The organism is Hydrogenophaga sp. SL48 (genome assembly GCF_021729865.1).
Taxonomy (GTDB): Bacteria; Pseudomonadota; Gammaproteobacteria; order Burkholderiales; family Burkholderiaceae_C; genus Hydrogenophaga.
Genome location: NZ_CP063400.1, coordinates 4355012 through 5190000 on the forward strand (window position 1 = coordinate 4355012; position 834989 = coordinate 5190000).

821 protein-coding genes, 6 tRNA genes, 4 pseudogenes and 3 riboswitches (2 of these 834 running past the window's edge) are annotated in these 834989 nt (G+C 67.8%); of the genes and pseudogenes, 451 read left to right on the top strand and 380 right to left on the bottom strand.

The features are described 5' to 3' along the window. The 3 genes in view from IM738_RS20570 to IM738_RS20580 are tightly spaced (at most 11 nt apart) and all read right to left on the bottom strand, a layout consistent with a single transcriptional unit that may run on beyond the window. On the bottom strand, positions 1-107 hold the start of the coding sequence (locus tag IM738_RS20570) for a PepSY-associated TM helix domain-containing protein (protein ID WP_236962892.1). It extends 1609 nt beyond the left edge of the window; the window shows 107 of its 1716 coding nt (coding positions 1-107); its start codon is at positions 105-107; the stop codon falls past the left edge of the window. Between the two features lie 11 nt (positions 108-118). Beyond that, positions 119-424, bottom strand: coding sequence for an iron uptake protein (locus IM738_RS20575; protein WP_236962893.1), 306 nt, complete (start codon positions 422-424; stop codon positions 119-121). Beyond that, entirely contained in the window at positions 421-2556 is a 2136-nt protein-coding gene (locus IM738_RS20580; protein WP_236962894.1) for a TonB-dependent siderophore receptor, read from the bottom strand. Before IM738_RS20580 ends, IM738_RS20575 begins: the two co-directional genes overlap by 4 nt. 441 nt (positions 2557-2997) lie before the next feature. On the opposite strand from IM738_RS20580, the gene IM738_RS20585 reads away from it, so the two are divergent. Next, entirely contained in the window at positions 2998-3489 is a 492-nt protein-coding gene (locus tag IM738_RS20585; protein WP_236962895.1) for a hypothetical protein, read from the top strand. 59 nt (positions 3490-3548) lie between these two features. Further along, a complete protein-coding gene (locus IM738_RS20590; RefSeq protein WP_236962896.1) occupies positions 3549-4781 on the top strand; it encodes a DUF2325 domain-containing protein in 1233 nt (410 codons plus the stop codon). 10 nt (positions 4782-4791) lie between these two features. On the opposite strand, the gene IM738_RS20595 is transcribed toward IM738_RS20590, so the two are convergent. The 4 genes from IM738_RS20595 to IM738_RS20610 all read right to left on the bottom strand — a co-directional run bounded on the left by IM738_RS20595 (position 4792) and on the right by IM738_RS20610 (position 8688). Next, the gene (locus IM738_RS20595; protein WP_236962897.1) at positions 4792-5751 is read right to left on the bottom strand and encodes a 1-phosphofructokinase family hexose kinase; all 960 of its coding nucleotides are present in this window, start codon (positions 5749-5751) and stop codon (positions 4792-4794) included. A 29-nt stretch (positions 5752-5780) separates the two neighbouring features. Continuing rightward, positions 5781-6356: an MOSC domain-containing protein gene (locus IM738_RS20600; RefSeq protein ID WP_236962898.1), complete on the bottom strand. Its 576-nt coding sequence runs from the start codon at positions 6354-6356 to the stop codon at positions 5781-5783. 4 nt (positions 6357-6360) lie between these two features. Next, a complete protein-coding gene (locus IM738_RS20605) occupies positions 6361-7758 on the bottom strand; it encodes an aminopeptidase P N-terminal domain-containing protein (protein ID WP_236962899.1) in 1398 nt (465 codons plus the stop codon). A 234-nt stretch (positions 7759-7992) separates the two neighbouring features. After that, positions 7993-8688 (bottom strand): nucleotidyltransferase family protein, encoded by a 696-nt coding sequence (locus tag IM738_RS20610; RefSeq protein ID WP_272907877.1) that lies wholly within the window; start codon positions 8686-8688, stop codon positions 7993-7995. 183 nt (positions 8689-8871) lie between these two features. Here IM738_RS20610 and tkt point away from each other — a divergent pair, with 183 nt between their 5' ends. From tkt to IM738_RS20630, 4 genes are all read left to right on the top strand, one after another. Next, positions 8872-10938: a transketolase gene (gene tkt, locus IM738_RS20615; RefSeq protein ID WP_236962901.1), complete on the top strand. Its 2067-nt coding sequence runs from the start codon at positions 8872-8874 to the stop codon at positions 10936-10938. Positions 10939-11089: 151 nt separating this feature from the next. Further along, a complete protein-coding gene (gene gap / locus IM738_RS20620; protein ID WP_236962902.1) occupies positions 11090-12088 on the top strand; it encodes a type I glyceraldehyde-3-phosphate dehydrogenase in 999 nt (332 codons plus the stop codon). Positions 12089-12222: 134 nt separating this feature from the next. Beyond that, positions 12223-12834, top strand: coding sequence for a TetR/AcrR family transcriptional regulator (locus tag IM738_RS20625; protein WP_236962903.1), 612 nt, complete (start codon positions 12223-12225; stop codon positions 12832-12834). Between the two features lie 4 nt (positions 12835-12838). Then, positions 12839-13744: an alpha/beta hydrolase family protein gene (locus IM738_RS20630; protein ID WP_236962904.1), complete on the top strand. Its 906-nt coding sequence runs from the start codon at positions 12839-12841 to the stop codon at positions 13742-13744. On the opposite strand, the gene IM738_RS20635 is transcribed toward IM738_RS20630, so the two are convergent. The 3 genes from IM738_RS20635 to IM738_RS20645 all read right to left on the bottom strand — a co-directional run bounded on the left by IM738_RS20635 (position 13728) and on the right by IM738_RS20645 (position 15910). Beyond that, positions 13728-14519 carry an SPOR domain-containing protein gene (locus tag IM738_RS20635; RefSeq protein ID WP_236962905.1) on the bottom strand — a complete coding sequence of 264 codons (792 nt, stop codon included), beginning with the start codon at positions 14517-14519 and terminating at the stop codon, positions 13728-13730. The genes IM738_RS20630 and IM738_RS20635 overlap by 17 nt on opposite strands. Further along, positions 14513-15313 (bottom strand): biotin--[acetyl-CoA-carboxylase] ligase, encoded by an 801-nt coding sequence (locus tag IM738_RS20640; RefSeq protein WP_236962906.1) that lies wholly within the window; start codon positions 15311-15313, stop codon positions 14513-14515. The genes IM738_RS20635 and IM738_RS20640 overlap by 7 nt, the downstream gene beginning before the upstream one ends. 138 nt (positions 15314-15451) lie before the next feature. After that, on the bottom strand, positions 15452-15910 hold the full coding sequence (locus tag IM738_RS20645; protein ID WP_236966378.1) for an SET domain-containing protein: 459 nt from the start codon (positions 15908-15910) through the stop codon (positions 15452-15454). Between the two features lie 194 nt (positions 15911-16104). Here IM738_RS20645 and IM738_RS20650 point away from each other — a divergent pair, with 194 nt between their 5' ends. Further along, positions 16105-19050, top strand: a complete 2946-nt coding sequence (locus IM738_RS20650) for a DNA topoisomerase III (RefSeq protein WP_236962907.1) — start codon at positions 16105-16107, stop codon at positions 19048-19050. Between the two features lie 17 nt (positions 19051-19067). Then, positions 19068-19721, top strand: coding sequence for a glutathione S-transferase family protein (locus IM738_RS20655; protein WP_236962908.1), 654 nt, complete (start codon positions 19068-19070; stop codon positions 19719-19721). 48 nt (positions 19722-19769) lie between these two features. Here the strand turns inward: IM738_RS20655 and IM738_RS20660 are convergent, their stop codons facing one another. The 3 genes from IM738_RS20660 to IM738_RS20670 form a co-directional block, all read right to left on the bottom strand. Beyond that, complete coding sequence (locus IM738_RS20660) at positions 19770-21239, bottom strand: sensor histidine kinase N-terminal domain-containing protein (RefSeq protein WP_236962909.1); 1470 nt, start codon at positions 21237-21239, stop codon at positions 19770-19772. An 18-nt stretch (positions 21240-21257) separates the two neighbouring features. Continuing rightward, on the bottom strand, positions 21258-21926 hold the full coding sequence (locus IM738_RS20665; protein ID WP_236962910.1) for a response regulator: 669 nt from the start codon (positions 21924-21926) through the stop codon (positions 21258-21260). 144 nt (positions 21927-22070) lie between these two features. Next, positions 22071-22568, bottom strand: coding sequence for a MarR family winged helix-turn-helix transcriptional regulator (locus IM738_RS20670; protein ID WP_236962911.1), 498 nt, complete (start codon positions 22566-22568; stop codon positions 22071-22073). Positions 22569-22709: 141 nt separating this feature from the next. Between IM738_RS20670 and recA the strand changes: the two genes are divergently transcribed. Both recA and recX read left to right on the top strand, forming a co-directional pair. Beyond that, a complete protein-coding gene (gene recA, locus IM738_RS20675) occupies positions 22710-23822 on the top strand; it encodes a recombinase RecA (protein WP_236962912.1) in 1113 nt (370 codons plus the stop codon). 42 nt (positions 23823-23864) lie between these two features. After that, positions 23865-24314, top strand: coding sequence for a recombination regulator RecX (recX, locus tag IM738_RS20680; protein ID WP_236962913.1), 450 nt, complete (start codon positions 23865-23867; stop codon positions 24312-24314). A 76-nt stretch (positions 24315-24390) separates the two neighbouring features. Here the strand turns inward: recX and IM738_RS20685 are convergent, their stop codons facing one another. Beyond that, positions 24391-24732 carry a DUF4870 family protein gene (locus IM738_RS20685; protein WP_236962914.1) on the bottom strand — a complete coding sequence of 114 codons (342 nt, stop codon included), beginning with the start codon at positions 24730-24732 and terminating at the stop codon, positions 24391-24393. A gap of 110 nt (positions 24733-24842) precedes the next feature. Between IM738_RS20685 and IM738_RS20690 the strand changes: the two genes are divergently transcribed. After that, entirely contained in the window at positions 24843-26018 is a 1176-nt protein-coding gene (locus tag IM738_RS20690) for an MFS transporter (protein WP_236962915.1), read from the top strand. Between the two features lie 48 nt (positions 26019-26066). Continuing rightward, complete coding sequence (locus tag IM738_RS20695) at positions 26067-26552, top strand: YidB family protein (RefSeq protein WP_236962916.1); 486 nt, start codon at positions 26067-26069, stop codon at positions 26550-26552. Between the two features lie 46 nt (positions 26553-26598). On the opposite strand, the gene IM738_RS20700 is transcribed toward IM738_RS20695, so the two are convergent. The 11 genes from IM738_RS20700 to IM738_RS20755 form a co-directional block, all read right to left on the bottom strand. Then, complete coding sequence (locus IM738_RS20700; RefSeq protein WP_236962917.1) at positions 26599-27450, bottom strand: alpha/beta hydrolase; 852 nt, start codon at positions 27448-27450, stop codon at positions 26599-26601. 42 nt (positions 27451-27492) lie between these two features. Next, the gene (locus IM738_RS20705; protein ID WP_236962918.1) at positions 27493-28986 is read right to left on the bottom strand and encodes a M20 family metallopeptidase; all 1494 of its coding nucleotides are present in this window, start codon (positions 28984-28986) and stop codon (positions 27493-27495) included. Between the two features lie 124 nt (positions 28987-29110). Further along, positions 29111-30688 (bottom strand): methyl-accepting chemotaxis protein, encoded by a 1578-nt coding sequence (locus IM738_RS20710; protein ID WP_236962919.1) that lies wholly within the window; start codon positions 30686-30688, stop codon positions 29111-29113. A 32-nt stretch (positions 30689-30720) separates the two neighbouring features. After that, a complete protein-coding gene (locus tag IM738_RS25950) occupies positions 30721-32289 on the bottom strand; it encodes a methyl-accepting chemotaxis protein (RefSeq protein ID WP_272907698.1) in 1569 nt (522 codons plus the stop codon). Further along, positions 32286-33866 (bottom strand): methyl-accepting chemotaxis protein, encoded by a 1581-nt coding sequence (locus IM738_RS20725; RefSeq protein WP_236962920.1) that lies wholly within the window; start codon positions 33864-33866, stop codon positions 32286-32288. Before IM738_RS20725 ends, IM738_RS25950 begins: the two co-directional genes overlap by 4 nt. Before the next feature lie 49 nt (positions 33867-33915). Then, the gene (locus IM738_RS25955) at positions 33916-35352 is read right to left on the bottom strand and encodes a methyl-accepting chemotaxis protein (protein WP_272907699.1); all 1437 of its coding nucleotides are present in this window, start codon (positions 35350-35352) and stop codon (positions 33916-33918) included. A 64-nt stretch (positions 35353-35416) separates the two neighbouring features. Next, positions 35417-37198 (bottom strand): methyl-accepting chemotaxis protein, encoded by a 1782-nt coding sequence (locus IM738_RS20735; protein WP_236962921.1) that lies wholly within the window; start codon positions 37196-37198, stop codon positions 35417-35419. A gap of 48 nt (positions 37199-37246) precedes the next feature. Further along, entirely contained in the window at positions 37247-37777 is a 531-nt protein-coding gene (locus IM738_RS20740; protein ID WP_236962922.1) for a chemotaxis protein CheW, read from the bottom strand. Positions 37778-38028: 251 nt separating this feature from the next. Beyond that, positions 38029-38181: a hypothetical protein gene (locus IM738_RS20745; protein ID WP_236962923.1), complete on the bottom strand. Its 153-nt coding sequence runs from the start codon at positions 38179-38181 to the stop codon at positions 38029-38031. 44 nt (positions 38182-38225) lie between these two features. After that, complete coding sequence (locus IM738_RS20750; RefSeq protein ID WP_236962924.1) at positions 38226-38759, bottom strand: chemotaxis protein CheW; 534 nt, start codon at positions 38757-38759, stop codon at positions 38226-38228. A 28-nt stretch (positions 38760-38787) separates the two neighbouring features. Further along, positions 38788-40545 carry a methyl-accepting chemotaxis protein gene (locus tag IM738_RS20755; protein ID WP_236962925.1) on the bottom strand — a complete coding sequence of 586 codons (1758 nt, stop codon included), beginning with the start codon at positions 40543-40545 and terminating at the stop codon, positions 38788-38790. Between the two features lie 259 nt (positions 40546-40804). On the opposite strand from IM738_RS20755, the gene IM738_RS20760 reads away from it, so the two are divergent. After that, positions 40805-41494: a transglutaminase-like domain-containing protein gene (locus IM738_RS20760; RefSeq protein ID WP_236962926.1), complete on the top strand. Its 690-nt coding sequence runs from the start codon at positions 40805-40807 to the stop codon at positions 41492-41494. A gap of 140 nt (positions 41495-41634) precedes the next feature. Here the strand turns inward: IM738_RS20760 and metW are convergent, their stop codons facing one another. Then, positions 41635-42216 carry a methionine biosynthesis protein MetW gene (gene metW, locus IM738_RS20765; protein WP_236962927.1) on the bottom strand — a complete coding sequence of 194 codons (582 nt, stop codon included), beginning with the start codon at positions 42214-42216 and terminating at the stop codon, positions 41635-41637. Beyond that, complete coding sequence (metX, locus tag IM738_RS20770) at positions 42209-43396, bottom strand: homoserine O-succinyltransferase MetX (RefSeq protein ID WP_236962928.1); 1188 nt, start codon at positions 43394-43396, stop codon at positions 42209-42211. Before metX ends, metW begins: the two co-directional genes overlap by 8 nt. Before the next feature lie 60 nt (positions 43397-43456). After that, positions 43457-43527: riboswitch (SAM riboswitch) on the bottom strand. Between the two features lie 311 nt (positions 43528-43838). Here metX and IM738_RS20775 point away from each other — a divergent pair. Continuing rightward, the gene (locus tag IM738_RS20775; protein WP_236962929.1) at positions 43839-44240 is read left to right on the top strand and encodes an RNA recognition motif domain-containing protein; all 402 of its coding nucleotides are present in this window, start codon (positions 43839-43841) and stop codon (positions 44238-44240) included. A gap of 153 nt (positions 44241-44393) precedes the next feature. On the opposite strand, the gene IM738_RS20780 is transcribed toward IM738_RS20775, so the two are convergent. From IM738_RS20780 to IM738_RS20795, 4 genes are all read right to left on the bottom strand, one after another. Continuing rightward, positions 44394-45212, bottom strand: a complete 819-nt coding sequence (locus IM738_RS20780) for an SDR family oxidoreductase (protein WP_236962930.1) — start codon at positions 45210-45212, stop codon at positions 44394-44396. Positions 45213-45216: 4 nt separating this feature from the next. Then, the gene (gene lptC / locus IM738_RS20785; RefSeq protein ID WP_236962931.1) at positions 45217-45870 is read right to left on the bottom strand and encodes an LPS export ABC transporter periplasmic protein LptC; all 654 of its coding nucleotides are present in this window, start codon (positions 45868-45870) and stop codon (positions 45217-45219) included. Continuing rightward, a complete protein-coding gene (locus tag IM738_RS20790; protein ID WP_236962932.1) occupies positions 45867-46433 on the bottom strand; it encodes a KdsC family phosphatase in 567 nt (188 codons plus the stop codon). Before IM738_RS20790 ends, lptC begins: the two co-directional genes overlap by 4 nt. Positions 46434-46573: 140 nt before the next feature. Continuing rightward, positions 46574-47572 carry a KpsF/GutQ family sugar-phosphate isomerase gene (locus tag IM738_RS20795; protein WP_236962933.1) on the bottom strand — a complete coding sequence of 333 codons (999 nt, stop codon included), beginning with the start codon at positions 47570-47572 and terminating at the stop codon, positions 46574-46576. A gap of 67 nt (positions 47573-47639) precedes the next feature. Here IM738_RS20795 and IM738_RS20800 point away from each other — a divergent pair, with 67 nt between their 5' ends. Together IM738_RS20800 and IM738_RS20805 are read left to right on the top strand one after the other, a co-directional pair. Further along, entirely contained in the window at positions 47640-49628 is a 1989-nt protein-coding gene (locus IM738_RS20800; protein ID WP_236962934.1) for a monovalent cation:proton antiporter family protein, read from the top strand. Between the two features lie 76 nt (positions 49629-49704). Continuing rightward, positions 49705-50250 (top strand): adenine phosphoribosyltransferase, encoded by a 546-nt coding sequence (locus tag IM738_RS20805; RefSeq protein WP_236962935.1) that lies wholly within the window; start codon positions 49705-49707, stop codon positions 50248-50250. 43 nt (positions 50251-50293) lie between these two features. Here IM738_RS20805 and IM738_RS20810 read toward each other — a convergent pair whose 3' ends face one another. The 7 genes from IM738_RS20810 to rpmH form a co-directional block, all read right to left on the bottom strand. Further along, on the bottom strand, positions 50294-50953 hold the full coding sequence (locus tag IM738_RS20810) for a hypothetical protein (RefSeq protein ID WP_236962936.1): 660 nt from the start codon (positions 50951-50953) through the stop codon (positions 50294-50296). A gap of 92 nt (positions 50954-51045) precedes the next feature. Beyond that, positions 51046-51537 (bottom strand): Crp/Fnr family transcriptional regulator, encoded by a 492-nt coding sequence (locus IM738_RS20815; protein ID WP_236962937.1) that lies wholly within the window; start codon positions 51535-51537, stop codon positions 51046-51048. Positions 51538-51641: 104 nt separating this feature from the next. Next, on the bottom strand, positions 51642-53063 hold the full coding sequence (mnmE, locus tag IM738_RS20820) for a tRNA uridine-5-carboxymethylaminomethyl(34) synthesis GTPase MnmE (RefSeq protein WP_236962938.1): 1422 nt from the start codon (positions 53061-53063) through the stop codon (positions 51642-51644). A 153-nt stretch (positions 53064-53216) separates the two neighbouring features. After that, entirely contained in the window at positions 53217-54908 is a 1692-nt protein-coding gene (gene yidC, locus IM738_RS20825; protein WP_236962939.1) for a membrane protein insertase YidC, read from the bottom strand. Further along, the gene (gene yidD, locus IM738_RS20830) at positions 54905-55192 is read right to left on the bottom strand and encodes a membrane protein insertion efficiency factor YidD (protein ID WP_236962940.1); all 288 of its coding nucleotides are present in this window, start codon (positions 55190-55192) and stop codon (positions 54905-54907) included. Before yidD ends, yidC begins: the two co-directional genes overlap by 4 nt. Then, positions 55186-55500 (bottom strand): ribonuclease P protein component, encoded by a 315-nt coding sequence (locus tag IM738_RS20835; RefSeq protein ID WP_442908454.1) that lies wholly within the window; start codon positions 55498-55500, stop codon positions 55186-55188. Before IM738_RS20835 ends, yidD begins: the two co-directional genes overlap by 7 nt. 163 nt (positions 55501-55663) lie before the next feature. Continuing rightward, positions 55664-55798: a 50S ribosomal protein L34 gene (rpmH, locus tag IM738_RS20840; protein WP_066096666.1), complete on the bottom strand. Its 135-nt coding sequence runs from the start codon at positions 55796-55798 to the stop codon at positions 55664-55666. 250 nt (positions 55799-56048) lie between these two features. On the opposite strand from rpmH, the gene dnaA reads away from it, so the two are divergent. From dnaA to IM738_RS20870, 6 genes are all read left to right on the top strand, one after another. Next, entirely contained in the window at positions 56049-57455 is a 1407-nt protein-coding gene (gene dnaA / locus IM738_RS20845) for a chromosomal replication initiator protein DnaA (protein ID WP_236962941.1), read from the top strand. Positions 57456-57591: 136 nt separating this feature from the next. Continuing rightward, complete coding sequence (gene dnaN / locus IM738_RS20850; RefSeq protein WP_236962942.1) at positions 57592-58698, top strand: DNA polymerase III subunit beta; 1107 nt, start codon at positions 57592-57594, stop codon at positions 58696-58698. Positions 58699-58778: 80 nt separating this feature from the next. Beyond that, positions 58779-61409, top strand: a complete 2631-nt coding sequence (gyrB, locus tag IM738_RS20855) for a DNA topoisomerase (ATP-hydrolyzing) subunit B (RefSeq protein ID WP_236962943.1) — start codon at positions 58779-58781, stop codon at positions 61407-61409. Between the two features lie 86 nt (positions 61410-61495). Further along, on the top strand, positions 61496-62410 hold the full coding sequence (locus IM738_RS20860) for a hypothetical protein (protein WP_236962944.1): 915 nt from the start codon (positions 61496-61498) through the stop codon (positions 62408-62410). Next, positions 62407-63396 carry an IS5 family transposase gene (locus IM738_RS20865; protein ID WP_236961435.1) on the top strand — a complete coding sequence of 330 codons (990 nt, stop codon included), beginning with the start codon at positions 62407-62409 and terminating at the stop codon, positions 63394-63396. The genes IM738_RS20860 and IM738_RS20865 overlap by 4 nt, the downstream gene beginning before the upstream one ends. Positions 63397-63485: 89 nt before the next feature. Next, positions 63486-64250: a hypothetical protein gene (locus tag IM738_RS20870; protein WP_236962945.1), complete on the top strand. Its 765-nt coding sequence runs from the start codon at positions 63486-63488 to the stop codon at positions 64248-64250. 101 nt (positions 64251-64351) lie between these two features. On the opposite strand, the pseudogene IM738_RS20875 reads toward IM738_RS20870, so the two are convergent. Both IM738_RS20875 and IM738_RS20880 read right to left on the bottom strand, forming a co-directional pair. After that, positions 64352-64549: pseudogene (locus tag IM738_RS20875) on the bottom strand (NYN domain-containing protein); the annotation flags it as partial. 52 nt (positions 64550-64601) lie between these two features. After that, entirely contained in the window at positions 64602-64883 is a 282-nt protein-coding gene (locus IM738_RS20880) for an acylphosphatase (RefSeq protein WP_236962946.1), read from the bottom strand. A gap of 65 nt (positions 64884-64948) precedes the next feature. Here IM738_RS20880 and IM738_RS20885 point away from each other — a divergent pair, with 65 nt between their 5' ends. Continuing rightward, a complete protein-coding gene (locus tag IM738_RS20885; RefSeq protein ID WP_272907700.1) occupies positions 64949-65377 on the top strand; it encodes a thioredoxin family protein in 429 nt (142 codons plus the stop codon). A gap of 46 nt (positions 65378-65423) precedes the next feature. On the opposite strand, the gene IM738_RS20890 is transcribed toward IM738_RS20885, so the two are convergent. Beyond that, positions 65424-65843 (bottom strand): PACE efflux transporter, encoded by a 420-nt coding sequence (locus IM738_RS20890; protein ID WP_236966379.1) that lies wholly within the window; start codon positions 65841-65843, stop codon positions 65424-65426. 14 nt (positions 65844-65857) lie between these two features. Continuing rightward, on the bottom strand, positions 65858-66070 hold the full coding sequence (locus tag IM738_RS20895; RefSeq protein ID WP_236962948.1) for a heavy-metal-associated domain-containing protein: 213 nt from the start codon (positions 66068-66070) through the stop codon (positions 65858-65860). Between the two features lie 265 nt (positions 66071-66335). On the opposite strand from IM738_RS20895, the gene IM738_RS20900 reads away from it, so the two are divergent. Then, complete coding sequence (locus IM738_RS20900) at positions 66336-66638, top strand: RNA recognition motif domain-containing protein (protein ID WP_236962949.1); 303 nt, start codon at positions 66336-66338, stop codon at positions 66636-66638. An 81-nt stretch (positions 66639-66719) separates the two neighbouring features. On the opposite strand, the gene IM738_RS20905 is transcribed toward IM738_RS20900, so the two are convergent. Both IM738_RS20905 and IM738_RS20910 read right to left on the bottom strand, forming a co-directional pair. After that, positions 66720-68003 (bottom strand): O-acetylhomoserine aminocarboxypropyltransferase/cysteine synthase family protein, encoded by a 1284-nt coding sequence (locus IM738_RS20905; RefSeq protein ID WP_236962950.1) that lies wholly within the window; start codon positions 68001-68003, stop codon positions 66720-66722. Positions 68004-68007: 4 nt separating this feature from the next. Next, positions 68008-68475: a CoA-binding protein gene (locus tag IM738_RS20910; RefSeq protein WP_236962951.1), complete on the bottom strand. Its 468-nt coding sequence runs from the start codon at positions 68473-68475 to the stop codon at positions 68008-68010. A 20-nt stretch (positions 68476-68495) separates the two neighbouring features. Between IM738_RS20910 and IM738_RS20915 the strand changes: the two genes are divergently transcribed. Together IM738_RS20915 and IM738_RS20920 are read left to right on the top strand one after the other, a co-directional pair. Continuing rightward, a complete protein-coding gene (locus tag IM738_RS20915; protein ID WP_236962952.1) occupies positions 68496-68729 on the top strand; it encodes a 4Fe-4S binding protein in 234 nt (77 codons plus the stop codon). Between the two features lie 125 nt (positions 68730-68854). Then, positions 68855-69520: a nitroreductase family protein gene (locus IM738_RS20920; RefSeq protein WP_236962953.1), complete on the top strand. Its 666-nt coding sequence runs from the start codon at positions 68855-68857 to the stop codon at positions 69518-69520. Positions 69521-69544: 24 nt separating this feature from the next. Here IM738_RS20920 and IM738_RS20925 read toward each other — a convergent pair whose 3' ends face one another. Then, positions 69545-71110, bottom strand: coding sequence for a methyl-accepting chemotaxis protein (locus IM738_RS20925; protein WP_272907701.1), 1566 nt, complete (start codon positions 71108-71110; stop codon positions 69545-69547). A 156-nt stretch (positions 71111-71266) separates the two neighbouring features. Further along, a complete protein-coding gene (locus IM738_RS20930; RefSeq protein WP_236962955.1) occupies positions 71267-71686 on the bottom strand; it encodes a MarR family winged helix-turn-helix transcriptional regulator in 420 nt (139 codons plus the stop codon). 125 nt (positions 71687-71811) lie between these two features. Between IM738_RS20930 and IM738_RS20935 the strand changes: the two genes are divergently transcribed. Further along, positions 71812-73722: an FAD-dependent monooxygenase gene (locus IM738_RS20935; protein ID WP_236962956.1), complete on the top strand. Its 1911-nt coding sequence runs from the start codon at positions 71812-71814 to the stop codon at positions 73720-73722. Positions 73723-73774: 52 nt separating this feature from the next. On the opposite strand, the gene IM738_RS20940 is transcribed toward IM738_RS20935, so the two are convergent. Continuing rightward, positions 73775-74404, bottom strand: coding sequence for a DUF4844 domain-containing protein (locus tag IM738_RS20940; RefSeq protein ID WP_236962957.1), 630 nt, complete (start codon positions 74402-74404; stop codon positions 73775-73777). A gap of 569 nt (positions 74405-74973) precedes the next feature. Further along, positions 74974-75582 carry a DUF4844 domain-containing protein gene (locus IM738_RS20945; protein WP_236962958.1) on the bottom strand — a complete coding sequence of 203 codons (609 nt, stop codon included), beginning with the start codon at positions 75580-75582 and terminating at the stop codon, positions 74974-74976. A 261-nt stretch (positions 75583-75843) separates the two neighbouring features. Here IM738_RS20945 and IM738_RS20950 point away from each other — a divergent pair, with 261 nt between their 5' ends. The 3 genes from IM738_RS20950 to IM738_RS20960 are packed head-to-tail and all read left to right on the top strand — an operon-like array spanning position 75844 to position 77224. Beyond that, positions 75844-76182 carry an NIPSNAP family protein gene (locus IM738_RS20950; protein WP_236966380.1) on the top strand — a complete coding sequence of 113 codons (339 nt, stop codon included), beginning with the start codon at positions 75844-75846 and terminating at the stop codon, positions 76180-76182. Then, positions 76179-76529 carry an antibiotic biosynthesis monooxygenase family protein gene (locus IM738_RS20955; RefSeq protein ID WP_236962959.1) on the top strand — a complete coding sequence of 117 codons (351 nt, stop codon included), beginning with the start codon at positions 76179-76181 and terminating at the stop codon, positions 76527-76529. Before IM738_RS20950 ends, IM738_RS20955 begins: the two co-directional genes overlap by 4 nt. Before the next feature lie 5 nt (positions 76530-76534). Then, positions 76535-77224 (top strand): ArsR/SmtB family transcription factor, encoded by a 690-nt coding sequence (locus IM738_RS20960; RefSeq protein WP_236962960.1) that lies wholly within the window; start codon positions 76535-76537, stop codon positions 77222-77224. A gap of 79 nt (positions 77225-77303) precedes the next feature. Here IM738_RS20960 and IM738_RS20965 read toward each other — a convergent pair whose 3' ends face one another. The 9 genes from IM738_RS20965 to IM738_RS21005 all read right to left on the bottom strand — a co-directional run bounded on the left by IM738_RS20965 (position 77304) and on the right by IM738_RS21005 (position 85915). Beyond that, positions 77304-78398: an aromatic ring-hydroxylating dioxygenase subunit alpha gene (locus IM738_RS20965; RefSeq protein WP_236962961.1), complete on the bottom strand. Its 1095-nt coding sequence runs from the start codon at positions 78396-78398 to the stop codon at positions 77304-77306. Between the two features lie 36 nt (positions 78399-78434). Then, positions 78435-79391 (bottom strand): PDR/VanB family oxidoreductase, encoded by a 957-nt coding sequence (locus IM738_RS20970; protein WP_236962962.1) that lies wholly within the window; start codon positions 79389-79391, stop codon positions 78435-78437. A gap of 7 nt (positions 79392-79398) precedes the next feature. Next, positions 79399-79977: a MarR family winged helix-turn-helix transcriptional regulator gene (locus tag IM738_RS20975; RefSeq protein ID WP_236962963.1), complete on the bottom strand. Its 579-nt coding sequence runs from the start codon at positions 79975-79977 to the stop codon at positions 79399-79401. A 21-nt stretch (positions 79978-79998) separates the two neighbouring features. Further along, positions 79999-80700, bottom strand: a complete 702-nt coding sequence (locus IM738_RS20980; protein WP_236962964.1) for an ABC transporter ATP-binding protein — start codon at positions 80698-80700, stop codon at positions 79999-80001. 8 nt (positions 80701-80708) lie between these two features. Beyond that, a complete protein-coding gene (locus IM738_RS20985; protein ID WP_236962965.1) occupies positions 80709-81455 on the bottom strand; it encodes an ABC transporter ATP-binding protein in 747 nt (248 codons plus the stop codon). A gap of 61 nt (positions 81456-81516) precedes the next feature. After that, positions 81517-82518 (bottom strand): branched-chain amino acid ABC transporter permease, encoded by a 1002-nt coding sequence (locus tag IM738_RS20990; protein WP_236962966.1) that lies wholly within the window; start codon positions 82516-82518, stop codon positions 81517-81519. After that, complete coding sequence (locus IM738_RS20995) at positions 82515-83372, bottom strand: branched-chain amino acid ABC transporter permease (protein WP_236962967.1); 858 nt, start codon at positions 83370-83372, stop codon at positions 82515-82517. Before IM738_RS20995 ends, IM738_RS20990 begins: the two co-directional genes overlap by 4 nt. A 48-nt stretch (positions 83373-83420) precedes the next feature. After that, positions 83421-84599, bottom strand: coding sequence for an ABC transporter substrate-binding protein (locus IM738_RS21000; RefSeq protein WP_236962968.1), 1179 nt, complete (start codon positions 84597-84599; stop codon positions 83421-83423). Positions 84600-84994: 395 nt separating this feature from the next. Then, positions 84995-85915 carry a LysR family transcriptional regulator gene (locus tag IM738_RS21005; RefSeq protein WP_236962969.1) on the bottom strand — a complete coding sequence of 307 codons (921 nt, stop codon included), beginning with the start codon at positions 85913-85915 and terminating at the stop codon, positions 84995-84997. A 99-nt stretch (positions 85916-86014) separates the two neighbouring features. Here IM738_RS21005 and IM738_RS21010 point away from each other — a divergent pair, with 99 nt between their 5' ends. Together IM738_RS21010 and IM738_RS21015 are read left to right on the top strand one after the other, a co-directional pair. Next, positions 86015-86344, top strand: coding sequence for a nuclear transport factor 2 family protein (locus IM738_RS21010; protein WP_236962970.1), 330 nt, complete (start codon positions 86015-86017; stop codon positions 86342-86344). Beyond that, positions 86341-87123 carry an SDR family oxidoreductase gene (locus tag IM738_RS21015; RefSeq protein ID WP_236962971.1) on the top strand — a complete coding sequence of 261 codons (783 nt, stop codon included), beginning with the start codon at positions 86341-86343 and terminating at the stop codon, positions 87121-87123. The genes IM738_RS21010 and IM738_RS21015 overlap by 4 nt, the downstream gene beginning before the upstream one ends. A gap of 94 nt (positions 87124-87217) precedes the next feature. On the opposite strand, the gene IM738_RS21020 is transcribed toward IM738_RS21015, so the two are convergent. From IM738_RS21020 to IM738_RS21035, 4 genes are all read right to left on the bottom strand, one after another. Next, on the bottom strand, positions 87218-88030 hold the full coding sequence (locus tag IM738_RS21020) for a class I SAM-dependent methyltransferase (protein ID WP_236962972.1): 813 nt from the start codon (positions 88028-88030) through the stop codon (positions 87218-87220). A 617-nt stretch (positions 88031-88647) separates the two neighbouring features. Then, the gene (locus IM738_RS21025; RefSeq protein WP_236962973.1) at positions 88648-89265 is read right to left on the bottom strand and encodes a YdeI/OmpD-associated family protein; all 618 of its coding nucleotides are present in this window, start codon (positions 89263-89265) and stop codon (positions 88648-88650) included. Positions 89266-89282: 17 nt separating this feature from the next. After that, positions 89283-90158: an alpha/beta fold hydrolase gene (locus IM738_RS21030; protein ID WP_236962974.1), complete on the bottom strand. Its 876-nt coding sequence runs from the start codon at positions 90156-90158 to the stop codon at positions 89283-89285. A 94-nt stretch (positions 90159-90252) separates the two neighbouring features. Beyond that, a complete protein-coding gene (locus IM738_RS21035; RefSeq protein WP_236962975.1) occupies positions 90253-90858 on the bottom strand; it encodes a glutathione S-transferase family protein in 606 nt (201 codons plus the stop codon). 113 nt (positions 90859-90971) lie between these two features. Between IM738_RS21035 and IM738_RS21040 the strand changes: the two genes are divergently transcribed. Beyond that, positions 90972-91940: a helix-turn-helix transcriptional regulator gene (locus IM738_RS21040; protein WP_236962976.1), complete on the top strand. Its 969-nt coding sequence runs from the start codon at positions 90972-90974 to the stop codon at positions 91938-91940. Between the two features lie 1024 nt (positions 91941-92964). On the opposite strand, the gene IM738_RS21045 is transcribed toward IM738_RS21040, so the two are convergent. Continuing rightward, complete coding sequence (locus IM738_RS21045; protein ID WP_442908455.1) at positions 92965-93321, bottom strand: allophanate hydrolase-related protein; 357 nt, start codon at positions 93319-93321, stop codon at positions 92965-92967. A gap of 225 nt (positions 93322-93546) precedes the next feature. Between IM738_RS21045 and IM738_RS21050 the strand changes: the two genes are divergently transcribed. The 5 genes from IM738_RS21050 to IM738_RS21070 all read left to right on the top strand — a co-directional run bounded on the left by IM738_RS21050 (position 93547) and on the right by IM738_RS21070 (position 97414). Then, a complete protein-coding gene (locus tag IM738_RS21050; protein ID WP_236962978.1) occupies positions 93547-93903 on the top strand; it encodes a GIY-YIG nuclease family protein in 357 nt (118 codons plus the stop codon). Then, entirely contained in the window at positions 93900-94241 is a 342-nt protein-coding gene (locus tag IM738_RS21055; protein WP_236962979.1) for an AsnC family transcriptional regulator, read from the top strand. The genes IM738_RS21050 and IM738_RS21055 overlap by 4 nt, the downstream gene beginning before the upstream one ends. 386 nt (positions 94242-94627) lie before the next feature. Next, positions 94628-94771: a hypothetical protein gene (locus IM738_RS21060; protein WP_236962980.1), complete on the top strand. Its 144-nt coding sequence runs from the start codon at positions 94628-94630 to the stop codon at positions 94769-94771. Between the two features lie 169 nt (positions 94772-94940). Then, positions 94941-96671 carry an Eco57I restriction-modification methylase domain-containing protein gene (locus IM738_RS21065; RefSeq protein WP_236962981.1) on the top strand — a complete coding sequence of 577 codons (1731 nt, stop codon included), beginning with the start codon at positions 94941-94943 and terminating at the stop codon, positions 96669-96671. Positions 96672-96673: 2 nt separating this feature from the next. Further along, positions 96674-97414 carry a PaeR7I family type II restriction endonuclease gene (locus IM738_RS21070; RefSeq protein ID WP_236962982.1) on the top strand — a complete coding sequence of 247 codons (741 nt, stop codon included), beginning with the start codon at positions 96674-96676 and terminating at the stop codon, positions 97412-97414. A gap of 29 nt (positions 97415-97443) precedes the next feature. On the opposite strand, the gene atzF is transcribed toward IM738_RS21070, so the two are convergent. The 10 genes from atzF to IM738_RS21120 form a co-directional block, all read right to left on the bottom strand. Further along, a complete protein-coding gene (gene atzF / locus IM738_RS21075) occupies positions 97444-99267 on the bottom strand; it encodes an allophanate hydrolase (RefSeq protein ID WP_236962983.1) in 1824 nt (607 codons plus the stop codon). 169 nt (positions 99268-99436) lie between these two features. After that, complete coding sequence (gene uca, locus IM738_RS21080; RefSeq protein WP_236962984.1) at positions 99437-103060, bottom strand: urea carboxylase; 3624 nt, start codon at positions 103058-103060, stop codon at positions 99437-99439. 80 nt (positions 103061-103140) lie between these two features. Next, positions 103141-103803 carry an urea amidolyase associated protein UAAP2 gene (locus tag IM738_RS21085; RefSeq protein ID WP_236962985.1) on the bottom strand — a complete coding sequence of 221 codons (663 nt, stop codon included), beginning with the start codon at positions 103801-103803 and terminating at the stop codon, positions 103141-103143. A gap of 11 nt (positions 103804-103814) precedes the next feature. Beyond that, complete coding sequence (locus IM738_RS21090; RefSeq protein WP_442908529.1) at positions 103815-104513, bottom strand: urea amidolyase associated protein UAAP1; 699 nt, start codon at positions 104511-104513, stop codon at positions 103815-103817. A gap of 151 nt (positions 104514-104664) precedes the next feature. Then, entirely contained in the window at positions 104665-105510 is an 846-nt protein-coding gene (locus IM738_RS21095) for an ABC transporter ATP-binding protein (RefSeq protein ID WP_236962987.1), read from the bottom strand. Positions 105511-105674: 164 nt separating this feature from the next. Then, positions 105675-106601, bottom strand: a complete 927-nt coding sequence (locus IM738_RS21100; RefSeq protein ID WP_236962988.1) for an ABC transporter permease — start codon at positions 106599-106601, stop codon at positions 105675-105677. A 59-nt stretch (positions 106602-106660) separates the two neighbouring features. Further along, positions 106661-106779, bottom strand: a riboswitch (guanidine-I (ykkC/yxkD leader). Positions 106780-106787: 8 nt separating this feature from the next. Then, positions 106788-106934 (bottom strand): hypothetical protein, encoded by a 147-nt coding sequence (locus IM738_RS21105; protein WP_236962989.1) that lies wholly within the window; start codon positions 106932-106934, stop codon positions 106788-106790. A gap of 111 nt (positions 106935-107045) precedes the next feature. After that, the gene (locus IM738_RS21110; RefSeq protein ID WP_236962990.1) at positions 107046-107417 is read right to left on the bottom strand and encodes a hypothetical protein; all 372 of its coding nucleotides are present in this window, start codon (positions 107415-107417) and stop codon (positions 107046-107048) included. 215 nt (positions 107418-107632) lie between these two features. Further along, positions 107633-107914 (bottom strand): hypothetical protein, encoded by a 282-nt coding sequence (locus IM738_RS21115; protein ID WP_236962991.1) that lies wholly within the window; start codon positions 107912-107914, stop codon positions 107633-107635. Positions 107915-108397: 483 nt separating this feature from the next. Beyond that, entirely contained in the window at positions 108398-108700 is a 303-nt protein-coding gene (locus IM738_RS21120) for a hypothetical protein (protein ID WP_236962992.1), read from the bottom strand. 229 nt (positions 108701-108929) lie between these two features. On the opposite strand from IM738_RS21120, the gene IM738_RS21125 reads away from it, so the two are divergent. Continuing rightward, positions 108930-109337, top strand: a complete 408-nt coding sequence (locus IM738_RS21125) for an ankyrin repeat domain-containing protein (RefSeq protein WP_236962993.1) — start codon at positions 108930-108932, stop codon at positions 109335-109337. Between the two features lie 10 nt (positions 109338-109347). Here the strand turns inward: IM738_RS21125 and IM738_RS21130 are convergent, their stop codons facing one another. The 3 genes from IM738_RS21130 to IM738_RS21140 all read right to left on the bottom strand — a co-directional run bounded on the left by IM738_RS21130 (position 109348) and on the right by IM738_RS21140 (position 111867). Further along, a complete protein-coding gene (locus IM738_RS21130; RefSeq protein WP_236962994.1) occupies positions 109348-109971 on the bottom strand; it encodes a YitT family protein in 624 nt (207 codons plus the stop codon). Positions 109972-110108: 137 nt separating this feature from the next. Then, positions 110109-110903: an MBL fold metallo-hydrolase gene (locus tag IM738_RS21135; RefSeq protein ID WP_236962995.1), complete on the bottom strand. Its 795-nt coding sequence runs from the start codon at positions 110901-110903 to the stop codon at positions 110109-110111. Positions 110904-110916: 13 nt separating this feature from the next. After that, positions 110917-111867, bottom strand: coding sequence for a helix-turn-helix domain-containing protein (locus IM738_RS21140; protein WP_236962996.1), 951 nt, complete (start codon positions 111865-111867; stop codon positions 110917-110919). A 130-nt stretch (positions 111868-111997) separates the two neighbouring features. On the opposite strand from IM738_RS21140, the gene tynA reads away from it, so the two are divergent. Together tynA and IM738_RS21150 are read left to right on the top strand one after the other, a co-directional pair. Continuing rightward, the gene (gene tynA, locus IM738_RS21145) at positions 111998-114274 is read left to right on the top strand and encodes a primary-amine oxidase (RefSeq protein ID WP_236962997.1); all 2277 of its coding nucleotides are present in this window, start codon (positions 111998-112000) and stop codon (positions 114272-114274) included. 143 nt (positions 114275-114417) lie between these two features. Further along, positions 114418-114969, top strand: a complete 552-nt coding sequence (locus tag IM738_RS21150; protein WP_236962998.1) for a glycine zipper 2TM domain-containing protein — start codon at positions 114418-114420, stop codon at positions 114967-114969. Between the two features lie 10 nt (positions 114970-114979). Here IM738_RS21150 and IM738_RS21155 read toward each other — a convergent pair whose 3' ends face one another. Next, the gene (locus IM738_RS21155; RefSeq protein ID WP_236962999.1) at positions 114980-115975 is read right to left on the bottom strand and encodes a helix-turn-helix domain-containing protein; all 996 of its coding nucleotides are present in this window, start codon (positions 115973-115975) and stop codon (positions 114980-114982) included. Between the two features lie 219 nt (positions 115976-116194). Between IM738_RS21155 and IM738_RS21160 the strand changes: the two genes are divergently transcribed. From IM738_RS21160 to IM738_RS21180, 5 genes are all read left to right on the top strand, one after another. Next, complete coding sequence (locus IM738_RS21160; RefSeq protein ID WP_236963000.1) at positions 116195-117715, top strand: amino acid permease; 1521 nt, start codon at positions 116195-116197, stop codon at positions 117713-117715. A 60-nt stretch (positions 117716-117775) separates the two neighbouring features. Further along, positions 117776-119188 carry an ethanolamine ammonia-lyase subunit EutB gene (locus tag IM738_RS21165; RefSeq protein ID WP_236963001.1) on the top strand — a complete coding sequence of 471 codons (1413 nt, stop codon included), beginning with the start codon at positions 117776-117778 and terminating at the stop codon, positions 119186-119188. Next, positions 119185-120024 carry an ethanolamine ammonia-lyase subunit EutC gene (gene eutC, locus IM738_RS21170; protein ID WP_236963002.1) on the top strand — a complete coding sequence of 280 codons (840 nt, stop codon included), beginning with the start codon at positions 119185-119187 and terminating at the stop codon, positions 120022-120024. The genes IM738_RS21165 and eutC overlap by 4 nt, the downstream gene beginning before the upstream one ends. 118 nt (positions 120025-120142) lie before the next feature. After that, the gene (locus tag IM738_RS21175; RefSeq protein WP_236963003.1) at positions 120143-122440 is read left to right on the top strand and encodes a hypothetical protein; all 2298 of its coding nucleotides are present in this window, start codon (positions 120143-120145) and stop codon (positions 122438-122440) included. Positions 122441-122540: 100 nt separating this feature from the next. Then, complete coding sequence (locus IM738_RS21180) at positions 122541-123221, top strand: DUF4286 family protein (RefSeq protein WP_236963004.1); 681 nt, start codon at positions 122541-122543, stop codon at positions 123219-123221. Between the two features lie 46 nt (positions 123222-123267). On the opposite strand, the gene IM738_RS21185 is transcribed toward IM738_RS21180, so the two are convergent. From IM738_RS21185 to IM738_RS21225, 9 genes are all read right to left on the bottom strand, one after another. Continuing rightward, entirely contained in the window at positions 123268-125481 is a 2214-nt protein-coding gene (locus IM738_RS21185) for a copper-transporting P-type ATPase (RefSeq protein WP_236963005.1), read from the bottom strand. A 172-nt stretch (positions 125482-125653) separates the two neighbouring features. Then, positions 125654-126421, bottom strand: a complete 768-nt coding sequence (locus IM738_RS21190) for a hypothetical protein (RefSeq protein ID WP_236963006.1) — start codon at positions 126419-126421, stop codon at positions 125654-125656. Continuing rightward, positions 126418-127086, bottom strand: a complete 669-nt coding sequence (locus IM738_RS21195) for a cysteine hydrolase family protein (RefSeq protein WP_236963007.1) — start codon at positions 127084-127086, stop codon at positions 126418-126420. Before IM738_RS21195 ends, IM738_RS21190 begins: the two co-directional genes overlap by 4 nt. After that, on the bottom strand, positions 127083-127874 hold the full coding sequence (locus IM738_RS21200) for a creatininase (protein ID WP_236963008.1): 792 nt from the start codon (positions 127872-127874) through the stop codon (positions 127083-127085). Before IM738_RS21200 ends, IM738_RS21195 begins: the two co-directional genes overlap by 4 nt. A 23-nt stretch (positions 127875-127897) precedes the next feature. Next, positions 127898-128824, bottom strand: a complete 927-nt coding sequence (locus IM738_RS21205; RefSeq protein WP_236963009.1) for a DMT family transporter — start codon at positions 128822-128824, stop codon at positions 127898-127900. 115 nt (positions 128825-128939) lie between these two features. Next, positions 128940-129701, bottom strand: a complete 762-nt coding sequence (locus IM738_RS21210; RefSeq protein WP_236963010.1) for an SDR family NAD(P)-dependent oxidoreductase — start codon at positions 129699-129701, stop codon at positions 128940-128942. Continuing rightward, complete coding sequence (locus tag IM738_RS21215; protein WP_236963011.1) at positions 129698-130483, bottom strand: SDR family NAD(P)-dependent oxidoreductase; 786 nt, start codon at positions 130481-130483, stop codon at positions 129698-129700. Before IM738_RS21215 ends, IM738_RS21210 begins: the two co-directional genes overlap by 4 nt. Beyond that, entirely contained in the window at positions 130480-131490 is a 1011-nt protein-coding gene (locus IM738_RS21220; protein ID WP_236963012.1) for a fatty acid desaturase, read from the bottom strand. Before IM738_RS21220 ends, IM738_RS21215 begins: the two co-directional genes overlap by 4 nt. 86 nt (positions 131491-131576) lie before the next feature. Continuing rightward, a complete protein-coding gene (locus IM738_RS21225; RefSeq protein WP_236963013.1) occupies positions 131577-132605 on the bottom strand; it encodes an ABC transporter substrate-binding protein in 1029 nt (342 codons plus the stop codon). Positions 132606-132657: 52 nt separating this feature from the next. Further along, a riboswitch (guanidine-I (ykkC/yxkD leader) is annotated at positions 132658-132760 on the bottom strand. A 180-nt stretch (positions 132761-132940) separates the two neighbouring features. Here IM738_RS21225 and IM738_RS21230 point away from each other — a divergent pair. Both IM738_RS21230 and IM738_RS21235 read left to right on the top strand, forming a co-directional pair. Continuing rightward, positions 132941-133294 (top strand): zinc ribbon domain-containing protein YjdM, encoded by a 354-nt coding sequence (locus tag IM738_RS21230; protein WP_236963014.1) that lies wholly within the window; start codon positions 132941-132943, stop codon positions 133292-133294. A gap of 67 nt (positions 133295-133361) precedes the next feature. Next, positions 133362-134702 (top strand): NAD(P)-binding protein, encoded by a 1341-nt coding sequence (locus tag IM738_RS21235; RefSeq protein WP_236963015.1) that lies wholly within the window; start codon positions 133362-133364, stop codon positions 134700-134702. Between the two features lie 15 nt (positions 134703-134717). On the opposite strand, the gene IM738_RS21240 is transcribed toward IM738_RS21235, so the two are convergent. After that, positions 134718-136223, bottom strand: a complete 1506-nt coding sequence (locus tag IM738_RS21240; RefSeq protein ID WP_236963016.1) for a hypothetical protein — start codon at positions 136221-136223, stop codon at positions 134718-134720. A 2-nt stretch (positions 136224-136225) separates the two neighbouring features. After that, positions 136226-137521 (bottom strand): SPFH domain-containing protein, encoded by a 1296-nt coding sequence (locus IM738_RS21245; protein WP_442908458.1) that lies wholly within the window; start codon positions 137519-137521, stop codon positions 136226-136228. A 165-nt stretch (positions 137522-137686) separates the two neighbouring features. Between IM738_RS21245 and IM738_RS21250 the strand changes: the two genes are divergently transcribed. The 5 genes from IM738_RS21250 to IM738_RS21270 all read left to right on the top strand — a co-directional run bounded on the left by IM738_RS21250 (position 137687) and on the right by IM738_RS21270 (position 143820). After that, positions 137687-138376 (top strand): response regulator transcription factor, encoded by a 690-nt coding sequence (locus IM738_RS21250; RefSeq protein ID WP_236963017.1) that lies wholly within the window; start codon positions 137687-137689, stop codon positions 138374-138376. Positions 138377-138541: 165 nt separating this feature from the next. Next, positions 138542-140674 carry a sensor histidine kinase gene (locus tag IM738_RS21255; RefSeq protein WP_236963018.1) on the top strand — a complete coding sequence of 711 codons (2133 nt, stop codon included), beginning with the start codon at positions 138542-138544 and terminating at the stop codon, positions 140672-140674. Beyond that, a complete protein-coding gene (locus tag IM738_RS21260) occupies positions 140671-141303 on the top strand; it encodes a 3'-5' exonuclease (protein ID WP_236963019.1) in 633 nt (210 codons plus the stop codon). The genes IM738_RS21255 and IM738_RS21260 overlap by 4 nt, the downstream gene beginning before the upstream one ends. 286 nt (positions 141304-141589) lie before the next feature. Then, positions 141590-143293 (top strand): 2-isopropylmalate synthase, encoded by a 1704-nt coding sequence (gene leuA / locus IM738_RS21265; RefSeq protein WP_236963020.1) that lies wholly within the window; start codon positions 141590-141592, stop codon positions 143291-143293. Positions 143294-143349: 56 nt separating this feature from the next. Further along, a complete protein-coding gene (locus IM738_RS21270; protein WP_236963021.1) occupies positions 143350-143820 on the top strand; it encodes a C40 family peptidase in 471 nt (156 codons plus the stop codon). Positions 143821-144007: 187 nt separating this feature from the next. Here IM738_RS21270 and IM738_RS21275 read toward each other — a convergent pair whose 3' ends face one another. The 3 genes from IM738_RS21275 to IM738_RS21285 all read right to left on the bottom strand — a co-directional run bounded on the left by IM738_RS21275 (position 144008) and on the right by IM738_RS21285 (position 147225). Next, a complete protein-coding gene (locus IM738_RS21275; protein WP_236963022.1) occupies positions 144008-144832 on the bottom strand; it encodes a substrate-binding periplasmic protein in 825 nt (274 codons plus the stop codon). A gap of 197 nt (positions 144833-145029) precedes the next feature. Continuing rightward, a complete protein-coding gene (locus tag IM738_RS21280; RefSeq protein WP_236963023.1) occupies positions 145030-145395 on the bottom strand; it encodes a c-type cytochrome in 366 nt (121 codons plus the stop codon). 162 nt (positions 145396-145557) lie between these two features. Then, a complete protein-coding gene (locus IM738_RS21285) occupies positions 145558-147225 on the bottom strand; it encodes a PQQ-dependent dehydrogenase, methanol/ethanol family (protein ID WP_236963024.1) in 1668 nt (555 codons plus the stop codon). A 222-nt stretch (positions 147226-147447) separates the two neighbouring features. On the opposite strand from IM738_RS21285, the gene IM738_RS21290 reads away from it, so the two are divergent. The 3 genes from IM738_RS21290 to IM738_RS21300 all read left to right on the top strand — a co-directional run bounded on the left by IM738_RS21290 (position 147448) and on the right by IM738_RS21300 (position 150806). Beyond that, positions 147448-148725 carry a GAF domain-containing protein gene (locus tag IM738_RS21290; protein WP_236963025.1) on the top strand — a complete coding sequence of 426 codons (1278 nt, stop codon included), beginning with the start codon at positions 147448-147450 and terminating at the stop codon, positions 148723-148725. Positions 148726-148762: 37 nt separating this feature from the next. Next, complete coding sequence (locus IM738_RS21295) at positions 148763-149869, top strand: 3-deoxy-7-phosphoheptulonate synthase (RefSeq protein WP_236963026.1); 1107 nt, start codon at positions 148763-148765, stop codon at positions 149867-149869. A 133-nt stretch (positions 149870-150002) separates the two neighbouring features. Next, a complete protein-coding gene (locus tag IM738_RS21300; RefSeq protein ID WP_236963027.1) occupies positions 150003-150806 on the top strand; it encodes an SDR family NAD(P)-dependent oxidoreductase in 804 nt (267 codons plus the stop codon). A 30-nt stretch (positions 150807-150836) separates the two neighbouring features. Here the strand turns inward: IM738_RS21300 and infA are convergent, their stop codons facing one another. The 9 genes from infA to minC all read right to left on the bottom strand — a co-directional run bounded on the left by infA (position 150837) and on the right by minC (position 158356). Then, positions 150837-151091, bottom strand: coding sequence for a translation initiation factor IF-1 (gene infA / locus IM738_RS21305; RefSeq protein ID WP_077330802.1), 255 nt, complete (start codon positions 151089-151091; stop codon positions 150837-150839). A 16-nt stretch (positions 151092-151107) separates the two neighbouring features. Beyond that, positions 151108-151407: a hypothetical protein gene (locus IM738_RS21310; RefSeq protein ID WP_236963028.1), complete on the bottom strand. Its 300-nt coding sequence runs from the start codon at positions 151405-151407 to the stop codon at positions 151108-151110. A 370-nt stretch (positions 151408-151777) separates the two neighbouring features. Beyond that, on the bottom strand, positions 151778-152548 hold the full coding sequence (locus IM738_RS21315) for a hypothetical protein (RefSeq protein WP_236963029.1): 771 nt from the start codon (positions 152546-152548) through the stop codon (positions 151778-151780). Further along, the gene (locus IM738_RS21320) at positions 152545-154038 is read right to left on the bottom strand and encodes a M48 family metalloprotease (RefSeq protein ID WP_236963030.1); all 1494 of its coding nucleotides are present in this window, start codon (positions 154036-154038) and stop codon (positions 152545-152547) included. Before IM738_RS21320 ends, IM738_RS21315 begins: the two co-directional genes overlap by 4 nt. A gap of 38 nt (positions 154039-154076) precedes the next feature. Then, entirely contained in the window at positions 154077-155780 is a 1704-nt protein-coding gene (locus tag IM738_RS21325) for an ABC1 kinase family protein (protein ID WP_236963031.1), read from the bottom strand. Between the two features lie 40 nt (positions 155781-155820). Beyond that, on the bottom strand, positions 155821-156261 hold the full coding sequence (locus IM738_RS21330; RefSeq protein WP_236963032.1) for an acyl-CoA thioesterase: 441 nt from the start codon (positions 156259-156261) through the stop codon (positions 155821-155823). A gap of 38 nt (positions 156262-156299) precedes the next feature. Then, positions 156300-156560: a cell division topological specificity factor MinE gene (minE, locus tag IM738_RS21335; protein WP_236963033.1), complete on the bottom strand. Its 261-nt coding sequence runs from the start codon at positions 156558-156560 to the stop codon at positions 156300-156302. 3 nt (positions 156561-156563) lie between these two features. Continuing rightward, a complete protein-coding gene (minD, locus tag IM738_RS21340) occupies positions 156564-157379 on the bottom strand; it encodes a septum site-determining protein MinD (RefSeq protein WP_236963034.1) in 816 nt (271 codons plus the stop codon). Between the two features lie 215 nt (positions 157380-157594). Then, a complete protein-coding gene (gene minC / locus IM738_RS21345; RefSeq protein WP_236963035.1) occupies positions 157595-158356 on the bottom strand; it encodes a septum site-determining protein MinC in 762 nt (253 codons plus the stop codon). 293 nt (positions 158357-158649) lie between these two features. On the opposite strand from minC, the gene IM738_RS21350 reads away from it, so the two are divergent. The 9 genes from IM738_RS21350 (at position 158650) to IM738_RS21390 (ending at position 166160) form a co-directional block, all read left to right on the top strand. Beyond that, complete coding sequence (locus IM738_RS21350; RefSeq protein ID WP_236963036.1) at positions 158650-159027, top strand: hypothetical protein; 378 nt, start codon at positions 158650-158652, stop codon at positions 159025-159027. A 10-nt stretch (positions 159028-159037) separates the two neighbouring features. After that, positions 159038-159673 (top strand): hypothetical protein, encoded by a 636-nt coding sequence (locus tag IM738_RS21355; RefSeq protein ID WP_236963037.1) that lies wholly within the window; start codon positions 159038-159040, stop codon positions 159671-159673. A gap of 90 nt (positions 159674-159763) precedes the next feature. Beyond that, positions 159764-161449 (top strand): type IV secretion system protein, encoded by a 1686-nt coding sequence (locus tag IM738_RS21360; RefSeq protein ID WP_236963038.1) that lies wholly within the window; start codon positions 159764-159766, stop codon positions 161447-161449. Continuing rightward, positions 161446-162060 carry a hypothetical protein gene (locus tag IM738_RS21365; protein WP_236963039.1) on the top strand — a complete coding sequence of 205 codons (615 nt, stop codon included), beginning with the start codon at positions 161446-161448 and terminating at the stop codon, positions 162058-162060. The genes IM738_RS21360 and IM738_RS21365 overlap by 4 nt, the downstream gene beginning before the upstream one ends. A 150-nt stretch (positions 162061-162210) precedes the next feature. Beyond that, a complete protein-coding gene (locus tag IM738_RS21370; protein WP_236963040.1) occupies positions 162211-162375 on the top strand; it encodes a hypothetical protein in 165 nt (54 codons plus the stop codon). Positions 162376-162402: 27 nt separating this feature from the next. Then, positions 162403-162558, top strand: a complete 156-nt coding sequence (locus IM738_RS21375) for a hypothetical protein (RefSeq protein ID WP_236963041.1) — start codon at positions 162403-162405, stop codon at positions 162556-162558. A 72-nt stretch (positions 162559-162630) separates the two neighbouring features. After that, positions 162631-162993, top strand: coding sequence for a hypothetical protein (locus IM738_RS21380; protein ID WP_236963042.1), 363 nt, complete (start codon positions 162631-162633; stop codon positions 162991-162993). 236 nt (positions 162994-163229) lie between these two features. After that, complete coding sequence (locus tag IM738_RS21385) at positions 163230-165068, top strand: hypothetical protein (protein WP_236963043.1); 1839 nt, start codon at positions 163230-163232, stop codon at positions 165066-165068. A 147-nt stretch (positions 165069-165215) separates the two neighbouring features. Further along, positions 165216-166160 (top strand): prenyltransferase, encoded by a 945-nt coding sequence (locus IM738_RS21390; protein WP_236963044.1) that lies wholly within the window; start codon positions 165216-165218, stop codon positions 166158-166160. 14 nt (positions 166161-166174) lie between these two features. On the opposite strand, the gene IM738_RS21395 is transcribed toward IM738_RS21390, so the two are convergent. The 9 genes from IM738_RS21395 to IM738_RS21435 form a co-directional block, all read right to left on the bottom strand. Next, complete coding sequence (locus tag IM738_RS21395) at positions 166175-166381, bottom strand: tautomerase family protein (protein WP_066253099.1); 207 nt, start codon at positions 166379-166381, stop codon at positions 166175-166177. Between the two features lie 9 nt (positions 166382-166390). Then, positions 166391-166981, bottom strand: coding sequence for a malonic semialdehyde reductase (locus IM738_RS21400; RefSeq protein ID WP_236963045.1), 591 nt, complete (start codon positions 166979-166981; stop codon positions 166391-166393). Positions 166982-167006: 25 nt separating this feature from the next. Continuing rightward, positions 167007-168452, bottom strand: coding sequence for an aldehyde dehydrogenase family protein (locus IM738_RS21405; protein WP_236963046.1), 1446 nt, complete (start codon positions 168450-168452; stop codon positions 167007-167009). Beyond that, positions 168452-169000: a VOC family protein gene (locus IM738_RS21410; protein ID WP_236963047.1), complete on the bottom strand. Its 549-nt coding sequence runs from the start codon at positions 168998-169000 to the stop codon at positions 168452-168454. Before IM738_RS21410 ends, IM738_RS21405 begins: the two co-directional genes overlap by 1 nt. A gap of 170 nt (positions 169001-169170) precedes the next feature. Next, on the bottom strand, positions 169171-170154 hold the full coding sequence (locus IM738_RS21415) for a Bug family tripartite tricarboxylate transporter substrate binding protein (RefSeq protein WP_236963048.1): 984 nt from the start codon (positions 170152-170154) through the stop codon (positions 169171-169173). A gap of 39 nt (positions 170155-170193) precedes the next feature. Continuing rightward, entirely contained in the window at positions 170194-171060 is an 867-nt protein-coding gene (locus tag IM738_RS21420; RefSeq protein WP_236963049.1) for a fumarylacetoacetate hydrolase family protein, read from the bottom strand. A gap of 58 nt (positions 171061-171118) precedes the next feature. Then, complete coding sequence (locus IM738_RS21425) at positions 171119-172333, bottom strand: CaiB/BaiF CoA transferase family protein (protein ID WP_236963050.1); 1215 nt, start codon at positions 172331-172333, stop codon at positions 171119-171121. Continuing rightward, positions 172330-173526 carry an acyl-CoA dehydrogenase gene (locus IM738_RS21430; RefSeq protein WP_236963051.1) on the bottom strand — a complete coding sequence of 399 codons (1197 nt, stop codon included), beginning with the start codon at positions 173524-173526 and terminating at the stop codon, positions 172330-172332. The genes IM738_RS21425 and IM738_RS21430 overlap by 4 nt, the downstream gene beginning before the upstream one ends. A 22-nt stretch (positions 173527-173548) precedes the next feature. Then, positions 173549-175279 carry a tannase/feruloyl esterase family alpha/beta hydrolase gene (locus IM738_RS21435; RefSeq protein WP_236963052.1) on the bottom strand — a complete coding sequence of 577 codons (1731 nt, stop codon included), beginning with the start codon at positions 175277-175279 and terminating at the stop codon, positions 173549-173551. Positions 175280-175445: 166 nt separating this feature from the next. Between IM738_RS21435 and IM738_RS21440 the strand changes: the two genes are divergently transcribed. Beyond that, positions 175446-176405 carry a LysR family transcriptional regulator gene (locus tag IM738_RS21440; RefSeq protein WP_236963053.1) on the top strand — a complete coding sequence of 320 codons (960 nt, stop codon included), beginning with the start codon at positions 175446-175448 and terminating at the stop codon, positions 176403-176405. Between the two features lie 57 nt (positions 176406-176462). After that, the gene (locus IM738_RS21445; RefSeq protein ID WP_236963054.1) at positions 176463-177041 is read left to right on the top strand and encodes an amino acid synthesis family protein; all 579 of its coding nucleotides are present in this window, start codon (positions 176463-176465) and stop codon (positions 177039-177041) included. Between the two features lie 755 nt (positions 177042-177796). On the opposite strand, the gene IM738_RS21450 is transcribed toward IM738_RS21445, so the two are convergent. The 6 genes from IM738_RS21450 to IM738_RS21475 all read right to left on the bottom strand — a co-directional run bounded on the left by IM738_RS21450 (position 177797) and on the right by IM738_RS21475 (position 184590). Then, positions 177797-180475, bottom strand: coding sequence for a bifunctional acetate--CoA ligase family protein/GNAT family N-acetyltransferase (locus IM738_RS21450; protein ID WP_236963055.1), 2679 nt, complete (start codon positions 180473-180475; stop codon positions 177797-177799). A gap of 121 nt (positions 180476-180596) precedes the next feature. Next, positions 180597-181523: a histone deacetylase family protein gene (locus IM738_RS21455; RefSeq protein ID WP_236963056.1), complete on the bottom strand. Its 927-nt coding sequence runs from the start codon at positions 181521-181523 to the stop codon at positions 180597-180599. Between the two features lie 232 nt (positions 181524-181755). Beyond that, positions 181756-182961: a 5-demethoxyubiquinol-8 5-hydroxylase UbiM gene (gene ubiM / locus IM738_RS21460; RefSeq protein WP_236963057.1), complete on the bottom strand. Its 1206-nt coding sequence runs from the start codon at positions 182959-182961 to the stop codon at positions 181756-181758. A 121-nt stretch (positions 182962-183082) separates the two neighbouring features. Beyond that, entirely contained in the window at positions 183083-183721 is a 639-nt protein-coding gene (locus tag IM738_RS21465; protein ID WP_236963058.1) for a Spy/CpxP family protein refolding chaperone, read from the bottom strand. Positions 183722-183943: 222 nt separating this feature from the next. Further along, positions 183944-184396 carry a Cu(I)-responsive transcriptional regulator gene (gene cueR, locus IM738_RS21470; RefSeq protein ID WP_236963059.1) on the bottom strand — a complete coding sequence of 151 codons (453 nt, stop codon included), beginning with the start codon at positions 184394-184396 and terminating at the stop codon, positions 183944-183946. Further along, positions 184393-184590, bottom strand: a complete 198-nt coding sequence (locus IM738_RS21475; protein WP_236963060.1) for a heavy-metal-associated domain-containing protein — start codon at positions 184588-184590, stop codon at positions 184393-184395. Before IM738_RS21475 ends, cueR begins: the two co-directional genes overlap by 4 nt. A gap of 282 nt (positions 184591-184872) precedes the next feature. Here IM738_RS21475 and IM738_RS21480 point away from each other — a divergent pair, with 282 nt between their 5' ends. Next, the gene (locus IM738_RS21480) at positions 184873-187227 is read left to right on the top strand and encodes a heavy metal translocating P-type ATPase (protein WP_236963061.1); all 2355 of its coding nucleotides are present in this window, start codon (positions 184873-184875) and stop codon (positions 187225-187227) included. Between the two features lie 17 nt (positions 187228-187244). Here the strand turns inward: IM738_RS21480 and IM738_RS21485 are convergent, their stop codons facing one another. Together IM738_RS21485 and IM738_RS21490 are read right to left on the bottom strand one after the other, a co-directional pair. Beyond that, complete coding sequence (locus IM738_RS21485) at positions 187245-188663, bottom strand: peptidoglycan-binding domain-containing protein (protein WP_236963062.1); 1419 nt, start codon at positions 188661-188663, stop codon at positions 187245-187247. A gap of 44 nt (positions 188664-188707) precedes the next feature. Next, positions 188708-189133: a lysozyme inhibitor LprI family protein gene (locus tag IM738_RS21490; protein WP_236963063.1), complete on the bottom strand. Its 426-nt coding sequence runs from the start codon at positions 189131-189133 to the stop codon at positions 188708-188710. Positions 189134-189352: 219 nt separating this feature from the next. Between IM738_RS21490 and IM738_RS21495 the strand changes: the two genes are divergently transcribed. Further along, complete coding sequence (locus IM738_RS21495) at positions 189353-189946, top strand: hemerythrin domain-containing protein (RefSeq protein WP_236963064.1); 594 nt, start codon at positions 189353-189355, stop codon at positions 189944-189946. A gap of 91 nt (positions 189947-190037) precedes the next feature. Beyond that, the gene (locus tag IM738_RS21500; RefSeq protein ID WP_236963065.1) at positions 190038-191273 is read left to right on the top strand and encodes a YbfB/YjiJ family MFS transporter; all 1236 of its coding nucleotides are present in this window, start codon (positions 190038-190040) and stop codon (positions 191271-191273) included. A 10-nt stretch (positions 191274-191283) separates the two neighbouring features. Here the strand turns inward: IM738_RS21500 and IM738_RS21505 are convergent, their stop codons facing one another. The 4 genes from IM738_RS21505 to gstA form a co-directional block, all read right to left on the bottom strand. Further along, positions 191284-193437: a CotH kinase family protein gene (locus tag IM738_RS21505; protein WP_236963066.1), complete on the bottom strand. Its 2154-nt coding sequence runs from the start codon at positions 193435-193437 to the stop codon at positions 191284-191286. A 49-nt stretch (positions 193438-193486) separates the two neighbouring features. Then, positions 193487-194260, bottom strand: coding sequence for a polyphosphate polymerase domain-containing protein (locus IM738_RS21510; RefSeq protein ID WP_236963067.1), 774 nt, complete (start codon positions 194258-194260; stop codon positions 193487-193489). After that, the gene (locus IM738_RS21515; protein ID WP_236963068.1) at positions 194257-194829 is read right to left on the bottom strand and encodes a DUF4956 domain-containing protein; all 573 of its coding nucleotides are present in this window, start codon (positions 194827-194829) and stop codon (positions 194257-194259) included. The genes IM738_RS21510 and IM738_RS21515 overlap by 4 nt, the downstream gene beginning before the upstream one ends. A 262-nt stretch (positions 194830-195091) precedes the next feature. Then, a complete protein-coding gene (gstA, locus tag IM738_RS21520) occupies positions 195092-195700 on the bottom strand; it encodes a glutathione transferase GstA (protein WP_236963069.1) in 609 nt (202 codons plus the stop codon). A 189-nt stretch (positions 195701-195889) separates the two neighbouring features. On the opposite strand from gstA, the gene speB reads away from it, so the two are divergent. Continuing rightward, on the top strand, positions 195890-196828 hold the full coding sequence (gene speB / locus IM738_RS21525; RefSeq protein ID WP_236963070.1) for an agmatinase: 939 nt from the start codon (positions 195890-195892) through the stop codon (positions 196826-196828). 2 nt (positions 196829-196830) lie between these two features. Next, the gene (locus IM738_RS21530; protein ID WP_236963071.1) at positions 196831-198141 is read left to right on the top strand and encodes an NAD(P)/FAD-dependent oxidoreductase; all 1311 of its coding nucleotides are present in this window, start codon (positions 196831-196833) and stop codon (positions 198139-198141) included. 25 nt (positions 198142-198166) lie between these two features. Here IM738_RS21530 and IM738_RS21535 read toward each other — a convergent pair whose 3' ends face one another. The 4 genes from IM738_RS21535 to pdxR all read right to left on the bottom strand — a co-directional run bounded on the left by IM738_RS21535 (position 198167) and on the right by pdxR (position 202003). Beyond that, on the bottom strand, positions 198167-199270 hold the full coding sequence (locus tag IM738_RS21535; RefSeq protein WP_236963072.1) for a beta/gamma crystallin-related protein: 1104 nt from the start codon (positions 199268-199270) through the stop codon (positions 198167-198169). A 162-nt stretch (positions 199271-199432) separates the two neighbouring features. Then, entirely contained in the window at positions 199433-199843 is a 411-nt protein-coding gene (locus IM738_RS21540) for a DUF3052 domain-containing protein (RefSeq protein ID WP_236963073.1), read from the bottom strand. Between the two features lie 11 nt (positions 199844-199854). Next, a complete protein-coding gene (locus tag IM738_RS21545) occupies positions 199855-200475 on the bottom strand; it encodes a DJ-1/PfpI family protein (protein WP_236963074.1) in 621 nt (206 codons plus the stop codon). Positions 200476-200518: 43 nt separating this feature from the next. Then, positions 200519-202003, bottom strand: coding sequence for a MocR-like pyridoxine biosynthesis transcription factor PdxR (pdxR, locus tag IM738_RS21550; protein ID WP_236963075.1), 1485 nt, complete (start codon positions 202001-202003; stop codon positions 200519-200521). Between the two features lie 219 nt (positions 202004-202222). Here pdxR and IM738_RS21555 point away from each other — a divergent pair, with 219 nt between their 5' ends. From IM738_RS21555 to IM738_RS21585, 7 genes are all read left to right on the top strand, one after another. Beyond that, positions 202223-203035, top strand: coding sequence for a gamma-glutamyl-gamma-aminobutyrate hydrolase family protein (locus IM738_RS21555; RefSeq protein ID WP_236963076.1), 813 nt, complete (start codon positions 202223-202225; stop codon positions 203033-203035). A 44-nt stretch (positions 203036-203079) separates the two neighbouring features. Then, positions 203080-204447 (top strand): glutamine synthetase family protein, encoded by a 1368-nt coding sequence (locus IM738_RS21560; protein ID WP_236963077.1) that lies wholly within the window; start codon positions 203080-203082, stop codon positions 204445-204447. Between the two features lie 126 nt (positions 204448-204573). Continuing rightward, positions 204574-206013 carry an aspartate aminotransferase family protein gene (locus IM738_RS21565; protein WP_236963078.1) on the top strand — a complete coding sequence of 480 codons (1440 nt, stop codon included), beginning with the start codon at positions 204574-204576 and terminating at the stop codon, positions 206011-206013. Between the two features lie 154 nt (positions 206014-206167). Next, on the top strand, positions 206168-207346 hold the full coding sequence (locus IM738_RS21570) for an extracellular solute-binding protein (RefSeq protein ID WP_236963079.1): 1179 nt from the start codon (positions 206168-206170) through the stop codon (positions 207344-207346). Positions 207347-207449: 103 nt separating this feature from the next. Beyond that, on the top strand, positions 207450-208553 hold the full coding sequence (locus tag IM738_RS21575; protein WP_236963080.1) for an ABC transporter ATP-binding protein: 1104 nt from the start codon (positions 207450-207452) through the stop codon (positions 208551-208553). A gap of 120 nt (positions 208554-208673) precedes the next feature. Next, complete coding sequence (locus IM738_RS21580) at positions 208674-209579, top strand: ABC transporter permease (protein ID WP_236963081.1); 906 nt, start codon at positions 208674-208676, stop codon at positions 209577-209579. A gap of 124 nt (positions 209580-209703) precedes the next feature. Further along, a complete protein-coding gene (locus IM738_RS21585; RefSeq protein ID WP_236963082.1) occupies positions 209704-210564 on the top strand; it encodes an ABC transporter permease in 861 nt (286 codons plus the stop codon). A gap of 16 nt (positions 210565-210580) precedes the next feature. On the opposite strand, the gene IM738_RS21590 is transcribed toward IM738_RS21585, so the two are convergent. Beyond that, a complete protein-coding gene (locus tag IM738_RS21590) occupies positions 210581-211999 on the bottom strand; it encodes a reverse transcriptase family protein (RefSeq protein WP_236963083.1) in 1419 nt (472 codons plus the stop codon). 269 nt (positions 212000-212268) lie between these two features. Between IM738_RS21590 and IM738_RS21595 the strand changes: the two genes are divergently transcribed. The 4 genes from IM738_RS21595 (at position 212269) to IM738_RS21610 (ending at position 218056) form a co-directional block, all read left to right on the top strand. Beyond that, complete coding sequence (locus tag IM738_RS21595; protein ID WP_236963084.1) at positions 212269-213606, top strand: hypothetical protein; 1338 nt, start codon at positions 212269-212271, stop codon at positions 213604-213606. Between the two features lie 126 nt (positions 213607-213732). Continuing rightward, positions 213733-215214, top strand: a complete 1482-nt coding sequence (locus IM738_RS21600) for an aldehyde dehydrogenase (RefSeq protein ID WP_236963085.1) — start codon at positions 213733-213735, stop codon at positions 215212-215214. A 153-nt stretch (positions 215215-215367) separates the two neighbouring features. Then, complete coding sequence (gene gabT / locus IM738_RS21605) at positions 215368-216666, top strand: 4-aminobutyrate--2-oxoglutarate transaminase (RefSeq protein WP_236963086.1); 1299 nt, start codon at positions 215368-215370, stop codon at positions 216664-216666. A gap of 52 nt (positions 216667-216718) precedes the next feature. Then, positions 216719-218056 carry a glutamine synthetase family protein gene (locus IM738_RS21610; RefSeq protein WP_236963087.1) on the top strand — a complete coding sequence of 446 codons (1338 nt, stop codon included), beginning with the start codon at positions 216719-216721 and terminating at the stop codon, positions 218054-218056. On the opposite strand, the gene IM738_RS21615 is transcribed toward IM738_RS21610, so the two are convergent. From IM738_RS21615 to IM738_RS21630, 4 genes are all read right to left on the bottom strand, one after another. Continuing rightward, positions 218057-218827, bottom strand: a complete 771-nt coding sequence (locus tag IM738_RS21615; protein WP_236963088.1) for a class II aldolase/adducin family protein — start codon at positions 218825-218827, stop codon at positions 218057-218059. Between the two features lie 14 nt (positions 218828-218841). Next, positions 218842-219996 carry an ABC transporter substrate-binding protein gene (locus IM738_RS21620; protein WP_236963089.1) on the bottom strand — a complete coding sequence of 385 codons (1155 nt, stop codon included), beginning with the start codon at positions 219994-219996 and terminating at the stop codon, positions 218842-218844. A gap of 216 nt (positions 219997-220212) precedes the next feature. Beyond that, on the bottom strand, positions 220213-220404 hold the full coding sequence (locus IM738_RS21625) for a YgaP family membrane protein (RefSeq protein ID WP_236963090.1): 192 nt from the start codon (positions 220402-220404) through the stop codon (positions 220213-220215). A 108-nt stretch (positions 220405-220512) separates the two neighbouring features. Next, on the bottom strand, positions 220513-221187 hold the full coding sequence (locus IM738_RS21630; RefSeq protein WP_236963091.1) for a Crp/Fnr family transcriptional regulator: 675 nt from the start codon (positions 221185-221187) through the stop codon (positions 220513-220515). A gap of 134 nt (positions 221188-221321) precedes the next feature. Between IM738_RS21630 and IM738_RS21635 the strand changes: the two genes are divergently transcribed. The 3 genes from IM738_RS21635 to IM738_RS21645 are packed head-to-tail and all read left to right on the top strand — an operon-like array spanning position 221322 to position 223090. Continuing rightward, positions 221322-221879 (top strand): cytochrome b, encoded by a 558-nt coding sequence (locus IM738_RS21635; RefSeq protein ID WP_236963092.1) that lies wholly within the window; start codon positions 221322-221324, stop codon positions 221877-221879. A 26-nt stretch (positions 221880-221905) separates the two neighbouring features. Beyond that, a complete protein-coding gene (locus tag IM738_RS21640) occupies positions 221906-222469 on the top strand; it encodes a YceI family protein (protein ID WP_236963093.1) in 564 nt (187 codons plus the stop codon). A 48-nt stretch (positions 222470-222517) separates the two neighbouring features. Continuing rightward, positions 222518-223090 carry a YceI family protein gene (locus tag IM738_RS21645; RefSeq protein ID WP_236963094.1) on the top strand — a complete coding sequence of 191 codons (573 nt, stop codon included), beginning with the start codon at positions 222518-222520 and terminating at the stop codon, positions 223088-223090. 161 nt (positions 223091-223251) lie between these two features. Here the strand turns inward: IM738_RS21645 and IM738_RS21650 are convergent, their stop codons facing one another. Further along, positions 223252-223530: a YkgJ family cysteine cluster protein gene (locus IM738_RS21650; RefSeq protein ID WP_236963095.1), complete on the bottom strand. Its 279-nt coding sequence runs from the start codon at positions 223528-223530 to the stop codon at positions 223252-223254. Between the two features lie 116 nt (positions 223531-223646). On the opposite strand from IM738_RS21650, the gene mprF reads away from it, so the two are divergent. Together mprF and IM738_RS21660 are read left to right on the top strand one after the other, a co-directional pair. After that, positions 223647-226214 (top strand): bifunctional lysylphosphatidylglycerol flippase/synthetase MprF, encoded by a 2568-nt coding sequence (mprF, locus tag IM738_RS21655; protein WP_236963096.1) that lies wholly within the window; start codon positions 223647-223649, stop codon positions 226212-226214. Further along, complete coding sequence (locus tag IM738_RS21660; RefSeq protein ID WP_236963097.1) at positions 226211-227608, top strand: AcvB/VirJ family lysyl-phosphatidylglycerol hydrolase; 1398 nt, start codon at positions 226211-226213, stop codon at positions 227606-227608. The genes mprF and IM738_RS21660 overlap by 4 nt, the downstream gene beginning before the upstream one ends. A 181-nt stretch (positions 227609-227789) precedes the next feature. Here IM738_RS21660 and IM738_RS21665 read toward each other — a convergent pair whose 3' ends face one another. Continuing rightward, positions 227790-228380 carry an NADPH-dependent FMN reductase gene (locus IM738_RS21665; protein ID WP_236963098.1) on the bottom strand — a complete coding sequence of 197 codons (591 nt, stop codon included), beginning with the start codon at positions 228378-228380 and terminating at the stop codon, positions 227790-227792. A gap of 146 nt (positions 228381-228526) precedes the next feature. Further along, positions 228527-228790, bottom strand: a complete 264-nt coding sequence (locus IM738_RS21670; RefSeq protein ID WP_236963099.1) for a TfoX/Sxy family protein — start codon at positions 228788-228790, stop codon at positions 228527-228529. Positions 228791-228950: 160 nt separating this feature from the next. Here IM738_RS21670 and mnmG point away from each other — a divergent pair, with 160 nt between their 5' ends. The 8 genes from mnmG (at position 228951) to IM738_RS21710 (ending at position 236151) form a co-directional block, all read left to right on the top strand. After that, a complete protein-coding gene (mnmG, locus tag IM738_RS21675) occupies positions 228951-230948 on the top strand; it encodes a tRNA uridine-5-carboxymethylaminomethyl(34) synthesis enzyme MnmG (protein ID WP_236963100.1) in 1998 nt (665 codons plus the stop codon). Next, positions 230945-231610: a 16S rRNA (guanine(527)-N(7))-methyltransferase RsmG gene (gene rsmG / locus IM738_RS21680; protein ID WP_236963101.1), complete on the top strand. Its 666-nt coding sequence runs from the start codon at positions 230945-230947 to the stop codon at positions 231608-231610. Before mnmG ends, rsmG begins: the two co-directional genes overlap by 4 nt. Positions 231611-232071: 461 nt before the next feature. Next, complete coding sequence (locus IM738_RS21685) at positions 232072-232686, top strand: LysE family transporter (protein WP_236963102.1); 615 nt, start codon at positions 232072-232074, stop codon at positions 232684-232686. Next, on the top strand, positions 232683-233330 hold the full coding sequence (locus IM738_RS21690; protein ID WP_236963103.1) for an NADPH-dependent FMN reductase: 648 nt from the start codon (positions 232683-232685) through the stop codon (positions 233328-233330). Before IM738_RS21685 ends, IM738_RS21690 begins: the two co-directional genes overlap by 4 nt. Beyond that, positions 233330-234100 carry a ParA family protein gene (locus tag IM738_RS21695; protein ID WP_236963104.1) on the top strand — a complete coding sequence of 257 codons (771 nt, stop codon included), beginning with the start codon at positions 233330-233332 and terminating at the stop codon, positions 234098-234100. The genes IM738_RS21690 and IM738_RS21695 overlap by 1 nt, the downstream gene beginning before the upstream one ends. A 24-nt stretch (positions 234101-234124) precedes the next feature. Then, entirely contained in the window at positions 234125-234676 is a 552-nt protein-coding gene (locus tag IM738_RS21700) for an RBBP9/YdeN family alpha/beta hydrolase (protein ID WP_236963105.1), read from the top strand. 59 nt (positions 234677-234735) lie between these two features. Then, the gene (locus IM738_RS21705; protein ID WP_236963106.1) at positions 234736-235179 is read left to right on the top strand and encodes a hypothetical protein; all 444 of its coding nucleotides are present in this window, start codon (positions 234736-234738) and stop codon (positions 235177-235179) included. A 42-nt stretch (positions 235180-235221) separates the two neighbouring features. Then, positions 235222-236151 (top strand): ParB/RepB/Spo0J family partition protein, encoded by a 930-nt coding sequence (locus IM738_RS21710; RefSeq protein WP_236963107.1) that lies wholly within the window; start codon positions 235222-235224, stop codon positions 236149-236151. Positions 236152-236304: 153 nt separating this feature from the next. Here the strand turns inward: IM738_RS21710 and IM738_RS21715 are convergent, their stop codons facing one another. From IM738_RS21715 to IM738_RS21730, 4 genes are all read right to left on the bottom strand, one after another. Next, positions 236305-237144 (bottom strand): CsgG/HfaB family protein, encoded by an 840-nt coding sequence (locus IM738_RS21715; protein WP_236963108.1) that lies wholly within the window; start codon positions 237142-237144, stop codon positions 236305-236307. A 66-nt stretch (positions 237145-237210) separates the two neighbouring features. Further along, on the bottom strand, positions 237211-237789 hold the full coding sequence (locus IM738_RS21720; RefSeq protein ID WP_236963109.1) for a tetratricopeptide repeat protein: 579 nt from the start codon (positions 237787-237789) through the stop codon (positions 237211-237213). Between the two features lie 130 nt (positions 237790-237919). Next, on the bottom strand, positions 237920-239344 hold the full coding sequence (locus tag IM738_RS21725; RefSeq protein WP_236963110.1) for an FAD-binding oxidoreductase: 1425 nt from the start codon (positions 239342-239344) through the stop codon (positions 237920-237922). A 104-nt stretch (positions 239345-239448) separates the two neighbouring features. Beyond that, the gene (locus IM738_RS21730) at positions 239449-239745 is read right to left on the bottom strand and encodes an EF-hand domain-containing protein (protein WP_236963111.1); all 297 of its coding nucleotides are present in this window, start codon (positions 239743-239745) and stop codon (positions 239449-239451) included. Between the two features lie 228 nt (positions 239746-239973). Here IM738_RS21730 and IM738_RS21735 point away from each other — a divergent pair, with 228 nt between their 5' ends. Continuing rightward, the gene (locus tag IM738_RS21735; RefSeq protein ID WP_236963112.1) at positions 239974-240543 is read left to right on the top strand and encodes a cob(I)yrinic acid a,c-diamide adenosyltransferase; all 570 of its coding nucleotides are present in this window, start codon (positions 239974-239976) and stop codon (positions 240541-240543) included. Next, positions 240540-240884, top strand: coding sequence for a hypothetical protein (locus IM738_RS21740; protein ID WP_236963113.1), 345 nt, complete (start codon positions 240540-240542; stop codon positions 240882-240884). The genes IM738_RS21735 and IM738_RS21740 overlap by 4 nt, the downstream gene beginning before the upstream one ends. Positions 240885-240978: 94 nt before the next feature. Here the strand turns inward: IM738_RS21740 and IM738_RS21745 are convergent, their stop codons facing one another. Further along, on the bottom strand, positions 240979-241254 hold the full coding sequence (locus IM738_RS21745) for a hypothetical protein (RefSeq protein ID WP_236963114.1): 276 nt from the start codon (positions 241252-241254) through the stop codon (positions 240979-240981). A gap of 255 nt (positions 241255-241509) precedes the next feature. Here IM738_RS21745 and IM738_RS21750 point away from each other — a divergent pair, with 255 nt between their 5' ends. After that, entirely contained in the window at positions 241510-242001 is a 492-nt protein-coding gene (locus IM738_RS21750; RefSeq protein WP_236963115.1) for a hypothetical protein, read from the top strand. Between the two features lie 570 nt (positions 242002-242571). Here IM738_RS21750 and IM738_RS21755 read toward each other — a convergent pair. The 11 genes from IM738_RS21755 to IM738_RS21805 form a co-directional block, all read right to left on the bottom strand. Next, a complete protein-coding gene (locus IM738_RS21755; RefSeq protein ID WP_236963116.1) occupies positions 242572-242994 on the bottom strand; it encodes a hotdog fold thioesterase in 423 nt (140 codons plus the stop codon). Positions 242995-243088: 94 nt separating this feature from the next. Beyond that, positions 243089-243490 (bottom strand): ribbon-helix-helix domain-containing protein, encoded by a 402-nt coding sequence (locus IM738_RS21760; RefSeq protein ID WP_236963117.1) that lies wholly within the window; start codon positions 243488-243490, stop codon positions 243089-243091. Between the two features lie 69 nt (positions 243491-243559). Then, positions 243560-244138, bottom strand: a complete 579-nt coding sequence (locus IM738_RS21765) for a DJ-1/PfpI family protein (RefSeq protein WP_236963118.1) — start codon at positions 244136-244138, stop codon at positions 243560-243562. A gap of 176 nt (positions 244139-244314) precedes the next feature. Next, on the bottom strand, positions 244315-245601 hold the full coding sequence (locus IM738_RS21770) for a solute carrier family 23 protein (RefSeq protein WP_236963119.1): 1287 nt from the start codon (positions 245599-245601) through the stop codon (positions 244315-244317). 205 nt (positions 245602-245806) lie between these two features. Next, on the bottom strand, positions 245807-246292 hold the full coding sequence (locus IM738_RS21775; RefSeq protein WP_236963120.1) for a DUF3237 domain-containing protein: 486 nt from the start codon (positions 246290-246292) through the stop codon (positions 245807-245809). 52 nt (positions 246293-246344) lie between these two features. Further along, positions 246345-247664, bottom strand: coding sequence for a fumarylacetoacetase (gene fahA, locus IM738_RS21780; protein ID WP_236963121.1), 1320 nt, complete (start codon positions 247662-247664; stop codon positions 246345-246347). Positions 247665-247676: 12 nt separating this feature from the next. Beyond that, a complete protein-coding gene (locus tag IM738_RS21785; RefSeq protein ID WP_236963122.1) occupies positions 247677-248483 on the bottom strand; it encodes a cyclase family protein in 807 nt (268 codons plus the stop codon). Positions 248484-248537: 54 nt separating this feature from the next. Continuing rightward, positions 248538-249854, bottom strand: a complete 1317-nt coding sequence (locus IM738_RS21790; protein WP_236963123.1) for a TRAP transporter large permease — start codon at positions 249852-249854, stop codon at positions 248538-248540. Then, positions 249851-250450 (bottom strand): TRAP transporter small permease subunit, encoded by a 600-nt coding sequence (locus tag IM738_RS21795; protein ID WP_236963124.1) that lies wholly within the window; start codon positions 250448-250450, stop codon positions 249851-249853. Before IM738_RS21795 ends, IM738_RS21790 begins: the two co-directional genes overlap by 4 nt. 20 nt (positions 250451-250470) lie before the next feature. Then, the gene (locus tag IM738_RS21800) at positions 250471-251544 is read right to left on the bottom strand and encodes a C4-dicarboxylate TRAP transporter substrate-binding protein (protein WP_236963125.1); all 1074 of its coding nucleotides are present in this window, start codon (positions 251542-251544) and stop codon (positions 250471-250473) included. Continuing rightward, positions 251541-252266, bottom strand: a complete 726-nt coding sequence (locus IM738_RS21805; protein WP_236963126.1) for a TetR/AcrR family transcriptional regulator — start codon at positions 252264-252266, stop codon at positions 251541-251543. Before IM738_RS21805 ends, IM738_RS21800 begins: the two co-directional genes overlap by 4 nt. A 105-nt stretch (positions 252267-252371) precedes the next feature. On the opposite strand from IM738_RS21805, the gene IM738_RS21810 reads away from it, so the two are divergent. After that, positions 252372-254471 (top strand): acetoacetate--CoA ligase, encoded by a 2100-nt coding sequence (locus IM738_RS21810; protein ID WP_236963127.1) that lies wholly within the window; start codon positions 252372-252374, stop codon positions 254469-254471. A gap of 150 nt (positions 254472-254621) precedes the next feature. Continuing rightward, a complete protein-coding gene (locus IM738_RS21815) occupies positions 254622-254798 on the top strand; it encodes a hypothetical protein (RefSeq protein WP_236963128.1) in 177 nt (58 codons plus the stop codon). Between the two features lie 64 nt (positions 254799-254862). Here the strand turns inward: IM738_RS21815 and IM738_RS21820 are convergent, their stop codons facing one another. Together IM738_RS21820 and IM738_RS21825 are read right to left on the bottom strand one after the other, a co-directional pair. Beyond that, complete coding sequence (locus IM738_RS21820) at positions 254863-256671, bottom strand: DUF1566 domain-containing protein (RefSeq protein WP_236963129.1); 1809 nt, start codon at positions 256669-256671, stop codon at positions 254863-254865. Between the two features lie 74 nt (positions 256672-256745). Then, positions 256746-257825, bottom strand: coding sequence for a helix-turn-helix transcriptional regulator (locus IM738_RS21825; protein WP_236963130.1), 1080 nt, complete (start codon positions 257823-257825; stop codon positions 256746-256748). A gap of 166 nt (positions 257826-257991) precedes the next feature. Here IM738_RS21825 and IM738_RS21830 point away from each other — a divergent pair, with 166 nt between their 5' ends. From IM738_RS21830 to IM738_RS21840, 3 genes are all read left to right on the top strand, one after another. After that, positions 257992-258504: a hypothetical protein gene (locus IM738_RS21830; protein ID WP_236963131.1), complete on the top strand. Its 513-nt coding sequence runs from the start codon at positions 257992-257994 to the stop codon at positions 258502-258504. An 87-nt stretch (positions 258505-258591) separates the two neighbouring features. Further along, on the top strand, positions 258592-259113 hold the full coding sequence (locus tag IM738_RS21835; protein WP_236963132.1) for a DUF1993 domain-containing protein: 522 nt from the start codon (positions 258592-258594) through the stop codon (positions 259111-259113). Between the two features lie 123 nt (positions 259114-259236). Next, positions 259237-260232 (top strand): tripartite tricarboxylate transporter substrate binding protein, encoded by a 996-nt coding sequence (locus tag IM738_RS21840; RefSeq protein WP_236963133.1) that lies wholly within the window; start codon positions 259237-259239, stop codon positions 260230-260232. A 457-nt stretch (positions 260233-260689) separates the two neighbouring features. On the opposite strand, the gene IM738_RS21845 is transcribed toward IM738_RS21840, so the two are convergent. Together IM738_RS21845 and IM738_RS21855 are read right to left on the bottom strand one after the other, a co-directional pair. Beyond that, positions 260690-261589 (bottom strand): DMT family transporter, encoded by a 900-nt coding sequence (locus IM738_RS21845; RefSeq protein ID WP_236963134.1) that lies wholly within the window; start codon positions 261587-261589, stop codon positions 260690-260692. A gap of 532 nt (positions 261590-262121) precedes the next feature. Next, a pseudogene (locus tag IM738_RS21855) lies at positions 262122-262628 on the bottom strand (flavin reductase family protein); the annotation flags it as partial. A gap of 87 nt (positions 262629-262715) precedes the next feature. On the opposite strand from IM738_RS21855, the gene IM738_RS21860 reads away from it, so the two are divergent. From IM738_RS21860 to IM738_RS21880, 5 genes are all read left to right on the top strand, one after another. Next, positions 262716-263768 carry a peptidase M29 gene (locus tag IM738_RS21860; protein ID WP_236963135.1) on the top strand — a complete coding sequence of 351 codons (1053 nt, stop codon included), beginning with the start codon at positions 262716-262718 and terminating at the stop codon, positions 263766-263768. Next, entirely contained in the window at positions 263765-264577 is an 813-nt protein-coding gene (locus IM738_RS21865; protein ID WP_236963136.1) for an alpha/beta fold hydrolase, read from the top strand. Before IM738_RS21860 ends, IM738_RS21865 begins: the two co-directional genes overlap by 4 nt. A 31-nt stretch (positions 264578-264608) precedes the next feature. Further along, a complete protein-coding gene (locus IM738_RS21870) occupies positions 264609-265874 on the top strand; it encodes an acyl-CoA dehydrogenase family protein (protein ID WP_236963137.1) in 1266 nt (421 codons plus the stop codon). Between the two features lie 39 nt (positions 265875-265913). After that, the gene (locus IM738_RS21875) at positions 265914-266873 is read left to right on the top strand and encodes a DUF2817 domain-containing protein (protein WP_236963138.1); all 960 of its coding nucleotides are present in this window, start codon (positions 265914-265916) and stop codon (positions 266871-266873) included. 141 nt (positions 266874-267014) lie between these two features. Next, a complete protein-coding gene (locus IM738_RS21880; protein WP_236963139.1) occupies positions 267015-267992 on the top strand; it encodes a LysR family transcriptional regulator ArgP in 978 nt (325 codons plus the stop codon). Here IM738_RS21880 and IM738_RS21885 read toward each other — a convergent pair. Together IM738_RS21885 and IM738_RS21890 are read right to left on the bottom strand one after the other, a co-directional pair. Further along, positions 267979-268434, bottom strand: a complete 456-nt coding sequence (locus IM738_RS21885; RefSeq protein ID WP_236963140.1) for a fasciclin domain-containing protein — start codon at positions 268432-268434, stop codon at positions 267979-267981. The genes IM738_RS21880 and IM738_RS21885 overlap by 14 nt on opposite strands. Positions 268435-268493: 59 nt before the next feature. Further along, positions 268494-269003, bottom strand: coding sequence for a fasciclin domain-containing protein (locus tag IM738_RS21890; RefSeq protein ID WP_236963141.1), 510 nt, complete (start codon positions 269001-269003; stop codon positions 268494-268496). Positions 269004-269209: 206 nt separating this feature from the next. Between IM738_RS21890 and IM738_RS21895 the strand changes: the two genes are divergently transcribed. Beyond that, on the top strand, positions 269210-269848 hold the full coding sequence (locus IM738_RS21895; protein ID WP_236963142.1) for a TetR/AcrR family transcriptional regulator: 639 nt from the start codon (positions 269210-269212) through the stop codon (positions 269846-269848). Positions 269849-270216: 368 nt separating this feature from the next. Here the strand turns inward: IM738_RS21895 and IM738_RS21900 are convergent, their stop codons facing one another. From IM738_RS21900 to IM738_RS21910, 3 genes are all read right to left on the bottom strand, one after another. Further along, positions 270217-270639: a universal stress protein gene (locus IM738_RS21900; RefSeq protein WP_236963143.1), complete on the bottom strand. Its 423-nt coding sequence runs from the start codon at positions 270637-270639 to the stop codon at positions 270217-270219. A gap of 92 nt (positions 270640-270731) precedes the next feature. Continuing rightward, on the bottom strand, positions 270732-271628 hold the full coding sequence (locus tag IM738_RS21905; RefSeq protein ID WP_236963144.1) for a metallophosphoesterase: 897 nt from the start codon (positions 271626-271628) through the stop codon (positions 270732-270734). Then, positions 271625-272611 (bottom strand): LysR family transcriptional regulator, encoded by a 987-nt coding sequence (locus IM738_RS21910; RefSeq protein WP_236963145.1) that lies wholly within the window; start codon positions 272609-272611, stop codon positions 271625-271627. The genes IM738_RS21905 and IM738_RS21910 overlap by 4 nt, the downstream gene beginning before the upstream one ends. A 103-nt stretch (positions 272612-272714) precedes the next feature. Between IM738_RS21910 and IM738_RS21915 the strand changes: the two genes are divergently transcribed. Next, positions 272715-273284 carry a hypothetical protein gene (locus tag IM738_RS21915; RefSeq protein ID WP_236963146.1) on the top strand — a complete coding sequence of 190 codons (570 nt, stop codon included), beginning with the start codon at positions 272715-272717 and terminating at the stop codon, positions 273282-273284. Between the two features lie 9 nt (positions 273285-273293). Further along, positions 273294-273791 carry a hypothetical protein gene (locus IM738_RS21920; RefSeq protein WP_236963147.1) on the top strand — a complete coding sequence of 166 codons (498 nt, stop codon included), beginning with the start codon at positions 273294-273296 and terminating at the stop codon, positions 273789-273791. Between the two features lie 99 nt (positions 273792-273890). Here the strand turns inward: IM738_RS21920 and IM738_RS21925 are convergent, their stop codons facing one another. Beyond that, positions 273891-274607: a GntR family transcriptional regulator gene (locus IM738_RS21925; RefSeq protein ID WP_236963148.1), complete on the bottom strand. Its 717-nt coding sequence runs from the start codon at positions 274605-274607 to the stop codon at positions 273891-273893. A gap of 73 nt (positions 274608-274680) precedes the next feature. On the opposite strand from IM738_RS21925, the gene IM738_RS21930 reads away from it, so the two are divergent. Genes IM738_RS21930 through IM738_RS21950 form a run of 5 tightly spaced genes read left to right on the top strand, consistent with a single transcriptional unit; the run spans position 274681 to position 278942 of the window. Beyond that, on the top strand, positions 274681-275181 hold the full coding sequence (locus tag IM738_RS21930) for a TRAP transporter small permease (RefSeq protein WP_236963149.1): 501 nt from the start codon (positions 274681-274683) through the stop codon (positions 275179-275181). Beyond that, positions 275178-276467: a TRAP transporter large permease gene (locus IM738_RS21935; protein ID WP_236963150.1), complete on the top strand. Its 1290-nt coding sequence runs from the start codon at positions 275178-275180 to the stop codon at positions 276465-276467. The genes IM738_RS21930 and IM738_RS21935 overlap by 4 nt, the downstream gene beginning before the upstream one ends. A gap of 32 nt (positions 276468-276499) precedes the next feature. Then, on the top strand, positions 276500-277540 hold the full coding sequence (locus tag IM738_RS21940) for a TRAP transporter substrate-binding protein (protein ID WP_236963151.1): 1041 nt from the start codon (positions 276500-276502) through the stop codon (positions 277538-277540). Beyond that, positions 277537-277905 (top strand): TIGR04076 family protein, encoded by a 369-nt coding sequence (locus IM738_RS21945; protein ID WP_236963152.1) that lies wholly within the window; start codon positions 277537-277539, stop codon positions 277903-277905. The genes IM738_RS21940 and IM738_RS21945 overlap by 4 nt, the downstream gene beginning before the upstream one ends. Beyond that, the gene (locus IM738_RS21950) at positions 277902-278942 is read left to right on the top strand and encodes an aldo/keto reductase (RefSeq protein WP_236963153.1); all 1041 of its coding nucleotides are present in this window, start codon (positions 277902-277904) and stop codon (positions 278940-278942) included. The genes IM738_RS21945 and IM738_RS21950 overlap by 4 nt, the downstream gene beginning before the upstream one ends. Positions 278943-279153: 211 nt before the next feature. Here IM738_RS21950 and IM738_RS21955 read toward each other — a convergent pair whose 3' ends face one another. Further along, complete coding sequence (locus IM738_RS21955; protein WP_236963154.1) at positions 279154-281028, bottom strand: phosphoenolpyruvate carboxykinase (GTP); 1875 nt, start codon at positions 281026-281028, stop codon at positions 279154-279156. Positions 281029-281350: 322 nt separating this feature from the next. Here IM738_RS21955 and IM738_RS21960 point away from each other — a divergent pair, with 322 nt between their 5' ends. Beyond that, the gene (locus tag IM738_RS21960) at positions 281351-281740 is read left to right on the top strand and encodes a nuclear transport factor 2 family protein (protein ID WP_236963155.1); all 390 of its coding nucleotides are present in this window, start codon (positions 281351-281353) and stop codon (positions 281738-281740) included. A 219-nt stretch (positions 281741-281959) separates the two neighbouring features. Here the strand turns inward: IM738_RS21960 and IM738_RS21965 are convergent, their stop codons facing one another. From IM738_RS21965 to IM738_RS21980, 4 genes are all read right to left on the bottom strand, one after another. Then, positions 281960-282103, bottom strand: coding sequence for a hypothetical protein (locus IM738_RS21965; RefSeq protein ID WP_171984847.1), 144 nt, complete (start codon positions 282101-282103; stop codon positions 281960-281962). An 87-nt stretch (positions 282104-282190) separates the two neighbouring features. Further along, the gene (locus IM738_RS21970; protein WP_236963156.1) at positions 282191-282622 is read right to left on the bottom strand and encodes a PaaI family thioesterase; all 432 of its coding nucleotides are present in this window, start codon (positions 282620-282622) and stop codon (positions 282191-282193) included. 20 nt (positions 282623-282642) lie between these two features. After that, entirely contained in the window at positions 282643-284109 is a 1467-nt protein-coding gene (locus IM738_RS21975) for a mechanosensitive ion channel (RefSeq protein WP_236963157.1), read from the bottom strand. Positions 284110-284286: 177 nt separating this feature from the next. Continuing rightward, positions 284287-285486: a threonine ammonia-lyase gene (locus tag IM738_RS21980; RefSeq protein ID WP_236963158.1), complete on the bottom strand. Its 1200-nt coding sequence runs from the start codon at positions 285484-285486 to the stop codon at positions 284287-284289. Between the two features lie 183 nt (positions 285487-285669). Between IM738_RS21980 and IM738_RS21985 the strand changes: the two genes are divergently transcribed. Continuing rightward, the gene (locus tag IM738_RS21985) at positions 285670-288084 is read left to right on the top strand and encodes an ATP-binding protein (RefSeq protein ID WP_236963159.1); all 2415 of its coding nucleotides are present in this window, start codon (positions 285670-285672) and stop codon (positions 288082-288084) included. 127 nt (positions 288085-288211) lie between these two features. On the opposite strand, the gene IM738_RS21990 is transcribed toward IM738_RS21985, so the two are convergent. The 7 genes from IM738_RS21990 to IM738_RS22020 form a co-directional block, all read right to left on the bottom strand. Beyond that, the gene (locus tag IM738_RS21990) at positions 288212-288937 is read right to left on the bottom strand and encodes a glutamine amidotransferase (protein WP_236963160.1); all 726 of its coding nucleotides are present in this window, start codon (positions 288935-288937) and stop codon (positions 288212-288214) included. Positions 288938-289170: 233 nt separating this feature from the next. Further along, complete coding sequence (locus IM738_RS21995) at positions 289171-289512, bottom strand: hypothetical protein (protein WP_236963161.1); 342 nt, start codon at positions 289510-289512, stop codon at positions 289171-289173. A gap of 186 nt (positions 289513-289698) precedes the next feature. Further along, entirely contained in the window at positions 289699-291606 is a 1908-nt protein-coding gene (gene recQ / locus IM738_RS22000; protein ID WP_442908460.1) for a DNA helicase RecQ, read from the bottom strand. Further along, positions 291603-292022 carry a rhodanese-like domain-containing protein gene (locus IM738_RS22005; RefSeq protein WP_236963162.1) on the bottom strand — a complete coding sequence of 140 codons (420 nt, stop codon included), beginning with the start codon at positions 292020-292022 and terminating at the stop codon, positions 291603-291605. The genes recQ and IM738_RS22005 overlap by 4 nt, the downstream gene beginning before the upstream one ends. Before the next feature lie 131 nt (positions 292023-292153). After that, on the bottom strand, positions 292154-293437 hold the full coding sequence (locus tag IM738_RS22010; protein ID WP_236963163.1) for an XVIPCD domain-containing protein: 1284 nt from the start codon (positions 293435-293437) through the stop codon (positions 292154-292156). Between the two features lie 128 nt (positions 293438-293565). Continuing rightward, a complete protein-coding gene (locus IM738_RS22015) occupies positions 293566-294270 on the bottom strand; it encodes a hypothetical protein (protein WP_236963164.1) in 705 nt (234 codons plus the stop codon). 115 nt (positions 294271-294385) lie between these two features. Further along, a complete protein-coding gene (locus IM738_RS22020) occupies positions 294386-294952 on the bottom strand; it encodes a hypothetical protein (protein ID WP_236963165.1) in 567 nt (188 codons plus the stop codon). A gap of 106 nt (positions 294953-295058) precedes the next feature. On the opposite strand from IM738_RS22020, the gene IM738_RS22025 reads away from it, so the two are divergent. Continuing rightward, entirely contained in the window at positions 295059-296105 is a 1047-nt protein-coding gene (locus tag IM738_RS22025) for a homocysteine S-methyltransferase family protein (RefSeq protein WP_236963166.1), read from the top strand. Positions 296106-296118: 13 nt separating this feature from the next. Here IM738_RS22025 and IM738_RS22030 read toward each other — a convergent pair whose 3' ends face one another. After that, positions 296119-296598 carry a zinc ribbon domain-containing protein gene (locus tag IM738_RS22030; RefSeq protein WP_236963167.1) on the bottom strand — a complete coding sequence of 160 codons (480 nt, stop codon included), beginning with the start codon at positions 296596-296598 and terminating at the stop codon, positions 296119-296121. A 327-nt stretch (positions 296599-296925) separates the two neighbouring features. Between IM738_RS22030 and IM738_RS22035 the strand changes: the two genes are divergently transcribed. Further along, positions 296926-297876, top strand: coding sequence for a TerC family protein (locus IM738_RS22035; protein WP_236963168.1), 951 nt, complete (start codon positions 296926-296928; stop codon positions 297874-297876). A 3-nt stretch (positions 297877-297879) separates the two neighbouring features. Here the strand turns inward: IM738_RS22035 and IM738_RS22040 are convergent, their stop codons facing one another. Further along, positions 297880-298536 (bottom strand): hypothetical protein, encoded by a 657-nt coding sequence (locus IM738_RS22040; RefSeq protein WP_236963169.1) that lies wholly within the window; start codon positions 298534-298536, stop codon positions 297880-297882. Beyond that, positions 298533-299063 carry an Mpo1 family 2-hydroxy fatty acid dioxygenase gene (locus IM738_RS22045; protein WP_236963170.1) on the bottom strand — a complete coding sequence of 177 codons (531 nt, stop codon included), beginning with the start codon at positions 299061-299063 and terminating at the stop codon, positions 298533-298535. The genes IM738_RS22040 and IM738_RS22045 overlap by 4 nt, the downstream gene beginning before the upstream one ends. A 111-nt stretch (positions 299064-299174) precedes the next feature. On the opposite strand from IM738_RS22045, the gene IM738_RS22050 reads away from it, so the two are divergent. Continuing rightward, complete coding sequence (locus IM738_RS22050) at positions 299175-299846, top strand: Crp/Fnr family transcriptional regulator (protein ID WP_236963171.1); 672 nt, start codon at positions 299175-299177, stop codon at positions 299844-299846. 39 nt (positions 299847-299885) lie between these two features. On the opposite strand, the gene IM738_RS22055 is transcribed toward IM738_RS22050, so the two are convergent. Both IM738_RS22055 and lplT read right to left on the bottom strand, forming a co-directional pair. Continuing rightward, on the bottom strand, positions 299886-300506 hold the full coding sequence (locus tag IM738_RS22055) for a cyclic nucleotide-binding domain-containing protein (protein WP_236963172.1): 621 nt from the start codon (positions 300504-300506) through the stop codon (positions 299886-299888). Positions 300507-300638: 132 nt separating this feature from the next. Next, positions 300639-301922 (bottom strand): lysophospholipid transporter LplT, encoded by a 1284-nt coding sequence (gene lplT, locus IM738_RS22060; protein ID WP_236963173.1) that lies wholly within the window; start codon positions 301920-301922, stop codon positions 300639-300641. Positions 301923-302286: 364 nt separating this feature from the next. Here lplT and IM738_RS22065 point away from each other — a divergent pair, with 364 nt between their 5' ends. From IM738_RS22065 to IM738_RS22105, 9 genes are all read left to right on the top strand, one after another. Then, positions 302287-303027: a hypothetical protein gene (locus IM738_RS22065; RefSeq protein WP_236963174.1), complete on the top strand. Its 741-nt coding sequence runs from the start codon at positions 302287-302289 to the stop codon at positions 303025-303027. Continuing rightward, entirely contained in the window at positions 303024-304043 is a 1020-nt protein-coding gene (locus IM738_RS22070; protein ID WP_236963175.1) for a DUF6976 family protein, read from the top strand. Before IM738_RS22065 ends, IM738_RS22070 begins: the two co-directional genes overlap by 4 nt. 219 nt (positions 304044-304262) lie before the next feature. Next, positions 304263-305387 (top strand): alanine racemase, encoded by a 1125-nt coding sequence (gene alr, locus IM738_RS22075; RefSeq protein WP_236963176.1) that lies wholly within the window; start codon positions 304263-304265, stop codon positions 305385-305387. Positions 305388-305687: 300 nt separating this feature from the next. Then, the gene (locus IM738_RS22080; protein WP_236963177.1) at positions 305688-306920 is read left to right on the top strand and encodes an MFS transporter; all 1233 of its coding nucleotides are present in this window, start codon (positions 305688-305690) and stop codon (positions 306918-306920) included. 130 nt (positions 306921-307050) lie between these two features. Beyond that, positions 307051-308211, top strand: coding sequence for an efflux RND transporter periplasmic adaptor subunit (locus IM738_RS22085; protein ID WP_236963178.1), 1161 nt, complete (start codon positions 307051-307053; stop codon positions 308209-308211). Between the two features lie 9 nt (positions 308212-308220). After that, positions 308221-311505 carry an efflux RND transporter permease subunit gene (locus tag IM738_RS22090; RefSeq protein WP_236963179.1) on the top strand — a complete coding sequence of 1095 codons (3285 nt, stop codon included), beginning with the start codon at positions 308221-308223 and terminating at the stop codon, positions 311503-311505. A gap of 108 nt (positions 311506-311613) precedes the next feature. Continuing rightward, positions 311614-311850 carry a YgaP family membrane protein gene (locus tag IM738_RS22095; RefSeq protein ID WP_236963180.1) on the top strand — a complete coding sequence of 79 codons (237 nt, stop codon included), beginning with the start codon at positions 311614-311616 and terminating at the stop codon, positions 311848-311850. 26 nt (positions 311851-311876) lie between these two features. After that, positions 311877-312911, top strand: coding sequence for an SLAC1 anion channel family protein (locus tag IM738_RS22100; RefSeq protein WP_236963181.1), 1035 nt, complete (start codon positions 311877-311879; stop codon positions 312909-312911). 196 nt (positions 312912-313107) lie between these two features. Next, a complete protein-coding gene (locus IM738_RS22105; RefSeq protein ID WP_236963182.1) occupies positions 313108-313872 on the top strand; it encodes a sulfite exporter TauE/SafE family protein in 765 nt (254 codons plus the stop codon). Positions 313873-313945: 73 nt separating this feature from the next. On the opposite strand, the gene IM738_RS22110 is transcribed toward IM738_RS22105, so the two are convergent. From IM738_RS22110 to IM738_RS22125, 4 genes are all read right to left on the bottom strand, one after another. Next, positions 313946-314554, bottom strand: coding sequence for an exopolysaccharide biosynthesis protein (locus tag IM738_RS22110; RefSeq protein ID WP_236963183.1), 609 nt, complete (start codon positions 314552-314554; stop codon positions 313946-313948). Positions 314555-314576: 22 nt separating this feature from the next. Then, a complete protein-coding gene (locus IM738_RS22115) occupies positions 314577-314969 on the bottom strand; it encodes a hypothetical protein (RefSeq protein ID WP_236963184.1) in 393 nt (130 codons plus the stop codon). A 35-nt stretch (positions 314970-315004) separates the two neighbouring features. Continuing rightward, complete coding sequence (locus IM738_RS22120) at positions 315005-315421, bottom strand: tellurite resistance TerB family protein (protein WP_236963185.1); 417 nt, start codon at positions 315419-315421, stop codon at positions 315005-315007. Positions 315422-315538: 117 nt separating this feature from the next. Next, complete coding sequence (locus IM738_RS22125) at positions 315539-316216, bottom strand: Bax inhibitor-1/YccA family protein (protein WP_236963186.1); 678 nt, start codon at positions 316214-316216, stop codon at positions 315539-315541. A 104-nt stretch (positions 316217-316320) separates the two neighbouring features. On the opposite strand from IM738_RS22125, the gene IM738_RS22130 reads away from it, so the two are divergent. After that, positions 316321-317202: a LysR family transcriptional regulator gene (locus IM738_RS22130; protein WP_236963187.1), complete on the top strand. Its 882-nt coding sequence runs from the start codon at positions 316321-316323 to the stop codon at positions 317200-317202. Positions 317203-317215: 13 nt separating this feature from the next. On the opposite strand, the gene IM738_RS22135 is transcribed toward IM738_RS22130, so the two are convergent. Continuing rightward, positions 317216-318700: a TIGR04222 domain-containing membrane protein gene (locus IM738_RS22135; RefSeq protein WP_236963188.1), complete on the bottom strand. Its 1485-nt coding sequence runs from the start codon at positions 318698-318700 to the stop codon at positions 317216-317218. A 153-nt stretch (positions 318701-318853) separates the two neighbouring features. On the opposite strand from IM738_RS22135, the gene IM738_RS22140 reads away from it, so the two are divergent. Then, a complete protein-coding gene (locus IM738_RS22140) occupies positions 318854-319699 on the top strand; it encodes a heme-dependent oxidative N-demethylase subunit alpha family protein (protein WP_236963189.1) in 846 nt (281 codons plus the stop codon). A gap of 192 nt (positions 319700-319891) precedes the next feature. On the opposite strand, the gene IM738_RS22145 is transcribed toward IM738_RS22140, so the two are convergent. From IM738_RS22145 to IM738_RS22180, 8 genes are all read right to left on the bottom strand, one after another. Continuing rightward, a complete protein-coding gene (locus IM738_RS22145) occupies positions 319892-320221 on the bottom strand; it encodes a YegP family protein (protein ID WP_236963190.1) in 330 nt (109 codons plus the stop codon). Positions 320222-320320: 99 nt separating this feature from the next. Beyond that, positions 320321-322117: an NAD(P)/FAD-dependent oxidoreductase gene (locus IM738_RS22150; RefSeq protein ID WP_236963191.1), complete on the bottom strand. Its 1797-nt coding sequence runs from the start codon at positions 322115-322117 to the stop codon at positions 320321-320323. A 297-nt stretch (positions 322118-322414) separates the two neighbouring features. Beyond that, positions 322415-324409, bottom strand: coding sequence for a sigma-54-dependent Fis family transcriptional regulator (locus tag IM738_RS22155; RefSeq protein ID WP_236963192.1), 1995 nt, complete (start codon positions 324407-324409; stop codon positions 322415-322417). A 70-nt stretch (positions 324410-324479) separates the two neighbouring features. Then, positions 324480-325031 carry a hypothetical protein gene (locus IM738_RS22160; RefSeq protein WP_236963193.1) on the bottom strand — a complete coding sequence of 184 codons (552 nt, stop codon included), beginning with the start codon at positions 325029-325031 and terminating at the stop codon, positions 324480-324482. Continuing rightward, complete coding sequence (locus tag IM738_RS22165; protein ID WP_236963194.1) at positions 325028-326023, bottom strand: sulfurtransferase; 996 nt, start codon at positions 326021-326023, stop codon at positions 325028-325030. Before IM738_RS22165 ends, IM738_RS22160 begins: the two co-directional genes overlap by 4 nt. Positions 326024-326122: 99 nt before the next feature. Continuing rightward, complete coding sequence (locus tag IM738_RS22170; RefSeq protein WP_236963195.1) at positions 326123-326632, bottom strand: DUF1993 domain-containing protein; 510 nt, start codon at positions 326630-326632, stop codon at positions 326123-326125. A gap of 169 nt (positions 326633-326801) precedes the next feature. After that, positions 326802-327149 (bottom strand): hypothetical protein, encoded by a 348-nt coding sequence (locus IM738_RS22175; RefSeq protein WP_236963196.1) that lies wholly within the window; start codon positions 327147-327149, stop codon positions 326802-326804. 20 nt (positions 327150-327169) lie between these two features. Further along, the gene (locus IM738_RS22180; protein WP_236963197.1) at positions 327170-328108 is read right to left on the bottom strand and encodes a GSU2403 family nucleotidyltransferase fold protein; all 939 of its coding nucleotides are present in this window, start codon (positions 328106-328108) and stop codon (positions 327170-327172) included. 216 nt (positions 328109-328324) lie between these two features. Here IM738_RS22180 and IM738_RS22185 point away from each other — a divergent pair, with 216 nt between their 5' ends. Then, complete coding sequence (locus tag IM738_RS22185) at positions 328325-329146, top strand: plasmid replication/partition related protein (RefSeq protein ID WP_236963198.1); 822 nt, start codon at positions 328325-328327, stop codon at positions 329144-329146. A 27-nt stretch (positions 329147-329173) separates the two neighbouring features. Here the strand turns inward: IM738_RS22185 and IM738_RS22190 are convergent, their stop codons facing one another. Together IM738_RS22190 and IM738_RS22195 are read right to left on the bottom strand one after the other, a co-directional pair. Next, positions 329174-329968: a putative signal transducing protein gene (locus IM738_RS22190; protein WP_236963199.1), complete on the bottom strand. Its 795-nt coding sequence runs from the start codon at positions 329966-329968 to the stop codon at positions 329174-329176. Positions 329969-330103: 135 nt separating this feature from the next. Further along, positions 330104-330568, bottom strand: a complete 465-nt coding sequence (locus IM738_RS22195) for a DUF4864 domain-containing protein (RefSeq protein WP_236963200.1) — start codon at positions 330566-330568, stop codon at positions 330104-330106. Between the two features lie 151 nt (positions 330569-330719). On the opposite strand from IM738_RS22195, the gene IM738_RS22200 reads away from it, so the two are divergent. Together IM738_RS22200 and IM738_RS22205 are read left to right on the top strand one after the other, a co-directional pair. Further along, on the top strand, positions 330720-331145 hold the full coding sequence (locus IM738_RS22200) for a CopG family transcriptional regulator (protein ID WP_236963201.1): 426 nt from the start codon (positions 330720-330722) through the stop codon (positions 331143-331145). A 40-nt stretch (positions 331146-331185) separates the two neighbouring features. Beyond that, positions 331186-332412 (top strand): extracellular catalytic domain type 1 short-chain-length polyhydroxyalkanoate depolymerase, encoded by a 1227-nt coding sequence (locus IM738_RS22205; RefSeq protein ID WP_236963202.1) that lies wholly within the window; start codon positions 331186-331188, stop codon positions 332410-332412. Between the two features lie 169 nt (positions 332413-332581). Here IM738_RS22205 and IM738_RS22210 read toward each other — a convergent pair whose 3' ends face one another. Beyond that, positions 332582-333553: a helix-turn-helix transcriptional regulator gene (locus IM738_RS22210; RefSeq protein WP_236963203.1), complete on the bottom strand. Its 972-nt coding sequence runs from the start codon at positions 333551-333553 to the stop codon at positions 332582-332584. Positions 333554-333763: 210 nt separating this feature from the next. Here IM738_RS22210 and IM738_RS22215 point away from each other — a divergent pair, with 210 nt between their 5' ends. After that, on the top strand, positions 333764-334426 hold the full coding sequence (locus IM738_RS22215) for a LysE family translocator (RefSeq protein WP_236963204.1): 663 nt from the start codon (positions 333764-333766) through the stop codon (positions 334424-334426). A gap of 73 nt (positions 334427-334499) precedes the next feature. On the opposite strand, the gene bla is transcribed toward IM738_RS22215, so the two are convergent. Continuing rightward, entirely contained in the window at positions 334500-335378 is an 879-nt protein-coding gene (gene bla, locus IM738_RS22220; protein ID WP_236963205.1) for a class A beta-lactamase, read from the bottom strand. A 98-nt stretch (positions 335379-335476) separates the two neighbouring features. On the opposite strand from bla, the gene IM738_RS22225 reads away from it, so the two are divergent. The 5 genes from IM738_RS22225 to IM738_RS22245 all read left to right on the top strand — a co-directional run bounded on the left by IM738_RS22225 (position 335477) and on the right by IM738_RS22245 (position 338207). Next, the gene (locus IM738_RS22225; RefSeq protein WP_236963206.1) at positions 335477-336340 is read left to right on the top strand and encodes a LysR family transcriptional regulator; all 864 of its coding nucleotides are present in this window, start codon (positions 335477-335479) and stop codon (positions 336338-336340) included. A gap of 162 nt (positions 336341-336502) precedes the next feature. Continuing rightward, positions 336503-336976: an acyl-CoA thioesterase gene (locus IM738_RS22230; RefSeq protein ID WP_236966384.1), complete on the top strand. Its 474-nt coding sequence runs from the start codon at positions 336503-336505 to the stop codon at positions 336974-336976. Positions 336977-337009: 33 nt separating this feature from the next. After that, positions 337010-337549 carry a helix-turn-helix transcriptional regulator gene (locus tag IM738_RS22235; protein ID WP_236963207.1) on the top strand — a complete coding sequence of 180 codons (540 nt, stop codon included), beginning with the start codon at positions 337010-337012 and terminating at the stop codon, positions 337547-337549. Further along, complete coding sequence (locus IM738_RS22240) at positions 337549-337965, top strand: VOC family protein (RefSeq protein ID WP_236963208.1); 417 nt, start codon at positions 337549-337551, stop codon at positions 337963-337965. Before IM738_RS22235 ends, IM738_RS22240 begins: the two co-directional genes overlap by 1 nt. Further along, positions 337962-338207, top strand: coding sequence for a hypothetical protein (locus IM738_RS22245; protein ID WP_236963209.1), 246 nt, complete (start codon positions 337962-337964; stop codon positions 338205-338207). The genes IM738_RS22240 and IM738_RS22245 overlap by 4 nt, the downstream gene beginning before the upstream one ends. Before the next feature lie 9 nt (positions 338208-338216). Here IM738_RS22245 and IM738_RS22250 read toward each other — a convergent pair whose 3' ends face one another. Continuing rightward, positions 338217-339152: a LysR family transcriptional regulator gene (locus IM738_RS22250; RefSeq protein WP_236963210.1), complete on the bottom strand. Its 936-nt coding sequence runs from the start codon at positions 339150-339152 to the stop codon at positions 338217-338219. A 213-nt stretch (positions 339153-339365) separates the two neighbouring features. On the opposite strand from IM738_RS22250, the gene IM738_RS22255 reads away from it, so the two are divergent. From IM738_RS22255 to IM738_RS22320, 14 genes are all read left to right on the top strand, one after another. Continuing rightward, positions 339366-341030 carry a DUF1302 domain-containing protein gene (locus tag IM738_RS22255; protein WP_236963211.1) on the top strand — a complete coding sequence of 555 codons (1665 nt, stop codon included), beginning with the start codon at positions 339366-339368 and terminating at the stop codon, positions 341028-341030. Positions 341031-341044: 14 nt separating this feature from the next. Beyond that, on the top strand, positions 341045-342397 hold the full coding sequence (locus tag IM738_RS22260) for a DUF1329 domain-containing protein (protein ID WP_236963212.1): 1353 nt from the start codon (positions 341045-341047) through the stop codon (positions 342395-342397). A gap of 12 nt (positions 342398-342409) precedes the next feature. Then, positions 342410-343453: a WD40/YVTN/BNR-like repeat-containing protein gene (locus IM738_RS22265; RefSeq protein WP_236963213.1), complete on the top strand. Its 1044-nt coding sequence runs from the start codon at positions 342410-342412 to the stop codon at positions 343451-343453. Beyond that, the gene (locus IM738_RS22270) at positions 343450-345846 is read left to right on the top strand and encodes an efflux RND transporter permease subunit (RefSeq protein ID WP_236963214.1); all 2397 of its coding nucleotides are present in this window, start codon (positions 343450-343452) and stop codon (positions 345844-345846) included. Before IM738_RS22265 ends, IM738_RS22270 begins: the two co-directional genes overlap by 4 nt. Further along, positions 345843-346343 carry a nuclear transport factor 2 family protein gene (locus IM738_RS22275; RefSeq protein WP_236963215.1) on the top strand — a complete coding sequence of 167 codons (501 nt, stop codon included), beginning with the start codon at positions 345843-345845 and terminating at the stop codon, positions 346341-346343. Before IM738_RS22270 ends, IM738_RS22275 begins: the two co-directional genes overlap by 4 nt. 8 nt (positions 346344-346351) lie before the next feature. Then, positions 346352-347518: an alpha/beta hydrolase family protein gene (locus tag IM738_RS22280; protein ID WP_236963216.1), complete on the top strand. Its 1167-nt coding sequence runs from the start codon at positions 346352-346354 to the stop codon at positions 347516-347518. 26 nt (positions 347519-347544) lie between these two features. Then, entirely contained in the window at positions 347545-348477 is a 933-nt protein-coding gene (locus tag IM738_RS22285) for a VOC family protein (RefSeq protein ID WP_236963217.1), read from the top strand. A gap of 153 nt (positions 348478-348630) precedes the next feature. Next, a complete protein-coding gene (locus tag IM738_RS22290; protein WP_236963218.1) occupies positions 348631-348981 on the top strand; it encodes a Rieske (2Fe-2S) protein in 351 nt (116 codons plus the stop codon). Then, the gene (locus tag IM738_RS22295) at positions 348978-350108 is read left to right on the top strand and encodes an FAD-dependent oxidoreductase (RefSeq protein WP_236963219.1); all 1131 of its coding nucleotides are present in this window, start codon (positions 348978-348980) and stop codon (positions 350106-350108) included. Before IM738_RS22290 ends, IM738_RS22295 begins: the two co-directional genes overlap by 4 nt. A gap of 98 nt (positions 350109-350206) precedes the next feature. After that, on the top strand, positions 350207-351361 hold the full coding sequence (locus tag IM738_RS22300) for an MFS transporter (RefSeq protein ID WP_236963220.1): 1155 nt from the start codon (positions 350207-350209) through the stop codon (positions 351359-351361). After that, positions 351358-352152, top strand: coding sequence for a cyclase family protein (locus IM738_RS22305; protein ID WP_236963221.1), 795 nt, complete (start codon positions 351358-351360; stop codon positions 352150-352152). Before IM738_RS22300 ends, IM738_RS22305 begins: the two co-directional genes overlap by 4 nt. 18 nt (positions 352153-352170) lie before the next feature. Next, positions 352171-352749 carry a cupin domain-containing protein gene (locus tag IM738_RS22310; protein WP_236963222.1) on the top strand — a complete coding sequence of 193 codons (579 nt, stop codon included), beginning with the start codon at positions 352171-352173 and terminating at the stop codon, positions 352747-352749. Positions 352750-352788: 39 nt separating this feature from the next. Continuing rightward, entirely contained in the window at positions 352789-353781 is a 993-nt protein-coding gene (locus IM738_RS22315) for a fumarylacetoacetate hydrolase family protein (RefSeq protein ID WP_236963223.1), read from the top strand. Then, a complete protein-coding gene (locus IM738_RS22320; protein WP_236963224.1) occupies positions 353781-354749 on the top strand; it encodes an NAD-dependent epimerase/dehydratase family protein in 969 nt (322 codons plus the stop codon). Before IM738_RS22315 ends, IM738_RS22320 begins: the two co-directional genes overlap by 1 nt. Before the next feature lie 9 nt (positions 354750-354758). Here the strand turns inward: IM738_RS22320 and IM738_RS22325 are convergent. After that, a pseudogene (locus tag IM738_RS22325) lies at positions 354759-355264 on the bottom strand (low molecular weight protein-tyrosine-phosphatase). A 184-nt stretch (positions 355265-355448) separates the two neighbouring features. Here IM738_RS22325 and IM738_RS22330 point away from each other — a divergent pair. Next, positions 355449-356309, top strand: a complete 861-nt coding sequence (locus IM738_RS22330) for a hypothetical protein (protein ID WP_236963225.1) — start codon at positions 355449-355451, stop codon at positions 356307-356309. A gap of 9 nt (positions 356310-356318) precedes the next feature. Here the strand turns inward: IM738_RS22330 and gloA2 are convergent, their stop codons facing one another. The 4 genes from gloA2 to IM738_RS22350 all read right to left on the bottom strand — a co-directional run bounded on the left by gloA2 (position 356319) and on the right by IM738_RS22350 (position 360243). Then, entirely contained in the window at positions 356319-356705 is a 387-nt protein-coding gene (gloA2, locus tag IM738_RS22335) for an SMU1112c/YaeR family gloxylase I-like metalloprotein (RefSeq protein ID WP_236963226.1), read from the bottom strand. A 26-nt stretch (positions 356706-356731) separates the two neighbouring features. Then, positions 356732-357145, bottom strand: a complete 414-nt coding sequence (locus IM738_RS22340) for a hypothetical protein (RefSeq protein WP_236963227.1) — start codon at positions 357143-357145, stop codon at positions 356732-356734. 120 nt (positions 357146-357265) lie between these two features. Next, complete coding sequence (locus IM738_RS22345; protein ID WP_236963228.1) at positions 357266-359197, bottom strand: acyltransferase family protein; 1932 nt, start codon at positions 359195-359197, stop codon at positions 357266-357268. 131 nt (positions 359198-359328) lie between these two features. After that, a complete protein-coding gene (locus IM738_RS22350; RefSeq protein ID WP_236963229.1) occupies positions 359329-360243 on the bottom strand; it encodes a LysR family transcriptional regulator in 915 nt (304 codons plus the stop codon). Between the two features lie 144 nt (positions 360244-360387). On the opposite strand from IM738_RS22350, the gene IM738_RS22355 reads away from it, so the two are divergent. After that, positions 360388-362070: a GMC family oxidoreductase gene (locus IM738_RS22355; protein ID WP_236963230.1), complete on the top strand. Its 1683-nt coding sequence runs from the start codon at positions 360388-360390 to the stop codon at positions 362068-362070. Positions 362071-362170: 100 nt separating this feature from the next. Here the strand turns inward: IM738_RS22355 and IM738_RS22360 are convergent, their stop codons facing one another. Next, positions 362171-363343, bottom strand: a complete 1173-nt coding sequence (locus IM738_RS22360; protein WP_236963231.1) for an AAA family ATPase — start codon at positions 363341-363343, stop codon at positions 362171-362173. Next, positions 363340-364275 (bottom strand): RNA ligase family protein, encoded by a 936-nt coding sequence (locus IM738_RS22365; protein WP_236963232.1) that lies wholly within the window; start codon positions 364273-364275, stop codon positions 363340-363342. Before IM738_RS22365 ends, IM738_RS22360 begins: the two co-directional genes overlap by 4 nt. A gap of 677 nt (positions 364276-364952) precedes the next feature. Here IM738_RS22365 and IM738_RS22370 point away from each other — a divergent pair. The 3 genes from IM738_RS22370 (at position 364953) to IM738_RS22380 (ending at position 367622) form a co-directional block, all read left to right on the top strand. Next, positions 364953-365681 carry a response regulator gene (locus IM738_RS22370; RefSeq protein WP_236963233.1) on the top strand — a complete coding sequence of 243 codons (729 nt, stop codon included), beginning with the start codon at positions 364953-364955 and terminating at the stop codon, positions 365679-365681. After that, positions 365681-366871: an ATP-binding protein gene (locus tag IM738_RS22375; protein WP_236963234.1), complete on the top strand. Its 1191-nt coding sequence runs from the start codon at positions 365681-365683 to the stop codon at positions 366869-366871. Before IM738_RS22370 ends, IM738_RS22375 begins: the two co-directional genes overlap by 1 nt. A gap of 82 nt (positions 366872-366953) precedes the next feature. Further along, entirely contained in the window at positions 366954-367622 is a 669-nt protein-coding gene (locus IM738_RS22380; RefSeq protein ID WP_236963235.1) for a hypothetical protein, read from the top strand. Between the two features lie 84 nt (positions 367623-367706). Here the strand turns inward: IM738_RS22380 and IM738_RS22385 are convergent, their stop codons facing one another. Further along, positions 367707-368027 carry a hypothetical protein gene (locus IM738_RS22385; RefSeq protein WP_236963236.1) on the bottom strand — a complete coding sequence of 107 codons (321 nt, stop codon included), beginning with the start codon at positions 368025-368027 and terminating at the stop codon, positions 367707-367709. Between the two features lie 625 nt (positions 368028-368652). Between IM738_RS22385 and IM738_RS22390 the strand changes: the two genes are divergently transcribed. The 30 genes from IM738_RS22390 to IM738_RS22535 all read left to right on the top strand — a co-directional run bounded on the left by IM738_RS22390 (position 368653) and on the right by IM738_RS22535 (position 397173). Further along, the gene (locus IM738_RS22390; protein WP_236966385.1) at positions 368653-369741 is read left to right on the top strand and encodes a hydrogenase small subunit; all 1089 of its coding nucleotides are present in this window, start codon (positions 368653-368655) and stop codon (positions 369739-369741) included. Between the two features lie 24 nt (positions 369742-369765). Next, positions 369766-371625, top strand: a complete 1860-nt coding sequence (locus tag IM738_RS22395) for a nickel-dependent hydrogenase large subunit (protein WP_236963237.1) — start codon at positions 369766-369768, stop codon at positions 371623-371625. A gap of 156 nt (positions 371626-371781) precedes the next feature. Next, entirely contained in the window at positions 371782-372384 is a 603-nt protein-coding gene (locus tag IM738_RS22400) for a HupE/UreJ family protein (RefSeq protein ID WP_236963238.1), read from the top strand. 41 nt (positions 372385-372425) lie between these two features. After that, entirely contained in the window at positions 372426-373154 is a 729-nt protein-coding gene (cybH, locus tag IM738_RS22405) for a Ni/Fe-hydrogenase, b-type cytochrome subunit (protein WP_236963239.1), read from the top strand. A 4-nt stretch (positions 373155-373158) separates the two neighbouring features. Next, positions 373159-373482 carry a HigA family addiction module antitoxin gene (locus IM738_RS22410; RefSeq protein WP_236963240.1) on the top strand — a complete coding sequence of 108 codons (324 nt, stop codon included), beginning with the start codon at positions 373159-373161 and terminating at the stop codon, positions 373480-373482. A 22-nt stretch (positions 373483-373504) separates the two neighbouring features. Continuing rightward, the gene (locus IM738_RS22415; RefSeq protein ID WP_236963241.1) at positions 373505-374176 is read left to right on the top strand and encodes a HyaD/HybD family hydrogenase maturation endopeptidase; all 672 of its coding nucleotides are present in this window, start codon (positions 373505-373507) and stop codon (positions 374174-374176) included. 3 nt (positions 374177-374179) lie between these two features. After that, positions 374180-374485 (top strand): HypC/HybG/HupF family hydrogenase formation chaperone, encoded by a 306-nt coding sequence (locus IM738_RS22420; protein WP_236963242.1) that lies wholly within the window; start codon positions 374180-374182, stop codon positions 374483-374485. Positions 374486-374505: 20 nt separating this feature from the next. After that, the gene (locus IM738_RS22425; RefSeq protein WP_336886533.1) at positions 374506-375012 is read left to right on the top strand and encodes a hydrogenase; all 507 of its coding nucleotides are present in this window, start codon (positions 374506-374508) and stop codon (positions 375010-375012) included. A gap of 26 nt (positions 375013-375038) precedes the next feature. Beyond that, positions 375039-375920: a hydrogenase expression/formation protein gene (locus tag IM738_RS22430; protein ID WP_236963243.1), complete on the top strand. Its 882-nt coding sequence runs from the start codon at positions 375039-375041 to the stop codon at positions 375918-375920. 2 nt (positions 375921-375922) lie between these two features. Then, on the top strand, positions 375923-376165 hold the full coding sequence (locus IM738_RS22435) for a rubredoxin (RefSeq protein WP_236963244.1): 243 nt from the start codon (positions 375923-375925) through the stop codon (positions 376163-376165). A gap of 1 nt (position 376166) precedes the next feature. Beyond that, the gene (gene hybE, locus IM738_RS22440; protein WP_236963245.1) at positions 376167-376751 is read left to right on the top strand and encodes a [NiFe]-hydrogenase assembly chaperone HybE; all 585 of its coding nucleotides are present in this window, start codon (positions 376167-376169) and stop codon (positions 376749-376751) included. Beyond that, on the top strand, positions 376748-377920 hold the full coding sequence (locus IM738_RS22445) for a hypothetical protein (RefSeq protein WP_236963246.1): 1173 nt from the start codon (positions 376748-376750) through the stop codon (positions 377918-377920). The genes hybE and IM738_RS22445 overlap by 4 nt, the downstream gene beginning before the upstream one ends. Beyond that, the gene (locus tag IM738_RS22450; RefSeq protein WP_236963247.1) at positions 377913-378260 is read left to right on the top strand and encodes a hydrogenase maturation nickel metallochaperone HypA/HybF; all 348 of its coding nucleotides are present in this window, start codon (positions 377913-377915) and stop codon (positions 378258-378260) included. The genes IM738_RS22445 and IM738_RS22450 overlap by 8 nt, the downstream gene beginning before the upstream one ends. A gap of 19 nt (positions 378261-378279) precedes the next feature. Further along, positions 378280-379329: a hydrogenase nickel incorporation protein HypB gene (hypB, locus tag IM738_RS22455; RefSeq protein WP_236963248.1), complete on the top strand. Its 1050-nt coding sequence runs from the start codon at positions 378280-378282 to the stop codon at positions 379327-379329. A gap of 13 nt (positions 379330-379342) precedes the next feature. Further along, positions 379343-380494 (top strand): Kae1-like domain-containing protein, encoded by a 1152-nt coding sequence (locus IM738_RS22460; protein WP_236963249.1) that lies wholly within the window; start codon positions 379343-379345, stop codon positions 380492-380494. Next, the gene (locus tag IM738_RS22465) at positions 380485-380805 is read left to right on the top strand and encodes a HypC/HybG/HupF family hydrogenase formation chaperone (RefSeq protein WP_236963250.1); all 321 of its coding nucleotides are present in this window, start codon (positions 380485-380487) and stop codon (positions 380803-380805) included. Before IM738_RS22460 ends, IM738_RS22465 begins: the two co-directional genes overlap by 10 nt. Then, entirely contained in the window at positions 380802-381971 is a 1170-nt protein-coding gene (gene hypD, locus IM738_RS22470; protein WP_236963251.1) for a hydrogenase formation protein HypD, read from the top strand. Before IM738_RS22465 ends, hypD begins: the two co-directional genes overlap by 4 nt. Beyond that, positions 381968-383080: a hydrogenase expression/formation protein HypE gene (hypE, locus tag IM738_RS22475; protein WP_236963252.1), complete on the top strand. Its 1113-nt coding sequence runs from the start codon at positions 381968-381970 to the stop codon at positions 383078-383080. Before hypD ends, hypE begins: the two co-directional genes overlap by 4 nt. Before the next feature lie 178 nt (positions 383081-383258). Beyond that, positions 383259-383780, top strand: coding sequence for a hypothetical protein (locus IM738_RS22480; RefSeq protein WP_236963253.1), 522 nt, complete (start codon positions 383259-383261; stop codon positions 383778-383780). 7 nt (positions 383781-383787) lie between these two features. Continuing rightward, entirely contained in the window at positions 383788-385542 is a 1755-nt protein-coding gene (locus IM738_RS22485) for an enoyl-CoA hydratase-related protein (RefSeq protein WP_236963254.1), read from the top strand. A 71-nt stretch (positions 385543-385613) separates the two neighbouring features. Then, positions 385614-386999: a sigma-54-dependent transcriptional regulator gene (locus IM738_RS22490; RefSeq protein ID WP_236966387.1), complete on the top strand. Its 1386-nt coding sequence runs from the start codon at positions 385614-385616 to the stop codon at positions 386997-386999. Next, positions 386996-388819: an NAD(P)H-dependent oxidoreductase subunit E gene (locus IM738_RS22495; RefSeq protein ID WP_236963255.1), complete on the top strand. Its 1824-nt coding sequence runs from the start codon at positions 386996-386998 to the stop codon at positions 388817-388819. The genes IM738_RS22490 and IM738_RS22495 overlap by 4 nt, the downstream gene beginning before the upstream one ends. Further along, a complete protein-coding gene (locus IM738_RS22500) occupies positions 388816-389520 on the top strand; it encodes a 2Fe-2S iron-sulfur cluster-binding protein (RefSeq protein WP_236963256.1) in 705 nt (234 codons plus the stop codon). The genes IM738_RS22495 and IM738_RS22500 overlap by 4 nt, the downstream gene beginning before the upstream one ends. Continuing rightward, on the top strand, positions 389517-390050 hold the full coding sequence (locus IM738_RS22505) for an NADP oxidoreductase (RefSeq protein WP_236963257.1): 534 nt from the start codon (positions 389517-389519) through the stop codon (positions 390048-390050). Before IM738_RS22500 ends, IM738_RS22505 begins: the two co-directional genes overlap by 4 nt. Positions 390051-390190: 140 nt before the next feature. Next, a complete protein-coding gene (locus tag IM738_RS22510; protein WP_236963258.1) occupies positions 390191-391711 on the top strand; it encodes a Ni/Fe hydrogenase subunit alpha in 1521 nt (506 codons plus the stop codon). Continuing rightward, positions 391708-392193 carry a hydrogenase maturation protease gene (locus IM738_RS22515; protein ID WP_236963259.1) on the top strand — a complete coding sequence of 162 codons (486 nt, stop codon included), beginning with the start codon at positions 391708-391710 and terminating at the stop codon, positions 392191-392193. Before IM738_RS22510 ends, IM738_RS22515 begins: the two co-directional genes overlap by 4 nt. A 78-nt stretch (positions 392194-392271) precedes the next feature. Further along, positions 392272-393267, top strand: a complete 996-nt coding sequence (locus IM738_RS22520; protein WP_236963260.1) for a hydrogenase small subunit — start codon at positions 392272-392274, stop codon at positions 393265-393267. A gap of 89 nt (positions 393268-393356) precedes the next feature. Continuing rightward, on the top strand, positions 393357-394805 hold the full coding sequence (locus tag IM738_RS22525; protein WP_236963261.1) for a nickel-dependent hydrogenase large subunit: 1449 nt from the start codon (positions 393357-393359) through the stop codon (positions 394803-394805). A gap of 118 nt (positions 394806-394923) precedes the next feature. Beyond that, the gene (locus IM738_RS22530; protein ID WP_236963262.1) at positions 394924-396267 is read left to right on the top strand and encodes a PAS domain-containing sensor histidine kinase; all 1344 of its coding nucleotides are present in this window, start codon (positions 394924-394926) and stop codon (positions 396265-396267) included. 147 nt (positions 396268-396414) lie between these two features. Beyond that, positions 396415-397173 carry a sulfite exporter TauE/SafE family protein gene (locus IM738_RS22535; RefSeq protein ID WP_236963263.1) on the top strand — a complete coding sequence of 253 codons (759 nt, stop codon included), beginning with the start codon at positions 396415-396417 and terminating at the stop codon, positions 397171-397173. Positions 397174-397246: 73 nt separating this feature from the next. On the opposite strand, the gene mrdA is transcribed toward IM738_RS22535, so the two are convergent. The 4 genes from mrdA to IM738_RS22555 form a co-directional block, all read right to left on the bottom strand. Then, positions 397247-399232: a penicillin-binding protein 2 gene (gene mrdA, locus IM738_RS22540; protein WP_236963264.1), complete on the bottom strand. Its 1986-nt coding sequence runs from the start codon at positions 399230-399232 to the stop codon at positions 397247-397249. 200 nt (positions 399233-399432) lie between these two features. Beyond that, complete coding sequence (gene mreD, locus IM738_RS22545; protein ID WP_236963265.1) at positions 399433-399963, bottom strand: rod shape-determining protein MreD; 531 nt, start codon at positions 399961-399963, stop codon at positions 399433-399435. Continuing rightward, a complete protein-coding gene (gene mreC / locus IM738_RS22550; RefSeq protein ID WP_236963266.1) occupies positions 399960-400901 on the bottom strand; it encodes a rod shape-determining protein MreC in 942 nt (313 codons plus the stop codon). Before mreC ends, mreD begins: the two co-directional genes overlap by 4 nt. Positions 400902-400954: 53 nt before the next feature. After that, positions 400955-401998: a rod shape-determining protein gene (locus IM738_RS22555; protein ID WP_236963267.1), complete on the bottom strand. Its 1044-nt coding sequence runs from the start codon at positions 401996-401998 to the stop codon at positions 400955-400957. 263 nt (positions 401999-402261) lie between these two features. Here IM738_RS22555 and gatC point away from each other — a divergent pair, with 263 nt between their 5' ends. From gatC to gatB, 3 genes are read left to right on the top strand one after another with little or no spacing between them, the layout of a single operon-like run. After that, positions 402262-402561: an Asp-tRNA(Asn)/Glu-tRNA(Gln) amidotransferase subunit GatC gene (gatC, locus tag IM738_RS22560; RefSeq protein WP_236963268.1), complete on the top strand. Its 300-nt coding sequence runs from the start codon at positions 402262-402264 to the stop codon at positions 402559-402561. Then, a complete protein-coding gene (gatA, locus tag IM738_RS22565) occupies positions 402558-404054 on the top strand; it encodes an Asp-tRNA(Asn)/Glu-tRNA(Gln) amidotransferase subunit GatA (protein ID WP_236963269.1) in 1497 nt (498 codons plus the stop codon). The genes gatC and gatA overlap by 4 nt, the downstream gene beginning before the upstream one ends. Positions 404055-404056: 2 nt before the next feature. Next, positions 404057-405595: an Asp-tRNA(Asn)/Glu-tRNA(Gln) amidotransferase subunit GatB gene (gene gatB, locus IM738_RS22570; protein WP_236963270.1), complete on the top strand. Its 1539-nt coding sequence runs from the start codon at positions 404057-404059 to the stop codon at positions 405593-405595. 130 nt (positions 405596-405725) lie between these two features. Here gatB and IM738_RS22575 read toward each other — a convergent pair whose 3' ends face one another. Together IM738_RS22575 and pyrE are read right to left on the bottom strand one after the other, a co-directional pair. After that, positions 405726-406361 (bottom strand): DUF4124 domain-containing protein, encoded by a 636-nt coding sequence (locus IM738_RS22575; protein WP_236963271.1) that lies wholly within the window; start codon positions 406359-406361, stop codon positions 405726-405728. Positions 406362-406393: 32 nt separating this feature from the next. Next, positions 406394-407110, bottom strand: coding sequence for an orotate phosphoribosyltransferase (gene pyrE, locus IM738_RS22580; protein WP_236963272.1), 717 nt, complete (start codon positions 407108-407110; stop codon positions 406394-406396). Here pyrE and IM738_RS22585 point away from each other — a divergent pair. Next, on the top strand, positions 407109-407912 hold the full coding sequence (locus tag IM738_RS22585) for an exodeoxyribonuclease III (RefSeq protein ID WP_236963273.1): 804 nt from the start codon (positions 407109-407111) through the stop codon (positions 407910-407912). The two genes, pyrE and IM738_RS22585, sit on opposite strands and share 2 nt — an antisense overlap. Positions 407913-407929: 17 nt before the next feature. Here the strand turns inward: IM738_RS22585 and IM738_RS22590 are convergent, their stop codons facing one another. Further along, on the bottom strand, positions 407930-408268 hold the full coding sequence (locus IM738_RS22590) for a chaperone modulator CbpM (RefSeq protein ID WP_236963274.1): 339 nt from the start codon (positions 408266-408268) through the stop codon (positions 407930-407932). Then, on the bottom strand, positions 408265-409176 hold the full coding sequence (locus IM738_RS22595) for a DnaJ C-terminal domain-containing protein (RefSeq protein WP_236963275.1): 912 nt from the start codon (positions 409174-409176) through the stop codon (positions 408265-408267). The genes IM738_RS22590 and IM738_RS22595 overlap by 4 nt, the downstream gene beginning before the upstream one ends. Before the next feature lie 474 nt (positions 409177-409650). Between IM738_RS22595 and IM738_RS22600 the strand changes: the two genes are divergently transcribed. Continuing rightward, positions 409651-410607 carry a LysR family transcriptional regulator gene (locus IM738_RS22600; protein ID WP_236963276.1) on the top strand — a complete coding sequence of 319 codons (957 nt, stop codon included), beginning with the start codon at positions 409651-409653 and terminating at the stop codon, positions 410605-410607. A gap of 43 nt (positions 410608-410650) precedes the next feature. Then, the gene (locus tag IM738_RS22605; protein ID WP_236963277.1) at positions 410651-411289 is read left to right on the top strand and encodes an MBL fold metallo-hydrolase; all 639 of its coding nucleotides are present in this window, start codon (positions 410651-410653) and stop codon (positions 411287-411289) included. A gap of 20 nt (positions 411290-411309) precedes the next feature. Here IM738_RS22605 and IM738_RS22610 read toward each other — a convergent pair whose 3' ends face one another. Next, a complete protein-coding gene (locus tag IM738_RS22610) occupies positions 411310-411546 on the bottom strand; it encodes a hypothetical protein (protein ID WP_236963278.1) in 237 nt (78 codons plus the stop codon). A 47-nt stretch (positions 411547-411593) separates the two neighbouring features. Next, on the bottom strand, positions 411594-412442 hold the full coding sequence (locus tag IM738_RS22615; protein ID WP_236963279.1) for a M48 family metallopeptidase: 849 nt from the start codon (positions 412440-412442) through the stop codon (positions 411594-411596). A gap of 47 nt (positions 412443-412489) precedes the next feature. Between IM738_RS22615 and IM738_RS22620 the strand changes: the two genes are divergently transcribed. Continuing rightward, entirely contained in the window at positions 412490-413899 is a 1410-nt protein-coding gene (locus IM738_RS22620; RefSeq protein WP_236963280.1) for an AmpG family muropeptide MFS transporter, read from the top strand. Here the strand turns inward: IM738_RS22620 and IM738_RS22625 are convergent. Further along, positions 413865-415418, bottom strand: a complete 1554-nt coding sequence (locus IM738_RS22625) for a class I adenylate-forming enzyme family protein (protein WP_236963281.1) — start codon at positions 415416-415418, stop codon at positions 413865-413867. The two genes, IM738_RS22620 and IM738_RS22625, sit on opposite strands and share 35 nt — an antisense overlap. 204 nt (positions 415419-415622) lie before the next feature. Between IM738_RS22625 and IM738_RS22630 the strand changes: the two genes are divergently transcribed. Continuing rightward, a complete protein-coding gene (locus IM738_RS22630) occupies positions 415623-416354 on the top strand; it encodes a response regulator (protein ID WP_236963282.1) in 732 nt (243 codons plus the stop codon). 250 nt (positions 416355-416604) lie between these two features. Continuing rightward, positions 416605-417858, top strand: a complete 1254-nt coding sequence (locus IM738_RS22635) for a HAMP domain-containing sensor histidine kinase (RefSeq protein ID WP_236963283.1) — start codon at positions 416605-416607, stop codon at positions 417856-417858. 368 nt (positions 417859-418226) lie between these two features. Here the strand turns inward: IM738_RS22635 and IM738_RS22640 are convergent, their stop codons facing one another. From IM738_RS22640 to radA, 4 genes are all read right to left on the bottom strand, one after another. Then, positions 418227-418433 carry a zinc-finger domain-containing protein gene (locus IM738_RS22640; protein ID WP_236963284.1) on the bottom strand — a complete coding sequence of 69 codons (207 nt, stop codon included), beginning with the start codon at positions 418431-418433 and terminating at the stop codon, positions 418227-418229. A gap of 117 nt (positions 418434-418550) precedes the next feature. Continuing rightward, on the bottom strand, positions 418551-419489 hold the full coding sequence (locus tag IM738_RS22645) for a branched-chain amino acid transaminase (RefSeq protein ID WP_236963285.1): 939 nt from the start codon (positions 419487-419489) through the stop codon (positions 418551-418553). 57 nt (positions 419490-419546) lie between these two features. Next, positions 419547-419978, bottom strand: coding sequence for a glycerate kinase (locus tag IM738_RS22650; protein ID WP_236963286.1), 432 nt, complete (start codon positions 419976-419978; stop codon positions 419547-419549). A 78-nt stretch (positions 419979-420056) separates the two neighbouring features. Then, positions 420057-421433, bottom strand: a complete 1377-nt coding sequence (gene radA / locus IM738_RS22655) for a DNA repair protein RadA (protein ID WP_236963287.1) — start codon at positions 421431-421433, stop codon at positions 420057-420059. Between the two features lie 64 nt (positions 421434-421497). Between radA and IM738_RS22660 the strand changes: the two genes are divergently transcribed. Beyond that, on the top strand, positions 421498-422637 hold the full coding sequence (locus IM738_RS22660; protein ID WP_236963288.1) for a hypothetical protein: 1140 nt from the start codon (positions 421498-421500) through the stop codon (positions 422635-422637). On the opposite strand, the gene IM738_RS22665 is transcribed toward IM738_RS22660, so the two are convergent. Together IM738_RS22665 and IM738_RS22670 are read right to left on the bottom strand one after the other, a co-directional pair. Then, on the bottom strand, positions 422634-422936 hold the full coding sequence (locus tag IM738_RS22665; protein WP_236963289.1) for an antibiotic biosynthesis monooxygenase family protein: 303 nt from the start codon (positions 422934-422936) through the stop codon (positions 422634-422636). The two genes, IM738_RS22660 and IM738_RS22665, sit on opposite strands and share 4 nt — an antisense overlap. After that, positions 422924-423976, bottom strand: coding sequence for an NAD(P)H-dependent flavin oxidoreductase (locus IM738_RS22670; RefSeq protein ID WP_236963290.1), 1053 nt, complete (start codon positions 423974-423976; stop codon positions 422924-422926). Before IM738_RS22670 ends, IM738_RS22665 begins: the two co-directional genes overlap by 13 nt. A gap of 106 nt (positions 423977-424082) precedes the next feature. Here IM738_RS22670 and hpaR point away from each other — a divergent pair, with 106 nt between their 5' ends. From hpaR to hpaI, 10 genes and pseudogenes are all read left to right on the top strand, one after another. Beyond that, a complete protein-coding gene (hpaR, locus tag IM738_RS22675) occupies positions 424083-424568 on the top strand; it encodes a homoprotocatechuate degradation operon regulator HpaR (protein ID WP_236963291.1) in 486 nt (161 codons plus the stop codon). Further along, positions 424565-425221, top strand: coding sequence for a fumarylacetoacetate hydrolase family protein (locus IM738_RS22680; protein ID WP_236963292.1), 657 nt, complete (start codon positions 424565-424567; stop codon positions 425219-425221). The genes hpaR and IM738_RS22680 overlap by 4 nt, the downstream gene beginning before the upstream one ends. Further along, complete coding sequence (locus IM738_RS22685; RefSeq protein WP_236963293.1) at positions 425218-425991, top strand: fumarylacetoacetate hydrolase family protein; 774 nt, start codon at positions 425218-425220, stop codon at positions 425989-425991. The genes IM738_RS22680 and IM738_RS22685 overlap by 4 nt, the downstream gene beginning before the upstream one ends. Further along, a complete protein-coding gene (gene hpaE, locus IM738_RS22690; RefSeq protein WP_236963294.1) occupies positions 425988-427460 on the top strand; it encodes a 5-carboxymethyl-2-hydroxymuconate semialdehyde dehydrogenase in 1473 nt (490 codons plus the stop codon). Before IM738_RS22685 ends, hpaE begins: the two co-directional genes overlap by 4 nt. Positions 427461-427817: 357 nt before the next feature. Then, positions 427818-428744, top strand: coding sequence for a 3,4-dihydroxyphenylacetate 2,3-dioxygenase (gene hpaD / locus IM738_RS22695; RefSeq protein WP_236963295.1), 927 nt, complete (start codon positions 427818-427820; stop codon positions 428742-428744). A 13-nt stretch (positions 428745-428757) separates the two neighbouring features. Then, complete coding sequence (locus IM738_RS22700) at positions 428758-429210, top strand: 5-carboxymethyl-2-hydroxymuconate Delta-isomerase (protein WP_236963296.1); 453 nt, start codon at positions 428758-428760, stop codon at positions 429208-429210. Between the two features lie 7 nt (positions 429211-429217). Further along, positions 429218-430044, top strand: a pseudogene (hpaH, locus tag IM738_RS22705) (2-oxo-hept-4-ene-1,7-dioate hydratase). A 21-nt stretch (positions 430045-430065) separates the two neighbouring features. Then, positions 430066-430827 carry a class II aldolase/adducin family protein gene (locus IM738_RS22710; protein WP_236963297.1) on the top strand — a complete coding sequence of 254 codons (762 nt, stop codon included), beginning with the start codon at positions 430066-430068 and terminating at the stop codon, positions 430825-430827. Then, positions 430824-431852, top strand: coding sequence for a 2-dehydropantoate 2-reductase (locus tag IM738_RS22715; RefSeq protein WP_236963298.1), 1029 nt, complete (start codon positions 430824-430826; stop codon positions 431850-431852). Before IM738_RS22710 ends, IM738_RS22715 begins: the two co-directional genes overlap by 4 nt. Next, entirely contained in the window at positions 431849-432658 is an 810-nt protein-coding gene (gene hpaI / locus IM738_RS22720) for a 4-hydroxy-2-oxoheptanedioate aldolase (RefSeq protein WP_236963299.1), read from the top strand. The genes IM738_RS22715 and hpaI overlap by 4 nt, the downstream gene beginning before the upstream one ends. Before the next feature lie 16 nt (positions 432659-432674). On the opposite strand, the gene IM738_RS22725 is transcribed toward hpaI, so the two are convergent. Beyond that, positions 432675-433088, bottom strand: a complete 414-nt coding sequence (locus IM738_RS22725) for a VOC family protein (protein WP_236963300.1) — start codon at positions 433086-433088, stop codon at positions 432675-432677. Positions 433089-433279: 191 nt separating this feature from the next. Here IM738_RS22725 and IM738_RS22730 point away from each other — a divergent pair, with 191 nt between their 5' ends. The 4 genes from IM738_RS22730 (at position 433280) to IM738_RS22745 (ending at position 435413) form a co-directional block, all read left to right on the top strand. Next, positions 433280-433900: a TetR/AcrR family transcriptional regulator gene (locus IM738_RS22730; protein ID WP_236963301.1), complete on the top strand. Its 621-nt coding sequence runs from the start codon at positions 433280-433282 to the stop codon at positions 433898-433900. Then, entirely contained in the window at positions 433897-434223 is a 327-nt protein-coding gene (locus tag IM738_RS22735) for a YciI family protein (protein ID WP_236963302.1), read from the top strand. The genes IM738_RS22730 and IM738_RS22735 overlap by 4 nt, the downstream gene beginning before the upstream one ends. Positions 434224-434284: 61 nt before the next feature. Next, entirely contained in the window at positions 434285-434902 is a 618-nt protein-coding gene (locus IM738_RS22740; protein ID WP_236963303.1) for a DNA-3-methyladenine glycosylase I, read from the top strand. A 31-nt stretch (positions 434903-434933) separates the two neighbouring features. Beyond that, positions 434934-435413 (top strand): hypothetical protein, encoded by a 480-nt coding sequence (locus IM738_RS22745; protein ID WP_236963304.1) that lies wholly within the window; start codon positions 434934-434936, stop codon positions 435411-435413. On the opposite strand, the gene IM738_RS22750 is transcribed toward IM738_RS22745, so the two are convergent. The 19 genes from IM738_RS22750 to IM738_RS22840 all read right to left on the bottom strand — a co-directional run bounded on the left by IM738_RS22750 (position 435381) and on the right by IM738_RS22840 (position 454090). After that, positions 435381-438338, bottom strand: a complete 2958-nt coding sequence (locus tag IM738_RS22750; RefSeq protein ID WP_236963305.1) for an NACHT domain-containing protein — start codon at positions 438336-438338, stop codon at positions 435381-435383. The two genes, IM738_RS22745 and IM738_RS22750, sit on opposite strands and share 33 nt — an antisense overlap. Positions 438339-438623: 285 nt before the next feature. Then, positions 438624-439418, bottom strand: a complete 795-nt coding sequence (locus tag IM738_RS22755; protein ID WP_236963306.1) for a 2-keto-4-pentenoate hydratase — start codon at positions 439416-439418, stop codon at positions 438624-438626. A 42-nt stretch (positions 439419-439460) separates the two neighbouring features. Continuing rightward, the gene (locus tag IM738_RS22760; RefSeq protein WP_236963307.1) at positions 439461-440846 is read right to left on the bottom strand and encodes an amidase; all 1386 of its coding nucleotides are present in this window, start codon (positions 440844-440846) and stop codon (positions 439461-439463) included. A gap of 75 nt (positions 440847-440921) precedes the next feature. Beyond that, positions 440922-441113, bottom strand: coding sequence for a 2-hydroxymuconate tautomerase (locus IM738_RS22765; RefSeq protein ID WP_236963308.1), 192 nt, complete (start codon positions 441111-441113; stop codon positions 440922-440924). Between the two features lie 13 nt (positions 441114-441126). After that, positions 441127-442164 (bottom strand): 4-hydroxy-2-oxovalerate aldolase, encoded by a 1038-nt coding sequence (dmpG, locus tag IM738_RS22770; RefSeq protein ID WP_236963309.1) that lies wholly within the window; start codon positions 442162-442164, stop codon positions 441127-441129. Between the two features lie 103 nt (positions 442165-442267). Then, positions 442268-443182 (bottom strand): acetaldehyde dehydrogenase (acetylating), encoded by a 915-nt coding sequence (locus tag IM738_RS22775; protein WP_236963310.1) that lies wholly within the window; start codon positions 443180-443182, stop codon positions 442268-442270. Positions 443183-443201: 19 nt separating this feature from the next. Next, positions 443202-443990 (bottom strand): 2-oxo-3-hexenedioate decarboxylase, encoded by a 789-nt coding sequence (dmpH, locus tag IM738_RS22780; RefSeq protein WP_236963311.1) that lies wholly within the window; start codon positions 443988-443990, stop codon positions 443202-443204. 19 nt (positions 443991-444009) lie between these two features. Next, positions 444010-444786, bottom strand: a complete 777-nt coding sequence (gene dmpE / locus IM738_RS22785; protein WP_236963312.1) for a 2-oxopent-4-enoate hydratase — start codon at positions 444784-444786, stop codon at positions 444010-444012. Positions 444787-444801: 15 nt separating this feature from the next. Further along, positions 444802-445668, bottom strand: a complete 867-nt coding sequence (locus tag IM738_RS22790) for an alpha/beta fold hydrolase (protein ID WP_236963313.1) — start codon at positions 445666-445668, stop codon at positions 444802-444804. 297 nt (positions 445669-445965) lie between these two features. Beyond that, positions 445966-447420, bottom strand: coding sequence for a 2-hydroxymuconic semialdehyde dehydrogenase (locus tag IM738_RS22795; protein ID WP_236963314.1), 1455 nt, complete (start codon positions 447418-447420; stop codon positions 445966-445968). Between the two features lie 22 nt (positions 447421-447442). Continuing rightward, a complete protein-coding gene (locus tag IM738_RS22800) occupies positions 447443-447874 on the bottom strand; it encodes a GlcG/HbpS family heme-binding protein (RefSeq protein WP_236963315.1) in 432 nt (143 codons plus the stop codon). A gap of 155 nt (positions 447875-448029) precedes the next feature. Then, positions 448030-448974, bottom strand: coding sequence for a catechol 2,3-dioxygenase (locus tag IM738_RS22805; protein WP_236963316.1), 945 nt, complete (start codon positions 448972-448974; stop codon positions 448030-448032). 21 nt (positions 448975-448995) lie between these two features. Continuing rightward, positions 448996-449367 (bottom strand): 2Fe-2S iron-sulfur cluster-binding protein, encoded by a 372-nt coding sequence (locus IM738_RS22810; protein ID WP_236963317.1) that lies wholly within the window; start codon positions 449365-449367, stop codon positions 448996-448998. A gap of 5 nt (positions 449368-449372) precedes the next feature. Then, entirely contained in the window at positions 449373-450437 is a 1065-nt protein-coding gene (locus tag IM738_RS22815) for an NADH:ubiquinone reductase (Na(+)-transporting) subunit F (protein WP_236963318.1), read from the bottom strand. A gap of 10 nt (positions 450438-450447) precedes the next feature. Beyond that, complete coding sequence (locus IM738_RS22820) at positions 450448-450813, bottom strand: phenol hydroxylase subunit P4 (RefSeq protein ID WP_236963319.1); 366 nt, start codon at positions 450811-450813, stop codon at positions 450448-450450. Beyond that, on the bottom strand, positions 450810-452396 hold the full coding sequence (locus tag IM738_RS22825; RefSeq protein WP_236963320.1) for an aromatic/alkene/methane monooxygenase hydroxylase/oxygenase subunit alpha: 1587 nt from the start codon (positions 452394-452396) through the stop codon (positions 450810-450812). The genes IM738_RS22820 and IM738_RS22825 overlap by 4 nt, the downstream gene beginning before the upstream one ends. 159 nt (positions 452397-452555) lie before the next feature. Beyond that, on the bottom strand, positions 452556-452825 hold the full coding sequence (locus IM738_RS22830; RefSeq protein WP_236963321.1) for an MmoB/DmpM family protein: 270 nt from the start codon (positions 452823-452825) through the stop codon (positions 452556-452558). A 24-nt stretch (positions 452826-452849) separates the two neighbouring features. After that, entirely contained in the window at positions 452850-453845 is a 996-nt protein-coding gene (locus tag IM738_RS22835) for an aromatic/alkene monooxygenase hydroxylase subunit beta (protein ID WP_236963322.1), read from the bottom strand. Further along, entirely contained in the window at positions 453842-454090 is a 249-nt protein-coding gene (locus IM738_RS22840) for a phenol hydroxylase subunit (protein ID WP_236963323.1), read from the bottom strand. Before IM738_RS22840 ends, IM738_RS22835 begins: the two co-directional genes overlap by 4 nt. Positions 454091-454419: 329 nt before the next feature. On the opposite strand from IM738_RS22840, the gene IM738_RS22845 reads away from it, so the two are divergent. From IM738_RS22845 to IM738_RS22865, 5 genes are all read left to right on the top strand, one after another. Next, positions 454420-456102 (top strand): sigma-54-dependent Fis family transcriptional regulator, encoded by a 1683-nt coding sequence (locus tag IM738_RS22845; RefSeq protein WP_236963324.1) that lies wholly within the window; start codon positions 454420-454422, stop codon positions 456100-456102. Positions 456103-456196: 94 nt separating this feature from the next. After that, on the top strand, positions 456197-456952 hold the full coding sequence (locus IM738_RS22850; RefSeq protein ID WP_236963325.1) for a GntR family transcriptional regulator: 756 nt from the start codon (positions 456197-456199) through the stop codon (positions 456950-456952). A 58-nt stretch (positions 456953-457010) separates the two neighbouring features. After that, a complete protein-coding gene (locus IM738_RS25960; RefSeq protein ID WP_272907715.1) occupies positions 457011-457826 on the top strand; it encodes a helix-turn-helix transcriptional regulator in 816 nt (271 codons plus the stop codon). Positions 457827-457947: 121 nt separating this feature from the next. Then, positions 457948-459018, top strand: a complete 1071-nt coding sequence (locus IM738_RS22860; protein WP_236963326.1) for an aromatic ring-hydroxylating dioxygenase subunit alpha — start codon at positions 457948-457950, stop codon at positions 459016-459018. A 47-nt stretch (positions 459019-459065) separates the two neighbouring features. Continuing rightward, complete coding sequence (locus tag IM738_RS22865) at positions 459066-460079, top strand: TRAP transporter substrate-binding protein (RefSeq protein ID WP_236963327.1); 1014 nt, start codon at positions 459066-459068, stop codon at positions 460077-460079. A 469-nt stretch (positions 460080-460548) separates the two neighbouring features. On the opposite strand, the gene IM738_RS22870 is transcribed toward IM738_RS22865, so the two are convergent. From IM738_RS22870 to IM738_RS22880, 3 genes are all read right to left on the bottom strand, one after another. Next, positions 460549-461169 (bottom strand): MarC family protein, encoded by a 621-nt coding sequence (locus IM738_RS22870; protein WP_236963328.1) that lies wholly within the window; start codon positions 461167-461169, stop codon positions 460549-460551. Positions 461170-461230: 61 nt separating this feature from the next. Continuing rightward, a complete protein-coding gene (locus IM738_RS22875; protein ID WP_236963329.1) occupies positions 461231-461728 on the bottom strand; it encodes a MaoC family dehydratase in 498 nt (165 codons plus the stop codon). Between the two features lie 13 nt (positions 461729-461741). Next, a complete protein-coding gene (locus IM738_RS22880) occupies positions 461742-462512 on the bottom strand; it encodes an SDR family oxidoreductase (RefSeq protein WP_236963330.1) in 771 nt (256 codons plus the stop codon). Between the two features lie 83 nt (positions 462513-462595). Between IM738_RS22880 and IM738_RS22885 the strand changes: the two genes are divergently transcribed. The 4 genes from IM738_RS22885 to IM738_RS22900 are packed head-to-tail and all read left to right on the top strand — an operon-like array spanning position 462596 to position 465495. Beyond that, positions 462596-463195, top strand: coding sequence for a 2-hydroxychromene-2-carboxylate isomerase (locus tag IM738_RS22885; RefSeq protein WP_236963331.1), 600 nt, complete (start codon positions 462596-462598; stop codon positions 463193-463195). 37 nt (positions 463196-463232) lie between these two features. After that, positions 463233-463916 carry a dienelactone hydrolase family protein gene (locus IM738_RS22890; protein WP_236963332.1) on the top strand — a complete coding sequence of 228 codons (684 nt, stop codon included), beginning with the start codon at positions 463233-463235 and terminating at the stop codon, positions 463914-463916. Between the two features lie 56 nt (positions 463917-463972). After that, positions 463973-464848 (top strand): amidohydrolase, encoded by an 876-nt coding sequence (locus IM738_RS22895; protein ID WP_236966388.1) that lies wholly within the window; start codon positions 463973-463975, stop codon positions 464846-464848. Beyond that, a complete protein-coding gene (locus IM738_RS22900) occupies positions 464845-465495 on the top strand; it encodes a glutathione S-transferase family protein (protein WP_236963333.1) in 651 nt (216 codons plus the stop codon). The genes IM738_RS22895 and IM738_RS22900 overlap by 4 nt, the downstream gene beginning before the upstream one ends. Before the next feature lie 36 nt (positions 465496-465531). Here IM738_RS22900 and IM738_RS22905 read toward each other — a convergent pair whose 3' ends face one another. Both IM738_RS22905 and hemB read right to left on the bottom strand, forming a co-directional pair. Next, on the bottom strand, positions 465532-466641 hold the full coding sequence (locus IM738_RS22905; RefSeq protein WP_236963334.1) for a magnesium transporter CorA family protein: 1110 nt from the start codon (positions 466639-466641) through the stop codon (positions 465532-465534). Positions 466642-466651: 10 nt separating this feature from the next. Further along, the gene (gene hemB / locus IM738_RS22910; RefSeq protein WP_236963335.1) at positions 466652-467653 is read right to left on the bottom strand and encodes a porphobilinogen synthase; all 1002 of its coding nucleotides are present in this window, start codon (positions 467651-467653) and stop codon (positions 466652-466654) included. A gap of 291 nt (positions 467654-467944) precedes the next feature. Here hemB and IM738_RS22915 point away from each other — a divergent pair, with 291 nt between their 5' ends. From IM738_RS22915 to IM738_RS23020, 22 genes are all read left to right on the top strand, one after another. Further along, the gene (locus IM738_RS22915; RefSeq protein WP_236963336.1) at positions 467945-469072 is read left to right on the top strand and encodes a hypothetical protein; all 1128 of its coding nucleotides are present in this window, start codon (positions 467945-467947) and stop codon (positions 469070-469072) included. Positions 469073-469332: 260 nt separating this feature from the next. Continuing rightward, entirely contained in the window at positions 469333-469761 is a 429-nt protein-coding gene (locus IM738_RS22920) for a CopD family protein (RefSeq protein WP_236963337.1), read from the top strand. Between the two features lie 37 nt (positions 469762-469798). Then, positions 469799-470875 carry a VanZ family protein gene (locus IM738_RS22925; RefSeq protein ID WP_236966389.1) on the top strand — a complete coding sequence of 359 codons (1077 nt, stop codon included), beginning with the start codon at positions 469799-469801 and terminating at the stop codon, positions 470873-470875. 21 nt (positions 470876-470896) lie between these two features. Further along, entirely contained in the window at positions 470897-471235 is a 339-nt protein-coding gene (locus IM738_RS22930) for a (2Fe-2S) ferredoxin domain-containing protein (protein WP_236963338.1), read from the top strand. Between the two features lie 42 nt (positions 471236-471277). Continuing rightward, positions 471278-471901: an alpha/beta hydrolase gene (locus tag IM738_RS22935; protein ID WP_236963339.1), complete on the top strand. Its 624-nt coding sequence runs from the start codon at positions 471278-471280 to the stop codon at positions 471899-471901. A gap of 34 nt (positions 471902-471935) precedes the next feature. Then, positions 471936-473117, top strand: a complete 1182-nt coding sequence (locus tag IM738_RS22940; RefSeq protein ID WP_236966390.1) for a D-alanyl-D-alanine carboxypeptidase family protein — start codon at positions 471936-471938, stop codon at positions 473115-473117. A 172-nt stretch (positions 473118-473289) separates the two neighbouring features. Further along, a complete protein-coding gene (rpsL, locus tag IM738_RS22945; RefSeq protein ID WP_056266875.1) occupies positions 473290-473667 on the top strand; it encodes a 30S ribosomal protein S12 in 378 nt (125 codons plus the stop codon). A 153-nt stretch (positions 473668-473820) separates the two neighbouring features. Then, a complete protein-coding gene (gene rpsG, locus IM738_RS22950) occupies positions 473821-474291 on the top strand; it encodes a 30S ribosomal protein S7 (RefSeq protein WP_068169697.1) in 471 nt (156 codons plus the stop codon). A 100-nt stretch (positions 474292-474391) separates the two neighbouring features. Continuing rightward, positions 474392-476494, top strand: a complete 2103-nt coding sequence (fusA, locus tag IM738_RS22955) for an elongation factor G (RefSeq protein ID WP_236963340.1) — start codon at positions 474392-474394, stop codon at positions 476492-476494. A gap of 109 nt (positions 476495-476603) precedes the next feature. Beyond that, on the top strand, positions 476604-477794 hold the full coding sequence (gene tuf / locus IM738_RS22960) for an elongation factor Tu (RefSeq protein WP_236963341.1): 1191 nt from the start codon (positions 476604-476606) through the stop codon (positions 477792-477794). 12 nt (positions 477795-477806) lie between these two features. Beyond that, positions 477807-478121: a 30S ribosomal protein S10 gene (gene rpsJ / locus IM738_RS22965; RefSeq protein WP_068174613.1), complete on the top strand. Its 315-nt coding sequence runs from the start codon at positions 477807-477809 to the stop codon at positions 478119-478121. A gap of 209 nt (positions 478122-478330) precedes the next feature. Beyond that, on the top strand, positions 478331-479005 hold the full coding sequence (gene rplC / locus IM738_RS22970; protein ID WP_077334592.1) for a 50S ribosomal protein L3: 675 nt from the start codon (positions 478331-478333) through the stop codon (positions 479003-479005). Next, positions 479005-479625, top strand: a complete 621-nt coding sequence (gene rplD / locus IM738_RS22975) for a 50S ribosomal protein L4 (RefSeq protein ID WP_077334594.1) — start codon at positions 479005-479007, stop codon at positions 479623-479625. Before rplC ends, rplD begins: the two co-directional genes overlap by 1 nt. Next, positions 479622-479936 (top strand): 50S ribosomal protein L23, encoded by a 315-nt coding sequence (rplW, locus tag IM738_RS22980; RefSeq protein WP_077334596.1) that lies wholly within the window; start codon positions 479622-479624, stop codon positions 479934-479936. Before rplD ends, rplW begins: the two co-directional genes overlap by 4 nt. Before the next feature lie 2 nt (positions 479937-479938). Then, positions 479939-480763 carry a 50S ribosomal protein L2 gene (gene rplB, locus IM738_RS22985; RefSeq protein WP_236963342.1) on the top strand — a complete coding sequence of 275 codons (825 nt, stop codon included), beginning with the start codon at positions 479939-479941 and terminating at the stop codon, positions 480761-480763. A gap of 12 nt (positions 480764-480775) precedes the next feature. After that, positions 480776-481051 carry a 30S ribosomal protein S19 gene (rpsS, locus tag IM738_RS22990; protein WP_077334601.1) on the top strand — a complete coding sequence of 92 codons (276 nt, stop codon included), beginning with the start codon at positions 480776-480778 and terminating at the stop codon, positions 481049-481051. A 9-nt stretch (positions 481052-481060) separates the two neighbouring features. Continuing rightward, positions 481061-481396, top strand: coding sequence for a 50S ribosomal protein L22 (gene rplV, locus IM738_RS22995; RefSeq protein WP_236963343.1), 336 nt, complete (start codon positions 481061-481063; stop codon positions 481394-481396). A gap of 15 nt (positions 481397-481411) precedes the next feature. Beyond that, the gene (rpsC, locus tag IM738_RS23000; protein ID WP_236963344.1) at positions 481412-482287 is read left to right on the top strand and encodes a 30S ribosomal protein S3; all 876 of its coding nucleotides are present in this window, start codon (positions 481412-481414) and stop codon (positions 482285-482287) included. Positions 482288-482289: 2 nt separating this feature from the next. Continuing rightward, positions 482290-482706 (top strand): 50S ribosomal protein L16, encoded by a 417-nt coding sequence (gene rplP, locus IM738_RS23005; RefSeq protein WP_077334607.1) that lies wholly within the window; start codon positions 482290-482292, stop codon positions 482704-482706. A gap of 15 nt (positions 482707-482721) precedes the next feature. Next, entirely contained in the window at positions 482722-482925 is a 204-nt protein-coding gene (rpmC, locus tag IM738_RS23010; protein WP_077334609.1) for a 50S ribosomal protein L29, read from the top strand. 11 nt (positions 482926-482936) lie between these two features. Then, a complete protein-coding gene (rpsQ, locus tag IM738_RS23015) occupies positions 482937-483206 on the top strand; it encodes a 30S ribosomal protein S17 (protein WP_077334611.1) in 270 nt (89 codons plus the stop codon). A gap of 132 nt (positions 483207-483338) precedes the next feature. Beyond that, complete coding sequence (locus IM738_RS23020; protein WP_236963345.1) at positions 483339-483851, top strand: peroxiredoxin; 513 nt, start codon at positions 483339-483341, stop codon at positions 483849-483851. 77 nt (positions 483852-483928) lie between these two features. On the opposite strand, the gene IM738_RS23025 is transcribed toward IM738_RS23020, so the two are convergent. After that, positions 483929-484429: a GNAT family N-acetyltransferase gene (locus IM738_RS23025; protein ID WP_236963346.1), complete on the bottom strand. Its 501-nt coding sequence runs from the start codon at positions 484427-484429 to the stop codon at positions 483929-483931. A gap of 60 nt (positions 484430-484489) precedes the next feature. Continuing rightward, positions 484490-485161 (bottom strand): cytochrome b/b6 domain-containing protein, encoded by a 672-nt coding sequence (locus IM738_RS23030; RefSeq protein WP_236963347.1) that lies wholly within the window; start codon positions 485159-485161, stop codon positions 484490-484492. A 150-nt stretch (positions 485162-485311) separates the two neighbouring features. Here IM738_RS23030 and IM738_RS23035 point away from each other — a divergent pair, with 150 nt between their 5' ends. Continuing rightward, a complete protein-coding gene (locus IM738_RS23035; RefSeq protein ID WP_236963348.1) occupies positions 485312-485764 on the top strand; it encodes a c-type cytochrome in 453 nt (150 codons plus the stop codon). Positions 485765-485845: 81 nt separating this feature from the next. Here the strand turns inward: IM738_RS23035 and IM738_RS23040 are convergent, their stop codons facing one another. From IM738_RS23040 to IM738_RS23050, 3 genes are all read right to left on the bottom strand, one after another. Next, positions 485846-486361, bottom strand: coding sequence for a TlpA family protein disulfide reductase (locus IM738_RS23040; RefSeq protein WP_442908461.1), 516 nt, complete (start codon positions 486359-486361; stop codon positions 485846-485848). An 81-nt stretch (positions 486362-486442) separates the two neighbouring features. After that, a complete protein-coding gene (locus IM738_RS23045) occupies positions 486443-486853 on the bottom strand; it encodes a hypothetical protein (RefSeq protein WP_236963349.1) in 411 nt (136 codons plus the stop codon). Positions 486854-486894: 41 nt separating this feature from the next. Then, positions 486895-488160: a CaiB/BaiF CoA transferase family protein gene (locus tag IM738_RS23050; RefSeq protein WP_236963350.1), complete on the bottom strand. Its 1266-nt coding sequence runs from the start codon at positions 488158-488160 to the stop codon at positions 486895-486897. Positions 488161-488216: 56 nt separating this feature from the next. Between IM738_RS23050 and IM738_RS23055 the strand changes: the two genes are divergently transcribed. From IM738_RS23055 to ptsP, 5 genes are all read left to right on the top strand, one after another. Next, a complete protein-coding gene (locus IM738_RS23055) occupies positions 488217-488753 on the top strand; it encodes a hypothetical protein (RefSeq protein ID WP_236963351.1) in 537 nt (178 codons plus the stop codon). Then, positions 488750-490018, top strand: a complete 1269-nt coding sequence (locus tag IM738_RS23060) for an MFS transporter (RefSeq protein WP_236963352.1) — start codon at positions 488750-488752, stop codon at positions 490016-490018. Before IM738_RS23055 ends, IM738_RS23060 begins: the two co-directional genes overlap by 4 nt. Before the next feature lie 10 nt (positions 490019-490028). After that, positions 490029-490475: a PTS sugar transporter subunit IIA gene (locus IM738_RS23065; RefSeq protein WP_236963353.1), complete on the top strand. Its 447-nt coding sequence runs from the start codon at positions 490029-490031 to the stop codon at positions 490473-490475. Further along, positions 490444-490713, top strand: a complete 270-nt coding sequence (locus tag IM738_RS23070) for an HPr family phosphocarrier protein (RefSeq protein ID WP_236963354.1) — start codon at positions 490444-490446, stop codon at positions 490711-490713. The genes IM738_RS23065 and IM738_RS23070 overlap by 32 nt, the downstream gene beginning before the upstream one ends. A gap of 121 nt (positions 490714-490834) precedes the next feature. Next, positions 490835-492607 carry a phosphoenolpyruvate--protein phosphotransferase gene (gene ptsP / locus IM738_RS23075; protein ID WP_236963355.1) on the top strand — a complete coding sequence of 591 codons (1773 nt, stop codon included), beginning with the start codon at positions 490835-490837 and terminating at the stop codon, positions 492605-492607. A gap of 156 nt (positions 492608-492763) precedes the next feature. Here ptsP and IM738_RS23080 read toward each other — a convergent pair whose 3' ends face one another. The 5 genes from IM738_RS23080 to IM738_RS23100 all read right to left on the bottom strand — a co-directional run bounded on the left by IM738_RS23080 (position 492764) and on the right by IM738_RS23100 (position 496670). Further along, positions 492764-493600: a DMT family transporter gene (locus tag IM738_RS23080; protein ID WP_236963356.1), complete on the bottom strand. Its 837-nt coding sequence runs from the start codon at positions 493598-493600 to the stop codon at positions 492764-492766. Between the two features lie 349 nt (positions 493601-493949). Beyond that, positions 493950-494633: an AraC family transcriptional regulator gene (locus IM738_RS23085; RefSeq protein WP_236963357.1), complete on the bottom strand. Its 684-nt coding sequence runs from the start codon at positions 494631-494633 to the stop codon at positions 493950-493952. 2 nt (positions 494634-494635) lie between these two features. Beyond that, positions 494636-495652: a lipoyl synthase gene (gene lipA, locus IM738_RS23090; RefSeq protein ID WP_236963358.1), complete on the bottom strand. Its 1017-nt coding sequence runs from the start codon at positions 495650-495652 to the stop codon at positions 494636-494638. A gap of 38 nt (positions 495653-495690) precedes the next feature. Then, entirely contained in the window at positions 495691-496383 is a 693-nt protein-coding gene (gene lipB, locus IM738_RS23095) for a lipoyl(octanoyl) transferase LipB (RefSeq protein WP_236963359.1), read from the bottom strand. A gap of 2 nt (positions 496384-496385) precedes the next feature. Beyond that, complete coding sequence (locus tag IM738_RS23100) at positions 496386-496670, bottom strand: HP0495 family protein (RefSeq protein WP_236963360.1); 285 nt, start codon at positions 496668-496670, stop codon at positions 496386-496388. Between the two features lie 415 nt (positions 496671-497085). On the opposite strand from IM738_RS23100, the gene IM738_RS23105 reads away from it, so the two are divergent. The 10 genes from IM738_RS23105 (at position 497086) to IM738_RS23150 (ending at position 505147) form a co-directional block, all read left to right on the top strand. Then, positions 497086-497604 carry an ATP synthase subunit I gene (locus IM738_RS23105; protein ID WP_336886534.1) on the top strand — a complete coding sequence of 173 codons (519 nt, stop codon included), beginning with the start codon at positions 497086-497088 and terminating at the stop codon, positions 497602-497604. Positions 497605-497619: 15 nt separating this feature from the next. Next, the gene (gene atpB, locus IM738_RS23110) at positions 497620-498498 is read left to right on the top strand and encodes a F0F1 ATP synthase subunit A (RefSeq protein WP_236963361.1); all 879 of its coding nucleotides are present in this window, start codon (positions 497620-497622) and stop codon (positions 498496-498498) included. Positions 498499-498576: 78 nt separating this feature from the next. After that, a complete protein-coding gene (gene atpE / locus IM738_RS23115) occupies positions 498577-498828 on the top strand; it encodes a F0F1 ATP synthase subunit C (protein ID WP_236963362.1) in 252 nt (83 codons plus the stop codon). Positions 498829-498952: 124 nt separating this feature from the next. Next, positions 498953-499423, top strand: coding sequence for a F0F1 ATP synthase subunit B (locus tag IM738_RS23120; RefSeq protein WP_236963363.1), 471 nt, complete (start codon positions 498953-498955; stop codon positions 499421-499423). Positions 499424-499476: 53 nt separating this feature from the next. Further along, positions 499477-500007 (top strand): F0F1 ATP synthase subunit delta, encoded by a 531-nt coding sequence (locus IM738_RS23125; protein ID WP_236963364.1) that lies wholly within the window; start codon positions 499477-499479, stop codon positions 500005-500007. Between the two features lie 59 nt (positions 500008-500066). Continuing rightward, positions 500067-501623 (top strand): F0F1 ATP synthase subunit alpha, encoded by a 1557-nt coding sequence (gene atpA / locus IM738_RS23130; protein WP_236963365.1) that lies wholly within the window; start codon positions 500067-500069, stop codon positions 501621-501623. 31 nt (positions 501624-501654) lie between these two features. Next, positions 501655-502521, top strand: coding sequence for a F0F1 ATP synthase subunit gamma (atpG, locus tag IM738_RS23135; RefSeq protein WP_236963366.1), 867 nt, complete (start codon positions 501655-501657; stop codon positions 502519-502521). A gap of 44 nt (positions 502522-502565) precedes the next feature. After that, positions 502566-503972 carry a F0F1 ATP synthase subunit beta gene (gene atpD, locus IM738_RS23140; protein WP_236963367.1) on the top strand — a complete coding sequence of 469 codons (1407 nt, stop codon included), beginning with the start codon at positions 502566-502568 and terminating at the stop codon, positions 503970-503972. 68 nt (positions 503973-504040) lie between these two features. Beyond that, on the top strand, positions 504041-504457 hold the full coding sequence (locus IM738_RS23145; RefSeq protein ID WP_077334659.1) for a F0F1 ATP synthase subunit epsilon: 417 nt from the start codon (positions 504041-504043) through the stop codon (positions 504455-504457). Between the two features lie 120 nt (positions 504458-504577). Continuing rightward, complete coding sequence (locus tag IM738_RS23150) at positions 504578-505147, top strand: cyclic nucleotide-binding domain-containing protein (RefSeq protein WP_236963368.1); 570 nt, start codon at positions 504578-504580, stop codon at positions 505145-505147. A 4-nt stretch (positions 505148-505151) separates the two neighbouring features. Here IM738_RS23150 and IM738_RS23155 read toward each other — a convergent pair whose 3' ends face one another. The 3 genes from IM738_RS23155 to IM738_RS23165 are packed head-to-tail and all read right to left on the bottom strand — an operon-like array spanning position 505152 to position 507198. Further along, on the bottom strand, positions 505152-505679 hold the full coding sequence (locus IM738_RS23155) for a TPM domain-containing protein (protein ID WP_236963369.1): 528 nt from the start codon (positions 505677-505679) through the stop codon (positions 505152-505154). 5 nt (positions 505680-505684) lie between these two features. Then, entirely contained in the window at positions 505685-506593 is a 909-nt protein-coding gene (locus IM738_RS23160) for a TPM domain-containing protein (RefSeq protein ID WP_236963370.1), read from the bottom strand. After that, positions 506590-507198: a LemA family protein gene (locus tag IM738_RS23165; protein ID WP_236963371.1), complete on the bottom strand. Its 609-nt coding sequence runs from the start codon at positions 507196-507198 to the stop codon at positions 506590-506592. The genes IM738_RS23160 and IM738_RS23165 overlap by 4 nt, the downstream gene beginning before the upstream one ends. A 189-nt stretch (positions 507199-507387) precedes the next feature. Here IM738_RS23165 and IM738_RS23170 point away from each other — a divergent pair, with 189 nt between their 5' ends. The 3 genes from IM738_RS23170 to IM738_RS23180 are packed head-to-tail and all read left to right on the top strand — an operon-like array spanning position 507388 to position 509585. Next, entirely contained in the window at positions 507388-507825 is a 438-nt protein-coding gene (locus tag IM738_RS23170) for a YybH family protein (protein ID WP_236963372.1), read from the top strand. 40 nt (positions 507826-507865) lie between these two features. After that, on the top strand, positions 507866-508993 hold the full coding sequence (locus IM738_RS23175) for a YheT family hydrolase (RefSeq protein ID WP_236963373.1): 1128 nt from the start codon (positions 507866-507868) through the stop codon (positions 508991-508993). 7 nt (positions 508994-509000) lie between these two features. After that, complete coding sequence (locus IM738_RS23180; protein ID WP_236963374.1) at positions 509001-509585, top strand: DUF2946 family protein; 585 nt, start codon at positions 509001-509003, stop codon at positions 509583-509585. 67 nt (positions 509586-509652) lie between these two features. Here the strand turns inward: IM738_RS23180 and IM738_RS23185 are convergent, their stop codons facing one another. From IM738_RS23185 to IM738_RS23240, 11 genes are all read right to left on the bottom strand, one after another. Further along, positions 509653-510516, bottom strand: coding sequence for a c-type cytochrome (locus IM738_RS23185; protein WP_236963375.1), 864 nt, complete (start codon positions 510514-510516; stop codon positions 509653-509655). Positions 510517-510671: 155 nt separating this feature from the next. Beyond that, a complete protein-coding gene (locus tag IM738_RS23190) occupies positions 510672-512018 on the bottom strand; it encodes an MATE family efflux transporter (protein WP_236963376.1) in 1347 nt (448 codons plus the stop codon). Between the two features lie 19 nt (positions 512019-512037). Next, complete coding sequence (locus IM738_RS23195) at positions 512038-513681, bottom strand: alpha-D-glucose phosphate-specific phosphoglucomutase (protein WP_236963377.1); 1644 nt, start codon at positions 513679-513681, stop codon at positions 512038-512040. A 104-nt stretch (positions 513682-513785) separates the two neighbouring features. Further along, on the bottom strand, positions 513786-515453 hold the full coding sequence (locus IM738_RS23200) for an alpha-glucosidase (RefSeq protein WP_236963378.1): 1668 nt from the start codon (positions 515451-515453) through the stop codon (positions 513786-513788). 37 nt (positions 515454-515490) lie between these two features. Further along, on the bottom strand, positions 515491-516840 hold the full coding sequence (locus IM738_RS23205) for a GH1 family beta-glucosidase (protein WP_236963379.1): 1350 nt from the start codon (positions 516838-516840) through the stop codon (positions 515491-515493). 130 nt (positions 516841-516970) lie between these two features. After that, the gene (locus IM738_RS23210) at positions 516971-518143 is read right to left on the bottom strand and encodes a carbohydrate ABC transporter permease (RefSeq protein ID WP_236963380.1); all 1173 of its coding nucleotides are present in this window, start codon (positions 518141-518143) and stop codon (positions 516971-516973) included. Further along, a complete protein-coding gene (locus IM738_RS23215) occupies positions 518140-519144 on the bottom strand; it encodes a carbohydrate ABC transporter permease (RefSeq protein ID WP_236963381.1) in 1005 nt (334 codons plus the stop codon). Before IM738_RS23215 ends, IM738_RS23210 begins: the two co-directional genes overlap by 4 nt. 186 nt (positions 519145-519330) lie before the next feature. Beyond that, complete coding sequence (locus IM738_RS23220) at positions 519331-520632, bottom strand: ABC transporter substrate-binding protein (protein WP_236963382.1); 1302 nt, start codon at positions 520630-520632, stop codon at positions 519331-519333. 84 nt (positions 520633-520716) lie between these two features. Then, positions 520717-521718 (bottom strand): ABC transporter ATP-binding protein, encoded by a 1002-nt coding sequence (locus IM738_RS23230; RefSeq protein ID WP_272907717.1) that lies wholly within the window; start codon positions 521716-521718, stop codon positions 520717-520719. A 306-nt stretch (positions 521719-522024) separates the two neighbouring features. Beyond that, a complete protein-coding gene (locus IM738_RS23235) occupies positions 522025-523122 on the bottom strand; it encodes a LacI family DNA-binding transcriptional regulator (RefSeq protein ID WP_236963383.1) in 1098 nt (365 codons plus the stop codon). A gap of 178 nt (positions 523123-523300) precedes the next feature. Next, positions 523301-524206: a carbohydrate porin gene (locus tag IM738_RS23240; protein ID WP_236963384.1), complete on the bottom strand. Its 906-nt coding sequence runs from the start codon at positions 524204-524206 to the stop codon at positions 523301-523303. 349 nt (positions 524207-524555) lie between these two features. Here IM738_RS23240 and IM738_RS23245 point away from each other — a divergent pair. Both IM738_RS23245 and IM738_RS23250 read left to right on the top strand, forming a co-directional pair. Next, a tRNA-Arg gene (locus tag IM738_RS23245) sits at positions 524556-524631 on the top strand. A gap of 137 nt (positions 524632-524768) precedes the next feature. Then, complete coding sequence (locus IM738_RS23250) at positions 524769-525812, top strand: 3'-5' exonuclease (RefSeq protein WP_236963385.1); 1044 nt, start codon at positions 524769-524771, stop codon at positions 525810-525812. Between the two features lie 49 nt (positions 525813-525861). On the opposite strand, the gene IM738_RS23255 is transcribed toward IM738_RS23250, so the two are convergent. From IM738_RS23255 to IM738_RS23275, 5 genes are all read right to left on the bottom strand, one after another. Then, entirely contained in the window at positions 525862-526677 is an 816-nt protein-coding gene (locus IM738_RS23255) for a DODA-type extradiol aromatic ring-opening family dioxygenase (protein WP_236963386.1), read from the bottom strand. Positions 526678-526770: 93 nt separating this feature from the next. Then, positions 526771-528447, bottom strand: a complete 1677-nt coding sequence (locus tag IM738_RS23260) for a SulP family inorganic anion transporter (protein WP_236963387.1) — start codon at positions 528445-528447, stop codon at positions 526771-526773. A 164-nt stretch (positions 528448-528611) separates the two neighbouring features. Then, on the bottom strand, positions 528612-529937 hold the full coding sequence (locus IM738_RS23265; protein ID WP_236963388.1) for a sulfatase family protein: 1326 nt from the start codon (positions 529935-529937) through the stop codon (positions 528612-528614). Between the two features lie 10 nt (positions 529938-529947). Then, positions 529948-530940 carry a Bug family tripartite tricarboxylate transporter substrate binding protein gene (locus IM738_RS23270; RefSeq protein ID WP_236963389.1) on the bottom strand — a complete coding sequence of 331 codons (993 nt, stop codon included), beginning with the start codon at positions 530938-530940 and terminating at the stop codon, positions 529948-529950. Between the two features lie 28 nt (positions 530941-530968). Next, the gene (locus IM738_RS23275) at positions 530969-531934 is read right to left on the bottom strand and encodes a Bug family tripartite tricarboxylate transporter substrate binding protein (protein ID WP_236963390.1); all 966 of its coding nucleotides are present in this window, start codon (positions 531932-531934) and stop codon (positions 530969-530971) included. Positions 531935-532057: 123 nt separating this feature from the next. On the opposite strand from IM738_RS23275, the gene IM738_RS23280 reads away from it, so the two are divergent. Continuing rightward, on the top strand, positions 532058-532567 hold the full coding sequence (locus tag IM738_RS23280; RefSeq protein ID WP_272907718.1) for a MarR family winged helix-turn-helix transcriptional regulator: 510 nt from the start codon (positions 532058-532060) through the stop codon (positions 532565-532567). Between the two features lie 72 nt (positions 532568-532639). Here IM738_RS23280 and IM738_RS23285 read toward each other — a convergent pair whose 3' ends face one another. From IM738_RS23285 to IM738_RS23320, 8 genes are all read right to left on the bottom strand, one after another. Further along, a complete protein-coding gene (locus IM738_RS23285) occupies positions 532640-533227 on the bottom strand; it encodes a glutathione peroxidase (protein WP_236963391.1) in 588 nt (195 codons plus the stop codon). A gap of 193 nt (positions 533228-533420) precedes the next feature. Continuing rightward, entirely contained in the window at positions 533421-534374 is a 954-nt protein-coding gene (locus IM738_RS23290) for an ornithine cyclodeaminase family protein (RefSeq protein ID WP_236963392.1), read from the bottom strand. A 220-nt stretch (positions 534375-534594) separates the two neighbouring features. Next, positions 534595-535377 carry a MipA/OmpV family protein gene (locus tag IM738_RS23295; protein ID WP_236963393.1) on the bottom strand — a complete coding sequence of 261 codons (783 nt, stop codon included), beginning with the start codon at positions 535375-535377 and terminating at the stop codon, positions 534595-534597. A 34-nt stretch (positions 535378-535411) separates the two neighbouring features. Further along, a complete protein-coding gene (locus IM738_RS23300) occupies positions 535412-535792 on the bottom strand; it encodes a hypothetical protein (protein WP_236963394.1) in 381 nt (126 codons plus the stop codon). A gap of 14 nt (positions 535793-535806) precedes the next feature. Beyond that, positions 535807-536559, bottom strand: a complete 753-nt coding sequence (locus IM738_RS23305; protein ID WP_236963395.1) for an ABC transporter ATP-binding protein — start codon at positions 536557-536559, stop codon at positions 535807-535809. After that, on the bottom strand, positions 536556-537746 hold the full coding sequence (locus IM738_RS23310) for an ABC transporter permease (RefSeq protein ID WP_236963396.1): 1191 nt from the start codon (positions 537744-537746) through the stop codon (positions 536556-536558). The genes IM738_RS23305 and IM738_RS23310 overlap by 4 nt, the downstream gene beginning before the upstream one ends. Then, positions 537743-538951 carry an efflux RND transporter periplasmic adaptor subunit gene (locus IM738_RS23315; protein WP_236963397.1) on the bottom strand — a complete coding sequence of 403 codons (1209 nt, stop codon included), beginning with the start codon at positions 538949-538951 and terminating at the stop codon, positions 537743-537745. Before IM738_RS23315 ends, IM738_RS23310 begins: the two co-directional genes overlap by 4 nt. Next, complete coding sequence (locus IM738_RS23320; protein ID WP_236963398.1) at positions 538948-539580, bottom strand: TetR/AcrR family transcriptional regulator; 633 nt, start codon at positions 539578-539580, stop codon at positions 538948-538950. The genes IM738_RS23315 and IM738_RS23320 overlap by 4 nt, the downstream gene beginning before the upstream one ends. A 372-nt stretch (positions 539581-539952) precedes the next feature. Here IM738_RS23320 and IM738_RS23325 point away from each other — a divergent pair, with 372 nt between their 5' ends. The 5 genes from IM738_RS23325 (at position 539953) to IM738_RS23345 (ending at position 544851) form a co-directional block, all read left to right on the top strand. Continuing rightward, complete coding sequence (locus IM738_RS23325; protein WP_236963399.1) at positions 539953-542040, top strand: ATP-binding protein; 2088 nt, start codon at positions 539953-539955, stop codon at positions 542038-542040. 71 nt (positions 542041-542111) lie between these two features. Beyond that, entirely contained in the window at positions 542112-542507 is a 396-nt protein-coding gene (locus tag IM738_RS23330) for a hypothetical protein (RefSeq protein WP_236963400.1), read from the top strand. Positions 542508-542619: 112 nt separating this feature from the next. Continuing rightward, positions 542620-543408: a HupE/UreJ family protein gene (locus tag IM738_RS23335; protein ID WP_236963401.1), complete on the top strand. Its 789-nt coding sequence runs from the start codon at positions 542620-542622 to the stop codon at positions 543406-543408. 49 nt (positions 543409-543457) lie between these two features. Beyond that, positions 543458-543805 carry a DUF6488 family protein gene (locus tag IM738_RS23340; protein ID WP_236963402.1) on the top strand — a complete coding sequence of 116 codons (348 nt, stop codon included), beginning with the start codon at positions 543458-543460 and terminating at the stop codon, positions 543803-543805. Between the two features lie 5 nt (positions 543806-543810). Next, positions 543811-544851 carry a DMT family transporter gene (locus tag IM738_RS23345; protein WP_236963403.1) on the top strand — a complete coding sequence of 347 codons (1041 nt, stop codon included), beginning with the start codon at positions 543811-543813 and terminating at the stop codon, positions 544849-544851. Positions 544852-544860: 9 nt separating this feature from the next. On the opposite strand, the gene IM738_RS23350 is transcribed toward IM738_RS23345, so the two are convergent. Next, positions 544861-546039 (bottom strand): MFS transporter, encoded by a 1179-nt coding sequence (locus tag IM738_RS23350; protein ID WP_236963404.1) that lies wholly within the window; start codon positions 546037-546039, stop codon positions 544861-544863. 461 nt (positions 546040-546500) lie between these two features. Between IM738_RS23350 and IM738_RS23355 the strand changes: the two genes are divergently transcribed. From IM738_RS23355 to IM738_RS23380, 6 genes are all read left to right on the top strand, one after another. Then, complete coding sequence (locus IM738_RS23355) at positions 546501-548051, top strand: BCCT family transporter (protein ID WP_236963405.1); 1551 nt, start codon at positions 546501-546503, stop codon at positions 548049-548051. Beyond that, on the top strand, positions 548048-548740 hold the full coding sequence (locus IM738_RS23360; protein ID WP_236963406.1) for a MarC family protein: 693 nt from the start codon (positions 548048-548050) through the stop codon (positions 548738-548740). The genes IM738_RS23355 and IM738_RS23360 overlap by 4 nt, the downstream gene beginning before the upstream one ends. A gap of 101 nt (positions 548741-548841) precedes the next feature. After that, positions 548842-550182 carry a TrkH family potassium uptake protein gene (locus IM738_RS23365; RefSeq protein WP_236963407.1) on the top strand — a complete coding sequence of 447 codons (1341 nt, stop codon included), beginning with the start codon at positions 548842-548844 and terminating at the stop codon, positions 550180-550182. After that, a complete protein-coding gene (locus tag IM738_RS23370) occupies positions 550175-550846 on the top strand; it encodes a potassium channel family protein (protein ID WP_236963408.1) in 672 nt (223 codons plus the stop codon). Before IM738_RS23365 ends, IM738_RS23370 begins: the two co-directional genes overlap by 8 nt. An 80-nt stretch (positions 550847-550926) precedes the next feature. Next, on the top strand, positions 550927-551352 hold the full coding sequence (locus tag IM738_RS23375; RefSeq protein ID WP_236963409.1) for a BLUF domain-containing protein: 426 nt from the start codon (positions 550927-550929) through the stop codon (positions 551350-551352). Between the two features lie 81 nt (positions 551353-551433). Beyond that, entirely contained in the window at positions 551434-553518 is a 2085-nt protein-coding gene (locus IM738_RS23380) for a sensor histidine kinase (protein ID WP_236963410.1), read from the top strand. Between the two features lie 3 nt (positions 553519-553521). Here the strand turns inward: IM738_RS23380 and IM738_RS23385 are convergent, their stop codons facing one another. The 4 genes from IM738_RS23385 to IM738_RS23400 form a co-directional block, all read right to left on the bottom strand. Then, positions 553522-555855, bottom strand: coding sequence for a zeta toxin family protein (locus tag IM738_RS23385; protein WP_236963411.1), 2334 nt, complete (start codon positions 555853-555855; stop codon positions 553522-553524). Between the two features lie 11 nt (positions 555856-555866). Beyond that, on the bottom strand, positions 555867-556211 hold the full coding sequence (locus IM738_RS23390) for a hypothetical protein (protein ID WP_236963412.1): 345 nt from the start codon (positions 556209-556211) through the stop codon (positions 555867-555869). A gap of 109 nt (positions 556212-556320) precedes the next feature. Further along, positions 556321-557412: a patatin-like phospholipase family protein gene (locus IM738_RS23395; protein WP_236963413.1), complete on the bottom strand. Its 1092-nt coding sequence runs from the start codon at positions 557410-557412 to the stop codon at positions 556321-556323. Positions 557413-557437: 25 nt separating this feature from the next. After that, positions 557438-558517 carry a calcium/sodium antiporter gene (locus tag IM738_RS23400; RefSeq protein ID WP_236963414.1) on the bottom strand — a complete coding sequence of 360 codons (1080 nt, stop codon included), beginning with the start codon at positions 558515-558517 and terminating at the stop codon, positions 557438-557440. Between the two features lie 134 nt (positions 558518-558651). On the opposite strand from IM738_RS23400, the gene dinG reads away from it, so the two are divergent. The 5 genes from dinG (at position 558652) to IM738_RS23425 (ending at position 567138) form a co-directional block, all read left to right on the top strand. Beyond that, entirely contained in the window at positions 558652-560988 is a 2337-nt protein-coding gene (dinG, locus tag IM738_RS23405) for an ATP-dependent DNA helicase DinG (RefSeq protein WP_236963415.1), read from the top strand. A 56-nt stretch (positions 560989-561044) separates the two neighbouring features. Continuing rightward, positions 561045-562520 carry an MBOAT family O-acyltransferase gene (locus IM738_RS23410; protein WP_236963416.1) on the top strand — a complete coding sequence of 492 codons (1476 nt, stop codon included), beginning with the start codon at positions 561045-561047 and terminating at the stop codon, positions 562518-562520. A 3-nt stretch (positions 562521-562523) separates the two neighbouring features. Continuing rightward, a complete protein-coding gene (locus IM738_RS23415) occupies positions 562524-564092 on the top strand; it encodes an alginate O-acetyltransferase AlgX-related protein (protein WP_236963417.1) in 1569 nt (522 codons plus the stop codon). Positions 564093-564295: 203 nt separating this feature from the next. Continuing rightward, complete coding sequence (locus IM738_RS23420; protein ID WP_236963418.1) at positions 564296-566527, top strand: ATP-binding protein; 2232 nt, start codon at positions 564296-564298, stop codon at positions 566525-566527. 140 nt (positions 566528-566667) lie between these two features. Next, positions 566668-567138: a CopD family protein gene (locus IM738_RS23425; protein WP_236963419.1), complete on the top strand. Its 471-nt coding sequence runs from the start codon at positions 566668-566670 to the stop codon at positions 567136-567138. Positions 567139-567142: 4 nt separating this feature from the next. Here the strand turns inward: IM738_RS23425 and IM738_RS23430 are convergent, their stop codons facing one another. The 5 genes from IM738_RS23430 to IM738_RS23450 form a co-directional block, all read right to left on the bottom strand. Further along, the gene (locus tag IM738_RS23430; protein ID WP_236963420.1) at positions 567143-567463 is read right to left on the bottom strand and encodes an EthD family reductase; all 321 of its coding nucleotides are present in this window, start codon (positions 567461-567463) and stop codon (positions 567143-567145) included. Between the two features lie 96 nt (positions 567464-567559). After that, positions 567560-568567, bottom strand: a complete 1008-nt coding sequence (locus tag IM738_RS23435) for a metal-dependent hydrolase (RefSeq protein WP_236963421.1) — start codon at positions 568565-568567, stop codon at positions 567560-567562. A gap of 254 nt (positions 568568-568821) precedes the next feature. Continuing rightward, positions 568822-569463, bottom strand: coding sequence for a protocatechuate 3,4-dioxygenase (locus IM738_RS23440; RefSeq protein ID WP_236963422.1), 642 nt, complete (start codon positions 569461-569463; stop codon positions 568822-568824). 38 nt (positions 569464-569501) lie between these two features. Then, positions 569502-572177 (bottom strand): bifunctional acetate--CoA ligase family protein/GNAT family N-acetyltransferase, encoded by a 2676-nt coding sequence (locus tag IM738_RS23445; RefSeq protein ID WP_236963423.1) that lies wholly within the window; start codon positions 572175-572177, stop codon positions 569502-569504. Next, on the bottom strand, positions 572174-572800 hold the full coding sequence (locus IM738_RS23450; protein WP_442908462.1) for a DUF502 domain-containing protein: 627 nt from the start codon (positions 572798-572800) through the stop codon (positions 572174-572176). The genes IM738_RS23445 and IM738_RS23450 overlap by 4 nt, the downstream gene beginning before the upstream one ends. 131 nt (positions 572801-572931) lie before the next feature. Here IM738_RS23450 and IM738_RS23455 point away from each other — a divergent pair, with 131 nt between their 5' ends. Beyond that, the gene (locus tag IM738_RS23455; protein ID WP_236963424.1) at positions 572932-573270 is read left to right on the top strand and encodes a hypothetical protein; all 339 of its coding nucleotides are present in this window, start codon (positions 572932-572934) and stop codon (positions 573268-573270) included. 4 nt (positions 573271-573274) lie between these two features. Here the strand turns inward: IM738_RS23455 and rsmI are convergent, their stop codons facing one another. Next, on the bottom strand, positions 573275-574111 hold the full coding sequence (rsmI, locus tag IM738_RS23460) for a 16S rRNA (cytidine(1402)-2'-O)-methyltransferase (protein WP_442908530.1): 837 nt from the start codon (positions 574109-574111) through the stop codon (positions 573275-573277). A 77-nt stretch (positions 574112-574188) separates the two neighbouring features. Between rsmI and IM738_RS23465 the strand changes: the two genes are divergently transcribed. Genes IM738_RS23465 through IM738_RS23475 form a run of 3 tightly spaced genes read left to right on the top strand, consistent with a single transcriptional unit; the run spans position 574189 to position 575879 of the window. Continuing rightward, positions 574189-574617 carry a YraN family protein gene (locus IM738_RS23465; protein WP_236963426.1) on the top strand — a complete coding sequence of 143 codons (429 nt, stop codon included), beginning with the start codon at positions 574189-574191 and terminating at the stop codon, positions 574615-574617. 27 nt (positions 574618-574644) lie between these two features. Continuing rightward, entirely contained in the window at positions 574645-575265 is a 621-nt protein-coding gene (locus tag IM738_RS23470) for an SIS domain-containing protein (RefSeq protein WP_236963427.1), read from the top strand. Beyond that, entirely contained in the window at positions 575262-575879 is a 618-nt protein-coding gene (locus IM738_RS23475) for a BON domain-containing protein (protein ID WP_236963428.1), read from the top strand. Before IM738_RS23470 ends, IM738_RS23475 begins: the two co-directional genes overlap by 4 nt. A 333-nt stretch (positions 575880-576212) precedes the next feature. On the opposite strand, the gene IM738_RS23480 is transcribed toward IM738_RS23475, so the two are convergent. The 3 genes from IM738_RS23480 to IM738_RS23490 all read right to left on the bottom strand — a co-directional run bounded on the left by IM738_RS23480 (position 576213) and on the right by IM738_RS23490 (position 579606). Next, entirely contained in the window at positions 576213-577115 is a 903-nt protein-coding gene (locus IM738_RS23480) for an NAD(P)-dependent oxidoreductase (RefSeq protein ID WP_236963429.1), read from the bottom strand. A 152-nt stretch (positions 577116-577267) separates the two neighbouring features. After that, positions 577268-578404 (bottom strand): PilT/PilU family type 4a pilus ATPase, encoded by a 1137-nt coding sequence (locus tag IM738_RS23485; RefSeq protein ID WP_236963430.1) that lies wholly within the window; start codon positions 578402-578404, stop codon positions 577268-577270. Positions 578405-578562: 158 nt separating this feature from the next. Beyond that, entirely contained in the window at positions 578563-579606 is a 1044-nt protein-coding gene (locus tag IM738_RS23490; RefSeq protein ID WP_236963431.1) for a type IV pilus twitching motility protein PilT, read from the bottom strand. Positions 579607-579644: 38 nt separating this feature from the next. On the opposite strand from IM738_RS23490, the gene IM738_RS23495 reads away from it, so the two are divergent. After that, positions 579645-580346 carry a YggS family pyridoxal phosphate-dependent enzyme gene (locus IM738_RS23495; protein ID WP_236963432.1) on the top strand — a complete coding sequence of 234 codons (702 nt, stop codon included), beginning with the start codon at positions 579645-579647 and terminating at the stop codon, positions 580344-580346. A gap of 10 nt (positions 580347-580356) precedes the next feature. Here the strand turns inward: IM738_RS23495 and IM738_RS23500 are convergent, their stop codons facing one another. Continuing rightward, the gene (locus IM738_RS23500) at positions 580357-580911 is read right to left on the bottom strand and encodes a DUF3617 domain-containing protein (RefSeq protein ID WP_236963433.1); all 555 of its coding nucleotides are present in this window, start codon (positions 580909-580911) and stop codon (positions 580357-580359) included. A 52-nt stretch (positions 580912-580963) separates the two neighbouring features. Beyond that, entirely contained in the window at positions 580964-581437 is a 474-nt protein-coding gene (locus IM738_RS23505; protein ID WP_236963434.1) for an Lrp/AsnC ligand binding domain-containing protein, read from the bottom strand. Positions 581438-581542: 105 nt separating this feature from the next. Here IM738_RS23505 and IM738_RS23510 point away from each other — a divergent pair, with 105 nt between their 5' ends. Then, on the top strand, positions 581543-584515 hold the full coding sequence (locus IM738_RS23510) for an L-glutamate gamma-semialdehyde dehydrogenase (RefSeq protein ID WP_236963435.1): 2973 nt from the start codon (positions 581543-581545) through the stop codon (positions 584513-584515). Positions 584516-584588: 73 nt separating this feature from the next. Further along, on the top strand, positions 584589-586409 hold the full coding sequence (locus tag IM738_RS23515; RefSeq protein WP_336886569.1) for a carboxyl transferase domain-containing protein: 1821 nt from the start codon (positions 584589-584591) through the stop codon (positions 586407-586409). A gap of 32 nt (positions 586410-586441) precedes the next feature. On the opposite strand, the gene IM738_RS23520 is transcribed toward IM738_RS23515, so the two are convergent. The 3 genes from IM738_RS23520 to IM738_RS23530 are packed head-to-tail and all read right to left on the bottom strand — an operon-like array spanning position 586442 to position 592293. Beyond that, positions 586442-586927 carry a response regulator gene (locus tag IM738_RS23520; RefSeq protein WP_236963436.1) on the bottom strand — a complete coding sequence of 162 codons (486 nt, stop codon included), beginning with the start codon at positions 586925-586927 and terminating at the stop codon, positions 586442-586444. Next, positions 586924-590739 (bottom strand): PAS domain-containing sensor histidine kinase, encoded by a 3816-nt coding sequence (locus tag IM738_RS23525; protein ID WP_236963437.1) that lies wholly within the window; start codon positions 590737-590739, stop codon positions 586924-586926. The genes IM738_RS23520 and IM738_RS23525 overlap by 4 nt, the downstream gene beginning before the upstream one ends. A gap of 51 nt (positions 590740-590790) precedes the next feature. Next, positions 590791-592293 carry an FAD-linked oxidase C-terminal domain-containing protein gene (locus tag IM738_RS23530; protein WP_236963438.1) on the bottom strand — a complete coding sequence of 501 codons (1503 nt, stop codon included), beginning with the start codon at positions 592291-592293 and terminating at the stop codon, positions 590791-590793. Positions 592294-592477: 184 nt separating this feature from the next. Between IM738_RS23530 and IM738_RS23535 the strand changes: the two genes are divergently transcribed. Further along, on the top strand, positions 592478-592906 hold the full coding sequence (locus tag IM738_RS23535) for an Hsp20/alpha crystallin family protein (protein WP_236963439.1): 429 nt from the start codon (positions 592478-592480) through the stop codon (positions 592904-592906). Here the strand turns inward: IM738_RS23535 and IM738_RS23540 are convergent, their stop codons facing one another. Beyond that, positions 592907-593776, bottom strand: a complete 870-nt coding sequence (locus IM738_RS23540) for a LysR substrate-binding domain-containing protein (protein WP_236963440.1) — start codon at positions 593774-593776, stop codon at positions 592907-592909. Between the two features lie 89 nt (positions 593777-593865). Further along, entirely contained in the window at positions 593866-594714 is an 849-nt protein-coding gene (purU, locus tag IM738_RS23545; protein ID WP_236963441.1) for a formyltetrahydrofolate deformylase, read from the bottom strand. A 121-nt stretch (positions 594715-594835) separates the two neighbouring features. On the opposite strand from purU, the gene IM738_RS23550 reads away from it, so the two are divergent. The 3 genes from IM738_RS23550 to IM738_RS23560 are packed head-to-tail and all read left to right on the top strand — an operon-like array spanning position 594836 to position 598369. Continuing rightward, entirely contained in the window at positions 594836-596176 is a 1341-nt protein-coding gene (locus tag IM738_RS23550) for an aspartate aminotransferase family protein (RefSeq protein WP_236963442.1), read from the top strand. 32 nt (positions 596177-596208) lie between these two features. Continuing rightward, positions 596209-597288 (top strand): SPFH and helix-turn-helix domain-containing protein, encoded by a 1080-nt coding sequence (locus tag IM738_RS23555; RefSeq protein WP_236963443.1) that lies wholly within the window; start codon positions 596209-596211, stop codon positions 597286-597288. A gap of 13 nt (positions 597289-597301) precedes the next feature. Continuing rightward, on the top strand, positions 597302-598369 hold the full coding sequence (locus IM738_RS23560) for a zinc ribbon domain-containing protein (RefSeq protein WP_236963444.1): 1068 nt from the start codon (positions 597302-597304) through the stop codon (positions 598367-598369). A 34-nt stretch (positions 598370-598403) separates the two neighbouring features. On the opposite strand, the gene IM738_RS23565 is transcribed toward IM738_RS23560, so the two are convergent. After that, positions 598404-599222 carry a ChaN family lipoprotein gene (locus IM738_RS23565; protein WP_236963445.1) on the bottom strand — a complete coding sequence of 273 codons (819 nt, stop codon included), beginning with the start codon at positions 599220-599222 and terminating at the stop codon, positions 598404-598406. A gap of 42 nt (positions 599223-599264) precedes the next feature. Between IM738_RS23565 and IM738_RS23570 the strand changes: the two genes are divergently transcribed. Beyond that, positions 599265-600386, top strand: a complete 1122-nt coding sequence (locus IM738_RS23570) for an AbrB family transcriptional regulator (protein ID WP_442908463.1) — start codon at positions 599265-599267, stop codon at positions 600384-600386. On the opposite strand, the gene IM738_RS23575 is transcribed toward IM738_RS23570, so the two are convergent. The 4 genes from IM738_RS23575 to IM738_RS23590 form a co-directional block, all read right to left on the bottom strand. Next, a complete protein-coding gene (locus IM738_RS23575) occupies positions 600358-601497 on the bottom strand; it encodes an ABC transporter substrate-binding protein (protein WP_236963446.1) in 1140 nt (379 codons plus the stop codon). The two genes, IM738_RS23570 and IM738_RS23575, sit on opposite strands and share 29 nt — an antisense overlap. A 239-nt stretch (positions 601498-601736) precedes the next feature. Beyond that, entirely contained in the window at positions 601737-602021 is a 285-nt protein-coding gene (locus IM738_RS23580) for a BTH_I0359 family protein (RefSeq protein WP_236963447.1), read from the bottom strand. 167 nt (positions 602022-602188) lie between these two features. Next, a complete protein-coding gene (locus IM738_RS23585; RefSeq protein ID WP_236963448.1) occupies positions 602189-603457 on the bottom strand; it encodes a DUF3108 domain-containing protein in 1269 nt (422 codons plus the stop codon). 2 nt (positions 603458-603459) lie between these two features. Next, positions 603460-604341 carry an IclR family transcriptional regulator gene (locus IM738_RS23590; protein WP_236963449.1) on the bottom strand — a complete coding sequence of 294 codons (882 nt, stop codon included), beginning with the start codon at positions 604339-604341 and terminating at the stop codon, positions 603460-603462. Positions 604342-604508: 167 nt separating this feature from the next. Here IM738_RS23590 and IM738_RS23595 point away from each other — a divergent pair, with 167 nt between their 5' ends. Continuing rightward, positions 604509-605516 (top strand): fumarylacetoacetate hydrolase family protein, encoded by a 1008-nt coding sequence (locus IM738_RS23595; protein WP_236963450.1) that lies wholly within the window; start codon positions 604509-604511, stop codon positions 605514-605516. Between the two features lie 65 nt (positions 605517-605581). On the opposite strand, the gene IM738_RS23600 is transcribed toward IM738_RS23595, so the two are convergent. From IM738_RS23600 to IM738_RS23610, 3 genes are all read right to left on the bottom strand, one after another. Beyond that, positions 605582-606022, bottom strand: a complete 441-nt coding sequence (locus IM738_RS23600) for a VOC family protein (protein ID WP_236963451.1) — start codon at positions 606020-606022, stop codon at positions 605582-605584. 136 nt (positions 606023-606158) lie between these two features. Further along, positions 606159-606536, bottom strand: a complete 378-nt coding sequence (locus IM738_RS23605; RefSeq protein ID WP_236963452.1) for a hypothetical protein — start codon at positions 606534-606536, stop codon at positions 606159-606161. Between the two features lie 37 nt (positions 606537-606573). Next, positions 606574-606960 carry a TraR/DksA family transcriptional regulator gene (locus IM738_RS23610; protein ID WP_236963453.1) on the bottom strand — a complete coding sequence of 129 codons (387 nt, stop codon included), beginning with the start codon at positions 606958-606960 and terminating at the stop codon, positions 606574-606576. A gap of 205 nt (positions 606961-607165) precedes the next feature. On the opposite strand from IM738_RS23610, the gene IM738_RS23615 reads away from it, so the two are divergent. The 3 genes from IM738_RS23615 to IM738_RS23625 are packed head-to-tail and all read left to right on the top strand — an operon-like array spanning position 607166 to position 610478. After that, a complete protein-coding gene (locus IM738_RS23615) occupies positions 607166-608005 on the top strand; it encodes an enoyl-CoA hydratase/isomerase family protein (RefSeq protein WP_236963454.1) in 840 nt (279 codons plus the stop codon). A 53-nt stretch (positions 608006-608058) separates the two neighbouring features. Beyond that, positions 608059-609153: a PhaM family polyhydroxyalkanoate granule multifunctional regulatory protein gene (locus IM738_RS23620; protein ID WP_336886536.1), complete on the top strand. Its 1095-nt coding sequence runs from the start codon at positions 608059-608061 to the stop codon at positions 609151-609153. Between the two features lie 26 nt (positions 609154-609179). Then, on the top strand, positions 609180-610478 hold the full coding sequence (locus tag IM738_RS23625; protein WP_236963455.1) for an FIST signal transduction protein: 1299 nt from the start codon (positions 609180-609182) through the stop codon (positions 610476-610478). Here the strand turns inward: IM738_RS23625 and IM738_RS23630 are convergent. The 3 genes from IM738_RS23630 to IM738_RS23640 form a co-directional block, all read right to left on the bottom strand. Then, on the bottom strand, positions 610430-611704 hold the full coding sequence (locus IM738_RS23630; RefSeq protein ID WP_236963456.1) for an MFS transporter: 1275 nt from the start codon (positions 611702-611704) through the stop codon (positions 610430-610432). The genes IM738_RS23625 and IM738_RS23630 overlap by 49 nt on opposite strands. Continuing rightward, positions 611701-612579: a ProQ/FINO family protein gene (locus IM738_RS23635; RefSeq protein ID WP_236963457.1), complete on the bottom strand. Its 879-nt coding sequence runs from the start codon at positions 612577-612579 to the stop codon at positions 611701-611703. Before IM738_RS23635 ends, IM738_RS23630 begins: the two co-directional genes overlap by 4 nt. 223 nt (positions 612580-612802) lie before the next feature. After that, entirely contained in the window at positions 612803-613534 is a 732-nt protein-coding gene (locus IM738_RS23640; protein ID WP_236963458.1) for a helix-turn-helix domain-containing protein, read from the bottom strand. Positions 613535-613662: 128 nt separating this feature from the next. On the opposite strand from IM738_RS23640, the gene IM738_RS23645 reads away from it, so the two are divergent. Genes IM738_RS23645 through IM738_RS23680 form a run of 8 tightly spaced genes read left to right on the top strand, consistent with a single transcriptional unit; the run spans position 613663 to position 622518 of the window. Next, positions 613663-614538, top strand: coding sequence for a hypothetical protein (locus IM738_RS23645; RefSeq protein ID WP_236963459.1), 876 nt, complete (start codon positions 613663-613665; stop codon positions 614536-614538). A 38-nt stretch (positions 614539-614576) separates the two neighbouring features. Further along, entirely contained in the window at positions 614577-616511 is a 1935-nt protein-coding gene (locus IM738_RS23650) for an MFS transporter (RefSeq protein WP_236963460.1), read from the top strand. A 31-nt stretch (positions 616512-616542) separates the two neighbouring features. After that, positions 616543-617181, top strand: a complete 639-nt coding sequence (locus IM738_RS23655) for a CDP-alcohol phosphatidyltransferase family protein (protein WP_236963461.1) — start codon at positions 616543-616545, stop codon at positions 617179-617181. After that, a complete protein-coding gene (locus tag IM738_RS23660; protein ID WP_236963462.1) occupies positions 617178-618938 on the top strand; it encodes a bifunctional alpha/beta hydrolase/class I SAM-dependent methyltransferase in 1761 nt (586 codons plus the stop codon). Before IM738_RS23655 ends, IM738_RS23660 begins: the two co-directional genes overlap by 4 nt. Next, positions 618935-620317 (top strand): phosphatase PAP2/dual specificity phosphatase family protein, encoded by a 1383-nt coding sequence (locus IM738_RS23665; RefSeq protein WP_236963463.1) that lies wholly within the window; start codon positions 618935-618937, stop codon positions 620315-620317. Before IM738_RS23660 ends, IM738_RS23665 begins: the two co-directional genes overlap by 4 nt. Further along, complete coding sequence (locus IM738_RS23670; protein ID WP_236966466.1) at positions 620314-620763, top strand: hypothetical protein; 450 nt, start codon at positions 620314-620316, stop codon at positions 620761-620763. Before IM738_RS23665 ends, IM738_RS23670 begins: the two co-directional genes overlap by 4 nt. A 55-nt stretch (positions 620764-620818) precedes the next feature. Beyond that, positions 620819-621559: a lysophospholipid acyltransferase family protein gene (locus IM738_RS23675; RefSeq protein WP_236963464.1), complete on the top strand. Its 741-nt coding sequence runs from the start codon at positions 620819-620821 to the stop codon at positions 621557-621559. Then, on the top strand, positions 621556-622518 hold the full coding sequence (locus IM738_RS23680; protein WP_236963465.1) for a phosphatidate cytidylyltransferase: 963 nt from the start codon (positions 621556-621558) through the stop codon (positions 622516-622518). Before IM738_RS23675 ends, IM738_RS23680 begins: the two co-directional genes overlap by 4 nt. A gap of 53 nt (positions 622519-622571) precedes the next feature. Here the strand turns inward: IM738_RS23680 and IM738_RS23685 are convergent, their stop codons facing one another. Next, positions 622572-622949, bottom strand: a complete 378-nt coding sequence (locus IM738_RS23685) for a hypothetical protein (RefSeq protein WP_236963466.1) — start codon at positions 622947-622949, stop codon at positions 622572-622574. A gap of 238 nt (positions 622950-623187) precedes the next feature. Between IM738_RS23685 and IM738_RS23690 the strand changes: the two genes are divergently transcribed. The 4 genes from IM738_RS23690 to IM738_RS23705 all read left to right on the top strand — a co-directional run bounded on the left by IM738_RS23690 (position 623188) and on the right by IM738_RS23705 (position 626296). Then, positions 623188-623688: a YiaA/YiaB family inner membrane protein gene (locus IM738_RS23690; protein ID WP_236963467.1), complete on the top strand. Its 501-nt coding sequence runs from the start codon at positions 623188-623190 to the stop codon at positions 623686-623688. Between the two features lie 59 nt (positions 623689-623747). Continuing rightward, on the top strand, positions 623748-624206 hold the full coding sequence (locus IM738_RS23695; RefSeq protein ID WP_236963468.1) for a hypothetical protein: 459 nt from the start codon (positions 623748-623750) through the stop codon (positions 624204-624206). 130 nt (positions 624207-624336) lie between these two features. Continuing rightward, on the top strand, positions 624337-625143 hold the full coding sequence (locus IM738_RS23700; protein WP_442908464.1) for a DUF2145 domain-containing protein: 807 nt from the start codon (positions 624337-624339) through the stop codon (positions 625141-625143). Between the two features lie 46 nt (positions 625144-625189). Continuing rightward, complete coding sequence (locus tag IM738_RS23705; protein WP_236963469.1) at positions 625190-626296, top strand: serine endopeptidase; 1107 nt, start codon at positions 625190-625192, stop codon at positions 626294-626296. Positions 626297-626320: 24 nt separating this feature from the next. On the opposite strand, the gene yiaA is transcribed toward IM738_RS23705, so the two are convergent. The 4 genes from yiaA to IM738_RS23725 form a co-directional block, all read right to left on the bottom strand. Next, positions 626321-626764, bottom strand: coding sequence for an inner membrane protein YiaA (gene yiaA / locus IM738_RS23710; protein WP_236963470.1), 444 nt, complete (start codon positions 626762-626764; stop codon positions 626321-626323). Positions 626765-626799: 35 nt separating this feature from the next. Continuing rightward, entirely contained in the window at positions 626800-627993 is a 1194-nt protein-coding gene (locus tag IM738_RS23715; protein WP_236963471.1) for an MFS transporter, read from the bottom strand. Positions 627994-628041: 48 nt separating this feature from the next. Further along, positions 628042-629208, bottom strand: coding sequence for a tRNA guanosine(34) transglycosylase Tgt (gene tgt / locus IM738_RS23720; protein ID WP_236963472.1), 1167 nt, complete (start codon positions 629206-629208; stop codon positions 628042-628044). 64 nt (positions 629209-629272) lie between these two features. Then, complete coding sequence (locus IM738_RS23725; RefSeq protein ID WP_236963473.1) at positions 629273-630175, bottom strand: DMT family transporter; 903 nt, start codon at positions 630173-630175, stop codon at positions 629273-629275. Positions 630176-630239: 64 nt separating this feature from the next. Between IM738_RS23725 and pyrF the strand changes: the two genes are divergently transcribed. From pyrF to IM738_RS23750, 5 genes are all read left to right on the top strand, one after another. Then, positions 630240-631079: an orotidine-5'-phosphate decarboxylase gene (pyrF, locus tag IM738_RS23730; protein WP_236963474.1), complete on the top strand. Its 840-nt coding sequence runs from the start codon at positions 630240-630242 to the stop codon at positions 631077-631079. A 181-nt stretch (positions 631080-631260) separates the two neighbouring features. After that, positions 631261-631974, top strand: a complete 714-nt coding sequence (locus IM738_RS23735) for a glutathione S-transferase family protein (protein ID WP_236963475.1) — start codon at positions 631261-631263, stop codon at positions 631972-631974. Then, positions 631971-632588 (top strand): glutathione S-transferase family protein, encoded by a 618-nt coding sequence (locus tag IM738_RS23740; RefSeq protein WP_236963476.1) that lies wholly within the window; start codon positions 631971-631973, stop codon positions 632586-632588. The genes IM738_RS23735 and IM738_RS23740 overlap by 4 nt, the downstream gene beginning before the upstream one ends. Positions 632589-632645: 57 nt before the next feature. Continuing rightward, entirely contained in the window at positions 632646-633473 is an 828-nt protein-coding gene (locus IM738_RS23745) for a MipA/OmpV family protein (RefSeq protein ID WP_236963477.1), read from the top strand. A gap of 97 nt (positions 633474-633570) precedes the next feature. Then, positions 633571-634098 carry an RcnB family protein gene (locus IM738_RS23750; RefSeq protein WP_236963478.1) on the top strand — a complete coding sequence of 176 codons (528 nt, stop codon included), beginning with the start codon at positions 633571-633573 and terminating at the stop codon, positions 634096-634098. Positions 634099-634143: 45 nt separating this feature from the next. On the opposite strand, the gene uvrA is transcribed toward IM738_RS23750, so the two are convergent. Next, positions 634144-637173 carry an excinuclease ABC subunit UvrA gene (gene uvrA / locus IM738_RS23755; RefSeq protein WP_236966398.1) on the bottom strand — a complete coding sequence of 1010 codons (3030 nt, stop codon included), beginning with the start codon at positions 637171-637173 and terminating at the stop codon, positions 634144-634146. 251 nt (positions 637174-637424) lie between these two features. On the opposite strand from uvrA, the gene IM738_RS23760 reads away from it, so the two are divergent. The 3 genes from IM738_RS23760 (at position 637425) to IM738_RS23770 (ending at position 640843) form a co-directional block, all read left to right on the top strand. Then, the gene (locus IM738_RS23760) at positions 637425-638105 is read left to right on the top strand and encodes a hypothetical protein (RefSeq protein ID WP_236963479.1); all 681 of its coding nucleotides are present in this window, start codon (positions 637425-637427) and stop codon (positions 638103-638105) included. After that, the gene (locus IM738_RS23765) at positions 638102-639436 is read left to right on the top strand and encodes a (Fe-S)-binding protein (RefSeq protein ID WP_236963480.1); all 1335 of its coding nucleotides are present in this window, start codon (positions 638102-638104) and stop codon (positions 639434-639436) included. The genes IM738_RS23760 and IM738_RS23765 overlap by 4 nt, the downstream gene beginning before the upstream one ends. Positions 639437-639583: 147 nt before the next feature. Next, positions 639584-640843 (top strand): MFS transporter, encoded by a 1260-nt coding sequence (locus tag IM738_RS23770; RefSeq protein ID WP_442908531.1) that lies wholly within the window; start codon positions 639584-639586, stop codon positions 640841-640843. Here the strand turns inward: IM738_RS23770 and IM738_RS23775 are convergent. Further along, a complete protein-coding gene (locus IM738_RS23775) occupies positions 640829-642223 on the bottom strand; it encodes a chloride channel protein (RefSeq protein WP_236963481.1) in 1395 nt (464 codons plus the stop codon). The two genes, IM738_RS23770 and IM738_RS23775, sit on opposite strands and share 15 nt — an antisense overlap. 144 nt (positions 642224-642367) lie before the next feature. Here IM738_RS23775 and ssb point away from each other — a divergent pair, with 144 nt between their 5' ends. Together ssb and IM738_RS23785 are read left to right on the top strand one after the other, a co-directional pair. Then, the gene (gene ssb / locus IM738_RS23780) at positions 642368-642871 is read left to right on the top strand and encodes a single-stranded DNA-binding protein (protein WP_236963482.1); all 504 of its coding nucleotides are present in this window, start codon (positions 642368-642370) and stop codon (positions 642869-642871) included. Positions 642872-643007: 136 nt separating this feature from the next. After that, positions 643008-644327 (top strand): DUF3422 family protein, encoded by a 1320-nt coding sequence (locus IM738_RS23785; protein ID WP_236963483.1) that lies wholly within the window; start codon positions 643008-643010, stop codon positions 644325-644327. Positions 644328-644538: 211 nt separating this feature from the next. Here IM738_RS23785 and IM738_RS23790 read toward each other — a convergent pair whose 3' ends face one another. Then, positions 644539-645306, bottom strand: a complete 768-nt coding sequence (locus tag IM738_RS23790; protein ID WP_236963484.1) for a DUF4395 domain-containing protein — start codon at positions 645304-645306, stop codon at positions 644539-644541. Positions 645307-645731: 425 nt separating this feature from the next. On the opposite strand from IM738_RS23790, the gene IM738_RS23795 reads away from it, so the two are divergent. The 5 genes from IM738_RS23795 (at position 645732) to IM738_RS23815 (ending at position 651322) form a co-directional block, all read left to right on the top strand. Then, positions 645732-646451, top strand: coding sequence for a class I SAM-dependent methyltransferase (locus IM738_RS23795; RefSeq protein WP_236963485.1), 720 nt, complete (start codon positions 645732-645734; stop codon positions 646449-646451). Positions 646452-646581: 130 nt separating this feature from the next. Next, the gene (locus IM738_RS23800; protein ID WP_236963486.1) at positions 646582-647556 is read left to right on the top strand and encodes a LysR substrate-binding domain-containing protein; all 975 of its coding nucleotides are present in this window, start codon (positions 646582-646584) and stop codon (positions 647554-647556) included. Between the two features lie 106 nt (positions 647557-647662). Continuing rightward, complete coding sequence (gene tcuA, locus IM738_RS23805) at positions 647663-649096, top strand: FAD-dependent tricarballylate dehydrogenase TcuA (RefSeq protein ID WP_236963487.1); 1434 nt, start codon at positions 647663-647665, stop codon at positions 649094-649096. After that, positions 649083-650264 carry a tricarballylate utilization 4Fe-4S protein TcuB gene (gene tcuB, locus IM738_RS23810; protein WP_236963488.1) on the top strand — a complete coding sequence of 394 codons (1182 nt, stop codon included), beginning with the start codon at positions 649083-649085 and terminating at the stop codon, positions 650262-650264. Before tcuA ends, tcuB begins: the two co-directional genes overlap by 14 nt. A 68-nt stretch (positions 650265-650332) precedes the next feature. Next, positions 650333-651322, top strand: coding sequence for a Bug family tripartite tricarboxylate transporter substrate binding protein (locus IM738_RS23815; RefSeq protein WP_236963489.1), 990 nt, complete (start codon positions 650333-650335; stop codon positions 651320-651322). 149 nt (positions 651323-651471) lie between these two features. Here IM738_RS23815 and mnmA read toward each other — a convergent pair whose 3' ends face one another. Next, positions 651472-652593 (bottom strand): tRNA 2-thiouridine(34) synthase MnmA, encoded by a 1122-nt coding sequence (gene mnmA / locus IM738_RS23820; protein WP_236963490.1) that lies wholly within the window; start codon positions 652591-652593, stop codon positions 651472-651474. A 181-nt stretch (positions 652594-652774) separates the two neighbouring features. Between mnmA and IM738_RS23825 the strand changes: the two genes are divergently transcribed. After that, a complete protein-coding gene (locus IM738_RS23825) occupies positions 652775-653914 on the top strand; it encodes a Fic family protein (protein WP_236963491.1) in 1140 nt (379 codons plus the stop codon). A gap of 85 nt (positions 653915-653999) precedes the next feature. Here IM738_RS23825 and IM738_RS23830 read toward each other — a convergent pair whose 3' ends face one another. Continuing rightward, positions 654000-654518, bottom strand: a complete 519-nt coding sequence (locus IM738_RS23830) for a YcxB family protein (protein ID WP_236963492.1) — start codon at positions 654516-654518, stop codon at positions 654000-654002. A gap of 10 nt (positions 654519-654528) precedes the next feature. Beyond that, entirely contained in the window at positions 654529-655041 is a 513-nt protein-coding gene (locus IM738_RS23835; protein WP_236963493.1) for a DUF2127 domain-containing protein, read from the bottom strand. A 319-nt stretch (positions 655042-655360) separates the two neighbouring features. On the opposite strand from IM738_RS23835, the gene IM738_RS23840 reads away from it, so the two are divergent. The 11 genes from IM738_RS23840 (at position 655361) to IM738_RS23890 (ending at position 663703) form a co-directional block, all read left to right on the top strand. Further along, a complete protein-coding gene (locus tag IM738_RS23840; RefSeq protein ID WP_236963494.1) occupies positions 655361-656188 on the top strand; it encodes a dioxygenase family protein in 828 nt (275 codons plus the stop codon). Between the two features lie 11 nt (positions 656189-656199). Beyond that, positions 656200-656832, top strand: coding sequence for an esterase (ypfH, locus tag IM738_RS23845; RefSeq protein ID WP_236963495.1), 633 nt, complete (start codon positions 656200-656202; stop codon positions 656830-656832). Positions 656833-656842: 10 nt separating this feature from the next. Further along, positions 656843-657310: a hypothetical protein gene (locus tag IM738_RS23850; RefSeq protein WP_236963496.1), complete on the top strand. Its 468-nt coding sequence runs from the start codon at positions 656843-656845 to the stop codon at positions 657308-657310. Between the two features lie 148 nt (positions 657311-657458). After that, complete coding sequence (locus IM738_RS23855) at positions 657459-658523, top strand: extracellular solute-binding protein (protein WP_236963497.1); 1065 nt, start codon at positions 657459-657461, stop codon at positions 658521-658523. Between the two features lie 4 nt (positions 658524-658527). After that, positions 658528-659649, top strand: coding sequence for an ABC transporter ATP-binding protein (locus IM738_RS23860; RefSeq protein WP_236963498.1), 1122 nt, complete (start codon positions 658528-658530; stop codon positions 659647-659649). 4 nt (positions 659650-659653) lie between these two features. Further along, positions 659654-660526: an ABC transporter permease gene (locus tag IM738_RS23865; protein WP_236963499.1), complete on the top strand. Its 873-nt coding sequence runs from the start codon at positions 659654-659656 to the stop codon at positions 660524-660526. 1 nt (position 660527) lies between these two features. Next, on the top strand, positions 660528-661397 hold the full coding sequence (locus IM738_RS23870) for an ABC transporter permease (RefSeq protein ID WP_236963500.1): 870 nt from the start codon (positions 660528-660530) through the stop codon (positions 661395-661397). 139 nt (positions 661398-661536) lie between these two features. Continuing rightward, positions 661537-661794, top strand: a complete 258-nt coding sequence (locus tag IM738_RS23875; protein ID WP_236963501.1) for a PepSY domain-containing protein — start codon at positions 661537-661539, stop codon at positions 661792-661794. Between the two features lie 13 nt (positions 661795-661807). Then, a complete protein-coding gene (locus IM738_RS23880) occupies positions 661808-662347 on the top strand; it encodes a cytochrome b/b6 domain-containing protein (protein ID WP_236963502.1) in 540 nt (179 codons plus the stop codon). Positions 662348-662384: 37 nt separating this feature from the next. After that, the gene (gene arfB / locus IM738_RS23885) at positions 662385-662786 is read left to right on the top strand and encodes an alternative ribosome rescue aminoacyl-tRNA hydrolase ArfB (protein WP_236963503.1); all 402 of its coding nucleotides are present in this window, start codon (positions 662385-662387) and stop codon (positions 662784-662786) included. Positions 662787-662950: 164 nt separating this feature from the next. Further along, positions 662951-663703: a hemerythrin domain-containing protein gene (locus IM738_RS23890; protein ID WP_236963504.1), complete on the top strand. Its 753-nt coding sequence runs from the start codon at positions 662951-662953 to the stop codon at positions 663701-663703. A gap of 11 nt (positions 663704-663714) precedes the next feature. On the opposite strand, the gene IM738_RS23895 is transcribed toward IM738_RS23890, so the two are convergent. The 3 genes from IM738_RS23895 to IM738_RS23905 are packed head-to-tail and all read right to left on the bottom strand — an operon-like array spanning position 663715 to position 666128. After that, positions 663715-665076 (bottom strand): GAF domain-containing protein, encoded by a 1362-nt coding sequence (locus IM738_RS23895; protein ID WP_236963505.1) that lies wholly within the window; start codon positions 665074-665076, stop codon positions 663715-663717. Then, positions 665073-665576 (bottom strand): hypothetical protein, encoded by a 504-nt coding sequence (locus tag IM738_RS23900; protein ID WP_236963506.1) that lies wholly within the window; start codon positions 665574-665576, stop codon positions 665073-665075. Before IM738_RS23900 ends, IM738_RS23895 begins: the two co-directional genes overlap by 4 nt. A 33-nt stretch (positions 665577-665609) precedes the next feature. Continuing rightward, positions 665610-666128, bottom strand: coding sequence for an NUDIX hydrolase (locus IM738_RS23905; RefSeq protein ID WP_236963507.1), 519 nt, complete (start codon positions 666126-666128; stop codon positions 665610-665612). A gap of 211 nt (positions 666129-666339) precedes the next feature. Here IM738_RS23905 and IM738_RS23910 point away from each other — a divergent pair, with 211 nt between their 5' ends. The 5 genes from IM738_RS23910 (at position 666340) to IM738_RS23930 (ending at position 672862) form a co-directional block, all read left to right on the top strand. Next, the gene (locus IM738_RS23910) at positions 666340-667971 is read left to right on the top strand and encodes a Re/Si-specific NAD(P)(+) transhydrogenase subunit alpha (protein ID WP_236963508.1); all 1632 of its coding nucleotides are present in this window, start codon (positions 666340-666342) and stop codon (positions 667969-667971) included. Positions 667972-667986: 15 nt separating this feature from the next. Further along, a complete protein-coding gene (gene pntB, locus IM738_RS23915) occupies positions 667987-669408 on the top strand; it encodes a Re/Si-specific NAD(P)(+) transhydrogenase subunit beta (RefSeq protein ID WP_236963509.1) in 1422 nt (473 codons plus the stop codon). A 184-nt stretch (positions 669409-669592) separates the two neighbouring features. Next, positions 669593-671290 carry a long-chain-fatty-acid--CoA ligase gene (locus IM738_RS23920; protein WP_236963510.1) on the top strand — a complete coding sequence of 566 codons (1698 nt, stop codon included), beginning with the start codon at positions 669593-669595 and terminating at the stop codon, positions 671288-671290. A gap of 130 nt (positions 671291-671420) precedes the next feature. After that, positions 671421-672179 carry a 5'-methylthioadenosine/adenosylhomocysteine nucleosidase gene (locus tag IM738_RS23925; RefSeq protein ID WP_236963511.1) on the top strand — a complete coding sequence of 253 codons (759 nt, stop codon included), beginning with the start codon at positions 671421-671423 and terminating at the stop codon, positions 672177-672179. Then, complete coding sequence (locus tag IM738_RS23930; RefSeq protein WP_236963512.1) at positions 672176-672862, top strand: dihydrodipicolinate reductase; 687 nt, start codon at positions 672176-672178, stop codon at positions 672860-672862. The genes IM738_RS23925 and IM738_RS23930 overlap by 4 nt, the downstream gene beginning before the upstream one ends. 18 nt (positions 672863-672880) lie before the next feature. On the opposite strand, the gene corA is transcribed toward IM738_RS23930, so the two are convergent. Further along, positions 672881-673867, bottom strand: coding sequence for a magnesium/cobalt transporter CorA (gene corA, locus IM738_RS23935; protein WP_236963513.1), 987 nt, complete (start codon positions 673865-673867; stop codon positions 672881-672883). Between the two features lie 174 nt (positions 673868-674041). Next, positions 674042-675310, bottom strand: a complete 1269-nt coding sequence (locus IM738_RS23940; protein ID WP_236963514.1) for a patatin-like phospholipase family protein — start codon at positions 675308-675310, stop codon at positions 674042-674044. 67 nt (positions 675311-675377) lie between these two features. On the opposite strand from IM738_RS23940, the gene IM738_RS23945 reads away from it, so the two are divergent. The 4 genes from IM738_RS23945 (at position 675378) to hprK (ending at position 678653) form a co-directional block, all read left to right on the top strand. Further along, on the top strand, positions 675378-676610 hold the full coding sequence (locus tag IM738_RS23945) for an MFS transporter (protein ID WP_236963515.1): 1233 nt from the start codon (positions 675378-675380) through the stop codon (positions 676608-676610). Between the two features lie 151 nt (positions 676611-676761). Continuing rightward, entirely contained in the window at positions 676762-677091 is a 330-nt protein-coding gene (gene hpf, locus IM738_RS23950; RefSeq protein ID WP_236963516.1) for a ribosome hibernation-promoting factor, HPF/YfiA family, read from the top strand. A gap of 144 nt (positions 677092-677235) precedes the next feature. Beyond that, a complete protein-coding gene (locus IM738_RS23955; RefSeq protein WP_236963517.1) occupies positions 677236-677706 on the top strand; it encodes a PTS sugar transporter subunit IIA in 471 nt (156 codons plus the stop codon). After that, positions 677703-678653 carry an HPr(Ser) kinase/phosphatase gene (gene hprK / locus IM738_RS23960; protein WP_236963518.1) on the top strand — a complete coding sequence of 317 codons (951 nt, stop codon included), beginning with the start codon at positions 677703-677705 and terminating at the stop codon, positions 678651-678653. The genes IM738_RS23955 and hprK overlap by 4 nt, the downstream gene beginning before the upstream one ends. Before the next feature lie 16 nt (positions 678654-678669). Here the strand turns inward: hprK and fur are convergent, their stop codons facing one another. Continuing rightward, positions 678670-679113, bottom strand: a complete 444-nt coding sequence (gene fur, locus IM738_RS23965) for a ferric iron uptake transcriptional regulator (RefSeq protein ID WP_236963519.1) — start codon at positions 679111-679113, stop codon at positions 678670-678672. 302 nt (positions 679114-679415) lie between these two features. Here fur and IM738_RS23970 point away from each other — a divergent pair, with 302 nt between their 5' ends. The 7 genes from IM738_RS23970 to holA all read left to right on the top strand — a co-directional run bounded on the left by IM738_RS23970 (position 679416) and on the right by holA (position 686282). Continuing rightward, complete coding sequence (locus tag IM738_RS23970) at positions 679416-679865, top strand: outer membrane protein assembly factor BamE (protein ID WP_336886538.1); 450 nt, start codon at positions 679416-679418, stop codon at positions 679863-679865. Then, positions 679862-680683: a 4-hydroxy-tetrahydrodipicolinate reductase gene (gene dapB, locus IM738_RS23975; RefSeq protein ID WP_236963521.1), complete on the top strand. Its 822-nt coding sequence runs from the start codon at positions 679862-679864 to the stop codon at positions 680681-680683. The genes IM738_RS23970 and dapB overlap by 4 nt, the downstream gene beginning before the upstream one ends. Positions 680684-680717: 34 nt before the next feature. After that, entirely contained in the window at positions 680718-681380 is a 663-nt protein-coding gene (locus IM738_RS23980) for a MotA/TolQ/ExbB proton channel family protein (RefSeq protein ID WP_236963522.1), read from the top strand. Further along, on the top strand, positions 681377-681829 hold the full coding sequence (locus IM738_RS23985; RefSeq protein ID WP_236963523.1) for an ExbD/TolR family protein: 453 nt from the start codon (positions 681377-681379) through the stop codon (positions 681827-681829). Before IM738_RS23980 ends, IM738_RS23985 begins: the two co-directional genes overlap by 4 nt. Before the next feature lie 101 nt (positions 681830-681930). Further along, positions 681931-684621: a leucine--tRNA ligase gene (gene leuS / locus IM738_RS23990; RefSeq protein ID WP_236963524.1), complete on the top strand. Its 2691-nt coding sequence runs from the start codon at positions 681931-681933 to the stop codon at positions 684619-684621. Positions 684622-684631: 10 nt separating this feature from the next. Further along, positions 684632-685225, top strand: coding sequence for an LPS-assembly lipoprotein LptE (locus tag IM738_RS23995; RefSeq protein ID WP_236963525.1), 594 nt, complete (start codon positions 684632-684634; stop codon positions 685223-685225). Between the two features lie 4 nt (positions 685226-685229). After that, the gene (gene holA, locus IM738_RS24000; RefSeq protein ID WP_236963526.1) at positions 685230-686282 is read left to right on the top strand and encodes a DNA polymerase III subunit delta; all 1053 of its coding nucleotides are present in this window, start codon (positions 685230-685232) and stop codon (positions 686280-686282) included. Position 686283: 1 nt separating this feature from the next. Here holA and IM738_RS24005 read toward each other — a convergent pair whose 3' ends face one another. Then, a complete protein-coding gene (locus IM738_RS24005; RefSeq protein ID WP_236963527.1) occupies positions 686284-687252 on the bottom strand; it encodes a helix-turn-helix domain-containing protein in 969 nt (322 codons plus the stop codon). 190 nt (positions 687253-687442) lie between these two features. Between IM738_RS24005 and IM738_RS24010 the strand changes: the two genes are divergently transcribed. The 6 genes from IM738_RS24010 to IM738_RS24035 all read left to right on the top strand — a co-directional run bounded on the left by IM738_RS24010 (position 687443) and on the right by IM738_RS24035 (position 694034). After that, entirely contained in the window at positions 687443-688642 is a 1200-nt protein-coding gene (locus IM738_RS24010) for an amino acid ABC transporter substrate-binding protein (RefSeq protein WP_236963528.1), read from the top strand. Between the two features lie 155 nt (positions 688643-688797). Then, on the top strand, positions 688798-689700 hold the full coding sequence (locus IM738_RS24015) for a branched-chain amino acid ABC transporter permease (RefSeq protein ID WP_236963529.1): 903 nt from the start codon (positions 688798-688800) through the stop codon (positions 689698-689700). Then, the gene (locus IM738_RS24020; RefSeq protein ID WP_236963530.1) at positions 689697-690725 is read left to right on the top strand and encodes a branched-chain amino acid ABC transporter permease; all 1029 of its coding nucleotides are present in this window, start codon (positions 689697-689699) and stop codon (positions 690723-690725) included. Before IM738_RS24015 ends, IM738_RS24020 begins: the two co-directional genes overlap by 4 nt. A 111-nt stretch (positions 690726-690836) precedes the next feature. Continuing rightward, the gene (locus IM738_RS24025) at positions 690837-691628 is read left to right on the top strand and encodes an ABC transporter ATP-binding protein (protein ID WP_236963531.1); all 792 of its coding nucleotides are present in this window, start codon (positions 690837-690839) and stop codon (positions 691626-691628) included. Continuing rightward, a complete protein-coding gene (locus tag IM738_RS24030) occupies positions 691625-692443 on the top strand; it encodes an ABC transporter ATP-binding protein (RefSeq protein ID WP_236963532.1) in 819 nt (272 codons plus the stop codon). Before IM738_RS24025 ends, IM738_RS24030 begins: the two co-directional genes overlap by 4 nt. Positions 692444-692579: 136 nt before the next feature. Then, positions 692580-694034, top strand: coding sequence for an aldehyde dehydrogenase (locus IM738_RS24035; RefSeq protein ID WP_236963533.1), 1455 nt, complete (start codon positions 692580-692582; stop codon positions 694032-694034). Between the two features lie 169 nt (positions 694035-694203). On the opposite strand, the gene IM738_RS24040 is transcribed toward IM738_RS24035, so the two are convergent. Further along, the gene (locus IM738_RS24040) at positions 694204-694974 is read right to left on the bottom strand and encodes a hypothetical protein (protein WP_236963534.1); all 771 of its coding nucleotides are present in this window, start codon (positions 694972-694974) and stop codon (positions 694204-694206) included. 110 nt (positions 694975-695084) lie between these two features. Between IM738_RS24040 and IM738_RS24045 the strand changes: the two genes are divergently transcribed. Beyond that, positions 695085-696047, top strand: a complete 963-nt coding sequence (locus IM738_RS24045) for an IS5 family transposase (RefSeq protein WP_236962291.1) — start codon at positions 695085-695087, stop codon at positions 696045-696047. Between the two features lie 532 nt (positions 696048-696579). Here the strand turns inward: IM738_RS24045 and IM738_RS24050 are convergent. After that, positions 696580-697269, bottom strand: coding sequence for a winged helix-turn-helix transcriptional regulator (locus IM738_RS24050; RefSeq protein ID WP_236963535.1), 690 nt, complete (start codon positions 697267-697269; stop codon positions 696580-696582). A gap of 128 nt (positions 697270-697397) precedes the next feature. Between IM738_RS24050 and IM738_RS24055 the strand changes: the two genes are divergently transcribed. Continuing rightward, a complete protein-coding gene (locus tag IM738_RS24055; protein WP_236963536.1) occupies positions 697398-698288 on the top strand; it encodes a class I SAM-dependent methyltransferase in 891 nt (296 codons plus the stop codon). Between the two features lie 161 nt (positions 698289-698449). Beyond that, positions 698450-698923 (top strand): CreA family protein, encoded by a 474-nt coding sequence (locus IM738_RS24060; RefSeq protein ID WP_236963537.1) that lies wholly within the window; start codon positions 698450-698452, stop codon positions 698921-698923. Positions 698924-698929: 6 nt separating this feature from the next. Here IM738_RS24060 and IM738_RS24065 read toward each other — a convergent pair whose 3' ends face one another. Continuing rightward, a complete protein-coding gene (locus IM738_RS24065; RefSeq protein ID WP_236963538.1) occupies positions 698930-700057 on the bottom strand; it encodes a DUF2855 family protein in 1128 nt (375 codons plus the stop codon). Positions 700058-700191: 134 nt separating this feature from the next. On the opposite strand from IM738_RS24065, the gene IM738_RS24070 reads away from it, so the two are divergent. From IM738_RS24070 to IM738_RS24100, 7 genes are all read left to right on the top strand, one after another. Beyond that, positions 700192-701472 carry a glutamate-5-semialdehyde dehydrogenase gene (locus tag IM738_RS24070; RefSeq protein ID WP_236963539.1) on the top strand — a complete coding sequence of 427 codons (1281 nt, stop codon included), beginning with the start codon at positions 700192-700194 and terminating at the stop codon, positions 701470-701472. A 189-nt stretch (positions 701473-701661) separates the two neighbouring features. Then, on the top strand, positions 701662-702945 hold the full coding sequence (gene gshA, locus IM738_RS24075; protein ID WP_236963540.1) for a glutamate--cysteine ligase: 1284 nt from the start codon (positions 701662-701664) through the stop codon (positions 702943-702945). A 292-nt stretch (positions 702946-703237) separates the two neighbouring features. After that, complete coding sequence (locus IM738_RS24080; RefSeq protein ID WP_236963541.1) at positions 703238-705106, top strand: potassium transporter Kup; 1869 nt, start codon at positions 703238-703240, stop codon at positions 705104-705106. A gap of 161 nt (positions 705107-705267) precedes the next feature. Then, positions 705268-706452, top strand: a complete 1185-nt coding sequence (locus IM738_RS24085; RefSeq protein ID WP_236963542.1) for a benzoate/H(+) symporter BenE family transporter — start codon at positions 705268-705270, stop codon at positions 706450-706452. Between the two features lie 9 nt (positions 706453-706461). Beyond that, complete coding sequence (gshB, locus tag IM738_RS24090) at positions 706462-707415, top strand: glutathione synthase (RefSeq protein ID WP_236963543.1); 954 nt, start codon at positions 706462-706464, stop codon at positions 707413-707415. Further along, complete coding sequence (locus IM738_RS24095) at positions 707412-707708, top strand: VF530 family DNA-binding protein (protein ID WP_236963544.1); 297 nt, start codon at positions 707412-707414, stop codon at positions 707706-707708. Before gshB ends, IM738_RS24095 begins: the two co-directional genes overlap by 4 nt. Positions 707709-707893: 185 nt before the next feature. After that, complete coding sequence (locus IM738_RS24100; RefSeq protein WP_236963545.1) at positions 707894-708451, top strand: hypothetical protein; 558 nt, start codon at positions 707894-707896, stop codon at positions 708449-708451. Between the two features lie 95 nt (positions 708452-708546). On the opposite strand, the gene IM738_RS24105 is transcribed toward IM738_RS24100, so the two are convergent. Next, the gene (locus IM738_RS24105) at positions 708547-709329 is read right to left on the bottom strand and encodes a class II glutamine amidotransferase (protein ID WP_236963546.1); all 783 of its coding nucleotides are present in this window, start codon (positions 709327-709329) and stop codon (positions 708547-708549) included. Positions 709330-709441: 112 nt separating this feature from the next. On the opposite strand from IM738_RS24105, the gene IM738_RS24110 reads away from it, so the two are divergent. Then, positions 709442-710605 (top strand): zinc-binding metallopeptidase family protein, encoded by a 1164-nt coding sequence (locus IM738_RS24110; protein WP_236963547.1) that lies wholly within the window; start codon positions 709442-709444, stop codon positions 710603-710605. Positions 710606-710611: 6 nt separating this feature from the next. Here IM738_RS24110 and IM738_RS24115 read toward each other — a convergent pair whose 3' ends face one another. After that, the gene (locus tag IM738_RS24115; RefSeq protein ID WP_236963548.1) at positions 710612-712096 is read right to left on the bottom strand and encodes an MFS transporter; all 1485 of its coding nucleotides are present in this window, start codon (positions 712094-712096) and stop codon (positions 710612-710614) included. A 158-nt stretch (positions 712097-712254) separates the two neighbouring features. On the opposite strand from IM738_RS24115, the gene IM738_RS24120 reads away from it, so the two are divergent. The 4 genes from IM738_RS24120 (at position 712255) to IM738_RS24135 (ending at position 716991) form a co-directional block, all read left to right on the top strand. Next, positions 712255-712914 carry a response regulator gene (locus tag IM738_RS24120; protein WP_236963549.1) on the top strand — a complete coding sequence of 220 codons (660 nt, stop codon included), beginning with the start codon at positions 712255-712257 and terminating at the stop codon, positions 712912-712914. Positions 712915-713128: 214 nt separating this feature from the next. Beyond that, on the top strand, positions 713129-714454 hold the full coding sequence (locus IM738_RS24125; protein ID WP_236963550.1) for an ATP-binding protein: 1326 nt from the start codon (positions 713129-713131) through the stop codon (positions 714452-714454). Positions 714455-715153: 699 nt separating this feature from the next. Further along, the gene (locus tag IM738_RS24130; protein ID WP_236963551.1) at positions 715154-716656 is read left to right on the top strand and encodes a DegQ family serine endoprotease; all 1503 of its coding nucleotides are present in this window, start codon (positions 715154-715156) and stop codon (positions 716654-716656) included. Further along, positions 716653-716991 (top strand): hypothetical protein, encoded by a 339-nt coding sequence (locus tag IM738_RS24135; RefSeq protein WP_236963552.1) that lies wholly within the window; start codon positions 716653-716655, stop codon positions 716989-716991. The genes IM738_RS24130 and IM738_RS24135 overlap by 4 nt, the downstream gene beginning before the upstream one ends. 108 nt (positions 716992-717099) lie before the next feature. Here IM738_RS24135 and IM738_RS24140 read toward each other — a convergent pair whose 3' ends face one another. Both IM738_RS24140 and IM738_RS24145 read right to left on the bottom strand, forming a co-directional pair. After that, positions 717100-717336 (bottom strand): hypothetical protein, encoded by a 237-nt coding sequence (locus IM738_RS24140; RefSeq protein ID WP_236963553.1) that lies wholly within the window; start codon positions 717334-717336, stop codon positions 717100-717102. After that, the gene (locus IM738_RS24145; protein WP_236963554.1) at positions 717333-717572 is read right to left on the bottom strand and encodes a cysteine-rich CWC family protein; all 240 of its coding nucleotides are present in this window, start codon (positions 717570-717572) and stop codon (positions 717333-717335) included. The genes IM738_RS24140 and IM738_RS24145 overlap by 4 nt, the downstream gene beginning before the upstream one ends. Before the next feature lie 60 nt (positions 717573-717632). Between IM738_RS24145 and IM738_RS24150 the strand changes: the two genes are divergently transcribed. From IM738_RS24150 to IM738_RS24160, 3 genes are all read left to right on the top strand, one after another. Continuing rightward, positions 717633-718343, top strand: coding sequence for a c-type cytochrome (locus tag IM738_RS24150; RefSeq protein WP_442908465.1), 711 nt, complete (start codon positions 717633-717635; stop codon positions 718341-718343). Positions 718344-718470: 127 nt separating this feature from the next. Then, on the top strand, positions 718471-719775 hold the full coding sequence (locus tag IM738_RS24155; protein ID WP_236963555.1) for a cytochrome c: 1305 nt from the start codon (positions 718471-718473) through the stop codon (positions 719773-719775). Between the two features lie 65 nt (positions 719776-719840). Next, complete coding sequence (locus tag IM738_RS24160) at positions 719841-720650, top strand: crotonase/enoyl-CoA hydratase family protein (RefSeq protein WP_236963556.1); 810 nt, start codon at positions 719841-719843, stop codon at positions 720648-720650. A 307-nt stretch (positions 720651-720957) separates the two neighbouring features. Here the strand turns inward: IM738_RS24160 and IM738_RS24165 are convergent, their stop codons facing one another. The 3 genes from IM738_RS24165 to IM738_RS24175 form a co-directional block, all read right to left on the bottom strand. Beyond that, the gene (locus IM738_RS24165; protein ID WP_236963557.1) at positions 720958-722775 is read right to left on the bottom strand and encodes a methyl-accepting chemotaxis protein; all 1818 of its coding nucleotides are present in this window, start codon (positions 722773-722775) and stop codon (positions 720958-720960) included. Positions 722776-722927: 152 nt separating this feature from the next. Next, positions 722928-723233 (bottom strand): hypothetical protein, encoded by a 306-nt coding sequence (locus IM738_RS24170; protein WP_336886539.1) that lies wholly within the window; start codon positions 723231-723233, stop codon positions 722928-722930. After that, complete coding sequence (locus IM738_RS24175; RefSeq protein ID WP_236963558.1) at positions 723230-724150, bottom strand: LysR family transcriptional regulator; 921 nt, start codon at positions 724148-724150, stop codon at positions 723230-723232. Before IM738_RS24175 ends, IM738_RS24170 begins: the two co-directional genes overlap by 4 nt. A gap of 140 nt (positions 724151-724290) precedes the next feature. Between IM738_RS24175 and IM738_RS24180 the strand changes: the two genes are divergently transcribed. Together IM738_RS24180 and IM738_RS24185 are read left to right on the top strand one after the other, a co-directional pair. After that, on the top strand, positions 724291-724485 hold the full coding sequence (locus IM738_RS24180; RefSeq protein WP_236963559.1) for a hypothetical protein: 195 nt from the start codon (positions 724291-724293) through the stop codon (positions 724483-724485). A gap of 2 nt (positions 724486-724487) precedes the next feature. After that, positions 724488-724889 (top strand): tautomerase family protein, encoded by a 402-nt coding sequence (locus IM738_RS24185; RefSeq protein ID WP_236963560.1) that lies wholly within the window; start codon positions 724488-724490, stop codon positions 724887-724889. Between the two features lie 21 nt (positions 724890-724910). Here the strand turns inward: IM738_RS24185 and IM738_RS24190 are convergent, their stop codons facing one another. The 4 genes from IM738_RS24190 to IM738_RS24205 all read right to left on the bottom strand — a co-directional run bounded on the left by IM738_RS24190 (position 724911) and on the right by IM738_RS24205 (position 729659). Continuing rightward, on the bottom strand, positions 724911-725603 hold the full coding sequence (locus IM738_RS24190) for a hypothetical protein (RefSeq protein ID WP_236963561.1): 693 nt from the start codon (positions 725601-725603) through the stop codon (positions 724911-724913). Positions 725604-725752: 149 nt separating this feature from the next. Next, the gene (locus IM738_RS24195; protein ID WP_236963562.1) at positions 725753-727960 is read right to left on the bottom strand and encodes a malate synthase G; all 2208 of its coding nucleotides are present in this window, start codon (positions 727958-727960) and stop codon (positions 725753-725755) included. A 28-nt stretch (positions 727961-727988) separates the two neighbouring features. After that, on the bottom strand, positions 727989-728687 hold the full coding sequence (locus tag IM738_RS24200; protein ID WP_236963563.1) for a haloacid dehalogenase type II: 699 nt from the start codon (positions 728685-728687) through the stop codon (positions 727989-727991). Positions 728688-728738: 51 nt separating this feature from the next. Then, positions 728739-729659, bottom strand: coding sequence for a LysR family transcriptional regulator (locus tag IM738_RS24205; protein ID WP_236963564.1), 921 nt, complete (start codon positions 729657-729659; stop codon positions 728739-728741). Between the two features lie 119 nt (positions 729660-729778). On the opposite strand from IM738_RS24205, the gene IM738_RS24210 reads away from it, so the two are divergent. After that, positions 729779-731002 carry a CaiB/BaiF CoA transferase family protein gene (locus IM738_RS24210; protein WP_236963565.1) on the top strand — a complete coding sequence of 408 codons (1224 nt, stop codon included), beginning with the start codon at positions 729779-729781 and terminating at the stop codon, positions 731000-731002. A gap of 11 nt (positions 731003-731013) precedes the next feature. Here IM738_RS24210 and IM738_RS24215 read toward each other — a convergent pair whose 3' ends face one another. Further along, a complete protein-coding gene (locus IM738_RS24215) occupies positions 731014-732225 on the bottom strand; it encodes an IS110 family transposase (RefSeq protein WP_236961226.1) in 1212 nt (403 codons plus the stop codon). Positions 732226-732643: 418 nt separating this feature from the next. On the opposite strand from IM738_RS24215, the gene IM738_RS24220 reads away from it, so the two are divergent. The 4 genes from IM738_RS24220 (at position 732644) to IM738_RS24235 (ending at position 736109) form a co-directional block, all read left to right on the top strand. After that, positions 732644-733561, top strand: coding sequence for a hydroxymethylglutaryl-CoA lyase (locus tag IM738_RS24220; RefSeq protein WP_236963566.1), 918 nt, complete (start codon positions 732644-732646; stop codon positions 733559-733561). 125 nt (positions 733562-733686) lie between these two features. Continuing rightward, entirely contained in the window at positions 733687-734079 is a 393-nt protein-coding gene (locus IM738_RS24225) for a DUF4189 domain-containing protein (RefSeq protein WP_236963567.1), read from the top strand. Positions 734080-734240: 161 nt separating this feature from the next. Continuing rightward, positions 734241-735209, top strand: a complete 969-nt coding sequence (locus tag IM738_RS24230; RefSeq protein WP_236963568.1) for a LysR family transcriptional regulator — start codon at positions 734241-734243, stop codon at positions 735207-735209. A 123-nt stretch (positions 735210-735332) separates the two neighbouring features. Continuing rightward, positions 735333-736109, top strand: a complete 777-nt coding sequence (locus IM738_RS24235; protein ID WP_236963569.1) for a S1 family peptidase — start codon at positions 735333-735335, stop codon at positions 736107-736109. Here the strand turns inward: IM738_RS24235 and IM738_RS24240 are convergent. From IM738_RS24240 to IM738_RS24250, 3 genes are all read right to left on the bottom strand, one after another. Beyond that, on the bottom strand, positions 736100-736909 hold the full coding sequence (locus IM738_RS24240; protein ID WP_236963570.1) for a carbon-nitrogen hydrolase family protein: 810 nt from the start codon (positions 736907-736909) through the stop codon (positions 736100-736102). The genes IM738_RS24235 and IM738_RS24240 overlap by 10 nt on opposite strands. A gap of 259 nt (positions 736910-737168) precedes the next feature. Then, positions 737169-738836, bottom strand: coding sequence for a flavin monoamine oxidase family protein (locus tag IM738_RS24245; RefSeq protein WP_236963571.1), 1668 nt, complete (start codon positions 738834-738836; stop codon positions 737169-737171). A 149-nt stretch (positions 738837-738985) separates the two neighbouring features. Beyond that, positions 738986-739630, bottom strand: coding sequence for a LysE/ArgO family amino acid transporter (locus IM738_RS24250; RefSeq protein ID WP_236963572.1), 645 nt, complete (start codon positions 739628-739630; stop codon positions 738986-738988). A 130-nt stretch (positions 739631-739760) separates the two neighbouring features. On the opposite strand from IM738_RS24250, the gene IM738_RS24255 reads away from it, so the two are divergent. Beyond that, a complete protein-coding gene (locus IM738_RS24255; protein WP_236963573.1) occupies positions 739761-740669 on the top strand; it encodes an HTH-type transcriptional regulator ArgP in 909 nt (302 codons plus the stop codon). Positions 740670-740800: 131 nt separating this feature from the next. On the opposite strand, the gene IM738_RS24260 is transcribed toward IM738_RS24255, so the two are convergent. Beyond that, positions 740801-741220 carry a PsiF family protein gene (locus IM738_RS24260; RefSeq protein ID WP_236963574.1) on the bottom strand — a complete coding sequence of 140 codons (420 nt, stop codon included), beginning with the start codon at positions 741218-741220 and terminating at the stop codon, positions 740801-740803. A gap of 125 nt (positions 741221-741345) precedes the next feature. On the opposite strand from IM738_RS24260, the gene argS reads away from it, so the two are divergent. From argS to IM738_RS24305, 9 genes are all read left to right on the top strand, one after another. Further along, positions 741346-743043 carry an arginine--tRNA ligase gene (gene argS, locus IM738_RS24265; RefSeq protein WP_236963575.1) on the top strand — a complete coding sequence of 566 codons (1698 nt, stop codon included), beginning with the start codon at positions 741346-741348 and terminating at the stop codon, positions 743041-743043. Between the two features lie 13 nt (positions 743044-743056). After that, complete coding sequence (locus IM738_RS24270; RefSeq protein WP_236963576.1) at positions 743057-743737, top strand: SPOR domain-containing protein; 681 nt, start codon at positions 743057-743059, stop codon at positions 743735-743737. 75 nt (positions 743738-743812) lie between these two features. After that, positions 743813-744451, top strand: a complete 639-nt coding sequence (locus IM738_RS24275) for a thiol:disulfide interchange protein DsbA/DsbL (protein WP_236963577.1) — start codon at positions 743813-743815, stop codon at positions 744449-744451. Positions 744452-744587: 136 nt separating this feature from the next. Beyond that, positions 744588-745232 (top strand): lipopolysaccharide transport periplasmic protein LptA, encoded by a 645-nt coding sequence (gene lptA, locus IM738_RS24280; protein WP_236963578.1) that lies wholly within the window; start codon positions 744588-744590, stop codon positions 745230-745232. 29 nt (positions 745233-745261) lie between these two features. After that, positions 745262-746011 carry an LPS export ABC transporter ATP-binding protein gene (gene lptB / locus IM738_RS24285; RefSeq protein ID WP_236963579.1) on the top strand — a complete coding sequence of 250 codons (750 nt, stop codon included), beginning with the start codon at positions 745262-745264 and terminating at the stop codon, positions 746009-746011. A 112-nt stretch (positions 746012-746123) separates the two neighbouring features. Next, positions 746124-747767, top strand: coding sequence for an RNA polymerase factor sigma-54 (gene rpoN / locus IM738_RS24290; RefSeq protein WP_236963580.1), 1644 nt, complete (start codon positions 746124-746126; stop codon positions 747765-747767). 144 nt (positions 747768-747911) lie between these two features. Further along, the gene (locus tag IM738_RS24295; RefSeq protein WP_236963581.1) at positions 747912-749246 is read left to right on the top strand and encodes a THUMP domain-containing class I SAM-dependent RNA methyltransferase; all 1335 of its coding nucleotides are present in this window, start codon (positions 747912-747914) and stop codon (positions 749244-749246) included. Beyond that, positions 749243-749698 (top strand): putative toxin-antitoxin system toxin component, PIN family, encoded by a 456-nt coding sequence (locus tag IM738_RS24300; protein ID WP_236963582.1) that lies wholly within the window; start codon positions 749243-749245, stop codon positions 749696-749698. The genes IM738_RS24295 and IM738_RS24300 overlap by 4 nt, the downstream gene beginning before the upstream one ends. Next, positions 749695-750087 (top strand): glutaredoxin family protein, encoded by a 393-nt coding sequence (locus IM738_RS24305; RefSeq protein WP_236963583.1) that lies wholly within the window; start codon positions 749695-749697, stop codon positions 750085-750087. The genes IM738_RS24300 and IM738_RS24305 overlap by 4 nt, the downstream gene beginning before the upstream one ends. Positions 750088-750103: 16 nt before the next feature. Here the strand turns inward: IM738_RS24305 and IM738_RS24310 are convergent, their stop codons facing one another. Both IM738_RS24310 and IM738_RS24315 read right to left on the bottom strand, forming a co-directional pair. Then, positions 750104-750358, bottom strand: a complete 255-nt coding sequence (locus tag IM738_RS24310; RefSeq protein WP_236963584.1) for a hypothetical protein — start codon at positions 750356-750358, stop codon at positions 750104-750106. Further along, the gene (locus tag IM738_RS24315; RefSeq protein ID WP_236963585.1) at positions 750355-750816 is read right to left on the bottom strand and encodes a winged helix-turn-helix transcriptional regulator; all 462 of its coding nucleotides are present in this window, start codon (positions 750814-750816) and stop codon (positions 750355-750357) included. The genes IM738_RS24310 and IM738_RS24315 overlap by 4 nt, the downstream gene beginning before the upstream one ends. A gap of 89 nt (positions 750817-750905) precedes the next feature. Here IM738_RS24315 and IM738_RS24320 point away from each other — a divergent pair, with 89 nt between their 5' ends. Then, positions 750906-751760 (top strand): SDR family oxidoreductase, encoded by an 855-nt coding sequence (locus IM738_RS24320; RefSeq protein ID WP_236963586.1) that lies wholly within the window; start codon positions 750906-750908, stop codon positions 751758-751760. Between the two features lie 35 nt (positions 751761-751795). On the opposite strand, the gene IM738_RS24325 is transcribed toward IM738_RS24320, so the two are convergent. Then, positions 751796-752458, bottom strand: a complete 663-nt coding sequence (locus IM738_RS24325; RefSeq protein ID WP_442908466.1) for a phage integrase N-terminal SAM-like domain-containing protein — start codon at positions 752456-752458, stop codon at positions 751796-751798. A gap of 225 nt (positions 752459-752683) precedes the next feature. Between IM738_RS24325 and IM738_RS24330 the strand changes: the two genes are divergently transcribed. From IM738_RS24330 to IM738_RS24355, 6 genes are all read left to right on the top strand, one after another. Further along, positions 752684-754210, top strand: coding sequence for an IS1182 family transposase (locus IM738_RS24330; protein WP_236963587.1), 1527 nt, complete (start codon positions 752684-752686; stop codon positions 754208-754210). Positions 754211-754395: 185 nt separating this feature from the next. Continuing rightward, on the top strand, positions 754396-754749 hold the full coding sequence (locus tag IM738_RS24335; RefSeq protein WP_236963588.1) for an immunity protein Imm33 domain-containing protein: 354 nt from the start codon (positions 754396-754398) through the stop codon (positions 754747-754749). 107 nt (positions 754750-754856) lie between these two features. Next, positions 754857-755303, top strand: coding sequence for a bleomycin resistance protein (locus tag IM738_RS24340; protein WP_236963589.1), 447 nt, complete (start codon positions 754857-754859; stop codon positions 755301-755303). Between the two features lie 147 nt (positions 755304-755450). Further along, a complete protein-coding gene (locus tag IM738_RS24345; RefSeq protein ID WP_236963590.1) occupies positions 755451-755933 on the top strand; it encodes a hypothetical protein in 483 nt (160 codons plus the stop codon). Then, a complete protein-coding gene (locus IM738_RS24350) occupies positions 755930-756289 on the top strand; it encodes an iron chaperone (protein WP_236963591.1) in 360 nt (119 codons plus the stop codon). Before IM738_RS24345 ends, IM738_RS24350 begins: the two co-directional genes overlap by 4 nt. Positions 756290-756419: 130 nt before the next feature. Next, complete coding sequence (locus tag IM738_RS24355; protein WP_236963592.1) at positions 756420-757226, top strand: UPF0149 family protein; 807 nt, start codon at positions 756420-756422, stop codon at positions 757224-757226. A gap of 69 nt (positions 757227-757295) precedes the next feature. On the opposite strand, the gene IM738_RS24360 is transcribed toward IM738_RS24355, so the two are convergent. Both IM738_RS24360 and IM738_RS24365 read right to left on the bottom strand, forming a co-directional pair. Then, positions 757296-758438, bottom strand: coding sequence for a DNA alkylation repair protein (locus tag IM738_RS24360; RefSeq protein WP_236963593.1), 1143 nt, complete (start codon positions 758436-758438; stop codon positions 757296-757298). Between the two features lie 12 nt (positions 758439-758450). Next, positions 758451-759332: a LysR family transcriptional regulator gene (locus IM738_RS24365; protein WP_336886540.1), complete on the bottom strand. Its 882-nt coding sequence runs from the start codon at positions 759330-759332 to the stop codon at positions 758451-758453. A 72-nt stretch (positions 759333-759404) separates the two neighbouring features. Between IM738_RS24365 and IM738_RS24370 the strand changes: the two genes are divergently transcribed. Then, positions 759405-760376: an NAD-dependent epimerase/dehydratase family protein gene (locus tag IM738_RS24370; protein ID WP_236963595.1), complete on the top strand. Its 972-nt coding sequence runs from the start codon at positions 759405-759407 to the stop codon at positions 760374-760376. Here the strand turns inward: IM738_RS24370 and IM738_RS24375 are convergent. From IM738_RS24375 to apaG, 5 genes are read right to left on the bottom strand one after another with little or no spacing between them, the layout of a single operon-like run. Beyond that, positions 760365-760853, bottom strand: coding sequence for a CinA family protein (locus tag IM738_RS24375; protein ID WP_236963596.1), 489 nt, complete (start codon positions 760851-760853; stop codon positions 760365-760367). The genes IM738_RS24370 and IM738_RS24375 overlap by 12 nt on opposite strands. Before the next feature lies 1 nt (position 760854). After that, positions 760855-761394 carry a phosphatidylglycerophosphatase A family protein gene (locus tag IM738_RS24380; protein ID WP_236963597.1) on the bottom strand — a complete coding sequence of 180 codons (540 nt, stop codon included), beginning with the start codon at positions 761392-761394 and terminating at the stop codon, positions 760855-760857. Between the two features lie 45 nt (positions 761395-761439). Continuing rightward, positions 761440-762417 carry a thiamine-phosphate kinase gene (thiL, locus tag IM738_RS24385; RefSeq protein WP_236963598.1) on the bottom strand — a complete coding sequence of 326 codons (978 nt, stop codon included), beginning with the start codon at positions 762415-762417 and terminating at the stop codon, positions 761440-761442. After that, on the bottom strand, positions 762410-764455 hold the full coding sequence (locus IM738_RS24390) for a site-specific recombinase (RefSeq protein ID WP_236963599.1): 2046 nt from the start codon (positions 764453-764455) through the stop codon (positions 762410-762412). Before IM738_RS24390 ends, thiL begins: the two co-directional genes overlap by 8 nt. Positions 764456-764478: 23 nt before the next feature. Further along, positions 764479-764880 carry a Co2+/Mg2+ efflux protein ApaG gene (apaG, locus tag IM738_RS24395; protein WP_236963600.1) on the bottom strand — a complete coding sequence of 134 codons (402 nt, stop codon included), beginning with the start codon at positions 764878-764880 and terminating at the stop codon, positions 764479-764481. A gap of 89 nt (positions 764881-764969) precedes the next feature. Between apaG and rpe the strand changes: the two genes are divergently transcribed. Continuing rightward, positions 764970-765647, top strand: a complete 678-nt coding sequence (gene rpe / locus IM738_RS24400; protein ID WP_236963601.1) for a ribulose-phosphate 3-epimerase — start codon at positions 764970-764972, stop codon at positions 765645-765647. Continuing rightward, the gene (gene gph, locus IM738_RS24405) at positions 765647-766378 is read left to right on the top strand and encodes a phosphoglycolate phosphatase (protein ID WP_236963602.1); all 732 of its coding nucleotides are present in this window, start codon (positions 765647-765649) and stop codon (positions 766376-766378) included. Before rpe ends, gph begins: the two co-directional genes overlap by 1 nt. Here the strand turns inward: gph and IM738_RS24410 are convergent. Next, positions 766368-766982, bottom strand: coding sequence for a chalcone isomerase family protein (locus IM738_RS24410; protein WP_442908467.1), 615 nt, complete (start codon positions 766980-766982; stop codon positions 766368-766370). The genes gph and IM738_RS24410 overlap by 11 nt on opposite strands. A 415-nt stretch (positions 766983-767397) precedes the next feature. Here IM738_RS24410 and trpE point away from each other — a divergent pair, with 415 nt between their 5' ends. From trpE to IM738_RS24560, 30 genes are all read left to right on the top strand, one after another. After that, positions 767398-768897 (top strand): anthranilate synthase component I, encoded by a 1500-nt coding sequence (gene trpE / locus IM738_RS24415; protein WP_236963603.1) that lies wholly within the window; start codon positions 767398-767400, stop codon positions 768895-768897. A gap of 119 nt (positions 768898-769016) precedes the next feature. Further along, the gene (locus IM738_RS24420) at positions 769017-769589 is read left to right on the top strand and encodes an anthranilate synthase component II (RefSeq protein ID WP_236966403.1); all 573 of its coding nucleotides are present in this window, start codon (positions 769017-769019) and stop codon (positions 769587-769589) included. Then, a complete protein-coding gene (ltaE, locus tag IM738_RS24425; protein ID WP_236963604.1) occupies positions 769586-770659 on the top strand; it encodes a low-specificity L-threonine aldolase in 1074 nt (357 codons plus the stop codon). The genes IM738_RS24420 and ltaE overlap by 4 nt, the downstream gene beginning before the upstream one ends. A 20-nt stretch (positions 770660-770679) precedes the next feature. Beyond that, the gene (locus tag IM738_RS24430; protein ID WP_236963605.1) at positions 770680-771330 is read left to right on the top strand and encodes a LysE family translocator; all 651 of its coding nucleotides are present in this window, start codon (positions 770680-770682) and stop codon (positions 771328-771330) included. Positions 771331-771345: 15 nt separating this feature from the next. After that, the gene (trpD, locus tag IM738_RS24435) at positions 771346-772413 is read left to right on the top strand and encodes an anthranilate phosphoribosyltransferase (protein ID WP_236963606.1); all 1068 of its coding nucleotides are present in this window, start codon (positions 771346-771348) and stop codon (positions 772411-772413) included. Positions 772414-772421: 8 nt separating this feature from the next. Then, positions 772422-772562, top strand: a complete 141-nt coding sequence (locus IM738_RS24440; protein WP_236963607.1) for a hypothetical protein — start codon at positions 772422-772424, stop codon at positions 772560-772562. Then, the gene (gene trpC, locus IM738_RS24445) at positions 772559-773359 is read left to right on the top strand and encodes an indole-3-glycerol phosphate synthase TrpC (protein WP_236963608.1); all 801 of its coding nucleotides are present in this window, start codon (positions 772559-772561) and stop codon (positions 773357-773359) included. The genes IM738_RS24440 and trpC overlap by 4 nt, the downstream gene beginning before the upstream one ends. A 45-nt stretch (positions 773360-773404) precedes the next feature. Beyond that, positions 773405-774151 carry a uracil-DNA glycosylase gene (locus IM738_RS24450; RefSeq protein WP_272907878.1) on the top strand — a complete coding sequence of 249 codons (747 nt, stop codon included), beginning with the start codon at positions 773405-773407 and terminating at the stop codon, positions 774149-774151. Between the two features lie 16 nt (positions 774152-774167). After that, positions 774168-774253: transfer RNA gene (locus IM738_RS24455), tRNA-Tyr, on the top strand. Positions 774254-774326: 73 nt separating this feature from the next. Further along, positions 774327-774400 (top strand) — tRNA-Gly (locus tag IM738_RS24460). A 78-nt stretch (positions 774401-774478) separates the two neighbouring features. After that, positions 774479-774553: transfer RNA gene (locus IM738_RS24465), tRNA-Thr, on the top strand. Positions 774554-774597: 44 nt separating this feature from the next. After that, positions 774598-775788, top strand: coding sequence for an elongation factor Tu (tuf, locus tag IM738_RS24470; RefSeq protein WP_236963341.1), 1191 nt, complete (start codon positions 774598-774600; stop codon positions 775786-775788). A gap of 68 nt (positions 775789-775856) precedes the next feature. Continuing rightward, positions 775857-775932: transfer RNA gene (locus IM738_RS24475), tRNA-Trp, on the top strand. Positions 775933-776090: 158 nt separating this feature from the next. Next, complete coding sequence (gene secE / locus IM738_RS24480; RefSeq protein ID WP_236963609.1) at positions 776091-776474, top strand: preprotein translocase subunit SecE; 384 nt, start codon at positions 776091-776093, stop codon at positions 776472-776474. Continuing rightward, a complete protein-coding gene (gene nusG, locus IM738_RS24485) occupies positions 776474-777049 on the top strand; it encodes a transcription termination/antitermination protein NusG (protein WP_077333061.1) in 576 nt (191 codons plus the stop codon). The genes secE and nusG overlap by 1 nt, the downstream gene beginning before the upstream one ends. Positions 777050-777165: 116 nt before the next feature. Then, positions 777166-777597: a 50S ribosomal protein L11 gene (rplK, locus tag IM738_RS24490; RefSeq protein ID WP_077333067.1), complete on the top strand. Its 432-nt coding sequence runs from the start codon at positions 777166-777168 to the stop codon at positions 777595-777597. After that, positions 777598-778293 (top strand): 50S ribosomal protein L1, encoded by a 696-nt coding sequence (gene rplA, locus IM738_RS24495; RefSeq protein ID WP_236963610.1) that lies wholly within the window; start codon positions 777598-777600, stop codon positions 778291-778293. Positions 778294-778550: 257 nt separating this feature from the next. Next, positions 778551-779117, top strand: coding sequence for a 50S ribosomal protein L10 (rplJ, locus tag IM738_RS24500; protein ID WP_236963611.1), 567 nt, complete (start codon positions 778551-778553; stop codon positions 779115-779117). A 40-nt stretch (positions 779118-779157) separates the two neighbouring features. Continuing rightward, positions 779158-779535 (top strand): 50S ribosomal protein L7/L12, encoded by a 378-nt coding sequence (gene rplL, locus IM738_RS24505; protein ID WP_236963612.1) that lies wholly within the window; start codon positions 779158-779160, stop codon positions 779533-779535. A 305-nt stretch (positions 779536-779840) separates the two neighbouring features. Further along, on the top strand, positions 779841-783965 hold the full coding sequence (rpoB, locus tag IM738_RS24510; protein ID WP_236963613.1) for a DNA-directed RNA polymerase subunit beta: 4125 nt from the start codon (positions 779841-779843) through the stop codon (positions 783963-783965). Positions 783966-783992: 27 nt separating this feature from the next. After that, a complete protein-coding gene (gene rpoC, locus IM738_RS24515) occupies positions 783993-788207 on the top strand; it encodes a DNA-directed RNA polymerase subunit beta' (RefSeq protein WP_236963614.1) in 4215 nt (1404 codons plus the stop codon). 160 nt (positions 788208-788367) lie between these two features. Next, positions 788368-788961, top strand: coding sequence for a LemA family protein (locus tag IM738_RS24520; RefSeq protein ID WP_236963615.1), 594 nt, complete (start codon positions 788368-788370; stop codon positions 788959-788961). A 140-nt stretch (positions 788962-789101) separates the two neighbouring features. Next, positions 789102-790166, top strand: a complete 1065-nt coding sequence (locus tag IM738_RS24525; protein WP_236963616.1) for a M48 family metalloprotease — start codon at positions 789102-789104, stop codon at positions 790164-790166. Positions 790167-790248: 82 nt separating this feature from the next. After that, positions 790249-791538 carry a 16S rRNA (cytosine(967)-C(5))-methyltransferase RsmB gene (gene rsmB, locus IM738_RS24530; protein ID WP_236963617.1) on the top strand — a complete coding sequence of 430 codons (1290 nt, stop codon included), beginning with the start codon at positions 790249-790251 and terminating at the stop codon, positions 791536-791538. Positions 791539-791560: 22 nt separating this feature from the next. Beyond that, positions 791561-792205, top strand: coding sequence for a DUF4390 domain-containing protein (locus IM738_RS24535; protein WP_236963618.1), 645 nt, complete (start codon positions 791561-791563; stop codon positions 792203-792205). Next, the gene (locus IM738_RS24540) at positions 792195-794489 is read left to right on the top strand and encodes an ATP-binding protein (RefSeq protein WP_442908468.1); all 2295 of its coding nucleotides are present in this window, start codon (positions 792195-792197) and stop codon (positions 794487-794489) included. The genes IM738_RS24535 and IM738_RS24540 overlap by 11 nt, the downstream gene beginning before the upstream one ends. 30 nt (positions 794490-794519) lie before the next feature. Then, the gene (locus tag IM738_RS24545) at positions 794520-795215 is read left to right on the top strand and encodes a response regulator (protein ID WP_236963619.1); all 696 of its coding nucleotides are present in this window, start codon (positions 794520-794522) and stop codon (positions 795213-795215) included. A gap of 54 nt (positions 795216-795269) precedes the next feature. Further along, positions 795270-795345, top strand: a tRNA-Phe gene (locus tag IM738_RS24550). 53 nt (positions 795346-795398) lie between these two features. Beyond that, a complete protein-coding gene (locus IM738_RS24555; protein WP_236963620.1) occupies positions 795399-795824 on the top strand; it encodes a YkgJ family cysteine cluster protein in 426 nt (141 codons plus the stop codon). Then, on the top strand, positions 795814-796212 hold the full coding sequence (locus IM738_RS24560; RefSeq protein WP_236963621.1) for a hypothetical protein: 399 nt from the start codon (positions 795814-795816) through the stop codon (positions 796210-796212). The genes IM738_RS24555 and IM738_RS24560 overlap by 11 nt, the downstream gene beginning before the upstream one ends. A 42-nt stretch (positions 796213-796254) precedes the next feature. Here the strand turns inward: IM738_RS24560 and IM738_RS24565 are convergent, their stop codons facing one another. The 3 genes from IM738_RS24565 to IM738_RS24575 are packed head-to-tail and all read right to left on the bottom strand — an operon-like array spanning position 796255 to position 800197. Continuing rightward, positions 796255-796737 (bottom strand): hypothetical protein, encoded by a 483-nt coding sequence (locus tag IM738_RS24565; RefSeq protein ID WP_236963622.1) that lies wholly within the window; start codon positions 796735-796737, stop codon positions 796255-796257. Between the two features lie 5 nt (positions 796738-796742). Then, positions 796743-798815: an ATP-dependent helicase gene (locus IM738_RS24570; RefSeq protein ID WP_236963623.1), complete on the bottom strand. Its 2073-nt coding sequence runs from the start codon at positions 798813-798815 to the stop codon at positions 796743-796745. Positions 798816-798856: 41 nt separating this feature from the next. Beyond that, entirely contained in the window at positions 798857-800197 is a 1341-nt protein-coding gene (locus IM738_RS24575) for a fused MFS/spermidine synthase (protein WP_236963624.1), read from the bottom strand. Positions 800198-800315: 118 nt separating this feature from the next. Here IM738_RS24575 and IM738_RS24580 point away from each other — a divergent pair, with 118 nt between their 5' ends. The 7 genes from IM738_RS24580 (at position 800316) to IM738_RS24610 (ending at position 806798) form a co-directional block, all read left to right on the top strand. Beyond that, positions 800316-801278 (top strand): AEC family transporter, encoded by a 963-nt coding sequence (locus IM738_RS24580; protein WP_236963625.1) that lies wholly within the window; start codon positions 800316-800318, stop codon positions 801276-801278. Positions 801279-801697: 419 nt separating this feature from the next. Further along, positions 801698-803893: a catalase/peroxidase HPI gene (gene katG, locus IM738_RS24585; protein ID WP_236963626.1), complete on the top strand. Its 2196-nt coding sequence runs from the start codon at positions 801698-801700 to the stop codon at positions 803891-803893. 211 nt (positions 803894-804104) lie between these two features. Further along, positions 804105-804344, top strand: a complete 240-nt coding sequence (locus IM738_RS24590) for a hypothetical protein (RefSeq protein ID WP_236963627.1) — start codon at positions 804105-804107, stop codon at positions 804342-804344. Beyond that, on the top strand, positions 804344-804862 hold the full coding sequence (locus IM738_RS24595; protein ID WP_236963628.1) for a TA system VapC family ribonuclease toxin: 519 nt from the start codon (positions 804344-804346) through the stop codon (positions 804860-804862). The genes IM738_RS24590 and IM738_RS24595 overlap by 1 nt, the downstream gene beginning before the upstream one ends. A 31-nt stretch (positions 804863-804893) precedes the next feature. After that, the gene (locus IM738_RS24600; protein ID WP_236963629.1) at positions 804894-805454 is read left to right on the top strand and encodes a histidine phosphatase family protein; all 561 of its coding nucleotides are present in this window, start codon (positions 804894-804896) and stop codon (positions 805452-805454) included. A 433-nt stretch (positions 805455-805887) separates the two neighbouring features. After that, a complete protein-coding gene (locus IM738_RS24605; protein WP_236963630.1) occupies positions 805888-806388 on the top strand; it encodes a GAF domain-containing protein in 501 nt (166 codons plus the stop codon). Then, positions 806385-806798: a hypothetical protein gene (locus IM738_RS24610; protein ID WP_236963631.1), complete on the top strand. Its 414-nt coding sequence runs from the start codon at positions 806385-806387 to the stop codon at positions 806796-806798. Before IM738_RS24605 ends, IM738_RS24610 begins: the two co-directional genes overlap by 4 nt. Positions 806799-806969: 171 nt before the next feature. Here IM738_RS24610 and priA read toward each other — a convergent pair whose 3' ends face one another. Together priA and hemE are read right to left on the bottom strand one after the other, a co-directional pair. Further along, positions 806970-809132, bottom strand: coding sequence for a replication restart helicase PriA (gene priA / locus IM738_RS24615; protein ID WP_236963632.1), 2163 nt, complete (start codon positions 809130-809132; stop codon positions 806970-806972). Between the two features lie 388 nt (positions 809133-809520). Next, entirely contained in the window at positions 809521-810618 is a 1098-nt protein-coding gene (gene hemE, locus IM738_RS24620; RefSeq protein WP_236963633.1) for a uroporphyrinogen decarboxylase, read from the bottom strand. Between the two features lie 297 nt (positions 810619-810915). Between hemE and IM738_RS24625 the strand changes: the two genes are divergently transcribed. Genes IM738_RS24625 through IM738_RS24640 form a run of 4 tightly spaced genes read left to right on the top strand, consistent with a single transcriptional unit; the run spans position 810916 to position 812955 of the window. After that, a complete protein-coding gene (locus tag IM738_RS24625; protein WP_236963634.1) occupies positions 810916-811398 on the top strand; it encodes a DUF1772 domain-containing protein in 483 nt (160 codons plus the stop codon). Positions 811399-811451: 53 nt separating this feature from the next. Next, positions 811452-811913: a hypothetical protein gene (locus tag IM738_RS24630; RefSeq protein ID WP_236963635.1), complete on the top strand. Its 462-nt coding sequence runs from the start codon at positions 811452-811454 to the stop codon at positions 811911-811913. Positions 811914-811937: 24 nt separating this feature from the next. Beyond that, entirely contained in the window at positions 811938-812414 is a 477-nt protein-coding gene (locus IM738_RS24635; RefSeq protein ID WP_236963636.1) for a CYTH domain-containing protein, read from the top strand. A 13-nt stretch (positions 812415-812427) separates the two neighbouring features. After that, positions 812428-812955, top strand: a complete 528-nt coding sequence (locus tag IM738_RS24640) for a DUF4256 domain-containing protein (protein ID WP_236963637.1) — start codon at positions 812428-812430, stop codon at positions 812953-812955. A gap of 98 nt (positions 812956-813053) precedes the next feature. Here IM738_RS24640 and IM738_RS24645 read toward each other — a convergent pair whose 3' ends face one another. Both IM738_RS24645 and IM738_RS24650 read right to left on the bottom strand, forming a co-directional pair. Continuing rightward, entirely contained in the window at positions 813054-813680 is a 627-nt protein-coding gene (locus IM738_RS24645) for a thioredoxin family protein (protein ID WP_442908469.1), read from the bottom strand. 150 nt (positions 813681-813830) lie between these two features. Continuing rightward, the gene (locus IM738_RS24650) at positions 813831-816038 is read right to left on the bottom strand and encodes a protein-disulfide reductase DsbD family protein (RefSeq protein ID WP_442908470.1); all 2208 of its coding nucleotides are present in this window, start codon (positions 816036-816038) and stop codon (positions 813831-813833) included. A 183-nt stretch (positions 816039-816221) separates the two neighbouring features. On the opposite strand from IM738_RS24650, the gene IM738_RS24655 reads away from it, so the two are divergent. After that, positions 816222-817469: an SAM-dependent methyltransferase gene (locus IM738_RS24655; protein WP_236963638.1), complete on the top strand. Its 1248-nt coding sequence runs from the start codon at positions 816222-816224 to the stop codon at positions 817467-817469. 74 nt (positions 817470-817543) lie between these two features. Here IM738_RS24655 and IM738_RS24660 read toward each other — a convergent pair whose 3' ends face one another. Next, a complete protein-coding gene (locus tag IM738_RS24660) occupies positions 817544-818320 on the bottom strand; it encodes an alanyl-tRNA editing protein (protein WP_236963639.1) in 777 nt (258 codons plus the stop codon). Between the two features lie 43 nt (positions 818321-818363). Between IM738_RS24660 and IM738_RS24665 the strand changes: the two genes are divergently transcribed. Continuing rightward, positions 818364-819197, top strand: coding sequence for a creatininase family protein (locus IM738_RS24665; RefSeq protein WP_236963640.1), 834 nt, complete (start codon positions 818364-818366; stop codon positions 819195-819197). 113 nt (positions 819198-819310) lie between these two features. Here IM738_RS24665 and IM738_RS24670 read toward each other — a convergent pair whose 3' ends face one another. Next, positions 819311-819994 carry a histidine phosphatase family protein gene (locus IM738_RS24670; RefSeq protein WP_236963641.1) on the bottom strand — a complete coding sequence of 228 codons (684 nt, stop codon included), beginning with the start codon at positions 819992-819994 and terminating at the stop codon, positions 819311-819313. A gap of 182 nt (positions 819995-820176) precedes the next feature. Between IM738_RS24670 and IM738_RS24675 the strand changes: the two genes are divergently transcribed. Continuing rightward, entirely contained in the window at positions 820177-822516 is a 2340-nt protein-coding gene (locus IM738_RS24675; protein WP_236963642.1) for a hybrid sensor histidine kinase/response regulator, read from the top strand. A 180-nt stretch (positions 822517-822696) separates the two neighbouring features. On the opposite strand, the gene IM738_RS24680 is transcribed toward IM738_RS24675, so the two are convergent. Genes IM738_RS24680 through IM738_RS24720 form a run of 9 tightly spaced genes read right to left on the bottom strand, consistent with a single transcriptional unit; the run spans position 822697 to position 829542 of the window. Continuing rightward, the gene (locus IM738_RS24680; RefSeq protein WP_236963643.1) at positions 822697-823662 is read right to left on the bottom strand and encodes a threonine dehydratase; all 966 of its coding nucleotides are present in this window, start codon (positions 823660-823662) and stop codon (positions 822697-822699) included. Between the two features lie 18 nt (positions 823663-823680). After that, positions 823681-824370 carry a VOC family protein gene (locus IM738_RS24685; protein WP_236963644.1) on the bottom strand — a complete coding sequence of 230 codons (690 nt, stop codon included), beginning with the start codon at positions 824368-824370 and terminating at the stop codon, positions 823681-823683. Next, a complete protein-coding gene (locus tag IM738_RS24690; protein ID WP_236963645.1) occupies positions 824367-824849 on the bottom strand; it encodes a cupin domain-containing protein in 483 nt (160 codons plus the stop codon). The genes IM738_RS24685 and IM738_RS24690 overlap by 4 nt, the downstream gene beginning before the upstream one ends. 26 nt (positions 824850-824875) lie before the next feature. Then, entirely contained in the window at positions 824876-825805 is a 930-nt protein-coding gene (locus IM738_RS24695) for a PhzF family phenazine biosynthesis protein (protein ID WP_236963646.1), read from the bottom strand. Positions 825806-825820: 15 nt separating this feature from the next. Beyond that, on the bottom strand, positions 825821-826438 hold the full coding sequence (locus IM738_RS24700; protein WP_236963647.1) for a glutathione S-transferase family protein: 618 nt from the start codon (positions 826436-826438) through the stop codon (positions 825821-825823). 5 nt (positions 826439-826443) lie between these two features. Further along, a complete protein-coding gene (locus tag IM738_RS24705) occupies positions 826444-827613 on the bottom strand; it encodes an aminotransferase-like domain-containing protein (RefSeq protein ID WP_236963648.1) in 1170 nt (389 codons plus the stop codon). Further along, complete coding sequence (locus tag IM738_RS24710; RefSeq protein ID WP_236963649.1) at positions 827610-827963, bottom strand: cupin domain-containing protein; 354 nt, start codon at positions 827961-827963, stop codon at positions 827610-827612. The genes IM738_RS24705 and IM738_RS24710 overlap by 4 nt, the downstream gene beginning before the upstream one ends. Next, complete coding sequence (locus IM738_RS24715; protein WP_236963650.1) at positions 827960-828904, bottom strand: DMT family transporter; 945 nt, start codon at positions 828902-828904, stop codon at positions 827960-827962. Before IM738_RS24715 ends, IM738_RS24710 begins: the two co-directional genes overlap by 4 nt. Further along, entirely contained in the window at positions 828901-829542 is a 642-nt protein-coding gene (locus IM738_RS24720; RefSeq protein ID WP_236963651.1) for a LysE family translocator, read from the bottom strand. The genes IM738_RS24715 and IM738_RS24720 overlap by 4 nt, the downstream gene beginning before the upstream one ends. Before the next feature lie 171 nt (positions 829543-829713). Between IM738_RS24720 and IM738_RS24725 the strand changes: the two genes are divergently transcribed. After that, a complete protein-coding gene (locus IM738_RS24725; protein ID WP_236963652.1) occupies positions 829714-831168 on the top strand; it encodes an aminotransferase-like domain-containing protein in 1455 nt (484 codons plus the stop codon). Here IM738_RS24725 and IM738_RS24730 read toward each other — a convergent pair. Together IM738_RS24730 and abc-f are read right to left on the bottom strand one after the other, a co-directional pair. Next, positions 831146-833317: an ATP-binding protein gene (locus IM738_RS24730; protein ID WP_236963653.1), complete on the bottom strand. Its 2172-nt coding sequence runs from the start codon at positions 833315-833317 to the stop codon at positions 831146-831148. The two genes, IM738_RS24725 and IM738_RS24730, sit on opposite strands and share 23 nt — an antisense overlap. Positions 833318-833353: 36 nt before the next feature. Continuing rightward, on the bottom strand, positions 833354-834989 hold the 3' portion of the coding sequence (abc-f, locus tag IM738_RS24735; protein ID WP_236963654.1) for a ribosomal protection-like ABC-F family protein. 263 nt of this gene lie beyond the right edge of the window; only the last 1636 of its 1899 coding nucleotides appear in the window; the start codon falls outside the window, past its right edge — the gene reads right to left on this strand; its stop codon occupies positions 833354-833356.

An 834989-nucleotide genomic window follows, 5' to 3' on the forward strand; every position in this document is an offset into this window, starting at 1 on the left:
AAGACCGAGAGCGAGCCGAAGAAAAACACCACGATGAGCACGAAGCCGATCACCAGGCCGAACCAGGTGTGCAGCCAGGTCATCGACTGGCGGAAGTTCTGGAACATGGGATGTCCTTTCAGGCGAGGATGGCGCGCTGGATCGCCCAGGCCAAGGTGAATTGAAGGGCCGCGCCGCCGCCCAGCACGATCCACACGCGGGCGATGCTGGTGGCGGCGAACGACCACAGGAACAGGCCGAGAAACACCAGGAAGGCGAGCATGAGCACGCCCATCTCGGCGTCGTGGTACTCGAACCCGAGGCCCACGAGCGCGGCGATGCCCGCCGCCGCGAAGCCCCAGGTGAAGGCGTAGGCGCCGAAGACGCCGGCGGTCACGCGGGCGGTGATCTCCGGCCAGCGAAGCGACTTGGCCCCGGCGTTCACAGCTTGTACTCCAGCGTGAGCGCGGCGGTGCGGGGCGCGCCGTAGATGGCGCCGTAGGTCACGGACCGGATGTACTTTTTGTCGAGCAGGTTCTTGACGTTCAGGCGCAGCGTGGCCTTGTCGGTCAGTTCGTAGGCGGCGAAGGCGTCCACGAGCACGTAGGCGTCCTGGCTCGCTCCGGCCATCTTCGACACGGCGGACTGCCAGCGCAGGCCCGAACCCACGCGCAGCTTGGGCAGCGCACCGACCCGCGTGTCGGCGAGCAGCTTCAGCGTGCGTCGGGGGGTCCATTCGTAGATGTCATTGCCGTCCGGTCCCGTCAGCTTCATCGAGGTGAACCCGGCGGTGAGCTTGGTGTCGGCGCCGATCCGACCCGTGGCCTCGATCTCGAAGCCCCTGGTTTTCACGTCCCTGGGCTCGTAGTACGAGGCCTGGGCCACGGGGTCGAAGCCCGCTTCGGTGGCCAGGCCCTTCTGCTCGGCGCTGAAGACGGCGAAGGTGGTCAGCAGCTTGCGGTCAAGCCACTCGGCCTTGACGCCGACCTCGGTGTTGACGCCCTTCATGGGTTTCAGGAACGCGCCCTGGACGGTGCGCTGGTCCTGGGCCTGGAAGATGTCGGAGTAGGAGGCGTAGGCCAGCGCGTTCGACGTGAGGTCGTAGGTGGCACCGACGTAGGGGCTCGCCTTCTGGGTGGTTTCGTTGTCGAGGTTGGTGCCGCCGCCGTAGATCGCGGTGCCGTCGCGCTTGAGGGTGATGGCATTGACGCCGAAGATGCCCTTGAGCTGGTCGGTCAGCTGCAGGCGGCCGGCGGCGTACAGGCGGGTGATGTTCTGGTCGCCGTCCGAGGCGACGGACTTGGCCCCCCACGCCGGTTCGGCATAGACATCCCCCGCGTACGGGAAGGCCGGCAGCACCGGGAAGGTGGCGCCCGCGTAGGACTCGGTCAGGCTCTTCTGCTTCGAATGGCTCAGCCCGAACACGGCATCGTGCTGGCGGCCGAAGGCGTTGAAACGGCCCGTGACGTTGACATCCAGGATGTCGCTGCTGGAGGTGCTTTCGCTGCGGTAGGGCCAGCCGACCAGGCCGGTGTTGTCGGGGTTGAGGAAGCCCGTGAACGTGTAGGCGTAGAACAGCTTCGTGGCGTCGTCGCCCTCGGCGTGGTTGTAGGTGAGCTTGGCCTCCCAGTCGGGCGACAGCGCATGGGTGTACTCCACGAACGCGCTCTGCGTGCGGTTGTTCCAGCGCGCCCAGTCCTGCGAGGTCGAGGCCGAGACGTCGAATTCGGCCAGCGAGCCATCGGCGTACGGCAGGGTCAGCGAACCCCACATGGGCGAGCGCTGTTGGGCGTCCTGGTAGGTCAGGCCCAGGGCCAGGATGCCGTTGTCGCCGACCTGCCCTTCGACGATGCCGGAGATGGCGGTGCGCTGATTGCCCAGCCCGCGCAGGTACGAGTCTTTGTCTTCCTGCGCCACCACCAGCCGGCCGGCCCACTGGCCGTCTTTGGACAGCACCTTGTTGTAGTCCAGCGCCACCCGCTTCTGTCCGTGGGACCCGAGGGTGAACTGCGCCTCGCCGCCGTCCTTGTTGGTGGGGCGCTTGCGCACGTAGTTGATGGTGCCCGAGGCGTTGCCGACGCCGGTGAGCAGGCCGTTGGCGCCACGGATCAGCTCGATTTTTTCGAACAGGAAGGTGTCCAGCTGGCTTTCGGCGATGCCCCAGGCGTTGGTCATGCCCAGGCCGTCGACCTGGGTCAGCATGATGTCGAAGCCGCGGGCGCTGTAGGAGGTGCGGTTGGTTTCCCACTCGTCCACGGTGAGACCGGTGCCATAGCGCAGTGCGTCGTTGCTGTCGGTGGCGCCGAAGTCGCGCAGGGTGTCCTTGTCGATCGTGCTGATGGACTGCGGTGTGTCCTTGACCTCCATCGGCAGGTTGGTCGCGCCCTTGGACACGCGGTTCTCGCGCTTGGTCTTGATGACGACGGTGGCCAGCTCAGGCGCCTCGGTGTTGGAGGTGGCCGGCGCAGCGGTCTCGGCGGGCGCCGACTGGGCGTGTGCCGGCAGGGCGTGGAAGAGGCCACTGGCGAGCAGGGCGGCGGCGAAGGCGACGGGGTGGTGGCGAACGGGGTGGGTCATGGGGTTGTCCGGTGGAGACGGGGCGTGAACGCGGGTGGGGCCAGCGCTGCCGGGGCGACGTTCGGGCTGTGGGTGTGCGGGGGCATGGTCCAGAGGCAGCAACGTGTCTTCGCAGCGAAGGAAGGGGTTGGCTGGCTCTGGACAGGGGATGGCGTGCGGCGCGCCACGGGTGGACGGGGCGCGCGCAAGCCCTGTCGGTGGCTGGCTGTAACGTAATGATAACAATTCTCAATGAGATTGAGAACCTTTCGTGGATTCACTGATCGGCCGCGGCCCGATGCCCTGAAAGACGCCGTCCGGACGCTCTCCGAGGGGCGTGCGTTGACCTTGATCAAACCTGACGGTCGTCTGGCCATGAAAATCCGCTTGCGCCTCAAACGAGAATAGTTATCATTTAAACACTGGCAATCGGCCAGTGTTTCACTTGCAAGGAGCGTCCTCATGCCACAGCCATGTGTCGATACCGGTCTGGGTGGGCCGTTTGTGCCGCTCGCGGCCTTGCCCGGATGGACCCGGGCCATGCACCAGGCGACCCGGGCGCAGTGCCTGGGCCAGGTGTCGCGCGCGACGGGCTGGTACCGCGAGGCGCTGGGGCTGGCGTTCGATCGGGTGGACACCGGGTGCACCGACAACGAAGACGCGTGCCTGTGCGCGCTGGTGAGCAGCACGCTGTGCCTCTCGGGCCTGCAGGCGGACCAGGGCCAGCTGTCGCTGGCGGCGGCCACGCTGGCCGACGCCCACACCGCGCTGGTCCGGCTGATGCTCGGTCCACCGCGCGCCAGCGCCTGGCGCAAGGCCGCCGTCCGGTACAGCCACGACACCCACGCGGCGCTGGTGCAGCACTGGGCCGCGCACGGACCCGACCCGGTGATCGAGGGCGCGCTGCGCGCGGGCTGCCTGGTGATGAACGCCGCGGCGCGCGCCGTTCACTGAGGCCGGCCATGTGTGTGCACAAGAAGCCCTTTGAAGCCCCAGCGAACCCGGACACGCTCGTGAGCCGTTACGCCCTGCGGGACGGTGGCCCGTCACCCGCCGTCGGTGCCGCCGCGCCCGCGCGGCAGGGCTCCGCGCGCCGCAAGCTGTGGGAGCTGGGGGGCCACGCGCCCTGCCCGGTCACCGGCGTCTGCCTGCGCCTGCCCGAGTTGCAGAAGCTGGCGCGCAAGGCGGGCCTGGACGTGGCGGGGCTCAGCGAATACGAAACCCACATCGCGGTGGTGAGCGAGTGCCGGCGGCGCACCCCGCTGGCCGAGCTGGTGCAGCGCGAGCTCGACGACCGCCATGCGCTGTTCGTGCTGAAGTCGGCGAAACTGAAAACCACCGAGGCCCTGGCGCAATGGTGGGACCAGAGCTGCATGGGCATGGACTGGGCGGGCGTGTTCTGGGCGGTGCTGACGCATCCGCGCTGCACCCCCGAGCTGGAATTTGCCGTGCTGGGGCAGGTGCACATGCTGCAGCACCAGGTGGGCATGGCCGCGCGGGTGGACCTGAGCCGCCTGCACGCGCTGGTGCAGGACAACCAGACGCTGGGTGACGACCTGGCGCTGGCCCAGCAGCGCCTGCAGGCCACCGCGCTGGAGCTGGCGCAGCTCCGGGCGCAGCACGACGCGGAGCGGGGGCGCCTGCGCGGCGAACTGATCCGGGCGCACACCGCCCAGGCGCAGACCCAGGCGCAGTGCGAAGCACTGCAGCGGCAGGCGCCCGACCTGCCGCAGCGCCAGCGCCTGGCGGACGAGAACCGGCAGCTGATCGAACACAACCAGCAGCTGCGCCGCGCCCTGAGCCGCATGAACGAAGCCAGCCCCGCCACGCCGGAGTGGGTGGCGCCCACGGCCGCGACACCGGCGATGGCCAGCGGCACACCGTCGCCCGTGTCGCCCGACGCGGGCTGGGTCATCCACGACCGCTCGGTGCTGTGCGTGGGCGGGCGCACCCGCGTGATCCCGGTCTACCGCGAGCTGATCGAGGACAAGGGCGCGCGCTTCCTGCACCACGACGGCGGCGAAGAAGACAAGGCCGGGCAGCTCGGGCCGATGCTGCAATCGGCCGACCTGGTGATCTGCCAGGTGGGCTGCATCAGCCACAACGCCTACTGGCGCGTGAAGGAACACTGCAAGCGCCACGGCAAGCCCTGCCTGTTCGTGGAGACGCCCAGCCGCTCGGCGATGGAGCGTGTCCTGAGCGGCTGCGCCGCGGCACCCGAAACCCAGGAGGCCAGGCTGCCCTGAGCGCCCGGCGTCAATCCACCGCGGTGATCTGCACCATCGGCTGCAGGCGCCGGATGTCGTCCAGGCTGCTGAGCCCGGTGCCGGCCGAGAGCAGCGCGGCCGAGCCGGCAGCGATGCCCCAGGTGAAGGCCTGCTCCAGCGGCAGGCCCTGCTGCAGGCCCCAGACCAGGCCGCCCACGAAGCTGTCGCCCGCGCCCACCGCGCTGGCCACGGGGATGTCCAGCGGTGGCGCGCGCCACATCGCCTCGCGCGTGACCAGCAGCGCGCCCAGGTGGCCCAAGGTCAGGGCCACCACCTCGGCCTGACCGTCCAGCACCAGCTGGCGCGCGGCGGCCTGCCAGTGCGCGGGCGTGTCCAGCGGACGGCCCGCCAGCTCGGTCAGTTCCTTGAGGTTGGGTTTGAACAGGTACACGCCTTCGGCCAGGGCGGCGGTGAGCGCCGGGCCGGAGGTGTCGAGCACCATGCGCACCCCCTTGGCGCGGCACAGGCGGGCGAGCCGGGCGTAGAAGTCGGTGGGCACGCCCGGCGGCAGGCTGCCGCTGGCGACCAGCAGGTCGGGGAAGTCGGGCATCTGCGCCAGGTGGTCCAGGCAGGCCTGCCACTCGCTGTCCGTCAGGTGCGGGCCGGGCATGACGAAGCGGTATTCGGCGCCGGTGCTGTGTTCGTGCACGGTGAAGCTCACGCGCGTCTCGTCGGCGATGGGCAGGAACACGCCGCTCAGGCCCTCGTCGCGCATGCGCCGCTCCAGCCACTGGCCCGAGGAGCCGCCGGTGGGGCAGAGCGCCGTGCACTGGCCGCCCAGACGGGTGAGCACGCGCGCCACGTTGATGCCGCCGCCGCCCGCGTCGTGCAGCGTGTCGCCGCAGCGCAGCTTGTGCGTGGGCACGACGCGCTCGGTCTCGGTCGCCAGATCGACCGCCGGGTTCATGGTGAGGCAGAGCACGCGCAGGGGTGGAATGGGGCTGTTCATGCCGCCATTCTGACCGCAGGGGCCGCGCGTCAGCGCAGGTGCTTGAACCGCTTGGCGGCGAAGGCCTCGCTCACCCGCAGGCCGCGGATGCCGGGCACGAGGGTGAACGGCTGGCCGGCCTCGATGGCGCCCGGCCGCACCACCGCGAGGTAGAAGCCCGAGCACAGCTGCGCCATCATCAGCCGGCCCGCCGTCGCCAGCTCCATGACGGCGTTGAACTTGTAGCAGGGCTCGCGCGGCGCGGTCACGCGCAGCGCACAGCCGGGAAAGTGAAGCTCGTCGCCGATCCACACCTCGTGTTCCAGCAGGCCCTGGATGCTCAGGTTCTCGCCCATGAAGCCGGGCGGCAGGGGATCGTCAAACAGGTTCACGCCCGCTTCGCGCCGCTGGCCCTGCCAGAACGGCAGGTGCTCGACCGGGTAGGCGTAGACCGCCTTGTCCAGCCCGCCGTGCACCGTGGGGTCGGCCTGCTCGTCGCCGTGCAGGCCGAGCGGCCCGACCGCCACCGGGCCGGTCACCGGCGCTTTGCCGATGGCCGAGAGGAAGCTGCGTGGGCCGACGCGCAGGGGCCGCGCGCGGCCGGTGTTGACGCTCAGGACCCGCAAGGCCTCAGCCGCGCATCAGCGCTTCGATCTCGTCGGCATCCACCGGCACGCCGCGGCTGATGAGCTCGCAGCCGGTCTCGGTGACGATGGCGTCGTCTTCGATGCGGATGCCGATGTTCCAGAACGCTTCGGGCACGCCTTCCCCCGGGCGCACGTACAGGCCGGGCTCGATGGTGAGCACCATGCCCGGGCGCAGGATGCGGCTGGGGCGGTCCTTGATGGTTTCGCCGCTCAGCGGGTCCTTGCGTTCGTTCACCGTGCCCACCTCGCTGGGCTCCACGTAGCTGCCGCAGTCGTGCACGTCCATGCCCAGCCAGTGGCCGGTGCGGTGCATGTAGAACGGGAAGTAGCTTCGGTTGGCGATCACGTCCTGCGCGCTGCCGACCTTGTTTGTGTCGAGCAGGCCGACGTCGAGCAGGCCCTGCGCGAGCACGGCCACCGTGGCCTCGTGCGGATCGGTGAAGCGCGCGCCCGCTTTGGTGGCGGCCACGGCCGCGTCCTGCGAGGCGAGCACCAGGTCGTAGAGCGTGCGCTGCGGGCCGGTGAACGTGCCGTTGGCGGGGAAGGTGCGGGTGATGTCGCTGGCGTAGCCGTCGAGTTCACAACCTGCGTCGATCAGCACCAGCTCGCCGCTGCGGATGGGCGCGGCGTCGGCGCGGTAGTGCAACACGCAGGCGTTGGCCCCGGCCGCGACGATGCTGCCGTAGGCCGGGTACTGCGAGCCCTGCTGGCGGAACTCGTGCAGCAGCTCGGCGTCGAGGTGGTACTCGCGCACGTCCTGCCCGGCGCGCAGCATGGCCGCGCAACGCTGCATGGCGCGGACGTGGGCGCGCGCGCTGATCTGCGCGGCGCGCCGCATGGTGTCCTGCTCGTGGGCGTCCTTGATCAGGCGCATCTCGTCCAGCGGGCCACACAGGTCGCGCTGCTGTTCGGGGCAGAGCGCGCCGTAACGCACGCGGGCACGCACCGGCTGCAGCCAGCCGTTGATGCGGCTGTCCAGCCCCTGGTGCGTGGCGAAGGGGTACCAGACCACGCTGCGGTTTTCCAGCAGCTTGGGCAGGCGCTGGTCCAGCTCGGCCACCGACAGCGCGGCCTGCACACCCAGCACCTCGGGCGCCGCGGCCGGTCCGAGGCGGATGCCGTCCCAGACCTCGCGCTCGGCGTCTTTCGGGTTGCAGAACAGCGTGCTCTCGCCCTCGGCCGTGATCACCAGCCAGGCGTTGGGTTCGGCGAAACCGGTCAGGTAATAAAAGTAGCTGTCGTGCCGGAACAGGAAGTCGCTGTCGCGGTTGCGCTGCTGCTCGGGCGCGGTGGGCACGATGGCGATGCCGCCAGGGCCTAGCTGTGCGGCCAGGCGAGCGCGGCGTTGGGCGTAGAGGGTGTGGGTGGTGTGTGCGTCCATGGGACCATTCTCCGTGTTTTGCAACGACCCCGCAGTGCCACTGCCCGGTGCGCGACACCAGCCAAGGCATCCGCGGAACCGGCTTTGCCGGGCCGCTGGATGCGCCCCCTTGGGGGCTGAGGACCGCGGCTCCGAGCCTGCCTGCGCAGGCTTGGACGGGACGAAGAGGCATCGGCTCCGACGATGACGCGGCCTGCAAGGCACGCCGCAGGCGGCGCGGGGGAGTCGCTGGCTTCAGCCCAGTTCCTGCAGCCGCTCGGGCGTGCCCACATCGGTCCAGGGCCCGGTGTACAGCTCGGCGCTCACGCGCCCGGCGTCCATGGCCCGGCGCAGCAGCGGGGCCAGCGGTGCGGCCGTGCCCTGGGGGTTGCCGGGCACGGTGTCGAACCAGGGCAATTCAAACAGGGCACGGCGGTAGAGGCCGATGGTGCTGTAGGTGAACTTCACCGGGGCCTCGTTCAGCGCCCGCCCGTCCTCGCTGAGGCCGAAGTCGCCCTCGGGGTTGTGCGTCGGGTTGGGCACCAGCCAGAGGTGGGCCAGCATGCCGCTGGCGACAAAGCGGTCCACGCTGGCCTGCGTGAACTGAAACGCTGGCGCGTACACGTCGCCGGCCAGCACCCAGAACACCTCGCCCAGCAGGGGCAGGGCGCGCGAGATACCGCCCGCGGTCTCCAGCGCATAGCCAAAGTCCTGACCCTCGTGCGAGAAACACAGCGCCGTGCCTTCATGCTGCTGCGGCCACGCCGAAAAGTGCGCCTCGATCTGTTCGCCCAGCCAGGCGGTGTTGATCACCATCTGGTGAAAGCCCCCGCGCGCCAGGGCGTCCATCGACCACTGCATCAGCGGGCGCCCCTGAACCGGCAGCAAGGGCTTGGGGGTGGTGTCGGTGAGTGGACGCATGCGCATGCCCCGGCCGGCGGCCAGGATCATGGCGGGCGTGGGGGCAGGGTGGGAGAGGCTCATGGGCGGTGCGTTCGGTGGGCTCTGTCGACAAGATTATGGGACCGCTGCCGCCCGCGGCGCCGCGGGCTGGGGCACTGCGTTGCGCGGGGCCGATAAAATCAGGGGCTTCGCCTCCGCGACCCACCCCCGCCCCCACTCCACATCCTCCCCATGTCCGACGCTGCCAGCACCCCCACCGCCCCTTCCGTCACGCCCCAGACCCAGGCCAACGCCATCCGCGCGCTCGCCATGGACGCGGTGCAGGCCGCCAACTCCGGTCACCCCGGCGCGCCCATGGGCATGGCCGACATGGCGGTTGCCCTGTGGGGCCGCCACCTGCGCCACAACCCCACCAACCCGGCCTGGGCCAACCGCGACCGCTTCGTGCTGTCCAACGGCCACGGCTCGATGCTGATTTACGCGCTGCTGCACCTGACCGGTTACAAGCTGCCCATCGGTGAACTGAAGAACTTCCGCCAGTTCGGCAGCAAGACCGCCGGCCACCCCGAAGTCGGCCACACGCCCGGCGTCGAGACCACCACCGGCCCGCTGGGCCAGGGCATCACCAACGCGGTGGGCATGGCGCTGGCCGAGAAGCTGCTGGCCAGCGAATTCAACCGCGACGGTCACACCATCGTGGACCACAACACCTATGTCTTCCTGGGCGACGGCTGCCTGATGGAAGGCATCAGCCACGAAGCCATCGCGCTGGCCGGCGCCTGGAAGCTCAACAAGCTGGTCGCCCTGTACGACGACAACGGCATCTCCATCGACGGCCAGGTCGCACCCTGGTTCATCGACGACACGCCCCAGCGTTTTGAAGCCTGCGGCTGGAACGTGATCCGCGCGGTCGACGGCCACGACGCCGACGCCGTTGACAAAGCCATCGCCGCCGCCAAGAACAGCGCCGACAAGCCCACGCTGATCTGCTGCAAGACCAGCATCGGCAAAGGCAGCCCGAACCGCGCCAACACCGCCAAGGCCCACGGCGAGCCGCTGGGCGCCGAAGAAATCAAGCTCACCCGCGAAGCCCTGGGCTGGAGCCACGCGCCGTTCGCGATCCCGAAAGACGTGTACGCCGCCTGGGACGCCAAGGCCGCCGGCAAGACCGCCGAGGCCGCCTGGAACGCGCAGTTTGCCGCCTACAAGGCCGCCTTCCCCGAGCTGGCCAAGGAATTCACCCGCCGCATGAAGGGCGAGCTGCCCAAGCAGTTCCACCAGGTCGCCGTGGACGCCGTGCTCGCGGCCCACACCAAGGCCGAGACCGTGGCCAGCCGCAAGGCCAGCCAGATCGCGCTGGAAGCCTTCACGGCCGCCCTGCCCGAGCTGCTGGGTGGCAGCGCCGACCTGACCGGCTCCAACCTCACCAACACCAAGTCCACCCCCAACCTGCGCTTCGATCTGGCGGGCAACGTGGTGAAGAACGAGGCTGGGCAGGGTGGCCGCCACATCAACTACGGCGTGCGCGAATTCGGCATGGCCGCCATCATGAACGGCGTGGCGCTGCATGGCGGTTTCATCCCCTACGGCGGCACCTTCCTCACGTTCAGCGACTACAGCCGCAACGCCATCCGCATGGCTGCGCTGATGAAGCAGCGCGTGATCCACGTGTTCACGCACGACTCCATCGGTCTGGGTGAAGACGGCCCGACGCACCAGTCGGTCGAACACGCCGCCAGCCTGCGCCTGATCCCCAACCTGGACGTCTGGCGCCCGGGCGACACGGCCGAAACCGCCGTGGCCTGGGCCGTTGCACTGCAGAACGCCAACAAGCCGACCGCGCTGCTGCTGAGCCGCCAGAACCTGCCCTACGCGCCCAAGCACGAGCTCGGCGACATCAGCCGCGGCGCCTACGTGCTGGCCGAACCCAGCGAGGTGGGCCTGAAGAAAAAGGCCCAGGCGGTGATCATCGCCACCGGTTCCGAAGTGCAGCTCGCGCTCAAGGCGCAGGACCTGCTGGCCCGCGCCTACAACATCGCGGTGCGCGTGGTCTCCATGCCCAGCACCACCACGTTTGACCGCCAGGACGCCGCCTACAAGGCCTCGGTGCTGCCGGCCGGCCTGCCGCGCATCGCGGTGGAGATGGGCTCCACCGACGGCTGGTGGAAGTACGGCGTGGCTGCGGTGGTCGGCCTTGACACCTACGGCGAATCCGCCCCGGCGCCGGTGCTGTTCGAGCACTTCGGCTTCACCGCCCAGAACGTGGCCGACACGGTGCGCACCGTATTGACGAAATGACCCACCCCTGCAGCGCTTCGCGCTACCCCCTCAAGGGGGGCGGCACTGGCCGTCCGGCAAAGCCGGCCCGGCGGTGCCCTGGATCGGGCAACGCTTGCGCTGAACTGATTTCCCTGACTTGCAACTTTTCCAACTGAAGGAGTAGACGGACATGACCATCAAGATCGGCATCAACGGCTTTGGCCGCATCGGGCGCAACGTGCTGCGCAGCGCGATCCAGAACTTCAGCGACATCGAGGTCGTCGCCATCAACGACCTGCTCGAACCCGACTACCTGGCCTACATGCTGCAGTACGACAGCGTGCACGGCCGCTTCAAGGGCACCGTCAAGGTCGAGGGCGGCAACATCGTCGTCAACGGCAAGACCATCCGCCTGACGCAGGAGCGTGACCCGGCGAACCTGAAGTGGAATGAAGTCGGCGCCGACATCGTGATCGAATCCACCGGCCTGTTCCTCGACAAGGTCACGGCCCAGAAGCACCTGGACGCCGGCGCCAAGAAGGTCATCCTCTCGGCCCCCTCCAAGGACGACACGCCCATGTTCGTCTATGGCGTGAACCACAAGAGCTACGCCGGCCAGGCCATCATCTCCAACGCTTCGTGCACGACCAACTGCCTGGCCCCTGTGGCCAAGGTGCTGAACGACAAGTGGGGCATCAAGCGCGGCCTGATGACCACGGTGCACGCCGCCACCGCCACGCAGAAGACCGTGGACGGCCCGTCCAACAAAGACTGGCGCGGCGGCCGCGGCATCCTGGAAAACATCATCCCGTCGAGCACGGGCGCGGCCAAGGCCGTGGGCGTGGTGATTCCTGAGCTGAACAAGAAGCTCACCGGCATGTCCTTCCGCGTGCCCACCTCCGACGTCTCGGTGGTCGACCTGACCGTGGAACTCAACAGCGAAGCCAGCTACGCCGAGATCTGCGCCGAGATGAAGGCCCAGAGCGAAGGCGCGCTGAAGGGCGTGCTGGGTTACACCACCGACAAGGTCGTGGCGACCGACTTCCGCGGCGAGACCTGCACCAGCGTGTTCGACGCCGACGCCGGCATCGCGCTGGACAGCACCTTCGTCAAGGTCGTGGCCTGGTACGACAACGAGTGGGGCTACTCCAACAAGTGCCTGGAGATGGCGCGGGTCGTGGCCGGCTGATCGTCCACCCGGCTCCACAAAGAAGCGCCTTCGGGCGCTTTTTTTTGTTGGGCGTCGGGGGTTCACCGGGCTCCGTGCACCCAGGTGACAGCCGGGCACTTGACACTAGACCGACCGGTCTATAGATTCGCCCCATGTCCGACGTTTCCACCCCCGGCACCCGCGAGCGCCTCATCACCGCCATGACCGACGCGCTGCGCCGCCGTGGCCTGCACGGCATCGGCCTGACCGAATTGCTGCAGCAGGCCGGTGCGCCCAAGGGCGTGCTCTACCACCACTTCCCCGGCGGCAAGACCGAGCTGGCGATCGCGGCGATCGACGCGGTGGTGGACCGCATGCTGCGCGGGCTCGACGCCCTGCTGGCCGCGACACCCGACCCGCACGACGCCCTGCGCCGCTGGGTCGGTGGTGCCACCGCCCGGCTGCAGGACAGCGGTTTCGAGTCCGGCTGCCCGCTGGCCACGGTGGCGCTGGAGAGCACCGCCCACGATGCCGCATTGCGCGAAGCGCTGGCCCGGGCGTTCACGCGCCTGCGCGAACGCATCGCCCAGGCGCTGGAGCGGGCGGGCGAGCCGCGCGCGCAGGCGCTGGGCCTGGCCGCCCTCATCGTGGCCGCCTACGAAGGCGGCCTGCTGCAGGCCCGCGTGGCGCAGAGCAGCGAACCGATCCAGCAGGCCATGACGAGCCTGCTGTCCCTGCTGCCGGCGCGTCCGACCGGCGCGGGCGCGCATCCCGAAGGAGCCTGATCCCATGTCCTCATCGATGGACCCTGTCACCCCGGCGGCACCCGTCGCCAGCGAGCGCCTGACCCTGCAGGCGGCCGATGGCTACCCGCTGGTGGCGCACCGCTTCAGGAGCCCCACGCCGCCACGCGCGCACCTGGTGATGGCCGGCGCCACCGGTGTGCCCCAGGGCTTCTACCGGCGCTTTGCCGAGCACGCGGCGCAGCGGGGCTTCGACGTGCTCACCCTGGACTACCGGGGCATCGGCCAGTCGGCCCCGGCCACGCTCAAAGGCTTTCGCATGGACTACCTCGACTGGGGCCGGCTCGATCTGGCCGCCGGCGTCGAGGCCATGCGACAGGCCGGCATGCCGCTGTACCTGGTGGGCCACTCCTACGGCGGCCACGCGCTCGGGTTGTTGCCCGACCCCGGCGCGGTGGACGGCGCCTACACGTTCGCCACCGGCGCCGGCTGGCACGGCTGGATGCCGCCGCTGGAGCGCCTGAGGGTGCTCTTCATGTGGCGCGTGCTCGGGCCGGTGTGGACCCGCGCGGCGGGCTACCTGCCCTGGAGCCGGCTGGGCATGGGCGAGGACCTGCCGCTGGACGTGTACCGCCAGTGGCGCCGGTGGTGCAACTACCCGCGCTACTTCTTCGACGACCCGCGCATGCAGGCCGTCACCGAGCGGTTCGGCGAGGTGCGTTTTCCCATCGTGGCGGTCAATGCGCTCGACGACGCCTGGGCGCCTCCGGCCTCGCGCGACGCCTTCATGGCCGGCTACCGCAACACCGCGGTGCGCGCCGTGAGCATCGACCCGCGCCGCGCCGGCCTGGGGGCCATCGGCCACATGGGTTATTTCCGTCCGAAAGCCCGGCCCTTGTGGAACGACGCCCTGGACTGGTTCGAGGCCCAGCGGCTCAGTTGCAGCGCTTGAGCGGCTTGCCCGCCAGCAGGGCGCCCAGCCCGGCCACGGCGTCGCGCTGCGTGGGGGTGATGCGGGGCAGGCGCAGCGTGAAACTGACCGACTCGGCGCGCTCCTGCGCGACCCGGGCCGTGCGCACCCCGGTCCGGACCACGTCGGCCAGGGCTTTTTCGGCCGCCGCTTCGCTGGAGTAGGTGCCCAGCGCCAGGCCAGGACCCAGGCCGGCCGCGGACAGCTCGCGGAAGGAGACCTTCAGCTCACGCAGCTCGGCCTTCTTGCGTTCCACCTGCTCCTGGTTGTCGTAGCGGCCCATGTAGACGATCCAGCGCCCGCCGCTGCGGGCTTCGTTGAACTGCCAGCTGCGTGGCAGGTCAAGCTGGACCAGGGCGTTGCGCAGCGCCTCGGTCTGGGCCTCGGTGAAGCCACCGGCCTGCCAGCAGGCCGTGGTCTCGGGCTCCTGGGTCACGGGGGCCGGGGCCTGGACCAGGGTGACCGGTGCCGGTGCTTCGGTGGTGGGCGCCGCAACGGGTCCGGGCGGTGGAACGGGCACCTCGGCACCGGCGCCTGCGGCGTCCGGACTGGGCAGCGCCACCCGCTCCTCGTCAGCCGGCGCCGCCGCACGTGGCCCGTTAAGCAGGCGCAGCATCTCGGGCTGGACCTGCCCCTGCAGGCGTTCGGGTTCACGCTGTTCCTGGGGCGCCAGCCCCAGCGCCTCCAGGTGGCCCTGCGTCCAGGCGAAATAGGCCAGGTTGGCGATCAGCAGGAGGATGGCGGCCACTCTCAGCATGGCCGCACGCTCACTTCGGCGCTGGTGACTTCGCGCAGGCCCTGCGGCGTCAGCACCCTCAGGGCACCCTGGTGGCTGACACCCCCGGCGGTGCCTTCGACGCCGTCGGACAAGCGCACGGCACGACCGCTGAGGGCATCGCGGGCCGCGAAGCGGGCCGCAAACGGCGCGAACCCCTCGCGCTCGAAACGTTGCACGTCGCGCACCAGGGCAGGCGCAACCCGCGCCAGCACCTCGCCCGCCGTGATGCCCACCAGCACCTCGGCCAGACCCGCCGGCGCCACGGGCGGCATCGCTGGCTGGGCGCCGGTCAGCGTGTTCACCACCGCCGTCTCGGGACGCGCGATGTTGATCCCGACACCCACGACCACCGTGCGCTGAGGGGTCGAGTTGTCGCCGATGCCGGCGGTTTCCACGAGGATGCCGCCGAGCTTGCGCTCCTGCAGCCAGAGGTCGTTGGGCCACTTCAGGCGCACGTCGGGGTGCAGGCTCTCGGCCAGACTCACCCCCACAGCCAATGAGAGTCCCGACCAGTCGGCCGGGGCCAGCGGCAGCGCCAGCGAAAACGTCAGCGACTGACCGGCCTTGCTGTGCCAGCCCTTGCCCAGGCGCCCGCGCCCGGCCGTCTGCTCGTCGGCCGCCAGCAGCACCGGCTCCATGAGACCGGCGCGCGCGCGGCGCATGAGCTCGCTGCTCGTGGAGTCGATGCTCGGCAGCACTTCGACGGTGAAGCCCGGCAGATCGGGCACCACCGATTGCCAGACGGCTTCGACGTGGGCGAGAAGTTCAGACATGGACTGTTTTTGGCGGGGCCGGACACTGCTCTGCGCCGGAGCGCGGGACACCGCCCAGGGCACCCGTGGAACCGGCTTTGCCGGGCCACTGGGTGCGTCCCCCCTTCAGGGGGGACGACGCGAAGCGGCGCAGGGGGGTCATCCCAATTTCGACGCGCGGCCTGCCCGTTTCGGCGCGAGCAAGGTCCCGCGGCACTTGGGCGCGCCGCACCAGCAGGGGTACTCGGCCTTGAGCTTGGGGGTGTAGGGCTCGTCGATCACCAGGCCGTAGTCGTAGAACAGCTCTTCGCCGTCGGCGATGTTGCGTTTGGCGCGGATGAACACGCGGCCCTCGTCCACTTCGGCTTCGCAGTTGGGCGCACAGCTGTGGTTGATCCAGCGCGACGAGTTGCCGCCGTACTTGGCGTCGATCACATGGCCTTCGTCGATGTGGAAATAGAAGGTGTGGTGTGGATCGCTCGGGTCGTGCGGGTGACGCCGCAGCGCCTCGTCCCAGCTGATGACCTCGCCCACATATTCAATCAGTGCCTCGCCCTCGGCCAGATCCACCACCGCGTACACACCCTTGCCATGCACGCCGGAGCGGCGCGTCTGGATGCGGCGGCTGCTGGATGCGGCGGGTTTCTGGGCAGTGGAAGAAGCGCGCGGTTGCGTCGAGCGGGGCTTTTTGGCGAAACCTGCGGTTTTCTTCACGGCCGGAATTTTTGGTAAGGTTGTTTCATGCAGGTGCGCGCGTGTGTGTGCGTACCCATGTGTGCGCATGCATGCGCGCGTGAAAGCCGATTGTAGAGATGAAAACCCTGGTCATTGCCGAGAAGCCATCCGTGGCCCAAGACATCGTGCGAGCGCTCACCCCGACGGCGGGCAAGTTCGAGAAGCACGATGACCATTTTGAGAATGACACCTACGTCGTGACCTCGGCCGTGGGTCACCTGGTGGAGATCGCCGCGCCCGAGCAGTTCGACGTCAAGCGCGGCAAGTGGAGCTTCGCCCACCTGCCGGTGCTGCCGCCCTACTTTGAATTGAAGCCGATCGACAAGACCAAGTCGCGCCTGTCCGCCGTGGTGAAGCTGGCCAAGCGCAAGGACGTGAGCCAGCTCATCAACGCCTGTGACGCGGGCCGCGAGGGCGAACTGATCTTCCGCCTGATCGAACAGTACGCTGGGGGTCTCAAGGGCGGTTCATATCAGTCGCTGGGCAAGCCGGTGCAGCGCCTGTGGCTGCAGTCCATGACGCCGGCGGCCATCCGCGACGGCTTCGAGCACCTGCGCAGCGACGCCCAGATGCAGGGCCTGGCCGACGCGGCGCGCAGCCGCTCCGAGGCCGACTGGATGGTGGGCATCAACGGCACCCGCGCCATGACGGCGTTCAACTCGCGCGACGGAGGCTTCTTCCTCACCACGGTCGGCCGGGTGCAGACGCCCACGCTGTCCATCGTGGTCGAACGTGAAGAACAGATCCGCGCCCACCGCAGCCGTGACTACTGGGAAATTCACGCCAGCTTCCTGGCCGAGGCCGGCGAGTACCCCGGGAAGTGGTTCGACCCCGCCTTCAAGAAGCCCACCGGCGACGATGCCGACGCCGACCTGCGCGCCGACCGCCTCTGGAACCAGCGCGATGCCCAGGCCATCGTCGACGCCGTGCGCGGCAAGGCGGCCAGCGTCACCGAAGAGAGCAAACCCACCACGCAGGCCAGCGGCCTGCTGTACGACCTGACCAGCCTGCAGCGCGAGGCCAACGGCCGCTTCGGCTTCTCGGCCAAGACCACGCTGCAGCTGGCCCAAAGCCTGTACGAACGCCACAAAGCCCTGACCTACCCGCGGACCGATTCGCGTGCGCTGCCCGAGGACTACCTGCCCACGGTGAAGCAGACCTTCGAGATGCTGGCCGACAGCGGCATGAAGCACCTGGCGCCGCACGCGCTGACGGCGCTCAACGGCGGCTACATCCGCCCGAGCAAGCGCATCTTCGACAACAGCAAGGTGTCGGACCACTTTGCCATCATCCCCACGCTGCAGGCGCCCAGCGGCCTGAGCGAAGCCGAGCAGAAACTGTACGACCTGGTGGTGCGCCGCTTCCTGGCGGTGTTCTTCCCCAGCGCCGAGTTCATGGTGACCACGCGCATCAGCAAGGTGCTCAACCACCACTTCAAGACCGAAGGCAAGGTGCTCGTGAAGCCGGGCTGGATGGCCGTGTATGGCAAAGAAGCCGCCGAGGATGTGGAAGGCGCCAAGGAAGGCGACAAGGGCCAGAACCTGGTGCCGGTGCGCGAGGGCGAGACCGTGCGCACCGAGACGGTGGAGGCCAAGGGCCTGAAGACCAAACCACCGGCCCGCTACTCGGAAGCCACGCTGCTCGGCGCCATGGAAGGTGCCGGCAAGCTGATCGACGACGACGAGCTGCGCGAGGCCATGCAGGAAAAAGGCCTGGGCACGCCCGCCACGCGCGCGGCCACCATCGAAGGCCTGCTGACCGAAAAATACATGCTGCGCGAGGGCCGCGAACTCATCCCCACGGCCAAGGCCTTCCAGCTCATGACGCTGCTGCGTGGCCTGGGCGTGGAAGAACTCTCCAAGGCCGAGCTCACCGGTGAGTGGGAACACAAGCTGGCGCAGATGGAGCACGGCCAGCTCAGCCGCAGCGACTTCATGGCCGAGATCGCGCAGATGACCGAGCGCATGGTGAAGAAGGCCAAGGAATACGACCGCGACACCATCCCCGGCAACTACGCCACCCTGCAAACGCCCTGCCCCAACTGCGGTGGCGTGGTGAAGGAAAACTACCGCCGTTACGGCTGCACCGGCGCTGACGGCAACAGCGATGGTTGCGGCTTTTCGTTCGGCAAATCGCCGGCCGGCCGCACCTTCGAACCCGAAGAAGCCGAACAGCTGCTGGCGACCAAGAAGATCGGCCCGCTGGAGGGCTTCCGTTCCAAGGCGGGCTGGCCCTTCGTGGCCGAGATCGTGATCAAGTTCAACGAAGAAGACCAGAACTGGAAGCTCGAATTCGACTTCGGCGACGACAAGAAGAACGAAGAGACCGGCGAGCTGGTCGATTTCACCGGCAGCGAGTCGCTCGGCGCCTGCCCCAAGTGCGGCAGCCCGGTGCACGAGCATGGCGCCAACTACGTGTGCGAGAAGTCGGTGCCCACCGACGCGCAGGCCACGCCGAGCTGCGACTTCAAGAGCGGCAAAATCATCCTGCAGCAGCCGGTGGCGCGCGAGCAGATGCACAAGCTGCTGGAAACCGGCAAGACCGACCTGCTCGACAAGTTCGTCTCCATGCGCACGCGCCGTGCCTTCAAGGCCTTCCTGGCCTGGGACAAGGAAGCGGGCAAGGTGAACTTCGAGTTCGAGCCGCGCACCAGCAAGTTCCCGCCACGCAAGACAGCGGCCGGTGCGCCGGCCAAGGCCGCGCCGGCGAAGAAGGCGACTGCCAAGGCCGCGCCCGCCAAGAAAGCCGCGGCCAAGAAGACCGCGGCGGTGAAGGCACCGCGCAAGACCACCGCCGCCAGCGGCAAGCAGCCCAGCGCTGCGCTGGCCGCGGTGATCGGCCCGGACGCCGTGTCGCGCCCCGAAGCCGTTAAGAAGCTGTGGGACTACATCAAGGCCAACGGCCTGCAGGACGCGACCAACAAACGCAACATCAACGCCGACGCCAAGCTGGCGCCGGTGTTCGGCAAGCCGCAAGTCACGATGTTTGAAATCGCCGGCGTGCTGGGCAAACACCTCGGCTGATTCCAGGAGACACCGCCATGAGCCTCAAACTGTATTTCGCCCCCGGCGCCTGCTCGTTCGTGCCGCACAGCCTGCTCGAACTGTCGGGCGCAGCGTTCGAACCCGTCAGCGTGAAGCTGCACAAGGGCGAGCAGCGCTCGGCCGAGTACCTGGCGCTCAACCCCCGCGGCCAGGTGCCGGTGCTGGTGGACGACGGCGAGGTGATCACCCAGATCGTCGCCATCCTGCTGCACCTGGACGCGAAGCTGCCCGAGGCCGGCATCCTGCCCGCCGGCGGCATGGCCCGCACGCGCGCGCTGTCCACGCTGGCCTGGATGAACAACACGGTGCACCCCACCTTCACCCACATCTTCATGCCGCAGAAGTTCACCGACGACGCAGCGGCGCAGCAGGCGATCAAACGATTCGCGGTCGAGAGTTACCGCGGTCTGCTGGGCGAGATCGAGGCCCTGGCCGCGAACGCCGCGCCCTGGCTGACGGGCGACCGCCCGGGCGCGCTCGACGCCTATGCGCTCACGCTGTTGCGCTGGGGCGGCATCGCCGGCATCGACCCCACCGGGTTCACCGCCACCTGGGCCCTGGCCCAGCGCTTTGCCGCGCTGCCAGCGGTGGCCACGGTGATTGATCGCGAACGCTTGCAACTCAACCTGTACCAGCCGCCGGCAGGCTGATCGCTTTGCACCGTTACCGAAGACAAGGGCGCCGCTGGGCGCCCTTGTTCATTCGTCGGCGGGTTTTCTGGCCGCAAAGCGGATGGCCACCCGCAAGCCGCGGCGGGGGCCTTCGGGGTGCGTGTCTTCCATCATGACCACGGCGCCGTGTTGCTGGGCGATCTCATGCACGATCGCCAGACCTAGGCCGGAGCCGTCCACGTTGGTGCCCAGCGCGCGGTAGAAGGGTTGCAGCACCAGCGCACGTTCGTTTTCGGGGATGCCCGGGCCGTTGTCCTCGACCTGGAGGATCTGCACGCCACTGAACCGGTCGAACAGCACCCGCACCGTCACGATGCCTCCCTGGCCCGAGTAGTTGATCGCGTTGTCGACCAGGTTGCGGACCATCTCCTGCAACAGGGTCGGGTTCCCGTCCATCAGGCAGATCTCGGGCATCTCTTCCGGTCCTTCGTAGCCGAGGTCGATGCCGTGTTCCAGCGCCCGCGGCACCGAATCCCGGACCACGTCAGTGACCAGTTTGGCCAGATCGATCTGCGCGCTGGGCAGCGCACGGCCCGTGGTCTCTGCGCGGGCCAGTGCCAACAGCTGGTTGACGGTGTGCGTGGCCCTGGAGCTGGAGCGGGCGATCTGCTGCAGCGAGCCGCGAATCTCCTGCGGGTCGGTTTCGCGCTGCGCCAGTTCCGCCTGCATGCGCAGCCCGGCCAGCGGCGTCTTGAGCTGGTGCGCCGCGTCGGCCAGAAAGCGCTTCTGCGTGGTGAGCGAGGTCTTCAGCCGCGTGAGCAGGTCGTTGATCGACGACACCAGCGGCGCCACCTCCTGGGGAATGAACGATTCCTCGATGGGGCTGAGGTCGTCGGGCTTGCGCGCGCGGATCTTCTGTTCCAGCTCGTTGAGCGGGCGGATGCCACGCACCAGCGCCAGCCACACCAGCAGCACCGCCAGCGGCAGGATGACGAACTGCGGCACCATCACGCCCTTGATGATCTCGGTCGCCAGCGTGGACCGTTTGCCCTTGGTCTCACCCACCTGCATGAGCACCAGCTGCTTCGTCTCGGTGCCGCGCGACAGCCAGGCGTAGGCCACCCGCACCTCGTCGCCGCGCACCATGTCGTCGCGCAACAGCACCCGGCCGGGTTCGGGCAGCTCGGGCTCGTTGGGCAGGGGGAAATCGCCTTCACCGCTGATGAGCCGGCCGCGCGCGTCCAGCACCTGGTAGTACACGAGGTCGCTGTCGTCGGCCCGCAGCAGGTCGCGGGCCTGGGGGGTGAGGTTGAAGCTGACCTTTTTGTCGGTGGCCACCACGAACTGCGTCAGTGCCTGCAGGTTGAACTCCAGCGCCCGGTCGAACGGCTTGGTGGCGATGCCCTGGGCCACGAACCACGTCAGCGCCAGCGACAGCGGCCACAGCAGCAGCAGCGGCGTGAGCATCCAGTCCAGGATCTCGCCGAACAGGCTGCGCTGCTCGCGCTGGAACAGCCCGAAGGAGATGCGCGCGCTGTCGTGCGGCTCGTCGGCCATGTCAGAGCGCAGCCGGGGTCAAATCTTCTCCAGGCAATAGCCCAGCCCCCGCACCGTGGCGATGCGGATCGGGCCCTTCTCGATCTTCTTGCGCAGGCGGTGGATGTAGACCTCGATGGCGTTGTTGCTCACCTCTTCGCCCCACTCGCACAGGCGCTCGACCAGCTGGTCCTTGCTCACCAGCCGTCCGGCGCGCTGCAGCAGCACCTCGAGCAGGCCGAGCTCGCGCGCCGAGAGCTCGACCATCTTGCCGTCGATGGTGGCCACGCGCCCGGCCTGGTCGTACACCAGCGGGCCGTGCTTGATGGTGGAGCTGGCGCCGCCCATGCCGCGGCGGGTGAGGGCGCGCACGCGGGCTTCGAGTTCCTGCAGCGAGAACGGCTTGGCCATGTAGTCGTCGGCGCCGTAGTCCAGGCCCTTGACGCGTTCCTCGATGCTGTCGGCCGCCGTCAGGATCAGCACCGGCAGCGACGAGCCGCGCGAGCGAAGGCGCTTGAGCACCTCCAGGCCGTGCATCTTGGGCAGGCCCAGATCGAGGATCAGCAGGTCGAACTCGTTGTTCGTCATCAGCGCGGCGTCGGCCTCGCTGCCGCTGGCCACGTGGTCGACGGCGGCACCGGCCGCGCGAAGCCCGCGCAACAGGCCATCGGCCAGGACCTGGTCGTCTTCGGCAATCAGGATGCGCATGCGGGTCTCCTATCGGCTGTATGGCCCAGCCTGTTGGCTGGGGCATGGGGTGGGGCGCTGTCTGGTTCCTCGGCTTGCGCTCTGCGGTTCATTTTAGGCCGCCGCGCACCCGCCTTTCGCCGGACAAACCCGCGTGCGCGACGCTCAGCTGCCGTAGGCCTCCAGCCCCAGCGCGACCACGGTGGCGATGTCCTCGCCGACCTGCGCACGGAACTCGTTCTCGGCGCGGGCCACCGCCAGCCGGAAGGCCTCGAGCCACAGCAAGCCGGTGGCGGTGAAGACGATGCGCCGCGCCCGCGCGTCCAGCGGGTCGGGCTCACGTCGCACCAGGTCCCACGCCTCGCACTGCGTCACCAGATCGCCCATGGCCTGTTTGCTGATGCCCGCGCTCTGGGCCAGTTCGGTCAGACGGGAGCCGTGCAAGCCCAGGTGGCGGGTGATATGGACATGGGCCGCGCCGATCTGCTCGCGCGCGGCGAGGTTCGAAAGCGCCAGCGGCACGTTCGGATCGTGCGCCATGAGGTACAGCACCCGCGCGTCAAAGCGGCGCAAGGCCAGGCCCATCAACCGGCCAAGGTGGGCGCTGCGCCAGCGGTCGTCGGGCGGGCTGTCGGACACCTGTCGAGGAGTGGGTATGGCCATCGGCAAATGGTAAGGCAAACTGATCAATAAATAGAATGTTGTCGATGTATTCGGCGATAAACTGCTGTTTAAGCATCCAGCCTGTACACAAAAACACTTGCCGGAAGCGAACACCCACTCACACGCTCAGGAGCACGTCACATGGACCCGATCAGCAAACCAAACCCCGTCAACGCCGAAAAAGCCAAGGCCCTGCAGGCCGCGCTGGCCCAGATCGAAAAGCAGTTCGGCAAGGGCACCATCATGCGGCTGGGCGAAGGCGAGGTGATCGAAGACATCCAGGTCGTCTCCACCGGCTCGCTGGGGCTGGACATCGCCCTGGGCGTCGGCGGCCTGCCGCGCGGTCGCGTGGTGGAAATCTACGGCCCGGAATCCTCGGGCAAGACCACGCTGACCCTGCAGGTGATCGCCGAGATGCAGAAGCTGGCCGGCACCTGCGCCTTTGTGGACGCCGAGCACGCGCTGGACATCCAGTACGCGCAGAAGCTGGGCGTGAACCTGCAGGACCTGCTGATCAGCCAGCCCGACACCGGTGAACAGGCGCTCGAAATCGTGGACTCGCTGGTGCGTTCCGGCGCGGTGGACCTGATCGTGGTGGACTCGGTCGCCGCGCTCACGCCCAAGGCCGAACTCGAAGGCGAGATGGGCGACAGCCTGCCCGGTCTGCAGGCCCGCCTCATGAGCCAGGCGCTGCGCAAGCTCACCGCCCACATCAAGAAGACCAACTGCATGGTCATCTTCATCAACCAGATCCGCATGAAGATCGGTGTCATGTTCGGCAGCCCCGAGACCACCACCGGTGGCAACGCGCTCAAGTTCTACGCCTCGGTCCGCCTCGACATCCGTCGCACCGGCACGATCAAGAAGGGCGAAGAAGCGATCGGCAACGAAACCAAGGTCAAGGTGGTGAAGAACAAGGTCTCGCCCCCGTTCAAGACCGCCGAGTTCGACATCCTGTTCGGCGAGGGCATCAGCCGCGAAGGCGAGATCCTGGACCTGGGTGTGCTGAACAAGGTGATCGAAAAGTCCGGCGCCTGGTACGCCTACAACGGCGAAAAGATCGGCCAGGGTCGCGACAACTCGCGCGAATTCCTGCGCGAAAACCCCGAGCTGCGTGTCGAGATCGAAAACAAGGTGCGCACCGAGCTGGGTGTTCCGCTGCTGCCGGTGGACGAGGCGCCCGCGCCTGCCAAGGCCGCCAAAGCGGACAAGGCCGCGGCCAAGCCGGACAAGGCCGAAGTCCTGAGCGAGTGAGCGTTGTGAGCACGGCACAGCGAGCGGTGGAGCATTCGTCGCATGGCGTTTGATCAGATCTCCCTCAAAGGCCGTGCCCTGCGCCTGCTGGCCGGGCGCGAGCACTCCCGCGCCGAGCTGGAGCGCAAACTGAGAGCCCACGAAACGGAGCCGGGCGAGCTGGCCCGCGCGCTGGACGAGCTGGATGCCAAGGGCTTCATCAACGAACAGCGTGTGCTCGAATCCGTCGTGCACCGCCGTGCTTCCCGCCTGGGTGCCGCCCGTGTGAAGCAAGAGCTGCAGGCCAAAGGGCTGGACCCGGTTGCGGTGGCCGAGGCGGTGGCTGCGCTGCGTGGCACCGAGGTGGAACGGGCCCGCGAGGTCTGGCGCAAGAAATTCGGATCACCGCCGGCCGATGCGGCCGAGCGCGGCAAGCAGATGCGGTTTCTGCTGGCGCGCGGCTTCGGCGCCGAAGCGATCCGCCGCGTGGTCGGCGGCAGCGACGAAGACTGAGCGGAGCGGCGAATCCAGCGAGAGGGCGCGACTGGAGCGGGGCGTCTGTCAGCACACACCGCGGGGGTGCTTCACTTCAGGCGACGCCCTCGTACATCGGCCGGCCCTCGTTCAGACGGATCCAGCCTTTGACGATGCGGTAGATGAACCAGACCAGGTTCGCGAACAGCACGGCAAACCCGACCACGACCACCAGGCTCAGCACACCGAGCACGCTCCACAGCAGCCCGAACCAGAAGGTGCGGATCTGCCAGCGGAAATGGCTCTCCAGCCAGGTCCCCGCCACGTCGTCGCGCTTGACGTAATTCATGACGATGGCGACCAGGATCGTCACCCCCACCAGGATGGACGACGCGTAGAGCGCGTAGATCACCGTGGTGAGTGTTTTGTTGGCTTCGTCGCTGGCGGGTGCGTTCATGTCGGCTCCGGGCAGGGGATCGGGGGGCGTGGCGCAGCGCAAGGGCTTCGAACACGTTTCTGAACTATAGCCACTGCCCCTTGAGCGGCCCACTGTATAAACAACGCCTTATGAATAAAAACCTCTGGCTGCTGGCCGCCGCGCAAGGCCTCTTCCTGACCAACAACGTGGTCTTCATCGCCATCAACGGCCTGGTGGGCCTGTCGCTCGCACCGTTGGGCTGGATGGCGACGTTGCCGGTGATGGGCTATGTGGTGGGTGGTGCGCTCTCCACGCCGCTGGTGGCGCGCACCCAGAGCGCCTTCGGCCGCCAGGGCTCGTTCCAGATCGGTTTGCTGGTGGCGCTGCTGTCGGCCCTGCTGTGCTACTGGGCCGCGGCCGACAAGAACTTCTGGCTGCTGGTGGCGGCCACGGTGATCGCGGGCTACTACAGCGCCAATGGCCAGCTCTACCGCTACGCGGCGGCCGAACTGGCGACCCCCGACTTCCGCGAAAAGGCGGTGTCGCTGGTGCTGGCGGGCGGCCTGGTGGGCGCGGTGCTGGGGCCCAACCTGGCCAGCCGAACGCGCAACCTGCTGGAGGTGCCGTTCGCCGGCGCCTACCTCTCGCTCGCGGTGGTGGCGCTGGTGTCGATGGGCATCATGGCCTTCCTGAAGTTCCCGCCGCTGCCACCGAAAAAGGCGAACGCCGACCCGGGACGCCCGCTTTCGGTGATCGTGCGCCAGCCCATCTTCATCGTCGCGACCCTCGGCGCCGCGCTGGGCTATGGCGTGATGAACCTGCTGATGGCGGCCACGCCGCTGGCCATGCAGGTGTGTGGCTTTCCGTTCGACGACGCGGCCCTGGTGCTGGAGTGGCACGTGATCGGCATGTTCGCGCCGGGCTTCTTCACCGGCCATCTGATCAAGCGCTTCGGCGTGCTCACCATCATGGGCGTGGGCGTGGTGCTGAACGCGCTGTGCATCGCGATCGCGCTCACCGGCGTGGAGCTGCAGCAGTTCCTGGTGGCGCTGTTCCTGCTGGGCGTGGGCTGGAACTTCCTCTTCACCGGCGGCACCACACTGTCGCTCCAAGCCTACAGGCCTGAGGAAAAAGACCGCGCACAGGCCGCCATCAACTTTTTCGTGTTCGCCACCATGGCGCTCACCTCGTTCGCCTCCGGTGCCCTCGTGACCACCCAGGGCTGGGCCCTGCTCAACCTGGGGTCGCTGGTGCCGGTGGCCCTCACCGGCCTGGCCTTGTTGTGGCTTGCGTGGGTCCGGCGCCAGACCCACAATGCGGCCTGAACCGGTGCCTCCCGGCACCGGTCGTTCATTTCACAAGCGAGGTTTCACATGGGACTGTTGGATTCACTGGTGGGCGCCGCTCTGGGCGGCCAACAAGGCGACCGGGCAGCCAGCGCGGGCGGCATCGACCCCCAAGTGCTGATGGGCATCATCGGGGCGCTGATGAACAGCAGTGGCGGGCTCTCGGGCATCCTGGGCAAGCTGCAGCAGGGCGGCCTGGGTGAGGCAGCGGCTTCGTGGGTGGGGACCGGCGCGAACCAGCCGGTCTCGGCCGACGCGCTGGGCGGTGCCCTGGGCCCGGACCTGATGGACCTCATCGCCCGACAGCTCGGCGGCAACCAGCAACAGGCCGCCGGCACCATGGCCGACCTGCTGCCCGGTCTCATCGACCAGCTCACACCGCAAGGCCAGCTGCCCGCCGACAACGGCATGGGCGCGCTGGGTTCGCTGCTCGGCGGCGGACAACAGGGCGGCAACGGCCTGGACGCGGGCGACCTGATCGGCATGCTGGGCGGCATGCTCGGCAAGCGCTGAACAGAAGGGGCGGCGTGGCCCGCGCGGGCGCGGCGGGGGAGGCGCCTCAGGCCGGCGCCTGGTGGTCCAGCCAGGCGCTCAGCGTGGCGTAAGCGGTGGACGGATCGGTCTCGTTGAAGATTTCGTGGAACTGACCATCGAGGCGCCGGCTGCTCACCCACTGCGGCGGCGCCACGGCGGCAAACGCCCGGCTGCCTTCGGGGCGCACCAGAAGATCGGCGCCCGCGTACATCAACAGCGTCGGCACGGCCCAGCTCGGCGCGGCGGCCACCACACGCGGGCCGTTGCTGTCGATGAAGTGCGCGAGCCGCGCGGAGATGCGGTTGTGCACCAGGCGGTCGTTCTGGTAGGCCTGCACGACCGCAGGGTCGTGCGAGATGGCGTTGGCGTCCAGCCCGTTGGGCAGCGTGAGGTTCGGCGCCCAGCGATAGAGCAGGCGGGTGAGCGCTCGCTGGAACCGCGTCATGCCCGTGTCGAACGCCGGCGACGACAGCACCAGGCCATCCACGGGCTCGATCTGGCGCTGCACGAAGGTGGCCGCCACCAGCCCGCCCATGCTGTGCCCCAGCAGAATCAATGGGCAGGCCCAGGGCTGTGCGATGTGGCGGCGCGTGTCGTCCACCACCTCCGCCAGGTCGTCGAGCAGCGCATCGTCGTCGGGCAACACACCGGGCTCGCCACCCGACTCCCCGTGTCCCCGCTGGTCGTAGGCCCTGACCGAAAACCCCCATTCGTTCAGTCGCTGGGCCACGTCGTCGTAGCGCCAGGCGTGTTCCCCCAGGCCGTGCACGATCAGGATCACCGCGCGCGGGCGCTGCCGACTGGGCAGGGGCCAGTCGTAGGTGGCGACGTTGAGGCCGTCGCGCAAAGTGAAGGGGGACTGTGTCGAATCGATCATGCGGCGACGGGTGACGGCCAGCGTTTCAGGAACAGTGCGAGGTCAAGGCATCCGCGCCATCACCTGCGCCACCGACGCGGTGAGGCGGCGTGCGTAGTCCAGGTGCAGGAACTCGTTCGGGCCGTGTGCGTTGCTCTTGGGGCCGAGCACGCCACAGACCATCATCTGCGCGCTCGGGAAGCCCTGGCTGAGCATGTTCATGAGCGGGATGGTGCCGCCCTGGCCGATGGTGCCGCAAGCGGCGCCGAAGTGGGCCTGTGAGGCGCTTTGCAGCGCGTCCTCGAACCACGGCGTGGTGGCGGGGGCGTTCCAGCCGGTGGCGGAGCTCTTGCCTTCGAAGGTGACCCTGGCCTGGTAGGGCGCGTTGTCTTCCAGCAGGGTCTTGAGCTGGTCCACGGCCTGCGCGGCGTCCACCAGCGGCGGCAGGCGCAGACTGAGCTTGAAGGCGGTGTAGGGGCGCAGCACGTTGCCGGCGCTGCCGATCTCGGGGAAACCGTCGGCCCCGGTGACGCTGAGCGTGGGCCGCCAGGTGCGGTTGAGCAGGGCCTCCACCGGGTCGGTGGTGGTGGGCAGCGCGAACACGGTGGAGCCCCCGCAGTCGTGGTGCGCCCAGGGGAAACGTTTGTAGAGCTCCTCGCCCAGGACGGCGGCCGTGGCCCGCGCCTGCGCCAGCCGTTCGGCCGGCACCTCGCAATGGAAACTGGCGGGCAGCAGGCGGCCGGTGGCGCTGTCTTCGAGCCGGTCGAGCACCTGCCGCATGATGCGAAAGCTCGACGGCACCAGGCCCGAGGCGTCGCCCGAATGGATGCCCTCGGTGAGGACCTCGACCTTGAGCACACCGCTGGCCATGCCGCGCAGGCTGGTGGTGAGCCAGAGCTGGTCGTAGTTGCCGGCGCCGCTGTCGAGGCAGATCACCAGGCCCACGTCGCCCAGCCGGGGGCGCAGCGCGTCCACGTAGGGCAGCAGGTCGGCCGAGCCGCTTTCTTCGCAGGTCTCGATCAGGCCGACGATGCGCGGGTGCGCCACGCCCTGGGCCTTCAGCGCCTGGATGGCCGCGATGCTGGCGTAGACCGCGTAGCCGTCGTCGGCGCCCCCGCGGCCGTACAGCTTGCCGTCGTCGATCTTGGGCGTCCAGGGGCCGAGGTCGCTGCGCCAGCCGGTGAATTCGGGTTGTTTGTCGAGGTGGCCGTACATCAGCACGGTCTGGCCCGAGGCCGGCGCCGGCGTGCCGTCTTTGCCCGCGCTGGCCGGCACCTCGAAGAACAGCACCGGCGTGCGGGGCACGCCGTTCGCGTCGTTCAGGCGCACGATCTCCAGCGTGAGGCCCTCGACGGGCTGCGCACGCACCCAGTCGGCCGCGCTCTGCAGCACGCGCTCCAGCAGGCCGTGGGCGGCCCAGTCGGGATCGAACATGGGCGACTTGGCCGGCACCTCGATGTAGCGCACCAGCTCGGGCACGATGCGCTGCGCCCAGGCGGAGTCAACATGGGCCTGCAAGGCCGACGGGTCCAGCGGATGGGGCAGGCGGGCGTTCATGGCGTTGATCTCCGGACCGGGCCCGGCGGCCCGCGATCAACAAGTATAGGCAGGCACCGCCACCACGACGGTGCCAAAGGGCCATCCGCCGCGCGGGGCCGCCTCGCCGCCGGTGCTTGGGCGCTCAGCCCTGAGCCGTCGTGCCTTCGAGCCGGAACACGCGCACCACATGCGCCAGGCTGGTCGCCTGGTCTTTCAGGCTTTCCGCGGCCGCGGCGCTCTGCTCCACCAGCGCGGCGTTCTGCTGGGTCATCTGGTCGAGCTGCGTCACGGCCACGTTGACCTGCGCGATGCCCTGGCTCTGCTCGGCCGTGGCCGAACTGATCTCGCCCATGATGTCGGTCACCCGCTGCACGCTGGCCACGATCTCGTCCATGGTCGATCCGGCGTCGGCCACCAAGCGCGTGCCGGCATCGACCTTGTCCACGCTGGTGCCGATCAGGGTCTTGATTTCCTTCGCCGCTTCGGCGCTGCGCTGCGCCAGGTTGCGCACCTCGGCCGCCACCACCGCGAAGCCCCGGCCCTGTTCACCGGCACGCGCCGCTTCCACCGCGGCGTTCAGCGCCAGGATGTTGGTCTGGAAGGCGATGCCGTCGATCACGCCGATGATCTCGCTGATCTTCTGGCTGCTCTGGTTGATCTGGTCCATGGTCGTGACCACCTCGGCCACCATGGTGCCCCCGCGACGCGCGATGCTGGCGGCCGATTCGGCCAGCTGGTTGGCGGTGCGGGCGGCGTCGGCGCTGTGGCGCACGGTGCTGGTGAGCTCTTCCATGCTGGCCGCCGTCTCCTGCAGGCTCGACGCGGTCTGTTCGGTGCGGGCCGAGAGGTCCTGGTTGCCACTGGCGATCTCCACCGACGCGGTGGTGATGCTGTCGGTGGCGTGGCGCACCTGGCCCACCGTCTGGCGCAGCGACGACACCATCTCCCCCAGCGCCGCGAGCAGGCTGCCGGCGGGCGCGTGGCGCAATTCCACGGCCAGATTGCCGTTCGCCACGTCCTTCATCACCGCCACCGCCTCGACCGGATCACCACCGATCTGGCGCGTCACGCTGCGCAGGGTCGCCCAGCCAATGCCGCCAATGACCAGCAGCGCCGCCAGCCCGACCCCGAGGTTGGTGAGGAGCGCCTGGCGCACCTGCGCGTCGAGGTCGTCCGTGTACAGGCCGGAACCGACCATCCAGTTCCAGCCGTCGACCTGGATCACGTACTGCAGCTTGGGAACCGGCGCGGTGCTGCCGGGGCGCGGAAAGTTGGTCTGCACAAAGGCGCGTCCGTTGCCGCTGTTGCGAAGGCCCTTGATCAAGGCCTCGATGATGTCCACGCCGTTGCCGTCCTTGACCTTGCCAATCATGTCCTGACCGGCCCATTCGGGCTTGAGTGGGTGCATCACACCAGCACCCGCCATCGACCAGATGTAGTAGTAGTCCTTGCCCTCGGCACCGTATCGCGACATGCGCAAGGCGTCCTGGGCGGCGCGCTGGGCCTCGGCCTCGGTCATCTTGCCGGCGGCCGCCTGGGCACGAAAGCCCTCCACGATGGTGTGCGCCGACTGCACGCCGGTGACCAGCTGGCCTTGCAGGCCTTCGGTGATCTGCCTGCGCGACTGGAACACCGACAGGGTGGCGATGACGGCGATGCCGAAGACCGCAAAGAGCACCAGCGTGGTGATCTTCTGGCGAAAACTCAGGTTGTCCAACATGATGAGACTCGATTGATGGTTGAAAAAACGGGTCAGGCTTGCAAGCGGAACACCTGCACCACCTGAGACAGGCGGGAGGCCTGGTCCTGGAGGCTCGCGGCCGCGGCCGCGCTCTCTTCGACCAGCGCGGCGTTCTGTTGAGTCATCTGGTCGAGGTGGTTCACGGCGGTGTTGACCTGGCCGATGCCGCTGCTCTGCTCGCCGCTGGCGGCGGTGATCTCGCCAATGATGTGGGCCACACGCTGTGCGTTGGCCACCACTTCGCCGATGGTCTGGCCCGCTTCGGCCACCAGGCGGGTGCCGGCTTCCACCGTGTGCACGCTGGCGCCGATCAGGCCCTTGATTTCTTTCGCGGCCTCGGCGCTGCGCTGCGCGAGGTTGCGCACCTCGGCCGCGACCACCGCAAAGCCCCGGCCCTGCTCGCCCGCGCGGGCCGCTTCGACGGCCGCGTTGAGCGCCAGGATGTTGGTCTGGAACGCGATGCCGTCGATCACGCCGATGATGTCGTTGATCTTCCGGCTGCTGTGGTTGATCTGGTCCATGGTGGCCACCACCTGGCCCACCACCTGGCCACCGCGCGCGGCGACCTCGGCGTTGGCCACCGCCATCTCGCTAGCCTGGCGCGCGGCGTCCGCGCTCTGGCGCATGGTGCTGTTGAGCTGCTCCATGCTGGCGGCGGTCTGCTGCAGGTTGCTCGCGGCCTGCTCGGTGCGCGCGCTCAGGTCCTGGTTGCCCGAGGCGATCTCCGCCGACGCGGTGTGGATGCTGTCGGTGGCGCTGCGCACCTGGCCCACGGTGGCCTGCAGCGACGACTGCATCGCGCGCAGGGCCTCCATCATCGACGCGGTCTCGTCGCGCCCATCGATCTCGATGCGGCGCGTCAGGTCCCCCGCGGCGATGGCCGAGGCCAGTTCGCGCGCACGGTCCAGGGGGTTGCAGATGCTGCGCAGGTTGAGCCAGGTGAAAGGCACCAGCAGCAGGCCCACCCCGGCGAGCACGCCCAGGTTGAGCAGGGTGGCCTGGGTCGCACCGTGCTCGCGTGCGGTGCGCGCCTCGGCGGCGTCCGCGTCGAGCACCTCGGCGGTCTTGAGCAGTGTGGCGTCGAGCGCCAGCATGTGCGCCTTGGCGTTGCCCAGCATCTTGTCGGCCGTGTGGCTGTTGTCGTAGGCACCGTCTTCCACCTGCAGCACGATCTGCTGGGTCGACTGGGCGTAGGCCGTCAGCCGCTTCAGGGCCTCGTCGATCAGCGGCGCTTCCCGGTCGTTCGCGTCGGTGCGCATCGCTTCCAGCTGCTTCTGCGCCGCCGCCACCGCCGCGGTCCAGCGGTCGCGGTGCTGGTTGAGCGTGATGCGGTCGTCGTAGTAAATGATCATGTCCTTTTCCGCCCGGTTGACATCCCCGACCTGGCGGTTGACGCTGCTCAGCGCGTGCGCCCGCTGCAATGACCGGGTGATGAACTGGTCGGTGCGCTCGCTCTGCTGCCACATCGACAGCACGCCCGTCGCGGCCACGAGGCACACCAGGGTCACCATGAGCACCAGCATGCCGACCAGGCGGGTGCGGATGCGAAAACGGCGCATGGCGTGGATGAGCGGGTTCATGCGGGGTTCCTCACGGGTGACAGGCGGAACGTGGCGACCACGCTGGCGAGCTGGATGGCCTGTTCCTTCAGGCTCTGGGCCGCTGCCGCGCTTTCTTCGACCAGCGCGGCGTTCTGCTGGGTCATCTGGTCGAGCACGCCGACCGCCGTGTTGACCTGGCCGATGCCTTGCGACTGTTCGTTCGCGGCGGTGGTGATGTCGCTGATGAAGGCCGCCATCTTCTCGGCGTTGGCCACGATCTCGCCGATGGTGCTGCCCGCATCGGCCACCAGCCGGCTGCCGGCATCGACCCGGTCCACGCTGGCGCCGATCAGGCCCTTGATTTCCTTGGCCGCTTCGGCGCTGCGCTGGGCGAGGCTGCGCACCTCGCCGGCCACCACCGCAAAGCCCCGGCCCTGTTCGCCCGCGCGGGCCGCTTCGACGGCGGCGTTGAGCGCGAGGATGTTGGTCTGGAACGCGATGCCGTCGATCACACCGATGATGTCGCTGATCTTCTTGCTGCTGTGGTTGATCTCGTCCATGGTGGCCACCACCTGGCCGACCACGCGGCCGCCGCGTTCAGCCACCTGGGCGTTGATCGCCGCCATCTGGCTGGCCTGGCTGGCGGCGTCGGCGCTCTGGCGCACGGTGCTGTTGATCTGCTCGATGCTGCTCGCGGTCTGCTGCAGGTTGCCCGCGGTCTGCTCGGTGCGGTTGGACAGGTCCTGGTTGCCCGACGCGATCTCCGCGCTCGCGGTGCTGATGCTGTCGGAGGTGTTGCGCACCTCGCCGACGATGCGGGCGAGGCTGTCCTGCATGCCGGCCAGGGCCTGGGTGAGGCGGGTCAATTCGTCTTTTCCGCGCACGTGGATGCGCTGCGTCAGGTCGCCTTCGGTGATGGCCGTGGCCAGTCGCTGGGCTTCGCTCAGCGGCTGGCAGATGCTCTGCATGTTGGCCAGGGTGGTGGGCACCACCACGAGCGCCGCCACGGCGAGCGCGAGGGCGAACCACATCTTGGTCTGGTCGCTGGCGGCCTTTTCCTCGGCCAGCAGCGAGGTCGCTTCGGCGGCCACGATGGCCTCGATTTTCTTGATGTCACCCTGCAACAGATCGAAGCGCTCGTGCGCGCGGGCCAGCATGCGGTTGGCCACGGTGGCGCTGTCGTAACCGCCGTTTTTGATGTTGCTCACCACCGGCTCCACCGCCGCAGAATAGTCTTTGAGCTTGCTCTCGACATCGCGCAGGATCACGTTGTCTTCGTCATCTTCCCCCTGGCGCATGGCGGTGATGTACTGGCCGATTTCGGTGCGCGATTTTTCCCACTGCATGTGGGCGAGCGAGAGTTGTTCGGGCGATTCGTACTGGATCACCATGTCTTTCTCGTGCCGACGCAGATCGGCCAGCGCCAGGCGCAGGCGGGAGAGATCGATGGTTTCCTGGTAGGCGTGGCCGACGAAGTGCTCGCTGAGCGCATGCAAGCGCTGCATGCCCCACAGCCCGGCACTGCCCACCAGGAGCAGCAAGGCCAGCACGACAGCGATCGCACCGATCATTCGAACGCGAATGGAAAACTGACGCATGAGGGGCTGGAGCGACATGGGTGGAATCCGAATGGGAAGTTGAAGAGGAAACGATGCGTTCGGCCGCTCACGAGGCGCGTGCGGGTCTGAACACCTGGACCGCCTGCATGAGGCGCTGTGCCTGGTCCATCAGGCTCTGGGCGGCGGCGGCACTTTCTTCCACCAGCGCCGCGTTCTGCTGGGTCATCTGGTCGAGGTGGCTCACGCCCGCATGGACCTGGCCGATGCCCCCCGACTGCTCACCGCTGGCCGAGGTGATCTCGGCAATGATGTCGGCGACCCGCTGGGCGTTGCTCACCACCTCGCCGATGGTGCTGCCCGCTTCGGCCACCAGCCGCGTGCCGGCTTCGACCTTGTCCACGCTGGTGCCGATCAGGCCCTTGATCTCTTTCGCGGCCTCGGCGCTGCGCTGCGCCAGGTTGCGCACCTCGGCCGCCACCACCGCAAAGCCCCGGCCCTGTTCACCGGCACGCGCCGCTTCCACTGCGGCGTTCAGCGCCAGGATGTTGGTCTGGAACGCGATGCCGTCGATCACGCCGATGATGTCGCTGATCTTCTGGCTGCTGTGGTTGATCTCTTCCATGGTGGCCACCACCTGGCCCACCACCTGACCGCCGCGCGCGGCCACCTCGGCGTTGGCCTGGGCCATCTGGCTCGCCTGGCGTGCGGCCTCGGCGCTCTGGCGCATGGTGTTGTTGATGCCGTCCACGCTGGCCGCGGTTTGCTGCAGGTTGCTGGCGGCCTGCTCGGTGCGCACGCTCAGGTCGTGGTTGCCGGAAGCGATTTCGCGGCTCGCGGACGCCACCTGGGCGGCCGAGCTCTGCACCGACGCCACCACCGCCTGCATGCGCTGCAGCGTGGCATTGAGCGCCTGCGCCCGCGGCGTCTCGACCTTGAATTCTCGCATGTCCAGCACGATGCCGTCGGGCTGGTCCACGGCGGCGACGATCTTCGCGAGTTCCTCGCCTTCGCGGGCGGTGCGGCCCATGCCCACGGCCAGAACCACTTCAAGCGCGGTCTGGATCACCACGTACACCGCGTGCAGCGCGACCCGCCAGAAGTTGGCCTCGGTGGTGCAGTAGAAACCGAAGCCCGCCGCCTGCAGGCGATCGAACAGCACATGGTGCACCGCGAACAGGCCAGCGGCGAACACGATGGGGCGCCAGTCGAGGTAGACGAGCAGCAGCGCCAGCGTGACGAAGACGCCAAAGTGGTACTCCAGCTCGCCGTGAGCGAGCTGGATCTGGAGGGCCACCAGGGCCACCAGCGAGAAAGCCAGCGTCATGCGCGAGGCCAGCGTGCCACGGGCGCCCAGGTAGGCGGTGGTCGCGATGCCGGTCAGCACCAGCGCGCCGACCACGGCCAGCGCCAGCTCGAAGTACAGGTAGCCGATGAGCACGGCGGCGGCCGCGCTCAGCCCGACGGCGGCCAGCAACACCTTGTCACCCAGCAGGGCCTGGGGGTTGCTGCCCACGCGGGCGGAGGAAGAAGAATGACGGCTCATGGCGATCCCTAGGTCAGAAGCGAGGCAGGCCACCACCGGGTTGGTCTGCGGTGGTGGTGGGGCGTCAGAAACTCTCCCAGTCGCCTTCTGCGCCTGCGCCAGCGGCCGGTCGGGCCGCTTGGGCAGCCTGGGCCGGGCGCACGGCAGGTGCTGCGGCCGTGGGTCGCTTCAGCGCGTCCACCGAGGAGGTCAATGCCAACGCCTTCGGTGCCACGGGCTTGAGGCCCACGGGCTGGGTCCTGGCGGGCTTGCCGACCGCCGGCCTTGCGGCCATCACCACTGGCGTGACGTGGGCCTGCGCCCCGTCGATGCGGAAGATCTGCACCACCTGCGCGAGCTTGCCGGCCTGCTCCCTGAGGCTTTCGGCGGCGGCGGCGCTCTCTTCGACCAGCGCCGCGTTCTGCTGGGTCATCTGGTCCAGCTGCGTGACCGCCACGTTGACCTGACCGATGCCGTCGCTCTGTTCGCCCGACGCCGCCGTGATCTCGCCAATGATGTCGCTCACCCGCTGTACCGAACCCACGATCTCGCTCATGGTCTGGCCCGCGTCGGCCACCAGGCGCGTGCCGGCATCGACCTTGTCCACGCTCGCGCCGATCAGGCCCTTGATCTCTTTCGCGGCCTCGGCGCTGCGCTGCGCCAGGTTGCGCACCTCGGCCGCCACCACCGCAAAGCCCCGGCCCTGTTCACCGGCACGCGCCGCTTCCACTGCGGCGTTCAGCGCCAGGATGTTGGTCTGGAACGCGATGCCGTCGATCACGCCGATGATGTCGCTGATCTTCTTGCTGCTGTGGTTGATCTCTTCCATCGTGGTGACCACCTGGCCCACCACCTGGCCGCCTCGCACGGCGATCTCCGACGCGCTGGCCGCGAGCTGGTTGGCCTGGCGTGCGGCGTCGGCGCTCTGGCGCACGGTGGCGGTGAGTTCTTCCATGCTGGCCGCCGTCTGCTCCAGGCTGCTCGCGGCCTGCTCGGTGCGGCTGGACAGGTCCTGGTTGCCCGAGGCGATCTCCGCGCTGGCCGTGCCGATGCTGTCGGTCGCCTGGCGCACCTGCACCACGGTCTTGAGCAGGGCGTCTTTCATCGTGCCCAGGGAGCGCAGCAGATCGCCCAGCTCGTCGTGGCGGTTCGTGTGCACCTGTCCGTTCAGATCCCCCGCAGCCACCGCGGTCGCGATGACCACGGCCTCGTTCAGCGGCCCCGTCACCGAGGCCGTGATGCGCCAGGCCACCAGGCAGGCCAGCAACATCGCCAGCGCCGCCAGGCCCAAGATCAACATCTCCTGGCGGCTGGCCGTCTGCTTGGCCGCTTCGACCGCGGCACCGACCAGTTCACGTTCGTAGGCCTGCAGCTTCCCCATCGCGTCGGTGTAGCGGTTGGCGGCGGGCAACAGCGCCGAGTCCAGTTGCTGGGCGGCGGCGTCGATTTCACCGCTCTTGAGCGCATCGAAGTAGGTCTTGCGCACGGCGATGTACTCGGTCCGGCGCTCGGCGATCTCTTTCAGCAGGGCCTTGCCCTGGTCGCTGGTGATTTCGGCGTCCAGCGTCTTCTGCAGCTCGTTGATGCGCTCGGTGGTCTGGGCGATCAGCGGCTTGAAGTAGGCGTCGACCTCGGGGTTGGCCCCCGATTTCGCGAGGCCCAGCACGCGGTTGATGTTCAGGCGGGTGCTGGCCAGCCACTCGTCGGTCAAGGCCGCGCGGTGATCCATCTCGACCACCTCTTCCGTGGCCAGCTGGGCGCTCTGCAGGCTGCTCCAAGCGAGGGCGGCAATGGCCACCAGCAGCACCAGCACGCTGGCAAAGCCCAGTGTCAACCGGTGTCCGATCTTGAGTTTTGCGAACATCATGATGTCAATCTAAAAAGAGGAAATGAAAGCAGGTGAGCGCTGCGGCGTTCACTGGAGGGAATTCGTGGTGTCCATGAGGCCCATGTCGGCGCTGCTCATGAGCGCTTCGATGTCCATCAGGATCAACATGCGTTCGCCCACGCTGGCGATGCCCGTGATGAAGCCCGTGTCCACCGTGCTGTTCATCTCCGGCGCCGGCTTGATCAGCTCACTGCTGAGCTCCAGCACGTCCGACACCGAGTCCACCACCGCACCCACCACGCGACCGTGCACGTTGAGCACGATCACCACGGTGAAGCCGTTGTATTCCACCTTCTCGCAGTTGAGCTTGATGCGCAAATCCACCACCGGCACGATCACCCCGCGCAGGTTCACCACGCCCTTGATGAACGTTGGCGCGTTGGCGATGCGGGTGGGCTCTTCGTACGAGCGGATCTCCTGCACGCGCAGGATGTCGATGCCGTATTCCTCCGCCCCCAGGCGGAAGGTCAGGAACTCGGCGGCGGCGGCCTTCTGGCTGGCCACCGCACGCGCGCTGTTCGGGTGGTCCGGCTGGCCGGTGGGAAGATGCATGTCCATGGTGGTCGGTCCTTGAAAGACAGAGAAGGTTTAAGGACTATCGACCGGACCGGCGCTGGCTGAAGTCGGGAAAAGAGCGACAAAGCCCGTGCAAACCCGCCGCTTGGGGTCGGTCTGCATACGGAAGTACACGGACTGAAGCCCGGCCCGCTTCAGCGGGGGCTTGGCGCCGACCGACGGAGCCCCCCAGGAATGCCAACGGGCGCCACCAGGGCGCCCGCTCGGAATGCAGGGGGTGGGCGCTCAGCCCCTCAGCCGGCCCCCCCGTCGCCGACGAGGGAGAACACCATCACCGCCTGCAGCCGCGGCCCGGCCGGGGCGCGCAGGCTGCCCGGGCATGACACCCGCCAGCCGAAACCGGCACTCAGGCGTGGGTCGATGGACAGAGGGTTCGCAAATCCCATGCTGAATCGGTCAGGCGAAAGGACGGCGGTACCCGGGCCCGGTTTCACTGCAGGCGCTGGGCGCTGTGGTCCATGAGGCCCATGTCGGCGCTGCTCATGAGCGCTTCGATGTCCATCAGGATCAGCATGCGTTCGCCCACGCTGGCGATGCCCGTGATGAAGCCCGTGTCCACCGTGCTGTTCATCTCCGGCGCCGGCTTGATCAGCTCACTGCTGAGCTCCAGCACGTCCGACACCGAGTCCACCACCGCACCCACCACGCGACCGTGCACGTTGAGCACGATCACCACGGTGAAGCCGTTGTATTCCACCTTCTCGCAGTTGAGCTTGATGCGCAGGTCCACCACCGGCACGATCACCCCGCGCAGGTTCACCACGCCCTTGATGAACGTTGGCGCGTTGGCGATGCGGGTGGGCTCTTCGTACGAGCGGATCTCCTGCACGCGCAGGATGTCGATGCCGTATTCCTCCGCCCCCAGGCGGAAGGTCAGGAACTCGGCGGCGGCGGCCTTCTGGCTGGCCACCGCACGCGCGCTGTTCGGGTGGTCCGGCTGGCCGGTGGGGAGGGTCGTGTCCATGATGATCGGTCTTTCAGTTCGGAGAGGTTCAGAAACTTTCCCAGTCGTCGCTCGCGCCGCCAGTGCGGGCGGGCGCTGCCACGGGGGGCGGGGCGATGGCTTTGGGGGTGGCTTTGGGGGTGACCGCCGGCCGCTGGGCAGGGGCGGTGGGCTTGGCGACCAGCTTCACGGGCGTGGCCCGGGGAGGCTGCACGCGCGCGGCGGTGGCTGGCGTGTTTCTGGCCATCAGGCCTCCCGCTCCGGCGAGTTTGAACACGCTCACCGCCTGCACCAGTTGCTCGGCCTGTTGCTGCAGGCTGCCCGCGGCGGCGGCACTTTCTTCGACCAGGGCCGCGTTCTGCTGGGTGGCCTGGTCCATCTGCGTCACCGCCTCACTGACCTGGCCCACACCGGCGTTCTGCTCGCTGCTGGCGCTGCTGATCTCGCCCACGATGTCGGTCACGCGCTGGATGGACAACACGATTTCCTGCATGGTGCTGCCCGCCTGGTCCACCAGCACGGTGCCTTGCTCCACGCGTTCCACGCTCGCATTGATCAGGCCCTTGATCTCTTTCGCCGCTTCGGCACTGCGTTGCGCGAGGTTTCGCACCTCGGCCGCCACCACTGCAAACCCCCGCCCCTGCTCGCCCGCACGGGCGGCTTCCACGGCCGCGTTGAGGGCGAGGATGTTGGTCTGGAAGGCAATGCCGTCGATCACACCGATGATGTCGCTGATCTTCTTGCTGCTGTCGTTGATGTCCTTCATGGTCTGCACGACCTGGTTCACGACCTCGCCGCCTTGCACCGCCACGCCGCTGGCACTGGCCGCGAGCTGGTTGGCCTGGCGGGCGTTGTCGGCGTTCTGGCGCGCCGTCGAACCGAGCTGCTCCATCGAAGCCGAGGTCTGCTCCAGCGCAGAGGCCTGCTGTTCGGTGCGGCCGGACAGGTCGGCGTTGCCCTGGGCGATTTCGGCGCTGGCTGTGGCCACGCTGTCGGCGCCCAGGCGCACGTCCGAGACCACCCGGGTGAGCGCGGCCTGCATGTCACCCATGGCCTGGAGCAGGGGGCTGAACTCATCCTGGGCACCCTGGGGAACGGTCACGGTCAGGTCACCGTCACGCACCCGTTCGGCCACCCGGCGCGACACCTCCACGCGGCGGCGCAGCACCTGGGCCACGTAGGTCGAAAAAGCCAGCAAGGCGACAGCGATCGCCAGGGCCGCACCCACGATCAGATTGGACGTGTTCAACACATCGCGTTCGATCTCGCTGATGTCCTTCGTCAGGCCTTCGCCCTGGATGCCTTCTCCCGTCGCGAGCTCCTCCAGCAGGCGGTTGCGCACGGGAATGGTGGTGTCGACCAGGTAGGCGAAGGCTTCTTCCTTTCTGCCTTCCTTGATCAGCGCCAGGTTGGCTTCACCCGCCTTCCAGAAGTCGGCGATGGCGGGGGGCAGCTTGGTGAAATGGGCCTTGCCCTCGGCCGAAAAGAGGCGCTTTTCGAATGCCCCCAGGGTCTCGTCCATGCTCTTGCGCTTGGCCGCGATGTAGTCCAGCGTCGCCTGCTGCTCCTCGGGCGTGCGCGCCAGGATGGCGTGCCGGATCTGCAGCGACACCTGGGTCACGTTCAGCTCGAGGTCGGACATGGCCAGCAACTGTGGCACACGGTCGCTCTCCGTGTGGGCCGCGAGATCAGCGGCCTCGTGCAGCCCGGTGTACGCGTACCACGCCAGCCCGGCCAGCGCCAGGGACACGGCCGCGCTCAGCGCATACAGTCGCGCCGCGATGCCAAAGGAAAAACCAGATTTCATTGTTCAAGCCTCAAAGTGACCGCGCGCCATCTGCTTTCCTGGCCACGGACGCGGCACATGGAGGAAACTGTGGCGGCCTGAACCCATGCAGACCAGCAACTCAACCACCACGTTCTGGTGAAAATATCGGCGGTTTGGGCGCGGTCTGAAGTACCAAAAAAGCATGCATTGGCGTGCCAGATCGGCGATTTGCGCGCACGAACCCGCCGCGTCGCCAAGGTACCGCCCTCCCGCCGACCGATCTGGTACAAGCCTCGCCATGCGCGCACCCCCCACCGAAACCGTTTCGCCCACCTGGCTCCGGCCCACGCCGTTCATCGACGCTGGTCATCCCGACGTGCAGGCTTTCGCCGCGCGGCATGCGAGGGGGGCCACCGACCGCGAGCGGGCGGTGGCCCTGAACCTGGCCGTGCGCGATGGACTGCGCTACGACCCCTACCGCATCGACCTCTCAGACCACGGCATGACCGCCAGCACCGCGCTGGCGCAAGGTTTCGGCTGGTGTGTGCCCAAGGCCGTGGTGCTGGCGGCCGTGGCGCGTGCGGCGGGCATCCCGGCGCGGCTGGGGTTCGCCGACGTGCGCAACCACCTCTCCACCGAGCGGTTGCGCCAGACCATGAAGACCGACGTGTTCGCTTGGCACGGCTACACCGAGCTGTGGCTGGACGGCGGGTGGCGCAAGGCCACACCGGCCTTCAACATCGAGCTGTGCGAGAAATTCGGCCTGTTGCCGCTGGAGTTCAACGGCGTGGACGATTCGCTCTACCACCCGTTCGACCGCGCGGGCCAGCGCCACATGGAATACGTGGCCGAGCGCGGCAGCTTCGACGACCTGCCGCTGGCGCAGATCCGGGCGACCTTCGCCGAGATCTATCCGCAGTGGACGCAGGGCGCCGGGCCGGGCAGCGCCGACTTCGCGGCGGACGCGGAGCGCGAAAACCGCCGCTGAGCAAGCTCCGGAGCGACATGCTTCAACCCAGGGCACCGCCGGGCCGGCTTTGCCGGACGGCCAGTGCCGCCCCCTTGAGGGGGGTGACGCCGCAGGCGGCGCGGGGGGGGGCCTGTTCCTTCGCGGCGCGGGGGGATCTATCAGCTCGTGAACTTGAACACTGCGGTGCTGGCCATCAGGTTGGGCGCAAAACGCACCTCGCGGCCCTCGTGCAGCCCGAAGCTGTCTTCGATGGTGAGGCTGTTGCGGCGCGCGAGCACCTCGAAGTCGTTGAAAGTGCCGACGCGGATGTTGGGCGTGTCGTACCACTCGTAAGGCAGGCGTTTGGTCACGGGCATGTGGCCCTGCAACACCGCCAGCCGGTTGGGCCAGTGGGCAAAGTTGGGGAAGGCCACGACGCCGATGCGCCCCACGCGCGCGGTTTCCTGCAGCATGGTCTGCGCGTTGCGCAGGTGCTGCAGGGTGTCGATCTGCAGCACGACGTCGAAAGCGTCGTCGCCGAACATGGTGAGGCCACCCTCCAGGTTGAGCTGGAGCACGTTGACGCCGCGCTTCACGCAGGCCAGCAGCTTGGCGTCGTCGATCTCCACGCCGTAGCCAGTGCACTGCCGCGTGGCCTGCAGGTGGGCGAGCAGGGCGCCATCGCCGCAGCCCAGATCGAGCACGCGCGAACCGGGTGGCACGAGGCGGGCGATGCTGTGCATCACGTTGGGATCAGCCATGGGTCACCTCCCCTTTCTCAACGGCACTCACCGTCTGTTCAAAGTAGGCCCGCACCGCGGCGTGGTAGCGCGGGTCGTCCAGCAGGAAGGCATCGTGGCCGTGCGGCGCGTCGATCTCGGCGTAGCTCACCTCGCGCCGGTTCTCCAGCAGCGCCTTGACGATCTCGCGGCTGCGCGCGGGCGAGAAGCGCCAGTCGGTGGTGAAACTCACGAGCAGGAACTTGGCCTTGGCGCGCGCCAGGGCGGTGCTCAGGTTGCCGTCGTGTTCGCGCGCGGGATCGAAGTAGTCGAGCGCGCGGGTGATCAGCAGGTAGGTGTTGGCGTCGAAGTACTCGCTGAACTTGTCGCCCTGGTAACGCAGGTAGCTCTCGATCTGGAACTCCACATCCTGCGTCGAGTAGCGGTAAGCCAACTCGGCCGCGGCCGCGGGATCGCTGACATCGGATGAACGCAGGGTCCGGCCGAACTTTTCGTTCATCACATCGTCGCTCAGGTAGGTGATGTGGCCGATCATGCGGGCGATGCGAAGGCCCCGGCGTGGCAGCGTGCCTTCGCGCAGGTAGTGGCCGTCGCGGAAATCGGGGTCGGTCACGATGGCACGGCGCGCCACCTCGTTGAACGCGATGTTCTCGGCCGTGAGGTTGGGCGCGCTGGCCACCACCACGGCGTGGCGCACGCGGTCCGGAAACTGCAAGGTCCAGCTCAGGGTCTGCATGCCACCCAGGCTGCCGCCCATGACGGCGGCCAGCGTCTGGATCCCGAGCACGTCGAGCAGGCGGGCCTGGGCATTCACCCAGTCTTCCACCGTGACCACCGGAAAATCCGCGCCCCAGGGCTGACCGGTGGCGGGGTTGGTGTGGGTGGGGCCGGTGCTGCCGAAGCAAGAGCCCAGGTTGTTGACGCCGATCACAAACCATCGGTCGGTGTCTACCGACTTGCCCGGGCCGATCATGCTGTGCCACCAGCCTTCGCTGCGCGCGATGGGCTGGCCGCTGGCGTCGGCGTGGTGACCGGCCACGTGGTGGCTGGCGTTGAGCGCGTGGCAGATCAGCACCGCGTTGGACCGGTCGGCGTTGAGCGTGCCGTAGGTTTCATAGACCAGCTCGTAGGCCGGCAACACCGCACCGCTTTTCAGGGGCAGCGGGTCGGTGAAACGCTGGGTTTGGGGCGTGACGATCACGGTGTGCACCTCGGGCCTGGCGAGACCCAAAAACAAAAATCCCGGTGCCGCAAGGTGCGAGACCGGGAGTCCCCCCTTTAGCGGTATTTGTAAAGCGCCCGCAATCCGGACAAATCGGCGCTGGAGGACAGTATAAATTGAAGCCTGCCTCTGGCAAACCCACCTGTGGAACATGACAGAACGCTCCGACCGGCCGCCGACAGCGGCACCGCGGCGGTGGGGGGGGTGTCGGCCGTTCACTGTTGCGAATGCGCACCACACCGGAAAGCGCCTCGAAGCGATCCCAAAAAAATCACTGGCGCCGGGGCATTCGGAGCATAATCCGCTGGCGAGCGTCTGAAAACCTCGCTTGACAAGTGATCGGTTGGTTTCGCGTGCTACAGGTTTGTTTGCTAACGGGGCTCCATCGCTATTTTTCTCAGTGTTATTAGGAGTCCCAACCATGGGCAACAAATTGTACGTGGGCAACCTGCCCTACACCGTGCGTGACGAAGACCTGCAGCAAGCTTTCAGCGCCTACGGCTCTGTCAACAGCGCCAAGGTCATGATGGAACGTGACACCGGCCGCTCCAAAGGTTTCGGCTTTGTCGAAATGGGCAGCGACGCAGAAGCGCTCGCCGCCGTTGAAGGCATGAACGGTCAGTCCCTGGGTGGTCGCAGCCTCGTCGTGAACGAAGCACGTCCGATGGAAGCCCGCCCCCCCCGCACCGGCGGCGGCGGCTTCGGTGGCCCCCGCGGTGGTGGCGGCGGCTTCGGTGGTGGCGGCGAAGGCGGTTTCCGCAGCCCCTACGGCGGCGGTGGCCGTCGTGAAGGCGGTGGCGGTGGTGGCCGCGGCGGTTACTGATCGCCCGACCTCTCCGCCATTCCCGGTCCTCTGAGGCTGGAAATGCAAAAGCCCCCCGGCATGCCGAGGGGCTTTTTTGTTGGCGCTCGCTTTTTGAGGTCCTGCTCGCGACTGGATCGACCCGGTTGGCGACCCATGTGCGCCGGGCGCGCGTCAACCGGTTGACCGGCCCTCTCCCTCACGGTGCTTGCGCGCGCGACCGGTCAGCAGGCGATCGTACAAGGGGTTGGGCATCAGCCTCAGCAGCTTGGCCACCACCCCCATCTGCCATGGGATGACGCGGTAACTCGTCCCGGCCCTGATGGTGGCGAAAGCACGGTCGGCAAACGCCGCGGGGCTCAGCAGGAACGGCATGGCGTATCGGTTCTGCTGCGTCAGCGGTGTGTCCACATAGCCAGGCAACAGGGTGACCACGTCGACCCCGCTGCGGCGCAACTCACCTCTCAAGCTTTCGCAGTACGCCACCACGGCGGCCTTGCTGGCGCAATACGCCCCATGGCCAGGCAGGCCGCGAATGGCCGCCACGCTGGCGATGCCCACCAGCCGGCCGGTGCCACGCGCCACCATGGCTTTCACGAAGGGGTGGAAGGTGGCGGCGAGGCCGGTGTTGTTGAGCGCAAAGGTGCGGGCCATCACATCCAGGTCTTCACGTTCGGCGGTGTCCATGCCGATGCTGAGGCCCGCGCTGGCGATCACCACGTCGGGCACGCCCTGCTCAGCCAGACAGCGCTGGCCCGCTGCGACGATGCTGTCCGTCTCGGCCACATCCGCCAGGTACACCCGGCAGCGCTGATCATCCCAGCCCTGCGCATTCACCCAGGCCTGAAGCACCTCACTGCGCCGAGCCACCAGAGCCAGCCGGTAACCGGCTTGGGCGTAACGCAACGCCAGCGCCTGCCCGATGCCACTGGAGGCGCCGGTGATGAAAACGAGGGGGCGGTCGGCGACGCTGCCGGAGCGGGCGACGGTCATGGCGTCAACGCGGCGCGAACCGGGCACGCACCTGGCCTGTCATCACCACGACCCGGGTATCACCCTGGTAGTCCAGGGTGTTGGCGGTGATCTGGTCCTTGTCGCGCACCAGCAGGACCGGCTGATCGGACATGACATGGTCGGGATCCACCGACACACGCAGGTACTCGCCATGAAACTCCATGCGGGCCAACGGCTGTCCACTCGGACTGTGCCCCGCCTGGCGCACCACAGCGGCATCGCCTTCAAGCACAAACACCGTGCCGGCGTCGTTGCTGGTGATCGTCCTGGCGGTGGCCGTGGAGAGCTGGCGCTGGGGGTTGAACGAACGGATGCGCGCGGCGTCCACGACCAAGGTACCGGTGTCGGGGTGGTGGCGCGCCTCGGTCCCGAACAGCTCGGTCTTGAGTGCGCCTCCGGCCTCGAACACTTTGACCGAGAAGCGCTTCATGAAATAGTCGGGCTCGTGCGTCACCGGCTGCTCGGCGGCGGGCTGCTCGGGCTCCGGTGTGGCGCGCAACAGCCAGTAGGACGCCAGCGCCAGCAGCATCATGAGCAGCACCGGCAGGTAGATCGACATCCTGTCCCACCAGCGGCCGAAGCCGAACTTGCGGACAGGCGCTGCGCCAGGGGAAACGAGGGGAACGGCCATGCTCATCTCGCGGCCATCTCCAGTTCGGTCACATAGTGACCGCTCGCCACCAGCAGCAAGTCACAGAGCTCCCGCACCGCACCCATGCCCGGCGCGCGCGCGGTGACATGGTGTGCCAGCGCCAACACCTCGGCGTGGGCCGTGGCCGGCACGCACGCGAGCGCCGCGCGGCGCAGCATGGGCAAATCGGGCCAATCGTCGCCCATCGCTGCGGCTTGCGACCAGTCCAGCCCCAGCTCAGCCAGGATCGATTCGGCCGCCGGGCGTTTGTCTTCGGTGCCGAGGCGCAGATGGGTCACCCCCAGCGCGCTCAGACGCGTGCGCAGGGCCGGCGCATCACGACCACTGATCACCGCTGGTGTGATGCCGGCCCGCTGCAGCAGCTTGATGCCGTGGCCATCGAGTGTGTGAAACCGTTTGAGCGTCTCGCCGACGTCGCTGAAATACAGGCCACCGTCGGTCAACACACCGTCCACATCGAAGAACACCACGCGCACCGGCTGGGCGCGAAGCAACAGCTCGGGGTCGAAGTTCAGCGTGGGCCGCAGCGGCGGAAGGTCAGAAGACATGGGGCAATGCTAACGGGAGAGGAAGCGTTCGAGTGAGGTGTGTTCAGGCCAGGGCGCCGCGGAACCGGCTTTGCCGGGCCGCCAGCGCCGCCCCGGGGGGTGACGCCGAAGGCGGCGCTGGGAGATCTGTGGTTAGGGAGTCAAATGACCTTCGCACGCATCAGGTCGTTGCTGTTGAGCGCACCACACAGCCGCCCCGCGTCGTCCACCACCAGCACGCTGGTGATGCAACCGGCCTCCATCAGGTCGGCAGCCACCACCGCCAGCACATCGGCGCGCACCGTGCGCGGGTTGGGGTGCATCACCTCGGCGGCAGAGAGTGCACGCAGATCGGCACCGCTGCCGGTTTTCTCGATCAGGCGGCGCAGGTCACCGTCCGTGAAGATGCCCAGCACCCGATCGTCCGCATCGACGATGGCGCTCATGCCCAGCCCCTTGGCGCTGACCACGCGCATCAGCTCCATCAAACTGGTCTGTGCCGACACGCGCGGGACATCGTCACCGCTGCGCATCACGTCGCTCACGAGCGTGAGGAGCTTGCGCCCCAGAGCGCCGCCGGGGTGCGAACGGGCAAAGTCGTCGGCTTTGAAGCCCCGTGCGTCGAGCAAGGCCACGGCCAGCGCGTCACCCAGTGCGAGTTGCGCGGTGGTGCTGGCGGTGGGGGCCAGGTTGTGCGGGCAGGCCTCTTTTTCGACCGAGGTGTCGAGCACCACGTCGGCGTGTCGCCCGAGCGTGGACGAGGCCCGGCCAGTGAACGCGACCAGCGGCACACCCATGCGTTTGATCAGTGGAAGGATGGCGGTGAGCTCCTCGCTTTCGCCGCTGTTGCTGATGCCGAGCACCACGTCGGCCGCGGTGATCATGCCCAGGTCGCCATGGCTGGCCTCGGCAGGGTGCACGAACATCGCGGGCGTTCCGGTGGAGGCCAGGGTGGCGGTGATCTTGCGTCCGATGTGGCCGCTCTTGCCCATGCCCATGACCACCACGCGCCCCTTGCACGACAGCAGCAGGTCCACCGCACGCACGAAACGGTCGTCCAGCCGTCCGGCCATGGAGAGCACCGCCTGGGCCTCAATGTCCAGGGCTTCGCGCGCCAGATTGGTGGTGCGAACGGGATCCAGGGTGGGGGGCAGACTCATCAATGGATTATCGCCGCAGCCACCGAATGGCGACTTCGCACGAGAGTCACCCGATTAACATCAGTGCATGAATTCGCTCGACATCACGCTGCTCTACCTGCTGGCCGCCGTGTTGGGCGTGGTGGGCTGCCGCATGCTCAAGCTGCCGCCGATGCTCGGCTACCTGGTGGTGGGCGTGGTGATCGGCCCGAACGCGCTGGCGCTCGCGCAGGACTCGGCCGGTCTGCGGCACCTCGCCGAATTCGGCGTGGTGTTCCTGATGTTCGTGATCGGGCTGGAGTTTTCACTGCCCAAGCTCAGGACCATGAAACGGCACGTGTTTGGTCTGGGACTGTCCCAGGTCGTGCTCACCGTGCTGCTGACCACGCTGGCCTCGCTGGCCATGGGCGTGCTGCTGCCCAATTGGTGGAAGCTCTCGTGGCAAATGGCGTTGTCGCTGGGCGGCGTGATGGCCATGAGCAGCACCGCCATCGTGATCAAGCTCGTGGTCGAGCGGCTGGAGCTGGAGTCGGAGCATGGCAAGCGCGTGGTGGGCATCCTGCTGTTTCAGGATTTGGCCGTGGTGCCGCTGCTGGTGCTGATTCCCGCGCTGGGCTCCGCGCCGGAAGACCTTCTGCCCGCCCTGGGCCTGGCCCTGGTCAAGGCGGTGGTGCTGCTCGGCGTGCTGCTCACGGGCGGCCAGAAGGTGATGCGGTGGTGGCTCACGCTGGTGGCGCGGCGCAAAAGCGAAGAGCTGTTCATGCTCAACCTGCTGCTGATCACGCTGGGCCTGGCCTGGCTGACGGAGCACGCCGGCCTGTCGCTCGCGCTGGGTGCGTTCGTGGCGGGCATGCTGATTTCCGAGACCGAATACAAGCACCAGGTGGAGACCGACATCCGCCCGTTTCACGACGTGCTGCTGGGCCTGTTCTTCATCACCATCGGCATGATGCTGGACTGGCGCCTGGTGCTGGAGCGCTGGCCGCTCGTGCTGCTGTTGCTCACGCTCTCGCTGGGCTTCAAGATCGCCATGATCTCGGGCCTCACGCGGGCCTTCGGCGCGCCGATGGGCACCGCGCTGCGCACGGGCCTGTACCTCTGCCAGGGCGGGGAATTCGGTCTGGTGCTGCTCACGCTGGCTGGCCAGCACGAGCTGGTGCCGCCACAGCTGTTCAACCCCGTCCTGGCGAGCATGGTCATCTCCATGCTCGCCACGCCGTTCCTGATCATGTACACCAACGACATCGTCACCCGCGTGGTGGGCAGCGACTGGCTCATGCAGTCGGTGCAGATGACCAGCATTGCACGCAAGGCCATCAACGCCGACAAGCACGTGATCATCTGCGGCTACGGCCGCTGCGGGCAGAACCTGGCGCGCCTGCTCGAAGCCGAAGGCATTCCCTACATGGCGCTCGACCTCGACCCCGACCGGGTGCGCCAGGCCGCAGCGGCCGGGCACTCGGTGGTGTTCGGCGACGCCGCGCGGCTGCAGGCCCTGATGGCGGCGGGCCTGCACCGCGCCAGCGCGGTGGTGATCACCTACATCGAAACCGCGAGTGCATTGAAGGTCCTGCACCACACCCACGAACACGCGCCACAGGTGCCCGTGGTGGTGCGCACCATCGACGACACCGACGACGCCAGGCTGCGCCAGGCCGGCGCGACCGAGGTGGTGCCCGAGGCCATCGAGGCCAGCCTGATGCTGGCCAGCCACGCGCTGGCGCTGGTGGGCGTGCCGATGCGGCGCGTGATCCGCGTGGTGCAGGACCAGCGCGATGCGCGCTACAACCTGCTCAAGGGCTACTTTCACGGCGCCGACGACGATGGCATCGAAGAAGCCGATCACGAGCGCCTGTCCACCGTCACCATCCCGCCGGGCGGGCGCAAAGTGGGCAAGACCCTCGGCAGCGTCGCGCTCGACGCCATGGGCGTGCGCGTGGCCAACCTGCGGCGCGCGGGAGGGCAGAACGCGCCATTTGACGACCTGACCGTGCTCCAGGGTGGCGACACTCTGGTGCTCAGCGGCAAGGCCCCGGCGCTGGCGCTGGCCGAAGAGAAGCTGCTCAGCGGCCGCTGAACATCGGCGCACGCGGCTGTCCCGATCGGGCCTCGCCCCGGTGCTGCGTTTCACGTGCGAGGGGATAATCCCGAACATGGACAACACCGCCTACCTCCGCTCGCACATCCGCACCGTGCCCGACTGGCCGGCACCGGGAGTGCAGTTCCGCGACATCACGCCGCTGCTGCAAGACCCCAAGGTGTTCCGCGTGCTGATCGACACCTTTGTGCACCGCTACATGGACCCTGCGCTCCGCCCCACGGTGGTGGCCGGTCTGGATGCGCGCGGCTTCATCATCGGCTCGGTGGTGGCCTACGAGCTGGGCGTGGGCTTTGTGCCGATCCGGAAGAAGGGCAAGCTGCCCTTCACGACGGTGGAGGAGACCTACGAACTGGAATACGGCAGCGCGACGGTCGAGCTGCACACCGACGCCGTCAAGGCAGGGGACCGCGTGCTGCTGATCGACGACCTGATCGCCACCGGCGGCACCATGATGGCGGGGCGGCGGCTGCTGGAGAAGCTGGGGGCCGAGGTGATGGAAGGTGCGGCCATCGTCGACCTGCCCGAGCTGGGCGGGTCGGACAAGTTGCGAACATCGGGGTTGCCGCTGTTCACACTGGTCGATTTCGCAGGGCACTGACGCCTCCACGGGTCTGACACCCGGCTGCCCCGCGCAACCGGTCTCAGAGTTTGCCGTACTGGGTTTCGCTCAGCTCGGAAAAACCACTGTGTGACTCCGGCTCGGGCGCATCGGGCGGCGGCTCCATGCGGTGTGCAGGCATCGCAGGTTGCTGCAAGGCCTGGCGAAAGGCACTCACCTCTTCAGGCGCCACGGAGGACGGCACACGTCCGTTGGGCAACGGCGTGTCGGGCGCAGGAATGGCCGTGCCGCTGAGAGCCGCCTCGCGCTGGGTCTGCGCCGACACCGCCGCCTTCAAGGCCATGCCGCGCTGGTCGTGGGCCGCCTTGCGCCGCCAATACACGGCCTGCACCTGCATCGAATGGCGCGAGCGGGCGCTGCTCTGGATCCAACGCTCAATCTCCAAAAGGTACTCGTCGGGCATGGCCTCGGCAGGCAATGCCAGATCCACCAGCACCAAAAAGCCGTCGCCGCTGGTGTCGAGCGCGAGCACCTTGAAGTCGTAGCTGGTGGACAACACCCCGGCACGGATCAACGACTCTCGAACCACCGAGAACAGCTGCTCTCGGCGCAGGACACGTCGACCGCGCCTCGGCGAGATCAGTGGCAAGGTCGTCTGGCTGAAAGAGCGGCGCGGTTTGCTCCGGCCACCGCTTCCGCCCGCATCGGATTTTTTGGCTTGTAGCCAGCGCAACAGGGACATGGCCGGAGTATGCCTTCAGGTCAGCGGGTTGGAATGAGGGAAATGCCGCATTTGCCCAGCGAATCGTAACAACTGGACGACACAGGCCGCCGTCAGGTCACGGCCACGCGTTTGGGCTTGTGGTACATGCGACGCGCCAAGACCGCCGCCATGGCAACGGTGAGGTCCAGCGCGATCGAAGGGTAACGGGTCGACAGTTCGCGAAAACGCAAAGGCGTCATGCACCACAACCGGGCGTGACTGCCGGCATTCACCGTGGCGCTGCGTGGCAGGTGGCTGAAAAAAGCTCCTTCGCCCAGAATCGACCCGGCACCGACCACCGCGATGCGCACCCGGTCCTTGTCGTCTTCGTAATGCACGGTGAGGCTGCCGCTTTCGACGAAGTAAACCGTCCGGTCCTTCACGCCCTGTTCGATCAAGACCTGCCCCTGCTGGAGGCTCACAGGCTGAAGGTAATCCCCGAGCGTGGTCCATTGAGCCTCCGTCAGGTTCAGAGGAACAGCGTCCAGCGCACTGCAGACCCGCATGGCTTGAGCCAGCGACTGGATGTCGTAACGCCCAGTGGACATCTGAGAGGCATTCATCGACCCACGATAACGGCGGCAGCGGCCTGAACACAAGCACAATTTACCGATGCTTACAGCTTCGCTCCGAGCGGTTGCGTGCAGACACCAGACGGCGACCCGGTTCACTTGCCGATGCAGAAGCGGGAAAAGATCTCACCCAGCAGGTCGTCCGCACTGAACGCCCCGGTGATCTGATTCAAGCTGTGTTGCGCCAGGCGCAGCTCTTCGGCCAGCAGGTCCAGGTGCTCGGCACGGGCCTCCAGGCAGGTCTGCGCGGCGGCCAGATGCTCAGCCACGCGGTGCAAGGCCTGCAGATGCCGCTCGCGCGCCATGAACAGGCCATCGCCCGCGTGCTGCCAACCGGCCAGAGTGAGCAAGCCCTGGCGCAGGCCTTCGATGCCCTCACCGCTTTTGGCGGATATCGCCAGATCACCGGCCCGCAGACGCTCAGCGAGTGCCGCCTGCTGAGGTGCGCCACACTGGTCGAGCTTGTTCCAGACCTGCAGCACCGTCACGCCCGCCGGCAAGGCCGCTGAGATCGCGGCGTCCGCCGCCTGGTAGTCGGCACCCTCGCACCGCGTCAGGTCGTGCAGGAAGAGCACCGCATCGGCCGCGTCGATCTGCCCCCAGGCACGCTGAATGCCGATTTTTTCGACCTCGTCCACGTCGGCACCTTCGCGCAGCCCGGCGGTGTCGATCACGTGCAGAGGCACGCCTTCGATCTGGATGGTCTGCTGCACCACGTCGCGCGTGGTGCCCGCAATCGGCGTGACGATGGCCAGCTCGGCGCCCGCAAGCGCGTTGAGCAACGAGCTTTTGCCCGCGTTCGGCTGACCGGCGATCACCACCTTGAGGCCGTCGCGCAGCAAGGCGCCCTGGCGCGCCTGGGCCTGCACATCGGTCAGCGCCGAGCGCAAACGGGCGAGCTGCCCCTCGGCGTCGGCTTTTTTCAGGAAGTCGATCTCTTCTTCGGGAAAGTCCAGCGTGGCTTCAACCAGCATGCGCAGGTTGACGAGCGCATCCCGCAGCGCGTGGATGCGCTCGGAAAACACGCCCGCCAGCGAGCGGCTGGCGCTGCGCGCGGCGGCCTCGGTGCTGGCGTCGATCAGGTCGGCCACCGCCTCGGCCTGGGCCAGGTCGAGCTTGTCGTTCAGGAAGGCGCGTTCGGTGAACTCGCCCGCGCGCGCGGGCCGCAGGCCGCTCAGCAGTGGCAAGCCATTGGCATCGGCCGACTGTGCGACTTGCAGACAGCGCGCCAGCAGCAACTGCAATACCACCGGTCCGCCATGACCCTGCAGCTCCAGCACGTCTTCGCCCGTGTACGAATGCGGCCCCGGAAACCACAGCGCCAGGCCATGGTCAATGGGCTGACCGGCTGCGTCGAGAAACGGCAGGTAGGTCGCCTCACGCGGCTTCAGCGCGCGGCCCAGCAGGGCCTGCACGAAACCCACCAGTCCCTTGCCCGACACCCGCACGATGCCCACCGCTCCGCGACCGGGCGCGGTGGCGATGGCGACGATAGGGTCACGGGAGGCAGAGAGCATGGATTGAGAGGATAAAGCGGAAAAACAAAGGGCCTGCAGATGCAGGCCCAATGACGTGAAGTGTCCCTTACCAAAGACACCGAGGAACCTGCTTTGCCGGGCCTCTGGTGTCGCCCCCCTTTGAAGGGGGGAGCCGCGAAGCGGCGCAGGGGGTTACTTCCTAAACAATTCGAACGGATTCGTGATCTTCAGCGGCACGCCCATGCGCTTGTTGATGAAGGACTGCTGGGCGATCGTCAGCACGTTGTTCGTGATCCAGTACAGCACCAGGCCGGCCGGGAAGAAGAAGAACATGACCGAGAACATCAGCGGCATCAGCCACATCATCTTGGCTTGCAGCGGATCCGGCGGCAGCGGGTTCAGCGCGGTCTGGATGATCGTGGTCAGCGTCATGATGAACGGCAGCACGAAGTACGGGTCTTTGGTGGACAGGTCGGTGATCCAGCCCATCCAGGGCGCGTTGCGCATTTCCACCGACGACAGCAGCACCCAGTACAGCGCGATGAACACCGGGATCTGGATCATGATGGGGAAGCAGCCACCCAGCGGGTTGACCTTTTCTTCCCGGTACATCTTCATCATTTCCTGCTGCATCAGCTGCGGGTTGCCCTTGAGGCGCTCGCGCATTTCGGCGACCTTCGGGTTGATGGCCTTCATCTTGGCCATGCTGCGGTAGGCGCTGGCGTTGAGCCAGTAGAACGCGGCCTTGAGCAACACCACGAGCAGCACGATCGACCAGCCCCAGTTGGCGACAAAGCCGTGGATCTTCTCCAGCAGCCAATACAGCGGCTTGGCCAGGATGGTCAACCAGCCGTAGTCCTTCACCAACTCCAGGCCCGGGGCCACGGTTTCGAGCACCGTCTCTTGTTGCGGACCAATGAACAGGCGCGCATCGAGCTTCTGGCTCTGGCCGGGGGCCACGGCAGGCAGCGTCGTAATCGCGCCGACCGAGTACAGGTTGTTGTCGACCTTGCGGGCGAAGTTCTCCCGCACGGTGCCGTCACCCAGCAACCAGGCCGAAGCGAAGTAATGCTGCACCATGGCCACGTAACCGTCGTTCGATGTTTTCTCGAAGCTGGTCTTGTCCTTGTCGATGTCGGCGAACTCCACCTTCTGGTACTTCTGAGCTTCGGTGTAAATCGCTGGGCCGGTGAACGTGGAATAGAAGGGGGTTTCGCTGTCGGTCTTGTTGCCGTCGCGCACCAGCTGCAGGTACAACTGAGGCGTGACCGCCGCCGCGCCGGTGTTGACCACCTCGTGGCTCACACCAATCACGTAGCTGCCGCGCTGCAATGAGTAGGTCTTGGCCAGCTTCACGCCACCCACGTCGGCCGACTCGAAGCGAAGCATCAACTCGTTCTGGCCATCGGCCAGCGACGTCGGGCCCGAGACCAGGGACATGGGGGTCTTGTGGGTGGGAAAGCTGCCACCGATCAGGCCGGTCTGCGCCACATAGGTGTGCTTCTCATTCTGGACCAGCAGCTGCAGCGGCTCGGAGCCCAGTTGCTGACTGGCGTGCTTGAGCAATGTGGCACCGATCAGGGACCCGCCCTCGCTGTTGAAGGTCAGCTTCAGCACATCGGTGCTGGCGTCAATGCGCTGGGCCACTGGCGCGGGCGCGCCGCCTGGTGCTGCTGCGACACCGGCTGCAGCCGTTGTTGCTGCGGGCACAGCAGCGTTGCTGCCCGCAGCCGGAGCGGCCCCCCCAGCGGCCTGGGGTGCTGTCACCGCAGATGAGGGGAAGAAGGTCGGTGCCTTGCCGTTGTGAATCTGCCACTTGTCCCAGATCAGGACCATCGAAAAACCAAAAACCACCCAGAGGATGGAACGGCGGATGTCGTTCATGACGGGATCTTCTTTTCAGGGGACGAAGGGATCAGACGCGAAAACAGGCGTGGCGCCCGCTCGGGTACCGGGTCGTGCCCGCCCTGACACCAGGGCTGGCAACGACCGATGCGGTGCAACATGAGGTAGGTGCCGGCCAAAGCGCCGTGCTGGCCCAGCGCGCCGATGGCGTAGACCGAACAGGTGGGCTCGAAACGGCAACCATTGCCCAACCATGGGCTGAGCACCAAGCGGTAGCCCTTGACCAGGCCGATCAGTGCACGGCGCGGCCAGCTGCTCAACATGGAGCGACCTCCGCAGGGGCAGACTTCACGGCAACACGATCCATCAGCAGGGTCAGCTCGGCACGCACAGCGACCTTCAAGGCGTCCGAGGTGGCGCTCACAAACTGCTTGCGGCTGAATTCGCTGCGCAAACGCACCACCAGCGCGGCCTGCGGCAACGCTGACCCGGCCAAGCGGGAAACCTCGTAAATCTGGCGCCGGATGGTGTTGCGCGTGACCGCGCGACGCGCCCAGCGTTTGGGCAGCATCACGCCCAGCCAGGTATCGGCCACCGGAAACAGCGCACGGCCCTCTTCCGGGACTGACAACGCCAGCCGGTGGAGGGCAAAGTGGGGGTTTTGGCCACAAGGGCACCCGCCATGACGGCCTGGAACTGCGGCCGGGACCTGATGCGCTGCATCAGCCGAACCGGGTGGCAGGCATGCCGAACAGCATCGACCCGGCCGGCATGGGCTGCAGGCGCGAGCAGGCTCAGACAGCCAGGCGTTTGCGGCCCTTGGCGCGACGGGCGTTGATCACGGCACGGCCGCCGCGGGTCTTCATGCGCACGAGAAAGCCGTGGGTACGGGCGCGCTTGATCTTGGAGGGCTGGTAGGTGCGTTTCATTGCCATGGCAGTGGACCCAGGCTTTGACCGTGGGCATTCAAGTTAAAGGGAAACCCGAGATTATCGCAAGAAAATCCCATGCGCGGCAAGCACTTGGCGTTTTTAACCGTTGCAACACCTCATCTCGACGAAGCCCCCGCGCATCGGCCAAGGAGGCAAACCCGGTGTGTGGATAAGTCCACAGGCGCCGTACAATCCCCAGCCAGCCCCGAGCCATTTGTCCACAAGAACAGTTTCCTTTTCCGTCTACATGATCGAGGGCACCCCCCCATTGAATGCCATCAGCGACGCACCGTCGCTGTGGTCGACCTGCGTCGATCGCCTGGCGCAGGAAATTCCCGAACAACAGTTCAACACCTGGATCCGGCCGCTCTCGGCAGTGGTTGCCCCGGACGCGTCCAAGGTCACAATCTCCGTGGCCAACCGGTTCAAGATGGACTGGATACGCGCCCAGTATTCGGCACGCATCGCCGCGTTGCTGGAAAACATCCACCAGGCACCTGTCGTCCTGGAGTTGGTGCTCGCTCCGCGTGAAGGCCCCAGCCGTACGTCACCGGCGCCGCGCACGGTGCAGGATCAGGTGCTGGCTGAGCTGCCCGATGTGGCGCCGGCCGAAGCCAACAACCCCACCGGCCCGCGCACCCGGCTGAATCCGGCGCTGACCTTCACCACCCTGGTGGAAGGTTCGGCCAACCGCATGGCGCGCGCGGCCGCGATGCACGTCGCCGGGAGCCTGGGCCAGCTCTACAACCCGCTGTTCATCTACGGCGGCGTCGGCCTGGGCAAGACCCATCTGGTGCACGCCATCGGCAACCATCTGCTGGCGGACCGCCCTCAGGCCAAGGTTTTGTACATCCACGCCGAACAGTTCGTGTCGGATGTGGTCAAGTCCTACCAGCGCAAGACCTTTGACGAATTCAAGGAGCGTTACCACTCGCTTGATCTGCTGCTGATCGACGACGTGCAGTTCTTCGCCAACAAGGAACGCACACAGGAAGAATTCTTCAACGCCTTCGAGGCCCTGCTGGCGCGCAAGAGCCACATCGTGCTGACCAGCGACACCTACCCCAAGGGCCTGGCCGACATCCACGAGCGCCTGGTCTCGCGCTTCGATTCTGGCCTCACGGTCGCCATCGAGCCACCCGAACTGGAAATGCGGGTGGCGATCCTGATCAACAAGGCCGCGGTGGAAAACGCCGTCATGCCCGAGGAAGTGGCCTTCTTCGTGGCCAAGAACGTGCGTTCCAACGTGCGCGAGCTCGAAGGTGCTTTGCGGAAAATCCTGGCCTATTCGCGCTTCAACCAGAAGGAAATCTCGATCCAGCTGGCGCGCGACGCGCTGAAAGACCTGCTGTCGATCCAGAACCGGCAAATTTCGGTCGAGAACATTCAGAAGACCGTGGCCGACTACTACAAGATCAAGGTCGCGGACATGTACAGCAAGAAGCGCCCGGCCAGCATCGCCCGCCCGCGCCAGATTGCGATGTTCATCGCCAAGGAACTGACGCAAAAGAGCCTGCCGGAAATCGGCGAACTGTTCGGTGGCCGGGACCACACCACGGTGCTGCACGCGGTGCGCAAGATCGGCGCCGAACGCCAGCAGAACAGCGAGCTCAACCAACAGCTGCACGTGCTGGAACAGACGCTCAAGGGATGAGGGCCCTGGTTTGCGGAAGGCCCGCGCAAAAAGGTGAAAATAGGCGAGTTTTGGGCTCTGAGGGGGCCCTGCTGCAAGCCCGAGGAGTGCGCCGGAGCGGAGCGCCACCAGTCAACCAAGGACGAAAGAGTCTGACATGATCGTTTTGAAATCGACCCAGGACAAGGTGTTGGCTGCGCTGCAGTCGGTCGCGGGCATCGTGGAGCGCCGGCACACCCTGCCGATCCTGGCCAATGTGCTGCTGCGCAAGACCGGCTCGGCCGTGCAGCTGACCACCAGCGACCTGGAAATCCAGATCCGCACCACGGCCCAACTCGACGGCGACGACGGCAACTTCGCCACCACCCTGGGCGCGCGCAAGCTGATCGACATCCTGCGCACCATGCCATCGGATCAGACCGTCAGCCTGGAGAACACCGGCGGCAAGCTGGTGCTCAAGGGCGGCAAGAGCCGCTTCACGCTGCAAAGCATGCCGCCCGAAGACTTCCCGCTGGTGCAGGAATCCGCCAGCTTCGGCCCCGTGTTCGCCGTGCCGCAGAAGACGCTCAAGAGCCTGCTCGGCCAGGTGTCGTTCGCGATGGCCGTGCACGACATCCGCTACTACCTCAACGGCATCCTCTTCGTGGCCGAAGGCAAGAAGCTCAGCCTGGTCGCCACCGACGGCCACCGCCTGGCGTTTGCCAGCGCCGAGCTGGACGTGGAAGTGCCCAAACAGGAGGTGATCCTGCCGCGCAAGACCGTGATCGAACTGCAGCGCCTGCTGTCTGACAAGGAAGGCGCGATCGAGATGCAGTTCGCCGCCAACCAGGCCAAGTTCAGCTTCGATGGCATGGAATTCGTCACCAAGCTGGTCGAGGGCAAGTTCCCCGACTACAACCGCGTGATCCCGAAGAACCACAAGAACATCGTCACGCTCGGCCGTCAGCCGCTGCTGGCCTCGCTGCAGCGCACCGCCATCATGACGAGCGAGAAGTTCAAGGGCGTGCGCCTGAACGTCGAACCTGGCGCGCTGCGTGTCGCGTCGAGCAACGCCGAGCAGGAAGAGGCCGTGGACGAACTCGACATCGACTACGGTGGCGACACGATCGAGATCGGCTTCAATGTCACCTACCTGATCGACGCGCTGCAGAACATGAGCCAGGAGATGGTTCGCATCGAGCTGGCAGACGGCAACAGCTCGGCACTCGTCACCAACCCCGACGACAACGCGTTCAAGTACGTTGTCATGCCGATGCGCATCTGATCGTTCACCGATCCTGCTCCCCCAAGCCCGACCCGCTGCACAGCGGGTTTGGCCTTTCTAGCGATTGAGAAAAGTTCACCATGTCCGAAGCCAACCAGCCCGCAGAAACCGGTTCCGACGCCGTCAACACCGGCGAAGCCGGGGCCGCCAGCTCCAATTTCCAGCCCACCATCGACGCCCACCAGGCCGGCGCGAGCGAGGGGTATGGCGAGGGTGCCATCCAGATCCTGGAAGGCCTGGAAGCGGTGCGCAAACGCCCGGGCATGTACATCGGCGACACCTCCGACGGCACCGGCCTGCATCACCTGGTGTTCGAGGTGGTGGACAACTCCATCGACGAAGCGCTGGCCGGTCACTGCGACGACATCGTCGTGACGATTCACAGCGACAACTCCATCAGCGTCACCGACAACGGCCGCGGCATCCCGACCGGTGTGAAGATGGACGACAAGCACGAGCCCAAGCGCTCGGCCGCCGAGATCGCGCTGACCGAGCTGCACGCTGGCGGCAAGTTCAACCAGAACAGCTACAAGGTCTCGGGCGGCCTGCACGGCGTGGGCGTCTCCTGCGTCAACGCTCTGAGCCAGTGGCTGCGGCTGACCGTGCGCCGCGAAGGCAAGATGCACCAGATCGAGTTCGCACGCGGCTTCGTGCAGAACCGCATCGTCGAGACCAACGCCGACGGCATCGAAGTCTCGCCCATGAAGGTGGCCGGGGACACCGAGAAGCGCGGCACGGAAGTGCACTTCCTGCCCGACTACGAAATCTTCAAGGAGAACAACGATTTCCACTACGAGATCCTCAGCAAGCGCCTGCGCGAGCTGAGCTTCCTGAACAACGGCGTGCGCATCCGCCTGAAGGACGAACGCAGTGGCAAGGAAGACGACTTCTCCGGTGCTGGCGGCGTCAAGGGCTTTGTCGATTTCATCAACAAAGGCAAGACGGTCCTGCATCCCAACGTGTTCCACGCGCTGGGCGACCGCGCCAGCGACCAGGGCACCAACATCGGCGTTGAAGTGGCCATGCAGTGGAACAGCGGCTACAACGAGCAGGTGCTCTGCTTCACCAACAACATCCCACAGCGCGACGGCGGCACCCACCTCACCGGCCTGCGCGCCGCGATGACGCGCGTCATCAACAAATACATCGAAGAACACGAGTTCGCCAAGAAGGCCAAGGTCGAGGTCACCGGCGACGACATGCGAGAAGGCCTGTGCTGCGTGCTGAGCGTGAAGGTGCCCGAGCCCAAGTTCTCCAGCCAGACCAAGGACAAGCTGGTCTCCAGCGAAGTGCGCGGCCCGGTGGAAGACATCGTGAGCCGCCTGCTGGCCGACTACCTGCAGGAGCGCCCGAACGACGCCAAGATCATCTGCGGCAAGATCGTTGAAGCCGCCCGCGCCCGCGAGGCCGCCCGCAAGGCCCGCGAAATGACGCGCCGCAAAGGCGTGCTCGACGGCATGGGCCTGCCCGGCAAACTGGCCGACTGCCAGGAAAAAGACCCGGCGCTGTGCGAGATCTACATCGTCGAGGGCGACTCCGCCGGTGGCTCCGCCAAGCAGGGCCGCGACCGCAAGTTCCAGGCGATCCTGCCGCTGCGCGGCAAGATCCTGAACGTGGAAAAAGCGCGCTACGAAAAGCTGCTCACCTCCAACGAAATCCTGACCCTCATCACCGCGCTGGGCACCGGTATCGGCAAGGCCGGCAGCGAAAGCGCCAACGGTGACGGCAAGGACGACTTCGACGTCGCCAAGCTGCGCTACCACCGCATCATCATCATGACCGACGCCGACGTGGACGGCGCGCACATCCGCACCCTGCTGCTCACCTTCTTCTACCGCCAGATGCCCGAGCTGGTGGAGCGCGGCCACATCTACATCGCGCAGCCGCCGCTCTACAAGGTGAAGGCCGGCAAGGAAGAGCTGTACCTGAAAGACGGCCCGGCGCTCGACGGCTTCCTGCTGCGCATCGCTCTGAAAGACGCCAAGGTGTCCACCGGCGGCGCGACCAACAACCTGCTCGAAGGCGACACGCTCAACGAACTCGCGCGCAAGCACCAGGTGGCCGAACACGTGATCTCGCGCCTCTCCAACTTCATGGACCCCGAAGCCCTGCGCGCCATGGCCGACGGCGTGAGCATCAAGCTCGACACGGTGGAAGAAGCCGAAGCCAGCGCCGTCGCGCTGCAGGTCAAACTGCGCGAACTCAGCACCACCGGCGTGCCCGCCGAAGTGGCCGGCGAGTTCGACGTGCGCACCGACAAGCCCATCCTGCGCATCAGCCGCCGCCACCACGGCAACATCAAGAGCAGCGTCATCACGCAAGACTTCGTGCACGGCGCCGATTACGCGGCCCTGGCCAACGCCGCCGAAACCTTCCGTGGCCTGCTCGGCGACGGCGCCAGGGTCATGCGCGGTGAAGGCGAGAAGCAGAAGGAAGAAAAGGTCGGCGACTTCCGCCAGGCCATGCAGTGGCTGATCAGCGAAGCCGAGCGCACCACCAGCCGCCAGCGCTACAAAGGCCTGGGCGAAATGAACCCCGCCCAGCTCTGGGAAACGACGATGGACCCGACCGTGCGCCGCCTGCTGCGCGTGCAGATCGACGACGCGATCGAAGCGGATCGCGTGTTCACGATGTTGATGGGGGATGAGGTGGAACCACGGCGAGAATTTATTGAAACCAATGCGCTGCGGGCGGGCAACATCGACGTTTGATCTTGTGTAGAGAGACCTGTAAGCTGAGAAACCGAGGCCCATAAATTGAGAAATTTATGGGCCTCTTCTTTTGCATAGTCTAAGCAATGGCGACCATTCACCCTTCGTACATTGGCGTCACCACGCCAAAGAATGCGCCACCCAAACCTGAAATCGAGGAAATCTACGAAGAGGTGATGGCGGTACTTAGACGATTTAGAGCGGAGTCCATCGTCGACGCAGCACTTAACGACCTTTGGAATGCGCCAAAAGACAAGCTAATGGCAATGCAATCTGCTCCTTGGTTAACCCTACTTTTAGTGAAGTGGGCTGTCCAGGACCCCCGGGTTTTAATTCGAGTGGGGCCAAAAATCTCCCACAATACGTTGCACGAACTAAAACAGCGTCTCTGGAATGCCGAGCCTCCTGCCAGTCGAAAAGAAGACGATTTCAATGTCTACTTAATGTTTCGCACCATTTTCCATTGCCAACTCGAATTCCAGAGAAATGAATCCTGGGGATTCCTTAGGTGGGCCAGTTTAATTGCGCCACTCGACAGAAATCATATCTGCCGCCAACTTTTTCGAGAAGAACTCGGCATTGAACCTAATGACTTCATCGACCTAACATTTTTGATATATGCATCAGTACTTGACGGCAATCTGAAAATCGAGAAACGATTTTTAGCACCCTTCAGGAATCATTTTGGCGCGAAGATTGACCGCATATTCGACTTATACGGCCTTAGTCTTCCAGACTTAAGAATTGAACTTCAGAAGCCAAACACTCAGGACATCTATGGTCGAGGTGAGCTTTACGAATTTCCACACCTTAAGCGATGGCCCCTTGTGAAAGCGAGAAACGGATTCTACTTCTGTTGGCATCCCTTAGTTTTTTCAAGAGGAATAGAAGAGTCCGTTCATCTTCGACTATCTAGACATGGTCAAAGATACACTGATTCATTTAGGGAAGGTCTGCAAAACCGCGGCGCCGTGGGCCGATGTGAGACAGTGACGTCATGAAGCAAATGAGCCTGGGCGAGAGCGGATTCGAGCGCAAGACCAAGAGAACGCGCAAGCGCGAGTTCCTCGACGAGATGAACCTGGTAGTGCCGTGGACCGAGCTGGTGTCGCTGATTGCACAGCATGCACCAACGCCTGGCGCCAAGGGTGGTCGTCCGCCGTTTGCCGTGCGAACCATGCTTCGCATTCACTTCCTGCAGCAGTGGTTCAACCTGTCCGACCCGGCGATGGAGGAGGCGCTGTACGACACGCCCATGTTTCGAGAGTTTGCGGGGCTGGACCAGGGTGAGGAGAACTTGCCTGACGAGAGCACCATCCTGCGCTTTCGCCATCTGCTCGAACAACACAACTTGAGCCTGCAATTGCTTGCCACGGTCAACGCCACCCTGGCCGACAAAGGCCTGCTGCTCAAGAGCGGTACGGTCGTCGACGCCACGCTCATTGCCGCCCCCAGCTCGACCAAGAACAACAGCGGCGAACGCGACCCCGAGATGCATCAGACCAAGAAGGGCAACCAGTGGCACTTCGGGATGAAAGCGCATATTGGGGTCGATGCCGAATCGGGCCTGGTGCACACCGTCAAGGCCACAGCGGCCAACGCGCACGACATCACCCAGGCCAGCGAACTGCTGCACGGCGACGAAACCGATGTCTTTGCCGACTCTGGCTACCGGGGCGTTCACAAGCGCGATGAGGTGATCAAGGACCATCCCGAGGTCCACTGGTACGTGGCCATGATGCCCAGCCATCGCAAGGCGCTGGACAAGGAAACGCCCATGGGCTCGATCATGGAAGCGCTGGAGAAAACCAAGGCGCGCATCCGAGCCAAGGTCGAACACCCGTTCCGGGTGATCAAGCGCCAGTTCGGATATGTGAAGGTGCGCTACCGGGGATTGGCCAAGAACACGGCGCAGCTGCACACCCTGTTTGCGTTGTCCAACATCTGGATGGTGCGCCGAACGCTTTTGAAGGAGACCCGAGGATGAGTGCGTCCGAATGCGGCCAACGGCCACGAATCAGGGCGAAATCGGCCAACAAAGCGCCCTCGTGAGCCTGAAATCGCCATCATTTGAAATTGCATGCATCACCTCGCGCCGTAGCGGGTGTTGTGCAGACCTTCCTTAGCAAGGTTTTCGAAAAGTACGTAATCACTCTTGTTCAGCAGGTGAATTTACCCTATCTTACAGAGAAAGATATTAAACAAAGACTAGGACCGGGAAGTTCGTCGGTCGAAGCCATAATTCAAGAAAAAGACTGCAATATTCTTATCGAAGCAAAGATGAGTTTATTTTCGGATGATGTATTAGTTCAAGAGAATACAAAATCTGCATTTGAGAAAACCAAGCACCTGAGGAAAGCAATCCACCAAGGACAGACCATTAGCAATCTAATCCGAAGCAAGCCAGAGTCTTTCGATGATTGCCCGAACAAGACAACAGACTACTTGATTGTGGTTACCAGCCGGGAACTAATAGTCGGGAATGGGCACCAATTGCTGCGACTCTATTCTGAAAAGAATGCCTCTGATGTTCAGATGCAACATCACGTCAAACTCCCCCTAGAGAATATCTTCGTTATCTCAGTCGAAGATTTTGAAAACCTTACTACCGCCGTGCGGGAAGGAAACCTAAATTTACAGTTGACTCTTGAGCATGCCGTTAGTGCCAACAAGCATCCATCCACATCTCAACTGCTCTTTTCGGATGCAATGAAAAAGCTCAATAGCGAGTGGCGACGCCCCCCTTTAATTGAAGCGGCAGTAGAAGAGTCTATAAAGCGAATGGAGGTGCTTCAGAAAGCCACCAATCTGCTTGAGAAGCAAATGGATAATCAACCCTAATTAAGCACAATTGACTCGGACATTCCCTCGCTGACGCCAGAATAGATACGTAGACGCAGTTTTGAATTAACTCTAAACAGGTGCTATGTACGAGTTGACTGTGTGAAAGCGAGGCGGACCAAGGCCTCTTGCCACTTGTTGGCCAAGGTGGTGTGGTTGCCATAGCCGCGGCGCAGCACGACGCGGCCGAACTGCGCGACAACGCGCAAGGCGTATTCCAGAATTTCTGGGGTTGTGTTGTCGCAGTCCACCAAGACGGCGACGCGCGATTCGTTGTCGGTGTGGTGATTGCTTGCCATGTGTGCTGGCCTCCCTCTGATGGTGAATACATCATAGGTGGCGCCACGCGGGCTAATCTGTCTCCCGCTGCTCAAACCCCTCGAAAACACCCTCCACCTCACCCACCGCAACCCCATCCACCAGCGCCCCGATCGGCCCGCGCTTTGCCCAGCCCACCAACGCCTGCACCGCCTCCGCCGACCCACAAACCACGGCCTCCACACTCCCATCCAGCCGGTTGCGCACCCAGCCGTTCACGCCCAGCGCGCGAGCCTGCTGCGCCATGTTCCAGCGGTAGCCCACGCCTTGCACGCGGCCAGTGATGCGCAGGTGGCGGGTGATGGGCTTGCTCATGGGGGGGTGTCGTTCATGGCGGGCTCCGGGGTGCGGGTTATGCTGACCGACGATACCGCGACGCCATGCCATGGCCTCGCCTCTTTCATCGCGCCGCCCCCGGCGCTCCCCTTGTTGTTCAAAGGAATCGCACAGTGTGGGTGCTATGTCTGTGTGCGGATTGGTGCAGTGCCTGCCGGGACTGGCGCCCGGTGATGGAGGCGCTGGCGGTGCGGCATCCGCAGGTGCAGTGGCGCTGGCTGGACATCGAAGACGAAGCCGAGCTGATGGACGCGGTGGGGCTGGACATCGAGACCTTTCCGACCGTGTTGCTGGGCCGCGAGGGCCGGGCGCTGTACCTGGGCGCGGTGCCGCCGCAGGCGGATTTTCTGGAACGGCTGGTGGCACGGCTGGGGGCGGAGGGCTCGGCGCCGCCGGAGGTGATCGCTCCGGCGGCCGCACTCGCGGCGCATGTCTGGCCGCGCTTGCGCGGCCCCGAGATGCCGCCGCTGTGAACCGCTCGCGCCAGCAGGCCGCCATCCACAAGGGGCTTGCCGACGCTCAGGCGGCAGACGCCGGCAGGCCAAACACCTTGTCGAAGCCGAGGTTGAAGGCGAAGGTGTAGACGAGGAAGAAGAGCGACAGACCCAGGTCGAGCACCAGCGCGTGCCAGAAGCCGATGTCCAGCCACCACGCAAACAGCGGCACCAGCGAGACGATGAAGCCCAGCTCAAAACCGATGGCGTGGGCAGCGCGGCGCTGGAAGCTGCGGCCTCGCACGGTCTGGCGCGCTTCCCAGCGCTCGAAGAGGGTGTTGTAGACCAGGTTCCAGACCACCGCGATGACGGAGGTGGCCACGGCGATCACGCTGGCGTGCTGCAGGCTGCTGTCCGAGCCGGCGGCGAGACCGGTGCTGGTGATGGCAACGGCCACCACCTCAAACAGGCTGACGTAAACGATCTTTCGGCGGATGCCTTGCAGGTTCATGCCTGGGTTCACGCCTGCACCTGCGCCTCGTAGCCCGCTTCCTGCAGCTTGGCCGCGATGTCGTCGGCCGAGATCATGGCGGTGTGGCTGACCCAGGCGGTGTGTTCGGCGAGGTTGACGTCGGCCTGGTTCACGCAGGGCAGGTCTTGCAGTTCGAACATGACGGCGTCGGCGTCTTCCTGCGTGTGCAGGGTGGGGATGTGGAAGGTGGTCTCGGGCATGGGGTTTCTTTCAAACTCCGGAAAATATAAAGCTATCTTTATATAAATCAAGAGAATATAATCATGGGCTTGAGCGAGGTTCGCTGGCATTGTCCATCCGGGTCCTCAAGGCCGGTCGCCCCAGGCGATGCCAGGCCCGTCTCAGTGCGGTGTTCTGCCCCAAGGCGATCACCGCACACCGTTCCTGCGGTGTCCCACAGACATCGCTTTCCCTTGCGCCGCGGGCCTGTCCCGATCTCGGCGCACTCTCTCTGAAAGGCTCATCATGAGCAGCAAACTTTACGTGGGCAACCTGCCCTACACCGCCGACGACGCTTCGTTGCGCACCAATTTTGCCGAATACGGCGACGTGACCTCCGCCAAGGTCATGATGGACCGTGACACCGGTCGCTCCAAAGGCTTTGCCTTCGTGGAAATGGGCAACGCCGAACAGGCCGAAGCCGCCATCCAGGGCCTGAACGGCATGTCCGTCGGCGGCCGCTCGATCGTGGTCAACATCTCGCGCCCGAAAGAGCCGAGCACCGGCGGCTACGGCGGCGGTGACCGCGGCGGACGCGGCGGCTACTGAGCGCTCTCGCGCTCGCAGAAAAACCGGCCATGGGCCGGTTTTTTTTCGCCCGTGTGATGCGGCGCTGTTTCTTGCCGGCGTTCAGGCGGTCGCACGCTCCAGCGCCTGGTCGATGTCCCACAGGATGTCGTCGATGTGCTCCAGCCCCACGGAGATGCGCACCATGTCGGGCGGCACGCCGGCCGCCAGTTGCTGGGCCGCATCGAGCTGACGGTGGGTGGTGCTGGCGGGGTGGCTGATGAGGGTGCGCGTGTCGCCGATGTTGACCAGGTGGCTCATGAACTGCGCGCTTTCGATGAACTTCACGCCCTGCTCCAGCCCACCTTTGACGCCGAAGGCGAGCAGGCCGGAGGCGCCGCGCATCTGCTTTTTCATGAGGTCGTGTTGCGGGTGGTCGGGCAGGCCGGGGTAGTTGACCCAGCCCACGCGCGGGTCGTCTTTCAAATACTGCGCGACGGCGAGCGCGTTGCTGCAGTGGCGCTCCATGCGCAACGGCAGCGTCTCCACACCCTGCAGGATCTGCCAGGCGCTGGTGGGCGAGAGCGCGGCGCCGAAGACGCGCAGGCCTTCCATGCGGCAGCGCATGGTGAAAGCGAAGTCGCCGAAGGTCTCGTGGAACTTCACGCCGTGGTAACCCGGGCTGGGTTCGGTCATGCCGGGGAACTTGCCGTTGTCCCAAGGGAACTTGCCGCCTTCCACCACCACGCCGCCCAGCGTGGTGCCGTGACCGGCGAGGTACTTGGTGGCGCTGTGCACCACGATGTCGGCACCGTGTTTCAGCGGGTTGCACAGGAAGGGGCTGGGCACGGTGTTGTCCACGATCAGCGGCAGGCCATGGGCGTGGGCCACCTCGGCGATCGCGCCGATGTCGAGCACCACCATGCTCGGGTTGCCCAGCGTTTCGGCGAACACGGCGCGCGTGTTCGGGCGGATGGCGGCGGCGAAGGCGTCGGGGTTCGTCGCGTCCACGAAGGTGGTCTCGATGCCGAACTTCCTGAGGTTGACCGCGAGCATGGTGACGCTGCCGCCGTAGAGCGCACCGGCCGCGACCACGTGGTCGCCGGCCTGCAGCAGCGTGGTGAGCGCCAGCGCTTCGGCCGCCATGCCGCTGGCGGTGGCCACGGCCGCGCGGCCACCTTCGAGCGCGGCCACACGTTCTTCCAGCGCCGCGACCGTGGGGTTGGAGAGGCGCGAGTAGACGTTGCCAAAGGTCTGCAGGTTGAACAGGCTGGCCGCGTGTTCGGCGCTGTCGAAGACGAAGCTGGTCGTCTGGTAGATCGGCAGGGCGCGCGCGCCGGTGGCGGCGTCGGGGATCTGGCCGGCGTGAATGGCGAGCGTCTCGGGCTGGAAGTGGCGGTCGGCCATGGTGTCAGCCCTGCTTCGGCCGCTGAGCCGAGATGACCTTGGTGTTCACGCCCGCCCAGTTCAGGCCGCCGAACAATCGCGCGTGCTCGATCTTCACGCAGCGGTCCCAGATGGAATCGAGGCCCGCTTCGGTCGCGATGCGGTCGGCTTCTTCGCTCATCAGGCCGAGCTGTTGCCACAGCGTCTTGGCGCCGATGGCCGCCGCGCTTTTCGCGATGGCGGGGATCTCTTCGACCTTGCGGAACACGTCCACCATGTCCACGGGGAACGGGATGTCCTCCAGCCGCGCATAGCTTTTCTCGCCCAGGATCTCCGGGTAGCGCGGGTTCACCGGCACGATGCGGTAGCCGTGCTCCTGCATGTACTTGGCGGCGAAAAAGCTCGGGCGATGCCATTCGGCCGAGAGGCCGACCACGGCGATGGTGCGGTCGCGCGCAAGGATGCGGCGCAGGGTGGGGATGTCGTCTTGCATGGTGCCCACACAATAACGCCATGGCGACCGAACGCAAGGCACTGCCTGTCATTCACAAGACCCGCTGCACCGGCTGTGGCTGGTGCGTGGCGGTGTGCCCGCCGCATGTGCTGTCGCTCGAAGTGGCGCACTGGAAGAAGTTTTCTCAGCTGCACGACGAGGCCGGTTGCACGGGCTGCGGCAAGTGCGCGGTGAGGTGCCCGTTTGATGCGATCACGATGGTGCGTATACCCGATCTGCCGCCGGCGCGCTGACGCGGCGGCACATGGGCGGAACACGCCACGTCTTCCCCGCGACAGCCTGCACGCCATGCTGCAGTGCGACAAGATGCCCCATCCGCCCACGCCGTGTGGGCGCCACCCCCACCGGAGAAACCCCCATGAGCGATCTGTCGCAACCCGTCCACGCCCCCGTCCTGCTCGACAAACTGCAGTGGCGCTACGCCGCCAAGAAGATGGACGCCTCCAAGGCCGTGCCGCAAGACAAAGTGGACCGCATCGTCGAGGCCGCGCGCCTGGCGCCCACCTCCAGTGGCCTGCAGCCCTACGAGATTTTCGTGGTCACCAGCAAGGCCGTGCGCGAGCAGATCCAGCCCATCGCCTGGAACCAGGCGCAGATCACCGACGGCTCGCACCTGCTGGTGTTCGCCGCCTGGGACAACTACACCGCCGAGCGCATCAACCACATGTTCGACCTGACGAACGAGCAGCGCGGTGGCACCAACGAGGGCTGGGAAAACTACCGCCAGATGCTTCTGAACAGCTACCCGCAGCGCGACGCCGAGGTGAACTTCAACCACGCCGCGCGCCAGGCCTACATCGGCCTGGGCGCCGCGCTGATCGCCGCCGCGTTTGAAGAGGTGGACAGCACGCCCATGGAGGGTTTCGACCCCGCCAAGCTCGACGAGATCCTGAAGCTGCGCGAGCGTGGCCTGCGCAGCGTCGCGATCCTGCCGCTGGGCTACCGCGCCGACGAAGGCGACTGGCTGGTGAACCTGAAGAAGGTGCGCCGCCCGCTGGAGCAGTTCGCGACCGAAGTGAAGTGAAGTGATCCGAGCCTTTGGACGGCGTCAGGCCGCCTGCCGCGCGGGGTGCCCGGTGCGGAACACGCCCACCGAGGCCACCAGCTCGCGCGCCTGATCGTCCAGGCTCTGCGAGGCGGCGGCGGTCTCTTCGACCAGGGCCGCGTTCTGCTGGGTGGCCTGGTCCAGCTGGGTGATGGCCTCGCCCATCTGGCTCACGCCGATGCTCTGCTCCTGCATGGCGCCGGCGATGTCGACCACCAGCTGGCTCACCCGGCGGATGGCGCCGACCACCTCGGTCATCGAAGCGCCGGCCTGGTCGGCCAGCTGGGTGCCTGAACCGACCTGGTCCACGCTCGCCTGGATCAGTTGTTTGATCTGCCGCGCCGCGTCGGCCGACCGGCCGGCCAGCGACCGCACCTCGGCGGCCACCACCGCAAACCCCCGACCCTGTTCACCCGCGCGCGCCGCTTCCACCGCGGCGTTGAGCGCGAGGATGTTGGTCTGGAACGCGATGCCGTCGATCACACCGATGATCTCGGCGATGCGCCGCGACGAGCCGTCGATGCTGCGCATGGTGCGCACCACCGCGGCCACCGTTTCGCCGCCGGCCTCGGCCACCCGCGAGGCGTCGGTGGCCAGCGTGCGGGCCGCCTGCGCGCTGTCGGCCGTGATGGCGATGGCGCCGCCGAGCTGCTCCATCGACGCGGCCGACTGCTCCAGCGCACTGGCCTGCGCCTCGGTGCGGCTGCTCAGGTCCTTGTTGGCGCTGGCGATCTGCGCCGAGGCCGAGCCCACATGGTCCACCCCGCGGTGCACCTGGCCCACCAGGCTGCGCAGCCCGTCCTGCATGGCGCCCAGCGCCCGCATCAGATCGGCCACCTCGTCGCGCCCCTGCACCTCGACGGCCTGCGTGAGGTCGCCGGCCGCGATGCGTCCCGCCACCGCCACGCCCTGCTTCAGCGGGCGCACGATGCTGCGCGCGAGCACCACCGAGGCCAGCAGGCCCAGGGCCAGCGCGGCCGCGCCCAGCCCCAGCTGCAGCCGGTCGGCGTCGCGGATGGCACCGCTCACGGCCTCGCCGCGCTGCTGCGCCAGTTGATCCTGCAGCTTGCGCAGGGTGTCGATCGGCTGTTGCAGGCGCGCCAGCGCCGGCAGGGTCTCGCTGCGCATCAGCTGCTGCGCCTCGTCGATCCGGCCCGCCTGCACCAGCGGCCCGACCTTGACGAAGGAGGCCACGTAGGCGGCGCGGTCCGTGCGCAGCGCCGCCAGCGCGGCTTTGCCCTCGGGCAGCGCCACCAGCCGGTCCAGCGTGAGCAGGGCCTCGTCGATGGCCTTGCGGTTGGTGTCGATGCGCGCCTGCACCACCGGCCACTGCGACGGCTCCACCAGCAGCAGCTCGGCCGTGTTCAGGCCGTTGGCGCGCGTGGCCGTGTCGATCACCGACACCGCACCCACCTTCACCAGCTCCTGACCGATCAGCTGGCTGTTTTCCCGCCCGATCTGCCGCAGCGACAGAAACGCCGAGGCCACCAGCCCGGCAATGAGCAACAACATCAACCCGAACCCGGTCGCCAACCGCGCACCGATCCGGAACCTGGACACACTCCACATGCTTGACTCCTGGCACGCGCACACCGCGGCCTGATGCGGAGTTCTTCGGCGCGGTGCGGGTCGCTCTGAATACTCCTGAAGAACTATGCGGCAGCCAGAATCGAGGTATGCCGTCGCGATCTTCGTCGGGGGAGCGGGCGGCGCGAAAGGGTGCGACTACTGCCCGACCGCCTGCCGGGCCAGCTTGAGAAAACGCGCGCGGTCAGCGTCGCCCAGCGACGGCAGGATGTGATCCTGCAGGCCCCGCACGACCGGCACCAGCGCCTTGAAGATGCGTTGCCCTTCAGGGGTCAGCGACAGTTCGCGCGCCCGGCGGTCGCGCTCGCTCACGACGCGGGCCACCCAGCCCTTCTGCTCCAGACGCTCGATGACGCCGCCGATGGTGGCGCGGTCGTAGGCGATCAGCTCGGCCACCGTCGCCTGGTCCGTGCCCGGGTGGTTGTGGATCGCGTCGAGCGCCGCGAACTGGATCGGCGTCAGGTCAAAACCCGCCGCCTGCGTGCGCTGCACGAAGACCAGGGTGGACTGCTGGTGCAGGCGGCGGATCAGGTGCCCAGCCATGTCGAGTGAGTCCATCCAAGCGCTCCGTTTCCGAGGTTATTGATAAGTATACGTACCGTCTTGACAGCAGATAGTAAGTATAGATATCATTTGCCTACACACCAATCGCTCGCGGTGTCCGTCAACCCAGGAGACAACCCATGCAGTTCTACAAAGATGGCTTCCGCGGAGGCAACCCTGACATCAAGCAGGCCGCGCCCAACCGCCGCAACCGGGGCACCAACGAGCCCCTGCCCGAGAAGGTGGATGTGCTGATCGCCGGCACCGGCCCCGCAGGCCTCTGCCTGGCCGCGCAGCTGGCGCAGTTCCCACAGATCGAGACCATGATCGTCGAGCGCATGCCCACCAACATCATCAAGGGCAAGGCCGACGGCATCAACACGCGCACCATGGAAATGTTCCAGGCCTTCGGTTTCGCCGACAAGGTCAAGCGCGAGACCTACTGGGTGAACCAGACCAACTTCTGGATGCCCGACCCCGTCAACCCGCAGCACATCCAGCGCGTCGGCCGGGTGCAGGACGTGGCCGACGACAGCTCGGAGATGCCGCACATCCTGATCAACCAGGCGCGGCTGCACGAGCTGTTCCTCGAAGTCATGAAGAACTCGCCTTCACGCCTGGAGCCCGACTACAGCTGGGAGATCGTGGGCCTGACCATCGATGAAACCACCGACGACCACCCGGTGACCGTGACGCTCAAGGACGCCAGCGGCGTGAACTGGTGGGCCACGCGCACGGTGCGGGCGAACTACGTGGTCGGCTGCGACGGCGCGCACTCGGCCGTGCGCAAGGCCATCGGCGGCGAACTGCACGGCGACGCCGCGCACCAGGCCTGGGGCGTGATGGACATCCTGGCCAACACCGACTTCCCCGACGTGCGCCAGAAGTGCCTGATCTCGTCGGCGAGCGAAGGCAACGTGCTGATCCTGCCGCGCGAGGGCGGCTACATCTTCCGGATGTATGTCGAACTCGACAAGCTCAAGGACGGCGAGAAAGCCGCGAGCCGCAAGTTCACGCAGGACGACCTGATCTCGGCGGCCAAGCGCATCATCCAACCCTATTCGCTCGACGTGAAGGAAGTGGTCTGGTGGTCGATCTACGACATCGGCCACAGCATCACCGACAAGTTCGACGACGTGTCCGAAGGCTCGGACCGTTGCCCCCGCGTGTTCACCGCGGGCGACGCCTGCCACACCCACTCGCCCAAGGCCGGCCAGGGCATGAACGTCTCGATGCAGGACACCTTCAACCTCGGCTGGAAGCTGGTGCACGTGCTGCAGGGCCGGGCCGATGCCAGCCTGCTGCGCAGCTACTCCAAAGAGCGCCTGACCGAAGCCAAGCGGCTGGTCGACACCGACCACGAGTGGTCGCGCATCATGTCGGCGCCCACCACCCAGGCCGAGCGCGACGGCACCGAGGAGCCGCGCATCATCCGCCAGTTCAAGGCCAACCTCGAATTCACCGGCGGCACTGCGGTGAAGTACGACACCTCCACCCTGTTCGCGCCCGGCACACACCAGGCGCTGGCCCAGGGCGAAGCCATCGGCCGCCGCTTCCACTCCGCCCCCGTGGTGCGCCTGTCCGATGCGAAGCAGATGCAGCTGGGCCACGCCGCCGAGGCCGACGCCCGCTGGCGCCTCTACGCCTTCGCGGGCCAGGCGGACAGCTCGGCCCCGGGCTCGGCGATTCACAAACTGGCCGACTGGCTGGAGACCGACCCGAAGTCACCGGTGGTCAAGCACACCCGAAAGGGCGAAGACATCGATGCGGTGATCGACGTGCGCGCCATCTTCCAGCAGACCTTCGACCAGCTCGCCTACGAGCACATGCCCTCGCTGCTCAAGCCCCGGACCGGCAAGCTCGGCCTGCAGGACCACGAAAAGATCTTCTGCGTGGACCACAAGGGCGCGGGCGACATCTACGACATGCGCGGGATTGATCGAGAGAAGGGCTGCATCATCGTCGTGCGGCCGGACCAGTACGTGGCGAACGTGCTGCCGCTGGATGGGTATGAGGAACTGTCGGCCTACTTCGCCGGCGTGCTGCGCTGAGGTGAGATGAGGTGAGGTGAGGTGAGACAGCGCAACACGCGCAGGACAGATCTCAGAGCCGGCGGAAGTAGGTGAGCTCGCCAATCTTCCAGATGAGGAAGACCGCGCCCCACCGCTCCAACAAGCTCAGGATGGACGAGCGGTCGGTGGCTGTCGCCGACCACATCTTGCCGCCCTCGCCTTCGAAAACGGGGGCGCCGAAAAGGGATCGCAGCATCTCCTCGGCCTCGGCCTTCGTCATGGCGTGAAGGCGCTCCAGCAACGCGCGTTCATCGGGTGTCATGGCTGCGAGCGCCTGGGCGTTGAGCGCTTGCGTCTGGGCGTCGCGCGCTTTCATCTCCTCTGTCATGTCATGACCGTAGCGCCACTTGCTCAGCAGGCCGTCCGAACTCTCGATGCCGAAAATCTCCATCAGTTCGACGAGGTACCCAAGGAACCGATCCTGATCCTCGCCTTCGGTGTTCTCGAACTTCTTCATCACCGGCTTGAACATCCCCAGCACGACCGGTTTGATCTGTCTGGCCGGCGCCAGCTGGCGCAGTGAGCGCGCCAGCTGGTTCACCCAGGCTTCGTACTTGAGGCGGTCTGCTTCGTCCAGGTCGACGAGGTAAAACGGCTCCTTCACGAACTTCTTCTTCGCGATGAAGCGGTCCAGGGCCAGCCTGCGATCGTCGGGGGTCATCCCCTGGCCTGCGGGGTTGGCCCACACGTGGACGGACGCCGCACAGAGAAGGGCGGACAGGAGAAGGGTTCGGCGGGAAGGGTGTGGCATGTCAAGAGTTGTTGATGAAGCGGTGCTCTGAAAGGGCGTTTCTTCAGCCGATCCGCATGGGCACGACGTACATGGTCAAAGGTCCACAGCGGATGGCATGGCTTTAACGAGCCCCCCGGATAAAGCGGACCTTGCCCGACTTCATGCCGATGCTTAGTTCGCCACCACCACCACGCACACCATGTTGGTTGGGCCCGTAGTACACGACCCAATGGGATCCTGCGTCCCGAGCTTCGTACTTCAACTCCCAGGGCGGGGGTGGGCCGCGTTCAATAAACTGGCGACCGAGACAAGCCGCATGCTCCGCCGTAAGCACAGGTGGAGCCGCGCATTCTGCAGGCCATACTGGCAAAGGCAATGCGAGCGTTGTTGCAATGACCAGTGAAACGTGGACGAAGCTAAGGTTCATGAAAGCACCAATGAAGTTCATGGCGGTATTGGCATTTGGACGCGAAACCAGTCCACTGACCGGTCAACCGTCACAGTCTTCGCGAGTACATGAAACGGCCCTTCGCCATCCAGACGAACGCGACGGCACCTCCCTGCATCGTCAGACCCATCGCAGAACTCGCGTCCGGTGTCAGGAACCACATCTTGATCAAGTTGGTGTCGGTGGCTGGTTGGCCAAGAACCGAACGCAGCAACTCGCCGGCGTTCGCGGCCGTCATGCCCTCAAGACGCTTCAACAGTTCGCGCTCAGCGACCGTCATGGCCACCAATGCATTAGCGTTGATCACATCCATGCTGTCGTTCGGGTCGAAGCCATAACGCCACTTGTTGAGGACACCGTCCGAGCTGTCGATGCCGAAGATGACCATCAACTCTTTGAGATACAACAGGAAGCGATCCCGCTCTTCGCTGTCAGCGTTCTCAAACGCCTCCATCGTGGGTTTAAACATCTCCAGCACCACTGGCTTTGTCTGGTCGGCTGGCGCGAGTTCACCCAAAGAGCGCGCGAGGTCGTTCACCATCGCTTCATACCGGAGCCGGTCTGGTTCGTTGGTGGCGCCGGGGTAGCCAGCCTCCTCAACGAACTTCTTTTTCGCAATGAACCGGGCAAGCGCCTGTTGTCGGTCAGGGGTGCTCATCGCCTTCTCCGATGGGTTTGGCCATGAGTGGGTGGACACTGCACTGAGCAGTGCGGACAAGAGGAGCGCTCGGCGTGCGCGAGTTGACATGGTGCGGAATCTCCCTGGAAGGAAGAACATCGTATCCGTTGGCATGGCTCGAACCATCTGCGTCCTTCCCACGAGAACAGCGGAAGCCATCGACGCTTCGGTCCACACCAAAGCATCCGACGGCCAGCCTGCCGCACAGTGGACACCCTGTTCCACCCAGCGCCCAACGACATGCCCATCACTTGCTTCATCCGCTACCAAATCGACCCCTTTCAGCGCGAAGCCTTCCGCCGCTACGCCGAGGCCTGGGGCCGCATCATTCCCCGCTGCGGCGGCGAGCTGCTCGGCTACTTTTTGCCGCACGAAGGCAGCAACGACATCGCCTGGGGCCTGATCGGCTTCGACAGCCTCGCCGCCTACGAACGCTACCGCGCCGTGCTGCGCAGCGACGCCGAAGGCCGCGCCAACTTCGAGATGGCGCAGGCGCAGCGCTTCATCCTGCGCGAAGAACGCAGCTGGCTCGAAGACGTGCCCGGCACGCGCCACCAGCCCCGGCAGGTGGCGCCGTGATCGCGGTCATCCTGGAGGTCGATGCATTCGAAGGCGCCGGGCCGCGTTACCTCGACATCGCGGCGGCCCTGCTGCCCGAGCTGCAGGCCACCGACGGGTTCCTCTCGGTGGAGCGCTTTGAAAGCCTGGCCCGGTCGGATCGCTACCTGTCGCTGAGCTTCTGGCGCGACGAAGCGGCCGTGCGCGCGTGGCGCGGCCACGCACACCACCGCGCCGCGCAGCAAGCAGGGCGGACGGACATGTTCGCGGGGTACCGCCTGCGCGTGACCGTGACCGAGGTACTGAGTGACTACGGCTTGCATGACCGTGCGCAGGCGCCCGAAGACTCGCGGGCTGCGCTACGCTGAGGGCCATGACCAGCACCCCGCACGAACCCCGCCTTGCCCGCGTGGCCGCCATGGTGGCCGACCCGGCGCGCTCGCGCATGCTGGCCTATCTGCTCAGCGGCGAATGCGCCAGCGCCAGCGAGCTGGCCAAGGCCGCGTCCGTCTCACCCGCCACCGCCAGCGGCCACCTGGCACAGTTGCTCGAAGCCCGCTTCGTGGTCTGCGAACCGCGCGGGCGCCACCGCTACTACCGGCTGGCCGACGCCGACGTGGCGCACGCGCTGGAAGCCCTGGCCGTGGTGGCCGAGCGCGGCGAGCACGACAGCGAGTGGTCATCACCCGAGCGGGCGCGCCTGCGCTACGCGCGCTGCTGTTACGGGCACCTGGCGGGGCGGCTGGGCATCCGGTTGTTTGACGGCCTGATGGCGGTGGACGGGCTGCAACCGGTGAGCACGGGTTACACGCTCACCGACAGCGGCCGCGCGTGGTGCCAGCGCCTGGGCTTCGAGCCGCCTCAGCCCGGCAAGAAAAGGCGCTTCGCCTACCCGTGCCTCGACTGGTCCGAGCGGCGCGATCACCTCGCGGGGCAACTGGCCGATCAGCTGTACCTGCACCTGGTGGCGCAGGGTTGGGTGCGGCGTGGGGCGGGGCGGGATGTGGCGGTGACGCCGCTGGGTCACAGGTCCTTGATACCGCTGCTGGGACGAGAAGGCTGAGTCGCGGTGGTTGCTCCAGGGGCGCATGTCGGCGGGATTTTGATCGACTGCACTGGCACTGCCCACCCGTCGCGGCAGGTCAGGCTTCTGCCATTCTTTCCACGTGTTGCTGTTCGAGCAGTCGCGAAACGATGCGCCGGGCGCGGTTGGCACCCACGTCGACGTGGATGTCGGTCCAGGTCGCCTGTTCCCCAAATTCAAGCATGTTCTTGTACTGGGCCTCGATCACCACGCGGTCTTCGTCGAAGGTGAAGGCCGTCTGCCTGATCACTTCGTCGATGTTCTCCGGCATGTCGGGGTGCTTGTTGCTGGACATGCTCCAGAAGTAGTGACAGGTCGCGTCGGTCTCGGGTGTGATGCCGTGGAAGCCGCGCATGTGGAAGCCGCCCCGATCCGGGTCGTCGATGGCGTCGGTGCCAGGCTCGACCGCGCCGGTCCAGATGCGGAGGTGCGACAGGTGGAATTCGATCTCCTGCCAGCGCTCGCATTTGTCACCGAAGGGCCAGGCCGCCTTGTAGGTGGGAGGCGGTGCGGAATCCGGCATCAGGCGCACGACACGCACGTGATCCCCCTCTGCGGAAACCTTCATCTCGGCATTCATGTGCAGGCGCGCGTTGCCCCCGATCGTCTTCAGGTGCACGTACCCGAGGTGGCTGAGGTCCAGCAGGTTGTCGTGGATGAGTTGCCACGGGGCGTTGTAGTGGTAGTTGCCGCTGCCGAACTTGTAGCGCGGGTCGTCGTGGTGCGGGTAGTCGGGTGCGCTGGTGGTCGGCGCGGTGCCGTCGACCTTGGGCATCCAGATCCAGAGGATGTGGTTTTTCTCGACCACCGCATACGCCTTGACCCTGGCCTTGGCGGGGATGCGCTCCTGGCCGGGGATTTCAATGCATTGGCCGCTGGGTGCGTACAACATGCCGTGGTACCCACAACGCACGCCGCCGCCTTCCACCGTGCCGCATGAGAGCGGCAACGAACGGTGGCAGCAACGGTCTTCCAGGGCCGCAAACTGCCCGTCGCCCGTGCGGAACAACACCACCTTGTGGTTCAGGAAGGTGCGTGCGATGGGTTTGTCGGTGAGCTCAGACGAGAACCCGGCCACGTACCACTGGTCGAGCGGGAAGGGGCTGGTGTCGGCTGTTCTGGCGGGCTGGATGGGGATGCAACGGGCGGTCATGAAAGTCTCCTTGTAGGGCAGGTGGTCAAAGTGCGGTCAGAGGTCGAGCACCAGCAGCGGTGAACAGGCCCTGGAGCAACAAGGCGTGAACTGGTCGTTGGCCTGGCGTTCGCTGTCGGTCAGAAAGCTGTCCCGGTGGTCGGGCGTGCCTTCGAGCACGCGCGTCAGGCAGGTGCCACACACCCCGGACTCGCAGGACACCGGCACCTCCACCCCATGGGCCGCCAGCACGTCGATGACCCGCTGGTCGGACGGCACCCGGAGCACCAGGCCACTGCTGGCCACGCGCACGTCGAACGCCGCGTCGTTTTCCGAGGCGGTCACCGTGCCGGCGAAGTACTCCCGGTGCAGCCGAGACTCGGGCCAGCCCAGCCTGCGGGCGGTGTCGAGCACATGGTCCATGAAGCCTGATGGTCCGCACACGTACAAATGAGTGTCAGCATCGGGCTGTGACAGCAACTGTTCAGCGTCCAGCCGCTGCTCGGGGGCGCCATCGTCGGCATGCACCTGCACCTGCGCGGCAAACGCCGACCGTGCGAGTTCGTCCACAAAGGCCATGCGGTGGCGTGAGCGGCCGCAGTAGTGCATCTCGAACGCGCTGCCGGCCCGGTGCAGGGTGGTCGCCATCGCCAGAATGGGCGTGACGCCGATGCCACCCGCCAGCAGCAGGCTGCGCGTGGCCGGTGCGAGGGGGAAGTGGTTCCTGGGTGCGCTCACCTGGAGCCGATCCCCCACGCGCACCCGTTCGTGCATGCCGGCCGAGCCGCCCCGCGACGCGGGTTCGCGCAGCACCGCGATGCGGTAGCGGCCCGTTTCAGCGGGGTCGTTGCACAGCGAATACTGGCGAACCAGCCCGGGGGCCACGTGCACGTCGATGTGCGCGCCCGCCGTGAACGCCGGCAAGGCCGCCGCTGAATCGGCCACCAGCTCGAAGCTGCAGATGCCGTCTGCCTCCTCCTTGCGTTGCGTTATCCGAACCGTCAATTCATTCATGGAGATGTCAGTCGTCTGAGGGCGGCCGTCGCTTGGCGACGGCCTGGGGGAAATGGACCTGCAGGTAGTCCTGCGTGGCCGTCTCCACGGCCGGAAGGTTTTCGTGCAGGCGGCGCAACAGGCCGAGCAGCACATCCACTTCTTTCTTGTTGAGCACCGAGAGGAAGGCACGCTCCCGCTCCATCGCCACGCCCTTGATCTGGTCGTGCAGCTCCCTGCCCTTGGGCGTGAGCACGGCGATGCGAAAGCGCCCGTCCGTTTCGTCGAGTTCGGTGCGGATCAGCCCCTTTTCCTGCATGCCCTTGAAGCAGCGGCTGACCGACCCTTTGTCCATGCCCACGATGCGCGACACCTTCTGCGCCGAGATCGAACCATCGATGGCCAGCAGCACCAGGCAGCGCCAGGTCTCGATCCCCACGTCAAAGATGTTCAGGTAGTGCTGTGAGGCACCGCGCGACAGCTTGTTGGCGATCCAGGTCAGGTAGGCCGGGGCGTACCGATCCAGGTTGACGGTGTCGGCCGACGCGTTGTCGACATCGACCGCATTGGTGGCCTTGGAGGGAGGGGTGGTTTTGCGGGTGTTCATGCGGAGATGCTAAACACCCGGTCAATGCACAGCCATGCCCACCCAGCGCTCCAGCGTCTCGGTGTCAGCGAGCAATGGGCCCGCGTTGGCGCTGTGCACGACCGTGCCGTGGTCCAGGATGACGGCGCGCTGGGCGTAGCCCAGGGCCTCATCGACCTGCTGCTCCACGATGATGACGGCGATGCCGGTCTCTTGGCTCATGTTGCTGAAAGCGCGCAGCAGCTCCAGGCGGATGAGCGGCGCCAAGCCCTCCAGCGGTTCGTCCAGCAACATCATCGACGGCCGCCCCAGGAGCGCACGGGCCACCGACAGCATCTGCTGTTCACCGCCCGACAGCTGGGTTCCGCCATTGCCGCGCCGTTCGGCCAGGCGCGGGAACAAGGCGTAGGCCTCGTCGAGTGCGCTGCGCGGACGCCGCTTGAGCCCCGCCAGCAGGTTCTCTTCCACCGTCAGCGAGGGGAAGATGTCGCGGGTCTGAGGCACATAGCCCAGCCCGAGATCGGCGCGTTGATGGGGCAGCAGGGCCGAGACATCCTGCCCCTGGAAATGGACCTTGCCGCTGCGCAAGGGCAGCAGGCCCATGATGGCGCGCAGCGCCGTGGTCTTGCCGACGCCGTTGCGGCCGATCATGGCCAGCCGTTCGCCTCTGGCGACTTCAAAGGTGAGCCCGTCCAGGACCGTGGTCGGGCCATAGCCTGCCACCACACCGTCGAGTTTCAGCATGGGTTCGTTCACTTTCCATTCCCCAGGTAGGCCGCGCGGACCAGGGGGTCGCGCCGGATCTCGTCGGGGGAGCCATCGGCGAGCACGGCACCGTCGGCCAGCACCAGGATGCGGGTGGCAAACCGGAACACCAGGTCCATGTCGTGCTCGATGATGAGCACGGCGATGTCGCGGGGCAGCGCGTCGAGCGACGCCAGCAGGCGCGCGCCATCGCCCTTGGGCACGCCGGCCATGGGCTCGTCCAGCAACAGGACCTTGGGGCGCAGGGCCAGCGCCAGCGCCATCTCGACCAGGCGCTGTTCGCCGTACGCCAGGTCCTGGGTGGGGGTGACCGCGTGGGCGGCCAGCCCGAAGCGCCGCAGGATGTCGAGCGCTTCCTGTTGCAGGACGGGGTAGGCGTCGATGCTGCCCCACATGCGACCCGTCAGACCTTCGCGCTCGAACAGCGCCAGCTCGACCTGCCGCTGCACCGCAAAGTGGGGCGCCAGCGTGGTGATCTGGAAGGTGCGGGCCAGGCCAGCGCGCACGCGGTGGGACTGGCTGAGCGCGGTGACGTTTTCGCCGCGCAGGAACACGTCGCCGGTGTCGGGCTGGAGCACCCCGCTGATCTGGTTGACCAGCGTGGTCTTGCCCGCACCATTGGGGCCGATCAAGGCCAGGCGATCACCTTCCCGCAGTTGAAACGACACGCGGCGGGTGACGTGCAGGCCCCCGAACCGTTTGTCCAGCGCTTGGACGTCGAGCAGAAGGCTCATAGGGCAACCTCCGCTCTTCGAGCTGCGGTGCGAGCTTGCTTGGGGCGGCCCGGCGCGGCGCTCATGCCGCACCTCCGGCGCGCTGGCGCATCCAGGCCCAGGCCTTGGCCGGGGACACCAGCACCACCAGCATCAGCAAGGCACCGACCACGAACAACCAGTGATAGGGGTTGATCGACGAGGCCGTGTGGTGCAACAGCGTGAACACCGCCGCGCCGACCAGCGCGCCGGTCAGGCGGCCCGCCCCACCCAGGATGAGCATGACCAGCGCCTCGGCCGACAAGGCAAACGACAGGCTGTCCATGCCGACCACGGCGTTGGTCTGGGCCGACAAGGCACCCGCCGCGCCCGCAATGGCCCCCGCCACCGTGTACAGCAACCACAGGCGGGCGAACACCGGTGTACCGAGCGCCGTCATGCGAGCGCGGTTTTCGTGAATGCCGCGCACCGCCAGACCAAACGGTGAATTCACCACGCGGCGCGCTGCATAGAAGAAAACGACCAACACCGCCAGCGCGTAGAACGAAGCCACCCGGCCTTCGAGGTCGAACTCAAACCGACCGAGGAGTGGCCCCATGACAAAACCAGCCAGTCCATCGTCGCCGCCCGTCCAGTCGCGTGCCTTCTGGGCCAGGCTGAGCAGGATCTGCGAGATCGCCACGGTCAGCATCAGGAAGGTGAAGCCCTGGTAGCGCAACAGAAACGCGCCCGACAGCCCGGCCAGCGCGGCACCGGCCACAATGCCCACGCCGAGTCCGAGCAACGGGTCGGGGAAGGCGTGCAGCCCAAAGATGCCGGCGGCGTAGGCCCCGACGCCAAACAGGGCGGCGTGCCCCAGCGTGGCCAGGCCCGCGACACCCACCACCAGGTCGAGCGAAAGCACGAACAAGGCGGTGATGAAGATGCGCGTCAACAGGCCCAGTTGTTCGGGCATCAGGGCGCAAGCCACGAGGCCCATGGCCAGCAAGACCAGCGGGGCCCGCCAGGCGGGTGCGCAGCGCGGTGCGCCTGGCCCCTGGGCTGCAGGTGCGCGCGCAGGGCGCGGCAGTGTCGTGGTGTTCATCGCTTGAGCAACCCGTTGGGACGCCAGGCCAGGATGGCGGCCATGGCCAGAAAGAAGAACAGGCTTCCCCATTCCGAGGCGAGGTACTTGCTGGCGGTCTCGATGACACCCAGCAGCACGGCCGCGGCCAGTGACCCGGCGATGCTGCCCATGCCGCCCACAGCCACCACCACGAGAACCAGCACCAGGTACTTGAGGGCGTAGTACGGCTCCAGCGGCATGAGTTCTGCGCCCAGGATGCCGCCGAAGCCGGCCAGCGCCGCGCCGGCCGCGAAGCTGGCGCATTGGACGGTGCGGATCGGGATGCCCAGGGCAGAGGCCGTGCCGCTGTGGTCGACGGCGGCCCGCAGCCAGATGCCGAAGCGGGTGCGCGTCACCGTCCAGGCCGCGGCCAGCGCCACCAGCAGCCCCGCGCCGATCACCAGCAAGCGCTGGGCGGGCAGGGTGCGGAAGCCCAGATCGACCGAACCCGCGAGGGACTCGGGCAAGGTGATCAGTTGCACCTGCGGCCCGGCCAGCGCATTGGTGGCGGCAATGAGCACAAAGCTCAGACCGATCGTGAACAGCACCTGGTCCAGCTCCTTGCGCTGGTACAGGTGGCGCAACACGAGGGCTTCGAGCACCGCCCCCAGAAGACCCGTCAACACAATGGCCGCCGGGACCGCCAGCCAGAAGCTCCACCCCGCCTCCCGGGTCAGCAGCGCCGCGCAATAGCCGCCCACCATGGCAAAGGCGCCGTGGCTGAGGTTGACAAAGCGCATCAGCCCCAGCGTGACCGACAGGCCGACCGCGATGACGAACAGCACCATGCCGTAGGCCAGCCCGTCGATCAGGATGTTGAAGAAGGTGTTCACGGGCGAGCGCTCATCGCAGGGAGGTCACCGGGTGTCGCAGCAGGCCGCTCATTTGTCCAGCCCGTGGTCGATGTGTGCGCCGAAGTTCTGCACTTCCTTGTTGACCAGCAGACCGCCCACTTTTTCAACCTTGCGCAGGTACACGTTCTGAACGATGTGGCGTGTCTTGGCGTCGATGCGCACCGGGCCGCGTGGGCTTTCCCACTTCAAGGATCGGGCGGCCGTGATCGCCTTCAGACCGTCCTTCTGGCCGCCGGTGGCCTCGATCATCTTGTGGATGACAAACATGCCGTCCCAGGCGCCCACCGAGGCGTAGTTCGCCACCACGTTCGGGTCCTGCTTCTTCAAGGCCTCGACGAACTGTTTGTTGGCGGGTGAGTCGTGCGCGCCGGAGTAGTGGAACGCGGTGGTCAGGCCGATGGCCGCGTCGCCGAGCTTTTGAAGGTCGAACTCGTCGGTCTCGGCCGTGCCCAGGAACTGCACGCCGGCCTTGGCCAGACCGTTTTCGTTGTACGCCTTCACAAAGCCCAGGTTGGGTGGGCCGCCCGGCAGAAAGGTGTAGACCGCCTGCGCGCCACTGGCCTTGATGCGCTGCACGAACGGGCCGAAATCGGTGGTGGCGATGGGCATGCGGATGCTCTCGACCACGGTGCCGCCCAGCTTGGTGAACTCGCTCTTGAAGGCGGTTTCGGCGTCGATGCCTGGGCCGTAGTCGGTGACGGCGGTCACCACCTTCTTCATGTTCTGCTTCGCCGCCCATTGCGCCACGGGCACCGTCACCTGCCACAGCGTGTAGCTGGTGCGGATGAAGTACTCGGACTTGTCGGTGATGGCCGATGTCGCGGCGTTGAAGATGACCGCGGGCGTTTTGGACTGCTGGATCAGCGGCGCGACCGCCATGGCGTTGGGCGTGAACACGAAGCCGCCGAGGTAGTCGACCTTGTCCTTGACGATCAATTCCTGCACCAGGGTTTTGGTCTGTCCTGGGTTGGGGCCGCCGGTGTCGCGGTAGATGAACTCGATGTCTTTGCCCGCCAGCTTGCCGCCTTGCGTGGCCACGTAGCCTTCAGCGCCGGCCTTGAACAGCGCACCGTAGTGGGCGAAGGGGCCGGAGAAGGGTCCCACGATGCCGACCTTGATGGTCTGGGCTTGCGCCTGGGTTGTTGCCAGCGAAAGGCCGGAGGCGGCGAGCAGTGCGCAGCCGATGGCGCGGCGGGTGAGGTTCATGGTGTGTCTCCAGGTGTGTGCGAAGCGCCTGGGTCATTCCAGGACCACGCGTCTTTGATCTGCGTCAATTATGGTTGGCAAAGCAACCAGTTGCAATACCAACTTCACAGGGTTTTCCCGTGTATCGACCGAAAGCCGGTCCCCGCTTTTGATGCAAGGCGAGCAAGCGTCGGCGCTGCAGGGCCCCGTGGCCCGCACCACAACGCGAGGGGGGTCACGGTGGCGCTGGCCGTGGTGGCCGAGCGCGGCGAACACCCACGGCACCTGGCGGGGCGACCGGGCGCTCAGCTGTTCGATGGCCTGATGGCGGGGCAGGGCTGGGTGCGGCGTGGGGCCGGGCGGGATGTGGCGGTGACGCCGCCGGGGCAGAGGGCGTTGTTGCCCCTGTTGGCCCCTCAAGCTTGAGGGGTCGGCCTGGTCAGGTCACGGTCCAGCAGGCAATCGATGAATGCACCCAGGACCGCCGCCTGGTGGTGCCGGTTCGAGTAGTAGACGAACAACCCTGGCCGTGTGATCGACCAGTCGGCGAGCACCTGCACGAGCTGCCCCTGAGCGAGGTGCTCATCGACGCGCTCACGGTCGAAGGCATAGGCAATGCCCAAGCCTTGCAATGCGGCGGCGACGCCGATCTCCGAGTGGTTGGTGACCAAGGGCCCGGACGCCGCCACCTCGATCCGCCGGCCCCTTTTCTCGAACGCCCACTGGTAGGCCCGGCCGTCGGTCTGCAGCCGCCAGTTGATGCAGGCGTGGTGATGCAGGTCGGCGGGTGATTGCGGCAGCCCGCGCCGGGCCACGTACTCTGGCGACGCCACCGCGACCATCTTCACGTCCGGCGTGAGGCGCACGGCGATCATGTCCTTCTCCAGCCGCCCGCCCACCCGGATGCCCGCATCGAAGCGGCCCGCGACGATGTCGCTCAGCCCGTCGTCGACCACGATGTCCAGCGTCACGTCCGGGAATGCTCGATGGAACCGGCCCAGCCGCGGCGCAATGATCTGCCGGGCCGCCATGCCCAGCGTGTTGATGCGCAGCGTTCCGCTCATCTGCCCCGCCGCCGCGCTGGCCTCGGCCACGGCGTCGTCCATCGCCCGGAACAGCGGTGCGATGCGGGCGTGCAGTTGCTCGCCCGCTGCGGTCGGCGCCACGCTGCGGGTGGTGCGGTTCAGCAGCCGCGCACCCAGCCGGGCTTCGAGCTGCCGGATGGTCTGGCTCAGCGCGGAAGGCGACACACCGAGGTGTTCGGCGGCACGCGCAAAGCTGCTGCGTTCGACCACGGCGGCAAAGGCTTTCAGTTCGGCGTAGTCGGAGCCGCGCATTGTGTACTCATTGCTAAACAACCCGTTCAGATTCTAGGTGATTCACTAATTTCTTCGGTGATCGCATTCTTGGGCCTTCACCCACCAGGAGCCTTCACCATGACCGATCTGAATCTTCCCGAACCCATCGCGGCCTACTTCTCGGCCGACCGGCAGAACCCCGATGCGCTGGCCCGCTGCTTCACGGCGCAAGCCACCGTGAAAGACGAAGGCCGGACCCACGCTGGCCTGGACGCCATCCGGGCCTGGAAGGCGGCCGCATCGGCCCGGTTCGCCTACACGACCGAGCCTTTCGCCCTCGATCAGGACAACGGGCACCACATCGTCAGCGGCCGGGTGGCCGGCAACTTCCCCGGCAGCCCGGTGAACCTGCACTACCGCTTTCGACTGGAGCGCGGCCTGATCGCATCGCTGGAGATCACCGCATGAGCTTTGATCTTCAACTTCAAGGCCAGCGCGCCCTGGTCTCGGGCGGTACCAAGGGCGTGGGCGCCGCCGTGGTGCGCGGCCTGCACGCGGCGGGTGTGCAGGTGATGACCTCGGCGCGTTCGCTGCCTGCGACGGCCATCGACGGCGTGACCTACATCGCGGCCGATCTCACCACCGCGCAAGGGGTGGCGGACGTGGCGCAATCGGTGCTCCGCCAATGGGGCGGCGTGGACATCCTGGTCAACGTGCTGGGTGGCTCCAGCGCGCCGGGTGGCGGCTTCGCGGCCCTGGACGATGCGCACTGGTTCAACGAGCTGAACCAGAACCTGATGCCCGCCGTGCGGCTCGACCGCGCGCTGCTGCCCGCCATGCTGGCCCAGGGTTCCGGCGTCATCGTTCACGTCAGCTCGATCCAGCGCCTGCTGCCGCTGCCGGAATCGACGACCGCCTACGCCGCGGCCAAGGCGGCCCTGTCCACCTACAGCAAGGCGCTGTCGAAAGAAGTGACCCCAAAGGGCGTTCGCGTGCTGAGCGTCGCGCCCGGCTGGATCGAGACGGAAGCCTCGGTGGCGCTGGCCGAGCGGCTGGCCCGCCAGGCCGGGACGGACCACGAGGGAGGCCAGCGGATCATCATGCAGTCATTGGGTGGCATCCCGCTCGGACGCCCGGCCAGGCCGGAAGAGGTGGCCGACCTGATCACTTTCCTGGTGTCACCGCGCGCGGGCTCCATCTCGGGTTCGGAGCACCTGATCGACGGTGGCACGGTGCCGACGGTTTAACACGGGCGCGCGGTTCGGACGGTCCTCTCAGCCCAAGGAACGGTTCGTCTCACGGCTCCAAGCGATCGAGACCGGCGGATCGGCCCCGTGACGGTCAGGCCCCGCTGCGCGTGGTGCCGCGAACGGCCCATGCCCGCGCGCGAAGCGAGAGGGCTCCGTCCGCCGAAGCCGGCGCCAGTGTGGACGCCAGCTGTCGCTTGAGGGCGGCGCGCTGGTCTTCCGGCAGCGACAGGGCGTAGGCCGGCGCGGGACCCTGTCCGCCGAGAAACGGTCGCCAGTAGTCGTCGAAGTCGGCGAACGCCGCCTGCACTTCGAGCGCGGTCGTGTCCACCTGAACGAACCCGGCCTGCTCGAACGCTGCCCGCAGCGCGGAGGGCCTGCACATCGGAAAGCGGGCGCCTTCGTGCAGTGGCGCCGCCGCGGGATCGAGGGCCACGGCGGCGTCCCAGAAGCACCTGATGACTTCCATGCCGTCGGCGTAGTCCCAGACGTAGGCCGCGACCGTGCCCCCGGCCACCGCGACCCGCGCCATCTCCGCCAGGGCCACCGGCAAGTCCGGGATGAAATTCAGCACCAGCCCAGAGACGACCACATCGCAGGCGCCGTCGTCCTGCGGTATCGCGGCCGCGTTTCCTGCCAGAAACCGCGCCTTGCCGACGAGGTTCTGGTGGGCCGTCTTGATGAACCCTTCCGAGGGCTCCACGCCCACCACACTGACCGGCCCGCAGCGGTCCAGGATGGCGGCCGTCAGCGCGCCGGTGCCGCAACCGACATCCAGCCAGCGTTGCCCCGGGGGCTGGTCCAGCCACGCCAGAAAGAGCGGTGCGGCCTTGCGACTCCAGCGGCCGATGTACTGCTCGTAAGGGCTTCCGCGTTCCCACGTATCGGAGACAAGAGGGGTGTTCATCGCTTGCCACCTCCGGGGGCACGACTCGCGGCCGGTGATTTGCACGGCGGCGGGGGTGCCGCAGTGGCTTTGGCTCGAGCGGGGGACGATAGGCCGATTCGCCCCGCGGTACAAGCGGCGCGTCCTGTGCGCACCGGAGACCACGCCATGAACCCCACCCGCACCGTGCTGCTCGCTGGCGCCACCAGCCTGGTGGGCGGACAGATGCTGCAAGCCCTGCTGGCCGACCCGACGGTGGCGCAGGTGCACGCGCTGACCCGCCGCAATCTGAACCTGAGCCACCCCAAGCTGCGGCCCCTGCGCGTGGACTTCACCCACCGGCCTGCGCTGCCGCCTGCCGACGAGCTCTACCTCGCCCTGGGCACCACCATCAAGGTGACGGGCAGCCAGGCCGCCTTCCGCGCGGTGGACTTCGACGCCAACCTCGCGGTGGCGCGCGCTGCCGTGGCCGTGGCCGTGGCCGCGGGCGTGCGGTGGCGCAGGCCTTGGTGCGCACCGTGCCGACTGCGCAGGGTGTGGTGGTGCTGGCATCGGACGCACTGGCCCGCATCGGCCTCTGAGGACGGCGACCTGAGCAAAGGCGCCCGCGCCCGGCGCGAAATGGTGCGGGCCCGCCGTCAGTCCCTGGCCTTCGGTTTGAAGATGTGCACCGTCTCGCCGCGCGCCAGCATGGCCACCAGCTGTGCAATGCGTCGGGCGCGCGTCTCGGGCTTCACGGCGGTCTGTATGCGCCACAACACCGCGTAGCGGTTGCTGGCGTTGATCGTGGCAAAGAAGGCCTTGGCCAGCGGCTCTGCGTCCAGCGCCGCCAGCAGGTCGTCGGGCACCACCGACGTTCGCGCGCCGTCGTAGGCCCTGGCCCAGCGGCCGTCGGCCTGGGCCGCCTCCACTTGCGCGAGGCCCGGCGCCTGCATGCGCCCTGCCGCGGTGAGTGCCGCGACCTTCTCCACATTGACCTTCGACCAGACGCTGCGCGCACGCCGTGGCGTGAAGCGCTGCAGAAAGTGCTGGTCGTCCAGCCCTTTCTTCTGGCCGTCGATCCAGCCCCAGCACAGCGCGATGTCGACCGCTTCGGCATAGGTGACGCTGGGCTCGTCCGCACCCCGTTTGGCGATCTGGAGCCAGAGGCCATCGGAACTGGCGTGGTGCTTCTTCAGCCAGGTCTCGAACACCCTCGCGTTCTTGAACAGGCTCGGAGCAGGCAACGGCTGGTGGTCGGGTTCCCGGGTGCTCATCGCAACGTGGACGGCGCCTACGTCGCGTGGGCGCGAAGCCAGGCCACGATGTCGGCCGTCACCTCATCGCGGTTGCTCTCGTTCAGGATCTCGTGGCGGGCGCCGGGGTAGAGCTTCACCGTCACATCGACCAGGCCCGCCTCGCGGTAACGCTGGCCCAGCAGCTGGATCAGCGCGCCGCCACCCGCCAGCGGGTCGGCATCGCCGGAGGCGATCAGCACCGGCAGGTCGCGGCGAATGCAGGCCAGCCGCGCCGGGTCGGCCACGCGGGACGCGGGCTCGAACAAGGCGGGAATCACGTCGGCCGGCACGTCCCAGCCGCACCAGGGGTTCGCCACGTAGGCGTCCACCTCGGCGGGGTCGCGGGACAGCCACTCGTAACCCGTGCGGTGTTCAAAACCCGCGTTGAAGGCTTCGAGCCCGGCGGGTGCGTCCGCGGGCGCGTTGGCCATGGCGGCGCCAAAAGCGTCCAGCGCGGTCGAGCCGGACAGCACCACGCCCGACCATGTCGATGCGTGGTCGAGCATGGCCGCCTGCGCGGCGAACGACCCCATCGAATGCGCGAACAGGAACACCGGCAGGCCGCCGTGCTGCGCGCGCAGCGCGGCGCCGAACTGGGCCACGTCGGCGATCAGGCCGCCGAACCCGGCGGCGCCGAAGTCGCCCAGCCGTCCGTTGGCGGTGCGCCCGTGCCCACGGTGGTCGACCGCGTGGACCACGAAGCCGGCCGCATTGAGCGCCCGGGCAAACCGGTCGTAGCGTTCGCCGTGTTCGGCCAGCCCGTGGGCGATCTGCACCACGCCGGTGGGTTGGTCGGCCACGTCGGCCCAGGTGTAGGTCACGATCGGGGTGCGGTCGGCGTCGGAGAGAAAGGAGGAGGTTGAGGTGTTCATCGTTTCATTCTCACCCCGCAGACGCTCCACGCAACCTAGTGAAAACGGCAAGGCGCGCCGCACGGATCGACCTCCGTGCCGACCGCACTTCGCGTCAGGCGTCGATCTGCATCGCCGGACGCGCCTGCACCTTCTGCAGCCAGGCGTTCGTGGTCGGGTGGGCCGCCACCGGGGCACCCAGGTAGACGCTGTAGCCGATCACCGAGGCCACGATCAGGTCGGCCAGCGTGTACGCCTCGCCGAGCAACCAGGGCCTCTGGCTCAGGCGACCGTCGAGCACGGTGAGCAGTTCGTCCAGGGCCTTGTGCGCCGCGGTGCCGTGCGCGTCGTCGGGCGTGCCCATGTCTTTCGCGGCCTGCATCCGAAACACCTGCGCGCCGTAGGTCACGTAGGACCAGGTGCTCCACGACATGGCCTGGAGATGCTCCGGCGTGCCGCCGGCCGGCCACAGGCCGCTCTGCACGCCATAGGTGTGGCCCAGCCACAGCTCGATGGCCAGCGCCTCGAACATCGGCGCGCCGTCCACGGTGATCGTGGGCACCTTGCCGTTGGGGTTGAGGGCCAGGTAGTCGGGCCGGCGCTGCTCGCCGGTGGTGATGTCCACCTTGACGCGCTCGTGCGGCACGCCGAGTTCGGCGAGGGCGCAGGCGACCGGGGTGGCGCTGGACATGGGGTGCCAGTAGAGAACGATCTTGGACATGAGGGGCTCCTTGGTGGTGTGGGTGGCGGGCCCGGCACCGCGCCGAACCCGTGGCCACAATGTCGCGGCCATTGCGGACAGTTACGGCCCTCAATCAACGCTAGAGTTCGGCCATGCTGTCATCGTCCTCGCGCCTGCTGCGCGTCCTCTCGCTGCTGCAGACCCGCAGCCACTGGGCCGGCCCCGAGCTGGCCGAGCGGCTGGCGGTGCACCCGCGCACGCTGCGGCGCGACATCGACCGGCTGCGCCAGCTCGGCTACCCCATCCACGCCAGCAGCGGCGTGGCGGGCGGCTATGCGTTTCGCGCGGGGCAGACGCTGCCGCCGCTGCTGCTGGACGACGAAGAGGCGCTGGCGGTGGCCATTGCCTTGCAGATCGCCGCGGCCGGCACCGTGAGCGGTGTGGAAGAAAGCTCGCTGCGCGCGCTGGTGAAACTGGAACAGGTGATGCCCACCCGCCTGCGCCGCCGCACGGGCGCGCTGCGCTCGGCCATCGTGCCGGTGCAGCGCATGGGGCCCACCATTGATGCGGGCGTGCTGGCCACCCTGGCCACGGCCTGCCGCGACCAGTTGCAGGTGGGTTTCAGCTACCGCGACCTGCGCGGCCAGGCCAGCGTGCGCCAGGTGCAGCCGCACGGGCTGGTGCACACCGGCCACCACTGGTACCTGGTGGCCTGGGACCCGGCGCGCGACGACTGGCGCACCTTCCGCATCGACCGCGTGCAGGGCACACCCCGCACCGGCGCGCACTTTGCGCCACGCCCGCCGCCCGCGGGCGACCTGCGCGCCTACGTCACCGGGGCCATGGCCGGCGTGCACCAGCAGGGCGAGCAGGCGCGCGTGGTGCTGCACCAGCCGCGCGAGGTGATGGCGAAAACCATTCCGCCATCCGCCGCCACGCTGGAAGCGATCGACGACGCGCACTGCCTCATGCTCTGCGGCACCGGCCAGCTGGACTCGCTGGTCTACTGGCTCATGGCGCTGGACGTGGAGTTCGATGTGCTGGAGCCGCCTGTGCTGAAGGAGCGGTTGCGCCGGGCGAGTGAGCGGGTGGGGCGGAGTCTGGCGCGGGGTGGTGGGTGAGCGTTAGTGGCGCTATGACGAGGATTCATCGTCCATAGGATCGAAAGATGGGTAAGAGCCGAACTGCCCGTTATCCCGGAAAGAAGCCCCCCATCCGTAGCTTCCATCCATGTCGGGTTCACCTCTACCACCACCCGCAGACCGCATATCACCTTGAGAACCTGCTAGTGCAGAATGACTTTGTGTGTTCTTGCCATCACCCATTTGCACACCATGTGACAAACGAAGGTGAGCAAAGAGCGACTTCTGGTCAGGAGCGACTACCGGACAACGAGGGCATTTCACGACATTCGGGGGCAAACTGTCGCTTGAGGAGCTCAGGCCAGAGGCTGCGTGCCGACTCGATCCCCGAGAAGGCGTTTGAATCACTTCTTGGTGAACTCTTCTCAAGTGCTTCTCAAGGTTCTTCGGATTTAGAAGAACCATGCAAGTAGGGCACCGAGCCTGACCAGATGGAAGAGCTGACTTGTTGTGGTCGTAACTGACGACCGCGCTCGCTTTATGCACACGTTGAACGTGGTCAGTCATGCGGCTCGCTCTAACTTCAACACCGCAGTGTGAACAAAGAACCAGTTTGTTCCCGTCGGAATATGTAGCCAGTACCCCTGGCTCTGCATTTGCCAAAGCTTCATCGAGTGCCGCTTTCCTCGTCTCGATGACCTGCTTTGGCTTCTTCTTTCTCTTCTTAGACTTCGTGCTTAACTTCGGCTTGAGAGCGGCCTGTCGGGCCATTTCGCTGACATTCGGGTGCGGCCGTCCCACACTCACAGGCCGATCTATTAAGCCAGTGCCAAAGCACCGAAAGCAGTTGGGGTTTTCGCCCCCACATGAACACGGAAATCTATCCATCGCTCACTTTCCTGAAATCAACTCCAAGAATGTAAGCCCCTCCGAATCTGGGAGACTGGAAGCAAGCGCCGAATCATCCTGCACATACCAACGCAGATTCCGATCTCTGCATCTCGAAGCGTGGGGTGCAACAACCCATGGAATGAACAGGTATGGATTCACCAGACGAAATCGCTTAATCACTGCAACGCGCCATCCAAGCCCGCCAACGCCCCAGCGCGGTGATGTCGGTCCCGCCCTCCACCCCAATCGCCACACACACAAACCCGCTCACCCAAGAACCGTCGGCCAGCTTCACCTTGCTGATGCCCAGCGGCGCCGGGATGCCGTCGGCAAAGCTGCCGAAGTGTTCGGCGGGGAGTTCCCACACCTCCATGTCAATGGCGGCGCCGCCTTCCTTGACGCGCACCATGCCGGGCCGCTGAAGGAGCGGCCGCGCTGTGTCTGCCGAGTACTTTGCGGCGGAGCACTGCGATGCCAAGCACCAGACGGTGCAGGTTGGCTGGTGCTGGTGGAAGGCCCTTTCCGGCAAGTCACATTTTTACCCGGGTTTTATTGACTTAAAAATATTACCCGGGTAATATACAAAGCACGGACCACGCAGTGCGGCGTTGGTGCCGACGATCCTGGCCATGGTCAGGATCGTTGCGTCGAATGGCCCGTAGCCGTGGCACTGAAAGCGCGCCTCGCGCCTGGCAGGCTCGTTCTGAACCTGTCCTGCCGCACAGCCTCTGTGACTGTCATAAGGAAAGAAAAAATGGACTCTTCCGCCAACCTGGCGTCGCGCTCAGCGCGACGGGCGGCCGCGCGCCAGGCGCGCGACAGCTTCCCGCCCATGGGCGTCTATGCCATCCGCGACCGCGCGAGCGGTCACCTGCTGCTCCGCGCGAGCCGCAACGTGCACGCGTCGCTGAATCGCGCTCGCTTTGAGCTGCGCATGGGCAAGCACGCGGACCGTGTGCTGCAGGCAGAGTGGAATCGCAGCGCCGCAGACGGACTCGCCTTCGAAGTGCTGGAACTCGTGAAGGAACGCGAGGATGCGGACTTCGACTATGCGGGCGAACTGAAAGCGTTGGAGCAGATCCACCGCGAACTGCAAGGGCTGGCACCATGAGCAAAGAAGCCTTGCACGCCTGCGTGGACCAGCACCTGAAGCACGCAGCCTTGGTGTTCATGCTCGACAACGAGCTCGGTACCCATCACGGCCTGTCGTGGACCGACTTCGTGCTGCTGATGGTGCTGGACGCCGCCGGCGGCGCTGCGCCCGCGACGGAGCTTGCACGCACCTTGTACACGCCGGCCTCGCACTTGCTTCTGCGGCTACTGCCGCTCGAGAAGACGGGGCTGGTGGAGCGCGCTTCAGATGGCGACGGCAAGCGCCGCGTCACGCTGCGCCCGCAAGGCCGGCGGCTGCTGTACGAAGCGCGGGACACGGCCGCGAACACCTGTTAGCCCCTGGTGTCGTCTCGGCGCCCACTACTCGTGGAGCAAGCCCGATCTGGGACATGCGGGCAACGTGCCAACAACCATCCCACGGATGGTCGGCATGGGGTCCGAATTCGCCATGGGTCTCCAACCTGCTCTGGCCACCGACGTCCTCCTCATGTCCGGTCGGTCAAAGCAAGCCATCGACAAGAGAGCGCATGCAAGTGCTCTCCCATTTCCTCCACCCGAGCCGGCGACCCGTGGTCGTCTAAAGGAACACGGGGCCGGGCATCATCGCGCCAACCAGGCCCGCAAGTTGCCCAGCGCCGTGATGTCGGTGCCGCCCTCTGCCTCATGCTCTGTGGCGCGGGCCAGCTGGACTCGCTGGTCTACTGGCTCATGGCTCATGGCTCATGGCTCATGGCTCATGGCTCATGGCGCTGGACGTGGAGTTCGATGTGCTGGAGCCGCCCGTGCTGAAGGAGCGGCTGCGCCGGGCGAGTGAGCGGGTGGGGCGGAGTCTGGCGCGGGCGGCGGGTGAGCCACCGACCAGCTGAACTTGCATCTGGTCGAGCAGGGCTGGGTGCGGCACGAAGTGGGACGGGAGAGTTGAGCAACGAGCGCTTGTCAGAAGAAGTGAGCTTGGACAGGGCTATACAAACATCTGGTTTTTTGTACAGCCTGCGGTAGACTGCGGAGCCACACCTGCCCCCAAATATCAGCACCATGTCCTTGGTCTCCATCGCACTCAAGCAGCCTTCACTGCTGGACCAGTGCCCTGTCACAGCGGCCGTGGAGCAGTTGGCGTCCACAGGTGGCATCGAGGAACGGGGTGCAGTGAACACCAGGCGCGAGGTTGCCGACTTCATCCTCGATCTGAGCGGCTACACCGCCAACAAGCCCTTGCACACACTGCGTCTGCTGGAGCCCTCGTTCGGCGATGGTGACTTCCTGGTTCCCGCTGTCGAGCGACTGCTTCAAGCGTGGCAAGCGGCTGGCGCAGAAGGCGAACCGCTGGTCACGCTGGGGCCATGCATCCGCGCCGTTGAACTGCATCGCCACACCTACGAGAGAACGTTTGCGGCGATCGCGCGACTGCTCACCGACTTCTGCATTCCCGCCAGCGCGGCCCTTGCGCTGGCCGACCATTGGCTCCTTTGCGGCGACTTCCTTCTGGCCGATCTGCCCAACAACTTCGACGTGGTCGTCGGGAATCCGCCGTATGTGCGCCAGGAGCTCATTCCCCCAGTGCTCCTGGCCGAATACCGCAGCCGCTACCACACGGTGTACGACCGCGCCGACCTCTACATCCCCTTCATCGAGCGCTCTTTGCGCGCACTCAAAACGGGAGGCGTGCTGGGCTTCATCTGTGCCGACCGCTGGATGAAAAACCGCTACGGCGGTCCGCTGCGTTCCATGGTCGCCAAAGACTTTCATTTGCGGGTGTTCGTGGACATGAGCAATGCCCCGGCCTTTCACACCGACGTGATCGCCTACCCAGCCGTCACCATCATTGGTCGTGAAAAAGCCGGCGTCACACGCACTGCCAACAACCCGGAGATTTCTGCCGGGGCCTTGAGCCATTTGGCGAGCGAGCTGCTGGCCCCCGTGACAGAACCTGCTGCTTCATCGGTCAGGGAAATGGTCAGCGTCACCGCGGGTGCCGAACCCTGGATTCTGGACAGCTCCGACCAGATGGCCGTGCTCCGGCGCCTGGAGCGCGATTTCCCCACGCTGGAAGAAGTGGGTTGCAAGGTCGGCATCGGCGTTGCCACCGGCGCAGACAAAGCCTTCATCGGTCCATACGACGAACTCGATGTCGAAGACGATCGCAAGCTGCCACTGGTCATGACCCGAGACATCCAGTCTGGCCGCGTCATCTGGCGAGGTTTCGGCGTGATCAACCCATTCAAGGACGGCCCAGGATCTGGTCTGGTGGACCTTGCCGACTACCCACGGCTCCAGCGCTATCTGGAAGCGCACAAAGACGCTATCTGCCGTCGGCACGTCGCTCAGAAGACCCCGGCCAACTGGTACCGCACCATCGACCGCATCACCGAGTCCCTGATCCATGAGCCCAAACTGCTCATCCCGGATATCAAAGGTGAAGCACAGATCGTCTACGACGAAGGAAAGTTCTACCCACACCACAACCTGTACTTCGTCACATCAACCACCTGGGATTTGCAGACACTGCAGGCGGTTCTGCTCTCCAGCGCGGCCCGGCTGTTCGTGGCGAGCTATTCCACCAAGATGCGTGGTGGCTTCCTCCGCTTTCAGGCGCAATACCTGCGCCGCATCCGGTTGCCTCGGTGGGAGCAGGTACCCGCTGGTTTGCGAGAAGAGCTGCGCACAGCCGCGCAGGCCCTGGACATCGCGGCATGTAACCGCGCGGTATTCAAGTTGTACGGGCTGACGGCTGCTGAAGCCTCGGCTCTCGGAGGAAATGGCGAGTAACGATGGCTCTCGACCTGGTCAATTACGAGGAGAAGGCAAAAAAGGCAGTTACTGCCTTCTGGGCCAACCGTGACGAAGCGCGCGAGAGGCAACTGGCATCCGGCAAGAGCGACCAGGGCGAGCGCGCTGGGGTGACATCTGGCAAGAACATGGACGGTTTTCTGGATTTGGTCATCGACCTCGTGAAAGCCAACGGGCTCTTGAATGCCGAAATCCACCAGAAGCGGGCCGTGGTGACACTGCCCGGCTACTTCCGCCCCACCAAACTCTGGGATCTGCTCGTCATTCACCAAGGCCAGCTCATTGCCGCCATTGAACTCAAGAGCCAAGTGGGTCCTTCGTTCGGCAACAACTTCAACAACCGAACCGAGGAAGCCATCGGTACGGCACACGACTTCTGGACCGCCTACCGCGAAGGTGCCTTCGGCAAACAAACCCTCCCCTTCGTGGGTTGGTTGATGCTGGTTGAAGACGCTCCGGCATCGCGCAAAGAGGTGAAAGACAAGTCGCCCCACTTCCCCGTGTTCAAAGAATTTCAGTGTGCGTCGTACCTGAAGCGATACGACGTGCTTTGCCAAAGACTGATGCAAGAGCGGCTGTACACCGCAGCGGCGCTCTTGACCTCGCCCAGAAACGCAAACAAATCGGGGGAACACTCGCCCATCTCCGACATGACCAGCCTCAAAACCTTCGTCACCACCCTGGCAGGGCATGTGGCGGGCGAGGCTGCACGGCTCGCCTGAGACCGTGCGGCGCACTGGTCGGTGAGGGCTCAGCCCTTCTCCGCCAACCAAGCCCGCCAACTGCCCAGCGCCGTGATGTCGGTCCCTCCCTCGACACCGATCGCCTCGCACACAAACCCGCTGACCCACGACCCATCGGCCAGCTTCACCTTGCCAATGCCCAGCGGCGCGGGGATGCCGTCGACGAAGCTGCCGAAGTGTTGGGTCGGCATCTCCCAGATTTCCATGTCGATGGCCGCGCCGCCTTCGGCCACGCGCACCATGCCGGGCCGCTGGACCGGGCCGCCGGCGAGCGCGTAGAACTTGTATTCCGCTGCGGACTTCACCGCGCCCAGCAGCCGCGCGCTGCGTTGCGTGAGTTGCCAGTTGAGCGGGAGGCCGCTCAGGTGCGCGCCGCAGACCGCCACCTTCACCGTGCCGGCGCCGAGCGCGCTCTTGGGCAGCTCGCCGATGGCGGGGGTGTTGACCAGCGGCGTTGCGGTTGCCCCCAATGACAAGGCCTGTGCGCGATGGAATCGGTCGGCCAGGCGCAGCAGGGGCACGTCCTTGTGCGCCGGCGCACCGAGCGTCACGCCCCAGGGCAGGCCGGCCGCGTCGCCGCTGGTCAACATGCCGGCGGGCACGGCGACGGCGCTGTAGTCAAGCAGGTTCATGAAGTTGGTGTAGTAGCCCAGGTTCGAGTTGAGGCGGATCGGGTCAGCCTGCATGTCGGCGATGCGGTAGATGGTGCCGGCGGTGGGCGTGAGCAGGCAGTCAATGTCTTTCCACACGGCGTCGCACACGCGCTTGAGGGCCTTCAGGCGGTAGCTGGCCGCGAACGCATCGGCGGCGGTCTTGCCGCGCCCGCCTTCGATGATGGTGCGCACGGGCGGGAACACGGCTTCGGGTTGGGCGTCGATGAAGTCTTTGATGGCCACGTAACGCTCGGCCACCCAGGGGCCTTCGTAGAGCAGGCGCGCGGCTTCGAGGAAGGGGGTGAGGTCCACTTCAACCGCGGTGCCGCCGAGGGCATGCAGGCGTTCGATGCTTTGCGCAAAGAGGGCAATGGCCGCGTCGTTGCCGAAGAAGTTGAGGTCCTGCGGGCGCGGCACGCCGAAGCGGAACGGGCCGGCCGAGAAGTCCACGCCGAAGGGCTCGGCTTTGCGGCTGAAGGCGTCGGCTTCGTCGTAGGCCGCAGTCACCGCCAGCACGGCCTGCGCGTCGGCGGCGGTGAGCGCCATGATCGACACCGTGTCCACCGTCCTGCAGGCCGGCACCACGCCGGTGGCCGAGAGCAGGCCGATGCTGGGCTTGAGGCCGACGAGGTTGTTGAAGCTGGCGGGCACGCGGCCCGAGCCGGCCGTGTCGGTGCCCAGTGAAAAACTCACCCAGCCTTTGGCGACCGACACCGCCGAGCCGGAGCTGGAGCCGCCCGAGATGAACGCGGGGTTGAAGGCGTTCTGGCAGGCGCCGTAGGGCGAGCGGGTGCCGTTCAGGCCGGTGGCGAACTGGTCGAGGTTGGTCTTGCCCAGCGGCACGGCGCCGGCCGCCACCAGCTGCTGGATCAGGAAGGCGCTCTCGCCGGGGGTGTACGCGAACTCGGGGCAGCCGGCGGTGGTGGGGATGTGTGCGAGATCGATGTTGTCCTTCAGCGCAAAGGGCACGCCGTAGAGCGGCAGGCTCGCCGGGTCCACGCCGTCGAGCCGCGCGAGGAAGGGTTCGATCTCGGCGTCGGTGAGGCGGTGGATGAAGGCGTGGTGGGTGTCGCTGGCGCAGCGGCGCATGGCTTCGGCGACCACGGCGCGCACGGTGGCGCCGCTGGCGTAGGCGGCTTGCAGGTTGGCGATGTCGAAGGAAAGGGTGCTGAGGTCCATCGGGGGCTCCGTGAAAAGGGTCTACATGTGTTTCAGTTGTCCATGGCGCCGGAGCGTCACCCGCGACGCATGAAGCGGTCCAATCCAGGGGCACCGAGGAACCGGCTCTGCCGGGCCTCTGGTGCCGCCCCCCTTGAGGGGGGTGACGCGAAGCGGCGCGGGGGGTGCGTCATTCCACCAGCACGAGCACGTTCTGCCCCGCAGCCACCGAGCCGCCCTGGGCGCACATGAGCTTGTGCACGGTGGCGCTGGCGGGCGCGAGCAGGTTGAACTCCATCTTCATGGACTCGATCACCATCAGCACATCGCCGGCCTGCACCTGCTGGCCCTCGCTCACCGCAACCTTCCACACGTTGCCGGGCACGCTGGTGGCGATCAGGCGCCCGCCTTCGGGCAGGTCGATCTCGCTGTCGGGACCGGCCGCTTCCACGTCGGCCTCGCTCGCCACCTCGGCCAGGCCGGCGGCGGCCCAGCGCTCGCGCTCGGCTTCAAATGCCACCTGCTGCGTGGCCTTGAAGGCGGCGATGCTGGCCGCGTTGTCGGCGAGGAAACGGCGGTGGTCCTTCAGGCTGAAGCTGCCTTCTTCGGTGCGCAGCGGGTAGCCACCGTGCGGGAAGTCGGCGCGGATGCGCAGAAGCTCGTCCTGGCTCACGGGGTGGAAGCGGATCTGGTCAAAGAAGCGCAGCAGCCAGGGTTGCTCGAACACGGTGCCCGCCTCGCCGTGGCGCCAGCGGTTCCACATCTGCAGCGTGCGGCCCACGAACTGGTAGCCGCCGGGGCCTTCCATGCCGTAGACGCAGAGGTAGGCGCCGCCGATGCCCACCGCGTTCTCCGGCGTCCAGGTGCGCGCCGGGTTGTACTTCGTGGTCACGAGGCGCTGGCGCGGGTCCAGCGGCGTGGCCACCGGCGCGCCCAGGTACACGTCGCCCAGGCCGAGCACGAGGTAGGGCGCTTCGAACACGATCTTGAACACGTCGTCGATGCTGTCCAGCCCGTTGATGCGGCGGATGAACTCGATGTTGCTCGGGCACCAGGGCGCGTCGGGCCGCACCGACTGCATGTACTTCTCGATGGCGAGTTTGGTCTGCGGGTCGTCCCACGACAGCGGCAGGTGCACCGTGCGGCTGGGCACCACCATGTCGTCCACCGGCGGCAGCGCGGCCTCGGTGGCGATCAGCACTTTCAGCAGCGCGTCGCGGGCCATCAGCGCCGGGTCGAAGTGCACCTGCAGCGAGCGGATGCCGGGCGTCATGTCGATGATGCCCGGCAGCTGGCCTTGGGCCTGCAGGTCTTTCAGCGCCGTCATGAGCACGTGCACGCGCAGGCGCAGTTCGATGTCCAGCACCAGCGGGCCGAACTCCAGCAGCACGTAGCGGTCGCCGGCCTGGCGCACCACCATGGCGGGCACATCTTCGCGGGCAGGGTCCTCAAAGATCACCGGTGTGGTGTGGGCCAGCGCGTCGTCGCTTGGCGTCGCGGGCAGCGCGCCGGCCAGGGAAGACAACGCGGCCTCCACCGCCGCTTCGCGCTCACCCGCCTGCGCCAGCGAGAGCCGGTGGAAACGCACCGTGTCGCCCGGTCGCAACTGGCCCAGCTTCCACAGCTCGGCGTTCACCACCACGGCCGGGCAGACGAAGCCGCCGAGGCTGGGGCCGTCGGGCCCGAGGATCACGGGCATGTCGCCGGTGAAGTCGATCGCGCCGATGGCGTAGGCGTTGTCGTGGATGTTCGACGGGTGCAGCCCGGCCTCGCCGCCGTCGGCCCGCGCCCACTGGGGCCGGGGGCCGATCAGGCGCACGCCCGTGCGGCTGCTGTTGTGGTGCACCTTCCAGTCGGTGGCGAAGAAGGTGGCGATGTCGTCGGGCTGGAAGAAGTCGGGTGCGCCGTGCGGTCCGTAGAGCACGCCCACGTCCCAGTGGTGGCCGTAGGTGGGGATCAGCGCGGCGGGTGTGGCCGCGGCCACGTGAGGGGCCGTGCCCGCGAGGTGCAGCACGTCGCCCGCGCGCAGGTGCCGCCCGGCATGCCCACCGAACTGACCCAGCGTGAAGGTGCTGCGGCTGCCCAGGTAGGCCGGCACGTCCAGCCCGCCCGCCACGGCCAGCGCGAGGCGCACGCCCGCTTCGGTGCGGCCCACGGCCAGCGTGCTGCCTGCGTTCACAAGAAGCGCCTGCCACATCGCCACCGGCTGGCCGTCCAGCATGAGCTTCACGGGTGCGCCGGTCACGGCCACCACGGCGTCGGTGTTGAAGCGCAGCGTGGGGCCGGCGAGCGTGATCTCCAGCGCGGCCGCGTCGGGCGCGTTGCCCACCAGCTGGTTGGCCAGGCGGTGCGCGTAGGCGTCCATCGGGCCGCTGGGCGGCACGCCCACGTCCCAGTAGCCGGTGCGGCCCGGCCAGTCCTGCACGCTGGTCTGCACGCCCGGCTCCAGCACCTCGATGGTGGCGGGCCGGTACTCGAAACTGTTGAGGAAACGCGTGACCTGCCGGCCTTCGCGGAACACCGCGCTGCGCACCACCTGTCGCAGGTAGCCCAGGTTGGTTTCGATCCCGGCCAGGCGCGTCGCGTCCAGCGCGGCTTCCATCTTCAGCAGCGCCTGTTCGCGGGTGTCGGCGGTGACGATGAGCTTGGCGAGCATGGGGTCGTACCAGGCGGGCACCTCGGTGCCGCGCTCGACCCAGCCGTCCACGCGGGCATGGTGTGGAGCGTCTGTGGGGAACACCACCTCGGTGAGCAGGCCCGCACAAGGCTGGAAGTTGCGCGCCGGGTCTTCGGCGTACAGCCGCACCTGGATCGACGCGCCGCGCAGCACCGGTTGCAGCGTGGTCAGCGGCGGCAGGTCGCCCGCGGCAAGCTGCAGCATCCAGGCCACGAGGTCGACCCCGCTCACCTGCTCGGTCACGCCGTGCTCCACCTGCAGGCGCGTGTTCACCTCCAGGAAGTAGAAGGCGCCGGTGGCCGCGTCGTAGACGAACTCCACCGTGCCGGCCGAGCGGTAGTTCACCGCCTGCGCCAGCCGCACGGCGGTGGCGTGCAGCTCGCTGCGTTGCGCGTCGCTCAGGCCCGGCGCCGGGGTTTCTTCGATCACTTTCTGGTTGCGGCGCTGCACCGAGCAGTCGCGCTCGCCCAGCGCGATCACGCCGCCCGCGCCGTCGCCAAACACCTGCACCTCGATGTGGCGCGCCTGCTCCACGTACTTCTCGATGAACAGGCCCGCGTCCTTGAAGTTGGCCTGCGCGAGGCGGCCCACGTTCTCGAACGCGTCGGCGAGTTCGGCGGCGTTCCACACCAGCCGCATGCCGATGCCACCGCCGCCCGCCGTGCTCTTGAGCATCACCGGGAAGCCGATGCGCTGTGCCTCGGTTTGCGCCTGCGCCTTATCGCTCAACAGCCCCGAGCCCGGCAGCAGCGGCACACCACGCTGCTGCGCCAGATCACGCGCTGTGTGTTTCAAACCAAAGGCGCGCATCTGCGCCGGCGTGGGGCCGATGAAGGCGATGCCCGCGGCCTCGCAGGCTTCGGCGAAGCCCGGGTTTTCCGACAGGAAGCCGTAGCCGGGGTGGATGGCCTGCGCGCCGCAATCTTGTGCGATCTGCAGGATGCGGTCGGCGCGCAGGTAGCTCTCTGCCGCGGGTGCCGGGCCGAGCAGGTAGGCCTCGTCGGCTTCGCGCACATGGCGCGCCTGCGCGTCGGCTTCGGAATACACGGCCACGCTCTGCACGCCGAGCGCTTTGAGCGTGCGGATGATGCGGCAGGCGATGGCGCCGCGGTTGGCAATCAGGACCTTGCTGAACATGGAGTCTCCGGGGCAGGCCGTCCTGCAAATGGGGCTGGAAGCTGCGGGCCGTCCCGCAGCAGCGGTTCACACAAGATCGCTCAGGCCGGGTTCCACACCAACAGCTGGATGGGCGTCGGGTTGTACGCATTGCACGGGTTGTTGAGCTGCGGGCAGTTGCTGATCAGCACCCACACGTCCATCTCGGCGCGCATCTCCACGTACTTGCCCGGGCCGGACACGCCGTCGTCGAACTTCAGGTCGCCGCTGTCGGTGACCGGCACGTTCATGAAGAAGTTGATGTTGGGCACCAGGTCTCGTTTGGTGAGGCCCATGTCGGCGCGCTGCAGGGCGATCAAATAGTTGTCGCGGCAGCTGTGCATGTACTTCTTCTGCAGCGCGTAGCGCACGGTGTTGCTCTCGGCCGCGCAGGCGCCCCCGAGGGTGTCGTGGCGGCCGCAGGTGTCGGCCACGATGGTGAGCATGGGCCGGCCGTCGTTGCTGCGGATGACGGAGCCGGTGGTCAGGTAGATGCCGCCCTGGTGGACCATGGTGTCGGTCGCGCTGTAGTGCTCGGCCAGGTCGTCGCGGTTGTAGAAGATCACGTCGGCGGCCTGGTTGCCTTCGAGGTCGACGATGCGCAGGGTCTGGCCCTTGTTGACCGCGAACAGGATGGGCTCGCCCGCGGGGTGGCGCTGGTTCAGCACGGCGTGAGCCGGGTCCAGCGTGCTCTCCAGGATGCGGATGTCGGTGGCGGTGTTCATCGTGGTGCTCCTCACAGGTACAACATGTCGCTGTTGTGCAGGGCGCGCGCGTTCTCGGGGCGGAAGGCGCGGCAGAAGTCTTGTGCCGGCGCAGCGCCGCAGCGCCAGGCCACGAGCCCCACCTTCTTCGGCGCGTAGACCGGCGAAGGGTCGAGCGCGTGCGGCGCGCTGGACACGGCGAGGATCACGTCCATGTCAAAACGCAGCTCCACAAAATCGCCCGCCTTCGCGTGGTCCGCCGCAAAGCCGAAGCGGCCCTGCGCATCCACGCTCACCTTGCTGAACAGGTTGACCGGCGCGATCAGGTCGCGCCGCGTCAAGCCGTATTTGCCGATCTCGATCAGCAGGCCGTCCTTGCCGGAGCGGTACATGGCGTTGCGCGCCTGCTCGTAGCGCTGCTCGCCGTACTTGGTGGCCATCAGTTCGTTGTCGAGCAGGGCGCCCAGCGGGTCGTGCCAACCCAGGCTGTCGGCGGTGACGCTGGCCATGCTGCGACCCATGTCGCTCATGAGCACATGGCCGCGGGTGTAGTGGGCCGTGTGCTGCGCCTTCAGGCTGTCGGGCATGTTGTAGCGCTCCAGCTTTTCCAGCGCGCTGTAGAGCACCAGGCTCAGGTTGGCGCCCGCGTCCAGCGCCACGAAGCGGATCGCGCTGCCGCGTGGCAAACGCCAGCTCCAGTGGCTGCCGCCGGGCACCACCTCGCTCCACATCAGTTGGTCGGTGTCCACGCCGGCCAGCGCGGGCGCGGGGAAACGTTGCCAGAAGGCGGGCGCGTCCACCGGCGCGGCCAGTGGTGGGTTGGACAAGACGGTGGTCAGCGGGTCGGGGATGTCGTTGAGGTTCATGGGTGTCTCCAGGGGTTCAGGCGGGCTCGCTCACCGCGCCGCTCAGGCGCTGCAGTTGTTCCAGGTCGGTCTTCATGCCGGACGTTTCGCGGATGCGTTCCAGGATGTCGCGCTTGAGGCGCACGAACTCCGGCGCGAACTTGAGGTCTTGCGTGCGCTGGTCGCCGAAGGGCACCTCGTAGATGGTGTCGATGCGCCCCGGGCGCGGCGCCATCAGCACCACGCGGCTGCCGAGGTAGAGCGCTTCCTCCACGTCGTGCGTCACGAAGACGATGGTGGCCTTCTCCAGCCGGTGCACATAGCGGATCAGGTCGTGCATCACCTCGCGCGTCTGCGCGTCCAGCGCGCCGAAGGGCTCGTCCATCAGCACGATGTCGGGCCGGCCCATGAGCGCACGCGCGATCGCGACGCGCTGCTGCATGCCGCCCGAAAGTTGGTTGGGCCAGGCGCCGGCCGAAGCCTGAAGACCCATCAGGCGCAGCAGCGCGTCGGCCCGGCCCGAGGCGGCTTCCACGTCACTGGAGCTGCGGTCTTGTGTGTGCGCGGCGAGCTGGCGGCAGAACTTGATGTTCTCCAGCACCGTCATCCAGGGGTAGAGGCTGTAGTGCTGGAACACCATGGCGCGGTCGATGCCCGGGCCGGTGACGGGCCGGTTGTCCACCAGCAGCTCGCCGCTGGTCTGCGTTTCGAGCCCGCCGATGGTGCGCAGCAGCGTGCTCTTGCCGCAGCCCGACGCGCCCACGAAGGTGACGAACTCGTTGGCGCCGATGTCCAGGTCCACGTTCTCCAGCGCGTTGGTGGGTGCGCCGTCGAAGTGCTTGTAGAGGCCGCGGATGGAGATTTTGGGGAGGGTGTGGCTCATGACAAGTCAGCCTTTCATTTCAGTGATCGATGGCAGAAGCGCGACGAGGGAGGTGCCTGCGTCCAGCCGCACCGCGGAACCGGCTTCGCCGGGCCGCAGGAGCGGTCCCCCTCCAAGCCGAAGGCGCCAGAGAGGGGGAAGACGCGAAGCGGCGCAGGGGGTGTTCATTTCAAGTACAGCCAGGGGAACGCGCGGCGGTGCAGCCAGCGGAACAGCTGGTCCGTCACCAGCCCGATGAGGCCGATGACGATGATTCCGGCGAAGATGGTGTCGGTCTGGAGGAAGCGCTGCGCGCGCAGGATCGCGTAGCCCAGGCCCGAGTTCGCGGCCACCAGCTCGGCGACCACCAGGTAGGTCCAGGCCCAGCCCATGGTGATGCGCAGCGTGTCGAGCAGCGCCGGCTTGGCGCTGGGCAGGATCACCTTTTCAATCAGCTCGCGGCGGTTCGCGCCCATGGTCTGCGCCGCCTCCACCTGCGCGGCCGGCACGCGGCGCACGTCTTCCGCCACCATCAGCACCATCTGGAAAAACGTGCCGATGAAGATGATGGAAATCTTCGAACCCTCGTCGATGCCCACCCACAGCATCACCAACGGAATGAAGGCCACCGCCGGCATGTAGCGGATCAGGTCGGTCAGCGGCTCCAGCAGCGCCTGCACCGAACGGAACGAACCGATCAGCAGCCCCAGCGGCAGCGCGATCACCGCCGAGATCACGAAGCCCGCGACCACGCGGTAGACGCTGATGCCCATGTCTTCCAGAAGGTTGTTCTCCAGCGCCCAGTCCCAGGTCTTGGACAGCACGGCCAGCGGCGACGGCATGAAGGTCGGGTCCATGCCACCCCAGGCGGCCAGCGCCGCCCACATCAGCAGCGGCGTGACCAGCCCCGCGACGGCCAGCACCCAGTAGGCGCGGCGTGAGATGGGCGCGCGCACCGTCCAGAAGCCGGTGCGGCGGCGCTTCTGTGTGGCGGGCGTTGGTGCGGCGGAGGGCGCGGGCGCTGACGCCGCTGCGGCCACCGGGGCGGGAGCCGGCGGCAATGCGGCGGCCGATCCGGCAAGGGACGGCGCGAAGGGAGGAAGCTGGGACATGCGGGGCTCCTGACCAGAGGGACAAACGGCGAGAGAGGCTCGTGCGCAAGCAGCGAAGCATCTCCCGGGCTTTTGTCCCTCCGTGGAGCCACACGATCGTGGCCGACTGCTCTCGGACCAGACGGCTCAGACTTCGTAAATGAAGTGGTCTGAGCCCGGAACCCTAGCGGTCTTCAAGGCAGCGAATCACTGTTCTGGTGCGTTCGCCTCTCTGTGTCTGGATTTAAGCAGGTTTGGTGCCAGGGCGTTTGCCAGCGCCAGCCCGCTGGCTGCGCCCACCAGCACGAACAGACGCGCATCCGGCCAGGAGGACATGCCGAAAAACAGGGCCAACAGGGCTCCCACACCGCTCCCGGTGAAACCCAGAATCAGAAACAGCCAGACGCGCTGGGACCGCGTTGAATGGGATTGGGATGTGTCTGGAAGCTCAGCCATCGTGCAGGTTCAGTACGACAGGTAGACCGCCCACTGGCCCAAGTAACCGAGGAAGTACAGCAGCACCAAACCCGTCAACAACCACATGCCTCGCCATCGTCGGGTGCGCCAGAGGTAGTAGGGCAGATAGGGAATGGCCCAGATGAACACCAGGAACTCGAACTCGAAAGGCTTCTCGATCCCAGGCTGCGCCTTGCTGTCCTCCACCACCCAGAGGACCAGCAAGACAAGAAAGATCACCGGCCAGGCAGCCACGATCTCGCTGGAAGGCTCCGCATCGCGCCAATAGGCCAGCACCTCGACGGTGGAGACAAGCAGCGATCCGATGACCAGGAACAGCAGGTAGAAGTTGGCGGGCTTGATGCGGGCAAAGATTTGCATGATCACGGTGGGGAGAGCATCTGGCGAATCACCCGCCATGCACCCTGTATAGAGGCGAGGCGCAACACCGCTCGGTCAACCGAGATGACCTTCTCGACGGTTTCATTGATGGGCGAGGACGCACAGAGAACCGATCGCTGAAAGACCCCATCTCAACGTCATCAGCGCTGGTGAAAGCGCCGCAGGCTGTCGCCCTTGAGCGGCCCGGTCTGAGGTCATCGCTCCATCCTTCGGAGAAAGAATGAGACGAGCAGCGCGATGAACAGGAAAAGGCCTCCAACTGCCGCAAGCCAGCCGCCATACGGAACAAATGCTCCGCTGGCTGCGAGCGCGTTAAAAGAAGACGTCCATGTTTTCGGGCTGCTTACGGTGTTTGCCAGAGACATGAACGCCAGAGCAAGGAAGACGACGCTGAGTCCACTGCACCAACTTCTCAGGCCGCGCAGCAAATCCATTCGGGCGTGCTGTTTGACAGGATCTTTTGTGGAAATAGACATGGATGCACCCCTCTTGAATTGAAACGTTAAATAGCTGGTTAGGTTTCACTTGGCGAGTGCGCGCATTGAATGGAAGCCAGCATTACCGATTGAATGCGGACCACACAAACCAGATGCAGAAGGCAACCCAAACGTTGCAGGCATAGGCCCGAAACCAAGCCCATAGAGCTACCTGAGTTGGCCATGGATGACTTGGCAAAGGGCGGCGAAATAAAAAAACTGGGAGAACCGCCGAGAAGTACATGAACATTAAAACAAACAGCGTCCTGCCAGGAGCTGGCCCCACCGATGGAAAGACGCGCTCAACTACGGCGGGCGTGAACGAGACAATCAAAAGTACTGCGATGAGCTTCTTGGCATGCCGCTTCCAGAATCCAGAAAAGCTAGCCGCGTAGTCTGTATACAGCGCTGGGGTTGGCATTCGTGAAACCCGATGGTTAAGACCAGCCCCGTGCTCATAGCACATCGGCTTGGGCCAAATTGTTATGTTTTTAATTCAGGAACGAATACAAAAATGGCTAAACCCACATAGGCAGCAACCGTAAATAGTGTAAATTTCAATCTCTTAGAGTGCTCGTGAGTTGGAATACATACACCCTTTAGGCCAATTATCGGCAAACACAGCAAGTACTCCAGCCAGTTTTTTGCAAACAAAAGCGTGGCCAAGATCGCCAAGTATGGACGAATAGGATCGCTTGGGTATGGAAAGTTGTAAGCCACACCACCCCCGATCAGCGCCAGCAAGACAAGCGCGCACCATTTCTGAAACTCTGTTCCCACAAACATGATTTGCCCCTATGAATTCAATCCCGTAGCGCACTCTGCTGAATGTTTGAACAGGTTTAACAGAAGCGACCAACCCGGCAGCCCGCAGTCTAGCGACGAGTCGCAGGTCTGAGCAGCGAACATTGCTGGCCTTCACGCCATAGCCGAATTCCCCTCGCATCGCATACCCTCGCTGCATTCCACCCCACCTGACACGCCCTCCCCCATGACCCCCTGGCAACTCCAGCAAATGATCAAAGCCTCTGGCTGGCCCCTGGCCGCGGAGCATCTCGCGCCCGGCGCCGATTTCAACGCGCGGCTGGAGGGCGGGCTGGTGCCGCTGCACTGGGCTTGTGCAGAGGGCAAGCCCGGGCTGGTGAAGCACATGATCGAACACGGGGCCAACGTGCTGGACGCAGCGGCCGACGGGCAGACGCCGCTGACGATGGCGGTGAAGTCCGGGAGCTTTCAGGTGGTGATGATGGTGATCGACCGGCTCAAGGCGCTGGCCGCGCCGCCGCCCGACGAGGCTTTGCGCCAGCGGCTGCACGACGCCTTCGGCCAGAGCCACACCGACGCGAAAAACCGCCTGCAGCAGACGCTGAAAGACTGGGACCGCATCGCGAGGAAGGCGGGCGGGCCGGCTTCCGCCCGCTGACCGCAGGCGCTCACACCCCGAGGTAGCGCCCCGGCCGGTGGTTGAGCGCGAGGATGGCGCCGATGGCGATGGCGCCCACCACCGATTGCGCCACCTGCATGGGCGGCAGCACCCAGAACGCCGCGAGCACGACCACCAGGTCCACACACATCTGCACCTTGCCGGCGCTGTAGCCTTTGGCCTGCTGCAGCCATTGCGCGAGGATGTTGACGCCGCCCACGCTGGCCTGGTGGCGCAGCAGGGCGAGCAGCCCGAAGCCGATCAGGAAACCGCCGAGCACCGAGGCGACCCAGGGGTTGAGCAGCTCGAAACGCACCACCTTGGGCGCCAGCGTGGTGCAGGCGGACACGAGCGCCACGGCGCCGAAGCTCTTGAAGGTGAACGCCGGGCCGAGCCGGTACCACGAGAGCACGAAAAACGGCAGGCTGAACAGGAAGAAGAACAGGCCGAAGGCGAGGCCGGTGGCGTAGCTGGCCAGAAAGGCCACGCCCGCCACACCGCCGGTGAGCAGCCCGGCGTGCCCGAACATGGTCATGCCCAGCGCGACGAAGAGCGAGCCGGCGATGAGCGCGTGGGTGTCGTCGAACCAGGAGTGGGCGTGCGGGGCGGGGGCGAGGGGGGTGGCGGGGTCCATGCGGGGGAGGCAAGCATGGGGCGTGCCGTGGCCTTCGCATCGCTTGCCGCGCGCCCAGGCACGACCAACAAACCAACATAGATGTTGCTTTTTCATGGCACATCAAACATCTATGACGTGTCTTCGATGAACGTCGCTCAGGCCCCTTTGGCGGAAGCGTCCAGCCCGTCCAGATACGCCCGAACCAGGTCCCGCAAGCGCTCCCGCCCGAAGCTCGGGTCGTGGCCCGCGTGGACCACGCTCACCGGCAACGCCAGCAGGCGCTCCATGGTGCGCGCGTAGGCCGCCCGGTCGGAGTGGTGCAGGTTGTCGAGCAGCGGGCCGTCGTAGATGGCATCGCCGGAAAACAGCGTGCCGCTCTTCGCTTCCCACAGGCCGATGCTGCCGGGCGAGTGGCCGGGCAGGTGCAAGACCTCGAAGTGGCGGTTGCCGAGGTCGATGATGTCGCCTTCTTCCAGCCGGCGCGTGACGGTGGCCTGCTGGATTTCCCAGGCCGAGAGGTCGTAGTTGGGCGTGGGCAGGGCGGTGAGCGCGGGGCCGCCGGTCTCGTAGCCGGGCACCTGGATGTTCACTTCGCTGAGGTCGAAGTCGGCCAGTGTGCCGTCGGGGTCGGCCCGCGTGAGCGCGTCGGCTTCGAGACGGTGGCACCAGCATTCGGCGAACTCGTGGTGGCCGCCCACGTGGTCGAGGTGCACGTGGGTGGCGAGCGCGGCGATGCGCTGGCCGAAGAGGTGGCGCGAGGCGGCGTGCAGGCTGCTCACGCCGAGGCCGGTGTCGACCATGAGGTCGAGCCCGCGCCCGCGGACGTGCCAGATGTTGCAGCGAAGCAGCGGGATGACGTGCGGCTCGGTGATGAGGGTGATGCCCTCGCCGAGGTCGCGGAAGCTGAACCAGTCGCCGGGGGCGGTGGGCAGCGGGGTGTTGGCCGGCATCACGTCGCCCGGCTCAGGCCACGGCACGGGCGCCGCGCGTGGCCGACGGCAGCTCGCCGAACAGGGCCTTGTAGTCACTCGCGAAGCGCGAGGGGTGCCAGAAGCCCCAGCGCGCCGCGACGTCGCCCACCGGCGCCGCCCGGTTCTGGCGCAGCTCGCTGCGCACCTGGTTGAGGCGCATGGCGCGCAGGTAGGTGACGGGGCTGATCTGCATCACCTCTTCGAAGGCGTACTGCAGCGCGCGCCGCGAGGTGCCGATGGCCTGGCAGAGGTCGGGCACGGCGATCACCTCTTGCGCGTGGGCCTGCATGTACTGGCGCGCGCGGGCGACGATGCGGCGCCGGCTGGCGGCCGAGGCGGGCAGCGCGCCCACCGGCCCGCCCGCGCGCAGGCAGGCGAGCAGGGCGTCGCAGAGCGAGAGCGCGAGCATGCGGCGCGAGGCGGGGTGCAGGTTGTCGCCGTCCGCGCCCTGTGCCAGGCCGAGCGCGGCCTGCAGCAGCCGGGCGTATTCGGCGCAGGCGGCGACCGAGGGGCTGAGGAGCAGGGGCACGGCGGGCAGTTCCGCGTCGGGGCCGTCGACCTGGGCCACCAGCGCGCGCAGGGTGGGCACGTCCACCGATAGCGCGAGGATCTGCGTGTCGGCGCCGGCCACGAGGTCGAACTCGCCTTGCGCGGCGACGCCGATGAGCTGTTCGCCCTGCAGGCGGTGGCCGCTGAACCAGCCGGGCGATGACGCGGCGCGCACGAGCGCGACGGCGACGCGGTCGGCGCTGACGCGGCCGGCCTGCATGACGGTCTGGTTGGCGCGCTCGGCAAACACCTGAACCGGGCCCACGCGCAGTTCGTCCACCTCGCCGTCGAAGCGCCCGGCCGAGAGCTGCTCGTAGCGCTGGTCCCAGTCGTGCAGGCTGGCGGCCTGCTCGCCGGCGTCGCGGGCGCGTTTGTGGGAGTGATCGAAGTTCATGCGCTCACCGATGCAAGTTGTGCGCCATTGTTGGGTCGGGCGCAAATTTGCCAAATACGGATAACCCCTCGGTGCCGGGCCACCGTACCGTCCGTGCCTTGTCCGAACCCGCTTCACGAGGAACACCGCCATGACCACCCGCTCCCTTCCCCTGGCACTGAGTGCCGTCGCCCTGGCCGCCGCCGCGCTGTGGGCGCCCCAGGCCCTGGCCCACGGCGGCAGCGCCAAGATGGTGCCGCTCAAAAAAGCCGCCAAAGACTTCAACGCCACGGTGCACTGGGACAGCTACGCCCGGCTGTTCACGATTGCGCGCAACAGCACCCTGGTGCGCGTGAAGCCGGGTGCGAAGACGGCGCAGGTCAACGGCGCGACGCTGCGGCTGGGCGTGCCGGTGGTGATGCGCCAGGGCCAGCCCTATGTGTCGAACGACTTCTTTCAGCAGGTGCTCCAGTCCGGTCTGGACAAGACCTTCGTGGTCGAGCGCAAGCCCAACCCGCTGAACCCGCTCACGGCGGCCGAGATCCAGGCCACGCTGGAGGTGCTGAAGGCCTCGGGCCAGTTCAAGCCCGGCCACCGCTTCACCGAGATCGTGCTCAAGGCGCCGCCGAAAGACCAGGTGTGGGCGCACGCGCTGGAGGGCAAGCCGGTGCAGGCGCCGCGCCAGGCGGCGTTCGTCATCCTCGACGGCCGAAAGCTGATCGAAGGCACGGTGGACCTGGCCACAAAGAAGCTCACGCAGTGGCAGTCGGTGGAGGGCGCACACGGCATGGTGCTGATCGACGATTTCGCCGGAGTGCAGGCGGCCATCGAGGGCAGCCCGGAGTACGCGAAGGCGCTGGCGCTGCGCGGCATCAACGACGTGAAGAAGGTGGTGGCCACGCCGCTGACCGTGGGCTACTTCGACGGCAAGGACGGGCTGAAACAGGAAGAGCGCCTGCTCAAGGTGGTGAGCTACCTCGACGTGGGCGACAACAACTACTGGGCGCACCCGATCGAGAACCTGGTGGCCGTGGTGGACCTGGAGCAGAAGAAGGTCATCAAGATCGAGGACGCGGGCGTGATCCCCGTGCCCATGAAGCCCACGCCCTACGACGGCAGCGCCGGCCCGCGCAGCCTGCCGCACAAGCCGCTGCACATCACCGAGCCCGAAGGCAAGAACTACACCATCAGCGGCAACACGCTGAACTGGCGCAACTGGGACTTCCACATCGGCCTGAACTCGCGCACCGGGCTTTCGCTCTCGACCGTGACCTACAACGACAAGGGCACCAAGCGCAAGGTGATGTACGAGGGCACGCTGGGCGGCATGATCGTGCCCTACGGCGACCCCGACGTGGGCTGGTACTTCAAGGCCTACCTGGATTCGGGCGAATACGGCATGGGCACGCTCACCTCGCCCATCGAGCCGGGCAAGGACGCACCGATGAACGCGGTGTACCTGGACGCGACCATCGCCGACTCCAGCGGCGCGCCGATGGTGATCCCCAACGCGATCGCGGTGTTCGAGCGCTACGCCGGCCCCGAGTACAAGCACCAGGAAATGGGCAAGCCCAACATCAGCGCCGAGCGCCGCGAGCTGGTGGTGCGCTGGATCAGCACCGTGGGCAACTACGACTACATGTTTGACTGGGTGTTCGCCGAAAACGGCACCATCGGCATCAACGCGGGCGCCACCGGCATCGAGGCGGTCAAGGGCGTGAAGGCGCGCACCATGAGCGACGCGAGCGCCGCCGCCGACACGACATACGGCACGCTGATCGACCACAACATCGTGGGCACCACGCACCAGCACATCTACAACTTCCGCCTCGACCTGGACGTGGACGGCGAGGCCAACTCGCTGACCGAGATGGACCCGGTGGTGCTGCCCAACACGGCCGGCGGCCCGCGCACCAGCACCATGCAGACGACGATGCGCACGGTGGCCACCGAAAAGCAGGCGGCTCAGAAATTCGACCCGGCCACGATCCGGCTGCTGAGCAACGGGAGCAAGACCAACAAGGTGGGCAACCCGGTGTCGTACCAGCTGATCCCCTACGCGGGCGGCACGCACCCGGTGGCCAAGGGCGCCAACTTCGGCAAGGACGAGTGGATCTACAACCGCCTGAACTTCATGGACAAGCAGATCTGGGTCACGCGCTACCAGGTGGGTGAACAGTTCCCCGAGGGCCGTTTCCCCAACCGCTCCAGCAAGGACACGGGCCTGGGCCAGTTCAGCGCCGACGACCAACCCATCGTGAACACCGACAACGTGGTCTGGCTGACCACGGGCACCACGCACGTGGCGCGCGCCGAAGAGTGGCCGATCATGCCGACCGAGTGGGTCAACGTGCTGCTCAAGCCCTGGAACTTCTTCAACGAGACGCCGACGCTGGGCCTGGTGCAGCCGGCCAAGTCCGCGAAGTAAACCGCCTTTCGCAGAAACCACCCGACAGGCCCTTCACGGGCCTGTCGGCGTTGGTGGGCGCGCTGCAGCATTTGGACACCTTTGGACACCGTGCGTTGACACCGCCCCCCTACATTGCGCTCCACACAAGAAGGAGTGTTCACATGGACAAGTCAATGATGAAGGGCATCGCCGTCGGCGGATTGGCCATGGTCGTGCTCGGCGCCAGCGGCGTCACCGGTTACCAGGCGCTGACGAAACCGAAGTTCGCCGACGTGGTCGCGGTGAAGGCCGTGCGCGACACCGTGGTGACGCCCCAGGAGCGCTGCGGCTACGTGCAGACGCAGCGGCAGGCGCCCGTGAAAGACCAGCAACGCATCGCCGGCACGGTGATCGGTGGTGTGGCGGGTGGCCTGCTGGGCAGCCAGATCGGCGGCGGCAACGGCAAGAAGGTGGCCACCGTGGCCGGGGCGGTGGCCGGGGGCTACGCGGGTAACCAGGTGCAAAAAAACCTGCAGGAGAAAGACGTGGTCACGACCAGCGAGCGCCGCTGCAGGACCGTGAACCTCAAGTCGCAGAAGCTGGTGGGCTACGACGTGACCTACCGGCTCGATGGGCGGGACGGCACGGTGCGCACGTCCTTCAAACCCGGCAACACGCTGCCGGTGAAGGACGGCCAGGTGGTGACCACGCCACCGACCGATCTGCGCTCGTGAGCCCGGGCGGTCAGTGCCCGCCGCTGTGCCGGTGCCGGCGCAGCGTGTGCGAAGGGCACTCGCCGAACAGGGCCTGGTAGTCGCCCGCGAAGTGGCCGAAGTGCCAGAAACCGAACTCGGTGGCGGCGTCGGTGACGGAGGCCGCGCTTTTGAGGCGGCGGCGCACGGCGTTGAGCCGCAGCGTCGTGAGCCAGGCCAGCGGGCCCATGCCCCAGCAGACCTGAAACGCGCTCTGCAGCGTGCGCCGGCTCACGCCCAGCACCTCGCACAGCTCGCCCACCGAGGGCGGGTCGCCCAGCCGGCTGGCCACGTATTCGGTGGCGCGCACCACGAGCGCGCTCTGCCCGCTGGTGGCGCGCGCGTGGCGCTCGGCGGTGGCGGCCTCGCGCGGCGCCATGGCGAGCGCGATGCGGTCGAGCAGCTGGGTGCGCACCTGTTTGCGCAGCGGCGCGTGGCCCTCGCCCTGGCTCTCGGCCACCGGGCCGGCGCTCTGGAACAGGTCCACCAGAAAGCCGCGCAGCTCGCCGAGCACGGCGGGGTCGGCGTGGTGCAGGCCGGCGGTGGCGTGTTCGCCCGCCGCCGGGGCCACGTGGGCCTCGTACAGCGGGCGGTCCATCTCGATGCCGATCATCACGTGGCGCTGCGGTGAGCGGAACTCGAAGCCGCTGCCGCCCGAGAACACGTGCAGCGTGTCGCTGCTGGCGGCGAGACCGCAGAAGCGCGCGTCGCCCTCCACCGCGAGCGGCACGCCGATGGCAAACACGTCGGGCCTCACCCAGCCGGTCTGGTGCACCGACTGGTGCAGGTCTTCGATGAACAGGCCCACGCCGTCGAGCTGCAGGCGCTGCACGGTGCCATCGAAGCGGCCGCGCGAGAGCTGCAGGTAACGCTGGTGCCAGCCGGTGAGCGCGGCGGCCTGTTCGTCGATGTCGCCGTAGCGCGAGTGGGTGACACCGCCCAGCGCCGCCCCAGGCCGCGGCGCGCGCTGCACTGGAATGGGGGGCATGGCCGGGGTCATGGGCTCGAAAAGCAATCGCTGTGCCACAGGGTTGCGGTGGCCCGCATGCTGGAACTCCGCGGCGGCCGCGTCAATGGCCGGCGGTCGGTTCGCGCGGCGGGGGCGCTTGCCAAAACGGGATAGCACGGGGGTTGGATCGGTGCTGGAATGCGCCCGTACCCACCGGCCAACCCGGGCCGTTCGTGGGCCAACCCTCAGGAGAATGCTGTGTCCAGTGAACCTCTAGCGCACCACGACGAAGACCTGAAAGTGCTGCACAGCATGGGCTATGCCCAGGAGCTGGCGCGCAACATGAAGGGCTTCCAGAACTTCGCGATTTCGTTTTCCATCATCTGCATCCTCTCCGGCGGCATCAACTCGCTGGGCCAGGGCATCGGCGGCGTGGGCGGCGCGGCCATCGGCATCGGCTGGTTGCTGGGCTGTGGCGTGAGCTTCATCTTCGCGCTGGGCATGGCGCAGATCGGCTCGGCCTACCCGACGGCCGGCGGCCTCTACCACTGGAGCTCCATCCTCGGCGGGCGCGGCTACGGCTGGCTCACCGCCTGGCTCAACCTGCTGGGCCTGGTGACGGTGCTGGGCGCCATCAACGTGGGCACCTACAACTTCTTCATCGGCGCCTTCGGCCCCACGCTGGGGCTGGAAACCAGCTTCGGCCTGCAGGCGGCCTTCGTCATCGGCATCACGGTGGTGCAGTCCATCATCAACCACGTCGGCATCCGCGCCACCGCGCGGCTCACCGACCTCTCGGGTTACCTGATCTTCGCGGTGGCCGTGGGGTTGACGCTGGCGCTGCTGGCCTACGCACCGAGCTGGGACTTCTCGCGCCTGTGGACCTTCAAGAACTACAGCGGCCCGGCGGGCGGCGACGTGTGGCCCGCCACCGACAGCCTGTTGCTGCTGTTCGGCCTGGGCCTGCTCCTGCCGATCTACACCATCACCGGTTTCGACGCCTCGGCCCACACCGCCGAAGAAACCAAGAACGCCTCGCGCGCCGTGCCCAGGGGCATCATCAACTCGGTGATCTATTCGGCGCTGTTCGGCTGGGTCATGCTCAGCGCCTTCGTGCTCGCGATCCCCGACATGGACAAGGCCGCCGCCAGCGGCTGGAGCGTGTTCTTCGTGACGCTGGACCAGGTGTTGCCCGCCACGCTCAAGCAGATTCTGTATGTGCTGATCCTGGTGTGCCAGCTGATCTGCGGCCTGGCCACGGTGACCTCGGCCTCGCGCATGATCTTCGCGTTTGCGCGCGACGGTGGCCTGCCCGCTTCGGGCGCGCTCAAGAAGGTGCACCCCGGCTTCCGCACCCCCGTGGCCGCGATCTGGACCGCCGCCATCATCTCCATCCTGTTCACGCTCTACACCCCGGCCTACGCGACCATCGTCTCGGTCACGGTGATCTTCATCTTCATCTCCTACGGCCTGCCTGTGATCGCCGGCCTGTTCGCCTATGGCAAGAGCTGGACCAAGATGGGCCCGTGGGACATGGGGCCGGCCTACCGCATCGTCGGTGTGCTGGCCATCCTCGCGATCGCGCTGATCTTCTACCTCGGTGTGCAGCCGCCCAACGGAGCGGCGCTTGGCATCACGCTGGCCTTCCTCGCGCTGACCGCCGTGGTGTGGTTCGGTTTCGAGCGCCGCCGCTTCAAGGGCCCACCGGTCGGTGACGAAGTGGTCAAGCGCCAGGCGCAGATCGCCGCCGCCGAAAAGGCGTTGACCGCCGCGTCCTGAGCGGGTTTTGTGGACACAATGGCCGCAACGGACACCACAGGCCGTCGTGGCCCTTGACCCATGAGCTACACCCACACCGTCAACGCCCAGCGCCACACCTTCGTCGACCTGCGCGACCTGATGGCGCGCGCCACACCGATGCGCTCGGGCGACCGGCTGGCGGGCGTGGCGGCGGGCAGTGCGGCCGAGCGCATGGCCGCGCAGATGGCGCTGGCCGAGCTGCCGCTGCGCACGTTCCTGAACGAAGCGGTGGTGCCCTACGAGACCGACGCGGTGACGCGCCTGATCGTGGACACGCACGACGCCGCCGCCTTCGCGCCGGTCGCGCACCTCACGGTGGGCGACTTCCGCAACTGGCTGCTGTCGGACGCGGCGAGCAGCGAGACCCTGGCCGCGCTCGCGCCCGGGCTCACGCCCGAGATGGTGGCCGCCGTCAGCAAGATCTGCCGCCTGCAAGACCTCGCACTGATCGCGCGCAAGTGCCGCGTGGTCACGCGCTTTCGGGACACCATCGGTCTTCAAGGCCGCATGGCCACGCGCCTGCAGCCCAACCACCCGACCGACGCGGCCTCGGGCATCGCGGCCAGCCTGCTGGACGGTCTGCTGCACGGCAGCGGCGACGCGGTGATCGGCATCAACCCCGCGACCGACAACGTGCCGCAGGTGGTGCGCCTGCTGCAGATGCTGGACGGCGTGATCTCGCGCTACGGCATCCCCACGCAAAGCTGCGTGCTCACGCACGTGACGAACACGATCCAGGCCATCGAACGCGGCGCGCCGGTGGACCTGGTGTTCCAGTCCATCGGCGGCACCGAGGGCACGAACAGGAGCTTCGGCATCGACCTCGCGGTGATCGACGAGGCGCGCGAAGCCGCGCTGTCGCTGAAGCGCGGCTCGGTGTTCGAGGATGGGACGCGCGGTGACAACGTGATGTATTTCGAGACCGGCCAGGGCAGCGCGCTCTCGGCCGGCGCCAACGAAGGTTGCGACCAGCAGACCATCGAGGCGCGGGCCTACGCGGTGGCGCGGCACTTCAAGCCGCTGCTGGTGAACACGGTGGTGGGTTTCATCGGGCCGGAGTATTTGTACGACGGCAAGCAGATCATCCGCGCCGGGCTGGAAGACCACTTCTGCGGCAAGCTGCTGGGCGTGCCCATGGGCTGCGACGTCTGCTACACCAACCACGCCGAGGCCGACAGCGACGACATGGACGCGCTCATGACGCTGCTGGGCGCGGCGGGCTGCAGCTTCATCATGGGCATCCCGGGTTCGGACGACATCATGCTCAACTACCAGAGCACCTCGTTCCACGACGCCATGGTGCTGCGCGACCTGCTGGGCCTGCGCGCCTCGCCCGAGTTCGAAGCCTGGCTGCAGAAGATGGGCGTGTTCGAGCCCGGCGAAGGCTCGCGCCTCGCGCGTGAGTTGCCTGAGGCCTTTGCGCCGGTGCTGGCGCGGCTGGGGGTGCAATGAACGAAGACGCCAAACTGATCAACCCCGACGAAGTGCCGAGCGTCACGCCCGCCGGCTGGGGCACGCTGCGCCGCTTCACCGACGCGCGCATCGCGCTCGGCCGTGCCGGCCACAGCCAGCCCACCGCGCCCCACCTCGCCTTCCAGCTCGCGCACGCCCAGGCCCGCGACGCCGTGCACCTGCCCTTCGACGCACACGGCGTGGCGGCGGGCGTGCAGGCGCTGGGACTGGCCGTGATGCACCTGCACAGCGCGGCGGCGGACCGCGCCACCTACCTGCAGCGCCCCGACCTCGGGCGACGCCTCGACGACGCGTCCCGCGCGCTGCTGCAACAGCGACCGACCGAGCCCGTCGACCTTGCCTTCGTGGTCGGCGACGGCCTCTCGGCACTCGCCATCCACCAGAACGCCGTGCCCTTCATCGAGGCCACGCTGGCGCGGCTGCAGGCCGACGCCCATCCGTGGACCGTTGGCCCCGTCGCCATCGTCGAACAGGCGCGCGTGGCCGTGGGCGACGAAACCGGCGCGGGCCTCAGGGCGCGCTGCGTGGTGGTGCTGATCGGCGAACGCCCGGGCCTGAGTTCACCCGACAGCATGGGCCTGTACCTGACCTGGGCCCCGCAGCCGGGCCTGACCGACGCGAACCGCAACTGCATCTCCAACGTGCGCCCGGCAGGCCTGGCCATCGAGGCCGCCGCCAACAAGCTGGTGCACCTGCTCGCGGCCGCGCGGCAGGGGCAGATCAGCGGCGTGGGCCTGAAGGACGATGCCGACGACCATCCTTCCGCGCTCGGCGGCGGCCACGACCCGTCGCACAACTTCCTGCTCGGGCACTGAGGCGCAGCAAAACCTCCCTCGCATGGAGGATGCGTTCCCTCCCTTTGTTGATGCGCGCCCGCGCCGCGCTTCCTAGCATGGCCGCTCCACGGCACACCGCCGCCTTCAGGAGTTCACCATGGGCACCGACATCTCCAGCGTCGTCGACAAGGCCTTGTTGTCCGACGCGTGGGCCTTGAAGCTGCGCGAGCAGCACCTGCTCGGCCCGCACATCCTGGGCATCGAAGTGACGCAGGGCATCCAGTACTTCCGTGCGTCGCGCCACCTGACCGACCCCGCCGACCGCGGCCCCAACAACGCCCTGCGGCTGGTGGCCTACAAGACCGCCTGGGTGCGGGTGTATGTGCGCGCCGGCTGGGGCGGAGCGGTGAACCTGACCGGCCACCTGCAGGTGAGCGCGATCCGCAGCAAGCGCTGGCTGCCGGTGTGGACCGACGTCGGCACGCTGGCGCCCCAGACGCCCGGCACCGTGACGGCGCAGTCGCTGCCCGACTACGCCACCGAGCGCGGCACCATCACCGCCACGCTCAACTTCATCGTGCCGGCCGAAGACATGGCCGGCACGATGAGTTTCAAGGCCAACATCTGGCGCGCCGACGACGCCACCGAGGCCATCGTGGACAGCGAAACGGTGGAGGCCGACGTCTCGCTGCTGCAGACCTTGCGCGTGCGCGGCCTGATGGTGGCCTACAACGGCCCCAACGCGGCCGGCAACGGCACGCTCAGCATCGCCGCGCCCACGGTGGGCGAGCTGCAGACCACCGCCGCGTGGTCACACACCATCTTCCCGGTGCAGGCCGACGGCGTGTTTTCGAGCGCGGGCACCGTGACCCTCACCGTGCCGCTCACCGGGTCGCCGCCGAACCCGGGCGGTTGTTCGGCGGGCTGGATCACGCTCAACGGACAGCTCGCGGCGGCCAAGGCCAACGACGGCAACCGCACCGACGTCGTGTACTACGGCCTGCTGCCCAACGGCGTGCCCATGGGCCCGGTGATCGGCTGCGCGAGCAACGGCGTGACCTCGGGCGGGGTCAACAACGGCACCACGATGGCGCACGAACTCGGCCATTTCGCGGGCCTGCCCCACGCGCCCTGCGGCACGCCCGGCAACGCCGCCTACCCGGCCTACGAACCCTACGACCCGGCCGGCACCCCGACGGCGTCCATCGGCGAGTACGGGCTCGACATCAACAACGGCGCGATCCACCGTCCCGACGAGAAGGACTTCATGTCCTACTGCGGCCCCCGGTGGACCTCGATCTTCACCCACCAGGTGCTGATCGACAACGCGATCTTCGCCCCCACGTCGGTCCATCCCCGCTTCCGCATCCCCGAGCTCTACGACCCGTGGCTGTGGCCCTGGGAGTACATCCCCGACCCGGCCCCGGAGCCCTGGGAACGCTGGAAAGACCGCATCGAGGAGCTGCGCATGCGCCCCGTCATCACCCTGATCGGCACCTTCGAGCGCGACGCCTCGATCACCATGCAGCACGTGATGCGCGTGAACGCGCAGTCCGCCATCACCACCGGCGTGCCCACCCAGATGGTGGCCGAGCTGGTGGGCGCGGACGGCGGGGTGCTGGCGAGCGCACCGGTGATGCGCATCCCCGCCGACGCCCACGGCGGTGGCTGCGGGTGCGGTGGCGGCTGTGGCTGCGGCGACGGGGAGCCGCCGGTGTTCGGCTTCCAGGCCATGGTGCCCGACGTGGGCCGTGGCGCAGCGCTGCGCATCGTTCATGTCGGCGCACTGGACAACACGGACGGCAAGTTGCAGCGCCCGCTCACCGTGGCCTGGGAACGCAAGGCCGCCGGCAGGGCGGTCAAGCTGGGCGAGATCGGCGCGAAAGCCGGCCCGCGCGGTGTGACGCTCACCTGGAAGACCGACGGCGCGGGCGCCGACGGTGCGGCGGTGAGCTGCTCGGTGCAGTTCAGCAAGGACGGCGGGCGTTCGTGGAACGGCTGCGCCGTGGGCATCACCGAGGGCAAGGTGCAGATCCCGGCCGACGCGCTGCCGAGCGGCAAGGTCCAGTTCCGGGTGCTCGCGCACGACGGTTTTGACACGGCGGTGCGCACCTCGGACGCGGTGGAGATCGCGGCACGCGCCCCCAACGTGTCCATCATGAACCCCAGCGTCGGCGTGCGCATCGAAACCGCCACGCCGATGCGCCTCTGGGCCCACGCGCAGAGCGGTTCGGGCGAACGGATTCACAGCGAGGCCTTCGAGTGGCGGCTGGACGGCGAGACAGCGGGGGTCGGGCGCGAGCTGTGGATCATCGCGCCCAAGCCCGGGACCCACGAGGTGACGGTGGTGGTCACCGACGGCCGCCACAAAGGCGAAGCCCGCACCGCCTTCACCACCTTCGGCCCCGACCGCGACACACCGCCCCCCCGCAAACCCGGCCCACGCGGCCGTTGACGCCACCCTCGCGCGCGCCCCGCGAAGGCCAAGCCCACGGGCGCGCGCGGGGGCGCCAGTTCTGGCATTCTTGGGGCCCCTCAACGGATGGAGATCCTGAATGTCGCTTCTCGGAAAAGCCTGCCTGGCCATGTGGTGGGACATGGCCCCGGACATGCGGGCCGAGTTTGAACACTGGCACTCGCACGAACATTTTCCCGAACGCCTGGCGATCCCCGGCTTTCAGCGCGCCACGCGCTTCACCAGCGCCGACGGCGGCGAAGGCGTCTTCGTGATGTACGAGCTGGAGGCCCACGAGGTGGTGTCCTCGCCCGGCTACCTGGCCTCGCTGAACGCGCCCTCGCCCTGGTCCACCCAAATGATGCCGCACCACCGGAACATGGTGCGCTCCCAGTGCCAGGTGCTGGCGAGCCGGGGCGCGGGCGTGGCCCGGCAGGTGCTCACGCTGCGGCTCTCGCCCGCCAGTGGACGGGCCGGCGAACTCCAGGCCTCGCTGGCCGCGCGCATGCCCGGCTGGGCAGGGCAGCCGGGTCTCGCGGGCGTGCACCTGCTGCGGCACCAGCCCCCGGCCATCGCGCAGACCACCGAGCAGAAAATCCGCGGCGGTGACCAGGCGGCCGACTGGGTGCTGGTGGTCTGTGGCTACGACGCGGCGGCGCTGGAGACCTGGGCGCAGACGGCGGTGTCGGAATCGGCGCTGGTCGCGCTGGGCGCCCGCCCGGGGCAGGTGCGGGGGCGTTACGCGCTCTCGCTCTCGGCCACCCCGGCCGACATGCGCTGACCACCGTGCGGCGTTCAGCCGCCGACCGCCTGGCTGAGGGCCAGCCTCAGTCTTGATGGAGCCGGGCGCTGCGCAGCCGCAGGGCGTTGCCGATCACCGAGGCCGAGCTGAGGCTCATGGCCAGCGCCGCCACCATGGGCGACAGCAGCCAGCCGGTGAAGGGGTACAGCAGGCCCGCGGCCAGCGGGATGCCCAGCGCGTTGTAAGCGAACGCGAACACCAGGTTCTGTTTCATGTTGGCCACGGTGGCCATGGACAGCGCGCGCGCCGTGGCGATGCCGCGCAGGTCGCCTTTGACCAGGGTGAGCTGGGCGCTGTTCATGGCCACGTCGGTGCCGGTGCCCATGGCGATGCCGACATCGGCGCGCGCCAGCGCCGGCGCGTCGTTGATGCCGTCGCCCGCCATCGCCACCACGCGGCCCTGCGCCTGGAGCGCTTCGACCAGCCGGAGCTTGTCGGCCGGCCTCACTTCGCCGTGGACCTCGTCGATGCCCAGGCGCTGGCCCACGGCGCGCGCGGTGGTCAGGCCGTCGCCGGTGGCCATGATCACGCGCAGGCCGGCCTGCCGCAGCGACGCCAGGGCCGCAGGCGTGGTGGCCTTCACCGGATCGGACACCGCCAGCAGCCCGGCCAGCCGCTCGTCCACCGCGAGGTACATGACGCTCGCGCCCTGCGCGCGCAGCGTTTCGGCTTGCGGGGCCAGCGGCGCCACGTCCACACCGCGCTGCTGCATCAGCGCGGTGTTGCCCAGGGCCAGCGACCGCCCGGCCACGACCCCCTGGACACCCACGCCGGAACCCGACTCGAACCGCGTCGGGGTGTCGAGCGCCAGGGCCTGTTCGCGCGCGGCGGCCACGATGGCCGCCGCCAGCGGGTGTTCGCTGCCCTGGTCCAGGCTGGCGGCCAGGCGCAACACCTCGTTGTCCGGGAACCCGCCGTGGCCGATCGCCCGCTCGAAGGTCGGCCGGCCTTCGGTCAGCGTGCCGGTCTTGTCCACGATCAGGGTGTCGACCTTGCGCAGGTTCTCGATGGCGGCGGCGTCGCGGAACAGCACGCCGTGCGTGGCGCCGCGCCCGCTGGCCACCATGATGGACATGGGCGTCGCCAGGCCGAGCGCACACGGGCAGGCAATGATCAGCACCGACACGGCGTTGATCAGCGCGTAGACCCAGCTGGGCTCCGGCCCGAACAGGCCCCAGGCGAGAAAGCTGAGCAGGGCGAGGCCCACGACGCCGACCACGAACCAGGCCGCCACCCGGTCGGCCATGCGCTGCATGGGCGCGCGCGAGCGCTGCGCCAGCGCGACCATCTGCACGATCTGCGCCAGCACGGTGGTCGAGCCCACGTGTTCGGCGCGCATCACCAGCGCACCGCTGGTGTTGAGCGTGGCCCCGATCAGTCGGTCGCCCACGCGCTTGCTCACCGGCAGCGGCTCGCCGGTGAGCATGGACTCGTCGACCGCGCTGCTGCCCTCGGTGACGGTGCCGTCCACCGGCACCTTCTCACCCGGGCGCACGCGCAGCAGGTCGCCCACGTGCACATGGCCCAGCGGCACGTCGGCCTCCTGCCCGTCGGCCCCGATGCGGCGCGCCGTCCTGGGCGCCAGGCCCAGCAGCGAGCGGATCGCGGCCGAGGTCTGCGAGCGGGCCCGCAGCTCCAGCAGCTGCCCCAGCAGCGTGAGCGAGATGATCACCGCGGCGGCCTCGAAGTACACCGCCACGCGCCCCATCGACACGAAGGCCGCCGGGAACACCTGCGGCGCCACGGTGGCCACCACGCTGTAGGCCGTCGCCGCGCCGGTGCCCAGGCTGATCAGGGTCCACATGTTGGGGCTGCGCTGGCGGATCGACTGCGCGCCGCGCACGAAGAAAGGCCAGCCCGCCCACAGCACGACGGGCGCCGTGAGCACCAGCTCGATCCAGCTCTGCGTGGCCATGCCGAACCCGCCGAGCCGGTGGCCTGCCATGGCCAGCACGGTCACGGCCACGGTGAGCGGCAGGGTCCACCAGAAGCGGCGCTGGAAGTCCTTCAGCTCGGGGTTCTCCTGCTCCTCCAGCTCTGGCAGCAAGGGCTCCAGCGACATGCCGCAGATCGGGCAGTGACCGGGGTGGTCCTGCCGGATCTCCGGGTGCATGGGGCAGGTGTAGACCGTGCCCGGCGCCGCGGGCGGTGCGGGCGCCGCCGGGGCATCGCCCGTGTCGCCGTGCCCGGCCGGGTGTCCGTGGTGGTGATGGTGGTCGTGGCCGGTGTTCTGGTCCATCGCAGGTGCCCTTTCAACGCCGCAGCGGGTTCGGTGGCCGGGCCGGCCTTCGCGCCTGTGCGCCACGGTGCGGCCGGTCAGGAAGGCAGTCTGGACCTTGACACGGCGTCAAGGTCAAGCCGGGAGGCGCAGCGCCCCATCATCCCGGCCCCGGCGTGTCCCGGCAAGCGCCTCAGGGCGTGTGCACGTCCCGGGTGTCGTCCAGCCACTCCAGCAGCTGCCACCGGCCCGCCAGCGGGCCCCTCTCCACGCGGGCCTGCGCGGCGTCCACGCGGTGCAGCGCACAGGGCAGGGCCTGGCCCTCCAGCGCGGGCCGGGTGGCGCGCTCCACCGTCCACACGCCGTGCGCCATCGGGCCGAAGGCGATGTCGACGTCCAGCCACGCCGCCGCGCGGTCGGGGTGGCGCTGCACCACGTCGCCCAGGGTCTCGTCGGGCACCAGGTCGGCCGGCCAGGCGGCGGCGCGAGGACGCAGGTGCATGAGGAACTGTCCCGCCACCAGCAGGCGCTCGGCGGTGGGCTGGCCGTCCGCATCGAGCCGGGCGAGCGCGATGCGCCGACCGAGCGAGCCGGGCACGCGCTCCCACACCTCAAGGTAGGTCCCGTGGATGCCGGTCTCGATCACGCGCGAGGGTGTCTCGAACACCATGTGGCCGGCGTCGGGCGTGCTGCGCGGGGGCTGCACATCGATGACGCGCTGCCAGGTGCAGACCTCGGGCTGGTCGGGGTCGGGGCGGGTGATGGCGGTGGTGCCGGCGAAGCCCTGCTGTTGCGCCAGGCCCTGCGGCGTGCGGCGGTCTGCGTCGGCGGGCACGCGCAGGTCGCCGTGCCACAGGCCGGTCTGCAGCCAGCGCACCCAGGTGGTGGTGTCGCGGCCCCCGGGCGTCTCCAGCAGGGTGCGCGCCCACACGCCGTGGTATCGCTCGGGCACCACGGTCATGCAACGACCTGCGCGAGTTGAAGCGCGTCGATCACCTCGTGGGTGCTGCAGACCTTTCCAAAGATGCCGCCCTCGACACCGATCATGGCCAGCGCCGGGGCCTGCAGCTCGGGCAGGCTGGCAGCGGTGGCGTCGCCGATGGTGAGGCAGTCGAATCCGCGGTCCACCGCCTCGCGCAGCGTGGAGTGCACGCAAACCTCGGTGGTCACGCCGCAAAGGATGAGCCGGCGGATGCCCAAGGCGGCGAGCAGCGGACCGAGCGTGGTCTGGTGGAAGGCGCCGTACCCGGGTTTGTCGATCACGTGTTCGCTCGCCAGCGGGCGCAGCGCGGGCACGAAGTCGTGGCCTTGCTCGCCGCGCACCAGCAGGCGGCCGAGCGGGCCGTGGCTGCCGATGGGCGCGCCGGCCGCGACGCTGCGCGCGAGCTTGGGCGCCGGGCAGTCGGAGAGGTCGGGCAGGTGGCCTTCGCGGGTGTGCACGATGGTCAGGCCGGCGGCGCGCGCGGCGGCCAGCAGTCGCTGCACATGCGACACCACGGCCTGCATGGGCGCGATGTCGATGCCGGCCTGGTGGGCGTAGCCGCCGGGGCTGCAGAAGTCGCGCTGCATGTCGATCACGATCAGGGCGGTGAGCGCGGGGTCGAAGCGGTCGGCGGAATGGCTCATGGCGCGGGGCGGGTGAAGCCGGTGGTGATGGCCTCGGCCATGCGGCGCGCCACCTCGTCGGCGAGCAGCTGGCCCTTGGCGGCGTCGGAACCCCTGGCCGAAGACAGCACGCCCGAGGGCGGCACCCAGTCGGTGCGCGGCGGGTACATGTCGTAGGGCGGGAAGTCGGCCGGGCCGTCGTCGGGCAGCAGGTCCAAACGCACCAGGCTGGGGTGGTAATGCAACATCATGGACGTTTCGAGCACGGCGGCGTGCTCCAGCGCGAAGCCCGGGAAGCCGTCGGGGAACACGTCACCCAGGGTGTCGGGCGTCATGAAGTCCCAGTACTCCAGGCGCATCACCTGCAGCGCACAGGCCGGGTCGGCGGCTTTCGCGTCGCGCAGGCCGAGGTCGATGCCCTCGATCAGGAACCACTGGTTCTCGTAGTGGCCGTTGACGACCACAAGTTTCGTCAGGCCGTGGCGCGCGAACTCGCGCACCGCATCGCGCACCTGGCCGATCAGCGTGGCGGCGTCCACGCTGGTGGTGCCGCAGAAGTGTTGCCCGCCGCCGCACTTGGGCTGCGACTTGTAGCCGTAGCTCAGCGTGGGCGCCACCAGCCCGCCCACCAATGCCGCGGTGTCGGCCGCCACGGCGCTGGCGAGCAGGCCGTCGGTGCCCAGCGGCAGGTGCGGGCCGTGTTGTTCGAGCGCGCCCACGGGCAGCAACACGGGCGGGTGGTCGGTCTGGATGCGGGCCTGGTAATCGAGCCAGGACAGTTGGTTCATCCACACGGTGGGGGGGTTCATCGGGTCTCCGGTGTCAGGCGGTGTCATGCGGTGGTGTCGGCGGTTCGGGTCGCGGGGGTGTCGGCGGGTGTGCCCCCCAGGGCCTCCACCCCAGCGGCTGTAGCAATGAGCGCGCCACCCGCCCAGCCCAGGGGCGTGAGGCTTTCGCCGCCGAAGGCGATGGCGGTGCCGACCGAGACCACCAGCTCGGCCAGCAGGATCACCCCCGCGCGGCTGCTCTCCAGGTGGCTCACGCCGTACTGCCAGGTCACGGTGGCGAGCAGCATCCAGCCGAAGCCGTAGGCCAGCAGCGCCAGCCACACCAGCGGACCGACAGTGGGCAGGCCCTGGCCGCCCGCGCCAGTGGCCAGGGCCGAGAGCAGGCCGCAGCCGATGAAGACGCAGAAGGTCTTGGTGCGCAGGGGCACGCGGTGCGCGGCGCGGGCGATCACGTTGTTGGCGGCGAAGGCGAAGCCGGCCGAGAGCGAGAGCGCGTCGACCCAGGTGAAGGCCAGCGCGGTGGAATCGCCCAGCCCCGGCCCGCCGAGCACCATCCACAGGCCCACGATGGCGGCAACCACGGCCAGCCAGCGCGTGGGCGGAATGCGCTCTTTCAGGAACAGCCAGCCGCCCAGCACCGACCACACGGGCGAGAGGTAGAACAGGAACATCACGCGCACCACGTCGCCCAGCATCAGCGCGTTGACGAACGAGGTGTTGGCCCAGCCGCCCACGAAGGTGAGCGCCAGCACCAGCGCCCACTGCGCGCGCCAGGTCGCGCGGTCGCGCCAGAGCAGCGCCACCGCCAGCAAGCCCACCGAGCCGTAGGTGATCAGCGCCACCAGCGGCCCCGAGAGGCCCTGCGCGATGAAGCCCTTGAGCGGCATCCACGAGAGGCCCCAGAGCGAGGCGGAGAACAGCAGGACGCCGGTGGCGACGCGGTCCGAGGGATGGGCGGGCAGGAGTGTCATCGGTTGTCCATGACGCCGGAGCAACGACACCCAGGGGCACCGAGGAACCGGCTTTGCCGGGCCTCTGGTGCCGCCCCCCTTGAGGGGGGTGACGCGAAGCGGCGCAGGGGGTGCTTCATGTCATCACCGAGCCGCCGTTTGGGCCGAGCACCTGACCGGTGTAGAAGCGGGAGAGATCGGACGCGAGAAAGAGCGCGCTGGCCGCGATCTCTTCGGGTTCGCCCAGCCGGTGCTGCGGGATGGCCAGTTCCTTCTCGACCCACTCGGCGCTCATGTGTTCGAGCGAGACCATGGCGGTCGCCACCGGCCCGGGCGCAATGGCGTTGATGCGCACCTGCTGCGGCGCGAACTCGCGCGCCAGCGATCTGGTGAGGCCGATCACGCCGGCCTTGGCAGCGCAGTAGGGCGCATACCGCTCGCGACCGAGGATGCCGAGATCGGACGCGATGTTGACGATGGCGCCACCGCCGCGCGCCAGCATGCCGGGCAACACCGCGCGACACACCAGGAAAACCGACTTGAGGTCGGTGCCGAGCATCCGGTCCCAGTCGGCCTCGGTGGTGTCGAGAAAGGCCTTCTCCTGGATGATGCCGGCGTTGTTCACCAGCACGTCGATCGCGCCGAACGCCGCGAGGGCGCCGTCCACCAGGCGCTGCACCTCGGCGGCCTGGCCCACGTCGGCGCTGATCTCGATGGCCTCGCCGCCCAGGACCTGAATGGCCTGCACCAGCGCGGCGGCTTCGGCGGCTTGCCCGAGGTGGTTGACCACCACGCGCGCGCCGGCCTGCGCGAACAGCAGCGCGGTCGCGCGGCCGATGCCGGTGGCGGCGCCGGTGATGAGCGCCGTGCGTCCTTGCAAAGAAAGCGTGGGCGTCACAGCATCACCTCACCGTGGCTGGGCGAGAGGCACTGGCCCGTGAGCGGCGCGGCGCCCTCACTCGCAAGAAACAGGAACACGCCCGCGAGCTCGGCGGGTGTGAGCATCGTCTGCACGGCCTGGCGCGACAGGATCTCGCGCTCGACCTCGGCCTCGCTTTTGCCCTGCTCCAAGGCCATGGCGGCGAGCGAACGCATCGCCGCCTCGGTGCGCACCCAGCCCGGGCAGACCGCGTTGACGCGGATGCCGCGCGGCCCGAGTTCGAGCGCGAGCGAACGCGTGACGCCCACGACCGCGTGCTTGCTCGCGCTGTAGGCCGAGAAGCCGGCCACGCCGGTGCGGCCCCAGATGGAACTCTGGTTGATCACGCTCGCGCCGCGCGGCAGCAGGGGCAACAGCGCCTGCGTGAGCCGCACCATGGACGAGACGTTGTTGTCGAGCAAGCCGGCCCAGCGCGCCATGAACCCAGGGTCCACATCCGCCAGCGGTGTCGGGTATTCGGTGCCGGCGTTGTTGACCAGCACGTCGAGCAGGCCGTATCGGTCTTTCACCTGCGCGGCCACCACCGCCACCTCGGCATCGCTGCTGAGATCGCACACAGCGCTGTGCACCTGGTGGCTGTGCAGCGACTCGACCAGTGCGTCCAGCGGCGCGGCCGCGCGGTCCAGCAGCATCAGGCGCGCGCCCTGCGCGAGGAAGGCGCGCGACAGCGCGCTGCCGATGCCGCCGGCCGCGCCGGTGATGAGCACCGTCTTGCCCTGCAGGCCGTAGTTCACAGTCACACCGCCGTCAGGAACGACACACCGACAGCGCCCACGAACCCATCCGCACGGTGCGGCGCGCCCGGCGGCAGCACCGCACCATAGTCGCTGGCCAGCACGCGGGTCACGCGGTGGCGGTGGTAGGCGCGCAGCAGCTCACCCACCGTGACCACCTGCGCATTGCCCTCGGGGTAGAGCTCGCGGTGCAGCTTCGGCAGCTGGTACCAGGGCGCGACCGGCCGCTCGTGGTGCGCGTTGTGGAAGCCGAAGTTGAGCCACACCAGGTTGAGCCACTTCGCATCGAGTCCGACCACGTCGCTGTAGGTGTTGGCCTGCTCGTAGGCGCGGTCGCGCAGCTTGTCTTTGGGGATCGGCGTTTCGTCAAGGATGGGGTAGGCGTCGTAGGTGTGCTGGAAGCAGTCGGCGAAACGCAGCAGGTGCACGAACAGCAGGTAGGCCAGCGCGTAGAGCGCCAGGGCCTTGAGCGACCACCAGGCGAGCAACGCCCAGGCGGTGAGCCGCACCACGGCGACACCGATCACACGGCCACGCGCCGCCTGCTTGCGCTCGCCCATGAAGGGCAGCGCGACCACGAAGCCGCGCATGACGAACTCCACCGCCGGGATGTGCAGCCACTCCAGCGCGAGCACCACGCGCCGCACCAGCGGGTGCGCGCGCAGGAAACCCTGCAGGTCGAAGGTGATGACGTCGGCGCGCTCGACGTGGTGGCGCATGTGTTTGCGGCGCAGGTCGGCGAAGCTCGCGTAGGCGCTGCCGTTGATCCAGCTCATGAATTTTCCCCAGCGCTCGTTGGCCTGCGGCGTGCGGAAGATGGCGTGGTGCGCGAACTCGTGGATGAAGTAGGCCGACCAGGTGAGCGTGAGCGTGACCAGCAACACGCCGAGCGCGTTGAGCGCCCAGTGCGACTGCCCGAGCAGGGCGATGCCCAGCGGCCAGCCGAGCACGGTGAAGCTGAGGGCGGCGGTGTTGGGCCACACGCCGTCGGCATGACGGAAAAGGGATGGCATCGTTGCGGCTCCGGAGAGGACCACAGGCTTGACGCACCGGCCGCCGCGCGAGGCACGCGCAGGGCCGGGCGGCAAGGGCTTGGCACTTACTTGGCGAGCGCCTTGACGAGCGAGGCGTCGAAGGTGGCTTCGGTGGCCGGGGCGGCCTTGATCTGGCCCTTGGCCACGAGCAGTTGGCCAATGATTTCGCCGCTGGCGTAGTAGGAGGTGGTTTCCTTGGCCTTGACGAAGGCCTTGGGCATCTCGGCGAGCGGGATGTTGTACACACCGCTCATCTGCTCCTTGGCCTCTTTGGCGGAGACGCCCATGAACTTGCCGATGATCTTGGCGGCGTCGTCCGGCTTGGCCTTGATGTAGGCCAGGCCTTCAAGGTAGGCCTTCATGATGCCGGTGATCTCGGCGGGCTTGGCCTTGATGACCTTGTCGTCGAACACCAGCACGTCGGCGATCAGGCCCGGCGCGTCTTTCGAGGAGAACACCACCTTGAACTTCTTGCCACCACCCTGGCCGAGGATCTGCGACAGGCTGGGCTCGTAGGTCACGCCGATCGGCAGCGCGCCCGAGGCCATGGCGGCCGGCACGGCCTCGGGCGTCATGCTCACGGGGTTGATGTCTTTCTCGCTGAGATTGACCGTTTTCAGCGCATACGAGAGCAGGAAGTCACTGGGCGAGAGCGGGTTGTAGCCGATCTTCTTGCCCTTGAAATCGGCCACCTTGCCGATGCTGCCGTCGGCCACGATGGCGTCGCCACCGTTGGAGTAATCGATGGGCATGACCACCTTCATGTTCTTGCCGCCAGCCACCTGGCCGACCACCTGGTCGTAGGTCAGCATGCCGCCGTCGACCGCGCCCGAGGCGATGGCGGCCGGGATCAGGGCCGGGTCGCTGAAGACCTGCAGCGAGACCTTGAGCTTCTGTTTTTTGTAGAGGTCGAGCGCGTCGGCGACGTAGAACGGGCCGTAGCCGATCCAGACCACGGTGGCGATTTTCATCTGCGTCTGCGCGAAGGCCGAGGCGGTGGCCAGGGTGAGCGCCGCGCCCACGGCGGGCTTGAGCCAGCGTCCCAGCGGGGACGGCGAAACAGAAGAGGAAGAGAAGAGGCCTGCCAATGTCATGTGAAGCTCCGGTGGTGGGTGAAAGGCGCAGGGAGAACACGATCAGACGTCGTTCTCCCGGGCTTTTGTCCCTCCGTGGAGCCTGCGATCAGGCCGGACCACTCTCGGACCAGACCCCACGTGTGACGGTGGACGGAACCCTAGTGGACCTACGCACGAGCCGCTGCCAACCACGTGCAGACCGCTCTCCATGCTGCAACGGTCAATGCATGGAGCGTGCCAGGGCCTGATGGCACCCATTTGCACCAAAGCACGGCGTCACGGCGGTTCGGGCCACCAGGAGCGCACCGACCCGGGGCATAGAATGCCCGCCACCTCCCGGAACCCCCACCCCCATGCCCCACACCACGCCAGCCTGTCCGCAATGCGGCCTTGAAAACACCTACCCCGACGGCAGCAACTTCGTCTGCCCCGACTGCGCCTTTGAATGGCCTCAAGCCGCCGCCACCGGCGACGAGGAAGCGGCCGGCGACGGCACCGTGAAGGACGCCCACGGCAACCCGCTGGCCGACGGCGACTCGGTGATCCTGATCAAGGACCTGAAGGTCAAGGGCTCGTCCACCGTGCTCAAGAAGGGCAGCAAGATCAAGGGCATCCGCCTGGTCGACGGCCACGACGGCCACAACGTGGACGGCAAGACCGAGCTGGGCCCCATGCTGCTGAAGTCCGAATTTCTGAAGAAGGCCTGAACGGCCGGGGCTGCGCGCTGCAGCGGGTGGTTCTGGTACTGTTGCCTGTCGAACATCCGGGGCACCCATGGTCCGTCAGCACTTTGAGGTCATCATCCTGGGCGCGGGGGTCTCCGGCCTGACGGCCGCCCATGCGCTGCTGCCCTCGACCCAGCGCCTCGCGATCATCGAAGACTACCCCGGCGCGGGCGGCAACCACCTGTCGAAAGACATGGGCGGCTGCAGCTTCGATGTCGGCGCCATCTTCTTCTGGTCGGACAGCCCCCTGCTCAAGATGTTTCCCGGCATCGAGGCCCACTGGTCGCCGGTCAACTACAGCATCGCCCGCGTCACGCCGCAGGGGGAGGTGCGTGCCTACCCGTTCGACGCGCGGGGCGAGCTGGGTGCGCGGCCCTGGCGCTACCGGTTCGCGGTGTTCGCCGATGTGCTGGCCCACAAGCTGTTCCATCATCACAAGGCCTCGGCGGCGGATTTTGCCAAGGCCTACATGGGCGCAAAGCTGTTCCGCGACAGCGGGCTGTCCGACTACATGCGCCGCTTCTACGGCTTCTCAGCCGAGGAGATCAGCTACCCGTTCGCGCTGCGCCGCATGAAATGGATCGCCAGGAACGCGGGCGTCGCCCCGCGTGCGCTGCGCCTCGTGCGTTCGGCCGGCCAGCGGCTGGGGCTGGTGGCACGCCCGGCAACGCTGCGGTGTTTCGCCCGGTCGCCCGAAGGGTTTCAGGGCATGTACCGCCATGCACTGGGGTGCCTGCAGGCCTCTGGGGCCGAGGCCTTTCTGAACGCGGGCACCGCTTCCGTCCGGAAGACGCCAGAAGGTTTTGAGGTGCACACCGCCGCCGGCACCTTCACCGCCCCGCGACTCATCAACACGCTCCCCCTGGTCAGGATCACCGGCTTGCTGGGACTGGACGCAGCGGCCCCGCCGGAGTCCACCTCGCTGGTCACGGCGTGTTTCCGGTTTCGGGGTCGGCGGAATTTCGCGGCGCTGATCCTGCACAACTTCGCGGCCGACGGCCTGTGGAAGCGACTGACCATGCACTCCGACTACCACGGTCAGGTCGACGGCTGGGCGTACTGCAGCGTGGAGGTGTCGGTTCGCGGCCCCTTGCCGTCGGTGAACACCATCGTCGCCGACTTCCGGACCACCACGGCCCGCGCCGGCCTGTTCGACGGTGAGCTGGAATGCCTGGGCAGCTTTGTGACGGACTTTGCCTATCCCGTGTACGACCAGTCCGCCGACGCGCGCAAGGCGGCCGTGTTGCGGTCCCTGGCGGCACTGGGCATTGAAAGCCTCGGTCGCCAGGGCGGCTTCGACTACATCCCGTCGACCACGGAGGCGGTGGCCCTGGCCCAGGCGCAGCTGAATCGGGCGCCGATGGTGGTGCGTCGCACCACCAACAGCTGAGGCGGATTCGCCCGCTCAGCGCAGCGCCAGCGAATCCCGCTTCCAGGCCGCATCGGGCCAGCGTGCGAACGGCCCCAGCGCGTCGGGTTCGAAGGCGGTGCGCTGCGGGGTGAGCGTGTTCAGCTCCACCACCTCGAAGCGGCGCACCGTGCGACCTTCGGCCATCGCTTCGCGCGCCACCAGCATCTGCCGCCCGCCGGGCACCCAGCCCGCGAGTTCGGCGTAGCCCAGGCCGGGGTTGAGCGCGGCGGGCGGCAGCACCTGCACCGTCCAGCCCTGCGCGGTTTTGCGGAACACCCACAGCTCGCGCCAGCCGTCGATCGGCTGCACCGCGAGCGCGGCGGCGTTGCCTTCGCGGTTGACCGAGGCCGACGCCGCCCAGACCACGCCCCAGGAACAGCGCTCGGCCAGGGGTTGCGCGGCTTTCTGGCGCGGGTCGATCAGGCTGGCGCAGGTCTGGCCGTCGTCCAGCTTCCGGGTGGTGATGCTGAGCGCGGCGGCGGGCGCCACGCCGCTGCCGGCGGCCCAGCGCACGGCGTTGGCACGCAGGGCGGCTTCGGTGTGGCGGGTGAGGTCGTCGTCGGCCAGCTCGGCGCGGTCCACGCGGGCAATGGCCTGCAGCGCGCGCTCGGCGGCGCTGCGGGCGGCGGTGGCGTCACCGCGCTGGGCGCGGGCGAAGGCCAGGCCACTCCAGACGCTGGCCTGCCGGGTGGCGAGGCGGGCACGCCAATGGGCGGCCAGGGTGGTGGTGGGGACGCGGTCGAGCAAGGCGGCGCGGGCCTGGTCGGCGGCCTCGCGCTCGCCGGGCCGGGCCTGGGGGTTCTGGCAGTCGGAGCGGGTGAGCGCGAGCGCGGCGCGGGCCTGTTGCTCGGCGCTGGCGGCGGGCATCGCCAGCAGGCGGCGGTGGGCGTCGCCTTCGTAACACAGGCGCACGCGCTCACCGTCTTCGATGCTCTGGAACGTGACGCCATGGCGCCGCGCCACGTCGAGGTGGGCGGTCAACATCGCCCGGTCCTGCGAACGTTGCGCGCCTTGCGACGCGCGCTCGGCGAGGCGCTCGGCCTGGCGGCCGATGGCATCGAGCACGCGGGCGCCGTCGGGACCTTGCAGCGCGGCGCCCGGCAGCGCCTGGATCGCGGCGGCCGCGAGCGCCAGGCCCAGGGTTTCCGAGCCCGGCTGTTCGCTCACGAAGCCCAGCAACGCCAGCAGCTCGGGCGCGGCCTGCTCGCCGCTGCCCACGCCCAGCAGCTGCGAGCGCTTCACGTAACCACCGCGCTCGCGCTGGTGGTCCCAGACCTGCACGAAGTCGCCGCGTTCGGCGCGGATCTCCACCACCTCGCCGCGCCAGAGCACGGTCTGGGCGGCGGCGCTGTCGCGCGGGGCGGCGCGCAGGGTGACGGCGTCGCGGGTCACCAGGGCCACGGCCGCCACCGGCTCGGCCGCGCGGGCCGACACACTGAACACCGCCGCCAGCACCGCGACCACTGCCGCAGCCAGGAGGACATTGCCAAGCTGTTTCATGGTCACTGCTCCGTGTTGTCGGTGTCGACTTCGGTCGAAGCGGTCTGCGCCCGCGCCACGCTGCCCAGCAGGTTGTTGCCGATGAAGCCGCCCTGCGAGGGTGAGGCGATGATGACCTGCACCTTGTCGCTCAGGCGGTCGGCCATGGTCTTCTGGATCAGCAGCGGGTGCTTGGTGATGAGCGCGCCTTCGGCCGCCATCTGTTCGGCGTTGGCCTTGCCCACTCGGGTGAGGCGGTAGGCCTCGGCGTCGGCGAGCTTCTGCCGCGCCTCGGCCTCGCCCGCGGCTTCGATGCGGCGCGCCTGGGCTTCGCCCTCGGCCTGCTGCACGCGGCTCACGCGGTTGGCCTCGGCTTCGAGCTTGCGCTGCTCGATCTGGCGCTGCTTGAAGGGCAACACGTGTTTCATCGCCTCTTCCTGCGCCTTGGCGGCGATCACCTGCTCGCGCCCGGCGGCTTCGGCGGCGATCTCGCGGCGGGCCTTCTCGGCACTGGCGGTGAGCTCACTTTCTTTGACCTGCTTCTCGCGCAGCTCCAGCGTGTAGCGCATCTTCTCGGCCGAGAGGCCTTCGGTCAGCAGCACCTCCATGCCGCGGCGGTAGTCCTCGGGCAGGTCGATCTTGCCGATGTGGATGGAGCGCAGCAGCAGGCCGTCGGCCGCGAGTTTGGTGCGGATCTGGCCTTCGATCTCCTGTTCGATCTGGGCGCGTTGCGACGAGAAGATTTCGCGCACGGTGTGGCGGGCGATGATCTTGTAGACCGTGGCCTGCACCGCCGGCTCGACGATCTGGGTGACGAGCCGCTCGGGCAGCGACGCGGCTTTGGCCGCCGTCAGGCGCGCCGGATCGATGGCGTAGCGCACGCTCAGGTCGAGGCCGATGGACAGGCCCTCGACCGACTGCGCCGGCGAAGGGCCGTCGGCGCTGGCCATGCTGGCGGCGTGCCAGGTCTGGTCTTGCAGCGGGTAGCGGGTCACCTGGTACAGGCCGGGCAGCGCCCACACCGGGCCACTGCGCCAGACCGTCGTGTCGCCGGTGAGCTGGTTGGTGCGCAGCGCCAGGTGGCCGGGGGCGAGCTGCTGCACCGGCGGGTGCTTCACGATCACGTAACCGGCGCCCAGCGCCGCCGCCGTCACGCCGAGGGTCAGCAGGATGGGGCGCAAGGACACGGAAGGCATGGCGCGCAACGGGCGCACAGCGGACGCGTCGTCGCCCGACGCCGCCCCCGGGGCGGCGCGGCGGACCAAGCGGGCCAGGGCGATCCGGACGGAACGGGTCAGGGACTTGAGACGCAGCAACATGGAATTTCTCCTGTGAACCGGAGCCGCCCACCGTGGGCTTCTCCATGACCTGCATCGTTCCGGGAAGGCGCGGAAGTCTCAATGCGGTCGCCGGGCGGGTTCACCACCGGCCCCGGAAGAAAAACTCACAGCGGCCCGCGCGACCGCCCTTCGATAATGGGCGCCATGCACACCATCGCCGTCATCGAAGACGACCGCCCCACCAGCGACCAGTTGGCCGGCTGGATCCAGGCCGCACGCCCCGAACTGACCGTGCACCAGTGGTTCGACCGCGACAGCGCCGAGGCCGCGCTGGCGCGCGAGCGCTACGACCTGGTGGTGCTGGACATCGAGCTGGGCCGCGAGCGGCACGCGGGCGTGGCGATCATCAACACCATCAACAAGCTGCACCAGGGCACGCCGGTGCTGGTGGTCTCGGCCATGCCGGCCGCGATCTACCGCAGCATCATGAAGGCGCTGGACGCCTGGGACTACCTGCAGAAGACCAGCTTCGACGAGGCCGAATTCGTCGAGACCTTTCTCGACATCCTGCGCACCGCACGGGCGCAGAAAAGTGCTGAGCCCGCGCCCGCCGCCGACGAGCTGAGCCTCGACCCGCTGTGGCAACGAAGCCCCACCTGGCGCGGCCAACGCATCAACCTGCCGCTCACCGCGCAACGCATCCTCGCCACGCTGGTGCAGAAGAAGGGCCAGACCGTGAGCTACGAGGAGCTGTACGAGGTGGTCAAGAGCGGGCGCAACCGCGACAACGTGCGCAAGCACGTGAGCAGCATCCGCGATGCCTTCCGCGAACTCGACCCATCTTTTGAGGCGATCGAAAACGTGCCCATGCGTGGCTTCCGCTGGGGACGATGAGCACCCCCTGCGCCGCTTCGCGTCTTCCCCCTCTCTCGCCTGCGGCGGGAGGGGGACGCAGCCCTGTGGCCCGGCAAAGCCGGTTCCACGGCTGCCCCTGGTTGGGTCACGCGCTCCGGGTCAGCTTTCATCACCTCCCCCGCTCCTGTCTGACGACCCAGTGACATGAAGTTCGGCCCCCTCGATCTTCCTTCGCTGCCGGCGCTGGCGCTGCCGCGCCTGCCGCTCTCGGCGTTCCGCCGCCGCATCGTCTTTCACGGGGTGTTCCTGCTGCTGGCGCTGGCCGTGGTGGGGCTGGCGCTGACGCTGCTGGCCGAAGAAAAGCAGCGCGCGCGTGAGCGCTACGAAGCGGGTTTCCGGCAGACGCTGTCGACCATGGCGGCGCAGCTTCGCCACCCCACCGGGCAGCTGGCGCTGATCAACGCCGACGCGGCGGCGCCCTCGGGCGCCGGGCTCACGCCGGTGGTGCTGCCGTTTTCGGCGCTGGACTATTCCGACCCGTTCAAGGCGCGGCAAGCGGTGGAGATGAGCGGCTGCGCCGTGCACTGGCCCGACGACGGCGGGCAGCTCTGCGTGGGCATGGGCAACAGCGCCTACGCGGGCGGCGTGGTCTACCTCGTGGCCGACCTGGTGCTGCCGCCGGCGGTGGCGCGCGAAAAAGGCACGCTCGACCTGGCGCCTGTGAGCCATGCGGTGGTCCGGGCGGAGACCGGCGCCGGCACCGAGCACTGGGTCGCGCCCTTCGAGGCACCGGGTGATGCGCCGGTGGACGTGGGCGACGGCGGCCTGCGCGGCCGCGTGACCGGATTCAGCGGCGAGGGCAGCGCCCTGGTCAAGGGCTCTCGGCCGGTGCGCGACTTCCGCGGCTGGCTCTGGCAGGAGGCCGGCTGCGCCGTGCCCGGTCAGGCACTGCCCGGCTGCGCGCGCCGCACGCTGATCTCGCTGCGGGTGCCGGTGGAAGCCTGGCGCAAGGCGCTGTTCAGCCAGGGCCCGCGCACCTGGCCGCCGGCCGACCTCGGCCGCACCCGGCTGCGCCTGCAGTGGGTCGCACCGGGCGGCCAGGTGCTGTTTGACAGCGCGCGCGCCGGTGCGGTGCAGCCGTTTTCGCTGCAGCACCTCGGCTCCACGCTCGCGGGCGGCGAGGTGCTGCGCATTGAGCGCCTGGGCAGCGGGGCGCCGCAGCTGGTGACGCAGCTGCGCGGGCAGGACAGCTCGGACGAGGTGGCGGCGCCCTGGCTCACGCGCCTGGTCCTGAAGCTGCCGTCGAGCGACACCCGCACGCAGGTGCAGGCGAGCGAAACCGTCAACACCTCCAGCGGCCGCTACCAGCTCAGCCTCACCGGCGACCTGACCAGCGTCGACCGCAGCCTGAGCGCGACCGCCACCCGCATGAGCGGTTTTGTCGGCGCCATGCTGGCCGCCATCGTGCTGGCCTGGCTGGTGATCGAGTTGGGGCTGATCCGGCCGGTGGCCCGGCTGACCCAGCGCGCGGCGGCGCTGAACTACAACATGCAGGACCCGCAGGTCGAACGGCGGCTGGGCGATCTGGACGTGCGCGACATGGCCGGGCGCGACGAGATGGGCATCCTGGCCAGCACGCTGGCCGGGCTGTTGCAGCGGGTGAAGGAGGGCGTGCGGCGTGAGCACCTGCGCAACGAGCAGGAGCGCGACATGTGGCACGCGGTGGGCCACGAGATCATGTCGCCGCTGCAGTCGCTGATGGTGCTGCACGGCGACGCCGCCGACCCCAGCCACCGCTACGTGCACCGCATGCAGCAGGCGGTGCGGGTGCTCTACGGCAGCGCGTCGCCGAGCGAGGCCATCAGCTCGGCCTCGGTCGAGGTGGACACGCTGGACCTGAATCAATTCCTTCAGCACGTGGCGGTCAACGCGCCCTACGCGGGCATTCAGAACGTGGTCTTCGAAACCGCCGGCGCGCCGGTGTGGGTGCAGGCCAGCGAGCACTCGCTGGAGGACGTGGTGACCCACGTGCTGCGCAACGCCGACCGCTACCGCCCACCAGGCTCGCCCATCACCCTCACGCTCGACGACCGCGGCGCCATGGCCGGCTTCGCCATCCACAACACCGGACCGGCCATCGACGCCGAGCGGCTGGAGGCGATCTTCGAATACGGCGTGACCGACGCCAGCGCCCCCGGCGAGAGCCGGGGACAGGGCCTGTTCGTGGCTCGCACCTACATGGCGAAAATGGGGGGCACGATCACCGCGGCCAACGCCGACGGCGGCGTGCGCTTCGTCCTCCACCTGCCCCGCGCCACCCCACGAGTTTCCGCATGAACCGCATCGCCGTCATCGACTTCGAAACCACCGGCATCTCGCCCGGCATGGGCGACCGCGCCACCGAGGTGGCCATCGTGATCACCGAGGGCGACCGCATCGTCGACCGCTACCAGAGCCTGATGAACGCGGGCGTGTACATCCCCGGCTTCATCACGCAGCTGACCGGCATCACCAACGCGATGGTGCAGGCCGCGCCACCCGCAACGACGGTGATGGCCGAGGCGGCGCGCTTCGTCGGCGACGTGCCGATGGTGGCGCACAACGCCTCGTTCGACCGCCGCTTCTGGCAGGCCGAGCTGGCGCTGTGCGGCCAGCCCGCGTTGCAGCCCTTTGCCTGCACGGTGCTGCTGTCGCGCCGGCTCTACCCCGAGGCGCCGAGCCACAAGCTGGGTTCGCTGGTGGACCGCTTTGGCCTGCCGCGCACGGGCAAGGCCCACCGCGCGCTGGCCGACGCCGAGATGGCGACCGAGCTGCTGCACCGCATGCGCCACGACCTGCGCACGCGGCATGGCGTGGCCGACCCCGACCACAGCTACCTGATGGGTCTGCAGCGCTGCACCAAGGCGGCCGTGGCCAAGCTGCTGGCGCGCCCCGCCGTGGCACGCGGGGCCTTGAGCGCCCGCTGAGCGGCCCTCGCGCCGGGCGAAGAATGCCCACCGCCCGTCCGCCGGTGGGCCCGCACTCGAACGCCCATGCTACGATTTGCGCCATGCAACGCCGCACGTCCCTGACCACCCTATCGCTAAGCCTAGTGCTCGGCCGGGGTCTGCCTGCGTTCGCCTTTTCTGTTGCCTGAAGCGCAACACCCGACTTCCCCCTGACCCCGGCCCACGAACCAGCCTCCATCACCATGGAGGGCTGCAGGGGATGTCGCCTTTGTTTTTTCAGATCCCCCGATTCGTGGAGCCGCTCATGATTGCCCAACCCGCCCGCAAGTACCAGGCCTTTGCCCCCGTCGAGTTGCACGACCGCACCTGGCCGTCCCAGTCCCTCAACCGTGCCCCCATCTGGCTGTCCACCGACCTGCGTGACGGCAACCAGGCCCTGTTCGAGCCCATGAACGTCGAGCGCAAGCTGAAGCTCTTTCAGGAGCTGGTGCGCATCGGCTTCAAGGAGATCGAGGTGGGTTTTCCGGCGGCCTCGCAGACCGACCATGACTTCGTGCGCCGCCTCATCGACGAAGACCTCGTGCCCGACGACGTGACGCTGATGGTGATGACGCAGTCGCGCGCCGATCTCATCGAACGCACGGTGGACGCCGTGCGCGGCGCACCGCGCGCCATCGTTCACCTCTACAACGCCACGGCCAGGGTCTGGCGCCGCGTGGTGTCCGGCATGAACGTGACGCAGGTGATGGCCTTCGTGCAGGAGCACGTGTCGCTCCTGAAGCGCCTCACCGACGCCCGGCCCGAGACGCGCTGGACCCTGCAGTACTCGCCCGAGACCTTCAGCGCCACCGAGCTGGAGGTGTCGCTCAAGGCCTGCCAGACCGCCATCGCCGCCTGGGGCGCTGGCCCCGGGCGCGAGGTGATCATCAACCTGCCCAGCACGGTGGAGAACGCCACGCCCAATGTGTTCGCCGATCAGATCGAGTGGATGCACCGGCACCTGAGCCCGCGCGAGCACATCGTGCTCTCGGTGCACCCGCACAACGACCGCGGCACCGGCGTGGCCGCGGCCGAGCTGGCGATGCTGGCCGGGGCGCAGCGCGTGGAAGGCTGCCTGTTCGGCAACGGCGAGCGCTGCGGCAACCTCGACCTCGTCACGGTCGCGCTCAACCTCTACACCCAGGGCATCCACCCGGGCCTCGACTTCTCCGACATCAACGGCGTGGCGCGCGTGGCCCAGGCCTGCACGGGCCTGCCCGTCCACCCGCGCCATCCCTACGCGGGCGACCTCGTGTTCACGTCGTTCTCCGGCTCGCACCAGGACGCGATCAAGAAGGGTTTCGCGGCGCACGATCCCGAGGGTCTGTGGCAGATCCCCTACCTGCCCATCGACCCGGCCGACCTGGGCCGCACCTACGACAGCGTGATCCGCGTCAACAGCCAGTCGGGCAAGGGCGGCATCGCCTTCCTGCTGGAGCGCGAACGCGGCGTGGTGATGCCCCGGCGCCTGCAGGTGGCGTTCAGCGCGGTGGTGCAGCGCCACACCGACGCCAGCGAAACCGAGATGAGCGGCCCCGCGCTGTGGGCGCTGTTCCAGACCACCTACCTCGACCCGGGCATGGCGCAACCCGCGACAGCGCAGGCCATCACCTGCCACGCGCACCGACTGTCGGAGGACGGCCAGGGCATCGAGCTGGACGTCACGATCGAAGGCGTGCGGCAGACGCTGCAAGGGCAGGGCAACGGCCCGATTGCTGCCACCGTGGACGCCCTGGGCCTGCCGCTGGAGGTGCACGGTTACGAGGAACGGGCCACCGGCGCGGGCGCCCAGGCGCAGGCCCTGGCCATCGTGGAAGCGGGGCTCGCCGGCACGCCCGGCGCGACCTTTGGCGTGGGCCTGGACAGCAACATCGTCACCGCCTCGGTGAGGGCCGTGTTGAGCGTGGCGAACCGCCTGGTGGCGCCGCCCCGGACGGCGCCTGCAGTGGCGGCCACGGCAGTAGGTTGATCCGATCCCCCGGCACGGATGGGCTGGCGATGGCCCATCCGTTACCCTTGGCACCCATGCGCCGTGTCCTGCCCTGTCTCGCCCTGACCGCCACCCTGCTGATCGCGGGCTGCGGCAGCACGCCACCGTCGCGCGGTCCGGCGTACCGCGCGCTCTCGGCCGAGCAGTCGAGCGACATCGCGATCCACGCGTTGGGTCTGGTGGGCACGCCCTACCGCTGGGGCGGCAACACACCGGAAAGTGGCTTCGACTGCAGCGGCCTGATCGGCTACGTGTACAAGCGCCGCGCCGGCATCGCCCCGCCGCGCACGGTGGCCCAGCTGTCCGGCTTTGGCGAGCGGGTGGACGCCGATGACTTGCGCACCGGCGACCTGGTGATCTTCGGCAGCGGAAAGCCTTTTCACGCGGGCATCTACGTGGGCGAAGGCCGCTTCGTGCACGCCCCGTCCACCGGCGGCACGGTGCGGCTGGACCGCCTGAACAACGCCTACTGGGCGCGCCAGCCCACCGCCTTCCGCCGTCCCTGAGGCGCACGTCAACTCCGTCGGTACCTATTGCCCCGCTGGCGTTTCTTGCTTCAGAGGCCTTTCTTTCTCAGCGGGTGCGCTGAGCCGAGGGTGCGGGCAAGAGAACGCAGATGGCGCCATCGGCCTGGCGCGAGGTCTTCGCGCGCACAACGCCACCGGCGGCGCAACACCACCCAAAAAGAAAGGATCAGTCGCTCAACAACCCCGCCAGCGACAACGTGCCGGTGACCGCAGGCAGCGTCGGTGCCTGCCACTGCAAGCCGCTCTCCTGCGCCCACCGCTGCAGCTCACCGCTGGCACCGCTGCGCTGGACCACGCGGTTCACCACGTCCAGCAGATCGGCTTTGCCCGAGAGCGCGACCCAGCCCAGGTTGATGCCCAGCGGCCGCGCCGGACCCGCCTGCAGGGTGCTGGCGGGCTGGCGCAGGCGGTGCGCGTCGAAGGCCGCCGTGGGCACCAGCATCGCGTCCACGCGACCGCTCTCCAGCGCCGCCCAGACATCGTCACGCTGGCCCATCGACACCATGCGCGGCGTGAGCGCGCCGCCCCGGTACATGGCCACCAGCGTGCCTTCGAGCGTGCCGGCCACGGCACCGACCTTGCGCCCCACCACATCGCCCAGCGAACGCGCGGCCGGCACCCCGGCCCGCTGCACCAGCGCCAGCGCGGTGCCCTGGTAGGGTTGGCTCGCGACCAGCGTGCCCAGCGTTTCGAAGGGCCGCTCGCGGGCGCGCTTGGCGCCGGGGTAGTCCGGCGTCTTGAAGCGTTCGCGCGTGGGCGGGCCGAGATCGGACTTCAGCAGCGGGAAACCGCTCGCCACATCACACAGCCCGGCCGACAGCAGGGCGTTGACCTCGTGCGTCAGCATCGCCTCTTTCTCCAGCTCGGGCTCGAAGGGCAACAGCTTCAGCTCGCGCCCCAGCTCCCGCGCCACCGCCTCGGCGATCTTCACGTCAAAGCCGGTGACCTGCCCCTTGCGCGCCAATGAGAACGGCGGGTTGTCCTCGGCCATGCAGACGGTCAGCGGCTCAGCGCTCGCTAGAGCGCTCACAGTCGACAACGCCACGGCAACACCCCAACGCCGCGAAAGAAGAAGCACCGCCCGGAAGCGTCGCGGAACCGGCTTTGCCGGGCCGCTGACGCTGCCCCCCTTCAGGGGGGTGACGCCGAAGGCGGCGCGGGGGGTGTTTCCAGTTTTTCGGGGGGTGCTCACAACTCTTTTCCTCCACGCGTGGCCACGTAGCTCCACAGCAGCTCGATCGCTCCCGGCTCCAGTGCACCCTTGAACGAGGGCATGTTGCCCTTGCCGTTGGTCACCGAGGTGTAGAAGCGGTCGCGCTGCTCGGTCGGGAACTTGCGCAGGTCGTACACCGTGGTGCCGCTGTTGACCATGTTGCGGCCGTGGCACTGCGCGCAGGTGCGGTGAAACTGCTCGCGGCCCTTCTCCACCATCTCGGCGGTGAAGGGCGTGGCGGGCGGAACGCTCACGGCCTGGGCGTCGGGAGTGCCAGCCGACTGCGCCCGCACGAAACCCGACAGCGTCAGGGCCAGTGCACACAAAACAAATCGAATCATCAATCAAGGTCCAGAAAGAAGTGCGCCGCCGTACCGGAGCGAGTGCCTGTGCCGGTCAAGGATGCCGTGGAACCGGCTTTGCCGGGCCACAGGCATTGCCCCCGGGGGGTGACGCCGCAGGCGGCGCGGGGGGTGCACTGTCCTGCGGCGCGGGGGGGTCAATCACTCCAAAGCGAAGGTCCAGACCGACCCCCCAGCCGGCACCTGGCTCATGCGCTCGTCGCCCAGCAGGGCCCAGACGCCGCCCGCCCCCGACACCACCGTCACGTACTGCTTGCCTTTGAGGTCGAAGGTCACGGGCAGGCCGATGATGCCGCTGCTGGTCTGGAACTGATACAGCTTCTTGCCGTTGTTCGCGTCCACCGCGATGAACTCGCCCGTGGCCGCGCCGGTGAACACCAGGCCGCCGGCGGTCGAGAGCGTGCCGGCCATGCTCGGCTGGCCCGGCCAGGCCATCTGCCACTTGCTCTTGCCCGTCATCGGGTCGATGGCGCTGAGGTAGCCGTGCGGCTCGTTCTTGGGCATGTTCACGCCCCTGAAATTCACGCCCAGGTACCACTCGCCCTTCTTGTACTCGGGCTTGGCCAGCTGGTAGGGCCAGCTCATGTTGAGCGTGTTGGCGTAGGCGAGACCGGTGGCCGGGTTCCACGACATCGGTGTCCAGTTCTTGCCACCCACCACCGAGGGGAAGATTTCCACGTCTTCACCGGCGCGGGCCTTCTTGTCGATCTCGCTGTGCACCGGGCGCCCGGTCTTGAGGTCGATGCGGTCGGCCCAGTTGACCTTGACGTAGGGGTTGGCCGCGAGCAGCTCGCCGTTGGCGCGGTCGAGCACGTACATGAAGCCGTTGCGGTTGGCCTGGGTGAGCACCTTGCGGTCCTTGCCGCCGATCTTCATGTCGACCAGCATGCCGACCTCGGTGGCGTCGTAGTCGTAGGGGTCGTTGGGGCTGAACTGGTAGTGCCACACGAGTTCGCCGGTCTTGGGGCGGATGGCCACGACCGAGGCGATGTAGAGGTTGTCGCCCTTGCGCGCGTTCGGGTTCCAGGGGCCGCCATTGCCGGTGCCCCAGTAGACGAGGTCGAGCTCGGGGTCGTAGGCGCCGGTCAGCCAGGTCGGTGCGCCGCCCTTCTGGTGGGTGTCGCCGGGCCAGGTGTCGCCGCCCTTCTGGTCGGGCGCGGCGGTGGTGTAGAAGCGCCAGAGCTGTTTGCCGGTGGCCGGATCCCAGCCGTCGATGAAGCCGCGCGTGCCGTACTCGCCGCCGGCAATGCCGGTGATCACCACACCATTGGCGATCAGCGGCGCGCTGGTCATGGCCTGACCGTCCAGGTAGTCGGCGGCCTTGCTCTTCCAGAGCTGCTTGCCGGTCTTGGCGTCCATCGCCATCACGTGCGCGTCGAGCGTGACGCGGTAGAGCTTGCCGTCGAGGATGGCGGCGCCCCGGTTCAGGATGCCGCAGCAGGCCATCTTGAACACGTCCTGCGGCAGCTCGATGTCCTGCTTCCAGATCTGCTTGCCGGTGGCCGGGTCGAGGGCCACGGTGCTGTTGTGCGTGGTCACGTACATCACGCCGTTGTGCACGATGGGCTGCGACTCCTGGCCCTGCGGGTTGTTCAGGCTGTAGGCCCAGACCGGGCGCAGCTTGCCGGCGTTCTTCGTGTTGATCTGCTTGAGCGGGCTGTAGCGCTGGTTGTTGTAGCCCATGCCGTAGGTGAGCACGTCGCCGGGCGTGGCGTTGTCGCGCTGGAGGTCCTGAAGGCTCTGGGCCTGGACCGAGCCGATGAGGGCCGCCAATGCGACGCCTCCCAGAATCCGGGATGTCGTGACCATGCGTTGTCTCCTGTGGGGATGGTGGAACCGTCGTTGTTGTGAAAGCCCACCCATTTTGGGAAATTGCACCCTGGCGCACACGCCCGGGTTTTCCCGGTTATGGAAGTGTTCTGCCGTGGAACACCGGTTGCCCGCGCGACAGCGATGCGGGTTTACCCGCTTGTTCGGGGCCGCCCCGCTTCGGAAGCTCGGGCTTTCCGCCCCCCCCGGTTCCCCATCCCCATGCGCACCGCACCCCGCACGCTGTCCACCGAAGGTCTGCCCGCGCAACCGTTTTTCCAGACCCCGGAGCAGCGCGCCGCGCTCGCGCGCCAGCGCTTCTTCGACGAAGACGTGCGGCCCTCGGGCCTGGTGAGCGAGGCGGTGATCCAGTCGTGGGGCCGCAGCCGGTCGCTCGGCCACACCCGCCACAAATGCCCCTCGCTGGACCCGGTGAGCCGCGCCTCGCTCAACGCCACGCTGGCGCGCAACCGCGAGTTGCTCGACGCGGCGCAGCTGGACCTGAACCAACTGGAAGCGTCGCTCACGGGCACCCAGTGCCGCGTGCTGCTGACCGACGCCACCGGCGTGATCGTGCACGTCACCCACGGCGCGCGCGAGCCCGGACAGGGCACCCTGAACGTCGCCTCGCGCGTGGGTGTCAACCTCGCCGAGGGCCACATCGGCACCACCGCGCCCGGCATCGTGGTGCGCACGGGCCTGGCCAGCACGGTGCTGGGCTGCGAACACTATTACGACATGTTCCAGGACATGCGCTGCGCGGCCGCGCCCATCCGTGACGTGCAGGGCCGGCTGGTGGGCGTGCTCGACCTGTCCACCGAATCGCGCGGCTTCGGTTTTGACGCGGCCTCGGTGGTCGGCGTGTTCGCCACCTCGATCGAAAACCGCCTGCTGCAGGCCCAGTCGGACCGGCACCTGGTGCTGCATTTCCAGGCCGCACCGGCCTTGCTGGGCACGCCAATGGAAGGGCTGGCCGGCGTGTCCACCGACGGCGAGGTGGTCTGGCTCAACGCCACCGGCCACAGCCTGCTGGGACGAGGCCCCAAGCAGCCGCAGGGCAGCGTGGGCGAGCTGCTCGGGCTGGAGATGCGGCAGCTGCTGGCGCTGTGTGGCACGCCGAGCGCGCGCCTGGTGCAACTGCCCAGCGGGCTGGGCATCTGGATGAAGGTCGAGCTGCGCATGCCCGACGGGGTGGACGTCCCGCACGGCGTTGGCTGGTCGGCCGCTCCGGCACCCGTGGCACCGGCGACGTCGGTACCGCACGAACGCGACGCACCCGCGCAGCACCATGAAGCCGATGAGGCCGCCGAGGCGAACGGTGTCGTGCCTGCGCCGGCCGCGGCCGCACCCACGGGTGCGCCGTCGCTGGCCGAGGCCCAGCAGGCGCTGATCGTTCGCAGCCTGCAGGCCAACGGCGGCAACGTCGCCAGGACCGCCCGCCAGCTGGGTGTTTCCCGGGGCCTGGTTTACCGGCACCTGCGCAAACCTGCGACGGACTGACGCCAACGGGTGTGAGGTGGGCTGCGACAATCGGCGCATGCCCCACCACGTCCACACCGCCACCCCCCTGTCCACCCACGACACCACCCGCGTTGACGACCTGCGCATCGGCGCGGTGCGCCCGCTCATCACGCCCGCGCTGCTGCAGGAGTGGCTGCCCACGCCGCCGGCCGCGCAGGCGCTGGTGGAAGGCAGCCGCGCCGCGCTCTCGCGCGTGCTGCACGGGCAGGATCACCGTCTCATCGTGGTGGTGGGACCTTGCTCCATCCACGACCACGGCCAGGCCATGGCCTACGCGCGCCTGCTGAAAGAACAGGCCGACGCGCTGAGTGGCGAGCTGCTGATCGTCATGCGTGTGTACTTCGAGAAACCGCGCACCACGGTGGGCTGGAAGGGCTACATCAACGACCCGCACCTGGACGGCAGTTTCGCCATCAACGAAGGGCTGGAACTGGCGCGCCAGCTGCTGCTGGACGTGCTCGCGGTCGGCCTGCCGGTGGGCACCGAATTCCTCGATCTGCTGTCGCCGCAGTTCATCAGCGACCTGGTGAGCTGGGGCGCCATCGGCGCGCGCACGACGGAGAGCCAGAGCCACCGCCAGCTCGCCAGCGGCCTCTCCTGCCCGGTGGGTTTCAAGAACGGCACCGACGGCGGCATCAAGGTCGCGAGCGACGCCATCCAGGCCGCGCAGGCCTCACACGCCTTCATGGGCATGACCAAGATGGGCCAGGCCGCGATCTTCGAGACGCGCGGCAACGCGGACTGCCACATCATCCTGCGCGGCGGCAAGCAGCCCAACTATGCGAAGGCCGACGTGGACGCCGCCTGCGCGCTGCTCAGGGCCGCCGGCCTGCGCGAGCAGGTGATGATCGACGTCTCGCACGCCAACAGCAGCAAGCAGCACCGCAAGCAGATCGAGGTGGCGGCCGACGTGGCGCAGCAGATCGCGGCGGGCGACGCGCGCATCACCGGTGTGATGATCGAAAGCCACCTGAACGAAGGCCGGCAGGACATCGTGCCCGGCCAGCCGCTGCAACCCGGCGTGAGCGTGACCGACGCCTGCATCAGTTTCGAACAGACCGTGCCGGTGCTGCAAGGCCTGGCGGCGGCGGTGCGGGCGCGGCGCGCGCTCCTGCAGGGCTGAACCACCGCCCGTCCAGCGGGCGGCTGCGTCAATGTCGACAGGGGGTTTCGCCCCCGGTTCCCTGGTTCTGGCTAGAGTGCCGTCGGCCCGGGCATCGCCCAGGCCTTCATTCATTCAGACACAGGAGGGTTGCATGCCAGTTTTCGATCTCAGGGGCCGCAAGGCCTTGGTCACCGGAGGCGCCCGGGGGCTGGGCGCCGGCATGGCGGTGGCGCTGGCCGCCTCTGGGGCCGCGGTGATGATCGGCGACGTGCTGGAGGACGAGGGGCGGGACACCGCACGCGCGCTGACCACCACCGGCGCCCAGGCCGCTTTCGTGAACCTGGACGTGACCGACGAAGCCAGCTGGCTCACGGCCGTGAGCGCCACCCACACCGCCTTCGGCGGCTTCGACATCCTGATCAACAACGCCGGCGTCGAGGTCACCGCCCTGGTGACCGAGATCGAACCCGACGCGCTGCGGCGCATGCTCGACGTCAACATCGTCGGCACCGCGCTGGGCCTCAAGCACGCCTTTCGCACCATGCGTCCGGGCGGTCTGGCCGGGCAGGGCGGCGTGGTGGTCAACGTGTCGTCGGTGGCGGCCACCATCGCCTTCCCGGCGATCGCGGGCTATTCGGCCACCAAGTCGGCGGTGGACCGGCTCACGCGTGTGGCGGCGATGGAGTCGGGCAAGCTGGGGTATGGCGTGCGGGTGAACTGCGTCTACCCGGGGCTGGTGCCCACCGACATGGGCATGAAACTCGCGGGCGACGTGGTCACGGCCGGGCTCTTCCCGACACCGGAAGAAGCCGTCGGCGCGATCATCGAGCAGACGCCGCTCGGGCGCCTGGGCACCGTGAGCGACATGGCCGACGCGGTGGTCTTCCTGTGCTCCGGCGCCTCGCGCTTCATCACCGGCGCGGGCCTGCCGGTGGACGGCGGCATGGGCATGTGAGCCCGGCCGCCGTCGAAAGGGGCGGTTCGATCAGCGCGGCTTGCGCGGAACGATCGGGCCGCGGCCTTCGATGTGGCGGAAATTGATCCGGCCCTTGGTCAGGTCGTAGGGCGAGAGTTCGAGCGAGACCCGGTCACCCGCGAGGATGCGGATGTGGTTCTTCTTCATCTTGCCGGCGGAGTAGGCGATCAGCTGGTGACCGTTGTCCAGCGTCACACGAAAGCGCGTGTCGGGCAGCACCTCGTTGACGATGCCCATCATGTCGATCAGTTCTTCCTTGGCCATGTGTGGCTCCTTTGCTTCAAATACAAATCTGAGGCGCCGCAGCGGCACCGGGGCGGGCGCGCGCGCGGAGTGCGTCGTTCACCCAGTCAATGCCCTGCGCCACGGCGTAGTCGGCCGCAGCGTCGTGGGTCGCGAAATCATCGTGGAAACGCATGACACGGGCGGTACAGGCGCTGCCGGAGCCGCTGGCGATGGACACCTGTGCGGCAAAACGCCCGCTGTCCAGCGGGCGAGAGCCAGCCGCAATGCGGTACTGGCCCAGGGTGAGAGAAGAAAGACCTTGCGAAGGCGTGGTCGTGGAAATCGTATGAATCATCAAAAACATCAAAGGGCTGGGACCGCCGCCAAAGCAGCAGACCCCGTCAGCGCCCGTACAAACACATGTGGCAGCCCCAAGCGCCGGGGTGCCCAACTGAAAAACCAGGAACCACCAGATTGCAGGACAGAGCAGGCAACCCGGTAGCACCAGCGCACGACCCTCGGCAGGGGCATCGGCACAACAGCAGGGAAAGGATTTGCGACGTTACCGCCCTCGAAGAGGGAGCGGAGCAGGCGCGGCTCGCGATGGAGGGGCTGGACCGGCCACCCCTCTGCCGGGGGTGGTACGCCAGGGCATCCACAGACGCTTGACGTGCTCGGTCGCCCAAGGCGAACCCTGTAATGTACCACGATGCGGAATATTTGTGTCAGCACCGCAGGCGGAAATGCTGATCTGTGGCGGTTCTTCGCTCAAAACGCACCCGGTCCTGTTCGCCCGGCGGCAAGGGCTGCCGGGCGTAGGCGTCCAGCGCGGCGATCTCTTCCTTGAGGCGCCTGCAACGCCAGGCCTTGTCGTCGGGGGCCCGGGCCGCCACGGTCGCGCCGCCTTGAGGGGCCGGTGGTGGCGGGGTGAGATCGGCCATGCGGTGGCGCGCAAAGGCAATCTGGTCGGCCAGGGGCAGGTCGGCCGGCACGGTGTAGGCCCGGACGACGTAGGCGCCGCGGTGCTGGCAATGCACGCGGGACCAGACCAACCCCGCCCCCTTGCAGCGGTAGAGCGTGATGCTCTCGCCGCCCGCGTTGAGCGGGTCGGAGACGTCCACGCCCCGGGACGTCGATCCGCCCGGGCAGGCTTGGTCGGTGTAGAGCACCTGGCCCGTGTGGTCACAGCGCTGCGGGCTGGCGGGTGGACGGGCTGCGTTTGAGGTGTCGGGTGTGGGCACAGCAGCGGCCGCAAGCGAGGCCGGCCGGGCGGGGGGCATTTCCGCGGTGGCGCGCAGAGGTAATGGCGACGGGGCGGGCACGGGGGTCTTGGGTGAGCCCGGCCAGTTGAACACGGCGTAAGCGCCGAACACCAGCGCCGCGAGCACCAGACCGATCGACAGGCCACTGACACCGGCGTGGGCCGGCGGGCGGAAAAGGGTCGCGGCGTCCAGCCCCTCTCGACCAGCGTTTCCGTCGTCGGGCGCAGCGCTCATTCCGCCTTCACCACCTTGACCATCTGCCCCACCGGCGGGTCGCTGCGGCCATAGGTGCCGTTGAGCAGCTGCAGGCGTTTTTCAGGCACGGCCGACTGGCGCGCCAGCTCGGCAAAGCCGCCGCGCGGAAAGGGCACGAGGCGCACGACCCAGGGCCGGGCGGCCTGCTGGTCGGCTGCGTTCATCGCGCGGAACGATTTTTCAGCGGCCATCATCCCGGGCATGGCGCGCTGGCGCGCGGCCGGGTCCACCGAGAGGTAGAGCATCACGAAGGTGTTCTGCTTCGGCCCGGTCACGAGCGTGGCCTCAAGGGCCTGCGGTTGGCCGTTGCTCCCTTTTCGCGCACCGACGAAGTGGGTGGCGGTGAACCCGTTGATGTTGCCTCGCGTGGTTTTGCCTTCGCTGGGCTGGAGGGCGTTGCGAATGATGTCGTCGTGCGTGTTGCCGGCGTTGGGGGGCACGGCGAGCACGCGCAGCGCGGCGTCGCCCTGTGGGCTGGTGAAGGTGAGGGCATCCGCCGCGTTCTCGATGCGCCAGCCGGCGGGCGCGGCCATGGTGATGCCCATGGCAGGGTGGTAGAAGTTCTGCCCCCGCGTGAGCCCCTGCTCGGGACTTTCGCCGAAGCGCACGCCGTCGATCATCTGCATGAACCGCTGGCTGCCATCGGAGGCGAACGTGCCCTGGTATTTGGCGGCGTTCTGGCTGATGGATTGCAGGCGCTGGTCGTTGCTGGGGTGGGACGAGAGCCAGCTGTCGCGTTCTGGCGCGGGCTGGCCGGCGGCGCGGGCTTCATCAATGGCAAAGGCTTCCTGCAGCTTGAGCACGCGGATGACGTCGATCATGTGGCGCGGGTCGTACTGGCTGCGCGCGAGGTACTCGGCGCCGAGGGTGTCGGCCTGCAGCTCCTGTTCGCGGCTGTATTTCGCCACGTAGCCGGCGGCCACGCCCTGCGCCATCTGGCCAAACATCTCGGTGCCGCCGCTCACGCCGACCTTGCTTTCGAGCACCGCACCGAGCACGGTGGCGGCGAGCACGCCCAGGCCGGCGGTCTGCTGGCGGGTGGCGCGCTGGGCGCCGTGTCGGGCGGTCACGTGGCCGATCTCGTGGCCGATCACACCGGCCATGTCGGCCTCGTTCTCCATGTAGGCCAGGATGCCGCGCGTGACGTAGACGTAGCCACCGGGCAGCGCAAAGGCGTTGATCTCCGAGCTGTCGAGCACGGTGAAGGTCCAGGGGATGTTGGCGCGGTGCGATTGTTTCGCCAGCTTCTGGCCGACCTCGTTCACGTAGGCCTGCAGGCGGGCGTCCTGGTAGACGCCGTACTCCTTCAACACCTCGGCGTGGGCCTTCTTGCCTTCGGCAAGCTCGGCGGACTCATCCATGGTGGTGCGCTCGGACTCGCCAGTGACCGGGTTGACCACCGTGGTGCCGCAGCCGCCGACCAGCAGGCCCAGCGCCAGCACGAAGGGAAGCATGCGTTTCACGATCATCTGCGGTGACTCCTCGTTGGGTGGGACGCGGACGGGCGTCAGTCGCCGTCGGGCAGGTCGCGCCCCTTGCTGCTGCGCCAGATCGCGCGCACCAGCCACAGGCCACCCGCAAAAGCGCTGGCGAAGCCGATGAAACCAAAGGCGGGCAGGCCAAACAGGGTGGGACCGCCCTGCACCGTCATGACGATGGACGAACCGACGATGAGCGCGGCGATCACCAGCGCCATCGTCAGCCGGTTGGCGGCACGGTCGATCTGGTCGCCCACGCGCTTGAGGTGCGCCACATCGATGCCCACGTGCACGCGGCCTCTGCGCGCGTTGCGCAGCAGGCGCGACACGTCGTGCGGCAGCTGCTCGGCCACGGCGAGCGTGCGCCGCAGCGTCTGCCAGGCACGGCCCGCCACCACCTTGGGCTCGTAGCGTGCGCGCACCACGCGCTTGAGCATGGGCAGGGCCTCGGTGGTCATGTGAAACCCCGGGTCGAGCCCGCGCCCCATGCCTTCGAGCGTGATGAAGGCCTTGATGAGCAGGGCCATGTCGGACGGCAGACCCAGGTGGTGTTCGCGCAGGATGGTGGTGACGTCGCCCAGCATCTGCCCGAGGTTGAGCTCGGCCAGCGGCGCACCGTGGTACTGGTCCACAAAGGTTTCGATCTCGGTTTCCAGCGCGCTCAGGTTGAGGCCGTGGTCGTCGCCGGTCCAGTCGAGCAGCACGTCGGCCACCGTCTGCGGGTTGCGTTCGACCAGGCCCAGCAGCAGCTGCAGCAGCTCTTCGCGCCGGCGTGCCGAAAGGCGGCCAACCATGCCGAAGTCGATGAAGGCGATGCGGTTGCCGTCGAGGTAGAACACGTTGCCGGGGTGCGGGTCGGCGTGGAAGAAGCCGTCTTCCACGATCATCTTCAGCACGGCCTGCGCGCCGCGCCGCGCGAGCAGGTTGCGGTCCAGCCCCTCGGTGTCGAGCCGGGCCAGGTCGTGGCCGGGGACGCCCCCCACGAAGTCCTGCACGTTGACGCGTTCTTTGGTGTGCGCCCAGTGCACCTTGGGCACCACGATCCAGGGCAGGGCGACCATGTTCGCTGCGATGCGCTCGGCGCTGCGGCATTCGCTGGCCAGATCGAGTTCGCGCTGCAGCGAACGGGCGAGTTCACGCACCAGCTGTTGTGGACGGTAGGGCTTCAAGGCCGGCAGCTCGGCCTCGGCCAGCGCGGCCAGGCGGGCGAGCAGGCGCAGGTCGGCCTCGATGATCTCGGTGATGCCGGGGCGGCGGATCTTGACGATCACCTCGCTGCCGTCGTGCAACTGCGCGCGGTGCACCTGCGCGATGCTCGCGGCGGCCAGCGGTTCCACGTCGAAGCGCGCGAACACGTCTTCGGGCTCGCCACCCAGGTCTTCGCGCAGCTGGGGCCGCAGCTGCTCCAGCGGCAGCGCGGGCACGTTGCTGTGCAGTTTTTCAAACTCGGCGATGTAGTCGGGGCCGAACAGGTCGGCACGGCCGGCCAGGATCTGGCCGAGCTTGACGAAGGTGGGGCCGAGCTCTTCGAGCGTGAGGCGCAGCTGCACCGGTGGCTCCAGCCGGGCCAGGTCGGCGGCGTGGTCCCATTTGATGGCGTGGCCCGCCTGTTCCAGCCGGTCGGCCAGGCCGAGGCGGCGCACGCTGTCGCCAAAGCCGTGGCGGATCAGCACGCCGAGGATGGCGTTCAGACGGCCCATGTCGCGGGCGGCACCCAGGGTTTCGATCAGCATGCGGCCATGATAGACCGGCTCACCCGTCCGCCGAAGCCGCTCAGGCCACCGGCTGCAGCGCGGCCAGCTGGGCCAGGAAAGCCGGCGGTACCGGGGCAGGCTTGCGCGCCGCGCGGTCAATGAAGACGATGCCGATCTTGCCCCGCGCCACCTCGCGGCCGGTCTCGACGCAGTCCATGCAATAGACCAGGTCGAAGCCGCAGCGGCTGAGGTCCTGCGGCAGCATGCGCACGCGCATGGTTTCGCCGTGGAAGCCTTCGGATTTGTACTGGGCCACAAGGTCGCCCACCACGATGGGGCAACCCGCCACGTCGGATTCGCGGTGGCCGAGCGACTTGAAAAAACGCACCCGCGCCTCGGACACCAGGGTCAGCAACTGGGCGTTGTCCAGGTGCCCACCCTGGTTCACGTGGCTGATGTAGATCTGGATCTCCGTCGCGAAGACGAAGCGGTCGGGCAGTTCGAACTGGATGCGGGGCATGCGGAAAAAGACAACGGGGCCTTGGGAGGCCCCGGGGTTCACTTGCGGTCGGGCAGCTCGATCTTGACTTCCAGCACGTCGAGGTTGTCCTGGCGGTCCAGCTGAACCTTGATGTCGTCCTGGTTGATCTTGATGTACTTGCTGATCACGGCCACCAGCTCGCGCTGCAGCGCGGGCAGGTAGTCGGGCTCAGAAGCGCTGCGACCGCTGCGCTCGTGCGCCAGGATGATCTGCAGGCGCTCCTTGGCGACGCTGGCGGTCTTCTTTTTCTCGCCCAGAAAGAAGGACAGGAAGGACATGGCTCATTTGCTCCCGAACAGGCGCTTGAAGAAGCCGGGCTTCTCGGCGTCGATGAAGCGCAGGGGCTTGTCGCCGCCCAGGAAGCGGTCGATCACATCGCTGTAGGCCTCGGCCACGTCGGTGCCCTTGAGGTGGATCGCCGGCATGCCCTGGTTGGACGCGGTCAGCACGTTCTCGCTCTCGGGGATCACGCCGATCAGCTTGATGCGCAGGATGTCCTGGATGTCTTCGAGCGAAAGCATCTGGCCGTCGGCCACGCGCGTGGGGTTGTAGCGCGTGATCAGCAGGTGTTCCTTGATCGGCTCCTTGCCTTCGATGGCGCGTTTGGTCTTGCTGCCCAACATGCCCAGGATGCGGTCGGAGTCGCGCACGCTGGAGACCTCGGGGTTGGTCACGATCAGCGCTTCGTCGGCGAAGTGCATGGCCATGAGCGCGCCGGTCTCGATGCCGGCGGGCGAGTCGCAGACGATGTATTCAAAACCCATCTCGGACAGGTCGGACAGCACTTTTTCCACGCCGTCCTGCGTGAGCGCGTCCTTGTCGCGCGTCTGGCTGGCCGCGAGCACGAACAGGTTGTCGCACTGCTTGTCCTTGATCAGCGCCTGGTTCAGGTTGGCTTCCCCGTGGATGACGTTGATCAGGTCGTAGACCACGCGGCGTTCGCAGCCCATGATCAGGTCGAGGTTGCGCAGGCCGACGTCGAAGTCGATCACGGCGGTCTTGTGGCCGCGCAGGGCGAGGCCGGAGGCGAAGCTGGCGCTGGTGGTGGTTTTGCCCACGCCACCTTTGCCGGAGGTGACGACAACGATTTTGGTCATGGTGAGGGGGTCTTTCAGGATCGGGGTGGAATCGGTGGTCGGGGGCTTCGGCCTCAGAGGCTGAGCGTTTTTCGGGCGTGTCCGAGCAACGCCCCAAGGCGCGCCCGATCAAGGCGCAAAGCACAGTCATAGCTCGGGCTATGGCGCGCATTTGCAACGCCGAGCGGGTGTGTTTTGGGGTGGTGAGCGGGCATGAACGAAAGACTCTCAGCCTCTTAAACCGAGATGGCGTCGACGACAAGTTTGTCGCCGTCGGGGCCGGGTGTGAGGCGCACCTGGGCGGCTTTGCCCTGCACCTCGGGGGGCAGGGGTTTTTCGCTGGTGCGGTAGATGCCGGCGATGGAAATCAGCTCGGGCGACATGGCCAGCGCGAAGATGCGCGCGTCGGCGTTGCCGCGCGCGCCGGCGATGGCCTTGCCGCGCAGCGGGGCGTAGACATGGATGTGGCCGTCCGCGATCACCTCGGCGCCGGGGTTGACCATGGCCATGACCACCAGGTCACGGCCGCGTGCGTAGACCTGCTGACCCGAGCGCAGGGGCTTGTCGATCACCATCGCGCCCGCGGCGGGCGCCGGGGATGCGGCGGGCTCGGGCGCTGGCGCCACCTCGACGGGCGCGGCCGGCATCGGGCGGTGCACCGTCGCGTCGGGCGCCGCGATCAGGCCGGCCGAGGCCGCCTGGGCCATCTGCCCGGCGTCACCGCCGCGCACGGCCAGCGGGCTCAGGCGGTGTTCACGCAACAGGCCCACCAGCGAGGCAAAGTCGATGGTGGCGCCGGGGTCGGCGGCCTGCAGGGGGAAAAGGTCGATGACCAGCGGGTCGTGGTCGAAAAAATCGGGAATGTCACCGAAGCGCTGGGCGAATTCGGCGCTCAGGCGGGTGAGGTCGGCGGATTTGAGCAGCAAGGCCACCAAAGGCAGGTTGGCGCTCTTGATTTCGAAGGCGGTGGGAGCGCTGGCGCTGAGGATGGTGGACATGTATCCGTGCGGAGGCTGGGTGACGCCGGAGACCCTCCGGCGAATGCAGCGGGCAGTTTACCAGCCACCCGCCTGCTCAAGGCGTACAAGCGCTGCGCGCCAATACATGCGAGCGGCTTACAAAATGTAATTACTTCCCTGTCAGATGTGACAGGCAGTAATACGATTGACTGTATTTGTTGGCTATGCTCTGGGCGCCTCAAATCAACGACCGTGTTGAACTTGGCCGCTGGTTTGGGCATTTCATCCGTTCAAAGCAATCCAAAGCAATCACATCTCAGGCAGGAAAAGACATGAAGCACATCTCCCCCATCCCCCATTTTTTGAACCGCCGGCGGCTGCTGGGCCGCTTGGCGCTTGGTGGCACTGCGTCCTTGGTGCTGGCGGCATGTGGAGGCGGCGGAGGGGCCGACGACGACGGGGCGGCGTTGGACTTGAGAGCGGCTTACGACCGTGTGTTGGAAGGCATGGACCATGAAGAGGTCAACAAGGCGGTTGGTGGGGCCCCTCTTGACGTCAGTGATTTCTCAAGGGGATGGAGCTCTGGAAATCAAAGGTTGTATGTAACCTTCACCAAAATGATCTCTTCTGGTGAGTTTTATGTAAACGGTGTTCAGTGGAAGCAAATCGGGGGCGGTGAGCTGACAAAATCTTTTAACCCCAACGATTGAAAGAACTCTTATGAAGAAGATTTTGATATTGTTGTTGACTTTTTCTGGCTCTTCGTTTGCTCAATGGGCTGTGCATGATGAAGAATTGCTGAAAGAAGTTCGAAAAATAAATAACGTTAGCGCCACGAACATTGCGAGCCTAAAAGATCTGGAATCGCCGGTGAAGCTGGAAAAGCTGGATGTTGATTTCGCCAAACTCAGCTCGCTGACGGATGCCGACAAAAAGAAATACATTGGCACAGTTCAAGATTGTGGTGACGAGAAGTTGAACCCGCAACACTTTGCAGCATGTGTGGGCCTGCGCAACCTTCGCATTCAAACGTTGAAGCAACGGCAGAGCATTCTTGGAGTGATGGACGAACGCCGAAAGACAATTGACCAAACCATCAAAGACGCGAGAAACAACAGCGGCAAAGAATCAGGCATTCTTCAGCGCTACCACTTCGAGCTGCAAGGCCTGCAAGCCCAGATGCAGTCCGACGCCATGAAGCTCGAAATCTTGCTCGGTGGCTACCGGGATCGTGAAAGGGTTTATGAAATGCAAATGGCGGAAGCGCGGCGGGTGAGCGACACGCGCAAGCCGGATTCGGTGTTCAAACTCGGCCCAGTGCCATTTCCTTCCGGCCTATTGAAGTCTTCAAATTAATGCTTGGCTTCTTCTCGGCTGCACAGACATCGTTAATGCCCCGTCGAAAGCAGGCGGCAATTTTTTCTCCATTTGACATTGGGTGACTCCATGGCCTGCGCATCTGCCGCTCTTCCTGCCTTCTTCTTGACCGCCTTGGTGGGGGTGGACAACACCTACATCAGCAAACTCAACGATGCCTTGTTTGTTTGCGAGATTCGGGAATATCTCGTGGACGAGATGCTCATTGGAACCTACCGTGATCAGGTAGCGGCGCAGCTGGGCAAAGCCTTGACCTACATGTCCACCGTGATCATGACCATTTGGGTGGCGTACCAGGGTTTCATGATCATTTCGGGCAGCAATCGGAAACCGATTCTGGCGCTGGCTTTGCAAACCGGCAAGATGGTACTGATTCTTTCGCTGGTGGCGTTGGTGGCACGCCAATCGCCGTTCATAGCCGAAACAGTGCTGAATTTTCAGGCGCTGATCACCGCCGCCATTGTGGGCGAGGGCACCGACATCTACCGCACCGTGGACCTCAATGTGGGCCTGGCGCTGATGTTCAACGCATTGGTCGATGGATTGGTGGGTGGGCAGCAAGCCGGGGCCGATGGAAAATCCATGACGACGATTGCCGGTATGGTCGGGCAGGCCGGGCCTGCGATGGTGATCTCGGCTTACGCGCTGGCGGCTGAGGTGTTCATCACGTTGGCCATCATGTTGTCGCCCGTGTTCATCTTCTTTCTGCTGTTTCAGCAAACGGCGGGGAAGTTCTGGAGCTGGACGCGTTATTTGCTGGGCACCATGTTTTCGCTGGCGGTGCTGGTGTTGGTGGGCGGCGTCTTGCTCAAGATGATGATGGCGTATGGCGCAATGGTGATTGCGGCATTTTTCCTCAATGGGTCGGCGTTGGGCAGCCTGGTTTCGGTGGACATTGCCGGGAGCGCCATGCGCATGGGCATGATGGGCGCTCTCTCCAGTGCGCTGTTGCTGATGATTCCGCCGGTGATCATGGGTTTTTTCAATTCTGGAGCTTCGTTTGCCGCCAATGCCTTGGCTGGCGCGGTGGGCGGCGGCACGGCGGCCATGATGCAGGCGATGCAGAAGGATGGCGGGGCGGGTGGCGGCGCAGCAAGCTCTGCCGGCGCATCGGGCCACCCTGCGCTGGGACACTCGGGCGGCACGAACGAAGGCGGCACGGCGGCTGGGTCGTCGGCGCTCAATCACCAGATTCAGCAGAGCATTGCCGCCAAGAGCGCTCAACCGATGGGCGGGGCAGGAGCCAATGGCCTCTGGGGTGGTGCGCGCCCGCTGGGCGCGGGCTCCAGAGGCCACGCCTCTGTCGAGGCGATGGGGAGCGCGCCTGGTTTGCGACAGGCACAGCGGCAGCAGCAGGACTTGGCCACCAGTGGTGAGCTGCGTGAGAACAAAGCCACGGGGGTGTACGAAACGGCCGAAACCGCGCAGCAACTGCGCAATGATCCGAGTTTGGGCAGGGGCGGGCATTTCTCCGTAGGCGCTGATGGCGGCTCGGTTGGCGGCACAGCAACTTCTCAACACGCTGGCGCCGCCTACAGCCACTCCACAAAGGCAGAAAGCCCCCTCGGAAACGGTTCTTCATCGGGGTCATCGGTTGGTGCGTCGGTCGCCACCCCGGTGCACTCGTTGCCTCCCACTGGAGTGGCTAAAACAGTGCCTCCGACCGGTGGACCGGCGGCGTATGACGTTGCAGCGCGAGAGGTGCGCAACCCCGTTGCACCTCGGCCTTCGATGCCCGATCGCACTGGAAGATGAGCAGCGGCCTCGCAAAGCAGCTTGCAGCAGGGCTGGGGGCACTGGTCTTGTGGAGCATCGGCGTTTTGCAGCAGGCTTCGCTCAAAGCCGAGCGCTGGACGCTTCAAGAAGTGTTTCTCTGGCAATGGCGGCTTTCGCTTCGCGTGGCGCTGTTGGCCATGCTTTTCTTTGTGGCAGCCCATCACTGGCATTGGTGGCGTCTCTGGGTCAATGGTCCTCTGAGCGATTCCTTGTTGCAGGAGGTACTTCAGGAACGGGAATCCCTGGGTGCTCACAAAAGCAAGACGGTGCGGTTTCGGTGTTTCGTTCCGGCCAGCGCGAGCGCGGCGGGTTTGTTGCCATATCTCAACGCCGCGAGTCTGGCCAGCGCCCAAGCATGGATTGAGCCAGGTTTGCCTTGGCTCGAAGGCGATTGGTGGGTCGTTGATGTGGTGGATCAGCGCATCACGAAGATGAGCCGCATGGACAAGGCCTTGCTTCAACCGCACCCGCGCATGAAAGAAGCGCAATGTGCGCCCGCGAACGCGATGAAGTTGATCAACGCGGGGGTCAACGGGCAGGGGCAGCGGGAGTTTCAGGTGATTGATCTGAACCGTTCGGCTGCGTTTTGACCGAGACCAAACAGCGGTCAAGAAAAACCGTGCGGGACGAGTCAACCGTGGCCTCTGCAACATACCCGTTTCAATACCGCTGGCGCCCTGGCCCAGCAGCCAAAAGCGAACACGCCCGTTGAGAATCCAACACCAATTCAAGAAGCCGAAATGCCCCCCTTCACCGAACACCCACCTGTGCCCAAGGTCTTGCAGGACGCGCTCAAGGACTACCCGGAGCTGATCGCTGATTTGCAGGAAGGTCTCAAGAAGGTGGGCCTTCGACCGGGCATGAGCAGGGAACAGCGGGCTGATCAGTTTGAAGAAGCGATATAGCGCCTCGAAGATGCACTTAGCCATTACATGACAGAAGCCGCTGCTGAAGTCAGGGCCGCCGAAGCCACTGGCGACACTGCGTTGATTGCCAAGTTGAAGGAGAAAAAAATGCTGATGAGCGGCTGTCGCCACGAATTTGGGGTGGATGAGTTGGCTGACTTCTTCCGCATGGGCCAAGACTGAGGGATCTGTTCATGGCACACGACTACCCCGTCAAAAATCAACGAACGCCATTGATAACCAAGGAGATCTGACGTGGCTCAAAAAATCGATCCGATCAAACTCAAGGCTGCCGCCGAACGCCTGGAGTGGGTGTGTCAGCAATACCCGGGTGAGGCTGCGGTGCAGTCGCTGTACCAGGGCCTTCGATCCTTGATCGAGGACGCCAAGGCGGGCAGGGTTCTCGTGCCTGTGTCCGATCGACAGGACATTCCTTCGCGCTGGGCTGTGTCTGCCGAGGGCCTGTACCGGGACTACGAAAATCCAAGCATCGAAAGCGCCTATGTGGCGTTTGCGATTGAAATGGAAGGCGGGTTGACCGAGCAAGACAAGCGGATCCTTGCCAAGTTCGCAGCTCGCATTGCCGCCAAATCGAATGGCACAGGGGAAGCCTCATGAGAGAGCATGAGCTGACCCCTGATGCTCTCAAAAAGCGGTACGAGGAAGAGGTCGTCTCAAAGGCGAAGACTTTTGTGACCCATGGGGTAGGCCAAGAGGCTGCCCGAAATTTTCTCGAGACGGTGGAAGGTGAGTTGTATCTTGATCGGTTGCATGAAGCGTCACCGGCCACGCCACTGGTTGATCTCCAGCAACGGGCTATCGACCAGATCACCTCCGGCCGAGAACTCCCCCGCATGGAGACCATCGACGAGCCCTTGGTCAAGATCGTCCCCAAAGGCCAGCAACCTTCGCCCTTCTCCCCCTTCTGGGCCAAGGAAGCCGATCTCGATGCCGCAGTGAAAGAAGGCAAGAATCTTTCAGACCATTTCGCTCTGCCCATCGCCAGCGAATCGCCGCAATACGACGTCTACAAAATCACCCCGAAGGCCCCCACCGAAGCCTTCGTCAACACCGTTGCGCCGACCAGCGAGCTGGACGGAAAAGTCACCAAGCCTGGCGGCGCACGCCAGTACCTGACACCCAACCGCAATCTCTACGAACCCGCCGAGTTCGTCAAAACAGTCGACAACCGCCTGCACGTCCCGCTGCAGAAGTCTCCCGACCACACCACGCCCCACTCGACCAGCGCCCGCACCTTCACCCACACCGTCAAAGGCGCAGGCATCGCCGGCACGGTCTACGGCGCCTTTGACGCCAAAGGCCAGATCGAGACTGCCATCGACACCGCACGCTCCAACCGCGAGCAGTGGGTTCGCGGCAGCGAGGAAGCGGTCAACCAGGGCACCAAGGCCGTGGTCACCGGCGCTGCCGCCACTGTCGGCGCGATCCCCGGTGCCGCCGCCGGCACGCTCACCAGCCCCGTCACCGGCCCGGTCGGCCCCGTGGTCGGTGGCCTGGCCACCGGCGGGGTGGCCGCCTACGGCGCCGAGAAGCTCTACGAAGACTCGCGCCTGCAGCGGTGGAGCAAGGCGCTGGGCCGCGAGGTCGGTGAACTGGGCTACTACCACGTGTCAAAGGAAGGCCGCTTGCTCGGCCAGGTCAACAGCCTGAAGCAAGACCTGCAGAGCGAAACCGACCCCGCCAAACGCGCCCAGCTGAAGACCCGCTTGAACGAGACCAGCGAAACATTCAGCACGGAAGCCGAGCGCAACGGCCGCACCTTCGAAGCCCGTGCCGGCATCGACAAAGCCTGGGAGCAGACCCACGCGAAGTACCCCAAGGTGGACAAGGACGACATCAACGACGCGCTGGCGAAACACATCGACGCGGGCAAGCGCCCCGCCGACGCAGCGCGTGGCGCTTTGAGCGACGCCGTGCACGAGCGCTACCCGCGCGCCCTGCCCCACCAGCCGGTGGAGAACTACCGGGCTCTGAGCAACCAGCAGTTGGCCGAGAAACACGGCCAGTATGTGGGCGAGGTGGCCCAGGGCCGCCAAGCCGTTTTGGCGCTGGCGGTCAACAAGGACTCACACAACAACGTCGACCAGGGCTGGCCCAAAGCCCTGGCGCAAGAGCGACAGGCTGGGCGGGTAAAGGACGGGCTCAACGAACTTTGGCGCGACACCGGCCACTTGGGCGCGATCCGCGAAAGCATGCAAGAGCGCGGCATGAAGCTGCCCGAACTGCCGGCCGAACTGAGGCCCAAGGCGACATCAACGACGACATCAACGAGCCCCCAGGCCGATCTCTCACCGCAGCAGGCGCGCCACCACCAGCTCGCACAGACTCAGCTCGGACCGGCCCTGAGCGCGCGGGGCCACAGCCCTGAACAGATCGACCGTGTCAGCGCGGCCGCCGTGGGCCATGCCCAGCAACACGCGCACCGGGGCGACGTGCGCGCGTTTCACCTGAGCAAGGACGGCGAGCGCGTGGCGGTGGTGCAGGAGCGCGCGCCCGTCAGCGAGTTCAGCGTGAAGGCCGCACAGAGCCAGAGCGCCGACCAGCACCTGGAGCGCGCCCACGCGGTGGCCCAGACGCAGGTGCGGGAACAGACAGGGGAACGCAGCCCGGGCCGGGAGTCGTCGTTGGCTCGAGAACCACAGCATGAGGCGCCGCAGCGCGCCATGGCTTGAGCGTTTGACGGCCCTGGACCTGACGCTGCTCATTCCATGAACAGCGTCGATCACGCACCACCCCCTTCACCGTTGGTGCCAGCGCCGGTGTGCGGGCCAGACAAACGTCAAGGCAGCCGGGCTCTTGGACGCCCATACTGGGATGCCATGACGCCCGACGCTCTCGAACCCCGGACCACCCCCTCCCTGTTGACCTGGGTGCGCATGACGCGCCCGGCCTTTCTGCTGCTCACGGTGGTGGGCTGCGCGCTGGGCACGGCCACCGCCGCGGCCTGCGGTTGCGGATTGGACCCCTGGCTGGCGCTGGCCGCCACCGGGCTGGCGGTGCTGGCCCACGCGACGGGCAACGTGCTCAACGACCTGCACGACGCGCGCAACGGCGCCGACGCCGCCAACACCGGGGGCATTTTTCCGTTCACGGGCGGTTCGCGGCTGATCCAGAACGGCCGCGTGAGCGAGCGCGACACCGCCGATCTGGCCAAAGGCCTGCTGCTGTTCCTGGTGCCGGCTGGCCTGCTGCTGGCGGTGAAGACCGGCGGCGGCGTGTTGCTGCTGGGCATGGCCGGGCTGTTGCTGGCCTGGGCCTATTCGGCGCCGCCGCTCAAGCTGATGTCGCGCGGCCTGGGCGAGCTGGCGGTGGCGCTGGTGTGGTTTCTGGTGGTGATCGGGGCCGATTACGTGCAACGGCGCCAGTTTTTCGTGATCCCGGCGAGCGCGGCGCTGGGTTTTGCGCTGATGGTGGCGGCGCTGCTGCTGATCAACGGGTTCCCCGACGCCACGGCCGATGCCCGGGTGGGCAAACGCACGCTGGTGGTGCGGCTCGGCCCCACCGGGGCCGCCGGGCTGTATGCCGGACTGGTGGTGGGCGCCCACGGATGGCTGGTGCTCAGTGCGGGGCTGTTGATCCCGCCCAGGGAGGCGCTCTGGGGCCTGGTGTCGCTGCCGGTCTCGCTGGCCGCCGCGTGGCTGCTCTGGCGGCGGCGCCACCAGACCGAACGCCTCAAGGCCGCGCTGGCGCTCACCGTCGCCGCCACCTTGCTGCACGGCCTGGGCATGGCCGCGGGTTTCGCGTGGCTGGCGCGCCTGCACTGAGGCGCTCGGCCAGGTCATTTGGGCCGGGCGTCTTCCGTGGTCAGCGGTTTGCCACCGGAACCCCACCAGCCGCTGCGAATCTCCTGGATCACGCAGCGCGTCATGGGCCGGAAGCCCTCGCCGCCGACCTGGACCACGGCTTCGGTGATGGCCGCGATGAGCGCGTGTTTCTTGTCGTCGGGCAGCACGCCCTCGATGATCTTGACGTCGATGAATGGCATGGGGTTCTCCTATTCGATGGTGGCGACGGTGTCGAACGCCAGCCGGGGACCGCGCGGGCGCAAGGTCGAGGTATCGCCATGGCCGAGGTTGACCAGGAAGTTCGAGCGGTGACGGCCGTCGGGAAAGAAGCAACGGTCCAGTGCCTCGGCGTCGAAGCCGCTCATGGGGCCGCAGTCCAGGCCCAGCAGGCGCGCGGCCACCATCAGGTAGGCGCCCTGCAGGCTGCTGTTGCGCAAGCCCACCGTCTGCGCGAGCGCGGGGTTGTTGTCATAGGGCGCGGCGGCCGTGGGCATGTGGGGGAACTGGGTCGCCAAGTGCTCGTGAAACCGGCTGTCCTGCGCCACGATCACGGTCACGGGCGCGCCCATGACCTTGTCCACGTTGCCCGGCGACAGGCAGGCGCGCAGCTTCTCCTTGGCCTCGGCGCTGCGCACGAACACGTAGCGCGCGGGCTGACAGTTGGAGGCTGTGGGGCCCCATTTGGCGAGTTCGTAGAGCGCCTTCAGGGTTTCGTCGCTGATCGGCTCGTCGCGGAATTTTGAAAACGTCCGAGCGGCTGAAAACGCCTGTTCGGCGGGGGAGGTCGGTGGGTTGGTCATGGGTCTTCGAGGGGGGTTGGAGTGGTCAGGCCGCGGTGTAGGCCGTCTTGACCGTGGTGTAGAACTCGGCGGCATGGCTGCCCTGCTCGCGCGGGCCGACGCTGGAGCCTTTGCGCCCGCCGAACGGCACGTGGTAATCAACACCCGCCGTGGGCGCATTGACCATCACCATGCCCGCTTGCGCCTGCCGCTTGAAGTGGGTGGCGTGTTTGAGGCTGGTGGTGCACAGGCCGCTGGACAGGCCGAACGGCGTGTCGTTGGCCAGCGCCAGGGCCTCGTCGTAGTCGCGTGCACGGATCACGTTGGCCACCGGCCCGAACACCTCCTCGCGGCTGATGCGCATGGCGTTGTGTGTGTCGGTGAACAGCGCCGGGGTGAGGTAGTGGCCGGGCTGACCCGAGTCACTGGTGGCGCGGTGCTCGCCGCCAAACGCCAGCGTGGCGCCTTCGGCCTGCGCGATGCGGATGTAGTCCAGGTCCACCGCGAGCTGCCGCTCGTCGACCACCGGACCGATGTCGGTACCGGGGCTGCGCGCGTCGTCCACCTTGAGCTGCTTCAGGCGCTCCACCACGGCCGCCACGAAACGGTCGTGGATGCCCTCGGAGACGATCAGCCGGCTCGACGCCGTGCAGCGCTGGCCGGTGGAATAGAACGAGCCCATCACCGCACAGTTCACCGCCACCGCCAGGTCGGCGTCGTCGAGCACGATCAGCGGGTTCTTGCCGCCCATCTCCAGCTGGTGTTTGGCGCCGCGCGCCGCGCAGGCCACAGCCAGGCGGCGGCCGGTGGCCACCGAGCCGGTGAAGCTCACGCCGGCCACGCGCGGATCGTCCACCAGCGCCGGGCCGATCTCCGCGCCCGAACCCATCACCAGATTGAACACCCCCGCCGGCAGGCCGCTGCGCGAGAGGATGTCGGCCAGCGCCCAGGCCGAGCCGGGCACCAGCTCGGCGGGCTTGAACACCACGCAGTTGCCGAAGGCCAGCGCGGGCGCGATCTTCCAGGCGGGGATCGCGATGGGGAAGTTCCAGGGCGTGATCAGGCTCACCACACCCAGCGGTTCGCGCGTGACCTCGACCGAGATGCCCGGCCGCACCGAGGCCAGCAGCTCGCCGCGCTGGCGCAGCGCCTCACCGGCGAAGAACTTGAAGATCTGTCCGGCGCGCACCACTTCGCCCACCGCTTCCGGCAGGGTCTTGCCCTCTTCGCGCGCCAGCAGGTCGCCGAGTTCGGCGCTGCGCGCCAGGATCTCGCTGCCCGCCTTGTCCAGCACGTCACAACGCTGCTGCGGCCCCGACAGCGACCAGGCGGGGAACGCCGCCGCCGCCGCAGCCACCGCCGCCCGCGCTTGCGCCATGTCGGCCAACGCGTACTCGCCGATCACGTCGCGCGTGTCCGAGGGGTTGATGTTGCGCACGCTGCGCGCGCCCGCCACCCACTCACCACCGATGAAGTTGTGTCCCAGCGTCATCACGCGCGCCCCGCGCCGCGCTGGCGAAAGCGCGCCTGCCACTCGGCCAGCGGCATGTAGCTCGGGTCGTCGCGCACCATGGCGAAGGTCTCGGCCAGCAGCTGATCTTCGCTCTTGCTCAGATCGAGCGGCGTGCCGTAGGGCTGGTTGACGTAGTACGGCGTGTCCAGGTAGACCTCGACCCGGTTGCCCTCGGGATCGAAGTAGTACAGCGACCAGGCGTTGCCGTGGTTCATGGGGCGCATCTCATAGGCGCCCAGGGCCTCGGCCTTGTCGCGGTTCCAGCGCAGCTCGGCCAGGTCGGGCACCAGGAACGACACCTGCATGATGGTGCTGACCTTGGACTCGGCCGAGCGACCCTCGGACAGCACGATCTGGTGGTGCTGGTCTTCGGAGGCGCTCATGAAGACCAGCCGGTTGCCAAAGTTCTTGCCCAGGCCTTCGTCGGTGATGGTGAGCTTGAACACCTGGGTGTAGAAATTCACCATCTTGTCCAGGTCGTAGACGAAGAAGCCAAAGTGGGCGGGGGTGGGGCGGGTGACATTCATAGATAGGGGTCCTTCTCAGTTCTTCACGGCGCCGAAGCGCGACCCGCGACGCATACAACAACGCCAACCGGGGGCACCGAGGAACCGGCTTTGCCGGGCCTCTGGTGCCGTCCCCCTCCCGCCGAAGGCGAGAGAGGGGGGTGACGCGAAGCGGCGCGGGGGGTGATTTCTTAATCCTTCTGGATCTTGGCGTCCTTGACCAGCTGCGCCCAGCGCTTGAGGTCGCCCTCGATGGTGGCCTGCAGTTCCTTCGGCGTGCTGGCGTGCACGTCGCCGCCGGTGGCCTCGGCCAGCTTGCCGCGCAGAGTGGCGTCTTGCAGCGCGGTGGTGACCTGCGCGTTCAGGCGATCGATCACCGGCTGCGGCGTGCCGGCCGGCGCCAGCAGCGCGGTCCAGGAACGCACCTCGAAGTTGGGCACGCCCTGTTCGGCCACCGTGGGCACGTCGGGCAGGCCGCTCCAGCGGGCGCTGCCCGAGGTGCCGAGCGCGCGCAGCTTGCCGGCCTTGACCTGCGGCAGGGCGGTGGTCGGCGCGATCACGACGAAGTCCACCTCGTTGCCCAGCAGCGCGGTCACCGACGCGCTCTCGCCGCGGTAGGGCACGTGGGTGAAGGCCGCGCCGGCGCGGTTGGCCAGCAGCTCGCCCGTCATGTGCTGCCCGGTGCCGATGCCGGCCGAACCGAAGGTCATGGGGTTGGGCCGGGCCTTGGCCGCCTTGAGCAGGTCACCCAGGCTGTTGTGCGGGCTGGCGGCGTTGACCACCACCAGGAACGGGAACGAGGTCAGCGCCGAGATCGGCTGGAAGGACTTGGCGGTGTCGTAGGGCAGCTTGTCATAGAGCACACCCGCGATGGCGTGGCCGCCGGTGGCCAGCAGCAGGTTGTAGCCATCGGGTTTGGCCGAGGCCACCGTGGCCGCCGCGATGGTGCCGCCGGCGCCGGCCTTGGGCTCGATCACCAGCGGCTGGCCCAGGCCCTTGGCCATTTCCGCGCCCACCAGGCGCGCCACCGCGTCGGCGTTGCCGCCCGCGGCGAAGCCGTGCAGCACCTTCACGGGGCGATCGGGGTAGGTCTGTGCGCCGGCGACAGTGGGCAACGCCAGCGGCAGCGCCAGCGCCAGGGCGGCGCCGAAAGAGGTGAACGGGTTCTTGGTCATGGTCTTGTCTCCTGTGTTTTTGAGGCTGATTGCCTGGGGTTACTGCGGGGCCTGTTCGATGGTGTTGCGCAGGATGCCGATGCCTTCGATCTCGACCTCCACCACATCGCCCGGCACCATGAAGCGCGGCGGCTTCTTGCTCCAGCCCACGCCGCCAGGCGTGCCGGTGACGATGACGTCGCCCGGCACCAGGGTGAAGATGGTCGAGGCGTAGGCGATCTGCTGCGCCACCGAAAAGATCATGTCGTCGGTGGTGGTGGACTGCATCTGCTCGCCGCTGAGGCGGGTGACCAGCTTGAGCGGGCGGTCGGGCGCGATCTGATCGGCCGTGACCATCCAGGGCCCGAAGGCGCCGGTGGACTCGAAGTTCTTGCCCGCGCAGATCGACTTGGCGTGGAACTGCCACTCGCGGATGCTGGCGTCGTTGTAGATCGAATAACCGGCGATGTGCTCGTGCGCGCGGGCCTCCGGGATGTTGCGGCCGGGCTTGCCGATCACCACGGCCAGCTCGCCTTCCCAGTCCAGCGAATCCGAGCAGTGCGGGCGCAGGATGGGCTGGCCGTGCGCCACCTGCGAGCGCCAGACGCGCAGGAAGATCGGCGGAAATTCGGACAGCTCACGGTCGAGGCCGGCGGCCACGACCTCGCGGTGGTGGTCGTGGTAGTTGCGGATCGCGCAGACGATTTTTTCGGGGTGGGGGATCACCGGCAGGAAACGGATGCTGGAGAGCGGCAGATCGGCCGGCACTCTCGCGGTGTCGGCGGCCGCGTGCGGCGTGCGGCCCGCCGCGATGTAGGCCTGCAGCGTGGGGTATTGCGGGTAGGCGCGGCCCAGATCGGCGACGTGTTCGCCGACGACGGCGCCCCAGGAGGCTTGGCCTTGGTGTTCAAACGACAGCAGTTTCATGGGGTGCTTTCAAAAAGTGAGATGAGAGGAAGGGGACGTTGCCCCGTGGACAAAAAGATCAGGCGTCTGGCACAGAGGATTCCCGCAGGCGCGCCAGTATCGGTTCGGTGTGGGCGCCCAGCGCGGGCGCGGCCCAGCGGTACTGCACCGGCGTGCGCGAAAAGCGCAGCGGGCTGGCCACCGCCGGGGCCGTGCCCGCGAGCGGGTGCGGCAGGTCCACGCGCAGGCCGCGCGCCTGCACCTGCGGGTCGGCAAACACCTGCTCCAGCGTGTTGATCGGACCGCAGGGCACGTTGGCTTTCTCCAGCGCTTCGATCCACTGCGCCGTGCTGCGCTGCACCGTCACCTGGCGCAGCAGCGGCACCAGCTCGCCGCGGTGCGCCACGCGCGCAGCGTTGGTGGCGAAACGCGGATCGGCGGCCCACCCGGCGTGCCCCGCTTCATGGCACAGCGAGGCGAACTGGCTGTCGTTGCCGACGGCCAGGATCATCTCGCCGTCGGCGGTGGGGAAGGACTGGTAGGGCACGATGCTCGGGTGGGCGTTGCCCAGGCGGCGCGGCGACTGGCCAGTCACCAGGTGGCTGAGCGCCTGGTTGGCCAGGCACGCCACCTGCACGTCCAGCAGGGCCAGGTCGATGTGCTGGCCCAGGCCCGAGCGCTCGCGCCAGGCGACTGCGGCCAGGATGCCGGCCACCGCGTGCAGGCCGGTGAGCACGTCGGTCAGCGCCACACCCACCTTCATCGGGCCGGCGCCGTCTTCACCGTCGGGCACACCGGTCAGGCTCATCAGCCCGCCCATGCCCTGCACCATGAAGTCGTAGCCGGGGCGCTGCGCGTAGGGGCCGGTCTGGCCGAAGCCGGTGATCGAGCAGTAGATCAGGCGCGGGTTGAGCGCGCTCAGGGTGGCGTGGTCCAGCCCGTAGCGCGCCAGGCCGCCGACCTTGAAGTTCTCGATCAGCACGTCGGCGCGCAGCGCCAGCTCGCGGATCTGGCGCTGGCCCTCGGGTGTGGCCATGTCGAGCGCGACCGACTGCTTGTTGCGGTTGGTGCACAGGAAGTAGGCCGATTCGAGGTCGTTGCCCTGCGGGTCCTTCAGGTAGGGCGGGCCCCAGCCGCGCGTGTCGTCGCCGCGCTCCGGGTGCTCGATCTTGATCACCTCGGCGCCCATGTCGGCCAGCATCTGGCTGGCCCAGGGGCCGGCGAGCACGCGCGAGAGGTCGAGCACCTTCAGGTGCGAGAGCGCGCCGTCGGTGGTGGTGGATGCTTGGGTCATGATGCAAACGCCTGCAGGCCGGTCTGTGCGCGACCGAGGATCAGCGCGTGGATGTCGTGCGTGCCTTCGTAGGTGTTGACCACCTCCAGGTTCACCAGGTGGCGGGCCACGCCGTATTCGTCGCTGATGCCGTTGCCGCCGAGCATGTCGCGCGCGACGCGGGCGATGTCCAGCGCCTTGCCGCAGCTGTTGCGCTTGAGCATGCTGGTGAGCTCCACCGAGGCGGTGCCCGCGTCCTTCATGCGGCCAAAGCGTAGGCAACCCTGCAGCCCCAGCGCGATCTCGGTCTGCATGTCGGCGAGCTTCTTCTGCACCAGCTGGTTGGCTGCGAGCGGGCGGCCGAACTGCTGGCGGTCGAGCACGTAGCGGCGCGCGCGGTGCCAGCAGTCTTCGGCCGCGCCGAACGCGCCCCAGGCGATGCCGTAGCGCGCGCTGTCCAGGCAGGTGAACGGGCCCTTCAGGCCGCGCACGCCGGGCAGCAGGTTCTCGTCCGGCACGAACACCGCGTCCATCACGATCTGGCCGGTGACCGAGGCCCGCATGCCGACCTTGCCCTCGATCACGGGTGCGCTCAGGCCCTTCCAGCCCTTTTCCAGGATGAAGCCGCGGATCTGGTTCCGCCCGCTGTCCTCGTCGGCCAGTTGGGCCCAGACCACGAACACATCGGCGATGGGGCTGTTGGTGATCCACATCTTGGCGCCGCTCAGGCTGAAGCCGCCGGGCACGCGGGTGGCGCGGGTGGACAGGCTCGCCGGGTCGGAGCCGCTGTCGGGTTCGGTGAGGCCGAAGCAGCCAATCCACTCGCCCGAGGCGAGGCGCGGCAGGTATCGCTGGCGCTGTTCATCGCTGCCAAACGCGTGGATGGGCAGCATCACCAGGCTGGACTGCACGCTGAGCATGGTGCGGTAGCCCGAGTCCACGCGCTCGATCTCGCGGGCGATCAGCCCGTAGCACACGTGGTTCAGGCCCGCGCCGCCGTGGGTGGTCGGCAGCGTGGCCCCGAGCAGGCCGAGGGCGCCCATTTCGCGGAACAGGGCGGGGTCGGTGCGGCCTTCGCGAAAGGCCATCAGCACGCGCGGCGCGAGCTCGGATTGCGCATACGCCGCGGCGGCGTCGCGCACCGCGCGCTCGTCGGCGTCGAGCTGTTGTTCAAGCAGGAACGGATCGTCCCAGAGGAAGGGCGTGGTGGGCATGGATGAGGACTTGAAAGATGGATCAGCGCTGGCAGGCGAAGCTGGCGGCGGACTCGGTGTCGCCGGTGGTGTAGCGCGCCAGCAGCGGCCAGGGGCACAGCGGGCGGGTGCGGCTGGGTGACCAGCCGGCCGGGACGTCGGGGTTGGCGCCGCCGGGGTTGCCCGCGCCGCGTGCGCCGGCCACGATGCGTTCGGGCGCACGGCCGTGCTCCACCCAGTCGACCAGCGCGTCCAGGCCGTCGTACTGCTCGGTGGCCGGACCGCCGCGCGAATGGCCCTGGCCCGGCACCAGGAACAGGCGGGCGAACTCCGCGGCGCGGCCCTGCTGGTGCGCGTCCAGCGCGCGGTACCAGGCCTGGGTGTGGTCGCTGGAGAAGATCGGGTCGGCCGTGCCATGGAACACCAGCACCTTGCCGCCGCGCTGGCGCAGGCGGTCGAACTCGTGCGCTTCCAGCGTGCCCATGAAGTCCAGGGCCTTGTCGGTGTAGACGCCGCTGGTGGCGAAGACCTTGCTGCCGTCGCGGTCGATGTCGAAGGCCAGCGCGAAGGCGGCGCTCTTGCGGGTGTCGGTGGCCATGGTCAGGTCGGCCACCGGCGGTGAGGAAAAGATGAAGCCCACCGACACCGGATTGCGCGCCGTGCGTACCGAGCTGCGGAACTTCCACTCGGCCCAGCCGGGGTGCCGGATGCCCGGGTCGAAGGGGAAGCCGCTGTAGACCACCTCGCCCGCGCCATTGCGTGCCGGCGCATGCACCGCGGCCAGCACGGTCTTCTGCGCCGCGCTCAGGCAGCTGCCGTCGCGCGCGCCGCTGCAGGTGGGCAGGTCGCGCGCCGGATCGAACGCGGTGCGGCAGGCTTCCACATCGTTCACCAGCCCGTCACGCAAACCGTCGAGCGCATCGCAGCGCGCCAGCACGGCGCGCGCCACCAGCTCGCGCTCCACCGGGGGCAGGGCCGATTCGTAATCGGGCTGGCCGTTGACCTCGCGGGTGGTCACCACCGTGTCCCAGCGCCTGACGTTGGAGAGGTTGGCCACCGAAGCGCGCGGCAGGTGGATGCCGGGCGACTGGGCGAGCACGCCGTCGAACTGCTCGGCATAGCGGGTGGCCGCCACCAGCGCCTGCCGGCCACCGTTGGAGGTGCCGCCGATGTAGGAGCGGTCGGGTGCCTTGCCGTAGGCGCGCTGGATCAGGGCCTTGGCCATGGGCGTGAGCGTGCCGATGGCGTTGTAACCATAGTCCCGGCGTGCCTGCGGGTCCAGGCCGAACAGCGGGTTCTGCGCGCTGCTGTGGCCGGCGTCGGAGCTGATCACGGCAAAGCCCTTCTGCAAGGCGTTGCGCAGCAGGCCGCCGCTGCCCAGCGAGTTGCCGCCGTCGGCGGTGACGACGTTGCCGTCGGTGCCGCCGTTGCCTTGGTAGAGGAAGCGCCCGTTCCAGTCCCGGGGCAGGCGCATCTCGAAGCCGATGGCGTAGGCCTGGCCATCGACAGGGCTGACACGCTCGTTCATCTTGCCGATCACGCGGCAGTGTTCGCCCACCGGCTGACCGGCGTTGCTCAGGCGGCCGGCCGGCTCCAGCGTGGTGGCGGTGAGGCGGGTGCTGGCGAAGCCGAACGCGCCGGCCAGTTCGCTGCACTGTTGCAGCGGCGCGGGCGTGGCTGCGCCCAGCCGCGGCGGCTGGGCGGTGGTGGCGCAACCCGAGACCAGGGTCAGGGTGGCGAGCGCGGTGCTCAACAAGGCAAACGGTGTGTGCATGGGTGATGTCTCCGTCGGGTGCAGGGGTCTGCACGGGTGTCGATTTTTTGAAGTGCGATAAACGAACTTCGTGATTGACTTTTCCGAAATGTACGGGCCAGAATCAGGCGCATCAAACGATTTGTTTGCAATCATTAGTGCATAAAACGCACTTCGAAGGCCAGTCATGACCTCCCGACGCAAGATTCCCAGCACCGCCGCCCTGAGTGCTTTCGAGGCCGCAGCGCGGCACGCGAGCTTCACCGAGGCGGCCGAAGAGCTGTCGCTGACCCAGAGCGCGATCTGCCGCCAGATCGCGGGGCTGGAGCAGTTTCTGGGCGTGAGCCTGTTCCGCCGCTCGCGGCGTGGCGTGCTGCTCACCGAAGCCGGCGTGACCTACCACCGCCAGGTGTCGCGCCACCTCGAACAGATCGAACTCGACACGCTGAACCTCATGACGCGCGGCGGGCGTGGCGGCCGGCTCGAACTGGCCGTCGTGCCCACCTTCGGCACGCGCTGGCTGCTGCCGCGACTGGCCGGCTTCGCCCAGCTGCACCCCGACATCACGCTCAACCTCTCCAGCCGCACGCGGCCCTTCCTGTTCGACGACACCACGATGGACGCCGCGATCTACGCCGGTGACGGGCACTGGCCCGGCGCCGTGACCACCCACCTGATGGCGGAGACCCTGGTGCCGGTGTGCAGCCCCGCACTGATCGCGCCGCGCAAGAAGCTCACGCCGCAGCAGCTGGCCGAGCTGCCGCTGCTGCAGCAGAGCACCCGGCCCTACGCCTGGCGCCAGTGGTTCGAGTCCATCGGCTTCGTGCCGGGCAACGAACTGGCCGGGCCGCGCTACGAGCTGTTCTTCATGTCGTTGGAGGCCGCCGCGGTGGGGCTGGGCGTGGCCCTGGTGCCCGAGTACGACATCGGCGACGACCTGACCTCCGGGCGCCTGGTGATCCCGGTGCAGCACTTCTGCCCCAGCGACCGCGCGTACTACCTCTCGATTCCCGAGCGCAAGGCCGACAACCCGGTGCTGGAGGTGTTCAAGGCCTGGCTGATCGAAGAGATGGCCACCTACAACGCCACAGCCGAGCAGGAGCGCCTGCTGCGCGCCAAGCCGCGGCCCCGCACCCGCGCCGCCTGATCCCGGCTCTGTTTTTCTTCCACCCTTTTCTTCAACCCCTTACAAGGTCATCCCGCCATGTCACTGATCCAGGTTCGCAAACGCCAGCTGCTGGTCGAAACCATCTTTCACGAGGGCGGCCCGCCGGCCGCCGTGCCGCTGCGCATGGCCGCCGCGCTGGCCGTGGTGCGCAACCCGTATGCGGGCCGTTATGAGCCCGACCTGCTGCCGTTCATGGCCGAGCTGCGCACGCTCGGCCGCGAGCTGGCCGAAGAGCTGGTGCAGGTGCTCGGGCGCGACCGTGTCCAGGCCTACGGCAAGGCGGCCATCGTGGGCGTGAACGGCGAGCTGGAACACGGCGCCGTGTGGCACGAAGCCGGCGGCTGGGCCATGCGCGCGGCGCTGGGCGAACCCAAGGCCATCGTGCCGGCCGCCAAGGCCGTGGCCAGCGCCGGTTACCGGCTGATGGTGCCGCTGCACCACACCCAGGCAGCCTACGTGCGCAGCCACTTCAACGCCATGGAGGTGGGCGTGCAGGACGGGCCGCGGCCCGACGAAATCGTGTTCGGCCTGGTGATGGCGAACGGCGGGCGCGTGCATTCGCGCCTGGGCGGCCTCACGGTGGACCAGATCCGGGTGAACGACGGTCAGCGCTGAGCGCGAACGACCGCCCGGAGGGCGGTTTTTTGCACAAAGCTGTGTATAACTTTTTAAGAAGCAGGTAGTTATCCACATCACCTGGACAAGTTCGCCAGTTGTCCCCGTTGGCGCGCGCCAGCAACAGGGCCCTCTGCACACGGTTTCTGGCGACGCAAGTGCTTGATTCGTCAAAAGAAAAGCCGCTTGTCCACAAAAAATGACGCCCTCTACTACTACGACTACTTTTAAATAAGACAGTAAGAGCTGGTAGCAGAACAACCCGAAAACCGAACCCCCTGCGCCGGCCTGAACACTGTTTTTTGAAAAACGGCCGTCGGACCGGTTCCGGAGTCCCATCGATGGGTTCTGCACAAGGCTGTGTATAAATTTCCAATAACCCGGTGGTTATCCACAGACTGTGGTCAAAGTCGGGATTTGTCCCCGTTTCAAGACACGGGCAACAGCCCCCGCTCAACAGCCTTTTTTGCGGTGCAAGTGCTTGAAAAATATCAAGAAAACCCGCTTGTCCACACAAAACCGCGCCCTCTACTACTACGACTATTTTTATTAAAGCTATAGAGAGATAGCAGAGGGAAAAAAAAACGCCCACCAGGCGGGCCTGGGGGCGTTTTGAACAGCGTCCAGTTTCCCTGAACATCCTTGCGTACGAAGCAACCCCCCAGGGCACCGCCGGGCCGCCCTTCGACAGGCTCAGGACGGACGGCCAGTGCCGCCCCCCTGGGGGGGTCGCGCGCAGCGCGGCAGGGGGGCCTTCAGAGCGTGTGCGTCACCAATTTGAAGTCCGGGTCTTCCGGGAAAGGCTTGATCTGGTAGCCCAGGCCCTTCATGAGCTTGAGCATGCCGGGGTTGTTGGCCAGCACCAGGCCCTCGATCTCGGCCAGGCCTTTGTCGCGGGCCTCTTCCATGATGCTGAGCATCAGGCGCGAGCCCAGGCCCTTGCCGTTGAAGTCGTCGGCCACCACCAGCGAGAACTCGCAGCTCGACTTGTCGGGGTTGGTGATGTAGCGCGAAACGCCCACGATGCGCTCGGTCTCGACCATGTCGCCGTCTTCGCCGGCCTGCCGGGTGCGGTGGATAGCCACCAGCGCCATTTCGCGGTCGTAGTCGATCAGGGTCAGGCGCGAGAGCATGGAGGCCGGCAGCTCGGTCATGCTGGACACGAAGCGGTAGTAGCGGCTTTCGGGCGAGAGGTTCTGCACCAGGTCCTGCAGCATCTGCGCGTCGTCGGGGTGGATCGGACGGATGGTGTACTCGCCGCCGCCGCGCAGCGGCCAGACCTGCTCGTAACGCGCCGGGTAGGGCAGGATGGCCAGGTGGGCGTAGTTGCGGGCCGTGGCGGGCGCGCTCTCGATCACGATGCGCGCGTCCACGGCGACCGCGCCGTTTTCGTCCACGATGATCGGGTTGATGTCCATCTCGCGCAGCTGCGGCAGCTCACACACCATTTCCGAGACGCGCAGCAGCACATGCTCCAGCATGTCCATGTCCACCGCGCTGGCGCCGCGCCACTCGCCCAGGGTCTCGGCCACGCGCGAGCGCTCGATCAGGCGGCGCGCCAGGAACTGGTTGAGCGGCGGCAGCTCCATGGCGCGGTCGTTGATCAGCTCGATCATGGTGCCGCCGGCGCCGAAGGCGATCACCGGGCCGAAGGGGTCGTCGGTCACCAGGCCGATGCAGAGCTCGCGCCCGCGCCTGCTCTGCGCCATCTTCTGGATCGTCACGCCGTTGATCTTCGCGCCCGGCTGCAGCCTGGCCACGGCCTGCAGCATGGTGTTGTAGACGTCGCGCACGGCGGTGGCGTTCATGACGTTGAGCGCCACGCCGTTGACGTCGCTCTTGTGGCTGATGTCGGGCGAGTCGATCTTGAGCGCCACCGGGTAACCCAGCTGGGTCGCGATCATCATGGCCTCGTTGGCGCTGCGCGCCAGGATGGTCTGGGTGACCGGGATGTGGAAGGCCGAGAGCAGGGCCTTGGACTCCATCTCGGTCAGCACCTTGCGGCGCTCGGTGAGCACGTTTTCGATCAGCAGGCGCGCGCCCTCGATGTCGGGCTGGGCCAGGGTCGAGAGCGGTGGCGGCGTCTGCTGCAGCAGCTGCTGGTTCTGGTAGAAGCTGGCGATGTTGCCGAAGGCGCCCACGGCGGCCTCGGGCGTGCGGAAACTGGGGATGTTGGCCTGGGCCAGCACCTCGCGCGCCTCGCCCACCGAGGCGTCGCCCATCCAGCAGCACAGCAGGGGCTTGCTCAGCTGGGTCTTGAGATCGGCCATGGCGCGGGCGACATCAGCCGCGTCCACGCCGGCCTTGGGCGAATGCACCACCAGCACACCGTCCACCGAGCGGTCGCGGCCGGCGGCGTCAATGGCCGCGCGGTAGTGCTCGGCGCTGGCCTCCTCGGACACGTCGATCAGGTCGTGGAGCGTGGCCAGGGCCGGCATCTGGGGCTGCAGGGCGGCGACCGCCTCAGGCGAGAGCTTGCCCAGCTGCAGACCGATCTCGCTGGCCCAGTCGGCCGCCAGCACGCCCGGGCCGCCGCCGTTGGTCACGATGGCCAGGCGCTTGCCCACGGGGCGGTAGCGCGAGGCCAGGCATTTGGCGGCGGAAAACAACTCGACGAAGGACCGCACGCGCACCGCGCCGGCGCGGCGCAGGGCCGAGTCGAACACGTCGTCGCTGCCCACGATGGCGCCGCTGTGGGTCTGCGCGGCCTCGTTGCCGGCGGGCTTGCGGCCGGCCTTCAGCACCACCACCGGCTTGGCGTTGGCCGCGGCGCGCAGCGCGCTCATGAAGCGGCGCGCGTTGGAGATGCCCTCCATGTAGACCACGATGCTGTGCGTTTGCGCGTCGGAGGCGAGGAAGTCGAGCACCTGGGCGATGTCCACCGCCGTCTTGGGGCCGAGCGAGACCACGGTGGAAAACCCCACGCCGTTCTGGCTCGCCCAGTCCAGGATCGACGAGGTGAGCGCGCCCGACTGCGACACCAGCGCCAGCGGGCCGATGGTGGTCAGCGGGCCGGCCACGCTGGCGTTCAGGCCGATGCGTGGGCGCTGGAAACCCAGGCTGTTGGGGCCGAGCAGCTGCATGCCGTGGCGCCGTGCCACCTGGTGCATGTCGGACGCCACGTCGGCGTTGGCGCCGCTGCCGATCACCAGCGCGGCCTTGCACTTGATGCGCCCGGCGATCTCCAGCGCCGCCACCGCCTCGGCGGGTGGCAGGGCAATGATGGCGAGGTCGGCACGCGTCTGGGCCAATTCAGCCAGCGTGCCGCTGGTGTGGATGTCGAGGAAGACGAATTTGCCGGTGAAGCGCTGCGCGGTCAGCGCGGCCGTCAGGTTGCGCGCGTGGGCGGTCTGTCCGTCGGGGTCGTCGTGGTTGCCCACGAAGACCGCGATGGTGTCGGGTTGAAACAGCGGGGTGAGGTAGTGTTTGTCCATAAGAGGTGTTGTTGTCAACGGAGCGCGTGACCGGATTCAGCACACGCCGAAGATCCGGCTCTGCCGGTCCAAGGGCGTGGTCCCCCAGGGGGGAAGACGCGAAGCGGCGCAGAGGGGTTCATCAATCCGCGCCGATGAGCACGCGCACGTGTGCCGCCACGCTGCGCGCCAGCGGGCTCAAGACGTAGCCGCCCTCCAGGCAGGAGATCACGCGGCCCTGGCAGTGTTTGTCGGCGACTTTCATCAGTTCTTTGGTGACCCAGGCGTAGTCGGCCTCGACCAGGCCGAGGTTGCCCATGTCGTCTTCGCGGTGGGCATCGAAGCCGGCCGAGATGTAGATCAGCTGCGGCGCAAAGGCGTCGAGCGCGGGCAACCACTCGTTGGTCACGGCCTCGCGGAAGGCGTCGCTGCCCGAACGACTGGGCAGGCCGACGTTGACCATGTTGGTACCCACGGCGTTTTCGCCGTTGAAGGGGTAGAGGCCTTTTTCGAAGATGGAGCACATCAGCACGCGCTCATCGCCGCGGAAGATGTCTTCGCTGCCGTTGCCGTGGTGCACGTCGAAGTCGATCAGCGCCACGCGCTCCAGGCCGTGCACATTGAGCGCGTGGCGCATGCCCACGGCGACGTTGTTGAAGAAACAGAAACCCATGGCGGCCGAGCGTTCGGCGTGGTGGCCGGGTGGACGCACGCAGCAGAAGGCGGTGGGCGCGTCGCCCGCGAGCACCAGATCGGTCGCCTGCACCGCCGCGCCCGCCGCGCGCAGGGCGGCGGTCAGCGTGTGGGGGCACATGTTGGTGTCGGGGTCGACCGCGTGCAGGCCTTCGGCCGGCGAGGCCTCGAAGATCTCGCTCACGTAGAGCGAGGCGTGGGCGCGGCTGAGCTGCTCCTTGGTGGCCAGCGGCGCGTCGTAGGGGACCATGTAGTCCAGCAGCCCCTTGACCAGCAGGTGGTCGTTGATGGCGCCCAGACGCTCGGGACATTCCGGGTGGTGCGCGCCCATGTCGTGGCGGGCACAGTCGGCGTGGGTGATGTAGGCGGACAGCATGTGGTTGTGGTCTCCTCGGGCGGTGATGACCGGCCGGGTGTCTGCGCACCCATGCCGATTGACTTTCATCAATCTAGACCCGAATGCTGACGCACGCCTTGATGCAGAGCAACAAGGCCCTGCCGAAGAGAGGGCACCGGAGCGCGTGCCTCCCATCAGGATGCGGTGGAACCGGCTCTGCCGGGCCACTCGCATCGCCCCCTGGGGGTGACGCGAAGCGGCGCGGGGGGGTCTACCTGAGCCCCGTCAGGGACCCAGCCACCAGGCGCTTGAACGGCGTGAAGCGTTCGCCCGCCTGCACCAGCACCTGGCGCAGCACGCGCGCCGGGCCTTGTTCGTTGGTGTAGAGCGTGGCCAGGGCGTGCGTGGCGAGGTAGAGGCCGCGGCTGGCGCCCTGGTGGGTCCGCTGGTAACGCGCCAGCAAAGCAGGCGAAGCGATGTCCTGGCCCCGCTGCTGGGCCTGGATCAGCGCCCCGGACAGGGCCTCGATGCTGCGCAGGCCGAGGTTGAAGCCGTGCGCGGTGACCGGGTGCATGCCCACGGCGGCGTCGCCGACCACCGCGAAACGCTGCGCGACCAGGCGGCGGGCCCAGACGCCCACCAGCGGGTAGGCGTGGCGCGTGCTGGCCAGGGCCATGGGGCCGAGCTGACTGCCGAAGCGCTGCGTCATCTCGCGGTTGAAGGCGTCTTCGGGCAGGTCCATCAGCGGCTGCAGGGCCTGGCTGGGCAGGGTCAGCACGACCGACGAGCGCGGCAGGCCGGTCAGCGGGCAGGGGTTCATGGGCAGCAGGGCCAGCGTCTGGCCATGGTCGAACCACTCCCAGGCGGTCTCGTGGTGGGGCAACGCGTGCGTCATGTTGCAGACCAGCATGGTGCGGCCGTGGTCGTGCATGTCGGCGGCGATGCCCATGGCCCGGCGGGTGCTGGAGTGGCGGCTGTCGGCGGCGACCACCAGCGCGGAGGTCAGCGTTTCACCGCTGGACAGGGTGAGCTGCGCTGAGTGAGCGTCGGTCTGGATGTGGGTCACCTGCTCGCCGCAGCGCAATGTCGGTTGGCCCGGACCTTCGGCCATCGCGGCCTCGAACGCGGCGCGCCGGATGTGGTGGTTGGCCACCAGAAAGCCGAGCTCGGGTTGGTGGCTGAGCGCGTGGCTGATGGTCATGCGCGACTGCCGCGTGCCCACGCCACCGTCGATCACCAGCGCGTCCTTCAGCGGCGCGATGTTCGCGTCGCCCAGCAGGGGCCAGAGGTCGAGGGAGCGCAGCAGGGCCGCGCTGTGCTGGGTGAGGGCGATTTCGCGGCCGTCGAAAGCGGGGTGCTGCAGGGCGTCGAGAGATTGTTGTTCGATCAGGCAGATCCGCAGACCGCTCTCGCGCAGCGCACGAGCGAGGCACAGGCCCGCCGGGCCGGCGCCCACGATGATGAGGTGAAAGTCCATGGCGCGGCAGCTTACGCGCGGGTCCTCTGTCGGGGCTTGACTCAGGTCAAGCGGGCCACGCCCGCCAGGCGCCCACAAAAAAGCCCCGGACGGGCCGGGGCTTTGAGAGATGCGGAAAGGATCAGCCGCGTTTCTGCATCGGGCCTTCACAGCCCGGCTCGCCACCCTGGCCGCGCATGCCGTGGTGACCGCCGTGGCCACCTTGGCCACCCATGCGGTGCTCACCCTTCATGCCGGCGCGGTGGAAGCCGCTGTGGCCCTGGGTGTCGAACACCTTCTGCTGCTCGGGCGTGAGCGCGGCGTAGAAGGTCTTGACGGCGTCGACCCGCTTGCTCATCTGGGCGTCGCGCTCGGCCTTGTGGGCCTGCATCTTGTCCAGGCGTTGCGGCGTGGTCAGCTTGGACCAGTCTTCGCCGGCGGTCTTGCCCATGCGCGGTGTGTGCGCCGTGCCGGCCACGTAGGCGTTCCAGGCGGGTTCCTGGGCTGCGGTGATCTTCAGCGTGGTTTTGAGTTGCGCCTGGTGCTCGGCGTGGCGCTTTTGCATCTGCTCCATGCGTTGTGCCAACTTGCCGGCCATGTCGCCCTGGCCTTTGCCGGCTTCGGTGCCGCGCTGGGCCATGTGCTGGGCGTGCATGTCGGCCGACATGCCCTGGTGGTTGCCCGGACCGCCGGCGTTCTGGGCGATGGCGGTGGCCGAGAGGCCGACGAAGGCGGCCGCGAGCGAGGCGGCGATGAGGGTGCGTTTGGTGAACAGTTTCATGGGTCACTCCTGAAAGGTGGGAAAAGCCGTTCCAGGGATCTCAGCGGGAGGCTGTCTCTGGAATGGCTCCAGTGTGGAAGTGCCGTGTAAGCGCTTTGCGGCCTTGTGCTGCGGGTTTGTAAAGATATGTTCCGTTTTTCAGCAACCCGCAGTGGCGACGTGCGGCGGGCCGCGATCCGGCGCAGGGCCGCCCCAAGCCGGATGGAGAGCAAGCCACCCAGGTTATGGAGCGGCGAGATCGTCCAGGATGGGGCAGTCGGGGCGGTCGTCGCCGGGGCAGTGGCAGACCAGTTCGCCCAGGGTGCGCTGCATGGCCTGCAGCGCGGCGATGCGCTGGCCCAGCTCGTCAAGGTGCTTCTGGGCGATGCGCTGCACGCTGGCGCTGCTGCGGCGCCGGTTGTGCCACAGGCCCACGAGCTCGGTGATCGCGTCCAGCCCGAAGCCCATGTCGCGCGCGCGGCGGATGAAGCGCAGGCTGTGCACGTCGGCCAGGCTGTACTGGCGGTAGTTGCTGTCGGTGCGCGCCACCTCGCCCAGCAGGCCCAGCGATTCGTAGTGGCGCAGCATCTTGGGCGAGATGCCGCTGAGCGCGGCGGCGGTGCCGATGTTGACCGGCCAGGCCATGCGGCCGTCGAGCGCGGGCTCCTGGGCGGCTGGCGCTGCGCCAGTTTTCATGCCGTGACCGCGTAGCCTTCTTCGCGGATCGCGGCGGCGAGCGCTTCGCGTGGCTGTTCGCTCTGCACCTCGACGCGGTTCTGGCTGCGGTCGATCGTCACTTCGGCCTTCGGGTCCAGCGTCTTGATGGCGGTGGTGACCGCCTTTTCGCAGTGGCCGCAGGTCATGCCTTGCACGGTGAGGGTCTGGTTCATGGTGAAACTCCTGGGTTGAAAACCCGATGCTGCAGCTTGACATGGTGTCAAGGTCAAGCCGTGGTCGCCGGAAGATACACCTTGTGGCTTGACCTTGCCATGGGGGTAAAGCTTATAACCGGAGGAATCCCCCCGCGCCGCTGCGCGTCACCCCCCAAGGGGCGATGCCTGTGGCCCGGCGAAGCCGGTTCCACGGCATCCTCGAATGAAGACACGTGCGCCAGAACAGGACCTGATGTTTCCTGGGAAGCCCACTGTCTGGTATCCGTCTGATTTGTCTCCATGAACACAGCCACCTTAGAAACCTCCGACCCCTCCGCCTTCCAGATCGACCTGGGCATTGGCGGCATGACCTGCGCCTCCTGCGTTTCGCGGGTGGAAAAAGCGCTCAAGAAACAACCCGGTGTGAGTGAAGCGACGGTGAACCTCGCCACCGAGTCGGCGCGCATCCGTGTGAGCGGCAGCGACGCGATCCACGCGACCGCCCTGCTCAAGCGCGCGATCCGCGACGCCGGCTACGAGCCGCGCGCCATGGACGCGATGGACCACGAGGAGCGCGAGCGCTGGCACGGCATTCCGGTGGACCTGCTGCCGGTGCTGGTGGGTGCGCTGCTGTCGGCGCCGCTGGCGCTGCCCATGGTCGGCGACCTGTTCGGGAAGCACTGGATGCTGCCGGCCTGGCTGCAGTTCGCGCTGGCCACGCCGGTGCAGTTCTGGCTCGGCGCGCGCTTCTACCGGGCGGGCTGGCACGCGCTCAAGGCGCTCACCGGCAACATGGAGCTGCTGGTGGCCATCGGCACCACGGCGGGCTGGGCGCTCTCGACCTGGCTGTGGCTGAAGGCCGAACCGGGCGAGATGGTGCACCTGTATTACGAAGGCTCGGCGGTGGTGATCACGCTGGTGCTGCTGGGCAAGTGGCTGGAGGCGCGCGCCAAGCGCCAGACCACCAGCGCCATCCGCGCGCTGCACGCGCTGCGCCCCGAACGCGCACACCTGCTGCCGGACGGCATCAAGCGCATCGAGATCACCGACGTGGCGGTGGACGAGCTGCTGCCAGGCGACATCATCCGCGTGCTGCCGGGCGAGCGTTTCGCCGCCGACGGCGAGCTGCTGCTGGGCCAGACCCAGGCCGACGAATCCATGCTCACCGGCGAGGCGATGCCGGTGCCCAAGCAGCCGGGCGATTTCGTCACCGGGGGTTCGCTCAATGGCGAGGGCTCGGTCGAGGTGAGCGTGCGCGCGGTGGGCGCGCAGAGCGTGTTGGCGCACATCATCGCGCTGGTGCAGGACGCCCAGGCCGGCAAGGCGCCGGTGCAACGGCTGGTCGACCAGGTGGCGGCGGTGTTTGTGCCGGTGGTGCTGGTGATCGCGCTGGTCACGCTCGGTGGCTGGCTCTACGCCGGCGCGCCGGTGGAAGAAGCGCTGCTGCACGCCGTGTCGGTGCTGGTGATCGCCTGCCCGTGTGCGCTGGGCCTGGCCACGCCCGCGGCCATCATGGCCGGCACCGGCGTGGCGGCGAAACACGGCATCCTGATCAAGGACGCGCAGGCGCTGGAGATCGCGCACCGCGTGGACACGGTGGCCTTTGACAAGACCGGCACGCTCACGCTCGGGCGCCCGCGCCTGCTGTCGATCGAAGCGGTGCCGGGGGTGGACGAAGAGGCGGTGCTGCGCGCGGCGGCCGCGCTGCAGGCGCAGAGCGCCCACCCGCTGGCCCGCGCGGTGATGGACGCGGCCGGTGCACGCGACTGCCTGCCCGCGCCCGATGCGGCCCAGGACGTGCAGGCCGTCACCGGGCGCGGCAGCCTGGGGCGCGTGGGCGGCGTCACGCTGGCGCTGGGCAGCCTGCGCTGGATGGACGAGCTGGGCGTGCCCATGGGGCCGCTCGCGCTGGCGGTGCACCAGCGCCAGGGCGCGGGCGCCACGGTGTCGCTGCTGGCCAGCCAGACCGACGAGACCTCGCCCTGGACCCCGCTGGCGCTGCTGGCCTTCGGCGACGAGCCCAAGCCCGGCGCCCGCGAGGCGCTCGCGCAGTTGCGCGCGAAGGGCATGCGGCTGTTCATGGTGTCGGGCGACAACCAGGGCGCGGCCGACGCCATGGCGCGCACCCTGGGGCTCAACGCCGACGGCGGCGAGGTGATCGCCGAGGTGCTGCCGGGCGACAAGGCGGCGGTGGTGCAGCGGCTTCGGGAAGGACGGACCGATCCCGCACCCGGCCGGCCCAAAACCGACCAGCCGCTGGAGGGCGCCGCGACCCGCGAAGCGGTGCAGCGCGGGGGCCATGTCGTGGCCATGGTGGGCGACGGCGTGAACGACGCGCCCGCGCTCGCGGCGGCCGACGTGGGCATGGCCATGGGCAGCCGCGAGGGCGGCTCCGACGTGGCGATGCACGCCGCCGGCATCACGCTGATGCGCGGTGATCCGATGATGGTGGCCGCCGCGCTGGACATCTCGCGCCGCACCGTGAGCAAGATCCGCCAGAACCTGTTCTGGGCCTTTGCGTACAACGCGGCCGGCATCCCGCTGGCCGCGCTGGGCTACCTGAGCCCGGTGCTGGCGGGCGCGGCGATGGCGCTGAGTTCGGTGAGCGTGGTGAGCAACGCGCTGTTGCTCAAGCGCTGGAAGCCGGGGCGGTGAGGGGACCTGACACTGGCTCAGTGTCGGACGGCTTCGGCCGTGCGTTCCGTCGCCGGCGTGGGCCCGGGGACCGGTGCCTCGACCAGGGGCCGGGCTGGCACGTACCCGTGAAGCGCCTGCTGGGTGTCGAGTTCGCGCATCTGCTTGAAATCGTTCAGGAACAGGATCTTCTGCCCGTCGTTGCGAAGCTGGATGTGGGTGACCTCGCCCAAGGCCGCGCGGTGCTCCAGCAGGTAGTTGCGGGACGACTCGGCGATGTGGGCGAGCTGGTCTTCGTTGAAGCGGCCACCCGCTTGCAGTGACCCGATCATGCGGTCCAGCGCGGCACCGCTTCGGGCGTCCAGTGCCGGCGCCAGGCCCAGCGCCTTCAGGGTGGCGTGGTCGCCGAAGCCAGAGGGCGCCAGCCGGTGCTCGCGCTGGAAATCGGTGAGCGTGCGTTCGGTTCCTGCGCCGAAGCCGCCATCGTCTTTCAACGCCTTGCCCTCCCGCTGCAGGGCCTGCTGCAGCAGCCTCACATCGTCGCCCTTGTCGCCTCGGTCGAGCACCGACGGGTCGTTGACGTCGCGCCGATAGGCGGCGAGAGCGGTCTGGATCTCGGGGATGTGGCGTTCGTCGGAGGGTCGGTAGCCGCTGCTCGCGACCTGGCGGTGAGCCTCTTCCATCGCGACGGCGTTGCCGGGCTTCTGGAAGTTCTCCTGGTACTGGCGGGCGAGTTCGCCGGCTTTGTCACCGTGATAGCCCTTGTATTTCTTGACGCTCGAATCGACGACCTGAATGATCCCTTCGTAGTCGGCACCGCTTTTGAGGGACTCGACCAGCTTGTTGTATGTCAGAGGGTGTTGGTTGGCCGATTTGGCCAAGATGCACATCACCTCGAATTTGCGCTCTTCAGAGATGTTTGACCCATAGCGGTCGATCACCTGCTGTGAAGAGTCTGCGATCGCTTGGACCTGCGGAAAGTCGATGTTTTGATGAATCCATTGCTTACCGGTGTCCGAACTGGCCCAGGCATTGAACGTGGCACGGTGTTCGTCTGAGATGAACCGGATCTCTGTCCGGCCCTCAAGACCGTTGCCATGGGACAGTAGGTCGCTGCGCAACGCAGCCAGCCCAGCGGCATCTCTTGGAAAAGGCAGCTGGTTTTCTCTGGCGAAAGCAGATGCATGGCCAATGATGGCGTCAACATATGTCGTTTCGCCCGGATTCGAGGCTCGCTGCTTCACGGACCCCAGAGGCCATGTCCCGCGTTGTCCAAGGTCCACCTGGATCGTTCCGAGGGAATAGCCACTGTTGGCAATCACCGAGGACGGATCGCCCCATTTGTTCGCAGCCACGGACAGCCGGAACGCCGCGTTGCCACCTTCGGTGCCTCGCCCCACCACAAAGTACATCGCGCCGTTACGTTGCGCGGGGTCTTTGATATCAATTTGACGCATGTTTTCCCTCCTCTGATTTTCAGTTTCTCAGCCCACATGCGTTTTCAAAGATCAAGGTGGTAATACAGCTGCTGGCGACGCTGGGTGATCCACATGATCTTGTTGGTGCCGACGGTCAGGTCTGAATCGCCTCCCAGTGGGTCATAGAAGGACACCGAAAACCGGCTTTCAGCATCCAGAAACACTTCCCATGCCTTCTGTGATTTGGCCAGCTCAACTCGCTGTACTTCATTGAGTTTGGCCGACAGGCGTCCAAAGAGTTGGTTCATCTGGGTTCGTTGCCACTTGATCTCTTCGTTGATGCAGTTGCCTTGCTCCAGCCGCCCATTGGCTTTTTTCATGCACGCCAGGTAAGTCTTGCTCTCCAGCTGGCCCAGTGCGGGTGGGGCTTCAAGCGTTTCATTGGCCACCGTGGCGCAGCTGGCGGCACCGAGGGAGAGGGCGAGGAGGGCGATTCGGATCGGCTTCATGGTGTGGGTGTGTGACAGCAGAGACCGGGCCAGCGGCGGCCCGTAGTGGTCGAAAATGCTAACACTTTGGTTTGCAACCGGATGTAAAAGCAACCCCTGTCAGCGGGAGGCTCAGGGGCAGGCTTGACATGGGTCAAGGCTGAGCGGAGCGTGCTCGGGCACAGTCCCGGAACCATTCACCGACCGATCGGTCGGGATCGCCTTGCCGGAGACAACACCATGACCCACGAAGCCCTGCGCGTCATTCGCGAAGAACACGCCACCCTGGCTGCCATGTTGCAGTCGCTCATGCAGATGGTCCGGCGCGGCCCGGTGCACGAGGGGCAGGACGATTCGGCGCGGTTTTTCGATGTGTTGCGGGCCATGCTGTTCTATATCGACGAGTTCCCCGAGACGCACCACCACCCCAAGGAGTCGGACCTGCTGTTTCCCCGGGTGGTGCGCGCCGCGCCGCATGTCATGGCCACCATCGACCAGCTGGAGCGCGATCACGCCACCGGCGAGGCGCGGGTGCGCAAGATCATGCACCTGCTGCTGGCCTGGGAGCTGCTGGGCGAGGCGCGGCGGCCGGTCTTCATCGACGAGGTGACGCGCTACGTGGATTTCTACCTGGAGCACATGCGGCTGGAAGAAACCATCGTGCTGCCCGAGGCCGAGCGCCACCTGGGCGAGGCCGACTGGCACGCGCTCAACGCCGCCTTCGCGACCAACCAGGACCCGCTGAACCACCGCGTGCCGCGCGACCCGCAGTTCGACCGCCTGTTCACCCGCATCGTGATGAAGGCGCCCGCGCCGGTCGGGCTGGGTCAGTAGGCCCTTCTCGCTCGCCAGGGCTGTGGTGGCGGCCCGCGCTGTCCCGCAGACCACACGCTGGCGCGCCGCCCGGGCCGACAATGGCCCGGCCATGCCACGCAGCACCCTCACCGCCGCCCTGACACCCGAGCCCCCGGAGCGCACGCCCTTTGTGCGTCTCGCGCTTGCGCTCTCGCTGGGTGCGGCGGTCTCGCTGGGCATCACCCGCTTCGCCTACGGCCTGTTGCTGCCACCCATGCGCGACGACCTCGGCTGGAGCTACACGCTGGCCGGCGCCATGAACACCGCCAACGCCGTGGGCTACCTGATCGGGGCGCTGGCCATGTCGTGGCTGCTGCGGCGCACGTCGCCCACGCGCGTGCTCATGGCCGGCGCGCTGTTCGCCACCCTGTTCATGGCGGCCAGCGGTTTTTTCACGAGCGCCTGGGCGCTGATGGGGCAGCGCGCACTCGCGGGCGTGGCGAGCGCGCTGGTGTTCAGCACCGGCGGTTTGCTGGCGGCGCGCCTGGGTGCGCGCCAGCCCGCGCGCAGCGGATTCCTGCTCGGGCTGTATTACGGCGGCACCGGCCTGGGCATCGTGGCCTCGGCGCTGGTCGTTCCCCTGGTCTTGCAGGCGGCCCGGGGGCAGGCCCACGCCTGGGCCTGGGCGTGGTGGGTGCTGGCGCTGGTGTGTGCGCTGGCCACCGCGCTCATGGTCTGGCCGGCGCAGGTGCTCGCGCGGCACGAGGCGGCCACCCCGGCGCAGGCCGCCGCAGCAGGGCCACCGGACCGGCGCGTGTTCCACTTGCGCGACTTTGCCTTCGGCCTGCTGGGCTACGCGGGCTTCGGCGTGGGCTACATCGGCTACATGACCTTCGTGGTCGCGCTGCTGCGCGAGCAGGGCGCGAGCCCGGGCGCGGTGACGGCGTTTTACGCGCTGCTGGGGTTGGCGGTGGTGGCGTCGTCGCGCATCTGGGCCGGTTTGCTGGACCGCCACCGGAACGGCCTCGCGCTCGCCCTGCTCAACGCCCTGCTCGGCGTGGCCGCCATCCTGCCCGCGCTCACCAGCGCCTGGCCGCTGATCATGGTCTCGGGCCTGCTGTTTGGCGGGGTGTTCCTGTCGGTGGTGGCGAGCACGACGGCGCTGGTGCGCCACAACCTGCCGCCCTCGCAATGGGCCGCGGGCATCAGCGCGTTCACGGTGGTCTTCGCGGCAGGCCAGATCGTGGGCCCCACGGTGGTGGGCCTGATCGCCGACGGTGCCGGCGGCCTGGCGCGTGGCCTGGTGTTTTCGGCGGTGGCGCTGTGGGCGGGCGCGGCGCTGGCGTGGCGCCAGCGGGCGTTGTGACCGGTCGGGGTCAGGGTGCGCACACGGGCTCGAATTCGGCCCGGACGGACAGGCGCTGGCTTGCCGTGACGCGCGCCGTCGCGCTGGTTGCGCCGATGCCGTGCCAGCGCTTGAACGCGTAGCAAGGCTTGGCCACCGCTTCGAGTTCGAGCGGCACCCCGGCGAAATAGGTGCCGGTCCACGCGCCGTCCTGACCGCTGCGCTCCGCCAGATCGCGGGTCTGCAGGGAGTTGACCCGGATCGAGCCCTGCGTGGCGTCGGGCGTGGTGACCGTCAGGCTGTAGGTGCCTTTCAACCCGAATTGCCCCATCAGCTGCGCGCGCTGGATGGCGGGGCGCTGCTGCACAAAGCTGCGCATCTTCTGCACGTGCTGGTCCCACTCGTCCACCGTGGTCGGTACCTTCCAGCGTTCCAGGTGGCGCGGCATTTCCAGGCGGATGTGGTCCTGCATGCGCTGGATGACGGCGGACGTGCGCTCGGGCTGGAACGTGGTGTTGAGCAGGTCGGCGAAGCGGTTGATGAAGCGGGCCTTGAAGTCCGGGTTCTCCATCAGCTTGCGCAGCAGCAGGGTGGACCACTCGACGCCATCGAGGTCCCGGGTGCCCCTCGGGTCCAGCGCGCCGGCCAGGGTGTTGGTGGCGGGCATCGTCAGGGCCAGGTCGGCGTCGTATTGCAGCCAGCGCCAGCGGCCGTCCAGCACGCCTTTGCTGGTGTACTGGGCGCTGTCGCCCCGGTAGCGCCAGGCCTTGACGTTGTTGTGCGGCCAGTCCACGTTGCCCATGAAGATGTTGGCGATCTGGTGGTCGATGAAGCTGTCGATGTCGATCAGGCTGCCGGCCTGCTGGTACGACGCCTCACGCCGCAGATCGGACTTCTCGAAGAAGGTCATGACCTGCTTCCAGTGCGCCGGGTCGCCCTCGATCACCGCGTTGTTCTCGACCAGCTCGATGTCCTTTTCGGGGATGGCGTATTTCTCGGAAAAGTAGTCGGTGTCGAAGTGCTCTCGCACGTTCAGGATGCCCCAGTACTCGCCGTTGAGGAAGGTCACCACCGGCTGGTAGCCCTGGGTCTCGATGTTCAGGCTTTTCACCACGGCCTGCGCGGCGGCGTCCTTGAACATGGTCTTCTGGAAGTCGTTGCCCGAGTTGCGCAGGATCAGCTTCTTGTGGTTGTAGTCCTCGCCGAACACCGGGTGCTGGAACTTGTTCTTGCCATAGCGTTTGCGGGCGTAGAGGCGCAGCGATTTGCTCGCGTTGGCCCGGCTGAAGCCGCCGTGCACCCGCACACCGATGCGCTGGTCCATGCTGGCTTCCGCCGGCTTGTCGGTGTCTGAAAAAAACTGGAAATGGGCGGGGGTGTCGTCGCCCCGGGCGTGCCAGTTGGCGGGGGCGTTGCCGCCGCGGATGGGTTGCCCCGGGTGCTGGCGGCGAAAGTCGTCGAAGGCCTTGCCCGCGACCAGGATCCCCTTGTCGTGGTCGAACAGCAGGTCCTCCTGCGCCACCAGCGACACCACCGGCAGAGTGAAGGTGTCGCGCGGCATGACGAAGTAGGTGGCGGTGGCCACGGCGCTGCGCGCGCCGCCCTTTTTGACCGCCATGGCCCGTAGCACCGTGCCCTTGAGCAGGCGCGCCTGGGGGCGCGGGGCGACGGTGGGCAGCTGAACCGGCCCCGGCAAGGACCGGTTGATCGAACCGAGCAGCCCGTTCAGGCGCTGCTCGCCGGCGCTCAGGGCCGCCAGCGGGGTGACGTAGTAGGGCTCGACGTCGTGGTGCGTGGTCGAGATCCGGGCGATCCGGTCGGGTTCCTTGGATCGGTCAGAGATGGCGATGCGGTGTTTGTAGCGCAGGCTCTGGTAGGTCTGCTCGTGGAACGCACCGAACGGGTCGCCCGGCTCCCTGGGGTATTGCAGCTTGTAGCGGTAGGTGGTGCCGTTGACGTTGCCCGGGTCGGGCTCGGAGCCGTCGAGCGTGTAATACACCGCCACCGTCGGATCGGGGTGCGACAGGCCGACGCTGATGTCGGCCTCGTAGAAGCCACTGTCGTGCGAAAAGCGGGGCTCGTCCAGCGGCAGGGGATGGGCCGTGGGCTCGCTGGCGCTGAAATCGACGCAGGCCGACAGCAGCAGCGCGGCGAGCAGGGCGATGGCGGGGCGGTGGAGGGTCATACAAGGGGGCTGGCGCGACCGCCGGGGCTGGGCCGGCCGCGGGGGCACATCAGCCCAGTGCCGCGATCTTTTTGAGGGTGGGGGTGAAGCGGCTGGACCGCTGCGCCGGCGAGGTGAGCGACAAACCCACGCAGTACTTGGAACACAGCGACGCGGGCCGCGCGCCCAGGTCCTTCAGCACGCGGTCGGTCGCCGACACGCCCTTGGGCGACTTCACCTCGACCACCCAGAGCGATCCGCTCAGGGCGATCTCGCGGTGGCTCTGGGCGAAGTGCAGCTGGTTGTCGAGCGTGACCCGCTCGGGGCTGGCCTGGGCGATCAGGGTGGTGCGCTGGTAACGCACCTGCAGCGTCTGGCGGTAGCGGTCCGACAGTTCCCGCTGGTGGTGGTTTTTCGCCACCGATTTGAGGTACTGGTCCAGCTCGGCGGGCAGTTCGTGCGATTCAAAATGCGCCGGGGTGATGGCCCGGCGCAGTTTGGACGTTTCGCCCCCGTTGCCCTTGAGCTTGACCTCCATGAAGAACTGCTGCGTGTCCTCGTAGTGCCGGTAACGCACCTTGAGGCGCTTGCGGCGGTTCTGGTTGTGGTCACGAAAGCAGTGCAGCGAGTCCGAATCGAAATAGGCGCTGTGGTAGCTGAAGGCGGTCTTGCCGCCGATGTCCAGCGCATCGAAGCGGTCGCCGACCTGCCCCAGAAAACCGAGCACCTGTGCCCCGGTCAGCAGGTACTTGTTGTCTTTGCGGGTCATCAGCGCGGCGCGCTGGTTGAGCTCGGCGAGGCCGATCCGCTGGAACGACGCGAGGCGGTCTTCGACGGGGCTCATTTGGGGCGGAAGTCCACTTCGGCCTGGATGACTTCGGTCACGTAGCACACGCTGCGCACGCGGTAGGACAGCACCTCCACCCCCAGGCGCTCGGACAGCAGCGCCTTGAAGCGCTCGGGGTTGGACATGAAGTTCTCCGGGATCGAATCCAGCTTCACGTCGATCTGGTTGACGGACTTCAGGATCTCGGGGTGGTCGATGATGAACACCCCCAGAAGCACGGCGGCGGTCAGCATCGCGGTCAGCGTCAGGCTGGTGCCGTCGATGGCGGAGATCACGGCGATGGAGATGCTGCCGAAGAAGTACGCCATGTCCGACTTGCTGATCGGCTCGGAGCGCAGGGTGAACAGCGCGAGGATGGCGAACAGGCCGAAACCGGCGGCCATGCCGAACTCCAGGTTGGAGAGGATGGCCAGCACCGCGAAGATGAAGATGTTGAAGAGCGCCGCCGAGATCGCGGTTTCCTTGTGCTTGTACCGGGGGTAATAGATCAGGAAGATCAGGATCAGCATGGCCCCTAGGTCAAACAGGAACCGGGTCAGCAGTTCGACGTAGTTCATCAGGTTCATGGGTGGCGCTCGGTGGGAAGGGCTGGTCCGTTCGGGCCGGCTCACAGGGACGGGGAGGGCGCAGAACCTGTCTTCGGGCGGGTCTGCGGGTGGGCGCCGGCCTGTGCTGGCGTGGTTCGCGGCCTGCGGCGAAAAACCCGAAATTTTAAGGTGACGTTAAGGTGACCGTGGCAACGATGGAGATGGTGCCGTGAACAGTGTGGCGGTCTGACCATGAAAAAGGGGCTCCGCGGAGCCCCTGGTGATGTCCATCGGCAAAGCCTTACTGGATCAGACCTTCGGCCTTCATCGCGGCCTGCACCGCCGGGCGCGCGGCCACGCGGGCGCGGAAGGCGGCCAGGTTTGCCAAGCCGGTGATGTCCATGCCCACCATGGCGGGCCAGTTGGTGACCGTGAAGAGGTAGCCGTCGGCCACGGTGAACTGGTCGCCCATCAGGTACTGCTTGCCGGCGAGTTCGCCGTCGAGCCAGGTCAGGCGGGAGAGCAAGCGGTCTTTGAAGACTTGCTTGGCTTCTGCGGGCACGGCCGGGTTGAACAGGGGGCTGAAGCCCTTGTGCAGCTCGGTGCCGATGAAGTTGAGCCAGCTTTGCAGCTGGTAGCGGGCCATGCTGCCGTTGGCGGGGGCGAGGTTTTTCTGTGGCACCTGGTCGGCGATGTACTGCACGATGGCCGGGCCTTCGCGCAGGGCTTCGCCGCTGTCGAGCACGAGGTAGGGCACGTAGCCCAGCGGGTTGACTTGGTAGTAGTCGCTGCCGTCGGGCAGGCGGTGCGTCTTGGTCGGCGCGGGAATCGCCTCGAACGCCAGGCCGGCTTCGTGCAGGGCGATGTGGGGCGAGAGCGAACAGGCGCCAGGGGAGTAGTAGAGCTTCATGGGTGTGTCCTCGGGTGTGTGATGGAAAGGCACTGCAGTGGGCAGGGCTGGGGGCATTCTGGCCCAAGGGCGGAGGCGGCGCTCGCGGGTGGGTGGACGGCGGGGTGGTGGCTCAATTGGACTCACGAAGTGGCTGTGTTGTTGGTATCTTGTGGTTCCAATTCGTCCGTCCCGTGCACAAGGACCCCCATGGCCACCGGTCAATTCGCCTTCGCCAGCAACACCAACCGTTTCCTCGCCTGCGAGCCGCTGGCGGACCAGCCGTTCGCCATCGCGGGCGTGCCCTACGACGGCGTGGTGACCAACCGGCCGGGCGCGCGCTTCGGTCCGCAGGCGATCCGCGCGGCGAGCCTGATGCTGTGCGACGGCATCCACCCGGTGTTCGACGTGTCGCCCGCCGCGCACCTGGGCGATGCGCTCGACATGCGCCTGCCCAACGCCTCGCCGCTGCCCGAGGTGCGCCGTGCCATCGAGGCGCACGCGGCGGCGCTGATGGCGAAGCACCACTGCGTGTTCCTCGGCGGCGACCACTCGGTCACGCTCTCGTTGTTGCGCGCGGCCAAGGCGAGGTACGGCGGCGGCGAGGCGCTGGCCTGTGTGCACTTCGACGCGCACTGCGACACCTGGAGCGACCACTTCGGCGAGCCCTCGGGCCACGGCACCTGGACCTTCGAGGCGCTGCAGGAGGGGCTGATCAGCCCGGCGCACACGGTGCAGATCGGCATCCGCTCCAGCGGTGAGCGCGCCGCGCGGGAGTTTGTTGCCGACCAGGGCGGGCAGATCTTCACGGCGCGCGCGTTGCGTGGGCTGGACGGCGCGGGGCTGCAACCCGTGATCGACGCGATCCGCGCGCGCATCGGCCAGCGGCGGTGTTACCTGACGCTGGACATCGACGTGCTCGACCCGGCCTTCGCCCCCGGCACCGGCACGCCCGAGCCCGGCGGCCTGACGAGTTCGCAGGTGCTCACGCTGATGGAAGCGCTGGCCGATCTGCACTGGGTGGGCATGGACTGCGTCGAGGTGGCCCCGGCCTACGACCACGCGGAGCTGACGAGCAACGCCGCCGCGACGTTCGTGTGGACCTACCTGAGCGGTGAGGTCGCCAAACGCCAACGCGCAGGAGGATGACCATGTTCCAGCGCTCCCTGATCGGCTCGGACACCCAGCTCAACCAGACCAGCTACTACGAGGCCAGCGTGCAGCGGCCCGCGCCCTGCCCGCCACTGCAGGGCTCGGTGCAGGCCGACGTGGTGGTCGTGGGCGCGGGCTTCGCGGGGCTGAGTGCGGCGCTGGAACTCAGCGCACGTGGCCTTTCGGTGGTGGTGCTGGAGGCCGACCGCATCGGCTCGGGCGCGAGCGGGCGCAACGGCGGGCAGGCCATCGTGGGTTACGCAAGCGGGCAGGGGCCGTTCGAGCAACAGCTGGGCGCGGCCGACGCGCAGCGCGCCTGGGACATGTCGGTCGAGGCCGTGGAGCTGATCGAGCAGCGCATTGCACAACACGGCATTCCATGCGACTGGCGCCGCGGCTACACCTACGTGGCCGACTCGCCGAGAAAGGCGCGCGCGCTGCGCGAAGAGTGCGATCACCACAACGCCCGCGGCATCGCCAGCGAGTGGGCCGAGGGTGCCGACGTGGCGCGCTTCATCCAGAGCCCGCGCTACGTGGCCGCCTTTCACGAAACCACCTCGGGCCACCTGCACCCGCTGAAGTACGCGCTGGGCCTGGCGCGCGCGGCGCAGGCGACGGGCGTGCGCATCTTCGAAGGCTCGCCGGTGACCACGCTGACGCGCGGCAGCCGCCTGGTGGCGAGCACACCGCAGGGGCAGGTGACGGCGCGCTTTGGCGTGCTGGCGGGCAACTGCATGCTGCCGGAATACGGGCCGAAGGTGGCGCCCGAGATCGCGCCGCGCATCATGCCCGTGGGCACCTACATGATCGGCACCGCGCCGCTGGACCCGGCGCTGTGTCAGCAACTGATCCCCAACCTCGCGGCCGTGTGCGACAACAACTTCGTGCTTGACTACTTCCGCTTCAGCGCCGACCACCGCATGCTGTTCGGTGGCCGCGTGAGTTACACGGCGATGACGCCGCCGAACCTCAAGAGCCTGATGGCGCAGCGCATGGGTGAGGTGTTCCCGGCGCTGAAAGACGTGCCGGTCGAGTTCGTGTGGGGCGGCTTCGTGGACATCAGCATGAACCGCGCGCCCGACTTCGGGCGGCTGGGCGACAACCTCTATTACCTGCAGGGCTTCAGCGGCCACGGCGTGGCGCTCACCGGGCTGGCCGGCCAGCTGGTGGCCGAGACCATCGCGGGGCAGGCCGGGCGTTTCGACGTGTTCGCCCGCCTGAAGCACCGCGAGTTTCCCGGCGGGGCTGCGTTGCGCACGCCCAGCCTGGCGCTGGGCATGTTGTGGCACCGGCTGAAAGACGCGCTGTAGCCGCTCGGGCGACAGCGCGACCTCATCACTGCTGGCGCGGTTCGCCCTGTTCGTTCACCGTGATGCGCTGGCCCGGTGCGCTGGTCATCTGCACGCGGTGGTCTTGCCCGCGGAAGTTGTAGGACACGTCCCAGTACGCCGGGCGTGCGCCGCCGGGCACGTCGCGGCAGCGTTGCACGTCCTGCGTGGCGGGCTGACCGTCGCGGCCCACCCTCGAACCCAGCGCGGCGCCGGCGATCACGCCGCCCACGGTGGCGATGTCCTTGCCGCTGCCGCCACCCACCTGGTGGCCCAGGATGCCGCCGATGAGCGCACCCGCGAGGGCGGCCGGCACGTTGGCGTTGCTCTGGGCCTGACCGAGTTGCTCGCGCTCCACCCAGCATTGTTGCCCGGGCGTGGCCAGCACGGCGCGCGCCGATGTGACGTCGGCCTCATACAGGCGTTCACTGCCGCGGCGCCGGCTGTCGTAGACCGCCACAGGCTCGGGCGCCTCGCGCCGGTTGTCGGTGCGGTTGTTGCGTTCCACGGCGCGCGCCGACGAGATGCTGTTGTTCAGGCCCATGGCCGCGAGCGAGGGGTAGCGCCCCGGGCGCAGCACCACGCAGTCACCCCGGTAGCGGTTGTCTTCGCACACCTCCCAGCGTTCGCCGATCACCACGGCCGAGGTGGCGCGGTCGTTGAAACCATGGCGCTGGAAACGGGTCACCGGGGCCGTGGTGGTGAAGGACTCACCCTCGAAATCGCGGCGTTCGTAGAACGTGGCCTGGGCCGACAGGGGCAGGGGCGCGTAGCGGTCGTTGTTCACGCGGGCGTTGCGGGCAATCACCCGTGCCGACGAGACGCGGTCGTTCAGCCCCATGTCCCGGAGCGAGGCGTAGCGCCCCGGGCGCAGCACCATGCAGGACCCGCGGAAGTTGGTGTCCTCGCAAACCTCCCAGCGGTTGCCGACGACCACCACCGATGAACTGCGGTCGTTGAAACCGTAGCGGTCAAACCGGGGCACCTGGTTGTTGGCCTGCATCGACCGGCCCTGGTAGTTGCCGTTCTCATAGAACGTGGCCTGGGCAGCGGCGGGCGCCGTGAATGCAATGCAGGCCAAGGCCAGCAGGGTGCTTGAAGAGGTGTGCATGAGAAGTCTCCGTTGGGGTTTGTCCCGAGCCTGAACGTTCTCGGGTGCGCTGTCTGTGCGCTGGCACACAGGCAGCGCAGGGAAGGGGCGGCGGCGCGTTTGTCGGGGTCAGCGGCGCCAGCCTGCACCCTCAGCGGGTCGGGAGCGACCTGTTGCAGGCTGCTAGCGCAGCGTTTTGCGCACCACCAGCTTGAGCCCCGACCAGACGTCTGAGACCGCACAGACCTTGATGTCCACCCAGCCCAGGGGCAGCCCGAGTTCGCGGATGGTGTCTTCGGTGATGTCGGTGGGCAGCTTGGACGCCTTCTTGGGCCAGGACACCCAGAGCGCGGCCGTGGGGTTCAGCCGCTGGCGCAGGTCGCTCAGCCGTCGCGCCAGCTCGGCCTTGTCCGTGGTGAACAGGTGGACAAGATCGGTCTGGGCGTGGGCCTGCGGTTCGAAGACCAGACCGTCCGGCAGCGGGTGGAGCCAGGCCTCGTAGCCGTCCGGCGCACCGATCACGCACACGCGCCCCGAGGGCTTGAAACCCAGTTTCTTGACCAGCGGCGTTCCGGAGTAGCCGGGGGTGGTCATGTCGACCTGCGTCAGGCGATGGGCGCCGCAGCGCCCTCCAGGTAGGGCGCCAGGTGGGCCATGGCCCGCTCGACGTAGGTGTCTTTCTCGCCCACGGGCGCCACGTAGTGCAGGGCCGCGCGGGCCGCCGCTTCACCCTCGGTGCGGGCAATGACCCAGGCCGCGAGGTAGGGTGAGGCGAGGCAGCCGCCCGCGGTCGCGACGTTGCCGGCCGCGTAGAAGGGCTGGTTCAGCACCTCGACGCCGGCGGCCTGCACCCAGGGCTTGGTGGTGAGGTCGGTGCAGGCGGGCACGGCGCCGAGCAGCCCGAGCCGGGCCAGCACCAGCGTGCCGGAGCACTGCGCGCCAATGAGCTGGCGCGTCGGGTCCAGGCGCAGGGCCGACATGATGGCGGGGTTGTCCACCACCTCCCGCGTCTGCATGCCGCTGCCCACCAGCACCACGTCCGCCGTCGCGGCCTCGGCCAGCGTGGACTGCGCGTGCACCACCACGCCGTTCATGGAGGTGACGGTGGGCTCGGGGCAGCAGATCGACACGCGCCAGCCCGGGCGCTTGATGCGGTGGAGCACGCCGAGGGCGACAAAGGAATCGAGCTCGTTGAAGCCCTGGAAGGTGAGGATGGCGATGTGCATGGGTGGTTGCGTCGTGTGCGTTGCAAGGGTGCGGAACCCAGGCTCAACGGGGGTGCCCGATCTGCCGCACCGCCGCCGCCAGCACCGGCCCGCAGCGCTGGATCTCGCTCAGCGGCGCGTAGCCGTAGCCGATCACCAGGCCCTTGAGGTCGTGGCGCGCCAGGCAGTAGGCCGAGAGCGGGCGCACGGTGAGGCCTTGCTGGGCGATGCGCTGGGCGAGGGCCTGGTCGTCCACCTGCGGGGGCAGGCGCAGGCAGAGGTGCAGGCCCTGCTCGGCGCCGCTGATGTACGTGTCCTGCGTCAGCACGGGCTTGAGCGCTTCGAGCAGGGCGGCGCGGCGCTCGCCGTAGCTTTGCCTGGCGCGGCGCAGCGCGCTGCTGAAGTGGCCCATCTCGATGAACTCGGCCAGCGCGGCCTGCAGCGGCATCTGGCCCGGGCGGTTGAGGTCGTAGTGGGCCTGCTTGAAGGCGGCCACCAGCACCTTGGGCACGATGAGGTAACCGAGCTTGATGCCGGGGTAGAGCACCTTGGAGAAGGTGCCCATGTAGAGCACGCGGCCGTCCACGTCGAGCCCCTCCAGGCTGCTGATGGGCGGGCCGCTGAAGCGGTATTCGCTGTCGTAGTCGTCTTCCAGCACCCAGGCGCCGTGGGCGCGCGCGGTGGAGAGCAGCTGGTGGCGCCGCGCCAGGCTCATCACCGCGCCGGTGGGGTACTGGTGCGAGGGCGTGAGGTAGATCAGTTTGGGCGGGTGAGTGTTGTCGGCCGGGCCGGGGTGGATGCCTTCGTCGTCCACCGGCACGGGGTGGATGGCGAGGCCGGTGGCCATGAAGGCCTTGGCCGCGCCCCAGTAGGCCGGGTCTTCCACCCACACGGTGTCGCCGTGGTCGGCGAGCAGTCGGGCGCACAGCTCCAGCGACTGCTGCGTGCCGGTGGTGACGATGACCTGGTCCGCATCCAGCTGCACGCTGCGGAACACGCGCAGGTAGTCGGCGATGGCGCGGCGCAACGGCGCGTAACCGCCGGAGTCGTTGTAGTCGAGCATGTCCGGGTAGGTCATGCGCCAGTGCTTGTTCTGCAGGCGCTGCCAGAGCGTGAGCGGGAAGGCGCTGAAGTCGGCGATGCCTGGGGTGAAGGGCTGCACTTCCAGCTGGGTGGCGCAGAAGGTGGTGGCGAGCGCCTGGCCGCGCGCCGAGAGCCGCCCGGGCGCGGGGTTCGGCGCGCCGCGCGCGTGGGGCCGGGCGGCGGCGCCGGCGTTCACGCGCGGCACGTTGTCGTTCACATAGGTGCCGCTGCCCACGCGGCTTTCCAGGTATCCCTCGACACTGAGCTGGTTGATCGCCGCGACCACGGTGTTGCGCGAGAGGTTCAGGTCCTGCGCCAGATCGCGGCTCGACGGCAACCGCTCACCCGCGCCGAGCTTGCCGTCGAGCATGGCGCGGCGCAGCGCCTCGTAGAGCTGGCGGTGCAGGGGCAGGGCGTCTTGCGCGCCCAGGCGGGTCATTTCGGTCAGCAAAAACTCAGACAGCATGTCTTTTGATTCCAGTGCACTGTGCAGGTCGAGGTGTCTTGCCCAGCGCACGCCGTGGAACCGGCTTCGCCGGGCCACCAGCGTGGTCCCCCTTTCAAGGGGGAAGCCGCAAAGCGGCGCAGGGGGTTGGCCCAATTGGCACCATTAAGTGCCACCAACTGGCCCTGATTGTGATCCAATTAGCCCGTCAGAATCAACCCACGACTGTTTGGAGATTCCATGAACAAGCCGCCGCCCTGCATGGTCTGGCTGCCTGCCGACCACCGCCTCATGGGCGACCATGGGCACCAGATGCCGTTTCTGCTGCTCGGCGACAAATACGCCCGTGCCGTCAAGCTGGGGGCACAGGCCCAGCCGGTGATGTTTCCGCTGGCCGACGCCGAGCAGATTCCCGACCTGTTGCCGATGGTGGACGGCGTGATGCTGACCGGCTCGCCGTCCAACGTGCACCCCTCCCATTTCGACGAAGACGTGGCCGACCCCAGCCTGCCGCTGGACCCGGTGCGCGACTCGCTCACGCTGGCGCTGGTCAAGGCCTGCGTGCACGAGGGTGTGCCGCTGCTGGGCGTGTGTCGCGGGTTCCAGGAGATCAACGTGGCGCTGGGTGGCACGCTGCACCAGCGTGTGCACGAGGTGCCGGGCCTGATGGACCACCGCGAGCCCAAGACGGCGCCGTTCGAGGAGCAGTACGCGCCGCGCCACGCGATTGCGCTCGCGCCGGGCAGCGTGTTCGAGACCTGGGCCGGCGGCCCCGAGACCCTGGTGAATTCGCTGCACGGCCAGGGCATCAACCGCCTGGCCAGCGGGCTCGAAGCCATGGCCCACGCGCCCGACGGGGTGGTCGAGGCCTTCGCCGTCAAGGGCGCCCGCACCTTCGCCTACGCGGTGCAGTTCCACCCCGAGTGGCGCTGCTGGGAAACGCCGTTCTACGCCGCGATCTTTGACGCCTTCGGCCACGCCTGCCGCCAGCGCATGAGCCAGCGCCTGCAGGCGGCCGACCTGGCGCGCAGCCGCGCGGGCATCGGCGCCTGATTTCGACCCGACAGACAACCACCAACCGAGACAAGGACCGGCACATGACAGCCCCCACCGTTCAAACCTTCAACGACCTCGAAAACTGGCTCAACCAGCACCGCGTGACCGAGGTCGAGTGCCTGGTGCCCGACCTGACCGGGGTGGCCCGCGGCAAGATCCTGCCGCGCGAGAAGTTCACCGAAGACCGGGGCATGCGCCTGCCGCAGGCCATCGTGGGCATGGGCGTGACAGGCGAGTTCCCCGAGAGCGGGCCGTACTACGACGTGGTGGACCCGACCGACAAAGACATGCAGCTGCGCCCGGACCCGTCCACCGTGCGCATCGTGCCCTGGGCCACCGACCCCACGGCCCAGGTGATCCACGACTGTTTCGACCACGAAGGCAAGCTCGTGCCGTTCGCGCCGCGCAGCGTGTTGCGCAAGATCTGCGACCTGTACGCCGCCGAGGGCTGGGACCCGGTGGTCGCACCCGAGCTGGAGTTCTACCTGACCGCGCGCAACACCGACCCGAACACGCTGCTGAAGCCGCCCATCGGCCGCAGCGGTCGTGCCGAGACCTCGCGCCAGGCTTACTCCATCGACGCGGTGAACGAGTTCGACCCGCTGTTCGAAGAGATCTACGACTACTGCGACAAGATGAAGCTCAACGTGGACACGCTGATCCACGAGGTGGGCGCGGGGCAGATGGAGATCAACTTCTTCCACGCCCACCCGCTGGGCCTGGCCGACGAGGTGTTCTTCTTCAAGCGCACGGTGCGCGAGGCCGCGCTGCGCCACGACATGTACGCCACCTTCATGGCCAAGCCCATCGCGGGTGAGCCGGGCAGCGCCATGCACGTGCACCAGAGCATCGTGGACAAGGTCACCGGCAAGAACATCTTCAGCAACCCGGACGGCACCGCTTCCGAGGCCTTCTACCACTACATCGGTGGCCTGCAGCGCTACATCCCGGCCGCCATGGTGCTGGTGGCGCCCTACGTGAACAGCTACCGGCGCCTGAGTCGCCACACGGCCGCGCCGATCAACATCGAGTGGGGTCACGACAACCGCACGGTGGGCATCCGCTCGCCGATCTCCAGCCCGGCCGCGCGTCGCGTGGAAAACCGTGTGATCGGTGCCGACGCCAACCCGTACGTGGCGATGGCGATGACGCTGGCCTGCGGCTACCTGGGCATGAAGAACAAGATCAAACCCAAGCCCGAGATGAAGGGCGACGCCTACCTGGCGCCGTACTCGCTGCCGCGCTCGCTGGGCGAAGCGCTGGACTGGCTGCGTCGCGAGACCGACCTGCACGACATCCTGGGCAAGGAGTTCATCACGATCTACACCGAGATCAAGGAACTGGAGTTCGACGAGTTCATGAAGGTGATTTCGCCCTGGGAACGCGAGCACCTGCTGCTGCACGTTTGAGGCTTGACCCACCCCCGCGCCGCACCTGCGGTGCGTCACCCCCTCAAGGGGGCAACGCTGGCGGCCCGGCAAAGCTGGTTCCGCGGCGTTCCTGATTAACTTCCCCTCTCTGAAAGCGAGTCTGTTGTGAACCCCTCAACCCTCATCGCCCCGCCCGCCCTGGTTCGTCGCGCCGAGCAGCAGGACACGAAGGCCATCCAGGCGCTGGACAGCGCGCACTTCATCCACCCCTTCACCGACCACGGTGGTCTGGCCACGCGCGGTGCGCGGGTGATCACGCGGGCCGACAACATCTACGTCTGGGACTCCGAAGGCGCGAAGATCCTCGACGCGATGAGCGGCCTGTGGTGCGTGAACGCGGGCTACGGGCGCAAGGAGCTGGCCGACGCGGCCTACCAGCAGATGATGACGCTGCCGTTCTACAACAGCTTCTTCAACACCACCAACGTGCCGGCGGTGCAGCTGGCCGCCAAGCTGGCTTCGCTGGCGCCCAAGGTCGGCGGCCGCAGTTTTGAACACGTGTTCTTCAGCAGCAGCGGCAGCGAAAGCAACGACACCAACGTGCGCATGGTGCGCCGCTACTGGGACCTGCTGGGCCAGCCGCAGCGCAAGGTGATCATCAGCCGGAACAACGCGTACCACGGCAGCACCATGGCGGGCGCCTCGCTGGGCGGCATGAGCGGCATGCACGCGCAGGGCGACCTGCCGATCCCCAACATCACGCACATCGAGCAACCGCACTTCTGGGACAACGCGCTGCCGGGCGAAAGCCGGGCCGACTTCGGCCGCCGCGCGGCGGGCTGGCTCGAAGCCAAGATCCTGGAGGTGGGCGCGGACAAGGTGGCGGCCTTCATCGCCGAGCCGGTGCAGGGAGCGGGCGGCGTGATCATCCCGCCCGAGACCTACTGGCCCGAGATCCAGCGCATCGTCGACCAGTACGGCATCCTGCTGATCTCCGACGAGGTGATCTGCGCCTTCGGCCGGCTGGGCCACTGGTTCGCCTACGAAAAATTTGGCTACCGGCCCGACCTCGTGACCTTCGCCAAGGGCGTGACGAGTGGCTACATCCCGCTCGGCGGTGTGATGGTGGGCGACCGCGTGGCCCAGGTGCTGATTGAAAAAGGCGGCGAGTTCAACCATGGCTACACCTACAGCGGCCACCCCGTGGCCTGCGCGGTGGCGCTGGCCAACCTGGAGCTGATGGAGCGCGACAACCTGGTGGGCCGGGTGAAGGACGACATCGGCCCCTACCTGGCCGAGCGCTTCGAGGAGCTGAAACAGCACCCGCTGGTGGGCGACGCTGAGACCTGTGGTTTCGTGGCCGGTCTGGTGCTGGTGAAGAACCAGGCGACGAAGCAGATGTTCGATCCGGACCTCGGCGTGGGCATGATCTGCCGTGGCCACTGCTTCAAGAACGGGCTGATCATGCGCGCCGTGGGCGACCGCATGATCATCGCGCCGCCGCTGGTGATGACGCGTGCCCAGATCGACGAGATGATGGTGCTGATCCGCCAGTGCCTGGACGCGACGCTGGACGATCTGCGCAGCGCCGGTCAGCTGGCCTGACGCTTGCAGGGGCCCGATTCTTTGTTACAGTGTTTCGCTGCCCCAAACTGGGGATAAAGTTGGTCTGCAAATTGCTTGCCACCGGGCAGGCGTTGCAGCCGGTTCCATGTGTCCGTCGACGGGTTTCCCCCACTTTTCTGGAGTGCTCACCACCATGAAGAAGCAAGTTCTGGCTCTGGCCATCTCGGCGATCCTGCTCGCTGCCTGCGGCAAAAAAGAGGAGCCGGCACCGGCTGCGGCCCCGGCCGAACCGGTCGCTGCGGCGCCCGCAGCCCCGGCCGCGCCCGCTGGCCCGGTGTACGACGACGAGAAGGTCCTCAACATCTACAACTGGCCCGACTACGTGCCCGAGGGCATGATCGCCGCCTTCGAGAAAGAGTCCGGCATCAAGGTCAACTACGACACCTTCGAGACCAACGAAGCCCTGCACGCCAAGCTGGTGGCGGGCAACACCGGCTACGACATCGTCGTGCCCGGCACCGTGTTCGCCAAGGGCCAGATCGAAGGCGGTCTGCTGCAGCCGCTGAAGAAAGAACAGATCCCGAACCTGGCCAACATGGACCCGGCCATCATGGCCACCCTGGTCAAGGCCGACCCCGAGAACAAGCACCTGATCCCGTGGGCCTGGGGTTTCACCACCGTCGGCATCAACAAGACCAAGGTCGAGAAGGCGCTGGGTGGCATGGCCATGCCGGAAAACGCCTGGGACCTGGTGTTCAAGCCCGAGTACACGAGCAAGCTCAAGAGCTGCGGCATTGCCTACCTGGACTCGCCGACCGAGATCATTCCGGTGGCGCTGCACTACATCGGCAAGGACGCCTATTCGAACGACCCGGCCGACTACAAGGCCGCGGGCGAGATGCTGGCCAAGGTGCGCAAGGACGTGCGCCTGTTCAGCTCGACCATGATCGACGACATCGCGGGTGGCAAGGCCTGCGTGGCCATTGGCTGGTCGGGTGACATCAACATCGCTGCCGGCCGTGCCACCGAAAACGGCTCCAAGGACGTGATCGAAGCCATGCTGCCCAGCACCGGCGCGCTGATCTTCTTTGACACCATGGCCGTGACCAAGGACGCCAAGCACCCGAACAACGCGATGGCCTTCATCGACTTCTACCTGCGCCCGGAAAACGCCGCGCTGATGTCGAACGAAATGGGCTACCCGACCGGCAACAAGGCGGGCGTGGCCCAGGTCAAGCCCGAGATCGCCGGCAACAAGACCATCTTTGTCGAAGCCGATTACTTCGCCAAGATGATCCCGCCGAGCAGCTTCACCAACGAAGCGCGCGAAGCCATGGCCAACGTCTACAACGGCTTCAAAAAAGGCAAGTAAGCATTCCGCTTCGCACCTGACACCAGGGCTGTTTGTACGCACCGTATGAACAGCCCTTTTTCTTGTCCACTCCCCCCACACAACAGCACAGCGAGGTTCACCCATGGCAGATGCGGGCACACAAGCGGGTTACCTGGTCACCGAGAAACTGGTCAAGCGCTTCGACGAAGCGGTGGCCGTGGACGAGGTGTCGCTCTCCATCGGCAAGGGTGAGATCTTCGCCCTGCTCGGCAGCTCCGGCTGCGGCAAATCCACCCTGCTGCGCATGCTGGCCGGCTTCGAGAAGCCGACCTCGGGTCGCATCATGCTCGGCGGCCAGGACGTGGCGAACATGCCGCCCTACGACCGGCCGGTGAACATGATGTTCCAGAGCTACGCGCTGTTCCCCCACCTCAACATCTGGGAGAACGTGGCCTTTGGCCTCAAGCGCGAAGGCCTGCCCAAGGCCGAGGTGCAGCAGCGCACCGACGAGATGCTGGCGCTGGTGCAGCTCACGCCCTACGCGCAGCGCAAGCCGCACCAGCTCTCGGGCGGGCAGCAGCAGCGCGTGGCGCTGGCGCGCAGCCTGGCCAAGCGGCCCAAGCTGCTGCTGCTGGACGAACCGCTGGGCGCGCTGGACAAGAAGCTGCGCGAGCAGACGCAGTTCGAGCTGGTCAACATCATCGAGAAGGTGGGCGTGACCGTGGTGATGGTGACGCACGACCAGGAAGAGGCCATGACCATGGCCAGCCGCATCGCCATCATGAGCAAGGGCCGCGTGCTGCAGGTGGGCACGCCGGAAGAGATCTACGAGCACCCGCGCAACAAGTTCGTGGCCGACTTCATCGGCAACGTGAACCTGTTCGCCGGCAAGCTCACGGTGGACGAGCCCGACCGCTGCGCGGCCACCACCGCCATCGGCGAGGTGCACGTGGGTCACGGTGTGAGCGGCACCTTGAACATGCCGGTGTCCATCGCCGTGCGGCCCGAGAAGATCGAGATCAGCAAGACCCGGCCCGAGCACGCGGCGTTCAACCTGTTCCAGGGCAAGGTGAAAGAGATCGGTTACCTGGGCTCGTACACCACCTACATCCTGCAGGCCAGAGACGGCTCCAAGGTGCGGGTCACCGAGGCCAACACCACGCGCCAGGACCTGTCGGACATCACCTGGGAAGACGAGGTGTATTTCTGGTGGGATGACAACGCTGCAGTGGTGCTGCGCGATTGACCCCCCCGCGCCGCTTCGCGTCACCCCACAGGGGGCGATGCGAGTGGCCCGGCAAAGCCGGTTCCACCGCATCCTTGGTTTCAGGCTTCCTCGCTCCACCGTTTCTTCAGGAGTATCTCGATGGCCACTTCATCGCTCCCCATGCCCGGCAAACGCTTCGTGATCGGCGTGCCGTATGTCTGGCTGTTTGTCTTTTTCCTGCTGCCCTTCCTGATCCTGCTGTACATCAGCTTCGTGGACCAGGGCGAGAGCATCAACCCGTTCAAGCCGATCTGGGACCCGGTGACGGGCATCCTGAGCCTGAAGTACGAGAACTACTGGACCATCTTCCGCGACGCGGAAGGCGGCGAGCTGTTCAAGACCATCTACATCGAGGCCTACCTGCGCTCGATCTGGTACGCGCTGTGCACCGCCGTCCTGTGCCTGCTGATCGGTTATCCGTTCGCCTACTTCATCGCGCGCTCGGCGCCGAGCGTGAGGCCCGCGCTGCTGATGATGGTGATGCTGCCGTTCTGGACCTCGTTCCTGCTGCGCGTTTATGCGTGGAAGGGCATCCTGGCCGACCAGGGCGTGATCAACCAGCTGCTGATGATGGTCGGGATCATCGACGAGCCGATCCAGATGCTCTACACCAACGTGTCCATGCTGGTGGGCATGACCTACGTGTACCTGCCCTTCATGATCCTGCCGCTCTACGCCAACCTGGTGAAGATGGACTTCCGCCTGCTCGAAGCCGCCTACGACCTGGGCACCTCGCCCTTCAAGGCCTTCTGGCTCGTCACCGTGCCGCTGTCCAAGGCCGGCATCGTCGCCGGTTTCATGCTGGTCTTCATCCCCGCCGTGGGCGAGTTCGTGATCCCCTCGCTGCTCGGTGGGCCGGAAAACATCATGATCGGCCGCGTGGTCTGGGACGAGATGTTCACCAGCAACAACTGGCCACGTGCGTCGGCGCTGGCGGTGGTGATGATCCTGCTGATCATCGTGCCATTGGCCATCTACTACCACTTCACCGCCGAAGAAAAGTGACCCCCCGCGCCGCTTCGCGTCACCCCCCCAGGGGGCGATGCGAGTGGCCCGGCTAAGCCGGTTCCACCGCATCCCCGGTGAGCTTCCCTTCGTTGAACGTCAGTTTTGCTCAGGAATCATTGCAATGAAACAGCTCCTCGAAAAACACTTCGGCAAGTTCTGGTTGGCGGCGGTGTACCTGTTCCTCTACGTGCCGCTGTTCTTCATGATCGTGTTCAGCTTCAACAGCACACGGCAGGACGCCAATTTCACCGGCTTTTCGCTGCGCTGGTACGAGGCGCTGACCCGGGACACCAAGATCGTCGAGGGCTTCTGGCTGTCGATCAAGGTGGCGGCGGTCACCGGTGTGCTGTCGGCCGTGCTCGGCACCTTCGCCGCCTTCGTGCTGGTGCGCTACCGCCGCTTTCTCGGCCGCACCGTGTTCTCCGGCATGGTGAACGCGCCGCTGGTGATGCCCGAGGTGGTGATCGGCCTGTCGCTGCTGCTGCTGATGGTGGGCGCGCAGAACGCTTTCGGCTGGCCCGAGCGCGGCATGCTGACCATCATCTTCGGCCACACCCTGCTGGGCATGGCCTACGGCATGGTGGTGATCCAGAGCCGGCTGATGGAGATGAACCGCAGCATCGAAGAGGCCGCGATGGACCTGGGCGCTCGGCCGTTCCAGGTGTTCTTCCTCATCACGCTGCCCAACATCTTCCAGGGCATCCTGGCCGCGTTCCTGCTGTCGTTCACGCTGAGTTTCGACGACGTGGTGATTTCCGAATTCCTCTCGGGTCCGGGCGTCTCCACGCTGCCGCAGGTGATCTTCGGTTACGCGCGCCGCGGCATCAACCCCACCATCTACGCCGCGGCCACGCTGCTGATCACCACCGTGACCATCGTGATCGTGGGCTACAGCGTGTGGGTGGCGCGCCAGACCCGCAAGCGCGAGCGCGAGATCGCGGCGGCCACGCGGGCCGAGACCAAGGCCCTGGCCGCGACCTGATCGAGGGCGCCGGCCATCAGGCGCGGGCTTCCACCCGGGCCAGCAGCGCCTTGAGCTTGGTGATCCGCGTGGGGGCGAGGTGCTGACTGGCCCAGGCCACCCGCCCTTGCAGCCGCGCCTGTTTTGAAGCGTCCACCGGGCCCGACCGTGCGGCCTGGTGCAGCTCGGCGCGCAGGCGGTCGTAGTCTTCGCGCGGCAGATTGGCGTGTTGATTGACCACCAGCCCGGTGATGCGCTGTTGCTGGTGGGCGCGCATCTGGCGCTGTTTGCCCGGGTGCAGCACGAACCCTTCATCGGCGGCGATGGCCTTCACCCAGGCCTGCAGGGACCGAAACTGCTGTTGCAGTGACACCGGGCCGGAGAACACCAGGTCGTCGGCGTAGCGGGAGTAGCGCGCCCCGAAACGATGGGCCAGACCGTCGAGCCGCAGGTCCAGGCCGAAGGCGCACAGGTTGGCCAGCGAGGGGGAGGTGGGCGCGCCTTGCGGCAGGTGGGGCCGGGCCAGGCGCTTGGCCGCCAGAAAGTGAAGGCCGCCGTCTTCTCGCAGGCGCTCCCGCACGGCCGCGGGGGTGCGCGTGGTGCACAGCCGGGTCAGCAGGTCCGCCGTGGGCTCGGGATAGCCCAGGCTTCGCCAGAGGGCCCTGATGCGCGCGGCACCGATGCTGGGGAAGAAGTCGCGCAGGTCAAACGCGATCACACAGGGCTGACCCGCGTGGACCGCCGCGTGGCTGTGCACGTCGCGTCCGCGCACAAAACCATGCGCGGCTTCGTGGCAGGGCAGCTGCGTCAGGCAGGTGTCGAGCAGGCGGCGCTGGGCCTGTTTGAGTTCAGGCTTGGGCGCTTCGAGCAGCCGCAGGCCGCCGCTGCGCTTGGGCAGCAGGGCGTGGCGGTAGTGCGACGCCACACGCTGGTGGGGCCGTTCGCTGGACTCGCGCCAGTGCAGCGAGGGGTGCGTCAGCCACGCCAGCCGCTCGGGCGTGAGGCTCAGCCCGTCCGCCCAGTCGCTGGCGCTGGGCCAGTCAGGGCGGTCGATGGCGGGCAGGCCCCAGACCGGGGGCACCGTGCGCGCCGGGCGCAGCAGCCACCGGCGGACACGCCATGCACTGAGCGGGAGCTTGTCCTCGTCCGGGTTGACGGCGGGGGTGTCGTCGCCTTCAGCGTCGTCATCGTCGTGGAAGAGGGCGCCCCAATCGGGCAGGTCGAGCAGCGCCTGCGCGAGCGTGTCCAGGGTGTCGATGGCGCCGTGCCGCTGCCAGCGGGTGGCGATGGACTGGGTCAGCCGCCGCAACCACGAAGGCGCTGCGCCTTCGCAACCCAGGCAGGCGCTGGCCCGGCCCAACAAGGCGGACGCGGTGAGCCCACCAGGCCGCTCGTGGTCGGCGAGCAGCGCATGGGCCAGACCGATGGCCAGGCCATGGCGGTGGGATGTGGTCATGGGCGACAGGCGAAGGAAAAGGTGGCCCCGGTGTTCCAACCAGCCGGTCCGGTGCGATCTGTCCTGCGCCAGCGGCGCAGCGCGGATCGCGCGTCGTGTGTCCAGGGAATCGTGTGTCGCCGTGGGGATGCCCCACAGCCCGAAAACGTCGAGCGTCTTCGAGGGTTCTTGAAACGCCAGGGCCGCCGGCATTGTGTCAGACGGGGCTGCCTGGCGGGGGTGCTGCGTTAAGCTGCGCGGGCTTCGGCCCTCCCCACACCCCACCGACCATGAACCTCCGCGACGGCCGCCTCTGGCTGGCTGGCCTGTACCTGCTGCATTTCGCGGCCCTGCACCTCGGGTTCCACGCGATCTACCTGGACGCCGACCAGCTGCTGGTGGCCGACCAGTCGAAGTGGATGTCGTTGGGTCACTTCTTCGAGCCGTTCTTTTTTGGCCAGGCCTACCTGCTGCCGTTCGAGGCCTACCTGGCGGTGCCGCTGGTCTGGGCCGGGCTGAGCCCGCTCACCGCGGTGAAGGTGGTGGCCGCGCTGTTCTTCTACCTCCCGTTTGCCTGGACGGCCTGCGCGCACGCGAAGGACCGGCCCTGGGTGTCGGTGGCGGTGACGCTGATGTTCTTCGCGCTGCCGATGGAGTACCTGCTGGCCGCGCCGATGCCGCGTGGCTTCATCGTCGCGTGCGCGCTGGCCTGGCTGGGTTTGCGGGCCTTGCTGCTGGACCGTGACCCAGCGTGGGCGCCGGTGCTGGCCTGGGGCGCGCTGGTCGGGTTCTGTCTGGGCTCGTACACCAGCGTGGCCTTGATGCTCCCGGCGCTGGTGCTGATCGAAGACCGGCGGCGCCTGCTGCAGGCCGGCCTGGGCATCGCCCTGGGCTACGCGCTGTTCAAGGGCGTGGCGCTGTTCTACGCGTTCAACCCGGAGCATGTGGTGCACCGCTTCCCCGCGCTGCGCTTCACCCGGGGCCACCTCGGTGCCCACCTGGTACACCCGACCATCGCCCCGGCTTTTGCCTGGCTGGTGGGGCTGGGCGCGGCGGCCTGTGCGGCGGTGATGGCCCTGTACAGGCCAGACGAAGCACAACGGCGGGCGTGGGTTTTACGGCTCGCGCTGCTGGCCGTGGGGCTGGCCGGCGTGATCGGCCTGATGCTGTCCACCAACAAGATCGCCGACTTCAACGCCGGCACGCCGTTCTACTCGGTGTACCGCCTGATGCTGCCCTTGCCTTACCTGGCGCTGCTGGTGATGTCGGCGGCGGCGCTGCGCTCGCCATCCGTCGTTCGGCCGCCCGCGCTCGCCACCACAGTGACGCTGGGCGTGCTGTTCATCGGGTTGCTGGGTTGGCAGGCGGTGGGGGTCCAGCGCGACCGCGAGGCGCTGGTGCAGCTGACGTCCACCGTGCCCCCTTTGCCCTACGACCGGCTGGAGCGCCAATGCGCCCGGCTGGCCGAGGCGCTGCGGGTGTCGGGGCAGCCGCACTACACGCTGCGGGGTCGTAACGACGCGCTCGCCTACGGCTGCAGCGCGCAGTTCGGCCTGCCGGTGGTGCAGACGACGTTCGAGCGGCGGACCTGGCTCCAGGAGCACCTGGAGCGGGCGGCTCAGCCCTGAGGGACGGCCTGCGCGCCCGGCCTGAGCCGAGGCCAATGGCACGATGCTGCGAGCGCAAAGTGGTCATGTTCTTGTCGTGTATTCGGGCGTAGCATGGTGCCACTTTTCCCTGCGTGAGCCCCGCCCATGACCGACACCTCCAGCACCCTGACCTTCGACGGCCGCGCCGTCATCAACGGCGAACGCGTGGCCTCGCGCGACGGCCAGACCTTTGACTGCATCTCGCCGGTGGACGGCCGTGTGCTCACGCAGGTGGCGCGCGGTGGTCAGGCCGACATCGACGCCGCCGTGGCCGCTGGGCGCGCCGCGTTTGAAGACCGGCGCTGGAGCGGCATGGCGCCCGCGCAGCGCAAGCGCGTGATGATCAAGTTCGCCGACCAGCTGCTGGCGCATGCTGACGAGCTGGCGCTGACCGAGACCCTGGACATGGGCAAGCCGGTGAAATACGCGCGGGCCGTGGACGTGAACAGCGCGGCCAACTGCATCCGCTGGTACGGCGAGGCGGTGGACAAGGTGTACGACGAGATCGCGCCCACGCCGAGCAATTCGCTGGCGCTGATCACGCGCGAGCCGGTGGGCGTGGTGGGCATCATCGTGCCCTGGAACTACCCCATGATCATGGCGGCCTGGAAGATCGCGCCGGCCCTGGCCGCGGGCAACTCGGTGGTCTTGAAGCCGTCGGAGAAAAGCCCGCTCACCGCGCTGCGCCTCGCCGAGCTGGCGCTGGCCGCGGGCATCCCGCCCGGGGTCTTCAACGTGGTGCCGGGCTTCGGCACCGAAGCCGGCTCGCCGCTGGCGCTGCACATGGACGTGGACTGCATCGCCTTCACCGGCAGCACGCGCGTGGGCAAACAGATCCACGTGATGGCCGGGCAGAGCAACCTGAAACGCGCCTGGACCGAGCTGGGTGGCAAGTCGCCCAACATCGTGTTCGCCGATTGCCCGGACCTGGACCGCGCGGTGGAGGCAGCCGTGGGCAGCATCTTCTTCAACCAGGGCGAGAGCTGCAACGCGCCTTCGCGCCTGTTTGTGGAGGCCTCGGTCAAGGACGCGTTCCTGGAGAAGGCGCTGAAGCTGGTGCCGAATTTCCAGCCGGGCAACCCGCTGGACAAGGGCACGGTGATGGGCGCCATCGTCGACCAGGTGCAGCTCGACAACGTGATGCGCTACATCGGCCTGGGCCAGAGCGAGGGGGCGCAGCTGATCGCGGGTGGCGCGCTGGCGTCGCCGGTGGCGGGCGGTTGTTATGTGCAGCCCACCATCTTCGACGGCGTGACGCCGCAGATGACGATCGCGCGCGAAGAGATCTTCGGCCCGGTGCTCGCGGTGCAGAGCTTCACCGACGCGGCCGACGTGGTGAAACAGGCGAACAACAGCGTCTACGGCCTGCAGGCGGGCGTGTGGACGCGCGACATCAACAAGGCACACGGCGTGGCGCGCGCGCTGCGCGCGGGCACGGTGCACGTGAACCAGTACGACGAAGACGACATCACCGTGCCGTTTGGTGGTTTCAAGCAGAGCGGCGTGGGGCGCGACAAGTCGCTGCACGCGTTTGACAAGTACACCGAGACGAAGACAACGTGGATAAGGATTGATAGTCCTGTGTAACTCCCCCCTGCGCCGCTGACGCGGCTTCCCCCCTCTCTGGCGCGGCTCCGCCGCTTGGAGGGGGGACGGCACTGGCGGCCCGGCAAAGCCGGTTCCGCGGTGCCCCTGGTTCAGACACTTCGCGCCGACTGGGTGCTTTCTCTGGAGACTTTGATGAACGCCATGAACGACTTCAAGACCGCCCACACCAACGCCGCCTGGCACCAGCGCCGGCTCGACGCCACGCCGCGCGGCGTGGGTGTGATGGGCGACTTCTTCATCGACCGCGCGAAGAACGCCGAGTTCTGGGACATCGAGGGGCGCCGCTTCATCGACTTCGCGGGTGGCATCGCGGTGCTCAACACCGGCCACGTGCATCCCAAGGTGCAGGCCGCGATCGCGGCACAGCTGCAGCGCTTCACGCACAGCTGCTACCAGGTGGTGCCGTATGCCGAATACGTGGCGCTGGCCGAGCGCATCAACGCCATCGTGCCGATCGAGGGCAAGGTCAAGACCGCGTTCTTTTCCACCGGCGCCGAGGCCATCGAGAACGCGGTGAAGATCGCGCGCTCGTCCACCGGGCGCAGCGGCGTGATCGCCTTTGGCGGCGCCTTCCATGGCCGCAGCATGTTTTCGGTCGCACTCACCGGCAAGGTCCAGCCCTACAAGGCGGGCTTCGGCCCGTTCCCGCCCGAGATCTACCACGTGCCCTTCCCCTGCCACTGCAGCTCGCTGGCCGACACGCAGAAGGCGATGGAGCAGGTGTTCAAGTGCGACATCGAGCCCAGCCGCGTGGCGGCCATCGTGTTCGAGCCGGTGCAGGGCGAGGGCGGCTTCAATCCGATCCAGCCCGCGGCCGTGAAGTGGCTGCGCGAGCTGTGCGACCAGCACGGCATCTTGCTGATCGCCGACGAGGTGCAGACCGGCTTCGCGCGCACCGGCAAGATGTTCGCGATGGAGCACTACGGCGTGTCGCCCGACCTGATGACCATGGCGAAAAGCATGGCCGGCGGCACCACGCTGTCGGCCGTGAGCGGCAAGGCCGCGATCATGGACGGCCCGGCCCCCGGTGGTCTGGGTGGCACCTACGCGGGCAACCCGCTGGCGATTGCCGCGTCGCACGCGGTGCTGGACGTGATGGCCGAGGAGAAGCTGCCCGAGCGCGCGCAGCTGCTGGGCGAGCGGCTGGTGGCGCACCTGCACCAGGCGAAAGCGAGTTACGCGCGCATCGGCGACGTGCGCGGGCTGGGTGCCATGGTGGCCTGCGAGTTCATCGATCCCGCGACCGGCGCGCCCGACGCCGACACCACGAAGAAGGTGCAGGCCGCCGCCCTGAAGCGCGGTCTGCTGCTGCTGACCTGCGGCGTGTACGGCAACGTGATCCGCTACCTGTTCCCGCTGACCATTGAAGACGACGTGTTTGCCGAAGGGCTCGCGATGCTGGACGAAGCCATGGCCGAAACGCTGGCCTGACCCCGCTCATTCACCCGCCGGGCTTGCCCGGCTTTTTTGTGTCTGGAATCCCATGGGTCAGCCCAGCCTCGATCAACGCATCAACAGCCTGCGCGCGCAGGGCATCCACTCCATCCTCACCACCTTCACCGACCTGCACGGCGTGCCGAAGGGCAAGCTGGTGCCGCTCGAAGCGCTGCCCGACGCGGTGGCCACCGGCGCCGGGTTTGCCGGCCCCAGCATCTGGGGCACGGGCCTGCCGCGCATGGGGGCGCGTGGCGAGTATTACGGGCGCGTGGTGCCCGAGAGCCTGCGGCCATTGCCCTTCATGCCCGGTGTGGCGCACGCCGTGTGCGACGGCTTCGCGGGCGGTGAGCCGCTGGACACCTGCTCGCGGCAATTGCTGAAGCACCAGTTGAATCGACTGCGCGAACGCGGCTGGGCCTTTCACGTCGGCATCGAGCCCGAGTTCTTCCTGCTGAAGCGGGATGCGCTGGGCCGCTGGGGCGTGGCCGACGGTGAAGACCAGCTGCACAAACCGTCCTACGACCTGAAGGCGATCCACCGCAACTTCGGTTTCCTCGACGACATGCGCCGCCACCTCACGGCGCTGGGGTTCGAGCTGCAGCAGATGGACCACGAAGACGCCATCGGCCAGTACGAGATCAACTACCGGCACGACGAGGCCCTGGCCGCGGCCGACCGTTACCAGCTCTTCAAGCTCACCGCGCACGCGGTGGCGCAGCAGCACGGTGCCACCTTCAGCTGCATGCCCAAGCCGCTGGCGGGCGCGCCGGGCAGCGGCCTGCATTTCCACATCAGCCTCACGGACGCGCAGGGCAGGGCGGTGATGGCCGACCCGGCCGGTGCGCTGGGCCTGAGCACGGCCGGCCACCAGTTTGCCGCCGGCCTGATCCACCACGCCGACGCGCTGGCCGCGCTTTGCGCGCCCACGGTCAACAGCTACAAGCGCCTGGCCAGCAGCGCCAGCGCCTCGGGCACGACTTGGTCGCCGGTGTGGAAGACGGTGGGCGACAACAACCGCACCTGCCTCGTGCGCACGGTGGCCGGGCGCATCGAGTGGCGCCTGCCCGACCCGTCGTGCAACGTGTACGCCGCGCTCGCGGCCACGCTGGCCGCCGGGCTGGACGGCATCGACCGCGAACTGCCCCCGCCCGACGCCTGCGACGAAGACCTCTACCAGCGCCAGGCCAGCGGCCAGCCCATGCCGCCGCGCCTGCCGCGCGACCTGTTTGAGGCCCTGGCGGCGCTGCGCGGCGACGCGATCCTGTGCGACGACATCGGCGCGGCGTTCTGCGAACAATTCTTCGCGCTCAAGCAGGCCGAGTGGGATGCGTATGCGCAGCAGGTCAGCGGGTGGGAGCTGGAGCGGTACGCCGACGGGTTCTGATCAGGTCTTGTAGCCCGGGTCCAGCCGCTCCACCTTGCGCAGCAGCGCGGGCCAGGCGAGCATCGCGCCCTGGCCCGCGGTGGCGATCTTCATGACCTCGCTCATGCCGGCGAGGATGCGCGGGTCCACCTGCGTGAGCTCACCGCCACCGGCCAGCGCGTCGATCTGGATGCGGCAGGTGTTCTCGAAGGTGTACATCGAGAGGAAGGCGTCGGGGATGCTGGTGCCCACGGTGAGCAGGCCGTGGTTGCGCAGCACCAGGAAGTTGGCCGAGCCCAGATCGGCCTGCAGGCGTGGCTTCTCGTCGGGCCGGAAGGCCACGCCTTCGTAGCCGTGGTACGCCAGCGAGGCCAGCACGAAGCTGCTCTGCTGGCTGATGGGCAGGATGCCGGCCTTTTGCGCGCTCACGGCCACGCCGGCGCGCGTGTGGGTGTGCAGCACGCACTGGGCCTCGGGCCGCGCCTCGTGCACCGCGCTGTGGATGACGAAGCCGGCGGGGTTCACCGGGAACGGCGAGTCGATCAGCTTGTTGCAGGCCATGTCCACCTTGACCAGGCTGCTGGCCGTGATCTCGTCGAACATCAGGCCGTAGGGGTTGATCAGGAACTGGTGTTCACCGCCGGTGACGCTGTCGGGCAGCTTGGCGCTGATGTGCGTGAAGACCAGATCGCTCCAGCCATAGGCCGCCACCAGCCGGTAGCAGGCCGCCAGGTCGCAGCGCAATTGCCATTCTTCGGCGCTGACGGTGTCTTTGAGGGAAGGGATGTGCATGGAGGTCTCCTGGGTCATCGTTTGAATTTGCCATCACCATCCACGATGGTGATCTCGGCCCAGGAGCTACCGTGGAAGCGGTCCGGGCCGAAGTTCAGCACGTTGCCACCGAGGGACCAGTTGCGGATGCCCTGGATGCCTTTGATGATGGACTCGGGGGTGACGGTGCCGCCCGCGCGCTGCAGGGCTTCGATGAGGAAGCGCGCGCCCAGGTAACCGCCGTACATGCTGTAGCTGACCGTCAGCTTCGCGGCACTGGCCAGCTGATGGAACTCACGCGCCATCGGATCGACCTGGCGCCAGGGGTAGGGCACGATCTGCGTCATGGCCAGTCCGCGCGCGTCCGCGCCCAGCGCGGTCACGGCGCTCGCCGCGACGGACAGGGTGTAGACCGGCACATTGAGCTGGGCCTTGGCGGCTTTGACGAAGGCGGCCACCGACGGTCCGACGGCCACGAGGTACACCGCCTTGGGCTGGGCGGCGGCGAGGTCGGCGACCGCGGCGCTGGCGTTGCTGCCGTCCACCGCCAACGGCGCGATCCGGGTCACCGTCAGGCCCAGCGCCTTCGCCGTGGCCTCGATCACCGGCTGCATCGACTGGCCGAAGGGGTTGTCCTGCAGCGCGACGCCGATCTCGGTGAGCCGAATCGTGGCGAGGGTGCGCAGCGCGTGTTCGACCTCGTCCTTGAACGAGGCCTGAGAGGTGAAGAAGCTGGGGTGGGGCTTCAGGCGCAGCACGTGGGCGCCGGTCCAGGCCCCGACCAGCGGCATGCGCTTTTCCGCGAGGTAGGGCAGCAGGGCGCCGACGCCGGCGGTGCTGCCCAGGCCCGTGAGCGCGACGATGCGGTCTTTGTCCACCAGTTCGTGCACGTTCCGGACCGTTCGCTCCGTGTCGTAGGCGTCGTCGCGGACCAGCAGCCTGATCGGGCGCCCGCCGATGCCGCCCTTCTGGTTGATGGCGTCGATCGCCAGCTGCTGGCCGGCCAGCGGTCCCTGGAAGGCCCCGGCCACCGGACCGCTCAGGGGCACGCTCTGTCCGATGAGGATGGCCTTGTCCTGCGCGCGGGCGGTGCGGCCCAGCGACGCGAGCGCCAGCGCGCCGGAGGCCGCCAGCAGGTGGCGCCGCGGCATCACGGCCAGGCGGGTGTGGGTCGAGGTGTCGGCGTCCATGCGTGTCTCCAGCGCCACGTCGGGGGTGCGCGGCTGTGCGACATGGTCGCGCCGACACGGCAGGTGGGCTGTCGCAGGTCGGACAAGTGGAGATTCAGAAGGGGGACATGCGACCTCTCAGGCGCGGGTGCCTGACCCCAGATCACGGCGGAACCGGCGCTGCCGGGCCGCTCGTGATGCCCCCTCGGGGGTGACGCCGCAGGCGGCGCGGGGGGGTTACTTCTTCATGCTGCAGGTGTTGAAGCCCAGCATCGCGTAGGGCGGGCACCAGCCCATCAGGCCGGTGAGCAGCGGCACCACGCCGATGTAGCCCCAGAGGCCGATGTTGCCGGTGGCGGCGGCGGCGATGAGGGCCAGGCCGACGACGATGCGCAGGGTGCGGTCGATGCCGCCGACGTTTTTGGTCATGTGAATGCTCCTGTGGGAAAAGGGTCTGGGGTCACCGCCTGGCGCTGGGCCAAGCGATGGGCACAGGGGCATTGCACCGTTTTGCGCGGCGCCGGTCTGTGACCGGGGTCACAGAGGGATTCGGGCCGGGGAGGCCGGCTGGCCGGCGGCCAGGGAGCGCAGACCGGCGCTGTCGCGGATGGTGATGCTCTCGCGCGACAGCTCGACCAGACCGTCGCGTTCGAAGCGGTGCAGCAGCCGGGTGACGATCTCGCGCACCGTGCCCAGCTCGTCGGCCAGGGCCTGGTGGGTGGTCCTGAGCTGCTGGCCGTGGCCGAGCAGGGCGTTGGCCAGGCGGCTGTCGAGCTTCTGGAAGGCGATGGCCTCGATCAGGCCGGTGAGGTCGGCCATGCGGGCGGCGAACAGGCCGAGCACGTAGCGGCGGAAGGCCTCGTCGCCCAGGGCGGTCTGGAAGTCGGGGGGCGACATCAGGCAGAGCGTGGTGTCGCAGGTGGTCACGCCGTGCGCGGTGAGCGGCTGGTCGGCAAACAGGCCGGCAGAAGACACCAGGCACATTTCGCCCGGGGTCACGCGGTAGAGCTCCAGCTCGCGGCCGTTGGCGGCGCTGCGCGAGACGCGCACCTCACCGGCGAGCACCAGCGGGAAGCCCTGGCAGGGGTCGTTTTCTCGAAACAGCCGGGTGCCCGCCGGCACGGTCATGGGCATGAGCCGGGCCCGCAGCGGGGCCAGCGCGCCCAATGCCGGGTACAGCGACAGCAGGTCGGACGGGTCGGTGGCGGGCATCGGCGCATTGTAGGAGGAGACCCGGCGATGGGGTGGGAGATCCGAACGGCAAGCCAAAGTTCGTTCGAAATATTTGAATGAAGGCTTCAAGGCATTTCACCCTTGGCACGCGAGGGGCTCCCTACACTGCCGCCATGCCTTCAATTGCCGTCACCCGTTACCACCCGCTGGCCCGCGCGCTGCACTGGCTGTTGGCCCTGGCCCTGGTGGGCAACTTTGCCCTGGGCCTGTACATGGCCGACCTGCCCTTTTCGCCTGAGCGCCTGCAGTACTACAGCTGGCACAAGTGGGCCGGTGTGTTGGTGCTCGCTTTCTCGGCAGCCCGTCTGCTCACTCGCCTGATGGCGCCGCCGCCCGCTTTGCCCAAGGCCATCGAGTCGGCGATGCCGGCCTGGCAACGCATGGCCCACCACGCCACCCACCACGGCCTGTACCTGCTGTTTTTCGCGGTGCCGCTGCTGGGCTGGGCCTACAGCTCGGCCGCGGGCTTCCCCATCGTGCTGTTCCGCCTGTGGCAGCTGCCCGACTTCGTGCCGGTGAGCGAGGCGCTGTCTGATGTGCTGAAAGAGCTGCACGAGCTCTCGGCCTTCGCCATGGCCGCCCTGGTGCTGCTGCACATCGGCGGCGCGCTCAAACACCACTTCATCGACCGCGACGGTCTGCTCCAGCGCATCGGCTTTGGTCGCGGCTGATCCTTGTTTTTCAGGAATCTTTGTACATGAACACCCGTTGGATGCCTTTGGCGCTGGTCGCCGTTAGCTTGTTCCCCTTCGCCGCCCAGGCCCAGCAGGCGCTGATCCCTGCCCAGAGCGAGGTGACCTTCACCAGCCGCCAGATGGGCGTGCCCGTGGACGGCAAGTTCAAGACCTTCAGCGCCCAGGTGGCGTTCGACCCGGCCAAACTGGCGACCAGCAAGATCGCCTTCACGGTGGACACCGGCAGCGCCGACATCAGCCGCGAGGCCAACGCCGAGCTGCCCAAGGCGACCTGGTTCAACGTGGCGGCTTTCCCCAAGGCGACGTTCGCCTCCAGCAGCATCAAGAAGCTGGATGCCACCAAGTACGAGGTCGCCGGCAAGCTGGCGATCAAGGGCGTGAGCAGCGACGTGGTCGTGCCGGTGACGCTGGCGCAGAACGGCGCCACCACGGTCGCCTCTGGCGCGTTCCCGATCAAGCGCCTGACCTTCCGCATCGGCGAGAAGGAATGGGCCGACACCTCGATGGTCGCCGACGAGGTGCAGGTTAAGTTCAAGATCGCCCTCACGGGGGTACCCAAGCTCTGATCCGTTTCTGTTTTCCGTTTCCCCAACCCTTTTGACTGGATTCATCCCATGCGCATTTCCCTGACCCTGCTGGCCGCGGCCGCCGTTCTGTCCACCGCTGGCATCGCCCAGGCCGCCGACTACGCGATCGACCCGACGCACACCTTCGCGACCTTCGAGATCGGCCACATGGGCGCGACCACGAACCGCGCCCGCTTCGATAAGAAGGACGGCAAGATCAGCTTCGACAAGGCCGCCAAGACCGGCAAGGTCGACATCAGCTTCGAGACCGCTTCGGTGAACTCCGGCACCGCCATGTTCGACAAGCACCTGCAGAGCGCCGAGATCCTGGACGCCGCCAAGTACCCCAAGGCCCAGTTCGTCTCCAGCAAGTTCGTCTTCACCGGCGACAAGGTCAGCGCGGTCGAAGGCAACCTGACGCTGCTGGGCAAGACCCAGCCCGTGACCCTGAAGGCCAACCAGTTCAACTGCTACGAGAGCCCCATGCTCAAGCGCGAAGTCTGTGGCGGCGACTTTGAAACCACCATCGATCGCACCGCCTTCGGCGTGAACTACGGCATCGACTGGGGTTTCCCGAAGAACGTGCGCCTGGTGCTGCAGGTCGAAGCCGTAAAGCAGTAAGACCCCCCTGCGCCGCTTCGCGGCTTCCCCCCTGGGAGGGGGGACCACGCCCTGTGGCCCGGCGGAGCCGGTTCCACGGCGTGTGCTGGGTGGGGCACTCGCCTCCGGTGAGGCTTGTTTCGCAGTGCTGTTTGTTCAAGGCCCGCTCGTGCGGGCCTTTGTCATGGGCGGGTGGCTTGCTCCAGGCGCTCCAGGAAATGCAGCGCGTGTTCGCGGGTGTCGCCGCACATCTCCCGGCTGGGCGGCAGTGATCCGCACACCTTCGGCCGCTCGGGCCGGCCGAACAGGCGGCAGCGCAGGGCCTCGTCCAGGTGCGGGCAGGGAACCCCTGCCGGTTTGCCGCCCGGAAGGCCCGGCATCGGGCTGCTGATGGACGGCGCGATGCAGCAGGCGGCGCAGCCGGGTCGGCAGGCGAGGGTGGGTGCGGAAGTTGCTGGCATGGCACCCGATTGTCATGGGTTCACCGCGGGTCGGGCGCTACACTCGGCCGCCGGCTTGAGATTCGGGTGGGCCTGCCGATGACCCTCTGTACCCGCTCGATGCCCCGGCCCACCCCGTGAAGATCCCCACCCCAGAACTGCTGATTGCGCAACTGACCCGTTGGCGCATCTGGATGTACGCCGCGCTCGCCTTGCTGCTGGGCGCCCTGCTGGTGCAGGCGGCGCACAAGGTGATGGTGGAGCTGAGCTACGGCGCCATCGTCGAGGCGGTGCGCGGCACGCCGCCGGCCACCCTGCTGCTGTCGGTGCTGGCCACGGCGCTGAGCTTTCTGGCGCTGACCTTTTACGACCGCTCCGCCCTGCGGTACGCGGGCGCCCGGCTGCCCTACCGGGTGGTCGCCGAAACCTCTTTCATCGCCTATGCGCTGTCCAACACCATGGGGCTGGGCGTGCTCACGGGCGGTGCGGTGCGCATGCGCCTGTATGGCGCGGCGGGGCTGGAGGCGGGGCTGATCACCCGCGCCATCGCGTTCAACGCCATCGGTTTCACCATCGGCATCGTGGTGGTGGGGGCGGCCTCGCTGGTGTGGGGCGCCGGTGCGGTGGCGGCCATGGTGGGGCTGTCGGCCGGGCTGCTGAAGGCCCTGGGTGTGGCGGTGCTGGTCGCCGCTGCGGTTTTTGTGGGCATGTGCCGTGGCGGGGGTGACGACCTGCGCCTGGCGGGCTGGTCGCTGCGCCTGCCCAGTGCGTCCATCGCCGCCCAGCAGCTGCTGATCTCGGCCGTGGACGTGGTGGCGGCGGCGGCGGCGCTGTGGTTCCTGCTGCCCGAGGGGGCGATCGGCTTCCCGGCCTTCGTGGGTTTCTATTCGCTGGCCATCGCCCTGGGCGTGATCAGCCACGTGCCGGGAGGCCTGGGGGTGTTCGAGTCGGTGATGCTGCTGGCCCTGGGCCAGCAGGTGCCGCCCCACCAGCTGGTGAGCGCGCTGGTGCTGTACCGCGCGGTGTACCACCTGCTGCCGTTGGTGCTGGCGCTGGGCTTGCTGGTGCTGTCCGAGCTGCAGCGCGGTGCCGCCACGCCGGTGGTGCGGGCGGCGGCGAGTTTGTCGCCGCTGCTGCTCTCGGCGTTCACCTTTGTGGTCGGCGTGATGCTCCTGGTGTCGGGCGTGACGCCGGCCAATGAAGACGCGACCGCGTTGCTCGCGCAGCTCATGCCGCTGCCCATCGTCGAAGCGGCCCACTTTCTGGGCAGCATCATCGGGCTGGCGCTGCTGTTCGTGGCCCGGGGCATGTTCCTGCGGCTCGACGCGTCGTGGTGGGTGGGCCTGATCCTCGCGCTGGTGAGCCTGGTGCTTTGCCTGCCCAAGGGCATCGCGGTGTCCGAGGCGGTGCTGCTCAGCGTGCTGACGGCGAGCCTGGCGCTGTCGCGCCGGCAGTTCAACCGCAAGGCGGCGCTGTTTTCGCAGGCCTTCACGGGCGGCTGGCTGGCCGCGGTGGCGGTGGTGGTGGCGGCCACCGGTGCCCTGCTGTTCTTTGTCTACCGCGACGTCGCCTACGTGAACCAGGTCTGGTGGCAGTTCGCGTTCGACGGCCACGCGCCGCGCTCGCTGCGGGCCATGGTGGCGGTGGCGCTGATGGCGTTTTTCGTGGCTCTGGTCCAGCTGCTGCGCCGGCCCCATCCGGCGCTCATCAAACCCAGCGCCGGTGCACTGGACCAGGCCGCGCGCATCGTGCGCGCGCAGGGGTCGGCGGGCGCGGGGCTGGTGATGATGGGCGACAAGAGCCTGATGGTCTCCGAGTCGCAGCGGGCATTTGTCATGTTCGGCCGGCGTGGCCGCTCCTGGGTAGCGCTGTACGATCCGGTGGGGCCCGCGAGCGAGTGGCCCGAGCTGGTGTGGCGCTTCGTCGAGCAGGCCCGCGAGTCCGGCGGGCGGGCGGCGTTTTACCAGGTGCGCCCCGAGGCGCTGCCGGTCTACCTGGACGCCGGTCTGCGCGTCTACAAGCTGGGCGAGTGCGCCCTGGTGGACCTGCCCGGCTTCAGCCTGCAGGGCAAGCCCCGCGCCAACCTGCGCCACGGCGTGGCGCGTGCGCAGCGCGAAGGCCTGTGTTTCGAGGTGCTGGCGCCCGGCGCGGTGGCGCCGGTGTTCGACGAGTTGCAGGCGATTTCGGACGCCTGGCTGAACGACCACAACACGGCCGAAAAGGCCTTTTCGCTCGGCGCGTTCCAGCGCGACTATGTGCTGGGCCAGCCGGTCGCGCTGGTGCGTCAGGCGGGGCGGGCGGTGGCGTTTGCCACCCTGATGTGCACCGACCAGAAGATCGAAGCCAGCGTGGACCTGATGCGCCAGCTGCCCGATGCGCCGCGCAGTTCGATGGATTTCCTGTTTGCCCAGGTGATCCTGCACTTCCAGGCCCAGGGCTTCCAGCGCTTCAACCTCGGCATGGTGCCGCTGTCGGGCATGGCCCAGCACCCGCTGGCGCCCCACTGGCAGCGCCTGGCGCGCCTGCTCTTCAACCACGGCGAAAACTTCTACAACTTCCAGGGCCTGCGCGCCTTCAAGGCGAAGTTCGATCCGGTCTGGGAGCCGCGTTACCTTACCGCGCCGGGCGGGCTGGCGCCCTTCATCATCCTCACCGACATCGCCGCCCTGATCGCCGGTGGCTTCCGACGGGTCATGTCCAAATGAACACCTTTGCCACCGCCTTGCTGGCGTTTTGTTGTGCACTGAGCGCGCCGGGTCTGGCCCAGGCGCAGGAAAAAATCTCGCACGGCCGCTTCAAGGACGTGCAGCTCTACCGCCCCAAGGGCGAGGTGAAGTCGTTCGCCATCCTGCTCTCCGGCGAAGCGGGCTGGACGCCCGCCATGACCGCGATGACCAAGCCGCTGGTGGAGCAGGGCGCGGTCGTGGCGGGTGTGAACACGCCGCAGCTGCTGGCGCTGCTGGAGAAAGACGGCGGCGACTGCGCGCTGCCCGACGGCGATTTCGAGAACCTCTCACACTTCCTGCAGGGCTACGCGCAGCTGCGGGCCTACTACCCGCCGCTGCTGGTGGGGCAGGGCTCGGGCGCCAGCCTGGCCTACGCCTTGAACGCCCAGGCGCCCGAAGGCACTTTCGGCGGCGTCCTGTCGGCGGGCTTCTGCCCCGAGCTGGTGTTTGCCAAGCCCTTGTGCAAGGGCGATGGGGTTCATTTCAGGCAGAGTAGCGACAAGCGTGCGCTCACTCTGCTGCCTGCTGGCAAGCTGCGGGCGCCGTGGATCGCCCTGCACGGCAGTGACGACAAGGTGTGCGAGGCCAGGGCCGCCCAGGCCTTCGTGGCCCAGGTGCCCGGGGCCGAGCTCGTGCCGCTGCCGGGGGCCATCGAACACGGTGTGCTGTCCGGCAAGGGTGCGCTGCCGGCTTACCAGGCCGCCTACCGCCAGCTCGCGGCGGGGGTGGTGGTCAAGCCGCAGGGCGCTGGCAGCGACATCGCCGATCTGCCGCTGGTGGAGGTGCCGTCCAGCGTGCCGTCCGACGTGTTTGCGGTGCTGGTGTCGGGGGACGGCGGCTGGGCCGGCCTGGACAAGAAGGTGGCCGCTGTCATGGCCGCGCGCGGCGTGCCGGTGGTCGGGCTGGACTCGCTGCGCTATTTCTGGAAGCTGCGCACGCCTCAGGGGCTGGCCACCGACATGGACCGCCTGTTGCGCCATTACGCCGGGCAGTGGAAGAAGAGCCGGGTGGTGCTGGTCGGCTACTCCCAGGGGGCCGACGTGCTGCCGTTCGCGCTGAACCGGCTGTCCAGCGCCTCCCGAAGCCTGGTGGTGCACACGGTGCTGATCGGGCCGGGCGAGAAGGCCTCGTTCGAGTTCAAGCTGTCCAACTGGGTGGTGCGCAACCACCTGGGCACGCGGCTCAAGCCCGAGCTGGCCAGCCTGTCGGCCGCCACCACCACCTGCCTCTACGGCAGCGACGACCGCGACACCATCTGCCCCACGACCCCGACCGAACTCGTGACCCCGGTGCAGCTCAAGGGCGACCACCACTTCGGCGGCAACTACGAGCTGCTGGCCGAGCAAATATTGCAACAAGCCAAGGTGCCTTAGACCGGCCCCCCCGCCGCGCTGCGCGCGACCCCCCGAGGGGGCGGCACTGGCCGTCCGGCGAAGCCGGCCCGGCGGTGCCCTGGGGCGGGTCACCTCATGCGGCGCGTTTCGCGCTCCGGCAAGGTGAGCAGCCGGGGGCCGGCACTTTGACATGCCGTGCGTTCCGTTGCGCTGCGCCGTGTCAGCCGTTCAAGCGCTGTGCGGCGTTGAGGACCTGATCCACCACGCCCTGCACGCTGCTGCGGGCGGACTCGGCGACCAGCTGACCCTCGCTATCAAACGCGTCCCCGGCCTTGGACAGGGCGAACTGTTTCGGCGCCACCCAGCATTGCAGGTTCATCAGCAGCGGTGCGAGGTGGCTCAGACTGCGCAGGCCCCCGAGCGCGCCGGGCGACGCCGAGAGCAGGCCCACGACCTTGCCCGCGAAGGGCTTGGTGCCGCTCGACCAGTTCGGGTCGCCCTTGATGGGGCTGGACACCCAGTCGATGGTGTTTTTCAACAGCGCGGTGTAGCTGCCGTTGTACTCGGGCGAGACCACCAGCCACGCCGGGTGGGCGAAGAAGATTTCCTTGAGCCTGACGACGTCGCGCGGCGTGCCTTGGGCTTCGAGGTCGGCGTTGTACATCGGCACGTCGAAGTCGGCCAGCTCGATGTGCGTGACCTGCGCGCCGGCCGCGCCGGCCAGGGCGGCGGCCTGGGTGGCCAGCTTGCGGTTGAAGGACTGGGCGCGCGTGCTGCCCGCGAAGACGAGGAGGGGGGTGGAGGTGCTCATGCGATCGATTGTGGCAGCGTACCTGCGCAGGATTCCTGCGCCTGCCATGTTGGCCTTTGACGGCGCCGCCCGCTTGGGCTGGACTGTCTATGGGTCAAGCGCTGTGTGACGTTGTGCCGAGGGGCGACGAGCAAGCAGAAGCCGGTTCACCGGCGTGTGGCTTCTTGGGCCGCGTCCAGCGCCAGCAGCAGGCGGGTGCGCTCCTCGCGCGCCACGGTCTGCCAGGGTTGCCCGGTGAGCGCACCTTCGAGCGCCCAGAGCAGGTTGAGGCTGGCGGGCTGACCGGCACGTTTCACTTGCAGGTAGGCGGCCACCGCGCCCAGCCGTTCGAGCGCCGTGCGGTCCGGTATGCCCGCAGCGGCCAGCATGGCCAGCGACTTGGGGCCGAGTCCCGGCAGGGGGTGGCGCAAGGGCATGCTCATCGGCAAAGAAGCGGCAAAGGCGGGTTGATGGGAAAATAGCGGGCTTTCCGCCGGGCCGGGTCTGGTCCGCCGGGGTGTGTTTCACGTGAAACATCGCCGCCTGCATTGTCGGGCACAGACCCCCCGCTTGTGTCCCTGGAGCCGTTTCATGTTGTACCCCCAAGAGTTTGATGTCATCGTCGTCGGTGGTGGCCACGCCGGCACAGAGGCCGCGCTGGCGGCCGCGCGCATGGGCTGCACCACGCTGCTGCTCACGCACAACATCGAAACGCTGGGCCAGATGAGCTGCAACCCCAGCATCGGCGGCATCGGCAAGGGCCACCTGGTGAAAGAGGTGGACGCGCTGGGCGGGGCGATGGCGCTGGCCACGGACGAGGGCGGCATCCAGTTCCGAATCCTCAACAGCAGCAAAGGCCCTGCGGTGCGCGCGACCCGCGCCCAGGCCGACCGCATTCTGTACAAGGCCGCCATCCGCCGCATGCTGGAGAACCAGCCGAACCTGTGGCTGTTCCAGCAGGCGGTGGACGACCTGATGGTGGAGGGCGACCGGGTGGTGGGCGCCGTCACGCAGGTGGGCATCAAATTCCGCAGCCGCACAGTGGTGCTGACCGCGGGCACTTTTCTGGATGGCAAGATCCACGTCGGCCTGAACAACTATGCCGCTGGCCGCGCGGGCGATCCACCGGCCGTGTCGCTCTCGGCCAGGCTCAAGGAGTTGAAACTGCCGCAGGCGCGCCTGAAAACCGGCACGCCGCCGCGCCTGGACGGCCGCAGCATCGACTATTCGAAGTGCACCGAACAGCCCGGCGACGGCGTGCCCGGCGGCATGAACCCCGACCAGCCGGTGCCGGTGTTCAGCTTCATGGGGCAATCGGTGCCGCACCCGAAACAGGTGCCGTGCTGGATCACCCACACCAACCTGCGCACGCACGAGATCATCCGCTCCGGCTTCGACCGCAGCCCCATGTTCACCGGCAAGATCGAGGGCGTGGGTCCGCGCTACTGCCCGAGCGTGGAAGACAAGATCAACCGCTTCGCCGACAAGGACAGCCACCAGATCTTCCTGGAGCCCGAGGGCCTGACGACGCACGAGGTCTACCCCAACGGCATCAGCACCAGCCTGCCGTTCGACATTCAGTACGCGCTGGTGCGCAGCATGCCGGGGCTGGAAAACGCCCACATCCTGCGCCCGGGCTACGCCATCGAATACGACTACTTCGACCCGCGCTCGCTCAAGAACAGCTTCGAGACGAAACAGATCCAGGGCCTGTTCTTCGCCGGTCAGATCAACGGCACCACGGGCTACGAAGAAGCTGCCGCCCAGGGCCTGTTCGCCGGGCTCAACGCCGCGCTGCAGGTGAAAGGCGAGGCGCCTTGGCTGCCGCGCCGCGACGAGGCTTACCTGGGTGTGCTGGTGGACGACCTGGTGACTCAGGGCGTGACCGAGCCCTACCGCATGTTCACCAGCCGGGCCGAGTTCCGTCTGCAGCTGCGCGAAGACAACGCCGACATGCGCTTGACCGAAGTCGGTCGTCAGCTGGGCCTGGTGGACGACGCGCGTTGGAACGCCTTCAGCCGCAAACGCGACGCCGTGGCGCGGGAAACCGAACGCCTCAAGTCCACCTGGGTGAACCCGCGCAACCTGCCGGCGGCCGAGAGCGAGCGGGTGCTGGGCAAGACCATCGAACACGAACACAACCTGTTCGACCTGCTGCGCCGCCCGGGCGTGGGTTACGCCGACCTGCTGGGCATGGACGGGGGCAAGTACCACCCGGTGGCTCGGCCGGACGATGAAGACGCCCGTCCGGTGGTTTCACGTGAAACACTGGGCGAGCTGCACGACCCGGTGGTGGAACAGGTGGAGATCGCGGCCAAGTACTCGGGCTACATCGACCGCCAGAAGGACGAGGTGGAGCGCGCCTCGCACCACGAGCACCTGAAGCTGCCGGCCGAGCTGGACTACGCGCAGGTCACGGCCCTGTCGTTCGAGGCGCGGCAGAAGCTGGCGAAACACCGGCCGGAGACCCTGGGTCAGGCCGCACGCATCTCGGGCATCACCCCGGCCAGCATTTCGCTGTTGATGATTCACCTGAAAAAAGGTGGCTTCAAGGGGTTCGCGCGTTTGACGGAAGAGCAGGGCGCATGAGTTCATCGGCTTTGAAGCCGGCCCTGGAGGCTGGGCTGAATCAACTCGGCTTGGCCTTGTCGGCCGCACAGATCGACCAGTTGCTGGCCTACCAGGACCTGATCGCCAAGTGGAACAAGGTCTACAACCTGACCGCAGTGCGCGACCCGCAGGAAATGCTCACCCACCATCTGCTGGACAGCCTCGCCGCCATCCCGCCGCTGCTGCGCCAGACCGGCGGGCAGTCCGTGAAGTTGCTGGATGTCGGTTCGGGCGGCGGGCTGCCGGGTGTGGTGATCGCCATCACCTGCCCGCAGATTCAGGTGCATTGTGTGGACACGGTGCTCAAGAAGGCCACCTTCATCCAGCAGGTGGCGGCATCGCTCAAGCTGCCGAACCTGCGCGGCATCCATGCGCGGGTGGAATCCTTGAAAGCAGAAGAGGGCGGTGGTTACGACGTGGTCTGCTCCCGCGCGTTCGCCTCGCTGGTGGACTTCACCACCTGGTCGCGTCCGGCGCTGAAACCCGGGGCGGTGTGGATGGCGATGAAAGGCAAACACCCTGCGGATGAGCTGGCCGCCTTGCCCTCTGAGGTGTCGGTGTTTCACGTGGAACAGTTGGTGGTTCCGGGGTTGGATGCTGAGCGGTGCATCGTGTGGCTTCGGCCTGCTTCGTTGGCTTGAGTTCTGTTTCTCGCTGAGACCTCGCGCCAGGCCGATGGCGACATGCGCGTTCTCCGGCCCAGGTATTCGAATCTCCCCCTGTGCCGCTTGCGGCCCGGCAAAGCCGGTTCCGCGGCATGTCTTGCTGAGCGCGCCGCCGCACATCGCAACCGCCCTGTGAGCAGCGCCCGGGTGTTGTTCTGAAAGAAAGCCATTGCGCCACTGGAGGGGGCTGTGGCGTGTGGAGGGGCGGCGGGACGATTCGCGGTTGCCACAGAGTGGGCGTCCCAGGGCGGTGTTGACGCACGGGCAGATGCGCCCAGCCCCATTCGCCTGCGAGCGAGACCAGAGCCCAGCCACGCGACGCAGCCCCCTCGTAAGCAACATCTCAGAGCACGCAGAAGCACAAACCCCAGAAAGCCAAGCAGAAGAAAACAGCGCTCACGTAAACTCCCCGTTCCACCCGAGAGAGAAAGCCCACCATGTTCGGCATCGCTGACTACGGCGCGTTCGTCGCCGCCATCATCCTGTTCCTCGCCATTCCCGGCCCGGGCAACCTGGCGCTCATCACCTCCACCGGCAAAGGCGGCATCAAAGGGGGGCTCGCGGCCACCCTGGGCCTGATCGCTGGCGACCAGGTGCTCATGTGGGCCGCCGTGGCCGGTGTGGCCGCGCTGCTGACCGCCTACCCGGCCGCCTTCAACGCCGTGCAATGGCTCGGCGCCGCGTACCTCGCCTGGATCGGTTTCAAGATGCTCACCGCCAAGCCCGGCGACGCGCCCATCCTCAACATCCAGCCCCGCCAGTACTTCAGGCAGGCCTTTGTCATCACCCTGCTCAACCCCAAGGCCATCGTCTTCTACATGGCCTTCTTCCCGCTGTTCGTGGACCCGGCCAAGCACCAGGGCCTGGTCACCTTCGGCGCCATGGCCATCACCATCGCGGTGCTGACCCTGGCCTACTGCGTCACCGTCATCCTGCTGACCCACTTTCTGGCCGAGCGCATGCGCGCCAACCCGAAGATCGGGCACACGCTGGAAAAGCTCGCTGGTGTCTTCCTCATCGGCTTCGGCATCAAGCTGGCCATCTCCAAATGACATCCGCAGCCCAGCGCGCTCTGGCTTCCAGGCCCAGCAGGCTGCTCGGCCTGTGCGGCAGCCTTCGCCGGCAGTCCCGAAGCCGCGCCCTGCTGGACGCCACCGGGCTGTTGGCACCTTGTTCGGCGGTGCCAGACCCGGTGGTTTTCAGGACCTTTGACCAGCTCGGGCAACTGCCCTTGTTCAACCCCGACGAAATGGCCTTGCCGACGGCCCATGTGCTGGCGCTGTGGGCGGCTGTTGACGACGCCGACGCCCTGGTCATTGCCAGCCCCGAATACGCGCACGGTGTCACCGGAACCCTCAAGAACGCCTTGGACTGGCTCGTGGGATACCCGCCGTTTGCCGACAAGCCCGTCGCGGTCTTCAACCCCTCGCACCGGGCGGACCACGCCGATCTGTCTCTGAAAGAAACCCTGCGCACCATGGCCGCCGACCTGATTCCCGGCGCCTGCCTGCGCATTCCTGTCACCGCCTGCGACCTGAGCGCGCCACAGCTGGCGTCCAGCTCGCCCTATCGCGAGCTGATCACGGAGGCGCTGCAGGCGGTGGGGCGGCATCTTCGGGAGCGATCCGGTTCACCGGGACTCCAGAATCGGGCGACCGAACAAGGCAAACACTTCGACGCGAAAGAGACGGCGTGATGGCAAAGATATTCTGTGTGGCCAATCAGAAGGGCGGCGTCGGCAAGACCACCACCACCGTCAACCTCGCCGCCGGTCTGGCCAAGGTCGGGCAGCGCGTGCTGATGGTCGACCTCGACCCGCAGGGCAACGCGACCATGGGCTCGGGCGTGGACAAACGCAGCATGGCGCTCTCGGTCTACGACGTGTTGCTGGAGTCGGCCACGGTCGCCGAAGCCGCCATCCTGTCCGAAAGATGCGGTTACAGCGTGCTCGGCGCCAACCGCGAACTGGCCGGTGCCGAGGTCGAGCTGGTCGAGCTGGAGCGACGCGACAAGCGCCTCAAGACCGCGCTCGCTGCCGTTGATGCCGACTATGACTTCGTGCTGATCGATTGCCCGCCGAGCTTGAGCATGCTCACCCTCAACGGCCTGTGCGCGGCCCACGGCGTGATCGTGCCCATGCAGTGCGAGTACTTCGCGCTCGAAGGCCTGACCGACCTGGTGAACACCATCAAGCAGGTGCACGCCAACCTCAACCCCGACCTGCAGATCATCGGCCTGCTGCGCGTCATGTTCGACCCGCGCATCACCCTGCAGCAGCAGGTCAGCGACCAGCTCAAGGCCCACTTCGGCGACAAGGTGTTCGACAGCGTGATCCCGCGCAACGTGCGCCTGGCCGAAGCGCCGAGCTACGGCCTGCCCGGCGTGGTGTTTGATCCGTCGGCGCGCGGCAGCCAGGCCTTCGTGGCCTTTGCCACCGAGATGGTGGCTCGCATCAACCAGATGTGAGCGCCGGCTTTCGTTGAACACCCTATGAAGTCTGACAACGTCCTCATCCTGCCCGGTTGGCAGAACAGCGGCCCCGACCACTGGCAGAGCCGCTGGGAAGCCGGGCACGGCTTCCGCCGCGTCGACCAGCACGACTGGATGACCCCCAGGCGTGGTGACTGGATCGCCCGACTGGAAGACGTGATCCTCGGCACCGACGGCCCGGTGGTGCTGGTGGCCCACAGCCTGGGCTGCATCCTCACCGCCGCCTGGGCGCAGGTCTCGCGCAGCACCCACCGCGTGCAGGGCGCGCTGCTGGTCGCGCCGGGCGACCCCGAACGCGAGGAGCTGTGCGGCCTGCTGCCCAGCTGGGCACCCATCGTGCGCCAGCGCCTGCCGTTTCCCAGCGTGCTGGTCGGCAGCCGCAACGACCCGTACTGCGACTTCACCAAAGCCCGAAGCCTGGCCGACAGCTGGGGCTCGCGCTTCATCGACCTCGGCGAGCGCGGCCACATCAACGCCGAATCCGGCCTGGGCGACTGGCCCGAGGGGCTGGCCATGCTCTGCGACCTGACCCCCGTGCAAGGCCCTCGATGAGGCTGCTGCGCAGTTCGAGGAGCAGTCCACAGTTCCTGGTGGCCGGAGCCGGGCAGAACATGGGCTGGTTGGCCCGCACGAAGGCGGCTGTCCAGGGCCGTGTGCTCCTGGTGGTCGAGGCCGTGGGCACGTTGGCCTCGGTGCTGGGCGTGCCTCTTGCTGCTTTGACCGGCAAGGCGTACCTGGCCGTGCTGGTCGCCTTGTTTGGGCTGGGCTGCTGTTTGCGTTTTGTGCGCTTGCGACAAAAGTTGCGCCCGACCGATGGAGCGCCTGTTTCGATGTGGCAGTCCACTCCAGCATGGCTGACACCGGCCGTGGGGCTGTTGCCCGCGATCGAGGTGGCCCTGCTCGTGGAAGCCACGCGACTGCCGGTGCGCGCAGACCAACCAGGCTTTGATACCGCCAACTGGTGGTGGGTCCTGGCGGGATTCGTGGTGTTTTTCTGGTTGCAGCGTGGCTGGTTGGGCGATCGCCTGGCCGGCAAGCCGACCACCTACCGCTGACCCGTTGGGCGCAGTTCAAGAACAAACAAAAGGATCCAGACCATGGTCACCAAAAAACCCAAAGGCCTAGGCCGCGGACTCGAAGCCCTGCTGGGCCCCAAGGTGGCGGAGGCCACTTCGCCCGACGCGCAGGACAACGCGCGCAACGCCACACCCAGCGCGCTGCCGCTGACCGAGCTGGTCGCGGGCGTCTACCAGCCGCGCACGCACATGGACGAGGGCGCGCTGTACGAGCTGGCCGAGTCGATCAAGGCGCAAGGGATCATGCAGCCGATCCTGGTGCGCAAGCTGGCCGACGGGCCGAACGCCGGCAAGTACGAAATCATCGCGGGCGAACGGCGCTTCCGCGCCTCGAAACTGGCCGGGCTGGACAGCGTGCCGGTGCTGGTGCGCGACGTGCCCAACGAGGCGGCGGCCGCGATGGCGCTGATCGAGAACATCCAGCGCGAAGACCTGAACCCGCTGGAAGAGGCACAGGGCCTGCAGCGCCTGGTCAAGGAATTCGGCCTGACGCACGAGCAGGCCGCGCAGGCCGTGGGCCGTTCGCGCAGTGCCGCCAGCAACCTGCTGCGCCTCTTGCAACTCGCCGAGCCGGTGCAGACCATGCTGATGGCCGGCGACATCGACATGGGCCACGCGCGCGCGCTGCTGGCGCTGGAGAAGGTGGCGCAGATCACGGCGGCCAACCAGATCGCGGCCAAGAAGATGTCGGTGCGCGAGGCCGAGAGCCTGGTGAAGAAGCTGGGCGCCGAGTTCAACCTCGTGCAGCAAAAGCCCACCAAGGACAAGTCGCGCGACATCAAGCGCGTGGAAGAAGAACTGTCCGACCTGCTGACCGCCGAGGTCGAGGTGCGCGTGAAGAAACGCGTCAAGCGCCACGGCCGCGTCGAAGAGATGGGCGAACTCGCGATCCAGTTCGGCTCGATCGACGAACTCAACGGGTTGATTGACAAGCTGCGCGGCGAGCGCTGACAGCCGCACGCAAGCCCCAAAGAAAAAGGCCTCCAGGTGGAGGCCTTTTTCGATGTGTGGCGCCAGCTTCAAGAACGCCGTGGAACCGGCTTCGCCGGGCCACCAGCGTTGTCCCCCGGAGGGGAAGCCGCGCAGCGGCGCAGGGGGGCTCCTTCAGTTCACTTTCAGCACACCACCACGGCCCAGACCTCCCTTGACGTCCTGTGCCTTGTAGTTGCGCAGCGCGATCACCATGCTGTTGTAGGCGTCGGTGAACGCGGCGACGGTGGCCTTGCCGGCGGGGGAGCGCGAGAAGCCGCCCAGCGACCCGGCCGCGCTGGGGCCGAAGACGCTCAGGGCCGCGCCGTAGTTGGTGGCGGTGGCGTTGCCTTCTGAAATCGCGATCTGCACGCCCGAGCGGATGTCGAACATGGTCAGCGTCACCACCGAGGCCTTGCTCTCCAGGCCGCCGGCCAGTGCGCCCAGGTTGCGGTTGCGGCTGCCCAGCAGGCCACCGAGTGCACCGACGACCTGACCGGTTGACTCGTTGTCGATGATGATGGCTGGCTCCAGGTAGTAATCGGCCGCGACGCGCTGGCCCTTCTGCTGGTTGGAACCGGCGCGGAACTCGCCCGAGTTGCGCTGCTTGTCGGTGATGCCGGAGATCTTGCTCTCGGTGCGGTTGTTGCCGACCGAAGTGATCACGAAGCAGTTGGACTGCGCCACCGCCAGACGGATCAGCGGCTCGATGGTGGTGACCTGGGTGGCGGCGCCGAAGCTGGCATACCACTCCTTGCCCCGGCCGTCGTCCACGGCCAGCGTGCCCAGCGGGGAGGCGCAGCGCTCCAGCGACGAGTTGGCGCCGACGCTGGTGCCGCCTGCGGCGGCACCAGTGGCGGCGGTCGGGCTGCTGCCGGAGGTCACACGGCCGCCGCCGGTGCCGCCGCAGGCGGTGAGGGACACGCCCAGCGCCAGGGCGGCAGTGATGCGGAGGGTGGTGGATGTTGGTTTCATGAGTGCCTTCCTGGAATCAATGGTGAAAAACGGATGGATCGAGCCGAAGCAGCGTTGGGCCCCGGCTCAGTAGTAGTGCCAGCGGCCGTCGCGCCAGTAACTGCGGTAAGCATAGCCGCTGTACCAGCCGCCAAACCAGCCGTTCTTGCGCACATCGTCGCGCCACTTGTGATCGGCCTGGGCTTCGTTCCTGGCCTTGCGGGCCTGCACCAGCATCTTCTTGGCTTCCTTGTCGCCCTTGTCGGCGGCCATCATCAGCCAGCGTTCGGCTTCGCCCGGGTCGGCGCCCATTTCTTCGAGACCGACCAGGTAGAAGCGGCCCAGCGCCTGGGCCGCCTTGAAGTCACCGCGCTCGCCGGCGTCGCGCATCCACTTGATGGCCTGGTAGCTGTCCTTGCGCACACCGTCGCCCCGGAAGTAGCGCAGGCCCAGGTCGTAGGCGGCGCGGGGGTCTTTGGCGGCCATGGCTTCGAGCGCCGCGATCCGCGCGTCGGCGGCGGGATCGGCCTGGGCCGCCAGCTCGGCCTCCAGCGTGGACGAGTTGCGCGGCCGGTCGGAGCAGCCGGTGTTGTCGCAGATGCGAACGGTGTCTTGTGCGAACGCGGCGCCGGACAGCAACAGCAAGGGGAGCAGCAAGCGTTTCATGGGGATCCTCCGCGAGGGACGGGTAGAAATACAAAGAAAGTCTATCCCGCGATTCTGCATTTGCCCAGACGGGTCAACACGGGCGCCAGGGCGCCGCAGCGCCCGTTCTGTCCCCCGCACAGGGGAGCGCTCAGATCGCGAAGATCTTGCCCGGGTTCAGGATGTTGTCCGGGTCGAGCGCGCGCTTGATGGTGCGCATCATGTCCACCGCGCCGCTGCCGGCCTCGGTGAGCAGGAAGTCCATCTTGTGCAAGCCCACGCCGTGCTCGCCGGTGCAGGTGCCTTCGAGCCGCAGCGCGCGCGCCACCAGCTGGTGGTTCAGCTGCTCGGCGTGCTCGCGCTCTTCGGGCAGGTTGGGGTCTATCAGGTAGCCAAAGTGGAAGTTGCCGTCGCCCACGTGGCCGACCAGGAAGTAGGGGATGCCGCTGGCATCCGCCTCGGCCACCGAGTCGAGCAGGCAGTCCGCCAGCTTGCTGATCGGCACACAGGTGTCGGTGCTGATGGCGCGGCAACCCGGCTTGCTCTGGATCGCGGCGAAGTAGGCGTTGTGCCGCGCGGTCCACAGGCGGGTGCGCTCTTCGGGCGTGGTCGCCCACTGGAAGGCGTTGCCACCGAATTCGCTGGCGATCTCCTGCACCGTCTCGGCCTGTTCCTTCACGCTCGCGGGCGAGCCGTGGAACTCCATCAGCAGCATGTGTTCCTCCCGCAGGCCCAGCTTGCTGTGTGCGTTGACCATGCGCACGGTGTTGGCGTCGATCAGCTCGCAGCGCGCGATCGGCACGCCGAGCTGGATCACCTGGATCACGGTGCGCACCGCGGCTTCGATCGTGGGGAAGGAGCAGGTCGCGGCCGAGATCGCTTCGGGCAGCGGGTAGAGCTTGAGGGTGACCTCGGTGATCACGCCCAGCGTGCCCTCGCTGCCCACCATCAGGCGCGTCAGGTCGTAGCCGGCGCTGCTCTTCTTGGCGCGCGTGCCGGTGCGGATGATCTCGCCTTTGGCGGTCACCACCTCCAGCGCCAGCACGTTCTCGCGCATGGTGCCGTAGCGCACGGCGTTGGTGCCGCTGGCGCGCGTGGCCGTCATGCCGCCGATGGACGCGTCCGCCCCCGGGTCGATGGGGAAGAACAGGCCTTCGCTTTTCACCGCGTTGTTCACGCCCATGCGCGTCACGCCGGGCTGCACCGTCACGGTCAGGTCTTCGGCGTTGATCGAGAGCACCTCGGTCATGCGGCTCACGTCGATGCTGATGCCGCCCTGCACCGCGAGCAGGTGGCCTTCGAGCGAGGAGCCGACGCCGAAGGGAATGACCGGGTATTTGTATTGAGCGGCAAGCTTCACGGCGTCGGCCACGTCCTGGGTGCTCTGGGCGAACACCACCGCCGCCGGGGGCGGCACGTCGTAGACCGACTCGTCACGCCCGTGTTGCTCGCGCACCGCCTGGGCGGTGGAGCACTGGGCGCCAAAGCGCTGTTGCAGCGAGGCGATCAGCGCGGCGGGCACCTCGCGTTGCCGGATGTCGGGCGCGAGGTGGGCCAGGGGCGTGGGGGCGTTCATGGGCGGTCTCCTGTGGATGCCGGACGTCGGGTCCGGTCGGTCCGGCAGTTTAGCCCTTGGGGGATGCCTGGCGCGCTGCCAGAAACCCGCCCCCGCGCCCGGGTTTACATCTTCATCGCCTTGCTGAATTCGGCCAGGTTCACCGCGCCGTCCTTGTCGCCGTCGACCTTTTCGAAGTTGGCGGCCACGGCTGGCAGCATGGCGGCTTCTTCGCGGCTGAGCTTGCCGTCGGCGTTCTTGTCGGCCTTGGTGAACGCGGCGCTGATCTCCTTGTCCATGGCGGTGGCCGGCGCGGCCGTGCTCTGCGCAAACGCCGTGCCGGCGGCGCCCAGGGTCAGTCCGGCGATGAGCATGAGGCTGCGGGCTTCGAAGTTGGCGATGCGGGTGTTGCGACGGGTCATGTGCTGCTCCTGAGTTGTTGAAAAGACTTGCATTGCACCGGCATCGGGCGTTCGTTGCCAGTGCTTTTGCTGCTTGTTTCCCGCAGCACCGTCTGCTTGCTCCAGACACATTTCCCAGCGTGCTGTAACCGTGCTCTCTGGGGCGCCCCGCCGGCCAAACGCCTTTTCTGTTGAAGGCCTTGAGGGTTCCCGCACAATCCGATTCACACCAACGAGACAAGGACCGTCATGGGCAACCGCCTCACCCAGATCGCCACCCGCACCGGCGATGCCGGCACCACCGGCCTCGGCGACAACACCCGCGTCTCCAAGAACAGCCTGCGCGTGCACGCCATGGGCGACGTGGACGAGCTCAACTCGCAGATCGGCGTGCTGCTGTGCGAAGAGCTGCCCGCCGACGTGCGCACGCTGCTGGTCGAGATCCAGCACCAGCTGTTCAACCTCGGCGGCGAGCTGTCCATCCCCGGTTACGAGCTGCTCAAGCCCGAGGCCGTGGCGGCGCTGGACGACGCGCTGGAGCACCACAACGCGCAACTGCCGCGCCTGCAGGAGTTCATCCTGCCGGCGGGCAACCGCGCGGCGTCGCTGGCCCACGTGTGCCGCACCGTGGCGCGCCGCGCCGAGCGCGCGCTGGTGGCGCTGGGCAATGAAGAAGCCATCAAGGACGGCCCGCGCCAGTACCTCAACCGCCTGAGCGACCTCATGTTCGTGCTCGCGCGCGTGCTCAACCGCATGAACGGCGGCGACGACGTGTACTGGAAGAGCGAGCGCCTGGAGCAACAGGGCGCTGCCGAGTGACACCGCGCCAAGCGGCCGGCTTGTTGTGCGGGCTGCTGGCCGCGTTGGCCGGCGCCGCCTCCGCGCAGCCTGCACCGGGCCAGGTGGAGCTGGTGTGCGAGGCGGTCTACCTGCCCGCGCGAACCACCTGGGTGCGCCGAGTCACCATCGATCACGACGCCCGCCGCGTGAAGGCCGTGCAGATCGACGGCGTGCCGGTCTACAGCTTCGCCATCGCCGGCACGGTGATCCTCACCTCGCTGGACAACGAGCGCGTGCAGATCGACACCGCCGCACAGACTTGGACCAGCGACTTCCGCGGCCTGGCCAGCGCGCAGGGGCGCTGCGAGCGGGCGGGCTGACACACCGGCGGCGGCTTCAGGCTTTCCAGCGACCGGATGCGCGCGTTGATGTGGCGCACCACCACACCCACATCGCCGCGCTGGCGAAAAGCGTTCAGGCGGAAGCGGTCCAGTCCTCTATGGCGATGGTCAGATCGCACTCCAGCGACGACTCGAAATCGCGGATCTGCGACTCCCGCATCACCGAATACGCTAGCCGCTGGATGCGCTCCGCTGTCAGTGCCGCCTCCTGCAGGCGTCGCGCCACGCCCTGCACCTTGATGGCGGCGGCCGTGCCGCTGGAGAGAAACAGGTCGGACGCAGCGTGGGCGACCATGGCCGAGAGGTAATGACCGAGGTCGTCTTCGGGGGCGGGGAGGGGGTGGTCCATGGCGGCGGAGGCGAAGTTGGCAAGGGGAGTTTTGTTTATCGGCCGATGGGGGAGGGGCTTGAATGGAGCGGGGCAGGAGCGCTTGGGGAGGCGCGAATCTTTATCAAGCCTGCATGAGAGGTGGTCGGATATATTGGCAGTCGGCTCCCGCGCCCACAGAGGAAATGTGCAATGGAGTCGTGATATCCCGTCGTCTAATCTGGTTATCAAGGATTGGGGGACGAACCACATTACGTTGGGCCTCAGAAGTCGATCATGTCTCTCCAGCATCCAGTTCCTGACGAACACCTAAAACATATCGGCGACATTACCGTGTCGTTCGCGATGCTTGAGAGCCAACTGCAAACATTGGCCCAATCAATACTGGGCTCGGGACAGAGGCTCGGACAGATCGTCACTGCGGAGCTGTCGTTCAAAGCGCTTCGCGCCCTCACAGTCAGCCTCTACCTCCAGCGGAACGGTGAAGACGAAAACCTTGAAGAATTCCGTTCACTTATAAAGCGCGCCGCAGACGCAGAGGAACAGCGCAATCAAATCGTGCACTCTGTGTGGGGAGCCGGGAACGACGCATCGAGCATCACGCGAATCAAGACAACGGCGAAAGAGAGGCACGGCATTCGCTCTCACTTCGAAGATGTGTCCGCAGCAGACCTAAGCACGTTTGCTGCAGAGATCAAAGACCTAGCTGGCGATCTTCAGCAGTTTTGGTTCAAGTTGCTTGGAATTGGCAAGGCTACCAATGGCTAGTCTGCGGCCTATCCATCGCTCGAAAGGATGTTACAAGGCCTGCGCCCTTACACCGTCTCTCATGTCAAACGTTCGGCATCGCGATGACATATAAACCATACGACTTTATAGAGCCCGACCAGCGAGTTCGGGGTAGGCCATGACGCGGAATCAAAAGCTGGGAGTGATCTTGGGCTTCTACGCAGTTACACACACTGCTGTTGCATGGGTGATGGGTAATGACACGATGCTGGTTCGGCTAGCAACAGTGTTTGTACTTGTCGCGTGCGTCATAAAAGACATTCGGTACGCACTGAATGTTCTGGCTGGGACTTGCGGGCTATTCGCCATCTCTGGTGTTGTATTGCTTATGCGCCTGGAATCAGATTGGCCAATCTACACTGCTGTGACGCTATATATAAGTGCCTCGGCCGCATTCGCTTGGTGGCTACTGCAGCCGGAACGTCAAAGTACGTCAGCGAGGGCCGCAGAATGATGCCCAACTGTCGCATCCCGATTGATGGTGCACAGCGCTGAAACGAGCCGATGGAGGCGTCGCTTCATGAAGCGCATTCCCTCCGCCCGGTTGCCTCACCTCGGCGCCAACACCGCCATCGTGATCCGCGACACACAGGTCAGCTCCCCCGCGTCGTTCCTCAGCTCGATCTGCCAGACCTGCGTCGTGCGGCCGATGTGCACCGGGCGGGCGGTGCCCGTCACCCAGCCGCTGGTCGCACCTTTGAGGTGGTTGGCGTTGATGTCCAGCCCCACGGCGCGGTGGCCTTCGGGGCAGCTGTAGGCGGCGCCGCAGCTGCCCAGGGTTTCGGCCAGCACCACGCTGACGCCGCCGTGCAGCAGGCCGTAGGGCTGCTTCGTGCGGGTGTCGACCGGCACGCGCCCGGTGATGAAGTCGTCGCCGACGGCCAGGAACTCCATGCCCAGGTGTTGCACGGCCGTGCCGACGTGGATGGCGGTGAGTTCTTCGACGGAGATGGGTTTTTTCCAGAGGGTCATGGGCTGAACAGGGTGTGGCTGGGAGATCGCCACACTGTAGCGGCCCTCGCCGGCGCGCACAGCGCCGGGTGTCGGTCCGCGCTGGACGGCGATGTCAACCCTTGCGCCGCAGCGCCACCACCGTGCCGGACGCCACCGGGGCCGGCAGTGCCCAGTGCGAGGGCAGGGCATGCAGCACGGCGCGCGCGTCGAGCGAGCGGATCGGCACCGTGTTGTCCATGGGGATGCGGTGATGCGCCTGCAAGGCCATGTAGCGCAGCGCGCTCACGCGCAGGAAGGAGGCGAAGTTGCCCACTTCGCCGCGCGCAGCGACCAGCTCGTCGTAGAGCTTCTCGATCAGCTGCACCACCGCCATGCCGTCGCGTTCGCCGATCTCGGTGAGCACGTCCCAGTAGAGGTTCTCCAGCCGGATGCTGGTCACCACACCGTGCAGCCGCACCGAGCGGGTGCGGCTGGCGTAGCTCTCGGGGTCGGCGCTGATGAAGACTTCACACATGGCGGCACTCCTGCGTGGGCGGACGAAGCCGCATTGTCGGCGGCTTCAGGCGGGTGTGGTGCGCGGCGGTCAGTGCGTGATCTTCGTGCCCAGCACCGCGAGGAACTGCGCGATCCAGGCCGGGTGCGCGGGCCAGGCGGGCGCGGTGACAAAGGGGCCGTCGGTCACGGCCTCGTCCACCGCGATGGCGGCGTAGGTGGCGCCCGCGAGCTCCACCTCCACCTGGCAGGCCGGGTAGGCCGAGATGGTGCGGCCCTTGATGTCGCCCGTGGCGGCCAGCAGCTGCGCGCCGTGGCAGACGGCGGCCACCGGTTTGCCGCTGCTGGTGAAGTGTTTGACCAGCGCCATCACGCTGGCGTGCATGCGCAGGTACTCGGGGCCGCGCCCGCCGGGAATCACCAGACCGTCGTAGCTCTCGGGCTTCACGTCGGCGAACGTGGCGTTGAGCGTGAAGCGGTGGCCGGGCTTTTCGCTGTAGGTCTGCGCGCCCTCGAAATCGTGGATGGCGGTGTGGATGAAGTCGCCGGCCTTCTTGTCGGGTGCGACGGCGTGCACCGTGTGGCCCACCGCCTGCAGCGCCTGGAACGGCACCATGGTTTCGTAGTCTTCGCAGTAATCGCCGCAGATCATCAACAGCTTCTTGCCCATGGGAGTCTCCTTGGAAAACGGGGGTCGGGCTTTGATTGTTGGGCGGGTGGCCGCAGCGGGGGTAACAGCCGGTTGCTGCAGGGCTGAGGGTTTGCCCTGATCGGTGCCGGCCTCGGACCCAAAAAAACGGCCTGCCACCCCAGCGGGCGGACAGGCCGAGAGACGGCGCGCTGCGCTCAGCCCTTGCGGTTGAGCAGGGCGTAGAGCCCGATCGCTCCGAAGGTGGCGGTACCGATGCCGCCGAGCGCGAATTCGCCGAACTTGAGTGTGTAGTCGCCCGTGCCCAGCACCAGGGTGATGGCCGCCACGAGCAGGTTCTTGTTGTCCGAGAAATTCACTTTGTTGTCGACCCAGATCTTGGCGCCGGCCACGGCGATCAGGCCGAACACCACGATGGACACGCCGCCCATCACGGCGAGTGGAATGGCCTGGATCAGCGCACCGAACTTCGGAGAGAAGCCGAGCAGCACGGCCATGATGCCGGCCACCAGGAAGATGGCGGTGGAGTAGATCTTGGTCGCGGCCATGACGCCGATGTTTTCGGCGTAGGTGGTCACGCCGGTGCCGCCCGCGCTGCCGGCCACGATGGTGGCCACGCCGTCGCCCATGAAGGCGCGGCCCATGTACTGGTCCAGGTTCTTGCCGGTCATCGCCGTCACGGCTTTGATGTGGCCCAGGTTCTCCGCCACCAGGATGATGGCCACCGGTGCGATCAGCAGCATCGCGTTGCCACTGAACACCGGTGCGCTGAAGTTGGGCATGCCGAACCAGGCCGCGCTGGCGATGCCGCTCAGGTCCAGCGGCTTGCCCAGTCCGAAGCCGTTGGTGAGCACGGCGTAGATGACGCTGGCGATGATCAGGCCCATGAGGATCAGCAGGCGCTGCAGCATGCCGCTGCTGAACACGGCCACCAGCGCCACGCAGACGAAGGTCACGCCCTGCATCCAGGCGTCGAAACCGGTGGGCGCCATGTTCTTGATCGGGATGCCGGCCAGGTTCAGGCCGATCACGGCGACCACCGAGCCGGTGACCACCGGGGGCATCAGGCGTTCGATCCAGCCCGTGCCGATGGCCTGCACCAGCGCGCCGATCAGCGTGTAGACCACGCCGCAGGCGATGATGCCGCCGAGCGCCACGCCGATGTTGGCGTTGGGCCCCGGGCCCGCGTAGCCGCTGGCCGCGATCACCACGCCGATGAAGGCGAAACTCGACCCGAGGTAGCTGGGCACCTTGCCGCCTGTCATGACGAAGAAGATCAGCGTGCCGATGCCGCTCATGAGGATGGCGACGTTGGGGTCGAAGCCCATCAGGATGGGGGCGAGCACGGTGGCGCCGAACATGGCGATCAGGTGCTGCACGCCCATGACGGCGGTCTGCGGCCAGGGCAGGCGCTCATCGGGGCCGATGACGCCGCCGCTGGCGAGGGTGGAGGAGGGTTTTTCAGTCCAGCTCAATAGGCCCATGGGAACTCCTTGGTGGTGGGTGGGGGTCGGATCGCCCGAGATTCTGCGCGCGAAAACGCTGCCGCACCGATCCGGCGCGAGACAAGCGGCAGGAGCCGCGTCATACGGGTTCGCCTTCAAGCGCAGGACAAGGCGGGAGCCGCAGACAGTGCTTTGGCACGGCAAGGCGAACCAACGCAGTGATGCGCTTGAAGGCGAACCCGTATCAGGCGACGCGGAAGACGCGGATCTGCACCCGGTCGGGGAAACGTGCCCCGGTGCCGACGAACAGGCTTTGTGTCATCCAGGCCAGCGCGGGGTGCGAGACCTCGAAGGTCGGCGCGCAGCGGAAGTAGATCGCGGCCGGGTCCACCGGCTCGCCACGCACGAGCTTCGCGATGTCCTCGGCCGAGCCCCGGCGCAGCGCGCGGTTCTGCACGAACACGTGGGCGCCCGCCCAGTCGGCGTCGTCCAGGCGCAGCAGGTAACGCGCGTCGAGGTCGGCGCAGGTCTCGCTCACCACCAGCTGGAAGTCCGCGCCACCGGGCAGCACCACACCATTTACCTGGCCGCTCACCGAGCCCCCGGTGATGGGGATGATGCGGCGCCGGCCCTGGCTGTTGAGCCCGAAGGTCTGGCCCGCCTCGACGGGCGCGGCGACGAAGACCGTGAGGTCGAACACGGGTTCGAGCAGGGGCGTGGGCAGGGTCATGGTGGTCAATGATGCCGGAACAGCTTTCCGCGCAAAGCGCGGCGGGGGTGGTTCATTTCACAGGAAGGATTTCGCCCTGGCAGCGGCCGAAGCCGATGCGCGCCGCGCCCGGCTTCTCGCACCAGCCGCGCAGGATCACGCTGTCGCCGTCTTCCAGGAAACGCCGCTGCTCGCCGGTGCCGGGCAGGTCGATCGCCACCGTGCCGCCCCGGCTGAGCTCGACGATGGCGCCGGCCTCGGGCGCGGTCGGGCCCGAGATGGTGCCGGTGCCCAGCAGGTCGCCAGACTGCAGGTTGCAGCCGCCCACGGTGTGCTGCGTGACCATCTGCGCGAGGGTCCAGTACTGGTGGCGGAAGCTGGTGGCCGAGAGCCGGTCGGGCGCCACGCCCCGCGCACGGTGCGTGGCGGTGTCGAGCAGCACTTCGAGCTGCACGTCCACGCCGCCCTGCGCGCGGTTGGCGGCGGTGTCGAGGTAGGCCAGCGGCTGGGGCTCGTCGGCCGGGTGGGCGAAGGGCACGCGGTAGGGCGCGAGCGCCTCCATCGTCACGATCCAGGGCGAAACGCTGGTGCAGAAGTTCTTGCCGAGGAAGGGGCCGAGCGGCGCCATTTCCCAGAACTGGTGGTCGCGCGCCGACCAGTCGTTGAGCAGGCACATGCCGAAGATGTGGTCTTCCGCCTGCTCCAGCGGGATCGGCTCACCCATGGCGTTGCCCGGGCCGACGTAGAAGCCCAACTCCAGCTCGTAGTCGAGCCGGGCGCAGGGGCCGTACACCGGGGCGGTGGCGCCCGGAGGCATGGCCTGGCCCATGGGGCGGTGGAACGGCGTGCCGCTGACCACCACGCTGGACGCGCGGCCGTGGTACGCGATGGGCAGCCACTGGAAGTTGGGCGTGAGCGGGTCGTCGGGGCGCATCACGCGGCCCACGTTGCGGGCGTGGTGGATCGAGGTGTAGAAGTCGGTGTAGTTGGCGATGCGGGTGGGCACGGCGTGTTCCGCCTCGGCCTGCGGCAGCATGCAGCCGTGCAGCGCGCCCACCAGGTCGGACTTGGCGCCATGGCGCAGGGCGTCGAACAGCGCGTGGCGCAGCGCGCGCCAGGCCACGGAGCCCATGGCGAGGAAATCGTTGAGCGTGGTGCCCGCGCAGGCCTGCGCGGCGAGCTGCGGCAGGCCTTCGAGCACCGGGGTGGCGGCCACGGCCGCGAGGTCCACGATCTGGTCGCCGATGGCGACCCCGCCGCGAAAAGCCTCGTCCGAGCCCTTGCGGCGGAACACGCCGAAGGGCAGGTTCTGGATCGGGAAATCGGTGCCCGGCTCGTTGGCCGAGGCCAGCCAGCTTTTCACGCTGGCGTCGTGGGTGTGGTTGAGTTCCATGGGGGGCTCCGTTCAGGCCGAGGCCATCAATGCGTCGTCGAAGATCGCGACGGCGCGGGTCCAGCCGGCCGACGCGCCACGGATCTTGTGCGGGAAGCAGCTGATGTAGAAGCCCGTCGCCGGGATGGCTTCCAGGTTGTGCAGCTTTTCCAGGTGGCAGTAGCCGATGTCGCGGCCCGCCTTGTGGCCTTCCCAGATCAGGCTGGCGTCCTGCGTGGCGGCGTATTTCTGAGCGGTGTAGACGAAGGGCGCGTCCCAGCTCCAGGCGTCGGTGCCGGTCAGGCGCACGCCGCGCTCCAGCAGGTACATGGTGGCGTCGTAGCCCATGCCGCAGCCGGCGCTGACGAAGTCGTCGTGGCCGTAGCGGCTGCCGGCGCGGGTGTTGACGACCACGATCTCCAGCGGCGAGAGCGTGTGGCCGATGCGTTTCAGCTCGGCCTCGACGTCGGCGGCGGTCACCACGTAACCATCGGCCATGTGGCGGAAGTCGAGCTTGACGCCGGGCTGGAAGCACCACTCCAGCGGCACCTCGTCGATGGTCCAGGCCTTCTTCTTCTCGCCCAGCGCCTTGTCCATGGTGCTGTGGAAGTGGTAGGGCGCGTCCAGGTGGGTGCCGTTGTGGGTGGAGAGCTGGATCATCTCCACGGCCCACACATCGCCATCGGGCAGGTCTTCCTGCTTGAGGCCCGGGAAGAACGGCGCCATCTGCTCGAACGAGTTCTTGTGGTCGAAGTACTGGATCTTCGGGGCGAACGCCGGCGGGTCCGAGATGACGTCGTTTTCGAGAAAGATCGAGAGGTCAACGAAGGTGCGGGGCATGGTGCTCTCCTTGGCGGGTATCGGTCCGGGTGTGACGGGTGGCGGGTGCGGTGCTCATTTCAGCAACACCAGGCTGAGGGACGGGAACGCCATCAGGAGCAGCAAGACCGCCACCATGATCAGTGTGAACGGCGCGGTGCCGCGGAAGATGTCGCCCAGGCTGATGCGCGGGTCGTTCAGCGAGCTCTTGACCACATAGGCCGAGAGGCCGAACGGCGGCGTGAGCAGGCCGATCTCCACCGCCACCACGGTGACCACGCCGAACCAGATCAGGTTCATGCCGAACTGCTCGGCGATCGGCAGCATCAGCGGCAGCACGATCAGCAGGATGGACGACGAGTCGATCACCGTGCCCAGCAGGATGATGATGGCCACATAGACCAGCATGAAGGCAAACGGCCCGAAGCCCGCCTGGCCGATCATCTCCATCAGGAACTGCGGCATGCCCGACATCGCCAGCATGCGGGTGTAGATGCTGGCGCAGATGATCAGGAAACTCACCGCCACGGTGACGTGCCCGGTTTCCGTCAGCACCTCCCAGAAGGTGCGCGCCGTGAGCTTGCGCCGCAGCACCGCGATCAGCAGCGCCAGCGCCGCGCCCACCGCGCCGGCCTCGGTGGCGGTGAACAGGCCGCCGTAGAGACCGCCCAGCACGCCACCGATCATCAGCACGATGGGCACCAGCTTGAGCGCCATGGTCTGCGGGCTCATGTCCTCGCCGTCGGGCACGGGCATCTCGCCACCCGCGTAGACCATCGAGGGCTTGAAGTACGCCGCGAGCACGATGCCGATGGCGAAGGCCGAGGCCAGCAACAGGCCGGGCACGATGCCTGCAGTGAACAGGTCGCCCACCGACTGGTTGGCCAGGAAGCCGTAGAGGATCATCAGCAGGCTGGGCGGGATCAGCATGCCCAGCACCGACGAGCCGGCCACCACGCCCACCGCAAAACGCGGCTGGTAACCGAAGCGCATCATCTGCGGCACCGCCACGCGGGTGAACACCGCGGCCGAGGCGATGGAGATGCCGGTGATGGCAGCGAACACCGCGTTGGACGCCACCGTGGCCACGCCCAGGCCGCCGCGCAGGCGGCGGAACAGCTGGTTGGCGACCTCGAACGCGTCCTTGCCGATGTCCGCCCGGGCCACCAGAAAACCGGTCAGCACGAACAGCGGCACCACGCCGAAGATGTGGCTGGCGATGGCGTCGCTGGACGCCTGCGCCAGCAGGTTGGCCGCGACACCGATGTCGTCGCGAATGATCCAGACGCCGACGAAGGAGACCAGGCCCAGCACCACGGCCACGTGCAGGCCGCCCCAGATCAGCAGCAGCATCAGGCCCAGCGAGAGCACGGCGACGGTGGTGGCGCTCATTGGGCTTTCTCCCGACGGGTCGCCAGGCGCTGGCCGCGTTGCAGGTCCATGACCGCCAGCAGCACGAAGGTCAGCGCGGTCACGCCCAGGCCCACCAGCATCATCAGCCGCACCGGCCAGACCGGCGCCATGAAGTCGCCCAGCGCGCCCACGTACTCGCGCGAGGCGATGGACTCGATCAGCGAGGGCCAGGCGGCCCAGAGGATCACCGCCATCAGCAGCGCACCCAGCAAGTGGTAGAGCGCCTGCAGCCGCGCGGCCAGCACCGGCCGGTCGCGCTTGAGCCCGTCCAGCAGCATGTCGGCCCGCGTGAAGCGGCCGCAGCGCAGGGTGTCGGCCAGCTGCAGGAAGACGATGCCCACGATGGACAGCGACACCAGCTCGGTCACGCCGCGCACCGGCGCGTCGAAGCCGGTGCGCCCGACGATGTCGCTGTTGATCAGCAGCATCAGTCCGATGATGAGCAGCGTGCCCAGGGCGTTGAGTGCCTGGGTGAGGCGGTGCAGCCCGAAGGGCAGCGGCAGGTTGTAGGCGTCCTGGGGTGCGGCGTCCACGCGGGACACCACCCCGCCGGCGGCCGGCGTGGAAAGGCTCATGGGGGCTCCGGGGCGGGGGCTTACTTGACCGACCAGTCGCGCGGCAGCTGGGCACCGCTCTTCTTCAGGCCGTTCATGTAGGCCTTGAGGATCTCGGTGCCCGGGGCGCCCTTGCCCTGCAGGTCGGTGGCCCAGGTCTGTGCCACGTTGGGAATGGTGTCGGCCCAGCGCTGGCGCTCGGCGGCCGGCAGCTCACTCACGGTGGCGCCGGCGCCGGCCATCTTCTGCAGCAGCGCGTCGGCGGTGGAGCGCTGCGCCTCGGCAAAGCGCTTGTCGTATTCCAGGCCGACCTCGCGGAACACCTGCTGCACCTCGGGCGGCAGGCCGTCGAAGCGGCGCTTGTTCATCACCACGGCGCCCGCGTACATGGAGCCGAAGTTCACCTTGGTCACATAAGGTGCCACCTCGTGCAGCTTGGCGCCCCAGGCGCCGGTGCTGAAGGTGATGGCGCCGTTGGACACGCCCGACTTGATGTCCTCGTAGTAGGTCGGCAGCGAGCCGGCCACGGCGACCGCGCCGGTGTTCTTGATCCAGTTGGCCGAGGGGCCGGGCGCGCTGATCTTCTTGCCCTTGAGGTCGTCGATGGACTTGACAGGGAAGTTGGTCCAGAGGTGGTAGGTGTCCAGCGCCGTGCCGCCCAGGTAGACCAGACCGCTCTTGGTCCAGGTGTCGCCCATGGCCGGGATGCTCTTCTGCATGTCGGCCACGATGGTGCCGACCGCGCCCAGGTTGTCGGTCCCGAAGGGCGCGACGTAGCTCACGTTCTGCATCGGGAACTTGGCCGCCTCGAACAGCGTGCCGACGAAGCCGAAGTCGGCCACGCCGTCGGAAATGCCCTTGGACTCGCTGCCGATCTTGATCAGCGTGCCGCCCCAGGCCTTGGTCCATTCCACCTTGTGCTTGCCGCCGGCTGCGGCCAGGCGCTTGTCCACCTCGGGGATGTAGAACTCGTCGAGCAGCTTGACCCACAGGAACACCGGCGGGTGGCCGCCCGCGGCGGTGAGCTTGATGGTCTGCTGCGCGTGCGCGCCGTGCAGGCCGCCGAGGGTGAGGGCCGATGCCAGCAAAGTGGCCTGGAAGATGCGACGTTTCATGTGTGTCTCCTACGGGATGGGGGGTGGTTTTTCTGGGGGGCTGGGACAGGGGGAACGGGCAGGGCGGCGCGCAGGCCGCCCACGATGAATCGCACGAGCCGGTCGGCGGCCGCCGGGTCGCCGGCCAGGCTCTGCCCTTGCGACAGGCGGTGCACCCGGTCATCGACCAGGTGGTGCAACAAGGCGCCGAGCGCGAACTGGTAGGCCCAGGCCACATCGGCCAGGCTGGCGGTTTGAAAGACGGTGCGCAGGGCCTTGATGAAGCGGTGGGCCAGCGGGTCGAAGAACTCGCGCAGCACGCGGTCGGCCTCCTCGCTGCCATAGGCCAGCTCGCGGCCCACCAGCTGGGCGTAATAAAAGCCCTCTTCGCTGTGCCTCAGGCGGATCACCGGCCTCACGAAGGCCTCGATGATGCGGGTCAGCGTGTCGGGGTCGCCGGGGTCGCCCGAGGCGGCGTCCAGTGCGTTCAGGCGCTCTTCGATGGTCTGGTTCCAGTGCGCAAAGATGGCGTGGAACAGCTCGTGTTTGGGACCGTAGTAATAGCCCACCAGCGCGAGCGGCACGCCCGCCTCTTCGGCGATCTGGCGGATCGTCACGCCGTGATAACCGTGTTGCGCAAACAGCTTTTCTGCCGCCAGCAGGATGGCGTGCTGGCGGTCGGGTCTGGCCGCCCCGCGCGACGGCGCGGGTTTGGAGCGGGTGGGGGCGGGGCCGGTGACCATGGTCGGTATTGAACGGTTGTACAAAAAACTTGAACATCCGTACAAACCCTTGTGCGGAGCCGGCCGGCCACCCACCAGAATGGCGCATCCGAGGAAGCCGCCCGCATGAACCCCACCGCGCCCCACGTCCCCCAGATCCGCCTGTACCAGGAGTGGCTGGCCCTTCACAAGGGCCTGCGCTTCGACAGCTACGACGCGCTCTGGCGCTGGTCCACCACCGAGCTCGACGCGTTCTGGCAGAGCATCTGGGACTACTTCGACCTGTGTTCGCCCACGCCGCACACGGCGGTGCTGGCGCGCAACGTGATGCCCGGCGCGACGTGGTTCCCGGGCGCGAAGTTCAACTACGCGCAGCAGGTGTTTCGCCACGTGAAGCCGGCGCACGACGCGGGCTTCAGCGCCATCGTGAGCCGCAACGAGAAGGGCCGCCACGTCGAGCTCTCGTGGCCCGAGCTGCGGCGCCAGGTCGCCTCGCTCGCGCTGCACCTGCAGGCCCAGGGCGTCGAGCCCGGCGACCGCGTGGCCGCCTACCTGCCCAACGTCCCCGAGACCATGGTCGCCTTCCTCGCGGTGGTGAGCATCGGCGGCGTGTGGAGCGTGTGCGCGCCCGACATGGGCACGAACGCCGTGCTCGACCGCTTCCGGCAGATTCAGCCCGTGGTGCTGATCGCCTGCGACGGCGTGACCCACGGCGGCAAGGACTTCGACCGCCTGGGCGTGGTGGCCGAGCTGCGCGCGGCGCTGCCGACCGTGCGCCACGTGATCCTGCACACCAACCTCGCACAGGACCCGGCCGAGGTGGACCGTGCGCTGGAGACGGCCCAGCCTTGCGCCGCGTTCGGCACCGCGACCGCGCGCGACGACGCGGTGGTGCGGGCCTTCGAGCCGCTGTGGCTGCCCTTCGACCACCCGCTGTGGATCGTCTACAGCAGCGGCACCACCGGCCTGCCCAAGCCCATCGTGCACGGCCACGGCGGCACGGTGATCGTGGCGCTGGCGCTCAAGACCCTGCACAACGACGTGGGCTGCAGCTACGCGCCCAACAGCTGGGGCGAGCGTTTCCACTGGTACAGCTCGACCGGCTGGGTGATGTGGAACGCGCAGACCAGTGGCCTGCTCAACGGCACCACCTGCGTGATCTACGACGGCAACCCCGGCGGCCCCAAAGACCAGCCCGACTGGACCGTGCTCTGGCGTTTCGCCGCCGAGCAGCGCGTGAGCTTCTTCGGCGCGGGTGCGGCGTTTTTTGCCAACTGCCTGAAGGCGGGCGTGGACCTCTCGACCTGCGGCGACCTGTCGGCCGTGCGCGCGCTGGGCACGACCGGATCACCGCTGTCCGAAGAGGCGCAGAACTGGGGCACGGCCCAGTTCGCCGCCATCGCGAAGAACGAAGCGCAAAAGGACATCTGGTGGTGCAACATTTCAGGCGGAACGGATTTCGCCGGGGCCTTCATCGGCGGCAACCGCGAGCTGCCGCAGACGCCGGGGCGCATGCAGTGCCGCTTGCTGGGTTGCGCGGTCGAGTCGTGGAACGAGCAGGGCCAGCCCGTGATCGACGAGGTGGGCGAACTGGTCTGCGCGCAACCCATCCCGTCCATGCCGCTGTACTTCGTCGGCGACAAAGACAACCAGCGCCTGATCGGCAGCTACTTCGACACCTACCCGGCCGGCCACGGCCGCCAACCCGGTGGCGGTGACCTCGCCGCAGAGGCCGGCGCCGTCTGGCGCCACGGCGACTGGCTGCGCATCCACCCCGACGGCTCTTGCGTGATCTACGGCCGCTCCGACGCCACCATCAACCGCCACGGCCTGCGCATGGGCACCAGCGAGCTGTACAGCGCGGTCGAGGCCCTGCCCGAGGTGCTGGACTCGATGGTGGTCGACCTCGAATACCTGGGCCGCGAAAGCTACATGCCCTTGTTCGTGGTGCTGCGCCCGGGGCTGGCGCTCGACGATGCCATGACCGCGAAGATCAACGGCGCCATCCGCACCGCGCTCTCGCCGCGCTTCCTGCCCAACGCCATCTTTCAGGTCGCCGAGATCCCGCGCACCCTCTCGGGAAAGAAGCAGGAGCTGCCGATCAAGAAGCTCCTGCTCGGCCAGCCGCTGGACAAGGTGATCAACCGGGAGGCCATGGCCAATCCCGGCTGCCTGGACTGGTACGTGGCATTCGCGCACCAGCGGGCCGGTGCTGCCCACGCCTGAAGTCCCCGGTTCGATGGGCCCTTACGGTCCTGAACATGTTGAAACGGTTTGATGCTGGTCAAGGCGCCCGCTTTGCAGAACACTTGCGGGTGATCGCGCTGTCATTCGCCCTGTCCGGCATGCAGCCGTCGATCAGATCGGGGGACTCAGATGAACCGCGGTACTTCTTCTGTGCAGCCTGAAGGCTTGGTGGAGCCTCTGGACATTGACCTGGACACCCTGGACCATGCGTTGATGGAGCTGCTGACGAGCGACTGGCAGACCCTGGACGACGGCGAGCCGCTGGACACGGCTGAGATGACCCAATGGGTCAGCCCGCCCGCCTGAGACGCCGTGGTGGGCGGGATCGAACCGCCCCCACGCGCGCGACGGGTGACGCGGCGCAGGGCTTTCAGGGATGGATGGATACCAGCCGCAAGGTGGAGGTGCCGCCCGCAAAACTGACGTAGCCGTCGATCGACTGGACGTAGAAGGTGTAGGCGGTGTTGTCGAGCCAGGGCGTGGACGACGTGTTGAGGCCGTTGTCGCCCGGAAAGAGCGTGGTGTCCAGGGCCGGAAGGTACCTGCCGTAGTCCGTGAGGCTGTTCAGTTCTTTGACGTTGGGCATGCGCCAGCCGGTCTGCGCCTTGGCATGGACCATCGCGGCCTCGAAGGAGAAGCTGCTCGCGGTGCCCGTGCAGGTGCTGCCGTTCCAGAACCGCCCTTGCTGGCACCGCCGCCAGGTCAGCCCTGTCTTGCGGTCCGTGACGGCGTTGTTGGCGCTGTCGCCTGGGTACGACCGGGTCGTGAGCAGGTGCCGCTGTCCTGTCCAGGGCGCGCCCCTGACCAGCCTGAGGTAGTTGGCTTCTGTGCGGGCGCGCCGAAAGATGGCTCCGTTGTAGAAGTTGACCACCCAGGCTTCCCCGGTCAGGTTCGGGTTGACGTTGGCGGTCCAGTAGTACGAGCCTTGCGTGTTGGGGAAGGCCGTGGTGGTGATCCTGAAGCCCGTGTCGCGACCATAGTCCACCAGCCCCTGCAGTTCCTCCACCGTGGGCAGGCGCCAGTCGTTGAAACCGCAGACCCGGAAGGCGTTGATGGTGACCACGTAGGTGCTTGCGTCGTTCGTGGTGTTGTTGCTCAGGTTGGTGTACTGCTTTTCCCCGGACCGGTAGGCCAGCGAAGAACCCTCCTTGCCCTCCCACATCAGGCCGGTCACGTTGTCTCTCACGCAACTGGTGAAGGGGTAGGTGGTGGCACCCGAGGTGACGCTGCTGTAGCTCATCGGGTTGACGGCGGCGCGGTGGCCGTCTTGTTGCGGATTGAGGTTGGTCGCGCCCGCGCTGGAGCAGGTGCCCAGCGTCAGGTTGCCCCCGCCGGGGTAGCACTGCGCGCCGGTGATGCCCGTGTGCGGCACGGCCGGTGTCTGCCAGTCGCTGCCCAGCACGTGATAGCCCACGCCCTCATAGCTGTACTGCGGCAGCGTGGCGATGATGTTGTCGCGTTCGGCGGCGCTGTTGCTGTAGAAGTGAAACCCCTTGCTGGCGTAAAAAAAGCGGTAGAGCGGCGTGTAGCCGGTGCCGGGCAAGGTGCTCGCGTGGTAGGCCACGCCTTCGTAGCTGAACTGCGGCAGCGTGGCCGCCACGTGGGCCCGCTCGGCCTCGCTGATGGTGTAGAAGTGCACGCCCGTGGCCGTGTTGTAGAACCGGTGCACGGGGCTCAGGCCGGGCACGGCCGTGCTGCTGGCGTGGAAGGCCGGGCCCTCGAAGCTCATGAACGGCAGCGTGGCCTGCGTATTGGCGCGCTCGGCCTCGCTGGTGGTGAAGAAGTGGGCGCTGGTGCGGGTGTTGAAGAAGCGGTAGACCGGCACGCGCGAGGCCGCGCTCTTGGCCGCGGGGCCCCCGATGCCCGCCTTTGTTTCGGCACCGCTGAGCGACGGGCCCTCGAACACGGGCGGCAGCACGCCCGTCCTGGCGATCTGCTCCAGCTCGGCGGTGTTCAGCCGCGCGCCTTCCTGCTGCCGTGCGACGGTGGCGGCCGGGGTGGAACCCGACGGGGGTGTCGAGGCGGCGTCGGCGGATCGGGTTTCGGGCGCCGCGTCGGACCCACCGCCGCACGCCACCAGCGCGCACAGTGAAAGGGCACACAGCCAGGGGGTGAAGCGGGAGCGCCCGCGCGCGGCGGGCGATGGGGGCGACATGGGTGTATCGAGGTGTGACGGCATGCCACCGATGCTAGGGAACCCCCTTGCTGGCGGCATCCTTCATGTGACGGACCCCACCCACCCCCGATGGCGAGTCACCCCTGCGGGAATGCCGCCATCAGCCGCACAAGGTCTTGCTGGCGGCGTGTGCCGGTCTTCTGCAGCAACGACGAGAGCTGGGTGCGCACCGTGCTCACCCCGATGCCGAGCGCGTGGGCGATCTGCTTGGGCGCCTGGTCTTCCAGCAGCAGCGAAAGCACCCGCTGTTCCGCCGGGGTCAGCCCGAACAGCCGGGCCGCCAGCGCCAGCGAGCCGCCATCGCGCTGCGTGTCGATCAGCCAGATCACCGCGCCGGGCCCGGGGCTGTGCGGCGAGCCGCCCACGGCGCGGTGGTTGGGCGTGGTCATCGCGTACAGCGACCCGTGGGCCGTGGCCAGGCGCTGCCCGGTGTGGTGGCCGCGGCGGGCCTGGCGGTCGAGTTGCTGCAACGTGGGAAACCAGGCGGGGTGCTGGCCCGACGGCGCGCGCAACAGGGCTTCGGCCCGCCGGTTGGCGAACTGCACGCGACCGTCTTCCCCCAGCAGCAGCACGCCCACCCCGATCTGGTCCAGGCCCGACTCGAACAGCGAGCGATCGGCGCGCGCGCGCAGCAGCTCGTGGTGCAGCGTCAGGCAGCGCTGCAGGTGCGGCACGGCCTTCTGCAGCGCCGCCTTGGCACCGCGGCCGAAGGCCCGGCGGTTCGGGCCGCGGTAGAACGAGAGCACGGTCTCGGGCACCGCCAGGGGGTGGTGGCCCTTGAAGAGCACGGTGCACAGCAGCCACTCCTGGCCCATGGGGCGCAGGAAGTCGTTGTAGAACAGCGACCGGCGCAGGCTGTCCTGCGGGGCCAGCATCTCGCCGCAGCCCACGAGGCCCGCCTCAAACAGACCGCGATCCCGCCCGCTGTGCGTCCACACGTCGTGCTGGTGGTAGTACTCACCGTAGGCCTTGGCGGTCTCGAAGTCGTACTGGTGGCCGTGCATCGGCAGGCTGTTGAACTGGTCGCCCGGGCTGAACAGCAGGCCCGAGTCGGCGTCCAGGGCCCGGGCCCATTGCCCCAGCAGGCCGTCCCAGCGCGAAGGGTCACCCACCGCCTCGTAGGCCTGCCGCAGCAGGGTGTTGTGGACGGTGGTCATGCGACCGTGTGGCGTTCACCGCCGTGGGCGGCCAGCCGGTTCCATGCGCGGGTGAGGAGGGGGTGCAGGCAAACCACCGACGGCTTTCATTCAACTGAAGGATGTGCCGAATGTAACGCCGCCCTAGCATCCGGAGCCATCCAGAAACACCCTGCAGGAGCCTTGCATGCTGTCCTTTCGAAGCGCCGCGCTGTCGCTGGCGTCTGTCCTGACGCTTCAGACCGCCTGGGCCGATCCGGCCCAGCCCATCGACCCCGAACGCCTCAAGGCGCTGCTGCCCGCCGCCTGGGCCGGCGTGGAGCGGCGCAACGTCGAGGCCGAGCGCAGCAACATGGGCGGCTACAAAAGCAGCACGGCCCAGGCGCACTACAAGGCCAGCGGGTCGGGTCGGCTCGAACTCGTGGTGCGGCTCGGCGACGAAGGCGCGTCCAGCGCCCAGATGTATGCCTACGGCGCCGACTACCTGAAGAAGGACGTGAAAAACGAGACCCAGAAGAGCCTGGTGCAGGGCGGCCGGCGCTTCCTGCTCACCAGCACCTCCGCCAAAAGCATGTTCATCGAAACCCAGGTCGGCGGGCGCTGGAAGGTCAACGTCAACTGCATCGAAGCGACCGAAGCCCAGTGCGTGGACGCGCTGGGCAAGGTGGACTACGCGGGGCTGGAGAAGCTCAAGCCCTGAGGGGCGGGGAGGGTCGCGCGGGCGCGCGGCGGCGAGGCTGGGCCAGGCCGCGTAGCATGCGCGTCTCCCCATCTTTCCAAGACATCCATGTCCATCACCCTCTCCTCCGCCAGCCTGCCCGTCTTCCAGACCGCCCTGTCCAACCTGCTGCACTGCCTGAACAAGGCCGAGGCCAACGCCGCCGCGCGCAAGTTTGACCCCAACGTGTTGTTCGCCGCCCGCCTGGCGCCCGACATGCTGCCGTTCGCGGCGCAGATCCGCATCGCCTGCGACGCCGCCAAGAACGGCACCGCGCGGCTCGCGGGCATCGAGGCACCGAAGTTCGAGGACAACGAAACCACCTTCGCCGAGCTCCAGGCCCGCATCACCAAAACGCTCGACTGGCTTGTCACCGTGCCCGCGTCGGCCATCGACGGCCGCGAAGACGCCGACATCACCTTCCCGGTCGGCCGCGACAAGACCCGCACCATGAAGGGCGAGGCCTACCTCAAGCACTACGCCCTGCCCAACATGTTCTTCCACGTCGTCACGGCCTACGCCCTGCTGCGCCACAACGGCGTGGACGTGGGCAAGACGGATTACCTGGTGGGTGATCTGGCGGGCGCCTGACAGCTGAGCGTCCCGGGGGTGACTGAAATCACGCCCCACCCGGGATTCATCGGGTTCACGCGCTGGCTGTCTGTGGCTAATGTGGGGGTCGTTCGACACACCGACACCCCCACGGAGACACCCATGAGCACTCGCCGTCCCGCCGCCCTGAGCCGCCGCCAGGTTCTCACCACCGCCGCCGCGCTCGCCGCGCCGGCCATCCTGCCCGCCCAAGTGTTCGCGCAGGACAAATTCCCCAGCCGCCCCATCAAGCTCATCGCGCCCTGGCCCACGGGTGGCAGCAGCGACGCGGTGATGCGCGCCTTCGCCGAGAGCGCGGGCAAGGCGCTGGGCACCACGGTCATCATCGAAAACAAGCCCGGCGCGGGCGGCACGCTCGGGGCTTCCGCGATGGTCACCGCCGCGCCCGACGGCTACACGCTCACGCAGCTGCCCCTGGGCATCTACCGCCTGCCGCACATGCAGACCATGGGCTTCGACCCGGTCAAAGACCTGACCCACATCGTCTGCCTCACCGGCTACACCTTCGGCATCGCCTGCACCGCCGACGCGCCGTTCAAGACGCTCAAGGAGATGGTGGCCTACGCCAAGGCCAACCCCGGCAAACTGGAATACGGCCACACCGGCACCGGCACCACGCCGCACCTGGCGATCGAAGAGTTCAGCGACAAGGCCGGTATCCAGCTCAACCCCATCCCGTTCAAGGGCTCGGCCGAAATCATGCAGGCCATCCTGGGCGGCCACATCCGCGTCATGAGCGGCACCACCGAGTTCGCGCCCCACGTGCAAAGCGGCAAGCTGCGCCTGCTCGCCACCCTCGGCAGCCAGCGCAACAAGGCCTTCCCCGACGTGCCCACGGTCAAGGAAAGCGGCTGGGACACCATCACCGAATCGCCCTTCGGCATCGGCGGCCCCAAGGGCATGGACCCGGCCATCGTCAAGACGCTGCACGACGCGTTCAAGAAAACCCTGGAAGACCCGGCCGTGCTCGCCACGCTCGACAAGTTCTTCCAGCCCGTGATCTACATGAACAGCGCCGACTACACGGCGTACGGCGAGCGCACCTTCAAGGCGGAGAAGGCGACGATTGAGCGGCTGGGGTTGGCGAAGAAGGGGTGAACGGAGCGGGTTTCAAAGGCTGTATTGAAAGGGCGTCTCTGGCGCCCTTTTTCCTTTTTAAGCCAAGCCCATTTGTGAGACTTCTTGTTGGGATTGGAGCCTCAAACGAAATATGACCGCAGTGAAGAAATAGCTGACGAGCGGTACCGTGCACACATTGAAAACCTGCGCGCCTACCCTTGGCTTGGTTTCGTGCCAAGCATGGCAAGGTCACTGTTCTGTCAAACGTGCGCGCTCCTAGTCGCAGCGAAAGGAAAGCAATGAGTACAAAGCTATTTGAGTTGTCGTTGGAAGCAAATCCAGACTTTCTCAAACTGTTGAGTGGAGACCAGTTGTCCCAAGCACTTCCCTATCTGCTCTGTGGCTTCGTCGTTTGGCTGGTGATTACGAATGGTAAGAAATGACGTGTTGAACTTGTCGCGCCCTTGTGAGGGTGGACGTCATCTGTCCGTTTGCCTCACCCCTTCCGGCTCACCAACACAATCCCCGCCGCCACCCCCAGCAACGCCAGCACCAGCTGCGTGGTCAGCGGCTCGCCCAGCAGCACCACCCCAAACACCAGCGCGAACACGGGCGTGAGGAAGGTGAAGGTGGACATCTGGGTCGCGGGGTAGTGGCGCAGCATCCACATCCAGGTCAGGTAGCTGGCGAAGGCGCCCACGGCGGTCTGCAGAAAGACCGAGCCCCAGGCCATGGCCGAGTAGTCAAAGCTCCAGGTTTCGCCCAGCGCGAGCGAGAGCAGCGGCGTGACGGCAGCGGTCACGCCGAGTTGGTAGAACAGCGACTTTTCGGCTGCGGCGGAGGCGATCCTGGTGGTGCGGATCGCCAGCGTGGTCAGGCCCCAAAGCATGCCGGCGGCCAGGCCCATGGTGTCGCCGATCCACTGGCCCGGTGACGAGCCGTGGAGGAAGGCCTCGCTGAAGGCCACCGCCACGGCGGCGAAGGCCAGGCACAGGCCGATCCACTGGATGCGACGCAGCTGTTCGCTCTTCACAAACCGCGGCAGCAGCAGCGCGACCCAGAACGGGCTGGTGTAGAGGAACACCGTGAGGCGCGAGGCGCTGGTGTGGGTGAGCCCGAGGTAGATGAAGACGAACTCGCCCGCGAACAGCAGGCCCACGAGCAGGCCGCCCTTGAGCGTGCCGTCGCGTTTGAAGAGTGGCACGCCGCGGTACTGGCACCAGAGCCAGAGCAGGGCGGTGGCGCCCCACATGCGGATCGACGCCTGCCACAGCGGCGGGATCTCGCGCGAGGCGAACTTGATCAGGATCTGCTGGTAGCCCCAGAAGGCGCAGCACACCACGAGCAGGGTGATGGCGAGGGTGTCGAGGTGGTCTTTGCGTTGGACGGGCGTCATCGTGTCGAGGGTATCGCGGGGTCGGGGCGCGGGCTGTCGCGCCCGGGGGTCACTGGCCGGAGGCCAGTTTCTGAAGGTGCCGCTTGAAGGCTTCGGCTTCGCTCGCCGACCAGCGCGCGAGCAGGGTGGTTTCCTGCTGGCGCGCCTGCGCGATCAGGGCGCTGGCCGCAGCTTGCCCGGTGGGCGTGGCGGTCACGAGCGTGCGCCGCTGGTCCGCCGGGTCGGCGTGCAGCGCCACCAGGCCCTCTTCGGCCATGCGCTGCACCAGCTTGGTCACGGTGGGTTGTTTGGCGAGCACGTCGTGGGCCAGCTGGCCGATGGCGACACCGGGCGTTGCCTCGTGTGACAGCGCCGCGTCGTGCAGCACGGCGAGCACGCGCCAGGCGATGTGGGTCAGGCCCTGGGCCGTGATCGCGTTTTCGAAGTCGCGGTACACGGCGTGGTTGGCCTGGCCGAGCAGGTAGCCCAGGTAGCTGCCGACGAAGCGGCCGTCGGTGGGCTGGGGCGCCGTGGGATCGCCCTGTGAGTCCTGCAAGGGGTGCTCGGTGTAGAAGCGCCCCCCGTGGTAGAGCAGGGGCGCGGCGCGGGCGCGGCGGGTGCAGCGCTCGACCTCGCCGACGAAGATCACGTGGTCGCCCTCGATGTACTGGCTGCGGTTGAAGCACTCGAAGGTGGCGACGCAGCCCGTGAGCAGCGGCGCGCCGCTGACGCCCTCCACGAAATCCACGCCCTGCCAGCGGTCCACGTCGCGCGCGGCGAAGCGCTCGGCCAGCGCCTGCTGGTCGGTCGCGAGCACGTTGATCGCGTAGTGCTGGCCGTTGGAGAAGGCCGCCATCGAGCCGGCCGCGCGGCCCAGGCTCCAGAGCACCAGCGGCGGGTCGAGCGAGACCGAGTTGAACGAGCTGGCGGTCAGCCCCGCGAGTTCACCGGACGCGGTGCGCGCGGTCACGATGGTCACGCCCGTGGCGAACATGCCCAGCGCCGCGCGGAAGTCACGCGGCGAAAAATCGGGGGGTAGCGCTTGGCGGGCTGGGGACATGGCTGCAATTTATATGAAAATTCATGAATAATGTGACCGCCACCGCCATTTCCTTGATGGCAACCGGCCCAAAACAGGAGACAACCGATGTTGCAGGAGCGGATCGAACCCGTCTGGCTCGACGCATTTGAAGCGGTGTTGCGGCGCTGTGCGTTGCAACCGGGGGACACGGTGACCATTCTCTGCGAAACGCAGAGCCGGCCGGTGCTGGTCGAGCTGACGCGCCTCGCGGCGGCACGTCTCGGTGCCCCGGCCTTCGTGCTGACCCTGCCCTCGGTGTTCGGCCAGGCGGGCGAACCGGTGACGCGCTCCACCGGGGCATCACCGGCCATTCAACAACAGGCGCCGGTGATTGCGGCACTGCAGGCCAGCAGCTTGGTGATCGATTGCACGGTCGAGGGCCTGATGCACGCGCCCGAGCTGCCCGCCATCCTGCAGGGCAACGGCCGCACGCAACCGCGCATCGTCTACGTCAGCAACGAACACCCCGAGGCGCTGGCGCGGCTGCTGCCCGACGACGCAACCGAGGCGCGGGTGAAGGCGCACGTGAAGCGCCTGCGCGGCGCGAAGGCCATGCGCGTCACGTCAGCCGCCGGCACCGATCTGGCCATCTCGCTGCAGGGTGCGGTGGTCGGCGGCAACTGGGGCAGCACCACGCGCCCCGGCACGCTGACGCACTGGCCCGGCGGCCTGGTGCTGGGTTTCCCGGCGGCGGGCAGCGTGAACGGCACGCTGGTGCTCGCCGAAGGCGACGTGAACCTGACCTTCAAGCGCTACATCGAGCGTGCGATCACCTTGACCATCGAGAACGATTACGTGACCCGCATCGACGGCGGCGGCGTGGACGCCGAACTGCTGCGCTCCTACTTCGCGGCCTGGGGTGAAAAAGAAGCCTACGCGGTGAGCCATGTCGGCTACGGCCTCAACGACGCCGCGCGCTGGGACAGCATGGCGCTCTACGACAAGCGCGATTTCAACGGCACCGAGCTGCGCGCCTTCGCCGGCAACTTCCTCTACAGCACCGGCGCCAACGAAACCGCCGGCCGCTACACGCGCGGCCACTTCGACTGGCCCATGCGGAACTGCACGGTGGCGCTGGATGGCGATGTGATGGTGGACGGCGGAAGGGTGGTGGCATGACCCTCCCGACGTTCATGACCCTCGGCAGCGGCCCGACCGTGCTCATGCTGCACGGCATCGGCGGTGGCCACCGCGCCTTCGCGCCGCAGGTCGAAACCCTGGCCAGCCTGGGCTACCGCGCGGTGGCCTGGGACATGCCGGGCTACGGCCACAGCCTGCCCATCGAGCCCTACACCTTCAAGGGTCTGGCGCAGAGCTGCGTCGACCTCATCGATGCGCTGCAGTGCGAAAGCGTGGTCTTGCTGGGCCACAGCATGGGCGGCATGGTGGCGCAGGAAGTCATCGCCCGCCGGCCCGACAAGGTGAACCGGCTCATCCTCTGCGGCACCTCGGCCGCCTTCGGCAAACGCACCGACGGGCGCAGCGCCGAAGCCTGGGCGCAGCAGTTCATCGCGCAGCGCACGGCGCCGCTCGACGCCGGCCAGACCATGGCCGACATGGCCGCCAAACTGGTGCCGCAGATGGTCGGCCCCGGCTCGCTGCCCGAGGGCCTGAAGCTGGCCGAGTTCTGCATGGCCAGCGTGCCCGCCGCCACCTACCGGCGCGCGCTCGAATGCCTCGTCACCTTCGACCGCCAGGCCGCGCTCGCCGAGATCCGCGTGCCCACGCTGCTGGTCGGCGGCGAGTTCGACCGCGTGGCCGCGCCGTCGGTGATGAAGCAGATGGCGACCGCGATCCCGCGCGCCCGTTACACCGAGCTGGCCGGCATCGGCCACCTGATGAACCTCGAAGCGCCCGACGAGTTCGACGCGCTGTTGCTCGACTTCCTGCGCGAGCCCACGCCCAGACCCCTGCCTGACACCCATTGATCACCACCGACAACAACAGGAGACAAGACCGATGACAGCGATCAACCCGACCACCGGCCTGGACTTCACCCCCGCCGTGGGCGACATGCCCTTCACGCCGCTGCAGCGCGAGTGGCTCGCCAAGGCGCACGCGCTGGGCCGCGACAGGTTCGCCGCGCGCGCCGCGCAGTGGGACAAGGAGGCGAGCTTCCCGTTCGCCAACTACGAGGACCTGCGCGAGCAGGGTTTCCTCAAGCTCTGCGTGCCCACCGTGTTCGGCGGTGCGGGCGCCGACTTCCCGACCTACATGATGGTCGCGGCCGAGATCGGGCGCTTCTGCGGCGCCACCGCGCTGACCTGGAACATGCACATCTGCTCCACCATGTGGACCGGCGTGCTGGCCGACGGCATCGCCATGAGCGAGGAGCAGCGCGCCGAACACGCGGCGCGGCGGCAGATCCACTTCGCGCGCATCGTCAACGAAGGCAAGCTCTACGCCCAGCCCTTCAGCGAAGGCACGGCCGCCGCGGCCGGCCGCGCGCCCTTCGGCACCACGGCGAAGAAGGTCGAGGGCGGCTGGCTGATCAACGGCAAGAAGATCTGGGCCAGCCTCTCGGGCGCGGCCGACTACTACGGCGTGCTCTGCACCGAAGACAAGGGCGACCACCACCCCGACGCGCGCGACACGCTCTACATCAGCGTGCCGGCCACCGCCGAGGGGTTCAGCATCAGCGGCGAGTGGGACCCGCTGGGCATGCGCGGCACCGTCAGCCGCAACCTCGCGTTCAAGGACGTGTTCGTCAGCGACGACGAGCAGCTCATGCCACGCGGCATCTACTTCAAGGGCGCGCAGACCTGGCCGGCCATGTTCTTCACGCTCTCGCCCACCTACCTGGGCGTGGCGAACGCGGTCTACGACTTCACGGTGCAGTACCTGCGCGGCGAGGTGCCGGGCGAGCCGCCGGTCAAGCGCCGCCAGTTCCCGACCAAGCAGATCACGGTGGCGCAGATGCGCCTGCAACTGGAGTCGATGAAGAGCCTGTTCACCCGCGCCATCTTCGAGGCCAAACCCAACCCGAGCAAGGACGAGAAGCTGCGCCTGTACGCCGCGCACCACGCCGTGATGGAAGGCGCCAACGACCTCGCGCGGCTCGGTATCCGCACCTGCGGCGGCCAGAGCATGCTCAAGCACCTGCCGCTGGAGCGCCTGTATCGCGACAGCCGCTGCGGCGCGCTGATGCTGCCCTGGACGGCCGAACTCATCCTCGACCGCATGGGTCGCGAGACCCTGTACGAGCCGGGCGAAAAGGACGAATGAACACGGCGGGGCGGGCCACGCATCCATAGAATCGCCTCCATGACCCGAGACTGCCTTGTTGCCCGACCGGCCCTGCTGGCCGCCTGCCTTCAGCGGGCGCAGGCCTTCACGGTCGACCGCCGGTCGCTGGTGCTCGGGGTCGGGCTGGCGGTCGCCATGCACGGCGCCAGTGCGCAGGCACCGGTCGGCAAGCCGGCCGGGAGGGGCGCCGATCCCTGCACCGAGTTCGTGGCCCGCCTGCCCAACATGCAGGCGCGGCTGTGTGCCTCGGCGCAGCTCAAGCCCACCGCCGGTCGCTCGGTGCAGGGCCGCACGCTGTACCAGCGCGACGTGGTGGCGCCCGACGCCAAGATCCGCGTGCTCGTGGTCGGCGCCATGCACGGCGACGAGCTGTCGTCGGCCTCGGTCGCCCTGCACTGGATCCAGCGCGCGATGGAAACGCCGTCCAACGTGCACTGGCGCTTCATCCCGGCCCTCAATCCCGACGGCCTGATGGCGCGGCCCGCCCGGCGCGTGAACGCCAACGGCGTGGACCTCAACCGCAATTTCCCCACGCCCAACTGGACCCGCGACGCCAAGATCTACTGGGAACAGCGGACCAAAAAAGACCCACGCCGCTGGCCCGGGCCGAAGACCCTGTCCGAGCCGGAATCGGCGTTTTTCCACGACGAGATGGATCGCTTCCAGCCGCACCTGATCGTGAGCATCCACGCGCCCTATGGCGTGCTCGACTTCGACGGTCCCACCGTGCCGCCCGCGCGCCTGGGCCGCCTGTACCTGGACCAGGTCGGCATCTTCCCGGGCAGCTTGGGCAACTTCGGTGGCGTGCACAAGGGCATGCCGGTGGTCACCATCGAGCTGCCCAGCGCGATCCGCACGCCGCTGGAGGCCGAGATGCGCCAGATGTGGCTGGACCTGCTGCGCTGGATGAGCGAGCGCGTGGTGCCCGAAGCGCCGGCCAGCAAGCCCATGCCCGTGAAGTTGCACAAGGCGGGCTGAGCCGCACCCGGTCTGCCGCCCGTCGCGGGCGGGCCCCGCATCGGTGTTTTCACACACCGCGCCAACCTGAGGACTCATTAAACTCCGGACCTTTGCATCAGCTGGCCTTATGTTGCCCGCGAGCCGACGCCCGGAGACCGCATGAGCACCTTTGACCCTGACGCCCTGGAATGTCTGGCCGCCATCATCGAGGAGGGCGGTTTCGAGCGCGCGGCGCAACGCCTCTCGATCACGCAGTCGGCGGTGTCGCAGCGTCTGCGTGCGCTGGAGGCCCAGGTCGGCACCGTGCTGATCGTGCGCAGCCGCCCGCTCAAGCCCACGCCGGCCGGGCAGCTGATGCTCAAGCACGCCAAGATGATGCGGCTGCTGCGCGCCGATCTGGAGAAGGACCTGAAAGAGCTGGCGCCCAGCTCGACCGGCGGCGGGCGCGACGAGGAGCGCATCTCGGTCGCGATCAACGCCGACAGCATCGCCACCTGGGCTCTGCCCGCGCTCGATGGCCTGGCACAGCAGGGCCTGCCGATCGAGATCATCACCGACGACCAGGAGTTCACCCACGAGTGGCTGCGCGAAGGGCAGGTGCTGGGCTGCGTGACCTCGCTGGGCCAGGCGCTGCGTGGCTGCAAGATGGAGGCGCTCGGCAGCATGGACTACGTGGCCGTGGCGCAGGCCCGTTTCGCCGAAACCCACTGCCCCAAGGGCCTGAACGCCCACAACTTCCACAAGCTGCCTTTCGTCGCGTTCAACCGCAAGGACAACCTGCAGCACGGCTTTGTCACCCAGTCGTTCAACCTGCCTCGTGTGGGTCTCAAGCAGCTGTTCGTGCCCTCCAGCGAGGGTCAGGTGCGGGCGGTGCAGGCGGGCTGGGGCGTGGCCGTGCTGCCCGAGCTGCGGGTGCGCGAGTTGCTGGCCAGTGGCGAGCTGGTCAACCTGGCGCCGCGCCACCGCCTCAGCGTGGCGCTCTACTGGCACTGCTGGAACCTGAGCTCGGACCTGCTGGACTCGCTCAGCATGGCCTTGCGCGAGGCGGCGGCGAGCAACCTGGCGCCGCCCGGACAACAAAAAGCCCCGCCGGGGCGGGGCTCGAAGCGACCGGCGAAGGCGCTTACTTCGGCATGATCACGCTGTCGATGACGTGAATCACGCCGTTGTCGGCGGCGATGTCGGTTTTCACCACGTTGGCGGCGTCCACCTTCACACCACCCATGGTGCTCACGGTGATTTCGCTGCCTTGCACGGTCTTCACCTTGCCGGCCTTCACGTCGGCCGCCATCACCTTGCCGGGCACCACGTGGTAGGTCAGCACGGCGGTCAGCTTGGCCTTGTCTTTCAGCAGGGCGTCGAGGTCGGCCTTGGGCACCTTGGCGAAGGCTTCATCGGTCGGCGCGAACACGGTGAACGGGCCTTTGCCCTTGAGGGTGTCGACCAGACCCGCCGCCTGCAGGGCGGTGGCCAGGGTCTTGAACGAGCCGGCCGCCACGGCGGTGTCCACGATGTCCTTGGCGTGGGCGCTGCCCAGGGTGGCCAGGGCGATGACGGAAGCGATCAGGGTCTTTTTCATGGGAATGTCCTTTGAGACAGGGTGGAGGGAAAGGGAACGGGGTTGAAGCGGTGAAGGGGTCAGGCGGGCGGCAGGATCACCTTGTCGATGATGTGAACCACGCCGTTGCTGCAGACGATGTCGGTGGCCGGGATGGTGGCGCTGCGGCCGCGCCCGTCGGTGATCCGCAGGTCGGCCCCCACGGTGAACGTGGAGCCCTGCAAGGTGGCGATCGGCGTGTTGATCGGCACCTGGTCCTTGAGCACCCGGCCCGCCACCACGTGGTAGGTCAACACGGTGGTCAGCAATGTTTTGTTGGCCAGCAGCGCCTCTTTCGTGGTGCCCAGCTCTGCCAGCAACCCGGCGAAAGCGTCGTTGGTGGGCGCGAAGACCGTCAGCGGGCCCGGCGCGCTCAGTGCCTCCACCAAACCGGCGGCCACCACGGCCTCGACCAGGATGCTCAGGTTGGGCGTGGCCTGGGCCGTGGCGACGATGTTCGGCGGCAGATGCTCGTCGTCGCTGCCGCCGCAGGCAGTGAGAACGCTGCCTGCCGCTGATGCCAGCAGAAGCTTTCGTCTGGTGATGTTCATGGCGAAGTCCTTTGAGAAAAGGTGCGATGCGCGGGTGGAAAAGGGGTCGGACCGGAAGTTTTGGTGCCAGCTTGCTCGGCGGAGTCGAATGTTAAACTGATTGGTAATAAAAGATACCAATCAGTATTTATCCATACCACTCAGTGTGGTTATCAACGCCTGCGTCGATCTGCGGCAAAATGCGGTCAAATACCCGAAGCACGCTCATGGCCACAGCCACCTCCACACCCCCGTCTCCCACCGTTCCCAAGCTCAGTTTTCGCGAGCAGATGCACCTGGCCCGTGAAGACGCCATCGTCTCGGCGGTGAACCGCCTGCTGGCCGAAAAAGGTTTTGAGGCCATGACGGTCGACGAGGTCGCCGCCGAGGTCGGCATCGCCAAGGCCAGCCTTTACAAGCACTTCCCCAGCAAGGAAGACCTGGCCGCCGCCGCCATGGTCAGGGTGATGAACCGGGCGCGGGCTTTTCTGGATTCGCTGGACGCGGCGCAGCCGCCGCTGGTGCTGTTGCGCCGCGTGGCGGGCTGGACGATGGAAGTGCAGCTGGCGGGCGAAATGCCGTCGCTGCCGAGCGAAAACTCCAGCCTGCGCATGGCCCTGACGACCAACAAGGCCTATGTGGACGGGCTGATGGATGTGAGCGACCGCCTCGGCGCCTGGATCACCGCGGCCCAGGCCGACGGCAGCGTCAACCCCGCGCTGCCGCCGATTGCCGTGCTCTACACGCTCTACGCCAGGGCCTGCGATCCGGTGCTCGGTTTCCTCAAGGGCTCGGGCCTGTACACCGACGCCCAGATCATCGAGATGGTGCTGAGCACCTGCTTCGACGGGTTGAGGACGAGATAGCCCCCCGCGCCGCCTGCGGCGTCACCCCCCAGGGGGCGATGCGAGTGGCCCGGCGAAGCCGGTTCCACCGCATCCTGGGTGGGGCAGTTCGCGCCGGAAACACCGTCTTGGGCCCACTGAGCGCGGTCCCGTGTAGCGGCTCCATCATTGATCGCGCTGGCATGGTGGAAACGTTGCAGGAGGCCGAGGCGAAAAAATACCGGGTCGCACAACACGCCCGGTATGGGGTCCATCAAAAAGCGCTGACCGGAGCGCAAAACCGGCGGAACCACCCACCCGCCAGCCCAGAGGCGCAGCGGAACCGGCTTTGCCGGGCCGCAGTGCGCCGTCCCCCCTTGGGGGGAAGCCGCGTCAGCGGCGCAGGGGGGTCATCTCACCAACAACACCGGCACCGTGCAATGCGCCAGCACCTGCGTGGCCACCGAGCCCATGACCAGGTTGCCCAGGGCGCTGTGGCCGTGTGAACCCATCATCACCAGATCGAAGTCGCCGGCGCTGGCCTGCTTGGCGATGGCTTCGCCGGGCGAGCCGGTCTTGTGCACGACCTTGGCCGCGATGCCCTTGCGCGCCAGGTACTTGACCACCGGGTCGGTGACCTTGGCGGCTTCTTCGGCGTAGTAGCTGTTGGCCACGTCGGCGCCCACAGCCGCGCGGGCGCGGGGGGGCAGCGGGAGCTGCACGGTGAACAGGGTGAAATCATTCTTGGCGCTGAACACCTCTTCATGGGTGGCCAGGTAGGCCAGCATTTTCTTGGTGTACGAACTGCCGTCGACGGCAAGCAAAATCTTCATGGTGTTCTCCTTGAGAGGGGTTTCGCAGTTTAAGCGGCGTTTCGTGCCCCCTCCGTAAGGCATTCCACGCATGCAGGCTGACGTTGACTTCGTCAGACCGTGATGAGTTGCTGCGGCTGGAAGCTGAGCTGCTCGCCCTTGCTCGCGTAGCCCAGCGGGTTGGCCACGATGCGGCAGCGCCCGACCTGCACATCGGTCGGGCAATGCAGGTGGCCGTGCAGCCAGAGGTCGGCCAGCGGCAGCAGGTCATCGAGCGCGTTGCAGAAGCCCGCCGTGCCGGGGCTCAGCCCGTAGCGCGGGTCGGCGCTGTGCAGGGTGGGGGCGAAGTGCGTCACCACCACCGTGCGGCCGTCGAACGGCCGGGCCAGCGCCTCGCGCAGCCAGGCCTGGCACGCCAGCCCCAGCTCGCGCATCGAGGCCGCATCGAACAGCGCCCCGGCGCGCTGCCCGGCCATCTTGACGAGGTAGAAGTTGGCGGCCCGAAACGCCCGCTCGCGCTGGCGCAGGCGCTCGGTTTCGGTGGGGGCCTGGGCCACAGCACCTGGTGCCGCGCGCCGGGGTGCTTTGCCGTGGGCCGGGCCGCCTGGGCTGGGTGGCGTGCCCACCGTGGCCAGGGCGTCGTAGTCGCTCCAGAGCGTGGTGCCGACGAAGCGCACGCCATCGATCACGGCCGTCTCGCGCTCCAGCCACTGGATGCCCAGGCGGTCGCAGGTGCGGCGCAGCTCCAGATGGGCCTCGTCGAGGTCGAGCGCGTCGTACTCGTGGTTGCCCGGCACGTAGAGCACCGGCACCGGCCAGCCTGCGTGCTGAGGCAGTGGCGAAAAGCGCTGCAGGCCCCAGTCGGGCTCGGGCATGACGCTGCCGTCGCGCCGCTTCTGGTACGAGCCCACGTCACCGGCCAGCACCAGCAGGTCCGCGCCCGGCGCCGGCACCGCGCGAAACAGCGGGTCCGATTCGAGGTGCAGGTCGCTGAGCAGCTGGAGGTTCATGCCGGCATTGTCGTCGGCGCGTCCCCGCCGCTGGCGAAGCTGCGTTGTGCGGCCCGCTCGACCGCTGCGCGCAGCCACTGGTGCGCGCTGCTGTGGGCGGACTGCCGGTGCCACAACGTGTCCACGTGCACCGCGGGCACGGGCAATGGCAACTCGAGCAGCGCCAGTTCGGGCTCGATGCCGGTGACCTCGACGAAGTGGCGTGGCAGCACGGTCAGCAGGTCGGTGGTGGCCACCACCCGGCCGGCGGTGAAGAACTGGTTCACGGTGATGACGATCCGGCGCTGGCGGGAGACGGCGGCGAGCGCCTCGTCGACAAAGCCGAAGGGCCGGCCCGAAAAGCTCACCAGCAGGTGGCGCGCGGCGCAGTAGGCGTCGAGCGTGAGCGGCTTGCCCGCCAGCGGGTGGTCGCGCCGCATCACCACCACGTATTCGCCGTCGTACAGCCGCTGGTGCAGGAAGCGTGGGTTGTGTTCCTGCAGGTGGATGGCGTTGAGTTCGGCGATCACGCCGGGGAAGTGGCCAATGGCGAGATCGGCCGAGCCCGAATCCAGCAGGTCGCGCGGGTCGCGCGTGGTCAGGGGCACGATGCGCAGGTTCACGCCCGGCGCCTCTTTTTCCAGCACATCCACCAGCCCGGGCACCAGTTTGGCCGCCGTGGCATCGGCCATGGCCAGCACGAACGCGTTGCCCGCCGTGGCCGGCTCGAAGCGGCCGGGCGAGATCGATTCGCGCAGCTGGGCCAGGGCGTCGCGCACCGTGGGCCACAGCGCCAGCGCCACCGGCGTGGCCTCGACACCATAGCCGGCGCGTTTCACCAGCTCGTCGCCCAGGCTCTCGCGCAGGCGCTTGAGCGCGTTGCTCACCGCCGGCTGGGTCATGGCCAGGTTGTGGGCCGCCCGGGTGAGGTTGCGCTCGGTCATGACTTCGTCGAACACCCGCAGCAGGTTCAGGTCCAGCGTGCGGAAGTTGGGCTCATTCATCATAGATGTGAATGTAATTCATCACAAAAATAAATTGGCGTGACATGGGGGTTAACCCTAGTATTCGTCTGTCCAAAAGACAATTTTTTGCAAGGAGTTCGACATGAGCACCGTCTTTTCACCCTCTCCCGCCGCTGTGGGCACCGCCGCCCCTTCCACCGCTGATCTCGGCATGTACCGCGCTGGCCGCCGGTTTGATGGCTCCCGCAGCCTGGCCGCCATGTTGCTGGCCGCCGCCGTGGCCGCCCTCGTGGTGCTGGCCGACCAGATGATCAGCACCTGGGCCGACGGCCACCTGTTCCTCGGCTGGGTCGCGCTGTGGGTCGTGGTCTTCGCGGGTTCCGTCCTGTTTGCCGGCACCGCACGCCAACTGGCCCAGGCCACCCTGCGTTCTCTCGACAGCTGGTCGAAGTCGATGGCGGAAGCCCGCGCCGAGGCACGCCTCTGGGACCTGGCCCGCACCGACCCGCGCCTGAAGGCCGAACTGCTGCAGGCCCGGGCCCGTGAAGCCGATCTGGCCGAGGAGCTGACCGTCGCGGCGACACCGAAGAACGACTTCTCCGAAGCCCTGGCCCCCATGGGCCTGGAGTCGGGCATCGCGTCGTCCGCCCAGTTGCGCCGGTTCGCGCAGCTGGAAATGCGCCGCCACGCCGGCTACCTGCCCTACCTGTAAGGCGACAACATGAACACCGTTTTTTCACACCGGCCCCTGGGCCTGAGCAGCACCGGCACCAGTGCTGCGACCGACACCCCCCGCTTGAGCGGCCGCTTTGACGGCGCCCGCGGCCTGGCTGCCCTGTTGCTGGCGGCGGTGGTTTCTGCCCTGGTGGTGCTGGCCGACCAGCTGATCAGCAGCTGGACCGACGACCACCTGTTTCTCGGCTGGCTTGCGCTGTGGCTGGTGATCCTGGCCAGCACGGCCCTGTTCGCCGCGCCCGCCCGTCACCTGGCGCGCCGCGCACTGCCCGCGCTGAAGGGCTGGGCACAGGCGCTGGCCGAGGCGCGCGCTGAACAGCAACTCTGGCACGCCGCCCACCGCGACCCGCGGCTGATGGCCGACCTGATGCACGCCCGCCAGCGCGACCTCGACGACGCGCAGCATGACCGCCAGCCCTGGGGCCGCTACCCGGAACGCCTGAGCCAGGACCGCGAGCGCCAGGTGCACCTGAACCACGCCTGATCGCTCAGACCTCACCACGACAAAGCCACCGGGACCCGGTGGCTTTTTTTGTGCCCGCGATCGATCCCCCGGTGGCAGGGGCCGGCGGGCCAAGCGTGGTCAGGCGCTCACGGTTTCCCTCATCAGTCGCCAGGCCCAGGCCAGGTCGGCCTCCAGTTCACGGCGGGTGGCGGCCGCATCGCGCTGGGCCAGTGCCTGCATCAGACCATGGTGGTGCTGGGTTCGCGGTTGACTTTGCTCGGGCTGGTGGTGTTCGACCGCCACCCGCACATAGGGGCCACTCTGCAGCCACAGGCTGCGGATCATGGTCATCAGCGTCGCAGACCGTGCGGCTTCGTAGAGGGTGAAGTGAAAGCGCTGGTTGGCCTGCAGCTCGGCATCGACGTCGTGCGTCTGGATGGCGGCGGAGAACGCCGCATCGGCATCGGCCAGTCCGGCGAGCAGGGCGTCGTCGGCGTGCGCCGCGGCGCGTTCGGCCGCATGGCCTTCGACCAGCAGGCGGGCCTCGTAGATGTCGTCGAGCCGCTGGACCGACAGCGGCGGCACACGCACCGGCCGCTGGGTGGCCGATTCGAGCGCGCCCTCGGCCACCAGACGGCGCAGTGCCTCGCGCACCGGCATCACGCTGGTCTGGAAGGCGTCGGCCAGGTCGCGGATCTGCAAGGTCTGACCGCCCTGCAGGCGCCCGCAGATGAGGGCGTCGCACAGCTCGGCGTAGATGCGGTCCTGGATCGAATCGCGCGACACGGGGCGCAGCACCGGCCGCGGGGAGCGGACGGCTTCCGGGCTGGGTGCGTCAAGACGGGGTCGGGCCATGCGGGTCAGTATATCGACTGTTGCACAAAACATATTTGATGCCGTATTATGTGATCACAAATGAGGTGACGCCATGGAACCCACTCCCCCGCTCGACAAGCCCGCACCCGCTGATCCCGCGCCCGCCCGCTGGTTTGCCGGGGTCGCCAGCGCCGTGCTGGCGCTCATGGCCGTCGTCGCGTTCGGCGATGTCGCGCTGCGTGTCGTGGGCCGACCGGTCACCGGCGCCTACGAACTGACCGCCTTGCTCATGGGGCTGCTGATCTACGCCTCGCTTCCGCTGGTGACCGCACGCGATGAACACGTGCGCGCGGGCATCCTGCAGATGTGGACCACCGCCCCGCGTTGGGTCCGACGCTCGCTGCGGGAGCTGCGCCGCGTGCTGTCGGCGCTGGCCCTGGGCTACCTGGCCTGGGCGCTGCTGCAGTACATGTTCCGGATGGCCGAGGCGGGCGACCGCGCGCCCTACATCGAGGTGCCGCTGGCCTGGGTGGCCGGCTTCGGCGCGCTGGCCCTGGCGCTGTCGGCGCTGCTGGCGCTGTGGACACGCCGCACGTCCGGGAGCGCCGAATGACGCCCACCCTGATCGCCCTGGCCGCGATGCTGTTGCTGATCGCGCTGGAGGTGCCGATCGCGGTCGCCCTGCTGCTGACGGGCGTGATCGGTTTTCTCGGCGTGGTGGGCTGGGACCCGACCCTGTTCATGGTGGGCGAGTCCGCCTTCAGCACCGTGAACAGCTACACCCTCACCGTGGTGCCGCTGTTCATCCTGATGGGCAACCTGATCAACGAGGCCGACATCTCGCGCGAGCTCTACCGTGCCACCTACCGCTTCGTGGGCCACCTGCGCGGTGGCCTGGCGATCGCCACCGTGCTGGCCTGCGCCGCGTTCGCGGCCATCTGCGGCAGCAGCCTGGCCACCTCGGCGGCGATGACGCGGGTGGCCTACCCCGAGATGAAGCGCTACGGCTACAGCGACGCGCTGTCCACCGGTTCCATCGCGTCTGCGGGCACGCTGGGCATCATGATCCCGCCCAGCGTGGCGCTGATGATCTACGGCATCATGACCCAGACCGACATCGGCATGCTGTTCATCGCCGGTGTGCTGCCGGGTCTGCTGGGGGCGCTGCTGTATGTGGGCGCCGTGTTGTTCTACACCTGGCGCCACCCCCAGTCGGCCCCTCCCGGGGAGCGCAGCACCTGGCGCGAACGCTGGGAGGCGTTGCGCGGCGTGTCCTCCGTGGCGGTGCTGTTCGGGCTGGTGATCGGTGGCCTCTACGGCGGCTGGTTCACGCCCACCGAGGCGGCGGGCGTCGGGGCGGCCGGCGCGTTCGCCATCGTGGCCGTGCGTGGCAAGTTGAGCCGCGCCATGCTGGCCAAGGTGCTGCGCGAAACCGCCATCACCAGCGGCAGCCTGTTCATCATCCTGATCGGTGCCCTGGTGCTGTCCAAGTACATCACCGTCTCGGGCTTTTCGCCCTGGCTCAGCGGGGCGTTCCAGGGGCTGGACCTCACGTCCATGCAGTTCCTGCTGATCGTCTGCGCCATGTACATCGTGCTCGGCTGCTTCCTGGAAAGCATGTCCATGCTGCTGCTGACCTTGCCCATCGTGTTCCCCCTGGTGGTGTCCTACGGCATCGATCCCGTGTGGTTCGGCATCCTGATCGTCACCCTGATCGAGGTCGCGCTGATCACGCCCCCGGTGGGCATGAACGTCTACATGCTGGCCAGCCAGATCCCGTCGGTGCCGCTGAATGTGGTGTTCCGGGGCACCAGCACCTTCGTCGTCGCCGACGTGATCCGCCTCGGCATCCTGCTGGCCGTTCCGTCCATTGCGCTGTGGCTGCCCTCCATCACCTGATTTCCCCCGCCAACCCACCAAGGAGCATTCCAATGGCCGCTTCCCGCCTTTTGCGTCAGACCCTGGCGATCACCGCCCTGGGCAGCCTCGCTTTCGCCGCGCAGGCCCAGACCGTCTGGCGCTTTTCGAACTGGTTGCCGCCGACCCACCACGTGGTCACCGAGATGGTCCAGCCCTGGGCGGCGGACGTCGAGAAGGCCACCGAGGGCCGCGTCAAGATCCAGGTGCTGCCCGCGCTGGGCGCGCCACCGGCCCACTACGACCTGGTGAAGAACGGCGTGGCCGACATCGCCTTCAGCGTGCACGCGTACACGCCCAACCGCTTCAAGCTCACCGAGCTGGCCGAGCTGCCCTTCACCACCGACCACGCGGTGGTGAACTCGCTCGCCTACTGGCGCACCTACCAGAAGCATTTCGCCAAGGCGAACGAACACGAAGGCACCGTGCTGCTGGGACTGTGGACCAACGGCCCTTACCAGCTGTTCACCAAGGCCAATGCGTTGACCACCACCGCCGCCGTCAGCGGCATCAAGATCCGCGTGCCGGGCACCACGGTCGAGAAGATCACCCGTTCGCTGGGCATGACCCCGATCTCCTCGCCGCTGTCCGAAGCCTACGAGCAGGTCTCGCGCGGGGTCATCCAGGGCATGTTCCAGCAGAAGGAGACCGTCGTCGCCTTCAAGATGACCCAGCACATGCCCACGGCCTCCTACGTGCCGGGCGGCTTCGCACATTCGAGCCAGTACCTGGTGGTCAACGCCGCCAAGTGGGCCGCGCTCGAACCGCGCGACCGCGCCGCGATCGAGAAGCTGTCGGGCGAGGTCATGGTGCGCCGCTTCGCCACCGTCTGGCAGGCCAAGGAAGACGACGCCGACCGCCAGCTGGCCGCGGCAGGCGTGAAGGTGACCCCGGTGCAGGGTCCGCTGCTGCAGGAGCTGCGCACCAAGCTCGCCTTTGTGCAGGACGAGTGGCTGGTGGAAGCCGGCAAGAAGTCACCCGCCGCCAAACAGGCCCTGGACGAGTACCGCGCGCTGATCGACAGCGTGTCGCGCGAACTGGGCGTCAGCAAATGAACCCGGCGGCCGGCGACGACCACTTCGAGCTGTTCGACCTGCGGGTCGAGTGGGAGGGAGACGGGCCGTGCTGGTGCAAGGCGAAGCCGGGCGACCACTTCGAGCTGCACGGCGAGCAGCTGCACTTCCCGCCCGGTCAGTCGTGGTCCATCTACACGCTGGCGGCGCTGCTGCCCATCCTGCCGGCCAAGCAGCGCCCCTGCCACCCCAACGACTGGATGAGCACCGACGCGCGGGTCGCGTGCCCCGACCCGAACTGCAGCGCCCGGTTCGTCGTCAAGCGTTGCGGCACGCGCCGCTTCAGCCACGCCGCGGTCACCGCCGAGCCGCTCGGTCCCTCCACCGATTCCGACACCACACCATGAGCAACTTCACCACCGAGCTGGCGCCGGGCTACCGGGCCTCACGCCTCATCAAAGGCTGCTGGCACCTGGCCGGCGGCCATGGCACGGTCGACGAGACCCAGGCCGTGAGCGACATGGCGGCCTTCGTCGAGGCCGCCATGACCACCTTCGACTGTGCCGACCACTACATCGGTGTCGAGGCGCTGATCGGCCGCTTCCGGCAGGCCCATCCCGCGCTGGCGCGCCGCCTGCAGGTGCACACCAAGTGCGTGCCCGACTACGACCGCCTCGCGGACTGCGACCGCGGCTACCTCACCTCGATCATCGACCGCTCGCTGTCGCGGCTCGGCGTGGAACAGCTGGACCTGGTGCAGTTCCACTGGTGGAACCTCGCCCAGCCAGGTTATGTGGAAGCCCTGGGCGTGCTGGCCGATCTGCGGCGCGAAGGCAAGATCGCCCACCTGGGGCTGACCAATTTCAACACCCGGCTCACGCGAGAAATCCTCGACGCCGGCGTCCCGCTGGTCAGCACCCAGGTGCAGTACTCGCTGCTCGACAGCCGTCCGGAAAGGGGCCTGGTGGATCTGTGCCGCGAGCGTGGGCTGCAGTTGCTGTGTTACGGCACGCTGGCGGGCGGCCTGCTGAGCGACACCTGGCTGGGTCAGCCCGAACCGGTCGAGCCGTTGGCCAACCGCTCGCACGCCAAGTACAGGCTGATCATTGAAGACTTCGGGGGCTGGTCCCTGTTCCAGGAGCTGCTGGCCGCGCTGCAGGCCATCGCCCAGCGCCATGGCGTGGGTCTGGGCGATGTGGCCACCCGCTGGGTGATCGACCGGCCTCAGGTGGCCAGCGCCATCATGGGATTCACGTCCACGCGCCACCTGCCTTCGGCCCGTCGCATCGAAGCCCTGCGCCTGGACGCCGAGGACCACGCCCGGCTGGACCCGCTGCTGGCACGGCGCACCGGCCCGCCGGGCGACTGCTACGACATCGAGCGCGACAAGGACGGGCGCCACGGCCGCATCATGCGATACAACCAGAACGAAGGGCGGCATTGAATGGGCGCCCCCCGCCGCGCTTCGCGCGACCCCCCAGGGGGCGGCACTGGCCGTCCGGCGAAGCCGGCCCGGCGGTGCCCTGGTGCGCTCCCCTTCATGCGTGCCGGGCGTTGCTCCGGTGTCTTGGAAGCAGTCTGAGCCGGCCCTTTGGCCCGCGCCATGAAAAAAGCCCCGCGTCGCGGGGCTTTTTGTTGGGCGGTTGACGCAGCGATCAGACGGCCGCGAGGCGCTTTTCCAGCTCGGCCTTGGTGGCCACCAGCTCTTGGGGCAGGTGGTAGGCCAGCTGCTCGAAGTGGGCGTCGTGCAGCTTGAGCTCTTCGACCCAGGCGGCCTTGTCGATGCTGGTCACGGTCTTGAACTGCTCGGCGTTGAAGTCCAGGCCGGTCCAGTTGATCTCGGCGTAGGCCGGGGCGGTGCCGAACATCGTGGTTTCGCCCTGGGCCCTGCCCTCGATGCGGTCGATCATCCACTTCAGCACGCGCATGTTGTCGCCATAGCCGGGCCAGACGAACTTGCCTTCGGCGTTCTTGCGGAACCAGTTCACGCAGAACATCTTGGGCAGGGCCGCGCCGGTCTTGGCCACGGCCTGCTCCATGTTGAGCCAGTGCTGGAAGTAGTCGCTCATGTTGTAGCCGCAGAACGGCAGCATGGCGAAGGGGTCGCGGCGCACCACGCCCTGCGCGCCGAAGGCGGCGGCGGTGGTCTCGCTGCCCATGGTGGCGGCCATGTACACGCCCTCGGTCCAGCTGTTGGCCTCGGTCACCAGCGGCACGGTGGTGCTGCGGCGGCCGCCGAACATGAAGGCGTCGATGGCCACGCCGTTGGCGTCGTCCCACTGCGGGTCGAGCGCGGGGTTGTTGGTGGCGGCGACGGTGAAGCGCGAGTTGGGGTGCGCGGCCTTGGCGCCGGTGGCCTTGGCGATCTCGGGCGTCCAGTCCTTGCCTTGCCAGTCGATCAGGTGCGCGGGCACGCCGCCGCCGTCCTTCTCCATGCCTTCCCACCAGACGTCGCCGTCGTCGGTCAGCGCCACGTTGGTGAAGATCACATTCTTGTCCAGCGAGCGCATGCAGTTCGGGTTGGTGTGCATGTTGGTGCCGGGCGCCACGCCGAAGTAACCCGCTTCGGGGTTGATGGCGTAGAGCTTGCCGTCGGCGTGCGGCTTGATCCAGGCGATGTCGTCACCGATGGTGGTGACCTTCCAGCCCGCGAAACCGGCTTCCGGCGGCACCAGCATGGAGAAGTTGGTCTTGCCGCAGGCGCTGGGGAAGGCAGCCGCCACGTGGTACTTCTTGCCTTCGGGATTGGTCACGCCCAGGATCAGCATGTGCTCGGCCAGCCAGCCCTGCTCGCGGCCCATGTTGGAGGCGATGCGCAGCGCGAAACACTTCTTGCCCAGCAGCGCGTTGCCGCCGTAGCCCGAGCCGTAGGACCAGATCTCGCGCGTCTCGGGGTAGTGCACGATGTACTTGGTGGTCGGGTTGCAGGGCCAGCTGGACGTGTCTTTCTGGCCTTCGGCCAGGGGCGCGCCCACGGTGTGCATGCAGGGCACGAAGTCGCCGGTGGTGCCCAACACGTCGTACACGGCCTTGCCCATGCGGGTCATCAGCTTCTGGTTCACCGCCACGTAGGCGCTGTCGGTCAGCTCGATGCCGATGTGGGCGATGTGCGAACCCAGCGGGCCCATCGAGAACGGCACCACGTACATGGTGCGGCCCTTCATGCAGCCGTCAAACAGCGGCTGCAGCGTCTGGCGCATCTGGGCCGGCTCCATCCAGTTGTTGGTCGGGCCGGCGTCTTCCTTCTTGGCGGAGCAGATGAAGGTGCGGTCTTCGACGCGCGCCACGTCCGACGGATCGGAACAGGCCAGGAACGAGCCCGGGCGCTTGGCAGGGTTCAGCTTCTTGAAAGTGCCGGCGTCCACCAGCTGCTGGCACAGGCGGTCGTATTCTTCCTGGCTGCCATCGCACCAGTAGACATCGGCGGGCTTGCACAGCGCGACCATGTCGGCGACCCACGCGATCAGTCGCGCGTGTTTCACGAAGGACGGGGTGTTGAGGTTCAGGCCCTGCATCACGGGAGAGTTCATGGAAAAAGGCTCCAGAAGTTGTAAAGCGGCAGGCCCAAGCGACACCAACAGCCGCTGGCCACGGTGAAACGGGCGGGCGGCTGAAAAAGATCCCCTGGGCAAAGAAGGGCGGTCGGCGCTCGGGGCTGCTGGCGTGAGTCGAGAGCAGCGCAAAGGCCAAAAAGAGGGCGGGTGAACCCGGGTTTTGGTCCGTGTGTCGGCCTAACCCACTGATTTTAAAAAAAACCCGGGTCAGTTACCGGCAAGTTACATGCAAGACATGCATAACCTGATGCCGGTTTTCCTCATGGCCAGCGCACGTGGCGGGCGCTAGAGTCGCGGCATGGAACCCGAACTGACCTTGGCGCCGCACCTGGCGCCCCTGCTCGACGAGCTGCGCCCGCTGGAAGACCTGTACCACGCCGCGTACCCCGACGCCACGCCTGCGGATTTCGACCGGCTGGTCGATCCCGGTTTCTGGGAGGTGGGCGCGACCGGCCGCTGTTACAGCCGGGCCTTCGCGCGCCAGGTGCTGGCCGATCGACATGGCCGTCCCGATCCGGCCACCTGGCTCACCGACGAACACCACCTGCAGGAAGCGGGCCCGGGTGTCTATCTGCTGACCTATCGCCTGCGCCAGCCCAGCCGGGTGACGCGGCGGCTGACGGTCTGGCGACGCGACGGCGATGCTTGGTCGGCGCTGTACCACCAGGGCACGGTGGTGAGCGTCTGAAACACCCCCGCCGCGCTCCGCGCGACCCCCTCAAGGGGGCGATGCGAGTGGCCCGGCGAAGCCGGTTCCACCGCATCCTGGGTTTGGGCACTGCGCTCCGGAGATCGCTTGCCCACCCGCTGTGCCCTGGGCGAATCGCGCCGTTCGCTGGGCATCAAAAAAACAAAAGCCGGCCACCCACGAAGGGTGCCGGCCATGAGGCGGCGCTGGCGGTCGGGATCAGGCCATGAACACGGCGATGAAGGCCAGCAGGAAAATCAGCACGGCGCCGGCCACGGGCAGCACGACGGGCATGAGCGGAACGATGGACTCCACCACGTCCTGCGGCTGGTCGGTGTGGCTGTCGTGAGCGGGGTGGGACATGGAACTCTCCGGGTGTTTTTGACAAAAATCAGCCGCGATTCTAAATCGCGGCCGGTGTCGCCGTACAGCGGCCGGTGCCTCGGCGGCTCAGAGCAGGGCGTAGGTGGTGCTGGCGCGGCACACGCTTTTGCCGTCGCCCGCCGCCACGATGTCGATCTCGCCGAACACCAGGTTCTTGCCCGCGCGCAGGACCCGTGCCGTGACCAGGGCATCCTGGTTGGCCAGCGGTTTGAGAAAGCTGGAGTTGAGCTGCACCGTGGTCATGGGCCGCTGGTTGCCCAGGCGGGTGACGATGGCCAGCACCATGGCGGTGTCGGCGGCGGCCATCAGCGCCTGGCCGCAGACCATGCCCCCGATGCGGCTGAGCGCCGGGTTCTGCGGCAGGCGCAGCACCACCGCGTCGGTCTGGAAGGACTCGACCTTCAGACCCAGCGCCTGCACCCAGGGCGCGAACCAGTCGCTGAGCGCGGATTGCAGGGTGTCGGTGGTGATGGCGGGGGTGGTGGCGGGTGTGTCCATGGGAGGGGTCGTGGGTGGGGTCATGGTTCGTCGTGGCGGCGGAAGCGGGACAGCCAGTGTTCCATGAGTTTGCCCGCCGCCTCGCGACCACCCAGGCCAAACGACAGCGCGACCGCCACCGCCACGGCGCCCAGTGTGAGGCCGAAGGCGAGGTTGACGATGTCGTCGGCGATGCCCATGGCACGCAGGCCCATGGCGATCACCAGCGCCAGGATGGCGAAGCGGCCGATGCGCGCCAGGCCGCGCGAAGACGGCCCGCTGGCGCGGTCGATCGCGTCGTAGGCCACGTTGGCCAGCCAGAAGCCGATGACCAGGATGGCCGAGCCGAGCAGGATGTCACCGCCGAAGCGGATGAAGGTGGAGACGATGTCGCTGAACTGCTTGAAACCGAGCTGGGCGGCGGCCTCGACCGAGGCGAACAGCATCGCGAAGAACAGCGCCACGCGCCCGACCGTGGTCGAGGCGCTGGTGGTCTTGAAGGCGTGGGCCAGGCCCACGCGTTCGGGCAGGGAGTCAAAGCCCAGCGTGGCCAGCAGGCTGGCGAGCAGCTGGCTGGCAAACGACGCCACCAGCCAGGTCACGACCAGGATCAGGCCGGCCGCGATGATGTGCGGCACGGCCGCCAGCATCATCGACAGCATGTCGGTCGCGGGCTTCGATATCGCCTCGATCTTCAGCGCGTCGAGCGCGGCGATCAGCGAGGGCAGGAACACCGCCACGAACACCAGCATGCCCAGCACCGCCGACGGTTTCACCGTTTCGTTCAGCCCGGCCCGGCCGCCCAGACGGTCGATGCCGGCGGTGCGGCTCAGGTGGGTGGTGATGTTGCGCAGCACCGTTGCCACGATCCAGCCCACCGCGCCGATGACGAAAGCGCCCATGGCGTTGGGCAGCATGTCCAGCGTCTTGGTCACCATGGCCTTGAGCGGATCGAGCAGGCCCTCCATCTGCAGCGCGCCGAGGATGGCCGGCACGAACAGCAGGATCACCAGCCAGAACAGGGCGCCCGAGAGGCTCTCGCTGATGGGCGACATGTCGGCGTGTTCCGACAGCTTCTCGTCCAGCGTGGTCTTGTCCAGCAGCTTCTGCGACAGCGCCCGGACCACGCTCGCGACCAGCCAGGCCACCAGCGCCAGCACCAGGCCGCCGAACACGCGCGGCGCGTAGGCAAACAGCTGGGTGGCGAAGGCCGAGAACGGGCCGGAGACGATGGCCAGGTTCAGCGAGTTGAAGACCGCGACCAGCGTGAGCAGGATCACCACCCAGAACAGCCCGAGCCCGACCGCGCCCTCGATGTCCACGCCGGTGCCGGTGAGCTTGCCGAAGCGGTGGTTGACGCCGATGAAGCCCAGGCTCTTGCGCACCGCCGCGCGCACGATCACGGCGATCAGCCAGCCCAGAATGAAGATGGCCAGCGCCCCCAGCAACTGGGGAATGTGCGTGCCGAGGGTGCTTTGCAGCGAATCCCACAAGGTGTTGGTGTTCATGAAACGCCTCCGTTGGTCGACCATCGTCAGAGGCTCATGATGCAAGCGGGAACGGCACAGCGTCAACCGCTGGAGGGCTTCCACATTCCGTTACGGTATCGCGGGCGGGGCGCGCAGGGCGCTGCGTTCACGCCCCTTGTGCCAGCGTGCCCGACGGATCGCCAGCGTTCAGGTCATTCAGACCAGCGCCGCCTCGAACCCCTGCGCCTGCAGTTGCCGGATCACCTCGGCGATGTGCTCGCGACCGCGCGTCTGCAGCACCAGCTCGATCGACACGTTCTGCGCCGCGAGCAGGGTAAAGGCGCGCTGGTGGTGCACCTCGTCGACGTTGGCGCCGGCCTCGGCCACGATGGTGGTGATGCGCGCCAGGTTGCCCGGCACGTCGCGCGCGCTGACCACGATGCGCGCGAGCCGGCCGGCGCGCACCATGCCGCGCTCAATGATCGAGGCCAACAGCAGCGGGTCGATGTTCCCGCCGCAGAGCACCAGGCCGACCCGGCGGCCCGCGAAGCGTTCCGGGTGCTTGAGCACGGCGGCCAGACCGGCGGCGCCCGCGCCTTCGACCAGCGTCTTCTCGATCTCCAGCAGCATCACGATGGCCTGTTCGATGTCGCCCTCGTCCACCAGCACCAGATCGTCCACCTTGTCCCTGATGATGGCTTCGGTGAGGGTGCCGGGCGTGCCCACGGCGATGCCCTCGGCGATGGTGCTGTTGCCCTGGGGCAGGTGCGTGCCCTTGATGGCGTTGTACATCGCGGGGAAACGTTCGGTCTGCACGCCGACGATCTGGATGTCGGGCCGGATCGCCTTGGCGGCGGTCGCCATGCCGCTGATCAACCCGCCGCCGCCCACCGCGATCACCAGGGTGTCGATGTCGGGTTGCGCGCGCAGCATCTCCAGCGCCACCGTGCCCTGGCCCGCGACGATGGCTTCGTCGTCGTAGGGGTGCACGAACACCAGGCCCTCGCGCGCCGACAGATCGCGGGCGTGGGCGCGCGATTCCTCCAGCGAGTCGCCGTGCAGCACCACCTCGGCGCCGAAGCCGCGCGTGCGCTCCACCTTCACGCCGGGCGTGAAGCGCGGCATGACGATCACCGCGCGCAGGCCCAGGCGCTGCGCGTGGTAGGCCACGCCCTGCGCGTGGTTGCCCGCGCTCATGGCCACCACGCCGCGCAAGCGCTCTTCGGGCGTCAGCTGCACCAGCTTGTTGCAGGCCCCGCGCTCCTTGAACGAGGCGGTGTATTGCAGGTTCTCGAACTTGAGAAACACCTGGCAGCCGGTGAGTTGCGAAAGCGTGCGGGATTCCACACACGGCGTGTCCAGAACCTGGCCGTTCAGGCGCAGGGCGGCGGCTTCGATGTCTTCGAGTTTGAGCATCGCCCGATTGTGCAACCGGTACCCCGTCACGGAGGCTCGGAAAAAGCCCCACAAATCGCTGGAACACGCTCCATGACGCTCTTCCATGATTCATCAAGCTGGGTTATGGTCCGCTTCAAAGCCGCCTGGCGGTCGCGCATCCCCCCTGTGGTGGTCCCCTTTGTGATGACTGGAGGTGTCCGAATGAGCAAACGCCTGTTGCAGCGCAAAGCGCCTGCAACACACACCGTGCCCGAGCCACGCCCGGGCCCCGAGCCCCGGCACAGCCCGGCGCTCGATGCGCGCGTGTTTGTGCCCTCCAGCCTGCGGCATGCGCCGGTGTTGGACCTGATGTGCTCCCACTTCGTGCTCACGCTCGCCGCCCGCCAGGGGCAGCGCTTCAACGTGCGCCGCGACCTCAACACCCTGCTGGCCCTGGCCGGCCGCCACCTGGTCTGGCCCCTGACCGTGCTCGGGCGCCTGCGCGGCTTCCTGGAGCGCCGCTGCAAGGACAACGAACTCTGGACCGGCCACGATACGCTTTCCACCGCCGCCTTCATGGAGCGGTACGGCGTCTGGCGCGGCCCCTATGAAGAAGGCACGCTGTTCTTCTACCTGGACGAGTACGCCAAGGAGTCGCCCAAAGACCTGCTGTCGGTGCTGGCCGTCACCGGCGACTGGCTCAGCCACGCGCTGAAGAAGCAGTCCACCCTGGTCGAGAAAAACATCGACGCCCTGGCCGGTCTGCTGCAGCTCAACCGCGCCGAGCGCGCGCTGCTGCTCTACGGCACGCTCGCGCGTTACCAGCGCGACCTGCGCTCCATCCTGGTGGAGTTCAAGGTCAACAACGCACCCGAGGCCTACGCGGCGATTGCCGACGTGGCGGGCGTGAAGGCCAGCGAGGTGGGCGAGGCGCTGCGCGCCGGCTCCCGGCTGGAGCGCATCGGCATGGTCGAGAACCTGATCTCCGAACACAACATCACCGACCTGGCCGACCTGATGAAGGTCAGCGAAAAGCTGCCACCGGTGCTGATGCGCGAGTACCGCAACGAAAGCGAGCTGATGGCGGTGTTCACCCGCCCGGCCGCGCGCTCGGCGCTCAGCGGCAAAGACTTCGACTACGTCGCCGACGATGTGAACCTGCTGTGCGCGCTGCTGCGCGAGGCGGTGGCGCGCAAGGAGCCGGGCGTCAACATCCTGCTCTACGGCCCGCCCGGCACCGGCAAGACCGAGCTGGCGCGCGTGGTCGCACAGGCCGCGAGCCTGGAGCTGTTCGAGGTGGAGTACGCCGACCGCGACGGCAACGCGCTCTCGGGCCGCGACCGCTACCGTTCGCTGCAGATCGCACAGGTGTTTCTCAAGGGCACGGCGCACTCGGCGCTGCTGTTCGACGAGGTGGAGGACGTGTTCCCGCCGATCTCCAGCGAGGCGGCCCAGTACATGGCGCGCGCCGACCAGGTCACCGCGCCGCACAGCGGCAGCGTGAGCGGCAAGGCCTGGGTCAACCAGATCCTCGAATCCAACGCCGTGCCCACGATCTGGGTGACCAACCGCATCGAGCAGATCGACCCGGCCTTTCGCCGCCGTTTCGCCTACCACCTCGAACTCAAGAGCCCGCCGCCCGGTGCGCGCGAGCAGCTGGTGCGCAAGACGCTCGAAGGCGTGCCGGTGTCCGAGGCGCTGGTGGGGCGGCTGACCGCGCGCAAGGGACTCACGCCCGCGCAGATCCGCACCGCCGTGCGCTTCGCCCACCTGGCCAGCCCGCCGGCCAAGACCAGGGGACGACGCAAGCTGTCGGCCGTGGCGACCGGTCCGTCGCTGGACGACCTGATCGAGCGCCAGCTGCGCAACGCCGACCTGGCGCTGGGCCGCACGCCCGACGCCGGCATGCGCCCCGAGGTCACGCAATACAGCCTGGACATGCTCAACGTCAGCTCGCGCTACGAGCTGCCGCGCGTCGTCAACGCGCTCAAGGCGCGCGGCCACGGCACGCTGTGTTTCTACGGCGCGCCCGGCACCGGCAAGACCGCGCTGGCCGAGTACCTGGCCCGCCAGCTGGAGCGCCCGCTGATGATCCGCCGCGCGAGCGACCTGGTGAGCAAGTTCGTGGGCGAGACCGAGCAGCAGATGGCCGCCATGTTCCGCGAGGCCGAGGCCGAGAAAGCCGTGCTGCTGCTGGACGAGGCCGACAGCTTTCTGCAGGACCGGCGCGGCGCCCAGCGCACCTACGAGGTGACCGAGGTCAACGAGATGCTGCAGGGCATGGAGCGTTACAACGGCATCTTCGTCTGCACCACCAACCTGCTCGACAGCCTGGACCAGGCGGCGCTGCGGCGCTTCACTTTCAAGATCCAGTTCAAACCGCTCCTGGCCGATCAGCGCCGTCGCATGTTCATCGTGGAAGCGCTGGGGGGCGACGAGGCGGCCCTGAGCCCGGAGGTGGCGGCGCGGCTGGCCAAGCTGGAGCAGCTGTGCCCGGGCGATTTTGCGGCGGTGAAGCGGCAGGTCGAGATCCTGGCCGAGGCGTTGAAGCCCGAGGACTTTGTGTCACAGCTCGAAGCCGAGCACCGCATCAAACCCGAGGTGCGTGAGGCGCGGGGCATGGGCTTCGTGAATTAGAGAGCTCCCCCCGCGCCGCTACGCGTCACCCCCCTCAAGGGGGGCGGCGCCTGCGGGCCGGGAAACCCGGACCCGCGGCGCCCTGGGTTGGGTGCACCTCGCTCCGGGCAGAACGGGTGCCCAGCGATCAGCTCGCCAGCGCCAGCCGCGCAAACCGGGGCAACACCGACGCTGCCTCGGGCGTGGGCCTGAGCGCTGCAGCGATCTCTGCTGCATCGCGCCCTTCGCGCTCCAGCACCGGGCCCAGGCCCTCCAGGTAGCTGCGCAGCGCCTCGTCTGAAAACTCGGGGTGGAACTGCACGCCCCAGGCGTTGCGGCCGACGCGGAAAGCGTGGTGCGGCTCGAAGGCGTTGCCCGCCAGCAGCACCGCGCCCGGCGGCAGGCGACGCACCGATTGCCAGTGCGTGGCCTGCGCGTCGAATTCGTCGGGCAGGTCGCCCAGCAAGGGGTCGCTCTGCCCGACGGCGTGGCGTTGCACCCGCACGGTGCCGATCTCCACGCCACCGGGGTGGTGCGCCACCTCGCCGCCCAGCGCGTGGGCCAGCAGCTGGTGGCCGTAGCAGATGCCCAGCACCGGCGTCTCGGCCTGCACCGCCTGCTGCAGCCAGGGCACCAGCGCCTCGCTCCAGGGTTCGCGCTCCGACACCATGGCGTGCGAACCCGTGAGCACGATGCCCGCCACCGTGTCGGGCGCGGGTGGAGGGGCGTCGCCCTGGGCATCGAACACCACCACCTCGGCCCCGCCGTCGCGCAGCCCCGCTGCGATCCAGTCGTGGAAGTCACCGAGGCGCTCGCGGATGTGGTCGTGGGTCGACCCGGTCTGGACGATGAGCAGGGGGCGGGCAGCGGTCATGGGGAGATTCTAGAAAGACCCACGCCAGACCCGCGAACGCCCAAAAAAAGGCCCGTCACAAGGACGGGCCAGAGGAGGACCTTCACAACGAAAAAAAGTTGAAGAGCGCTGCGGGCACAGACCCCTCTCCGGAGAAAGTGCCCCCTGACCCAGAACGCCGCGGAACCGGCTTTGCCGGGCCGCCAGCGTTGCCCCCTGGGGGGTGACGCGCCCTCAGGCGCGGCGCGGTGGGGTCACTGAAGCAGTGCCATCGGGCCCGAAGGCAGTTCGTCCGGCGCATGGTCCGGATGGTGCTCGACAAAGAACCGCAGCTTCTGGTCCAGGCGGGCCACGCGGTTGTGTGCGACGCCTTCGCAGTGGTGTTTGGAAATCAGGTTGAACAACTTGCCGCGCAGGAACCACAGGTCCTTGGGGCTCTGGCAGCCGATCAGCGCGGCGTGCAGCCGCGTGCGCACAGGATCCTTGATGTCGGCCATCGCGTCCTCGAACTCGTCCACCAGAAAGTCCAGCTCAAGCACCTCGGTGTCGTGGTAGCTCGGCTTTTTCTGGCCAAACCAGGGCAGCTTGAAAAACATGGGGATCTCCCGGGGAGTGATCGTGGACCGGGCGGGGTTGCTTCGGCATCCCCTTTGTCATCGACCAGTGCCGCCGCGCCTTGAGCGTCGACAGCGAAAGACACCCACCCTCTCCGATGAGCGGTCGCCGGGCGAAAGCCGGGTCAATCGATGGTGGTCACAGCGGCGGTGCAGACCGCCAACCGATCAATCAAAAGCACTCACGACCCGCAACACCTCGGCGCCGTAGGCTTCGCGTTTTTTCTGGCCGATGCCGGCCACACCATCCAGATCGGCCATCGAGCGCGGTTTCTGAGCGGCGATCGCACGCAGGGTCGCGTCGTGAAAGATCACGAAGGCCGGCAGGTTGTGTTCGCGCGCCACCTCGGCGCGCCAGGCCTTGAGTGCGTCCAGGCACTCGCGTTCCGCGAGCGACAGCGGTTTGCCATCGGGTGCTGTGGCCGCTGCACTTTTGCTGCGGGCGCTGCTGCGCGAGCTGACCTTCTTCTCGCTGGCGTGCCGCAGCCAGACCGGCGTCTCGCCTTTCAGGATGGCGCGCGCCGCGTCGGCCAGGTGCAGGGTGTTGAAGTGCGCCGAGTCCACGGTGATGGCCTCGCGTGCGATCAGCTGGCGCATCAGCGCGCGCCATTGCGTTTCGCCCAGGTCGGCGCCGATGCCGAAGGTGCTGAGCTTGTCGTGGCCGTATTGCGTGACCTTCTCGGTCACCTTGCCGCGCAGGATGTCCATGATGTGGCCGGCGCCGAAGGCCATGCCGCTGGACTGCTGCACGCGGTAAATGCACGAGAGCAGCTTGCGCGCCGATTCGGTGGCGTCGTCCAGCGCGGGCGGGCTGATGCAGTTGTCGCAGTTGCCGCAGGGCGTGCTGTGCTCGCCGAAGTACGACAGCAGCCGCACGCGCCGGCAGTCGCTGGCCTCGGCCAGCGTCAGCAGGGCGTCGAGCTTGCCGCGCAGCACCTGCTTGAATTCGTCGGCCGCCGGACTCTCGTCGATCATGCGGCGCTGGTTCACCACGTCCTGCAGGCCGTAGACCATCCAGGCGTTGGCGGCCTCGCCGTCTCGGCCCGCGCGGCCGGTCTCCTGGTAGTAGCCCTCGATGTTCTTGGGCATGTCCAGGTGGGCCACGAAGCGCACGTCGGGCTTGTCGATGCCCATGCCGAAGGCGATGGTCGCGACCATGATCACGCCTTCTTCGCGCAGGAAGCGGTCCTGGTGCTTCTGCCGCAGGGCCGCGTCCAGCCCCGCGTGGTAAGGCAGGGCGTTGAAGCCGGCCTCGCGCAGCATGCCGGCCACCTCTTCCACCCGCTTGCGCGACTGGCAATAGACGACACCCGCGTCGTGGCCGTCGGCGCCCGAGTGCTCGTCGCGGATGAAGCGCAGCAACTGCTGCGTGCCGTCCTTTTTCTCGACGATGGTGTAGCGGATGTTGGGCCGGTCGAAGCTGCTGACAAAGCGGCGCGCGTCCTGCAGCTGCAGGTGCGTCACGATGTCTTCGCGCGTCAGGTCGTCGGCGGTGGCGGTGAGCGCCACGCGCGGCACACTGGCAAATCGCTCGTGCAGCACCACCAGCGCGCGGTACTCGGGCCGGAAGTCGTGACCCCACTGGCTCACGCAGTGCGCCTCGTCGATGGCAAACATCGAGAGCTTGCCGCGCTCGTGCAGCGAGTCCAGCAGCGCCAGGAAACGCGGCGTGGTCAGGCGCTCGGGCGCGGCGTAGAGCAGGGTGATCTCGCCACGCAGCATCTGCTTCTCGACCGCCTGCGCTTCTTCGCTGCTGAGGCTGGAGTTCAGGAAGGCCGCGGCCACGCCCGCTTCGAGCAGCGCGCCCACCTGGTCGTGCATCAGCGCGATCAGCGGCGACACCACCACGGTCAGCCCGTGCCCGCCGCGCTCGCGCACGATGGCCGGGATCTGGAAACACAGCGACTTGCCGCCACCCGTGGGCATCAGCACCAGGGCGTCACCGCCCTCGCTCACGTGGCGAACGATGTCGGCCTGCGGCCCGCGGAACGCGTCGTAGCCGAACACCTCCTGCAGCACGCCAGCGCAGGTTTCCAGGGTTTCGCCTTCGGAGGAAATGTCGATCAGTCCGCTCACATCTGCTCCCAGGGCAGTCCGTCATACCTCCAGCCGTTGAGCGAAGAGCGCTTGAACGCGTCGTTGAGATCACCTTCGAAGCCGTGCACCACGTGCAAGACCTCGGTGAAGCCCACCGCTTCCAGCGCGGCGCCCGCGTCCAGCGTGCGCTTGCCGCTGCGGCAGATCAGCAGCACGGGGCGCTGCCTGTCGCCCGCCTCGGCCACCACGGCCTCGGCAAAACGGGCTGCGTCGGGCGTCAGGTCGGGGTACTCGTACCAGGGGATGTTCTCCACCCCCGGAGGACGCCCCACGTAGAGCGATTCGATCTCCATGCGCACGTCCACGAACAGCGGCGGATCCTGGCCCTCGGCGGCGCGGCGCTCAGTCTCGGCCTGCAGCCAGGACCAGGCTTGCTTGGGGGTCAGGTGTTTCATGGGCTGTATTTTCAGGCAAGCCACAGAAGCCGCCTTTCAACCGCCGTTTGGGTGCCCGGGCAGGGTCGCTTGGGGCGACCCTCCGTGCGGTGCACTGTGGTGCGAGTTTGCTTGGGGCGGCGCTCAGGCCGTCACACGGCCCGTGCGGTGGTCTCGGTTTCCCTGGTGGTTCCGCGCACGGCTTCGGCGACCTGTGCTTCGACCGGGCGCTCTGTGGCCAGGGCCTGCAGCGACTGCCCGGCGGGCGTGTTGGCCGCCGCCATGGCGTCGATCCGCCCTTCGCGCAGGGTCTGGCCGTCGTGCTGCGCGAAACGGACCGTGCTGCCGTCGGCCTTGAGGTGGGTGATGCGGCTGAGGCCGGCCTCCTGCGCCGACCGGGCGAGCGCCCAGGCGGTGTTCTCCAGCCCCTGGTTCCACGGCAGACCGTGTTCGGTGGCCAGGCGCTGCACCTGCTGCCGGCTGTCAACGAGCAGCGCTCGCGATGCGGACGGGAGGGCGTCCAGCGAGGCCGGACGGTCGGGGTCGACGTCGAGCTGGGTGTGCTTGCGCGACGTCGGTGCGGCGCCAGACCGGTCCCGCTGCGCGGGCTCCCCCGGTGCCAGTGGCCCGCGCAAGTGGTCGATGGTGTCCTCGATGTTCCCGTCCAGCCCGCGCCCGACGGCGGTGATGATGCCGCGCTTGAGGCGGACATCGTGGCGGTATTCGTCGATCTGCACCGCGTTGCGCGCGGCCAGCGCCTGGGCCTGCCCGTCGCTGAGCACCGAGCGGTCGGACCGGCCGTTGGCGTCGACATCGACGAAGTGGTGCATGCGGTGGCTGTCGCCCAGGGCCACGGCCGCGCCGATGGTGCGCGGTGGTGTGGTGCCGGTCGCGTAGTGGACCGGGAGGTGGCCCCGCAGCGGATCGCTCCAGTGGGTCTGGTTGTCGAAACCGTGGGCCGCCAGCGTGTCCACCTCCTGCGCACGCGCGTGGATGCGGACCTGACCGAAGTGCGGGCTGGCGGCACTGACCATGTCGCCGGCCATCACGTGGTTGATCACCGAGTGGCCACCTTCGGGGATGCGGCGGTCGAGGCTGGCCGCGCCGAAGGCGTTGAAGGTCTCGCCCGTGAGGCCGAAGTGGTGCGCGCTGACCTGGGCGAGCGTGCCGCCGAGGGAGTGGCCGGTGACGGTGACGGGGCCGGTCGACAGGCCACGCGCCTGCTCTGTCTGGGCGATGGTCAGGGCCTGCCGCGTCAGGGCGATGGCGTCGTCCGCTTGCAGGTTGGAGCGGTTGAGCACCATGCCCGCATCCGCCAGAACCCCGTCCTTGAAGGCCTCCCGATCAAACTCGGTGCCGCGATGCGCCACCACGATCTCGCCGTTGTCGACGCGTTGATAGATCGTGCCTTGGTAGCCGGTTCGTGGGTTGTCCACGTGCGTTCGGATCAGATATGCAATGCCGCCGATGGTCTCAGGTCGGGCGTCGCTTCTGGAAAACGAGCCTGTTGGATAGCCTCGATACGCATCGCGTGCCAGATTTGCGTACTGCTGGCTGCTGACGCTCATGACTTGCCCTTTACGGACGCAGTGATGGAGAAGAGATTGGCGCGATGCGTTGGGCCAAATTCACTGGGGTCTCTTCGACCCGAATTGCCCGTGTCTCCCACTCCTGGCAGCTGAGGGTAGTCACCCTTCCAGTAGTGCTGTCTGATCACCGAGCCAGGTTTGATGTCCTTTGACACCAGATGGACGACATACACCGTGTCTTCCTTGGCCCCAGTCGCGCTGATCCCCACCCGGATGGAAGTCAGATCCCAGTGACACACGCCTTTGCCGTAGTAGTCCTCATCCAGCATTGCATCCCGGTAGGCTGTGACCACAAAGCGATTCTTCCCAGCTTGGGACACGTTGACTGGCATCGCCCTAGACGGAGAGGCTCGGGCTCCGGCCCATTCGCTGGTGACGTAATTGCAGTTGAAGGACTGATACGCCAGATCGCCCTTGAACACAGCAAACGGCCCGGGCGCGTCGTGGATTTCGAACTCGACCTCAATCCCCTCCTTCGGCGCCGGGTTGACCCGGTAGAGGTGTTCCTGCGCCGACTTGTCGTTCTTCGGTGCGCCCGTGGACTGGGCGACGGCGGTGCCGGGGGCCCCGGCGGGTGCGGTGGGCTGGCAGGCCATCAGAGACCACACCGCGCCCACGACGCAGGCCAGCCGCGCCAGGCGCACAGCAGGGAACACTGGGAAGACAGGGAATTCATGCACACACCTCTCCTTGAATGTCGTTGTCGGAACAGGCGGCATTTGAACCGAAAACACCCAGCGCGCTGGCGCCACCCCTGCCGAACCAGCAGGTGGGCCGCGCGGTGGGCCAGTCGGCTCAGGGCAGCGCCGTCGACGTCAGCGTGATGGAGAACAGGACCTTGCGGAACTCCGGCCGGAACACCTCCGGGTCCGTCTCGCCCAGGTTGCGGGTGATCAGCGCGCCCGGCATGCGCGGGTAGGTGCCGCGCCAGTAGTGGCGCCGGACCGGTTCGCCCGCGTCCATCTCGTCGGCCGAGAGCTGCGCCACGTAGCGCTCGTCTTCCGGGGCGTCTGTGGCCGAGAGGTTCACCGTGGTGGACATCAGCCGCCAGCTGCACGCGCTGTCCGGGGCTGCGTCGGGCGGGGCTTGTTTGCGCACGGTGGCGGTGTAACGTTGGTCGTCGAGCCGGGTGTAGGGCACTGGCAGCGTCTTCTCGGCGTCGGCCTGCGGGCAACCCTCGGCCCGGTAGAGCGCCTCTCCGTTCACCCGCCCGAAAGGCCCGGGTGCGCGCTCGATCTGCAGCGTGATCGCATGACCGCCGTTGGGCAAGCCACGCTCGCAGCCCAGCAGCGGCCAGCACAGGCCTGCGACGCAGATCAGTCGCGCCAGCCCCAGCGGCAGAACCTTGTGAATAGCCAGCACGCGCACCTCCTGAAACCGGTTCGCGGCCAGTATAGGCAGGGGTCGCCGCGGGCCACCAATCTCCCCACGGGCCGGGCCGCCGCACCCCGTTTCCTACAATCGGCGGATGAACTCCCCCGCCTACACCCGCGCCCAGGCGCTGCCCGCCATCCTTTCGCAACGCATCGCTGTGCTCGACGGCGCCATGGGCACCATGATCCAGCGCTTCAAGCTGGGCGAGGCGCAGTACCGGGGTGAACGCTTCAAGGACTTTCACAAGGACGTCAAGGGCAACAACGAGCTGCTGAGCCTGACGCAGCCCGACGTGATCCGCGACATCCACGAGGGCTACCTCGCGGCCGGCGCCGACCTGATCGAGACCAACACCTTCGGCGCCACGACCATCGCGCAGGAAGACTACGACATGGCCCACCTGGCGCGCGAGATGAACCTGGCCTCGGCCCGCATCGCCCGAGCCGCCTGCGACAAATTCAGCACGCCCGACAAACCCCGCTTCGTGGCCGGCGCCCTGGGCCCGACCCCCAAGACCGCCAGCATCAGCCCCGACGTGAACGACGCCGGCGCACGCAACGTGACCTTCGAGCAGCTGCGTGCTGCCTATTTCGAGCAGGTGGAAGCGCTGGTCGAAGGCGGGGCCGACGTGCTGCTGGTCGAGACCATCTTCGACACGCTCAACGCCAAGGCCGCGCTGTTCGCCATCGACGAGTTTTTCGAGAAGAGTGGCGAGCGCCTGCCCGTCATCATCAGCGGCACCGTGACGGATGCTTCCGGCCGCATCCTCAGCGGCCAGACCGTCACCGCCTTCTGGGCCAGCGTGCGCCACATCCAGCCCCTGGCCGTGGGCCTGAACTGCGCGCTCGGCGCCACGCTGATGCGCCCCTACATCCAGGAGCTGGCCAAGGTCGCGGGCGACACCTTCATCAGCTGCTACCCCAACGCCGGTCTGCCCAACCCCATGAGCGACACCGGCTTCGACGAAACGCCCGACGTCACCAGCCGCCTGCTGCGAGAGTTCGCGGCCGAGGGCTTGGTGAACATCGTGGGGGGGTGTTGCGGGACCACGCCGCAACACATCGGCGCGATCCATGAGGCGGTGGCGAGCCAGGCGCCGCGGGTGGTGGGGCGCCAGCTGTTTTACAAAGAAGCAGCTTGACGGTTCGCGGGGCTCAGACCACGCGGACGAGCAAGTTGGCGCCCAAGCCCGCGAAGATCAGGTCTCCTGCCAAGCCGACTGTGCGCCAGCCGGTGTTGGCCAGGGTCGCAGGGTAGCGCTCTTTGAGCGCGTATACAGGGCGCCCATGGCTGAACGCCCACACCTCGTGGGCACCTCCCAAGATGAGCAGGGCGCCTGCAGTGGCATTCATGTCATCGCGCGGTCCCGCCGACGCGCCATAGACCCACCATGCGTACAGCACAAAGGCAATCAGGATCCCTGCGGCGACCTTGCCCACCCGGCGGCCCCAAGGGTCCAGGCCCATGGATATCAAGGTCCAGCGGTCGCTGCCAAAGTGAAAGCGGATCGGAACTTCGTTTTGCGCCAGAAATGCCGCGCCGTAAGCCCGGCCGCAAGCAGGGCAGTGCGAGGTGTCGGGTATCACCTGCTCTTTGCAATGGGGGCAAAAGGGAAAGCGCGAAGGGTGGGCCATGAGGTAGGGCGACGCAGTACGGAAAATATCGCATTTTCCATCTGGCGCCAGAAACGATCATTGGCTGAACCTTCAGTTTTTCCCTGAATCACCTTCGGCTTGCGGGGCCAGCCACCCGCCCCCACAATCGCGGCTCCCATCAAGGGGAGTAACCAACCCGCCACCGGACGCACAGCCCGGCCCCGGCGGGTGGGGTTTCCGTCAGTACGTGGCCTGATCGCTTGCGAAACAGGCCGCCGGAAACCCCGGGCTGGGCGCCATGCCCGGTTCCGGCCAGACCTTGGGGGTGTTTGCCTGTCAACACCAACCCAAGAAGGTCTTTTTTTCATGGAAACCATTGCGCCACTCTGGCTGTGGATCGTTTTTGTCGCGTTCGTTCTGGGCGCGCTGTTTGTCGACTTCGTGCTGCTCAAGAAGCAGGGCGCCCACGAGGTGGGCGTGAAGCAGGCGCTGAACTGGTCGCTGGTGTGGGTGGGTCTGAGCTTCGTGTTCAACGCGCTGTTCTGGTGGGCGGTGAAGGACAGCACCGGGTCGAGCGCGCTGGCGAACGAGAAGTCGCTGGAGTTCCTGACCGGCTACCTGATCGAGAAGAGCCTGGCGGTGGACAACATCTTTGTCTTCTTGCTGATCTTCAGCTACTTCTCTGTGCCGCCGGCCTACCAGAAGCGGGTGCTGATGATCGGCATCGTGGGTGCCATCGTGCTGCGCACCGGGATGATCCTGGTGGGCGGCTGGCTGCTGGCCGAGTTCCACTGGATCCTGTATGTGTTCGGCGCCTTCCTGATCCTCACCGGCGTGAAGATGTGGTGGGCCGCTGGCCAGGAGCCGGACCTGAACGACAACCCGGCGCTCAGGCTGCTGCGCAGGCTCATGCCGGTCAGCAAACACTACGACGGTGAAAAGTTCTGGACGGTGGAGAACGGCAAGAAGATCGCCACGCCGCTGATGATGGTGATCGCCATGGTGGCGCTGACCGACGTGATCTTCGCGGTGGACTCGATCCCCGCCATCTTCGCGATCACCAGCGACCCGTTCATCGTGCTCACCAGCAACGTGTTCGCCATCCTCGGCTTGCGCGCGATGTTCTTCCTGCTGCAGGCTGCGGCCAGCCGCTTCCACCTGCTGAACTACGGCCTGGCCGTGATCCTGGTGTTCATCGGCAGCAAGATGGTGCTGATCGACGTGTTCAAGATCCCGGTGGCGGTGTCGCTGGGGGTGGTGATCGGCATCCTGGCGATCACCATGGTCTGGAGCGCCAAGACGGCGCCGAACACCTGAGCCTCATGCGGCGCGGGCGCGCCGGTGGTATCGCAGGGCGAGCACGGCGCTGACCACCACACCCGCGGCGAGCAGCCAGCCCAGCGTGCGCGAGGCGGCGAGTTCGCCTTCGCGGGCGGCGCCCATGAAGAAGAGCACCAGGGCCAGCCCGTGCACGCCCCAGCGCTGCGCGCGCACCCACAGGGCCTCGGAGCGCCAGAGCCAGGCGATCAGCACGTCCGCCACCCACCAGACGGCGAACACGGTGTCCAGGCGCGGGGCACTCACGCGCGGCGTGTGCAGGATGCGCGACCAGTCATTGCCGAAGACGACGACCACCGCCCAGTAGAAATGCACCAGAAACACGGCCAGTGACACGGTCCAGAAGGCCAGCCAGTAGCGCGCCGCGGTGTCCGAGCGGTCGCGAAACGGCAGCAGACACAGGGCGGGCACCACCAGGATCAGCGAGGCCCAGATGGTGAAGAAGGTGGTGTGCAGGTCCTGCCGCTGGTGGGGCATCACGTCGGCCGCGCCGCCGCCGGGCGGCGTGAGCGCGAACAGCGGCAGCTCGCGCGTCCACCACGCGGCGGCGAAGGCCAGCAGGAGCAGCAAGGCGGCGGCGGCGCTGGCCCGCGCCATGTGGCGGGCGCCGGGTCTCGGGGTGGGCGCGCGTGGTTTCATGCCTGGTGCCGGGACGGGCGATGCGGTTGGACCGGTCCGGCCGCCGCGTCGATCTTCGATTGCAGGGTCTTGCCGGCGCCCAGGGCGAAGCCCAGTTCGGCCACCACGAACATCGGGCCGATCAGCAGGCCGCGCAGGTCGTCCACGAAGGCGGGCTTGCGGCCCTCCCAGTAGTGGCCGACGAACTGAAGCACCCAGCCGACCACGAAGCAGCCCAGGCTCCACCCGAGCCAGGTGTTCAGCGGGGCGGTGCCCAGCGGGTGGGCGAGGGCCACCAGCCCGGCCAGGACCAGGGCTGTGATCCCGGTCAGCGCCCGCTGCCCGAGCGTGAGGTACCAGACCGTCACCAGCGCCCAGACCACCCAGTCGGCACTGATGACCAGCCCTGCGGTGTCCAGGCGCAGGCGCGCCAGCAGCGCGGCCAGGGCGAAGGCGATGAGCGGGATGCCGATGTAGTGGGTGGCGATGTTGCGCGGGTCGCGGTGGTAGTGCGCGTACTGCACCAGCAGGCGGGTGGCGTTGTCCATGGCTGTCTCCGGGGTGTTCTTGTGGAAGCTCCAAGGATGCGCGCCCGGGCGGCGGGGTGTCTGTCAAAATTTCGACAATCCCGCCCGGCTGCGGCGGGTCGGCGCCACCCCATGCCCCACACCGAACCTGTACCGGCCGCGTTGCGGGTCGCCCTGGCCAGCGACGACTGGTTTGCCTCCTGCCCGGTGGCGCTGCAAGACGTGCTGCTGCAACTGGGGCGCATGCGCTCGCTGGCCCACGGGCAGTCACTGTTCTCGCGCGGGGGGCTGGCTGACGGCCTGTGCTGCCTGACGGCCGGTGGTCTGCACATCGGCGCGCTCGATGCCGATGGACAGCCAGCGGAGCTGGCCTACTTGGAGCCCTACCAGTGGTTCGGCGAAATCGCGCTGATCGACGGCCTGCCGCGCACCCATGACGCGGTGGCCGAAGGCGACACGCAGGTGCTGGTGGTGCCGCGCGACGCGCTGGTGGACTGGCTCGATCAGCACCCGGCCCTGTGGCGCGAGCTGGGCCGGCTGGCCTGTCGCAAGCTGCGGGTGGCGTTTGCTGTGCTGGAGGAGCTGGCGATGTTGCCCCTCGAAGAGCGCCTGCAGCGCCGGCTGCGCCTGCTGGCGAAAGGCTATGGCACCCGCGAAGCACCGCGCCACCGCATCCGCCTCGGGCAGGAGGTGCTGGCGCGCATGATGGGCGTGAGCCGCCAGAGCGTGAACAAAGCCCTCAAGGCGCTGGAAACCCGGGGGGTGCTGCGCCTGCACTACGGCGAGATCGAGTTGCTCGACTGAACGGGACCGCGACCCGCGCAGCGGCGGAGTGTGGAGGCCCTACCCCTGCCCGTCCGGCGTCGGCATGACCTTGTCGAGCTCTTGCTGCATGGTCTGCACCATCTGGCTGTAGACCTGCAGCTTGTGGCTGCTGTCGCGCAGCCGCTCGGCCAGGCGTTGTGCCACGGCGGTCATGAGCTTGGCGGCGGTGGCGGGTTGTTCGGCGATCAGGGCTTCGAGCGCATGGCGTGTGAGCACGGCGCAGACCACGTTGGTGCTGGCGGTGCAGGAGGCCGACCGCGCCGCACCGTCCACCAGCGCCATCTCGCCGATCAGGCTGCCCGGGCCGAGCACGGTCACGGTGACCGGGTTGACACGCCGCGCGATCAGGGTCTCGACGGTGATCTCACCTTCAAGGATCAGCACCATGAAACCGGTGTCGGCGGTTTCGCCCTGGCGAATGATGGTGGTTCCGCTCTTGAAGCGCTGCGGGCGCATGAAACCAACCACCGTCAGCGCTTCGGCCTCGCTGAGTTGCATGAGTGCCGTGGGCGCGCGCAACAGGCGGGCGGCGTCGTGCGCGCTGGCCGATCTGTCCACGGCGGCGCGCCGGTCGGCGGGCAGGCGCGACTCGGGGCCGTCGTCGTTGCGGGAGCCAAACAATTTGTCAAACAGGGCCATGGTGGTCAGGGTCTTGCTGGGTCCATCGACAACGATTGTGACGCCCTTGCCACCGGTGGGTGTGAACGAGGACGCCGCACGGGCGCATCACCTGCATGCCTGGCGGCGCGAATCGATCCCCCTGGTGGGCGTCTACCCGTGGAGATCGTCGCGGCGAGCGATCTCCAGCAGGCGGTCCAGCTCGGCGCCGTGGTGGCGCAGGTTGTGCTGATGCCATTTCATGATCACCCACATGAAGCCGGCGACGATCAGGCCGAACGCGGTGATCGCGACCACCGCGGGCAGCCCGGCGGCGGTGGAAAAGCTGTAGAGCGCGCCCAGGCCCAGGATGCAGGCCTGTTCGTTGAAGTTCTGCACGGCGATCGAGCGGCCCGCGCCCATGAGGTTGTGGCCCCGGTGCTGCAGCAGCGCGTTCATCGGCACCACCAGGAAGCCGCCCAGCCCGCCCAGCAGCACGAGAAAAGGGGCGGCGACCCAGACGTTGTCGATGAAGTTCATCAGGATCACCAGCACGCCCATCGCGATGCCCAGTGGCATCACGCGCGTGGCCTGGTCCAGCTTCATGCGCATCGACGCGACCACCGCTCCCACGGCGGTGCCCAGCGCCACCACGCCCACCAGCGATGAAGCCTGCGTGGTGGTGTAGCCCAGGGCCGCGCCGGCCCAGGCCAGCACGATGTAGCGCAGGTTGCCCGACACGCCCCAGAACAGGGTAGTGGTGGAGAGGGAGATCTGGCCCAGGTGGTCGCGCCAGAGGCGGCCGTTGCAGAGCCAGAAGTCCTGCAGCAGCACCAGCGGGTTGCGCGGCATCGGGCGGGGCGTCACGCCCGTGAGCGGGATGCGCAGGTTGAAGATGGCCGCGATCGTGTAGACGAACACCAGCACCGCGATGGCGGTTTCGGCTGGACGGTCCAGGCCGGTGTCGATCCAGGGCAGGTCGATTTGCTGCAGTGCGCCGGCGATCAGCGGCCCCACGAGCTGACCGCCCAGCAGCACCCCGAGAATGATCGAGGCAATGGTCAGCCCCTCGACCCAGCCGTTGGCCTTGACCAGCTGCGACGGCGGCAGCAGCTCGGTGAGGATGCCGTACTTGGCGGGTGAATAGGCGGCAGCGCCCAGGCCCACCAGCGTGTAGGCCAGCAGGGGGTGCACGTTCATCAGCATGAGCAGGCAGCCCACGATCTTGATCGCGTTGCTGACGAACATGACCTTGCCCTTGGGTCTCGCGTCGGCGAACGCGCCCACGAACGGCGCGAGCACCACATAAAAAAGGGCGAAGAGCGGGACGAGGGCGGCGCCTTGCCAGGCGGGCGCGCCGTTGCTTCTGAGCAGTTCGATGGCGGCCACGAACAGCGCGTTGTCAGCCAGGGAGCTGAAGAACTGCGCCGTCATGATGGTGTAGAAGCCGCGCTTCATCAAATTGCTTTGTTGTGACCGGATCGATCGCCCGGATGTGTGTGGCGGCTGGCGGACTCAGAAGGCCGGGGGCTGTCTCCAACGATGCCGGGTTATAGCACGGCGATTGTGGCGCCAATCAGATTGTGTCCTGCCGTTTTCCCGAGCGTGGCGGGCTCCGGATCGGGTGTCCCGGGTGCGTCATGTGCGCGCCCGTTGCACCGCCGCTGGACAGGGTTTGCCCGGGGGTGTGTGTCAGTTTGACGCAAACCTGGGGGGCCTGGGGGCGGGTCCCGGCTGGCATGGCTTTTGCGCCGAGGTGGCGGTCGCCCTGGCGGCCGCTGGCGCGCGACCCGACGCCCACAACAAACGAGGAGACCTCCCCATGATCAGCATCGACAAGGCACTGCTGCGGCAGTTGCTATTCATAGAACGGCCCTGGGAAGTGCGCGAGTACCGGCTGGACCTGCGCCAGCGGCGATGTGATGTCTGGGTCGCGCAGGAAGCGGTCGACCGCGGCTGGTTCGGCCGCGGCCGCAAGGGCGCGGCCACCACGGACACCGTGGTGTGGCAGCACCTGGCGCTGGGCGCGGTCCGTTTTCACCTGCACGTGGCCTTGCCCGTCGGGTTCGAGACCCGCGGGCTGAACTGGATGGGCGATCCGGGCATGCCGTTTTCGAGGGCGCTGGCGGCCCGGGTGTTTGCGCTGTTCAACGAGGGACTCTCGGTGCAGTCGGTCTGTTCGCTGCTCGACCTGAGCCTGCAGGACGTCTGGCGCTACCGCTACGCGCTGGACACCGGCCGCACCGGCGCGGGCCAGCCCAGCGCCGCGGCGGAGCGCGCGGTGGCGCCCGCTGCGGTGCCGGCCCCGGCGGTGGCCGACGACAGCGCGGTGCCCGACGTGACCGACCCGGTCTGGCTGCGCCTGCTCGACGGCGACATGAGCCTGGACATCAAGGTGCTCAGCCTCAAGCTCATGCTGACCCGGCTGCGCTCGCAGCTGGACCTGATCCACGACGACGAGGTGCGGCTGCTCAAGCTCAAGGAACTGCACCGCTACTTCGTCAAGAACGAGCGCGTCCTCAACCACGAACTCGCCCAGCTGCGACTGGGCGGTGTCGCATGAACGCGCGAACACCTGTGTCCCCGCTGCCCGCCAGCGGCGTGCTGATGAGCCTGGCCGACACCGCCGCCGCGATCCGCAAAGGTGGCTTCCTGTCGATCGCCGCCGACGAGGCGCTGCTGCGCCAGCTGCCCCAGGGCCACTGGCTGGCCGGCAGCATTCCCTATTTCATGGGCCAGGGTGGCGGCGAAACCACGCGCGACCAGCTCTTCGTCACGGCGCTGCCGGTGCCCGGCGCCGCGCCCCGCCTGTGCTGGTACAACCAGCACAACCTCTCGCAGATCGCGCTGGACGCGCCGGCCCATGGCCTCACCGTGCTGATCGTGCCGGCGTTTTCCGAGGTGCATTCCCTTTACGCGCGCGAGGCGCCCGGCTTCGAGGACATGTACATGAAGCCCATCGTGGGCTGGATCGCCGGGGTGCACCTGGACGACCTCGGCCGCGCCGCGCCGGTCGTGGCCAACGGCCAGACCCTGAGCTTCCGCCAGGACCAGGCGCTGGCCATCCACATCCCGCTGCCCGAGACCCTGTACCCGCGCATCGAGATCCTCAACCTGTTCCAGCCCGGCCCCGGCGACGAGATCAGCTTTCCCTCGACCGGTTTTTCGGCGCAGGAGTGTTTCGTCAACGGGCGCCTCGTCAACCTGGCCCAGTACCTGGTCGAGCAGGGCGTGGACACCCGCCTGCCGCTGGTGGCGGATTACTCGGGCGCCATGATCAATGTGTCGTTCAAGGCCGTCGACGCGGCGGCGGGCCAGGTGGATTTCTACGCGCCGGTGTTCGACGACGTGGTCTACCGCATCGCCCAGCCCGTGCCCGGCTACAGCCAGGCCTTCGCCCGGGCGCTGCCGCCCGACGCGCACGGCGCCAGCTGGAGCTGCAACTGCATCCTCAACTACCTGTACGGCGAGCTGGAGGGCCAGCGCACCGGGCCGATCACCGGGCCCATGACCTTCGGTGAAATCGCCTACCAGCTGCTCAACCAGACCATGGTGTATGTGAGCCTGGAGGCGGTTTGACCCCCCCTGCGCCGCTGCGCGGTTTCCCCCCGGGGGGACCACGCCTTTGGCCCGGCAAAGCCGGTTCTTCGGCGTGTGCTGGGTGGGGCATTGCGCACCGGGTGGCGTTTTGGGTCGCTGTAGAAGCGTGGCTGCATTGGCATGAATCGCGGTGCAAGCGGCGCTCGGGCGGGCGGGTTTGTGCGACAGTCGTCGCTGCCCTCAACCGCTCGCGCCGCCATGCCCCGTCCCATCCTTGCCACCGTCCACCCCGAAGCCCTGCAGCACAACCTGAACCAGGCCCGCCTGCGCGCGCCCGACGCCCGCGTCTGGGCGGTGGTCAAGGCCAACGCCTATGGCCACGGCATCGAGCGCTGCTTTGATGCCCTGCGCGGGGCCGACGGTTTCGCCATGATCGACCTGGCCGAGGCCGAGCGCGTGCGCGCGCTGGACTGGCGCGGCCCGCTGCTGCTGCTCGAAGGCGTGTTCGAGCCGCGCGACCTGGAGCTGTGCTCGCGCCTGCACCTCTGGCACGCCGTGCACTGCACCGAGCAGATCGACTGGCTCGCCGCCCACAAGACCCAGGTGCCGCACCGCGTCTTCCTCAAGCTCAACAGCGGCATGAACCGCCTGGGCTTCACGCCCACCGCCTTCCGCGCTGCCTGGGCGCGGCTCAACGCGCTGCCGCAGGTGGAAGAGATCTCGCTCATGACGCACTTCAGCGACGCCGACGGCCCGCGCGGCATCGCCCACCAGGTCGCCGCTTTCGAAGCCGCCACGGCCGACCTGCCGGGCGAGCGCACCCTGTGCAACAGCGCCGCCATCCTGCGCCACGCGCAGAGCCCGCTGCGCGGCGAGGGCGTGAGCACGCTCGCCGCCGACTGGGTGCGCGAAGGCATCGCGCTCTACGGCGGCGCCCCTGACCACCCGGAACACACGGCCGCCGGCTGGGGCTTGCAACCGACCATGACGCTCTCCAGCCGGCTCATCGGCACCCAGCAGCTGCAGCCCGCCGACACCGTGGGCTACGGCTCCGCCTTCACCGCCGAGGCCCCCATGCGCGTCGGCGTGGTCGCCTGCGGTTACGCCGACGGCTACCCGCGCCACGCGCCCACTGGCACGCCCGTGCTGGTGAACGGCGTGCGCACCCGCACCGTTGGCCGCGTGAGCATGGACATGATCGCGGTGGACCTCGCGCCGCTGGACGCCGCGGGCGTGGCCGCCGGCGTGGGCAGCGAGGTCGTGCTCTGGGGCGTGTCGCCATCGACGGGCGCCCAGCTGCCGGTGGACGAGGTGGCGCGCGCCGCGGGCACCATTTCCTACGAGCTGCTCTGCGCGGTGGCTCAGCGCGTGCCGTTCGCTTAACCACCCCCGCGCCGCCTGCGGCGTGCCTTGCAGGCCGCGCCACCGTCGGAGCCGGTGTCACTTCGGGCTGTCCAAGTCTGCGCAGGCAGACTTGGAGCCGCAGCCCTCAGCCCCCCAAGGGGGCGATGCGAGTGGCCCGGCAAAGCCGGTTCCACCGCATCCTGGGTTCGAGCCCGTGCGCCGGTGAGGGTGTGGCGGGCCCATCCGGTTACCTCGTGGGTTCTTTTTTTGTGGGCCTGGGCGTCTCGGCGAATGGCGCAAGACAATCGATTGCATTGTTCTTGTGTCGAAAGCCTTCCCTTGTCTCTTCCGTCTTCCTCCCGCTCTCCCCTGGCCGTGTTCCTCGGCCTGCCCTATGTGGCCTGGGTCATCCTGTATTGCGCCGTGACCTGGGGCGTGTTCGGTGCCCTGCTGGGCGCCGTCACGCCCAGCCTGCGTGCCCAGATGGGCGTGTCGTTCCAGCAGGTGGGCTGGCTGATGGCGATCTGGAGCGCGGGCGGTGCCATCGGTTCGCTGCTGGGGGGCGCCATCGCCAAGCGCTACCCGCCGCAGCGCCTGCTGGTCACCTACACCGCGCTGGTGATGGGCGCGCTGGTGGGCGTGCTCACCGCGCCCAGCTTCGGCTGGCTGGCCTTCTTCATGGTCAGCATCGCCACCTTCGAGACGGCGCTGTTCACCCTGGGCCACGGGCTGCTGGCCGAGATGAGCGACGACCCCGAGCAGCGCACCCGCATCATCGGGCTGGTCGACGTGGGCTACAGCCTGGGCACGGTGCTTTCGCCGCTGCTGGCCGCCGCCGCGCTGCTCGCCGATCCCAACTGGCGCGGCCCTTACCTGGTGTTCGGGCTGCTGGCGCTGGCCCTGCTGGCCATGACGCTGCAAAGCCGGCGCCTGAGCAGCGTGGGGTTCCGCACCGAGCTGCAACACGCCGACGGCGCCACCGGCACGCCGCGGATACCCCTGGGGTATGCCGGGCTGCTGCGCGAGCCACTCGTGCGCTGGGTGCTCGTGGCCGGGCTGTGCAGCGGCCTGTGCGAGTGGGGACAAAACTTCTGGTTCGTGAGCTACGCCACCGAGGTGCTGGGCCTGCACCCCCAGAGCGCGCGCCTGGCGCTGGGCTTCCTGATGGCGGGCATGGTGGTCGGGCGGATCTGGCAGGCCTTCTGGCACAGCCGTTTTTCGATGGAGCAGAAGATCCAGGGGCTGGGCGTGCTGGCCACCGCGGCGCTGGCGGTCGTGTGGCTGCTGCCGGCGGGCGCGCCGTTCGGGGTGCTCGCGCTGTGCAACTTCGCGGCCGGGCTGGGGGTGTCGGTCGCCTTCCCCATCCTGCTCGGCACGGCGCTGCGCAGCTTCCCCCAGGAGGCGCCGCGCCTCTCTGCGCTGCTGATGCTGTCGTTCACCGGCGGCGCCCAGGTGGCGGCCCTGTTCATGGGCCAGCTGGCCGGAAGCCACGGGCTGCGCAGCGCCTACGCGGTGCTGGTGGTGGGCGCGCTGGGGTTTGTGGTGTGCGCCTGGCGGCTGGGGCGGCGGTGAATTGAAATACGCCCGCCGCGGGGGCGGCACGGCGGTACCCTGGGTAACCCAGGCTTCAGGCATTGGGGTGGCGCGTCTATTGTACCCCTGGGGGTATATGGCTATACTGCAGTTTGTATAGGAGAAGTCCATGTCTGCCCGTTCCATTGGTTTCCGTCTGCCGTCCGCTTCGGTCGTCCGTTCCGCGCTGTCCCGCCGCTGGGCCGTGGGCGCTTTGCCGCTCGTGCTGGGCGCCATCGCGGTGCTGGTCATGGGCGGTGTGCACGCCGCGGGCGATGGGCCGGTCGTGGGGCCGCGGGTGCCGGTGATCGCGGTGGGGAGCCAGGCCGTGGGTGCCGGAGCGGTGTTCGACGGCAGCCTGCAAGCGGTGCGCCAGAGCGTGCTCTCGGCGCAGGCCAGCGGCCGCATCGCCTCGCTCTCCGTCAAGGCGGGTGACCGCGTGAAGGCCGGCCAGGTGCTGGCCGTGATCGACGACCGCGCCACCCAGGCGGGTGTGGCGCAGGCGCAGGCTGGGCTGGCTCAGGCCGATGCCAACCTGGGTAACGCCAAAGCGGCTTACGAGCGTGCGCGCGATCTGCGTGCCCAGGGCTTCCTGGCCCAGGCGGCGGTCGATGCCGCCCTGGCCCAGTACAAGGCCGCGCAGGCCGGCACCGCCGCCGCCCGTGCCGGGCAGACGCAGGCCAGCGTGGCCCAGGGCTTCACGCGCCTGACCGCGCCGTGGGACGGCTGGGTGCTGGCCACCCACGCCGAGGCCGGTGCGCTGGCCATGCCGGGTGCGCCTGTGCTCACGGTGTACGCACCGCAGCCCATGCGCGCGGTGGTGCACGTGCCGGCCTCGATGCAGGCGCTGGCGCTGTCGGCCCAGAAGGTCGAAATCCAGCTGCCCGGCACCGACCGCTGGGTGGCTCCCGCGTCCACGAGCAGCGTGCCCGCCGCCGACCCGGTGTCGCAGACGGTGGAATGGCGCCTGAACCTGAGTGACGCCGACGGCGCGGGCCAGGTGCCAGGCCGCCAGACCCGGGTGCGTTTCGTGGGCGGCAACGCCCAGGCCGATCGCCAGCGCCTGGTGGTGCCCGCCACCGCCGTGCTGCGCCGGGGCGAACTGACCGGTGTCTATGTGGTCACGGCCAAGGGCGAAGGCCAGGCCGAAGGTTTTGCCCTGCGCGCCGTGCGCACCGGGGCCACGCACGGTGAAGGCGTCGAGGTGCTCGCGGGCCTGAAGGCGGGTGACCGTGTGGCGCTCGACCCGGTTCGTGCCGGTCTCGCGGGCGCACAACCCGCCGCGAAATAAGGCGCCGCCATGAGCCACCCCAATCACACCTCCCCACCCGAGAAGCTGGGCTTCTCCGGCTCGGTGGCACGCGCCTTCCAGGCCAACGCCATCACGCCGCTGCTCGCGCTGGTCGCGCTGCTGCTGGGCCTGTTCGCCGTGCTGGTCACGCCGCGCGAGGAAGAGCCGCAGATCAACGTGACCATGGCCAACGTGATCATCCCGTTCCCGGGCGCGTCCAGCGCCGACGTGGAGAAGATGGTCGCCGCACCGGCCGAACACGTGCTCTCGCAGATCCAGGGCATCGAACACAGCTACTCGGTCGCGCGCCCCGGCGTCGCGGTGCTGACGGTGCAATTCAAGGTCGGCGTGCCGCGCACCGAGGCGCTGGTGCGCCTGTACGACGTGCTCAACGCCAACCAGGACTGGCTGCCGCAGGGCCTGGGCGTGTTGACGCCGATCGTCAAGCCCAAGGGCATCGACGACGTGCCCGTGCTGGCCGCCACGCTGTGGACGAAAGACGCGCAGAGCGCCCACGACCTGGAGCGCGTCGCGCACGCGGTCGAGACCGAGCTCAAGCGCGTGCCCGGCACCCGCGAGGTGGTGACCATCGGCGGCCCTGGCCGCGCGGTGCACGTGTGGCTGGAGCCGAACAAGCTGCGCGAGCGCGGCGTGAGCGTGCAGGCGCTGCAGGGCGCGATCGCCTCGGCCAACTTTGGCCTCCCTTCGGGCTCGGTGATCAACCCCAACCCCGCCAAGGGCGAGCCCGGCATGCTGTCGGTCGAGACCGGCGAGTTCCTGCAGAACGCGCAGGACGTGGGCGACATCGTGGTCGGCGTGAACAACGGCCGCCCCATCTACCTGCGTGAGGTGGCGCGGGTGGAGGCCGGTGCCCAGCTGCCCCAACGTTATGTGTGGTTCACCCCCGGCGCAGCCGACGCTGCGCACCCCGGGCAACAAGGCCAGAACCACCCGGCCGTGACCATCACCGTCACCAAGAAGTCCGGTGAAAACGCGGTGGACGTGGCCGCCGGTGCGCGCGAGCGGCTGGACAACCTCAAGAACACGGTGATTCCCGACGACGTGCAGGTCAGCATCACGCGCGACTACGGCGAAACGGCGGCGGCCAAGGCCAACAAGCTGATCCAGAAGCTCATCTTCGCCACCGGCAGCGTGATCATCCTGGTGGGGCTGGCGCTGGGCCGGCGCGAGGCCATCATCGTCGGCGCGGCCGTGATCCTCACGCTCACCGCGACGCTGTTCGCCAGCTGGGCCTGGGGCTTCACGCTGAACCGGGTGTCGCTGTTCGCGCTGATCTTCTCCATCGGCATCCTGGTGGACGACGCCATCGTGGTGGTGGAGAACATCCACCGCCACCGCATGCTCACGCCCGACGTGCCGCTGTCGGTGATCATCCCGCGCGCGGTCGATGAAGTGGGCGGCCCCACCATCCTCGCCACCTTCACCGTCATCGCGGCGCTGCTGCCCATGGCGTTTGTGAGCGGCCTGATGGGCCCCTACATGAGCCCGATCCCGATCAACGCCAGCATGGGCATGGCGATTTCGCTCGCCATCGCGTTCACCGTCACGCCCTGGCTCGCGCTCAAGCTCACAAAGACCGGCGAAGGCCACGCCGCGCACGGCCCCGGCAAGATCACACGCACGCTGCAGAACGTCTTCACCCGCACGCTCACGCCGCTGCTGCAGAGCGCCAAGAAGCGCTGGCTGCTGGCGGCCGGCATTGGCGGCGCGCTGCTGCTCTCGGTGAGCCTGGCGCTGGTGCCCAATTCGTTCCTGGGCGTGGTGCTCAAGATGCTGCCCTTCGACAACAAGAGCGAGTACCAGGTGGTGGTGGACATGCCCGCCGGCACGCCGCTGGAAGGCACGACCGCCGCGCTGCAGGCCATGACCGCCTGGCTCGCCACGCAACCCGAGGTGGCCAACGTGCAGGGTTACGCCGGCACCGCGAGCCCGATCACCTTCAACGGGCTGGTGCGCCAGTACTACCTGCGTGCCGAAGCCGAGGGGGGCGACCTGCAGGTCAACCTGGTGGACGCGCACGCGCGCAGCGAACAAAGCCACGCCATCGCGCAGCGCCACCGGCCCGAGCTGGAAAAGATCGCCGCCGAACACGGCGCCCGGATCAAGGTGGTCGAAGTGCCGCCCGGCCCGCCGGTGATGTCGCCCATCGTGGCCGAGGTCTATGGCCCCGACCAGGAAGGCCGCGCCGAACTCGCCCAGCGTGTCGCCCAGGCCTACAAGAAGACGCCCGACATCGTGGGCGTGGACACCTCGCTCAAAGAGCCCGCGCCGCGCGCCTTCCTGCGCATCCAGCGCCAGCGCGCCGAGTCGCTCGGCATCCCGGTGCAGGTGATCGCGCAGACCGTCTACGCCGCGCTCTCGGGCTCGGACGCCGCCTACCTGCACGACGGTCACGCCAAGTTCGCCGTGCCGGTGCGCCTGCAGCTGCCGCTGGACCAGCAGGTCGGTCTGGACGCGCTGCTCGCGCTGCCCATGAAGGCGGCGAACGGCGCCATGGTGCCGCTGTCCGAGCTGGTGACGGTGGAGCGCGGCGTGATCGACCAGCCGCGTTACACCAAAGACATGTTGCCCGTGACCTACGTGTTCGGCGACATGGCCGGCTCGCTCGACTCGCCGCTGTACGGCCTGTTCGGCATCCGCTCGTCGATGAAAGAGGCCGCGCTGCCCAACACCGGCGAACTCGGCGAGTACTGGATCAGCCAGCCGAAGGACCCGTACCGCCAGTACGCGGTGAAGTGGGACGGCGAATGGCAGATCACCTACGAGACCTTCCGCGACATGGGCGCGGCCTACGGCGTCGGCCTGATCCTGATCTACCTGCTGGTGGTGGCGCAGTTCAAGAGCTACCTCACGCCGCTGATCATCATGGCGCCGATCCCGCTGACCATCATCGGCGTCATGCCGGGCCACGCGTTGCTCAACGCGCAGTACACCGCGACCAGCATGATCGGCATGATCGCGCTGGCCGGCATCATCGTGCGCAACTCCATCCTGCTGGTGGACTTCATCGAGCTCGAAACCCGGCGCGGCGTGCCCTTTGCTGAGGCCGTGGTGCAGTCCGCCGCGGTGCGGGCGCAGCCGATCGCGCTGACCGGCCTGGCCGCCATGATGGGCGCCTTCTTCATCCTCGACGACCCGATCTTCAACGGCCTCGCGATCTCGCTGATCTTCGGCATCGCCGTGTCCACGCTGCTCACGCTGGTCGTGATCCCGGTTCTGTACTACGCCACTTACAAAAATGACCCCCTGCGCCGCTTCGGTTCTTCCCCCTGAGGGGGACGCACCCCTGTGGCCCGGCAAAGCCGGTTCCACGGGTGCCCTGGTGGGAGGCACGCGCTCCGGGCAAGCCAGTTTTCTCGTGCTTTTTTTAAGGAGTCTGAAATGACCGTCGAACGTTACATCCGCATCATGGCGGGCACAGTCGTCCTGATCTCGCTGGCCCTGGGTTACCACGGCAGCCCCATCTTCGTCAGCGAGTGGTTCCTCGCGCTGACCGCCTTCGCCGGCTTCAACCTGGCCCAGTCCGGCATCACCGGCTTCTGCCCGCCCGCCATCCTGTTCAAGAAGCTGGGTGTGCCCGAAGGGGGGTCGGCCTGCGGCACGGGAAAATGCGGCTGATCTGAAACCAACGCCAGGAAACGCCCATGTCCAGCCCCACCCCGTTGAAATTCCTCATGCCCGGCTGGTTCTCGCTGGTCATGGGCCTGTGTGGTCTGTCGCTGGCCTGGCACCGTGCGCAGCCTGTGTTGGGCGACATGGCCAACGGCATCGCGCTGGTGACCGGGGTGCTGGCGCTGGGGGTGTTCGGGGTGCTGCTCGTGGCCTCGCTGCTGCGCGCCTCGCGCTACCCCGCCGCGCTGGCCGACGACCTGAAGCACCCGGTGCGCCACGCCTTCGTCGCGGCCTTCCCGGTGTCGCTGCTGCTGCTAGCCACGGTGGGTGTGGCGCTCGGCGGTGCCGAGGGCGGCCTGTCCCTGTTCTGGCGCGCCATCTGGTGGGCCGGCAGCCTGGGCCAGTTCTGGGCCACGGTCTGGGTGCTGGGCCGCTGGCTCTCGCCCATCGTCACCGCGCCGGGCCAGGGGCCGGGCAACACGGGGCTGTGGCCGGCGGTCACGCCGGTGCTGCTGATCCCGGTGGTGGGCAACGTGATCGCGCCGCTGGCGGGCCTGCCGCTGGGGTACACCGGCTGGGCCTCGGCGCAGTTCGGCATCGGTGCCTTTCTCTGGCCGGTGGTGATCGCGCTGATTCTGGTGCGCCGCATCGCTCACAGCCCCTTGCCTGACCGCCTCCTGCCCGCCTGGTTCATCGTCGTGGCGCCACCCGCCGTGATCGGCCTCGTGCTCGCGCAGATGCAGGCGCCGCTGGTCGCGGTGCAGGCACTGTGGGGCCTGGCGCTGTTCTTCGTGCTCTGGGTGCTGCCGGTGCTCAAGCGCGCCATTGCCCAGCCTTTCGGCGTCGCGTTCTGGGCACTGTCGTTCCCGCTCGCGGCCTTCACCACGCTCACGCTGCGCCTGGTGGAGCTGCAGGGGGCCACGGGCGGCGCGCTGCAGATGGCCGGCGTGCTGCTGCTCGCCGCCACCTCCATGGTCGTGCTCTGGCTCGGCTTCGCCACCGTGAAGGGCCTGCGTGACAGCTCGCTGCTGGCGCCCGAGCCCGTGGCGAACATCGTGGTGGGTTGACGGGAACACCCCCGCCGCGCTGCGCGCGACCCCCTCCAGGGGGCGATGCGAGCGGCCCGGCGGAGCCGATTCCGCCGCATCCTGGGCTCAGACCTTTCTCTCCGGAGGCCGCCTGTGACACGGTGCGGGGTTCTCGCCGGACTGTTTTGCCCGCCATGCAGGCAATCGGGCGCGGACGCTTCGGAATAATCGGCGCATGGACTTCCTCACCTCCGCTCCCTTGCTCGCGGTCGCCGCTTTCGCCGCCGGTGTGCTCAACGCCATCGCGGGCGGCGGCAGCTTTCTCACCTTTCCCGCGCTCGTGTTCGCGGGCGTGCCGCCCATCACGGCCAACGCCACCAGCGCGCTCGCGGTGAGCCCGGGCTACTTCGGCAGCACGCTGGGTTTCAAGCCCGAGCTGCGCGCGCTGCCGCGCGAGCGCCTGCTGCGCGAGATGCTGATCTGCGCCGTGGGCGGCGTGGCGGGCGCGCTGTTGTTGCTGGTCACGCCCGCGCGCCTGTTCTCGGGCATCGTGCCCTGGCTGCTGCTGTTCGCGACCGTGCTCTTCGCCGCCGGGCCGGCCATCGCGCGTCGCGCGCAGGCCGCGGCGCCCCACGGCCAGGCCTCGGTTCGCTGGCGCGAGCCCGCGTTGCTCGCGGTCGCGGTCTATGGCGGTTATTTCAACGGCGGTCTGGGCATCCTGCTCATGGCGCTGTACACCGTGGCCGGCGAGTCGCGGCTCAACGTGGTCAACGCGCTGAAGAACCTCAACTCGCTGGTGCTGTCCTGGCTGTCGGTCGCGGCCTTCGTGATCGCCGGGGCCATCGCCTGGCAACCCGGGCTGCTGATGATGGTGGCCGCCACGGCGGGCGGCTTCATGGGCGCGCGCTGGTCGAAGCGCCTGCCCGTGGCCTGGGTGCGCAGCGGCGTGATCGTCACCGGGCTGGTGATGAGCGCGGTGTTCTTTTACAGGATGGGGTAGAGCCCCCAAGCGGCCTTCGCCTTGTCGGCGCAGACCGCAGCTCCACCGCTGCGCGACCCGGCGAATCGCTCTCTCAAAGACCGAGCCAGGCGCCGGCGTGCTGCCATGCGGCAAAGGCCAGGTGGCCGAACGAGACCACGTAGCCCAGGGCGCCCACGCCGGTGGCCGCCGAGAGCAGCATGGCCAGGCCGTCGCGGAACATCCAGCCCAGGCTCAGCAGGATCAGGCTCAGGCTGGGCAGGACATTGCCCAGGGGCAGCGGCAGGAAGATCACCACCGCCATCACAGCGATCCACAGGCCCCACCAGACCCGCGTGCTCGAATGGCAGCAGGCCTGCCAGCGCGGGCGCAGCCAGCGCTCGGCCTGCTCGTAGATCCAGGCCAGGCCGTGCAGGCTGCGCCGGCTCCAGGTTTCATTCAGGGTGATGTCGCCCAGCCGCTGCGGCATGGTCACTGTCTCGCGACCGCGCAGCCAGGCCCAGGCCAGCGCCAGCAGGCCTAGGCTGAACAGGCCGCCCGCGCCCGCCACCGGCAGCGACGAGAGCAGGGCCAGCAGCAGCATCAGCACCGGACCCGAGCCCTCGCCATTGAGGCGCAGCAATGCGTTCAGGCTCAGGCGCTCACACGCGGCACCCGGTTCGCCAGCGGCCCGGCGCAGGTGCTGGGCGCGCGCCTTGCTCACCGCTCGACCCTCGCGCCGTGGTTCATGCCTGCGCGTTGCGCAGCGCGGCGGGCGGGTTCGTGCGCCCCGCCAGCCAGTGCAGGAAGCCCGCGAGCGCCAGCAGCGGCAGCAGGCCCAGCGCCCAGCCGGTCCACAGCAGCGGCGTGATCCATTCCATCAGGCCGCCCGCGCCGGGCAGCCAGTGCGCCAGCCATTGCGCGCCGTTCATCCAGAGCACCTGCAGCGCGGCGAACCACTCGGTGTCGGCCCAGGGCGCGAGCCAGGCGGGCACGGGCAGCGGCGCAGCCGCCCCACCCACCGCCGGCGCCGAGGCCACGGCGTTCAGCAGCCAGTCGCTCACTTGCACGGTCAGGGCGACCATGCCCGTCCACACCGCCGCCAGCAGGCCCGCGACCAGCCAGATCAAGGTTTTCATGGGAGTGTTCCGATCAAGAAAAGCCTGTCAGTTTTTCACAGCGCCGGAGCACTGGCCATCGCCATGGCCGGGTGGCGCCAGGCGAAGGCCATGCGGTCGAGCAGTTCCACCTCGCCGTCGGCCAGGTGCCCGTCGGACAGCGCGACGGCTTCGCACAGGTGCCACACGGTTTCCTGCAGCGCGGGGTCTTGCACCTCGGCCAGCAGTTGCGCGCGGGTGGGCTCGTCCATGCCGGCCGAGCCGGTCCACTGCACGCCGGCGCCCTGCAACAGGTCTTCGCAGAAGCCGTCGATCACCGCCTTGATCGCCTCGGGCGCCAGGCCCAGGCGCTGCGAGGCTTGCAGCCGGTCGATGGTCTTGATCTCGTTCATCGAATACTGGCCGTCGGCCACCAGCGCCATCGCCAGCAGGCGCGCGGCGGCTTCGGGGCTGTTGATCGGGTAACTTCGCATGGCATTTCTTTCGCGTAAGAGGTGAGGTGGCGTTGACTGCCCAGGGCACCGCCGGGCCGGCTTTGCCGGACGGCCAGTGCCGCCCCCTTGGGGGGTAGCGCGAAGCGCTGCGGGGGGTCAGTCGTTGTTCATGCCAAACAGGCTCAGCAAGCTCGTGAACAGGTTGAAGGCCGAGACAAACAGGCCCACGGTCGCGAGCACGTAGTTGGTCTCGCCGCCGTTCACGATGCGGCTGGTCTCGAACAGGATCAGGCCCACCGACAGCAGCGCCACCAGGGCGGACACGGCCATCCCCATCGCAGGGATCGAGAAAGCGTAGGCCGCGATGCCCAGCACGATGGCGATCACCATGCCGGCGAACAGGAAGCCGCCCATGAAGCTGAAGTCGCGGCGCGTGGTCAGCACGTAGGCCGAGAGCGCGAGGAAGGTCGCGCCGGTGGCGCCCAGCGCGGCCGTGATCGTGCCGGCACCGCCGGGCAGGGCCAGGGTGTGCGTGAGCAGGGGCCCAAGCGTGTAGCCCATGAAGCCGGTGAGGGCGAACACGGCGGGCAGGGCCCAGCCGCTGTTCTGCAGCTTGTGCACCGCGAACAGCAGGCCGAAGTAACCCACCAGCGTGATCACCAGCCCGGGCGCGGGCCAGCTGCCGGCCACCGCCAGCGCGGCGATGCCGGCCGCGAACAGCATCGTCAGCGAGAGCAGGGCGTAGGTGTTGCGCAGGACCTTGGCGGCCTGCGGGCGGTCCACGCCCAGCGAGGGGCGGGACGCGATGGAAGAAGGGCGGCGAACGGTTTCCATGAAGGTTCTCCTTTCAGGGTGAACATGGGAGGCTCGAAGATAGGGCTGCGAACAGGTTTGAAAAAGCAGACAATCACGAACAATCAGTCCCAAAAAGGCGAAGCATGAACCAGGAACTCAACTACAAGCACCTCTACTACTTCTGGGTCACGGCCAAGGAGGGCGGCATGTCGCACGCCGCGGCGCGGCTGGGCATGGCGGTGCAGACCATCAGCGCGCAGGTGCGCTTGCTGGAGCAGTCGCTGGGCCACGCGCTGTTCAAGCCCGCCGGGCGCGGCCTCGCGCTCACCGACGCCGGCCAGGCAGCGCTGCAGGTGGCCGAGCAGATCTTTCACCTCGGCGAGCACCTGCACACCGCCGTGCGCGACGCCACCAGCCAGAGCACGGTGCGGCTCGTGGTCGGCATCTCCGACGGTCTCGCCAAGCTGGCGGTGCGCGAGCTGCTCGCGCCCGCGCTCGAAGAACCGCGCCTGCGCCTGGTGTGCCACGAAGACGACTTCGACGACCTGCTCGCCGACCTCGCGCTGCACCGCCTCGACGTGGTGCTCTCCGACCGGCCCGCGCCCGCCAACCCCAACCTCAAGCTCTACAGCCACGCCATGGGCTCTTCGCCGCTGGGCTGGTACGCGCCGCAGGCCTGGCTGGAACAGGCCGGCACCGATTTCCCCCACAGCCTGGCCCGCGTGCCGGTGCTTCTGCCGAGTTCACACGCGTCGGTGCGCATGCGCATCGACCAGTGGTTCGAGCAGCAGGGCGTGGTGCCCAACGTGGTGGGCGAGTTCGAAGACAGCGCGCTGCTCGCGACCTTCGGCTCCTCGGGCATGGGCGTGTTCCCGGCGACCGAGCGCATGCGCGAAAAGCTCTCGCAGGGCTATGGCATGCAATGGTTCGGCCCCTGCGAGGGCGTGCAGGAACACTTCTTCGCCATCGGCACCGCGCGCAAGGTGCAGCACCCGCTGGTGCAGAAGTTGCTCGCGGCCGGCTGAGACCCTCGGACGTTCAATCGCCACCCCCGCCGCCGCATCCACCGCATCCGCCGCCGTCGCCGCCCCCTCCATCTGAGCCGCCGCCGGACGCCCCGCAGCCGCTGCCGCCCGTGTCTTTGCCGCCCGTCTGAACCAGGGCTTCTTTCAGGGGCTGCAGGTTGGCGGCGAGCACACCGGTGCCCAGCAGCGCCAGCGCGAGGGGCATCTGCGCATCCTTGAGGCCCAGCGCATCGCGTCGCCGCAAGCGCGATCGGGCGTTCTGCACAGCGGCCTGGCCCTCCCGTGTCAGCCGGTGGGGCAACCGCTTCCTGAAGGTGGCGATCGACACCAGTGCCAGCAACAGGAGGAAGAACAGAAAGACCACCGGGTGCCCGTGCTGCACGCCGTGCACGAAACGAAGGCCGCCCCAGACCAGCAGGCCGAGCCAGCCGTAGAAATAGAGGCGGTCGCGCCATTGGTGGCGGCGCTGGTCGCGCCCGGGCGCGTGCACCAGGCCCCGGTCGAGCAAGCGCTGGTGCAGGGTGTCCAGCTCGCGCCGTGCCTCGAACAGGCCGAGCCCCGCGCCGGGCTGCAGGCCCTGGGCGATCTGTGCATGCAGGGTCTGTTCCAGCGGGTGGGCGTTGGCGGGTGGCTGGGTGGTGGTGCGCCAGGTGCCGCTGGAGGCCTGCAGGGCCAGGTGGCCTTGTTGCAGCAGCCGCGCCAGGCTGGCGTGCACGCTGCGCGCGCTGCCCCCGGCGAGGTAGGCCAGCTCCAGCGCATCCAGCGGCTCGGGGCGCGCACTGGCCCGGGGCGATCCGCCGGGCGCGCGCAGCACCAGCACCACACCCAGCACCACCCACGCCGCGAAGCACAAACCGTAGATCGCGAGAAACCGCTCGCCGCTCCAGTCCGGGTGGAGGGTGACGGGCACGCAGCCGCTGAACAGCAGCGCCGGCAGGGCCAGCAGCACCATCAGCCCGCGCAGCGAGGGTGGCAGGCCGTGAGCGGGCCAGCGCGGTCTGGGCAACACCCAGTGCGTCGCCGTGTTCACCCGCCGGGCGCGGGCCGCAAACCGCGCCTCGACGCCGGGCCAGATGTCGGGCGGCGGCGCGTCACCAAACGCCTCGGCGTAGCGCCGCAGCGTGTCGGCATAGCGCTGGCGGTGAAGGTGGTGGTGGGCTGCGCCGCCCATGTTCGGAAAGTGGTGCAGCGTGCGCCCGAGCACGTTCGGGCAGAAGTGGTCGAAGTAGTGGCGGCTGTGCAGCAGGTGCGCGTGCCAGGCCTCGTCCACCGCATCGCTGGGGCAGACCTCGCCCCGGTGCCGCACCGCCAGCCAGAGGAATCGGCGGTATTCCTCGATCACCCGCCGGGTGTGGGCCGCCGTCCAGCCGTTGTCCTGCGCCAGTCGCGGGTGCAGCGGCACGTCGCCGGGAGCGTCGGGTGACCAGTTCGCCAGCCGTTGCCAGAGCGCGTCTCTGGCGATGCCGTCGGTGGCGGTGTGGGGAAGGCTGTCTGTCATGGGGACTCCTTTCTGGTTGTTGTGTTCTGCTCCTCGTGTCCGGCTTCAAGATAAGTCAGATCGGTGACGTTTGTGTGACGCATGGAGCGGGCTTCCTCTCGGCTCGGGCGCTGTGGCGGCGGGGCGACACCCGGCCCCCGGCACAATGCGCCGATGAGCGTCCTGACCCCCGCACCCCTGGTCCCCTGGGCCGTGAGCAGCCCGTTTCGCATGCGCCCGGGTCTCGCGCGGCTGACCGCTGCGCACGGTGCGCCCGAGGCACCTCCGCCGCTGTTCGTGTGCGATGCGCAGGCCGACGCCTACGCCGCGCACAAGCGCGCCTCGCTGCAGCAGCACCGCGCGCGGTGCCAGATCGGCGAGGCCGACCCGGCCGTGTTGCGGGCCATCGCCGAGGCGCATGAGCGGCAGACCGGCACCGTGATCGCACCCGACGCCGACGCGCTGGCGCAGGGCCTGCAGGAAGACTTCGTCATCCTCCACGATGACACCGGTGGCATGCGCACGCGCTTCCTCTCGGTGTGCTTCCCCTCCAACTGGGCGCCCGCTGAAAAGCTGGGCCTCGATTTCGCCGCCATCCACGCGCCGGTCGCCGACAACGCGTTGCTGCAGGCCGGCGGCCAGGGCATCGTCGACATGGCCTTTCGCCAGGCCAGCATGCTGCGCCACGTCTGGCTGCTCACACCCAACGGCGATCTGGCCCAGCACCCCGAGACCCGCCGAACGCGCTGGGCCGACGCGGTGGCGCAGGCCGATGCCATGGGACAGCGGCTGATCGATCAGGTGTTTTTTCGCGTCGAGCGCCAGACCACGCTGCCGCTGCCCGCGCTGCGGCGCGGCGTGTTCTTCATCCGCGTGATGGTGTGCCCGCTTGCCGAGGTGCTGGGCGTGGCGCGTGGGCGTGCGGCCGAGCTGCGCGAAGCGCTGCTGTCGATGAGCGACGCCGTGGTGGCCTACCGGGGCATGGCGGCGGTGCGCGAGCGGCTGTGCGCGGAGCTGTGAAGCCCCCCGCGCCGCTTCGCGTCACCCCCCAGGGGGCGGCACTGGCCGTCTGGCAGAGCCAGCCCGGCGGTGCCCTGGGTGTGTTGTTGCATGCTGTGGCGTGGGTGCAGCGCAACATGAACATCAGCAGCTTTTGCACCGCCCATGAAAAAGGCGACCCGCAGGTCGCCTTCCCTGAGCGAAGCACAGCGCTCAGACCGCCTTCACCACCGTCGTCACACCGTTGGTTTTCACCGACCCGATGCCCGCGTCGCGGCCCGCCTCGGCCTGGTACATCTGGCTGGTGCCGATCACCTGGTGGTTGGCGGCCTTGAGGTTGAAGTAAAAGCGCCCGTCGGAAGCGACCTTGCGGTCGTAGCGCGCGTCGTCGCCGCAGTTGGCCTGCACCGACTGGATGCCGTTCTCCGCCGAGGCCTTGGTGGCGTACTGCTCACTGCGCAGCACCACCTCGCCGTTGTCCGCTTTCAGGACAAAGGAAAACTGACCCTTGTCGTTGGAACCCAGTTCGTAGCTGCCTGCCATGTTCGCTCCTGTTGGTGAAAGAAGAGTGCCGAAGCAGCCGGATGATAGGCCGGGGGTGGCGCGCTGGGAAGCCCGCCGCGCCCCGGCCGGGCGCTCCGTTCAGCGCAGGTGGTGCACCGCCGCCTGCCCGTAGACCGGCGTGTCCAGGCCCTCGTAGCGCGCCTTCAATTGCAGCGACAAGAACTGCGAGTAGTGCCGGCTCTGGTGCAGGTTGCCGCCGTGGATCCAGAGCTGCTTCTGGTTGGTCGGTTTCCACATGTTGCGCAGCTCGCCCTCCCACGGTCCCGGGTCTTTCGTCGTGGACGAGCCCAGCCCCCAGACCTTGCCCACGCGGTCGGCCACCTCGGGTGACACGAGATCGGCGAGCCAGTGGTTCATCGAGCCGTAGCCGGTGGCGTAGACCAGCAGGTCGGCCGGCAGCTCGGTGCCGTCGGTCAGCGTCACGCTCTTCGGGTTGATGCGCTCGATGTTGTTGTGGCTCTTGAGCTTGATGCTGCCGTTGGCCACCAGCTCGCTCGCGCCCACGTCGATGTAGTAGCCCGAGCCGCGGCGCAGGTACTTCATGAACAGGCCCGAACCGTCGTCGCCGAAGTCGAGCATGAAGCCCGCCTTCTCCAGCCGGCCGTAGAGGTCGGCGTCGCGCTTCTTCATCTCGTCGTACACGGGGATGTGGAAGCTGTGCATGATCTTGTAGGGCACGCTGGCGAACACGAGGTCGGCCTTGTGGTGGTCGATGCCGTTCTTCAGCGCTTCCTCGCTGTACAGCCCGCCCAGCGCCAGCTCCATCAGCGAATCCGACGGCGCGATGTGCGTGCTGGTGCGCTGGATCATGGTGACGTCTGCGCCGTTTTCCCAGAGGGCCGCGCAGATGTCGTGCGCCGAGTTGTTGGAGCCCAGCACCACCGCCTTCTTGCCCTTGTACTGCTCGGGGCCGGGGTGCTTGCTGGAGTGGTGCTGGTCGCCCTCGAAGGTGTCGGCGCCCGGGATCTTGGGCACGTTGGCGTAGCCCGACACGCCGAGCGCAAACACCAGCTGCTTGGGCCGCAACACCACCTCTTCACCGTCGCGGTCCACGATCACTTCCCACTCGCCCTTGGCCTCGTTGAAGGTCGCCTTCTTGGCGGTGGTCGAGCCCCAGTAGTTGATCTCCATCACCTTGGTGTACATCTCCAGCCAGTCGCCCACCTTGTCTTTCGGCGCGAACACCGGCCAGTCGTCGGGGAACGGCATGTAGGGCAGGTGGTCGTACCAGACCGGGTCGTGCAGGCACAGCGTCTTGTAGCGGTTGCGCCAGCTGTCGCCGGCCCGCGGGTTCTTTTCGATCACGATGGTCGGCACGCCCAGGCGGCGCAGCCGCGCGGCGAGGATGATGCCGCCCTGACCGCCGCCGATGATCACCGTGTACGGCTGCTCGTCGTAACCCAGCCGCGCCTCTTCTTCGTGGCGCCGCTCCAGCCAGCTCTTGCGCCCCTGCTGCGCGCCGTGCTCCGCGCCCTTGATGCGGCGCGTGCCCTTCTTCTCTTCAAAGCCCTTCAGCTCGACCATGGTGGTCAGCAGCGTCCAGGCCTTGTCACCTTTCAGGCGCAGGTGGCCGCGCCCGCGCGAGACCTTGGTTTCAAACGTGAACCAGGCGTCGGTCACGCCGTCGGCCTCGGTGGCCTCTCCTTCGAGCTGGAAGTTGGACGCGCCGGTTTCGGCCTGCCGTGCGGCGAGCATGTCGCGCACCGCGTCGTGGCCCTCCTGCGTGCGGATGTTCCAGGTGAACGAAACGAGGTCGCGCCAGTAGCAGTCGGCGTCGAACAGCGGCAATACGGACTCGGGTTGTCCGGAGGCCAGTGCGGCCCCGAAGGCGTCCAGCCAGCGTTGGGCCCGCTGGGAGGGCGTGGTGTCGGTCATGGGTCTTGTCTCCTGTGGATGCCGGCCTCGGTGCGGGCCGGTGCTCATCTCTTCTCAAGACCCGTGCCATGCGCTCGACGCGCGCAAGTGCTTGATTTGCTGAGACTTCTTCAAGCGGTGCGGGTGTCACACCCCGTGCACCTGTCACCTGTCGAAGTGACAGGTGTCACAGCCTTTGCAGTGCCCACGTTTCCGTTCGCTGCCCATCCCTCCGTTCGGGCTGAGCTTGTCGAAGCCTTCACACAACGCCCCGAAAGCGCCCCGAAAGCGCTTCGACAGGCTCAGGGCGAACGGACCTCAGTGCGCGCGGCGGCTGTCGATGTCGTCCTGTCGGTTCGGGGCGACGATGCCGCCGCGCTTCATCCGCCGGTACAGCGTCATGCGAGAAAGCCCCATCTGCCGAGCCACCGCGCTCACGTTCCAGTGCGCCGCGCGCAGCGCTTGCAGCAAGGCTTCCGGCCCGTCGTCGGGCGCCACTTCAGCAGCGCGCACTTCCAACCGACCCGCCTGCAACTCCGGCAGATCGTCCAGATCAATCGCCCCGTCTGCGCAGAGGCTCCCCGCGTAGTCCAGCACGTTGCGCAGCTCGCGCAGGTTGCCCGGCCAAGGGTGGCTCAGCAGGCGCTGCAGCGCGGTGGACGTGAGCGAACGGCCGCCCAGCAGCCGCGTGATCATGGCGCCCAGATCGCTGCGCTCGCGCAGCGGCGGCAGCTGGATGTGCGCGCCCTTCAGGCGGTAATACAGGTCGTCGCGGAAACGGCCCGCGAGCACCAGCGATTCGAGTGGCGCGTGCGTCGCCGCGATCACGCGGATGTTCACCGGCACCGGCCTGGTGGCGCCCACCGGCAGCACCTCGCGCTCCGACAGCACGCGCAGCAGCCGCGCCTGCAGCGCCAGCGGCATGTCGCCGATCTCGTCGAGGAACAGCGTGCCACCGTCGGCCTCGGCGATCAGGCCGCGCTTGCCCTTGGGCGAGGCGCCCGAGAAGCTGCCCGGCAGGTGGCCAAACAGCTCGCTCTCGATCAGGTGCTCCGGAATCGCCGCGCAGTTCACCGCCACGAACGGCCGCGCGCGCCGCTCGCTGCTGCTGTGCACCGCCTTCGCAAAAAATTCCTTGCCCGAGCCCGTCTCGCCCGTGATCAGCAGGCTGATCGGCGTGTTCACCAGCCGCGCCACGCGCTCCACCTGCCGGTCCAGCGCGGCGTCGCCCGCCGAGAGCGCGGCCAGCGGCGCCGGCACCGCGCGCTCGCGCTGCGCGGCGGCCACCGGGCGCGGCGGCGGGGGCACGGCCGAGAGAAACAGCAGCTGCCGCCCGCCCGCGAGCATCACCGCGCGCTGGTCAGACGGCTGCGTCAGCACAAAGCGGCCGATCTGGCTGAACGGCAGCTCGAACAGCGCCTCGAAGCTGCGCCCCACCAGCGGCGGCGCGTGCACCGCGCGGCCCTGCAAGGCATGGCCCCCAACCCTGGCTTCGCCAGGCCCCCCGAGGGGGTGCGGTCGTTCTTGGGGCGGCCCGGCGAACGCCTGTTGCGCGCGCCGGTTGTGGCCCACCACGCGGCCGTGCGCGTCCAGCGCCAGCAGGTACTCGGGCTGCACGTCCAGGAACTGCGGCGCCGCCGAGAGCCGCAAGATCCAGTCGTGGCGGTGGCGGTGCAGAAAGGCCGCGTGCTCGATGTCGTGCGCCGTCATCTTCACCAGCTGCAGCGCCAGGTGCTGGCTGCTTTTGGGCTGGCTCGAACTGAGCTGCGAAATGTCGAGCACCGCGCTCAGTTCGCCCGCGCTGTCGTACACCGGCGCGGTGGTGCAGGTGAGCGGGATGTGGGTCGCGTCGAAGTGGTCGTCCAGGTGCACGGTGAGCGCCTCGCCGGTGCTGATGCAGGTGCCCACGCCGCAGGTGCCCGCGTGCTGCTCGCTCCAGTCCGCGCCGAGGTAGAGGCCCGCCTTGCGCAGGCTGGGCTCGAACACCAGGTCGCCCAGGAAATCCACGGTGACGCCGCGCGCGTCCGTCAGCAGCACCACATAACCCAGCCCCGCCACCTTGCTGTAGAGCGCCTCCAGCCCGTGGCGCGCGATCTGCAGCAGCGCCTCCATCTGGTCCTGGTGCTCGCGCAGCCGCGCCTGCGGCAGGATCACGGCCTCCTGCATGCGGGTCGGGTCCAGCCGGTGTTCGTGCACGCAGCGGTGCCACGAATCGCGGATCACCTGCTCGTGCGCGGCAGCGGCCAGTGCGCCCGCGCCATCGTTGGCCACGTGCATCACGGTGGCGATGTGCTGGTGCTGGGTGGTGGGCATGGGCGGCTCCCTGAGCGAAAAGGACAGCCTCGCACCATCGGACGGTGCGGCAGTGGTGTCAATCGAGGGTTTACCCGGCACCCGTGTGCGGGCCGCGCTGCAGGCGCATCACGCTCGATCGCGCCGCCGTGAGCAGCAGCCTCGAATACAGGCGGTGAAAACCCAACAGGGCGTGAAAGGCGACACCCATGGCGGGCTTTTCGCCGGCGCCGTTCCTGCGACCGGGCACCACGGCCGAACCGAAACAGAGCCGGGTTTGCGGACCCGTGTCTGAGCCGGTGACCGGCGCCACCATCAACCACGACTTGGTGCGGCCTGTGAAGTCCGCCAGCAGCAGCTGGTCCGCTGTCCGGCCTTCCACCCGCCAGGCTGAATAGCCGTCCGCCGTGCCCTCGGCCAGGCGCCGGGCATCGGCGTCGGTCGCCGGGCGGCGGGCCAGCCACCGCAGGATGAAGCGCTCCAGCTTGAACAGGCGTGTGGTGTAGAAGGCTTCGACGAAGGCCGCGTGCGAGACCGCGCCCTCCACGTCGCACACATAGCAGTCTGCATACGCGCCGGCAGCGCGGCAGCTTTGCAGCAGGGCGTCAGCAGGCAGCTCGGCGGGGTGGACTGAGTGGGTCATGGGTGCATGGGTCCAGGGTGGTGCGTCGGGGTCGTCGCCAGCTGTTGTTGCCGGTTGATGGTCGGGTTGCCCGGGTCGCTGCTCCATTCCAGCCAGCCCCCGTCGTACACGCTGATGTGTTCCCAGCCCATCAGCCAGGCGTAGAAAAACGCCAGCGATGCGCGCCAGCCGGTGCCGCAATAAAACACCACCTGATGCTGGGCCTCGATGCCCTGGCTGCGCCACAGCGCGGTGATCTCGGCGGCGCCCGACATCTGGCCGGCCGGGGTGTGAAACCAGCGCATGTCGTTCACGTCGCCCTCTGCACCGGCATGGCCCCAGCGCGCGCCGGCGATCTCGCCGCATGCCGCAACGTAGTCGTAGCCCGAGGTCCGCCCGACGAACTCGCTCCAGGTGCGGATGCTGGCCAGCGTCACACCGGGCCGCTCCAGCAAGGCCCGCACCTGCACCGTGTCCACCAGGTAGCGTGGATGGGTGGGCTGGCCCGGCCCGAAGTCGGCCACCGGCACCGGAGTCTCCGGAGCTTGCCCGGTGAGTGGTCCGCCGGCTTGCACCCAGGCTGCCGTGCCACCGTCGAGCAGCCGCACGTCGTGCACACCGGCATAGAGCAACAGGTGGGCCATTCGTGCGTTGGCCACCAGCTTGTGGCCTGCCAGCACCACCGTGGTGTCGTGCCGGATGCCGAGCGCGGCGAACTGCCGGAGCAGCACATCGTCCGCCACCCTGTTCCACAGGGGGCCCGCTTCGAACCGCTGCACATCCAGCCAGGCGGCACCGGGAACGGTTTGCACCCCGGCGCTGGCCCACGGGCCTTCGCCCACCTCAAACAGCCGCCAGTCACCGGCGGGCGCCGCAGCCTCGCCGGTGCTGCCTGCGAGCATCGCGCGCAACCCTCGAGCCGGCACCAGCTGGCGCCAGCGCGGCAGGTCCGCACGCCAGCGGGCATGGGCATGGCTGTCGGCAGGGAGGGTGGGCGGGGCGGTCTCGATCATGGGGTGCGCGGCAGGCGACTCACGATGGTAAGCCGCTGGCGTTGCCCTGCGCGCCTTCGACGCTCACCGCGCCGTGCCGCGCCGAATGCACTCACGCGGTCAGTACGCGCCCATGTAATCGCGCTTGCCAATCGCCACGCCGTTGTGGCGCAGGATGTCGTAGGCGGTGGTGACGTGGAAGAAGAACTGCGGCAGACCGTAGTTGGCCAGATAGGTCTGCCCGCTCAGCTTCTTCTCTTTCGGTGTGCCTGGGCGCAGGACGATCTCGCTGTTTTCCTTGCCTTCAAATTGCGCCGGATTCACGCTGTCCAGAAAGGCCAGGGTCTGCGTCAACAGCGTGTCGAGATCGGCAAAGGTTTTCTCCTGGCCGTCGTGGACCGGCACCTCCACGCCAGCCAGGCGCGCCGAAATGCCGCGCGAAAAATCGGCGGCAATCTGAACCTGCTTGAGCAGCGGAAACATGTCCGGAAACAAACGGGCCTGCAACAAGGCGTCAGGCTCGATCGACTTGGTCACGGCATGTTCGTTGGCCTGTGAAAGGATGGTCTTCAAGGCCGTCAGCATTTGCACGAAGACGGGAACGGAGTGGGTGTACATGGGGCTGGTCATAGGGGGTCCGGTGGGAGGGAAACGATGGGCTCTGGATGGCGAGCTCGGGACAGCCAGGGTGGTTTGCCAAGCCCGGCACTGTAGCTGTCAACCGCCATGCCACGCTCGGCTTGAAGAATGGCCTTTGATGTGAGCGCCTTCAGATTGCAGGGGCGCGGTGCTCACACCTTCAAGGCCGCGCCCCAGCCAATCCCCAAATCCCCGCCGCCAGCACCCCCAGCCCCACCACCTCCACCAGAAACGCCGTGTAGGTTCCGGCTTCATCCACCCCGCCCAGCCGTTCCTCCGGGTAGCGCCCCAGCGTCAGCACCCGAAGCACACACCAGCCGATGGACCAGCCCACCGTCTGCACGCAGAAATCCCAGGCGAGCCACCAGAGCACGCGCAGCACGCCGAGCACGAGGCCTTTGGGGATGTCAAACCAGTCGGTGGGGTCGATCAATGGGGCTCCCTTGTCAAGTGTTTTTGCCTGGGTCGTCCAGTAGGGCGGCCATGCGGCGGTGGTCGGCGTGACCATCGGTCAACGGTGTTTCAGGTTCAAGGCGCCAGCAACAAGCCTTCGTCCATGAGCCCCCGCACGGTCTGCGCCTGCAGCGCGTCCCGTCTGCGTTTGGATGGCTCGCGGTTGGGGCGGTCCGCCAGCCAGCGTTTGAATTCGACAAAGGTGGCGGGGGAGATGGTGTGCATCACGGCCATCCTTCCGGTGGCGCCGATCACCACGTGTGAAAAGCGAGGCGCCTCGGTCAGGATCTTGGCCCTTTCGGCCATGACCGGCCAGAGCTCGTCTTCCGCCTCCGACAGCTTGAAGGGGTGGGGGTCGTCGCCCTCCTGCATGCGGCGCAGAAAGTCCACCTCGAAGCCTTTGGCGTTGATGGCGGTCTCGGCGTGCAGGTCTTTGTGCACGAAGGTGGGGTCCACTTCCTGCAGCAGCTGCAGCATGGATTTGTCCAGGTGTTTGATGTCGGCGAGGAAGCGCACGCGCTGGCGGGCGTCCCACAACAGGTCGACGTCTTGCGTGGCGAGCGCGCCAGCGACGATGCGAACGCCCGCTGCGGCTTCGTAGGCGTAGAGCGCGTGCGTGCCGACCACCGTGAAATGCGGGGCCAGACCGCTGTCTTCCAGCTTGTTGAGCAGGTCCACCACCAAGGCGGGCACGCGCCCCGCGCGCACGGCTTTGTTGAGCCGCTGAGCGGTGGTGGCCGCGGCTTTCAGGCTGGCCAGCCGGGCCTCGGTCTCTGTCTTGCGCGCCTTGAAAGCGGTGTAGGTGGCTTCCAGCGCCGGGCTTCGGGCGCCCAGTCGCTGTTGCCGGTTGCGCCGCCCGGTCTTGATCAGGTACTCATAGGCGCCTTCCTGCTTCCAGTACATGCCGCCTTCGTATTGGCGGGCGAGCGCCTTCACACGGGTCAGTTCGGCCAGGATGGTCTGGGCGTCGATGACCTGGCGGGCGGCCTCGTCGGACAGGGGTAGGTAGTTCATTCACCTGTTTCAGATAAAAAATGCAATCTAACAGGTGAATTGTTGCAAATCAACAGCTTATGAACGTCTTTCAGGCTTCTGAAACATGAAATTCTTCCGAAGGGCACTCGCAGCACGCCGGGCACGGTGCCCTGGGAGGTGCCCAGTCTGCCGGTGAGGCCGCTCCTTGGGCCGGCCTACAATCCCGCCCCTTTGTCCCAACGCCGCACCCCACCCATGAACATCACCGTCAACGCCGACCTGAAGGCCTACATCGACCCGCTGACCCCCGACGAGCACGACGCGCTGGAGCGCAGCCTGCTGGCCGAGGGTTGCCGCGATGCGCTGGTGCTCTGGGGCGACGTGCTGGTGGACGGCCACAACCGCTATGGCATCTGCCAGAAGCACGGCCTGCCGTTCCAGACGGTGCAGAACCCGCGCTTCCAGTCGATGGAGGACGTGCACCTCTGGATGATCGACCAGCACCTGGGGCGCCGCAGCGTGTCGGACTTCCAGCGCGGCGTGCTGGCGCTGCGCCGGCGCGAGATCGAGGCCGAGCGGCGAGGGCGGGCCCGGGCCGAGTCGGCGGCGGCCGACGTGAACGAGGCCGTCGGGCCGGAGGACGCACCGTCTGCCGCCGAAGCGCCCGCGCCCAAGCCCTTGAAGACCCGCGAAGACATCGCCCGCGCGGCGCGCCTGAGCAGCGGCCAGGTGGTGATGATCGAGAAGATCCAGAAGCAGGCCGCGCCCGAACTGGTGGATGCCTTGAAGTCGGGCGCGATCTCGCTCAACGCCGCCGCCGTGGTGGCCAGCCTGCCCGCCGAAGAACAGAAGGCCGCCGCGCTGGCCGGCAAGGACGAACTCAAGCAGGTGGTCAAGCGCGTGCGCGAGTCGCGCCGCAAGCCGGCGGAAGACGCTGCCGACGCCGCGCCGGGCCAGGATGTGGGTGAGGCGCCGGACGAGCTGCAGGCCTTGCGCCACCGGGTCACCGAACTGGAAGCAGAGAACGCTTCGCTGCGCGAACAGCTGCAGGCGCTGAGCGCGCAGCTGGTGGATTGAAGGGCGGGGCTTTCAGGGATCTGAACCCTAAGGCGCCGCCAGCCGCTCCGTCCGCGTCACCTGCCCCAGTGCGTTGTGGTGGTCCCGGGCGTCCAGCGTGCCGTCAAGGTCGGTGTCGCGGTCGACGTGGTCGAGGCGACCCAGGCGCAGGTGTTCCACGCGTGTGGGCTGCCCGGTGAGGGGCTGAAGGTAGCTGGTCTTGACCAGCACACCGTTGCGGTAGCCCTCGACCAGATCGATGAGCTGGTCGCCGTCGGTGTCGATCTCCGATTGCTCCGGGTTGCCCAGGCGGTAGCGGTGGTGGCTCTCGAACACGCCGTCGAAGTTGTCGTCGCTCTCGCCCTCGCTGACCTGCCCCTGGGTGTCGTAGCGGAAGCGGGCGTCCATGCGGCCGTCGAAGTTGCGGTCGAAGTGGCTCTCCAGCGCGCTGCCTGCGGGTGACAGCGTCCAGCGCTCGTCGGCGATGCCGTCCTTGTTGCGGTCCATCTCCATTTCCCGCGTCGGCGCGCGCAGCCAGGCCAGGCAGAGCGCGCCACCGACCAGCAGGCCGACCACGCCCCAGGCCACGTGGCGCGAAGATGAGGGCGCCGGCCGCTGCACAGGATCCACCACGGCGGTGGCTTCCCAGCGTTCGATGATCTCGCGGGCTCTGGCGTGGTCTTCTTCCGCCACCACGAGGCGGATCAACCCGGCCGCGGGCAGCTCGCCGATGGCGCCCTGCAGGTGCTCGCCCAGCACGGTGGCTTCGATGCCCTGCTGGCGCAGCAGGTCGGCGAGCATGTGGCCTTCGACGGCGCTGGCGGGCTGGTAGAGGTTTTGCATGGCGCCACTGTAGTGGGAAGGGCGCGTTTCCGACGCGAAATGCCTTCACCCAGGATGCGGTGGAACCGGCTCCGCCGGGCCACTCGCATCGCCCCCTGGAGGGGGTCGCGCGCAGCGCGGCGGGGGTGCTTCCATTCAGGCCGACGATTTGCCGTCGTCCGGTTCGACCACGCAGCCGTTGATGCGCCAGCCCTCGTCGGCGCCCTGTTCGAGCCGGTAGGTCGCGCGCCAGAGGCGGCCCATGCCGTCGCGCAGCAGCACGGCCTGGATCACGTCGCCGCGCACCGATTCGGGCAGCAGGAACAGCACGGACTCGGGTTTCACGAGCATGCCGTATTGGCCCAGCACCATGGCCATGAAGGTGGGGGCGTTGCCGAACATCTTGTGGATGCTGGGGGCGGCGTAGGAGAAGGCGCGCTCCGCGTCGTCGGCGGCAAAGGCGTCGAGCTGGGCCTCGACCACGGCGCGCACCGCCTTAGCCTGCGCCTCGGGCAGCTCGGCCGCGGCGGCGGCCGTCGCCGCGAAGGCCAGGCACAGCGCCAGCAGCCAGCGCGCGAGCCACCGGTGGTTCAGAACCTGGGGGCGAAGGGCAGCTGGCATGGCGCGCTCCTGACGACAAAAACCCCATTCTCGCCATCACCCTTCTCCCTGCCCGCGTGTCGGGCAAGCCTCTTTTCTCTGTGTGGCGCCGCACGGTGGACGGGCGGAAAACATGCTTAAATACCCTCCACATAGATTCCACATGGATGGTATGCAGATGGCAAACGCACTGACCGAGACCAAACCCCGCGTCGGGGACACCGAAAAACTCACCATCAACCTGGGCGTGGTGGACCTCGGCCAGATCGACCTGCTGGTGCAGGAGGGGTTTTATTCCAACCGCTCCGACCTGATCCGCACGGCGGTGCGCAACTTGCTTGCCACGCACGCCGAGTCGGTGCGACAGACGGTGGCGCGCCGCACGCTGATGCTGGGCCTGCAGCACCTGAGCCGTGCCGACCTCGAGCGCGCGGTGGCGGCGGGCGAGACATTGCGCATCCAGGTCGTGGGCCTGGCGCGCATCGACGACGACGTGCCGCCCGAGCTGGCCCTGGCCGCGATCGGGTCGGTCTCGGTGCTCGGCGCCTTCCACGCCAGCCCCGCGGTGCGCAAGGCCCTGGTCAGCCGCATGGTCTGAACTTCCCTTTGTCCCCATGCCCACGTTCACGAATGCTTTTTTGAAACCCTCTCCCAACACGGTGGCGCCCAGCGCCCTTGCCATGAACATCCAGGAAACCATCGAACGCGCCCTCGCGTCCGCCGGGCTCAACACCCAGAGCGGCCCCATGCGCAGCGTGACCGAGACCATCCGCAAGGCGCTCGCCTCCGCCGGCCTGGGCGGATCGGAGGCACCCGCGAAACCGGCCGCGCCGGCCCGCCCCCCGCAGGACGAGCCCATCGACGTGGTGGCCCGCGAAGTGGTGGACGCGCCCGCGCCGGTGGCCACATCGGCCGAGGCGCCCGACACGGTGGGCAAGGCAGCCCAGCCCACCAAGCCAGCCACGGCCGACAAGACCCCAGGCCAGTTCCTCTCGCGCAGCTTCACCGGCCCCGCCGGCACGCTCGCCTACAAGCTCTACATCCCCGCGCGCACCGCGCAGCAGGCGGCCCAGCCCATGCCGCTGGTGGTCATGCTGCACGGCTGCACGCAGTCGCCCGACGACTTCGCGGCCGGCACACAGATGAACCGCCTGGCCGACGAACACGGCGTGCTCGTGGTCTACCCCGAGCAGCCCTCGGGCGCCAACCCCTCGCGCTGCTGGAACTGGTTCCGCAGCGAAGACCAGCAGCGCGGCAGCGGCGAGCCTGCGCTGATCGCGGGCATCGTGGAGGCGGTGGGCAAGGAGTGCGTGGTGGACCCGAAGCGCGTGTTCGTCGCGGGCCTCTCGGCGGGCGCGGCCATGGCCGTGGTGCTGGGCGAGACCTACCCCGAGCTGTTTGCCGCCGTGGGCGCGCACTCGGGCCTGCCCTACGCCGCCGCCCACGACATTCCCTCGGCGCTGGCCGCCATGAAGGGCCGCAACGCCCTGGGCCGCGCGCACTTCCCCGGCACCGCCGACGACCCGCGCCGCGAACCCTCGCACGCGGTGCCCGTGATCGTGTTCCACGGCGACCGCGACCACACGGTGCAGCAGAGCAATGGCGACACCATCGTGCAGCAGGCCAGCGCGGCCCACGCCCACCAGACCCAGGGCCTCGTCAGCACCACCGAAGAGGGCGAAGCCGGCGGGCGGCGCTACACGCGCACCGTGCACGCCGACGCCCAGGGCCGGCCGCGCGTGGAGCAATGGACGCTGCACGGCGCAGGCCACGCGTGGTCCGGCGGCTCACCGACCGGCTCGTACACCGACGCCACCGGGCCGGACGCCTCGGCCGAGATGCTGCGCTTCTTCATGGAAGGCTAGAAAACACCCCCGCCGCGCTGCGCGCGACCCCCTCCAGGGGGCAACGCGGTGCGGCCCGGCGAAGCCGGTTCCGCCGCGTTCTGGGTTGGGGCACTTCGCGCCGACCTGTGTCCCTCCGGCAGGGGCCGTCCGGCAAAGCCGCCCCGGCGGTGCCCTCGGCGGCACCGCTTCATGCGTCGGCATACCGCGCCCGGGTCGCCGCCAGCTCGTCGAGCAGGCGCTGCCGCAGCGCGGGCGGCGCGATCACCTCTGCCTCGGCGCCGTAGGACAACAGGCGGCGCGCGCCGTGTTCGATGGACTCGATGGGCATCAGCACCGTGGTCCAGTCCGGCCTCGCCGGGATGCCGCCGGGCGCGGCGTCGGGGGTGAAGGGAATGCGCTCGTTGTGCAGCCAGCCCAGGGCGCGCGGCGAGACGGCGACCCTCGCCTGCAGCGCGCGCAGTTCGGCTTCGAAGCGCGCGGCCGAAGCCTGCCAGTAGGCGGCGAGATCGAAGCTCTTCGGGCGCCTGAACTTGGTCGGCAGCGTGCGCAGCGTCTTCACGGCCGTGAGCCGGTAGCTGCGCACGGCCTCCTGCCCCGACACGCGAGCCGCCATGTACCAGGTGCCCGCCTTCATCACCAGCCCCAGAGGCTCCAGCTCGCGCTCCGTCTGGCCGCGCCAGCTCTCGTAGCGCACGGCCACGCGCCGCGCGTTCCACACCGCCTCGGCCACCGCGCGCAGGTGCTCGGGCGTTTCGCTGCTGCGGTACCAGTCCACCGGATCGATGTGCAGGCGCGCGCCCACGCGGTCGGCCTGCTCGCGCCATTCGGCCGGCAGGCTCGCCACCATCTTCAGCCGCGCCGACGCCGCCGCCGCGCCCAGACCCAGGTCGGTCGCCGCGCCCGGCAGGCCGGCCAGCAACAGCGCCTGCGACTCGGGCTCGGTCATGCCGGTGAGCGTGGTGCTCCAACCCTCGCGCAGCTGAAACCCGCCCTGGCGCCCGCGCTCGCCCCACAGCGGCACGCCCGCCGCCGAGAGCTGGTCGATGTCGCGCAGGACCGTGCGCACCGACACCTCCAGCGCGCGCGCCAGCGCCGGCGCCGACTGGCGGCCGTGCGCCTGCAGCAGCATCAGGATCGACAGCAGGCGGCTCGCTTTCATCTCAATGTCCCATGGTTCCGGAGTGACATAAGCAACGCATGACATGGTCTAGCCAAGGGCACCGCCGGGCCGGCTTTGCCGGACGGCCAGTGCCGCCCCCTTGAGGGGGTCGCGCGAAGCGCGGCAGGGGTGGGCAAAATCCATACATGACACAAGGTGGCATGTTATGGCAGGCAAGCTCTGCCCATCGCAACTTTCACACACACCACCATGGACTGGCTCAGCTTTCCCCTGGCTCACACCGCCCACCTCTGGCTCTTCTTTCTGCTCGTGTTCGGCATCATCGCGTTGCCCGGGCTTGACATGGCCTTCGTGCTCGGCAGCACGCTGGTGGATGGCCTCAAAGGCGGGCTGGCCGCGCTCATGGGCGTGGTCGCTGGCGGCGTGGTGCACACCGCCATGGCCAGCCTCGGCGTCGGCCTGGCCTTGCAGGCACTGCCCCAGCTGTTCAACGCCATGCTCATCGCCGGCGCGCTCTACCTCGCGTGGATCGGCTGGCAGCTCGTGCGCGGCGCCGCCGCGCTGGGCGAGGTGAGCGCGCAGGCCTCGCGCCCGCTCGCCGCCACCTTCCGGCGCGGCCTGCTCACCTGCCTGCTCAACCCCAAGGCCTACCTGTTCATGGTCGCTGTGTTCCCGCAGTTCGTGCGACCGGCCGACGGCCCGCTGGCGGTGCAGGCCGTGGTCCTGGGCACCATCATCGCGGCCACCCAGATCGGCGTGTACGGCGCCGTGGCGCTGGGCGGCGTGCGCGTCAAGACCTGGCTGCGCGGCAGCGGGCGCGCCCAGGTGCTGGCAGGTCAAAGCCTGGGCTGGCTGCTGGTGGTGGGCGGGGTGTGGACGCTGTGGCAGGGCTGGCAATCCGCTGGAGCGTGAGCCCGTTCATGCCCTTTCTCCCTTGCTGCGTGGCCTGAACGGGCCGAGCGCTGACAACACCCATCCGACACCGTCAAAGCGTGGCCAGCAGCCGACCGACCCCGGCCAGCGCCGCTTCGCGTGCGGCAGCCGGCGCCGAGCTGTCGGCCAGGTAAGCGCTGACCAGCAAGGGCGCACGCCCAGGTGGCCAGGCGATGCCGACATCGTTCGCGTCGGTGCGGTTGGTGCCGGTCTTTTCGCCGACCGACCAGCCGGCGGGCACGCCGGCCCGCAGGCGCTTGTCGCCCGTGGTGTTGGCCTTCAGCCAGTGCAGGAGGGTGGCGCGCGAGGTGGCGGAGAGCGCGTCGCCCACCAGCAGCTTTTGAAGGGTCTGGGTCATGGCGCGTGGGGTGGTGGTGTCCAGCATCGCAGCGCCCGAGGGCAGATTCAGTTCGGGTTCGGTGCGGTCCAGTCGGGTGACCGTGTCACCCAGGCTGCGGGCATAGGCGGTGAGCGCGCCCGGCCCGCCGCAGCTGGACAGGATGAGGTTGGCCGCCGTGTTGTCGCTGGTGGTGATGGTGGCCTCGCACAACTGGGCCAGCGACAGGCCGTCGCCGCCCACATGCTTCTCCGTCACCGGCGACCAGGGCACCAGGTCTTCGCGTGTGTAGCGGATGCGGCGCTGCAGAGAATCCAGCCCCTGTTCCGCCCGCGCCAGCACCAGGGCACTGGCCAGCAGCTTGAACGAGCTCAGCATCATGAAGCGCTCGTCCGGGCGGTGGCCGTGTTCGCGGCCGGTGGCGGTGTCGATGATGTGCACACCCAGGCGGCACTGGGCGGCGGCTTCGAGCGCGGCGACCCGCTGTTGAAAGGGGCCGTCGTCTGTCTTGCCCCAAGTATTCGTGGGGAAAACGGCCCAGCCGTGCACCATCGAAAAAGCGGTCGCCAGTTGGAAGTGTCGTCGTTGAATCATGTGTGTTCTCCATTGAAGAAGCGCGAATGTTAGGGATGGGTGGCGCTTCGTTCAAACGGGAATAATCTGGCCCACACCCAAGAAAAACTGGTGCCTCTATGGACTTGCCACTCAATGCCCTTCGCGCCTTCGAGGTGTCGGCCCGCCACCTGAGCTTCACCCGTGCGGCGCAAGAGCTCAACCTCACGCAAGCGGCCGTGAGCCAGCACGTGAAGAACCTCGAACAGCGCCTGGGCACGCCCCTGTTCCGCCGCGTGCCCCGGGGGCTCGCGCTCACCGACGAAGGCCAGGCCTTGCTGCCGGTGCTGATGGAGTCTTTTGAACGCATGGCGAGCACGCTGGCCACGTTCAAGGGATCGCAGAAACGCGAGGTGCTCTCGGTGGGCGCGGTGGGCACGTTCGTCGTGGGCTGGTTGCTGCCGAATCTGAAGGACTTCCAGCGGCGTCATCCCTTCGTCGAACTGCGCCTGTTCACCAACAACAACCGGGTGGACCTGGCTGGCGAAGGGCTGGACTGCGCCATCCGCTTTGGCGACGGCCACTGGCACGGCACCGAAGCCACGCCCTTGTTGCGCGCGCCTCTGGCGCCCGTGTGCGCGCCCGCGTTGGCCGCCCGCATCCGCAGCGTGCGCGACCTGGGCCGTGAAACGCTGCTGCGTTCGTACCGGCCGGAAGAGTGGCTGGAGTGGTTTCGTGCAGCGGGCGCGCCACCGCCGTTGCTCACCGGGCCGTTGTTCGACTCTTCACTCGTGCTGGCCGACGCAGCCGCCCAGGGCGCGGGCGTGGCCTTGTTGCCGGTCAAGCTGTTCGGGCGCGACCTGCAGAGCAGCCGTCTGGTGCGGCTGTTCGATGTGGAGGTGGACGTGGGCGGCTACTGGCTCACACGGCTCAAGCGTCGGCGTTCGAGCGCGGCGATGCGCGCGTTCAGCGAATGGGTGGTGAAGCAGAGCCAGCCGGCGTAGCGGCCGCTCGTGCGGGCACCCAACATGCCCCGCGCCTCCCCGATCGACAACGCCAAGCCTCACGCCCCGCTGGTGGGCGCTGGCGCAGCGTGGCACCATCTCGGCTGCACGCGCCCGATCACCGACGGCCGCCCGTTCAACCCACCCCCCTGCGAAGACCCCATGGAACTCCCCGCCCACCAGTTGAGCATGACCGTGCTCATGACCCCCGACACCGCCAATTTCTCCGGCAAGGTGCACGGCGGGTCCATCCTCAAGCTGCTCGACCAGGTGGCCTACGCCTGTGCCAGCCGCTACGCCGGCGCCTACGTGGTGACGCTCAGCGTGGACCAGGTGGTGTTCCGCCAGCCCATCCACGTGGGCGAGCTGGTCACCTTCCTCGCCTCGGTCAACCACACTGGCAGCTCGTCCATGGAAGTGGGCATCAAGGTGATCGCGGAGAACATCCGCACCCAGGAAAACCGCCACGTCAACAGCTGCTTCTTCACCATGGTCGCGGTCGACGACAGCGGCAAGCCCACCACTGTGGCGCCGCTGCGCCCCTTCACGCCCGACGAGCGCCGCCGCCATTCGGCGGCCGAGCTGCGCAAGACCATGCGGCGCGAGATGGAGCAGCGTTTCGGGGCGGTGCGCTGAGCCGGCGGCACCACCGCCGGCCCCTTGAAGGTCATGGCGCCCCGCGAAGCTCCTGACGCAGCGCCCCCGGCCGCGCCGGACGTGGGCGGGCTTCAGGACCCGGCCCTGCTGCGGCGCCTGCTGCGGGCGAAGGACCGCATGGACGCCGCGTCGCACGAAGCCTGGCCCGTGAAGAGGCTGGCCGAGGTGAGCGGGGTGTCCGAAGCCCACTTCGCGCGCTCGTTCAGGCAGGCCTTCGGCATCCCGCCGCACCGCTACCTGCTGACGCGGCGCATCGAGCAGGCGACCACGCTGCTGCGCGACACCGAACTGCCCATCACCGAGATCGCCTTCGCCACCGGCTGGGAGAGCCTGGGCACCTTCGGGCGGATCTTCCGCGACATCACCGGCCAGAGCCCGGGCGCGCTGCGCCAGCAGGCCAGGGCCGCGGCGGGGCCCCTCGACCGCGTGCCCGCCTGCGTGCTGAAGGCCGCGCAGCGGCCGGACCTCACCACAGCAGTTTCGGAGAAGCGGCGCCGCGCGGCGACGGGTACAAACCGGCCATCCCTCAAGGATTCAACCAAGGAGATGTGATGAGCCAAGGTATCAATGTGGTGGGCCTGTACGTGAACGACCAGGACGAGGCGCTGGCGTTCTACGTCGGCAAGCTCGGTTTCCGCGTGCACACGGACGTGCGCAATGGCGCCTACCGATGGCTGACCGTGCAGCACCCGGAGCAGCCGTCGTTCCAGCTCGGCCTGTTCACCCCGGGACCGCCCGTGCACGACGAGGCGACGGCGCAGACGCTGCGCGCCATGGTGGCCAAGGGCGCGATGCCGCCGCTGGTCTTGAGCGTGGCCGACTGCCGGGCCACCTATGAGCAATGGCGTGCCCTGGGTGTGGAGTTCACGCAAGCGCCCGTGGAGCGCTTTGGCAACATCGACGCCGGCTTCCGCGACCCGGCGGGCAACGGCTGGAAGATGATCCAGGCCGCAGGGCGTTCGACATGAGCGGCGGCGCCTGGTGTCGCCGGACCCACCGCTGGGTGTCCATGGCCTTCACGGCGACGGTGTTGGCCAACTTCGCCGTCCGCGCGCAAGGGCAGGGCGAGCCCCCGCCCTGGCTGACCTACGCGCCGCTGCTTCCGCTGGGCCTGTTGCTGTTGACGGGGCTGTACCTGTTCGCCCTGCCGTACCTGTCGCGCCGCGGTGCGCGGCGCTCCCCGGGCGCGCAAGAGGCGCCGGGCGCCTGAAGGGGGTCGTCAGTCGCCGCCCGGTTCGCCGGGGCAGGGGCCCATGCCGATGGCGGCCTCGCGCAGCAGGTCGCGCAGCCAGATCAGGCCCGGATCGCGGGATCGGTACTTGTGCCACTGCATGGACTGCTGCAGGTTCTTCATCGACATCGGCACCGGCCGCAGCGCGATGGGCAGCATGCCCTGAAGCATGTGGGCGAGGCGCGCGTGCGCGGTGGCGATCAGGTCGGTGCCGACCACCAGGTACAGCATCGCGCTGAAGTTGTAGGTGGTGAGGCCGATCTCGCGGCTCAGGCCGTGGTCGTTGGCCAGCCAGGTGTCGAACACCGGCACGCTGCCATCGGGCGGGACCATCGCCACATGGCGCGCCTGCAGGTAACGCTCCATCGTCAGCGTGCCCTGCGCCAGCGGGCTGTCCTGCCAGACCACGCACACGAAGCGGTCGTCGTACAGGGGGTCCAGCGGGTGGTCCGGTGAACAGAAGTTCGACGGAATGATCAGCAGGTCGGCCTCGCCGCGCTCCAGGTTGCGGTGGGGCGGGCCCACCTGCGGCTTGAAGTTGAAGCGGGCCCGGCTGCCGCGCTGGTGGGCCAGGGCCAGCATGTCCGGGATCAGCACCGCCATCGAGTAGTCGGACACGAACAGCGTGAACTCGCGGTCCGACTCGGTCGGGTCGAAGGCGGGCCGCGCGGCCACCGTGGTGTCGATGCGCACCAGCACGTCGCGCACCGCCTCGTGCAGCAGCTCGGCCCGCGGCGTCAGCTCCATGCGGCCCCCCACCTGCACCAGCAGCTCGTCGTCGAAATACTGGCGCAGCCGCGAGAGCGCGTTGCTCATGGTGGACTGGCTCAGGAACACGCGCTCACCGGCCCGCGTGACGTTTTTTTCCGTGAGCAGGGCGTCGAGTGCGACGAGCAGGTTGAGGTCGAGTTTCTTGAATCGCATGGTCGTTCGGCGGCAAGTGTGCATCAGCCCGCGCGGCGCGCCGGGCCGTGCGCGCAGGGCACAAGGGTTTGCCCTGATATTTCAAAAGTGGATGGAAAGGATTCGCACAACCCATTTCCCAGTGCCTGGCCTTCTCCCTACAGTCGCGGCTCGTTTGATCTGGATCAAGTTGCCCGGATCGACGAGGACCCCACACCTACAAGGAGACAAGCCATGCCCGTTCGAGCGTTTGCCCGACAAGCCACTGCGCGCAGGTCCGCCGCACGCCCCGCGTTTTCCTGCCTGTGTCTGGCGCTGCTGACGGCCCAGTCGGCCCAGGCGATCGAGATCGACACCGGCAACCCCGACTGGAAATTGCGGTGGGACAACACCGTGAAGTACAGCCTGATGCAGCGCCTGAAGGACGCCTCGCCCACGCTCGCGGCGCAGATGCCGCTGACCGCCAACCAGGACGACGGCGACAACAACTTCAGGAAGGGCCTGGTGTCCAACCGCCTGGACCTGCTGACCGAGCTGGACCTCGCCGGTCCGGGCTACGGCGCACGGATCAGCGGCGCCGCCTGGTACGACAGCGTCTACAACGGCCAGACCGACAACACCAGCTTCACCGCCAACCACCGGCCGGGCAGCGAGTTCACGACCGACACCCGCGACCTCATGGGCCGCAAGGCCGAGTTGCTGGACGCGTTCGTCTACGGCAAGTTCGACCTGGGCGAGCGCCCGGCCTCGGCCCGACTGGGCCGCCACACGCTGCTGTGGGGCGAGAGCCTGTTCTTCGGTGCCAACGGCATCGCGGGTGGCCAGGCGCCGCTGGACCTGATCAAGCTGCTCTCGGTGCCCAACGCGACCTTCAAGGAGGTCGCCATGCCCACGGGCAAGCTCTCGGGCCAGGTGCAGCTCAACCCCGACGTGTCGCTGGGTGCCTACCTGAGCTACGAGTGGGAGAAGACCCGGTTGATGCCCGTGGGGGCCTACCTGTCGTCCAGCGATGCGCTGGGCCCGGGCGCCGAGCGCATCCAGGCCGGCCCCACCGCCGCCTTCGTGCGCCAGCCCGATCTGGACGCCAAGGACAGTGGGCAGGGCGGTGTGCAGCTGCGCTTCCGCGCGCCGTCGATCGACACCGACTTCGGCCTCTACGCCATCCGCTACCACGCCAACACGCCGAGCAACATCAACAACGTGCTCACCGGCGTGCCGCCCGCTCTGGTGCCCAGCAGCTACCGCTGGGTGTACCACGAGGGGGTGCGGGCTTTCGGCGCCAGCTTCGCCAAGGCGGTCGGCGAATGGGGCCTGGCGGGCGAGGTCTCGCTGCGCCAGAACACGCCGCTGGCCAGTTCCGGGCAGTCCACGCTCTCGACGATCCGCGTCAACACCGGCCTCAACAACAACAGCAACCCCGGCTACGCGGTGGGCGAGACGGCGCACGCGCAGCTCTCGTGGATCGCCTCGCTCGGGCCTTCGTTCCTGTCCAGGGAGTCGTCGTTCGTGGGCGAGGTGGCGTGGAACACGCGCATGAAGGTCACCCGCAATCAGCAGATGCTCAACCCCAATGCCGACAAGTCGGCCGTGGCCACACGCATGGTCTTTTCGCCCAGCTACCGCCAGGTGCTGCCGGGCCTGGACCTCTCGCCCAGCATCGGCATTGGCTACGCCAAGGGCAAGTCCTCGGCCGTCGGGCCGGGCTTCGGCGTGGACGGCGGCGGCGACATCAGCCTGGGCCTGAACGCGGTCTACCTCGGGTCGTGGAACCTGGGCGTGAACTACGTGCATTTCCTGGGCAAGGCCGCGCCCACGCTCGACGCCAACAACAACGCCGTGTACCAGCAGTCGCTGAAAGACCGGAACTACCTGACCGTGTCACTGCGCACCACCTTCTGATCGAGGAGACATCCATGAAACACACCACCCTCTGGACCGCAGCCTTGCTGTTGCCGCTGGTCGCCGCGTCCGGCGCCCACGCCGGCGTGACCGCACAAGAGGCCGCCCGCCTCAAGACCGACCTCACCCCGCTCGGCGGCGAGCGCGCCGGCAACAAGGACGGCAGCATCCCCGCCTGGACCGGCGGCCACGCCACGGCCATCCCCGGCTTCAAGAACGGCGGCCGCCGCGGCGACCCCTTCGCCAACGACAAGCCGCTCTACAGCGTCACGGCGGCCAACCTGGCCGAACACGCCGGCAAGCTGACCGAAGGCACCCAGGCGCTGCTCAAGAAGTACCCGCAGACCTTCCGCGTCGACGTCTACAAGACCCACCGAACGGCCGCCGCGCCGCAATGGGTCTACGACAACACCTTCAAGAACGCCACCAGCGCGCGGATCGAAGGCGACGGGCTCGTCGGCGCCTACGGTGGCATCCCGTTCCCCATCCCCAAGACCGGGCAGGAGGTCATGGCCAACCACGAGCTGCACTGGCGCGGCGAGGCCTGGCAGGCCGACTTCCGCGGCTACCTCGGCACGGCCAGCGGCCAGCGCGTGCTGTCCGTCGAGGGGCGGGGCGACTTCCAGATGCCTTACTACGCCGAAGGACAGGCCGACAAGTTCAATGGCGCGTACTGGGCGATCCGCCTGGTCAACAGCGGCCCGCCGGTGCGTGCCGGCGAGGCCATCACCGGCAACCTCAACCTGGACCAGGACAAGAGCGCCTCGTGGGTCTACCTGACCGGCCAGCGCCGCGTGCGCAAGCTGCCCAACGCCTGCTGTGACACCCCCACCCCGGCCAGCGCCGGCGTGGCCAGCTTCGACGAGGTCGACGTGTTCGGCGGCCGCAGCGACCGCTTCGACTGGAAGATCGTGGGCAAGCAGGAGATGCTGATTCCCTACAACAGCAACCGCCTGCACACCCCGACCAAGGACAGCGACGTGCTGCTGGCCAACCACCTCAACCCGGACCACGTGCGCTGGGAGCTGCACCGTGTCTACGTGGTCGAGGCCACGCTCAAGGCCGGCCAGCGCCACCAGGCGCCCCGCAGCCGCTACTACGTGGACGAAGACACCTGGGTGGCCGTGCTGGGCGACCGTTGGGACGCCAAGGGCCAGCTCTGGAAAACCATCTGGTCGCACCCGGTCGTCATGGCCGACCTGCCGGCCACGACGCCACAGCAGCAGTGGGGCTTCAACGACCTGATCTCGGGCGCCTGGTACGCCAGCGGCGTGGTCAACGAGCGCAACCAGCACTACAAGATCGTGCCGCGCCGCCCGGACAGCTTCTTCACGCCCGACGCCATGGCCGGCGACGGCGTGCGCTGAGCGAGCAGCAGCATGCGTCTGTCGATACCCCTCGCCGCCGCCCTGATGGCCACCCTCAATGTGGCCGGGGCAGGTCTGGCCCAGGCCCAGGTGGGCGATGCGCTGCGTCGCCCGGCCCTGGCCGTCAAGGCGCCGCAACGGGCCGTGCTGCTCGCGGCGGCCCAGGCCGGTGCCCGCACCGTGGCGGTGGGGGAGCGCGGCATCGTGGCCCTGAGCGACGACCGCGGCGCCACCTGGCGCCAGGCCCCGAGCCCGGTGAGCGTGACGCTGACCATGGTGCGCTTCGCTGACGATCAACACGGCGTGGCCGTGGGCCACGGCGGCACGGTGCTGACCACCGACGACGCGGGTGCCAGCTGGCGCCTGCGCCTGGACGGCCGGCGCCTGGCCGAACTGGCCCAGGCCGCCGCCACCACGCCCGCCGCGCAGCAGGACGCCGAGCGCCTGCTCGCCGACGGACCCGACAAGCCCTTCCTCGACGTGCTGCAGTGGGACGCCAAGCGCCTGCTCGCGGTCGGTGCCTACGGGCTGGCCTTCTACAGCGCCGACGGCGGCGAAAGCTGGGCACCCTGGATGGACCGCCTGCCCAACCCCAAGGCCCTGCACTGGTACGTGGCGCGGCGCTCTGGCGACACCCTGCTGCTGGCCGGCGAGCAGGGCCTGCTGGCCCGCTCCGGCGACGGCGGCCAGACCTTTCAGACCATGAACTCTCCCTACAAAGGCAGCTGGTTTGCCGGCGAGATCCGCGCCGACGGGCAGGCCGTGCTGGCCGGCCTGCGCGGCAATGTGTGGCGCTCCACCGATGGTGGTGCGCAGTGGGCCCAGCTGGCCTCTCCCGTGCCGGCGACCATCACCGCCATGGCGGTCGACGCCAAGGGCGGGCTGCTGCTCGCCAGCCAGGCCGGCGTGGTGCTGCGCCTGCAGGGCGATGCACTGCTGCCGCTGAAGGCGCCCCCGGTGCCCATGCCCTCGGCGCTGCTGCCGCTGCATGGCGGACCGCTGCTCACGCTGGGTGTGGCCGGTGTGGTGCCTGTCGATGCAGGAGCGCTCCAATGAACGCACACGCATTCGATCCCCGCTCGGGCTCGCTGGTCGAGCGCGCGCTGTTCAACCACCGTGCCATCGTGGTGTTGCTGTGCGCGCTGGTCACGCTGTTGCTCGGCTGGCAGGCCACGCGCCTGCAGCTCAACGCCAGCTTCGAAAAGACCATCCCCACCAGCCACCCCTACATCCAGAACTACCTGACGCACCAGGCCGAGCTGAGCGGGCTGGGCAACGCGGTGCGCATCGCGGTGGCGCGGCCCGAAGGCAGCATTTACGACGCGAAGTACCTCGACACCCTGCGGCGCCTGTCCGACGAGGTCTTCCTGCTGCCCGGCGTGGACCGCGCGCGCATGAAGTCGCTCTGGACGCCCAGCACGCGCTGGGTCGGCGTGACCGAAGACGGCCTCGAAGGCGGGCCGGTGATCCCTGACGGCTTCGACGGTTCGCCCGCCAAGCTGCAGCAGCTCGCCGCCAACGTGGCGCGCTCGGGCGAGATCGGCCAGACCGTGGCGCGCGATGCGAAGTCCTCGGTGATCTTCGTGCCGCTGCTCGCCAAGGACGCCGAGGGCCAGGCCATCGACTACGCCCGGCTCTCCACCCAGCTCGACGCGCTGCGCACCACCTACGAGGCCGAAGGCGTCACGGTGCACATCACCGGTTTCGCCAAGATCGTGGGCGACCTGATCGACGGCGTGAAGGCGGTGCTGGTGTTTTTCGCACTCGCGGTCGCCATCGCCACCGCCATGGTGTTCTGGTACACGCGCTGCGTGCGCTCCACGCTGCTGGTGGTGCTGGCCTCGCTGATCGCGGTGGTCTGGCAGCTCGGGCTGCTGCCGCTGCTGGGCTACGCGCTGGACCCGTATTCCATCCTCGTGCCCTTCCTCGTCTTCGCCATCGGCATGAGCCATGGCGCGCAGAAGATGAACGGGATCATGCAGGACGTGGGGCGTGGTGTGGACCAACTCGTGGCCGCGCGCTTCACCTTCCGCCGCCTCTTCCTCGCCGGGCTCACGGCGCTGCTGGCCGACGCGGTGGGCTTCGCGGTGCTGCTGGTGATCGATATCCAGGTGATCCGCGAGCTGGCGATCGCCGCGTCCATCGGCGTGGCGGTGCTGATCTTCACCAACCTGATCCTGCTGCCCATTCTGCTGAGCTACACCGGCGTGAGCGCGAGCGCCGCCGCGCGCAGCCTACGCGCCGAACAGGCCGATGCGGTGGGCGCGGCCAGACACCCGATGTGGGCCTTCCTCGACCGCTTCACCCAGCGCCGCTGGGCCACCGCGGCCGTGGCCGTGGGGCTGCTGATGGGCGTGGGCGGTTTTGCCGCGAGCACGCAGCTCAAGATCGGCGACCTCGACCCCGGCGCCCCCGAGCTGCGCGCGGACAGCCGCTACAACCGCGACGTGGCCTTCATGAACGCGGCCTACGGCGCGGGCAGCGACGTGCTCGCCGTGATGGTGAAAACGCCCGAGGGCCAGTGCTCGGCCTACGACACGCTCAACAAGATCGACGCGCTCGAATGGGAGCTGCGCCAGATCGACGGCGTGGAGAGCACCAACACGCTGGCGCTGCTCAACCGCCGCGTGCTCTCGGGCCTGAACGAAGGCAACCCGCGCTGGTACGAGTTCCTGCCCAACCAGGACATGCTCAACACGGTGACGGCCAGCGCGCCGCGCGGCCTGTACAACGACGCCTGCGGCCTGCTCACGGTCTATGTCTACCTGCGCGACCACAAGGCCGACACGCTGACCCGCGTGGTGGACCACGTCGAAGCCTTTGCCCAGCTCAACAACACCGCCGACACGCAGTTCCTGCTGGCCGCCGGTAGCGCGGGGATCGAGGCCGCCACCAACATCGTGGTCAAGGACGCGTGGCGCACCATGCTGTTCCTGGTCTACGGTGCCGTGGTGGTGCTGTGTTTCATCACCTTCCGCTCTTGGCGCGCGGTGGTGGTGGCGGTGCTGCCGCTGGTGGTGACCTCGTTCCTGGCCGAGGCGCTGATGGTGGCGCTGGGCATGGGCGTGAAGGTGGCCACGCTGCCGGTGATCGCGCTGGGCGTGGGCATCGGCGTGGACTACGCGCTCTACATCCTGTCCATCACGCTGGCCCAGCTGCGCGAAGGCAAGAGCCTGTCTGAAGCCTATTACCGCGCCCTGCTGTTCACCGGCAAGGTGGTGATGCTGACCGGCATCACGCTCGCCGTCGGTGTCATCACCTGGGTCGCCAGCCCCATCAAGTTCCAGGCCGACATGGGCCTGCTGCTGGCCTTCATGTTCCTCTGGAACATGCTCGGCGCCCTCGTGCTGCTGCCCGCGCTCGCGCACTTCCTGCTCAAACCCCGTGCGCAGACCGCCGCCGCCCCGGCGCCCGCGCCCACCCCCCTTCACATGAGGACTTCACCATGATCCCTGCCTTGCTCCGCCGTTCGCTGCTGGGTTTGTCCCTCCTGGCCGGCGCGTCCGGCGCCGGGGCCGCGGCGTCGCCCGACGCCGTGTTCGACCGCTACGTGGCCGCCGTGCACGCGGGCGACATGGCGACGGTGCGCGCCCTGATCGCGCCCGACGTCGAGCGCTCCGACTACGTCGGCTGCCGCCCGGAGATGGACAACCCGGCCTGCCTGGCGCACTACATCGAGACCACCGTCGTGCAGCCGAAGGCGCAATTCACCCTCCTGCGCCGCCAGCTCGACGGCGACACGGTCAGCGCCCGGCTGGAGGTGCGCAGCCCCTGGCATTCCAAGGCCTGCATCGAGCGCATCGTGGGCACCGACATCGTCCGCGTGCGCAACGGCCAGATCCACGGCTTCCGCTTCGTGCCCGACTTCGGCGACGAGTCCACCGCCATCTTCTTCGGCTCGCTGGGCATCGGCCCGCGCGCCGCACGCCCTTCCGTCAAACCCTGAGACCCACCATGTTCAAGTACTTCCCCACCAACTACGTCTGGAACCTCTCCGTCAACCTCGCGATCGAGATGGGCGCGCGCATGGGCGAAATCGAGCAGATGTGCGCCCCCTTGCTGGAGGCCGCCAAGGCACCCGATGCGGCCGGCACCCAGGCTTTCCGTGAAACCTGGGTGAACATGGCCGACCGGCTCTGCGGTCTGGCCGAAGAGGACGAGGCCCAGGGGCGCCTGCTGTCGGCCGGTGAAAAATACCGCCGCGCCGCCAGCTACCTGATCACCGCCGAGCGCCTGCAGGCCCACGACGCCCCGGGTCGACTGGCCCTGTACCAGCGCGAGCTGGAGCTGTTCCTCAAGGGCTCGCGCCTGATGGGGGACTCGGTCCAGCGCGTCGAGATCCCCTACGAGGGGCGGCAGCTGTCGGCGCTCTACCGCCCCGCCGAAGGCCTGCGGCCCGGCGAGCGCGCGCCCTTGCTGGTGCAGCTCAACGGTCTGGATTCCACCAAGGAGATGAAGCACCTGGTGGGCCTGTCCTCGTGGCTGGCCAAGCGCGGCGTGTCGTCGCTGATGGTGGACCAGCCGGGCACCGGTGAGGCGCTGCGCCTGCACGGCCTCACCGCGCGCTTCGACGCCGAGCACTGGGCCAGCCGCGTGGTCGACTGGCTGGAGCAGCACCCCGCCGTGGACCCCAAACGCATCGGCTGCGAAGGCGTGTCGCTGGGTGGTTATTACTGCCCGCGCGCCGTGGCCATGGAGCCGCGTTTTGCCTGCGGCGTGGCCTGGGGTGCCAACCACGACTGGCGCGACGTGCAGAAGCGCCGGCTGGAGAAAGAAGGCGACTTCCCGGTGCCGCACTACTGGGCCCATGTGTGCTGGGTCTGGGGTGCCAAGGACGTCGACGATTTCATGCGCATCGCCGAAGACGTGCACCTGGACGGCGTGGTCGAAAAGATCAAGGTGCCCTTCCTCGTGACGCACGGCGAGCGCGATTCGCAGATCCCGCTCAAGTGGGCGCACCGCACCTACGAGCAGCTGGTCAACAGCCCGAAGCGCGAACTCAAGATCTTCACCGACCGTGAAGGCGGCGTGCAACACGCCAGCTTCGACAACAGCATCAACGCCGGTCACTACATCGCCGACTGGGTGGCAGAAACCCTGGGCGGACACACGGCCGCCTGAACCATCGCACACACAAGGGACACTATATGAACATCATCGGACTCGACGCCCTGGTCTTTGGCGTGGACGACCTCGCCGCCTGCCGCCAGTACCTCGTGGACTACGGCCTGCGCGACGTGGGCCATAACCGTTTCGAAGCGCTCGACGGTACCGCCGTCGTGATCCGCGCCAAGGACGACGCCTCGCTGCCGCCCGGCCTGGGCACCGCCAGCATGCTGCGCGAAACCGTCTACGGCGTGGCCGATGCCGCCACGCTGCAGGCCATCGCCACCGAGCTGTCGCGCGACCGCACCGTGACGCACGAGGGCGGCGTGGTGCGCGCGCTGGACGACATGGGCTTTGCGCTGGCCTTCCAGGTCAGCGTGCGTCGCACGCTGGACCTGCCCGCCGAAACCGTGAACGCGCCGGGCGCGCCGGTACTGCGCCCGGCGAACACGGTCGCTGTGGACCAGAACGCGCCGGCCCTGCCGCGCTCGCTGTCGCACGTGGTGTATTTCGTGCCCGACACCGCCAAGGCCGAGGCCTTCTACCGGCGGCTGGGTTTTGTCTGCACCGACCGCTTCACCGGCGTCGGCCCCTTCCTGCGGCCCGCCGGCACGCACGAGCACCACAGCCTTTTCATGATCCAGACGCCGCCCTTCATGAAAGGCTGCGAGCACTTCACCTTCCACATGGGTGGCCCCACCGAGCTGATGCTGGCGGGCACGCGTTTTGTGGAGAAGGGCTACCAGAGCTTCTGGGGGCCGGGGCGCCACAAGTTCGGCAGCAACTGGTTCTGGTACTTCAATTCGCCGCTGGGCTGCCACGTCGAGTACGACGCCGACATGGACCAGCACGACGAGCACTGGACCGGGCGCGAGGTGCCCCTGGACGCCGACGCTTCGCAGCTGTTCCTGTTCCAGCACCGCGAGAAGTGGGCCCCGGGCGGCGGTCCGCCCCCGGGCGCCCCGGCGCACTGAGATGAAACACCCCCCCGCGCCGCTTCGCGTCACCCCCCCAAGGGGGGCGGCACTGGCCGTCCGGCAAAGCCGGCCCGGCGGTGCCTCTGGGTGGCGTTGCTTCGTTCGTCGCGGATGGTTCTCCGGCGCCAGCACAACTGAAGGAAACCGACCATGAGGCTGTGCCACATCGACCACCTGCCCGACGGGGCGTCCCGGGGTTTTGATCCGCACCAGGTCGGTCAGGACACGGTGCTGGTGGTGCGCCAGGGGGCACAGCTGTTCGCCTACCGCGACGCCTGCCCCCACCACGACACGCCCATGGCCTGGCGCAAGGACGCCTACCTCGACGGCACGGGCCAACACATCGTCTGCGCGGCCCACGGCGCGCAGTTCGACATCGCCACCGGGCTGTGCACGCTCGGGCCCTGCCTGGGTGAGTCGCTCACGCCCGTCACTTTGCAGATCCACCACAACGGCGAGGTCCACCTCGCCACCGACAACCCTCTGGAGACACCCACATGACCCGCTCAGCATCCCGCATCCTCATCATCGGAGGGGGCTTCTCCGGCATGGCCGCGGCCATCCAGCTGCGCAAGCAGGGCGCCGAGGTCGATCTGGTCGAGATCGACCCGGGCTGGCGCAGCTACGGCGCCGGCATCAGCCTGGGCGGCGCCACCTTGCGGGCCTTCCGCACCCTGGGCATTCTGGACGCGTTCCTGGCGCACGGCCACGCGGCCGACGGTGTTCACCTGTGCCTGCCCCACGGCCCCCAGGTCGCTGAACTGCCCACGCCGCGCATGGCCGGCCCGGACGTGCCCGGCGGTGGCGGCATCATGCGGCCGGTGCTGGCCCGCATCCTGGCCGAGGCCACGCGCGCCTCGGGCACGAACGTGCACCTGGGTTGCACCTTCACGGAGATCGAGCAGGATGCCGAAGGCGCGGAGGTCGGCTTCACCGACGGCCAGCGGCGGCGCTACGACCTTGTGATCGGCGCCGATGGCCTGTATTCCAAGGTGCGCGAGGCGGTGTTCCCGCAGGCGCCCAAGCCGCAGTACAGCGGGCAGGCCGTCTGGCGCGCCGTGTTGCCCAGGCCCGCCGACATCGACACCTGCGTGATGTGGATGGGCCCGAACATCAAACCCGGTGTGAACCCGGTCTCGAAGACCGAGATGTACCTCTTCGTCACCGAGCCGCGGCCGACCAACGAGCACGTCGATCCGGCCACCTTCGCCACCCACCTGCGTGGCCTGCTGGCCGACTTCCCGGCGCCCGCGCTGCAGGCCATCCGCGACCAGATCGGCCCGGATTCGCAGATCGTCTACCGCCCGCTCGAAGGCCTGCTGATGCCGCGCCCCTGGTTCAGTGGCCGCGTGGTGCTGATCGGCGACACGGTGCACGCCACCACGCCGCACCTGGCCTCGGGCGCCTGCATCGGCATCGAGGACGCGCTGGTGCTGGCCGAAGAACTGGGCCGCACGGACGCGCTGGGCGATGCCCTGGCCGCCTTCGAAGCCCGGCGCTGGGAACGCTGCCGCATGGTGGTGCAGAACTCGGCCCGCCTGGGCGAGATCGAGGTCGCTGGCGGCGACAAGGAAGAACACGCCCGCATCATGCGCGAGTCGGCAATGGCGCTGGCCCAACCCATCTGACCCGGAGATGCCATGAACCCCCACGCTCGAAACCTCGTTTTCTCGCTGCCCCCCGAGGGGGCGAATGCCTCCTTTGAGGCGGCTCGGCAGGAGGCACCATGAACACCCGTTCCACCAGCACCCTGGGCCACGTCGCCCTGATCGTGGCGCACTGCGCCGGCATGGTTGATCTCGTGGCCCTGCCGGTCTGGGTCGGTACCCTGATCCAGCATTACAAGCTCGACCCGCAGCAGGCCGGTGGTCTGGTCACGCTGTTCCTGATCGGCGCGGTGGTCTCCAGCGTCTTCCTGGCCTCGCGTTTCCAGCGGGTGAAGGGGCGCTGGGTGGCGGCGGGCGGGTACGCGCTGGCGGCCGCCTGTTTCGGCACGCTGTCGCAACCGCTGGACTACGCCACCATGGCCATGCTGCACACGGCCGGCGGCCTGGCCGCCGGGGCCGCGCTGAGCGTCACCCACGGCACCATCGCGCGCAGCCTCAACCCGCACCTGAAGTTCGCCCTCGTCGGCGTCGGTCTGGGGGTGTTTGCGGTGGTGTTCCTCGGCGCCTCGCCCAAGATCATTGCGGAGGCCGGCGGCTACATGCTGTTCGCCCTCTTCGGCGCGGTCATGCTGCTGGCCTCGCTGGTCTGCGCCGTGGGCTTTCCCGAGCCCGAGCGAGAGCCCACGGCGGTGGGCGCACCGGTGGCGCGCATCCCGCGCGCCGTCTGGTTCGGCATCGTGGGCATCAGCGCCATGGCCCTGGTGCAGTCCATGACCTTCAGCTTCCTGGAGCGGGTCGGGGCCGACCGTGGCCACAGCCTGAACCTGATCACGGGCGTGCTGGTGGTGATGGGCCTGGTCAACCTGCTGCCCGCCGCGCTGGCGGCGATGCTGGAAAAACGCTGGAATGCGCGCAGCGTGCTGCTGGCCGGCCCGGTGATCCAGGTGCTGCTGGCGGCGGTGATCATGAACGCGCCCAGCTTCTACCCCTATGCCGCCGCGGCCTCGGTGTTCGCGGCCGTGATGATCTTCACCCACACCTTCGCCTTCGGCCTGCTGGCGCGGCTCGAACCCAGCGGCCGCGCCATGGCCGCCACGCCTGCGATGCTGATGGTCGGCGCCGCCATCGGGCCGGTGCTCGGCGGCACGCTGGTGAAGACGGCCGGCTACGGCAGCCTCGGCCTGGCGGCGCTGCTGATCGGCGGTGTGGCCGTGGCCTGCATGTCGCGGCTGCCGGGGCAGGCGCCGGCCCTGCTGGCCAGGGAGGCGGCATGAAACCCCAACGCCGCTTCGTCGACCTCTCCATCTACCTGGAAAACGACGTGCTCTCCGATCCGCCCCCGCTGGCGCCCAAGATCACCTACCAGCGGCACGCCGACACCCTGCCCGAGTTCATGGCCATGATCCCCGGCACCCGGCCCGAGGACTACCCCGACGGCGAGGCCGCCGCCGCCGAGTGGGTGACGCTGACCACGCACAGCGGCACCCACCTCGACGCGCCCTGGCACTTCCACTCCACGCAGGATGCGAAGAACGGCGGCAGCCGGCCCAGCATCACCATCGACCAGGTGCCGCTGGACTGGTGTTTCCAGCCCGGCGTGAAGCTCGACTTCCGGCATTTCCCCGACGGGTACGTTGCCACCGCGGCCGATGTCGAGGCCGAGCTGCAACGCATCGGCCACACGCTGGAGCCGCTGGACATCGTGGTCGTCAACACGCGCGCCGGTTCGCGCTACGGCCAGCCCGACTTCCTGGGCGCCGGCTGCGGCATGGGCTACGAAGCCACCATGTACCTGCTGGAGCGCGGCGTGCGACTGACCGGCACCGACGCCTGGAGCTGGGACGCGCCGTTCGCCTTCACCGCGCAGAAGGTGGCCGAGACCGGCAACAAGGCGCTGATCTGGGAAGGCCACAAGGCCGGCCGCGACATCGGCTACTGCCACCTGGAGAAGCTGCACAACCTCGAAGCCCTGCCGCCCACGGGCTTCACCATCAGCTGCTTCCCGCACAAGATCCGTGGCGCCAGTGCGGGTTGGACGCGGGCCGTGGCGATTTTTGAAGACTGATTTGAAGAAGGACATGCCATGAGCTTTCCCCCCATCCACCGCGTCGTCACCGGCCACGACGCCGACGGCAAGGCCATCGTTGCGAGCAACGGCCCGCTGCCCACCGTGGTCGAGATCGCGGCCATCCCCGGCACGGTCTTCCACGAAGTCTGGAGCACCGCAGCCACCCCGGCCCCGGTGGACAACGCCGCCGACCCCACGCTCGGCCCGCTGATGCTGCCGCCGCCGAAGCAGGGCACCCGCATGCGCTTTGTCGACATCCCGCCCGACACGGCCGAGTTCCTGGCCCAGGGCGCCGGGCAGATGAAAGATGCCTTCGCCCAGATCGGCGACGAGAAGGCCTCGACCGTGAAGGCGCACTCGCCGCACCCGCTGATGCACCGCACCGAGAGCATCGACTACGGCGTGGTGATCGAGGGCGAAATGACCCTGGTGCTCGACGACAGCGAGGTGCTGCTCAAGGCCGGCAGCGTGGTCGTGCAGCGCGGCACCAACCACGCCTGGGCCAACCGTTCGGGCCGGCCCTGCCGCATGCTGTTCGTGCTGCTCGACGGCGCCTACGAACCGGCGATCGACCAGGCGCTCGCGGCGCGCTGAGCCGGGACCAACGTTTCAACAACCCCCAGGAACACACCGATGAAATTGGCAACCTTGCGTGACGGCAGCCTCGATGGACAACTGCTGTTGGTCTCGCGCGACGGGCAGCGCGCCGTGCGCGCCGGCGCCATCGCGCCCAGCCTGATCGAGGCCCTGCGGCGCTGGGACGAGGTGCAGGCGCCGCTGGGCGAGCTGTACGCGGCGCTCAACGCCGGCAGCGCGCCCGGCGCGTTTGACTTCGACCCCGCCGCCTGCACGGCGCCCCTGCCGCGCGCCCCGCAGTGGCTCGACGGTTCGGCCTTCCTGAACCACGGCCGCCTGATGGAGCAGGCCTTCAACACGCCGCCCATCCCGCTGTTCGACAGCGTGCCGGTGATGTACCAGGGCGCCAGCGACGACTTCCTCGGGCCGCTCGACGACGTGCCCCTGCCCAGCGAGGCCGACGGCATCGACTTCGAGGGCGAGTTCGGTGTGGTCACCGGGCCGGTGCCCATGGGCGTGTCGCCCGAGGCGGCGCTGGCCTGCGTGCGCCTGGTGGTGCAGGTCAACGACTGGAGCCTGCGCGCGCTGGGCCCGCACGAGATGAAGACCGGCTTCGGCTTCCTGCAGGCCAAACCGTCCACCGCCTTCGCGCCCGTGGCCGTGACCCCCGACGAGCTGGGCAGCGCCTGGCGCGACGGCAGGGTGCAGATGCAGCTGAACGTGTTGTGGAACGGCGAGCGCTTCGGCGAGCCGCACGGCGGCGAGATGAACTTCCACTTCGGTCAGCTGATCGCCCACGCGGCGCGCACGCGCCGGCTCACGGCCGGCACCATCGTCGGCTCGGGCACGGTGAGCAACGTGGCGCGCAGCGCGGGCTCGGCCTGCATCGCCGAACGCCGCGTGATCGAGAAGATCGACCAGGGCGAGATCCGCACCGGCTTCATGGCATTCGGCGACCGCGTGCGCCTGCAGGCCTGCTTCGAAGACGGGCAGGCCGGCCCGTTCGGCATGATCGACCAGCGCGTGGTGCCGGCCACCGGGGCGCCCTGATGCGCTGGCTGGTGACCGGGGCCAACGGCTTCGTGGGGCGCGCGCTGGTGCGGCGCCTGCTGTCGCAGGGCCTGCCCGGCGGCCGCACGCTCACGCAGCTGGCGGTCACGGACTTTGCGCTGGACGACGAGGTGGCCGATCCGCGCCTGCTGCGCCTGCTGCGCCTGCCGGGCGATCTCACGCAGCCTGACACCTGGGCAGAGGCCTTCGCCACGCCGCTGGACGGCATCGTCCACCTGGCCAGCGTTCCCGGCGGCACCGCCGAGGCTCAGCCCGCGCTGGCGCGCGCGGTCAACCTGGACGCCACGCAGGCGCTGCTGGACCATTGCCGTGCCCAGGTCGAGCGCGGCGGCGTGGCGCCCCGGCTGGTGTTCGCCAGCACCATCGCCGTCTACGGCGCGGCACTGCCCCCCGAGGTGAACGACCACACGCCCGCAGCGCCCCACATGGTGTACGGCGCGCACAAGCTCATGGCCGAGATCGCCGTGGCCCACGCCAGCCGGCGCGGCTGGCTCGACGGCGTGTCCCTGCGCCTGCCCGGCGTGCTGGTGCGGCCGCCCGCGCCCACCGGCCAGCTCTCGGCCTTCATGAGCGACTTCATCCGCGAGCTGGCCCAGGGCCGGCCGTTCGAGTGCCCGACCTCGCCCGGCGCCACCACCTGGGCGTCCTCGCTGCCCAGCGTGGTCGACAACCTGCTGCACGCGGCCGTGGTGGACACCGCCCGCCTGCCGCCCTCGCGCAGCCTGCTGCTGCCCACGCTGCGTTTCAGCATGGCCGAGCTGGCCGAGGCCATCGCCCGCGTGTTTGCCGTGCCGGCCCCGGCGCTGGTGCGCTGGTCGCCCGACGAGCGCATCGAAACCCTGTTCGGGCGCTTTCCCCCGCTGCGCACCGACGCGGCCGAACGCGCGGGCTTTGTCAGCGACGGCGATGGCGAGGCGCTGGTGCGCCGGGCGCTGGCGCCGTCCTGAGCGGACGGGTCAACCGGGGGCGGCGAGCACCCGCTGCACATGCGCCAGCAGCCCCGCGCTGCCGTCTTCCACCAGGTCCAGCACCTCCTCGAAGCCTTTGGCGCCACCCTGGTACGGGTCGGGCACGACCGGGCTGTCGTGCTGCTGGAAGAACTCGGCGAAGCGCCGCAGCTTCTTCGCGTGCGCCGGCGGGCACAGCCGTTCGGCCAGCACGAAGTTCTCCCAGTCCATCACCAGCACCAGGTCGAACACCTCAAAATCCTGCGCCGTCAGCTGGCGCGCGCGCTGGGTCGAGAGGTCGTAGCCGCGCTGCAGCGCGTGTTTCTGGCTGCGCGCGTCGGGCGGCGCGCCCACGTGGTAGCTGTGCGTGCCGGCCGAATCGACCTGCACCCGGTCGGCCAGACCGGCCTCAGCCCCTTGGCCTCGAACACGCCGTGCGCGGTCGGGCTGCGGCAGATGTTGCCCATGCAGACGAAGAGGACGCGGAAACCTGGAGTGGTGCGGGTGTTGTTCATGGGATGCATTGGACCGCACCGCACGGCGGAGAACCGCTTCCGCCGTGCGAACTGACCGGTTTTCGGGGGCTTTTCCGCGCTTCGACCCCCGGGGTGCTGGCACTATGCTGTCCACTGGGCACGGTCCGCCGGTCGCCGCCAGCGACCTCGGGCCCCTTTGACCTCTTCTCACCCCGGAACCGACATGGCCAGTGATCTGGATACGGTGCGCGTGCTTCGTGCACTGTTCAACGACATACCGCGCGCGCCGCAAGGCCTCTCGCACGAGGCGACGATGGAGTGGATCCAGCGCTCGATGACCGACTTTCCGGGCGGCGAGGTCGCCTACATGATCGAGCACGTGACCCGCAATTCGATGGTGGACATCGTGCTGCGCCTGCGCGAAGACGGCTACCTCAAGGACGACCAGCAGTTCGACGCCACGCTGCAGCAGATCGCCACCCCCGAAGGCCGCCAGACCTTCATGGACTGGTGCATCAACGCGCAGAAGAGCGTGGACGCCACCGCGCGCCTGCTCAACCGCGCCAAACGCGCCTGGAGCGAGCCCGAGCCGCTGTTCGTGGCCGACGCGGCGGCCGTCCAGCGCTTCATCGACGGCCGGCCCACCGGCGCAGGCGTGCTGTTCGCCGAGTTCGCGATGCGCAGCGACGTGCGCGAGATCGGCCTGTTCGACACCGAACCCGCCGCCATTCACGAGTTCGACTGGGGCTTCATCACCGAAGACCCCGGCGAGTGGAACGTCTACGTGACCGAGGTCTGGCGGCGCGGCACGGTCGGTCATTTCGACCGCATGCTCGGCGCCTGGCGGCTGGAGACCACGCACGCGCTGCCCGAAGGCCAGCTGCGCGCGCCGCACGTGCCGCCGGGGCTGACGGAAGACCTGGGCATCACGCGCTTCAGCGCCCTCACGCTGCACACGAACGACGACCCCGCCGTGCGCCGCTGGGTCGGCGAGGTTTTCATCACCCACATGCTGCCGGTCATGGCCGCGCGCGCGCTGGACGAGAACTACGACTTTCCGGCGAAGGTGATGGAGCTGAGCTGAACGGCGGCCTCAGCCCGCCTCGTACAGCTCCAGCGGCAACCCGTCCGGGTCGCTGAAAAACGTGAACCGCCGACCGGTGTATTCGTCCACCCGCACCGGCTCGACCACAACCCCTTGCTCCTCCAGCCGCGCCTTGCACGCGGCCACGTCCTCGACCACGAACGCCAGGTGCCGCAGACCCTGCGCCTCGGGGTAGGACGGCCGCGGCGGCGCGCCGGGGAAAGAGAACAGCTCCACCTGCGACCCGTCGGGCAGACCCAGATCCAGCTTCCAGGAATTGCGCGCCTCGCGGAAGTGTTCGGCGATCACTTTCAGGCCGAGGACTTCGGTGTAGAAGCGTTTGGAGCGCTGATAGTCGGCGCAGATGATGGCGGCGTGGTGGATGCGGGTAAGCATGAGAGTGCGGACAGCGTTGTATTGAGCTATCGGAGCCCGAGGTACCTGGCGTTCTCAGTGGTGAAGGCTGACAGGGCGTTGAGGACTTCTTTGGCCATCGATCTGAGAGGCGTCCAAGAAGGATGCTGCATGGCCGCAAGATTGGTGTCCCGGCCCGCGCCGGCGGGAAGCGTTTGAGCAGGAACTCCTTCCAATGCGCCAGCCAGTGCGCCGACCCAGGCTTCCTGTTCGACACTGAGGTGCCCCCGACCAATCAGATATCGGCCTCGCAAGACATCGTCCTTCAGTTCCCATGCGACGTTGTAGTCACCCATTGCGGCGCATTGTTCATCAGGTGGTAACGCCAAGAACTTCAGTGACATCAGGAACACGCTGTAGGAGGAGTGGAATTCCTCTTCGTCTGAAAGTGGCTGCTTGTCAGTCGGCATGGAGCGAAACAAGTTTGAAATTGTTGCGGCGATTCATTTTGCGCTTGGACTACCCCCACACCGCATCCAGCGCCACCGGCCAGGTGCCGCGCCACACGCCGTGGCACCTGGCCGGTGAGCGGGTCCCGGTGGTCAGGGGCCCAGCACACCGCGGGCGGTCAGGAAGCGCTCCGTCGGTTCGGCCAGCAGGGCCGCGCCGGCCGTGTTGAGGTGGTCCCGGTCACGGTAGATCATTGTGCCGCCGTGCACCGGGGTGCAAGTGCTTCCGGTGGCGGGACACAGGATGTCGAAGCTGCGGAACACATGGGCGTTGGGCTCTGCGGACAGCGCCTGCTCCAATGCCTGGTGCACCCGGTCCACGCCCTGGGACAGGGTGTCGCGATCCTGTGCACAGGCGGCATTCGAAAACACGGTGCGCATGCACACCGCAGGGTGCTCGAAGTCGAACATGGGCGGCGGGCCGACCACCACCAGTTGCATCTGGCGCGCGGCCAGCTCGCGGGCCAGTGTGCGCAGATCGGTCGCCCAGGTCGGCAGGTCACCGACCGGGTGTGTGCTGCCGCGATCAAAGTAGAGGCGCGAAACCAGCAGCACGTCGCCCGGGCGGGCCTGGGCGTACATCGCCTCGACGATGCGTTGCCGGGGTTCGAAGACCCCGCCCATGTGTGGGTACGGCCGTCCCGGGGTTTCGATCAGGTGCACGCCGACGCCGGTGGTCTTGTGCAGGCGGTACAGCATCCCCTGCAGGTGACCGGCGTGGCTGTCGCCCATGGCCCAGACCGTCTGTCCACCGGGCACACGGGGCGCCTGCGTGCAAAGGTCAAAGGTGCCGGCTCCCAGGCGCCGCTGCTCGCCGTCGACCACACAGTGGGGGTTGTAGTTTTGGCCCTTCACCGGCAGGAAGGCCGGTGCGTCGCGCAGTGCTGGGTCCAGCGGCAGCAGCAGGCGGGGGTGCTGCGCCAGCAGCAACGCCATCATCGCCGTGACCACCAGCGACGCCCCCAGGCCGCGCGCCACCGCCCAGCGACCCGACCAGTGGCGCAGCGGGGACTCCACCCAGCGGTAGGACATCTCGGCCAGGAGGAACATCGCCGCGATCAGCCAGGGCGCGTGCCAGGCATCGACGCCGGTGGACCAGCGCGCCAGCACCAGCACCGTCCAGTGCCACAGGTAGAGCGAATAGGAGATCAGGCCGATGTGACGCAACGGTGCCAAGGTCAGCACCCGCTGGCTCAGGCCGGTCGGTCCGAGGAGCAGCAGGCAGGTCAGCACCACTGCTGCGGTGCTGGCTGGGACCAAGTGTTGCACCGGCGCCCAGAGGCAGGCGATCAGCGCGATCAGCGGCAGCGGACCCAGCCGGGACAAACCGCGGCGCAGCAGGGTCGCCAGGGCGCTGTCGCGTCCCGCGTACAGCAGGCAGCCTGCGCCCAGCTCCCAGAAACGCAGCGGCGTGAAAAAGTAGGCTGCGGCGGGGCGCGACGCGAACACGTGGACGAAGAACACATAGGACAGCAGGCTCAGCCCACCGACCATCAGTGGCAAGGCCCGTTGCGGCCGACCCAGCCGCCCGCTCGCCGCGAGCCAGAACAGCGAGGGGTACACCAGGTAGAACTGCTCCTCGACCCCGAGGGACCAGGTCTGGGTGAAGGCGTTGGACTGGGCCGCCGGGGCGAAGTAGTCGATCGCCTGGTGGTACAGGTAGATGTTGGAGAAGCCGAACAGCGCGTTGATGCCCGTCAGCAGGCTGGTGCGCGGCTGCGGGTCGAGCGCGCTGATCAGCACGGCGGTGACCAGCACGCAGACCAGCAGGGCTGGCAACAGCCGCTTGATGCGGCGCTGGAAGAACCCGCGCAGGAACGGTCCGAGCGCTCCATGCGGTCGTGAAACGAGCGAGGCGGTGATCACGAAACCCGAGATCACGAAGAAGATGTCCACACCGAGGTAACCGCCGGGCAGCAGCGACTTGCTGAAGTGGTTGGCGATCACCGCCAGGACGGCGATGGCGCGCAGTCCGTCGATGTGGGCCTGGTAGGTCACCGGGCTCTGGGGGGTTGGGAGGGTCATGGCACGGGTGTCGGCCCGGAACGGTCGGTGCAAGGCAAGGCTCGGATTTTCGTTGGGGGGTGTGCAGGGCACCGCATCATCCCCGATCTTCCGGGGACCCCGGCCGGACCCGCCCGGCAGCGCCGCGGCGATCACCCCCACACCGCATCCAGCGCCCCCAGCGCCGCCGCGATCACCGGCTCCCCCGCCCGCTCCGCGAGGCAGATGAAGCTCAGATCACATTCCAGCGCCACCTGATCGGCCACCACCAGCCCGTGGGCCTGCGCCTCGCGCATCGCGATCGCGTCGCGCGCCAGTGACAGACCGACGCCGCTTTTCACGAGGTCGAGCATCGACGCCTCCTGGTCCACCAGCGCCACACGCCGCGGCTCCATGCCGGTGAGCGAGCCCGGGCCGAAGACGCTGCGCTGCAGCCGGTGGTGCGCGCTGGCCGGGGGTGTGGCGAGCCAGGGCAGGGCGGCCAGCGCCTTCCAGTCTTTGCCTTTCACCTGCGGCCCCCAGCCGGCGGGCGCGAGCACGCGGTAGGTGAAGCGGGTCAGGGCGCGCAGCCGGTAGGGCGGGCCGAGCGGGTCCTGGGGCAGGTCGAGGAAGAAGCCCACGTCCAGCTCGCCGCGCGCGATGCGCGCGAGCGCGTCGCCGCTCATGCCCTGGCTCAGCTCGGTGTCGATCTGCGGCGCGGCCTCCACCAGCTGTTTGAGGAAGGCGCCGAGGCGAGTGAACTCGGGGTCGAGGATGGTGCCGATGCGCAGCGTGCCGCGCACGGTGGTGTGCAGGCGCGCGGCGGCCTGGCCGAAGTCCGCCAGCGCGGCGAGCGCGCGGTCGGCCAGCGGCAGCAGGGCGGCGCCGTCGCGCGTGAGCGCCATGCCCTGCGGCGTGCGCGTGAACAGCTGCAGCCCGGTGGCCTCGGCCAGGGTCTTGAGCTGCAGGCTCACGGCCGGCTGGCTCAGGTGCAGGCGCAAGGCCGCGCGCGAGACGTTGCCTTCGCGTGCCACGGCGACGAAGGCGCGCAGGGTCTGGGGGTCGGTGGTGGGCAGGCGGGCGGTCATGGTGGCTTCATTATTTGCTGAACTTATAGCCTGGCTTGTTCGATTTCATTGGAAAACCGGCGCCCGTTCCGGCACAGTGCACGCTCAGTCGGGCGCTGCGCCATGAGATTGACAAATGAACACAAGACGCGAGGAGACCGCTGCATGAACGACACCGCCTTTGATTTCGTGATCGTCGGCGCCGGCACCGCCGGCTGCCTGCTCGCCAACCGCCTGAGCGCCGATGCCTCCAAACGTGTGTTGTTGATCGAGGCCGGCCGCAAGGACGACTACCACTGGATCCATATCCCGGTCGGTTACCTCTACTGCATCGGCAACCCGCGCACCGACTGGCTCTACCAGACCGAGGCCGACCCGGGGCTCAATGGACGGAAGCTGCGCTACCCGCGCGGCAAGACGCTGGGCGGCTGCTCCAGCATCAACGGCATGATTTACATGCGCGGCCAGGCGCGCGACTACGACCAGTGGGCGCAGCTGAGCGGCGACAGCGACTGGCGCTGGGAGCGCTGCCTGGCCGACTTCCGCGCGCACGAAGACCACCACAGGCTCGACGGCGGCAGCGACAGCCTGACCAACCCCGCCTTCGCCCAGCTGCACGGCAACAAGGCCGTGGGCAGCAGCGGCGAGTGGCGCATCGAGAAGCAGCGCCTGCGCTGGGACGTGCTCGACGCCTTCGCCCAGGCCGCGCAGCAGGCCGGCATCCCCGCCACCGACGACTTCAACCGCGGCGACAACGAGGGCGTGGGCTACTTCGAGGTGAACCAGAAAGCGGGCTGGCGCTGGAACGCTTCCAAGGCCTTTCTGCGCCCGGTGATGCAGCGGCCCAACCTCACGGTGTGGACCGAGACGCAGGTCGAGCGGCTCACGCTGGCGCGCGATCCGTCGGGCGCGCTGCGCTGCACCGGCGCCGAGCTGCGGCGCGGCGGCCAGCGCGTGGCGGTGACGGCCGCGCGCGAGGTGGTGCTGAGCGCGGGCAGCATCGGCTCGGTGCAGGTGCTGCAACTCTCAGGCATCGGCCCCTCGGCCGTGCTGCAGGCCGCGGGCGTGCCGGTGCAACACGATCTGCCCGGCGTGGGCGAGAACCTGCAAGACCATCTGCAGATCCGCTCGGTCTACAAGGTCAAGGGCGCGAAAACGCTCAACACCCTGGCGAACTCGCTCTGGGGCAAGGCCATGATCGGGCTCGAATACGCGCTCACGCGCAGCGGGCCCATGAGCATGTCGCCCAGCCAGCTCGGTGCCTTCACCCGGAGCGACCCGGCCCAGCCGCACGCCAACCTCGAATACCACGTGCAGCCGCTCAGCCTCGACGCCTTCGGCGAGCCGCTGCACGGTTTCCCGGCGTTCACGGCCAGCGTGTGCAACCTCAACCCCACGAGCCGGGGGCATGTGCGCATCCAGTCGCCGCGCTGCGAGGACGCACCCGCCATCGCGCCGAACTACCTGTCCACGGCGGAAGACCGGCAGGTCGCGGCCGACAGCCTGCGCGTGACGCGGCGCATCGTGGGCCAGCCGGCGATGGCGAAGTACCGGCCCGAGGAGTTCAAGCCCGGTGTGATGTACCAGAGCGACGACGAACTCGCGCGCCTGGCCGGCGACATCGCCAGCACCATCTTCCACCCGGTGGGCACGACGAAGATGGGCCGCGTGGAAGGGCAGGGCAGCGACCCGATGGCCGTGGTGGACAGCCACCTGCGCGTGCGCGGCGTGGCGGGGCTGCGCGTGGTGGACGCGGGTGTGATGCCGACCATCACCAGCGGCAACACCAACTCGCCGACGCTGATGATCGCCGAGAAGGCGGCGCGCTGGATCGTGTCCGGAGTGTGACCCCACGCTCCGCCGCTGCGCGGGTCGCTGCCCCAAGACCGGGAGGGGGCCCGGTCTGCGCCGGTCCCAGAGGCTGATCCGCCTTGGGGCGGCCCGGCGGCTATTCGCTTTCCCAGAACACCACCTCGTGTGCCTCGGTGGGCAGTGGCGCTTCCCAGCGGGTCAGCATCTTCAGCAGCTTGGCGTTGCTGAGGGTCGTGTCGCGCTGCTGGTTGCGCCGCAGCAGTTCGGGCAAAGGCTGTTCCAGGTGGACGATCTCCACCTGCGCGTCGTAGGCGTACAGCAGCTCCAGTGTCTTGCTGCGCATCTGCTGCGACAGGTGCGTGGCGTTCCATACAAAGTCCTGCTTCTGGCGAAGCCAGTGCCGGGCGTCGTCATGGGTACGGTGCGCCACCATGCCTTCGTTCTTGCCGTGCGAAAGGCCCAGGTCTTCGCGAGCGTCATCGAACGACACCACCGGCAAGCCGGGCCGATGCTGCGATACCCAGGTGTTTTTGCCGCTGGCGGGCAGCCCGCACATCACCGTGACGCGCGAACCCGGCCGCTGAAACAGGGCGGCATCGGGGAACAGCTCAGCGCCACGGAAGTACGCCAAGGCGGTGTGCCGGTCGGCAAATTGGCGGGGCGCTTCCCAGGCCCCTTCGTCACGCGCCAGCACCTCGAAGAGATCGATGTCCTGCAGGTGTTGCGATTGCGTGGCGCAGATGCGGCCCTGCATGTCGGCTCGGGCCACCGTGACCAGTTCGGCCACGCACAGTTCCCAAGAGAGCTTTCGCGCGGTGTACTCGGGCGCTTGACCCTTGCGGTTGTCGAAGACGAAGAACGGCACCTGGTGCACCGCGATGATCCGGCAGATCGCCTCGCGCAGTGCCACCGGAACACCTGCCTGCCAGAGCAGCAAGCGCGCATCCACGCAGCCACGCCGCGAGTGGCCCGGCTGGGAGATGCGTCCGGAGATCGGGTCGATCACCGTCGTGTCGGGCTTGGCGATGTCGTGCAGCAGCGCCGCCATGAACATCACCCATTGGCGTTCGAACGCCGCCTGGGCGAAGTAGGGGCTTTGCCGCAGGCTGTGAATGACCATGCGGGTGTGCAAGCCCACGTTCCCCTCTGCGTGATGAACAGGGTCTTGCGGCGTGGCCTCCAGCCGGGCCAGTGCCGGAATCAGCTGACAACAGCGCGACCAATCCAAGGGGTCGCCGTTGCCTGGCAGCAAAGACTGGAGGGCCAGATAGCCGTCTTTCGCGGTCGTGTGATGTGTCGAATTTTTCATGGTTTGTTCCTTCGGATGCGGCGCTGGTCTTGCGTGCGGTCGGCCATGGCTTCGCGCAAGGCGTCCAGGCCAAACAAGGTGACCAGGCCCAGGTGCTCCCAGCTCAGGGTCAGTTGAGGTGCATACAGATCCACTCCCGCGGACAACTGGTTGGGCAGGGTGGGTCGTTCGCTGTGGTGCGATCCCGAGTCCAGGATGGTCTGCACGAAATCCGGGCGAACCAGCTTGAACCGGCCTTGCACACCGTTCTCGTCTTCCAGTTTCAGATACAGCCCTTCGGCCAGATCCGACGCATCGGTCTGACGCCAACCGGTGGCGGTGTCTTGGCGGTGTTGCGCCAGCGCCTGCTCGAAGCGGACTTTCCAATGGTTCGACTTGGCCAACGAATGCCGAACGAGGCTCCACAGGAGCCTGGCCTGCACCGGCATCGGCCCCGCGTACAGCACCGGCACCGACAGCACGGGCAGGCCGGCCAGCAGGTCTTGGCGCCTGGGCGTCGACAGAAAACACGAGGTCTGCCGGTCCCAGACATCGAACTCGTGGAAGTAGTGCGGCAACCGGTCGTAGAAGACCGAGTGTTTGGCGTAGGCCCATTCGCCGTACATGACGTACCGGTCGCCCAAGCGTTCGAACAGCCGATCGGCATGTGTGTTGGCCCAGACATGCAAGGGCGAAAACTGCCGCTCGCGCGCGCCACCCATCAGGTAGTGACCACGCGACTGCAGCAGCAACCCGCCGTTCGCGGTGAAGGACACGGCGCAGTTGGCGCCATCGATCTTTTCTTCCACCACAACGTGGCTGCCGGCGAGGTCTGCCAAGCGCTGCACTCCGGGCTCGTCGCCCGTCTGCAGGCGGGAGCCCTCAAGGTGGATGGTGCGTGGGTACCGCAGCAATGCGGTCGATGCCAGAACACTGGCATGAAGTGAGTTCATGGTGATCTCCTGAAAACAAATTCAAGAGCCACATGCCCGGTACGCAAAACGCAAGCGGGGCATGGAGGCTTCTCAGGGGAAGCCGATCACCGGGGGCAGTCAGTGTGCTTGCTGCTGCTGTGGGACACGGGTATCGCCATTGCAAGAACTGGCCAGGTCATGGCACCTGGAACAGTTCATGTGGGCAACACCGTGTCGCGACAGCGGGTATCGACTTCAGACAGTGGTGATGCAGCGGGACACTTCAGACTCCTGGGGATTTCCGATGGGACGACGCTCACCATGAGCGGTCGCAGGAAATGCAAGGGGCGCATTCTCGGTGGGGCCAAGCGCAGGCGTCAATGGACACGTTGTCGTGTCGCCACACGCGACGTACCCGCTGGGCGGGCAAGAAGGGTAGCCCCACTTTGATGATTGCGGAGAAGGCGGCGCGGTGGATCGTGGCCGGAGTGTGACCCCCACGCTTCTCCGCTGCGCGGGTCGCTGCCCCCCGAGGGGCTGGGCCTGCCTTGGGGCGGCCCGGCGGCTGGCCCGATGAACCCCACTCCACCTTGGCACTGCCTTGCGGCGGATCGTGTCCACTGCGTAAAGAAGCTGACACACAGCCTTCCGTCGGTCCTCCTTGCCTACACTGGCACGCTGAGCGCTTTTCCCGGCACCCCTGGCGGTGCGGTCCCATGCCCGAGACCCCTTCTTCCCCGACCCCCCTGATCCATTGCCTGCTGGTCGACGACGACCCGGACATCCGCGAGTTGCTCACCGGTTTCCTGCGGCCCTTCGGCATGGTGCTCGACACCGTGGCCGACGGCGTGGCGCTGCGCCAGCGCCTGCCGGCCGGCGGGGTCGATGTGCTGTTGCTCGACCTGATGCTGCCCGGCGAAGACGGGCTGAGCCTGTGCCAGTGGCTGCGGCCGCTGTGGCCCCGGCTGCCGGTGATCATGCTCACCGCTCAGGGCGACATGCACTCGCGCGTGCTCGGCCTGGAGCTGGGCGCCGACGACTACCTGCCCAAGCCCTTCGAGCCGCGCGAGCTGGTGGCGCGCATCCGCGCGGTGCTGCGCGGCGGCCCCGGGCCGGCCGTGCCACCCGTGCGCCACCGCATCGGTGGCTGGATCTTTGACCGTGTGCAACGCCGCCTGCAGTCGCCCGAGGGTGTGGTCACCCCGCTGTCGGCCGCCGAGTACCGCCTGCTCGTGGCCTTCATCGACCACCCGGGCCAGGGGCTCTCGCGCGAGCGCCTGCTCGAACTCACCCGCGCGCCCGGCGTGGACGCCAACGAACGCAGCATCGACCTCGCGGTGTCGCGCCTGCGCGCGAAGTTCGGCGGCACCGACGGGCTGTCGGGTCCGATCCGCACCCTGCGTGGCATGGGCTATGTGTTCCAGCCGCTGGAGGGCTCGCGATGATGAAGCGCTGGCGTGAACGCCTGGGGCGGCTGGACTCGCTGTTCCTGCGCCTGTTCCTGCTGATGTGGTTCACGCTGGTGCTCAGCCAACTGGTGGCGTTCTCCGTGGTGTCGCCGGTCGGCATGCAATGGATCGGGCGCCTGTCCACCGACGGCGCCGCCGCCCTGCCGCCGTTGCCCTCGTTGCCGCCGGGCAACCCGCTCACGGTCGGTGCGGGCGATGGTGCGCCGCCCCCGTGGCCGGCGTGGCGTCCGCCCGTGCCCCCGGTGCTCGGGCCTGAAGGCGAACACCCGCCGGCTGGCTGGGGCGGCATGCCGGCGCGGTCGCTGTGGCTGGACTACGCGCTGCGCGCGCTGCTCATCGGCGTGGGCGCGGCCATCGGCGCGCGCTGGCTGTCGGTGCCCATGCGGCGCCTCGCGCAGGCCTCGACCACGCTCTCGCAAGGCCTGGCCGAAGGCCGCGACCCGCCCGCGCTCGACGAGGCCCACGGCACGGTGGAGGTGCGCGATTCGGCCCGCGCCTTCAACCGCATGGCCCAGGCCCTGAAACACCAGTTCGACCAGCGCAGCCTGCACATGGCCGCGGTCTCGCACGACCTGCGCACGCCGCTCACGCGGCTGCGCCTGCGCCTGGAGCAGCTGCCGAGCGACGCGGCCCGCGCGGCGGGCGCCGACATCCGCGCCATGGACGAGCTGATCGACGCGTCGCTCGCCGTGGTGCGCGAGCAGTCCACCGCCGCAGGGCCCGAGCTGCTCGACCTGGGCGCGCTGCTGCAGTCGCTGACCGACGACCTGGCCGAGCAGGGGCTGCCGGTCTCGCTCGCGGGCGACGCTGAGGCCACCCCGGCCCTGCGCGTGCGGGCGCACCCGGCCTCGCTGCGCCGGGTGGTGGACAACCTGGTGGACAACGCCCTGCGCCATGGTGGTGTGGCACGGCTGGGTTGCCGGCAGGTCGGTGGCTGGGTCGAGGTGACGGTGGACGACGACGGGCCGGGCATCGCGCCCGCGCAGCTGGAGCGCGTGTTCCAGCCCTGGGTGCGCCTGCCGGACGGCGCCGGCGCGAGCGGCAGCGGCAGCGGCCTCGGGCTCGCCATTGCGCGCGACCTGGCGCAGCGCGACGGCGCCACCCTCACGCTCGACAACCGCCCCGAGGGTGGGCTGCGCGCGCGCCTGCGACTGCATTTGGAGTGATCAGCCCGAACGGGTTGCTCTGTGTCCGCCGGTACACAAACCGCAGCAACAGGGTTCACACGCGCTGAACAGAATGCGGCCCATGCACCCCATGGCCACCGTCCTGCCCACCGCCCTCCCGCCCGGTCGAGAGGTCGAGCCCGAACCCGAGGTCCCGCTGCTGCAGGTGCGGCCCACGCGCCGCCCCTACCCGCTGCCCGAGTTCGTGGACGCGTCGCCCGCACTGCGCAGCGACCTGGCGCCGCCGGGCCTGGGCGTGGCGCTGACCCTGGCGTTGCGACTGCACGACGGCGCGGGCCAGGCGATCCAGCGCGCGGCGGTCTACATCTGGCACTACGACCCCTGCTGCTGGCTGTTGGACGCCGGCGACGACGAGCTCAGGGCCGTGGCCATGATGCGCGGCATGCAGCTCAGCGACGCCGACGGCCATGTGTGCTTTCACACCGTGTACCCGGGCCGCTACCGCGACAACACCGTGCCGGTGGTCCTGCAGGTCTATTTCAACGACGGGCGCCACGTGATCGCGCGCGCCGACGCCTGCCTGCTGATGCCGGCGCTGGCCGTGGGCGCGGCCGAGGAGTGGGCGCTGGCGCCGCCCGCACCACCCAGCCTGCGCCCGCCGCGCTTCGGCGCCGCCCGCGACGTGTCGACGCTGGTGCCCGACCGCCTGGTGGCCGACCCCGAGCGCGGTGGCCTGCGCGCCGAGCTGTCGATGGGCATCGCGCTCGATCACGCACAGCCGACCCACTGACCACCCCCTCGCGCTCTCGGGCTGGTGGACACGACGGCTTCGTGCCCGCCGCTGGAGCGGTTCGCGTGATGCGCTGACGGGGGGTCAGCGCAGCCGGCCGATGTAGCGGGTTTCCAGGTCGGCGGCGGTCGATGGCGCCTTGAGCCTGCCTTCGATCACCGTCAGCAGCGGAACCGGCGGCGCGGCGGGTCTTCGTGCCGGAAGCACCAGGGCTTCCAGGCGCTCGGCCAGCGGCAGCAGGTCGTCGTGCCCGTCTTCGCTCGCCTTGTCCCGCGCGAAGCGGACGATGGCCTGCGCGTACTCAGGGTTGTGGACCATCCACTCGGTGTCGGTCACCCGACCGGTCTTGCGCCTGAGCAGCACATGCAGGTGCGCTGCGGCGGCAAACGCCTCGTTTTGCGACATGGGTTTTCCTTTTCCAACGACAGGCCGGGATCTGCATTTCCCGTGCCATGCCTCGCGAGCGCTGCCGGGGGCGCCCGCCTGCACCATGGCAGGGATTTCAGGCCAGGGGCGGTGCGGCGGTTTCGCTGCACGCGTGGCGAGCAGGGCCTCGAAGTCCCGTGACACCCAAGGGAAAGCCCCGATGCACAGGGCTGGTGCGGGCCGCTATATTTCCGTCACTCGCGAACGGTGCCCAGCACCGGTGACCGCGGGGGACCGAGGAGACAACCCCGTCCAACTAGAACATTGTTTCAGCGTCCCCAGAGATGCAACTGATCACAAACCGACCTCACAAGGGTCGGTTTTTTTTCGCCTGTTGCCCGGTGATCGGTCGGCGCCCGAGTGGATGAATGGTTTCCGGTTTGTCCGGTCAACTGGAAGATTGTCTGATCCTCCCGGCAAGGGAGAGTCGCCAGAGGGCGATGGTCTCTGTAAAAAATTGTTGTGAAACAAGGGCTTGAAGAGGCCTGTTGGTGTTTTCCCTTGGTTGGCCCATCGTGGCCTGGCGATTGCAAACGGTCACACACCTGCCTGCAACGGCGGGGCCCGGTTCTGCCCCACACCAGCCAACGGAGACAACCCCATGATGGAAACCTTTTACGAGGTGATGCGCCGCAAGGGCATTTCGCGCCGCAGCTTTCTGAAGTACTGCTCGCTCACCGCCACCTCGCTCGGGCTGGCGCCCTCGTTCGTGCCGCAGATCGCGCACGCCATGGAAACCAAGCCGCGCACGCCGGTGCTCTGGCTGCACGGTCTGGAATGCACCTGCTGCACCGAATCGTTCATCCGCTCGGCGCACCCGCTGGCCAAGGACGTGGTGCTGTCCATGATCAGCCTGGACTACGACGACACCCTGATGGCTGCCGCCGGCCACCAGGCCGAGGCGATCCTCGAAGAGATCATGACCAAGTACAAGGGCCAGTACATCCTGGCCGTGGAAGGCAACCCGCCGCTGAACGAAGACGGCATGTTCTGCATCCAGTCGGGCAAGCCCTTCATCGAGAAGCTCAAGCACGTGGCGAAAGACGCCAAGGCCATCATCGCCTGGGGTTCGTGCGCTTCGTGGGGCTGCGTGCAGGCCGCCAAGCCCAACCCGACGCAGGCCACGCCGATCCACAAGGTCATCACCGACAAACCCATCATCAAGGTGCCGGGCTGCCCGCCCATCCCCGAGGTGATGACGGGCGTGATCACCTACATGCTGACCTTCGACAAGATCCCCGAGCTGGACCGCCAGGGCCGGCCGAAGATGTTCTACAGCCAGCGCATCCACGACAAGTGCTACCGCCGCCCCCACTTCGACGCCGGCCAGTTCGTCGAGACCTGGGACGACGAGTCCGCGCGCAAGGGCTACTGCCTCTACAAGGTCGGCTGCAAGGGCCCGACCACCTACAACGCCTGCTCCACCGTGATGTGGAACGAGGGCACCAGCTTCCCGATCAAGGCCGGCCACGGCTGCATCGGCTGCAGTGAAGACGGCTTCTGGGACAAGGGCTCGTTCTACGACCGCCTGACCGACATCCACGCCTTCGGCATCGAAGCCAACGCCGACGAGATCGGCGGCACGGCGGCCGGTGTGGTCGGTGCCGCGGTCGCGGCGCACGCCGCCATCTCGGTGGCCAAGCGCGCCCGCGACAAGGCCGTCGAGGCCAAAGCGGCGTCCACCAACAGCTGATCCAGACACACGAGGAAGAACACCATGGGTGCTTACGAAACACAGGGCTTCAAGATGGACAACACCGGCCGGCGCATCGTCGTCGACCCGGTCACGCGCATCGAGGGCCACATGCGCTGCGAGGTCAATCTCGACAGCAACAACGTCATCCGCAACGCGGTGTCCACCGGCACCATGTGGCGTGGCCTGGAGGTGATCCTGAAAGGCCGCGACCCGCGCGACGCCTGGGCCTTCGTGGAACGCATCTGCGGCGTCTGCACCGGCTGCCACGCGCTCACCTCGGTGCGCGCGGTGGAAGACGCGCTGGGCATCCGCATTCCGCTGAACGCCCACCTGATCCGCGAGATGATGGCCAAGACGCTGCAGGTGCACGACCACGCGGTGCACTTCTACCACCTGCACGCGCTGGATTGGGTCGACGTCGTGTCCTGCCTGCAGGCCGACCCGAAGAAGACCAGCGACCTGCAGCAGATGGTGTCGCCCGCGCACCCCATGTCGTCGGCCGGCTACTTCCGCGACGTGCAGAACCGCCTGAAGAAGTTCGTCGAGAGCGGCCAGCTCGGCCCGTTCGCCAACGGCTACTGGGGCAGCAAGGCCTATGTGCTGCCGCCCGAGGCCAACCTGATGGCCGTGACGCATTACCTGGAGGCGCTGGACCTGCAGAAAGAGTGGGTCAAGGTGCACACCATCTTCGGTGGCAAGAACCCGCACCCCAACTACCTGGTGGGCGGCGTGCCCTGCGCCATCAACCTCGACGGCAACGGCGCGGCCGGCGCCCCGATCAACATGGAGCGGCTGAACTTCGTGCAGGCCCGCATCCAGGAAATGATCGACTTCAACAACAACGTCTACATCCCGGACGTGCTGGCCATCGGCACCATCTACAAGAACGCCGGCTGGCTGTACGGCGGTGGTTTGAGCGCCACCAACGTGGCCGACTACGGCACCTACGAAAAGGTGCCTTATGACCACAGCACGCACCAGCTGCCCGGCGGCGTGATCCTCGACGGCAACTGGGACAAGATCCACGCCATCGACCCGCGCGATCCCGAGCAGGTGCAGGAATTCGTGAGCCACAGCTGGTACAAGTACGGCGATGAAACCAAGGGCCTGCACCCCTGGGACGGCGTCACCGAAGCCAACTACGCCCCCGAAGGCCCGAACTTCAAGGGCACGCGCACCAAGATCGAAAACCTGGACGAAAGCGCCAAGTACTCGTGGATCAAGAGCCCGCGCTGGCGCGGCCACGCGGTCGAGGTCGGCCCGCTGTCGCGCTACATCCTGGGTTATGCCCACGCGATGCAAGGCAACAAATACTGCCAGCGCGTGAAGGAGCAGGTGGACGGCGCGGCGGTGGCGATCAACAGCGCCATCCCCAAGGCCCTGGGCCTGCCGGAAACCAACTTCTCGCTCAAGCAGCTGCTGCCCACCACCATCGGCCGCACCCTGGCCCGTGCGCTGGAGAGCCAGTACGCCGCCGAGATGATGATGGACGACTTCAAGCAGTTGATCGGCAACATCAAGGCCGGCGACACCAGCACCGTCAACGCCGACAAGTGGGACCCGTCCACCTGGCCGAAAGAAGCCAAGGGCGTGGGCACGGTCGCCGCACCGCGCGGCATGCTGGGCCACTGGATCAAGATCAAGGACGGCAAGATCGAGAACTACCAGTGCGTGGTGCCCACCACCTGGAACGGTTCGCCGCGCGACACCAAGGGCCAGATCGGCGCCTTCGAGGCCTCGCTCATGAACACGCCCATGGTCAACCCCGAGCAGCCGCTGGAGATCCTGCGCACGCTGCACAGCTTCGACCCCTGCCTGGCCTGCTCGACGCACGTGATGAGCGAAGACGGGCAGGAGATGGCGAAAGTGACCGTCCGGTGACCCCCCCCTGCGCCGCTTCGCGTCTTCCCCCCAGAGGGGGGACGCACCCAGTGGCCCGGCAAAGCCGGTTCCACGGGTGCCCTGGGTGGGACACGCGCTCCGGCGCCGCCCACAGGGTCATCTGATGCAATGAGTCGTCAATACAAGGAGAAAGACATGCAATCGAAAAACATCCGTCGCGCGGCCACCGCTGCGCTCTTGGCCGGTCTGGCCGGCGCCGCGCAAGCCCACACCGGTCACGGCACCCACAGCCTCATGGAGGGCCTGGTTCACCCCTTCGGTCTGGACCACCTGCTGGCCATGGTCGCCGTGGGCGTGTGGTCGGTCTCGGCCCTGCCGCAAGGCAAGGCCTGGCAAGGCCCCGCCACGTTTCTGCTGGCGCTGGTGGCGAGCGCGGCGCTGGGCGCGGCGGGCGTGAGCCTGCCGTTCCTGGAGCAGGGCGTGGCGCTGTCGGTGGTGCTGTTCGGCGCCATGCTGGTGCTGGCCCGCCAGCCGATGCCGGCGGCCGTTGGCTTGGGGCTGGTGGCCGCGGCGGCTTCGCTGCACGGCCTGGCGCACGGCGCTGAAACACCGGCCACGGGCTTCGCGGGCTATGCCGCAGGCTTTTTGCTGACCACGGCCGCGCTGCACGTTGGCGGCGTGGTCGCGGGTCTCGGCATCCGCCGCGCGCTGGTCGAGCGCAGTGGCTGGGCGCTGAGCGGCCTGGGCGTGCTGCTGGGCTCAGCAGGCCTGGTGCTCTTCGGTCAGCTGGCGGCCTGACGGCCACCCCGATCCACGGCAACCGTTTTCTGGAGGCCACCATGTCCACCACATCCGAACAACTGATCGACGCCACCGGCATCGACGAAAGCGCCGTCTCGCACGGCCAGACCACCAAGTCGGTCTATGTGTACGAAGCGCCCGTGCGCCTCTGGCACTGGATCAACGCGGCGTCCATCACCGTGTTGGCGCTCACCGGCTACTTCATCGGCAGCCCGCTGCCGACCATGCCGGGCGAGGCCAGCGCGCACTACCTCATGGGCTACATCCGCTTCGCGCACTTCACGGCGGGCTACCTGCTGGCCGTGGGCCTGATCGGTCGCACCTACTGGGCGCTGGTGGGCAACCACCACGCGCGCGAAATGTTCTGGGTGCCGGTCTTCCAGAAGGCCTACTGGAACGAGGTGCTCACCATGCTCAAGTGGTACGCCTTCCTGATCCCGAGGCCGGGCCGTTACGTGGGCCACAACCCGCTGGCGCGTTTTGCCATGTTCTCGGGCTTCCTCATGCTCACGCTCTTCATGATCGTCACCGGCTTCGCGCTCTACGGCGAAGGCGCGCAGATGGGCTCGTGGCAGGAGCGCATGTTCGGCTGGGTGATCCCGCTGATGGGCCAGAGCCAGGACGTGCACACCTGGCACCACCTGGGCATGTGGGCGCTGATCATCTTCATCACGCTGCACGTGTACGCCGCGATCCGCGAGGACATCATGGGTCGGCAGAGCATCGTCTCGACCATGATCTCTGGCCGCAGAACGTTTAAAGACTGAAGTCATGAAGCCGGTCGCCGCCAGCTGGACCATCCCCCCGCGGGGCGTGCCGGTGCGCACGCCCATGCACCCGGGGCGGCTGCTGGCGCGCACCTGCCTGGCGCCGCTGGGCTTGAGCCAGAGCGAGGCGGCCCGCGTGCTGGGCCTGTCGCGCCGCCGGCTGCACGAGCTGGTGCACGGCCAGCGCGCGATGTCGCCCGACACCGCCATCCGCTGCGCGCGGCAGTTCGGCATCGACGCCGGCTTCTGGCTTGCGCACCAAGCTGCCTGGGACAGCTTCCACGCCTGGAAGCGCCTGTGCGCGCCGACGCCTTCTTCCTCCCACTGACCGCTTGACGGGACCACCCACCATGAGCCTTCTTCCGTCTGAAACCACCTGTCACCCCGGTGGTGACACCCCCGCCCAGCCGCAGACCATCGTGGTGCTCGGCATCGGCAACCTGCTCTGGGCCGACGAAGGTTTTGGCGTGCGCTGCATCGAAGCGCTGCAGCGCCGCTTCGAGTTCGCCGAACACGTCTCGCTCATCGACGGCGGCACGCAGGGCCTGTACCTGATCCAGCACGTGCAGGCGGCCGACGCGCTGCTGATCTTCGACGCCATCGACTACGGCCTCGAACCCGGCACCCTGAAGCAGGTGCGCGACGACGCCGTGCCGCGCTTCATGGGCGCCAAGAAGATGAGCCTGCACCAGACCGGTTTCCAGGAGGTGCTGTCGCTCGCGCAGCTCACCGGCAAGTACCCGACGAACGTGTTGCTGATCGGCTGCCAGCCGCAGGAGCTGGAGGACTACGGCGGCAGCCTGCGCCCGGTGGTGAAGGCCGCGATGGAAGAGGCGCTGGCCCTGGGCGTGGACCAGATCGCGCGCTGGGGCGGTGAGCCCGCACCGCGCCGCACGCCGCTGGGCGAACGCGAGGCCGTGACCCTGGACGAACTCGCGCTGGCCGCCTACGAAACCCAACGGCCCGCATCCGACGCGGCCTGCCGGATCGGCGACGACCGCTTCATGCCCAAGGAAGCCTGAGCCATGTGCATCGGTTTGCCCATGCAGGTCACCACCACCGAGCCCGGCCACGCCTGGTGCGAAGGCCGCGGCGAGCGCCGCCGTGTCACCACGGCGCTGGTCGGTCCGCTGGAGCCCGGCGACTGGTTGCTGGTGTTCCTGGGCGACGCGCGCGAACGCATCGACGCCACCCGCGCCGCTGAAGTCAACACCGCGCTGGACCTCGTGCTCGGCGCCATGCAGGGCTTCGATGCCAGCGGCGACGCGGGCTTCACCCTGCCTTCCCAGATGACGGCCGAACAGCTGAAACAGCTCTCCGGTCAGCTTTAAAACTTCACTCAGGAGACCCCATGAACACTGCCACAGAAACCCCCAGCCGTGCCTTTGCGCTGCCCGTGCCCGACACCAACCCCGCGCCCCCGCTGGTGATGCGTCTGGCGCGCGACTTCGGTGCCGCCTGGGTCGAAGAGACCACCGTGGCCGCCTGGAGCGCGGGCGGCGGTGACCGCGTCGTGCTGCTCGCCGGCGACCCGGTGCGTTTCCCCGAAGGCCAGGACGTGGCGGCGGTGTTGCCCGAGCTGATGAAGAGCTTCCCCAACCGCTTCCAGATCGCCGTGGTGCCGCGCGACAACGAGGACGCGGTGGCGCGCCGCTACGGCTCGCAACGCTGGCCCACGCTGCTGTTCTTTCGCGACGGCCAGTACGTCACCGCCATCGCCGGCATGCAGGACTGGGACGTGTACCTGAACGGCGTGGCCGCCGCGCTCACCATGCCGCCCTCGCGCCCGCCCACCATCGGCATCCCGGTGGTGAGCCAGGGCGGCGCTGGCGCCAGCAGCGACAGCAGCTGCCACTGAACCCCACAGACCACCAAGGACACCCCATGAAAGACTTCCCCATTCCGCTCGTCGCCCTCGGCCCGGGCACCCAGTCCGAAGACGAGTCGCTGGACTACCTGCCCATGCCCAAGGACATGGACACCTACCGCCCGCCGGTGTTGCCCGAGCCCGAAGAGCTGGCCGGTCGCGACGCGGCCCGCGCGGTGCTGGACCAGGTGCTGGCGCTGCTCGACCGCACGGCCGAGCGCGGCCCGGGCGGCCAGGTGTCGCTGACCGCGTTGCCCGCGGCCGACCTGCGGCTGGTCAACCAGATCATGGGCGAGGGCGAGGCCAGCGCCCTGGTGCGCGAAGAAGACGGCGCGCTCGAAGTGCGCATCCAGGAGGCGGTGCTCGCGGGCGTGTGGCGCCTCATCACCTTCCGCACGGTGGACGGCGAACGCATGCTGATCGACGACGTGATCGAGGTCGGCCCGGTGCCCGCGCTGCTGCGCGCCATCGCGGTCGACGATGTGTGGCCCCAGGGCAGCATGCCGCAGTGGGCCGGCCCGCTGCCGCCCAACGTGCAGAACGCGCCCCTGCTGGTGGAAGAGATCCGCGACCAGGTCGCGGGATGGAAACCCGGCCAGGTCTCGCACGTGGTCAACCTCACGCTGCTGCCGGTCACGCCCGAAGACATCGGCTTTCTCGACCACCACCTGGGCACCGGCCGCGTGCTCATGCTCTCGCGCGGTTACGGCAACTGCCGCATCTCCAACACGCGCTTGCCCAACTGCTGGCGCGTGGTGTACTACAACTCGATGGACAAGGTGATCCTCAACACGGTCGAGGTGGTGGACATGCCCGAGGTGGCCATGGCCGCTCCCGAAGACCTGCGCGATTCGCACGAGCGCCTGCTCGACGTGGTGACCTACCTCGAAGGGGTGTGAACATGGCCGGCGCGGACCTCTCCAACGGATTCGAGGGCTTCGAAGGCTCGTACCTGGGCAACCGCGATGTGCTGCGCCCCGGCTCGCGCCTCGAATGCAAGATCTGCTGGTGGGTCTACGACCCGGCGCTCGGCGACCCGCAATGGCAGATCGCCCCCGGCACACCGTTCGCCGACTTGCCGCCGCACTGGCGCTGCCCGAACTGCGATGGCGATGCCGAGCAGTTCCTGATGCTGGAGGATTGAGATGAACTCCCTGCGCCGCTCCGCGTCTTCCCCCTTGCAGGGGGACCTCACCAGCAGCCCGGCAGAGCCGGCGCTGCGGTGTGTGCTGGACATGCGCGTGCAGACCCTGGTGGACTTCTACCGCCACGTGCAGACCGAGCGCATGGTGGGCATCCCTTTGCTGAACCCGGCCCTGTGCGTGGAGGCGGTCGGCTTCGAGTGGGCCGAAGGAGAAGAGGGCGCCGAGCCCGTGGCCGAAGGGGTGCTCATCACGCCCTGGTTCATGAGCCTGCTGCGCCTGCCTTCGATGAACCTCCCCCACGGCCACCGCGTGGGCTGCAAGTTCGTGCGGAACTTCGGCAGCGAACGCTTTGATTTCATCGGCGCACACGATCCCGCCATCGGCTACCACGAGACCTGTGCGCTGTTCTCCCCCATGAACGGTTTCACCGGCCAGGACCTGGCGCGCGAGACCGCGCAGGCTTCGCTGGCGCTGGTCCGTCCCCAGCCCGAACCCGACGCGGTGCCGCCCGTGGCGGCCGAGCCGCTGCCGCCGCGCCGCGGATTTTTCATGGCCCGCCGCCCGGACGCGGGAGCATCCGCATGAGCTTGGTCACCCCGGTGAACGATCTGTCCGCGCTGGCCGGCCGCCTGCGCGTGGCGCCGGGCGCGCCGCTGCCGCTGGCCTTGCAGAGCAGCCGCCAGGACTGGGCTCCAAGGCTCGCACGCGGGCAGGCCGCGAGCGCCTTGCCCGGCCTGACGGCCAGCCTGTTCAACCTCTGCAGCCACGCGCACCGCCTGTGTTCGCAGCTCGCCATCGAGGCCGCCGCGCCCGGCCTGCTGCCCGCGCCCTCGCAGGTGGCGCAGCGCCTGCGCACCGAGACCGCGCAGGAACACATCCGCCGCATCGGCCTGGACTGGCCGCGCCTGCTGGCCACCGACGCGCAGGGGTCGTGGGCCACCCTGGCGCAGGCCGCCCTGCAGGCCTGTCCGCTGCTCGCGCCCACCGCCGCAGCCGACCCCTGGCCCGCCACGCTCGCCTGGCTGGAGGATCAGCTGCTGCAGATGCCGGCCACCACCTGGCAACGTGCCTGGCAGGCCTGCGGTGCCGACTGGCTGCTCGACTGGAGCCACCGCCACACCGGCTGGCTGCCCACGCTGCTGCGCGTCGCGCGCGAGGCCGACACGGCGGCCCTGCTGGACCCGGCCACGGCCTTGCGTGCCCACGCAGACCTTGTGGGCCAACGCAGTTTGTCCGCTGCGCTGGCACTCACGCCCGGCTTCGCGCTGCTCCCCCTGTGGCACGGCGCCCCGGCCCACACCGGCCACTGGACGCGCCTGAACGACCTGCCCGGCGGCCTGCCGCTCACGCCCTGGGCGCTGCTGGGCAGCCGCATCGCCGAACTGATCCGCCTCTGCAAGCCCGATGCGCCAGGGCAGGGCGGCGCGGCCTGGCTGTCCTTCGGGTCGCTGAACACCGGGCCGCACCAGGGCATGGCCTGGGTGGAGATGGCGCGTGGCCTGCTGGTGCACCAGGTGGAGATCGACCGCGCAGATGGCGGCGCGCGCGCGGCCGATTGCCGTGTGCTCGCACCGACCGAATGGAACTTCCACCCGCAGGGTGTGGTGGCCCAACACATCGCCGGGTTGAACGCCACCGAACCCGCCGCGACCGTGGAGCGCCGCGTGCGCCTGCTCATGGCCGCGTTCGACCCCTGCGTGCCGTTTGACGTGGCGCACGGTGTACCCACCTCGAAGGAGGCACACCATGCATGAAGCCAGCCTCGCCGGCGGCGTGTTGCAGCTGGTCGAAGACACGGCGGTGAGCGAAGGGTTTTCGCGCCTGCTGTCGCTGCGGCTCGAAGCCGGCCAGCTCGCGGGGGTGGACGTGCGCGCCCTGCGTTTTGCGCTGGAGAGCCTGGCGCCCGGCACCGTGCTGGAGGGCGCTGTGATCGATATTGAAGAACCGCCCGGCCAGGCCTGGTGCATGGGCTGCGCCCAGACCGTGGCCATCCACCAGCGCGGCGACGCCTGCCCGGGTTGCGGCAGCTACCAGCTGCAACCCACGGGCGGCATGGAATTGCGTGTGATTGACATGCAAGTCAGTGATGATTGAATGAACCAGGAGACAGACCATGTGTGTTGTGTGTGGATGCAGTGACAACAGCCCGGGCCATGCCCGGCATATCCAGACCCACGCGGGCGAGGCCGGCGTGGTGCAGGTGAACCCTGGCAACGGCGACCTGCACTTCGGTGCCGGCGCGGCCCGCGTGTCGGTGCCCGGCATGAGCCAGGCCCGCGCCATCAAGCTGGAGACCGACATCCTCGGCGCCAACAACCGCGTGGCCCAGCAGAACCGTGCGCACTTCGAAGCGCACGGCGTGACCGCGCTCAACCTCGTGTCCAGCCCGGGCTCGGGCAAGACCACGCTGCTGTGCGCGACCATCGAAGCGTTGAAAAAGCACGCGCCCGGCCTGCACGTCGCGGTGATCGAAGGCGATCAGCAAACCAGCTTCGACGCCGACCGCATCCGCGCCACCGGCGCGCCCGCGATCCAGGTCAACACCGGCAAGGGCTGCCACCTCGACGCGCCCATGGTGAGCGAGGCCTTTGCGCAGCTGCACAGCCACGACGATCACGGCCATCACAGCCATCACAGCCATCACAGCCATCACAGCCATCACAGCCATGACCACGACCACCACGATCACGGGCATGGTCACCACCACCATGACGGTGCGCACAGCCTGCTGTTCATCGAAAACGTAGGCAACCTCGTCTGCCCCGCCGTGTGGGACCTGGGCGAGGCCGCCAAGGTCGCCATCCTCTCGGTGACCGAGGGCGAAGACAAGCCGCTCAAGTACCCCGACATGTTCGCTGCGGCATCGCTCATGGTGCTCAACAAGACCGACCTGCTGCCGCACGTGAAGTTCGACGTGGCGCGCTGCATCGAGCTTGCCCGGCGTGTGAACCCGACAATTGAAATCATTCAGCTCTCGGCCACCACGGGCGAAGGCATGGACGCCTGGTTGCACTGGCTCGACCACGCCATGGGCCAAGGCCATCACCACCACGAAGAACCTGCGCCTTCGGCGTCTGAAGCTGCGTTGCGTGATCGTGTGGCACAGCTCGAAGCCGAGCTGGCGCAAGCCCGCGCAGCCTTGTCTGCAGACGCCACGCATTGACTCTGGGCCAACGATGAACCGCGCTGCTTTGCCCACCGTGCTCGCCTGCGGCGCCTGGCTGAAAAACGCCGCCTGCCTGCTGGTGGATGGCCCGCCGGTCTGGTCGGCGGTGCACGGAGACCTCAGCGACCCGGCGGCCTGCGCCGCACTCGAAGCTTCGGTGCAGGCCCTGCTGGCTGAACACGGCGCGCCCATCGCGGCGGTGGCGCACGACCTGCACCCGGACTTCTTCAGCACCCAGCTCGCGGTGCAGCTCGCCGCCACGCTCGGCGTGCCCGCCATCGGCGTGCAGCACCACCACGCACACATCGCGGCCGTGGTGGCCGAACACCGCATCGAAGGCCCCGTCATTGGCCTCGCGCTCGATGGTGTGGGCCTGGGCACAGACGGCCAAGCCTGGGGTGGTGAACTGCTCTGGGTGGACGGCGCGAACTGGCAGCGCCTGGGCCACTTCACGCCCCTCGCCTTGCCCGGCGGCGACCGCGCCGCGCGCGAGCCCTGGCGCATGGCGGCGAGCGCCTTGCACGCGCTCGGCAGAGGCGATGAAATCACCACCCGTTTCGCGCCGCAAGTCGGTGAGGCCGTGGCGTCAGTCGTGCAGCAGATGTTGGCCAAAAACCTGAACTGCCCCGTCACCAGCAGCACCGGCCGCTGGTTCGACGCGGCGGCCGGTGCGTTGGGCCTGAGCGTGCGCCAGACCGACGAGGCCCAGGCCGCCATCGCACTCGAAGCCGCCGCCGCGCGCTGGCTCGCCCAACACCCCCACACCGCGCCGCTGCCCGGCGCGGTCATCGACGCCCAGAACCGCCTCGACCTGCGCGGCCTCATGCTCGCGCTGTTCGACGCCGGCCCCGATGGCGTGGACGCTGCGGCCGCGGGCTTCCACCTCGCGCTGGCCGATGCGCTGGCCGAGTGGGCTGTCCGTGCCGCCCAAGAACGCGGCAGCCGCGACGTGTGCCTCGGCGGCGGCTGCTTCTTCAACCGCATCCTGCGCGAGCGGATCACCGAGCGTCTGCAGGTGGCGCACCTGCGTGTGCACCGGCCACTCGACAAAGGCTGCGGCGACGCCGGCCTCGCGCTCGGCCAGGCCTGGGTCGCGGCCCGGCAGCTGGCCGCGATCACTTCACAAGAACAACCCACGAAAGAGACCGAACCATGTGTCTAGCCATTCCCGCCCAGCTGGTGGAGCTGCGCCCCAACGACCAGGCCGTGGTCAACCTCGGCGGCATCCGCAAAGAGATCTCCATCGCGCTGGTGGAGGGTGTGCAGGTGGGCGACTACGTGATCGTGCACGTGGGCCACGCCATTGGCGTCATCGACCCGGAAGAGGCCGAACGCACCTTGGCGCTGTTCGCCGAGATGCAGTCGACCGGGGAGGAGGGACCCAGCGCCGGGCCGCCCCAAGCTGGGTCAGCCCCCTTGGGGGGCAGCGAACCACACGAAGTGGGGAGCGTGGGGGCGGAGGTCCTTTCATGAAATACATCGACGAATTCCGCGACGGCGACCTCGCCCGCCAGATCGGCGCACGCATCGCCGCCGAAGCCCGCCCGGACCGCCGCTACAGCTTCATGGAGTTCTGCGGTGGCCACACACACGCCATCAGCCGCTACGGCGTGCTGGAACTGCTGCCGTCCAACGTGCGCATGATCCACGGCCCGGGCTGCCCGGTCTGCGTGCTGCCCATCGGCCGCATCGACCTCGCGATCCGCCTCGCGCTGGAGCGCGGCGCCATCGTCTGCACCTACGGGGACACCATGCGCGTGCCTGCCAGCGACAGCCTCTCGCTCATCAAGGCCAAGGCGCGCGGCGGCGACATCCGCATGGTCTATTCTGCGGCCGACGCCATGGCCATCGCCCGCGCGAATCCGCAGCGTGAGGTGGTGTTCTTCGCCATCGGTTTCGAGACCACCACGCCGCCCACGGCGCTCGCCATCCGCGACGCGGCGCGCGAGGACCTGGCCAACTTCAGCGTGTTGTGCTGCCACGTGCTCACGCCCTCGGCCATCACCCACATCCTCGAATCGCCCGAGGTGCGCCAGCTCGGCACGGTGCCCATCGACGGCTTCATCGGCCCGGCGCACGTGAGCATCGTGATCGGCTCCGCGCCCTACGACCACTTCGCCGAGGAATACCGCAAGCCGGTGGTGATCGCCGGCTTCGAGCCGCTGGACGTGATGCAGGCCATCCTGATGCTGGTGCGCCAGGTCAACGAGGGCCGAGCCCACGTGGAAAACGAATTCACCCGCGCCGTCACGCCCGAGGGCAACCTCAAGGCCCAGGCCCTGGTGTCCGAGGTGTTCGAGCTGCGGCCGAGCTTCGAGTGGCGCGGCCTGGGCGAGGTGCCCTACAGCGCGCTCAAGATCCGCGAGGCCTTTGCCGCCTTCGACGCCGAGCGCCGTTTCGACCTGAGCTACACGCCCGTGGCCGACAACAAGGCCTGCGAGTGCGGCGCGATCCTGCGCGGCGTGAAGAAGCCGACCGACTGCAAGATCTTCGGCACCGTCTGCACGCCCGAAAACCCGGTCGGCTCCTGCATGGTGTCGAGCGAAGGCGCCTGCGCCGCGCACTACACCTACGGACGCTTCAGGGACATCCCCATCGTCGCCGCCACCGCCCCTGTCATCGAGGAGGCCACTCCATGAGAACCGACATTCACGAAGCCGGCGGCGGCGAGGCGCCCGCGCCCAGGCCGGTGAAAAAGAACTACATCCGGCCGCTCGACATCAAACACGGCCGCATCGACATGGGCCACGGCGCGGGCGGCAAGGCCGCTGCGCAGCTGATCGAGGAGCTGTTCCTCGCGGCCTTCGACAACCCATTCCTGCGCCAGGGCGATGACGGCGCGGTGCTGTCGCTGCCGGCCTTCGACCCCGCCGAAGGGCGGCTGGTGATGGCGACCGACGGTCACGTGATCTCGCCGCTGTTCTTCCCCGGTGGCGACATTGGCTGCCTTTCGGTGCACGGCACGGTGAACGACGTCGCGATGTGTGGCGCCAAGCCGCTGTACCTGAGCGCGAGCTTCATCATCGAAGAAGGCTTTCCGCTGATTGACCTGCAGCGCATCGTGAAGTCCATGGCCGCCGCCTCGCGCGAGGCCGGTGTGCCCGTGGTCACGGGCGACACCAAGGTGGTGGAGCAGGGCAAGGGCGACGGCGTGTTCATCAGCACCACCGGCGTGGGCGTGCTGCCGCCGGGTGTGTCGATCAGCGGGCGCAACGCGCGGCCCGGCGATGTGGTGGTGCTCTCCGGCAGCATTGGCGACCACGGCGTGGCCGTGCTCTCGCAGCGCGAGTCGCTGGCCTTCGAGACCACGATCGAAAGCGACACCGCCGCGCTGCACACCCTGGTGGCCGCGATGCTGGCCGCAGCCCCGGGCGCCGTGCGCGTGCTGCGGGACCCCACGCGCGGGGGCCTCGCCACCACGCTCAACGAGGTGGCGCGCCAGTCGGGCGTGGGCATGCTGCTGCGGGAGGCCGCCATTCCCGTGAAGCCGCAGGTGGACGCGGCGTGTGAGCTGCTGGGTCTGGACCCGCTCTACGTCGCCAACGAAGGCAAGCTGATCGCGGTGGTGGCGCCCGAGGCGGCCGACGCGGTGCTCGCCGCGATGCGCGCGCACCCGCTGGGGCAGGACGCGGCGCGCATCGGCGAGGTCACGGCCGACCCGCACCACTTCGTGCAGATGGCCACGCGCTTCGGCGGGCGGCGGGTGGTGGACTGGCTGAGTGGGGAACAGTTGCCGAGGATTTGTTGATCCCCGTGCATTGTTGACCCCCCCGCGCCGCCTTCGGCGTCACCCCCCCCAGGGGGCAACGCTGGCGGCCCGGCGAAGCCGGTTCCGCGGCGTTCTGGGTTGGGGCACTTCGCGTCGGGTGATGAGCGCCATGTCGGTTGAGGTCGGGGCCCAAAACAAAAGAGACGAGGAGACGGGCATGTCGAGTGGGGTGTTTCAGAAGACCGAGAGCGGCAAGGCCGAGATCGCCCGGCGGCAGGCGGGGCTGTCGGCCGCCACGCGCACGGTGCTGATCATGGTGAACGGCAGCGATTCGGTGTCGGCCCTGATGGCGCGTGGGCTGCCGCAGCTGCAGGGACATCTGGACACGCTGCTGGCGCTGGGGTTGATCGAGCCGGTGGTGGCGCGTGCCGCGCCGGCGGCGCCGCCCACGGCACCGTCCGTCACGCTACCGCCCGTGGCGCCTCTTCCGAGCGAGGTGCCGGCGAACGCCTCGCCGCTGGCCGCAGGGCCCAGCCTTGATGCCCTGCGCCGCAAAGCCCTGGTGCATCTGGGCAACCATTTCGGACCCGACACGCCCCTCGTGGCGAAGGCCCTGCTCGCCGCGCGCACGGCCGCCGAGTTCAACGCCGCGCTGGACGGCATCGAGTCCAAACTCGCCATCTACATGGGGCGCAAGCAGGCCGCGCGCGAGCTGCAGGCACTGCGCCCCGCCACCTGAACACCCGATGAACCCCTTGCGCATCCTCCTGCTCTGCCACAGCTTCAACAGCCTCACCCAGCGGCTTTTCGCCGAGCTGCGCGCGGCGGGCCACACCCTGAGCGTGGAGCTCGACATCGCCGACAGCGTGACCGAAGAGGCCGTGGCCCTGTTCCGGCCCGACCTGGTGCTGGCGCCGTTCCTCAAGCGCCGCATCCCGGCCACGGTGTGGCAGCGCGTGACCTGCCTCGTGGTGCACCCCGGACCGCCCGGTGACCAGGGGCCGTCGGCGCTGGACTGGGCGGTCTGGCGCGGCGAGCCGCATTGGGGCGTGACGGTGCTGCAGGCCAATGGCGATTTCGATGCTGGCCCGGTCTGGGCGCACGCGGCATTTCCCCTGCGCGAGGCCACCAAGGGCAGCCTGTACCGGCGCGAGGTCACCCAGGCCGCGCTGCAGGCCTCGCGGGCCGCCGTGCAACGCTTCGCTGGTGGCGAGCGCGAAGCACCGGCGTGGACCGACGGGGCGCCGCTGGTGCGCTGGCAACCTCTCTTGCGCCAGAACGAACGCGCGGTCCACTGGGCCGAAGACAGCACCGCCACCGTGCTCGCCAAACTCCGCAGCGGCGACGGCCAGCCCGGCGTGCTCGACGCGCTCTGGGGCCAGCCCTGTTACCTGGGCGATGCTCACCCGGCCAGCGCTGCCACCATGGCCGAGTTCAGCAATGCCGAACCCGGCGCCTTGCTGGCCGTGCGCGACGGCGCGCTGCTGCGCCGCACAGTGGATGGCGGCGTCTGGATCGGCCAGGCACGCCGTGCCGACCCGCCTGGCACAACGCCTGCGCAGTGCAGTTTCAAGCAGGTGGCGGCCGAGCTGTTCGCCAGCGAAGCCGCGGGTCTGCCGCAGCGCCCGGTGTCGCCGGAGCGGGCGCCCGACGAGTGGGGCGAACTGCGCTACACCGAACACGGCCCCGAGGGTGCGCGTGTGGGCTGTCTGAGCTTCGACTTCTACAACGGCGCCATGTCCACCGCACGTTGCGAACGCCTGCGCGATGCGCTGCTGCGGGTGCGCGAGCGCGACACCCAGGTGTTGCTGCTGCTGGGCGGCGAAGGCTTCTTCAGCAACGGCATCGACCTCAACAGCATCGAGGCCGCGGCCCACCGCCCGGGCGACAGCGCCGCCGACGCCTCCTGGCGCAACATCCACGCCATGAACGACGTGGCGCTCGGTGTGCTGCAGACCACCGACCGGCTCACCGTCAGCGTGCTGCGCGGCAACGCGGGCGCGGGCGGCGCCTTCCTCGCGCTGGCGGCCGACCAGGTCTGGGCGCACGGCAGCGTGGTGCTCAACCCGCACTACAAGAACATGGGCAACCTCTACGGTTCCGAGTACTGGACCTACCTGCTGCCGCGCCGCCTGGGCGAGGCGGGCGCGAAAGACCTGATGGCGCAGCGCCTGCCGCTGCTGGCCGCCGAAGCACTGAGGATCGGCCTGATCGACCACGACGATGAGGGGCCGCGCGAAGGCTTCGAAGAACGTTGCCTGGAGCGCGCGCTGGCGCTGGCCGCCTCCTACAATCAAAGTGGCGCGTTGGCAGCCCAACAGGCCCGGCGCGAGCAGGACGAAGCCCATCGTCCGCTGGCCCACTACCGCGAACAGGAACTGGCGCGCATGCACCGCAATTTCTACGGCTTCGATCCCAGCTACCACGTGGCACGCCACCACTTCGTGCACAAGCAGCCGCACGCCTGGACGCCGCGTCATTTGGCTGTGCATCGGCTGTGACACCGCCCCTCATCTCAGAAGCCCTGCCCACCGTGCTCGTGGTGGACGACGAGGTGCGTTCGCAGGACGCGATGCGGCGCACGCTGGACGAGGACTTCACGGTCTTCACCGCGAGCAGCGCCGACGAGGCGCGTGGCCTGCTGCAGCGCCAGCCGGTGAGCGTGATCCTGTGTGACCAGCGCATGCCCGGCGTGACGGGCGTGACCTTTCTGAAAGAGGTGCGCGAGCAGTGGCCGGAGACCGTGCGCATCGTGATCTCGGGCTACACCGATTCCGAGGACATCATCGCGGGCATCAACGAGGCCGGCATCTACCAGTACATCCTCAAGCCCTGGGCGCCCGACCACCTGCTCGACTCGGTGCGCAACGCCGTGGAAGCCCAGGCCCTGCAGCGCCAGACCAGCCGGCTCGACCTGGAGCTGCGCACCAGCAACCGCGTGCTGCGCCAGCGCACGGCCACACAGATGGCGCAGGCGCGCAGCAGCTTCGGCTTCGACCGCATCGTGCGCGCGCCCGGCAGCCCGCTGGACCTGGTGTGCGAGATGGCCGGGCGTGTCGCGCGTTACGACATCCCGGCGCTGGTGCTGGGCGAGTCCGGCACCGGCAAGGAACTGCTGGCGCGCGCCATGCACTACGCCTCGCGCCGCCAGTCCGGGCCGTTCGTGGTGGAGAACTGCGCCGCCATCCCCGACTCTCTGCTCGAATCCGAGCTCTTCGGCCACAAGCGCGGCGCCTTCACCGGCGCCTTCGAAGACCACCTCGGCCTGTTCCAGCGCGCCAGCGGCGGCACCGTGTTCCTCGACGAGATCGGCGAGACCTCGCCGGCGTTTCAGGTGAAGCTGCTGCGTGTGCTGCAGGAGGGCGAGGTGCGGCCCGTGGGCGGTGCGCGCCCGGTGCCGGTGGACGTGCGCGTGATCGCCGCCACCCACCGCCACCTGGAGCAGCGCGTGCGCGACGGCCTGTTCCGCGAAGACCTGTACTACCGCATCGCCGGCATCACCATCACCGTGCCACCGCTGCGCGAGCGCGTGGCCGACATCCCGCCCATCGCGCGCCAGATCGCGCTGGACGTGGCGGCCGAGCTGGGCCACCCCGGCGCCAGCCTGACCGACGAAACCCTGGCCTGCCTGCTGGCCTACCCCTGGCCCGGCAACATCCGCGAGCTGCGCAACGAGATCGCGCGCGCCATGGCCTTGCACGAAGGCGCGCAGCTGCCGCCCGGCGCCTTCTCGCCGCGCGTGCTGCAGGGCCGCGCCGCGGGCGGCGCCGACAACCTGGCCGCCGCCATCCCGAGCAGCGGCACGCTCACCGAACGCCTGGACGTGATCGAAGCCATGCTGCTGCGCGAAACCCTGCTGCGCCAGCGCTGGAACAAGACCCGCGCGGCCCAGGAACTGGGCCTGTCGCGCGTCGGCTTGCGCAGCAAGATGCAGCGCTTCGGTCTCGACAAGCCATGACCGCTTTCGACCAGTCCCGTGCCTTCCACGCCGCCGAAGCGGCACTCGCCCGCTGGGGCCACGACCCGCACGCGCTCGTGCAGGTGCTGCGCGAGACGCAGGCACAGACCCACTGGTTGCCGCGCGCCTTGTTGACGCACATCGCACAAGCCTTGCACCTGCCGCTGGCCCAGGTCGAAGGCGTGGCCACGTTCTACCGCTTCTTCCACACCCGGCCGGTGGGGCGGCTGCGGGTGCTGTTCTCCGACAACATCACCGACCGTTTGCTCGGCAGCGAGGCCCTGCTGGCCCGCCTGTGCAAGCGGCTGGGCCTGGCGCCGGGCGAGACCGATGCCCAGGGCCGGTTCAGCGCCGACCGCGCTTCGTGCACCGGCCTGTGCGACCAGGGGCCGGCGCTGCTGGTCAACCACCACCAGGTCATCACCCGCCTCGACGCCGACCGGGTGGACGCGCTCGCCGCGCTCATGTTGTCAGAGGTGCCGGTGGGCGACTGGCCCGCCGACTGGTTCCAGGTGCACAACACGGTGCACCGGGCCGATGCGCTGCTGAGCGGCCTGCCGGCCGACGAGCCCGCGCTGCCCGCCGTGCTCGCGCGCGAACCGCAGGCCCTGATCGACGAGGTGGCTCGGGCCGGCCTGCGCGGGCGTGGCGGCGCCGGCTTTCCGACCGCGCGGAAGTGGCAGGCCTGCAGCGATGCCAGCGGGCCGCAACGCTGCGTGGTCTGCAACGCCGACGAAGGTGAGCCCGGCACCTTCAAGGACCGCGCCCTGCTCAGCGACCACGCCGACGCGGTGTTCGACGGCATGACCATCGCCGCGCGCGCCGTCGGTGCGCAGCAGGGCTGGCTCTACCTGCGCGGCGAATACCGTTACCTGCTGCCGCACCTGCAGGCCGTGCTGGAGCGCCGCCGCGCGGACGGCCTGCTGGGCGCCAACGCCGCCGGCCTGCCCGGATTTCACTTCGACATCGGCATCCACCTTGGCGCCGGCGCCTACGTCTGCGGCGAGGAGTCGGCCCTGATCGAGTCGCTGGAAGGCCAGCGCGGCGCGCCTCGCATCCGCCCGCCGTTTCCGGTGGAGCGCGGCTACCTGGGGCGCCCGACCGTGGTCAACAACGTCGAGACCTTGGTGGCGGTGGCCCACATTGCGCGGCGCGGCGGCGCCTGGTGGTCCGGCATCGGCCTCGCGTCGTCCACCGGCACCAAGATCCATTCGGTCTCGGGCGACTGCGAGCGCCCGGGCCTCTACGAATACCCGATGGGCACACCCATCGCGCAGATCCTCGCCGACTGCGGCGCCCACGACACCCAGGCGGTGCAGGTGGGCGGCCCCTCGGGCACCTGCGTGCCCGCCTCGGGCTTTCACCGGCGCATCGCGTTCGACGACGTGCCCAGCGCCGGCGCCTTCATGGTGTTCAACGCCACGCGCGACCTGTTCGAGGTGGCGCGCCACTTCGCCCGCTTCTTTGCGCACGAAAGCTGCGGCCTCTGCACGCCCTGCCGCGTCGGCACCGAGCTGGTGGTGCGGCGGCTGGACAAGCTGGCCCACGAACGCGGCGCCGGTCGCGGCTCGGCCTTCGACCTGGAACGCCTGCACGAGCTGGATGAGCTGCTGCACAGCGGCACGCACTGTGGCCTCGGCGCCTCGGCCTGCAACCCGCTGCGCGACACCCTGGCCCACTTCGGGCAGGCCTACGCCTCGCGTACCACCACGCCGCGCTTTGAGCCCGAGCTGAACCTCGACGCCGAACTCTCGGCCGCGCGCCGTGTCACGGGGCGCACCGACCCGGGTGCCCACCTGCACACGGAGGACTCTCCATGAGTGGACCGCGCAACGACCCGCCTTCGGTGTTCCAGTTCGACGGCCAGCCGGTGCCGCTGCAGCCTGGTGACACCATCCTGCAGGCCGCGCAGCGCGCCGGCCACGAGGTGCCCCATCTGTGCTGGCACCCCGAGGTCTCGGCCAGTGCCTCGTGCCGGGTCTGCACGGTGCACGTCGACGGCCGGCCCGCCGCGGCCTGCACCACCGCCGCGGCCGCCGGCCAGCGCGTGGACTGTCACACCGCCGACCTGCGCACCCAGCGCCTGCGCCTGTTGCAGATGCTCTTCGTCGAGGGCAATCACTTCTGCCCCGGCTGCGAGAAAAGCGGTCACTGCCTGCTGCAGGAACAGGCACAACGCGCCGGCATGACCGACCTGCATTTCGAAGCGCTCAACCCCGAGCGCCCGGTCGACGCCAGCCACCCCGACGTGCTGTTCGAGCCCAACCGATGCATCCTGTGCCAGCTCTGTGTGCGCGCCAGCGACGAGATCGACCACAAGCAGGTCTTCGCCATCGGCGGCCACGGCATCGCCACGCGGCTGCTGATCAACAGCGACAGCGGCCGGCTGGGCGACAGCGCGCTGTCGGCGGACGACCGCGCCGCCCACATCTGCCCGGTGGGCGCGCTGCTGCCCAAGCGGATCGGCTTTGCGGTGCCCATCGGCCAGCGCCGGTTCGACGATGCGGAGACGCGTGGATGAGCACAGACACCCAAGCCCCCCGCAAGCTGCGCGTGGCCACGGTCTCGCTGGCCGGCTGCTTCGGTTGCCACATGTCCTTCCTCGACATCGACGAGCGCCTGTTCGAGCTGATCGAGCTGATTGAATTCGACCGCTCGCCGCTGACCGACATCAAGACCGTGGGGCCGTGTGACATCGGCCTGGTCGAGGGCGGGCTGTGCAACGCCGAAAACGTCGAGGTGCTGCGCGCCTTCCGCGCCAACTGCCGTGTGCTCGTGGCGGTCGGCGCCTGCGCCATCACCGGCGGCCTGCCGGCCTTGCGCAACCACCTCGATGTGGGCGACATGCTGCAGGCCGTGTACGGCACCGTGCCCAACGACCCCGAGCTGCCGCTGCCGCTCAACCGCGTGCTGCCGATCCACGAGGTGGTGCAGATCGACCACGCGCTGTCGGGCTGCCCGCCACCGGCCGACGCCTTCTGGCAGCTGTTGCAGGACCTGATGGCCGGGCGCGAACCCGCTCTGAAAAAGGGGTTGATCCGCTATGACTGAATATGGAGCCCCCCTGCGCCGCTTCGCGTCTTCCCCCCGGGGGACGGCACTGGCCGTCCGGCAAAGCCGGCCCGGCGGTGCCCCTGGGTGGCGTTGTGCCATGCGTCGTGTGTCGCGCTCAGCGCGGTGGATCAACTGCCATGAACCCCTCTTCTCTCGAAACCGCCGCCGACCCGCAGGGCCTTCGCCGCATCGTGATCGACCCGGTCTCGCGCGTCGAAGGCCACGGCAAGGTCACGCTGCTGCTGGGGGATGACAACCGCATCCAGCAGGTGCGGCTGCACATCGTCGAGTTCCGTGGCTTCGAGCAGTTCATCGTCGGCCGGCCCTACTGGGAGGTGCCGGTGATGGTGCAGCGCCTGTGCGGCATCTGCCCGGTCTCGCACCACCTGGCCGCCACCAAGGCGCTCGACCGCGTGGTCGGCGGCTGGCCGGTGCCCGAAGCCGCCGACAAAATCCGCCGCCTCATGCACTACGGGCAGATCGTGCAGAGTCACGCGCTGCACTTCTTCCACCTGTCTTCGCCCGACCTGCTGTTCGGCTTCGACGCCGCCGTCGCGCAGCGCAACATCGTCGGCGTGGCGATGGCGCACCCCGAGGCCGCGCGCCAGGGCGTGATGCTGCGCAAGTTCGGGCAGGAGTGCATCCGCATCACCGCCGGTAAGCGGGTGCACGGCACCGGCTCGGTACCCGGCGGCATGAACCGCGCCGTGGATGCGACCGAGCGCGACACCCTGCGCGCGCAGCTGCCCCAGGTGCTGGCCTGGGCCGAGGCGGCGGTGGACCTGGCACAGCGCCTGCACACCGGCTTGCCGCCGCACCTCGTCGGCTTTGCCGAGACCCCGGCGGCCATGATGTCGCTGGTCGGTCCCGGCGGCGCGATGGAGTTCTACGACGGCACGCTGCGCGTGCGCGAGGCCGACGGTCGCATCGCGGTCGACGGCTTCGAAGACCAGCGCTACCGCGAGCTGATCGGCGAAGGCGTCAAGCCCTGGACCTACATGAAGTTTCCCTACCGCCTGACGCTCGGACCCGACGCCGGCTGGTACCGCGTCGGCCCGCTGGCGCGGCTGCAGAACTGCGACTTCATTCCCACGCCCCGCGCCGAAGCGCGGCGCCAGGCCTTCGTGGCCGCGCACGGTGGGCGGCCGGTGCACGCGGTGCTGGCGACGCACTGGGCGCGCATGATCGAGCTGCTGCACGGCGTGGAGGTGATCGCGCAGTTGCTGGACGACCCGGCCATCCTCGGCGGTCCGCTGCTCGCCAGCGGCGAGCGCCAGCGCGGTGGCGTGGGCATCATCGAAGCGCCGCGCGGCACGCTGATCCACGAGTACGAGGTGGGCGACGACGATCTGGTCACGAGCTGCAACCTGATCGTCTCCACCACCCACAACAACCAGGCCATGAACGAAGCCGTGCGCTCGGTGGCCTTGCAGTACCTGGACGGCCAGACCATCACCGAACCGCTGCTCAACCACATCGAGGTCGCCATCCGCGCCTACGACCCCTGCCTGTCCTGCGCCACGCACGCGCTGGGCCAGATGCCGCTGGCGGTGACGCTGCGCAACGCCCGCGGCGAGGTGCTCGACCACGTGCACCGTTCGTCCCGCGGCGACACCGTGCGCGACACCCGGCCGCACTCGGCGGAGGACGCGTTGTGACCCGCCCAGAGGTGGCGCCGCTGCTGGTGTTCGGCTGGGGCAACCCGAGCCGGGGCGACGACGCGCTGGGTCCGTTGCTGGTCGAACAGCTGGCCAGCCACGCGCAGGTGTTGCTGCCGGCGGGGCGGCTTGAATGCCTCACCGACTTTCAGTTGCAGGTGGAACACACGCTCGACCTCGTGGGCCGCGAGCGCGTGCTCTTTGTGGACGCCGCCATCGACCTGCAGACGCCGTTTGCGGTGAGCACCGTGCTGCCCGCGCCGGTGGCGGGATTCACCACCCACGCGCTCGCGCCCGAGGCGCTGCTGCAGGTCTACCGCGACCTGGAGTGCGCCGAGCCGCCGCCTTGCACGCTGCTCGCCATCCGCGCGCAGCGCTTCGAACTCGGCGAGGCGCCAGGCGAGCAGGCCCTGGCCGATCTCGCCTTGGCCCTGGCCTGGGCAACCGAGTGGGCACAGCTGCCCGAGGAGATGCTGACATGAAACAACCCCCACGCTCACTTTGTTCGCTGCCCCCCGAGGGGGCGCGTCAGTGGCTTCGGGCGGCCGGGCGCCACTGACATGAACGTGCTCTGGCTTCAAAGTGGCGGTTGTGGCGGCTGCAGCATGTCGCTGCTGTGCGCCGACACCACCGACTTCCAGGGCCACCTGCGCGACGGTGGCGTGAACCTGCTCTGGCACCCCTCGCTGTCGATGGCGAGTGGCGAAGAGGTGATCGCGCTGCTGCACTCGGTGCTGGACGGCGGCATCCGGCTCGACGCGCTGTGCGTCGAAGGCTCCCTGCTGCGTGGCCCGAACGGCAGCGGGCGTTTCCACATGCTGGCCGGCACCGGCCTGCCCATGATCCACTGGGTGCGCGAACTCGCGGCGAAAGCGAACCACGTGCTGGCCGTGGGCAGCTGCGCGGCCTGGGGCGGCATCACGGCCGGCGGCGACAACCCCACCGACGCCTGCGGCCTGCAGTTTGAGGACGACCGCATCGGTGGTCTGCTCGGCGCGGACTTCCGCTCATCCAGCGGCCTGCCGGTGATCAACATCGCGGGCTGCCCGACGCACCCGAGCTGGGTGATCGACACGCTCATGGCGCTGGCCGCCGACGGCTTCGCGGCCGACGACCTCGACCCGCTGAACCGCCCGCGTTTCTACGCCGACCAGCTGGTGCACCACGGCTGCACGCGCAACGAGTACTACGAGTTCAAGGCCAGCGCCGAAAAGCCGTCCGACCTCGGCTGCATGATGGAACACATGGGCTGCAAGGGCACGCAGGTGCACGCCGACTGCAACACCCGGTTGTGGAACGGCGAAGGCAGCTGCACGCGCGGCGGCTACGCCTGCATCGCCTGCACCGAGCCGGGTTTCCAGGAGCCCGGCCACCCGTTCCACGAAACGCCCAAGCTCGCCGGCATCCCCATCGGTCTGCCAACCGACATGCCCAAGGCCTGGTTCGTCGCGCTGGCTTCCTTGTCCAAGAGCGCCACGCCCAAGCGGGTGAAGAACAACGCGGTGGCGGACCACCTCGTTGTCAAACCCGCAGTTCGAAAAACGAGGTTGAAATGAGCAGACCGAGCGACGCCGGGCCGCCCCAAGGCGCGAGCGCCCCCTTGGGGGGCAGCGCAGTACGCGAAGCGACAAGCGTGGGGGCACGTTTGCTCGTTGGACCTTTCAATCGCGTCGAGGGCGATCTCGAAGTCCAGCTCGACATTGCCGACGGCCGTGTCACCTCGGCCCAGGTCAACGCGACCATGTACCGCGGCTTCGAGCAGATCCTGCAGGGCAAGGCGCCGCACGACGCGCTGGTCTATGTGCCGCGCATCTGCGGCATCTGTTCGGTGTCGCAGTCGGTGGCCTCGGCGCGTGCGCTGGCCGATCTGGGCGGCATCAGCATGCCGGCCAACGGACAGCACGCGACCAACCTGATCCTGGCCACCGAAAACCTGGCCGACCACCTGACGCACTTCTATTTGTTCTTCATGCCGGACTTCGCCCGCCCGGTCTACGCGGGTCACCCCTGGCATGCCGAAGCGCAACGACGCTTCGCGCCCGACCACGGTGAGCAGGTGCGTGCGGCCACGGCGGCGCGCCAGCGCTGGCTCACGCTGCTGGGCACGCTGGGCGGCAAGTGGCCGCACACGCAGTCGGTCGAACCGGGTGGATCCACCCGCGCCATCGACGCGGCCGAGCGCGTGCGCCTGCTGGCGAAAGTGCGCGAGTTCCGCAGCTTTCTGGAGCGCCAGCTGTTCGCCGCGCCGCTCGAAGCCGTGGCCGCGCTGGAGACCGAAGCCGCGCTCTGGGACTGGCACGCACAGGACCCGCTGGGCGGCGACCTGCGTTTCTTCCTCACCCTCGTGTGCGACCTGCGGCTCGACACACTCGGTCCCGGTCCGGGCCGCTACCTGAGCTATGGCGCTTATGCCCAGCCCGGTGGCGGCTGGGCGCTGCCCGGTGGGGTGTGGCGCGCGCGCGAAGCGCGGCTCGATGCGCTGGACGCGCACAGCATCACCGAGGACGCGACCCACGCCTGGCTGGCCCACGCACGCGAGCCGCTGCACCCGCTGCACGGCATCACCCGGCCCGAGCCTGACAAGCCCGGCGCCTACACCTGGAACAAGGCGCCGCGCCTGGGCGGTGAAGTGGTCGAGACCGGCGCCATCGCCCGCCAGCTGGCCAGCGGCATGCCCCTGGTGCGCGACGCGGTGGCGCACCACGGCGGCACGGTCTACACGCGCGTGCTGGCGCGGCTGGTCGAGCTCGCGCGTGTGGTGCCGATGATGGAAGCCTGGCTGCAGGCGATCCGCCCGACCGAGGCGTTCTGTGTGCCGGCGGAGCTTCCGGAAGAGGGCAGTGGCGTGGGCCTGAGCGAGGCCGCGCGCGGCAGCCTGGGCCACTGGCTGGTGGTGCGGCGCGGCCGCATCGCCAACTACCAGATCGTCGCGCCCACGAGCTGGAATTTTTCGCCGCGCGACGCCGCCGGCACGCCCGGTGCGCTGGAGCAGGCGCTGGTGGATGCGCCGGTGCGGGAAGGCGAAAAAACCCCTGTCTCTGTCCAGCACATCGTGCGCTCGTTCGACCCCTGCATGGTCTGCACTGTGCATTGATGGAACACCCCCGCGCCGCTTCGCGTCACCCCCTCAAGGGGGCGACACCAGCCGTCTGGCAAAGCCAGCCCGGCGGTGTCCTTGGTGGAGTCACGGCATCCTCAATCATGGCTTCGTCATGAGCAAGCCGCGTTCTCCCAGTCCGCTGCCCACCGTTCCGATGGAGGGTGTGGACGAGTCCACCTGGCTGGACGTGATCCAGAAGATGGATGAGGTTTACACGCGGCTGATCGACGACGAGGTCGAGCTGGAGAAGAAGAACACCGAGCTGGAGCAGTCGCAGCAGTTCATCTTCAGCGTGCTCACTTCCATGTCGGACGTGCTGGTGGTCTGCGACGAGCGCGGTCTGATCGAACAGGCCAACGCGGCCCTGTGTGAGCTGGTGGGCCGTCCCGAGGAACAGCTGCGCGGCAGCAGCCTGGCCGACCTGCTGGCCGACGCCGCCAGCGTGGACGCAGCGCGCGCCGCGATGGACCGGTCCGACGCACCGCGCGCCGGCCAGGGCATCGAGCTCAACCTGCTCGACCGCGCGGGCCAGCCGGTGCCGGTGGACGCGAACTGCACACCGCGCATCGGCCCCAACGGCCGGCGCGTCGGCACCGTGTGGGTGGGCCGGCCCACGGCCGAGCTTAAGCGTGCGTACCACGAGATGCGCGCCGCGCACGAGGCCCTGAAGCGCACCCAGCAGCAACTGCTGCATTCGGAAAAGATGGCCTCGCTCGGCCAGCTGGTGGCGGGCGTGGCGCACGAGCTCAACAACCCGATCAGCTTCGTGCTCGGCAATGTGCACGCGCTGCGCAAATACTGCGACCGGCTGCAGACCTACATGGGCGCGCTGCACGCCCACGAGCCCGAGCCGGTGCTGCAGGCGTTGCGGCAGAAGCTGCGCATCGAGCACCTGATGGGCGATCTGCCCTCGCTGATCGAAGGCACGCTCGAAGGCGCGCAGCGCACCGCCGACATCGTGCACGGCCTCAAGCGGTTTTCGGCCATGGACTCCGAAGAGCGTGTGCCGGTGAACCTGGTCGAGGTGATCGAGCGTGCCATCCACTGGGTGCAGAAAGGCCGGCCGACGCCGGTGGACGTGCGCTGGCAGGTGGGCGCGCCCTGCAACGTGATGGGCAGTGCGGGGCAGCTGCAGCAGGTGATGATGAACCTGCTGCAGAACGCGTTCGATGCCGTGGGCGGCCCCGGGGTGGCGTCGCCCTGCGTCTGGGTGGCGATGGCCTGCGAGGGCACGCAGGTGCATGTGACCGTGCGCGACAGCGGGCCGGGCATCCCGCCCGAGCACCTGCTGCGCATCTTCGACCCCTTCTTCACCACCAAGCCGGTGGGCAAGGGCACGGGCCTGGGCCTGTCGATCAGCTACGGCATCGTCGAGCAGCACGGCGGGCGCCTGAGCGCGCGCAACGCCGAGGGCGGTGGCGCCGAGTTCGTGCTGGAGTTGCCCCAGGCGCAGTGACGCTGAACGCTGCACGGCAATAGCCAACCCCTCACCGGAGCGCGTGCCTGAGCCCAGCACACGCCGAGGATCCGGCTCTGCCGGTCCCAGGGCGTGGTCCCCCTGGGGGGAAGCCGCGCAGCGGCGCAGGGGGGTGACAATCTCTGCATGGAATTGCTGCTCGTCTCAATAGCTTCGTTGTTCGCCGGTTTTGTGGATTCGATCGTCGGTGGCGGCGGGCTGATCCTCGTCCCGGCGCTGTTCGCGGTGTTTCCCAACACCCACCCGGCCACGCTGTTCGGTGTCAACAAAGGCGCGTCGATCTGGGGCACGGGGGTGGCCACGGTCCAGTACGCGCAGCGGGTGCAGATGCCCTGGCGCGCGCTGCTGCCAGCGGCGGCCGTGTGTTTCGCCGGCTCGATGCTGGGTGCGTGGACGGTGACCATCATCTCACCCGATTTCCTGCGCCGCGCGCTGCCGCTGGTGCTGCTCGGTGTGCTGCTCTACACCCTGGCCCGCAAGGACCTGGGTCGGCATCACACACCACACTTCACGGGCCGTCAGGAGGCGATGGCCGCCGCCACGCTGGGCGCCACCATCGGTTTCTACGACGGTTTCTTCGGCCCCGGCACCGGCAGTTTCTTCGTGTTCCTGTTCGTGCGCTGGCTGGGCTACGACTTCCTGCACGCCAGCGCCAGCGCCAAGCTGCTCAACACCACGTCCAACCTGGCGGCGCTGATGCTGTTCGCCTGGAAGGGCCACGTCTGGTGGCATTTCGCACTGGTGATGGCCGTGGCCAACGTGGTCGGCAGCCTGCTCGGCACGCGACTGGCGCTCAAGCACGGCAGCGGCTTCGTGCGCGCGGCGTTCATCGTGGTGGTTAGTGCGTTGATCCTGAAGACGTCTTACGACGCATGGCTGCGGTAGCGTAGCCGACGCGCGATGTCTCAGCGAGGATGCGGTGGAACCGGCTTTGCCGGGCCACTCGCATCGCCCCCTGTCAGGGGGTCGCGCGCAGCGCGGCGGGGGTGCTTTCCTGTGCAGGCGGCCATTGAACCGTGCTGGCCTTGAGCGGCGTGCCGATGGGGGCCGATGCCTCGCCCTTCTGCACCGCGGCCAGATCCTGCGGGTTCGGATACTGGTCCATCAGCAGGAAGTCGAACACCCGGCGCGCGATCGGGGCGGCGCTGGCGGCGCCGAAACCGGCGTTCTCCACCACCACGGCCAGCGCGATGCGCGGTTGTTCCACCGGGGCAAAGGCGATGTAGAGCGAGTGGTCGCGCTGGTGCTCTTCGAGCTTGCGTGCGTCGTAGCGGTCTTTCTGGCCGATGGTCACGGCCTGCGCGGTGCCGGTCTTGCCGCCACTGGTGTAGCCGGCGCCCGCGAACACGCGCGTCGAGGTGCCTTCGGTGGTCACGGCCTGCATCGCGCGCAGCACGACGTTGATGTTCTCGCGCTGGTAACCCATGTCCACCGGCGCCTCCAGCGGCAGCGGCGTGCGTTCACGGGTCAACACGTTTTCGGTCGCCAGCGTCAGATGGGGTTTGTATTTGATGCCGCCATTGGTGAGCGTGGCCAGGGCGTGTGCGACCTGCAGCATGGTGAAGTTGTTGTAGCCCTGACCGATGCCCAGCGAGATGGTCTCGCCCGCGTACCAGCGCTGCTGCTCCGGCCGCTTGTAGTTGGTGCGCTTCCATTCCTGGTTGGGCAGCACGCCACGCACTTCGCCGCGCAGGTCGATGCCGGTGATCTGGCCAAAACCCAGCGGGGCCATGAAGTCGTGCATCGCCTCCACGCCCATGTCGTTGGCCAGCGAGTAGTAGTAGGTGTTGCTCGACTTGACGATGCTGCGGTGCATGTCCACCGCACCCAGGCCGCCGTCGCCGTGGCTGCGGAAGCGGTGGTTGCCGAACATCCAGTAGCCCGGGTCGTTGACGATGGTGGTGGCGCTGCGGGTGCCGGTTTCCAGGGCGCCGAGGGCCATGAAGGGCTTGTAGGTTGAGCCGGGCGGGTAGGTGCCGCGCAAGGCGCGGTTCAGCAGGGGTTTGTCGAGCGACTCGTTGAGCATGCGCCAGTTTTCGACGTCGATGCCCTCGACGAAGAGGTTGGGGTCGAAGGTCGGTTTGCTCACGAAGGCGAGCACCTCGCCGTTGCGCGGGTCGATCGCCACCAGCGCGCCCCGGCGGTCGCCGAACATGTCCTCGACCAGCTTCTGCAGTTTGATGTCGATCGCGAGCACCACCGTGTTGCCAGGCGTGGCGGGGGTGTTGGCGAGTGAGCGCACGGCGCGCCCGCCGGCCGAGGTCTCGACCCGGTCGAAGCCGGTGACGCCGTGCAGCTCGCGTTCGTAATGCTGCTCGGCGCCGAGCTTGCCGATGTACTCCGTGCCACGGTAGTTGGCCTGTTCTTCTTCCGGCCAGTCTTCGATGGACTCCTTTTCGCGCTGGTTGATGCGGCCGATGTAGCCCACGACGTGGCTGGCGATTTCGCCGTACGGGTAGTGCCGGATCAGGCGCGCGCGAACGTCCACACCGGGGAAGCGGTAGCGCTGCACGGTGAAGCGCGCCACCTCGTCGTCGGTGAGGCGCGTGCGGATGGGCAACGAGTCGAAGCTGCGCGACTCTTCCAGCAGCTTGCGAAAGCGGCGCTTGTCGCGCGGCTCGATGTTCACCAGGGTGCCCAGCGCGTCGATGGTGGCGTCAAGGTCCTCGACCTTGGACGGCGTGATCTCCAGCGTGTAGGCGGAGAAATTGGTCGCGAGCACGCGGCCATGGCGGTCCAGGATCTGGCCCCGGTTGGGCACCACCGGCAGCACCGCCGTGCGGTTGCTCTCGGCCTGCGCGTCCAGGTCTTCATGGCGCAGCACCTGCAGGTACACCATGCGCGCGGCCACCAGGCCAAACGCAAACACCACCGCCAGCCCCGCCACCAGCACCCGGGTGCGGAACTGCGCCAGGTCGGCTTCGACGTTGCGAAGTTCAGTCAAAGGACAAGCCCCCACACTCCACCGCTGCGCGGGTCGTTGCCCCCCAAGGGGGTCGTTTCGCCTTGGGGCGGCCCGGCGGAGAAACGTGTCCGGCGCGGGAAGTTTTCACGCCAGGATGCGGTGGAACCGGCTTTGCCGGGCCACTCGCATCGCCCCCCTTGAGGGGGGAGACGCCGAAGGCGGCGCAGGGGGTGTTCCATCTAGAGCGGCCGGTTGTCGTCGGGGTTGGGCGCGCGGCGCTGAGGCGCGAGCAGCATCACGCTGGCCACCGGCCAGAGCGCGGCGTCGATCACCGGCGCCAGCAGGTAAGACCAGCCCGGAAAGGCGCCCCCCGCGATCATGCCGACCAGCAACTCCAGCAGGTGCGCCGCGAAAAACAGCGGCAGCACCTGCACCGCCTGGGTCGGCACGCCGAACCACAGCAGGCGCCGGTGCATGAAGACCGAGGCGTAGCCGAGCACCGTGTAGGCGAGCGCATGCTGGCCCAGCAAGGCGCCCTGGTGCACATCCATGGTCAACCCGAACAGGAAGGCCACGCCCACGCTCACGCGCAGGGGCTGGTGCACGCTCCAGAACACCAGCACCACCGCCAGAAGGTCAGGCACCCAGGCGCCTCGACCCCACAGACCCATGTTCATGACCATGTTCAACAGCAGGGCCACGAACAGGCTGAACCAGATGAAGGCGGGGTTGGCGGGCAGCAGCAGCTGCTGTCCGGGGCGCATGATCATGGCGCGCTCCTCGCATTGGCCGTGTCGCTGGCCGGGCGCCGGGGTTTGGCGGCGGCATCCGGCAGCGGCGACGGCGGCAGGCCCTGACCCACGGGGGTGAGCACCAGCACATGCAGCGCACCCTGCACGCGCGCGAGCGGCGTGCAGTTGATGCGGGTGAACGACGATTCGGCGCGGCGCTCGACGCGGGCGATTTTCGCGACCGGGAGGCCAGCTGGGTAGACGCCATCGACACCGCTGGTGGTGAGCAGGTCGCCTTCGGCGATGTCGGCATTGGACAGCGTGTAGCGCAACTCCATGCCATCGCCGTCCACCCCGGGCTGGCCGTAGACCACACTGCGCACGCCGGTGCGCGAGTTGAGCACGGGGATCGCCTGATCGCGGTCGATCAGCAGCGTCACCTCCGACACCAGCGGGTAGACGCGCGTCACCTGCCCCAGCACGCCGCTGTCGTCGATGACGGGCGAGCCCGCCACCACGCCGTGGGTCTGCCCCCGGTCGATCACGACCTTGCGCGAGTACGGGTCGGCCGCGTCGTAGAGCACCTGGGCGCCGGTGGTGGGCGTGGTGATGCGCTCGCGCATCACCAGCAGCTCGCGCAGGCGCCGGTTTTCCAGCTCGAGTTGTTCGAGCTGCAGGGAGCGTTCAGCCTGCGACGCCAGCTTCTTCTGGGCCAGGGCTTCATTCTGCTGGGCCTGGTGCAGGCTGGTGAAATAACCGCCCGCCTGACCGACCGCTTCAATGGGCTGCAGCACCAGCCACTGCACCGGGTACAGCGCCGTGGCCAGCGCGCTGCGCAGCGGCGCGGTGACGCCGAAGCGCGTGTCCGCCACCATCAGGAACAGCGCCACGGCGCTGAAGACCATCAGTTTGGACAGGGCCGATGGCCCCTGTTTGAAGAACGGGGGAGGCGTGCGGTCCAGGGTGCCCAGTGGCATGGATGGGTGGGCTCGCTAGGGCGTGATTGGAGCCGGGAACCGGCGCCGTGCCTTTATTCGCTGGTGAAGATGGTGCCCAGGCGCTCCATGCGCTCCAGGGCCATGCCGCAACCGCGCACCACGCAGGTCAGCGGCTCTTCGGCCACCAGCACCGGCAGGCCGGTTTCTTCGGCCAGCAGGCGGTCCAGGTCGCGCAGCAGCGCACCGCCACCGGTCAGCATCATGCCGCGCTCGGCGATGTCGGCACCCAGCTCGGGCGGCGTCTGTTCGAGCGCGCTCTTCACGGCCGTGACGATGTTGTTCAGCGGGTCGGTCAGCGCTTCGAGGATTTCGTTGCTGGAGATGGTGAAGCTGCGCGGCACGCCTTCGGAGAGGTTGCGGCCCTTGACTTCCATTTCCTTGACTTCGGAGCCCGGGAAAGCCGAACCGATGTTCTTCTTGATCGCTTCGGCCGTGGGCTCGCCGATCAGCATGCCGTAGTTGCGGCGGATGTAGGCAATGATGGCTTCGTCGAAACGGTCGCCGCCCACGCGCACACTGCCTTTGTAGACCATGCCGCCCAGCGAGATCACGCCCACTTCGGTGGTGCCGCCGCCGATGTCGACCACCATGGAGCCCGAGGCGTCCGACACGGGCAGACCGGCGCCGATGGCCGCGGCCATGGGTTCTTCGATCAGGTAGACCTCGGAAGCACCGGCGCCCAGGGCCGATTCGCGGATGGCGCGGCGCTCGACCTGGGTCGAACCGCAGGGCACGCAGATGATGATGCGCGGGCTCGGCTTGAACATCGAGCGCGGGTGCACCATCTTGATGAACTGCTTGAGCATCTGCTCGGTGACGGTGAAGTCGGCGATCACGCCGTCTTTCATCGGGCGGATGGCTTCGATGTTGCCGGGCACCTTGCCCAGCATGGCCTTGGCTTCCTTGCCGACGGCCTGGATCGTTTTCTTGCCCTGGGGGCCGCCTTCGTGGCGGATCGACACCACCGAGGGTTCGTCGAGCACGATGCCCTTGCCGCGAACGTAGATGAGGGTGTTGGCGGTGCCAAGGTCAATGGCCAGGTCGGTCGAAAACTGCCGACGGAACGCTTCAAACATGGTGAAAAAATCCTGTGGGGCACGACCGCCGCTTCGTGCGGTCATCGCCAGGTGCTGGACGGGAGGTCGGGGCTTTAAGTCTTTGATTCAGCGGCGAAAAGCGTGCTGGAACGGGTTCTGCCGCTAAACCTTGGATAATACCGTATCCCCTGTGCATAACTGTGCCGCCCGAAGGGGCCAACCATCACTTTACAGGCCGTTTCAGGGGCATTTCGGTCCCCAACAGCCCGTTTCTTTCCACTTACACCGGTTCCCGTCCTGCCATGTCCCTGACCTTGTCCGACATCGGGCGCATCGCCAATCTGGCGCGCCTTGAACTCTCCGGGCCCCAAAGCGAGCGCATGCTGGGCCAGCTCAACGGCTTCTTCGACATCGTTGACCAGATGAACGCGGTGGACACCACCGGCGTGGAGCCGCTGGCCCACCCCACCGCCGTGATCGACCACGTGAGCCTGCGTCTGCGCCCGGACGTGGCCAGCGAACCCAACAACCGCGAAGCCAACCAGAGGAGCGCCCCCGCCGTTGAGCGCGGCCTGTTCCTCGTGCCGAAAGTGATCGAATGAGTTCCAAGCAGATCCATGAGATGGGCGTGGCCGAACTGGCTGGCGCCATCGCCGACAAGACAACGTCCGCCGCCGAGGCGGCGCAAGCCCTGCTGGCGCGCGCGAAGCAGCACGCTGGGCTGGGCGCCTACCTGGCGTTCAACGAAGACCTGACGCTCGCGCAGGCGAAGGCCGCCGACGCGCGTGTGGCTGCGGGCGAACGCGGCCCGCTGCTCGGCGTGCCGCTGGCGCACAAGGACATCTTCGTCACCCAGGGCTTTCCCTCCACCGCCGGCAGCAAGATGCTGGCCGGTTACCAGAGCCCGTTCGACGCCACCGTGGTGAGCCAGCTCGCCGCCGCCGGCGCCGTGACCCTGGGCAAGCTCAACTGCGACGAGTTCGCCATGGGCTCGGGCAACGACAACTCGGCCTACGCGCCGGTGCACAACCCCTGGGACACGGCCCGCGTGCCCGGCGGCTCCTCGGGCGGCTCGGCCGCCGCCGTGGCCGCTCGCCTGGTGCCCGCCGCCACCGGCACCGACACCGGCGGCTCGATCCGCCAGCCCGCCAGCTTCACCGGCATCACCGGCATCAAGCCCACCTACGGCCGTTGTTCGCGCTACGGCATGGTGGCCTTCGCCTCCAGCCTCGATCAGGCCGGTCCGATGGCGCGCAGCGCCGCCGACTGCGCCACGCTGCTGACGGCGATGGCCGGCCCCGACATCGACCGCGATTCCACCAGCCTCGACCACCCGGCCGAGGACTACACGCGCTTGCTGGGCCAGCCGCGCGAAGGAGCCAGCGCTGCTCAGCCGCTCAAGGGCTTGCGCATCGGCCTGCCGAAAGAGTTCTTTGGCGAAGGTTGCGCGCCCGACGTGCTGGCCGCCGTGCGCGCCGCGTTGTCCGAATATCAAAAGCTCGGCGCCACGCTGGTCGACATCTCGCTGCCGCGCACCGAGCTGTCCATCCCGGTCTACTACATCATCGCGCCGGCCGAAGCGTCGTCCAACCTCAGCCGCTTTGACGGCGTGAAGTTCGGTCACCGCGCCGCCAAGTTCGACGACCTGGCCGACATGTACAAGAAGTCGCGCAGCGAAGGCTTCGGGCCCGAGGCGCAGCGCCGCATCATGATCGGCACCTATGTGCTGAGCCACGGTTACTACGACGCGTACTACCTCAAGGCGCAACAGATCCGCCGCCTGATCGCTCAGGACTTCCAGAGTGCCTTTGCGCAGTGCGACGTGATCGCCGGCCCGGTGGCGCCCACGGTGGCCTGGAAGATCGGCGAGAAGAGCGACGACCCGGTCGCCAACTACCTGGCCGACATCTACACCCTGTCCACCTCGCTGGCCGGCCTGCCGGGCATGAGCGTGCCGGCCGGTTTCGGCGCTGCGAACATGCCGGTGGGCCTGCAACTGGTGGGCAACTATTTCAAGGAAGGTGAATTGCTGCAGACCGCGCACGCCTTCCAGCAGGCCACCGACTGGCACACCCGCACGCCTTCGGGATTCTGATCATGAGCAACACAAGCAAATCCCTCCTGGTGCAAGGCTACGAAGTCGTGATCGGCTTCGAGACCCACGCCCAGCTCGCCACGCAATCCAAGATCTTCAGCCGCGCGCCCACGGCGTTTGGCGCCGAGCCCAACACGCAGGCCTGCGCGGTGGACCTGGCCCTGCCCGGCACGCTGCCGGTGATGAACCGCGGCGCGGTCGAGCACGCCATCCGCCTGGGCCTCGCGCTGGGTTCGCACATCGCCGAGCAGAGCGTGTTCGCACGGAAGAACTACTTCTACCCCGACCTGCCCAAGGGCTACCAGATCAGCCAGTTCGAGATCCCGGTGGTGCAGGGCGGCGAGGTGAGCTTCTTCCTCGGTGACGAGAAGAAGACGGTGCGCCTGGTGCGTGCTCACCTCGAAGAAGACGCGGGCAAGAGCCTGCACGAAGAGTTCCACGGCCAGAGCGGCATCGACCTGAACCGCGCTGGCACGCCGCTGCTGGAGATCGTGACCGAGCCCGACATGCGCTCCAGCGCCGAGGCGGTGGCCTACGCGAAAGAGCTGCACAAGATCGTGACCTGGATCGGCGTCTGCGACGGCAACATGCAGGAAGGTTCGTTCCGCTGCGACGCCAACGTCTCGGTGCGCAAGCCCGGTGCGCCGCTGGGCACCCGCCGCGAGATCAAGAACCTGAACTCGTTCAAGTTCATGCAGCAGGCGATCGACTACGAGATCCGCTGGCAGATCGAGCAGATCGAAGACGGCCACGCCATCCAGCAGGCCACGGTGCTTTTCGACCCCGACACCGGCGAGACGCGCGCCATGCGCACCAAGGAAGACGCGGCCGACTACCGCTACTTCCCCGACCCGGATCTGCCGCCGCTGGTGATCGCGCGTTCGTGGGTGGATGAGGTGAAGGCCGGCATGCCCGAGCTGCCGCGCCAGATGGCCGAGCGCCTGGTGCAGACCTATGGGCTGCCCGAATACGACGCCACCACGCTCACGCAGAGCCCGGCGATGGCGGCCTACTTCGAGACCACGGCCAAGGCCAGCGGCCAGTCCAAGATGGCCAGCAACTGGATCATGGGCGAGGTCTCGCGCCGCCTGAACAACGAAGAGAAGGACATCGCCCAGGTGCCTGTGGGCGCCGACACGCTGGCTGCGCTGCTCAAGCGCATCGCCGACGGCACGGTGTCCAACAACGCCGCCAAGCAGGTGATGGACGCGCTGTGGGCGGGAAAGGATGCGTCGTTGCTCGCGGGCTCACTACCGGCGATTTCCGGTCAGTTTGTGTCGGGAGAAAGCACTGCACTTGAGAAAAGCCTCGATGTCATCGATCGACTTGTTGACGAAATGGGCCTCAAGCAGATGAACGACAGCGGTGCGCTGGAAAAAATCATCGACGAGGTGATGGCCGCCAACGCACCCATGGTCGAGCAGTTCCGCGCAGGCAAGGACAAGGCATTCAACGCCCTGGTGGGCCTGGTCATGAAGGCCAGCAAGGGCAAGGCCAACCCGCAACAGGCCAACGACCTGCTGCGCCAGAAACTGCAATAGGGAAAGGGGGCGCACGACCGGCTGCCCAGCCGGAGCGCGTGCCCCAACCCAGAAAACGCCGTGGAACCGGCTTCGCCGGGCCACTGGCGTTGTTCCCCAGGGGGGAGGCCGCGTCAGCGGTGCAGGAGGGTTACCTCGCCGTCCAGAGCGTCTTCAGCTTGGCCAGCTCTTCGTCAAACCGCGCATTGACGCGCTGTTTTTCCTTGCCCTGATCGTTCAGGAAGCGGGTTTGTATCTGAATCTGCTCCGCGTTGTCCTCGATCTTCCGCTTGAGCCAGGACGGCGCCTTGGTGACGTCGTTCTGATAGAACTCCAGTTCGATGTCGATGTCTCGACGCTGTTTGACCAGTTCTTCCCCACGCTTCTTCACCGCACCGATCACGTCGTCGATCTGGGCCAGTGCCTCGGCGCGTTCCTTGTCGTGCACCGCCTGGTTGGGGTAACGGATCAGCAGCGCTCGGTCCCGTCGTTTTTCTTCTGCCGCACGCGAACGTTCGGCGTCTTCCTGTTTTTTCTGCGCATCGAGGCGGGCGCGCTCCTCGGCGGTGTAACTCGGGGGCAGCACCCGTTTGACCACGCCGGAGCTGTTCAGCTCGCGCTGTTCGCGATCCAGACAGTCGACGATGGGGCGGTCGGAGGTGATGCGTCGCCCTTTGCTGTCGACGCAGCTGTAGATGCCCGCCTTGCCTTTGTCCTGCGCCAGCGCGACAGAACAGAGCGACATCGCCACAACACCCAGCGCCGCATGTCGCAGCGCGTGGGCCACCGGGATCGAAGTGAAAACGGGCAAGGGATTCCTCAAGCGACGCCGTAGCGTTCGCGGTAGGCCAGTACGCGGTCGCGGTGGCTGGTTGGTTCGTCTCCCATGTGCATCGTCAGATAGTGCAGCAAATCCGACAGCCTCGCAATGGCGCAGACCTGCATCCCCAGCTGGCGTTGCACATATTGCACCGCACTGTGGTCCACGTCACGCACCTGTCCGTCGGGGCCCACTTCGGTGGCTTTCTCCTGGCGGTCCAGCGCGATCACCACCGCGTGCGGTGTGGCGCCGGCGGCCTGGATCAGCGCGATCGACTCGCGCGCAGCGGTGCCGGCGCTCATGACGTCGTCGACGATCAGCACCCTGCCCTTGAGTGGCGCGCCGACCAGCGAACCGCCTTCGCCGTGGTCCTTGGCTTCCTTGCGGTTGTAGGCAAACGGCACGTTGCGTCCCAGGCGCGCGAGTTCGATCGCGACCGCCGCGCCCAGCGGGATGCCCTTGTAGGCGGGGCCGAAGATCATGTCGAATTCGATGCCGCTCTGAACCAGGGCTTGTGCATAAAATTGCGCGAGCCGGCCGAGTTTGGCGCCGTCGTCGAACAGGCCGGCGTTGAAAAAGTAGGGCGAGAGCCGCCCGGCCTTGGTCTTGAACTCGCCAAAGCGCAGCACGCCCGAGTCCACGCAGAACTGCACGAAGTCCTGCGCCAGCGCACCGTCTTTTGTTCCGGCAGCCGCCGAGCCCGCTTCCAACACCATGGGGAATTCCTTGTTCAAACTGACCAGCCTCAACCTCAACGGCATCCGCTCCGCCAGCAACAAAGGGCTGGAGGCGTGGCTCGCCGGGCACCAGCCCGATTGTATTTGTGTGCAGGAAGTCAAGGCCCAGGCGCCGGACGTGGGCGGGCGCTTCGAGGCCATCGCCGGTCTCAAGGGGCACTTTCACTTCGCCGAGAAGAAGGGCTATTCCGGCGTCGCCGTGTACACGCGCCATGAGCCCAGCGACGTGGTGGTGGGCTTCGACGGCGGCGAGTTCGATGCCGAAGGCCGCTACGTGGAGCTGCGCTTCGACACGCCCAAGGCGAAGCGCTCCATCATCAGCGTGTACTGCCCCAGCGGGTCTTCAGGCCCCGAGCGGCAGGAGGCCAAGTACCGCTTCCTCGACGTGTTCTACCCGCACCTGATGGCGCTGAAGGGCCAGCGCGACTTCATCATCTGCAGCGACGTCAACATCGCGCACCAGAACGCCGACCTGAAGAACTGGCGCAGCAACCAGAAGAACAGCGGCTTCCTGCCCGAAGAGCGCGCCTGGATGACCAAGCTGCTGAGCGAGGGCGGGCTGGTGGACGTGTACCGCCAGCTCCAGCCCGACACCACCGACACCTGCTACACGTGGTGGAGCAACCGAGGCCAGGCCTACGCGAACAACGTGGGGTGGCGGCTCGACTACCACCTGGCCACGCCGGCGCTGGCGGCCCACGCCAAAACCGAATCCATCTACAAGGCCGAGAAGTTCAGCGACCACGCGCCCATCACGATCGAATACGACTTCAGCCTCTGAGCTGAATCGGATTGTTTTCAGTGGCGTGTCGGCAGCTGCGCCTGCAGCGAGCGCACCTGCTGCTCCAGCGTCTCGATGCGCTGGATGTGGTCCAGCAGCAAGGCCACGGCAAACAGGTCGAGATCGAAGTCCAGCCGCAGCTTGCTGACGGTGCGCATGCGCGTGACGCAGTCGGCGCTGAACAGGCGCAGGTCCGCCTCGGACGGGCCGGTCTGCAGCGGCCGCAGTGCGCCGTATTCCACCAGCTCGTCCACGTCGGCGGTGGTGATGCCGCAGACCCGCGCCAGCTCGGGCAGCGTGACGCTCTGCACCTCGTCGAGCCAGACCCATTCAACGGCTTGCATGTTGGTGTTCATGAAGTGGCTCCTGTTGGCGCGGTGCGCGGGTGGAATGAAGAGTCTTTGGCGAGTGCTTCGAATAGCTCGCGTTCGCGCTCGGTGAGGGTGGCGGGCACGTCGATCAGCACCACGGCGTAGAGGTCGCCCGGGGCACTGCGGCCGTTCGCCAGGCCGCGCCCGCGCAGCCGCAGCTTGCGGCCCGAGCGCGTGCCGGGTGGCACGGTCAGCGTCACCGGGCCGTCCAGTGTGGGCACCTCGGCTTCCGTGCCCAGCGCCGCTTCCCAGGGCGTGAGCATCAGGTCGAAGTACAGGTCCTGGTGGTCGGTGCGGAAAATGCGGTGCGGCGCCAGCGTGATGTGCAGGTAGATGTCGCCATCGGCGCCGCCGTTCTGGCCCTTGCCGCCTTGGCCGCGCAACCGCAGCTTCTGGCCATCGCGCACACCGGGCGGCACGGTCACTTCCAGCGTGCGCTCCTGGCCACCGTCGTCCAGGCTCAGGTGCACGGTGCGTCCGCGGTGGGCGTCTTCCAGGCTGATGCGAATGGTGGTTTCCAGATCGCGCCCGTCCCGGGGCAGCGGGCCCTGGCGCGGATCGCGGCGGCCCCGGCCCATGGCGGCGAGCAGGTCTTCGAGGTCCATCTCGTCAAACGCCGAGCCGTTGGTGGCGTGGTCGTGGCCCCATTGAGGCGGCGGCGAAAACGGCTCACCGGCGGGGTGCCTGCCCAGCTCGTCGTAGGCGGCGCGTTTTTCGGGGTCCTTCAGCGTCGCGTAGGCCTCGGCCACTTCCTTGAAGCGGGCCTCGGCCCCGGGCGCCTTGGACATGTCCGGGTGGTGCTCGCGGGCGAGCTTGCGGTAGGCCTTCTTGATGGCGTCGAGGCCCGCGTCGCGCGGCACGCCCAGGGCGGCGTAATAGTCTTTGTACTTCATGCAGGACTCCCGGGGGACAGCTTGGTGGAGCTGAAAAAGCGGGTCTGTGCGCTGGCGCACCCTGGGTCTCAAGCACGCCCCTTGCAGCTGGCTGAAGCGCTGCTGTCCTTCGCTGCGATGGCACCCTGGGTGGATTCTGCCGCTGCGCCGGTTCACGCTGCAAGCAGCGTCTTCAGTTTGCCCGAAGCGATCAACCGACTCAAGTCGGTGCCTTCGTCGAACCGTCCCGCTCTGCGGTTGGAACCTCGGTGCCGAGGAGCCAAAGGCCCCGCACTTCCGGTAAGAGGTGCTTTTTGCCGGCATCGGGTGCCTGGTCGGCGGGTGTCTTCCGGCGGGTGGCTGGAAGAGATGGTCGGCAAAGTTGGTGAACGCATTACAGTGGCGCCAGCGTCATCTGTCCAATACCGATTGTGTGACGTGCCATCTTGAAGCAAGATGGATGACGCCGTCCTGACCCCCCATTCCTTATCCACCATGGAACTTCGACAGCTGCGCTACTTTGTGGCCATCGCCGACAGCGGCAGCTTTTCCAAGGCGGCCGAACGGGTGTTTGTCGCCCAGTCGGCGCTCAGCCACCAGGTGGCCCAGCTCGAAGACGAGCTGGGTGTCGGGCTCTTTCACCGCTCACGCCGCGGTGTGGAGCTGACCGACGCCGGGCAGCGCTTTTTCCCGCACGCGGTGTCGATCCTGCGGCAGGCCGAGGAGGCGCTGCGCAGCGCGCGCGACACCGACGACGAGCCGCGTGGCAAGGTGGTGTTTGGCATCCCGCACAGCGCCTCCAACGCGCTGGCGCTGCCGCTGCTGCGCGAAGTCCACCAGCGCTTCCCCCGGATCGAGCTCGAACTGACCGAGGAACTCACGGGCAACCTCACGCGGCAGCTGCGCACCGGGCAGATCAACCTGGCCGTGTTGTTCGACGATGGCCACCTGGGCGGTTTCACCAGCGCGGGCCTGCTGAGCGAGCAGCTGTGCCTGATCGAGCCCGCCGGGCCCGGCACCACCTCGGCCGCGACGATCACGCTGGCCCAGGCACTGGCGCGGCCGCTGATCCTGCCGGCGAGTCCGCACGGCGTGCGCCCCCTCATCGAGGCGGCTGCGGCCCGGGCCGGTCTGGCGCCGCCCCAGGTGTTTGCCGACATCAGCTCCATCAGCATCCTGCGCACCACGCTGCTGGCCGGGCTCGGCCGCACCTTGTTGCCCGTCATGCCGCTGCGGCCGGAAATCGAAGCCGGTCTGCTGGTGGCGACGCCGGTGGTGAACCCGCCCCTGGAGCGGGTCCTGGTGCTCTGCGCATCGGTCCACATCCCCTTGTCATCCGCGTCCCAGGCCGTGGCCGGGCTGGTGGTGGCGCTGGTGCAGCGCCTCTGCACCGAGGGGCACTGGCCGGGTGGAACCCTGCTGCGTGGCGATGCCAGCGTTCCACCGACCTGATTGATACAGTACCGCCAGTCCCTCAAAGCCGACCCCGAGACCCATGTTCCAGTACCGCACCGTTCCCGTCACCGCTTTTGCCCAGAACTGTTCCATCGTCTGGTGCGATGAAACGATGGACGCCGCCATCATCGACCCGGGGGGCGATCTGGAGCGCTTGCTGGCCGAGGTGAAGCGCCTGGGCGTCACGCTCAAGGCGATCTGGCTCACCCACGCCCACATCGACCACGCGGGCGGCACGGCCGAACTCGCCGCCCGGCTGAATCTGCCGATCATCGGCCCGCACCCCGGCGACCAGTTCTGGATCGACGGCCTGCCACAGCAGAGCGCCATGTTCGGTTTTCCGCCGGCGGGACATTTCACGCCCACGCGCTGGCTGGCCGATGGCGACACGGTGCAGATCGGCCACTGCATCCTCAACGTGCGCCATTGCCCTGGCCACACGCCGGGCCATGTGGTGTTTCAGTCGCCGGAGGCGCAGCGCGCGTTTGTGGGCGACGTGCTGTTCGCCGGCAGCATCGGGCGCACGGACTTTCCGCAAGGGAATCATGCGCAGCTGATCAGCAGCATCCGGGAGCGCCTCTGGCCCATGGGCGACGAGACGGTGTTCATCCCCGGGCATGGCCCGGAGAGCACGTTGGGCGAAGAGCGGCGGTTCAATCCGTATGTGAACGGGGGCTGAGTGCCCGCCTTTTCACTGGATCAGAGGCCGAGCAGCTTCTTGGCGTCGCCGAGGGCCTTCATGGACGCGTCGTGCTTGCCTTCCTTGTGCATTTTTTCGCCTTCCGCGCGCAAGGATTTCACCTTGTCCATGTCGCTCATGGACAGGCTCGGGTTGGTGCCGAGCTTGGCATCGATGGCCTTCATTTCGTTGGGGCAGTTGTGGGCAAACGCCACGGAGCAGAACAGCAGGGCGGACGCGGTCACCAGGGTTTTCATGGGGTGTCTCCTTCGGGTGGGTGCCGGCAAGCGCCGACAGGCGGATGCTAGCCCCGCCGGGCCCGCTCGTACAGGCCCTGCACCTTTGGCACGTTCGCCTGCAGCTCCCTGATGCGGTTGGGCCCGCTCGGGTGGGTGGAGAGAAACGCCGGGCCGCCGCCCTTGTTGGCCGAGGCCATCTTCTGCCACAGGCTCACGCTGGCCTGGGGCTGGAAGCCGGCGCGGGCGGCCAGCTCCAGGCCCACGAGGTCGGCCTCGCTCTCGTCTTCCCGGCTGAACTTGAGCGTGAGCAGCTGGGCGCTCAGGTCGGCGGCGACGGTGCCGATGTTGCCCAGGCCCAGCAACTCGGCGCCCAGGCGCAGGCCGAGGTTGGTGGCGCTGCTTTTGGCCAGGCGCTCGCGGGCGTGTTCGCGCAGCGCGTGGGCCATCTCGTGGCCCATGATCATCGCGGCTTCGTCGTCCGTGAGCTTGAGCTGGCTCAGGATGCCGGTGTAGAAGGCGATCTTGCCACCGGGCAGGCAGAAGGCATTGATCTGGTCGCTGTTGATCAGCGCCACTTGCCATTGCCAGTCCTTGGCGCGCGGGTTCCAGGCGGCCGCAAACGGAATGATGCGTTTGGCGATGGCATGCAGCCGCTGGGTCTGCGGATGGTTGGCGGGAACGAGCGCGTTCTTTTGCTTCGCTTCCTGCACGGTCTGGACGAACTGCTGGCTGCCAGCCTTCTCGATCTGGTCGGCGGGCACGAGCTTGCGCATGCTGGAGGCTTTGCCCACATCGACCTGCGCCACGGCGGGCAGGGCGGCCGCCGCAGCCCCCGCGAGCACGAAGGCGCGGCGCACCTGCCAGGGGCCGCGCTGTGGAGCGGAGGATGTCTTGAGGTCGCAGAGAAAACACATGGGTCAATAATAGGCAAAGCCCCAGCCGGGCGCACCCACCTGTCGCAATGACCGAGAACGCCGTCACGCTTTCGAGCCCCGAAACCACTGCCCGACCCACCTGGGGCGAGACGCTGCGCGCTTACCTGGAGCCCGCCAGCCTGCGCATGTTCGCGCTCGGCTTCTCGGCCGGGCTGCCGCTGCTGCTGGTCTTGGGCACGCTGAGCTTTCGCTTGCGCGAGGCCGGGCTGGACCGAACGACCATCGGTTACCTGAGCTGGGTGGGGCTGGCGTATGGCTTCAAGTGGTGCTGGTCGCCGCTGGTGGACCGCCTGTCGATCCCGATGCTCACGCGCTGGATGGGGCGGCGTCGCAGTTGGTTGCTGCTGTCGCAGGGCGCGATCATGGCGGCGCTGGTGGGCATGGCGCTGTCGGACCCGCGCACCGGGCTGAACGTGGTGGTGTGGTGCGCGCTGGCGGTGGCGTTCGCCTCGGCCACGCAGGACATCGCGCTGGACGCCTTCCGCATCGAGTCCGCCGACGCGCGGCACCAGGGCGTGCTCGCCGCGACCTACCAGACGGGCTACCGGCTGGCGATGATCTGGGCGGGCGCGGGGGTGTTGTGGCTGGCGGCGCGGGCCGAGGTGGCGCCGGCCGCGGTGGCGGCGGTCACGGCAGCTGCCGATGCCGCGAAGCCGGCGCCCGGGTCGCTGTACCAGAACGCGGCTTGGACCACGGCCTACCTCGTCATGGCCGCGAGCATGCTGGTGGGCGTGGTCACGGTGCTGTTCTCGCGCGAGCCCGTGCAGCTGGCCGTGCCGCCCGCACGCAATGCGGCCGAGTGGTTCCGGGGCGCTTTCGTCGAGCCCTTTGCCGACTTCCTGAAGCGCTACGGCCATCAGGCGCTGCTGATCCTGGCGCTGATCGGCGTTTACCGCATCAGCGACGTGGTGATGGGCATCATGGCCAACCCGTTCTACGTGGACATGGGCTACACCAAGGACGAGGTGGCGGCGGTCACCAAGGTCTACGGCGTGATCATGACCCTGGTGGGCGCCTTCATCGGCGGCGCGCTGTCACTGCGCTGGGGCGTGATGCGGGTGCTGATGCTGGGTGCCATCCTGTCGGCCGCGAGCAACCTGCTGTTCGCCTGGCTGGCTGGTCATGGCCACGACGTGACGGCGCTGATCGCCGTGATCTCTGCCGACAACCTGAGCGCGGGCGTGGCCTCGGCCGCGTTCATTGCCTACCTTTCCAGCCTCACGAACGTCACCTACTCGGCCACGCAGTACGCACTGTTCAGTTCCATGATGCTGCTTGCACCCAAGTGGCTGGCGGGGTACTCGGGCGCGTTTGTCGATGCCCATGACTACCCGACCTTCTTCACCGCGACAGCCTTTCTCGGTGTGCCGGTGTTGCTCCTGATCTGGTTGGCCACCCGGCTCATTCCTGTGCCGGAACGTCCAGCAGGGTCTTGAGCGCGGCCTTCTGCACCTTGCCCAGCGCGGTCTTGGGCAGGGCGTCCACCCGCAGCCAGCGCCGGGGCCACTTGTAGCGCGCCAGCCGGCCGTCGAGGAAGTGCTGAAAGGGCGCGGCCCAGTCGCCGCCCACCGATGCATCGGGCCGCAGCACCAGCACGGCGACCGCCACCTCGCCCCAGCGCGCATCGGCCTGCCCGACCACGCTGCACTCGATCACGGAAGGGTGTTGCAGCAGCAGGTTCTCGATCTCGGCCGGGTAGATGTTTTCGCCGCCGGAAATGATCATGTCCTTGGCGCGGCCGACCACCGTGTAGCTGCCGTCGGTGGCCTGCTGCGCGAGGTCGCCGCTGTGGAAGAAGCCGTTGGTGTCACAGGCCGCTCGGTCGGGCCAGTAGCGCCGCACGACGTTGGGCGCGCGCAGGCAGAGCTCGCCAACCTCGCCGGGCGCCACCACTTCACCCAATGCGCTGCGCAGCGTCACTTCCACACCCGGTGCAGGCCAGCCACACGAGCCGGCGTGCGACACCGCGCGTTCCGGCGGCAGCGCGATGGAGAACGGTCCGGTCTCGGTGCTGCCGTACACGTTGCACACCGGCACACCGCGCGAATGAAATGCGGCCAGGGGAGCGGGCGGCAGCACGCTGGAGCCCGCCCACACGGCGCGCAGGCAGGTCAGATCGGTGGCCGCCCACAACGCATGTTCGGTCAGTGCCTTCAATGTGGCCGGCACCTGCAGCGTGAGGGTGGGGCGATCGGTGGTGATGGCCCGCAGCGTGGCGCTGGCGTCGAAGCGGCTGTGCAGCAGCACGTGCGCGCCCACCGAGAGCGCGGGCAGGGTCTGGATGCACAGACCGCCCACGTGGAACAGCGGCAGCACGGTGAGCACCGTGTCGCTGGCGGTCAGGCCCTGCACCTGCGCCGCCATCGCCATGTTGGCCAGCAGGTTGCCCTGCGTGTGCACGGCGGCCTTGGGCGCACCGGTGGTGCCCGAGGTGTAGACCAGCATCACGGGGAGGTCCGTTGCCTCGGTCACTGGCGCGGGGAGGGCGGTGAAGGCTGCCTGCGTGTTCAGCTCGCGCAGCGCGACGCAGACCGGGCCACCCGGTACGGCGCACAGGGCGGTGGCAGCGTCGGCAAACGTCGCGTCGTGCACCAGGCAGCGCGGCGCGCAGTCGGCCAGCACCGCCGCCCACTCGGCCGGTGCGAGGCGGTGGTTGAGCGGCACGAGCATGGCACCCAACCGCGCGAGCGCGAACAGCAGTGCGATCTGGGTCGGGTGGTTGAGGCCCAGCCAGGCGACGCGGTCGCCCGGCTGAACGCCCCAGCGGGTGGCGAGGTCCTGCGCCAGCGCGTCGGCCTGTTGCATCAGATCCGAATAGCTCAGGGTGGGCATCGCCGCTTGTCCGGGCTCACGGCCACTGAGCGCCGGTGCATCGGGTCGGGCCGTCGCCAGGCCGCGCAGGAGGGCGGTCAGCGAAGGGGCGGGCAGCGGCGGCGGGGCGGTTGGGGTGAACATTCACGCAACTTTACGCGAGCGATCCACGCGCTTCACGCGCGTGCGTGACGATGGGCTTGGCGTCACCCGTTCAACGATCCGCCGCCGGGCCGCCCCAAGGCGGATCAGCCCCCGGACCCGGGTTGCACCGGGGCCCTCCCCATTGCATGGGCAACGCCCCTGCGGTGGAGTGTGGGGGCCACCTACCTCGCTACACTGAAAGCCATGAACGCTCCCAGCCCCACCCGCCTCCTGATGATCGAAGACGACGCGCGTCTGGCGCAGATGGTCACCGAGTACCTGGCCCAGTCCGGCTACGCGGTCATCCACGCGAGCGACGGTGAAAAAGGCCTGGAGCAGCTGCCGCTGCTGCAGCCCGAACTCGTGATCCTGGACCTGATGATGCCGGGCATTGATGGGCTCGAAGTCTGCCGCCGCATCCGCGCGCTGCCCAACGACAGCGCGCGCGTGCCGGTGCTGATGCTCACCGCCAAGGGTGATCCGATGGACCGCATCATCGGTCTCGAACTGGGCGCCGACGACTACCTGCCCAAACCCTTCGAGCCGCGCGAGCTGCTGGCGCGCATCCGCGCGGTGCTGCGCCGCCGGGGCGAGCCCACGGGCACCGCGACCGCCACGCGCAGCACGCCGGTCTTGCGCTTCGGTTCGCTGGAGATCGACCGAGACGCCCGCACGGTGCAGGTGGGCAGCGGTGTGTGCGACCTGACCTCCTACCAGTTTGATCTGCTGGTGGCGATGGCCGAGCGCGCCGGGCGCGTGCTCACGCGCGACCAGATCATGGAGGCCGTGCGCGGGCGCGAGCTGGAGGCGTTTGACCGCAGCATCGACGTGCACATTGGCCGCATCCGCAACGCCATCGAAGCCGACAGCAAGGAGCCCAAGCGCATCCTGACGGTGCGGGGCGTGGGTTACGTGTTCGCGAAACAACAGGACTGATGGTGACCCCCCTGCGCCGCTTCGCTCGCCTTGCAGGCCGCAGCATGGGACAGAGCCCATGCTTCTTCGGGCTGTCCGAGCCTGCGCAGGCAGGCTCAGAGCCGCGGCCCTCAGCCCCCCGGGGGGACAACGCCTGCAGCCCGGCGAAGCCGGTTCTGCGGCGTTCTGGGGTGGGGGGCACTTCTCTGGCGCCACATGGTGGGTGCACGCATCTGCATCTGCGTCGCTGGTTCGGCTTTGGAGCGCGACCATGAAAGGTCTGTGGGGTCAGCGCCTGTACCTGCGCATCTGGCTGGCGGTGGTGGCGGCGGTGGCGGTGCTGGCGCTGATGGCAGGCTGGTTGTGGCAGATGGCGCTGGACCGCGACCGCGAGGAGCGCGATGCGCGGACGGCGCGCGAGATTTTTCTGCGCAACGGCGCGGGCGAGATCGTCGGCCAGGCGCCCGCCCAGGCGGTGCGTGTGCCCGGCCAGGGGCTGGAGTTCCAGGTGCAGATGAAAGACGGCCAGACGCTGTACATCCAGCTGCCCCGGCCCAATCGCCCGCCCGGAAGCACCGCATCGAACCGCCGCAGCCTGTTTGGCCTTCAGTCGCCGTATGGGTTTGCCTGGCTGCTGGGTCTGGTCGCGCTGGCCGTGGCACTGGGCGCGTATCCCATCGTGCGCCGCCTGACCAAGCGCCTGGAGGGCTTGCAGCGTGGTGTGGAGCGCTGGGGGCAGGGTGATCTGAGCACGCGCCTGCCGGTGTCGGGGGAGGACGAGGTGGCCTTTCTGGCCGAGCGTTTCAATTCGGCGGCTGAACGAGTGCAGACGCTGATGCTCTCGCACAAGGCCTTGCTCGCCAACGCATCGCACGAACTGCGTTCGCCACTGGCGCGCATCCGCATGGGGCTGGAGCTGCTGGGCCATGACGCGGCGCACGCGAGCCAGCGCGCCGAGGTGGCCCGCAACATCGAGGAGCTGGACCAGCTGATCGACGAAATCTTGCTTGCGAGCCGGCTGGACGTGCGCGACGCCAACGAGGCCTCGGCCATCGGCCCGACCGAAGAGGTGGACCTCGTGGGGCTGGCGGCCGAGGAGTGCTCGCGCACCGGCGCCGAGCTCGATGTGGCCGAAGGCATTTCGCCGGTGCTGGTTCAGGGCCACGCCAAGCTGCTGCGCCGCCTGCTGCGCAACCTGCTGGAAAACGCGCGCCGCTATGGGCAGCCGGTGGGGGCGGGCGGTGTGGTCGAGCCGGTGCGGCTGGGGATCGCGATGCACACGACCGGTCTCGCGCCGGCCATGGTGCGGGTGAGTGTGGAAGACCGGGGCCCTGGCGTGCCGGCCGCGCTGCGTGAGCGCATCTTCGAGCCTTTCTACCGGCTGCCCGGCGCCAGCGAGAGCGTGGGTGGCGTGGGCCTGGGCCTGTCGCTGGTCAAGTCGATCGCCACCCGCCACCAAGGTCGCGTGCATTGCGAAGACCGGCCCGGGGGGGGCGCGCGTTTTGTGGTGGACCTGCCTTTGTAACTGCAGGTAATTACTGTTTCCTTGGCGTACATGCGAGCAACGGTCCACACCGTGTGTTCATAGGCCTTTGGACGTGTTTTTGATGAAATCAGAGCGTTGATTTCCATCGAAGTGCCGCGTTTCTCCCCCAAACGGGGGATGTACGAAATACTTATTGCAACGCACAATTTACGGGTTGCTGTCACAACATCAATCAAAGATCCGGCAAACACCAATACGTCTTTGCAACGTTTGAAACTGGTCTCCCAACGACGTCCTTCCAAGGACTTTCAAAGCCACCGCGAGGTGGCTTTTTTTTTGTCTGTGCGCAACAAAAAGGGCGTCCGAAGACGCCCTTTGACTGTGTGAAGCGGTGTCGAAATGAAATCTCAGTGTCCGTGGGACACCACCTCGCCGGCCTTCAGCTGGTACACCGTGCCGCAGTAAGGGCAGCGGGCGGTGCCCGTCTTCGCCACATCCAGGTAGACCTTGGGGTGGCTGTTCCAGAGCTTCATGTCGGCCTTTGGGCTGGGGCAGAAGATGCCGCCCTGGTGGTTCAGGTCGGCGGCGGCCAGTTCGATCGTTGCGTTTTTCATATCAAACACCTGTCTTGAAAAGAGGGGGAGCAGCGTCCAGAACATCGCGGAACCGGCTTTGCCGGGCCGCAGATGTTGCCCCCTTGAGGGGGTCGCGCGAAGCGCGGCGGGGGTGGGTCACACCTTGCTCAACCAGTGGGCGTACTTGGGATTGCGGCCATTGACGATGTCAAAGAACGCGCTCTGGATTTTTTCGGTGATCGGGCCGCGCGAGCCGCTGCCCAGCTCGATGCGGTCGAGTTCGCGGATCGGGGTCACTTCGGCGGCGGTGCCGGTGAAGAAGGCCTCGTCGGCGATGTAGACCTCGTCGCGCGTGATGCGCTTCTGAATGATTTCCAGCCCCAGGTCCTTGGCGATGTGGAACACGGTGTTGCGGGTGATGCCGTTCAGGGCACCGGCCGACAGGTCGGGCGTGTAGATCACGCCGTTCTTCACCACGAAGATGTTCTCGCCGGCGCCCTCGCTCACAAAGCCCGAGCTGTCCAGCAGCAGGGCTTCGTCGTAACCCTCGTCGGTCACTTCCATGTTGGCCAGGATGGAGTTGGTGTAGTTGCTCACCGCCTTGGCCTGCGTCATGGTGATGTTGACGTGATGGCGGGTGTAGCTGCTGGTCTTGACGCGGATGCCGCGCTTCAGGCCCTCTTCACCCAGATAAGCGCCCCAGGCCCAGGCAGCAACCATCAGGTGGATGGTGTTGCCCTTGGGGCTGACGCCCAGCTTCTTGTCGCCGATCCAGGTCAGCGGGCGGATGTAGCAGCTCTCCAGCTTGTTTTCGCGCACCACGGCCTTCTGGGCTTCGTTCACTTCTTCCTTGGTGAACGGCAGCTTCATGCGCAGGATCTTGGCGCTGTTGAACAGGCGCTCGGTGTGTTCTTCCAGACGGAAGATCGCCGTGCCGCCCTGCGCGTTGTAGGCGCGCACGCCTTCAAAGGCGCCGCAGCCGTAGTGCAGCGTGTGGGTCAGCACATGGATCTTGGCGTCGCGCCAGTCGACCATCTGGCCGTCCATCCAGATCTTGCCGTCGCGGTCGGACATCGAGGGAACTACGGGGCTCATGCATGCGTCCTTTGAAATGGGAGGGCGGCCTCGGGGAGGGCCTGCCAACCCGCCATTTTACGGCGCCGCGTCGACGGCTGGGTCTGCTGGCGCGGCTTCAGCGCTCGGGCGCTGGAGGGACCATTCCCGCAGCCGCCCGCCACGGAAACTCGCCGTGACCGACGAGTCGCTGCCGTCGGTCCAGCGGAATTGTTCCGGCTCTTCGCCTTCCGGCGTCAGGCGCTCGCCCAGCGAACGCGTCATCGCCAGCACGTGCATCAGCGTCACCCCAGGCTTGAGCTTGGCGTTGAGCATGACGGCGCTGTCCACGTGGCCGATGGGCCGGCTCGACGCGCGTTTGAACACCGTCATCAGCCGCGTGACGTGCAGCAGCAGCCACATGACCAGACCACCGGTCACCACGGCCACGCCGGCCCAGCCGTATTTCTGGTGGGCCAGGACCAGCAGCGCGGCGCCGGCCAGCGGAATCACAAATCTCTGGAAGTTCATGCCTTGAATTGTCGTGGCTGTCGGCGGGCGGGCTGTTGCGGACAACGCTTACCCGCTGCAGCCCAGCGCGGGGGCACTTCAGGCCAGGCTGCGGGCCAGCTCCATGGCCTCTTCGATGCGGTCGACGCCGTGGATGGTCAGGCCCTCGAAGGCCTTGTCGTTCTTTTTCGGCGCGTTGGCCTTGGGCACCACCGCGACGCTGAAGCCGAGCTTGGCCGCCTCTTTCAGCCGCTCCTGACCGCGCGGCGCGGGGCGCACTTCGCCGGCCAGGCCGACCTCGCCAAAGGCGATGAAGCCCTTGGGCAGCGCCTTGCCGCGCAGGCTGGAGGTGATGGCCAGCATCACGGCCAGGTCGGCCGCCGGCTCGCTGATTCGCACGCCGCCCACTGCGTTGACGAACACGTCCTGGTCCATGCAGGCCACGCCGGCGTGGCGGTGCAACACTGCCAGCAGCATGGCCAGGCGGTCGCGGTCCAGGCCGACCGACAGGCGTCGCGGCGACGGGCCGCCGCTGTCCACCAGCGCCTGGATTTCCACCAGCATCGGTCGCGTGCCTTCGAGCGTCACCATCACGCAGCTGCCCGGCACGGGCTCCGAGTGTTGCGACAGAAAGATCGCGCTCGGGTTGCTCACGCCCTTCAGGCCACGCTCGGTCATGGCGAACACGCCGATCTCGTTCACTGCGCCGAAGCGGTTCTTGATGGCGCGGACCAGTCGGAAGCTGGAATGCGTGTCGCCCTCGAAATACAAGACCGTGTCCACCATGTGCTCCAGCACGCGCGGACCGGCGAGCGCGCCTTCCTTGGTCACGTGGCCCACCAAAACGATGGCCGTGCCGCTGGACTTGGCCGCGCGCGTCAGGTGGGCCGCACATTCGCGCACCTGCGCCACCGAGCCGGGCGCGCTGGTGAGCTGCTCGGAGTACACGGTCTGGATCGAGTCGATCACGGCGATGGCTGGCTTGGTGTGGTCCAGCGTGGCGAGGATCTTCTCCAGCTGGATCTCGGCCAGCACGCTGACCTGCGAGCCGTCCAGCCCGAGCCGGCGCGAGCGCAGCGCCACCTGGGCGCCGCTTTCTTCACCGGTCACGTACAGGGTTTTCTGGCCGGAGCGCTGCAGCGAGTCCAGCGCCTGCAAGAGCAGCGTGGACTTCCCGATGCCCGGGTCGCCACCGATCAGCACCACGCCGCCCTCCACGATGCCGCCGCCCAGCACGCGGTCCAGTTCGTCGTGGCCGGTGGGCGTGCGCTGCACGTCGGTGGCGTCGATGTCGGCGAGCGTCGTGACCTCGGCCGTCTTGGCCAGCGAGGCGAAGCGATTCTTCGCCTGAGCGGTGGATTCGGCCACTGATTCGATCAGTGTGTTCCAGGCGTTGCAGTGTGGGCACTTGCCCAGCCACTTGGGACTGTTGCCGCCGCATTCGTTGCAGGTGTATTGGGTTTTTTCTTTGGCCATGTGGCACGCAATATAGTCGAGTCCCGCCGCGCTCCCGGCCTGGCCTGCCTCCTCTGGACCCCCTTTGTCAGCACCCCACGACCCCCGTTTGCCGCTCGCCGCCGCTTTGCGTGTGCTGCAGGCGGGTGAGCTTCCGCCGTCACCCGCCGTGCGGGCGTTCAACCTGCAGCTGACCCGCGTCGACAAGCTCAAGGCGCAGCTCGCCGAGCTGGACGCGCTGGCGCAGTCGCACCGGGTCGAGCTGCACCGCTGGGTCGCGCCCCTGCAGCAGCGCCAGCGTGAGCACATGCGCGAGCTGGCCCTGGGCCTGGCCGAACACCTGCAGGGCAAGGCGCTGAGCCGCTTGCAGCAGGAGACCGCGACCGAAACCCTGTGCCGGCTGGCGCAGACCCTGGCCGAAGAGGGCGACACGGCGATGGCCACGCTGCACGACCGGCACAGCCGCCAGACCCTGGCGCAGAAAAAGCAGGCCGCGGCCGATGCCCTGCGGGCGCGGCTGGAAGACGTGTTGGGCGAACCGCTGGACGCTGCGGGCGACGACGCGTCGATGGAGGAACTGTTGCGTGCTGGCATGGCGCGGCTGCGCGAATCGCAGGACGAGGAGCAGGCGCGCCGCCAGGCCAAGCTGAAAGCCCGCAAGGCCCGGCAGAAACCGGGCACCGAGCAGGTCAAGGCCCAGGCGCAGCAGACCGACGCCGACACCCAGCTGCGCACGCTGTTCCGCCAACTGGCCAGCGCCTTGCACCCCGACCGCGAACCCGATCCCCAGGAGCGCCTGCGCAAGACCGCGCTCATGAGCGAGGCCAACGCGGCGTATGGCCGCAAGGACCTGGTGACGCTGATGCAGATTCAGCTGCGCGCCGAGCTGGCCGACCCGGCGGCGGTGTCGCGCATGGCCGATCACAAGCTGGCCGCGCTGACCCTGTTGCTCAAGCAGCAGGTGGCCGATCTGGAGCGCGAGCGCGCCGCGCGCCAGCAGCGCCTGGCGGGCGAATTTGACCTGCCACCGGGCCAGGCCACCAACCCCAACACCCTCAAGCAGCACCTGCTGGCGCAGGTGGACGCGCTGGAATCGGCGGTGGCGCAACTGGAGCGCGACCTGGAGCAGGTGCGGGAGCCCGCCGCGCTCAAACGCTGGCTGAACCAGCAGCGCGAAGTCCCGCGCCGTGTCCGCGCGGACCGGGACCTCGACGACTACTTTTAGCCCGACGCCGCCGGGTGGCGGTAGCGCCGCGTCACCTCGGCGATCTCCACCGAGTAGCTGGCGTACCAGCGTTCGCGCCCCAGCTTCTGTGCGGCCAGGTGGTCGGTGTGCTGTTTCCAGGCACGGATGCTGGCTTCGTCGGGCCAGTACGACAGCGCGATTTCCTGCTCACCTTCGGTCACGGCGGTGAAGTCGAGGCAGCCGAACTGGGTCAGTGCCAGCTCGCGCATCTGCGCGGCCATGGCGCTGTACTCGGCGTCGAGGGCGCGGGCTTTCGCACGGAAGATCACGACAAACATAGGAATCCTTGTGCGAGCAGGTGGGTGAGTTCGGCCGCCGGCAGCGCCTGGCAGCCGCTGGCGTTCTGGCCCGACCACAGCGGCGAGAAGTCGCCGCTGCCCAGCGCCTCGAAGTGCGCGCGCAGTGGGGCGATGGCGGCGGTGGCGAGCGGGAAGGCCGGCGGGGCCAGACTCATGGGGCCGAGTTCACGCATCACGCGGTTGACGATGCCGCGCGCCGGCCGGCCGGTGAACAGGTTGGTGAGCGCCGTGTGGTGCGCGGCGTCGCTCTGCAGGGCGGCGCGGTGCAGGGCGCTGGTGGTGGTCTCCGGGCAGCACAGGTAGGCCGTGCCCACCTGCACGCCGGCCGCGCCGAGTGCCATGGCCGCCGCCACACCCGCCGCATCGGCGATGCCGCCGGCCGCGATCACGGGCACGTCCACGGCGGCCACGATCTGCGGCAGCAGGGCGAATGTACCGACCTGGGTCGTCAGGTCGTCGGTCAGGAACATGCCCCGGTGGCCACCCGCTTCGACACCCTGCGCGATCACCGCGTCCACGCCGTGGGCCACCAGCCAGCGCGCTTCTTCGACCGTCGTCGCCGACGACAGCACCACGCTGCCCCAGCCCTTCACCCGCGCCAGCAGGTCGGGCGCGGGCAGGCCGAAGTGGAAGCTCATCACCGGCGGGCGGAAAGGCTCGACCGCATCGGCCGCGGCGTGGCTGAACGGCACGCGGCCCGCGCCCGTGGGCACCGTGCCGATGTCAAGCCCGGCCTCGGCGTAGAAGGGCGCCAGCGCCTCGCGCCAGCGCGCCTCGCGGGCCGCATCGGGCACAGGGGGCGTGTGGCAGAAGAAGTTGAGGTTCCAGGGGTGGGCCGTGCCGTGGCTGAGCGATGTCAGTTCGACCTGCAGCGCCTCGGGCGTGAGCATCGCGCAGGGCAGCGAACCGAGGCCCCCCGCGTTGCAGACGGCCACGGCCAACGCCGCGCCTTGCACGCCCGCCATCGGGGCCTGGATCAACGGAAGTTCGGTGCCCAGCAGGGCGAGCAGGGGGTTCATGGTCCGGCATTGTCCACCTGGCGGCCGGGGTCCTGTCAAACCCCGCTGGAAGTCGGGTTAACCCCGATTTGGGTCCATCCACAAAATCATTTAACATATTAAATAAATGAGCGACGCACAACCTTCTTTCGTCCACCGCAACCTGCCCCGCCTGCTGCTCGAAGCGCGCGAGGCGGTGATGTTGCACACCCGGCCCAGCCTGCGCGAGCACGGCCTGTCGGACCAGCAGTGGCGCGTGCTGCGCGTGCTGGGCGAACACGCGGGCGACCCCGCCGGCGTCGAGACCGGTCGCGTGGCGCGCGAAGCCCTGCTGCTCGGCCCCAGCCTCACCGGCGTGCTCACGCGCATGGAGCGCGATGGGCTGATCAGCCGCGCGCGCTGCCCGCAGGACGCGCGCCGCACCGTGGTGCGCGCCACCCGCGCGGGCCTGAAGCTGGTGGCCACGCTGTCAGAGACCATCGAGGCGCACTACGCGTGGATGGAAGCGCAACTGGGCAAGGCGCAGCTGGCGAAGCTCTACACGCTGCTCGACCAGGTGATCGCGCTGGAGGCGCCGGTGAGCGATGAACTGCCCGAGGAAGAGAACCCATGAACCCACCTCCCTACATCCCCTGCGGCACGGTCTACGGCACCCTGCTGAACTTCCGGCGCGAACACGCGCTGTGGGCGCCGCGCATGCACGAGGCGCCCTACAAGGCGCCGCCGCAGGCGCCGGTGCTCTACATCAAGACCGCCAACACCTTCACGCGTTGCGGCCACGCCATCGCGCTGCCCACGGGGGTGGACGAGGTCGAGGTCAGCGCCTCGCTCGGCCTGGTGGCGGGTGAGGGCGGTGCGGTGGCGGGCTGCGTGCTGCTGGCCGACGTGGCGATTCCGCACACGAGTTACTACCGGCCGCCGGTGAAGTACCGCAACGTGGACGGTTTCCTCGGCGTGGGCGACGTGGTGCGGCCGGTTGCCGAGCTGGACGGATGGAGTGGCCTGTCTGCGCTGACGCTGGAACTGCGGGTCGACGGCGTGATGCGCCAGCGCGTGCCCTTGCAGGACATGCTGCGCGACGCCGCCGCGCTGTGGGCCGACGTCAACGCCTTCCAGTCCATGCGGCCGGGCGACGTGCTGATGGTCGGCACCGACTGCCTGGACGACGGCTCGCGGCCGCGCGCGCGGGCGGGCGACTCTGTGGAGGTCACCGCCGTCGGGTTGAGTCCGCTCACCAACCATTTTGTGCAGGAGGTGACGGCATGAAAAGAGCCCGCATCGCCTGGGCCGGCGCGGTCCACGACGCCATCGAAGCCGATGGCCAGCTCGAACTGCTCACGCCCGCATTCAAGGGCCGCCGCGTCAAGTTTGACGAGGTGGTCTGGTTGCCGCCGCTGGCCCCCGTGACGCGCGCCCGCACCGTGCTCGCGCTCGGCCTGAACTACGCCGACCATGCGAAAGAACTCGCGTTCAAGGCGCCCGAAGAGCCGCTGGCCTTTGTGAAGGGCGAGGCTTCATTGATTGGTCACCGCGCCTTTACCGTGCGACCGGACAACGTGAAGTTCATGCACTACGAATGTGAACTTGCGGTGGTGATTGGCAAGCCGGCGAAGCGTGTGAAAAAGGCCGACGCGCTCGGGTACGTCGCCGGCTACACGGTGGCCAACGACTACGCGATTCGCGACTACCTGGAAAACTGGTACCGGCCCAACCTCAAGGTCAAGAACCGCGACACCTGCACGCCGCTAGGCCCCTGGCTGGTCGATGCCGCCGACATCCCCGATCCGATGAACCTCGCGCTGAGCACCACCGTGAACGGAAAGGTCACGCAGCAGGGCAGCACCAAAGACATGATCTTCGACGTGCCCACGCTGATCGAATACTTCAGCGGCTTCATGACCCTGATGCCCGGCGACCTCATCCTCACCGGCACGCCCGACGGCGTGGTCGACTGCCAGCCCGGCGACGTGATCGTCACCGAGATCGAGGGCATCGGCTCGCTCATCAACACGATCACTTCCGAAAGCAAGGCATGACCCGCATCAACCACCTCATCAACGGCAAAACCGTCGCCGGCACCGACTACTTCGAAACGATCAACCCCGCCACGCAAGGCGTGCTGGCCGAAGTGGCTTCGGGCACCGGGGCCGACGTCAACGCGGCGGTGCAGGCGGCCAAGGACGCCTTCCCGGCTTGGGCCGGCCTGCCGGCCACCGAGCGCGCGAAGAAGATCCGCGCACTCGGCGAGCTGATCGCGAAACACGTGCCTGAGATCGCGCAGACCGAGACCGACGACACCGGCCAGGTGATCGCGCAGACCGGCAAGCAGCTGATCCCGCGCGCGGCGGACAACTTCAGCTACTTCGCCGAGATGTGCACCCGTGTCGACGGCCACACCTACCCCACGCCCACGCACCTGAACTACACGCTGTTCCACCCGGTGGGCGTGTGCGCGCTGATCAGCCCGTGGAACGTGCCCTTCATGACCGCGACGTGGAAGGTCGCGCCCGCGCTGGCCTTCGGCAACACGGCGGTGCTGAAGATGAGCGAACTCTCCCCCATGACCGCCGCGCGCCTGGGCGAGCTGGCACTGGAAGCCGGCATCCCGGCCGGCGTGCTGAACGTGGTGCACGGCTTCGGCAAGGAAGCGGGCGAGCCGCTGTGTGCGCACCCCGACGTGCGCGCGATTTCCTTCACCGGCTCCACGGCCACGGGCAACCGCATCGTGAAGACGGCGGGCCTGAAGAAGTTCAGCATGGAGTTGGGCGGCAAGAGCCCGTTCGTCATCTTCGACGACGCCGACCTGGACCGCGCGCTCGACGCCGCGATCTTCATGATCTTCAGCAACAACGGCGAGCGCTGCACCGCCGGCTCGCGCATCCTGGTGCAGCAGAGCATCTACGCCGACTTCGCCGCGAAATTCACCGAGCGCGCCAAGCGCATCGTGGTGGGCGACCCGCTGGACGAGAAGACGACCATCGGCCCGATGATCAGCCAGGGCCACCTGGCCAAGGTGCGCAGCTACATCGAGCTGGGGCCGAAGGAGGGCGCGACGATGCTGTGTGGCGGTCTGGACCGGCCGAGCTATGCGGCCGAGCTGCCGGCGCATGTGCAGGCCGGCAACTACGTGTGGCCGACCGTGTTCGCCGACGTGGACAACCGCATGAAGATCGCGCAGGACGAGATCTTTGGTCCGGTGGCCTGCCTGATCCCGTTCAAGGACGAGGCCGATGCGATCCGCATCGCGAACGACATCGCCTACGGTCTGTCGAGCTATGTGTGGACCGAGAACATCGGCAAGGCGCACCGGGTGGCGGCCGCCGTGGAAGCGGGCATGTGTTTCGTGAACTCGCAGAACGTGCGGGATCTGCGGCAGCCGTTTGGTGGCACCAAGGCGTCGGGCACGGGGCGCGAGGGCGGGACCTGGAGTTACGAGGTGTTCCTGGAGCCCAAGAACGTCGCTGTCTCTCTGGGTTCTCACCACATTCCGCATTGGGGGGTGTGATTTGTTCGCCTCTGCTGTTTCACGCAGCTGCCTGGGCGGGCTGGGAGGACCGGGGTACCCGGTTCCGCTCATGTCCCCCGAAACGGGCTTTGCCCGTTTCTCCTCCTTTACTTCGCTGCACCGGGTACCCCGGTCCTCCCAGCCAGAAGTGATGCTGGCACTCAACCGTTCGCGCGCCGATGCGCAGCGAGAGAAGGCGGTGATGGGTGTGTGCCGCAGCGAAGTAAAGGAGGAGGGTTTTGCGCAGCAAAACCCGGGGGACATGAGCGGAGGCATGCACCCGTCGCCGCCTTCTCCCCACACCAGTCAGCCAACCAACGGCAACCAAACAACGAAGCACCAACGGAGACAGACGCAATGGGCAAAGTAGCACTCGTAGGAAAGATCACCCACGTCCCCTCGATGTACCTCAGCGAACTCGACGGCCCCCGCAAAGGCTCCCGCCAGGACGCCATCGACGGCCACAAAGAAATCGCGCGCCGCTGCAAAGAGCTGGGCGTCGACACCATCGTTGTCTTCGACACCCACTGGCTCGTCAACGCCAGCTACCACCTCAACTGCGCGCCGCACTTCGAAGGCACCTACACCAGCAACGAGCTGCCGCACTTCATCAGCAACATGCCGTTTGCCATCCCCGGCAACCCCGAGCTGGGGCAACTGCTGGCCAAGGTGGCCAACGAGCACGGCGTCGAAACCCTGGCCCACCACGCCACCACGCTCGGCCCCGAATACGGCACCCTCGTGCCCATGCGCTACATGAACGCCGACCAGCACTTCAAGGCCGTCTCGGTCTCCGCGCTGTGCACGGTCCACTACCTCAACGACAGCGCGCGCCTGGGCTGGGCCATGCGCAAGGCGGTCGAAGACCACTACGACGGCACCGTCGCCTTCCTCGCCAGCGGGTCCCTGAGCCACCGCTTCGCGCAGAACGGCCTCGCGCCCGAATTCGCCTTCAAGGTCTGGAGCCCCTTCCTCGAAACCCTGGACCACCGCGTGGTGCAGATGTGGGAAAACGGCGAGTGGGCCGACTTCTGCGGCATGCTGCCCGAGTACGCGGCCAAGGGCCACGGCGAAGGCTTCATGCACGACACCGCCATGATGATGGGCGTGCTGGGCTGGAGCGAATACGAAGGCAAGGCCGAGGTCATCACGCCGTATTTCGGCGCCAGCGGCACCGGCCAGATCAACGCCGTCTTCCCCGTCACCCCCGTCACCGGCAAGGCCATTCCCAAAGCGCAGGCCTCGGCCGCCGATGGCTTCCGCCTCGTGAGTTCACGTCTCTGAACGGAAATCCCTCATGCCCCACCTCGTCATCCTCTACACCCCCAACCTCGACAAGCCGGCGGCCGAGGGCGGCGTCGACATGACCGGCCTGTGCCGCGCTCTGTGCGACGCCATGCTCGCGGTGCGCGACGAGCAGGACAAACAGGTCTTTCCCCACGGCGGCACGCGCGTGCTGGCCTACCCCGCCGCACACAGCGCCGTGTCCGACGGCGGTGCCGCCGGCATCGCGGCGGGCCTGGGCGGCGACTACGCCTTCGTCTACATGAACGTTCGCATGGCCCAAGGTCGCAGCGCCGTCGTGCACCAGCGTGTGGGCGACGCGCTCAGCGCCTGCGTGAAAGAACGCTTCGCCGAGCAACTGGCGAAACGCCCCATCGGCATCACCGTGCAGGTGGACGAAGGCCACGAGGTTTTCGACGCCAAGAACAGTTCGCTGCACCCGCTCTTTGCGCCCAAGAAAGCCTGACCCCACCATGTTCAGCCCCGAACTCATCGCCCAGTTAGCCGCCGAGCTGCAGCAGTCCCAGCAGACCCGCATGCAGGTCGAGCACTTTTCCAAACGCCATCCCGGCATGACCGTCGAAGACGGCTACCGCATCGGTCGCGCCTGGGTGGATCTGGAAAGGCCGCCGGCAAGAAGGTGATCGGCCACAAGATCGGCCTCACCAGCCGCGCCATGCAGATCAGCAGCCAGATCGACGAGCCCGACTACGGCACCCTGCTCGATCACATGCTCTACACCGCGAAGGCCGGCGAGGTGCTGGAAATTCCGGTGACGGACTTCATCGCGCCGCGCGTCGAAGTGGAACTCGCCTTCGTGCTCAAGGCGCCGCTGGCCGGCCCGAACGTCACGGTGGAGGACGTGCTCGCCGCGACGGACTACATCACCCCCGCCATCGAGATCATCGACGCGCGCATCGAGCAGTTCGACCGACACACGAAAGTGATGCGCAAGGTCTACGACACCATCAGCGACAACGCGGCCAACGCCGGCATCGTGATCGGCGCGGGCGACCCCGCGTTCAGAGCCGACCCGCGCAGCACCAACCGCCCCTGGTGCGGCGCCATCCTGCGGCAGAACGGCGCGGTCGAAGAGACCGGTCTGGCCGCCGGCGTGCAGGGCGACCCGGCCATCGGCATCGCCTGGCTGGCCAACAAGCTCGCGCCCTGGGGCGAAACGCTGCAGGCCGGCGAGATCGTGCTCGCGGGCAGCTTCACGCGGCCCGTGGCCGCGAAAGCGGGCGACCTGTTTGAGGCCGACTACGGCCCGCTGGGTTGCCTCCGATTCAAGTTCATCTGAACGCACCAGAGGAGACCATCCATGTCCGAAGCCTTCCTGCGTCCCGCCCGTTTCAGCGAAGCCGAGTGGGCCGCGCGCGTGCAGCTCGCCGCGTGTTACCGCATCTTTGCCCACCTGGGCTGGGCCGAGCTGATCTACAACCACATCTCGCTGCGCGTCCCCGGGCCGGACGACCACTTCCTCATCAACCCCTTCGGCCTGCACTACACCGAGGTCACGGCATCCAACCTGGTGAAGGTGGACATCGACGGCCACACCATCGGCCACAGCGACTGGCCCATCAACCCGGCCGGCTTCACCTTCCACGGCGCCATCCACGCCACGCTGCCCGACGCGCACTGCGTGATGCACGTGCACACCACGCCGACCATGGCGGTGTGCTGCCTGAAGGACGGCCTGTCGTTCACCAACTTCTACGCGGCCCAGCTCCACGGGCAGGTGGCGTACCACGAGTTCGAGGGCATCACCGTGCACCGCGACGAGGGCGCACGCATCCTCGCGTCGTCGGGCGGCAAGCCCGTGCTGCTGCTGCGCAACCACGGCCCCGTGGTCATGGGCAGCACGCTGGCGCAAGCCTTCAACCGCCTGTGGGTGCTTCAGCGTGCGTGCGAAGTGCAGATGGCCTCGCAGCCGCTGGGCGAACTGCAGCCCATCAGCGAAGCCGCGCTGCAGGCCTGCGTGCGCGACTCGCTGAACTTCAACCCCAAATTCGGCGCCGGTGAAGATTCGTTCGCCGCCATGCAACGCCTGATCGACCGCATCGACCCGGGGTATCGCGCATGAACGCCTCGTCCTTTCAGAAGATTGCCATCGTCGGCGTCGGCGCCATCGGTGGCCTGTTTGCCGGCTGGCTCGGCTCGCGCCTGCCGGCCGGACAGATCCAGCTCTCGGCGGTGGCGCGCGGCGAGACCCTGCGCACGTTGCGCGAGCGCGGTCTGGTGTGGGTCGATGCTGACGGCGCGGAGCACCGTGTCGCAGTCAACGCCAGCGACGACCCCGCGAGCCTCGGCGTGCAGGACCTGGTGATCGTCTCGGTCAAGGGCCCGGCCATGCCACAGGTCGCGCCCGCCGTGCGCGCGCTCATGGGGCCAAACACCGTGGTGCTGGTGGCCATGAACGGCGTGCCCTGGTGGTTCTTCGACGGCCTGCCCGGTGAAGCTGCCGGCCTGCAGCTCAACGCCGTCGACCCCGGCGGCGTCACCGCGCGGCACATCCCCACATCGCAGGTCATCGGCTGCGTGGTGCACGCCAGCGCCGCAGCGCCGCGGCCCGCGCGCATCGAACGCATCAAGAACAACCAGCTCATCATCGGCGAGCCGGCCGGCGGCCTCACACCACGAGTGCGGGCAGTGGCCGACCTGCTGAGCGCAGCGGGCTTCGGCGTCACCGTGTCCGAGCGCATCCAGCGCGACATCTGGTTCAAGCTCTGGGGCAACATGACCATGAACCCGGTCTCGGCCATCACCGGCGCGCCCTGCGACCGCATCCTCGACGACGAGCTGGTGCGTGGCTTCTGCAGCGCGGTCATGCTGGAGGCCCAGGCCATCGGCGCGCGCATCGGCATCCCCATCGACCAGCAACCCGAAGACCGCCACGGCCTCACGCGCAAGCTCGGCTCGTTCAAGACCTCGATGCTGCAGGACGTGGAAGCCGGCCGCCCCATCGAGCTCGACGCGCTGGTGGGCGCCGTGCGCGAGATCGGCCAGCACCTCGGCGAAGCCACGCCGAACATGGATGCGCTCATGGGCCTCACCCGGCTCATGGGGCAAATGAAGCAGCTCTACCCCGAACCGACGAAGACACCATGAAGATCCCTCAGAACACCTTTCGCGACGCCCTCAAGGCCGGCCAACCCCAGATCGGCTGCTGGGTCGGCTTCGCCTCGCCCGACGTGGCTGAGGCCCTGGCCGGCTGCGGCTTTCACTGGCTGCTGATCGACGGCGAACACGCGCCCAACGACCCGCGCACCGCCCTCGACCAGCTGCGCGCAGTTGCCCCGTATGGCAAGACCCACGCCGTCGTGCGCGCGGTCGAGGCCAACGTGGCCCTGGTCAAGCAGTACCTCGACATCGGCGCGCAGACCCTGCTGATCCCGATGATCGACACCGCCGAGCAGGCCGCGCTCATGGTCCAGGCCATGCGCTACCCGCCCGAAGGCATCCGCGGCATGGGCGCGGCGCTGGCGCGCGCCTCGCGCTGGAACCAGGTCGACGACTACCTGAACCAGGCCAATCACCAGATGTGCCTGCTGGTGCAGGCCGAGACGGTGGAGGCGGTGAAGAACCTCAAAGCCATCGCCGAGACCGAGGGCGTGGACGGCGTGTTCTTCGGCCCGGCCGACCTCTCGGCCAGCATGGGCCACCGCGGCCAGCCCGGCCACCCCGAGGTGCAGAAGGTCATCCTCGACGGCATCGCCACCGTGCGCGCTGCCGGCAAGGCCGCCGGCATCCTCGCCACCGACCCGGCGCTGGCGCAGCAGTACCTCGACGCGGGCGCACTGTTCGTGGCGGTGGGGGTGGACACGACGCTGCTGGTGAAAGCTGCGACAGGGCTGGTGCAGCGCTTTGGCGCCGGGGCAGCGGCCACCCCGCCGTCCGCATCCGGAGGCTACTGAGCGCCCCCGGCGCGGCTCATTCGGGCCGGTGGCAGACCGCCTCGACGTTGTTGCCCTCAGGGTCGATCACGAAGGCACCGTAGTAATTGGGGTGGTAGTCCGGGCGCAGGCCGGGCGCGCCGTTGTCCTTGCCGCCTGCGGCGATGGCCGCCTTGTAGAAGGCATCCACCTGCGCACGGCTTTCAGCGCGCCACGCCAGATGGCAGCCCGATGTGGCCGCTGGCCCGCCATAGGGCGAAGGCCCGTCGATGAACCAGACGTCGGCCTTCTTGCCGTCGGGCTCGGCGGCGTCGGGGTAGGCCAGGCCGAGCATGTTGGAGCCGTAGTTCCCTTCAAAGCAGACGCTGTAACCCAGCGGCGCCAGGGCGGCGCTGTAGAAGGCCTTGGCCTGGGCGATGTTGGTCACGCGAAACGTCATGTGGTCGAGCATGTGGGGTCCTTCAGGTGATGCGGAGTGCACGTTGGAGATGAGAACTGTATAGATGTACAGCATAAACCGCAAGAGGCCGACCAATGTGGTGAGACGCGCGCCGTCGCCGCCGTTGCCTTGCTTAGGACGCTTGTCCTATACTGCCTAGGCCAATCGTCCTAGAAACACCCGCCCACCATGCCCTCGCCGTCATGAGCGCCGCTGAAGCCACACCCACCACCCGAGAGCGCATCGTCGACGCGGCCGACACCCTGTTCTACCAACGGGGGTTCGAGAAGACGTCCTTCGCCGACATCGCGGATGCCGTCGGCCTCTCGCGCGGCAACTTCTACTACCACTTCCGAACCAAGGACGACATCCTGGCGGCGGTCGTCGCGCAGCGTTCGTCGAGGACCCAGTCCATGCTGGCGTCGTGGACGCGGGACGCCGCAACGCCGTCGGACCGGCTGCGCTGCTTCGCGGAAATGCTGGTCCGCAACCGGCACGACATCCAGCGCTACGGCTGCCCGGTGGGAACGCTGTGCGCCGAACTGTCCAAACTCGACCACCCCGCACAGAGCGACGCCGGCATGATCTTCGGCCAGTTCCGCGACTGGCTGCGCACCCAATTCGAGGCCCTGGGCCATGCGCCGCGCGCCGACGAACTGGCGCTGCACCTGCTCGCGCGCAGCCAGGGCGTTGCGATGCTGGCCAGCACCTTCCACGACGAAGCCTTCATCCAGCGCGAAGTGGCGTTGATGGCCGAGTGGCTGGACACCTTCGTTCCCCATCCGGTGGCCGCGAAACGGCCCAGACGAAAGACCGCCCCATGAACCTTCACAGCACAACCGTGTTCATCGTCTTCCTGCGATTCGGCCCGAACCGCGCGCAGGCGGGCCAGTGGATGGCCGGGCACCAGCAGTGGATTCAGGACGGCATCGCCGATGGCAGCTTCCTGCTGGCCGGCTCGCTCAATCAGGCAAAGGGCGGCCTGGTGATCGCCGTGGGCACCGATGCCGCCGCCCTCCATGCCCGCGTCGCGCAAGACCCTTTCGTGGTGCACGGCGTCGTGACGGCCGACATCCATGCCGTCGCCCCGTCGTTCATGGCGCAAGGCTTGTCTGCACTGCTCGCCGGCTGCGGGAGTGCTGCATGAGCGCTGCGCCGGGCCGCCCCAAGCAAGCTTGCACCGCAGCTCGAAGAGCGGAGGTGGCCTTGTGAGCGCCGCCCAGACCGTGAACGGCAGCGACGGCCAGCCGCGCTGCCGCTGGTGCGCGGCCGCGCCGGAGTTCGAGGCCTACCACGACCACGAATGGGGCTTTCCGGTGGGCGACGACATCCGCCTGTTCGAGAAGCTTTGCCTGGAGAGCTTCCAGTCGGGCCTGAGCTGGCGAACCATCCTCGCCAAGCGCGAGAACTTCCGAAAGGCATTCGACGGGTTCGACTTTCACCGCATGGCGACCTACGACGAGCGCCAGGTCGGCCGCCTGCTGCAGGACGAAGGCATCGTCCGTCACCGGGGCAAGATCGAAGCCGTCATCCACAACGCCGGTCGCGCCGTCAGCCTTCAGGCCGAGTGCGGGTCGCTGGCGGCCTACTTCTGGCGCCACGAAGTGGACCGTGCCCAAGCCGCGCCACCTCAAACCGTGTCGACCTCACCCGAGGCGCTGGCCCTGGCGAAAGACCTGAAGCAACGCGGCTGGAAGTTTGTCGGGCCCACCACCGTCTACGCCTTCATGCAGGCCATGGGCTTGTTGAACGACCACGTGCCTGGCTGCATCGTGGCTAAGCGGGTGGATCAGGCGCGGGCTGTGTTCAAGGTGCCGGTGCCCTGACGTTGGTAGGCCACCTCAAAGTCACCCCGAGGTGCAGAAGGTCATCCAGGGCGGCATCGCCACCGTGTGCGCTGTTGGCAAGGCGGCTGGCATCCTCGCCACCGATCCGGCGCTCGCGCAGCTTGACCTCGACGCGGGCGCGCTGTTCGTGGCGGTGGGGGTGGACACGATGCTGCTGGTGAAGGCCGCGAGTGGGTTGGTGCAGCGGTTTGGTGCGGGCGGTTCAAAGGCGCCGGCTGCGCCTCGGGTGGGTACTGAGGGGCTACTGAGGAGCCGGGGTTCATTCGATCCCGACGAGGCCTGCAAAAGGCTGAGTGCAGCAGGTCGGATTCAGCCATCGAGTGACAGCTACTACCTAAACCCGATGTTCAGCGTCTCGCAGGGCAGCTTTCCGCTACGCTTCCGATGCCGGATTTCCGCCGGGGACGGAAGAAAGTCCCTCAGTGCCCTATGTCTCTACTTTCGGCTAAGTGCATGCTCAGCAGTCGCCCCAGAAATCTGCAACCCCTGAAATGCTGCTATTACGACGTGCAATGTCAGCAGGGGTAACCTGAAAGACTAGTCGGCTCTTGGGCCGTCCCTTGGCATTGATGATCTCCCACGACGCCAAGTTGCAGTGCGTGAGCCGGCTCACGAATTCGGTCCACTTCGTCAATCCGAGCCGACGCGTCCAACCCAACCTGTTTCCATCCGACTCAAAGTTGTCCGAGAAGACGACGATGGGCGCGTCCGGCCGGCTCATTAGTGCCTCGATGAAGTAATTCGCCGTGTCCAGCCACTGCTGGGCGGCAGCGCCAGCCTCGCGCTCGATAACGCCCGCCTCTTCTAGGGCAGCTCGGATTTCAGGGGTTGTATCGCAGTAGGTATCCGGCGATTTGAATTCGTGAATCAGCTCCGGGGCTACATTGCGAAGCAGCTCTAACGTCGAGGTGTCGTCAACTTGAAGGTAGCTGATGGGCGTGTCCTTGACGTCCACAGCCGCTGCGCCCCTTGAAAGGAAGAGCTGGTCGATGCGGGCGTTGCGAATTTCCAAGTAATCGCCTTGCCCTTTGGTTAGCTTAATTGTCTGGAACACCAGCCCGGACGCCGAAAAGTTTGGTGGCATGCCTGCATAGTGATCGAGGAGCGCCGTCCAAAGACTTCCAACGTTCTTTTTCCAGATTGGCGAAGCACCTTCAATCCTCACGAGGATATCCAGCGCCTTGCGCGCCGAGTCGGGGTTGTTCGCGACGAACCATTCGATGACAGCCGGATGAATCGCGCTCGCGGCGAAGAAGTTGCCGACGTAGGTCTTGTCGACTCCAGCCTTGCACCGTCGCTGTAGTGCCAGGGAAAGAAAGCAATCGGAAATCACTTCGTGAGAGAACCCGAAATTGCTGTTGCCCGTGATGAGTTCGCCGGCCGACAGGCCGCACAGAGAGGTCAGCCTACGCTTCAGTCCCGGGCGCTCTTTGTCCAAATCATTGAGGCCTAGGCAGATACTGGCGCAGAGTTCGAGGTCAGAGTGCTCCAGCTCACGCTCACCTTCCAGATGCATCATCTCAGCGAACTCGCTGAACAGCACCTGGAGCTCCGGCATGGTGAGGATTGGAACGTTGGTATGGTCCAGAATCTTCTTCGCCTCGCGTTCGAGGTACTGCTCGACAACGACCTGGAAGATTCCACGGGAATCTGCATTGACGCTCGTCCGACTCATGCACCAAGTCGCGAACGCTTTGGCGAAAAACGGGATTGTTAGCAGATGCCAATCTTGATCGCCCAGAGCGGCGAGTGCTTGGTCTTGAACACCGTAGCTCTTCAGGAAGGCCTCGGTCGTCGGGCGAGTCCAAGGCTGGATGTTGGCTACCGTGTGTTCCACATTCAGGTTGGTCGTCTCGTTGAGGGCTCGCCGATAACGGGTCATGTAGTAGGCAGAGCGCGCTGAGGCAATCATCACGCCGCGGCCGCGTAAATCGCGGAACCACCCTTCAAGAGAGCCAAGTGGATTGTCGTAACCGCTGCTGCCGAGGAGCTCGTCGAAGCCGTCGACGATAAGCACGAGCATGCCGTTCCTGCAGAGCGCCTTAGCACTCTGGCTGTCGAGGATGCGGGTGATGCTCAGCGAAGTGTTGATAGCGTCGTCTAGGTTGGAGAGCGCCCGTCCTGTGGAGCTTACGAACAAGTACAGCGGCGCGTCGCTAGTCGGATCGACCTCGACAGCGAGGGCTCGTTCCCGGGCGAGCGTCAGAAGAAGCTCGGTTTTTCCCATACCTGCGTCGCCAACAACGAAGAACACCGTAGTAAAGCTCTTGGATGGCAGGCAGGCCGCGTCAACGCGCAGCTGGAGGTCGATATCCTCCGGAGCTGAACTTTGCGAGTCCGACTCCTCGACCAGTACCGCAGGGACCTTATTTCCAGCAATGGATTGTGTAATGCCGGTCTCTGCGATTTGCTTCCGCCTTTCTTGCTCCTCAAGCTCAATGCGCACCCTCCTCGCGAGAACACCCCAGTTAGCGATCCCGCGCAGGAAGCCGGAGTACCCAACCCAAGTGTTGGCTGCGGGGTCGAGCCACTCGTAGCGGTTGTCTGGCCCACGACGGAACATATCTGTCCTGTGCACGTTGCCTTGGCTGCTGGGCTGCGTCCAAGTGACGAAGACAACTCCCGCGTGCTGGCCTTCCCCGAAGTCGTATGGTGGCGGCGAATGGTCCTCTGAGAATCCCGCGATATCCCGCGTGATCTCATAGACAAACTGGCCAAAGTGCCTGGCTGTTGGGTCCTTGCCCAAGAAGCCCTCTCGGAACGCATGGGTGTTTTCCGGACGCTGGTTGCGGTAGGCACCAATCGCCGGGCACAGGTAGTACACGCCATCCGAGTCGAAGCTCGAATAGATGCCGATCACGCCTTGCGCAATGTTGGCGTCCCAGACGGGGCAGAGTTCCTGCTCGTCCGTCCCGCACACGGATTTGATGGACGTCGCGCTCGTCATGTAGGTGAACTTGCGCAACTGGGCTTCCAGGCGACTCGCGGTTTCTTCAGAGAACTCTCGCAAGGCGTTACAGATCGAAGCGGCCGATACATCCTCGGCGGGGATCGGGGTTCCATGCGAAAGTTCATCGCGAATGGTCTTGAAGTTCTTGCCAGCGTGGATGTTTCTCGAAAACTCGCCGAGAAAGCCCTCGGCAAACTCGCGCCATCCAACGATGACCGGATCTTGGCTGGCGCCCCATTTCCTGGCGAGCTTGATTCCGCTAAGCATTTCGCCGACGCCAGGGGTGTCACCTAGCTTGAGCGGTGCGGCAGTGCGAGTTCCGTAAGCGGCCAGCAGGGTCAGCGCGACTTTTATGTGAAAGTCCACGAGCGCGGCGTATTCCCGGGCGTCTGAAGGCGATCGGGTCAGGCGCTTACTGTATGGCGTTGAATAGTCGCGGATGAGCTCTGAGAGTTTCCCTTGCATAAATTTTCCTGTGGCGTCCCTGATGCACCGAGCAGCGACTGCTGCAACCTCTTGGCGCAGTCTACGTCTTTCGATCCTCCGATAGCCCGAGACCGTGCTGATCAGCTTGTGAATGTCATCAGCACTTCCGAATCGGCCAACGAGGCCAAGACGGGCGGGTCAGTCACTGACCGAAATGTGGCCGATAGCGCTTGCTCGACGGTCCGTGTCGACGGTTTCGAACCGCTGCATTCTTGTCGTTGATGTCAGATCGCGCCTACCGGCACATGCCTGTGGGGTGGCATCTCAGCCGCGACGAACAGCCACCTCAACCGACCAAGCATCGTCGGAAGAAAACACCCCCACCAGCCGCCCACCCGCCTCCAGTGCACAAGCCGCCGTCAGCCCTCCCGTGATCACCAGATCACCCGCCTCCAGCCGCTGACCGAAAGCGGCCAGCTCCCGCGCCAGCCGCGCCACAGCGTCCAGCGGGTGGCCGTCGGCGTCGGCGCCCACGCCCTGGCCCAGCGTTTTGTGGCTGCCGTCGTGCAGGCGCACGGCCACGGTGTCGAGCGCCATCAGGTCGGTCACCGGCAGGCGCGGCCCGACGACGACCTGGCCGGCGGACGAGTTGTCGGCGGTGTTCTGTTCGAGGTTGAAGCGGTAGCCGGTCCAGGTGGAGTGCACGACTTCGAGGCAGGCGTAGGCGCTTTCCACGGCGGCGGCCACGGTGTGGCGGTCGACGGGCGCCTGCCGCGCGTCGAGGGCGGTGTGGAGGCGCAGCCCGATCTCGGGTTCGACCCGCGGCTGCACCAGGCGCTCGTGCACCGCATCGCCCGAACTCAGCAGCATCCAGTCGGTCAGCGGCCCGATGTTGGGCCGGTCGATGCCCATCTGGCGGCGCATGACCTCCGAGGTGTAGCCCAGCTTCCACCCGACCATCCGCTCACCGGTGGCGAGGCGCAGAGCGAGCAGCGCGCGCTGGATGGCGTAGGCGGTGGCGAGGTCGGGCGAGCCGATGGTGGCCTCGGCGTCCAGGGTGCGCCCGGCCTGGCGGGCGGCCCAGATGGCTTCGGCGAATTGCGCGGGCGTCTGGGTCATGGGGGGCTCCGCCGGGAAGGGGTTGAGGGTGGGGCGCGCTGGCTAGGACAGGTCGGGCGCGCCCAGCAGCGCGTGGCCCTGGCCGATCAGGGCTTCGATGCCGAGCGCGATGCCGATCAGCCGCACCTCGGCGCGTGGCGGGCTCATCAGCTGCAGGCCCACCGGCATCCGGTTCGCATCGAGGCCCACGGGCATCGTCAGCGCGCACCAGCCAAACAGGTTGCTGATGGCGGTGTTGCGCATGGCCTTCATGTTGGCCGGCGCGTAGGTCTCCACCGTGCCGATGTCGGCCAGCCGCGGCGGCGAGGCGGGCACGGTGGGCGTGAGCAGGACGTCGACCTCGTCGAACACCCGGGCCGCGCCCGCGCCGCAGCGCTGCAGCACGGCCTTGCGCTTCAGGTACTCGACCGACGACACCTGTTCGGCCCAGCGCACGCGGTCGCGCACCACCGGGTCCAGGCGCTCCACCTTGTGCGGGAAGTGCAGGTCGAGGTAGGCCGCCAGTTCGGACGCCGCGAGGCCGCCGCGGCGGAAGATGTCGAAGGCTTCTTCGCAGTTGGGCAACGGGAGGCGGACCACCTGTGCGCCGGCCTGGGCGATGCGGTCGATGCTCGCTTCCACGGCGGCGGCGATACTGGGGTCGATGTCGTCCCAGAAGTGGTTCTGCGGAACGCCGATGCGCAGTCCGCGCAAGGCGACTGCGGGCGCCTGCAGGGCGTGGCTGTCCGCATCCAGGGCGGCGAACGCGTAGGCCAGGTCTTCCACCGTGCGGGTGAGCAGCCCGGCCGTGTCGAGCGAGGACGACAGCGGCACGATGCCTTCGAGCGGCCAACGCCCCACGGTGGTCTTCAGGCCCACCTGCCCGGTCATGGACGAGGGCACGCGCACCGAACCCGCGGTGTCGGTGCCGAGCGCCAGCAAGGCGCTGCCCTGCACCAGCGAGACGCCCGCGCCCGCGCTGGACCCGCCGGGCACGCGGTGTTCGTGGGGCGACCAGGGGTTCCAGGGCGTGCCCCAGTGGGCGTTGACGCCGAGGCCACCGAACGCGAACTCGACGGTGTGTGTCTTGCCGACCACGATGCCCAGTTGCCGCTGCAGCCGCGCGACCAGCGGGCCGGCCGCCTGCCAGGCCTCGGGCAGGGCTTCGTCGCTGCCCGCGAACACCGGCAGACCGGGCACGCCGTACAGGTCTTTCACCGACACCGGCAGGCCCATCAGCGGGCCCAGGTCCATGCCCTGGTCCAGCAGGGTGTCGACCGCTTCGGCGGTGGTGCGGGCGCGCGCGCCGTCCCAGGTCTTGTAGGCGTTGAGCCGGTGTTCGGTGCGCGCGTGGTTCTGCGCGCAGGCCTCCACCAGCCCCACCGCCGTCAGTTCACGGCGGCGCAGTCGGGCGGCGTGTTCGGCCAGCGAAAGGTGGGCAGCGTTCAAGGGCCTTCTCCTCGGGGTGGGGTGAACAGGGTGGGCCCCATTGTCACCACCCGGCCGCGGCGGCCTCCGCCTGGGTCAGCGCCCGAGGTCTTTCGCCGACACCCCGGCGATGCCCCAGTTCTCCTTGGGCATCTCGTGGATCCAGACGCGGATGGTTTCCTTCTTCGCGTCGGTGGCATCAACCAGCGCCTGGGTGACCTTCTCGATCACGGCCTTCTTCTGCTCGCGCGTGCGGCCTTCGAGCATGTAGATCTGTGCGAATGGCATGGTGGGGTCCTCCTCAGGCGGCGCGCCGCTGCTCGCGCGCATCGCGCGCGCGGGCCATGGTCATGGCGGTGTCTTCGATCATGTCTTCCTGTCCACCGACCATCTTCTTGCGGCCGAGTTCGACCAGGATGTCGCGCGCCGACAGGCCGTACTTGACGGCGGCGCGCTTGGCGAACAGCAGGAAGCTGCCGTACACGCCGGCGTAGCCCAGCGTGAGCGCGTCGCGGTCGATGCGGATGGGGAAGTCCATGATCGGCACCACCAGGTCTTCGGCCACGTCCTGGATCTTCCAGACGTCGACGCCGGTCTGCACGCCCATGCGGTCGAGCACGGCGACCAGCACCTCCATCGGCGTGTTGCCCGCACCCGCGCCCAGGCCGGCGGCCGCAGCGTCGATGCGGGTGGCGCCACATTGGATCGCGGCGACCGAGTTGGCCACGCCCATGGCCAGGTTGTGGTGGCCGTGGAAGCCCAGCTCGGTCTCGGGCTTGAGCGCGTCGCGCACCGCCTGCAGGCGCGCCTTCACGTCGCCCGGCAACATATAGCCGGCCGAGTCGGTGATGTAGATGCAGTTGGCGCCGTAGCCTTCCATCAGCTTGGCCTGTTTCACCAGGCCTTCGGGGCTGTTCATGTGGGCCATCATCAGGAAGCCGACGGTGTCCATGTCGAGCTGGCGCGCGTAGGTGATGTGCTGTTCGCTCACGTCGGCCTCGGTGCAGTGCGTCGCCACGCGGATGGTGTGCACGCCCAGGCCGTGCGCCATCTTCAGGTGGTCGACGGTGCCGATGCCGGGCAGCAGCAGGGCCGAGACCTTGGCCTGCTTCATCAGCGGGATCACGGTGCCCAGGTACTCCTCGTCACTGTGGGCCGGGAAGCCGTAGTTGACGCTGGAGCCGCCCAGGCCGTCGCCATGGGTCACCTCGATCAGCGGCACACCGGCGGCGTCCAGGCCGCAGGCGATGCTCTTCATCTGGTCGAGCGTCATCAGGTGGCGCTTGGGGTGCATCCCGTCGCGCAGGGTCATGTCGTGCAGGGTGATTTTGGTGCTCATGTGAATCTCTTTCGGATGTCTTTGCGAGGGCTGCCGCAGAACCGGCTTTGCCGAGCTGCAGGCTGCGCCCCCTGCAAGGGGGTGACGCGAAGCGGCGCGGGGGTTAGGCCATGCTTGGTTCGAGCACGAGCTCGCCCTTCAGAATTTCTTCGGCAAACATCTCGGCCGTGCGCGCGGCGGCGGCCGTCATGATGTCCAGGTTGCCGGCGTACTTGGGCAGGTAGTCGCCCAGGCCCTCGACCTCCATGAAGACCGAGACGCGGTTGCCGTCGAAGACGGGGCCGTTGACCAGCTTGTAGCCCGGCACGTACTTCTGCACTTCCTTGATCATGTCGTGCACGCTCTTGGTGATGGCGGCCTCGTCGGGCGTGCCTTCGACCAGGCAGTGCACCGTGTCGCGCATGATCAGCGGCGGCTCGGCCGGGTTGATCACGATGATGGCCTTGCCCTTTTTCGCGCCGCCCACCTTCTCGACCGCGCCGGCCGTGGTGCGGGTGAACTCGTCGATGTTCTTGCGCGTGCCGGGGCCGACCGACTTGCTGGACACGGTGGCCACGATCTCGCCGTAGGCCACCGGCTGCACGCGGCTGACCGCGTAGACCATGGGGATGGTGGCCTGGCCGCCGCAGGTGACCATGTTCACATTCATCTCGCGCTGGCCGACGTGCTGCTTGAGGTTGACGGGCGGCACGCAGTAGGGGCCGATGGCCGCGGGCGTGAGGTCGATCATCATCGCGCCCTGCGCGTTGACCTTGCGCGAGTTCTCGGCGTGCACGTAGGCGCTGGTGGCGTCGAACACGATCTGCACGCCGTCGGCCTTCATGTGCGGGATCAGGCCGTCCACGCCCTCGGCGGTGGTCTTGATGCCCATTTCCTTGGCGCGCTTGAGGCCGTCGGAGTTGGGGTCGATGCCGACCATCCACACGGGTTCGAGCACCGGGCTGCGCTGCAGCTTGGCCAGCAGGTCGGTGCCGATGTTGCCGGGCCCGATCAGGGCGCACTTGATCTTCTTGCTCATGGGTTTCCTTTTCTGAATCTCAAACGAAGCGCAGGCCTGTGCTGCCCATGCCTTGAACTTTCAAAGTCACAGAGTCGCCTGCGGCGACGGACACGGCTTCGGTGATGCCGCCGGACAGGATCAGCGTGCCGGCGGGAATCTCCTCGCCGCGCGCGCCCAGGTGGTTGGCCAGCATGGCAATCGCGGTGGCCGGGTGGCCGAGCACAGCCGCGCCGGCGCCAAACGCCACGGGCTGGCCGTTCTTCTCCATCACGATGCCGACGGTGCGCAGGTCCTGGCCGTCCACCTTCATCGGCTGGCCGCCGACCACGAAGCGAGCGGCCGAGGTGTTGTCGGCGATCACGCTCTTGAGGTCGAACTTGAAGTCGCGGTAGCGGCTGTCGATCACCTCGATGCCGGGCAGCACGAAGTCGGTCGCGGCCAGCACGGTGCCCATGTGGCAGCCCGGTCCCTTGAGTGCGCGCTTGAGCACGAAGGCGATCTCGGGCTCGACCTTGGGGTGGATGAGTTCGCTGGTCTTCACCTCGCCGCCGTGCGGCACGGCGTAGTCCTCGGTCATGAAGCCGAACACGGGCGAGCTCACGCCCATCTGCTTCATCTTGGCGAACGAGGTCAGGCCGGCCTTCAGGCCCGCGAGCTTGAGGCCCCGGCCTTGCTTGCGCGTGAGCAGGGCGGCCTGGATCGCGTAGGCGTCTTCCCAGTCCATGTCCGGGTGGTCGTCGGTGATCTTGTGGGTGTCGCGGGCCTGCAGCTGGCAGTTCTCCAGGTGCTCGGCCAGGGCGTCGATGGTGGCTTTGTCGAGGGTCATGGTGGTGTGCTCCGCGGGATCAGTTGAAGCGCACCGAGCACTCGCCCAGTCCGCCGATGGAGACGCGGAAGAAGTCGCCCTTGGCGGCCGGGAACATGGCGGCCAGCGCGCCCGAGAGCACGACCTCGCCGGCCTTCAGCGGAATGCCCAGGCGACCCATGGTGTTGGCCAGCCAGGCCACCGCGTTCAGCGGCGAGCCCAGGGCCGCGGCGCCCGCGCCGGTGGCGACCACCTCGCCGTTTTTCTCCAGCACCATGCCGCAGGTCTGCAGGTCCAGCGCCAGCGGGCTGACCGCGCGGTCGCCCAGCACGAACACGCCGCACGAGGCGTTGTCGGCCACGGTGTCCGTGATCTTGATCTTCCAGTCGCGGATGCGCGAGTCGACGATCTCGAAGCAGGGCATCACGCACTCGGTCGCGGCCAGCACGTCGGCCACGCCCACGCCCGGGCCCATCAGGTCGCGCTTGAGCAGGAAGGCGATCTCGCCTTCGGCCTTGGGCTGGATCAGCGTCGAGATGTCGATGGTCTCGCCCTGGTTGACGATCATCGCGTCGGTCAGGTAGCCGAAGTCGGGCTGGTGCACGCCGAGCATGTTCATCACCGCCGCCGAGGTCACGCCGATCTTCTTGCCGACGATGCGCTCGCCGTCCTGCAGGCGGCGCTGCAGCATGCGCTCCTGGATGCGGTAGGCCTGCTCGATGGTGATGTCGGGGAAGCGGGTGGACAGCGGGTTGACGACCTGCCGGTCGCGCAGCGCGGTGTAGAGCTCGTCGCCCAGGGTGTCGATGGAGATCATGGTGTGGGTGTCTTGTTAAGAGGTCTTGGTGGCCTGGGCGTCGGCTTCTTCGAGGAAGTTCGCGACCAGCTGCGCGAAGCGCGCGGCATGTTCGATCTGGGTCCAGTGGCCGCAGTGGCCGAACACGTGCAGCTGGCTGTTGGGGATCCATTGGCTCAGCGTCAGCGAGGTCTGCAGCGGGATCACCTGGTCTTCGCGGCCGTGCACGATCAGGGTCTCGTGCGGCAGCGCGCGGATCGCGGCTTCGGGGCTGGCCATGGCGTCGACCCAGCGCTGGCGCGGGGCCGGGAACATGGCGGAGAAGGACTCTTGGAAGCCGGGGCGGATGCTGGCCTGGTAGCGCAGCTCGGCCAGCTCGTCGGTCACGAGCGCGCGGCTGTGGGCAAAGATGTCCAGCAGCTGCTTCATGGTCGCGAGCGAGGGCTGATAGCCCCAGACCGCATCGAGGCCCGGCGTGATCGGGAACGGCACACCGACCGAGCCCATCAGCACCAGACGGCGCACGCGCTGCGGCGCGCGGATGGCGAGCGCCAGCGACAGCGCGCCGCCGAAGCTGTTGCCGACCACGTCGGCCTGCTCGACGCCCATCGTGTCCATGACATCGAGCGCCTGCTGCACCCAGGTGTCCATGTTGTAGGTGATGCCCGCCGGGCGGTCGGTGTAGCCGAAGCCCACCATGTCGGGCGCGATCACGCGGCGGTCCTGTGCGATGACGGGCATGGCCAGGCGCCAGTTGGCCCAGGCGCTCACGCCGGGGCCGGAGCCGTGGATGAACAGCACCGGCGGCTGGCCGGGCTTCGAGGCGCCTAGGTCGTGCACGTTGCTGTTGAACGCGCCCGTGCGGACGCTCAGCGCAATTTCAGGGTTGTGAGGGGCATTCATTTGTTGCTGCTTTCTCTTTGGCTTTCTCTCGTTTGCTGTCGTGGCGTGTCTTCGTTGGCGGGGCGGCGCGTGGGTCGGGGCGACTGGTTCCGTTCATGTCCCCCGTCGGGCGCTGAGCGCCCGCCTCCTCCTTTACTTCACTGCACCAGTCGCCCCGACCCACGCGCTGGGTGTTCGCGGGGCAGTCCCCCAGAGCAGCCGTGGAACCGGCTTGGCCGGGCCACAGGCTGCGTCTCCCCTCTAAGCGCCGCAGGCGCGCCAGAGAGGGGGGAAGCCGAGCAGCGGCGCAGGGGGAGTTCACAGCCTGACCATGACGTTGCGGAGCTCGGTGTAGAACTCCAGCGAATGCACGCCACCTTCGCGGCCGATGCCCGAGGCCTTGGCGCCGCCGAACGCGGTGCGCAGGTCGCGCAGGAACCAGCTGTTGATCCAGCAGAGGCCCACCTCGATGGCGGCGGCCATGCGGTGCGCGGTGCCGAGGTTCTGGGTCCACACGGTGGTGGCCAGGCCGTAGTCGGTGGCGTTGGCCAGGGCAATCGCTTCCTCTTCGGTGTCGAAGGGCGCGATGTGGCAGCAGGGGCCGAAGATCTCTTCGCGGATCACGCTGGCGCTCTCGGGCAGGCCGGTCCAGATGGTGGGCTGGACGAAGTGGCCGTGGGCGAGTTCGCCCGCCATCACCGGGGCGCCGCCGCCGGTGACCACGGTCGCACCTTCGGCCTGGGCCTTGGCGTAGTAACCCAGCACCTTGGCCTTGTGTTCGGCCGAGATCAGCGGGCCGATGCCCACGCCCGGGGTGTCGGGGCCGCCGATCTTCAGGCCCTCGGCCTTCTCTTTGAGCGCGGCGACGAACCTGTCGAAGATCGGGCGCTGCACGTAGACGCGCTCGGTGCCGAGGCAGACCTGGCCGCAGTTCTCGAACGCGCTGCGCGTGATGCCGGCGACGGCTTTCTCGAAGTCGGCGTCGGCGAACACGATGCCGGCGTTCTTGCCGCCGAGTTCGAACGACACCGGGCGCACGCCCTTGGCGGCGGCGGCCATGATGGCCTCGCCCGTGCGGGTCTCGCCGGTGAAGGTGATGCCGTTGACGCGCGGGTGCTTGGTGATGAATTCGCCCGCCGATCCGGGGCCGAAACCGTGCAGCACCTGGTACACGCCTTTCGGGATGCCGACCGTGTTCATCACCTCGCCCAGCAAGGTGGCGGTGGCGGGGGTTTCTTCCGAGGGCTTGACGATCACGGTGTTGCCGCAGGCCAGCGCCGGGCCGACCTTCCAGGTCATCAGCAGCAGCGGCAGGTTCCAGGGGCAGATCACGCCGACCACGCCCAGCGGCGAGCGGATCGCGTAGCTCACGGCCGTGCCGCCGTCGGGCGTGGTCATCTGGAAGCTCTCGGTCGGGACGTTCTTGACGATGTCGGCGAAGACCTTGAAGTTGGCCGCGCCGCGCGGGATGTCGATGTGGCTGGCCAGCGAGCGCGGCTTGCCGGTGTCCGCCAGTTCGGCTTCGAGGAAGTCGTCGAAGCGGCGGTTGATCTCGTCGGCCACGGCGTGCAGCAGCTCGGTGCGCTTGACCACGCTCATCGTGCCCCACTCACCCTTGAGCGCGGCGTGCGCGGCGGCGACGGCCGCGTCCACCTCGGACTGACCGGCTTCATGGACCAGACCGACCACGGCGTTGGTCGCCGGGTTGCGGTTCTCGAAGGTCCTGTCCGTGGCGACGAACTCGCCGTTGATGAAGTTGTGGAACTTTTTCATGTTGCGTGCGTGAAGTAAAAAATCAATTCAGGCCCAGGGCCTGCAAGCCGGCACGGGCACAGGCCTCGTCCTGCTCGGCCGAACCACCGGAGACACCGATGCCGCCCAGGCGTGCACCGTCCGCAGCGATGGGCAGGCCACCGCCGAACACCACCAGGCGCGGCCGCAAGGGCAGGCCCAGGCGCAAGGCCTCGTCGCCCGCCAGCACCTGCGGCCACTGGCTGGTGGGGAAGCCGAAGCTCGCGGCCGTGTAGGCCTTGTCGATCGCGATGTCGATCGAATGCAGAAACGCGTTGGGCATGCGCAAGAACGCAGCGAGGACGCCCGAGGCATCGGTCACGGCCACGTTGATGCGTATGCCCAAAACCTCTGCGTGCGCCACCGCCGCCTGGCAAGCCAGTGAGGCCGCTGAGGCGGTGATCACGGAAGAAGGAACGGAGAGTGCGGATGACATGAAAAGAAAAGTTGTTGGCGTGAGGGGACTTCAACCCAGAGGCACCGAGGAACCGGCTTAGCCGGGCCTCAGGTGCCGTCCCCCCTCGAAGCGCCGCAGGCGCGCCACGGAGGGGGGAAGCCGCGTCAGCGGCGCAGGGGGGAGATCCGAGTGCTTCACGTGTACACGTCGGTGAAAGAGGCCACCAGATCTCCCGTGTGATAGAAGATGCCGCTGCCCAGCATGTCCTCGGTCCAGGTGGTCACGGGCCGGTCGCGCTGCGCCAGGTAGCCCAGGCCCGCGAAGGTCTCGTTGCGGTTGCCACTCGGGTCGAAGAAGTAGATGGTCTCGCCGCGGGTGATGCCGTGGCGCGTGGGCGCCACGTCGATGCGCACCTTGTTCTTGGCCATCACGTCGGCGGCCTTGAGCACGTCGTGCCACGAGTCCAGGAAGAACGCGATGTGGTGCAGGCCGCTGCGCGGACCGCCCACGAAAGCGATGTCGTGCGGCGTGGTGGTTCGGCTCATCCAGGTGGCGGCCTGCATGTTGCCTTCGGGGCCGACCAGCACCTGCTCGGTCAGGAAGAAGTCGAGCGCCTCGGTCATGAAGCGGGTGTTGTCGGCCACGGTGTTGATGCCCGCCTCGGGGTTCATCTCGCACATCAGCAGCAGGTGGTCGAGCCAGTGCGCGCCCGCGCCCTTGAGGCCGTCCGGCCACGGGTCGGGGTTGGTGGTGCCGACGTCCGTGCCCACGTACTCCTTCATCGCGTAGAGGCGCATCTCGTGGCCGCTGGGCAGGTGGAACTGCAGCATGCGGCCGGTGGAGGGCAGCGTGCCTTCGGGCAGCACCGTGGTCTTCACGCCCCAGGCCTCGACCTTCTTCTGCAGTTCGTCGAGGTCGCTGTCCTTCTCGACCTTGTAGGCCACGTGGTTCAGGCCGGCCTGGTCCGACGGCGTCAGGATCAGCGAGAACTTGTCCCACTCGTCCCAGCACTTGAGGTAGACGTTGCCCGCCTTGTCCTTCATGGTGGTCTTGAGGCCGAGCACGTTTTCGTAGTGCCGGACCGCTGCGTCCATGTCCATCACTTTCAGGCTCGCGTGCCCGATTCGCATCACACCCATGGCTTGTCTCCTTCGATTTGGTTACTGCTGTTGCGACGATGGGCTTGCAGTCGCAGACCCTGCGCGCCCTTTTGAAAACGGTTTGTTCAACTTGCCGGCCACCTCCAGGTGCACCGGCGTGATGGGCGCCACGCGGCAGGCCAGCGTGTAGCCCTGGCACGCTTCTTCCGGCGTCACGTGGGCGCGGCTGATCGGGCCCAGGGGCTTGATCTCGCCATCGAGGATGCGCACCTTGCACACGCCGCAGCCGCCGTTGACGCAGCCCACCGGGATGCCCTTGCGACCGAGCTTCACCATGCCGTTCAGCAGGCTCTCGTTGCCCGCGCACGGAAAGGTCTCGTCCGTCTGGGCGACGTGCACCGCGAACTTGGGGCGGGTGTCGAAAACAGACATGCCGGTCAGACCCGCTGGAACAGGGGGCTGCGCGTGGCGCCGGCATCGGCCGCCGAGAGGAACTTCTCGGTGTAGATGTCGCGCTCGAACAGGCGGCCCTGCATCAGGGTGCCGATGCAGGCTTCGATCATGGGCGGCGGGCCGCACAGGTAGGCCTTGAGGCCCGCGAAGCTGCCGCCGAAATGCGCCTTGACTGCGTCGTGCACGAAGCCGCGCGCGCCGGCCCAGACCGAGCCCTCCGGCTCGTTCGACAGCACCGGCACGTAGCTGAAATTCGGGTGCCGCTGTGCCAGCGCCTGAAACTGCTCGTGGTGGTACAGCTCCTCGCGCGAGCGCTGGCCATAGACCAGGGTGATCGGCAGCGTGCAGCCGTGTTCGAGCAGGTCCAGGATCATCGAGCGCGGGCTGGAGAGGCCCGAACCACCGGCCATGAAGACCATGGGCCGCTGGGCCGACTGGCGCACGAAGAAGCGGCCGTAGGGACCGGCCAGCCGCAGCCGGTCGCCGACCTGGAGCTGGTCGTGCAGCCAGCCGGTGCCGACGCCGCCGGGCACGCGGCGCACATGCAGTTCGATGGCGCTGCGGGCCTTCACATCGGACGGGGCGTTGGCGATGGAGAACGCGCGGCTTTCACCCAGCCCCGGGATCTCCAGCTGCACGTACTGTCCGGCCTGGAAGTGCAGGGGCTTGTCCAGCGCCAGGTGGATCGCCTTGATGGTCGGCGTGAGGTCGTCGATCTGCGTGACGGTGGCGGCGAAGTCCTTCACCGGGATGATCTCGGCGTCGGGTTCGTCGTCGATGTCGGCCTCGATGGTGGTGTCGCTCTGCAGCGTGCAGCAGCAGGCCAGCGTCTTGCCTTCCTCGCGCTCGAAGTCCATCAGCGCAAACGGGTTGGCCGCGCCGTGGTCCACCTCGCCGCCGCACACCTGCACCTTGCAGGAGCCGCACAGCCCGTGGCCGCAGGCGTGCGGCAGATAGATGCCTTGCCGCAGCGCCGCGTCGAGCACGGTCTGCCCTTCTTCGACCTCGATGGTCGCGCCCAGGGGTTCGATGGTGAGTTGGTAGCTCATCGCAGCGGCTTCAGCTGAAGGAACCTTGAATGCCGGTCAGGCCCGGCGTGCGGAAGCGGATCACGTCCTTGTGCTGCAGGCCGTTCTCGGCCAGCGACTTGGACGGGTCCGGTGTCCAGGGCTGGCCGGACTTGAACCACTGGACCGCGCTCCAGTCGATCTGGGCGAAGTCCGGGTGGTAACCATAGATGCCGGGCAGCACCGCCGTGCCGAGGGCCCCGAAGGGCGTTTCGGGTGGCAGCGGCAGGCAGAAGGGCGCGCAGAACATCAGGTGGTCTTCCCAGCCGATGTAGAGCAGGGGCGCGGGGAAGTTCTCGCGCACGTCCTTCATCGGGAAGTCATACGCCGCGCGGGCGGGGTTGGACACGACGCTCATTTCGCGGCTCCCGGTTCGGTGGTGGCGGCCACGGGCGCCGGGGGCGGGTCGCCGCGCCAGGCGGCAAAGTTCTTCTGGTCTTCCGAGCCTTCGAAGTCGAAGTTGTCGCGGCCCACGTTCACGTGGTAGTAGTCGAGCACGGCCATCAGCGGGTTGAAGCCTTCCGCGGTCGGGTCGGTGCCGGGCTTGAAGCAGTTGCCCTGGTAGATCTGGTGCACCGGCAGCCAGCTCTGCACGTACTTCTCTGGTTCGTGGTCGAAGATGCCCTTGCAGTGGTCCGAGCAGAAGTGGTACTTGTTGCCGAAGTAGTCGCTCTCGCGGTAGCAGATCTTGCTGGCGTCGCCTTCTTCGGTGAACAGCATCGGCACCTGGCAGGTGGTGCACAGCATGGGCAGCGTCATGTTGTAGAAGCGCTTGCCCTCGGCGGCCTGGTCGCGCCAGAACTCCCAGCGCGGGCGGTAGTACTTGTCAAAGGTCTCGGGGTACTTCTCGCTCAGCCAGTTCAGCTCCTCTTCCTTCGGCACCCAGGTGTGGAAGGGGGCGGCGCCGTTGTAGTTGTAGAAGGTGGCCCAGGCCTGGTGGCTGATGTGGTCCTTGCCTTCGCAGGCCTGCTTCCAGCCCGCGGGTTCGCGGATACCGTAGCGCGCCAGGTCGCGGAACAGGGCGCCGCCGTTCTCTTCGGCGTACATCTCCCAGGCCTCTTTCCAGCTCATCACGCGCTTGGGCAGCATGTAGTCCTGCATCATCGCCACGATGGTCAGCAGGCGGTAGCCGCGCCAGAACCACTTGTCGATCCAGCGCTGCACGATGGGCAGGTTGTCCGGGTCCTGCTCCAGGATGAACTTGATGCATTCGATGCCCAGCGTCATGTGGCGGCTCTCGTCGCTCTGGGCGCTGAAGCCGAAGGTCACGGTGGACATGTCGCCGTTGTGGGCCGCGCCGCTCATGAAGGGCACGAACAGCAGGTTGGTCAGCACGTACTCGAAGCTGAAGCTCACGGCCGTGAGGAACTCGAACGGGCCGCCGGTGCAGGCGTCTTCAAAGAAGCTCTTGGGTACCGAGAGGTACCACACGCGGTCGAACCAGTGGTTCGATTCGTGCATGCCGTTGAAGTACTTGTTGTAGTGGCTGATCGCGTGGGTTTCGGTCTGGTAGTGGCGCAGCTCGTCGATGCTCTGCATCTGCGCGGCGACCCGCGCGCCCTCGCCGGTGAACTGGCGGCCCACATGGGCGAAGCCGCGGTGCGCGTAGTACTCCAGCGGCGTCACGCCCTGGATGAAGAGCTTCAGCGCGTTGATGTAGCGCGCGTCGGTCACGCCGAGCTGGCCGTTGTTCTGCGCGAAGGCCTCGATCACCGCGTAGAGCTTTTTCTCTTTCTCACCCTGGTACTTCCAGTAGGCGTCCATGGTCAGGCGGAACGGGTCCTGCCACTTGTCCCAGTCGTGGATCTTGATGCCCTCGTACTTGTCGTGCGGGAAGACCTTGTCCATCGGCTGGTAGCTGGTCTCCCAGCCCAGGCCGCGCGTCATGGCGGCGTAGCGCTCTTTCAGGCCCAGCTTCTTTTTCTCAACTCTTGTGTCCATGCTTGTCTCCTTGATCGGGTCAGTGGGTACAGGTGATGCAGTCGGCGCGGGTGGCTTCACCCAGTGCACCCGAGGAACCGGCTTCGCCGGGCCTCAGGGTGCGTCCCCCTCCCGTCGAAGGCGAGAGAGGGGGAAGACGCGAAGCGGCGCAGGGGGTGCCTAATGTTTCCAGCTCAGGGTGAGCTGGTCGTCGTCTTCGTCGATGTGGCCCGAGAGCGTCACGAGGTTGACGTGGATCTGCTGCAGGTCGAAGGCGCGGCCGATCAGGCCCTCGATGGTTTCGCGGCGGATCGTCAGGCTGTTCGGTGCGTTGACCTTCACCAGGCCGGTCGGGTGGCTGAGCACCGCGTGCGGGTTGTCGGCCACGATGGCGTCGATGACCGGGCGGGACTCTTCGTTGGCCTGGAAGGCGATGAACACGTCGGACATGGGGTGTGTCTCCGGGGTGGGGGGTCAGGCCTTCAGACCGGCCTTGTCGAGGCGGGTCTGCAGCTGTTCGCGAGCTTCGGTGAGCGCCGCTTCGCCGGGTTCGCCCAGGGCGAGGCGGGCGATCGGCGACAGGGCGGCCTGGGCGCGGTCCGCCCACTGGCTGGCCCAGCCGCGCAGCAGGTCGCGGTTGGCGTCGGACTCGGCGCCGGCGGCCTTGACCACGGCGTCGATCCAGCGCGCGCTCTCGGCGTGCCACTCGGGCATGAAGCTCGTCAGCATGGCCACGGCCGTGCCGCCCTGCAGGGCCACGTGGTCGTCGACGAAGCTGCCGTAGACCAGCGGGTAGAGCAGACCGTCGATGGCGAGGTTCTGTGCGACGAACAGCTCGAACGGGTCTTCGATCACCAGCGTGTCTTCGACCAGGCGGCGCAGGCCCTGCCACTCGGGTGCTTCCATCCAGCGCTGCTTGCCGTCGTCCAGCGTCTGGGCGTCGCCCATGGCCAGGCCGAGGCGGGTCAGGTACTGGGCCACACCCAGGTTGTCCATGGCGTGGAACATGGCCGGGGCGGTGAAGGCCGTGCCGTAGCCGTAGGCGCAGATCGCGGCATTGTTCATGTTGGCGCCCCAGGCCGCGTGGCGCAACGGCATGAGGATCTCCAGCGTCTTGTCGCGCAGCGCGTCGGACATCAGGGACAACATGCCGCGCTGTTCGACGAACTGGAAGTTCGACTCCATCGCGTCCTGCTGCTTGGCGCGGGTCATGGTCCAGGTCGCGTAATAGAACTGGCGCGGGTCCTTGAGCACGTACCAGTCGGCCAGCACGATCCGGCTGCGGCGCTTGTCGAACAGCTCGAAGGCCGGGTCCCAGGTCGGGCGGTAGTGGAAGTTCGCCATCGGCTGCGCGCCGAAGGTGGCCTCCTGGTAGCGCGAGGCCACCTTGTCGCCGCCGATCTGGCGCGCGACGTGGGAGTAGGTGTGGCGCAGCGGGGTGATCTCGCGCGCCTGCAGGTCGATGTTCATCGGGGCTGGTCTCCTGTCGTGGTGTTGTCGGGGGAAGGGGCGTCGCGCCAGATCACCTCGTGGCGGGCGCAGAAATCGTCGAACGCGGCGGCCGGCAGCATCAGCTCCACCGCCAGCTCGGGCCAGCCGATGGAAAACTCGAAGCTCACCAGGCCGTCGGCCCGGCGCTCCAGCAGGCGCACGTACTTGAGGCGCACGTCGACCCGCTGGGTCGGCTCGGAAGAAAGGGGGGTGTCGGTGGTCATGGGCGTTCGGGGCTGGGTCGCTGCTCTCTTGCACGGGGTGTGCCTGATCGGGCGTGTCGGTGCAAAAATCTCGATATTTAAGGGATAACCCCTAAGTTTTTCACCCCAAACGGGCACCGGTGGACGGCGTTTAAGGGGAAACCCGAACCCGGTTTTCAACGGAATCGGCTCATCAAATTGTCAAAAGTCACGAAATCAGAGAGGGTTCGGCGGGCGGTTTGATCAATTGATGAAAATGAACCGCTGCCAGCCCGGGCTTGTTCAAAAGCAGCCCGTCCCCCAAAATATCGAGAATCCAGGTGCCCACACCCGGATCACCAGGAGACCCCGTGGAACCGCACCTGCATTACCCGCCCGCCGCCGACCTGCGCCGGCTGCTGCGCTTCGAGCCCCAGAGCGGGGCCATCTGGCTCGGCGAGCGGCGCATGGTGCTGCTGCACACGGCGGCGCTCAGTGCCCTGCGGCGCGACCTGATCACCTCGGTCGGCACCGAGCACACCCGTCGCCTGCTGACCCGCATGGGTTACGCCAGCGGCACGCACGACGCCGGCTTCGCCAGCAAGACCCGCGGCGACCGCAGCCTGGAGGAGATGTTCCTGGTCGGGCCGCAACTGCACATGCTGGAGGGCGCGGCGCGCGTGACGCCGCTGCACCTCAAGATGGACGCGGCCACCGGGCAGTTCGAGGGCGAGTTCCGCTGGGACGACTCCTGGGAGGCGCACGCCCACCGCCTCGCCTACGGCGTGGTGGACGAGCCGGCCTGCTGGATCCTGCTGGGTTACGCCAGCGGCTACACCAGCGCCTTCATGGGCAAGCTGATCCTGTTCAAGGAAACCCGTTGCGGCGCCTGCGGGGACGACCACTGCCACATCGTCGGCAAGCCGATCGACGACTGGCCCGACGGCGATGCCTACCGCCCGTACTTCGAAGAACACTCGCTGCTGGACAAGATGGACGCGCTGAGCCAGCAGGTCGAGGCGCTCAAGACCACGCTGGAGCCCGCCACCTCGGGCGGCATGCTGATCGGCAACTCGCCCGCGTTCCAGCACGCGCACGACCTGATGAAACGCGCCGCGCGCACCCAGGTCACGGTGCTGCTGACGGGCGAGACCGGCGTGGGCAAGGAGCGTTTCGCGCGCGCCCTGCACGAGCACTCCGACCGCGCGGGCGGCCCGTTTGTTGCGGTCAACTGCGCGGCGCTGCCGGCCGAGCTGATCGAGGCCGAGCTGTTCGGCGTGGAGAAAGGCGCCTACACCGGGGCGCACGCGGCGCGCGCCGGGCGCTTCGAGCGCGCCGATGGCGGCACGCTGTTCCTCGACGAGGTGGGCGACCTGCCGCTGCCGGCACAGGCCAAGCTGCTGCGTGTGCTGCAGGACAGCGAGATCGAGCGTCTGGGCGCGGAGAGCCCGCGCAAGGTGAACGTGCGCATGGTGACGGCGACCAACGTCAACCTCGACGAGGCGGTGGCGCAGGGGCGCTTCCGCCGCGACCTGCTGTACCGGCTCAACGTCTACCCGATCCGCATCCCGCCGCTGCGCGAGCGCAGCACCGACATCGAGCCGCTCGCGCGCCACCTGCTCGCGCGCTTCACCGCGCTGCACAACAAGCGCCTGGGCGGCATCGGCGAGCGCGCCCTGCAGGCGTTGATGCACCACGACTGGCCGGGCAACGTGCGCGAGCTGGAAAACCTGGTCGAGCGCGGCGTGATCCTGGCGGCACAGGGCGGCTCGGTGGAGCTGGAGCACCTGTTCCCCAACCAGCCGCAGGACCGCCACGAAGGCGTCGACCCGCAGGGCCGGCTGGCCCGCATCGTGCCGGCCGACCACGACGCGCTCTGCGCGCGCATCGTCGACAGCGGCGTGCCGATCGAGCAGCTGGAGGCGCAGGTGCTGGCGCTGGCGGTCGAGCGCTGCGGGGGCAACCTCTCGGGCGCCTCGCGGCTGCTCGGCCTGACGCGCCCGCAGCTGGCCTACCGGCTCAAGCGGCAGCAGACCGACGAGCCCGCCGACTGATGCGGGGCCGCTTTCAAACGCATGACCGCGTGGGTTCGCCTTGTCCTGCGCTTGAAATCGAACCCGCGTGAAACTTGCCCAAGGGAAAAAGAACATGTTGCCCACCCAGACCTTCACCGACCACCTGCTGCGCCCGGAGGGCGACGCGCCGCGCACCCTGTCCGAGCGGGCCTACCTCGATGTGCGCCAGGACATCGTGTGTGGCCGCCTCGCGCCCGGCGAGCGGCTGCGCGTGGAGCACCTGAAAGACCGCTACGCCGTGGGCGCGGGCACGCTGCGCGAGGCGCTGGCGCTGCTGGTGTCGGACGCGCTGGTCACGGTCGAAGGCCAGCGCGGTTACCGCGTGGCCGAGATCTCGCTGGCCGACCTGAAGGACCTGACCGACACCCGCGTGATGCTGGAGACGGAAGCGCTGCGACAGTCCATCCGCCTCGGCGACGCGGCGTGGGAGGCCGGGCTCACCCAGGCCTTTGAGGCCCTCACCGAGGCCGAGCAGCGGGCCGGCGGCCTGGAGCCGCAGCGCTGGGAGATGGCCAACAAACGCTTCCACGAGGCCCTGATTGCGGCGCACCGCTCGCCCTGGAGCAAACACCTGCTCGGCGTGCTGTACCGCCATGGCGAGCGCTACCGCCATGTCGCGATCCGCATGGGCGCGACACAGATGGTTCACCGCGACGTGCACGACGAGCACACCAGCATCTACACCGCCGCCCTCGCGCGCCAGGAGGCGCGTGCCGCGCTGGCGCTGGAGGCGCACATCCGCCTGACCTGCGACATCCTGATGCGGCACGCCGCCAGCCGACCGGCGGCCGAGCGGCGCGAAGGGGCCGAGCTCGGCCTGCCGGCCTGAAGGCGCACGGCGGGAAAGCCCGGTGGACGGGGTGCACCGCGCCCACCAGAATGGGCCCATGTCACCCATCTGGGACCTGCCCGACCCCCACGCCGACGCGGCGCTGCCGTCGCGCGCGGTCGCGGCCCTGCTCGACGTGGCCCTCTCGCCGTCCAGCGCCGACGCCCTGCTGCGGGCGGTGCAGACCGTGGTGCCGGTGGACTACCTCTCGCTGGTGCGCTTGCGCAGCGACCGGCCCGAGCTGGTGGAGGGCAGCGCCTCGCGCCCGCAGGAGCGCGCGGTGGTGGCCCAGTGCTTCGGCATCTACCGGCGCCACTACTACCGGCGCGACGCCATCCTGCCCCTGGCGCACCAGCTCACGGGCCGCCCCGGGCGCGAGGGCGTGGCCCTGCATTGCCGGGCCGATCAGCTGCCCGACGCCGGCTGGCGCGCCGACATCTACGAGCGCGAGCGGCTGACCGACCGTTTCACCCTGATGCACGTGCCCGCGCCGGGCCAGGTGCAGGTCATCCACCTCTACCGCGACGAGCGCCAGGGCCGCTTCCTGCCGCAGGAGGTCGAGCGCCTGCTGGGCCTCGCGCCCCTGCTGCGCCAGGCGCACGCGGCCGCGTGGCGCACCGGGGCCGCGCTGGCGGACCGCGCGTGCCGTGTGGAAGACGGTGAGCGGCGCCTGCAGCGCCTGGCCCCGTCGCTCTCGGCGCGTGAGCGTGCGGTGTGCGCGCGCATCGCGCTCGGCCTGAGCGCCGACGGCATCGCGGCCGACCTTGATGTGGCGCCGTCCACCGTGATCACCCTGCGCAAACGCGCCTACCTGAAGCTGGCGGACGCGGGCCTGCCGTCGCAGCGCCTGGGGCTGGCCCGCCTGCTGAACTGACGCCCGCCCCGGGGCCGGGCAGGGGGTGCCAAAGCCCCTGTCTGTCCCCCTCGAAGGGGACATCGGGGGGGCGACCCGCGCCTAGCATGGGCAGCACAACAAGGTTCACAGGAGACACCGCATGTGGCTGCGCAACTGCTGGTACGTCATCGCCTGGGGGCACGAGATCCCCGCCGCCGACGCCCCTCAACTCTTCACCCGCACCGTGCTCGGCGAGCCGGTGCTGGTCTACCGCCAGGCCGACGGCGGGCTGGTGGCGCTGGAAGACCGCTGCTGCCACCGCCACGCGCCGCTGTCGATCGGCCGGCGCGAGGGCGACTGTGTGCGCTGCGGCTACCACGGCCTGAAGTTCGAGCCCTCGGGCCGCTGCATCGAGATCCCGGGCCTGGACATGGTGCCGCACAAGGCCTGCGTGCGCGCCTACCCGGTGGTGCAGCAGCACAACTGGGTCTTCGTGTGGATGGGCGATCCGGCGCTGGCCGACACCGCGCTGCTGCCCGACAACTTCTCGTGCGAACACCCGGACTGGAAACACCGGCCGGGTTACCTGCACTACGACACGCCCTACCTGCTGATCTGCGACAACCTGCTCGATTTTTCGCACCTGAGCTACGTGCACGAGAAGAGCCTGGGCGGCTCCACCCGCATCGCGCAGTCGCGGCCCACCATCGAGCCGGTGCCCGGCGCCACGCCCGACTGGCCGCAGATGGGCATCAAGGTGTCGCGGCACGTGAACGACGTGCCGCCGCCGCCGTTCTACCAGCGCTTCCGCCGCTTCGACACGAACCTCGACCGCTGGTTCGTCTACGAGTTCCTGCTGCCCGCCACGCTGCTCATGCACTCGGGCGGGCGGCCCACCGGCGCTGCGCCCGACGCGCCCGGGCCCTCGGTGCGGTTGCACAGCTGCCAGACGCTCACGCCCGAAACCGAGACCACGACGCACTACTTCTTCCAGCAGTCGCACCCGGTGAACGAGGGCGACGACACCGTGACCGAGAGCATCTACAACAGCCTGCTCGGCGCCTTCAACGAAGACCGCGACATGATCACCGCGCAGCACCACAACATCGCGCTGGACCCGAACCGGCCCATGCTGCCGCTGGCCATGGACGCGGCGCTGTTGCAGTTCCGCCGGCTGCTGGAGGGCCGCGTGGCCGCCGAGCGCGAGACCACGGCGAGCGTCACGCGCTGAGCCTTCCCTTTCCGTTCACCCACCCACGACCACGCACCGGAGACACCATGAAAAAGACCTTGCTTCGCTTCGCTCCCCTCGCTGCGGCCTGCCTCGCGGCCGGCGCCGCCCAGGCCCAGACCGTGCTGCAGGTCTCGACCTGGCTGCCGCCCACCCACGGCGCCACCGTGGCGCAGAACCAGTGGTGCGAGGCGGTGGAAAAGGGCACCAGCGGCAGCGTCAAGTGCAACCTGCTGCCCAAGGCCGTGAGCGCGCCGCCCGGCACCTTCGACGCCGTGCGCGACGGCCTGGCCGACGTGTCGTTCACCGTGGACGGCTACACGCCGGGTCGCTTCGTGTTCACGCAGGTGGCCGAGTTCCCGTTTCTGGGCGACTCGTCCACCGCCACCTCGGTGGCCTACCAGCGCATCTACGACAGGTACTTCGCGCCGCTGGGCGAGCACCGCGGCGTGAAGGTGCTGGCGGTGTTCACGCACGGGCCGGGCATCATCTTCACCGTCAAGCAGCCGGTGACCAGCGCCGCCGACGCGGGCAAGCTCAAGTTCCGCATCGGCGGCGGCAACATCAACGAGCTGTCCAAGCTGATGGGCTGGAACACCACGCTCAAGCCCGCCACCGATTCGTTCGAGCTGCTGTCCACCGGCGTGATGGACGGCACCTTCTTCCCCGACGAATCGCTGCAGTCCATGCGCCTGCAGATGGTGAAGCACGCCACCACCTTCCCCGGTGGCCTCTACAACACCAGCTTCGTCTTCATGATGAACCCGGCGAAGTACAACGGCCTCAAGCCGGAAGAGCGTGCGGTGATCGACAAGGTGTCGGGCGAGGCCGCCACACGCCTGTTCGCGGCCGGCTGGGACCGCACCGACGCGGCCTCGCGCGACATCCAGAAGCAGACCGGTGTGCAGCGCCAGATGGCCAACGAGGCCTTCGTGAACGACGTCAAGGCCAAGCAGGCGGCGCTGGAGGACCGCTGGGTGGCGGCGGCGGAAGGGCGTGGGTTGAAGAACGCGCGGGCGGTGCTGGCGGAGTTCAGGGCGGAGACGCAGAAGCTGAAGTGATGTTGTGTTTCATCAAGGGCCTGGTACGCCTAAAGTGGCGCGCATGGACCTCGCGCAGGCCAATGGTGGCGTCCCCGTTCTCCGGCCCACGCTCGCCGTCGGCTGTTTTTGGGGTGCAGCCGTTGCCGCGTCAACACCCGCCTGGCGAGCTTGCTCTGAGGCAACGGCGAATGGGGCCTGCGCCCGGGGCCACCACCATCGACCTGAATGGCGTGCGGGTGTTCCTGCAGGAACGCACGGGTGCCTCTGGGGTGGGAGGTTCGGGTGGGCGGGCGCAGTCCCCATTCGCGGTGGCCCTTCCGCCCGTGCGCTACAGCGGTGTTGATGAGGCTCTGGTAGCTTGCCCAGGCAGACGCCCGCGAGCGTGGGACGGAGAACGCATGCCCGGACCTCCTGCCCTTGCCCAGCCGTCACAGGCGCCGAAGGTCGGGTGGCGGGTGCCCCTCCGTCCTTCGAGGCAAGAACCGGGTCAACCCGCCAGCGTGGGGAACAGCTTCACCAGCCCCGCCGCCATCACCTCGACCGCCAGCGCCGCCAGGATCAGGCCCATCAGCCGGGTCATCACGTTGATGCCGGTCTGGCCCATCAGGCGGGCGATGGGCTTGGCGAGCGAGAAACACACGGCGGTGGCCAGCGCGATCACCACGCCGTAGCCGACCAGCGCGGCGTGCTGGAAAAAGGTCTTGGCCTGGTCCGCGTAGATCACCACCGTGGACATGGTGGCCGGGCCGGTGAGCAGCGGGATGGTGAGCGGCACCACGGCGATCGAGGCCCGCGCCGAGGCGTCGTCCACCTCGCCCTGCGTGGTCTTGGCTTCGGCCGGTTGCGCGTTCAGCATCGACAGCGCCGAGGTCAGCAGCAGCATGCCGCCGCCGACCTGGAAGCTGGCCAGCGAGATGCTGAAGAACTCCAGGATCTGCAGGCCGATGATGGCGCAGGTGGCGATCACGGCGAACGCGCTGATCGACGAGATCAGGATGGTGCGTCGGCGCTGGGCCGAGGTGAAACCCTGTGTGTAGTGGATGAAGAAGGGCACGATCGCCAGCGGGTTGACGATGGCGAGCAGGGTGATGAGGGGCTTGAAATCCATGGCCGGCATTGTGGGGCACCCGACCCCTGTGCGCGCAGCATCAGCGGAAATCAGGCGGCATTCATGCGCCGTTTGAAGTGGCTGGCGCGCGTCTTCTGAACATCCCGTAGCCCTCCATGTGCAAGACCTTGTCGCCATGCTGGTTGAACATTTCCCAGATGGTGCGCACCAGGCCCACGTCGGGCCGTTTGCTCATGGCGCGCTTTTCGGTGATGGTGTGCTGCAGCCGCAGCACGTCGCCGGGGTAGACCGGCTTGGTCCACTTCAGGCTCTCCAGCCCGGGCGAGCCGAGGCTGGAGGTTTCGCAGAGGAAGTTCGTCACCATCAACCGCATCGCCATCGCGCAGGTGTGCCAGCCGCTGGCGCTCAAGGCGCCGAACACCGAGGCTTGGCCGCCTTCTTCGCTCAGGTGAAAAGGCTGCGGGTCGAACTGGCTGGCGAAGGCGATGATTTCTTCCTTCGTCGGCGAGAGGCTGCCCAGGTCACGCACCTGACCGATCTCCAGGTCTTCCCACCAGATCCTGATGTGCGGGCTTTGTTCGGGAGTGGTGGCGGTCATGTGGGTGATCTCATCATCTTCCGCCGGACACGTCCAGCAGGCTCATCGTCGTGTAACTCGCCGCGTCCGACAGCAGCCACACGATGGCCTGCGCCACCTCGTGTGCCGTGCCGCCGCGCTGCATCGGCACCTGGTGCTTGAGGTCGTTCACGCGGTGGGGCAGGCCGCCCGAAGCGTGGATCTCGGTTTCGATCAGGCCCGGGCGCACTGCGTTGACGCGCACGCCTTCGGCCGCCACCTCCTTGGCCAGCCCGATGGTGAAGGCGTCGATGGCGCCCTTGGCCGCCGCGTAGTCCACGTACTGGCCGGGTGAGCCCAGGCGCGAGGCCGCGCTGGACACGTTGACGATGGAGCCGCCTTCGCCGCCGTGCCGCGTGCTCATGCGGCGCACCGCCTCGCGCGCGCAGAGCATGCTGCCGATCACGTTGATGTCGAACATGCGCTTCCAGCGCGCCACGCTCATCTCGTCGATCCGCGCGGTCACGTCCACCACGCCCGCGTTGTTCACCAGACCGGTGAGCCGCCCGAGCTGGGTGTCCACCGCCTCGAACATGCGCAGCACCTGCGCCTCGTCGGCCACGTCGGCCTGCACGGCGATCGCGTTGCCGCCGCTGGCGCGGATGCCGCGCACGACCTCGTCGGCCGCGAGCGAATGGGCGGTGTAGTTCACCGCCACGGCCCAGCCCTGCTGCGCGGCGAGCAACGCGGTGGCCGCGCCGATGCCCCGGCTGCCGCCGGTGACCAGCAGCACCCCCGGCGCATGGGATGTGTCTTGTTGATTCATGTCCTGTCTCCTGCAAGAAGCGCCCGCATGGCGTACAACACGGGCTGTTTCAAAGTCCATTACAACAGCGCCAGGAGACCGCCATGCGTCGCACAGTCGACTATTACTTTGCCCCGCAGAGCCCGTGGACCTACCTCGGGCACGCGCGTTTCACCGACCTGCTGCAGCGCAGCGACACCGCCGTCCGCGTGCGCCCGGTGGACTTCGGCCAGGTCTTTTCGGTCTCCGGTGGCCTGCCTTTGCCCAAGCGCGCCCCGCAGCGCCAGGCCTACCGGCTGGTGGAGCTGCGCCGTTTCAGCGAAGCGCTGGGCGTGCCGCTCAACCCCCAGCCGCGTTTCTTCCCGGTGGCGGGCGATCCCGCCGGCTGGCTGATCACCGCCATCGCGCAACACGACGGCGATGCCGCCGCGATGCGCCTGACCGGCGCCGTGGGCCGCGCCCTGTGGGCGCAGGAACGCGACATCGCCAGTCCCGACGTGCTCGCAGAACTGCTGAGCGAGTGCGGCCTCGACGCTCAGCGCCTGGCGCAGTCGCAGCAGGACGACGTGAAGGGTTTGTACGCCCAACACACCGAAGAGGCCATCGCGGCCGGTGTGTTCGGTGCGCCCAGCTACGTGATCGACGGCGAGATTTTCTGGGGCCAGGACCGGCTGGACTTTGTCGAGCGCCGTCTGCTGGCCTGACCCCGCAACTTTTTTTCACCACACAGGAGACATGCCCATGGGTCAGTTCGTGAACCTCACCGCCGCCGACGGCTTCGTTTTTCCGGCTTACGTGGCCTCACCCAGCGGGGCGCCGAAAGGCGGGCTGGTCGTGCTGCAGGAGATCTTCGGCGTCAACAGCCACATCCGCGCGGTGGCCGACGGTTACGCGGCCGACGGCTACTTCGTCGTGGCGCCGAGCACCTTCCACCGTGTCCAGGCGGGCGTGGAGCTCGGCTACACCGAGGCCGACATGGGCTCGGGCATGGCGCTCAAGACCGCCGTGGAGGCCCTGCCCGCACCGGGGGTGCTGGCCGACATCCAGGCCGCCGTGAACCACGCCGCGCAAGGTGGAAAAGTCGGCATCCTGGGTTACTGCTGGGGTGGCCTGCTCACCTGGCGCGCGGCCTGCATGCTGAACGGCCTGACGGCCGCGGCGCCTTTCTATGGCGGCGGCATGACCACCGAGGCCGAAGCCGCGCGAGAGCCGAAGGTGCCGGTGATGGCCCACTTCGCCGAGCAGGACCACTGGATTCCGCTCGACGGCGTGCAGGCGTTCCAAGAGAAGCACCCCGCGGTGACCGTGCACCTGTACCCGGCCCACCACGGCTTCAACTGCGACCAGCGCGGCAGCTGGGACGCGCCGTCCGCGAAGCTGGCGCGGGAGCGCACGCTGGCCTTCTTCGCCCAGCACCTGGGCTGACGGCCATGGGCAGCGGGGCACGCCTGTCCGGTCTGGTGGCGCTGGGGCTGGCGTTGATGGGCCGTGCGTTCGCGCAGACGCCCTATGCCGGCCCGCTGTTCGACGCCCACCTGCACTACAACGACGAAGCCTGCGTGCACGACACGCCCTCGCCCGGGTGCCCGCACCCGCTGACCGACGTGCTCGCGCGCATGCAGCGCAACGGTGTGCGCGCCGTGCTCGCCAATTCCCGACCCAACGCCGGCACCCTCGCCCTGGCGGGCGCGCGCGAGCAGACCCGCGCCGCCGGCGTGACGGTGGTGCCCTTCGTGCGCCTCTACCGCAACCGCGCCGACTACAGCGGCTGGTTCGCCGACGGGACCATCGCCGAGATGGTGCAGACCGAGCTGGCCCGGGGCACACCGGCCGGCGCCTACCGGGGCCTGGGTGAATTCCACCTGTACGACAGCGCCAACGCCAACGGCCCCGTCGCGAAACAGCTCATGGCGCTGGCCGAGCAGAAGGACCTGGCCATCCTGGCCCACGTGGACGACGTGGCCATCGACCTGCTGATGGCGAACACGCCGTCGAAGGGGCAAAAGCAGCTGTTGATCTGGGCGCACACCGGCATCTCCGGCGCGCCTGTCGCGCGGGTCGACGAGCTGTTCGCGCGTTACCCGCGACTGATGGGTGAACTCTCGTACCGCCCCGGCCTCACCTGCGACGGTGGCCAGCTCTGCCCCGAGTGGCGTGCGCTGCTGCTCAAGTACCCCGAGCGTTTCATGATCGGCTCCGACACCTGGGTCAACCAGCGCTGGCTGTACTACGACGAACTCATGCAGGGCTACCGCGCCTGGCTCGGCGGGCTGCCCGCCGACGTGGCGCGCCGCATCGCGTGGAACAATGGAGCGCAACTGTTTGGCCTCCACCAGAACGCCCCCGCCACCCGATGATCCAGCTGCATTACTTTCCCAGCACCGCCAGCATGGTGCCCCACATCCTGCTCGAAGAGCTGGGCCTGCCGTACGAGCGCGTGCTCGTGGACCGCACGCACGACGTGCAGAAGACCACGGCCTACCTGAAGCTCAACCCCAATGGCCTGATCCCGGTGCTCACCGACGGGGACCTGGTGCTGTACGAAACCGCCGCGATCTGCCTGCACCTGTGCGACACGCACCCGGCCAGCGGCCTGGCGCCCGCGCTGGGCACGGCCGAACGGGCGCATTTCTACAAGTGGCTGATGTGGCTGACCAACTCGCTGCAGGCCACGCTCATCGTCTATTTCTACCCCGAGCGCTGGGTCAACGCCGACAACGCGGCGGGGGCGGCGGAAGTGAAGCAGCACGCCGAAACCCGCGTGAACAACCTGCTCAAGCAACTCGACAACGAACTGGCCCGGCACGGCGGGCCGTGGTTCATGGGCGAGGCCTACTCGGCACTCGACCCGTATGTGTTCACCCTGTGCCGCTGGACACGCCACTTCGCGTCCTCGCCGGCCCGCGACAAGCGCCAGCTCGGGCCCTATCTGGAGCGCATGCTGGCGCGCCCGGCGGTGCAGCGCGCCCTGGCCAACGAAGGCCTGACCCCGCCCTTCGTCTGAGCGGCTGAGCGCAAGGCGCTCGGCCGCTGACCTGTTCTACCGGCCGGTCCGGGCCAGGTAGCGCTTGCGCCAGAACAGCACGCCCAGCACCCCGGCCGTGATCAGCATGGACCCCATGGCCCACCAGAAGCCCGACTCCTGATGCAGCAGGGGGATGAACTCGAAGTTCATGCCGAAGATGCCCGCGATCAGGTTCAGGGGCAGGAAGATCGCAGTCAGCGCCGTGAGCGTGCGCATGATGTCGTTGGTGCGGTTGCTCTGCGCCGAAAAGTGCATTTGCACCGCGATCTCGGCGTTTTGCTCCAGCCGGCGCACGTGGTGCACCACCCGCTCTATGTGCTCCAGCACGTCCCGGCTGCGCACCTTGATCAGCTCCAGGCCACGCTGCCCGCCGATGTGCTCGTCCGGCTCCCAGGCCGCCAGCGCCTCGATCCAGTCCTGGATGGCGGCGCGCTGGTCCTCGCAGATCTCGTCGAGGTGGTGCAGGGCGTTGCGCGCGTCCAGCAGCGACCCCCAGTTGTTGAAGCGGGCGGACGGGCGCAGCAGCTCGGCCTGCCAGTGGTCGAGCTGACGGGTGAGTTCGCGCCGCAACTCCAGGAAACCATCGACCATCAGGTTGACGATGCGAAGCATCAGGTCGGGCGGGCTGGCGGGCCACTGGGTGCCCACCGCGCGCAGCGTGGCGCTGCCGGGTGCCAGCAGCCGGGAGGCATAGCTCTCCAGAACCGTGCAGCCGGCCGGGTGCACGGTCAGCAGGATGCGGTCGAAGACCACAAAGCCGACCGGGCTGGTGTCGATGCGGCGCAGCACCGGTGGGCCGCCCCGCTTGAGCGGTGTGGTGAGCACAGCGCCCGGGTGCTCCAGGTCGGTTTCGCTGTGACCGGCGGCCAGGCGGCGGAACGCCAGCATGTCGTACCGGGAGGTGAAATCGTAGTGCGATGGCAGCTGGTTGTTCAGCAGGTCCGAGAGGTGCAGGTCCACCAGCGGTACGCCGCACAGCAGCTGCAGCGTCGCCTGCACGGCCGCCAGTTCAACCTCCAGTTCACGCCGGCCACAGGCGATCCAGACAAAACCTTGCCCGGGCAGCTGCTGGGGCAGTTCCGAGGTTTCGATGACGCCCGAAGGCTGGATGTGGAAGACCCGCATGGGAGGGGGCTCAGCCGCGCAGCAGCCGGGCCGCGTCGCGCGCGAAGTAGGTCAGCACACCGTCGGCGCCCGCGCGCTTGAAGGCCAGCAGGCTTTCCATCATCACCGCGTCGTGGTCGAGCCAGCCGTTGAGGGCGGCCGCCTTGAGCATGGCGTACTCGCCACTGACCTGGTAGGCGAAGGTCGGCATGTGGAACTGATCCTTCACGCGGCGCACGATGTCCAGGTAAGGCATGCCGGGTTTGACCATCACCATGTCGGCGCCTTCGGCGATGTCCAGCGCCACCTCGCGCAAGGCTTCGTCGCTGTTGCCCGGGTCCATCTGGTAGACCTTCTTGTCGGCCTTGCCGAGGTTGGCGGCCGAGCCCACGGCGTCGCGGAACGGGCCGTAGAAGGCGCTCGCGTACTTGGCGCTGTAGGCCATGATGCGGGTGTGGACAAGGCCTTGGGCCTCCAGCGCCTGGCGGATCGCGCCGATGCGACCGTCCATCATGTCGCTCGGCGCCACCATGTCCACGCCGGCTTCGGCCTGTGTGAGCGCCTGCTTCACCAGGATCTTCACCGTCGGATCGTTCAGGATGTAGTTGTTGTCGTCCAGCACCCCGTCCTGACCGTGGCTGGTGTAGGGGTCGAGGGCCACGTCGGTCATCACCCCCAGCTGGGGGAAGTGCTGTTTCAAGGCGCGCACCACGCGCGGCACCAGCCCATCGGGGTTCATGGCCTCCTGGCCATCGGGCGTCTTGAGCGAGGCATCGATCACCGGGAACAGCGCCATCACCGGAATGCCCAGCTTCACACAGTCCTCGGCCACCGGCAGCAGCAGGTCCAGGCTCAGGCGCTCCACGCCCGGCATGGAGCCGACCGCCTCGCGCCGTTGGGCGCCATCGAGCACGAACACCGGGTAGATGAAGTCCGCCGGGCTGAGCCGGTGCTCGCGCACCAGGTCACGGGTGAAGGCGTCGCGGCGCAGGCGACGGGGACGGGAAAGGGGGTAGGGGGCGGGGGTGTGCATCCTGTTATTGTGGCAAAGACGCTCCATGCCGGGCGCGGCAACAGGACCGGTGGCGCCAGCCGGCCACAACGGGATGTTGCAAATCGTAAAAAAACCGCGATGATTGAACACTGCAGTAGTTTGTATTCACTCTGCCGCGAAAAAACGCAGCCACCGGGTGTGACAAAGAGCCCGGGTGGTGTTCTTTTCAACCTTCGCCAGTGCCGTTCCGACCTGTTTCTGCGTCGTCTTTGCGACCACCCGATCAGCCCGGAACGGAGGGCGCCAGCTTTTTCATGAACGAGCCCTGCCATGCAACCAACCAAAACCAGCAATGCGAAACCGCCCGCAGCCAACAAGCCGGGTGCCCCTGCGGAAGCTGACGCCTGGTCCCTGGACGACCATTGGCCCGAACTGCTGTCTTCGCTGTCGGACCAGTTCACCGAAAACGTGAGCGCGCTTCAAAGCCAGATCGACCAGTTGCTCGCCAAAGGGCGCATCACCAAGCTGGAGCACCGCACGCTGAACGTCCCGGCCGAGCGCATCAAGCTCGCGGGCATCAGTGCGCAGCAGATCCAGCGCTTTTACGGCGGACGCATCCGGCAGTCACACGAAAAAATCAACATGGCAGACCTCGTTGAGGGTGTGTTGCAGGAGCGCAAGCAGGAGCTGGGCATCCTCGGCATTGCCTTGCGGCGCAAGCTCAAACCGGTGGAAGTGCTCATCGATCCGACCGTGGCGCACACCTTCGTGAACGCGGTGCTCGACTGGGGCCTGCCGTTCGGCAACCGGGTGGATGTGCGCGTGGACCTCAACGCCTGGCCGCAGCACGCCCGCTTGCTGATGCGCGTGTCGAACGACGGTGTGCCACCGTCGAGCAGCACGTCCTCGGACAGCCTGAGCTGGATGCTGATCCGCCAGATCGCATTGGCCGCCGGTGGCATTGAGGTGACCCGTGATGTTTCGGGCGAGGGCGTGAGCTTCACGGCCCTGTTCAACCGGACTGTTCAGGCGGTGGACGGCATTTCTGCGGTGGAACTCTCGGACGAACACTCATCCATGTTCAAGTCGCTGTCAGGCACCTACGTGCTGACCATCTCTCCCAGCCTGCAGATCCGTGCCGATGTGCGCGACGCACTGCGTGAGATCGGCATCTCGTCAGACAGTGTGGTGGATTTCAACCAGGCTCGCGATGCGATCAAGGGACGCATGCCCAACCTCATTGTGGTTGACTCCGAGATCAAGGACGAGAACTTTGATCGGTTCCGCAACGAGCTGTTGCGTGAAGTGTTTGAGTTTCCCTTTGTCGAGATTTCGCCGGACGACAGTTCGTTCGACATGTCGGGATTTGGGGAGTTTTCCATGGCCAAAGTGGGTCGGGGGAACATTCGGGAAGCCCTTGGGACCGCTGTGATGTTCGAGTTGGCCAAAATGATGTAATACCTTGTAACTAAAAACAAATGGTATGCTCAAACACCCTGTCAGACCTGACAGGGTGTTTTGTTTATTTACCGGTTTTTGTTGTAACATATGCACCGAGCGTGCTCTAGGGTGCGCTCCCCGCTTTTCCTCCCTGAGCGGGTGCCTTAGTGTGTGACAGCAAAAAGGCTTCCTGACCCGGCCCTGTGGCCGGGTTTTTTTTGCCTGCTCGCCGGCCTGATGGTGAAAGCGCGGCATGAGGACGCGGCTAAACTGGCCTGATGCTCTGGGTCAAGTCCTTTCACATTGTCTTTGTGGCCAGCTGGTTCGCTGGGCTGTTCTATTTGCCGCGCATCTTTGTCAACCTGGCGATGGTGCCTCCTGAGAGCGTGGCCGAGCGCGAGCGCCTGCTGTTGATGGCCCGCAAACTCATGCGTTTCACCACGATGCTGGCCGTGCCTGCCCTGGCGCTGGGTGTCTGGTTGTGGATGGGCTACGGCATTGGCTGGGGGGCGGGCAACGGCTGGATGCACGCCAAGCTCGCCCTGGTCCTGCTCATCCTCGGATACCACCATACCTGCGCTCTCATGCTGCGCCGCTTCGAGCGCGGGGCCAATCGGCGTGGGCATGTCTGGTACCGTTGGTTCAACGAGGCGCCGGTCATCATGTTGGTGATGGTGGTCGTGCTGGTGGTTGTGAAACCCTTTTGATGCCCAGGGGGCATCCGTGACGCCACGTTCCTCCGCCATGCCTTTGGCGCTGCTGTTTGCGGCACTGGTGGTGTACGCGAGCCTCTACCCATTTGTGGGCTGGCGCTGGCCGGGCGCTCCCATCACGAATTTTGTCGGCGCACCTCTTCCTCAATATTGGACAGGCTTTGATGTGGGTGCCAACCTGGTGGGTTATGGCCCATTGGGCTTCTTGCTGGCGGTGGCCTTGTTGCGCTCCGGGTGGGGTCGCTGGGCATGGCCCCTCGCAGTGCTGGCGGCGGCCAGCCTGTCGCTGGCGGTCGAGTCACTCCAGAATTTCCTGCCGATGCGCGTGCCCTCCAACCTGGATTTCGCACTGAACGCGGCCGGCGCCGCGCTGGGTGTCTGTTTCGCATGGATTCTGGAGCGTCTGGGTGGTTTGCGGCGCTGGAGCCAGTTCCGTGCCGACTGGTTCGAGCCGCAAGCCCATGGGTCGCTGGTGTTGCTGGCGCTGTGGCCTTTTGCGCTGCTGTATCCGGTCTCCGTTCCCTTTGGCCTGGGGCAGGTGTGGGACCGTCTCGAAGGAGGGCTGGCCCGGTTGCTTGCTGAGACCCCCTTTCTGGAATGGGTGCCTATGCGGGCTGAGCCTGTGTTTCCCTTGAGCCCGCTGGCCGAGGCGCTCTGTGTGGCATTGGGGTTGCTGACGCCATTGCTCATGGGTTACGGCGATGTGCGCTCTGTGTGGCGCCGGCTGGTGTTTCTGGTGATGCTGTTTGTGGGTGGATTGGGTGCAGCTGCGTTGTCCGCCGCCCTGACCTACGGCCCGGACCACGCCTGGGCCTGGATCAATGGGCCGGCCATCATGGGCATGGGGCTGGCTTTCATCGCGGGCTTGGCCGCGTTGTTTCTGCCCCGCCGCCTCTGTCACGTGGCGCTGTTGATGGGGCTGGCTGTGTCGTTGAGCTTGCTCAACCGGGCGCCCGTGAGCGCCTACTTCGATCAATCACTGGAGGTATGGGAGCAGGGGCGTTTCATCCGCTTCCACGGCCTGTCCCAGTGGCTGGGCTGGGTGTGGCCTTTCGCCGCGATGGTGTTTGGTCTGCGCGCAGTGGCCCGGTCGTCTGTGGGGCGGTAGGCACGCCACTAAAATCCGCCGATGGTTGAAAACAAATCCTATTACGAACGGCATATCTTCTTCTGCCTGAACCAGCGCGACAACGGCGAAGACTGCTGTGCCCAGCACAAGGCGCAGGCGGCCTTTGATCGCTGCAAGAGCCAGGCGAAAACCCTGGGCCTGCTCGGGCCAGGCAAGGTCCGGGTCAACAAGGCCGGTTGTCTGGACCGGTGTGCGGGCGGGCCCATCGCGGTCGTGTATCCCGAGGCGGTCTGGTACAGCTACGTTGATGAACAGGACATCGATGAAATCGTGCAATCCCACCTGCGTGATGGCGTGGTCGTGCAGCGACTGGTCACGCCGTCCGATGTGGGCCGCTGATGTCGGGTGGCCCTGTGTTCGAGTCTGTGAGGGGCGACCGTCGTGAATGCTCAGACTGAACACCTCACCCAGGCGGGTCCGGCAGGCACCTTGGAGTTGGCGATCGACCGGCCGGCCTCGGCACCCCTCGGCACGGCCGTGCTGTCCCATCCGCACCCGCTGCACGGTGGAACCATGACCAACAAGGTGGTCCAGACCTTGGCTCGGGCCTGTGTGTTGGCGGGCTGGAATGCCGTGCGCTTCAACTTTCGCGGGGTGGGGGGGAGCGCGGGCGTGTACGACGAGGGTCGCGGAGAGTTGTCGGACCTGTTGTCTGTGATTGATGTCCAGGCGCCCGAAGGGGCGCTGTGCCTGGCGGGGTTTTCGTTTGGCGCCTTTGTCACCAGCCATGCGGCTGCCCAGTTGCACCCCAGACGTGACATCCAGCGGCTCATCTTGGTGGGCACGGCTGCCAGCCGGTTTGATGTGGCGCAGGTGCCTCCCGAGCTGCATCTGCGCAGTCTGGTGGTTCATGGCGAGCAGGACGACACTGTGCCGCTCGCTTCGGTGATGGATTGGGCTCGGCCCCAGACTTTGCCGGTTCTTGTGGTCCCTGGAGGGGGCCATTTTTTTCATGGCCAGTTGCCACTGTTGCGCGAGCTGGTGTTGCGTCACCTGCGAGCCTGAACGGCAAGCGGGATTTTTACTTTTCTGGAACCGGATGTTGCTGCGTCGCCTGTCTTTCTCCTGTCTTCTCTCGCTGACCTTGTGTCTGCCCCTTCCTGCCTTGTCGGCTTTGCCGCAACCGCCCGAGGTGGCTGCGCGCGCTTACCTGCTGCTGGATGTCACGTCCGGGCATGTGCTGGCCGCCAAAGATCCGGACAAGCCGGTGGAGCCGGCGTCCCTGACCAAGCTCATGACCGCCTACCTGGTGTTCGACGCGCTGAAGTCGGGCAAGCTCAGTCTCGCGCAGACCTTGCCTGTGAGCGAGAAGGCGTGGCGGATGCCAGGTTCGCGCATGTTCATCGATCCCAAGATGAAGGTGCCTGTCGAGGACTTGCTCAAAGGCATGATCGTGCAGTCAGGCAACGATGCCACCATGGCGCTGGCCGAAGGCGTGGGGGGCAGTTCCGAGCGCTTTGTGGAGATGATGAACCAGCAGGCCAAGGCGCTGGGCATGACCGCCAGTGCCTTCAAGAATCCCGAGGGCCTCACCGTGGCAGGCCACACCACGACCGCGAGGGATCTGGCCACTCTGGCCACCCGCCTGATGCGGGACTTCCCCGACTTTGTGCCGTACTACGCCATCCAGCGCTACCGCTACCCGGGCACGCCAGGCGCCAACGACACCAACCGCAACCTGTTGCTGTTTCGCGATCCCAGCGTCGATGGCCTCAAGACAGGGCACACCGATGCTGCCGGTTATTGCCTGGTGGCCACCGCTCACCGGCCGTCGGCTGCGCTGGGGGCTGGGCCGCAGGGGCAGCGCCGCCTGCTCAGCGTGCTGCTTGGGGCGTCCAGTGAAAACGCGCGAGCTGCGGAGAGCCAGAAACTGTTGAATTGGGGTTACACCGCCTATGAAGCGGTGCGTCTGAGTCCCGAAGGTGCGCCTGTGAGCTCGCCCCGTGTCTGGAAAGGGAAGAGCGATGTGGTCAAGCTGGGCAAGCCGGAGGGTGTGGTGGTTTCAGTGCCTGCGGGCGAGGGCGTGCGCCTCAAAACCGAAATCACCCGCCCCGATCCGCTGGTGGCCCCATTGCAGCGCGGGCAGCAGGTGGGCGTGCTGCGCGTGCGACTGGGCAGCGGCGACCCGGTGGCCGATGTTCCCCTGACGGTACTCGAGACGGTGGAGGAAAGCGGGATGCTGGGCCGCGCCTGGGATGCCCTGCGCCTCTGGATTCAGTGATCCCGCTGGCTCTCACCGGTGGTGTTTCGCGCTTGCTCTGCCTGTGAATAACGCCTGCCCAACGGGCGGTGTTTGGCACAAGTGTGGGCCCGTGATATAGTCGAAGGCTCTTCGGAAATTTCCGAGGAGATCTCGTCTTCGCTTTTTTCAAACGTTTAGGGACGTTTCTTTCATGCCAACCATCAATCAACTCGTGCGCCACGGCCGGGAGGTCGAAAAGACCAAATCCAAGAGCCCGGCCATGGAAAACTCTCCGCAGCGTCGCGGTGTGTGCACCCGTGTGTACACCACGACCCCCAAGAAGCCCAACTCCGCTCTGCGTAAAGTCGCCAAGGTGCGCCTGACCAACGGTTTTGAGGTCATCTCCTACATCGGCGGCGAAGGCCACAACCTGCAGGAGCACAGCGTCGTGCTGGTTCGCGGCGGTCGTGTCAAGGACTTGCCTGGTGTGCGTTACCACATCGTGCGCGGTTCGCTGGACCTGCAGGGTGTGAAAGACCGCAAGCAGTCGCGCTCCAAGTACGGCGCGAAGAAGCCCAAGGCCAAATAATCCTGGTTTCTCGGTGTTTGGCCGGCCGGCAAGCCGTGTCGAGCGTAGTGACCCCAAAGCGCCATGTCGGCGTCGGGTCGAGTAAGTGAGGGCCTTGCTGGGTTCTCGCGGTGTCTGAAAAGACGCCAACTGAAGCAAATTTGAGGTGTAAAAATGCCACGTCGTCGCGAAGTCCCTAAACGTGAAATCCTGCCGGATCCCAAGTTCGGCAACGTCGAGCTCTCCAAGTTCATGAACGTGATCATGGAAGGCGGCAAAAAAGCTGTCGCCGAGCGCATCATTTACGGTGCGCTGGAGCAGATCGAGAAAAAGACTGGCAAAGACCCGGTCGAAGCCTTCTCCATCGCCATCAACAACGTCAAGCCCATGGTGGAGGTCAAGTCCCGCCGCGTGGGTGGTGCGAACTACCAGGTGCCCGTTGAAGTGCGCCCGGTCCGTCGCCTGGCGCTGTCGATGCGCTGGATCAAGGAGGCCGCGCGCAAGCGCAGCGAAAAGTCCATGGCCATGCGCCTAGCCAACGAGCTGATCGAGGCCACCGAAGGCCGTGGCGGCGCCATGAAGAAGCGTGACGAAGTGCACCGCATGGCCGAAGCCAACAAGGCGTTCAGCCACTTCCGCTTCTGATTTTTTGCGGGTTTCAATCGAGCCCGCCAGCTTTGTCAGAAGCAAGCCCGCTGGCCCCAAAAGGGTCGCGGGCTTTGGTACTTAATTTTGGAGAAATTTCATGGCACGCAATACGCCCCTTGAGCGTTATCGCAACATCGGTATTTCGGCGCACATCGACGCTGGCAAGACCACGACCACCGAGCGCATCCTTTTCTACACGGGTGTGAATCACAAGATCGGCGAAGTGCACGACGGCGCGGCCACCATGGACTGGATGGAGCAGGAGCAGGAGCGTGGCATCACGATCACCTCCGCTGCCACGACCTGCTTCTGGAAAGGGATGGACAACTCCTTCCCTGAGCACCGTTTCAACATCATCGACACCCCCGGCCACGTGGACTTCACCATCGAGGTGGAGCGTTCCATGCGCGTGCTGGATGGTGCCTGCATGGTGTACTGTGCCGTGGGTGGCGTGCAGCCCCAGTCGGAAACCGTTTGGCGCCAGGCCAACAAGTACAAGGTGCCGCGCCTGGCCTTTGTGAACAAGATGGACCGTACCGGTGCCAACTTCTTCAAAGTCGTCGATCAGATGAAGCTTCGCCTGAAAGCGACGCCAGTGCCGATCGTGATCCCCATTGGCGCTGAAGAGCACTTCACCGGCGTGGTGGACCTGCGCAAGATGAAGGCGATCATCTGGGACGAAGCTTCCCAGGGCATGAAGTTCACCTTCGAAGAAATTCCAGCCAACCTGCTTGAGCAGGCCAAGGAATGGCGCGAAAAAATGGTGGAAGCTGCGGCCGAAGCCACCGAAGAGCTGATGAACAAGTACCTCGAAGAGGGTGATCTCTCCGAGGCAGAAATCACCGCGGGGTTGCGTGCCCGCACGCTGGCTTGCGAAATCCAGCCCATGCTGTGCGGCACCGCCTTCAAGAACAAGGGTGTGCAGCGCATGCTCGACGCGGTGGTCGAGTTGCTGCCGTCTCCGGTGGACATTCCTCCCGTGGGTGGCACCAATGAAGACGAAGAGCCTACCAGCCGCAGGGCCGACGACGACGAAAAGTTGTCCGCGCTGGCGTTCAAGTTGATGACCGATCCGTTCGTGGGTCAGCTGACTTTCGTGCGCGTGTATTCCGGCGTGCTCAAGAAGGGCGACACCGTCTACAACGCGGTCAAGGGCAAGAAAGAGCGCATCGGCCGTATCGTGCAGATGCACGCCAACAACCGCCAGGAAGTGGAAGAAATCCGCGCTGGTGACATTGCTGCCTGCGTGGGCCTGAAAGACGTGACCACTGGAGAGACCCTGTGCGACCCGTCCGCCATCATCACGCTGGAACGCATGGTGTTCCCGGAGCCGGTGATCGCCCAGGCGGTCGAACCCAAGACCAAGACCGACCAGGAGAAGATGGGCATTGCCCTCAGCCGCCTGGCCGCCGAAGATCCGTCGTTCCGCGTGCGCACCGACGAAGAATCCGGTCAGACCATCATCGCCGGCATGGGCGAACTGCACCTGGAAATCATCGTTGATCGCATGAAGCGCGAATTCGGTGTGGAAGCCAACGTGGGCAAGCCGCAGGTGGCTTACCGCGAAACCATTCGTGGCACCGTGGAAGAGGCCGAAGGCAAGTTCGTGCGCCAGTCCGGCGGCAAGGGCCAGTACGGCCACGTCGTGCTGAAAATCGAGCCGCAGGAAGCCGGTAAGGGCTTCGAGTTCGTCGATGCGATCAAGGGCGGCGTGGTGCCGCGCGAATTCATTCCGGCGGTTGAAAAGGGTGTGAACGAAGCCCTGGGTCAAGGCGTCTTGGCCGGTTACCCGGTGGTGGATGTCAAGGTCACGCTGCACTTCGGCTCGTACCACGACGTGGACTCGAACGAACTGGCATTCAAGATGGCGGCGATTTTCGGTTTCAAGGAAGGCTGCCGCAAGGCCCAGCCGGTCATCCTCGAACCCATGATGGCTGTGGAAGTGGAAACGCCGGAAGACTACGCCGGTACCGTGATGGGCGACCTTTCCAGCCGTCGCGGTATGGTGCAGGGCATGGAAGACATGGTCGGTGGTGGCAAGGCGATCAAAGCCGAAGTGCCGCTGTCCGAAATGTTCGGCTACTCGACCTCGCTGCGCTCTGCGACGCAAGGCCGTGCCACCTACACGATGGAGTTCAAGCACTACTCCGAAGCTCCGCGCAACGTGGCAGAAGCCATTGTTGCCGCGCGCTCCAAGTAATTCAGCCGGTCTGCGATCACGCGCCGCCCTGTCCCCGTGCGGGGCGAATCAGCAGTGTGGTGCAGACCTAAAACCATGACACGGGTTTGTTCTTTCTAGGAATTGAAAAATGGCAAAAGAGAAATTTGAGCGGACCAAGCCGCACGTGAACGTAGGCACCATTGGCCACGTGGATCATGGCAAGACGACGCTGACGGCGGCCATCACCACGGTGCTGGCGTCCAAGTTTGGCGGCGCGGCCAAGGCCTACGACCAGATCGATGCGGCTCCGGAAGAAAAAGCCCGCGGCATCACCATCAACACCGCCCACGTGGAATACGAGACGGCCAACCGCCACTACGCCCACGTTGACTGCCCCGGCCACGCTGACTATGTGAAAAACATGATCACCGGCGCTGCCCAGATGGATGGCGCCATCCTGGTGTGCTCGGCCGCTGACGGTCCCATGCCCCAGACCCGCGAGCACATCCTGCTGGCCCGCCAGGTGGGCGTGCCTTACATCATCGTGTTCCTGAACAAGTGCGACATGGTGGACGACGCCGAACTGCTCGAACTCGTTGAAATGGAAGTGCGCGAGCTGCTCGACAAGTACGACTTCCCCGGCGACAAGACCCCCATCGTGCACGGCTCGGCCAAGCTCGCCCTCGAAGGCGACAAGGGTCCGCTGGGCGAAGAGGCCATCATGAAGCTGGCCGAAGCGCTGGACACCTACATTCCCCTGCCTGAGCGCGCTGTGGACGGTGCCTTCCTGATGCCTGTGGAAGACGTGTTCTCCATCTCGGGTCGCGGCACCGTCGTGACCGGTCGTATCGAGCGCGGCATCATCAAGGTCGGCGAAGAAATCGAGATCGTCGGTATCGCCGACACCCAGAAGACCACCTGCACGGGCGTGGAAATGTTCCGCAAGCTGCTGGACCAGGGTCAGGCTGGCGACAACGTTGGTATCTTGCTGCGCGGCACCAAGCGCGAAGACGTGCAGCGCGGCCAGGTGCTGTGCAAGCCCGGCTCGATCAAGCCGCACACGCACTTCACCGGCGAGATCTACGTGCTGTCCAAGGACGAAGGTGGCCGTCACACGCCGTTCTTCAACAACTACCGCCCGCAGTTCTACTTCCGCACGACGGATGTGACCGGTGCCATCGAGCTGCCTGAAGGCAAAGAGATGGTGATGCCGGGTGACAACGTGTCGATCACGGTCAAGCTGATCAACCCCATCGCCATGGAAGAAGGCCTGCGCTTCGCCATCCGCGAAGGTGGTCGTACCGTCGGCGCTGGTGTCGTCGCCAAGATCATTGCGTAAAGGAGCACACACATGTCTTCCAAGCAAAAGATCCGCATCCGCCTGAAGGCGTTTGACTACAAACTGATCGACACCTCGGCCGCCGAGATCGTGGACACCGCCAAGCGTACCGGTGCGATCGTCAAGGGCCCCGTGCCCCTGCCGACCCGCATGAAGCGTTTCGACATCCTGCGTTCGCCGCACGTCAACAAAACCTCGCGCGATCAGCTGGAAATCCGCACGCACCAGCGCCTGATGGACATCGTCGATCCAACCGACAAGACCGTCGATGCCCTCATGAAGCTGGACCTCCCGGCTGGTGTGGACGTCGAAATCAAGCTGCAGTGATGCGGTTCTAAGGCTCCGCATTTGCGGGGCTTGCGCAAAAAGAGCCCGCCGGTTATACTGGCGGGCTTTCGAGCTTCTTGCTCGAGAGATATTCGTTTTTCGGCGCTACCCAACCGGGTATGCCTTAACAACGTGTCGCAGCGGTGCCGCAAGGCGCTGACGGGCACACCATCAGCCCCGGCCAATTGAAGTCGGGAACGGAGAAAACAATGAGTCTTAGCAACTCCCTCGGGTTGTTGGGTCGCAAGGTGGGCATGATGCGTCTGTTCACCGATGACGGGGACGCAGTGCCTGTCACGGTGGTCGATGTGTCCAACAACCGTGTGACGCAAGTGAAAACCCAAGCCAACGATGGCTACGATGCGCTGCAGGTCACCTTTGGTGCCCGCCGTGCCTCCCGCGTCACCAAGCCCATTGCGGGCCACCTGGCCAAGGCCGGTGTTGAAGCGGGTGAAATCATCCAGGAATTTCGTGTCGCTGCCGACGTGGCCGCCCAGTACCAGCCCGGTGCCGTGGTTGCTGCCAATGTGGTGTTTGCGGCTGGCCAGAAGGTGGATGTGCAAGGCACTTCCATCGGTAAAGGCTTCGCTGGCACCATCAAGCGCCACAACTTCAAATCCCAGCGCGCGTCGCACGGCAACAGCCGTTCGCACAATGTGCCGGGTTCGATCTCCATGGCCCAGGATCCGGGTCGCGTGTTCCCGGGCAAGAAAATGACCGGCCACATGGGCGATCAAACCAAGACCATCCAGAACCTGGACATCTTCCGTGTTGACGAAGCCCGTCAGCTGCTGATGATCCGTGGCGCTGTGCCGGGCTCGAACGGCGGTTTCCTGACCGTCCTGCCCGCCATCAAGGCCAAAGTCAACAAGGGAGCTAACTGATGCAAGTTGAACTCCTGAACGACCAGGGTCAGGCTTCGTCCAATGTGGATGTGCCTGAGACCGTGTTTGGTCGTGACTACAACGAAGCGCTGATTCACCAGCTGGTGGTGGCTTATCAAGCCAACGCCCGTCAAGGTACGCGTGCCCAGAAAGACCGCGAGCAGGTCCATCACTCGACCAAGAAGCCGTTCAAGCAAAAAGGCACGGGCCGCGCCCGCGCCGGTATGACCTCTTCCCCGCTGTGGCGCGGCGGTGGTCGTATCTTCCCGAACAGCCCTGACGAGAACTTCACCCAGAAGCTCAATAAGAAGATGTACCGCGCCGGCATGGCGTCCATCTTCTCGCAACTGGTTCGTGAAGGCCGCTTGGCCGTGGTCGATTCCATCAAGGTGGATTCGCCCAAGACCAAGCAGCTGGCCGACAAGTTCAAGGCCATGAACCTGAGCCATGTGCTGGTGATCGCCGAGGAGGTCGACGAGAACCTGTACCTGGCTTCGCGCAACCTGCCCAACGTACTCGTCGTCGAGCCCCGTTACGCAGACCCGGTGTCGCTGGTGCATTACAAGAAGGTGCTCGTCACCAAAGCTGCCATCGACCAGCTCAAGGAGATGTTCGCATGAGCGTCACAAAATACGACGAAGGCCGTCTGATGCAGGTGCTCGTCGCGCCGATCGTGTCGGAAAAGGCCACACAAGCCGCTGAGCAATCCAACGCCGTGCTGTTCAAGGTGCTGCGTGACGCTTCCAAACCTGAGATCAAGGCCGCTGTGGAGTTGATGTTCAAGGTGCAGGTCAAGGGCGTTTCGGTGCTCAACCAAAAGGGCAAGTCCAAGCGCTTTGGCAAATCCGTTGGTCGCCGTGACCACGTGCGCAAGGCCTATGTGACGCTGATGCCGGGTCAGGAACTGAACTTCGGCGGGGAGGCTGTTTAATCATGGCAGTTATCAAGATGAAACCCACCTCACCAGGCCGTCGCGGCATGGTGAAGGTCACGCGTGACCACCTGCACAAGGGTGACGGTTACGCACCGCTGTTGGAACCCCAGCACCAGAAGGCTGGCCGCAACAACAACGGTCACATCACGGTTCGCCACAAAGGCGGTGGTGCCAAGCACCACTACCGCGTGGTCGACTTCCGTCGCAACAAGGACAACATCCCGGCCAAGGTCGAGCGTATCGAGTACGACCCGAACCGCACGGCGCACATTGCGCTGCTGTGCTATGCCGACGGTGAGCGCCGCTACATCATTGCCCCCCGTGGCATTGAGGCTGGTGCCACGCTGCTGTCCGGTTCGGAGTCGCCGATCCGTGTCGGCAACACCCTGCCGATCCGCAACATCCCCGTGGGCTCCACCATCCACTGCATCGAGCTGCAAGTCGGCAAGGGCGCGCAAATCGCCCGCTCCGCTGGCGCTTCGGCGGTGTTGCTGGCTCGCGAAGGCATCTACGCCCAGGTTCGCATGCGGTCTGGCGAAGTGCGCAAGGTCCACGTGGACTGCCGCGCCACCATTGGTGAAGTCTCCAACACCGAGCACAGCCTGCGTCAGCTGGGCAAGGCCGGTGTGAAGCGTCACATGGGCATCCGTCCGACCGTTCGCGGTACCGCGATGAACCCGATCGACCACCCGCACGGTGGTGGTGAAGGCAAGACCGGCGAAGGCCGCGCTCCGGTGGATCCGTGGGGCAACCTGACCAAGGGCTATCGCACCCGCAACAACCGCCGCACGCAGTCGATGATCGTCTCGCGTCGCAAGAAGTAAAGGGTTGACAACATGACTCGCTCACTCAAAAAAGGCCCCTTCATTGACCATCACCTGATGGCCAAGGTGGAGAAGGCCGTGTCCACCAAGGACAAAAAGCCCGTCAAGACCTGGTCGCGTCGCTCGATGATCCTGCCCGAGTTCATCGGTCTGACGATCGCTGTGCACAACGGCAAGCAGCACGTGCCCGTGTACATCACCGATCAAATGGTGGGACACAAGCTCGGCGAGTTTTCGCTGACGCGCACGTTCAAAGGCCACCCGGCCGACAAAAAAGCCAAGAAGTAAGGAACCACCATGACCACAGAAACTAGCTCTGTTGTTCGCGGCGTGCGCCTGTCGGTGGACAAAGGCCGTCTGGTTGCGGACCTGATTCGCGGCAAAAAGGTTGACCAAGCCCTGAACATCCTGTCGTTCACGCAGAAGAAGGCCGCTGGCATTGTCAAGAAAGCCCTTGACTCCGCCATCGCCAACGCTGAACACAACGACGGCGCCGACATCGACGAACTGTTCGTGAAAACGATCTACATCGAACAAGGCACCACGCTCAAGCGATTCTCGGCCCGCGCCAAAGGCCGTGGCAACCGTATCAGCAAACCCACGTGTCACATTTATGTGACCGTCGGCAACTGAAGAGGTCACAGGAATATGGGACAAAAAATCAACCCAACCGGGTTCCGCCTCGCAGTTTCCCGCAACTGGGCCAGCCGCTGGTACGCCAGCAACCGTGACTTCGCCGGCATGCTGGCCGAAGACATCAAGGTGCGCGAGTACCTCAAGGGCAAGCTGAAGAACGCCGCCGTGTCGCGCGTCGTGATCGAGCGTCCCGCCAAGAACGCCCGCATCACCATTTACTCGGCACGTCCGGGCGTGGTGATCGGCAAGAAAGGCGAAGACATCGAGAAGCTGAAGAAAGACCTGACCGCCAAGCTGGGCGTGCCGGTTGCTGTGAACATCGAAGAAGTGCGCAAGCCTGAAATCGATGCCAAGCTGATCGCCGACTCCATCACACAGCAGCTCGAAAAGCGGATCATGTTCCGCCGCGCCATGAAGCGCGCGATGCAGAACGCCATGCGTCTGGGTGCCCTTGGCATCAAGATCATGTCGTCCGGTCGTCTGAACGGTATCGAAATCGCACGCTGCGAGTGGTACCGCGAAGGACGCGTGCCACTTCACACCCTGCGCGCCGACATCGACTACGGCACCTCCGAAGCCAAGACCACCTACGGCATCATCGGTGTCAAGGTCTGGGTCTACAAGGGCGACACCCTGGGTCGCAACGATGCGCCCGTGGCCGCCGAGGCACCGCGTGCTGAAGAAGACCGTCGTCCGCGTGGTCCGCGCCGTGAGCGTCCGGCAGGTCCTCCTGCCCGCGCTGCGGTTCGCCGCCCTGGCGCCAATGCCGCACCGGCCGATGGCAGCGACAAGCCTGCTGAAGCCACCGCCGGCACCGACAAACCCGCCGTTAAGCGCGTTCGCAAAGACGCACCCGCAGGGGCACCTGCGGACGGCAAAGGAGAATAAACATGCTGCAACCCGCTCGCCGCAAGTACCGTAAAGAGCAAAAAGGCCGCAACACCGGCGTCGCCACCAGTGGCGCGACGGTGGCCTTTGGTGACTTCGGTCTGAAGTCCACCGACCGCGGCCGTCTGACGGCCCGCCAGATCGAAGCCGCACGCCGTGCGATTTCCCGTCACGTGAAACGTGGCGGCCGCATCTGGATCCGCGTGTTTCCGGACAAGCCGATTTCTCAGAAACCTGCCGAAGTCCGCATGGGCAACGGCAAGGGTTCGGTGGAGTACTACGTGGCTGAAATTCAGCCCGGCAAGGTGCTGTACGAGATCGTGGGTGTGACCGAAGAGTTGGCTCGTGAAGCCTTCACGCTGGCCGCCGCCAAACTTCCCCTGCGCACCACGTTCGTGACGCGCATGCTGGGTCAGTGATTCAGGAGAACATAGATGAAAACTGCTGAACTGCGCCAAAAGGATGTGGCCGGCCTCGAAGCCGAAGTGAAGTCTCTGCAGAAGGCCCATTTCGGTCTTCGCATGCAGAAAGCCACGCAACAACTCAACAACAACGCCACGTTGGGCGACACCCGTCGTTCCATCGCCCGTGCCAAGACGATTCTGGCCGAGAAGCAGCGCGCTGCTGCGGCCAAATAAGGAGCGAACCCATGACGGAAGCTAAAACATCCCTCAAGCGCACCTTGATCGGCAAGGTCGTGAGCGACAAGCGCACCAAGACCGTGACGGTTCTGGTGGAGCGTCGCGTCAAGCACGAGCTCTACGACAAGATCGTGGCGAAGTCCAGCAAGTACCACGCCCATGACGAAAAGGGCGAGTACAAGATGGGCGACGTGATCGAGATCTCCGAGAGCCGTCCGCTGTCGAAGACCAAAAACTGGGTGGCCACCCGCCTGGTGCAAAAGGCCGAGCTGGTGTAAGCCTGTTCCCGCTGTTCGCAGCGTGGCCGAGAAAAGCGACCGACAATTCGGTCGCTTTTTTCATTTCCGGCCCGACATTTTTGTGTCGGGCTCATCACCACGGCCTGCGGGCCATCTCACGAGGAGCAACACATGATCCAGGTAGGCGACAAGATTCCGGCGGCCACGCTGATGGAGTACGTCGAGGTCGAAGGCAACGGCTGCAGCATCGGCCCGAACCCGGTGGACACGGTCAAGGCCAGTGCGGGCAAGACCATCGCCGTGTTCGCCCTGCCGGGTGCGTTCACCCCCACCTGCTCGGCCAAACACGTGCCGGGTTTCGTCGAGGAGCACGCCGCGTTCAAGTCCGCGGGCGTGGACGAGATCTGGTGCCTGAGCGTGAACGATGCGTTCGTGATGGGTGCCTGGGCGCGCGATCAGCAGACCGGCGACAAGGTGCGCATGCTGGGTGACGGTGATGCCACGTTTGCCAAGGCCATGGGCCTGACCCTGGACTTGACCGGCAAGGGGCTGGGCTTGCGCAGCAACCGCTATTCCATGTTGATCAAGGATGGCGTGGTCAAGACCCTTAACGTCGAAGGTCCGGGCAAGTTCGAAGTGAGCGATGCCGCCACGTTGCTTGCCCAGGCCAAAGCCGGCGTCTGATTCGCTTCGTGTCAGTGAAAAGGGCGGGGTGTCTCAGACACCCCGCCCTTTTTTCATGACCATGCGCGCTCCGCGATCTACAGGTCCAGCTTGAGGTAGTGCGCGCCTGGAATGGGGTTGTGGTAGTAAGGCTCGGTTTCAACGAAACCCACCTCCTGGTACAGGGCGCGGGCGGACTCCATGTCGTTCAGGGTGTCCAGCAGCATGGTGGTGAAGCCGGCCCGCTGGGCCAGCTCGATGATGGCCTCCACGAGCTGCCGGCCCAGGCCCAGGCCCCGAAAGCCCTGGCGCACAAAAAGGCGCTTCATCTCGCAGGCGTTCAGGTGGTCGCTGTTGAGCAAGGGTCTGAACGCACAGCAACCGGCTGGCTGGCCATCGACGCTGGCCAGCAGCAGTGCACCCGAAGGTTCGGCGTAAGCCCCAGGCAGTTCGTTCAGTTCCTGTTCAAAACCCTGGAAGCACAGGTCGATGCCCAGATCGGCCTGGTAGTCCTGGAACAGGTGGCGAATGGCGAGCAATTGCTCGGGCGTCTGGGCCGGGGTCAGGGACAACGCGGTGGCGTGTTGGGGGGATGACATGGGGGTGCCAAGAAGGTCAAGAGGCGCACTATACGACAGGCGACCGGCATCGAAAGCAGCTCATCCGTTCATGTGGCCCAGGCTGACCAGTCCGTACACGGCTGCTGCGCAGAGGCCGAACACCACGAGGGCGGCGATGCGAGACCCGGCCGTGTCGCGGGCGCTGGGCACAGGGACGACGACGTTCTTGTCGCCGCTCACCATCGGGCGCACGAGGTTGTCCTTCTTCACCAGCTTGTAAAAAGCAATGGCCAGCAGGTGCAGCACCACCAGGCCGAGCACGATGAACTTGCCGACGTTCTTGTGGTAACTGGTGGCGTCGCTGATGGTCTCCCCTGACACGAAGCGCACCAGCGGCCCCGTGTAGGCGATCTCGTCGTCGGCGATCAGACCCGTGCCGACCTGCGCCAGCAGGATGCACAGCAGGGCCAGCACGGACAACATGCCCAGCGGGTTGTGCCCGACCCGGTGCTCGGGTGGGCCATCGCCTCGCAGGTAGGCCAGCACCGTGGCCGGTCCGTAAATGAAAGTGCTGAAACGGGACCAGTACCCTCCGACGAAGCCCCAGACCAGGCGGAACAACAACAGACTCAACACCGTGTAGCCCAGCCGGAGGTGCCAGTTCATCCAGTTGCCACCCATGTTGGCGGTGATGACCAGGCCGATGACGCAGACCGCCAAGGTCCAGTGGAAGAGGCGGGTGGGCAGGTCCCAGACGCGAACGGTGTGCATGTGGTGGCTTCCGGAAATCGGTTGAAGGATCGATAGAGAAGATACACGGACTTCGGTTCCTGCGGAACTTCTTCGCAGGCCGTCCACTCACGCCCAGGTAGCTCCCACGGCTACCTTGTCCGACCACCCTTTTTCTGCTCAGGAGTCCTCATGAAATTGCTCGCTTCGCTCACGCTCGCTGCTGTCGTGTCCACGCTCGCTTTGCCGGCCATGGCGCAGTTCCAGAAGCCCGAAGATGCCATCAAGTACCGCAAAGCCGCCTTGACGGTGATGGGCACTCACTTTGGGCGCATCGGCGCGATGGCCAGTGACAAGGCGCCTTTTGATGCCAAGATCGCGGCCGAAAACGCCGCCATCGTTGAAACCATGAGCAAGCTGCCGTGGGCGGGCTTTGTGGCCGGAACCGACAAGGGCGACACCCGCGCCAAGCCGGAGATCTGGGCGGAGCAGGCCAAGTTCAAGAAGAGCGCAGACGACATGCAGGCGGCCGTGGCCCAGCTCAACACCGCAGCCAAAACGGGGAATCTGGATGCCATCAAGACGGCGTTCGGTGCGGCCGGCAAGAGCTGCAAAGCCTGCCACGACGCGTTTCGCAAGGAGTGAGCCTGGACGGAGGCCGATGGCCTGAATGAAGAAAGGGCTGGTGCAACCACCAGCCCTTTCCTATGACGTGTCCGGCGCGGTTCAACCTTTCGCCAGAAGCTCCTCGATCAGGCCGTGCAGCGCGGTGAAGTCGGGTTCGCCGACGAAGCGTTTGACGATCCGACCCTGCTTGTCCACCAGGTAGGTGGTGGGCGTGAGCTTCACGTCGCCCCAGCTTTTGGCGATGTCCCCGGTGTTGTCGAGCGCCACCTTGAAAGGCAGTTGGCGGGTCTGCGCGTAGTTGAGCACCCAGGCGGGCTGGTCGTAGCTCATGGCCACCGCCACCGTCTCGAAGCCCTTGTCCTGGTATTTTTTGTAGGTGGACACCAGCGACGGCATTTCCTTGACACAGGTCACGCAGGTGGTGGCCCAGAAGTTCACCAAGGTCACCTTGCCCTTGAGTTGCTCGGTGGTGGTGGTGGTGCCGTCCAGCAGCACGAAGTTGGAGGCCGGGGCCTCATCGCCGGCGGCGCATCCGCCCAGACCCAGCATCCCGGCGCCCCCCAGGGCGAGCAAGACGGTGAGGGTTCGGCGACGGAGGGAAGAATCGGGTGTCATGGCATGTTGTGGAAAGGGGCACACGGAACGTGTGATCACCCGATTGTCCGGGAGTTCAGCATTTGACGCGAATATCCCTCGTCAACGAAGCCGCTGTCGGGCCGCCTGGAGGCGCGCGTCCAGGTACTCGCCGTAAAAGTCGGCCACCGCCACGCCCACCAGCCGCTCGGCCAGTTCCTGACCTTGCGGGCCCAGAAACAGCACCGTGGGCGCAAAGCGTGCCTTCCACACGCTGGCCTGTTCAGCAGGCGTGGTGTTTTCGCCCTGAAAGCCTTGCAGGTTGCTGGTGCGGTCGCGGGTGTCGATCTGCACCGCGTGCACTTGGCCCGCGCGCCGCATGGGCAGCAGGTGGTGGTTGCGCACCAGGTCGCAGTAGGGGCAACCGGCCAGCGTGGTCATCACCACCAGCGGTTCGCCCAGCGCGGCGGCGGCTTGGGCGGCGCCGCGCAGCGACGCCGGGGTGGGCAGGGCGGTTGGTGTGGGAGCGTTCATGGAACCTCGGTGTGGTGAATATCAGCAATTGCTGATGAACTTCAGACGATACCGCGAGCGCGAAGTTCCGCCAAGCGTGCTTCGTCGGAGCCGAGCCAGTCGGCCAGCACCGCGGCGGTGTGCTCGCCCAGCAGGGGCGGCGGCAGGTCGCTGCGCACGGGTGTGGCGCTGAGCTTGAGCGGGCTGGCGACCAGGTCCACCCGGTCAGCCCATGGGTGCTGCCAGGTCTGCACCATCTGACGCGCCTGCACGTGGGGGTTGGCAAACACCTCGGCCAGGTTGTTGATCGGGCCGCCGGGCACCTTGGCGGCTTCGAGCGCGGCGAGCCAGTCGGCCTTGCTCCGGGTCTTCATGGTGTTTTCCAACAGGGGCACCAGCACGGCTCGGTGGCGCACGCGGTTCTGGTTGCGGGCGAAGCGTTCGTCGGTGGCCAGCTCAGGGCAACCGGCCACCTCGCAGAATTTGGCGAACTGGCTGTCGTTGCCCACGGCCAGGATGACGTGTTGCGGCTGCCCCTGGGCGTCGGGTGCGACCTCGAACACCTGGTAGGGCACGATGTTGACATGGGCGTTGCCGGCGCGACCGGGCACCTGGCCGTCCTCGCGGCCGCGCACCAGGTAGTTGGCACCCAGGTTGGCGAGCATGGCGACCTGCGTGTCGAGCAGGGCCATGTCGATGTGTTGTCCCTCGCCGGTGCGTTCGGCGTGCCGCAGCGCGGCCTGGATGGCGACCGTGGCGTAGAGCCCAGTGAACAGATCGGCCACCGCCACGCCCACCTTCTGTGGGCCGCCGCCAGGCAGGTCGTCACGTTCGCCGGTCACGCTCATCAAGCCGCCCATGCCCTGGATCGCGTAGTCGTAGCCCGCGCGGTCTTTGTACGGCCCGGTCTGGCCGAAGCCGGTGATGGAGCAATAGACCAGCTTCGGGTTGATCGCGTGCAGCGAAGCGAAATCGAGCCCGTAGCGCGCCATGTCGCCGACCTTGTAGTTCTCCACGAACACGTCGGCCTTGGCGGCGAGTTCGCGGATCAGCGCCTGGCCTTCGGGTTGGGCGATGTCGCAGGTGATGGATCGCTTGTTGCGGTTCGCGCCGAGGTAGTAGGCGGCCTCGGCGGTGTCGGCGCCGTCGCGGCCTTTCAGGAAGGGCGGGCCCCAGCCGCGGGTGTCGTCGCCGCCGGGGTGGCTGGGGCCGGGCGGGCGCTCCACCTTCACCACGTCGGCGCCCAGATCGGCCAGCGTTTGCGTGCACCAGGGCCCGGCGAGCACGCGGGACAAATCGAGTATGCGGATACCATCCAGAGCGTTCATCGGGCCATTGTGCCCGCCGCGGCGGCGCCATGCTGTCGCGCATTTCGGAGACTCCGTTGACGTTTTCTTCCCGCGCCGCTGCACTGTCGGCGCTGCTCGTCCTGGGCGCCTGCAGCCCCACCCTCAACTGGCGCGAACTGCGACTGGATGGTGTGCCGCTGCTGGCACTCATGCCCTGCAAACCCGAGCGCGCGACGCGCCCTGTGCCTCTCGCAGGCACGCCCACCGAGTTGCACATGCACAGCTGTGAGGCCGGCGGCATGCGCTTTGCCGTCGCCTGGGCCGATGTGGGCAATGCCGCCCAGGTGGCGCCCGCGCTCGTGGCCTGGCGCAGCGCGAGCCTGCAATCCATCCGTGTGGCGCCCACGCCGGCCGATGACCCGTCCACCCGGTGGGCGGTGACCGTGGCAGGGGCGCCCTCGGTGCTGGGTGTGAGGGCGCAAGGCCAGGACCCGCAGGGCCAGCCGGTGCAGACGCGCGCCGCGTACTTCGCCCAGGGATCACGGGTCTTTCAGGCGGCGGTCTACGGCGTGACACTGCCGGACGAGGCGGTGGAGGCGTTCTACGCCGGCCTGCGCCTGTCGGCCCCATGAGGTCGTCCGCCGAGCCGTTGGCGCCGACGGAGAACGAATGGCTGGGCGCGCGCCAGGCGGTCTGGGTGTTCCTGGCGTTTGCGCTCGCCTATTTCCTGTCGGCGCTGGTGCGCGCCGTCACGGCCACGCTCTCGCCGGTGCTCAGCACCGAGTTGGCGCTCACGGCCAGTGACCTGGGCTTGCTGGCGGGCGGCTACTTTTTCGGGTTCGCGCTCACCCAGTTGCCGCTGGGTGCCTGGCTGGACCGCCACGGCCCGCGCCGGGTGATCCTCGCTTTTCTCGGTGTGGCGGTGCTGGGCTGCGCAGCGTTTGCGCTGGCCACCAGCTTCGCCGGTCTGCTGGCCGCGCGCGTGCTGACCGGCATGGGCGTGAGCGCCTGCCTCATGGCGCCGCTCACGGGCTACCGGCGCTGGCTGCCACCGGCCACGCAGATGCGCGCCAACTCCTGGATGCTGATGACGGGCTCGCTGGGCATGGTGGCCTCCACGCTGCCGGTGCAGTGGCTGATGCCGGTGCTGGGCTGGCGAGGCCTGTTCTGGTTGCTGGCGGGGTTGGTGCTGGTGTCGATGCTGGGCCTGGCCGCGATGGTGCCGGCCTGGCGAAAGGCGGCGGACGCGCCTTCGTTGGCCGCACCCCCGGTGGGCTACCGGGACATCTGGCGTCACCCCTATTTCAGGCAGATGCTGCCGATCGGCTTTTTCAACTACGGCGGCATGGTCGCGGTGCAGACGCTGTGGGCCGGGCCGTGGATGGTGAAGGTGGCCGACTACACGCCAGCGCAGTCGGCACTCGGCCTGTTCGGCATCAACCTGTGCATGCTCACGGCGTTCTGGCTCTGGGGCATGGTCAATCCGCACCTCGCGCGCCGGGGCCTGCGGGCCGAGCGGCTCATCGCCTGGGGATTGCCGTCGAGCTTTCTGGTGCTGGGTGCCATCGTCTGGCTCGGTGCGGGCGCCGGCTGGCCGATGTGGGCGGCGTTCTGCGTCTGCAGCACCTTCGTGTCCCTGTCACAGCCCGCGGTGGCGCTGGCGCTGCCGGCGCACGCGGCGGGGCGTGCGCTCTCGGCCTACAACCTGGTGATTTTCGCGGGCGTGTTCACCGTGCAGTGGGTGATCGGCCTGCTGATCGATGCCTTCGGCAGGCTGGGTTGGGACACCCCGGACAGCTTTCGCGGCGCCATCGGTGTCTTCGGTCTGTGCTGTCTGGGGGCGTACACCCTCTTTCTGCGCGGACACCGCCTGCAGCTCAGGAGCGGCCGGGGCTAAACTCCCGGGGATGAACGGCATCCTCATCATTGCCCACGCGCCGCTGGCTTCGGCCTTGCGCCAGTGTGTGTTGCATGTGTTTCCCGACAGCGCTGACGCGGTGTCGGCCCTGGATGTTCAGCCCAATGCGCCACCCGAAGAGTCGCTGGCCCAGGCGCGCATCCTCATGCGGCAGCTGAACCAGCCCAACACCCTGGTCGTGGCCGATGTGTTTGGCGCCACCCCCTGCAACGTGGCACAGAAGCTCGTGGATGGTGTGCGCTCCAAGCTGATCACCGGCGTCAACCTGCCCATGCTGCTGCGCACCGTGTCCTACCGGCACGAGTCGCTGGACGCGCTGATTTCGCGCGCCATGATCGGGGCAACGCAGGGCGTGATCCAGGTGGCCGTGACCGCACCCCAAAATCAGGCGAGAAGAACCACCCATGATCAAGACCACCGTGACCATCAGCAATAAGCTCGGGCTGCACGCCCGTGCTTCGGCCAAACTCACCAAACTGGCGGGCAGCCACAGCTGCGAGGTCTGGATGTCGCGCGGCGAGCGCCGCATCAACGCGAAAAGCATCATGGGCGTCATGATGCTGGCCGCCGGTCTGGGGACCACGGTCGAGGTCGAAACCAACGGTGCCGACGAGCAGGCCGCGATGGACGCCATCGTCGCGCTGATCAACGACAAGTTCGGCGAGGGGGAGTGATCTTGAAATACGGGCGCATGTCGGAGCAAGGGCGTTTCGCCGCCGGGCCGCCCCAAGGCGAAACAGCCCCCTTGGGGGGCAGCGACCCGCGCACGCGGCGGAGCGTGGGGGCACGCTGCGCATGAGCTTCACCGTCCACGGTCTCGCGGTCTCACGCGGCATCGCCATCGGGCGGGCGGTGATCGTGGCGTCCAGTCGCATGGACGTGGCGCACTACTTCGTCAAGCCCGAGCAGGTCGATGCAGAGATCCTGCGCCTGCGCCATGCACGCAACGCCGTGGTCGAAGAAATCGAGCGGGTGCAGGGCAGCCTGGGCGAGCTGGGCTCCAACGACGCCCACCCCGAACTCAGCGCCCTGCTTGACGTGCACCTCATGCTGCTGCAGGACGAGCAGCTCACCAGCGGCGTCAAGCACTGGATCGTGGACCGCCACTACAACGCCGAGTGGGCGCTGACCACCCAGCTGGAGGTGATCGCGCGCCAGTTCGACGAGATGGAAGATCCCTACCTGCGCGAGCGCAAGGCCGACCTGGAGCAGGTGGTCGAACGCATGCTTCGCTACATGCGCGGCGTCGCTTCGCCCGTGGCCGCTCCGGCCCCGGCGGGCGCGGCCGGCAAAGGTGAGACCCTGTTCGACCCCACGGTGGACGTGCCGCTGGTGCTGATCGCACACGACCTCTCGCCGGCCGACATGCTGCAGTTCAAGCAGAGCGTGTTCGCCGGGTTCGTCACCGACGTGGGCGGCAAGACCAGCCACACCGCCATTGTCGCGCGCAGCATGGACATCCCGGCCGTGGTCGGGGCGCGCTCGGCCAGCCACCTGATCAATCAGGACGACTGGGTCATCATCGACGGCGACGCCGGCGTGGTGGTGGTCGACCCCTCGCCCATCCTGCTCGCCGAATACGGTTTCAAGCAGCGGCAGGGTGAGGTCGAGCGCGAGCGGCTGTCGCGCCTGAAAAACACGCCCGCCGTCACGCTCGACGGCCAGAAGATCGAGCTGCTCGCCAACATCGAACAGCCCGAAGACGCGGTCGGTGCGCTCAAGGCCGGCGCTGTGGGCGTGGGCCTGTTCCGCACCGAGTTCCTCTTCATGGGGCGCAACGGCAAACTGCCCGACGAAGAAGAGCAGTTCGGCGCCTACCGGCGCGCGGTGGATGGCATGCAGGGGCTGCCGGTGACCATCCGCACGGTGGATGTGGGGGCCGACAAACCGCTGGACCGCTCCCCTGTGCGCGCCGGCGAAGACCACCTCAACCCGGCGCTGGGCCTGCGCGCCATCCGCTGGAGCCTGGCCGACCCGGCCATGTTCCTGGTGCAGCTGCGCGCCATCCTGCGTGCCGCGGCGTTCGGGCCGATCAACCTGCTCGTGCCCATGCTGGCCCACGCCAGCGAAATCCGCCAGACGTTGGCATTGGTCGACAAGGCCCGCGCACAGCTCGATGCGCGCGGCCAGGTGCACGGCCCGGTGCGGCTGGGCGCGATGATCGAGGTGCCCGCCGCGGCGCTGACGATCCCGCTGTTCCTGCGTCACTTCGATTTCCTGTCCATCGGCACCAACGACCTCATCCAGTACACACTGGCGATCGACCGCGCCGATGAGGCCGTGTCCCACCTCTACGACCCGGTGCACCCGGCCGTGCTGCACCTGCTGGCCAGCACCATCGCTCAGGCGCGGGCGCAGGGCAAGGGGGTGAGCGTCTGCGGCGAAATGGCCGGCGACGTGAGCATGACGCGCCTGCTGCTCGGCCTGGGCCTGCGCAGCTTTTCCATGCACCCCTCACAGATCCTGGCGGTCAAACAGCAGATCCTGCGCTGCGACACCACCAAGCTCGCCACCTGGGCGCAAACGGTGCTGGCGGCCGAGGACCCGGCAGCACTCATGGCGGATTAGGCCCCCCCCCGCGCCGCTGCGCGTCACCCCCCAAGGGGCGATGCCTGCGGCCCGGCGGAGCCGGTTCCGCGGCATCCTGGGTTGGGGCACGCGCTTCGACCCGGTCCCTTGTCAGCGCCGCATTGCTTTGATGTGTGCCTCAACCTTTGGAGGAGGCTATCGGCGCGTCGCCATCACCGCCGCGCCGATGATCATCACTGCCGCCACGGCGACCGACGCGCTGGGTGTTTCGCCGCGCACCCAGAGCAGCGTGAGCGTGGACAGCAGCGGCGTGAGGAAGCTGAGCACGCCGATCTGCCGCGCGTCGCCGCGCTTGAGCGCCGCGTCCCACAGGAAGAACGCGCCGCCCAGCGGGCCCAGGCCGAGCATGGCGATCAGGCCCCAGTCGCGGGCCGACAGCGCCACCGCCGGCTCCAGCACCGCGTGGCACAGCAGCGAGAGCAGGCCCGAGACCAGGGCGAAGCTGCCGATGGCCGCGGTGGGGAAGGCACGCACGCGTTTCGTCATCAGCGAGTAGCTGGCCCAGATGAAGGCCGAGGCCGCGGCCGGGATGTAGCCCCAGGCCCACACCGCCTGGGCACCATCACCACCTCGCCCGAGGATCGCGAGCGCCGCACCGGCGAAGCCGAGCAGCGCCGCGAACACGTGGCGCGTGGTGAGCGACACGCCGGGCAGGAACAGCGGCGCCATGACCACGATGCCCAGCGGCCACAGGTAGTTCACCAGGTTCGCCTGCACCGGCGGCGCGTGGCGCAGCGCGATGAAGAGCAGGAAGTGGAAGCCGAACAGACCGTACACGCCGAGCGCCAGCGTAGCGCCGGGCACGCGCCACTGGCGCCAGTCGAAGCGCGAGAGTGGCAAGGCGATCAGGCTGCCGATCAGCAGCGAGAGGCCGGTGAGCAGGAAGGGCGGGACGTGGGACAGTGACACGCCCAGCGCCGCCAAGGACGCCCACAGGGCAATGGCGCCCAGCGCCAGCGGGTTGGCGCTCACGCGAAGGCTCCGGTCGGTGTGTGTTTCATGAGGACCATCCATGGGCGTGTTCAATCACGGCGGATGGGTGTGTGATCGGTGTGACGCAGCGTTGCTCGGTGGCACGGACCTCATGTGAAGGCCGTGCCCCAGCGGGAGTGCACACACGCCGAGAGTGAGGTGTCGTGTGTGGAGTGGGCCTGTCGGGCGCTGGGCCACCGCTGATGCCTGCGCCCGACGCCACGACCGCTCGGGAGAGGATGAATCCGGCCCCAAAAGGTGATGGAGGAGGGGGAAGGCGCATCCCTGCGACCTTACCGCTTGCGCCGTCGCCAGCCGCGGGCAGATCGTCGAGATCCGGTGGTTCGTGTCAGCGACCGGCCAGACGGCGCTGGGCTGCGGTCAGTGCCGACGGTGAGCGGTAGCCGGTGCGCCGGGCCACCTCGGCCACGGGCAGGCCCTGGCCCCGAAGCCGCCGAGCCTCCGCCAGGCGCAGCTCGCGGACCCACGCCATGGGGCTCATGCCGCGTTCTTCGCGGCAACGGGTGGTGAACTGTGCGGCGCTCAGGTGAGCGCACGCCGCCAAATCATCCACCTGCAAAGGCTCGTGACCGCGTGCCTGCACCCAGGCGGTCAGCGCGCTCCAGTCGATGGCGCGACGGGGCCGCTGAGGCACGAGAGGGGGTGTCCAGGCTTCCAGCAGCAGATCGGGGCCCAGCAGCCGGGCTCGCGGCAGGGCGCTGTCACAGGCGGTCGCGAGGTAGCGGGCGAGGGGCGCCAGCGCCCGGGGCTCCGGGTGGCCGAGCGCGTATTGCCAGCGGGTGTCGTTCGAATCCAGCACCAGGCACCGCGCGATGCTGGCGGCCACGAAATCGTGGCGGTCTCCCGGAGCGATCACCGCACCGTCACCGGCTGAGATGCGACGGCCTCGGCCGTTCACCTCCAGTTCCAGCACGCCGTCCAATCCCAGCAGGATCTGGAAGTGTTCGTGCGTGTGGCTGCCGTGCGAGGCGCCGTAGCGCCGGACCGACAAGGCATCGGCCCGGTGGCTCACGCTCAGGCCTTGCTGGCGTTCAGCACGCCGTGCGCCTGCTGGTCGGCGTGGTACGAGCTGCGCACCATGGCGCCCACGGCGGCGTGGGTGAAGCCCATCTTGTAGGCCTCGGCCTCGAACATCTTGAAGGTGTCGGGGTGCACGTAGCGGCGCACCGGCAGGTGGTGGCCGCTGGGCGCGAGGTATTGGCCGATGGTCAGCATCTCGATGTCGTGCGCGCGCATGTCGCGCATCACGTCGAGGATTTCCTCGTCGGTTTCGCCCAGCCCGACCATCAGGCCGCTCTTGGTGGGCACGTGCGGGAACAGGGCCTTGAACTTCTTGAGCAGGTTCAGGCTGAACTGGTAGTCCGAGCCGGGGCGCGCCTCCTTGTACAGGCGGGGCGCGGTCTCCAGGTTGTGGTTCATCACGTCGGGGGGTGCCGCCTTGAGAATCTCCAGCGCGCGGTCATCGCGGCCGCGGAAGTCGGGCACCAGCACTTCGATCTGGGTGCCGGGCGAGAGCTCGCGCGTCTTGCGAATGCACTCGACGAAGTGGCCGGCGCCACCGTCACGCAGGTCGTCGCGGTCCACGCTGGTGATCACCACGTACTTGAGTTTGAGCTGGGCGATGGTCTTGGCGAGGTTCTCGGGCTCGTTCACGTCCAGCGGGTCCGGGCGGCCATGGCCCACGTCGCAGAACGGGCAGCGGCGTGTGCACTTGTCGCCCATGATCATGAAGGTGGCTGTGCCCTTGCCGAAGCATTCGCCGATGTTGGGGCAGCTGGCTTCCTCGCACACCGTCACCAGCTTGTTGGCGCGCAACACGTCCTTGATCTCGTAGAAACGCGTGGTCGGCGAACCGGCCTTGACGCGGATCCAATCGGGCTTCTTCAGCACCTCGGCCGGCACGATCTTGATCGGGATGCGCGAGGTCTTGGCCTGGCTCTTCTGCTTGGCCGTGGCGTCGTAGCCGGCGGCGGGCTGGGCTTCGCGGACCGTGTTCTGGGCGTCGGCTGTGGGTGTGTCGGGGCGGGTCATGGCTTGGGCGCGGGCGGCGAAATGGAGGAGCGGGGGGATCAGGGGCTGAGGGTGGCGCCGAGCTTCTGACTCAGAACCTGGGCCGCTTCGTCCCATGAAACGGCAACCCCGATTGTAGAAAGATCCACCGTCTGCAGGCCCGCATACCCGCACGGGTTGATGCGCCAGTAGGGCTGCAGGTCCATGGCGACGTTGAGCGCCACCCCGTGATAGGTGCAGTGGCGGCTGACCTTGATGCCGAGCGCAGCGATCTTGCCCAGCCCGGTGAAGTCGGGCTCGGCGGCGGGTTGGCCAACCACCTTCTTTTGGGGACGTTGTGGCAGCAGGGCGTGGCTGGCCGGGTCGTCCAGCCGCACATAGATGCCCGGCGCGCCACCCACGCGGTGGCCAGTCACGCCGAAGTGGTTCAGGGTGCGGATCACCGCCTCCTCGATGCGGTAGACGTATTCCTTGACGAAGTAGCCAGCGCGTTGCAGATCGATCAGCGGGTAGGCCACCACCTGCCCAGGTCCGTGGTACGTGACCTGGCCGCCGCGGTTGGTCTGGATCACCGGGATGTCGCCCGGCGCCAGCAGATGGCCTTCTTTGCCAGCGATGCCCTGGGTGAACACGGGCGGATGCTCACAGACCCAGAGCTCGTCGGCTGTCTCGGGCGTCCGGGCTGCGGTGAAGGCCACCATGGCGTCGCAGGTGGGCGCGCAGTTCACCCGGCCGAGGTTGCGGACCTGCATGGTCAGAGAACGATCTTGACCATCGGGTGTGTGGTCAGTGTGCGGTACAGCTCGTCGAGCTGCTCGCGACTGGTCACGTACACCGACAGCGTCAGACCCATGTAGTTGCCGGCCTTGCTCGGACGCAGCTCAATGGTCGAGGCGTCGAAACTGGCGTCGAAGGCCTTGGCCACATGGGTCATGGCGGTCACATAGCCGTCCACGTTGGCCCCCATCACCTTGATGGGGAAGTGGCAGGGGTACTCGATGAGGGATTGCTCGGGAGGAATGGGGCGGGGCAGGTCCATGGCGAACTCCTCAGGTTGACGTGCTGGCCGTGTGAAACACGGTGATGGGCGCTCCGCACGGGCGGCAGGGAGCCGGGGCAGTGGGCATCGGAGAGAGCGTGGTTTGTGCCATTCTGAGAATTTTGAGGTCTGGGGCCGTCATCACTTGATGGCGCCCGTCGTCGACAATCAGCGCCTGGTCGGGCATTCTGCTGGTCGCCGCACGAGCGCGTGTGACCCGCTTTCAAGAGGAGCAGGCCATCTGACCGAAGCTTGTTGCGGCCAGGTTCGACCTTTGCAACAGGAGATTATCAGGCGCCACTTGCGGCCGAGGGGTAGCCTGCCCAGCGGCTTGACGGAGCCATGGGGTTTCTACGTATAATCAGCGGCTTTGCGAAACTTCACGCTTTCATTTGTAACCTGTGAGTAATTTGCCATGCCGACAATGCCGAGGCTTGAGTCGACAGCGCAACCAGGCGATGAGTGGGACGAAGATGGGTCGCAAGAGCCCGAATTCAAGCCCCTGACGCGGGAGGAAGCGCAGCAGTGGCGAGCGAGCCAGCCGGAGATTTCGGTCTGGCGGCTGGTGGGGATGCAGTTGCTGGTGGGGCTGACGGCGGGATTGTTGGGGTGGTTGCTGACGCAGCGCGCTCCGGTGGCCTGGTCGGTTCTTTACGGCGCGGCAGCGGTGGTGTTTCCTTCGGCCCTGATGGCCTACGGGTTGACCTCCAGTTTTCTGTCCCGGCTGTTGGCAGGTGTGGCGCAGGCTGCATTTGCAGGTTTTTTGCTGTGGGAAGGGGTCAAGATTTTGCTGGCGGTCGCCATGTTGTGGCTGGCTCCGAAAATCGTCCCGGAACTCAGCTGGCTCGGCCTTCTGGCCGGTCTGGTGTTGACTCTCAAGGTGTACTGGTTTGGGTTTTGGGCCCAAGCCAGGCGTTCAAACGTAAACGGTTGATTGGCGCGAACGAACATGGCTGCAGAAGGTATCGGTCCCACCCCTGGTGAGTACATTCGCCACCACTTGACCCATCTGACGAACCAGAAGCAGGGCTTCATCGTCGACTTTTCGGTCATCAACATCGACTCCGTCATCTTCAGCTCGCTGCTGGGTGCGATCGTGTGTTTCTTCCTCTGGCGTGCGGCGCGCACGGCGCACGCCGGTGTGCCGGGTCGTTTCCAGGCGGCGGTGGAAATGCTGGTCGAGATGGTGGACAGCCAGGCGAAGGGCGTGATCCACAACGCCCACAGCCGCAAGCTGGTCGCCCCGCTGGCGCTCACCGTGTTCTGCTGGATCTTCGCCATGAACTTCATGGACATGCTGCCGGTGGATCTGCTCCCGAAGATCTGGGAGGGGATTTATGGCGCTGCTGGCCACGATCCGCACCACGCCTACCTGCGTGTCGTGCCCACCGCCGACCTCTCCACCACGCTGGGCCTGTCGGTCTCCGTGCTGCTGATGTGTGTGTTCTACAACCTCAAGATCAAGGGTCTGGGCGGTTGGGCGCACGAATTGGTGACCGCCCCGTTCGGCACCAGCAAGAATCCTGTCTGGGCGCTCCTTCTGGGTGTGACCAACTTCCTGATGCAGATGATCGAGTTCGTGGCGAAGACGGTTTCGCACGGCATGCGGTTGTTTGGCAACATGTTCGCGGGTGAACTGGTGTTCATGCTGATCGCGCTGCTGGGTGGCTTCGCCTCCCTCTCGTTGTCGGGTGGGCTCTTCTTCGTCGGACACGTGATCGCAGGCACGGTGTGGACCTTGTTCCATATCCTGGTCATCACCTTGCAGGCGTTCATTTTCATGATGCTGGCCCTGATTTATCTGGGTCAAGCGCATGACGCTCACTAAGTTGCGCGGTTTCACCTCGCTCTCTAGTTCTTTCGTTTCTTTCCTTTCTCAACCTTCGTTCATCTCATAGGAGTCATCATGGAAAACGTTCTGGGTCTCGTCGCACTGGCTTGCGGTCTCATCGTCGGTCTGGGTGCCATCGGCGCCTCTATCGGTATCGCCCTGATGGGTGGCAAGTTCCTCGAGTCGTCGGCCCGCCAGCCTGAACTCATGAACGACCTGCAAACCAAGATGTTCATCTTGGCTGGTCTGATCGATGCGGCCTTCCTGATCGGCGTGGCCATTGCCCTGCTGTTCGCCTTCGCTAACCCCTTCACGCTCGCCGCTTAATGGGTTTTGCTGCCGTGCGCGGCGGCGCCCCGCAGGCCGGTTGGTTCTGGTCTGCAATCCGGTGGCCCGCTGACGCTGCAGCAAGCGCGTCACCACTCTTGTCAACACACAGAAAGGCGTTGCGATGAATATCAATGCAACCCTCTTTGCGCAGGCTGTCGTCTTTGCGATCCTGGTGTGGTTCACGATGAAATTCGTGTGGCCCCCGATCGCCAAAGCTCTTGACGAGCGTGCGTTGAAGATTTCCGAAGGACTGGCATCGGCCGAGAAGGCCAAGTCCGAACTGGCCGTGGCCAACAAGCGCGTGGAAGCAGAGTTGAGCCAGTCGCGCAACGAGGCCGCCACCCGCCTGGCCGACGCCGAGCGCCGTGCCCAGACCGTGATCGAAGAGGCGAAAGCCCGCGCCACGGACGAAGCAGCCAAGATCGTGGCCGCCGCACGCCAGGAAGCCGAACAGCAGGTCGTCAAGGCCCGTGAAGCGCTGCGCGAAGAAGTGGCCGCACTGGCCGTCAAGGGTGCCGAGCAGATCCTCAAGCGCGAAGTCAACGCCGGCGTTCACGCCGAGTTGCTGGGTCGCCTGAAGACCGAACTCTGAATCGCCTGACGCTCACGTTCCATTCGATACCCGCAGGCATCCAAAGGTAGACCATGGCCGAAATTGCCACCATTGCCCGCCCCTACGCCGAGGCGCTGTTCCAGTCCGCTGGTGCTGACGCGGCCGGTACCGCCGTCTGGCTCGATGAGCTGGCCGCAGTTGCTTCCAATGAGCAGCTCCGCCAGTTCGCCGATGCGCCCAAGTCCTCGTCCGAGCAGGTGTTCGGCGTCATCACCGGTGTGCTCAAGAATGCACTGCCGGTCATGGCCCAGAACTTCCTGCGAACGGTGATCGACAACGGCCGCATTGCCGCCTTGCCCGAAATCGCAGCGCAGTTCCGCGTGTTGAAGAACGCCCAGCAGGGCAGTTTCGACGCCGTGGTGCACAGCGCCTTCGAGATGGACAGCGCTGCGCTGGCCGATCTCTCGGGTGTGCTGGAAAAACGCTTTGGCCGCAAGCTCAACCTGCAGGTCCAACTGCAGCCCGATCTGATCGGTGGTGTGCGTGTGGTGGTGGGCGACGAGGTGCTCGACACCTCGATCAAAGCCCGCCTGGAACAAATGAAACTGGCCCTGACGGCTTGATTGCCCGACAGCCCATCGCAGTGCGCCCTCATCCCATTTAACGAAAGAAGGAAAGAGTCATGCAACTCAATCCCGCCGAAATCTCCGAATTGATCAAGTCCCGCATCGAGGGACTGGGCGCATCGAGCGATGTGCGCAACCAGGGCACCGTGGTGTCGGTCACCGACGGTATCGTTCGCGTCCACGGCCTGTCCGATGTGATGCAGGGCGAAATGCTGGAATTCCCGGCCAACAAGGACGGTGTGCCGTCCTTCGGCCTGGCACTGAACCTCGAGCGCGACTCCGTCGGCTGCGTGATTCTGGGTGAATACGAACACATCTCCGAAGGCGAAACCGTCAAGTGCACGGGTCGCATTCTGGAAGTGCCGGTCGGCCCCGAGCTGATTGGCCGCGTGGTCAACGCGCTGGGTCAGCCGATCGACGGCAAGGGCCCGATCAACGCCAAGATGACTGACGTGATCGAAAAGGTCGCTCCGGGCGTGATCGCCCGCAAATCGGTGGACCAGCCGGTGCAGACCGGTCTGAAGTCGATCGACTCGATGGTGCCCGTGGGCCGTGGCCAGCGCGAGCTGATCATTGGCGACCGCCAGACCGGCAAGACCGCCGTGGCCATCGACGCCATCATCAACCAGAAGGGTCAGAACATGACCTGCGTTTACGTCGCGATTGGCCAGAAGGCCTCGTCGATCAAGAACGTGGTGCGTGCCCTGGAGCAGGCCGGCGCGATGGAATACACCATCGTCGTGGCCGCTTCCGCCTCTGAATCGGCTGCCATGCAGTACCTGTCGGCCTACTCCGGCTGCACCATGGGCGAGTACTTCCGCGATCGCGGCCAAGACGCTCTGATCGTGTACGACGATCTGTCCAAGCAGGCCGTGGCCTACCGCCAAGTGTCGCTGTTGCTGCGCCGCCCGCCCGGCCGCGAAGCCTACCCCGGCGACGTGTTCTATCTCCACAGCCGCCTGCTGGAGCGTGCGGCTCGTGTGAACGCCGACTACGTCGAAGCCTTCACCAAGGGTGAAGTCAAGGGCAAGACCGGTTCGCTGACCGCACTGCCCATCATCGAAACGCAGGCCGGCGACGTGTCCGCTTTCGTGCCGACCAACGTGATTTCGATCACCGACGGCCAGATCTTTCTGGAAACCAGCCTGTTCAACGCCGGTATCCGCCCCGCCATCAACGCCGGTATTTCGGTGTCGCGCGTCGGTGGTGCTGCCCAGACCAAGCTGATCAAGAACCTGTCCGGTGGTATCCGTACCGACCTGGCACAGTACCGTGAACTGGCTGCGTTCGCGCAGTTCGCTTCTGATCTGGACGAAGCCACCCGCAAGCAGCTCGACCGCGGTGCCCGCGTGACCGAACTGCTCAAGCAGGCGCAGTACTCGCCCCAGTCCATCGGCATCATGGCGTCCACGCTGTTTGCCGTGAACAAGGGTTACCTGGACGACATCGATGTCAAGAAGGTGCTGGCCTTCGAATCCGGCATGCACGCCTTCCTGAAGGACAAGCACGCCGCGCTGCTGGCCAAGCTGGAAGCCGAACGTGCCATGGACAAGGACGCTGAAGCCCAGCTGGCTGCCGCTATTGCCGACTTCAAGAAAACCGGCACGTACTGATCCGGCCCATTGACCCGATAAAGGAGCAGCAATGGCAGCAGGCAAGGAAATACGCGGCAAGATCAAATCGGTGGAGAACACCAAGAAGATCACCAAAGCCATGGAAATGGTCGCCGCCTCCAAAATGCGCAAGGCGCAGGACCGCATGCGTGCGGCCCGGCCTTACGCCGAAAAAGTGCGTCAGATCACCGGCAACCTGAGCCGTGCGAACCCGGAGTACACGCACCCGTTCATGCAGACCAACGACGCCAAGACCGCCGGTTTTGTCGTGGTCACGACCGACAAAGGTCTGTGCGGCGGCATGAACACCAACGTGCTGCGTGCACTCACGAACCAGCTCAAGGATCTGCAGAGCAAAGGCGTGAGCGCTGAGGCCGTGGCCATTGGCAACAAGGGCCTGGGCTTTCTCAACCGCATCAACGCCAAGGTGGTGTCCAGCGCTGTCGGCCTGGGGGACACGCCCCACCTCGACAAGCTGATCGGCCCCGTCAAGGTGCTGCTCGATGCATACACCGAAGGTCGCATCAACGCGGTCTACCTCTGCTACACCCGCTTCATCAACACGATGAAACAGGAAGCGGTGTCCGAGCAGCTGTTGCCCCTGAATGCGGGCGACCTGCAGGATGGTGCAAAAGGCCGGGACTGGGATTACGTCTACGAGCCCGATGCGGCCTCCGTGATCGACGAGCTGCTGCTGCGTTATGTGGAAGCCCAGGTCTACCAGGCCGTCGCCGAGAACATGGCTTCGGAGCAGTCCGCGCGCATGGTGGCCATGAAGGCCGCCACCGACAACGCCGGCAGCGTCATCGGCGAACTCAAGCTGGTCTACAACAAGACCCGTCAGGCCGCGATCACGAAAGAACTTTCGGAAATCGTCGCTGGCGCCGCAGCGGTCTGAAGCAGCCGTTCAACAGAATTCAGAGAATTTAAAAGGTATCCATCATGTCTCAAGTACAAGGCAAGATTGTTCAGTGCATCGGCGCCGTGGTTGACGTGGAGTTTCCGCGCAACGAGATGCCGCGCGTTTATGACGCCCTGAAAATGGAGGGCTCTGCCCTGACGCTGGAAGTCCAGCAACAGCTGGGCGACGGCGTGGTGCGCACGATTGCGCTGGGTTCGTCTGACGGCCTGCGCCGTGGCATGCTGGTGACCAACACCCACGCCAACATCACCGTGCCCGTGGGCAAGGCCACCCTGGGCCGCATCATGGACGTGCTGGGCGCGCCCATCGACGAACGTGGCCCTGTGGACCAGACCCTGACCGCTCCCATTCACCGCAAGGCACCGGCGTATGACGAGCTGTCGCCTTCGCAGGAACTGCTGGAAACCGGCATCAAGGTGATCGATCTGGTCTGCCCGTTCGCCAAGGGCGGTAAGGTGGGTCTGTTCGGTGGCGCCGGTGTCGGCAAGACCGTGAACATGATGGAACTCATCAACAACATCGCCAAGGCCCACAGCGGTCTGTCGGTGTTCGCTGGTGTGGGCGAGCGCACCCGTGAGGGCAACGACTTCTACCACGAGATGGCCGATTCGGGCGTGGTGAACCTGGAGAACCTGGGTGAGTCCAAAGTGGCCATGGTCTACGGTCAGATGAACGAGCCCCCGGGCAACCGCCTGCGCGTGGCCCTGACCGGCCTGACCATCGCCGAGTCGTTCCGCGACGAAGGCAAGGACGTGCTGTTCTTCGTGGACAACATCTACCGCTACACGCTGGCCGGTACCGAAGTGTCCGCACTGCTGGGCCGCATGCCTTCCGCCGTGGGCTACCAGCCGACGCTGGCCGAGGAAATGGGCCGTCTGCAAGAGCGCATCACCTCCACCAAGGTGGGCTCGATCACCTCCATCCAGGCCGTGTACGTGCCGGCCGATGACTTGACCGACCCGTCGCCTGCCACCACCTTCGCCCACCTGGATTCCACCGTGGTGCTGTCGCGTGACATCGCTTCTCTGGGTATCTATCCCGCCGTGGACCCGCTCGACTCCACCAGCCGCCAGCTGGACCCGCTGGTCGTGGGTCAGGAGCACTACGAAACCGCCCGCGCCGTGCAGGGCACGCTGCAGCGCTACAAGGAACTGCGCGACATCATCGCCATTCTGGGCATGGACGAACTGGCCCCTGAAGACAAGCTGGCCGTGGCCCGCGCCCGCAAGATCCAGCGTTTCCTTTCGCAGCCGTTCCACGTCGCTGAAGTGTTCACCGGCTCGCCCGGCAAGTACGTGCCGCTGTCGGAAACCATCCGTGGTTTCAAGATGATCACCGCCGGCGAGTGCGATCACCTGCCGGAGCAGGCCTTCTACATGGTCGGTACCATCGACGAGGCGTTTGAGAAGGCCAAGAAAGTCGCCTAAGCATGACCGGGGCCGCGCAAGCGGTTCCTCATCGCTGAAACCTCTTTCACCTTTTCTCTGGAGTAACTATGAGCACCATCCACGTCGATGTGGTCAGCGCCGAGGAGTCCATCTTCTCCGGTGAAGCCAAGTTCGTGGCCCTGCCGGGTGAAGCCGGTGAGCTGGGCATCCTGCCCGGTCACATCCCGCTGATCACCCGCATCAAGCCCGGTGCCGTGCGCATCGAAAAAGCCGACGGTGGCGAAGAGTTCGTGTTCGTGGCCGGTGGCATTTTGGAGGTGCAGCCGCACTGCATCACCGTGCTGTCCGACACCGCCATCCGTGGCAAGGACCTGGACGAAGCCAAGGCCACCGACGCGCGCAAGCACGCCGAAGAAGCGGTCAAGAACGCCAAGAGCGATATCGACCTGGCCAAGGCCACGTCCGAGCTGGCGGTCATGGCCGCCCAGATCGCCGCGCTGCGCAAATACCGTCAGAAAAAGTGACATGCCTTCGCGCGTTGCATGAAAAAGCCGGCACATGCCGGCTTTTTTTCGTCGAGGCGTGGCAGGCTCTGGTGGCGGTGGGATCATTGATGGAAGGTGAACATCCCGGATGAACAAGCGATGACCTCGATATTTGAAAGCCCTGAAATGGCGCCGGAAGAGGTGGCGGCTCGGTTGCTGGTGACGCCGTCCGCGCTGGATGACCTGACCCTGGGCGATGCCATGCGTGTCGTCGCCTACATGCGTCCCCACCGGATCAAGTCCGGCACCGTCTTCATTCACGAGGGTGAGGTCAAGCGCAACGACTACATGTTGCTGGTGCTGGAAGGGGACATCTCGGTGGAGAACGAACTGCCTGGCCACGAGGGCAGCATGGTGGTCAACATCATCGGCCCCGGACATCTCATCGGCGAGATGGGGGTGCTCGATGGCTCGCCGCGTTCGGCCACCTGCACCGCCACCACCGACATCGCCGCCGCGGTGCTGTCCCGCACGGCGCTCATGCGTCTGCTCAAGGCCGAGCCCGCTGTGGGTGCCCGGCTGCTGCTGGCCATTTCCAAGCGCATGGCCGACCGGCTGCGCGAAACCACCCGCAAGTTGCGAACGTTTGCCCAGATGAACAAGGCCCTGCAGCAGGAGCTTCAGGTGGTGATGAACAACCGCACCCCCCGCAGCGGCAGGAAGCACTGAGGGCTCAAGCCCTGACCACGCTGTCGGGCAGCTCGTTGGGGCTGACCCCGTCATCCCCGGTCGGGAAATGTGCCACGAGCAGGGCCGACACTTCTTCGAGCGCCTGCGTCAAGCCGTCCTCAAACTCACCCGACCTCAGGCGTGCCCCGAGGCGATCGACGATGGCCTGCCACTGGGCGTGATCGACGTGCGCGCTCAAGGCCCGGTCGGCGACGAACTCGATGGCGTGCTCGGCCAGCAGCAGGTAGATCAGCACGCCGTTGTTGTGCTCGGTGTCCCACACCCCCAGGCGTCCGAACCAGCTCACAGCGCGCTCCCTGGTCAGCATGCCCACGCTGGTGGTCCGGTCGAGGCGCCACAGGTAGGACAGCGGCAGCGCCGCCTCCACACACAGGCGGACCTCCCCCGAGTGGCGGGTTTCGCTTGCCGCGACCCGTTGGGCGAGGCGCTGCGCCATGTCGTCGGGGATGAGACGGTGGGTGTCGGCGCTGTCGAGCCAGCGGTGTTTGAGGATGCGCAGAAATTTGTTCATCACGATCACCAGCCGCCCGAAGCGCCGCCGCCACCGAAGTTGCCACCACCCCCCGAGCTGAAGCCGCCACCGCCGCCAAAGCCGCCGCTGCCGCCACCAAAACCGCCCCCGCCCCAGGAACCACCGCCCCCCCGCCCGCCGCGGCCGGAACTCGGCATGGACGGCAACATCTGCAAAAAGAGCGCGGCGAGCATGGCCAGCAGGCCGGCACCCACCGACAGCCAGACCACGGCGGTCAACACCCAGGCCAGCCCGCCGGCCCCGGCGCCTGTCAGCAAGGTGCCCAGCTTGTTGCCGAAGATGCTGCGCAGCACGGCGGACCCGATGGGCACGGCAAACGCGAGAAAGATCAGGATGTCCAGCGGCGCCATCCCGCCGACACCGGATGCGGGCGGGCCGTCGCCGGGCAGCGGCAGGTCCTCGCCGGCCACACGGGCCAGGATCTGGTCCACCCCGGCCTGGATGCCGCCGGCGTAGTCGTTGTTGCGGAACGCGGGCGCCACGGCCTGGTCGATGATGCGGCGCGCCATGAGGTCGGGCAAGGCGCCTTCCAGCACCTTGCTGGTGGCGATGCGCATGCGCCGGTCGTTCTTGGCCACCACGAACAGCACACCATCGCCCACGTCCTTGCGTCCGATCTTCCACGCGTCACCCAGGCGCTGCGTGTAGTCGGCGATGTCCTCGGGCTGGGTGGTGGGCACGATCACCACCGCCACCTGGGTGCCGCGCTCCGCCTCGAACGCCGCCAGCCGGGCTTCCAGCGACGCGATGCTGGCCGCGTCCAGGGTGCCCGTCTGGTCCGTCACGCGCGCCCGCAACTCGGGCAGGGGCAGCACGCCCTGTGCATGGGCCGAGACAGCGCCCACGAGCCAGAGCGCGCCCAACAGCAGCGCGCGGAACCAGCGGACGGTCATGGCTTGTTGAAGTCCACCTTCGGCGGGGTGCTGATGGCCGCTTCGTCCGCCACCTGGAAGCCGGCCTTGGGCTTGTAACCAAACACCATGGCGGTCAGGTTGCTCGGGAAGCTGCGCGCCAGGACGTTGTAGGCCTGCACCGTCTCGATGTAGCGGTTGCGCGCCACGGTGATGCGGTTTTCGGTGCCTTCGAGCTGCACGCGCAGGTCGCTGAAGGCCTGGTTGGCCTTCAGGTTGGGGTACTGCTCCACGACCACCATCAGGCGGCTCAATGCACTGCCCACCTCGCCCTGCGCGGCCTGGAATTTTTCCATCGCTGCCGGATCGTTCACCATCTCGGGCGTCACCTGGATCGATGTGGCTTTGGAGCGCGCCTCGATCACCTTGGTCAGCGTGTCCTGTTCGAAACTGGCCTCGCCCTTGACAGTGGCGACGATGTTGGGGATCAGGTCGGCTCGGCGCTGGTACTGGTTGAGCACCTCGGACCAGGCCGACTTGCTCTTTTCATCCAGGCTCTGGAAATCGTTGTAGCCACAACCGGTGAGCCCGGCGGCGAGGCACAGGGCCAGCGCCCAGGTGGTGAGGGATTGGGTCAAAGCGCGCATGAAACCTCCATCGGCCGACGTTGCGGCCACAGGTGAAAAAGGGCAAGGCCCGGAACTCTCGCGGACTATACCCCCAGGACTTCTGCGCCGGTCACCCGATAGCGGCCATGCGGCAGAGGGTCATCCGAAGGGCGGCACCCGGAAGCACAAGGACGCCGCCAGCCGCCGGGCGCACGGCAAAATAGGCCCATGCGCAAACCCAAAATGCCTCCGGGCTCCGCCGACGACACCGAACACGCGTTCTACGACGCGCTGCAGCACGGTGACCTCGAACGCCTCATGGCCTGCTGGGCCGACGAAGAGGACATCGTGTGCGTGCACCCCGGCGGACCGCGCCTGGTGGGGCCGGCCGCGATCCGCGCGGCCTTCGAGGCCCTGTTCTCGAACGGCAGCGTCAAGGCCCACCCGGAGCGGGTGCGCCGGCAGGACGCGGGCGGTTGCAGCGTGCACAGCGTGGTCGAGCGGGTCGAGGTGCTGACCGACGACGGGCTCGCGCACGCCTGGGTGGTGGCCACCAACGTCTACGCCAAGACGGCGCAGGGCTGGCGCCTGGTGGCGCACCACGCGAGCCCGGGCAGCCGCACGGAACCCGACGACGCGCTGAGTGCGCCCACGGTGTTGCACTGAGCCTGTGGTCCCTTTGCACCCTTCGCTCCTGCCTTCTTCGATGAGCTTCGCGCAACGGTACCGGGCGCCCTGGTGGCTGCCGGGCGGCAACGCCCAGACGCTGTGGGCGGCGTTGTACGCGCGCCGCCACTGGGGCCCTGCGCCCACCTGGCAGCGCCAGCGCTGGACCACGCCCGACGGCGACTTCATCGACGTGGACACGGCCCGGCACGCCAGCGCCCCCGACGCGCCCCTGCTGGTGTTGTTCCATGGCCTGGAGGGCTCGTCGGCCAGCCAGTACGCGGTGGCGTTTGCCGATTTCGCCGCGTCGCAGGGCCTGGCGTTCGCGGTGCCCCATTTCCGGGGCTGCTCGGGCGAACTGAACCTGGCGCCCCGGGCCTACCACTCGGGCGATTTTGATGAGATTGACTGGGTGCTCCGGCGCTTCGCTGCCGAGCATCCGGGGCGGCCGTTGCTGGCGGCCGGCGTTTCGCTGGGGGGCAACGCGCTGCTGCGCTGGGCGGGTGAAATGGGGCACAGCGCGGCGGACACGGTGCGAGCCGTGGCGGCGGTGTGTTCGCCGCTGGATCTGGCGGCGGGCGGGCACGCCATCGGGCGTGGCTTCAACCGGCTGGTCTACACGCGCATGTTCCTTTCCAGCATGGTGCCCAAGGCCTTGAAAAAACTGGAACAGCACCCGGGCCTGTTCGACCGCGAGGCGCTGCTCGCCGCGCGCGATCTCTACGAGTTCGACAACCTGTTCACCGCGCCGCTGCACGGGTTCCGGGACACCGACGACTACTGGGCGCGCGCCTCGGCCAAGCCGGTGCTGCGCGACATCCGCGTGCCGGCGCTTGCGCTCAATGCGCGGAACGACCCGTTCGTCCCGGCGCCCTCGCTGCCCACCGCCGCCGAAGCCGGCAGCCACGTCACCCTCTGGCAACCTGCAGAGGGGGGGCATGTGGGGTTCCCGGTGTCGCTCGGCCCACTGGGCCTGCCGGGCCATGTGCGGGCGATGCCGGAGGCCGTGGGGCGATGGCTGATTCAGCAGCTTCCCCCCGAGGCGCCTTCGGCGCTTCTCCCTCAGGGGGCAACACCAGCGGCCCGGCAAAGCCGGTTCCGCGGTGTTCCCGGTCACGCCCCCTCGACCGACGCCGACGCTGCAGCTGAGCGGGAAACCGGGGTGTAATCGCGACATGGATGACATCGTCAAAGCCGCCCTCGCCAAATGGCCCAACGTGCCGCACTGTGTCGGCTGGCTCGGGCTGGACGCGCGGGGCAACTGGTTCATGCGCGACGACCGCTGCCAGCGCAGCGGGCCGTTCGCGGTCGAGCCGGGCGAGGCGGTGATGGCGAGCAAGGGCTCGCTGCTCAAACACGACAAGCTCATCGACTTCATCCACCGCAACTGCGCGGCCGACGAGGCGGGCCAGTGGTTCTTCCAGAACGGGCCGCAGCGTGTCTACCTGGAGCTGGAGGCCACGCCCTTCATCTGGCGCCTGCAGCCCGATGGGCGTGTGCTGGCGCACAGCGGACAGGACGCGGGTGAGGCGCGCCAGAGCCTGCTCGATGAACTCGGGCGGCTGTACCTCGTGACGGCGCTCGGCATCGGTCTGGTGCACACCAGCGACATGGCGCTGGCCGCCGATACGGTGGAGGTCGGGCGGTGGACGCCCGAGCCGGTGCAGGCCGCCGCGTTGCCCGCCGACTGGGGTTTTGTGCGCAGCCCGCAGCGCCGGCAGTCGGGTGCCGCCGCGCCCTGGCTCGCACCGGCGGGCTGAACCTCGCCGACCCGGGCGCAAAAAAAAGCCGGTCAGTGACCGGCTTTTTTGTGGGAGCGTGAAGGGCTTACTTCACCGCCGCCAGCATGTACTGCACGGCGGCCTTGATGTCGGCGTCCGATGCGGTGGAACCGCCCTTGGCGGGCATCGCGTTCTTGCCCTTGATGGCGCTGGCGGTCAGGCCGTCGAGGCCGAGCGCGACACGAGGGGCCCAGGCGGTCTTGTCGCCGAACTTGGGTGCACCGGCGACCCCCGCGGCGTGGCACACCGCGCAGGCTTGTTTGTACAGGGCTTCACCACCCACGCCGGCCGCAGCGGCCACCGGCGCGGCAGCGGCAGGTGCGGCAGCCGCGACAGGAGCCGGCGCGGCGGCAGCGGCAGCCGCCGGAGCGGCCTCCGCAGCGGGTGCGGCTGCTGCGGCTGCATCGCCGACGGCAGCAGGGGCCGCGGGTTCGGCCAGCTTGCCACCTGCGGCGTTCGCCATGTGCACCACGGCGCGGCCGATTTCCACGTCGCTGAAGGCGCCGCCACCCTGGGCGCCCATGGCGTTCTTGCCTTTGAGGGCCGAGTTCAGCAAGGCCTCGTAGCCCTGGCCGAGGCGCGGTGCCCAGGCCGCGACGTCACCGAACTTGGGGGCGCCGGCCAGGCCCGCGGCGTGGCAGGCCGAGCACTGGGCCGTGTACACGGCGTCGCCGGCGGCGAGCGGGCGGTTGGCATCGCGCAGTTCGACAGTGCCCACTCGCTGGATGCGCTGGGCCGTGGCCAGCTCGGGGTCCACCGCGCCGGCGGCCGGCTTGTCGCCGGAGGTGACGTAGTACACCAGGCCGATGATGATGAAGATGGGGCCGACGAAGGAGAAGAACGACGTCCAGAGCAGTTGGGCGGGCGTCTTGATCGGGCCGGTGTGGGAGTCGTGCGCGTGGTCGCTCATGGTGTCCTCTGGGGTGGCGAAACGGTGCCGGGAAGGGAGAAATGGGGGCTCGCCCGACGGAGGGCAAACAACCCGCGATTATAGACAGCGCCCCATTGCACGGGGCTTGCGCCGCCCCTTGCAACGGCCAGGTGTGTGATCAGCGCATCCAGGCATCAGCGCGGCTTGCGCAGCCCGCGCAGCGTTTCCCGCGCATGGGGCAACCAGCCCTTGCCGCGCCAGCGCCACCACATGAGCAGGCCGCGCAGGCATTCGTCGGCCACGTAGGCCAGCCAGATGCCGGGCAGGCCCCAGGCGCGGCCCATGAAGTACGAGCCCGCGCCCAGCAGCAGCGCGAAGGAGCCGATGCTGGCGTAGACGGGGTAGTTCACGTCGCCGGTGGCGCGCAGCGCACCGATCACCACCAGGTTGAACACGCGACCGAGTTCGAGCGCCACCGAGATCCACAGCAGGGTCTGGGCCGCTTCGATGATGGCCGGGTCTTTGGTGAAGGCCCGCATGATCCAGGGCGCGGCCAGCGCCGCGATCAGCACCAGCGAGCCCGAGGCCAACATGCCGTTGCGCACGCCCTTCTTCACCATCTGGTCCGCCTCGCGCAGCCGGCCGGCGCCCACCAGGCGGCCGACCATGATTTCGCAGGCCCAGCCGATGGCCATGCTGATCAGCAGCACGTACTTCAGCGTCTGCAGCGTGTAGGAGTGGGTGGCCAGCGCGGCCACGCCCAGGCGCGCGGTGGCCGAGAGCGAGACCATGAAGGCCAGCCGGTAGCCCAGCTCCTGCGCGGCGCCTGGCAGGCCGATGCGCAGCACCGGCCCCAGCGTGCGCATGGGCAGGGACCACCAGTGGTGCAGCTGGGGCCGCAGGTCCATGCGCCGCTGCCAGAAGCGCAGGTGCAGCAGCAGGCCGAGCCCACGGCTGAGCAGGAAGGCCACGGCGTAGCCGTTGAGCCCCCAGCCGTCCCAGCTGCCCAGGCCGCGCATGAACACGAAGGCCAGCAGCAGGTGGCAGCCGTGCATGGCGATCATGATGAAGAGCGATTCGCGCGCAAACAGGTGGGCGCGCAGCACGGCGGCCATGCTGATGTTGTAGGCCTCCAGCACCATGGCCGGCGCGAGCAGCAGCATGTAGCTGATGGCCAGCGGCACCACCTCGGCCGGGGCGTTGAGCACGTCCAGCGTGAGGGCCTTGCCGAACAGCAGCCAGCTCGCGGCCAGCAGGCCGGCCCAGGTGCTGGCCGCCAGCGCCATGTACGAGGTGCGCTTCACCGCGTCCGGCTGACCGCTGCCGATCAACTGCGTGACCATCACACCCAGGCCGATGGCCAGCACGCGGAAGATCACGAACAGGGTTTCGAGCACCTGCTGCGTGAGGCCGAAGGTGCCGGCCGCCGCGTCCGACGTGTCCGAGGCCAGGTAGAGCCCGGCCATGGCCACCGTCATGCCCAGCAGGAACTCGCCAAAGATGGGCGCCGCGACGGCGTTGAGGCTGGGGCGGGCTTTCATGCGGGCGGTGTGTGGGCGCTCAGGTCATGACCGTGGGCGCGTCCATGCCCGTGTGGTGGCGGATGCGGGCGACCGCTTCGGCCAGGGCGACCAGTGGCGCCAGCGCTTCCTGGGCGGGGATGTCCTGCCGGCCGGCGTCGGGTTCGTGGCGCTCCAGGTAGACGCGCAGCGTCGCGCCTTCGGTGCCCGTGCCCGAGAGCCGGAACACCACGCGCGAGGAGTCTTCGAGCACCACGCGCACACCCTGCTTCTGGCTCACCGAACCGTCGACCGGGTCGGTGTAAGCAAAGTCGTCGGCCCAGGCGATCTGTTGCCCTGCGACCCTGGTGCCTCCCAGCGTGAGCAGCTTTGCGCGCAGCTCAGCCATCAGCGCGTTGGCCTTCTCGGTGGCGATGCCGTCGTAGTCGTGGCGCGAGTACACGCAGCGACCGTGGGCTTTCCACACGCCGCGCACCAGGTCTTCCACCGACTGGCCGGTGACGGCCACGAGGTTGAGCCAGAACAGCACGGCCCACAGGCCGTCTTTTTCGCGCACGTGGTCGGAGCCGGTGCCGTAGCTTTCTTCGCCGCAGAGCGTGACCTTGCCCGCATCCAGCAGGTTGCCGAAAAACTTCCAGCCCGTGGGCGTCTCGTGGCAGGCGATGCCCATCGCCTTCGCCACGCGGTCCACGGCGGTGGAGGTGGGCATGGAGCGCGCCACGCCGACCAGGCCCTTGGCGTAGCCGGGCACCTTCGTGGCGTGCGCCGTCAGCACGGCCAGGCTGTCGGACGGCGAGACCAGGAAGCCGCGCCCGAGGATCATGTTGCGGTCGGCGTCGCCGTCGGAGGCCGCGCCCATGTCGGGCGCGTCGGCGGCCATGAGGTGGGCCACCAGGTCGTCGGCGTAGGCGGGGTTCGGGTCCGGGTGCAGGCCGCCGAAGTCTTCCAGCGGCTCGGCGTGCACCACGGTGCCGGCGGGCGCACCGAGTTCACCTTCGATGATGGCCTTGGCGTAGGGGCCGCCCACCGCCCACATGGCATCAAAGCGAAGGCGGAAGCCGCGCTGGAACAGCGCGCGGATGGCGTCGAAATCGAACAGGCCGCGCAGCACGGCCGCGTGGTCGGCCACCGGATCGATCACCTCGACCGTGGTGTCTTCGATCTGTTGCATGCCGAGCATGTCGATCGCGATATCGGGCGCGTCGCTGATCTGGTATCGCTCCAGCACGAGCGTGCGCTCGTACATGGCCTGTGTGAGTTTTTCGGGCGCCGGACCACCGTTGGCCGCGTTGTACTTGATGCCGAAGTCGCCGTCGGGGCCGCCGGGGTTGTGGCTGGCCGAGAGGATGATGCCGCCGCTGGCGCCGTGGCGGCGGATCACCGCGCTGGCGGCCGGCGTCGAGAGGATGCCGCCCTGGCCGAGCAGCACGCGAGCGTAGCCGCGCGCCGCCGCCATCTTCAGGATGGTCTGCACGGCCACCCGGTTGTGGAAGCGCCCGTCGCCGCCGAGCACCAGGGTCTGGCCGGTGGCGCGGCCGGTCTCGCCGTGCAGCACGTCGAACAGCGCCTGCACGAAGTTCTCCAGGTAACGCGGTTGCTGGAACACCGTGACCTTCTTGCGCAGGCCGGAGGTGCCGGGCAGCTGGCCGGCGAATGGGGTGGTGGGCAGGGACTGGAGGGTCATGGCGGTTCCTGGGGTGGCGGGGTGGGGTCCGAGTCCTGGAAGACTGGGTGTCAAAGCGCCAGTGTCGCGCAGATTCCTGCGGGCCTTGTGACCACCCGAAACCGTCAGGCCCTTTCCAGGAACACGCAGCCCCAGGGTTCGAAGTGCAAGGTGGCGTCCGCCACGCGCGCGCCGGTCGCCACGCCGCCGGCCAGCGCTGTGGCCTGGGCCCAGTCCGCCGGCAGCGCCAGCGCGGCCGGGGCGTCGCTGAAGTTGAAGGCGCACAGCAGCCGCTGCGTGCCGTCGTCGCGCTCGAAGGCCAGCACCTGCGGATGGACAGGCAGCAGCGTCATGCGCCCGTGCCGCAGCGCGGGCTGATCGCGCCGCCAGTGCAGCAGCTGGGTGAAGTGGCCCAGCAGGCTCCCGGGCTGCCCTTGCTGGCGGTCCACGGCCAGGGCCCGGTGCTCGGGGGGCACGGGCAGCCAGGGTTTCTCGCCGCTGGAGAAACCGGCGTGCGCGGCGTCGGCCGACCACGGCATGGGCGTGCGGCAACCGTCGCGGCCCTTGAATTGGGGCCACATGGTGATGCCGTACGGGTCCTGCAGATCTTCGAAGGCGAGCTGCGCCTCGGGCAGGCCCAGCTCCTCGCCCTGGTAGAGGCACACCGTGCCGCGCAGGCTGGCCTGGAAGGTCGCGGCCAGGCGCAACAGGCGGGGATCGGGGTTCGGCCCGCCCCAGCGCGTGGCCGAACGGACGACGTCGTGGTTGGACAGCGCCCAGCACGGCCAGCCATCGCCGACGATCTCGCCGAAGCGCGAGAGAAAACCGTGCAGGAACGGGGCGTCGTGCGCTTCGCCCAGCAGGTCAAAGCAGTAGGCCATGTGCAGCCGTCGCTCACCGTTCGGGCCGCTCGCCGTGTACTCGGCCACCCGTGCCAGGCCGTCGTCGTCGCCGATCTCGCCGACCATGGTGGTGTCCGGGTACTGGTCGAGCAGGGCACGCAGGCGCTGCAGGAAGACCAGGTTTTCCGGTTGGCTCTTGTCGTGCACGTGCCGCTGCCAGCCGTAGGGGTTGAACGGGTTGACCGCCGGGTCGGGGTTGTTCGGGTCGGGCGCGCCCCGGCCCGGGTTGTTGCGCAGCTGGGCGTCGTGGAAGTAGAAGTTGGCGGTGTCGAGGCGGTAGCCGTCCACGCCCAGGTCGAGCCAGAACTTCACGGTGGCGAGCAGGGCGTCTTGCACCTCGCCGTTGTGGAAGTTCAGGTCGGGCTGGCTGGTGAGGAAGTTGTGCAGGTAGTACTGGCAGCGCCGCGTGTCCCACTGCCAGGCGCTGCCACCGAAGATGGAGAGCCAGTTGTTGGGCGGGTTGCCGTCGTCCTTGGGGTCGGCCCAGACGAACCAGTCGGCCTTGGGGTTGTCGCGGCTGGCGCGGCTTTCCACGAACCAGGGGTGCTCGTCGGCGCAGTGCGAGAGCACTTGATCGATCATGACCTTGAGGCCCAGTTCGTGGGCGCGGGCCACCAGCGCCTTGAAGTCGTCGAGCGTGCCGAACATCGGGTCGACGTCACAGTAGTCGCTGACGTCGTAGCCGAAGTCCTTCATCGGGCTCTTGAAGAAGGGCGAGATCCAGATGCCGTCGGCGCCGAGCGCGGCGATGTGGTCGAGGCGCTGGGTGATGCCCGGCAGGTCGCCGATGCCGTCGCCGTTGCTGTCCTGGAAGGAGCGCGGGTAGATCTGGTAGATCACGCCGCCACGCCACCAGCCGTTGTTGGGGGCCTGGGGGGAAGGGTGGTTCATGGGTGAAGCGGTGCAGGAAGCGAAAGAGGTTGGGTGGTCAGGCGGGCGTGGTGACGTGGCGCTGCATGAGCGCCTGCAGCCACCGCGCGCTGTGTTTGGGGGTGCGGGCCTGGGTGGCGTAGTCCACATGGACCATACCGAAACGCTGGGTGTAGCCGTGGGCCCACTCGAAGTTGTCGAGCAGGCTCCAGACGTAATAACCCCGGATGTCGATGCCCGCGGCCACCATGGCGGCGAGCTGGGTCAGGTGGGTCTGCAGGTAACGCAGCCGCGTCTCGTCATGGCACTCGCCATTCGCCACGCCGGTGTTGTCGGCGGCGCCGTTCTCGGTGATCCAGATCGGCGGCAGCGGCCACTCGTTCAGCAGGTTCTCGACCACGCGGCGCAGGCCCACGGGGTAGATCTCCCAGCCGATGTCGGTCAGGGGCAGCTGGTCGCCGTCGGGCGCGACGAAGGTGTAGCCCCGGACCGCATCGCCCTGGCTCACGGGCGCGCGCGCGACCGAGCGGGTGTAGTAGTTCAGCCCGATGAAGTCCAGCGGCTGGGCGCAGATCGCCAGGTCGCCCGCGCGGCGATTCTCGGCGCGGGAGCCGATCTGGGCCAGCATCTCGGCCGGCCATTCGCGGCCGAACAGCGGGTTGAGGAACACGTGGTTGCGCTCCAGCTCGGCCATGCGCGCGGCGGCCGCGTCGGCGGGCGCGCCGCTGAACGGGTCGCACAGCTCGGGGTTGAGCACGATGCCGAGCGACGTGTCGCTGCGCACCGCGCGCCAGGCCTGCACGCCCAGGCCGTGCGCGAGCATCAGGTGGTGGGCGGCGAGCAACGAGGCTTCGCGGTCCTGCACGCCGGGCGCGAACACGCCGACGTCGTGGCCGAGGAAGGCGCTGCACCAGGGCTCGTTGAGCGTGGCCACACGCGGCAGGCGGTCGCCCAGCTCGCGCGCGACCAGGGCCGCGTAGTCGGCAAAGCGGTGCGCCGTGTCGCGGTTCAACCAGCCGCCTTCGAGGTGCGAGGGCAGGTCCCAGTGGAACAGCGTGGCGTTGGGCGTGATGCCGTGTTGCTGCAGCTGATCGAGCAGGCGGCGGTAGAAATCGAGGCCGGCCTGATTGGCGCGGCCCTGCGCGTTCACCACGCGGGTCCAGGCGATGGAGAAGCGGTAGTGCCGGAACCCCAGCGAGGCCATCAGCGCGACGTCCTCGGGGTAGCGGTGGTAGTGGTCGCAGGCGACCATGCCGTCGCTCGCGTCCTTGATGCGCCCGGGCTGCGCGCAGAAGTCGTCCCAGATGCTGGGCAGCTTGCCCCCCTCGCGGCCGCCCCCCTCGATCTGGAAAGCGGCGGTCGCGCAACCCCATTCAAAAGCGGCAGGAAAAATGAGTCCGTCGGTCATCGGTGATGGGAAGAAAAAAGAGTGGTCGGAGAAGGGGTGTCTCTTCAAACACACGCCGAAGATCCGGCTCCGCCGGTCCAAGGGCGTGGTCCCCCTGGGGGGAAGCCGCAAAGCGGCGCAGGGGGGATCTCTACTTGACCGAGCCGGACAGCAGCCCCCGCACAAAGAAACGCTGCAGCGAGAAGAACACCAGCACCGGCACCGCAATCGAGACGAAGGCGCTGGCGGTCAGGATCTCCCAGCTCTCGCCGCGCGAGCCCAGCAGGTCGTTGAGCTTGATGGTGAGCACCACCTGGTCGGGCGCCTTGCCCAGGAAGACCAGTGCCACCAGGAAGTCGTTCCAGACCCAGAGGAACTGGAAGATCGCGAAGCTCGCCAGCGCCGGCACCGACAGTGGCAGCACGATGCTGGTGAAGATCTGGAAGTGCGTGGCGCCGTCCATGCGCGCGCTTTCGATGATGTCGCGCGGCAGCGAAGCGATGTAGTTGCGCAGCAGGTAGATCGCCAGAGGCAGACCAAAAGCCGAGTGCGCGAGCCACACCCCCAGGTACGACTTGGACGGCATGCCCAGCGAGGCGCCCAGGTCGTTGTAGAGCTTCAGCAGCGGGATCAGCGACATCTGCAGCGGCACCACCAGCATGGCGACCACCAGCACGAACAGCCAGCGCCGGCCGGGGAACTCCATCCAGCTGAAGGCGTAGGCGGCGAACGCGGCGATCAGGATGGGGATGAAGGTGGCGGGGATCGTGACCTTGAATGTGTTGAGGAAGGCGTCGCCCACGCCCTCGGACGCCACCACCTTCTGGTAGTTGGTGGTCGAGAAGGAGGGCGGTGTTTCGGCCACGAAGAAGATGCGGATGCCCCGGTCCTTTTCGTAGGCCTGGTTCAGCACCATGCGGTAGCTGCCGTCGGCGTTCACGGTGAGCGTGCCGTCGGGCTGACCGTCTTCGTCGTCGAACACCTGGGCGTCCGTCAGCTCGACCGCCTGGCCCACGGGGAACTCACCGGGGTTGGCCGACTTGAGCGAGAAGCGGCTCAGCTTCGCCGAGGCGCCCTCGGGGAACAGGCGCCCGGCCAACACGAAGCGGTCGCCCTCGGGCACCACACTCTGGGCGCCGGCGGTGCGGCGCATGTCGGGCCGGGTCTGGGTGGACAGGGCGGTCCACCAGCCGCTGCTCACGATCTGCTCGCGGTCGCGGAAGCTGGAGACCAGCAGGCCGAAGGTGGGCAGCACCCAGGCCAGCACGATGGCCAGCAGCAGGGCGTGCGAGAACAGGGACGTGGCGTTGAATCGGAGTTTCATCGCTGGGCCTCCTCGGCGCGGAATCGGCGGATGTTGAAGGCCATCACGGGGATCACGGCGAACATGAGCACCATGGCCAGCGTGGAGCTGCGCCCGTAGTCGCCGCCGCCCCGGAACATCCAGTCGTACATCAGGTTGGCCAGCACGCTGGTGTCCCACTGCCCGCCGGTCATGGCCATGACGATGTCGAACACCTTGAGCACGGTGATGGTGATGGTGGTCCAGACCACGAGGATGGTGGACATCACCTGCGGCACCATGATTTCAAAGAAGATCTGCAGCTCGGTGGCGCCGTCGATGCGCGCCGCCTCGATGGTGTCGTTGGGCACGCCGCGCAGCGCGGCCGAGAGGATCACCATGGCGAAGCCGGTCTGGATCCAGATCAGGATCGCCATGAGAAAGAAGTTGTTCCAGAACGGCACCGTCACCCAGGCCTGCGGCTCCATGCCCATGCCTTGGACGAGGGCGTTGAGGATGCCGATCTGCTCGTTGTCGGGGCCCCGGAAGTCGTAGACGAATTTCCAGATCACGCTGGCGCCGACGAAGCTGATCGCCATCGGCATGAACACCAGCGTCTTGGCCACGTTGCCCCACCACACGCGGTCGGCCAGCACGGCCACGATCAGGCCCAGCGCCGTCGACACGGCGGGCACCACCAGCAGCCACAAAAAGTTGTTGCGGATGGTGATGAAAAAATTCTCGTCCTTGAACACCCAGACGTAGTTGGCCAGGCCCACGAAAGTTTCGCCGACCGCGTCGAAGAAACTCAGCCGGAAGGTCTCGACCAGGGGGTAGACGAGGTAGACGCCCAGCAGCAACAGCGCCGGCGCCATGAACAGCCAGGGCTGCACGTTCGAGCGGATCGCCTCGCGCCGGTTGCGCGTCGCAAAGGGCAAGGCCAGGATGCGGTCGAGCACGAAATTGCTGCCCGCGAAATACAGCAGGCAGGCACCGATGCTGACCACCACGGCAAGCAGGGTTTGAAAGATCGAATCACTCATGGTGGTCAGTGCAAGTGGGTGGTCAGCGGGAACAACCGCAAAAGAAGGAACTGAAGAGAGCTGTCCGGTGCGCGGCGTCCCCACCGGGGATGCCGCGGAACCGGCTCCGCCGGGCCGCTGGCATCGCCCCCTTGGGGGTGACGCCGAAGGCGGCGCGGGGGGAGAAATTACTGCGCGGGGGGAGCTCTATTTCAAGGCTTCCCAGGACTTCTGGATGTCATCGGCCACGGCCTGGGCCGACTTGCCGCCCGAATAATCGACCATGCCTTTCCAGAAGCTGCCAGCACCCACAGCGCCGGGCATCAGGTCGGAACCGTCGAAGCGGAAGGTGGTCGCGCCCTGCAGGATCTCGCCTTGCTTGCGCAGGGCCTTGGTTTTGTACTTGGCCAGGTCGGCGCCCTTGTGCGGGGTCAGGAAGCCGCCTTCGGCCATCCAGATCTCGTGCGCTTGCGGGTGTTGCAGGTACTCCATGAAGGCCTTGGCGCCCTTGCTGTCCTTGGTGATCGTCAGGATCGTGCCGCCACCCAGGACCGGGTTGCCCAGCTTCTTGCCGGCGTAGGACGGGAAGTAGAAGAAGTCGGCGTCCTCGGCCTTGCCGTCGGGGAAGAAGGCCGGGATGAACGAGGCCTGGCGGTGCATGTAGCACTTGGGCGGCGAGCCGAACATGCCCTTGGGGCTGTCCTTGAAGCTCACCGTGGCCACGGCCTTGGCGCCGCCATCCACATACGCGTCATTGCGGGCGAACCAGCCATAGGCCTCGATCGCTTCGACCACGCGCTTGTCGTTGAACTTCATCTTGTTGCTGGTCCAGTCGTCGTAGACGGCAGGGGTCTGGGTGCGCAGCATCATGTCTTCGACCCAGTCGGTGGCGGGCCAGCCGGTGGCGGCGTCGCTGCCCAGGCCGATGCACCAGGGCTTGCCACCGTCGGCGGCGATCTTCTTGGTCAGGTCCTGCAGTTCTTCCATGGACTTGGGCACCTTGTAGCCCTTTTCCTTGAAGTTCTCCGGGATGTACCAGACCAGGCTCTTGACGTTGACGTTGTAGAAGAAGCCGTAGAACTCTTCCTTGCCCGCCTTGTTCTTGTAGGTGCCGAGGTCGGCCCACGAGCTGCCGGCGGCGTAGTTGGCCTTGACCCAGTCGCGGGCCTTGTTGCCCAGGGGCGTGAGGCCACCGACGGCGGCCATGTTGGCGGCCAGGCCGGGCTGCGGGAACACCGAGATGTTGGACGGCGAGCCGGCCTTGATGTCGATCACGATCTGCTGCTCGGAGCTTTGTGAGCACGAGTGCTTCACGGTGGCGCCGGTGGCCTTCTCGAAGTTGGCCACGACCTTCTTGAACATGCCCTCTTCGGCGCCGGTCCAGGGGCAGGTGACGGTGATGACTTCGCCCTTGAGGTCGGGCCCTTTGTAGTCTGCGGCCATCGCGGGAGCGACGGATGCGGCCAGCGCCAGGGTGGCGGCGCCGGCCATTGCGGTTTTCTTGAACATGTCTCTCTTGCTCCACAAAATGCGCCGCAGACCATCCACAGCGCAAAAACGGTGACAGGCCCGCAGGCCCGTGAAAGGGGTGGCCTACAGGGCTTTGCCGTCGGCGCCGAAGCGGTACAGGTGCTGCGCATCGAAGCCCAGCTCCACGCGCTCGCCCGGGTGCAGCTGCAGCGTGCCGTCCATGCGCGCGGTGATCTCGCCCAGCTCGCCGGCGTCCACATAGGCAAAGGTTTCGTTGCCCATCATTTCGGCGTGGCGCAGCGTGCCGTGCAGGCTGCCGCCGGCCACCACCTTGAGGTGTTCGGGGCGCAGGCCGACCGTGGTGGCGCCGTGCTGCCGGGCGAACTCGCCGCCCAGGAAGTTCATCTGCGGCGAACCGATGAAGCCCGCGACGAACAGCGAGGCCGGGTGGTTGTAGAGGTGCAGCGGCGCGCCCACCTGCTCGATGCGGCCCTTGTTGAGCACCACGATCTTGTCGGCCAGCGTCATCGCCTCCACCTGGTCGTGGGTCACGTAGATCATGGTCGCGCCGAGGCGGCGGTGCAGTGTGGCCAGCTCCACGCGCATCTTGGTGCGCAGGGAGGCGTCGAGGTTGGACAGCGGCTCGTCGAACAGGAACACCTTGGGGTTGCGCACGATGGCGCGGCCGATGGCCACGCGCTGGCGCTGGCCGCCCGACAGGGCCTTGGGCAGGCGCTGCAGGTACTCGGTGATCTGCAGGATCTCGGCCGCCTCGCGCACACGGCGGTCGATGTCCGCCTTGGGCACCTTGGCGATCTTCAGGCCGAAGGCCATGTTGTCGTAGACCGTCTTGTGCGGGTACAGCGCGTAGCTCTGGAACACCATGGCCACGCCGCGCTCGCTCGGCGGCAGCTCGTTGACCGTCTGGTCGGCGATGGCCAGCGTGCCGCCGGAGATGTCTTCCAGGCCGGCGATCATGCGCAGCAAGGTGGTCTTGCCGCAGCCCGACGGCCCCACGAAGACCACGAACTCGCCGGGCTCGATGTCCAGGTTCACGCCATGGATGACATGGATCTTGCCGTAGCTCTTCTGGATGTCACGCAGTCGCAGACTGGATTGGCTCATGTGCGGAATGCCTCAAGGAAAGACCAGGGGTGCTGGGCCGCCGCGTGAGATCGCATCAGATCGCTTCAGCCCGAATGACTGGATTTGAGCATCAATGCAAACGATTGCATGATCGGGTTTGCCCTAGGTTTCCGGCTTGTTCTGGGTACGTAACAGGACATCGCGGCGCGCGAAGCGCGGCGGAAACAGCTATTGACTTACCGGAGCGAAGTGTCCAGCCCAGAACGCGGCGGAACTGGCTCCGCCAGGCCGCACCGCGTTGCCCCCTTCAGGGGGTCGCGCGCAGCGCGGCGGGGGTGCTCTCACTCACCGGCTGCTTTCGCGCTCGATCAGCTGCGCCGGCAGGGTGATCGCGCGCTGGGGCAGCCCGGCGATCGACTCGAACAGCAGCTCCACCAGGGCCTTGCCGGCCGTTTCCGTGGGCTGCCGGATGGAGGTCAGCGAAGGGTGCACGTGCTCCGCGAGGGCGATGTCGTCGTAGCCCACGATCCGGATCTGGCCCGGCACATCGATGCCGCGTTCCTTGAGCGCGCCCATGAGGGAAATGGCGGTGACGTCGCTGCTGGCAAAGATCGAGTCGAACTGCAGGTCGCGAGCGAGCCATTCGTCGATGGTCTGGCGGATGCGCACGTCACCAAACAGGAACGACTGCAGCAGGCGTGGGTCTTCCTCGATGCCCGCCTCGGACAGCGCCCGCTGGTAACCCCGGTACCGCAGTCCGGCCTCGGGGTGCGTGGAGTCGCCAAAGAACGCGATGCGCCGGCAGCCGCGTTCGACCAGGTGGCGCGTGGCGAGGTAGCCACCCTGCTCGTTGTCGCCGCCCACGACGGGGTACATCGCGTCCGGGAGGCAGGCGCCCCAGACCGCCATGGGCATGCGCTGCGCGGCCAGCCGGTTGAGGTGGTCGTGCCAGGTCAGCTGACCGATCACGATCAGCCCGGCCACCTGGCCGCTCTCGACGAACGCGGGCAGCTGGTGCGGCTGGCCCTCCTTGAGGCGCGAGAGCAGCAGGCTCATGCCGCGCTCGTCCAGCGTGTCGGCGACGGTGCCGAGGATGCTGAGCAGGAACGGGTCCGAGATGGACTGCATGCTGTCGCCCAGGATGATCACGCCCACCGTGTGCACGTCCTTGCGCCGCAGGTTGGCCGCGCCGACGTTGACGCGGTAGTTGAGCGAACTGGCCAGCTCGGTGATGCGGTTGCGGGTGGCCTCCGGGATCAGCGGGCTGCCACTGAGCGCGCGCGACACGGTGGACGCGGACACGCCGGCCAGGCGTGCGATGTCGGCCATCTGCATGCGCCGGCGGCCCTGATCGGGGGGCGCGGGGCTGGTCGAAGGGTCTGAAAGGGCCGCAGGGGCCGGGGCAGCGCTGGCAGCGGGAGTCTTGCGAGGGGAGCGGGGCATCGGCACATTATTTCATTCCATAACGACCCGCACGTGAGGTCGGACATGGAGAGGGCCACAAGGGCGAAAAAAGGCCCGGGCACCTTGCGGAACCCGGGCCAAACTCTGATTGCCGAGAGGAAAAAGTGGGCTTGCCTTACGGCTCCGCCCACCGGGGAGTGACCGGGTGTGACCCCGATCAGAACGCGTAGTTGATGCGCACGCGGGCAGCGGTCTGGTTCTTGCTGCCCGAACCACCCTTGGCGAAGCTGAGGGCGGGGGTGATGGTGGCGCCCTTGACGCCCATCAGCGGCAGCGAGTAGGCGGCGTAGAACGTGTTGTTCTTGGCACCGTTGGCACCCTTGTCCAGGATCAGGCCAAAACCGGCCGGGCCGAACGTGCCGTTCAGGCCGACGGACTTGTCGTCTTCCATCTTGGCGAAGCTCAGGTTCATGCTGGCGTCCTTGCTCAGTGCATAACCCAGCGACACGCCGGCGCCGTTGGTGCTCTCGGTGCCGCCGACCACCTTGACCGATTCGACGCCCAAGCGCAAGGTCATCGGGCCGGAAGCGAAACTGACGGCCGGGCGCACGCCGCGTGCTTCACCCGCTTCCTTGCTGTAGACCAGGCCGACTTCGATGCGGGCCGGGCCGGCGTTGAAGCCAGGGGCGATGTGCACCGTGTCCTTGCCGAAACGGCCACGCAGCTTGTTGGCGTGGTAGCCGCCGTAGCCGCTGTTCTCGACCAGGACGTCTTTGCCCAGCGGGAACAGGTCCATGGCTTCGAAGCGGCCCATCTTCACGTCGCCGGCGGCATTGCCGAACTGGACCCACATGTCGTCGGTGGCGGTGTCGCCGTCTTTCTTGATCAGCAGGGAAGCGCGTGCGGCGACGAAGGCGTCGCCGTTGGTGGCCTTGGCGCCGACGTTGAATTCCACGCGGCCGCCCATGTTCAGGTCGCTGTCACGGGCGTTGGAGGCGTCCTTCACCTTGCTCTGGTAGGTGGTGTCGAGTTCCAGGTTGGCGTCCATGGCGACGTCGGCGTGGGCGGCCGCGGCAGAGGCGCAGAGGGCGGCGACGGCCGCGAGTTTGAAAACGTGTTGCATGAGGGGACTCCGGTGTAGATGTTGTGAATCGCTCTCCCCTGTACCGATGTTTCAACCCTTGGCGGAAGTGATCGTGCAGGAAAGCAGGGCAATTCGACCACCGGTGCAAACGTTTGCAGTGAGTGGAAACCCTGAAGAAGCAGGGCGTAACCAGTACGTAACCGCAGAAAAACAACGAAATTTGGGGGTGGGAAAACCCGTGTGGTGCAAAGGATTGCACTGTAATAAAAGTACGCCCGATTTGGGGTGCTGGGCGCCGGAGTCGTGCCGTCTGAAATGGCCCGCAGCACCGTCGCAGGGCGAAGCCAGCGCGGCGGCTGTGCGAGAATGACGGGTTCGTTGAACGCGTGCGGCTGTAGCTCAGTGGATAGAGTATTGGCCTCCGAAGCCAAGGGTCGTGGGTTCGATCCCCGCCAGCCGCACCAAAGTCAACAGCCTGCGTGTGCATTGCAGCCATGCAGCGCTCCATGAAGGCCCCGGCCGCCCCTGCGGGCCCGCCCCGGGCACCGTCTCACAGACCCCGTCTGTTGCCCTCTCCCCTCCCGCCGGATGACTTTCACGGATGACCCAGTTCAGTCTCGACTTTGATGCGCCCAGGCCCGAGGCGCCGCCGGTGGCCCCGTCCGTGGTGTCCAACGACGCGCTGACGCCGGAGCAGATGGCGCAGCGGCTGGCGCAGCACCCCGATTACCGCGTCCTGCGCCGCCTGCTGCCCCGCATGGACTTCGGGCCGGACCCCGGCGACGCGGTCGCCCGCCAGCGCGTGCTGGTGCTCGACACCGAAACCACCGGGCTCTCGCATCAGAGCGACAAGGTCATCGAGCTGGCCATGTTGCTGGTGCAGGTGGACGGCGCCACGGGCCTGCCGTTCGGGCCCGTCGAGGTGTTCGAAGGGTTCGAAGACCCGGGCATGCCGATCCCGAAGATCGCCCAGGAGGTCACGGGCATCAGCGACGACATGGTCCGGGGCCAACGGCTCGACGACGCCCAGGTCGCGGCCATGGTGGCCCGGGCCGACCTGATCGTGGCGCACAACGCCGGGTTCGACCGGCCGTTCGTGGAGGCCCGCTTTCCCTGTTTTGCCGACCGGGCCTGGGCCTGTTCGTTCGCGGACATTCACTGGGCCGCGGCCGGCGCGGGCTCGGCCAAGCTGAGCGCCCTGGCCCAGGACCGGGGCTGGTTCTACGACGCGCACCGCGCCCAGGTGGATTGCCATGCCCTGTTGCAGGTGCTGAGCCAGCCCGTCGGCAGCACGACCACCACCGGCCTGAGCCAGCTGATGGCCGCCGCCGCGTTGCCCAGTTACCGGTTGCGGGCCACCGGAGCACCCTTCGAGACGAAGGACAAGCTGAAGGCCCGGGGTTACCGGTGGGACGCCGAAGCCCGTGTCTGGGCCTGCACCCTGGCGAGCCGGGCGCTGCTCGACGCCGAGCTGGCGTGGCTGCAGGCCGAGGTCTATGGCCGGCGCCACGTGCGGCCCGAGGTGGAAGCGCTGGACAGCCGGGTTCGCTACTCGGCCAGGGCCGGGCGGCCCGTGGACGCGCTCGATCTCGCCGGCCGGGACCCGGCCGCGCTGGAGGCCCTGGAGCCGCGCCCGGAACCGTGAATGCCCGGCGGGTGACTGCGGGCGCGCGGCGCGGCGCGGGGCCTGCCGGTCAGGCGGCCGGTGCGTCGCCGAAGCGAAAGCTCGATGTGGTCAGGGTGCCGGAAAACGCGTCCTCGTGGTAGACGCAGGCGCCGGCCTCATCGTGGGCCGCGCCCACCGCCACCATCAGCGGGATCAGGTGGTCTTCGCGCGCGTGCGCGATGCGGGCCGAGGGCGCACGCTCCCACTGCGTGAGCAGCGCATCGCGTTCGGCCGGCGTGGACGCGGTGAGCGTGGTCTGCAGCCAGGCGTCGAACTGCTGCGAAGGCAGCGCGCCGCTGGCGTTGAACATCCGCAGGTTGTGGTAACTCAGGCCGCTGCCGATGATCAGCACGCCCTCATCGCGCAGCGGCGCCAGCAGGCGGCCCGCGGCGAGGTGGGCCGCCGGGTCGAAGTCCGCGCGCAGCGAGAGCTGCACCACCGGCAGGCGCGCCTCCGGGTAGGTCGCCTGCATCACCGAGAACGTGCCGTGGTCGAAGCCGCGCTCCGGGTCGAGGCCGGCCTCCACGCCGCCCGCATGCAGCAGCGCCTGCACGCGCTGCGCCAGCGCCGGTGAGCCGGGCGCGCGGTAGTGGATCTGGTAGGTGTGCGGGGGGAATCCGTAGTAGTCGTACAGCATGCCCGGCTGCGCGGCCGACGACACCATGAACTCAGGCGTTTCCCAGTGGGCGGTGACCACCAGCACGGCGCGCACCTGCTCGCCCACTTCGCGGGCCATGGCCTGCAGCGAGGCCTCGAGCTGGTCGTAGCGCGAGCCGTTCTGCTCGCGCATCCAGGGCCACGGGCCGCCGCCGTGGGAGACGTAGTAGGTGGGAAGACGGGACATGGTGCAGCTCCTGAAAGGTGTCAGATGGGGTCGTGGGGTCGCCCGTTCAAGGCGCCGGGCCCGCGCCTGCTCATTGGAGCACCACCGTGGCCCTCACGGGCTCACCCACTCTTCGTCGCTGCGCAACACGGCGCAGGCCCGCAGCGCCTCTGCTTCGGTGCGGTAGAGGCGCAGGCCGGGGCCGTCCTGCAGGTGGCCGGCGGTCCTGAGCAGGGTCTCCACCGGCAGCTTGATGCCCACCAGATGCAGGGTGATGCCCTGTTCGGCGAGTTGCGCCTGCACGCGGCCGAAGGCCTCCACGCCGGTGGCGTCGACCCAGTTGATCGGGTGGGCGATCAGCATCACGTGGCGCGTGTCGGGGTGGGCGGTGAGGTGTTCGGTCAGCTGGCGCTCGAAGGCGTTCGCGGTGGCGAAATCCAGCGCCGCGTCCATGCGCAGCGCGAACATGTGCGGCGCCAGGGGCGCCAGCTGCCAGAGGTGGCGGTCGCGCAGGCTGCCGTCGGCGTGCAGGCCCACCTCGATGATGCGCGGGTGCAGGCGCAGGTACAGGAAGTGCGAGAGCGACATCAGCACGCCCGCCAGGACCCCCCAGTAGAGCTTCGGCGAGGCCAGCACCGTGACCGCCAGCGTGGTGCCGGCGATCGACGCCTCGACCCGCGAGATCCGCCACAGCTTCACGAAGGCCCGCGGCTTGATCAGCCCCAGCACCGCGACCATCACGATCGCGGCCAGCACCGCCAGCGGCACGTGCGCCAGCAGCGGCGTCAGCAGCAGCACCGCGACCAGCACCACCACCACCGAAAACAGCGTGGCCCAGCCGGTGCGTGCCCCGGCGTAGAGGTTCAGGGCCGAGCGCGAGAACGACGAGCTGGTGGGAAACGCGCCGACCAGGGCCGACGACAGCTTGGCCAGGCCCTGGCCGATCAGGTCCTGGTCCTGGTCCCAGCGCTGGCCGCGCTGCGCGTTGTCCACCTTGGCGCTCGATGCGGTTTCCAGGAAGCTCACCAGCGTGATCACCAGCGTGGGCAGCAGCAGCTGGCCCAGCGTGTCCCAGCCCGGCCAGCCCGGCGCGTAGAACGCCGGCAAGCCCTGGGGCAGGGCGCCGATCACCGCACCGCCGTGGGCCTCAAAACCCGTCCCGGCGCTCAGGGCCGCCGAGCCGACCACCAGCAGCAGCACGCTGGGAAAGGCCGGCCGCCAGCGCCGCGCCAGCATCAGGGCCGCGAGCGACACCACGCCGAACGCCAGCGTGGGCAGGTGCACGGCGGGGTGCGAGAACAGCGTGGCCCAGCCCTGCCCGAAGCCCAGCAGGGCGGGCAGTTGCGAGCCGATGATCAGCAGCGCCGCGCCCTGGGTGAACGCCATCAGCACCGGCGAGTTCACCAGGTTGAGCAGCCAGCCAAAGCGCGCAAAGCCCAGCACGATCTGCAGCAAGCCTGTGAGCAGCGCCAGCCACACCGCCAGCTCGATCCAGCGCGCGCTGCCCGGCTCGGCCAGCCCGGTGAGCGAGGCGCTCACCAGCAGGCAGGTCAGCGCCGTGGGCCCGACCGAGAGCCGCACGGACGCGCTGAACAGCACCGCCACCAGCGCCGGCAGCATCGACGCGTAGATGCCCGTGACCAGCGGCATGCCCGCCAGCGCCGCGTAGGCCACCCCCTGCGGAATCACCATCAGCCCCACCGTCAACCCCGCCAGCGCCTCGCCACGCAACAACGCGGCGTCGGGCCGGGGCCAGTTCAGAAAGGGGACGAGGCGGTGCAGGCGGGACATGGGCAATTATTGGCGATGGCACAGAAGCGCCGGAGAAAGGCGAGCGAAGCGCAGCAGCACCGCCACCGGCGCGAAATGCCCCAACCCAGGATGCGGTGGAACTGGCTTCGCCAGGCCACTCGCATCGCCCCCTGGGGGGTGACGCGAAGCGGCGCGGGGGGAGCCTACCGTGCGGGCATGTCCTTGGCGCCATACCCCAGGCTCACCGTCGCGTCGGCCGGGATCGGCGGCATGGTCGCGTTCCAGGCCAGCCAGCGCTCGCGCATCGCGTCGAGCCGCTGCGGTTCGCGCTTCGCGAGGTTGGCGCGCTCGCGCGCATCGCTGGCGATGTTGAACAGGTACTCGTGGCCGTCGACCATCAGGTACTTCCAGTCGCCCTCGCGCAGCGCGCGCTGGCCGCGGTGGTTCATGCGCCAGTGCATGGGCCGCTCGAAGCGGTGCGACGGGTCGCGCAGCACCGCCGCCAGCGAAACGCCGTCCTGCGGGTAGTCAGGATGCGCGTGGCCGCCGCCGAGTTCGAGCATCGTGGCCGACCAGTCCATGGTCAGGCTGTGCTGGCCGCTCACAGAGCCGGCCGGAATCACCGCGGGCCAGTGCGCGATCCAGGGCACGCGGATGCCGCCCTCGGTCAGGTCCATCTTGCCGCCCACCAGCGGCCAGTTGTCGCTGAAACGCTCGCCGCCGTTGTCGCTGGTGAAGACGATCAGCGTGTTCTCCAGCAGGCCTTCTTCGCGCAGCGCGGAAGTGATCCAGCCGATGCCTTCGTCCATGTGGTGGATCATGCGGCGGTAGGCCTCGACGTTGCCGCCGTCCACGTGGAACAGGTTGGCCGCCACCTCGGGCGCCACGTGCGCGTCGTCGCGCGTTTCCCAGGGCCAGTGCGGTGCGGTGTAGTGCAGGCTCAGGAAGAAGGGCGTGCCGTCGCGCGCCTCGGCCGCGCGGGCCTTCACATGCTCGACCGCCTTGTTCGAAAACACGTCGGTGAGGTAGCCCACTTCCTTGTGCGTCTCGTCGTTGATGTACAGGTCGTGATCGCCGCTGGACGAGCAGTGGGTGAAGTAGTCCACGCCGCCGGCCATGATGCCGAAGAACTCCTCGTAGCCCGAACGCAGCGGGCCGAAGTGCGGCGGGTAACCCAGGTGCCACTTGCCGATCAGCGCGGTGCGGTAGCCGGCCTCTTTCAGCAGCGAGGGCAGGGTGGGCATCTCGGGCGGCAGGCCCAGCGTGGCGCTGCCTTTGCTGCGGCTGTTGATGGGTTCGTCCAGCGCGCCGCGCAGGCGGTACTGGTAGCGCATGGTGGCCATCGCAAAGCGCGTGGGCGAACACACCGGCGAGTTGCTGTAGCCCTCGGTGAGCTTCAGGCCGCCGGCGGCGAGTGCGTCGATGTTCGGCGACACGGCGCCGAAGCCCGCGGGCCGGCCGCCGTAGCAGCCCAGGTCGGCGTAGCCCAGGTCGTCGCTGACGATGTAGATGATGTTGGGGCGGGTCATGGGAGGCTGCTCACTCCACCTTCATGGCGGTTGCTTTGACGATCTTGGCGTAGCGCGTCGAGAGGTCGGTCAAGCGCTTCGTCGCGGCGGCGCCCGTGAGGCCCTCAAAGCGCATGTCCATAGAGGCCAGGCGTTCCTTCAGCGCAGGCGAGCTCACCACGTCGAGCACGGCCTTCTGCATCGCGGCCACCACCGGCTCGGGCGTGGCGCCCGGCACCATGCACAGCGTGATCACCTCGTTTTCCAGATCGGGGTAGCCCAGCTCGGCCACCGTCGGCACGTCCGGCAGCAGGCCGCTGCGCTGGCGGCTGGTGATGGCGATCGGCACCACCTTGCCCGACTTCACGTGCGGCAGCATGCCGGTGCTGGAGAGGATGCCGCCGTCCACCTCGCCCGACAGCAGCGCCAGCACGGCGGGCGTGTTGCCTTTGTACGGCACGTGGGTGATCTTGACGTTGGCCGCTTGTGAAAAGATGGCCACACCCAGGTGGCCCGGGCTGCCCGGCCCGCCCGAGCTGAAGTTCACCCCGCGCGACTTGCCAGCGCCGATCAGCTCCGGCATGGAGCGGATGCCCTTGGCCGCCGAGGTGCCGAGCAGCAGGCCGTTGGACGAAATCACCACCAGCGGCCGCAGCTCACCGGCCTTGTTCCCGAGCTTGAAGGGCATGTTGGGGAAGATGTGCGGGTTGACGGTGAAGGCGGTGTCGATGCCGAAGAACACGGTGTTGCCGTCGGCCGCGGCCCTGGCCACCTCGGCCGCACCGATGTTGCCGCCAGCGCCCGGTTTGTTTTCCACGATCACGCTCTGACCGCTGCTTTTCTGCAGCGCCTCGGCGACCGCGCGCGCGATGATGTCCGCCGGCCCGCCGGCCGGGAAGTTGTTGACGATGCGCACCGGCTTGCTCGGCCAGGCGGGTGCCTGCGCCAGCGCAGCGGTGCAGAAGGTGGCGGTCAGGGAAGCGGCGCCCAGGGCGAGCAGGGCATTGCGGCGGATCGGGTTCATGTGAAGTCTCTGCGAGGTGAAGAAGGGATCAGTCCAGCTGCACGCCGGTGGCCTTGATCGGGCCTTCCCAGCGCTTGAGGTCGGCGGCCTGTGCGGCGGCCAGTTCGGCGGACGTGGAGCCCACCGGCTCGTAGCCCTGCTCGATCAGCTTGGCCTTCAGCGCGGGCGTGCGCACGGCTTTGGCCACGGCGGCGCTCAGCATGTCGCGCACCTCGGGCTTGAGGCCGGCCGGGCCGTACATGCCGAACCAGGCCGTGGCCACCATGTCCACGCCCTGTTCCTGCAGCGTGGGCACCTCGGGCACCTGTGGGTCGCGTTTGCTGCCGGTCACGCCGATGATGCGCACCTTGCCCGCGCGGTGCAGCTCGGCGGTTTCGGTCACCACGTCGAACTTGTAGTCGATGTGGCCACCCAGCAGCGCCGTGTTGGCCGGGCCACCGCCCTGGAACGGCACATGGTTCAGCTCGGCGCCGGCCTTCTGGCCGAACATCACACCCATGAAATGCGGCAACGAACCCTGGCCGGGCGTGCCGTAGGTGCCTTTGCCCGGCTCGGCCTTGGCGCGCGCGATCATGTCCTTCACGTTCTTCACCGGCACCCCGGCGCCGGAGACCACGCTGAACTGGAAATTCGCCAGCAGGGAGATCGGCGTGAAATCGTTCACCGCGTCGTAGTCCAGCTTTTTGTAGACGTGCGGGAACAGCACCATGGGCCCGCTGGGCAGCAGCACCACGGTCTGGCCGTCGGCCGGTGCGCGCTTGACCAGGCCCAGTGCGATGCGGCCGGCCGCGCCGGGTTTGTTCTCCACGATCACCTGCGAGAAGTCGTTCTTCAGGCCTTCGGCCATCAGCCGGGCCAGCAGGTCGGCCGATCCGCCGGGCGGGAAGCCCACCACGATTTTCAGCGGCGGTTTGTCCTGTGCCAGGGCTGGCAGGGTGATGCAGGCCATGGCGGCCAGGGGCAGTGCACAGAGTGCGAGGGAACGTCGTTGCATGGTGGTCTCCTGATTGATGTGCATCAGACGGGTGTTTCCCCGCTGGAACCGGCCATGCTAGGCATTCACAATGAATTGCAGAAATCAATCGTTCCCGGTGTTTTCCCTGAGGCCCTGTCCCCGATGTCCGCCCACGACCGCATGACCGACCCGCAGGGGCAGAACGACCTGCTGCTCTACCGGCTCTACCGCATCCATGCCACTGCCGGCCCGCTGGTGGTGCGCATGTGCGAGCGCGACTACGGCATCACTCGGCGCGAGTGGCGCGTGTTGTCCTGCCTGGCCGATGTGGAGGGCGTGCTGAGTTCCGAGCTGGCCGAGCGGGCCTTGCTCGACCGCGCGCGCACCTCGCGCACGCTCACGCGCCTGGTCGAGAAAAAGCTGGTGCGGCGCGAGCCCAAACCCTCCGACCGGCGCGAGGTGCACGTGTTCCTGACCGACGAGGGGCGGCGGGTCTACGCCGAGGTGTTCCCGCGCATCGCGGTCATCCAGCGCGAGTTGCTGGCGCCTTTTTCAACCGAGCAACGCGAGCGCCTGAGCGAGCTGATGGACCTGCTGCTGGCCCAGGCGCGTGCGCTGAACACGGAGGGCGGTTTGCTGCCGCCCCTGGAAGACGCGGGCGACGACGCCTGAGCGCCGCGCCGGGCCGTTCCCAAGCCAGCTCGCACCGCAGCCCGAAGGGCGGAGGTACGCCATCCAGTGGATTCAGGGCGTGGCCTTCAAGGCGGCCTCGATCGCCGCCGTCAGCGCCGCGCTGCCCGGCTCCACCGCGCTCGGGAAGCTGCTCACCGTCTTGCCGTCGCGCGCGACCAGGTACTTGTGGAAGTTCCACTGCGGCCCGGCCTTCGTGGCCTGGAACAGCTGGGTGTAGAAGGCGTTGCGCTGCGGGCCGACCACGGCGGTTTTGCTGAACATCGGGAACTTCACGCCGTAGGTGTTGAAGCACAGGTCGGCGATGGCCTGGGCGTTGCCCGGCTCCTGCGACCCGAAGTCGTTGGCCGGGAAGCCGAGGATCACCAGGCCCCGTTGCGCGTACTTCGCGTGCAGCGCCTCCAGCCCCTCGTACTGGCGGGTGAAGCCGCAGTAGCTCGCCGTGTTCACCACCAGCAGCACCTTGCCCGCGTACTGGCACAGGTTCTGCGGCGCCTCGTCCTGCAGGCGGGCAAAACGGTGCGAAAGCAGGGCGGGGCAGGCGGTGGGTGTCTTGGTGGTCTGGGCCGCCGTGGTCAACGGCAGGAGCGCCGTGATCAGACCCGACAGGGCGATGGCGAAGAGGGTGCGTGGGCGGTTCATCGCGCCATTGTGGAGGTGTGGCGTCAACCCTGCGGAGGAAAGGGTGCCGCTTTCTGGAGCGGGGCGCAGCGCGGTCGGAGCAGGCGCTTTCCCGGCGCGAAATGACCTACCTCAGGATGCGGTGGAACCGGCTTCGCCGGGCCACTCGCATCGCCCCCTTGAGGGGGTCGCGCGCAGCGCGGCGGGGGTGTGTCTACCGCTCATGCACCAGGATCGCCGCGGCCAGGTCTTCCAGCGCCGTGCCGACCGACTTGAACACCGTGCGCTCGGTGTCGTTCTTGCGGCCGGTGGCCACGCCCTTGGACAGCGTGGTCAGCGTGCCGCGCACGTCTTCGGCGCGCAGCGCGCCGTGCTGCATGGGGATCAGCAGGTCGCCGCTTTTCTGCAGCGCCTCGTCGGTGTCGAGGAACAGGCGCGCGCCTTCGAAGCAGGCGTCGTCGGCCTCGCGCATCGCGGGCGTGAAGCTGCCGATCAGGTCGAGGTGCGAGCCCGGCGCGAGCCAGGCACCGCGCACCAGCGCCTCGGTCGAGAGCGTCGCGCAGCTCACGATGTCGGCCTCGCCGCAGGCCGCCGCGAGCTGGCTGGTGGCGCTGGCGTTGAAGCCCTGGCCGCGCAGCTGATCGGCCAGCGCCTGCGCCTCGCTCTCGCGCCGCGCCCAGACCGTCACGCGCTCGATGGGCCGCACCGTGCGGTGGGCCTCGGGCAGCAGCCGCGCCACGCGGCCCGCGCCCACCAGCAGCAGGTGGCTGGCGTTGGCCCGTGCCATGTACGAGGCCGCGAGCGCCGAGGCGGCCGCCGTGCGCCGCGCGGTGACCACGTCACCGTCCATCTGGGCCAGCGGTGCGCCGGTGCGCGCGTCGAACAGCATGTAGGTGGCGTGCAAGCCGGGCAGGCCACGCTTGGCGTTGCCGGGCGCGATGTTCACGATCTTCACGCCGTAGTACCGGCCGGCGATCCAGGCCGGCATGATCAGCGAGGTCATGCGCCGGGCGGCCGGGTCGCCGCCCGCCTCGCCGATGGGGCTGATGAGCTCGTGGACGTGGCGGGGAGGGACTTCGCAGCCGCCCGCGAAGCGCTCGCGCAGCGCGGGGATCAGTTGGTCAAAAGGCAGGGCGGCCAGGGTGGCATCGGCATCGAAGAAGTGCATCGCCTGATGGTAGCCGCCTGCCAGACCGCTCACGGTGTTGACGGCGTTGAATGTGTCAGTTTTACATGTCGTCGCAGCGCCCCCTCCCGACGCCATCAACCGGTGCAGCCCAGTGGCACCGCCGGGCCGGCTTTGCCGGACGGCCAGTGCCGTCCCCCTCCCGCCGAAGGCGAGAGAGGGGGGTGACGCGAAGCGGCGCGGGGGGTGTCTTTCTTCAGCTTCAGAAGCGGTAAACGTAGCCCAGCCGCGCGGCCGACACCCAGCGGCGGTCCACCAGGGGGCTGTCCTGGATGGCCGAGCCCAGCGCGGTGGCACTCAGGTCGAGAAACACCGACTGCTGTGGGGCCAGCCGGTGCAGCAGGCGCACGCCGATCTCGGTGCTCACGGCGGCTTTTCCAGCGTAGGCATCGCGTCCGGTGCGCGCCTCTGAAGCGTTCACGCCGAAGTGGTAGTCCACGTGCTTCCGGTCCTGCCAGACCAGGCCCAGGCGAGGCACGATACCCACCGGCCCCAGGTGTTTCAAGGTTTCGGCGACCACCTTCAGCTGCTGCCCTTTGCTGTGGCCCGACGCGTCGGCCAGCCACTCGCCCGAGAGCTGCCCGATGCCGTTGCGCCACTCGCCCTTCGCACCCAGCCAGACGCTGTTCTTGCGCTCGCCCATGCCCGCCAGAAAGGCCGAGTCCCTCGCCTTGTAGCCGGTGTCGGCGTAGCGCAGGCGCAGGGCGAGGTTGCTGCTCTCGGCGTCGTGCAGCTTGAGGTCGATCACCGGGCCGAAGACCCGGACCCACGGGTTGTCAAACTGCAGCGCCGGCAGCACGCGCAGCTCGCTGCCCACCCCCCGGTAGGGCGACACCTCGGCGCTCAGCAGCAGCCCGGCGCCCCAGGTGGCGGTGGGGGCTTCGGGGGCTGCGGACGCTGGGGCGGTGCTTTGCGCACAGGCGCCCACGGCGGCAAGGCTCAGGGCCATGGACAGGGCACAGCGGGGCAGGGCGGAGATGGGCATGGCGGGCGGCGGTTCAAGTGGCGAAGCGCCGATGCTACGACGGCTGCCGCCACCCCACCGCGGCCACCACCACCCAGAACCCGAGGCGCAGGGCCAGCGCGCCCACCGTGCGCATCTCGAACGCACCGCCGCCCAGCACATGCACCCCGAAAGCCGCGGCCACCAGCGCGGTGCCCAGCGCCAGCGCCGTCGCGAGCCACAGGCCCCAGCGCGCACCGCGCCACAGGCCCCACCCGGCCGCCACGTAGGCGAAGCCCGCGAGGAAGTTGAACCACAGCACGTAGCCCACCGTGTGGCCCAGGGCCGCGCGGGTGGCCGCGTCGCCGAACAGGCCCTGCCAGCCGCTGAACACCGTGAGCGCGCCGAACACCACGGCGATGCCGGCCAGCGTTGTCATGAGACGGGACGTTGTCATGGAAGCTCCTTCGCTCAAAGGGTTGTGGGGGTGATGGTGTCGTCCAGCGCGCGGCCTTCGCCGGCTTCTTCCACCGTCTGGCCATCGCGGATGTGGTAGATCCGCTTGAAGGTCGGGATGATCTTTTCGTCGTGCGTCACCACGATGATCGCGGTCTGCGCCTGTTGCGCCATCTGGTTCAGGATGCGCATCACCGCCAGCGCGCGTTCGCTGTCCAGCGGCGCGGTGGGTTCGTCGGCCAGGATCACCGGCGGCTTGTTCGCCAGCGCCCGCGCAATCGACACGCGCTGCTGCTCGCCGCCCGAGAGCTGTGAAGGCTCGGCCTTCGCACGGTGCAACACGTCCAGCGCGGTCAGCAACTCCATCGCCCGCTCGCGCGCACCCGCGTTGGGTGTGCCCGCCAGCATCGGCAGCAGCGCCACGTTGTCGGTCACGTCCAGGAAGGGAATGAGGTAGGGCGCCTGGAACACGAAGCCGATGCGGTCGCGCCGCAGTTCGCGCAGGTCTTTCACCTTCCAGCCGTTGTCGTAGATCACTTCGTTGCCCAGCGTCATGCGGCCGCTGGTGGGTTCGATGATGGCGCCCAGGCATTTAAGCAGCGTGCTCTTGCCCGAGCCCGAAGGCCCGACCAGGCCCACCACCTCGCCGGGGGCCACCTGCATGTTCACGTGTTTCAGCGCTTCCACGGCCGTGTCGCCACTGCCATAGACCTTGCGCAGGCCTTCGATCAGGATGCCGCCCTGGGTGTTGGTGTTCATGGGGGTCATCCGATCGCTGCGCCCGGGTCGACCTTGAGCGCCACACGGATCGCCAGCGTGCTCGCCAGCGCGCACATCAGCAGCGTGGCCACCAGGCCGGCCACCGCGTCGCCCGGCAGCAGCAGCACGTATTTCGGGAACGCCGGCCCCCACACCGTGGCCGCCACCTTGCCCACCGCAAAGCCGATCAGGCCCAGGCCCAGCGCCTGCTGCAGGATCATGCCGGCGATGGTGCGGTCGCGCGTGCCGATGAGCTTCAAGACCGCGATCTCGCGCAGCTTGCCCATGGTCATGGTGTAGATGATGAAGGCCACGATGGCCGCGCTGACGATGGCGAGGATCACGAGGAACATGCCGATCTGCTTCGCCGAATTCGCGATCAGTTTCACCACCAGGATGTCTTCCATGCCGTCGCGCGTGTACACGCTCAGGTGCTTCCAGCGCCGTATCGGTTCGGCCACCTGTTCGGGTGTGAAGCCCGGCGCGATCTGCACCAGCACCGCGTTCACATTGCGGCTGCTGGTCTGCAGGGCCTGCACCGCCTCCAGCAGGCCGGGGCTGCCCGGGCGGTTGAAGGCCGGGTTGGCGGCGGTGCGCGCGCGGTCGTTGACGATGGCGTCGTTGTCTTTCAGGAACTGCGTTTCCTGCGCGTCCTTCATCGGCACGAACAGCATCGGGTCGCCGCCCGACGACACCATGCGCCGCGTCAGCCCGACCACCGTGTAGTGATGGCGGCGGATGCGCACCGTGTCGCCCAGCGCAAAGCCGGTTTTCACATCGGCCACCGCTTCGTAATGGTTGCGTGTGATGTGCCGGCCCGCCACCAGGTAACCCGGCGCGCCGGGCATGCCCGGCTCCATGCCCACCACCATCACGCGCTGGTCCTGCCCGCCCTTCTGCACCTGCATGGTGAGGTAGGCCACGTTGGCCGCCGCGGCCACGCCCGGCATGCCGCGCACGCTGCGCACCACGTCGTCCTTGATGCTCGACGATTCGGCGTAAGGCCCCTGCGTGTCTTTCTGCACCACCCACAGGTCGGCGCGGCTGTTGGCCAGCAGCGCGTGCGCGTCGTCCACCATGCCCCGGTACACGCCCGCCATGGTCAGCGTCACGCCGATCAAGAGCCCCAGGCCCAGCCCGGTCAGCACGTACTTGCTCCAGCCGTGCAGGATGTCGCGACCTGCGAGGCTGATCACTTCGCGCCTCCCGCGGGCACCAGTTGCTCCACCACCGCGATGCGCGCGCCGGGTTTCAGCGCGGTCTGGCTGTACAGCACCACCGTGTCGCCTTCATCCAGGCCGCCGAGGGCCTGCACCGTGCCGTCCAGCCCTTGCACGCCCAGCGTCACCGGCGCGAATTCCAGCGTGCCGTCCTTCAGCCGCCACACGCCGGTCTGGCCTTCGTGCTGCACCACCGCCGCGTTCGGCAGCAGCAGGCTCTGTGCCGTGGCCGGCAACTGCAGCGTCACCTCGGCCATTTCGCCCACGGAAGCGCCCAACGAAGCGCCCGCGGGCAGCGCGTCAAACGCCACCATCGCCAGCCGCTCCTCGGTCACGCTGTCGGCCAGCGGCTCCACGCGCGCCACCTGGCCGGCCAGCGTTTCGCCCGGGCGCGAGCGCAGCGTGATGCGCGCCATCAGCCCCGGTGCCAGCCCGGCGGACCGGCCCTGGTCCACCCGCAGCTTCACCCACAGGCTGGCCGGGTCCATCAGCCGCAGCACCGCCTGGCCCGCCACCACCGTGGTGCCGGCCTCGGCCTCGCGCGCGGTCACCACCGCGGCGGCGGGCGCCACCAGCTTGAGGTTGCCACGCTGCTGCGCCAGCGCCGCGCGTTCGGCGCGCAGGCGGGTGATGTCTTGCGCGCTGCCGCCCAGGTTGGCCTGCGCCGCCGCCACGCCCGCGTTGGCCGAAGCCACCTCTTGCGAGCGCGCCTCCAGCGCCCCGGCGCTGATGAAGTTCTGCCGCGCCAGGTCTTCATTGCGCTTCAGGTTCGCCGCCGCCAGCGCGCGCCGCGCCTGCGCATCGGCCACCTGCGCGCCCGACGCCTGCTGCGCGCTCTGCGCGCGGGCGAGCGAGGCGTCCAGTGCCGCCAAGCGCTGGTCCAGGTCCACCGGGTCCATCTCGGCCAGCGCCTGGCCCGGCAACACCGCCTGGCCCACGTCCACCTTCACGCCCAGCACGCGCCCGGCCACCGTCGGCCCGACCATCCAGCTGCGCTGCGCCTCCACCTGGCCAATGCCGAAGATGGCCGGGCTCACGCTGCCTTTTTTCACCTCGACCACCTGCACCTTGATGGGCGCCAGCGGCCCGGTGCGCAGCGCCACAAAAGCCAGCGCCGCCACCAGCGCGAGCGCCAGGCCACCCAGCAGCAGCCGGCGCGAGGTTTGAGGGTTCATCTTCATGCGGGGCTCTCCTGGGTGCGCCGGGCCCGGGTGGGCGGCGCGGTGATCGCTTGTTGAAAAAGCTCGAACACGGCGGGCGCCAGCGCGCGCATCGCGCCCACCTGGCCGCTCAGCAGCGACTGCATCACCAGCCCCTGCACCGAACCGATGAACAGCACGGCGGCGGCCTTCAGGTCGGTGTCCGGCGCCAGCTGCTCTGCGGTCTGTGCGCGCTCCAGCAGACCGGCCAGCAGCGCGCGGTAGGCCTGCATCAGCCCGCGCACGCGCGCCTTGAGCGGCGTGTCCTCGGGGTGCTGCAGCTCCTGAAAAATCACCCGCGGCACGCCCGGCTGCTCCACCACGAAATCCACGTGCGCCATGAACACGCCGCGCAGCGCCGCCAGCGGCAAGGTCTGCGCGGTGGCCGCCGCGTGCAGGCGGGCCAGCAGGTCCTGGTGCGCGAAGTCGATCACCGCGAGCCAGATCGCTTCCTTGCTCTCGAAGTGCCGGAACACCGCGCCCTGCGTGATGCCCACCGCTTTCGCCAGGTCGGCCGTGGTCACGCTGGCCGGGCTGCGCTCGGCGGCCAGTGCCAGGGCTGCGGCCACCAGGGCGGTCTGTCGTGTTTCAGTGGGTTGTTTGTGGGGCATGGTGACAAATGTAATTGAGCAATTACTTATATTCAAGCCCGACCCCAGCATCGGACCTTTCGCAGGTGCCTGTCCAGGCACGATGGCGCCGGTGCGCGGGAGACCCTCAACGGCGCGCCGCGTCCGCAAGCCAGCCCCCTCCATGCCAGCCCGACCCCTCAATTTCTGGCGTTTCGTGACGAAATGGATGGGATACTGGTTACCGTATCAGCAGGGCGCAAGGTCCCCGCGCGAGAATCAGGGACAGCCAGCCAGTCAGCCGCCCGCCGGACAAGCGGACGGGCCTTATCCAAGAGAGACAGTCGTTGTGAATCGGTGCCATGCAGCAGCGCGCTTCGTGCGGGGCCTCGCCCTGGGTGGGGGGGCTCCCCGGTGAAGCCACGCAAGCGTTCGTTTGCCCTGCTGGCGGCGGCATTCACCGTGGTTGCGGCGGGGGTGCTGTGGTGGCAGTCGCTGCACTCGCAGGCACAGCTGCGCGAGCAGGTGCTGCAGCAGGCCGAGCAGCGCAGCCTGCACGTGGCCGATGCCATGGCCGGGCAGGTGCAGGCGCAGCTCAACACGATGGACATCACGCTCAGGACGCTGCGCGATCACTGGGTGCGCGAGCCACGGGAACGTTTCGACGTGCTGGCGAAGGACGCCCTGAACAGCCTGCCGCCGGGCCTGGTCTCGCACGTGTCGGTGGCCGACGGCAGTGGCCATCTGGTCTACAACAGCCTGGGGCTGGAAACAGGGCGCTATGTGGGCGACCGCGACAGCTTCCAGGTGGCGCGCCTGGGCCCCGACGCGATGCGGGTGTCGGCGCCGGTGCGTTCGCGCCTGACCGGGCGCTGGGCGTTTGCGGTGGATCGACCGGTGCTGCGCGAGGGGCGTTTCGACGGGGTGGTCTACATGGTGGTGGAGTCGGCGTACATCGCCCGTGAGCTGGGCCGGCTGGAGCTGTCGGACCAGGACGTGGTGTCGCTGGTGCACCCGGACGGCCACTACCTGGCGCGCAGCAAGAACAACGAGGCGTCGATGGGCCAGCTGGCGCCGGCGGACCGCCCGTTCCGGGTCGATCCGGCCCTGGTGCGTGGCACCTACCGGGTGGACGACGCCGTCGACCATGCGCCTCGCACCTACGGCTGGCGCCGCCTGGCCGACCCGGGGCTGGTGGTGTCGGTGGGCCTGGCCGACGACTCGGTGCTGGCGCCGCTGGCGCCCGCGCTGCGGCGCAACCTGCTGGTGACGGGGGTGCTGTCGCTGCTGCTGCTGGGCTTTGGCGGGGTGAACGTGCGCGACCAGCTTCGCATGGCGCGCAGCCAGCGGGCGCTGGCGCGCAGCGAGGCTGGGTTGAAAGAGGCACAGCAGCTGGCGGGCCTGGGCAGCTGGGAGCACGACCTGGCTTCGGGCCGGCTGCTGTGGTCCGACGAGGTGTACCGCATCTTCGAGGTCGATCCGGGGCTGTTGCAGCCGTCGTTCGAGCGTTTCCTGGATTTGGTGCACCCGGACGACCGCACCATGGTGCAGCAGGCCTTCGACGCCTCGGTCAAGGACCGCCGGACCTACAACGTGGTGCACCGGGTGCTGCTGCCCGGCGGGCGGGTGAAATACGTGCGCGAGCGGGGCGCGACCGAATACGACGGCGACCGGCCGGTGCGCAGCATGGGCACGGTGCTGGACATCACCGAGGTGCGCACGGCGCAGCTGGCGCTGCAGCAGCTCAACGACGAGCTGGAGTCGCGCGTGACCGAGCGCACGCGCGAGCTGGCGCAGGCCAACCGGGAGCTGGAGGCCTTCGCCTACAGCGTGTCGCACGACCTGCGCACACCGCTGCGCAGCATCCACGGCTTTGCCTGCGTGCTGGAGGAAGAGGAAGCCGGCCAACTCTCCGATGCGGGCCGCAGGCACCTCAAACGCATCCAGGACGGTTCGCGCCGCATGGGGCAGCTCATCACGGACCTGCTGTCGCTGACGCACCTGAACCGCGCCAGGATGCACCAGGAGCCGGTGAACCTGAGCGAGCTGGCGCTGTCGATCGCGGGCGAACTGCGGCGCTCCGAGCCACAGCGGGAAGTGGACTGGCACATCGATGTCGGGCTGCAGGCGATGGCCGACCCGGGCCTGATGCGGGTGGTGCTGCAGAACCTGCTGGGCAACGCCTGGAAATACACCAGCCAGACGCCGCAGGCCCGGATTTCGTTCACCCAGGAGCACAGCGCCGACGGGATGACCACCTTCTGTGTGCGCGACAACGGTGCGGGCTTCGACATGGCCTACGCGGGGCAGCTGTTCCAGCCTTTCCGGCGGCTGCACGCGCACCATGAATTCGAGGGCTCGGGTGTGGGGCTGGCGACGGTGAGCCGGGTGATCCGCCGCCACGGTGGCGAGGTGCGCGGCGAGGGCGCCGTCGGCCAGGGCGCGGCCTTCTACTTCACGCTGCCCGAGGTGGCGGTGGCCTCGGATCTGTCGACCTGGTGAGCCCGGGACACGACGGTGGCCTGAAACCCGTGTCCGGTCCCGAACCGGGGGCGGCCGATACACTCCGTTGCGTGAAATCCGCCCTCACCACTTGGCTCCTGCTGTTCGGCCTGCTGCTGCAGTCCGTGGCGTGGGCGCTGCCCGCCCAGCGGGCCGGGCAGGCCGAGCGGCTGGCGCACGAGGTAGCCCACGCGATCGACCATGGCCACCACCAGCACCTCGACCCACACGGGGCGCTGGGCCACGACCTCGACCCCACGCTGCTGATGAGCGAGGCCCCAGACGGCGACGACCACGGCCCCCACCACTCACACGCCAGCGAGGGGGTGCAGTTCCAGGGCTGGCCGGTGGCTGCGGCCCTGCCGTCGCCGTCGATGCCGCGTGGTGCACCCAGGGCGTGGACCTCGGTCCAGCCGCCCTCGGCCGATCTGGCAGGTCTGCTCCGGCCTCCCCAGCCCTCGGTCTGACGCCTCCCGGGCGCCCGCGTGGCGCCCAGCCTCGCGCCGCGTTGCGCGCGCGAGGTGGCCCGTGCCGCAGGCCCTGCGGCCGGTTGTTTCATCAGACCCACAGGATTCTTCAATGCATGTCTCTCGCTTGCGAAGCGCGGCCGTCTGGCTGCTGCTCGCCCTCGCGCCGCTGGCCGCCCTGGCCCACGGCATTTCCGACGCCGACCGTCAGCGCATGCTCGACGGTGGTTACCTGCAATACGTGGGCCTGGGCGCCAGCCACATGCTCACCGGGTACGACCACCTGCTGTTCCTCTTCGGCGTGGTGTTCTTCCTGGCCTCGTTCAAAGACGTGGTCAAGTTCGTCTCGATCTTCACACTGGGGCATTGCATCACCCTGATCTTTGCCACCTACTTCAAGATCACCTGGAACTACTACCTCATCGACGCCATCATCGCCATCAGCGTGATGTACAAAGCCTTCGACAACAACGGCGGCTTCCAGAAGCACTTCCAGATGGCCTCGCCCAACCTGCTGTGGATGGTGTTCGGCTTCGGCCTGCTGCACGGCTTTGGCCTGTCCACCCGGTTGCAGCAGCTGCCGCTGGGCGACGACCCGATGGCCATGCTCGGGCGCATCCTCAGCTTCAACGTCGGTGTCGAACTCGGCCAGGTCGCCGCGCTGGTGGTGATGGTGGGCGCGCTGTCGCTGTGGCGCCACCGGCCGTCGTTCAAACGCTTCGCCTACATGGCCAACCTGGGGCTGCTCTACGCCGGTGTCTACCTGCTGTTCATGCAGTTGCACGGCTACCAGCACGACGTTGATCCGGACAGCTTCCGTTTCCCTGCCGCCGAACACCGCCACGCCCACGAAGACCTCGATGTCGAAAACACCGAAGACACCAGCCGTGACGGCCTCTGATGTTTCTCGCTCCCATTCCCGCTTTTTCCAACCCCTCAAAGGACTCCCCATGAAATCCCTCGTCATCGCCGCCGCCCTGGTCTCCACCCTCATCGCCGCCCCCGCCCTGGCCGCCGAAGGCGGCAGCTGCCACTTCCACGGCAGCAAGCCCGCCACCGAAGCCGTCGTCACCGACTGCGCCGCGCAGCGCAAGGCCTCGCTGGTCAAGGCCGGCAAGCTGGACGCTTCGTGGCAGGCCGTCAAACAAGACAAGGCCGAGCTGGTGGACGGCAAGAAGGGCAAGGAGTGGAAGGTGTCGTTCAAGAACCCCGCCGCGCCCGACGCCGCCAAGCAGACGCTCTACATCTTCTTCTCGCAGCCCGGCAACTTCATCGCCGCCAACCACACCGGGCAGTGAGCGCCGTGGCCTCGCCCGTTCTGCGCGGTGGTGGGCTCGCGCTGCTGGCCGCGGCGCTGTTTGGCCTGAGCACGCCGCTGGTGCAGCGTTTTGGCCAGGGCCTTGGGGCCTTCAGCACCGCCGCGCTGCTCTACGCCGGCGCTGCGCTGGTGGCGCTGCTGCAGCGCAGGGGCGCCCAGGTGGAGGCGCCCCTGCGCCGCAGCGACGCCCCGCGCCTGCTCGCCATGGTGGCGGCGGGCGCCGTCATTGGCCCGGTGGCGCTGGCCTGGGGCCTGCAGCGCACCAGCGGCGCCAGCGCCTCGCTGCTGCTCACGCTCGAAGCCGTGTTCACGGCGGTGCTGGCCTGGCGCTGGTACGGCGAGGTGCTGGACGGGCGCGTCAAAACCGCCGTGGCGCTGCTGCTGGCCGGCGGCGCCCTGCTGGTGATCGACCAGGGTCTCACGGGCCAGGTGCAGTTGCTCGGCCTGCTCGCGGTGGCGGTGGCCACCGTGGCCTGGGGCGTGGACAACACGCTCTCGCGCGGCGTCGCCGACCGCGACCCCGGGCAGGTGGTGCTGGCCAAGGCCGCGCTGGGGGCCAGTGTCACCACCGCGCTCGCGCTGGCCTGGGGCGAGCCGATGCCGGCGTGGCGGGCGGCATCGGCCCTGCTCGCCGTGGGCGCCACCGGTTACGGGCTGAGCCTGCGCTTCTATTTGCTGGCGCAGCGCAGCTTTGGCGCGGCGCGCACCGGCTCGGTGTTCGCGTTTGCACCCTTCATCGGCGCCCTCGGCGCGTTCGCCCTGGGCGAGCGTTCGGCCAGCGGGTGGCTGCTGGCGGGCGGCGTGCTCATGGTGGCCGGGGTGCTGATCCACCTGGCCGAAGACCACGGCCACGACCACGATCACGAGGCCATGGACCACGAACACGCCCACACCCACGACGACGGCCACCACCTGCACCGCCACAGCCCCATGCCCGCCGGCCCGCACAGCCACCCGCACCACCACAGCCCGCTGCACCACGCCCACCCGCACGCGCCCGACGTGCACCACCGGCACCCGCACTGAGCGACCCGCTCAGCGACTGCGCAGGGCCAGTCCCAGCAAGGCCAGGCCGCTGAATGTAGCCCCGGCGTAGAAGGTGAACGAGGCGCCCATCTGGTCCCACAACAGGCCGGCGATGGCGCTGGACAGCAACAGGGCCACACCGCTGACGAGGTTGAAGAAGCCGAAGGCCGTGCCGCGCAGGTCGGCCGGCGCCGTGTCGGCCACCATGGTCGCCAGCAGGCCCTGCGTCATGCCCATGTGCAGGCCCCACAACGCCACACCGGCCAGCACCGCGGCCCAGTGCGCCTGGGCCGCCAGCACCAGGTCGGCCGCGATCAGCACCGCCAGACCCAGGGCCAGCAGCGTGCGGTGGTCCATGCGGTCGGACAAGCGGCCAAAGGGGTAGGCCGACGCCGCGTACACCAGGTTCATCGCCACCATCACCAGCGGGACCAGCGCCAGAGGCACACCACTCTGCGCGGCGCGCAGCACCAGAAACGCCTCGCTGAAACGCGCCAGCGTGAACACCGCGCCCAGGCCCACCACCCACCCGTAGTCGCCACCCAGGCGGCGCAGGTTCTCGCGCCGGATCGGGTTGCTGCGACGCTGGCCCGCCGGCCGATCGGGCTCGCGCACGCCCGCCACCAGCAGCCCCACCGCCAGCAGGCCCGGCACCACCGCCACCCAGAACACCGCACGGAAGTCGTTGGCCCAGAGCAGCATCAGGCCCACCGCCAGCAGCGGGCCGAGGAAGGCGCCCACCGTGTCGAGCGACTGGCGCAGGCCGAAGGCCGCCCCGCGCATGTCGGGCGGCGCGATGTCAGCCACCAGCGCATCGCGCGGCGCACCGCGAATCCCCTTGCCCACGCGGTCGAGCAGGCGCGCCGTCAGCACGGTGCCGATGCCCGGCGCCAGCGCAAACAGCGGCTTGGTCAGCGCGCCCAGGGCGTAGCCGAACACGGCCAGCCGTTTGCGCTGGCCCCACCAGTCGCTCAGCATGCCCGAAAACACCTTGACGATCAGCGCCGTGGCCTCGGCCAGCCCCTCGATCAGGCCCACCACCAGGGCGCTCGCGCCCAGGGTGCCCACCATGAACAGCGGCAGCAGGCTGTGCACCATCTCGGACGAAATGTCCATCAGCAGGCTCACGAAGCCCAGCACCCAGATGGCGGTGGGCAGCCGGGGTTGGGAAGGGTCTGGCTTCTTCATGGCGCGTTTCAGGGGTCTGTGGCTGCCAGTGTGGCAGAGCATCCGCAGGCGCGGCCATGATGGTCAGGGGCTTGTGAGCGCATGGAGAGACGCATTTCCGCGCCCGCCACTTGGGTATGTGAGCACAGGCTCACGCGGCGCGGCGCATCCGGGCACAATGTCGCCTTCGTTCATGACGGCATGGCCGGCGCACCCACTTGCGCTGGTGGTGCCGGTCCTTGCTGACAGCCCCGGCTCAGCGCGCTTGTCTGGCGCCGCTGCCACCGCTCCAAAGCGCCCTGCATGGGCCTGGCGGGCCGGGCGACACTGACACATCGGACCGGACCGCCGCCGTCTTCTGGCTTGTCTCTTCGGTTGCACCGGTATCCACTGCACGCTTGGGCGATTCGCCTGTGCGCCAGCATGGCGCCGGTTGCCTTGTCCGTGGCCTTCGACAGCCTTTTTCCTGGAGGAGGACTCTCATGCAACTCATCGTGTCGGCCGGTTTGATCCTGGCCATTGTTCTGTGGGGCGTGATCGCCCCGACGTCGCTGGGCGGGGTGTTCGACACCGCGCTGGCGGGCATCACGCGCAACTTCGGCTGGTTCTACCTGTGGGTGGTGCTGGGTCTGGTGGTGATGGCGCTGATCCTGGCGGTCAGCCGCTACGGCGACCTCAAGCTCGGCGGCGAGGACGACGAACCGGAGTTTTCCATCGGGGCCTGGTTCGCCATGCTGTTCGCCGCGGGCATGGGCATCGGCCTGGTGTTCTGGGGCGTGGCCGAGCCGATCTCGCACTACGGCGCGCCGCCCCCGGGCATCGCGCCGAACACGCCCGAGGCGGCCAACGCGGCCATGCGCTACAGCTTTTTCCACTGGGGGCTGCATCCCTGGGCGGTGTACAGCATCGTGGCGCTGGCGATTGCGTTCTTCCAGTTCCGCCGCGGCGGCTCGGCGCTGGTGAGCACGGCGGTGGAGGCGCTGCCCTGGGCCCCGATGAAGAAGCTCGGCCCGGTGGTGAACGTGCTGGCGGTGATCGCCACGGCCTTTGGCGTGGCGGCTTCGCTGGGCATGGGCGCGCTGCAGATCAACAGCGGCCTGGCGGCGGTGATGGGGCTGCCGGTGAACAGCACCGCGCAGGTGGCGATCATCGTGGTGACGACGGTGCTGTTCCTGACCTCGGCCGTGACCGGGGTGAGCAAGGGCATCAAGTGGCTCTCGACCTTCAACCTGATCGTGGCGGGCCTGCTGGCGCTGGCGGTGTTCGTGGTGGGGCCGACGGTGGCGATCATCGACACCTTCACCAACACGCTGGGCAGCTACCTGAGCGACTTCGTGCGCATGAGCCTGCGCATGACGCCCTTCCGCGACAGCGGCTGGGTGGGTGGCTGGACGGTGTTTTACTGGGCCTGGTGGGTGAGCTGGTCGCCGTTCGTGGGCCTGTTCATCGCGCGCGTCTCGCGCGGGCGCACCATCCGCGAGTTCCTGCTGGGCACGGTGCTGGCGCCCACGCTGGCGGCGTTCGTGTGGTTCTCGGTGTTCGGCGGCACGGCGCTGCACCTGCAGATCATGCAGGGCCTGCCGATCGCCGAGGCGGTGAGTGCCGATGTGTCCACCGGCCTGTTCGCCATGTTCGATCACCTGCCCATGGGCGGCCTGATGAGCGGCGTGGCCACGGTGCTGGTGCTGGTGTTCTTCGTGACCTCGGGCGACTCGGCCACGCTGGTGCTGGGCATGATGAGCACCGGCGGCGATGAAAACCCCAGCGCGCGGGTGAAGATCGTCTGGGGCCTGCTGGTCTCGGGCATCGCCATCAGCCTGCTGCTGGCCGGCGGCGTGAAGGCGGTGCAGACGGCGACCATCGTGTTCGCGCTGCCGTTCACGCTGGTGATCCTGCTCATGGCGCTGGCGCTGTGGCGCGGGGTGCGCGAGGACTGGGACGAGGAGCAGCGGCGCGACCGGGCGATGCGCCGGCGCATGCGCGACATGGTGGACCGCACACCCGCCCCCGAGCGCGACGCCCGGCACCCATGACGATCGAACTGCTGCTGGCGCTGGGCAAGAGCTTTCTGTTCGTCTTCGCGGCGCTGCTGCCGATCCTGAACCCGGCGGCCACGGCGCCGATCTTTCTCGGGCTCACCGAGGGGGCGTCGGCCAGCACCCGGGCGCTGCTGGCGCGGCGCATCGCGCGCAACATGTTCGGGCTGATGCTGGGCTCGATGCTGGTGGGCTCGTACGTGCTGAGCTTCTTCGGCATCTCGCTGCCCATCGTGCGGGTGGGTGGCGGCCTCATTCTGGCGGCCACGGCCTGGCGCCTGCTGACCGCCACCCACGCCACGGTGGACAGCCGCACCGAGCTGGCCGAGTCGTTCACGCCCGAGATGGCGCGGCGCCAGGCGTTTTACCCGCTCACGTTCCCGATCAGCTGCGGACCGGGCTCGATCGCGGCGGCCATCACGGTGGGCGTGTCGCTGCAGGACGACCGGCTGCTGCTCTCGCTCGCGCGCATGGGCGGCGGCGTGCTGGCGCTGGTGGCGGTGGGCGTCTTGCTGTACCTGGCGTTTCGCTACGCGCAGCGACTGCTGCGGCCGCTGGGCGAAGCCGGCACGGTGATCTTTCTGCGCCTGTCGGCCTTCATCCTGCTGTGCCTGGGGGTGCAGATCGTGTGGGACGGGGCGAGCGAGCTGCTGCTGGGCCTGCTGCGGCAGGCCGCAGCGACCTGAGGCACGCCAACGGGGGTTGTGGTGGCGGCCGGCGGGGCTGAGCAGCGGGTCGGCAGAGGTGCGCCGAACGGCTAGACTCTTCCACCGCCGCCCGCACCCCCATGAAGAACCACCTGCCCACCCACCCGGCCGCCGTGCTGGCGCTGGCGTTTCTGGCCACCATCGTGCTGGGCACGGCGCTGCTGATGCTGCCCTGGGCCAGCGCCAGCGGCGAGAGCGCGCCGTGGCTGACGGCGCTGTTCACGGCGACCTCGGCGGTGTGCGTGACCGGGCTGGTGGTGGTGGACACGGGCACCTACTGGAGCCCGCTGGGCCAGGGCCTGGTGATGGCGCTGTTCCAGCTCGGCGGCTTCGGGATGATGACCTCGGCCACGCTGATGGGCCTGCTGATCGGCGGCCACATGAAGCTGCGCACGCGGCTGCTGCTGCAGTCGGAAACGCACGCGCTGTCGCTGGGCGACGTGCGTTCGGTGGCGCGCATGGTGCTGGTGGTGACGGTGGTGGTCGAGGGCGTGGTGGCCTTGTGGCTGGCGGCGCGCTTTGCCATGACCATGGGCCTGGGCTGGCGCGAGGCGCTGTGGCAGGGCGCGTTCCATTCGGTCTCGGCCTACAACAACGCGGGTTTCTCCACCTGGCCCGACAGCGTGATGCGCCATGTGACCGACGGCTGGGTGCTGGGTCCGCTGATGCTGGCCATCGTGGTGGGCGGGCTCGGGTTCCCGGTGATCACCGAGCTCTGGGCCAATCGGCGCAAGCGGCACGCGCGCTGGTCGATCCACACCACACTCACGGTCTGGGGTTCGGCGGCGCTGGTGCTGCTGGGCACGCTGGCGCTGTGGCTGGTGGAGCACAACAACCCCAAGACCATCGGCCCGCTGGGTGTGGCGGACCAGTGGCTGGCGGCGCTGTTCACCTCGGTCTCGGCGCGCACAGCGGGCTTCAACGCGGTGGACATCGCCGCGCTGAAGATGGAGTCGCTGGTGCTGCACTGTGTGCTGATGTTCATTGGCGGCGGCAGCGCGGGCACGGCCGGCGGCGTGAAGGTGACCACGGTGTTCCTGCTGCTGCTGATCGTGTGGGCCGAGATCCGCGGCCGCGCCGACGTGGAGCTGCGCGGGCGGCGCATCGGCACCCAGGTCCAGCGCCAGGCGCTGTCGATCCTGGTGCTCAGCGGCGCGGCGGTGTCGCTGGGGCTGCTGTTCATCATCCCGCTGGCGGATCATCTGCCGCTGGAGAAGCTGATGTTCGAGGTGGTGTCGGCCTTTGCCACGGTGGGCCTGTCCGCCGGCATCACGGCCGAACTGCCGCCCGCCGCGCAGGGCGTGATCATTGCGCTGATGTACGCCGGTCGCGTGGGCGTGGTCACGCTGGCGCTGGCGCTGGCGATCAACCAGGTACCCAGGGCGTACCGTTTTCCCGAGGAGAAACCGATTGTTGGCTAAATCAAACTCAAGGCGGGGCGACAGCGTGGTTGTCATGGGGCTGGGGCGTTTTGGCGCCAGCGTGGCGCGTGCGCTGGTGGCTGCGGGGCACGAGGTGCTGGCCATGGACGCCGACGAAGCGGTGGTGCAGGAGCTGGCGCACGAGCTGCCGCACGTCGTCAAGGCGGACTCCACCGAGCTGCAGGCGCTCCAGCAGCTGTCGGTGACCGACTTCTCGCACGCGGTGGTGAGCATCGGCGCCAACCTGGAGGCGAGCGTGCTGACGGTGCTCAACCTGGCGCAGATGGGCATGAAGGACATCTGGGCCAAGGCCAACAGCCCGCAGCACGGGCGCATTGCCGAGCGGGTGGGCGCGCACCACGTGATCTACCCCGAGGCCGACATGGGCGAGCGGGTGGCGCACCTGGTGACGGGCAAGATGATGGAGTTCATCGAGTTCGACGACGGTTTTGCCATCGCCAAGACCCGCGCACCGATGGAGACGCACAACAAGACGCTGGCGGTATCGAACGTGCGCAAAAAACACGGTGTCACGGTGGTGGGCATCAAGCGGCGCCACCAGGACTTCATCTACGCCAAGCCCGACACCGAGATCAAGCCGGGGGATCACCTGATCCTGGCCGGGCCGACGCCGCTGGTCGAGCAGTTCGCGGCGCTGTACTGAGGAACGGTGCTGCGGCTCAATGTGGACCGGATTCCACCGATAAACCCGAACACACAGGGTTTTGTTTCTGGACTCACCGCATGGCACTTCACGAAATCACCTACGTCAGCCTGGCCACGCACGAGATGGTGCAATCCGAGCTGTTGCAGCTGCTGGATCAGTCCCGCGTGTACAACGTGGCGCAGGGCATCACCGGGCTGCTGATGTACCACCGGCAGGAGTTCCTGCAGTTGCTGGAGGGCGAGCGCGACGAGGTGGAGGCGCTGTTTGCCACCATCTGCAGGGATCGGCGGCACCAGCAGGTGTATTCGATGTGGGAAGGGCCGGTGGCGGCGCGCAGCTTCGACCGCTGGGCGATGGGCTTTGTGTCGCCCGACGAAGCGGCGCTGCGCGAGCGCCCAGGCTACGAATGCGTGTTGAACGAAGGCCTGGTCAGTGCGGGCCGAGGGTCCAACGGCAAGAAGATCCTGCTGCAGCTGCGCGATGATTTCTTGCGCCCGTTGTGACCCGCTGGCCAGGGACGTGCGGGCGAGCCCGCCGCCCGGGCGGGCCTCGCCCGTGCCCCTGAGGGCGCTGGAGTTGACGGCATGACCGATCGGACCCGTTCGCTGGTGGCCCTGGTGTTGCTGTTCACCGCGCTGGCGACGGGCGTGTTGTGGTGGCAGAGCAGCCGCTCCCGGTCGGAACTGGAGGCGCAGGTGCTGTTGCAGGCCGAGCAGCGCAGCCTGCACCTGGCGGACGCGATGGCGGGGCAGGTGCAGGGGGTGTTCAGCGCGGTGGATCTGGCGCTCAGGCAGCTGCGCACCGAGTGGCCCCGGGGCAACACCGCCGCCTTCGGGCAGCGGGTGCAGGAGACGCTGCAGGCCTTGCCCGAGGGTTTTGTGTCCCACGCCGTCGTGGCCAACGCCGAGGGCCTCGTGGTCTACAACAGCCTGGGGCTGGGCCAGGGCGTGAACATCGCCGACCGCGACTACTTCCGCGCGCACCTGGCGGGCGGAGACCGCCTGGCCATCGGGGTGCCGGTGCGCTCTCGGCTCGATGGTCGCTGGGTGTTTGCCATGAGCCGGCCGCTGCTGCAGGGCGGCCGTTTCGCAGGAACCGTGCACCTGACGCTGGGCGCCGAGCCCATGGCGCGCAAGCTGGCGGGGCTGGAGCTGTCCGGGCAGGACGTGGTGGCCCTGATCCACCCCGGGGGCCGTGTGCTGGCGCGCAGCAGGGACAACGAGGGATCGATGGCGCAGTCGATGCCGAACGACCGCCCCTACATGGCCCAGCCGGACGCGCTCCAGGGGGTGTACCGCACGCCGGGCAAGGTGGACGGCGTGCCCCGCACCTATGGCTGGCACCGGCTGCCGCAGTCGGGTGCGCTGGTGGCCATTGGCCTGGCCGATGCCTCGGTGCTGGGCCCGCTGGCGCCGGTGCAGCGCCGCGACCAGTGGATGACGGCGGCGCTGTCGCTGCTGATCCTGTCGGCCGGGGGGCTGATTGCCGTGCTGCTGTGGCGGGTGTCGCGCAGCCGGGCGGCGGCCGTGGCGAGCGAGGCGCGCCTGAAGGAGGCACAGCGCATGGCGCGCGTGGGCCACTGGGAGCACGATCACCGGACCGGGCGGTTGACCTGGTCTGACGAGGTGTTTCGCATGCTCGGGCTGGCCCCGGCGGTGCACACGCCGACGTACCAGGCCTTCCTCGACGCGGTGCATCCCGATGATCGACAGGGCGTGACGGCGGCGTTCAAGGCGTCGTTGCAGGGGCGCCAGCCCTGCGACGTGGTCCACCGTCTGCTGCTGCCCGACGGAACGCTCAAGTACGTGCACGCGCTGGCCATCACCACCCGCGACGGCGACCGGCCCCTGTACAGCCAGGGCACGCTCCAGGACATCACCGAGATGCGCACGGCGCAACTGGCGCTGCAGCAGCTCAACGAGGGGCTGGAACAGCGGGTCGAGGTGCGCACGCGCGAGCTCGGGGTGCTGAATCACGAGCTGGAGACCTTTGCCTACAGCGTGTCGCACGACCTGCGCACGCCGCTGCGCACGATCCACGGTTTTGCGAGCCTGCTGGAAGAAGATGGGGTGGCGCAGTCCGAGTCGGGGCGCGCCCACCTGCGGCGCATCCAGGAGGCGGCCAAGCGCATGGGCCAGCTCATCACCGACCTGCTCACCATGGCGCAACACAGCCGCGCGGTGATCCGGCATCAGCGGGTGGACCTCAGCGCGTTGGCGCGCCGGGTGGCGGCGGAGCTGGAGCAGGCTCACCCGGGTGTGCGGATGCAGTGGGCCATCGAAGACGGCCTGGTGGTGGAGGCCGACCCGACGCTGATGGGTGTGGTGCTGCAGAACCTGCTGGGCAACGCCTGGAAATACACCAGCCAGACGGCGCAACCGCGCATCGGGTTCTCGCGCACGGGGCACAGCGAGGGCATGCAGACGTTCTGCGTGCGGGACAACGGTGCGGGCTTTGACATGGCCTATGCGGCGCAGCTGTTCCAGCCATTCAAACGCCTGCACACCCACCAGGCCTTCGAGGGTTCGGGCGTGGGGCTGGCCTCGGTGCAACGCGTGCTGCAACGCCACGGGGGCACGGTGCGCGGCGAGGGCGCGGTCGGCCAGGGTGCGGCTTTCTATTTCACGATCCCCGACGAGCCTCAGGTGCTGGACCCGGCGCCGCCCTGAGCCTCAGGCCATGGCGCGCTGCGGTGCTTCGTGCTGCGGCGCAACCGCGCTGGTGTGTTGTGCCGTCGCCAACGCAGGCTCCTGGCCCGGGATGCGTTCCTCGGCCCGCTCGCGGGTCTGTGTCTGTGCCAAGGCGTGGGCACGCTCCAGGTGCTGGTCGGCGGTCTGGCCCTGCGCGGCCTTCACGCTGAACTCGCTGATGGGCGCGTTCTCCTGCACCACCGCCACGCGCTCGCCGTCCTTGCTCAGGTGAAACGCCCGCACGTCGCCACGGTGCGCGTGTTGCTGGGCGTGGCCCACGGCGGCCGCGCTCACGCGCTCCACCTGCTCCGCGCTGTGACCCCGCGCACTCAAGGCCGGGCCGAGCTGGGCCTGCGCGAGCTGGTGGTGGCGCTCCTGCTGCGGTGAGAGCGCCGCCCGGGGGCCCGTTGAAGCGTCCTTCGGCCGCAGCTCGGCCGGCAGCTCGGGCAGCTTCATGCCGCGCTCGTGCATGCTCTCGCGCACCGCGCCCAGGTGGCCGGTGTCGCGCCACAGCTCGTTCAGGCCGTCCTGGACCCGGCCGGCCTGGCGTTGCTGCGCCAGCGCCTGGGGCCAGCCCTGATCGACGTTGTTGTGCGGGTCCTTGTTGGCCGCCAGGGCCATGACGTCTTTGCGGCCCTGGACCACCTCGCCCACGTACTGGCCGTGTGTCGCGGCCAGCTGCTGATTGCTCAGGGCCCGGTAATTCACCGCCGGCTGGTGGGGCAGCGCGCGCGGGTATTGCTCGTGCACGGCGTCGCTGAGCGCGCCACGTACCGCGTCGGCGGGGCGCTTGCCCGCGTCGATGTGTTTCGCCAGCGCGTCGTTGACGCCGTCTTTGTCCACCCTGGGGTAGGTCGCGTGGGTCTGCTCCCAGGCCTTGTCGATGCCGGTACGGGCTTCGAAGGTGCGGCCGTTGCGCTCGGCTTCGGTGCTGAATTGTTCGCTGGTGGTGTTCAGGCGGGTTTGCAGCTGGGCGCGTTTCGCCGGGTCGGTCTCGTTCTGCAGGTCTTCCTTCAGGCCGTTGACCTGGCGCAGCAAGCGGCCTTCTCTGGACACGTGGTCGTAGCCCAGTTCGCCGACCTCTCGCCCCAGCGCCTTGCTCCACTGCTGCAGGCGCGAGTCTTCGTAGAGCTTCTCCGCGCCGTAGGCCGCGGCACCGCCGGTGGCCAGGCCGCCGACCACGGGGCCGACCGGGCCGGTGACGGGGCTGGTGAGCGTGCCGGCGGCGGCACCGGGGATCGCGCCCACGGTGGCGGCAGCGCCGGTGACCACGGCTTTGGTGCCCTGGTTGACCGTCTCTTCGCTGCCGCGCACCCACTGCTCGCGGTTGGAGCGGGCGGTGTCGATGGCGGCGTCGATCTGCTGCTTGCCCTCAAAGGCGCCGTACGCCGTGCCCAGGACGCCGGCCGCCTTGACCGTGGGCCGGACGGCGCGATGACCACCGACCTCGTTGTGCAGCCGCTGCACGCCCGGTTCGACCGCCAGCGTGCGGCGTTCTTCGAGCAGGTGGCTGGCGGTGCTGGCACTGACGCGTTCGTTGGGTACACGCTCGGGCAGATTGCGGTGCCATTGGCGTTGCGCGTCGGTCGACTGGTGCAGGTCGTTGAGGCGTTCCTGCGTCAACCGGCCGCTGCGGGCCGTCTCCAGCGCACGGCCGGGAGATGCGTGGGGAGAGGTGCGCGAATCGAAGTGCAGCGTGCCCTCGCGGTCGTAGACCTGAATCGGGACACCAGTCTGTTTCGCCACGTCGTCGAGAGTGCCGGGGAGCTTCTCGTACACCGCCGAACGAACCTCCTGGGGAACATAGCGCCCGTGGCCTCGACGATCCAGGTCATCGGTGAACCGTTTGTCAACACCCAGCTCGCTCTCGAGTCGGTGGGCTGCGACAGCGCGTATCTCTACGTCGTAGCCCTTGGTTTGGAGGTCTTTGATGACATCGGCTCTGGGCATGGTGGTGTCCAGAACCAGGTTCTTGCGCTGGGCCACTGCGTCAGCTCGAAGCTCCTGCGCCCAGCGGCTGGCATCGCTGTGTGTTTCTCCAGACCAGGTGTATGGCTTCAGGCCGCGCAGGGTGCGTGCGTCGGGATGAGCGCTGCGCAGATCGTCCGGATCAATCACCGCCGCATCTCCGTCCATCTCCGAAAGTGCTGTGCGTGCCAGCCCGCCTTTGCCTGCACCAGGTTGTCCCGCCAGGATGATGGCTTTCGGACGGGCGTGTCCGCCAGTGACCTGTGTGTACTTTGCGTCCTGAAGGATCTGATTCCTGAGGATCCGGTCGTGTTGGTCGGCTGGAATGGCGGGGTAGTCGTGTGCCATGGGCCGTTCCCTCAATCCTGGCCCCAAGCGAAGAACTTCATCAGTTCTTCTCCGCCATCGCGTCGGTGCAGCTGCAGGAGGCGCAATTTCTTTCGCGCGTTGGCAGCTTTGTCGATTTCCCCTGCCGCGTCGGCAGCGGCAACTTCATCACTGGCGTTTTCGACGAAGCTGTCCATGTCGCCTTCCAATCGCCAAAACGCTCGCTCCAGTTGATCGGTTCGTTGCGCCTTGCTCATGCCTGGCTTGAGACCGACGGCTGTCAGTCCCTCTTCCAGTCTCGCAATCAGCTCGGGATGGTCTTTGAGTGCTTCCTGCAGCACTTTGGGCACGGGCGGGTGTTCGGTGAAAGTCGTCATGTCATGTCCCTGAAAAGCAGAAAAAGCACCGGCTGAACCGAATGCCGTTGAATCTTGGCACAGCCGCGCTGCTGCTTCGCCTGCATCCCTGTCATAACCGGCGCAGCCATCAGCCCGTGTAGACCTCCGGCAGCGCATACGTCGATCGTTTCCCCAGGTGTTTGCCGTGTTCGTGCAGCCAGTCGTCGGCCGCGCGCCGGCCGATGCCGTGCAGCCTGGAGAGGAAGGCCCAGCCGGTTTCGGTCTTGCTCGACGCGCCGAACTGCAAGAGCTCTGCCTCGGCGTCGATCTTGTGCAGGCGCAGGTCGTCCACGCGCCGGAACAGCGGGCGCTGGAAGCAGGCGTCGGGCCGGCCCGCGTCTTCCAGCAGCTCCTTGATGAGGCCGATGGTGCGCAGCTCTTTCAGCAGGCTGGCGTTGAAGGTGACCTCGCTCGCGCGGTCGAGGATGTCGCTCGCCCGTGTGGGGATCGTGTCCCGCCGGTCGGGGTTGATCTGCACCAGCATCAGGTCGTCGGCCGGGGTTTCGCTGATGAGCGGCATCAGCGTGGGGTTGCCGGCGTAGCCGCCGTCCCAGTAGGCCTCGCCCTTCACCTTCACCGCCTGGAACAGCAGCGGCAGGCAGGCCGAGGCGAGCACCATGTCGGCGGTGAGTTCGTCCTGGCGGAACACGTGCAGGTCGCCGGTGGCGACGTGCGTGGCGGCGATGAAGAGCTGGGTGCGGTGGCAGGCGCGCACTTGCTCGAAGTTCACCGTGTCCTCCAGGATCCGGCGCAGCGGGTTGAGGTTGAGCGGGTTGAGCTGGTAAGGCGAGAACTGGCCACCGACGTATGCCGCAGCCTGTTGCCAGGGGGCCATCGCCGCCTGCAGCCAGGGGTTGCGCGTGCCGAACAGCGCGCCGAACGGGCCGGCCTCCAGGTGGTGAAAGGGCGAGGACTCGGCCACGCTTTTCCAGAATCGGGCCAGGCAGGCCTGCGCGCCCACGCGGCCCCCTTCCATCAAACCGGCGGCCAGCGCCACGGCGTTCATCGCCCCGGCGCTGGTGCCGCTGATGCCCGAGATTTCGAGTCGCTCGTCGTCCAGCAGGCGGTCGAGCACGCCCCAGGTGAAGGCCCCGTGTGAGCCGCCGCCCTGCAGCGCGAGGTCGATGAGCAGGTGGGTGCCGGGGGCGCGTGCGCGGCGGGGGGGGGTGCGTGTGACCATGGTGCGTTCTCTGCGGCCGGGCGGGTCAGACGTGGTGCCGAGGCTGTTCGGTGCGCCGTCCGAGCAGTGCCACCACCAGGGTGATGACGGTCAGCGGCACGACAAAGCCCATCATGATCGATGAGTAGGCGCCCAGGGCATCGTGCTGCTGGGCCGCCAGGATCAGGTAGGCCACATAGGCCACGTAATAGAGCAGGAACACCGCGCCCTCCCAGCGCGCGATCTCGCGCCCGGTCATGAACACGGGAATGCAGGCCAGCGCCACGGCCAGCATGACCCAGATGTCGAAGTTCAGCACCGCCTCGGGCACCACCAGACCCAGGCTGCCCGAGGCAAGGCCGGAGAGGCCGAGGCAGCCCAGGATGTTGAAGGTGCTGCTGCCCACCACGTTGCCGACCGCGATGTCGCGCTCCCCCTTGACCGCGGCCATCACCGACGTGGCCACCTCGGGCATGGAGGTGCCGGCGGCCACGATGGTCAGGCCGATCACCACATCGCTCACGCCCAGGGATTTGGCGAACACCACCGCCGCATTCACCAGCCACTGGGCCCCGAGCACCAGCAGGGTCAGGCCGACGGCCATCAGCAGCAGTTGCACGGGCAGGCGGCTGTCCCAGCTGCCGGGGGCGGCGGGCTGGACCTCGGCGGCGTATTCGTCGTTGGCGGCCTGCGTTTCCTTGCGCGACTGGATCACCAGGAAGGCGGTGTAGGCCAGCAACAGCCCGAACAGCATGGCGCCGTCGAGGGCGCTGATGCGGCCGTCGAGGCTGAGCACCAGCAGCAACAGCGAGGTGCCCACCAGGATGGGCACCTCTTGACGGATGAGCTGGATGTTGACCACCAGGGGCGTGATGAGCGCCGACACACCGAGGATGAACAGTACGTTGAAGATGTTGCTGCCCACGACGTTGCCCAGCGCGATGTCGGTCTGGCCCTCCAGCACCGCGCCGAGCGACACCGCCACCTCGGGGGCGCTGGTGCCGAAGGCGACGATGGTCAGGCCCACCACCAGCGGCGAGAGGCCGAACGAGAGCGCCAGCCTGGAGGCGCCGCGCACCAGCAGCTCGGCGCCAGCGATCAGGGCCAGCAGGCCTGCGAGAAACATGCCCAGGGTCAACATGGTGGTTCGTCGGTCAAGGGGGTTGATGGAGCGGGCATGTTGCCATGGCCGCACGGACCCGGCGCTGCCAGGGTTCTTGACGGCTCTGGGACAATCGCGCTTTGCCCGCCGCTCCCCCGATGTCCGACGCCCCCGAATCCCCCGACGTTTTCAGCCCGCCCAGCGGCCCTCTGGCGCGCGAGGCCCTGGCCTTGGGCGCGTTCGATCACGTGGTCGGCCGGCTCGATGGTTTTCGCCCCCGCGCGGGGCAGCGCGAGATGGCGGCGCACATCGCCGAGACGCTGAGCCCGGTGGACTGGCCGCCCAAACCTGAAAAAGGGGCCGAGAAGGGCGCCGAGGCGGTGCCCTACAGCGGCCCGCGCGCCATCGCCGTGGTGCAGGCCGGCACGGGCGTGGGCAAGTCGGCGGCCTACGCGTCCACCGTGATCCCGCTGGCCATCGCGCAGCAAAAGCGCGTGCTGATCTCGACCGCCACCGTGGCGCTGCAGGAGCAGCTCATGGCGAAAGACCTGCCGGCCCTCTCGGCCGCGCTGCCCCAACCCTTCACCTTCTCGCTGGCCAAGGGGCGCGGGCGCTACGTGTGCCGTCTCAAGCTCGACCAGCTGGCCGGCGGCGACGCGGCCAGCGCCGATCTGTTCGAGACTGAGGAGTTGCCCGCCAGCCCCGAGGCCGCCGCCGCGACCGTGGTCGCCAACGCAGCGGCGACAGCGCGCGAAGCCGAGCGCTGGGTCGAGCGCTCCAAGACCTACACCGTGTGGGCGCAGCAGCTGGACGGCGGCGCCTGGGACGGCGACCGCGACCGGCTCGACGAGCCGCCCGAGCCCGAGCTCTGGGGCCCGGTGGCCGCCGAGCGCCACACCTGCACCGCGCGCCACTGCCCCAGCTACAACAGCTGCAGCTACTACCAGGCGCGCGCGCGGCTGGCGCAGTCGCAGGTGATCGTGGTCAACCACGACCTGCTGCTCGCCACGCTCGGCCTGCACGCGCTGCCCGACCCGTCGGACTGCTACATCGTGTTCGACGAGGCCCACCACCTCGGCGCCGTCGCGCAGGGCCAGTTCACCGAGAGCATGGACCTCATGCGCGGCGGCTGGCTTGACAAGCTGCCGCGCGCGGTGAGCGACGTGGCCGGCGCCATCGCCCACACGCCGACGGAAGACGTGGCCACGCTGGCGCGCGAGCTGAAGGCCGCGCAGGCCGACCTGGCGCGCCGCGCCATGGCGCGAGTCAGCGAGTCGCCCGATTGGCTCGCGCTCACCGGCCGGCAGGCGGGCCTTCGCCCGCGCGGCGGTGGCTTTGAATCCACCGCGTCCGGCGTGACCGAGCGCTTCGAGGGCGGCGCGATCCCGCCCGACTGGAAGGAGACCCTGGGCCAGATCGAGAGCCGCGCGACCGCGCTGCTCAAGGTGTTCGAGGCCATCGCCAACCAGCTCAAGGCCAACGCGCGCGACAACCCGGCCGACGCGCCGCGCTGCGCCCAGCTCTACAGCCGCATCGGCAGCCAGGCGCCGCGCCTGCAGCACCTGCAGGCCACGGCCGAGCTGTGGCTGCAGGAGCCGGCGCAGGGCCAGCCGCCGCTGGCCAAGTGGCTGGAGGCCGGCGTGATGCACGGCACCGTCACGCTCAGCGCGCACGCCTGCCCGCTCAACCCCGGCAGCCTGCTGCGCGCCCACCTCTGGAGCAAGGTGCGCGCGGGCGTGGCGACCTCGGCCTCGCTGGTCACCTGCGGCAGCTTCGACCACTTCCTGCACGAGAGCGGCCTGGCGTTCGACGACGACGTGAAAGCGCGCGAGGTGCAGAGCCCGTTCGACCACGCGAACCAGGGCCGCCTGGTGGTGGTGCAGACCCAGGCCGACCCGAAAGACGTCGAGGCCTACACCCGCGAAATGCTCGACCTGCTCATGACCGATCTGGCCGAGGTGCGGCGCGGTGCGCTGGTGCTGTTCACCTCGAAGGCGCAGATGAAGCGCGCGCAGGAGCTGCTGGAGCGCGGCCTGCACAGCGACCTGCGCGGGCAGGTGCTGGTGCAGGGCGAGGCCTCGCGCACGCAGCTGCTCAAGCGCCACGCCGAGCGCGTGGCCGACGGCCAGGCCTCGATCCTGTTCGGCCTGCAGTCGTTCGGCGAGGGGCTCGACCTGCCGGGCGAACTCTGCGAGTGGGTGTTCATCACCAAGCTGCCGTTCGCCTCGCCCAGCGACCCGGTGGGCCAGGCGCGCGCCGACTGGCTCAAGGCCCAGGGCCGCGACCCGTTCAGCGAACTGGTGGTGCCCGCCACCGGCGCGCGCCTGCTGCAGTGGTCCGGCCGCGCGCTGCGCACCGAGACCGACGAGGCGGTGGTGGTCTGTTACGACGCGCGGCTGCTGCGGCAGAGCTATGGCCGGCGCATGCTCAAGGGGCTGCCGCCGTACCGGCTGCAGCGGCGCGACGGCGAGCGGCTGACCGAGGTGGCGCGTTGACCCCCGCTGCCGGGATGGCGCCTGGGCGTTGCGCCCGGGGCTGAAGGAAGGCGCCCGTGGTTTTCAGCAGCTGGCCCTTCATCTTCGTCTTCCTCCCGGTCACCCTGCTGGTGTACTTCCAGCTGAACCGGTCGCGCCGCACCCTGCTCGGCAAAGCCTGGCTGGTGCTGGCCAGCCTGTTTTTCTACGCCTACTGGAACTGGGTCTACCTGCCGCTGATCCTGGTGTCCATCGGCCTGAACTTCCTGCTGGGCCGGCGCCTGGCGCGCTGGCCGACGGACGCCGACCCGCGTCGCAAGCGCCGCTGGCTGATCGCCGGCATCGCCCTCAACCTGCTGGCGCTGGCCTACTACAAGTACATCCACTTCATCACCGAGAACCTGGCCTGGCTCTGGGGTGTGGCCTACCAGGCGGACCCGGTGGCGCTGCCGCTGGCGATCAGCTTCTTCACCTTCACCCAGATCGTCTACCTGGTGGACAGCCATCGGGGTGAAACCGGCCACTACGACCTGCTGAACTACGCGCTGTTCGTGACCTTCTTCCCGCACCTGATCGCGGGGCCGATCGTGCAGCACAGCCAGATCATTCCGCAGTTCAACTCGCGCTGGACCTGGCTGCCGCGCGAGTCCCACCTCGTCAAGGGCGGGTTGCTGTTTGCGGTGGGCCTGTTCAAGAAGGTGGCGATCGCGGACGTTTTTGCGGTGTGGGCGGACGCCGGTTTTGACGGCACCGGGCCACTCGACATGGTTGGCGCCTGGGTCGCCAGCCTCTCGTACACCTTCCAGCTGTATTTCGATTTCAGCGGCTACTGCGACATGGCCATGGGCGTGGCGCTGCTGTTCAACATCTGGCTGCCAGTCAACTTCGATTCGCCTTATCGGGCCACCAGCATCCAGGACTTCTGGCGCCGCTGGCACATCACGCTCAGCCACTTCCTGCGCGACCACCTCTACATCCCGCTGGGGGGCAACCGCGCCGGCCGGTTCCGGACCCACCTCAACCTCATCGTGACCTTCACCCTCGGTGGGCTGTGGCACGGGGCTTCGTGGATGTTCGTCATCTGGGGGCTGCTGCACGGCCTGGCCCTGGTGGTGCACCGCCTCTGGGTGCAACTGGGCTGGCGGATGCCGCGCGGGCTGGGCTGGGGCCTGACCTTCCTGTTCGTCAACGTGGCCTGGGTGTTTTTCCGCGCCAAAGATTGGGACAGCGCCCGGCGGGTGCTCTCCGGCATGGTGGACCTCTCCACGCTGCGTCGCGTCCCGCTGGTGGACGTGCCCACCGACGCGCTGGCCTGGTCGGGCTGGCTGGGCGATGCGCTGCTGCGGGTGGCGCCGGCACCCTTCGTGGCCCACGCCCCGGCGCTGCTGATGATCGCGCTGGCCTTCTGCATCTTGCCCCGCCCCAACGCGATCCGCTGGGTCAGCGCCGGGGTGACCGACGCCAAGGTGGTGGCGGGCACCCTGCTGCTGATCGCCGCCCTGGTCGCGACCTTCACGAGCACGGGCTCTGTGTTCCTCTATTTCAACTTCTAGAAGATGAACCTGAAGCGCCGTTCCCTTCGAATGCTGCTGGCCACGGCGCTGGGCCTGGCGGTGTTGCCACTGCTCAACGGGCTGATGGCGACGGCACCGCCCGGCGCGGCCTGCTGCACCATCGAGCGCTGGTTCTCGTCGGAGCCGCTGCTGCGCGCCGCCAGCGGGGTGCTGCACCGGCTGGGCATCAGCGTCTCGCCCCGGCAGGTGGTGGTCGGCCGCGCCGGCTGGCTGTACCTGGGCGACGCGCAGAGCGGGTCGCTGTCGACCCACCGCCGCGCGGGCCAGGCGAGCGACGTCCGACTGGGGCAGTCCTATGGCGACGGTGCCCGGCGCTGGGCCAGCTTCCTGCGGGGCCGGGGCGTGCCGGCGTTCCAGATCCTGGTGGCGCCGGACAAGGCGTCCGTGTACCCCGAGCACCTGCCGCGATGGGCCTTGCCACCGCCCGGGAGCGGCGCCACCGACACGCTGCTCGCCCACACCGACCCGGACCTGTTTGTCGACACGCGCGCCGTGTTGCAGCGCGCCGTTGCCACCGCACCGGCCCCCCTGTTTTTCCGCCACGACACCCACTGGAATGCCCTGGGCGCATCCCACGCCTTTGAGGCGCTGGCGCAGCGGCTGCGGGCCGACCTGCCCGACGTGGTCTGGCCCAAGCCGGACGAGCACCGTCTGGTGCGCCTGACGCCCCGAGCCGGCGGCGACCTGGCGGACTTTCTGCGGCTCGGACCCTGGTTGACCGACGAAGATCCCGTGCTCGCGGCGTCCGAGGCCCTGGGCGCGCGGGTTCACCAGCGCTACGGCACCGGCGAGCGGCTGGACCCGGCGCGCGTGGCCGATGCGCGGGTGGCCCTGACCTTCCCGATCCAGACCCGCCACGACCGGGCGCTCAACCCCCAGCGCGTGCTCTGGATCACGGACTCGTTCGGCAAGTCCATGGACGACCTGATGCACCGCACGTTTGCCGAGGTGGTGACCCTGCACTGGCGGGACGTGCACAAGGACGGCGGCCAACTGATCCGGTTGCTCGACGAGGTGCGCCCCGAGGCCGTGATCGTGACCGTGGTGGAGCGCTCGCTCGCCATCCCGGCGTTTGCCAATTTCCTGCTGTATCCGCCAGACCCTGGCCCCGGCGAATCCGATGGCGCGTCGCTGACCGCTGAGCTGGTCGAGATGAGCGGGGTGGTGCGCCAGGGCGCGTCGGGCGACGGCTTCCAGGTGACCTCGGGCGCCGCGTCGATGACCTTCAGCCTGCCCCGTCCGATGGTGGGAGCCGACGGCCTGTCACTCCGCCTGGTCTGCGAGGGCCGGGCGGCCGCGATGCCGGTCCAGCTGTTCTGGAGAGGGCCGAAAGAGCCCCGCTTCCACCGCGATCACAGCGTGCGCTGGCTTCACGTCGGGGACCGCAGCGGCCTGGACGGTTTGCGGGGCGCCAACGGCCGGCCGGCCGGCGAGATTCAGGTGCTGCGCCTGGACCTTCGCGGGCAGGGGCATTGCCCGCAATTTCGTCTGCTGGGGCTGGCGCTGATGCCCGCAGAGCCGTCGGCGGTGGCAGGCCAGCCGGGGCGGTGAGTGCTGTGCTGCGGGACCGATGCCCTTGAGATCGCCTCATGCTCCACACCACCCTCAAACTGCTGCACATCCTCGCCCGGTGATGGGCGGGTGCGCGCGCAGAACCATGTATGGTCTGGGCAGCGGATCGAAAGCCGCAGGTCGATTCAGTCTCCGTTCGGCTCGCAGATGGCCGCGGCCCCTGACCACCAGGAGGAGTTGTGATGAGCATCCGGTCGCGATTGTTGTTGCTGACGTTGCTGGCCACCTTGTTGCCGGTGCTGCTGGGGGCTGCGCGGTTTCTGCAGATGCGGCAAGCCTCGATCGAGGAGGACACCCAGCAGCTGGCGGCGCTGGTCCATCAGCAGGCCGGGCTGCTCAATGAGCGTGTGCTGGGCACGACACAGCTGTTGTACGGGCTGGCACGCGCCGATGACCTGCTACCGGGGGCCGACCGCGCCAGCTGTTCGGCCTTCCTGTCGGAGGTGCGTGAAGCCTATCCCCAGTACACCGGCATCCTGACCATCTTGCCCGACGGGCGCCTGTATTGCGACTCACTGCGCACGGGCCGCGAGCTGGACCTGCGCGACCGCGCCTATTTCAAGGCCGCCGTGGCCGCGCCTGGCGGGGTCGTGCTGGAGCCGGTCTTCGGCCGGCTGACCGGGCTGGCGGTGATGCAAGTGGCTCATCCGGTGCGATCCAAGGAAGGTGAGCTGCTCTTTGTTCTCCTGGCCTCGCTGAACCTGCAGAAACTGGTCGAAGACCGTCCAACGTTCTCGCCGCAGACGCAGTTGTTGCTGCTCAGCGAGAAAGGACAGGTGCTGGCGACGTCGGGCATGGCCGGCGCTGGCAACCCGGCGGGTGCTTCCCTGGCCGACACCGCCCTGTTCAAGTTCATCGGCGCAGGGGGGCGGCGCACGGGTGAGGTGGGTGATCAAGGTGGTCAGGGCCAGGTGTGGGCCGTGGCCGAACACCCGCTGCTCAAGCAGGCCGGCATTCACCTCGCCGCGGGCGTGCCCAAGCACGTGCTGGTGCAGGAAGCCGATCAGCGATTCCGGCAGGATCTGATGTTCCTGGCCGCGACCGCGTTGGTGCTGTTCCTGGCCATGTGGACGGTGGCCGAGGTGAGCATCCGCCGTCAGGTGGACCGCATCACGCACATGGCCCAGCAGCTGATCGGTGGCGATCTGTCGGCGCGGATCGAGGCACCCCTGCCCCGCGGTGAGCTGGGCGATCTGATGGCCTTGCTCAACCAGACCGCACAGTCGCTGGAGCAGCAACGCAGCGACATTGCCGAGCTCAATGCCCGGCTGCAGAAGTCACAGCGCATGGAAGCCATCGGCCAGCTCACTGGCGGCATCGCCCACGATTTCAACAACCTGCTTCTGGTGGTTTCGGGCAGCGCCGAGATGATGCTGGAGGAGGTCACCGGCCACCCTGACCAGATCCAGTTGCTCCAGTCGATCACCAAAGCAGCGCGCCGCGGTGGGGCGCTGACGCAACGGCTGCTGGCGTTTGCCGGCAAGCAGGCACTGGACCCGAAACCGTTGGACCTCAACCGGTTGGTCGCGGGGCTGGACCCCATGTTGCGGCGCACGCTGGGTGAACACATCCAGATCGAGCTCATCCGTGCAGGCGGCCTGTGGCCAGCGCTGGTCGACCAGAGCCAGCTCGAGAACGCGCTGCTCAACCTGTGCCTGAATGCGCGAGATGCGATGCCCGGCGGCGGTCGTCTGACGATCGAGACCGCCAATGTGCGGCTGGATGAGGCGTACGCCGCCCGGACGGGCGACATACCGCCCGGCCAGTATGTGATGCTGGCGGTGTCCGACACCGGTCAGGGCATCGCGCCCGAGCACCTGCAGCGCGTCTTCGAGCCATTTTTCACGACCAAGGAAACAGGCAAGGGAACGGGGCTGGGTCTTTCCATGGTCTACGGTTTCGTCAAGCAGTCGGCAGGCCATGTCGCGATCTACTCCGAGCTTCTGCAGGGCACCAGCGTGAAGCTGTACCTGCCGCGTGCCAGCGGTGCTGCTGCTGTCTTTGCCACGGCCGAGGGTGAAGACAGCATTGTCGGCGGCAGCGAAACCGTCTTGCTGGTGGAAGACGATGATGCGGTGCGCCAAGTGGCACTGACCGCGTTGCGCAGCCTCGGCTACACGGTGATCGAAGCCAACGACGGCCCCTCCGCCATGGCTGTGCTGGAGCAGCGTGACGATGTGCAGTTGCTGTTCACCGACATCGTCATGCCCGGCGGCATGAACGGTCGTGCGCTGGCCGATGCCGCGCGCCGATGGCGTCCGGATCTGAAGGTGCTGTACACCTCGGGCTACACCGAAAACGCCATCGTTCACCAAGGGCGGCTGGATGAAGGTGCGCTGCTGCTGAGCAAGCCCTACCGGCGCATCGACCTGGATCGCGCGGTCCGCACGGCGCTCGCTCAGAAAACAGTCTGAACAACCATCCGAACGCCCGTGTCGATGGCGAGCACTTGGCATTCCCTGTGGTTGAAGCGGGGAAACGCAGCGGCACGAGGCGGGTGGTATCGTCAGATTCGCTCGGTTCGTACCTGCCAAGTCCTGCTGCTTCAAACACCATGCTCTACGCCACCCTCAAACTGCTGCACATCCTCGCCATCGTCGTCTGGATCGGCGGCATGGTCTTCGCCCACTTCTTCCTGCGCCCGGCCGCGATGTCGCTGGAGCCGCCGCAACGCATCCGCCTGATGCACGGCGCGCTGCAGCGCTTCTTCGCGGCCGTGCTGGTGGCCATCGGGGTCGTGCTGGCCACCGGCCTGTGGATGATCGGCCGCGCCGCCAAAGACTCGGTGCAGGCGGGGCTTGGCTTCAACATGCCGCTGGACTGGACCCTCATGGCCACGCTCGGTATCGTGATGATGGGCATCTTCGGCCACATCCGCTTCTCGCTGTTCAAGCGCCTGTCGGCAGCGGTCGCGTCGAGCGACTGGCCCGCGGGTGGCGCCGCACTGGCGGGCATCCGCACCTGGGTGAGCGTCAACCTTGCCATCGGCGTGGTGATCATCGTGATCACGCTGCTGATGGCTTGAACCCTCAGGGCTTGCCGACCACCACTTCGCTGATCTGGATCACCGGCGTGATGTCGGTGTAGTTGGGGATGTCGCCCATGATTTCCTGGGTGTGCGGGCCGAACGAGGTCTGGAAGTCTTCGACGCTGTCGAAGAACAGGTGGCCGCTGGCGGCGTAGGTCGGCGCCGAGCCGGGGGCCCCGCCGGCCATCCCTTTGTCCACCGTGTAGTACTTCAGCGGCGCGCCCAGCCGGGCCTTCACCAGCGGCATGTGCTTGTCGCGGTAATAGGCGTGGTCGAAGTGGGTGCCGGGGCCGTTGGGGTACATCACGCTGACTTTGATCATGGTTGTCTCCAGGGTTGCCCGGTCACGTCGCCGGGTCGGCGCCATCGTGCACCCGGCGGCGTTTTCCGGCAAGCGCGCCCCCGAACGCCAGCCGGGTCACCGGGGGGAGGACGCTGGCTGGCCTTTCAGGCGCGTCCACAGCTGGGACAGGGCGGCACCGACATCGGGCCGCTGGCTCATGTGCCGGGCCGGCACCGAGCCCACGGCGGCCAGCGGGCCGAGATCGAAGTTGAAGGTGTAGTCGGGCTCCTGGCCCATGCGCAGGTCGGTGATGCGCAGCTGCCCGTCGGCCGCCGTGGCCAGGCGGTAGAAACCGTGGGTGAACGCGGCCAGCCGCGCCACCGGCTCGGCCTGACCGTGCTGCGCCATGAGCTCGGCGCCGCGCGGGTGGGCGGTCCAGCGCACGGTGGGCGTGGCGTCCATGAACGAGTAGAAGCCCTCGTGGTACTGGGTGGGCGTGGTGGCCACGAGCCGCCAGAGCACGGTGTTGAAGGGCGTCGGTGTGACCAGCAGGCCCTCGGCCTCGATGCCGGCCTGTTGCAGCGACGCGCGGGCGATGCGTTCCACCTGCCACTGCGCGCCCACGCCCCAGGCCAGGTAGGCCGTGCTGAGCACCAGGCCCGCCGCGTTCCAGCGCAGGCCGTGCGCGAGGTCTTTCATGCGCAGCGCCGCGACCGTGCCCACGATCAGCGGCAGGGTGTAGGCGAGGTCGATGATGAAGACGCTGCCCACGCCGTAGGGGTGGTTGGTGAACGGCAACAGCAGCTGGGTGCCGTAGACCGTCATGGCGTCGAGCAGCGGGTGGGTGATGAGCACCAGCCAGAGCGCGAGTGTCCAACGTCTGAACAGTGCTTTTTCTCCGTGCAGTCGCGAGACCAGCCAGGCCAGCAGCGGCGCGAACAGGGTGAGGTAGAACAGGGCATGGCTCTCGGCGCGGTGCAGCACCATGTTGAGCATGTCGTCGCCATGGTCGATGAAGGCGTCGAGGTCGGGCAGGGTGCCGGCCACCGCGCCCCACACCGCCGCCTTCCAGACGGCGGTGCGGCGGCCCAAGGTGGCCACGGCGACAGCGGAGCCGAGGGCGATCTGGGTCAGTGAATCCATGCGGGGAGCTTAGAGGTTGGCGGGAAGCAGTCGCTGTTGAGGGGCATCAAACGGGTACCAACAGGGCTCGCACCGGCGCGAGATGCCCGAACCCAGAACGCGGCGGAACTGGCTTCGCCAGGCCGGGAGCAAAGCCCCCTGGGGGGCTGAGGGCCGCGGCTCCAAGCCTGCCTGCGCAGGCTTGGACTGCCCGAAGAAGCATCGGCTCTGACGATGCTGCGGCCTGCAAGGCACGCCGCAGGCGGCGCGGGGGGCTACACCGCTATCACGATGGGAAACTCGGCCCGCAGCCCATCGGCGCCAGGCACGAACGGGCGCGTGAGCGCGGCCTGCCCCTGTTCCCCCAGGCGGCGCCAGAGCCCGTCGCGCGCATTGCCCGGGTCGCCGGCGACATAGAACTGGGTGGTCAGCAGCTCCTGGCGGTCGAGCCGGACCTTGACGTGGATGTGCGGCGTGCGCCCGCTGTAGGGCGCGGGCCTGAGAGTGCGGAAGCGGTAGGCGCCGTCTTTGCCCACGGTGATCCGCCCGAAGCCCTGGAAGGCGGGGTCGGCGCGGCCGCCGTCGCTCGGGTGGTGGTAGTGGCCGTCCTGGTCGCACTGCCAGATCTCGACCACCGCGCCGGCCAGCGGCACCCCGCGCGTGTCGGTCACCACGCCCTGCACCCAGGCCATCTCCCCCTTGCGGTAGCTCGCGGCGCCGTTGCGCAACAGGTCGAAATCGGTGTCGGCAGGCAGGGCCACGGGGTAGAACGGCCCCTCGGTCTGGCCGGGCGTGGGTCGCAGGGGCGTGCCCTGCGCGAGCGCGGGGGTGAGCCAGACGGGCGCGGCGGTGGCGGCGATCACGCCCGCGCCGCGCACGAGCAGGGAACGGCGGGAGGGGAGGCTGTGGGTGGTCATGGCGGGCTCCTGTCGCTGAAAGGGCGGCCCGCGGCCGATCAGGCGCCGGGCGGTTGAAGCGCCAGCGCCACGAAGCGCACGCTGTGGTCGTCCGGATCGCTGGGGTTGGCGCTCTCTTGGAAGCCAAGTGCGCGCGCAAGTTCCAGCATGGCGCGGTTTTCGCGCAGCACGTTGCCCACCAAGCGCTGCGTGCCGCGCGCGCGCAGGTGGTCCATCATCTTGTGCATGAGCTTGTGGCCCAGGCCCGAGCCCTTGAGGTCGGAGCGCACGATCACGCCGAACTCGGCGGTGTGGTTGTCCGGGTCCACGGTGGCGCGCACCGTGCCCAGGGTTTCTTCACCGTCCCCCGCGATGTGGCGGGTGGCGATGAAGGCCATCTCGCGCGCGTAGTCGATCTGCGTCAGCCGTGCGAGCTCGCTGTGTTCGATGCTGCGCCGGCTGTAGAACACGCGCAGACGGATGTCCTCCGGGTCGAGCTTCTCCAGAAAGACGCGGTGCTGCGCTTCGTCTTCGGGGCGGATGGCGCGCAGCGTGACCGGCTGGCCTTTCCAGTCCCAGGTCTCGCTCAGCTCGGCCGGGTAGGGCTGGATGGCGAAGTTCGCCGCGCCGGCCGGCCGGTTCGCCGAGACGCGCACACGGGCGTCGAGCGCCACCGCGCGCTCGTGGTTGACCAGCAGGGGGTTGATGTCGAGCTCGGCGATCTCCGGCACCTCGGCCAGCAGTTGCGACACGCTCACCAGCACCTGGGCAATGGCGTCGATGTCGGCGGCGGGTTCGTCGCGGTAGCCCTTCAGCAGCCTGGCGATGCGCGTGCGCTGAATCTGCGCCAGCGCCAGCGGGGTGTTGAGCGGCGGCAGCGACAGCGCGCGGTCGGCCAGCACCTCCACCGCCGTCCCCCCCGCGCCGAACAGGATGACCGGGCCGAAGGTCGGGTCGACACTGGCGCCGACGATGAGCTCGTGGGCATGTTTCAGTCGCACCATGGGCTGCACGGTGAAACCCTGGACGTCGGCGTCGGGCCGCAGCTCGCGCACGCGCGCCAGCATGCTGGTGCAGACCTCGCGCAGCTCGCTCGCGTTGCCGATGTTCAGCCGCACGCCGCCCACGTCGCTCTTGTGGCTGATGGCGTGCGAGAGGATCTTCACCACGACCGGATAACCCAGCGCGTCGGCGGCGGCCTGGGCCTCGTCGGCGCTGGCGCCGATCACGCGCGTGGGCACGACCGGCAGTCCGGCGGCGCCGAGCAAAGCCTTGGCTTCGGGCTCGGTGAGCAGCTCACGGCCGTCGGCCAGCACCGCGTCGACGATGGCGCGGATGGCGGGCAGGTCGGTCGCGTGTGCGGCGCTGCGCGCGGGCGGCGTCTGCAGCAGTTCCTCCTGGTGCAGGCGGTAGCTGCGCAGGAACGAGAAGGCGCGCACCGCGTCTTCGGGTGTGTTGAAGTCGGGCACGCCCGCGTCGCGGAAGGTCTGGCGCGCCTGCGCCACCGCCTGGTCGCCGAGCCAGCAGCCGAGCACGCGCTTCGGCTGCGCCGTCACCTGCGGCAGCAGGGCCTGTGCGATCTCGGCGCTGGGCACGATGGCGGTGGGCGCGTGGATGAAGAGCACGGCGCTGTCGGTGTCGTGCGCGAGCGCGTCGAGCGCGGCCACGTAGCGCGCGGCGGGCGCATCGCCAATGATGTCCACCGGGTTGGCGCGCGACCAGTTGCCGGGCAACACGGCGTCCAGCCGGGCGAGCATGGCGTCGTTCAGCTTCGTGAGCGGCACGCCGAGCGCGGCGGCCTCGTCGGCCGCCATCACGCCCGCCCCGCCGCCGTTGGTGAGCACGGTGAGCGCGCCCGAGGGCCCGTCGCGAAAGCGCGCCAGCGTTTCTGCGGCGAGGAACAGGTCGGGCAGGGTGAGCACGCGCAACATGCCCGAGCGCGCGATGGCCGCGTCGAACACCGCGTCGGAGCCCGCGAGCGCGCCGGTGTGCGATGCGGCGGCCGCCTGGCCCGCGCTGGAGCGCCCGGCCTTGACCACGATCACCGGCTTGTTGCGCGCCGCAGCGCGCGCGGCCGACATGAACTTGCGGCTCTCGTCGATGGACTCGATGTAGAGCAGGATGGCACGGGTCTTGGGATCGCTGCCGAGGAAATCGAGCATGTCGCCAAAGTCCACGTCGGCGCGCTCGCCGAGCGAGACGAAGTGCGAGAAGCCGATGCCACGCGACGCGGCCCAGTCGAGCATGGCGGTGACCAGCGCGCCCGACTGCGAAACGAAAGCCAGCTCGCCCGGCAGGGCGCCAATGTGCGCGAAGCTGGCGTTCAGCCCCAGGTGCGGCACCAGCAGGCCGATGCAGTTGGGCCCGAGGATGCGCAGCGTGTGAACCCTGGCCGCGTCGAGCATGGCCTGCTTGGTGGCCTTGTCCAGCCCAGCGGTGACGACGATGGCCGCGCGCGTGCCGCGCTCGCCCAGTTGCTTGATCAGCTTCACCACGGTGGTGGCGGGCGTGCAGATCACGGCGAGGTCGGGCGTCTCGGGCAGGGCGTCCACATCGGGGTAGGCCGTCACGCCGCCGAGCGCGGCGTGTTTGGGGTTGACGGGGTAGAGCCGCCCGGTGAACTGCTGGTGCAGGTTGTGCCACACCGTGCTCCCCACGCTGGCCGGGCGTTCGGACGCGCCGAAGACAGCGACCGAGCCGGGGGCGAAAAGGGCGTCGAGGTGGCGGATGCTCATGACTTGTCCTGTTTGCCCGAGGACATGAAGGCAATCAGCGCCATGCGCATCGCCTCTTCGACCGTCATGTCCACCGGCGTGGTCCAGTTGCGCGGCACGAACACGGTGTAGCCGCCGATCATGTAGCCCATGGGCAGGTAGACGGCCACCTGGTCGTCCAGCTCGGCCAGGCCCTTGGGCAGGCCTTTCATGCTCTGGCGCGTCACCAGGCCGACGGTGCTGAGTTCGTGGCCCGGCATCTTGAGCAGCACGACCTGCTGCGCGTCCTGTTCATGGGGCGCAAAGTAGTCGGCGAAGTTCTTCAACGAAGAGTAGATGCTTTTCACCACCGGCAGGTTGGTGAAGGGCAGCTCGATGAACGACAGCAGTTTGCCCGTGACGCGCTGCGACATGAGAAAACCCAGCGCCAGGATCAGCGCGGCACCCAGCGCAATGCCCAGGCCCGGCAGGTAAAAATCACCGGTGAGGGGGCGCAGCATCTGCATCGCGGTGCGCTCGGTCCAGGTGACGAACAGCACCAGCACGTAGACCGTGATGGCCAGCGGAAGGAAGGTGATCAGGCCGCGAAAGAAGTACTGTGAAAGGCGCTTCATGGGGGGCTCGGGCGGGGTGGGCGGTGTCATGTTTCCAGCATAGCAGCCGGGTGTGCCCGGCGCATGACCCGGCGGGCTTGCATTGGCCGACAATGGCCTTATGTGAAAGTTTGTTTGTCTTTTCAAGGGAACGATGGGCCAAGGTCCGACTCCCTCACACCATGAATGACCTGACCGATTTCGTGGGCCGCGTGTTGCGTGGCCTGATCAAGCTGACGCTGGTGCTGGCCGCGGGCGTGTTCGTCATCAGCTTCCTGCTGGCGGCCATCGTGGTCGTGCTGCTGGTCTCGCTGTGGTCGCTGATCACCGGGCGCAAGCCAGCGCCGGTGGTGATGTTCAGCCGCATGCGCGAACAGTCGCAGCGCTATACGCAAGGTATGTCGCAGGGCGTGTGGCCCGGGCGGGCGCCCGTGGGGGAGGTGGTGGACGTGGACGCCACCGAGGTGTCTGAAGGCGCTGCCCGGCCCGCGACAGAACAGCCCTTGCAGCGCTTGCGCTGAACGCTCAGTCTTCCTCGGCGCCGGCCTGTCGTCGCGCCAGTGCCGCCTGGTAAAGCGCGTTGCGCGGTGCGCCGGTGATGTCGGCGCAGAGCTTCACGGCGGTTTTCACCGGCAGCTCGGCCAGCAGCAGGTCCAGCGTGCGCAGGGTGTTGGCGTCGAACGCGTCGCTGTTTGCGGCGGCCTGCGGGTGCACCAGCAACACGAACTCGCCCCGCGTGCGGTGCGCACCGCCCTGCAGCCAGGCCGGGAAACCGGCGGCGGGCATCTGGGCGATCTCTTCAAACTGTTTGGTGAGTTCACGGCCCACCGTGAGCGGACGGTCGCCGAGCGCGGCCAGGTCTTTGGCCAGCGCCTCGATGCGGTGCGGCGCCTCCAGCAGCACACAGGCGCGGTCGTCGGCGGCGATGGCCTGAACCTCGCGCTGGCGCTCGGCGGCCTTGGGTGAGAGGAAACCGGTGAAGACAAAACGCCCGTCGTGCCCGCCCGTGCCCGCCACGCTCATCAGTGCGGTGATGCTGCTCGCGCCGGGCAGCGGCACGCAGCGATGCCCGGCCGCGACCACCGCCGCACACAGGCGCGCGCCCGGGTCGCTCACGCCCGGTGTGCCGGCGTCGCTCACATAGGCCACGCGCTGGCCGTCGCGCAGCCGCTGGATCACGGTCTGCGCGGCTTCGGCCTCGTTGTGTTCGTGCAGCGCCAGCAGCGGCTTGTGCAGGCCGTAGCCCTGCAGCAGGCTGGCGGTGTGGCGCGTGTCTTCGCAGGCCACGGTGTCCACCAGCGACAGCACGTGCAGGGCGCGCAGGGCAATGTCGGCCAGGTTGCCAATGGGCGTGGCGACCATGTAGAGCGTGCCCTGCGGATAATGCTGGTGCGCTGCGGCGTCGCTGGCGGCGGCCAACAGGGAGGGAGAAACAGACAATGTGGTTATCCAGAAAACCAGTGAATCCGTCGGCTCCGACGGGCGCTGTCACCACCAAACGCCGGGGCGACGCGGCCGAAGACGCGGCGCTGGACCATTTGCAGCGGCAGGGGCTCAGGCTGGTGCAGCGCAACTTCAAGTCACCCGGTCGCGGCGGTGGCGAGGTCGATTTGATTATGCGCGAGCGCGACGGCACGCTGGTGTTTGTGGAGGTGCGGCAGCGCGCCAGTGCGAGCCACGGCGGGGCCGGCGGAAGCATCACGGCGGTGAAGCAGCGGCGCATCGTGTTCGCCGCGCGGCACTTTCTGATGCGACTGGGGTCAGAGCCTCCATGCCGCTTCGACGTGGTGCTGATCCAGGGTGGCCCGGACGATCGCATCGCCCCCGAATGGCTGCGCGGCGCCTTTGATGCACCCGCAACCTTTTGATACCCTGCCCGCCGCTATCATCGCCCCATGCTTCTGCAACGGATACAGCAACAATTCATCGACAGCGCCGACCTGAAATACCAGTGCGCGCAGTCGCTCGCCCCGGTGGTCGAGGCGGCCACAACCGCCGTGCTGGCCAGCGTCACCGGCGGCGGCAAGGTGCTGTCGTGCGGCAACGGCGCTTCGGCGGCGGCCGCCCAGCACTTTGCGGCGAGCTTCATCGGCCGCCACGAGCGCGAGCGTCCCGAGCTGGCGGCGTTTTCGCTGTCGGCGGACGCGTCGGTGATCACTGGTCTCACCAACGATTTTGACGCCCGCGTGGTGTTCGCACGGCAGGTGCGCGCGCTCGGGCAGGCCGGCGACGTCCTGCTCGTGCTGTCGACCACCGGGAATTCGCCCAACGTGGTGGCGGCGGTGGAGGCCGCTCACGAGCGCGACATGACCGTGGTGGCGCTGACCGGCGCCCGCGGCGGTCGCCTGGCGCAACAACTGCGCGACACCGACGTGCACATCTGTGTGCCGACCGACGTGCCGGCACGGATCCTCGAAGTGCAGCACCTGGTGCTGCACTGCATTTGCGACGGCGTGGATGCCCAGTTGCTGGGCCTGCCCGACACCTTGTCCAACGAAATGGAGAACCCCGCATGACACATTCACGCTTCCCGGGCCGCCTGACGGTCGCTGTCCTGAGCCTGGCCGCCGCTGCCGCCACCCTGTCGGCCTGCGCACCCCTGGCCGTGGGGGGCGCCGCCCTCACCGGTGCCATGGTGGTCGGCGACCGTCGCAGTTCGGGCGCCCAGCTCGACGACCAGGGCATTGAATTGCGCGCCGCCAACCGCCTGCGCGACCAGATGGGCACGCGTGCCCGCATCAACGTGACCAGCTACAACCGCCGCCTGCTGTTGACCGGCGAGGTGGGCAATGCCAACGACAAGGCGCTCGCCGAGACCGTGGGCAAGCAGGTGGACAACGTGCTCATGGTCTACAACGAGCTGGGCATCGCCAACAGCCCGAGCTTCACCGAAAAGGCCGAAGACTCGCTGCTGACCGGCAAGGTCAAGGCCGGCCTGCTGGACACCAAGCAGATTTCGACCAACTCGTTCAAGGTGGTCTCCGAGCGCGGCACGGTGTACCTGATGGGCCGCGTCACGCAGCGCGAGGCAGACATCGCCACCCAGGTGGCCCGCACCACCAAGGGCGCCCAGCGTGTGGTGCGCGTGCTGGAAATCATTTCGGAAGAAGAGCTGGCGAAGATCAAGTAACCCCCCGCGACGCAGGTAACGGTCCACCCCCTCCGCGCTGCGCGCGACCCCCTCAAGGGGGCGATGCGAGTGGCCCGGCGAAGCCGGTTCCACCGCATCCTTGGGTTAAAACATTTCGCGCCGGAGAAGGGGCGTACCTTCCTGTTCGCGCTGCACGCCAGCCCTTCATGGACAACATTGGCGTTCGCTGCAAAGCCGATTTCGCAGGGTCTTCGAAACGATTTCCCCTCCGGCGCAGGCTGCCTTCACTCAGGATGCGGTGGAACCGGCTTGGCCGGGCCACTCGCATCGCCCCCTTGGGGGGGGGACGCCGAAGGCGGCGCGGGGGGAGGGTTATTTCAACCGTTTGATGAGGCTGGAGGTGTCCAGCCGGTTGCCACCGGCGGCCTGCACGTCGGCGTAGAACTGGTCCACCAGCGCGGTGACCGGCAGGCGCGCGCCGTTGCGCCGGGCTTCGTCCAGCACCAGGCCGAGGTCTTTGCGCATCCAGTCCACTGCGAAACCGAAGTCGAACTTGTCGGCCACCATGGTCTTGCCGCGGTTGTCGAGCTGCCAGCTCTGGGCCGCGCCCTTGCCGATCACGTCCAGCACCTGGTTCATGTCCAGGCCGGCTTTCTGACCGAAGGCGATGGCTTCCGACAGCCCCTGCACCAGGCCCGCGATGCAGATCTGGTTGACCATCTTGGCGAGCTGGCCTGCGCCGCTGGCGCCCAGCAGCGTGAAGGCGCGCGAGAACGCCATGCCGACCGGTTGCACCGCGTCGAACGCGGGGGCATCACCGCCACACATGACCGTCAGCAGGCCGTTCTGCGCCCCCGCCTGGCCGCCCGAGACCGGGGCATCGACAAACGCCAGTCCCAGGGCTTTCGCGGCGGTGTACAGCTCGCGCGCCACATCGGCCGACGCGGTGGTGTGGTCCACGAACACCGCGCCCTGCGCCATGCCGGCGAAAGCGCCATCGGCCCCCAGCGTGATCGAGCGGAGGTCGTCGTCGTTGCCCACGCACGAGAACACGATGTCAGCCCCCACCGCCGCCTCGCGAGGTGTGGCCTGGGCGCCGCCACCGAACTCCGCCACCCAGGCCTGCGCCTTGGCGGGCGAGCGGTTGTAAACCGTCACCGAATGCCCGGCCTTGGACAGGTGCCCGGCCATGGGAAAGCCCATGACGCCCAGGCCGAGAAAAGCGACCTTCTTCGGCGCAACAGATTCGTAGGTTTTGGAGGCGATGCTGCTCATGGGGGATGTCTTTCGGAAAATGCTTTGGATCTGGTGCAGCCGGAACGAGGTGACCGAAACCCAGAACGCGGCGGAACCGGCTTTGCCGGGCCGCACCGCGTTGCCCCCTTGAGGGGGTGACGCGCCCTAAGGCGCGGCGCGGGGGTGTTTCTCTAGACAATCGTCATGTGCTCGGTGCCCGCCGCCAGGTCCACCGTCTTCGCCCGCTGGCTGTTGAGCTTGATCTGCAGGCGCAGGTCATTGAGCGAATCGGCGTTGCGCAGTGCGTCTTCAAAGGTGATGAGGTTGGCTTCGAAGGCGTGGAACAGCGCCTGGTCAAAGGTCTGCATGCCCATGTTGGTGCTCTTCTTCATCACTTCCTTGATCTCGGCCACCTCGCCCTTGAAGATCAGGTCGGAGATCAGGGGCGAGTTCAGCATGATCTCGACCGCCGCGTGGCGACCCTTGTTGTCCTGCCGGGGCACCAGCCGTTGCGAGATCAGTGCGCGCAGGTTGAGCGACAGGTCCATCAGCAACTGCGCGCGCCGCTCTTCGGGGAAGAAGTTGATGATGCGGTCGAGTGCCTGGTTGGCGCTGTTGGCGTGCAGGGTGGCCAGGCACAGGTGACCGGTTTCCGAGAACTGGATCGCGTGTTCCATGGTTTCGCGGTCACGGATTTCGCCCATCAGGATCACGTCGGGTGCCTGGCGCAGCGTGTTCTTCAAGGCCGCTTCCCAGCTGTCGGTGTCCAGTCCCACCTCGCGCTGGGTGATCACGCAGTTCTTGTGGGCATGCACGAACTCCACCGGGTCTTCGATGGTGATGATGTGGCCGTGGGTGTTCTCGTTGCGCCAGTCCACCATCGCGGCGAGCGAGGTGGACTTGCCCGAGCCTGTGGCGCCCACCAGGATGCACAGACCGCGCTTGGAGAGCACCACGTCTTTCAGCACCTGGGGCAGGCCGAGCTTGTCGATGGTGGGCAGCACGGCGGGGATGGTCCGCATCACCATGCCGACCTTGCCCTGCTGGATGAAGGCGCTCACGCGGAAGCGACCGATGGCGGGGGGCGAGATCGCAAAATTGCATTCCTTGGTGCGCTCGAATTCGGCCGACTGCTTGTCGTTCATGATGGCGCGGGCCAGGGCCAGTGTGTGCACCGGGTTGAGCGGCTGCGGCGAGACCTTCACCACCTTGCCGTCCACCTTGATGGCGGGCGGAAAGTCGGCCGTGATGAACAGGTCGCTGCCGCCCCGGCTGAGCATCAGCTTGAGCAAATCGTTGATGAACTTGGATGCCTGATCGCGTTCCATGAGGTCTTACCCTTTTGTTTTCCGACTGTTCAAATCTGCCAACTTGGCGATGCCTTGAGCCGTGAACGCGGTGGAACCGGCTTCGCCGGGCCACTCGCGTTGCCCCCTGGGGGTATGCGGCTACGCGCAGCGAGCAAGCAACGGGGGGGGAGCCACGTCTACCCTGGGAAATTTTCGGGAATCTTGGCCTTGCTGCGCGCTTCGGCCGGGCTGATGACGTTGCGTTTCACCAGCTCGGACAGGTTCTGGTCCAGCGTCTGCATGCCCACACCCTGACCGGTCTGGATCGCCGAGTACATCTGGGCCACTTTGGCCTCACGGATCAGGTTGCGGATGGCGCTGGTGCCGATCATGATTTCGTGCGCGGCCACGCGACCGCTGCCGTCTTTCACCTTGCACAAGGTTTGTGAGATGACGGCCACCAGCGATTCGGACAACATGGCACGCACCATGTCTTTCTCTTCGGCCGGGAACACGTCGATGATGCGGTCGATGGTCTTGGCGGCGCTGGAGGTGTGCAGCGTGCCAAACACCAGGTGGCCGGTTTCGGCGGCCGTCATGGCCAGGCGGATGGTCTCCAGGTCGCGCATTTCACCGACCAGGATGGCGTCCGGATCTTCGCGCAGGGCCGAGCGCAGCGCGTTGGAAAAGCTCAGCGTGTGCGGGCCGACCTCGCGCTGGTTGATCAGGCACTTCTTGGATTCGTGCACGAATTCGACCGGGTCTTCGACCGTGAGGATGTGGCCGTACTCGGTTTCGTTCAGGTGGTTCACCATGCCGGCCAGCGTGGTCGACTTGCCCGAGCCGGTCGGGCCGGTGACCAGCACCAGGCCGCGCGGGCGCAGCGCGAGGTCGCCAAAGATCTTGGGCGCGTTGAGCTGTTCCAGCGTCAGGATCTTGCTCGGGATGGTCCGGAACACGGCGCCGGCGCCCCGGTTGTGGTTGAAGGCGTTGACGCGAAAACGCGACAGGCCTTCGATCTCGAACGAGAAGTCGCATTCCATGAACTCCTCATACTGCTTGCGCTGCGCGTCGTTCATGATGTCGTACACCATGCTGTGGACCATCTTGTGATCCAGCGGTTCGACGTTGATGCGGCGCACATCACCGTGCACCCGTATCATGGGTGGGAGCCCGGCAGACAAGTGCAAATCGGAGGCTTTGTTCTTGACGCTGAAGGCGAGCAGTTGGGTGATGTCCATCCCGGGGTCCCGTGCAGTGTTGGTGTTACAGACTGATTATGACGATCATTTCAGACAATCTCCAAGGGGTTCGGGAGCGCATCGCGCAGGCCTGCACCGCGGTGGGTCGCGATGTGAGCGCCGTCACATTGCTGGCGGTCTCCAAGACCTTTGGCCCCGACGAAGTGGCGGAGGCGATCAAGGCCGGGCAGCGGGCTTTTGGCGAAAACTACGTCCAGGAGGGCGTGGAGAAGGTGCTGGCTTTGCGTGCCACCCACGCCGATGCCGGGCTGCAGTGGCACTGCATCGGACCGGTGCAGAGCAACAAGACTCGGCTGGTGGCGGCCCACTTTGACTGGGTGCAGTCGGTGGACCGGCTCAAAATCGCCGAGCGGCTGAGCGAGCAGCGGCCGGAAGGCTTGCCGCCCTTGCAGGTCTGCCTGCAGGTGAATGTGGATGGTGGCGCGAACAAGTCGGGGGTCGCGCCCGATGCGTTGTCCGCGCTGGCCCATGCGGTCGCCGGCTTGCCTGGTTTGCGGCTGCGCGGCCTCATGTGCATTCCCGAACCGGCGCCGGATTTTGACAGCCAGCGTGCATTGTTTCTGCGCGCGCGCGGCTTGTTCGACGACCTCAACGCGCAGGGCCTGAACCTGGACACCCTGTCCCTGGGCATGAGCGACGACCTGGACGCCGCCGTGGCGGCGGGCTCGACCATGGTCCGTGTGGGCCGGGCCATCTTCGGCAGCCGGCCCAGGGCCTGAGAAGGCCTGTTTATTTGGCGGGCGCTGCGGGCATCTGAATCGGTTTGACCGTCCCGCAATCGGCGGCCAGCCACTGCCCCTGGCCGTCGATGGTCATGCTTTCCGGTTTGCCGTTGCGGACCGACTGCATCACCATCTTCATCGTGTAGGCCTTGTCGCCGTTGAAGGTGTAGGTGCCCTCGCCCGACGACGATGGGTTGGTGCAGACGAACTTCATCTTGAGCGCGCTGGCGCTGCGGGAGGTGATGGTGCTGGTGCAGTTGCCCTCGGTCTGGGACGGCATTTCGGCGCGGGCCGCCATCTCGGGCGTGATGCAGACCTTGAGGGAGAAGCCGCCACCTGGGGCCACGCCCATGCCGTTTTTCCCCATCATCGCTTCCATCTGTTTGCGTTGGGCCGGCGGCATGCTGGCCAGCTGCTTCTGCATCTCGGCCATGGCCTTGTCCATCTCGGGGTTGCCGCCCATCTTGCTCTGGACGGCCCACAGGCCGGGCGCCTGGGTTTGCGCGAAGGCGCTCGCGGAACACAGCAGCAGGCAGGACAGCAGACGGGAGGCTTTGGGCATGGAGGGCTCCAGAAGTGGTTTGCTGGGCATTGTCGCCGGCCGATGGCGCTTGTCAAAGGGGCAAGCGGCTGCTGTTCTTCACCTCTTCCATCACCGCGTAGGTGCGCGTCTCGCGCACGCCGGGCAGTTGCCAGAGCACGCTGCCGGCGAAGTCGCGGTAGGCGGCCATGTCGGCCATGCGGGTCTTGAGCAGGTAGTCGAAACCGCCGGCCACCATGTGGCATTCCATGATCTCGTCGCGCACCTGCACCGCGGCCTTGAACTCGTTGAACACGTTGGGCGTGGTGCGGTCCAGCAACACCTCCACGAAGACCATCATCCCGCGGCCGAGCTTGAGCGGGTTCAGCCGCGCTTCAAAGCCCAGGATGTAGCCGTCGCGCTGCAGGCGCTGGGTGCGCGCCAGCACGGCGGTGGGCGAGAGCGCCACGGCCTCGGCGAGCTTCAGGTTGGCGATGCGGCCGTCGGCCTGCAGAACGTTCAGGATGCGCAGGTCGATGCGGTCGAGGTCGTGGGTGATTGCGGTCATGGTCAGTGAATTATCCGGTGATTGACAAAAAAACCACCAGAAATTCACCGAATGCATCGGCACCATCACGGGATTCACCAACCTCCCCGATTCCCGGAGACATCCATGCCCCGCACCACCGACCGCCTGCCTTCCCCCTACCGGCCCGAGACCGCCATCGTCGCCCAGCGCCTCGCCGCGCTGCAGGGCGCGCTGGACTGGGCGGCGGCCGCCCACGTGGCCGCGCCCTGGGTGCGCGCCGTGCGCAAGAACCCGCCACCGTTCTGGGCCATGGAAAGCCTGCTCAAGGAGTACCCGATCTCCAGCGCCGAGGGCCTGGCCCTGATGCGGCTGGCCGAGGCCCTGTTGCGCGTGCCCGACGCCGAAACCGCCATCGCCCTGACGGCCGACCAGCTGGGGCGGGCCGACTTTGACGGCGCCGCCGATTCGACACTGGCGCGGCTGTCGTCCACTGCCATTGCCATGTCCAAACACTTCCTGCCCGGCGCGGGTCAGGAGCCCGGCCTGATGGCCAAGCTCGGCGCCAAGACCGTGGTCGCCGCCACGCTGCGCGCGGTGCAGTTGCTGGGCCGCCAGTTCGTGTTGGGGCAGACCATTGAAGAGGGCATGAAGGAAGCCGCCTCGGCGCGCAAGAAGCTGGACCAGCTGCGCTTCAGCTTCGACATGCTGGGCGAAGGCGCACGCACCGACGCCGATGCGTTGCGCTACCTGGCGAGTTATGAAAACGCCGTCGCCGCGATCGCGCGCACCGCCTACCCGGCACGCTCGCCTGCGCACAACGACGGCATTTCCATCAAGCTCAGCGCCCTGCACCCGCGTTACGAGGATGTGCAACATGAGCGCGTGATGGAGGAACTGGTGCCCCGCGTGTGGACGCTGTGCCGCGCGGCCGCAGCGGCCAACCTCAACCTGACCATCGACGCCGAAGAGGTGGACCGGCTGGAGCTCTCGCTCGACGTGTTCGAGGCGCTGGCGCAGCTGGTGGCCGAACACTGCCCGCAATGGGCCGGCCTGGGTCTGGCGATGCAGGCCTACCAGACCCGCGCGGTGGAGCTGATCGAGCATGTGGCCGCGCTGGCCCGGCAATACAAGATCCGGTTCATGTGCCGCCTGGTCAAGGGCGCCTACTGGGACGCCGAGATCAAGCGCGCGCAGGAGCAGGGCCTGCCGACCTACCCGGTGTTCACCCACAAGCACCACACCGACGTGAGCTACCTCGCCTGCGCGCGCGCGCTGTTGGACGCGCCCGATGCGATCTTTCCGCAGTTCGCCACGCACAACGCGGGCACCATTTCCGCCATCCTGCAGATGGCTTCACGCCATGGCGTGCCGTTTGAACTGCAGCGCCTGCACGGCATGGGCGAGGGCATCTACCGCGAGGTGCTGAAGAACCCGCTGGTGGCCTGCCGCGTCTATGCGCCGGTGGGAGCACACCGCGACCTGCTGGCCTACCTGGTGCGCCGTCTGCTGGAGAACGGCGCCAATTCGTCCTTCGTGCACCAGCTGGCCGACGAGTCGGTGGGCATGGACGAGCTGCTCATCTCGCCGCTGCGCCTGGAGCCGCAACCCTCGCTGCCGCTACCGTTGGATCTGTACGGCGCGAAGCGCGCCAACAGCCTGGGGCTGGACTTGGCGGTGGTCCCGATGCGCGAGCCGCTGCTCACCGCGCTCGCCGGCACGCCGGTGCCCGCTGTGGCCGAGGCGAGCACAGCCGAGGTGGATGCAGCGTCTGCCCAAGCCGTGGCCGCCTTCGCCGGCTGGAACCACACGCCGGTGGCCGAGCGCGCCGCCACGCTGCGCCGTGCCGCCGATGCGCTGCAACAGCAACTGCCGCGCTTCTGCGCCCTGCTGGTGAAAGAGGCGCACAAGACCTGGGGCGACGCGGTGTCCGAGGTGCGCGAGGCGGTGGACTTCCTGCGCTTCTACGCCAACGACGCAGAACGCGTGATGGCGCCGCAGACGCTGCCCGGCCCCACGGGCGAGAGCAACGTGCTGAGGTTGGAAGGGCGCGGCGCCTGGGTCTGCATCAGCCCCTGGAACTTCCCGCTCGCCATCTTCATGGGCCAGGTGGCGGCGGCGCTGGCCACCGGCAACACCGTGCTGGCCAAACCCGCCGAGCAGACGCCGGCGGTGGCGCTCGAAGCCGTGAAGCTGCTGCACGCTGCGGGCGTGCCCGCGAATGCGCTGCAACTGCTGCACGGCCCGGGCGAGACCGTGGGTGCTTCGCTGGTGGCTCAAGCGGGCATCGCTGGGGTGGTGTTCACCGGATCCACACAAGTGGCCAAGATCATCCAGCGTGCGCTGGCCGCCAAGGATGGCGCCATCGTGCCGCTGATCGCCGAAACGGGCGGCATCAACGCCATGCTGGTGGACAGCACGGCCCTGCCCGAGCAGGTGGCGGACGCGGTGGTGCAGAGCGCCTTCCGCAGTGCCGGACAACGCTGCTCGGCGCTGCGCCTGCTGTGCCTGCACGAAGGCATCGCCGACCACGTGATTGAAATGATCCAGGGCGCGGCGAAAGAAATGGTGGCGGGGAACCCAGCCGAGCTGGCGACCGACCTCGGCCCGGTGATCGATGCCGAAGCCTTCGACGGTATCGGCCGCCACCTGCAGCGCCTGCACGCCGAGGCCAAGCCCTTGCTGCCCGCCGCAAGCGCATCGGTCATTCCCAACCTGATCCCGCCGCAGATGTTCGAGGTCAACTCCATCGCCGATGTGAAGGCCGAAATCTTCGGCCCGGTGCTGCAGGTGGTGCGCTGGGGCGGCGACCCGATGGACGTGATCCGCCAGATCAACGCGCTGGGCTACGGCCTCACGCTCGGTATCCAGACCCGCATCGACAGCCGGGCCCAGGCGCTGGCCACGGCGGCGCGCGTGGGCAACGTCTACGTGAACCGCAACATGATCGGCGCCGTAGTGGGCGTGCAGCCCTTCGGCGGCGAAGGCCTGAGCGGCACCGGCCCCAAGGCCGGCGGCCCCAACTACCTGCAACGTTTCTGCGCCGAACAGACGCTGACCATCAACACCACGGCGGCGGGTGGCAACGTGGCTTTGTTTGCGGGGCCGGCGCTCCACTGACCTGGCGTCGACCGGGTGTCGCCCGCATGACCGCGGGCGACCTCTCGATCGCCACAATGCGCGCATGACCACCGTGCGCTCTCCCCTGCAGGCCCAGCTCGTGCAATGGCTCGTCGACACCGGCGACACGGTGCGCGCCGGTGACCCGCTGGTGATCCTGGCAGCCATGAAGATGGAGCACGAGCTGCGCGCCGAATCGGCCGGGCGGGTGGTCGAACGTTTCTTCAGCGAAGGCGAGACGGTGGACGAGGGCGCCGGTCTGCTGCGCCTGGAGCCCATGGTGCAGGTGCGACCGGCTGCCGAGGCGATCACACCCGAACCGGATGGGGTGCCGCCATCCGCTCACCAGCGGGCCGATCTGCAGCGGCTTGCCCAACGCACGGCGCAGACCCTTGACGCGGCACGCCCCGAGGCCGTGGCCAGACGCCACGCGCTGGGCTTGCGCACGGCGCGTGAGAACATCGCCGACCTGTGCGACGACGGCAGTTTCATCGAATACGGTGCGCTCGCGGTGGCCGCGCAACGCAGCCGCCGTTCGGAAGAAGACCTGATCGCGAACACGCCGGCCGACGGCATGGTGACCGGCATCGGTTCGGTCAACGGCCTGATCTTCGGCGCCGAGCCGTCACGCACCGTGGTCATGGCCTACGACGCCACCGTGCTGGCCGGCACACAAGGCCTGCGCAACCACGCCAAGACCGACCGCCTGCTGGGCATCGCGCTGGCCCAGAAGCTGCCCGTGGTGCTGTTCGCCGAGGGCGGCGGTGGGCGGCCGGGCGACACCGACATGCCCATCGTGGCCGGCCTTCACGTCGGCACCTTCGCAGCCTTTGCGCGCCTGTCGGGTCAGGTGCCGGTGGTGGGCATCGCAGCGGGTCGCTGTTTCGCGGGCAACGCGGCCCTGCTCGGGTGCAGCGACGTCATCATCGCCACCCGCCAGAGCAACATCGGCATGGGTGGCCCGGCCATGGTGGAAGGCGGTGGCCTCGGCGTGTTCCGGCCGGAGGACATCGGTCCGTCGGGCGTGCAACACGCCAACGGCGTGATCGACCTGCTGGTGGACGACGAGGCGCAGGCGGTGGCTTCGGCGCGTCACTACCTGTCGTTCTTTCAGGGGCGGGTGAAAGACTGGATTGCCCCCGACGCCCACGCCCTGCGCGACCTTGTGCCGGAGAACCGGCTGCGCGTCTACGACACCCGTGCGGTGATGGCCGGGCTGGTGGATCAAGGCAGCCTGCTGATGCTGCGCGCAGGTTTTGGCGCGGGCATCCACACCGCGCTGGCGCGCATCGAGGGCCGGCCGGTGGGGTTGATGGCCAACAACCCGCTGCACCTGGGCGGCGCGATCGACGCCGATGCGGCGGACAAGGCAGCGCGCTTCCTGCAGCTCTGCAACGCGCACGGTTTGCCGGTGGTCAGTCTGGTGGACACCCCAGGGTTCATGGTCGGGCCGGACACCGAGGCCACGGCCCAGGTGCGCCACGTCAGCCGCCTGTTTGTCGTTGCCGCCAAGCTGCGGGTGCCGGTGTTCTCGGTGGTGCTGCGCAAAGGCTACGGGCTCGGCGCCATGGGCATGACGGCCGGCGGTTTTCACGCCCCGGTGTTCACCGTGGCCTGGCCATCGGCCGAGTTCGGTGCCATGGGGCTGGAAGGCGCGGTGCGGCTGGGGTACCGCAAGGAACTGGAAGCGGCGCCCGAAGGCGCTCAGCGGGAGGCCTTGTTCCAGCAACTGCTGGCACGCCAGCACGACAACGGGTCGGCCATTCCCATGGCCACCACGCTGGAGATCGATGCGGTGATCGACCCGGCCGAGACACGGCGCTGGTTGTCCCTGGGATTGGCGGGGGTGAAGCCCGCAGCGCTCCCGGCGGAACGCTTCATCGACACCTGGTGATGGTTCACCCCGCCATCAGCGGGGCGCGCGGTTCAGACGAGTTCGCCGAAGGACGTGGCGCGAATGCCCGCGCTGGGCGATTGGGGCGCGGTCTGGTTGATGTTGATCCAGAATTCGCACACGTGTTTCATGGCGCTCAGGAACTGCGCGAATTCGGTGGGTTTGGCGATGTAGGCGTTGGTGCCCGCTTCGTAGGCTCGCTGCAGATCGCTGGGTTCGGTGGACGAGGTCAGCACCACCACCGGGATGTTGCGCAGCGTGTCCGAGCTCTTGATTTCCTTGAGCACGCCGATGCCATCGAGCAGCGGCATCTTCAGGTCGAGCAACACCAGCACGGGGTTGCCACCCACACGGTCGGAAAAACCATCACGCCGGTAGAGGTAGTCCAGCGCCTGCATGCCGTCCGACACATGGGTCACCCGCCCATCGAGGCCGTGTCGCGCCAAGGCCAGCTTGGTGAGCTCGGCGTCGTCGGGGTTGTCCTCAACAAGCAGGATGGCTTCGGCGTTCTTGTTCATGGTTCCAGGACGGAGGGGACCGTGTCGTTTGAAGAGTCTGAAGGGCTGCAGCCTTCAAAAGGCAGCGAGAAATGGAACACGCTGCCTTCCCCCTGCTGGCTTTCTGCCCAGATGCTACCACCGTGACGCTCCAGAATGCGACGCGTCAGGGCCAGTCCGATGCCCGTTCCTTCGAAATCGGACGCCCGGTGCAGGCGCTGAAACACCCCGAACAGCTTTTGTGCGTATTTGGTGTCGAACCCCACACCGTTGTCGCGCACGTAGAAGGTGTAGCCCACGGCCGGATCGACGCTCCAGCCGATCTCGATGCGGGCGCGCTCGCGTGGGCGGGAGTATTTGAAGGCGTTGCCCAGCAGGTTGGCCCAGACCTCACGCAACAACAGGGCGTCGCCCTGCACCACCGGCAGATCGGGCGCGATCACCCAGTCGACCACGCGGCCACCGGTGTCGTGGGCGATCTGGCTCACCACGGCTTCCACCAGCATCGCGAAGTCCACCGCAGTGACGTTGACCGCCGAGCGGCCCAGGCGCGAGAACGCGAGCAGGCCATCGATGAGCTGGCTCATGTGGCGTGCCGAGTTGCCGATGGTGCCAAGGTAACGCTGGGTGGTGTCGTCACCCCCGTCGCCAAGGTGTTCTTCCAGCAGGCTGACGAAGCTGGAGATGTGGCGCAAAGGCGAGCGCAGGTCGTGCGACACCGAATACGAGAACGACTCCAGATCCTTGTTCGCCGCGAGCAGTTGCTCTGTGCGCTCGACCACGCGGTTCTCCAGCTCGTCGTTGATGTTGCGCATCAGGTCGTCGAGCCGCTTGGCGTCGGTCATGTCGCGGTTGATCTTGGCAAATCCGCGCAACTCGCCGCTGTCGTCGCGCAGGGCGATCAGTACCGAGTGCGACCAGTACTGGGAGCCGTCCTTGCGGGCTTGCCAGGTGTTCAATTCGTGCTGGCCGCGCGACGCGGCCATGCGCAGCATCTGGTTGGCGTTGGCCACGGCCTCACCCGGTTCGCTCTGCTGAAACAGTATCGCGTAGTGCTTGCCCAGCATCTCGGTCGGTGAATAGCCTTCCATGCGCTGGGCGCTGTCGGTCCAGTCGGTGATGCAGCCTTGCGAGTCGAGGAAGAAGATGCAGTACTCGCGCAGGTTGTCGACCATCAGGCGGAACCGCTGCTCGCTCTCCAGCAGTTCCAGGGAGCGCTCCTTGATGCGGGTCTCCAGTTCTTCGTTGAGCTGACTCACCCTTTCCTCGATGCGCTTGCGGTCGGTGATGTCGATGGCTTGCACGATCACGCCTTGCACCAGGCCTTCGTGGAAGTCCGGGAGGTAGGTCGAGCTGATGTAGACCGGGGTGCCGTCGGCCTTGTTGCGCCAGGCTTCATGGTGCTGTACCTGGCCATCCAGTGCACCTTGCAGCAGTGGACGGCACTCGTTCCATACCGTCGGCGGCAGGCATTCGCTGACATGCAGGCCCAGCATGTTCTCGGGCACCAGACCGAAGTTGTCTCGGTGCTCATCATTGGCAAAGCGGTAACGGAGCATCGCATCCACGTAGGCGATGAGCCCCGGTACGTGGTTGGTGACCGTTTGCAGAAAGCGCTGGCTTTCGCGCAGGGCGATCTCGGCCGATTTGCGCTGCGAGATGTCCACGACCGAGGTGTTGCTGCGCAGGAAGCGCCCCTCGGCATCGCACACCGCCGACGAGGACAGCAGCGCATGAAACACCGTTCCGTCCCGGCGGCGGATCTCGTACTCTGACGCTTCCAGCACTTCACCGCGCATCAGCCGCTGCAGGCGGTCGTCCAGCAGAGCGGTGCGCGAGGGCAGTATGAAATCGCGGAAGCTCTTGATCCCGACCACTTCCTCGCGCCGATACCCCAGCCAGCGCAGCTCGGTGTCGTTGACCGACACATAGATGCCCTGGGGGTCCAGGGAGTGGTATCCACACGGGGCCTGGTTGTAGAGCGTCTGGGCCTGTTGCAGAGCCTCGTTGAGCTGACCGTTGGCACGTTGCACCTGGTCTTCCGAAGCCTTGCGTTCGGTGATGTCCAGCATCTGGATGAACAGGCCCTGAACCTGCCCGTCGCTCCGGTAGGGCGTGTATTCAATGCTGGCGTAGAAGCCGTGGCCGTCGGGGAACCTGCGGGGGGCCTCGACATACTGCGCTTCTCCGGCCAGTGCGGCCTGCAGCAGGGGCAGAGAACCATCGAAGTCTTCGGGTCGGACGATCTCGCTCAGGTGCAAACCCAGCAGACGGTCGGGTGTGCCGTTGTGCCAGCGGGCGAAGCTCGCGTTCGCAAAGCGGCAGATCAGCTGGGGGTCGAAGAATGCCAGCTGGACCGGCACGCTGTTGGTGATGGTCTGCAGGAAGTTGCGTTGAACCTGCAGCGCCTGTTCGGCGGCTTTCCGCTCCGTGATGTCCACCAGGGTGTTGTTGGTGCGGACAAAGCGACCTTCGCTGTCGACGACGGCGGTGCTGCTGAGCAGCGCCACGAAGGTCGAGCCGTCGCGGCGGCGCATGCCCAGCTCGGCCGCATCCAGTTTTTCATTCCGGATCAGCCTTTGCAGGCGATCCTTGATCTGGTCCATAAAAGCCGGCAGCACGTGGTCACGGAAGTGCATTTTCCCGATGACTTCGTCGCGCCGGTAGCCCAGCCATTCGAGTTCGGTGCGGTTGATCGACACGTAGGTGCCGGAGGCGTCCACCGAGTGGTACCCACAGGGTGCCTGGTCGTACAAGGCCTGGGCGTCCTGGAGCGTCCTGCGCATCCGGTCGTTGACCGCGGCGAGTTCGGCGGTGCGTTCGTGCACCCGCGTTTCAAGTTCTGCGTTGAGCCGACGGATGTGCTCCTGCTGCTCGTGCGCTTCGGTGATGTCACGCGACACCACCAGCAACATGACCGGTTTGCCCTGCGTGTCGGTGATGGGGGAGACCACCGTGTCAAACCACTTCGGTGTGCCCTTGAAGGTGTGGGCGAAGGCGGTGTGGCGCGAGCTGACACCCGACTTGGCCCGCATCAACGCGGCCTGAGCCTTCTGCCGGCCCTCTTCCGGCCACCATTGGGTCCAGTCCGAGCCGCGCACCTGCTCAAAATCGTCCACCTCCACCAGCCGGCAGCCCTGTGCCGTCATCTGCAGCACATGTCCTTCCAGATCCAGCACCTTGGTGCAGTCCGCGCTGCTGGCAATGATCTGGCGGTTGAGCTCGTCCTTGATGCGCGCGTCGGCTTCCAGCTGGCGCAGTTGGCTGATGTCCTGCACGAAGCCCAGCTGGCTGACGATCTGCCCGCTCTCGTTGGTCTGGGGGATGTTGCGAGCGATCACATGGGTGACCTGCTCGGTGCCGGGTCGAACGATGCGGAACTCCAGGCTCAGGCTGTCCCCCCGCCCGATGCCGTTGGTCCAGTGTTCTTTCACCCGCTCCAGGTCGTCGGGATGCACATGGCGGAACCACCCAAAGTCGGGGAAGTCCTTCTGCTCCAGTCCGAAGATCTGTTGCAGCATGGCGTCCACATGGGTCAGTGTGCCGTCACGCCCGGTGCGAAACACGCCGATGGGGAACACGGTGCCCAGCGTGGTGAACAGCGCGCCATATTCAAACGGTGCCGTGGCCGCGTCGCTGCCGAAGGCCTTGGGCAAACCGTTGAAAGGATGGGGTGCCGGCTCAGAGGCATGGGCGGGCGGCTGACGCCAGTGGCTCAACTCGGCGCGCAGGGCGGCAATCTCATCGAGCAGCGCGCGCTCACGCTCCGACACCGGCCCGTCCGGAGGTGCCTCCCTGGGCTTGGATCCTGCGGAGGGGTGAATCGCGCTCATGTCATTCCACTTTACCTCAGTGGGTCGCGACGCAAGTGCGAAATGTGACAGTCAGAAGCGGGGCAAATCGGGGTGTTGCAGGCGCCCGCCGCGCACCAGCATCTTTCCGTACTCGGCACAACGTTGCAGCGTGGGAATCACTTTCCCGGGGTTGAGTAGCTCTTTCGTATCAAAAGCCCGTTTCACCCCGAACATCTGGGCGTTCTCCTCGGGAGAGAACTGCACGCACATGCTGTTGAGCTTCTCCACGCCCACCCCGTGCTCGCCCGTGACCGTGCCGCCCATGGCCACGCTGGCTTCCAGGATGTCGGCGCCAAACAGTTCGCAGCGTCGCAGCTGGTCGGGGTCGTTGGCGTCGAACAGGATCAGCGGGTGCAGGTTGCCGTCACCGGCGTGGAACACGTTGGCACAACGCAGGCCGTATTTCTGCTCCATCTCGGCGATCGCAAACAGGATGTCGGCCAGGCGCTTGCGCGGGATGGTCGAGTCCATGCACATGTAGTCGGGGCTGATGCGCCCGCTGGCGGGAAACGCGTTCTTGCGCCCGCTCCAGAACCGCAGGCGCTCCGCCTCGTCCTGGCTGACCGCGATGGCGGTGGCGCCGCAGCGCCGCAGCACGGCGCTCATGCGGCCAATTTCTTCCTCCACTTCTTCGGGCGTGCCGTCGCTCTCGCACAGCAGGATGGCGGCGGCGTTGAGGTCATAGCCGGCGTGCACGAAATCTTCCACCGCGGCGGTCATGGGCTTGTCCATCATCTCCAGCCCGGCCGGGATGATGCCGGCGGCAATCACCGCGGCCACGGCGTCGCCCGCCTTCTGGATGTCGTCGAAGCTGGCCATGATGCAGCGCGCCAGCAAGGGCTTGGGCACCAGCTTCACCGTGACTTCGGTGGTGACGGCCAGCATGCCTTCGCTGCCGATGATGAGCGAGAGCAGGTCGAGCCCGGGGGTGTCCAGCGCCTCACCGCCGAAGGTGACGGGCGCGCCCTCGATGGTGAAACCGCGCACCTGCAGCACGTTGTGCACCGTCAGGCCGTATTTCAGGCAGTGCACGCCGCCCGAGTTTTCGGCCACGTTGCCGCCGATGGTGCAGGCGATCTGGCTGCTCGGGTCGGGTGCGTAGTACAGGCCGTGGGGTGCGGCGGCTTCGCTGATGGCGAGGTTGCGCACCCCGCCCTGGACCACGGCCGTGCGCGAGCGCGGGTCGATGGACAGGATCTTGTTGAACTTGGCCAGCGAGAGTGTCACCCCCATGGCATGGGGCATGGCGCCGCCGGAGAGACCGGTGCCCGCGCCCCGCGCCACCACCGGCACGCCCAGCGCGTGGCAGGCTTTGAGCACGGCGGCCACCTGGGCCTCGGTCTCGGGCAGGGCCACCACCAGCGGCCGCTGGCGGTAGGCGGTCAGGCCGTCGCATTCGTAGGGCACGGTGTCTTCGGCCTGCCAGAGCAGGGCGTGCCCCGGCAGCAACCCCTGCAAGACGCGCACCACTTCGGCCTGGCGGGCGGCGCGCTCGGCGCGGGTGACTTCGGCGGAGGCGATGGGGGCGTTCATGGCGAATCAGTTTAGGCCAATCGGGCCCGGGCGTATTGAAGAAACTTGCAGCACTCCGTGAGGGGTTTTGACGCCAGGCCCGGTTGGGGGCTCTTGAAAACCACGCCGGCGATCCCTATTCTTTGGACAAGGGGTTGCGTGGTCGCCGCCCCGTCAACAGCCCCCTCATCCAGGAGTGAATGCCATGAACCATCTGATTGCCCGTTCCGGTCTGTTCGACGACTTTTTCAAGGACGTTGCGCCCGGTTTTTATGTCCGTCCGCTGCACGGCGACTCGTTGCCATCGCCCTCCCAGATCAAGATCGACGTGAAAGAGACGCCGACGGCCTACACCGTGGTGGCCGAGGTGCCGGGCGTGGCCAAAGAGGACATCCACGTCACCGTGGAAGGCGGTGTGGTGACCCTGCGCGCCGAGATCAAGCAGGAAGACAGCCAGAACCAGGACGAGAAGGTGCTGCGCACCGAGCGCTACTACGGCGCCGTGGCCCGCAGCTTCCAGCTGGCGGCCGACATCGACAACGAGCGCGCCAAAGCGAAGTACGACAACGGTGTGCTGACGCTGACGCTGCCTAAAAAGGTGGCTGTCGCTGGCCAACGACTGAACATTGAGTGATCAGCTCAGCGACTTCTTGAGCCACTCGGCGAACGCCGCGCACTCCCAGCGGTCCATGGTGCCCGTCCGCCAGCACAGGTAGTGCGCGTGCGGGCTGGGCACGTGGCGTTCGTACAGCGGCACCAGCGTGCCGTGCTCCAGCCAGGGCGCGGCCAGCTTGAGCCGCACCAGCGCCACGCCCATGCCGGCGGCGGCGCCATCGCACATGAGGCCGATGTCGTTGAACTGCGAGCCGTCCACCGGCTCGGGCCAGTCCAGGTCGTGCGCGGCGAACCAGGTGCGCCAGGGCTCCAGCGGGCTGCGCAGCAGGGGCACGCCTTCGAGGTCTTCTGGTGTGTCGAACGGGCCGTGTTCGCGCGCGAACGCCGGCGAGGCCAGCGGTGTGACGTCGTCCTTCATCAGGCAGACGTGCTCCACGTCGGCGTAGCGGCCGGTGCCAAAGCGGATCATCAGGTCGGCGTCCTCGGCCACCACGTCGAGCAGCGGGATGCTGACCTGCAGTGTCAGGTCGATCTCCGGGTAGGCCTCGCTGAACTGTTTCAGGCGCGGCAGCAGGATGGAGCGCGCGAACGTGGGCGTGACCGCCAGGCGCAGCTTGCGCCGCCCGGGCGTGACCGCGTTGCTGGGGAACTTCTGCAGGATCGCCAGGCCCTCGCGCACATGCGCCAGGTACTCGCTGCCTTCGGTCGTCAGTGAAAAATCGGCCCGGCCAAACAGCTTGGTCCCGAGGATCTGCTCCAGCTGCTTGATGCGGTGGCTGACCGCGCTGGGCGTGACACACAGCTCCTCGCTGGTCTGCGTGACGCTGCGCAGGCGCGCCAGCGCTTCGAAGGTCAGCAGGCACTGAATCGGCGGAATTCGAATCGTCACGTCAAACCCTCAGGTGCAGCGAGCGAAGTGATCTGGCCCAGGCACGACGCGCACGGCCGCCCCGAAGCGGGCTGCATCGGGGAGCGTCCTCATTTAAAGACCACGGTCTTGTGCCCGTTCAGCAGCACGCGGTGTTCGCTGTGCCACTTCACCGCCCGCGCCAGCACCTGGCTTTCGGTGTCCCGGCCCCGCGCGGTGAGGTCTTCCACGTCGTCGGTGTGGTCCACGCGGGCCACGTCCTGCTCGATGATCGGGCCTTCGTCCAGGTCGGCCGTCACGTAGTGCGCGGTCGCGCCGATCAGCTTCACGCCGCGGTCGTGCGCCTGGTAGTAGGGCTTGGCGCCTTTGAAGCTGGGCAGGAAGCTGTGGTGGATGTTGATCGCCTTGCCCGAGAGTTCTCGGCACAGGTCGTTGCTCAGGATCTGCATGTAGCGCGCCAGCACCACGAGTTCGGCGCCTTCGCTGCGGATCACCTCCAGCTGCCTGGCCTCGGCCTGGGCCTTGGTCGCGCCGGTCACCGGGATGTGGTGGAAGGGCACGTTGTAGCCCGCGGCGAGCTGGTAGAACTCGCGGTGGTTGCTCACGATGGCTCGGATGTCCAGCCGCAGCAGGCCGCTCTTCCAGCGGAACATCAGGTCGTTCAGGCAGTGGCCTTCCTTGCTGACGAAGATCACGGTCTTCATCGGCTCGGCCAGCGGGTGCAGGCTCCACCGCATCGCGAAGGGTTCGGCGAACAGTTTCAGGTGCAGGCGCAGGTCGTCCTGCGTGAGCTGGCCGCAGGTGAACTGCACCCGCATGAAAAACAGGCCGGTGCCGTGGTCGTTGTACTGGGCGGCTTCTTCGATGTTGCCGCCGCGCTCCAGCAAAAAGCCGGAGACGGCGTGCACGATGCCGGGACGGTCCTGGCAGGAGAGGGTGAGGACGTAGGTGTGGTTCATGGCGGTGCCGATTGTCGCAGGCCCGTCGGCGGTGGGTCTGCCCGGCGTTGGGGCAGTGGCGCCACCGACCCGGGTGCGTGGTGCCAGAATCTGGCGATCCCCATTTGCCGGAGACGCCCCCATGGCTTTCAACGAATTCCGCATGGACAACCAGTGGTTGCCCTTCACCCCCAACCGCAGCTTCCAGCAGGACCCACGCATCTTCGTCGCCGCCGACGGCATGCACTTCACCACGCACGACGGCAAGCAGGTCATCGACGGCATCTCCAGCCTGTGGTGCGTGGGGGCCGGCCACAACCGCCAGCCCATCAACGAAGCCATCAAGAAGCAGCTCGACACGCTCGACTACGCCACCGCCTTCAGCGTCAGCAACGACAAGGCCTTCCGCGCCGCCGAGATGATCGCGGCCATGGCGCCGGGCGACCTGAACAAGGTGCTGTTCTGCAACTCCGGCAGTGAAGCGGCCGACACCTCGCTCAAGGTGGCGCTGGCCTACCACCGCGCGCGGGGCGAGGGCCACCGCAACCTCTTCATCGGCCGCGAGCGCGGCTACCACGGCGTCAACTTCGGCGGCATGAGCGTGGGCGGCATCCCGGCCAATCGCAAGATGTACGGGTCGGCCCTGCTGCCGCGCGTGGACCACCTGCGCTTCATCCACGACCCGGTGAACCACGCCTACATCCACAACCAGGAACCGGTGTGGAACGAAGACCTGCTGCTGGAGCTGGAAAACCGCATCCTGCCGCTGCACGACGCCAGCAACGTGGCGGCGGTGATCGTCGAGCCCGTGGCCGGCAGCGCGGGCTGGTACATCCCGCCGCAGGGCTACCTGAAACGGCTCCGGGAGATCTGCGACAAGCACGGCATCCTGCTGATCTTCGACGAGGTCATCACCGGCTTCGGTCGCCTGGGCACGCCGTTCGCTTCCGACTACTACGGCGTGCAGCCCGACATGCTGAACTTCGCCAAGGCCATCACCAACGGCGTGATCCCGCTCGGCGGCGTGGTCTGCACCGACCGCATCTACGACGCGATGATGGGTGCGCACGGCAGCGCCCCGCAGCATGCGATCGAGTTCTTCCACGGCTACACCTACTCGGGCCACCCGGTGGCCTGCGCGGCGGCCATCGCCACGCTGGACCTGTTCCGCGAAGAGAAGCTGTTTGAGCGCGCGGGCCAGATGGCGCCGGTGCTGGGCGACGCCATGCACAGCGCCCTGAAGGGCCTGCCCAACGTGATCAGCATCCGCAGCCTGGGGCTGGCGGCCGCGGTGGAGCTGTCGTCCATCCCCGGCCTGCCGGGCAAGCGCGCGTTCGACATCTTCATGGACTGCTACAAGCACGGCGTTCTGGTGCGCAACGCGGGCGAGAACCTGGTGTTTGCGCCGCCGTATATTGTGGAAAAGTCGCACATCGATACCATGGTCGACGTGCTGGCCGACGCGATCAAGCGCCACGCCTGAAGCCGTTCTTTCACCACCCAAGGGAGCCCCGCATGGCCATCATGGATTTCCTGAACCGCCAGTTCATCGACGTCATCGAGTGGGTGGACGATTCGCGCGACACCCTGTCGTACCGCTTCCCCGACGACGACAAGCAGATCAAGAACGAGGCCCAGCTCATCGTGCGCGAGAGCCAGATCGCGCAGTTCGTCTACGTGGGGCAGTTTGCCGACACGCTGGGCCCTGGCAAACACACGCTCAAGACCGAGAACATCCCGATCCTGGGCGACCTGCTGGGCTGGAAGTACAAGTTCCAGACGCCGTTCAAGGCCGATGTCTATTACGTCATCACCCGCGTTTTCACCGGCAACAAGTGGGGCACCTCCAACCCGGTGATGCTGCGCGACGCGGACTTCGGCGTGGTGCGCGTGCGCGCCTTCGGCACCTACGATTTCAAGATCGTGGACGCGGTCAAGTTCCTGAAGGAAGTGGCGGGCACCGACCACCATTTCCGGCTCGACGAGTTCAACGACGTGATGCGCTCGCGCATCGTCAGCGTGTTCAGCGAAACCCTGGCCAAGGCCCAGGTGCCGGCGCTCGACGTGGCCACTCGCTACAGCGAGCTGGGTGACGCCCTGTTGGCACCGCTCAACGAGGCCATGCGTGAGAAGTACGGCTTGGAGATGACGTCCTTCGTGGTTGAAAACGTGTCGGTGCCGCCCGAGCTGGAGCAGGCCATCGACAAGCGCGGCGCCATGACGGCCATCGGCAACCTCAACGACTACGTCAAATACAACATGGGCAACGCCCTGGCCGAAGGCAAGGCCGGCACGGCGGGCATCGGCGCCGAACTGGCGGCCGGTCTGGCCATGGGGCAGTCGATGATGCAGGGCGGCATGGGCGGGGCACCGGCGGCTTCTCAGCCCGGCATGGTGCCCCAGGCACCGGTGGCCACCACCGCGCCCGCTGCGCCGCCCATCGCGCTGATGACGCCCGAGCAGGTCGCCGAAGCGCTGGGCGTGAGCCCGGCCGATGTGCTGCAGGAGCTGGAGGCCGGCAACCTCAAGGGCCGCAAGATCGGCAGCCAGTGGCGCGTACCGCAAGCCTCGCTCGACGAATTCCTGAAGGGCTGAGGCGCGCCGACCCATGCAACTGAGCGAAGTCTCCGCCCAGCAGAAGCTGGCGTGCCCGGCCTGCGGGGGCGAGGCGCAGTGGCACCCGACGAAGAAGGCGCTGATCTGCGCCTATTGCGGCACCGAGTCGCCCTACGAGGTGAAAGACAGCGGCGAGATCGTCGAGCACGATCTGGTGGCCGCGCTGCAAGCCATTCCCCAGAGCGCGCGTGGCTGGCAAGACCAGAAGCGCGCGGTCAAGTGCCAGCACTGCCAGGCCATCAGCGTGTTCTCGGGCGCCCACCAGGCCAAGGCCTGTGATTTCTGCGGCTCGTCGTCGCTGGTGCCGTTTGAAGAAACCGGCGACATCATCCGGCCCGAGAGCCTGTTGCCGTTCGCGGTGGACGCACCGGGCGCGCGCGAGAAGGTGCGCCAGTGGTATGGCTCGCGCTTCTGGGCGCCCAACAACCTCAACCGCAAGGCGCTGACCGACACGCTGAAGGGCGTGTACCTGCCCTACTGGACCTTCGACGCCGAGGTCGGTGCCGGCTACACGGCCGAGGGGGGTGAGCGTTACAAGAACCACAAGGGCGAGACCCAGATCCGCTGGTTCCCGGTGTCGGGGCATGTGCAGAACTTCTTCGACGACACGCTGGTGTGTGGGTCCAAGGGGGTGCACCCGCACCTGGTGCAGGCGGTGGAGCCCTTTCCGACCACCTCCGAGGCACTCAAGCCCTACGACCCGGGCTACCTGAGCGGCTGGACGGTGGAGCGCTACCAGCTCGACCTGGTGGCCGCGGCCGAGCGCGGGCGCGCACGCATGGTGGATGCCATCCGCCAACTGTGCGCGCGCGACATCCGCGCCGACACCCACCGCAACCTGCGGGTGGACCCGACGTTTCAGCGCCAGACCTTCAAGCACGTGCTGCTCCCCATCTGGCTGGTGGGCTACCGGTACGGCACCAGGGACTACCAGGTGGTGGTCAACGGCTCCACCGGCCAGGTGGCGGGCGAATACCCCAAGAGCTGGGTGAAGATCACGCTGGCCATCATCGCCGCGCTGATCGTGCTCTTCATCGTGATGTCACTCGAAGGCCACTGAACGGCTGTTGGTGACTCGGTGACGGCGGGGCGCTTCAGCGCCCCGTCTGCTTTTTCAGTTCGGCGCAATGGTCCTGGGCCGGGCGGGGCGGCGTGAGCCACAGGCGGTCGGTCGTGACCCCGGTGCCTGGTTCACCGCGCGCCACCTCGACCCGGGCCACCGACAGCACCACGCGGTGCGGCTGGCCCGGGTCGAGGTGGCGCGGCACCCCGAGATCGCGCTGCACGTGGGCGTTGCCGGCGATCAGCAGCACGGTCTGGCCGGGCCGCAGGGCCGCGGTGGCGGTCTGCGCCATGGCCCGGTCACGCGCGAGCTGGATGCGTGTCATGGGCGCGATCTGCGCCTCGGGCAACACACCGCAGTGGCCGTCGCGGATGGCCTCTCGCTGGCGTTGCAGCGTGTCGGTCGGCACGCTCGCGTCGAGCGCGGCGTCGGCCATGGCCGGGCGCATCTGCGCACGCGGCAGGTTGCCGCCGAGCACCGGCACCCCCGCGCGGACCCCGGCCATCACCACCGGGCCGTACACGGCCCAGGCCCAGGCGCCGCTGTTGGTGGCCTCGCGCCAGTCCAGCGCGTCGCGCACCCGGTCTTCGCTGGCCTCGGGCGGCAAGCCGGTGGTCTGCCGCCCTTGCTCGACCATCTCCATTACCACCGCCGCGAGCTGGCCCTGTTGCGCCAGTTGCCGCACGGTTGCGCGCTGCAGCGCCTGGTGTTCGGGTGCGTCGTGCTGCTCGCCCAGCAACAACAAGGGCGTGGGCAGCAGACCCTGCAGGTCGGGCGCTGGTGGCGGCGCCGTGGCGCAACCCGCCAACAGCGCGACCGCACCCACCATGACAGCGCATCGACAGTTCATGCCCGGATACTAAGCGGCTCGCCTCTTCCGCCGCACCCGCCTGTGAATGCCCTGACACCACCACCGCCACGCCCCTGGGGCCTGCCCCTGCCGCTGCGCGTGGCGCTCACCCTGCTGCTGGCCTGGGCCGCGGCACGCCTGTGCGTCTGGTGGCACACGCCCATCCCCTGGATGATCGGCCCGCTGGTGGCGACCGCCCTGGTGTCGGTCATCGGTGCGCCCACCGCCAGCTGGAATCCATTGCGCAACAGCGGTCAGTGGGTGATCGGCGCCGCCCTGGGCCTGTATTTCACGCCCGCGGTCGGCGCGCTGGTGGTGGGGCTGTGGTGGGCGATCGCGCTGGGCATCGCCTGGGCGCTGGCGCTGGGCCTGGGGTTCGGTGCCTGGCTGCGGCGCGTGCACGCCCCGCAGCTGGACCACCTGAGCCCGGCCGAGCTGCGCAGCACCACCTACTTCGCGGGGGCGATCGGTGGCGCCTCGGAGATGACGCTGATCGCCGAGCGGCACGGCGCGCGCACCGACCTGGTGGCGGCGGCGCACAGCCTGCGGGTGTTGCTGGTGACGCTCACCATCCCTTTCGGCATGCAGGCCTGGGGCGTGGTGGGCATCGACCTGGCGCCCCCCGGGGCGCGCGAGGTCCTGCCCGTCGGGCTCGCGCTGCTGACGGCCCTGACGCTGCTGGGCATCCTGGTGATGCGCCGGCTCGGGCGGGCCAACCCCTGGTTCATGGGGGCCCTGCTGGTCACCATGGGGCTGACGCTGTCGGGGGTCACGCTCTCGGCGATTCCCCCGGGGCTCAGCGCGGCGGCGCAGCTGGTGATCGGCGTCAGTCTGGGCGTGCGTTTCACGCCGGCGTTCGTGCACACGGCGCCGCGCTGGCTGGCCTCGGTCGCGTTCGCCAGCGTGTTCATGATGGCCGTGTGCGCGGGCTTTGCCTGGCTGCTGTCCTTGGCGTCGGGCCTGCACCCGGCCACGCTGATCCTCGGCACCTCGCCCGGCGGCATCGCCGAGATGGCGATCACCGCCAAGGTGTTGCAGCTCGGGGTGCCCATGGTGACCGCGTTCCAGGTCTGTCGCCTGGTGGCCGTGCTGGTGCTGGCCGAGCCGGTGTACCGGGCGTGGGTGTTGCCCCGCGTCAGTGGCGGAAGCGACCTTCGCGGGTGACGATGGCGAGATCGACCCAGTCCAGTCCCGGGTGGGACTGGTCGCTGTAGCGCAGCGTGAGCCCCTCGATCGGGATCGTCGCGTTGTTCAGGCCGGCCACGAAACTGCCGCGGGTGGGCTGGCGGCCGGCGCGCTGCAGGGCGTCCACCAGCGCACGGCCGGTCAGGTAGCCCTCCAGACTGCCATAGGAAAAGTCCTGCCCGGGCTTGTGGGTGCTGAACGCGTCCTGGTAGGCGCGGGTGATGGCCGTCTTGCGTTCCCAGGGGCTGGGCACCACCTGCGAGAAGATCATGCCGTGCGCCTTCTCGCCCAGGTGGCGGGCGAGCTGGGTCGACCCCGAGTTCACGCCGAAGAACGCCGTGTTGAGCCCCTTGGCGCGCGCCTGGCGGATGAAGCGCTCGTAGACGCCGATGCCGCCGTGGTTGAACACCACCTGGGCGCCGCTGGCGGCCAGTTGCGACACCAGGGCATCGATGCCGGCGTCGTTCACGTCCGAGGCAAAGGGCAGATCGGCGACCAGTTCCATGCCCGCGGCCTGTGCCAGCGCTTTCACGTTGGCCAGGTGCAGCAGGCCGGTCTCGGAGCTGGCCCGCAGAAAGCCCACGCGCTGCATGCCCAGGCTCCGGGCGTGGGCCAGCAGGCGCCGGAACTCATCCTTGTGTTCGGCGCGCACCGGAAACACCAGGGGCTGGTGCGGGGTGCGCAAGGTGGGCGAGCCGGCCATGGGGCCGAAGAACGGCACGCCGAGTTCGGTCGTGGCCTTCATCACCGCCGTGGACGGGCCGCCCTCCAGCGAGCCGAACACCAGGAACACCTTGTGTTCGCCGATCAGCTGGCGCGCATTGGCCTCGGCCTTGGCGGGCTGGTTGTCGTCGTCCAGGACCTTGAGCACCACCTGCCGGCCCGACACACCACCCTTGCGGTTGACCTCGGCCAGGGCCGTCTCCACCCCCGCCAACACCGCCACGCCATAGTCGTTCTTGCCGCCCTGCAGGGTGATCGTCTGGCCGATCAGCAGCTGGCGGGCGCTCACACCGTCCTCGGCGTGCACCAGACCAGTCCACCCCAGAAGCGCGGCCATCAGGGTGCGGGAGATCCATGCGTGGTTCATGTGTGTGGTCGTTGGTGGGGTTGTCTCAGACTCCCACACCGGCCTCGCCCTGTCTGTGATCTGGGTCACATCCACCGCTCGGGCCATGGCCTGACCCATGAAAAAGCCCGGCGAAACCGGGCTGTGGGAGCGAAGGGAAGCTGTCAAGGATGCCATGGAACCGGCTTTGCCGGGCCACAGGCATCGCCCCCTGGGGGTGACGCGCCCTCAGGCGCGGCGCGGGGGGAGCCCCGTCAATGTCAATGCATGACCACCGGCATCTGCGCCAGCGAGGCATAACCCTCAAGCGTGTCTTCGACCTCCTCCTGCGAGGGGGTGTTCTGCTGCCAGGCGGTGATCTGGATCTGGAACATCTCGGCCCAGGAGCCGTCGAGGTAGACCTCCTTGCCCGAGCGTTTGTCCACGATCTCAAAACCGTGGCGCGGGATCTGGGGCCCGGCCAGGCGTTCGGCCTCGTCGTCTTCCGGCGCGTTGGCCAGGATGTGGACGACGGCAAAGGCATCCGAGTCGTAAAGCATGTGCATGACTGAAATTCCTTCCTGTTGGGAAACCGTTGTGCCTGATGTCACTTATATCGGCAAATGGCTGGCGGGCTACAGCCCTCCTTGGTCATTTAGATGGTCCCACCGGGAGAAGATTCAAGATGCGTGTGTTTTTAAGCACAGTTCCGGGTTTCAACGGCCGCTTTGCTTCAGTGGACCGTTGGCAGGACCGGCAGCTCATCCAGCTTCATGTCCACAAAGTCACCGTTCTGTTCGGTGATGCGCAGCCGCACGGGCAGGTGCGACAGGCTGGGTGCCAGCCAGATCTCGACCTTGCGATCGAATTCCCGCCGCGGGCTGCGGGTGAGCTTGCGCGCCACCACCTCCCCGGCGGGCAGGGTCTCGGCCCCTTGGGGGCCGACCTGGAACAGCCACACCTCGGCCATGTCGATGCTGCTGACCGGCAGGCGCAGCGTTTGCCCTTCGGCGTAGGCGTCCGGGCGGGCATTGAACAGGCCGGCGAGCTGGAAGTTGACCGACAGCCGGTCCTGCATGCCCGGCAGCAGCACGGCGTCGGGCGCGTTGTTGCTGTAGCGGACCTTGGCGCTGGCGCGTTCGAAGTGCGCGGCCCGTTCACTGCGGCTGCGGTCGGTGAAACGGTCCGGGGCAAGGCCCTTGTCGTTGAGGCCGCCCATGCTGGTCTGGCCGCGGCTGCCCAGGAACAGCGCCTTGACCGTCATGCTGGCTTCGTACTGGGAGCCGTTGTTGGTCCAGTCCAGGCGGCCGGTGGCGGTGTAGTTGAAGCCCTTGGCCAGGCCCTTCACGTCGTATTTGAGCTGCGCGCTGGGCGGCGCCACGGCAGGCGCCAGGCGGGCGTCGGACACCCCGACCCCCGCGCCCCGCACCGTGCCCGCAGCGACCTGTGCGCCGGCGGGCAGGTCCGACACCGGGGGTTGCGGCGCGACCGCCGGCTCCGGCACCGGTTCCGGCGGGGGCACCATGGCCACCTCGGTGGGTGGCTCCTCGATCACCGGCTCGACGGTCACGATCTCGGGCACAGGCTCGATCGGTGCGTCAACCACCGGCTCGACCTGCTCGGGTTCCGGTTCGGGCTCGGGTTCGGGCGGTGGCGCCTTCTGGACGACCTTGGGAGGCGGCTCGGGCTCTGGCACGGGTTCGGGTTCCGGTGCTTTGGGCATGATCCAGCGCACCCGGCTGGTGCGAACCGGTTCGGGCAGGGCCTGCGGGAGATCTGCGGTGGCCGTGGCGGGCGGTGTGGGTTGGCCGGGCGTGGGGGCGGTGCCCGCCAGTTCCGTGTCCGGTGCCGCAAAGAAGTCCAGCGAGAAGCCCGACAGGCCGCCGCTCAGCAGGCTCAGGTGCGCCAGCAGCACGCCGGCGCCCAGCCCGAGCAGCACGCTGCCACGGGGAGCCGCTTCGCCTGGATGGACGGTCGGTCGGTGCACGGTGGGCGCGTTCATGTTCAGGCAGGCTGGCGGTGGCCGAGGTCGGCACTGAGTTGTTGCGCACAGCGCCGCAACGCGCTGGCCGGTGTACCGGCCCAGTCGGTGTCGAGCGTGGCCACCGAACCGAGCACCACGAGGCCGAGCGCGAGGCGCCCCTGGGCATCGAAGACCGGGGCACAGAAACCGCCCACGCCCGGCAGCAGGCTGTGCACCACGCGCCCCAGGCCCTGGGCGCGGGTCTCTTCCAGAATGGCCTGCACGTCCTGCAGCGTCTGTGGCACGTCCACCAGCGGCAGGCCGCTGCGGGGCATCTTCTTCACGCGCGCCAGTTCCTCGCGGATCATCGGCGCGATGCGCTGGGCGTCGCGGCCCTCCTGCCCCATGAACGCGGCAAAGCAGCGCCCCGTGGCGGAGGTGAGCAAAGGCATCACGTCGCCCAGCCGCAGCGTGACCGGCACGGTCTGCGGCGCTTCGCTCCAGTGGACCATGGTCGGGCCCTGGTTGCCCCAGACGGCGATGGCCAGCGTGTGGCCGGTTTCGGCCAGCAGGCCGTCGATGCGTTCGCGCGCCAGTTTCACCGCGTCCAGCCGGCTCAGGCTGGCCAGGCCGAGCCGCAGCGCGGCGGGGCCCAGGTCGTAACGCGTGCTCACCGGGTCCTGCATCACCAGGCCCATGCGCTGGAAACTCACGAGGTAGCGGTGCGCCTTGGCCGCGCTCATGCCGGCGGCGGCGGCCAGGTCGCGCAGCATCAGCGCGCCGGGGGCCTGCGACAGGGCGTTGAGCAGCTCGAAGCCGACCTCGACCGACTGGATGCCCGCGCGCAGGTGGTCGGTGTCGTTGACCGGGGGTTCGCGGCGGGCGGGTGACTTCGGCGTGGCGGGGGATTTCGCTGCAGGCATGGGTGGTGAGGCGGCGGTCGGTGCCTTGGCGTGCCCGGACCGGGTGTTTTTCAGGCCGGTGTGCACGTTTTTCGGCGCATTGATCTAGAATCCAGGTTTTACGTATAGGTTAATCAATTTCACTATTCGTAATCACGAAACAACGCCATGCGGCAGCAGGAGACTGAATGAAACTCGCCACTTACAAAGACGGATCACGCGACGGACAACTGGTGGTGGTCTCGCGCGACCTTTCGACCGCCCATTATGCGACGGGCATCGCCACCAAGCTGCAGCAGGTGCTGGACGACTGGAACTTCCTCAGCCCCCAGTTGCACGACCTGTATGTCACGCTGAATCAGGGCAAGGCGCGCCATGCATTTCCCTTCGATCCGGCCATGTGCATGGCACCGCTGCCGCGGGCTTACCAGTGGGCCGACGGCTCGGCCTACCTGAACCACGTCGAGCTGGTGCGCGCGGCGCGCCACAGCGAGGTGCCGGCCACCTTCTACAGCGACCCGCTGATGTACCAGGGCGGCAGCGACGACTTCATCGGCCCGCGCGACGACGTGGTGGTGCCGAGTGAAGACTTCGGCATCGACTTCGAGGCCGAGATCGCCGTGGTCACGGGCGACGTGCCCATGGGCTGCACCCCCGAGCAGGCACTCGACGGCATCCGCTTGGTGATGCTGGTCAACGACGTGTCGCTGCGCAACCTGATCCCCAACGAGCTGGCCAAGGGCTTCGGCTTCTTCCAGAGCAAACCGGCCACAGCCTTCAGCCCGGTCGCCGTCACGCCCGACGAGCTGGGCGACGCCTGGCAGGGCGGGCGCCTGCACCTCACGCTGCAGTCGACCTGGAACGGCCGCAAGGTCGGCATGTGCGACGCCGGCCCCGAAATGACCTTTCATTTCGGCCAGCTCATCGCCCACATCGGCAAGACGCGAAACGTCCGCGCCGGCTCCATCGTGGGCAGCGGCACGGTGAGCAACAAGGGCATCGAGGTGGATGGCAAGAAGGACTGGCCCAAGGGCTACAGCTGCATCGCCGAAAAGCGCTGCATCGAGACCATTCTGGATGGCAAGCCGACGACCGAATTCATGAAGTTCGGCGACACCATCCGCATCGAGATGAAGGGCAAGGACGGCCAGAGCATCTTCGGCGCCATCGACCAGAAGATCGCGTCGCTGGACTGATCCCCACGGCAGTCAACCGTTGTCCAGGGCCCTTCGGGGCCCTGTGTCATGGAGGCGCCGCCGGTTCAGCTGGCGAACATCGCGTCCAGCGTGGCAAATCCCTTCACCTCGATCGGGTTGCCGAAGGGATCGCAGAAGAACATCGTCCATTGCTCGCCCGGCTGCCCTTCGAAGCGGCATTGCGGCGGCAGCACGAAGTCCACGCCCGCGGCCTGCAGGCGCGCTGCCAGCGCCTGCCACTCGGGCAAGCGCATCACGAGACCGAAATGAGGCATTGGCACCAGGTGCTCGCCCACCCGGCCGGTGCGCGTGGTCTTGAACGGCTCCCCCAGGTGCAGCGAGATCTGGTGGCTGAAGAAGTCGAAGTCCACCCAGGTGTCGGTGCTGCGGCCCTCGGTGCAACCCAGCACGCCGCCGTAGAAGCGGCGCGCCTCGTCAAGATCGGTGACGTGGAACGCGAAGTGAAACAGGCTGCGCGCGGGCAGGGTGGTGGGCTGGATGGACATCGCCGCAGAATAACAAAAGCCCACCGGCGCGTGCCGGTGGGCTTTTGCATTTGTGTTTTCCATGGTGCCGGAGCGCCGCAATGCGCTTCTAACCCCAGTGCCTCCCCCTGGGGGTGACGCGAAGCGGCGCGGGGGGCTACTTCATGCTCGGATCGGCGGCGGTCTGGTCGTACCGGGTGAAGTACTGGCGTGCCATCGCGACCACCTGGGCGTCGCTCGGGTGGTCGGTGGTGACCACCTCGACCACCGCCTTGTCGACGGCGTGGGCGTTGTGCTTGCAGAAATCGCGGAACTCGATCTTGGCGTTGGCCGGGCCGGTCAGCAGCACCTCGGTCACGCCGGTCAGCGCGTCAGCGATCTGCTTGAAGAAGTCCTTGTCGGCGCCGACGTGGCCGTGTTTGGGCGTGTGGTGGCTGCGTGCCTTGATCCGCTGTGCCTCGACGTGCTCCTTGTCGAACATCAGCACGTGGGCTTCGGTGTGGTCCATCCAGACAACGGCGTGGAAAGTGGTCATGCGGGTTTTCCTTGGAAAGGGTGGGTTGGGAAAGGGATCAGTAGCTGGCCGGGCGCACCGCGCCGCTGGCCTGTTCGGTCTTGTCCTGGCAGCCCACGCAGCGCAGGGCCGTGGGGTTGGCGTGCAACCGGGCGTTGGCGATGGCGTCGCCGCAGTCGACACACAGGCCATAGCTGCCGTCGGCGATGCGCTGCAGCGCGGCGTCGATGGCAATCAGCTCGGCCGACTCGCGCTCTTCCAGCGCAAAGGCCAGGTCACGTTCGGCGTCGGCCTGCGCCCAGTCGTCGCTCTCGTGCTCACGGGCCTCGGCGGCCGCTTCGGCCCGGCCGATCTGGCCGCCGCGCTGCGCGCGCAATTGGGCCAGCACGTCTGCGCGCATGCCGCGCAACTGTTGGGAAAAGGTGTCTGAGAGGGGGGTGGTCATGTGTTCTTCTCGTGAATTGGTGATCGGAAAAGGCGGTTCCTGAACTGTGAACCCATGTTGCACCCGCCGTCTGTGCGGTGCCTTGACCAACGTCAAGCTGTCCCGCCGGGGGCGCTGTGGCTAGGGGCAAATCCCCGGCGGACACCCGGCGAATCGGACGCAGAATCGGGCGCATGTTCCGACCCTTTTCCCAGGAGTGCCATTGATGCCCGCCGTCGACTACAGCCGTTACCAGACCCTCGCCATCACCCGGCGCGGCCCCGCCGTGAACGGCGTGCCTTCGGTGCTCGACATCCAGATGCGCGCCGATGGCCCGGGCGGCAACGGCAAGCTGCCCACCGCCGGCCACGACGGTCACTGGGAGCTGAGCGAGATCTGGCGCGATGTGGGGCGTGACGACTCGGTGCGCTGTGCCGTGCTGCGCGGCAGCGGCCAGGGTTTCTCGGGCGGCGGCGACCTCGCGCTGGTGCAGGACATGGCGACCGATTTCGAGGTGCGCACCCGCGTCTGGAAGGAGGCGCGCGACCTGGTCTACAACGTCATCAACTGCGACAAGCCCATCGTCAGTGCCATGCACGGCCCGGCCGTGGGCGCGGGCCTGGTGGCCGGCCTGCTGGCCGACATCTCCATCGCGGCCAAGAGCGCGAAGATCGTCGATGGCCACACGCGCCTGGGTGTGGCGGCCGGTGACCACGCGGCCATCGTCTGGCCCTTGCTGTGCGGGCTGGCTAAGGCCAAGTACTACCTCATGCTGTGCGAACCGATCAGTGGCGAAGAGGCCGAGCGCATCGGGCTGGTGTCGCTCGCGGTGGACGAGGCGCAGTTGCTCGACAAGGCCTACGAGGTCGCCGACCGCCTGGCCTCGGGCAGCCAGACCGCGATCCGCTGGACCAAGTACTCGCTCAACAACTGGCTGCGCCAGGCCGGCCCCGCGTTCGACACCTCGCTGGCGCTGGAATTCATGGGTTTTGCCGGGCCCGATGTGCGCGAAGGTGTGGCATCCTTGCGTGAGCGACGCGCCCCCCGCTACGGCGTGGACGACTGAGCACCCGATCCGGCAGCGACCTTTCTTCCCAGATCACCCCAGAGGAGACAGCCATGAGCGACGCCAGCGGTTTCGGCAAATTCGTGCCCGGTTTCGAGTTCCTGCAAAACCTCGCGGGGCAGGCCGCCGGTGGCGTGGTCCAGGGCCTGGGCAAAAGCGTGCCGCAGATGCCCAACCTCGGCAACTGGGTGGCCCCCACCTTCAACGTCGAGGACCTGGAAAAACGCATCGACGAGCTCAAGGCCGTGCAGTTCTGGCTCGACCAGAACGCCAAGGCGCTGGCCGCCACCATCCAGGCGCTGGAGGTGCAGAAGATGACGCTGGCCACGCTCAAGACCATGAACTTCAGCCTGGGCGACGTGGCCAATTCGCTCAAGCTCAAGGCCACCGAGGCCATGGCCGGGTTCGCCGGGGTCGTGCCGGCCCCCGCTGCGCCCAAGGGCTTCGCCGGTCTGGAGATCCCGCCCCGCACCTACGGTGAGCGGGCGCCCGAGCCGGAAGTCGAAGACAACGAGGAAGACGCGGAGGACGACGCCCCCGAGGAAGCCGCCGCACCCGAGCCGGTGAAGAAGTCGCGCAAGGCCGCCGCAGCGGCGACGGGCGAGCCGTCCGCGCTCACCGGCGGCGTGATCGATCCGCTGCAGTGGTGGGGCGCGCTGTCGCAGCAGTTCCAGCAGATCGCGACCACGGCGATGAAAGACGTGGCCAAACAGGGCGCGCTCGACGCGACGCGCAACGTCGCCAGCGGCCTGACCGAGCAGGCGGTGAAGACGGCCACCGGCATGGCCGGCAAGGCGGGCCGAAAGATCGGCGACAGCGTGGCACGCAATGTCGGCATGGCGGCCGGCATGGGCCAGGCGGCGGTGCGCGCGGTCAGCGGCAAGAAGGCCCCGGTCAAGGCCAAGGCCCCAGCCCCGGCGCCCGCTCCGAAAGCCAAAGCCAAAGCCAAACCCCAGCCCGCCGCGAAGAAAAAGGCGGTGCGCCGCCCCGCCGCCAGCCCGGCGCCCGTGGCGGCGCAGCCCCTGTCCACCGGCGACTGGCCGATGCCCACCGCCTTTTTCCCCGGCTTCATGCCGGCCCAGAAGCCCGCCGCCGCCCCGGCCGCGCGCAAGGCCGCCGCCAAAAAGAAACCCGCTGCGCGCCGCTGAGCGCCCAGCCCGCGAAACCGTCCCGCATGAAGCTCTTTCCCTACGCCCACGCCACCCACCCGCAATGGCGCATGGCCGCCGCGCTGGTGCTCGCTCAGTTGCGCGCGCAGATGGCGCTGCCGACCTACGCCCACGCGCCCGCGCTGGCCCTGCTCTACATCACCGACCACTACGCCGCACAGGCCCAGGACATCCTCAGTCACCTCAGCGCCGAGTTGCCCGAGGTGACCGACTGGGCCGGCACCGTGGGGGTGGGCATTGCGGCCAACAACGTCGAGTACTTCGACGAGCCCGCGCTCGCAGTGATGCTCTGCGACCTGAGCCCCGACCAGTACCGCGTATTCAGCGGCGTGGCGCCGCTGCCCGCGAGCGGCTCCGAGCCTGGCGGCTTTGTCGCCCACACCGCGCTGCTGCACGCCGACCCCGGCTCGAACGATCTCGCCGAACTCATTGCCGAGGTGGCCGAGCGCACGCAGTCGGGCTATGTGTTCGGCGGGCTCGTGGGCAGCCGCTCGGCCAGCGTGCAGTTTGCGGCCAGCAGCGCCGGCAACCTGAACGGGCAGGGGGCGGCCGGCGGCGTGTTGTCGGGCGGGCTCAGCGGTGTCGCCTTCGGGCCGGACGTGGCCCTGGTGTCGCGCGTCACCCAGGGTGCGCAGCCGGTGGACCGCGAGCGCGAGATCACCGCCGTGGACGGCAACCTGGTGCTGGAGCTCGACGGCGAACCCGCGCTCGACGTGTTGTTGCGCGAGCTGGGCGTGTCGCTGGCGCAGCCGCAGCAGGCCATGGAGCGGCTGCGCCGCACGCTGGTGGGTCTCACCCTGCCGCAGCACCGCCTGGCCGACGGCGAGGGCGCGTTGCGGCGCCAGGTGCGCGGCCAGTTCGGCCCCGAGGTCCTGGTGCGCCACATCATCGGCCTGGACCCGGCGCGCAAGGGCGTGGCGATCGCCGAGCACCCGCCGCTGGGCGCGCAGCTCGCGTTCTGCGAGCGCCACGCCAAGGCCGCGAGCGCCGACCTGGTGCGCGTGTGCAGCGAGATCCGCGAAGAGCTGGAGCCCGAAATCCTGAGCCTGAGCGCCATCACCGGTGACGCCTCCGAAGCGGAGGCGCCCGCCGCGCGTCAGATCGTGGGCGCGGTGTATGTGAGTTGCTCGGGACGGGGCGGTTTGCACTTTGGCGCGCCCAGCGCCGAGCTGCAGATCGTGCGCCGCGCGCTGGGCGACGTGCCGCTGGTCGGCTTTTTCGCTGGCGGCGAAATCGCCCACCAGCAGCTCTACGGTTACACCGGCGTGCTGACCGTGTTCACGGCGCCGGTGCCGGCACCCTGACCGCGACGCGGCGCGCGCCGCAGCAGGAACACCACGATCGCCAGGTTCAGCAGGTTGAAGCCGATGCCGTTGATGAACGCGGCCTGGTAGGAGCCGGTCAGGTCGAAGATCACCCCCGACATCCAGCCGCCCAGCGCCATGCCGAACAGCGTGGCCATCAGCACGGTGCCGGTGCGCGCGCCGGCCTGCGCGGGCGAGAAATGTTCGCGCACGATCAGCGCGTAGCTGGGCACGATGCCGCCCTGGAACAGGCCGAACAGGCCCGAGATCAGGTACAGCGGCACCAGCCCGTCGAACGGCAGGAACATCAGCAGCGCCACGCCTTGCAGCACCGAACCCAGCAGCAGGGTGCGCAGGCCGCCGATGCGGTCGGAGATCCAGCCCGAGATCAGGCGGCTCGCGATGCCCATGCCGAGCATCACCGAGAGCATCTCCGCGCCGCGCGCCGCGCCAAACCCGAGATCGGTGCAGTAGGCCACGATGTGCACCTGCGGCATCGACATCGCGACACAACACGACACGCCGGCCACGCACAGCAGCGCCTGCAGCGTGCCGGGCGAGAGGCCGAGCGGGCGCTCGGTGTTCACTGAAAGACCCGGTTGCGATGCCGCGGCGACCGGCGCGGGCAGCTCGGGCGGCCGGCGGCGCAAGACCAGCGCCAGCGGCAGCATCACCACCAGGCAGAAGGCGCCGATGCCCATGTAGGTCTGGCGCCAGCCGTGGGACTCGACGAAGTGCTGGATCACCGGCGGCCAGACCGCGCCGGCCAGGTAGTTGCCGCTCATGCAGATCGCCAGCGCGGTGCCGCGCCGCCGCGTGAACCAGCGCGAGGTGTCGGCCACCAGCGGCGCGAACGTGGCCGAGGTGCCGAGCAGGCCCATCAGGAGGCCCTGCGCCAGGCTGAACTGCCAGAGGCTGCCCGACGCGCCCGCCGCAATGAGACCGAGACCCAGACCGACCGAGCCGCCGAGCACCGGCACCATCACGCCAAACCGGTCGGCGAGCTTGCCCATCAGCACGCCGCCGAGGCCGAAGCCCACCATGGTCAGTGTGTAAGGCAGCGAGGCGTCACCACGCGCCACGTCAAAGTCGGCCTGGATGCGCGGCAACACCACCGTCACCGAATACATGCCGACGCCGCCCAGCGTCATCAGCGCCAGCGACACCATCAACCGGCACCACGCGTAGGGTGATTCAGCGTTGGCGTCGGGCGGCTGCGGGTTCATGGTGCGGGCGGAGGGGTCTCTGGCGCCGGGTCTGCTTCGTTGGCCGCGCGGGCCACCACGGCCGTGTCCGGCGCGGGCGCCAGGGCCTGGCGGGCCAGGTGAGCGCGCGCGCGCTCCAGCGTGCGGTTGGCGTCGAGCACGTGCATGCCGTACATGTCGGCAAAGGCTTCCACGGTTTTGCCGCTGGCGTCGAAGGCGCGCAGCAGCGCTTCTTCGCGTGCTTCGCGCGTCGCGGCCACGGCCAGCGCGTCCTGGGTGAGCTGGTTCACCTCTTCGTCGCGGCCGCGCACGCGCTGGGCGTACTCGTCGCGCGGCAGGCCCGAGGCTTCGTACGCCTGCAGGATGCGCTGGCGCAGCTTGGGGCGCAGGTCTTCGCGGCTGCGCGCGCCACGGCGGCGGAACACCTCGATCAGCGCGTGGTGCACCTGCTCGGGTGTGAGCGCTTCCACGGGCTGGCCGCTCAGGTCGTGCCGCGGCAGGCCCGAGGCCACCACCGTGAGGTAACGCGAGGAGCGCGCGTGCAGCGCCAGCGCGGCCTTCAGGCTGTCCTTGTCCAGCACATCGGGGTGGGCCGCGAGCAGGTCTTCATAGATGCCGCGCTTGAGCGGCAGCAGCGGCTCGCCAAACAGCACGGGGACCAGGGTGGCCAGCTGGTCGAGCACGGGGTGCGGGCGCGCGGGCGCCTGGCCGGCGGGACGCTCGGCGTTGGCCGGGCGCTGCGGGCGGCGGCCGCCGCCGTTGCGACCGCCGGAGTTGCCCCTGTTGCGCCCCTCGTTGCGGCGGGGCGGTCGGTCGGCACCGGCCGGTTGCGCCGCGGGGCTGTCAGCGGGTGCCGGTGCGGCGTTGTCGGGCGTGTCGTGGTCGGTGGCGTTCATGGTGGCGTGCGGAGCAGAAATGAAAGAAGCCCGATTCCCGGGCAAGCCCGACATCATGCCAGCCCGGCCCATCGGACCGTCACAGCGGCAAGGCAAGCCCCGCAGAACCGATCCGCAACGCGAGAAGTGAAGTTCATCCCAGAACGCCGCGGAGCCGGCTTTGCCGGGCCGCCAGCGTTGCCCCCTTGAGGGGGTCGCGCGCAGCGCGGCGGGGGTGGACGGTCTATTTGCGCAGCTGCGCAAAGGCTTCGAATTCCCAGCTCCGCATCGCCAGCACCAGCGTGTAGCCCTCGCGGTCTTTGGCGGCGAGCTTCTGGTCGGTCTGGTGCTGCTGCGCGAAGTCCTGCGCCACGCGCTGCAGCCGCTCCAGAAAGAGCGGCGCGAGCGTGCGGCTCACCGAGCCGTGCACCAGCATCAGCCCTTCGCCGCTGCCGTCGAAGCCGCCCGCGAAGTAGTCGAGCAGCGCGTGGTCGCGGAAGTAGTTCATCACCGGGCCGTGTGGCCGCCAGCGGAAGGTCTTGGCCAGCTTGAGGCGGTAGCGGTTCAGGGGCCGCAGTTCGATGATGCCGATGCGGTCGAGCTGCACCAGGTACTTCACGCAGTCCGCCTCGCTGAGCCGGTAGCTCGCCGTCATCTGCTCCAGCGTCCACTGGCTGAGCACGCAGATCGCCACCAGCAGCAGCTTCTTGTCGGCCACCACCGCGCGCTCCTGCTCGGCCGTCATTTCCTTCAACAGCGGCTGCGCGTCGGCCACGCGGCGCGCGAGCTCGGCGAAGTCCAGCTTGAGCGCGCGGCAGATCTCGTCCACCCGCGAGAGCGACATGTCGCCCTTGGCCAGCATGCGTTTCACGCTCGATTCCGCCATGCCCATGGCCAAGGCCAGGTCGGCGTAGGTCATCTGCGCGGCCTTGAGCTCTTTCTTGACGGCGGCGACGAGGTCCAGGGTGGTGCTCATGGCGACTGGGTATCGGATCACGGTACCGGTGGTGAAACTGGTGGGCACTGTATCGCAATGTGATTCCCCGGTGCGAGGGAGCGCCAGACACTGCGGGCGCTTGATCCACCCCCTCCACCGGAGCCCCCATGCGATTGCCCGCCCTCCATCCCCAGGCCCACCGACGGGCTGCTGTGTCCGGCCCCGCCGCGTCCACCGACACCGCCTTGCTCGCCTGGGCCTTCTGCCTGATCACGCTCTGGCTCGTCGCCCTGTGGGTGGGGCCGATGGCCCTCGACGCCCTGGGCATCGCGCTCAACCCGCACGGCCACCACCCCCTCCACGCCCACGGCCACCCCTTCGTGGACGCGCGCCCGCTGCTCGGCCTGCCCAACGCCATGGACGTGCTCAGCAACCTGCCGCTGGCGCTGGCCGGCGCCTGGGGCTCGCTGGCCCTGCCGCGCCGTGGCTTGCCCGAGGCCACGCGCCGCGCGGCGCAGGTGTTTTTCGCCGGCCTGCTGCTGACCGGCTTTGGCTCGGCCTGGTACCACTGGGCGCCCGACCCGGCCGGCCTGGTGTGGGACCGCCTGGGCATGGCCATCACGTTCGCGGGCGCCCTGTCGCTGGCCGTGGCCGAGCGCGTGGGCCAGGCGCCGGCGCGCCACACGCTTTGGGTGGCCTCGGGTCTCGCGGTGGTGTCGGCCACACTGCCGCAGCTGCTCGGCAACGTGTTGCCCTGGGCGGTGGTGCAGTTCGGCGGCATGGCGCTCATCGCCTGGGCCGCCTGGCAGCAGCCTGCGGTGGGCGCCGTCGGCATCCGCCTCGGCGCGCTGATCGGCCTCTATGCGCTGGCCAAGGTGCTGGAGCTGGGCGACGCCGCCGTGTTCCACGCCACCTCCGAAGCGGTCTCGGGCCACAGCCTGAAGCACCTCGCCGCAGCCTGCGCGGCCTGGCCTGTGCTCGCCGCCTTGCGGTCCACCCGCCTGCGGCAGAATCCAGCAGGCTCTGGCGCCCCCCGCGCATGAACAAGCAGCCCCGCCACCACCCGCAGGAGGAGAACCGCATGTCCACCACCGCTCACGCCATCGAGCCAGCGCACGCCAACCAGTTCGCCCTGCTCACGCAGCGCCGTTTCGGCCCCTTCTTCTGGGTGCAGTTTTTCGGCGCGGGCAACGACAACGTCTTCAAGTTCGCCTTCACCGTGCTCGTCACCTACCAGCTGCAGGTGAGCTGGTTGCCTGCCTCGATGGCGGGCCTGGTGATCGGCGCGCTGTTCATCCTGCCCTTCCTGCTGTTCTCGGCCACCAGCGGGCAGTTGGCCGACAAGTACCCCAAGGAGGTGCTGATCCGGTTCGTGAAGAGCCTGGAGATCGGCATCATGCTGCTCGCTGGCTGGGGCTTCATGCACCAGCAGGTGCCGCTGCTGCTGGGCTGCGTGTTCCTCATGGGTCTGCATTCCACGCTGTTCGGCCCGGTCAAGTTCGCCTACCTGCCACAGCACCTGAGCGAGCGCGAGCTCACGGGCGGCAACGGCATGGTCGAGATGGGCACCTTCGTCGCCATCCTGCTGGGCAACGTGGCCGGCGGTTTGCTGATCGCCATGCCGCTCGTGGGCCCCACCTACGTGGCCGCGGCCTGCCTGGGCCTGGCCGTGATCGGCCGCGCGCTGGCTCAGGCCGTGCCCGTCTCGCCCGCCACCGACCCGGCGCTGCAGATCAACTGGAACCCCATCACCGAAACCTGGCGCAACCTCAAGCTCGCGCACGAGAACACCGTCGTGTTCCGTTCGCTGCTGGGCATCAGCTGGATGTGGTTCTTCGGCGCCGTGTTCCTGAGCCAGTTCCCCAGCTTCGCGCGCGACGTGCTGCACGGCGACGAGCAGGTGGCTTCGCTGCTGCTCGTGGTGTTCTCCATCGGCATCGGCGTGGGCGCGCTGCTGTGTGAAATCCTGAGCCGCCGCCATGTCGAGATCGGCCTCGTGCCGCTCGGCGCCATCGGCATGAGCGTTTTTTCCATCGACTTGTACTTCGCCTCGCGTGGCCTGCCGCCGTCCACGGTCGCGCTCACGCTCGGCCCGTTCCTGGGCGAGACGGCGCACTGGCGCGTGCTGGCCGATCTGGCGCTGCTCTCTCTCTTTGCCGGCATCTACAGCGTGCCCATGTACGCGCTGATCCAGATGCGCAGCCAGCCCACGCACCGCGCCCGCATCATCGCGGCCAACAACATCCTCAACGCGCTGTTCATGATCGGCAGCTCGGTGCTCGCGGGCGCGCTGCTCGGCGCCGGGGTGAGCATCCCGCAGCTCTTCGGGCTGGTGGGCCTGGCCAACGCCGTGGTCGCGTTCTACATCTTCATGCTCGTGCCCGAGTACCTGCTGCGCTTCGTGGCCTGGGTGGCCTCGCGATTGATCTACCGCTTCAAGGTGGAGGGCGACCTGAACATCCCCACCGAAGGCGCGGCCGTGCTGGTCTGCAACCACGTGAGCTTCGTGGACGCTGTGTTGCTCATGGCCGCGAGCCCGCGTCCGATCCGCTTCGTGATGGACCACCGCATCTTCAAGGTGCCCGTGCTCGGCTGGCTGTTCAGGCTGGCCAAGGCCATCCCGGTGGCGCCGCAAAAGGAAGACCCGGCGGCCTACGAAGCCGCGTTCCTCGAATCGGCCAAGGTGCTGCGCGAAGGCGACCTGCTCGGCATCTTCCCCGAAGGTGGCATCACCCGCGACGGCACGCTGCAACCCTTCAAGGGCGGCATCATGAAGATCCTTGAAACGGCCAGGGCCGACGGCGTGCAGGACGTGCGCGTGATCCCGATGGCGCTGACCGACCTCTGGGGCTCCTACTTCAGCCGCATTGAGCTCAGTGGCGGCCAGCCGACCGCGATGGTCAAACCGTTCCGGCGCGGGCTGTTCAACCGGGTCGGGCTGAATGTGGGGGCGGCGGTGAAGGTGGAGGTGGTGACGCCGGATGCGCTGAGGGAGCGGGTGGCGCAACTGCTCTGATAATTTCCGGCTGTTCCAGAGGGAGGGTGGTGTGTCGATCTATCAATTGAAACCCGCGTTTCAGAACCTGCTGCGCCCGGGCGTGGTGCGGCTGCACGCCTGGGGCGTGACGGCCAACCAGGTCACGGTGCTGGCCTGTGTGATCTCGGTCGCGCTCGGGCTGGGCCTGTTCTTCCTGGCACCATCGCCGCAGGCCTTTGCGCTCGTCCCGCTGTGGATGTTCGTGCGCATGGCGTTCAATGCGGTCGACGGCATGCTGGCGCGCGAACACGGGCAGCAGACGCCGCTGGGCGCCTTCCTCAACGAGCTCACCGACGTGGTGTCCGACGCCGCGCTGTACCTGCCCTTTGCGCTGGTGCTGCCGGGTCATCCCTTCTGGCTCGGGCTGGTGATCGTGCTGGCGGGGCTGTCCGAGTTCGCGGGCGCGCTGGGCCCCACCGTGGGGGCCAGCCGCCGCTACGACGGACCCATGGGCAAGAGCGACCGGGCTTTCGTGTTCGGCGCGCTGGGGCTGGCGCTGGCGCTGGGCATTCCCCTGCCGGGCTGGACGGCCGGGCTGATGCCTTTGCTGGCCTTGCTCATTGCGCTCACCACCGTGCGCCGCGTGCGTTCGGCCCTGGCCGAGCTCCCTGTTTCTTCTTCAACAACCACAACAAAAGGGCGTTCATGAACACCACACGGCCGGTACAAGAGCGCCACTTTTCCACCCACGACGGGGTCTCGCTGTTCTACCGGCACTGGCCGGCCACGGCGGCACAGCGGCGGGGCGCGGTGGTCCTGTTTCACCGGGGGCACGAGCACGGGGCGCGCATGGCCCACCTGGTGGACGAACTCAACTTGCCCGAATTCGACTTCTTCGCCTGGGACGCGCGCGGCCACGGCCGCTCGCCGGGCCAGCGTGGCCACAGCCCGAGCTTCGCCACCTCGGTGCGCGACGTGCAGACCTTCGTCGATCACATCGCGGCCGAGCACGGCGTGGCACAGACCGACCAATACGTCATCGCGCAGAGCGTGGGCGCGGTGCTGGTGTCCACCTGGGCGCACGATTACGCCCCCACCATCCGCGGCATGACGCTGGCCTCGCCCGCGTTTAAGGTGAAGCTGTACGTGCCGTTCGCGCGCGCCGGCCTGGCGCTGATGCACAAGCTGCGCGGGCTGTTCTTCGTGAACAGCTACGTGAAGGCCAGGTTCCTCACCCACGATCCCGAACGCATCGCGAGTTACGAAGCCGATCCCCTGATCTCGCGCCCGATCGCGGTCAACATCCTGCTGGATCTGTACAACGCGGCCGAGCGCGTGGTGGCCGACGCGCAGGCCATCGTGGTGCCCACGCAGCTGCTCATCTCGGGCGCCGACTGGGTGGTGCACCATCCGCCGCAACACCGGTTCTTCGAGCGCCTGGGCAGCGCGGTGAAAGAGAAGCTGGAGCTGCCGGGTTTCTTCCACGACACCCTGGGTGAGCGCGACCGCGCCAGCGCCCTGTTGGCCTTGCGAGCCTTTTTGCTCAAGCAGTTCGACGCCCCCGCCACACCGGTCAACCTGCTCCAGGCCGACCAGCGCGGCGCCACGGCGGACGAGGCGCGCGCGCTCGCCGAACCGCTCTCACCCCTGTCCCCACGCGGCCTGTACTGGGCCGGCACACGCGCCGGGCTCCAGCTGGGCGGCCTGCTGTCCGATGGCGTTCGCCTGGGGCATGCCACCGGCTTCGACTCCGGCAGCACGCTGGACTACGTGTACCGCAACCAGGCCCAGGGCGTTCCGCTGGTGGGCGCCCTGATCGACCGCGCGTACCTGGACTCCATCGGCTGGCGCGGCATCCGCCAGCGCAAGCTGCACGTCGAAGAGCTGCTGCGCGAGGCCATGCAGCGCCTGGCCGCCGCCGGGCGCGAGGTGCGGCTGATGGACATCGCCGCCGGGCATGGGCGCTACGTGCTCGATGCCGTGGCCAGCAGCCCGGTGCAGGTGGCCTCGGTGCTGCTGCGCGACTACAGCGACATCAACGTGCGCGACGGCCAGGCGCTGATTGCGCAGCGCGGCCTGCAGGCCACCGCCCGTTTTGAGAAGGCCGACGCTTTTGATCGCGCCCAGGTGGCCAGCGCCACGCCGCGCCCCACGCTGGCCACGGTCTCGGGCCTGTACGAGCTGTTCCCCGACAACGCCATGGTCGCCCGCTCGCTGGCCGGTGTGGCCGACGCGGTGGCGCCGGGCGGCTACCTGGTCTACACCGGCCAGCCCTGGCACCCGCAGCTGGAGATGATCGCGCGCGCCCTCACCAGCCACCGCCAGGGCCAGGCCTGGGTGATGCGCCGCCGCACGCAGGCCGAGATGGACCAGCTCGTGGCCGCTGCGGGTTTCAGAAAGATCACCCAGCGCATCGACGAGTGGGGCATCTTCACCGTGTCCCTCGCGGTGCGTGAGGCGGCATGAGTGCATCTTCAGGCGCTGTGAACCCGGGCGCACCCGCCGCCTGGCCGTGGCGGCGCTCCGCCGCCTGGCTGGCCCTGCTCGCGCCGCTGTTCTACCTGACCTACGGCCTGGCCAACTGGTGGGCGGTGCAGCGCTGGGCCGCGGGGCAGGTGCCCACGGTGGTGTTCGACTGGGAGCGCCACATCCCGTTCTGGGACTGGACGGTCTTCCCCTACTGGTCGATCAACGCTTTCTACGGCCTGTCGCTGTTCCTGAGCCGCAGCCAGCACCGCATCGACCGCCACGCGGCCCGTCTGCTCACGGCGCAGTTCATCGCCGTGGCCTGCTTTGTGTTGTGGCCGCTGCATTTCAGCTTCGGGCAGCCCGAGGCCCACGGCGCCGCCGGTTTCCTGTTTGCGGCCCTGCGCGGTTTTGACCAGCCCTTCAACCAGGCCCCTTCGTTGCACATCGCGCTCGCCGTGATCCTGTGGGACTGGTACCGCCCGCTGATGCGCAACACCTGGCAGCGCGCACTGCTGCACGCCTGGACCTTCGCCATCTGCGCCTCGGTGCTCACCACCTACCAGCACCACTTCATCGACATCCCCACCGGCGCCTTGCTCGGTTTGTTCTGCGTGTGGCTGTGGCCGCTGGAGCGCGAGGTGGCTTTGCCCGCGGCGTGGCGGTTGAGCCGTGATCCGCAGCGGCTGAAACTGGCCGGGTTGTACTTTGCAGGGGCCGCCGCCTTTCTGGCGCTGGCGCTCGGGTGGGGCGGCTTGGCGCTCTGGCTGGCCTGGCCGGCAGCGTCGCTGGCCGTGGTGGCCTTGAACTACCTGGGCTTTGGCGCGCGCGGGTTCCGCATGGACCGCTGTGGCCGCATGCACTGGTCGGCGCGCTGGCTGCTGGCGCCGTACCTTTGGGCCGCGGCCTTCAACGCCTGGGCCTGGACGCGCGGGCTGCCGCCCCGCGTCGAGGTCATGCCCGGCGTGTGGCTGGGGCGACGCCCGCGCCACGCCGAATGGCTGGCCGCCGGCCAGCCCGCGCTGGTGAGCCTGTGCGCTGAATTGCCGCTGCACGCCGCCGCGCGGCCGGTGAGCCGTTGTCTGCCGCTGCTGGACCTGGTGGTGCCCAGCCCGGCCCGCCTGCGGCGCGCGGCCCACCTGGTGCAGGCCCAGCGCGGCGCCCGCCAGGGCGGGCCGGTGTGGGTGTGCTGTGCGCTGGGTTTTTCGCGCAGCGCCGCGGCGGTGGTGGCCTGGCAGTTGCTGCACCAGGGCACGTCCGATCTGGCCCAGGCCGAAGCCCGCACCCGCCAGGCCCGGCCCCAGCTGGTGCTGGGGCCGGGGTGGCTGGGGGCCTTGAAGCAACTGGCTTCGCCGGCCCCTGGTGGAGGCGGCCGGTGAGCCCGCAACAGAGCCAGCAGCCCATGGGCGAACAGGAACGCGCCGACGCGCTGGCGCTCGCCGCTCTGTTGCGCGCCAGCCTGCGCACGCTGGGCACCTGGTCGCTGGGCTTGAGCCTGCTCGCCGTCCTGGTGGGCGCGGCCTGGCCGCCGCCATCCCTAGCAGTGGGCGGCCTGTGGGTGCTGGTGCTGCTGTGTGGTCTGATGGAGCGGTACTTCGGATTCCGGCTGGCACTGGACGAGCGCCTGTTTCACCAGCTGGGCCATGGGCACATGCCCAGCCTGCATGCGCTGGACACCTCATTGGCCCACCTCGGCTTGCGCCAAAGCGCCGTGCCCGAGCGCCCGTGGAGCGACCGCCTGCGTGGCACCCGCAACCTTCTCCAGCGGCATCTGGCGCTCGTGCTGCTGCAAACCGCCGCAGCGCTGGCCTCCTTGTTTTTTTAGGTTTGTTGTGAACTCAGACCCCTCTCCTTCCACGCGCCCGCAACCCCTCCCACCCATGGAGCCTGAGGGTTCCTCGCCACGCCGGTGGCTGGCCGCGCTGGCGCGGCAAACCATCGTCACCGGGGCGAGCCTGATCACCGGCCTGCGCTCCCTGTGGAGCCGCACAGGCCCCACGGCCAACCAGACCGTGTACTTCGCCAACCACACCAGCCATGGCGACTTCGTGCTGCTCTGGGCCGCCCTGCCGCCCGACCTGCGCACGCTCACCCGCCCCGTGGCCGGTGAGGACTACTGGAACACGTCGGCCCTGCGCCGCTTCATCGGCCGCGACGTGTTCAACGCCCTCATGATCCGGCGCGACGCCAGCGCGGGCGGCCCCGGCAGCGGCGACCCGCTGGCGCAGATGGGCGCCGCGCTCACCGCCGGCGACTCGCTCATCCTCTTTCCCGAAGGCACGCGCAACACCGGCGAAGCGGTGCTGCTGCCGCTCAAGAGCGGCATCTACCACCTTGCCCGCTCCTTCGGCCATGTGCGCTTCGTGCCCGTGTGGATCGAAAACCTGAAACGCGTGTTGCCCAAAGGCGCGCTGCTGCCTGTGCCGCTGGCCTGCAGCGTGCGCTTCGGCGAGCCGTTGGAACTGATCCCCCAGGAAGACAAACAGCAATTCCTGCAACGCGCGCGCCAGGCCCTGCTGGATCTGCGACCCGAATACGACCGCGAGGCCGACCCCGCACCCCCGGCGCCACCCTCAGCGCCCGCGAACCGCGACACCCAGACACCCGGGAGCGGCGCATGAACGCAGGCGCTTTCTTTCACCTCTTCACCCCCACGGGCTGGTTGTTCGTTGGCGTCACCGGCGTGCTCGTGCTCGCCTCCAGCATCGCCGCCGTGCTCAAGTGGCGCGTGGCCCACGGCGCGCCGCACGCCGTCATCGACAACCTGAGCTCGCGCATCAACGCCTGGTGGGTCATGGTGGGCGCCATCGGCATCGCCTTCCTGTTCGGCAAGAACGGCGTGGTGGCGCTGTTCTTCCTGATCTCGTTCCACGCGCTGCGCGAATTCCTGAGCCTGGCCTACACCCGGCGCGGCGACCACACCGCCATGGCCGCGGCCTTCTACGTGGCCCTGCCCATGCAGTACTTCCTCGTGTGGACCGAGTGGTACGGCATGTACTCCATCTTCATCCCGGTCTACGCCTTCCTGCTGCTGCCCATCCTGGCGGCCACGGGCGGCGACACCCAGCGATTCCTGGAGCGCGCCTCCAAAGTGCAGTGGGGCCTGATGGTCAGCGTGTTCTGCATCAGCCACGTGCCCGCCCTGCTCACGCTGCCCGTGACCGGCTTTGAAGGCAAGAACATGCTGCTCATTGCCTTCCTGGTGATCGTGGTGCAGGGCAGCGACGTGCTTCAGTACATCTGGGGCAAGCTGCTGGGCAAACACAAAGTGGCGCCCGTGCTGTCGCCCTCCAAGACCTGGGAAGGCCTCATCGGCGGCGTGGCCAGCGCCACCCTGCTGGGCGCCGCACTTCACGGCATCACGCCCTTTTCACCGCTGCAGGCGGCCGGCATGGCGCTGCTGATCTGCCTCATGGGCTTCTTCGGTGGGCTGGTCATGTCCGCCATCAAACGCGACCGTGGCGTGAAAGACTGGGGCAGCATGATCGAAGGCCACGGCGGCATGCTCGACCGCACCGATTCCGTGATCTTCGCCGCCCCGGTGTTTTTTCATGCGGTGCGGTATTGGTGGGTGCCTTGACGTGTCTGGCCGGTGATTGGTGAAAACCGCAGTCCTTCCTGCTGGCCGCTGCGTCAATCGGGGCGCAGGGCCACGACTTCGCCCGTGTTGCTGCGCTTGATGTAGACCGCCTCGTTGTTGGCCCTGGTTTCCAGGCAGCCAGAGGGTGCACGGTTCCACTCGGTGCACAGTTGTTCGCCCTTGACCGACCACTTGCCGGTGTCGCTGAAACCGGTGCCGGTGTTCAGGAAGACATAGCCGTTGGCCTTGTACTCCAGGCGCCAGGTGGCGCCGTCCGTCAGCTTGGCCTTGTAGACCTTGCCGGCCATGCGCTGCTGGAGCGCATCCGCAGGGAGAACCGCCGAGTCGGCCGGGAACTCGGTGGGCATGGCGCTCTGGGCCATGGCTGACAGTGGCAAGAGCAACAGCAACAAGGACAACGGTGCACGCATGGAAACCTCCGGAGGGGTGGTCAAAGAAGGGCTCAGGGTACGTGCAAGGCGGACGGACATCAAGCGCTCCATGGCGTTGCACTGCCACCGGCAGGCCTCACATGAAGGATGCCCGTCTTGGTATCGAATAACGAGACTTTCAGTGGGTCAATGTGCATCTGGCCCATCAATTCAGCCCAAAGAATAGTGCTGCCCGCTGACCATCCGCCCCATGTTCAACAACCCACCGAGGTTTCACATGGCAAGCACCCGTTCCCCCCTCATCGTGATGCGCGACACCCGCGCCTGGCAGCTCCAGGTGTGGGTGTCGTTCGGACTGGCGGTCTTTCTCTGTGCCACCGGTCTGGCTTACCTGCCGGGGCAGGCGCTGGACCGCGCGTTCATGGTGATGGGCTATGTGTTTTGCCTGTCCACGGTGTTTGTGTTGTCCAAGGCGGTGCGCGACACGCAGAAGGCCAGCCTCACGGGTGAGGCCGAGACGCCGATGTGGCGCTTCGTGGTCTGGGGTGGTTTTGGTGTGGCGATGGGGCTCACGCTATGGGGCCTGCTGCGCATGCAGATCGATCAGACCTACAAGGCCTACCTGGGCGTGAGCTGGCTGTATCTCGTGACCTCGGCGTTCACGCTGGCCAAGACGCTGCGCGACCGCCACGAGGCGGAGCTCGCCGAGGCGCATGTCGCGGGCCGTCAGCAGGTGCTGGCCGAACGCTCGGTGGCAGCTGCTCAGGCGGTTGCCTGAAGCGGCCGCTCTTTCTCCCTCCTTCTTTTGACCCGGTTTCCTTTTTCAGGAGCAATGACATGACACGTACTTTTCTGACCAAGACCTTTCTCGCCGCCGGCCTGGCGCTGGCTTTGGTCGCCGGCCCGGCGCGGGCGCAGAGCGAGGCTTCGCTGGTGCTCTCGGCTTTGCCGGTCGCCTCGGTGGTGGGTGTGGCGGGCAGTGCCGCGGCGGGCGCGGTGGCGGTGAGCGCGCTGCCGGTGGCGCTCACGGTGAGTGGCGCGGTGCTGGTCGTGAAAACGGTGGAGGTGTCGGCGCGTGGCACGGTGATCGTGCTGGAGCGGGCGTCCGACGGCGCGCGGGCCAGTGTGGAGCTGACGGGGCGCGCAGCCTCGGGCTTGGCGGCCAGTGCGGGCACGGCGGTGGCGGTGAGCGTGATCGGCACGGGCGTGCTGCTCTCGGCGGCGGGCGAGGTGCTGTGCTTCATCCCCAACGAGATGGGGCGCGCTCTTCTCCACAACGAAAGAATCACGTACTGACCCCCGCAGCGCCTGCGGCGCTTCCCCCCTTTCAGGGGGCAACACCAGCGGCCCGGCAAAGCCGGTTCCGCGGTGTTTCCCGGTTGGGGCTTCCTCATTCGAGGCGTATCTCCTTTTTGCGAGGCATCTGATGAAAACCTTTTTGAGATTGTGGGTCGTGTCCTGCGGGTCGGCACTTCTGCTGATGGCGCCCACCGCGCACGCCGGCCGCTCCTGTGAGCAGCGGCCGCTGACGCCGCTGACGCTGACGCATGGCCTGGCGCTGGCGCAGCAGACGGCGCAGGCGCTGGACGCGGAGTTCGCCCGCAGCGGCGCACGCGTGGTGGTGCTGGGCCGCGCGGGGCAGGACCTGGGCAAGTACCAGCTGCGTTATTCGCACCTGGGCTGGGCCTACAAGACGGCCGAGGGGCCGTGGCGCGTGCTGCACAAGCTCAACCAGTGCGGCACCGGCACCGGTTCGATCTACCGCCAGGGCCTGGGCGAGTTTTTCCTGGACGATCTCTGGCGGCACGAGGCGGTGTGGTCGGTGCCCGCGCCCGCGTTGCAGGCGCCACTGCTCGCGCTGCTGACCGACCCGGCGCGCAGCCTGCGCCTGCATCAGCGCGACTACAACATGGTGTCTTACGCCTGGGGCACGCGTTACCAGCAGTCCAACCAGTGGGCGCTGGAGACGATGGCGATGGCGGCCGAGCCGGGCGTCACCAGCCGCGCACAGGCGCAGGCCTGGCTGGGTTTCAAGGGTTACCAGCCGAGCACGCTGCGCCTGGGCGCGCTGACCCGGTTGGGTGCGAGCGCCAGCTCGGCGCACATCCGCTTCGACGACCACCCGAATGACAAGCGCTTCTCCGACCGCATCGAAACCGTGACGGTGGACTCGGTGCTCGACTGGCTGGCGCGCACCGGCCTCGGCTCTGCGCCGCAGCGGATTGTGCTGTGAGCGGGTTCACAATGCCTTTGATCAATTTGTCTTGGAGGGAAAGAACATGAGCAAGACCCTGCGCCTGTCCGAAAACTGGTTCCACCGTGGCCTCTGGCTGGTGGCGTTCCTGTTTGCGTGGTTCCTGACCGGGCTGGGCAGCACCATCGTGGGCGATCTGCCGCAGGTGGAGCAGACCCGCTCGCTCGAAGACTTCATGGACCCGCAGCGCACGCCCGTGCTCAAAGCGTCCATCAAGACCGCCGAGCGCACGGCCGAAGAGGCGCAGGCCGCGCTGGACCAGGCGCAGCTCAAGCTGCAGACCGCGCGCGCCGACAACCGCGCCGCGCGCGAGACCTTCGACAACTGGCTGGCCACACGCCGCGTGACGCAGCGCGCCGAGCAGGACGAAGAGGTCTTGCAGCGCACGCGTGAACTCGACGGTCTGCGGCAGGCCGAGCGCAGCGCGTTGACGGCCGTGGAAAAGCAGCAGCAGGTCGCGCTCGACGCGCGCCAGACGCAGCAGCGCGCGCAGGCCGAATTGCGCACCCTTGAAGATGCGGCCCGTGACTCGTTTGTCGAGGCCCAGCGCGCGCAGGAACTGCGTGTGTTCGGCTATCGGCTGGCGCTCACGCTGCCCTTGTTGGTGCTGGCGGGGTACCTGTTCAAGAAGCACCGCAAGGGCTCGTCGTGGCCCTTCGTGTGGGGCTTCATCTTCTTCGCGCTCTTCGCGTTTTTCGTCGAGCTGGTGCCCTACCTGCCGAGCTACGGCGGCTATGTGCGCTACATCGTCGGCATCGTGCTCACGGTGATCGGCGGGCGCTACGCGATCCAGGCGCTGCAGCGTTACCTGGAGCGGCAGAAGCTCGCCGAGGCGCAACCGGCCCAGACGCGCCAGCGCGAGATGGACTACGACCAGGCGCAGGCGCGCATGACGAAGAACATCTGCCCGGGCTGCGAGCGCACGGTGGACATGAAGGACGGCAAGACCGACTTCTGCCCGCATTGCGGCCTGTGCCTGTTCGACCATTGCGGGCACTGCAGCACGCGCAAGAACGCGTTTGCGCGCTACTGTTTCTCGTGCGGGGCGTCGGCGAAGGAGCCGCCGTCTGAGCCGGGGAGCGCTTCGGCGGACCTGCCGCCGAAGGCGCCCGAGGGGGCGGCGGCCGCCTGAGGGCCGCGCCCCGGCGGGGCCGGTTTATTCGGCCGCTGCGCCGTCGATCTCGGGGTGGGCGCTGCGGAACTGCGCCACGTCGCGGATGTTCTTCTGCACCGCGACCGCGCCGAACAGCGCCAGCAGGAAGGCCATCGCGTAGAAGCCTTTTTCGCTGGCGGCCAGCGTCGCGTTCCACAGGCCCACCGTCAGCAAGATCACCGAGATGCCCAGCGACACCCAGCACAGGCCGTAGTAGATGCCGGTGACCGGAATGCCCTCGATGCGGTCGCGCACCGACTTCTGCAGCGACACGGCGGAGAACAGGCCGTACATCAGCAGCGTGAAGTAGTAGCCCTTCTCGTTGAGCAACATCTGTGCGTTCCACAGGCCCATGAGATAGACCACGGCCCCGACCAGCAAGGCGGCCCAGGAGGCTCCGATGAAGGCGCTGGTGGGGCGCTGGGCGACATGGGCGGGAGCGGTCATGGAGTCCTCCGGGGGTGGTTGTGGTGGGCCGGACTTTACCGGAAGCCTGTCACCTTTTGTTGCTCCTCCCGCACCAGCCGCGCCATCGCCCACAGGCCCAGCGCCGGGCCGATCGCCAGCCACGGCAGCAGCGCGCCCAGGCTCACGGTTTGCGCCAGCGAGACAAACAGCAGGATGCTCACGATGGACAGCGCAAAACCCAGGCTGTTGGTGAGCGTGAGCACGCTGCCCACGGCCTGCGGCGGGGCGTTGCGTGCGGTGAGCGTGGAGAACTGCGGCGAGTCGCCCGAGACCGTGATGCCCCAGAGCACCAGCCAGGCGTAGAACCACGGCGCGGCGGCGTCGATCAGGAACGGTGTGGCCAGGCAGCAGAGCCCGCTGGTGGCGAGCTGCGCCGCCGCCACGCGCGCGCTGCCCCAGCGCTGCGCCACCCAGCCGCCGCCCGCGCAGCCGATCACGCCCGCGCCCAGCACCCAGAACGCTGCCCACGAGAGTTCGGTGCCCTGCAGCCGCGTGGCCAGCACCAGCGGCACCATGACCCACATGGTGTACAGCTCCCACATGTGGCCGAAGTAGCCCAGCACCGAAGCGCGCACGCGGCCGTCGGTCCAAACGGTGCCGAGCGCGCGCCATTGCAATGTGGTCACGCGGGCCTGTGCGTGCGGCGGGTCGCTGGTGCCGACAAACAGCAGCAGGCCACCGGCTGCCGCGAGCGCGGCCACGCCGAGCATGAGCGTGGGCCAAGGCAGGGCGCCGCTGAGCGCGCGCAGTGCGTGGGCGCTGGCCGAGCCCAGCACCAGCGCGCCGATCAGCAGGCCGAGCGCGGCACCCAGGCCTCTGGAGTACCACTGCGCAGCGATCTTCATGCCCACCGGGTAGATGCCGGCGAGAAACACGCCGGTGAGAAAGCGCCAGGCCAACAGGGCTTCGTAGTGCGTGACCATGGCCCAGGCGCCCACCGTGCAGGCCGCGCCCGCGAGCGCGCAGAACAGGAACACGCGGCGCGGCGCGAAGCGGTCGGCGATGGCGAGCAGGGCGAAGACCAGCGTGCCGACGATGAAGCCGAACTGCAGCGACGACGTGAGCGGGCCGATGGCCGAAGCCGGCCAGCCCAGCTCGCGCTGCAGGTCCGGCATGACCGCGTTGACCGCGAACCAGAGAGACGTGCCAGCGAACTGCGCGAGCACCAACACGGGCAGGATGTGGCGGGGAACTGGGGACTGCGTCATGGCGCGCAGCTTAAACGGGCACTGGAACGGGCGCCTGCCGCGCAGGCGTCAGACGCCGCGCGCCCGGTCGGCCTTGAACTGCGCGCGGAAGGCCTCGAAGCGCCCGGCGTCCAGCGCCTCGCGCACCTCGCGCATGAGGTTCAGGTAGTAGTGCAGGTTGTGGATGGTCGAGAGCATGGGCCCGAGCATTTCGCCGCAGCGGTCCAGGTGGTGCAGGTAGGCGCGGCTGAAACCGTCGCGTCCGCCATCGTCCCAGCTCACACCGGCGCGGCCCGCGCAGGCGTGGCAGGTGCAGGTGGCGTCCAGCGGCTGGTGGTCGGTCTTGTGGCGCGCGTTGCGGATCTTCAGGTCGCCGAAGCGGGTGAACAGCGTGCCGTTGCGCGCGTTGCGCGTGGGCATGACGCAGTCGAACATGTCCACGCCGTCGGCCACGCCTTGCACCAGGTCTTCGGGCGTGCCCACGCCCATGAGGTAACGCGGTTTGTGGGCGGGCAGGCGGTGCGGCGTGTGCGCCATGATCTGCAGCATCTGTTCCTTGGGCTCGCCCACGCTCACGCCGCCAATGGCGTAACCGGGGAAGTCCATCTCCACCAGCGCTTCCAGCGACTCCTGGCGCAGGTGCTCGAACATGCCGCCCTGCACGATGCCAAACAGCGCGTTGGGGTTCTCCAGCCGCGCGAATTCGTCCTTGGAACGGACGGCCCAGCGGCGGCTCATCTCCATGCTCTTGCGCGCCTCGGCCTCGGTGGTGAGGTGGCCGTTGGTCTCGTAGGGTGTGCATTCGTCGAGCTGCATGACGATGTCGCTGTTGAGCCCGGTCTGGATCTGCATGCTGACCTCGGGCGACATGAACAGCTTGTCCCCGTTGACGGGCGATGCAAACGTCACACCCTCTTCGGTGATCTTGCGCATGGCGCCCAGGCTCCAGACCTGGAAGCCGCCCGAGTCGGTGAGGATGGGCATGTGCCATTGCTCGAAAGCGTGCAGGCCGCCGAAGCTGGCCATCACCTCTCGGCCCGGGCGCATCCAGAGGTGAAAGGTGTTGCCCAGGATGATCTGGGCGCCCATGTCTTCGAGGCTGGCGGGCATCACGCCCTTGACCGTGCCGTAGGTGCCCACCGGCATGAAGATGGGGGTCTCGACCACGCCGTGGTTGAGGGTGAGGCGGCCACGGCGCGCGTGGCCTTCGGTCTTGAGCAGGTCGAACTGGAGCATGGGGCGATTGTCGCCGAGCGACGATGCAACGGCCCGGTGGTCTGCGGCGCCGGGCCGCGACCGGTCAGGAGGGGCGCACGTCGGGGCGCGGGGCGCTGGAGGGCCACAGCACCGTCGCGATCGCCAACATGACCAGCGCCACGGCGGTCCAGTCCTGCCAGTGCAGCACCTCGCCCAGCCACCACGCGCCGCTGAACACGCCGAGCACCGGGATGAACATCACCGACAGGGTGGACGCGATGGGCGGCAGGTCGCGCGCGAGCATCAGCCAGGCCACCTGCGCGAACGCGAACACGCCCAGCGCGTTGTAGACGATGGCGCCCCAGACCGGTGGCGTGGGCCAGACCCAGGCGTCGCGCTCGAACAGGATCGCGATCGCCGTCATCCACACGGCGGTGATCACCGTCATCCAGAACGAGATCGCCAGCGTCGGGTGCGGGATGCGCGTGCGGCGGATCTGTTGTGTGCCCAGCGCCCAGGTGGCGGCGGCCACCAGCATCATGCCCACGCCCAGCGGCTTGCCCGAGAGCGTGGTGATTTCGTGCCAGAGCAGCAGCACCACGCCCAGCGCAGCGGCGGCCACGCCGAACCAGGCGCGGCCCGCGAGCCGCTGGCCGAACCAGGCGGCGCCGATCAGCGCCGAGAACACCGGCATGGTGTAGCCCAGGATGGCCGCGCGCCCGCTGGAGAGCGACTGGATCGCGAGGATCGCCAGCGTGTGCCAGAACAGCATGTTGAAGACCGTGAGCACCGCCAGCTCGCGCCAGTGTTCGCGCCCGATGCGAAACGGCACCTTGCGCCACACCAGGAACAGCGCCAGCACCGGCAGGCCGAGCCACATGCAGATGCTGCGAAAGCTCAGGGGTGGGAAACCGGTGACGCCGAACTTCATGATCGGCCAGTTGATGCCCCAGACGATGGTGAGCAGGACGAGCAGGATCAGTTGCTGGCGGGACAGGGCGTGCATGCGCGCGATCTTAGGGGCGTTTCCATGGAAAGGCCGTCGCGCGCTCAAACGTAAAATTGAGGCCATGACCTTTCTCGACATGCTGCGTGGCGCCGAGCGCCAGAACCGTTCCCTGCTCTGCGTCGGCCTGGACCCCGATCCGGCCAAGTTCCCTGCCGGCATGAAGGGCGACGCCTCGCGCATCTACGACTTCTGCGCGGCCATCGTCGAGGCCACGGCCGACACCGTGATCGCCTTCAAGCCGCAGATCGCCTACTTCGCGGCCCACCGCGCCGAAGACCAGCTGGAGCGCCTGATGGCGCACATGAAGCGCGTGGCGCCGCAAGTGCCCGTGATCCTCGACGCCAAGCGCGGCGACATCGGCAGCACGGCCGAGCAGTACGCCATCGAGGCCTTCGAGCGCTACGGCGCCGACGCCGTCACGCTCTCGCCTTTCATGGGCTGGGACTCGGTGCAGCCCTACCTCAAGTACCACGGCAAGGGCGCCTTCCTGCTCTGCCGCACCTCCAACCCCGGCGGTGACGACCTGCAGAACCAGCGCCTCGCCACGGTGGAGGGCCAGCCGCGGCTGTACGAACACGTGGCCCGCCTGGCGCAAGGCCCCTGGAACCTGAACGGCCAGCTCGGCCTGGTGGTGGGCGCCACCTACCCGGAAGAAATCGAGCGCGTGCGCGAACTGGCCCCGACGCTGCCGCTGCTGATCCCCGGCGTGGGCGCGCAGGGCGGCGACGCGGTCGCGACCATCCGCGCGGGCTACCGCACCCAGGGCGGCGAGACCACCGGGCCGGTGATCGTGAACTCCTCGCGCGCCGTGCTGTACGCCTCCAGCGGCGAGGACTTCGCTGCGGCGGCGCGCGCCGAGGCGCTGCGCACGCGCAGCGTGCTGGAAGCCGCCCGGGGCTGAGCGGCCTGCCCGCAGGAGACAGCCGGAAGGCTGGGTGACATCTACGATAGGGTTTTGATCGAGAGGCCAACCATGCTGCTGCGGACACCCTCCCAATACACACCGTGGAACCGGCTTTGCCGGGCCACAGGTGGGGTCCCCCTTACGGGGGGAAGACGCGAAGCGGCGCAGGGGGGTAGCTGTGCTTGATCTCTACACCGCTGCCACGCCCAACGGCCACAAGGTGTCCATCGCGCTCGAAGAGCTGGCCCTGCCTTACGAACTGAAGGTGCTGGACCTGTCGAAGCACGAGCAGAAGACGCCGGCCTTCCTCGCCATCAACCCCAACGGCCGCATCCCGGCCATCGTCGACCGCGAGGCCGATGACTTCGCGGTATTCGAGTCGGGGGCCATCCTCATCTACCTGGCCGAGAAAACCGGGCGCCTCATGCCCACCGACGCCAAGGGCCGTTCGCGGGTGCTGCAGTGGCTGATGTTCCAGATGGGCGGCATCGGTCCCATGATGGGCCAGGCCAATGTGTTCTTTCGCTACTTCCCCGAGAAAATCCCGGCCGCCATCGACCGCTATCAAGGTGAGTGCAAGCGCCTGTTCCGTGTGCTCGACGGCCACCTGGCGGACCACGAATACCTGGCGGGCGACTACTCCATCGCCGACATCGCCAACTGGGCCTGGGTGCGCACGCACCGCTGGTCGGGCGTGGAGATGGACGATCTGCCGCACCTCAAACGCTGGCGCGACGCGATCCGCCAGCGCCCGGCGGCGCAGCGCGGCATCGAGCGGCCGCCGTCCAGGGTGGATCTCACGCGCGATGGCGACGCTGGCGTGCAGAAGTTCGCCGAAGAAGCGCGGCGCATGGTGGAAACCGGCCAGAGCCTGAAGGGGGGCTCGGCATGAAGCTCTTTGTGGCGCCCCGGGCGCCCAACCCGCGCCGGGTGCTGATGTTTCTGGTGGAGAAGGGCATCAATGGCCTGGACCTGGTGAACGTGGACCTCAACGGCGGCGAGCACAAGACTGAGGCGTTTCGCGCCAAAAGCCCGCTGGCCCGCATCCCGGCGCTGGAACTCGACGACGGGCGCGTGCTGACCGAGACCCGGGCGATCTGCACTTACATGGAAGGCCGCCACCCGGAGCCCAACCTCATGGGCGTGGACGCCACCGAGCGCGCCTTCATCGAGATGGCCGACCGGCGCATCGAGTGGTACGTCCTGCTGCCGGTCGGCAACTGCGTGCGCCACACCCACCCCGGTCTGGCGGCGCTGGAGCAGCCGCAGTTTCCCGATTTCGGCCGTTCGCAGGGCGAGAAGCTGCGCGAAACCGTGGCCTGGCTCGACGCCGAGCTGCAGCGCCAGCCCTGGGTCGCCGGCGAGCGCTTCACCATCGCCGACATCACGCTGTTCTGCGCCCTGGAGTTCGCCCGTCTGATGCGCTTCAACGCCGGCGAGCAGGGCTTCGCCGCGCTGCAGACCTGGCGCGACCGCGTGGCGGAACGGCCGAGCGCGCGGACCTGACCCGGTCGCTGGTTTACCCGCCCCGGAGGCCGGGTAGCACGTCGGTATGATCCGCCGATGCCCAAGATCTGCCACGCTTTCATTTGTGCCGCGTCCGCCGCCGTCCTGCTGCCAGGTGGGGCGCAGGCCGCGGAGGCCTCGTTCGGCGACCAGCAGGACGACTACCTCATTGGCGCCTCCGTCGTCAACGGCAACTCGCACATCGGGACCGCGCAGGGCTCGACCACCGATCTCAAGCCGCTGTGGGCGTTCCAGCTGGGCCCATTGAGGGTGTCGCGCTCCCGCGCCAGCGCCCTGATGAGCGTGGGGCGCGAGGCGCTGGAAACCGGTCTGTCGACCGAGTTCAAACCGACGGAAGACGTCAGCCTCAGCGTGTCGCTGCGGCTGGACAACGGCCGCAGTTTCGAAGCCGATCCGCTGTTGCGTGGTCTGCCTGACATCGGCACCACGGTGCGCGCCCGGCTGTCCGCGCGGCGTGCCCTCGGGCCGCGCTGGAGCTGGAGCATGAACACCGACCACGACCTGCTCGGTCGCGGCGGTGGCCTGCGGCTGGGCACCGGTGTCAACTACGCCTACCCCTATTCCGAAGACACGCAGTTGGATTTTTCGCTCGGCACCGGCCTGGGCAATGCCCGCTACATGCAGACCCACTACGGCATTTCCCTCGAGGGTGCGCAGGCGACCGGTCGCGACACCTACCAGCTGAGCGGTGGCCTCGAAAACCTGCGCGCGGGCCTCAATTTCTCCACCGCGCTGGGTGACCATTGGGTGGCCTTCGGCGGGCTGGAGATGTCGCGCATCCTCGGTCGCGCCGCGCGCAGCCCCCTCGTGGGCCGCCTGGCGACGCACAGCGTGACCATCGGGATCGCGTACCGCAGCCGTTGAGTCCGGGTTTCACGGGGGGGCTGGTTACCTTCGGTTGCGGTGTGCGCGCGGTGTTGGCGCACACTACGGGCATCCTCACCCGACGGTTCATCGCACCATGCCCACCCTGTCCACCTCCCTTCTTCGCGCCCTGATCCTTGGCCTGGCCCTGGGCACCGCGCTGCACGGCGCCCAGGCCGCCAAACCCGACTGGGCGGAAGGTGGTCAGAGTGGCAAGGGCCATGGCAAGCAGGGCAAGGGCGACAAGCCGCCGAAGATCAAACACCCACCGGTGGCTCGCGTGATCACGCCGACGGTCACGATCCAGATCGGCGGCTACTTCAACGAACCGCAGCGCCAGGCCACCCGGGCCTACTACGAGCCGCGCGTGCGCAGCGGCAAGTGCCCGCCCGGCCTGGCCAAGAAGCAGAACGGCTGCATGCCCCCGGGCCAGGCCTGGAAGTGGCGCCGCGGCCAACCGCTGCCTCCCTCTGTCGTTTATTACGCGGTGCCGGCGGCGGTGCAGGTGCAACTGGGGCTGCCGCCCTCCGGTCACAAGTTCGTGCGCGTGGCCACCGACATCCTGCTGATCGCCGTGGGAACCGGCATGGTGATCGACGCCATCGAGGACCTGGGCGGCCTGTGAACGCCGTCCAGACCCGCCGACAGCGGACCTGAACGCCGGGCTCGCTCAGCGGCCCAGCAGCCGCGCCAGATAGCGCCCTGTGTGGCTTTCGCCGTTGGCGGCGATGTCTTCCGGCGTGCCCACGCCCACCACGGTGCCGCCGCCCGAGCCGCCTTCGGGGCCCATGTCGATGAGCCAGTCGGCGGTCTTGATCACGTCGAGGTTGTGCTCGATCACGACGATGGTGTTGCCCGCGTCGCGCAGCTGGTGCAGCACCTTCAGCAGCAGCTCGATGTCGGCGAAGTGCAGGCCGGTGGTGGGCTCGTCCAGGATGTAGAGCGTGCGGCCGGTGTCGCGTTTGCTCAGCTCCAGCGCGAGCTTGACGCGCTGCGCCTCGCCGCCCGAGAGCGTGGTCGCGCTCTGGCCGAGCTGGATGTAGGTGAGGCCCACGTCCATCAGCGTCTGCAGCTTGCGGTGCAGCGTGGGCACGGCGGTGAAGAAGGCGTGGGCCTGCTCGACCGTCATGTCCAGGATCTGCGCGATGTTCTTGCCCTTGTATTGCACGTCCAGCGTTTCGCGGTTGTAGCGCTGGCCGCTGCACACCTCGCAAGGCACGTAGACGTCGGGCAGGAAGTGCATCTCCACCTTGACCACGCCGTCGCCCTGGCAGGCCTCGCAGCGACCGCCGGCCACGTTGAAGCTGAAGCGGCCCGGGCCGTAACCGCGTTCTTTCGCGGTGGGCATTTCGGCCATCAGTTCGCGGATGCCGGTGAAGAGGCCGGTGTAGGTGGCCGGGTTGCTGCGCGGCGTGCGGCCGATCGGCGATTGATCGACGTTGATGACCTTGTCGAAGTGTTCGATGCCTTCGATGGCCTCGTGTTCGGCCGGCTCTTCGTGCGAGCGGTAGAGCGTGCGCGAGACGGCGGCGTAGAGCGTGTCGTTCACCAGGGTCGATTTGCCCGAGCCCGAGACGCCGGTCACGCAGGTCAGCAGGCCCACCGGGAAAGCCACGCTCACGCCCTGGAGGTTGTGGCCGGTGGCATTGACGACGCGGATTTCCTGCAGCTCGCCCAGCGAGGCCAGGTGGGCCGCTTCGCGCGCGCTGCGGCGCTCGGCCGCGGGGCTCATGGGAAAGCGCGACTTGATCGGCGCGGCCTTGGCCGCGGCGGCGGCCTTGTTCACCGGCAGCCAGGGCGTGCGCCGCGAGGGCACGGCGATCTCGCGCGCGCCGCTGAGGTACTGGCCCGTCAGTGAGCCGGGCGTGGCCATCACCTCGGCGCAGGTGCCCTGCGCCATCACGTGGCCGCCGTGCACGCCCGCGCCGGGGCCCATGTCGATCACGTGGTCGGCGCAACGGATCATGTCCTCGTCGTGCTCCACCACCAGCACCGTGTTGCCCAGGTCGCGCAGGTGCTGCAGGGTGGTGATGAGGCGGTCGTTGTCGCGCTGGTGCAGGCCGATGCTGGGCTCGTCGAGCACGTACATCACGCCGGTCAGGCCGCTGCCGATCTGGCTCGCCAGCCGGATGCGCTGCGCTTCGCCGCCCGAGAGCGTGTCGGCGCTGCGGTCCAGGCTCAGGTAGTTCAGGCCCACGTCGTTCAGGAACTTCAGGCGCTGGCGGATCTCGTTGATCACGCGCGCGGCGATGTCGCCCTTGGCGCCGGGCAGGTGCAGCGCGCTGAAGTAGGCCAGCGACTCGCCGAGCGTGATGTGGCTGATCTTGTAGATGGGCTGCTTCTGCTCGCCCTCGCCCACGAAAACGTGGCGCGCCTCCAGGCGCAGGCGCGTGCCGTTGCACGAGGGGCAGGGCTGGGTGGCGCGGTAGCGGGACAGCTCTTCGCGCACGGCGGCCGAGTCGGTCTCGCGGTAGCGGCGTTCGAAGTTGCGGATGATGCCTTCGAAGGGGTGTTTCTTGCTGATCTTCTTGCCCGCGCGTTCGCCCGATTCGAGCGCGTAGCTGAACTTGATCTCTTCTTCGCCAGAGCCGTAGAGCAGCACCTGCTGCACCGCTTCGGGCAGCGATTCCCAGGCCGCTTCGGCGTCGAACTTGTAGTGCGCCGCGATGCTCTCGATCATGGCGAAGTAGTAGCCATTGCGCCGGTCCCAGCCCTTGATGGCGCCGCTGGCCAGGCTGAGCGTGGGGAAGGCGACCACGCGCTCGGGATCGAACACCTCGGTGTGGCCCAGGCCGTCGCAGCTGGGGCAGGCACCCATGGGCGAGTTGAACGAAAAGAGCCGCGGCTCCAGCTCGCCCACGGTGTAGCTGCAGACCGGGCAGGCGAACTTGGCGGAGAAGCCGTGTTCGGCGCCGCCGTCCATTTCGACCGCGATGGCGCGGCCTTCGGCCAGTCGCAGCGCAGCCTCGAAGCTCTCGGCGAGCCGCTGTCGCAGTGGGTTCACACCTTCGTCGGCCGCGTCGGTGCGCACCTTGATGCGGTCGATCACGACGTCGATGTTGTGTTTCTCGGTCTTCTTCAGCGCCGGCAGGGCATCGAAGTCCAGCACCTCGCCGTTGATGCGGAAGCGCACGTAGCCCTGGGCCTGCATGTCGGCGAACAGCTCCAGGAACTCGCCCTTTTTCTCGCGCGCCACCGGCGCCAGGATCATCAGCCGCGTGTCGGGCGGCAGCGCCAGCACGGCGTCCACCATCTGCGCCACGCTCTGCGAGGCCAGCGGCAGGTCGTGCTCGGGGCAGTGCGGCGTGCCGGCGCGGGCGTACAACAAGCGCAGATAGTCGTGGATCTCGGTCACCGTGCCCACGGTGGAGCGCGGGTTGTGGCTGGTGGCCTTCTGCTCGATGGCGATCGCCGGCGACAGGCCTTCGATCAGGTCCACGTCGGGCTTGTCCATCAGCTGCAGAAACTGCCGCGCGTAGGCCGAGAGGCTCTCCACATAACGGCGCTGGCCTTCGGCGTACAGGGTGTCAAACGCCAGGCTCGATTTGCCCGAGCCCGACAAGCCCGTGATCACCACCAGCGCGTGCTTGGGGATGTCGAGGTCGATGTTCTTCAGGTTGTGCGTGCGCGCGCCGCGCACCGAAAGCGTGGCCGCGGTGCGCAGGGCCGCGGCGTGGGCGGGGCTGAGCGGGGTGGGCATCTCCAGCGCGGGGCCGGTCAGCGGGGTCGGGTTCTGGTTCAAGGCGGTGCACCAGTGGCGGGTTTCTGGCGTCAAAAAGGCAACCCGACATGATACGGCCGGACCGCCAGCGGGGTGCACCTGCGGCACCGGGTGGCGTCAAGGCATGACGGGAATCAACCCCCGAGCAGCGAAGCGCAACCGGAATGTGTTTTTCGGGCGGATTGGGCGTACTGTGCAAGCTCCGGTGACCACATCAAGGACGGTTCTCCATGGATTTCCTGGACTGGGTGCGCGGCCCGCTGCTGGCGCTGTCTCTTTTTGTCTTTGTCGCGGGCGTCGCCTGGCGCTTGCTGGCGCTGCGGCGCCTGCCCGGCTCGCCCGCACCCGCCGGGCCCGAACGCCAGCACTTCGGCACGGGCGCGGCTTTGAGCGCCGCGCTCACGCGCATGCTGCCGCGCGGCGGGTTTCACCCGAGCGCCACGCTCGTCAACCTGAATCCCTATGTGTTCCACATCGGGCTTGCGGTGGTGTTCTTCGGCTACGCGCCCCACATCGCTTTCGTCCGCCGCCTGACCGGTCTGTGGTGGCCCGCCTTTCCCGACGCCGTGATGTACGTCGCGGCGGGCGCCAGCATCATCTCTTTGCTGGTGGCCCTGCTGTTCCGCCTGACCGATCCGGTGCTGAAACGGATCTCGACCGCCGACGACTGGATCACCTGGGTGCTCACGTTCCTGCCCTTCTTCACCGGCATGGCGGTGATCGGCGATCCGTCCGCGACCATCCTGGCGCGCGACCACGTGATCTACCGGGACCCGCTGGCGGTGCACCTGCTGACGCTGGAGCTGCTGCTGATCTGGTTTCCGTTCGGCAAGCTGATGCACGCGTTCCTGTTCCTGCCGGCGCGCATGCAGCTGGCCACGTTCTTTGGCCGTCGCGGGGTGCGCTCATGATCAACATGGATGTGTTTCATGGCTTTCTGCAAGCCATCCACCACCTGCCGGAGATGGCGCAGCCCGATGCGCTGACCGACGCCGAGCGCCTGGGCCGCGCCAAGACGGTGATGCGCGCCAAGACCGACCGCGGTCTGGCGCTGGACCTGGAGGCCTGCGTGAACTGTGGCTACTGTTCGGAAGCCTGCCACTTCTACCAGAGCACCCAGGACCCGAAATACAGCCCCAGCCGCAAGCTGGACCTGCTGCGCCGGGTGCACGCGCGCGAAACCTCGGCCTTTGCGCCACTCAAGCGCCTGTTCCTGGCCGACATCACGCTCGACGATCTCAAGGAGTGGCAGGAACTGGTCTACGACTCATGCACGGAGTGCGGGCGCTGCAGCATGATCTGCCCGATGGGCGTCAACACCGCGCGCGGTGTGAACGTGATGCGCGAAGCGCTGTTCGAGGCCGGGCTGGCCCCACTGGAGTTGACGGCGGTGGCGCAGGAACAGGCCGGCCGGGGCACGGTGTTCGGCGTCGGCCCCAACGAGCTCCGGCAAACGCTGGACCTGCTGCGCGCCCAGGGCATCACGGTTCCTCTGGACGAACCGCAGGCCGACCTGATGCTCGTGACCACGGTGATCGACGTGCTGCTGTACCAGGATGCGCTGGCCGCCACGGCGCGCATCCTCAACCACCTGGGCATTCGAGGGACCTTGCGCAGCGCGGGTTTTGAAGCGGCGAACTTCGGTCTGCTCTCCGGCAGCGAATCGCTGCAGAAGGCGGCCAGCCAACGCCTGATCGATGAGGCGCTGGCCATTGGCGCCAAGACCGTCATCCTGCCGGAGTGCGGGCACGCGTACCCGGCGCTGCGCTGGGAAGCGCGGCTCGCCAACGGCCAGCCGCTGCCCTTCGAGGTGCTGGCGGCGTCCGAATTCGTGGGGCGCGAAATCACTGCCGGGCGTTTGCAGCTGCAGCCACCCGAAGACCCCAGCCGCAAGATCACCTACCACGACGCCTGCAAGCTGGCCCGGCACGGCGGCGTGGTGGACGAGCCGCGCGCGGCGCTCAAAGCCCTGGGCATGGACCTGCGGGAAACCACGCCCACGGCCGAGCAGAACTGGTGTTGTGGCGGTGGCGCGGGCGTGTTCCTGATCAACCGCGCGGAGGGTTTGCGGCACAAGGCCTGGGGCATCAAGCGCGAGCAGATCGACGCCACGGGGGCCGACACGGTGGTGGTGTCCTGCGGCAGTTGCCGACTGAACGTGATGGCGGGCGCCGAAGCCGACGCCTGGCCCACCACCATTGAAAGCGTGGTTGAAATGGTGGCCCGGCAGTTGCCGGAATGATATTTCCCACGCCTTGTTCCGGGGACTGCCGGCCCAGGCCGGTGCCGACCCACCACCAGCGTGTGGCAGGGCCTTTGACGCACAATACCGGTTGGCCCCAACACCCCCGGCGTCAGGCAGGCGATCCTGCCTGACGCGTGCTTCTTGATCGTGTCTTCAACGTCCGCTCCCCCCGTTTCCAGCGATGCTCCCGCCCTCGATGCCAACCGCATGACGGGTGAGGAGCGGCGCGCCAGCGGTGCGCTGGCCCTGGTGTTTGCGCTGCGCATGCTGGGCCTGTTCATCGTGCTGCCGGTGTTCGCACTCGAAGCCGCGCGCCTGCCCGGCGGCGACGACCCGGCCCGTGTCGGTTTTGCCATGGGCCTGTACGGGCTGACGCAGGCGTTTCTGCAGATTCCCTTCGGCATCGCCTCCGACCGCTTTGGCCGCAAGCCCACCATCGTGGCCGGCCTGTTGCTGTTCGCAGCGGGCAGCGCCATCGCAGCCTGGGCGCCCGACCTCACCTGGCTGGCCATCGGGCGCGCGGTGCAGGGTGCGGGCGCCATTTCGGCCGCGGTCACCGCCTTCCTCGCCGACGTCACGCGCGACAGCGTGCGCACCAAGGCGATGGCCATGGTGGGCGCGAGCATCGCGCTGATGTTCGCGCTCTCGCTGGTCATCGCGCCGCTGCTGGCGGGCTGGGTGGGCTTGTCGGGCATCTTCCTCATGACCTGCGCGCTGGCGCTGCTGGGCATCGCCGTGGTGCTGTGGGTGGCGCCGCCGGAACCGCGCGTGCACCGGCCGTCCGACATGCAGCAGGTGCGTGGCGGGCTGGGCGAGGTGCTGCGCCACGCCGGGCTGCTGCGGCTGAACCTGGGCGTTTTCGTGCTGCACGCGGTGCAGCTCGCCATGTGGATGGCGCTGCCCGCGATGCTGGTGCAGGCCGGGCTGGCCAAAGCCGACCACTGGCAGGTGTACCTGCCGGCGGTGCTGGCCTCGCTGCTGGTCATGGGCGGCGTGCTGTTCCCCATGGAGCGCAAGGGTCGGCTGCGCGTGGCCTTCCTGGTCTCCATCGGGCTGATCCTCGCGGTGCAGGTGGGCTTGTGGGCGGTGGCGGACGCGCAGCCGGGGCTGTGGACACTGGGTGGCCTGCTGTTTGTGTTCTTCATCGGCTTCAACATGATGGAAGCCAGCCAGCCCAGCCTGGTGTCCAAACTGGCGCCAGCGCACGCGCGCGGCGCGGCGCTGGGCGTTTACAACACGCTGCAGTCGGTGGGCTTTTTTGTCGGCGGCGCGGTGGGCGGCTGGCTGGCCCGCGCGCACGGTCCGAGCGGCCTGTTTGCCGCCTGCGCGGTGGCCTCGCTGGTCTGGCTGGTGGTGGCCTGGCCGATGCGGGCGCCAGCGCCTGCCGCGTCAGCGCGGCGCTGATCCGGCGGCCGGCGGGCTCTCCAGCGGCACATGCCCGCTGTGGGTGCCGTCCATGGGTGCCCCGCGCAGCGAACGCATCATCAGAATGGACATGGTGCTGTAGAGCGGCCGGCTGATCATGCGCGAGACCAGGCTGGAGAGCAGCGCACAGGTGATCAGGCTGAGCACCATGCTGTGGCCGTCGGTCATCTCCATCACGATGATCATGGCCGTGATCGGGGTCTGCGTCACCGCCGCCAGAAAGCCGCACATGCCCAGCGCGATGAGGGCTGGCGCGTGCGGCGAGTCGAACAGCCAGGCCACGTCGGCGCCCAGCCCCGCACCGATCGACAGGCTGGGGCCGAACATGCCGGCGGGCACCCCGGCCCAGGACGACAGCCACGACGCGATGAATTTCAGTCCGGTGAACACCAGCGGGCGGTGGTGTTCGCCACCGTCGGGCGCCAGCAGCGCGTGGGTGTTGTGGTGGCCCACGCCCACGGCATCGCCCTGGGTGATCACCGCGATCACCGCCACGACCAACCCGCACCCGGCCGCGAAGATCACCGGTCGTTTGCGCCGGTAGGCACAGAAGCGGTCGGGCAGGCCGGTGAACGAGGCCAGCAGCAGGCGCGACATCAACCCGCCGAGCAGGCCGCTGGCCACCGACACCACCAGCGCCGGCCCGATCAACACCCACCAGGACAGGTTCTCGGCCCGCACACGACCGAAGTACGAGAGGTTGCCGAAGGCCGAGACCGACACCAGGCCGCCCACCACGATGGCGGCCAGCATCAGGCCGCTGCTGCGATCCTGCAGGCGGCGCGACAGCTCCTCGATGGCGAACACGATGCCGCCCAGCGGCGTGTTGAAGGCGGCGGCGATGCCGACAGCGCCGCCCGCCACCAGCAGTTCGCGAGTGCTGATGTCGGTCTTGGGGGACAGCCAGCGTTTGGCGTGCAGCATCACGCCGGCGGCGATCTGCACGGAAGGGCCCTGCCGGCCGATCGACAGACCCGCCAGCAAGCCGCCCGAAACCGCCACGATCTTGACCATGGACAGCTTCAGCGAGACAAACCGGGAACGGCTGGCGATGGGGGTCTCTGGCGCCAGCGCCGTGAGCACCTGCGGCACGCCCGAGCCGGCCGTGCCCGGCGCCCAGCGCCGCACCGACCAGACGATCAGCGCGGTGAGCGCCGGTGTCCATAGCAGTGGCGCCCACCAGGCCGAACTGCGCAGGCCCTGGTAGAGGTCAAAGGCCGCGTCAGCCAGCAGCGTGAACACGACGATGGACAGGCCCGCGAGCACCGCGTAGACGATCACGATGGTCCGGTCCAGCCACTGCCGCCCGTCGCCGATCTCGTTGCGCACGTTCTGCAGGAAGTCCGGTTCGCCTTTCATCGGAGTGCAGTGTAGGGGCTGGTGAGTCCCAAAGACCATCGGCCGGCGGATGATTGGGCCGGAACGCCACTTGCGGCACAATGGTTGACCTTTTTGCGGCCCGGGTTCCCGGCGCCGCCCGCTTACTCCCCCCAGGGCACACACATGGCATCCGTCAATAAAGTCATCCTCGTCGGCAACTGCGGCCGCGACCCCGAAATCCGTTACCTGCCCTCGGGCCAGGCCGTGGCCAACGTGAGCGTGGCCACCTCCAGCCGCCGCAAGGACAAGAACAGCGGCGAGACCATCGAAGACACCCAGTGGCACCGCGTCACTTTCTACGACCGCCTGGCCGAGATCGCCGGTGAGTACGTGAAGAAGGGCCGCCCGATCTATGTCGAAGGCCGCCTGAAGTACGGCACCTACGTGGACAAGGCCACCGGCGTGGAAAAGAACACCGTGGACATCATCGCCACCGAGCTGCAGCTGCTGGGCGGCCGCGAAGGCATGGGCGGTGGTGAAGAGGGCGGCGCAGGCGGCGGTGGGTACAGCCGTCCGGCTGCGGCCCCGCGTCAGGCCCCTGCCGCACGCCCGGCCCCCGCGCCCGCCCCGGCGGCGGCCCGCCCGGCCAGCGGCTTCGACGACATGGACGACGACATTCCGTTCTGAGGAACCGGTCCCTGACGCCACGTCTTCCATCCCGGACGTGGCCTTCACAACCCGCCGGGCGCCCAGCCCGGCGGGTTTTCTTTTTTTGAGCCACGGCCCGCAGCGGCGCGCCACCAGGTTTCGGCACAATCGCCGCATGGAACCCAACCCCTACCCGTTGCCCGCCGGTGACCCGCAGCGTGAGCTGCTGCACAACGAGGTGCATGCCCGCCCGCCCGCGCGGGTGCACCTGCCCGCCCTGGTGGTGTTTGTGGCGGTGTTCAACGAAGGGGTCACGCGCGAGCAGGAGTGTGCGCACCTGAGCCGACTGCCCGGACAGCAGGCACTCACACCCGAACAGCTGCAAGGCAACTTCCTGCGCCTGCGCCTGCCCGGCTACACGCTCAAGTGGGAGCGCCACACCGAGTTCACCCGGTATTCGCTGGTGCAGCCGCTGCCCGATGCCGCGCAGCTGGGCTCGCGCGATCCCGAGCTGCTCTCGCACATCGTGCTGCCGCCCGACTGGATCGCCGGCATTCCGGGGCGAACCTTCGCCGCCATCAAACTGGTCATGCTGCACGGCGACCTGCAACACCCGCAGGAGACCCTGGCGCTGGCGCGCACCTGGCTGGGCGAGCACACGGTGGTGGCCTCGCTCATGGGGAACAACGCCCATTCGATGGTGGTCACCGACTTCATGCTGCGCGAGTCGGGCTACGAGCGCATGCTGGTGGTGGCGCCGACCGACACCACCGAAACCCGGGCCGGCCGCATCTCGCAGCGCCTGCTGGAGATCGAGACCTACCGCCTCATGGCCTTGCGCGGGCTGCCGGTGGCCAAGCAGCTGGGCGCACTGCTGACTCGCTCCGAACAGCAGCTCGCCGACATCACCGCCCAGATGGAGAACAAGAGCGCCACCGACCAGGCCCTGCTCGACGCGCTGGTGTCGCTGGCCGCGGGCGTGGAGCGGGCCACCGCCCAACACGCCTATCGTTTCTCCGCCACGCAGGCCTACGACACGCTGGTGGGCCAGCGCATTGCGGAGATCCGGGAACAACCGATCCCGGGCACACAGACCATCGGCGAATTCATGCAGCGCCGGCTCTCGCCGGCCATCGCCACCGTCACCGCCACCGCGCAACGCCTGGCTTCATTGTCCGAGCGCATCACGCGCACCAGCGCCCTGCTGCGCACGCGGGTGGACATCGCCACCGAGGAGCAGAACCAGCAGCTGCTGGCCAAGCTCACCAAGGGGCAGGAGCTGCAGCTCAGGCTGCAAAGCACGGTGGAAGGCCTGTCGATCGCGGCGATCTCGTACTACGTGATCAGCCTGATCCTCTACCTGGGCAAGGCGGGCAAAGAAGCGGGCCTGCCCATCAAGCCCGAGTTGCTGGCCGGCGTCATGATCCCGCTGGTGCTGTGGGCGGTGTGGCGCACCACCAGGAAGATCCACGAGAAGCTGCACGCGGGGCATTGACCCCCCCCCCCGCGCCGCCTGACGGCGTCACCCCCCAGGGGGCGGCACTGGCGGCCCGGCGAAGCCGGTTCCGCGGTGCCCTGAGTGAAGGCACCTCGCGCCGGAGGGGAAGTTCAGCCCAGGGTGCGGTGGAACCGGCTCCGCCGGGCCACTCGCATCGCCCCTTGAGGGGCGGAGCGGTTACGCGAAGCGAACAAGCGACGGGGGTGGGTCAAGTGCATCCGTTGTGCAGCTTCCACTGCGCTTCGTGCCCGATTGCCTTGGCAAAGGCGGGCACCTGGCAGCGCTCGGCTTCGGCTGCGCTGGCTTCGCCCGGGGTGGGCTTGAGGCCCATCTCCTCCAGCGTGGCCATCTCGTCAAAGCCGCCCTGCACGGCGCCAGTCTGGTCCACCCAGCCTTTGGCGAGGGTGATCGCTCCCACGAACAGCAGCAGCATGGCAGCCTGCCCGAGGCCCATGCCGAAGCCCTTTGAGGCCGGCATCTCGCACACCCCGCCTGGGCAGAGCTGGGCCTGCTCCTTGTTGAACAGGTTGTACAGCTTGCAGCCCAGGCAGATGCCGAACGCGGTCTCGAAGAACATCAGCGTGAGGCAGCTGGCGCAGACCAGCATGTTCACCGGGCCCATGTAGCGGTTGAACACCATCAGGTAGAGCATGGCGCCACCCAGCAGCAGGCCCAGACCCCAGGCAAAACGCTTCTGCGGCGCGCCGACCCATTCGGGCGTCTGTTTGCGCACGATCCAGCCGCCGACGATCATGCTCGGCGCCCAGCGCGGGTTGATCATGCGCAGCGCCATGTCGATCAGGAACACGATCACGAACAGGCGCGTGGGCTGGTAGTTGGCGGTCAGCAGCGCGTTCATGAACGACACCACGGCCGGGAAAAACAGCAGGCCGGCGGCGGCGCGCACCGTGCGCTCGTTGACCACGCGGATGGGGTAGCCCTCGACGGTTTCGCCGAACTGAAAAATGCGATCCATGCGCGACTCCTAATATAAGTGTGTGGTTGTACATGGATTGAGAGCGCGGCGCCAGCCCGAAGTTTCCCGCCCCTGCGCCGACGGTACGGCCCCCAGCAGCAGCACGCCCGCGCGCGAAGGCGCCACGCGCTGCGGCGCGTGGCGCAGGTGCGGCACACGCTCGCGCTGCCCCGAGAGGCGCGACGGTGACATCGGGCACGGCGAAGTGGTGCGACACCTCGTTGCAACGGCGCACGACCACGCTGCGTTCCCGGATACGCTGGGACCAGTGGGCCGCGGTGGCCGCCAGCGGTATTGCCGTCAAACGCGATGTGCGGTTCAGGCAGGCCTTTGACCATTGGATGGCACCATTCTTCCTATACTCGTTTGGGTCTCCTTGAGAAAACGCAAGTCGCTGCCGAAGCTGCGGATTTGAGAGCATCTAAATGAATCAGACAAACGCCGATCCCGATCAATTGCCCATCGTGCGCGACGAACTCGATGTGCTGGACGACCTGGCGCCTTTGGCCGAGCAACGCATCATCGAACTGGGCTGCGGCGACGCCCGGCTGGCGCGCGCGTTGCTGCTGCGCCATGTGGGCAGCCAGGTGCTGGGGCTGGAGGTGGACGCCGTGCAGCACACCAAAAACGTTTCGAGTCCGCAGGAGCGGCTGTTGTTCGTGGCCGGCAGCGCCGAAGCCGTGCCGTTCCCCGACGCGGTCTTTGACGGCGCGATGATGCTCAAGAGCCTGCACCACGTGCCGCTCGACGGCATGGACGCAGCGGTGGCCGAGGTCGCGCGCGTGGTCAAACCCGGTGGCTGGTTCTACGTGAGCGAGCCGATCTTCGGCGGCGCGCTCAACGAGATCGTTCGCCTCTACAACGACGAGAACACCGTGCGACGGGCCGCGCAGGCCGCGCTGGACCGCGCGCTCGCCGCCGGCACCCACTGGGAGGCTGCGGGCGAGCGGCGTTTCGCGCAGCCCGTGCACTTCAAGGACCGGACCGACTTCGAGCAGCGCATGCTCTACCCCAGTTTCGCCGACCACCACATCACACCCGCGCTGGTTGCGCGTGTGCGCGCCGCGTTCGAGCCGCACTGCGGCCCCGACGGCGCCCACTTCGTGCGGCCCATGCATGTGCGGCTGCTGCGCCGCAAAGTTTGACGGTGCGCCGATGACCGGGCGAATACCCGTGTGAGAGGTGTTCGGCGTCGGCCAATAATCCACCGGCAAGAACATCGAACAGGCGCCCACAGCAGCGCGCCGGTTGTGCCACCCGAGACAAGGACGCTTCATGGAACTGCGGCAGTTGCGCTACTTCGTTCGCATCGTCGAGCTCGGCTCCATGAGCCGGGCGGCGGCGGACCTGGACATGGTGCAGTCCGCGCTCAGCCAGCAGATCACGCGGCTGGAGGGCGAGCTGTCCACGCGGCTCCTGCACCGCACGCCGCGCGGCGTGGCGCCCACCGAGGCGGGCGTGGCGTTCTTCCGGGAGGCGCAGCTCACCCTGCGCCATGCCGAGCAGGCCATGCGTGTCGCGCAGCAGGCGCGCCTGTCAGGCACCGTCAGCGTGGGGCTGGCGCCCACCACCTCGGCGGTGCTCGGGCTGCCGCTCATGCAGGCCATGCGAGAGCGTTACCCGGACGTGCGCCTGCACATGGTGGAGAGCATGTCGGGCCACCTCACCGCCATGCTCAACGCCCGCCAGCTCGACCTGGCGGTGCTGTTCGACACGCGCCTGCACCAGACCCGACAGGCTGGTGGCGGGCGACGCTGGGGCGTGATGCCGCTGCTGGAGGAAGACCTGTTCCTCGTGCGCCGCGCCGCCGCGCCGCGCCTGCCGGCCGAAATCGCCATCGCCGACCTGGCCGACGAGCCGCTGATCCTGCCCACCGGCCCGCACGGCCTGCGCAGCACGCTGGACACGGCGTTTGCCGGCGCCGGCATCTCCCCGCGCGTGGTGCTGGAGGTGGACTCGCTCGCCATGGTGATGGCCGCGGTGAATGCCGGACTGGGTTCCACGCTGCAGCCCTGGGCGGCCCTGGGCCGTTACCCGGACGCCGCACAGCGCTTCCAGTGCGCGCGCCTCACCGACGCCCCCGCGCGCCGCGTGAACCTGCTGTGCACCCTGTCGGACGACGAGTTGTCACCCGCCGCACTGGCCGCACGGGTGGTGCTGCTGGACTGCGTGCGCTCGCTGCTGAGCGACGGCCGGTGGTTCGGCGCCACCGCCCTCGCAGCCGTGCCTGCCACCCATCACACTTTGTGATACCCCCATGACGTGAGCCCGCTGCACAGCGGGCCTGGGTCTTTCTACATTCCCTCATGCGCCGGATGCGTTCCGGCGCCCCACGAGAGAAAGCAGAAGGAGACCCATGTCAACGGACCCCGATGTTCTGGTGATCGGCGGCGGCAACGCCGCCCTGTGCGCCGCCTTGATGGCCCGCGAGGCCGGGGCCAGCGTGTTGCTGCTCGAAGCCGCGCCGCGCGAATGGCGCGGCGGCAACTCCGCCCACACCCGCAACCTGCGCTGCATGCACGACGCGCCGCAGGATGTGCTGGTCGATGCCTACCCCGAAGAAGAGTTCTGGCAGGACCTGCTGAAGGTCACCGGCGGCAAGACCAACGAGACGCTGGCCCGGCTGGTCATCCGCGCCTCGTCGAACTGCCGCGACTGGATGCGCCGCCACGGCGTGCATTTCCAGCCGCCGCTGTCGGGCGCGCTGCACGTGGCGCGCACCAACGCCTTCTTCATGGGCGGTGGCAAGGCGCTGGTGAACGCCTACTTCCGCAGCGCCGAGGCGCTGGGTGTGCAGGTGCGCTACGACGCGCCGGTGGACCGCATCGAGATGGACAGCGGTCGCTTCGTCGCCGCCCACGTGAACGGCCAGCGCATCACCGCCAAGGCCTGCGTGCTGGCCGCCGGTGGTTTTGAATCGAACCGCGACTGGCTGCGCGAGGCCTGGGGCCAGAACCAGCGCGGCGAATGGCCGTCGGACAACTTCCTGATCCGCGGCACGGCCTTCAACCAGGGCGTGTTGCTGCGCCACCTGCTCGACGACCACAGCGCCGACCGCATCGGCGATCCGACGCAGGCGCACATGGTGGCGATCGACGCGCGCGCGCCGCTGTACGACGGCGGCATCTGCACCCGCATCGACTGCGTGTCGCTGGGCGTGGTGGTGAACCGCGACGGCGAGCGCTTCTACGACGAGGGAGAGGATTTCTGGCCCAAGCGCTACGCCATCTGGGGCCGCCTGGTGGCGCAGCAGCCGGGGCAGATCGGCTACTCGATCATCGACAGCAAGGCCATCGGCCGCTTCATGCCGCCGGTGTTCCCGGGCGTGAAAGCCGACAGCCTGCCCGAGCTGGCGCACAAGCTCGGCCTGGATGTGGACACCTTCATGCGCACGCTGGACGGCTACAACGCCGCCTGCCGCGTGGGCACCTTTGACCACACCGCGCTGGACGACTGCCACACCGAAGGCATCACCCCGGCCAAGACCCACTGGGCGCGCCCCATCGACACCGCGCCCTATTACGGCTACGCGCTCAGGCCCGGCGTGACCTTCACCTACCTCGGCCTGCACACCGACGACACGGCCGCCGTGCGCTTCAACAACCAGCCCAGCAGCAACCTCTTCGTCGCCGGCGAAATGATGGCCGGCAACGTGCTGGGCCAGGGCTACACGGCGGGCGTGGGCATGAGCATCGGCACGGCGTTCGGCCGCATCGCCGGCACGAACGCTGCACGGGCCGCCCAGGCCACCCGCACCACCCCCACCGGAGCCCACCATGCACACGCTTGAAGCCCTCTCGCGCGACGCCAGCGCCCTGGCCAACGGAGAGACCGTGCTGTCCGCCCCCGAAACCGAAGTGGCGCGCCAGATGCAGATCTGCAACGCCTGCCGCTACTGCGAAGGCTTCTGCGCCGTGTTCCCGGCCATGACGCGCCGGCTCGAATTCGGCAAGGCCGACATCCACTTCCTGGCCAACCTCTGCCACAACTGCGGCGCCTGCCTGCACGCCTGCCAGTACGCCCCGCCGCACGAATTCGCGGTCAACGTGCCGCAGGCCATGGCCCAGGTGCGCGGCCAGACCTATGTGGATTACGCCTGGCCGCCGGCGCTGGGCCGGCTCTACCAGCGCCAGGGGCTCACGCTGTCGCTGGCGCTGACTGCCGGCCTCGCGCTGTTCCTGGTGCTGGCCGTGGTGCTCCAGGGGCAAGGCTTGGGCGCGCTGTGGAGCGCGCCGGGTGGCGACTTCTACGACCTCTTTCCGCACAACCTGCTGGTCGGGCTGTTCGCGCCGGTGTTCCTGTTTGCCACGCTGGCGCTGGCCCTGGGCGTGCGCCGCTTCTGGCGCGATGTGACACCCGCCACCAGCGGCGCGCCGCTGTCGGCCCCCGCCACGGCCGAGGCGGCCGATGCCGTGATGCGCCTGAAGTACCTGGACGGGGGTCACGGCGAGGGCTGCCACAACGAAGACGACGCCTACACGCTCTCGCGCAGGCGCTTCCACCACCTCACGTTCTACGGCTTCATGCTGTGTTTCGCCGCCACCAGCGTGGCCACGCTCTACCACTACCTGCTGGGCCAGCCCGCGCCCTACGACCTGCCCAGCCTGCCCAAGCTGCTGGGCGCGGTGGGCGGCGTGAGCCTGGCGCTGGGCACGGCAGGCCTGTGGTGGCTGAACCTGAAACGCAACCCACAACACGGCGACGCCGCGCAAAAAACCATGGACCGCGGCTTCATCGCCCTGCTGTTCCTCACCGCCACCAGCGGCCTGGCCCTGTGGGCGGCGCGCGGCACACCGGCCCTGGCGCTGACCCTGTGCCTGCACCTGGGCGCGGTGATGGCGCTGTTCGCCACCATGCCCTACGGCAAGTTCGGCCACGGCATCTTCCGCACCGCCGCGCTGCTGCGCCACGCGGTGGAAAAGCGCTTGCCCAACCCGGTCGGTCTGGGCGCCGATTGAACCCACGCTGTTCGACCGTTTTCTTTCCACGACTTCCACCCCACGAACCTCACCGAGGAGACCTCACCATGCAAAAACGACACGTCCTTCGCGCCACCGCGCTCGCCCTTTCCACCCTGTGGCTGGGGGGGCTGACACATGCCCAAGCCCAGGCGCTGGACTTCCCGCCCAAAAAGCCCGTCACCCTGGTGGTCGGTTTCGCGGCCGGCGGCGCGGCCGACGCGGCCGCGCGCCTGATCGCCAAGAAGCTGGGCGAGAACATCGGCCAGACGGTGATCGTGGAGAACAAGGGCGGCGCGGGCGGCAACATCGCGCACCAGTTCGTCTCCAAAGCGGCGCCCGACGGCTCGGTGCTGCTGTTCGGGTCCGTGGGCCCGCTCACCATCGCGCCGCACCTGATGAAGCTGCCCTACGACCCCTTTGTGGACCTCACCCCCATCTCGGGCGGTGTGTACTTTCCCAACGTGCTCGTGGTGCACAAGGGCGTGGGCGTGAAGACGCTGGCCGAGTTCGTGCAGCTGGAGAAGAAAAAGCCCGGCAGCGTGGACTTCGCTTCCACCGGGGCGGGCTCGGCCTCGCACCTGGCGGGCGAGCTGTTCAACCAGCGCGCGGGTATCAACATGGTCCACGTGCCCTACAAGGGCGGCGCGCCCGCGCTGCAAGACCTGCTGGGCGAGCGCATCGCCTCGTACTTCTCGGCCCCGCCCACGGCCATGCCGCACATCGAGAGCGGCAAGCTCGTGCCGCTCGCCACCACCGGTCTCACGCGCCCGGCCTACCTGCCCAACATCCCCACCGTGGCCGAGGCCGGCTACCCCGGCTTTGAGGCGCTCAACTGGTACGCCTTCGTGGCGCCGGGCAAAACCCCTGTGCCGCTGCTGGACCGCTGGAACCAGGAGATCGTGAAGGCGCTGAACGACGCAGGTGTGAAGGACGCGCTGACCCACCACGGACTGACCCCGCAGCCCACCACGCGCGCCGAGTTCGCGGCGTTCATGAAGAAGGAATCCGCCCAGTGGGCGGCCATCGTCAAGGAGCGCAAGATCACGGCCGATTGAGCTCCGCCAGCCAGAATCCGCTTTCCCAGGTGCCGGAGCGCAACCCAGCCGCATGAAATGGCGCCACTCAGGGCACCGCCGGGCCGGCTTTGCCGGACGGCCAGTGCCGCCCCCTTGAGGGGGTCGCGCGCAGCGCGGCGGGGGTCACTTCAAGGGTGGTTGGCCGCCTCGGTGTGGATCACCCCGCCGCCCAGGCAGACCTCGCCGTCGTACAGCACGGCACTCTGCCCCGGCGTCACCGCCCACTGCGGTTCGTCAAACCGCAGCGTGATGCCGGTGGCGTCGGTCGCCAGCGTGCAGGCTGCATCGGCCTGGCGGTAGCGCGTTTTCGCGGCGATGTCGGTGACCTGCGGCGCCTCGCCCGCGACCCAGCTCAGGTCTTCGGCGCGCAGGCTGGGCGAGAGCAGCCAGGGGTGGTCGTGGCCCTGCACCACCCAGAGGATGTTCTGGGTCATGTCCTTGCGCGCGACGAACCAGGGCTCGTGCTCGTTGCCGCCCTTCTGCGCGCCCTTGGCCTTGATGCCGCCAATGCCCAGGCCCTGGCGCTGGCCCAGCGTGTAGAACGAGAGCCCAACGTGCTGCCCGATGGTGCGGCCCGTCGGGTCCTTGATCGGCCCCGGTTCCTTGGCGATGTAGCGGTTCAGGAAATCGCGGAACGGCCGCTCGCCGATGAAGCAGATGCCGGTGCTGTCCTTCTTCTTCGCGTTCGGCAGGCCGATCTGTGCGGCAATGCGGCGCACCTCGGTCTTGGGCAGCTCGCCCACCGGGAACAGCGTCTTGGAGAGCTGCGCCTGATTGAGCCGGTGCAGAAAGTAGCTCTGGTCCTTCAGCGGGTCCAGGCCTTTGAGCAGCTCGTGTTTCCCGGTGGCGGCGTTGAGACGGACCCGTGCGTAATGACCCGTCGCGATCTTTTCGGCACCCAGGCGCATCGCGTGGTCGAGGAAGGCCTTGAACTTGATCTCGGCGTTGCACAGGATGTCGGGGTTCGGCGTGCGCCCGGCCGAGTACTCGCGCAGGAACTCGGCGAACACGCGGTCTTTGTACTCGGCGGCGAAGTTGACGTGCTCGATCTCGATGCCCAGCACGTCGGCCACGCTGGCCGCGTCCACAAAATCGACGTTGGACGAGCAGAACTCGCTGTTGTCGTCGTCCTCCCAGTTCTTCATGAAGATGCCGATGACCTCGTAGCCCTGTTCCTTGAGCAGGTGCGCGCTCACCGCGGAGTCCACGCCGCCGCTCAAACCGACCACCACACGTTGCTTGTTTGCCATGGGCGGATTATCCCAGCGGTGTCCGATGCCCTGAGACCATGCGCGTGTTCACCATCTGTGATGGACCGCCCGCGTTGAAGCGTGGGATGGAGGAGAGCAAGTTCCGGCGCTCGGTAATCTGCGGCGATTGACAGCCACATTCACCGCACATAAAGCGGTGAATGAAACGCATAATCGCCGCATGTTTCCCGAAAAGCCCCAACGCCGCCGCACCTACCTCTGGCGGCGCCCCGACTGGCCGCAGTGGCGGTTTGATTCGGCGGCGCTCGCCGCCCCGCTGGCCCAGGTGCACCGCGCGCAGGGCCATCTGGCGGGCCGCATGACCGAGCTCGGGCTGGCCCAGCGCGACCAGGCCACGCTGCAGGCCCTGACCCAGGAAGTGATCACCACCAGCGCCATTGAAGGCGAAGCGCTCAACCTCGACGCCGTGCGCTCCTCCATCGCCCGCCGGCTGGGGGTGGACATCGGCGCGCTGGCCCCGGCCGACCGCTACGTGGACGGCGTGGTGGACATGGTGCTGGACGCCACCCAGCAATACGCCCAGCCGCTCACGGCCGAGCGCCTGTTTGGCTGGCACGCGGCGCTGTTCCCCACCGGCTACAGCGGCCGGGTGCGCATCCAGGTGGGTGCGTGGCGCAACGACGCCGCAGGCCCCATGCAAGTGGTGTCTGGCCCCGTGGGCCGGGAAAAGGTGCACTACCAGGCCCCGCCCGCCACCGCGCTGCCCGCAGAAACCGCCGCCTTCCTGCAATGGTTCAACGCCGCCCCGGCCGGCGACGCCCTCATCCACGCCGGCCTGGCCCACCTGTGGCTCGTCACCCTGCACCCCTTTGACGACGGCAACGGTCGCATCAGCCGCGCCGTGGGCGACATGGCCCTGGCCCGCGCCGAGGGCACGGCACAAAGGTTCTACAGCCTCAGCGCCCAGATACAGCGCGAGCGCAAACAGTATTTCGACCAGCTCGAAACCACCCAGCGCGGCGCGCTGGACGTGACGCCATGGCTCAGCTGGTTCCTGGCGTGCCTGCTGCGCGCCGTGCAGGGCGCCGACGGCTTGCTGGCCGGCGTGCTGGACAAAGCCCAGTTTTGGCAGCGCTGGGCCGGCACGCCCATGAATGCACGGCAGACCCTGGTGCTCAACCACGTGCTGGACCGTGCGCCGGGCGACTCGCCCGGGAAGCTCACGAATGCCAGTTGGGCTGCGATTGGCAAGTGCTCGGCCGATACGGCGCTGCGTGACATCAACGACCTGTTGGCCCGGGGCGTGCTGCGCAGGCTGGAGGGCGGGGGGCGGAGCACAGGGTATGTGTTGAACAGGTAGGCCGCGCCTGTTCAGGTCCACGCCCCGACAGACGGGCTACGCACTACGGACGTACAGGATTGAGGTGAGGATGTTCTGACCGAAGTCAGGGCTTTACGGGTTTGACGGCCTTGTTGGCCGGCCCTACGTTCTGCAGCAGCGCGTCTCGAAAAGCCGTTTCCGTGAACGGTGGAGCGAAAGACCGCTTCGGGATGATGTGAAACATTGTGTCCGATTGGTAGAGGGAAAAGACAGACTTGGACTCCCTCCAGCGATGGACATGGTTCCATGGAAGCAAAGCCTCACCGTTGGATGTCTGGAAGCGCAAGCCGTCCCTTTCCAGGTCAATCGAGTAGGGCTCGTGCAGCGAGCGTTGCTGACGAAACAACCTGTTGACCCACCAAGGGAGGTACACCCAGTACCAAACAGGAAAGAAGCCCAGAGCGAAGATGCCAATCACCTCGTTCCAGCTGGCTCGCATCTGCAGAACAGATCGCACGATCAAGAACAGTCCGAACAGCCCGACCAGGGCCAATATGCTGCCAATGGCCGCCAGTACAGGGCGCGGCTTAATGCCAAGGCGAATGGCAGCGAGATAGTCGAACGGAGAAAGCTGGACTTGCATAGGACTGGTTTCAGGATACGTTGCCAAACTCCGCCTTGATCGGTGCCGACATCAAACGCCAGATCAGCCAGACAGACACCGCCGAAAAGCCGACCGCCATGGCGATAGACACGACCCACATGGTCGACGCCATGCTCTCGAACTGGGCGCCGAACTCAGGAGGCACATCGGCCATTGAGGGGATGGCGGAAAAGAACGATTGCTGGATGAACACCCCGGCAATGTTCCACACGATGCTCAGCCCCATCAGGGCGATGAAGAACAGCCTGGCCCATTCCTTTCGACGAAGAAGGCCGATGCCCGAGACCAGAGAAACCACGGTCATCAGCCAGAACGCCACAAACAATGCGCGCATGTGGGCAAACATGAAGGTGACGAACGCTGGCATCTGATCCATTTGCAGCCCGGAAGGCATGGGCATCTGGTCCACGGGCATCAAGGTGAAGAAAAAGATGTTCTGCAAGGTCGAGATGACAACGCCCAGCGCCGCCGGGACGATCGTGATCCAGGCGAGCGTGGTCACGAAGCTGGATCGCTGGGTGGGTGGGTTCGGTGTGAGCGTTGACATCGGTGTTCCTCTTTGAGTTCTGAGTCTACGGTGGCCATGAAAGTTGTTGCGATCAAGCCGGGCATGGGTCTGGTGGCTCGACAAGTCGCTGGTTGACAGGCTTGGTGTGCCGCTTGCGCGAAGTGAGGTCTGAGCTATCGGTGCCCCGAACAAGGCGCGACCGGACCTTCAACGCTTTTGACGCCAACCTGCAAACCACCAGAACCCACGCGCCAGGCCCGCGTCCTAAAGTCTGATCCATCGCCGCCGCAAGGTGGCTCTGTGAAAGACCTACATGCCCCGCCTGCCCACCCTCTTCATTTCCCACGGCTCCCCCACCTTCGCCATCGAGCCCGGCATCGCCGGCCCGGCGCTCACCGCGCTGGGCAAAACCCTGCCGCGTCCGAAGGCCATCCTCGTGGTCTCGCCGCACTGGATGACGCGCGAACCGCGCGTGGCGACCAGCGCCGCGCCGCAGACGGTGCACGACTTCGGCGGCTTCCCGCCCGCGCTGTACCAGCTGAACTACCCGGCCCCGGGCGCGCCCGCCGTGGCGCAGCGCGTGATCGAGGTGCTCGGCGCTGCCGGCTGGCCGGTGGTGGCCGACGCCCAGTGGGGACTGGACCACGGCGCCTGGGTGCCGCTGCTGCACCTGTTCCCGGCGGCCGACATCCCGGTGTTTCAGGTGTCGTTGCCCGCGCGGCTGGACGGTGAGCGTGCCTACGCCTATGGCCAGGCGCTCGCGCCGCTGGCGGAAGAGGGCGTGCTCATCATCGGTTCGGGCAGCCTCACCCACAACCTCCACGAGGTGCGCTTCGACGCGCCCGACGCCCGCGCCGAAACCTACGCGGCCGAGTTCGCCGCCTGGGTCGATCAGACCCTGAGCAGCCGCGACCACGCCCGCCTGCAGCAGACCATGGCGGTGGCGCCGCACGCCCAGCGCTCGCACCCCACGGCCGAGCACCTGTGGCCGCTGATGGTGGCGGCCGGCGCGGCGGGCTCGCAAGTGCCGGTCACGCGCATTGACGGCGGCATCACCTACGGCGTGCTGTCGATGGACTCGTATGTGTTCGGCGCCATCCCGTCGGTGGCCGAAGCGCCGGCCCTGGCCGAGGTCGCCTGATGGAGCCGCTGATGAACACCGACGACCTGATCGTCCAACAGCCCAGCGAGGCCGCGCGCCAGCTGGTGCTGCTGTTCCACGGCGTGGGCGCGAGCCCCGAAGGCCTGGTGCCGCTGGGCCAGGCGCTGGCCCGGCCTGACCGCTGGGTGGTCAGCGTGCGCTCGCCGTTTCCGTCCGACATGGGGGTCGGCTGGCAGTGGTTTTCGGTGCGCGGCATCGACGAGGCCAACCGCGTCGAGCGCATCGCGGCGGTGATGCCGCGTTTCGTGCAGACCGTTCAGGCCTGGCAGGCCCGCACCGGGCTGGACGCCTCGGCCACGGCGCTGGCGGGCTTTTCGCAGGGCGCCATCATGGCGCTGGAATCCACGCAGCAGGCGGCGCCGCTGGCCTCGCGCGTGGTCGCGATGGCCGGGCGTTTCGCCGAGCCGCCGCGTGTGGCGCCGGCCGGCACGGCGCTGCATTTCATCCATGGCGCGCAGGACCCGGTGATCGCGCCCTCGCACAGCGTGAACGCGGCCGAGCGCCTGCGTGCGCTCGGCGCGAGCCCGATGGTGGACGTGCTGCCCGGGCTGGGCCACGGCATCGACGAACGGGTGCTCGCGCTGCTGACCCGCGCGCTCGCGCCGGACGCGGCCCTGGCCTGAACCTGCCGCCATGAACACCCTGCGCCTGGACATCGGCGCCGCCGAGACCACGGCGGTGCTCTCGCGGCCGGACGGTCGAGAAGAGCGCTGGCGCCTGCCCATCGGGCTGGTCACGCTCTGGCCCATGCCTGTCTCGAAGCAAGGGCCGTCGGCGTTGGCCATCGAGCACGCGATCCAGACCGTGGAAGACGCGATCCAGCCGCTGGCGGGCCACATTCCCGCGGGCGCCCGCCTGGTGGTCGCGGCCTGGGCCATGGCGCCGCTGCAACGCGCAGGTGCCATTTGGGGCCTGGCGCACGAGGCCATTGGGCTGACGCAGATCGAGCGCGAGTACCAGCAGCTGGCGGCGCGGGCGGTGGGCGCGCCCTCCGCCACGGGCAGTGGTTTCGACGATCCCGCGGGTGACGCGCTGGTGCTGATCCTGCGCGAGTGCCTGCACCACCTGGGTTTTGACGCGGTGCATCTCACCGCAGCCTGAGCGCGAGCGCCGCAGGGGCGGCTGTCACGCGGTTTTCACGGTATTGACTTATGGTGGGCTTTGCCGGATTCTGCGTCTGGCCGTCACCCCGGGCCCACACGCGCTGTGGCGCCTCCCAACCCAAGCCCACCTTGAAAGCGATCTCCCCATGAAGAGCAAGTTGTCCCGCGTTGTTCTGGCCACGCTGTTGCTGGCCGCTGGTGCCGCACAGGCCCAAGACAAGACCCTGCGCCTGCTGACCTGGGCCGACTACGTGCCCAAGGACGTGCTGGAGCAGTTCACCAAAGAGACCGGCATCAAGGTCGAGGTCACGCTTTCCAACAACGAAGAGATGATCTCCAAGCTGCGCGCCACCGCCGGCGCCGGCTTCGACCTGGCCCAGCCCAGCCAGGACCGCATCGCCGGCCCGCAGGCCGAGTTCAAGATCTACAAGCCCATGGACCTGAGCAAGGTCAAGTCCGATCTGTTCATCGCGCCCATGCTGGAAGCCACGCGCCTGAACACCACCATCGACGGCAAGGTCTACGGCCTGCCGCACATCTGGGGCACCGACGGCCTGGCCGTGAACACCAAGACCTCCAAGGTGGCCGACTACAACGACCTCTGCGCCGCTGACAACGCTGGCAAGGTCAGCATGCGCCTGAAGCGCCCGACGCTGATCGCTTTTGCCTTCGCCAGCGGCAAGAACCCGTTTGCGCTGTACAGCGACGCCAAGGCCTACGGCGCGCTGATGGACGAGGTGGGCAAGACCCTGACCGATTGCAAGAAGAACGTGAAGTTCTACTGGGACGGCAAGGACCAGCTGCTCGCCGGCATGCGCTCGGGCGAACTGACGTCCGCCATGATGTGGGACACCGGCACCTGGGGCCTGAGCAAGACCATGCCTGAAATCAAGTACCTGGCGCCCAAGTCGGGCGCGCTGGGCTGGGTCGACACCTTCGCGCTGCCGGCCAAGGGCAAGAACGACGAGGCCGCCTATGCCTGGATCAACTTCAACATGCGCCCCGAGATCGCCGCCAAGGTGGCCGGCGCGGTGGGCAACTTCACCGCCAGCAAGGGCGCTGACCAGCTGATGGACCCGGTGCTCAAGAAGCAGTTCGCCGAGAGCTTCCCCGAGGCCGCGATCAAGAACATCAAGTGGTACCCGGCCGTGCCCGCCGGCATTGAAGACATCGAAGGCCGCGTGCTCGACCGCATCAAAGCCGCCAAGTAAGCCCATGCCCGCCGCCGTGAACGCCACGGACCGCGCGGGCACGCCCGACCTTCAGATCCTGGCCGTCCGCAAGCGCTATGGCGCGTTTGCGGCGGTCGACGATCTGAGCTTCGAGGTGCGCCAGGGGTCCTTCTTCTCCATCCTGGGCCCCTCGGGCTGCGGCAAGACCACCCTGCTGCGCATGATCGCGGGCTTCATCGCCCCCGACGCGGGCGACCTGCGCATCAAGGGCGCGTCGATGAACGGCGTGCCACCCAACAAGCGCCCGGTGAACATGGTGTTCCAGCACCTGGCGCTGTTCCCGATGATGAGCGTGGGCGAGAACATCGCCTACGGCCTGGAGCGCCGTGGCGTGAAGGGCAGCACCGCCAGGGCCAAGGTGACCGACATGCTGCGGCGCGTCGGCCTGCCGGGCAGCGAAGGCAAACGCATCGACCAGCTCTCGGGCGGGCAGAAGCAGCGCGTGGCGATCGCTCGCTCGCTGGTGCTGGAGCCCGCGCTGCTGCTGCTCGACGAGCCGCTGGGCGCGCTTGATCTGAAGCTGCGCGAGCACATGAAAGTGGAGCTGAAGCAGCTGCAGGCCGAGGTCGGCACCACCTTCGTCTACATCACGCACGACCAGTCGGAAGCGCTGGTCATGTCGGACCAGGTCGCGGTCATGAACCACGGCCGCTTCGAGCAGCTGGGCACGCCCCAGCAGCTGTATTACCAGCCGCAGACCGCGTTCGTCGCGGGCTTCGTGGGCAACAACAACCGCTTCGAAGGCACCATCGAATCGCGCAGCGGCGAGCAGGTCTTGCTGCGCACCGCGAGCGGCATGGGCCTGTGGTCGCAGCGCGTGGGCCAGGTGGATGTGGGGCAGTCGGCCCTGCTGTTCATCCGCCCCGAAGCCATCGAGATCGGTCGCAGCGCGCGCGAGCTGCCCGCCGGTGAACCGGCCTGGACGGCGAAGGTGCAGAGCGTGCTGTTTGACGGCGGCAACTCCACCGTGCAGGTGCGCGAGGACAAGAGCGACACACCGCTGCAGATCGCGCTGCCGCTGACCGGTCGCCTGGCCGACCTGAAGGTGGGCGAGACGGTGCACTTCGGTTACCAGCCTGCGCAGGCCTGGTGCTTCAACGCCTGATGCCATGAACGACATCGCCACCCACCGACGCTGGATGCTCGGCCTGCTGCTGGCCCCGGCGCTGCTGTGGCTGGGCGGGCTGGTGATCCTGCCGCACGTCGAGCTGCTCATGCTCTCGCTGCAGGCCCGCGTCGGCCCCGGCGAATACGCTGCCAGCCTCGACCAGTACCGCACCTTCGTGGACGAGCCGCTGTACTGGAACACCTTCGTGCGCACGGCCACGGTGTCGGTGCTGGCGACGGTGTTCACGCTGCTGCTTGCGTTCCCCGCCGCCTGGTACATCGCCAAGGTGGCGCGCGGGCGCATGAAGATGGTCTTGCTGGTGCTGTGCCTGCTGCCGTTCTGGGTGAGCGAGATGGTGCGCACGCTGGGCTGGCTGATTTTGCTGCGCGAGACCGGCGTGGTCTCGGGCCTGCTGCAGGCCGTGGGCCTGGCGGACCAGCCGGTGGAGCTGCTGTACCACGACGCCACCATCCTCGTGGGCCTGGTCTACGCCTCTTTGCTGTTCATGGTGATCCCGCTGGTCAACAGCCTGGAGAGCCTGGACGACAGCCTGATTGAGGCTGCCTACGACCTGGGGGGCTCGACGGCCAACATCGTGCGCCGCATCGTCATCCCGCACGCCGCGCCGGGCATTGCCGCCGGCTGCATCGTGGTCTTCATGCTGTGCCTGGGCAACTACCTCACGCCCACGCTGCTGGGCGGCAAGAACTCGCTCTGGTTCACCGAACAGATCTACACCCAGTTCATCACCCGCTTCAACTGGAACCAGGGTGCGGCCTTCGGCTTCCTGCTGCTGGCGCTCTCCAGCCTGCTGGTGTGGGTGGGGTTGCGGCTCACAGGTCAGCGCTTCGGCGCGGTCATGAAAGCGAGCTGAGATGATTCCCAGCCTGCCCCGTCCCCCGCTGCAACGTTTCGGCCTCGGCGCGTTCGTCGCGGCCTTCTTCGTGTTCCTGTTCGTGCCGCTGGTGGTGGTGGCGGTGTTCGCGTTCAACAACGCCGATTACCCGACCCCGCCTTGGATGGGCTTCACGCTCGACTGGTTCACCGCGAACACCGACGCGCGCACCGGCCTGCTGTTCGACGCCGAGCTGCTGCAGGCCATCGGCGTGAGCGCCTGGGTGGCCGTGTGGGTCACGCTGCTGTCGGTGGGGGTGGGCACCTGCAACGCCTTCCTGCTGGAGCGTTTCGAGTTCCCGGGCAAGAGCGCCATTGCGCTGCTGAGCATGGTGCCGCTGGTGATTCCGGGCGTGATCCTGGGCATCTCCATCCTCGCGTTCGCCAGCCGCATCGCCAACTTCGCCGACGAGACCTGGGGCCTGGAGCTGGACTTCCTGCGGCCCGGCCTGCCGCTCGTGATCCTCGGACAGTTCTGCTACATCGTGACCATCGCCACGCTCACCGTCTCGGCCAGCCTGCGCCGCTTCGACCGCACGCTGGAAGAGGCCGCCTACAACCTCGGCGCCAGTCGCGTGGCCGTGCTCTGGACCATCACGCTGCCCTACCTGCGCCCGAGCATGATCGGCGCGGCGGCGATGGCCTTTCTCATGTCGTTCGAGAACTTCAACACCACGCTCATGCTCGTGGGCTCGGACGCGCCGCTGACCGTGCTGATGTATGGCCGCATGCGCGAGGGCGCGACACCGGTGCTCAACGCGGTGAGCCTGTTCCTGATGATCGCGTCGGCCCTGCTGGCCGTGCTGCTGCTCTGGCGCAGCGGCGCTCGGGCATCCACCGAAAACACCTGAAGCGTCCTGTCGCTGCGCACCTGTAACGGTGCTCACGGGTGCTCACACTTTCACACAGGCCTCTTAAGGTTGACTTCATGTGAAACCCTTTCAATGCACCCACCAGCACTTGCTGGGTTGCTATTGAAAAGGATGTTCCATGAAATCATTTGTCGTCTCCGCCCTGTTGATCGCTGCCTCCGGTGTCGCCATGGCCGGCCCCACCTGCAATGTGCCCAAGGAAAAGTGGATGCCCGAAGCCACGTTCAAGAAGGGCCTGGAAGAGAAGGGCTACCAGATCAAGACCTTCAAGGTCTCCAAGGGTGAGTGCTACGAGATCTATGGCTTTGACAAAGCCGGCAAGAAGGTCGAGATCTATTTCGATCCCGCCACCGCCGCCATTCTCGAAACCAAGTGATTCCGATTGAGCGATGAAGTCCTCTGCCACCCTTGACACCAGCCGACCGGTCTGGGACCTGTTTGTCCGCGTTTTTCACTGGACCCTGGTGGTCTGTGTGCTGATGAACAGCTTTGTGCTGGACGACGGCGAGACCGTCCACCAGTGGGCGGGTTACCTCGCTTCGGCCCTGGTGCTGGCGCGGGTGGTGTGGGGCTTTGTCGGATCGCGCCACGCGCGGTTCACCGATTTTTTCCCGACGCCGGGGCGCATCGCGCGCCACGTGCGCGGCATGTTCTCGGGTCACGCCGAATTTCACTGGGGGCACAACCCGCTGGGCGCGCTGATGATGATGGCGCTCATGGGGCTGGTGCTGTCGCTGGGCGTGACCGGCTGGATGCAGGGACTCGATGCCTACTGGGGCGAAGAGTGGCTGCAGGATCTGCACGAGGTGATCGGCGACGCGCTGATCATCCTGGTGGGGCTGCACGCGGCGTCTGCATTGCTCATGGGGCGCATCGAGCGCACACGGCTGGTGAAGGCCATGGTCACGGGTGTCAAAGAACGCTACTGATCGAACGCCTCCACTACGGCATGGCACACTGCCGCGCATGTCCCGCGTCGATCCTTCCGAAGTTGAATTCACCGCCATCCGCGCGCAAGGCGCGGGCGGGCAGAACGTCAACAAGGTGTCCAACGCCGTGCACCTGCGTTTTGCGGTGCACGCGTCGTCGCTGCCCGAAGCGATCAAGGAGCGCCTGATCGCCTTGAGCGACCAGCGCATCACCACCGAGGGTGTGGTCGTCATCAAGGCGCAGACCAGCCGCAGCCTGGAGCAGAACAAGGCCGACGCGCTGGAGCGGCTGCAGGCTCTGGTGGACAGCGTGGCCACCCTGCCCAAGGCGCGCAAACCGACCAAACCGAGTTTCGGATCGAAGCAGCGCCGCCTCGAAGGCAAGGCCACGCGCGGGCAGGTCAAGCAGTTGCGCGGTCGCGTGCGCGGTCTGGACTGATTGGGGGTCCTTTGTGCGCGCTTAAGATTTTTTTAGGGTTCCTTTAAGCGCTATTTAGCAGAGCGCCGAAGGGCCGGTTCCTAGACTGCTTTCCATGGCAGGTGATGCACGGTGCATCGCCGCCAACCACGAAGCAGACGGGCCAGGCCCGCGAAAGGAATCCCATGCAATCGAACACCCACGAACTGGCGCAGGTCGCCGCCACCGCCCAGGCCGTCGAGGCCGGAACGGGCCGCGTCAATCTCTACGCCGGCATCCACAAAGCCCTGCGCGCCTTCATGGCCGACACCCTGCTGGCCGTGGGCCGGACCGACCCGGCCGACGCACAGGAGGTGGCCGCCACCCAGGAGCGCGTGGGCACGCTGCTGGACCTGTGTGTCGCGCACGTGCGCCACGAGAACGGCTTCGTGCACCCCGCCATCGAAGCGCATAGCCCCGGCGTGGTGGACGGTGTGGCCGGTGAACACCTCGGGCATCTGGAGCAGATCGCGCGGCTCCGCGCCATGGCCAACGGCCTGGAGGGGCTGGCGCCGGCCGCGTGCGCGGCGGCGCTCCAGAACCTGTACCTGGCGCTGGCGCTGTTCGTGGCCGAGAACCTGCAGCACATGCACATCGAAGAGACCGTGCTCAACGGGGCTCTGTGGCAGGCCTTCAGCGACGCCGAGCTGGTGGGCATCCATGACGGTCTGCTGGCCACCGTGCCGCCGGCCGAGATGATGCTGGTGATGCGCTGGATGCTGCCGCAGCTGAACGCGCCGGAGCGGCTGGAGCTGCTGGGCGGCATGCGCCAGGGTGCACCGGCCCCGGTGTTTCAGGCGGTGCTGGACGGGGCGCGTGCGCAGCTGGCGGAGCGCGACTGGGCCAAGCTGGCGCGGGGGCTGGGTCTGGCGCCGGTGGACGGCCTGGTGACGGCCTGAGGCCACTGGCTTCAGCCAGCGATGTCGTCGAGCTCGACCGGGCCGGCGGTGTCGAAGCGGAAACAGCCGCGGCCGGTTTTTTCGATGCGCAGCTGCGGGCATTGTTCGGCCAGCCGGCGCTGCAGCAGCAACAGGCGCGCTTCGAGGTTGTCGGCCACGTCCGGCAGGCGCAGCGCGCGGTCCAGCCGCAGTTCGCGGTTGGTGAACTCGTGGCGGCCCTGGCGTTGCCCGTCCTGCAACAGCTTCCACAGGATGGCGCCGGCCACGCCCTTGATCAGGTAGGCGTTGTTGACGAACACGCTGTCGTTGCTGCGGTAGTGGCGCACCTGCAGGGGCGGACCGGCCGGGGCCTTCGCGGGCGCGGCGGTGTGTTCCGTGCCGGGCGCGTCGGGGCAGGGCTCGGCGCTGTCCTGCATGAGGTCGATGCCGGCGGCGAGTTGCCCGCCCAGCGTGACCAGCAGGTCTTCGTCCTCGAAGCTGAACTGCAGGTCCAGCGGGCTTTCCACGAACAGCACGCCCAGCACCCGGCCGGCCGAGAGCAGCGGCACCGCCAGCTGGCTGTGCGGTTCGGGCAGGCCGGGGTAGGGGATGTCGGTGCTGATCGCCGTGCTGCCCTCGCCCGCCAGGCTGTCGCGCAGCGCCCGGCTGTACAGGTAGGCACTGGTCATGTGCATGATGCGCACCGGCGTGCGCTCGCGCGCGGCCACGCCGATCACGCCGTCGCCCAGCGGAATCTCCGAGCCCACGCCCGAAGTGGCGTAGCCCCGGCTGGCCACGGTGTAGAGCCGTTCGGTGAGCGGGTCGAGGATGAGCACCATGGCGTGTGCAACGCCCAGGTCCTGCTCCAGCGTCTGCAACGTGGCGTCCAGCAGCGCGTCGAGCGTGGTGCAGGCCGCCAGCCTGGCGCTGCCGCGGCGCAGCGCGCCCAGCAGGTTGCAGCGCGGGGGTGCCTGCGGCAGCGGTGTGGGCATGTCGCAGGGCACGCGCTCGATCTCGCACACCTCGTGGATGTCCGCGCCCAGCAGGCGAAACACATGGGCCATGCCGCTGTGCGAGGCGATGCCCGCCAGCTGGGCCTTCATGCTTTCAAACACCGGGCCGCTGTCTTCGGTGCGCAGGTAGCGCAGCTGCAGGCGGTAGAAGCGCGCCGTCTGCGGATGCAGCACCAGCACCGTGGAGCGCGGTTGGGCCAGCAGGTTCTTGCGTGTCTTGTTGAAGAACTGGAACGACAGTGCCACGTGCCGTTCGTCCACGTAGAACACCTGGGACAGGTAGGCGACGTTGGGTGTGCCATCGGCGGCGCAGGTGGCCATCATGGCCGGGATGGCCCCTTCCAGACAGGGGCGCACCTCGGCCAGGTCCACCAAGGTCATGCCACGGCCCCGCCCAGGGCCTGGCCAGCGCGCGGCCCGGGTGTCTGGTCAAAGGCTTCGTCGGGCGTGAACTCCACCGCCACCACGTCGTCGAGCGGGTGCGCGAACATCGCCGAGACGAACGCCGGGCCGAAGCCGATGCGGTCCAGTTCCTGCTGCATGGCGAGCAGGTAACGCTGCAGCACGGCGGCGTCTTCCGGGCGCGCCTCGCGCAGCCGGGCACGGCGGGTCTTGAGCTGCACCGTGCGGTGGGAGCTGGGTTCGCTGAACACCACCGCCATGCGGCCGCTGGTGGCCACGTCGCGCAGCAACTGCGCCGAGGGGCGCCGGCCGAGGTAGACCGTGACGAGGTCGCCGGAAGCGCTGATCTGACTGCCCAGCGCCCGCATGACGCTGGGGGTCAGGTCGTGCCCGCAGGCGCTGACGATGACCGACACCCCGCGGGCCATCATGTCGAGCAGGTCACGGCTGAGCTGGGGTGGGGTGGCGGGGTGTTCCAAGGTGTGTGAGCCGGCGGCACCAGACGCCGATGATCATATCGACGGCGTGGCCCGCGGCAAAGGGTCGGTGCCACCGGGGGCGCTCACGGACGGCTCGGTGTGCACCAGCGCCATCGGATAACGCTGGCCCGCCAGGTGGTCCTCCACGCAGCGCAGCACCAGCGGGCTGCGGTGGCGCCCGGTGCTGGTGCGGATCTCGTCCGGCGTCATCCACAGGGTGCGCACGATGCCGGTGTCGAGCTCGCGTTGCTCATCGAAGTCGCCCAGCTCGCCGCAGTAGGCAAAGCGCAGGTAGGTGATGTCTTCGCCGGTGGCCGGGCGCTGAAAACGCGAGAGGTAGATGCCCACCAGCGCCGTGGGCGTGAACCGGAAGGCGGTTTCTTCCAGCGCCTCGCGGGCCACCCCCTGTTCGGGGCTCTCGCCCGGATCGAGGTGGCCGGCCGGGTTGTTCAGGCGCAGGCCCTCGGGCGTGTGTTCTTCCACCAGCAGGTAGCGGCCATCGCGTTCGATGATCGCGGCCACGGTGGCACTGGGTTTCCATCGGGTGTTCATGGCTTGCATTATCCCGACCGACCGTTCGGGTGTTCCTTCGAACGGGACGTCTTGCCGCATCGTGAAAATCTGGGTGCATCGCCTGCAGGCGACGGTCACCGGGCTCCGTGCAAACCCTTATGTGACAAGGGCTTGCGCAGGGCGGGGGGTCCGCGGTCGTCGGTTAAGCTGCCTCGCAACCTTTTTTAACGCCCTGCATCAAGGACTCTTCATGACTTCTGGCGCTTTGATCGAAACAGCCGCCACCGGCGCAGCAGCCCCGACACCACAACGCATTGGCGTGCCGCGCGAGATCTTCCCTGGCGAGAAACGGGTGGCCACCGTGCCCGAGGCCGTGGTCAAGCTGGTCAAGCTGGGTTTTGCCGTGGTGGTGGAACGTGGCGCGGGTGAGCTGGCCCAGCTCAGCGACGACGACTACCGCGAGGCCGGCGCCAGCATCGCCGGCTCGGCCGCCGAGCTGTGGAGCGGCAGCGACATCGTCTTCAAGGTGCGCGCGCCCACGCCGGACGAGGTGGCGCTGATGCACGAAGGCCAGACGCTGATCGGCTTCATCTGGCCGGCCCAGAACCCCGATCTGATGCAGTTGCTGGCCGCGAAGAAGGTCACGGCGCTCTCCATCGACGCGCTGCCACGCACGCTCAGCCGCGCGCAGAAGATGGACGCGCTGACCTCGATGGCCGGCGTCAGCGGCTACCGCGCCGTGGTCGAGGCGGCCAACGCCTTCGGCCGCTTCTTCAACGGCCAGATCACGGCCGCGGGCAAGGTGCCCCCGGCCAAGGTCTTCATCGCGGGTGCCGGCGTGGCCGGCCTGGCGGCCATCGGCGCGGCCGCCAGCCTGGGCGCCATCGTGCGCGCCAACGACACGCGCGCCGAGGTGGCCGACCAGGTGGTCTCGCTCGGTGGCGAGTTCGTCAAGGTCGACTACGAAGAAGAAGGCTCGGGCGGCGGCGGGTACGCCAAGGTCATGAGCGAGGGCTTCCAGCAGGCGCAGCGCGAGATGTACGCGAAGCAGGCCCGCGAGGTCGACATCATCATCACCACCGCGCTGATCCCCGGCAAACCGGCGCCCAAGCTGATCACCGCCGACATGGTGAAGACCATGAAGCCCGGCAGCGTGATCGTGGACATGGCGGCCGAGCAGGGCGGCAACTGCGAGCTGACCGTGCCGGGCGAAGCGGTGGTGCGCCACGGCGTGACCATCGTCGGCTACACCGACCTGGCCTCGCGCATGGCGCGCCAGTCGTCCACGCTGTACGCGACCAACCTGTTCCGCCTCAGCGAAGAGCTGTGCAAGACCAAGGACGGTGTCATCAACGTCAACATGGACGACGACGCGATCCGCGGCCTGACCGTGGTGAAGGACGGCGCCATCACCTGGCCCGCCCCGCCGCTGGTCGCCGCGCCCAAACCGCCCGCCAAGCCCGCCGCCGCTGTGGTGGCGAAGAAGGGCCATGGCCATGGCGAAGCCTCGGGGCCGATGCCGGCCGGCAAGCTGGCCATCGTCGCCGGCGTCACGGCGGTGCTGTTCGCGCTGGTGGGCGCCTACGCGCCGGCCGCGTTCCTGTCGCACTTCACGGTGTTCGTGCTGGCCTGCTTCGTCGGCTACATGGTGGTGTGGAACGTCAAGCCCGCGCTGCACACGCCGCTGATGAGCGTGACCAACGCCATCAGCTCGATCATCGCCATCGGCGCGCTGGTGCAGATCTCGCCGCTGGCCAACGCCACCGAGCGGCCCAACACGCTGATCATCGGCCTGGCCGCGGCGGCGCTGGTGCTCACCGCCATCAACATGTTCGGCGGCTTTGCCGTCACCCAGCGCATGCTGGCGATGTTCCGCAAATAAGAAGGAGACCATTCAATGTCTGCAAGTCTGGCCACGGTCTCCTACATCGGCGCGACCATCCTCTTCATCCTCAGCCTGGGCGGCCTGTCCAACCAGGAAACCTCGCGCCGCGGCAACCTGTACGGCATGGTCGGCATGGCGCTGGCCGTGGCGGCCACGGTGTTCGGCCCACAGGTCACGGCCGCCGGCATCCCCTGGATCGTCGGTGCCATGGTGGTCGGCGGGGCCATCGGCCTCTACGCCGCGCGCACCGTGCAGATGACGCAGATGCCCGAGCTGGTGGCTCTGATGCACAGCATGGTCGGCATGGCCGCGGTGCTCGTGGGCTACGCCACCTTTGTGGACCCTGAAGCGTCGAAGAACCTCGACAGCGCCGCCCACGCCATCCACGCGGTGGAGATCTACGTCGGCATCTTCATCGGTGCGGTCACGTTCTCGGGCTCGGTGGTCGCGTTCGGCAAGCTCTCGGGCCGCGTCGGCGGCAAGCCGCTGCTGCTGCCCGGCCGGCACTGGCTGAACCTCGCCGGCCTGATCGCGGTGGTCTATTTCGGGCGCCTGTTCCTGCAGGCCGAGACGCCGCAGGACGGCATGATGCCGCTGTTCGTGATGAGCGCGATCGCGCTGCTGTTCGGCATCCACATGGTGATGGCCATCGGCGGCGCCGACATGCCGGTGGTGGTGTCCATGCTCAACAGCTACTCGGGCTGGGCCGCCGCGGCCACCGGCTTCATGCTGAGCAACGACCTGCTGATCGTGGTGGGCGCGCTGGTGGGTTCCAGCGGCGCGATCCTGTCCTACATCATGTGCAACGCGATGAACCGCAGCTTCATCAGCGTGATCGCTGGCGGCTTCGGCACCACCGCGGCCGCGCCCAAGGCCGCGGGTGGTGCCGCCGCCGAGCCGGTCGGCGAGGTGAACCCCATCCTCGCCGGCGAGACCGCCGAGATGCTGCGCGAAGCCAAGAACGTGATCATCGTGCCCGGCTACGGCATGGCGGTCGCGCAGGCGCAGCACACGGTGTTCGAGATCACCCGCACGCTGCGCGAGAAGGGCGTGAATGTGCGCTTCGGCATCCACCCGGTGGCCGGCCGCATGCCGGGCCACATGAACGTTCTGCTGGCCGAGGCCAAGGTGCCCTACGACATCGTGTTCGAAATGGACGAGCTCAACGACGACTTTCCCGAGACCGACGTGGCCATCGTCATCGGCGCCAACGACATCGTGAACCCGGCGGCGCAGGACGACCCGACCAGCCCCATTGCCGGCATGCCGGTGCTGGAGGTCTGGAAGGCGCGCACCTCCATCGTGATGAAGCGCAGCATGGCCTCGGGCTACGCCGGGGTGGACAACCCGCTCTTCTACAAAGACAACAACCGCATGCTGTTCGGCGATGCGAAGAAGATGCTCGACGAGGTGCTGGTGGCTCTGAAGAGCTGAGCGCGCGATGACGGAAGGGCCGCTCAAAGCCGGTCCTTCTCTTTTTGATAGCGCCAGAGGCTTTCAATCAGGCGTTTCAGGACGGCATGTCAGAATCCCGTCAGGGAAAACACGCGCGCACGAATCGGGTGGCCGCGCGAGAATGCTGGTTGACGATTTGTAACAGACCCCCCTGGAGACCCACATGAGTGAACCGACGCAGGCGTCCGCCGTTCGTCCCTGGCTCGGCGCCTACCCGAACGGCGTGCCGGCCGACATCGATGTCGCCCAGTACCCGTCGCTGGTGCACTTGCTCGAAGAGAGCTTCCAGAAGAACGCGGGCCGTCCTGCCTACAGCTTCATGGGCAAGGAGTTGAGCTTTGCCCAGACCGACAGCCTGTCACAGGCTTTTGCGGCTTATCTGCAAGGGCTGGGTCTGGTGAAGGGCGATCGTGTCGCGATCATGATGCCCAACGTGCCGCAGTACCCCGTGGCGGTGGCCGGCATCCTGCGCGCGGGCTTCGTGGTGGTGAACGTGAACCCGCTCTACACGCCGCGCGAACTGGAGCACCAGCTCAAGGACTCGGGTGCCAAGGCCATCGTCATCATCGAGAACTTCGCCGCCACGCTGGAGCAGTGCCTTGCCAGCACGCCGGTCAAACACGTGGTGCTCACCGCCATGGGCGACCTGCTCGGCCTGCTCAAAGGGGCGGTTGTCAATTACGTGGTGCGCAACGTCAAGAAGATGGTGCCCACCTTCGATCTGCCGACCGCGGTGCGGTTCAACGACGCGATCGCCAAGGGCACGCGCGGCAGCCTCAAGCGCCCCGACATCAAGCCCGACGACGTGGCCGTGCTCCAGTACACCGGTGGCACCACGGGCGTGAGCAAGGGTGCGGTGCTCCTGCACCGCAACGTGATCGCCAACGTGCTGCAGTCCGAGGCCTGGAACGAGCCCGTCATGAAGCAGGTGCCGGCGGGCGAGCAGCCCACCAGCGTGTGCGCGCTGCCGCTGTACCACATCTTCGCGTTCACGGTGAACATGATGCTGGGCATGCGCACGGGCGGCAAAGTGATCCTGATCCCCAACCCGCGCGATCTGCCGGCCGTGTTGAAAGAGTTGAGCAAGCACACCTTTCACAGCTTTCCGGCGGTCAACACGCTGTTCAACGGCCTGGCCAACCACCCCGACTTCAACACCGTCAACTGGAAGAACCTCAAGGTCTCGGTGGGCGGGGGCATGGCGGTGCAGGGTGCCGTGGCCAAGCTCTGGCTGGAGAAGACCGGATGCCCGATCTGCGAAGGCTACGGTTTGTCCGAAACCAGCCCGTCGGCCAGCTGCAACCCGACCACCAGCACCGAGTACAGCGGCACGATCGGCGTGCCGCTGCCCAACACCTGGATGAAGTGCCTGGACGACGAGGGTGTGGAGGTGCCGCAGGGCCAGCCGGGCGAGATCGCGATCAAGGGGCCGCAGGTGATGGCGGGCTACTGGCAGCGGCCCGACGAGACCGCCAAGGTCATGACCGCCGACGGCTTCTTCAAGAGCGGCGACGTCGGCATCATGGATCCGCGCGGTTATTTCAAGATCGTGGATCGCAAGAAGGACATGGTGCTGGTGAGCGGCTTCAACGTCTACCCGAACGAGATTGAAGACGTGGTCGCCCAGCTGCCCGGCGTGATGGAGTGCGCCGTGGTCGGTGTGCCTGACGACAAGTCGGGCGAGGCCGTCAAGCTGGTCATCGTGAAGAAAGACCCGGCGCTCACCGAAGCGCAGGTGCGCGATTTTTGCAAGAGCAACCTCACAGGCTACAAACAGCCCAAGGTGATTGAGTTCCGCACCGAGATGCCCAAGACGCCGGTGGGCAAGATCCTGCGGCGAGAACTGCGCGACAAGAAGTAACCCCCCTGCGCCGCCTGCGGCGTCACCTCCCAGGGGGCAGTGCGAGTGGCCCGGCGAAGCCGGTTCCACCGCGTTCTGGGCCAAGGCACGCGCTCCGGAGTCACCTCAGACTTCTGATCCAATGCGGGGCATGAGCACCCCCACCCGCACCGCTATTGTTTCGGCCCTGCACGACGAACTCGCCAGCGTGCTGGCGCTCATGCCCGACGAACAGAAGCAGACCGTGGGCGGACGCGAATTCTGGATGGGTCACTTGCACGGGCAGGACGTGGTGGCGGTGCTCAGCGGCATCGGCAAGGTGGCGGCGGCCACGACCGCCACGCTGCTCATCGAGCGCTTCGGCGTGAACCGCATCGTGTTCACGGGGGTGGCCGGCGGGCTGGGGCCTGGGGTGAACGTGGGCGACGTGGTGCTGGCGCGATGCTTCCTGCAGCACGACATGGACGCCTCGCCGCTGTTCCCGCGCCACGAGGTGCCGGGCTACGGCCGCGCGCGGTTTGAGGCCGATGCGCCACTGACCGACGCGCTGGAGCTGGCCTGCGATCGCATGCTGCACACGCTGCCGCAGCAGCTGGGCGCCCAAACCGTGAGCGCGTTCGGCCTGCAAGCGCCTCGCCTGCACCAGGGCCTGCTCATCAGCGGCGACCGCTTCGTGGCCACCACGGCCGAAAGTGAGGCCTTGCAGCGCGAGCTGCCCGACGCCCTGGCGGTGGAGATGGAGGGCGCCGCCTTCGCACAGGTGTGTCACGACTTTGGGGTGCCACTCGCGGTGGTGCGCACCATCTCCGACCGCGCCGACGACGACGCGCACGTGGACTTTCCGCGCTTCCTGCGCGAGGTGGCCAGCCGTTACAGCGGTGCCGTGATCGAAGCCTTGTTCCAGCCATGAGCACGCCTCGGACACTGGTGGCGGGAGCGGGCAAGCTGGCCAACGAGGTGCGGGTCGGTCTGGGGGCTTCGGCGGGCCAGTGGACCGACCGCCACGCCCTGCCTCCGCGTGCGATGGAGCGGGTCACGGCCATCGTGCACGCCGGCTCGGGGCGGGAGCTGCCCGAGATCGTGGGTTTCTGCCGAGAGCGTGGTGCGGTGTTGATCGAGCTGTCCACCGGCACCGACGTGGCCGCGCTGGCGCAGGGCATTCCCGTGATCATCTGCCCCAATGCCAACATCCTGATGCTCAAGTTCATGGCGATGCTGGGGCGCAGCGGACCCTGGTTCCAGGGCAGCCGGATCACCATCACCGAATCGCACCAGGCGGACAAGACCTCGGTGCCGGGCACGGCGGTGGCCATGGCCGAGGCCTTGGGTGTGGACCCCGGGGCGATCATGTCGGTGCGCGATCCGGCGGTGCAGACCGGTCAACTCGGCCTGGCGCCACAAGACCTGGCGCGGCACGCGTTCCACCGCATCCAGATCGACGACGGCGCCTGCGCCATCACCCTGGAAACCCGCGTGCTGGGCAACACGCCTTACGTGGACGGTGTGCGTCGCATCATCGACGCCGCGCAGTCGCACCCGCTGGAGCGCCGGGCCTACGGCGTGCTCGAATTCATCGACAACGGATGGCTGTGAGCCGCCGCCGCATCAGGCTCACTTCAGCCAGCCACGTTTCCTGAAGTACAGCATCGGCACCACGGCAGAGATGACCATCAGCGCGAGCGCAAACGGGTAACCCCATTTCTGGCTCAGCTCGGGCATGTACTGGAAGTTCATGCCATAGAGGCTGGCGATCAGGGTGGGGGGCAGCAGGGCCACGCTGGCCACCGAGAAGATCTTGATGATCTTGTTCTGGTTGATGTTGATGAAACCGACCGTCGCGTCCATCAAGAAGTTGATCTTGTCGAACAGGAAGGCGGTGTGGCTGTCGAGCGAATCGAGGTCGCGCAGGATCTGGCGCGCGTCCTCGAACTGCTCGGCGCTCAGCATGCGGCTGCGCATCATGAAGCTGACCGCGCGGCGCGTGTCCATCACGTTGCGGCGGATGCGGCCCGACATGTCTTCGTGGCGCGCGATGGCCGACAGCACCTCGCCGGCCTTGTTGTCCGTCACGTTGCCGGCCAGCACCTGGCGGCTGACCTGCTCCAGGTCGTCGTAGATGTCTTCGAGCGTGTCGGCGCAGTACTCGGCGTCCGCATCGAACAGCATCAGCAGCACGTCCTTGGCGTTCTCGATCAGCCCCGGCATGCGGCGCGCGCGCATGCGCAGCAGGCGGAACACCGGCACGTCTTCGTCGTGGATGGAGAACAGCACGCCTTGGCTTTTCAGCGCGGCGTTGTGTTCGTTCAGGATGAAGGCCACGCGGATGGCGCGCGGGTTTTCATCGTCGTCGATCAGGAAGTCCGAGCGGATGTGCAGCTCGCCGTTGTCCTCTTCGAAGAAACGCGCCGACTCCTCGATGTCCTCGTCCATCGCGTCTTCGGGAATGGACAGGCCGAAGTGCTGTTTGACCCAGCGGCGTTCTTCGAGCGTGGGTGCTTCCAGATCGACCCAGATCGGTTTGAACCGGGCCAGCTCTTCGAGCGACTCGATTTCTTCCTGGAACAGGCGGCCATTGGCCAGGGTGAAGACGTTGAGCATGGGTGCTCCCGGGCGGTGGGTCTGAAAAGGGCCGGCGCAGGCGGCGGAGGGCGATTCGGGCGGCGCTTTCAGCCGACCGACCGCCGGTTGTCAGACGGTGGCGGGGAGGGCTGAAAGCACACAACTGGGGGGTGTGCTGTCCATGGGGCTCTCGGTGGGTGGAGACTGCGGCGATTATGTCACCGCCGCCCGCGCTGCGGTCTGCGCGGGCGTGGCAAAAAAGTCCGACAGTTCGTCCTTTCGGCGCCAGGCGTCGGCCTCGCCCAGCTGGATGAGCGCGTTGACGAAGTCCGGTTCGAAGAGCAGGTAACTCGCGAGCGAAGCGGCGCTGCCGGCCTCGCCCTGACCGGTGTTGAGCGCGCCCAGACCGGTGAGGGTGTTGCGGGTGGCGGCGGGCAGGGATTTGACGTGCTTTCGCGCCAGTTCGTCGAGCGAGAAGCTCGGCTGCAAGGCCAGGACCCGGACCGGGTGGTAGGGCAGTGCGCCCGCCAGCTCGGCCGGCAGGCGCGACAGCGTCTGGCTGACCCGCTGGGTCTGCTCCACGTCGGCCTGCAGGGTGTCGTGAAACACGCTGGCCATGGCGTGGCCGGCGATGGTGCCGGCCGTGGGTTCGTTGGCAATGCGCACGCCCATGCCCGAACGTTGCGGTTGACCCGCACCGATGGCCAGGATCTTTCGCGCGCCAAACTGGATGGCCGGGGAGAGCGGCGAGAGCTGGCGCATGGAGCCGTCGCCGAAATGTTCGCGATGTCCTTCCACCCAGAGCGGCACGGCCGGGAACAGGAAGGGTATGGCGCTCGATGCCATGAGGTGTTCGATGGTGAGCGGCTGGAACTCGGCGCGCCGACCCGGCCGGTGCCAGGGCTGGACCGGGTGGTCGGGGCGGGTCTGGCAGAAGGTCCAGTGTTCACCGGTGGTGTAGCTGGAGGCGGTCACACCCAGCACGTCCAGGTGTTGTGCCGCCAGCGCTCGCTCCAGGCCCCGCAGATCGATGGTTCGGTGGAGCGTGTCCACCAGGGGCAGGGTATCGAGCAGCGCGCGGTGGCGCCGGACCTGCCGTGCCAGCGTGAGGCCCGCCACGATGCGGTTGGCGTGCACCCAGCGCGGCGCATCGAGGCGGTAGACCCGATGTGAGCGCAGCCCGCTCCAGAAGGTGGCCAGATCCAGCAGGGCTTGCACGCCGTGCTCGGCCCGGCTGGCGAGGTAGGCGGCGTTGAGCGCGCCGGCCGAGGTGCCGAACAGCCAGCGGAAAGGAAAGGCGGTGCGGGCCGCGCCACCGGAGGTGGCCCAGTGGCCTTGCATGGCCGCCAGTGCTTTGAGCACGCCGGCCTGGTAGGCGGTGCGAGCGCCGCCGCCCATCAGCACCAGCGCACAGCCGCCGTTGGATGTGGGCGATGCGCCAGCGGGCAGCAGGTTGTGGGAGATCAGCGTATCGAGGGACACTTTTTCCAAAACCTTGTGAGGCCGCGCAGCGGGGCGAGGCGGATACATTGGGCAGTTGCCCAAAATCATGACACATCCCCTGCTCACCCCACGCCGCGAACGCTGGCTGTTGCTCACCATCGCCGGCATCCAGTTCACCCACATCCTCGACTTCATGATCATGATGCCGCTGGGGCCGCAGTTCACGCGCCTCTTCGGCATCAGCGACGCGCAGTTCGGCCTGCTGGTCGCGGCCTATACCCTGGCCGCCGGCGTGTCGGGCCTGGCCGCCGCCACCTACGTGGACCGGTTCGACCGCAAGCACCTGCTGCTCACCCTGTACGCGCTGTTCGCGCTGGCCACCCTGGCTTGTGGCCTGGCGCCGGGCTATGGGTTTCTGATGGTGGCGCGCGTGGCCGCCGGCGTGTTTGGCGGTGTGCTGTCGGCCCTGGCGCAGACCATCGTCGCCGATGTGATTCCGTTCGAGCGCCGGGGACGTGCCATGGGCATCGTCATGTCGTCGTTCTCGGTGTCTACCGTCGCCGGTGTGCCGCTGGGCCTGTTCCTGGCCACCCACCTGGGCTGGCAGGCGCCCTTCATCGGCATCGCGGTGCTCAGCGGCGTGCTCGCACTGGCTGCGGCCGCGACGCTGCTGCCGCTCAACCACCATTTGAAAGCGAATGACCGGCCCTCGATCTGGAGAGGGATCGGCATGGTGCTGGTCGACCGCAACCACCAGCGTGCCTTCGCTTTTTCCGCGCTGCTGATGTTCACCGGTTTCACCGTGTTGCCCTACTTCACCATCTACATGCAGGCCAATGTGGGCGTGTTGCCGGAGCAGATTCCCTACATCTACCTCTGCGGCGGCGTGGCCACGCTGTTCACGGCGCGGCTGTTTGGCCGCCTGGCCGACCGCATGGGCAAGGTCCCCACCTTCACCATGCTGGCGCTGGGGGTGATCGTGCCGTTGCTGGCCACCACGCTCATGCCCCGGTGGCCGCTGTGGGCGGTGTTGATCGTCTCGACCGGGCTGTTTGTCTTCATGAGCGGCCGGATGATTCCGGGCATGGCGCTGGTCACCGGGGCCGCCAACCCGGCCCTGCGTGGCACCTTCATGGCGCTCAATGCCTCGGTGCAGTCCGCCGCCATGGGGCTGGCGTCGTTCGTCGGCGGGCTGATCATCAGCCGCGACGCGGCCGGTCTGGTGCAGCACTACTGGGTGAGCGGTCTGGTGGGCGTGGGCGCCAGCCTGGCGGCGATGGCTCTGGCGCGGCGTGTGCGCGTGCACAGCTCGAAGGCGGGTCCCCGGCCCACCCTGTGAATGCCAAGGTTTGCCTTTTCACCCTTTGTTGCAGTGCAAGCTTGCGCCGCTGCTCTTTCATGGGCATAGTGGGTCCAGACATCCCCGTGGCCGCCGGGAGGTCTACCCGCCCGGCGGCTTGTGTCAACCCGGAGCATAAGGAGGCTCTTTTATGAACCTGACAATCAGCGGTCACCATCTCGAGGTCACCCCCGCCCTGCGCGGATACGTCACGACCAAGCTGGAGCGAATATCACGTCACTTTGACCAGGTGGTCGACATCAAGGTGCTGCTGACGGTGGACAACCTGAAAGAAAAGGACATGCGGCAAAAGGCGGAATGCAACATCCATGTGAAGGGCAAGGACCTGTTTGCCGAATGCGCCAACGCCGACCTCTACGCTGCGGTCGATGAGTTGGCCGACAAGCTGGACCGCCAGGTGCTGCGTTACAAGGACAAAGCCCAGGATCACAACCATGGCTCTGCCAAGCGCCTGATGTGATCAACCCGGCGGTCGCTCTGCCGGGACGGCCGTCGTGCATGTTGCAATGCAACAAGCCGCTTGTAAAGTCAAGCGGCTTTTTTGTCCCCGCAGTCTAGCCAACCGCGCCCAACTCGGCATAATTTGCGGTCCAACGAGGCCCACATGAACCGACTATCCGTGATTTTGCCCGCTCCGCAGGTGCTGGTTGCTGTGGATGCCACCAGCAAAAAGCGCGCGTTTGAAGAGGCCGGTTTGCTGTTCGAAACGCTGCATGGTCTCAACCGTGCGCTCATCACCGACAGCCTTTTTGCCCGCGAACGGCTCGGCTCCACCGGTCTTGGCCACGGAGTGGCGATTCCGCACGGTCGCATCAAGGGCCTGAAGCAACCCCTGGCCGCTGTGTTCCAGCTCGCCAGCCCGATCGGCTTCGATGCGCCCGACGAACTGCCTGTCCAGCTGATGATCTTCTTGCTGGTGCCAGAAGCCGCGACGCAGAAGCACCTGGAAATCCTCTCCGAAATCGCCGAGCTGCTCAGCGACAGCGCTTTGCGTGAGCAGATGAAAACCTCGACCGATGCGGGCGAGCTGCACACCCTGATCACCGGCTGGCAGTCGGCCCACGCCGCCGCGTGAAGCCCACCGTTGTCAGCGCCGACGTTCTCTTTGAGGACCATCGGGATGCCCTGAAGTGGCAGTGGGTGGCTGGGCTCGGGGCCTCTGAACGCCGCTTTGACGAGGTGGCGATCCGGGAGGCGCGGTCCGGTGCCGACCTGGTGGGGTACCTCAACTACATCCACCCTTACCGCGTGCAGGTGTTTGGTGAGCGTGAGATGGCCTACCTCACCAGCGCCAACGAAGACGACAACCGCCGACGCATCGCGCGCATCGTGACGCTGGAACCGCCAGTGCTGATCGTCGCCGACGCTCAGGCCGTGCCCGATGCGCTGATGGCGATGTGCGAACGGGCGCAGATACCGATGTTCGCGACACCCGAGCCGGCGGCATTCGTGATCGACGTGCTGCGGGCCTACCTCTCACGCCATTTCGCCGACCGCTCTTCCATGCACGGCGTGTTCATGGACATCCTCGGCATGGGTGTGATGATCACCGGCGAGTCGGGTCTGGGCAAAAGCGAACTGGGCCTGGAACTGATTTCGCGCGGGCACGGTCTGGTGGCTGACGATGCGGTCGATCTGTACCGCATCAATCAGACCAGCATCGAAGGGCGATGCCCGGAGTTGCTGCAAAACCTGCTGGAGGTGCGTGGCATCGGCTTGCTGGACATCAAGGCCATCTTCGGCGAGACGGCGGTGCGCCGCAAGATGCGGCTCTCGCTCATCGTGCACCTCGTGCGGAAAGAGACCATGGAGCGCGATTACGACCGCATGCCCCACGAGCCGCTGTACCAGGATGTGCTGGGTGTGCCGGTGCGCAAGGCGGTGATCCAGGTGGTTGCTGGTCGCAACATTGCGGTACTGGTGGAGGCGGCTGTGCGCAACACCATCCTGCAGTTGCGCGGGATCGATACCTATCAGGAATTTGTCGCGCGCCATCGCGCGGCGATGCTGCGCGGAGAATGACCCGCCGGGGACGGGCTCAGCGCTGTGACGCCGGTGAAGTGCGGTGCGGACAGTCGGGTTTGCTGCAGCTGGCGTAAAGGGACAGCGCGTGTTCCTGCAGCACGAAGCCGCGGGTTTTGGCGATCAGTTGCTGCCGCTTCTCGATCTCGGGATCAAAGAACTCCTCCACCCGGCCGCAATCGAGGCACACCAAATGATCGTGGTGCTGGCCTTCGTTGAGTTCGAAGACCGCCTTGCCTGATTCGAAGTTGCTGCGCGTGAGGAGGCTGGCCTGCTCAAACTGCATCAGCACACGGTAGACGGTGGCCAGGCCGATGTCGGAGTGCTCGTCCAGCAACACCCGGTACACATCTTCCGCGGTCATGTGGCGCTGCTTGGCGTTCTGGAACACCTCAAGGATCTTCAGCCGTGGCAGCGTGGCCTTCAGCCCGGTGCTTTTGAGTTCATCGATATTGGTCATGGACGGGCGGGAGAAGCGGGCGGGCAGCGCGGCTGCGGACAGAGCCTTTCAGGACCCCGGGGCTACAATGACCGGATCATATCGCCAGCGCGCACCGACCGTGGCAATGTCCTGCCGTTCTCCGCGGTCGAGCGCGCCTTTTGTGGGTTGCATTCATGCGCCAGTTTTTCTCCCTTTCCGCCCCTCGGCTGCCGGCTCCAGATCGGAGCGCGAGCCAGCGGTGCACGCCCCTGGTGCTTGCCTTGTGCCTGTGTCTGGGCGCATGTTCCAGCCTGCGTGACAAGCTGCCGAGCGCTGAGGGCTTGATCACGCCCTACCGGATCGACATCCTTCAGGGCAACGTCGTCACGCGCGAGCAAGCCCAGGCCCTGCAACCAGGCCAGACCCGTGAGCAGGTGCGCGGGCTGCTGGGCTCGCCGCTGCTGACCAGCGTGTTCCATGCCGACCGTTGGGACTACGTGTTCACCTTCAAGCGCCAGGGGCAGGCGCCGCAGCAGCGCAGGTTGACTGTGTTCTTCAAGGGGGACGCGCTGGAGCGTCACGAGGCTGACGAACTGCCCAGCGAATCCGAGTTTGTGTCTTCGCTGGACTCCCGCCGCAAGGCCGACAAGGTGCCTGTGCTGGAGGCCACCGAAGCGCAGCTGAAGGCGTTCGAATCAAGCAACGCCGTTCCTGGTGCGGCGCCCGCTCCATCGACCGCCACCCCAGCCGCCAGTTACCCGCCACTGGAAGCCCCCGGAGCCACGCGATGAGCGCGGTGCTCCAGAGCCCGCACCGCGTGTGCGTGGCCGGTGCCAGCGGCCGCATGGGCCAGATGCTGGTGGAGGCGGTGCAGGGCAGCGGGGACTGCGTGCTGGCCGGCGCGCTCGACATCGCCGGCAGCCCGGCCATCGGTCTGGACGCGGGAGCGTTTGCGGGTCGTGCCACTGGGGTCGCGATCACGGCCGACCTGGGCGCAGGTCTGTCCGGTAGCCAGTTCCTGATCGACTTCACGCGTCCCGAAGGCACGATGCAGCACCTGCGGTCCTGCGTGGAGCACGGCGTGAAGCTGGTGATCGGCACCACCGGTTTTTCCGAGGCGCAGAAGGCGGAGATCGCCGAGGCCGCCCAATCCATCGCCATCATGATGGCGCCCAACATGAGCGTGGGCGTGAACGTGACGATGAAGTTGCTGGACATGGCGGCCAAGGCGCTGTCCACCGGCTACGACATCGAGATCATCGAGGCGCACCACCGCCACAAGGTGGACGCGCCCAGTGGCACCGCACTGAAGATGGGCGAAGTGATCGCCGGTGCGCTAGGCCGTGACCTGAAAGACTGCGCCGTCTACGCCCGCGAGGGCGTGACCGGCGAGCGCGATCCCTCAAGCATCGGCTTTGCCACCGTGCGCGGCGGCGATATCGTTGGTGACCACACCGTGCTGTTCGCGGGCATCGGCGAGCGCATCGAGATCACCCACAAGTCCAGCAGCCGCTCGACTTACGCCCAGGGCAGCCTGCGCGCGGTGCGCTTCCTGGCCGGGCAGTCACACGGGCTGCACGACATGTTCGACGTGCTCGGCCTGCGCTGAGCCCGCACCCTTTTCTTTTTCAGGAGATCCACACATGGGCGGCGTCTGGCAAACCATTTGGCAGGGCGATGCGGTCAGCCGCAGCGTGGCCTTGCTGCTGTTGGCCATGTCGGTCGCGAGCTGGGTGGTGATTCTCTGGAAGGGCTGGCTGCTGCGGCGCGCGGTGCGCGACGTGCACACCTCCACCGCCGCGTTCTGGCAGGCCGGTTACCTGGACGAAGCCCAGCAGCGCCTGAACGGCTTTGACTCCCGCCGTCTGGTGCTGCCGCTGCTGGAGGCCGCCCGCACCATCGAGCAGGCCGCGCCGCAAACCCTGGCCGCCGCCGGCGACCGCTCGCAGCAGCTCACCCGCGTGCTGCGCGACGCTTTGCACCGTGTGTTGCACCGTCTTCAATATGGGCAGGTGCTGCTGGCCACCGTGGGTTCCACGGCCCCGTTCGTGGGCCTGCTGGGCACGGTCTGGGGCATCTACAACGCGCTCACGGCCATCGGTGTGGACGGCAAGTTCCGCATCGAGCAGGTGTCTGGCCCGGTGGGCGAGGCACTGGTCATGACGGCCGCCGGTCTGGCGGTGGCCATTCCCGCCGTGCTGGCCTACAACGTGCTGGGTCGCCAGATCGGTCGCATCGAGGCCGATCTGGAGGGGTTTGCCCGCGATCTGCGCGAGTTGCTCGTGCACAGCGAGGCCCCGAGATGAGCTTCGGAAGGCTGGAAAAGCCCGCCCGGCACGAACCGATGAGCGACATCAACGTCACGCCGCTGGTCGACGTGATGCTGGTGCTGCTGGTGATCTTCATCATCACGGCCCCACTCATGTCCAGCCGGCTGGAGCTGGAGCTGCCCAAAGCCAGCGAGCCGGTGGCCGCATCGGCAGAGCCCGAGGCGTTCATTTCGATCAGCGTGGACCCCCAGGGGCAGGTGTTCTGGGACGAGCAGCCGGTCGACGCCGCCACCCTGAAGCAGCGCCTGACGCAAACCGCGCAGCGCGACCCGGAGACCGAGCTGCAGTTGCGCGCCGACACGGCCGTGCCCTATGGTCGCGTGGTGCAGCTGATCGGCCTGGCCCAGAGCGTGGGCCTGTCGCGCATCGGTTTTGTGGCCGATCCGGCCACGGGTGCGACCACCGCGCCGGCGCCGACGCGCTGAGCGCTGTCGCCTGCGGCGGGCAGGGCGCCCCAAGCCCTAAAATCGGGGGCTACGCAGCGCGCTGCCCCTTTCATTCACCGGCCCGGTCCGGTCCCTGGTTCATGCAAGAAAAATACGCCCACAAGGATGTCGAGCGCGCCGCGCACGCCCACTGGAACGCCAACGACGCCTACCGCGTGACCGAGGTCGCCGGCAAGAAGAAGTTCTACGCCTGCTCCATGCTGCCCTACCCCAGCGGCAAGCTGCACATGGGCCATGTGCGCAACTACACCATCAACGACATGCTCACGCGTTACCTGCGCATGAACGGTCACAACGTGCTGATGCCCATGGGCTGGGACGCCTTCGGCCTGCCGGCCGAAAACGCGGCGCTGAAGAACGGCGTGCCACCGGCCAAATGGACGTACGAAAACATCGCCTACATGAAGCAGCAGATGCAGGCCATGGGGCTGGCCATCGACTGGAGCCGCGAGGTCGCGACCTGCGACCCGACGTACTACAAATGGAACCAGTGGCTGTTCCTGAAGATGCTGGAGAAGGGCATCGCCTACCGCAAGACCCAGATCGTCAACTGGGACCCGGTGGACCAGACAGTGCTGGCCAACGAGCAGGTGATCGACGGCAAGGGCTGGCGCACCGGCGCCACGGTGGAAAAGCGCGAAATCCCCGGCTATTACCTGAACATCACGTCCTACGCCGACGAGCTGCTCGACCACGTGCAGCTGGGCAACCCCAAGGCGACCCTCAACGGCTGGCCCGACAAGGTGCGCCTGATGCAGGAGAACTGGATCGGCAAGAGCGAGGGCGTGCGCTTTGCCTTCCCGCACTCGATCCAAGGCGCTGACGGCGCGCTGATCGGCGACGGCAGGATGTACGTCTTCACCACGCGCGCCGACACCATCATGGGCGTGACCTTCTGCGCCGTGGCCGCCGAGCACCCGCTGGCCCACCACGCCGCATTGACCAACCCCGCATTGGCGGCGTTCATCGAAGAATGCAAGACCGGCGGCACCACCGAAGCCGAGCTCGCCACGCAGGAAAAGAAGGGCATGGCCACCGGCCTGTTCGTCACGCACCCTCTCACCGGCGCGCAGGTCGGGGTCTGGGTCGGCAACTACGTGCTCATGAGCTACGGCGACGGCGCCGTGATGGGCGTGCCGGCGCACGATGAGCGCGACTTCGCGTTTGCACTGAAGTACGACCTGAAGATCCAGCAGGTGGTGGCCGTGGAAGGCGAGATTTTTTCCGCATTCGCCTGGGCCGACTGGTACGGGGACAAGCAGCGCGGCGTGTGCGTCAACTCCGGCGTGCTCGACGGCTTGGGTCAGAAGGCCGCCGTCGACAAGGTCGCCGAGCTGCTGGCCGCCCAAGGCCTGGGCGAGAAGAAGACCACCTTCCGCCTGCGCGACTGGGGCATCAGCCGCCAACGCTACTGGGGCACGCCCATTCCCATCATCCACTGCGCGGAACACGGCGCGGTGCCGGTGCCTGAAAAAGACCTGCCGGTGGTGCTGCCGCAGGACTGCATCCCCGACGGCTCGGGCAACCCGCTGCACAAACATGAAGGCTTCCATGCTGGCGTGGTGTGCCCGGTGTGTGGCAAGCCCGCGCGGCGCGAGACCGACACCATGGACACCTTCGTGGATTCGTCCTGGTACTTCATGCGTTACTGCGACCCGACCAACAGCGAGAAGATGGTGGCCGAGGGCGCGGACTACTGGATGCCGATGGACCAGTACATCGGTGGCATCGAACACGCCATCCTGCACCTGCTCTACGCGCGCTTCTGGACCAAGGTCATGCGCGACCTCGGCCTCGTGAAGGTGGACGAGCCCTTCAGCAAGCTGCTGACCCAGGGCATGGTGCTCAACCACATCTACTCGCGCCGCACCGAGAAGGGCGGCAAGGACTACTTCTGGCCGCAGGACGTGGAGCACGTGTTCGACGAAGCGGGCAAGGTGATTGGCGCGAAGCTGATCAAGGCGGTGGAGTCCAGCGGGGTCACGCTGCCGGTGGGCACTGCGATCGACTACGAGGGCGTGGGCACCATGTCCAAGTCCAAGAACAACGGCGTCGATCCGCAGGACCTGATCGAGAAGTACGGCGCCGACACCGCGCGCCTGTACACCATGTTCACCGCGCCGCCCGAGGCCACGCTGGAGTGGAACGACGCGGCGGTGGAAGGCAGCTACCGCTTTCTGCGCCGCGTCTGGGGCTTTGGCAACAAGCTCTCGGCCACGGCGGACCTGGGCGCGCTCGCGGCCAGCGTGGGCACGCAGTCGCTGTCCAAGGCGGCCAAGGCGCTGCGCCTGGAGGTGCACACCGTGCTCAAGCAGGTGGACTACGACTACCAGCGCATGCAATACAACACGGTGGTCTCGGGCGCAATGAAGATGCTCAACGCCCTGGACGACTTCAAGGGCGACGGCTCCGCCGGTGACAACGCCGCGCTGGCCGAAGGTTTCGGCATGCTGCTGCGCTGCATCTACCCGGCCACGCCGCACATCGCGCACAGCCTCTGGACCGAGCTCGGCTACGCCGCCGCCTCGGGCGAGCTGCTCGACGCGCCCTGGCCGCAGGCCGACGAGGCCGCGCTGCAGCGCGACGAGATCGAGCTCATGCTGCAGATCAACGGCAAGCTGCGCGGCAGCGTCACCGTGCCGGCCAGCGCCGACAAGGCCGCCATCGAAGCTGCGGCCTTGGCCAGCGAGGCCTTCGTCAAACAGGCCAATGGCGCTGCGCCCAAAAAGGTCGTGGTGGTGCCGGGCCGTCTGGTCAACGTGGTGGTATAAAAGTCGCGTCATGAAACCCAACACCCCCTTCGCCCCCCAGTCCTCCCGCGAGACGCCGGAGCCTTCCTTGTCCGGGCGGCGCGTGGCGCTGAGGGCGCTGGCCAGCGCGGGTGCGCTGCTCGCGACCGCTGGCCTGGGGGGGTGCGGTTTTGCCTTGCGCCAGGCGCCCAAGTTCGCGTTTGAATCGGTGTTGGTGACCGGGTTCGAGAACACGCAGGTGTCCAGAGCCCTCCAGCAGGCGATGGTGTCCGCCGGCATCCAGGTGGCCAACGCCTCCAAGGCCGCGCAGACCACCCCCGCAGCGGTGCCCGTGCAGGTGGTTTTGCATGTGGCCCGTGACCATCATGAGCGTGTGGTGTCGGGACAGACCGACTCGGGTCAGGTGCGGGAGCTGACGCTGCGCGTGCGTTTCCGCTTCCGTCTGAGCACGGTAGCAGGCAAGGTCCTGATCGACGACACCGAGCTGCTGCTGGAGCGCGACATCAGCTTCACGGAAACCGCCGCGCTGGCCAAGGCGGCGGAAGAGAACACCATGTTCCACGACATGGAAGGCGATATCGCGCAGCAGGTGCTGCGCCGCCTGGCCGCCGTGAAGTCGCTCTGACGCCATGCAGGTGGCCGCCCCGCAGCTGGCCGGGCAATTGCAGCGCGGACTCAAGTCTCTCTACACCCTGCACGGCGACGAGCCGCTGCTGATCCAGGAAGCGGCAGACGCCATCCGCGCCGTGGCGCGCGAGCAGGGCTACACCGAGCGCACCGTGCACACGGTGGCCGGGGCTCACTTTGACTGGAGCGAGGTGCTCGCCAGCGGGGGCTCCATGAGCCTGTTCGCTGACAAACAACTGATCGAAATCCGGGTGCCCTCAGGCAAGCCCGGCAAGGACGGCTCTCAGGTCCTGCAGCAGTTGGCCGAGGCCGCGCGGGACAACGACAGCACGCTCACGCTGGTGCTGCTGCCTCGCCTGGATGCCGCCACGCAGAAGGGCGCCTGGTTTGCTGCGCTCGACAGCTTTGGCGTGACGGTGAAGGTGGACCCGGTCGAGCGCCAGGCGCTGCCGGCCTGGATCGCGCAGCGCCTGCAGCAGCAGGGTCAGCGCGTCGCGGCGGGGGAAGAAGGCCAGCGCACGCTGCAGTTTTTTGCCGACCGCGTCGAGGGCAACCTGCTGGCCGCGCACCAGGAGATCCAGAAGCTCGGGCTGCTGTACCCGGCCGGCGAGCTGTCGCTGGAGCAGGTCGAAAACGCGGTGCTCAACGTGGCCCGCTACACCCCGTTCAAGCTGGCCGAAGCCGTGCTGGGCGGCCAGGTGCTGCGTGTGCAACGCATGCTCGACGGGTTGCAGGCCGAGGGCGAAGCCGCCGTGCTGGTGCACTGGGCGCTGTCCGAAGACATTCGCACGCTCAACCGCATCCGCAACGCGATGGACGCCGGCCGCCCCTTGCCGATGGCCTTGCGCGAAAACCGGGTCTGGGGCTTGAAGGAAAAGCTGATGGAGCGCGCGCTGCCGCTGATCCGGCCCGCCCAGCTGGCCCAGTGGCTGCAGGACGCACACACGGTGGACGGTATCGTCAAGGGCCTCAAGCAGCCCGACTGGCCGGCCGACCCGTGGGACGCGCTGCACCGCATGGCGCTGCGGGTGGCGCAGGCCTGCGCGCTGCGCTGACTCAGGCCGCTGCCGACTGGCGCAGCGCGGTGTCCCGGAAGTCGCTGGGCGAAAGACCGGCGTGTTCCCGGAACACGCGACTGAAATGGGCGCCGTTGTTGAAGCCCCATGAAAACGCGATGTCCGTGATCGTGCGCTGCGCCAGGGCCGGGTTCTTCAGGTCGCGCATGCAGGCCTGCAAACGGCGCCGCAGGATGTGGTGTGCCAGCGTGTCGTCCTCGGTGCTGAAGGCGTTGTGCAGGTGGCGCTTGCTGCAGTTCATCGATTGCGCGATGCGCTCGATGGACAGGCCCGGGTCGCGCAGGTGCTGCCCGATGTGTTCGCGGATGCGGTCGCGAAACGCTTCGAGCTGGGTGGTGGCGCTCTCGCGGCCGGCCAGTTCCTGCAGCGACAGGCGCACCAGCTCGATGATCATCTCGCCCACTCCACGGGCGGTGGTGGCGTTCATGGCGGGCAGCTCCTGGTAGGTGCTGCGCATGGTCTCCAGGGCCACACGTGAAATGCCGCTGGCGCCGCCCACATGGCGCGCCATCAGGGGTTCCAGCCGCAGGCCCCGTTCGATGAACTGCTGCTTGGGCAGCATCACGATGAGGTGCTCCACCCGCTCCGGGTTGGCGATTTCGTAGCTGCCGGTGGTGTCGTAGATGGCCCAGCCGCCCGGCCGCACCCAGGCCTGCCGCCCGTGCTGCTCGACCGCGGCGCTGCCTTGCCAGGGGGCGACGATCTTGAGGTAGCTGGTGTCGCTGGCGCTGGCCAGCTTGGGGCTGCGCAGCACGCGGTGCCGGTTCGCTTCCAGCTTGGTCAGCACCACGTCACCGGCGTGCGAGGCGCTCATGTGGCCGTCGAACCCGGTGTCGCCGTACAGGTCGGACTCCAGGCCGCCGAAGTGCCGCCACACCCAGTCGCGCCAGGCGGCAGCGCGTTCGCCGGGGGCGACAGCGTCGGTGCTCATCACGGGCGAAGGGGTCATGCGGTCTCCAGCAGGGGGGTGCGGAAATTATGGTGGGGCACCCACATCCCTGGGGTGGGCAGGGTTGGGGGTTTTCCCGCATGCGTGTGCACGTTCCGGCAAGCGGCTTGTGCATCGTCAGCAAAGCCCGCCGGCGGCCAGCTCACTAGCATCAAGGTCTCTGCCAGTCGAACACCACAGGAGACAAGCCATGGTCCAGTCCACCCGCCGTCTGATCCTCAAGGGCGCCGCCGCTTCGGTGGGCGCCATGTCCTTTGCCCCGCAACTCATGGCGCAGTCCGCGCCGGTGCGCGTCGGCTATTCGATGTCGCGCACCGGCCCCTGGACGGGCGGCGCGCAGGTGAGCCAGGAGCCCAACTACCTGCTCTGGGCCGAGCAGCAGAATGCCGCGGGCGGCCTCGACGTGAAAGGCGTGAAGCGGCAGATCGAGTTGATCAGCAGCGACGACCGCAGCGACACCGAGACCGTGGTTCGCACCTACGAAAAACTCATGGGCAGCGACAAGGTCGATCTGGTGCTGCCGCCCTGGGGCTCCAACGCCAACTTCGCCGTGGCCCCGCTGGCCAACCGGTTCCAGTACCCGTTCCTGGCGCCCACCGCACTGAGCAAGCGCCTGGTGGAAATGCGCCTGCCGTACTTCTTCCTGCTGCTGCAGCAGCCCGCGCCCATGACCAACGCGCTGGTCGACATGCTCAAGGCCAACGGCGTGAAGACCGTGGCGCTGATTTATGTGGACGACCTGTTCGGCCTGGAGAACTTCGCCGCTTTCAAGGTGGCGCTGCAGGGCAGTGGCATCACGCTGGTGGAGGACAAGAGCTACCCCGGTGGTGTGAAAGACCTCTCGCCCGTGCTGCGCTCGATGAAGGACAAGAACCCGGACGCGTTCGTGGGCTTCACCTACCCGCCCGACACCATCCTGGCCAGCCGCCAGGCCAAGGAAGTGGGCTTCAACCCGAAGTTCTTCTACGCCTCGGTGGGCACGGCCTTCCAGCTCTACCGCAACGTGATGACGCCCGCCGGCGCCGAAGGCGTGTTGGGCATGGGCTCGTGGAACGGCAAGACCAGCCCGGCCGCCAAGGCTTACTTCGACGCGCACACCAAGAAGTTCGCCGGCAAGGAACCCGATCGCTGGGCCAGCGGCGCCTGCTGGTCGGGGCTGGAGATCCTCACCAACGCCTGCAAGCAGGTTGGTCTGGACCGCAAGGCCATCCGGGACTACGTGGCCAACACCACGCACAAGACGATTCTGGGCGACATCAAGTTCAACGGCAGCGAGAACGTGGGCACGCCAGGGACCGTGGGTCAGTGGCAGAACGGGGAGTTCGAGGTGGTGTGGCCGAAGTCGGTGGCGACTGCAGCCTTGAACCCCAACAAGCCCGCGTGGAAGTGACACACCGTTGGTCCTGCGCTGTTCGCAGGACCTGAGTCCATCACCAAACCCCAGCCGTTCGGGCTGAGCCTGTCGAAGCCCATCCAGCCATGTCTGCGTGAGCCCTTCGACAAGCTCAGGGCGAACGGGGTTGTGTTTCCGGCCCCCCAAATCCCATGTCCTTCTCCGCCTGGCTCGAACTCCTCGCCTCCGGTCTCATCACCGGGGGCATCTACGCGCTCGTCGCGCTCGGGCTGAACCTGCAGTATGGGTTGATGCGCATCCTCAACATCGCGCACGGCGAGTTCCTGATGGTGGGGGCTTACCTCACCTGGATGGCGCAGACCTCGCTGGGGCTGAATCCGCTGTTCATGGTGCCGGTGTCGTTCGCCATGCTGTTCGTGCTGGGGTGGGTGATCCACCGCCTGTGTTTCCGCCGCCTCACCGCCACCTCGCCCAACCTCGACATCTTTGAAGCCCGCGGCCTCATGGTGGCCTTCGGCCTCATGTTCCTGGTGCAGAACTTCGCGTCGTGGATGTGGGGTGGCGATCTGCGCGGCTACGACTTCCTCACCGAGCCGGTGCAGATCCCGCTGCCCATGGGGGAGGCGCAGTTTGCCGGCAACAAGCTGCTGGTGTTTGCGCTGGCCCTGCTGTTCTCGGGCGCGCTCATCGTGCTCATGCGCACCACGCTGCTGGGCAAGGGCGTGCGCGCGCTCATGCAGTCGCCCACCGGCGCGCAGCTCATGGGCATCAACACCCAGCGCCTGCACCCGCTCATGTTCGGCATCGGCCTGGGCCTCTCGGGCGTGGCCGGTTGCCTGATCTCCATGGCGTACACCATCAGCCCTTCCATGGGCGAGCCCTACACCATCACCGCGCTCATCGTCATCACGCTGGGCGGCTTCGGCAGCATGGGCGGTGCGCTGGCCGGTGGCCTGTTGCTGGGGGTGATCGAAGCCCTGGGCATGCACTTCACCAACCCCTCGCTCAAGGCTCTGTTGAGCTACGTGGTCTTCATCAGTGTGCTGTTGCTGCGGCCTGAAGGACTCTTCACCCGGAAAAGCCGCAAGTCATGAACTCAAGACAATTCCTCATCCGCGATCTGTTGGTCCTCTTCGGCCTCACCGGCTGGGCGCTGGCGCTGCCCAGCTTCGCCAGCGAGTTCGCCGTGTCCATGGCGCTCACCTGCCTGATGTACATCGCGCTCTCGTCGAGCTGGGCGCTGTTCTGCGGCACCACGCGCTACCTGTCGCTGGCCACCTCGGCCTTCTTCGGCATCGGGGCGTACACCAGCGCCATCCTGCTGGAGCAGTTGTCGTGGGTGCAGGCCATCGCCATGGGCTCCCTGATTGCCGCGGCGGTGGCCGTGGTCATGGGCGCGGCGGTGCTGCACCTTCGCGGCACCTACTTTGCGGTGCTCACCTTCGGCATGACCGAGCTGATCCGACACGCCATCAGCTACTTCGAGAAAAGCGTCACCGGCACCGTGGGCCGCGTGCTCATGGTGGTGCCCGAGCGCGACACCATCTACCTCACCGTGCTCGCCCTGGCTGTGATCACGGTGGCGCTGTCCATCACCATCCGGCGCACGCGCTTTGGTCTCGCCATGCTCGGCATCGGCGCCGACGAGCAGCGCGCCCAGACGCTGGGCGTGAACACGCGCTGGATCAAGATCGCCGGCTTCGCGCTCACCGCTGCGGTGGCCGGCGCGGTGGGCGCGGCCATGTCGGTGCGCTGGACCTACATCGACCCGCACACCGTGTTCAACCCCTTCATCGGTTTCCAGACCGTGCTGATCGCGCTGATCGGCGGCGCGGCGACGTTGTGGGGGCCCCTGATCGCGGCCATCGTGTTCAGCGTGCTGGCCGAGACGCTGCGCCTGCAGGTGCCGCAGATCTACATGATGTCGCTCGGCCTGCTGCTCATCCTCTCGGTGCTGTATCTGCCGGGTGGCCTGGCCTCGCTGCGCGCCGAGACCTTCCGGGGCTGGCGCGATGGCGCCAAGGCGTGGTGGATTGAAATGCGCGACGACCTGAGTGGCGAGACGAAACGCAGCAAGCAACGCGAGAAAGCACTGCGGGAGCGACGCGATGTGTTTTGAATGCACCCTCACCCCAACCCTCTCCCGCAAGCGGGCGAGGGGGCTTTCACTCCCTCTCCCGCTTGCGGGAGAGGGCCGGGGTGAGGGCCGCGCGCGCCCAGGAGCACCGCAATGAGCCAGCCTCTCCTAGACGCCCGCGACATCACCGTGCGCTTCGGCGGCCTCACCGCCGTGGACGCCGTGAGCGCACGCTTCATGCCGGGCGAACTCGTCGGCATCATCGGCCCCAACGGCGCGGGCAAGACCACCTTCTTCAACGCCATTTCGGGCGTCACCCAGGCCACCAGCGGCGCGCTTTTGATGCAGGGGCGCGAGCTCAGCGGCAAGGGCCCGCACCGCTTCACGGCCCATGGTCTGGCGCGCACCTTTCAGACGCCGCGCACCTTCCCCGACATGCTGGTGCGCGACAACATCGCCTTCGGCCTGAAGTTCGCGGGCCGCCGGCCACGCAAGTACATCTGGTGGGGCGAAGAGACCACCGTGCCGTGGGTGCTGCGCACGCCCGAGAGCATCCTCGGTCTCATCGGCCTGGGTGCCCAGGCCGATCTGCCGGCCGCGGCCATCACACCCTCGCAGCAGCGCCTGCTGGAAATCGGCATGGCCCTGGCCACGCGCCCGCGCATGCTGCTGCTCGACGAAGTGGCCGCCGGCCTGACCGAAAACGAGGTGGAGGAGATGGCGCGCCTGATCCGCCGCCTGCGCGACGAGCTCGACCTCACCGTGGTCTGGATCGAACACGCCGTGACCACGCTGCTGCGCCACGTGGAGCGCGTGATCGTGCTGCACCAGGGCAAGAAGATCGCCGACGGCACGCCCGCCGAGGTGGTGCGCAACACCGAGGTGATCGAGGCCTACCTGGGCGACGAGATGAACGAACCGACCGCCGAGGAGGCCGCCGCATGATGTGGTACCGCCCGACCCCCTTTGAACTCGGTGGCGGCGCGCGCGCACGCCTCAAGGTGAACGGCCTCTCAGCCGGCTACGGCGCCTTCCTCGTGCTGCGCGATCTGCAGCTCGACATCCAGCCCGGCCTCACCGTGGTGCTCGGCCCCAACGGCGCGGGCAAGACCACGCTGCTCAAGGCGCTCAACGGCCTGATCCCGCGCGGCGGATCGGTGCTGCTCGACGGCACCGAGATGCCCGAGAAGACGCATCAGATCGTGCAGGCCGGTGTGGCGCTGGTGCCCGAAGGCCGCCAGCTGTTCCCGCAACTCACGGTGACGGAAAACCTCGAACTCGGCGGCTGGCTGGTGCCCAAGGCCTTGCGCGCCGAGCGGCTGGCCCGGGCCTTTGTGGACTTCCCCAAACTCAAGGAGCGCGCCACGCAACTGGCCGGCACCATGAGCGGCGGCGAGCAGCAGATGGTGGCCGTGGCGCGCGCCATGATGTGCGCGCCGCGCCTGCTCATGCTCGACGAACCCTCGCTCGGCCTCGCGCCGAAGATGGTGGACGAGCTGCTCACCATCGTGCGCCGCATCGCGGACGCCGGCACCACCGTTCTGATGGTGGAGCAGAACGTGAAGAAGGCGCTGGCCGTGGCCGACCGCGGCTACGTGATGGAGCGCGGCACGCTGGTGGCCAGCGGGCCGGCGAAGCTGCTCGCGCGCTCCACCGTGATCCGCGAGGCCTACCTCGGTGCTGACAAGGACCCCGTCAGTGGCACCACCAGCGCGGCCGATGCCGTGCAGCGCCGCAAGGCTGTGGCAACGACAGCTTGATACCTACCCACCCCGTTCGCCCTGAGCCTGTCGAAGGGCTCACCCACACGGTGGTGTGAAGGCTTCGACAAGCTCAGCCCGAACGGGATCTTGCTCAGTCCAAACGGTTTCATTTCTGATTTCAAAGGAGAACCCCATGTCCGACATGTCCATGCTCATCAACGGCCTCAAAGTCACCGCCGAAAAAGGCGCCACCTTCGAGCGCCGCAACCCGCTCGACGGCAGCGTGGCCACACGCGCACCCGCCGCCTCGCCGGCCGATGCCGTGATGGCGGTGGAAGCCGCCGCCGAAGCCTTCAAGACCTGGAGCGAAACGGGGCCGAGCGCGCGCCGCGCCCTGCTGCTCAAGGCCGCTGATGCGCTCGAAGCCAAGACGCCCGCGTTCATCGAAGCCGTGTCGGCCGAGACCGGTGCCACCGGCATGTGGGGCGGCTTCAACGTGTTCCTGGCCGCCGGCATGATCCGCGAAGCCGCCGCGCTGACCACGCAGGTGTCGGGCGAGGTGATCCCGTCCGATGTGCCCGGCTCGCTCGCCATGGGCGTGCGCCAGCCGGCCGGTGTGGTGCTCGGCATTGCGCCCTGGAACGCCCCCGTCATCCTGGCCGTGCGCGCCATCTGCGTGCCGCTGGCGTGCGGCAACACGGTGATCCTCAAGGGCAGCGAAAACTGCCCCCGCACCCACCAGCTGATCATCGAAGCGTTTCAAGAGGCGGGCTTCCCGCCCGGCGTGGTGAACTACATCACCAACGCCCCGGCCGACGCTGGCGCCGTGGTCGAAGCCATGGTGGCCCACCCGGCCGTGCGCCGTGTGAACTTCACCGGCTCCACCAAGGTGGGCAAAATCATCGCGGCCACCTGCGCGAAATACCTCAAGCCCGTGGTGCTGGAACTCGGCGGCAAGGCGCCGCTGGTGGTGCTGGACGACGCCAACCTCGACGACGCCGTCAACGGCGCGGCCTTCGGCGCGTTTGCCAACAGCGGCCAGATCTGCATGAGCACCGAACGCATCATCGTGGACCAGAAGATCGCCGACGCCTTCGTGAAGAAGTTCGCCGACAAGGCCAAGGCCCTGCCGCTGGGCGACCCGCGCAAGCCCGAGCCGGTGGTGCTGGGTTCGGTGATCGGCATGGGCACGGTCCACCACTGCAATCAACTCATCGACGACGCGCTGGCCAAGGGCGCCAAGCTCGCGTGCGGCGGCAAGGCCGACACCACGCTCATGCCCGCCACGGTGCTCGACCACGTGACCCCGGCCATGCGCATCTACCACGAAGAAACCTTCGGCCCGGTGAAGTGCGTGGTGCGCGTGAACGGCGTGGAAGAAGCGATTGCCTGCGCGAACGACAACGAGTACGGCCTCTCGGCCGCCGTGTTCGGCGGCGACATCGCCCGCGCTTTCAACGTGGCGCGCAAGATCGACAGCGGCATCTGCCACGTGAACGGCCCCACCGTGCACGACGAAGCACAAATGCCGTTCGGTGGCGTGAAGGGTTCGGGCATCGGCCGCTTCGGCGGCAAGGCCGGCATCGACGCCTTCACCGAGCTGCGCTGGATCACGGTGCAGACGACGCCGCGGCACTACCCGTTCTGATGTCCGGTGGGTGAGGAGGGGAAGAAGAGCGAAGGCCCTGGAGGCGGTGCTTCCAGGGCTTTTGTTTTGGATGGTCTGTGGTTGGGCTGGTGTCGCGGGTAGCGTTGGGTGGTTGGAGGACTGTTCAAGGCTGGCAGCGGCCCTTTGACAGACGGCGTCGGGTAGACAGCTACCGAACCATCAGATTCGGCATGGCCATCTTGGGCCACCCAAACTTGTCGCGGAGCGACCGGTCGAACACCTGCAGCAGCTCTGTGGCTAGACCCCAGTCGCATAGAACCTGGGGATGCAGGTAGACCGGCGGCGTGGGGTTCTCTCCGTTGAGCGAAAGCGCCACCAGCAGGCTATTCGAGCCAAGCGTCTCCTTCTCTTGGACGAGCTGCTCGTACTGCTCCATCAGTCCCAAGGCCCGCGATACGTCGGCATGCGCCCGACCAGCCTCGGTCAGGGCCACAGATGCGCGACGATCCAGGTCCTGGTAGGTCTGGCCCTCTTCGGTCGTGTACGCCCGAGAAGGGAGGTAGGGAGGGATCCGGTGCGCCGTCGAGTCTCGGTAGGCCTTGCCGTATTCATTGAACCACGTCAGCGGCGTCGGCTCGCCAACATAGTCCTTCAGCTCATCGGGAAGGTACGGCTCCACATCGCGCTTGAACAGACCGACCTTCAAGGGGTTCAGCGCGCCGCCCGACTCCAGAACGCAGACCCACGCAATGTTGTCCATCAGGCCGTACATGTTGATGGCGAAGGCCTGGAACTGGATGGCCACCTCATCGCAGGTCTCCAAGGACAGCAGCTCTGCGGTATCGGGCGGGTAGAGCGTGAAGATGTTGCGCGCGCCGCGAGCGATCAGCGGCAGGCGTCGGCCGATGCCCTGCAGGGCGAATGTGCGAGCGCGCGGATTGGTGAGGCGCTGGGCCAACTCGCCAAGCACCAAGCGCATGCCTGCCGTCTCGTTTAGCAGGCGCTGTACGGACTTAGGGCTACGCTGAACAAGTCCAGGGGTGGCGCGAGGTTTGCATGTATCGATGCACCCGAGACACGAAGGTGAAGATGAAGCAACAGACCCTGGCGATGGCAGCCGATCAAGGCGACGGATTCGAGCAGTACCGCAAGCCGACCAAGCGCGATGCGTTCCTGGCGACGATGGAACAGATCGTGCCCTGGCAGGCGCTGTGCTCGGTCATCGAACCTCACTACCCCAAAGCCGGCAACGGGCGCCCACCGATCGGGCTCGAACGCATGCTGCGGATGTACTTCGTGCAGCACTGGTTCAACCTGGCCGATGAGGCCTGCGAAGAGGCCCTGCTCGACAGCACGGCGCTGCGCCGCTTTGTGGGCATCGATCTTGGGCGGGAGCGTGTGCCTGACGGGACCACCCTGCTGAAGTTTCGCCGCCTGCTGGAGCAGCACAAACTGGGCGAGGCCCTGTTTGCCAAAGTGGGGGAGGTGCTGCAGGCGCGAGGCTTGAAGGTGGGCACCGGCACCATCGTGGACGCCACCATCATCGGCGCGCCCAGTTCGACCAAGAACGCCGACAAGCAGCGCGACCCCGAGATGCACCAAACCCGCAAAGGCCAGCAGTGGTATTTCGGGATGAAGATGCACATTGGCGTGGACAGCCGCAGCGGGCTGGCGCACAGCGCTGTGGTGACAGCAGCCAACGTGCACGACAAGCACCCGCTGCCCGATCTGCTGCACGGCAACGAGCAGCGTGTGTATGGCGACAGTGCCTACGCCAGCCAGAAAGCGTTGATCGGATCGAAGGCCCCCAAGGCCAAGGACTTCACCAACCAGCGCGTGCGCAGGGGTGGCGATATCGACGAGGCCGAGCGCTCCAGGAACCACAACAAGTCCAAGGTCCGCGCCCGGGTCGAACACGTCTTTGCTGTGGTCAAACGGCTCTGGGGCTTTGCCAAGGTGCGCTACCGAGGTCTCGCCAAGAACGCCACGCGCTCGTTCGTGGTGCTGGGTTTGGCCAACATCTACCTGGCGCGTCAGCGCCTCATGGCATGAGTGCGTCCGTTGCGCACGACGGGTGCGCGAGCACGGCTGGTATGTCCAGGGAACGCGGTCGAATCGCGCCGCTTGCCCGCGTCGGCAACCCTTTGCGTAGCGGGCCACTCAATTCGGCTACTTGTTCAGCGCTGCCTTAGCGAACTCCTCAAGCTGCTTGGGGCCGTACCCGCGCCCGATGTTCGGTGTTGCCATTGGTGGATCCGGGTACCGAGGTGGGGTCGAAAGGACGGGATGAGCATAGGGAAGATGGTGTGTCCGCTTTCGCTGGCGGACCAACGCCTCGCCACCCTCACCCGCACCTCGCAGGCTGACACGCACACCCACAACCCCTCGCCTGGTGGCAATGGCACTCACCCGTCTTGCGGTTTCAGCGGCAGCCGCAGGCGTTGAGGCCGCCGCCGTGGGCGAGTGTGGCGGTGGGGCTGGGATGCCATGTAGGCCGGCAGCAGCCAGGGTGTGGAGGCAGATGCTGCGCCCAGGGTGATGAGGGCGAGCAGGGCGGTGAGCGCCAAGGTGCGTCTCGCCGTGTTTACCGCTGCTGCGCAGTCATGCGCGTCGGGGCGAACATGCTGCGTCCCAGCCATCGCCAGAGCCGCTGGCCGTTGCGTCCCGCGCCCTGCACCTTCAGGTCGCCCGACTGCATCTCCCGCTCCGGGGCGCTGTCGCCGGTCCAGATTTCGGTGAGCGCGCGCACTGTCGAGTCGACCAGCACGCTGACGTCGTGACCCGGGTCGTCGCGGCACAGGTCGGCCACGTGGTGTTCCACCACCAGCCACCACAGCCGCTCCGTCGCGGGGCCGTCGCTGAAGCGGAAGTGGACCACCGTGCGCTCGGCGTCGGGGAACTCATCCATGCGTGCGAAACGGCGGATGTCCCACATCAAAAAGCCGGCGTCGAGCTGCTCGGGCCGCAGCCGGCTGCCGATCCAGCGTGCGCCCCAGTGGCCCAGGCCCACCACGATCGGCCGCAATTCCTCGCCCGCGGGCGTCAGGTGGTATTCCCAGTTCTTCTCGACGCGCCGCCGCTCGATGACGCCGATCTCTTCGAGCTTGCGCAGGCGCTGCGTCAGCAGCGTGGCCGACATGCGCGGCACGCCGCGGTGGATGTCGTTGAAGCGGTGGCTGCCGCACAGCAGTTCGCGCACCACCAGCGGCGTCCACAGCTCGCCCAACACCTCGGCGCCCCGGGCCACGGTACAGAACTGCATGTAGTCGATCATGCGAGCCAGTCTATGCGCGCGCTGTCAGAACACCTACTCCAGATTCTGGACTTGAGCATGCCCGGCACACGGCATACCTTGAAGACCGACCGTGCATGTCGCACCGGTCAAGTTCAAGGAGCACCGCCATGACCGAAGCCCTCGTTTCCGCCCCCGCTGCCCCGGCCGTCTTCGACGCCGAGAAGTTCCGCCAGACCACGCGCGCGCAGTGGGAGAACACCGCCGAGGCCTGGAACCGATGGGGCCCCTTGCTGGCGCGCTGGCTGGGCCCGGCCACCGAGGCCATGCTGGACATGGCGGCGGTCGGCCCCGGCGCGCGCGTGCTCGACGTGGCGGCTGGCGCAGGCGAACAAACGCTGGTCGCGGCGCGCCGCGTGGGTGCGCGCGGCCACGTGTTGGCCACCGACATCTCACCGGCGATCCTGCGCCACGCCAAGGCGGCGGCCGAACTGGCCGGGCTGGCGAACGTGGACACACGGGAACTCGATGGCGAGCGCCACGATCTGTTATCCGGCGCCTCGTTCGACGCCGCGGTATCGCGTGTCGGCCTGATCTACTTTCCCGACCAGCAGCGCGCGCTGGCCGGCATCCGCCACGCGCTGAAGCCGGGCGGGCGCTTCGCTGCGGTGGTGTATTCCACCGCCGAGCGCAACCCGTTCTTCGCGTTGCCGGTCGGCATCATCCGGCGCCGCGCGCAGCTGCCGCCACCCCTGCCCGGGCAACCGGGGCCGTTCTCATTGGGGGCCGAGGGCGTGCTGGCGAAGGCGTTGGAGCAAGCGGGTTTTCGGGACGTGGAGGTGCGCAAGGTCGATTCCCCGGTCCGCCTGCCGAGCGCCGCCGAGTGCGTGCGCTTCGAGCGGGAGTCCTTCGGTGCCCTGCACCAGATGATGGCAGGTTTGAGTGAAGGCGAACGCGCCGACACCTGGGGAGAGATCGAGCAGACCTTGCTGCGTTTCGAAACCAGGGCGGACGGCTTCATGGGCCCGTGCGAGATGCTGGTGGGGGCGGGCACGCGCTGAGCGGCACGGGCGAAGCGGCTTGGACCCGTTCCGGCGTGGCGGCCAGGCTGCGTGCGGTGCGCAGGGTGGTGGTGTGGGTGTTCATGGCGTGCAACATGGCCAACCGTGTGGCAGACCCTGCTACCGTGTGGCCATTCGCAACTCCTTCACAAAGGCCCGCCATGCGCCACCTCGCGCTCTCCCTCACCTTGCTGTTGCTCACCGGCGCCACCGCCGCCCAGGCCGAAGAGATCGGCTCGGTCGACACGGTGTTCAAGTTCATCGGGGCCGACCACAAGATCGTGGTCGAGGCGTTCGACGACCCGGGGGTGGCCGGCGTCACCTGCTTCCTGTCGCGCGCCAAAACCGGTGGCATCAAGGGCGCGCTCGGCCTCGCCGAGGACAAATCCGAGGCGTCCATCGCCTGCCGGCAGGTCGGCCCGATCTCGATCCCCAAACCCATCCAGGCGCAGGAAGAGATCTTCAGCGAGCGCACCAGCTTCATCTTCAAGCGCCTGCGCATCGTGCGCATGGTCGACCTCAAGCGGCACACGCTGGTGTACCTCACCTACTCCGATCGGGTGATCGAAGGCTCGCCGCAGAACTCGGTGACCGCGGTGCCGGTGGACCGTGCCACCGCGATCCCGGTGCGCTGAAGGGGCCTAAACGCCGTCCGACAGCGTCAACACGTGCCCCAGGCGCGGGTCGCCGCGCCCGCCCAGCACCAGCGCGTGGGCCGCCTGCACCGCCTCGGGCCCGCGGTGGTGCTGCACCACCAGCCAGGGGGCCGAAGGCTGGGTCACTTGCTGGACGAACGCATGCCAGGCGCGCGCCATGCGCTCGTTGAACCCGGCGGCGCCCCAGTCGCCATGGCGCTTCTTGGCCTGCGCCGGTGCAAAGAACAGCACCGGGCGTGGCCCGGGCAGGTCGCGCGCGCCGGCCAGCTGGTTCACGTGGGTGCCGCCGATGGAGCAGCTGTAAGCGAGCGCCGTGAACCGGCGGTGGATGGCCTTGCGCAATTCGCCATTGCCCGCGAAGTCGACGTACACGCAGGGCGTGTCGCTGGGCAGCACGTCGAGCTGGTCGTAGGTGAGGACGCGGCTGTACACGCCCAGGCTTTCGCAGAACGCCACGTTGCCGGGTGAGGTCAGGCCGATCACCTCCACGTCCGGTCGGTGGGCCAGCTGGGCCGCGGTGGCGTACGCCGTCTTGCTGCTGGCCGACGAAAGCAGCATCACGCCCCGCCGGCCCGGCTGGCTCGTGCCGAAGAAGGCGTTGTCGGCCAGGAAGTCGTCGATCAGCCAGGCGGTGAGAAACAAGGGCCGCAGCAGCGCCTGCAGCGGTTCGCTGGCGGGGTCGTGCAGCGAGTCGACCGCGCAGCGCAGGTAGTGGTTGTAGACCGGGTGCAGCGCCGCGCGGTGCGGTGCGCCGTCATGGAAACCCTCGGGCGACACGCGCGCGGGCTGCAGCACGGCGTCCGAGGCCATCGGCCAGTAGCCATACAGGCGCTCACCTTCGGCCACCCCGGCACATGCCGTTTCTGTCACCACGCCGAACCCCCAGACCGGCACGATGCCCCAGGGGGCGTCGTCGGCCTGCGGCACCACCGGGAAAAACCGCCAGTAGTCCATGGCCTCGCCGAACGCGGCGTAGGTGATGTTGTTGGACGTGTAGGCGAACCGCTCGACGCGCACCCGCACCTGTCCGTCGGACAGGGGCGCTTCGGGCAACCGGACGGTTCGCGTGGTGTCGAGCCGGTCCTTGCGGACCTGGAACTGGGTGGTGGTCATGGGCGTTTCACGGTGGGGAAGCGGGGCCGTGATGGTGCACCGGTTCGGCGCGCCCGGTTGTCACGCGCGTTGCCAGGGCCGCCCCTGAATGCCCCCGCCTCCCCAAGCGCGGGCCGCTCTGCGAAAATCGCGCCATGAACGCGACCAACACCACCGAACTCATGAACACGCTGGGCAGCCAGGCCAAGGCCGCCTCGGCGCTGATGGCCAAGGCCAGCGCGGCGACCAAGCTCAAGGCGCTGCGCTCGCTCGCCGCGCTGCTGCGCGCCAACGTGGAGGGCCTGCAGACCGAGAACGCCAAAGACCTGGAGCGCGCCCGCGCCGCCGGGTTGAGCGAGCCGATGGTGGACCGCCTCAAGCTCACACCCAAGGTCATCGAGACCTGCGCCGAAGGCTGCGAGCAGCTGGCCGCAATGGCCGACATCATGGGTGAAATCTCGGGCCTGAAGCAGATGCCCAGCGGCATCCGCGTGGGCCAGATGCGCGTGCCCATCGGCGTGTTCGGCATGATCTACGAGAGCCGCCCGAACGTGACCATCGAGGCCGCCAGCCTGAGCATCAAGAGCGGCAACGCCTGCATCCTGCGCGGCGGCTCCGAGGCCATCGACTCCAACCGCGCCCTGGCCGCGCTGGTGCAGCAGGCGCTTGCCGCCGCCGGCCTGCCGACCGACGCGGTGCAGCTCGTGCCCACCACCGACCGCGCCGCCGTGGGCCAGCTCATCACCATGCCGCAGTACGTGGACGTGATCATCCCGCGCGGCGGCAAGGGCCTGATCGAGCGCATCAGCGCCGAGGCCAAGGTGCCCGTCATCAAACACCTGGACGGCAATTGCCACACCTACGTGGACGACCCCTGCGACATCGCCATGGCGGTGAAGGTGGCCGACAACGCCAAGACGCAAAAGTACAGCCCCTGCAACGCCACCGAAAGCCTGCTGGTGGCGCGCGGCGTGGCGGCCGATTTTCTGCCGAAGATCGGCGCCGTGTACGCCGCCAAGGGCGTGGAAATGCGCGGCTGCCCCGAGGCCATGGCCATCCTGGCGGCCGTGCCGGGCGCCACCGTGATGGCCGCCAGCGAGCAGGACTGGAGCGAGGAATACCTCGCGCCGGTGATCAGCGTCAAGATCGTTGACGGCCTGGACGAAGCCATCGCCCACATCAACCGCTACAGCAGCCACCACACCGACGCCATCCTCACCACCGACCACATGCACGCCCAACGCTTCCTGCGCGAGGTCGATTCGGCCAGCGTGATGGTGAATGCGAGCACCCGCTTCGCTGACGGGTTCGAGTACGGGCTGGGGGCCGAAATCGGCATCTCGACCGACAAGTTCCATGCCCGTGGTCCGGTCGGCGTCGAAGGCCTCACGTCCTTGAAATACGTGGTGCTGGGCGAAGGCGAAATTCGGGCCTGAGGCGGGCTTGCAAGCCCGGCTTTCGGCCCCATACTTCCAACGCTAGCGGCTTTTCCAACAACCCCCATCTCTCGCCCAAACGCATCGCCCGAGCGTCCAGGTCAGCGCGGAACCGGCTTCGCCGGGCCGCTGCTGACGCCCCCCAGTGGGGGGTGACGCCGCAGGCGGCGCGGGGGGCGTCTAAATCTTATGGTTCCGCATCTCGTCACCGCCCTCACTGGCCCCATCAACGAACTCGAACAGCGCATCCTCGAATCCACGCCCGTGATCGAGCGCTGGTTCCGGCTGGAGTGGATGGAGCACACGCCGCCGTTCTACAGCTCGGTGGACGTGCGCAACGCCGGTTTCAAGCTCGCGCCCGTGGACACCAACCTCTATCCCGGCGGCTGGAACCACCTCACGCCCGAGATGATGCCGCTGGCGGTGCAGGCGGCCATGGCCGCCATCGAGAAGATCTGCCCCGAGGCCAAGAACCTGCTGCTGGTGCCCGAGAGCAGCACCGATGTGTTTTACCTCGGCAACCTGCGCCAGCTGCAGCGCATCTTCTACCAGGCCGGCCTGAACGTGCGCCTGGGCTCGTTGTCCAACGACATCAAGGCCCCCACCACCATCGACCTGCCAGGCGGTGAGTCCATCACGCTGGAGCCGCTGATCCGCAGCAAACGCCGCCTTGGCCTCAAGCACTTCGACCCCTGCACCATCCTGCTCAACAACGACCTGAGCGCGGGCGCACCCGGCATCCTGGAAGACCTGCACGAGCAGTACCTGCTGCCGCCCTTGCACGCGGGGTGGGGCATCCGCCGCAAGAGCAACCATTTCAAGGCCTACGAAGAGGTGTCCAAGCGCTTCGGCAAGCTGCTGGGCATGGACCACTGGCTGATCAACCCGATGTTCAACCAGTGTGGCGAGGTGAATTTCGCCGAAGCCACCGGGCTGGAGTGCCTGCGCAGCAACACCGACGCGCTGCTGGGCAAGATCCGCCGCAAATACAAGGAATACGGCATCAACGAGAAACCGTTTGTCGTCATCAAGGCCGACAACGGCAACGCGGCGCTGGGCCAGCTCACGGTGCGCGACGCCAAGGACCTGGACGACGCATGGTTCAAGGCCCGGGCCAAGGCCGTGGGGAGCCAGCCGGTGGGCGAGGTCATCATCCAGGAAGGCGTGCTGACCAACGAGCGCATCAACGCCGCCGTGGCCGAGCCCGTGGTCTACATGATGGACCGCTACGTGGTGGGCGGGTTTTACCGCGTGCACGCCGACCGGGGCACCGACGAAAGCCTCAACGCGCCAGGGTCGAGCTTCGTGCCGCTGGCGTTCGAACAAAGCGCGCAGCTGCCGCAGCCCGGCGTGAAACCGGGTGCCAGCGTGCCCAACCGCTTCTACATGTACGGCGTCATCGGCCGCCTGGCGATGCTGGCGGCGAGCTACGAGCTGGAAGCGACCGACCCGGACGCAGAGGTTTACGAATAGGCCCACCCCCGCGCCGCGCCTGCGGCGCGTCACCCCCTCAAGGGGACGATGCGAGTGGCCCGGCGGAGCCGGCTCCACCGCATCCTGATCGCACGCACGCCTCGCCGGACGGGTTCATGTTCGCAATGTGGCAGGGGACATGACTTCTCCCCAGTAAAGTTGTTGCAGTGCAACAAACCCGCCGGAGCGTCTCATTTAGGCACATCGCCCCACTGGCGGAGCGGGTGCTGCGGGCGCAGAATCGCGAGCTTCCAGACAACGGACCTGATCCCCAGCCGGGTCGGGTGGTTTTTTGTCCTCCAGCAAATCTTCGCTTGCTGCGCTCACCCTGGGCGCCATCGGTGTGGTGTATGGCGATATCGGCACCAGCGTGCTGTACGCCATCAAAGAGATCTTCGGGTCCGGCCATGTCCCCTTCACCCATGACAACGTGTATGGGGTGCTGTCCATCGTTTTCTGGACGCTGACGGTCATCGTGTCCCTCAAGTACGTCGTGCTGGTGCTGCGCGCCGACAACGCGGGCGAGGGCGGCCTGATCGCCATGCTGGCGCTGGCCTCGCAGGCCGTGAAAGACCGGCCCGAGCTGCGCAAGTGGCTGCTGGCGATCGGCATCTTCGGCACCTCGCTGTTTTATGGCGACGGTGTCATCACCCCGGCGATTTCGGTGCTCTCGGCAGTGGAAGGCCTGGAGGTCATCTCGCCCGCGTTCAAGCAGTACGTGGTGCCGATCACGCTGGTGGTGCTGTTCGGCCTGTTTTTCGTGCAGAAGCGCGGCACCGGTGGCATCGGCAAGTTTTTTGGTCCGATCACGGTGTTGTGGTTTCTCACCATCGCGGCGCTCGGTGTGGTGCACATCGTGGGCCACCCCGAAATCCTGGCCGCGCTCAGCCCGCACCACGCCCTGCGCTTCATCTGGGAGCAGCCCGGCACCACCTTCATCATCCTGGGCGCCGTGGTGCTGTGCGTGACGGGCGGTGAGGCGCTCTACGCCGACATGGGCCACTTCGGCAAAAAGCCGATCCGCCTGGCCTGGTTTTCGGTGGTCATGCCCTGCCTGACGCTGAACTACTTCGGACAGGGCGCGCTGCTGCTGGAGAACCCCGAAGCGGTCAAGAACCCCTTCTTCAACATGGCGCCCGACTGGGCCCTGCTGCCGCTGGTGGGGCTGGCGACCATGGCCACGGTGATCGCCTCGCAGGCCCTGATCTCCGGTGCGTTCAGCGTCACCAAACAGGCCGTGCAGCTGGGCTACCTGCCGCGACTGAACCTGCTGCACACCAGCGTGCGCGACACCGGCCAGATCTACATCCCCTTCGTCAACTGGGGCCTGTTCGTGGCCATCGTGCTGGCGGTGGTGATGTTCAAGTCGTCCAGCAACCTGGCGGCCGCCTACGGCATCGCCGTCACGCTGGACATGCTCATCACCACGGTGCTGACATTCTTCGTGATCCGCTTTGGCTGGAAATACCCGCTCTGGCTGTGCCTGCTGGCGACCGGGTTCTTCTTCGTGGTGGACCTGGCCTTCTTCAGCTCCAACCTGCTCAAGCTGTTTGCGGGCGGCTGGTTCCCGCTGCTGATCGGCGGCGTGGTGTTCATGCTCATGATGACCTGGAAGCAGGGGCGGGTCCTCATGGCCCAGGCCCAGCAGGCCGACGCCATCGAACTCGACAGCTTTCTGGACGCCGTGTTCATGGACCCGCCCACCCGCGTGGCCGGCACCGCCGTGTTCCTGACCGGTGAGACGGGCACGGTGCCCAATGCCTTGTTGCACAACCTCAAGCACAACAAGGTGCTTCACGCCCAGAACCTGTTCGTCACGGTGCGCAGCCACGAGGTGCCCTGGATCGGTCTGGACAAGCGCCTGGCGGTGGAACCGCTGGGGCACGACTGCTGGCAGGTGGTGATCCACTACGGTTTCAAGAACGATCCCGACGTGCCCAAGGCGCTGCAGCTCATGAGCGGTCGCGGCTGCGAGCTGGAACCGATGCTGACCAGCTACTTCCTCTCGCGCGACCTGGTGGTGCCCAAGCTGGGCCAGGGCATGTCGCTGTGGCGCGAAAAGCTGTTTGCCCAGATGCACCACAACGCCGGCGCGGCGGCCGAGTTCCTGAACCTGCCGAACAACGCGGTGATCGAGCTGGGCTCGAAGCTGGAGATTTAGGACCACCCCCGTCGCTTGTTCGCTTCGCGTAACCGCTCCGCCCCTCAAGGGGCGATGCGAGTGGCCCGGCGAAGCCGGTTCCACCGCATCCACGGTTCAGGCACTTGCTCCGGAGAGTCCCTGTCGGTTCGGGGCGCTCGGCTCACCGGCACAATCCCCCGATGTCTTTTTTCCGTGACCTCAACCTCTCGGCCGCCACGGCCGGTTTCGTGGCGGTGCTGGTGGGCTTCACCAGCTCGGTCGCCATCGTCTTCCAGGCCGCACAGGCCTTTGGTGCCACGCCCGAGCAGATCACCTCGTGGATGTGGGCGCTGGGGCTGGGCATGGGCCTGTGTTCGGCCATTCCTTCGCTGATCCTGAAACAGCCGGTGATGGTGGCCTGGAGCACGCCCGGCGCCGCCGTGCTGGCCACCGCCGGTCTGGCCGGGGGCTTCTCCATGGCGCAGGCGGTGGGGGCCTTCATGGCCTGCGCTGTGCTCATCATCCTGGCCGGCGCGACCGGCCTGTTCGAGCGGCTGATGAACCGCATCCCGATGGCCATTGCCTCGGCGCTGCTCGCGGGTGTGCTGGCGCGATTTGGCCTGCAGGCCTTTGCCGCGGCGCAGACGGCCCTGCCGTTGGTGGTGCTGATGCTGCTGGTGTATCTGCTGGGTCGTCGCCTGTTGCCGCGCTACGCGGTGCCACTGACCTTGCTGGCGGCGGTGGCGCATGTGGTGGTCAATGGCCAGTTCAATGCCGGGGCGCTGGTGCTCGAATGGGCGCGGCCGGTGTTCACGGCGCCCGAGTTCACCTTCAGCGCCTTCGTCAGCCTGGCGCTGCCACTGTTCATCGTCACCATGGCCTCGCAGAACCTGCCCGGCGTGGCGGCTGTCCGCGCGGCGGGCTATCAGATGCCGGTCTCGAAGATCATCACCATGACCGGCGTGGCCACGCTGGTGCTGGCCCCGTTTGGCGCCTTCGCGCTCAACCTCAGCGCCATCACCGCCGCCATCTGCATGGGCGAAGAAGCCCACCCCGACAAGACCAAGCGCTACACCGCCGCCGTGGCCTGCGGCCTGATCTACGTCGCCATCGGTCTGGTGGGCGCAGCGGTCACCGGCCTGTTGCTGGCGTTCCCGAAGGAGCTGGTGCTGGCGATCGCGGGTCTGGCCTTGCTGGGCACCATTGGCGGGGGCCTTCACACGGCGCTGCGCGACGACGCCCACCGCGAGGCCGCGCTCATCACCTTCCTCGTCACGCTCAGCGGCGTGGTCATTGCCGGCATCGGCTCGGCCTTCTGGGGCGTGGTCGCCGGCGCGCTTGCGCTGTTTGTGCAACAGTACGGGGCTGCCCGCAAAGCCTCCTGAACAAGCCCCATGAACATCCTCTTCGTTGCCGACCCGCTGGCGTCTTTCAAGATCTACAAAGACACCACCTTCGCCATGATGCGCGAGCTGCAGAAGCGCGGCCACACCATCGCCGCGACCGAGCCGCAGCTCATGGCCTGGCGCAGTGGCCAGCCGGTGACGGCCCAGGTGCGCCACATCACCCTCACGGGCGACGCCGACGCGTGGTTCGACGTCACCCGCGAGGCCATCGAGCCGGTGCACGGCTTCGACGCCGTGCTGATGCGCAAAGACCCGCCATTCGACAGCGAGTTCTTCTACGCCACCCACCTGCTGGAGCAGGCCGAGCGCGAAGGTGCGCGCGTGTTCAACAGCCCGCGCGCACTGCGCGACCACCCGGAAAAACTCGCGCTCATGGAGTTCGCGCGGTTCGCGCCACCCACGCTGGTGACGCGCGCGGCCGATGACATCCGCGCCTTCCACGCCGAGCACCGGGACGTGATCCTCAAGCCGCTCGACGGCATGGGGGGCATGGGCATCTTCCGCGTCGGACCCGACGGCATGAACCTCGGCTCCATCATCGAGACGCTCAACCAGGGCGGCGCCACCAGCGTGATGGTGCAGCGCTACCTGCCCGAGATCGTGGCGGGCGACAAGCGCCTGCTGCTGATCGGTGGCCAGGTCGCGCCCTTCGTGCTGGCGCGCATCCCGCAGGGCAACGAGGTGCGTGGCAACCTCGCCGCCGGTGGCAAGGGCGTGGCGCAGCCGCTGTCTGACGAGAACCGCGCCGTGGCCGAGGCCATCGCGCCCACGCTGGCCGCGCGCGGCCTGTTGCTGGTGGGCTTGGACATGATCGGCAACAGCGTGACCGAGATCAACGTCACCAGCCCGACCTGTTTCCAGGAAATCACCGACCAGACCGGGTTCGATGTGCCGGCGATGTTTGTGGATGCACTCGAGCAAGCGCTCAAGGTCCAGGCATGAGCGATCAACCGGTTGATCCCCCCGAAGCCGAGAAACCCAAGGCTCCGCCCAAGCAAGCGCGCAACCCGCTGCACGGTCTGACGCTGGAGGCCATCGTCACCGCGCTGGCCGACCACTATGGTTGGGAAGAGCTGGGTCAGCGCATTCCGGTGCGCTGTTTCAACGTGGACCCGAGCGTGGGCTCCAGCCTGCGCTTTCTGCGCAAGACACCCTGGGCGCGCGAGAAGGTGGAAGGGCTGTACCTCTTCATGCTGCGCGAGCGCAGCCGGGCGGCGGGCCGGCAGGTCCGCTGAGGGGCATGCCGGCGTCCTGTCGTGTGCGAACCACGGCAGGGCTTGCCCGCAGGCCACGGGGGGATCGCATTGTCAGTCGAAAGATGTGTTTTCGGGGGCGGGTCGGGCAAGCCCGCCTTGTGGTGTTCGCCGGGCTGCGGTACAAGCAATAGGGTGGGGGGTTCCCCACTTTTTTGTGACCTCCCATGCTCGATACCCTGGACCTGACCACGACCATCTTTGCCAAAACCGCTCTCGGTCAACAGGAGATCCAGACCCGTTCGCTGGGCCTGTCGCCGCTGGTGCGCCGCACGCTGGTGCTGACCGACGGCAAGCGCACGGGCAGCGAGCTGGGCGTTTTCCTGTCGGGCAGCGCCGACATCGTCGATGTGCTCGGTCAGCTGCTCGCGCTCGACTGTGTGGAGGCCGTGGAACCCGTGCAGGGGTCGGCCATCGAACCGTCGACCAGGGCCAAGAGCGATCACACGGCCGTGGCGGCCGTCGCGGAGGCACTCGCCGGTCTGCCGCCCGCCGATGCGCGCGAAGCGAAAGACAATGAAATGGCGCGCAACTTCATGGTCAATTCGGTCAATTCCATCATTGGCCAGAACATGCGCATCACGCTGGTGAGCGACATCTCCCGTGCCCAGACCACGGGGCAGTTGCGCGAGGTCTACCTCGCCTGGGAGAGCAGCATGTCGAACCACAGCATGGGCGCCAAGCGCCTGCCGGAGCTGCGCGAAAAGCTGTTCAAGGTGCTCTGAGCACGCCCCCGCCGGGGCGGTGCTTCAGTGGGCCGCTGCCCGGGAAAACAGCTTGAGCACGACCACGCCGGCCATGACCTGGGGAAGCCGGGCGTTCATGCCGCGCTCCGCTCCACCTCCACCGGCAACCCGTCCACGAACACCTTGAGTTCACCCGGTTCAAACGCTGTCCACTGCTCGTTGCGGGTCAGTGGCGTGGTCACGATCACGGCCGCGCGGTCGCCGGGCTGGTTGAGGTCGGCGAAGTTCACCGTCCAGTCGTGGTCCATCAGCGTGGCCTGTGCAAATGGGTGCTGGCGCACCAGGTAGTGCAGCTTGGTGCTGCAGTGCGCCCACATGGCTTCGCCGTTGGAGAGCAGGAAGTTGGCGGTGCCGAACGCGGTGATCTGCGGGATCAGCTCGCGCAGCGTGTGCGTGAGTTCGGCGACGCTGGGCAGGCTGGCGTGTGATTTGGCCAGCTCCTGCATCAGCCAGCAAAACGCGCGCTCGCTGTCGGTGGTGCCCACCGGGTGGAACGCGCCATGCAGCTTGGGGAAATAGTCTTTCAGGTCGCCGTTGTGGGCGAACACCCAGTGCCGGCCCCACAGCTCGCGCGTGAAGGGATGGGCGTTCTCCAGCATCACCTCGCCGATGGTCGCCTTGCGCACGTGGGCCAGGATGTTCTTGCTCTTGAGCGGGTAGCTGCGCAGGAACTCGGCCATGCGGGAATTGGCCGCGCTGTCGTGGTCGATGAAGAGGCGCAGCCCGCGGCCTTCGAAGAAGGCGATGCCCCAGCCGTCGGCATGGTGGTCGGTGGCGCCACCGCGCTGGCAGAAGCCGGTGAAACTGAACGAGGCGTCGGTGGGTGTGGCGCAGTTGAGGCCGAGCAGTTGGCACATGGACATCATCTTGTCACAACCTCGGCCCCGAAATCGCGGGATTTGGGCCGACCCGCGCCCCGGAGACCGCTTTTGGGACGAACATGCGGGCATTGTTCTCACCTCAGGCCCCATGACCCCTCCGGCTTCCCCTGCCTTGCGCCTGCACCCCAGCACCGCGCGGGCCTACCGCTGCACCTGCGGCGCCCAGGTTTTTTTCCGCAACAACACCTGCCTGCAGTGTGGGCGGGCGCTGGGCTTCGACCCCTGGCTGGGCCAGGTGCTGGCCATCGAGCCCGATGCCGAACCCGGGGTGTGGTGCGCGGTCACGCAGCCGAGCTCAGGGAATGGGGACGCTCCCCAGCAGCGCTACCGGCGATGCGCCCAGATCGACACGCCCGCCCTGTGCAACTGGCTGGTGCGCGACAACGGCTCGGCAGAGGGTGCCGCCGCGGTTTTCTCCTGCGTGGCCTGCCGGCTCAACCGCGTCATCCCGGATCTCGGTCTCGACCAGAACCACGAACCCTGGCGCAAGGTCGAGCTGGCGCGGCGGCGCCTGGTGTCGCAGCTGATCGGGCTCGGCCTGCCGGTGGAACCGCCGTCGCAGGACGGCGGTCCGGGTGGGCTGGTGTTCGACACCCTGGCGTCGCTTCCGGGGCAGGCGCCGGTGTTGACGGGGCACGCCCAGGGCGTGATCACCCTGAACCTGGCCGAGGCCGACGACGCCTACCGCGAGCAGGTCCGCAGCCAGATGCGCGAGCCCTACCGGACGCTGCTCGGGCACTACCGCCACGAGGTGGGGCACCATTTCTGGGACCGTCTGATCCGCGACGACCCTTGTCTGCAGGGGTTTCGCAAGCTGTTCGGTGACGAGCGGCAAGACTACGTCGGCGCGCTGAACGCGCACTACCAGCAAGGGGCGCCAACCGGCTGGGCCAGCGCCTACATTTCGAGCTACGCCAGCGCCCACCCGTGGGAAGACTGGGCCGAGACCTGGGCGCACTACCTGCACATGCGCGACACGCTGGACACGGCGGTGAGCTTCGGCATGGCACCGGACGAGGTCGACGTGGACGCCTTGCACTACCTGCCTTCGGTGCTGCAGGAAGAACCCGCGCCCGAGTTTGATGTGTTTCTCGCCATGCTCAACGCCTGGACCCGGCTGACGGCCGTGCTCAACGAGCTGTCGCGCAGCATGGGGCTGCCCGATTTTTACCCGTTCGTGTTGTCGGACACGGTGGTCCGCAAGCTGTATTTCGTGCACGGGCGGGTCGAGCCCTTCGAGCGCACGACCTGACCCGCGTCAGCGTTCCTCGCGCACCCGCCAGGCCGCGATCAGCGCGAGCGCGCAGATGCAGGCCAGCATCAGGAAGGTCTCGTCAAAGGCCGCGATGCGGGCCTGGATGTCGCCCGGGGTCGTCAGCACCACGCCGTGCGCGGCCAGCCGCCACTCCAGCACGATGCCGCACAGGCTCACGCCCGCCGCGCCGCCGAGCATGCGCAGGAAGTTGATGACGCTCGACCCCTGCGGAATCAGGCCTTGCTCCAGCCCGCGCATGGCGCCGATGTTGAGCGAGGGCAGGATGAAGCCCAGCCCGATGCGCCCGAGAATGGCCCAGGTCACCAGCAAGGAGATGACCTGCGTGGGGCGGCCGGGGTCGATGGTGACCATGAGCGCGAACGACGCGGTCAGCAGCACCAGCCCGATGCTCACCAGCCGGTGCGTGGGCTGGCGGTCGGTCAGGCGGCCGACGATGGCGATGGTCACGGCCAGCACCATCCCGGCCGGCAGCAGGATGCTGCCCACGTAGGACGGCGAGAGCCCCAGCCCCATCTGCATGTAGACCGGCAGCAGGTAGGTCGAGCCGAACAGCGCGATGCCGTAGATGAAAGCGACGATGCTGCCCATCGCAAAGCGCCGGTCGGCGAACAGCGAGAGGTTCATCAGCGGGTCCACACCCTGGTCCGGGTGGCGCCGCCGGGCCTTGAGCGTGCGCCGTTGCAGCCACACGAACAGCAGCAGCGAAACGGCGGCCGACCCCAGCAGGCTGGCGGCGCCCGCGGGCGTGCCGCCTTGCAGCGCCACCAGGCCGTTGAGCAGGCACAGCGTGCCGACCGCCGCCAGCAGCAGGCCGCGCCAGTCAAGCGCCGAGCCCTGGGGGTTGGCCGCCCCGCCGCCGGGCGAAGTGATGGGTACGAATCGCCGGGCCAGGTACAGCGAGGCCAGGCAGAACGGCACCACCATGAAGAAAATGGATCGCCAGCCGAACCCGTCGACCAGCAGGCCGCCGATGGACGGCCCGATGGCGGGTGCCAGCACCACGCCCATGCCGAAGATGCCGCTGGCGCGGCCCTGCTCGTTCGGTTCGAAGGCGCGCAGGATGATGATGGCCGGGATGGGCTGCACCACACCTGCCGCCAGGCCCTCGGCCACGCGCGCGGCCAGCACCAGCGGGAAGTCATTGGCGAAGCCGCCGGCGATGCCACCCGCCAGCAGCAGCCACATGCAGCCCGAGTAGGTGTGCCGGTAGCCGTAGCGCGCGAGCAGCCAGGGCGTGGTCAGCATCGACACCGTCATCGCAACCATGAACCCCGAGGTGACCCACTGCGCGCGCTCCTGGCCCAGCGTGAAGTGCTGGCTCATGTCGGGGATGGCCACATTGATGATGGTGGACGACATGATCGAGGCCATGGTGCCGACCATCACCGAGAGCAGCAGCAGCCAGCGGTAGCGCTCGCCGTAGCGTGCGCGAAGGGCAGGGAGGGAGTGGTCGGGGGGCTGGGTCATGGCGCGGGGCTGAAGATGCCGCAACGATAACCGCGCGGGCAGGGTTTGACGTGGGGCGTGGCCAGCGAATTGCCTAAGAGTCACCTAAGAAAAGCGCAGGGCGCGCTGGCAGAATGACCCGGAGGGCGGCGAAGCCCTCCCCACGGAAAGAACCCTCCATGCGACTGCTGCTGGTTGAAGACGACACCATGATCGGCGAGTCCGTGCTCGATCTGCTGCGCGCCGAACACTACGCGGTGGACTGGGTGAAGGACGGCGACATGGCCGACGCGGCGCTCGCCACCCAGGACTACGACCTGCTGCTGCTCGACCTGGGCCTGCCCAAGCGCGACGGCCTCTCCGTGCTGCGGGCGCTGCGCGCGCGCAAGAACCGCCTGCCGGTGCTGATCGCCACCGCGCGCGACTCGGTGCAGCAGCGCATCGAGGGGCTGGACGCCGGCGCCGACGACTACGTGCTCAAGCCCTATGACCTGGACGAGCTGCTCGCGCGCATCCGCGCCCTGCTGCGCCGCGCCGCCGGGCGCGCCGAGCCGGTGTACGAGCACCAGGGCGTGAGCATCGACCCGGCCACGCGCGAGGTCACGGTGAACGGCCAGCCGGTGGTGCTGTCGGCGCGCGAATGGGCGGTGCTCGAACCCCTGCTCGCGCGGCCCGGCCGGGTGCTCTCTCGGGCGCAGCTGGAAGAGAAGCTCTACAGCTGGAAAGACGAGGTCAGCTCCAATGCGGTCGAGGTCTACATCCACGGCCTGCGCAGGAAGCTCGGGCCGGACATCATCCAGAACGTGCGCGGTGTGGGCTATCTGGTGCCGAAGATATGACGGCCCCCTGCGCCGCTTCGGCTCGCCTTGCAGGCCGCGTCATCGTCAGAGCCGATGCCTCTTCGGGCTGTCCAAGCCTGCGCAGGCAGGCTCGGAGCCGCGGCCCTCAGCCCCCCCGGGGGACGGTGCCTGTGGCCCGGCAAAGCCGGTTCCACGGCACTTCTGGGCGAGGGCACATCGCGCCGGATGGTGCTCATGAACATGGGGTCTTCCGATGACTTCCTTGCGCGCCCGGCTGCTGGTCTTCGTTCTGCTGGCGATCCTGGCCACGGCGGTGTTGCAGGCGGCGCTGGCCTACCGGGCGGCGCGCGCCGAGGCCGACCAGATCTTCGATTACCACATGCAGCAGACCGCGCTGTCGCTGCGCGCCGGCCTGCCACAGGCGCTGGCGACCGGCGTGATCCCGCTGCCCGCCGAGGAGCAGGACTTCGACTTCGTGCTGCAGATCTGGACGCTGGACGGTGTGCGGGTGTTCGAGTCGGCCGCGCGCGCCGAGCTGCCGCAGCGCGCGGTGATCGGGTTTGACGACGTGGGCGCGCACGGCACGCGCTACCGCGTGTACTCGCTGCAGGCGCGCAGTTTCGTGATCCAGGTCGCGCAGGACATGTCGGTGCGCCAGCGCATGGCGGGTTCGCTGGCGCTGCGCACGGCGCTGCCCATCCTGCTGCTGGCGCCGCTGCTCATGGGGCTGGTGGGCTGGGTCGTCAGCCGCTCGCTGGCGCCCGTCGCGCGCGTGCAGCGCCAGGTGGCCGAGCGCCAGGCCGACGACCTGACCGAGGTCGCCGAGACCGGTCTGCCCGACGAGGTGCGCCCGCTGGTGCACGAATTCAACGGCCTGCTGCGCCGTGTGGCCCTGGCGTTTGACGCGCAGCAGCGTTTCGTGGCCGACGCCGCGCACGAGCTGCGCTCGCCGCTGGCCGCGCTCAAGCTGCAGGTGCAGGGCCTGCAGCGCGCGCCCGACGACGCCACGCGCGAGCGCGCGCTGGAGCGCCTGGGTGCGGGCATCGACCGCGCCACACGGCTGATCGAACAACTGTTGGTGCTGGCGCGCCAGCAGGCCCGCGCGGCGTCGGGCGAACGGAGCGAGCCCGTGGCGCTGGACGAACTGGTGCGCCTGGCCGTGGCCGATGTGGCGCCCGCGGCCCAGGCGCGTCGCATCGACATGGGTCTCGTCCGGGCCGACGCCGCGCGGGTGAGTGGGCACGCCGAGGCGTTGCGCATCCTCGTGCGCAACCTGCTGGAGAACGCCGTCAAGTACACGCCCGAAGGCGGGCGGATTGATGTGTCGCTGCGGGCCGATGCGGACACCTTGGCGCTCGGCGTGGAAGACAGCGGGCCGGGCATTCCCGAGGCCGAACGCGAGCGCGTGCTGGACCGTTTTGTCCGCCTGCCCGATGCACCTTCGTCGGGCAGCGGCCTGGGCCTGGCCATCGTCAAGGCGGTGGCCGATCTGCACGGTGCCACGCTTCGGCTGGACGCTTCGCCGTCGCTGGGTGGTTTGCGTGTGCAGGTGGTGTTTCATCCTGGGGCGAACAGGTAGGCTGCGGTGTATTTCGTTCGTGGCACCTCGCGTGCCAAGGCGTGCGCGCTCGGGCCGCAGCGCTTGAGTGAGGCGGCCGGCGCTTCGCACCGACTGCCCTGCGATGCTCGCGGCCGTGGCCCCGTCGCCAAACTCGCTGCGTTCACTTCGCTCTCTCCGCTCAGACATGGCGACGAATCAGTTGACGAAGCGCGCTGCGCGCGCGGCCACGGCCCCTGCGCTTCTCGGCGCCTCACAAGGCGCGCTGCGGCCGGAGCGCACACGCCTTGGCAAACAATGGTGTTGGCGCGCCACCGGTAGAGTGCTCATCGCTTCATGCTGCGGCAGGCGCTGTCCGGAGGGAGCGATTTTCCGGGGTGGCTGTGTGCGCCCGTCTGGGGCCGGGCGCGCCAGTGCGCGCCTCAAAGACTGGCTCGCGGCCACTGTTTGAGCAGAGAGAGCGCAGCGAAAGGCGCGAGTTTGGCCGCGCCGGCCCCAGACGGGCGGACACAGCGAAGTCGGCGCAGCCGACCACCCCGGATGAGCCCCCGCCGGGCAGCGCCTGCCGCAGCACGCGAGGTGCTTCTACAGGGAGGCGGTGCCTGAGCACGTCAGATGGACGACAAGACAAAACCCGCCAGCCGTGTTGCTTAAGCCCGGTCTAAGTGTTTGCTCCGACAGTGACGCCATCGCCAACCCATGGCTTCACAAGGAGCACACATGAACACCCGCACCCTCTCTCCCACCCGCCTCGTCCTCGCCCTGCTCACCGCCGGCTTGCTCGGCGGCGCCGGGGCCACCTACATGGCTGGCGGCCCCGCACGGGCGGCAGCGTCGGCCAGCGCACCGGCCACGGCCAGCGTGGCCCAGCCGGCCAGCCTGCAGGGCGCGCCCGATTTTTCTCGCATCACCGAACGCTATGGGCCGGCCGTGGTCAACATCAGTGTCAGCGGCGTGCGCAAGGCGTCCGCCGAGGGCGAAGAGGCCGCCGCAGCACAGGGTCTGCCACCCGGCATCGACCCGAACGATCCGTTCTTTGAGTTTTTCCGCCGCTTCCAGGGCCAGGGTGGTGGCATGCGAGGCCAGCGTGACACCCCGGTGCGTGGCCAGGGCTCGGGCTTCGTCGTCAGTGCCGACGGCCTGATCCTCACCAACGCCCACGTCGTGCGCGACGCCAGCGAGGTCATCGTCAAGCTCACCGACCGGCGCGAGTTCAAGGCCAAGGTGCTGGGCTCGGACCCCAAGACCGACGTGGCCGTGTTGAAGATCGACGCCAAGGACCTGCCCACCGTGCCGCTGGGCAGTGCGCGCGACCTCAAGGTGGGCGAGTGGGTGCTGGCCATCGGCTCGCCCTTCGGCTTCGAGAACAGCGTGAGCGCCGGCGTGGTCAGCGCCAAGGGCCGCTCGCTGCCCGACGACAGCTTCGTGCCCTTCCTGCAGACCGACGTGGCGGTCAACCCTGGCAACTCGGGCGGCCCGCTGTTCAACAGCCGTGGCGAGGTGGTGGGCATCAACTCGCAGATCTACAGTCAGTCCGGTGGTTACCAGGGCCTGTCGTTCGCCATCCCCATCGACCTCGCCAGCCAGGTGAAGGACCAGATCGTGGCCACCGGCAAGGCCAGCCACGCGCGTCTGGGCGTGTCGGTGCAGGAGGTGAACCAGACCCTGGCCGACTCGTTCAAGCTCGACCGGCCCGAAGGCGCGCTGGTCTCCAGCGTCGAACCGGGCGGGCCTGCCGACAAGGCGGGGCTGAAGTCGGGCGACGTGATCCGCCAGGTGAACGGCCAGCGCATCGTGGCCTCGGGCGACCTGCCGGCGCTGATCGGCCAGTCCACCCCGGGCAGCCAGGTGTCGCTGGAGGTCTGGCGCCAGGGTCGGACCGAGACGCTCTCCGCGAAGCTGGGCGACGCCAGCGACAAGAAGGCCGCGGTGGCGCAGGCCGACAGCGGCGTGGGCCAGGGCCGGCTCGGTCTGGCGCTGCGCCCGCTGCAACCACAGGAGAAGCGCGAGGCCGGGGTCGGCTCGGGCCTGGTGGTGGAGGACGTGGGCGGGCCGGCGGCGCTGGCCGGCGTGCAGCCGGGTGACCTGCTGATGGCGGTCAACGGCACGCCGGTGCAGAGCGTGGATCAGGTCCGGGCGGCGGTGGCGAAGTCGGCCAAGTCGGTGGCGCTGCTGATCCGGCGCGACGGCGACACCATCTTCGTGCCGGTGCGCCTCGGATGAGGGTCGCATCGCGCGCGGAGGGCAGCGCTGGCGAGGCTCGGCGCGCCAGCGGGCTGTCGGCCCACATCCTGCCGACCTCGGCCACCATGATCGGGGTCTGCCTGACGGCGCTCTACATCAGCCTGCTCAGCCCCTTCAGCGCCGGGCGGGTGGTGGTCGACAAACTGCTGGCGGTGGACGCGCTGGTGTTCCTCGTCAGTGCGGTGCTCTCGTTCGCCTCGATGCGCGTGCACGACGGCGGTTCACGTTTCGAGGCCTGGGGCGAAAACGTGTTCATCGGCGCGCTGGGCTTGCTGGCCCTGGGCGCCCTGGTGCTGGCGTTTGCGGTGAATTAGGGAGCACCCCCGCCGCGCTGCGGCCTGCAAGGCGCACTGGCCGTCCGTCCTGAGCTTGTCGAAGGGCGGCGCGGCGGTGCCCTGCGCTGCTTCGTGCGAGCGTGGTTCTCAGCCTCGGCTGCGTCGGGCGTTGCGCCAGAGGCGCACCGCCAGCAGCGCCAGCGGCACGGTGTGCAGCAGCAGGTCGAAGATGTCGATGGGTTGCACCAGCGTGCCCGCGCTGAGCATGCGCAGCTTCTCGATCAGGTGCGGCTCGGGCACGATCGGCGCCACCGCCAGCCAGAGCGCCAGGGCGATCAGCAATGCCAGAGGGAAACGGTCGAGCCAGGCCAGCAGGGTGTTCATGGGGTGACGGGTGTGTTGAAGCGGGCGAGGCAGCTTGCGCAGATGCAGGCCTGGCCCTGGGCCGCTTCGGGCAGGCGCGCCAGCAGGTCGGGGCTGAAGGTTTCGGTGACGCACCAGCACGGCGGCTGGGGTTCACCCTTGGCCTTCTGAACCTCCATCGCGCAGCGGTTGTCGCCGCCGCACAGCGGGCAGCGGGTCGGGTCGGCGGTGGTGTGGGGCAAGGGGCTGGTCTGCATGGAAAAGGCGGAATCTGGTCAGTGTATGGGCCCGGCGCCTGTGGTACTTTCAAAGCGCCCATGCCCCTCCTTCGAACCCCCATTGTCCTCGTCCTCGCGGCCCTGCTCTGGCACGGCGCCGTGATCGCCGCCGAGCCGCAACGCACCGTGCCCGACACCCTGGCACAGCGCACCATGGCCTGCACCCTGTGCCACGGCAAAGAGGGCCGCGCCACCAACGCCGGCTACTTCCCGCGCATCGCGGGCAAGCCGGCGGGTTACCTCTACAACCAGCTCACGCACTTCCGCGACGGCCGGCGCCAAAACCCCGGCATGGCCAACCTGCTCGACCACCTGTCCGACGCCTATTTGCTCGACATCGCCAACCACTTCGCCAGCCTTGATCTGCCGTACCCGCCGCCGCAGACGGTCAACGCGCCGCGTGATCAGCTCGCGCGCGCCGAGGCGCTGATCCGGCGCGGCGACCCCGCGCGCCAGCTGCCCGCCTGCGCCGGTTGCCACGGCGACGCGCTCACCGGCATGAAGCCCGCCATCCCCGGCCTGCTCGGCCTGCCGCGCGACTACCTGATCGGGCAGCTCGGCGCCTGGCAGACCGGCCTGCGCCACGCGCACGCGCCCGATTGCATGGCGCAGATCGCGAAGCGCCTGACGCCCGACGACGTTGGCGCGCTCGCCACCTGGCTCTCGGCGCAACCGCTGCCCGCCGACACCCACGCCGTTGCGCCGTCGGCCCAGCCCTTGCCCCTGCGTTGCGGGAGTGCGGCGAAATGAGCGGGCGCCGGGCCGCTCCCAAGCCCGCTCGCACCGAAGCCCGCAGGGCGGAGGCATTCGAATGCTGCGGGCGCCGGGCCGCTCCCAAGCCCGCTCGCACCGAAGCCCGCAGGGCGGAGGTACGCCGATGAGCGATGTGAACCACACGGCGGTGCACCGCCTGCTTGCCATCGCGTTGGGTGCGACCGTGCTGCTGTTGATCGCGCTCGCGGTGCTGATCGGGAGGCAACTCAGCGTGGAGGCCTTGCCGCCACTGACCGTCCAGCCCGCGCCCGCCGACCCGGCGCTGGTCGCGCGCGGTGCCTACCTCGCGCGGGCCGGCAACTGCGCCGCCTGCCACACCGCGCGCGGTGGTGAGCCCTACGCGGGTGGGCGCGGCATCGAGACGCCCTTCGGCACCGTGTTCGCGGGCAACCTCACGCCCGACGCCACCGGCCTGGCAGCCTGGAGCGCCGACGCCTTCTGGCGCGCCATGCAGCACGGTGTGTCTCGCGACGGCCGCCTGCTCTACCCCGCGTTCCCCTACGAGAGCTTCTCGCGCATCACCCGCGACGACAGCGACGCGCTCTACGCCTTCCTGCGCAGCCTGCCGCCGGTCGCGCAGGCCAACCGGCCGCACGCGCTGCGCTTCCCCTACAGCACGCAGGCCGCGCTCGCGGTCTGGCGCGAGCTGTACTTTCAGCCCGCCGCGTTCCAGTCCGACACATCGCAGAGCGCCGAGTGGAACCGGGGTGCCTACCTCGTGCAGGGCCTGGGCCACTGCGCCGCCTGCCACTCGCCGCGCGACGCGCTGGGCGGGGTGGGCAGCGCCCGTGCCCTGGACGGCGGCCTCATGCCCGGTCGCAGTTGGTACGCGCCCTCGCTGCGCGCCGCGCACGAGGCTGGGCCGTCGGCGACACCCGGCGCCTCCACCGTGGAGCTGCTGAAAACCGGTGTCACCGCCGGCGCCTCGGCCATGGGGCCGATGGCCGAGGTGGTGTTCAACAGCACCCAGTACCTGAACGATGCCGACCTGGGCGCCATCGGCCAATACCTCGCGGCCCAGGCCGTGCCCGTGGCGCCGCCACCGGCCGCCCCCGCCGCGCCATCGGCCCAGCTCGAACTGGGCGAGAAGGTCTACAAGCAGCACTGCCTGGACTGCCACGGCGAACAGGGCCAGGGCGCGGCGCGCGAGGGTGGCCGCGCCATGGCCTATCCCCCGCTCGCGGGCAACCGCGCGGTGCAACTGGCCTCACCGGTCAACGCGGTGCAGGCCGTGCTCGGTGGTGGCTTCGCGCCCGCCACCGCCGGCCACCCCCAGCCCTACGGCATGCCGCCGTTCCGCACCCTGCTGAACGACACCGAGATCGCCGCCGTGACCAGCTTCATCCGCCAGCGCTGGGGCCACCAGGCCAGCGCCGTGACCCCGCTGGACGTGCAGGGCATCCGCTGACCGCCGCGCAGGCCTTGACGCCTGCGTGACGCGGGCGGCCGGCAGTGGCTGTCTACCATGCGGCCATGAACGCCACCCCCACGCCCCCCGAAGGCCGCATCACCACGGAGGCGCGCGGCGCCGTGCTGCTGATCGGCATCGACCGCCCGGCCAAACGCAACGGCTTCACGCCAGCCATGATGCGCGCGCTCGCCGAGGCCTACACCCGGCTTGACGACGAGCCCGCGCTGCGCGTGGGCGTGCTGCACGCGCACGGCGACCACTTCACCGCGGGCCTGGACTTGCCCACCTTCGCGCCGCTGATGCAGCGCGGCGAGTACGCCGTGCCCTTCGGTCTGGTGGACCCGCTCAACCTCGGCGACGCGGGCTGGCGCCGCCGCACCAAGCCCATGGTCGTGGCGGTGAAAGGCATCACCTACACGCTCGGCATCGAGCTCATGCTCGCGGCCGACATCGTGGTGGCCGCGGACAACGGCCGGTTCTCTCAGCTCGAAGTGAAGCGCGGCATCATGGCCACGGGCGGCGCCACGCTGCGCATGGCCGAGCGCGCCGGCCTGGGCAACGCGCTGCTGCACCTGCTGACCGGTGATGAATTTCACAGCGCCGAAGCGCTGCGCCTGCACTTCGTGCAACGCGTGGTGCCCGCTGGTGAAGAACTCATTGAGGCCCTGCGCATCGCGACGCAGATCGCCGATCAGGCGCCGCTGGCCGTGGTGGCCACGCGGCTCAATGCGCTCAAGGCGGTGGAGCAGGGGCCACTGGCCGCCATGGCCGAGTTCGATGCGGTGCAGAAAGGGCTGGCCAACAGCGAGGACGCAAAAGAGGGCGTGGCCTCGTTCCGCGAGAAACGGCCGCCGGTGTTCAAAGGGCGCTGAGGCAACGCCCGCAACGCTTCAGTCGTGCGGGGCAAACCGCGCCACCAACGCCTCGCCCCGCTGCCACGGACCGGTGAGCGTCGGCGTCACCGTGGACCCGTCGCCGTGCTGCGGTGCCTCCGCATCCCACATCCCCTGCCATCCAGCAGACCGTGTGGGCGCGGTGCCGTTGCTGGGCGTGCAGCGGGTGCGTTGAACAGGTGTGAACGAATCCTGCAAACCCGCTGGCGGCGCGCGGGCTGCGCACCCCGCTCGGGCTCGCCCGATGCACGCACACCTTGGAGTCCGTTCAAACGCCTCGGCCGCATCAGCCGATGCGGAACTGCCCCACGGTACGGGACAACCGCTCGGCCTGGTCCTGCAGGCCGCTGGCTGCGGCCGCGCTCTCCTCCACCAGGGCCGCGTTCTGCTGTGTCATCTGGTCGAGGTTGCTGATCGCGCTGCCCACCTGCGCGATGCCCGAACGCTGCTCCGACGCCGCCGCGGCCACGGCCTGCATCATCTGCGAGACGCGCTGCACGTTCTGCACGATCTCTTCCATGACCGCGCCGGTGCGGCCCACCAGGGCCGAGCCGGCTTCCACATTCTCGACCGAGCTGCCGATCAGCTGCTTGATCTCCTTGGCCGCTTCGGCGCTGCGCTGAGCCAGGTTGCGCACCTCGGCCGCCACCACCGCGAAGCCGCGGCCTTGCTCGCCGGCACGGGCCGCCTCCACCGCCGCGTTGAGCGCCAGGATGTTGGTCTGGAAGGCGATGCCGTCGATGACCGAAATGATGTCGTTGATCTTGCGCGAGCTGTGGGTGATGGCTTCCATGCTGCTGACCACCTGGCCGACCACCTCGCCGCCCCGCGCGGCCGAGGCGGCGGCGCTGCCCGCGATCTGGTTGGCCTCCTGGGCCGACTGGGCCGACTGCGCCACGGTGGCGGTCATCTCTTCCATCGTGGCCGAGGTTTCCTGCAGGCTCGACGCTGCCGACTCGGTGCGCGAGGACAGGTCGTGGTTGCCGGTGGCGATCTCGCGCGAGGCGTTGTGCACTGCTTCGCTGGCCGATGCGATGTCGCGCAGCGTGGCCTGGATCTTGTCCACGAAAGCGTTGAAGGCCTGGGCGATGCGGGCCAGCTCGTCGTGGCCGCTGGCGTCCAGCCGCTTGGTCAGGTCGCCGTCGCCCGAGGCCACGTCCTGCATGGCGGTCTGCAGCCGGTCCAGCCGCTGCAGCGAGCGCGCCACGACCACACCGGCCAGCAGCGTCGCGATCACGGTGACCACCAGCGCACCGATCAGCGAACGCATCAGGAAACCCGACACCGACGCCAACGCCTCGCCCTTGTGCAGCGAAATCACCAGCTTCCAGTCGGTGCCCGCCACCGGCACGGCCGTCAGCAATCGGGCGCTGCCGTCGATCGTCACCTCGGTCAGTTCGGCGCCCAGGGCGGCCACTGCGGCCGGGGTGAGCGCCGGGCTCAGGCTGGCCGCCTCCTTGAGCACCCGGTCCAGTTGCGTGTGCACCATCACCTTGCCGTTGCTCGACAGCACGAAGGCGTCGCTGGACGGCGTGGGCTTGATGGCGGTCACCGCCGCGGCCACCACGTCCATGAACACATCACCGGCCGCCACCGCGCGGATCTCGCTGCCGTTGCGGTCGGCCATGGCAAAGGTCATCACCAGCTTCTTGCTGTCCGAATCCACATAGGGCTCGGTCAGCACCACGCCCTGGCCTTTGGCCGCCTGCAGGTACCACGGTCGCCCCGTCGGATCCCAGCCAGAGGGCAGGTTCTGAGGGGTCGAGAAGATGGCCCGCTTGTCCTGATAGCCGATGTAGGTGGTGTCAAACGCGCCGCTCTTGACCGCCTGCGTCAGCGCTGTCATCGGGTCCTCCACCTGTGTGGCGGGCAGCAGTGCGCCCACGACAGCGGATTTGCTGGCGATCCATTGGCCGATGCCTTCGGCCCGCGCGAGGGCCAGGCTCTGCGCCGAGGCGTTCACCGAGGCCAGCGTGGTCGAGCGCAGGCTCAGGAAGTTGAAGGCACTGACCGCGACCAGGCCGGCCACCAACAGCATGGCCACGGTCAGCACCAGGCGCGACTTGATCGACAAGTGGCCCAGGCGGGATAAAGAGTTGTTCATGCAAACATCTGGAGGTGGGGTGGCCGTTCGCCCGGGGGAGCCGGGAGGTCCTGTCTGGTCTTCGGTCTTCCGGCCCGGAACTTGAGGCCGCGCCGCCATGCGGCGCGTTCCGGGCGGCCACCTCGGAGCCCTGTTGGGGGACTGGGACTGGTTCAGCGCCCGCAGCAGTCCTCGATGAGCGCCTCGCCCCAGGCCCAGGGGCCGGTGAGCGTCAGCGTCACCGTGGTCCAGTCGCCGTCGGTGTGCTGCTGCACATCGGCGTCCCACGCCCCACCGTCGTCCAGCGGCCCGCGCGGGCCGGGCGCGCGGCGTTCGGCCACGGCCAGCACAGCCTGCGCTTCGGCCCACACCGCGGGCAGGTCGGCCGCCCGCACGCTGGCCATGGCTTCCCAGGTGCCGGTGCCCTCGCCGTCGTCGCAGGCGTCGAAGATCAGGTAGCTCAAGGGGATTGTTTTCATGGGCCAGTGACGCTGGGTTTGTGTTCCTGGGCGATCCACTCGGCCCAGAAGTCGATGCAGGCCCGGATCTTGGGCAACCGCTGGCGCGCGCTCGCCGTGATGGCGTAGAGCGGCACCGGCTGGTGCGCCACGAACGCGGACAGCACCGGCAGCAGCCGCCCCTGCTGCACCAGCGGCGCCGCCGCGACCGTGGCGAGCCGCCCGATGCCCAGGCCCTGCAGCACCATGTTCGCGGCCAGGCCGGTGTCGTTGGTGCACCAGTACCCCTCGGCAGGCAGCAGCACCGCTTGCCCATTCACCTCGAACGGCCACTGGTTGAGGTGCGGCGCGGCGGTGTTGGTGATGAGGCGGTGCTGCCGCAGTTCGTGCGGGTGTTGCGGCAACCCGGCCCGCTCGGCGTAGGCTGGGGCAGCGTACAGCGCGCGGTCGAGGTGGCCGAGCGCTCGCGCGACCAGGGTGTCGGGCAGGGCGGTGCTGGTGCGGATGGCGATGTCGATGCCGTCGCGCGCCATGTCGGCCAGCCGGTCGCTCACCTCCAGCTCGATGCGCAGCCGCGGGTGGCGCTGGTTCAGCGCGCCCAGGCTGGGCAGCAGCAGGTACTGCGCGATCACGGTGCTGGCCGCCACGCGCACCCGCCCGCTGGCCTCGCCCGCGTGCTGGGCGAACTCGCCCTGCAGCTCGTCGAGCGCGCCGGTGATGCGGTGGCAGTACGCGAGAAAGGTGTCGCCCTCGGCGCTCAGCGAGAGCCCGTGGGTGGAGCGGTGCACCAGGCGCGCGCCGCAGGTTTTTTCGATGCGCGTCAGGGCGCGCGAGACCTGGCTGACCGGCACGTCGCGCTCGCGCGCCACCGCCGAGAGGCTGCCCAGTGCGGTCACGCGGGCAAAGAGCTTCAGGTCGTCGAAGGCGAGGTCGTCCATGGCGGAGATGGTAGCGACGGGCGTGGAGCGGGGCGCTGCACGGGCCTTTGCGCGGCGTGCAAAACCGTTTTGACATCGCTGCCGTTTCCCGACGGAGGGGCGGTGCCTAGAGTTCAGGCACCCCTTCAACGGAGCCCACCATGCACACCGAGCACCTCCACCAGACCCTCTCGCCGCAGGCCTACGCGGCCTTGCTGGACCGCCTCCAGCAGCAGGCCCAGCAGGACCGCCGTCGGGCGCAGCAGGCCTTCGGCCAGGCCTGGCCGCGCCTGCTGTGGCAGCGAGCGCGGCGCCTGCGCCTTCCCGTCACCTCCACCCACCCCCAGAAAGCCTGACCATGCCCACCTTGATGCTCAAGATCGCCCCGCTGCAAAACCCCGAGCGCTACCAGGCCCTGGCCGCCGCGCTCACCAGCCTCACCGCCGACATCCTCGGCAAGCGCCCGGAGGTCACCGCCGTGGTGATCGACGACCTGCCCCGCGCACGCTGGTGGGTAGGCGGTGGCGCGGTGCAGGGCGCCACGGCTTTGCTGGAGATCGGCATCACCGCCGGCACCAACACCGACGCGGAAAAGGCGCGCTTCATCGACGCCGCGTACCGCGAACTGCAGCGCCAGCTGGCGCCGGACGGCGGCTTCGAGCTCGCGAGCTACGTGACGGTGAGCGAACGGCCGGCCACCGACTGGGGCTACGGCGGGCAGACCCAGCGCGCCCGGCAGCAGGCACGTGCGCTGGCGTGACCGCCCCGACCCCGCGGCGGCTCAGCGCATCGCGTCCAGCACGCGCGCAATCTCGCCGTTGCAGACCGTGCGGTTGCGCGCGTACTCCTGGGGCGTGTCGATCTCGCGGTGCAGCTGCAGCGTCTGGTCCATCTGGGCCTTGACCCAGGGCAGCCACTCGCCGTGGATGTGCCGGTTGAAGCGGTTCTCCAGCTCGGCGGGCGTGCCGTAGAACACCTGGTTGCCGAAGGACGAGAGCAGCCCCTGGCGCATGCGCGTGGCGGTGTCGTCCAGCGTGTGCTGGTTCACCTTCACATGCCGCATCTCGTGTTCGCGGATGTACCGGTGCGCGCAGCCGCCTTCGGGGAACTCGCTCGCGACCGACACCACGTGCGGGTCGAGGCTGAGCGTGACGACGATGTGTGGGCGCGCGCAGGCCAGCGGCTCGTCCGGGTGGGTCAGCGAGGGGCTGCGGTAGTCGATGCGGGTGCCCAGCCGCATCTCGGTCAGCCCCAGCGTGCGGAACCCTTTGTGCGGCAGCTTCTGCACGCTCATGAGTTCGGCGACGCGGCGGTGGTGCGTGAAGCGGATGGGCGCGGGCGCCGTCTTCACCTCGATGGCCGTGGCCGGCAGGCGCGACTCGCAGGTGGCTTTCCACGAGGGGGACTGGGCCTGGGCGAACGGGGCCAGTGCGCACAGGGTGAGCAGGCCGGTGAGGGATCGGGCAACGCGCATGCAGTGATTACACCCGACAGCACCACGGCGCCCGAAGGCGCCGTTGTGAAGATCCGTGAACGCCGCGGAACTGGCTTTGCCAGGCCGCAGGCGTTGCCTCCTTGAGGGGGTGACGCACCGCAGGTGCGGCGCGGGGGTGGGCTCTTGTCTCAGGCTGCCTTGACCTTCAAGCGCCACGCATGCAGCAGCGGCTCGGTATAGCCGCTGGGCTGGGCCAGGCCCTTGAACACCAGGTCGCAGGCGGCCTGGTAGGCCATGCTGGTGTTGAAGTTGCCGGCCATCTTTTTGTAGAACGGGTCGCCCGCGTTCTGCTGGTCCACCACAGCGGCCATGCGCTCAAACGTTTCGCGCACTTCCTTCTCGGTCACCACGCCGTGGCGCAGCCAGTTGGCCATGTGCTGGCTGCTGATGCGCAGCGTGGCGCGGTCTTCCATCAGGCCCACGTTGTGGATGTCGGGCACCTTGGAGCAGCCCACGCCCTGGTCGACCCAGCGCACCACGTAGCCGAGGATGCCCTGGGCGTTGTTGTCGAGCTCCTGCTGCTTCTCGGCGGCGGTCCAGTTGGGGTTGGCGGTCACGGGGATGGTCAGCATGCCGGTGAGCAGGTTGTCGCGCTCTTTGCCTGCGTCGATCTTTTCCAGCTCCTTCTGCACGTCGCTCACCAGCACCTGGTGGTAGTGCAGGGCGTGCAGCGTGGCGCCGGTGGGGCTGGGCACCCAGGCGGTGTTGGCGCCGGCCTTGGGGTGGGCGATCTTCTGCTCCATCATGGCCTTCATCAGGTCGGGCATGGCCCACATGCCCTTGCCGATCTGTGCCTTGCCGCGCAGGCCGCAGGACAGGCCCACCAGCACGTTGTTGCGTTCGTAGCTCTGGATCCAGGCGCTGGTTTTCATGTCGCCCTTGCGCACCATCGGGCCGGCCAGCATGGCGCTGTGCATCTCGTCGCCGGTGCGGTCCAGGAAGCCGGTGTTGATGAAGGCCACGCGGCTGGCGGCGGCTTCGATACAGGCCTTGAGGTTGACGGACGTGCGGCGCTCTTCGTCCATGATGCCGAGCTTGACGGTGCTCTCGGGCAGGCCCAGCACCTGCTCGACACGGCCGAACAGCTCGCCGGCAAACGCCACTTCACGCGGGCCGTGCATCTTGGGCTTGACGATGTAGACCGAGCCCTTGCGCGAGTTGCGGATCGCGTCTTTCTTGGTGCGCTTCAGGTCGTGCATGGCGATGGTGGTGGTGACCATCGCGTCCAGGATGCCTTCGGGAATCTCCTTGCCTTCCGCGCCCCAGAGGATGGCGGGGTTGGTCATCAGGTGGCCGACGTTGCGCACGAACATGAGCGAGCGGCCGTGCAGGCGCACGCCCTTCTTGCCGTTGGGTGCGGTGTATTCGCGGTCGGCGTTGAGGCCGCGCGTGAAGCTCTTGCCTCCCTTGCTCACCTCTTCGGTCAGCGTGCCCTGCAGGATGCCGAGCCAGTTGCGGTAGGCCAGCACCTTGTCCTCGGCGTCCACGGCGGCCACGGAGTCTTCCAGGTCGAGGATGGTGGAGAGCGCGGCTTCGACCACCAGGTCGCTCACGCCGGCGGCGTCCGATGTGCCGATGGGCGTGGCGCGGTTGATCTGGATCTCCAGGTGCAGGCCGTTGTGCTTGAGCAGCACGGCGCTGGGCGCCTTGGCCTCGCCCTGGTACCCGATGAACTGCGACTTGTCGGCCAGCTTGCTGGTGCCGCCAACGGCGAGGCCGACCACGAGTTCACCGTCCTTGTTGACCTTGTAGCCGGTGGAGCCCACGTGAGAGCCCTTCTTCAGCGGGGCGCAACGGTCGAGCACGTGGCGCGCGTACTCGATGACCTTGGCGCCGCGCTTGGGGTTGTAGCCGCCTTTTTTTCCGACCTTTTCACAGCCCTTGTCTTCGCTCAGCACGTCGGTGCCGTAGAGCGCGTCGTACAGGCTGCCCCAGCGCGCGTTGGCGGCGTTGAGCGCGTAGCGCGCGTTCAGGATCGGCACCACCAGCTGCGGGCCGGCCTGCGTGGCCAGCTCGTCGTCCACGTTTTTCGTGGTGGCCTTGACCTTCTTGGGCTCGGGCACCAGGTAGCCGATGGTCTCCAGAAACTTGCGGTAGGCCACCATGTCGGTGATCGGGCCGGGGTTGGCGCCGTGCCAGGTGTCCAGCTCGGCCTGCAGGCGGTCGCGCTCGGCCAGCAGGGCGGCGTTCTTTGGGGCCAGGTCGGCCACGATGGCGTCGAAGCCTTTCCAGAAGGTCTCGCTGGCCACACCGGTGCCGGGCAGCACGTGGGCGTTGATGAACTCATACAGCTCGGTGGCGACCTGCAGGCCGTGGACTTGGGTGCGTTGTGTCATGGGTGGCTCCAGCGGGAAAAAAAAGAAATCAGTTGAAGAAATGGAGAACGTCACGCAGGTTCTGTGCCGTGCGCGTGGGCTGTGTGCCCAGTTCTTCGAAGGGCAGATTCTGGCGGTTCACCCACAGCGTGCGGTAGCCGAACCAGGTGGCGGCCAGCGCGTCCCAGGCGTTGCTGCTGACGAACACGATCTGGCCGCGCGGCAGGCCGGTGGCGGCTTCGCCCAGCGCGTAGGCGTCGGGGTGGGTCTTGTATTTGCGGATGCCGTCGACGCTGATCACGTGGTCCAGCAGGCCGTCGAGGCCGGCACTGCGGATGGCGATGCCCAGCATCTCCGGTTCGCCGTTGCTCAGGATGCCGGTGGCGATGCCACGCTCGCGCAAGGCCTGCAGCACCTCGCGGTTTTCCGGGAAGGCCGAGAGGCTGCGGTACTGGTTCATCAGCTGCGCGGCGCGGGCCTCAAAGGCTGGCCAGTCGTTGCGCGCGGCGGGTTCGATCAGCTTGATGGCGAACGCAAGGGCGTTTTGTGTGAGGGTCCAGAACGGCTGGTAGTGCGCGCCGTGGTCGCTGGTGGTCACCAGCCGGGTGTATTCGATCTGTTTGTCGCGCCACACCGTGGCCAGCCGCGCGCCCTGGCCGGGGAACAGCTGCTCGGCGAGCAGACCCACGCTGTACACGTCGAACAGCGTGCCGTAGGCATCAAACAGGACCGCGCGGGGTTTTTCCATCCACGAACTGTATTTGATACCTGTCTCTTCATTGATTCCATGAATCGCGATTTATCTGTGACTTTTAAGGTGGTAATTGCCCAGGTGCTCCAGCAGCAGGCGGGCGGCCGGCGTGAGCGCCGCCGCGTCGCGCACGCACAGGGCGAACCCGCGCTGCGCCCAGGCGTCGCTCAGGGGGATCGCGCGCAGGCCGAACTCGGCGCTGCGGGGTTCGGCCACCTCCAGCGGGACCACGCCGATGGCCAGGCGCGCCCGAACCACCCGCAGCACGGCCTCGAAGTCCGACACGATGACGCGGTACCTCAGCGGGCGGTTCAGCTCGACCGAGGCCCGCACCATCAGCGCCTGCACCGCGCTGTTGACCGGCAGGCCCACGTAGTCCCAGTCCAGCGCCTGGTCGAACGGCAGCTGGGGGCGCCCGGCCAGCGGATGGTCGGCGGGCACCACCAGGCCGAGCCGGTCATCGCGGTAAGGGCGAAGGTCCAGGCCTTGCAGGTCGGCGCCGTGCGGGCTGTGCCAGCAGATGCCCAGCGAGGCCACACCGTCGCGGATGCCTTGCACCACCTGGGGCCCGTTGCGCACCTCCAGCTCGACGCGGATGCCCTCGTGCGCCGGGTCGTGCAGGAAGGTCGCCACGTCCTCCACCAGGTGTTCGGCCATCACCGAGGCCGTGGCCAGCACCCGCACATGGCCGCGCACGCCCTTGGCGAACGCGGCCATGTCCTGCTCGATGCGCCGGGCGCCGAGCAGCAGCTCGCGCGCCTGTTCCAGCAGGCTGTCGCCGGCCGAGGTGGGCTCCACGCCGTGGCGCTTGCGCACCAGCAGTGGCGTGCCCAGCTGTTCCTCCAGCTGCGCGAGGCGCTTGCTCACGGCGCTGCCGACCATGTGGGCTTCGGCGGCGGCCCGGGCGATGTTGCGGTGGTGGCAGACCGCCACGAAGAGGCGCAGGCTGGTCAGGTCGAGGTCGCGCACACGGGCTCCTAGGTGTTCCGCTCGGGAAGTTGTGGGGTTCCAAAATACCGCTTTACGGAATTTTGGTGAATCCTAAACTCCCTTCTGTCGGGCAAAAAGCCCGGATGATCCCTCCACACATGCACACCGACACCCGCACCAACCCCCCCACCCCCGCCCATCCGCTGCCGCTGACCGGCCTTCGGGTGGTCGAGTTCAGCCACATGGTCATGGGCCCCACCTGCGGCATGGTGCTGGCCGACATGGGCGCCGAGACCATCAAGGTCGAGCCCATCGACGGCGACCGCACGCGCCACCTGCTGGGCTCGGGCGCGGGCTTTTTCCCGCTCTTCAACCGCAACAAGAAGAGCATCGCCATCAACCTGCACCAGCCCGACGGGGCCGAGGTGGCTCGGCGCCTGGCGGCCAGCGCCGATGTGGTGGCCGAGAACTTCAAGCCCGGCACCATGGGCAAGTACGGGCTCGACTACGCCTCGCTCAGCCAGGTCAACCCGCGCTGCATCTACATCAGCCTCAAGGGCTTCCTGCCCGGCCCCTACGACCACCGCACCGCGCTCGACGAGGTGGTGCAGATGATGGGCGGCCTGGCCTACATGACCGGCCGTCCCGGCGACCCGCTGCGCGCGGGCACCAGCGTGAACGACATCATGGGCGGCATGTTCGGCGCCATCGGCGCGCTGGGCGCGCTGATCCAGCGCGGCATCACCGGCAAGGGCCAGGAGGTGCAGAGTGCGCTGTTCGAGAACAACGTGTTCCTTGTCGGCCAGCACATGCTGCAGTACGCCATCACCGGCAAGCCGGCGGCGCCCATGCCCGAGCGCATCTCGGCCTGGGCGGTGTACGACGTGTTCACCGTGAAGGACGGCGAGCAGATTTTTCTGGCGGCGGTGAGCGATGCGCAGTGGGCCACCTTCTGCGACGCGCTGGGTTTTGCCGACCTCAAGGCCGACCTGCGGTATCCCGACAACAACGCCCGGGTGACGTTGCGGCCGATCCTGCTGCCCATCTTGCGCGAGCGGCTGGCCGGCCGCAGCGCCGCCGAACTGGCCGCCTTGTTTGAACGGGTCGGCCTGCCTTTCGCGCCGATCCGCAAGCCCGAAGAGCTGTATCACGACGAGCACCTGCTCGCCACCGGCGGCCTGGCCGACATCACCCTGCCCGACGGCGCGCGCGCCGGCCAGACCGCCAAGACCACGCTGTTCCCTTTCACCATGGACGGTCAGCGCCTGGGCGTTCGCCTGGACCCGCCGACCATGGGGGCGCACACCACCGAGCTGCTGCACGGGCTGGGGTATGGCGAGTCCGACATCGAGCGCCTGCGTCAGCTGGCGGCGGTCGCATGAGACACCCTGTGTCAACCCCCCGCCATTTTGAGCATGGTTTGAAGCCCGCCGTGGACGGCGGGGTCGTAAGGTTTGCGGTCGATCCAGGCGCGCCAGATGACACGCAACCAGGCGCGGCTGAGGATGCGGATGGCGTGAGGGTGGTCGCAGCCTCGGCCACGCGCGTTCGCATAGACGTCGGCGGCCCATGCGCTGGCATGGCGGGAGTTGTCGGCCAAGGTGGTCAGGGCACGGCGCAGCCGGTGATTGCAGGCCCAGCGGAAGGTCACGGCCTTGTGCTTGCCCGAGGCGTAGGTGACCGGTGCGACGCCGGCCTCGGCGGCCAGGTGTTCGTCGGAGTCGAAGCGCTCACGCACGCTGCCCAGCTCGGCCAGAATCTGTGCGGCACAGATGCGCCCGGCGCGCGGGAAGCTCATGAGGATGCGGCCATCGTCGCTGGCGCCCACCTGGTGCTCGATGCGGCCCGACAGCAGCCGGATTTGATCGACCAGTGTGCTCAGGGTGCGCGCCAGACTGCAGACGAGTTCGCCCTTGGCGTCCATCTCCAGCTCGCCCAAGCCAACGGCTGGGGCCTGCCTGAGCCGTTGCAGCAATTCCTCGGCGCTGCGCCGGCCGCAGTAGGCGTGCTGGGAGCAGAAGGCGGCCATGCGCTTGGGGCCAAGCCGGCTGGCCACCTCTGGCGTCGGGTAGCGCTGGATGAAGGCCAGCGCGATGGGCGAGTCCACATCGGCGAAGATCTCGGCGGCACCGGCCCAGTACGACTCCAGCAGGGCGCGCAGTTGGTTGGCCAGTTGCACGCGGGTGGCCACCAGGTCATCACGGCCGCGCACCAAGGCACGCAACGCGCGGATCTCGTCGGACTGCGCGGCCAGCGGTTTGAAGCGGTGGCCGTCGGTGCGCAGCAGGTCGGCCAGCAAGTAGGCGTCAGAGGCGTCGGACTTGCCGCCGTGGCTGCGGTAGCGCGGCCGGCTGGCCTTGACGGCGTTGGGGTGGATGGGCACGACTTCGAAGCCGGCCTCCACCAAGGCGTCGACCAGCAGCCCGGAGGGACGCTCGATGGCGATGCGCAGCACGTGCAAGGCGCGCAGCTGGCGCAAGAGTTCACGCAAGCCGTCGGCATCGTGCGCGACCTCCCACTGCTTGCAAACGGCGCCGCGCTCGTCGATGACGCACACGGCGTGGGTTTGGCTGGCCCAATCCAGCCCGGCGAAGATGGAATTCATAGACAAACTCCTGCAAGTTGCGGTATGACTGGCCGTGCCGGAAGCCCACGCGGGACGCTCACTGATCGGCGCTCACACCCTGAGGTCAGTGCGGCGCAACACCCTGTAGCCCGTCTGGGTCTTCCGGCACCTTGCAGGCTGCGGGTCTCATGCGGGCCGTCGTACGGCGAGCGCCGCAGGCAGTCACTGCAAGGGCACGGAAGTCAATTCGAACGATCCGCCTGGACACGGCAACACGTCAAACACGGGTTGCCCACCGCGGCGCTCGGTCGGTTCGTCGCAAGCGCCGACCAACCGCCACCGTGGACAACCCTGCACCGCCTTTCATCCAACGGGGAAGAGAGGGTAGTCCAGTGAGCGCCGCCCGGCCGTTCCGAAGGCGCTCAGCTCCGAAGTGCGCAGCACTGAGGGTGGTCCAGTGAGCCGGCCCGACGTCCACATCAGCGAGGTCGGCCCGCGCGACGGGCTGCAGTCCGTCAAGGCCACCATGCCCACGGCCGACAAGTGCCGCTGGATCGACGCGCTCGCCGCCGCTGGCCTGCGCGAGATCGAGGTCGGCTCCTTCGTGCCGGCCCACCTCCTGCCGCAGATGGCCGACGTGGCCGAGGTGGTGCGGCACGCGCTCACGCTGCCGGGCCTGACCGTGATGGCGCTGGTGCCCAACCGGCGCGGCGCCGAGGCCGCGCTCGCCGCCGGGGTGCACAAGCTCACCCTGCCCGTGTCCGCCAGTGAAGCGCACTCGCTCGCCAACGTGCGCAAGACGCGCGAGCAGATGGTGGACGAGCTGCGCAGCGTGGTCGCGCTGCGCAACGAGGTCGCGCCCGCCGTGCCGGTGGAGGTGGGCCTGTCCACCGCGTTCGGCTGCACGCTGCAGGGTGCGGTGGCGGAAGACGAGGTGATCCGCCTCGCGCTCGCCTGCGTGCAGGCGGGCGTGGACGAGGTCGGCCTGTCCGACACCACCGGCATGGCGAACCCGGCGCAGGTGCGTCGCCTGTTCACCCGGCTGCGCGCCGAACTGGGCGAGCGCGCCGGCGCGGCGCACATGCACAACACGCGGGGACTCGGTCTGGCCAACTGCCTCGCCGCGTTCGATGTGGGCGTGCGCAGCTTCGACAGCTCGCTCGGCGGCCTGGGCGGCTGCCCCTACGCGCCGGGCGCCAGCGGCAATGTGGTCACCGAAGACCTGGTTTTCATGTTCGAAGCGATGGGTATCGGCACGGGTGTGGAGCTGGACCGGCTCATCGCCGCGCGCGAGCCGCTCCAGGCCGGACTGCCGGGCGAACCGGTCTACGGCATGACGCCCGAAGCCGGCCTGCCCAGGGGCTGGCGGGGCTGAACAGCGGCGCGGGCCGGCGGTGCGCCTGTTGTTTTTGAGGTGGAAATACCCTCGGGGCTGGAATAGACTCTTCGGGGCGGGCGCGTGTTGCGCCCTCATGAACGACATTTTTAAGGAGGTAGGACATGAAGACATCTCGATGGATGGTGAGCGGTGTGGCGTTGCTGGCATCCCTGCTGGTGGCCGCCTGCGGCGGTGGTGGCGACAGTGACGGGTACGGCGCGATTGCCGTGAGCAACTCCACCGGCCGGGTCGCCATCGCTTCCGAAGCCTTGACGCAGTCGATCGCCAACGACGAAGCCCGGGACGAGTGCGATGCCGGCGACTGCACGGTGGTGTTGCAGTTCGAAGAGTGCGGCGCGATCTCCTCGGCCCGCACCAGTGGCGGCGCGTTGGTGTACGGTGTGGCGGCGGGTGGCACGGCGTTCGACGCGCAGACCGCGGCCAACAACTCGTGCACCGCCAAGGGCGGCGTGGGTTGCGCCACGATCCCCAACCTGCCGGCGGTCTGCAACTGAGCGTCGGTCCATGGCGGCAGCGTGGCCGATCGCCCGCGCTGCCGCTTTCCGGTTCGCCTGGAGATCCTCCGGGGTTGAATCGTCAGTGAATCGGTTTTGGTCAAAAATCGCCAATCAGAGGCCGTTGATTACCCTTTTTCAATGAGGTAATCTGCGGTCCCATGGACAAGCTCAAGCAGCTCGAAACCTTTGCCTCCGTCGCCACCCGGGGCAGCCTGACCGCCGCCGCCAGGGCCGAAGGTGTGGCCCCGGCCATCATCGGCCGCCGGCTCGACGCGCTCGAAGCCCGGCTGGGCGTCAAGCTCATGGTGCGCACCACGCGGCGCATCACCCTCACGCACGAAGGCAGTGCCTTCCTCGAAGACTGCCAGCGCCTGCTGACCGACCTGGCCAATGCCGAAGCCAGCGTCAGCGCCGGCGGCGTCAAGGCCAGCGGGCACCTGCGCATCACCGCACCGGCCGGTTTCGGCCGCCGCCACGTGGCGCCGCTGGTGCCCCACTTCCGTGAACGTCACCCTGAGGTCACCCTGTCGCTCAACCTCAGCGACCGGGTGGTCGATGTGGCGGGCGAGGGTTACGACTGCGCCGTGCGCGTGGGCGACCTGCCCGACTCCTCGCTGGTCAGCGTGCGGCTGGCCGACAACCGGCGCCTCTGTGTGGCCACGCCGAAATACCTGCAGCAACACGGTCGCCCTCAGACCCCCGCCGACCTCACGCGGTTTGACTGCCTGGTGCTCAGCAGCGACGCCTCGCAGACCCGGGGCTGGGCGTTCTCGATGCCGGCCAGTGCCTCGGCCCCCGACGGCGTCGAGCGCGAGATCGTGCACCTGCGCCCGGGCGGCCCGCTCGATTGCAGCGACGGCCAGGTCTTGCACGAGTGGTGCCTGGCCGGCTACGGCATCGCCTGGCGCAGCACCTGGGAAGTCGAGGCCGACATCGCCGCCGGCCGCCTGGAGGCCGTGCTCGAAGACCACGCCGCGCCGCCCAACGGCATCTACGCCCTGTTTCCCCAGCGCAAGCACCTCGCGCTCCGGGTGCGGCTGTGGATCGACTTCCTGAAACACCACTACGGCCAGGCCGACTTCTGGGCCGGGGTGGGCCGTTCGCAGCAGCGTGAACCGGTGGCATGAGGGGTTGCGTCCCTGTACCTCAAGGCGTCGCACGTTTGGCGGTACATTGCGAATCTGGCAGGGGCGCCGCCGAGCTTGTGTGACCGTCCCGTTGCTTTCACAACAGGGGTAAACATGAACCGAATGAGCAGGTGGCTGCTGGTGTTGACGGCGGCGGTGGTGGTCACCGCTTGTGGCGGTGGTGACGATGAGGCGACGCTCCCGAGCGCGACCGCGCTGTGCGGCAGCATCGGCCTGACGCCCAAGGTGCTCAATGGCGCCAACTGTGGCCAACCCGAGCTGTCGCCGGTCATCCTGCTCAACGTGATCAACAGTTCTGGCGGCGCGACGGTCTGTTCCGGCACGCTCATTGCCCCCAACAAGGTCCTGACCGCAGCCCATTGTCTGCCTGCAGGCACCAGCCGTGTGCTGGCGGGGCTCTGGAGCGCTGACGGCACCGTCGTAGGCATCCGCGCCAGCAGCTGGGCGGTGCATCCGCAGTACCAGCGGGGCGCGTCGGTGCTGGTGAACGACGCGGCCGTGGTGGTGCTGCCCCGCGGCCTGCCCAACCCGACCATGGGGGTGCTGGTGAGCGAAAACTCGGCACCCGGCCAGTCTGTGTTTGTCTCTGGCTGGGGCGCGCCGGGGTTTGAACTCGCGGTGGGTTACGCCCGCCTGACCAAGGTGAACGAAACGAGCGTGGGCTACGTCTACGAGGGCAAGCTGAGCAACACCTGCAACGGTGACTCCGGTGGCCCCGCCTACCGCGCGATCGGCGGTCGCCAGGGTGTGGTGGGCATCACCTCGTCGGGCACGGTGGCCGACTGCGGCGCGGGCGATGAATCGCTGTTCACCAACGTTCAGAGCCCGTCGGTGATCAACTTCATCCGTTCCCAGGCGCCCGAAGCGGCCTACTTCTGATCGCCGCACAGCGGCCCATACAGGTCGCTGCGCCGCTGGGGCAGGGGGGAGCTGAGGCGCGCCGCCGACAGCGCGAGACGCCGCAGTGTCACCACCAGCAGGGCGTCATCCCGCCCCGCCTGTGACTGGTGCCGCCCATCGGGCTCCACGACGGTGCTCAGTCCGCCGTAGCTCAACCCGGCCTCACTGCCACAGGCGTTCGCGTACGCCACGTAGAGCCGGTTCTCGCATGCGCGGGCGGGCAACAGGACGTTCTGCACCTCGTCAAAGCCCACCATGTTGGCTGTGGGCACGAGCACCGCGTCGGCGCCCTGCAGCGCGAGCCCGCGCACGGCCTCGGGGAATTCCACGTCGTAGCAGATCAGCAGGCCCAGGCGCCAGCCGCGCCAGGTGAAGGCCTGCGATGCGGCGTCGCCCGCGCTGAACTGCGCGCGGTCCAGGTCGCCGAACAGGTGGGTCTTGCGGTAGTGCGCCAGCCGCGCGCCGTCGGGGGCGATGAACTGTGCCGCGTTGAAGGGCTGGCCTGCCGGGTTCTGCTCCGGATAGCCGTAGGCGATGGCGATGCCGTGGCGCTGCGCGATCGCGGCCACCGCCTGCGCCAGCGGGCCGTCGCGCGGCTCCGCGAGTGCCGCGACGCGCTCCGCACCGATGGCGTAGCCGGTGAGGCCCATCTCGGGTGCGATCAGCAGGTCCGCGCCTTGGGCGCGCGCCCGGGCCGCGGTGGCGTCCAGCCGTTGCAGCGCCTCGGCCGTGGTGGGCGCGTAGCCGGTCTGCCAGAGGGCGAGGGTCAGATCGTGCATGGTGCGAAGGCAGGGTTTTGCCGCCGGGCCGCCCCAAGGCAAGACGCGCCCCCCTGGGGGGCAGCGACCCGCGCAGCGGCGGAGCGTGGGGGAGGGTTTCGCCGCCGGGCCGCCCCAAGGCAAGACGCGCCCCCTCGGGGGGCAGCGACCCGCGCAGCGGCGGAGCGTGGGGGATGGTTTCGCCGCCGGGCCGCCCCAAGGCAAGACGCGCCCCCTCGGGGGGCAGCGACCCGCGCAGCGGTGGAGCGTGGGGGCATGTTCATTCTGGCAAGGCGATGGGGCCGATCTCGGGGAAGCACTCGCCCGGCCCGGGGTTGTCGGCCGGGCACTGACCCCCGAGCTGGTGGACGATGCCCCACACCGCGTTGAGCGAGGTCTGCACCGCGCCTTCGACCCAGGCGGGGGTGAACGACACGTCGTCGCCCGCGAGGAAGATGCCGCGTTCGGCGGCGGGCAAGCCGTCCTGCATGAAGTGGCCGTACATGCGCTGGTTGTAGCGGTAGTGGCCGGGCAGGGCGCCCTTGAAGGCGCCGAGGAAATACGGGTCGGCCTCCCATGAAATGGTGATCGGGTCGCCGACGATGTGGCTGGCGATGTCCACGGCCGGGTAGATCTTGTTCAGCGCCGCCAGCGCCAGCTGCACGCGTTTTTCGGGGCTGTGCGGCAGCATCTTGAGGGCGTCGCTCATCCAGGCGTAGGAGAGGCAGATCACGGCAGGCCGGTCCGGCCCGTTGTCGAACAGGTAGGTGCCGCGCGTGAGCCGGTCGGTGAGCGTCATGCTCATGGTGTCGCGGCCGGTGGCGGGGTCCACGTCTCTCCAGAACGGGCGGTCCACCATCACGAAGGTCTTGCTCGACTGCATGTAGCGCGTGCGGTCCAGCGCCATCCACAACTTCTGCGAGAACAGGCTTTCTTCGACCGCGATCTGCGTGGTGAGCAGCCAGCTCTGGCAGGTCACGAGCACGGCCGGGAAATGGCGCGTGGCGCCCCAGGTGTCGGTGACGGCGAGCCGGCCGTCCGCCGCGCGCGCGATGGCGGTGACGCCCGCGCGCGTGGCACCGCCGTGCAGGCTGGCGAGCGAGGTGCCGGCGGGCCAGTGGGTGATCTGCCCGGGCGCGTGGGCCCACAGGCCCAGCGGCACCTGCTGCACGCCGCCCACGATCAGGTGCTGGTCTTCGTCGCAACCCGTGAGCACCACGCGCAGGATCTCCAGCATGGTGTTGGGAAAGTCCGAGTCCCAGCCGCCGGTGCCGAAGCCCACCTGGCCGAACACCTCGCGGTGCCGGAACGAGAGCTTCGAAAACGCTTCCGACTGTGCGATGAAGTCGTAAAACGTGCGGTCGTCCCACAACGGCACGAGACGGTTCCACAGGGTCTTCAGGTGCGGCACGTCGCGCTCGCGCAGCGCCCGCTGCAGGTCGCCGAAACCCAGTTCGGCGAGCGCCTCGCTCCAGGCCTCGGCCACCTCGGTGAACAGAGGCGGCAGCTCGGCCAGCGAGCGCGCGTAGTGCGTCTGGCCTTCGAGGTCGATCACCGTGCTGCCGGCCGCGGGCGTCAGCGGGTTGGGGAAGGGCTGGGTCTGCAGGCCGAGCAGGTGCACGTAGTGGTAGAAGGCCGTGCCCGACGCCGGGAAGCGCATGCCGCCCAGCTCGGCGATCACGCCCTGGCCGCCTTCAAACGGTTGCGAACGCAGCCGCCCGCCCATGCGCGAGGCCTCGTACACCACGGGCTTCAGGCCCAGCTTCATCAGCTCGTAGGCCGCCACCAGCCCGGCGATGCCCGCGCCGACGATGGCCACCTCGGTGCCGTGCGCGCTGGCTGGCAACGTGGCCAGACCCTGCGGGTGTTTCAGCCAGTCGTCGAAGGCAAAGGGGAAGTCCGGGCCGAAGATCGTGACCGGGGCGGTGGCGGGGCGGGTGTGGGTCATGTGGGTCAACCTTGGATGCAGCGATCGTTTCTTCCCAGATGCGCAACGGGTGAAGGGTCTGGTGCCAGAACACCGCGGAACCGGCTCCGCCGGGCCGCTGGTGTTGTCCCCTTGAGGGGGTGACGCGCGAAGCGCGGCGCGGGGGTGGGTCAGAACAGGCTGGCGATGAGCCAGCCGGCCGTGGCCCACATCATGAGAGCGACCGCGCCGTCCAGCAAGCGCCAGAGGTGCAGCGAATTGAGCCGGCGGCCGAGCCAGAACGCGGCGGCGCCGAGCAGCAGGAACCAGACCAGCGAGCCGGTGGCGGCGCCCAGGCCGAACACGGTGCTGCCCTGCCCGTAGGCCAGCGAGGCCGTGCCGATCAGCACGGCGGTGTCGATCCAGGCGTGCGGGTTGAGCCACGAGAACGCGAGCGCCGAGAGGATGGCCTGGCGCTGCGTCAACGGTGTGGGGGCTTGGCGGGTCTGGTCGCCGGCACCGTCGTTCAGCGCGACCATCGCCTGCGGCTTCAGGAAGCGCTGGAACGCCTGCCAGCCGTACACGCCCAGGAACAACACGCCGGCACCCACCAGCGCGCCGAGCATCTTGTCGGAGAGGCCGCCGAGCTGGGCCAGACCGAGCACGCCGAGGCCGATCAGCACCACGTCGGCCAGCGCACACACGGCCACGGTGAGCCACAGGTGCTGGCGCTGCAGGCCCATGCGCAGCACGTGCGCGTTCTGCGGGCCGATCGCCATGATGAGCGACATGCTCAACAGCATGCCGGCGGAGAAGGTGGGAAAAGCGAGGACCATGGGGGACTCCGGGAAAGCGTGTGTGACAGGTGTTGTCTGGAAGAACTGGCCGCCAGTGTGCGCCGTTGGATCCATGATTTAAATGAAGTTAACTTAAACTCTGATCACTCAATAATTACTTGATCGAAACATGCTCGACGCCCGCCAACTCGACGCCCTCGCCGCCGTGATCGAACACGGCGGCTTTGGCCCGGCTGCGCAGGCGCTGAACCTCACCCTCGCTGCGGTGTCGCTGCGCATCAAGGCACTGGAAGAAGGGCTGGGCCAGCGCCTGCTGGTGCGCGGCAAGACGGTGCGCGCCACGGCGGCCGGCCAGGCGCTGCTGGCGCATGTGAAGCAGCTGCGGTTGATGGAGGCCGATCTGCTGGGCGGGCTGCAGGGTGCCGGGGCGAAAGACGGCGCGCGCTGGCAGAACCTGAGCGTGGCGATCAACGCCGATTCGGTGGCGAGCTGGTTTTTGCCCGGCGTGGCGCCGCTGCTGAAGCGCCACCGGCTGCTGCTGGAGATCGTGATCGACGACCAGGACCACACGCACGACGCGCTGAAAAGCGGCGACGTGGTCGGCTGCGTCACCACGCTGGCCCAGCCCATGCGCGGCTGCGTGGCCGAACCGCTGGGCGTGATGCGCTACCGCTGCGTGGCCGCGCCCGAGGTGGTGCAACGCTGCACCACGCCGCGTGGCGCCGTGTCACCGCACCAGCTGCTGGCGCACCCGGCCATCATCTTCAACCGCAAGGACGCGCTGCAGGACGCCTTTCTGGAACAGCACTTCGGCCTGAAGCAACCCCACTACCCGCGCCACTACACACCGGCGGTGGACGCCTTCGAGCGCGCGATCGAGCTGGGGCTGGGCTGGGGCATGGTGCCCGAGCAGGACCTGACCGGCCGGCCGGGGCTGCAGGAGGTGCTGCCCGGCGCCACGGTGGACGTGGTGTTGTATTGGCAACACTGGGAGCGGGAGCCACTGTCGGCGCAGCGGCTGACGGCGGCGGTGAAGGCAGCGGCGCATGCCAGCCTGCCGCCGGTTTCTTTGAACTGAGCCGCAGGTATCGAGCAAGCACCTTCGCTTGCCGGAGCACGTGCCTTGCCCAGCACACACCGTGGAACCGGCTTCGCCGGGCCACTGGTGTGGTCCCCCTCAGGGGGAAGCCGCGAAGCGGCGCAGGGGGGTCAACCTTTCAAGCAGCTGCTCATGAACGCCTTGCGCTCGTCGCCCTTCAGGGTCTTGGCCTTGGGGTCGGCGTTGCAGGTCTTCATCTTGTTCTGTTGGGCGGTGCCGACAGCGGTGTCGCCGCTCAGGCAGGACTTCATGAAGGCCTTGCGCGCGTCGCCTTTGAGGGTTTTGGCCTGCGTGTTGGCGTTGCAGGCCTTCATGCGGTTCTGCTGGGCGGACGGCGCTTTCTCGGCCGCTGCAGGCGTGGCCGGTGTGGCAGCGGTCGCAGGCGCAGCCGGGGTGGCCGGGGTGGCGGCGGGAGCCGCCGCCTGTGCCTTGGCTGGCGCCGCCGCGGGTGCGGCGGCAGGGGCGGCGGTTTGAGCCAGGGCCATGGACAAAGAGCCGGCCAGCGCGATCAAGGTGATGAGTTGTTTCATGGAGGTCCTCTGGTTGGAAGGGCGTCCCCGGATGTCGGTGCCGCCTTGCCCGGTGCCGGGCCCGTTGAACATACCGCATCCGGCCGCGCCGCCCCTGGCAGGCCGCCCCCGTAAAATCCCGCCCCATGCTCTCAGTCAAACAAGAATTGCTCAGCGGCCTGGCCGCCGGGCTGGAAACCCTGTCCCCCGGCGCGGGCGCCCGCGCGGCTTTTGAATCACCCAAGGTGGCCGCGCACGGCGATTTCGCCTGCACCGCGGCCATGCAGCTGGCCAAGCCGCTCAAGCTCAACCCCCGCCAGCTGGCGGAAACCCTGCGCGCCACGCTGCTGGCCCAGCCGGCGTACCAGCGGTGGGTGTCCGACATCGACATCGCCGGCCCGGGCTTCATCAACATCCGCCTCAAGCCGGCCGCGAAGCAGCAGACCGTGCGTGAAATCCTCGACGCCGCCGAGGCGTTCGGGCAACAGCCGCGCAACGGTCAGCGACTGATGGTCGAGTTCGTCTCGGCCAACCCAACCGGCCCGCTGCACGTGGGCCACGGTCGCCAGGCCGCGCTGGGCGACGCCATCTGCAGCCTGTACCAGACCCAGGGCTGGGACGTGCACCGCGAGTTCTATTACAACGACGCGGGCGTGCAGATCGGCACCCTGGCCCATTCCACGCAACTGCGTGTCAACGGCTTCAAGCCGGGTGACGAATGCTGGCCGACCGACCCCGAGAACCCGGCCAGCAAGGGGTTCTACAACGGCGACTACATCCAGGACATCGCCAACGATTTCCTGGCGAAGAAGACCGTCAAGTCCGACGACCGCGAGTTCACCGCCAGCGGCGACGCGCAAGACCTCGACGGCATGCGCCAGTTCGCGGTGGCCTACCTGCGCCACGAGCAGGACCTGGACCTGCAGGCCTTTGCCGTCAAGTTCGACCACTACTACCTGGAGTCCAGCCTGTACACCAGCGGCCGCGTGGACGCGACGGTGAAGAAACTCGTGGACGCCGGCAAAACCTACGAGCTCGACGGCGCGCTGTGGCTCAAGTCCACCGAGTACGGCGACGACAAGGACCGCGTCATGCGCAAGGGCGACGGCACCTACACCTACTTCGTGCCCGACGTGGCCTACCACATCGCCAAGTGGGAGCGCGGTTTCACCAAGGTCATCAACATCCAGGGCACCGACCACCACGGCACCATTGCGCGCGTGCGCGCCGGCTTGCAGGCCGCTGGCGTGGGCATCCCCCAGGGCTACCCCGACTACGTGCTGCACACCATGGTGCGTGTGGTGCGCGGCGGCGAAGAGGTGAAGATCAGCAAGCGCGCCGGCAGCTACGTGACCCTGCGCGACCTGATCGAATGGACCAGCAAGGACGCGGTGCGTTTCTTCCTGCTCAGCCGCAAGCCCGACACCGAATACACCTTCGACGTTGACCTGGCCGTGCAGAAGAACAACGACAACCCGGTGTATTACGTGCAGTACGCCCACGCGCGCATCTGCTCCGTGCTCGCGGCCTGGGGCGGCGATGTGGCGACGCTGAAGGACGTGGACCTCGCGCCGCTGGACAGCCCGGCGGCACAGGCGCTCATGCTGTTGCTGGCCAAGTACCCGGCCATGCTCAGCGACGCCGCACGCGACTTCGCGCCGCACGACGTGACCTTCTACCTGCGCGAACTGGCCGCGAGTTACCACAGCTACTACGACGCCGAGCGCATCCTGGTGGACGACGAGGCCGTGAAAAAGGCCCGTCTGGCGCTGGTCGCTGCCACCGCGCAGGTATTGCACAATGGTTTGGCGGTGCTCGGCGTGAGCGCACCGCAAAAGATGTGAATTGAAAGCACCCATGAAACTTCAAGCTACGCAGGCGAGAAAGCACCACGGCGGCACCCTCACGGGTTTCGTGGTCGGCCTGCTCGTCGGTCTGGGCGTGGCCCTGTCGGTGGCGGTGTACGTCACCCGCGTGCCCGTGCCGTTCGTGGACCGGGGCGTGTCGCGCAAACCGGCGCAGGACGCGGCCGAGGCCGAACGCAACAAGGGCTGGAACCCGAACGCTGGCCTGGCGGGCAAACCCGCGCCGTTGCCTGAGCCCCCTGTGGCGCCGCAGCCGTCCACCCCCGAGCAGACGCCACCCGACAAGGACGCGAGCGCCACCAAGACCGATCCGGCCAAACCCGGCGCCACCAAACCCGCCGATGCGGCCACGGCCAAGCCCGAAGCCGATCCGCTGGGTGATCTCATGAAGTCCAAGACCGGGGCTGCCGCCGACCCGGCTGCGGCGGGCGCCGATCCGTTCGCGTATTTCGTCCAGGCCGGGGCCTTCAGGTCACCCGAAGAGGCGCAGGCCCAGAAGGCGCGCCTGGCGATGCTGGGCATGGACGCCAGCGTCAGCGAGCGCGAGCAGGCGGGGCGCACCGTCTACCGTGTGCGCATGGGCCCCTTCGGCCAGAAGTCGATGGCCGACGCCACCCGCGAGCAGCTGGAGGTCAACGGGGTGGAGGCCGCGCTGGTGCGCGTGCAACGCTGACGCTGGTGCTGCCGGCTCACGGAACTTTTCGCTTTGGACACAGCCCCAACACACCCTTTCAAGGAGTTTGACCACATGGACCGTCGAGTTTTTTCCCGCAGCCTGTTCTCTGTCGGCGCCGCCGCAGCGGCCGGCATGAGTTTGACGCCCGCGCTCGCCCAGCGCGTCGCGTTCCAGGAGGGCAAGGACTTTGTGCGCCTGGCCAAGCCCGCGCTGACCGAATCGCCCGCAGGGCAGGTCGAGGTGGTGGAGTTCTTTGCCTACAGCTGCATCCACTGCTTCAACTTCGAGCCGGTCTTCAACGAATGGGTCAAACGCAAACCGGCCCACGTCAACGTGCGTCGCATGCCGGTGGCCTTCAACCAGAACTTCGTGCCGATGCAGCGCCTGTATTTCACGCTGGAAGCCATGGGCCTGGTCGACAAGCTGCACGAGAAGGTGTTCAAGGCGATCCACGAAGAGCGCCTGCCGCTGACCACCGCACCGGCCATCCTGGCCTGGGTGGAAAAGCAGGGCGTGAACCGCGACCAGTTCACCGGCATCTTCAACGGTGCCGCGGCCAAGCTGGGTGAAAAGGCGATCGGTCTTCAGGACGCCTACCAGGTCGAAGGCACGCCCGCACTGGGCGTCGCCGGGCGCTTCTACGTGGGCGGCCAGGGTCCACGCACCCTGCTGGTCGCCGACACGCTGATCGCCGAGGTTCGCAAGGGCTGAGCTTTTCGGTCCACGCGCACAAGGCCCGCTGTCTGCGGGCCTTGTGCTTTCAGGTGGGGAACAAACTCACGCCGAGGCAGCGAAACGTGTTTTGCACCGCTACAATGAATGCAAGATTTGTGCCCTCCCCAAAGCCATGCCCCAACACACCACGCCCCACCGTCCTTCTGCCTGGTTGTTTGTCGCGGTCCTCGCGCTGACGCTGTCCTCCGCTGCCCGGGCGGAAAAAGCCGACAAAGACAAACCCATGAACGTGGAGGCCGACGCCCTGCGCTACGAAGACACGCGCCAGACCAGCGTGTTCACGGGCAACGTCGTGCTGACCAAGGGCACCATCGTCATGCGCGGCGCCAAGATGGATGTGCGTCAGGATCCCCAGGGCAGCCAGTACGGTCTGCTGGTGGGCACCCCAGAGAAGCCCGGGTTCTTTCGCCAGAAGCGTGAGGGACTGGACGAGTGGATCGAAGGGGAGGGAGATCGCATCGAATACGACAGCAAGGCCGAAACCGTGCTGTTCACCGGACGGGCCGTGTTGCGGCGTTACCGTGGCACCCAGCTCAACGACGAAAGCGTGGGCAGCCAGATCCTCTACAACAGCCTGACCGAGGTGTTCACGGTCAAGGGTGGCGACACCAACCGAACCGCCGCCAACCCGACCGGCCGCGTGCGCGCCATGCTCACGCCGATTCCGGACGCACCGGCCGCCAATGTGCCCGCGCCTGTGCCCACCGATCCAGCCAAGCTGCGTCCCAGCAGCAAGATCACCGAGCCTCGCAAGTGACGGGGACCGTCTCCAGCCCACAGGGTGGGATGGCGTCGAACAGCCGCCTGGAAGTTCGGGGTCTCAAGAAGTCCTATGGCAGCCGCAAGGTGGTCAAGGACGTGTCGCTGTCGGTGGACAAGGGCGAGGTCGTGGGGCTGCTCGGCCCCAACGGCGCGGGGAAAACCACCTCGTTCTACATGATCGTGGGCCTGCTGCGCGCGGACGGCGGTGAGATTCTGCTCGACGGACGGCGCATCGAATCCCTGCCCATCCACCGCCGTGCCCGCCTCGGCCTGGGGTACCTGCCGCAAGAAGCGTCGATCTTCCGCAAACTCACGGTCGCGCAGAACGTGCGCGCCGTGCTGGAGCTGCAGCACGGGCCTGACGGCCAGCCGCTGCGTGAATCCGAGATCAACAGCCGGCTCGACGAACTGCTCAAGGACCTGCGGGTGGACCACCTGCGCGACTCGCCCGCGCCGTCCTTGTCGGGCGGCGAGCGCCGGCGCGTCGAGATCGCGCGTGCGCTGGCCACGCGGCCCCGCTTCATCCTGCTCGACGAACCCTTCGCCGGCATCGACCCGATCGCGGTGCTGGAGATCCAGCACATCATCGGTTTTCTGAAGGCGCGCGGCATCGGCGTGCTGATCACCGACCACAACGTGCGCGAAACGCTGGGCATCTGCGACCACGCGTTCATCATCAGCGACGGCCACGTGCTGGCCAGCGGCACGTCCGCCGAGATCGTCGAAAACGCCGAGGTGCGCCGCGTGTACCTCGGCGAAAACTTCCGCATGTGAGCATGACCCCCACGCTCCTCACTTCGTGTGGTTCGCTGCCCCCCAAGGGGGCTGATTCGCCTTGGGGCGGCCCGGCGGCGAATCGTTTTTCCGAGCAAGCGGGACAGGCCCTGTGAAACAAGGTCTGTCGCTGCGCGTCTCGCAGCACCTCGCACTCACCCCCCAGCTGCAGCAGTCGATCCGGCTGCTTCAGCTGTCCACGCTGGAGATGGCCCAGGAGGTCGAGCAGATGCTCGACGAAAACCCGTTCCTGGAACGCGGCGAAGAAACGGCCGAGCGCGAAGACTTTGGCCTGGCGCAGACCGATGCGCCGGTCAGCGTGGCCGAGCAGATCGCCGACGCGGCCTCGCCCGTGGATGAATTCCCGGTGGCTGCCACCGAGTTCGACAGCCGCGTGTCCAGCACCGACAGCGCGCCGTCCGAGAGCGCACCCGCCGACGATCTGGAAAGCCGGCTCGAAGGCGCCAGCCCGGTCGAAGAGAGCTGGGAAGGCGACGGCACCGTCGAAATGGCGCCCGATGACAGCGAGTGGGGCGGCGACGCCCCGGCGCGCAACAACAGCTCCTCCGGCGAAGACGACGAAACCGCCAGCGCGGCCGATCTGGCGCGTGTGCCCGTGAGCCTGCAGGACCACCTGCACGAGCAGGCGCGCTGCCTGCGCCTCTCCGACGAAGACCGCGCCGCCCTGTATTTCCTGATCGAGTCGCTCAACGACGACGGGTACCTCGAAGACCGCATGACCGACCTGGCGCGGGCCTGGTGGCAGCTGTCGGCCTCGCCCGTGTCCCACGCCGAGCCGGCGTTCGAGGTCATCGAGGCCATTGAGGGCCGCCTCAACACCGCGCTGCAATGGCTGCAGCAGATGGAGCCTGCCGGTGTCGGCGCGCGCGACCTGGGCGAATGCCTGCGCCTGCAGATCCTGGAGATGCGCAATTCGCCGGCCGCCCGCGCGGCGCTCGCCATCTGTGGCCAGCCGCTGGAGCTGATGGCCAAGCGCGATGTGAAGCGCCTTTGCGGCCTCTGCAGCCTGGACGACGAGACGGTGCGCTCGGGGCTGTCGCTGATTGCACGGCTGGAACCCAAGCCGGGCCGCCGCTTCGTGGACGTGGAGCGCAACGTGGTCGTGCCCGACGTGATCGTCACGCGCGCCGGTCGCGGCTTCAAGGTGTCGCTCAATGCCGAGGTCATGCCGCGCCTGCGCGTGCACGACGTCTACGCCAACGCCATGCGCGGCAACCGCGGGGGCCGTGACAACGGCGGCGAGGCCGGTCACGCTGCCATGCAGCAGCGCCTGCAGGAAGCGCGCTGGTTCATCAAGAACATCCAGCAGCGCTTCGACACCATCCTGCGCGTCTCCAGCGCCATCGTCGAGCGCCAGCGCAACTTCTTCATGCACGGCGAACTCGCCATGCGCCCGCTGGTGCTGCGCGAGATCGCCGACGAGCTGGGCCTGCACGAATCCACCATCAGCCGCGTGACCACCGCCAAGTACATGTCCACGCCGTTCGGCACCTACGAGCTGAAGTATTTCTTCGGCTCCAGCCTCGGCACCGAGACCGGTGGCAACGCGTCGAGCACCGCGGTGCGTGCGCTGCTCAAGCAGTTCATCGCGGCCGAAGAGGCGGCCAAGCCGCTCTCCGACAACCAGCTTTCCGACCTGCTCAAGGAGCAGGGCATCGAGTGCGCGCGCCGCACCGTGGCCAAGTACCGCGAAGCGCTGCGCATCGCGCCGGCGAATTTGCGCAAGGCGCTGTGAACACCCCCTGCGCCGCTTCGCGTCTCCCCCCTCAAGGGGGGCCGCACCCGCGGCTTGGCAAAGCCAGTTCCGTGGTGCGTGCTGGAAACGGGCGCGCGTGATCGCCACCTGCGGACGCACCCGCGCTCAACATCTGTACTTCCTGTGAACCAACTCAAACTCTTCCTCCCCTGCGCCGCCGGCGTCGAGGACATGCTGGCCGACGAGGTGCAGCGCATCACCAGCGAGCCGCTGGCCTTCAAGGCGCGTGGCGGTGTGGGCGTCAAGGCCTCGTGGCGCGATGCCATGCGCCTGAACCTGCACAGCCGACTCTCTCAACGGGTCTTGGTGCAGCTGTGGCACGGCGGCTACCGCAGCGAGCAGGACTTGTACAACGCGGCTGGCGAGATCGCCTGGGAAATCTGGTTCACGCCGAAGCAGACCATCAAGGTCGAGATCACGGCGCAGCACAGCCCGCTCACCAGCCTCAACTTCGCTGCACTGAAGATCAAGGACGCGATCTGCGACCGCTTCCGCGACAAACGCGGCGAACGCCCCAGCGTGGACACCACCTGGCCCGACGTGCGCATCTACGCCCACCTCACCACCGAAGAGCTCACGCTCTACATCGACACCTCGGGCGAGCCGCTGTTCAAGCGCGGCTGGCGCGAAGACAAGGGCGACGCGCCGCTGAAGGAAACCCTGGCCGCGGCCATGATCGCCGCCACCGGCTGGAACGGCGGCGCCGCCGACTCGCTGGACGCCATCACCCCGCTGTACGACCCATGCTGCGGCAGCGGCACGGTGGTGATCGAGGCCGCGCAGATCGCGCTCAACATCCCGCCGGGCATGTTGCGCCGCTTCGCGTTTGAAAAGATGCTGCCCTTCCAGCCCCACGTGTGGACCGCCATCCAGGACGAAGCCGAGCGCGGCATGCGCGACTGGCCCGAGGGCCACGCGCCCATCGTGTTCGGCAGCGACGTGTCGTTCCGCATGGTCGATTTCGCGCAGCGCAACGCCGAGCGCGCGGGCGTGGCCCAGGCGGTGGAGTTGCGCGGCGGCGACGCGCTGCAGCGCATGCCGCCCACGCAGACGCCGGGCCTGATGCTGCTCAACCCGCCGTATGGCGAGCGCATCGCCGCAGCCGGTGTGGCGGGTGAGAATGCGAGCGCCCGTGCCCAGCGCATGGAGCCGCGCGCCCCGCGCGTCTTCACCGCCGGCAAGGCCGCGCCCCCCGCACCCGGGCTGGGCCGCGAGAGCGCGCAGATGAGCGACGGCGGCGACGGCAGCGAGTTCTTCCAGCAGCTCGCCGCCCACTGGAAAAGCCACTACGCCGGCTGGAGCGCCTGGCTGCTCACGCCCGACCTCAAGCTGCCCGGCAAGATGCGCTTCAAGGAATCGCGCCGCGTGCCGCTGTGGAACGGGCCGATTGAATGCCGCCTGTTCCGCTTTGATCTCACTGCAAGGCGCGCTCCCGACGGCAACCCTCCGGCGGCATGAGCGGGGAGACACCGGTGACGCTGGTGCTCGACACCAACGTCGTGCTCGACCTCTTCGTCTACGAAGACCCGGCCACTGTGCCGCTGCGTGAACGCCTGGCCGATGCGCAGACCCGCTGGCTGGCCACGCCGGTCATGCGCGAAGAACTGCGCCGCGTGCTGGCCTACCCGCAGGTGGTCAAACGCCTGGAAGCACGCGAGCTGACGGCTGAAGCCGTGCTGGCCAGTTTCGACGCCCGCGCCCAGCTCACAGACATCGCGGCCAAAGCCCCCTACACCTGCAAAGACGCCGACGACCAGCAGTTCATCGACCTCGCCGTGGCGCACCGCGCCGCCCTGCTGAGCAAAGACAAGGCCGTGCTCTGCATGGCCAAGCGGCTGGCCACGCTCGGCGTGCGCGTGAGCCGCGCATGGGCGCCCGCCGCCTCCTCACACACCGGAATCAATTCATGAAACCCCTCATCCGCGCCTTCTTCAAAACCGTGCGCACCGTGCTCGGCCCGTTCATGCTGCTCAAAGAGCGCCTCACCCAGCCGCGCGGCGTCGTGCGCGAGCCCGCAGCGCAAACCACGGTGAACCTGCAGTGCCAGAACCTCGCGCTCTACCAGTTCAGCACCTGCCCGTTCTGCATCAAGGTGCGGCAGGAAATGCACCGCCTCTCGCTGCCCATCCAGCAGCGTGACGCCCAGCACAACGCCGCGAACCGCAGCGAGCTGCTGCAAGGCAGCGGCGCCACCAGGGTGCCCTGCCTGAAGATCACCGACGCGGCGGGCCAGAGCCAGTGGCTGACCGACTCGGCCGCGATCATCGGCTACCTGCGCGGGCGCTTCGCCGTGGCTTGATCCTGCGAGGCCGGGCTCAGCCCGCCAGCAAACCCGCGCTCACCTCGGCCGCGTCCGGCCGCTCAAACACCGTGTTGTGCCGCTCCGTCAGCGGCCCGCCGCCGGGCACGGCCTCGCCCTGCGCCGTGCTGCCCACGGCCTTGAACTTCCACACCGCGCCGATGCGCTTCAGGTTGCCCACGGGCTCGCCATTGGCGGCCAGCACGGTGAACACACCCTCGTTCACAGGTCGCAGGCTGAGCGGGCCGAGGTTGTGCAAGCGGGTGCTCATGCCGGTGTCCTCACACCCGCGCGCACGCCCGGCAGCGGCTGGGTCGCCAGCGCATCGGCCCGCTCGCGCCGTCCGTTCAGGATGCGGCCGAGGTTGCCTTCGATCCAGTCCGCCAGGCCCTCCACCTGCCGCGCCACCTCCACGCCCATGGGCGTGAGGCTGTATTCCACGTGCGGCGGCACAACAGGGTATTGCGTGCGCAGCACAAAGCCATCGCCCTCCAGCCACTGCAGGGTCTGCGCCAGCATCTTCTCGCTCACGCCGCCGATCTTGCGGCGCAGGTCGCTGAAGCGGTGCGTGCCCGCCAGCAGCGCCACCAGCACCAGCACGCCCCAGCGGCTGGTCACGTGCTGCAGCACGGCGCGCGAAGGGCACTCGGCCGCGAACAGCTCGCCGCGCTCCATGAGGGTGGCGAGGGCGGGAGGGTGGTCCGGTGACCGTGGGTCGGTGGTGGGCATGGGGTACTTACCTTTAAGTATGTACTTACAAAAAGTTTGTTAGGTCGGTATTCTCCGCTCCTCTGTCCCTCACCACAAGGAGTTTTTCCATGATTGCCATCACCGGCGCCACCGGCCAGCTCGGCCGCCTCGTCCTCCAGAACCTGCTCAAGACCGTGCCCGCCGCCCAGATCGTGGCCGCCGTGCGCAGCCCTGAAAAAGCCGCCGACCTCGCCGCGCTCGGCGTGCAGGTCCGCCAGGCCGACTACGCCCAGCCCGCCACGCTCGAAGCCGCCTTCCAGGGCGTGGACAAGCTGCTGCTCATCTCTTCCAGCGAAGTCGGCCAGCGCGCCCCGCAACACGCCGCCGTGATCGCCGCCGCCCAGAAAGCCGGCGTGAAGCTGATCGCCTACACCAGCATCCTGCGCGCCGACACCTCGCCGCTCGGCCTGGCCGCCGAACACAAGGAAACCGAAGCCATGTTGCGCGCCTCGGGCATTCCCTTCGTGCTGCTGCGCAACGGCTGGTACACCGAAAACTACACCGCCAGCGTGCCCGCCGCCCTGCAATACGGCGCCGTCATGGGCAGCGCGAAGGACGGCCGCATCGCCTCCGCCGCCCGGGCCGACTACGCCGCCGCCGCGGCCGCCGTGCTCACGAAAGACGGCCAGGCCGGCCAGGTGTACGAACTCGCCGGCGACACCGCCTACACCCTGAGCGAACTCGCCGCCGAGATCGCCAAGCAGTCGGGCAAGCCCGTGGTCTACAACGACCTGCCCGAAGCCGCCTACGCCGCCGCCCTGGTGCAGGTGGGCTTGCCCGAAGGCTTCGCCGCGCTGCTGGCCGACTCCGACGTGGGCGCCTCAAAAGGCGGTCTGTTTGACGACGGCCACCAGCTCAGCCAGCTCATCGGCCGCCCGACCACGCCGCTGGCGGACGTTGTGAAAGCGGCGTTGGCGGGCTGACTTCCGTGTCAAAGTCAGCCCGCATCTGCCGACGCTCAAAGCGTCCAGCGGGCTGGCTGTGCCCCCGCCGCCACCTTCAGCACTTGGCGGTCTGCATCCCAAACCACCCGCGCATGCAGCAACTGGGTATGCAAAGCCGGGGCCAGCGACTTCGGCAGCATCACCACCCTGTCTTTGCCGCCCTTGGCTTCTCGCACGATGATGACCTGACGGTCAAAGTCCACATTCTTGATGCGCAAGCGCAAGCCCTCCATCAAGCGCATGCCTGTGCCGTACAGCAGCTTGGCCAACAGCGCCATCTCGCCGTCCAGAAACTGAAACATCGAAGCGACCTCTGCGCGAGTCAACACGCTGGGTATCCGCCGCTTTTGCGTTGGCCGGTTGATGCCATTGAGCCAGGGCATGTCCATCCCCAGCACCTCGCGGTACAAGAACAGCCGGGAACTGAGCGCCTGGTTGTGGGTGGATGCGGAAACATGGCGTTCCGTCGCCCGCATGGTCAAAAAGGCCTCAACCTCCGCCGCACCCAGGTCGCGAGGGTGTTGCATGAAGCCATCTCGCCCATGCCAGCGGATGAAAAAGCGCACCCAATGCAGGTAGGCTTTTTCGGTCTGAAGGCTATAGTGCAGAAACCGGATGCGCTCCCGAACCTGATCCAACAGACGGATGGAACGCAAAACAGGAGTGCCGGGTTTCATGGCTGCTTGATACCTGCTTATAAAAACAGTATCAAGAATCTAAGCGCCTGATTTAAAAAGAAATTTAAGGAGGAAGTCGTGACCAGAATATCCCGCATCGCCCAGCTTATCCCGCAGGTTCTGCGGGATACATCACGTTGAGGCTGTGCAAAAACCCCCACCGAGTCGGAACGAATAGTCTACGCAGGAGTCCATGTCCAAACGCTCAAAGCAGGAGAGCAGGACATGGCGAGATACAAACCGATCGACCGCAATCCCCGGCTCTTGCCCGTGGTGCTGAGCGATCAGATTCAACCCGGCAGCTTTGAATTTGCGCTCGATCACCTGATCGACAACGAACTCGATCTCAGCGCCCTGGACGCGCGCTTTCGCAACGATGAGACCGGCGCCAGCGCCTACGACCCCCGTGTCATGCTCAAGATCGTTCTGCTGGCGTACAGCCGGGGCCTGATCAGCAGCCGGCGCATCGAAGCGGCCTGCCTGCACAACGTGCAATTCATCGCCATCAGCGGCGACAGTCAACCGAGCTACACCCTCATTGCCAAGTTCGTGCGCGAGCTCGGCGACGACATCCAGGCCTTGTTCACCCAGGTGCTGCTCACCTGCGACCGCCTCGGCCTGATCGGGCGGCAGATGTTTGCCATCGACGGCGTGAAGCTGCCGGCCAACGCCAGCAAAGAGCGCAGCGGCACCCATGCCGAGCTGGCACACCGGGCAGAGCGCCTGGACAAGGCCGCGCGCAAGATCATCGAGGCCCACCAGCGGCAAGACGCCAGCGGTGTTGCGCCGGACGCAGACGAACAGCGTCAGGCCCGCATCCAGGCCCTGCACAAAGAGGCCCAGGCCACGCGCGACTTCATCGCCCGCAACGCTCCGCGGCGCAACCGCAAAGGCCAGGAACTCAAGACCAACGTCACCGACCCCGAGAGCGCCAAGATGGCCACCGGCAAAGGCGTGATCCAGGGCTACGCGGCGCAAGCCGCAGTGGACAGTCAAAACCAGATCATTGTGGCGGCCGATGTCACCGGCTCAGGCTCGGAGCAGGCCATGCTGCTGCCCATGGTCAAGGCCAGTGAAGCCGTGAGAACCCCAGACACCTTGATCACCGCCGATGCGGGCTACCACAGCACCGAGAACCTGCAGGCGCTGGCCGAGCAGCACATCGATGCGCTGATTGCAGACAACCAGATGAGGCAGCGCGACGAGCGATTCGAGGACCAAGGCAAACACAAGGCTAAGGGTGATCCGCTGTACGAGAAGAAGCCCACGGGATCAGCGCAGAAGATCGGGCTTTACCGGCCCGAGGACTTCCGGGTGAGCGAGGACCAAAGCCACTGCATCTGCCCGGCTGGCCGCAAGCTCTACAGCAACGGCAACGCCTGCACGATCAACGGGCGTCAGTGTCACAAGTACACCGGCAGCCACAGCAGCTGCAGCCCGTGCGATCACAGGCACCTGTGCTTGCGCCACCCTGAGCGCACGGCGGTGCGGCAGGTGGCGATCTTCAAGAAGAGCCAGAGCAGCCCCAACGACGTGCTCCAGGCGATGAAGCAACGCATCGACAGTCCCGAGGGCAGAAGGCGCTACAGCCAGCGCATCGGCACGGTGGAGCCGGTGTTTGGCAACATCCGGCACAACAAGCGGCTGAACCGGTTCACGCTGCGCGGGAGCAAGAAGGTGGGCACGCAGTGGAGGCTGTATTGCCTGGTGCACAACATCGAGAAACTGGCTGGCTGCGAGCTGAAGAAATAGCGAGAGGGATACGGGTCTTGTTCGGTGTCAGAATGAGCGCCAGAGGCCTTATCAGATGGGTCGATCAAACCGAAAACGACTTCAGGAGGGCTCAACCAATGGCGATCCAGAAAACCGAACCCTTGCGCCAGTCTGCGGCTGGACTTGGGGTTTTTGCACAACCTCGTTAGGCGTCACAAAACTCCATGCGCCTCATCGAATCTCAAACAGTCTGCGAATGGGCCCAAGCGCCCTCCACTCCACCAGCACCGGGCTCAGCGGTTGGCATAGCACTGTCAACCTTGGGCAAGCAGCCAATCAACGGTCTTCGTCACAACGCGGCCGGTACATCGAATGGTTGGTACATCTGGTGCGGCACCGAGTTGTCAAACGCACCTAATTTCTTTTCTCCGCTACACATTGAACACATGGTGGAGTACGTTCCGGAAGCTGTCGAGTATCTAGATCTGCCGCCTGGGTATCGCTTCCAAATCGACGGTTCAAACTACGAAGACGTCTGGTTCGATAAGAGTCTTCTCGAAGTTGATGCAGGCCAATGAGCAGGTCATATACGAAGCACCTCGTTTGCGAGCCATCGGTTCTCGCCGGTAAAGTGCCGCCTAACCCTTCCTATATGGACTCCCCCACAAGGGCAAGAAACTGACTGATGTTTTGGCTGTTGGGGAATCGCCTGCAGTCGTATATCGTTAGGCAGCGCAAAGCCCAATACCCAATGCTTCTCCAACCAGTTGACCTCGCCATACCGATACTTCCGAGCCGATCGGTAAACGACACCGTCGCGTTCTACAAGCGCCTCGGTTTCGAGGGTGGCGCCCACGAATTCGACAGCGGATACGCCATTTTGAGAAGGGGAAGTGTCGAGTTGCACTTCTTCACCCATCGTGATCTGGTGCCCGCAGAATCTTCAGCAGGCTGCTACATCCGAGTCCTGGACGTCGAGAGCTTCTTTCGCTCGTGCCTATCCTCCCAGTTGCCCTCCACGGGCATCCCTCGCATGGACACTCTTGAAGACAAGCCATGGGGACTTCGAGAGTTTGCTGTCGTCGATCCGGATGGAAACCTCATCCGCATCGGTCAAATCATCGAGAAGTAGAAGCGTGCTTCCACTGCCGCAGCGCTGCCAATCCCTTCGCACGAGCGGACCTCCACCGGCCTGGCTCTTGGGCCGCGCGGCTTGCGAGGCCATCGCCGCGCTTCGCGGTCCAAGCGCCATCCCGCCGGGGTCCGCTCAGCTCAAACGTTGAAGCTGTGCAAGCTCATGACCGTACCTGTACCCATTCCTTTTGGCACCCTGGAGTCCGCACTTCAATGGTCTTCAGCTGAGGCGCCATTCGATAGCGCGGCGCTGCTGTCGCGGGCGACGGGCCAGGTGTTTTTCACGTCCGAGTGCGGCGACGCCGACGATGATCTGCCAGACGACATTGACGACGAATCGGTGTACGTGGCCGTTCCGCACAAGAACGACCTCGGCCTCGGGCGCACCCTGGTGTTGGCCTTTGCGGAAGAGCACGCGCCCATGCACTTTCAAACGATCGAGTCGTTCTTCCGGCACAAAGGGGCCTACGCCAAGTTCAAGGCGCTGCTTGAGCGAACGCAGCTGATGGACCGTTGGTATGTCTTTGAGGCCGCCGCGACCCGGCGCGCCTTGGAGGCCTGGGCCGCCGACAACGGGTTTGTGGTGGTGGACGACTTGAGCGCACCCCGAACCAGTGACACGCCATGACGTTTGCCACCCACGAAGCGTATTTCGCCACCCTGGCGCCCGCCGTGCGCGAACGGCTGGAGCGCATCCAGCAAACCGTGGAGCGCCGCGTGCCGGGCGCTCAGCGCTGCATCAGCTACCAGATGCCGGCGTTCCGCCAGCGGCGGGTGTTTTTCTACTTTGCGGCGTTCAAGAAACACATTGGCGTGTACCCGCCGGTGACGGACGACGTGGCGCTGATCGCCGAGACGGCGCGCTACCGCGGCCCCAAGGGCAACCTGTCGTTTCCCTTGAATGAAGCACTGCCCCTGGATCTGATCGGCCGCGTGGCCGAGGCGCTGGCCGCGCAGTACGCCGCCCGGACCGGGCCGGGCTGACCCGCCCGCTGGCGGCCTGCCGCCGCACGTGGCCAACCCGCTTGAACGGCTTGAGAGGTTGATCCCGGGGGCTTTGGCTGCCGCCTCGCGGCTACACTGGCCCGCTTCTGAAGACCCCGCCTGGACCACCATGACCACCGAAACCCAGCCCCTTCCCATGGACAACGTCGATTTCGACGCCCTCGATGCGATCCTCGACGACCTGCGCACGCGCGGCGAGGACGTGCCGCAGTGGGAGTTCTGCGAAGGCGCCATCGCCGCGCTGCTGTGCACCCGCCGCCTGGTGTTGCCCGACGAGTTTTTGCCGCTGCTGCTCGGCACCGGCGACAGCCAGCCCGGTGTGGCCAGCGGCGAGGAGGGCGACACCTGGTTCGCCGACGAGGCGCAACACGCGCAGTTCATGACGCTGTGGACGCGCCGCTGGGCCGAGGTGTCGGCTTCGCTGTCCGCCAGCGTCGAGTCGCTGGAGGACGAGCGCGCCTACCACCCCGAGGTGATGGACGTGCGCGGCGCGGTGTGGGGGCTGCCCGAGGCCGAGCGCACCGAGCTGGAAGGCCAGGAGTTGCCCGCGTTTGCGCAGGTCTGGGCGCTGGGTTTCATGTTCGTGGTCGAGAACTGGTCGGAAGAATGGGCGGAGCCGCGCGACAAGGAGGCCGCCGAGATGCTGAACGACGCGCTGGACGCGATCGTGGCGCTGACCGAAGACGACACCGACCCGCCCACGGTCTGCATGCACGACGAAGACGGTCCGCCCAGCGTGAGCGACGAGCGGCTCAATGCGTTCGGCGCCGCGATCTGGGCGGTGTACGACCTGCGCCAGCTCTGGCAGAGCCTGGGCCCCAGGGTGGAGCCGGCGCGCAAGGCGGTCGAACCCGGCCGCAACGACCCTTGCCCCTGCGGCAGCGGCAAGAAATACAAGAAGTGTCACGGCGCCTGAACCCGGCTGAAGAAGGCGGCACCGGGTTTTGGCCTGCCGCGTGCCGCCCGACCTCTCCAGCGTGCGGGCTCAGGGCAACAGTTCAAAGTCCGCGCCAGCGCAGACCTGCCCGTTGACCTGGACCTCGATGCGGTGCCGGCCCGGGTACAGGGTGCGGGTGGTCACAGGGCGCAGGCTGTGGCGTTTGCTGAGCGCGTGCTCGCCGTGGGCAGCGAGTTCGAGTTTCCAGCCCTTGAACACCTTGGGGCTGGTGCCGCCGTTGGCGCGCACGTGGTGCACCACGTAGTCGATCACCAGGGTCTGCGGCCGGGGGCTGCGCGAGCGCAGGTTCACGGCCAGGCCGATGTCGCCGCCCACCTTCGCTTCGGTCGCCGTCAGGGCCAGCGCCGCGTCGCCGTTCAGGCCGTGCCCCAGCCCCCAGGCCGCCAGCGTGGGGGCGTGGCCCTGTTTGACGAGGCCGCGGCTGGCGTGGCGCAGCAGGGCGCTGCGCTGGGGGCTGGCGGTGGGCAGGTGCTCTCGCACCCATTGCGCCACCAGATCGGGGTGGTCCTTGGCGATGTCGTTCAGGTGGTTGGCCACGCTGCGGCGCACGTAGGCGCTGGGGTCGTCCTGCAGCGCGAGCAGCAGCGGCAGCGTGGGCGCCGGGTCGGCCACCAGCGCCTGCAGCCGAAGGCCCCAGGGCAGGCGCGGGCGCGAGCCTTCGCTCACCAGGCGGCGCACGTGCGCGCTCGGGTCGTCCACCCAGGTGCGGATGGTGGCCAGGCTGGTCTCAGGGTGCCGCTGGATGAACGGGCGGATCGCGAACTCGGCCGAAAAACGCTGCGTGAGCGCGTGCAGGCAGCGCAGCGCGCGCGGCACGTCGGCCATGCCCTGCCGCGCCACGAACTCGCCCATCGACCACACCACCCAGCCTGAGAGGCCAAGGTCGCTCTGCGCCTCGCTCAGGCCCGCGGGTTCGCCCTGGGCGTCCAGCGGGATCGGCGGCGCGAGGCTGGCTTCGAGCACGCTCGCCGCTTTGCCGAAGTCGGCGGGCAGCGTGGCCTGCAGCGCATCGGCCAGCTGCATGGCGCGGGCCTTGAATTCGAGTGCGTCCAGGCCATGGGCTGCGCGCTGCTCAAAGCCGGGGCGGTCGAACGCCGGCCACACGCGTTGCAGGTGCTGGCCGGCGCGTTGAACGGTGCCGGCGTTGATGAGGTTCTTGAAGGGTTCCATTTGGGGATGGGTTCAGAGGAAGGGCGGGAGTTCACGCGCCAGAAAGTCCAACACGGCGCGCATGCGGCGGCTGCTCCGGATCTCGCGGTGCACCACCAGCCAGACCGGGAGCGAGGGTATCGGCAGGTCGGGCAGCACGGGCACCAGGTCCGGGTCGTTGCGCAGCAGGTAGCTGGCGACAAAACCGATGCCCAGGCCCGCGCGCACAGCGGCCCAGTAGGCGATCAGGTCGTCGGTGCGCAGGGCGAACTGTTCGGGCCCCACCGGGTGGCCCAGGGCGGCGAACCCGTGGTAAATCTCTTGCACCTTGTCGTTGCCCACCAGCTCGTGTTGCAGCAGGTCCGCCGGTTGCTGCGGCACGCCGCGCCGGGCCAGGTAGTCGCGGTGGGCGCAGGCGCTCACGCCGACCTGCCCGATGCGCCGCGCCACCAGCGTGCCCTGGGTCGGGCGCAGCATGCGGATCGCGATGTCGGCCTCTCGCTTCAGCAGGTCGCTCACCGCGTTGCTCACCACCAGCTCAATCTGGACGCCGGGCAGCTCGGTGCGCAACCGGGCCAGCAGCGGCGGCAACAGAAAGCAGGCCACCGGCTGGCTGGCCGAGAGGCGCACGGTGCCCGAGAGCGTGGCCTGCGCCTGTTGCGCGCCGCGCATCAGCGTCTGCGCGCCGGTCTCCATGGCCCGCGCCGCGTCGGCCAGCCGGGCGGCGGCGGGGGTGGGCACCAACCCCCGGCCGGTGCGCTCGAACAGCGGCGTGCCCAGCTGCGCTTCGAGCGCCGACACATGGCGCCCCACCGTGGGCTGGCTGATGCCCAGCGCCCGCGCCGCGCCCAGCAGGCTGCCGTGCTGGTGGGCCGCGAGGAACGAAGGGATCAGCTGCCAGTTGAAATCGGACATGTTCAAAATTGCATAACGGCCGTGCGCGCCTGGTGGATTGTGCCGCCCGGCGGGGGTGTCCACAATGGCCGCATGCCTGCACCGCACACCGCTTCTCCCCCGGGCTCCGGCCTGCACACCATCCTCGGCGCGGGCGGCGTGATCGCCCGCGAGCTGTCGCTGCAACTGGCGCGCGACGGGCGGCGCATCCGCCAGGTGGGCCGCCACCCCGCCGCGGTGCAAGCCACTGACGAGTTGAAGACCGCCGACCTGCTGGACGAGCGCGCCACCGCCGACGCGGTCGCGGGCAGCGAGGTGGTGTACTTGGTGGCCGGCCTGCCCTACAGCGCCGCCGTCTGGCAGGCGCAGTGGCCGCGCGTGATGCAGAACGCCATCAACGCCTGTCGCCGCCACGGCGCGCGCCTGGTGTTTTTCGACAACGTCTATGCCTATGGGCGCGTGGACGGCGCCATGACCGAGGCCACGCCGTTCAACCCCTGCAGCCGCAAGGGTGAGGTGCGCGCCGCCATCGCCACCACGCTGCTGGACGCGGTGCGCCGCGGCGAACTGCAGGCCCTGATCGCGCGTTCGGCCGACTTCTACGGGCCGGGCGCCCGGCTCAGCCTGCTGGAGGCGGTGTTTTTCGCGCGCCTGCGAGCGGGCAAAGCGCCGCAGTGGGTGGGCAACCCCGATCTTGCCCACACTTTCACGTTCACGCCGGATGCGGGCCGCGCGCTGGCCGCGCTGGGTCAGGCCCCCGGGGCATTCGGCCAGACCTGGCACCTGCCCACCGCGCAGACCATGGACGGCGGCCCGGTGACCGGGCGCGCGCTGGCGCACGTCGCGTGCGCGCTGGCCGACCAGCCCGACCGCCTGCAGGTGGCGCCGCGCTGGCTGCTCCAGGCCATGGGCTGGTTCGTGCCCGTGCTGCGCGAGAACGACGAGATGATGTACCAGTACCAACACGGCTACCGTTTTCACAGCGGCAAGATCGAACAGGCGTTCGGCCTGAGGCCCACGCCCTGTGCCGAGGGGCTGGCCCGGACCTGGCGCTCAGGCGCCTGAGCGCAGGCGGTTGAGCAGACCGGTCAGCGCGTGCGCCACGGTGGCGCGGCGCACGGCAGCGCGGTCGCCGTCGAAACGCCGGTGTTCGGTGAACACGCCTTCGGGCGTGGCCCAGCCGAACCACACCGTGCCCACCGGTTTTTCCACGCTGCCACCGGTGGGGCCGGCGATGCCGGTCACCGCCACCGACCAGTGCGCGTGCGCATTGACCACCGCGCCCGCCGCCATGGCGCGCGCCACCGGCTCGCTCACCGCGCCGTGGTCGTCGATGAGCGCCGCCGGCACGCCCAGCAGCTCGCTCTTGGCGGCGTTGGAGTAGGTGACGAAGCCGCGCTCGAACCAGTCGCTCGACCCGCTGATCTCGGTGCAGGCGCCGGCGATCAGCCCGCCGGTGCAGCTCTCGGCCGTGGCCATGAACTGGCCCCGCGCCTTGAGTTCGGTGGCGAGCTGTTCGACCAGTTGGGGGATGGTGGGCATGTCAGTACTTCCAGAGGGCGATGACAAGAAGGGTGCAGCCGGCCGCGGCAAAGTCGTCCAGCAGGATGCCGAAGCCGCCGCGCGGACCGAAACCCTTGAAGGCCCGGTCGGCCCAGGCCATGGGGCCGAATTTCACCGCGTCAAACAGGCGGAAGAGTGCGAACGCGACCAGCTGACCCCAGAAGCCGGCGGGCATCACCAGCCACAGCACCAGCCAGAACGCGACCACCTCGTCCCACACGATGTGGCCCGAGTCGGCGATGCGCATGTGGCGGGCCGTCACCGTGCAGGCCCACCAGCCGATCAGCGTGCCGAGGGCGATGAGCGCCGCCCAGCCCCCATCGCTCATGAAGGGCTGCAACACCACGAAAGCGGCCCAGGCCCAGAGGGTGCCCACCGTGCCCGGCGCCACGCGGGACAGGCCGGAACCCGCGCCGAGCGCGATGACGTGGGCCGGGTGCGCGAGCATGAAGCGCAGCGTGGGCCGCAGCACTGGGCCGGAAGCGGGGGCAGGGGCGGGCGGTGCCAGGGTGTCGGACATGGACCGATTATGAAACCTGCCTCGCACGCCGCCGGGGGCTGCGGTTCAGGTGAAGTGGTCGAAGCCGGTGGCGTTCAGGGGCTCGGCAACGCCGTCGGGTCGAATCAGGCGCAGCCCGACCTGGGGCGTGATCGTGCCGATGCGCTGCACCGGGGTCTGGCTCGCGGTGCCCGCCGCCGCGATGGCGTCGCGCGCCGAGGGCGGCGCGGTGAACAGCAGCTCGTAGTCATCCCCGCCGTGCAGCAGGCACTCCAGCCGCTGGGCCTCGGGCAAGCCGCGCAGCGGCGGCGCGACGGGCAGATCGGTCAGGCGGATCTCCGCGCCCACGCCGCTGGCCCGCAGGATGTGCCCCAGGTCGCCGGCCAGGCCGTCGCTGAGGTCGATGGCGGCCGGTGCTCTGCCTTCCCACCCGTCCAGACCGGCCAGCGCCCGGCCCAGCGTCAGCCGGGGCGTGGGCCGCTCCAGCCGATCGCGGCAGCCGTCGTCTGGCGTGGCTGCGGAGGCCCAGGGCGTGCCGCGTTGCCGCTCCAGTGCCAGCCGTGCCTCGCCGGTGCGACCGCTCAGGTAGAGGTCGTCGCCGGGCCGTGCCGCGTCGCGCCGCAGCGCCCGGCCCGGCAGCACCTCGCCGAACACGGTGATGCAGATGTTCAACGGACCGCGTGTGGTGTCACCGCCGACCAGCGGGCAGGCGTGGGCGTCGGCCAGGGACAGCAGACCGTCCGAGAAACCACGCAGCCAGGCCTCGTCGGCGTGCGGCAGGGCCAGCGCCAGGGTGAAGCCCAGCGGGCGCGCGCCCATCGCCGCCAGGTCGCTCAGGTTGACGGCAAGCGCCTTGTGGCCGAGGGCCTGCGGGTGAACGTCGGGAAAGAAGTGGCGCCCCTCGACCAGCATGTCGCTGGAGATGGCGAGCTGGTGGCCTGGGCTGGGGTTGAGCAGGGCGCAGTCGTCGCCGATGCCCAGGGCCACCGACGGCCCGCCGGCGGCGCGCTGGAAGTGGCGCCGGATCAGCTCGAATTCACCCACGGGAGCGACCCAGCGACGGGGTTCCCCCGTCGTTCCCGATGGCGTCGTCGCTCGCGTCGGGCGGTGGCTCGGTCTCGGCGCGCGGCGGCAGCAGGAAGCTCAGGGGTGCATGGCGCAGGCGGTGGCGGATGGCCGCGTAGATGCGGCCGCGGTGCGCGGCGTTGATGTTCTGCGCGCGCAGCGCGAGCCGGAACGCCAGGTAAAAACTCACCGCGAGGTTGAGCGGCCCGACGGCCGCCACGCCGGCCAAGGCCCACCAGAACGCGGGCTCGCGCCACACATCCGCGCCCAGCGCCATCGCCGCCGCGGCCACCTGACCGGCCGACAGGGTGACGTGGCGCACCTGCAGCCCCAGGCCGAAGAACCCGGCAAACGCCGGCACCAGACCGAGCATCAGGCCGAGCGAGATGTTGGCGGCCAGGCCCGAGATGTTGGCGCGCATGAAGGTGGCCCAGCGGTCGGCGCGGTCGCGGCCGAGCCAGCGGGTGTATCTGGGGTTGTGGCGCATGGCCGAGTCCAGCTGGTGGAACACGAACCAGTTCTCGACCCAGCCGGCGATGATGCTGGAGGCAAACAGCAGCACCCCGGTGAAGGCGGCGAACAGCACGGTGGGACCGAACAGGTTCAGGTCGTGCAGCACGTGGTGGGCCTTCTCGGCGCCGATCATGGACTCACCGGCGGACACGCTGAGCCCGGCGCTGATCAGCATGACCACGGGCACCACCAGGCCCACGTTGCCGAGAATCGCCGCGATCTGCGAGCGCAGCAGGTGGGCCACCTCGTCGACAAAGCGCCGCACCGCACCGGGCTGGCGGATCTCGCGCAGCTTGGCCACCATGGCCGGGGCCGTGACGGCCGGCTGCTTGGTCGCGACGGTCAGGTGCAGCAGCTGCACCAGCACGAAGAAGAAGGCGTAGTTGATGCCGGCGGCGAACCCGTCCCAGAAGGCCGAGAGGCCCAGCCCGACCAGCAGGAACTTGACCCAGGTGGTGAGCCCGATCAGGGCGCCGCCGCCGGCCGCCTTGCCCAGCATCTGTCGGTATTCGGCGGCGTCGCGGGTGATGTAGTGCTCGCCGCTTTCGGCGCTGCGCTCGGCCACCTTGGCGGCGGTGAGGTGCGAGCTGCTGGCGATCAGGGCCCGGATGCTGCGGTTGTCCTGGCCGACCTGCACCAGGTCGGCCACCAGGGCGGCGGTGGCGCGCTCGGTCTGTTCGGCCAGCATGCAGTCGAGCAATTGGCGGATGCGCAGGATGCGTTCGCTGAGCTGGCGCAGCCGGAACACGATGCCGACGGACACGCCGTGCGCTTCGAGGTGCGAGTACACCGTCTGGGCCGCCTCGCGGCAGGCCTCAAGCTGGGCGGAGAGCATGTCGGCGGCTGCGTGGGCGGCTTCGCTGCGCGCGCCCTGGGTGAGCACCGCCCGCCGCAGGTGCTCGAAATGCGCCGGCAGCGCGTGGAAATGGCGCTCGGCGAGCGCCTCCGGCGACATGCGGGTGCGGATTTCCGAGGCAAAACCGGTGGCACTGACCTGGCTGATGCTGAAGGTCAACGCGTCCAGCAAGGCGTCTTGCCAGTGGTTGGGGGCGGCCTCCGTTTCGGGGGGTGAGAGCAGCAGGGCGCGCAGGCGTTTCAGGGTGTCGGTGTCCAGCGCCTGGATCCAGCGCACGTCGAAGCGGTCGGGCAGCAGCAGGCCAAACAGTTCGCTCAGGTCGGTGGTCTCGGGCGTGCCGGGCAGCATCTTGCGGCGCAGGCGGTGGCCGAACTCGCTGAGGAAGGCGGTCCGCGGTGCAAAACCAAAGTCCGCCAGCAGCGGGGTGAGGTCCACGGTGTCGGTGAAGCGGTTCCACCATTGGCGCCAGCGGGTCAGCCATTCGGGTCGCGCCTGGGCTGCATCAAGCAGCAGCCGCACGCGGGCCACGCTGGTCTGCACGTCGTGGGCATCGCCGCGCACCCATCGCAGCAGGTCGATCAACCAGAGGTGGCGTTGCGCCAGCGGCGCGTCCGGGTCCAGGGAGTCCAGCAGGTGAACCAGATCCATGCGGTGGGTCACGGGCCGGGGGGTCAGTGGAGCACGCGCGGGGGCGCTTCGCCACCGAGACCGCCGTCGGCCACCAGCGCAAACGCCGGCACCTCGGCTTCAAAGCGTTCGCCGTCTTCGCCAACGCAGAAAAAGCTGCCGCGCATGCTGCCCGAGCGCGTGCTCAGGCGGGTGCCGCTGGTGTATTGAAACGACTCGCCCGGGCGCAGCAGTGGCTGGTTGCCGACCACCCCCAGGCCCTTGACCTCTTCGGTGTGGCCCCGTGCGTCTTCCACGATCCAGTGGCGCGAAATCAGCTGCGCCGTCACCTCGCCGGTGTTGGTGACCGTGATGGTGTAAGCGAAGGCGTACACATCCTCTTCAGGCATGGATTGCTCGCTGAGGTATTGCGGCTCGACCTCGCAGGTGAACTGGTGTTTCGACATGGGAGGCATGTTACCGCGACGCCGCATTTCTGCGCCGGCCTGCGAAAATGCGGCCTCCATTCCCCCGGTCATCCTTCCGACGCCCCACCATGAGCACCTACCGCATCGCCCCGTCCATCCTGTCCGCCGACTTCGCTCGCCTGGGCGAGGAAGTGAAAAACGTCATCGCCGCCGGCGCCGACTGGGTTCACTTTGACGTGATGGACAACCACTACGTGCCCAACCTGACCTTCGGGCCCATGGTCTGCCAGGCGCTGAAACCCCACGCCAAGAAACCCGACGGCATGCCGGTGCCGATCGACGTGCACCTGATGATCCAGCCGGTGGACGCGCTCGCGGGTGCCTTCATCGACGCCGGCGCCGACCTGGTGAGCTTTCACCCCGATGCGAGCGCCCATGTGCACCGCAGCGTGCAGGCGATCAAGGCCAGGGGCTGCAAGGCCGGCCTCACCTTCAACCCGGCCGAGCCGCTGGACGTGCTGGACTACCTGATCGACGACATCGACCTGATCCTGATCATGAGCGTCAACCCGGGGTTCGGTGGACAGAGCTTCATCGACTCCGCGCTGCGAAAGATCGAAGCCGCACGCAAACGCATCGAGGCCAGTGGCAAGGACATCCGCCTCGAAGTGGACGGCGGCATCAAGGCCGACAACATCCGCCGCGTGGCCGACGCGGGCGCCGACACCTTCGTGGCCGGCAGCGCGATTTTCGGCAAGCCGGACTACAAGAGCGTGATCGATGACATGCGCAAGGCGTTGGCCTGATGCTGGCTGGCATCAAGGCCGTCATCGTCGATCTCGACGGCACGATGGTCGATACCCTGGGCGACTTCGTGGTCGCGCTCAACCACACCCTGGACGACCTGCGCCTGCCGCCCGTGGACCGCGCCCTGGTCGAGCGCTCGGTGGGCAAGGGCTCCGAACACCTGGTGCGCACCGTGCTGGAGCACCAGCTGGCGCTGCCCGAGGTGGCGGCGTCGGGTGCCATGGCGCTGGGCTGGCCGCGCGACCAGGTGAGCGAGCTGGCGCTGGAACGCTACCAGCACCACTACCTGTTCATCAACGGCCAACATTCGGCCGTGTACCCCGGGGTGCTGGCGGGGCTGCAACAACTTCAGGCATCGGGCCTGCCCATGGCCTGCCTGACCAACAAGCCGCTGGCGTTTGCGCGGGCGCTGCTCGACCTCAAAGGCCTGAGCGGGTTCTTCCAGCAGGTGTTCGGTGGCGACAGCTTCGAGCGCAAGAAACCCGACCCGCTGCCGCTGCTGAAAACCTGCGAGGCACTGGGCACGCTGCCTGCGCAGACGCTGATGGTGGGTGACTCACAGAACGACGGCATGGCCGCGCGTGCGGCGGGCTGTCCGGTGGTGCTGGTCACCTATGGCTACAACCACGGCGACCCGATCGCCAACGCACCGCACGATCTGCTGCTGGATTCGCTGGCCGACCTGTCACCAGCACTGGATCAGATTGGCGAGCAACCGCTCACTTCTTGATCCCCAGCAGAGCGTCCTTGAGCAGCCAGTCGGCCGGCTTCGGGCCGAGCCAGATGCGCATGAGTGCGTTGAAGAACTCGGGCTCCTTGAACGGCTCACCTTCCACCTGGCCCTTGATGGTGAGCACCGTGCCCGTGCCCGGCACCCAGTCGATCAAGAAGGTCTCGCCGGTCTTGAGCACCTTGTGGTTGCTGAACACCTGGCTCATGCGCAGCACGCCGGGGATGAGTTTGGAGAAGGCGCTTCGCTCCATGTTGTCTTCCATGCCCCGGGAGAACAGCTTGCCGAGTTCGGTCGAGTCGATGTCACGCAGCATGGTGATGGTCATGCGTTTGGGGCCGGGGGCGGTCAGCACCGCTTCCGGCGTGTCGGCTTTGGCGCTCAGGTACAGGCCGGCGGTGTACACCTTGAACACCGCCTTGTAGCGCACGCCGGCCCCGTTGAGCTGCAAGGGGGCGTTGTTGACGGTGATCCGGTCCTCCAGTTTGACGCCGGCCACGTCGACGGTGGCGGCGTTCGCCGGGCCCTGTGCCAGCCCCAGGGCCCATGCCAGGGCCATCGTGGCGGCGAACCGGGAGGGAAGCAGCTGGGTGTGGGTCTTCATGGCAGGGCCTCGGGCCGGTGGCGGCAAAGGTGGAAGAAAATAGAACGGTCGTTCGAAAATGCAGATTCTGACCTGCCGTGCGGTGTCCCACAACAGGGTTCAACCGTAGAACCAAAGCGTGCAGTGGGCGGGTGACCGGTTTTTCCCGCCGGCTTTGCTACACTTTGGCCCCATGTTCATCCCACGCACATCCTTCACAGGTGGTCTGCCGAGCCGCAATGGCCGGGGAGCCTGGCCCTGGCGCAAGCCAGCGTAAACGTGCACTCCCCCCGGGGTGCGCGGACCCCGGCCCGCCCCAGGCGATCCCCGTCCGCGCCACCCCAGCCCCCGAACCCGGCAGCGCGCCTGACCGGGCACCCCAGAAAAACGGTTTCGCCCGCTGCGGCGCAGCAAGAGGCCGATGGAGCGTCTGAACATGATCACCGAACTCGAATTCAAGAGCCTGGCCAGCCAGGGCTACAACCGCATCCCGCTGATGGCCGAGGCCTTCGCGGACCTCGAAACCCCGCTCTCGCTGTACCTGAAGCTCGCCCACGGGCGCGGTGACGGCAAACACAGCTTCCTGCTCGAATCCGTCGTCGGCGGCGAGCGCTTCGGCCGCTACAGCTTCATCGGCCTGCCCGCGCGCACGCTGCTGCGCGCCAGCGGCTTCGGCGCCGAAGCCCACACCGAGGTGGTGCGTGACGGCGTGGTGGTCGAGACGAACCACGGCAACCCGCTGGACTTCATCGCCGCCTACCAGCAGCGCTTCAAGGTCGCGCTGCGGCCCGGCCTGCCGCGGTTTTGTGGCGGCCTGGCCGGTTATTTCGGTTATGACGCGGTGCGCTACATCGAGAAGAAGCTCGAAAACACCTGTCCGCCCGACACCCTGGGTTGCCCCGACATCCTGCTGCTGCAGTGCGAGGAGCTGGCCGTCATCGACAACCTTTCGGGCAAGCTCTACCTGATCGTCTACGCCGATCCAGCCCAGCCCGAGGCCTACGCCAACGCCAAGAAGCGGGTGCGCGAGCTGAAAGAGGCGCTGAAGTATTCGGTGAGCGCGCCGGTGGTCAAGCCCAGCCAGAGCTACCCGGCCGAGCGGGACTTCGCCAAGGCCGACTACATCGCCGCGGTGGAGCGCGCCAAGGAGCTGATCGCCGGCGGCGACTTCATGCAGGTGCAGGTGGGCCAGCGCATCAAGAAGCGCTACACCGAAAGCCCGCTGAGCCTGTACCGCGCGCTGCGTTCGCTGAACCCCAGCCCCTACATGTATTACTACCACTTCGGCGACTTCCATGTGGTGGGCGCGTCGCCCGAGATCCTGGTGCGCCAGGAGCAGGTCGACGGGGGACAGAAAGTCATCATCCGGCCGCTCGCCGGCACACGCCCGCGCGGCGCCACGCCCGAGAAGGACAAGGCGACCGAGATCGAACTGGTGAACGATCCGAAAGAGCGCGCCGAACACGTGATGCTGATCGACCTGGCACGCAACGACATCGGCCGCATCGCGAAAATCGGCAGCGTCAAGGTGACCGAGGCCTTCGCGGTGGAACGCTACAGCCATGTGATGCACATCGTGAGCAACGTCGAAGGCACACTGGTGGACGGCATGACCAACATGGACGTGCTGAAAGCCACCTTCCCGGCCGGCACGCTGACCGGCGCGCCCAAGGTGCACGCGATGGAGCTGATCGACCAGCTCGAACCCACCAAACGCGGCCTCTACGGCGGCGCCTGTGGCTACCTCAGCTACGCCGGTGACATGGACGTGGCGATCGCCATCCGCACCGGCATCATCAAGGACCAGATGCTCTACGTGCAGGCGGCCGCGGGGGTCGTGGCCGACTCCATTCCCGAGATGGAGTGGAGGGAAACCGAACACAAAGCCCGCGCGTTGCTGCGTGCGGCGGAGCTGGTGGAAGAAGGGCTGGAGTAAACGTCATGAGCAACAAAATCCAACACATGAACGACGCCGGGCCGCCCCAAGGCGTTCAAGCCCCCTTGGGGGGCAGCGGACCTCGCGCAGCGGGGGAGCGTGGGGGCGTCAAGTTGTTGATGGTCGACAACTACGACTCTTTCACCTACAACATCGTGCAGTACTTCGGTGAACTCGGCGCCGACGTGACCGTGGTCCGCAACGATGAGATCTCTGTCGACGAGATCCAGCGCCGTGTGGACGCGGGGCAGGTGGACCGTCTGGTGATTTCGCCCGGCCCTTGCTCGCCGGCAGAAGCCGGCATCTCGGTGGCGGCCATCCAGCACTTCGCGGGCAAGCTGCCCATCCTCGGCGTGTGCCTGGGCCACCAGGCCATCGGCGCGGCCTTCGGCGGCAAGATCATCCGTGCGCAGGAGCTCATGCACGGCAAGACCAGCGTCATCACCACCACGCAGGAAGGCGTGTTCGCCGATCTGCCCGAGCAGTTCACGGTCAACCGATACCACTCGCTGGCCATTCAGCGCGAGTCTTGCCCCGACTGCCTGAAGGTCACCGCCTGGACGCCCGACGGCGAGATCATGGGCGTGAAGCACAAGACCCTGGCGATTGAGGGCGTGCAGTTCCACCCCGAGAGCATCCTCACCGAGCACGGGCACGCGATGCTGAAGAATTTCCTGGAGCAGACCGCATGAAGACCATTGATCTGCGCAGCGACACCGTCACACAGCCGACCGAGGCGATGCGCGCGGCCATGATGGCCGCGCCCCTGGGCGACGACGTGTTCGGCGACGACCCGACGGTCAACGCGCTGCAGGACCGCATCGCGGCCCTCACCGGCAAAGAGGCCGCGCTGTTCATGCCCTCGGGGACTCAGAGCAACCTCTGCGGCATCCTGGCGCACTGTGGCCGGGGCGACGAGTACATCGTGGGCCAACTGGCCCACACCTACCGCTACGAAGGCGGTGGCGCGGCGGTGTTCGGCAGTGTGCAGCCGCAGCCGCTGGTGCAGGACGCACAGGGTCGCATGGCGCTGTCGGACATCGCCGCAGCCATCAAGCCGGACGATCCGCACTTCGCCCGCACCCGTCTGCTGTGCCTGGAGAACACCTGGAACGGCCATGTGATGCCCGATGAGTACCTGCGGGACGCCACGGCGCTGGCGCGCGAACACGGGCTGGCCACGCACCTGGATGGCGCTCGGGTGTTCAATGCGGCGGTCGCCTCGGCCTCGGCAGGGCAGGGCACCTTCGACCGCCTGCGCGAGATCGCCGACCAGTTCGACAGCCTCTCGGTCTGTTTCAGCAAGGGCCTGGGCGCGCCGGTGGGCTCCGCGCTGTGTGGTTCGCAGGAGCTGATCCAGAGCGCCCGCCGCCTTCGCAAGATGGCCGGTGGCGGGTTGCGCCAGGCGGGGCTGCTGGCTGCCTGCGCACTGCACGCACTGGACCAGCACGTGGACCGGCTCGCCGATGACCATGCCAATGCGCGACGGCTCGCGGAAGGCCTTCAAGGCATCGAGGGTCTGGCGGTTCGCTCGGCGCAGACCAACATCGTGTTCGTCGATGTCGCCGAAGGCCGTGGGCCGGCGTTGCTGGACTTCCTGAGAGCCCACGGCGTGCTGGCCACAGGCCTGATCGGCCTGCGCTTCGTGACCCACCTCGATGTGGACACGGCGGGCATTGATCACGCCATCGCCACCGTGCGCCGCTTCTTCGCCGAGGCCCCCGCAGCGCCGGCCAGCGCCTCGCGCACCGGTCCGTACTGAACACTCGACAGGAGCGCACCGTGCCAGACACCCCGCAACTCCTGGTGTTCATCGCGGCAGGCTGCCTGCTCAACCTCACGCCCGGCCCCGATGTGCTCTACATCGTGAGCAACGCGCTCAAGAGCGGCGTGCGCGCCGGCATCGTGGCCGCGCTGGGCATCGTCAGCGGCTGCTTCGTTCACGTGTTCGCGGCGGCGCTCGGTGTGAGCGCGCTGCTCGCCACCTCGGCCACCGCCTTCACCGTGCTCAAGTGGATCGGCGCCGCCTACCTGGTGTGGATGGGCATCAAGTTGCTGCTGGCCAAGGGCGGTTCGTCGGTGGTGCCAGCCGATGCCACTCAGATCAAAGTCCCAACCGACCTTCGGCGCATCTACCGGCGCGGTTTCTTCACCAACGTGCTCAACCCCAAGGTCGCGCTGTTTTTCCTGGCCTTCGTGCCGCAGTTCATCGCGCCCGGCACCGAAGACAAGGTGACGGCCTTCCTGCTGCTGGGCCTGCTGTTCAACCTCAACTCGTTGCCGATCAACTTCGGTTACGCCTGGCTCGCCGGCTGGGCCGCCGGCCGTGTGAGCGCCGTGCAGCGCACCATGCACTGGATGGACCGCGCCGCCGGCGCGATGTTCGTCGGCTTTGGCCTGAAGCTGGCCCTGTCGGACAATCCTTCTCGCTGACCCCTGGAGACACCCATGCCCCACACCCACAAGATTACCCCGCAGGAAGCACTGCAGCGGACCATCGAACACCGCGAAATCTTCCATGACGAGATGCTGCACCTGATGCGCCTGATCATGAGCGGCGAGATGTCGCCGGTGATGATGGCGGCCCTCATCACCGGCCTGCGCGTGAAGAAGGAAACCATCGGCGAGATCACCGCCGCCGCGCAGGTGATGCGCGAGTTCTCCACCAAGGTGAACGTGGCCGACAAGACGCACCTGGTGGACATCGTGGGCACCGGTGGCGACGGCTCGCACACCTTCAACATCTCCACCTGCTCCATGTTTGTTGCGGCTGCGGCGGGCGCCAAGGTCAGCAAGCACGGCGGGCGCAGCGTGTCCAGCAAGAGCGGCAGCGCCGACGTGCTGGAGAGCCTGGGCGTCAACATCAATCTCTCCCCCGGGCAGATCTCGCGTTGCATCGAACAGGTGGGCGTGGGCTTCATGTTCGCGCCGAACCACCACCCGGCCATGAAGAACGTGGCGCCGGTGCGCCGCGAGCTGGGCATGAAGACCATCTTCAACATCCTGGGGCCGCTCACCAACCCGGCCTCGGCGCCCAACATCCTGATGGGCGTGTTCCACCCCGATCTGGTGGGCATCCAGGTGCGCGCGCTGCAGCGCCTGGGGGCCGAACACGCCGTGGTGGTCTATGGTCGCGACGGCATGGACGAGGTGTCGCTCGGCGCGGGAACCATGGTGGGCGAGTTGAAGCAAGGCGAGATCACCGAATACGAGGTGCATCCGGAAGACTTCGGCATGACCATGGCCAGCAGCCGCACCTTGCGGGTGGAGACGCCCGAGGACTCCAAGGCGATGCTGATGGGCGTGTTGGGCAACAGCGATGACCCGGCCCTCAAGGCCGCGAAAGACATCGTGGCGCTCAACGCCGGTGTGGCGCTGTACGCCGCCAACGTGGCCGCGGACATCAAGGAGGGCATCGCGCTGGCACGCCGCGCCATCGAGTCCGGTGCCGCCGCCCAGAAGCTGCGCGAGCTGACCGATTTCACCCAGACCGCCACGGCCAGCACCGGCCCCTGAGACCCGCCATGCCTGTCTGGCTGCAAAACGAAGGCGCCTGGATTGCCATCGGCATCTCGTTGCTGTTCATCGTGGCCGGTGTGTTGATGCACCGCGTTATCAAGAAGGTGCTGCAAGCGCCACCACCCCAGGAAAACAAAAGATCATGAGCGACATCCTGAACAAGATCGTGGCCGTCAAGCACGAAGAGATCGCCGCGGCCCAGCGCAAGAAGCCGCTCGACATGGTGCGTTTCGATGCCGAAAGCCGTGTGCTCACGCGCGACTTCGAAGGCGCCTTGCGGAAAAAAAATGCCGCCGGTCAGGCCGCGGTGATCGCCGAGATCAAGAAAGCGAGCCCGAGCAAGGGTGTGCTGCGCGCAGAATTCATCCCGGCCGACATCGCCCAGAGCTACGCCGAAGGTGATGGCAAGGTCAGCGCGGCCTGCCTGTCGGTGCTGACCGACAAGCAGTTCTTCCAGGGCAGTTCGGACTACCTGAAGCAGGCCCGCGCCAGTTGCGACCTGCCGGTGCTGCGCAAGGACTTCATGGTGGACCCCTACCAGGTGTACGAAGCCCGATCCATGGGGGCCGACGCAATCCTGCTGATTGCCGCCTGTCTGGACGACGTGCAGATGGCCGATCTGGAAGCGCTGGCGCTGGGCCTGAACATGGCGGTGCTGGTCGAGGTGCACGACCGTGCCGAACTGCAGCGTGCGTTGAAGCTCAAGACGCCGCTGCTCGGCATCAACAACCGCAACCTGCGAACGTTTGAGGTGACGCTGCAGACCACGCTGGACATGCTTTCCGACGTACCGGCCGACCGCCTGCTGGTCACCGAGTCGGGCATTCTGGGCCGTGACGACGTCACGAAGATGCGTGCTGCGGGCGTGCACGCCTTCCTGGTGGGCGAGGCTTTCATGCGCGCGCCTGAGCCCGGGTTGGCGTTGGCCGAGTTGTTTGCCTGAGTGGCCGTGACACAGGCCGCTTTTGACTGGGATGCGGCCGCGCCGCTGGCGGGTGTCGATCGGCTCCGGCACGCAGACCCGGGCACATGGGCGGCCGATCCGGGCTGGGCCGATGTGCTCGCTGATTTCTGGTGCTCCGAGGCTGGGCGGGCGCTCGTGGTGTTTTTGCGCCAACGCTTGAATCAGGGTGCCGTGGTGTATCCACCACAACCGCTCCGGGGGCTGGAACTGACGGCCCCGGAGGAGGTTCGGGTGGTGATCCTGGGGCAGGACCCCTACCACGGCCCCGGGCAGGCCGAGGGTCTCGCGTTTTCGGTCGCGGCGGGGGTCAAGGTGCCGCCGAGCCTGCGCAACATCTTCAAAGAGCAACGGCGCGACCTGGGCCTGCCGGCGCCAGGGAGCGGCTCGCTGGTTGGCTGGGCGCGCCAGGGGGTGCTGTTGCTCAATACCTGTCTGACCGTGGAGGATGGACGGCCCGCCAGCCACGCTGGTCAAGGTTGGGAGGTGCTCACTGACGCCGTGATCCGCCGCTGCAGCGGATTCGGTCTGCCCAAGGTCTTCATGCTCTGGGGTGCTCATGCGCAGAAGAAGGCGCAGGACATCGACCGCGGGCGCCACCTCGTGTTGTGTTCCAACCACCCGTCGCCCTTGTCGGCGAGTCGCGGCCCTGTCCCGTTCCTGGGTTGTGGCCACTTTGGCGAGGCCAATCGCTGGTTGCGTGCCGGGGGCTTGCCTGAAGTCGCTTGGCAGTCAGCGGAGGAAGCTGACATCGCGGCAAAAACCGTGGCATAATGTTGGGCTGCATTACGGAGGGGTGGCCGAGTGGTTAAAGGCAGCAGACTGTAAATCTGCCCGCTAACGCGTACGCTGGTTCGAATCCAGCCCCCTCCACCAGCAGCCTTTTTGATGTGCGAGCGATTGGAATCAAAGCGCTCTGAATGTTTCGGGTTGTTCCGAAAGGGTTCGGGCGGGAGTAGTTCAATGGTAGAACTCCAGCCTTCCAAGCTGATCACGCGGGTTCGATTCCCGTCTCCCGCTCCATGTTTGTGGGTTGTGATGTCCGTCCTTGGGGCGGCGATGAGATTTTCTGGGGTGTCTGATCCTTGATCAGGTGTCTTGGCCCTTGTGGCTCAGTGGTAGAGCACTCCCTTGGTAAGGGAGAGGTCGCGGGTCCGATTCCCGCCAAGGGCACCATATTTGTTCTGGTGTTTCGGCAATTTTGATTTTGGAGCTGAAAAATGGCAAAAGAGAAATTTGAGCGGACCAAGCCGCACGTGAACGTGGGCACCATTGGCCACGTGGATCATGGCAAGACGACGCTGACGGCGGCCATCACCACGGTGCTGGCGTCCAAGTTTGGCGGCGCGGCCAAGGCCTACGACCAGATCGATGCGGCTCCGGAAGAAAAAGCCCGCGGCATCACCATCAACACCGCCCACGTGGAATACGAGACGGCCAACCGCCACTACGCCCACGTTGACTGCCCCGGCCACGCTGACTATGTGAAAAACATGATCACCGGCGCTGCCCAGATGGATGGCGCCATCCTGGTGTGCTCGGCCGCTGACGGTCCCATGCCCCAGACCCGCGAGCACATCCTGCTGGCCCGCCAGGTGGGCGTGCCTTACATCATCGTGTTCCTGAACAAGTGCGACATGGTGGACGACGCCGAACTGCTCGAACTCGTTGAAATGGAAGTGCGCGAGCTGCTCGACAAGTACGACTTCCCCGGCGACAAGACCCCCATCGTGCACGGCTCGGCCAAGCTCGCCCTCGAAGGCGACAAGGGTCCGCTGGGCGAAGAGGCCATCATGAAGCTGGCCGAAGCGCTGGACACCTACATTCCCCTGCCTGAGCGCGCTGTGGACGGTGCCTTCCTGATGCCTGTGGAAGACGTGTTCTCCATCTCGGGTCGCGGCACCGTCGTGACCGGTCGTATCGAGCGCGGCATCATCAAGGTCGGCGAAGAAATCGAGATCGTCGGTATCGCCGACACCCAGAAGACCACCTGCACGGGCGTGGAAATGTTCCGCAAGCTGCTGGACCAGGGTCAGGCTGGCGACAACGTTGGTATCTTGCTGCGCGGCACCAAGCGCGAAGACGTGCAGCGCGGCCAGGTGCTGTGCAAGCCCGGCTCGATCAAGCCGCACACGCACTTCACCGGCGAGATCTACGTGCTGTCCAAGGACGAAGGTGGCCGTCACACGCCGTTCTTCAACAACTACCGCCCGCAGTTCTACTTCCGCACGACGGATGTGACCGGTGCCATCGAGCTGCCTGAAGGCAAAGAGATGGTGATGCCGGGTGACAACGTGTCGATCACGGTCAAGCTGATCAACCCCATCGCCATGGAAGAAGGCCTGCGCTTCGCCATCCGCGAAGGTGGTCGTACCGTCGGCGCTGGTGTCGTCGCCAAGATCATTGCGTAAGGATTGAAGTCTCGGGTGCTGCGGGTTCGCGACGGCGAACCGGTGGCGCCAAAGGATGAATAGCCAGTAGGGGTATAGCTCAATTGGCAGAGCGTCGGTCTCCAAAACCGAAGGTTGTAGGTTCGATTCCTACTGCCCCTGCCATCGAACAGGCAAGCAAAGGGAGTTGATCCCGACCTGAATCTGCTCTGTTCTGTGGTGTTTACAAGCCCGCCGAAGTCGTCAAGACCTCTGGTGGGCTTGCGTGTCTGGAGCCTCGCGGCTCTTTTTGCGCGTTTTTGTCAAGAATCATCTGGATCCTCATGGCCACTTCCGAAGTTCAAACCGTCAACACCAGTGCCGACAAGGCCAAGCTGGCGGGTGCTGCAGCGCTGCTGTTGGGTGCCTTTGTGGCCTTTTACCTGCTGTCGGGCAAGGGTGCATTGGCCCAATGGGCGGCCCTGATCGTTGGTGTGGTCGCTGCGGTGGCGGTGTTTGGCGTGTCCGAGTCGGGCAGGCAGCTGGTGGCCTTTGGTCGCGACGCTTGGCGCGAAACCAAAAAGGTGGTGTGGCCGGCCCGCAAAGAGGCAATGCAGATGACGGCCTATGTGTTTGCCTTTGTGTTTGTCATGGCGCTGTTTCTGTGGCTGACCGATAAAACGGTTGAATGGCTGTTTTACGACGTGATTCTGGGTTGGAGAAAATAATGAGTGATCAACAGAGCCCAGTGACCGATGGTGTCGCCGCAGAGGGTATGCGCTGGTACGTGGTGCATGCTTACTCTGGCATGGAGAAGGCTGCCGAGCGCAACATCGTCGAGCGCATCAACCGCGAAGGCATGCAGAGCAAGTTTGGTCGCATCCTTGTGCCGACCGAAGAGGTGGTCGAGGTCAAGAACGGCCAGAAGCGCACCACCGAACGCAAATTCTTCCCGGGCTACGTGCTGGTGGAAATGGTGATGGACGATGAAACCTGGCACCTGGTGAAGCACACCAACAAGGTGACGGGTTTTGTGGGTGGCGCAAAGAATCGCCCGGCCCCGATCTCCGAGGAAGACGTCCAGAAGATCGTCAACCAGATGCAGGAAGGCACCGACAAGCCTCGCCACAAGGTGGAGTTCATCGTGGGCGAGTACGTGCGGGTCAAGGAAGGTCCGTTCACCGACTTCAACGGCACGGTCGAAGAGGTCAACTACGAAAAGAACAAGATGCGCGTGTCGGTGACCATTTTTGGTCGCGCCACCCCCGTCGAACTCGAATTCAGTCAGGTCGAAAAGACCTGACGCTGTCGTGGTGCAGGCGGGTCGGCCCGACGCCTGCACCATTTGATGTTTCCGGGTCCCCCCAACGCGAGGAGGTTGTCTTGATGGCGGCCGTCTGCACTCGCAGGAGCTAAAAAATGGCGAAAAAAATCGTCGGCTTCATCAAGCTGCAAGTGCCAGCTGGTAAGGCCAACCCATCCCCACCCATCGGTCCCGCCCTGGGTCAGCGCGGTCTCAACATCATGGAGTTCTGCAAGGCGTTCAACGCCCAGACTCAGGGTCTTGAGCCCGGCATGCCGATCCCGGTGACCATCACCGCCTTTGCGGACAAGAGCTTCACCTTCAAGATGGGTACGCCCCCGGCGACCTACATGATCAAGAAGGCCATCAAGCTCGACAAGGGTTCTCCGGTGCCCAACAAGCAAAAGGTCGGCAAGATCACGCGCGCTCAGCTCGAAGAGATCGTGAAGACCAAGATGAAAGACATGACCGCTGCCGATGTGGACGCCGCCGTGCGCACCATCGCCGGTTCGGCCCGCTCGATGGGCGTGATTGTGGAGGGCGTGTAAATGTCCAAGCTGACCAAAAAACAGAAGGCCTTTGAAGGCAAGGTCGACAGCAACAAGCTGTACCCGCTGGCCGATGCTCTCGCGATCATCAAGGAATGCGCCAACGCCAAGTTCGATGAGTCCATCGACGTGGCGATCCAGCTCGGCGTGGATGCGAAGAAGTCCGACCAGGTGGTGCGTGGTGCTGTCGTGATGCCCAACGGCACCGGCAAGACCAAGCGCGTGGCCGTGTTCGCGCAGGGTGCCAAGGCCGAAGAAGCCAAGGCCGCCGGTGCCGACATCGTCGGCATGGACGACCTGGCCGCTGAAATCAAGGCCGGCAAGATGGACTTCGACGTCGTCATTGCCTCCCCCGATGCCATGCGCATCGTGGGTACCCTGGGTCAAGTGCTGGGTCCCCGTGGCCTGATGCCCAACCCCAAGGTCGGCACCGTCACGCCCGACGTGGCACAGGCCGTGCGCAATGCCAAGGCCGGTCAGGTTCAGTACCGTGTCGACAAGGCGGGCATCATCCACGGCACCATCGGTCGTCGTTCGTTCGACACCGACAAGCTCCAGGGCAACCTGGCCGCACTGATTGACGCGCTGAACAAGTCCAAGCCGGCCACCAGCAAGGGTGTGTACCTGCGCAAGGTGGCGGTGTCGTCGACGATGGGCGTGGGCGTCCGCGTGGACACCCAGACCATCTCGGCGTAATCGCAAGAATTCGGGCGCTCCCCTGTAGGGGGCGCCCGGGTGTGGTGGGCTTGTGCCGGGCGGCAGCGTCACGGCATGAGGCCATCCAAGACCGTTGGTGTTGGAACAACCCCGAAAGGGTGCGCTCTGACTTAATTGTGAAAAGCCAACGCAGATGGCGATCCCGCTGCAGATGGAATCTGATTCCCGAAACAGTTGGTCGCTGCAATGAAGCGTGCCGGAGGTCTCTGACCGAAGGCACATTGAAGGAGTAGACCTTGAGTCTGAATCGCAGTGAGAAAGAAGCGGTCATTTCTGAAGTGACCAGCCTCGCCGCAAAAGCTCAAACGCTCGTGATAGCGGAATACCGCGGCATCACGGTCGCTGCCATGGACAAACTGCGCGTCAATGCACGCAGCAACGGTGTCACGCTGAGTGTTCTGAAGAACACCCTGGCGCGCCGTGCTGTGGTTGGCAGCAGTTTTGAAGTGGCCGGTGACCAGATGACCGGTCCGCTGATCTATGGCTTCTCCGAAGACGCCGTGGCCGCCGCGAAAGTGGTGGCCGAGTTCGCGAAAACCAACGACAAGCTGGTGATTCGCGCAGGCGTTTACGGTGGCAAAGTCCTGGACGTCGAGGGCGTGAAGCAGCTCGCCAGCATCCCTTCGAAAGAAGTGCTGTTGGCCCAGCTGTGTGGCTTGCTGATGTCGCCCATTTCACGCACGGCCGTGGTGCTGGGCGCGTTGGCGGCGAAAAAAGGCGAAGGCGCTGCCGTTCCGGCAGAAGCGGTTGCAGAACCTGCAGCCGAACCCGCCGCCCCGGCAGAAGACGCAGCCGCAGCTTGATGCGCGGCGCGTTTGTTTAACCAATTGTTAGGAAATCAAAATGGCATTCGATAAAGACGCATTTCTGACCTCGCTGGACAGCATGACGGTCATGGAACTCAACGACCTGGTGAAAGCCATCGAAGAGAAGTTCGGCGTGTCCGCCGCCGCCATGGCCGCTCCGGCCGCTGGTGGTGCAGGTGCTGGCGCTGCTGCCGCTGAAGAGAAGACCGAATTCAACGTCGTGCTGCTCGAAGCCGGCGCCAACAAGGTCTCCGTCATCAAGGCCGTGCGCGAAATCACCGGTCTGGGCCTGAAAGAAGCCAAGGACCTGGTCGACGGCGCTCCGAAGAACGTGAAAGAAGCGATCGCCAAGGCCGACGCTGAAGCCGCTGTGAAGAAGCTGGTGGAAGCCGGTGCCAAGGCCGAACTGAAGTAATTCGGTTCCGTTCAGGGGCTGGAGTGCTCGAAAGGGCCTCCAGCCTTTGGTGCTTTCAGAGCACAGCCAAAAATCGGCTGGATGCTGGTTTTCCCGATCTCTCAGAGGTCGACAGGAAATCAGAACAAGCCCACTTTTGACTGTCTTCTGACCCCGACTGCAGAAGACGACTTGGTTCGGGCCTGTGTGCAATGCACAGGCCGTCCGCCAATGGTTGGTAGAGGCCAGCCGCCAAGCATGTCACCCGCCGTTTGACGCGTCGGGATGACCGATCAGTCGCCGCAGACCTCAAGTCCGGAGATCTCATGGCATCCGCATCGAAATACTCATACACCGAACGCAAGCGCATCCGCAAGAGTTTTGGCAGCCGCGAAAACGTGCTCGCGATTCCCTACCTCCTGCAGATGCAAAAGGACGCCTACACCGCGTTCCTGCAAGCCGACAGCGCACCCAAGAAGCGCACCAACGAAGGCCTGCAGGCCGCGTTCGAAGCCGCCTTCCCCATCGTCTCGCACAACGGTTTTGTCGAGATGAAGTTCGTCGAGTACAACCTGGCCAAGCCGGCGTTCGACGTGCGTGAATGCCAGACTCGTGGCCTGACCTTTGCCTCCGCCGTGCGCGCCCGCGTGCAGCTGATCATCTACGATCGCGAGTCTTCGACCGCCCAGTCCAAGGTGATCAAGGAAGTGAAAGAGCAAGAGGTCTACATGGGCGAAGTGCCCCTGATGACCGACAAGGGCTCCTTCATCATCAACGGCACCGAGCGCGTGATCGTGTCTCAGCTGCACCGCTCGCCGGGTGTGTTCTTTGAACATGACAAGGGCAAGACGCACAGCTCGGGCAAACTGCTGTTCTCGGCCCGCATCATTCCCTACCGCGGTTCCTGGCTCGATTTCGAATTCGATCCGAAGGACGTGCTGTTCTTCCGCGTGGACCGCCGCCGCAAGATGCCGGTCACCATCCTGCTCAAGGCCATCGGCCTGACGCCGGAAACCATCCTGGCCAACTTCTTCGTCAACGACCACTTCCGCCTGATGGACAGCGGCGCGCAGATGGCCTTCGTGCCCGAGCGCTTGCGCGGTGAAGTGGCGCGCTTCGACATCACCGACAAGGCCGGCAAGGTCGTGGTCGCCAAGGACAAGCGCATCACCGTGCGCCACACCCGCGAGCTGGAGCAGTCGGGCACCACGCACATCAGCGTGCCAGAAGACTTCATGATCGGTCGCGTGGTCGCCCGCAACATCGTGGACGCCGACACCGGCGAGATCATCGCCAAGGCCAACGACGAGTTGACCGAAGTGCTGCTGAAGAAACTGCGCACCGCTGGCGTGCAGGACCTGCAGTGCCTCTACACCAACGAACTCGACCAGGGCGCCTACATCAGCCAGACCCTGCGTGCCGACGAAACCGCCGACGAATTCGCCGCGCGCGTGGCCATCTACCGCATGATGCGCCCCGGCGAGCCGCCGACCGAAGACGCCGTGCAGGCCCTGTTCCACCGCCTGTTCTACAACCCGGACACGTACGACCTGTCGCGCGTGGGCCGCATGAAGTTCAACGCTCGCGTGGGCCGCGACGAGTCCACCGGCCCCATGGTGCTGTCCAACGAGGACATCCTGGCCGTGGTCAAGATCCTGGTGGACCTGCGCAACGGCCGTGGTGAAGTCGATGACATCGACCACCTGGGCAACCGTCGCGTGCGTTGCGTCGGCGAACTCGCCGAAAACCAGTACCGCACCGGTCTGGCCCGTATCGAGAAGGCCGTGAAGGAGCGTCTGGGCCAAGCCGAGCAAGAGCCGCTGATGCCGCACGACCTGATCAACTCCAAGCCGATTTCCGCGGCCCTGAAGGAGTTCTTCGGTGCGTCCCAGCTGTCGCAGTTCATGGACCAGACCAACCCGCTGGCAGAAATCACGCACAAGCGCCGCGTGTCGGCCCTGGGCCCGGGCGGTCTGACCCGCGAGCGTGCCGGCTTCGAGGTGCGCGACGTGCACGTGACCCACTACGGTCGTGTGTGCCCGATCGAAACGCCGGAAGGTCCGAACATCGGCCTGATCAACTCGCTGGCCTTGTACGCCCGTCTGAACGAGTACGGTTTCATCGAAACCCCGTACCGCCGGGTGGTGGACGCCAAGGTCACCAACCAGATCGACTACCTGTCGGCCATCGAAGAAGGCAAGTACGTCATTGCCCAGGCCAATGCGACGCTGGACAAAGAAGGCAAGCTGTCTGGCGACCTGATCTCGGCTCGTGAAAAAGGCGAATCGATCCTGACACCGGCCGAGACCATCCAGTACATGGACGTGTCGCCCGCGCAGATCGTGTCGGTGGCCGCTTCGCTGGTGCCCTTCCTGGAACACGACGACGCGAACCGCGCGCTGATGGGCGCCAACATGTCGCGCCAGGCCGTGCCCGTGCTGCGGCCCGAGAAGCCCATGGTCGGCACCGGCATCGAGCGCGTGGCCGCGATCGACTCCGGCACGGTGGTGACTTCCAAGCGCGGTGGTGTGGTCGATTACGTGGACGCGACCCGCATCGTGATCCGCGTGAACGACGCCGAAGCCGTGGCCGGTGAAGTCGGTGTGGACATCTACAACCTCATCAAGTACCAGCGTTCCAACCAGAACACCAACATCCACCAGCGCCCCATCGTCAAGAAGGGCGATCTGCTGGCCAAGGGTGACGTGATCGCCGACGGCGCTTCGACCGACCTGGGTGAAATCTCGATCGGCCAGAACATGCTGATCGCCTTCATGCCCTGGAACGGCTACAACTTCGAAGACTCGATCCTGATCTCCGAGCGTGTGGTCGCCGAAGACCGCTACACCTCGATCCACATCGAGGAACTCGTGGTCATGGCGCGCGACACCAAGCTGGGCGCGGAAGAAATCACCCGCGACATCCCCAACCTGGCCGAGCAGCAGCTCAACCGCCTGGACGACTCCGGCATCATCTACGTCGGTGCCGAAGTGCTGCCCGGCGACGTGCTGGTCGGCAAGGTCACGCCCAAGGGCGAGACCACGCTGACGCCTGAAGAGAAGCTGCTGCGCGCCATCTTCGGCGAGAAGGCTTCCGACGTGAAGGACACCTCGCTGCGCGTGGACCAGGGCTCACAAGGCACCGTGATCGACGTGCAGGTCTTCACCCGCGAAGGCATCACGCGCGACAAGCGTGCCCAGCAGATCATCGACGACGAACTGAAGCGTTTCCGCCTGGACCTGAACGACCAGCTGCGCATTGTGGAAGCCGACGCCTTCGACCGCATCGAGAAGTTGCTGATCGGCAAGATCGCCAACGGCGGCCCGAAGAAGCTGTCCAAGGGCACCAAGATCGACAAGGCCTACCTGGACGATGTCGAGAAGTACCACTGGTTCGACATCCGCCCGGCGGAAGACGACGTGGCCGCCCAGCTGGAGTCGATCAAGAACTCCATGGAACAGACGCGCCACAGCTTCGACCTCGCTTTTGAAGAAAAGCGCAAGAAGCTCACGCAAGGCGACGAGCTGCCGGCCGGCGTGCTGAAGATGGTCAAGGTCTACCTGGCCGTCAAGCGCCGCCTGCAGCCAGGTGACAAGATGGCCGGCCGCCACGGCAACAAGGGTGTGGTCTCCAAGATCACCCCCGTGGAAGACATGCCCCACCTCGCCGACGGCACGCCGGTCGACATCGTGCTGAACCCGCTGGGCGTGCCTTCGCGCATGAACATCGGTCAGGTGCTCGAAGTCCACCTGGGCTGGGCAGGCAAGGGCCTGGGTCAGCGCATCGGCGACATGCTGCAGCGCGAAGCCGCGACCAGCGAAGTGCGCGGTTTCCTGGAGCAGATCTACAACACCACCGGTCGCAAGGAAGACCTGGCGTTGATGAGCGACGCTGAACTGCGTGACATGGCACAGGAGCTGACCCGCGGTGTGCCGTTCGCCTCGCCGGTGTTCGATGGCGCTTCCGAGAAGGAAATCATGGACATGCTCCAGCTGGCCTACCCGGACGACATCGCCAAGGCCAAGGGCCTGACCGAGACCCGCACCCAGGCGCAGCTGTACGACGGTCGCACGGGTGACGCTTTCGAGCGCAAGACGACGGTGGGCTACATGCACTACCTGAAGCTGCACCACCTGGTCGACGACAAGATGCACGCCCGTTCCACCGGCCCGTACTCCCTGGTCACCCAGCAGCCGCTGGGCGGCAAGGCGCAGTTCGGTGGTCAGCGTTTCGGCGAGATGGAGGTGTGGGCGCTGGAAGCCTATGGCGCTTCGTACATCCTGCAGGAAATGCTCACCGTCAAGTCCGACGACGTGCAGGGCCGCACCAAGGTGTACGAAAGCATCGTCAAGGGCGAGCACTCGATCGAAGCGGGCATGCCCGAGTCGTTCAACGTGCTGGTCAAGGAAATTCGCTCGCTCGGTATCGACATCGAACTCGAACGCTCCTAATTCGCCGGTAAGACAAGGATTGACCCCATGAAATCATTACTCGACCTGTTCAAGCAGTTCACGCCCGACGAGCATTTCGATGCCATCCGCATCGGCCTGGCCTCGCCGGAAAAAATCCGCTCGTGGTCTTTCGGCGAAGTGAAGAAGCCCGAAACCATCAACTACCGCACGTTCAAGCCCGAACGCGATGGCCTGTTCTGCGCCAAGATTTTTGGTCCCATCAAGGACTACGAATGCCTGTGCGGCAAGTACAAGCGCCTCAAGCACCGCGGCGTGATCTGCGAGAAGTGTGGCGTTGAAGTCACGCAGACCAAGGTGCGCCGCGAGCGCATGGGTCACATCGACCTGGCCGCGCCCTGCGCCCACATCTGGTTCCTGAAGTCGCTGCCCTCGCGTCTGGGCCTGATTCTGGACATGACGCTGCGCGACATCGAGCGCGTGCTGTACTTCGAAGCCTATGTGATCGTCGATCCCGGCATGACCCCGCTGAAGAAGTTCGCGATCATGTCCGAGGACGACTACGACGCCAAGCGCAAGGAATACGGCGACGAGTTCATCGCCAAGATGGGCGCCGAGGGCATCAAGGAACTGCTGCAGGCCATCGACCTCGACATCGAGATCGAGAAGCTGCGCAACGACCTGACCGGCTCCGAGCTGAAGATCAAGAAGAACGCCAAGCGCCTGAAGGTGCTGGAAGCCTTCAAGAAGTCGGGCATCAAGCCCGAGTGGATGGTGCTCGACGTGCTGCCCGTGCTGCCGCCGGACCTGCGTCCGTTGGTGCCCCTGGACGGTGGCCGCTTCGCGACCTCCGACCTGAACGACCTGTACCGCCGCGTCATCAACCGCAACAGCCGCCTGCGCCGTCTGCTCGAACTCAAGGCCCCTGAAATCATCGCGCGCAACGAAAAGCGCATGCTGCAGGAAGCCGTGGACTCGCTGCTGGACAACGGTCGCCGTGGCAAGGCCATGACGGGCGCCAACAAGCGCGCGCTGAAGTCGCTGGCCGACATGATCAAGGGCAAGAGCGGTCGTTTCCGCCAGAACTTGCTGGGCAAGCGCGTCGACTACTCGGGACGTTCGGTCATCGTGGTGGGCCCGACGCTCAAGCTGCACCAGTGCGGCCTGCCCAAGCTGATGGCGCTCGAACTGTTCAAGCCTTTCATCTTCGCCCAGCTGGAACAGCGTGGCATCGCGACCACCATCAAGGCCGCGAAGAAGGAGGTCGAGAGCGGCACGCCGGTGGTGTGGGACATCCTGGAAGAGGTGATCAAAGAGCACCCGGTGATGCTGAACCGCGCACCCACGCTGCACCGCCTGGGCATCCAGGCCTTTGAACCCATCCTGATCGAAGGCAAGGCGATCCAGCTGCACCCCCTCGTTTGCGCGGCGTTCAACGCCGACTTCGACGGTGACCAGATGGCCGTTCACGTGCCGCTGTCGGTGGAAGCCCAGATCGAAGCCCGCACCCTGATGCTGGCCTCGAACAACGTGCTGTTCCCGGCCAACGGCGAGCCTTCCATCGTGCCGTCGCAAGACGTGGTGCTGGGTCTGTACTACGCGACCCGCGAACGCATCAACGGCAAGGGCGAGGGCATGATCTTCTCGGATCTGGCCGAGCTGCAGCGTGCGCTGGACAACGGCGTGGTGGAAATCACCGCCAAGATCAGCGTGCGCCTGACCGAGTCGACCAAGAACAAGGAAACCGGCGAATTCGTGACCAGCACCTCGCTGGTGGACACGACGGTCGGCCGTGCCCTGCTGTCGGAAATCCTGCCCAAGGGTCTGCCTTTTGAGGTGCTGAACAAGGCGCTGAAGAAGAAGGAGATCTCCAAGCTGATCAACGTCTCCTTCCGCAAGTGCGGTCTGAAAGAGACCGTGGTGTTTGCCGACAAGCTGCTGCAGAACGGTTTCCGTCTGGCCACGCGCGCCGGCATCTCCATCTGCGTGGATGACATGCTGGTGCCCAAGGAAAAGCCGGCCATCATCGACCGCGCCGAGAAGGAAGTGAAAGAAATCGCCCAGCAGTACGCTTCGGGTCTGGTGACCGCCGGCGAGCGCTACAACAAGGTGGTGGACATCTGGGGCAAGGCCGGTGACGAGATCTCCAAGGTCATGATGGCCCAGCTGGCCAAGCAGAAGACCATGGACCGCCACGGCAAGGAAGTGGACCAGGAGTCGTTCAACTCCATCTACATGATGGCCGACTCGGGTGCCCGTGGCTCTGCGGCGCAGATCCGCCAGCTGGCCGGCATGCGCGGCCTGATGGCCAAGCCCGACGGCTCCATCATCGAGACCCCCATCACGGCGAACTTCCGTGAAGGTCTGAACGTGTTGCAGTACTTCATCTCCACCCACGGTGCCCGAAAGGGCCTGGCCGACACGGCGCTGAAGACGGCCAACTCGGGTTACCTGACCCGCCGTCTGGTCGACGTGACGCAGGATCTGGTGGTCAACAGCCAGGACTGCGGCACGAGCAACGGCACGGTGATGCGCGCCATCGTCGAAGGCGGTGAAGTGATCGAGTCGCTGCGCGACCGCATCCTGGGCCGTACCGTCGCCGAAGACGTGGTGCACCCCGAGACCCGCGCGACATTGCTGCCGGCCGGCACGCTGCTGGACGAAGACATGCTCGACGAGCTGGAAGTCATCGGCGTGGACGAGGTCAAGGTGCGCACCGCACTGACCTGTGAAACCCGTTTCGGCATCTGCGCCAAGTGCTATGGCCGCGACCTGGGCCGTGGTGGCCTGGTCAACATCGGCGAAGCTGTCGGTGTGATCGCTGCGCAGTCCATCGGTGAACCCGGCACGCAGCTGACGATGCGCACCTTCCACATCGGTGGTGCGGCGTCGCGTGCGGCGGTGGCCTCCAGCGTGGAAGCCAAGTCCAGTGGCGCGATCGGCTTCAACGCCACGATGCGTTATGTGACGAACAGCAAGGGCGAGCTGGTGGTGATCGCGCGTTCCGGCGAAATCATCATCCACGACGAAATCGGTCGCGAGCGCGAGCGTCACAAGGTGCCGTACGGCGCGATCCTGGCGGTCAAGGCCGACCAGCAGATCAAGGCCGGCGCGGTCCTGGCGAACTGGGACCCGCTGACCCGACCCATCATCACGGAATTCGCCGGTCAGGTGAAGTTCGAGAACGTGGAAGAGGGTCTGACGGTGGCCAAGCAGGTCAACGACGTGACCGGTCTGTCCTCGCTGGTGGTGATCGATCCGAAGCACCGCGGTTCGGCCAAGGTGGTGCGTCCGCTGGTCAAGCTGCTCGACGCCCAGGGCAACGAAGTGAAGATCCCCGGCACCGACCACTCGGTGACGGTGGGCTTCCAGATCGGCGCGCTGCTGGAAGTGCGCGACGGTCAGGACGTCGGCCCCGGCCACGTGCTCGCCCGCATCCCGGTCGAAGGCCAGAAGACGCGCGACATCACCGGCGGTCTGCCGCGTGTGGCCGAGCTGTTCGAAGCCCGCAGCCCGAAGGACAAGGGCATGCTGGCCGAGATGACCGGTACCGTGTCGTTCGGCAAGGAAACCAAAGGCAAGGTCCGCCTGCAGATCACCGATCCGGAAGGCAAGATCTGGGACGAGCTCATCCCCAAGGAAAAGAACATCCTGGTGCACGAAGGCCAGGTGGTCAACAAGGGCGAGAGCGTGGTCGACGGTCCGGCCGACCCGCAGGACATCCTGCGCCTGCTGGGGATCGAAGAGCTGTCGCGTTACATCGTGGACGAGGTGCAGGACGTGTACCGACTCCAAGGTGTGAAGATCAACGACAAGCACATCGAGGTGATCGTTCGCCAGATGCTGCGCCGCGTGATCGTCGACAGCGTGGGCGATTCGTCGTACATCGCTGGCGAGCAGGTCGAGCGTTCGGAGATCCTGAACACCATCGATGCATTGCACGCCGAAGGCAAGATCGCGCCGACCTACACCAACGTGTTGCTGGGCATCACCAAGGCTTCGTTGTCGACCGACTCGTTCATCTCGGCGGCTTCCTTCCAGGAAACCACCCGCGTGCTGACCGAAGCCGCCATCATGGGCAAGCGCGATGAACTGCGTGGTCTGAAGGAAAACGTGATCGTGGGTCGCCTGATCCCGGCCGGTACCGGCATGGCCTACCACGAGGCGCGCAAGGTCAAGGAGAAGATGGACGACGAAGAGCGCCGGGCCATCGCCGAAGCCGATGCGATGTCGCTGGCGGCCGACCAGGCCGACGCCTCCAGCACCAGCGACGCGGCCGAATAAAGCTTCACCGCCCGCCCCCCAAAAGCCCCCGACCGTCAGGTCGGGGGCTTTTTTTTCGGGACGCGGGTCGGGCGCGCGCGGCACGCCGCGGAGGGGCTGGGGTATATTGCCCAGCGCTCGCCGGGCGCTGTCTGGCGTCAACTCCAACGGAGATCTCAATATGTCGGCTGTCTCGTGGATCGTGCTCGCGGTGGTTCTGTTGCTGGTGTTCTGGGCCGTGGGCGCCTTCAACCGGTTGACCCGCCTGAAAAACGCGATCGCCAATGCCTTTGGCCAGATCGACGTGCAACTCAAGCGCCGCTACGACCTGATTCCCAACCTGGTCGAGGTCGCGCGCAAGTACCTCGCGCACGAAGCCCAGACCCTGGAGGCCGTGATCGCGGCCCGCAACCAGGCGCGCAGCGCCGAGCAGTCGGCGGCGGCGAGCCCGTTGAACGCGGGCGCCATCGGCGCGCTGGCCGGTGCCGAGCAGGTGCTCGGTGGCGCTTTGGGCCGGCTGTTTGCGGTGGCCGAGGCCTACCCGGACCTGAAGGCCGACCAGACCATGCGCGAACTGAGCGAGGAGCTGTCCAGCACCGAAAACCGCATCGGTTTTGCGCGCCAGGCCTACAACGACCACGTGCTGGAATTCAACGACGCGGCGGCCCAGTTCCCGGCGCTGATCGTGGCCCGGCTGTTCAACTTCCAGCCGCAGTCGATGCTGCAGTCCACCCAGAACGAAGCCGAACGTGCGGCGGTGAAGGTGAGTTTTTGATGCACCCCCCTGCGCCGCTTCGCGGCTTCCCCCCAGGGGGACCGCGCCCTTGGACCGGCGGAGCCGGATCTTCGGCGTGCGTTGGGTGGGGCACGCACTCCGGGGTGAGCGTGTCGCTGTCGTTTCGAGCGTGAAACGCTGTGCTGATCTTTGAGTCCCAACGCGAGGCGCGCGGGCAGACGCTCAAGCTGCTGCTGGCGTTTGGCCTCACCGTGCTGTTGCTGGTGGTGGCGGTCAACGCAGCGCTCGCCCTGGCCTGGGGGCTGACCTGGAGTTTCTGGGTGCCGGGTGCGATGGTCCCTCGCCACTTTTTTGAGGTCAACACCGCGGTCACGCTGCTGTTCGTGCTGGGCGGCTGGTGGGTGGAAACCTCGCGCCTGTCCGGGGGCGGGCGGGCGCTGGCCGAGCAGATGGGGGCGCGGCTGGCCCAGCCGGGCAGCCACTTTGACGAACACCGGTTTGCCAACATCGTCGATGAGATGGCGATCTCTTCGGGCATGAAGCGGCCGCAGGCGATGGTGCTGGCGCGTGACCAGGGCATCAACGCCTTCGCCACCGGCTGGGACGAGGACGACGCGGTGGTGGCGGTCACCGCGGGAGCGCTGGAGCACCTCAACCGCGAGGAGTTGCAGGGTCTGGTGGCACACGAGTTCAGTCACATCCGCGAAGGCGACACCCGCCTGAACATGCGCCTGATGGGCATGGTGTTTGGCCTGGAGATGCTGTTTCGCATGGGGCAGCACCTGGCCGAGCCCGATGTGAGGGAACGCCGCATGGCCGCTTCGCTGCTGGGCGTGGCCATCATGGCCGCGGGCTGGCTGGGCTGGGTGGCCGGGCATGCCCTGCAGGCGGCGGTGTCGCGCCAGCGCGAGTACCTGGCCGACGCCCGCGCGGTGCAGTGGACACGCAACCGCGACGGGCTGGGCGGCGTCCTGCGCAAGATCATGAGCCAGCAGAACGAAGGTGTGGTGTTCCGGCGGATGGGCTCGACGGTGCAGCACATGCTGCTGGTGGGGAGCGAGGACGGAAGGGTGGCACACTGGTTCGATTCCCATCCGTCGCTGGCGCAGCGGGTGCGCCGCATCTACGGCCGCCAGATGGGCCCGCTGTCACTCGAGCGCAACGATGCGCACGACCCCGTCACGGCCTCGACCACGCCGCCAGCGCCACCCGGCGTCACGGCACCCGGCTGGACCTTGAGCTGAACCCTTTACAGATCCCTCCCGCTGAATGTCCATCGATCATCAAAGCGCATCACCCCGGCTTGCCCCCAGCCTGGGGGCCCTGTTGCATGAGACCGCCCGCTGCGTGCTGGCGGTCGAGCAGGGGCATTCGCTCAGCGAGGTGCTGCCACGCGTGCCCGCCGGGATGCGGCCTGGCACCCAGGCGCTGAGCTTTCAGGCGTTGCGCCACCTGGGCACGGCGCGTGCCGTGGCGCAGCGGCTGGCCCAGCGGGCGCCCGCACCGCCGGTGCTTGCCTTGCTGCATGCGTCGCTGGCCGTGCTGATCGCGGACGAAGAAGGTTTGCAATACCAGCCGCACACCGTGGTGAACCAGGCCGTGGACGCGGCCAAGCTCGCACGCGAAACCCGCATGCAGGCCGGCTTTCTCAACGCCTGTCTGCGCCGCTTCCTGCGGGAGCGCCGCACGCTGCTGGAGAGCGTGGCACAGGATCCGGTGGCGCGCTGGAACCACCCTCGCTGGTGGATCGAACGGCTGCAGCGCGACCATCCGGACCACTGGCAGACCATCCTGCAGGCCAGCAACCGGCCAGGGCCGATGGTGCTGCGCGTCAACCGACGCCTCGTCGCACGCGACGCCTATGCCCGGACGCTGAGCGACCTGGGGCTGGAGACGCAGGCGCTGGGCGAGGATGGGCTGGTGATGGCCACGCCGCTGCCGGTCGACCGCCTTCCCGGTTTTGCGCAAGGGCACTGCTCGGTGCAGGACGGCGCGGCCCAGCTGGCGGCCGGCTTGCTGCTGGACGGCCGCGAGTGGAGCGCGAACGACCGGGTGCTCGACGCCTGCGCGGCGCCTGGCGGCAAGACCGCCCACCTGCTGGAGCGGGCCGATCTGGACCTGCTCGCGCTGGATGTGGACGCCCAGCGCTGCGAACGCATCCACGACAACCTGCGCCGCCTGGGCTTCCAGGCCGAGGTGAAGGCGGCCGATGCGGGCCAGCCCGACACCTGGTGGGACGGTCGCCCGTTCAATGCCATCCTGCTGGACGCGCCCTGCACCGCCGCCGGCATCGTGCGCCGCCACCCCGACGTGCGCTGGTTGCGCCGGGCCACCGACGTGGAGCAGCTGGTCGCCATCCAGCGGCGCCTGCTCGACACCTTGTGGCCGCTGCTCAAACCGGGCGGTCGGCTGGTCTATTGCACCTGCTCGGTGTTCCATGCCGAGGGCCAGGATCAGGTCCGGGCGTTCCTTGAACGCCACACCGACGCCGTTCTGGCCCCCTCACCAGGGCATTTGCTCCCTGGAACCGCCGCCCCTGGCGGGGAGTTCAACGACAATGAACCGGGTGGATACGACGGCTTTTATTACGCCCGCCTGGACAAGGTCCTGCCTTGACGGAGCGCAGCCCACAGCCGCTGTGAAGCCGCTGTGGCGCTGGCTGCTGGCAGCCGTTTGTGCCCTGCTGCTGTTGCTGCAGGCTCTGCCAGCGCAGGCGCGTGGGCCCGAGGTGCTGCAGAGCAGCCTTCAGCGCAGCGCCGACGGCCTTCAACTCTCGGTGCGCCTGGCACTGGCGCCCTCGCCGGCCGTGGAGGACGCCTTGCTCAAAGGCGTCCCCATCTATTTCGCCTGGCAGACCGAGGTGGTGCGCGAGCGCTGGTACTGGACCGACAAGCGCATCAGCGCCGCCGCGCGCACCCTCAGGCTGGCTTACCAGCCGCTCACCCGTCGCTGGCGCGTGAGCCTGTCCACCGACGGTGGCGCCATTGGCACGGGATTGCAATACGCGCTGCACCAGAACTTCGACTCGCTGCCCGACGCGCTGGCGGGCATCAGCCGTGTGGTCAACTGGCAGATTGCCGAGCCCGGCCGGCTGGAGGAGGGTGTTCGCTACCAGGCGCAGTGGCGCTTCCGGCTCGACCTCTCTCTGCTGCCGCGACCGTTCCAGATCGGCATGGTGAACCAGCCCGACTGGGTGATCGAGGTCCAGCGCAACCTGGACGTGCCCGCGAACAACGAGGCCGACCCCCGCCCTGAATCTGCTGCCGCGCCCGATGCGCGCTGATGCCGTTCATCGCGTGCCACAGCCGCCCCACCACGTGAGCACCGACAGCGCCCGCCTCGACCACAAGGCGGCCCGCCGCAAGCGCTGGGCTCTGGTGGCCGCCCTGGTGTTCATGACCGGGCTGGGCATGGTGCTCCTGTTCCTGCTCACGCTGGCCACCCGCAACCGCGCCTTCTACGAGCAGAATTTCGCCTGGCTGGCGGCGGTGAACGTGGCGGTCGCAGTGCTGCTGTTCCTCGTCATCGTCTGGCTTGCCATGCGGCTGATCATGCGGTTGAGGCGCGGCAAGTTTGGCAGTCAGCTGCTGCTCAAGCTGGCGGCCATCATCGGGCTGGTCGGTGTGTTGCCGGGGGTGCTGATCTATGCGGTGTCCTACCAGTTCGTGGCCAGGTCCATCGAGAGCTGGTTCGACGTGCGCGTCGAGTCGGCGCTGGCCGCCGGCCTCAACCTGGGTCGCACCACGCTCGACACCCTGAGCGCCGACCTCAGCGGCAAAACCCGCATGGCCGCCGAAGAGCTGGCCCGGCTGCCTTCAACGTCAGCCTTGTTGGCCATGGAGCGCCTGCGCAGGCAGCTCGGCGCCAGCGACATGGTGCTCTGGAGCAGCTCGGGACAGGCCTTGGCCACCGCGGGTGCCTCGCGTTTCGATTTCACGCCCAACCGCCCCGCGACGGCCGTGCTGCGCAGCGTGCGCGCCAACCGGGTGGTGACGCAGATCGAAGGGCTGGAAGAGGGCAGCGACGGCGCCGAGCAGGCGGAGCTGGCGGTGGGGCAGGCACGCATCAAGGTGCTGGCCCTGGTGCGCGCGCCCGGGTTTGGCCTGGAAGACGAGTCGCGCTACCTGCAGGTCGCCGTGCCGCTGCCCGCCGCCCTGGTCACCGACGCGCTGGCGGTGCAGGTCGCCAACCGCGAGTACCAGGAGCGGGCGCTCGGGCGCGAAGGCCTGCGCCGCATGTACATCGGCACGCTCACACTCTCGCTGTTCCTCTCGGTGTTCGGCGCGGTGCTGCTGGCTGTGTTGCTGGGCAACCAGATGGTGCGTCCGCTGCTGGTGCTGGCCGAAGGCATGCGCGAGGTGGCGCAAGGTGATCTCTCGCCCAAGGCCGCGCTGACCTCGCGCGACGAGCTCGCCGGGCTCACACGCACCTTTGCTCACATGACGCAAGACCTGGCCGATGCCCGCAACGCGGTGCAGCTCAGCATGCAACAGGTGGACGCGGCGCGCAGCAACCTGCAGACCATCCTGGACAACCTCACCGCGGGCGTGGCCGTGCTCGACGAACAGGGGCGGCTGCGCAGCGTCAACCCCGGCGCGGCGCGCATCCTGCGCACACCGCTGGTCCTGCACATGGGCCAGTCGCTGGCCGAGGTGCCGGGGCTGGAGGCCTTTGGTGCCAGCGTGCTGGCGCAGTTTGACCGTTTCCTGTCGGAGGACACGCCGCACGAGGGGGGGCATTGGCAACAGTCCTTTGAGCTGGGGCCCCATGGCCGAACGCCCCTGGACGAAGGTGTCACGCTGATCGCGCGCGGTGCGCTGCTGCCCAACAACGAGCGCCTGCTGGTGTTCGACGATGTGTCCGAGATGGTTTCGGCCCAGCGCGCGCAGGCCTGGGGCGAGGTGGCGCGGCGCCTGGCGCACGAAATCAAGAACCCTTTGACGCCCATCCAGCTCTCGGCCGAGCGCCTGGCCATGAAGCTCGAAGGCAAGGTCCAGCCTGCCGAACAGGCGATCCTCAACAAGTCTGTGCGCACCATCGTGGACCAGGTCGACGCGATGAAGCGGCTGGTCAATGAATTCCGAGACTACGCGCGCCTGCCCGCCGCCCATCTGGTGGCGACCGATCTCAACGCCTTGGTGCGCGACATCCTCGTGCTCTACGACCACGCCGTGGTGCCGGTGCGCTGCGAGCTTGATGAGCACATCCCACCGGTGATGGCCGATCCGCAGCAGATGCGCCAGATCCTGCACAACCTGGTGCAGAACGCGCAGGACGCCATGGCCGGACAACCCGACGCCTTCGTGCTGCTGCGCACCCGCCACACCGAGGGTGGTCAGTGGGTGCGTCTGGCGGTGATCGACCAGGGTCCGGGGTTTGCCGAGCACATCCTCAAGCGCGCCTTCGAGCCCTACGTCACCACGAAAACCAAGGGCACCGGGCTCGGTCTCGCGGTCGTCAAGAAGATGATGGAAGAGCACGGTGGCCGCGTGGACATCAGCAACCGCTTGATCGACCACAAGATTGTGGGTGCCCAAGTGTCGTTATCATTCGCAGTTGCGATTTGACAACATTGACAGAGGGAAGCATTCCGCGCCATGGCAACTATTCTGGTGGTAGACGACGAACTGGGGATACGCGACCTGCTGTCCGAGATCCTCAACGACGAGGGTCACACGGTCGAGCTGGCTGAAAACGCGGCTCAGGCGCGCGCGCTGCGCACCCAGTTCCGGCCCGACCTCGTGCTGCTCGACATCTGGATGCCCGACACCGACGGTGTGAGCCTGCTCAAGGAGTGGGCCAGCACCGGCCTGCTGACCATGCCGGTGATCATGATGAGCGGCCACGCCACCATCGACACCGCCGTGGAAGCCACGCGCATCGGTGCCACCGCGTTCCTCGAAAAACCCATCACGCTGCAGAAGCTGCTCAAGGCGGTGGACGTGGGCCTGAACAAAACAGCGGTCAAGCCCCTCGCGCCCTCACTGCAGAAGAACCCCGCGGCCATGATCGCCCCGGCCGACCTGACCGTCGAAGCCGCGATGACCGGCGGCACACTGCCCGACATGGTGCTCGACATCGGTCCTCAGTCGCTGCAGTCGTTCAACCTCGAAGGCCCACTGCGCGAAGCGCGCGACGAGTTCGAGAAAGCCTATTTCGAATACCACCTGGCCAAGGAGTCTGGCTCCATGACCCGTGTGGCCGAAAAGACCGGTCTGGAGCGCACCCACCTCTACCGAAAGCTCAAACAGTTGGGCGTGGACCTCGCCCGCAGCAAACGCAATGCGCTTTGAGCACGGGCAGGGCCAGAAACGGTCCAAGAAGCTGCTACAATTCCGCTTCTGTTTGGCCCGGTAGCTCAGTTGGTAGAGCAGCGGATTGAAAATCCGCGTGTCGATGGTTCGATTCCGTCCCAGGCCACCAAACACAAAAAAACGCCCAGCACCCGCTGGGCGTTTTGCTTTGCGGGCCCCTCTTTGAAATCCTCGATCCACACCGTCGAAGTTGACCGTCCCGACACCTGGACGCGCCACCGCGCCGGTCTGTGCGACAGCTGTGTGGCCAACTGCTGCACCATGCCGGTCGAGGTGCGCCTGCCCGAGCTGGTGCGCCTGGGCCTGGTGGACCCGTTCGAGGTCGAGCACGAGGCGCCCAAGCAGATCGCCAAGCGACTGGACAAAGCCGGGCTGATCGACCATTTCAACTTCAAGCACAGCGTCTTCACGCTGGCCCGCCGCGCCAGCGGGGACTGCCAGTTTCTGGACGCGAAGACGCGGCGCTGCACGGTCTATGAACAGCGGCCGGACACCTGCCGCAAACACCCGCACGTGGGGCCCAAGCCGGGCTACTGTCCGTATGGCGCCAAGCGGATCGTGAGGATCGTGCCCGCCCATGAGCGCTGACGCCTTGCCGCCGCTGTCGGCCGCCGAACTGGCCGCGCTCGCGCATGCCGAGCGGCCCGGCCGCTGCGCCACCTGCGCGCCGCTGGTGTGTCCCGGCTGGGAGTCGGTGCATTCGGCTTTCGACACCTCGGTGTTGCATCGGGTGGGCACATTGCGGCGCGAAGATGTCGATGAGCCCACGGTCATGGAGCACCACCCGCGAGGCACACACGGCTGGTCGATCGACGCGCCGATCGCGCCCGCCTTTTTTCCCTACAACCGCTGCGATGTGTGGACCTGCAAGGCCTGCGCCCGGCCCTTCCTGCGCTACACCGAGTACGGCGGTTATTACGAAGACGATCGCATCCGCCAGGTCAACGCGGCGCTGATCGACGACGCTCAGCCCTGACGCGCAGCCGACCCATGGGCCGACGGGCTGCGGGGCCCTTGGTCACCGGCTCGTTGGCGTTTTGATCAGGCGGAAGTTCCAGTCGGGATCACCGCCGGACCGCCCTTCGGCCGCGCGGCGGGTGCCGCGGATGTCGAGCCGGCAGTCGGTGGGGGAGAGGTCCCCGGTCCACACCGCGCTCATGGCGACGCCGTCGTCGGACTCGTCGAGGTTGAACCCGCCGTCGGTCACGTCGCCCGACACCTCTGCCTTTACCTCGTCGGTCCGCGTGCTGCGTTGCAGCTGGCCGCGCACGCTGCCCGGGTATTCGGGGTGGGCTTCGAGCAGCATGGCTCCGCGCGAGATGGCGTCGATCTCGTTGCCGCCGATGGGCCACAGGCTGAATTGCCACAGTCCGTACAAATCGGCCGGCTTCACATCCCGCAAGGGAGGGCAAGGCTCAAGCGGCCTACCCTCCACCTGTGCCTGAGCGGGCGTGCTCAGCGCCAGCCAGGCGCTGGCGATGCCCACGGCGAGTGTTCGCATGGGCTTCACGGTGTCTCGGCCGCCTTGATGGCGGCCTGTTCGGTGGCGCGTTGCGCGAACTCGGCGCGCAGCGCACGCAGCTTTTCGCGCGGGTCTTCTTTCACGGTGTTCTGGTCCAGCGCCATTTCCTTGATGAAGCGGCTCGCCATGCCGGGCACACTTTCGCGGCCTTTCTTGCGGCGCTTGAGCCAGCTCACGGCCAGCGTGCGCTGCGCGCGCGTGATGCCCACGTACATCAGGCGGCGCTCTTCCTGCAGGCGCTGCGCCAGGCTCTCGGCGCTGGCGTCGCGGTTGCTTTCTTCGTCCATCTTGAACGGCAGCAGGCCTTCGTTCACGCCCACCAGCATCACGTGCGGCCACTCAAGCCCCTTGGAGGCGTGCAAGGTGGAGAGCGTCACCACGTTCTGGTCCTTCTCGCGCTCGCTCAGGGTGGAGAGCAGGGCGATGGTCTGCACCACTTCGAGCAGCGTCTTGCGTTCCGTTTCGGTCTGCACGCCGGCTTCGTCTTCGATCTGGCCGCCGCAGCGTCCGGCCACCCAGTCGCAGAACTCCACCACGTTGGTCCAGCGCGCCGCGGCCACCTTCTCGTTGTCTTCGCTGTCGTACAGGTGCTTTTCGTAGGCGATGTCTTTGAGCCACTCGGTGAGGAAGGCGCGCGCGGCTTCGTGGCCCACCGTGTGTTTGGCGCGGTATTCGAGGTCGTTCACCGCGCGGCCAAACTCGTGCAGCGTCGCCACGGCGCGCGCGGGCAGCGTGGCGCCCAGCGAGTGGGAGAACAGGGCCTCGAACAGGCTCAGTTTGTATTGCGTGGCGAAGTTGCCCAGCGCCTGCAGCGTGGTGTGGCCGATGCCGCGTTTGGGCGTGGTCGCTGAGCGCAAGAACGCCGGGTCGTCGTCGTTGTTCACCAGCAGGCGCAGCCAGGCGCAGAGGTCGCGGATCTCGGCCTTGTCGAAGAAGCTCTGACCGCCCGAGACCTTGTAGGGAATCTGGGCGCGGCGCAGCGACTGCTCGAACGAGCGCGCCATGTGGTTGGCGCGGTAGAGGATGGCGAAGTCGCGAAACTCCTTGTGCGGCGAGGTGGTGCGCAGGCTCTGGATGCGCGCCACCGCGCGCTCGGCCTCGTGCTCCTCGTTGTCGGCATCGACCACGCGCACCGGCTCGCCTTCGCCGAGGTCGCTCCACAGCGTCTTGGGGAACAGCTTGGGGTTGGGGCCGATCACGTTGTTGGCCGCGCGCAGGATGGCGCTGGTGGAGCGGTAGTTCTGCTCCAGCTTGATGACCTTGAGCTCGGGAAAGTCCTGCGGCAGGCGCTTGAGGTTGTCCAGTGTGGCGCCACGCCAGCCGTAGATGGACTGGTCGTCGTCGCCCACGGCGGTGAAGCGCGCGCGTTCGCCCACCAGCAGCTTCAACAGCTCGTACTGGGTGGCGTTGGTGTCCTGGTACTCGTCCACCAGCACATGGCCCATCTTCTTCTGCCAGCGCTCGCGCACGTCCAGGTGCTCGGTGAGCAGCTTGAGCGGCAGGCTGATCAGGTCGTCGAAATCGACGCTCTGGTAGGCGGTGAGGCGCTCCTCGTAGCGCGCCATGATGGTCGCGGTGATCCGTTCGTTGTCGTCCTTTGCTGCGGCAAGCGCCTGGCCTGAATTCAGGCCCGCGCTCTTCAGGGCGCTGATCGCCCACTGCCAGCCGCGCGCGATGTTGGCGTCGGTAGTGCCGCCGCAGTCCTTGAGCATGCTGGTGATGTCGTCGGTGTCGAGGATGCTGAAGTTCTTCTTCAGGCCCAGCACCTCGCCGTCCTCGCGCAGCAGCTTCACGCCCAGCGCGTGGAAGGTGCAGATCAGCACCTTCTTCGCGTCACGCCCCACCAGGTGTTTGGCGCGCTCGCGCATTTCGGCGGCGGCCTTGTTGGTGAAGGTGATGGCGGCGATGCGGTCGGCCGCGAGGCCGGCGGTGATGAGGCGACCGATCTTGTGCGTGATCACGCGCGTCTTGCCCGAGCCCGCGCCCGCCAGCACCAGACAGGGGCCGCCCACGTGGTTCACGGCTTCGAGTTGGGCGAGGTTGAGACCGGCGGACATGGGTGGGACGGGTGGGAGCGGCGAATGATACGGGAGCGGGCTCAGCGCAGGCGCACGCCGAACTTCTCCAGATCGGCCTGGTTGTGTTCGTCGGTGTAGATGCCGGGCGCTGAGGGCTGGCTGCTGGCGTGGCAGGTGGCGATCACGTTGGCGAACGCTTGCCCCTTTTGCAGCACGGCGGTGTCGCAGCGCCCGTACACGCTCTCCAGGGTCTCCAGCACGTGGCGGGCGTAGGGCGTGGCCAGCTTGCTGTCCAGAATCAGGTTGGCCATCAGCACGCCCTGGGGATGCAGGGCGCGGCGGGACGCAATCCAGAACTCGCGGGTGACGAGGTGGCTGGGGATGGACGCCCGATCGCTGTAGACATCGACCACCACGGCGTCGAACCGCCGCTCGGTGCCCGCGACAAAACGCCGCGCGTCCTCGGCGATGAATCCGCCGTTGGCCGGGGCCTTGAGAAAGTGCTGTTCGGCGATGGCCCGGATCGCGGGGTCGATGTCCACATAGGTGTAGCGGTTCAGCGGCTCGCCTTGCGACAGGGTGAAGCCGCCCGCGCCGAGCACCAGGATGTCTTTGTCCTTGAAGCCCAGGTCGTCCAGCAGCGCCTGGCGCAGGTGCTGGATGTAGCGGTGGGTTTTCGGCGGCTGGCTGTCGTCCGTCTGGGACGAGTGGGAGCGGTTGACCATGAACAAGCGGGGGTTGACCTGGTCGGGCAGGGCCAGCGTCCTGACCTGGTAGTCGGCGTAGGCGGTGTCGGCCGCCGCCACGGGACCGAGGTTGGCGGCCACCACGATGCCCGCGCCCAGCAGGGGCGCGAGCGCATGGTGCCAGCGCCGGTGCTCCAGCATCAGCGCGCCGGCGAGCAGGCCCATGGCGCAGGCGACCACCGCCGTGGAGACGCCGAACCACTGCATCACGAACACCGAGAGAGAGACCGAGCCGAGAAAGGAGCCGAGGGTGGACCAGTACAGCGCCATGCCGCTGGCCTGGCCCACGTGGCTGTGCTTCATGAGGTTGCTCAGCACGGGCACCGTCTGCCCCAGCAGCCAGGCGATGGGGCACAGCACCACGGCCATGAACACCAGGTAGGCCAGCACGCCCGGCTGAATGTGGGTGAAGATGGCCTGGACCGTGGGGCCGGCCAGGCCGACGCCGGCGATCAGGCCCGCCAGCAGGAAGTTGCGGGCGACGCGCCGCAGGTGGCCGTCCACCACCTTGCCACCGGTGGCGTAACCCACGGCCAGCGCAAACAGAAAGAAGCCGATGGTCGGCGCGGTGACGATGATGGAGCTGCCCACGTGGGGCACGAGGCGGCGCAGCGCGATGATCTCGGCGCCCAGGGAACAGAAGCCCTCGATGAAGACGATCAGGTAAATCAGCATGGGGTGTGACAGCAAACGGTTGGGCGGCACGGCGTGGATGGGAGAGATCGCCGTTGTGGTGCGTTTGAGTGTGCCTGAGTTGACGGGGCGCGATCCCGGGGCCTGAGACAATCGCCCGGTGCTGAACATCCTGCTCGTCACCTTCCCCTTCTTCGCGCTGGTGCTCGCGGGCTACGTGGCCGCGCGCCGGCGCATGCTGCCGCTGGAGGCGATCCCGGGGCTCAACGGCTTTGTGCTGTATTTCGCGCTGCCCTGCATGCTCTACCGCTTCGGCTCGACCACGCCGATCGCGCAGCTGCTGGATGTGTCGGTCGCCGGGGTCTACCTGCTCTGCGGGCTGGTGATGGTGGCCTTTGCCATCGTCTGGACCATGAACCGCCGCATCCGCTGGAACGACGCCTCGCTGGGCGCGCTGGTGGCGGCGTTTCCGAACTCCGGTTTCATGGGCGTGCCGTTGCTGGTGGCGCTGCTGGGGTCGGCCGCCGCCGGGCCGGCGATCCTGACGATGCTGGTGGACATGGTGATCACGAGCTCGCTGTGCGTGGCGCTCTCGCGGCTGGACGAGGGCGAGGGCCACGGTCGTGAGGCCATGATCGACGCGGGCAAGAAGGCGCTCAAGGGCGCGGCGGCCAACCCCATGCCCTGGGCCATCCTGCTCGGCGCGGTGGCTTCGTATGTGCAGTTCCGCCTGCCCGGCCCGGTGGAAAAGACCGCCTGGCTGCTCGCCGACGCGGCCTCGCCGGTCGCGCTGTTCACCATCGGCGCGGTGCTGGCGCGCTCGCAGATCCAGTCCAGCCACCCCATGCCCGTGAACGACTATGTGCCGGTGGCGCTGATGAAGCTGCTGCTGCACCCGCTGCTGGTGCTGGCCGTGGGGCTGGCGGCGCGGGAGATGGGCGTGCCGCTGGACCCGTTCGCGCTCACCGTCATCGTGCTGGTCGCGGCCCTGCCCAGCGCCAGCAATGTCTCGCTGCTGGCCGAGCGACTGGGCGCCGACAATGGGCGCATCGCCCGCATCATCCTGGTGACCACGGTGGCGGCCTTTTTCACTTTCTCGGGCGCGGTCACCCTGCTGACCTGAGCCCGGCTCAGCACGACGCTGGGCTGGACCGTCCAATGGGCACCCCGGCGCCAGCCCGCCGCGCCACGAGCGTTTCAAAAGCCGTTCATCGACTTTTTTTCGCCCCGGGCGGGTCCTTGTCATTCAAGTCAGGCCCGCATGGGCGCATCCTTGCGCCTGGAGCCGGCCTTGCCTCCAGCCACGTCTGGCACCGCTCTGCTGCACCGCCGCATTGGAGGTTGCTATTGCATTGATTGGATCAATTGAATCGACGCTTCGATAGGAAACTTCTAAAGTACCAGTTCCCACCCACCAGGAGCCTTGTCATGAAGCCGACCGAATCCCGCTGCACCGTTTGCATGGACTGGCTGCATGTGCTGGCCGCCATGGCCGCTGCGCACTGACGCGCAGGTCACCCCCAACCCCACAGGAGAACCACCATGAGCAACCCCAACACCGAAGCCCAGTGCCCCTTCCACGCCGCTGCCGGCGCGCGCACCACACACGGTGCGCAGTCCAACGCCGACTGGTGGCCCAACCAGCTGAACCTGGCCATCCTGCACCAGCACACGCCGGCTTCGAACCCGATGGACCCTGGCTTTGACTACGCCGAAGCCTTCAAGACGCTGGACTTCCCCGCGTTGAAACAAGACCTGGTCGCACTGATGACCGACAGCCAGGACTGGTGGCCGGCCGACTGGGGCCACTACGGTGGCCTGTTCATCCGCATGGCCTGGCACAGCGCCGGCACCTACCGCACGGCCGACGGCCGCGGCGGCGCCGGCACCGGCAACCAGCGCTTCGCCCCGCTCAACAGCTGGCCCGACAACGGCAACCTCGACAAGGCGCGCCGCCTGCTCTGGCCCATCAAGCAGAAGTACGGCAACGCCATTTCCTGGGCCGACCTGTACGTGCTGGCCGGCAACGTGGCCATGGAGTCCATGGGGTTCAAGACCTTTGGCTTTGGTGGCGGCCGCGTGGACATCTGGGCGCCCGAAGAAGACATCTACTGGGGTGCCGAAAAAGAGTGGCTGGCCACCAGCGACAAGGCCAACAGCCGCTACGCCGGCGACCGCGACCTGGAGAACCCGCTGGCTGCCGTGCAGATGGGCCTGATCTACGTGAACCCCGAAGGCCCGGACGGCAAGCCCGACCCGGTGGCCAGCGGCCGCGACGTGCGCGAAACCTTCGCCCGCATGGCCATGAACGACTACGAGACCGTGGCCCTGGTGGCCGGCGGCCACACCTTCGGCAAGGCGCATGGCGCGGGCGACCCGGCGCTCGTGGGCCCCGCCCCCGAGGCCGCGCCGATCGAAGCAATGGGCTTCGGCTGGATCAACCAGCTCGGCAGTGGCAAGGGTGTGCACACCACCACCAGCGGCATCGAAGGCGCCTGGAAACCCAACCCGACCACCTGGGACATGGGTTACTTCAAGGTGCTGTTCAAGTACGAGTGGGAGCTGGTGAAGAGCCCGTCGGGCGCGCACCAGTGGCGCGCCAAGGACGTTGCACCCGAGGACATGATTCCCGACGCGCACGACCCGTCGAAGCAACACGCGCCGATGATGACCACGGCCGACCTGTCGCTGAAGTTCGACCCGGCCTACGAAAAGATCTCGCGCCATTTCGCCGCCAACCCCGACGAGTTCGCCGACGCCTACGCCCGCGCCTGGTTCAAGCTGACCCACCGCGACATGGGGCCCAAGCGCCTGTACCTCGGCCCTGAAGTGCCGGCCGAAGACCTGATCTGGCAAGACCCGGTGCCGGCCGTGAATCACCCGCTGGTCGATGCGAAAGACATCGCGGCGCTCAAGGCGCAGGTGCTGGCCTCCGGCCTGTCGGTGAGCGAGCTGGTGTCCACCGCCTGGGCCTCGGCATCGACCTACCGGGGTTCCGACAAACGCGGTGGCGCCAACGGGGCACGGGTCCGCCTGGCCCCGCAGAAAGACTGGGACGCGAACCAGCCCGCGCAGCTCGCCAAGGTGCTGGCCGTGCTCGAAGGCATCCAGGCCACGTTCAACAGCGCACAGGCCGGTGGCAAGCAGGTGTCCATGGCCGACCTGATCGTGCTGGCGGGTGCCGCCGCGGTGGAAGCCGCCGCCAGGGCCGCGGGCCAGGCCGTCGAGGTGCCCTTCACCCCGGGCCGCAGCGATGCCACCCAGGAACAGACCGACGTGGAGTCGTTCAGCGTGATGGAGCCCGAGGGCGATGGCTTCCGCAACTACCGCAAGGCGGCCTACAGCGTGGCGCCCGAAGAGATGCTGCTCGACAAGGCGCAGCTGCTCACCCTGAGCGCGCCCGAAATGACGGTGCTGGTCGGTGGCCTGCGCGTGCTCGGCGCCAACACGGGCGGCTCGAAGCACGGCGTGTTCACGCAGCGCCCGGGCCAGCTGACCAACGACTTCTTCGTCAACCTGGTGGACATGTCCACCGCGTGGAAGCCGACCGGCGACAACGCCTACGAGGGCCGCGACCGCCAGTCCGGCGCCGTGAAGTGGACCGCGACCCGCGTGGACCTGGCCTTGGGTTCCAACTCGCAGCTGCGCGCCATTGCCGAGGTGTACGCGCAGAACGACGGCAGCCAGAAATTCGTCAAGGACTTCGTGGCCGCCTGGACCAAGGTGATGAACCTGTAATCCCCCCGCGCCGCGCCCAAGGGCGCGTCACCCCCGAGGGGCGATGCGAGTGGCCCGGCAGAGCCGGTTCCACCGCATCCTAGGCGGAGGGCATTTCGCGCCGGACGTTTCACCTCTGCCCCAGCCTCCCTGGACGGACTCCCTGCCCCCGCAGCTTCGGCTCCGGGGGCTTTTTTTTGCCTGTACTGCGCAAATACACTAATATGCTTTTATGCGAACCACCTTCGATCTGCCCGACAAGCTCATGCGCCACCTCAAGGCCCGCGCGGCATTGGAAGGGCGCAGCCTGCGCGATCTGGTGCTGGAACTGGTGGAGCGGGGGCTGAAAGCGCCGGCCGTGCCGGCCGCGTTGGCCCCGGTGGGGTTGCCCACCGTGCGGCTGGGGCGCCCGCTGGCCTTGCCCACGCAGGCGCTGAACCACGCCGACCTCAGCGCGCTGGCGGACGAGTGATGGTCACCCGCCTGCGCGCCGCCGAGCCGCTGCCGGCCTGGGGCGATGCCTTCGGCGGTGACTTGCTGGACCTCAATGTCTGGCTGGCCCTGGTCGTTGCCGAGCACCCGCACCACGCCGCCGCGCGCCGCTACTGGGATCAGCAACAGGTCACGCCCGCGCTCGGGCCGCGCGTCTGGTTTTGCCGCTCCACCATGCTCGGCCTCGTGCGCCTGCTCACGCAGCCCAAGCTGATGGGCGAGGGAGCGCTCGGCCTGGCCGACGCGCACGCGATCTACCAGCAACTGCGCCAGACCGAGGGCGTGGGCTTTGCCGGAGACGCTGAAAGTGCCGACACGCTGCTGGCCCGCTGGCTGAGCGACGGCCAGGCGCCCATGCCCGCGCGTCTCTGGACCGACGCCTGGTTGGCCGCCAGTGCCGAAGCCGCTGGCTTGCGGCTGGTGAGCTTCGACGCTGATTTCGCCCGTTTCCCCCTGACCCGCCGCTTGCACCTGGATGCCGTTGGTGCAGCGGAGTGAGCGTCCTGAACCCAATCCAGCACACCACCGCATGGCCCTGACCCTCCTGATGGCCCGCCACGGCCAGACCGACCTCAACATCGACGAACGCTGGCAAGGCCGGCTCGACATGCCGCTCAACGCCACCGGCGTTGCCCAGGCGGAGCAGCTTGCGCTGTCGCTGCCGGGCGGCATCGATGCCCTGGTGGTCTCGCCCATGCTGCGCGCGCGCCAGACCGCCGAGCCGGTGACCCGCGCGCTGGGCCTGGTGCCGAGGCTGGATGCCGATTTCCGCGAACGCGATTTCGGCATCTTCGAGGGCATCACCGCCGACGACGCGGTGCGGCAGTACCCCGAGCTCGCCGCGCGCAACGTGGCCTACCGCTGGGACGAAGCGCCACCCGGCGCCGAGCTCACGCGCGCGGTGGTGGACCGGGTCGAGCGCGGGCTGCAACTGCTGCGCGCGATGCACGACGGCCAGACCGTGTTGCTGGTGTCGCACGGCTTCGTGGTGCGCTGTCTGCGTTACCTGATCGACGGCTTGAGCGATGCGGCCTTTTTTGAAGCCGAGCGCATCCCGAACGGCGCCTTCCTGACGCGACAGCTGCCCTGAGCCCCAAGGTCCGGCGTCCTGCAGCAGCTTGGCCAGCACCGCCGGTACTTTCTTCGGCGCCACGTTGCGCAGCGGCCTGTTGACGTTGAAGCGGCCGAACATGGTGACCCTTGGTCTTGCCGATCGCGTCGCGCTTGGCCGCCGGCGTGCCCAGGATGTTGACCACCAGCGTGTCGCCGTCCCACGCACGGGCATGTTCATCCTCACGCGCAGCGCGGCTGAGCCCGGCTCTTCGGCCTCGTCACCGGGCGCTGGTGTCAGGGCTTGTTTTTGGGTTTGCGTGCCATGGCGTTTCCTTGTAAGGGGCGTCTCCAGGGGGGACTGTGCTGTTTTTCTCGGGCATCACAGCTTGCTTGCAAGTTGTCCGGATTCGGGCTCACGTTTGGCGTTGGCGTGCCGATGAGTGGTGTGTACAGACCACCCGGAAACCCCCATGCTCTTTGCTCCCTTGCCCCGAAACGAGGCCAAGCGCCTGGAGGCGCTTCGCTCGCTGTTGATTCTGGACACCGCACCCGAAGAGTGCTTCGACCGCATCTCGGCCTTCGCCGCGAAGGAGTTCGACGTGCCGATCGCGCTCGTGTCTCTGGTTGATCGGGACCGGCAATGGTCCAAGTCCCACTTCGGCCTTGAGGTTTGCGAGACGCCGCGAGACGTCTCCTTCTGCGGCCATGCCATCACCAAGTCGGAAACGCTGGTGGTACCCGACGCGTTGAAGGACCCACGCTTTGCCGACAACCCGATGGTGACTGGCCATCCCTTCGTCCGCTTCTATGCAGGCGCAGGATTGCGCCTGCCCTACGGCCAGGTGGTCGGCACACTGTGCATCATGGACCGGCGACCGCGTGAGTTCGACCGGCTTGATGTGGCCATTCTGGGCGGTTTGCGCGACATGGTGGTGGAGGAGCTGTTCCGTCGCGAGGAGGCTGCAGCATGACCACTCAGCGAGGTGCCTTTGTTCACAAGGTGCTGCTGATCGAACCCGACGGCCTGGTGCGTGGCACGGTGGCGTCGGTGTGCCGCGAGATGCAGATTGCGCGCGTGCGCCAGACGATCAGCGTCGCGTCGGCCGAACAATGGCTCAAGACCGGAGCGCCGCAGGCCGTGCTGATGTCGCTGGTCGAAGGCGATGCCGCGCTGGATTTCCTGACCCGGCTGCGGGCCGGCGCGTTCCGCTGCGAGGCGGACATGCCGGTGGTGGCGATGGCGCGTATGGTCGACGCGGCGCTGGTGGCCCGGCTCAAGGAGCTCGATGTGCGCCGATTGCTGCTGCAGCCGTTCAGGTTGCACGACGTGATCCACACGCTGGAGCAGCTCTGGCCTGCGAGGGAAGCACTTCCGGCGTGAACAGCCCCTAAGGCAACGCTGAAAAGTCCTTCGTGGCGCGGGCATCCCGCTCTCGGGCGGTCTGCGGCGTTGCAAAGCCTCGCCGGGCCGCCCGGCCCGTCTGCGTTTTGCGCTTTGCAGCCCTTCCCGACAGCAGGCGCCCGTATCCACGGGGACTTATTCAGCGTCGCCCTAAATCGACAGCGGGTCCACGTCCACCGCCCAGCGCACCAGGCCCTTGGCCTCGGGCGCGCTGCGACAGCCGTGCAGCACCGGCTGCCAGGCCGCCAGAAAACGCTGCAGCGCGCTGCGCGAGGCGCTCTCCACCAGCATCTGCGCGCGCTCGATGTTGGCCACGCGCTGGATCGTCAGTGGCACGGCGGGGTAGAGCGTGATGTCGTCGCGGTGGGGCAGGCCGGCAGCCTGCTCGGCGGCGATGGTGAGGAAGGCCTGCGCGGCGGGCTGGGTGCGAGCGTCGGCGCGCAGCAGCGCCTGCGCGCCGTAGGGCGGCATGCCCGCGGCCTCGCGGTCGGCCAGCTGCCCGGCGGCGAAGCCGGGGTAATCGTGCTTCTTCAGGGCGGCAAACAGCGGGTGCGTCGGGTGCCAGGTCTGCACCCACATCTCGCTGGCCGCGCTCTGCGCCGCGTCGCGCCCCGCGCGCCCGGCCGCCTGCATCAGCAGCGCGAACAGGCGCTCGGGCGCGCGGTAGTCGCTGGCGAACAGGGCCGAGTCGGCGTTGAGGCCGGCCACCAGCGTGATGCGACGGAAGTCGTGGCCCTTGGCGATCATCTGGGTGCCCACCAGCACATCGACCTCGCCGCTGTGCAGCGCGGCGAGCTGCTGTTCCAGGCTGCCCTTGGTGCGGGTCGTGTCCGCGTCCATGCGCGCCACCCGCGCCGGGCCGCCGTCGGGGCGCTTCACGTCCAGCATCAGGCTGGTGAGCTGTTCTTCGATCTGCTCGGTGCCGCGACCGACCGGCGCGATGTCCAGGTTGCCGCAGTCCGGGCAGGCGCGCGGCACGCGCGAGGTGAAGCCGCAGTGGTGGCAGCGCAGGGTGCGGTCCAGCTTGTGGAACACGCGAAAGGCGCTGCAGTTCGGGCACTCGCTTTTCCAGGCGCAGGCGTCGCACGAGAGCACCGGCGCGTACCCCCGCCGGTTGAGCAGGACCAGGCACTGCTCGCCGCGCGCGATGCGCTCCTGCATCGCGGCCAGCAGCGGCGGCGAGACCGGTGTGCCTTTGGGCTGGTGGTTCATGTCGACCAGCCGCAGGCGCGGCAGCGCGCCACCGCCGATGCGCCCCGGCATCGCCAGCCGCAGGTAGCGGCCCTGGTCCGCCGCGTGCCAGGTTTCCAGGGACGGCGTGGCCGAACCGAGCAGCACCTGGCAGCGGGGTGTCGCCCCCTCTCCCGCTGGCGGGAGGGGGCCGGGGTGAGGGACATTGGCCAACGCCTCCGTCTCCACCTTCGCCCGGTACACCGCCAGGTCCCGCGCCGAATAGCGCGCACCTTCCTGGCTCTTGTAGCTCGGGTCGTGCTCTTCATCCACCACGATCAGCCGCAGCCCCGGCAGGCTGGCGAACACGGCCATGCGGGTGCCCAGCACGATGCGCGCCACGCCCGTGTGCGCCGCCAGCCAGCTGGAGAGGCGCTGCGCCGGCGTCATGCCGCTGTGCAGGCAGACCACCGAGCCGGTGCCGAACGCGGGCTCGAAACGTTCCCGGAACCGCGCCTCCAGCTGCGGTGTGAGGTTGATCTCGGGCACCATCACCAGCACCTGGGTGAGCGCCTCGCCCTCGGGCACCGCGGTCTGCAACACGTCCTGGGTGGCGCGCAGGTAGACCTCGGTCTTGCCGCTGCCGGTGGCGCCGTACAGCAGCACCGGGGCGCTCGCGCCCTCCAGCGCCGCCAGGGCCTCGGCCTGCTCGGCGCTCAGATCGTGGCCGCTCAACGCCTCGGGGGCGGTGGGTTCGGCGGTCAACAGCTTGGCGCGCTTCTTCAGGCGGCGCGCGAGCTGGGCGTGGTCCAGCTCGCGCAGCTGCGGCGGCAGGGCGGCCAGCGCCACCTCACCCAGGCTGCGCTGGTAGTACTGGGCGGCAAATTTCACCAGCTGGCGCCAGCGCTCGTTGAGCGGTGGCAGGCCGTCGAGCACGCCGGCCACGGCCTTCGTCTGGGTCTCGGCCAGCCCCTCGGGCGGAACGCTCGGGCAGTCCCAGACCACGCCCAGCACCTCGCGCGCGCCCAGCGGCACACGCACCAGCGTGCCCGGCGTGAGCGACAACTCACTCCGGTAACTCAGGATGCCGCCCACGCCGCTGTGGGCGGGGGTGGCGATCACGACGCCGGGCCAGTAGGGCATGTTTAGCGGCTCTTCTTCAGTCGAACTGTCGGAAAGTGATGTAAGTCATTGATTTGACATGGCTTCCACAGCTGTCCAAGCTTTCTGTGGATAACTTTGTTGATAGGTGCTTTTTCCGCGCCCGGAAGCCTTGTAAATCAAGGCCTTTCTTAAATTGCCCAGAAAAAAAGCAGAAATCAAAACCCAATGAAATCAACAGCTTAGATCGCCACCCCATCGGGTGGGGCGGCACTGATGGGGTGAAACCTGCATGTCGCACCGCAGCACGAAATTTGTGCATAAGTAAGGCATGTCAAGCGTTCTTTTTTTGAGTTTCTGTGCTAAAGGCCGGGCCGGGGGCGCTCAGGCATGCGTTCCGGGCATGCAAAGCGCCGGTGCGCAGGGTGGCTCAGGCCTGGGCCCGGATGCGCTTGGAGTGCGTGTGAACCGCGTCCACCAGCACCTTCACGCTCTCCGGCGGGGTGTACTGGCTGATGCCGTGACCCAGGTTGAAGATGTGCGTGGGGCCGGTGCCAGCACCCTGGTGCGGCGTGCCAAAACTCTCCAGCACCGCCGCCACTTCGCGGTCAATCGCCTCGGGCGGCGCGAACAGCACGTTCGGGTCGATGTTGCCCTGCAGGGCTTTGCTGTCGCCCACTGCGGCGCGTGCCTTGGCCAGATTCACCGTCCAGTCCAGGCCCAGCGCCTCGCAGTCCAGGCCCTTCATGTCGTCCAGCCACAGGCCGCCGCCCTTGGTGAAGACGATGCGCGGAATCACCGCGCCCGTGGCGTCGGTGCGCTTGAGCTGCGCCAGCACGCGCTTCGTGTACGCCAGCGAAAACTCCTGGAACTTGCCATCGGCCAGCACACCGCCCCAGCTGTCAAAAATCATCACCGCCTGCGCGCCGGCGTCGATCTGGGCGTTCAGGTACACGGCCACCGAGTCCGCGTTGATCGCGAGGATGCGGTGCATCAGGTCCGGGCGGCTGTACATCAGCGATTTCACGGCACGGTAGTCGTCCGAGCCGCCGCCCTCCACCATGTAGCAGGCCAGCGTCCAGGGGCTGCCCGAAAAGCCGATCAGCGGCACGCGCCCGTTCAGCGCCTGGCGGATGCTGGTCACCGCGTCGAACACATAACGCAGCTTGTCCATGTCCGGCACGGCCAGCGTGGCCACGTCGGCCTCGGTGCGCACCGTCTTCGCGAACTTCGGGCCTTCGCCCTGCTGGAAGGTGAGGCCCAGGCCCATCGCGTCCGGCACGGTCAGGATGTCGCTGAACAGGATGGCCGCGTCCAGCGCGTAGCGCTCCAGCGGCTGCAGCGTCACCTCGGTGGCGCAATCCACGTTGGTCGCCAGACCCATGAACGACCCCGCCTTGGCGCGCGTGGCGCAGTACTCCGGCAGGTAGCGACCGGCCTGGCGCATCAGCCACACGGGCGTGTGTGCGGTGGACTGGCGCAGGCAGGCGCGCAGGAAGGTGTCGTTCTGCAGGGGGGCGAAGCTCATGGGGGTATCCGGTTGCGGTGATCTGACGGGAAGCGGCGATTATCCCGTGTGGGGTGGGGCCTCACTTTGAGCGAGCGCAGACGGGTCTGCTGGCGGCGAGCAGACTTTGCCAAGTCAATGGCCTCGGGTGTAGCATGACCGGCGACCTTTTTGTCTGGATGAAGACGGATCCCCGCCCACGAGACCTGAGCGTCCATCGCGCACGAACAAGCCGGGGAATCCATTCCATCCGTTCACCCGCTGCCGCTGCGCGGCACGACTTGAGTCGGGCGTCAGATCTCATGTTCAAGGACCGCCATGCTGGCCACCACCCTTCGATTCGCGGGTCTCTTCCTCACGGCATTGCTCGTGGGCACCATGTTCGGCATCTGGCTCGGGTTCAATCCCGCGGCGCTGTCGGCGGGCGCCTATGTCGAGATGCAGCAGAACACCATCTGTGCGCTGAACGTGGTGCTGCCTGCCCTCGGCCTGGCCTGCATCGTTCTGACGGCGGCCCTGGCCGTGGTGACCCGACGGGACGGACGCGCCCGCTCGCTGCTCGTCGTGGCGGCGCTCTGCCTGGTGGCCGCGGGCCTCATCACCCGCTTCGCGAACCAGCCCATCAATGCGCTCGTCATGACCTGGAGCGCCCAGGCCCCCGCGAGCAACTGGGCGGAACTGCGCGACACGTGGTGGCAGTGGCACAGCTTGCGCACCGCCCTGGCGGTGGGGGGCTTTGCGCTGGCACTGTTTGCCGCGGTCGGTCAGCGCACGGAACCCTCCCACACCCGGGCAGCCTGAAGCTCGGCAGGGCCTTCCGCCGAGTCCGGCGTTGTCTGCATCCGGTCAACCGCATGAAAACCACGCGCGCAGGGCGCTTTGAGCTTTTCGCCCTGGGGGTGGCTGAAGCCGCCGCGTTGCTCCTTCTTGCTGGCTGGCCCGGGAAGCTGTCGACGCTTCTGTGGGCCGTCTGCCTGCCGCTCACGGCCTGGCTGTATGCCCGCTGGCGGTCGCGCGAACATGTCTGCGCGATCGTCGGCGCTGCCTGCGGGTTGGCCGCGTATCCTGTGAGCCATGGCTTGTTCTCGTTGCTGGTCCTGCCGTTCCCGCTTCAGCTTCTGGGGGCGCTGGGGGTCGTGGCCGAGGCGCTTCACGGCTCACCTGCCTATCTCGTCGTCCGGTTCGCCGATCTTGAGCCGCAGGGAGACACCAGCCTTGCGGTGCTGCTCCTCGACTACCTGCTCAATGGGCTCGTGTGGGCGGCGATCTACGGACGGATCGGCCATCATCTCGATCAGGGACGACGCTCACGTTGAACCCGCCTGTTGATTGACCTTGCCATGCCCATCGAAATCGAACGCAAATTCCGGGTCACCGGCACCGCCTGGCGCACGGCCGATGGCCAGCGCATCTGCCAGGGTTACCTCAACCGCGACCAGCACCGCACGGTGCGGGTGCGCGTCGCCGGCGCTCAGGCGTTTCTCACCATCAAGGGTGTCACCACCGGCGCCACCCGGGCGGAGTTTGAATACGCCATTCCGCTGGCCGACGCCGAGGCGCTGCTCGCCCTGTGCGACGGGCCGCTGATCGACAAGGTGCGCCACCGGGTCGAGCACGGCGGCCTGCTCTGGGAGATCGACGAGTTCCTGGGGGACAACGCGGGCCTGGTGGTGGCCGAGGTGGAACTGGCGAGCGAGGGGCAGGCGATCACCCTGCCGCCCTGGGTGACCGAGGAGGTCACGACCGACAGCCGCTACTTCAATTCCAGTCTCGCGACCCATCCGTTCAACCGGTGGGGTCCCTCCAAAGACCGCTGAAAGGACCACGCCCATGGAACTGCTGGACACCCTGAAACACCGCTTCGAGAAGCACAGGCATCGGCACAAAGCGATCACGTGGGCGCAGGTGCTGGCCCGGCTGGAGGGCCGCCCCGGGGCGCTGGAGGTGTTGCGCGAGATGGAGGCCTCCGGCGGCGAGCCGGACGTGGTGGCGCTGGACGGTGAAACGAAGTCGCTCGTGTTCTGCGACTGTGCGGCCGAAACGCCGGCCGGCCGGCGCAGCCTTTGCTATGACGAGGCGGCGCTGGCGGCGCGCAAGGAAAACAAACCCCAGGGCAGCGCGGTCGGCATGGCCGAGGCCATGGGCGTGGCGTTGCTGACCGAGGCGCAATACCGCGCGCTGCAGGCGCTGGGCGAGTTCGACCTGAAGACCTCCAGCTGGGTGCTGACGCCGCCCGGGGTGCGCGCGCTCGGCGGCGCGCTGTTCTGCGACTGCCGCTACGGCCAGGTGTTCACGTACCACAACGGGGTGCAGTCGTACTACGCGTCAAGGGGTTTTCGCGGCGCGTTGCTGATCTGACCCCCCGCAGCGCTTCGCGCTACCCCCCAGGGGGCGGCACTGGCCGTCCGGCAAAGCCGGCCCGGCGGTGCCCTGGGCTGGATGAACCAGGCCCGGGGTCAGGTCTTGTATTTGATGCTGCAGCCGTAGGCCTGGCTGGTGGGGGTGCTGACCGGCTTGCCGGCGAGCAGTTCACCGAGGCCCTGGCGCACGAAGTTGGTGGCTTTGTCGATGTCGGCCACGCGAGCTGAAGGGATGCTGTCGATGCCGCCCGCGTAGGCGAGCAGGCCCTTGGCGTTGACGATGTACATGTGGGGCGTGACGCGGGCCGCGTACAGGGCGCCGACCTGGCCGTCTTCGTCCATGAGCGTGGCGCTGGGGCTGGCGCCTTTGTCGCGCATCCAGCGCGCGAGCTGGGGCGGTGTCTGGTAATCGCTGCTGGCGTCTTCGGTGGAGTTGATGGCGAGCCAGACCACGCCTTGGCCGGTGAACTCCTTCTGCAGGCCCTGCATGTTGCCTTCGTAGTGCTTGCGCACGAAGGGGCAGCCGGGGTTGTTCCACTCCAGCACCACCAGCTTGCCTTTGAACTGCGAGAGCTTCAAGGGCTTGCCCGCCGTGTCGTTGAGCGTGAAGTCGGGCGCGGGCTGGCCGACGCTGGCGGCGGCGTGGGCAGGGCGCGGTACCAAGAGGCTGGGCAGCACAAGGGCACCCGTGCTCATGGCCAAGAGATGGCGGCGGTGCAGCATGGTTTGGGCTCCGGTTGAACGAACGACAACATGAGACACAGGGAAGCCCTGTTGGTTCAAGGCCCCCGCGGAACCGCCCTTCGACAAGCTCAGGACGGGCCGCCAGGTGCGCCCCCCCTTGGGGGGTGACGCCGAAGGCGGCGCGGGGGGTTACAAGCCCTTTATCGCCGTGCGCACTTCGCCCACCGTCAGCACCTCGGTCAACACCCGGGGCGGCTGGCCGTTCTTGTGGATCGCGTACACCGGCACGCCGTTGCGCCCCAGGCTGGCCAGCGCCTGCGTCACCAACGGATCGCGGCGGGTCCAGTCGGCGCGCAGCAGGGCCACGTTTTTGGCGGCCATGTCGGCCAGCACCTCGGCGTCGGCCAGGGTGCTGCGCTTGTTGTACTGGCAGGTCACGCACCAGGCGGCGGTGAAATCCACGAACACCGGGCGGCCTTCGGCCAGCAGCGCGGCCTGGCGCTCGGGGCTCCAGGGCTGCCAGCTCACGCCCTGCACGGCGGTGGCCACTTCGGCGCCAGGGCTGGCGTCCTGCATCCGCGTGACGTTCGGTCCCACGGTCCAGCCCAGCCACAGCAGGCCCGCCAGAGAGAGCCCGGCGAGCACCGTGCGGCCCTTGCCGCGCAGGCCGAGCGCCCACACCAGCAGCGCCAGCACCACCAGCAGCATGAGCAGGGCGGCGGCGCCGTCGATGCCGCTCTGTTGTCCCAGCACCCAGAGCAGCCAGACCACGGTGGCGAACATGGGGAAGGCCATGAGCTGACGGAAGGTGACCATCCAGGCGCCAGGGCGCGGCAGCGCGCGCGCGATGGCCGGCCACCAGCTAGCGGCGAGGTACGGCAGCGCCATGCCCAGGCCGAGCACCCCGAATACCGCCAGCGCCTGGATCACGGGCAGGCCGATGGCCAGGCCCAGCGAGGCGCCCATGAAGGGCGCGGTGCAGGGTGAGGCGATGGCCGTGGCGAGCACGCCGGTCAGGAAGGCGTCGGCCGTGGGGCTCTTGGCCTGCAGGCTGGCGACGCTGCTGGGCAACACGCTGCCGAACTCGAACAGGCCGGCGAGGTTGAGACCGATGAGCGTGAACAGCACCGCCAGCGCGGCCACCACGCCCGGGCTCTGCAGCTGGAAGCCCCAGCCCAGCTGTTCGCCCGCCGCGCGCAGGCCGAGCAACAGGCCGCCTAGCGCGAGGAACGAGAGCACCACGCCCGCGGTGTAGGCCAGGCCGTTGGCGCGGTGCGCGGTCTTGTCGCCGGCGTGCCGGGCGAAGGCCAGCACCTTGATGGCCAGCACCGGGAACACGCAGGGCATGAGGTTGAGGATCAGGCCACCGATGAAGGCGCCGAGCAGGGCGGCCCAGAGCGACACCGGCACGCCGGGCGCCGAGGGGGGCGTGGCCGCGCGGGCGGCGTTGGCGTCGAGCGCGGCCTGCAGCGCGTCGGGCACGGCCGCCGGCAGCGGAGCGGCGGCGGGCCAGGTGCCTTGCACCGGGAGGTCCAGCCGCACGCCGGCCGTGCCCGCGCCCTCGCCGGGCGGGTTGGCCGGCGCGACCACGAGGGCGAGCTGGGCGGGGCTGTCGCTGCGCTGCGGCGAGAGCGGCACGCGGGCGGTCCAGCGCTCGCCGTCCCAGGCCTGCGTCCAGGGGCTGCCGGGTTCGATCAGGCCCGTGGTTTCGGGGAAAAACTCCAGCGCCTGGCCGCGCCAGGCGGCGGGCAGGCCAACGAGGGCGACCTTCAGAAAGCCGGGCTCGGGCTGCAGGGCGCTGCCGTCGGCGGTCTGGGGTCGGGGCGCGGCGGCGAGGGCGGCGTCGAACGCGGCGCCGTTCAGCGCGGTCGAACCCTGCACCGGGATGCGCAGGGTGTATTGGCCTTCTTCGGGGATGCACTCCTTGCGGCAGGCGAGCCAGGCGGCGGAGAGCTGGACGTCGAGGTGGGTGCCGGTGAACGAGGGGTCGATGGTCAGCGGCACCGGCAGCAGCACCGTGCCGTTGTAGCCGTAGTTGGCCAGGGTGCCGAGCGGGAACTTGCGCGGCGTGGGCCAGGCGATGGCGCCGGCCGTCACGCCCGGGGGCAGCGTCCATTGCAGCTCGGTGGGCAGGCCGGAATCGCCCGAGTTCTTCCAGTAGGTGTGCCAGTCGGGCGTGTGCGTGAGCTGCAGGCCGAGCCAGACCTTGCTGCCCGGCGTGGCACCCTGGGGCGCGTGAGCCAGCAACTCGCCGCGCACCATCTGCGGCGGCGCCGTCGGTGTGGTGTTGCCGCCCAGAATGCCCTGGGCCAGGGCGGTGAGCGGCAGCCACACGGCGAACAACAGGCCGGCCAGCAGGCGGCGGACAGTGGGAGACAAGGGCTGGGGCAACGGCATCAGAGGCAGACGGTGAGGGAGGGCGCGCAGCGGCGCTGCCAGGGTATGAGGGGCCGGGCTCGCCCAAGTTCCTGGGGCCGCACCGGGCGCCGCCTAAATATAAGGCAACGCTGAAAAAGTCGCGCGCGGGCCGCACTTTGACTACAAACGGGGTCGGAACGCATGGACATGGAGGTACACCCCATGGGATTCATCGTGGAGCGCGCCCTGCTGCCCTGGGCGCAACGGGTGAAGCAGCGGGCCAACCTGCCGGTGCGCCTGAGCTGGGGCGCGGGCGGTGGCTCGTCGCTGGCGCTGGGCGACTTTGAGCAGCCGAGCGTGGAGATCCGCGTGCGCGACCCGGCGGCCTGGCCGTTGCTGATCGACCCGCAGCTTGACACCCTGGGCCGGGCCTATGTGGAGGGGCTGGTCGATGTGGACGGCAGCGTGCCGGACATCCTGGCAGCGGCGCACGGCCTGGCCCAGCACGCCGAGCCCGCGGGCGGCCTGCTCGGACGCATCCGCCGCCGCCACGGCCACACGCGCGCGAGCGACAGCGAAGCCATCCAGTACCACTACGACGTGTCCAACCAGTTCTACGCCCGGTGGCTGGGCGAGGGCATGGTGTATTCCTGTGCCTACTTCGAGCACGGCGACGAAACGCTGGACGCCGCGCAGCAGAAAAAGATCGACCACATCCTGCGCAAGATCCGCCTGCAGCCGGGCCAGCGCCTGCTCGACATTGGCTGCGGCTGGGGAGCGCTGGTGCTGCGAGCGGCGCAACACTTTGGCGCGCGCTGCGTGGGGGTGACGCTCTCGCAGAACCAGTTTGATCTGGCGCGCGAGCGGGTGCAGGCGGCGGGCTTGCAAGATCGCATTGAGGTCCGCCTGCAGGACTACCGCGACGTGACGCTGCAGCGCGACGGCCCGTTCGACCGCATCACCAGCGTGGGCATGTTCGAGCACGTGGGGCTGGACCACCTGGCCGCCTACTTCAGCCACATCCGCAGCCTGCTCCAGCCCGACGGCTGGGCCATGAACCACGGCATCACCAGCACCGACCCCAACGACGGCGAAACCGCCCTGGGCGGCGGCAGCTTCATCCAGCACTACGTGTTCCCGCGCGGCGAGCTGCCGCACATCGGCACCGTGCTGCGCACCTTGCAGGAGGGCGGGCTCGAAGCGGTCGACGTGGAAAACCTGCGCCGCCACTACCAGCGCACCACGCAGCTCTGGAGCGAGGCGTTCGAGGCGAACACCGCGCAGATCAAGCCGCTGGTGGACGAACGCCGCTGGCGCATCTGGCGCATCTACCTCGCGGGCTGCGCCTGGGCCTTCGAGCACGACGAGGTGGCGCTCTACCAGGTGCTGTGCCGCCCCGCGGGGCAGTCATCGGCAGGACTGCCGTGGTCGCGGAGCTGGATGTATCAGGAGCCCCCAGGGCAACGCTGACAGGCTTCGCGCGAAACTGTCCATCCCGGAGACACCGAGGAACCGGCTTTGCCGGGCCTCTGGTGTCGCCCCCCTCAGGGGGGTGGCGCCGAAGGCGACGCGGGGGGTGTTTCCTGAAACCCCAAGACCACGCGACGCGTGGTGGCGCTCTTCTTCTCGATCTTGGTGACCACGACGCGGCCGATCTCGGCGGTGTTGGCCACGTGCGTGCCGCCGCAGGGCTGCAGGTCGATCAGTTCGGCCGCACCGATGCGCACGGTGCGCACCGTGCCGCTGCCGCGCGGCGGCGAGACGCTCATGCTTTTCACCAGCGCGGGGTTGGCGTCGAGTTCGGCGTCGGTGATGGCGCCGAGGCTGACCGGGTGCGCGGCCGCCACCAGCGCGGCGAGGCCGGCGCTCAGCGCGTCCTTGTCCAGCGGCTCGGTCATGTGGAAGTCAAGCCGCGCGTACTCGGGCGTGATCGAGCAGCCGTTCACCGGCATGGTCACCAGGTGGCACAGCAGGTGGGTGCTGGTGTGAAAGCGCATGAGGCGGTGGCGCCGCGCCCAGTCCACCCGCGCGGTGAGCTCGGTGCCGGGCCGCAAGGCCGCCAGCAGCGCTTCTTGTCCGGGTGCCGGCACGTGCACGATGTCCGCCGTGGGCTGGCCTTCGGCGTCCTTGCCTTTGCGGGTGTCGGTGATGGTGATCGCGCTGCCATCGGCCAGCACCAGCTCGCCCGCGTCGCCGGCCTGCCCGCCGCCGAGCGGGTAGAACACCGTGCGGTGAAGCACGATGCCGTGTTGATGGACGGCGGTCACGGTGGCGCCGCACTCGGCGAGGTAGGCGTCCTGGCGGAAAAGGTCCTGGGTCATGGCGCCATCTTACGGGGCCGCCACAGGCCGTAAACTGCCAGCCATGACAGCGCCCGCCCGCCACTGGTCCGACCTTTCCACCGCCGATTTTTCAGCCATCGACACCGCGCGCGCCATCGCCGTGCTGCCGGTGGCCGCGACCGAGCAGCACGGGCCGCACCTGCCGCTGTCGGTGGACACCGACCTGGTCAACGGCGTGATCGCGGCCGCGCTGCCGCACATTCCCCACGACCTGCCCGCGCTGTTCCTGCCCACGCAGGCGGTGGGCTTCAGCCCCGAACACACGCGCTTCGCCGGCACGCTCACGCTCAAGGCCGAGACGCTGATCCGCGTCTGGACGGAGCTGGGCGAGTGCGTGGCCGCGAGCGGTGTGAAGAAGCTGGTGCTGCTCAACAGCCACGGCGGCCAGGTGGGCGCGCTCGATCTCGTGGCGCGCGACCTGCGCGCTCGGCTGGGCATGTTGGTCTACAGCGTGAACTGGTTCCACCTGCCGCTGGTTGATGCGCAGGGCGAGGACGTGAACGCGCGTTTCAGCGCCGAAGAGCACCGCTTTGGCATCCACGCCGGCGAGATCGAAACCGCGATGATGCTGGCGCTCAGGCCCGAGCGTGTGCGCATGGACAAAGCGGAGTATTTCCGTTCCACCTCGCAGGGCCGAGCAGAGCGCTTTCCCATCCTGGGCAACGGCAAGAGCGCCAAGCTGGGCTGGATGATGCAGGACTACAACGCCAACGGCGCGGTGGGCAACGCCGCCTCCGCCACCGCCGAGAACGGCCGCGCGTTGCTTGACGCCGCGGGCCGCGCGCTGGCGCACCTGCTCGGCGAAATCGACCGGTTGCCGCCCGACACGCTCACGCAGCGCACGGCGTTCGACTGATCACCCACCGGAGTGCGGACCTTCCCCCGCACACACCGAAGAACCGGCTTCGCCGGGTCAAAGGTGTGGTGGTCCCCCTGGGGGAAGCCGCAAAGCGGCGCAGGGGGCTCACTTCAGGCGTACGTCACCCAGTCGGCAAACTGGGGGCTGTCCAGGTGCGGCAGCGTGTTGTACGTCAGCAGCGTGTGCCGCCGGCCGCTGAACTGGAACTCGGTCACCGCGCTGTTGCGGATGCGCATGTTCAGGTCGATGGTGGCGTCCGGGCTCAGACCCAGCACATGGCCCACGGCGGTCGAGATCGGCCCGCCGCTGGAGACCAGCAGCACCTGCTGGCCCCGGTGGTGCGCGCGCACATGCTCCAGCGCGCTGGTGATGCCGTGCACGAAGTCGGTGTACGACGGCATGCCCTCGGGGCTCACGGTGCCCGCCATCCATTGCGCCAGGCCGTCGCGCAAGAGCCGGAAGTGCGCGCGGTAGCCCTCGGGTGACATGGGGTCGCCCAGCGAGGCGTCGCGCCCGCGGGGCAGCACCGCGCGGATCACCGCTTCGCTGTCGTACTCGTTGAGGCCGGGCCAGACCAGCGGCTCGGTGTCGAGTCCCGCGCCTCGGGCGATGCCGGCCCAGGTCTGGGCGTGGCGCTTGAGCGAGCCCATGAGCACCGCGTCGAACCGTTGCCCGCGTTCGGCCCAGTAGGCGCCCAGGCGCTCGGCCTGGCGCTGGCCCAGTTCACTGAGCTGGTCGTAGTCTGCGGCGCCAAACGAGGCCTGGCCGTGGCGCACAAGGTGGAGCGTTCCCATGGGTTGCGATTCTGTGGGCCGCGCCCGGCGCGGCTTTGTCCCGGCAGCGACTGCCCGGGTCCTGCGTGTCACACAGATGTCCCCGGGCGTCGGGAAAAGGTGGTCTTTGGGCCACGTTTTCCGGGCATGGAGGCGCTCGCGCTGTGCTTCAATTGTCCCCATGCCCGTCACCGCGTTGGCCCATGCTGCCTGACCTGCCCACCCTGTTGCTGGTTCGCCTGGGCGTGGACGTGCTCATCACGGGCGCCTTCTGGTCACTGATGCGCCGCTACCCGGCCATCGGCGGGCCGGGCTGGTGGTCGCTGGGTTCGGTGATCAGCATTGTGGGCACGCTGGCCTTGATGTCGCGCTCCGGCGGGGCCGGCCCGCTGATGGCTGCCGCCTCGGCGGTGCTGTTGTTCGGCGCCCATGCCAGCACCTGGCTGGGTCTGCGCAGCTACCTGCGCCTGCCCATGCCCTGGCGCGTCCTGGGCACGGTGTTTGGCGTGCACGCCGTGCTGCAGGTGGGGCTGGCGTTCCACGGGGACCGCAGCGGACCCCATCAACTCGCCTACGCGGTCGCGGGCCTGGTGCTCGTGGTGCTGGTGCTGCGCGACCTGGTGGGCCTGAAAGCCCACAACTCGACGCGGGAGTTCCATGAGCTGACCCTGGTGACGCTGGCCGAGGGCATCGCGCTGCTGCTGGTGCTGGGCTGGATGGTGTCCCGCCAGCAAGCGGTGGACCAGGTCTCCGCCGGCTTCATGCTGGCGTTCCTGTTGACCAAGTTCCTGCGGACGCTGATCTTCAGCGCCCTGGTGTCGCTGCGGCTGCGGCAGGATGTGGAACAGGCGCGCAAGGCCATGGCCGAGCGCGAGGCCGACTCGCGCGCGCTGATCACCAACCTGGGGGCGGGGGTGGTCGTGTTCCGGCCGGACAGGAGCATCGTGTCGGCCAACAACGCGGCGCGGCGCTTTTTCGACTGGCCGATCGATGACAGCCACCTGGCCGACACCCTGCCCTTGCCCGCGTGGCACCTGGTGCGCGAGGACGGGAAGCGCATGCCGCGCCACGAGGTGCCGTTCGAGCGGGTGCTGGCCACGGGGCAGCCGGTCATTGGCCTGATGGGGGGGGTCCAGACCGTCCAGGGCAATGCGGTGCGCTGGGCCCTGTGCAACGCCTACCCCGAGAACGACGCCATCGGTGGCCTGCGGCATGTGGTCTTCACCTTCGTGGACATCACCTCGCTCAGGCAGGCCCAGCAGCAGCAACGCGTGCTCGAAACGCAGCTCGCCCAGTCGCAGAAGATGGAGGCCCTGGGCACCCTGGCCGGCGGCGTGGCGCACGATTTCAACAACATCCTGGCCGCCATCCTGGGCAACGCGGACCTGGCCCGCCAGGACCTCCCGCCCGCGTCGCCCGTGCGCGAAAGCCTGCACGAGATCAGCAGCGCGGCGCGGCGCGGCCGTGAGCTGGTGCGCCAGATCCTGGCCTTCAGCCGCCAGCAGCCGCTGGCGCCCACGCCGGTCAGGCCCGGCGCCATCGTGGCCGAGACCTGCAGCCTGATGCGCTCCGCGATCCCGCCGCACGTGCAACTGGTGCAGCAGGTGGCGCCGCGGCACCAGGCCATCCTCGCCGACCCCACCCAGCTCGGGCAGGTGCTGCTCAACCTGGGAACCAACGCGGTGCACGCGCTGCTGGGCCGCCCCGGCCGCATCGAGTTTCAGGTGGCCGACGTGGCGCCGTGGGACCCGGTGTTGCCCGCGTCCGTGGCCCAGGCCTGTCGCGACACCGGGCGCGGTGCGGTGCGCATCAGTGTGATGGACGATGGCTGCGGCATGGACGACACCACGCGCGCCCGCATGTTCGAGCCTTTTTTCACCACCAAGGTGGTGGGCCACGGGACCGGGCTGGGCTTGCCGGTGGTGCTGGGCATCGTGGAGGCGCACGGTGGCGCCATCGTGGTCGACAGCAGCCCCGGCGCGGGCACGACCTTCACGCTCTACTTTCCCGCGACCGCCGCACCACCGCAACGCGCTTCTTCCCCCGATGCCGACGTTTCCCCGTCCGAAGGCGGCACAATGTCAGCCGTTACAAGTGGCGTCGCCCAGTCGCCCCCCCCTCATCCAGTGGAGCACCCTGTCATGGCCGACGATCCGAGCAGCACCCCCCGCCACATCCTGTACCTCGACGACGACGACACCCTGGTGTTTCTCGTTCGTCGCCTGCTGGAACGGCGCGGCTACAAGGTCACGGCGCTCACCGACCAGCAGGAAGCCATCGATGCCGTGCGCGCGCAGCCCGAGGGCTTTCACCTGCTGATGACCGACTACAACATGCCGGGCATGTCGGGCATCGATGTCGCGCGCGAGGTGCTGCTGATCAACCCCCGCCTGCCGGTGGCCGTGGCCTCGGGCTACATCAGCGACGAGCTGCAGTCCGAGGCGCAGGCCGCGGGCGTGACCGAGGTGGTGTTCAAGACGGACGCGGTGGAGGCGTTCTGTGAAATCGTCGCAAGACTTGTAGCCCCCCCGCGCCCCGCCTGAGGGCGGGTCACCCCCCAGGGGGCGGCACTGGCGGCCCGGCGAAGCCGGTTCCGCGGCGCCCTGAATTGGCTTCCCCTCCGGCGCGACTTGCCTTCGCTCGGGATGCGGTGGAACCGGCTTCGCCGGGCCACTCGCATCGCCCCCTTGAGGGGTGACGCCGCAGGCGGCGCGGGGGTGGTTTTAGCCCGCCAGCACCTTGGCGAAGGTGGCGCTATCGACGTTGCCGCCGCACAGTGTGGTGCCGACGACCTTTCCCTGGTTGTGATCGCGCTCCTGCCACGCCGCCGCGAAGCTTGCGGCGCCGGCGCCTTCGGCGACGTTGTGGGTGTCGGCGAACAGCGTGCGCATGGCCTGGGCGACTTCGTCGTCGGTGACCTGCACCACGTGATCCAGGTGCGGGATCAGCACCTCCAGCGCGGCGGGGTCGGCCACGCGGCAGGCCATGCCGTCAGCCAGCGCGGTGGTCACGGGGGCCTCGACCACGCGACCGGCGGCGATGGAGTCCGCGTAGGTGGTGGCGTGCGCGCTGACCACGCCGACGATGCGCGCCGTGTGCCCCAGCGCCAGCTTGGCGGCGATGGCCGAACACGCGCCCGAGCCCTGGCCGATGGGCACGTAGACCACGTTCAGCTGCGGCACGGCCTGGAAGAATTCCCACCAGTAGGTGCTCACGCCGCGCAGCAGGTCCTTGTGGTAACTCGGCACCATGTGCGCGCCGCGCTCGGCGGCGAGGTGCATCGCGTGTTCGCGGGCGGCCTGGAAGTCGTCGCCGTGTTCGATCAGGTTCACACCGAGCGCGCGCATGGCGGCGTTTTTCTCCAGCGAGTTGCCCCGCGGCACCACGATGCTGCAGGCCACGCCGTTTGCCCGCGCCGCCCAGCCGATGCTCTGGCCGTGGTTGCCGCGCGTGGCGCTCATCACTTCTTGTGGCAGCTCGCCGTGTTGTTTCAACTGGTCGAAATAGGTCAGCCCGCCGCGGATCTTGAACGCGCCGACCGGCGTGTGGTTCTCGTGTTTCACCCAGCAGTCCGCCCCCAGGCGCTGCGACAGCGTGCCCCAGCGGTACTGCGGCGTGGCCTGGAAGGAGCGGTACACCACCTGGGCGGCGGCTTCGATGTCGTGCAGGTGGGGCAGCTGGAGGGGCATGGGGTGATCCGGTGGGGGTCAGGGGGCCGAGGTCAGCGTGCGTGGGCCCAGGGGGGTGTCGAACCAGGCGGTGAGCGCGGCGGGGTCTTCCGCCACCGCCATGGCGTCCAGGCCGATCGCGTCCAGCGCCTGCCGCAGCCGGGGCGCTTCGGGGTGACGGAGCGTGAGGCCGCGCAGCGCCAGCCCGCTGGCGGGCATGGTCTCTGCGGGGTGGGTGTCGCCCCACTCGATCAGCGTGGGCAGTGCGCCGTCGAACAGGCGCTGGCCGTCGTCGCGCACGCTGATGCGCCACCGCAGCAGGCCCGAGGGTGTGGGGCGCGACGCGGCGATCACCGGACCGCGTTCGATGCCCAGGGCCCGCAGGCGCGCGGAGGCAGCGTCGATGTCGGGCACGCTGGCCACCCAGTGCACCAGCTGCGGCCCTTGCTGCGCCAGCCGCGCCCGCAAGGCTGGATCGTCCAGGTCGAACCAGCGCTTCAGCGGGGCGGGGCGCGTGGGCGTGGCCTGCGGGTTCACCGAGATGATTTCCAGATAGGCGCGCGGGGCCTGCTCGCTGTGCAGCCTCAGCAGCCGGTTGTGGGTGCCGAACAGGGCGTGTTCGCCGCCCGGTCCGGGCACCACACCCAGCGTGGCCTCGCACCAGGCCACGCCTTCGTCCAGCGTGCGCGCGGCCACCACGAGGTGGTCGATCTGCGCGTGGGTCGTCATGGGTAGGGTGAGCCGTCTTTGTGGGTGTAGCGCCAGCGGCCGTCCACCCATTGCGCTCGCAGGTCGTCGTCGGGGTAGTGACCCTCGTCGCCCGGGGTGCGGTCCCCCACCTCCAGGTAGATCACGTCCTCGGTGGTCTCGTTGATCAGGCAGTGGCCGTTGTCCGTGCCCGCCGGGAACCCGGCACAGTCGCCCGGGGACAGCCGGTGCCGTCCGGTGTCGGTGTGCAGCGTGGGGTGCCCCTGGAGGATGTAGATGAACTCCTCCTGCAGCGTGTGGCTGTGCCGCAGCGCCGATTGCCCGCCGGGCATCAGTCGTGTGCGGTTGACGCCGAAATGGCCCAGACCAAACAGGTCGCCCAGGGGTTGCTTGATCCGGCCGGCCATGCGCGAGGCGAAGGGCTCCGGGTAGGTGGAGGGCTTCTGGCGGGTGGGCGCATCGGCCGCGGCGATGTGGTCGGGGGGGGTGTGGCCGGACATGGGGTGCTCCAGGGGCCGCGCTGGTGTCAGAGCGTGACGACGCCGTCGATGCAGGTGACGGACTGGCCGCCGACCCAGACCGTGCCGCCAGCGTCCCGCTGAATGAACACACGGCCCTCGCGCGCCAGCGCCGTGCCCTGCGCGGCCACGTAGCGATCGGGCGCCAGGCCGGCACCAATGAGCCACTGCGCGAGCGCGGCGTTCAGGCTGCCGGTGACCGGGTCTTCGCACAGGCCGTTGTTGCCGGGAAAAAAGGCGCGCACCTCGAACTGTGTGTCGTGTTCCTCGCGGGCACCGACCACGCCGATCTTGCCGCCCAGCGGCTTTTGACCGCTGGCCTTCGAATTTGGCCCCACCACGCCAATGTCCAGCCCGGCCAGCACCGCGCCGTCGGGCCTGAGCGCGAGCACCTGCTCAGCGCTTTGCAGCATCACGCCGCGCCAGTTGGGCCCGTTGTCGCACCAGGCGTGGGCCGTGATGTCGCTGCGCGCCACACCCAGGCCACGCGCGATCAGCGCCACGTCTTCTTCGGGCAATGGGCCGCTTTTGATCAGCGGCGGCGCGGCAAAAGCCAGGCGCTGCCCGTCGCGTTTGAGCTTCACCAGCCCCACGCCACACTCCTGCACCACGTGTTCAGCTTGCGGCACACCGCCGGCCTCGATCCAGGCGTGGCAGCTGCCCAGCGTGGGGTGGCCGGCGAACGGCAGCTCGCGGCCGGGGCAGAAGATGCGCACGCGGTAGTCGGCTCCCGCCGCGCGGCCTTCGTCCGATGGCGGCAGCAGGAAGGTGCATTCCGACAGGTTGGTCCAGTTCGTGAAGTGCTGCATCTCGCCGACCGAGAGGCCGCTGCCGTCGAGCACCACCGCGAGCGGGTTGCCGCGGTAGGGCGTGGCGGTGAACACGTCGACTTGCTTGAAAGGCCTGTCCTGAGCTTGTCGAAGGGGGCGTTGCTGCATGGTGGGCTTCCGGTGTCAGGACAGGGGGAGATCGAGCACGCCACGGCTCGCGGGCAAGCTGAGCCATTGCGCGTACCAGCGTTCCAGGTGCGGCCACGCGGGGCGCGGTTGCGGCAGGCCCCACCAGCGGTGCACCTCGCAGGCGATGGGGATGTCGGCCATGCTCAGCGCGTCGCCGGCCATGAAGGCTTGTCTCGACAGGTGTTCATTCAGTTGGTTGAACAGCGGCTCGGCAACCGCCACCGACGCGGCAATGACCTGCGGGTTGCGCTGTTCGACCGGCGTGCGGACCCACTGCTTGAAGGCGGGGCTGCCGGCCGGGTTCAGCTCGGTCTGCTGCCAGTCCATCCAGCGCTCGGCGTTGAAGCGCTGCCGGAGGTCTTGCGGGTACAGGGACGAGCCCTCGCGGCAACAGAGGTAGCGCACGATCACGTTCGATTCCCAGAGCGTGAAGTCGCCGTCTTCCAGCAGCGGCACCAGGCCGTTCGGGTTCCGGGCGCGGTAGTCCGGTGTGTTCACGATGCCGTAGGCCAGGCCCGCGTCGATGCGCTCCACCTCCAGCCCGAGCACCTGCGCGCACAGCACCACCTTGCGCACATTGATCGAGCTGATGCGGCCCCAGAGGCGCAGCATGGCGATCAGCCTTGAGCCGCTTCGCGGATGGCCTGCGCCAGCGCCGCGATGCCGATGTGGATCTGCTCCACGCTCGCCGTCACGAAGGACAGGCGCAGCGTGCGCGGGTCGGCGTGGTCGGCGTAGAACGCGGCGCCGGGCACGAAGGCCACGCCCTTGTCCACCGCCTTCGGCAGCAGCTCCACGGCGTTCATGCCTTCGGGCAGGCGCACCCAGAGGAACATGCCGCCGTCGGGCGTGTTCCACACCACGTCCAGGCCGGCCATGTCTTTCTGCAGCGCTTCCAGCATCGCATGGCACTGGCTCTTGTAGAGCGCGCGGATGGTGGGCACATGGCGGTCGATGAAGCCGTCCTTGAGCACCTCGGACACCATGCGCTGGTTGAAGCTGGGGCTGTGCAGGTCGGCCGCCTGCTTGGCCTGCAAGAGTTTGGGCATGATGGCCTTGGGCGCGATCACGTAGCCGAGACGCAGGCCCGGCGCGAGCACCTTGGAGAACGAACCCAGGTAGATGCAGCCCTCAGGGTTGCGCGCGGTCAGCGGCTTCGGGGGCGGCTGGTCGAACCACAGGTCGCCATAGGGGTTGTCTTCCACCAGCGGCAGGCCGATGGCGGCGGCGCGCTCCACCAGCGCCTGGCGGCGTGCTTCGCTCATGCTGCGGCCGGTGGGGTTCTGGAAGTTGGGCAGCACGTAGAGGAACCGTGCGCCCTCGGCCTTGGCGGCCAAGTCTTCAACGTCCACACCTTCGGCATCGCTGTCCACGCTCACGATGTTTGGTTCCATCGGCGTGAAGGCCTGCAGCGCGCCGAGGTAGGTGGGCGTTTCCACCAGCACGGTGCTGCCTTCGTCGATCAGCACCTTGGCCACCAGGTCCAGGCCCTGCTGGCTGCCGGTGGTGATCAGCACCTGATCGGCCGACACGTCCCAGGGCATGCTGGCCGCGACCCATTCGCAGAGCGGGCGGTAGCCTTCACTGGCGGCGTATTGCAGCGCGGCACGGCCGTCGGTGCGCAGCACGGTTTCGCAGGCGGCGGCGAAGGCCTCGACCGGGAAGGTCTTGGGCGAGGGCAGGCCTCCGGCAAAGCTGATGATGCCGGGCTTCTCGGTCACCTTCAGGATCTCGCGGATCACCGATGGGTTCATTTTGTGGGCGCGTTTGGCCAGGGTCCAGGTCATGCTTGTTCTCCTCCGTTGGGGCCGTAAAAGACGACCCAAGTGACAAAATCGTCGCTGAAATTTTCAAAGCGGTGCGCGGCGCCCGCGGGCACAAACAGCACGTCGCCGGTTTGCACGTGTGAGCGCTGTCCTTCAAGCCAGAAACCCGACGTGCCGTGCTGCACCACATACAACTCGTCCTGCGCGTGCGGCTGCTGAATGTCGCGCCCGAGCCCCGAAGCGGCGGGCGCGAACAGTTCCACGCGCATGCTGCCGTGCGCCAGCGCCCGCACGAACGGGGTGCCTTGCGGGTAGTCAGGGCCGGGCGCCTGCGGCAGGGCCTGCAGAAGGGCCAGGAAATCGGCTTTCATGGTGGGCCTTTGATTTTTGGGGCGGCCATGCGGCGCCCCATGAAAACGGTGGCGACCACGGCGAGCGCAAAGCCCAGCGTCATCGCATCCAGCGATTCTCCCAGCAGCGGCACGGCGGCCAGGATGCTGACGAAGGGTTGCAGCAACTGCAGCTGGCTCACGCGCAACGCGCCGCCCAGCGCCAGCCCACGGAACCAGGCGAAGAAGCCGGTCCACATGGAGAACACGCCCACGTACAGCAGGGCGAGCCAGGCCGAGGTGTGGATGGGTTGGTCGGGCCAGGTCAGCAGCGCGCCGGGCACGGTGAGCGGCAGCGCCATCACGCAGACCCAGCTGATCACGCGCTCGGCGCCGAGCACCGGCGTGACCTTGGCGCCCGCCACGTAGCCGAGCGCAGCGGCGATGACGGCGCCCACCAGCAGCCCGTCGGCCCAGGCCAGGCCGAAACCGTGGCCGAGCTGGTGCGCGCGCAGCACGCTGTAGGCCGCCACCAGCAGGCTGCCGAGCCCGGCGAACAGCCAGAAGCCCAGTCGCGCACGCTGGTGCAGCAGCCAGGCCGCGGCGGCGGCGGTGGCCAGCGGGAGCAGGGCGGTGATCACGGCGGCGTGGCTGGCCGTGACGTGGCGCAGCGCCCAGCCCAGCAGCAGCGGGTAACCGATGGCATTGCCCAGCAGCGAGAGCGCGAGCGGCTTGCGGTGCTCGGGCGCCGGCAGTGGCGAGCGCGTCGCCAGCAGGTAGACGGCCGAGAGCCCGCCCGCCAGCGCAGCGCGCGCCCAGGTGACGAACCAGGGCGAGAGCTGGGGCGCGTCGGCCGTGCCGGTGGCCAGCCGCGTCATGGGCAGGGTGAGCGCGAACACCACCACGCCGATCAGGCCGAGCCACAGGCCCAGGGTCTGTTCGCGGTGGCTGGGCAGGGCGGGCAGCGCGGTGCTGTGGCTCATGTCGGGCCCCCAATGCCTGTCACCAGCATCCACGCTGCGGTGAGCACCAGCGCGCCGGCCATGATCCGATTGAACACCAGCAGGCGTGCGCCCGTGGCCACGCCGTCCACCACCGGCCCAGCCAGCCAGTGGCGCAGCAGGGAACCGACGGTGGCGTAAAGCAGGTTGCTGAACAACGCGAAGGCCAGCATCAGCGGCAGCACCTGGACGAAGCGCTCCAGCGCGTCCGGCCGCCCGGCGATCCAGCCCGCCACGATCGACAGCGCCAGCATCCAGGCCTTGATGTTGAGGAACTGCAGGCCCACGCCCTGCGCGAACGTGACTTGCAGCCGCTCGGCCTTGACCTGGCTGAGCGAGCGGCTGCCCCAGAGTTTCCACGCCATCCACAGCAGGTAGGCGCAGCCACCGATCAGGATGGCCCATCGCAAGGCCGGCTGCGCCACGATCAGCGTGCCCAGCCCACCCGCACACAGCGCCAGCAACAGACCCCAGCCCACCGGCACCGCGCAGACGAAGCGCAGCGAATGCCGCAGGCCGAAGTTGGCCGCGAGCGCGGTGGACAGCGTGGTGTTGGGCCCCGGGGTGAAGCTGGTGGCCGTGGCCAGCACCAGCAGGGCGCTGAACTCGCTGGCGGTCATGCGCGGCCCTTTGCGCACGCGCACCGCGTGGCCATGGAGACGGGACGGTGGCGGGTGAAAAGGGCTTGCGACGGCATGTCAATCACTTTATCCTTGTCCGGCCATACACCAGCCATACAGTTCAGGTGTTCAGTTCAACAACTGTATGGTCTGCCCCGGCCACACACCGCCATGTTCAACACCCCCGACACCCGCCCCGCCGACGCGCTCGCCAGCGCGCCCGCCCTCAGCCGCACGGCGGCACAGACGCTGGCCGAGCAGCTGGCTGGGCGTTTTGCCGCCCGCATCCGCGACCGCCTGCTCGCGCCCGGCGCGCGCCTGCCCAGCGTGCGCCAGTGTGCGGCCCAGCAGGGACTGAGCCCGTCCACCGTGGTGGCGGCCTACGACCTGCTGCTGGCGCAGGGCCTGGTGCAGGCGCAGCGTTATCGCGGCTTTTTCGTGCGCGAGCGGGCGCCGCGCGGCGGCCCGGCGGCGCCCGCGCCCAGCGACGCGCCGGCCCGCATGGCCGCGCCGGTGAACGCGGCGGCGCTGATCCGCGGCATGTTCCACCCGCCGGGCTCGCAACCACAGCCCGGCATGGGCGCCTTCCCGCCCGACTGGATGGCCTCCACCTTCATGCAGGCCGCGGTGCGCCGCGTCACCACGCCGCAGGCGCTGGCCGACAACTCGCTGCGCTACGGCGAACCGCTGGGTGATGGCGCGTTGCGCCGTGTGCTGGCCACGCGGCTGCAGAGCCTGGGCCTGCACGCCGGGCCGGGCCAGATCATCACCACCGTGGGGGCCACGCACGCGCTCGACATCGTGAGCCGCACCCTGCTGAAACCAGGCGACTGCGTGATGGTGGAAGAGCCGGGCTGGGCCGTCGAGTTCGCCCGGCTCGATGCCATGGGCATGCGCATCCTGCCGGTGCCGCGCGGCCCGGCCGGGCCCGATCTGGCGGTGATGGCGCGCTACTGCGAGGAACACGCGCCCAAGCTGTTTGTGAGCGTGAGCGTGTTGCACAACCCGACCGGCCACAGCCTCTCGCCGGCCAGCGCGCACCGTGTGCTGCAGCTCGCGCAGCAGCACGGTTTCTACGTGGTGGAGGACGACACCTACGGCCACATCGCACCCGAGCACGCCACCCGCATGAGCGTGCTCGATGGCCTGCAGCGCACCATCTACGTGAGCGGTTTCGCCAAGATCCTGGCGCCGAACTGGCGCGTGGGCTACCTGGTCGCGCCGCCCGACTGGGTGGAACGCCTGCTCGACACCAAGCTGCTCACCACGCTGACCACGCCCAGCCTGCTGGAGCGTGCGCTGGCGCACTGCATCGAGCAGGGCCAGCTGCTGCGCCATGCCGAGCGCATCCGCGCGCGGCTCGACGAAGCGCGCAGCCGCAGCGTGAAGCTGGCGCAGGCGGCGGGCTGCCGTTTCGTGTCGGAGCCGGCGGGTCTGTTTGGCTGGGTGGACACGGGCGTGGACACCGAAGCGCTGGCGCAGCGCATGCTGGACGAGGGATACCTGATCGCGCCCGGCGCGCTGTTCCACGCCGCGCGCGCGCCGAGCACCCTGATGCGCATCAACTTCGCGACCACGCAGGACGCCGCGTTCTGGAAGGTGTTCAGGCGGCTGGCGGTTCGCTGAGCAAGGCGGCGAGCGCGGTGTCGATCTGCTGCGCTTCGGTCTGCATCAGCGGCAGCGCGCGCTCGAACAGCTTCCAGTCGCGCGAACGCGCGGCCAGTTCCAGTCCTTTGGAGAGCAGGGCGCCGCGTTCGGCCGTCATGCTGCCGAGCGAGCCCTTGAGTCCATGCGCGTGGGCGATGGCCAGGTGGGGGTCTTGTGACAACAAGGCGGCTTGCAACTGCTCCAGGCGCTCGGCCAGATCGCTGCGCATCGCGTGCGCCAGCTGGCGCAGCGTGGCCTCGTCGCCGTCGAGCCGGCGGCGCAGTTTGTTCACGTCGATGGCGCCGGCGGTCGCCGGGGAGCGCTGGCTGGCCTGTGGCGCGGATTCGACCGGGAGGCCGTGTGCGGGAGGGAGCGAGATGCGCCGCAGCGCGTCGTCCATCGCATGCATCAGAGCCCTTGGACCCACCGGCTTGGGCGTGTAGCCGTCCATGCCGGCGGCCAGGCAGGCCTCGCGGTCGCCGATCATGGCGTTGGCCGTCACCGCCACGATCGGTGTGTGTGGCAGCCCCTTCAGGGTTTCCAGTTCGCGGATGCGCCGCGTTGCTTCGAGCCCGTTGCTGCCGGGCATCTGCACATCCATCAGCACGAGATCCACCCCGCCTTGCGACCACTGCTGCACCGCGCGATCGCCGTCGCGAGCGTTGCGCACGGTGCAGCCCAGGCGCTGCAGCAACTGGTTCATCAGCAGCTCATTGACCGGGTGATCTTCTGCGACCAGCACGCACAGCCCGGCAAAACGCTGGCCGGCTTGCGCCACCCCGTTCAGCTCCACCGGCCCGCTCAGCGGACCCTTGTCAGGCACGGCGGGCTCGCCGAGCGGCAGGGTCACCGTGAAGGTGCTGCCCTGGCCGAGCTCGCTTTGCAACTCGATGCCTCCGCCCATGAGCTGGACCAGGCGCGAGCAGATCGCCAGGCCCAGCCCGCTGCCGCCGAAGCGGCGCGCGGTGGAGGCGTCGGCCTGGGTGAAGGCGTCAAAAATCGTGGTCTGCTGCTTGGGTGAAATGCCCACACCGCTGTCCTGCACCTGCAGGCGCAGCAGGCGCTGGCCTGTGCCGGCGGCCGACAGTGCCTGGGCCGAGACCCGGATGCGCCCGCCGCGCGGGGTGAACTTCAGCGCGTTCGACAGCAGGTTGCCCAGCACCTGGCGCAACCGCCCCGGGTCGCCAAGCATCTGCGTCGGAAGGTCAGGCGCGGTTTGCAAGGTCCAGTCCAGTGGCTTGGCACGCGCCTGTTCGGCATAAAGGGCACTCACTTCGTCCAGTGTGTCGCGCAGGTTGAAGGGAACGTGTTCGATGCTGAGCTTGCCCGCTTCGATGCGAGAGAGGTCCAGCACGTCGTTGAGCAGGGCCAGCAGCGCGTGGGCCGAGCTGTCCATCAGGTCGAGCCAGCTCTTTTGTTCCGGGTTCAGTGGCGAATCCATCAACAGCCGTGTCAGGCCCATCAGTGCGTTGAGTGGTGTGCGCACCTCGTGGCTGATGTTGGCCAGGAACTCGCTCTTGGCGCGGCTGGCCTGCTCGGCCAATTCGCGTGCGCGCTCGCCCTGGGCTTCGACGCGCTTGCGTTCACTGATGTCGGCATGCGTGCCCATCAGGCGGATGGGACGGCCCTTGGCGTCGTGTTCAGCCACCATGGCGTGGCTTTCGATCCAGAGCCAGCCATCGACCGTGCGCACGCGGTATTGCGACACCGCGTGCTGCTGCTGTCCTTTCAGCAGGGAGCGGGTCACGGCGTCCACACGGGCGAGATCGTCGGGGTGCACACGGTCAAGCAGGCCGCGGGTGTCCCAATGGCCTTCCATGGCGATGTCGCCCAGCATCTCGCCCCAGCGCGCGGTCAGAAAAACCTGTTGCGAGGGCAGTTGCCAGTCCCACAGTGCCAGCCGGGCGGCGTCCACCGCGAGCTGCAGGCGGTCGCGCGTCTCGTCCAGGGCCTCTTCGGCCAGCAGACGGCTGTTGGATTCGCGGTGCACCGAGCTGCGCAGGCGGTCCAGCTCATGGTTCTGCCGGTCGAGCTCGGCCATCAGCACCCGCGTGCGCTCGCGCTCTTCTTTCAGATCCTGCAAGGTGCGTTGCAGGTCGAGGGCGATGCGTTGGGCGCTGTTGGGCATGGGTGTGTGGGTGGCTGTGCACCCCGGGGGAAAGGGTCAGCTGCCGCCGAGCGCTTCCCAGCGCTCCATGGACTGCAGCCATTCAGCTTCTATTTCGGCATGCCGGGCGCCCAATTGAGCCGCGCGTGCCGCGTCGCTGACAAACAGCGCACCGCCGTTCAGGGCGGCGTCGATCTCTGCCTGCTCCGCTTCCAGCTTTTTCAGGAGCGCGGGCAGGGCGTCGAATTCACGCTGCTCCCTGTAGCTGAGCTTGCGTTTGGCGGTGGGCGCGGTGGCAGCGGGTGCTGCTGGGGCGGGTGTGGGCGCTGCGGCCGGCGCTGTTGCGGGCGTCCGTTCGCGTTGCAGCTCCGCCGCCCGGGCCGATTGGGTGAGCCAGTCCTGCACATCGCCCACGTACTCACGCCAGCGGCCGTCGCCTTCGGCCACCAGCGTGCTGGTGACCACGTTGTCCAGGAAGCGGCGGTCGTGGCTGACCAGGAACACCGTACCTTCGTACTGCTGCAACAGGTCTTCCAGCAGCTCCAGCGTGTCGATGTCCAGGTCGTTGGTGGGTTCGTCCAGCACCAGCACGTTGGCCGGGCGCGCAAACAGGCGCGCCAGCAGCAGGCGGTTGCGCTCGCCACCCGAGAGCGTGCGTACCGGCGCGTTGGCCCGCGCCGGCGAGAAAAGGAAGTCGCTCAGGTAGCTCTTGACGTGGGTGCGCTTGTTGCCGATCTCGATCCACTCGCTGCCCGGGCTGATGAAATCTTCCAGCGTGGCGTCGAGGTCGATCTGGTCGCGCATCTGGTCAAAGTACGCCACGCTTTGTTTGCTGCCCTGGCGCACCGTGCCGCTGTCGGGTGCGAGTTCGCCCAGGATGATTTTCAGCAGTGTCGTCTTGCCCGCGCCGTTGGGGCCGATCAGACCGATCTTGTCGCCACGCAGGATGGTGGCGGTGAAGTCGCGGATCACCGTGCGCTGGCCGCCGCTGGCCGTGGGGAAGGATTTGCCGATCTTCTCCAGTTCGGCCACGATCTTGCCGCTGGTGGTGCCACTGGCGACCTCCAGCTTCACGCTGCCGACCGCGTCGCGACGCTGCGCGCGCTGTTCACGCAATCGCTCCAGTCGGGTGATGCGCCCTTGAGCGCGGGTGCGGCGGGCTTCCACGCCCTTACGGATCCACACCTCTTCCTGGGCCAGCAGCTTGTCGGCACGGGCATTGATCACGGCCTCCTGCGCCGCCTGTTCTTCTTTCAGAAGCTGGTACTGGGCAAAATTGCCGGGGTAGCTCAGCAGGCGCCCGCGGTCCAGTTCAACCATGCGCGTGGCCACGCGGTCCAGGAAGGCCCGGTCGTGACTGATGGTCACCACGCTGCCCTTGTATTCCAGCAGCAGATCTTCCAGCCAGGTGATGCTGTCCAGGTCCAAGTGGTTGGTCGGCTCGTCCAGCAGCAGCACGTCGGGGCGGCTCACCAGCGCCTGCGCCAAGGCCACGCGCTTCTTGTTGCCTCCCGAGAGCTGACCCACGGTGACGTCCCCTTCCAGGTGCAGCCGATGCAAGGTCTCTTCGACGCGCTGCTCCCAATTCCACGCGTCCAGGGCTTCGATTCGGTTCTGCAGCGCATCCAGATCCAGGCCGTCAGCGCCACTCAAATAGAGGTCGCGCGCCGCGCGAGCGTCGGCCAGCCCCACG

Excerpts from the sequence above, each read along its gene's own strand:
- IM738_RS23775 (WP_236963481.1), bottom strand. The coding sequence starts at position 642,223 with ATGAAAGGCGAACCGGACTTCCTGCAGAACGTGCGCAACGAGATCGGC.
- rpe (WP_236963601.1), top strand. The coding sequence starts at position 764,970 with ATGAGCACCTACCGCATCGCCCCGTCCATCCTGTCCGCCGACTTCGCT.
- rpmH (WP_066096666.1), bottom strand. The coding sequence starts at position 55,798 with ATGAAACGCACCTACCAGCCCTCCAAGATCAAGCGCGCCCGTACCCAC.
- IM738_RS22755 (WP_236963306.1), bottom strand. The coding sequence starts at position 439,418 with ATGACCCAGACGCCCGCGCAATTCGCCGAAGCCATCTGGGCCGCCCGC.
- IM738_RS22085 (WP_236963178.1), top strand. The coding sequence starts at position 307,051 with ATGTCTGCCCGTTCCATTGGTTTCCGTCTGCCGTCCGCTTCGGTCGTC.
- IM738_RS22045 (WP_236963170.1), bottom strand. The coding sequence starts at position 299,063 with ATGGACAACGCCACCCGCCTGCTGGTGCAGTACGCGCACTACCACCGC.
- IM738_RS23290 (WP_236963392.1), bottom strand. The coding sequence starts at position 534,374 with ATGCACTTCTTCGATGCCGATGCCACCCTGGCCGCCCTGCCTTTTGAC.
- IM738_RS23450 (WP_442908462.1), bottom strand. The coding sequence starts at position 572,800 with ATGACACCGCCCACCCCGCCCGAGCCCCCCATGAAGCGCCTTTCACAG.
- IM738_RS21870 (WP_236963137.1), top strand. The coding sequence starts at position 264,609 with ATGACAGCGATCAACCCGACCACCGGCCTGGACTTCACCCCCGCCGTG.
- IM738_RS20780 (WP_236962930.1), bottom strand. The coding sequence starts at position 45,212 with ATGACCGTCGCCCGCTCCGGCAGCGTCGCCGACCGCCCCCTCGTTTTC.
- dmpG (WP_236963309.1), bottom strand. The coding sequence starts at position 442,164 with ATGAGCACCAAAATCACCCTGCACGACATGACCCTGCGCGACGGGATG.
- IM738_RS21375 (WP_236963041.1), top strand. The coding sequence starts at position 162,403 with ATGACAGAAGCCGCTGCTGAAGTCAGGGCCGCCGAAGCCACTGGCGAC.
- IM738_RS23340 (WP_236963402.1), top strand. The coding sequence starts at position 543,458 with ATGAAATCCCTCGTCATCGCCGCCGCCCTGGTCTCCACCCTCATCGCC.
- IM738_RS22765 (WP_236963308.1), bottom strand. The coding sequence starts at position 441,113 with ATGCCATTCGCACAGATCTACATGCTCGAAGGCCGCACGCGCGAGCAG.
- dmpH (WP_236963311.1), bottom strand. The coding sequence starts at position 443,990 with ATGACCCTCGACAAAGCCACCATCGACGCCCTGGCCGAGCACCTGGAG.
- IM738_RS20630 (WP_236962904.1), top strand. The coding sequence starts at position 12,839 with ATGTCCTCATCGATGGACCCTGTCACCCCGGCGGCACCCGTCGCCAGC.
- IM738_RS22300 (WP_236963220.1), top strand. The coding sequence starts at position 350,207 with ATGAACACCCGTTCCACCAGCACCCTGGGCCACGTCGCCCTGATCGTG.
- IM738_RS23420 (WP_236963418.1), top strand. The coding sequence starts at position 564,296 with ATGAGCATCCGGTCGCGATTGTTGTTGCTGACGTTGCTGGCCACCTTG.
- IM738_RS24015 (WP_236963529.1), top strand. The coding sequence starts at position 688,798 with ATGTCCTTCTCCGCCTGGCTCGAACTCCTCGCCTCCGGTCTCATCACC.
- IM738_RS22275 (WP_236963215.1), top strand. The coding sequence starts at position 345,843 with ATGATCCCTGCCTTGCTCCGCCGTTCGCTGCTGGGTTTGTCCCTCCTG.
- IM738_RS24650 (WP_442908470.1), bottom strand. The coding sequence starts at position 816,038 with ATGCCGTTGCCCCAGCCCTTGTCTCCCACTGTCCGCCGCCTGCTGGCC.
- IM738_RS22490 (WP_236966387.1), top strand. The coding sequence starts at position 385,614 with ATGCGGCGCACGCTGGACGAGGACTTCACGGTCTTCACCGCGAGCAGC.
- IM738_RS23475 (WP_236963428.1), top strand. The coding sequence starts at position 575,262 with ATGACACATTCACGCTTCCCGGGCCGCCTGACGGTCGCTGTCCTGAGC.
- IM738_RS21410 (WP_236963047.1), bottom strand. The coding sequence starts at position 169,000 with ATGAATGTCACCCGCCCCACCCCCGCCCACTTTGGCTTCTTCGTCTAC.
- IM738_RS22380 (WP_236963235.1), top strand. The coding sequence starts at position 366,954 with ATGCACCCCATGGCCACCGTCCTGCCCACCGCCCTCCCGCCCGGTCGA.
- IM738_RS21025 (WP_236962973.1), bottom strand. The coding sequence starts at position 89,265 with ATGAGCACCCGGGAACCCGACCACCAGCCGTTGCCTGCTCCGAGCCTG.
- IM738_RS24300 (WP_236963582.1), top strand. The coding sequence starts at position 749,243 with ATGAGCGGGGAGACACCGGTGACGCTGGTGCTCGACACCAACGTCGTG.
- IM738_RS24625 (WP_236963634.1), top strand. The coding sequence starts at position 810,916 with ATGCTGGCCACCACCCTTCGATTCGCGGGTCTCTTCCTCACGGCATTG.
- IM738_RS20705 (WP_236962918.1), bottom strand. The coding sequence starts at position 28,986 with ATGAACGCCCGCCTGCCCCATCCGCTGGACCCGTCGGCCTTGCAGGCC.
- IM738_RS20640 (WP_236962906.1), bottom strand. The coding sequence starts at position 15,313 with ATGTCTGAACTTCTCGCCCACGTCGAAGCCGTCTGGCAATCGGTGGTG.
- IM738_RS21715 (WP_236963108.1), bottom strand. The coding sequence starts at position 237,144 with ATGAAACCAACATCCACCACCCTCCGCATCACTGCCGCCCTGGCGCTG.
- IM738_RS22510 (WP_236963258.1), top strand. The coding sequence starts at position 390,191 with ATGAACCCCTCTTCTCTCGAAACCGCCGCCGACCCGCAGGGCCTTCGC.
- IM738_RS24610 (WP_236963631.1), top strand. The coding sequence starts at position 806,385 with ATGACCACTCAGCGAGGTGCCTTTGTTCACAAGGTGCTGCTGATCGAA.
- IM738_RS23785 (WP_236963483.1), top strand. The coding sequence starts at position 643,008 with ATGGAACCCAACCCCTACCCGTTGCCCGCCGGTGACCCGCAGCGTGAG.
- IM738_RS20960 (WP_236962960.1), top strand. The coding sequence starts at position 76,535 with ATGACCAGCACCCCGCACGAACCCCGCCTTGCCCGCGTGGCCGCCATG.
- IM738_RS20580 (WP_236962894.1), bottom strand. The coding sequence starts at position 2,556 with ATGACCCACCCCGTTCGCCACCACCCCGTCGCCTTCGCCGCCGCCCTG.
- IM738_RS23870 (WP_236963500.1), top strand. The coding sequence starts at position 660,528 with ATGATTCCCAGCCTGCCCCGTCCCCCGCTGCAACGTTTCGGCCTCGGC.
- IM738_RS23855 (WP_236963497.1), top strand. The coding sequence starts at position 657,459 with ATGAAGAGCAAGTTGTCCCGCGTTGTTCTGGCCACGCTGTTGCTGGCC.
- IM738_RS24135 (WP_236963552.1), top strand. The coding sequence starts at position 716,653 with ATGAGGGTCGCATCGCGCGCGGAGGGCAGCGCTGGCGAGGCTCGGCGC.
- IM738_RS22055 (WP_236963172.1), bottom strand. The coding sequence starts at position 300,506 with ATGGCCCTGTTTGACAAATTGTTTGGCTCCCGCAACGACGACGGCCCC.
- dnaN (WP_236962942.1), top strand. The coding sequence starts at position 57,592 with ATGATCGTTTTGAAATCGACCCAGGACAAGGTGTTGGCTGCGCTGCAG.
- IM738_RS22645 (WP_236963285.1), bottom strand. The coding sequence starts at position 419,489 with ATGAGCCCCGTAGTTCCCTCGATGTCCGACCGCGACGGCAAGATCTGG.
- IM738_RS23600 (WP_236963451.1), bottom strand. The coding sequence starts at position 606,022 with ATGTCCATCCAGCCCACCACCCTGCCCGCGCGCAGCCTGTTTCACTTC.
- IM738_RS21090 (WP_442908529.1), bottom strand. The coding sequence starts at position 104,513 with ATGTGGAGCGAGGTGGTGCCCGGCGGCAGCCACTGGAGCTGGCGTTTG.
- IM738_RS21065 (WP_236962981.1), top strand. The coding sequence starts at position 94,941 with ATGTCCTTGGTCTCCATCGCACTCAAGCAGCCTTCACTGCTGGACCAG.
- IM738_RS24005 (WP_236963527.1), bottom strand. The coding sequence starts at position 687,252 with ATGACCCCTTCGCCCGTGATGAGCACCGACGCTGTCGCCCCCGGCGAA.
- IM738_RS21230 (WP_236963014.1), top strand. The coding sequence starts at position 132,941 with ATGCCCCACACCACGCCAGCCTGTCCGCAATGCGGCCTTGAAAACACC.
- IM738_RS20980 (WP_236962964.1), bottom strand. The coding sequence starts at position 80,700 with ATGCTGAAACTCGACGGTGTGGTGGCAGGCTATGGCCCGACCACGGTC.
- IM738_RS23690 (WP_236963467.1), top strand. The coding sequence starts at position 623,188 with ATGGCAAGCACCCGTTCCCCCCTCATCGTGATGCGCGACACCCGCGCC.
- cybH (WP_236963239.1), top strand. The coding sequence starts at position 372,426 with ATGTCCACCACATCCGAACAACTGATCGACGCCACCGGCATCGACGAA.
- mnmE (WP_236962938.1), bottom strand. The coding sequence starts at position 53,063 with ATGCTCTCTGCCTCCCGTGACCCTATCGTCGCCATCGCCACCGCGCCC.
- IM738_RS24690 (WP_236963645.1), bottom strand. The coding sequence starts at position 824,849 with ATGTCCGGCCACACCCCCCCCGACCACATCGCCGCGGCCGATGCGCCC.
- IM738_RS24115 (WP_236963548.1), bottom strand. The coding sequence starts at position 712,096 with ATGACCCAGCCCCCCGACCACTCCCTCCCTGCCCTTCGCGCACGCTAC.
- IM738_RS20905 (WP_236962950.1), bottom strand. The coding sequence starts at position 68,003 with ATGGCCGACCGCCACTTCCAGCCCGAGACGCTCGCCATTCACGCCGGC.
- IM738_RS23925 (WP_236963511.1), top strand. The coding sequence starts at position 671,421 with ATGAGCACCCCCACCCGCACCGCTATTGTTTCGGCCCTGCACGACGAA.
- atpD (WP_236963367.1), top strand. The coding sequence starts at position 502,566 with ATGTCTCAAGTACAAGGCAAGATTGTTCAGTGCATCGGCGCCGTGGTT.
- dnaA (WP_236962941.1), top strand. The coding sequence starts at position 56,049 with ATGATCGAGGGCACCCCCCCATTGAATGCCATCAGCGACGCACCGTCG.
- IM738_RS23335 (WP_236963401.1), top strand. The coding sequence starts at position 542,620 with ATGCATGTCTCTCGCTTGCGAAGCGCGGCCGTCTGGCTGCTGCTCGCC.
- IM738_RS23395 (WP_236963413.1), bottom strand. The coding sequence starts at position 557,412 with ATGGTCACACGCACCCCCCCCCGCCGCGCACGCGCCCCCGGCACCCAC.
- IM738_RS21225 (WP_236963013.1), bottom strand. The coding sequence starts at position 132,605 with ATGACATTGGCAGGCCTCTTCTCTTCCTCTTCTGTTTCGCCGTCCCCG.
- lptC (WP_236962931.1), bottom strand. The coding sequence starts at position 45,870 with ATGAGCATGGCCGTTCCCCTCGTTTCCCCTGGCGCAGCGCCTGTCCGC.
- IM738_RS23750 (WP_236963478.1), top strand. The coding sequence starts at position 633,571 with ATGCCCACCCTGTCCACCTCCCTTCTTCGCGCCCTGATCCTTGGCCTG.
- rplK (WP_077333067.1), top strand. The coding sequence starts at position 777,166 with ATGGCGAAAAAAATCGTCGGCTTCATCAAGCTGCAAGTGCCAGCTGGT.
- IM738_RS22445 (WP_236963246.1), top strand. The coding sequence starts at position 376,748 with ATGAGCTTGGTCACCCCGGTGAACGATCTGTCCGCGCTGGCCGGCCGC.
- gstA (WP_236963069.1), bottom strand. The coding sequence starts at position 195,700 with ATGAAGCTCTACTACTCCCCTGGCGCCTGTTCGCTCTCGCCCCACATC.
- IM738_RS22600 (WP_236963276.1), top strand. The coding sequence starts at position 409,651 with ATGGAACTTCGACAGCTGCGCTACTTTGTGGCCATCGCCGACAGCGGC.
- hypE (WP_236963252.1), top strand. The coding sequence starts at position 381,968 with ATGAGAACCGACATTCACGAAGCCGGCGGCGGCGAGGCGCCCGCGCCC.
- priA (WP_236963632.1), bottom strand. The coding sequence starts at position 809,132 with ATGCCCTACTGGCCCGGCGTCGTGATCGCCACCCCCGCCCACAGCGGC.
- IM738_RS21765 (WP_236963118.1), bottom strand. The coding sequence starts at position 244,138 with ATGGGCAAGAAGCTGTTGATGATCTGCGGCGATTACTGCGAAGACTAC.
- IM738_RS24540 (WP_442908468.1), top strand. The coding sequence starts at position 792,195 with ATGCGCGCTGATGCCGTTCATCGCGTGCCACAGCCGCCCCACCACGTG.
- IM738_RS24315 (WP_236963585.1), bottom strand. The coding sequence starts at position 750,816 with ATGCCCACCACCGACCCACGGTCACCGGACCACCCTCCCGCCCTCGCC.
- IM738_RS23480 (WP_236963429.1), bottom strand. The coding sequence starts at position 577,115 with ATGAGCAGCATCGCCTCCAAAACCTACGAATCTGTTGCGCCGAAGAAG.
- IM738_RS24010 (WP_236963528.1), top strand. The coding sequence starts at position 687,443 with ATGGTCCAGTCCACCCGCCGTCTGATCCTCAAGGGCGCCGCCGCTTCG.
- IM738_RS23305 (WP_236963395.1), bottom strand. The coding sequence starts at position 536,559 with ATGACCCCCATGAACACCAACACCCAGGGCGGCATCCTGATCGAAGGC.
- IM738_RS24370 (WP_236963595.1), top strand. The coding sequence starts at position 759,405 with ATGCCTGCACCGCACACCGCTTCTCCCCCGGGCTCCGGCCTGCACACC.
- IM738_RS24120 (WP_236963549.1), top strand. The coding sequence starts at position 712,255 with ATGCGACTGCTGCTGGTTGAAGACGACACCATGATCGGCGAGTCCGTG.
- IM738_RS20895 (WP_236962948.1), bottom strand. The coding sequence starts at position 66,070 with ATGCCCGAGACCACCTTCCACATCCCCACCCTGCACACGCAGGAAGAC.
- IM738_RS21255 (WP_236963018.1), top strand. The coding sequence starts at position 138,542 with ATGAAGTTCGGCCCCCTCGATCTTCCTTCGCTGCCGGCGCTGGCGCTG.
- IM738_RS22025 (WP_236963166.1), top strand. The coding sequence starts at position 295,059 with ATGAACTCCCCCGCCTACACCCGCGCCCAGGCGCTGCCCGCCATCCTT.
- IM738_RS23640 (WP_236963458.1), bottom strand. The coding sequence starts at position 613,534 with ATGAGCACCACCCTGGACCTCGTCGCCGCCGTCAAGAAAGAGCTCAAG.
- IM738_RS20735 (WP_236962921.1), bottom strand. The coding sequence starts at position 37,198 with ATGATGTTCGCAAAACTCAAGATCGGACACCGGTTGACACTGGGCTTT.
- IM738_RS21840 (WP_236963133.1), top strand. The coding sequence starts at position 259,237 with ATGAGCACTCGCCGTCCCGCCGCCCTGAGCCGCCGCCAGGTTCTCACC.
- IM738_RS22135 (WP_236963188.1), bottom strand. The coding sequence starts at position 318,700 with ATGACAGACAGCCTTCCCCACACCGCCACCGACGGCATCGCCAGAGAC.
- IM738_RS22725 (WP_236963300.1), bottom strand. The coding sequence starts at position 433,088 with ATGCTCGACCACATGACGTTTCGCGTGACCAACATCGCCCAGGCCAAG.
- gshB (WP_236963543.1), top strand. The coding sequence starts at position 706,462 with ATGAACATCCTCTTCGTTGCCGACCCGCTGGCGTCTTTCAAGATCTAC.
- IM738_RS21420 (WP_236963049.1), bottom strand. The coding sequence starts at position 171,060 with ATGAAACTGCTGTCGTTTGAACACCAAGGCCAAGCCTCCTGGGGCGCC.
- IM738_RS22620 (WP_236963280.1), top strand. The coding sequence starts at position 412,490 with ATGACCGAGAACGCCGTCACGCTTTCGAGCCCCGAAACCACTGCCCGA.
- IM738_RS21205 (WP_236963009.1), bottom strand. The coding sequence starts at position 128,824 with ATGACACTCCTGCCCGCCCATCCCTCGGACCGCGTCGCCACCGGCGTC.
- IM738_RS23705 (WP_236963469.1), top strand. The coding sequence starts at position 625,190 with ATGAGCAAGACCCTGCGCCTGTCCGAAAACTGGTTCCACCGTGGCCTC.
- trpD (WP_236963606.1), top strand. The coding sequence starts at position 771,346 with ATGCCCCACACCCACAAGATTACCCCGCAGGAAGCACTGCAGCGGACC.
- IM738_RS24660 (WP_236963639.1), bottom strand. The coding sequence starts at position 818,320 with ATGACCCAGGACCTTTTCCGCCAGGACGCCTACCTCGCCGAGTGCGGC.
- IM738_RS20655 (WP_236962908.1), top strand. The coding sequence starts at position 19,068 with ATGAGCCTCAAACTGTATTTCGCCCCCGGCGCCTGCTCGTTCGTGCCG.
- IM738_RS21750 (WP_236963115.1), top strand. The coding sequence starts at position 241,510 with ATGTCTCTCCAGCATCCAGTTCCTGACGAACACCTAAAACATATCGGC.
- atzF (WP_236962983.1), bottom strand. The coding sequence starts at position 99,267 with ATGGACCTCAGCACCCTTTCCTTCGACATCGCCAACCTGCAAGCCGCC.
- IM738_RS22605 (WP_236963277.1), top strand. The coding sequence starts at position 410,651 with ATGTTCCAGTACCGCACCGTTCCCGTCACCGCTTTTGCCCAGAACTGT.
- IM738_RS24035 (WP_236963533.1), top strand. The coding sequence starts at position 692,580 with ATGTCCGACATGTCCATGCTCATCAACGGCCTCAAAGTCACCGCCGAA.
- minD (WP_236963034.1), bottom strand. The coding sequence starts at position 157,379 with ATGACCAAAATCGTTGTCGTCACCTCCGGCAAAGGTGGCGTGGGCAAA.
- IM738_RS24420 (WP_236966403.1), top strand. The coding sequence starts at position 769,017 with ATGGTCGACAACTACGACTCTTTCACCTACAACATCGTGCAGTACTTC.
- IM738_RS23565 (WP_236963445.1), bottom strand. The coding sequence starts at position 599,222 with ATGAACTGTCGATGCGCTGTCATGGTGGGTGCGGTCGCGCTGTTGGCG.
- IM738_RS22825 (WP_236963320.1), bottom strand. The coding sequence starts at position 452,396 with ATGGACACAAGAGTTGAGAAAAAGAAGCTGGGCCTGAAAGAGCGCTAC.
- IM738_RS22225 (WP_236963206.1), top strand. The coding sequence starts at position 335,477 with ATGGACTTGCCACTCAATGCCCTTCGCGCCTTCGAGGTGTCGGCCCGC.
- IM738_RS24595 (WP_236963628.1), top strand. The coding sequence starts at position 804,344 with ATGGTCACCCGCCTGCGCGCCGCCGAGCCGCTGCCGGCCTGGGGCGAT.
- IM738_RS23585 (WP_236963448.1), bottom strand. The coding sequence starts at position 603,457 with ATGAACGCGCCCACCGTGCACCGACCGACCGTCCATCCAGGCGAAGCG.
- IM738_RS21975 (WP_236963157.1), bottom strand. The coding sequence starts at position 284,109 with ATGAACACCAACACCTTGTGGGATTCGCTGCAAAGCACCCTCGGCACG.
- IM738_RS24325 (WP_442908466.1), bottom strand. The coding sequence starts at position 752,458 with ATGAAACCCGGCACTCCTGTTTTGCGTTCCATCCGTCTGTTGGATCAG.
- IM738_RS21885 (WP_236963140.1), bottom strand. The coding sequence starts at position 268,434 with ATGAAAAAGACCCTGATCGCTTCCGTCATCGCCCTGGCCACCCTGGGC.
- IM738_RS23575 (WP_236963446.1), bottom strand. The coding sequence starts at position 601,497 with ATGAACCACGCATGGATCTCCCGCACCCTGATGGCCGCGCTTCTGGGG.
- IM738_RS22640 (WP_236963284.1), bottom strand. The coding sequence starts at position 418,433 with ATGAAAAACGCAACGATCGAACTGGCCGCCGCCGACCTGAACCACCAG.
- IM738_RS22165 (WP_236963194.1), bottom strand. The coding sequence starts at position 326,023 with ATGATCGAGACCGCCCCGCCCACCCTCCCTGCCGACAGCCATGCCCAT.
- IM738_RS20815 (WP_236962937.1), bottom strand. The coding sequence starts at position 51,537 with ATGAATGCCTCTCAGATGTCCACTGGGCGTTACGACATCCAGTCGCTG.
- IM738_RS22905 (WP_236963334.1), bottom strand. The coding sequence starts at position 466,641 with ATGCGGGTCTTCCACATCCAGCCTTCGGGCGTCATCGAAACCTCGGAA.
- eutC (WP_236963002.1), top strand. The coding sequence starts at position 119,185 with ATGAACGAAGACGCCAAACTGATCAACCCCGACGAAGTGCCGAGCGTC.
- IM738_RS22250 (WP_236963210.1), bottom strand. The coding sequence starts at position 339,152 with ATGCGATTCAAGAAACTCGACCTCAACCTGCTCGTCGCACTCGACGCC.
- gatB (WP_236963270.1), top strand. The coding sequence starts at position 404,057 with ATGAGCAACACAAGCAAATCCCTCCTGGTGCAAGGCTACGAAGTCGTG.
- alr (WP_236963176.1), top strand. The coding sequence starts at position 304,263 with ATGCCCCGTCCCATCCTTGCCACCGTCCACCCCGAAGCCCTGCAGCAC.
- IM738_RS21500 (WP_236963065.1), top strand. The coding sequence starts at position 190,038 with ATGCCACGCAGCACCCTCACCGCCGCCCTGACACCCGAGCCCCCGGAG.
- IM738_RS21575 (WP_236963080.1), top strand. The coding sequence starts at position 207,450 with ATGGCAGATGCGGGCACACAAGCGGGTTACCTGGTCACCGAGAAACTG.
- IM738_RS22595 (WP_236963275.1), bottom strand. The coding sequence starts at position 409,176 with ATGAAGTACAAAGACTATTACGCCGCCCTGGGCGTGCCGCGCGACGCG.
- IM738_RS22670 (WP_236963290.1), bottom strand. The coding sequence starts at position 423,976 with ATGAACCCCCTGCTCGCCCTGCTGGGCACCGAACTTCCGTTGATCCAG.
- IM738_RS21260 (WP_236963019.1), top strand. The coding sequence starts at position 140,671 with ATGAACCGCATCGCCGTCATCGACTTCGAAACCACCGGCATCTCGCCC.
- IM738_RS20595 (WP_236962897.1), bottom strand. The coding sequence starts at position 5,751 with ATGAACAGCCCCATTCCACCCCTGCGCGTGCTCTGCCTCACCATGAAC.
- IM738_RS23800 (WP_236963486.1), top strand. The coding sequence starts at position 646,582 with ATGGAACTGCGGCAGTTGCGCTACTTCGTTCGCATCGTCGAGCTCGGC.
- IM738_RS21285 (WP_236963024.1), bottom strand. The coding sequence starts at position 147,225 with ATGGTCACGACATCCCGGATTCTGGGAGGCGTCGCATTGGCGGCCCTC.
- IM738_RS22615 (WP_236963279.1), bottom strand. The coding sequence starts at position 412,442 with ATGTGTTTTCTCTGCGACCTCAAGACATCCTCCGCTCCACAGCGCGGC.
- IM738_RS23385 (WP_236963411.1), bottom strand. The coding sequence starts at position 555,855 with ATGGCACACGACTACCCCGCCATTCCAGCCGACCAACACGACCGGATC.
- IM738_RS20900 (WP_236962949.1), top strand. The coding sequence starts at position 66,336 with ATGAGCAGCAAACTTTACGTGGGCAACCTGCCCTACACCGCCGACGAC.
- speB (WP_236963070.1), top strand. The coding sequence starts at position 195,890 with ATGGCCACCGGTCAATTCGCCTTCGCCAGCAACACCAACCGTTTCCTC.
- IM738_RS20670 (WP_236962911.1), bottom strand. The coding sequence starts at position 22,568 with ATGGCCATACCCACTCCTCGACAGGTGTCCGACAGCCCGCCCGACGAC.
- IM738_RS23910 (WP_236963508.1), top strand. The coding sequence starts at position 666,340 with ATGACTTCTGGCGCTTTGATCGAAACAGCCGCCACCGGCGCAGCAGCC.
- rplC (WP_077334592.1), top strand. The coding sequence starts at position 478,331 with ATGAGTCTTAGCAACTCCCTCGGGTTGTTGGGTCGCAAGGTGGGCATG.
- IM738_RS23590 (WP_236963449.1), bottom strand. The coding sequence starts at position 604,341 with ATGCCTGCAGCGAAATCCCCCGCCACGCCGAAGTCACCCGCCCGCCGC.
- IM738_RS20940 (WP_236962957.1), bottom strand. The coding sequence starts at position 74,404 with ATGACCCCCGACGATCGCAGGCTGGCCCTGGACCGCTTCATCGCGAAG.
- atpE (WP_236963362.1), top strand. The coding sequence starts at position 498,577 with ATGGAAAACGTTCTGGGTCTCGTCGCACTGGCTTGCGGTCTCATCGTC.
- IM738_RS21835 (WP_236963132.1), top strand. The coding sequence starts at position 258,592 with ATGTCCATCACCCTCTCCTCCGCCAGCCTGCCCGTCTTCCAGACCGCC.
- IM738_RS21300 (WP_236963027.1), top strand. The coding sequence starts at position 150,003 with ATGCCAGTTTTCGATCTCAGGGGCCGCAAGGCCTTGGTCACCGGAGGC.
- IM738_RS21895 (WP_236963142.1), top strand. The coding sequence starts at position 269,210 with ATGGCCACAGCCACCTCCACACCCCCGTCTCCCACCGTTCCCAAGCTC.
- IM738_RS22535 (WP_236963263.1), top strand. The coding sequence starts at position 396,415 with ATGGAATTGCTGCTCGTCTCAATAGCTTCGTTGTTCGCCGGTTTTGTG.
- IM738_RS21455 (WP_236963056.1), bottom strand. The coding sequence starts at position 181,523 with ATGCTGTCCGCCTACATCACCCACGCCGACTGTGCCCGCCACGACATG.
- IM738_RS24380 (WP_236963597.1), bottom strand. The coding sequence starts at position 761,394 with ATGTCCGACACCCTGGCACCGCCCGCCCCTGCCCCCGCTTCCGGCCCA.
- IM738_RS21200 (WP_236963008.1), bottom strand. The coding sequence starts at position 127,874 with ATGAACCCCCCCACCGTGTGGATGAACCAACTGTCCTGGCTCGATTAC.
- dapB (WP_236963521.1), top strand. The coding sequence starts at position 679,862 with ATGAGCGCGGTGCTCCAGAGCCCGCACCGCGTGTGCGTGGCCGGTGCC.
- IM738_RS21180 (WP_236963004.1), top strand. The coding sequence starts at position 122,541 with ATGTCGCTTCTCGGAAAAGCCTGCCTGGCCATGTGGTGGGACATGGCC.
- IM738_RS20915 (WP_236962952.1), top strand. The coding sequence starts at position 68,496 with ATGGCGACCGAACGCAAGGCACTGCCTGTCATTCACAAGACCCGCTGC.
- IM738_RS21440 (WP_236963053.1), top strand. The coding sequence starts at position 175,446 with ATGACCTCCCGACGCAAGATTCCCAGCACCGCCGCCCTGAGTGCTTTC.
- IM738_RS23740 (WP_236963476.1), top strand. The coding sequence starts at position 631,971 with ATGAAGCTCTTTGTGGCGCCCCGGGCGCCCAACCCGCGCCGGGTGCTG.
- IM738_RS23560 (WP_236963444.1), top strand. The coding sequence starts at position 597,302 with ATGCAACTGAGCGAAGTCTCCGCCCAGCAGAAGCTGGCGTGCCCGGCC.
- IM738_RS24565 (WP_236963622.1), bottom strand. The coding sequence starts at position 796,737 with ATGCGAACACTCGCCGTGGGCATCGCCAGCGCCTGGCTGGCGCTGAGC.
- IM738_RS23830 (WP_236963492.1), bottom strand. The coding sequence starts at position 654,518 with ATGCAAGTCCAGCTTTCTCCGTTCGACTATCTCGCTGCCATTCGCCTT.
- rpsL (WP_056266875.1), top strand. The coding sequence starts at position 473,290 with ATGCCAACCATCAATCAACTCGTGCGCCACGGCCGGGAGGTCGAAAAG.
- IM738_RS23260 (WP_236963387.1), bottom strand. The coding sequence starts at position 528,447 with ATGTCCCGCCTGCACCGCCTCGTCCCCTTTCTGAACTGGCCCCGGCCC.
- IM738_RS22350 (WP_236963229.1), bottom strand. The coding sequence starts at position 360,243 with ATGACCGCCCGCCTGCCCACCACCGACCCCCAGACCCTGCGCGCCTTC.
- IM738_RS24710 (WP_236963649.1), bottom strand. The coding sequence starts at position 827,963 with ATGAAAGCCGATTTCCTGGCCCTTCTGCAGGCCCTGCCGCAGGCGCCC.
- IM738_RS22925 (WP_236966389.1), top strand. The coding sequence starts at position 469,799 with ATGCCTTTGGCGCTGCTGTTTGCGGCACTGGTGGTGTACGCGAGCCTC.
- IM738_RS23995 (WP_236963525.1), top strand. The coding sequence starts at position 684,632 with ATGAAACCCAACACCCCCTTCGCCCCCCAGTCCTCCCGCGAGACGCCG.
- IM738_RS22930 (WP_236963338.1), top strand. The coding sequence starts at position 470,897 with ATGGTTGAAAACAAATCCTATTACGAACGGCATATCTTCTTCTGCCTG.
- IM738_RS23220 (WP_236963382.1), bottom strand. The coding sequence starts at position 520,632 with ATGTTCAAGAAAACCGCAATGGCCGGCGCCGCCACCCTGGCGCTGGCC.
- recA (WP_236962912.1), top strand. The coding sequence starts at position 22,710 with ATGGACCCGATCAGCAAACCAAACCCCGTCAACGCCGAAAAAGCCAAG.
- IM738_RS20880 (WP_236962946.1), bottom strand. The coding sequence starts at position 64,883 with ATGAGCAAGCCCATCACCCGCCACCTGCGCATCACTGGCCGCGTGCAA.
- IM738_RS22280 (WP_236963216.1), top strand. The coding sequence starts at position 346,352 with ATGTTCAAGTACTTCCCCACCAACTACGTCTGGAACCTCTCCGTCAAC.
- IM738_RS23280 (WP_272907718.1), top strand. The coding sequence starts at position 532,058 with ATGTCCGCCCACGACCGCATGACCGACCCGCAGGGGCAGAACGACCTG.
- hypD (WP_236963251.1), top strand. The coding sequence starts at position 380,802 with ATGAAATACATCGACGAATTCCGCGACGGCGACCTCGCCCGCCAGATC.
- IM738_RS22210 (WP_236963203.1), bottom strand. The coding sequence starts at position 333,553 with ATGAAAGCGAGCCGCCTGCTGTCGATCCTGATGCTGCTGCAGGCGCAC.
- IM738_RS21115 (WP_236962991.1), bottom strand. The coding sequence starts at position 107,914 with ATGTCTATTTCCACAAAAGATCCTGTCAAACAGCACGCCCGAATGGAT.
- IM738_RS22160 (WP_236963193.1), bottom strand. The coding sequence starts at position 325,031 with ATGACCCACTCAGTCCACCCCGCCGAGCTGCCTGCTGACGCCCTGCTG.
- IM738_RS23125 (WP_236963364.1), top strand. The coding sequence starts at position 499,477 with ATGGCCGAAATTGCCACCATTGCCCGCCCCTACGCCGAGGCGCTGTTC.
- IM738_RS24365 (WP_336886540.1), bottom strand. The coding sequence starts at position 759,332 with ATGTCCGATTTCAACTGGCAGCTGATCCCTTCGTTCCTCGCGGCCCAC.
- IM738_RS22260 (WP_236963212.1), top strand. The coding sequence starts at position 341,045 with ATGAAACACACCACCCTCTGGACCGCAGCCTTGCTGTTGCCGCTGGTC.
- IM738_RS20750 (WP_236962924.1), bottom strand. The coding sequence starts at position 38,759 with ATGGACACGACCCTCCCCACCGGCCAGCCGGACCACCCGAACAGCGCG.
- IM738_RS23160 (WP_236963370.1), bottom strand. The coding sequence starts at position 506,593 with ATGACCGTCCGCTGGTTCCGCGCGCTGCTGTTGGGCGCGCTCTGGCTC.
- IM738_RS22375 (WP_236963234.1), top strand. The coding sequence starts at position 365,681 with ATGAAGCGCTGGCGTGAACGCCTGGGGCGGCTGGACTCGCTGTTCCTG.
- IM738_RS21760 (WP_236963117.1), bottom strand. The coding sequence starts at position 243,490 with ATGTGTGAAGTCTTCATCAGCGCCGACCCCGAGAGCTACGCCAGCCGC.
- IM738_RS20625 (WP_236962903.1), top strand. The coding sequence starts at position 12,223 with ATGTCCGACGTTTCCACCCCCGGCACCCGCGAGCGCCTCATCACCGCC.
- IM738_RS24105 (WP_236963546.1), bottom strand. The coding sequence starts at position 709,329 with ATGTGCCAACTGCTCGGCCTCAACTGCGCCACACCCACCGACGCCTCG.
- IM738_RS21615 (WP_236963088.1), bottom strand. The coding sequence starts at position 218,827 with ATGCACATCCCTTCCCTCAAAGACACCGTCAGCGCCGAAGAATGGCAA.
- IM738_RS22190 (WP_236963199.1), bottom strand. The coding sequence starts at position 329,968 with ATGCAAAACCTCTACCAGCCCGCCAGCGCCGTCGAAGGCCACATGCTC.
- pntB (WP_236963509.1), top strand. The coding sequence starts at position 667,987 with ATGTCTGCAAGTCTGGCCACGGTCTCCTACATCGGCGCGACCATCCTC.
- IM738_RS21720 (WP_236963109.1), bottom strand. The coding sequence starts at position 237,789 with ATGAAACGCTTGCTGCTCCCCTTGCTGTTGCTGTCCGGCGCCGCGTTC.
- IM738_RS22840 (WP_236963323.1), bottom strand. The coding sequence starts at position 454,090 with ATGACCACCGACACCCCCCTTTCTTCCGAGCCGACCCAGCGGGTCGAC.
- hemB (WP_236963335.1), bottom strand. The coding sequence starts at position 467,653 with ATGCACACCCCCGCCCCCTACCCCCTTTCCCGTCCCCGTCGCCTGCGC.
- IM738_RS22395 (WP_236963237.1), top strand. The coding sequence starts at position 369,766 with ATGGGTGCTTACGAAACACAGGGCTTCAAGATGGACAACACCGGCCGG.
- IM738_RS22245 (WP_236963209.1), top strand. The coding sequence starts at position 337,962 with ATGAGCGGCGGCGCCTGGTGTCGCCGGACCCACCGCTGGGTGTCCATG.
- IM738_RS21755 (WP_236963116.1), bottom strand. The coding sequence starts at position 242,994 with ATGACCCTCTGGAAAAAACCCATCTCCGTCGAAGAACTCACCGCCATC.
- IM738_RS22710 (WP_236963297.1), top strand. The coding sequence starts at position 430,066 with ATGTCCGAAGCCTTCCTGCGTCCCGCCCGTTTCAGCGAAGCCGAGTGG.
- IM738_RS22680 (WP_236963292.1), top strand. The coding sequence starts at position 424,565 with ATGAACCCACCTCCCTACATCCCCTGCGGCACGGTCTACGGCACCCTG.
- IM738_RS24270 (WP_236963576.1), top strand. The coding sequence starts at position 743,057 with ATGAAACTTCAAGCTACGCAGGCGAGAAAGCACCACGGCGGCACCCTC.
- rpsG (WP_068169697.1), top strand. The coding sequence starts at position 473,821 with ATGCCACGTCGTCGCGAAGTCCCTAAACGTGAAATCCTGCCGGATCCC.
- IM738_RS20930 (WP_236962955.1), bottom strand. The coding sequence starts at position 71,686 with ATGGACTCACTCGACATGGCTGGGCACCTGATCCGCCGCCTGCACCAG.
- IM738_RS23675 (WP_236963464.1), top strand. The coding sequence starts at position 620,819 with ATGGAGCCTGAGGGTTCCTCGCCACGCCGGTGGCTGGCCGCGCTGGCG.
- IM738_RS22485 (WP_236963254.1), top strand. The coding sequence starts at position 383,788 with ATGAACCCCTTGCGCATCCTCCTGCTCTGCCACAGCTTCAACAGCCTC.
- IM738_RS23390 (WP_236963412.1), bottom strand. The coding sequence starts at position 556,211 with ATGACGACTTTCACCGAACACCCGCCCGTGCCCAAAGTGCTGCAGGAA.
- tgt (WP_236963472.1), bottom strand. The coding sequence starts at position 629,208 with ATGCTCCAGTTCGACCTGCTCAAGACCGAAGGCCACGCGCGCCGTGGC.
- rsmI (WP_442908530.1), bottom strand. The coding sequence starts at position 574,111 with ATGGTCGCCACGCCCATTGGCAACCTGGCCGACATTGCCCTGCGCGCC.
- IM738_RS21125 (WP_236962993.1), top strand. The coding sequence starts at position 108,930 with ATGATCAAAGCCTCTGGCTGGCCCCTGGCCGCGGAGCATCTCGCGCCC.
- IM738_RS20665 (WP_236962910.1), bottom strand. The coding sequence starts at position 21,926 with ATGCGCATCCTGATTGCCGAAGACGACCAGGTCCTGGCCGATGGCCTG.
- IM738_RS20910 (WP_236962951.1), bottom strand. The coding sequence starts at position 68,475 with ATGCAAGACGACATCCCCACCCTGCGCCGCATCCTTGCGCGCGACCGC.
- IM738_RS22815 (WP_236963318.1), bottom strand. The coding sequence starts at position 450,437 with ATGAGCTACCAACTCACCATCGAACCCCTGGGCGCGACCATCGAGGTC.
- IM738_RS23210 (WP_236963380.1), bottom strand. The coding sequence starts at position 518,143 with ATGAAACTCCGATTCAACGCCACGTCCCTGTTCTCGCACGCCCTGCTG.
- IM738_RS21785 (WP_236963122.1), bottom strand. The coding sequence starts at position 248,483 with ATGCCCCGCACCTTCGTTGACCTCTCGATCTTTCTCGAAAACGACGTC.
- IM738_RS24245 (WP_236963571.1), bottom strand. The coding sequence starts at position 738,836 with ATGACCCACACCCGCCCCGCCACCGCCCCGGTCACGATCTTCGGCCCG.
- IM738_RS20810 (WP_236962936.1), bottom strand. The coding sequence starts at position 50,953 with ATGTCCCTGTTGCGCTGGCTACAAGCCAAAAAATCCGATGCGGGCGGA.
- IM738_RS23255 (WP_236963386.1), bottom strand. The coding sequence starts at position 526,677 with ATGTCCCGTCTTCCCACCTACTACGTCTCCCACGGCGGCGGCCCGTGG.
- IM738_RS23580 (WP_236963447.1), bottom strand. The coding sequence starts at position 602,021 with ATGCACATGCTTTACGACTCGGATGCCTTTGCCGTCGTCCACATCCTG.
- IM738_RS24060 (WP_236963537.1), top strand. The coding sequence starts at position 698,450 with ATGCGCCACCTCGCGCTCTCCCTCACCTTGCTGTTGCTCACCGGCGCC.
- IM738_RS24670 (WP_236963641.1), bottom strand. The coding sequence starts at position 819,994 with ATGGGAACGCTCCACCTTGTGCGCCACGGCCAGGCCTCGTTTGGCGCC.
- arfB (WP_236963503.1), top strand. The coding sequence starts at position 662,385 with ATGTCCCGCGTCGATCCTTCCGAAGTTGAATTCACCGCCATCCGCGCG.
- IM738_RS21995 (WP_236963161.1), bottom strand. The coding sequence starts at position 289,512 with ATGTTTTTCAAGCTGCCCTGGTTTGGCCAGAAAAAGCCGAGCTACCAC.
- IM738_RS20795 (WP_236962933.1), bottom strand. The coding sequence starts at position 47,572 with ATGAGTCTGCCCCCCACCCTGGATCCCGTTCGCACCACCAATCTGGCG.
- IM738_RS23425 (WP_236963419.1), top strand. The coding sequence starts at position 566,668 with ATGCTCTACGCCACCCTCAAACTGCTGCACATCCTCGCCATCGTCGTC.
- IM738_RS22495 (WP_236963255.1), top strand. The coding sequence starts at position 386,996 with ATGACCGCTTTCGACCAGTCCCGTGCCTTCCACGCCGCCGAAGCGGCA.
- IM738_RS22425 (WP_336886533.1), top strand. The coding sequence starts at position 374,506 with ATGAACACTGCCACAGAAACCCCCAGCCGTGCCTTTGCGCTGCCCGTG.
- IM738_RS23120 (WP_236963363.1), top strand. The coding sequence starts at position 498,953 with ATGAATATCAATGCAACCCTCTTTGCGCAGGCTGTCGTCTTTGCGATC.
- hybE (WP_236963245.1), top strand. The coding sequence starts at position 376,167 with ATGAACTCCCTGCGCCGCTCCGCGTCTTCCCCCTTGCAGGGGGACCTC.
- IM738_RS23555 (WP_236963443.1), top strand. The coding sequence starts at position 596,209 with ATGGCCATCATGGATTTCCTGAACCGCCAGTTCATCGACGTCATCGAG.
- IM738_RS23535 (WP_236963439.1), top strand. The coding sequence starts at position 592,478 with ATGAACCATCTGATTGCCCGTTCCGGTCTGTTCGACGACTTTTTCAAG.
- IM738_RS21310 (WP_236963028.1), bottom strand. The coding sequence starts at position 151,407 with ATGATTCATACGATTTCCACGACCACGCCTTCGCAAGGTCTTTCTTCT.
- IM738_RS24520 (WP_236963615.1), top strand. The coding sequence starts at position 788,368 with ATGTCGGCTGTCTCGTGGATCGTGCTCGCGGTGGTTCTGTTGCTGGTG.
- IM738_RS24125 (WP_236963550.1), top strand. The coding sequence starts at position 713,129 with ATGACTTCCTTGCGCGCCCGGCTGCTGGTCTTCGTTCTGCTGGCGATC.
- IM738_RS20725 (WP_236962920.1), bottom strand. The coding sequence starts at position 33,866 with ATGTCGCTCCAGCCCCTCATGCGTCAGTTTTCCATTCGCGTTCGAATG.
- IM738_RS22240 (WP_236963208.1), top strand. The coding sequence starts at position 337,549 with ATGAGCCAAGGTATCAATGTGGTGGGCCTGTACGTGAACGACCAGGAC.
- IM738_RS21360 (WP_236963038.1), top strand. The coding sequence starts at position 159,764 with ATGGCCTGCGCATCTGCCGCTCTTCCTGCCTTCTTCTTGACCGCCTTG.
- IM738_RS22735 (WP_236963302.1), top strand. The coding sequence starts at position 433,897 with ATGAACCTTCACAGCACAACCGTGTTCATCGTCTTCCTGCGATTCGGC.
- katG (WP_236963626.1), top strand. The coding sequence starts at position 801,698 with ATGAGCAACCCCAACACCGAAGCCCAGTGCCCCTTCCACGCCGCTGCC.
- IM738_RS23375 (WP_236963409.1), top strand. The coding sequence starts at position 550,927 with ATGGCACTTCACGAAATCACCTACGTCAGCCTGGCCACGCACGAGATG.
- IM738_RS24330 (WP_236963587.1), top strand. The coding sequence starts at position 752,684 with ATGGCGAGATACAAACCGATCGACCGCAATCCCCGGCTCTTGCCCGTG.
- IM738_RS24200 (WP_236963563.1), bottom strand. The coding sequence starts at position 728,687 with ATGGAAAAACCCCGCGCGGTCCTGTTTGATGCCTACGGCACGCTGTTC.
- IM738_RS21820 (WP_236963129.1), bottom strand. The coding sequence starts at position 256,671 with ATGCCGTCACACCTCGATACACCCATGTCGCCCCCATCGCCCGCCGCG.
- fur (WP_236963519.1), bottom strand. The coding sequence starts at position 679,113 with ATGACCAATATCGATGAACTCAAAAGCACCGGGCTGAAGGCCACGCTG.
- IM738_RS23100 (WP_236963360.1), bottom strand. The coding sequence starts at position 496,670 with ATGGACCTGCCCCGCCCCATTCCTCCCGAGCAATCCCTCATCGAGTAC.
- rplP (WP_077334607.1), top strand. The coding sequence starts at position 482,290 with ATGCTGCAACCCGCTCGCCGCAAGTACCGTAAAGAGCAAAAAGGCCGC.
- IM738_RS21435 (WP_236963052.1), bottom strand. The coding sequence starts at position 175,279 with ATGCACACACCGTTTGCCTTGTTGAGCACCGCGCTCGCCACCCTGACC.
- IM738_RS21175 (WP_236963003.1), top strand. The coding sequence starts at position 120,143 with ATGGGCACCGACATCTCCAGCGTCGTCGACAAGGCCTTGTTGTCCGAC.
- IM738_RS21240 (WP_236963016.1), bottom strand. The coding sequence starts at position 136,223 with ATGAAACAGCTTGGCAATGTCCTCCTGGCTGCGGCAGTGGTCGCGGTG.
- IM738_RS21545 (WP_236963074.1), bottom strand. The coding sequence starts at position 200,475 with ATGCACATCGCCATCCTCACCTTCCAGGGCTTCAACGAGCTCGATTCC.
- holA (WP_236963526.1), top strand. The coding sequence starts at position 685,230 with ATGCAGGTGGCCGCCCCGCAGCTGGCCGGGCAATTGCAGCGCGGACTC.
- IM738_RS23365 (WP_236963407.1), top strand. The coding sequence starts at position 548,842 with ATGAAGAACCACCTGCCCACCCACCCGGCCGCCGTGCTGGCGCTGGCG.
- IM738_RS24570 (WP_236963623.1), bottom strand. The coding sequence starts at position 798,815 with ATGTCCGCCGGTCTCAACCTCGCCCAACTCGAAGCCGTGAACCACGTG.
- hemE (WP_236963633.1), bottom strand. The coding sequence starts at position 810,618 with ATGAGCTTCGCCCCCCTGCAGAACGACACCTTCCTGCGCGCCTGCCTG.
- IM738_RS23170 (WP_236963372.1), top strand. The coding sequence starts at position 507,388 with ATGCGCAAACCCAAAATGCCTCCGGGCTCCGCCGACGACACCGAACAC.
- IM738_RS24140 (WP_236963553.1), bottom strand. The coding sequence starts at position 717,336 with ATGAACACCCTGCTGGCCTGGCTCGACCGTTTCCCTCTGGCATTGCTG.
- pyrF (WP_236963474.1), top strand. The coding sequence starts at position 630,240 with ATGACCTTTCTCGACATGCTGCGTGGCGCCGAGCGCCAGAACCGTTCC.
- IM738_RS20920 (WP_236962953.1), top strand. The coding sequence starts at position 68,855 with ATGAGCGATCTGTCGCAACCCGTCCACGCCCCCGTCCTGCTCGACAAA.
- yiaA (WP_236963470.1), bottom strand. The coding sequence starts at position 626,764 with ATGACCGCTCCCGCCCATGTCGCCCAGCGCCCCACCAGCGCCTTCATC.
- IM738_RS24275 (WP_236963577.1), top strand. The coding sequence starts at position 743,813 with ATGGACCGTCGAGTTTTTTCCCGCAGCCTGTTCTCTGTCGGCGCCGCC.
- IM738_RS23945 (WP_236963515.1), top strand. The coding sequence starts at position 675,378 with ATGACACATCCCCTGCTCACCCCACGCCGCGAACGCTGGCTGTTGCTC.
- IM738_RS20800 (WP_236962934.1), top strand. The coding sequence starts at position 47,640 with ATGAATTCGCTCGACATCACGCTGCTCTACCTGCTGGCCGCCGTGTTG.
- tynA (WP_236962997.1), top strand. The coding sequence starts at position 111,998 with ATGACCACCCGCTCCCTTCCCCTGGCACTGAGTGCCGTCGCCCTGGCC.
- IM738_RS24600 (WP_236963629.1), top strand. The coding sequence starts at position 804,894 with ATGGCCCTGACCCTCCTGATGGCCCGCCACGGCCAGACCGACCTCAAC.
- IM738_RS23525 (WP_236963437.1), bottom strand. The coding sequence starts at position 590,739 with ATGAGCGCGATTCACCCCTCCGCAGGATCCAAGCCCAGGGAGGCACCT.
- mreD (WP_236963265.1), bottom strand. The coding sequence starts at position 399,963 with ATGATCATGCGCCCCGGACAGCAGCTGCTGCTGCCCGCCAACCCCGCC.
- fusA (WP_236963340.1), top strand. The coding sequence starts at position 474,392 with ATGGCACGCAATACGCCCCTTGAGCGTTATCGCAACATCGGTATTTCG.
- IM738_RS21815 (WP_236963128.1), top strand. The coding sequence starts at position 254,622 with ATGAACCGCGGTACTTCTTCTGTGCAGCCTGAAGGCTTGGTGGAGCCT.
- hpaD (WP_236963295.1), top strand. The coding sequence starts at position 427,818 with ATGGGCAAAGTAGCACTCGTAGGAAAGATCACCCACGTCCCCTCGATG.
- IM738_RS20745 (WP_236962923.1), bottom strand. The coding sequence starts at position 38,181 with ATGGGATTTGCGAACCCTCTGTCCATCGACCCACGCCTGAGTGCCGGT.
- IM738_RS21270 (WP_236963021.1), top strand. The coding sequence starts at position 143,350 with ATGCGCCGTGTCCTGCCCTGTCTCGCCCTGACCGCCACCCTGCTGATC.
- IM738_RS22700 (WP_236963296.1), top strand. The coding sequence starts at position 428,758 with ATGCCCCACCTCGTCATCCTCTACACCCCCAACCTCGACAAGCCGGCG.
- IM738_RS22035 (WP_236963168.1), top strand. The coding sequence starts at position 296,926 with ATGGAAACCATTGCGCCACTCTGGCTGTGGATCGTTTTTGTCGCGTTC.
- IM738_RS23680 (WP_236963465.1), top strand. The coding sequence starts at position 621,556 with ATGAACGCAGGCGCTTTCTTTCACCTCTTCACCCCCACGGGCTGGTTG.
- IM738_RS21150 (WP_236962998.1), top strand. The coding sequence starts at position 114,418 with ATGGACAAGTCAATGATGAAGGGCATCGCCGTCGGCGGATTGGCCATG.
- IM738_RS23530 (WP_236963438.1), bottom strand. The coding sequence starts at position 592,293 with ATGAACGCCCCCATCGCCTCCGCCGAAGTCACCCGCGCCGAGCGCGCC.
- IM738_RS24695 (WP_236963646.1), bottom strand. The coding sequence starts at position 825,805 with ATGCAGCAACGCCCCCTTCGACAAGCTCAGGACAGGCCTTTCAAGCAA.
- nusG (WP_077333061.1), top strand. The coding sequence starts at position 776,474 with ATGAGTGATCAACAGAGCCCAGTGACCGATGGTGTCGCCGCAGAGGGT.
- IM738_RS21320 (WP_236963030.1), bottom strand. The coding sequence starts at position 154,038 with ATGATCGTGAAACGCATGCTTCCCTTCGTGCTGGCGCTGGGCCTGCTG.
- IM738_RS21810 (WP_236963127.1), top strand. The coding sequence starts at position 252,372 with ATGAACCCCACCGCGCCCCACGTCCCCCAGATCCGCCTGTACCAGGAG.
- metW (WP_236962927.1), bottom strand. The coding sequence starts at position 42,216 with ATGGCTGATCCCAACGTGATGCACAGCATCGCCCGCCTCGTGCCACCC.
- IM738_RS23265 (WP_236963388.1), bottom strand. The coding sequence starts at position 529,937 with ATGACCCGCCCCAACATCATCTACATCGTCAGCGACGACCTGGGCTAC.
- yidD (WP_236962940.1), bottom strand. The coding sequence starts at position 55,192 with ATGTTGAGCAGCTGGCCGCGCCGTGCACTGATCGGCCTGGTCAAGGGC.
- IM738_RS23700 (WP_442908464.1), top strand. The coding sequence starts at position 624,337 with ATGAAAACCTTTTTGAGATTGTGGGTCGTGTCCTGCGGGTCGGCACTT.
- IM738_RS23795 (WP_236963485.1), top strand. The coding sequence starts at position 645,732 with ATGAATCAGACAAACGCCGATCCCGATCAATTGCCCATCGTGCGCGAC.
- IM738_RS22830 (WP_236963321.1), bottom strand. The coding sequence starts at position 452,825 with ATGTCCGACGTGTTCATCGCCTTCCAGGCCAACGAAGAGTCCCGCCCG.
- IM738_RS22460 (WP_236963249.1), top strand. The coding sequence starts at position 379,343 with ATGAACCGCGCTGCTTTGCCCACCGTGCTCGCCTGCGGCGCCTGGCTG.
- rplA (WP_236963610.1), top strand. The coding sequence starts at position 777,598 with ATGTCCAAGCTGACCAAAAAACAGAAGGCCTTTGAAGGCAAGGTCGAC.
- IM738_RS24175 (WP_236963558.1), bottom strand. The coding sequence starts at position 724,150 with ATGGACGACCTCGCCTTCGACGACCTGAAGCTCTTTGCCCGCGTGACC.
- IM738_RS21035 (WP_236962975.1), bottom strand. The coding sequence starts at position 90,858 with ATGTCCAAGATCGTTCTCTACTGGCACCCCATGTCCAGCGCCACCCCG.
- IM738_RS22890 (WP_236963332.1), top strand. The coding sequence starts at position 463,233 with ATGGGTCAGTTCGTGAACCTCACCGCCGCCGACGGCTTCGTTTTTCCG.
- recX (WP_236962913.1), top strand. The coding sequence starts at position 23,865 with ATGGCGTTTGATCAGATCTCCCTCAAAGGCCGTGCCCTGCGCCTGCTG.
- IM738_RS21890 (WP_236963141.1), bottom strand. The coding sequence starts at position 269,003 with ATGAACATCACCAGACGAAAGCTTCTGCTGGCATCAGCGGCAGGCAGC.
- mnmG (WP_236963100.1), top strand. The coding sequence starts at position 228,951 with ATGTTGTACCCCCAAGAGTTTGATGTCATCGTCGTCGGTGGTGGCCAC.
- IM738_RS21385 (WP_236963043.1), top strand. The coding sequence starts at position 163,230 with ATGGAGACCATCGACGAGCCCTTGGTCAAGATCGTCCCCAAAGGCCAG.
- IM738_RS24560 (WP_236963621.1), top strand. The coding sequence starts at position 795,814 with ATGAGCGCTGACGCCTTGCCGCCGCTGTCGGCCGCCGAACTGGCCGCG.
- IM738_RS25950 (WP_272907698.1), bottom strand. The coding sequence starts at position 32,289 with ATGAACCCGCTCATCCACGCCATGCGCCGTTTTCGCATCCGCACCCGC.
- pdxR (WP_236963075.1), bottom strand. The coding sequence starts at position 202,003 with ATGCTGTCTGAGTTTTTGCTGACCGAAATGACCCGCCTGGGCGCGCAA.
- rpsJ (WP_068174613.1), top strand. The coding sequence starts at position 477,807 with ATGTCTTCCAAGCAAAAGATCCGCATCCGCCTGAAGGCGTTTGACTAC.
- IM738_RS22235 (WP_236963207.1), top strand. The coding sequence starts at position 337,010 with ATGGCGCCCCGCGAAGCTCCTGACGCAGCGCCCCCGGCCGCGCCGGAC.
- IM738_RS23360 (WP_236963406.1), top strand. The coding sequence starts at position 548,048 with ATGACGATCGAACTGCTGCTGGCGCTGGGCAAGAGCTTTCTGTTCGTC.
- IM738_RS21985 (WP_236963159.1), top strand. The coding sequence starts at position 285,670 with ATGAGCAAACGCCTGTTGCAGCGCAAAGCGCCTGCAACACACACCGTG.
- IM738_RS24305 (WP_236963583.1), top strand. The coding sequence starts at position 749,695 with ATGAAACCCCTCATCCGCGCCTTCTTCAAAACCGTGCGCACCGTGCTC.
- IM738_RS21110 (WP_236962990.1), bottom strand. The coding sequence starts at position 107,417 with ATGCAAATCTTTGCCCGCATCAAGCCCGCCAACTTCTACCTGCTGTTC.
- IM738_RS23685 (WP_236963466.1), bottom strand. The coding sequence starts at position 622,949 with ATGCGTGCACCGTTGTCCTTGTTGCTGTTGCTCTTGCCACTGTCAGCC.
- IM738_RS20925 (WP_272907701.1), bottom strand. The coding sequence starts at position 71,110 with ATGTGGAGTGTGTCCAGGTTCCGGATCGGTGCGCGGTTGGCGACCGGG.
- IM738_RS21635 (WP_236963092.1), top strand. The coding sequence starts at position 221,322 with ATGCCTTCAATTGCCGTCACCCGTTACCACCCGCTGGCCCGCGCGCTG.
- IM738_RS22940 (WP_236966390.1), top strand. The coding sequence starts at position 471,936 with ATGTTGCTGCGTCGCCTGTCTTTCTCCTGTCTTCTCTCGCTGACCTTG.
- IM738_RS21560 (WP_236963077.1), top strand. The coding sequence starts at position 203,080 with ATGACAGCCCCCACCGTTCAAACCTTCAACGACCTCGAAAACTGGCTC.
- IM738_RS24680 (WP_236963643.1), bottom strand. The coding sequence starts at position 823,662 with ATGCCCCTCCAGCTGCCCCACCTGCACGACATCGAAGCCGCCGCCCAG.
- IM738_RS24310 (WP_236963584.1), bottom strand. The coding sequence starts at position 750,358 with ATGAGCACCCGCTTGCACAACCTCGGCCCGCTCAGCCTGCGACCTGTG.
- IM738_RS22450 (WP_236963247.1), top strand. The coding sequence starts at position 377,913 with ATGCATGAAGCCAGCCTCGCCGGCGGCGTGTTGCAGCTGGTCGAAGAC.
- IM738_RS22105 (WP_236963182.1), top strand. The coding sequence starts at position 313,108 with ATGGACTTCCTCACCTCCGCTCCCTTGCTCGCGGTCGCCGCTTTCGCC.
- IM738_RS22850 (WP_236963325.1), top strand. The coding sequence starts at position 456,197 with ATGTTGCCCACCCAGACCTTCACCGACCACCTGCTGCGCCCGGAGGGC.
- IM738_RS22860 (WP_236963326.1), top strand. The coding sequence starts at position 457,948 with ATGTGGCTGCGCAACTGCTGGTACGTCATCGCCTGGGGGCACGAGATC.
- IM738_RS21190 (WP_236963006.1), bottom strand. The coding sequence starts at position 126,421 with ATGACCGTGGTGCCCGAGCGATACCACGGCGTGTGGGCGCGCACCCTG.
- IM738_RS20990 (WP_236962966.1), bottom strand. The coding sequence starts at position 82,518 with ATGAACACCACGACACTGCCGCGCCCTGCGCGCGCACCTGCAGCCCAG.
- IM738_RS22420 (WP_236963242.1), top strand. The coding sequence starts at position 374,180 with ATGTGCATCGGTTTGCCCATGCAGGTCACCACCACCGAGCCCGGCCAC.
- IM738_RS21790 (WP_236963123.1), bottom strand. The coding sequence starts at position 249,854 with ATGAGCGCCACCACCGTCGCCGTGCTCTCGCTGGGCCTGATGCTGCTG.
- IM738_RS23020 (WP_236963345.1), top strand. The coding sequence starts at position 483,339 with ATGATCCAGGTAGGCGACAAGATTCCGGCGGCCACGCTGATGGAGTAC.
- IM738_RS23875 (WP_236963501.1), top strand. The coding sequence starts at position 661,537 with ATGAAATCATTTGTCGTCTCCGCCCTGTTGATCGCTGCCTCCGGTGTC.
- IM738_RS22865 (WP_236963327.1), top strand. The coding sequence starts at position 459,066 with ATGAAAAAGACCTTGCTTCGCTTCGCTCCCCTCGCTGCGGCCTGCCTC.
- IM738_RS21030 (WP_236962974.1), bottom strand. The coding sequence starts at position 90,158 with ATGAACACCTCAACCTCCTCCTTTCTCTCCGACGCCGACCGCACCCCG.
- IM738_RS23850 (WP_236963496.1), top strand. The coding sequence starts at position 656,843 with ATGAACACCCTGCGCCTGGACATCGGCGCCGCCGAGACCACGGCGGTG.
- IM738_RS23815 (WP_236963489.1), top strand. The coding sequence starts at position 650,333 with ATGCAAAAACGACACGTCCTTCGCGCCACCGCGCTCGCCCTTTCCACC.
- IM738_RS21330 (WP_236963032.1), bottom strand. The coding sequence starts at position 156,261 with ATGCCCCGCATCCAGTTCGAACTGCCCGACCGCTTCGTCTTCGCGACG.
- trpE (WP_236963603.1), top strand. The coding sequence starts at position 767,398 with ATGATCACCGAACTCGAATTCAAGAGCCTGGCCAGCCAGGGCTACAAC.
- uvrA (WP_236966398.1), bottom strand. The coding sequence starts at position 637,173 with ATGCCCACCCCGCTCAGCCCCGCCCACGCCGCGGCCCTGCGCACCGCG.
- IM738_RS23045 (WP_236963349.1), bottom strand. The coding sequence starts at position 486,853 with ATGAACGCTCCCACACCAACCGCCCTGCCCACCCCGGCGTCGCTGCGC.
- IM738_RS24640 (WP_236963637.1), top strand. The coding sequence starts at position 812,428 with ATGGAACTGCTGGACACCCTGAAACACCGCTTCGAGAAGCACAGGCAT.
- IM738_RS22635 (WP_236963283.1), top strand. The coding sequence starts at position 416,605 with ATGAAAGGTCTGTGGGGTCAGCGCCTGTACCTGCGCATCTGGCTGGCG.
- IM738_RS24260 (WP_236963574.1), bottom strand. The coding sequence starts at position 741,220 with ATGAAACAACTCATCACCTTGATCGCGCTGGCCGGCTCTTTGTCCATG.
- IM738_RS22100 (WP_236963181.1), top strand. The coding sequence starts at position 311,877 with ATGTCCAGCCCCACCCCGTTGAAATTCCTCATGCCCGGCTGGTTCTCG.
- IM738_RS23465 (WP_236963426.1), top strand. The coding sequence starts at position 574,189 with ATGTGGTTATCCAGAAAACCAGTGAATCCGTCGGCTCCGACGGGCGCT.
- IM738_RS20710 (WP_236962919.1), bottom strand. The coding sequence starts at position 30,688 with ATGTTGGACAACCTGAGTTTTCGCCAGAAGATCACCACGCTGGTGCTC.
- IM738_RS21685 (WP_236963102.1), top strand. The coding sequence starts at position 232,072 with ATGTTCGGCATCGCTGACTACGGCGCGTTCGTCGCCGCCATCATCCTG.
- IM738_RS23880 (WP_236963502.1), top strand. The coding sequence starts at position 661,808 with ATGAAGTCCTCTGCCACCCTTGACACCAGCCGACCGGTCTGGGACCTG.
- IM738_RS21925 (WP_236963148.1), bottom strand. The coding sequence starts at position 274,607 with ATGGCCCGACCCCGTCTTGACGCACCCAGCCCGGAAGCCGTCCGCTCC.
- rplV (WP_236963343.1), top strand. The coding sequence starts at position 481,061 with ATGACCACAGAAACTAGCTCTGTTGTTCGCGGCGTGCGCCTGTCGGTG.
- ptsP (WP_236963355.1), top strand. The coding sequence starts at position 490,835 with ATGAGCTTCACCGTCCACGGTCTCGCGGTCTCACGCGGCATCGCCATC.
- uca (WP_236962984.1), bottom strand. The coding sequence starts at position 103,060 with ATGTTCAGCAAGGTCCTGATTGCCAACCGCGGCGCCATCGCCTGCCGC.
- IM738_RS23050 (WP_236963350.1), bottom strand. The coding sequence starts at position 488,160 with ATGAACGCTCTGGATGGTATCCGCATACTCGATTTGTCCCGCGTGCTC.
- IM738_RS21845 (WP_236963134.1), bottom strand. The coding sequence starts at position 261,589 with ATGACGCCCGTCCAACGCAAAGACCACCTCGACACCCTCGCCATCACC.
- IM738_RS22145 (WP_236963190.1), bottom strand. The coding sequence starts at position 320,221 with ATGGCAGGCAGCTACGAACTGGGTTCCAACGACAAGGGTCAGTTTTCC.
- IM738_RS21100 (WP_236962988.1), bottom strand. The coding sequence starts at position 106,601 with ATGTCCCAGCTTCCTCCCTTCGCGCCGTCCCTTGCCGGATCGGCCGCC.
- tkt (WP_236962901.1), top strand. The coding sequence starts at position 8,872 with ATGTCCGACGCTGCCAGCACCCCCACCGCCCCTTCCGTCACGCCCCAG.
- IM738_RS24070 (WP_236963539.1), top strand. The coding sequence starts at position 700,192 with ATGAACGCGACCAACACCACCGAACTCATGAACACGCTGGGCAGCCAG.
- IM738_RS24630 (WP_236963635.1), top strand. The coding sequence starts at position 811,452 with ATGAAAACCACGCGCGCAGGGCGCTTTGAGCTTTTCGCCCTGGGGGTG.
- gyrB (WP_236962943.1), top strand. The coding sequence starts at position 58,779 with ATGTCCGAAGCCAACCAGCCCGCAGAAACCGGTTCCGACGCCGTCAAC.
- IM738_RS24165 (WP_236963557.1), bottom strand. The coding sequence starts at position 722,775 with ATGAACAACTCTTTATCCCGCCTGGGCCACTTGTCGATCAAGTCGCGC.
- IM738_RS23060 (WP_236963352.1), top strand. The coding sequence starts at position 488,750 with ATGAGGTCGTCCGCCGAGCCGTTGGCGCCGACGGAGAACGAATGGCTG.
- IM738_RS23455 (WP_236963424.1), top strand. The coding sequence starts at position 572,932 with ATGAATGACCTGACCGATTTCGTGGGCCGCGTGTTGCGTGGCCTGATC.
- IM738_RS23240 (WP_236963384.1), bottom strand. The coding sequence starts at position 524,206 with ATGCAACACGTTTTCAAACTCGCGGCCGTCGCCGCCCTCTGCGCCTCT.
- IM738_RS24705 (WP_236963648.1), bottom strand. The coding sequence starts at position 827,613 with ATGACCTGGACCCTGGCCAAACGCGCCCACAAAATGAACCCATCGGTG.
- IM738_RS22480 (WP_236963253.1), top strand. The coding sequence starts at position 383,259 with ATGTCGAGTGGGGTGTTTCAGAAGACCGAGAGCGGCAAGGCCGAGATC.
- IM738_RS24100 (WP_236963545.1), top strand. The coding sequence starts at position 707,894 with ATGCTCGATACCCTGGACCTGACCACGACCATCTTTGCCAAAACCGCT.
- lipB (WP_236963359.1), bottom strand. The coding sequence starts at position 496,383 with ATGCAGGTCCGCAACCTCGGCCGGGTGAACTGCGCGCCCACCTGCGAC.
- IM738_RS24350 (WP_236963591.1), top strand. The coding sequence starts at position 755,930 with ATGACGTTTGCCACCCACGAAGCGTATTTCGCCACCCTGGCGCCCGCC.
- IM738_RS22685 (WP_236963293.1), top strand. The coding sequence starts at position 425,218 with ATGAAAAGAGCCCGCATCGCCTGGGCCGGCGCGGTCCACGACGCCATC.
- IM738_RS23645 (WP_236963459.1), top strand. The coding sequence starts at position 613,663 with ATGCGATTGCCCGCCCTCCATCCCCAGGCCCACCGACGGGCTGCTGTG.
- atpA (WP_236963365.1), top strand. The coding sequence starts at position 500,067 with ATGCAACTCAATCCCGCCGAAATCTCCGAATTGATCAAGTCCCGCATC.
- IM738_RS21020 (WP_236962972.1), bottom strand. The coding sequence starts at position 88,030 with ATGAACACCCCTCTTGTCTCCGATACGTGGGAACGCGGAAGCCCTTAC.
- IM738_RS23715 (WP_236963471.1), bottom strand. The coding sequence starts at position 627,993 with ATGACGCAGTCCCCAGTTCCCCGCCACATCCTGCCCGTGTTGGTGCTC.
- lipA (WP_236963358.1), bottom strand. The coding sequence starts at position 495,652 with ATGACCCGCCCCGACACACCCACAGCCGACGCCCAGAACACGGTCCGC.
- IM738_RS23930 (WP_236963512.1), top strand. The coding sequence starts at position 672,176 with ATGAGCACGCCTCGGACACTGGTGGCGGGAGCGGGCAAGCTGGCCAAC.
- IM738_RS22885 (WP_236963331.1), top strand. The coding sequence starts at position 462,596 with ATGCGTCGCACAGTCGACTATTACTTTGCCCCGCAGAGCCCGTGGACC.
- IM738_RS23765 (WP_236963480.1), top strand. The coding sequence starts at position 638,102 with ATGATCAACATGGATGTGTTTCATGGCTTTCTGCAAGCCATCCACCAC.
- IM738_RS22750 (WP_236963305.1), bottom strand. The coding sequence starts at position 438,338 with ATGCAAGGGAAACTCTCAGAGCTCATCCGCGACTATTCAACGCCATAC.
- IM738_RS21625 (WP_236963090.1), bottom strand. The coding sequence starts at position 220,404 with ATGACCAAAAACGTCGGCGGCATCGACCGCACCCTGCGCATCGTCGTC.
- purU (WP_236963441.1), bottom strand. The coding sequence starts at position 594,714 with ATGAACCACACCTACGTCCTCACCCTCTCCTGCCAGGACCGTCCCGGC.
- IM738_RS21860 (WP_236963135.1), top strand. The coding sequence starts at position 262,716 with ATGTTGCAGGAGCGGATCGAACCCGTCTGGCTCGACGCATTTGAAGCG.
- IM738_RS22820 (WP_236963319.1), bottom strand. The coding sequence starts at position 450,813 with ATGAGCGTCGTGTCCAACCCCGCCCGCGCGGCGTATGACTTCCCGATG.
- IM738_RS24375 (WP_236963596.1), bottom strand. The coding sequence starts at position 760,853 with ATGCCCACCATCCCCCAACTGGTCGAACAGCTCGCCACCGAACTCAAG.
- IM738_RS21900 (WP_236963143.1), bottom strand. The coding sequence starts at position 270,639 with ATGAAGATTTTGCTTGCCGTCGACGGCAGTTCGTACACCAAGAAAATG.
- IM738_RS21185 (WP_236963005.1), bottom strand. The coding sequence starts at position 125,481 with ATGGACCAGAACACCGGCCACGACCACCATCACCACCACGGACACCCG.
- IM738_RS22585 (WP_236963273.1), top strand. The coding sequence starts at position 407,109 with ATGGGGAATTCCTTGTTCAAACTGACCAGCCTCAACCTCAACGGCATC.
- IM738_RS21505 (WP_236963066.1), bottom strand. The coding sequence starts at position 193,437 with ATGACCCTCCACCGCCCCGCCATCGCCCTGCTCGCCGCGCTGCTGCTG.
- IM738_RS24170 (WP_336886539.1), bottom strand. The coding sequence starts at position 723,233 with ATGAAAACAATCCCCTTGAGCTACCTGATCTTCGACGCCTGCGACGAC.
- IM738_RS22030 (WP_236963167.1), bottom strand. The coding sequence starts at position 296,598 with ATGGCCCACCCTTCGCGCTTTCCCTTTTGCCCCCATTGCAAAGAGCAG.
- IM738_RS21515 (WP_236963068.1), bottom strand. The coding sequence starts at position 194,829 with ATGAACCTGATGAACTACGTCGAACTGCTGACCCGGTTCCTGTTTGAC.
- IM738_RS21485 (WP_236963062.1), bottom strand. The coding sequence starts at position 188,663 with ATGCGTCAAATTGATATCAAAGACCCCGCGCAACGTAACGGCGCGATG.
- ltaE (WP_236963604.1), top strand. The coding sequence starts at position 769,586 with ATGAAGACCATTGATCTGCGCAGCGACACCGTCACACAGCCGACCGAG.
- IM738_RS21875 (WP_236963138.1), top strand. The coding sequence starts at position 265,914 with ATGACCCGAGACTGCCTTGTTGCCCGACCGGCCCTGCTGGCCGCCTGC.
- IM738_RS21325 (WP_236963031.1), bottom strand. The coding sequence starts at position 155,780 with ATGCTGATCGAAACCCTGGGTGCCGCCCGCGACATGGGCCGTCTGAAC.
- IM738_RS23665 (WP_236963463.1), top strand. The coding sequence starts at position 618,935 with ATGAGTGCATCTTCAGGCGCTGTGAACCCGGGCGCACCCGCCGCCTGG.
- hpf (WP_236963516.1), top strand. The coding sequence starts at position 676,762 with ATGAACCTGACAATCAGCGGTCACCATCTCGAGGTCACCCCCGCCCTG.
- IM738_RS24050 (WP_236963535.1), bottom strand. The coding sequence starts at position 697,269 with ATGATCGACTACATGCAGTTCTGTACCGTGGCCCGGGGCGCCGAGGTG.
- IM738_RS24675 (WP_236963642.1), top strand. The coding sequence starts at position 820,177 with ATGCTGCCTGACCTGCCCACCCTGTTGCTGGTTCGCCTGGGCGTGGAC.
- IM738_RS22305 (WP_236963221.1), top strand. The coding sequence starts at position 351,358 with ATGAAACCCCAACGCCGCTTCGTCGACCTCTCCATCTACCTGGAAAAC.
- IM738_RS23550 (WP_236963442.1), top strand. The coding sequence starts at position 594,836 with ATGGCTTTCAACGAATTCCGCATGGACAACCAGTGGTTGCCCTTCACC.
- IM738_RS22500 (WP_236963256.1), top strand. The coding sequence starts at position 388,816 with ATGAGTGGACCGCGCAACGACCCGCCTTCGGTGTTCCAGTTCGACGGC.
- IM738_RS21450 (WP_236963055.1), bottom strand. The coding sequence starts at position 180,475 with ATGGACAAACACTACCTCACCCCGCTGTTTCAACCCGACACCATCGCG.
- IM738_RS24150 (WP_442908465.1), top strand. The coding sequence starts at position 717,633 with ATGCCCCTCCTTCGAACCCCCATTGTCCTCGTCCTCGCGGCCCTGCTC.
- IM738_RS24410 (WP_442908467.1), bottom strand. The coding sequence starts at position 766,982 with ATGAAGACCCACACCCAGCTGCTTCCCTCCCGGTTCGCCGCCACGATG.
- IM738_RS23355 (WP_236963405.1), top strand. The coding sequence starts at position 546,501 with ATGCAACTCATCGTGTCGGCCGGTTTGATCCTGGCCATTGTTCTGTGG.
- rpsC (WP_236963344.1), top strand. The coding sequence starts at position 481,412 with ATGGGACAAAAAATCAACCCAACCGGGTTCCGCCTCGCAGTTTCCCGC.
- IM738_RS21155 (WP_236962999.1), bottom strand. The coding sequence starts at position 115,975 with ATGCCCCCCATTCCAGTGCAGCGCGCGCCGCGGCCTGGGGCGGCGCTG.
- IM738_RS21530 (WP_236963071.1), top strand. The coding sequence starts at position 196,831 with ATGTTCCAGCGCTCCCTGATCGGCTCGGACACCCAGCTCAACCAGACC.
- IM738_RS23500 (WP_236963433.1), bottom strand. The coding sequence starts at position 580,911 with ATGCCCAAAGCCTCCCGTCTGCTGTCCTGCCTGCTGCTGTGTTCCGCG.
- IM738_RS22155 (WP_236963192.1), bottom strand. The coding sequence starts at position 324,409 with ATGCCCACCACCCAGCACCAGCACATCGCCACCGTGATGCACGTGGCC.
- IM738_RS20635 (WP_236962905.1), bottom strand. The coding sequence starts at position 14,519 with ATGCTGAGAGTGGCCGCCATCCTCCTGCTGATCGCCAACCTGGCCTAT.
- IM738_RS21610 (WP_236963087.1), top strand. The coding sequence starts at position 216,719 with ATGGGTCAGCCCAGCCTCGATCAACGCATCAACAGCCTGCGCGCGCAG.
- argS (WP_236963575.1), top strand. The coding sequence starts at position 741,346 with ATGCTCTCAGTCAAACAAGAATTGCTCAGCGGCCTGGCCGCCGGGCTG.
- rplW (WP_077334596.1), top strand. The coding sequence starts at position 479,622 with ATGAGCGTCACAAAATACGACGAAGGCCGTCTGATGCAGGTGCTCGTC.
- IM738_RS22290 (WP_236963218.1), top strand. The coding sequence starts at position 348,631 with ATGAGGCTGTGCCACATCGACCACCTGCCCGACGGGGCGTCCCGGGGT.
- IM738_RS21580 (WP_236963081.1), top strand. The coding sequence starts at position 208,674 with ATGGCCACTTCATCGCTCCCCATGCCCGGCAAACGCTTCGTGATCGGC.
- IM738_RS22665 (WP_236963289.1), bottom strand. The coding sequence starts at position 422,936 with ATGTTTGTCGTGATCTTCCGTGCGAAAGCCCGCGCCCTCGACGCCGAG.
- IM738_RS21795 (WP_236963124.1), bottom strand. The coding sequence starts at position 250,450 with ATGAGCCTTTCCACGCCGGCCGCCGGCGGGGTGGTGTCCCGCGTGGAC.
- IM738_RS24040 (WP_236963534.1), bottom strand. The coding sequence starts at position 694,974 with ATGCGCTTGGTGCTTGGCGAGTTGGCCCAGCGCCTCACCAATCCGCGC.
- trpC (WP_236963608.1), top strand. The coding sequence starts at position 772,559 with ATGAGCGACATCCTGAACAAGATCGTGGCCGTCAAGCACGAAGAGATC.
- IM738_RS21690 (WP_236963103.1), top strand. The coding sequence starts at position 232,683 with ATGACATCCGCAGCCCAGCGCGCTCTGGCTTCCAGGCCCAGCAGGCTG.
- IM738_RS25955 (WP_272907699.1), bottom strand. The coding sequence starts at position 35,352 with ATGAGCCGTCATTCTTCTTCCTCCGCCCGCGTGGGCAGCAACCCCCAG.
- IM738_RS22360 (WP_236963231.1), bottom strand. The coding sequence starts at position 363,343 with ATGAAAAATTCGACACATCACACGACCGCGAAAGACGGCTATCTGGCC.
- IM738_RS20685 (WP_236962914.1), bottom strand. The coding sequence starts at position 24,732 with ATGAACGCACCCGCCAGCGACGAAGCCAACAAAACACTCACCACGGTG.
- IM738_RS21280 (WP_236963023.1), bottom strand. The coding sequence starts at position 145,395 with ATGATTCGATTTGTTTTGTGTGCACTGGCCCTGACGCTGTCGGGTTTC.
- IM738_RS23485 (WP_236963430.1), bottom strand. The coding sequence starts at position 578,404 with ATGGAACGCGATCAGGCATCCAAGTTCATCAACGATTTGCTCAAGCTG.
- IM738_RS23070 (WP_236963354.1), top strand. The coding sequence starts at position 490,444 with ATGATCAAGACCACCGTGACCATCAGCAATAAGCTCGGGCTGCACGCC.
- IM738_RS21585 (WP_236963082.1), top strand. The coding sequence starts at position 209,704 with ATGAAACAGCTCCTCGAAAAACACTTCGGCAAGTTCTGGTTGGCGGCG.
- IM738_RS20585 (WP_236962895.1), top strand. The coding sequence starts at position 2,998 with ATGCCACAGCCATGTGTCGATACCGGTCTGGGTGGGCCGTTTGTGCCG.
- IM738_RS21370 (WP_236963040.1), top strand. The coding sequence starts at position 162,211 with ATGCCCCCCTTCACCGAACACCCACCTGTGCCCAAGGTCTTGCAGGAC.
- IM738_RS21645 (WP_236963094.1), top strand. The coding sequence starts at position 222,518 with ATGCGCATTTCCCTGACCCTGCTGGCCGCGGCCGCCGTTCTGTCCACC.
- IM738_RS21540 (WP_236963073.1), bottom strand. The coding sequence starts at position 199,843 with ATGACCACCCCCGGCTACTCCGGAACGCCGCTGGTCAAGAAACTGGGT.
- IM738_RS22265 (WP_236963213.1), top strand. The coding sequence starts at position 342,410 with ATGCGTCTGTCGATACCCCTCGCCGCCGCCCTGATGGCCACCCTCAAT.
- IM738_RS24235 (WP_236963569.1), top strand. The coding sequence starts at position 735,333 with ATGAGCAGGTGGCTGCTGGTGTTGACGGCGGCGGTGGTGGTCACCGCT.
- IM738_RS21825 (WP_236963130.1), bottom strand. The coding sequence starts at position 257,825 with ATGACCACCGTCCACAACACCCTGCTGCGGCAGGCCTACGAGGCGGTG.
- IM738_RS24185 (WP_236963560.1), top strand. The coding sequence starts at position 724,488 with ATGCCCACCTTGATGCTCAAGATCGCCCCGCTGCAAAACCCCGAGCGC.
- IM738_RS21935 (WP_236963150.1), top strand. The coding sequence starts at position 275,178 with ATGACGCCCACCCTGATCGCCCTGGCCGCGATGCTGTTGCTGATCGCG.
- IM738_RS21955 (WP_236963154.1), bottom strand. The coding sequence starts at position 281,028 with ATGAACTCTCCCGTGATGCAGGGCCTGAACCTCAACACCCCGTCCTTC.
- IM738_RS24320 (WP_236963586.1), top strand. The coding sequence starts at position 750,906 with ATGATTGCCATCACCGGCGCCACCGGCCAGCTCGGCCGCCTCGTCCTC.
- IM738_RS23955 (WP_236963517.1), top strand. The coding sequence starts at position 677,236 with ATGAACCGACTATCCGTGATTTTGCCCGCTCCGCAGGTGCTGGTTGCT.
- gph (WP_236963602.1), top strand. The coding sequence starts at position 765,647 with ATGCTGGCTGGCATCAAGGCCGTCATCGTCGATCTCGACGGCACGATG.
- IM738_RS21725 (WP_236963110.1), bottom strand. The coding sequence starts at position 239,344 with ATGAACGCCCCCACGCCCCTGGCCCACCTCGCGCCCGACATCCGGCAA.
- IM738_RS24725 (WP_236963652.1), top strand. The coding sequence starts at position 829,714 with ATGTTCAACACCCCCGACACCCGCCCCGCCGACGCGCTCGCCAGCGCG.
- cueR (WP_236963059.1), bottom strand. The coding sequence starts at position 184,396 with ATGAAAACTGGCGCAGCGCCAGCCGCCCAGGAGCCCGCGCTCGACGGC.
- rplB (WP_236963342.1), top strand. The coding sequence starts at position 479,939 with ATGGCAGTTATCAAGATGAAACCCACCTCACCAGGCCGTCGCGGCATG.
- IM738_RS20860 (WP_236962944.1), top strand. The coding sequence starts at position 61,496 with ATGGCGACCATTCACCCTTCGTACATTGGCGTCACCACGCCAAAGAAT.
- IM738_RS23230 (WP_272907717.1), bottom strand. The coding sequence starts at position 521,718 with ATGAGCCAATCCAGTCTGCGACTGCGTGACATCCAGAAGAGCTACGGC.
- IM738_RS23520 (WP_236963436.1), bottom strand. The coding sequence starts at position 586,927 with ATGAACAAGAACGCCGAAGCCATCCTGCTTGTTGAGGACAACCCCGAC.
- IM738_RS23215 (WP_236963381.1), bottom strand. The coding sequence starts at position 519,144 with ATGAGTGATTCGATCTTTCAAACCCTGCTTGCCGTGGTGGTCAGCATC.
- rpsQ (WP_077334611.1), top strand. The coding sequence starts at position 482,937 with ATGACGGAAGCTAAAACATCCCTCAAGCGCACCTTGATCGGCAAGGTC.
- IM738_RS23985 (WP_236963523.1), top strand. The coding sequence starts at position 681,377 with ATGAGCTTCGGAAGGCTGGAAAAGCCCGCCCGGCACGAACCGATGAGC.
- IM738_RS23430 (WP_236963420.1), bottom strand. The coding sequence starts at position 567,463 with ATGATCAAAGTCAGCGTGATGTACCCCAACGGCCCCGGCACCCACTTC.
- IM738_RS23035 (WP_236963348.1), top strand. The coding sequence starts at position 485,312 with ATGAAATTGCTCGCTTCGCTCACGCTCGCTGCTGTCGTGTCCACGCTC.
- IM738_RS21295 (WP_236963026.1), top strand. The coding sequence starts at position 148,763 with ATGCCCCACCACGTCCACACCGCCACCCCCCTGTCCACCCACGACACC.
- tuf (WP_236963341.1), top strand. The coding sequence starts at position 774,598 with ATGGCAAAAGAGAAATTTGAGCGGACCAAGCCGCACGTGAACGTGGGC.
- IM738_RS22370 (WP_236963233.1), top strand. The coding sequence starts at position 364,953 with ATGCCCGAGACCCCTTCTTCCCCGACCCCCCTGATCCATTGCCTGCTG.
- corA (WP_236963513.1), bottom strand. The coding sequence starts at position 673,867 with ATGCTCAACGTCTTCACCCTGGCCAATGGCCGCCTGTTCCAGGAAGAA.
- IM738_RS21745 (WP_236963114.1), bottom strand. The coding sequence starts at position 241,254 with ATGGACCACCCCCTCCCCGCCCCCGAAGACGACCTCGGTCATTACCTC.
- IM738_RS21950 (WP_236963153.1), top strand. The coding sequence starts at position 277,902 with ATGAGCAACTTCACCACCGAGCTGGCGCCGGGCTACCGGGCCTCACGC.
- IM738_RS24240 (WP_236963570.1), bottom strand. The coding sequence starts at position 736,909 with ATGCACGATCTGACCCTCGCCCTCTGGCAGACCGGCTACGCGCCCACC.
- IM738_RS22400 (WP_236963238.1), top strand. The coding sequence starts at position 371,782 with ATGCAATCGAAAAACATCCGTCGCGCGGCCACCGCTGCGCTCTTGGCC.
- IM738_RS22875 (WP_236963329.1), bottom strand. The coding sequence starts at position 461,728 with ATGACCGCCACCACTCCCGAACAAAGCCCGCACATCAGGATCTGGTGG.
- IM738_RS21400 (WP_236963045.1), bottom strand. The coding sequence starts at position 166,981 with ATGACCAACCCACCGACCTCCCCCGCCGAACAGGCGTTTTCAGCCGCT.
- IM738_RS21355 (WP_236963037.1), top strand. The coding sequence starts at position 159,038 with ATGAAGAAGATTTTGATATTGTTGTTGACTTTTTCTGGCTCTTCGTTT.
- IM738_RS23180 (WP_236963374.1), top strand. The coding sequence starts at position 509,001 with ATGGATGACATCGTCAAAGCCGCCCTCGCCAAATGGCCCAACGTGCCG.
- rpsS (WP_077334601.1), top strand. The coding sequence starts at position 480,776 with ATGACTCGCTCACTCAAAAAAGGCCCCTTCATTGACCATCACCTGATG.
- IM738_RS22185 (WP_236963198.1), top strand. The coding sequence starts at position 328,325 with ATGAACATCACCGTCAACGCCGACCTGAAGGCCTACATCGACCCGCTG.
- ubiM (WP_236963057.1), bottom strand. The coding sequence starts at position 182,961 with ATGGACTTTCACCTCATCATCGTGGGCGCCGGCCCGGCGGGCCTGTGC.
- IM738_RS23905 (WP_236963507.1), bottom strand. The coding sequence starts at position 666,128 with ATGAACACCCGATGGAAACCCAGTGCCACCGTGGCCGCGATCATCGAA.
- IM738_RS24335 (WP_236963588.1), top strand. The coding sequence starts at position 754,396 with ATGCGCCTCATCGAATCTCAAACAGTCTGCGAATGGGCCCAAGCGCCC.
- IM738_RS23155 (WP_236963369.1), bottom strand. The coding sequence starts at position 505,679 with ATGAACAAATTTCTGCGCATCCTCAAACACCGCTGGCTCGACAGCGCC.
- IM738_RS22215 (WP_236963204.1), top strand. The coding sequence starts at position 333,764 with ATGGACTGGCTCAGCTTTCCCCTGGCTCACACCGCCCACCTCTGGCTC.
- IM738_RS24635 (WP_236963636.1), top strand. The coding sequence starts at position 811,938 with ATGCCCATCGAAATCGAACGCAAATTCCGGGTCACCGGCACCGCCTGG.
- IM738_RS21970 (WP_236963156.1), bottom strand. The coding sequence starts at position 282,622 with ATGGACACACCCGCCACCACCCCCGCCATCACCACCGACACCCTGCAA.
- bla (WP_236963205.1), bottom strand. The coding sequence starts at position 335,378 with ATGATTCAACGACGACACTTCCAACTGGCGACCGCTTTTTCGATGGTG.
- tuf (WP_236963341.1), top strand. The coding sequence starts at position 476,604 with ATGGCAAAAGAGAAATTTGAGCGGACCAAGCCGCACGTGAACGTAGGC.
- IM738_RS21060 (WP_236962980.1), top strand. The coding sequence starts at position 94,628 with ATGGCTCATGGCTCATGGCTCATGGCGCTGGACGTGGAGTTCGATGTG.
- IM738_RS23275 (WP_236963390.1), bottom strand. The coding sequence starts at position 531,934 with ATGCAACGACGTTCCCTCGCACTCTGTGCACTGCCCCTGGCCGCCATG.
- IM738_RS21220 (WP_236963012.1), bottom strand. The coding sequence starts at position 131,490 with ATGCCATCCCTTTTCCGTCATGCCGACGGCGTGTGGCCCAACACCGCC.
- IM738_RS22365 (WP_236963232.1), bottom strand. The coding sequence starts at position 364,275 with ATGAACTCACTTCATGCCAGTGTTCTGGCATCGACCGCATTGCTGCGG.
- IM738_RS21705 (WP_236963106.1), top strand. The coding sequence starts at position 234,736 with ATGGGCTGGTTGGCCCGCACGAAGGCGGCTGTCCAGGGCCGTGTGCTC.
- IM738_RS21965 (WP_171984847.1), bottom strand. The coding sequence starts at position 282,103 with ATGTCCCACCCCGCTCACGACAGCCACACCGACCAGCCGCAGGACGTG.
- IM738_RS21570 (WP_236963079.1), top strand. The coding sequence starts at position 206,168 with ATGAAGAAGCAAGTTCTGGCTCTGGCCATCTCGGCGATCCTGCTCGCT.
- IM738_RS20970 (WP_236962962.1), bottom strand. The coding sequence starts at position 79,391 with ATGAATGAATTGACGGTTCGGATAACGCAACGCAAGGAGGAGGCAGAC.
- IM738_RS21490 (WP_236963063.1), bottom strand. The coding sequence starts at position 189,133 with ATGAAGCCGATCCGAATCGCCCTCCTCGCCCTCTCCCTCGGTGCCGCC.
- IM738_RS22800 (WP_236963315.1), bottom strand. The coding sequence starts at position 447,874 with ATGTCATCCGCACTCTCCGTTCCTTCTTCCGTGATCACCGCCTCAGCG.
- rpoB (WP_236963613.1), top strand. The coding sequence starts at position 779,841 with ATGGCATCCGCATCGAAATACTCATACACCGAACGCAAGCGCATCCGC.
- IM738_RS22520 (WP_236963260.1), top strand. The coding sequence starts at position 392,272 with ATGAACGTGCTCTGGCTTCAAAGTGGCGGTTGTGGCGGCTGCAGCATG.
- IM738_RS24155 (WP_236963555.1), top strand. The coding sequence starts at position 718,471 with ATGAGCGATGTGAACCACACGGCGGTGCACCGCCTGCTTGCCATCGCG.
- IM738_RS21880 (WP_236963139.1), top strand. The coding sequence starts at position 267,015 with ATGAGCACCTTTGACCCTGACGCCCTGGAATGTCTGGCCGCCATCATC.
- IM738_RS24085 (WP_236963542.1), top strand. The coding sequence starts at position 705,268 with ATGTCTTTTTTCCGTGACCTCAACCTCTCGGCCGCCACGGCCGGTTTC.
- IM738_RS21405 (WP_236963046.1), bottom strand. The coding sequence starts at position 168,452 with ATGACGCTGGGACACAACTTCATCGGTGGTGAGTGGGTGGCGGGCGCG.
- IM738_RS21590 (WP_236963083.1), bottom strand. The coding sequence starts at position 211,999 with ATGACCACATCCCACCGCCATGGCCTGGCCATCGGTCTGGCCCATGCG.
- IM738_RS20700 (WP_236962917.1), bottom strand. The coding sequence starts at position 27,450 with ATGATCGATTCGACACAGTCCCCCTTCACTTTGCGCGACGGCCTCAAC.
- IM738_RS21070 (WP_236962982.1), top strand. The coding sequence starts at position 96,674 with ATGGCTCTCGACCTGGTCAATTACGAGGAGAAGGCAAAAAAGGCAGTT.
- IM738_RS21425 (WP_236963050.1), bottom strand. The coding sequence starts at position 172,333 with ATGACCCAAGCATCCACCACCACCGACGGCGCGCTCTCGCACCTGAAG.
- IM738_RS24545 (WP_236963619.1), top strand. The coding sequence starts at position 794,520 with ATGGCAACTATTCTGGTGGTAGACGACGAACTGGGGATACGCGACCTG.
- IM738_RS24045 (WP_236962291.1), top strand. The coding sequence starts at position 695,085 with ATGAAGCAACAGACCCTGGCGATGGCAGCCGATCAAGGCGACGGATTC.
- IM738_RS22150 (WP_236963191.1), bottom strand. The coding sequence starts at position 322,117 with ATGACCGACACCACGCCCTCCCAGCGGGCCCAACGCTGGCTGGACGCC.
- IM738_RS23650 (WP_236963460.1), top strand. The coding sequence starts at position 614,577 with ATGTCCACCACCGCTCACGCCATCGAGCCAGCGCACGCCAACCAGTTC.
- IM738_RS22310 (WP_236963222.1), top strand. The coding sequence starts at position 352,171 with ATGAGCTTTCCCCCCATCCACCGCGTCGTCACCGGCCACGACGCCGAC.
- IM738_RS23610 (WP_236963453.1), bottom strand. The coding sequence starts at position 606,960 with ATGACCACCCCCCTCTCAGACACCTTTTCCCAACAGTTGCGCGGCATG.
- IM738_RS21805 (WP_236963126.1), bottom strand. The coding sequence starts at position 252,266 with ATGGTCACCGGCCCCGCCCCCACCCGCTCCAAACCCGCGCCGTCGCGC.
- IM738_RS24700 (WP_236963647.1), bottom strand. The coding sequence starts at position 826,438 with ATGCTGCGCCTCTGGGGCCGCATCAGCTCGATCAATGTGCGCAAGGTG.
- IM738_RS22920 (WP_236963337.1), top strand. The coding sequence starts at position 469,333 with ATGCTCTGGGTCAAGTCCTTTCACATTGTCTTTGTGGCCAGCTGGTTC.
- IM738_RS24250 (WP_236963572.1), bottom strand. The coding sequence starts at position 739,630 with ATGGTCCTCGCTTTTCCCACCTTCTCCGCCGGCATGCTGTTGAGCATG.
- IM738_RS24190 (WP_236963561.1), bottom strand. The coding sequence starts at position 725,603 with ATGCGCGTTGCCCGATCCCTCACCGGCCTGCTCACCCTGTGCGCACTG.
- ypfH (WP_236963495.1), top strand. The coding sequence starts at position 656,200 with ATGAACACCGACGACCTGATCGTCCAACAGCCCAGCGAGGCCGCGCGC.
- IM738_RS22630 (WP_236963282.1), top strand. The coding sequence starts at position 415,623 with ATGAACGCTCCCAGCCCCACCCGCCTCCTGATGATCGAAGACGACGCG.
- gshA (WP_236963540.1), top strand. The coding sequence starts at position 701,662 with ATGGTTCCGCATCTCGTCACCGCCCTCACTGGCCCCATCAACGAACTC.
- IM738_RS23205 (WP_236963379.1), bottom strand. The coding sequence starts at position 516,840 with ATGACCGACGGACTCATTTTTCCTGCCGCTTTTGAATGGGGTTGCGCG.
- IM738_RS20775 (WP_236962929.1), top strand. The coding sequence starts at position 43,839 with ATGGGCAACAAATTGTACGTGGGCAACCTGCCCTACACCGTGCGTGAC.
- IM738_RS21000 (WP_236962968.1), bottom strand. The coding sequence starts at position 84,599 with ATGAACCTCACCCGCCGCGCCATCGGCTGCGCACTGCTCGCCGCCTCC.
- IM738_RS24065 (WP_236963538.1), bottom strand. The coding sequence starts at position 700,057 with ATGACCACCACCCAGTTCCAGGTCCGCAAGGACCGGCTCGACACCACG.
- IM738_RS24215 (WP_236961226.1), bottom strand. The coding sequence starts at position 732,225 with ATGAATTCCATCTTCGCCGGGCTGGATTGGGCCAGCCAAACCCACGCC.
- IM738_RS21120 (WP_236962992.1), bottom strand. The coding sequence starts at position 108,700 with ATGTTTGTGGGAACAGAGTTTCAGAAATGGTGCGCGCTTGTCTTGCTG.
- rpoC (WP_236963614.1), top strand. The coding sequence starts at position 783,993 with ATGAAATCATTACTCGACCTGTTCAAGCAGTTCACGCCCGACGAGCAT.
- IM738_RS22170 (WP_236963195.1), bottom strand. The coding sequence starts at position 326,632 with ATGACCAGCCCCATGTACACCCACTCCGTTCCCGTCTTCGTGCAAATG.
- lptA (WP_236963578.1), top strand. The coding sequence starts at position 744,588 with ATGCCCCAACACACCACGCCCCACCGTCCTTCTGCCTGGTTGTTTGTC.
- IM738_RS23315 (WP_236963397.1), bottom strand. The coding sequence starts at position 538,951 with ATGAAGATGAACCCTCAAACCTCGCGCCGGCTGCTGCTGGGTGGCCTG.
- IM738_RS24390 (WP_236963599.1), bottom strand. The coding sequence starts at position 764,455 with ATGGATCTGGTTCACCTGCTGGACTCCCTGGACCCGGACGCGCCGCTG.
- IM738_RS21775 (WP_236963120.1), bottom strand. The coding sequence starts at position 246,292 with ATGACCCTGCCCACGCCCCTGCTCGAACCCGTGTTCGACCTCACGGTC.
- gabT (WP_236963086.1), top strand. The coding sequence starts at position 215,368 with ATGAACGCCATGAACGACTTCAAGACCGCCCACACCAACGCCGCCTGG.
- infA (WP_077330802.1), bottom strand. The coding sequence starts at position 151,091 with ATGGCCAAGGAAGAACTGATCGACATGATGGGCATCGTCAACGAGGTG.
- mnmA (WP_236963490.1), bottom strand. The coding sequence starts at position 652,593 with ATGGCAAACAAGCAACGTGTGGTGGTCGGTTTGAGCGGCGGCGTGGAC.
- IM738_RS24160 (WP_236963556.1), top strand. The coding sequence starts at position 719,841 with ATGAACGCCACCCCCACGCCCCCCGAAGGCCGCATCACCACGGAGGCG.
- IM738_RS23295 (WP_236963393.1), bottom strand. The coding sequence starts at position 535,377 with ATGCCCATCTCCGCCCTGCCCCGCTGTGCCCTGTCCATGGCCCTGAGC.
- IM738_RS20885 (WP_272907700.1), top strand. The coding sequence starts at position 64,949 with ATGCCATGGCCTCGCCTCTTTCATCGCGCCGCCCCCGGCGCTCCCCTT.
- IM738_RS23615 (WP_236963454.1), top strand. The coding sequence starts at position 607,166 with ATGCCCGCCGTCGACTACAGCCGTTACCAGACCCTCGCCATCACCCGG.
- IM738_RS21535 (WP_236963072.1), bottom strand. The coding sequence starts at position 199,270 with ATGCACACCTCTTCAAGCACCCTGCTGGCCTTGGCCTGCATTGCATTC.
- IM738_RS23760 (WP_236963479.1), top strand. The coding sequence starts at position 637,425 with ATGGATTTCCTGGACTGGGTGCGCGGCCCGCTGCTGGCGCTGTCTCTT.
- IM738_RS21465 (WP_236963058.1), bottom strand. The coding sequence starts at position 183,721 with ATGAAACTGTTCACCAAACGCACCCTCATCGCCGCCTCGCTCGCGGCC.
- IM738_RS21600 (WP_236963085.1), top strand. The coding sequence starts at position 213,733 with ATGACCGACACCTCCAGCACCCTGACCTTCGACGGCCGCGCCGTCATC.
- IM738_RS21910 (WP_236963145.1), bottom strand. The coding sequence starts at position 272,611 with ATGAATGAGCCCAACTTCCGCACGCTGGACCTGAACCTGCTGCGGGTG.
- IM738_RS24360 (WP_236963593.1), bottom strand. The coding sequence starts at position 758,438 with ATGGAACCCTTCAAGAACCTCATCAACGCCGGCACCGTTCAACGCGCC.
- IM738_RS23505 (WP_236963434.1), bottom strand. The coding sequence starts at position 581,437 with ATGACCGCAATCACCCACGACCTCGACCGCATCGACCTGCGCATCCTG.
- IM738_RS23105 (WP_336886534.1), top strand. The coding sequence starts at position 497,086 with ATGCCGACAATGCCGAGGCTTGAGTCGACAGCGCAACCAGGCGATGAG.
- IM738_RS20690 (WP_236962915.1), top strand. The coding sequence starts at position 24,843 with ATGAATAAAAACCTCTGGCTGCTGGCCGCCGCGCAAGGCCTCTTCCTG.
- IM738_RS23445 (WP_236963423.1), bottom strand. The coding sequence starts at position 572,177 with ATGAGCATCCGCCACCTCGACGCCCTTTTCGCCCCCGGCTCGGTCGCT.
- IM738_RS22200 (WP_236963201.1), top strand. The coding sequence starts at position 330,720 with ATGCAGATGGCAAACGCACTGACCGAGACCAAACCCCGCGTCGGGGAC.
- IM738_RS21085 (WP_236962985.1), bottom strand. The coding sequence starts at position 103,803 with ATGAACACCGCCACCGACATCCGCATCCTGGAGAGCACGCTGGACCCG.
- IM738_RS21945 (WP_236963152.1), top strand. The coding sequence starts at position 277,537 with ATGAACCCGGCGGCCGGCGACGACCACTTCGAGCTGTTCGACCTGCGG.
- IM738_RS21275 (WP_236963022.1), bottom strand. The coding sequence starts at position 144,832 with ATGGCCGAGGACAACCCGCCGTTCTCATTGGCGCGCAAGGGGCAGGTC.
- IM738_RS23025 (WP_236963346.1), bottom strand. The coding sequence starts at position 484,429 with ATGTCATCCCCCCAACACGCCACCGCGTTGTCCCTGACCCCGGCCCAG.
- IM738_RS20610 (WP_272907877.1), bottom strand. The coding sequence starts at position 8,688 with ATGATCCTGGCCGCCGGCCGGGGCATGCGCATGCGTCCACTCACCGAC.
- IM738_RS22120 (WP_236963185.1), bottom strand. The coding sequence starts at position 315,421 with ATGCGAAGTTACCCGATCAACAGCCCCGAAGCCGCCGCGCGCCTGCTG.
- IM738_RS24720 (WP_236963651.1), bottom strand. The coding sequence starts at position 829,542 with ATGACCGCCAGCGAGTTCAGCGCCCTGCTGGTGCTGGCCACGGCCACC.
- dinG (WP_236963415.1), top strand. The coding sequence starts at position 558,652 with ATGTCCGACGCCCCCGAATCCCCCGACGTTTTCAGCCCGCCCAGCGGC.
- IM738_RS24020 (WP_236963530.1), top strand. The coding sequence starts at position 689,697 with ATGAACTCAAGACAATTCCTCATCCGCGATCTGTTGGTCCTCTTCGGC.
- IM738_RS22775 (WP_236963310.1), bottom strand. The coding sequence starts at position 443,182 with ATGAGCAAGAAGATCAAGTGCGCCCTGATCGGGCCCGGCAACATCGGC.
- IM738_RS24340 (WP_236963589.1), top strand. The coding sequence starts at position 754,857 with ATGTTTTGGCTGTTGGGGAATCGCCTGCAGTCGTATATCGTTAGGCAG.
- IM738_RS23980 (WP_236963522.1), top strand. The coding sequence starts at position 680,718 with ATGGGCGGCGTCTGGCAAACCATTTGGCAGGGCGATGCGGTCAGCCGC.
- hpaE (WP_236963294.1), top strand. The coding sequence starts at position 425,988 with ATGACCCGCATCAACCACCTCATCAACGGCAAAACCGTCGCCGGCACC.
- IM738_RS21920 (WP_236963147.1), top strand. The coding sequence starts at position 273,294 with ATGAACACCGTTTTTTCACACCGGCCCCTGGGCCTGAGCAGCACCGGC.
- IM738_RS21010 (WP_236962970.1), top strand. The coding sequence starts at position 86,015 with ATGACCGATCTGAATCTTCCCGAACCCATCGCGGCCTACTTCTCGGCC.
- IM738_RS24030 (WP_236963532.1), top strand. The coding sequence starts at position 691,625 with ATGATGTGGTACCGCCCGACCCCCTTTGAACTCGGTGGCGGCGCGCGC.
- IM738_RS21055 (WP_236962979.1), top strand. The coding sequence starts at position 93,900 with ATGAGCAAAGAAGCCTTGCACGCCTGCGTGGACCAGCACCTGAAGCAC.
- IM738_RS22650 (WP_236963286.1), bottom strand. The coding sequence starts at position 419,978 with ATGAACTTCCAGAGATTTGTGATTCCGCTGGCCGGCGCCGCGCTGCTG.
- IM738_RS22295 (WP_236963219.1), top strand. The coding sequence starts at position 348,978 with ATGACCCGCTCAGCATCCCGCATCCTCATCATCGGAGGGGGCTTCTCC.
- IM738_RS21395 (WP_066253099.1), bottom strand. The coding sequence starts at position 166,381 with ATGCCATTCATCGACGTCAAGATCATCGAGGGCGTGCTGCCCGACGAC.
- IM738_RS21630 (WP_236963091.1), bottom strand. The coding sequence starts at position 221,187 with ATGCCCGCCACCGACCCGTCCGACCTGCTGTCGCTGTACCCGGCATTG.
- IM738_RS23695 (WP_236963468.1), top strand. The coding sequence starts at position 623,748 with ATGACACGTACTTTTCTGACCAAGACCTTTCTCGCCGCCGGCCTGGCG.
- IM738_RS24645 (WP_442908469.1), bottom strand. The coding sequence starts at position 813,680 with ATGCTGCACCGCCGCCATCTCTTGGCCATGAGCACGGGTGCCCTTGTG.
- IM738_RS23200 (WP_236963378.1), bottom strand. The coding sequence starts at position 515,453 with ATGAACCACCCTTCCCCCCAGGCCCCCAACAACGGCTGGTGGCGTGGC.
- apaG (WP_236963600.1), bottom strand. The coding sequence starts at position 764,880 with ATGTCGAAACACCAGTTCACCTGCGAGGTCGAGCCGCAATACCTCAGC.
- minE (WP_236963033.1), bottom strand. The coding sequence starts at position 156,560 with ATGTCCTTCCTGTCCTTCTTTCTGGGCGAGAAAAAGAAGACCGCCAGC.
- IM738_RS22835 (WP_236963322.1), bottom strand. The coding sequence starts at position 453,845 with ATGAACATCGACCTGCAGGCGCGCGAGATCACCCCGCTGCGCCACACC.
- rplL (WP_236963612.1), top strand. The coding sequence starts at position 779,158 with ATGGCATTCGATAAAGACGCATTTCTGACCTCGCTGGACAGCATGACG.
- IM738_RS20790 (WP_236962932.1), bottom strand. The coding sequence starts at position 46,433 with ATGTCTTCTGACCTTCCGCCGCTGCGGCCCACGCTGAACTTCGACCCC.
- IM738_RS24230 (WP_236963568.1), top strand. The coding sequence starts at position 734,241 with ATGGACAAGCTCAAGCAGCTCGAAACCTTTGCCTCCGTCGCCACCCGG.
- IM738_RS20805 (WP_236962935.1), top strand. The coding sequence starts at position 49,705 with ATGGACAACACCGCCTACCTCCGCTCGCACATCCGCACCGTGCCCGAC.
- IM738_RS24110 (WP_236963547.1), top strand. The coding sequence starts at position 709,442 with ATGACCCCTCCGGCTTCCCCTGCCTTGCGCCTGCACCCCAGCACCGCG.
- IM738_RS22175 (WP_236963196.1), bottom strand. The coding sequence starts at position 327,149 with ATGGTCACGCCGACCACCGCCGCATGGCCGCCCTACTGGACGACCCAG.
- IM738_RS23620 (WP_336886536.1), top strand. The coding sequence starts at position 608,059 with ATGAGCGACGCCAGCGGTTTCGGCAAATTCGTGCCCGGTTTCGAGTTC.
- IM738_RS23490 (WP_236963431.1), bottom strand. The coding sequence starts at position 579,606 with ATGGACATCACCCAACTGCTCGCCTTCAGCGTCAAGAACAAAGCCTCC.
- IM738_RS23890 (WP_236963504.1), top strand. The coding sequence starts at position 662,951 with ATGCAATCGAACACCCACGAACTGGCGCAGGTCGCCGCCACCGCCCAG.
- IM738_RS22900 (WP_236963333.1), top strand. The coding sequence starts at position 464,845 with ATGATCCAGCTGCATTACTTTCCCAGCACCGCCAGCATGGTGCCCCAC.
- IM738_RS21990 (WP_236963160.1), bottom strand. The coding sequence starts at position 288,937 with ATGACCGCTGCCCGCCCCCTGCTCATCGTCCAGACCGGGTCGACCCAC.
- gatA (WP_236963269.1), top strand. The coding sequence starts at position 402,558 with ATGAGTTCCAAGCAGATCCATGAGATGGGCGTGGCCGAACTGGCTGGC.
- IM738_RS23725 (WP_236963473.1), bottom strand. The coding sequence starts at position 630,175 with ATGCACGCCCTGTCCCGCCAGCAACTGATCCTGCTCGTCCTGCTCACC.
- IM738_RS22625 (WP_236963281.1), bottom strand. The coding sequence starts at position 415,418 with ATGTTCACCCCAACCGCCCCGCCGCCGCTGCCCGCCCCTTCGCTGACC.
- IM738_RS23300 (WP_236963394.1), bottom strand. The coding sequence starts at position 535,792 with ATGACAACGTCCCGTCTCATGACAACGCTGGCCGGCATCGCCGTGGTG.
- IM738_RS22795 (WP_236963314.1), bottom strand. The coding sequence starts at position 447,420 with ATGAAAAAGTTCCACAACTTCATCAACGGCGAGTTCGTCGCCACGGAC.
- tcuA (WP_236963487.1), top strand. The coding sequence starts at position 647,663 with ATGTCAACGGACCCCGATGTTCTGGTGATCGGCGGCGGCAACGCCGCC.
- IM738_RS24095 (WP_236963544.1), top strand. The coding sequence starts at position 707,412 with ATGAGCGATCAACCGGTTGATCCCCCCGAAGCCGAGAAACCCAAGGCT.
- IM738_RS21130 (WP_236962994.1), bottom strand. The coding sequence starts at position 109,971 with ATGGACCCCGCCACCCCCCTCGCCCCCGCCCCGCACGCCCACTCCTGG.
- IM738_RS22610 (WP_236963278.1), bottom strand. The coding sequence starts at position 411,546 with ATGAAAACCCTGGTGACCGCGTCCGCCCTGCTGTTCTGCTCCGTGGCG.
- IM738_RS22870 (WP_236963328.1), bottom strand. The coding sequence starts at position 461,169 with ATGGATTTCAAGCCCCTCATCACCCTGCTCGCCATCGTCAACCCGCTG.
- IM738_RS24145 (WP_236963554.1), bottom strand. The coding sequence starts at position 717,572 with ATGCAGACCAGCCCCTTGCCCCACACCACCGCCGACCCGACCCGCTGC.
- gap (WP_236962902.1), top strand. The coding sequence starts at position 11,090 with ATGACCATCAAGATCGGCATCAACGGCTTTGGCCGCATCGGGCGCAAC.
- IM738_RS22530 (WP_236963262.1), top strand. The coding sequence starts at position 394,924 with ATGAGCAAGCCGCGTTCTCCCAGTCCGCTGCCCACCGTTCCGATGGAG.
- IM738_RS21350 (WP_236963036.1), top strand. The coding sequence starts at position 158,650 with ATGAAGCACATCTCCCCCATCCCCCATTTTTTGAACCGCCGGCGGCTG.
- IM738_RS23595 (WP_236963450.1), top strand. The coding sequence starts at position 604,509 with ATGAAACTCGCCACTTACAAAGACGGATCACGCGACGGACAACTGGTG.
- IM738_RS24590 (WP_236963627.1), top strand. The coding sequence starts at position 804,105 with ATGCGAACCACCTTCGATCTGCCCGACAAGCTCATGCGCCACCTCAAG.
- IM738_RS21915 (WP_236963146.1), top strand. The coding sequence starts at position 272,715 with ATGAGCACCGTCTTTTCACCCTCTCCCGCCGCTGTGGGCACCGCCGCC.
- IM738_RS20740 (WP_236962922.1), bottom strand. The coding sequence starts at position 37,777 with ATGGACATGCATCTTCCCACCGGCCAGCCGGACCACCCGAACAGCGCG.
- IM738_RS21365 (WP_236963039.1), top strand. The coding sequence starts at position 161,446 with ATGAGCAGCGGCCTCGCAAAGCAGCTTGCAGCAGGGCTGGGGGCACTG.
- IM738_RS20605 (WP_236962899.1), bottom strand. The coding sequence starts at position 7,758 with ATGGACGCACACACCACCCACACCCTCTACGCCCAACGCCGCGCTCGC.
- tcuB (WP_236963488.1), top strand. The coding sequence starts at position 649,083 with ATGCACACGCTTGAAGCCCTCTCGCGCGACGCCAGCGCCCTGGCCAAC.
- gloA2 (WP_236963226.1), bottom strand. The coding sequence starts at position 356,705 with ATGCTTACCCGCATCCACCACGCCGCCATCATCTGCGCCGACTATCAG.
- IM738_RS23270 (WP_236963389.1), bottom strand. The coding sequence starts at position 530,940 with ATGAACCCGATCCGCCGCAATGCCCTGCTCGCCCTGGGCGCCGCTTCC.
- IM738_RS21050 (WP_236962978.1), top strand. The coding sequence starts at position 93,547 with ATGGACTCTTCCGCCAACCTGGCGTCGCGCTCAGCGCGACGGGCGGCC.
- IM738_RS22115 (WP_236963184.1), bottom strand. The coding sequence starts at position 314,969 with ATGAAAACCTTGATCTGGCTGGTCGCGGGCCTGCTGGCGGCGGTGTGG.
- IM738_RS21930 (WP_236963149.1), top strand. The coding sequence starts at position 274,681 with ATGGAACCCACTCCCCCGCTCGACAAGCCCGCACCCGCTGATCCCGCG.
- IM738_RS23745 (WP_236963477.1), top strand. The coding sequence starts at position 632,646 with ATGCCCAAGATCTGCCACGCTTTCATTTGTGCCGCGTCCGCCGCCGTC.
- IM738_RS24575 (WP_236963624.1), bottom strand. The coding sequence starts at position 800,197 with ATGCTGATTTACCTGATCGTCTTCATCGAGGGCTTCTGTTCCCTGGGC.
- IM738_RS23415 (WP_236963417.1), top strand. The coding sequence starts at position 562,524 with ATGAACCTGAAGCGCCGTTCCCTTCGAATGCTGCTGGCCACGGCGCTG.
- radA (WP_236963287.1), bottom strand. The coding sequence starts at position 421,433 with ATGGCCAAAGAAAAAACCCAATACACCTGCAACGAATGCGGCGGCAAC.
- IM738_RS24730 (WP_236963653.1), bottom strand. The coding sequence starts at position 833,317 with ATGCCCAACAGCGCCCAACGCATCGCCCTCGACCTGCAACGCACCTTG.
- IM738_RS20965 (WP_236962961.1), bottom strand. The coding sequence starts at position 78,398 with ATGACCGCCCGTTGCATCCCCATCCAGCCCGCCAGAACAGCCGACACC.
- IM738_RS21495 (WP_236963064.1), top strand. The coding sequence starts at position 189,353 with ATGACCCACGAAGCCCTGCGCGTCATTCGCGAAGAACACGCCACCCTG.
- IM738_RS21195 (WP_236963007.1), bottom strand. The coding sequence starts at position 127,086 with ATGAGCCATTCCGCCGACCGCTTCGACCCCGCGCTCACCGCCCTGATC.
- IM738_RS22285 (WP_236963217.1), top strand. The coding sequence starts at position 347,545 with ATGAACATCATCGGACTCGACGCCCTGGTCTTTGGCGTGGACGACCTC.
- IM738_RS21555 (WP_236963076.1), top strand. The coding sequence starts at position 202,223 with ATGAACAAGCCGCCGCCCTGCATGGTCTGGCTGCCTGCCGACCACCGC.
- gatC (WP_236963268.1), top strand. The coding sequence starts at position 402,262 with ATGTCCCTGACCTTGTCCGACATCGGGCGCATCGCCAATCTGGCGCGC.
- IM738_RS21620 (WP_236963089.1), bottom strand. The coding sequence starts at position 219,996 with ATGGACGCCGACACCTCGACCCACACCCGCCTGGCCGTGATGCCGCGG.
- IM738_RS21665 (WP_236963098.1), bottom strand. The coding sequence starts at position 228,380 with ATGAGCACCTCCACCCCCCTCCTCGTCTTCGCGGGCAGCACGCGCGCC.
- IM738_RS21650 (WP_236963095.1), bottom strand. The coding sequence starts at position 223,530 with ATGCCAGCAACTTCCGCACCCACCCTCGCCTGCCGACCCGGCTGCGCC.
- IM738_RS23625 (WP_236963455.1), top strand. The coding sequence starts at position 609,180 with ATGAAGCTCTTTCCCTACGCCCACGCCACCCACCCGCAATGGCGCATG.
- IM738_RS24180 (WP_236963559.1), top strand. The coding sequence starts at position 724,291 with ATGCACACCGAGCACCTCCACCAGACCCTCTCGCCGCAGGCCTACGCG.
- IM738_RS22255 (WP_236963211.1), top strand. The coding sequence starts at position 339,366 with ATGCCCGTTCGAGCGTTTGCCCGACAAGCCACTGCGCGCAGGTCCGCC.
- IM738_RS20985 (WP_236962965.1), bottom strand. The coding sequence starts at position 81,455 with ATGAGCCTTCTGCTCGACGTCCAAGCGCTGGACAAACGGTTCGGGGGC.
- IM738_RS21245 (WP_442908458.1), bottom strand. The coding sequence starts at position 137,521 with ATGTTGCTGCGTCTCAAGTCCCTGACCCGTTCCGTCCGGATCGCCCTG.
- IM738_RS22345 (WP_236963228.1), bottom strand. The coding sequence starts at position 359,197 with ATGACCCTCCCAACCCCCCAGAGCCCGGTGACCTACCAGGCCCACATC.
- IM738_RS22465 (WP_236963250.1), top strand. The coding sequence starts at position 380,485 with ATGTGTCTAGCCATTCCCGCCCAGCTGGTGGAGCTGCGCCCCAACGAC.
- IM738_RS23350 (WP_236963404.1), bottom strand. The coding sequence starts at position 546,039 with ATGAAGAAGCCAGACCCTTCCCAACCCCGGCTGCCCACCGCCATCTGG.
- IM738_RS24195 (WP_236963562.1), bottom strand. The coding sequence starts at position 727,960 with ATGACACAACGCACCCAAGTCCACGGCCTGCAGGTCGCCACCGAGCTG.
- secE (WP_236963609.1), top strand. The coding sequence starts at position 776,091 with ATGGCCACTTCCGAAGTTCAAACCGTCAACACCAGTGCCGACAAGGCC.
- IM738_RS22065 (WP_236963174.1), top strand. The coding sequence starts at position 302,287 with ATGATCAGCATCGACAAGGCACTGCTGCGGCAGTTGCTATTCATAGAA.
- IM738_RS22095 (WP_236963180.1), top strand. The coding sequence starts at position 311,614 with ATGACCGTCGAACGTTACATCCGCATCATGGCGGGCACAGTCGTCCTG.
- IM738_RS21640 (WP_236963093.1), top strand. The coding sequence starts at position 221,906 with ATGAACACCCGTTGGATGCCTTTGGCGCTGGTCGCCGTTAGCTTGTTC.
- IM738_RS22590 (WP_236963274.1), bottom strand. The coding sequence starts at position 408,268 with ATGAACACCAACATGCAAGCCGTTGAATGGGTCTGGCTCGACGAGGTG.
- IM738_RS21730 (WP_236963111.1), bottom strand. The coding sequence starts at position 239,745 with ATGACCCGTCGCAACACCCGCATCGCCAACTTCGAAGCCCGCAGCCTC.
- hpaR (WP_236963291.1), top strand. The coding sequence starts at position 424,083 with ATGAGCGACGCACAACCTTCTTTCGTCCACCGCAACCTGCCCCGCCTG.
- IM738_RS22505 (WP_236963257.1), top strand. The coding sequence starts at position 389,517 with ATGAGCACAGACACCCAAGCCCCCCGCAAGCTGCGCGTGGCCACGGTC.
- IM738_RS21830 (WP_236963131.1), top strand. The coding sequence starts at position 257,992 with ATGCTGTCCTTTCGAAGCGCCGCGCTGTCGCTGGCGTCTGTCCTGACG.
- IM738_RS23865 (WP_236963499.1), top strand. The coding sequence starts at position 659,654 with ATGAACGACATCGCCACCCACCGACGCTGGATGCTCGGCCTGCTGCTG.
- IM738_RS24440 (WP_236963607.1), top strand. The coding sequence starts at position 772,422 with ATGCCTGTCTGGCTGCAAAACGAAGGCGCCTGGATTGCCATCGGCATC.
- IM738_RS23920 (WP_236963510.1), top strand. The coding sequence starts at position 669,593 with ATGAGTGAACCGACGCAGGCGTCCGCCGTTCGTCCCTGGCTCGGCGCC.
- IM738_RS24055 (WP_236963536.1), top strand. The coding sequence starts at position 697,398 with ATGACCGAAGCCCTCGTTTCCGCCCCCGCTGCCCCGGCCGTCTTCGAC.
- IM738_RS24665 (WP_236963640.1), top strand. The coding sequence starts at position 818,364 with ATGACAGCGCCCGCCCGCCACTGGTCCGACCTTTCCACCGCCGATTTT.
- IM738_RS24130 (WP_236963551.1), top strand. The coding sequence starts at position 715,154 with ATGAACACCCGCACCCTCTCTCCCACCCGCCTCGTCCTCGCCCTGCTC.
- IM738_RS24025 (WP_236963531.1), top strand. The coding sequence starts at position 690,837 with ATGAGCCAGCCTCTCCTAGACGCCCGCGACATCACCGTGCGCTTCGGC.
- IM738_RS23495 (WP_236963432.1), top strand. The coding sequence starts at position 579,645 with ATGACGATCATTTCAGACAATCTCCAAGGGGTTCGGGAGCGCATCGCG.
- lplT (WP_236963173.1), bottom strand. The coding sequence starts at position 301,922 with ATGAAGCGCGGCTTCTACACCATCATGACGGCGCAGTTCTTCAGCTCC.
- IM738_RS21445 (WP_236963054.1), top strand. The coding sequence starts at position 176,463 with ATGTCACTGATCCAGGTTCGCAAACGCCAGCTGCTGGTCGAAACCATC.
- IM738_RS21735 (WP_236963112.1), top strand. The coding sequence starts at position 239,974 with ATGGGCAACCGCCTCACCCAGATCGCCACCCGCACCGGCGATGCCGGC.
- IM738_RS22805 (WP_236963316.1), bottom strand. The coding sequence starts at position 448,974 with ATGGGTGTGATGCGAATCGGGCACGCGAGCCTGAAAGTGATGGACATG.
- IM738_RS22315 (WP_236963223.1), top strand. The coding sequence starts at position 352,789 with ATGAAATTGGCAACCTTGCGTGACGGCAGCCTCGATGGACAACTGCTG.
- IM738_RS22555 (WP_236963267.1), bottom strand. The coding sequence starts at position 401,998 with ATGTTTGAAGCGTTCCGTCGGCAGTTTTCGACCGACCTGGCCATTGAC.
- IM738_RS23320 (WP_236963398.1), bottom strand. The coding sequence starts at position 539,580 with ATGCCCCACAAACAACCCACTGAAACACGACAGACCGCCCTGGTGGCC.
- IM738_RS23790 (WP_236963484.1), bottom strand. The coding sequence starts at position 645,306 with ATGGATCGCATTTTTCAGTTCGGCGAAACCGTCGAGGGCTACCCCATC.
- IM738_RS20755 (WP_236962925.1), bottom strand. The coding sequence starts at position 40,545 with ATGAAATCTGGTTTTTCCTTTGGCATCGCGGCGCGACTGTATGCGCTG.
- IM738_RS23235 (WP_236963383.1), bottom strand. The coding sequence starts at position 523,122 with ATGCCCCGCTCCCCTCGCAAGACTCCCGCTGCCAGCGCTGCCCCGGCC.
- IM738_RS21315 (WP_236963029.1), bottom strand. The coding sequence starts at position 152,548 with ATGAGCGCTGCGCCCGACGACGGAAACGCTGGTCGAGAGGGGCTGGAC.
- fahA (WP_236963121.1), bottom strand. The coding sequence starts at position 247,664 with ATGGAACTCAACCACACCCACGACGCCAGCGTGAAAAGCTGGCTGGCC.
- IM738_RS22180 (WP_236963197.1), bottom strand. The coding sequence starts at position 328,108 with ATGAACTACCTACCCCTGTCCGACGAGGCCGCCCGCCAGGTCATCGAC.
- IM738_RS21290 (WP_236963025.1), top strand. The coding sequence starts at position 147,448 with ATGCGCACCGCACCCCGCACGCTGTCCACCGAAGGTCTGCCCGCGCAA.
- ssb (WP_236963482.1), top strand. The coding sequence starts at position 642,368 with ATGGCATCCGTCAATAAAGTCATCCTCGTCGGCAACTGCGGCCGCGAC.
- IM738_RS22810 (WP_236963317.1), bottom strand. The coding sequence starts at position 449,367 with ATGTCTGTTTTCGACACCCGCCCCAAGTTCGCGGTGCACGTCGCCCAG.
- IM738_RS22385 (WP_236963236.1), bottom strand. The coding sequence starts at position 368,027 with ATGTCGCAAAACGAGGCGTTTGCCGCCGCAGCGCACCTGCATGTGCTG.
- IM738_RS23635 (WP_236963457.1), bottom strand. The coding sequence starts at position 612,579 with ATGAACGCCACCGACCACGACACGCCCGACAACGCCGCACCGGCACCC.
- IM738_RS23630 (WP_236963456.1), bottom strand. The coding sequence starts at position 611,704 with ATGAACCCGCAGCCGCCCGACGCCAACGCTGAATCACCCTACGCGTGG.
- IM738_RS21135 (WP_236962995.1), bottom strand. The coding sequence starts at position 110,903 with ATGCCGGCCAACACCCCGCTGCCCACCGCCCCCGGCGACTGGTTCAGC.
- dmpE (WP_236963312.1), bottom strand. The coding sequence starts at position 444,786 with ATGATCTCCATCGACACCCTGGGCGACGAGCTCTACACCGCGCTGCGC.
- IM738_RS22790 (WP_236963313.1), bottom strand. The coding sequence starts at position 445,668 with ATGAATGCCCCTCACAACCCTGAAATTGCGCTGAGCGTCCGCACGGGC.
- IM738_RS21660 (WP_236963097.1), top strand. The coding sequence starts at position 226,211 with ATGAACACCTTTGCCACCGCCTTGCTGGCGTTTTGTTGTGCACTGAGC.
- IM738_RS22130 (WP_236963187.1), top strand. The coding sequence starts at position 316,321 with ATGAACCAGGAACTCAACTACAAGCACCTCTACTACTTCTGGGTCACG.
- IM738_RS21430 (WP_236963051.1), bottom strand. The coding sequence starts at position 173,526 with ATGCCCACCACGCCCTTCCTCTGGGACGATCCGTTCCTGCTTGAACAA.
- IM738_RS24355 (WP_236963592.1), top strand. The coding sequence starts at position 756,420 with ATGACCACCGAAACCCAGCCCCTTCCCATGGACAACGTCGATTTCGAC.
- IM738_RS21415 (WP_236963048.1), bottom strand. The coding sequence starts at position 170,154 with ATGACCAAGAACCCGTTCACCTCTTTCGGCGCCGCCCTGGCGCTGGCG.
- IM738_RS23400 (WP_236963414.1), bottom strand. The coding sequence starts at position 558,517 with ATGTTTCTCGCAGGCCTGCTGGCCCTGATCGCTGGCGCCGAGCTGCTG.
- IM738_RS23860 (WP_236963498.1), top strand. The coding sequence starts at position 658,528 with ATGCCCGCCGCCGTGAACGCCACGGACCGCGCGGGCACGCCCGACCTT.
- IM738_RS21695 (WP_236963104.1), top strand. The coding sequence starts at position 233,330 with ATGGCAAAGATATTCTGTGTGGCCAATCAGAAGGGCGGCGTCGGCAAG.
- IM738_RS23285 (WP_236963391.1), bottom strand. The coding sequence starts at position 533,227 with ATGAACCGCCCACGCACCCTCTTCGCCATCGCCCTGTCGGGTCTGATC.
- IM738_RS23150 (WP_236963368.1), top strand. The coding sequence starts at position 504,578 with ATGACCTCGATATTTGAAAGCCCTGAAATGGCGCCGGAAGAGGTGGCG.
- IM738_RS23030 (WP_236963347.1), bottom strand. The coding sequence starts at position 485,161 with ATGCACACCGTTCGCGTCTGGGACCTGCCCACCCGCCTCTTCCACTGG.
- IM738_RS23605 (WP_236963452.1), bottom strand. The coding sequence starts at position 606,536 with ATGACCACTTTCCACGCCGTTGTCTGGATGGACCACACCGAAGCCCAC.
- IM738_RS21235 (WP_236963015.1), top strand. The coding sequence starts at position 133,362 with ATGGTCCGTCAGCACTTTGAGGTCATCATCCTGGGCGCGGGGGTCTCC.
- IM738_RS20950 (WP_236966380.1), top strand. The coding sequence starts at position 75,844 with ATGCCCATCACTTGCTTCATCCGCTACCAAATCGACCCCTTTCAGCGC.
- IM738_RS23145 (WP_077334659.1), top strand. The coding sequence starts at position 504,041 with ATGAGCACCATCCACGTCGATGTGGTCAGCGCCGAGGAGTCCATCTTC.
- atpG (WP_236963366.1), top strand. The coding sequence starts at position 501,655 with ATGGCAGCAGGCAAGGAAATACGCGGCAAGATCAAATCGGTGGAGAAC.
- IM738_RS21980 (WP_236963158.1), bottom strand. The coding sequence starts at position 285,486 with ATGCTCAAACTCGAAGACATCGAAGCCGCCGCCCTGCGCCTGAACGGC.
- IM738_RS21960 (WP_236963155.1), top strand. The coding sequence starts at position 281,351 with ATGGAACCCGAACTGACCTTGGCGCCGCACCTGGCGCCCCTGCTCGAC.
- IM738_RS22195 (WP_236963200.1), bottom strand. The coding sequence starts at position 330,568 with ATGCCAGCTGCCCTTCGCCCCCAGGTTCTGAACCACCGGTGGCTCGCG.
- rsmG (WP_236963101.1), top strand. The coding sequence starts at position 230,945 with ATGAGTTCATCGGCTTTGAAGCCGGCCCTGGAGGCTGGGCTGAATCAA.
- IM738_RS21015 (WP_236962971.1), top strand. The coding sequence starts at position 86,341 with ATGAGCTTTGATCTTCAACTTCAAGGCCAGCGCGCCCTGGTCTCGGGC.
- IM738_RS23840 (WP_236963494.1), top strand. The coding sequence starts at position 655,361 with ATGCCCCGCCTGCCCACCCTCTTCATTTCCCACGGCTCCCCCACCTTC.
- IM738_RS23195 (WP_236963377.1), bottom strand. The coding sequence starts at position 513,681 with ATGACCCTCCAGTCCCTGCCCACCACCCCATTCGCCGGCCAGCTGCCC.
- IM738_RS21595 (WP_236963084.1), top strand. The coding sequence starts at position 212,269 with ATGAACCTCCGCGACGGCCGCCTCTGGCTGGCTGGCCTGTACCTGCTG.
- IM738_RS21040 (WP_236962976.1), top strand. The coding sequence starts at position 90,972 with ATGCTGTCATCGTCCTCGCGCCTGCTGCGCGTCCTCTCGCTGCTGCAG.
- IM738_RS22880 (WP_236963330.1), bottom strand. The coding sequence starts at position 462,512 with ATGAATCAACAAGACACATCCCATGCGCCGGGGGTGCTGCTGGTCACC.
- IM738_RS23175 (WP_236963373.1), top strand. The coding sequence starts at position 507,866 with ATGAGCTTCGCGCAACGGTACCGGGCGCCCTGGTGGCTGCCGGGCGGC.
- IM738_RS20935 (WP_236962956.1), top strand. The coding sequence starts at position 71,812 with ATGCAGTTCTACAAAGATGGCTTCCGCGGAGGCAACCCTGACATCAAG.
- IM738_RS21480 (WP_236963061.1), top strand. The coding sequence starts at position 184,873 with ATGAACACAGCCACCTTAGAAACCTCCGACCCCTCCGCCTTCCAGATC.
- IM738_RS22090 (WP_236963179.1), top strand. The coding sequence starts at position 308,221 with ATGAGCCACCCCAATCACACCTCCCCACCCGAGAAGCTGGGCTTCTCC.
- IM738_RS23250 (WP_236963385.1), top strand. The coding sequence starts at position 524,769 with ATGACCCAGTTCAGTCTCGACTTTGATGCGCCCAGGCCCGAGGCGCCG.
- IM738_RS20760 (WP_236962926.1), top strand. The coding sequence starts at position 40,805 with ATGCGCGCACCCCCCACCGAAACCGTTTCGCCCACCTGGCTCCGGCCC.
- IM738_RS23165 (WP_236963371.1), bottom strand. The coding sequence starts at position 507,198 with ATGCGCGCTTTGACCCAATCCCTCACCACCTGGGCGCTGGCCCTGTGC.
- IM738_RS23470 (WP_236963427.1), top strand. The coding sequence starts at position 574,645 with ATGCTTCTGCAACGGATACAGCAACAATTCATCGACAGCGCCGACCTG.
- IM738_RS22435 (WP_236963244.1), top strand. The coding sequence starts at position 375,923 with ATGGCCGGCGCGGACCTCTCCAACGGATTCGAGGGCTTCGAAGGCTCG.
- hpaI (WP_236963299.1), top strand. The coding sequence starts at position 431,849 with ATGAAGATCCCTCAGAACACCTTTCGCGACGCCCTCAAGGCCGGCCAA.
- IM738_RS22125 (WP_236963186.1), bottom strand. The coding sequence starts at position 316,216 with ATGGAAACCGTTCGCCGCCCTTCTTCCATCGCGTCCCGCCCCTCGCTG.
- leuS (WP_236963524.1), top strand. The coding sequence starts at position 681,931 with ATGCAAGAAAAATACGCCCACAAGGATGTCGAGCGCGCCGCGCACGCC.
- IM738_RS23440 (WP_236963422.1), bottom strand. The coding sequence starts at position 569,463 with ATGACCACCCACAGCCTCCCCTCCCGCCGTTCCCTGCTCGTGCGCGGC.
- IM738_RS22270 (WP_236963214.1), top strand. The coding sequence starts at position 343,450 with ATGAACGCACACGCATTCGATCCCCGCTCGGGCTCGCTGGTCGAGCGC.
- IM738_RS22430 (WP_236963243.1), top strand. The coding sequence starts at position 375,039 with ATGAAAGACTTCCCCATTCCGCTCGTCGCCCTCGGCCCGGGCACCCAG.
- IM738_RS21390 (WP_236963044.1), top strand. The coding sequence starts at position 165,216 with ATGACGCCCGACGCTCTCGAACCCCGGACCACCCCCTCCCTGTTGACC.
- IM738_RS21905 (WP_236963144.1), bottom strand. The coding sequence starts at position 271,628 with ATGAACCTCCAGCTGCTCAGCGACCTGCACCTCGAATCGGACCCGCTG.
- IM738_RS23040 (WP_442908461.1), bottom strand. The coding sequence starts at position 486,361 with ATGACACCCGATTCTTCCCTCCGTCGCCGAACCCTCACCGTCTTGCTC.
- IM738_RS20865 (WP_236961435.1), top strand. The coding sequence starts at position 62,407 with ATGAAGCAAATGAGCCTGGGCGAGAGCGGATTCGAGCGCAAGACCAAG.
- rpmC (WP_077334609.1), top strand. The coding sequence starts at position 482,722 with ATGAAAACTGCTGAACTGCGCCAAAAGGATGTGGCCGGCCTCGAAGCC.
- IM738_RS22040 (WP_236963169.1), bottom strand. The coding sequence starts at position 298,536 with ATGAAACCACGCGCGCCCACCCCGAGACCCGGCGCCCGCCACATGGCG.
- IM738_RS21770 (WP_236963119.1), bottom strand. The coding sequence starts at position 245,601 with ATGGGCCTATTGAGCTGGACTGAAAAACCCTCCTCCACCCTCGCCAGC.
- IM738_RS22050 (WP_236963171.1), top strand. The coding sequence starts at position 299,175 with ATGCCCCACACCGAACCTGTACCGGCCGCGTTGCGGGTCGCCCTGGCC.
- IM738_RS23190 (WP_236963376.1), bottom strand. The coding sequence starts at position 512,018 with ATGAAAGCCCGCCCCAGCCTCAACGCCGTCGCGGCGCCCATCTTTGGC.
- IM738_RS20695 (WP_236962916.1), top strand. The coding sequence starts at position 26,067 with ATGGGACTGTTGGATTCACTGGTGGGCGCCGCTCTGGGCGGCCAACAA.
- IM738_RS23825 (WP_236963491.1), top strand. The coding sequence starts at position 652,775 with ATGTTTCCCGAAAAGCCCCAACGCCGCCGCACCTACCTCTGGCGGCGC.
- IM738_RS23660 (WP_236963462.1), top strand. The coding sequence starts at position 617,178 with ATGAACACCACACGGCCGGTACAAGAGCGCCACTTTTCCACCCACGAC.
- IM738_RS24685 (WP_236963644.1), bottom strand. The coding sequence starts at position 824,370 with ATGACGACCCACGCGCAGATCGACCACCTCGTGGTGGCCGCGCGCACG.
- IM738_RS24715 (WP_236963650.1), bottom strand. The coding sequence starts at position 828,904 with ATGAGCCACAGCACCGCGCTGCCCGCCCTGCCCAGCCACCGCGAACAG.
- IM738_RS21140 (WP_236962996.1), bottom strand. The coding sequence starts at position 111,867 with ATGAACTTCGATCACTCCCACAAACGCGCCCGCGACGCCGGCGAGCAG.
- IM738_RS21095 (WP_236962987.1), bottom strand. The coding sequence starts at position 105,510 with ATGAGCCACACCCTCCCCAAAATCTCCATCCGCGGCCTCTACAAGCAC.
- IM738_RS22390 (WP_236966385.1), top strand. The coding sequence starts at position 368,653 with ATGGAAACCTTTTACGAGGTGATGCGCCGCAAGGGCATTTCGCGCCGC.
- IM738_RS22715 (WP_236963298.1), top strand. The coding sequence starts at position 430,824 with ATGAACGCCTCGTCCTTTCAGAAGATTGCCATCGTCGGCGTCGGCGCC.
- IM738_RS22330 (WP_236963225.1), top strand. The coding sequence starts at position 355,449 with ATGGCCAGTGATCTGGATACGGTGCGCGTGCTTCGTGCACTGTTCAAC.
- leuA (WP_236963020.1), top strand. The coding sequence starts at position 141,590 with ATGATTGCCCAACCCGCCCGCAAGTACCAGGCCTTTGCCCCCGTCGAG.
- IM738_RS23380 (WP_236963410.1), top strand. The coding sequence starts at position 551,434 with ATGACCGATCGGACCCGTTCGCTGGTGGCCCTGGTGTTGCTGTTCACC.
- IM738_RS23435 (WP_236963421.1), bottom strand. The coding sequence starts at position 568,567 with ATGGATTCACTGACCCAGATCGCCCTCGGCTCCGCTGTCGCCGTGGCC.
- IM738_RS20660 (WP_236962909.1), bottom strand. The coding sequence starts at position 21,239 with ATGGCCGACGAGCCGCACGACAGCGCGCGCATCTCCTTCGGGCTGTTC.
- IM738_RS22415 (WP_236963241.1), top strand. The coding sequence starts at position 373,505 with ATGAGCCTTCTTCCGTCTGAAACCACCTGTCACCCCGGTGGTGACACC.
- IM738_RS22730 (WP_236963301.1), top strand. The coding sequence starts at position 433,280 with ATGAGCGCCGCTGAAGCCACACCCACCACCCGAGAGCGCATCGTCGAC.
- IM738_RS22070 (WP_236963175.1), top strand. The coding sequence starts at position 303,024 with ATGAACGCGCGAACACCTGTGTCCCCGCTGCCCGCCAGCGGCGTGCTG.
- IM738_RS22355 (WP_236963230.1), top strand. The coding sequence starts at position 360,388 with ATGAACGACACCGCCTTTGATTTCGTGATCGTCGGCGCCGGCACCGCC.
- rplD (WP_077334594.1), top strand. The coding sequence starts at position 479,005 with ATGCAAGTTGAACTCCTGAACGACCAGGGTCAGGCTTCGTCCAATGTG.
- IM738_RS25960 (WP_272907715.1), top strand. The coding sequence starts at position 457,011 with ATGTCACCCATCTGGGACCTGCCCGACCCCCACGCCGACGCGGCGCTG.
- IM738_RS23185 (WP_236963375.1), bottom strand. The coding sequence starts at position 510,516 with ATGAGCGACCACGCGCACGACTCCCACACCGGCCCGATCAAGACGCCC.
- IM738_RS20650 (WP_236962907.1), top strand. The coding sequence starts at position 16,105 with ATGAAAACCCTGGTCATTGCCGAGAAGCCATCCGTGGCCCAAGACATC.
- IM738_RS20975 (WP_236962963.1), bottom strand. The coding sequence starts at position 79,977 with ATGAACACCCGCAAAACCACCCCTCCCTCCAAGGCCACCAATGCGGTC.
- IM738_RS22140 (WP_236963189.1), top strand. The coding sequence starts at position 318,854 with ATGAGCGTCCTGACCCCCGCACCCCTGGTCCCCTGGGCCGTGAGCAGC.
- IM738_RS21165 (WP_236963001.1), top strand. The coding sequence starts at position 117,776 with ATGAGCTACACCCACACCGTCAACGCCCAGCGCCACACCTTCGTCGAC.
- IM738_RS22410 (WP_236963240.1), top strand. The coding sequence starts at position 373,159 with ATGAAGCCGGTCGCCGCCAGCTGGACCATCCCCCCGCGGGGCGTGCCG.
- hypB (WP_236963248.1), top strand. The coding sequence starts at position 378,280 with ATGTGTGTTGTGTGTGGATGCAGTGACAACAGCCCGGGCCATGCCCGG.
- IM738_RS24225 (WP_236963567.1), top strand. The coding sequence starts at position 733,687 with ATGAAGACATCTCGATGGATGGTGAGCGGTGTGGCGTTGCTGGCATCC.
- IM738_RS21940 (WP_236963151.1), top strand. The coding sequence starts at position 276,500 with ATGGCCGCTTCCCGCCTTTTGCGTCAGACCCTGGCGATCACCGCCCTG.
- IM738_RS21005 (WP_236962969.1), bottom strand. The coding sequence starts at position 85,915 with ATGCGCGGCTCCGACTACGCCGAACTGAAAGCCTTTGCCGCCGTGGTC.
- IM738_RS21475 (WP_236963060.1), bottom strand. The coding sequence starts at position 184,590 with ATGAACCAGACCCTCACCGTGCAAGGCATGACCTGCGGCCACTGCGAA.
- atpB (WP_236963361.1), top strand. The coding sequence starts at position 497,620 with ATGGCTGCAGAAGGTATCGGTCCCACCCCTGGTGAGTACATTCGCCAC.
- mreC (WP_236963266.1), bottom strand. The coding sequence starts at position 400,901 with ATGCCACTGGGCACCCTGGACCGCACGCCTCCCCCGTTCTTCAAACAG.
- IM738_RS21250 (WP_236963017.1), top strand. The coding sequence starts at position 137,687 with ATGCACACCATCGCCGTCATCGAAGACGACCGCCCCACCAGCGACCAG.
- yidC (WP_236962939.1), bottom strand. The coding sequence starts at position 54,908 with ATGAACGACATCCGCCGTTCCATCCTCTGGGTGGTTTTTGGTTTTTCG.
- IM738_RS21800 (WP_236963125.1), bottom strand. The coding sequence starts at position 251,544 with ATGAAACGTCGCATCTTCCAGGCCACTTTGCTGGCATCGGCCCTCACC.
- IM738_RS21865 (WP_236963136.1), top strand. The coding sequence starts at position 263,765 with ATGACCCTCCCGACGTTCATGACCCTCGGCAGCGGCCCGACCGTGCTC.
- IM738_RS22320 (WP_236963224.1), top strand. The coding sequence starts at position 353,781 with ATGCGCTGGCTGGTGACCGGGGCCAACGGCTTCGTGGGGCGCGCGCTG.
- minC (WP_236963035.1), bottom strand. The coding sequence starts at position 158,356 with ATGTCCACCATCCTCAGCGCCAGCGCTCCCACCGCCTTCGAAATCAAG.
- pyrE (WP_236963272.1), bottom strand. The coding sequence starts at position 407,110 with ATGGTGTTGGAAGCGGGCTCGGCGGCTGCCGGAACAAAAGACGGTGCG.
- IM738_RS20945 (WP_236962958.1), bottom strand. The coding sequence starts at position 75,582 with ATGAGCACCCCTGACCGACAACAGGCGCTTGCCCGGTTCATTGCGAAA.
- IM738_RS24255 (WP_236963573.1), top strand. The coding sequence starts at position 739,761 with ATGCTCGACGCCCGCCAACTCGACGCCCTCGCCGCCGTGATCGAACAC.
- IM738_RS23510 (WP_236963435.1), top strand. The coding sequence starts at position 581,543 with ATGCCCCGCACCACCGACCGCCTGCCTTCCCCCTACCGGCCCGAGACC.
- IM738_RS23065 (WP_236963353.1), top strand. The coding sequence starts at position 490,029 with ATGAACGGCATCCTCATCATTGCCCACGCGCCGCTGGCTTCGGCCTTG.
- lptB (WP_236963579.1), top strand. The coding sequence starts at position 745,262 with ATGGCGTCGAACAGCCGCCTGGAAGTTCGGGGTCTCAAGAAGTCCTAT.
- IM738_RS23895 (WP_236963505.1), bottom strand. The coding sequence starts at position 665,076 with ATGACCTTGGTGGACCTGGCCGAGGTGCGCCCCTGTCTGGAAGGGGCC.
- IM738_RS24210 (WP_236963565.1), top strand. The coding sequence starts at position 729,779 with ATGCACACCGACACCCGCACCAACCCCCCCACCCCCGCCCATCCGCTG.
- IM738_RS22915 (WP_236963336.1), top strand. The coding sequence starts at position 467,945 with ATGCAACCAACCAAAACCAGCAATGCGAAACCGCCCGCAGCCAACAAG.
- IM738_RS24655 (WP_236963638.1), top strand. The coding sequence starts at position 816,222 with ATGGGATTCATCGTGGAGCGCGCCCTGCTGCCCTGGGCGCAACGGGTG.
- IM738_RS21700 (WP_236963105.1), top strand. The coding sequence starts at position 234,125 with ATGAAGTCTGACAACGTCCTCATCCTGCCCGGTTGGCAGAACAGCGGC.
- IM738_RS22230 (WP_236966384.1), top strand. The coding sequence starts at position 336,503 with ATGGAACTCCCCGCCCACCAGTTGAGCATGACCGTGCTCATGACCCCC.
- IM738_RS21710 (WP_236963107.1), top strand. The coding sequence starts at position 235,222 with ATGGTCACCAAAAAACCCAAAGGCCTAGGCCGCGGACTCGAAGCCCTG.
- IM738_RS22005 (WP_236963162.1), bottom strand. The coding sequence starts at position 292,022 with ATGAAACACCTGACCCCCAAGCAAGCCTGGTCCTGGCTGCAGGCCGAG.
- IM738_RS22895 (WP_236966388.1), top strand. The coding sequence starts at position 463,973 with ATGGGCCGTGCGTTCGCGCAGACGCCCTATGCCGGCCCGCTGTTCGAC.
- IM738_RS24605 (WP_236963630.1), top strand. The coding sequence starts at position 805,888 with ATGCTCTTTGCTCCCTTGCCCCGAAACGAGGCCAAGCGCCTGGAGGCG.
- IM738_RS21510 (WP_236963067.1), bottom strand. The coding sequence starts at position 194,260 with ATGAGCCCCGTCGAAGACCGCCTCGCGTCGTTCCAGCGGATCGGCCTC.